This is a genomic window from Herbaspirillum sp. Her2, from assembly GCF_057961375.1.
This window is the reverse complement of record NZ_CM176331.1, coordinates 2,171,385-3,088,210: the sequence shown is the minus strand read 5'-3', so window position 1 is coordinate 3,088,210 and position 916,826 is coordinate 2,171,385. Positions and strand designations below refer to the sequence as shown.

Here is a 916,826-nt window from a genome sequence, read left to right as displayed (position 1 = left end):
CTGATAGCTCAAGGCCTCCTGCAGCAACGCCCGGGCCTCAGGCGGCAAGGTGGGCAGGCGTGCCAGCAGGTCACGGTAGAGGGCGCTGATGCGTATGCCTTCGTTGACCTTGCGCAGCGGTTGATCTTCCGTACCGGCATCGCGATAAGGCTCGCCCCAGTGATGCAAGGCCACCAGCTGCCAGTCGTCGTTGAAGACCGGCGAGCCGGACGAGCCTTGCTGGGTATCGGTCTCGTAGAGCAGGGTGTGTTCGGTGCGCGCGGTGACGGTGTTGTTGCGGATGCTGATCATCTTCATCCAGCCGGACGGATGCTGGATGATGTTGGCCGCCATGCCGATGACGTGCTTGTCGGGCTGGTCCGAGAGCGGGCAGAAGCCCAGCTCCTCCACCGTGGCCGTCCCTGACTGGCGTTCGCCCAGTGCGATGAGGGCATAGTCCAGCTGATCCGCTGGCGAGAACAGCGCCAGCCGCTCCGGTGCCAGCAGGTAGCTGGTGGTGGCACGCGGCACTCCGCGTGCGTCGAGTTCGCGCAGGAAGGTGAGACGTGTGCCGCGTGCGGCGGCGGCATCCGCGATGACGTGCTGGTTGGTCAGGAACAGGCGCGGGCTGATCAAGAAGCCGGTGGCCAGTTCGCTGCTCTGATCGCTGTTGACCTCGACGTATGCCACCGCTCGCGCCACCGCTGCGCCTTGCGCCAGGAAGCTGGCGCGCAGGAAATCCTCGCTGTCGCCGATGATCGATTCCGGACCGGCCGGATGGCCCAGGTTGCGCTGGCGCAGGGCATAGGCGCGCGCCCGTTCACTGTCGGGCTCGGCCTCGCGCCATTGTCCGCAGGCTACCAGCGAGCGCACACGCTGGCGTTCGCTGGCAGTGTCGGCCACGCAGGCGCGGAAATCCTTGACGGCTTGGGCATCCATGGCATCTCCAGATTCTCGGGGGAGGGTCCGGGGACGTTATTACCTTCATATGACATCGGCATGACCTGAAACATCTTGCAAAACATCAGTGTTTCCGGTGGCCAAGACAAAGCCGCCGGGCTTGCGCCACGGCGGCTTTGGGAGAAGCCTGGATGCGGGTGAAGCTTACTGCATATGCCAGCCGTGGCTGACCACGACGGACTGGCCGGTCAGCGCATTGGTCGGGAAGGCCGCCAGGAACACGGCGGTCTGGGCCACGTCCTGGGTGGTGGTGAATTCACCGTCCACGGTGTCCTTGAGCATGATCTTCTTGATGACATCCTCTTCGCTGATGCCGAATTCCTTGGCCTGCTCGGGGATCTGCTTTTCCACCAGCGGCGTGCGCACGAAGCCGGGACAGATGACATTGGTGCGGATCTTGTCCTTGGCCCCTTCCTTGGCCACGGTCTTGGCCAGGCCCAGCAGGCCGTGCTTGGCGGTCACGTAGGGCGACTTGAGCGCCGAGGCCTGATGCGAGTGCACCGAACCCATGTAGATGATGGAGCCGCCACGGCCCTGCTTGATCATGGCTTTCATCGCCGCGCGGGTGGTCAGGAAGGCGCCGTCCAGGTGGATCGCCAGCATCTTGCGCCAGTTTTCCAGCGACAGTTCGGTGACCGGGCTGATGATCTGGATGCCGGCATTGCTGATCATGATGTCCAGCCCGCCGTAGGTGTTCACGGCATCGGCCACGCCCTTGTCGACCTGGGTTTCATCGGTGACGTTCATGGCCACCGCCATCGCGGTGCCGCCATTCTTGACGATTTCTTCAGCCGTGGCCTTGGCGGCTTCCAGGGCAAGGTCGGCGATGACGACCTTGGCGCCTTGTTTGGCATATTCGATCGCGATTTCCTTGCCGATGCCGCTGGCCGAACCGGTAATGAGTGCGACTTTATCCTTGAGTAGCATGATCTTCCTTTATGTTTCGAGTTGACGGACATTGCAAAGCCAGACCGCCCTCGGCACCGGCGCTGTCGCACACGGTGTCCGATGACGGCCATCAATCCCTGGTTTCGATGAACTGCGCATCGAAAGATTCCACGGGTGCCGATCTCGCCCTTGCACCCGTTTTCCTTGCCCTCGCGCATGCGTCTGCTCCCCGCAGGGAGGTCTCCGGACGCAGCTTTGTCACGCCATTGTAACGCTGGGCCGCCGGTTGTTGCTGCACTGCCAAAACGGCCGCAAAGGTCATGTGCGTGAAACATTCGCTGGTTAGTCTGTGCAGCGTTATCCCGGGGACATCGGCTGTTTCTCGAAATTAATCGATCAATTCTTCGATTTCATTTGAGGCAGCCGCAATTCTGAAGGGGACGCGGGAAGCAGTTCAGGTGAGGTCGCTTATGTTGTCTGGTTGACCTGGCTGACATCTTCCACGGTCTCTTTCAAACATCACCACAAAGGACAATGCATGAGACTGCTTACCATTCCTGCCGATGCCAATCCGAGTTTTGCCAAGCTGAACCTGAGCCTGGCCAGCACCCCGGAAGAAGTGCGCGAAGTTCAGCGCCTGCGCTACAAGGTCTTCATCGAAGCGATGAACCTGTCGGCCCTGGCCAACCCCGAAGGCCTGGACAAGGATGAGTTCGACGACTACTGCGATCACCTGATCGTGCGCGACAGCAAGACCCTCTCCGTGGTCGGCACCTATCGCGTGCTGAGCCCCCACGGTGCGCGCCGCATGGGCAAGTTCTACTCGGAACAGGAATTCGATCTCTCGCGCCTGGACAACATCCGCGGCGTCATCGCCGAGGCTGGCCGCGCCTGCATCCACCCGGACTACCGCAGCGGCGGCGTCATCATGATGCTGTGGGCCGGCCTGGCCGCCTACATGCGCAAGGAACGCTGCGAATACCTGATGGGCTGCGCCAGCGTGAGCCTGGCCGATGGCGGCCACAACGCCGCCGCGCTGTACCACGCCTTCCGCGAAAAGAACCTGGCGCCGCCGGACTATCGCGTTACGCCGCTCCTGCCCTTCCCGCTGGAAGACCGCCAGGCCGGCGTCGATCCGCAGATCCCGCCGCTGCTGCGCGGCTACCTGCGCAGCGGTGCGTGGGTGTGCGGCGAACCGGCCTGGGATCCTGATTTCCACTCGGCCGATTTCTTCCTGCTGCTGCCGCTCTCCAAGCTCGACAGCCGCTATGCCCGTCACTACCTCAAGGATTCGAGGACCGCATGAAGCCACGCGAACAGTTCATGGAAAAAGCCCAGGGGCTGTTCGCCGACCTGGGTCCCGACCACGATGCCGGTGACGAGGAAGCCAAGCGCGATCCGCTGCGCTTCCGCACCATCTGGATTTCCGATATCCACCTGGGTACCACCGGCTGCCAGGCTGAACGCCTGCTGGAGTTCCTGCGCGCCACCGAATCCGAAACGCTCTACCTGGTCGGCGACATCATCGACGGCTGGCAACTCAAGCGTCGCTGGTACTGGGACCAGTCGCACAACAACGTCGTGCAGACCGTGCTCAAGAAAGCCAAGAAGGGCACCAACGTCATCTTCGTTCCCGGCAATCACGATGAAGTGATCCGCCAGTTCATCGACCTCGATTTCGGCGGCATCAAGATCCGCGACGAGCTGGTGCACGTGACCGCCGAAGGCAAGCGCATGCTGGTACTGCACGGCGACCGCTTCGATGGCGTGATCGCCTGCGCCAAGTGGCTGGCCTACGTGGGCGACAGCCTCTACACCATGATCCTCAAGTTCAACCAGTGGTTCAACAGCTGGCGCGCGCGTGCCGGGCTGCCGTACTGGTCGCTTTCGCAGTACCTGAAATCCAAGGTCAAGAATGCGGTGAACTACATCACCTCCTTCGAAGACGCGCTCGCCGACGAGGCCAAGAAGAAGGGGCTGGATGGCGTCATCTGCGGCCACATCCACAAGCCCGAGATCCGCGACATCGGCGGTGTCGTCTACTGCAACGACGGCGACTGGGTCGAGAGCCTGTCGGCACTGGTGGAAGACCCCAGCGGTGAACTGCGCCTGGTGACCTGGCAGGAAATCATGCAACTCAAGCGCGCGGGCAAGGAAGCGCGCCAGGCCGCCCGCGAACTCGCCACCGCCTGAGGCAGCGGGTTCATCGCGATTCATATCGTTTATATTGTTTATATAGTTTATGCGCATTGCCATCATCAGCGACGCCGGAGAGCCGCAAGTCAACGGCGTCGTCAACACCTTGCGCTCCACCGTGCGTTGCCTGCGCGGTCTCGGCCACGAAGTGCTGCTGCTGTCGCCGCGCGACTTCCGCACCTTCGCCTGTCCGACCTATCCTGAAATCCGCCTGGCCTACAAGCCCTATGCCCGCATCGTGGCGGCGCTCGAAGCCTTCCAGCCCGATTGCATCCACATCGCTACCGAAGGACCGATGGGGCTGGCGGCGCGCCGTTATTGCGTGCGCCACAAGCTCAGTTTCACCACGGCCTATCACACCCGTTTCCCGGAGTACCTGGCTGCGCGCAAGCTGCTGCCCAAGGCGATCACGTATCGCCTGCTGCGCTGGTTCCATGGCCGCTCCGAAGCCATCATGGTGCCCACTCCCGCGATGAAGACCGCGCTGGAAGAGGAGGGCTTCCGCAACGTCGTCCTGTGGGGGCGCGGCGTGGATACCAATCACTTCCGCCCGGCGGTGGAAGACCATGCCTGCATCGAACGTCCACTGTTCCTCTACGTGGGCCGCGTGGCGGTGGAAAAGAATATCGAAGCCTTCCTCAAGCTGGACCTGCCCGGCACCAAGTGGGTCGTGGGCGATGGCCCGCAACTGGAAGACCTGAGCGCGCGCTACCCGGAAGTGCGCTTCCTGGGGGCCAAGGGCCACGATGAGCTGCCGGCGTATTACAACTGCGCTGATGTGTTCGTCTTCCCCAGCAAGACCGATACCTTCGGCCTGGTGCTGCTGGAGGCCATGGCCTGCGGCATTCCGGTCGCGGCCTATCCGGTGGAAGGCCCGATCGACGTGGTCGACAACGGCGTGTCCGGCGTATTGCGCCAGGACCTCAAGCAAGCCTGCCTGCAGGCCATGAAGCTCGACCATGAGGCGGTGCGCGCCCACGCCGCCACCCGCTCCTGGGAATCGGCCACCCAGCAGTTCCTGCAGCACCTGCACCTGGCGCACCGCAGTGCGCCCGGCAAGGCTGCGGCCATCAAGCCGGTGCGAGAGATCCGCTGACCCGGCAACGGCTGCCTTGCGCAGCCGTTCAGTTCTTCATCTTTTGATAACTATGCAAGACGCACATGAGGGCATGCCGACAAAGCATTGGCATGCCCGCGTACCCCTCTTCTAAGATGCGCCACGCCCGCGTGCGCCGCTTGTAATACCGATTACAAAAAACCAAGAATCCACACCGGAGGCACGCCGCAGACCGGTCGCGTCGGCCTGAGAGCTGCTACGGGCGGGCCTTGCCGGGGCAAGGTGGCGGGCCGGGCATGAATCATGCTCCACCGCGAGCGCAACAACACGCAGTAAAAAGAGCAACTCGCAGGGTGCTGGTTCACCGTGCGCGCAATTGCATCACCGTCGACGTTCGCGTTATCAGGAAGAGACACGCCATGATTCAACATCTCAAGATCGGCAGCCGCCTGGCATTCGGCTTCTGCCTCATTCTGCTGCTGGCCACCGCCATCCTGCTGATCGGCCTGTGGCGCATGGCCGAGCTGGAAGCCAGCAGTGAATACGTGATCGACCAGAAAGTCGCCGCCATGACCAGCGCCATGAACATGCGCGAAGCCGGCAGCCAGCTGGCCCTGGCGCTGCGCAAGGTGGTCACGCCCACTGATGCTGCCGAGGGCAAGGCCGAGGACGCACACCTGGGCGAGATACTGAAAGCCTATGTCGGCTTCGAGAAGCAGATCACAGGGTTGTCCGCCGATGGCCGTGGCAAGGATTTGCTGGCGGCCACCAGCGGCGAGAGCAAGAAGCTGTTCCCGCTGGTGGAGCAGATCCGCCAGCAGGTGGCCAGCAACAATTACTTCGATGCAGCCCAGCAGCTCAAGAGCGATTTTCTCCCTGCGCATGAGAAGTGGATGGCCAGCGTAGCGGCCCTGGCGGCGTTCCAGCAGGAGGACATGAAGCAGGCCCATGCCGACGCCAAGGACAGCTACCGCAAGGCGCAGATCGGCATGCTGGCCATGGGCGTGCTGACGCTGGGGCTGGGCTTCTTCTTCACTTTCATCATCACGCGCTCCATCGTCAATCCGCTCAAGCGCGCCGGCAGTATTGCGGAAACGATTTCCCGTGGCGATCTCACTCACGACTTCCACGACCAGGGGCGCGATGAAGCCGCACATCTGGTCAACGCCCTCGATGCCATGCAGGGCAATCTGGCGACCACGCTCAACGAGGTCAAGGAAAGCGCCGCCGTCATCGCCGTCGCCTCGCATGAAATCGCGCGCGGCAACGTGGATCTGTCGAACCGCACTGAATCGCAGGCCTCCAGTCTGGAGGAAACCGCCAGCTCGATGGAACAGCTGACCTCCACCGTGCAGCAAAACGCCGCCAACGCGCAGCAGGCCAACCAGCTGGTGCTGTCGGCCTCGGATTACGCCACCAAGGGTGGGCGTGTGGTCGGCGACGTGGTCGCCACCATGGGTTCGATCAAGGAGAGCTCGGGCAAGATCGTCGACATCATCGGCGTGATTGATGGCATTGCTTTCCAGACCAATATCCTCGCGCTCAACGCGGCAGTGGAAGCGGCCCGTGCCGGCGAGCAGGGACGCGGGTTTGCGGTGGTCGCCTCGGAAGTGCGCGCGCTGGCCCAGCGCAGCGCGGCGGCCGCCAAGGAAATCAAGGAGCTCATCAGCGATTCGGTGGACAAGGTCGATGCCGGCGGCAAGCTGGTCGATGAGGCCGGGGCCACCATGAGCGAGATCGTGGCGTCGGTGAAGCACGTGGCTGACATCATGGGCGAGATCACGGCCGCCAGCCAGGAGCAGAGCGCCGGTATCGCCGAGGTCAACAATGCCATCGCGCAGATCGACGAGATCACCCAGCAGAATGCGGCACTGGTCGAGCAGGCCGCCGCCGCTGCCGAAAGCCTGCAGGAGCAATCCGATGTGCTGGCCCGTGCCGTGGCCGTGTTCAAGCTGAAGACGGCGGCGCAGGCGCGGCCTCAGTCACAGCCTCAACATCCCGCGCACAAGCAGTCCGCCGCGCCGGTGATGAACAGCCAGGCAGCGGTGCGCACGGTCAATCCGCCGCCCGCGGTGGCTGCCGCCAGGAAGCCAGCTGTGGCCAGCTTGCCGCCGGTCTCCGGTGCGTCCAAAGGCAAGCCGGCGACGGCCGCACGCGATGATGATTTCGAGGAATTCTGATCGGATGCGCTGTTGCAAGAACTTGTAATTCTGGTTAAGCATTAGTCAATAAAAAATCAAGTTCGCGTGCAAGCGCCGCCACCGTCAAGGTGGCGGCGTTTATTTTTCAGGGGCGGGCAAGCACGCTGCGTGAGAATTCAAGATAATTGCGAAGTTGCCGTAAAGCTATATCAAATGTTGCAGGCGGATTGCCCCGGCAAGGGGAGGGCGGTCACCTGCGCACCCGGGGGGAAGAGCGCGGCGTCGCAGCAGCGGCCACACAGGCCGGACGACGACCACGCCGATTGCGCAGAGTGCGCAGCACGCGGCCCCGGGGATTGCAGTGCGGCCCTTTCCCTTCATCCACCGGAACCAGTCCATGTCCATCAAGAACCTCTCGATCAAGGCGCAACTCGCCATTGCCGTCCTTGTCCTGTCCCTCCTGCTGCTTGCGCTCGGCCTGTCGGGCCTGCTGGGCATGTCGGCCGCCGTGAGCATCAACCGCCAGCTTTCCGAAGAACGCATTCCCAAGACGGTGGCCGCCGACAACACCCTGATCTGGATCGGCCGCCAGCGGACCTCGCTGGACCAGGCCGCCATGAGTCTGGATGCGGCCTGGACCGAGCGCATGTTCGTCATGGAAGCCAATGCCCGCAAGGAAGCCCTGCAATGGTGGGACAAGTACACGGCCCTGCCGCAGACGGACGAGGGCAGGGCGCTGGTGAAGAAGGTCTCCGAAGGCATTGCCAATACCCAGGTCGCGCTGGACAAGTTCACGGCCGCCATCAAGTCCCAGGATCGCCAGGCCATCGCCGATCAGGCACGCAAGGTGGGCCAGGCCTACAGCGCCATGCAGCTCGATGGCCAGGCACTCAACAAGTACGAGACCGAGCAGGCCGCAGAAAGCCTGGCTGCCACCAACGCGCGCTACCAAGCCTCGCGCATGTTCTCGATTGCCGCCGTCATCGGTGGCCTGCTGCTGGCCTTCTTCAGCTGGTGGTCGCTGCGCCGCGCGATCGGTGAGCCGATGCAGCGTGCGCTGCGCCACTTCGATGCCATCGCCAATGGCGACCTGACGCAGCCGGTCCACGTGCATTCGAAGAATGAAATGGGCCAGCTGCTGCAAGGTCTTTCCCGCATGCAGGAGAGCCTCTCGCGTACCGTGCGTGCCGTGCGCGGCGGCAGCGATGCGATTGCCACGGCCACGCGCGAGATCGCGTCCGGCAACCTGGACCTGTCCGCACGCACCGAGCAGCAGGCCGCCTCGCTGGAAGAAACCGCCTCCAGCATGGAAGAACTGACCGGTACCGTGAAGCACAACGCCGACAATGCCCGCCAGGCGACGACCCTGGCGGTCAACGCCTCTACCATCGCTGCCGACGGCAATGCCGTGGTGGGCCGCGTGGTGCAGACCATGGAAGAGATCCGCGAGAGTTCGGCGCGCATCACCGACATCGTCAGCATCATCGACGGCATCGCCTTCCAGACCAACATCCTGGCCTTGAACGCCGCCGTCGAAGCGGCCCGTGCCGGCGAGCAGGGCCGCGGCTTTGCGGTGGTGGCCACCGAAGTGCGGGCGCTGGCGCAGCGTTCTTCCAGTGCCGCCAAGGAAATCAAGGAACTGATCATGCACTCGGTGGAGCGTGTGCAGGCCGGTTCGGAACTGGTCGGCCAGGCCGGCGAGACCATGAGCGACGTGATCCAGGCAGTGCAGCGCGTCACCGACATCATGAGCGAGATCTCGGCCGCCTCCAATGAACAGAGCGCCGGTATCGACCAGGTCTCGCGCGCGGTCACGCAGATGGATGAAGCGACCCAGCAGAATGCCGCCCTGGTGGAACAGGCCAGTGCTGCGGCCAAGTCGCTGGAGCAGCAGGCGCAGGCATTGATGCAGGAAGTGGCGATCTTCCGCGTAGGCCAGGGCGATGTGGTGAGCTTACGGCCGCAGGTCAACGTGCAGCAGCCTGCCCCCCAAGGCTGCCGCCACGCCGGCCAAGCCTGTTGCAGCGACCAAGCCGGCCGTACCCAAGGCGGTCCCGGCACTGAAGCGCCCGGCCTTGCCGGCAGCCGCCGCCAGTGCCAAGCCCGCCTTGCGTCTGCCGGCGGGGGGATGATGGCGACTGGGAGACCTTCTGATTTCCTGATCTTCTGATCTCCTCCGCTCCGGACGATCTGGCGTTTTTGCCAGAAACTTCACCCCGCTCCATGAAGAATCGCCGCAGCCCGCTTGCGCAGGGTGCGGCGATTTTTTCATTCACTTTTCACGCAAAAGGGGGCGATCCACCCCTCCCGTACGGGGATCAGCGCGGCGGATGCTTGCCCGGGCTGTTCAGCAATTCCGGGGCGACCACGGCCTTGAGGTAATTGGTGGTCACGTCGCCCCGGTCGCGCTGGGCGATCCACCACACGTTGCCTTTGCGCAGCGACCATTCCTGCGGCTGCCCCGAGATCAGGCGTGCCGCCACCTGGCCCAGCGTCGGCTGGTGGCCCACGATCAGCACCGGCTCGCGGCTGTCGGGCCAGTTGGCCGCGCGCAGCAGGTCGTCGGCGCTCATGTTGGGGGCCAGGTCGGCCACCACCTTGTACTTGCGCTTCAAGGCTTCCACCGTTTGCAGCGTGCGTGTGGCCGGGCTGACCAGGATGCGGCAGCTCTCGGGCAGGTTGCGGTCCAGCCATTCGGCCATCTTGGCCGCCTGCTTGTGCCCCTTCGGGGTCAGGGCGCGGCCCTCGTCGGGTTCGCCCAGTTCAGCCTCGGCATGACGCCACAGAATCAGGTCCATCTCAGCTCCTTGAGGAAATCAGCAGGCCGCCATGCGCGGCATTACACAGGCTCTTCCGGCGGCGTGGCCGGGATGCCCAGCGTGGTCATCAGATGCTGCTGGGCGTTGAAGGACTGCTGCTTGCTGCGCGCTTTCTTGAGGGTATAGACACCATTGACGTCGAGGTGCCAGGCGTTGGTGTTGTCCTTCAGGTAGGGATTCAGGCCCTCGTTCATCACGCGCTTCTTGAGTGCCTTGTCCAGCACCGGGAAGCCGACCTCGATGCGGCGGAACAGGTTGCGGTTCATCCAGTCGGCGCTGGCCAGGTAGACGTCGTGCTTGAGGTCGTTGCGGAAGTAATAGATGCGCGAGTGTTCCAGGTAGCGGCCGATGATGGAGCGCACCTTGATGTTCTCCGACAGCCCCGGCACGCCGGGCCGCAGCGCGCACGCACCGCGCACGATCAGGTCGATCTTGACGCCGTCGGCCGAGGCCGCATAAAGCGCGCGGATCACTGATTCATCCAGCAGCGCATTCATCTTGGCGATGATGCGCGCCGGCCGGCCTTCGCGGGCGATCTGCCCTTCGTTGCGGATGGCACGGATGATTTCCTTCTGCAGCGAGAAGGGCGCCAGCCACAGGTGCGTGAGATTGCGGGGCTTGGTCAGGCTGGTGAGGTGGATGAAGACTTCGTTGACTTCGGCGGTCAGCTCCTGGTTGGAGGTCAGCAGGCCAAAGTCGGTATAGAACTTGGTCGTATTGGGGTGATAGTTGCCGGTGCCCAGGTGCGCATAGAAGCGCAGGTTCTGGTCGTCGTCACGGCGGATCACTAGGGCCAGCTTGGCGTGCGTCTTCAGGCCGACCACGCCGTAGACCACTTGCGCGCCGGCCTGCTCCAGCTTGACGGCCCAGTTGATGTTGGCTTCTTCATCGAAGCGCGCCATCAACTCCACGATCACCGTCACTTCCTTGCCATGCTGGGCGGCGTAGATCAGGGCCTCCATCAGGTCCGAGTTCATGCCGGTGCGGTAGATGGTCTGCTTGATGGCCAGCACGCGCGGATCGTGGGCGGCGGTGCGGATGAAATCGACCACCGGCTGGAAGGACTGGAAGGGGTGGTGCAGCAGCACGTCCTTCTTGTCCAGCGCGGCAAAGATGTTTTCATTGGCCAGCTGCGGCGGCAGGGTGGGCGAGAAGGGCGGGAAGCGCAACTCCGGCTGGTTCACCAGGTTGACGATCTCGCCCAGGCGCACCATGTTCACCGGACCCTGCACGGCGTACAGACGATTGCGCTCGATGTTGAACTGGTTCAGCAGGAACTGCGCCAGATGTTCCGGGCAGTTGGCCGCCACTTCCAGGCGCACCGCCACGCCGAACTGGCGGCTCTGCAATTCGGTCTCCAGCGCCTGGCGCAGGTTCTTGACCTCTTCTTCATCGACCCACAGGTCGCTGTTGCGGGTGACGCGGAATTGCGAATAGGCGGTGATGTCGCGCCCCGGGAACAGGTCCGCGATATGCGCATGGATCACCGAAGAGAGCAGGCAGAACGAGGACTGCCCCTTGGCCGACAGGTGGTCCGGCAGCTTGATCACGCGCGGCAGTACGCGCGGTGCCTTGACGATGACGATGGCCGTGCCGCGTCCGAAGGCATCCTTGCCGGAGAGCTCGATGATGAAATTGAGGCTCTTGTTGTGCACCTGCGGGAAGGGGTGGGCCGGATCCAGTCCGATGGGCGTCAGCAGCGGCCGCACGTGCTGCTCGAAATATTGCTTCACCCAGGCGCGCTGCGCTTCGTTGCGGTCGTCATGGCGCAGCAGGTGGATGCCGTTGGCGGCCAGCTGCGGCAGAATCTCTTCGTTCAGGAGTTCATATTGGCGCGTAACGATGCGGTGGCATTCGGCGCTGGTGCGTTCGAGCGCGGCGCGCAGTTCGGGCGGGTCGATGTTCTCGCCCTCGATGCGGTTGGCCAGCAGGCTGGCGATGCGCACTTCGAAAAATTCATCGAGGTTGCTGCTGCAAATGCACAAATAGCGCAGGCGCTCCAGCAGCGGCACGCTGTCATCTTCGGCCTGGGCCAGCACGCGGCGGTTGAAGGCCAGTTGCGACAGTTCACGGTTGAGGTAAATCGTACTGGCGGGAAGTTCAGGTTGGGTACTGCTCTCCGGCTTTGCTTTTCTGGTCATCAATGGTCCCTGTCCATCCACTTAGAGCGGGCAGTGTATTTAGGAGGTATGACGAGTTTATGACAACACCTTGGCTGCTTTGTCATATTTGCTTCAGTATAAATCCATCTCTATATGATGACAAAATCATATTTGTCTGCAGGCAACCCGTGGCATCACCCGCCACGGGCCATGACATCAAACTGTCAGGAAAGCCGCACCGCGCGCGGCATGCGGGTTTTCGGGCGGTTGCCGGGTGCCGGGCAGGGAGTGTTGCAGCGCGGCGCGGAGGCCCGTGCGATCTGGACTGAATGACAAGTTCGGGTCATAAACTCGTCACATTAGCTGGTTAAAGTTCGCCCTGTCTCGAAAGTCATCCCTCCCGACGTGATGTTTCTCGGTGACCGTCCTCTCTTCAAAATCATAGGAGTAGCAGAAATGGGTTTTAACCATCTGATCAAGTCTGTTGCAATCGCAGTGGCTGGCGCTTTCGCTTTCAGCGGTGCCGTGCATGCAGCAGAAATCACCGGCGCAGGCGCCTCCTTCCCGTACCCGGTCTACGCCAAGTGGGCTGAGCTGTACAAGGCCGCCACCGGCAACAGCCTGAACTACCAATCCATCGGCTCGGGCGGTGGCATCAAGCAGATCAAGGCCAAGACCGTCGATTTCGGCGCTTCGGATGCTCCGCTGCCGCAAAGCGAACTGGCTGAAGCCGGCCTGACCCAGTTCCCGGCCGTCGTCGGTGGCGTGGTTCCCGTGGTCAACCTGGACGGCGTGACCCCCGGCCAGATCAAGCTGTCGGGCCAGGTGCTGGGCGACATCTACGCCGGCAAGATCACCAAGTGGAACGCCGCTGAAATCACCGCCCTGAACCCGGGCGTGAAGCTGCCGAATGAAGACATCACCGTCGTCTACCGTTCGGACGCATCGGGCACTTCCTACGTCTTCACCTCCTACCTGTCCAAGGCCAACGCCGACTTCAAGAGCAAGATCGGTGCCGGTACTGCCGTCAAGTGGCCGACCGGCGTGGGTGGCAAGGGTAACGAAGGCGTTGCCGCCAACGTGCAGAAGGTCAAGGGCGCAATCGGCTACGTCGAGTACGCCTACGTCAAGAAGAACAAGCTGAACTACAGCCAGCTGAAGAACAAGGATGGCAACTTCGTCTCCCCGGACGATTCCACCTTCAAGGCTGCCACCGCCGCTGGCGACTGGGCCAAGACCCCTGGCTTCGCAGTGGACTTCACCGACGCAGCCGGCAAGGAATCGTGGCCGATCTCCAGCGCCACCTTCATCCTGCTGCACAAGGAACAGGCTGGCGATGGCGCCAAGGGCAAGGAAGTCCTGAAGTTCTTCGACTGGGCCTACAAGAACGGCGGCAAGGTTGCTGCTGAACTGGACTACGTGCCCCTGCCGGATTCGGTCACCAAGCTGGTGGAAGATTCCTGGAAGAGCAACGTCAAGGACAGCAGCGGCAAGGCACTCTGGTAAGCCAAGCCCAGTCCGGCCGGATGCCATGAACATCCGGTCATAGCAGCCTCTCCCCTACGGAGCATTCGGGTCATCGCAGCGAGAACGAGCAACTCTGGAGCACAGAGCATTCGCGGCGATGGCCCGTTTTAATGGTGAATTCAAATGAGCGCTAATTATTCCACCACGGCAATGTCGAATACCGAAGTCAAAAAATCCCCGACAGAGACTGAAAGTGCGCAAGCCGCGCGCGAGAAGTTGATGGCCGTCATGCGCCGCCAGCGTCTGCAGGATTTCTTTTTCCACAAGATCACCCTGATCTTCGCCCTGTCCGTGCTGCTGATGCTGGGCGGGATCATCGTTTCCCTCATCATCGGTGCCGCACCGGCGTTCCAAGCCTTCGGCCCGGGCTTCATCACGCGCGTCGAATGGGATCCGACTAATAACGAATTCGGCGCCATGATCGCCATCGTCGGCACGCTGTCGACCTCGATCATCGCCTTGCTGATCGCCTTCCCGGTCAGCTTCGGCATCGCGCTGTTCCTGACCGAAATCTGCCCGGCCAAGCTGCGCCGTCCGCTGGGCACCTGTGTGGAACTGCTGGCGGGCGTGCCCTCCATCATCTACGGCATGTGGGGCCTGTTCGTGTTCGCACCGCTGTTCTCCGAATACGGCCAGCCCTTCCTGAAGGCCACCCTGGGCCAGATCCCCGGCATCGGCGTGCTGTTCTCCGGCCCGACCATGGGTATCGGCATCCTGACCGCCGGCCTGATCCTGTCGGTGATGATCATCCCCTTCATCTCCTCGGTGATGCGCGACGTGTTTGAAGTCGTCCCCGCAGTGCTGAAGGAATCGGCCTACGGTCTCGGCTGCACCCGCTGGGAAGTGGTGCGCAAGGTGGTGCTGCCCTACACCAAGACAGGTGTGGTCGGTGGCGTGATGCTGGGCCTGGGCCGTGCGCTGGGCGAGACCATGGCGGTCACCTTCGTAATCGGCAACTCGCATCGCCTGTCCTGGTCGCTGTTCTCGGCCGGCAACTCGATCGCCTCGACCCTGGCCAATGAAATCGCCGAAGCCTCCAGCAAGCTGCACGTGTCCTCGCTGTTTGCACTGGGCCTGATCCTGTTCGTCATCACCTTCATCGTTCTGTCCGCCGCCAAGATCATGCTCATGGGCATGACCCGCAAGGAAGGAGCCAAATAATGAGCCAGACCGTACAAGCCGGTGTGAAGAGCACCGACCAGGCGCAAGCCATGAACCCCGTCTACCGCCGTCGCCTGATGCAGCATCGCATGGGCATGCTGTTCTCCTTCCTGGCCATGGGCCTGGGCCTGTTCGTGCTGGCCTGGATCCTGCTGACCCTGGTCTTCAAGGGCGTGGCCGCACTGAACCTGGGCCTGCTGACCGAAAACACCCCCGGTCCGGGCGATGCCGGCGGCGGCCTGTTGAACCCCATCGTCGGCTCGCTGCTGATGGTCGGCATCAGCACCATCATCAGCACCCCGATCGGCATCCTGGCCGGCGTCTATCTCGCCGAATACGGCGAGGAAAGCAAGCTGGCCCAGGTCACCCGCTTCGTTACCGACATCATGCTGTCGGCACCGTCGATCGTGATTGGCCTGTTCATCTATGCGATCTACGTGGCCAACGTGAACCACTTCTCGGGCTGGGCCGGTACCTTCGCCATTTCGCTGATCGCCATTCCGGTGGTGGTGCGTACCACCGACAACATGTTGAAGCTGGTGCCGAGCGGCCTGCGTGAAGCGGCCTTCGCGCTGGGTGCCCCGCGCTGGAAGGTAGCCATCATCGTGCGCCTGCGCGCCGTCAAGGCGGGCGTGGTGACCGGTGTGCTGCTGGCGGTGGCGCGTATTTCGGGTGAGACTGCTCCGCTGCTGTTCACCGCGCTGAACAACCAGTTCTTCAGCACCAACATGAACCGTCCGATCGCCAACCTGCCGGTGGTGATCAACCAGTTCGCCATGAGCCCGTATGACAACTGGGTCTCGCTGGCATGGGGCGGCGCCTTGCTGATCACCTTCAGCGTGCTGCTGCTCAACGTGCTCTCGCGCACCTTGTTCAAACAACAAATCCCCGGCTAATTCTCCAAGTGACCGACATGACTACTGCTCATCAAATGGCAAGCCACGCTTCGACCGCACCTCTCAACGCCGCTGCGGCCCAGAAGACCACGCTGGAAGTTTCGCAACTGAACTTCTACTACGGCGGATTCCAGGGTTTGAAGAACATCAACCTGAACATCTATGAAGGCAAGGTCACCGCCTTCATCGGCCCCTCGGGCTGCGGCAAGTCGACGCTGCTGCGTACCTTCAACCGCATGTATGACCTGTACCCCGGCCAGCGCGCCGAAGGCAAGATCATGTATGCCGGCAACAACATCCTCGAACCGGGCCAGGATCTGAACATGCTGCGCGCCAAGGTCGGCATGGTGTTCCAGAAGCCGACGCCGTTCCCGATGTCGGTGTATGACAACATCGCCTTCGGTATCCGCCTGTATGAAAACCTGCCCAAGGGCGAGATGGATGAGCGCGTCGAATGGGCGCTCAACAAGGCGGCACTGTGGGGTGAAGTGAAGGACAAGCTGCACAAGAGCGGCCTGTCGCTCTCCGGTGGCCAGCAACAGCGTCTGTGTATCGCACGCGGCGTGGCCGTGAAGCCGGAAGTGCTGCTGCTGGATGAACCGACGTCGGCACTGGATCCGATTTCGACGGCCAAGGTGGAAGAACTGATCGGTGAACTCAAGAACGACTACACCATCGCCATCGTGACCCACAACATGCAGCAGGCGGCGCGTTGCTCGGATTACACCGCTTACATGTACCTGGGCGAGCTGGTGGAGTTTGGCGAGACCGATCAGATCTTCATGAATCCGGTGCGCAAGGAAACCCAAGACTACATCACCGGCCGCTTTGGCTGATCGAACCGTCGTCTCGGCTACTGCGCGCTCCGATTTCGCGTCTGCGATGCTCGCCGTACCCCAGTACGGCTGCGCTTCTCGACGCGAACTCGAAGCGCTCGCTACGCCGATACGACGATTCCACAGAGTAGTCATTGCACCGTATATATTATTTATAGAAATTCTTTTTAGGGACGTCACATGACCGGCGATCATTCCTCCAAACAGTATGACCAGGATCTGGAGCAGATCCGCTCCAAGGTGCTCGCCATGGGCGGCATGGTGGAACACCAGTTCCAGGACGCGATTGCGGCCTTCCGCAACGGCAACCTCGACGTCGCCCATCGCGTGATGAAGGACGACGAAGCCGTCAATCGCCTCGAAGTCGAACTCGACGACGCCTGCAGCCACCTGATCGTGCGCCGCCAGCCGACCGCCAATGACCTGCGTACCGTCATGGCCACCATCAAGATCATCACCGATCTGGAACGCGTGGGCGACGAGGCGACCAAGATCGCCCGCACCGCCATCCACCTGCACAAGCGCGGCATCGGCCTGGTCTCGCACTATGAAACCGTGAGCCTGATCGCCGAACAGGCCATGGACCAGCTGCGCAGCGCCCTCGACGCCTTCGCCCGCCTGGATGACCAGCAGGCGCTGGAACTGATCAAGCAGGACGAACGCATCGACCACGGCTTCCGTTCCATCACCCGCAGCCTCATCACCTTCATGATGGAAGACCCGCGCACCATCTCCGGTTCCATCGATACCCTGTGGGTGGCCAAGGCCATCGAACGCATCGGCGACCATGCCAAGAACATCGCCGAATACGTGGTCTACGTGGTCGGTGGCAAGGATATCCGCCACACCGACTTCGGTTCGGCCAAGACGCTCCAGGAAGAAGACTAAGCACGACGGCACCGGTGCTGGCAGCGGGGGAAGCGCTGCCACTGCCGGATTGCGGAGGGGAGACCCGCGATACTGCTAACAAGCCTGACTATCATGACTACTATCCTCATCGTCGAAGACGAACCCTCCATTGCCGAACTGATTGCCTTCACCCTCAAGGAGGCAGGCTGGTCCAGCTTCGTCGTCTCCAACGCGGCCGCGGCCTGGGACTTCGTCCAGCACCGCGCCCCGCAACTGGTGCTGCTGGACTGGATGCTGCCCGACCGCAGCGGCCTGCACCTGCTCTCGCGCATCCGCGCCGACCGCCAGCTGCAGCAACTGTCGGTCATCATGCTCACCGCCAAGAGCATGGAAGAAGACAAGATCGCCGGCCTCGACAACGGTGCCGACGACTACATCACCAAGCCCTTCTCGCCGCGCGAACTGACCGCGCGCATCAAGGCCCTCCTGCGCCGCAAGAGCCCGGAGCACGCCCAGGAAGTGATGTCGGCCGGTCCGGTCACGCTCGATCCGGCCAGCTGCTCGGTGAGCCTGTCGGGCGCACGCATCGATATCGGCCACGCCGAATACAAGCTGCTGAAGTTTTTCCTGGCGCATCCTGATCGCGTGTTCTCGCGCAGCCAGCTGCTCGACCGCGTCTGGGGCGACCACGTGGTGATCGAAGAACGCACCGTGGATGTCCACGTGCTGCGCCTGCGCAAGGCTTTGCGCGATGCCGAGTACCTCATCAAGACGGTGCGCAGCGTCGGCTACATGCTCTCGACCAAATAAAGATCGAGCAAACAAAGATCGAGTAAATAAAGATCAAAGACCAAACAGCCCGCGTCGTTCATAATCAGCAAAATTAAAAAGTTTGGCGCGCGGGCGCTTCCCAGATTTATCTGTCAAATCAATGAGTCCACAACTTCTGTTCTGGATTCCTGCTGTATTGCGCCTGGTGTTGTGCCTGGCCGGAGCAGGAGTCGTCGGTTTCTTCTTCGGCCCCATCATCGGGCTGGTCGCGGCGGTGCTGGGCGTGGGCGCGATGATGATCACGCACCTGCACTACCTGCTGCGCCTGTCGACCTGGCTGGATGATTCCGGCCAGTCGCGCCTGCCCGATGGCTGGGGGGCCTGGACCGATGTCTATGCACGGCTGTACCGCATGCGCCGCGACGATGAACGCAACCAGGCCGAACTGGCCGAGTGGCTGGCGCGCTTCCGCCAGGCCATGAGCCTGCTGCCGGATGGCGTGGTGATCATGGACGACGTGCTCTTCCTCGAATGGTGCAACCCGGCCGCGCAGTCGCACCTGGGCCTGAAGCTGGACCGCGACAAGGGCATGCGCGTCACCAACCTGATCCGCAATCCGGCCTTCATCGACTACATCATCCTGGGCCGCTACGAGCAGCCGCTCACGCTGGCCCTGCATGAGCGCAAGCTGATCATCCAGATCATCCCCTTCGAGAACCGCCGCCAGATCCTGGTCACCCACGACGTCACCGAATCGCAGCGCATCGACATGATGCGCCGTGACTTCGTGGCCAATGCCTCGCACGAACTGCGCACGCCGCTGACCGTCATCAACGGTTTTCTGGAAATCGCGCTGGCGCAGCCGAACCTCGAAGAGTCCACCCGCATGGCCCACCTGAAGCTCATGACCGAGCAGGGCCAGCGCATGCAGAACCTGATCGACGACATGCTCACGCTGACGCGCCTGGAATCGATCGACTACCCCCTGCGCTCCGAAGTGCTGCGCGTCCGTCCGCTGCTGGAGCGCATCGCCGAGGAAGGCCGTGCGCTGTCGGCGGGCAAGCATGACATCCGCCTGGTGGTCGATGGCCCCGACCTCAAGGGCAATGCCGATGAACTGCGCAGCGCCTTTACCAACCTGGTCACCAATGCCGTGCGCTATACCCCGGAAGGCGGCACCATCACCCTGCGCTGGCAGAGTGACGAGCAGGGCGCGCATTTCGCGGTGCAGGATACCGGCATCGGCATCAGCCCCGAACATATCTCGCGCCTGACCGAACGCTTCTATCGCGTCGACAAGAGCCGCTCCCGCGAGACCCAGGGCACCGGCCTGGGCCTGGCCATCGTGCGTCACGTGCTGCTGCGCCACCATGCCACGCTGGATATTGCCTCGGTGCCGGATCACGGCAGTACCTTCACGGTGCACTTCCCGGCGACCCAGACCATCGCGGATTACGCGGCGCAGCAATAAACAGCCCACCTCCGGTCAAACCAAATGGAAAGGATGCTTCGGCATCCTTTTTTCATGTTTGAATCGGCCGCAGGCGCGTACTATTGCGCCATAGCTCAACGCTGACATGTCGTCAGTAAGTGAAATTACGAATGCCTGCCTTCTGTCTTCACGGCAACAATGGCGCCTCGCAAGCCCCGGCCATTGCCGGCGGCGCTGTAGCATGCATGTGCGCGTCACGGGCAGGTTTCGTACTCCTGGTCGGCACAGGGCGCATCCCGTCGTGTGCAAGCCAGCAAGCTGAAGTGGCTGCGGTCTGGTCGTTGCCGCGATGACAGCTTGTTGTCAGGAAATCCCTGATCGCGCCGCGGCGGTATTCGTCGCACCATGAAGCCGAAGCGCCTGAGACCGGTCCGTAGATGTACCGGTCTACCCCTCCACCTACTGCGCATAAGAGAAAACGATGAGCTATTTCGCCAACATGAAGATCGGCCGCCGCCTGGGCCTGGGTTTTGCCGTCATCCTGGCTGCAGCCAGCGTGGTCGTCGCGCTGTCGATCTGGCGTCTGCAAGGCATCGCCGCCGCCACCGACGAAATGATGCACGAGCCGCTGACCAAGGAGCGCCTGGTCTCCGACTGGTATCGCACCATCCACACCAGCGTGCGCCGCACCACGGCCATTGCCAAGAGTGCCGATCCCAGCCTGGCCAGCTTCTTCGCGGCCGACGCCGCCGAGGCCAGCCGCATGTCCACCGAACAGCAGAAAGCCATCGAAGCCCTGATCGAATCGCCGGAAGAGAAAGCTGTCTTCGCCAAGCTGGGCGAGGTACGCAAGGATTACATCAAGCACCGTGACGCCATCTCCAAGGCCAAGGCCGACGGCAACGCCGAGGAAGCCGCCAAGATCCTGGCCGGCCCCTTCGATGCGGCGGCCAAGGGCTATCTGGAGAATCTGCAGCAGTTGCTCAACCTGCAACGCGCCAACATCGACCAGGTGGCCAAGGACATCCAGCAGGTCTATCACGAAAGCCGCAACCTCATGATCGGCCTGGCCATCCTGCAAGTGGTGCTGGGCTGGCTGTTCGCGCGCAGCCTGGCGCTGGGCATCACGCGGCCGCTGGAAAAGGCGGTCAATGTGGCCGAAGCCGTGGCCGCTGGCGATCTCACCACCCGTGTCGATGACCATCTGGCCGCCCGCAAGGATGAAACCGGCAAGCTGATGCATGCCCTGCAGGCCATGACCGGCAACCTGGCGCGCATCGTCGGCCAGGTGCGCAGCGGCACCGATGCCATCGGCACCGCCTCGCGCGAGATCGCCACCGGCAACCTCGACCTCTCGGCGCGGACCGAACGCCAGGCTGGTGCCCTGGAAGAAACTGCCTCGGCCATGGAAGAACTGACCTCCACCGTGGCCCAGAATGCCGACAACGCCCGCCAGGCCAACCAGCTGGCGGCTTCCGCTTCCTCGGTGGCACAGCAGGGTGGGGAAGTGGTGTCGCAGGTGATCTCGACCATGGGCTCCATCAATGAATCCTCGCGCAAGATCGTCGACATCATCAGCGTCATCGACGGCATCGCGTTCCAGACCAACATCCTGGCCCTGAATGCCGCCGTGGAAGCGGCCCGTGCTGGCGAGCAGGGCAGGGGCTTCGCGGTGGTGGCTTCGGAAGTGCGTTCGCTGGCCCAGCGCTCGGCCTCGGCCGCCAAGGAAATCAAGACCCTGATCGATGACTCGGTGGCCAAGGTCGGCTCCGGCAGCGAGCTGGTGGAACGTGCCGGCACGACCATGGACGAAGTGGTGGCCAGCGTGCGCCAGGTCGCCGACATCGTCTCCGAGATCACGGCGGCCAGCAGCGAGCAGAGCGACGGCATCAGCCAGGTCAATCTGGCCATCACCGACATGGACCAGACCACCCAGCAGAACGCCGCCCTGGTCGAACAGGCTGCCGCCGCTGCCGAAGCCATGCAGGAACAGGCCGCGCGCCTGTCCGAAGTGGTGAGCCAGTTCAAGGTACTGGCGCAGGACCAGGTGGGCTACGGCAGTGAGGAAGTGGTGAGCCGCCCACCGGTAGACATCACGCCGCCGCGACCGGCCTTGCGCTGACAAAGCGACGAAGCGCCGAAGCCGACGCCACAAACAAGAAACCCGCCATTCACATCCTGGCGGGTTTCTTGTTTTGGGCAGGCCGCAACGCTGGTGGGTAGCGGCGCAAATGAAGCATTCTGCGTCACTTCCACCGAGGAAGACCGGGGGCCGCGCCCCGCGCCCTCAGTAGGTGGCTCGTCCGCCCGAGAGATCGAAGACGGATGCCGTGGTGAAGGAATTCTCCTCGGACACCAGCCACGCCACCATCGCTGCCAGCTCTTCCACTTTCACGAAGCGTGCACGCGGGATCTTGGAGAGCATGTAATCGATGTGGGCCTGGGTGCATTGCTCCAGGATGCGGGTCTGCGCGGCGGCCGGGGTGATGGCGTTGACGGCGATGTTGCGGGTCGCGGTTTCCTTGCCCAGGCTCTTGGTGAGGGCGATCATGCCGGCCTTGGCGGCGCTGTAGGCGGAGGCGGTGGGATTGCCTTCCTTGCCGGCGATGGAGGCGATGTTGACGATGCGGCCGTAGTTCTGCGCGATCATGCGCTGGACCACCACCTGGTTGACGTAGAAGGCGCCGTTGAGATCGATGTCGATCACGCGGCGCCATTCTTCAGGCGAGTAGTCCGCCACCGGATTGTTCTGTCCGGCGATGCCGGCGCTGTGCACCAGAATGTCGATGGACTGGGTGAGTTTTTCGGTGGCTTCGATGGCTTGCTGGACATCGGCCTGGCTGGAGATATCCACGCGGACGGTCTCGACATTGCCCAGCGGTTCCAGCTTGGCGCGGGCCTCGGCCAGGGCTTTTTCGTCCATGTCCCACAGCACCACCTTGGCCTTGCCTTGCAGCAGGCGTTCGGCCACGGCATAGCCGAAGCCCTGGGCACCGCCGGTGATGATGGCGCTGCGGCCCTGGAAATCGTAGTGATTCATTGTGTCTTCTCCTTCCCTGTTGCGGTCATTGGATCACGCAGGCGGACATGCGCCCGCGCATGGTCGTTCTTGTTCTTGTGGACTTCGATGGGGATGCAACCGCGCCGCCGACTGGCGGCGCGGGGTAACGCGGTGATCCGGATGGATCAGGCGTCGATGGTCTTCTGCTGCTGTTCGCCCAGGCCATCGATGCCCAGGCGCATGGTCTGGCCGGCGCGCAGGTAGACGGCTTCCGGCTTGACGCCCATGCCCACGCCCGGCGGCGTGCCGGTGGAGATGACGTCGCCCGGCTGCAGGCTCATGAAGCGCGACAGGTAGGAGACGATGTGCGCGACGCCGAAGATCATGGTGCTGGTATTGCCGTTCTGGTAGCGCTTGCCATCCACTTCCAGCCACATGCCCAGCTTTTGCGGATCGGCGACTTCATCGCGGGTGACCAGCCAGGGGCCGATGGGCCCGAAGGTATCGCAGCCCTTGCCCTTGTCCCAGGTACCGCCGCGTTCGATCTGGTATTCGCGCTCGGAGACGTCGTTGACCACGCAATAGCCGGCCACGTGGGACATCGCGTCCTTCTCGTCGATGTAGCTGCCGCCCTTGCCGATGACCACGCCCAGTTCGACTTCCCAGTCGGTCTTTTTGGAGCCGCGGGGGATCTTGACGTCGTCATTGGGCCCGACCACGGCGGAGGTCCACTTGTTGAACACGACGGGTTCGGCCGGGATGGGCAGGTTGGATTCGGCGGCGTGATCGGCGTAGTTCAGGCCGATGCAGATGAATTTGCCGATATTGCCGACGCAGGCGCCGATGCGCGGCGAGCCTTCCACGGCGGGCAGGCTTTCCAGGTCCAGCTTGCGGATCTTGTCCAGGGAAGCGTCATCCAGTACGGCACCGTTGACGTCCTTGATGTAGGCGGACAGATCGCGGATCTTGCCGGATTGGTCGAGGACGCCGGGCTTTTCCTGCCCCACCGGGCCGTAACGCAGTAATTTCATCGTGTTTCCTTTGAGAAATGATTGTCTCTGAATGACGCCTTTTTGCCGTGGCTCGGCCTCAGCGTGTCGAGGACCGGCGACAGGCGATGGGCTGTCGATTTGGGAAACTGGATATTACCAGTTTATTGGTAAGACCAATAGCGCGCGGCGCTTTTCCAATGTGGGAAATCCCATGGCGTGTCAGGCGAGGAGGAAAGAAATCACCTGCGCGATGGGCGAACTTTGCGAAAGGGAATGCAGGTTGCACTATCCATGACGCTCACATTCTTGTTGGCGGCTGGTCCGCGACTTCACCGACGTCAGGAAGAAGTCAGACGGGCCAGCAACAAGGCTTTGGCGATAGCGATACAACGAAAGGCTAGGGCCTGTTCACATTTAATCTGCGAGATGCGTTGCCCCCAGAATGCGTGGTGGCAAGGCGCGCGTAAGGGCTGGTGGTGGTGCCACCAGCCCTGACGTGCAACGCGGCCAGCGCGCCTTCTGGGGGCAACCCTCCGGGAGAGGCCGCCAAGCGTCGCCTGCCGTTGTTGCAGCTCCTTGCCGTGGCACCACCACGGCGCGTCGCCGCGCCTAGGCAGTCAACGCTTGGCGACCTCTCGCACTCGCAGATTAAATGTGAACAGGCCCTAGCGTACCTTGTACAGCACAGCAGCCCCAGGCTTCGGTTCGAAAGCAGGCACGGTGCGCTGCGCAAGTTGCTTGCCATTGGCATCCCATACCAAGGTGTCTGCGGGGTATTCATCCTTGCGGGTCATGGTGTCGATCTGCTTGACGATCACCTGCGCGCCTGCAAGCGCTTCCGGGTTCCATGCAAATACCCCAACTCTGCCGAAGAAGACCGCCGGTGCGTCGGCGTCGAGGCGGCGGTCAGGGCACATGACCAGACCACGTTCCAGCATGACCCGCAGTGCGCCGACAGGCAGCATCTTTACCGTCGGCGTGGTGCGCGCCGCGCTATGGCCCGGGCAGACATTGGCCGAGCGAGTCACCATGTCTTGCACCACCTGACTGTCGGATTGGGCGTGTGCCGAACAAGCAGCGGCAGAAAGGGCCGCCATGACGAGAGTTGATTTCAGAGGCATGAGAGAAGTCCTGAGAGAAAAGGTTTCCACATAGCGGCTTGCTCCGGCTTGGCATGCGGCCACGTGCAAGCTGAATGCGTTCAGACTATCCTGGCATTGATCTGTTCCCTCTCCGCATCGATGCGCAGGCCGCCGCGTAAATCCGCCATGGCGGCTATGGCGCAGGTTGCTCCCGATCGGCGGCAGGAGCCGCCGCCAGCGCCGCCGCAATCGCCTCCGGCACGAACGGCCGGTTATTCATGAAGCAAGCCCCGACAAAGACCGCCTCGGCATACACCACATCCCCCACCTTGATCTGCTGAACGAAATTCACCCGGCTGCGCTTTTCGTGTTTCTGCACTTCGCAGGTGACTTCCATCGTGTCGCCCTTTTGCAGGCTCTTGCGAAAACGCAGCGAGTATTCCAGCACCATGAACACCTGCCCTTGCCGGAAGGCCTCTTCGATATCGATTCCCAGCGCTTCCTTCAAAAAGGCATGCCGCGTCCATTCCATATAAAACGGGTAATACAGCCCATCGACCACGCCCTGGAAATCGATGTGCTTGGGATCCACTTCAAACTGTTTTGAAAACATGCTGTCGTTCCTTCCGTTCAGATTGGTCAAACCGGTGACACGATAATCGCAGGGCAGGGCAGCCGTCTACCCTCCACGCGCGAAGCCATCGCAAAAGGTCGGGCCGGTAAAACGAGGTAAAGCCCGACCTTGTTGTGCGAATCCGGCTACCATCGGCGATATCGATTGTGCGCGCCATCCCGATCTCACCTACCTGCCCGATTCCTCCCATGCATTCAAAACCCTTCCTGTTCCGTGCGAAAACTGTGCTGGCTGCCAGCCTGTTCAGCGTGTTGGCCTCCCTGCCCACGCTGGTACCTGCTGCCAATCCGGCATCTGCGGCATCTGTCCCCGACATGGAAAACGCGCCGGTCTACGGCCCCCAGCTGGAGGGCTTCGACTACCGCTGGCCGGTCTCGCGTTATCGTTTCCACTCCCAGCGCCAGGACATCGAGATGGCCTATCTCGACGTGGCACCTGCCGCCGGCAGTGTGCCGCACGGCACCGTCGTCCTGCTGCACGGAAAGAATTTCTGCGCCGGCACCTGGGAGCAGACCATCGATGTCCTGCGCCGCGCCGGCTACCGTGTGATTGCACCGGATCAGATCGGCTTCTGCAAATCCAGCAAGCCCGAGCAATACCAGTTCAGCTTCCAGCAACTGGCCGCGAATACGCACGCCTTGCTGGCCTCGCTCGGCATCGATCAGGCCATCCTGGTAGGCCACTCCACTGGTGGCATGCTGGCCATCCGCTATGCGTTGTCCTATCCACAGCAGACCCGCCAGCTGGTGCTGGTCGACCCCATCGGCCTGGAAGACTGGCGCGCCAAGGGCGTGCCGCCGGTGTCGGTGGACCAGTGGTATGCGCGCGAACTCGGTACCACGGCCGAGCGCATCCGCAACTACGAGCGCGCCACGTATTTCTCCGGGCAGTGGAGTGCGGAGTATGAACCTTGGGTGCAGATGCTGGCCGGCATGTACCGCGGGCCGGGCAAGGAGCGGGTGGCGTGGAATTCGGCACTGCTGTACGACATGATCCTTACGCAACCGGTGTTCTACGAACTGAAGAACCTGAAGACGCCCACGGTCCTCATGATCGGCGACCAGGACAGCACCGCCATCGGCAAGGAATTCGCACCGCCGGCATTGCGCGCCGGGCTGGGCAACTATGCGGTGCTCGGGCGCGAGGCGGCTGCCGTCATTCCGCACGCGACATTGGTGGTGTTCCCCGGCGCTGGTCATGCACCGCAGATGCAGATGCCGGAGTTGTTTCATGCGCAGTTGCTCAAGCGCCTTGCACCGGATCCGGACCTGGTGCAGCAGCTGGCACCGACTGGCGTGCTGCGCGCCTCCATCAATCTGGGCAACCCGGTACTGGCGAGCCTGGATCCGCAGAGTGGGCAAGCCCAAGGCGTCTCCGTTGACCTCGCCCGCGAACTGGGGCAGCGCCTCGGGGTTCCCGTTGAGCTGGTGGTTGGCAAGACTGCTGCGGGTTCCGTCGCCAATCTGGAGGAGGGGCGTGCCGACATCGGCTTCTTCGCCATTGATCCAAGGCGCGCCCGCGAGATTGCGTTCACCCGGCCCTACGTCCTGATCGAGGGCTATTACGCGGTGCGGGCGGATTCTCCCATCCATGACAATGCCCAGGTGGATCGCCCGGGCCTGACAGTGGCCGTCGGTAGTGGAAGCGCCTATGACCTCTTCCTGAGCCGTGAACTGAAACAGGCGACCATCGTGCGCACGCCGACCTCGAATGCGGTAGTGCCGACGTTTGTCGAGCGCAGGCTGGACGTGGCCGCCGGCGTGAAACAGCAGTTGCAGGCCGATGCTGCCAAGGTTGGCGGATTGCGCATCCTCGACCAGCGCTTCATGGTCATCCGCCAGGCCATGGGGACACCGGCAGCACGCGGCGAGAAGGCACGTGCGTATCTGGCGGCCTTCGTCGAGGAGATGAAGACCGCCGGTGTCGTGACTGCAGCGCTGGCCCGCCATGGAATAGAGGGAGCGATCGTCGCCGGAACAGATGATTGAAGTTGCTCAGGGATGTCGGATACTCACCCCTTCTGTACGGACCACTTTCAAGGAAAAAGAAAATGGAACGCAGGTTGATGAATTTGTTGTCTTCGGCTATCGGTCCAGGAAGATTGGGCGCTGATGGCACAAGCGCGTTCTGTCGCTTCCAAAGCGTTTCCGGAGAGTCGTCCGGCGGGCAAGGAAAATTCCAATTGGCCCGTTGAGATTCTCGAAGACAACAACGACAGGCGATGCTGGACGCGCGCCCTACTTGTGTATTGCTTTCGATGAAAGCAGGTCCGTACCAGCGAGCAGCAGAGCCGATAGAACGAAGGTGAAGTGAATGCCGATTTCCCACCACAGCACTCTGTCGCTGACCAAGTCAATAAACATGAAACTCCGCAACAACTCAATCGCGGAAATGGCCACAATCGAACTCATCAGCTTCAACTTCAGGTTTCCGAAACCGACATGGCTGATCCATTCCGGCGTATCCTCGTGACCCCGGAAATCCAGTCGGGAGACGAAGTTACGATAACCACCAAGCATGATCATCAGCAGCAGGTTACCCATCAAGGTCAGATCCACCAGAGAAAGAACGCCCACGATGGTATCGTTGGCACCGATGTTGATGAAGTCTGACAGCATGCCCCAACTTTTCTGGGCAAACTTGAACGCCAGAAGGATCAGGCTCATGCACAATCCAAGATACATGGGGGCAAGAATCCATCTGCTGGTGAAAAGGGATCTTTCTATGAGCGACTCCAAAACCTTCGTCTCAGTCTTTTGCATTTCCGTGGATTCTCTTGTAAGTGTCGGTTGGCGCGGAACTCGTCCATCCCGTCGACGGGGACGAGCCTCATTGCGGATCAGGATGATTTCTGATCGGTCGGAGCCGAATGATTTTCGGTAGTGCTGAGTCTATCACTCCGCTTCGCCGTTCAGTGCGTCTTGCAGATGCCGGGGCTGTTTCGTGCGCCTGATCGGTTTGGCTGAACGCCAGACGGTGGCCTGTGTGGCTCACACGATTTTCATTCAAGGAGAAGAGGATGGAACGCTGGATCGCCTACGCATTCATTTCCATGGTCTTTGCAGGCTTCACCTCGGTCATCGCCAAACTCGGCTTGACCGGCATCTCCAGCGATCTGGGCTTGGCCATCCGGACCTGCTTCGTGTTCGTCTTCGTCCTCATGTTCGCCGCCGCTGTCGTGCCGGCCGCGCAGTTGAGCGCGGTCACCTGGCAGAACGTCCTTTGGCTCGGCCTCTCGGGTGTGACCACCGCCGTCTCCTGGGTGTTCTACTACAAGGCCATCAAGGCGGGGGACGTGTCCACCGTCGCGCTGATCGACAAGGGCAGTGTCATCGTGGCCTTGCTGATGGCGGTCTGGATTCTCAATGAAGTCATCACGCCCGCCAAGCTGATCGGGGCCGCGCTCATTGCTGCGGGATTGCTGGTGATTTCCCGCGGCTAGGCCAAGCTGCACGGCCCGCCCGGCACGACTTACTTCACCCCCGCCGAGACGGCCATCCGGTCAAAATCCGCATCCAGCTTCTGCAGCGATCCTGCAATGCGCTGCTGCCGGGCCTTGATCCACGCATCCTGCTGCGCCACGCGCGCAGTGGCCTCGCGCAGCATGCGGTCCATCTCGGCGGGTTGCGGACCGCCCACGGTGGCCCGATTGCGCACGATCGCCACCGGATCGAGGGTGCTGCGGAACTCCTGTTCCGACATCGGCAGGGCCTGCGGGAATTCCGAATTCAGCACCGCTTCGTGATAGATGCACTGCGCCTGGTCATAAGGAAACTCCAGCGGCCGGATGTTGTTGGCCTTGGCATACTCCACCACTTCCGAAGCGAAGTGATGACCCACGCGGAAGGGCAGCTTGTACTTGCGCATGAGCACGTCGGCCAGTTCCTGGGACGCGGTCCAGTCGCTGTTGAGTTCTTCCAGCGCGCGTTTCGGATCGATCACCAGCGCGCCCAGGATGCTTTCCCAGTTCTTCAGGACCTTGACCGTATTGAGCACCATCTCCTTGTTGGGCTTCACGTCCTTGGCATCGCTCATGCCGGGCGGGATGTTGTGCGCCACGATGGCCACGCCCATGCCCTCGGCAATCACCATCGAGGCATCGCGCCGGGTGCTGTTGAGCAGGCCCGGATTGCGCTTCTGCGGCATGGCCGACGACACGTAAGTATTGGCCCCTCCCTCCTGCAACAGGATCCACGGACGCGGCTGCGCATATTGCGTCATCACGTCCTGGATGAAGGCGCCGGCATGCAGGGCAATGGAAGAGACCACCGCGCCCGCTTCCACCGGACCATCCACCGCCGACAGCTGCGCAGCGTCATAGGCGTTGTCGACGATGGCGCCAAAGCCCAGGTAGTCGGCCATGCGCTGGCGGTTCAGTGGCCAGCTGGTGCCGTTGAGGACAGTGGTGCCCATGGCCGAGCGGTCCAGGCGCCCATAGGCTTCGCGCAGGCGCTGGGCATCGCGGTCCAGTGCGGCGGCAAAGCCCAGCAGGTAGTGGCCGTAGCTGTTGGGCTGCGCCGCCACTCCGTTGGTGTAGTTGGGCACGATGGTGTCGCGCTGGCTGGCGGCCAGTCTGACCAGCGCCGCCGTGGTGGCGTTGAGCTGGTTGGCCAGCGTCAGCAGGTCTTCGCGCAGGATGGCCGCACGCAGCGTGGCCAGCATGTCCTGGCTGGAACGGCCGGCGTGCAGCAGCGTGATCTGCGGACCGGCCGCCTGGATCAGCAGCGGCTCGAAGGTGATCACCAGCTTCGGACGCTTGGCACCCGGCAGCTCGCCATCGGCCAGCACCTTGCGGATGCCCTTGACGACCAGCGGGGTCATCGACTTGTCCAGCAAGCCTTCGTCGGTGTTGATCACGGCCGTGGCCTTGTTGATTTCGCCGAGCCAGAAGAATTCATCATGGCGCGGCGTCTGCTGCGCGTGCAAGGGCGCGGCGCAAGCCAGCAGGGCAGCGGACAGCGCGAAGGCGAGGGTGGAAAGCTTGGGCAAGGCGGTCTCCTGGAAGTGTTGATTGGTCTGTGCAGGGCGACTATCTTAGCGGGCAGTCGCGATTCAGGTTGAAGGTGAACAGAGCCTGATATTTCAGGTATCTCGTCTCCAAAGTGTAGTTATTGGCATCTACGCGATATACTGTGCATCCATACAGGTGCGACCTGAAAGTCGCGGATTCAACCGTTCCACACCAAAACATCGGTGATGGAACCTGCTGTTCTGCCAGCAGTAGCCTACTTAGACGTGCGTAGCTGGTAACGGCTGGGTGCGGAGCTCTGAGGATAAAGTACCGCGGTCGTAAGACCTAAGCCATGCCGTGAGGCGGGTGACATCGGCGAGCATAGCGCGGATGGCTGGGCTTGGCTCGAATGGAAGACGGTTAACACATGTGAACCTTTGCAAGCGTCGTGAATACAGTCCAGCCAAATATGCTGAAAGGCTGAGGGCAAAAGCTACAGGATGAGGTGCATCCCGTCTGTCGGGGGAGCACGCAGACCACATTATCCTCGGCGTAAAGAAGGAACCTAGCCATTCTGTTGAATTCCCGGAACAGGGTAAGCCCGATCACTTGCCCTTGAGGCAGGCAGACCGTAAGGAATGCTGATGGGTGAGCGGGTAAAGGAAATCGGAGAAAGCAAACGCCGAGCTGTAATGGCTCGGATAGGAGCGTAGACAAGCGTCGAAATCGCTCCACGCGAAAGCGCGCAGACTTCCGATAGGTCTCTCGTCACGAGATCGTCTGAATAATCTTTGAAGGTAGGAAGGCAAATGAACGGGCAGTCAACGTGTGCGCCCACCGACGTACCCCTAGCTTGGCACAGCATTGACTGGGCCAAGGCACACGGCTACGTAAGAAGAATGCAGGCCCGTATCGTGAAGGCAACTAAAGAGCAGCGATGGAACAAGGTGCAAGCCTTGCAACGTCTGCTGACCTGCTCGTTTTACGGCAAAGCGTTAGCTGTACGACGAGTAACTGAAAACCAAGGCAAACGGACACCTGGCGTCGATAAGCAAACGTGGTCGACGCCAGTTGCCAAGGCTGCTGCGATAGACTCGCTGAAACGGAAGGGGTATCGTCCGCTCCCGCTGAAACGAATCTATATCCCGAAAAGTAATGGCAAGATGCGTCCCTTGAGCATCCCGACCATGCGAGACCGCGCCATGCAGGCGCTCCACTTGCTGGCACTTGATCCCGTTTCCGAAACGGTATCGGATGAGCAGTCATATGGATTCCGGAAGGCCCGGTCTACGCATGACGCTATCCAGCAATGCCTATTGAACTCCCGCTTCAATGGCAGCATGAGTAGCGTTGGGGCAAGACGTTCCGCCGACTGGATATTGGAAGCGGATATCAAAGGATGCTTCGACAACATCGATCACGAATGGCTGATCCACCATGTCCCTATGGACAAGGCGGTGCTCCGGAAGTGGTTGAAAGCTGGTTACATGGAAGGAAGCGTACTAGCACCAACGGAGACTGGCACGCCACAGGGTGGCATCATCAGTCCCGTACTGGCGAACTTTGCCCTCAATGGCCTGGAGGCGGCTCTGCGGGAGCAATTTAAGAACCGCCACCAATTCGAGAAGGCCAAAGTCAATCTAGTCCGCTACGCAGACGACTTCGTTATCACCGGCATTAGCAAAGAACTGTTGGATGAAAAAATCAAGCCAGCAGTGGAGGCATTCCTCGCGGTCCGAGGGCTATCCCTCTCGCCGGAGAAGACGAAGATCACCCACATCGAAGAAGGCTACGACTTCTTGGGACAGAACGTTCGACGGTACAACAAGAAATTGTTGATCAAGCCCTCGAAAAAGAACGTGCACGCGTTTCTCCAGAAGATTCGCGCCATGGTGCGACGTTTGGCTGCCGTGCCGCAACAAAGGGTCATTGAGAAACTCAACCCGATGATCAGCGGATGGGCACGATATCACCACCATGTCGTATCCAAGGAAACCTTCTCTTACGTGGACAGCCAGATCTGGGAGTGTTTATGGCGGTGGGCCAAGCGGCGACACCCCAAGCGCGTGGCCAAATGGATAGCACCTCGGTACTTCCATCGAATTGGCGACCGTAGCTGGGTATTCGCCGTCAAGACGGAACCCTCGGCGCAGCCCGACGAGGACAGATACTACGTCCTCCGATACGCTGCACAACTCCCTATCAAGCGCCATCAGAAGATCAAATCCGATGCCAATCCTTACGATCCGGCTTGGGAAGAATACTTCGAACATCGCTCTGTCTGGCGAATGAAGGGTTCGACCCAAGGTCGCAAGAAATTAGCCAATCTATGGATGTCTCAGCAAGGCAAGTGCCTGGTCTGCGATCAACTTCTGGAGATTGGCGACCTTCATATCCACCATCTCATCGAACGGTGCCATGGTGGAAAGGAGATCGCATCCAATGAGGTACTTCTGCATGACACCTGCCACAAGCAGGTCCACAGCCAAGGTATCAAGTTACAGAAACCGGGTCCGCGGTTCACGGGCCTTCAAGAGGCTTGAGCCGTATGCCGGGAAACTGGCACGTACGGTTCTTAGGGGGCGGAGGCACGGCGACGTGCCTTTGCTACCCGACTTCCTTTCCTGCCTGCTTTTCGCCGCAATGTCCGCCGTCCCCGATCACCGTTTCTACTACCTGAGCAATTTCCAGCAGGCGCTGGATTGGCTGGGGCAGCGCTATGCCGACCTGCTGCAGGACGAGGAGCGCGATTTCCTGCTGCGTTTCCCGACCTTGCCGCTGGCTGCGCGGGCGCTGTTCGTGCGCATGATGATGCGCAAGGGCGAGCACTTCCGTGCCAGCCGCCTGGCTTGTCCGGAGATCGGCTGTCCGCTGCAGGCGTCCCGCGATCTGCCGTCCGAATGGGTGGAGCAGGATGCCCCGCTGTCGCTGGCCCAGGTCTTCGCGCTGGCGACCAAGCCGGAGCTGCTGCGCTGGTTCAGCGTGCGCGGTGCGCTCAAGACGGCGCGCAAGGACAGCTTGCTGGCGGCGCTGGAAAGCGATCCGCAACATGCCGCGCCGCGTTGCCTGTCGCAATGGATAGCGCCGGGGCAGGGCGGGGAAGCGGTCCTGCGCATGCGGGTTGGCGGCCTGTGTGAACGTTTGCGTTTGATGTTCTTCGGCAACCTGCGCCAGGACTGGAGCGAATTCGTGCTGGCCGATCTGGGTACGCTGCGCTATGAACAGATCGCCCTTTCTGCCGAGGCGCGCGGTTTTCGCAGCCGCACCGACATTGATCTTTACCTGCAACTCCAGGCCTGCAAGCAGCGCTTCGAGGCCGGTGACAAGGTCGCTGCCGTGCTCGACGCGCTACCCGCGGAGCGCTTCGACAATCCCTGGCTGGAGAGCCGCCGTGAACGCCTGCTGTTCCAGCTCGGCCAGCATTGCGAGAAGGCCGGCGACTGGCCACAGGCACAGCAGATCTACGCTGCCTGCCGTTATCCCGGTGCACGGGCACGCGCCATCCGCGTGCTGGAAAAACTGGGCCGCTTCGGTCCCGCACAAGCCCTGCTGACGATCGCCCGGCAATCGCCCGAGAGCGAGGCGGAACGCCAGCAACTGCTGCGCATCGCGCCGCGCCTGGCGCGCCAGCTGGGTTTGCCGCCGGCGCTGCGGCCGCGCCCCGCCGTGGTCGATCAGATCGAGCTCGTGTTGCCGGCCGAGGGCGGCCGCGTCGAGCGGTCGGTGCAGTTGCATTTGCAGCGGGCTGATGCGCCGGTGTTCTATGTCGAAAACGCGCTGGCCAATGCCCTGTTCGGCTTGCTGTGCTGGGAAGCGCTGTTCGCGCCCATTCCCGGCGCCTTCTTCCATCCCTTCCAGCGCGAGCCGGCCGATCTCTTGAGCGCCGATTTCGCGGCGCGTCGGCGCGATGTGCTGGCGCGCTGCCTGCGCCGTTTCGATGACGGCAGCTACCGTGCGCATCTCCTTGCCACCCATGAGAGCAAGCACGGCCTGCAATCGCCCTTCGTCGCCTGGGGCTGGGTCACGCGCGAGCTGCTGCTGATGGCGCTGGACTGTATCCCCGCTGCACATCTGAAGCTGTGGTGCCTGCGCATCCTTGACGACATTCGAGAGAACCGCAACGGCTTCCCCGACCTGATCCAGTTCTGGCCGCAGCAAGGGCGCTATCGCATGGTCGAAGTCAAAGGCCCGGGCGACCGCCTGCAGGACAACCAGCGCCGCTGGCTGGACTACTGTGCGCAACACGCCATGCCGGTGGCGGTGTGCTACCTGCAATGGGAACAGGCGGCAGCATGAACGAGGCGCTCTCGGCCGGCGCTGCGCAAGAGCAGTCCGCACCGCACTACACCGTCTCGGTTCGTGCACTGTGCGAATTCACCGCCAAGCAGGGCGATCTCGATCTGCGCTTCACGCCCACACCCACCGCCCAGGAAGGCATCGCCGGTCACGCCATCGTGGCGCAGCGGCGCGGGGAAGGCTACCTGAGCGAAGTGACGCTCTCGGCCGATCATGGCGCGCTGCATGTGCGCGGACGCGCCGATGGCTATGACCCCGCCCGCCAGCTGCTGGAAGAAGTGAAGACTTATCGCGGCCAGCTCTCCAGCCTGCCCGACAATCATCGCCACCTGCACTGGGCGCAACTGCGGGTCTATGGCCACCTGATGTGCGAGCGGGAAGGGCTGGCGCGCATCCATCTGGCGCTGGTGTATTTCGACATCGGCAGCCAGCAGGAAACGGTACTGGAAGAAACCCGCAGCCGCGAGGAACTGGCTACGCTCTTTGCGGCGCAATGCGAGCGTTTCATGTGCTGGGCCGAACAGGAGCTGGCGCACCGCGCGGCGCGTGATACGGCTTTGCAGACACTGCGCTTTCCGCATGGCGATTTCCGTCCCGGTCAGCGGCAACTGGCGGAGGCGGTATTTCGCGCGCAGACGGGCCGGCGCAGCCTGCTGGCGCAGGCACCGACCGGCATCGGCAAGACGCTGGGCACCTTGTTCCCGGCCCTCAAGGCAGCCCCGGCGCAGCGGCTGGACAAGATCCTCTTCCTCGCGGCCAAGACCCCCGGCCGGCAACTGGCGCTGGATGCCGCCGCCACTTTGAAGGATCACGGCGAACTGCCGCTGCGCGTGCTGGAACTGTGCGCACGCGACAAGGCCTGCGAATATCCGGACCGGCTGTGCCGGGGCGATTCCTGTCCGCTGGCGCAGGGCTTCTACGACCGCCTGCCTGCCGCCCGCGCGGCCTGCCTCTCGCAGCCGCTGCTGGATCGTGAGCATCTGCGCAGCGTGGCCCTGCAGCATCAGGTCTGTCCCTACTACCTGGGTAGCGAGATGACGCGCTGGAGCGATGTCATCGTCGGCGATTACAACTACTGGTTCGATGGCGGTGCCATGCTCTACGGCATGGCGCAGGCGCATGACTGGCGCGTGAGCGTGCTGGCCGACGAGGCCCACAACCTGGTCTCGCGGGCGCGCAGCATGTACAGCGCGCAACTGAGCCGGGCAGCGCTGCGGGCCGCGCGCGCCGTGGCCCCGCCGGCCGTGGCCAAGCCGCTGGAACGGCTGGGTCGCGCCTGGACCGCCGCCGGCAAGAAAGCCGACTTGCCCTATCAGGTGCTGGAAGCGCCGCCGGCCAAGTTCGTCGAGGCACTCAGCAGCAGCGTGGGCGCCATCAGCGATTTCCTGGCGCAAGTGGCGGTACCGCTGGATCCGCCGCTGCGCGATTTCTACTTCGATGCCATGGCCTTCGTGCGGCTGGCCGAATCCTTCGGCCCGCACTCGCTGTTTGATCTCACCCGGGAAGATGAGCGCAATACCGTGCTGTGCATCCGCAACGTGGTGCCTGCGCCTTTCCTGGGGCCGCGCTTCGCCTTTGCGCATGCGACCACGCTGTTCTCGGCCACGCTGGCCCCGTGGAATTATTTTGCCGATCTGCTGGGCATGCCGGCCAATACCGCCTGGATCGATGTCGAGTCTCCCTTCCAGGCCAGCCAGTTGCAGGTGAAGGTGGCGCATCAGATCTCCACCACCTGGCAGCGCCGCGCCGCCTCCATCGCACCGATCTGCGCACTGATGGCGCGCCAGTATGAAGAGCGGCCGGGCAACTACCTGGCGTTCTTCTCCAGCTTCGACTACCTGCAGCAGGCGCGTGATGCCTTCGCACGGGCGCATCCGCATATCGCCACCTGGCAGCAGTCGCGCCGCATGTCCGAGACCGACCGCGATGCCTTCCTCGCACGTTTCGAAAGCGCCGGGCAGGGCATCGGCTTTGCCGTATTGGGCGGCTCCTTCGGGGAAGGCGTGGATCTGCCCGGCGATCGACTCATCGGCGCTTTCGTCGCCACGCTGGGGTTGCCGCAATTCAACCCGGTCAACGAGCAGTTGCGTGAACGCATGGAGCAGCTGTTCGGCTGCGGTTACGACTACACCTACCTCTATCCCGGCATGCAGAAAGTGGTGCAGGCGGCCGGCCGCGTCATCCGCACCGAAACTGACCAAGGCACGGTCTGGCTGATCGACCAGCGCTTCGGCCGGCCCGAGGTGCAGGCACTGCTGCCGGCCTGGTGGCAGATCGCCGATTCCCGCGCGCTGCCAGCGTGAGCGCCGTGGCTTCTCAGGTTTTTCCCGAGTGACATCTTTTTACGAACCCCTAGCATAGGCGGGTACGTGGACATGCCGAATCCGGGCTTGCCCGATCTCCCGCAGGATGAGAGTCGAAAAGCCGCGCCAGCCGTGGCTCGCGAGTGTCCTTGCGGGATCTTTCGGGAACTGTGTCAATTCCGCGTCGAAGGAGGAACAAATTGTCGCTATTGAGCAACAAAGCGTCCGTCTCGCATGTAAGATTCTGCCTCTTTCTTCATATGTTCCTGGCAAGAAATGAGTGTTGTGTCTTGTCGGCTTTTTACATTTTTGGCAACGAAGAAGGTTGCGGTATCAGGATTTGTTTGCTTTAATGACAACGTGGAATGTGGTCGAAAAAACAACATTCCTGCGCCTGGTCCGCGCGGAGCATGACTCCGCATCCAGAGGGGAAAAGTCCCGCCGTCAGAGCGGATGAATAAATATAGCTGGGGGATGGCAGCATATGGGAACACTTACCGCTTTTTAACAAGGTTGCAGACAGGTCTTGCGCGCCCGGTCAAAAGCCGCCGCCGTCAGGACAGGGCAGGGAGTCAAGCATGGGAAACGATATCTCCAACTTGCTGAGCAAGTTCGGGGCGACGGTGGATGGGTATCTCGAAATCGAGGCCGCCATCAACTACAAGGAGCCGGTCCGCAAGCCCAAGGCGCCGCTGGTGGTTGCGCAGCCGGCCGCGGCGGACGTGAAGGCCGAACCGGCACCGGTCGTGGCGGCCAGCGCGGTGGTGCCGCTGCTGGACCCGCCTTCGCTTTCCTCCTCCCAGCGCATTGAGCCTGTGATCGAGCCGCTGACCGAGCCGGCCAGCGAGCCGGTCGTTGAAGCCCCTGTCGTTGCTGCGCCTGCCGCCGTCCCGGTCGCTCCTGTCGCCAGACTTGCACCGTCCCTGTCCGTGCAGGTGCCTGTTTCCTCCCCGAACCCGGCGCCGGTCAGCCAGATCAGCCCGTCGGTGCCCCATGGCCCTGGCGTACCCACCCTGTTGCGTTCGATGCTGGGCGAGGCCGCGCGTCAGCGTGAGGCCCTGCAGCGCGCCAACAATGACGACGCCGGCCAGTCCGGCGTGGCCCTGCCCCCCACGACGCCCGCACAGGTGATTGCCGTAGTCTCGCCCAAGGGCGGGGTCGGAAAGACCACCCTGTGCTCGGCCCTGGCCTGCAGCCTGGCGCGCCATGGCCGCGTGATCGCCATCGATCTGGATCCGCAGAATGCCTTGCAATACCATCTGGGCGTGAGTGCCGACGCCGTTGCTGCAGCGGCCGCCGCCGCAGATTGGCGCAGTGGCCTGGCTGCCGGCATGGCCGGCACGCAGGTGGTCAGCCACACCCTGGTGGCCGCCGCTGGCGAAGCTGCGCTGGCCCAGCAGATGGCCGAGGATGGCCAATGGCTGCTGCGCCAGTTGCACGCCCTGCAGCTGCAGGCGGACGACGTGGTGCTGCTGGACCTGCCGGCCGGACAGACCGCCTATCTCGACCAGGCCCTGCGAGCCGCCGACCAGGTGCTGGCGGTGGTGACGCCCGACGCCGGTTCTTTCCTGGCGCTGGAACATATGCGCCAGGTCCTGCATGGCCGCAACAACTGCCGCTATGTGGTCAACAAATACGATGCCAGCCGCAGTTTCAGCCAGGACATGCTGGAAGTGCTCAAGCGCTGGATGGGTCCGCGCCTGGCTGGGGTGATCGCGCTCGATCACGCCATCAGCGAAGGCCTGGCCTATGGCTTCAATCCGCTGGTCAAGGACGGCCACTCGCCGGCCTATGAGCAGTTGCAGGGCGTGAGCGAGGTGCTGCGCGCCGCTGTCGCCAAAGCCGTCGCTACGGGTGCACGCGCATGACGACCGGATCCCAGGCTCCCTCCCCATCGCAGTCGCCAGCCCCGTCCGACCTGCCTGCCGCCGCCACGCTGTCACCGCATCCGCCAGGACAGGAGCCCTCGGCACGGCCATCGGCCAACCGCCTGCAACAATGGATGCAGACCGTCGGCGCGCGCCTCGAAGGCTTGCCGCGCGGGCCGCGCCGTCTGGTGCAATGGGCCGTGCTGCTGTTTGCCACGATGCTGGCGTTGCTGATCATTTCGGTGCCGCTGGACTTCGCCGCCCAATGCGTCTTCGCCATCGGCTGCTTCGTCGCCGCGCTGGTGCTGCGCAAGCAGTCGGGACGGTTCCCGGTGCTGGTGCTGATCACGCTCTCGCTGACGGTGTCGATGCGCTACATGTACTGGCGCATCAGTTCCACGCTGGCCTTTGAAAGCTGGCTGGACATCTGCTTCGGCTACGGACTGCTGGCGGCCGAACTGTATTCGCTGCTGGTGCTGACGCTGGGCTACCTGCAGACCGCCTGGCCGCTGCGCCGCAAGCCGCAGATGCTGACCATGCCGCCTGCGGAGTGGCCGACGGTGGATGTCTTCATTCCCTCGTACAACGAATCGCTGGACATCGTCTCGCTCACCATCTTCGCCGCGCAGGCCATCGACTGGCCGCAGGACAAGCTGCGCGTGCACGTGCTCGATGATGGCCGCCGCGAAGAATTCCGCGAGTTCTGCGACAACATCGGCGTGAACTACCTGGTGCGCTCCGACAACAAGCACGCCAAGGCCGGCAACCTCAACGAGGCGCTCAAGGTCACCGACGGCGAATTCGTGGCCATCTTCGATGCCGACCACGTGCCGACCCGTTCCTTCCTGCAGATCTGCATGGGCTGGTTCTACAAGGACCCCAAGCTGGCCATGCTGCAGACGCCGCACTTCTTCTTCTCGCCCGATCCCTTCGAGAAAAACCTCAACACCTTCCGCTCGGTGCCCAACGAGGGCGAGCTGTTCTACGGCCTGGTGCAGGATGGCAATGACCTGTGGAATGCCGCCTTCTTCTGCGGCTCCTGCGCCGTCATGCGCCGTACCGCGTTGATGGAAATCGGCGGCATCGCCACCGAGACCCTGACCGAAGATGCGCACACCGCGCTGAAGATGAACCGTGCCGGCTACAACACCGCCTATCTCGCCATCCCCCAGGCCGCCGGCCTGGCCACCGAGAACCTGGCGCGCCACATCCGCCAGCGCGTGCGCTGGGCGCGCGGCATGGCGCAGATCTTCCGCGTCGACAATCCGCTCAAGGGCAGGGGGCTGCGTCTGGGCCAGCGGCTGTGCTACCTCAACGCCATGCTGCACTTCTTCTATGGCCTGCCGCGCCTGATCTTCCTGACTGCGCCATTGACGTACCTGTTCTTCGGCGCCCACATCTTCCAGGCCTCGGCGCTGATGATCACGGCCTACGTGCTGCCCCACGTGCTGCACGCCAGCCTGACCAACTCGCGCATCCAGGGACGCTTCCGCCATTCCTTCTGGAACGAGGTCTACGAGACCGTGCTGGCCTGGTACATCCTGGGGCCGGTGCTGCTGGCGCTGGTGAACCCCAAGCTGGGCGGCTTCAACGTCACCGACAAGGGCGGCATCATCACCGATGACCACTTCGACTGGAAGCTGGCGCGGCCCTACATGGTGCTGCTGGGGCTGAACGTGGCCGGACTGGGCTTCGGCATCTGGCAACTGATCCATGGTGATCCGAATGCGGTCACCACCATCCTCATCAACATGGCCTGGACGCTCTACAACGTCATCATCAGCAGCGCCGCCATGGCGGTCGCTTCCGAAACCCGCCAGGTGCGCAGCGAGCCGCGCGTGACCGCCGAACTGCCGGTACGCATCAAGCTCGACGACGGCAGCATCATCGACGGCAAGACACTCGACTTCTCGCAGAAGGGCATTGGCCTGCGCCTGCCTGCCGGCGTCAGCATCGCACGCAATGCACGCATCGAAGTCTCGATGATGCGCAATGCGCAGGAGAAGGTATTCCCGGCAATGGTGGTGTTCAGCCGCAACGACATGGTCGGTGCACAGTTCCACGAACTGTCGCTGCGCCAGCAAAGCGAACTGGTGCGCCTGACCTTCTCGCGCGCCGACATCTGGGACAACAACTGGGGCAAGAGCCGTCCCGATACACCGCTCAAAGCCTTGCGTGAAGTCGCCGGCATCGGCATGAATGGCGTACGGCAATTGTTCAAGGCGACCCTTATCCTGATGCGCAGCCGGCGTGCGCAACGCCGCGCGCCGGCACCCGCTGCAGCACCCTCGACAGTGGCGGCAGCCACTGTGCCCGTTACCGACAACACTCTGGAAAAACAATAATGAAAACGAAGCAGTCTCAAGCGCAACGGATGCCCTTGCGCCAGCGCTCCCTGTGCCTGATGCTGGCGGCCGTGATGACGGCAGGCAGCCTGCCGTTGCCGGCACTGGCGGCCACCCCCGCGACTCCGGCAGCCACGGCCACGCCCGGTCTGCCGGCACCGATCCCGATGGCCGGCGATCCTTACGTGTTCACCTTCAAGCAGCTGGGCCGCAACGGTTCGATGAACCTGCATGGCGTGGATGCCACCGACAGTCTCAACTTCGACGTGCCGGTCTCGCTGGTCGCCACCGGTGCGCACGTGACCCTGTATTACACGTATTCGCCCGCGCTGCTGCCGGACCTGTCGCAGATCAACGTGATGGTCAACGACGTCGTGGCCGGCAGCATCCCGCTGCCCAAGGAAAACTCCGGCAGCATGCAGACCGCCAAGGTCGACATCCCGGCCAAGCTGATTACCGAATTCAACCGCCTGAGCCTGCAGTTCATCGGCCACTACACGATGGGTTGCGAGGATCCCTTGCATTCCAGCCTGTGGACGCGCGTGGCCAATGGCTCCACGCTGGACCTGCAGACCACGGCGCTGCCGCAGAAGGATGACCTGGCGCTGATGCCCGTACCCTTCTTCGACCGGCGCGACATCCGCATGCTGAACCTGCCCTTTATCTTTGCCGGCACGCCCGACAACGGCACGCTGGAAGCGGCAGGGTCGCTGTCGTCCTGGTTCGGCGCGCTGGCCGCCTATCGCGGTGCGCGCTTCCCGGTACAGATCAACACCTTGCCCCAGCGCGGCAATGCCGTGCTGATGGTGGCCGGCGAGGCCGCCACCACCGTGGCCGGTGTGGCCGTGGCCGCGCCCAAGGGGCCGACCTTGACCGTGCAGGCCAATCCGAATGATGCCAATGGCAAATTGCTGATCGTCTCCGGCCGCAACATCGCCGAACTCAAGCAGGCCGCCGCTGCCCTGACGCTGGGCGGCAAGGGCCTGGCGGGCAGTTCGGTGGTGGTCGACAAGCTGCAGCCGCTGACTCCGCGCCAGCCGTATGACGCGCCCAACTGGCTGCCTACCGATCGTCCGGTGAAACTCTCCGAGCTGATCGATCCCAAGCGCCTCAATGTCTCCGGCTACAACCCGGGCGAGATCACCATTCCGCTCAACTTCCCGCCCGCGCTCTCCAGCTGGCGACAGGATGGCGCAAAGCTGAAACTGGTGTATCGCTATACGCCGCAGCCCAAGTCGTCCAATTCGTCCTTCATGGTCAGCCTGAATGATGGCCTGATCAAGGCCGATGTCCTGCTGCCGCACGACCAGCTGGACAAGAGCCTGCTGGCCGCCATCAAGGATGACGCGCTGACCCGCGAGATGAACGTGCGCCTGCCGCTGAACCTGGCCGGTCCGCAATCGCGTCTGCAGCTGCGCTACATGTACGATTTCGTCAAGCAGGGCGAATGCCAGGACGTCATCATCGACAACGTGCGCGGCAGCATCGATCCCGAATCCACCATCGACCTGCGCGGCTACGATCACTTCATGGCCATGCCCAATCTGGGCGTGTTCAAGGATGCCGGTTTCCCCTTCACGCGCATGGCCGATCTCTCGGAGTCGGCGGTGGTATTGCCCGACAATGCCACGCCCGATGATCTCTCGGCCTACCTGACGCTGCTGGGCCGCTTCGGCAGCGCCACCGGTTATCCGGCGACCGGCGTGGCCGTGACCCAGGCTGCGCAGGTCGACAAGGTGGCCTCGCGCGACCTGCTGGTGCTGGCCTCGGGACAGAATCAGCCGCTGCTCAAGCAATGGGCCGATCGCCTGCCGGCGGTGGTGACCGGAGACAAGCAGCGCTTCCAGGTGGCCGACCTGGCCCTGCGCGTGCGCAGCTGGCTGCAGATCGATGACGAGGACCAGGCCAAGCGCCGTGCGCGGCTGGCACTGGCCTTCTCGGGGGGCGAGCCGACCTCTTACCTGACCGGTTTCGAGTCGCCCCTCGACAGTGGCCGCAGCGTGGTGGTGCTGGCCGGTGGCGATGCATCCGGCCTGCAACAGATCCTCGATGCGATGGCCAGCAAGGACCCGGAAGCCGAGACCATCCAGGGCAGCCTGGTGGCGGTGCGCGGCACCACCATCGATCCGCTGCTGGCCGAAGAAAATTATTTCGTCGGCAGCATGTCGCCGCTGCGCATGCTGCGCTGGTGGCTGTCGCGCCACGTGCTGGCCATGTTCGTACTGATTGCCGGCGGCATCCTGATGCTCGGCGGCCTGGCTTACCTGACCCTGCGCGCCAAGGCGAGAAAGCGTCTCAATGCCTGACCTGCCGTTCCAGCCTCTGCGACGCAGCCTGTTGAAGGTGATGGCCGCACTCGCGCTCAATGGTGCCGGTGCGGCCGCCAGCGCCGCGCCGGCCGCCTGCGCGGCGGTTGACTGGCCGGCCTGGCAATCCTGGGCCGGCAGTCACCTGCAACCCGATGGCCGGGTCCTGCACTCCAGCCTGCTGCCCAATCACACCACGTCCGAAGGCCAGTCCTACAACCTGCTGCTGTCGCTGATCGCCAACGATCCGCAACGCTTTGACCAGATCTGGAGCTGGACGCGCGACAACATGATGGCGCCCGATGCCGCCAACCGCTTGCCGGGCTGGTTGTGGGGGCAGGGTGCCGATGGCAAGTGGCAATTGCAGGACGCCAATTCCGCATCGGATGCCGATCTGTGGATTGCCTACGCGCTGCTGGAAGCGGCGCGCCTGTGGCAGCGCCCGACCTATCGCAGCGATGCAGTGCGCCTGCTCGACGCCATCGAAGCGCGCCTCGTGGTGGACCTGCCTGGCCTGGGCAAGATGGTCTTGCCGGGACCGCAGGGCTTCAGCCAGGGCAACCAGGCCTGGACGCTCAATCCGAGTTACCTGCCGTTGCCGCTGCTGCGCCGTCTGCACAAGGAGCGCCCCAAGGGCCCCTGGCAGCAGATCGCCACCAATACCGTGCGCATGATCCAGGCCACCAGCCCCAAGGGTTTCGTGGCGGATTGGGTCGGCTACAAGATGACGGCGGCGCAAGCCGGCCAGTTCATGGTCGATCCGGCCAAGGGCGAACTGGGCAGCTATGACGCCATCCGCGTCTACCTGTGGGCTGGCATGACCTCGCCGCGTGACCCCGGGGCCGCACCGCTGCTGGCCGCCCTGGATGGCATGCGCCAGCGCATCGTCGCCACCGGCATCGCGCCGGAGAAGGTGGCCGTGACCAGCGGTGCCGTCGAAGGGCAGGGGCCGTTCGGGTTTGGCGCGGCGTTGGTGCCGTATCTGCAGGCCAAGGGCGAAAACGCCCTGGCCGCGCAATGGCAGGCGCGCGCCGCACAACAGCTGGAAAGCGGACTGGCCCAGCCCAGTGCGCAACCGGAAATTCTGTATTACAACGTCATGCTCGGCCTGTTCGGCCTCGGATGGGCCGAGCAGCGATATCAGTTCCGCGACGACGGAACGCTCAATTTGTCTTGGGAGAAGTCATGCGCACGCGCCGTACCACGCTAGCCATCGGAGTGCTGGCCGCGCTCCTGGGCGCACCCCTGGCCCCGGCCCTGGCTGCGCCGACGGACCTGCAGGCCCAGCTGGTGGAGCAGGGCCAGTACTGGCAGGCGCGCAACAACAACCAGCGCGCCGCCGAGGTCTGGCAGAAGGTGCTGCAGCTGGACAAATCGCAGGTCAACGCGCTGTACGGCATAGGCCTGATCGGCGTGAAGCAGAACCGGCCGCAGCAGGCCAATGCGTATCTGGAACGGCTGCAGGCGCTCTCGCCGCAACCCTGGCAAGCCGCCCAGCTGATGCAGGACATCGCCCTGGCCCGCCCTGAAAACCAGGCCCTGCTGGCCGAAGCCCGCCGCCTGGTGGATGCCGGCGAGCGTGACCGCGCCACCGACACCTTCCGCAAGATGTTCAATGGCCTGACGCCCTCGGGCACGGTCGGCCGCGAGTACTACAACAACCTGGCCTTCAACGATGCCAGCTGGCCGGAAGCGCGCAAGGGCATGGAACGCCTGCTGCGCGAAACTCCCGAGGACAGCATCCTGGCACTGTTCTACGGCAAGCAGCTGGCGCGCCATGAAGACAGCCGGGTGGAAGGCATCCGCGTGCTCTCGCGCCTGAGCAAGCAGACCGACATCGGTGGCGACGCCGATGAAAGCTGGCGTCTGGCGCTGACCTGGCTGGGCCCGCCGAGTCCGGCGCAGGCCCCGCTGTTTGAAGAATTCCTCAAGGTCCATCCGGACGACAAGGACATCCGCGACCTGCTGGCCAAGGGCCGCTCGCAGGTCACCGCCACGCAGACGCCGACGGTGCTCTCGCGCGGCCTGCAGGCCTTGGAGAAGGGCGATCTGCAGGAAGCTGAAAAGGCTTTCCAGGAACGCCTCGCCACCCATCCCGATGAAACCGATGCACTCGGTGGCCTGGGTGTGGTGCGCCAGCAGCAGAACCGTCTGGCCGACGCCGAACCGCTGCTGGCGCGCGCTGTAGCGAAGGGTGGCAGCGGCTGGAAGAAGGCGCTCGACAGCGTGCGCTACTGGCTGCTGATCCAGCGCGGCCGCGAACTGCAGGCGCGCGGCCAGACCCGGCAGGCGCAGGATGCGCTGACCCAGGCGCTGCGCCTGGATCCGAAGAACACCGATGGCCTGGTCGCCATCGCCGATATCGAAGTCACGGCCGGCCAGCTCGAGGCTGCCACGGCGCACTATCGCCAGGTACTGGCGGTGCAGCCGGCACAGGTCGGTGCGATTCGCGGTCTGGTGAATGTGCTCTCGCAGACCGGGCAAGCCGATGAAGCGCTGCGCCTGCTCGACAAGCTCACCCCGCAACAACAGGCCGAGTTCGGCGACCAGGGCCGCCTGCGCGCCCTGCGTGCGACCCAGCAAGCCAACCTGGCCGAACAGCGTGGCGATCTCAATGCCGCACTGGACGCCCGGCGCGAAGCGGTGCGCAACGATCCCGACAACGTCTGGACCACCTTCGACCTGGCCCGCCTCTACATCAAGGCCGGCCAGTCGCGCCAGGCGCGCGTGACCATCGATGACTTCACCCGCGAGCATCGCGACAACGTCGACGCGCTCTACGCCAGCGCCTTGCTGTCGGCCGAGATGGAGCAGTGGCAGGATGCGCTCGATACCCTGCGCCGCATCCCCGAGGCCCGTCGTACCGCACCGATGACCGATCTGTATCGCCAGGTCACGCTGACCATCCAGGTCGGCCATGCCAGCGAGCTGGTCAAGACCGGCCAGCGCCAGGAAGCCCTGGCGCTGCTGGATCGCGTGCAGCCCGAAGCGGCCGGCAATTCCGAGCGCACAGGCACACTGGCCTCGGCCTATGTCGATGCGGGCGATACCCCGCGTGCGCTGGCGCTGATGCAGCCGCTGATTGCGCCGCCGGCCACGCCGAGCGCCGCTACGCGCCTGCAATACGCGTCGGTGCTGCTCAGGGCCGGTGAGGATGCGCAGGTCTACAGCGTACTCACGGCCTTGCAGAACCAGAAAATGGACGTGGCCACGCGCAAGCAATACGACGATGTGCGTTTCCTCTACCGCGTGCGCCAGGCCGAACGCCTGCGCGAAGGTGGCGACCTGGCGGCGGCCTACGACACGCTGGCCCCCGCGCTGTCACAGCGGCCCACCGATATCGGTGCGCTCTCGGCACTGGCCCGCATGTTCAATGCGGCCGGCGACAATGCCCGCGCACTGGCGCTCTACAAACCACTGGCCGAACGCAATCCGCGCGACGTCACGGTGTTGCTGGGCGCGGCCGATACCGCCATGCAGGCGCACGACAATGCCTATGCCCTGCACCTGCTGGATCAGTTCAACAAACTGGAAAGCAGCGATCCCACCACCCTGACCGAAGCCGCGCGCATCTATCGTGCGCTGGGCAAGACCGGCGAAGCCACGGCACTGTTGCGCAAGGCGGTGGCCATTGAAAACTCGGCGCGCCAGCGCAGCCTGATGGCCCAGGGCAATGGTTTCGATCCGGCCATCAACCCCTTCCGCACCCAGCGTCGCCTGCCGGGCAACGAGAATGTGGCTGCCATCCCGCCGCCTGCCGAGACCATGCTGCGTCCGGCGATGATGACGGCTTCCGCACCGGCGGCGGCCGACGTCTTGCCGACCCCGGCCAACGCGCGTGTGGCTGCGTCGCAGGCCGCGCCTGCGGTGGCCTATGGCCCGGCGCTCGGTCCGGTGTTCAGCAATGCATCGCCGGCTCCGGCGCAGATGGTCCAGACCACCCAGCCGGGCAGGACCGGCGCTTATGCGCAGCAAGGGGCCGCACCTGCCACCGCCTTGCCGGGCGCGGCCACCGCCGCCCAGCGCGCCTTGCTGGCGCTGCAGGGCCAGCAAGGCCTGCCGGCGGACAACCTCACGCCGGCGCAGCGCGCCCTCAACGACATCCTGCAGGCACGCAGCCCCTACGTCACGCAAGGCGTGGTGGTACGCGGCAATGCCAGCGAATCGGGCCTGAGCCGCATCAACGATATCGAAGCCCCGCTGGAAGTGAACATGCCGGTCGGCAATGACCGCGTGGCCGTGCGTATCACGCCGGTCTCGCTGGATGGCGGCACCATGACCGACGAGGCCGCCAGCCGCTTCGGCGGTGGCGGTTCCAGTGCCACCGGCGTGGGCAAGCAGAGCGCCAGCGGCGTGGGCGTGGCGGTAGCCTACGAGCGTCCTGACGACGGCATCAAGGCCGACATCGGCACGACACCCAGCGGTTTCAAGTATCCCAACGTGGTCGGTGGCGTGAGCGTGGAGCAGCCGCTCGGCGGCAGCAGCACCAACCGCTTCGGCGTGACGGTGTCGCGCCGTGCCGTCAACGACAGCATCACCTCGTTTGCCGGCAGCACCGACCCGCGCATCGGCCGTTCCTGGGGCGGCGTGACCGCCAACGGCGGCCGTGCCGAGATGAGTTCGGATGATGCCCAGACCGGCGTCTACGCCTACGGTGCCCTGCACAGCCTGATGGGCCGCAACGTCGAATCCAACACGCGTGTGGAACTGGGCGGCGGTGCCTACCAGTACCTGGCCAACGGCAACGACGAGAAGATGACGGCCGGTGTCTCCGCCACCCTCATCAGCTACGCCAACAACCAGAACTTCTATACCTATGGCCACGGCGGTTACTTCAGCCCGCAGGCCTATCTGGGACTGGGCCTGCCGGTGACCTGGGCCAAGCGCAGCGACCGTTTCAGCTTCCAGCTCAAGGGCTCGGCCGGTGTGCAGTACTTCCGCCAGGACGGCGCGGATTACTTCCCCACGGATGCCGCCCTGCAAGCGGCCAGCGGCAAGACCTACGGGCAGCAGACCAAGACCGGCATCGGCTACAGCCTGGAAGGCAGCGGCGAATACCGCTTTGCGCCGCGTCTGTTTGTGGGCGGTACGCTGCGACTGAACAATTCGAGCGACTTCCGCGAACTCAATGTCGCCATGTACCTGCGCTATACCCTGGAGGACATGCAGGGCAGTTTCCTGACCTTGCCGGTCAGCCCGTATCGTTCGCCGTACTCCAACTGATTTGACTGAACATTTTTTGATAGAGAGATTGCCATGGCAGCTGCATCCATTCTCGCTGGTCTGAGTATCCTGGTCCTGGGCGAAAGCCACATGAGCCTGGCCGACCACCTCACCGAACCCCTGAACGCCAAGCTGGTCCAGATGGGCGCCAAGGTCCACTCCATCGGCGCCTGCGGTGCCAGTGCCGGCGATTGGCTGACCACCAAGAAGGTCGACTGCGGTGCCGAGCAGATCGACAACGGCAAGATCCAGATCAAGGGCCGCGATGCCAGCACCACGCCCATCGCCGAACTGATCGCCAAGGACAAGCCGGACCTGGTGGTGCTGGTCATCGGCGACACCATGGCCTCCTACGACAAGCCGGCTTTCCCCAAGGCCTGGGCCTGGCAAAGCGTGACCAGCCTGACCAAGGCGATTGCCGCCACCGGCACCAAGTGCGCCTGGGTCGGACCGGCCTGGGGCAAGGCTGGCGGCATGTACCAGAAGAACGATGCGCGCACCCAGCTGATGTCGCAGTTCCTGGCTGCCAACGTGGCGCCTTGCACCTACATTGATTCGCTGGCCATGTCCAAGCCGGGCCAATGGATCACCACCGATGGCCAGCACTTCACCGTGGCCGGCTACAAGTCCTGGGGTTCGGCCATCGGCGATGCGCTGGGCAAGCTGCCGGCCGATGCCGTGAGCGCCAAGGGAGGCAAGAAATGAGCGTACTGCGCGCACTGACCGCGAGCGCGGCCCTGCTGGGCTGCGCGGGGGCGATGGCCGCTGACATTCCGCTGTATCCGACCGGCCCGGCCGAGGATGCCGCTTTCATCCGCTTCATCAACGCCACGCCGGACGCGCTGCAAGTGGTGGCCCAAAAGGGCCAGCCGCCGCTGAAACTGGACGCGGCCAAGCCGGTCTCGTCCTTCTTCCCGGTGCAGGCCAAGTCCACCATCAAGGGCACGCTGACGGTGGCGGGCAAGAGCCTGGAGCTGGGCGTGCAGGCCAAGCCGGGCGAGTTCGCCACGGTGGTGGTGCTGCCTGATCCCAAGGGCATCCGCCAGGTCACCGTGCAGGACAATCCGGATGACTTCAATGGCCTGAAGGCCTCGCTGGCCTTCTTCAATCTCGATGCTTCCTGTGCCGCCGCCGCGCTGCGTCCGGCCGGCCGCACTGCCGACCTGTTCAAAGGCGTGGCGCAAGGCGGCCTGCAGCGCCGTTCCATCAATCCGGTCAAGCTGTCGGTGCAGCTGGTGTGCGGCGGGACCAACACAGGCCCGGTGCTGGACCTGGGCGAACTGAAAGCGGGCGAGCGCTACAGCGTCCTGCTGCTGCCCTCGGCCAGCGGTCCGCGCCTCCTGGCCGCGACTGACAAGCTGGCCAACTGATTGCTTGACGCTGACTTACGCTGACTGACGCCGACTGCACCACGCCATGGTCTTTGCCTCGCTTGAATTCCTGACGCTGTTCCTGCCGCTGTTCCTGCTGGTCTATGCCCTGGTGCCGCAGCGCGGGCGCAATGGCGTGCTGCTGGCGGGCAGCTGGCTGTTCTATGGCTGGCTGAGTCCGCTGTTCCTGTCCCTGCACGTGGTGCTGACCATCGTGGCCTGGGTTGGTGGCCTGCTGGTGGACCGCGCCCGTGCGCGTGAGGAAGGGCAGGGCAGTCTGCGCCGTCCCCTGCTGCTGATCGTGCTGGTGGTCTTCAATACGGCGGTGCTGGTCTGGTACAAGTACGCCAACATCGTCGCTGCCACCGTGAGCGATCTGATGCAGCACTACGGTGCCATGCCGCTGGCGTGGCAGAAGGTGGCGCTGCCGGCGGGCCTGTCCTTCATCGTGCTGCAGGCGATTTCCTATCTGGTGGACGTGCATCGGCGCACGGTGGCGGTGGAGCGCAGCTTCATCAATTACGCCACCTACATCTCGATGTTCGGTCACTCGATTGCCGGCCCCATCATCCGTTACGACTGGGTGCAGCGCGAGTTGCGCGAGCGCTGGTTCAATCGGGAAAATTTCTCGCTGGGCGCGCGCCGCTTCATGGTCGGCATGGCCATGAAGGTGCTGGTGGCCGATACGCTGTCACCCTTGGTGGATGCGGCCTTCCATCTGGAACATCCGACCCTGGTCGATGGCTGGATCGGATGCCTGGCGTATTCGATGCAACTGTTTTTTGATTTCTCCGGCTACAGCGCCATGGCCATCGGCCTGGGTTTGATGCTGGGTTTCCACTTCCCCGAGAACTTCAATCATCCCTATCTGGCCGGCAGCATCCAGGATTTCTGGCGGCGCTGGCACATCTCGCTCTCCAGCTGGCTGCGCGACTATCTCTACATCGGCCTGGGCGGCAATCGCCACGGCGTCTGGAAGACTTATCGCAACCTGTTCCTGACCATGGCCATCGCCGGTCTCTGGCATGGCGGCGACAGCTGGAATTATTTGCTGTGGGGTTCGGCGCATGGCGTGGCGCTGTGCATTGATCGCGCGTGGTCGCGTTCTTCGTTGCCGTCCATTCCTTCGTGGCTGGCCCATGGCTTGACGCTGCTGTTCGTGTGCCTGGCCTGGACCCTGTTCCGCGCGCCGGATTTCGCCACCGCTGCCACGATGTATGCGGGCCAGTTCGGCTTGCATGGCACTGGCCTGAGCGATGCGCTGGCCGTGATGCTGCGGCCGGTGCAGGCGCTGGCCGTGCTGCTGGGTTTGTTCTGGATCGTCGCCCCGCTGTGGCAGGCGGCGCTGGAGGCGCGCTGGGGCGAACGCGCACTCTATCTCTGGTTCGTGCGGGCGTGGCCGATTGCCGCCTTCCTGCTCTCCTTTGCACTGATCGCCAGCCGCGAGACCGTGCCTTTCCTTTACTTCCAGTTCTGAGCCGACGATGAGCACGCCCCCCGTTCACGCTGCACATACGCCTCCTGAGCCCAGCGCCATGGCGCGCCGCGCCAGCCGTTGGGCCGGTGCCGCGCTGGCCGCCGTGCTGTGTGCAGGATTGATCTCCTGCGGCTGGCTGGTGTACGCCGGCAAGATCGACTGGCTACCCGCCAGCTGGACGCGCGACGACGCCTTGCATGGCGAGCTGACGCATCAACTGGCCAAGCAGCTTTCCAACGCCTGGCTGCCGGACCAGGCCGCCAAACTGGAGCGCGCCGGCAGCTGGCTGCTGCTGGGCGATACCGGCCCGCGCGTGCGCACCGGCTGCCCCGGCTGGCTGTTCCTGGCCGAAGAATTGCAGGTCAATCGCCACGCACAAGCCAACGCGCAGACCAAGCGCGCCGCAGTGCTGGCCATCCGGCAGGCGCTGGCCCAACGTGGCATCGGCCTGCTGGTGGCGGTGGTGCCGGACAAGAGCCGCATCGCCGCCAGCGCCTTGTGCGGCCTCACGCGTCCGGCCGAATTGAATGCGCGCGCCGCGCAATGGGTGAGCGAACTGAATCAGGATGGCGTGGCCGCCATCGACCTCGCCCCCGCGCTGGCACCACTCGGTGCTTCGGCCTACCTGCACACCGATACGCACTGGAACGAGACCGGCGCGAACGCCGCCGCGCAGGCCATCGCCGCGCGCATCACGGCCGCTGGCGTGCAGGCCACGCCGCAGCAGGCCTATACCGCCCAGCCGGGCAAGCTGGCACAGCGTCCCGGCGACCTGGTGCACCTGGCCGGACTGGACTGGCTGCCGTTGCGCTGGCAACCCACGCCGGAAAGCGTGGCCGCCACCGTCTTCACGGAAGCGGCCGCCACAGGGCAGGGCGCCGTCGCCAAGGGCGGCGATGATCTCGACGATCTGTTGGGCGACGGCGAGTTGCCCAACGTGGCCCTGATCGGTACTTCGTTCTCGCGCAATTCCAACTTCGTCGGCTTCCTGCAGATGGCGCTGGGCGCGAAGATCGGCAGCTTCGCCAAGGATGGCGGCAAGTTCTCCGGCAGCGCCCGCGATTACTTCGCCAATCCCGCCTTCACCCAGACGCCGCCCAAGCTGGTGGTCTGGGAAATCCCCGAGCGCGACCTGCAGACGCCCTACGAAGCGATCTCACTGGCCCGCTGATCCATCATTAAGCTGGCGTTAATGCTGTCTCAACGGGCATTAACGTTGCATTAATGCAATAAATCATTTCCTTTCCGGCGCATTTTCATGTGTGCCGCCCTCCGCTTTGCTGGAGGCAGGTCCCCGGGCCTGCTAAACTTGCCGGTCCGCCCACCGACCGGGCAGGATCCAGGCACTGCCTGGTCAACCTCCACGACAAATTGACAAAAGAATTCGACCCCGCTCCCCTTGCGGACGAGCATGACTCCGGCTCCTTCGAGAGCTACTTCCGCGATCCTTCGCAAGCCGCCGAAGCGCCCCTGGCCTGGGGCCTGGGCCAGCGGCTGGACGTGCTGGACGCGCTGCGCGGCCTGGTCTCCGGTGGCCAGGCTGCCGCGCGCCTGCGCATCTGGATGTTCCTCGAACTGGCGGCGCAGCCGCAGGGCCGCCTGCAGCGCGAGGACCTGAACCAGCTGTTCTATGCCTTGAAGCCCGAGGCCATGGAAGCCGCCCTGAAGCGCCTGCGCGATCTGGGCCTGCTGGTCTGGGACGCCACCGGCCAGGATTACCAGCTCTCGCCCATTGCCCAGCAGGTGCAAGCCCTGCTGGCCCCGCTCACGCGCGCCGTCGGCGAGGATGACGAAATGGCCGCGCTGCTGGCGCAAGTGGCCGGGGCCCAGGCACTGGGCCTGTCCGATGCCAGCCAGATCCGCCACCTGCATGCGCAATTGGCGCGCCTGCACGACCAGTTCGCCGATGCCATTGCCAGCGGTTCGGAAGCCTTGCTGCGCCAGGCCCAGCCGCGATTCGAACGCGCCCTGAAGCTGGTCAATCGCGCCGGTGAAGCGCTGACCGCCCTGATCCGCAGCGAACATTCCGACGCCCGCCTGGAACGCGAAGCGCGTGCGCTCGGCAACGGCCAGGCGCGCCTGCTGACCATGGCCAGCCAGTTCACCCGCGCCCTGCAGCAGGCCGACCGCCAGCGCGTCACCCTCGGCAGCACCGGCGTGACCAGCTCGGACGTGCGGCACTGGCTGCAATCGCATGCTGACTTGTCTTCGCTGATGGGGGAGGCGCTGTCCATCGGTGTGAAGCCGGTCTTCGTCAGCGGCCACGAATTGCTGGATGTGGCCGAAGGCGAATTCGAGCGCGACCGTCCCGATACCCAGCGCCAGCAAGGCTTGCCGCCTCCGGCCCAGGCCGTGGAAGGCAAGATCGAAGCGCTGCGCATGCCGGTCGAGCTGGGCGAACTGATTGAACAACTGACACGCCTGGGGGCCCTGCCGGAAGGCGAGGACGCCACCGAATTGCAACCGCAGCCACTGACCTCGGTGGTGCTGGGCGGCAGCTTCGGCAAGGCCGCGTATCGCCTGCAATTGCTGCCGCTGCTGGGGGACGCCCAGGCGCGCACCCTGCAAGGGCAGACCGGCGACCTGGCGCGCCTGCCTTGGCAAGCCGGCTTCCTGCCGCGTGTCGACAAAGTCGATGACCCCGATGTCGCCGCCATGAGCGCCGGGGCCGTCCATCCAGATCCATCCCGGGAAAGACCGAATGAGTGAGACCCTAGACGAGGCCGGCCTGTTGGCCGCCGAACTGCTGGCGCGCCGCTGGCTGCCCCGCAAGCACCCGCGCGTGCGCCGCGCCCTGGTCGATGCCGACCTGTGGCAAGCCCTGCAGGATCGCCTGGCCCAGGTTGGCCTGCGCCTGGTGGACAACATCCACGCCGATCACATCAGCGTGGCGCTGGTGCGCCCGGCCGAATCGGCCGTTTTCGGTGAGGCCGGCATGAATGCCAACAACAACCTTGACCTGCCGCGCGATGCCATCTCGCTGCTGGTGGTGCTGTGGGCGCTGATCGTGCTGCCCAAGCGCGAACGCCAGTCGGCGCGCGCCGCCGGTGACGATGCCCAGCAGCAGGACGAGATGTTCCACACCGACAAGCCCATGCCGACGGCAGCCGAGGTCAGCCCGGTGGTGTCCTATACGGCGCTGCTGGCCGACTTCGGCAACCAGCTCGGCAAGAAGACGCGCATGGACACCAACCTGCGCCGCCTCGAAGCCCACGGTTTCATCGTGCGCCGTGGCGTGGACATCGCCGAAGGCCCCTTGCTGGACCTGCTGCTGGACTACGATGCCCTGGCGCCGCGCATCCTCGATGGCGCCTTGGGCGACGTGCTGGCACGCGCCACGGCACGCGACGAAGCGGGCACTGCGCCAGAGGCGCAGGCTGATGCCGACGCTGCTGCCGATGAATCATCCGAAGAGGGAGACGCCTGATGTTCCACCTGCAATCGCTGGAACTGCTGCAGTGGGATTATTGCCAGCGCCTGACGCTGCCCCTGGACGGTTCCATCATCACCATCGCCGGCCCCAACGGGTCCGGCAAGACCACGCTGCTGGACGCCATGCGTACCCTGCTGGGCCTGGATTGCTCGGGCGGGCGCAGCTACAAGACCTACGCCCGCCACGCCAACGCCGACACCACCTGGCTGCGCGCCACGGTGGACAACCGTCCGCATGGCCGCCAGACCTCCACCCGTCCGTTCGCGCGCAACCTGCTCTATGCCGATCAGGTCACGCTGGCCTGCCGCATCGAGCGCAACGGCGGCGACTGGCAGCGCCGCTACTGCATGAGCGATGGCGACGTCGCCATCGAAACCCTGGCGCAATTGCCCGAAAAGGATTGGCTGGGCCTGGACCACTGGCGCAAGCGCCTGGAAGGCGCCGGCCTGTCGCGCGCGATTGCGCGCGTGCTGGCACTGGAGCAGGGCCAGACCGACCGCCTGTGCGAATTCTCGCCCAAGGAATTGCTGCGCCTGGTGTTCGAAGTGTTCGGCGACCAGGAAGTGCTGGACCGCTACGAGGAAGCCCGCCGCCATCAGCGCGACCTGGCCGCCGAGGTGACCCTGGCCGAACAGGAACTGGCCTACAGCGAAGCGCAACTGGCGCAGCTGGACAGCCGCGTCACGCTGTATCGCACCTATCAGGGCAAGCTGCGCGAGCGCGAGACGCTGGCCACCGAAGTCATTCCGGTCTTGCGCTGGCACGAAGAGCGCCAAGGCACGGCCACGCGCCTGCGCGAACTGCATCGCCAGCGCCTGCATCACAATCACCTGCGCCGCCAGCGCAGCAGCGATACCTTGCAGCTGTCGTCCCTGCTGACGCAGCAACAGGCGGCACGCGAGAAGGTGACTGCGCTGGAACGCGACAAGGCGGAAGCCCAGCAAGCCCAGCAAAAGGCGCGCGATGCCGAGAAGCCGGTGGAAGAACTGGTCAAGCAGGCCGATGAACTGCTGGCCCTGTCCGCGGTGGAAGGCGATGCCACGCAATTGCTGGCCCGCGTGGAAGAACTGGAACAGCAGAAGAGCACGCTGCACGATCGCTGGCGTGACCTGGAGCAGCAACGCAAGGACGCCAGCGGCGCGCTGGACCGCTTGACCGGACAACGCCAGGCTCCGCGCCCGAATGACGTCCAGCAATTCACGCGGGCCTTGCGCCAGGCCGGCATCGCCCATCACCTGCTGGCCGATGTGATCGAGATTGCGGACGACCAGTGGCGTGCCGCCGCCGAAGGCGTCTTGCGCGCCTCGTGCTGGGTGGTGGTGCTGGATGATCCAAAGGATGAAGCCGCCGCCATGGCGCTGGCCGAGCGTGAGCGCTATCGCCATTACGTGGTCTCCGATGCGGCCACGGCGACGTCCCAGCCGCCCGCAGAAAGCCTGTTGGCGGTGTTGCGTTTCTCGGCCAAAGCCCCGTCCTGGCTGCTGCGCCAACTGGCGCAGATCCGCCGTGTGGCCGATACGGTCGAAGGCGCAAGCAGTGGGGGCGAATGGATCACGCCGCAAGCCTACTGGCGCGATGGTCGGGGCGGACGCAGCGTGTGGCGCGATCCGGGCGATTACCAGTTCGGTGCGGCCGCCATGGCCGCGCGCCAGGCCTCGATCCAGAAGCGCCTGGCCACCCTGGACGAACAGTTGACCGACATCGTCCTGAAGCAGAGCGAAGTCAAGCGCCAGCTCGACGCCGCCAAGAAAGCCACCGAGGGCCACCTCGCAGCAGAGGCGCTGGCGAAGCGAAGTGAAGAGTTCGAACAGGCGCGCCGTCAGTTGCCCGCACTGAAGGCCGCGCGCGTGGCGGCGAGTGAACGTTGGAGCCAGTTTGACGTGCAGTACGCGGACGCCATCGAACAGCGCACCATCCTCGATGGCAAGCTCGATGCCTTGCAGCGCCGGCTGCGCGACAGCGAAGGCGATCTTGCGGGGCAGGAGCGTGACTGGCGCGTGCGTCACGATGAGCAGCGCGCCCGCGCGCTGGCCTCGCGTGCGCAGAAGGGCCGCTTCCCTGCGCACTGGATTGCGACTGCGACGGTGCAGGCGCTCTACGAGAAATACAGCAACGCCAAGCAGGCCGAGCTGCGCATGGCTTCCGTCGAAAACGAACTGGAAACCGGCCACTGGGAAAAGGATGGCACGGTCGAGGACAAGCACCTCATCATGCAGGGCACGGTTGGCAACCAGCGCAACGAACTGGATTCGCGCAAGATCAGCAATCACCAGGCCGAGGAAGCCGTCGGCAATGCGCGTGAACGCTACATCGACGTGTTGCGCGCGACGGTACGCCGCTATCGCAAGAACATCGTCGACCTTGGTGCCCTGGCCGGGGTGGTGGTCAGCGCCGATCTGCCGCATCTGGACAATGACGACACCATCCTGCGCCAGGCCGAACTGAAGGTCAGCTTCAACTTCGACGGCAAGGGCGAGATCGGCCTGAACGATGGTGAAGCGTCCGGTGGCCAGCAGGTCATCAAGTCGCTGATCCTGCTGGTGGGGCTGTTGAAGGATGACGACATGCCGGGCGGTTTCGTCTTCATCGACGAACCCTTTGCCCACCTTGACGTGCGCAACATCCAGCTGGTCGGCAACTTCCTGAAATCGACCCGCGCGCAATACGTGCTGACCACGCCGATCACGCACAACGTGGAAGTCTTCGAGCCGGCCGACATTACGCTGGTCACCTCGAAGAAACCGCGCGAAGCCCGCTGGGCGCCGCCCATCGGCGTGCTGCAGCGGCGCTTGCGGCTGGATGCCTGAGGGGCTCACCGATGCGCAGCCTGATCGAGACGCCACGCGGCCGCAAGGGCCGTGAGTTGCAATCGTCGGGCGAGTTGCCATCGGTGTTGCCTTTGCTGGATGCCGAAGAACGCGCGGCCCTGTTGCGTTGGGCACGCGGCGAGGCCGTCACGCGCAGCCGTGAGGTCTTGCTCAAGGAGGCCGGCAGCGCTGGCCTGTCCATTGAAAAAGCCGAACGCCTTTGTCAGCGCCTGCTGCAGGAGGGCTGGGTCAGCCTGCGCGAGGAACTGAGCGGTGGCAACTGGTTGTGGAAATTCCTGAGCTGGCGCGATCTGCGCCAGCTGCAATCCTTGCTGGGCATTGCGCATGCCGGTCAACGCCAGCAGGAACGCGAGGCGCTGCTGGCGCAATCGCGGCGCTGGCTGGAACTGCGCACGCAAGCCAGCGCATCGGTGGCGCTCGATCCTGATCTGCTGGATGAACTGATGGCGGCTCTCGATGCGCTGGAGGCCGACAAGAGCTTGCGCCGCGAGCTGCTGGCCGACCGCCTGGGTTTGCTGGAAGCGATCGCTTCCTGGCACGACAGCGGCCAGCAGGGATTGCGCCGCAACTTCGCCTTGCATGCACGCGACCTCACCAAGGCCCTGAGCAACAGCGAATGGCGCTGGCTGGATTCGATGTTTGATCTTGAACGACTCGGCATCGCCAACTTCGCGCAAGTGGGATGGCTGGCCGGTGATCTGGTGCTGTCATGGCAAGCGCGCAGGGTGGAACTGGCCCCTCTGCATTGCCTCGGGTTGCCGCTGGAGGACCTGCAGCGTTGTGACCGCATCACGCCGCCGCAACGCTGGTGGCTGATCGAGAACCGTGCCAGTTTCGAACACCAGGCGCGCCAGCGTCCGCTTGGGGTGGCGCTCCTGTGGATGCCGGGGCGGCCCTCGGCGGCCTGGCTGAATACGGTGTCGCATCTCCTGCTGTTGGCACCGGCACCAGCCTGGATCAGTGCCGATGCCGATCCCGCAGGGGTGGATATCGCCTGCACGGCAGGGGCGCGCTGGACCCGTGCCGGACTGGCGTGGGAACCGTATCAAATGGGTTTGGCGCAGTGGGAAAACACCAGGCAGCGCTGGCCGTTGAACGCGCATGACCATCGTTTGCTGACGACCCTGTTGGCAAGGAAGGAGTTGCCGGAGTCTTTGCGGTCCTTGTGTGTGGCGATGCAGGCCGAAGGACGCAAGGCCGAACAGGAAGCCTGGCTTTAGCCGGGCACTCCGGTCTCCGCTCTGCAGGACCTGCGCAGTCAGGAGACTTGCCCGCTGTGCAGGAAATTATCCTCAAACAAACTGCCGTTAGCGCATCTCGCGAATCATCCGCGCCTGCGGTGGCAGGAACTCCTCCGCTACCTCCGGCACATCGGCTTCCAGCAGTTGGTAGGCCACCGATTCACACCAGTGAATGCCGCGCGCCAGGGCCAGCGGCCGCGAGGGATAGCGGCCCGGCAGGGAACGTTTGGGGAAGAGTTTGCCGATGGTGTCATGACGGATTTCCACGCCGCTGACGAACCATTGTGCGTCATTGGCTGCACACCAGACCAGGAAGGTGAACGGGGAAGATTCGGCGGTAATTTCGTAACAGGAGACCATGTGAGTGCGTTGATCAGACACTAACAAAAATTCACATGGCCGCCATTATAGTGGCCTCCTGCAAAGCTCACACAAGCGCTCCCCGTTCACCCCTTGCCGGGGCTCCCGCTCTCAGGCCGCTTCGGTCAGGAACTGCACCACCGCCTGCGTGAAGGCACGCGGCTGTTGCTGGTTGGAGATATGGGCCGCATCAAATTCCACATACAGCGCACCCGGAATGGCGGCACGCATGAACTGCGCATCGGCCGGTGGCGTCGGCACGTCGCCGCTGCCGGCAATCACCAGCGTGGGCGCGCGGATGCCCGCAATCGCTTCCCGCAGATCATTGTCGCGCACCGCTGCGCAAGCGCCTGCATAGCCCTCCGCCGGCGTGGCCAGCAGCATGGCCGTCAATGCCTGCACTTGCTCCGGATGCTGTTCGGCATACTCGGGCGTGAGCCAGCGTGAAACGACCGCAGCGGCAATGGCCGACAGGCCATCACGCTGCACGGTCTCGATGCGGCTGTTCCAGGCCTCGGGCGTGCCGATCTTGGCACCGGTATTGCAGAGGATGAGCTTGGCCACGCGGTCCGGATGATGCACCGCCAGCCACATGAAGGTGCTGCCGCCCATGGAGAGGCCGCAGAAATGCGCTTGCTTGATGTCGAGCTGGTCGAGCAGGGCGATGACGTCGCTGCCGAGCTGGGCAATCGTGTAAGGACCGGGCGTGACCTCGGACTGGCCGTGGCCGCGCGTGTCATAACGCAGCACGCGGAAGTGCTTGCTCAGTTCGGGAATCTGCGGATCCCACATCGCCAGCGAAGTCCCCAGCGAGTTGGACAGCACCAGCACCGGCAAGGCTGCGTCACCGTCGAGCTGGTAATGCAGTTTGATTCCGTTCAGGGTTGCAAAGGGCATGAGTAAATCCTTGGCCCGCGCCACCGGGCGGTGGTGACGGGCGTGTGTGAATCAAAAAGCGTCAGATACGCCGGGAATCAGCCAATCTGCGCGATGGCCGAGGGATGCTGGGTCAGCGGAGTGACCGAAATGGTCATGAAGGGATAGAGCGGCAGGGCCGACAGGATGTTGTGCAGCTCATCATTGCCGGAGACGTTGAAGATGCTCACGTTGGCATACTGCCCGACCACGCGCCACAGGTCGCGCCACTTGCCTTCGCGCTGCAGCTTCTGCGACATCTCCTTCTCGTCTTTCTTCAGCTGATCGGCCACGGCCTTGTCGAGCGTTGCGGGAATGTTGACCTGCATTTGAACCATGAACAGCATGATGTGTGCTCCGTTGTCGTTATGGGTGGAATGTCGTGCAGCGCGCGCCCTGGTCGCGATGATGAACGCGGGGCGGGAAATCGTGATGTTCGATAAACGAACATAAATCCTTTGTTCGCACAAACGAGTGTAGGCGTCCGTGCGGGCAACTGTCAACTTGGGCAGACGGTTTGCTGCGCGTCAACTACGCGCAGGATGAGCGCTGGGGGCGCATCGTGATGGTCTCTCACTCGCGCCGTTCGGGATTCGGAAAACCGGTCGCCGGGAAGGAGCTGGTCTCGATGTCCAGCCAGGCCGGGCGTTCGGCATACATGTCGGCCACCAGTTGCTTGATGGCCTCGATGTACCAGGCATTGTCGTTGATGCGATGCGTGAGGATGATGGGGGAGGTTGCGCGCGGATCGTCGATGAGCCGGTAATGCAGGTCATTGCGCAGCCGCGCCGAGGCCGGGATCAGGCACAGCCCCGATTCGGCCGCCACCAGGCCCAGTGCGGTCTGGATCTCGCGCACCTCGTGCACTTCAGCCGGATGGATGTCCTGGTCATTGAGCAGGCTCAGGATGTGGTCGGCGAAACTGGGGCGCGGCTCCTTGGGATAGACGATCAGCTTCTGTCCATGCACTTCCTTGAGGCTCACGCGCTGATGGCTGGCGGCCAGCGGGAAAGAGGGCGGGATGGCCAGCACCAGTTTTTCTTCGCGCAGGACGATGCGCGCCACCGTCGCATCATTGCTGCGGATGCGCCCGAAACCGACATCGATGCGCCCCGACTTGAGGGCGGCGAACTGCTGCATCGAGGTCAGCTCCAGCAACTGGATGTCCACCTCCGGATAGTGCTGGCGCAGCTTGCGCACCAGCACCGGCAGGCCGCCATAGAGCGTGGAGGCGACGAAGCCGATGGACAGCGTCTGGCGCTGGTTCAGACCGATCTGCTGGGTGGCGTTCTTCAACTGCTCCAGCCGGTTGAGGATCTGCAGCGCCTGCTCGTAGAACACCCGGCCGGCTTCGGTCAGGCGCAGCGGTCGGCTGTTGCGCAGGATCAGCTGCACGCCCAGTTCTTCTTCCAGCAGCTGGATCTGGCGCGACAGTGGCGGCTGCGCAATGTGCAGCTGTTCCGAGGCGCGTGTGAAGTTGCGCGTATTGGCCACGGCCACGAAGTATTTCAGTTGTCTGATGTCCATGGCCGAAAATCATATCTCACAGAAACTAATGATGTCTAATCCTTTGATTTTTATAGGAGCCTTTATAAACTATATAAAAAAGGTATGAAACTAGACGAATTTGGTGTTGGCAATGGCAGGGCTTCCGGGTGTTCAATGCAGTCCATGGATACCCCACAACACCTTCACGCTGCGGCCCCGGCCCTGATCGACCGGGTCGAGACCTTCCTGGTCGATCTGCCGACCATCCGTCCCCATCAATTGTCGATGGCGACGATGAACGGGCAGACCCTGATGCTGGTGCGCCTGTACTGCTCCGACGGCACCGTCGGCGTGGGCGAGGGCACCACCATCGGCGGTCTGGCCTATGGTGCCGAATCACCAGAGGGCATGAAGCTGGCCATCGATACCTACTTCGCGCCGCTGCTGCTGGGCGCCGATGCCAGCCTGATCCCGGCCATCATGGCGCGCCTGAACAAGGCCATCCAGGACAACCGTTTCGCCAAGTGCGCCATCGAGACGGCGCTCTTCGATGCCCTGGGCCAGCGCACCGGCCTGCCGGTCTCGCAGCTGCTCGGCGGCCGCGCCCGCGAAAGCCTGCCGATCGCCTGGACCCTGGCCTCGGGCGACACCGCCAAGGACATCGACGAAGCCGAGCGCATGCTGGCCGCGCGCCGCCACAAGATTTTCAAGCTCAAGATCGGCCGCCGCGAAGTCGAGGCCGACGTTGCCCACGTGGCCGCCATCAAGAAGGCCCTCGGTGATCGCGGCTCGGTGCGGGTGGATGTGAACATGGCCTGGAGCGAACTGGAAGCCCAGCGCGGCCTGGCCGGCCTGGTCGATGCCGGCTGCGAACTGGTGGAGCAGCCGGTGGCCTCGGCCCCGGCACTGGCCCGCTTGAAGGGCAAGCACGCCATCGCCATCATGGCCGATGAATCGCTGACCGGTCCGGCATCGGCCTTTGCGCTGGCGCGCATCGGCGGTGCGGATGTGTTTGCGATCAAGATCGAACAATCGGGTGGCCTGCGCGCCGCCCAGCAGGTGGCCGCCATCGGCGACGCGGCCGGCATCGAGCTCTACGGCGGCACCATGCTCGAAGGCGCCATCGGCACCATCGCCTCGGCCCATGCCTTCGCCACCTTCCGTGAATTGCAGTGGGGGACTGAGTTGTTCGGTCCGCTGCTGCTGACCGAAGAAATTCTGGCCGAGCCTTTGCAATACCAGGATTTCCAGTTGGCCATACCCAACCGCCCCGGCCTGGGCATCGTGCTCGATGAGGAGCGTGTGCAATACTTCCGGCGCGACCGCAAGCAAGGGGCGACAGTGACAGCAGCGAGGCCGGCCACACTGGCCGGATAAAACAAGAAAACGCACTTCCCCAATCAACAAATCCAAAAGGAGACTCAACATGGCAGCCAAGATTTTCAGCACCCCCGAAGTCCAGGACTTCCTGCGCCTGGCCAGCGGCCTCGACACCGAAGGCGGCAGCCCGCGCACCAAGCAGATCGTGCATCGCATCCTGTCCGACCTGTTCAAGACCATCGAAGACCTGGAAATCACCTCCGACGAATACTGGGCCGGCGTGGCCTACGTCAATCGCCTGGGCGCTGCCAGCGAAGCCGGCCTGCTCTCGCCGGGCCTGGGCCTGGACCGCTTCCTGGACATGCGCATGGATGCCGAAGACGCCGCCCTGGGCATCACCGGCGGCACCCCGCGCACCATCGAAGGTCCGCTGTACGTGGCCGGTGCGCCGGTGGAGCAGGGCTTCGCGCGCCTGGACGATGGCAGCGACAAGAACGGCCAGACCATCATCATGCACGGCACCGTCTACGGTTCGGATGGCAAGCCCATGGCCGGCGCGCAGGTCGAAGTCTGGCATGCCAACACCAAGGGTTTCTATTCGCACTTCGACCCGACCGGTGAACAGAAGCCCTTCAACATGCGCCGTACCATCATCACCGATGCCCAGGGCCGCTACAAATTCCGCAGCATCATGCCGGCCGCCTACGGCTGTCCGCCGGCCGGCCCGACCCAGGGTCTGCTGAACCAGCTGGGCCGCCACGGCAACCGTCCGGCACACATCCACTTCTTCGTCACCGCCGATGGCCATCGCAAGCTGACCACGCAGATCAACATCGAGGGCGATCCGCTGATCTATGACGACTTCGCCTACGCCACCCGCGAAGGCCTGGTGCCGCCGCTGGTCGAGCGTACCGATGCGGCCAGCATCAAGGCCGAGGGACTGGAAGGCCCGTTCGCCGAGATCGTCTTCGACATCAACCTGACCTCGCTGGTCAACGGTGCCGACAACCAGGTCGTGGACCGTCCGCGCCTGGCCGCCTGATCGCCTGATCGTCCTGCGCCAGCCGCTGGCGCAGGCCAGCCTCATCCCCGCCGACTGCCTTGCCGCGATGGTTTCCCATCGCGACAGGCGGGCTGCACCCTGGAGAAAAGACATGACCACCCTTGCCGCCGACAAGTATGAAGAGGTCGAGCGCCTGCTCGACACCGCCCTGGACGAAGATGCCACCAACGGCATCTTCCGCTGCCGCCGCGACATCTTCACCAATGCCGACCTGTTCGAGCTGGAGATGAAGCACCTGTTCGAATCGAACTGGGTCTACCTCGCTCACGAGAGCCAGGTCCCCGAGATCAACGATTACTACAGCACCTGGATCGGCCGCCAGCCGGTGGTGGTCACCCGCGACAAGAACGGCGAGCTGCACGCGGTCATCAATGCCTGCGCCCACAAGGGGGCCATGCTGTGCCGTCGCAAGCACGGCAACAAGAGCAGTTTTACTTGCCCGTTCCACGGCTGGACTTTCTCCAACAGCGGCAAGCTGTTGAAGGTCAAGGACGAGAAGACCACCGAATATCCGGTGTCCTTCAACAAGAACGGCTCGCATGACCTGACCCGCGTGGCGCGTTTCCAGAACTATCGCGGCTTCCTCTTCGGCAGCCTCTCGGAAGACGTGCTGCCGCTGGAAGAGTACCTGGGCGAGACCCGCGTCATCATCGACCAGATCGTCGACCAGGCCCCCAATGGCCTGGAAGTCCTGCGCGGCAACTCCAGCTACCTGTATGACGGCAACTGGAAGATGCAGATGGAAAATGGTTGCGACGGTTACCATGTCAGCTCGGTGCACTGGAACTACGCCGCCACCATGAGCCGCCGCAAGGAAGGCGGCACCAAGGCCACCGATGCCAACAACTGGAGCAAGGCTGTTGCAGGCGTCTACGGTTTCGAGAACGGCCACATCCTCCTGTGGACCAATACGCTCAATCCGGAAGTGCGCCCGATCTGGAACCAGCGCGAAGAACTGGCCGCCCGCGTGGGCCAGGCGCGCGCCGATACCATCGTGGCCCAGACCCGCAACCTGTGCCTGTATCCCAACGTGTTCCTGATGGACCAGTTCGGCACGCAGATCCGCGTGGCCCGTCCGATCAGCGTGAACCAGACCGAGATCAGCATCTTCTGCTTCGGCCCCAAGGGCGAGAGCGCCGAAGACCGCCGCGTGCGGATTCGCCATTATGAGGATTTCTTCAATGTCTCCGGCATGGGCACCGCCGACGACCTGGAAGAATTCCGCGCCTGCCAGGCCGGCTATGCCGGATCGGCCGTGCGCTACAACGACATGAGCCGGGGCGCGCCGCTGTGGAAGCAGGGTCCGGACGAGAATGCGAAGAAGATGGGCATGAACCCCAAACTGAGCGGTGAACGCAGCGAGGACGAAGGGCTCTTCGTCTGCCAGCACCACTACTGGACCGAGCAGATGCGCAAGGCCGTCAGCAAGGAACGTGCGGCCGCAGAGCAAGGAGCACAAGCATGAACCAACCTGCCCAACTCGATGCAGTCTGCGCCTTCCTCTATCGCGAGGCGCGTTATCTCGACGAACGCCAGTGGGAATCCTGGCTGGAACTGTACGCCCCGGACGTCGAATACTGGATGCCGGCCTGGGACGATGACGACCAGCTTACCGAAGACCCGCAGCGCGAGATCTCGCTGATCTACTACGCCAACCGCGATGGACTGGAAGACCGCGTGTTCCGCATCAAGACCGAGCGCTCCAGTGCCTCCATGCCGGAGCCGCGCACCAGCCACATGATCGCCAATGTGGAGATCCTGGACGAGCACGACGATGTGGTTGAAGTGCGCTACAACTTCCATACGCTGTCGCACCGCTACAAGATCACCGACCAGTTCTTCGGCACCACCCTGGTCAGCTTGCGCAAGACCGAAGGCGGCTTCCAGATCGCCAGCAAGAAGATCGCCCTGAAGAACGACTACATTCGCCAGGTCATCGACGTCTATCACGTCTGACCAGCCCGCAGGAGACATGACATGAGCAGCTATCGCATCGCCCTCAATTTCGAAGACGGGGTGACCCGCATCATTCAATGCGGTCCCAAGGAGAAAGTCCTGGACGCGGCGTTTCGCCAACGCATCAACCTGCCCATGGATTGTTCGGACGGCGTGTGCGGCACCTGCAAGTGCCGCGCCGAAAGCGGGCAGTACGACCTGGGCGACGACTATATCGACGATGCCCTCAGCAGCGATGAAGCGGAACAAGGCCTGGTGCTGACCTGCCAGATGATCCCGCAATCCGATTGCGTGGTTGCCGTACCGGTGGCCTCGACCGCCTGCAAGACCGGCAGCGCGAAGTTCGGCGGCAAGGTGGCCGAGGTCACCGCCTTCGGTGAGGCAGCCTTCGAACTGGTGCTGGAGGTGGCGGCCGATGCACCGGCTTTCCTGCCGGGCCAATACGTCAACATCGCCGTGCCGGGCAGCGGCCAGCATCGTTCGTATTCGTTCAGCTCGCCCTCGGGGGCCACGCGCATGAGCTTCCTCATCAAGAACGTGCCGGGTGGCCTGATGAGCGGCTGGCTGGGCAAGGCCGCCACCGGTGATTCGCTGGAGATGACCGGTCCGCTGGGCAGCTTCTACCTGCGCCCGGTCGACAAGCCCGTGCTGATGCTGGCCGGTGGTACCGGGCTGGCGCCGTTCCTGGCGATGTTGGAAGAGATGGTGCAGCAGGGCGTGCAGCAGCCGGTGCACCTGATCTATGGCGTCACCCGCGATCAGGATCTGGTGCTGGTGGAGCGTCTGGAAGACATTGCGCAACGCCTGTCCGGTTTCAGCTTTACCACCTGTGTGGCCGATGCCGCAACGACTCATCCGCGCCAGGGTTACGTGACCCAGCACATGCCGGCCGAGGTGCTGCACGATGGCGCAGTCGATGTCTACCTGTGCGGTCCGCCACCGATGGTGGAGGCGGTGCAGAAGCACTTCCAGGCACAGGGCATCGCCCCGGCCAGTTTCCATTACGAGAAGTTCGTCACCAGCCAGCCTGTGGCGGTGGCGGCATGAGCGCAGCGCTCCCCCGCGCACGCTTCGCCGGCAAGGTGGCCGTGGTCACCGGCGCCGCCCAGGGCATCCTGCGCGGCGTGGCGCTGGGCATCGCGGCTGAAGGTGGCCAGGTGCTGATGGTGGACCGCGCCGGCTTCATTCATGAAGTGGCGATGGAAGCGCCCGAAGGACGGGCCACCGGCTTCGTCGCCGACCTCGAAACCCATGACGGCGCGCAGGCCGCCATGGCCCGCGCCATTGAACTGCATGGCCGCATCGACCTGCTGGTCAACGGCGTGGGCGGTGCCATCCGCATGCGTCCCTTCGCCGAATTCGAAGCCGATCAGATCGATGCCGAGATCCGCCGCTCGCTCATGCCCACGCTCTATGGCTGTCACGCGGTGCTGCCGCACATGTTGCGGGAGGGCCGGGGCACCATCGTCAATGTGTCCTCCAACGCTACGCGCGGCATTCGCCGGGTGCCGTATTCGGCGGCCAAGGGCGGCGTCAATGCCATGACCATGGCACTGGCCATGGAATATGGTGAGCAGGGCATCCGCGTGGTGGCCACCGCGCCCGGCGGTACCCAGGCACCACCACGCCGCGTGCCGCGCAATGCGCAGGGCGACAGCGCGCAGGAACAGGCATGGATGCAGGAGGCCGTGCAGCAGGTGACCGGCTCCACTTTCTTCAAACGCTATGCCACGCTGGAAGAGCAGATCGCACCGATCCTCTTCATGGCTTCCGACGAGGCCAGCTACATCACCGGGGCCGTATTGCCGGTCGCCGGTGGCGACAATGGCTGAGGCCCTTTTTTCCTCTTCATTGAACGGAGACACCATGTCTGAACGCCAGGCCATCATTCCCGAGGGAATGGAAGAGGTCTACGAAAAAATCGGTTATGCCCCCGGCGTATTGGTCGGCGATGTTCTCTACGTCTCCGGCCAGATCGGGCGCGGTCCCGACATGCAACTGGTGGAGCCGCGCGAAGCCCAGATCGTGCAGGCCTTCGAGAACCTCAAGCGAGTACTGGAGAAGGCCGGCGGTACCCTGGACGACATCGTCGATCTCTCTACCTTCCATACCGACATGCGCGATTTGCCCTTGTTCATCAAGGTGCGCAACCGCTACCTGAACGCCTATCCGCTGCCGGCCTGGACGGCGATTGGCGCGCACATGCTCGGCGGTGCGCCGGGCTACATCATCGAGATCAAGGCAGTGGCGCATCTGCGCAAGAAGGGACAGGCCTGACCCGCACAGGATTACTGCAAGAAAAACGCCGGGCATGACAAACACAAGAACACAAAACAACGCCAATCCCGCAAGACAAACGACAACGGAGGAGACCCATGAAGACCCAGGAAGTGAGCCAGATCATCGATGGCGCGCGTTTCACGCAATTCCACTGGATGGTGATGTGCCTGTGCGCATTGCTGCTGGTGTTCGACGGTTATGACCTGTTCATCTACGGTGCCGTGCTGCCGGTGCTGATGAAGGAATGGTCCCTGTCACCGGTGCAGGCCGGCGCGCTGGGCAGCTATGCGCTGTTCGGCATGATGTTCGGCGCCTTCGTCTTTGGCCCGCTGGCCGACCGCATCGGCCGCAAGAAGGGCGTGGCAATCAGCTTCGTGCTCTTCAGCGTCTCCACTTTCCTGAGCGGCTTTTCCACTTCGCCCACGGAATTCGGCATCTATCGCTTCATGGCCGGCCTCGGTTGCGGCGGCCTCATGCCCAATGCCGTGGCGCTGATGAATGAATACGCGCCCAAGCGCCTGCGCAGTACCTTGGTGGCCATCATGTTCAGCGGCTACTCGCTGGGCGGCGTGCTGTGCGCGGGCCTGGGTATCTGGATGCTGCCCAACTTCGGCTGGCAATCGATGTTCTTTGCCGCGGCCGTACCGCTGGTGCTGCTGCCGGTGATCCTGTGGAAGCTGCCGGAATCGGTCGGCTTCCTGCTGCGTGCGGGCAAGCAGGAGCAGGCCCGTGCCATGCTGGCGCAGGTTGCTCCGCAAGCGGTGCTGGGTGCCGATGTGGAGCTGGTACAGAGTGATGCCAAGGGCTCTGGCGCGCCGATGCTGGACTTGTTCAAGCAGGAGCGCACCCTCGGCACGCTGATGATCTGGGTTGCCTTCTTCTGCTGCCTGCTGATGGTCTATGCGCTCGGTTCGTGGCTGCCCAAGCTGATGGCCAGCGCCGGTTACAGCCTGGGGTCGTCGCTGTCCTTCCTGCTGGCGCTCAACTTCGGCGGCGTGGTCGGCGCCATCGGCGGCGGCTGGCTGGGAGACCGCTTTACCTTGCCCAAGGTGGTGGTGAGTTTCTTCGCGGTCGGCACGGTGGCCATTGCGTTGCTCGGCTTCAACAGCCCGACCCCGGTGCTGTACCTGCTCATCATCGTGGCCGGTGCCACGACCATCGGCACGCAGATCCTGCTGTATGCCAATACGGCCCAGTTCTATCCGCTGGCGATCCGCTCCACGGGTCTCGGCTGGGCTTCCGGTGTGGGCCGCTCGGGCGCCATCGTCGGCCCCCTGCTGGGCGGTGCATTGATGGCGGCCGCGCTGCCGCTGAAGATGAATTTCCTGGTCTTCGCCGTGCCGGGACTGGTCGCTGCATTGGCCATCGGCATCTTCCTGCTGCGCTATCGTCATGGCCAGCGTGCTGTGGCAGCGGAGACTGCGCCGACCGTGACCGCCACGCCGATCTCGCGCAGCGTTTAAGATCGTAGCCGGTCAAGCCGGTCCGGCACCTGGCGGAGCGATCCACGGGTGCCGGACCTTTCGTGCGTTCGTGTAGTTGCATTTCGCAAGGAAGCTTCGATGGTTCAACGACAAGGCTCGCTCACTGCGTGGGTGGCGGGTTTTCTGGCAGTCCTGATTTCCTATGCCGGTCCGCTGGTGATTTTCGTGCAGGCGGCCCATGCGGGCCAGGTGCCGCAATCACAACTGGTGTCCTGGGTGTGGGGCATCTCCATGGGGGCGGGCGTGAGCGGCCTGCTGCTGAGCTGGTGGTTCAGGATGCCCATCATCACGGCCTGGTCGGCACCGGGCACGGCGCTGCTGTTGAGCCTCTTTCCCGGAGTGGGCATGCCGGAAGTGGTGGGGGCCTACCTCATGGCGGCCGTGATCCTGATCGTCATCGGCGTGACCGGCTGCTTTGAAAAAATTCTCGCCTTCATCCCCAAGGGCATTGCGGCCGGCATGATGGCCGGCATCCTGTTTCAGTTCGGGGTGCAGGCCTTTCGCTCCAGCGTGGGTGCGCCGCTGATGGTGTTTGCCATGCTGGCCGCCTATCTCGCAGGACGCCGCTGGTGGCCGCGCTACGGCATCGTGGTGGTGGCACTGACCGGGTTTGCGGTGGCCTTTGCCGGCGGCCGCACCGAACTGGGTGCCCTGCATCTGGAACTGGCGCAGCCGGTCTTCATCGCTCCGCACTTGAGCGTCGGCATGTTCTTCAGCCTGACCGTGCCGCTGGTGCTGGTGAGCCTGACCGGCCAGTTCCTGCCGGGCATGGCGGTGCTGCAGCTGGCGGGCTACCATCCGCCCACGCGCGCCGTGGTCACCGGGACTGCGCTGGCCTCGCTGCTGACGGCCTGCTTCGGCGGCATCACCATCGTGCTGGCGGCCATCACGGCCGCGCTCTGTACCGGCAAGGATGCGCATCCGGAACCGGGCCGGCGCTATATCGCCGGTATTGCCAATGGCGTGTTCTATCTCATCGGCGGCACCTTTGCGGCGTCCATCGTGACGCTGTTTGCCGCCTTTCCCAAGGAACTGATCGCGGCCCTGGCCGGGCTGGCACTGATCGGTGCCATCGTGTCCAACATCCGCCTCATGAGCGAGGACGGCAGCCATGCCGAGCCTGCCGTCATCACCTTCCTGGCCACTGCGTCCGGCATGACCCTGTTCGGACTGGGCGCGGCCTTCTGGGGCGTGGTCATCGGCATGGCCGCGCACTGGCTGATCGGCCGTCCCGCCCAGAAAAAATGAAAAACATGGAGACCCCCCAATGACCCCTCAGCATGATTCCTTCGACCCGCTCGCCAGCGAAGTCCTGGCCGTGGTGCCGGGCCGCGCGCATGACCTGGCACGCTTGCGCGTGCTGGCACAAGTGCAGGCCGCGCCGACCGTGACGGTGGTCGGCAAGTACAACCACGGCAAGAGCCGCCTGCTCAACGAACTGATGGGGCGCGACGTGTTTGCGGTGGCCGACCGGCGCGAGACGGTCACGCTGTCCGAACACCATCACGCCGAACTGCGCTGGCTGGATGCGCCCGGGCTGGACGCCGACGTCGCCCTGCAGGATGACAGCCACGCACAGGAAGCCACGTGGCTGCAGGCCGATGTGCGCCTGTTCGTGCATGCGGCGAAGGAAGGCGAACTGGATGCGGCCGAACGCCATCTGTTGCAGGCCCTGCGTGAAGACCAGCAGCGCACGCGGCGGCAGACGCTGTTCGTGCTCACGCAGGTGGACCAGATGAGCGATGACGAGCAACTGGCCAAGGTCAGCGCCGCCATCTCTGCCCAGGCACCGGGGCTCACGCTGTATCCGGTGTCGTCGACGCGACACCGCAGTGGCGTGGAAGGCGGCAAGTCGCTGCTGCTGCAGCGTAGCGGCATTCCGGCGCTGCAGGCCTTGCTGCGTGACGTGGTGGAGCAGGTGCCGGGCGCGCGCCGACATGAACGCCATCTGCTCTTCACCGAGATCGGCCAGCAGGTACGGCAGCAACAAGCTGCGCTGGAGAGCGGGCTGCAAACGCTGCGCCAGCGCCAGCAGCAGCAACGCCAGGATTTCGAGCAAGGGCTGCAGGCCGTGCTGGAAAAAGTGCATCAGGATCTGCTGCCGATCGTCGAGTTTCAGGGGGACGATCCCGCGCTGGTACCCGATACCGCCGCCGACGAATTCAAGCTCACCGCCGGCAAGCGCGAGCGGGCGCGCATTCACGTCGCTTATTCACGCGCCTGCATCGCCATTCGTGCGCACCTGATCCAGCATGGCGTGGAAGGTCTGCCGGCCAGCCAGCAGACCTCGGTGGCCAGCCTCGATACCGTGATGGTGGCGGTGCTGGGCATCTCCATCAAATACCGCGCCGACCTGCGCCGCCGTTTCTGTGAACCGGCAGGGCAGGCGCAATTGAAAGAGGCCTTCCTGCACTACTACGAACTGTCGGAAGACCGCCAGGCGCTGCAACAGCAGATCGCCATCGGCCAGGCCGAGCTGCACGCGCACCAACGCGCGCAGCAGGCGCTGGCACGGCTGCGCGAAGGAGAGGGCGCATGAGTCGCGAAGAACAGCGTTTCATCGACTCCATCGGCCGCACCGGCCAGGGCGAGGCCGACCTGCAGCCGGTGCTGTCTGCATTGCGTGATTGGCTCGTGGCGCTAGCGCAGGCCTTTGAAGCTGCCCCGCTGCCGGCCAGCGGCCTGCAGTCGGCCAGCCCCATGGCGCGCCGTATGGCCGCCTTGCACGAAGAGCGGATCCACCAGGCGCGCTGCCGCGAGGAGCAATGGACTGCCCTCGCTCCCGCCCGTGCGCTGGCCCAGCGTTTCGAGGGCAAGCTCATGCTGCTGGTGTTCGGCAAGTTCAATGCCGGTAAAAGCTCGCTATGCAACTTTCTCGCGCAACGCTTCCGCGAGCGCCAGCAGGCGGTGCAGTATTTCCATCTGCAGGACGGGGCGCTGGTGGAGAGTGAAGATCCTTTCCATGAAGGCGCTACCGAAACCACGGCGCGCCTGCAGGGCGTCTGCCTGGGCGACGGGCTGGTGCTGCTGGACACTCCCGGCCTGCATTCGGCCACCGGCGAGAATGCGGCGCTCACGCAGCGCTTCCTCGACAGCGCCGATGCGGTGCTGTGGCTGACCAGTTCGACTTCGCCGGGACAAGTGCAGGAGCTCGATGAACTGGCGCGCGAACTGCGCCGTGGCAAGCCGCTGCTGCCGGTGCTCACGCGCAGCGACGTCATCGATGAGGATGAGGTGGATGGCCAGATCGTCAAATGCCTGCGCAACAAATCCGATGCCAACCGCGCCGACCAGGAAGCCGACGTCCGTGCCCGCGCCGCCGACAAGTTGCAATCGCTGGGTGTGGCGCTGCATCAGCTGAAGGCCCCCGTGTCGGTGTCCGCCTATGTGGCCCGCACGGCCGGTGCGGATGCCGAAACGATGCGCGGTGCCGGTTTCGAACGCCTGTATGCCGCACTGTCGGACCTGCTGGCACCGGCCCTGGCCTATCGCGACCGCAAGCCGGCCGAAGTGCTGCTGCACCATCTGCAGGAAACGGTACTGGCCCCTCTGCAAGGGCAGACCCTGCCCGCGCTGGGGGGCTTGCAGCAGTTGGTGCAGAGCGAACTGCAAGCACTGCCCGCCAGTCGCGCACGCATCGTGCAACTGGCCTGGCGCGAGGTGATGCCGGGCCTGCCGGCCCTGCTTGAGCAGCACGCCGGCACGGGCGATGTGGACACTGTACTGGCCAGCCTGCAAGCATCACTGATGCACGCCTTCGAGCGCCACGCGCGCGCCGTACTGGACAGCCATGTGCTGTCCGCACCGGCCCCGGTGGCGCTGGTCCTGCCTGCGGGCAGCGGCTATGAACGCATTGCCGACGATTTGCCGCCGTCCTACGAGAAACTGTACGAAGCGCTGAGTCAAAGTGTACTGGCGGCCTTGGAGCAACTGGCCGATGAAGTGGCCGGGCACTGTACTGCCCGGTTGGCGGCACTGTCTGATGCAGTGTCCGTGCAGCGCGCTCTCATCGATGAGCACGGGCGGCGGCTGGCGCAGCTGGAAGACACGTTGCGCTGTGTGCCGGAAGGCATGGCCGCACGCTGAGGCGGCCGACCGGGCAGGGGAGAGTTGGCTTGCGCGTGGGCAAGATCTGCTGCGACGTCAGTGCTCAGGAATCTTTTGTGGTGTTAAGGATCCCTTAATTTTGCGGACCTACAGTAAAGCATCGGCGGCCAGCTCAGCATTGGCGACCGCCGACGCTCCGCCATGGAGCGGCAGCGCTTTCATCCTGAACCACGACAAGGAGCCATCATGGACATCAACAAGATCACCGCCATCAGCGCCATCGTCTTCGGCCTCGCCGGCATGGCGGCACCCCTGACCCACGCCCAGGACATGCAGGGCACGGTCACCTACATGAACGGCGGCATCGGTGCCGGCGAGCAGGCCAAGCTGCGTGAATCGGCCAAGGACTACAACCTGCGCCTGCTGTTCTCGGAAGCCAAGGACGGCGCCTACGTCAGCAACGTCAAGCTGGACGTGGCCGACCTTCACGGCAAGAGCGTCTTCAGCCTGGCCACCGCCGGTCCCATGACCAACCTCAAGCTGCCCAAGGGCGAATACGAAATCACCGCCGTCTACAACGGCGTCAAGAAGACCACCAAGGTCAGCGTGGGTGAGAAGCCCGTTTCGCTGAGCTTCAACTGGGCGCATCAGGACAACTGAGTCCCGGCGCATTCATCGGCCAGTCATTGGCCATCCGTCGGTCATTTCCAGACCGTCGACCCAGTCCCTCCGAACCTCACCCATAGCCCGCCTCGCTGAGCGGGCTATGGGTACTTGCGCGCGGTCTGCCAAGGCGCGAGAAGAATGACATTTTTGTCATTGAAATGTCATTCGAATGACGTTTCAGCTTGCCTAGAATCAGGCTCCCCCTTCAAAAATCGTCTTTCAGGACCATATCTCATGATCAACACAACTCTGCCCCGTCTCCTCCGTGGCGCGCTGATCCCGGCGCTGCTTGCCAGTTATCTGATCGGGTCGTCGGCCATGGCGCAGACGCCGCCGCAGGTCGGCATTCGCGGCAGCATCGTCTCGGTCAGCAAGGATCAGCTGGTAGTCAAGACCAACAAGGGGGCCGAGCAGAACGTGGCCCTCGACAAGGACACCCGCGTGGCCGCCATTTCGATTGCCGACATCAACGATATCAAGCCCGGCAGCTACATCGGCGCGGCCGGCATCCCGCAGCCGGACGGTTCCCAGAAGGCGCTGGAAGTGCACGTCTTCCCGCCCGCCATGGCCGGTACCGGCGACGGTCATCGCCCGTTCGACCTGGCTCCCAACAGCACCATGACCAATGGCACCGTGGGTGACGTGGTGGCCAGCCAAGGCCGCACCCTCACCCTGAAATACAAGGGCGGCGAGAAGAAGATCGTGGTGCCCGAGGATGTGCCCGTGGTCAGCATCGAAGCCGGTGATCGCTCGCTCTTGGCCGCAGGCGTGAAGGTAGTAGTGCGCGCCCGCAAGAACGCCGATGGCAGCCTGACCGCCAACAGCGTGAGCGCCGGCAAGAACGGCATCACCCCGCCGATGTAAGCAGGTGCCGCGATGCCCCGTTCACCCGTTCTTCATCCGCTGGCCGTGCGCATTGCCCACTGGCTCAATGCCGTGGCCATCGCCTGCATGATCAGCAGTGGCTGGGGCATCTACAACGCCTCGCCCATCTTCGGCTTCAAGTTCGCTCCCTGGATGACCCTGGGCGGTTGGCTGGGCGGCGCCATCGCCTGGCACTTCGCGGCGATGTGGCTGCTGGTGGCCAATGGCCTGTTCTACCTGCTGTATGGCAGCTTCAGCGGCCACTTCCGCCGCCACCTGCTGCCGCTGCGCGCGGCCGATGTGGTCAGCGACGCGGTGCAGGCCATGCGCTTTCGCCTGCCGCATCAGCCCGGCGTCTACAACGCCGTGCAGAAGCTGCTGTACTGGGCGGTGATCCTGCTGGGCATCCTGGTGGTGCTGTCGGGTCTGGCGCTGTGGAAGCCGGTGCAGCTGGACTGGCTGGCCGATCTCTTCGGCGGCTTCGACTTTGCGCGCAAGGTGCATTTCGCCGCGATGGCCGGGATTGCTGGCTTCGTGGTGGTACACGTGGCCCTGGTGGCCATCGTTCCCAAGACCCTCATCCCGATGTTCACCGGAGGCCGTGATCACGAGGCCAATGCATCATGAAAGACAAGGAAGACATCAAACCGCCACGTCCGGAGGAGGCCGGCAAGATCCTGCTGGCCGACCATCGCCCGGCCCTGCTGAACGTGCAGCGCCGCCTCATGCTGCGCTCGGCGCTCTCGGTGGGGGCGCTGTCCATGTTGTCGGGCTGCGACCTGCAGGACAACGACAGCGTGGACAAGGTCCTGTGGGCCATGTCGCGCTGGAATGACCGGGTGCAGGCATTGCTGTTCCGCAGCCAGAAACTGGCACCGACCTATGCGGCCAGCCAGGTCACCAATCCGTTTCCCTTCAACGCCTTCTATGACGAGTTCAACGCGCCCGACATCGATGGCAGCGACTGGAAGCTGGAAGTCTCTGGCCTGGTCAGCGACAAGCGCAGTTGGACCCTGGAGCGCCTGCGCGCACTGCCGCAGGCGGCGCAGATCACGCGCCACATCTGCATCGAAGGATGGAGCGCCATCGGCCAATGGTCGGGCGTGCCGCTGAGCTTGTTCCTGCAGGCGGTCGGCGCGGATCTCACGGCGAAATACGTGGGCTTCAAATGTGCGGACCGCTATTACTCCAGCCTGGACATGCCCACGGCGCTGCATCCGCAGACCATCCTGGCGCTGGACTTCGGCAAGGAGGCGCTGCCCACGCAATACGGCTATCCCCTGAAGGTACGTGTGCCGACCAAGCTGGGCTTCAAGAATCCCAAGCATGTGGTGGCCATCTTCGTGAGCAACCAGAACCCGGGCGGCTATTGGGAAGACCAGGGCTACAACTGGTTCAGCGGTATCTGAAGCGCGGATTCCCCAAGACGGAATCCGGACGGCGGAAACCGGGCGGCAGATCAGCCCCGGTTCTGCCGGAGTCGTTGCAGATCTTCCGGCGTATCGACATCCGCAAAAATCCCCGCATCCTCCACCGCAATCTCGACCAGCGCCGGGCTCTCCAGCAAAGCCCGCGCACCGCGATCTCCCTGCAGTGACAGCAAGGCCGGCAGGTGCGACTGCGCAAAACCGGCCGGATTGCCGCGCCGCCCCTGCATCACCGGCACCACCATCGACGCCCCCGCCGCCAGCACATCGCGCAAGCGCCGCACGGTGTCCGGCTGCACGCGCGGCATGTCGGCCAGCGCCACCAGCCATGCCGACGCATCAGCGCTCTGCTGCAGACCGCATCGCAACGACGCGCTCATCTCGCGCGGCCCATTGTTATCGGTCATGCAAACCGTGCAGCCCAGCGCACGCAGCGCATCGGCCAGCGGTCCTTCTCCATGCACCACGGCCAGCACCGGCATCACTTCCAGCAAGGCTGCCGCCGTAGCGGTGGCCACGATGCCGGGGCGGCCATCGTGATGGACGAAGGGCTGCAAGAGTTTTTCTTCGTGCGCGCCGAAGCGGCTACCCCGGCCGGCGGCCAGCAGCAGGGCGATGGGTGGGGAGAGTGTGGACATGGTGCAGCAGGTATCCCGAAACGCGAAGGCAAGCGGCCATTGTGCCCAAGTTTGGTCCGCTGCGTGGCCAAGGATGAGCCGGACTATGGTTGACGTACCAACAACGTCCGGTCCACGCCGCGCGCCATCGCATGAGGGCCACAGATCCTAATGTTTTAAGTTGCATAATGTTTCCATCCGGCCAGTTTGAGGCTATCCTTGTCCGGCAAGGGTTTGCGGGCTTGCGTTGCCGAATTGGCATACCACGTTTCTGCATTTTGATATGGTCGCGATGGCAGCGGGCTCCTAGAATCGAGCGCATGCAAGGCGGCCTTGCCATTTGGCAATCGCTGGCATCGGTCTTGCTGGGGTAGCAGGGGCATCAGGGGGCAAGCCGGACGGTCGGGGAAAGTCCGTCTACGGGGCGCCATACACAACATGGTTGGGATGGAAAGAAGCAATGATCAAGAACATACGTATCGGCTCGCGCCTGGGGGCGGGTTTTGCCGTGGTGCTGGTGTTTTCCATGGTGGTTGCCGCCGTCGGCATCTGGCGCCTCAAGACGGTCGCGCAGCAGACCCGGCAGATGATGGACGTGCCGCTGAAGACCGAACGGCTGGTGTCGCAATGGAACACGCTGCTGCTCATCGCGATCCAGCGCACCACCACCGTGGTCAAGAGCCGCGATCCCGAACTGGAAGCCTTCCTCGCCAAGGAGGCTGCGGCTTCCAGCAAGGAATCCGCGCAGACCCTGAAGGACGTGGAGCAGCTGCTCACCAGTGAAGAAGAGAAGAAGCTGTTCGCGGCCATCAACGCGGCGCGCAAGCAGTTCCTCGCCATCCGCGACCAGATCTACGCGGCCAAGAAGGAGGGCGATGCGGGCAAGGTGGATCAGCTCTACCAGCAGCAATACGTCGGCATCGCCAACAACACCCAGGGCGCGATGCGGTCCCTGCTGGATTTCGAACGCGCCCGCATCGATGAAATCTCTGCCGACATCCAGAAGGATGCGGCCAGCAGCCAGTGGCAGATCTTTGCGCTGGAAGCGGTGATCCTGGCCTGCGGCATCGCCTTCGCACTGCTGCTCACGCGCAGCATCACGCGGCCGGTACACGCGGCGCTGGCCATCTCGCAGCGTGTGGCCGCCGGTGACCTGACCTCGCGCGCCCAGCCCATGGGCCAGGATGAACTGGGCCAGCTGGTGGCCTCGCTGCAAGGCATGAGCGAGCGCCTGCATGGCGTGGTCTCCACCGTGCGCCTGGGGGCCGACAGCATTGCCGTGGCATCGGGTGAAATCGCCAATGGCAACCTCGACCTCTCGGCCCGTACCGAAGAGCAGGCCGGTGCGCTGGAAGAAACCGCCGCCTCCATCGAGCAGCTCACGTCCAGCGTACGCACCAATTCCGAGAACGCGCATCAGGCCAATGACCTGGTCAAGTCGGCGGCTTCCATTGCGGGGCAGGGCGGGCAGGTGATGCAGGAGCTCATCGACACCATGGGCAACATCAACAGCTCCTCGCGCAAGATCGTCGACATCATCGGCGTGATCGATGGCATCGCGTTCCAGACCAACATCCTCGCGCTCAATGCGGCCGTGGAAGCGGCGCGTGCGGGCGAGCAGGGGCGCGGTTTCGCGGTGGTGGCTTCGGAAGTGCGCGCCCTGGCGCAGCGCTCGGCCTCGGCCGCCAAGGAGATCAAGCAGCTCATCGATGATTCGGTCTCCAAGGTCGATGCCGGCAGCGAACTGGTGGAGCGCGCCGGCAAGACCATGCAGGAAGTGGTCGGCAGCGTGCAGGGCGCGCATGCGCTGGTGGGCGACATCAGCACCGCCAGCCGCGAGCAGGCCGAAGGCATTCATCAGGTGAATCAGGCGGTGAGCCAGATGGATGGCGTGACCCAGCAGAATGCGGCGCTGGTGGAACAGGCGGCCGCAGCGGCGAAATCGCTGGAAGACCAGGCGGCGCAATTGAAGCGGGCAGTGGCTTTCTTCGCCTTGCAGGCGGCATAAGCCAATCGCACAACGGCGGATATCGAAAAGGGCCGCAGCGTGCTGCGGCCCTATTCATGCAGGCTCGGGAACGATCAGCAAGGATCAGAAAGAATCAGGCCGCCTTGAGAAATTCCGGCCCGAAATCCATCAGCACGTCGCGCACCAGCGTGGCCGTGCTCTGGCAGCCCAGCTTGTCCTTGACGCTGGCGCGATGCACGTCCACCGTCTTGACGCTGATGTTGAGGTCGCGTGCGATGAGCTTGCTGGACTGGCCCATGATGACCTTCTCCAGGATCTCGCGTTCACGTGCGGTGAGGGTCTTCAGGCGCGCCTTGAGCTGCTGGCGGCGCTCGCGGGCCTGCATGTTGCCGGCCACGTTCTTGAGCGTCATCTGGATGCGTTCCAGCATCTGCTGCGAGTTGTAGGGTTTTTCCAGGAAGTCGACCGCGCCATTGTGCAGGGCGCGCACCGACATGGGGATGTCGCCATGGCCCGAGACGAAGATCACGGGGATGTCGGCCCCGATTTCCTTCAGGCGATCCTGCAGCTGGAAGCCGCTGATTTCAGGCATGCGCACGTCCAGGATCAGGCAGGACAGGCTGTTGGCGTCATAGGCCTTGAGAAAGGCCTCGGGTCCATCGAAGCATTCGGTCCGGATATTGACCGAGCTCAGCAGCCAGGCCAGCGAAGTCCGAACGGCTTCGTCATCATCGACGATGTAGACCACCGGCGGGTTGGTTTCCATCTGCACTCCTCGTCTCGTCAAAATGGAGCCGGCTTGCACCGGCGCTATTTCCGACCCTCTCGATTTCTTGATGGACTGGTCGGCACAAATCAAAACGTCATGCTTTGACTTATGCAAAAAACAGGCCTGAAATTCTTGGGATCAGCGACACTGTAACACCCCCGTCCTGACGATGGTCTAGGTATTTTTACCTAGATCGTTTGCCGCAATCCCCTGTGGGGCGGGCATGTGGCACGGATTGCCTGCACCATGGGCATGCCTTAACCTGCTCTCATCGAACGCCGTGCTTCATCGGCGTGCATAACAGGGAGATCCCATGAGCAGCACTGCCATTCAAAAAGAAACGCCATCCGCACCCGTGGTGCGCGCCCCCCTTGCTGCCGAGCAACTGGAATTCCGCAATGCCATGGCGCACCTGCCGGCGGCGGTATCCATCATCACCACCGATGGTGAAGGCGGCCGCTGCGGCATCACCGCCTCGGCCGTCTGCTCGGTGACCGATACGCCGCCCACGATCCTGGTCTGCATCAATCGCGGCAGTGCCATGCATGACGTGTTCAAGAAGAATGGCCGCCTGTGCGTGAACGTGCTCTCGGATGAGCTGGAACAGCTGGCCATGCACTTCTCCGGTGCCACCAAGGTCCCGATGGAAGAGCGTTTCGGCTGGGATATTTGGGAAGCACCGGGCGAACTGGGACAGCCGGTACTGGCCGACGCGCTGGTCAAGCTGCAGGGGCGCATCCGCGAATTCAAGGAAGTGGGCACGCACTCGGTGATGTTCGTGGAGCTGGCCGAGGTCGAGGTCAATGAGAAGAAGGACAGCCTCATTTATTTCAATCGGCTGTTTCACAAGGTCAAGCGTACGGCGCTCTGAGATTCTTTCCTTGGAGTTAAAGATGAATGCCGTTCAGCGCAATGCTGAACGGCATTCATGCTTTGCGGGGGTGTTTTTTCGTTTTAAAAAACCGTTCGGACTGAGTAGCGGCTTCGCCGCGTATCGAAGACGCACAGACCGGAGCACCTTCGATACGCCGCTGCGCGGCTACTCAGTCCGAACGGGATGAGTTAGACGTCAGCGAGACTGTCAGAGATCCAGCACCAGCATCCCCGACCTCGCCCTTGATACACAGGTACAAATCTGGTCATTGGCCGCCTTCTCCTTCTTGGAGAGGCAATTGTCGCGATGATCCGGCTCGCCCTCCAGCAGCGGCACCACGCAGGTCCCGCAGATGCCTTCGCGGCAGGAGGTATCGATGACGATGCCCTCGCGCGCCAGGATGTCGACGATGGGAATGCCCACCGGAATCTGCACCACCTTGCCCGAGCTGGCCAGCTTCACTTCGAAGGCACCATCGCCACCGCCAGCACCCTGCGCAGGAGCAGCAGGGGCCACCGGTGCAGCAAAGTGCTCCAGATGAATCGCCTCCTCGCTGCGGCTGGCTGCTGCGCACTTGACCACCGCATCCATGAAGGGAGCGGGGCCGCAGGTATAGACGTGGGCGTCCTTGCTGCCGGCTTCGAGGCACACCGTGAGGTAATGCTCCATCTGCGCCGGCATGACCGCATAGTGGAAACGCACCTGCGCGGCGAAGGGTGCGTTCTCCAGCAGATCGGCAAAGGCCGCATGCTCGCGTGCGCGCACGAAGTAATGCAGCGTGAAGGGCTTCTGTTCGGCCCACAGGCGATAGGCCATCGCCAGCAGCGGCGTCACGCCGATGCCCGCGCCGAAGAGCAGGTGCTCCGGTGCGCTGGCATCGAGGGCGAAGAGGTTGCGCGGCGTGCCCACTTCCAGTTCCATGCCCGGCTTGACCGCATCATGCAAGGCCGCCGAGCCGCCACGCGACGCCGGTTCGCGCTTGACCGCGATGGTGTAGCCGCAACGGTCTTCCAGCGGACCGCACAGCGAGTATTGGCGCATGATCCCGGTCGGCCCGGTGACGTCGACGTGGGCCCCCGGCTCGTAAGCCGGCAGCGGGGCGCCATCGGCGCGCACCAGGCGGAAGGAACGGATGTCGCCGGTTTCATCGGTGAGGGTGTCTACGATCAGTTTCATGAGGCCAATACTCGTCGGTTCAATGTCGAAAGTGCGGTACGTCAGCTCAGAGCAGGAAGCCCAAGGCGTTGAGGCTGTCCATGGAGTTGATCAGGCGGATTACTTTCTGCTCGATCTTCGGACCCTGGGGCGTGAAGCGCAGGCGATGCGTGACGTTGGCCACGAACATCGTGTGCTGCTGGCGCTTGTAGCCCACCAGGACCTGGGCCGAGGTGATCTCCACCAGCTCCTCCGACAGGTGCACCGGCACGAAGCGCGACACGGTGCGCACGGTCGCTGCCGCATCCACGGCCGACATCGCGTGGCCCGAGGTCAGGCGCTCGATGCGGATCTTGCGCATGTGGGCATTGTCGTAGGCGTAGTTCAGCGAGGCCGCGTAGTCGGTGGTGTCGGGATCGATGGGCACCACGTAGTAACCATCTTCGGTCCACAGGGCTTGCCAGGCGGCATAGTCCTTTTTGTCCAGAAGTTCAGCTTCTTTCCAGATGAAGGCGATGGCACGCGCCATGGGCGCGGGGATGCCTTGCAGGGTGTCGTGTTGGTTCATATCGGTCATTTCTCCATCATCTTTTTCCACATGGCATAGGCTTCGCGCATGCCGGTTTCATCGGTCGAGTGCGACACCTTGTCGCCGTTGTCGTCCACCCACTCACGGTTCAGGCCGCGATTGACCAGGATGGGTGCATTGCGGCCGGCGTGCGAACCGGCCTGCACGCGTTCCCAGGCTTCGGCGTCATCGGGGCTGCCGAAACCGAACGGGCCCTGGAAGTGTTCGTGGATGCGCAGGCGTTCGCGGTTGGCGATCTCCGGTCCGCCATCCATGCCCAGGGCCACGTGGCGGATCTGGGTCTCACCGACCGACACCGGATGCAGCACCCGGAAGAAGGACATCGACATGGCCACGTTGGGGAACAGGTTCAGGTTGAAACCGGCGCCGTGCAGCGAACGCACGATGCGGCGCACCTGTTCCGGCGGCATGGTCTTGGAGAGTTCTTCGGTGACGTGGGCGAAACGCTCCTGCAGTTGTTCGCTGCCGTCGTCCACATCCAGGTCCACGTGTTCCGGCACCATGATCATGACGCTGTGGCCATTGCCCAGCGAGCGGGTGATGGACTGGTCATCGGTCATGAAGGACAGCATCTCGGAAGTCTCTTCATCGACCGACGACAGGAAGGTCTTGTGCACCACCGGGAAGTGATAGCCGTCGGTGGTGTTTTCCAGCTGGATCTTCCAGTTGCCCTTGAAGCTGAACTTGTGCTCGCCCTGCACCTTCACGGGGAAGCCTGCGCCTTGCTTCATGAACAGGTCGATCCACTTCTTGGCATGGCCGAGGAAGTCCGACAGCGGTTCGATCTCCTGGTTGAAGGAGGCGAAGATCATGCCGTTGTAGCTCTCCGCACGCAGGCTCTGCAGCGGCAGGTCGGCCTTCTCGATGACGTCTTCATAGCCTTCCGGATAGGGCAGGCCGCGCAGCTTGCCGTCCAGGCCATAGGACCAGCTGTGGTAGGGACAGGTAAAACCGGTGGCATTGCCCTTGTGCTTTTCGCACACGGTGGCGCCACGATGGCGGCAGCGGTTTTCCAGCACGTTGATCTTGCCGGTCTTGTCGCGCACCACGATGACCGGCTGGCGGCCGATCTGGGCAGTCTTGAAATCGCCGGGGTTCTTGATCTCGCTTTCATGCGCGACCCAGATCCAGGTCTTGTAGAAAATCTTGTCCATCTCCGCTTCGAAGATGGCCGGATCGGTGTAGAGCGAAGGGTCCACCACCGCATCCTGTACCAGGTCGGCATAGGAAGAATCGGTCTTGCGCGGGTGGAAGCGTAGCGGTGCGTTCATGGCTTTCTCCAGTGGCTTGCAGTCGTTGTCAGTGTTGATTGGGCGAGCTTGTCGGGGCAGTGCGTGTCAGGGGCGTTGCTTGAGTGCCTGTTCCAGATGCAGGCCCAGTGCGCAAATGCGTTCGTCATCGCCCTTGCGGCCGACCAGTTGCAGCCCGGCTTTGAGCGAGCTGCCGGCCATCGGCACCGGAATGCTCAGGGCCGGATGGCCGGACAGGTTGAAGGGCCGCACCAGCGAGGACAGCATCAGCACCGAGGCCCCCTGGCGGATCGCTTCCAGTGTCGGCGGCAGCGACGGCAGCGTCGGCAGCAGCAGCGCATCGGCGTCGGCCAGCGCGGCGTCGACTTCGGCGCTGAAGGCGGCACGCACTGCTTCGGCCTGGGCCACCGCGTCATCGGTGGTGGTGGCGGCGGCCGAGAGGCGCTTCTCGATGTCGGCACCCAGTTTGCCCAGGCCGAGCAGGTGGCCGAAAGCGTCATGCGTCTCGCGATTGATGAGGGTCATGCCGGCCTCGAAGGCAGCGTGCATGTGCTGCGGGGTCCAGGCATCGCCTTGCCAGCCGCTGGCGGCGAAGGCCGCAGCGACGGCCTCTGCGATCTCGGGATCGGCCTGCACCGTTACCAGTTTGACGCTGGCCTGTGCTGCCGCTGCGGTAGCGGCAGCGCGGTCGAACCCGGGTGCGATGCTGGCCATGGCGCTGATGATGAGATCCATGCTGCGCGCAAAGGGACCCACGCAATCCAGGCTGCTCACGGCCGGATAGGCTCCGGCGCGGCTGACGCGGCCAAAGGTCGGTTTGAAACCGATCACGCCGCAGCAGGCCGCGGGCAGGCGGATCGAGCCGCCGGTGTCGCTGCCGATGGACATGTCCACCAAGCCCGCGCCCACGGCCGAGGCCGAGCCGCTGGAGGAGCCACCGGTCATGCGGCTGGCGTCCTGCGGATTGACGGCGGTGCCGTTCCAGTCATTGATGCCGGTCATGCCGTAGGCCAGCTCGTGCATGTTGGCGCGGGCGGTGAGCTGCCAGCCGGCGTCGAGCAGCTTGCGAACCACGTCGGCGTGCGCTGCAGCCGGCGGCGCGTCGGCCAGGGCGGCGCTGCCGCCGCAAGTGGGCTGGCCGGCGATGTCGATGCAATCCTTGATGGCCACTGTCGGGCCGCTGCCACCGAGGTGAAAACGCGAGAGCAGGGCGTTGCCGGTGCCGGGGACGGTGCGTGCTGAAGTGTTGCTCATCCTGCCGCTCCCAGGCAGGCGATGCGCGCCTGCTGCTGCAGGGCGGCGAGGGCGGCCTGGCCATTGCGCTTGCGCGGCGTCGGCAGGGGAGATGAAGAAGTTGGCTGGGGGCTCATGGCGCATCCGTTCAAATGGGGCCGACCAGGCTGGCAATCCACGTCGGGCGCGGCATGCAGGCGGTTTCCTTGGCTGATGTGAAGCATTCTAAAAGTCGCCTTAAAATAGATCAAATTGATGTAAAATATTTTTCACATAAGCTGCATGGATAGTGATCGCCGCTTTCCTTGATGTGACTCATCGGGCCCAGGCCCCCGCGCGACCCCCTCCGGAGACTGCTATGGCGACCTTCAACAACATGGACCTGAACCTGCTGCGGGTCTTCCAGGCCATTGCCGACGAACGCAGCTTGACCCTGGCCGGCAACCGCCTGCACCTGTCGCAGCCCGCCGTGAGCTATGCGCTCGGACGGCTGCGGCAGATCTTCGATGACCCGCTCTTCATCCGCACCAAGGAGGGCATGCAGCCCACGCCCGCCGCGCTGGAACTGTCCAAGCCCATCAACCGCGCGCTGCAGGCGGTGCAGGATGCGCTGCGCTATACCGAGCGCTTCGACCCGGCCGCCAGTACGCGCGTCTTCCGCGCCTCGATGACGGACGTGGCCGAGATGATGTTCCTGCCGCAACTCTGCGAACTGCTGACCGCGCAGGCCCCGCAGACGCGCCTGCAGGTGGAGCAGGTGCCGCCGGCGCATCTGGAAGAAGCGCTGCGCACCGGCCAGCTCGACTTCGCCTTCGGCAACCTGTCCGCGCTCAAGGCGGTGACCTGTCATGAACTGCTGTTCCGCGAAACCTATGTCTGCATGATGCGCAAGCGTCCGGCCCTGCCTGCGCGTGAACAACTGGCGCTCGACGAATTCCTGGCGCTCTCGCACGTGCTGGTCGAGTCGGCCGAGAGCAGCCATCACCAGGTCGAGAATTCCTTCCGCAATCTCGGCGTGCAGCGCAAGATCAGCCTGTCGATCCCGCACTTCACCGTGCTGCCGCGCATCCTCGGCAAATCCGATCTGGTGGCCACCGTCCCGGCGCGCATCGCCAAGCTTTTCCACAGCGAGCACCCGGACGTATTCCTCTCCTACGAACTGCCGGTCAAGCTGCCGGCGGTGGACATCACCCTGCACTGGCATCCGGCCTTCGACGCCGACGCCGGCAATACCTGGCTGCGCCAGATCGTCATCGACATGCTGCTGCGCCAGATCGTCATCGACATGCTGCAGAGCTACGGCCGCAGCAGCTGATCGATTGCGCCGGAAAGCAGAAGGCCCGCCAACGCGGCGGGCCGTTCTCCCTGCCTGCGGGAAGACCACCGGATGTCGGCGGCGGCCTTCCCTCCTCAAGTAGCCCGTGCTCAGAAGCGGTGACGCATGCCCAGGCGCAGCGCGCTCTGGTTGCCGGTCGACGACTGGATGCCGCCACCGAAGACCGGATACGCGTTGTAGCCCTTGTCGCGGTCATAGACGGCGCCCACGTACAGGTCGGTACGTTTGGAGATCTTGTAGTCCACCGTCGCCACCAGTGCCTGGGCATTGCCCACACCCTGGTTGCGCTTCTGGAACTGGTAAGCGGCAGCCAGATCCCACAGCGGTGTCAATGCATAGACCGTGCCCAGTTCATAGGTGGTGGCCTTGGCATTGGTGTCGGTGTTCTTGACCTGGGTGATCACGCCGAACGGTGTGAAGGCACCGATCTGGTAGCGCGCACCGCCGCCATAGATGCGGGTGGCGGAAGCGCCGCTGCTGCTCTTGATGTCGGTGTAGGCGAGCGCGCCGCTGAAGGCACCGCTGTCGTACTGGCCGGTGGCGCTGACGGTGCGGCCGGCATTGTTGTTGCCGGCCACTTCACCGAGCCCGAGCATTGCGCCAAAGCTGAAACCGCCGAACTTGGCGCTGTTGACCTTGATGGAATTGTTGGTGCGGTCGCCGGCATAGATGTGGTTGTTCAGGGCCGTGCCGTGCGCGGCATCGGCATGCAGGCCCCAGCCGAAGGAGCCGGCCGGCGACAGTGCGCCCATCGCATACTGGCCACCGATGTTGGCCATGAAGTCGTACTGGCGACCCACGCTCAGCGCGCCCCAGTCCTTGCTGCCCAGGCCGACGAAGGACTGGCGGCCGAACAACAGACCGCCTTGTCCCAGGCTGCCGTCATCGGCACCGAAGCCGGTTTCCAGGGTGAAGAAGGCATTCAGGCCACCGCCCAGATCTTCCGTTCCCTTGAAGCCGATGCGGCTGCCCTGAGCGATGCCGCTGTCCATGCGCAGCAGCGACGCGCCGCCGCCGCCGGTCTTGGCGGCGTTGGAGTAATAGGTCAGGCCGAGATCGATCAGGCCATAGATGGAAACGCTGCTCTGTGCATGTGCCATCCCCGTGCCGGCCGCGAGCAAGGCGGCGGCCAGTAGTTTCTTCTTCATGTGACAAGGCTCCCTGTGGTGTTGCAGTGTGATGGTCGCGCTCTGCACCGGGTGAGGCCGATGCCGGGCGGCGAACGCAGCCGGTAGATGTGGAAGGTCTGCGTGGCGTGCATGACATGTCGTCATGTGGGGCCATCATAGGAAGCGCATTTGCGCCAGATCAAATTGATGCAGCGGATAGATGGAATAAGCCCGATTCATGCACCGGACAGATAAGTCGCCGACTCTCGAATCCGGTGCATGAATCGGCGCGATGACGGGATAATCGTGCAGAACTTCACCACGCGAGTGCGTGCGATCACCAAGGCGGCGCGTCGCCCGCGCGGACTAAAGGAATCCTTAGTTGTGGCGTTCCACCAACGGCAGCGTGAAGCAGAAACGCGTGCCGCAGCTTTCTCCGGGTTGTGCCCAGATATCGCCGCGATGGCGCGCAATGATGTTCTTGCACAGCGCCAATCCGATGCCGTTGCCGCTGACCTTGGAAGAAAAGAAGCCATCGAAAAGCCGTTCGCGGTGGCCGGCATCGATGCCGCGTCCCTCGTCGGCAACGGTCAGCAGGGCATTGCCGGCACTGCGCGCGGTGCTGATGCGCACATGCCTTGCGCCCTCGGGAAAGGCCATCATTTCCTCGATGGCGTTGAAGGCGAGATTCAAGATCACCTGGCCGATCAGCACCTTCTCGCAGCTCACCACCAGCGGCTGCGTACCCGGTTCGATGTGCAGGTGGACCTTGCCTTCGGCGGCCTTCATCTCGATGAACCAGCGCACTTCCTCCAGCACGGCGTTGAGGTCGATCAGGCCTTCGCTCTGCTCCAGCCGCACCACGTATTCGCGCACGCTCTTGATGATGGTGGCGGCATGGTCGACCTGGCGTCCGGCACTCTCCAGCCCCCACACGATCTGTCCGGCCTGTTCGCGCAGGGCCTCGCTCTGTTTGATGCGCAAGACCGAGCCTTCGAGGAAATTGCGGATCGCCGCCAGCGGCTGCGACAGCTCGTGCGCGATGGCGGTGGCCATCTCGCCCATGGCATTGTGGCGCGCCAGGTATTCCAGCGAGGCCTGGTCGCGGCGGCGCGCTTCCTCGGCTTCGACCTGGTCGGTGATGTCGTGGAAGTGCAGCAGGTGGCCCTTGAGGTCGTTCTCGATCTCGATGTAGCGGCACACCGCGTGATGCCAGCGCACCAGCCCATCCTTGCGCACGATCTGGTAGCGCAGCGGGAAGCTGATGGCATCCGGCAGCGCCAGCGTGAGCAGCTCCAGCAATTCGTCGCGCGAGTCGGGCAGGCATTGCTCGACGAAATTCTTCGGCGGGTTCTGGCCCGGCCGCACGCCCAGCAGTTTGCGGCCGGCGTCGCTCAGGTACTCGATGCCGCCATCCGAACGCAGCACCGTCACGCCTTCGTCGGAGTCCTGCATGAATTCCTTGAGGCGGCTCTCCAGCTTTTTCATCTCGCGCCGGATCTGTTCCTCGCGCGCAATATCGCGGAACTGCACCATGATCACGTCGCGCTCGGTCAGCGGCACCAGCGTGGCAATCGCCTCCGAGAGAATCTCGTCGCCGTTCTTGGCGCGGTAGCACCACTCGACCATGTTGCTGCCGTGGAGCACTGCATCGTGCAGCCACTTGCGGCCGATTTCGCGGCGGTATTCGTGCGACTGCCGGCTCATGTCCGGGGCTTTGAGCGGCAGCAGTTCTTCCAGCGTGAACCCCAGTACCTGGCAGGCCGAGGGATTGGCCCAGAGGATGGACTTGGTCTGGGCGTCATGCAGGATGATGCACATGGGCAGTGCTTCCATCATGCGGCGGAAATCGTCCAGCCCGAAGCGGATGCTGTCATCCGGCAGGGCAGGGGAAACTGGGGCAGCGGTTTGTTCTGGCATCGCTCGTCTCTGTCATCGCTTCATGATCTGCAGGACGGTGTTTCCTCCATGGATGAGTTCACGCATCGGAGGAAGCACTGGCGCTGCTTTGTGGAATGGCACTAGGGGATTTCTTTAGAAGGCTTCACCTATTCCCCTAAAAAAGCTGCAGCGCTCCCGATTGAACCGGGATACGCCGCTCCCTACACTCGTCTTCATTCTGATGCAAGCCACCTGGAGAATGCAATGTCCGTGATGGAGAACCCGGCCGCGCTGGCCGCCCGTGAAGAAGATGCCCTGGTCCCGCTGCTGGCCGAGATCCGTGCGCGCCGCGAGGAATTCGCCGCGCAGCGTTTCGTGCCGAAGGATTTCATCGCGCAGTTGAAGAAGGCCGGTGTCTATCGCGCCGCCACCCCGCAATGCTTCGGCGGCAGCGGTCTCTCGCCGATGGGTTTCCTGCAGATGATCGAACGCATTTCCGTCGCCGATGCCTCGGTCGGCTGGGTCGCCAGTTTCGGTTCGGCCTCGGTCTATCTGGCCGCTCTGCCCAGGGAAACGCAAGCCAAGCTGTATGCCAAGGGGCCGGACCTGACCTTCGCCGGCGGCCTGTTCCCGCTGCAGCCGGCCGAGCAGATCGAGGGCGGCTGGATGGTCAATGGCACCTGGAAGTTCGCCAGCGGCTGCAAGGGCGCCGATGTGCTGGGCGTGGGCATCGGTGCGGCCGTACCGGGCCAGGCCGGTTCCAAGCCGCGCACCGCCGTGCTGCCGCCGGAGCAGGTCGAGATCATCGACAACTGGGACGTGATGGGACTGGTCGGTACCGGCAGCCATGACCTCAAGGTGAGCCAGCAATTCGTCCCCGAGGAATGGACCTTCATCCGTGGCGGCGTACCCACCATCGATGAACCGCTGTACCGCTATCCGACCATCGCCTATGCCGCGCAGGTGCTGGCCGTGGTGAACCTGGGCGTGGGACGCGCCGCCATCGACGAGATCAACCAGATGTCCGGCGGTCGTGTGGCCATTACCGGTGCGCCCAAGCTGGCCGACCGTTCCTATGTGCGCATCGAGGTCGCCAAGGCCGAAGCCAAGTTGCGTTCGGCGCGCGCCTTCCTCTATGACGCCACCAGCGAAGTCTGGAATTCCATCCTCGCCGGCAACCCCGTCACGCCCGAGCAGGTCAGCCTGCTGCGCCTGACCGCCGTGGAAATCGCCAAGGTCGGCAATGAAGTCACGCAGGCCATGTTCGGCCTGGCCGGCACCACCGCCATCTACAGCAACCACCCGCTGCAGCGCTACCTGCGCGATGCCGCCGTGGTCAAGCAGCACGCCTTCCTGGGCGAGGGCATCTATGACGGTGCCGGTGCGGTCACGCTGGGCGTGCCGCCGATGCCGGGCTTCCTGTAAGCCGCCGCGTCCTTTCTTTTTTTCGATTTCAAGTTTTCAGTCCGGAGCCCTCATGAGCCAAGTCCCAAGCAATGATAAAGAACCGCTGCGCGTCCTCTTCTGTGTCGGCGTGACGCAAAACTTCTTCGACCTGCCCGCCACCGAGACCGGTCCGGTGTGGCAGGCCTATGGCCAGATGATGACGGCACTGGCCACCATGGACGGCATCAAGGTACTGGGCACCATGGACGATGATCGTCTCATGGTGGGCAAGTCCGACGATGCGCCGTGGACCTTCTACATCATGGCCGACGTGGCCGATCTCGATACGGTGGTGGCGGCCTGCAACCTGTTCCGCACCACCATGGTCGGTGAACACCGCCTGTGGAAGTACGGCAAGATCGAAGCCCGCGTGGGCCGCGCCCTGATCATCCAGGGCGCCTGATCATGGACAAGAAGATTGCCCTGGTCACCGGTGCCGCACGCGGCCTCGGTGAAAGCATCGCGCGCAAGATGCACGCCGCCGGCTACAAGGTGGCGCTGGCTGACATCGACCTGGAACAGGTCTCGGCAGTGGCCGCCAGTCTCGATGCCAGCGGTGCCACCGCCATGCCGCTGGCGCTGGACGTGCGCCGCAAGCCGGACTTCATCGCCGCCTGCGACGCCATCGAATTGCGCTGGGGCGGGGCGGCGGTGCTGGTCAACAATGCGGGCCGCTCGCGTGTGGCAGCGTTGATGGAGATCACTCCCGAGGAGTGGGACGAGGTCACCGCCATCAACATGAAAGGCACGTTTCTTGCGTGCCAGGTGTTCGGCAAACGCTTCGCCGATCGTGGCTACGGACGCATCATCAACATCGCCTCGCTGGCCGGGCAAAACGGCGGCACCGCCACCGGTGCGCACTATGCAGCGGCCAAGGGGGCGGTACTGACCCTGACCAAGGTATTTGCGCGTGAACTCGCAGGCGCCGGTGTGACCGTCAATGCCATCTCGCCGGGCCCGCTGGACCTGCCCATCGTGCGCGAGATCGTGCCGGCCGACAAGCTGGCCGCGACCATCGCCACCATTCCGGTCAAGACGCTGGGCGAACCCGATTTCATCGCCGATGCGGTGCTGCTGCTGGCTTCGCCCGATGCGGGTTCGGCCACCGGGGCCTGCCTCGACATCAACGGCGGGCTCTACATGCGTTGATGAAGATCGGCCTGGTGCCGATGCCAGATTGCTGTCCCAGATCGGTGGCGGCGTGGGGAAGCCCGCCATCATCTCAACCAACAAGGGAGAAACACATGCTGCACAAACGCCTGATTGCCACCGCCGCCACCGCCGTTCTGGCCGCTGCCGGAACCCTCGCCAGCGTCGCCGGCAATCCTGCCTTTGCCCAGGTCAAGATCGGGGTCGTGACCTCCTCCACCGGGCCGGTCTCGCTGGTGGGCATTCCGCAGAAGAACACCGTGCCGCTGCTGCCGGCCAAGGCCGGTGATCTGAAGATCGAATACATCTCGCTGGACGATGCCAGCGATCCGACCAAGTCGGTCACCGAAGTCAAGAAACTGATTGCCGAATACAACGTCGATGCCATCATCGGCCCCAGCGGTTCGCCCAATGCCATGGGCGTGATTTCCTTTGCGGCCGAAGCCGGCGTGCCGATGCTGGCCCCGGTGGGCACGGCGGCCGTGGTGCTGCCGATGACGGAGCAGAAGAAGTGGGTCTTCAAGACCACCCAGAACGATGACCTGATCGCCAGCGCCTTGGTGGCCCAGATGGTCAAGACCAAGGTCAAGACGGCCGGCTTCATCGCCGTCAACGATCCCTTCGGTGAGAACTGGGCCAAGGTCTTCACGGAGCTGGCAGCCAAGAACAACATCAAGATCGTGGCCAATGAGCGCTACCAGCGCACCGATACTTCGGTCACCGCGCAGACGCTCAAGATCGTCGCTGCCAATCCGGATGCCGTGCTGGTGGCGGCCCCGGGCGCGGCCACCGTGCTGCCGCAGACCACGCTGTTCGACCAGGGCTACAAGGGCAAGATCTACCAGACCCACGGCGCGGCCTTGCCGGCCTTCCTGCAGCTGGGCAAGAACAAGGTCGAGGGCACCATCCTGGCCGCGAGCCTGATGCTGGTACTGCCCGAGATCGCGGACAGCAATCCCTCCAAGAAGGTCGCCACCGAGTACATCGAGGCCTACAAGAAGATGTACAACACCGTGCCCGCCACCTTTGGTGCCAACGTGTATGACGCCGGCCTGCTGCTGGAGAAGGCCATTCCTGTCGCCGCGAAGAAAGCCAAGCCGGGCAGCAAGGAATTCCGCGCCGCCCTGCGCGATGCATTGGAAAGCACCAAGGAAGTGGTCGGCACCCAGGGCGTCTACAACATGAGCCCGGCGGACCACAGCGGTTTCGATGAACGTGGTCGTGAGCTCATCACCGTCAAGGGCGGCAACTGGGCCCTGCTCAAGCCGTAAGGACCACGCCTGCTGCGCCGGTCCGGCCTCCACGCCGGGCGGGTGCAGTGTTCCACCTCCACCCGCATCCCGAACCTGGCGCGTCGTTCCCGGCTGGATGGCAGCGCGCGCCGGCTCCACAAGGAAGTCGCAATGAATCTCCAAATCGTGGCGCTGCTGGGACAGGACGGCATCACCAACGGTGCCATCTATGCGCTCTTGGCGCTGTCCATCGTCCTGGTCTTTACCGTCACCCGTATCCTCCTGATCCCGCAAGGCGAGTTCGTCTCCTTCGGCGCGCTCACCATGGGCATGATGCAGAACGGCCAGCCGCTCACCGTCGCCTGGCTGCTGGTGGCCATGTGCCTGGGCGCCTGTGCCTTCGATCTCTACGACATGTGGCGCACCAGCCGCCGCCGCCCCAGCCTGTGGCTGCCGGCCAAGCTGGTGTATGCCGTGGTCGTGGCGGGACTGGCCCTGAATCTCAACTTCGCCACCTTGCCCATGCTGGCGCAGATCGCCATGACTCTGCTGCTGCTGGTGCCGATGGGGCCGCTGATGTACCGCATGGCTTTCCAGCCCATCGCCTCGGCCTCGCCGCTGGTGCTGCTGATCGTCTCCATCGCCGTGCACGTGGCGCTGGTCGGTGTGGCGCTGCTGGTGTTCGGCCCCGAAGGCGCACGCACCGCGCCCTTCACCGAGGCCAGCCTGGAACTGGGCAGCCTGCGCTTTTCGAGTCAGGCGCTGTGGGTGATCTGCGTGTCGCTGCTGCTCATCGTGGGGCTGTTCCTGATGTTCGAGCGCACGCTCTATGGCAAGGCCTTGCGCGCGGCTGCGCTGAACCGCATGGGCGCGCGCCTGATGGGCATCTCGCCGGTGTTCGCGGGCAAGGCCATGTTCCTGCTGGCTTCACTCATTGGCGTGATGTCGGGCGTGCTGATCGCGCCCATCACCACGATCTACTATGACTCCGGCTTCCTGATCAGCCTGAAGGGCTTCGTCGGTTCCATCATCGGCGGGCTGGTCAGCTACCCGGTGGCGGCCATCGGCGCACTGGCCATTGGCCTCATCGAATCCTTCTCGACCTTCTGGGCCAGTGCCTACAAGGAAATCATCGTCTTCGTGCTGATCATTCCCATCCTGCTATGGCGTTCTCTGTCGACCCGTCACGTGGAGGAAGAAGAATGAAACCCGCTGCCTCCACCTCTTCTTCCAAACGTCCGGTGGCGCGATTGTCCTCGCGCGCGGCACTGGGCCTGTTCGTGGTCCTGCTGGCGGTTGCGCCCTTCGTGCTGCCACCGTTCACCATGACCTTGTTGAACAACATCGGCCTGGCCTCGCTGGTGGTGCTGGGACTGGTGCTGCTGACCGGCGTGGCCGGCCTGACCAGCTTCGGGCAGGCGGCGTTCGTCGGTCTGGGTGCCTATTTCTCGGCGGCACTGTCGGCCAAGATCCTGCCGCTGCCCGATGCGCTGCTGTGGATGCAATCGCCCTGGGTGGCACTGGTGGTGGCCCTGGTGCTGACGGCCGTGCTGGCCTTTGCGGTGGGCAGCGTCACGCTCAAGCTCTCCGGCCACTACCTGCCGCTGGGCACCATCGCCTGGGGCATCAGCCTGTATTTCATCTTCGGTACGCTGGAGAGCATGGGCGGGCAGACCGGCATGTCGGGCATTCCCTCGATCACGTTCTTTGGCATCGCGCTCAGTTCCGACCGGGCCATGTTTGGCCTGATCTGGGTGGCCGTGCTGCTGGGCGTGGCGGCCCTGAGCAATCTGCTGGATTCGCGCGAGGGCCGCGCCATCCGTGCGCTCAAGGGCGGCATCGTGATGGCCGAGGCCATGGGCATCAATACGGCGCGCATGCGCATCGTGGTCTTCGTGATCGCCGCCGTGCTCGCGGCCCTGTCGGGCTGGCTGTACGTGCACATGCAGCGCTTCGTCAATCCCTCGCCCTTCGGGCTGGGCTTCGGCATCGACTACCTGTTCATGGCGGTATTGGGCGGAGCGAGCCATGTGTGGGGCGCGGTGCTGGGTTCCACCTTGATCGTGGTGCTCAAGGAATGGCTGCAGGGCATCCTGCCGGTGGTACTGGGGCGCTCGGGCAACTTCGAGACCATCGTCTTCGGGCTCTTGATCGTGGTGCTGCTGCAGCGTTCGCGTGATGGGCTCTGGCCTTACCTGGCCCGCCTGGTGCCGGTGCGCAGCCGCCGGCTGGAGATCGATCCGCAAGCCGAAGCCCTGCCGCGCCGTCCCATGCCTGCGCCGCAGGAAGTGGTGCTGGATGTGCGGGACGTCACCCGCAAGTTCGGCGGCCTGGTGGCCAACAACAACATGAGCCTGAAGGTGATGGCCGGTGAAGTGCTGGCCCTGATCGGTCCCAATGGGGCGGGCAAGTCCACGCTCTTCAACCAGATTTCCGGTGTCGATACACCGACCTCGGGCAGCGTGCAGTTCCGCGGCCATGAGGTCACCGGTCGCGGTTCGCGTCACATCGCCGGGCTGGGCATGAGCCGCAGCTTCCAGCATGTACGCCTGATGCCGCGCATGACGGTGCTGGAGAACGTCGCCATCGGTGCCTATCTGCGCGGCCAGCGCGGTGTGCTGTCGTCCATGCTACGTCTGGATCGCCAGGAAGAGGCGCGCATCCTGGCGGAAGCGGCACGCCAGATCGAACGTGTCGGATTGAAGGCGCAGATGTTCGAGCAGGCCGGTGCGCTGTCGCTGGGCCAGCAACGCATCCTGGAAATCGCCCGTGCGCTGGCCGCCGATCCCTGCCTGCTGTTGCTGGATGAACCCGCAGCGGGTCTGCGCCTTGGGGAGAAGCAGGCGCTGGGCGACCTTCTGCGCAAGCTGCGCAGCGAAGGCATGGCCATCCTGCTGGTGGAACACGACATGGATTTCGTGATGGAACTGGTGGACCGCATCGTGGTGATGGACTTCGGCCAGAAGATCGCCGAGGGCTTGCCCGAAGAGATCCAGAACAATCGCGCCGTGCTGGAAGCCTATCTGGGCGTGGCCGACGAGGAAGAGGGCGCCGCAGTCGAAGAGGGCGCGGGCAATGCCATCGCAGCAGGAGCACATCATGGGCAATAAGGTATTGGAAGTACGCGACCTGTCGGCGGCCTATGGCCGGGTGCAGGTACTGTCGGGCATCGACCTCTCGGTGGAGCAGGGCAAGATCGTCACCGTGATCGGCCCCAATGGCGCGGGCAAGACCACGCTGCTGTCGGCCATCATGGGGGTGTTGCCCTCGCGCGGGGCGATGGCGTTTGACGGCACCATCCGCCATTCGCCCGAGGTCGAAGAGATGGTGGCGGCCGGCATGACCCTGGTGCCGGAGAAGCGCGAGCTGTTCTCGGAGATGAACATCGAGGACAACCTGATGCTGGGGGCTTTCCAGCGTTACCGCACCGGCCAGCGCGACTACGCGGCGACGCTGGAAGAGGTCTATACGCTCTTCCCGCGCTTGCGTGAACGCCGCACGCAACAGGCCGGCACGCTCTCGGGCGGCGAGCGCCAGATGCTGGCTGTGGGCCGTGCGCTCATGGCCAAACCGCGCCTGCTGATGCTGGACGAGCCCAGCCTGGGGCTGGCCCCGCTGATCGTGCGCGAGATCTTCCGCATCATCGCCGAGCTGCGCCGGCGCGGCGTCTCCATCCTGCTGGTGGAGCAGAACGCGCGCGCTGCGCTGCAGGTGGCCGACTATGGCTATGTGCTGGAGAACGGCGAGATCCGCATGCACGGCCCGGCCAGCCAACTGGCCCATGACCGCCGCGTGATCGAGGCTTACCTGGGCTTGTCCGGCAAGCACCAGGACAAGCTGGCTGGCTGATGTCTTCTTCCTTGAATTCCATGAAACAAGAAACTTCCTCTTCTCCTGTGCCAGCACCTCTGCGCATCTGCATCGCCGGCGCCGGCGCCATCGGCGGCACCCTGGCCGTGCGGCTGTCGGCCGCCGGCCATCAGGTCAGCGTATTGGCACGCGGCCAGACGCTGCAGGCCATCCGCGAGCGCGGCCTGACCTTGCATGACCTGCACGGCACCACGCACGCCCGTCCGGCGGCCAGCCAGTTGCCGGAGTTCGGTGTTCAGGACGTCATTTTCCTGTGCGCCAAGAGTCAGGACATGTCAGCCCTGCTGCCCCAGATCGCGCCCATGGTGGGCGAAGAGACGGTGGTGATCCCGACCAACAATGGCGTGCCGTGGTGGTATTTCCACCGCGAGGGCGGGCGCTTCGATGGCCAGGCCGTCAAGGCCGTGGACCCGGATGGTGCGCTGTCAAACGCGGTTGCGCTGGACCGGCTGATTGGCAGCGTGCTCTTCATCACGGCCGAGGTCGAGAGCCCGGGCGTGATCCGCTCGGTCAATCCGCACCTGATGGTGCTGGGTGAACCTTCCGGCGAGATGAGCGAGCGGCTCATGCGCGTGCGTGCAGCGGTGGAAGCGGCCGGTATCGAAGCCCGCGCCACCGATCGCATCCGCGACAAGCTGTGGACCAAGATCATCGCCAACATCAGCACCAACCCGTTGTCGGTCATCACGCAGGGCACGCTGCAGCAGTTGTACGGCTTGCCGGAGCTGCGCGAGGTGGTCAGCCAGATCATGCGCGAGACCTTGCTGGTGGCGTCCAGCCATGGGGCGCGGGTGGATATCGATCCACTGACCTTCCTGCAGCTGGGCGAGGCCATGGGGGCCTTCCGCACCTCGATGCTGCAGGATCTGGAGCGCGGGCGGCCACTGGAGCTGGCGGCCATCGGCGATGCGGTGCTGGAGATGGCCGAGCGTTATGCCATCCCGATGCCGATCACGCGGGCCATCGTATCGCTGGCGCGTTTTCGCGGCGAGGCGGCGCAGCAGCAGACAGAGCAGACAGGACAACAGAGAGCGCAGCAGACACAACAACCGCAGCCGACGGCACGGGCCGCCTGAGCGCGATCACCTCATTTTCGGATTCAGGAGTCAAATTGATGAATATCATGCAATTCAGCTATGGCGCAGATAAGCCATCCCACTGCAGTGATGAAGAATGGGCGCTGCGCATCCAGCTGGCGCACTGTTACCGGCTGGTGGATTACCTGGGCTGGACGGAGATGATCTTCAACCACATCTCGGTGCGCGTGCCGGGGCCGGAGCATCATTACCTGGTCAATCCCTTTGCGCTGAACTACAACGAAGTGACGCCGGCCAACCTGCTCAAGGTGGGACTGGATGGGCAGTTGGCCGAACCATCGGACTACAAGGCCAATCCGGCCGGGTTTGCGCTGCATAGCGCCATCCACGGCGCGCGTGATGATTTGCGCTGCGTGATCCATACGCATACCACGCCGATCTCGGCGGTGACGATGAAGAAGAGCGGCTTCGAGCACAACGATTTCTATGGGGCGCAACTGTTCGGGCGCATCGGGTATCACGAGTTCGAGGGCATTACGCTGTTTGCGGAGGAGAAGGAACGCATGCTGCAGAGCCTCGGGGACAAGCACATTCTGGTGTTGCGCAATCACGGGGTGGCGGTGTGCGAGAGCGATATCCAGCGCGCCTTCTTCCTGCTGTGGACGGTGCAGCGGGCCGCCGAGATCCAGGTGGCGGGACGGTCGATGGCGGGGGAGGATCAGCTGTTGCCGGATGCGGTGAGGCAGAAATGCGCGGACCTGACGCAGCAGCTCATTCGCAATGACGGGTTTGCGGTGATTTTCTTTGAGGCGATTGTGCGCAAGATGTTGAAGGGGGTTTATCAGGTGGGTTGATTTTTGGGGTGGATCAATGGGGCGGCTGGGCTGGTGGATCTGGACAGCCAAGCGTTGGTGCAGGCTGCTGCAGCCGTCGTTTGTTCGAATTCGCTGTGAGTTTTTCCAAGGTTATTGACTCGATTTTTTGTTGACCTTGTTTCCTATCTGGATCCATAGAGCTTTGATGTCCGAGAGGTTGGTTATTTGCTTGCGTTTTACGTTGTCGAAGAAGTGGAAGACGCTGAAGATGAAGACGCCCGGACGCAATTTATAAAGCGTGGTGTGGCACATGCTTGTGGCTCGATAGACAGGACCGTCTTCCATAAAGCAGTCGGATTCTGCAGAGTAGTTTTTGATCGGCTTCAGAATAAACGGCGTCATTGGGTAGAGGGAGAGCGGCGTTACGCGCCAGTAGCCGACTTCGTATCGTGTCCGATCCGCCCAATTTTCTTCTTCGGGGACTTCGTCGCGAATTCCTACATCAGAAATGTATTCCTTGTTGATGGTCAGGCACAATTTTCCGATCCATTGCTTTGTGAGCTTTGAATGGAAAATCGCACAGTAAGTATTTGGATAATACCGATTCTGCTGCTTCATGTTTTTTGCCAAGCGCCATGTAACCGGGATGTTCACGTCTCGCATTAGCTCGGTCGCCTCCGCCTGGGTGATGACTTGGGAAAAAGCAGGTTGAATGCTCATCAGCAGAAAAAGAAAGACCAGTATCTTGATGGCTTGCATATACGTCCGGTTCGTTGTCTTTGGCGTGCTCTGTCGTGGGATATGGGTTATCGTCTAGCGCAGAGGGGATTGGGGCTGGCGATTTTTTCATTCATGGCTTGGATCTTTTGCTGATCTTCTTTCCGACGTGAATCCACAACTCCCTGATGTCGGCAAGTTGGGTCTTCTGTTTGCGCTTTACGTTGTCAAAGAAGTGAAAGACGCTGTAAATGAAGACGCCTGGGCGCAACTCATACAGTGCGGTATGGCACATGCTGGTCGCGCGATACACCGGACCATCTTCCATATAGCAGTCCGGTTCGGCGGCGTAGTTCTTTATCGGTTTCAAAATAAATGGCGTCATTGGGTAGATGGAAAGCGGCGTGACGCTCCAGTAGCCGACCTCATATTTGCTACGATCGGCCCAGTCCTCCTCTTCAGGTACTTCGTCCCGGACCCCCATCGTCCTGATGAAATTCTTGTTTGAAGAAATGCAGAGTTCTCCGAGCCATTGATTTGTCTTTCGTGAATAAAAGACGGTGCAGTACGTTTTAGGAAAGTCCTTTCCTAGTGGTTTCATATTTTTCTGAATGCGCCAGGTGGCAGGAATATGTAGATTTTTTGCCAGCGAGGTCAGCTCCCTTTTAGAAATCTCTGTTGCAGGGGCTGACAGAGAAATTCCTGCGAGAACGATGCCTAAGAGAACTTGGATTCTGATCATTTTTTGTCATCCATTAGTATGTTCTGAGCCCAAAGAGTCTCGTTAATGCGCTCAGTGAGATTATTTGGCTTCTGCGTTTTTCGATTAACACCATTAGATGCGCGCCAGGTCCTTCGCACTGAGCCACGCGCATTTGCGGAAGTGGCGAATGAATTCCTTCGGATGCCAATGCCAATGCACTCTGGGCAGGTCCATGCCTCCGGGCCAGAACGCCAAGGCCTTGATGTGCGCACGCAGGGCCTCAAAATCCGTGTTGCTCAACGGCGTCGGATTTTCTGTCGTGCTGGTCTTCAGCCATCCCCAGCGGGCATCGATGGTGCTGCTCTCCCACTCGGTAGGGAATCGGGCAATGACCCTGCGCAATCTGGCGGCAATTGTCGGATCGCTCAGTCGCGCCGTGGCTTCCTCCACCTGCACCCGGCCATCGCAGTTGCTGTCAAGCCAGCTGCGGATGGTCCGGGAGTCGCAGCGGCTGTCCTGATCCGTATCGTCATCAATGAGTCGCCATCCCTTCCAGGGCGGGAAATCCGCATCGCTGAAGATGCGGATGTTGGGCGCGTGGAGATTGACCCAGCCGAATCCCTCGGAATACGGAACTTTCCTCCAATGGGGCAGCGAGGCCGAGGGCAGCTTGTCAGGACCGATCACGCGTCCGAAACGTAGCAATTCATAGACGGCAGCGGGTGCCGGCCGCTGCGTATCGGGAAAGGCCTTGGCAATCCTTACCGCATTTTTGTAGAGACTGGCCTCTCCATCCTTGTCCGGCAAGGGCGCGCCCATCCGGCTCCCATCCATGGCGTAAGCGGTGACCACGGCTTCGCCGGTACGCGCAACATCGCCCTCCGCGCCGGGGTAACGCACTCCCACAAGATAGTCACTTGCCGTCGCATGAATGGCTGTCAGGGCCACCGGAGGATCCGGTTCTTCATCGCCGGCGCGCCGCTTGCGTTTCGGGGCCGGAGTCAACGCCTGCGCGGAATGCGGCAGGGGCTCCTGATCGAAGATCGGTGTGCCGGCGGGGATGAGGAAAAAGGTCTCGCCGAAGATCACATCATTGCGTCCATCCGAGGCAAGAGACAACGGGTCTGCAGCGCGGCCCGCGAGACGGACGAGATTGGCATCGTCGCAGATGATCTCGACATGCAGGCGGCCCTTTTCGCCATTGATGTAGCCCGCCTGTCCGATGATTTCCTTGCGATGCACGAAGCGCTTGAGCAGCGTGGCCGGCGCGATGTCATGCAAGTGCATGTAGACACTGAAGAAGACGACGCGCGCCTGTTCACCTTCGCCGATCTCGGCTTCATGCCTGATGACGACCACGCCATCGCTGGTGGCCCCGTTGTACATGAGGGGATGTTCAGGCGGCAGGTTGGGCAGCCCCTTGGTCGACGGGCGTACAAGAACGATGGTGCCATCCGCAATGGCCCTGACCGGTTCATGCGCATTGCCTGCCCTCGGAGCGGTCAGGTGAATCCCGCCATGCCAGCCGAGATTGAAACTGACCGGAAATGCGCCCCGGCCTGGCGCATCGCCGTTCATGGCCAGGTCCAGCCATTCGTCTTCGGCTTGTTGACCCGTGCGCGCAGGCAGGAAAGGGGGACTGATCAGCATGATGTCCTCGTTGAAGAAAAACTCACTGTGAGTAGGGATAGCGCTTGGGCAGATTCAAGTCGCTCGCGGGCAGCAATGGCATCGCATACGACACGCGTGCCGGACCCGTCATCGCATGCTGCGACGCCTTGCATTCCCATTTGCCGGCGGTTCCTTGCGTGATCCCGGAGGCGTTGATCTGGATGAAGGAACCGCCTGCCGAGATCACCACCTCTTCTTTCGCATGGATCTCTACGCGCCCGCTGGTCGATAGCAGCCGCGCCACCTTCTCGGCAATGAGATCCAGGTCGTCGCTCTGCGCCTGCACCTCCACCTTGCCCTTGGCGGAGAACAGCTTGATCCCGGCCTTGAAGGCAAACAGGCTGATTTTTTCGGCGACGCTGGCCAGCAGACTCTTGCCGGTCGCGATGCTGGTATCCGAACCCGAGGACAAGGTGATCTCTTCTCCGGCATGCGCATGCAGCCCCTTGCGCGTGGTCAGGCCGATGCCGTCGGGAGACGCGGCCAGCAGGATGGCTTGCTTGAAACGATTGGCCTCCGATTGCGTGGCTTCCGGGTAATTGCCTTGCGTCGCTTCGATCATCTTGCCCAGGGCATCCAGTCCACCGAGCGCTTCCGCATCTGCCTTCGCCGCTGTCTCGGAGAGTTGCCGGCTCATTGCCGATGCGGTTTTCAGTTGGCCGGTGGCTTCGCTGGCATCCAGTTGCGTTCCCTGTGCACCCGGCCTGCCGTAGGTGCTGATGTACAAGCCCTTGTGCGTGACGATGGCGCCGTAGGCATCGGTACTGAGCGCGAAACCGGTGCCGAAGAAATGGCGGCGCTCATTGCCCGTCTGGCTGATCAGATGGCCGAGATTCAACTGCGAATGGGCATGGGAGCTGTAGAGATGAATACGGTTTTGCGCCGAGGTGTCATCCATCACCAGCTGGTTGAACCCGACACCGTCGAATTCCTTGGATTTGAATCCCGATAGCCGTCCGTTGCTGTGCCATGGCGGACGCTGTTCCTCATTGAACAGGCGCCCCGTCACGACCGGTCGATCCGGGTCGCCATTGAGGAAGGACACGATGACTTCCTGCCCGATGCGCGGCACATGGACGGCACCCCAGTACTCGCCTGCATTGGCATAACTCACCCGGACCCAGCAGGACGCCGCCTCATTGCCCGGGTTGATGCGATCCCAGCGGAACTGGACCTTGATGCGATCGAGAGAATCGGTGTAAACCTCCTCTCCCGCAGGCCCCACGACGATCGCCGTCTGCGGCAGCATGAGCGGCCTGGCATGCGACCGCGCAGGGCGGAACGGCAGCTTGCGCCGCTGTACCTCGAAGCGGTTGAAGCAATGGCCGGTGTGTTCATTCTCCGTCTGGTCGACTTGCCGCTCACGCCGGATCGACTCCTTGAAGGCCAGCAGCGCCGCGCTCAGGCTGCGCGGAAAATCCAGCGCCTGATGCGACAGGGGCAGGTTGTTCTCGATGAACCAGTCGATGGCCAGGATGACGAACTGGCGTTCGCTCTCCGGCTCCTTGCGATGCAGGGGATGGTCCTCCAGCCTGAACCAGCGCCCGCAAGCCAGATTGCGCACGCCCGAGACGCCGCTGTAGCGCTGCATCGCAGATTCCCATTGCTCCACTTGCAGGTCGGCCTGACGATTGCCTTGCTCCTGCTGGGAAAAACGGTATGCGCCGGTGTACTCATACACCTCCAGCTGTGCGGGCAGCAGTCCATACTCTGCCATCACCTGCTCTTCGGCCTCCTTCTGCAGGCGAAGCGATTTGTAGTCGTCGCTGCGGCCGCGCCAGACGTTCGAGGCGAGCGTGCGGCTGGCGCTCCACTGCAGGATCTTGTCGAGCTCGTCACGGGGGCCGGCACCGTGGAAGGCAATGCCTTGCCGGTGCAGGCCGGGCAGGCTCCACGTAGTGTCGGTAATGACCAGAACATGGCCGCCGCCATCCTCCTGTTGCTCGTGATGGGCGAACCAGCCTTCTTCTTCCATCAGGCGCTGGACGAAGTTCCAATCGGTTTCGTACTGGGTGCAATAGGACCGAGCCAGAGACGGGCGCTCCAGTTCGAAGCGATAGTGGCCGCGTGCTTGCGGATGGCCGTCGAACACGTCCGCAAGAATGTCCTCGGTGGTCTTGTCCTGCCAGATCCGGGCGTCCTTGCGAAAACGCAGGAAATGCAGCCAGGGAGAAAACGAGAGCTGGCAGAAATCGATCTCGCCGTCACTGCCCAGGCGCTTGGCGGTATGCACGTAGCCATGCCAGGGGAGGGTATCGCCTTCATGCTGCCTGATCCACAGGGTGACGGGCTGTGCAATCAATTGCTCCAGCGCGATGCCGGTGCGCGTGGCCAGCAGATCGAGGGTGACTTCGTAGCCGTGATTCAGTCGCTCAGTGGCGATGAGCCGTTGTGGCAGGAGGATGTCCGGCCCGAGCGGCGAGTCCAGCTTGAGCAGCCGGCGATGCTGCGTGATGCGCGCTTGGGAGCGGGCTGAATCTTTCTGCGAGGGGGCGGGCATGCGATGCGCTTTCCAGGGAGAATTCGCGCAATCCGGAACAGGCCAGTGAACAAACAGGCAAAAAACGCAGACCCACTTGCGAAGTGCGCTTGCCCGGCTTGAAGGAGGAAGTCCCGGATGCGGCCAATGCCCTTGAGCTCATCGGTGCTGCAGAGGCCTCGGGCGACGAAGGCGACAGTCTCCGTTGCGAGAGGCGTTTTCTCAATGGAAGAAATTCTAATTTTCAGGCGATTTGTATTGCTGCGTTCACTCCGCCATCGTCAAGATAGATAGCAGTTTTTGATGGAATGACGAATTGTTTTGAATGGCGACATCCATAAAAAATCGCGCCGCTCCGAAGGAGGGCGCGATACCAGGTACATCAGCAAGCAAAGACGTTCACTTCGTCCCGGTCTTGTTCCAATCCGCCGCCTTGTCCGACGCTGCGCCCGCTACCGAGTACAGCGCTCCCGGCGCATTGCGCGTCTTCTGGAATTCTTCCAGCGACTGCCCGCGCATGGCCGCATAGATATGCAGGTTCGACACGCCGACCACCGCGCCCAGTTTTTCCAGCAGGAAGAAGATCACGCCATAGCGGATCATGGCCTGCCAGTCGCGGCGGCTGATCATGTCGCATTCCTCCTGCGACAGCCCGGCTTCCTCATAGGTGGCCTGCGGATCAGCCCGGAAGCGCTCGCGGAACGCCGGCTGGATCAGCTGGTACAGATAGCGGTTGATGCGGTAGCGCGCATTGGCCGTCTCCAGCGTGAAGGGATAGGTGCCTTGCAGTTGCTCGATGCCCTTGAGCTGCTGCGCCACGTGCTCGCGATGACGCGCCACCTCGGCCGCCTGCAAGGCCGCATCGACCGGCACCGCCGGTTCATACACGGCCACCGCGATGCCGGTCATGGAGGGCAGGTAATACTCGCGATGCCGGCAGTTGACGCCCGCCGGCATGGCCCCGCGCATGATGAGCCACATGATGACCTCGGCACTCTCCAGTCCGCCCAGCGTCGCCAGTTCGGCGTGGGTCAGGCGCGTGAGCGCCTCCGGGTCATGCTGCAGGAGATCGAGGAACTGATGGTCCCACGGCGTATTGTTGAACCCCGCACGCTCGCCATGCACCTGGTGCGACAGCCCGCCGGTCGCGACGATGACCACGTCCAGGTCTTCCGGATAGCTTTCGATTGCGCGGCGCAGGCCCTGGCCCAGCTTGTAGCAGCGGCGTGCGGTCGGGATCGGGAACTGCAGCACGCCCACCTGCAGCGGGATGATCTGGCCGGGCCAGTCTTTCTCGTGCGGCCACAGCATCGACAGGGGTGAGAAGCACCCGTGGTCCAGCGGCTTGTTCTGGAAGAAGGCCATGTCGAATTCATCGGCCATCAGGGAGCTGCCGATATGCCGTGCCAATGCCGCATGGCCACCGACGGCCGGCAGCTTGCGCGCCCCCCCGCCTTCGTCGGCGACCTGGTACTCGCTGCCCACCCCCAGGGCAAAGGCGGAGTAATGGTCGAAGAAGAAGGAGGTCACGTGGTCGTTGTAGACCATCAGCAGCACGTCCGGCTGCTTCTCTTGCAGCCATTGCTGCACCGGCTCGTAAGCCTTGAAGATGGGCGCCCACACCGCATCGTGCTGCTTGTTGGCATCCAGCGCGAAGCCGATGGTCGGTGTATGGGAGGTGGCGATGGCGCCGACGATATTGGCCATGACGATTTATTCCTGTAACAGATGAATCCGATGTGATTGATGCAGCAGCTTGATCAAACCGCAGCCGCCGGACGCTGCCCCATCTGGATGAAGACGATGATCAGCGCCGCCAGCGTAGCCGGCACCGCGAGAATCGCGATGACGGCACCAAAGCCCCAGCCCATCGACAGCAGCACGCCGCCGGCGAAGGAGCCCAGGATGCTGCCGAAGCGGCCCACCCCCAGCATCCACGATACGCCGGTGGCACGCACCACGGTCGGATAGCAGGAGGGTGCGAAGGCGTTCAGTCCGGTCTGCGCGCCGCTCATGCAGAAGCCGGCCAGCAGCACGTAGGCCGCAAACATGCCCGACTGCACGCTGCCGGACGCCAGCAGCAGGATGAAGACGGCACCGGCGATATAGGCGCTGGCGATGGCACGGCTGGGCGACCAGCGATCCATCAGGAAGCCTACCACCAGTGCACCGACGGTACCGCCCAGCTGGAACAGCGCCGTGATGCTGGCCGCCTTCTCGATGGGCAGGCCGGCATCCTTGATCAGCGTGGGCAGCCAGCCGGAGAGCAGGTAGATCACCAGCAGGCCCATGAAGTAGGTGCCCCACAGCGACAGCGTGGTCTTGCGATAGGACTCCGAGAGCAGCACCTTGGCCGGCTGGCCGCCCTTGACCGGCGGTTCGCTGACGCTGAAGGTCTGGCCGGCGGCGAAGTGGCCGCCGCACACGCGCGTCAGGGTGCGGGCAATGCGCTCGGCGGGATAGTGGCGCACCACCATGAAGCGCGCCGACTCCGGCACCAGCCACAGGTAGAAGGGCAGGCACAGCAGCGGGATGGCACCGCCGACCATCAGTACGGTGCGCCAGCCATAGTCCGGCAAGAGGGCGGCGGCGAGAAAGCCCACCAGGCCCGAACCCAGGTTGAATCCGGTGAACATGATGGCCAGCAGCGTGCTGCGCGAACGCTCCGGGACGTATTCGGAGAGCAGGGTAGTGGCATTGGGCATGGCCGCACCCAGACCGAGGCCAGTCAAAAAGCGCAGCGCCGAGAGCGTGACCACGTCATGCGCGAAGGCACAGGCCAGGCTGCACGCACCGAACCAGGCCACCGCCGTCATCAGCAGTTTCTTGCGGCCGTAGCGGTCCGACAGCGGACCGACCAGCAGCGCACCCACGGCCAGGCCGATGGGCGCGGCACTCATGACCACGCCGAAGGCCGCGCGCGAGATGCCCCATTCCTTGGTGATGGCCGGTGCCAGGAAGCCCATGATGGCCACGTCCATGCCGTCGGTGGCCACGATGAGGAAGCACAGGATCAGCAGTAGCCATTGATAGCCGGACATCTTGCGCCCGTTGATGTGCGAACGCACGTCCAGCGATTGTGCTGTATTCATTAAGTCTCCGTAATGGTGTCGAATTGTCGGGATCTGCCGGCTTGTCTGCACGCGGCTTGGGAATTACCTGTCCAGGCAGCACCAGCGTGCCTCGACTTGGCACAAAGTGTAAGACGGGGAGGGCTGGCGAGTATTGCTTTCGGCTACCGGAGCGTTGCCATTTGCTAATCGTGATGGATTTATTGCGGTCCCCGGAAAGTGCAGTCCGCAGGGCCGCAAGCCGCCGCCTGCGGGCTTGCAGCGTTCAGTCCAGCGCGGCGGCGACCGCTTCGATGGCTTCCTGCAGTGCCCGGGCACCGGGCGACAGATGGGCCCCCTTGCGCTGCATGAGCCCGATGCGGCGCTCCATGCCGCGCATGGCGAAGGGCAGGGTAGTGAGCTGCCCGGTGGCGATCTCATGCTGCAGCTGATGGGCCGAGATCACGGTGAGCATGTCGCTGCCCACCAGCAGTCCGCGCAGCAGCGCCAGGTCGCCGGTCTCCACCGCAGGGCGGGGCGCCGGCCAGTGGCTGTCGCGGAAGAATTGCTCGATGGAATCGCGCAAGGGCGTCCCGGCCCGTGAGAGCACCCAGGGATAGCCGTCGAGATCACGCAAGGACAGCTTCTTGCGGCGCGCCAGCGGGTGGCCGGCCCGTGCGATCAGGGCGGCACTGTCGGCCACCAGTGGCCGCATGTCGAAGGTGTCACTGGAGAAGGCGCGCAATGCGCCGACGATGAAATCGATGCGTCCGCTCATGAGGCCGGCGGCCAGCTCTTCATAGGGACTTTCCAGCGAACGGATCTGCAGGCGCGGATGGCGTGCCAGCACCCGCGTCATGGCCGCCGGCAGCAGTTGCGAGCGCGCCAGCGGCAAGGCCCCCACCGTCACCGTACCTTGCACCACACCGTCAAGGGCGGCGATGTCTTCCGGAATATGGCGCAGTTCGGCCAGCGCCCGGCCGAAGCGTTCGGTCCAGCGGCGGCCCGCATCGGTGGGCAACATCCCGTGCGCGGTGCGAAAGAACAGCGCCTGCCCGAGGATGCCCTCCAGCATCGACAAGGCCTGGCTCACCGCCGAGGGCGACACGTCCATCAGGCGCGCCACGCTGGGCATGTGATGCGTTTCGGCCAGCAGCGCGGCGGCCTGCAGGCGGCGTTCATTGAACAGCGCGTCCAGGCTGCCTACCGGCTGGCCGTTGCGGTCGCGCAGGCGCAGGGCATCGTCGCGCACTTCGCGCAGTTCGGCTTCGATGCGCTCGACCCGCAGCCGGACGGCTTCGCCGGCGGCGGTCAGCAGCATGCCGCGCCCCTTGCGCTCGAACAGTTGCGCCGACAGGCTCTGCTCCAGCGCCGCTACCGAGCGCGCCACCGCCGAGGAGGCGCGCAGCAGCGTGTCGGAGGAGCGGCGCACCCCGCCGGTAGTGGCGACGACATTGAAGACGTGCAGGTGACGCAGGTTGAGCAGGGCCATGGCGAGACGATCCGGGATATTGATTTCTGAGCGCGATTAGAAAATTAGAACAGAGGAAGGCCCACAACGCAACCAAGCCGACAGGGCGCTCACGCATACTCGACGCCATTGTTTTCAAAGGTAAAGCGCCGTGCCTGACCTCGATTTCCCTTCTCCCGGCGACGCTGACGCGTCCGACCTGCTGGCCATTGCCTGCACCCTGATGCGCGGTGGCACCTCGCGTGGTCCCTTCTTCGTGGCCGATGATCTGCCAGCGGACATCGCTGCGCGCGACCGCGTGTTGCTGGCCGCGCTGGGATCGCCCGATCGTCGTCAGATCGACGGCCTCGGCGGTGCCCACCCACTGACCAGCAAGGCCGGCATCGTCAGCCGCAGCCGCGTGACCGGGGTGGATCTGGATTTCCTGTTCGCACAGTTGCAGCCCGAATCGGACCGTGTCGATACCACGCCCAATTGCGGCAACATGCTGGCCGCCGTGCTGCCCTTTGCCATCGAGCGCGGCCTCATCGTCGCCGGTCCCGAGACCACCACCGCGCGCATCCTCACACTCAACACCGGCATGCAGTGCGATGTGACGGTACAGACACCGGGCGGCCGCCTGCGCTATCGGGGCGATACCCGTATCGATGGCGTGCCGGGATCGGCGGCACCTGTCAGCATCAACTTCCTCGACACGGCGGGCTCGGTCTGCCCTGCCATGCTGCCCACGGGGCGCGTGCAGGACAGCGTGCGTTATGTCACGCCCAGCGGTGAGCAGCGCGAGACGGCCGTCACCCTGATCGACAATGGCATGCCCATGGTACTGGTGCGTGCGTCTGATTTCGGCCTGACTGGTGATGAAAGCGTGGCTGTCCTCAATGCCGATGCGTTCCTGAAGGAGAGACTGGAGGCGCTGCGACTGGCCTGCGGTCCACTCATGGGGCTGGGGGAGGTCAGTGCCAGGAATTATCCCAAGATGTGCCTGCTGTCGGCCCCCGTGGCGGGCGGCACGATCAGCACCCGCTGCTTCATCCCGCATGTCTGCCACGAGGCCATTGGTGTGCTGGCCGCCGTCACCGTCGCCACCGCCTGCGTGCTGGAAGGCTCGGTAGCCCAGGGGCTGGCGCTGCCTGGCAGCGGCTTGCAGCGCACCGTCTCGGTGGAGCATCCCAGCGGCGAATTCAGCGTTGCGCTGGAGCTGGATCCGCACGACCAGCAACAAATCCTGCGTGCCGCGCTGCTGCGCACGGCGCGTCCCATCCTGCGCGGGGAGGTGCTGATCCCCGCCGAACTCCTGACCGACCATTCCTGAATCCCATGCGAGACTCCCTCATCATTGACTGCCATGGCCACTACACCACCGCCCCCAAGGCGCTGGAAGACTGGCGCAACCGGCAGATCGCCCACCTGAACACGCCCGGACTCGGTCCCAAGGTGGCCGAGCTCAAGATCAGCGACGACGAACTGCGCGAGTCCATCGAAAGCAACCAGTTGCGCCTGATGCGCGAACGCGGTGCGGATCTCACCATCTTCTCGCCGCGCGCTTCCTTCATGGCGCATCACATTGGCGATCTCAACACCAGCCAGACCTGGGCGGCTATCTGCAACGAGCTGTGCCATCGCGTGGCGCAGCTGTTTCCCGATCACTTCATCGGTGCGGCCATGCTGCCGCAGTCGCCGGGGGCCGATATCCGTACCTCGATTGCCGAGATGGAGAAGTGCGTGCGCGAATATGGTTTCGTCGGCATCAATCTCAATCCCGATCCCTCGGGCGGACACTGGACTGCGCCGCCGCTGTCGGACCGCGCCTGGTATCCGCTCTACGAAAAGATGGTGGAGCTGGACGTGCCCGCCATGATCCACGTGAGCACCAGCTGCAATGCCTGCTTCCACACCACCGGTGCGCATTACCTCAATGCCGACACCACCGCCTTCATGCAGTGCCTGACCTCGGACCTGTTCAAGGATTTCCCGACGCTGAAGTTCCTGATCCCGCACGGCGGCGGTGCCGTGCCGTATCACTGGGGCCGTTTCCGTGGCCTGGCGCAGGAGATGAAGAAGCCGCTGCTGGAAGAACATCTGCTCAACAACATCTTCTTCGACACCTGCGTGTATCACCAACCGGGCATCGACCTGCTCACGCGCGTGATCCCGGTAGAGAACGTGCTGTTCGCCTCCGAGATGATCGGTGCCGTGCGCGGTATCGATCCGCAGACCGGCCACTACTACGACGACACCAAGCGCTACATCGAGGCGGCCGCACTGAGCCCCGAAGAGCGCCACCAGATCTACGAAGGCAATGCCCGCCGCGTCTACCCGCGCCTGGATGCCGCCCTCAACGCGAAAGGACTGACAGCATGAGCACTCCCCTGATCAACCAGCTTGGCGTGGTCAAGCGCCAGATCGAACGCGCCGATACCGCGGCCGTACAACAGCTCGGCCAGTTCGGCGTGGCGACCGTGCATGAGGCGCAGGGCCGCACCGGCCTGTTGAAGCCCTATCTGCGTCCCATCTATCCCGGCACCACGATCTCGGGCACCGCCGTGACCGTACTGCTGCACCCCGGCGACAACTGGATGATGCACGTGGTGGCCGAGCAGATCCGGCCTGGCGACATCGTGGTGGCAGCCATCACCGCCGAGTGTACCGACGGCTATTTCGGCGACCTGCTGGCCACCAGTTTCATGGCCCGCGGTGCGCGGGCCCTCATCATCGATGCCGGTGTGCGCGATGTGAAGGTGTTGAAGGAAATGGGCTTCCCGGTGTGGAGCCGTGCCATCAGTGCCAAGGGCACCATCAAGGCCACACCGGGTTCGGTCAACGTGCCGGTGATCTGCGCCGGTGCCCTGGTCAATCCGGGCGATGTGATCGTGGCCGATGATGATGGCGTGGTGGCCGTGCCTGCCGCTGACGCCGTGCGTGTGGCCGAGGTGGCCCGCAAGCGCGAAGCCCTGGAAGGCGAGAAGCGCGCCCAGCTGGCCGCCGGCGTGCTGGGGCTGGACATGTACCAGATGCGCGCGCCGCTGGAGGCGGCCGGCTTGAAATACATCGACTGATCTTGTGTGACCCACAGGCTGAACCTGACAAGGAGCCGTGAGGGGAAGAAGAGAGCGTCCACGCAGAAGAGGCGCACGACCACAACAAGAAGGCGCATCAAGCGCAGCACAAAGACGGGCCAACACGGTCCCGATATTTCGCCAATCCAAGGAGAAGGAAGACACCATGCACACCGCCACCCACGCGGCCGCCCTCGATGCGGACCGTCCCACGTCCGGCTGGAAGAGCCGCTCCGCCATGCTGCGCGCCGGTATCATCGGCGGGCTCACCGGCGGCATCATCATCTGGATTTATGAAGCCTTGGTCTGGGTCGGTGCGCAGCACCTGATGCCGCTGGCCGGCATCCCGCGCAACGCCACCGGCCTGGTGTTCGGCAAGGACGTCCAGGAGTCACTGGGCCCGCTGGCCTACCTGCTGGGCACCGGCATTCATTTCTTTTTCACCCTGGTGTGGGGCATCCTGTTTGCCGCAGCGTGGCCGCACCTGCGCCGTCGGGGGCATGAAGCCACGCTGGCGGCCCTGGTCTATGCGGTGATCGCCTGGATCGTCATGCACGTGGCCATCATGATCGCCTCAGACAACCATCCCAACTACTACGACCCGGCCATCATCATCGGTGGCTTCATGTCGCACTTCTTCTTCACGGTGCCGCTGGCGCTGATCGTCAAGAAGCGTCTCGAACAACAAGACTGATTCATCGCAGCTGTCAGCTTGCGCATGCCGTCGCGGCAGGGCGCAGGCTGCGCGCGCCATGCCGGTTCAACCCAGGTTTCATTCCATAACAGGTTTCACCACAGGAGGAGAGATCCATGCAGTCGCATCAACCGTTTCATCGCCGCTTCGGCCTCATCCCGGCAGCCCTGCTGCTGGCCGCCGCTCCCGCTGCTTTCGCGCAGAGTTCCGTCACCATCTACGGCGTAGTGGATGTCTATACGGCCTACCAGAAGAGCACCGTCGGCGGCAAGGACACCTCGCTCTGGGCCATGGGCAACAATGGCCAGATGACCAGCCGTCTCGGTTTCAAGGGCGTCGAGGATCTGGGCGGTGGCTATCGCGCCAGCTTCAATCTGGAAACCGGTTTCGATCCGAGCACCGGCGGCCTGCAGAACAGCTACCGTTACTTCGACCGCCAGTCCTGGGTCGGTCTCGGCGGCGGCTTCGGCGAAGTGCGCGTGGGGCGGCAGAACAGCGTCATGTTCCTCTACTCGGGCAACATGGATGCATTCGGTGCGGCCACCTATGGATCGGCCTACAACAACTTCGCCAACTGGCTGGCGCGGGTGGACAACGATATCAGCTACATCTCGCCCAAGTTTGCCAATACCACGCTGGAGCTGCATTACTCGGTCGGCGAGCGCGCTGGCAGCACCGCCGGCAATGCGGTCTACCAGATCGGCATGCAGACCCAGCAGGGACCGGTCTACGTGGGCAGCGCCTACCTCAACGCCAACAACGCCACCAACACCAACAGCGTGAAGCAGTTCATGCTGGGCGGCAATGTTGACTATGGCAGCGGCAAGGTCTACCTGGCCTTCTTCCGCACCAACGAAGTGATCTCGGCCACCACCGGCAATGTCTTCACCAACCCGGCGGGCAAGTACGATCCGGCCGGTGCCGTGGTCGGCAATACGGCGGGCGACTATCACAACACCTACAGCCTCTCGGCGGACTACCGCATCAACGCGCAGACTACCGTCGGTGCAGGTGGCGGCTTTGTCAAAGACGCTTCACGCTACAACAACAACGCGCGCCAGTTCAGCCTCATCGTGAACTACGACCTGTCCAAGCGCACGCGGCTGTATGCGGTGGCCTCACGCCTGATCAACCAGAATACCGCTGCCTATCGCATGACCGGTGCCAGCTTCACGGCCAGCCAGGCCCTGAGCCCGGACGCCGGTGCCAGCGAGACCGGCGTGCAACTGGGGATCCGGCATACCTTCTGAGGACGGTCGTTCTCAGTCGGCAGGTACGGCATAGGCCGCGAGGAAGGTTTCCACCGCGCGGCCGACCATGCGCTTCATGCGCGGCCGCGAGATGCCGGTCTCCAGCCCCAGCATCATCGGCTTGACGGTCTCGCAATCGAGCAGGGCGCACAGCTGCAGGGTCGCCAGCATCGGATCAGCGGTGCGCAGGCGGCCGGCCGCCATCTGCTTCTTCAGGAAGGCGGCGATGCGCTCCATCCCCATCTTCGGTCCCTCTTCATGGAAGCGCCGGCCGATGTCGCTGCGGCCGGCTTCGGCCACGATCATGCGGTGCGTCTGCAAGGTGCTCTCCTGGCACAGGAAGCTGACCGCCTTTTCTCCAAAGACCTGCAGGGTCTTCGCCAGATCGTCCACCTCCTGGTCCAGTGCGGCCAGGGCCGGCTCCATCTGCTTCTTCGCCTCGCCGTGGGTCACCGCCACGAACAGCTCCTCCTTTGACTTGAAGTAGCCATACAGCGTGGCCTTGGAGCCACCAATGCGGGCCGAGATCTCGGCCATGGACGCACCCTCGAAACCCATCTCCTTGAACACGTCTGCCGCCACGGCCAGGATGGCCTCGCGCCGGGCAGGGGTCTTGACTCTCATCGAACTGTCTCCGTTTTCTTTACAAGTGTCATTTTCGTACAGATGTGTTCAGTATTGCTTGACCGGGGAAGAACTGTCAATTAATAATACTGTACAGTTCGGTATCGTTATAAAAACCTTCTTCCCTTTCCGGAGAGTCCTTCATGCGCACCACACCCCTCCTACGGCCCGTCGCTGCACTGGCCATCCTCAGTGTCCTCAGTGCCTGCGGCAAGCCGCCCGGCGGGGCGCCACCGGCAGCGGGTACGCCCGTGCTGGGCGTGATGACGGTACGCGCGCAGCCGGTGGAACTGCATACCGAGTTGCCGGGCCGGACCTCGCCTTATCAGATTGCTGACGTGCGGCCGCAGGTCAACGGCATCATCAAGGCACGCAATTTCCGCGAGGGCAGCGACGTCAAGGCCGGGCAGGTGCTGTACCAGATCAACCCGGCCAGCTATCAGGCAGCCTATGACAGCAGCGTGGCGGCCCTGGCCAAGGCCGAAGCGAGCGTGAAGACGGCGCGCCTGAAGGCCAGCCGCTACAAGGAGCTGGTGGCCATCAAGGCGGTCAGCCAGCAGGATTACGATGACGCCGTGGCGTCCCTGGGCGAAGCCGAGGCCGATGTCGGTTCGGCCCGGGCCAACGTGCAGACCAGCCGCATCAATCTCGATTACGCCAAGGTCGATGCGCCCATCTCCGGCCGCATCGGCAAGTCCAGCGTGACGCCGGGCGCACTGGTCACCGCCAGCCAGACCACGGCGCTGACCACCATCCAGCAGCTCGATCCCATCTACGTCGATGTCACCCAGTCCAGCACCAACTGGCTCAACCTGAAGGAAGCGCTGGCCAATGGCGAACTGCAGAAGTCCGGCAACGGCGCCAAGGTCAGGCTGATCCTGGAGAACGGCCGCACCTACGCACAGGAAGGTACGCTGCAGTTCTCCGACGTGACGGTCAACCAGGACACCGGTGCCATCACGCTGCGCGCAGTCTTCCCCAACCCCAAGACCGACCTGCTGCCGGGAATGTATGTGCGCGCCGTGCTGCAGGAGGGTGCGCGCCAGCAGGGCCTGCTGGTACCGCAACAGGCGGTCAGCCGTGACGGTGCCGGCAAGCCGGTAGCCTTCGTGGTCAATGCGGAGGGCGTGGTGGAGCAGCGCGCGCTGGTGACCGATCGTGCCATCGGCAGTCAATGGCTGGTCAGCAGCGGCCTGAAGGAAGGCGACCAGCTGGTGGTCGATGGCCAGCAGCGCGCCACTGCCGGAGCCAAGGTGAAGGTGGTGCCATGGTCGCCCAAGACCACGGTGGCCAGCGCCAACGGCAGCGCCGGCAACGGCAACAACTGAGAGGCGGGAAAACATCATGGCTCGCTTCTTCATTGACCGTCCCATCTTCGCCTGGGTACTCGCCATCATCGTCATGCTGGCCGGTGCCATCTCGGTGCTGACCCTGCCGATTGCGCAGTATCCGGCCATCGCACCACCGGCCATCGCCATCACCGCCAACTATCCGGGGGCGTCGGCCAAGACCCTGGAAGACACCGTGACCCAGATCATCGAGCAGAAGATGAAGGGGCTGGATCGTCTCAGCTACATGGCCTCCACCAGTGAATCGTCGGGCTCGGTGACCATCACCCTGACCTTCGAGAACGGTACCAATCCGGATACCGCCCAGGTGCAGGTGCAAAACAAGCTGTCGCTGGCTACCCCCTTGCTGCCCTCGGAAGTGCAGCAGCAGGGCATTACCGTGACCAAGTCGGCCACCAACTTCCTGAACGTGCTGGCCTTTACTTCGGAAGATGGCAGCATGAGCGGCTCCGACCTGTCGGACTACGTGGCCGCCAACATTCAGGATGCGATCAGCCGGGTGGAAGGCGTGGGCGATACCACGCTCTTCGGCTCGCAATATGCGATGCGCATCTGGCTCGATCCCAACAAGCTCAACAGCTACAGCCTCACGCCGCTGGACGTGAAGAACGCCATCCAGGCGCAGAACGTGCAGGTCTCGTCCGGCCAGCTGGGTGGCCTGCCTGCTGCCGAGAACCAGCAGATCAACGCCACCATCACGGCCCAGACCCGCCTGCGCACCGCCGACCAGTTCCAGAACATCGTGCTGCGCACGCTCTCCGATGGCGCCCGCGTCAAGCTGCGCGACGTCGCCCGCATCGAACTGGGCAGCGAAAGCTATACCTCGGTCGGCCGCTACAACGGCAAGCCCGCAGCCGGCCTGGCCATCAAGCTGGCCACCGGTGCCAATGCACTCGATACCGTCAAGGCCATCGATGCCCGCGTAGCCCAGCTGGAGAAGTTCTTCCCCGCCGGAATGAAGGTGCAGAAGCCCTATGACACCACGCCCTTCGTGCGCATCTCCATCGAGGAAGTGGTACGCACCCTGATCGAAGCGGTGGTGCTGGTGTTCCTGGTGATGTACCTGTTCCTGCAGAATTTCCGCGCCACGCTGATCCCGACCATTGCCGTGCCGGTGGTGCTGCTGGGAACCTTCGGCGTGCTGGCGGCGTTCGGCTTCACCATCAACACGCTCACCATGTTCGCCATGGTGCTGGCCATCGGCTTGCTGGTGGACGATGCCATCGTGGTGGTGGAAAACGTCGAGCGCGTGATGTCCGAGGAAGGCTTGCCGCCCAAGGAAGCCACCCGCAAGTCCATGGGCCAGATCAGTGGCGCGCTGGTCGGCGTGGCGCTGGTGCTGGCAGCGGTGTTCGTGCCGATGGCTTTCTTCAGCGGCTCGACCGGCGTGATCTATCGCCAGTTCTCCATCACCATCGTCTCGGCCATGACGCTGTCGGTGCTGGTGGCACTGGTGCTGACACCGGCCCTCTGCGCCACGCTGCTCAAGCCCGCGGCCAAGGGCCATGCGCTGGCGACGACCGGTTTCTTCGGCTGGTTCAACCGCCAGTTTGATCGCGGCAACCTGCGCTACCAGGGTATCGTGCGCCACATGCTGGGCCGCGGCTGGCGCTACATGGCCGCTTACGCGGTGCTGCTGGCGCTGGTGGTGACGGGTTTCATGAAGCTGCCCGTGGGCTTCCTGCCGGATGAAGACCAGGGCACGCTGTTTGCGATCCTGCAGTTGCCCTCCGGTGCCACCAAGGCGCGCACCGATGCAGTCATTGAACAGGTCGAGCATCATTTCCTGGTGGACCAGAAGGATGCGGTATCGGGCGTGTTCGCCGTCTCCGGTTTCAGCTTCGCCGGTAGCGGCCAGAACATGGGTTTTGCCTTCATCAAGCTCAAGCCCTGGGATGAGCGCAAGGGCCCCGGACTCTCGGTGACCGACGTCGCGGCCAAGGCCGGTGCGGCCTTCGCGCAGATCCGTGATGCCCGCGTATTCGCCTTCGCCCCGCCAGCCGTGTCCGAACTGGGCAATGCCACCGGCTTCGACCTGATGCTGAAGGATGAAGCCAACCTCGGCCACGCCGCCCTGATGCAGGCGCGCAACCAGTTGCTGGGCACGCTGATGCAGGACAAGCGCCTGGTGGCGGTGCGCCCCAACGGCCTGGAAGATACACCGGAGTTCCGCCTCAATGTCGATACCGACAAGGCCGGAGCACTGGGCGTGGCCATGTCCGACATCAATGACACCATCGCCACCGCCTGGGGCAGCAGCTACGTCAACGACTTCATCGACAAGGGCCGCGTCAAGAAGGTGATGCTGCAGGCCGATGCGCAATACCGCATGCTGCCCTCCGACCTCGATCGCTGGTACGTGCGCAACAGCGCCGGCACCATGGTGCCCTTCAGCGCCTTCTCGACCGCCAGCTGGACTTCCGGTTCGCCCCGCCTGGAGCGCTACAACGGCGTGCCCTCCATGGAAATCCTCGGCATGGCCTTGCCGGGGGCGGCCTCCAGCGGTGAAGCCATGGCCATCGTGGAAGCGGCCCTGGCCAAGATGCCACCTGGCATCGGCTATGAGTGGACCGGCCTGTCGCTGCAGGAAAAGGCCTCCAGCGGCAAGACCGGCCTGCTGTATTCGATCTCGATTCTGATCGTGTTCCTGGCGCTGGCGGCGCTCTATGAAAGCTGGGCGGTGCCGTTCTCGGTGATCCTGGTGGTGCCGCTGGGCGTGTTCGGCGCGCTGCTGGGTGCGATCCTGACCTGGAAGATGAATGACGTCTACTTCCAGGTGGGCTTGCTCACTACCATCGGCCTGGCCTGCAAGAACGCCATCCTGATCGTGGAATTTGCCAAGGATCTGCACGAGCATGGCAAGAGCCTGGTGGAAGCCACCATGGATGCGGTGCGCATGCGCTTGCGTCCTATCCTGATGACCTCGCTGGCCTTCATTCTCGGCGTGCTGCCGCTGGTGCTGGGCAGCGGTGCCGGTGCCGGCGCGCAGCATGCGCTGGGCACGGCGGTGATCGGCGGCATGCTCTCGGGCACGGTGCTGGCGGTGTTCTTCGTGCCGCTGTTCTTCGTGATCATCATGAAGCTGTTCGCCCGCAAGCCATCCTCCGCGCCGCAAGGCCAACCCGCGATTTCCCCGGAGCACTGACATGAATCCTTCCCTGACCCATCGCGCCGCGCATCGTCCCCGGGTGCTGATGACTCCGCTGCTGCTGGCCATGCTGCTGGGCGGCTGCACCCTGATGCCCGAGTACCAGCGGCCCGCCGCCCCCGTGGCGAGCCAGTTTGCGGGCGACCACAGCGCAGCGGCCGCGAGCGGCACGCCGGCCATGGCGGTGTCTGATATCGGCTGGCGTGATGTCTTCACCGATCCGACATTGCAGGAGGTGATAAGCCTCAGTCTGGCCAACAATCGCGATCTGCGCGTGGCCGTACTCAACATCGAGAAGGCGCGCGCCCAATATGGCGTGGAGCGCGCCGCACTGTTCCCGACCATCAACGCCGCCACCAGTGAATCGGCCAGCCGCACGCCGGCCGACCTGTCGGCCACCGGCCGTGCGCTGACCTCGCGCAGCTATACCGCCACGCTGGGTTTCAGCGCCTACGAACTGGACCTGTTCGGTAGAGTCCGCAGCCTCAAGGAACAGGCGCTGCAATCCTTCCTCTCCACCGCCGAGGCTCGCCGCAGCACCCAGATCAGCCTGATCGCCGAAGTCGCCACCGCCTGGCTGACGCTGGCCTCCGACCAGGACCGCCTGCGGCTGGCCAAGGACACGCTGGCCAGCCAGAGCAGCAGTTACGAACTCACGCAGCGCAGCTTCGAGCTGGGCTCGTCCTCGGCGCTGACCTTGCGCCAGGCGCAGACCAGCGTGGAGAGTGCGCGCGTGGACGTGGAGAGCTACACCGCCCAGGTCGACCAGGACCGCAATGCCCTGGTGCTGCTGGTGGGCAAGGACCTGCCGGACCGGCTGCTGCCGCAGGGTTTGCCCGATACCGCACTGGCCGCCGCCAGTCCGCTGGCGACCATTCCACCGGGACTGCCCTCGGACCTGCTGCAGAGGCGCGCCGACATCGTCGAGGCCGAACGCACGCTGCGTGCCGCCAATGCCAACATCGGAGCGGCGCGCGCGGCCTTCTATCCCAGCATCAGCCTGACCGCCGATGCAGGTACGGCCAGTGCGCGGCTGGCCGGCCTGTTCAAGGGCGGTTCGGGCTCGTGGAGTTTCGTGCCGCAGATCTCCTTGCCGATCTTCGATGGCGGTGCCAACCAGGCCAACCTGGATATCGCCACCATCAGCCGCGACATCAGCGTGGCCCAGTATGAGAAGGCCATCCAGACCGCCTTCCAGGAAGTCTCGGATGCACTGGCCCAGCGCAATACCCTGGGCCGCCAGTTGAAGGCGCAGGAGGATCTGGTGGAGGCCAGCGATGCCTCGTACCGGCTCTCGCAGGCGCGCTTCAACAACGGCGTGGACAGCTATCTCACCGTGCTCGATTCGCAACGCACGCTGTACTCGGCGCAGAAGACCCTGATCGGTACGCGCCTGTCGCGCTGGACCAATCTGGTGACCTTCTACAAGGCGCTCGGCGGCGGCTGGGTGGAACGCTCCGGCAGCCCTGTCGCCAGTGACCTGGCCACGGCCGCGCCATGAGCCCGCGCGCCGGCAAGACCCGCGCCATCCTGCTTGATGCCGCGCTGGCCGCGTTTGCCCGGCGCGGCGTGCGGGCCACCACGCTGGAACACGTGGCGGCCAGCGCGGCTTTTACGCGCGGGGCGGTGTACTGGCACTTCCCGGACAAGCTGTCCCTGGTCAATGCGGTGTTCGATGATCTGGTCTGGCCTTTCGACATCGGTCCGGAACTGGCGGTCTATCGCCAGAGCGAGCAGCCGCTGTTGTTGCTGCGCGAGGTGCTGTGGCTGAAGCTGCTGGACTTCCTGCGCAACGTACAGCAGCGGCGTCGCATGGAAGTGGTACTGCGTTATCGCGGCACGCCCGAGCTGCCGGAGGAATTGGGTGAACGTATCGAGTCGCTGAGCCTGCGCGCCTTGCAGCATCTGACCGCCGCCCTCAATATCGCCTATGAACGCGGCCAGCTGCGGCGCGGGCTCACGCCCATCGATGTGGCGCGCTGCCTGGTGGCGGCCTGCATGGGCGTCATTGCCGAGCATATGGAAGACCCGCAGGCGCGCCTGGAACATTCCTTCCATCTGGCACCGCTGTTGGTGCTGCAAGGCGCTGAAGTGGCGTAAAAGTTCAGTGCCGCCCGCTGGCGCGCGCAATCAGGGCGTTGAGGAAAGCGCGCGCCGCATCGGGCAGGGTGCGTCCGGCCAGGGACTGGATTTCCAGCTGCAGGGTGTTCATGTCCTTGTCGCGGATGGGCAGGGCGGCCAGCTGTCCTTCGCGCACCAGCTTGCGGATGGGCAGCGCGGCCGAGAAACCGATGCCGTCGCCGGACATCACGAAGCACAGCAGGGCACTGATGGAGTCCGCCGCCAGGGTTGGCTCCAGCAGCACGTTGCGGCGGCTGCAGCAGGCATCGATCAGGCGCCGCATGGTGATGTTCTTCTGCGGCATGGCCAGCGGATACGGGGCAAGTTCCGACAGGCTGACCTGCTTGCGATGGGCCAGTGCATGGTCCGGCCGCATCACCGCCATGATGGGCGCGCGCTGCGCGAACTCGACCTTGATGTCCGGATCCGGTGCCATGGTGAAGGTCAGTCCCAGGTCGACTGCGCCTTCGCGGATCTGCTGCGCCACGTGGACTGCATTGCCCACCGAGAGCTGGAAACGGATGCCCTTGTGCTGGCGGCAGAATTGTTCGATCGCCGCCGGTACGAATTCCAATGCAAAACCCTCGGTGGTCGCCAGTTTCACCTCACCCCGCCGCAAGCCCTTCAAGGCCGCCAGTTCATTGCCGATGCGTTCGGCTTCCAGTTGCTGGCGCAGCGCGTGCGCGGCCAGCAGTTCTCCGGCGGCATTGGGCCGCATGCCGCGCGAGACGCGCTCGAACAGCGGCGTGTCGAGTTCGGCTTCGAGCCGCGCGATCTGGCGGCTGATGGCCGAGGAGGCGACGTTGAGCGTATTGGCCGCTTCGGTAATGGAGCCGCGCCGCACCACTTCGAGGAAGTAGCGCACGGCGGTCTCCTGCAGCACTCGGGTATGGATGATGGACATCCATGAATTGTAGGAATGGTTTGCCGATTCGGCAATCACTGGTTCGAAAACTTGTACTTGTGGCAAACCATGTGCAGGCTTAGGATGCGTTCACGGATCGGCGGCAGGGTGCCCGCCGTCGCGTCGCGAGGGAGGCTTCATGGATGCTGCACAGGCTGCAATGACGAAGGCGCAGGGCGAGGGACGCTACAAGTATCTGGTATTGGTGCTGCTGTACCTGGGCTGGTGCGTGTCCTACATCGACCGCGCCGCCATCACCTTCGCCGCGACCCAGATCGCCAGCGAATTCGCGCTCAAGCCTTCCGACCTTGGCATCCTGCTGTCGAGTTTCTTCCTCGGCTATTCCCTCCTGCAACTGCCGGGCGGCTGGCTGGCGGACCGTTACGGTTCGCGTCCCGTCATCGTCATTTCCATCCTGCTGTGGTCGGTCTTCACCGGCGTGACCGGCATGGCCTGGTCGGTGACCAGCCTGGTGGTGATCCGCTTCATCTTCGGTCTGGGCGAGGGCGCGTTTCCGGCCGCCAGCGTCAAGGGCGTGGCAGAAAACTTCAGCCGCGAGGAACGGCCCAAGATGTCCTCGCTGCTGATGTCCTCCAACTACATCGGCAGCATGCTGGCCCCGCTGCTGATCGCACCGCTGATCATGCATTTCGGCTGGCGCGCGGTGTTCCATACCATCGGCATTGCCGGGCTGGTGTTCGCCCTCGTGTACTGGTTCTGCGTGCGTCCGGTACGGCCCGGCAAGGACGGTCCCAAGGCCATCAACAAGGCAGCCTTCGCGGCCCTGCTCAGGATGCCGCTGATGTGGAAGATCGTGGCGGTATGGTTTGGCCTGTCCATCATCAACAAGGGGCTCGACAGCTGGATGCCGACCTATCTGATGACCGTGCGCGGCCTCAATCTCAAGGCGGTCGGCCTGTTGCTGCCGCTGCCCTATATCATGGCCGGTCTGTCGACCGCCATCGGCGGCTGGGTCATGGTGCGCTTCTTCGATGGCCGCGAGAAGCTGTTGCTGATTGCCTCTTCGCTGCTGACCGCCGTCTTCGTCTACTGCATGTACACTGCCGCGACCGTCGAGGGCGTCATCGCCTGGCAATGCCTGGCTTACTTCTTCAAGTCCTTCGTGCTGGCCACCTGCATCGCGTTGCCGACCAAACTGCTGCAGGCGCAGCTGGTGGGCAGCGGCGTGGGCATGGTCAACCTGGGCGGGCAACTGGCGGGCTTCATTTCGCCGCTGGTGATCGGCTTCCTGGTCAGCGCCTTTGCCAACTACGATTACGCCTTCAGCTTCCTGATCGGCGCGGCCCTGTTCTCGGTGCTGGTGAGCCTGTTCATCCGCACCAGCAAGACCGGCGGCCAGATGCAGCCGGCCTGATCCACTCACAAGGAAATTCATGTCTGATTCCCTCGTCGAAAAAACTGCCGTCGAACTGCGCCAGCTGATCGGCAGCAAGCAAGTCTCTCCGGTCGAGTTGCTGGACGCCTGCATCGCCCGCATCGAAGACCTCAATCCCCACATCAATGCCGTGACCGCCACCTGCTTCGAGCGGGCCCGCAAGGAAGCGCGTGCGGCCGAGCAGGCGGTCATGGACGGGGCTGAACTGGGGCTGCTGCACGGCCTGCCCATCGGCATCAAGGATCTCGAAGAAACCGAAGGCCTGCTGACCACCTACGGCTCGCCTATCTATCGCGGCAACGTCCCCGCACACGACAACGCGCTGGTGGCGCGCCTGCGCGCGGCCGGTGCCATCGTGGCCGGCAAGACCAACGTGCCCGAGATGGGGGCCGGGGCCAACAGCCGCAATACGGTGTGGGGGGCCACCGGCAATCCCTTCAATCCGCTGCTCAATGCGGGCGGCTCCTCCGGAGGCTCGGCGGCGGCGCTGGCGGTGGACCTGCTGCCGCTGTGCTCGGGCTCGGATACCGGTGGCTCGCTGCGCATTCCGGCGGCCAAGTGCGGCGTCGTGGGATTCCGTCCCTCGCCGGGACTGGTGCCGAGCGAGCGCAAGCTGCTGGGCTGGACGCCGATTTCGGTAGTCGGTCCGATGGGCCGCAATGTGGCCGATACCGTGCTGCAATTGCGCGCCACCATTGGCCTGCATGCCAGCGATCCCTTGAGCTACGCGGTCGATGACGCGGCGTTCGCGGCCTTGCCGCCGGTGGACTTGTCGCGCCTGCGCATCGGCTATACCGAAGACTTCGGCGTGTGCGCAGTGGACGAGGGCATTCGCGCAGTGTTCCGCCAGAAGATGGCTGCCATCAGCCGTTTCGTGCAGGTTTGCGAGCCCGTGGAGATGGAGATGGGCGAGGCCCATCGCGCCTTCGACGTGATCCGTGCCGAAGCCTTCGTGGCCGGGTTCGAGGCCGCCTATCGCCGCGATCCCGCTTCGCTCGGCCCCAACACCCGCGCCAACTACGAGATGGGTGCGGCCATGAGCTTGTCCGACTGCGCTTGGGCGCAGGGCGAGCAGACGCGCCTGTTCCGTCGCTTCCAGCAGTGGTATGCGCGCTATGACCTGATCCTCTCGCCGACCACGCCGGTCTCGCCTTTCCCGTGGAGCGAGCTGTACCTGAAGGAGGTCAACGGTGCGCCGCTGGAAAATTATTATCGCTGGCTGGCCCTGACCTATGTGGTCACACTTGTTACCAATCCTTCGATCTCGCTGCCCTGCGGCCGCGATCATCGCGGCATGCCCTTCGGCTTGCAGGTCACCGGTGCCTTCCGCGACGATGCCCGTTTGCTGGCCTGGGCCGGCGCGCTGGAGGCGGCGTTCGCGGGCGATGAGACATTGCGGCGGCCACGGCCTGACCTGGCGAAGCTGAAGTCCGTCAACGCAGCGCTGACCTCCCTGGTTACCCATCCGCCCATCTTTGATGGTGCGGCGACGGCAGCGGCGGCGCAGGCTGCGGTATAAACCATTTATATCATTTCATTCTTGAACGATTCCATGAACACGATCCAACGCTTCAATACCAATGCCCGCATGAGCCAGCTGGTGCTGGCCAACAATTTTGCCTTCGTCGCCGGCCAGGTGGCGGACCATCCGGGTGCGCCCATCCCGCAGCAGGCCAGCGAAGTGCTGGCCAAGGTCGATGCCCAGTTGCAGGCCCAGGGGATTGCGCGCGAGCGTATCGTCAGCGCCAATGTCTGGCTCTCCAGCCCGGAGCATTTCGCTGCCTTCAATGCGGTGTGGGATGCCTGGGTCCCTGCCGGCCATGCGCCCACGCGCGCCTGCGTGCAGGCACTGCTGATGGCTCCGGGGCTGGACGTGGAAGTGGCCGTCATCGCCGCCCTCTGAAAAGATCACGGAGTTTGCCCATGAGCCAGCAAGGCCGCGTCGACTATCTCATCATCGGGGCCGGCATCGCCGGTGCCTCCATCGCTTACTGGCTGGCGCGTCACGGCAGCGTGCTGCTGCTGGAGCGCGAATCGCAGCCGGGCTATCACAGCACTGGCCGCTCGGCCGCGCTCTACATGGAGAGCTACGGTCCGCCGCAAGTGCGCGCACTGACCTGCGCCAGCCGCGCCTTCTTCGATCATCCGCCCGAGGGCTTTGCCGACCATGCACTGCTGACGCCGCGCGGTGCCTTGTTCTATGCGACCGCTGCCTTGCACGCGGAACTCGATGCCCATGAAGCACTGGTACGTTCGGTGTCCGACAAGGTGCAGCGCCTCGATGCGGCGCAGACCCGTGCCATGGTGCCAGTGCTGCGTGAGCAAGACCTGATCGGTTCGGTCTACGAGGAAGATGCCAGCGACATCGACGTGCATGCCTTGCACCAGGGCTTCCTGCGCGGCGCGCGGGCAGCGGGCGCACGCGTGCTGTGCAATGCCGAGGTGCAGTCGCTGCAGCATGGCCATGAGCAGGGAGAGAGCACGTGGCATGTGCAGACGAGTCAGGGCGAGTTGCGCGCGGGCGTCATCGTCAATGCCGCCGGTGCCTGGGCCGACGAGATCGGGCAACTGGCCGGAGCCGCACCCATCGGACTGGTGCCGAAGCGGCGTTCAGCCTTCACCTTCGCGGCACCGGCCGAGAGCGCCCACTGGCCGATGTTCATGCCGGTCGATGAATCTTTCTACATCAAGCCGGATGCCGGCCTGCTGCTGGGTTCGCCGGCCAATGCCGATCCGGTCGGAGCGCACGACGTGCAGGCCGAGGAACTGGATATCGCCATCGCCATCGACCATATCCAGAACGGCACGACCCTGGAGATCCGCCGCCCGGCGCATGTCTGGGCCGGCCTGCGTTCCTTCGTGAGCGATGGCAGTTTCGTTGGCGGCTACGACACCCGGGTACCGGGCTTGTTCTGGGCTGCCGGGCAGGGCGGGTATGGCATCCAGTCGTCACCGGCGGCGGGCGAAGCCTACGCGGCCCTGATCCGGGGCGAACCGGTGCCGGCGCATATCGCGCGCTTCGGGGTCGATGCCGCGGCCTTGAGTCCGGCGCGACTGGGCTGAGCTGAGCCACCGCGCACACCGACCAGTGCGTAATCGGTACAGCGCCCCAGCGTGCCCATGGTCAGCCGTGCTTCGGCGGCCGCTTCTTCCATGACCGCATTGAGGTCGTCACCGTTGGCAGCAGGGGCAGAGGCGAAGGACATACCGGTTCTCGTGCGTGCCTTCTCGTCGCAGGCTGATGAGCGTCTGCAATACCGTGTCCTGCACCTTGATGGATTGCGAATTGGCCTGGTAGACGCGCTGCGCCACGATCATGTTGACCAGCTCGGCGGTCAGGTCGACGTTGGATTGTTCGACAGCACGGCCCTGCAGGCTGGCACGGTCTGGATGACGAAGGGCAGGTCCGCACGCGCCGCTACCTGCGGCTGGATTTCGCCAGCCAACAAGCGGATTTGCCGCATGCCCGTTGCGATCTGCCGGTCGATGGCGCTGCGCGTGTTGAAGATCAGAGTGCTGCCGTCGGCCAGCAGGCCGGCCCCCACGGTGAGCCTGGCCAGCATGGCGATCTGCTTGAGGGCCTTGCGACACCTGCTCTTCTGCTGCAGCGTGTTGCACAGCACCTGAGGGGCGGCACCGACCTGGCGCGGAACGTCGAACTGCTGCACCGACTGCGCCAGATTGGCATAGGCCACGGCATGGCGCGGATCAGCCGCTTTCCAGCGTTCGAAGGCGGCTTGTTCGCCTTTGCTCAGTTCGCCTTGTTCGATCTGCAGCATCCACTCGATGGCCTGCTCAACGATCTTGTCTTCGTTCTTCATGCGCGCGCTTACCCCAGCGGCGCGAAGCCGGCGGCCTTGTAGCATTGCAGCAGGCCCTTGGCGACGTAGCGGCGAGCCACGCTGGGCGTGATGCGCAACTGTTCACCGATGGCCTGGTAGGTCGGGCCGTCGAGCTTGTAAAGCAGGAAGGCCGCGCATTCCTTGGCGGTCAGCCCGGCCAGCGCCTGCAGGCAGGCTTCCTCCAGATCGCGGCGTCGCCACAGCTCGTAGACGATGCGGCACGAGATCGTGGTCAGCAGCGCGCGCGGTTCGCGCACTTCCTGCGGCGGCGAGGTGAGCAACTGAGTGAAGGTTTCGGCGGCCACGTCCTCGGCGGCAAAGGCATCCCCCCACGCTGCGCCGCAGGCGCGTGCGCAACCAGACATGGTGTTCAATGAACATGGCTTCGATCTGGTGCATGGCGCCGAGCGGATCGGACATCAGATGTGAACTCATGCGGGGTTAGAAATGCGAGTAATTTTCGAGGAGGAGGCCGTGGTGGCCATGCTGGTCTCATCACCAGTCCGCTCTTGTCGGGGGGGCGGGGTGCGCTGCAAATTATAAGAGAAATTCACAGTTGTGAAAAAACTGCCTGCGACCATGGATGCGCCGTGCATCTGAGCCCCCTTTTAATCAGCATGGGCAGGCATTTCCGGTCGATTGACTTAGTCCGTTGTGTGACCAAAGTGTAAAGTTTCGATGGAGATTTCGTGACGGGATCGCTCCCGCAGCCAGTATTTTGTCAGCTGCGGAGACATGTTGGTGATCTCATTCGCACCGGATGTCATTCATTTTTATTGCGAGTTCCTCTTTGATTTCTGCGCGCTTCGCTACGAATTTCCTGCGGCCGCATCCGGTTTGATCGAAGGCGTTACCGGACGCGGCAGCTGGCAGTCTTCCACCCGGTCGCGGCCGCGTTCCTTGGCGCGATAGAGTGCGCGGTCAGCTCCCGCGAACAGATCTTCGATGCGCATTTCGGGCCGTGGCACGCAGCTCATCACGCCGGCGCTGATGGTGACCACGCCACCGGCATTGCCCTGATGCGGGATCGCCAGTGCGCGCACACCATCCAGGACTTTCTGGGCGATGCGATGAGCATTGTCGAGATCGGTGTCGGGCAGCAGCAACGCAAATTCCTCACCGCCGTAGCGTGCTGCCAGGTCGCCATGGCGACGTTGCATCCCGCGCAGGGTGCGGGCCACGTCCTGCAGGCAGTAGTCGCCTTGAATATGGCCGTACAGGTCGTTGTACTTCTTGAAGTAATCGACATCGAACATCACCAGCGAGAGGGCGCTCTTGCTGCGGCTGGCATTGCGCATGGCCAGTTGCAGCTGTTCATCCAGGTAGCGCCGGTTGGGAATGCCGGTCATGCCATCCAGCATGGCCTGTGCCCGCAGGTTTTCGGTGAGCAGCTTGAGGGACAGGTTCTTCTTTTCGATCTCTTCTTCGGCGCGATCGCGCATGCGTACCACGCGCAGCAGGTAGGCCGTCAGCAGGCCGACCAGCAGCGCCGCCGAGACGATCACCAGCAATTGCGCACGCTGCGCTTCGCGCCAGTCGGCCAGCATTTCGTCATGGGCCAGAGCGGCCGTGACGAACAGCGGATAGTCCGGCACCCGGGTGAAATAGTTCAGGCGCAGCACGTCATCCTGCGCCGACTGGATCACCGCCCAGCCCGACTGGCGCTGTTGCGCATGATCGCGATAGAGCGGCAGGTCGGCCATGCTCTTGCCGAGGAACTCGCTGCCGTAGGGTCGGCGCAGCAGCATGCTGCCGTCGGTGCTGGCCAGCACCAGTGAGCCCTGCTTGCCGATGTTGAGTTCGTTGAACAGGCGCATGAAGTGGTCCAGGCTCACGCCCACGCGGATGACGCCGGCCGGCTTGCCCTGGCGCAGGCGCGTGCGCGTCACCGGAATGATCCAGCGGCCGGTGACGCTGCTGATGACCGGGGTGCCGATCTGCAGTCCACCGGTCTTGTCCTCCACACGGCGCTCTCCGCGCGCCATTGCCATTGCCGGTTCCATGCCGGACAGGCCGGCCGGCTCTGCATGGGCGGGCCAGCGCTGCCGGGTGTGGCCCTGCTCGTCGATGACCAGCAGGCTGTCCAGTTCGGGAAAGAGCTGGTTCTGGCGCGTGAGCAGATCTTGCACCAGGCCTTGCAGTTCAGCCGGGGAGAGGCTGCGGCTGCCTTCCAGTCCGGCGATTTCCTGTATCAGCAGATCGGCCGCACGAAAGCTCAGGTTGACCTGGGTAGCCAGGCCGGTGGCGAGGTTGAGGGTGGCGGTCTCGCCGCTCTTGATCGCTGCTTCGCGGCTGCTGAGGCTGCCGTTGAGCAAGGCATAACCAAACAGCGCGCTGCCCAGGATGGCCAGGACCAGCGAGGTGATCCTGACCTTGTTGTTGAGACGTTTGAGGGGCATGGCTTACTCCGGGGGATGTTGGGTGAACGTGTCAATCTGAAATCAAATTAATCAAATTCACCATTTGTATTTTAATGCAAATGCATTTTGATTTCCTTTATTGCAATAGAAAGCCCCTTTTTAAAGGGCAGAATGTTGATGTGGATTAAGCCGCTTGTTGCTTTTCGGCAGGCATCGATCGATTCGCGAATTCCTCTCATTTCCTTATGGAATGGCTATTTCCACATGGTAATGCTCACCATTTGTCACGCCTGGATGATTGATCCGGCAACTGTGGCGTGAAAATGCGACGAAATTTCGGCGTTAAAAACATTTTCATCGAATACGTTAAATAAATCGTTTATATTTCTTGCAGTCGGCTGACAAATGTTGGCCCGGCACAGGGGTTTCTTGGGGTTGGCTCAGGTGTAAAAACGAAGAGGGGATGAAATGAAAATCACGGATATCAAGATCAGCGTCCGGTTGGGCGCATGTTTCGCGGCACTCATTGCGGTGATGTGCCTGATCGCGGGAGTGGGCGTCAAGAATTTGTGGTCGGTCAGCGATGCCACCTCGGAAATCGTCAATGACCGCTACGTCAAGGTCGCGCTCGGTGCGCAGATGAGCGACAAGATCAACACGGCCGCCCGCAGCCTGCGCAATGCCATCCTGGCGCGCAATCCGGAGGAGGCGAAGAAATACCTCGACCGGGTCGAGACCAACACCAAGGATGTCGGCGAGATGCTGGTACGGATGGAAAAACTCATCAACACCCCGCGCGGCAGGGAATTGATCGGCGCGCTCAATCAGTCGCGCGACGAATACAGCAAGCACCGCGCCAAGGTCGTGGAATTGATCCAGCAGCAGAAAAAGGATGAGGCAACAGCTTATCTGTTCGATCAGACCATCCCGGTGCAGGACAAGTATTTCGCCGCCCTCAAGAACTTGGCCGAGTTCCAGGTCAGCCTGATGGACAAGGCGGTGGAGCGCGCCAATGACGCATCCAGCAATGCGGTCAACATCATGCTGCTGCTGTCGGCGGCCGCCATCGTGCTCTCGGTGGTGTGTGCCTGGCTGATTACCCGTTCCATCACCCGTCCGCTCAACCAGGCCGTGCAAGTGGCCACCGCCGTGGCGGCCGGTGACCTGACGGTGCAGATCGACAATTCCTCCAAGGATGAAACCGGCGCGCTGCTGGCGTCGCTCAAGGCCATGAACGACAACCTGCACCGCATCGTGACCGAAGTGCGCCAGGGCAGCGATACCATCAATACCGCTTCCGGCGAGATTGCCACCGGCAACCTGGATCTGTCCTCGCGCACCGAGCAGCAAGCCGGTGCGCTGGAAGAAACCGCTTCGGCGATGGAAGAGCTGACCTCCACCGTCAAGCAGAATGCCGACAATGCGCGTCAGGCCAATACCCTGGCCGAAACCGCTTCGCAGGTGGCAATCCAGGGCGGCAGCGTAGTCGGTGAAGTGGTGCAGACCATGAGCCAGATCAACGATGCGTCGCGCAAGATCGTCGACATCATCAGCGTCATCGATGGCATCGCCTTCCAGACCAACATCCTGGCCTTGAATGCCGCCGTGGAAGCGGCCCGGGCCGGCGAGCAGGGGCGCGGTTTCGCGGTGGTGGCTTCTGAAGTGCGGACCCTGGCGCAGCGCAGTGCCGCCGCCGCCAAGGAAATCAAGACATTGATCGACGCCTCGGTGGAGCGCGTGGAAAACGGCAGCCGCCTGGTCGAACAGGCCGGCACCACCATGGATGAAGTGGTGGCCAGCGTCAAGCGCGTCACCGATGTGGTGGCCGAGATCACCGCCGCCAGCGGCGAACAGAGCGATGGCATCGAGCAGATCAACCAGGCCATCGTGCAGATGGATGAAGTGACCCAGCAGAATGCTGCGCTGGTGGAAGAGGCGGCCGCCGCTGCGCAATCGCTGCAGGAGCAGTCGGGCCGTCTGGTGGAAACGGTCAGCATCTTCAAGCTGAGCAACCATGAAACGCGTCGTCCGGTACCGGTGGCTGCTACCGCGGCACGCACCGTGGACGTCACGCCCCGTGCTGCAGCACTGCCGCGCAAGCCGGCAGCCAAGGCCAGCGCACCGGCCAAGGCTCTGCCGGTTGCGCAGCCAGCCCTTAAGCCGGCCGCTGCTGAAGGGGATTGGGAACAGTTCTGAAGGGCCAGCTCAATCCCGCAAGGGGAGGGTTTGGCGAGCAGCGCGTCCATTGGGCGCGCTGTTTTTTTGTATTGATTCAAGCCTGCATTGAGGCCTGAATCCAAGCGTGAATGAAGGGCAGAACTGTGGCGTGAATCCGCACGTGGATTGAAGCGTGAATTCACGTGCGAATTTTGCACCAGATCCTGTACAGAATTCTGTCCCCAATTCGGACCGGCCTCATCCCGGTCAACTGTGCTTACGTCAGCGAAATTCCCTTGAAGCGCGCCAGCTTTTGCAGTGCGTCTTCCAGCGGCAGGCGCGCGCGTCCGGCGGCAATGCGCAGTTCCCGATGCAGTTCGGCTTCCTCGGTCGTGTCGTCTTCGCACTGGCGGCTGTAGCGTTCGAATCCGGCCAGTGCCGTCAGCAGTTCGGCCAGATGGCGCGGACATTCACATTGCATGCGATCGGACTGGTCCGACACCGACGCCAGGGCGCTCTCGCTGAAGCGCGGCTCCGGCACCCATTCGTCCTCGCCCGGTGTCTGCGCGGCCGCTGGTTCCATGCGCCGGATCATCTCGCACAGCCACTCCACATCGATCCCTTCCACCGCCTTGCGCACCACCCGATGCCCGGCTTCGCGCAGGCGCACCACCATCTCCGGCGAGCCGAAGCGATACAGGATCAGTACCGGTACCTGCACGCCGTCGCGGCGCAGCCCCTCCAGCCGCTGATCGAGATCGCTGTCGAGAACCGTGCTTTCCAGCAGCAGCAGGTCGCCCTCGAACTGCCTGAGGTCGAGTTCATCCAGGCTCTCGACAGCCATGATGACGCTCAATTGCCGATGCACCAGCGCCTGGCCGACCGCCTTGGTGGCAATCCAGGGGCCGACCAGGGCCAGCCGCGTGACCGGGCCGGCCTGCCGCTCGTGGCTGCCGCTGCCCTCGGCAGGCAGGCTCTGCGCCAGCGCCTGCAGGTCCTGCGGGGGCAGCGTGGCCAGCTTGCCGATGCGATGGCCGGCATCCACCAGTGTCTTGATCCAGGCCAGGCGTTGCATGTCTTCCTGCGAATACAGGCGCTGGCCGCCGCCGCTGTGCTGCGAGGAGGTGATGCCGTAACGATGTTCCCAGGCACGCAGCGTCTCGACTGCCATGCCCAACTGGCGCGCCACCGCGCCGGGGCGCAGCAGCGGCAGGTCGGACAGCTCGGCTGTTTCTGCTGCGGGAGCCGGTGAAGAGGGGGCTTGTTGGTTCGTCATTGTCGTATTTCCAATGAAAAATATTTTTGTAATGTACGGATATTTTTTAAATATATCTGTTCAGAGTCGTTGCAAAGCAAATTTGTTGCACGCTGAAAAAGATATTTTATCGTTTGTTTTCGTGATTATTTTGAGTGTGTCACGCTTTTGCCTGAATGTGAAACATCGTGATCAACAACAAGAATCGGCCCGCTCCCCGTGGACACGTGTCGATCCATTCGAGAAACCTTGCATCCCCCCGGAAAGAACCATCATGAAAATATCGGACCTGAAAATCGGCACTCGCCTCTATATCGGCTTCGGAATGGTTTCCGCCATCCTGGTCATCCTGGTCAGTGTGGCCTATGCCAATTTTGCGCGGCTGGGTGTGGCCACGGACATGAACATCCATAGCTACGAGGCACGGGCAGAAATGCAGGCGATGCTCGAAAGCCTGATCAATATGGAAACGGGCGCGCGCGGTTTCGCCCTGACCGGCAACGAAGCTTCGCTGGAGCCGATGCAGCAGGGCCTGGCCAGTTTCAAAACGCATCTGGACAAGGCCCGTCAGCTCACCGTGGATAACCCGACCCAGCAACAGCGCTTGCAGCAAGTGGCGGAAGCCGAACAGCGCTGGGTGAGCACGGCCATTGAGCCCACCGTCGCCCTGCGCCGCGCCGTGCGTGACGGGCGCGAGGACATGAGCAAGCTGGTGGCCTTTGTACAGGCTGGCCGCGGCAAAGCCGAAATGGACAACATGCGCGCCATCTTTGCCGAGATGGACCGCATGGAAAGCAGTCTGCAACAAGAGCGCAGCGACCAGGCCGATGCACTGGAAGCGCTCACCGGCAAGACCCTCATCATCGGCGGCGTGGTCGCGGTGGTGCTGGCGCTGCTGCTGGCCTGGTGGCTGGCCAACAACATCACCCGTCCGCTGGCCGTGGCCGTGCGCCTCGCACGCCAGGTGGCAGGCGGTGACCTGACCGCCCGCATCGACGTGCGTTCCCGTGACGAAACCGGCGAGCTCCTCAGCGCGCTGAAGGACATGAATGCCAGCCTGGTTACCATCGTCTCTGGTGTGCGCCGTGGTACCGACATGATCGCCACCGCCTCCTCGCAGATTGCCAGCGGCAACCTGGACCTGTCCTCGCGCACCGAACAACAGGCCAGCTCGCTGGAAGAGACCGCATCCTCGATGGAAGAACTGACCTCCACCGTGCAGCAGAACAGCGCCAATGCACGCGAAGCCAACCGCATGGCGCAGGCCGCCTCCGACATCGCCAGCAGCGGTGGCGGCGTGGTCAGCCGCGTGGTGGAAACCATGGAAGAAATCAATGCCTCCTCGCGCAAGATCGTCGACATCATCAGCGTGATTGACGGTATCGCTTTCCAGACCAATATCCTGGCCTTGAACGCCGCCGTGGAAGCGGCACGCGCCGGTGAGCAGGGGCGCGGTTTCGCCGTGGTCGCGACCGAAGTGCGCAGCCTGGCCCAGCGTTCGGCCGCCGCTGCCAAGGAAATCAAGGCGCTCATCAGCGACTCGGTGGCCAAGGTCGAGTCGGGCAGCGTGCTGGTCAATGAAGCCGGTGACACCATGCGCGAGATCGTCGAGAGCGTGCAGCGCGTGACCGGCATGATCAACGAGATCAGCGCGGCCGGTGAAGAACAGCGTTCCGGCATCGAGCAGGTGAGCCAGGCGGTCGGCCAGATGGATCAGGTCACGCAGCAGAATGCAGCCCTGGTCGAAGAAGCGGCCGCTGCCTCGCAATCGCTGCAGGAACAGGCGCAGGAACTGGCGCAGGCCGTCAGCGTGTTCCGCCTCGATGCACAGGCCGCCCAGGAGATGGCCATCGACGTAGCTGCCGCCGCAGTGACACCGGCACCGGCGGCCATCAAGAAGGCTCCGGCCACCATCAAGCCGCGCATTGCACCGCGCGAGCCGCGCCTGTCGGCACCGGTGCCCAGCCGCAGTCTGGCGGGCGCTTCCGACGAATGGGTTACTTTCTGATCGCCACGCCACCATGCACGCCGACCTCCTCCGATTGACCGCCCCCTTGTCGGGGCAAGCCGGGCAAGCCGAACGGGAGCGTGAGCGCCTGGCCGTGCTCGATACCTACTGCGTGCTGGATACCCATCCCGATGTGCTGTGCGATCTGGTGACCGAACTGGCGGCCACGCTGTTCAACACCGAGATCGCACTGGTCTCGCTGGTCGCTGAGAACCGCCAGTGGTTCAAGTCGCGGCGCGGTCTGGATGCGCCGGGCACACCGCGCTCGCAGTCCTTCTGCAGCCACGTGATCGAGCGGGATCAGGTCATGGTGGTGCTGGATGCGACGCAGGACCCGCGCTTCGCCGACAACCCGCTGGTGACCGGTGAGCCCGGCATCCGCTTCTATGCCGGGGCCCCGCTGCAGGCCAGCGATGGCGTGCGGCTGGGGACGCTGTGCGTGATCGGCAAGTCGCCACGCGCCGCCTTCGGTGATGCTGATCGGACCAAGCTGACGCAGCTGGCGGCCATCGTGATGGCACGGCTGGAGATCCTGCGGGTATCCAACTACGTCGACAGCCTGACTTCCTTGCCCAATCGCAGCCGCCTGACCGCCGACCTGCACAGTCTCGCTACGCTGGGGCAGGACGGCGAGGGCCTGTCGGGCAAGTTGACGGCGATGGCGGTCGACATCTGTGATCGCGTGTACCTGCGCGACATGGTCAAGGCGCTGGGCTGGGATTACGTGGAAGGTTTCCTGATCCAGGCCAAGGAACAACTGCGCCAGTCGCTGGGTGAGGTGGCGCTCTATCGCATCGGCACCACCACCTTTGCTTACCTGGAGCGGCGCGACATCTGGCAGCAACAGGTGGAGCAGATCGAACGTGCCTTCGCCGGTACCGTCGAGTACCAGGGTATTCCGCATCGGCTGGAAATTTCCGTGGGCATCGTGCCGCTGGGACAGTGTGAAGACATCGACGAACTGGTGCCCTCGCTGTTGACGGCAGCTGACATGGCACGTGATTGCGGCAGCCTGCAATGCCGCTATGAACAGCCGCTTGGCAAGCAGCAGAAGCATTCCTTCGAACTGCTGTCGGCCATTCCCGGCGCGCTGCTCACGGGCGACCAGCTGTGGCTGGAATACCAGCCCAAGATCGCGCTGGCCTCGGGCCATTGCGTCGGGGTGGAGGCGCTGCTGCGCTGGCGCCATCCGGTGCATGGGCTGATCTCGCCGGCCCTCTTCATTCCGCTGGCCGAGAAGACCGCGCTGATTCGCCAGGTGACACTGTGGGTGCTGCAACATGGCATCGAGCAGGCGGCGACGTGGGCGCGCCGGGGGCGGGCGATTCCGGTGGCCATCAACGTATCGGCCCGCGACTTCGACAATGATGATCTGGTACTGGCACTGGCAATGCAGTTGCAGCGGCATCGCATTCCGGCCGGGCTGATCGAGATCGAGTTCACCGAAAGCGCGATGAGCAAGAACCCCGAGGCGCTCTACGGGCGGATCCAGGAAATCAAGCGCCTGGGCGTGAAGGTGGCCATCGATGATTTCGGGGCCGGCTTCAGCAACCTGAGCTATCTCAAGAACATTCCGGCGGACTACCTCAAAATCGACCAGTCCTTCATTCGCAACATGGAAAGCAATTACTCGGACCAGCAGATTGTTCCTTCGATGATTCACCTCGGGCAGAAGCTGGGCTTTGCCGTCGTAGCCGAAGGCGTGGAAACCGAGAAGTGCCGCCGCATCCTGCATCACCTCGGGTGCGAATACGGCCAGGGCTACGGCATCGCCCGCCCGATGGCGGCCGCCGATACCTGGGACTGGATCGCGGCGCGCGATTGAGCCGCGCCCATCAACGCTGCCGGCGGCGCATGCCCAAAAAGGAGGGGGCTTGCGGTGAGGATTGGTGAGGCGTATATTTCCAGATAGAAATATAAATCTGGAGACTTTACGTGACAATCCGACCGGTCCCCCTCCCGTTCGCATGGTTCGCCGTTCTCGTCTTGGCCGTGGTGCTGCCGCTGATGCTGGGCGCGTGCAGCCGTTCGCCAAAGGAGCAACTGGCGTTCCAGCACGCGGAAGAGCAATACCAGATCAACCAGCGCAATGCCGAGCTCGCGCGCAGCCGGCCCGAGGGGGACTCCTCGCGGGACGATGAACGGAGCCGGGAGCGCGATTAAGCCTCGCCCCCCGTCTCTTGCCGCATGGCTTGATCATCGCGGCACAGCGCCTCCAGCCGGTCCAGATCCGCAGTGATCACCCATTGCCGCGCCAGCACAGCAAAACTTTCATACGCGGGATTCTGCTGCTGCAGCGTATCGCACCAATCCAGCAAGTCCGACACCGCGCCCATCGCGATGAGCGCCAGCGCCTGCTGCAGCTTTTCCGGCGGCGGATGCTGCAAGGGCAGGGGAGCGGCATCGTCATCGGCTGAGGCCGCTTCCGGATGCAAGCCCAGCAGGCGACCGATGGTCTCCTGCAGTTCCAGGAAATTGACCGGCTTGAGCAGGCAGGCATCGAAACGTTCATCCGGCTCATCGCTCGGCGCCGGCTGCAGCGTGGCTGACAGCAGCAGCACCGGGACTTGCGGCAGATGCCGGCGTACTGCTTGCAGCACGGCGTCGCCATGCAGGCCCGGCAGCTGGTAATCGGTCAGCACCAGCGCCAATGCGGGCGCCTCCGGGAGGGCGATACGGGCGATGGCGCTTTCCGCATCGGCCAGCAATTCCACCGCGAAGCCGACGCTGGCCAACTGGTCGCCCAGCAATTGCGCGATGTCGGCATGATCTTCCACCACCAGCGCCAGGCGGCCCTGGCCATCGATGAGGAGGCGGCCATTGGCGTCTTCCGGCGCATCATGGCGGGCGATGTCGCGCTCGCTGGAGATGGCGGCCGGCAGGCGCAGCGTCATCGTCGTGCCTTCGCCGGGCCGGCTGGACAGCATCACCTGGCCGCCCATCTGCTGCATCCACTGGCGCACGATGGACAGCCCCATGCCGATACCCGGCTGCGAGCGGTCGGCGTTGGCCCGTTCGAAGGGTTCAAACACCCGGGTCTGGAAATGTGCAGGGATGCCGCTGCCGGTATCGCGTACCTGCATCTCCATGACGCCCATCTCGGATTTCGCCGAGGCCGGATGCCAGAGGATCTGCAGCACGATGCGGCCGTCCCGGGTGTACTTGGCGGCGTTGTCCAGCAGGTTGCCGAGGATGCGCCGCAGTCGCCGGGCGTCGATGGCGAGCACCGGTGGCAGCGTCGGGTCCACCTGCAGATGAAAGGAATTGTGCTGGCGCTCGGCCAGCAGGGCCGCTTCCTGGCCGATCTCCTGCAGCAGGGCGTGGGCATAGACCGGGGCAGCGTGCGGCAGATCGGGGCGATCGCCGCGGGCATAGTCGATCAGGTCGTTGACCATGGCCAGCATGTGGCGGGCGCTGCGCACGATGATGCGGCCATGGCGCGCACGCTCGCCGCCGCCGGTCTGCAGCATGTCGGCAAAGCCGAGGATGGAAGTCAGCGGTGTGCGCAGGTCGTGGCTGATGCGGGTGAGGAATCCGGTCTTGGCGCGGTTGGCCTGGTCGGCCGCCGCCAGCGCTTCGCGCAGCTCGCGGGTGCGGGTCGCCACCGCCTGTTCCAGCTTGAGTTGCTCGCGCACACGCATATACAGCATGGCCCATTGCATCTGCTCATGCTTGCGATGCAGTTCCAGCGCGCGGCCGATGATCGCCACGGTGGCCAGGCACAGCAGTCCCATCTGGAACAGCGCCGCGAAATGCCAGTCCGGCAGCAGGCTGCGGTCGACCAGGCCATTGAGTTCGAGCAGCTTGACCGACAGGCCCAGCCAGGCCACCGCAAAGGACAGCGTCAGCAATCGGGCGTGCGGCAGTCCATGCCACCAGGCATGCAGCATCGAGGCCAGCCAGATCACATAGGCGAGGGCACCAGTGGCATTGGCCAGCGGCGCGGTGACGCGATAATCGCCCAGCGCGGTCCAGCCGATGATCACCGACAGCAGCACGTACAACGTGCGATAGACGATCTGCCAGCCACGCAATCGCTCCATTCCGACCAGCACCTCGCTCATGCGCACGTAGAGCAGGGTGGCCGCGCATCCCAGGGTGGCCGGGGCACGCACCTGCCATGCACCGCCCGCGGGAAACAGGTAGCGATAGAGATAGCCCTGAAACGTCCAGATATAAGCCAGCGCGATGAGAATCCACGCAGCCATCAGCAGGAAGCCACGGTCGCGCCAGGCGATGCCCTGGATCAGGGCATAGCTCACCAGCAGCAGGGCGCCCCCCAGTACGAAGGCCTGGATGGCCAGTTCGCGTCCTTCCTCTTCGCGATAAGCCGCCGGCTCCCACAGGGCGAGGTTGAGATCGATGGAGGATTCACCGGCGACGCGCAGCACCCACTGGCGCTGCTCGCCGGGAGCCAGTGTCAGCGCGAACAGTGGTGTGCGACTGATGATCTCGCGTTGCGCGAGGGCGTGCAGCGTACCGGCGCTGAGTGGCGTGATCGCTGCCGTCGGGACCTCCGCAGGCGTGGTGGGCAGCCAGTACAGGCGTACATCCTGCAGCCGCGCCGAGGCGAGAGTCAGCCAGCGTGTGACAGGCTGGCTGCTGTCGTTGCGCACCGTGCCGCGCAGCCAGAAGGCAGCGCTGCTGTAGCCCTCCTGCAGCATGGGGACGGCGATGGCCTCCCAGTGCGTACTGCCGAGGGCCGCGGCCAGCATGGCGCGGCCTTCAGTGTCGCGCAGTATCTGCACTTGCGGCGTGATGATCACGCGCGAGTCGATCCCCGCCAGCTCGATGGACGGCAGCGCCGGTGCGGCCCGCGCGGCTTGGGGCAGCAGGCTCCAGAGCAACAACGATGGCCACAGCAGCGCTTTACGCAGACGTGACATCGTCCTCTCGTCAGCGCCGGAACTGGCTGGGCGGCATGCCGAAGCGTTCGCGGAAGGCCGTGGAGAAATTGGCCGTGTTGCTGTAGCCCAAGGCCAGTGCGATGGACCCGATGTCGAGGGTGCTTTCGGAGAGCAGGCGGCGCGCTTCCTTCATGCGCTCCTCGCGCAGGAAGTCGAAGACGGTGACGCCGGCGCAATGCTTGAAGGCGCTGGAGAGGCGGCGTGCATTGGTGCCGACCGCAGCGGCCAGGGCATTGAGTCCCAGCGGCTGGTCCAGCTTGTCCATCATGAGCCGGCGCGCGGCCTGGAACAAGACCATGTCGAAAGTGCTGGAGCCGCCCTGCGTTGCGGAACCGGTGGGCGTCTGCGTGATCGGCGGCAGGTCCGCATGCAGGGTTGAACGCAGATGCACGCACAGGCGCAGCCGCACCTCCTCGAAATCGAAGGGCTTGGTGATGTAGTCCACTGCGCCCACGCTCAGGCCATTGACCTTTTCCTCGGTGGACGCGGCGGCCGAGAGGAAGATCAGCGGAATGTTGCGCGTGCAGGAATTGGCCTTGAGCAGACGGGCGCTGGTGAGTCCGTCGTAGACCGGCATGCGGATGTCCATCAGGATCAGGTCCGGCCGCACGGTCTGCGCCTTGCGGTAGCCATCCTGTCCGTCGCGTGCCACGTAGAGCCGCGCGCCATGGCGCAGCAGGAAGTCCGACAGCAGCATGCGATCTTCCTCGGCGTCGTCGACGACCAGGATGCGCTGTCCGGACAAAGGCCCGGCATAGACCGGGTGGATTGATTTGTAGACCATGTTCGCCTCATCTTGAATGAGCGGGACGTTACCGCGAAAATTCGAAGACACGAAGCGAAAATGGCCGCCCTGAAAATATTTTTCCCGCGATCAAAACTCTGCGGTGGATGAGCAAAACATCGACGAGAAATTCATCGAAAAAGTTCTATATCGACGACAGGGAGGACGCTGCACCAGCCGCCCGGGAGCGAAGAAATGAGCGCCGCTGACGAGGCCCGCCTGGAAAAAAATGAGAGCGCATGGCGACCCGCTGAGAAGCGCTTCCCGCATCGTTGAAGCGATGGATGGCGTCGCACCGAAATATTTTTCCTTGCGCCAGAAAGATGAGACCGGTTCGCAATACCTGCAGGTAAAAACGGAGGGTGTCTTGCGCTAAATTCTTTTCCGGTCATCGGGCTCGCCGACGTTGCAGCAGCACGCCCGGCGGCAAGGCGATGACACCACGAACCCGTGCCCGCAGCAGGTGCGCGGCGTGACGGGAAACGCAATGACATCAGGGGAAATCGCAATGGCCACTATTCTGTTGGTTGAAGACATTTTGAGACACGACCGCAACGCTTGCCTGGCCCGCTTCCTGGAAGACCAGGGGCACAAGGTCAGCCGGATGATGGCGGATGGTGAGGAATTGCTCGCGCCGCTGCAGGATGGCGACATCGCCATCATCCACGTAGGGCGGGCCAGCGCCGCCGGTTATGCGCTCACGCAGCGACTGCGCAGAAGCAACGCGCGCATGGGCATCCTGCTGCTGGCCTCGGAGCACGAGAGCGTGACGGTGCGCATCGCCGGCCTGGAACGCGGTGCCGACTTCTGTGAACCACTGCCGCAGCGGCTGGAACTGCTCAACGCCTATATCGAGACGATGTTGCGCCGGGTGGTGCCACAGGCGTGGCAGCTGGATGTGGCCGCACGCACGCTGCGCGCACCGCATCACGATGCGGTGGAAATCAATTCGCGCGAAGTGGCGCTGTTGAAGGCGCTGGCCAGCAGCACCCGCCATGCCGCTGACCGTTGCGCCATTGCCCATGCCTTCGGCGTGGAGTGGGTCAGCTTCGACGAGCGGGTGCTGGAGAAGACCGTCAGCCGCCTGCGCCGCAAGTGGCGCGACAGCACCATGTATGATTTGCCGCTGCGCACCTTGCACGGCGTGGGCTACTGTTTTACGGAAGCGATTCAGGCCTGCTAAGGTTCCCGTTGCGGGAGATCAGACCTGGAGCGCCTGCTGCTGGTTGCCGGCCACCACGAACTTGCCGGCGCCCAGGTGATGCAGGGTGTGGAGGTCGGCATTGTCCGCCGTGAAGTTCCAGTGGCCGTTCTCGAAGATGCGGGCATCGGCGGCGGCACTGACGACTTCCGCGAACAGGGTGTCGTAGGCATCCTCGGTCTGGCCCTGCGGCAGCCAGCGGCATTCCAGCCAGGCGGCGCAGCCTTGTTCGAGGACCGGCACGCCCAGCACCGGGCCGCTGGTGGCCGCGATCCGGTGGCGCGCGAACTTGTCTTCGTCGCGGCCACTGGTGCTGCCGACCGCGTAGCTCAGATCCATCTGTGCCGCACCGGGGATGATGAGGCCGAAGCTGCCCGATTGCCTGATCAATTCACGCGTGAAGGTGCTCTTGTCGATCACCACGGCGATGCGCGGCGGCGTGAATTCCACCGGCATCGACCAGGCGGCAGCCATGATGTTGCGGCGACCCTCATGGGCGCTGGTGATGAGCACGGTCGGGCCGTGGTTGATGAGGCGACTGGCGTGTTCCAGTGCGACGGGGCGGAAGTGGCTGGCTTGTGACATGGACTCCTCGTGCGATAGAAAAATTGGCAAACGCCAAGGATGACACAGAACGCACAGCCTCGCCGGATGCGCGGCAGCAAGCGAGCGCCCAAGAAAAACGGGAGCCTGAGCTCCCGTTGCGTGCGGCATGCCTTGCTGCGGACTGCCTTACTTGCCCCAGCTCAGGACCATCGGATCCAGGCGGCGCGCCACGCGCAGCAGGCCTTCGCGCACCTTGGGGTGCATCGGGGCTTGCGGATGGCGCAGCATGTCGGACTTGATCACGCCGCCTTCGAGCATCAGCGCCTTGCAAGCGGCCAGGCCGCACTGACGGTTCTCGTAGTTGATCAGCGGCAGCCACTGCATGTACAGCTCGGCGGCCTTCTCGGTATCGCCCGCGAAATACGCATCGACGATCTTGCGGATACCGTCCGGATAGCCGCCACCGGTCATGGCACCGGTCGCACCGCCATCCAGGTCGGGGATCAGGGTGATGGCTTCTTCGCCATCCCACGGGCCGACCACGGCGTCGCCGCCCAGCTCGATCAGTTCGCGCAGCTTGGAGGCGGCACCGGCGGTCTCGATCTTGAAGTAGGAGACATTGGCGATCTCCTTGGCCATGCGCGCCAGGAAGGGGGCCGACAGCGGCGTGCCGGCGACCGGTGCATCCTGGATCATGATGGGGATGTCGATGGCGTCGGAGACGCGGCCATAGAACTCGTAAATCTGTTTTTCCGAGACACGGAAGGTGGCACCGTGATACGGCGGCATCACCATCACCATGGCGGCACCGGCATCCTGCGCGGCACGGCTGCGCTCGGCGCAGATCTGGCTGCCGAAGTGGGTGGTGGTGACGATCACGGGGATGCGCCCGGCCACGTGCTTCAGGACCGTGTCCTGCACCAGCACGCGCTCTTCGTCGGAGAGTACGAATTGCTCGGAGAAGTTGGCCAGGATGCAGATGCCGTTGGAGCCGGCATCGATCATGAAATCGATGGCGCGCTTCTGGCCTTCCAGATCGAGCTTGCCGTTTTCGTCAAAGATGGTCGGGGCGACCGGAAATACGCCGCGGTAAATGGGGGTGCTCATGGAGTCTCCGTCGTGGTTGTCATGGGCCATCACAGCGATGGCGGGGTGCGATGGCGTTGAATATACGTGGGGGCCGATGGACTGTATAGTGAAGACTTTCCATCATGTGATCGCTTTTTGGAATCACCCATGAAACCCGCGCCCAGCCAGCAAAGCCTCAACAGTCTCCTGTCCCGCCTGCGCATGAAGCAGCTGCAACTGCTCATCGCCCTGGACGATCATCAATCCCTGCACAAGGCTTCCAGCGCCCTGGCCATGACGCAATCTGCGGCCAGCAAGTCGCTGGCCGAGCTGGAATCGATGCTGGATGCGCAATTGTTCGAGCGCACCAAATCGGGCCTGATCCCCAACCAGTTCGGCCATTGCGTGATCCGCTACGCGCGCCTGATGGCGACCGATCTCGGATCGCTCTGCGAGGAAATGGCGCAGATCCGCTCCGGACGCGGCGGACGGCTGGCCATCGGGGCGGTCATGGGGGCCTTGCCGGAACTGGTGGTGCCGGCGGTGGATGCCTTGCAGCGGCGTCATCCGGAGCTGTCCATCGATATCGTCGAAGAGACCAGCGTGCAGTTGCTGAGCCGGCTGGATGAAGGCCATCTGGATTTGCTGGTGGCGCGCGCGAGCGTCTCGGACAACCCGGGCAAGTATCACTATCAGCCCTTGTCGGAAGAGCCGCTGTCGGTGGTGGTCTCGGGCGAGCACCCGCGCCCGCGCGGCAGGCAGATGAGCCTGGCGGCGCTGGCCGGCTATCGCTGGGTCACCTATCCCAGCCACATGCCGCTGCATGCGGTACTGGAGCGCGAAATGGACCTGGCCGGGGTGAGCATGCCGGGCAATGCGATCTCCACCGCCTCCACCTTCGTGACGGTGGCCTTGCTGCAGCAGGGGACCGACATGGTCTCGATCCTGCCGACGGCAGTGGCCGAGATGTTCGTCAAGCGCGGCATGCTGCGCATCCTGCCGGTGAAGCTGCGGTCGATGTCGCAGACCATCGGCATTGTCACGCGCAAGGGCGGGCAGTTGTCCTCGGCGGGGGAGGCCTTCGTGGGCTTGCTGCGCCAAGAGGCCGGGGCCGCCTGAGCCTGTCCGCCGGCCCGGCCATGGTGCTTGGCGCCGGGCTGGTCTTCGCTTCCCCCCTCTTTTTCCTCCCCCCCCACTTCAATGCGCAAAGCTTCACTTGCGTTGTCCAGGCAGCAGCAGGGAGGACGCGTTCGCCCTTGCCTGATGCCCCCGGCCGAATCCTGCCCGGCCGGAAACCGCCGAGTGACGGGGGTTACAGGGCGAAATGAAAGGATATTCACCTCATCCATGCAAAAAATTTGGGCAGGCCAATCTGGTGTAATGGTATAGTGATTATACCAGTGGGCGCTGTCCGGATTTTCGCATGGGTTGCCTGCTGGCAAAGACGAAGCAGCACAAAGAAATAATAAAGAAACAACCAAGGCAACCAGGCGACCGCGAGGCGCACAGCCCCCGCGTTTCCTGGCCAACCCCGCAGAGGTTGTCGTTGAACAGGCACAGCCTCTCAACCCGACAGGAGACAAGACAATAATGGAGACGCCCCAAAGCGCCGTCGAAAGATCGGCCATCCGCAAGGTCGCAATGCGGCTCGTGCCCTTCGTGGGCCTGATGTTTTTCATCAACTTCCTGGATCGCACGGCGATCTCGTTCGCCGGCCCCAATGGCATGAGCCGTGACCTGGCCCTGACCGCCGCCCAGTTCGGGTTTGCAGCCGGGGTCTTCTTCATCGGCTACGTGCTGCTGGAAATCCCCAGCAACCTGGCCCTGCACAAGTACGGCGCGCGCCGCTGGCTGGCCCGCATCATGGTCACCTGGGGCATCGTGGCGCTGCTCTTCACCTGGGTCAGCAGCGTGGAGGGGCTGTATGTGCTGCGCTTCCTGCTGGGCGTGGCCGAGGCCGGATTCTTCCCCGGTGCCATCCTCTACCTGAGCCTGTGGGTCCCCGCGCGGCACCGCAGCCATATCCTGGCGCTCTTTTACCTGGCCCAGCCGCTGACCATCGTCATCGGTGCGCCGGTGGCAGCCCTGCTGATCGAGGCGCACGGCCTGTTCGGGCTGGAAGGCTGGCGCGTGATGTTTGCCGGGGTGGCGCTGCCGGCCATCGTGGTGGGCGTGATCGCCTGGTTCTACCTGGCCGACCGGCCGGCCGACGCCAAATGGCTGGACCCGGCCGAGCGCAAATGGCTGACCACCGCGTTGCAGGCCGAACAGAGCAGCAAGCGTGTCGAGCATGTGGCCCATGCCGGTGCCGCGCTGAAGAACCCGCGCGTGTGGCTGCTGGCGCTGGTGTATTTCGGGCTGATCTATGGCCTCTATGCGCTGGCCTTCTTCCTGCCGACCATCATCGGCGGCTTCGAAGCGCAGTTCGGCAGCAAATTCAATGTCTTCCAGAAAGGCCTGATCACGGCCATTCCCTACCTGCCGGCCGCCTTCGCGCTGTTCCTGTGGAGCCGTGACGCCACCCGGCGCGGCGTGCGCAGCTGGCACGTCGGGCTGCCCGCCTTGCTGGGCGCCATCAGCATCCCGGCCGCCCTCTACATGCAAAGCCCGGCCACCACGGTGCTGGCAATCACCGTGACGGCCTGCGCCATCTTCTCGGCCTTGCCGGCCTTCTGGTCGATTCCGGCGCGCTTCCTCTCGGGGGCGGCTGCGGCGGCGGGCATTGCGCTGATCAATACGGTGGGCAACGCAGCCGGTTTCATGGCGCCCTTCATCACCGGCGCCATCAAGGATGCCACCGGCAACTACCAGGCACCGATGTTCGTGGTGGGCGCGCTCATGGCGGTGTCGGCCCTGGTGATCTTCGCCATCGGTGCCGGTGCCAGGCAAGAGGCCAGCGAATTGCAGGGACGCGTGATCGCCGAGTGAGGTCGGCGCACGCAAAGACTCGGCCCGTTCAATGCACGAACGGGCCGCCAACGATCACAGGAGAACTGAAATGAAGGAAAAAATTGCACTCTTCGGCGCAGGCGGCAAGATGGGCGTGCGCCTGGCGAAGAACCTGAAGAAATCCGACTACCGCGTGGCTCACGTGGAAGTGAGTGCAGCCGGCCAGCAGCGCCTGCGCGACGAAGTCGGTGTCGAGTGCGTCAGCATCGATGCCGCGCTGGACAATGTGGACGTGGTCATCCTGGCCGTGCCCGATACCCTGATCGGCAGGATTGCCGCCGAGATCTCGCCCAAGCTGCGCGCCGGTGTGATGGTGATGACCCTGGACGCCGCTGCGCCCTTCGCCGGCCACCTGCCGGACCGGCCGGACCTGGTCTACTTCGTGGCGCACCCCTGCCATCCGCCCATCTTCAACGATGAAACCACGGCCGAAGGACGGCGCGATTTCTTCGGTGGCGGCGCGGCCCGGCAATCGATCACCAGTGCCCTGATGCAGGGACCGGAGTCGGCCTTCGATCTCGGGGAAGACGTGGCCAAGGTGATCTACCAGCCGATCCTGCGCAGCTATCGCCTGACCGTGGAACAGATGGCCATCCTCGAGCCGGGGCTGTCGGAAACGGTCTGCGCCACGTTGCTCTACGCGATGAAGCAGGCCATGGACGAGACCGTGCGCCGGGGCGTACCGGAAGAGGCCGCGCGCGACTTCCTGCTGGGCCACATGAATATCCTAGGCGCGGTGATCTTCAAGGAAATCCCGGGCGCGTTTTCGGATGCCTGCAACAAGGCCATCCAGAACGGCTTGCCGCGCCTCTTGCGCGATGACTGGCTCAAGGTTTTCGAGCACGACGAGATCGCCGAGAGCATCCGCCGCATCACCTGACCAGGAGCGCGCATGGAACGCATCTACGCCAGCTACTGGCTGGAAACCGGCGACGATCCGGCCCGCGCGGCCGAGGTCATCGCGGGCGAACAATCCAGCGGCACCTTCGTGGCCCTGGCCACCGAAACGCCCGCCCTGAAGGAGCGCTCCGGCGCGCGGGTGGAACAGCTGGAGATTCTTGGCCACAGCACCACGCCCAGCCTGCCCGGCGGCATGCCCGCCGCGCGCTATACGCAGTGCCGGCTGGAACTGTCCTGGCCGCTGGAAAACACCGGCGCCTCGCTGCCCAACCTGATGTCCACGGTGGCCGGCAACCTGTTCGAACTGCGCCAGGTCTCGGGCTTGCGCCTGACCGGGCTGCGCTTGCCGCGCGCTTTCGTGGAGGCCTATCCCGGCCCCGCCTTCGGCATCGCCGGGACGCGCAAGCTGACCGGCGTGACCCACGGTCCGCTGATCGGCACCATCATCAAGCCCAGCATCGGCTTGTCGGTCGAGGAGACGGTCGAGCAGGTGCGCGCACTGGTGGCCGGTGGCATCGACTTCATCAAGGATGATGAATTGCAGGCCGATGGGGGCCGCTGTCCCTTCGATGAGCGGGTGCGCGCGGTGATGCGGGTGGTCAATGAGCACGCCGAGCGCACCGGCAAGAAGGTGATGGTGGCCTTCAACCTGACCGGCGACCTCGATCAGATGCGCCGCCGCCACGACCTGGTCCTGGCCGAAGGCGGTACCTGCGTGATGGCGGTGCTGAACTCCATCGGCCTGGTCGGCTTGCAGGAATTGCGCCGCCATGCGCAGTTGCCGATCCATGCGCACCGCGCCGGCTGGGGCTATCTCACGCGCAGCCCGCAACTGGGCTGGGACTACGCACCGTGGCAGCAGCTGTGGCGACTTGCCGGGGCCGACCACATGCACGTCAATGGCTTGCGCAACAAGTTCAGCGAACCGGACGACAGCGTCGTTGCCGCTGCGCGCTCGGTACTGCAGCCGGTGGTGCCGGGGGTGGAGATGGTCAGTACCATGCCGGTGTTCAGCTCGGGCCAGACCGGCCTGCAGGCGGCCGATACCTATGCGGCCATCGGCTGCGCCGACCTGATCCATACCGCCGGTGGCGGCATCTTCGGCCATCCGCAAGGCGTGGCCGCTGGTGTGCAGGCGCTGCGCGAGGCCTGGGTGGCGGCCGTCGAAGGCGTGCCGCTGCGGCAGCATGCGGGCAAGCATCCGGCCTTGCAGGCGGCGCTGGAGTTCTGGAAATGAGCCTGCTGCCCGATCACGACGGCCTGCCGCCGGGTTTGCTGCTGGCGTATTACGGCGATGATTTCACCGGCTCCACCGATGCCATGGAGGTGATGACCGCGGCCGGCCTGTCCACGGTACTGTTTTTGCGGACGCCCGATGCGTCGCTGCTGGCTCGCTTTCCCGAGGCGCGCTGCATCGGCATCGCGGGGGCCTCGCGCGGACGTTCGCCGCAGTGGATGGACGAACATCTGCCCGCCCCATTTGCCGCGCTGGCCTCGCTGCGCGCGCCGCTGATGCAGTACAAGGTGTGCTCCACCTTTGATTCCTCGCCGGCCATCGGCTCCATTGGCCGCGCCATCGATCTGGGCGTGCGCCACATGGCGGGCGATTTCTCCCCCATGATCGTGGGGGCGCCACGGCTGAAGCGCTATCAAGTCTTCGGGAACCTGTTTGCGGCCGTTGACGGTGAGGGCCACCGGCTCGATCGCCATCCCACCATGGCCCGTCATCCCGTCACGCTCATGGACGAGGCCGATTTGCGCCGCCATCTGCGGCACCAGACGGCACGCCGCATCGAATTGGTGGACATGCTGCAGTTGCGCGAGGGGGGCCAGGCCGCGCATGCGCGCATGCCTTCCTTGCGTGGCAAGGATGTGCCGGTGGTGATGATCGATGTCCTCGATGAGGAGACCCTGCGCGAAGCCGGGCGGCTGGTCTGGGAAGAGCGCGGGGCGGGCGTCTTCACGGCCTCATCGTCCGGATTGCAATACGCGCTCACCGCCTACTGGCGTGCGCGTGGCTGGATCTCCCCTCAGGCCGGACTGCCGCAGGCGGGCCCGGTGCCGGTGATCGCAGCGGTCAGCGGCAGCTGCTCGCCGGTCACTGCAGGGCAGATCGGCTGGGCGCGCGAACACGGGTTCGCGTGCCTGCGCATGGACCTGCCGGCGGTCTTGTCCGAGGCCACGCGTGAGGCGGAACTGGCACGGCTGGTCGCGGCCGCCGTGGCGGCGCTGCGGGAACGGCGCAGTCCCCTGGTGTTTTCGGCGGAAGGGCCGGACGATCCCTGCGTGAGCGGCTTTGACGGGATTGCGGCGGCTGCCGGGCTGACGCGACCGGAGGCAGCGCAAAAGGTAGGCATGGCACTGGCGGCCACCATGCGCCGCCTGCTCGAAGCGAGCCCCCTGCAACGCATCGCCATTGCCGGCGGCGACAGCTCGGGCGAGGTAGCCAGTGCGCTCGATATTGCCGCGCTGTCGGTCTGTGCCGGACTGGCACCGGGGGCCCCCTTGTGCCGGGCATGGTCGGATCATCCGGGACGCGACGGACTGGAGCTGGTACTCAAGGGGGGGCAGGTCGGCGCACGCAGCTTCTTCGGCGACGTGCTGGAGGGCCGGCGCAGCTGAAAGAAGAGGTTGGTTGGACGGCCGCAATCACAGTGCTGGCGCGGGATTGTGGTAGAGTGCGCGTCCAACGAAACCTACAATTGAGACAGTGCAGCCATGCCGGAACCGATACAGCGACGCAAGTTATACCAGGAAGTCCTGGAGCGCCTGATGGCGCGCATTCATCAAGGGGAATTCCCGGCGGGTTCCCAGCTGCCTTCCGAACGCGACCTGATGGACCAGTACGGCGTGGGCCGTCCGGCCGTGCGCGAAGCGCTGCAGGCCATGGAGCGTTCCGGCTTCGTGGAAATTGCCCATGGTGAACGGGCGCGCGTGGTTGATCCCACGGCCGACCGCCTGATCGCCCAGATCGCGGCCGGTGCCCAGCATCTCTTGCGTACCAAGCCGGACATGCTCAGGCATATGAAGGAAGCGCGCGTTTTCCTGGAAACCAGCACCGCCCGCATGGCCGCCGAACGCGCCACCGAGGAGCAGGTCGCGCGCCTGCGCGAGGCCATTGCCGCACACCGCGCCTCGATGGTCAACCTGGAGGAATTCATCGAACGCGACATGGCTTTCCATCGCGAGATCGCCGACATCAGCGGCAACCCCATCTTCCCCTCGGTGGTGGAGTCGATGTTCCGTTGGGCCAGCGAGTTCTACACCACCCTGGTGCGCGCCCCCGGCGCGGAGGAACTGACCCTGGCCGAGCACCAGCGCATCGTCGACGCCATTGCCGCGCATGACGGCGATGCCGCCGCCGACGCCATGCGCGCGCACCTGATGCGGGCCAATGATCTTTACCGGGAGCTGGGCCAGCAGTAAAGCGGAAGAGGCCCTAACGCAGCATGCCGTGCCAGGTCGGCTGTTTTTCTTCGTGATAATAAGGGCGGGTCAGCGGTGCCGACATCACCGCCGCATCGGCCAGCACCGTGACCGTGAACAGGCCGGGCGGGCCGTCACAGCGGCGGCAGGCCTGGGCTGAATTGCGGTTGTTGTGCATGTCCACCACCAGCAGGCGCTTCTCCTCTTCGCTCATGCCCGGCGTGGGCGGCGGGGCCATGCGCTTGGGCGGGATCACCAGGGCATCGCCCGGTTCCACCCACAGGTCGGCCAGGCTGATTTCATTGACGTAAGGACGCCAGCGCGCCACCGTGATCACCAGCGGTTCGGGTCCGCGCGAAAAGAAGATGTGCGCGAAATCGTGATACTCCAGATCGGTGGCATTCCAGGTCAGCAGCTCGCGGCTGCGGCCATCGCCCAGGTAGGGCGATTCATAGCCGGCCCACTTGCCATAGGTGTAGTCGGCCATCACCAGGTTGTCGAAGGGAAAGTGCAGGCACTGGCCGTCGCGCAACAGGGTCGCGCCGAAAGCCTGGGCGTTCTCCGGGGTGGATGGCAGGGGCTCATAGCGCACCTCGGGAACACGGAAATCGAATTCGGTAATCTCGTAAGAGGGCCAGTCCTTGGGTGTGACGGTGCGCTGCCAATGGGCGATGTCGCGGTAGGTCGCACCGCGTTCAAGGGCCGGCGCTTCCGGTGCCAGCGTGATGAGCTCGCCCACGGCGGTCTCGCTCTGGCTGCCCACGCCCCTTTGATTGAGCATGTACGGATATCGTACGGGATCGAGCAAGGGCGTTGACGGCCCATCCTTGATGAAGAGTACGGGATCGAAATCACTCTGGTCTGGCGGCATGGCTTCCCCTGGCGTTGGTACGGTGGCATGGTGACGATGGCCGTGCGGCCTCCCCCGAGGCGGCGCGGCGAGCGCGATCTTCGCACATTTCCGGCCGTGTCGGCAGTCCCGCGTTTCAGCGCGCGGGCAAGCGCCGGATACGATAGACGCAGCGCCGGCCGCCTGCGGGCAGATGCTCCTCCCGGGTGATGGCGAACTCCTCGCCCAGCACCTCGCCGAAGAGCTGCAGCTCCGAACGGCAAAATCCCTGGCAAGTGCTGGCGGCGGCGCAGATGGGACAGTGGTCTTCGATCAGCAACCAATCCCTTCCTTGCTTTTCCACCCGTGCCATGTAGCCCTCGGCGGTGCGCAGCTCGGCCAGCCGCTGCAGGCGCTTGCCGGGTGCCGTGATCCCGTCGCACTGCAGCAGGTAGTCCGCACGCATGTCCTGCTCGCGCTGGTCGATCAGCTTGTGCAGGCCGGGTTCGCCAAAGAGCTGGCGGATCGAGCCGATCAACTGCACTGTCAGCTGGGCGTGGGTATCGGGAAAGCGGCGATGGCCGGCACCGGTCAACTCCCAGTCCTGGCGCGGCCTTCCGGCCCGCACGGTAGTCTGGATCTGGCGCGGGCAGATCAGGCCTTCGGCCGCCAGCTTCTGCAATTGCTGGCGCGCTGCCTCGGGCGTGATCTGCAGTTCGCCTGCCAGCTCGGCGGTGGACGCCGGTCCGCGTGTCTTCAGGCGCAGCAGGAGACGTTCGGCCGTGCTGGGGCCGGTGTCGGCAGCAGAGCTTTCATCGCGCATGATATTTTCCAAGTGTTTACTTGTTTAATTAAAAAATTGCTCTTACCATTTGCGGTAATTAAGCAAGAATTGACTTGCATAATATCCCGGTGTCCCATCCTTGTCGATGCGGTCCCGGGCCACGCATCGTGTCCGCTGCATTCAGAAAGGCCTGTTGCCATGACCCGTTCTTCCACCTCATCCCTTTCCCCAGGCGCCGCAACCGCTGCGGCCGGCTGGGGTGAACTGCTGGGCCCGCACCGCTGGCGCGCCGTCGCGCTGACCGGTGGGGTCGCCCTGTATGCGATCAACGTGCACATCGTCACTACCATCCTGCCCTCCGTGGTGCGGGATATTGGCGGCCTGGCGTATTACGCCTGGAACGTGACGCTCTTCGTGGCCGCCTCCATCGCCGGTTCCGCCTTGACCGGCAAGCTCATGGGGGCGCTGGGCGCGCGCGCCACCTACCTGATGGCACTGGCGCTGTTCGGCAGCGGCGCCTTGCTGTGCGGCAGCGCAGGCAGCATGGGATGGATGCTGGCGGGGCGGGCGGTGCAGGGCATCGGCGGCGGTCTGCTGGCGGCGCTGGCGTATGCCCTGATCCCGCTGGTGTTCGAGCCGCGCATGTGGCCGCGTGCCATCGCGCTGGTGTCCGGCATGTGGGGTGTCTCGACCTTGCTGGGGCCCGCCGTCGGTGGCCTGTTTGCCGCCAGCGGCCATTGGCGCGTGGCATTCTTTGCCTTGTTGCCCTTGCTTGCCGCACAGGCCTGGTTGGTGTGGCGGCAATTGGGGCCGGCGACGGTGCGCAGCGCGAGCGGCCCGGCGCAGGCCGTGCCGCTCGGACGCATCGCCTTGCTGGCGTCATCGGTAGTGCTGGTAGCGCTGGCCGCACAGGCCGACGATGACTGGCTGGCCTCGGCCTGCGTGCTGGCGGGAGTGTTGCTGGCTGTGTGGATGGCGCGCATCGACCTGGGCCATCGCGCGAACCTGTTGCCGCACGCGGCTTATCGGCCGCGCACGGTGATGGGCGGGGTGATGGCTTGCATTGCCTTGCTGGTCATGGGCAGTTGCGTGGAAATCTTCCTGCCGTATTTCCTGCAGGGCTTGCATGGCTACGACCCGCTGGGCGCCGGCTATGCGACGGCGGCCATGGCAGCGGGCTGGAGCCTGGGTTCGCTGGGCGGTTCGGGTCTGAGCGGACGCGCGGCCTTGCGCATGATCCGGCTCGGCCCCTGCATGATGACGCTGGGCATGGCGCTGCTGGCGTTCTTGATGCCGGCGCAATGGCTGCCCGCTGGCGCGCTGGCCGATGGCCTGATCGTGCTGGCGCTGGGGGCGACGGGCCTGGGCATCGGCATGGGCTGGCCGCATCTGGTGGCCCGTGCGCTGCATGCGGCGCAGCCCGGCGAAGAGAACCTGACCTCGTCGGCCATCACGACGGTGCAATTGTTTGCCATGGCGCTGGGGGCGGCACTGGCGGGACTGGTGGCCAATCAGGCCGGGCTGGGAGCGGGCGGGGCAGAGGCCACTGCGCGCGCAGCCTGGGTATTGCTGGCGCTGTTCACGCTGGCACCGGCACTGGCGATCTTCGTGGCGCGCAGTGTGGCGCGGGACCGGTGAGGGTGGCATGAATGCTTCAACACCGTTGACGGAAATCGACTACCACCTGCTCGTGGCGGAATTCGACATGCTGTGGTCGCGTCCGCCCGAAGCGGCACGGCGGGCGCGGATGGATCAGATGATGCGCTTGATCTCGGCGTTCGAAGAGAGCCGGCGAATGGCCTCCTCGGCCTGCGACAGCGCCGCTTCGGGCAAGCGCAGGTGAAGATGGGCCAGGGTGTCGTGGCGGCTGTCCAGCAATTCGTATTTCTGCTGGGCCAGCCAGTGGCGCAGCTGCGGCTCGGCGGAATAGACCACGCCGATCTCGATCTCGGCTTGGGCCACGCGTTCGGTGCGCTCGGTACTCTTGAGCGCAGTCGCAATCGCCTCGGTATAGGCGCGCACCAGACCGCCTGCGCCGAGTTTGACGCCACCGTAGTAACGCACCACCATGGCCAGCACGCCATCGAGCTCGTGGTGGCGCAGCACTTCCAGCATCGGGCGTCCCGCCGTTCCTGACGGTTCGCCATCGTCGGACATGCCGGACTGGCCCCCGGCCATCAATGCCCAGCAGACATGGGTGGCGCTGCGATGGGCATCGCGCATTCGCGCGATTTCCTGCATGGCGGCTTCGCGGCCGGGCACCGGCGTGACGATGCCGATGAAGCGGCTCTTGCGGATCTCCAGTTCGATCTCGGCGCGCCGGGCGATGGTGAAGGTGGCCATGAAAGAGGGCGCTTCAGTCCTGCTGCGGAGCGGCGCCCTTGAGCAGGGCCAGTTCGGCGCGCAGGCCCTGGTTCTCTTCCGACAGGCGGCTCACGTGCGACTGCAGGGCAGCGATTTCGCGGCGCAGGGTGGCAGTGAGTTCGTTTTCCTGGCCCTCCACCAGCGGGATGGCGTTTTCCGTGATCGCCTCATCGGGCTTGGGTGCGCGCGGGGTGCGGGTGGCGGCTTTCTGTTCGCGCACCTTCTTGGCGGCTTCGCGCAATTCCTTCTTGCCCCCGGCCACAGCGCTGACCTGCGCCTCGCTGGGCAGGGTCGCCACGGCGGCGGCGGCATTGATGGAGATGGCACCATTGCGCACTGCTTCCACCAGCTCGGGCGCGGCCGTCTTGCGGATGCGGTCGATCTGGCCGATGGTGGCGCTGCTGATGCCGGCGGCGCGGGCGATGTCTTCGCGAGTCTTGATGCGGCCGGTGTTGTCGTCGGCGTGCCAGGGATCGTCACTGGTCGCAGGCGCATCGCTGGCAGCTGCGCCTTCGTTCTCTTCAGTGCTGATGTTTTTCGCTGGCGTGGCCTCAGCCTTGGTGCGGGCGGCGATGATGTCGCGCTTGCGCAGGGCCAGCATGCCGCGCTGGAAGTCCGAGACGCTGCGGCGGCCGAGCTGGTTGTCGATCATCCAGAGCAGCACATCTTCCAGCGAGCCGAAGCTGTCGTTCTGGATCGTCTTGAAAGGCAGATCGTACTTGCTGCAGATTTCGTAACGGTTGTGACCATCGATGAGCACGTCGCCCCACAGCACCAGCGCATCGCGGCAGCCTTCGGCCAGCAGGCTGCGTTCCAGCGCCGCGTACTCGTTGGGGGTGAGGGGATCGATGTACTGCTTCAGTTCTTCGTTGATGACGATATTCATGTGCCTATGCTGCCTGTGATGCCTGGATGGGCCGGACCGGATCGAAAAGCCAGGGGCCGCATTCTACACCACCGCCTCCCGTGCTCTCCGGACGGGCAGGGCGCTTGCAGTACAATGTCGGGCTTCGTCACTGCTTTCCCTCGCGTCATGCGCCTCTCCTCTCGCTTGATGGCTGCGGCCATCGCTTCGGTATTTCTTCTCTCTGCCTGCGGTACCTCGTCGCTCTTGCCGGGCGGTGCTGGCAACAAGCCCGTGGAGGCCAGCGGATCCACGCCGGCCGGCACGGCGGTTGCGCCCAGCGCCACGGCGGCACCGACGCCACGCCGCATCAAGATCGGCCTGGCATTGGGCGGCGGCGCAGCGCGCGGCTTTGCCCACATCGGCGTGATCAAGGCACTGGAAGCCCAGGGCATCACCGTCGATGTGGTGGCCGGCACCAGCGCCGGCAGCCTGGTCGGGGCGCTCTATGCGGCGGGCAATGATGGCTTCGCCCTGCAGAAGCTGGCGCTGGCCATGGATGAGGCCGCCATCTCGGACTGGTCGGTGCCCCTGTTCTCCAAGGTCAGCGGCGTGCTCAAGGGCGAGGGCGTGCAGAACTACGTCAACAAGGCCGTGCACAACGTCCCCATCGAGAAATTCAAGATTCCCTTCGGCGCAGTCGCCACCGACCTGCGCACCGGCCAGCCCATCCTGTTCCAGCGCGGCAATGCCGGCACTGCGGTGCGGGCTTCGTCAGCGGTGCCGGGGGTGTTCCAGTCGGTCAGGATCGGCGACCACACCTATGTGGATGGCGGGCTGGTGTCGCCGGTGCCGGTGCGCTTTGCACGGCAGATGGGGGGCAGACTTCGTGATCGCGGTCAACATCTCGGCCAATCCGGAGGCGCAGGCGGCCTCCAGCAGCTCCATCGACGTGCTGCTGCAGACCTTCGCCATCATGGGCCAGACCATCAACCAGTATGAGTTGAAGAACGCCGACATCGTCCTGCAGCCGGGCCTGGGTTCGATGAAGGGCAGCGACTTCGCCAGCCGCAACGTGGCCATCCTGGCTGGCGAACAGGCCGCCACCGCTGCCATGCCGGAAATCAAGCGCAAGCTCAAGCTCATGGCGACTGGCGGGAATTGACGGCTTGGCCGTTTTTGGCCGTACTATGAACGAAAAAAAAAGGCCGCTGTCTCCAGCGGCCTTTTGCCATGCGGTCTGCACCGCGATGGTGATCATTTCTGCTCTTCTTCACCTGCGATGATGCGGCGTGCACCATTGAAGCGCTTCTTCCAGTAGGACTCGTCCATGCTCTCGATACGCACCTGGCCGCCGGCCGAAGGGGAGTGGATGAACTTGCCGTCGCCCAGGTAGATGCCCACGTGCGAGAACCCGCGGCGCAAGGTGTTGTAGAACACCAGGTCGCCGGGCTGCAGGTTGTCGCTGCCGATCTTCTCGCCCACGCGGCTGATTTCCAGCGAGGTGCGCGGCAGGTCGGTGCCCCATGCTTCCTTGAAGACGTAACGCACCAGTCCGCTGCAATCCAGGCCGGTATCGGGCGAATTGCCGCCGTAGCGGTAATTGATGCCCAGCATGGCCAGGGCCTGGGTCGCCAGTTCGGAGGCGCGGTTGGTGATGTCTTGCAGGCGGGCGATCGCAAGATTGGTCTTGCTGATCAGCAGCTGGGCTTGCGGGGAGGTGGCTTGGGGAGGGGGAAGATCCTGCGCTGCCAGGGAAAGGTCAGCGGAATAGGCCGATGCACTGATCCAAAGGCCGGCTGCGAGCGCGCACGCACGAGCGGTTTGTCGTCGGATTCGGTCAGATCGGCGTAGGGTCATCGGGATCCTCTCAAAATAGGATTGCGGGACTGTAAGGTAAATCTTACGGCTTGTCAAAAGCTGGATTCGTGCCAGCTTGTCAAACTGAAATCATTTATGGGGCAAAAGCGGGGTATTTGGCGGCTTCTCCCAGTCAGTGTTTTTCCTACACGGGGTAGGAAAATATTTCGGCTAAATGATTTACGTTTTTGCAGAAAGTTTCCTTGATGCATGAGAAAAGCGATCGAGAGGGCCGCGTTGATGCAAAAAACTTCATCTATTGGTGAAAGATGAGTTGGCCGGGCGGGATGTCAAAAAAGACTTTCTGGCCGTACAATCAGCGTTCAATTTTTTCTGCCTATCGGAGCCACCATGCAAACCAAACCGTTCCTGTCGCTGGACGACGTCAAGAAGATCGCTGCCGGCGCTGAAGCCGAAGCCCGTGCCAACAACTGGAACGTGGCCATCTCGGTGGTCGATGACGGTGGCCACCTGCTGTGGCTGCAGCGCATGGACGGCGCTGCCCCGATCTCCTCGCAGATCGCCCCGGCCAAGGCGCGCACCGCTGCCCTGGGCCGCCGCGAAAGCAAGATCTATGAAGACATGATCAACAACGGCCGTGTCTCCTTCCTGAGCGCCCCCGGCCTGGACGGCCTGCTCGAAGGCGGCGTGCCGGTGGTGGTTGAAGGCCATTACGTCGGTGCCGTCGGCGTCTCCGGTGTGAAGTCGTCGGAAGACGTGCAGATCGCCAAGGCCGGTATCGCTGCCCTGGGCCTGTAATTTCCCTTCGACGCCGGCGGCCTTGCCGGCCGGCGTTCCCGCCTTGCTTGCACGCTGTTTCGGTGCAATTTCGGTGCAATTTACGCCAACTTTCGGCAATCTACGATTTGCCGGAGGGAGGCTTTTGCGCTATAATCGAGCGGTTTAGCCAATTTTATCCGCCGTAGCGCATACCCATTCCTCTTCCTCGTTCCCAACAGGCCCAGCCACGCTTCCGTACCGAATGAGTCGGGGTGTTTGCGCCGGTCAGTTTGGCGCGCAAAGGTCTACCGGTCATCCAGCCGCGGCGGTAACAATCTCAGGAGTTACCCTTGCTGCCTCTTCTTTCCGGTCCCGCGATTCCGGCCGTCCTCGCGCTCGCAGACGGGTCTGTCTTCCAAGGTTTTTCCATCGGCGCCGCAGGCAACACCACCGGTGAGGTCGTGTTCAATACCGCGATGACCGGCTACCAGGAAATCCTGACCGACCCCAGCTACAGCCGCCAGATCGTCACCCTCACTTATCCGCACATCGGCAACACGGGCGTGAACCGTGAAGACGTCGAAGCTTCGCAGATCCACGCCGCCGGCCTCATCATCAAGGACCTGCCGCGCCTGCTGTCGAACTTCCGCAGCCAGCAATCGCTGTCGGATTACCTCAAGGAAGGCAACATCGTCTCCATCGCCGGCATCGATACCCGCAAGCTGACCCGCATCCTGCGCGAGAAGGGTGCCCAGAACGGCGCCATCGTCGCCGGTGAAGCTGACATCGCTGCGGCGACCGCCAAGGCACTGGAACTGGCGCGCGCCTTCCCGGGCCTGGCCGGCATGGACCTGGCCAAGGTGGTTTCCACCCGGAAGGCCTACAACTGGACCGAGACGGAATGGCGCCTGGGCCGCGGCTATGGCCAGCAGATCACCCCGAAATTCCACGTGGTCGCCTTCGACTACGGCGTCAAGTACAACATCCTGCGCATGCTGGCCGAGCGCGGCTGCAAGGTCACCGTGCTGCCGGCACAAGCCACCGCCGCCGAAGCGCTGGCCCTGAATCCGGACGGCATCTTCCTCTCCAACGGTCCTGGCGATCCGGAACCCTGTGATTACGCCATCGCCGCCTCCAAGGAACTGATCGAGCGCGGAATCCCGACCTTCGGCATCTGCCTGGGTCACCAGATCATGGCCCTGGCCTCCGGTGCCAAGACCCTCAAGATGAAGTTCGGCCACCACGGCGCCAACCACCCGGTGCAGGACCTGGACAGCAAGCAGGTGATGATCACCTCGCAGAACCACGGTTTCGCCGTGGACCAGGCGACCCTGCCGGCCAACTGCCGCGTGACCCACGTGTCGCTCTTCGATGGCTCGCTGCAAGGCTTCGAGCGCACCGACAAACCTGCTTTCTGCTTCCAGGGCCACCCCGAAGCATCCCCTGGACCGCATGACATCGCTCCCCTGTTCGACAAGTTCGTGGCGATGATGGAGAAGAAACAAAATGCCTAAGCGTACTGACATCAAAAGCATCCTGATCATTGGCGCTGGCCCGATCATCATCGGCCAGGCCTGCGAATTCGACTATTCCGGCGCCCAGGCCTGCAAGGCCCTGCGTGAAGAAGGTTTCAAGGTCATCCTGGTCAACAGCAATCCGGCCACCATCATGACCGACCCGGAAATGGCCGATGCCACCTACATCGAGCCGATCACCTGGCAAGCTGTCGAGCGCATCATCGCCAAGGAAAAGCCGGACGCCATCCTGCCGACCATGGGCGGCCAGACCGCGCTGAACTGCGCACTGGACCTGCACCGCAACGGCGTGCTGGACAAGTACAAGGTCGAGCTGATCGGTGCGACTCCGGAAGCCATCGACAAGGCCGAAGACCGCTCCAAGTTCAAGCAGGCCATGACCAAGATCGGCCTGGGTTCGGCTCGTTCGGGCGTGTCGCACACGATGGAAGAATCGTGGGCGGTGCAGAAGACCATCGGCTTCCCGGTCATCATCCGTCCGTCCTTCACCATGGGCGGCACCGGCGGCGGCATCGCCTACAACGCCGAAGAATTCGAAACCATCTGCAAGCGCGGCCTGGAAGCTTCGCCGACCTCCGAACTGCTGATCGAAGAATCGCTGATCGGCTGGAAGGAATACGAAATGGAAGTGGTCCGCGACAAGGCGGACAACTGCATCATCGTCTGCTCCATCGAAAACCTGGACCCGATGGGCGTGCACACCGGTGACTCCATCACCGTGGCGCCGGCCCAGACGCTGACCGACAAGGAATACCAGATCATGCGTAACGCCTCGCTGGCGGTGCTGCGTGAAATCGGTGTGGATACCGGCGGCTCCAACGTGCAGTTCTCGGTCAACCCGGCCGATGGCCGCATGATCGTCATCGAAATGAACCCGCGCGTCTCGCGTTCCTCGGCACTGGCCTCCAAGGCGACCGGCTTCCCGATCGCCAAGATCGCCGCCAAGCTGGCCGTGGGCTTCACCCTCGACGAACTGCGCAACGAGATCACCGGCGGCGCGACCCCGGCGTCCTTCGAGCCGTCCATCGACTACGTCGTGACCAAGATCCCGCGCTTCACCTTCGAGAAATTCCCGCAGGCCGACAAGCACCTGACGACCCAGATGAAGTCCGTGGGTGAAGTCATGGCCATCGGCCGTACCTTCCAGGAATCCTTCCAGAAGGCCCTGCGCGGCCTGGAAGTGGGCGTGGACGGCATGAACGAAAAGACCACCGACCGCGAACTGATCGAGAAGGAACTGGGCGAACCCGGTCCGGATCGCATCTGGTACGTGGGCGACGCCTTCGCCCAAGGCTTCTCGCTGGAAGAAGTGCATGGTTTGACCCACATCGACCCGTGGTTCCTGTCGCAGATCAAGGAGATCGTCGACATCGAACTGTGGCTGGAAAAGGATGTGGCGCTGGAGTCGCTGGACAAGGCGACCCTGTTCCAGCTGAAGCAGAAGGGCTTCTCGGATCGCCGCCTGGCCAAGCTGCTGAAGACCACCGACGCCGCCGTGCGCGAACAGCGCAAGAAGCTGGGTGTGCGTCCGGTCTTCAAGCGCGTCGATACCTGTGCGGGCGAGTTCTCGACCGATACCGCCTACATGTATTCGACCTATGACGAAGAGTGCGAATCCAACCCGACCGACAAGAAGAAGATCATGGTGCTGGGCGGTGGCCCGAACCGTATCGGCCAGGGTATCGAATTCGACTATTGCTGCGTGCATGCCGCGCTGGCCATGCGTGACGATGGTTACGAAACCATCATGGTCAACTGCAACCCGGAAACCGTCTCGACCGACTACGACACCTCCGATCGCCTGTACTTCGAGCCGGTGACGCTGGAAGACGTGCTGGAAATCGTCGACAAGGAAAAGCCGGTCGGCGTGATCGTCCAGTACGGCGGCCAGACCCCGCTGAAGCTGGCGCTGGACCTGGAAGCCAATGGCGTGCCCATCGTCGGCACCTCGCCCGACATGATCGACGCTGCCGAAGACCGCGAGCGTTTCCAGAAGCTGCTGCAGGACCTGGGCCTGCGCCAGCCGCCCAACCGTACCGCCCGTACCGAAGCCGACGCGCTGCAACTGGCACAGGAAATCGGTTACCCGTTGGTGGTGCGCCCGTCCTACGTGCTGGGTGGCCGCGCCATGGAAATCGTCCACGAGCAGCGTGACCTGGAGCGCTACATGCGTGAAGCCGTCAAGGTTTCGCATGACTCTCCGGTGCTGCTGGACCGCTTCCTGAACGATGCCATCGAAGTGGATGTGGACTGCCTCTCCGACGGTGAACGTACCTTCATCGGCGGCGTGATGGAACACATCGAACAGGCTGGCGTGCACTCGGGCGACTCGGCTTGCTCGCTGCCGCCGTATTCGCTGTCCAAGGAAACGATTGAAGAACTGAAGCGCCAGACCGCGCTGATGGCCAAGGGCCTGAACGTGGTCGGCCTGATGAACGTGCAGTTCGCCATTCAGCAAAGTGAAGTCGATGGCAAGACCGTCGATACCGTCTTCGTGCTGGAAGTGAACCCGCGTGCATCGCGTACCGTGCCCTTCGTCTCCAAGGCTACCGGCCTGCAGCTGGCCAAGATCGCCGCGCGTTGCATGGTCGGCCAGTCGCTGGACAGCCAGGGCATCAAGAACGAAGTCGTGCCGCCTTACTACAGCGTCAAGGAAGCCGTGTTCCCGTTCGTCAAGTTCCCGGGCGTGGATACCATCCTCGGCCCTGAAATGAAGTCCACCGGTGAAGTCATGGGCGTGGGCAAGACCTTCGGCGAAGCCTTCGTGAAGTCGCAGATGGGCGCGGGCGTGAAGCTGCCGAAGTCCGGCAAGGTGTTCCTGTCGGTGAAGAACAGCGACAAGCCGCGTGCCGTGCAAGTGGCGCGCGACCTGGTTGGGCTGGGCTTCTCGATTGTCGCCACCAAGGGCACGGCGGCTGCCATCAGCGCAGCCGGCATCCCCGTGGCCACCGTCAACAAGGTGGTGGAAGGCCGTCCGCACATCGTGGACATGGTCAAGAACAACGAGATCGCCCTCGTGGTGAACACCGTTGAAGAAAAGCGCAACGCCATTGCCGACTCCGGAGCGATCCGCACTTCGGCCCTGGCGGCCCGCGTGACCACCTTCACCACCATCGCCGGTGCCGAAGCGGCAGTGGAAGGCATGCGCCATCTGGACGCGCTGGACGTCTACGATTTACAAGGCCTGCATAAAGCTATACACTAAACCCACAACACGTTACTTTTGCCGGCGTTAGTTTGATGGGCGCCGGCAGGCAAAGAGGGCATCTGAGCAATCGATGCCCTCTCTGACTTTTGGACGACACCCTGCGGCCACAACATGTTCAATGTTGCAGGGCAGATCCGTCCGGGGACGCTAAGGACATGACGCCATCGGGCCACATTGATTCAGGCTTGCGCGTGGCGTCATGTCCTTAGCGGCTCTGAGTCAGAGCGCGTGTTGTTGAAGAGCTGACGGAATCCTGCAGCAACGGTCCGTTCACCAGCCAGACTGTTCCCGTAAAAACAAGGCTTGTCCGCCAGGTTGGCGGCGCGGCTCTCTTTTTGCGTATTCAGCGGCCGGCGGACCTTGGATGCGTCTTCCGTGTAACCCTAACCTTGAGCAAGAGACTTATGAGCACAGTTCCCCTTACCAAGCGTGGCGCCGAACTTCTGAAGGAAGAATTGCACCGTTTGAAAACAAAAGACCGTCCGGAAGTCATCAATGCGATCGCCGAAGCGCGCGCGCAGGGCGACTTGTCCGAAAACGCCGAATACGAGTCCGCCAAGGAGCGCCAGGCCTTCATCGAAGGCCGTATCGCCGACCTGGAAGGCAAGCTGGGCGCGGCCCAGATCGTCGACCCGGCCGAACTGAACGCCGAAGGCCGCGTGGTCTTCGCCTCCACCGTGGACCTGGAAAACCTGGACAGCGGCGAGAAGGTGACCTACCAGATCGTGGGCCTGGACGAAGCCGACATCAAGGAATCGAAGGTCTCGGTGACCTCGCCCATCGCCCGTGCCCTGATCGGCAAGAGCGCCGGTGACGTGGTGGCCGTGGAAGCCCCCTCGGGCCTGAAGGAATACGAAATCCTGGAAGTGCGCTACGTCTGATGTAGCCCGCCGCATCCGTCTCGCTCAAGCCTGGCGGATGCGGCAATGATCCTGCCGCAATACCGACGCCGGAAATGAAAATGCCCGCATCAGCGGGCATTCTGTTTTGTGGGCCGCAGCAAGCTGCAGCCCGGCGCGACGGGCGATCGAGGGATCAGCCGAGCGACTTTTTGGTGCTGCGCTGGCGCGGCTTGGCCTTCTTGACCAGGCCACCGGCGGTAATGCGTTCATTGCCCTTGAGCATGACCTTGCTCACCGAAGGGCGCTTGGTGGCGTGCGACTTGACGATGGTCACTTCGCGCAGGCCGCCCTTGGCACCGGCAGCGGCTTTCTTGCCTTCGTCCTTTTGCGGGCGATACAGCACCAGCAGCTTGCCGATGTGTTGGACCGGCGCTGCCTTGAGTTCAGCGCAGATGGTTTCGTAGATCGCGATGCGAGCTTCGCGGTCGTCGCCGAAGACGCGGACCTTGATGAGGCCGTGGGCGTTCAGGCTCTTGTCGATTTCCTTCATGACGGATTCGGTCAGGCCACTTTCGCCTACCATCACGACGGGGTTCAAGCCATGGGCCTGGGCGCGCAGTTCGCTGCGCTCGGCGGGAGTCAGATTCAACATGGGAGTGCGGGTTCGGGACGAGGTCTCGGCGAAGCCAAGTTGTCCCTCAATGAGATAAAACCAGTATTCTACGCGAATGGCAAAGAACAAACTGAACAAAAACTGGTTACACGACCATATCAACGACCCTTATGTGAAGTTGGCGCAGAAGGAAGGCTATCGTGCGCGTGCGGCCTACAAGCTCAAGGAAATCGATGAGGAAGAGCGCCTCATCAAGCCCGGGCAGGTGATCGTCGACCTCGGCTGCACTCCCGGCAGCTGGTGCCAGTACGTGCGCAACAAGCTGGCCGGGGCTGAAGGCGGGGGCATCCACGGCACCATCATCGGACTGGACATCCTGCCGATGGATCCGATTGCGGATGTGCACTACATTCAGGGTGACTTCCGCGAAGACGAACCAGTACGCCAGCTGGAAGCCTTGCTGCAGGGCCGCAAGGCCGACCTGGTGCTGTCGGACATGGCGCCCAATCTGTCGGGCGTGGCCATTGCCGATGCCGCGCGGGTGGAGTACCTGATCGACCTGGCCATCGATTTTGCCCAGCTGCACATGAAACCTGGCGGCGCTTTGCTGGTCAAGTGTTTCAACGGGACCGGCTACAACGAACTGGTGCACAAATTCCGGGCCGAATTCAAGACGGTGATGTCGAAGAAGCCCAAGGCCAGCCGCGACAAGTCGTCCGAAATCTTTCTGCTAGGGAAAATCCTGAAAAATCCTCGCAGCTAATTCAGTTAAAGTTGATGCAAAACCGGTTCGTCGTCCGCAAACCAGCGCAAAATCTGCTGTGAACACGGCGATTTAGTGAATTTTCCTGCCTTGTTTTGCCCGATTTCAGCCTTATATCGATTTCTGTAAATCGTTAGTTTGTCTGAATCGCAGGCAAGAATGTCTTCCCCGCCAGTCTTCAAGCTGATGTCGGAATGGCAAAGAAATGCGCCAGCAGCCGGGTGTGACGCCTTTTTGTGCGTTGCGCGATGGCACAGTGGGGCAGGGCGAGGCTGGGCGGACGGTGGTTTTCCGTGTAAGGGTGGTTGAATCCGGGTAAAATCGGACGATACAAAGGCAACGTGGCGCGCAGGCGTCGGAGGAGTTCCAGTGAACAATATGTTTTCAAAGGCTGCCATCTGGGTAGTCATCGCGCTCGTGCTGTTTATGGTGTTCAAACAGTTCGACAGCCGCAGCATGGCGACCAATGCCAAGCCGATCGCGTATTCGGACTTCATCTCCGAGGTCAAGGCCGGACACATCAAGGATGCGACCATCGAGGATCGCAACATCATCGCCACCACCCAGGACGGCACCAAGGTCAAGACCGCGACCACCATCCTGGACCGCGGCCTGGTCGGTGACCTGCTCAACAATGGCGTGAAGTTCGACGTACGCCAGCCGGAAGAGCAGTCCTTCCTGTCGCAAATCTTCATTTCCTGGTTCCCGATGCTGTTGTTGATTGGCGTCTGGATCTTCTTCATGCGCCAGATGCAAGGCGGCGGCAAGGGCGGCGCGTTCTCCTTCGGCAAGTCGAAGGCGCGCATGCTGGATGAGAACAGCAACTCGGTCACCTTCGCCGATGTCGCCGGTTGCGACGAAGCCAAGGAAGAAGTCCAGGAGCTGGTCGAATTCCTGCGTGACCCGACCAAGTTCCAGAAGCTGGGCGGCCGCATCCCCCACGGCGTGCTGATGGTCGGCCCCCCGGGTACCGGCAAGACCCTGCTGGCCCGCGCCATCGCCGGCGAAGCCAAGGTGCCGTTCTTCACCATCTCGGGTTCGGACTTCGTGGAAATGTTCGTCGGTGTCGGTGCCTCCCGGGTGCGCGACATGTTCGAGAACGCCAAGAAGCACGCTCCCTGCATCATCTTCATCGACGAAATCGACGCCGTCGGCCGCCATCGTGGTGCCGGCATGGGCGGCGGCAACGACGAACGCGAACAGACCCTGAACCAGATGCTGGTGGAGATGGACGGCTTCGAAGCCAACTCCGGCGTCATCGTGATCGCTGCCACCAACCGTGCCGACGTGCTGGACAAGGCGCTGCTGCGTCCGGGCCGTTTCGACCGCCAGGTGATGGTCGGCCTGCCCGACATCCGTGGCCGCGAACAGATCCTCTACGTCCACATGCGCAAGGTGCCCATCGCCCCTGACGTCAAGGCCGACATCCTGGCCCGTGGCACCCCCGGTTTCTCCGGCGCCGACCTGGCCAACCTGGTCAACGAAGCGGCCCTGTTCGCTGCGCGCCGCAACAAGCGCCTGGTGGAAATGCAGGACTTCGAAGATGCCAAGGACAAGATCGTCATGGGTCCGGAACGCAAGTCGGCCGTGATGCGCGAGGAAGAACGCCGCAACACCGCTTATCACGAGTCCGGCCACGCGGTTGTCGCCAAGCTGCTGCCCAAGGCCGATCCGGTCCACAAGGTCACCATCATGCCGCGTGGCTATGCCCTCGGCCTGACCTGGCAGCTGCCGGAACATGACCGCGTGAACATGTACAAGGACAAGATGCTGGAAGAGATCTCGATCCTCTTCGGTGGCCGTATCGCTGAAGAAATCTTCATGCACCAGATGTCCACCGGCGCGTCCAACGACTTCGAGCGCGCCACCAAGCTGGCCCGCGCCATGGTTACCCGCTATGGCATGTCCGTGACCCTGGGCACCATGGTGTATGAAGATTCGGAGCAGGATGCCTACTTCGGCCGCATGTCGTCCAAGACCGTCTCAGAAGCCACCCAGCAAAAGGTGGACGCTGAAATCCGTAGCATCCTGGACGAGCAATATGCCCTGGCCCGCCGCCTGCTGGAAGAGAACCGCGAGAAGGTCGACGTCATGGCCAAGGCCCTGCTGGAATGGGAAACCCTGGACGCTGATCAGGTCAACGACATCATGAATGGCGACGAACCGCGTCCGCCGCGCAATGGTGTCCCGGCCAAGAAGTCGCCCTCGGACAACAACCGCTCCGGCGACGTCTCGCCCAACGCCACTGCCCCGGCCTGAGGCGTGCAGCGCAAGGCGCAGGGCGTGAATGCCTGAAGCCGCAGACCCGATGAAGGTGAGGAGAAATCCTCACCTTTTTTATTTGGCGAATGAATTTGGCAGATGAAAAACCGTGCAGCCGATGGCGCCCCTGCCGGACAAAAGTGTAAAGGCGGTCCATCGGCGGTGTATCATGCTGCCGCACAGCGATGGTGCGCGGCGCAGCATGCTTAGGGCCGCGACCTCGGGCAATTCATCCGCATCACCTACCACAGCAAGATGACGCAAGCTTTCCTCAAATGCGGCAGGTTCCGCCTGCCGGTCCAGCCTGGCCGCCGGCCGCTGGTCATGGGCATCCTCAACGTGACGCCCGATTCCTTTTCCGATGGCGGTCGCCATCATTCGCTGGAACTGGCCCTGACCCATGCCGAACAGATGATTGCCGACGGCGTCGACATCATCGACATCGGTGGCGAGTCCACCCGCCCCGGCATTGCGCCGCTGTCGCTGCAGGAAGAGCTGGAGCGCGTCATGCCGGTGATCTACGCCCTGCGCGACTGCGGCAAGCCCCTTTCCCTGGATACCTACAAGCCGGCCGTCATGCGCGAAGCGCTGGTCGCCGAGGTGGACATGATCAACGACATCAACGGTTTCCGTGCCGAGGGAGCCATCGATGCGGTCAAGGACAGCGAAGCCGGCCTGTGCGTGATGCACATGCAAGGCCAGCCCCAGACCATGCAGCAAGAACCCCGATATGAAGATGCGGTCACCGAGGTCGAGCAATTCCTGCAGACCCAGGTCGGCCTGATGAAGGCGGCCGGTATCGGACGTGCACGGATTTGCATCGACCCCGGTTTTGGTTTCGGCAAGACTGTGGAGCATAATCTGGCTTTGCTCAGGAACACGCGCCGATTGATCGACACGCTGGATCTGCCGCTGCTGGCCGGCATGTCGCGCAAGTCCATGATCGGTGCGGTCACCGGCAAGCCGCTGGAACGCCGCATGGCCGGCAGTATCGGTGCGGCGCTGGCGGCGGCGCAGCAGGGGGCGATGATCATCCGCGTGCACGATGTGGCCGAGACGGTCGACGCGCTGGCCATGTGGCAGGCAGGACGCGGCGACCTTTGATGCAGGCCGCGCTACGTGCGCGAACGTGATCGAAACTCAAGCACGACAACAGATTTCATGGGAAACAGGCCGGTGCGCTCGCCGGGCCTGCAAGACATCAATCAGCAGAAGCGTTAAGCATTAAGCGATAAGGGACCAACATGGCAGGAAAATACTTCGGCACCGATGGCGTGCGCGGTCGCGTGGGCGTGGCCCCGATCACACCGGATTTCGTCATGCGCCTGGGCTATGCGGCCGGCAAGGTCCTGGCCAAGTCCAAGGATGGCGTGGCCCGTCCCACGGTGCTGATCGGCAAGGACACCCGGATCTCCGGCTACATGCTGGAAGCCGCGCTGGAAGCCGGCTTCGCCGCTGCCGGCGTGGACGTCTGGCTGGCCGGCCCGCTGCCGACCCCGGCCGTGGCCTACCTGACCCGCGCCCAGCGTCTCTCGGCCGGTGTGGTGATCTCGGCCTCGCACAATCCCTATCACGACAACGGCATCAAGTTCTTCTCGGCCAAGGGCAACAAACTGCCCGACCAGGTCGAGGCGGATATCGAAGCGGCGCTGGAGCAGCCCATGGAGTGCGTCCCCTCCGAGAAGCTGGGCAAGGCGCGCCGCCTGTCGGATGCGGCCGGCCGCTACATCGAATTCTGCAAGAGCACCTTCCCCAGTGCCATGGACCTGCGCGGCATGCGCCTGGTGGTGGACTGTGCCAACGGCGCGGCCTACAACATCGCGCCGCACGTATTCCATGAGCTGGGCGCGGAAGTCATCACCATCGGCAACCAGCCCGATGGCCTGAACATCAACGAGGATTGTGGTGCCACCGCGCCTAAATCGCTGGTGGCCTCGGTGCGTGAATACCGGGCCGACCTCGGCATTGCACTCGATGGCGATGCCGACCGTCTCATCATGGTCGATGGCAGCGGCCGCATCTACAACGGTGATGAACTGCTTTACCTGATGGTCAAGGACCGCCTGAGCAGCGGCGCGGTCGATGGCGCAGTCGGTACCCTCATGACCAACATGGCCCTGGAAGTGGCCTTCAAGAAGATGGGCGTGCCCTTCGCACGTGCCAAGGTGGGCGACCGCTACGTGCTGGAAGTGCTGCAGGAAAAGGGCTGGCTGCTCGGCGGCGAAGGCTCCGGCCACCTGCTGGCACTGGACAAGCACACCACCGGCGATGGCATTGTTTCGGCCCTGCAGGTACTGTGCGCCTTGAAGCGCGCCGGCCAGACCCTGGCGCAGATGACCGGCGACATCACCCTGTATCCGCAATCGCTGATCAATGTGAAGATTCCTGCCGGCTACGACTGGAAGTCCAACACCGCCCTGCAAGCCGAACAGGCTGCCGTGGAAGAAGAACTGGGCGAGCGCGGCCGCGTGCTGCTGCGTCCGTCCGGCACCGAGCCGCTGATCCGCGTGATGGTGGAGGCGCAGGAAGCCGAGCTGGCGCGCAGCATGGCCCAGCGTATCGCAGCCAAGGTGCTCTGAGTCAGTTGTTGCGGATCCAAGGACGATGTCAAAAGAGCTCCCTCATATCCTGATGGTCGAAGACGAACCCAGCATCGCGGAGCTGTTGCGCTTCACGATGCAGGGCGCGGGCTTTGCCACCACCATCGCCACCGACGTGGCCCAGGCCCGCAAGCTGATTGCCGAGTCGCTGCCTCATGTCGTGCTGCTGGACTGGATGCTGCCCGACAGCTCCGGCCTGGTGCTGCTCTCGGAGCTGCGGCGCGACCAGCGCACGGCGGCGCTGCCGGTCATCATGCTCACCGCCAAGGGCATGGAAGAAGACAAGGTCAAGGGCTTGAACGAAGGTGCGGATGATTACGTGACCAAGCCGTTCTCTCCCAAGGAACTGGTGGCGCGCGTGCAGGCCCTGTTGCGCCGAAAGGCGCCGGAGATCGGCAGCCAGGCGCTCAAATACCGCGACATCAGCATTGACGTCGAACGCCGCCAGGTGGCGGTGGCGGGCCGGGCGGTGGCGCTGGACCAGGCCGAATTCAAGCTGCTGCGCTATCTGGTGGCGCATCCGGAACGCATCTTCTCGCGTGCCCAGTTGCTGGACAAGGTCTGGGGTGACCACACCTTCATCGAGGAACGCACGGTGGATGTGCACATCATGCGGCTGCGCAAGTCGCTGGGCGATCTGGCGCATTACGTGCAGACGGTGCGCGGGATGGGGTACAAGCTGAGCGCCGAGCAGTGAGGTGAGCTATCCGCTGGCAGCGCGATGAATGAAAAGGCGATCCCCGGATCGCCTTTTTTGCGTCTGCTCAGTCCAGCGGCACGCTGCGATACCGGTTCACCTCCGAAGCCGAGACGAATCCTCCCTGGTTGCCCCAGCTGTTGCGGACATAGGAGACCAATGCTGCCACTTCCTGATCACTCAGTTGCGGGCCGAAGGGCGGCATGCCGAAGGGATAGGGATTGCCGGCCGTCGACGGCGGGAAACCGCCGTTGAGCACCGCGCGAATGGCATTGACCGGTTGCGGTCCGCCAATGGCGTGATTGCCGGCCAGCGGCGGATAGTCCGGGGCACTGCCTTGGCCCTTGCCGCCGTGGCAGTCCACGCACAATTCCCCATAGAGCTTCTTGCCCTGTTTGAGGATGCGTTCCGCCTCGGCGGGCTCCGGCTGCGCGGCGGCGCTGGCAGCGGGCAGGGGCTGGGCCGGCAGCGACTTCAGGTAGACCGCCATGGCATTGATGTCCTCATCGTTGAGATACTGCAGGCTGCGCCCGACGATTTCCGACATCGGTCCCAGCGACGTTCCGCGCGGCGAGACGCCGGTCCTGAGCAGGGCGGCGATGTCGGCTTCGCTCCATCCGCCCAGGCCGTGTTCGCCACCATGCAGGGGCGGTGCATACCAGTCCAGCGCGGGGATCATGCCGCCGGCCAGATCCAGCGGTGCGATGCTGGCCGCCACCACGTTGCGGGCGCTGTGGCAGGCGCTGCAATGGCCAGCGCCGCGCACCAGATAGGCACCGCGGTTCCACTGGGCGGAGCGCGCCGGATCAGGCTGGTATACAGCCGGTGTGAAGAAAAAGGCACGCCATAGCCCCAGCAGCGGGCGCTGGTCGTAAGGGAAGCGCAATTCATGTGAACGATTGGGCTGATTGACGGGGGGCAGCGTGCGCAGCCAGGCGAACAGGGCGTCGCTGTCTTCGCGGCTGAGCTGGGTGTAGCTGGTGTAGGGGAAGGCCGGAAAGAGGAAGCGGCCATCGCGTCCGCGCCCGTGGTGCAGGGCACGCCAGAAATCGTCGGCGCTCCAGTCACCGATGCCGTTGGCGCGATCGGGTGTGATGTTGGTGGTGTAGATCGTGCCGAAGGGCGTCGGCAGGGCGCGTCCCCCGGCATAGGCCGCGCCGCCGCGCACGGTGTGGCAGGCCATGCAATTGCCGGCGCGCGCCAGGTGCTGGCCCCTGGTCAGCTGCGCCTGATGGTCGGTCACCGGGACGACCACGCCAGGATCTTCACTGCGCAGGCTTTGCCAGGCGATCACGCCGCCGGTCAGCGCCACCACGGCCAGCACGCTGCCCAGCAGGATTCCCAGGCCCAGGCGCAAGGTCTTGTTCATCGTGCCGCTCCTGCACTGGCGGAGGAAGCCGGCATGCTGCCGCAGGCTACCGGCAAAGGTTTGGGCAGCACGCGCTCAGGCGCATAGTCGGCCGGGACCGGCTGGGAGGACAGCCAGCTGCTGGCGGCATTGATTTCTTCCGGGCTCAATGCCCTGGCGATCTCGCCCATGCAATCGGGTGCCTTGGCGGTGCGTTCGCCATTGCGCCAGGCGCCCAGTTGCGCATTGATGTAGTCGCGCGGCAGGCCCAGCAATCCCGGAATGCCGGGCTGCACACCGGTCAACCCGGCACCGTGGCAACTGGCGCAGGCCGCAATGCCCTGGGCTGGCTTGCCCTGGCTGACCAGCAGGCGTCCGCGTTCCAGCACCGTGGCGCTCACATCGGCCGGCACCGGGGGCGGATAGGGCGGATGCTGGTCGGCGAAGAAGAGGGCGATCTGCTGCAGGTAATCGTCAGAAAGATGGCCCAGCAGGTAATTCATCATCTGATAGCGGCGTCGGCCATCCCGGAAACTCTGCAGCTGGTTCAGCAGATAGCCCTCCGGCTTGCCGGCGATGCGCGGATAGTAGCCATCGGCCGTGGCGCGCCCTTCCTTGCCATGGCAGGCGATGCAGGCGGCCATGCGTTCGGCCATGCCCGGTATGGCGCGCGGCTTGTCCGCGGGCGTCTGGGCCATGGCTGCGCCGCCCGCGATCAGTGTCCCCAGGGCGGCGGCTGCAAGCTTCTTCATATTTGTTGTGGGCAAGCGCATCGGCCTATTGTAGTCCATGCGCGCGCCGCGCTTGCGGCTTTGCAAGGCCGGGCGCAGCGGATACAATAGCGGCCTTGTTTGCCCCCGTAGCTCAGTGGATAGAGCGATCCCCTCCTAAGTCAAATTGGGCAGCGGATGCCGAAAGGCGCCGCCTGAATGGAGTCAAAGTCGGTGAACCCTGACAGCGCATGCATGCACGTTTGCAGCGGCTGCTGGCAATACCGAGCCAAGCCGGTTCCCTCGGAAGCCGGAAGGTGTAGAGACTAGACGGCTCCGGCCTTCCGACCTTGCCGTCAGGGCAGGGTCCATGGCCAAGGTATAGTCCAGACTACAAACATCCGGTTACACGACGTTCATGTATCTGATGGTGGCGAAAGCCATAGTGGTATGAAGGGATAGGTCACACGTTCGATCCGTGTCGGGGGCACCAGACAAAAGGAAACGGGCACTTCTTCGGAAGTGCCCGTTTTTTTTCGTGCTGCCGATTGGCTCAATGAAGTTGCCAGGCCAGTGGCCTGGCATTGCCTCAATGACCCTGGTTGGTATTGTCCAGGAAGCGTCTTGCGCTCTCGCTCTGAGGCCGGTTTGCCGAGCCGCCAGGCGCTGCCGCCGGCGCTCCCTGCGACGTGCCCGGCACGTTCGGTGCTGGTTGCGCATTGCCCGGTGCAGCCGGAGTCTGGCTGGGTGTCCAACCGAAGAAGTTCGAGATCGCATCCACCACCGTCACGCCCACATTGGTCACCAGGCCGTTGTTGGGCGTGAAGTTGTCGTAGTAGGGCTCGCCATCGATGAAGCGGATGCCTTCCGGCACCGGCAGGTCGAACTGCGGCACCCCCTTCAAGGCCTTGGCCATGTAGTCCACCCAGATCGGCAGCGCCAGCTGTGCGCCGAATTCCTTGCTGCCCAGGCTCTTGGGCTGGTCATAGCCCATCCAGGCCACGGTGGCCAAAGTGCGCTGGTAACCGGCGAACCAGCCGTCGACGGCATCATTGGTGGTACCGGTCTTGCCGGCCAGGTCAGTGCGGCCGATGCTGTTGCTGCGTGCGCCGGTGCCGCCCTGGGCCACGGCCTTGAGCATGCTGGTCATCATGTAGCTGTTGCGTTCCGAGACCACGCGCGGTGCGCCATTGCCCACGATCAGCGGCTCCGCCTTGGACAGCACCTTGCCGCGCGCATCGGTGATCTGCGAGATCAGGTAGGGCTGGATCTTGTAGCCGCCGTTGGCAAACACCGAGTAGGCGGCAGACAGCTGCAGCGGATTGGTCTGGCCTGCACCCAGCGCCATGGGCAGGTAGGGCGGGACCTTGTCGGCATCAAAACCATAGGTGCCGGTGATGAAGTCCTTGGCATAGGGCACGCCGATGTAGTCCAGCGTGCGGATCGCCACCAGGTTCACCGACTTCTGCAGGGCAGTGCGCACGGTGATGGGACCGGCCGGGGTTTCGTCATCCTTGGGTTCCCAGTTCGGCTGGCCGGGGCCGGCCGGATAGGAGACCGGGGCATCGTTGACGATGGAGGCCGGTGCAAAACCCTTCTCCAATGCAGCCGAATAGATGAAGGGTTTGAAGGTCGAACCCGGCTGGCGCCAGGCTTGGGTCACGTGGTTGAAATTGTTCTGGGTGAAGTCGAAACCGCCCACCAGGGCGCGGATGGCGCCATCCTGCGGCACCACCGAGACCAGCGCCGCTTCCACCTGCGGCAACTGCACCACCTGCCAATTCTGCTTGGCATCCTGCATCACGCGGATCAGGGCACCGGGCGCGATGCGGATCTCCTTCTTGGCCTTCTCCGACAGGGCCGAGGCCACGAAGCGCAGGGCTTCGCCCTTGATGCTGATCTTGTCGCCGCTGCGCAGCACCGCATCAATCTGCTTGGGGCTGGCGGCCACCACCACGGCGGCCAGGATGTCGTCGTTGTCGGGATGGTCGTCCATGACGTCGTCGATGGCCGAGGCGCGGTCTTCGGCATTGGCGGGCAGTTCGATGGTTTCTTCCGGACCGCGATAGCCGTGGCGGCGGTCGTAATCCATCACGCCCTTGCGCACGGCCAGGTAGGCCGCCTGCTGGTCGGCCGCATTGACGGTGGTATAGACGTTGAAGCCCTGGGTGTAGGTGTCTTCCTTGTACTGCGCGTACACCATCTGGCGCACCATTTCGTTCACGTATTCGGCGTGGATGCTGTACTGGCTGCCCGGTGCGCGGACCTTCAGTTCTTCCTTGGCGGCCTTTTCATATTGCGCCTTGGTGATGAAGCCCACTTCCATCATGCGCTGCAGGATGTATTGCTGGCGGATGTGCGCGCGCTTGGGGTTGACGATGGGGTTGTAGGCCGAGGGGGCCTTGGGCAGGCCTGCCAGCATGGCGGCTTCGGCCAGGGAAATATCCTTCAGGTCCTTGCCGAAATAGGTGCGGGCGGCGGCGGCGAAGCCGAAGGCGCGCTGGCCCAGGTAGATCTGATTCATGTAGACCTCCAGGATCTGGTCCTTGGTCAGGGCATGTTCGATCTTGTTGGCCAGCAGCACTTCGTAGAGCTTGCGGGAGAAGGTTTTTTCCTTGGTCAGGAAGACGTTGCGCGCCACCTGCATGGTGATGGTGCTGGCCCCCTGCGAGGCACTGCCGCGCAGCACGTCGGTGGCCAGGGCGCGGGCGATGCCGATCCAGTCGATGCCGCCGTGCTCATAGAAACGATAGTCCTCGATGGCCAGCACGGCATTCTTCATGTCGGCCGGGATATCTTCCAGTTTGACCAGGCTGCGCTTTTCTTCACCAAACTCGCCGAGCAGGACCTTGTCCTCGGACCAGATGCGCAGCGGTACCTTGGGACGGTAGTCGGTGATCAGGTCCAGCGAAGGCAGGCGCGGGTTGATGAAGATCAATGCATACACCACCAGCAGGGCAGCGGCGACGCCGAGACCGAGGATGGACAGACCGATGAACTTGGCGATGTTGGGATTGAGGAAGCCGCGCTGGCGGCGCAGGTCCGGCAAAGAGGAAAAAGGCATGGGATGAGCGGGAATCGGAATGCGCTATCTTACCGCATCGCACCGCCGGCCCGGCGTGCCCGCCACGGGCAATGCTTAACCAGTTGTAACATGGCTCCCGGATGACGGGGAAATTCGAGCTTTTGTCGTTATTTTTCATCAATCCCGTTGCCAAAGTGCAAGCCGCAGCCGTTCCGGCCCATCGAAAGGGGCAAGAGCGCGCTTAAATCAGCATTTGTGCGGCGCAGTCGGTACAATGCCGCTCTCGCGCTTTTTCCTGCATCAAGCGCCTTTCGCATTCATCCTGCGCGGCTTGGGCCGACGCATTCACGCAGATCACGCACGCTATGGCAGTCATTTCCCTCTCCGACGCACAACTGGCCTTCGGCCACGTTGCCCTCCTGGATCACGCCGAATTCTCGCTGGAGACCGGCGAACGCATCGGCCTGATCGGCCGCAACGGCACCGGCAAGTCCTCGCTGCTGAAGATCATCGCCGGCCGTTCCAAGCTCGATGATGGCCTCTTGGTGATGCAGCAGAACCTGAAGATCGCCTACGTCGACCAGGAACCGCATTTCCCGGAAGAGATGACCGTCTTCGACGCCGTGGCCTCGGGCCTGGGCGAGCTGCCGGCGCTCTTGGCCGAATATGAAGCCATCACCGGCCAGTTCGGCGGCGACAATGACGACGCCCTGCTGGAGCGCATGCACCAGATCCAGACCGTGCTGGATGCGGCCGACGCCTGGTCCATCGGCAACAAGGTCGAGACCACCCTGGACAAGCTGAACCTGAACCGCGACGCCCGCATCGGCGAGCTCTCCGGCGGCATGAAGAAGCGCGTGGCGCTGGCCTGCGGCCTGGTCGGCAACCCCGACGTGCTGCTGCTGGACGAACCGACCAACCACCTCGACTTCGGCTCCATCCTGTGGCTGGAAGGCCTGCTGCGCGACTTCAAGGGCAGCATCCTCTTCATCACCCACGACCGCAGCTTCCTGGACAATGTCTCCACGCGCATCATCGAACTGGATCGCGGCAAGATTCTTTCCTTCCCCGGCAACTTCACGACCTACCAGGCCCGCAAGGCCGAGCTGCTGGCCAATGAAGAAGTGGAAAACGCCAAGTTCGACAAATTCCTGGCACAGGAAGAAGTGTGGATCCGCAAGGGCGTGCAGGCCCGCCGCACCCGCGACGAAGGCCGCGTGCGCCGTCTGGAAGCCCTGCGCGTGCAGCGCAGCGAGCGCCGCGAGCGGCAGGGGCAGGTGAAGCTGGAAGTGGGCACCGGTGAACGTTCCGGCAAGATCGTGGCGGAGCTGGAAAACGTCAACAAGGCCTACGGCCCCAAGGCCATCGTGCGCGACTTCAGCAGCATCCTCATGCGCGGCGACAAGGTCGGCCTGATCGGTCAGAACGGCGCCGGCAAGACCACTCTGCTCAAGCTGATTCTGGGTGAAGAAGCCCCGGACAGCGGTACCGTCAAGCAGGGTACCAAGATGCAGGTCGCGTATTTCGATCAGATGCGCGCGCAGCTGAATGAAGAAACGACCCTGGCCGATACCATCGCGCCGGGCAGCGACTGGGTGGAAGTCAACGGTCAGCGCAAGCATGTGATGACCTATCTGTCGGACTTCCTGTTCGCGCCGGAACGCGCCCGTTCGCCGGTGCGCACGCTCTCCGGTGGCGAGCGCAACCGCCTGTTGCTGGCGCGCCTGTTCGCCAAGCCGGCCAACGTGCTGGTGCTGGACGAGCCGACCAACGACCTCGATATCGATACGCTCGAACTGCTGGAAGAATTGCTGGAGGAATATGAAGGCACCGTCTTCCTGGTCAGCCACGACCGCATGTTCCTGGACAACGTGGTCACGCAGGTGATCGCCTCCGAAGGCAATGGCGTCTGGCGTGAATACGTGGGCGGTTATTCCGATTGGGAGCGCCAGCGCCCGGCGCAGACATCGGCAGGGGCCAAGGCTGCTGCCAAGGCGGCCGACAAGAACGAGGTCAAGGCCGAGTCCACCATGGCCGCTCCTGCCGCCGCCCCCGCACCGGCCAAGAAGAAGCTGAGCTACAAGGAACAGCGCGAGCTGGAAGAACTGCCCAAGCGCATCGCCGCGCTGGAAGCGGAACAGAAGGAGCTGTCGGCGAAACTGGCCGATCCGGATCTGTACAAGAAGGGGGCGGATGAAGCCGTCAAGCTGAACCAGCGCTTCGCCGAGATCGACGAAGAACTGCTGGTGAGTCTGGAGCGTTGGGAAGAAATCGAAGGGAAGCAGTAAGTCCGGACGACCGGGACGCCCCCGGTCAGCTCGGCTTGCGCAGTGCTTCGCGCAGGTCGGGCAGCATCTCCCGCAGGTTGGGCGCGTCCTCGGCGTGGGGACGCAGGGCCAGGTAGGCTTCCAGATCCTCCAGCGCCGCCTGGGCTTGCCCGAGGTTGGCATAGGCCAGCCCACGGTCGCGTTTCTCGGTGATTTCCTCGGGCAGCAGGATCACCAGTCTCTCCTGCACATCCAGCACTTGCTGCCAGCGCTGGCTTTCCATGAAGATGGCCTTGAGGTTGCGCAGCATGCGCGCCAGGATCTCACGCGGATGGGCCGCACGCAGGTAGGCCGCCAGCGGCAGTTCATCGCCGAAATCTTCTTCGGGCTGATGGGCCAGATAAGGCTCCAGCCGCTCTTCCAGTTCCTGCCGCGACAGGCTCGCGCCATTCATGGGGTCGAGCACGATTTCACCGGATTGCACCGACAGCTTCATCAGGAAGTGGCCGGGGAAGGAAACTCCCTTCATCTCCAGGCCAATCTGCTGCGCCAGTTCGATATAGACCACCGCCAGCGAGATCGGAATGCCGCGCCGCGTCGAGATCACGCGGTGGATATAGCTGTTGTCGGGATCGTAGTAATTGTTGACGTTGCCGGCGAAGGCCATTTCCTGGAAGAAGAAATGGTTCAGCATGCGCAGTTTCTGGATCTGCGAGGCATCCTGGGGCAGGCGCTGCCTGAGCTTGAGCGCCAGCGTGTCGAGCGCCATCTCTTCCTCGGCAAAATCCATTTCCGGATAAAAATCCTGTCCCAGCGTCAAGGCAGATTCGAACAGCGGAATCGAATCGTCCTGGCGCACCAGCGAAGCAAAATAGTCGAGGGAGGTGAGCGTCATGTCACCCATGCTATCAAAATATTGCGCGCTGCGTCAGGTCTGCCGGGCGGGGAATGAAATTTCTTGTTTCAGACCGCCCCAGGCTTGTGCTGAAGCGGCCTGCAAGGCTGATCAGCGGCGCGCGATGCGCTTGAATTCACGCAGGCGGAAGCCCATCGCGAACAGCGGGCCGAAATAGGCCACCGCACACACCGCCAGCACCAGCATCAGCGCCCCGATGCGCAGCAGCGGATGGGCGCGCAGGGCGACCCAGTCGAAGTGGCCGGAAATCCATAGCGCCACCCCGGCCATCACCAGCAGCGCGCCGGTCAGGCGCACCAGGAACAGTCCCCAGCCCGGACGCGGCACGTAGATCTGGCGGCGGCGCAGGCCGATGTAAAGACACAGGGCATTGAGGCAGGCCCCCAGGCCGATCGACAAGGCCAGGCCCGCGTGCGAAAACAGGGGCACGAAGACGCTGTTCATGAGCTGGGTGGCGATCAGCACGCCGATGGCGATGATGACGGGGGTGCGGATATCCTGCTTGGCATAGAAGCCGGGGGCCAGAATCTTCACCACGATCAGACCGATCAGGCCGACACCGTAGGCCACCAGCGCATGGCCGACCATGGTCACCGAGAGCGCATCGAAACGGCCGTAGTGGAACAGGGTGGCGGTGAGCGGCTCGGAGAGCGTGGCCAGGCCCACGGCCGAGGGCATGGCCAGCATGAAGGTCAGGCGCAGGCCCCAGTCCAGCAGGGCGGAATATTCATCCATGTCGTCGGCAGCATGGGCGTTGGCCAGGCTGGGCAGCAGGATGGTACCGAGCGCCACGCCCAGCAGGGCGGTCGGGAATTCCATCAGGCGGTCGGCATAGCTCAGCCACGAGACGCTGCCGTGTTGCAGGCGCGAGGCGATGTTGGTGTTGATCATCAAGCTGATCTGCGCGGCCGAGACGGCGAAGACGGCCGGGCCCATCTTCTTGAGCACGCGCTTGACGCCTTCATCGCGCAGGCCCAGCAGGGGATTCCAGTACAGGCGCGGCAGCATGCCGATCTTGATCAGCGCCGGCACCTGGATCGCCACCTGCAGGATGCCGCCCACCAGCACCGCGAAGGCCATCGCATAAATGGGCTGTTCCATGAAGGGGGCCACGAAGAGCGAGGCCACGATGAAGGCGACATTGAGCAGCACCGAGGTGACTGCCGGGATCTTGAATTCCTTCCAGGTATTGAGGATGCCGCCGGCCAGCGCCACGAAGGCCATGAAGCCGATGTACGGGAACATGATGCGGGTCATCAGCACCGAGGCATGGAAGGCGTCCGGGTTGTATTGCAGGCCGGTGGCGATGAAATAGACCACGAAGGGGGTGGCAACGATGCCGGCTACGCAGGTGATCAGCATGACCCACATCAGTGCCGTGGCCACATGGTCCACCAGGTGTTTGGTTTCCTCGGGGCCGCGGCGGTTCTTGTATTCAGCCAGGATGGGCACGAAGGCCTGCGAGAAGGCGCCTTCGGCGAAGAGCCGGCGCAGCAGGTTGGGAATGCGGAAGGCGATGTTGAAGGCGTCGGTGTAGGCCGAAGCGCCGAAGGCGCGGGCGAACAGGATTTCCCGGGCCAGCCCGGTGATGCGCGAGAGCATCGTCATGCCGGAGATGGCGGCGAGGGTTTTATGCAGATTCATGGAGCGGCATTATAGCTGTGGGCAGCGGTGCTTTTGCTGGAATGGCAAGGATTGGTGCGGGAGCACGACAGGGGGCGGGCAGGCCCGGACACGGGGGTTCGGAGGCGATATGAAGGAAAAGACAATCCCCCTGCTGCACGGCGCAATAGACTCGCTGCCTTGGCCACAGGTTCGGCGGCAGGCATGAATTTCTTTGCGGAAATCGGGATGAGTGCGGTGGCATCGCAACGGATGGCACCGTGTTTACAGCAGAAGCAGACAAGTTGATTGCCTTGTCACGGGAATCTCGTTATAATCCGATGCTTTACAGAATTTGGCATCGCGAGTCCTCGGGGTTTGCGGCGCAAACGACTCTCGATTTAGGATAATTTTCATGGCAAATACCGCACAGGCACGTAAGCGTGCTCGTCAAGCAGTCAAGCAAAACGCTCACAACTCGAGCCAGCGCTCGACCCTGCGCACCGCAATCAAGGCAGTTCGCAAGGCGATCGCCGCCGGCGACAAGGCTGCAGCAACCTCCGTGTTCCAATCTTCCGTGTCGACCATCGACAGCATCGCCGACAAGAAGATCATTCACAAGAACAAGGCCGCTCGCCACAAGAGCCGCCTGGCTGCTGCCCTGAAGGCCCTGGCTGCTTAATTGCATCCTGGCTTGAACTGAAGCGCGGCGTTGCCCGCTTCAGGCTGCAGTACAAGAAAACCGCTTGATTTCAAGCGGTTTTTTGCATTTTGGCAACGGTTTTTCAACGGCCGTCGCCATCATGGGTGTCGGGATGACGGGCCGCAGCCACACGCTGCAGCCCGGATGCCTTATTGGGGCAATCCCTCGATCCTGGTACCGGGCTTGATGTTCTTCTGCTTGAACCAGCCCTTGTTCATCTCCAGCGCATAGACCGCCGCGCGCTTGGCACAGTGCGAATCCAGGGTCTGTTCCTTCATTTCCTCGATGTTGATGATGACGCCTTTTTCGTCCATGAAGGCCACCGACAGCGGGATCAGCGTATTTTTCATCCACATGCATACCCCGGCCGGCTGGCCGAACAGGAACAGCATGCCCTCGTTGTCGCCCATCTTCTCGCGGAACATCAGGCCTTGCTCGCGCTCGGCTTCGGTCTGGGCCACTTCGGCCTTGATCAGGTGGATGCCGATATTGAGCTGGGTGGTCGGGAATTTGCGCACCTGCGGCGTCTGCGCGCCGGCGGTGGACAGGCAGCCGACAGCCAGCAGGGCGACGGCGCTGTGCATGAAGCAACGGGAAAGTCGGGAAAGTGAAGATTTGCGCATGTTCTTTATCAATCGGGATTCGGATCGGGCAGGATAGCAGCAGCGGGGCGCGCGTGTGCAGCGGGAGCGGGGCGCTGGCCGGCGTGGATGGCTACGGGGTGCGTCGCCTGAACCGCGCGGACATGAAAAAAGGCAGGACCAGCCTGCCTTTTTTGAGTGCGGACGCTAATTACTTAGCTTCAGCTGCCTTCTTTGCCTTTTTGGCCTTCTTTGCCTTCTTGGCCTTCTTTGCCTTCGGAGCAGCGGCTTCAGCCTTCGGCGCTTCCGGAGCGGCCGGAGCTTGTGCGAAAGCAGCAGTGGCGAACAGACCAGCGATCAGAGCGGCGATCAATTTTTTCATTTTGCGTCCTTCAATTCAACATGTTAGGGATGTGAGGCAAACGATGATTCGTGCGAATCACTGCCAATAACGGCGCGCGCGTATGAAGGTTGACACCATTTCGGATCTTTTTTATGAGGTTTCGGGAAGAAGTGTGCAGCCCTGAGTGCTTCAAACCTTGTCAGATTGTTCACGCAGCGCTCAGGCATCGAGCTCCCGTGGATCGACTTCGCGCCATTCGCCGGGCATCACAGGATGGGTCGCCAGCGAGAACGGGCCGATGGCAATGCGCACCAGTCGCAGCGTCGGCAGGCCCACGGCTGCCGTCATGCGGCGCACCTGGCGGTTCTTGCCTTCGCTGATGGTCAGGGCGATCCAGCTGGTGGGCTGGTTGGCACGCTGGCGGATGGGCGGGGTGCGCGGCCACATCCAGGCCGGCTCCTGGATCAAACGGGCCTCCCCTGGTTGGGTGACGAAGTCGCCCAGGTCCAGCGGATTGCGCAGGCGTTGCAGCGCGTCCGGCGTGGCCAGGCCTTCTACCTGTGCCAGGTAGGTCTTGGGCTGCTTGCGGCGCGGATGGGCGATGGCGTGCTGCAGCTTGCCGTCATCGGTGAGCAGCAGCAGGCCTTCACTGTCGGCATCGAGCCGGCCCGCAGGGTAGATGTCGGGAAGGTCGAGGTAATCGGCCAGCGTCTGGCGCTCGGGATGGGCGGAGAACTGGCTCATCACGCCGAAGGGTTTGTTGAAGAGGATCAAAGGCATGCGCTAGTGTCGCAAAAAGATGGCCTTGCGTAAAATCCTGATGCATAATCAATCAGGTAAGTCATGTGTCTTATATAAGACCTGCTGATTGCAATCCGGAATTTTTCCGGCTGAAAATCCGGAAATCTCTTAAAATTCCCCGCTTGTATGGCAATTCATGCAAGGTCCTTGCCGATGTGCATGGGCTTTGCCGCTGATGCTTCCCAACGCTACCGCCTCAACCGTCGGAGACCACGATGTCGTACCAACATATCCAAGTGCCTGCAGAAGGGTGCAAGATCACCGCCAATGCCGATGACACTCTCAATGTCCCCAACAACCCCATCATTCCTTTCATCATGGGCGATGGCGTGGGCGTGGACGTCACGCCGGTGATGCTCAAGGTGGTCGATGCCGCGGTGGAGAAGGCCTACGGCGGTGCGCGCAAGATCCACTGGATGGAAATCTATGCGGGCGAGAAGTCGACCAAGCTCTACGGTGCCGATACCTGGCTGCCCGAGGAGACACTGGACGTGCTCAAGGAGTATCTGGTCTCGATCAAGGGGCCGCTGTCCACGCCGGTCGGGGGCGGCATTCGTTCCTTGAACGTGACCATGCGCCAGCAGCTGGACCTCTATGTCTGCCTGCGTCCGGTGCGCTATTTCAAAGGCGTGCCCTCGCCGCTGAAGGAGCCCGAGAAGACGGACATGGTGATCTTCCGCGAGAACTCCGAAGACATCTACGCCGGTATTGAATGGCAGGCCGGTACCCCGGAAGTGAAGAAACTGATCGAGCTGCTCACGCGCGAGATGGGGGTCAAGAAGCTGCGCTTCCCTGAGACCTCGGCGCTGGGCATCAAGCCGGTCTCGCGCGAAGGTACCGAGCGACTGGTGCGCAAGGCCATCCAGTACGCCATCGACCACGACAAGCCTTCGGTGACGCTGGTCCACAAGGGCAACATCATGAAGTACACCGAGGGTGCTTTCCGTGACTGGGGTTATGCGCTGGCCGGCCGCGAATTCGGGGCCGAACTGATCGACGACGGCCCGTGGATGCGCCTGAAGAACCCCAAGACCGGCCGCCAGATCGTCATCAAGGATGCCATCACCGATGCCTTCTTCCAGCAGGTGCTGATGCGCCCGGCGGAATACAGCGTCATCGCCACCATGAACCTGAACGGCGACTACATTTCGGACGCCGTGGCGGCTCAGGTCGGCGGTATCGGCATTGCTCCGGGCGCCAACATGTCCGATTCGGTGGCCGTGTTCGAAGCCACCCACGGCACCGCGCCGAAGTATGCCGGCAAGGATTATGTGAACCCCGGTTCCAGCATTCTTTCGGCAGAAATGATGCTGCGCCACATGGGCTGGATCGAGGCCGCGGATCTCATCATCACGGCCATGCAGAAGTCAGTCTCGGCCAAGCGCGTGACCTATGATTTCGCGCGTTTGCTGGAAGGGGCGACGCAGGTTTCCTGCTCCGGTTTCGGTGAAGCGCTGATCGAAAACATGTAAGCCGGACGGACTGCTTCTGCAGCGTGATTTGCTGCAAATAAATGATGAAAAAACAACACTCAGCCAGGCATCTACCTGGCTGTTTGCATTTCGGTTACGTAGTCATTGCGGGCGCAGTAATGGCGGCGCCCCAATGAAAAAAGCCCCGCAAGAGCGGGGCTTTTAGAGAAACCGGGGTTTAAGCGGCGTTCTGGATGTTCGAAGCTTGCTTGCCTTTGGGGCCTTGCGTAACGTCAAACTGGACTTTTTGACCTTCTTTGAGGGTCTTGAAGCCGTTCATCTGGATTGCGGAGAAGTGAGCGAACAGATCTTCGCCGCCGTCATCCGGAGTGATAAAGCCAAAGCCTTTGGAATCATTGAACCACTTGACAGTACCTGTTGCCATAAAAGCATCTTTCAAAATTAACTATTCACACGAGCCGTTAAAGCAAGAAGCATCGCGCGTCACGCAGCCCCCCTTAAACCTGCCCCCTATCGTATCGATGAGTTGTTACATTTAGTAACTACTAATCAATGAATTCCATTGTTCTCGGTCGAAATCCAAAAGTCAAGCAGTTTTCACGTTCCGCTTTGTGGCCCTGTTTGAACGATGGGGAAAGAAACCCTTGATTTAGGATAAATCATCGTCATCTGCGCAAGGTCCGGAAAACAAGTAATATCTATCTCATCTAGAGGTTACGTGATCATTGTGCGTTGCACAGCTTTGATGGTCGAATAAACGCATGGCAACCAAGCACGAAAATGATGGCGGTACAGTCCTGGAACGGCAGGAGGCAAAACTCAAGCCGCCCCCGATGTACCAGGTTTTATTGTTGAACGATGACTATACGCCGATGGAATTCGTCGTCGCAGTCATCCAGCAGTACTTCAACAAGGACCGTGAAACCGCGACGCAGATCATGCTCAAGGTTCACCGCGATGGGAAGGGAATGTGTGGTGTGTATCCCAAAGATATCGCATCCACAAAAGTGGAACTCGTTTTAACCCACGCTCGAAAAGCAGGGCACCCCCTGCAATGCGTGATGGAGGAAGCATGATTGCGCAGGAACTCGAAGTCAGTTTGCACATGGCCTTTGTCGAAGCCAGACAATCGCGTCATGAATTCATTACCGTGGAACACTTGCTGCTCGCGCTGCTGGACAATCCTTCGGCGGCCGAAGTGCTGCGCGCCTGCTCGGTGAACATTGATGATCTGCGCAAGACGCTGACCAATTTCATCACCGACAACACGCCCACGGTCCCCGGCACCAATGAGGTGGATACCCAGCCCACGCTGGGCTTCCAGCGCGTGATCCAGCGCGCCATCATGCACGTGCAGTCGGCCTCCAACGGCAAGAAGGAAGTCACCGGCGCCAACGTGCTGGTGGCCATCTTCGGCGAGAAGGATTCGCACGCGGTCTACTACCTGCACCAGCAGGGCGTGACCCGTCTGGACGTGGTCAACTTCATCTCGCACGGCGTGCGCAAGGACCAGCAGGCTGATCCGCAGAAGGCCCCGGAAGGCGCGGAAGACGTGCAAGCCGAAGGCCAGCAGAAGGAAAGCCCGCTGGACCAGTTCACCCAGAACCTGAACAAGGCGGCCGCCGAAGGCAAGATCGATCCGCTGATCGGCCGCGATTCCGAGGTCGAGCGCGTCATCCAGACCCTGTGCCGCCGCCGCAAGAACAATCCGCTGCTGGTGGGCGAAGCCGGTGTCGGCAAGACCGCGATCGCCGAAGGCCTGGCCTGGCGCGTGACCCAAGGCGACGTGCCCGAGATACTGAAGAATGCCGTCGTCTATTCGCTGGACATGGGCGCGCTGCTGGCCGGTACCAAGTACCGTGGCGACTTCGAGCAGCGCCTGAAGGCCGTGTTGAAGCAATTGAAGGACAGCCCCAACGGCATTCTCTTCATCGACGAAATCCACACCATCATCGGTGCGGGTTCGGCTTCGGGCGGTACGCTGGATGCATCCAACCTGTTGAAGCCTGCGCTGTCGAGCGGCCAGTTGAAGTGCATCGGCGCGACCACCTACACCGAATTCCGTGGCGTCTTCGAGAAGGACCACGCGCTGTCGCGTCGCTTCCAGAAGATCGATGTGAACGAACCGACCGTGGAGCAGACCGTGCAGATCCTGCGCGGCCTGAAGTCCAAGTTCGAGGAACACCACGGTGTGAAGTATTCTGCTTCGGCCCTGACCTCGGCAGCCGAACTGGCGGCACGCTTCATCAATGACCGTCACTTGCCCGACAAGGCCATCGACGTGATCGACGAAGCCGGTGCTGCCCAGCGCATCCTGCCCAAGTCCAAGCAGAAGAAGACCATCGGCAAGCCGGAAATCGAGGAAATCATTTCCAAGATCGCCCGTATCCCGCCGCAGTCCGTGAACCAGGATGATCGCGCCAAGCTGCAGACCATCGACCGCGACCTGAAGAACGTTGTGTTCGGGCAGGATCCGGCCATCGAAGCACTGGCCTCGGCCATCAAGATGGCACGTGCCGGCCTGGGCAAGACCGACAAGCCGATCGGTTCCTTCCTGTTCTCCGGTCCGACCGGCGTGGGCAAGACCGAAGTGGCCAAGCAGCTGGCCTTCATCCTCGGCATCGAGCTGGTACGGTTCGACATGTCCGAATACATGGAGCGCCATGCCGTGAGCCGCCTGATCGGCGCGCCCCCGGGCTATGTCGGTTTCGACCAAGGCGGCCTGCTGACCGAGGCCGTCAACAAGAAGCCGCACGCCGTGCTGCTGCTGGATGAAATCGAAAAAGCGCACCCCGACATCTTCAACATTCTGTTGCAGGTGATGGACCATGGCACGCTGACCGACAACAACGGCCGCAAGACCGACTTCCGCAACGTGATCATCATCATGACCACCAACGCGGGAGCCGAGAGCCTGCAGAAGCGCACCATCGGCTTCACCGAGAAGAAGGAAGCCGGCGACGAAATGGCGGACATCAAGCGCATGTTCACCCCGGAGTTCCGCAACCGTCTGGATGCCATCATCAGCTTCCGCCCACTGGACGAGGAAATCATCCTGCGCGTGGTCGACAAGTTCCTGATGCAACTGGAAGAGCAGCTGCACGAAAAGAAGGTGGAAGCCGTCTTCTCGGACAACCTGCGCAAGTTCCTGGGCAAGAAGGGCTTCGATCCGTTGATGGGGGCACGCCCGATGTCGCGCCTGATCCAGGACCTAATCCGCAAGGCGCTGGCCGACGAACTGCTGTTCGGCAAGCTGGTCAGCGGTGGCCGCGTGACGGTGGAGATGGACGACAAGGAGCAGATCAAGCTGGACTTCCCCGAGGGCGACGATTCGTCCCCGCCGGAAGAGCCGCAAGAGAAGCTCGAAGTCGAATAAGCGTATCAAGCAAGCCATCAAGGCCACGTCGGGAAACCGGCGTGGCCTTTTGTTTTGCAGCTTGCTTCACTTTCATCACGCAAACAAAAACGGCGCGGTTTTCACCGCGCCGTCTTCACGTCCAATACGTCATATCACCACTTTTACGGCACCAGCGGCTTGCCCGCCTCCTGCTTGGCCTTCACGATCTGCGTGACCTTGTCGATCATCGAGAGACGATAAGCGGTAGCCGGATGCAGCGCCGTGTAGCCGTTGGGCACGCTGGCCGGATACTGGTCGGCCAGGCGCTTCCAGAACGCCGGCACGTTGTCGATGCTGTAGCCGGCGCGCGCCAGCAGGTACAGCGAGAGCGTATCGGCAGCTGCATCCAGGTCTTGCGGATAGACGCGGATGCCGGCAGTGCCGGCCGTGGTGGTCGGATCCGGATGTGGCAGCAGCAGGTTGTCGATCACTTCGGCAATCGTCGAGACCATGCGCTGGCGGATGGCGTGACCGAGGATATTGTGCGCCATCTCCTTGGCGATCAGGTAGGCCAGTTCATCATCGGACTGAGTGAACTTGAGCATGCCGCGGGTAATGAGCACGCGGCGGCCATCGGCATAGGTGTTGACGTTGTCGGCATTGCCCAGCTCGATGCTGAAGGCGCAGGCGAAGGTCAGCGGCACATTGACGGTGGTGTTCTGGCCGTTGCGCTGCACGCCCAGCGCAATCGGGGCCTTCTTGACCACCAGCGGGCTCAGCAGCACGGCGGCCTGGCGTTCGGCATCGGTGCCTTGCGGCATCGGCTTGCCTGCCACCGAGATCAGGAAGTCGCCCCGCTGGATGCCAGCCTGGGCAGCACCGCTGCCGGGCAGCACGCCGGTGACCTGCAGGCGGTCGTCGTAGCCCAGGCTACGCGCGGTTTCTGCATATTCGATGGGGAAGGAATAGCGGTTCTTGGCGGTAAAGCCCAGCAGGTTGCGGGCATTGCCACGGCAGAGCTGGGCGTTGCTGGTCAACAGCGGTGCAGCGACGCGGTAGAGCCGGTCCTGCTGCGCGACCAGTTCGCGCAATTGTGCCTGCTGGGGATTGTCGGCCACCGGACGCGGGGCCTGGATCGTCGTGGTCACCGGTTTGGACGGCGTGGTGGTGACCGGACCGGGTTCCTGGGTGGCGCAGGCGGCCAGGAAGGCCAGCGGTGCCAGGACGGCGAGGGTTTTCAGTTTCTGCCACTGGGGCAGGGGGGATACGAGCATGCGGTTCTCCATCAGTGTTTGCCTGTGCTGCCGAAACCACCGGCGCCGCGTTCGCTGCTGTCGAATTCATCTACCACATTGAAGCCGACCTGCAGTACCGGCACGATCACCAGCTGCGCCAGGCGTTCCATGGGGTTTAGGACAAACTCGGTACTGCCGCGGTTCCACGTCGAGATCATCAACTGGCCCTGGTAATCCGAATCGATCAGCCCGACCAGGTTGCCCAGCACGATCCCATGCTTGTGCCCCATGCCGCTACGCGGCAGGATCACGGCCGCGTAATTCGGATCGGCCAGGTGGATCGCCAGTCCGGTTGGGATCAGGTGCGTGGAACCCGGCGCCAGGGTCAGCGGCGCATCAATGCAGGCCCGCAGGTCCAGGCCGGCGCTGCCAGGGGTGGCGTAGGCAGGCAGTTGGTCTTTCATGCGGGGGTCGAGGATCTTGATGTCGATGGTCTTCATGATGCGTAATCGGATTCAAATACAAAACGTACGGAAACGTACAAAAGACACGGCCCGCAAGAGGCGGGCCGTGCACCGTCAGGCCGCCATGCGGCGCGCGATCTCGCGTACCAGCTGGCGGGCCAGGGTCTGCTTGTCCGCACGGGGCAGGGCGCTGTGGCCCTGGGCGTCGAACAGCATGAGCGCGTTGTCATCGCGGCCAAAGGTCTGGTGGCCGATATTGCCGACCAGCAGCGGAATGTTCTTGCGGATGCGCTTGGCCGCGCCGTATTGCTCCAGGTTCTCCGATTCGGCCGCAAAGCCCACGCAATAGGGACGCTGGGGCAGGGCGGCGACGGTGGCCAGGATGTCGGGGTTCTGGACGAACTGCAACTGCGGGGTATCGTTTTCGTCCTGTTTCTTCAGTTTCTGCTCGCTGGCATTGGCCACGCGCCAGTCAGCGACGGCCGCAACGGCGACGAACAGGTCTTTTTCCTTCACATGAGCCAACACCGCCTCATGCATCTGCAGGGCCGTCTGCACATCCACGCGCTGCACGCCATAAGGCGTCTCCAGCGCCGTCGGGCCGGAGACCAGGGTGACTTCCGCGCCCGCTTCGCGCGCAGCTCGCGCAATCGCGTAGCCCATCTTGCCGGAAGACAGATTGGTGATGCCGCGCACCGGGTCGATCGGTTCGAAGGTCGGCCCGGCCGTGAGCAGCACGCGGCGGCCCGCCAGCAGCTTGGGCTGGAAAGCTGCGACGATCTCTTCCAGCAATTGTGCCGGCTCCAGCATGCGGCCTTCGCCGACCTCGCCACAGGCTTGCGCACCCGCATCCGGGCCCAGCAGCAGGATGCCGTCTTCGCGGATCTGGCGCACGTTGCGCTGGGTGGCCGGGTTCTGCCACATCTCCACATTCATCGCCGGGGCCACCATCAGGGGTACCCGCGCCGGACGTGCCACGCACAGGGTCGAGAGCAGGTCGTCGCAATGCCCGTGGGCCAGCTTGGCGATGAAATCGGTGGAGCAGGGTACGATGACGACCGCATCGGCATCGCGGGTGAGATTGATGTGCGGCATGTTGTTGTCCATGCGCGCATCCCATTGGTCGGTGTAGACCGGGTTGCCGGTCAGGGCCTGCATGGTGACGGCGGTCATGAAGTGCGTGGCCGCCTCGGTCATCACCACGTGCACCGTGGCACCGGCGCGGCCCAGTTCGCGCGCCAGCATGGCGGCCTTGTAGCAGGCCACGCCGCCGGTCAGGCCCAATACGATTTTCTTGCCAGCCAGATCCATTGTTTGCTCCCGGAATGCGGCGTACCGCAGGCGTGTTCAGACTTGCGGACGTGTGGACTTGCCTTACTTCTTGGAGACGCGGCGCAGTTCGTCCACGACGAACAATACCGCACCCACGCAGATCGCACTATCGGCCAGGTTGAACGCCGGCCAGTGCCAGTTGCCGACGTAGACGTCGAGGAAGTCGATCACGTGGCCATACACGACGCGGTCGATCACGTTGCCAATCGCGCCGCCCAGGATCAGCGCCAGGGCCCAGCAGAACATGCGTTGGCCGGGATGCTTGCGCAGCAGATGGATGATGAACACCGCTGCACCGATGCCGATGGCGGTGAACAGATAACGCTGCCAGCCACCGCTGGCGGCCAGGAAACTGAAGGCCGCGCCCTTGTTGTAGACCAGCACCAGATTGAAGAAACCGGTCACCGGCACCGACTCGCCATAGTGGAACAGTTTCAGGATGGTGATCTTGGTGAGCTGGTCCAGCAGCAGCACGATGGTGGCGATGCCCAGCCAGGGCAAGAGCCCTTGGGTGGTGGACGAAGAACCGGAAGAGGAGGAGCGCTTTTTGGTTGCCATGGATGTTCTTGTTGGAGTGGACGGCCCGCTGCATTCAAGTGCAGCGGGCCGCTAGCAAGGCCGTCCCGCCCGGATCAGGCGAACAGGCGCTTTTCGCCCTGGCCGAACAGGTTGCTGTAGCAGCGACCGCACAGGCCCGGATGATCGGCATGAGACCCGACATCGGCGCGATAGTGCCAGCAACGTTCACATTTCTGATGTGCTGACGGCGTGACCACCACCGCTTCCTCTTCCACCGTGGCCACCGGGGTGACGCGGGCAGCCGAGGTGATGAGGACGAACTTGAGGTCATCGCCCAGGCTTTCCAGCAGGGCCGCCTTGTCGCCGGCGACCTTCAGCTCCACCTCCGCCTGCAGGGAGGAACCGATGCTGCCGGCGATACGCACTTCTTCCAGCTGCTTGGTGACCGCTGCGCGCACTTCGTGCAGCACCGCGAACTTGTCCAGCAGGGCAGCGCTATCGGCCACTTCCGGCAGGGCGTAATAGACCTGCGAGAAGATGGTTTCGCCGCTGGCCTCGAAGGCGTCCTTGCCGGCAAAGAAGCGCCAGGCTTCTTCGGCCGTGAAGGACAGGATCGGTGCCATCAGGCGCAACAGTGACTGCGTGATGTGCCACACGGCGGTCTGGGCCGAGCGGCGTGCGGCCGACTCCACGCCGCTGGTGTAGAGGCGGTCCTTCAGGATGTCCAGGTAGAAGCCGCCAAGGTCTTCCGAGCAGTACATCTGCAGCTTGGCCACCACCGGGTGGAATTCATAGGTCTCGAAGTGCGCCAGCACCTCCGCCTGCAGGCGCGCCATGTTGGCGATCGCATAGCGGTCGATTTCCAGCATCTCGGCCACCGGCACGGCGTGTTGTACAGGATCGAAGTCGGAGGTGTTGGCCAGCAGGAAGCGCAGGGTGTTGCGGATGCGGCGGTAGGCTTCCACCACGCGCTTGAGGATCTCGTCCGAGATCGACAGCTCGCCCGAATAGTCGGTCGAGGCCACCCACAGGCGCAGGATTTCCGCGCCCAGCGAGTCCGAGACCTTTTGCGGGGCGACCACGTTGCCCTTGGACTTGGACATCTTCTTGCCCTCACCATCGACCACGAAGCCATGCGTGAGCAGGGCCTTGTAGGGCGCGCGGCCATTCAACATCGACGAGGTCAGCAGCGACGAGTGGAACCAGCCGCGATGCTGGTCCGAGCCTTCCAGGTAGAGGTCGGCCGGGAACTGCGACTGCTGTGCGTGCGAGCCGCGCAGCACGGTCTGGTGGGTGGTGCCGGAATCGAACCAGACGTCCAGCGTGTCGCGGTTCTTGAGGTAGTGCTCGGCCTCGTCGCCCAGCAATTCCTTGGGATCCAGGGCCTGCCAGGCTTCGATGCCGCTCTTCTCGATGCGTTGGGCGACCTGCTCGATCAGCTCCGGCGTACGCGGATGCAGTTCACCCGTTTCCTTGTGCACGAAGAAGGCCATGGGCACGCCCCACTGGCGCTGGCGCGACAGGGTCCAGTCCGGACGGTTGGCGATCATGCCGTGCAGGCGTGCCTTGCCCCAGCCGGGGAAGAAGGCGGTGTCCTCGATGCCTTGCAGCGCGGTCTGGCGCAGGCTGGGGCCGCCGTCCTTGGGCGTGTTGTCCATGCTGGCGAACCACTGCGAGGTGGCGCGATAGACGATGGGGGTCTTGTGGCGCCAGCAGTGCATGTAGCTGTGGTCGAACATGACCAGCTTGAACAGCGACCCCACTTCTTCCAGCTTGCCGCAGATGGGCTTGGAGGCTTCCCAGATGGTCAGGCCGGCAAACAGCGGCAGCCAGGAGGCATAGCGGCCATCGCCCATGACCGGGTTGAGGATGTCGTCGTCCTTCATCCCGTGCGCCTTGCAGGAGATGAAGTCTTCGATACCGTAGGCCGGTGCCGAGTGCACGATGCCGGTACCGCTGTCGGCGGTCACGTATTCACCCAGGTAGATCGGCGACAGGCGGTCGTAGCCGGCATCAGCCTTGGCCAGCGGATGATGGAAGCGGATCAGGGACAGCTTCTCGCCGGTGGTGGTGGCGATGATCTTGCCTTCCAGGCCGAAGCGCTGCAGGCAGGATTCCACCAGGTCCTTGGCCAGGATCAGCAGGGTGGCTTCGCCGTTGCGGCTGGTCTCGACCAGCGCGTACTCGAATTCCGGATGGACGTTCAACGCCTGGTTGGACGGGATGGTCCAGGGCGTGGTGGTCCAGATGACGATGTAGCCGTTGCGGGTCGGCAGGTCGGCCAGGCCGAAGGCGGTGGCGACCTTGTCGGGTTCGGCAAAGGGGAAGCCGACATCGATGGCCGGGTCGCGCTTGTCCTGGTATTCCACTTCAGCTTCGGCCAGCGCCGAGCCGCAGTCGAAGCACCAGTTCACGGGCTTCAGGCCGCGATAGACGTAACCCTTCTCCAGGATCGTGCCGAGCGCGCGCAGCTCGTCGGCTTCGTTGGAGAAGTTCATGGTCTTGTAGGGGTTGTCCCACTCGCCGAGCACGCCCAGGCGGATGAAGTCGGCCTTCTGGCGTTCGATCTGCTCACCCGCGTAGGCGCGCGCCTTGGCCTGCACTTCGGCCACCGGCAGGTTCTTGCCGAACTGCTTTTCGATCTGGATCTCGATGGGCATGCCGTGGCAATCCCAGCCCGGCACGTATTGGGCGTCGAAGCCGGCCATGTTGCGGGCCTTGACGATCATGTCCTTCAAGATCTTGTTGACGGCGTGGCCGATGTGGATGTCACCGTTGGCATACGGAGGACCGTCATGCAGGATGAATTTCGGGCGGCCAGCCGAGGCCTTGCGGATGCGCTCGTAGACCTTCTTCTCCTGCCATTCCTTGACCCACTGCGGCTCGCGCTTGGCGAGGTCGCCGCGCATCGGGAAGCCGGTTTCGGTCATGTTGACCGGGTACTTGGAGGGGGCCTTGCCGGCTTTTTCCGGTTTGCCGGGCTTGGCGGAGGATTCGTTGTTGGACATGACAAAGCTTTCGTTGAATGCAGGTTGATTCCGGGGGCCCGGCAAGGCGTCACAAGCAGGACGCGCTGCGGCAGGCAGGATGCAGGATGGGGCGGCTGGACAGCTGCGGGAGCGGGGCTCCGGCAACCGCCCAGCGTTCAAATTCGGTCGGTGGCCGAGACGGCGAAGCCGGCGTTTTCACGGAACCAGGCGCGGGCATTGTCCACGTCACGGGCAATGGCCGTGGTCAGCGTGGGCAGGTCGACATACTTTTCTTCGTCGCGCAGCTTCTTGAGGAATTCCACCCGCACCAGCTTGCCGTAGCAATCGCCCTTGAAATCGAGCAGGTGCGTTTCCAGCAGCACCCGGCCGCTGTCGTCCACCGTCGGGCGCACGCCCAGGCTGGCCACGGCCGGCAAGGGCTGCTCGGCCAGTCCGTGCACCTGCACTACGAAGATGCCCGAAAGCGCCGGACGCTTGTGGCCCACGCGCATGTTCAGCGTCGGGAAACCGATGGTGCGCCCCAGTTTCTTGCCGTGCACGACCCGGCCGCTGATGGCATAGGGATGGCCCAGCAACTGCTGTGACAGGGTGAAATCGCCCTCGGCCAGCGCCGCGCGCACGGCCGAAGAGGAGATGCGCACACCGGCATTGGTCACCGTGGGCAGGGCATGGACCTCGAAGCCATACTGCTTGCCGGCCGCGATCAGGGTATCGAGCGTGCCGGCGCGGCGCGCGCCGAAGCAGAAGTCGTCACCGACCATCAGCCAGCGCACGTGCAGGCCCTGCACCAGGATCTTCTCGATGAAGTCCTGCGGGGAGAGGGCGGCGAAATGGCTGCCGAAATGCTCCACCACCACGCGGTCGATGCCGGAGTTGGAGAGCGCTTCAAGCTTGTCGCGCAGGTTGGCGATACGCGCCGGGGCGCGTTCGGGGGTGCCGGCCAGCTGGGCGAAGAATTCACGCGGATGCGGCTCGAAAGTCATCACCGCCGCGTCCAGCCCCAGGTTGGCGGCGGCCTCGCGCACGCGCGCCAAGAGGGCCTGGTGGCCCAGATGCACGCCGTCGAAATTGCCGATGGTCAGCGCGCACGGGGCGCGCGATTCGGCTGTGGGAAGTCCGCGAAATACCTTCATTGAGCCGCTGGAAAGATGCGCTGTTGCAAAAGCCTTCCATTATAAATGGTTTCGGAGGCTTTCCTTGATTTGGCGGCGGCTTGGCACGGATCAAGCCGCCTGAAGCGGACAGGCAGCGCAGTTTTTCATATTTCACCAGGGAAATGTTGACAAACTTTCATATGAAAGTTTCTTCCCGGCAGCGTCAGCGGGCCAGCGCCGCTTCGGGCTCCTGGAGCTGGCGTGCCTCGGCCAGCATCCAGATGGTGATCTTTCTGACTTCCAGCTTGCTCTGGGTAATATGGGCGCGCAGCAGGATCTGCGCTTCGGTGGCCTTGCGCTTGGCGATCAGTTGCAGGATCTTGCCGTGTTCCTCGTAGGTGGCTTCGATGCGCTTCTTCTTGAGGAAGTCCAGGCGACGCACGATGCGGATCTTTTCCGTCACCTCGGTATGCACCCGGGTCATCTCCACATTGCCGGCGGCGGCCACCAGGTTGGTGTGGAAGGCTTCGTCCAGCTCCGCCACCTTGACGGCATCGGTATGGCGCGCTTCGGGTTCGGCCAGCCAGATGGCGTTCAACTGCTCCAGTTCTGCCGTCGGCTCCTGCTGGCTGCAGAGTTTCTCCAGCGCGGCCATCTCCAGCACGATGCGCAGGTCATAGAGATTGTCGAGGCGGTCGAAGTCGATCGGGCAGACCTTCCAGCCACGCCGGAATCCCACTTCCAGATAGCCCTCGCGCTGCAGCCTGAACAGCGCATCCCGCAAGGGCGTGCGCGAGACGCCCTGGCGCTGGGCCATCTCGGTCTCGGTGAAATTGTCCCCGGGCAGCAGGCGGAAACTGAAGATGTCGTCCTTGATCCGGTGATAGACCTGTTCGGCGAGCGGGTTGGCGACGGTGACGGTCATGGTGCGGGCATTCTGGTTCGAGGGGGCTGCGGACTCATGCCATCAGGCTGACATGGGCGGCGACGATGCGCCAGCCTTCGTCCATGCGCACCCAGGTCTGCATCTGGCGGCCGATACGATCGGACGTATGGTCGGTGAATTCGGTGGAGACCGTAGCATAGTCGCTGCCGAAGGTGGTGACAACGGTGCGATGCAGCTTGCGCGAGGCCGGCACCGGGGTGCAGGTCTTGCGGTACTGGCGGATCGCCTCGCCGCCCAGCAGCACTTCGCCCACGCCGTAGCGCACCGTTTCGGGGGCATACCAGAACCAGCGGTCCAGGGCCTGGATGTCGTTGATGAGCAGGGCGTATTCGTAATCCGTAAACGCTTGTTCGACCTCGGCCACCACGTGGGGCAGGTTCACTTGCATCATGGCGTTTCTCCGGTATAGGCGGCCACGGCGCTGTGCAGCTGCGCCAGCGGCGTGCGCCAGCCGACGATGCCGCCCTGGGCGGTCAGCATCTCCATCGTGGCGCGATGAAATTCAGGGAAGTAACTGGCGCAGGCATCTTCCACCACCAGGCATTCATAGCCGCGGTCATTGGCCTCGCGCATCGAGGTCTGCACGCACACTTCCGTAGTGACGCCGGCCACCAGAAGGTGAGTGATGCCGCGCTCCTGCAATTGTGCGTGCAGGTCGGTGGCGTAGAAGGCCCCCTTGCCCGGTTTGTCGATGACGATCTCGCCATCCAGGGGAGCCAACTGCGGCAGGATCTGGTTGCCGGGCTCGCCTCGCACCAGGATGCGGCCCATCGGCCCGACGTCGCCGATACCCAGCGTCGGGTTGCCGCGCAGGCGCTTGGCGCGCGGGCAGTCGGAGAGATCCGGCAAGTGTGATTCGCGCGTGTGGACCACCAGCATCTGCGCCTGGCGCGCCAGTGCGAGCAGGGCCGCCACGGTCGGCACGATCGCGCCCAGGGGCCGCACATCGTTGCCCAGCGCACTGCCGAAGCCGCCTTCTTCCACGAAGTCGCGCTGCATGTCGATGACCACCAGCGCGGTGCTGCGCGGATGGAACTGATAGGGATAGGGGAAGGCGTCGATACGGATCATGCGGCCTCGGCGTGGGTAGATTGTTCGGAGTGGCCCGCCATCCAGCGGCCCAAGGCGGCGCGGTCCGCTCCTTGCGTGGCCACGTCCTGCGCCACGTGCACGATGCGGCCCTCGGTCATCACCAGGATGCGGTCGGACAGTTCCAGTAGTTCGTCCAGGTCTTCGCTCACCAGCAGCACGGCCGCGCCGCGTGCGCGCGCTTGCAGCAGACGTGCGTGGATATCGGCCACCGAGGCGAAGTCCAGTCCGAAGACCGGATTGGCGACGATGAGCACATTGGCCGCGCCTGCATCGCCCTCTTCGCCGAGCTCACGCGCCAGCACGGCGCGCTGCACGTTGCCGCCGGAGAGCGTGCCGATGGGGCGTTCCGGTGCGGGCGGCTTGACGTTGAAGGCCGCGATCAGGGATTGCGCCTGGCGCTTCATGGCGCTGCGGTCGACGCGCCAGCCGCTGCGCTTGAAGGGGGCGACATCGAAATTGCGCAGCGCCATGTTCTCGGCCACGCTCATGCCTGCGATGCAGGCGTTGCGCAAGGGTTCTTCCGGTAGCGCGAAGACACGCAGCCGTCGCATCTCCTCACGCGTGGCGGCATAGGGCGCATCCTCGATGCGGATCTCGCCCAGCAGGTGGCGACGCTGGCCCAGCAGGGCTTCCACCAGTTCCTTCTGGCCATTGCCGGAGATGCCGGCCAGGCCCACGATTTCACCACGCTTCACTTGCAGCGAGAGGCCCCGCACGGCAGCCACGCCGCGGTCGTTGTTGACGGTCAGTTCCTTCACTTCGAGCCCGAAGCTGGCTTCTGCTGGCACTGCGGGACGCTCCACCTGCGTTTTCTCGGCGCGGGCGTGGCCCATCATCCAGTGCGCCAGGGCATCCGGCGTCGTCTCGCAAACCCGGGCACTGCCGACCAGGCGTCCCTTGCGCAGCACCGTCACATCGTCGGCATAGGCGGTCACTTCGTGGAACTTGTGGGTGATCATCAGCACCGTCAGTTCCTGCTGGCGGGTGAGGGCATGCATGAGTCCCAGCACTTCGTCGGCTTCCTGCGGGGTCAGTACCGAGGTCGGTTCATCGAGGATCAGGAAGCGGCGGCGCAGATAGAGCTGCTTGAGGATTTCCAGTTTCTGCTTTTCGCCGGCGGAGAGACTGCTCACCGCGCGCTCCAGCCCCAGCTTGAAGGGCATGCGCGCCATGAATTCTTCCAGCACGGCGCGTTCGCTGCGCCAGCGGATGCGCCAGGGCAGGTCGCCGCGCGCCAGCAGCAGGTTCTCGGCCACGGTCAGGCTGGGGGCCAGCGTGAAGTGCTGGTAGACCATGCCGATGCCGAGCTGGTTGGGCACGCGCGCACTGCGGATCTCCACCTCGCGGCGGTCAGCCACGATGCTGCCCTGGTCCAGCGGGCTGTAGCCGACCAGGCCCTTGACCAGCGTGCTCTTGCCCGCACCGTTCTCGCCCAGCAGCGCGTGGATGGTGCCGGCGCGGATTTTCAGCGAGACCTCATCGAGCGCGCGAAAGCTGCCGAAGGATTTGCCGGCATTGATGATCTCCAGCTCCAGGGCATGCATGTCAGGCCCCGATCACATCGATCAGTGCGGCCGCATCGGAGACCGCGCCGAACACGCCACCCTGCATCTTGATCATGGACAGCGCCGCCAGGTGGTTGTTGTGGTCAGTCGCGCCACAGCAATCCGAGAGCATCACGCATTCGAAGCCGCGGTCATTGGCTTCGCGCATGGTGGTATGCACGCAGACATCGGTGGTGATACCGGTGAGCACGATGTTGCGGATGCCGCGCGTGTGCAGGATCATTTCCAGGTCGGTGGCGCAGAAGGAGCCCTTGCCCGGTTTGTCGATGATGATCTCACCGGCGATGGGGGCCAGTTCGGGAATGATTTCCCAGCCCGGTTCGCCGCGCACCAGGATGCGGCCACAGGGGCCGGCATCGCCGATGCCCACGCCATTGGTGCCGATCTGGCGCGAGCGCCAGCGCTTGTTGGCCGGCAGGTCGGACAGATCGGGACGATGGCCTTCGCGGGTATGGATGATGGTGTAGCCGCCGGCACGCATGGCGGCCAGCACTTTCTTGATCGGTTCGATGGGCGCGCGCGTGAGCGAGAGGTCATAGCCCATCTTGTCGACGTAGCCACCGATGCCGCAGAAGTCGGTCTGCATGTCGATGACGATGAGCGCGGTATTGGCCGGGGTCAGGGCACCGTCATAGGGCCAGGGATAGGGTTCGGCCTGGATGTAGCGTTCGGACATGGTTTCTCCTTGGGGCAAGTGGATTTATCGGGTCAGGCTCAGTTCGCCCGGCGCACTCGAGAGCGTGCGGTCAGGCCGGCAGGTGAGGATCATGATCAAGAGCGTGAGCGCATACGGTGCCGCGTTGAAGAGGTAATAGCCGGAGGTCACGCCCACCGCCTGCAAGGCCGGGCCCAGCGCACCGGCAGCACCGAACAGCAGTGCGGCCAGCAGGCAGCGCCACGGCTGCCAGCGCGCAAAGATCACCAGCGCCACGGCCATGAGTCCCTGGCCGCTGGAAAGTCCCTCATTCCAGCTGCCGGGGTAGTAGAGCGACAGGTAGGCGCCGCCGATGGCAGCCAGGAAGCCGCCTGCGGCCGTGGCCGCAATGCGCGTGCCGGTGAGGCGGTAACCGAGCGCGCGAGCGGTCTCGGCATGGTCGCCCACCAGCCGCAAGGCCAGTCCCCAGCGCGTGGCCGACAGGCCCCACTGCAACACCAGTGCGAGCGCCACGCCGATGAAGAACAGCGCATTGATCTGCAGCGCATGGTGCAGGCGGTCATTGCTGCTCCACGCACCCAGATCGATGGAGGGCAGCATCGGTGCCTGCGGCTGGATGAAAGGTTTACCGAGGAAGAAGGCCAGGCCCGTCCCCAGCAGCATGAGCGCGATGCCGAAAGCGATGTCGTTGACGCGCGGCAGCGAGCACACCACGCCGTGCAGCACTCCCAGCAAGAGTCCGGCGCAGCCCGCCGCCAGCACGCCCAGCCAGGCCGAGCCGCTGTAGAAGGAGGCCGCGTAGCCGGTCATGGCACCGCAGACCAGGATGCCTTCCAGGCCCAGGTTCACGCGTCCGCCTTTTTCGGTCAGGCATTCGCCCAGGCTCACGAAGAGAAACGGTGTCCCCACCCGGATCGCGCCCGCGAAGAGCGCCAGCAGCAGGGTCGTGAGATCGATGTCATGCATGGCCGGGCTCCTTGGCGGGGATGACTTGCGCCTGTTGCTGCCAGCGCAGCTTGAGCGCGGACAGGCGCCCGGTAATGGCTTCCCAGGCCAGCAGGTTGCAGAACAGCAGGCCCTGCAGGACCAGCGTGGTGGCGTCCGGCAGGTCCAGACGCCGCTGCAGCAGGCTGCCGCTGGCTTCCACGCCACCGATGACGAGCGCGCAGACGATGATGGCCAGCGGATTCTGGCGCGCCGCAAAGGCCACCAGGATGCCGGAGAAACCGTAACCGGCCAGCAGCGCACTGGTGGCGCTGCCTTGCACGGCACTGACTTCGAACATGCCTGCCAGTCCCGCTGCCGCACCACCGAGGGCGCAGGCCGTCAGGATCAGCCGATTGACCGGCAAGCCCACCAGCCGCGCCGTACGGACGTTGCCGCCGACCACGCCCATGGCGAATCCGGAGACGCTATGGCGCAGGAACACCCAGGCCGCCACGCAGGCCAGTGCACCCCAGGCCAGGCCCCAATGCACTTCCAGTCCCGGCAGCGAACCCACCAGATACGGATCGGGCAGGGGCAGGGTAGAGGGTTTGTTCAGACTGGCCGGATCGCGCAGCGGTCCTTCGACCAGATGCTTGAAGACGGCCACGGCGAGATAGGACAACAGCAGGCTGGAGATGGTCTCATTGACCCCGCGCCACTGGCGCAGACCGCCGCACAGCGCGATCCACAGCCCGCCGGCCAGCATCGCCGCCAGCGCCATGACGGCCAGCATCACCAGCGAAGGCAGGGCCGGCAGCAGTTGCGGCATCACTGCCGCCGCCAGTCCACCCAGCGCCAGCGCACCTTCCCCGCCGATGACGATGAGGCCCACCCGCGCCGGCAAGGCCACGCACAGCGCCGTCAACAGCAGGGGCGCGGCGCGTTGCAGGGTGTTCTGCCATGCGAACAGGGTACCGAAGGCGCCCTGGAAGATCAGCAGGCAAGCCTCGCCCGCCGGCTTGCCCTGCACCAGCAGGAACAGCACGAACAGCAGCAGCGTCCCGGCCAGCGCGCACAGCGTGGGCAGGGCCGGCGCGCTGCCGTTGAGCAGCGCCGAGCGCAAGCGGTGCCAGGGCGAGGTGGCGGCAGCCGCCACCCCGGGAGCGGGGAGGGATGTCATGAGACCGTCCTGCATCAAGGCTCAGCAATCAGACCTGGCCGACCACGCCGGCCACCAGGTAATTCATCTTCTCCAGCGCCACATCGGTCTGGACTTGGGTGGTGCCGGCCGGGATCACGGTATTGCCCTTGTTGTCCTTGATCGGTCCCTTGAAGATCTGGAACTTGCCGGCCAGCATCTGCGCCTTGATCTCGTCGGCCTTCTTCTTGGCCGGTGCGCTCACGGCTGCGCCATAGGGCGACATCTTGACGAAGTCGTCCTTCAAGCCACCGCGCAGGAAGTTGATCATCGGCTTGCCTTCCAGCGTGGCCTTGACGATCTCGGTGTAGGGCGTAGCCCAGTTCCACTCGGCACCGGTGAGATAGCCCTTGGGCGCCAGCGAGGCCTGGCTGGCGTGGTAGCCGGTGGTCATGATGCCGCGCTTCTCGGCCGTCTCCACGATCACCTTGGGGCCATCGACGTGACAGGTGATGACATCGCAACCCTGGTCGATGAGGCTGTTGGCGGCTTCGGCTTCCTTGACCGGCAGCGACCAGTCACCGGTAAAGATGACGTGGCAGGTGATGGACGGATCGACCGACTGCGCGCCCAGGGTGAAGGCGTTGATGTTGCGCAGGACCTGCGGAATCGGCTTGGCGGCGATGAAGGCCAGCTTCTTGCTCTTGCTCATGTGGCCGGCCACCACGCCCGAGAGGTATTCGCACTCTTCGATGTAGCCGAAGAAGCTGCCCACGTTCATGGGATGCTTGCCGGCGGTCCACAGGCCGCCACAGTGGGCGATGCGTACCTTGGGATATTTTTCTGCAATCTTGAGGACGTGCGGATCGAAGTAGCCGAAGGAAGTCGGGAAGAGCAGGGTCGCGCCATCCTGCTGGATCATGGCTTCCATGGTCTTTTGCACGGCCACGGTCTCGGGCACTTTTTCTTCCTCGATCACTTTCACGCCGGGCATCTTCTTGATGATGGCGGCGGCTTGCGCATGCGACTGGTTGTAGCCGAAGTCGTCGCGCGCGCCGACGTAGATGAAGCCGACGGTCAGCGGGCCGGCAGCCAGCAGTTCCAGCGGAAAGGCAGCGCCCAGTGCGGCAGCTCCGGACAGTTTCAGAAAATCGCGGCGGTTTTGCATGTTGTTGCTCCAGTGTGATCGTGGATGGTTGGGGTGGGGCAAGACAAATTCGGTACTTCTTTCCGGGCAGGATTCTGTACCTCAGGCTGTACAGAATCCTGTACGGCAATCAGGACAGCGCCAGCGAACCCGGTGCCTGCATGCGCGCCGGCTTGCGCACTTCGCGCTGGAAGATTTCCATGGACAGTTTCTTGGCCGCGATGAAGCCGGGCTGCGACAGCGTCTCTACCGTGCGGGGCCGTGGATCCTGGTAATGCAAGATGTCTGCCACCGCCGTCGGGCGCTTGGTCAGCAGCAGGATCTGGTCGGCCAGGTAGACCGCTTCTTCCAGGTCATGCGACACCAGCACCATGGTGGTGCCGGTCTGCAAAAAGACTTGCTGCAGTTTCTCGCGGATGAACAGGGTCATCTCAAAATCCAGCGCCGAGAAAGGTTCGTCGAGGAACAGTACTTCCGGCCCCGGCGCCAAGGCACGCATGATGGAGGCGGTCTGCTGCTGTCCGCCCGAGAGTTCATAGGGATAGCGCATCAGGTCGAACTTGACGTCGAAGGACGCCACCAGTTCATCGACCCGGCGCTTGATCTCGGCCTTGGACTTGCCTTCCAGCTTGAGGGGATAGGCAATGTTGTCGATGGTGCGCAGCCACGGGAACATGGCATCGCGGTAGTTCTGGAACACGTAGCCGATCTTGGTCTGCGCCAGCGATTTGCCGTCGAACAGGATCTCTCCGGCATCGATAGGGATGAGCCCGGCGATCATGTTGATGAGCGTGGACTTGCCGCAGCCATTGGGCCCGAAGACGGAGACGATCTGGTGCTTGGGAATATCCAGGTCGAAGTTTTCATACAGCGGCCAGCCGGCGAAATACTTGGTCAGGCCGCGAATGGTGATGTGGGTGCCTGGCGGCCCGGGAACGAAGGGCGTTTCCGGGGGCAGGTCTACTTTGGGGCTGATCACGACGCTCATCTTCCGCTCCAGTGCACGATACGTTTTTCAATGACGATGAAGACCACGTTCAGGGCATAGCCCAATGCGCCCGCCGAGAGGATGGCGGCATACATCTCGCGCACGTTCAGGACCTGCTGGGTATCGATGATGCGGTGGCCCAGGCCGTTTTCGGAGCCGATGAACATCTCCGCCACGATCACGATCACCAGTGCCATCGAGACCGCGCTGCGCAGGCCGACGAAGCTGGCTTGCAGGCTTTCCCAGATCAGCACGTCGCAGAAGATGCGCCAGCGCGAAGCGCCCATTACCTTGGCCGCCATCACCCGCTGCTTGCGCGCATTGAGCACGCCATAGGCGCTGTTGAAGAGCACGATCAGGAAGGCGCCGAAGGCTGCGATGGCCACCTTGTTGATGTCGGAGACACCGAAGATCAGCAGGAACAGCGGGATCAACGCGGAGGAGGGCGTGGAACGGAAAAAATCGATCAGGAATTCCACGCTGCGATAGGCGCGCTCATTGCTGCCCAGGAGCACGCCGATGGGCAGCCCCAGCACGGCGGCAATGGCAAAGGCTTCCAGCGTGCGGATCACGGTGACGGTGAAGTCCAGCAGCAGCGGTCCCCCGGCCAGCCCCTTGAGCATGGACATGAGCGTGGCTTCCGGAGGGGGCAGCAGGATGGCCTTGATCCAGCCGGCGCGCACCACCAGGTCCCAGATCACGAACAGCGCGATGGGGCCGATGATGGGCAGCAGGCGGCCCAGGGCCGGGGCCTTGCGCGGCGCTTTGGGCGCTGGCGCAGCGGTGGACGCCGGGGCGGCGGGCTTGGGCGCCACGGTCACGGCAGAAGCGATGGTCTCGTTCATGATGGCCTCAGCCCTTGTAGATCAGGTTGTCGACCACGATGCGTTGCGAGAACACGCCCTTCTCGACGAACAGGTCGTAGAACTTCTGGAAGTAGGCAAGGTCGCTGGGCTTGAATTCGTTGTAGAGCATGTAGGCCGCCAGCGGCACTTCATTGGTGAGCGAACCTTCGATGGCGGTATAGCCCTTCAGGTAGGTGCGGGCCTGGTCCGGATTGCTGCGCACCAGCTCGATGCCGCGCGCATAGGCGGCGATGTACTTGCGCGCCAGTTCCGGATTCTTCTTGATGAATTCGGTGGTCAGCGCAGCAGCGCCACCGTGCCAGGGGGCCATCGGATCGCCCAGGATGTACTTGGCGATTACGCCTGCTTCCAGCACGCGGGTGGTGTTGTTCATGCGGCCCACGGTGCCGGTCGGTTCCAGCGTGTAGGCGGCATCGACCTGGCCGGCCGCCAGCGAAGCGACGTGCTGGCCGATGGGCAGTTCAACTACGGTTGCGCCAGTGGCACCGGCGCGTTCGAGTACCGTCTTGGCCAGGGTGACGTTCTGGATGCCGGGGCCGGAAGCGATCTTCTTGCCCTTGAGGTCGGCGATCGATTTGACTGGGCTGTCCTTGGGCACCAGGAATTCATCCAGAACGTATTTGGCATTGCTGGGATTGGTGGCGAAGATCTTGAACAGGCCCGGCTGGGCGATCTCGCCGATGGCCAGGTTGCCGGCCCCGGTGCCATTGGCCGAGCCATCGGCGCGGCCTGCCAGCATGGCTTCCATCACCTGCTGGGCGCCGGCGAATTTGAGGACTTGCACTTCCAGTCCGGCCTGCTTGAAGTAACCCGCTTCCACGGCGGCGTAGAAGGGCAGCCCGGCGGCCACCGGCCAGTAGCCGATGCGGATGGGCACCGTCTGCGCGCGGAGAATGGCCGGCGCACCCGCGATGGCGGCGGTGGCGGCGACGGCACCTGCCTTGGCGATGAAGCTGCGGCGGTTGGCATCGTGGACAGCGGTGGGGTTGTTCTTTTTCATGAGCAGCTCCGTGGTGAGGGTGTCAGTTCAGCGAATGGAGGTAGTTGACCCAGCCGCCGTGGTGGGTGATGTCGGTCGCGCCGGCAATGCCGGCCGGCTCGCAGATGAAGCCCTTGACGCTGCTGCCGTCGGCCAGCTCCACCGTGCCGATACCCAGCGGGGCCGGGATGGCGGCGACGAAGCCGCCGAACTGGCGCAGCGGCATTTCCCACACTTCCACTGCGATGGCGGCGCCGGCGCCTTCGGTGCGGGCCAGGCCAGGCTTGGGTGGGGTGGTACCCGCCAGGGCGTAGAGACGATAGTGGGCGGCGGTGCGGGTGACGGCCACGCGGCGCGCACCGGCTTCCAGCAATTGCCAGTTCAGGGGCTGGCCGGCCAGGTGGGCGCCGACCACGCAGACCTTGATGGTGCTTTCATTGAAGGGCAGCGGGGTGGCCGCAATGGCATCGGCTTGCGCCGCGCCGCCCAGTTGCTGCTGCAGGCGTGCACCGGCTTCCGCCAGCAGGTGATCGGCACCGGCCGGGCCGATCAGGGTGACGCCGGCGGGCAGGCCATCGCGCCGCCATACGGCGGGGATGGCCAGGGCCGACATGTCCATCAGGTTGACGAAGTTGGTGTAATGGCCCAGCTGCGCATTGCGTACCACCGGATCGGCCTCGACTTCGGCGATGGTGGGGAAGGTGGTGGTGGTCGGCACCAGCATCAGGTCGCTGCCTTCGAGCAGGTTTTCGGCCTGGCGGCGCAGGTCGGCCAGGCGGTACTGGGCGTTGAAGCTGTCAACGGCATCGTAGTCATAGGCCTGGGCGGTGATCTGGCGCACCACGGGGTGGATGGCTTCCGGGTTCTCCAGGAAGAAGTCGCCCAGCGCTGCGCGACGCTCGGCCACCCACGGGCCCTGATAGAGCAGCTGCGCGGCCGCGCTGAAGGGGGCGAAGGGGATCTTCGCCAGGCTCACGCCGGGGAGGGCGGCGATTTGCGCCAGGCTGCGTTCCCAGGCTTCCTGGGCGATGCTGTCGCCAAAGAATTCACATTGCTCGGGAATGGCGATGCGATAACCCCGCCGCTTCACGCCCAGCATGGTGGGGCGGCGCGAATAGCCATCCTCGGCATCGAAACCGGAAGCGCTGTGCAGCACGCGCCAGGCATCGGCCACGTCGTGGGCGAAGATGGAGATGCAATCCAGGGTGCGGCAGGCCGGTACCAGGCCGCGTGCGCTGATGAGGCCCTTGGTCGGTTTCAGGCCGACCAGGTGATTGAAGGCGGCCGGCACGCGGCCCGAGCCGGCCGTATCGGTCCCGAGCGAAAACATGACCTGGCCAAGCGCAACGGCCACCGCCGAACCCGAGCTGGAGCCGCCGGAGACATAGTCCGGCTTGATGGCATTGCGTACCGCGCCGTAGGGGGAGCGCACGCCGACCAGGCCGGTGGCGAACTGGTCCAGGTTGGTCTTGCCCACCAGCAGCGCGCCAGCGGCCTGCAGGCGCTGCACCACGGTGGCACTCTCGCTGGCCAGGCGGCCGAATTCGGGACAAGCCCCGGTGGTGGACATCTCGGCCACGTCGATGTTGTCCTTCACGGCGAAGGGGATGCCGAACAGCGGCATGCTCTCCAGCACGGCTTCGCCCTTGATCTGCAGCATCAGGTCCAGCGCGGCGGCCTGTTGTTTCAGTTGTTTGGACGGCACCCGGCTGATCCAGACTTCATCGCGTCCGGCGCTCTCGATGCGGGCCAGCAGTTCGGCCACCACCTTGCCGGGTGTGCTGCGGCCTTCTCGATAGGCCGCCAGGGTGGCGGCGATGGTGGTCGGGGCGGCCTCGGGGGCAGCTTGCTGCAGGGCATGGGAGGTGGTCATATTGGATATTCAAACTTGAATACAAGATTGAATATATTTAAGCAGGAGGCGTGCCAGCTCCTCCGTCACGCGGCTGAAAAACGGGAAAAGGCTTCACCACGCGGGTTTGCGAGGTGAAGTGCCGTAAGGCAAGTTGTGCGAGGGGAAATGAAGAGTTTTGTTAGCGAGACAAAATGGGGAGGCGTGCGCCGAACTTGGACGTCCGTAGTGGCGGCCTGCACGGGAATCAGGCAGACCGCCGGAAAATTACCCGAATGAAGCTTTCTTCAAAGCTCCCCCCACACCGCATTCAAGGCAGCCAGTGCCGCCAGCCCGGCAGTCTCGGTGCGCAGTACCCGGCTGCCCATGGACAGCATCAGCGCGCCCTGGGCGCAGGCCAGGTCTTCTTCTTCCTCGCTGAAGCCGCCTTCAGGGCCGACCATGACGGTCACGGCCTGCGGCGGATGGTGGCGCGCCCAGCCTGACAGCGGCTCGGTCCCGCGCGGGGAAAGCAGGATGCGGCGATGCAGGTCGCTCTGGGCGATCCAGCGCTTGAAGTCGGTGACTTCGCCCAGGTGCGGCAGGCGATTGCGGCCGCATTGCTCGGCGGCAGCATGGATGATGCCTTGCCAGTGCGCCTGCTTCTTCTCGGCCCGGTCACCCGAGAGCCGCACCACGCAGCGCTGCGCGGCCAGCGGCTGGAGGGCGGTGGCGCCCAGTTCCACGGCTTTCTCGACGATCCAGTCCATCTTCGAACCTTCAGGCAGAGCCTGGGCCAGGGTCAGCGCATAGGGCAGTTCGGCCTCACGGGGTGAAAAAGTCTTCACTTCGGCGTGGGCGCGCTTCTTTTCGAGGGTGCTCAGGCTGGCGGTGTATTCGCCGCCTTCGCCATTGAACAGGGTCACGGTATCGCCCGGTTGCAGGCGCAGCACCTGGATGTGATGGGCAATCTGCTCGGGCAGGACCAGGGCGGAGCCGATGCCGAGGGGGTGCGGGAAGTAAAAGCGGGGCATGGGGCAGGGTCCTGGAGAAAGAAGATCAAAAAGACATGAAAAATATTGTCAGTCCGGTCAGGGGCTGGTCCCGAATTTTAATCCCCCCGGCGCACTCTGGTAAAATACGGGCCCGCGCCGTTACCCGGTCTTCCGGGCCGGCGCATTGGCTTGAACATCCGATTTGTGCGCCTGCGGCGCCCCCAGCACAGCAAACTCTGACCTCGACATGATTTCCACTCTCCCCACCGACAAGATGGCCAACGCGATCCGCGCGCTGGCGATGGACGCAGTACAAAAAGCCAATTCCGGACACCCGGGCATGCCGATGGGGATGGCCGAGATAGCAGTGGCCCTGTGGGCCAAGCACTATCGCCACAATCCGTCCAACCCGCACTGGGCCAACCGCGACCGATTCGTGCTCTCCAACGGCCACGGCTCCATGCTGCAGTACGCACTGCTGCACCTGACCGGCTACGACCTGTCGATGGACGACATCAAGTCCTTCCGCCAACTGCATTCCAAGACCGCCGGCCACCCGGAAGTGCACATCACCCCGGGCGTGGAAACCACCACCGGTCCGCTGGGCCAGGGCATCACCAATGCAGTCGGCATGGCGCTGGCTGAAAAGCTGCTGGCCGCCGAATTCAACAAGCCCGGCCTGGCCGTGGTCGATCATTACACCTACGCCTTCGTCGGCGACGGCTGCCTGATGGAAGGCATCTCGCATGAAGCCTGCTCGCTGGCAGGCGTGCTGAACCTGTCCAAGCTGATCGTGCTGTATGACGACAATGGCATCTCCATCGACGGCCACGTCGAAGGCTGGTTCAAGGACGACACCCCGAAGCGCTTCGAAGCCTACGGCTGGAACGTCATCCCGGCCGTGGACGGCCACAACGTCGAGGCCGTCAGCGCCGCGATCCACCAGGCCAAGCTGGCCGACAAGCCGACCCTGATCTGCTGCCGTACCGTCATCGGCAAGGGCTCGCCCAACCTGGCCGGTACCGACAAGGTCCACGGCGCCGCCCTGGGTGACAAGGAAATCGCCGCCGTGCGCGAAGCGCTGGGCTGGACTTCCGCTCCGTTCGAAATCCCGGCGGATGTTTATTCCGCCTGGGATGCCAAGGCCACCGGTGCCGACTTCGAAGCGAACTGGAAGCAGACCTTCGACAGCTACGCCGCCCAATACCCGGCTGAAGCCGCTGAACTGCTGCGCCGCCTGAAGGGCGAGCTGCCGGCCGCGTTCGAATCGACCGTGACCGCCTACATCAATTCCACGCTGGAAAAGAAGGAAACCATCGCCACCCGCAAGGCCAGCCAGAACGCCATCCAGGCTTACGCGCAGGCGCTGCCGGAATTCCTGGGCGGCTCGGCCGACCTGACCGGCTCGAACCTGACCAACTGGAAGGAATCGGTGGCCGTGCGCGCCGACCAGCGCGGCAACCACATCAACTACGGTGTGCGTGAATTCGGCATGAGCGCCATCATGAACGGCATCGCCCTGCATGGCGGCTACCTGCCCTTCGGCGCGACCTTCCTGACCTTCTCCGACTACAGCCGCAATGCCCTGCGCATGGCGGCCCTGATGAAGACCCGCGCGCTGTTCGTGTTCACCCACGACTCCATCGGCCTGGGCGAAGACGGCCCGACTCACCAGTCGGTGGAACACGTCTCCAGCCTGCGCCTGATCCCCAACCTGGACAACTGGCGTCCGTGCGACACCACCGAAACGGCCGTGGCCTGGGCTGAAGCGATCAAGCGCCACGATGGTCCGAGCACCCTGATCTTCTCGCGCCAGAACCTGCCCTTCCAGGAGCGCACCGACGCCCAGGTCAAGGACATCGCCCGTGGCGGCTACGTGCTGCGCGATGCGGCCGATGCCAAGGTGATCCTGATGGCCACCGGTTCCGAAATCGAACTGGCCACCAAGGCCGCTGACGCCCTGACCGCTGAAGGCATCGCCGTACGCGTGGTGTCGATGCCCTCGACCGACGTGTTCGACCGCCAGGATGCAGCCTACAAGGCCTCCGTGCTGACCCGCGGCGTGCCGCGCGTGGCCATCGAGGCCGGCGTCACCGCCTTCTGGCACAAGTACGTGGGCCTGGAAGGCGCCGTGGTCGGGATCGACACCTTCGGCGAATCGGCCCCGGCCGGCGTGCTGTTCAAGCACTTCGGCTTCACCGTCGAGAACGTGGTGGCCAAGGCCAAGGCAGTGCTGGCTTGAGCAGTCTGGTGTCCATGACTGAAGAAGTCCTGTTCCGCCGCGCCAGGAAGGGCGATGCGGCGTCGATCGCCGGCGTGCGCATCGACGCCTGGCGCGCCGCCTATCGCGGCCTGGTGCCCGACAGCTACCTCGATCACCTCAAGCCCGAGGAAAGCGTCAAGCTGTGGGAGCAGGTGCTGGAAGCGTCGTCGGACGCCGCCTGCACCTTCGTCGCCGAAAGCGGGGGCGAGATCATCGGCTTCGCTTCGGGCATGACCCTGGCCGAATCGCGTTTCGGCTGCGATGCCGAGCTGACCGCCATCTGCGTGCTGCCCGATGAGCAGCGCAAGGGGCTGGGCAAGCGGCTGCTGGCCAATGTGGCGGCCACCCTCATCGGTGCCGGTGCGACAGGTCTCATGGCCTGGGTGCTGAGCAAGAACGAAGGCGCCGGGGAATTTTTCGAGTCGCTCGGGGCCGAAAGGCTTTATGAACAAACGTTCACCTGGGATGATGGCAGTGAACTCGACGAGATCGGTTTCGTCTGGCGCAAGCTTCACTCCTGAGCGGGTGAGGGCGGCACGAGATTGAACGGCTGGATCAGCAGGGCAAAGAGGGACGGCAAGAACAACTGAACAAAAAGGCCGGAAAAGAAGGATCCATGTCCGATCGGCGGCCCCGAAGTGGGGCAAGCTGACGGCCTGGTCGCTTTCCCGACTACCGGTTTGCATTGATTTTTACTACTTGAGGAGAAGAGCATGGCAATTCGCGTAGCAATCAACGGTTATGGCCGCATCGGCCGCAATATCCTGCGCGCTCACTACGAAGGCGGCAAGAAGCACGACATCGAGATCGTCGCCATCAACGACCTGGGCGACCCGAAGACCAATGCCCACCTGACCCAGTACGACACCGCCCACGGCAAGTTCCCGGGCACCGTGACCGTGGATGGCGATTCCATCGTCGTCAACGGCGACCGCATCAAGGTGCTGGCCCAGCGCAACCCGGCCGAGCTGCCCTGGGGCGAGCTGGGTGTGGACGTGGTGCTGGAATGCACCGGCTTCTTCACCACCAAGGAAAAGGCCAGCGCCCACATCAAGGGCGGTGCCAAAAAGGTGATCATCTCCGCTCCGGGCGGCAAGGATGTCGATGCGACCGTCGTCTTCGGCGTGAACCACGGCGTGCTCAAGGCTTCCGACACCGTCATCTCCAACGCATCGTGCACCACCAACTGCCTGGCTCCGCTGGTGCAGCCGCTGCATGACAAGATCGGCCTGGAAAACGGCCTGATGACCACCGTCCACGCCTACACCAACGACCAGGTGCTGACCGACGTCTACCACGAAGACCTGCGCCGCGCCCGTTCGGCCACCCAGTCCATGATCCCGACCAAGACCGGCGCTGCCGCCGCCGTCGGCCTGGTGCTGCCGGAACTGAACGGCAAGCTGGACGGCTACGCCATCCGTGTGCCGACGATCAACGTGTCCATCGTCGACCTGTCCTTCGTGGCTTCGCGCGACACCACCGTGGATGAAGTCAATGCCATCCTGAAGGCCGCTTCCGAAAACGGTCCCTTGAAGGGCATCCTGACCTACAACACCGACCCGCTGGTCTCGGTGGACTTCAACCACAACCCGGCATCGTCCAACTTCGACGCTACCCTGACCAAGGTCTCCGGTCGCCTGGTGAAGGTGTCTTCCTGGTACGACAACGAGTGGGGCTTCTCCAACCGCATGCTGGACACTACCGTCGCCCTGGCCAACGCCAAGTAAGACGCGTGTTCTGACGCACCGGCCGGGGTTCCCTGGCCGGGAGCGTCAATTTCAGGGCTGTTTCGGCTTCTTTTCCTCGTATGCAAGCTTGCTTGCCAAGGTGAAAATAGTCGAATCAGCCTGCAAAAGGAGTGAAAGGCTGTTGCAGGCACCGCTTGCAATGGCCTTTTTTCCGTTTGCGCATTGCCTGTCCACAACAAGAGCAACCGACCCAATGAGGGAACGCATGTCAGCAAGCTCATCCCAGGCCCGCCGCCTGTTGGCCAACCTGGCCCTGATTTCCGCCGTCAGCTTCTCGCTGTCCGCGTGCGACTACATCAGCAGCTTTTCCAAGCCCAAGCAGACCCCGGAAGAAGCCAAGGCCGAAGGCATCGCCCTGGGCGCCGGCTGCCGCCAGGCCGGCCAGAGCCTGGAGGACTGCTACCAGCGCAACCCCGACGCCCTGAAGGCCGGTATCTTCACCGGCTGGAAGGACATGCACGAATACATGGCCGCCAAGGGCATCCAGACCGTGACCCCGCCCGCGCCTGCGGCGGATGCCGCCAAGGATGATGCCAAGTCCAAGGATGGCAAGGACGGCAAGGACAAGGACGCCAAGGACAGTGACCGCAGCCGCGCCCGTGAGCGCGACGCCAATCGCGACAACGCGCGTTCGCGTGACCGCGAAAGCTCCTCGTCCTCGCGTGACAGTGGCAGCGACCGCCGTGCCAGCCGCGAAGAGAAAACGCCGCCCAAGTATTGATCTCGCATGAACACTGGCCCGGGACAGTTGCAGTCCTGCTTGCCAGCCGGTAACATCTGATGCCCCGCAGGCGCTTGCCGGCGGGGCATTTTTCCATCAGCCGGCAGGGGGAACCGCCGGCGACCCGGATGCCAGCCGCCTCTGCCCGCGCATCCGGCCAGAACAACAAGCACAACGACATGAACTCACATTCACAGCCCTTGCCTCCGGCCATGCCGGAGCACGTCCCGGAGACCGCCTTCGGCCTCTGGTTCCTGCGTACACCGACCTGGACCCTGCACGTGCTGGAACGCGCCCTGCAAGATCTGGAGCGCCTCATTCCCGAGCGGCGCAGCAGCTATGCGGTGGTCGCCGACGTCGGCTGCGGCTGGGGGCGCTCGCTCAAGAAGCTGCACCAGCGCTTTGCCCCGCAGCGCCTGATCGGCATGGACATCGATCCGAACATGATCGCTGCCGCACGCAGCGAGACCGAGGCCGAGGGCCTGCGCGCCGAGTTCATCCAGTGCTCCAGCTCGCGCATGCGGCTGGAAGACAATAGCGTGGACCTGCTGTTCTGCCACCAGACCTTCCATCACCTGATCGACCAGGAAGAAGCCATTCGTGAGTTCTACCGCGTCCTCAAACCGGGCGGCATCCTGCTCTTTGCCGAGTCGACCAGGCGCTACATTCATTCGTGGATCATCCGCTTGCTGTTCCGCCATCCGATGGAGGTCCAGAAGACCGCCGGCGAGTACCTGGCCCTGGTGCGCAGCGCCGGCTTCGAGGTCGCGCCGGAGTCGATTTCCTATCCCTACCTGTGGTGGAGCCGGGAAGACCTGGGGATACTGGAACGCGTCTTCGGCATCAAGCCCAAGGCGGAGCGGGAAGAAACGCTGATCAACCTGGTGGCCGTCAAACCCATGAATTAAAGGGTTTCACGCACGATCCGGTGCAGATGAAGGGAAATGAAAAAACGAGAGGCAACTCTCGTTTTTTTCTTCATCCCGCCGGAAAGCAGATCAGCCGAAGACCTGCTGCCACAGCCGGATCACGCAAGCCCGTTCATGTTCCACCCGGATCGCATCGATGTGGGCGCGTTCCGATCCCTGCAGGCGGATCTGGTGCTGCAGCTTGCGGAACAGGCGGTAGGCATTGGCTGCTTCCGCCGCCAGCAGCGCATCAATCAGCCCGAGCTGGCCGGCCAGCTTGAGCAGGGCGATGTTGCCGATGTCGCCGGTCAGCTGCGGGTGGTCGCAGGCATGGCGCAGCACCAGGTATTGCACCATGAACTCGATGTCGATCATGCCGCCTTCATCGTGCTTCAGATCGAACATCATGCTGCGATTGGGATGAGCGTCGCGCATGCGGCGGCGCATCGACAGCACTTCCTCTTCCAGTTTGTTCACATCGCGCGGCTGGCGCAGTACACGCTCACGCAGTGCCTCGAAACGCTCGCCGATGGCGGCATCGCCCGCACAGAAGCGCGCCCGCGTCAGGGCCTGATGCTCCCAGATCCACGCCGCATTGAGCTGGTATTTTTCGAAGGAGGAGACCGGCGACACCAGCAATCCGCTGGCGCCATCTGGACGCAGGGCGATGTCGATGTCGAACAGGGTGCCGGCCGGGGTGTGGCTGGTCATCCAGGTGATGAAGCGCTGCGCCAGCTTGGCGTACAGGCCCGGGGCCTCCTGGTCCTCGTCGTCGTAGAGGAAGACCACGTCCAGGTCCGAGGCATAGCCCAGCTCCTTGCCGCCCAGCTTGCCGTAGGCGATCACGGCAAAGCGCGGTACCTCGACATGGCGCTGGGTGATGGTCTGCCAGATCGCTTCGAGAGTGACCTGGACCAATACGTCGGCCAGGGCCGAAAGTTCATCGGCCAGCTTTTCCACTGACAGATCCCCTTCCAGATCCTGCGCCAGCAGGCGGAACAGTTCGGCGTGATGCAGCTCGCGCAGGATGTCGAGCTGGCGTTCGGTATCGCCCTCGGCCGTGGCCAGCTGGCGACGGCAGGTGTCGGCGAAGGCATTCCAGTCGGAGGCGGCCTTGAGGTTGCGGTCGTCCAGCAATTCGTCCAGCAGCAGCGGGTGGCGCGTCAGGTAGGTGGCGGCCCAGCCGCTGGCACCGATCATGCGCACCAGGCGCTGCAGGGCGTAGGGATATTCGGTGAGCAGGGCCAGATAGGCGGCACGGCGGGCGATCGCTTCGAGGAAGTCGAGCAGGCGGCCCAGCGCCGGCAACTGGTCGTAATGCAGCGCGGCCAGCAGCGGCAGTCCATTGTTGATGACGGTATTGAGCCGGTTGCGGCTGGCCTCGGGCAGGCTTTGCATGCGCGGCGACTGCCAGGTCAGGTGCAGGCGGCGCGCACCGTTCTCGATGTCCTCCTCGGGGAAGCCGACCAGGCGCAGGGCGTCGGTGAGGCCTTCGAGATTGTCGTTCTCGCTCACCGCCACCGTGGGCCCATCGCTTTCGCCTTCGGATTGCTTGTCGGCGAAGATGGCATCGAACTGCGCGGCCACGATGGCACGCTGGTGTTCCAGCGCCTGCAGCAGTGCGGCGCTGTCGGCGTAGCCCATCATGTTGGCCACCAGCAGCAGGTCGTCGGGATTGACGGGGAGGGTGTGGGTCTGCGCATCTTCCAGGTATTGCAGACGATGCTCCAGGTCGCGCAGGAAGGTGTAGGCGTCCAGCAACTGCTCCACCACGTCAGGAGCCAGCAGTTCCTTGGCCGCCAGCGTGCGCAGGGTGGCGCGGGTGGAGCGGTCGCGCAGCTCGGCATCGCGTCCGCCACGGATCAGCTGGAACACCTGGCTGGTAAATTCGATTTCGCGGATGCCGCCCCGGCCCAGCTTGACGTTGTTGCTGCGGTCGGGGTGGAGGGCTTCCTGGCGCTTGACCTCGGCGCGGATCTGGCCGTGCATGGAGCGCAGCGCATCGATGGAACCGAAGTCCAGGTAGCGGCGGAAAATGAAAGGCCGGCTGATTGCTTCCAGAGTGGCGATGTCTTCCTCGGTGCCGGTCAGCGCCCGGGCTTTGGTCCAGGCGTAGCGCTCCCATTCGCGGCCCTGGCGTACCAGGTATTCCTCGACCATGTTGAAGCTGGCCACCAGCGGCCCGGAGTTGCCGTTGGGACGCAGCGCCATGTCGACGCGGAAGGTGAAGCCATCTTCAGTGATTTCGGCCAGCGCACCGATCAGCTTCTTGCCCAGGCGGACGAAGAATTCATGGTTGGAGAGCGATTTCTGACCGGCCCCGGCTTGCGTATCGCCATCTTCCGGGTAGACGAAGATGAGGTCGATATCGGAAGAAACGTTCAGTTCACCCCCGCCCAGCTTGCCCATGCCCAGCACGATCATTTCCTGCGGGCGTCCTGATTCTTCACCCAACGGGGTGCCATGGAGGGCGGTCTGTTCCTGCATCAGGGCCGCCAGGTGGGTCTGCACGGCGAAATCGGCAAAACCGGTCATGGTGGCCACCACTTCGGCCAAGTCGGCGCGGCCATCCAGGTCACGCGTGATGAGGCTGCAGATGATCAGGTTGCGCAGACGCCGCATGGCGGCCGGCAGGCTCAGGCCGGCTTCCAGGTCGCGCGCCAGGCGCTGCTGCATGGCCTCGCGGTCCATGGGCTGGCGGGCGGCCTCGGCCACCAGGGCCGGGCGGGCCGGATCAGCCTGGGTCCAGCGGGTGTAGTAGCGGGAAGTGGAGGCGTCGACCAGGGAAGGATGATGAACAGGCATAAGAGACCGCAAAGCTCCGCGACAAGGTGTAAAAGGAAGAAAACCGCTGCTCCCCCGGCTTCAGGCCCGTCCCGCCGATGCCGACAATGCAGGCAAGGCGGAGGCCGGGGCAGGTTCCCCGGCATGCCAGCTGACTGCGGACTGACGATGGACGTAAAAAGGAGCGAATCCGGCGATTCTAGCCTCCCTTTTTAAACTTATCGCCGTTTTTGCCCCTCATAGCCCCTTTGCCAAGATGGCATGGGCTGGTTTTCCATGCGATCATGCTGCCTGCCCGATTCCATTTTTCTGCCGAGCCGCCTTGCAACCTGATGTCCCAAGAACAACATAACGCCGCACCGAAGCCTGGCCGTTGGGCGCTGTGCTGGCGATTTGCGCGGGGCAGCTATCGGCGCCTGAACCGGGCTACCCACCATGTCCTGGGTTTCACCCTCAAGCTGCTGCTGGCCGCCTACTTCGTCTTTTGCGCGCTGTTTCTGGTGCTGCGCTATGCGGTGCTGCCCGAGGTGGGCCACTACAAGCCCCGCATTGAAGCCCTGATCTCGCACCAGCTCGGCCGTGCGGTCAGCATCGAGACCATTGATGCTTCCTGGAGCGGATTGCGGCCCCAGCTCTCGCTGACCAATCTCACCGTCCACGACCAGCAGGGCGAAGCCGCGCTGAGCCTGCCGCGCGTATCGACCACGCTGTCGTGGAGCAGCGTCCTGGTGGCGTCGCTGCGTCTGGAAAACCTCAGTATCGAAGGGGCCGACCTGGCCATCCGCCGCGATGCAGCCGGCAAGCTGTATGTGGCGGGTATCCCGGTACCGGCCGGGGGCGATGGCAGCAACCTGGACTGGCTGCTGTCGCAGCGCGAAATCGTGATCCGTCACAGCAAGCTGCGCTGGGATGACGAACTGCGCCAGGCACCCGAGCTGGTGCTGGAAGATGTCAACCTGGTGCTGCACAACCGCTGGCTACGCCATCGGCTCTCGCTGCGCGCCATTCCGCCGCAGGATATGGCGGCTCCTCTGGATGTACGGGCCGATTTCAGCCATCCGGCCTTTGCGCGCAGTTCCGACATCGCGCGCTGGAAGGGCTTGCTCTATGCCGATCTGCGCAATACCGAGCTGTCGGTCTGGCGCGCCTGGTTCGATTATCCGATCGCCATCAACAGCGGCCGCGGCTCGGTGCGCGCCTGGCTGACGCTGGATCACGCCAAGGTCGCCAACTTCACCGCCGACCTCGGTCTCACCGATTTCAATGCCCGCCTGTCGCGCCAGCTGGAGCCGCTGTCCTTGAAACGCGTCAATGGACGCATCTCCGCCAGCGAAACCCTGGGCCCCAATGCTGAGGACGGCGTACCGACCTTCGGTGCCAACGGCCATCAGGTGACCCTGACCGATTTTTCCATCGAGACCCCGGACGGCTTCGTGCTGCCGCCGACCTCGATTGCCGAGAGCTATGAACCGGCCACGCCCCTGAAGGCCGAGCGCACCAGCGTCAAGGCCACCTATCTGAACCTGCAGACGCTGTCGCAGCTGGCCACCCGCCTGCCGCTGGCGCCGTCCCAGCGCAAGCTGCTGGACGACCTGGCCCCGCGCGGAGAGCTGCATGATTTCACCGTGCAGTGGCAGGGCACTTATCCCGAGCTGAGTTCCTACCGCGTCAATGGCCGCTTCAAGGGCCTGGGGCTGAAGGGCTTGCCGGCCCATGTCGAGCCGCGCAAGAACGCTGCCCAGCAAGCCCGCGCACAGTGGGCGGCATTCCCCGGTTTCAGCAACCTGTCCGGCGAGATCGATGCCAGCGAGAAGGGTGGTTCGGTCAAGGTCGATGCGCAGCAACTGGCATTCGAGCTGCCGACCGATCTGTTCCGCGAATCCAGTCTGCCCTTTGACAGCCTCAAGCTGCAGGCGCGCTGGCAATACCTGAAGGACCAGACCCTGCAGGTGGATCTTGACCAGATGCAGTTCGCCCAGCCCGGCGTGGCCGGCAGCCTGAGCGGGCAGCACCTGCTGCCGCTGCAGGGCCGCTCGGCCGGCAGCGTCGACCTGCATGGCGAGCTGACCAGCTTCGATGTGAAGGCGATTCGCCGCTACCTGCCGCAACACATGAGCGAACCGCTGCATCGCTGGCTCACCGAGGGCTTGTTGGCCGGCAATCTGAAGGAGGTGCAGTTCAAGCTCAAGGGCGCGCTGGCCGATTTCCCTTTCCACACCACCAAGCCGGGCGAGCAGCCCAAGGGCGTATTCCAGCTGGCAGGCGAGTTCGAGGGGCTGAAGCTGAACTACACCCCCGGCCACGTTGGCCGGGATGGCAAGGAACCGGAGTGGCCGCTGCTGGAGGAGGGCCGGGGGCGCATCAGCGTCGATCGCACGCGGCTGGAGATCAAGGCTGACAGCGCCCGTACCCTGGGCGCGCGGCTGGGACCGGTGACGGCGCGGGTGGCGGATGTCGATTCGCATGATGCCGTGCTGGAAATCGATGGCGTTGCCAATGGCCCCATGCCGGTCTTCCTGCAATACGTCAACCAGAGCCCGGTAGCGCGCTGGACCGGCAACGTCATGGAACACAGCACCGCCACTGGCGAGGCGCGTCTGGACCTGAAGTTCCAGATGCCGCTGCACCATGCCATCGATACCCGCGCACAGGGGGCCTTCAACTTCGCCAACAATGACGTCGACCTGCTGCCGGAACTGCCGCCCATCTATCGCACCAGCGGCAAGGTCGAGTTCAACGAGCGCGGCTTCACGCTCAATGGCGTGCGCGGCCAGTTCCTGGGCGATAACCTGGCCATCAGCGGCGGCACCCAGAAGGATGGCAGCAGCCAGGTACGTCTGGATGGTGCCATCAACATCGAGAACCTGCGCAAGCAATACCCCGAGCCTTCGCTGCAGCGCCTGCTGGCGCGCTTCTCGGGCGGTACCCGCTACAGCGCCACGGTGCTGGTGCGGCAGCATCAGCCGGAAGTCACGGTCGAGTCCAGCCTGGCCGGTCTCGGCGTGGACCTGCCGGTGCCCCTGCGCAAGGGCGTGCAGGACTCCCTGCCGATGCGCTTCGACCTGCTGCCGCTGGCCTCGTCCGATCCGCTGATCGAACGCGAGGAAATGCGTGTGTCGCTGGGCTCGAACGTGGCGTCGCGCTACGTGCGCGAGCGCGTCGCCGCCAAGGGCAATGAGTGGCGCGTCACCAGCGGCGGCATCGGCTGGAACCAGCCGGCACCGACTCCGGCCTCTGGTCTGAAGCTGGCCCTGGCCACCGACAGCCTGGATGCCGACGCCTGGCTGGCTCTGAAGAAGGACCTGGCGGGCAAGGACGCGGCGGTCGCCGGCAACGGTGCAGCCGCAGGCAATCGCCTGGGCAACAGCGATGTCACGCAATACCTGGAGCCGGACAGCGTCTCGGCCCGCGTCGGCGAACTGAACCTGATGGGCAAGAAGCTCAACAAGCTGATCCTGGAAGCGGCGCATCGCCGCAATGCCTGGCAGATCAACCTGGAGTCCCAGCAAGCCGCCGGTACCTTGACCTGGGACGAACCCGGCAGCGCAAGCGGGGCCGGCAAGGTCACGGCACGGCTGTCCTCGCTGGTCATTCCCAAGTCCAGCCCGACGGCCGACGCGGCCCAGCCCGCCAGTGCCGACAAGACCGACGACAACCTGCAGATGCCCGCGCTGGACATCCGCGCCGAGCAGTTCGAACTGGGCGGCAAGAAGCTGGGCCGGCTGGAACTCGATGCCAGCAACATCCTGACCTCGGTCGGCCGCGAATGGCGCATCAGCCGCCTGCTGCTGGCCAATCCCGACGCGCAGTTCCGGGCAGCCGGCAACTGGCTCACCTTCGGCAGCAATCACACCTCCAACTTCACCTATGCGCTGGATATCGAGGATGCAGGCAAGCTGCTGGAACGCTTCGGTTATCCCGGCACCATCCGCGGCGGGCGCGGCAAGCTCGACGGCGATCTCAGCTGGAAGGCACCTCCCTATGCGATGGACATGGCAACGCTGGCCGGGCAGGTGCACATGGACGTGCATTCGGGACAGTTCCTGAAGGTGGATCCGGGGGCTGCCAAGCTGCTGGGCGTGCTCAACCTGCAGGCCTTGCCGCGCCGGCTGACGCTGGACTTCCGCGACGTGTTCTCGGAAGGTTTTGCCTTCGACACCGTGGCAGGAACCGCCAGCATCGCCAAGGGCATCGCCAGCACGGACAATCTCAAGATGGCGGGCGTGACGGCCTCGGTGCTGATGAGCGGCTCGGCCGACATCGCCCGCGAGACCCAGGACCTGCATGTGGTGGTGATCCCCGAGATCAACCTGGGTACTGCCTCGGTGGTGGCGATGGCGGTCAATCCGGTGGTGGGGGTGAGCACCTTGCTGGCGCAGCTGTTCCTGCGCAATCCGGTGATGAAGTCGCTCAGCTTCGAATACAAGGTGACAGGTCCCTGGAGCGACCCCATCGTGGTCAAGCAGGGGCAGGTCTCGCCGGTGGATGCAGAACGTGCCCGCGAGGTGCTGCAGAAGGGCAAGGGCGGCAAGGAGGATGGCAAGCCTGACAATGACCTGATGCCGCCCCCTTTGCCGGCTCCGGCGCAGCGGCGCGGCGCACCCGCGCCGGGACCGGCCATCAATTCCGGTGCCTGATCCTGGTTCCGTCCCCGGCCTGGCCTGCGCGGCTGGCGCGGATGGGCGATACTGGCGGCATTCTTTCTTCACTCGCCACGCTGGCAAGAGGCAGACATGAGCGATTCCTTCAAGGTGGCGGCGATCCAGATGGTCTCCACCCCCGAGCCATTGCAGAACTTCGATGCGGCCAGCCGCCTGGTGGCGCAGGCAGCGCAGCAGGGCGCGCAACTGGCGCTGCTGCCGGAATACTGGCCCATCATGGGCCTGCACGAGCGCGACAAGCTGGCCCATGCCGAAGCCGATGGCAGCGGTCCCATGCAGGAATGCATGAGCGCCCTGGCGCGCGAGCACCGGCTGTGGCTGGTGGGCGGCACACTGCCGCTGCAGTCGGCGGTGTCCGGCAAGGTGCTCAATACTTCACTGGTCTATGGACCGGATGGCCAGCGGGTGGCGCGTTACGACAAGATCCACTTGTTCAATTTCGTGCGGGGCGAAGAAAACTACGACGAAGCCCGCACCATCGAATACGGCAGCGAAGTGCGCAGCTTCGAGGCACCCTTCGGGCGGGTCGGCTTGTCGGTGTGCTATGACCTGCGCTTCCCGGAGCTGTATCGCGCCATGGGCGAGTGCGCCCTGATCGTGATGCCTGCCGCCTTCACCTATACCACCGGCCGCGCGCACTGGGAGCTGCTGCTGCGCGCCCGCGCCGTCGAGAACCAGTGTTACGTGCTTGCCTCGGCCCAGGGCGGGGAGCACGTCAATGGCCGCCGCACCTGGGGCCACAGCATGCTGGTCGATCCTTGGGGCGAGATCGTCTCGGTTCTCCCTGAGGGGGAAGGGCTTGTGATCGGCGACATTGATCCCCATCGTCTACAATACGTTCGAGAAAGCTTGCCGGCGCTACGTCATCGCAAGCTTTGACCTTTTTGCCTTCCGACAAGACGCTATGAAATTATTTGAACCCAACATGGGCGCCCTGCAAGTGGCGCGCGACGTGCTGCTGACTCCCTTCGGCCTGGACGAATCCAAGCTGCTCAAGGCCTTGGGCAGCATGTTCACGCACAAGGTGGACTACGCCGACCTTTACTTCCAGTTCACCAAGAGCGAGGGCTGGAGCCTGGAAGAGGGCATCGTCAAGACCGGCAGCTTTTCCATCGACCAGGGGGTGGGCGTGCGCGCCGTGTCGGGCGACAAGACCGCGTTCTCCTATTCGGACGAGATTTCCGAATCGGCGCTGCTGGATGCCGCCGCCGCCACCCGCACCATCGCCCGCCAGGGCAGCGGCAAGATCAAGGTGGCCGGTGCCATGACGCCGGCCGGCGGCCGCGCGCTGTACCTGCCGCATGATCCGCTGACCTCGCTGGACGCCACGGCCAAGGTGCAGCTGCTGGAACGCATCGAACGCATCGCCCGCGCCAAGAATCCGCGCGTCAAGCAGGTCATGGCCAGCCTCTCCGGCGAATACGACGTGGTGCTGGTGGCGCGCGCCGATGGCGTGCTGGCCGCCGATATCCGTCCGCTGGTGCGGGTGTCGGTGACGGTGATCGCCGAACAGAATGGCCGTCGCGAGATGGGCAGCAGCGGTGGCGGCGGACGATATGACTACGGCTATTTCTCCGACACCCTGCTGGAAAAGTATGCTTCCGAAGCGGTGGCCACTGCGCTGGTGAACCTGGATGCGCGCCCGGCCCCGGCCGGCCCCATGACCGTGGTGCTTGGCCCCGGCTGGCCCGGCATCCTGCTGCACGAAGCCATCGGTCATGGCCTGGAAGGGGACTTCAACCGCAAGGGATCCTCCACCTTCTCCGGCCGCATCGGCGAGCGCGTCGCTGCCAAGGGCGTGACCGTGGTCGATGACGGCACCATCGCCGACCGCCGCGGTTCGCTCAACATCGACGATGAAGGCAACCCGACCCAGTGCACCACGCTGATCGAAGACGGCATCCTGAAGGGCTACATCCAGGACACCATGAATGCCCGCCTGATGAAGATGGACGTCACCGGCAATGCCCGCCGCGAATCCTTCGCCCACTTGCCCATGCCGCGCATGACCAATACCTACATGCTGGGCGGTGACAAGGATCCGGGCGAGATCCTGGCCTCGGTCAAGAATGGCCTGTATGCCGTCAACTTCGGCGGTGGCCAGGTAGATATCACCAACGGCAAGTTCGTCTTCTCGGCCAGCGAGGCCTACATGATCGAGGATGGCAAGATCACCTATCCGGTCAAGGGCGCGACCTTGATCGGCAATGGCCCGGATGTGCTCAACCGCGTCTCCATGATCGGCAATGACATGCGCCTGGATTCGGGTGTCGGCGTGTGCGGCAAGGAAGGCCAGAGCGTGCCGGTCGGGGTGGGGCAGCCGACCTTGCGTCTGGATGGCGTGACCGTGGGCGGAACTGCCTGATCGTTCATCGCTGCATCGTTTCTTGTGAAAACCGCCGGTGTCATTCACCGGCGGTTTTTTCATTTATGCGCCAGGAATATGACTTCCGGTGGCAGGGGAAAACGACGTGGCCAGATCAAATATTCACTTTTTTTGCAGGAAAGCCACAGTTGGCAAGACGATGGGGGGCGGGCAAGGCTTGCGCGAGGCCAGATTTTTTATTGTGTTTTGGTGACACTTATTGGCTATTTAAGCAATAAATATTCAATAAATATATATTTATTGAATGAAATATGCATTTGCAGCGCAGCATGTCGATTTCGTCTTGTTGCTTGCCAAAGCCCCTGATTTGTAGCACTATGAACGCCTGCTTCACTTAACCCATGACGCCAGACATGTCTTTCGCCCGCGCTTACTTTTATTTTTACTTTAGCTATTCCAGCCCCACGGCGGTGAAAAGCGGTAAGCGTTCGTAAAAAGACAAAACCGATTTCCTAAAAAACCGCCAGTGATGGCGGTTTTTTTTTGGTCAACATTCCAGCTGAATCATTGCAGTACACCAGGAGAAAAAAATGCCGCGCACTGACGATCTTCGCATCCGAGAAATGAAAGAACTGGTCCCCCCCTCGCATCTCATCCGCGAATTCGCCTGCACCGAAAAGGTCGAGCGCACTACCGCTGAAGCCCGCACTGCGCTGCATCGCATCCTGCACGGCCAGGACGACCGCCTGATGGTCGTCATCGGCCCCTGCTCCATCCACGACACCAAGGCCGCCATGGAATATGCGCGCCGCCTGGTGGTGGAGCGCGAGCGTCACAAGAACGAGCTGGAAATCGTCATGCGCGTCTACTTCGAGAAGCCGCGCACCACGGTGGGCTGGAAGGGTTTGATCAATGACCCGTACATGGACAACAGCTTCCGCATCAACGACGGCCTGCGTGCGGCCCGTGAACTGCTGTTGAACATCAACGACCTGGGCCTGCCGGCAGGTACCGAATTCCTGGACGTGATCAGCCCGCAATACATTGCTGACCTGATCAGCTGGGGTGCCATCGGTGCCCGTACCACCGAGTCGCAGGTGCACCGCGAGCTGGCTTCCGGCCTTTCCTGCCCGGTGGGCTTCAAGAACGGTACCGACGGCAACGTCAAGATCGCCGTGGATGCCATCAAGGCCGCATCGCAGCCGCACCACTTCCTGTCGGTGACCAAGGGCGGCCACTCGGCCATCGTCTCCACTGCCGGCAACGAGGATTGCCACATCATCCTGCGCGGCGGCAAGCAGCCCAACTATGATGCGCCCAGCGTGGAAGCGGCCTGCCAGGACATCGCCAAGAGCGGCCTGGCAGCGCGCCTGATGATCGACGCTTCGCACGCCAACAGCTCCAAGAAACCGGAAAACCAGATTCCGGTCTGCGCCGACATCGGTCGCCAGGTGGCCGCGGGCGACACCCGCATCGTCGGCGTGATGGTGGAATCTCACTTGGTGGCCGGCCGCCAGGATCTGGTGCCGGGCAAGGAACTGACCTATGGCCAGTCCATCACCGATGGCTGCATCAACTGGGAAGAAAGCCTGCAAGTGCTGCAGGGCCTGGCGGATTCGGTCAAGCAGCGCCGTTTGGTGGGGGATGAGCGGGACGCGGCTTGAGGGGTGTTGTTGAAGAGAGATTGATGCGCCGGTGATTGCTGGCGCGAAGTAGGGAACAAAGCCTTGGTGGGAGCTAGGGCTTTGTTGTTTTAGGCCCGGCTGAATTTATATTGGTCGGGCAGATGGCTACCTGCCCACAGCGCAGCCCAGGAAAGAACTAAGAAGACGAAAGGCACCGTCTTTTCATCTGATTTCTAAAAATGAAGTTCTGGCCCTAGGGCAACGCGGTCTCTCGCGCTACGGTCTTGCAGCTCGGCTCCGTATTGATCGCCACGCCTGAGTTCGCATCGAAGTAGATGCCATCGTAGTGGTCGCCATTGAAGATCAGGGCATAAATCAAACGACGTTTGAACTGGCCCGTGAGACGAAACGTCGGCCATGTACATGCCGGGTTCTTTTCAAACAACTCATCTTGATATCTGGATAGGTAGGAGTCATTCCCCCTGAACAGAACGAGAACATCCCAGTCCTCGAAGCGGTAAGGTGAGTTTTGTCGGTTGCTTTCATCGCGCCCCTCGATCTTTGATATTCCGAATGCTACATAGCATTCACCGCAGGCATAACGTCTATCGAAGACTTGTATCGTTACGTCTGGATTTGACAGCGTGAATGGATAAACGCCGATACCTATGGCACCCAATAGAAGTAGCGACGCGCTGATGAAAGTACGTGCCAGATATTTTTTTCGCATCATTTTTCAAGCTCTTTGTCGCTAAGGTCGCCTTGTTTTTCCGTAATAGAGACCAGTTTTCCGTGCTTGAATATCGCCCTTTCACCGAACCTATAGTCTTGCTCTGGCGCGCGTGTTTTTCCTTCACCTTTGATAACCGGAACAGCATTCTCAATATGGCCGATTACGAATGACATTTCTTTTCCTGCTAAGGCTAGTTTTTCTGAAATATCGGCGGCGATGTTGTCGGCATCGGATGGATTTGCCGCTGTTGCACATCCATGTAGTTCGACTCTCGCATTTTCGGAAAACTTCGAAAACTCTATGTCGTCCACCAGTGCGGAACCTTCCACCCATCCCGCTGCGTTGAATATCATTCGGGTTCTTGTGCGGTATAGACTGGAGTTGTGTAGTACCCATCTATTTGCTTCATAAGCTTTTTTCCTAATCCACGAGGAGTCCTTCGGCGGTGGGGGATCTGCGGTAGTTAGGTATAGTGCTTGAGGGCCCCCGTGCGTCCATATGTCGAGAGACTGAATGCTTCCAGTCGTTTGCGAATTGATGATGCTGACAATGTCTTTTGCGACATATATCCGCTTTACCACTAAGATAAATTTGCTTTTGTCCCGAGCTTTATAGTCGCGCAGCACGTTGTTTTTTGCGTGCTCGAAGGTGTAATTGTCTGATGGAGTTGCTGCGCCTCCCCATAGTAACAAACGTACTTTGCGGTCGTGCATCACCGGCACCGTTGAGCCCTTTTCATGGTTAGTCTTGACCTTTGCTCCCATCATCCCTCCCGCATTTTTGTTTCTGCATCCTCGCCGAACCAGACGCTCAGTTCCTCAGGATGATAGGTCGCGACTCGTTCGCATAAGCCGTTGGTATCGGTGTAGCCGCTGTAAGTAGTTCCGTCCGGTGCTTTGAGGTAATACGCCAGATCAGGTATCGGCTCGCCGGTCTTGCCATCGATGGCGCGCACTTGTTCATCCGGGCTTTCTTCTGTGAGATGCTCAGGTCCAAACTTTGGTAGCCAGTCGCCTTGAGTTGTTTGATAAAAATTGGTCGTGACTGCTTCACCGCTCGCATTGCCCACGCCATCAACCTCATTGAGCGTAGAAAGCAACGGACACCCAGCACTGGTCTTCATCCCATGAATAACCTGAGCCCGTCCATTGGTGAGCGTAGAGCGCGGAAAACCATCAGCAATGATGCAGTCCTTTCGGCAAGCCACCCGAGCCCCCTGAAAGGCATAAGCCCGCCCATGGCTGCGACAAGTCTGGTCACCCTCAATCACCGTCCCGCCGCAGGCGGCTTTATCGCCATAGCGAATCCAACCGATGATCTTCATGCGCCATCCCCTGTCGGCGCCAGGTAGCCAGCTTGCAGCAGCCCCGGTATGCCGGCATCGTCGGCGTATTCCCGAATTTGTGCCACGCTTTGCAGACTGCCTGTGACCGTGTCCCCATTGTCGGTCGTGCTGCCGACCATGGCCATCGGATGGCCTTTGCAGGTTAAAGCTGCGCCGGCACCTGAGATGATCCTGCTCTCCGTCCCGTCCTGATATCGCACGATGTCACCGACGCAGGCGATGCGGTGTCCCTTGATGTGCATGCTACTGCTTGCCGTAGCGACTTCCCCGCCAAGCCGCGTGGCCGAACCCAGCGTCGCCAGCGCATGGCTGCCTTTGATGGGTCGTTTATCGATGCCGGCAAGAAAATCGTTTGCCAGGCGTTGTCCGTCAAATTCCTTGTGTTCCATCTTTGCTCCTTCCGTCAGTTGGCAACTGGCCCAAACAGCCATCAGCGCTCACTTCAAGAGATGCCGATATTTTTGGGTGGAAGGAGTGTAGATTTGGCAGTGCGGAAACCCGCTTGCCCTCAAGCAATCAGCTGCGTTTACTCGAATACCATCGAGCTGGCGCCAAAAACAAACGCCGGCAAAAGCCGGCGTTGTCGGTACTGCAAAGGCAATGGCCCAGATCAGTCACGGAAGTTGTTGAACTCCAGCGGAATCTCCTTGATCTCCTTGCGCAGCAGCGCCATGGCCGCCTGCAAATCGTCGCGCTTGGCGCCGGTGATGCGCACGGCGTCGCCCTGGATGCTGGCTTGGACCTTCATCTTGCTGTCCTTGATGACGCGCACGATCTTCTTGGCATCGTCGCTTTCGATGCCGTTCTTCACCTTGATGACCTGCTTGACCTTGTCGCCGCCGATCTTCTCGATCTTGCCTTCGTCCAGGAACCGCACATCGACGTTGCGTTTGGTCATCTTGTTGGTCAGCACGTCGCGCACCTGGCTGAGCTGGAAGTCCGAGTCGGCAAAGGCGGTCAGTTCACGTTCCTTCTGTTCGACGCGGGCATCAGTGCCCTTGAAGTCGAAACGGGTGGAAATTTCCTTGTTGGCTTGGTCCACGGCGTTCTTGACTTCCACCAGGTTGGCTTCGCAGACGGTATCGAATGAGGGCATGGCTTGTTCCTTATGTTCTTGCAGCCGGCGAAGGCCGGCGTCTGAGCCGTGATTTTAACGGAGTGAGGCGCCCGCCGCCATCGCCCGGCCACTGACAGCGGATTTGCTCCCGCGCGGGCGATATAATCCCACCCCTATGAGCACTTCTTCATTTCCCGTCCGCCACGACGTTTCCCTGCGCGCCCTCAATACCTTCGGCATCGAGGCCAGTGCCCATGCCTACCTGCCTGTAGAGGGCATCGAGCAACTGCGCACCCTGCGCCAGGACGCCGGCCTCATGGCCTTGCCCCGGCTGGTCCTGGGCGGCGGCAGCAACCTGCTCCTGACGCAAGACTTCAGCGGATTGGTGCTGCATATGCAGAACCGGGGCATAGACATCGCCGACGAGGACGACAACTTCATCTACGTGCGCGCCGCCGCCGGGGAGAACTGGCACGCTTTCGTCCAGTGGACGCTGCAACAGGACCTGGGCGGGCTGGAGAATCTTTCACTCATCCCCGGCAGCGTCGGTGCCGCGCCCATCCAGAACATCGGTGCCTACGGCATCGAGATCAAGGATCGCTTCCACAGCCTGCAAGCTTTCGACCTGATCAGCGGCGAACTGCTGACGCTGGATCGCGAGGCCTGCCGCTTCGGCTATCGCGACAGCGTCTTCAAGCATGCGCTGCGCGACCGCGCCGTGGTCCTGGAGGTGACATTCGCTCTCCCGAAGCGCTGGGAAGCCAACGCCAATTACGCCGACGTCGCCCAGGCCCTGCTGGAGCGCGGCATCACCGAACCCGGTCCGCGTGACATCGCCGAGGCCGTCATCGCCATCCGCACCCGCAAGCTGCCAGACCCCGCCCGGATCGGCAACGCCGGCAGCTTCTTCAAGAACCCCATCGTGCCGGCTCGCCTGCGCGATACCCTGCTGGCGCAATACAGCAACCTGGTCAGCTATCGCGTCGATGACGATCACTACAAGCTGGCCGCCGGCTGGCTGATCGACCGCTGCGGCTGGAAGGGCAAGAGCATGGGGCGTGCTGGCGTGTATGAACAGCAGGCCCTGGTGCTGGTCAACTGGGGCGGTGCCACCGGGGCGGAAGTCGCCAGGCTGGCCAAGGCGATCCAGGATGATGTGAAGGAAAAGTTCGGCGTCCAGCTGGAGCCGGAACCGGTCTTCATCTGAGCGCACTCCTGTGTTAAGACGTAAAAAAGCCGTCCGGTATCGCTACCGGACGGCTTTTTATTCAGACGCCGAGAAGATCAGCCGAAGTGGCAGACGTAATCCAGGGTCTCGGTCACTTCGATGTCGAAGCTGGAGTTGCCCGGCACGCTGAAGGTGGTGCCTGCAGCGTAGGTGTTCCAGGCTTCTTCGCCCTTCAGACGCACGCGGCAGCTGCCGCCGTTGATTTCCATGATTTCCGGTGCACCGGTGCTGAAGTTCAGCGTCGAGGGCAGGATCACGCCCAGGGTCTTCTTGCTGCCATCGGCCAGCAGCACGGTGTGCGAGACACACTTGCCGTCGAAGTAGACATTGCCCTTTTTCAGGACGGTGACGTTGTCGAATTGAGTGCTCATCGAATCGCTTCCATTAAACGGTAAAGGTGAATCCAGCAGGAATTACTTTTCGTCCTTGCCCAGCAGCGGCAGCGACACGGCAGTGCTGGAATCCAGCAGGCCGGTGTTCTGGTAGATCGACAGCTTCTGGCGGGTGTCGGCGATGTCCAGGTTGCGCATGGTCAGCTGGCCGATACGGTCGATGGCGGAGAAGCTGCCTTCGCCCTTTTCCATGGTCAGGCGTTCCGGGTGGTAGGTCAGGTTGGGCGACTCGGTGTTGAGGATCGAGTAGTCATTGCCGCGACGCAGTTCCACCGTCACTTCGCCGGTGATGGCGCGTGCCACCCAGCGCTGGGCGGTTTCGCGCAGCATGATGGCCTGCGAATCGAACCAGCGGCCCTGATACAGCAGGCGGCCCAGCTTGCGGCCGTTGTCGCGGTACTGTTCGATGGTGTCTTCGTTGTGGATGCCAGTGACCAGGCGCTCGTAGGCGATGAACAGCAGGGCCAGGCCCGGGGCTTCGTAGATGCCGCGGCTCTTGGCTTCGATGATGCGGTTCTCGATCTGGTCGCTCATGCCCAGGCCATGGCGGCCACCGATGCGGTTGGCTTCCAGGATCAGCTCGGTCATGCTGGCGAAGGTCTTGCCGTTGAGCGCCACCGGACGGCCTTCTTCGAAGCGCACGGTAACGGTCTCGGCCTTCACTTCCACGTCATCGCGCCAGAACGCCACGCCCATGATGGGCTGCACGATCTTGATGCCGCTGTTGAGGAATTCCAGGTCCTTGGCTTCGTGGGTCGCGCCCAGCATGTTGGAGTCGGTCGAGTAGGCCTTTTCCACCGACATCTTGTAGTCGAAGCCGGACTTGATCATGAACTCGGACATTTCCTTGCGGCCGCCCAGTTCGTCGATGAAGGTGCTGTCCAGCCAGGGCTTGTAGATCTTCAGGTTGGGGTTCACCAGCAGGCCGTAGCGATAAAAGCGCTCGATGTCGTTGCCCTTGTAGGTGCTGCCGTCGCCCCAGATGTCGACGTTGTCTTCACGCATGGCCGACACCAGCATGGTGCCGGTCACGGCACGGCCCAGCGGGGTGGTGTTGAAATAGGTGATGCCGGCGGTGGAGATGTGGAACGCGCCGCTTTGCAGGGCAGCGATGCCTTCGTTGGCCAGCTGTTCGCGGCAGTCGATCAGGCGCGCCAGTTCGGCACCGTATTGCATGGCCTTCTTGGGGATGGCGTCATAGTCCGGCTCATCCGGCTGGCCCAGGTTGGCGGTGTAGGCGTAGGGGACAGCGCCTTTCTGGCGCATCCAGGTCAGCGCGGCGCTGGTATCGAGGCCGCCGGAGAAGGCGATGCCGACTTTTTGATTGACCGGGACGGATTGCAGGATGTTGGACATGATCTTGACGTTGCGATGAAGTGAAGTGTTGAGCGTGATTCTTGTGCTGGGGGAATGGGTAGCAGGCGGCTTAATCGAAGCGGCCGTGCACCAGGTATTCGAGCAGGGCCTTCTGCACGTGCAGGCGGTTTTCCGCCTCGTCCCAGACCACCGATTGCGGGCCGTCGATCACTTCGGCGGCCACTTCCTCGCCACGGTGCGCGGGCAGGCAGTGCATGAAGAGCGCATCCTTCTTGGCGCGCGACATCTTGGCCTGGTCCACGATCCAGCCATCGAAGGCCTTCAGGCGGGCATTGTTCTCGGCTTCGAAGCCCATGCTGGTCCACACGTCGGTGGTGACCAGGTCGGCATCCTGGCAGGCATCGGCCGGATCGGCGAAGAAGGTGTAATTCTGGTTGCCCGGCGAGACCTGGGCCGGATCGATGTCGTAGCCCTTGGGGGTGGAGACGTTGACGTGGAAGCCAAACACCTCGGCCGCCTGCAGCCACGAATAGAGCATGTTGTTGGCGTCGCCGACCCAGGCCACGATCTTGCCCTGGATGCTGCCGCGATGCTCGATGTAGGTGAAGACATCGGCCAGCACCTGGCAGGGATGCTGCTCGTTGGTCAGGCCGTTGATGACCGGCACGCGCGAATGCTTGGCAAAGCGCTCAATGATTTCCTGGCCGTAGGTGCGGATCATGATGACGTCGCACATGCGTGACATCACCTGCGCCGCATCTTCCACCGGTTCGCCACGGCCAAGCTGGCTGTCGCGGGTGTTGAGGTAGATCGCCGCACCGCCCATCTGGTGCATGCCGGCTTCGAAGGAGAGGCGGGTGCGGGTCGAGTTCTTTTCGAACACCATCACCAGGGTACGATCGGCCAGCGTGTGATGGGGCTCGTAATTCTTGAACTTACGTTTGATCACACGGGAACGTTCGATCACGTACTCGTATTCATCAAGCGTAAAGTCGGAAAACTGAAGGTAGTGTTTGATTGCCATAAATAAAAACGGCGGCCAGTGTGGCGCCTGCCGCCGATAGTCGTTAACTCCTTAGATTATAAGGGATTCGGCTTAAAAAGATACCCGCAGTACTTGCTGCAAAGAAACCCCCCGGGGTTTCGCGAATTCGGGTCAAAGATGAAGTCCCGCGCACGGCATCGGGGATGCGCTTCGAATTCCTTCGATGCACGTGAAGAAATTTTTCGAAATCCATATCCAGCTTTTTCGAGGAATGCGCACTAAGTGCGACAAAGAGCCTGATCTCACGTCGCAAATGAGAATTATTGCTATTCAGATGGCTAGAATCCGCAGCTTTCCCTTGCCTGAAAGGAACAGCTGCCATGTCCCACGATTCTTCTTGCCCGCACCCGTTACAGGGTTTGCGCCGGTCTTTTTCTTCATCACGTTCCGCGCCGCCCAAGCTGCGCGCCTTGCCGGCGGCGTTGGTGGCGGCCTTGTTCGCGTTTCCTGTTTCCGCTGCTGCCGCCGAGGCCACGGCCGAGCGCGAGGAGAGCGATGCTGCGCGCTTGCCTGCCGTCGAGGTCCGCAGCCAGCGCAATCTGCATGATCCCCGTCCCGGCCCCTTGGGCAGCGCCACCCGCACCGCCACTGATGTGCGCGAGGTGCCGCTGACGGTGCAGGCGGTCGATGCCGCGCAGGTCAGGGCTTATGGCGGGCGCGGGCTGGCGGCGGCATTGGCCGGGGTGCCGGGTGTTTCCAATGTCTCCGATACGCGCTTCGATGCCTTCCGGCTGCGCGGCTTTTCCAATGCCGGCGATACCCTGCTCGACGGCATGCGCGATGACGCGCAATACGTGCGCAGCCTGGGCAACATTGATCGCATCGAGATCCTCAAGGGCCCGGCCGCCGTGCTCTACGGACGCGGCAGCGGCGGCGGCGTGATCAATCGCATCAGCAAGCAGCCGGAACGTGAAGCCTTCGGTCAGGCCACCGCCATCTGGGGCAGCCGTGGCCAGCAGGGCGGGGCGGTGGACTGGAATCGTCCGCTGGGCGAGCAATGGGGGCTACGCATCAACGCCGGGCGTGAACACGAAGCCCACTTCCGTCACGGTGTGCGCGGAACGCGCCAGTACTTCGCTCCGGCGCTGAAGTGGGAGTCCGGCCGCGACAGCTGGCTGCTGCAGGCGGACTACGATGAATTCGAACGGGTTCCGGATCGCGGCGTACCGGGCCGGGTCACGGCGTTGACGGGCAAGGATACGGTTGCAGCCCTTGCCTTGCCGGTGGCGTCGGACCGCGCCTTCTTCGGTGCGGCCGGGCGCGACTTCATCCGCGATACCAGTCTCAGCCTGCGTTCCACCCTCACAAGGTCCATTGCGCCGGACTGGAGCGTGCGGCAGATGGTGAGCGTGTTTGATCTCAACAGCGACTTCGACAATACCTTCGTTACCCAAGGCTACGTCAGCGCCGGCCGCAACCTGGGCAACGTGCAGCGCAGTCGCTTTCAACAGAACCTGCAGCAGCGCAATGTGCAGGCCAACCTGGAATTGCTCGGCACGCTCGGCAGCGGCATCCTCCGGCACGAGCTGCTGGCCGGTGCCGAATACGGCTGGCAGAAGCGCGAGCCGCGCTTGTGGATGGCCACTGCGCTGCCCGTCTCGCTGACCGATCCCGAGGTGCGCAACGCCACGCCCCAGCCGCAGCCCTGGCAGATGAACTACCACCGGGTCGATTCCGTGGGCTTGTATGCGCAAGACCAGATCGCCATCGGGGCGCAATGGAAAGTCCTGGCCGGGGTGCGCTGGGATCACTTCGAGGTCGATTCCCGCAGCCGCCTGCGCGACATTCGCATCGAGCGTTCCAGCAACGCCGTGAGCCCGCGCGTGGGCGCGGTATGGGAAGCCCTGCCGGCGCATCACTTCTATGGATCGTGGAGCAAGAGCTATGCGCCGGTGGGCGGCGACGTGATCGGCTTGTCACCGGGGGCGAAGGGCAATGGCAATGACCTGGGACCCCAATTCAGCCGCCAGCTGGAAGCCGGGGTCAAGAGCGACTGGTTCGGGCGCAGGATCAGCACGACGCTGGCCTGGTTCGAACTGGAACTCTACAACCGCACCGTGGCCGACCCGGTGCAGCCGGGCGTGTTCACCCAGAGCGGACTGGAGCGCAATCGCGGCATCGAATTGAGCGTGGCGGGGGAAGTGGCGCGCCACTGGTTCGTGCGCGGCGGCTGGACCCAGCAGAATTCAAGGGTGGTGCGGGCTGAGGCGCAGTATGCGGGCAAGCGCGCCTCCGGGGTCTCGGCCCGCAATGGCAGCCTGTTCGTGTCCTACGCGCCGCCCTTGGGATGGTTTGGCGAGGCAGGCGTGGTGCTGGAGGGCGCGCGCTTTGCCGATCGCGAGAACCTGCTGGAGCTGCCCGGCTACGTGCGCTGGGATGCGCTGCTGGGCTACCGGATGGAGCGCACCGAATACACGCTGGCGGCCACCAACCTGGCCAACCGGCGCTATTACGTCAGCGCCACCGGGGCCACCCAGATCGTGCCGGGGGCACCGCGCGCGGTGGTGCTTACGGCTGCCTACAAGTTCTGAAGAGGGACAAGTCAGTACAAGGTCTGTGAAGATTCATGCACCAGCTGCGCATACAGCTGGTGGCGCATCCCCGCAATCTCGCCGGCCTGCACTGCCTCCAGCACCGCACAGCCCGGCTCGTTGAGATGGTGGCAGTTGTAGAAGCGGCACTTGCCCAGATAGGGGGTGAAGTCGCGGAAGGCGCGTTCCAGCATGCCTTCGGAGAGCTGATACAGGCCGAACTCCTGGAAGCCCGGCGAATCGATGATGCTGGCCTCCTGCTCCATCTGGTACAGCCGGGTGAAGGTCGTAGTGTGCTTGCCGGTATCGAGGGCGGCCGAGATTTCGCGGGTGGCGATATCGGCGTCCGGGACGATCAGATTGATGATGGAGGACTTGCCCATGCCCGACTGGCCGATCAGGATAGTGCTCTTGCCGGCCAACAGCGGCATGAAGGCCGCGCGCGTCTCTTCCGGCTGGGCCTTGGCCGAGACCTCGTGCACCGGATAACCCAGGCGCGCATACACCTGCAGGCGTTCACGCGTCTTGGGCAGGGCTTCGGTGATGTCGGTCTTGTTCAGGATCAGGTGCGCGGAGACACCGGCCGACTCGGCCGCCACCAGCGAGCGCGAGACCAGGTCATCCGAAAAGCTCGGTTCGGTCGCCACCACGATGAAGAGTTGATCCACATTGGCCGCCAGCAGCTTGGACTTGTACTGGTCCGAGCGATAGAGCAGGGTGCGGCGTTCGTCGATGCTTTCCACCACGCCCTGGTCGGCCGAGGTGCGGGCCAGGCGGATGTGGTCGCCGACCGCCACATCGCTCTTCTTGCCACGGGTGACGCAATTCAGTTTCTGTTCAGCGGCCTGCACCAGATAGTGACGGCCGTGGGCGGCAATGACCAGCCCCTGTTCCAGCTCAGCCTTGTTCGTCGCTGATCCTGCCCTGGCGCTGCGTGCGCCTTGCTTGCGGACTCCCATCAGGCCGGGGCGCGCTGGGCGAAAATGGCGTCGACCTTGGCCGCGCAGATGAAGTCATTGGCTGACAAACCGCCACGGCCTTCATTGACGCTGTGGGTATCGAACTTCACGTTGCAGCGGTTGTAGGTGACGGTCAGTTCCGGGTGATGGTCTTCGGCGTGGATGATCCACGCGATCGCGTTGACGAAGGCCAGGGTCTCGTAATAGTTGCCGAAGGCGAAAGTTCGCGCCAGCTTGCCGCCGTCGATCTTCCAGTCGGGCAGGGCGGCCAGGTGGGCGGCGATGGCGGTGTCGTCCAGCGCAGCGATGGGCTGGACGCTGCGGGCGGCGGCGAGGGTGCTTGCGGTGATGCTCATGGGGTTCTCCTGCGGCGGGCTGTTTCATTCATCCAGCACGCCTTTTAGATGATCAAAAAATTCAGTGGCTGCCCGCGGCGGCGGCTGTTCCCGACGTTGCGCGATGGGCGGCGATGGCAGCGTGCAGGTGCTGGATGCGCAGCGACGCCGGCGGGTGCGAATCGTAGAAAGCCGAGTGCAGCGGATCGGGGGTGAGGGTGGAGGCATTGTCCTCGTACAGCTTGACCAGTGCCGATACCAGATCCTGTGCATCGGTGTGCTGTGCGGCGAAGGCATCGGCCTCGAACTCGTGCTTGCGCGAGGAGAGCGAAGACAGCGGCGAGAACAGGAAAGTGAAGATCGGCAGCACCAGCATGAACAGGATCAGGGCCATGGCATCGTTGCTGCCCAGCAGCAGAGGCTCCACGCCCAGGCCGGTGTAGAACCAGGCCTGGCCCTTCAGATAGCCCAGCAGCGCCAGGAAGGCCAGCGACAGGCCGAACATGACGACCACACGCTTGACGATGTGCTTGAGCTTGAAGTGGCCCAGTTCGTGGGCCAGCACGGCTTCGATCTCATGCGGGGCCAGGCGCGCCAGCAGGGTGTCGAAGAAGACGATGCGCTTGCCCGAGCCGAAGCCCGAGAAGTAGGCATTGCCATGCGCGCTGCGCTTGGAACCGTCCATCACGAACAGGCCCTTGGAGGCGAATCCGACGCGCTGCATCAAGCCTTCGATGCGGCTGCGCAGGCTGTCATCTTCCAGCGCGGTGAATTTGTTGAAGAGCGGCGCGATGAAGCTGGGATAGATCACCAGCATGAGCAGCTGGAAGGCGCACAGCACGATCCAGGTATAGAACCACCAGAGCGCGCCGGCCTTTTCCATCAGCACCAGCACCACCCACAGAAGCGGCAGGCCGATCACGGCACCCAGCAGGGTTTGCTTGATCATGTCGCTGAAGAACAGGCCACGCGTCATCTTGTTGAAGCCGAAACCGGCTTCCAGCCTGAACTGGCGGTAGTAATCGAAGGGCAGGTCCACCGCACCGGAAATGAGGCCAAATCCCGCCACCAGCGCGATCTGGTACACCATGCCCGGTTCGCCCGTCCAGCCCAGCAGCAGGCTGGAGAGCCATTGCAGCCCGCCCAGCAGGGTGAAGCCGATCAGCACTGCAGCATTGACGATCAGCGTCACCAGGCCGAACTTGGTACGCGCCACCGTGTAGTCGGCCGCCTTCTGGTGGGCCGACAGCGGGATCTTCTCCGCGAACTCGGGCGGTACCGCCGCGCGGTGGGCGATCACATGGCGAATATGGCGCGAAGCCAGCCAGAAACGCACGCCCAGGCTGATGGCCAGGAATACGACGAACAAAACTGAAAACGAAAGTGAAGACATGCTTTCCCTGTGCGAAAATGGCGGAAGTTCGAGGCCCAGGCCCGCGTCCTGCCCCAGCCGGCAGCGGTGGCAGGCCTGTCGGCCATGCCGTCCGGTGCGATCCGGGCGAGCGAACCCAGCAATGAACCCTGCAGTAGATGGGGCCAGGCCCCATCCCGTCAATAAGGAAGAATTATGTCACAAGCCCCCGCCGCGCCTGTCCGGCCCAATGAAATGAACCTGGTCTGGGTCGATATGGAAATGACCGGCCTGGATCCGGACAAGGATCGCATCATCGAAGTGGCCGTGGTGGTTACCGATGCAGAACTGAACGTGCTGGGCGAAGGCCCGGTGCTGGCCATCCACCAGTCCGACGAGCTGCTGGACGGCATGGACGCCTGGAACAAGGGCACCCACGGCCGTTCCGGCCTGATCGACCGCGTCAAGGCGTCCACCGTCACCGAAGCCGACGCCGAACAGCAGATCATCGCCTTCCTGAAGCAATACGTCCCGGCCGGCAAGTCGCCCATGTGCGGCAATTCGATCTGCCAGGACCGCCGCTTCATGGTGCGCGGCATGCCCAAGCTGGAAGAATTCTTCCACTATCGCAACCTCGATGTGTCGACCCTGAAGGAACTCTGCAAGCGCTGGAAGCCTGAAATCGCCACCGGTTTCAAGAAGCGCCAGATGCACACGGCCCTGGCCGACATCCTGGAGTCGATCGAAGAACTGAAGTACTACCGCGAACACTTCATCAAGGAGTGAGGCCGTAGCATCCGGCCCAGGCAGGGTGGTTGGCAGCAACGCCATCCTGTATGAAGCAAAAAGGCGCGCCCGGCATCCGGCGCGCCTTTTTCATGGTGCCGGGTGAATCATTCTTCCGAATCTGCGCCGCAGCACTTCTTGTATTTCTTGCCACTGCCGCAGGGACAGGCATCGTTGCGGCCGGTCTTGGGCGCATCGCGCTGCACCTGCTCGACCGCCGACTTGCGCTTGGGCGCCCAGTAGCGGTGGATGTGCGGAATGGCCGATTCGATCTCGATGGCCAGCTTGTGGGTCTTGAGCGGGTCGTCGATGAGCCTGGTTTCTTCCTCTTCCAGCTCTTCCGAGCCCAGCAGGTAGATGGGACGCATCAGCGGGGCCAGGTTGGAGTGGAAAATTTCGTCCCACTGCGCCGCGCGCAACTGGATGCCTTCCCAGAAACCCCAGGCCCAGGCTTCCGCATCCAGCAGCGGTTTGCCTTCGTGCTCGCGCTCGCAGAACAGAGGTTCATATTCCTTGGGGGCGACTTCGAAGGTGATGGCGATTTCGTTCATGGTGCGCGCGATCAGGCTGGTGATGCGCTCGGCTTCCTTGCCGTTCTTGAACTTGGGCGTGTCTTCCGGACGGCTGCCCCAGACGCGCGGCAGCCATTCGGCCATCAGCACTTCCTGCGGACCGATGGCCAGGGCCGTCAGGTAGCCGTGCAGGGTGTCCATGGTCATCACATCGTCGGCGCAGCGATCGGAGAGGAGAAAATCGTCGAGTTCGTCGAATTCGGCGTCGGAAAGGGGCTGGTCGAGATGCATGATGGTTCCAATGACTGATGCTAAAGGCAGGAGTGTAAAGGCATTGGCCCGGTGGCGCGAGTGTTGCCGGTCGGTTGCTGCCCGGAATGCTGCAATCGGTTGGGGCGGGCAGGCTGGTGGACAGTACAATAGACGGATGAATTCCCCCGCCCAATCTGCTGACCTCCCCGACGCCACTTCCTTCGCCACGCTCTCGCCCGATACGGTACTCGATGCCCTCGACGGGCTCGGTCTGTATGGAGACGGCCGCCTGCTGGCCCTGAACAGCTATGAAAACCGCGTCTACCAGGTCGGCATGGAAGACGGCCCGCCGCTGGTGGCCAAGTTTTATCGTCCCTTGCGCTGGAGTGATGAGCAGATCCTCGAAGAACACGCTTTTTCGCAGGAATTGGCCGACGAAGAAGTGCCGGTGGTGCCGGCCATGCGTCTCGACAATGGTGCCACCCTGCATCGCCACGCCGGGTTCCGTTTTGCCGTATTCCGCCGCCACGGTGGCCGTGCACCCGAGCTGGACGATGCCGATACCCTGGAGCGTCTGGGCCGCTTCATCGGCCGCATCCATGCGGTCGGCCTGCGCAGCCGCTTCCAGTCCCGCCCGGCGCTGGACATCGCCAGCTTCGGTGAAGAACCGCGTGACTGGCTGCTGGCGCATGATTTCATTCCCATGGATGTGGCCACGGCCTGGCGCACCACGGTCGAGCAGGCGCTCGATGGCGTGCGGCGCTGCTACGAGCGGGCAGGGGAGATCCGCACCCTGCGCCTGCATGGTGATTGCCATGTTGGCAACGTCCTGTGGACCGATGCCGGCCCGCACTTCGTCGATTTCGACGACAGCCGCAGCGGTCCGGCCGTGCAGGACCTGTGGATGCTGCTCTCGGGCGAACGGCGCGAGATGGTCGGCCAGCTGGCCGACCTGTTGGCAGGATATGAAAGTTTCTGCGAATTCGAGCCACGCGAGCTGTATCTCATCGAAGCCCTGCGCACGCTGCGCCTGATCCATTATTCCGCCTGGCTGGCGCGGCGCTGGGATGATCCGGCTTTCCCGGTGGCCTTCCCCTGGTTCAATACCCAACGTTACTGGCAGGACCGCATCCTGGAATTGCGCGAACAGATCGCGCTGATGGATGAACCGCCCCTGTGGCCGGTGTGAATCCGGCGAAATGAACGAAAACAACATCATCATGACGCAAACACTTGTCCGCTGCGGCTGGGTCAACCTGGCCAATCCCCGCTATGTGCAGTATCACGACCATGAATGGGGCGTGCCCTGCCACGATGAAACACGTCTGTTCGAGATGCTCAACCTCGAAGGTGCCCAGGCCGGACTGTCCTGGGAAACCGTGCTCAACAAGCGCGACAGCTACCGCGAGGCCTTCGACGACTGGGATGCCGAGAAGATCGCCCGTTATGACGAGCGCAAGGTGGCGCAATTGCTGAAGAATCCGGGCATCGTGCGCAACCGTCTGAAAGTGGCCGCCACCATCGGCAATGCGCGTGCCTACCTGCAACTGCGCGAGGAAGTCGGCGGGCTCGATGCCTATCTGTGGGGCAAGGTCGATGGCCAGCCCATCGTCAACCGCTGGGCTTCGCTGGCCGATTGCCCGGCCAAGACGCCGCTGTCGGACGCCATTTCCAAGGAGCTGGCCAAGCGCGGCTTCAAGTTTGTCGGTTCCACCATCATCTACGCCTATCTGCAAGGCGTGGGCGTGATCAACGATCACGTGGTGGATTGCCATTGTCACGGCCGTTGAGGCCGGGCGTGCTCTGCACCAAAAGGCCAGCCGATGGGCGGCGGCAGGGCACCGGTTTGGTTTACACTCGCAGCCTGCGATGCAGCATCAGCTTGCACTGCATGGATTCACGAGGCCGGCTGGCGCACTGCCAGGCCGGTGAAGTTTGGGAGTAGCATGATTTTCGTCAAATGGTTTGGCTGGTCGGTCCTCTGGCTGCTGCCGCTGCTGCTGCGCACGGTAGCGCGCGCGCTCGGCCGCAAGTCCGTCTTCGGCGGGCGCGGTGCCATTCGCCTGTGGTGCGGCAGCCTGCTGCTGCTGGCCGCCAGCAGCGCGGTCGAGTCGCTGGTGCGTTCACAACTGGTTGCGGGCGATGATGGCCCGGGCGGAGCGCTGTTCGGCGCGGCCCTGATGGATGCGCTGGGCGGCAAGATCAGCCGTGGCATTGCCGCAGTCCTGATGCTGGGTTTGCTGGCGCTGGGCCTGAAATGGCTGCTGGGTGCCATGTTTGGCCGAGGCGCACCGGCTGGCCGCGATGAGCACCCCGAGCTGGACCTGGGGCCGCCGCGCCGTGGCAGCGCCGAAAGTGAACGATTGCGCATGAGCAGCCTGCACGGCAGCGCCGGACCCGCCCGCAGCAGTTTCCCCGCCAGTACCGAACGCCGTGCCCCGATGCCGCGCACGCCTGCTCCCGGTTCCGCATCGGCCAAGCGCATGCCGCCGGCCTCGCCCTTCGCCCCGCGCCCCCGTCCGGCCCGCCTGACGCCGGCCCCGGCACCGGAGCGTCCGGCCGGGAACGCACCGCGTGACGACTGGAAAGTGCCACTGTCGGCCCTCACCGGCGGCAGCCGCAACAGCCAGGCAACGCCTGCCGGCAGCGCGCAGGGCGGCAAGTGGCCTTCCATCAATCCGCGCCAGACGGACCCGGCGGCCAAACCGCGTCCGGAATCCGAATGGGCCGCCTTCGAAAGCCTGCGTCCGACCGAAGCCATGCTGGCCCGTGCCGCTGCCAGCCGTGCCATCTCGGCGGCCAGCGCGGCGGCCGATGCCAGCCTGTCTCGCGCGGCCACGCCGTCGCCGCCGATCCGTCCGATTCCGCCGTCGATTGCACGCGGCAATCCGGCACCGGCCCAGCCTACCCGCAGCATCCGCATCAGCAGCGTGGGCCGTGCTCCTGAGCCGGGCAGTGTGCCCGGTAAACCGGTCGAGCGTGCCGATGTCGTGCCCACGCGCCTGATGCGTTCCCTGCAGCAGGCCAGCGGCGAGCAGGAAACGCCGCCCGCTGCGCCGTTGCCACCACAGGTGCAGCCCATCGTGCCGCTGAGTCCGCAGGGACAGCCCTTGCCGGAATCCTTGGGACCGCTGCCCGTGCCCGTGCCGCCCGCGGCGGTTACCCCCGCCGTGCCACCCTTCATGGCACCGATGGCGGCCCCCGAGCCTGCACCGCCGCTGCCCGAGCCGCAACCGGAACCGATCGACCTCGGCACCTTCAATGCCCCCTGGTTCGACATGCTGCCCGACCCCGCGCCCGAAGCGCCGCCGGCCCAGCCCGCTGCGACCTTCAGCGTGCGCATGCCCGAAGCGGCGCCAGCCTACGTGCAGCCGGTGGCCATGGCGCCCGAGGGCTACGTCGATGAGCCGCGCGTGGACATCCCCTTGCCGTCATTGGACCTGCTCGATGAAGTCCCCGAATCGCGCATCGAGGTCGACCCCGAGCAACTCCAGGAAACCGGTCGCCTGATCGAACAGCGCCTGCGCGAATTCAAGGTGCCGGTCACGGTGTTGGGGGCCGAGGCCGGTCCGGTGATTACCCGTTTCGAAGTGGAGCCGGCACAAGGCGTACGTGGCGCTCAGGTGGTGAACCTGGTGAAGGATCTTTCACGTGCCCTGGGTCTGACCTCGATTCGCGTGGTCGAGACCATTCCCGGCAAGACCTGCATGGGCCTGGAGCTGCCCAATGCGCGCCGGCAGATGATCAAGCTCTCCGAGATCGTGCATTCGCAGGCTTATCGCAAATCCGCTTCGCACCTGACCATTGCCATGGGCAAGGACATCACCGGCACGCCCGTGGTGACCGACCTGGCGCGCGCGCCGCACATGCTGGTGGCCGGTACCACCGGGTCGGGCAAGTCGGTGGCCATCAATGCGATGATCCTCTCGCTGCTCTACAAGGCTACGCCCGAGGAAGTGCGCCTCATCATGATCGACCCCAAGATGCTGGAGCTGTCGATCTACGAAGGTATCCCGCACCTGCTGGCGCCGGTGGTGACCGACATGCGCGAAGCGGCCCATGCGCTGAACTGGGCGGTGGAAGAGATGGAGCGCCGCTACAAGAAGATGTCCAAGCTGGGCGTACGCAATCTGGCCGGCTACAACCAGAAGCTCGATGATGCCGCCGCCCGTGGCGAGAAGATTCCCAATCCCTTCAGCCTCACGCCCGACGCGCCCGAGCCGCTGGAAAAGCTGCCCACCATCGTGATCGTCATCGACGAACTGGCCGACCTCATGATGGTGGTCGGCAAGAAGGTGGAAGAGTTGATTGCGCGCCTGGCGCAGAAGGCGCGCGCGGCCGGCATCCACCTGATCCTGGCCACGCAGCGGCCGTCGGTGGACGTGATCACCGGCCTCATCAAGGCCAACATCCCGACCCGCGTGGCCTTCCAGGTGTCGTCCAAGATCGACTCGCGCACCGTGCTGGACCAGATGGGCGCCGAATCGCTGCTGGGCCATGGCGACATGCTGTTCCTGCCGCCGGGCTCGGGCTATCCGCAGCGGGTGCATGGCGCCTTCGTCTCGGATGAAGAAGTGCACCGCGTGGTGGAATACCTGAAGTCCTTCGGTGAACCGCGCTACATCGAGGAAATCCTGGCTCCGCCGATTTCGGAAGACACGGCCCAGGCCGACATGTTCGCCGGCGGCGAGGGCGGCGATGCCGAAGCCGACCCGCTCTACGACGAAGCGGTGGCCTTCGTGCTCAAGACGCGCCGCGCCTCCATCTCCTCGGTGCAGCGGCAATTGCGCATCGGTTACAACCGCGCCGCGCGGCTGGTGGAGCAGATGGAAACGGCGGGCGTGCTCTCGGCCATGTCGCGCAATGGCAGCCGAGATATCCTGGTGCCGCCCTCGGGGGGCGGCGGCGAAGAATAAGAAGTACAGCCCCAAAAGAAAATCGGCGGACCCTTGCAGGTCCGCCGATTTTTTTCATCACGCAGGGCGATCATTGCGGCAGGTCATGCGACCTGCCCGGGATCAGACATCCAGCTGCGTCACCAGCTTGGTGTTGATGTAAGCCTCGATGGCCTCGGTACCGCCTTCGGAACCGTAGCCGCTGTCCTTGATGCCGCCGAAGGGCAGTTCCGGCAGCGCCAGGCCCAGGTGGTTGATGGTCAGCATGCCGCTTTCCACGCGCGCGGCCAGGGCGTGCTTGGTCTTGGCCGACTTGGCGAAGGCATAGGCGGCCAGGCCGAAGGGCAGGCGGTTGGCTTCGGTGATCACTTCATCCAGGGTCTCGAAGGAATTGATGATGGCCAGCGGACCGAAGGGCTCCTCGTTCATCACGCGGGCCTCCAGCGGGACATTGGTCAGCACGGTCGGCTGGAAGAAATAACCCTTGTCGCCGATGCGCTTGCCACCGGTGCGCAGTTGCGCGCCTTGCGAGACGGCATCATCGATCAGCGCTTCCAGCGCCGGGATGCGGCGCTTGTTGGCGACCGGGCCCATGCCCACGCCGGCTTCCAGGCCATTGCCTACCTTCAGCTGTTCGGCATAGGTGACGAACTTGTCGACGAAGGCGTTGAAGACACCCTTCTGCACCAGGAAGCGGGTCGGCGAGACGCACACCTGGCCGGCATTGCGGAACTTGGAGGTGGCCAGGGTCTTGGCGGCCAGTTCCACGTCCACGTCATCGAACACCATGGCCGGTGCGTGGCCGCCCAGTTCCATGGTGGCGCGCTTCATGTGCTGGCCGGCCAGAGCTGCCAGCTGCTTGCCCACCGGGGTGGAGCCGGTGAAGGAAATCTTCTTGATCACCGGATGCGGGATCAGGTATTCCGAGATCTCGGCCGGCACGCCGTAGACCAGGTTGATGACACCGGCCGGCACGCCTGCGTCCGCGTAGGCACGGATCAGTTCGGCCGGGGAGGCCGGGGTTTCTTCCGGGGCCTTGACGATGATGGAGCAACCCGCAGCCAGGGCCGCCGAGAGCTTGCGTACCACCTGGTTGATCGGGAAGTTCCACGGGGTGAAGGCGGCTACCGGACCGACCGGCTCCTTGATCACCATCTGGTAGGCACCCGGCACGCGGGCCGGCACCAGGCGGCCGTAGGTGCGGCGGGCTTCCTCGGCGAACCAGTCGATGGTGTCGGCCGCGCCCAGGGTTTCCATCTTGGATTCACCCAGCGGCTTGCCTTGTTCCAGGGTCATCAGGCGCGCGATATCGTCGGCGCGCTCGCGCAGCAGGTCAGCGGCACGGCGCATGATCTTGGAACGCTCGAAGGCGGACATGTTGCGCCAGGTCTCGAAGCCCTTTTTGGCGGCTTCCAGGGCGCGATCCAGGTCGCTGCGGTCGGCGTGGGCGATCTTGCCGATCACTTCCTCGGTAGCCGGATTGACGACATCGATGGTGCGGCCGGAGGCGCTGGCGGTCCATTCGCCGTTGATGAAAAGCTGTACGTCCTTATACATGGGCAATCCTCGTTCGTCAGGTTGGGGAAGGGCCGGCGCTGCCCGGTTCGGCCCAATGGGCTACACGCAGGGCAGGCGCGATGGCCTGGGAAGAATGCAGACAGACCGGCTTGCGCCGCTCTGGTTCACACGCAATGCGAAGCCAGTGAAGCTTGTTGCGAAGACCACCTTTATACCACGCGCTTCATTTTCACGTCGGCCACCAGAGCGCCGACAGCGGCTTCCTACAAGGCTGGACGGGCAGCTCGGAAGCAGGAACAATCGTTCATACGCACCGGTCACACTGCCACAACAATATGCCCAGCCGAGGACTTCATGAGCAGCTCTTCCGACCCGTTTCGTCCCGTCCGCACCCCGCCAGCCGCTGCCCGTCCTCAATCCGGGGAGGAGCCGGGCAGTCCTTCCCCGGGCGGCCTGGTCGCCGCTGCCCTGTTGAGCGCCGGCGCAGGTCTGTGGCTGGGAAGAAAGCGCCGCCAGAAGCGCGTGACTGCGTCGCCGACAGCGCCCCGGATGGTGGCCTCCCGCGCAGAGGAGGAGAGCAGCAAGGCACACACCGGCCATGCCACGACGGCTCATCACGATGCACTGCCGCAAGGACTGGAACGGGCCTTGCGGCTGGTGACGCTGGCCATGCCGCTGATTGCCGCCTGGCGCAAGGGATCGGCTCGTGCCAAGGCGGCTGCCGCCAAGGCCAAGACCGATACACCGCTGCCGCCGGATGCCCCGGCGCGGATCGACATCGTCAAGGCCAAGCTGGAACCGGCCCCCTCGGACTATTTGGACCCGGCGGCCGAGGTCAAGATGATCAAGGGTGGCACGCGCGCCCAGCAGGCCTGGCAGATGACGGTGGCCGCGGTCAATGCGTGGATCGATGACTTCGCCCCCAGCATGGGAGCCGCCATCGCCTACTACACCATCTTCTCGATTGCTCCCATGCTGGTGATCGCCATCGCGGTGGCCGGCATGCTGTTCGGTCACGATGCCGCGCAGGGCGAGATCGTCAACCAGATCCGCGACATCGTCGGTACCGAAGGCGCGTTTGCCATCCAGGGTTTGCTGAAGTCGGTGAGCCAGCCGCGCGAGGGCATGATCGCCGCCGGCATTTCGGTAGTCACGCTGGTCATTGGCGCCACAGCGGTGTTTTCGGAATTGCAGAGTGCGCTCGACCGCATCTGGCGCATCCCCGTCGCCAAGCGCAAGAGTGGCCTGTGGCAACTGGCGCGCACGCGGCTGCTGTCCTTCGGCCTGATCATCGGTCTGGGCTTCCTGCTGATCATCTCGCTGGTGGTCAGTGCGGCGCTGGCGGCGCTGGGACGCTGGTGGGGCGGCTGGTTTGAAGGATGGCAACTGCTGCTGCAGATGCTCAACTTCGTGCTGTCCTTCGTGGTGTTCTCCACGCTCTTCTCGATGATCTACAAGTTCATGCCGCGCGTGACACTGTCCTGGTATGACGTGTGGATCGGTGCCGTGGCCACCACCGTGCTCTTCATCATCGGCAAGTATCTGATCGGTCTGTATCTGGGCAGCACCGGCATGACCTCCGGCTTCGGGGCGGCCGGCTCGTTTGCGTTGCTGCTGCTGTGGATCTATTACTCCGCGCAGATCTTCCTGCTCGGTGCCGAGTTCACATGGATCTACGCCAACAACTTCGGCTCACGCGCGAAACGCCAGCGGCTGGTCAATACGGTGGAAGACCATCACGTGAGCATCGAGCAGGCGCAACAGGTGGTGCGTGCGGGAGACAATCCCCGCTAAGCCGGCAGGATGGCCGCGCACTCTTCGGCGGCCCACAGCCGCAGCGTATCGCCGAAGCCGCCGCGCGCCTTGCTCTGCTTGCGGGTGCTGGTGACCACCCGCACCCGCGCACTCCAGGCGATCTGCGCATCGGTGGCCTGCAAGGCCTGCACCAGTCCCACATCCTCATGACAGGCCAGCGGCGGAAAGCCGCCCGCACGCAGATAGGCCTGGGCGCAGACACCCAGATTGGCGCCGTGGATATGGCGATGGCCATCCTCATCGTGATAGTCGCGCGCGAAGCGTTGCTGCACCTCCGGCGGGTGATCGCGCCAGTGGTCGGGCGTGACCGTGCCGCAGACCGCATCCGCCTTCAGCGCCAGTTGTGCCGCCAGCCAATCGGGGGCAACCCGCGTATCGGCATCGGTAAAGGCTAGCCAGCGTGCGCCCGCAGCGATCAGTGCGCGTGCACCGTGATGCCGCGCCAGGCCGACATTGCGCACCTGCAGCGGCAGCACCGTCACCGGATGGCGGCGTGCGATTTGCTCGGAGCCGTCGTTGCAACTGTCGAGTACCACCACGATACTCACCGCCTCACCCTGCAGCTGAGGATGTGCAGCCGCCTTGCGCACCGCCTGCAGGCAGGCGTGCAGGCTGGCTTCTTCGTCGTGCGCGGGGATGACGATGCCGATCATGCTCGGTTCTCCGGAAAGTGGTGGGTGCAGTGCGGGTCAGATCCTGCGCCAGAGGTCGATGAGGATGTCTTCATCCTCGTAGCAGGCCTGGCGCTTCAGTCGCGCGTGCGCATCGATGAGCTGGTGCATGGGCCGCGTGGCCAGCAGGCGGTCATCGAAATCCTTCTTCCAGTGGCAGGCCAGCAGGTGTCCGCCCGGCGACAAGCTGGCTGCGGCCAGTGCCGCCATCTCGGCCATGTTGGGCGCATCGAAGTAGTAACAAAGTTCGGAAAACACGATCAGGTCTACCGCCGGCATGTCATGTTCGGCCGCGGGCCATTGTTCGGGCAGCGACTGCCGCCGCACCTGTACATGCGACAGGTGCGCCGTCTTCTCGCGCGTTATGCGTACCGCTTCCGCGCTGAAATCGGAGGCCATCAGCCACTGGCAACGTGCGGCCAGTTGCAGCGTCAGTTCGCCGCTGCCACAGCCGGGCTCGAAGATGGCACTGCATTGCTGGCGCGGCAGGATGGCCTCGACCAGGGCACGCTTGCGTTGTTCGTACCAGCTGTCCCGCGTCTTCCACGGATCGTCGCTGGCAGCATAGAGCTGATCGAAATGGCGCGTGGCCGGAAGCTGTGCTGCCCTCATAGGAAGAACACCTCGTAAGGCCGCACGAAATGCGCCAGCACACCGGCCGGCAGCACCGGATCGCGTTCGCCGTCACTGCCGATCTGGCTGTGATAGCAGCGCAGGGCGCGTCGCTTCATCATGCCGGTGCCGGTATCGAAGGCCAGCTTGCGGGCGCGGCCCCAAGGGAATTCTCCGCCCAGCGGCTGCGCCCAGTGCCAGCCCCAGATCGGCACTTCCACCAGCTTGCAGCCCAGTTCGTGTTCCAGCTCGGCGGCCACTTCGCCCACGGTCTCGTGGTCGGGATGGCCGTCCAGCCGCCACGGCGCGAAGACGATGTCGGTATGGCGCAATTGCGCGATCAGCCAGGCCTTCAGTTCCAGCCTGTGCTGGCGGATCTGGCCGTCGGGAATGCGCGCGCGCAGGATCTGCGCCTGACCCGCACCCAGGCATTCCAGCGCGGCCATGCTCTCGGCGGGACGCAGCAGCGGCAGGCGTGCTGCCAGCGGCGACGAGGGCGGGTGACTGCGTTCGCCATCGCTCACGGCGACCACGGCGATTTCCCGCATCATCCCGGCCAGTTGGGCGATCAGCCCGCCGCATCCGAGCGTTTCGTCGTCGGGATGCGGTGCCAGGATCACCGCACGTGATCGCGCGGGCACCAGCTGGCTCAGTTCCAGTTCCGGCAGGGCATGCAGGCGCTGGCAGGATTGCCACACATCCTCGGCGGTGCCGTGGACGATGTCGATATGGCGCGCAGGAGCGGCCGTCCTGGCCGATGGGGGCGGCTTTACAGTAAGCATGGGGAGGACTCCTCTTCAAGACTGGCCTTGGCCAGCGCGGTCATGTCGCGTTCGGCGTGGCTCTGGCGCAGCCACACGGGCAGGTCGGCCAGCAGGCGCGCACTGTGCCGGCTGCCGCAATAGGGATGGGGACCGAGGGCAGCCCCCAGGTCCTCGATGATCTGCAGGCAGGCACGCTCCACGGTCAGACGCGTGCGCAGGGCGTCCTGCATGGCATTGGCACGCGGATGGGCATCGATGCGTGCAGCGCTCTCGCGCAGGCAGGCCGCTGCTGCATGCCCGGCGCACAGTGCGCTGCCCAGCCGGGCCAGCGCATGGCTGTCTGCGCGCTGCGCCAGGCCTTGGCGCAGCACCGATACCAGCGCGGTAGCAGCGCCGTGCCAGCAGGCGGCAATGCCGATGCCACCCTGCCAAAAACCGGGACGGTCCAGATAGAAGCCCGGACCGCCGATCACCTGCGCGGTGACCGTACGCAATTGCAGGCGCGCAGTGCGGGTGGCAGCCATGCCGATGGCAGCCCAGTCGTCCTCGATGATGCTGACGCCCGGCTGGCTCAGTTCAATGGCCAGCAGCCAATAGCGGTCTTTCTCGTCGCGATGGCCGAGCAGCGCATGCGTGACGGCGGCTGCGCCCGAGCACCAGGATTTTTCGCCGTCCAGAATGACCTGATCACCTTGCTCACGCAGGTGCAGGCTGCCGGGCCGGCCTTGCGCGCACCACACGCCCCAGATCGAATGCGGTGGTACCGGGTCGTGGGCTTCAGCCAGGATGGCAAGGGCATCGGTATGCGCTTCGAACAGCTTGGCCAGCGACAGATCCTGCGCGGCCACGGCCGCCAGTGCCTGCCAGCGCGCAAGCGTCTCGCCGTGGCCCGGCAGGGGCAGACGGTCCAATCCCGCTACCACCAGCTGGCGCAGCAGCCGCACGGCGACGGTGGGTAGCTGGGCGTGCGGGGTTTGGTGCAAGGCAGGCGCAATGAATTCCTCCAGCGCTGCAGGCAGCGAGGGACAGGGTGGGGCGTAGCGGCGGGTGGAGCTGCTCATCATGATGAGGGGCACAGAGGCGCACGGGCTGTGCAATGGTGACGAGTATGAGTGCCTTCGCATCTGCAAGCTGTCGGTGCGCTACCGTGTTTGACGTAGGAATCCGGTAAGCGCTCGCATCCCGCCGAGCCCGTGCGCGCAAGCGCTGACGCCCTCTGTAGGAATCCGATGCGCTGTAAAACCGTCACGCGCCTACAGCCAAATTGCGCGCTCACTTTCATCATGGCGATCCGGACGCAGAAGTCTTCCATGCGCCGCGCCAAAGGGCGACCACGTGACCATGCAGTGCGCCCCCCACGAATGCATCACGCTCGGAGAAGCGACATGAAAACCAAGGATATCCCCGAAGAAGCGACGTTCGACGAATACAACAATGCTGCCGGCGGCTGGGGCTCGGTCAAGGCGCTGGGTGCCATCCTGCAGCAGGAGCACGTCATCGCCACCGGCACGCGCATCCTCATGAAGCAGAACAAGCCGGACGGCTTTGCCTGCGTCAGCTGTTCCTGGGCCAAGCCGGCTGATCCGCATCTGTTTGAATTCTGCGAGAACGGTGCCAAGGCCACCGCTTGGGAGATTACCGGCAAGCGCGCCACCCCCGAATTCTTCGCCCAGCATACTGTCACCGAGATGGAGAGCTGGAACGATCTCGAACTGGAATCCACCGGCCGCATCACCGAGCCCATGAAATACGATGCCGCCAGCGACCGCTACCTGCCGGTCTCGTGGAACGAAGCCTTCGATGACATCGCGGCGCAACTGCGTGCCATGGATCCGAAGAAGGTGGTGTTCTACGCGTCGGGCCGGGCCTCGCTGGAGACCTCGTACATGTATCAGCTGATCGCACGCATGTACGGCACCAACAACCTGCCCGACAGTTCCAATATGTGCCACGAGTCCACTTCCGTGGCACTGCCGCAGACCATCGGCGTGCCTGTGGGGACGGTCAGGCTGGACGATTTCGAGCACACCGGGTGCATCCTCTTCTTCGGCCACAACACCGGCACCAATGCGCCGCGCATGCTGCATCAGCTGGAAGAGGCGCGCAAGCGCGGCGTACCGGTGATCACCTTCAATCCCTTGCGCGAGCGCGGACTGGAACGCTTCGTCAACCCGCAATCGCCCAAGGAGATGATCACCCCGGCGCACACCGATATCAGTTCGCAATATCTGCAGATCAGGATTGGCGGCGACACGGCAGTCGCCATCGGCATGGCCAAGCGCATCCTGGAACGTGACGAACGCGCCCGCACGCAAGGCTTGCCGCGCCTGCTGGACCAGGCCTTCATCGATGAGCACACCAGCGGCTTCGAGGAGTTCGCCGCCGCTGCGCGTGCCGCCGAGTGGGCCGAGATTGAACGCCACGCCGGCGTCTCGCGCGCAGAGCTGGAGCTGGCGGCCGATACCTATGCCGCTGCGGACAGTGCCATGCTCATGTATGGCATGGGCATTACCCAGCATCGTGAAGCGGTGCGTGCCATCCACATGCTGACCAATCTGCTGCTCATGCGCGGCAATATCGGCAAGCCGGGCGCGGGCATCTGCCCCATCCGCGGCCATTCCAACGTGCAGGGTCAGCGCACCGTGGGCATCACCGAAAAACCGGAGATGGTGCCCAATGACAAGCTGCGCGCGCTCTATCATTTCGAGCCACCGATGGAAAAGGGCCTCAACACGGTGGAAGCCTGCGAAAAGATTCGTGATGGCGAACTGTCCGCCTTCTTCATGCTGGGCGGGAATTTCGTGCGGGCCATTCCCGATCATGGGGTGATGGAACCCGCCTGGCGCAAGCTGCCGCTGACGGTGCAGGTGGTGACGCACTTCAACCGTTCCTGCGTCATCCATGGCAAGACGTCCTACGTGTTGCCCTGCCTGGGCCGCATCGAGATCGACCAGCAACGCGGCGGCGAGCAGGCCGTGTCCGTGGAAGACAGCACCGGCTGCATGCATGGCTCGCGCGGGCGGGTCAAACCTGCCTCGCCGCATCTGCTGTCGGAACCGGCCATCCTGGCCGAACTGGCCAAGCGACTGCTGCCGGTCAATCCACAGGTGGACTGGGATGCGTGGGTCGGCGACTACGCCCTGATTCGCGATGCCATCGAGGCCACCTATCCTGACATTTTCCGCGACTTCAATGCACGCATGTGGACGCCAGGCGGTTTCGCGCGCCCGCTGGCGGCGCGCGAACGGCAATGGAAGACTCCCAACGACAAGGCCAACTTCAAGACTCCAGACGGCTTTGATCCTGATCCCGACATGCCTGGCGATGCCCCCGGCGTGTTGCGGCTCATGACCACGCGCGGTGACAGTCAATTCAATACAACCGTCTATTCGCTGGATGACCGCTTCCGTGGCGTATGGGGCACGCGTCGCGTGCTGCTGATGAATCTGCGCGATTTGCAGCAGCAGGGATTGGGCGCAGGGGATTTCGTCACGGCCGAGACGGTGTCGGATGACGGCGTGCAGCGCCGCGTCGAGCATCTGCGCGTGGAGCCTTTCGATATTCCGGTGGGCTGCGTGATGGGTTATTTCCCTGAACTCAACCGGCTCATCCCGCTGTTCCACCATGCACGCGGCAGCAAGGTGCCGGCGGCGAAGTCGATTCCGATTCGCTTGATTCCGGAGATTGGGGAGCCGGTGTTGTCGTGATTCGAGCGATGTATTTTTCTCGGACAAAAAAAGGCCCCGCCAAAGCGGGGCCAAGAGGGAACTGAGGAAACCTCAGGGTTACAACACAAAAACACCTTGCGTACTGCCGTTCAGCTATTGGCTGATAAAAAATTTATATTGTTTATAAATTATCGTAAATCAGCCGCCGGAAATTTCTCCGGTCAATACTTCCACATGATCTTCTGCAATTCCTTGGGATCATTGGTACGGGTCAGGGCCAGCTCGGCCAGGATGCGTGCCTTCTGGGCATTCTGGTCATCGGTGACCACCCAGTCGTACTTGTCATCAGGCTGCTCGCCGTTGCGGATCACCACGCCGCTGCCGGTGCGCGAGGCGCGGATCACCTGCACACCCTTGCTGCGCACTTCCTGCAGCACCGGCACGATCTGCTCGGCCACGCTGCCGTTGCCGGTGCCATCATGGATGATGGCCTTGGCACCTGCCGCCACGAAGGCGTCATACGCCGTGCGGCTGACGTTGCCGTAGTTGTAGACGATGTCCACGCGCGGCAGGCTGCTGATCTTGTCGATATCGAACTCGGTCTGCGTGGTGTGCGGACGCGCAGGCAGGCGATAGAAGCTCAGCTTGTTCTCCACCACATAGCCCAGCGGACCATAGGGCGAGCGGAAGGTCTCGACCTTGAAGGTATTGCTCTTGGTGACGTCGCGGCCGGAATGGATCTCGTCGTTCATCACCACCAGCGTGCCCTTGCCAGCCGCTTCCTTGCTGCCGGCCACCAGCACCGCGTCATACAGGTTCAGCGCACCATCCGCGCCCAGCGCGGTACCGGGGCGCATGGAGCCGACCACCACCACCGGCTTCTCGCTCTTCAATACCAGGTTCAGGAAATAGGCCGTCTCTTCAATGGTATCGGTGCCGTGGGTGATGACGATGCCGTCCACGTCGCTCTGCTTCAGCAGTTCCGAGACGCGCTTGCCCAGCTTGATCAGACGCTCGTCATTGAAACTCTCGCTGCCGATCTGGAAGATCTGTTCGCCGCGCACGTTGGCGATCTTGGAAATTTCGGGGACGGCGGCGATGATCTTGTCGACCGGGACCACGGCCGATTGGTAGGCGGCCGTATTGACGCTGGATGCGCCCGCGCCGGCGATGGTGCCGCCGGTGCCGATGACGACCACGTTGGGCTTCTTGTCCTGAGCGTGCGCCGCAAAGGCGCAGGCCAGCGAGAGGATCATGACGGAACCGATTTTCTTGAAGTGTGCCTGCTGCATTGTTATAAGTCTCCTGGTTGACACGATGAGGCCGCGGGCGATCGCCCAATTTTTCTAAGTCTCGATACGGCGGATCGCGCGGATGAATTCGCGCACGGGGCGTCGAACGTTGGCGATCATACGAAAGCGCCGCGCCGCTGTCTCATGCTTTTAAAACATGAACGAATGCACGGCATGCATGAGCCCGCCCAATACCCATGCGGCTTGCAGGACAGCACATGGAAAATGCGAACGAAAAAAAAGACCGCTCGCGCGGCCCCTGGTACAGGAACGCCCGGCGGTCCGTCAGAAGAATTCCACCGTATCGTTGGTCGTGATGCCCGAACGCAGCACGCCCGAATTCACCAGTTCCTGGTAGTAGCAGATGCGGTTGCGGCCGCTCTTCTTGGCGTGATACAGCGCCTGGTCGGCATGGCCCAGGATCACCACCGGCGTCTCGCGCGCGATGTTGACGAAGCCCAGGCTCACCGTGACCTTGCCGACCTGCGGGAAATCATATTCCTGCACGTTCTGGCGGAAGCGGTCGAAGATCTTGCGCGCATCGGTGAGGGTGGTCGAGCGCAGCAGGATCACGAATTCCTCGCCGCCGAAACGGAAGATGCGGTCATGCGCCCGGAACGAAGCGCGCAGGATGTTGGCCACCAGGATCAGCACTTCATCGCCATACAGGTGGCCGTAGCGGTCATTGACCTGCTTGAAGTGATCGATGTCGACCACCCCCAGCCAGTGGCCCTTGGGTTCGTCATTGCTGTCGTGCCGGCGTTCGTCGCGGTCCACGGAATGGGCTTCGTGCGGCGCGATGGCGAAGGCGTAGCGGGTGAACTGCTCGTCGAAGGTCTTGCGGTTGAACAGGCCGGTGAGCGCGTCGCGCTCGCTGTAATCCAGCAGGCTCTGGTAATTGCAATAGACATGGAAGATGCCGCGGATCACATCCAGCATGGTCGGTGCAAAGGGCTGCTGGCTGCGGATCTCCAGGCAGGAATTCATCTTCCCATGCAGCCAGACCGGCAGCCACAGTACGTGTTCGCCCTCGGGCGTGGTTTCGTCGAACTCGTTGAGATGATTGCGGATACAGGCCAGCATGGCCGGATAGGCCGACAGCGGTTCCTTGGGATCGTCGCTGGTCAGTTCGGCGATGGTGTGGACCGTGCCATCGCGGATGACCATCTTTTCCTGCACGAAGTATTCATCGCGCAGCGTGAAGATGTCGAGCATGCGGATGGTCTCGACCTCAGTGAGCTGATACAGCGCGGAGATGACGGAGATGGCCAGGCGGGAGTGCTCCCGGTGGGCCGTGATTTCTACCAGATGCTTGAGCAGCGGTTTTTTCATCTCGTCGTCGATGTCCTGCATGAGCCCATTGTTCTATGTATGGTCGGTACTCGGCTGTGCTTGCCCGGCGTCTTCGACAGCGGGCTGGCTGACATGCCATGAAGCCAGTCCGGCCATCGGCAGGAGCGTAGTCAGGAGCAAGGCATGTCGCAGCGGAATGAAGACGATCCCGGTGCAAGATTCACGCCATCAAGCTAGCACGGAAGCACAAGGATTTTACAGGCGGCAAGCATGGGAAAGAAGCAGTTTCTGCATGTCACTGCAGAAAATTTGCGCTTTGATTGCTGTGTGGAAACTTTAGATCTCGCGTGACTTCCACTTACGTGGGGCTTGGTGAGTATTGCGTGCGTTCTTCCCAGCCAATCCCGCAGTATCAGGCTGAAGCCCAGGCGCATGGCGGAATTGCGGCGATGCGTCATTTTCAGGCAGGCACGTCGCCAGCTTCTCAGCTGCCGAAAATCGATGAGCGGTTTTTGGGGTTTACTTACAAAAAATCGCCGGGCAACAGCCGGCGATATTTGTTTATATCATTCGTAATAGTGTTCCGGATTTCCGATTGCAGAAGCCCGGTTTGCTCTTCAGGCATAAATGATCAGCAGCGCCACGGCGATGAGCAGACCGAACTTGGTGATCTTGTAGACGGTCTTGTTCCAGTTCTTGAAGCGGCGGCGATACTGCCCGGCCAGCCAGACGAAGCGGAACAGCTTGTTGACGCGCCCGGTCTGGTCGCCGGTCTCATTGGGCGAGGCAGCCGCGGTCATCATGGTGCGGCCGAGGAAGCCATTGATGGCTTCTGCCCAACGATAGCGCAGCGGACGCTCGACATCGCAGAAGAGGATGATACGGTTCGTCTCGGAGCCGTTCTGTGCCCAATGGATGAAGGTCTCATCGAACACCACGCTCTGACCATCGCGCCAGCTGTAACGCTGGCCGTCGACTTCGATGAAGCAGCGGTCGTCGTTGGGCGTGACCAGGCCCAGATGGTAGCGCAGCGAACCGGCGAAGGGATCGCGGTGCGGATTGAGCGTGCCGCCCGGAGCCAGTTCGGCAAACATGGCGGCCTTCACCGACGGGATGCGCTTGAGGATTTCCACGGTTTTGGGGCAGAACTTCTCGGCCGAGGGATGGCTGGCGTTGTACCACTTCAAATAGAAACGCTTCCAGCCTGCCTTGAAGAAGGAGTTGAAGCCGGCATCGTCATTCTTTTCCGCCGCCTTGATCTTGGCCATCTCGCGCAGGGCCACGGCTTCGTCGCGGATCACTTCCCAGTTCTGGTCGATGAGGGCGAGGTCATCGAACTGCTTCACGGCCGGGTAGGGCACCGCCGGTACGCGCGAAAAGGCGTACATGAACAGGTTGATCGGCGACATGATCGAGGAGTGATCGAAGAACTGCCGCAGGAAGGGCAGGCGTACGCGTCCACGGAAATGGATGAACAGGATGGAAAACAGATAGATGAAGACAATTGCCCACTTCATTGCAGGGTCCTTTGATGTTGCCGGCCTTTTCGAATCAAATGAAGGAAAAGGCTGAGACGGATATCCGTCCATATGGGGTCAGGGCCGGGAAGATCAACGACAGCGCTCGGCCAATGGCGGAACGGCTGACAGCAAACCAGGCTGGAAGACGCCGTGATGCTGCAAGATGCGCGATGATGAGCTGAAATCCCGGTGGCTGCGCACGCCCGGCAGAATGCCGGCAACGCAGAGCAAGCGAGGATTCTACACCAAGGGCTCGTCAGAGTTTGTAAGGGCGCTGATTGCCCTATGTGAAGTTTCCTGCAACAAACGCATGCGCTGACGCAGATCAAGCGGGCAAAAAAAAGGACCGGGCAATCCGGTCCTTTCCAGGGGGTGAACGAAAACGCTCAAGCGGCCTGGGTCACCACCTGGCGCGCACGGTTCCAGCGCGGCAGGCCGGTGAAGGCGAAATCGATTTCCGGCACGTGGCCGGAGACGATCTCGGCGATCGCCCGGCCGGAGCCGCAGCCCATGGTCCAGCCCAGGGTGCCGTGGCCGGTATTGAGGTACAGGTTGGCGAACTTGGTCTTGCCCACGTAGGGGACGTTGGATGGGGTCAGCGGGCGCAGGCCGGTCCAGTAGGTCGGGTTCTCATAGTCGCAGCCATCCGGGAACAGTTCACGGGTGCGGCGGGTGATGGCTTCGCAGCGGGTGGTGTTGAGTTCACGGGTGTAGCCGTTCAGTTCGCAGGTGCCGGCCACGCGCAGGCGGTCACCCAGGCGCGAGACGACCAGCTTGTAGCCGTCGTCGGTGAGGGAGACGGTGGGGGCGGCGTCCGGATTGGTGATCTGGTAGGTGGCCGAATAGCCCTTGCCTGGGTAGAGCAGCAGGTCGATGCCCAGCGGCTTGACCAGTTGCTGCGAGAAGCTGCCCATGGCAACCACGAAGGTATCGGCCTTCAGGACTTCATGGCGGCCGTCCGGGTTGATGACTTCCACCCCGGTCACGCGGGCGGCGGCACCAGCGCCTTCGGTGATGAGGCGGGTGATGCTGGTGGAGTAGCGGAATTCGACGCCGGCTTCTTCACTCTTCTTGGCCAGGCCGGTGGTGAGCTTGAAGACGTCGCCCGATTCATCGGTGGCGGTGAAGTCGCCGCCGACGATCTTGTTGCGGATCGAAGCCAGGGCCGGTTCGATGCGCACGACTTCATCAGCACCGATGGATTCGCGCGGGCAGCCCAGGTCGCGCATGAGCTTGGCGGCGGGCAGCGAGTCCTGGAATTCCTTTTCTTCGGTGTAGAAGTGCAGGATGCCGCGGGTCAGGTGGTCGTACTGGATGCCGGTTTCGGCGCGCACGGCTTGCAGGGTCTGGCGGCTGTATTCGCACAGGGCGACGATGTTGCGGATGTTCTCGTCGGTGCGGGCGGCGGTGCATTCACGCAGGAAGGCCACGGCCCACTTCCACTGCAGCCATTCGGGACGGAAGCGATAGAGCAGCGGGGCGTCTTCCTTGCCCAGCCATTTGAGGACCTTCATCGGGGCGGCCGGATTGGCCCAGGGTTCAGCGTGCGAGACCGAGATCTGGCAGCCGTTGGCGAAGCTGGTTTCCTGCGCCGCGCCGGGCTGGCGGTCGATGACAGTGACGTCGTAGCCCTGCTTTTTCAGGAACCAGGCGGAAGCGGTTCCGATAATGCCTGCGCCCAATACGATCACTTTCATCTCACTCTCCCGGTTTTGCATGAACTTGCTGTGGTTGTTCGGACGTTCGCATTTGTGAATTCAAATGCGAACAATGCAAGCATTGTAAGAAAAGCGTGATTGCCGATGTGATCAATACTGGCTGGAATTTTTATGAATAAAAAGGCTGTTGCAATATTTTTATTCAAAAGAAAAAGAAAAATCCAGAAAGATTTACATTTTTGAAGATGTGAAGCGTGCCATCTCTTCCGCCACGGCGCGCTCGACCGTTTCGGTGAGGGCATCGCGCAGGCCTTCCCTGACGCGCTGCATCACGATATCGGAAAGATGGTCCAGCGCCAGCGCCATCTGGTCCTGCAGGTGTTGGTGCAGCACGGTATCGACGCGTTCCAGCAGGCTTTGCAGGACGTTTTCGCGGATTTCCTGTTCCCACTGGCGGTATTGTTCGGCGGCCGGGGTCACCGGGGGCATGGGTGCCATCACCGGGGCCGCCGCTGCGGGCGCCTGGTAATGGGTATTCGCGGGCTGGGTGTGGAAGGCGCCCGGCTGCATGGGCGCGGCGTAATCCGGGGCCGGGGGCGCTGCCGGTGCGAGCGGGATGATCTCGGTGAGCAGGGGGATGCTGTTGTCGTCGTGGTTCATGGCGTGAGCGGGCGGGGCGGGCTCAGGCGGCCACGTGGTGCGAGAGGGGATAGCCGCGTTCCTTGTAGAAACGGTAGCGGTCGCGGCCGGCGGCTTTGTCGGCGTCGTCGGCGGAAATGATTTCCAGCAGGCGTTCAAAGCGCGCGAAATGCGCGGGGGTGTCGCTGCCCAGGTTGATGAGGATCTGGTGGTGCGGCAGGTCGGCGCTGTCGTCGGCGGTCAGGATGATGGGCGTCTGCGCGGCCAGCGGGTCGCCGGCCATCACGTGCGGCAGGAAATCCTGCTCGGAAAAGCTCCAGAGCGCCTGGTCCAGCTGCTGCAATTCGGCGCGGTCGGGGGTGCGCAGTACCAGGGTGGCACCGGAAGCGCGCGCCTTGCGCACCAGACGGCACACGTAGGCGATCTTTTGCGGGACGTTGCTGTGAAAGTCGATTCGGGTCATCCCGCCAGTATAGTGGGTCGCGGTGCAGCATGCCATCGGGACGGGGCAAACAAAAACGGCCCGCCGTGGTGGCGGGCCGTCATCAAAGGCCGTCTTGCGGGGCGCAAGCGGGATTAAGCTGCCATACCACTATGCCGCAGCAAGGCATCAATGCTCGGCTCCCGTCCCCGGAACGCCTTGAAGGACTCAATGGCCGGACGCGAACCGCCCACGGCCAGGATTTCCTGCTGGAAGCGGCGACCGGTTTCCAGCGAGATCACATTGCCGCTGCTGGCGGCCGCTTCCTCAAACGCACTGTACGCATCCGCTGACAGCACTTCAGCCCACTTGTAGCTGTAGTAACCCGCCGCATACCCGCCTGCGAAGATGTGCGAGAAGGAATGCTGGAAGCGGTTGAACTCCGGCGGGCGGATGACGGCGATACGGTCGCGCACGCTGTCGAGCAACTGCTGCACGGTCTGCTGGCCACCGACCTCATATTCATGGTGGATCAGCATGTCGAACAGCGAGAACTCCACTTGGCGCAGCATCTGCAGGCCGGACTGGAAGTTCTTGGCGGCGATCATCTTGTCATACAGCGCGCGCGGCAGCGGCTCGCCGGTCTCGGCATGCGCAGTCAGCTGCTGCAGCACATCCCATTCCCAGCAGAAGTTTTCCATGAACTGCGAGGGCAGTTCCACCGCATCCCATTCCACGCCGGAAATGCCGGACACGCCCACTTCATCGACCTGCGTCAGCATGTGATGCAGGCCATGGCCGAATTCGTGGAAGAGGGTGATCACTTCATCATGCGTGAACAGGGCCGGCTTGGCCACGCCATCGACCACTGCAGGTTCGGTGAAATTGCAGACCAGATAGGCGATCGGGGTCTGCACACCCTGCGCGGTCAGGCGGCGGGCGCGGGCGTCATCCATCCAGGCACCGCCACGCTTGCCGGAGCGGGCATACAGGTCCAGGTAGAACTGGCCGACCAGCTGGCCGTCACGCTCGATGCGGTAAAACTTCACATCCTTGTGCCACACCGGCGCGGTATCGGGCTTGATCTGCACGCCGAAGAGCTGCTGCGCCACCTGGAACAGGCCGCCGACCACCTTGGGCTCGGGGAAATATTGCTTCACTTCCTGTTCCGAGAAGGCGTAGCGCTGCTCGCGCAGTTTTTCGGAGGCATAGGTGCTGTCCCAGGCCTTCAGTTCGTCCAGGCCCAGCTTTTCACGGGCGAAGGTCTTCAGTTCTTCATAATCCTTCTGGCCGAAGGGGCGGGCGCGCTGGCCCAGGTCTTCCAGGAAAGCGATCACTTCGCCGGGCGACTTGGCCATCTTGGCCACCAGCGACACTTCGGCAAAGTTGGCGTAGCCCAGCAATTGCGCTTCTTCCTTGCGCAGTTGCAGGATCTGGTCGATGTTGCCGCTGTTGTCCCATTCCGGCTTGACCCCCAGTTCGGATGCCTTGGTGGCGTTGGCACGGTAGATCTTCTCGCGCAGCGCGCGATTATCTGCATATTGCAGCACCGGGAAATACGAGGGGAAGTGCAGCGTGAACTTGTAGCCGGGCTTGCCGTCCTTCTCGGCGGCGGCCCGTGCAGCTTGCTTCACATCGGCCGGAAGCCCCGACAATTCGGCCTCGTCCTCGACGAAGAGGGCGAAATCGTTGGTGGCATCCAGCACGTTTTCGGAGAAACGGGTGGTCAGCATGGCCTGCTTTTCCTGGATCTCGGCGAAGCGTTCCTTCTTGTCGTCGGCCAGTTCGGCACCCGACAGGCGGAAGTCGCGCACGGCATTGTCCACCACCTTGCGGCGCGCTGCCGACAGCGAGGCGAAGGCCGGGCTGGCCTGCAGGGCCTTGTACTTCTCGAACAGCGCCAGGTTCTGGCCCAGCGCAGTCCAGAATTCCACCAGGCGCGGCTGGTTCTCGTTGTAGGTGGCGCGCAGGGCCGGGGTGTCCATCACCGAATTCAAGTGGCCGACCACGCTCCAGGCGCGGCCCAGCTTTTCGGTGGCGGACTCCAGCGGCTCGACGAAATTGTCCCAGGTGACTTCGGCCATCGGTGCTTCCAGTTCGGTGACCAGGCGGCTGGCGTCGGCCACCAGCTTGTCCAGCGCCGGTGTGACGTGCTCCGGCTGGATGGCATCGAACTGGGCATAGCCCGAGAAATCGAGCAGGGGATTGGCGGCGATGTCAGTGGTGGTCATGGGCTCTCGTTTCTCTGAAAACTTCCGGCAGCCAGGCTGCCGGAGGGTAATACGCTAAGGGCGTGCCGATCAGCTGCGTTCGGCGGCTTCGATGGTGTTGACCAGCAACATGGTGATGGTCATCGGACCCACGCCACCCGGCACCGGGGTGATCCAGCCGGCGACTTCCTTGGCATTGGCGAAATCGACGTCGCCGCACAGCTTGCCGTTGTCATCGCGGTTCATGCCGACGTCGATGACGACTGCGCCCGGCTTGACCATGTCGGCGGTGACGATGTTGCGCTTGCCGGTGGCGACCACCAGGATGTCGGCCTGGCGGGTGTGGTGGCCGAGGTCACGGGTCTTGGAGTTACAGATAGTGACGGTGGCACCGGCTTGCAAGAGCAACATCGCCTGCGGCTTGCCGACGATGTTCGAGGCACCGACCACCACCGCATTGGCGCCACGCACCGGGTAGTCGATCGATTCCAGCATCTTCATGACGCCATAGGGGGTGCAGGGGCGGAACAGCGGCTGGCCGGTCATCAGCAGGCCGGCGTTGCTGACGTGGAAACCGTCCACGTCCTTTTCCGGGGCGATGGCTTCGATCACCTTGTGGGCATCGATATGGGCCGGCAGCGGCAGCTGCACCAGGATGCCGTTGATCTTGGGATCGGCGTTGAGGGCGTCGATGCGGGCCAGGAGCTCGGCTTCCGTCATCGAGGCTTCATATTTTTCCAGCACGGAGTGCAGGCCATTGTCCTGGCAGGCCTTGACCTTGTTGCGCACGTAGACCTGGGAAGCGGGGCTGTCGCCCACCAGGATCACGGCCAGGCCGGGTTGCTTGCCTTGGGCGGTGAGGGCGGCGGCGCGCTGGGCCACTTCGGCGCGCAGTTGTTGGGAGAGCAGGTTTCCGTCGATCAGTTGGGCAGACATGGCAGATAAGGCTTTAGAAAGTGAAGGGCAGGGCTGGAAAGAAGGCGCCCGGTCAGGCCGGGACCACTCGAACTCAAGGCGCAAAGCACCGGAACCCGTGATTATAAAGCCAGGCGGCAGGCCGGACGAAATGCCGGCGCGAGATGGCATATTGCTTGATTGCAAATACTTTTTTGCATCAATTTCCTTCATCTTGGCATTTGGGGTGGCGCACGACGGGGATTTGCAATTTCGGTTATGCTCCCGCATCCTGAAGCCCCAGCTGCTACCAGAACCCATTTCATCAATAGGCGTGAGATGCGTTCTGTCCAGAAAGGGTGCTGGCAAGGCGCGCGACGCGTCGTGTGGCGGTTGCCACACGCAAGGAGCGCAACGCGGCCAGCGCCCTTTCTGGACAGAACCCGCAGGGAGCGGCCCGTTTGGGCGAATTGCTGCGTTACGAATTTGGGTCAAGACGTCCAGTCTTGACCCAAATTCGCGCCTTGCACTTCATCCCAAACGGGACTCGCTCGCACTCACGCCTATTGATGAAATGGGTTCTACATAGCGACAAGAACCAAGGACTACCGCATGACCGATCTCCTCGCCCGCCGCCTGCAACAGCTTTCCCAGCCGCACCATCTTGCGCTGCTGGGCCAGGGCCTGCGCGGCGTGGAACGGGAGACGCTGCGCGTGGACGGCCAGGGTCATCTGGCCCGCACGCCCCATCCGCCGGCGCTGGGATCGGCCCTGACCAATGACCTGATCACCACCGATTATTCGGAGTCGCTGCTGGAGTTCATCACGCCGGCCATGCCCGACATCGCCGATGCCCTGCAGCGCCTGGACGAGATCCACCGCTTTGCCTACACCAAGCTGGACGGCGAATTCCTCTGGAATGCCTCGATGCCCTGCGTGCTGCCGCCGGAAGACGAGATTCCGCTGGCCTGGTACGGCAGCTCGCACATCGGCATGTTGAAGCACGTCTACCGCCGTGGCCTGGCGCTGCGCTATGGCCGCACCATGCAGTGCATCGCCGGTATTCACTACAACTTCTCTTTAAGTGAAGACTTGTGGGAAGTCCTGCGGGACGGCGACGACACCGTCGATCCTTCCCTGTCGCGCCGCGATTACCAGTCCGAGCGCTACATTGCCCTGATCCGCAACTTCCGCCGCTACAGCTGGCTGCTGATGTACCTGTTCGGTGCTTCACCGGCGGTGGCGACCAATTTCCTGCGCGGCCGGCCGCATCAGCTGGAGACCTTGTCCGAAGACACGCTCTTCCTGCCCTACGGCACCAGCCTGCGCATGAGCGACCTGGGCTACCAGAACCACGCCCAGGCCAACATCACCCCGCACTACAACAACCTGCCGGCCTACATCCGCAGCCTGGCGCATGCGGTCAGCGAGCCGTATCCTCCGTATGAAGCCATCGGCACCAAGCGCGATGGTGAATGGGTGCAGATCAATACCAACATCCTGCAGATCGAAAACGAGTTCTACTCGTCGATCCGCCCCAAGCGCGTCATCAACAGCGGCGAGCGCCCGGTGCAGGCGCTGTCGGCGCGCGGCGTGCAGTATGTGGAAGTGCGCTGCATGGACATCGATCCCTTCAACCCGCTGGGCATCGGCCTGGAAGCGGCGCGTTTCCTGGATGTGTTCCTGCACTTCCTGGCGCTGGAATCGAGCTGCCTGACCTCGGACGAGGAGGGCGTGGAAAACCGCGCCAACTTCCTGGCCACCGTCAAGGAAGGCCGCCGTCCCGGCTTGAAGCTGCAGTTCAAGGGTGAAAGCCTGTTGCTCACCGACTGGGGCCAGCAACTGCTGGACCGCATGGAACCGGTCGCCGAGCTGCTGGACCGTCATCTCGGCGGCACCCAGCACCGCGACAGCCTGGCCGTGCAGCGCGCCAAGCTGGCCGATCCTGACAGCACGCCCTCGGCACGCGTCCTGCGCGAGATCCGCGAAGCCGGCAATTCCTTCCCGGCTTATACCCTGGCCAACAGCCAGCGCCAGGCCGCCGAACTGATCGCCCGTCCGCTCTCGTCCTCCAGGACGGCTGACTTCGTGGCCATCGCCCAGGCTTCGCTGGATGCCCAGCGCGACATCGAGCGCACCCAGGTCGGCGACTTCGATACCTTCGTGGCCGCCTACCGGGCCAGTACCCTGGGCAATATCGCCATCTGACACCGGACCTTCCGCTTCATTTATGGTGGGCAATCCCTGAACGATATGCAAAATGGCAACGCCTCGTCCCTCGACGAGGCGTTTTTGCTTGTCGGCCGGAAAGGCAGGTCATTGCTGCCTTGGCAATTCTTTCCGTTCACTTTTATGGTGCGAAAAATGCCGTTTGAGGCTCTCCTGGCAGCCTTTGCGGCATTGCAAACAGGGCAAGAAACCCTCGCTCACAGGGGCATATAGTAAAAATACGAGGCCCTGGAAGCCCCTATTCATGCCGCTTTGCAGCATATTTTCGCATTATGAAATTGATTATCGTAATTTGAAAATCAAAAATTCCCTGATAAAATTCGTCGTCCACACGGCTGGAAGACCGTACATTTAAGCCTGTTTCGCCTCCAACGCCTTGCCCCACGGGCCGGGAAGGATTGCAGCACAGGCAACACATGGCGCTTTTCCTGCAACACCTGCCGGCGGCATTGCGTACCGAATGAACCGACCGACCCGCCTGGTCCACCCGACCGGACGGATCTCTCAACAACCAGGAGACATGACATGTCAGCCCAAATCGATCAAGTTCTGGCGCAGGCCGCCAACGATCCCGATGTGATGGAAACCCAGGAGTGGCTTGACGCCCTCGAAGCCGTGATCGAGAAGGAAGGCCCGGACCGCGCCCACTACCTGATGGAACGCATGGTCGATCTGGCGCGCCGCCGTGGTGCCCACATCCCCTTCTCCAGCAACACGGCCTACGTCAACACCATTCCGGCCGACCAGGGCGAGCACTGCCCGGGCAACCTGGAATATGAAGAGCGCCTGCGCTCCTGGATGCGCTGGAACGCCATGGCCATGGTGGTCAAGGCCAACCGCGTGGATGGCGACCTGGGTGGCCACCTGTCTTCCTTCGCGTCGCTGGCCAACATGCTGGGCATCGGCTTCAACCACTTCTGGCACGCCCCGACCGAAGAGCACGGCGGCGACCTGCTGTACATCCAGGGCCACTCCTCGCCCGGCATCTACGCGCGCGCCTTCCTGGAAGGCCGCCTGACCGAAGACCAGCTGATCCACTTCCGCCGCGAAGCCGACGGTCATGGCCTGTCGTCCTACCCGCACCCCAAGCTGATGCCGGAATTCTGGCAGTTCCCGACCGTCTCGATGGGCCTGGGCCCCTTGATGGCGATCTACCAGGCACGCTTCCTGAAGTACCTGCACGCCCGTGGCATTGCCAAGACCGACAACCGCAAGGTCTGGGCCTTCTGTGGCGACGGCGAAATGGACGAGCCGGAATCGATGGGCGCCATCGGCATGGCCGGCCGTGAAAAGCTGAACAATCTGGTCATCGTGGTCAACTGCAACCTGCAGCGCCTGGACGGTCCGGTGCGCGGCAATGGCAAGATCATCCAGGAACTGGAGTCCGACTTCCGCGGCGCCGGCTGGAACGTGGTCAAGGTCATCTGGGGCAGCGGCTGGGACGAGCTGCTGGCCAAGGACAAGGACGGCATCCTGCAGAAGGTCATGATGGAAACCGTCGACGGCGAGTACCAGAACTACAAGGCCAAGGACGGCGCCTTCGTGCGCAAGCACTTCTTCGGCAAGCATCCCAAGCTGCTGGAAATGGTCTCCAAGATGTCGGATGACGACATCTGGCGCCTGACCCGCGGCGGCCATGACCCGCACAAGATCTACGCGGCCTTCAAGGTCGCCCAGGAATCGAAGGACCAGCCGACCGTGATCCTGGCCAAGTCCATCAAGGGCTATGGTTTCGGCAAGGCAGGCGAAGCGCGCAACACCGCGCACAACACCAAGAAACTGGACGACGAAGCCATCCGCGCCATGCGCGACCGCTTCCAGTTGCCGATCTCGGACGCCGAACTGCCCAACATCCCGTTCTTCAAACCGGCTGACGACGCGCCGGAAATGCAGTACCTGCACGAGCGCCGCAAGGCCCTGGGCGGCTATCTGCCGCAGCGCCGCGTCCACGCCGACGAAAAGCTGCCGGTGCCGGAACTGTCGGCCTTCCAGGCCATGCTGGAACCCACCGCCGAAGGCCGTGAGATCTCCACCACCGCCGCCTATTCGCGCGTGCTGACCGCACTGCTGCGCGACCCCAACCTGGGCCCGCGCGTGGTGCCCATCATGGTCGACGAGTCCCGTACCTTCGGTATGGAAGGCCTGTTCCGCCAGATCGGCATCTTCAGCCAGGTCGGCCAGCTGTACGAACCGGTCGACAAGGACCAGGTGATGTACTACCGCGAAGACAAGGCCGGCCAGATCCTGCAGGAAGGCATCAACGAAGCCGGTGGCATGAGCTCGTGGATCGCTGCGGCGACCTCGTACTCGACCAACAACCGCGTGATGATTCCGTTCTACACCTACTACTCCATGTTCGGTCTGCAGCGTATCGGCGACCTGGCATGGGCAGCCGGTGACATGCGTGCGCGCGGCTTCCTGATCGGCGGCACCGCCGGCCGTACCACCCTGAACGGTGAAGGCCTGCAGCACGAAGACGGCCACAGCCACGTGTTCGCCTCGGCGATCCCGAACTGCATTCCCTACGACCCGACCTTCGCCCACGAAGTCGCCGTGATCATCCATGACGGCCTGCGCCGCATGGTGGCCAACCAGGAAGACGTGTTCTACTACATCACCGTGATGAACGAGAACTACGGCCACCCTGGCATCAAGCCGGGCCAGGAAGAGGGCATCATCAAGGGCCTGTACCTGTTGAACGAAGGCGGCAAGGAAAACAAGCTGCGCGTGCAACTGCTGGGTTCGGGCACCATCCTGCGCGAAGTCATCGCTGCGGCCGACCTGCTGCGCGATGACTGGAAGGTCGACGCCGACGTCTGGTCCGCACCGTCCTTCACCCTGCTGGCCCGCGATGGCCAGGACGTGGAGCGCTGGAACATGCTGCACCCGGCCGAGGCCCCGAAGAAGAGCTACTTCGAGCAATCGCTGGAAGGCAGCGAAGGCCCGATCGTGGTCTCCACCGACTACATGCGCACCTACGCCGAGCAGGTTCGCGCCTTCGTGCCGAAGGGTCGCTCCTACAAGGTGCTGGGCACCGACGGCTACGGCCGTTCGGACACCCGCGCCAAGCTGCGTGAGTTCTTCGAAGTGAACCGTTACTTCGTGACCGTGGCCGCCCTGAAGTCGCTGGCCGATGAAGGCAAGATCAAGCCGGAAGTGGTGGCGCAAGCCATCGCCAAATACGGCATTGATCCGAACAAGCCGAACCCGGTGACCCTGTAAGGACTGCCTGACCGACCATCCCCGCCTCAGCCTGCTGATCGCGGGGATGTGTCGTGTCTGGAACTGCCACCCCAACGGGGAGGTCCGCTGCTCAGGCAGCACCTGCCCCAAGCGAATACTTCTCCCGGCCCAGTGCCTGGGAACAGAACAACGGAGCGCATCAGATGAGTCAAGTCGAAGTAAAAGTCCCGGACATCGGCGATTTCAAGGAAGTCGAAGTCATTGAGGTGATGGTCAAGGTCGGCGACACGATCAAGGTCGACCAGTCGCTGATCACGGTTGAATCCGACAAGGCCAGCATGGAAATCCCGTCCAGCCAGGCCGGCGTGGTCAAGGAAATCAAGGTCAAGGTCGGTGACAAGGTCGCTGAAGGTTCGCTGCTGGTGATCGTCGAAGGCGAGGGCGCTGCGGCTGCCCCTGCCGCCGCACCGCAAGCGGCCGCCGCTGCACCGGCAGCCGCGCAGGCTTCCGCACCTGCTCCGGCTGCGGCGCCTGCCGCCGCCGGTGGAGGCACCATCGAGATCGAAGTCCCTGATATCGGTGACTTCAAGGAAGTGGAAGTCATCGAAGTCATGGTCAAGGTCGGCGACACCGTCAAGGCCGAGCAATCCCTGCTGACCGTGGAATCCGACAAGGCCAGCATGGAGATCCCCTCCAGCCACGCCGGCGTCATCAAGGAACTGAAGATCAAGCTGGGTGACAAGGTCGCCAAGGGCAGCATCATCGCCACCATCGAAGCTGCGGGTGGCGCACCGGCTGCTGCCGCTGCTCCTGCCGCCGCCGCACCTGCAGCCGCTCCGGCCGCTGCACCGGCTCCTGCTGCAGCCCCTGCGCCGGCCGCTGCTGCCGCACCTGCCATCGCTACCGCTTCGGCCACCAGCACCGGCGGCAAAGCCCACGCTTCGCCTTCCGTGCGCAAGTTTGCCCGCGAACTGGGCGTGGATCTGTCGCGCGTGCCGGCTACCGGTCCCAAGGGCCGCATCCTGCAATTGGACGTGCAGAACTTCGTCAAGGGCGTCATGGCCGGTTCCACCTCGGTGGCCGCTGCCGCACCGGCGACCAATGGCAGCGGCTCGGGCATGAACCTGTTGCCGTGGCCGTCGCTGGACTTCAGCAAGTTCGGTGAAACCGAACTGCAACCGCTGTCGCGCATCAAGAAGATCAGCGGCCCCAACCTGCATCGCAACTGGGTCATGATTCCCCACGTGACGCAGTTCGACGAAGCCGACGTGACCGAGCTGGAAGAATTCCGCAAGACCTCCAACGATGCCTTCGCCAAGGCCAAGTCGCCGGTCAAGCTGACCATGCTGGCGTTCGTCATCAAGGCCAGCGTCTCGGCCCTGAAGAAATTCCCGGCCTTCAATGCGTCCCTGGACGAGAAGGGCGAGAACCTGATCCTGAAGAAGTACTACAACATCGGCTTCGCCGCCGATACCCCGAATGGCCTGGTGGTTCCGGTCATCAAGAACGCCGACCAGAAGAGCATCGGCCAGATCGCTACCGAAATGGGCGAACTGTCCGCACAAGCCCGCGACGGCAAGTTGAAGCCCGCCGACATGCAAGGCGCGACCTTCACCATCTCCTCGCTGGGTGGCATTGGCGGTACCGCCTTCACGCCCATCATCAATGCGCCGGAAGTGGCCATCCTGGGCCTGTCCAAGTCGATCACCAAGCCGGTGTGGGATGGCAAGCAGTTCGTGCCGCGCCTGATGCTGCCGACCTCGCTGTCCTATGACCACCGCGTCATCGACGGCGCCATGGGCGCGCGCTTCTCGGCTTATCTGGCCGACGTGCTGGGCGATCTGCGCAAGTCGCTCCTCTAAGCCACCACCGAACATTACGGAGTCAGGACAATGAGTCTCTCTGAAGTCAAGGTCCCCGATATCGGGGATTTCAAGGAAGTCGAAGTCATCGAGGTGATGGTCAAGGTCGGCGACACCATCAAGGTGGATCAGTCGCTGATCACCGTCGAATCCGACAAGGCCAGCATGGAAATCCCGTCCAGCCAGGCCGGCGTGGTCAAGGAAGTGAAGGTCAAGGTCGGTGACAAGGTCGCCGAAGGCTCGCTGCTGTTGCTGGTGGAAGCCGCTGGTGAAGCGGCTGCCGCACCGGCACCGGCCGCTGCGCCCGCTCCGGCTGCCGCGCCTGCTGCTGCTGCGCCCGCCGCACCGGCGGCTGCACCGGCCGCTGCCAGCTTCGGCGGCAGCACCGACGTGCAGTGCGACGTGATGGTGCTCGGTGGTGGTCCTGGCGGTTACTCGGCTGCCTTCCGCGCGGCCGATCTGGGCCTCAATACCGTCATCGTCGAGCGCGATGCCACCTTGGGTGGCGTCTGCCTCAATGTCGGCTGCATCCCCTCCAAGGCCCTGCTGCACGTGGCGGCCGTGATCGACGAGACCGCCGCCATGGCCTCGCACGGCGTGAGCTTCGGCAAGCCCGAGATCGACATCGACAAGCTGCGCGCCTACAAGGACAAGGTCATCGGCACCATGACCGGTGGCCTGGCCGGCATGGCCAAGGCGCGCAAGGTGCAGGTGGTCCGTGGTGACGGCCAGTTCGCCGGCCCCAACCACATCGAAGTCACCGCTGAAGACGGCAGCAAGAAGGTGGTGCAGTTCAAGCACGCCATCATCGCCGCCGGTTCGTCCGTGGTGAACCTGCCGTTCGTACCGCAGGATCCGCGCATCGTCGACTCGACCGGCGCGCTGGAACTGCGCCAGGTGCCCAAGCGCATGCTGGTCATCGGCGGCGGCATCATCGGCCTGGAAATGGCCACCGTCTATTCCACACTGGGCGCGCGCATCGACGTGGTCGAGATGATGGACGGCCTGATGCAAGGCGCGGACCGCGACATGGTCAAGGTCTGGCAGAAGTTCAACGAGAAGCGCTTCGACAACGTCATGGTCAAGACCAAGACCGTGGCCGTGGAAGCCCTGCCGGAAGGCATCAAGGTCACGTTCGAAGCCGCTGAAGCCGGTGCGACTGCACCCGAGCCGCAACTGTACGACCTGGTGCTGGTGGCCGTGGGCCGCAGCCCGAACGGCAAGAAGCTGTCGGCCGACAAGGCGGGCGTGATCGTCTCCGATCGCGGCTTCATCGCCGTGGACAAGCAGATGCGCACCAACGTGCCGCACATCTTCGCCATCGGCGACCTGGTGGGCCAGCCCATGCTGGCGCACAAGGCGGTGCATGAAGGCCACGTGGCCGCTGAAGCGATTGCCGGCGAGAAGAGCTTCTTCGATGCCAGCGTGATCCCCTCGGTGGCTTATACCGATCCGGAAGTGGCATGGGTCGGCGTGACCGAAGACGAAGCCAAGGCCAAGGGCATCAAGATCGAGAAGGGCCACTTCCCGTGGGCCGCTTCCGGTCGCGCCGTGGCCAATGGCCGTTCGGAAGGCTTCACCAAGCTGCTCTTTGATGCCGAGACCCATCGCATCATCGGTGGCGGCATCGTCGGTACGCACGCAGGCGACATGATCGGCGAAGTGGCGCTGGCCATCGAGATGGGCGCGGACGCCGTCGATATCGGCAAGACCATCCACCCGCACCCGACCCTGGGTGAATCGCTGGGCATGGCCGCTGAAGTCGCCGAAGGGCATTGCACGGACTTGCCGCCGCAGCGCAAGAAGTAATCTTCCGGTCCCTGCCCGCTGCATGGCAGGGATGGAGGACGAACAAGGACAACGGCGAACCTTCGGGTTCGCCGTTTGTCTTTTCCAGGTCCGTCTTCTTCCTCTTCAGCCACCCTTGCCAACGGGCCTGTTCATGTCCAAGTCGCTTCGCGATCTCTTCATTGCCCCGCCCCGCCCGGAGATGCTGCCCGCTGCGCCCGCGCCGGATACGACACCTCATCTCAAGCGCGCCCGCCGCGTAATCCAGGCTGGCTGGCTATTGTTCATGGTCTCGCTGGTAGTACCCGTGCTCGGTACCGAACCGGGGGCGCTGGCCTTCGTCTATTCGCTCATGATGCCGTTCTTCCTGCTTGAAAAACCCAGTTGGCTGGGGCTGGCGATGTCTTTCTACAGCGTCGTCAACCTCGGCCTGATCTTCTCTCTGTTCATTTCGTTCAGTGAGAAGTTGCTGGCCCGGCCAGCAAGCTCGGTCTTCTTTGTCCTTGTGGCACTGGACACCATGTGGATTCCCTTCACGCCTGAACAGGAATTCGCCCAGCGACCGGCCTTCTGGTTCTGGAGCGCCTCTGCCGTGGTGGTCGCCATCGGCATGAACATGGCGCGCCTGAAAGAAAAAGCCCACCAGGCTGCGGTAGCGCAGCACCAGCGGGCCAGGGATACAACTTAGCGTGTGTTAATTTCAGGCCGGGCTGAGCAGTGCCATACCCGGTTGAATCACCTTCTCGCGCGATGCAGGCACGGCAGGCTGAGCCTGTTCCAGCCGGAACACCGATACGGCATCCCGCAGACTGTCAGCCTGTTGCGCCATGGATTGCGCCGCACTGGCCGACTCTTCCACCAGCGCCGCATTCTGCTGCGTCACTTCATCCATTTGCGAGATGGCGATGTTGATCTGGCTGATCCCCGAACTCTGTTCGCTGGAGGCGGCCGTGATCTCGCTCATGAGGTCGTTGACCTGCTGGATCGATTGCACCACCTGATCCATGGTCTGGCCAGCTTCATCGACCAGTTTCTGGCCAGCTTCCACATGTTCCACCGACGACTCGATCAGGCCACGGATTTCCTTGGCCGCCGAGGCGCTGCGCTGGGCCAGCGAGCGCACTTCGCTGGCGACCACCGCGAAGCCGCGTCCCTGCTCACCGGCGCGCGCCGCTTCCACCGCGGCGTTCAAGGCCAGGATATTGGTCTGGAAGGCGATGCCCTCCACGGTGGAAATGATCTCCGTGATCTTGTAGGCACTTTGCGAAATATCCTTCATGGTATCGACCACGCGTTCCACCACTTCGCCTCCCTTCTGCGCGTGCAGCGAGGCCGCGCGCGCCAGCTGGTTGCCCTGGCCGGCGTTCTGGGTGTTCTGCTCGACGGTGGAGGTGATCTCTTCCATGCTGGAGGCGGTCTCTTCCAGCGAAGCCGCCTGCTCTTCGGTACGGCGTGACAGATCCAGATTGCCCACCGCGATCTGGCCGGCGGCAGTGGAAATCGATTCGGCGGATCGCTTGATGCCGTCGACGATGCTGGTGAGCTGGGCACGCATGTTGTCGAGAGAGGCCATCAGGCTGTGCTGGTCGCCCTTGGCCAGCGGGATGCTCACCGCCAGGTTGCCCTGGGCGATCTGCGCCGCCAGGACCTGGGCATCGGCCGGTTCGCCACCCAGCTGGCGCAGGACACTGCGCACGATCAGGAAGGCTGCGCCCAAGGCCAGCAGCACCGAGCCAGCCACCAGGGTCCAGATGGTCGTGGCGATGCGTTGATAGGTCGTTTCGGCATCGGCGGCGGCCTGATCGTTGAGATCATCTTCCAGGCGGCCCAGCGCATCGAGGTTGTCCAGCCACTTGGCCTGCACCGGACGAATCTTCTGGACCAGCAGGTTGATCAGATCAGTGGTCTTGTTCTCCTGGGCCAGAGTGACGGCCTGTTTCAGCAGCGGCTCGGTATCGGCGGCGTTTTGCGCGATCTGATCAAAGAACTCACGTTCCTTGCGGGAGGTATCCGGCGCGTCAAAGAGCTTGCGCAGCTTGTCGCGAGCTTCCTGATAGCTTTTTTCCTGCACCTTGATGCGTTCGATTTCTGCGGACACCAGCGCCGGATCCTGGAACAGGGCGATGTTGCGGATGGCCAGAGCACGAATACGCACGCTGTTGTTCATGACGTCCGCCAGAGCACCTTGCTGGTTGTTGGCGACGATGTTGCTCAGATTGCTCTTGACCGTGGATAAGCCCCACATGCCCACCAGCGAGATGACGAGCAGCAGGACGATGACGCCGGCAAAACCTAACGCCAGGCGAGTAGATACCTTCAGTTTGTTCATGAAAAAGCCCCTGTGTATGAAATGTGCTGCCGATTGGGTTGCAAACCCCCCCTTCAGGCCTGCCGTGGCTGTTGTCGCCTTGTGCAGGTTTTGTGACTTTTCCCGTATATAAGTGGTGCAAAATAGCTTTTCACCATGTTGGTGCGGTGGTTTTGAGCCAATTGCATGGTTTATTGCCATCAATTTCTTCAATTTTGAAACGATTGCACGGGTGTTGTAACGCTATTGAGTAAGCTCAGCCAGAAAAGATCCATCAGGATGTGATTATTTTTCTCTGACACAAGTGCGATCCGTTCTCCTGTGCGAGGCGATTGCCAGCGCAGCGAAGAGGGCGTCGCATCGCTACCACAAGAGCCACGACGGTGCGAAGCCTGCACCCTACGCAGGCGAAGGAGGGAGATTTCGGGGCGAATTTGCTGCTTGCCCCGAAATGACAGCGCTCAGATGCTACCTCCAATGGTGGTACGCGAATTGCTTATTCGTTCAAAACGGTTTCTATATAAATCGGTAGTTCATATATGGAACAAAATAAGTTATTCGGCGCCGAGATATCTGCTATATTGGCGTTGAATATCTCTCATATATAAATTACGGTTTCATATATAGAACAATTTGGTGCCCGGCAGGAGGCACCCGTCCACCAGTGACGGCAGCCGGGAAGACTAGCCGGGGCGCACTCGCGCGCTGGGGCAATCAGCAGAGGCAACATGATCGAAATCGAATTCCGCAAGGTCGGCAAGAGCTTTGTCGATCGCCAGACAGCGCAAGCGCGCGCTGCCGTCACCAACGTCAACCTCTCCATCAGGAGTGGCGAAGTGGTCTCCATCATCGGACCCTCGGGCTGTGGCAAGAGCACCCTGCTCAACATGGGGGCCGGGCTGTATCTGCCGAGTGAGGGCGAAGTCTTCGTTGGCGGCGAGAAGGTCATCAAGCCGGTGCGCAAGGTGGCCTTCATGCTGCAGAAAGACCTTCTCATGCCCTGGCGCAATATTCGCGCCAACGTCACCCTGGGTCTGGAGATAGACGGCATGCGCGAGGCCGAACGCCGCCGCATTGCCGACGAGTTGCTGGCCAAGTGCCACCTCAAGGGGTTTGAGGAGCATTACCCCTACCAGCTCTCCGGCGGCATGCGTCAGCGTGCCGCTCTGGCACGAACGCTGGCGGTGGATCCGCAGGTATTGCTGCTGGACGAGCCTTTCTCGGCGCTGGATGCGCAGACCAAGATGGTGCTGCAGCAGGACCTGGCCAAGATGCTCTATGAAAAGAAGAAGACTGCGCTCTTCATCACCCATGACCTGGTGGAAGCCATCGCGCTGTCGGATCGCCTGCTGGTCATGAGCGAACGTCCCGGCACCATCGTCGAGGAAATCGAGGTCAACCTGCCGTTCCGCGACAACCCGCTGGAGCGCCGCAAGCTGCCCGAGATCGGCCCCTTGCAGGGACGCCTGATGGAACTGCTCAAGGTGGGCAAGGAAACCGCCGAACTCCACTGATTCACGCTGCATCTTCACCCGTCTTCACCCCGTCAACAGAGAGACCTCAAGGGAGAGCCTGAAACATGAAGAACCTGTTTGCATCCGCCACCAGTGCACTTGCCCTGGTCGCTGCCGTCGGCGCGTTCGTCGTCCCGGCGATGGCCCAAGCGGCACCGGAAGAAGTGACCTACCTGCTGCCCGCGCCACCGAATTCACCGGCCTTCGCGCCCTGGGTACTGGCACAGCACAAGGGCTATTACGCCGATGAGAACCTCAAGGTCAGTTTCATCGTCGCCAAGGGCGGCGTCGATGTGGCCAAGCAGATCGGTGCCGGCAATGCCGTCATTGGTGGCGCCATCGGTGATACCCCCATCGTGGTGCGGGCCAATGGCATTCCGGTGAAGGCCATCGCGGTACTGGGGGGCGGTTCGGTGACCATGGTGGCGGCCAATCCGGCTGAGGGCATCAAGACCCTGAAGGATCTGAAGGGCAAGACCGTCACCGTCATGTCCTATACCGATACCACCTATTACGCCTTTCTCGGCAGCCTCAAGACGGCCGGCCTGTCCAAGACCGACGTGCAGATCCAGGCGGCCGGCCCCTCCGGCGTGTGGCAGCTTTATACGTCCGGCAAGTCGCAGGGCTTTGCAGGCGTACCCGACTGGGTGGTCAATGCCACTGATGCCGGCGCAAAACTGGAGTTGCTGGACAACGGTGGCTTCAAGAGCATGGCACAAGCCATTCTGGCCTCCGATGACACCATCAAGAAAAACCCGGAACTGTTGAAGCGGCTGGTGCGTGCCACCCTGCGCGGCATGCAGGACATCATGAAAGATCCGAAGGCCGCAGCCGATGACTACGTCGCCGCGCTGCCCACCTACAAGGGCAAGGAGGCCAGCATCCAGACTACCTTCGAGATGTACAACAAGTATGTCTATGCCAGCCAGAAAACCTTGGGCCAGATTGATCCCTCACGCATGGACGCGGTACAGAAGTTCTACGTCAGCGAAGGCATCGTGAGCAAGGCGACACCGGTCAATGAACTCTTCACCAACCAGTTCGTGGGAGTGGCCAAGTAATCATGAACACCACGACAGCCAAAGACCTGACCATGTCCAGTTCCGAGCCATCCGCAGCCGCTCCTTCCCGTCCGCGCCGCCAGTTCCTGAGCGATAAGGCGCAGACCGTGTGCGGTAGCCTGGTGCTGCTGGTGCTCTTCATCGCCGCCTGGCAATGGGGCCCCGGCATGCTCGGCATGCCGGAATACATCCTTCCCAACTTCATGCAGGTGGTGCGTGAAGGCGTGGTGATGTGGAACAACGCGCAGCTGCTGCAGCACTTCGGCATCACTGCCATGGAAGTCGTGTTCGGTTTCCTCTTCGGGGCCCTGCTGGGGCTGGCAGTAGGGGTGGCGCTGGGCCTGTCGCCGCGTGCCGAGGCGATGCTCTCGCCTTACATCCTGGCACTGCAGATTGCACCCAAGGTGGCGTTTGCGCCGCTGTTCGTGATGTGGCTGGGCTACACCATCTATCCCAAGATCATCGTGGCGGTATTGATCGTGTTCTTCCCCATCATGATCAATGTGCTCTCGGCAATCCGTACCGTCGACCCGGACATGGTCAACCTGGTCCGCACGCTCAACGCCGGCCGCTGGCAGATCTTCCATCTGGTCGAGTTCCGTTCGGCGCTGCCGGCTCTGTTCTCCGGCTTGCGCATCGCCTCCACGCTGTCAGTGATCGGCGTGACCGTCGGCGAGCTGGTTGGCGGCAATCAGGGGCTGGGCTATCTGCTGGTCGATGGCGAAGGGCAGGGCAATACAGCTGCCGTGTTCGTCTCCATCGTCGCATTGACGCTTATCGGTGTGGTCACCTACGGGGCCGTGGTGTGGGCCGAACGCAAGGTGCTGCACTACCTGCCCAAGGCCAATACCAGCACCGTCTGATATTGAGTGCGATTTCCCGATCGGTAACAGGAGCATGAACATGTCAGCAACAAGTACGGCGACTCTTCTGGCAGGACGACGCATTCTGGTCACGGGCGCGGCACGCGGCCTCGGCCTGGCGTTCGTCGAGGCCATCGCCGCTGCCGGTGCCAGAGTGGCCATGGCCGATATCCTGCAGGACACGCTGGCAGCATCGGTGTCGACGCTGCAGCAGCGCGGCCTGGCGGTCGAAGGTTTTTCACTGGATCTGGCCGATCCTGCCTCAGTGCAGTCCTGTGCACAGGCTGCCATCGCCTGGATGGGCGGGCTCGATGGCCTGGTCAACAACGCCGCCATTACCAATTCCGGTGGCAAGAGCAGCGAGCAACTGGCGCTGGAAATGTGGGATCGCGTCATGGATGTCAACGTGCGCGGCACCTGGCTCATGACCAATGCCTGCCTGCCGGCACTGCGGACCTCGGGGCGCGGCGCGATCGTCAACCTGTCCTCGGATACGCCGTTGTGGGGGGCGCCGAACCTGCTGGCCTATGTGGCCAGCAAGAGTGCAGTCATCGGCATGACCCGTTCGCTGGCGCGTGAAGTCGGTGCCGACAACATCACCGTCAATGCCGTGGCGCCCGGGCTGACGCTGGTGGAGGCCACTGAGTATGTGCCGCAGGCGCGCCACCAGCATTACCTGGAGGGCCGTGCCCTGCAGCGTGATCAGTTGCCCGAGGACGTATGCGGTGCCGTCGTCTTCGCGCTGTCGGATATGGCGCGTTTCTTTACCGGCCAGGTGATGGCCGTCAATGGTGGCTTCGTGATGCATTGAAGCGGCCTGTATGGCAAGTCAACTCCGTGCAACCGGATCAATTCAGGACCAATTCAAGGAGAAAAGTATGACCGATATGTCCGAGCAGGAAAACATGGGCCGCAGCTGGGATCGCCCGGCAGGGGCCAGCTTCGCCGACTGGATGGAATCGCGCGTGGCGCGTCTGTCGACCCGCAAGTACGACTGGAACGCGCTGAAGTTCCAGGCCGACTACGACCCCAAGTACCGCCGCGCACAGATGCGCTACATCGGCACCGGCGGCACCGGCGTGGCGCACGATGCCAACGTGATTCCGTCGGAGCACTTCACCTTCTCGACCATGATCATTCCGGCCGGCCACGAAGGTCCGTCGCACCTGCATGTGGATGTCGAAGAGGTGTTCTTCGTGTTGCGCGGCAAGCTCAAGCTGGTGCTTGAAAAGGACGGTGAACGCTTCGAAACCATCCTCACCGACCGCGACGTTGTTTCGGTACCGCCGGGCGTGTATCGCGAGGAAATCAACATCGGTGACGAAGATGCGCTGATGTGCGTGATGCTGGGGGCCAAGAAGCCTCTCACGCCGACCTATCCGCCCGAACATCCGCTGACCTCGGTCAAGCGCTGATCGTCCCGGGAGCGAGCATGTCCGCCATCTTGCCCGCCGGGGCCGCCACGTCATGCGAGGCGCTGTCCGCGTCGCTGGTACTGCTCGATCGCCATTTCCCCGAGCAGCGCGTGGCGTTGCCCGATGGGCAGGTCAGTTATCGCAGCGCTGGCCGCAGCGACCGCGATCAGGTGGTGGTGCTGCTGCACGGCATCAGCTCCGGCGCGGCATCCTGGCTGCATATGGCATTGGCGCTGGCGAACGACGCCCGCGTGATCGCCTGGAATGCGCCCGGTTATGGCAGCTCCACAGCGCTGCCGATGGCCATGCCCAGGGCCAGCGATTACGCGGCGCGCCTGCAGCAGATGCTGGCGGCGCTGGAGATCAGCCAATGCGTGCTGGTCGGCCACTCGCTCGGGGCCTTGATGGCCGCAGCCTATCTGGCTCGAGGTGATGGCCGCGCCACACGCACGCTGCTGGCCGACCCGGCCCTCGGCTATGGCGGGGCAGGGCAGCAAGAGCGGTCAGTACAGGTTCGCCAGGAGCGCCTGGGCGCATTGCAGCGGCTCGGTGTGGCTGGCCTGGCCGCGCAGCGTACGCGTCTGCTGTCGATGCAGGCCAGTGATGAACAGCACGCCTGGGTGCGCTGGAACATGCAGCGGCTCGATGTGGCGGGTTATACCCAGGCGGTGCACTTGTTGTGCGGTGACGATATCGCGACTTATTTGCAGGCAGCGCCACGACGGGGGCTGTCGGTGGCCTGCGGCGCAGAAGACATTGTCACCACCCCGCAGGCCAGTGAAGGGCTGGCCCGGCAATTTGAAATTCCCTTTCAATTGGTGGACGGCGCCGGCCATGCCTGTTATATCGAGCAGCCGTTGTCCTTTGCCGCGCTGGTGCGCGCGCAATTCACCTCAACCAACCAGAACAGATAATCATCATGAACAAACCAGTGATGCCAGAAGAAGAGTCGCAAGACAAGTACTCCGTCCCCGGCCTGGAACGCGGCCTGCGCCTGCTGTGCGAATTCAGCCGCCAGGACAAGACCCTTTCCGCTCCCGAGCTGGCGCGGCGCCTGGATATTCCACGCTCCACCGTGTTCCGCCTGCTGGCCACGCTGGAACGCATGGGCTTCGTCGAACGGGCCGATGGCGGCCGCGACTATCGTCTGGGCATGTCGGTGCTGCGCCTCGGCTTTGAATACCTGGCATCGCTGGAACTGACCGAGATCGGCCGTCCGCTGCTGGACCGCCTGCGCGACGAGATCGGCTATTCCTGCAACCTCGTGGTACGCGATGGCCGCTCCATCGTCTATGTCGCCAAGTCGGTCACCCAGACCGCCTTCACCAGTCACGTCAACGTCGGTACCCGTCTGCCGGCGCATGCTACCGTGCTGGGCCGCGTACTGCTGGAAGACCTGACCCTGCCGCAACTGCGCACCCTGTATCCGGAAGAACACCTGGAAGTCTTCTCCAGCAATACGCCCAAGACCGTAGTGGAACTGTTCGACATGGTGCAGGCCGACAAGGAGCGTGGCTTCGTGTTGCAGGAAGGTTTTTTCGAAACCAGCATTTCCACCGTGGCGGCTCCCGTACGCGATCACTCCGGCCATGTTGTGGCCGCCCTGGGTGCCACCATTCCGTCGCCGCATATCGACGCCAGCCAGCTCGATGTGATCGTGTCCCGCGTACGCGAGACCGCTGCCGAACTCTCGCGTCTGCTCGACCATGCACCGGAGCGTGGGGCCAAGGTCGTCAACATGTGGCGAGGCTGAGATGGCGATGACTTCTCTCCAGGGCAAGGTGGCGGTGGTCACCGGCGGTTCCTCCGGGATCGGCTTGGCCACCGTGGAACTCTTGCTGGAAGCGGGTGCAGCGGTGGCCTTCTGTGGTCGCGACGGTGAGCGTCTGCAGCATGCCGAAGCTGCGCTGCGCGAACGGTATCCCGCGGCGCGGTTGTACAGCGCGCCCTGCGACGTACTGGTGCAGGAGCAAGTGCGGGCCTTTGCCGCCTCGGTGGAAAACACGCTGGGCCCGGTTTCCATGCTGGTCAACAATGCTGGTCAGGGTCGCGTCTCGACTTTTGCCGACACCCCAGACGAGGCCTGGAGCGAAGAGCTGCATCTCAAATTCTTTTCGGTGATTTATCCGACGCGTGCCTTCCTGCCGCAACTGCAGGCCATGAGTGCGCAGCATGGCGATGCCGCCATCGTATGCGTCAACTCGCTGCTGGCGACCCAACCTGAGCCGCACATGGTGGCCACATCGGCCGCCCGCGCCGGCGTGCACAACCTGGTACGTTCGCTGGCCACCGAACTGGCCTGCGGGGAGGCCGCCCGTGTGCGCGTCAACGGCATCCTGATCGGGCTGGTGGAATCGGGCCAATGGCGCCGCCGCTACGCCGCTCGTGGTCCGGAGCTGCAGGACCAGAGCTGGGCCCGGTGGACCGCTGCGCTGGCCGCAAGAAAACAGATCCAACTTGGCCGTCTCGGCCTTCCCCGGGAAGCTGCGCAGGCGATCGTATTCCTCGCCACGCCGCTTTCCTCGTATACCACAGGCAGCCATATCGATGTTTCAGGAGGACTTTCCCGCCATGCCTAATACCCAACCCAAAGTCACCGTCGGCTGCGCGATCGCGGCTTTCCTCGAACAGTGCGGCGTCAAGGCTGCCTTCGGTGTGATCTCGATCCACAACATGCCCATCCTCGATGCCTTCGGCGAGCGCGGCAAGATCCGTTTCATCCCGGCGCGCGGTGAGGCCGGAGGTGCCAACATGGCCGATGCCTATGCACGTACCACGGGCGGACTGGGCGTCTGCCTGACCTCGACCGGTACTGCCGCCGGCAATGCCGCCGGTGCCATGGTCGAGGCGCTGACCGCCGGCACACCGCTGTTGCATCTGACCGGCCAGATCGAAACGCCTTATCTGGACCAGAGCCTGGCGTACATCCATGAAGCCCCGGACCAGTTGAGCATGCTCAAGGCGATCTCGAAGGCGGCCTTCCGCATCCGCAGCGTCGAGACGGCCATCAGCACCATCAAGCTGGCCGTGCAGACCGCATTGACGCCGCCCATGGGGCCGGTCTCGGTCGAGATTCCCATCGACATCCAGGCGGCCATGATCCCCCTGCCGATCAATCTGCAACCGCTGGCCATTCCGCAATGCGTACCGTCGGCGCGTGCGCTGGACGAACTGGCCGAGCGGCTGATGAAAGCCAAGCGCCCGCTGCTGTGGCTGGGCGGCGGTGCCCGTCACGCTGGAGCGCAGGTACAGCGTCTGCTGGCATTGGGTTTCGGTGTCGTGACCAGTACCCAGGGGCGAGGCATCGTGCCCGAGGATGATCCGCGCTCGCTGGGTGCCTTCAACCTGCACAAGCCGGTCGAGCAGTTCTACCAGAGCTGCGACGCCATGCTGGTGGTCGGTTCGCGTCTGCGCGGCAACGAAACGCTGAAATACGAACTCAAGCTGCCACGTCCCCTGTACCGGGTCGATGCCGATCCGGCGGCCGAGGGCCGCTGCTATACCAGCGACTATTTCGTCTGCGGAGATTCCGCGTTGGTGCTGGCGGGACTGGCGGATCGCCTGGCGGCACTCAAGGTCGATCCCGATTTCATGGGCGATCTCAAGAAGGCTCGTGACACGGCGGTGCGTGGACTGGTCGATGGCCTCGGGCCCTACAGCGCGCTGGTGGAGCAACTACAGCAGGCCGCCGGTCGCGAATTCAATTGGGTGCGCGACGTGACGGTCTCCAACAGCACCTGGGGCAACCGCCATCTGCGCATCTTCGATCCCCGCGCCGGCGTGCATGCGCTGGGTGGCGGCATCGGCCAGGGATTGGCCATGGGCATCGGTGCGGCCATCGGTGCGGCGGTCACCCAGTCCGGCAAGAAAACCTTCACGCTGGCCGGCGACGGCGGATTCATCCTCAACCTGGGCGAGCTGGCCACGGCCGTGCAGGAACAGGCCGACATGGTGATCGTACTGATGAACGACAAGGGCTATGGCGTCATCAAGAACATTCAGGATGCGCAATACGGCGGCCGTCGCCATTACGTGGACCTGCATACGCCGGATTATGCCGAGCTGTCCTCGGCGCTCAAGTTGCGACACAAACGCGTGGGCGATCTTGCCGAAGTCGCAGCCGGACTGGACGAGGCCTTGTCCTCCCCGGGGCCTTTCCTGCTGGAAATCGACATGCTGGCGATCGGCAGCTTCAAGACCGCTTTTGCCGGCCCGCCGGTCAACGAAAAGGAAAAGGCCGCTGCCGCGGCGGCGGCTGTCGTTGCGGCTGCCGCGACAGCGGCCACGGCCTGAGGAGAAAGGCATGCTGCACGTATCGATGATCGGATGCGGTGCCATTGGCGCAGGCGTCATGGAAATCCTCAAAAGCGATCCCGAGGTGGCGTTCGACATGGTGGTGGTGCCCGAGGCCCACATGGAGCGTGCCCGCAGCACCGTCTCCACGCTGGCACCCGCGGCGCAGGTAGTGTCGCGTCTGGGCGAGGAGCGTCCCGACCTGCTGATCGAATGCGCCGGCCACCAGGCCATCAGCGAACACATCATTCCGGCTCTCGAGCGCGGCATTGCCTGCATGGTGGTGTCCATCGGTGCCTTGTCCGAACCCGGTCTGGTCGACAAGCTGGAAGCCGCCGCCCGTGCCGGGCGCACGCAGGTGCAACTGCTGTCCGGCGCGATCGGTGCCATCGATGCGCTGGCCGCCGCCAAGATCGGCGGTCTGGATGCGGTGATCTACACCGGACGCAAGCCCCCTCAAGCCTGGAAAGACACGCCAGCAGAATCGGCCTTCAATCTGGACACGTTGCAGGAAGCCACGATGATCTTTGAAGGCAGCGCCCGCGAAGCCGCTCGCCTCTATCCCAAGAATGCCAATGTCGCGGCCACGCTGTCGCTGGCCGGGCTGGGGCTGGACCAGACACAGGTGCGGCTGTATGCCGATCCCGGCGTGAGCGAGAACATTCACCACGTGGATGCCAGCGGTGCCTTCGGCGGTTTCGAGCTGACCATGCGCGGCAAGCCGTTGGCCGCCAATCCCAAGACATCGGCGTTGACCGTCTACAGCGTGGTGCGTGCCCTGGGCAATCGCGCCCATGCGCTGTCGATCTGAACCGGGCCAGGAGAAGTTGACCATGTTGAATCTGAATGACATCCAGCCCATCTGCATTGCCGGCCAGTGGCGTCCGGGAGCCGGTGATCGCTATGCCACGCTCTATCCCGCCACCGGCGAAGCGGTGGCCAGCCTGCACGCGGCCAGCGTGGCCGATGTGGAGGAAGCCATCCTTGGTGCCGACCGTGCGTTTCGCACCAGTGGCTGGGCGCAGAAGAAACCGCACGAACGCGCTGCCGTGCTGTTTCGCGTGGCGCAGCTGATCCGCGAGAACGGCGAAGCGCTGGCGCAATTGCAGCGCCTGGATAATGGCAAGCCCATCAGCGAGACACGCAACCTGGTCGCCAGCGCTGCTGCCACCTTCCAGTTCTTTGCTGCTGCCTGCGAGACCCTGGAAGAATCGCTGACCCCCATGCGTGGCGACAACCTGACCATGAGCGTGCATGAGCCCATGGGCGTGGTGGCCGCCATTACGCCATGGAATTCGCCCATCGCCAGCGAAGCGCAGAAGATGGCACCGGCGCTGGCGGCTGGCAATGCGGTGGTGGTCAAGCCGGCGGAAGTCACGCCGCTGGCCGCGCTGGCGCTGGCACGTTTGTGCATCGAGGCCGGCGTACCCGCAGGCCTCATCAGCGTACTGCCGGGCAAGGGCTCGGTCATCGGGGATGCCATCACGCTGCATCCGCTGGTCAAGCGGGTTTCCTTCACTGGCGGCACCAGCACCGGCAAGCATATCGCCCACATCGCCGCCGACAAGATGATGCCGGTGTCGCTGGAGCTCGGTGGCAAGTCGCCGACCATGGTGTTCGAGGATGCCGACATTGATCATGCTGTCGCCGGCGTGCTCTACGGGATCTTCAGCAGTTCCGGCGAATCCTGCATTGCCGGTTCGCGCCTGTTCGTGGCGCGGTCCTTGCATGAACCGTTCATGGAGCGACTGGCGGCGGGTGCCGCTGCGCTGAGCGTGGGCGATCCGGCGGACGAACGCACCCAGATGGGGCCGCTGATCACCGCCCGTCATCGTGAGGGCATCGAGCGTTACGTCGATATGGGCGTCACCGATGGCGGCCGCATCCGCACCGGTGGCGTGCGTCCCAAGGGCCCCGCCTTCGAGCGTGGCTACTTCTATACGCCGACCATCATCGAGGGAGTGCGCAATGACCAGAGGATCTGTCAGGAAGAGATTTTCGGGCCGGTGCTGGTGGCCATGCCTTTCGATGATGAGGAGGATCTGATCCGGCAGGCCAACGATAGCGTCTACGCCCTGGCCGCCGGCATCTGGACCCGCGACTACAAGCGTGCCTGGCGCGTGGGCCGTGCGGTGCAGGCCGGCAATGTCTGGATCAACACCTACAAGCAGTTCTCGATCTCGACCCCTTTCGGGGGCTGGCGCGACAGCGGCCTGGGCCGCGAGAAGGGACGGCTGGGCATCCTCCAATACATGGAGCAGAAAGCCATGTACTGGGGCCTGAACGAACAGCCGCTGCCCTGGGCTGGCTGAACACGCAATGGAGAATCACATGGACGTTTTGGGTATCGACGAAATCATCTACGGCGCAGACGACCTGCCGACCTGCCGCCGTTTCTTCCTCGACTGGGGCATGGTGCTGGAACAGGAGAGCGCAGCCGAGCTGGTCTTCGTATCGCAGAACGGCTGTCGCGTCATCGTGCGTGACAGCGCCGATCCCGGCCTGCCGCCGGCCATCGAGGCCGGTCCGACCCTGCGCGAAGTGGTGTGGGGCGTGTCCTCGGCGGCGGTGCTGGACAAGTTCGCCAGTCGCATCGGCGGTCTGCCCGGTTTCCTCAACGACGGCCGGCGCGTGGGCTGTACCGATCCCAACGGACTGGCTGTGCGTTTCCAGGTCTCGGTCAAGCGCGAGGTGGAGCTGCAATGCGCCCGTATGAACACCTGGAACGAGAAGAACCGCATCAACCAGCGCAGCCCCATCTACGAGCGCGCTGCGCCCATCGAAGTAGGACACGTGGTGTTCTTCGTCAAGGATGTGAAGGCCTGTGAAAAATTCTATTGCGAGCATTTCGGCTTCGTGCCCTCCGACCGTTATCCGGAACGCGGTGCCTTCCTGCGCTGCGCCGACGTCGGCGGCCATCACGACATCTTCCTGCTGCAACCGCCGGAGGCGCGCGCGGGCCTGAACCACGTGGCCTTCACGGTGCGCGACATCCATGAGGTCTTCGGTGGCGGGATGCACATGTCACGCCAGGGCTGGGACACGCAACTGGGGCCGGGCCGCCATCCGATCTCCTCGGCTTATTTCTGGTACTTCAAGAATCCGGCCGGTGGCCTCATCGAGTATTACGCCGACGAAGACCAGCTCGATGCGCACTGGGAACCACGCGACTTCGAACCCGGACCGACGGTGTTTGCCGAATGGGCCATCGATGGCGGCATCGACGGCAATACGCGGCGCCAGAAGAATGCCCAGGGACCGAGCGGCAAATTCCTCACCGACCGTGCGGCAGCGGACAAGTAAATCATTGACCAAAGGAGATCAACATGTCCTTCAAGATCGGAGTCCTCGGTGCCGGCATCGGCGGCCTCACGGCAGCCATTGCCCTGCAGCGTGCCGGACATGAGGTGGTGGTGTATGAGCAGTCACGCCAGTTCCTGCGCGTGGGTGCAGACATCAACCTGACGCCCAATGCGGTCCGCGCACTGGACGGGTTGGGCATCGGCGAGGCCGTGCGCCGGACCGCTGCACGTCCCACGCATCGCATCAGCCGCACCTGGAATAGCGGCGAGGAAACGTCGCGCTTGACCATGGGCGACACCGCCGAACAGAAATATGGCGCGCCGCAGCTGACCATCCATCGTGCCGATCTGCTGGCAGCGCTGGCCGAGGTGTTCCCGCTGGAGCAGGTGCGCTTTGCCAAGCGTGCTGAAGCAATCCGCGCGGAGGGCGATGGCATTGACCTGCACTTCACCGATGGCAGCACCGATCGCGTCGATGTGCTCATCGGCGGCGACGGTATCCATTCCGCCGTGCGCACCGCCATGTTCGGCGCGGAGAGCCCGCGCTTCACGGGTGTGGTGGCTTTCCGTGCCGTCGTGCCTGCAGCGAAAGTGGCCGGTGTCCCCAACCTGCAGGCCTTCACCAAATGGTGGGGACCGAACCCGGAAAGCCAGATCGTGACCTTCCCGTTGAATCGCGGCGAGGACATCTTCATCTTTGCCACGACCGCCCAGGAGAGCTGGCATCTGGAATCGTGGACCACACCGGGCAACGTGCAGGAACTGCGCGACAGCTATGCGGGCTTCCATCCCGACGCCATGGCGCTGCTGGACGCCTGCGACGAAGTGCTCAAGACCGCGCTCTATGAACGCGATCCGCTGCCGGCCTGGGCCAGGGGCAACATGGCCTTGCTGGGAGATGCCTGTCATCCCATGATGCCCTTCATGGCGCAGGGGGCCGGCATGGCCATCGAAGATGCCGTGGTGCTGGCACGCTGCCTGGCCACCGTGTCCGCCCTCGGCGACGTGGCCGCTGCTCTGCACCGATACGAGCAGTTGCGCATGGAGCGTGCCTCAACCATCCAGATCGGATCGCGCGGCAACAACTGGCTGCGCGCAGGCGGCAATGCCGACTGGGTCTATGGCTACGATGCCTGGCAGGTACCGCTGCAGCCGCAAGTTGCAGCCGTTGCTCCATGAGACAGGGCGTGCCAGTGAAACCGGAAGACCCCGCCGACACCATGCTGCTGACCATCGTCCTGAAGCATGACCAGTCCATGAATCTCGACCGGATTCAGGCCCACATGAAGACGATGGACTGGTGGGAGCGATTTCCTGTTGCCGGAACGCGCGTGGTGTCCTGGACCGTGGCCATGGGCCTGGGCCAGATCGTCACGCTGGCGCTGCCGCCAGCGCTGCTGCCGCAAGTCAATGTCGAGCTTGAACGCTCGGCCTGGGGCGTGTTCCGTACCGAGTGCTACCCCACTTACGATTTTGTTCCCGTGCGCGAGCGCATTCGCGAGCGCGTCAGAAATGGAGGCCAATGATGGTTGCAACTGTTACCGATGTCTATCTCAATCCGCACCAGGCGCGCCGCCGCCCGCCGACCCAGTTCGAAGATCTGCTGGGCGATTCCATCGAGCGCGCCTACGCCGCCGGAATCCACGAATTGAGCGCGCTGGTGGCGCATCTCAATCGTACCGGTCCGAGCTGTCCGTACAACGCCGGTGTCTGGACCGAAGCCAATTATCAGGAAGAGATCGCCCGCCTGGCCGCCTGACGGCGACCGCCAGCCCTTACAGGAGAGTACCCAAATGAGAACTGCTGCCCATGATCCCGTCGATGCCGTCCTGGCTGTCGGCCTGAAAGACCTGTGGTATCCCGTCTGCCCATCCGAGTTCGTGGCTGAGAAGCCGGTTTCGCTGCGCCGCCTGGGCAAGAAATTCGTGTTCTGGCGTGAGCCCTCGGGCAAGCTGCATGCGCTGGAAGATCACTGTCCGCATCGCGGTGCACCGCTGTCCATGGGCATCCCCATGGGAGACCGCATCGCCTGTGGCTATCACGGCGTGCAGGTGCGTTTCGACGGTGTGGTCACCAGCGTGCCCGGCAGCCCCGGTTGCAAGCTGGAGGGTGCCAAGGCTACCCGCCGCTTCCACGTGACTGAAGCGGCCGGTGCCATCTTCCTCTACAACAGCCTGGAGGATGTCGACACGCCACCGCCGCTGCGCCTGCCCGAGGAACTGACCAGCCCCGAGTATTCCAATTTCCTGTGCTACACCGAGTGGAAGGGCGACTATCGCTACGTGCTGGACAACGTGATGGACCCGATGCACGGCACTTTCCTGCACAAGCAGTCGCACTCCATGGCCGAGGGCGACAATACCGCCAGCTTCGGCATCCGCGAGACCGACATCGGCTTCGTCTTCGAAAAGGAAGGCCAGCGTGACGTCAATTTCGACTGGACTGAATGGGGCGATACCGGCCTGCACTGGATGCGCCTGGCCATTCCCTATCCCAAGACCGGCGGTCCCGGTGGCAGCTTCGTCATCATCGGCAGCTACACGCCCGTCGTCGACAACATCGCTGCCGTCTTCCACTGGCGCTGCCGCAAGCTCTCGGGCTGGCAGCGTGATACCTGGCGCTTCCTCTATCGCAACCGCCTGGAAGCGCGCCACTGGAACGTGCTGGAGCAGGACCGGGTGGTGCTGGAACTGATGGAGCCGGATGCCAACCAGCGCGAGATGCTGTACCAGCACGATATGGGCATCGTGCGTCTGCGCCGTCATCTGCGCGGACTGGCCAAGGCCCAGCTGGCGCGCGAGGAGGAACTGGCGGCGGCCAGGGCACCGGTACGCGCGGCATGAGCGACGCCGCCCGTGGGCCCGCCATGCGTCATGTGAAGTGCGCCAGCGTGCCGGAGCCGGACGCTGCGACCTGGTCCAATTGCCTGGTGATCGGCGAGGACATCGTCATGTCTGGCATGACGGCGCATCCGGCCACGCGGCAGCAGACGCTGGATACCTATCGGCAGACGCTGGTGGTGCTCCGCAAGATCGCCGACCTGGTGAGCGCTGCCGGAGGAACACCGGACAGCATCACCAAGCTGGTGATCTACCTGACCGATATCGCGCACAAGGATGAGGTGGGACGGGCGCGCCGTGACTTCTTCGGCGAACAGGGGCCGTATCCCTGCTCCACGCTGGTGGAAGTCAGCGCTCTGGTGTTTCCGGAGCTGACGGTGGAAATCGATGCGTATGCCCGGCTGGGTGTGGATCTGCGGCAGGCTGTGCGCGTGACCGTATGAGCGTGTTTGAACGAATCTGAATTGATGGTGGTGCATTCATGAGCAGTCCTCTTCTTTCCGTCCGTGTGCAGGCCATGCGCTTCGAGGCGCAAGGCGTTGTCAGCGTCGAACTGTGCCTGCCCGACGGCGGCGAGTTGCCGGCTTTCGAGGCCGGTGCGCACATCGACCTGCATCTGGCCAACGGTCTGGTGCGCAGCTATTCGCTGTCGAATTCACCGGCCGAGCGTCATCGCTATGTGGTTGGCGTGCTCCACGACCGTGCCAGTCGCGGCGGATCGCGCTATGTCCACGAACAATTGCGGGTCGGGTCGACGCTTTCCATCTCGGTTCCGCGCAACAATTTTCCGCTGGAGGAAGCGGCACCCCTGTCGGTGCTGATCGCCGGCGGTATCGGCATCACGCCGATCTCCTGCATGTATCACCACCTGCGGGCCCAGGGCAAGGAAGCGGTACTGCACTACTGCGCCCGTTCCCGCAAGGAAGCCGCTTTCACCGCCCAACTGCTGGGGCAGCCGGGCGTGAGCAGCCATTTTGATGACGAGGCCGAACCTGCGTGCCGTATTGGGGGCCTATCCGAAGGAGTCGCATTTCTATTGCTGCGGACCGACTCCCATGCTCAACGCCTTTGAAAGTCTGTGCGAAGAACTGGGTCTGCCCAACGTGCACATCGAGCGCTTCGCCGCCGAGAAAGTGGCACCCGTCCAACACGGCAGCTATGTCGCCGAACTGGTGCGCAGCAAATCCAGCCTCACGGTGCCGGCCGGCAAATCGTTGCTGGATACCCTGCTCGATGCTGGCATCGCGGTCGACCACAGCTGCCGCGAAGGGGTCTGCGGTGCCTGCGAGACGCGTGTGCTGGAAGGCGAACCGGAGCATCGCGACGGTGTCCTCAGCAAGGCCGAGCGCGCCGCCGGCAAGACCATGATGGTGTGCGTTTCCGGCTGCAAGGGGCAGCGCCTGGTGCTGGATCTTTAGCCACTGCGGCACAGAACCATGCCCGTGCTCCGGCACCGGGCATTTTTTTGAGCCTGAAAAATTTTTGGAACGGCGATCCATAGGTGAAACAAATATCACCGGACCCGGGCCACCCGGCAAGCCTGTGCTGACCGCTGACCATGCAGCGGCGGCCTTGCCGGCAGAAGTCACCTTTCCTGCGCACGGGGCACAGGGGAGCAGTGAGTGAATGCGGCCTGGCCGCGTGTTTGGACTTTATTCGTTGAAGGGGAGTTTGATGAAGAAGTTAATGATGGCCGCAGCGGCCTCCTGTCTGTCGGCAGGAGCCTTTGCGCAGAGCAGCGTGACCATCTACGGCAGTCTCGATGCTGGCGTAGCCTATATCAACAACCTCAATGGCGGCTCGGTATCGCGCCTGGATCAGGGCACGATGCAGCCGGACCGCATCGGCTTTCGCGGAACCGAGGACCTGGGAGGCAACCTGAAGGCCATCTTCCAGCTCGAAGCCGGCTTCTACACCGATAGTGGTGCTACCCCCAATTCGTCCAAGCTGTTCAACCGTTACAGCACCATCGGCCTGTCGGGTGACTTCGGTGCAGTCACCCTGGGCCACATGCCCGACGTCGTGTTCGACTACGTGGGCAAGTTGTCCAACGGCTTCCAGCTGACCAACTGGTATCTGTTCCATCCGGGTAACCTGGACAGCCTGGCCAACACCTACCAGTTCGACAATGCCGTGCGCTATACCTCTCCAACCCTGGGTGGTTTTCAGGGCAGCCTGATGTACGGCTTCGGTGAAGTGGCAGGGGACAGCAGCAATGGCCGCAACGTCAGTGCGGGCGGCACCTACACCAATGGTCCGTTCCGTGCGGCGCTGGCCTATTCGAAGCTGAACAATCGTGCTGCAGGATTTGCCGGGACCTTCCTCACCAGCGTGGGTCTGGGCAATGCCGCGACGGTCTTCAACAGCCTGACCACGACGGCCGGCGGCCTGGGCTATACCATTGGCAACGTGCGTCTCAATACGGCTTACACGCAGGTCAAACTGGCTCTGCCCAGCGGTGCCACGCCCAAGCAGAAGAACCTGGATCTGGGTGCGGCGTGGCGCTACGCAACGCTCGATACCATCAACTTCGGCTACGGTCTCTCCAAGCTGGAGGGCGCACGCTGGAACACCTTCAGTCTGTCTCATGTGCATGAATTCTCCAAGCGCACCCAGTGGTACGTGCAGGCGGCTTACCAGCGTGCCGGTGGCGATGCACGCTTTGCCGTCATGAACGGTACCGGTGCCTCCGGTGCCACCGGAGTCTCCGGTGGGCAGGGCCAACTGGTCACCACCATCGGTATGCACCACTCGTTCTGATGTCCGGAACAGGCTCTCATGCCGAGGGCCGCTTTACCTTCTGTGAATAGTCTGGTCTTGCGTGCGCCCCTCCTGGAGCGGATGGGCGCTTCGTAGTGCCTTGGGCGGAGAAGCAGTTTTCTCCGCCATTTTTTTATCCATACCGGATTGATTGCCGGACGGCACCGCTGCCGCGTCCGCCGGCATTCTTGCGTCGCGGAGAGTCTTCATGCTTGCACACCTCAAACTGGGTACACGTCTTTCGCTGGGCTTCGGCCTGGTGCTGGCGCTGCTGACCGGCATTACGATCCTGGCCATCGCCAGTCTGTTCACATTGCACCAGGATACGCGCCGCATCGTCGAGGACCGTTACCCGCAGGTCCTGCTGGCCAATGACGTGCTCTTGCGCATCAGTGAAAACGCCAGCGCCATGCGCAACCTGCTACTGCTGGATGACCATCAGAAGCTGACCGAGGAGATTGCCCGCATCGCCAAGGGCGAAGCGGCCATCACGGCGACTCTGGACCAGTTGCAGTCGCGCCTGTCCAGCGAGCAAGGCCGCAAATCATTTGCCGACATCCTCGCCTTGCGTAGCAAGTATCACGAGGGACAGCAGCGCTTCCTGCAACTGGCTTCCACCGGTGCCACCATGGATGCCACCGAATTTCTGCTGACCACCCTGCGCCAGGATCAGGAGAACACCATCGTGCGGCTGAAGGGCTACATCGCCGTTGGTACGCGAATGATGGAGCGCAGCGGTGAAGAAGCCGCCGCGCAGTATCACCAGAAGACACGCATCATGCTGGCCATCGCCCTGCTGGCAGTGGCATCCGGCGGTGTGTGCGCGTGGTGGATCACGCGTTCCATCACCCGCCCGGTGCGGCATGCGGTCGGGGTGGCGCAGCAGGTGGCCCATGGCAACCTCGACAGTCGTATCGAGCAGGGGGGGCGGGACGAGCTCGGCCAGTTGCTGGAGGCGTTGCGCCAGATGAATGGCAGCCTCACCGGCATCGTGGGCGAGGTGCGAAGGGGGGCCGAGACCATTGCCACCGCATCCTCCGAGATCGCCGGCGGCAATCTCGATCTCTCTTCGCGTACCGAGCAGCAGGCAGGTTCGCTGGAGCAGACCGCCGCCGCGATGGAAGAACTCACCTCCACCGTGCGCCAGACCGCGGACAACGCCAAGGCGGCCAACCAGCTCGCAGCCGAAGCCGCGACAGTGGCTGGGCGCAGCGGTGCGGTGGTGCAGGAAGTGGTGGCAACCATGGCGGGCATCAGCCAAGCATCGAGCCGCATTGTCGACATCATCGGCGTGATCGATGGCATCGCCTTCCAGACCAACATCCTTGCCTTGAACGCAGCGGTGGAAGCGGCACGCGCCGGTGAACAGGGCCGGGGGTTTGCGGTGGTCGCCTCGGAGGTGCGTTCGCTGGCCCAGCGTTCCGCCGGCGCCGCGAGGGAAATCAAGGCGCTCATCGATGATTCGGTGGCGCAGGTGGATGCCGGTGGACGTCTGGTGGAGCAGGCCGGTTCGACGATGGAAAACGTGGTGATCAGCGTGCAGCGCGTTTCGCACATCGTCGGGGAGATCAGTGACGCTACCCAGGAACAGCGCACCGGCATCGAACAGGTCAATCAGGCCATCGTGCACATGGATGAGACGACGCAGCAGAATGCCGCACTCGTGGAACAGGCGGCCGCGGCTGCGCAGTCCTTGCAGCAGCAGTCGCAGCGGCTGCGCGAACTGGTGGGCGTGTTCCGGCTGCCGCTGCTGCCACCGGAAGAGGCTGCTCAGGCAGTGGAGCTTGCGGATGCCGTTGCCGGTTTGCCCCGATACAGCACCAGCGTCGCGATCAGCCCGCAGACCGCCGCAAAGCTCATCCAGTAACCGGGGGCGGCCTTGTCGCCGGTCGACTCGATCAGCCAGGTCGAGACCAGCGGCGTGAAGCCGCCGAAGATCGCGGTAGCCAGGCTGTAGGCCAGCGAGAAGCCGACCGTGCGCACGTGCGCCGGCATCACTTCAGTCAGCGCCACCACTGCCGCGCCGTTGTAGCTGGCATAGAGGAAGGACAGCCACAGCTCGGTGATCAGCAGGTTCTTGAAACTGATGTCGGCGACCAGCCAGGACATCATCGGATACGCCGTCAGCAAGGTCAGCAACGTGAAGGCCACCAGTACCGGACGACGGCCCACGCGATCCGACAGTGCGCCCATGACGGGCAGCCAGCAGAAGTTGGACAAGCCCACGCAGAAGGTCACGATGAGACTGTCGGAGGCCGACAGCTTGAGCACGGTCTTGCCGAAGGTCGGCGTGTAGACCGTGATCAGATAGAACGACACGTCGTCATCACCACCATCATCATGCCGGCCACCACGATCTTCCAGTTCTGGGTGATCGAGGCCATGATTTCCGCAAAACCCGGATGGTGCTTGCGCGCCATGAATTCTTCCGTTTCCTGCAGCGAGCGGCGGATGATGAAGATGGCCGGCACGATCATGCAGCCGATGAAGAAGGGGATGCGCCAGCCCCATTCGCTGATCTGCAGCGGTGACAGCCACTGGCTGACCAGATAGCCGATCAAGGCGGACGCCATGATGGCCGCCTGCTGGCTGGCCGACTGCCAGCTCACGTAAAAGCCCTTGTTGCCGGGCGTGGCCATCTCGGCCAGATAGACCGATACGCCGCCCAGCTCCACCCCCGCCGAGAAGCCCTGCAGCAATCGTCCCGTCAGCACCAGAATCGGTGCCGCGATGCCGATGGTGGCATAGCCGGGCACGAAGGCGATCAGCAAGGTGCCGATGGCCATGATGGCCAGCGTCACGATCAAGCCCTGGCGACGGCCGACGCGATCGATGTAGCTGCCCAGGATGATGGCGCCCAGCGGGCGCATCAGGAAGCCCGCACCGAAGGTGCCGAAGGTCAGGATCAGCGAGACGAACTCGTTGTCCGACGGGAAGAAGGTCCTGGAGATGTAGCTGGCATAGAAGCCATACAGGAAGAAGTCGAACATCTCCAGGAAGTTGCCGCTGGTCACGCGCAGGACGGTAGACAGCTTGGAATGCTTGGCGGTGCTGCTTGTTTTGCTTGTTGTGTTCATGTCGGTCTCTCTCTTTCTCTCTTTGAGGCAGTACTTGGACGCCTTCCTTCACATTCTTCAGCGAGGCGCGGGGTCCAGGCCGGATGCCTTGATGGCGTCGATGGCTTCGGGCGAGGCGAGGAAGTCCAGCAGTTCCCTGGCGGCCTTGGGTTCATGGGTGCCGACCACGACGCCGCCGGAGAAGGGGGTGATCTGCTGGGCGCTCTCGGGGATCGGTCCGATGATGTCGATGCCCTTGACCGGCTTCAGCTCGGAGATCTGCTGCAGGCCCACTTCGGCATCGCCGCGGGGGATCACTTCACCGACCGGTTCGGCCGGAATCATGCGGCCCTTGTAGGCCATCTGCTGGTCGATGCCCAGGCGCTTGAACAGTTTGGTGGAGAGGAACACGCCGCTGGCGCTGTCGGAGTAGACCACCGAATGGGCGGTCAGCAGGGTGCGCTTGAAGGCATCGATGCTGGAGATATCAGGCTTGGGGGCACCGGCCTTGACGGCCAGGCCGATGCGCGAGAGGGCCAGCAGCTTGTGCTCGGACTTGGAAACCTTGCCTTCGGCCACCAGCTTGTCCAGCGAGTCGCCGACCATGATGACCACGTCGATCTGTTCGCCGCGTTGCAGGCGGTTGGGAATGGCTTGCGGGGTTTCTCCCATGGACGGGCCCCAGCCGGAGATGAGTTTGTGGCCGGTCTTCTTTTCGAAGGCGGGGGCCAGTGCCTTGTAGGCGGCGGCAAAGCCACCCGAGCTGACCACGTGCAGGTCGGCGGCAGAGGCCATCGAAGTGACGGCACCCAGCGCCAGGGCCAGGACACTGCGCTGCAAGAGGGAGGTGCGCACACTGCGTGCGGTGGAGTTGGAACGGATCATGCGGATCTCCTGATGACGATGTATTTCGTCGTGGTGAGGGATGAAACCCGGCAGTTTGCGTAGAATCCGTTGAAAAGTTAATTGCAATTATTCTGGGGATTGATAAAAAATGCGCATCAATATCGAGACCGCCGAATTGCAGGCCTTTCTCGCCGTCGCGCGCCAGTCAAGCTTTCGGGCGGCGGCTGAGGGTCTGTTCATCACGGCACCGGCACTGAGCCGCCGCATCGAGAACCTGGAGCAGGCCTTGCAGGAAAGACTGTTCGATCGCACCACCCGGCGCGTCTCGCTCACCCCTGCCGGTGAATTGTTCCTGGTGCACGCCCAGGCCGTGATGGATGAACTGGAGCTGGCCGTGAGGAGCGTGGAGCAGGGCATGGCGCATCGGCGCGAACACGTGACGGTGGCCTGCGTGCCCTCGGTGGCCAACAATTTGCTGCCGCTGGTATTGAAACCGTACGCGCGCACGCATCCCAATGTGCGGGTGCGCATCATCGACGAGAATGCGGCGGAGGTGCTGGAGAGCGTGCGCAAGGGCGAGGCCGATTTCGGCGTGAACTTCATCGGCGCGCAGGAAGCCGAGATCGATTTCCAGGAATTGACGCGCGAACGTTATCTGGCGGTGATGCCGGCCCATCATCCGCTGGCTGCGCAGAGCAGCTTGCACTGGAAGTCGCTGGCGGGGGAGAAGCTGGTGTCGGTCTCCTCCAGCAGCGGCAACCGCAGCCTGATCGACAATGCCTTCGCGCGGGTACCGCAGCGGCCGGTGATCCAGTATGAGACTAATCACGTGGCCGGGGCCATCAGCCTTGTCGCCGCCGGGCTTGGGGTGGCCTTGCTGCCGGAGCTGGCCATTCGCAATGCGCCCTACAAGGGCATTGTGGCGCGGCCGGTGACCAGTCCGGTCTTGAGCCGGGCGATGGGCTTGATTACCTTGAAGGGACGGGTCCTGAAACCGGCGGCCGCGACGCTGGCGCAAGCCTTGCGCGAGGCGATGGCGAGCAAGCCGCGTAAATGATTTTCTGGTACACAGGGCTGCCTAAATTTTGTGCGGTTTATTGGGAGGGCAGGCGGGGACGGCACTTGCGTGGGGTGAAAATGGCTTATCCACAAGTTTATGCACATAAAACGGGGATAAGTTTCCAGCGTTGGCGCGGTTTCTGGCGGGGTTGCGCAAATTATTTGCAAAACCGTTGGCCATAAAAAAGGCCCTCGCAAGCGAGGGCCTTTTTGTTTGTATTCTTTGCAATCCGGACCTGCGGTTGATGCTGTTGTCCGTGACTCGCTGCCTGTCGAAAAACGGGGTGGCGGCATGCGCTGGAGGGCGCGGCTGCGGCGGTCTTTTTTCGAAGAGGGGGCGATTATATAGCTGTGGGCGGAAAAATGATACTGCTTGCTGCAGAAAATTATTTTCGCTCCGGGGAGGGCTGTCTTTCCCGGACAAATGGATAGCCGGACTGGTACAGGATCCACCCTTGGCCCTGCTGGCAGGCGATCTCGCGATGCACGAAGAATGAAGTCCTTGACGAACGGCGCAGGTCAACGGAAATCATCCATGGACAGACAGCGGTAGCGACGGCGAGCCAGTCTTCGGAGAAATCATTCTCGAGCTGCGCACCAAAGAACTTTGACGTCTTCCGGGGCCAGGAAGAACGCTGATGCCAGGTCCCTGGACGGACTTGAACAACAAAAAGCCCGCAGTGTCATCGAACACTGCGGGCTTTCAAACATCTCGGTACTGCATCAAACAATTCTGTGGTGCGGGAGCCGGAATCGAACCGGCACGCCTTGCGGCGCGGGATTTTGAGTCCTGGGTGAATTCATATGAATCAGATACTTACCAAAAAGATGGTGACATTGTTGCGACCATTCCGACAATGGAACAGTTGAAAAATGTCACACATCTGCCACAAGGTCATCGCTTGGTAAACGCGGGGAATCCATGACTCCCTGCATGTAGGCCCGCCACATGGGTTCGTAGAGCTGGTCAGCGAAGCACTCGCGTTTGAACCAGTCATCAAACTCTTGCCGCATGGCCTTCCAATCGATGTCCATTACGCCCTCTTCTTGCGATAGTTTTCCAAGCTGGAGACGCCCTTGACCAGTGTATCAGGTGCAAGGTGCATGTACCGCTGGGTGACAAGAATTGTGCTGTGACCCATCCAGGTTTGGATGAATGTTGCGTTCTCGCCAGCAATTGCCAGACGGGAAGCGCAAGTGTGCCGCAAGGTGTGTACCAGGAAGTGATCCCCAGGATTTCGGACGTTGTCCCTCAGAACTTCCCACTGGCGGCGAAGTTGGTACTCGTTCAGGTCATCGAACACCTTGTCGAATCCCCGAGCTTTCCTCCTCTTGACGATCTCCTTGCAGCGAGTCGTCAACGGGACAGAGCGGCCACGACCACTCTTGGTCTCACCGGCATGCAAGACTGCATTGCCGTTCTCACAGTCACGGATGGACACGTTCAATGCTTCCGAACGGCGGAACCCGGTATCAATGGCAAATTGGATGAACTCGGCCAGGGTGTCCATGCCCAGCTTTGCGCATACCGCCAGCATCTCGTTCTCCTCTTCAGCATTGAAGAACCGGATGCGATGCTCGGATTCCTTCTGACGCGGCAACTTCGGCGCTCTCTCGATCCAGCCCTCATCTTCTGCGATGGTGAGCATGACCGATAGGGCGGACAGCTTCCGATTGATTGTTGCGCCAGTATTTCCCTGCTCGTACAACTCTTCGATCAACTCATGGATGCGTTCCCGGGTGATTTCTTGAACCGGGGTACGTTCACCAAGCATGCGGACTATGATCGATGCATTCCTGGCTGGCCCATCAGCCGCCATGCGCCACTTTGTCCGACAAGCCATATCCATGAGTCTCATCATGGTGATGACCGGGCGGGTTGGTACAGGCTCTTCTGGGGTTTGCTCCGAGAGTCCCAATGCAGCGCGTTTGCGCTTCATCAGTTCCTGCTGATAGATCAACAGGCCTTCTTCTTCTGAATCCACGGTGAAGCGTATGCGGTCTTTGCCGGAACCGACTGAGACCTGCCATTTCTTGCCACGCGGAGTGACTGCCATTGTTTATTCTCCTTTCACTTCCTTCCCGACGACTGTCGCTAAGAGCTTCTCGCCTTCGGGAGTTAGCTCCACCAGTTTCTGGCGGCGATTCGCAGGGTTCTCCGTGGCTTTGAGGAGGTTTAACCCTGAGTTAGTGTATGGCCCAACAGCGGACAGGCTGGCGAGGTAGCGGCTTGCAGTCGTCATTTTGGTGCCGCTGGCCTGGGCTATCTCGGCCAGTGTGCAAGGCTGCAGCTTCGCAGCGTTCAAGAAGAACTTGATCTGACCGGCTGGCATTTCCGAATCCAGAGCGGTGAGGATGTCGAAGATGCGCAGTTGTTTGTTGATGTCAGTCAGGCTTACAGTTTTACTCATGATTTCCTCTTCATTACCGGGGCAGGCTTTACCGGCCTGGGAAGAACCCTACATTGTTAGCGGTTAATTACGACCCGCAATTTGAGCCACCGGAGGACGATATATCTTGCCCCCGCTGACTCCCCACGTTCGATCAGGAGAGATTTCTCGAAAAATGGTTCCCTTTCAAGGAACAGTTCCCAACCAAGAACATTTACGATCATATCAATTATCCCTAGAACTCCACAATGCTAATTTCGGTACATTTGCAACAAAATCACTTGAATTTCACTCAATCGACCCCAAGAGCGGCTGCCGACCTCCTCTCTTTTGCTCTGGGGATGTCTATCTCACTACTTCAACAGTCTTGATATCGGGACAGTGAAGTTACTGAATGTTACAACTTACAAACCTGTTAATGCAAGTGCGTAAGGTGACTGTCAGGCAACACTTTTTCGCGGGATGCGTGAGATTTTTTGTGATAATTTCAGTGCCGAACGCTAGTACCTCATAGGGATCAAGCGCAGAGCACACCTATTACGGAACCACGAACTGGAACCCCCCTTTCTTTCACTTGGTCTGTGCCAATTTGTCCACTGAGCGGCACTCTTGCGAATGCCGTACAGTTGAAAAAATGGAACAATCAGGCCGCAATTTTCAGGGGGATGATCTTACGGGCAGTATCCACAACGAAGCCGGACAGGTCTTTCTTGGCATTGCCCTTTGCATACAGAGCCACTACCACGCCTTGAGGATCGAGGTGGCGCAGGTCGGAATCATCGCCATCCACGCAGTCCAGTCCCAGGAATTGCGCGGGGATTTCCTCGCGAGTGCGGAAGACAACAGCAATGCGCATTCCGTTTGCCTTGGCCTGGGCCACGTACTTTTGCCAGCCAGGGACGCCACTATAAGAGAACGTCAGGTCATAGTTCGCCGGGATGCCTTTGCGATTGGGCAGCTTCGTATAGTCGTAGAACTGCACACCAGGGAAGACGGCCATGATGTTCTGATAGGTCACACCATCGACAGTCACCGGGATGGACTCCCAGCGAATATCACTCGTGCCATTCATGCGTACCAGGAGCGTGAGTCCGTCCTTTTGCGACTTGGCGAGATTACGACGGATTTCCTTGACGACCTGAGCCATGAATGCCTCGCGCTGCTCCATGAAGAGCCAGGTCTTGCGGATGCGCGACTCTTGCACCGAAGAGAGACGTCCCTTGCCAGCAGTATTCAGGCATGCAGTCTCACACTGTGCCAGGGAAGCCATAGGGCAGGTCTGATAGCCCGAAACTGTAGAAGGAGCCATGTAGAGAATCATCGTGCGGAAACCATACTTCACGCCCTTGACGGTCTTTGGGTTTGTGTCCACGGAAAACAGCTCTTCGGGCATTTCCATTTTGAGAGAGATAGTCGGCTTGGTCAGCATGTCATTCACTCCATCAATTGTTCCGAAAGTGGAACAGTCAGTTTCAAAAAAGAGCGGCAGAGCCGCGATGGAGTGAATCCTACATGGCACAAAATCCCGTGTCAACTATTTATTCAACTATCCCATAAACGGAATTAATTGAGGATTTTGGAGAGAGTGTGTGTGGTTTATGTTTGGAGCCACTGATATGGATAAAATGACAAGCAATTTCTAAGGAGGCAGAATGGTCCGTCAATTTCTATCCGGTGATGATGAGGACGACATCGTCCGTTCGCTGGCTTTGGCACATGGTGTCTCTATTGGTGAGATTCAGTCTGCTAGGGAACACTGGGATGATTTTGTTAAATCCTGTGGGCCTGATCAGGACGAATATCAATTATTTTTTTCTGACAGATTCTTCACCCGGATGGCTGACTATCTAGGATCAGAACGTCAGCAATGTTTGCCGTTCGATACCGTCTTCTATCATCGAACCTGTTTTGATGGCCGTCCAGAGTGGTTCGATCAGGGACTATTGCCCTCCCTTAGTGGAGCCTCGTTATTTCTTGACAGACTGCGCCCTTACTTAGAACCGCATCACTCACTAGAGGCAATTCGGGCAAGTGTCTTGAGCAACATTAAGCATCGTTCTGCTCTGGAGGGAAGGACGGCTGATGAACTTTATCCTGGCCCTTATGCATTCCCTGCGCTACTACCGGCAGTTAGAGCTTGTCGTACTGGCCTGGATTATTCAATAGTGGGCGATGTCGTACTGGACATCAGTCGGTTCCGGCAGTCCAAGGTGCTTCCACACGATGAACATGAAGACCCGGAAGTCATCAAGTGCAGGGTGTCGTTTCTTCATACGGACGAAAAAAAGCCCTGGCAGTACCGAAGTACCCCAGGGCGATGGAGGAGGGTGGAGCTACTTAGACCGACTCAGGCTCATGAGCGAGCTGGTAGGTCACGGTGTTGCCGGACACCGAGGTGGTGCGCAGAACACCACGGCGAATCCATTCCAGGATGGTGTAGGTACGGCCATGCAGGGTCAGGGTGTCGGTCAGGGCCACAGCCGAGGAACCGCCATTGACGGTGACCGGGTTCTTGGTGCCAGCATTGGAGCGGCCAGCTTGGGCGAACGATGCCATGTGTTTCCTTTCAGTTGAACGTGGGGTGGTGGGAGTTGTCGTCCTCGAAGATCGGGAGGTCTGCGAGATCACCCATAGGCGTACCCTTGGGTGCAGTCGCTACTTCGATCTTGTTGTCCTTCAAGAACTGACGAGCGACATTGAGGATTGCTGCGGGAGGAGGGAGCTTGTTACCTTGCTCATCGGTATAGGTCTGCTCTAGGGCCTCCTTCAGCACCTCGGCCAGCTTTCCATGAAGGCCGACCAGGGCTGCTTCATCAGCCTTTTTCATGGGTCTTTCCTTTCAGCCAGTCTTGGACTGTTTTGGTTTCGTAGATGCGAATCAGTGTCCAGATGATCGACAGCACTGCAGCGATGTGGGGCAACCACCCAGCGATGGTCGCCGCCACAGTGCCGATGGAAAGACCGTCTGCGATGAACTTCGGATCGCTCACGGTCTTCCTCCTTACTTCTTCAGGGCAGCACGAAGAGCTGCGATCTCGTCGTCCACGACCTTCAGCCGGTCTTTCGCGGTGGTGTCGCCCAGGATGTACTCGCGGATGGCGCGAAGGGTTTTGGTCTCCAGGGCCTCGATGCCCGTCAGGACAGGAGCGTTCTGCTCTTCCTTGGAGGGAGCATCCGCCGGTTGCGGCTCATTACCAGCAGCCTTCCAGGCCAGGAACTCCTGGTAGTCACGGTTGGCAGGATCGAAGGGGATTGCGGCCCCGTCCGAAAGACGGGTCACGGAGTTGAAGTTGGTGAGTTTGTACATGTGAATCTTGAGTATCAGGATTAGAGTTCGGCATCGCCGCCCCAGTAGGAGCCAGCAGCGCCAGTCATAACGAGTGCGGCATTGCCTGCCGCGAAGTAGGCCGCGCCCATTGTCATCGTTCCAGAGAGGTACTCCGGCGAAGCCCAGGCGACACCAAAGCTACTGGCAGTAACGTAGGTGCCGTTCGGGGAGAGGGCGCCAACATTGGCGAGCTGCACAGTTGGAGTGGTACGCATCGTCACCGGATTCTTCACACTGAAGGCCACACCTGTAGTGCTGAACGCATGGCCGCAGCCAAACGATTCATTGGCGACAGCCGAGATTCGCCGCCAGAAGTAACGCTGACACATCAGCAGTTCCAGCGGATACGGGCGCACCTCAAACTTGGTCTTGCGGGTTCCCCGCTCAAACTGAACGTCAGCGATGGAGACGGTTCGGTTCAGAGTGTCAAGACAGTTCGACTGCGTGACATGGGCGAGGTAGTTACCTACCTGCCATGCATCTTTCACGCTCGTACTGAAGGTGCCCGAGCTGGCCGCAGCGAAGGTGAACCCGATGTCGATTCCGCCCAAGAAATTCTTGTTCCAGGTGCCAGCGGTATCTCCGGGAATAGTGAGGGCATACTCCTGAAGGCCTGTCTGCAGGACTACGGTGGTAATGTAAGAGCGAGTCCCGTCTGCATTGCGGACACACACCGACATCACGGTGTTCGCCTGCGAGGCCTGCGCTTTGAAAGACAACGTGGCAGGCTCTGCCGCTGCAGTACCCCACTTCAAGTCGCTTACGTTGAAGCCCTCGATCTGCTGACCAAAGAAGGTGTAGTCCCCTGCAGCCAAGGAAGTCTTCACGGTGGTAGTCTGCATGTAGAGGTGAGATACGCCCGTGTCGGACAGAGTGCTTGGAGTTCCAACTCCGAAAGTCTGAACGGAGCCAGCCTGCGCTGCCCGCCAGCGATCCACGAAATAGCCAGCGCCAACAAGCGTGGCCGCTCCTCGCTGATTAATGGCGAAGTTGGGGTTGAGCAGGCGGTTCTTGAAGCTACCGACCATCAGCCCGTTCACGCTCTCGGCGTTGAGACGTCCAGCAGAGTTATCTCGTGCTTTTGTCATTTGGTTCCTTCAAAAAGAAAACCCCGCCGAAGCGGGGCTGTTTGATTACAGTTCTGCGTTGTAGTCGAGGGAGAGGCCTTCACCCATCACCAAGTAGCTAGAGGCTTGGCTCCAGGTGGCAACATATCCGGCGAAGACGCCACCATAGCGGGAAGCAGTACCGGCAATCGAGATCGTCCCGCTCTTCGAGGTGTAAGAAATCCCAAGACTCAACATAGACCATTGATTCGAGCCAGGAGCCGCTGCCACATAGTTGCCATCACTGGCGTTCGTAGAGAACGTTGGGGCTGCTCGCATCTGAACCGGGAACGGAATAGACGCGCAGAAGGCATTCGTGAGACCTACAACAGAAACAGCCGCACCCGTCACCTTGTAGTAATACCGCTGACACAGTGCCATCTCGGTTGTGCTCAGACGCTTCTCGAAGAGGCTGCGCTTGTTGCCCTTCTCAAGCTGCACTGCGGCGAAGCGACAATTGGTGTTGGCTGCTTGTCCGATCAGGCGTACACATCCCGCAGTCCGGGTGTAGAGAGTCGTTCCCCAAGTGCCTTCATTGGCGGCCTCGAAGTTCGTCCCGCTGCCCAGGTCAAATACGATGCGACCACCGTAGCCACTGCCAGTCACTACTGCCGCAGGGGAAGAATCTGCAGGGAACACGATTTCATTCCACTGCCAACCGCCTGCCGTAGCGTGGGTGTAGGTCTTGCAGATAAAGCGACCGTTGTACTCGAAGGCGACCCCATACTTTCCTGCCGTGTCATGACAGGAGAGGAACGACAGGACAACATCCTGTCCACGGAGGTCTGTGATGTTATCGGCCTCGATTGGCTGATCGAACAGGAAGTAGTCCGAGACTGCAGGGGAGAACACACCGGAAGAAGCGCAGACTACATGGGCCGAGAAAGACTCCCCACCAACAGTGATGGCACTACCCTGCTGGACGGTGAATTTACTCGCTTGAGTGGTCATCGCCCGCCAGCGATCTAGGGTGTACCCGGTGATCGTCACGTTGATCGGGGAAGTACCTACACGTTGGCAGATTCGGAAGTCGCCGTTGATCAATCGATTCCGGTAACCAGCAGTACCGACCTTTGCCACGGCTGCATCAGTGTCGGTCTTGACCTTCGCAATAGCGGCATCGGTCTCGGCCTTGGTGTAGCTTCCTGCCAGAGAGAACGCCCCGTAGCAGATGATGTCCACAATTTCGCCACCGGCACATGCTTCAAGCAGGGAAACGGTGGAGCCGCTGGAGGTGTCGATGTCAGCAGCCGAGAGACGCCAGCCGTTGATGAACACTTCGACAAAGCCAGCATCGTAGCCACCAGGGATCGTGAACAGGGTCTGTCCAGGAGTAGCCGTGAAGCTCTGAATCTTGCGGATACCATTGACGGACGAACCTGCGTTGATCCAGCCCGACGAGCCGTAGACCTTCATGGCGTTCTCTGCCGTGTTGAAGTAGAGATCGCCAACCTGGAGAGGCGAGGAGTCGTACCGGGCGGTCGGTGCCGTAGCCAGGGAGCCTTGGTACTGCCGCTTGAATGCGGCCAAGGTGTTCGCGGCGTTGGTCTCGCTAGTCGCAGCGTTGGACTTCGAGGTGCTGGCAGACGATGCGGAATCCTGCGCGGCAGACTTCGCTGCGTTCGCCTGGGACAGCAGGTTCTGCATCTGCGGAGTGTAGACGTTCTCGAAGTACTGGCGATTGACAGCGTCCGTCATGTTGACCGGATCAGCCAAGTCAGCCAGCCGGAAGCCCGCTGCGGTGTAGTCGCCGTTACTCTTCTGGTAGATCGTGCGGAGCTGCGTATCGATTGATTCCTGGGCTGCGTATGTAGCGAACAGCACCAGCTTGTCCAGGTCAACTTCACGCAGGACAGAGCCATCGGTGAAGTCAACAGGAGCCGTGGCTTGCACGGTGGCTCGCCGGATTTCCACCACCTTCCCGGCTGGAGCAGGGGTGGCGAGCTTGATGGTGTTGGCATTCAGGAAGCTGAAAGATGCCGAGACGCCATCGACCTTGACCAGGATATGGGCCGGATCAAGGTATGGGAAGGGGATGACGAAGTTGGTGGTCGTACCATCCCCGGGGTACAAGGCATAACTGAATGTTGCCAAGTCGTTTCTCCAAAAGAAAAACCCCGGACTGGCCGGGGTCTGTCAAAGTTGAAAAGGCTTATCGTTCGTGGTCGCTGGTAGGGTACCCTTGAAGTGGCGGATGGACACATGCCCGCCTTCTTCGTGAGGTTTGCCTTCCGGTGTGGTCAGGTGACTGACGAAGTGGACGATGATCTGGAGTTCATTGGCGAGGCCAGCCATCTCCTTCATGATCTGCTCCAGGCTCCCCTTCTCGTCCTGGGTGTCTGCCATTGCGGTCAGGTGATCCAGGTAGAAGATGCGGATGCCCTCGGACACAGCCATGAACCTGATCTTGTTCTGGATCACAGACCAATCGGTCTGGCCGAACGAGTCGTACAGGGTCAGCATGCCTTGCAGCTTGGCGACCTCGGCCTTCCGTTCCTCGGGAGTCCAGGTTCCATCAGGGACATGGAAGCGTTTGCCAGCATGCTTGCCAGCGATACGTACCACGGTCTCGATAGGCTTCTGCTCCAGGAAGATCAGTCCCACCTTCTGGCCCAGCGTGGTGATGTCGTAGTCGATCTGCTGGGTCAGGAAGTCCGTCTTGCCGATGCCAGTACCGGCACCGAATCCATAGACCTCACCATAGCGGCGACCAAAGGTCAGCGCGGTGAGTTCGTCCAGGAACCAGGGGAGTCCACGCTCGATAGGCTTGTCCAGGTCACCCAGGAGATCGTCAACCGTGACCAGCCCATCGGGGCGGTACGGCTTGGCGTTCCAGATGGCCGTGATGACATCCTGATCATTGCCATTCATCAGGCACTCGTTGGCATCCTTGAGAGGGAGCGCGGCGATCTTGCACTTACCAGGAGCGAACAGTTCGGCACACTCGGCAGCAGCCTTGCGTCCCGGTTCGTCCATGTCGAACATCAAGATCACTTCCTCGAATTGGTTCAGGTATTCGAGGGATTTCGACAGAGCCTTCTTGGCACTCTGCGCCCCGTTCTGGATGGAGACGACAGGCCACTTCAGGTTCTGGATTTGGGCGACAGACAGGGCATCGATCTCACCCTCGGTCACCACGATTTTCTTGCCGCCACCCCAAAGGTGTGCGCCGAACAGCTCGGCCTTCTTCATGTCGCCCAGGACGGTGAACGACTTGTCGGGGAAGCGAATCTTCTGTGCCACCATGTTCCCGTCCTTGTCGAAGTACGGGGCGATCTGCACAGGTTTGTCCTTGAAAGTACCGACTTGGTATCCGAACTTGCGGCAAGTCGTTTCATGCAGCTTGCGTTTCACCAAGTCGCGGTAGTCGCCTTGGATCAGTCCTTCCATCTTTTTCCTTTGCTTGTGTTCAGCAACAGTCCCATCGCCCGCCACGTAGCTTTCGCAGGCAAAGCAGTACTGGTGTCCGTCCGAATAGAGGGAGTTCGCATCGGAGGAGCCGCAGTTGTCACAGGGAACGTGCTGAAGGAAAGTGCTCTCGCTTTCAGCCATCACATCTCCAGAAACAACAAAGGGAGCCGAAGCTCCCCTTGCCGAGATAACGATCACCTCCTTTCGATTAATGGAGGCAGCTCAGGTACGGGTACTGCGCAATGCCAGCCGGGGTGACATACAGGGGGTTCTTCGGTTTTGTTGCCATAGGCGGGTTCCTTATTTGCGGATGTAGGCGTTGGTCAAGGACGGCACGTCATAGCCTTCTTCGGCCAGTTGTGCCGCCATGCTGCGGGTGATGCGACCACCAGAACGGAGAATCGCGATAGCCTTTGCCAGGGTGGTTTCGTAGGTCATGATTTGTCCTTTCAAGTGGTCGGCTTGGGTTCTGCAAATGTGTCACTGTCGAAACTGTGCCGAAAACGGAACAATAAGAAAACAACAGGGACACGCATCTCAGAGAGGTCTCTGAGACAAGAATCCTTATAGGGAAGACAGGAAGGAGATGAAGCCCGGAGATAATCCTAGAGAGGAATCCAATAGCGGTATTCCTGGGATCACCTAGAGAGCGATCCGCCAGGACAGCCAATAGCGGTCAGTCGTGGGGATCGGAGAGGGGCGGCTCCTGTTTGTCGAATGTGGCACTTTCAAAACTGTACCGAAATCGAAACTATTGCAAAACAGCGGAGCCGCTCGTCTGATCTTGTAGGCGACAGCCAATAGCGGTCAGTCGGAGGGAATCAGCGAACGGCTCCTGTTATGCTTATGTGTCACTTTCAAAATTACTGCTTGGGAAAGTTGGAACTTAAACGGAGGCTTCGTGATTCAGATATTCAAGGGTGAAGAAGGCGAGACGGAGAATAACCATGACAAATTCAACTATTACGTTGGGCATATCTTCGCCATGCTGCAGAGCACTTTCCCGCGACGAACTCAAATAGACACGGTCGCCATGTTAGGCGCGGAACGCTGTGCGGAGACGACTGATGGTCGTGGGCTGTACACAGGCCGGTACCGTATTGGTGATGAGATAGTCGATTTAAAGGAAGAATTGGAATTTATTTACGAGACAGCTAACTGGCTGTATCAAACAGGGTATCTGATAGGGAAAGTGGGTGTCACCGATTCGGGAAGAAAGATATTTGTCACGCTTAGTCCGATGGCTCTGGAAGTATTGAAGACCGTGCCTAATTCTCTTGGTGTCGCCCCAGCAGGTGAGTCGTTTGGAACAAAGATATCGAAAGCGGCCAAAGATGCTGCCATGAAGCAAATTGGGGATGTTACAAGCGAAGCCTTATCTTATGCGGTCAAAGCAGGATGGAACGCTCTTGCAAAATTAAGCATGGCAATCAATTGGCAACAGTTCTCTTGAGGCTTTGCCTGTTCCAGGATGTCTCCGAGCGGTGCAGCTCTTTCCAGCGGCAGTTATCGCAAAAATGCATCAGAGCATGCACCGCAAATTAAGTATAGTTGAAAAATCGGAACAATCAGCTAAAGCAATAGCGCGACTCAAGGATCGAGGACAACTCCAGGTTGCCCTTGAATGGGATCGGCTTCAGTGCTGCGCGTCCCTTCTCAGAGAGAACCCCGGCGACATCATCGCGGAAGTTCTGCAGGACATCAGCAGTCTCGTAGATTTCCACGAATGCCTCACGCACAGTGGCATACAGGCCCTTGTCTCCACCGATGTCAGCGGCCAGTGCGCCGAAGGAGTCGTGGATCATGGCGAAGTTCTTGATGCCATTCTGGCGGGCGCGCACCGTGGTCAGCATCAGGTGGGCAGCATCGCAACTATGCACGAAGTTCGGGGCGATGCCCTGGCGCTGACGACGAGAGGCCAGCTTGTCCTTCTTCTCCTCGTGCATGGTGAGCTTCACCAGTTGACCTGAGATGGCGGTCTTGATACGGCGAGTATCAACGTCCGGGTAGGCCTGCATGACCGGGAAGCCCACGGCAGTCGTCCAGCGCACTGGCAGTTCCTCTTTCGCAGCCAAGGATGCCGCTTCCTGCAGCCACTTCATCGCTTCGCCAGCCTTCACCAGGACGAGGTTCACCGAGTTCCAGATCAGCTTCGCCATGTAGGCAGCAGCACCGTAACCATCACCATCGAAGGGGAATTTCTCCTTGTTCAGGCGGGCAGGGGTCAGGATGTCCTCCATGAGCTGCTCCTTGAAGCCATACTCGGCAGAGCCATAGGCCAAGGTCATGACCGAACGCTTGGTGGTCTTGCGGGAGACACCAAACTCCTTCCACTGTGCGGCCAGGGTCTTCGTGCCACGCTTCAGGTATGGCTTGCCCTCATCGGTGTGCTTCAGCTCGTCAGCGGTGCCGGTCTGGATGTCGATCTCGATCTGCTCCAGGACTTTCTTGGCGACCAGCCCATAGACGTCTGCGGGCAGATCGGCGGGGATCAGGTTCACGGCAGCGCCACCGACATGGTCACGCAGCATCGCGGAGAAGTGCTGGATGCCCGAGCAGGAGCCGTCCAGAGCCACCGGCAGCTTGCTGATGAAGTCCTCGCCATGCTTCACGTAGCCCGCCCACTCGAAGCAGAACGCCAGGAACTGCCAGGGCTTGTCCACCTTGAAGCCTGCGATGGAACCGCACCAGCCACGGTTGTCGAAGGGATTCTCAGCGATGGCGCAGATTTCCTCCTCGTTGTCCAGGATGAAGGTCACGCGATCCTCGTAGCTGCACTTGTCGTTGCCGATCAGGTTTGCACCGTGGACGGCCAGCCACTTCCAGCCTTCCTCGCCGAGGCGCTTGCCATTGGCGAAGCGGAGCAGGGCCTTCTGGATGTCGTTGCCCTGGGGATTCAGGTGCGGGACAGCATAGATGCGGCCACGGAAGTCCAGGGTGTACGGCATGAAAATCTTGCGATAGCTGTTGTACCGCTGGGCGATGTCCAGGGTGTTGCTGAAGGAGACGCGCTTCGAGATGGACTGCAGGTTCATCAGGTTCACGGTGGCGGCTTCAGCCCTCCAGGCCTTGCGGGCGTCCTCGTTGGTCTCGATGTCGAAGGGTTTGCGGGGCATCTCCAGGCCATCCTTCTTCGGCAGGCCAGCCATCTCGCTGTTGGAGGCCCAAAGTTGCTGCATGACTTCCAGGACTTGGCTGTTGATCTGCCATGCGGTCTGCTGCAGGGCATTGATCGCCTCGTAGACGATAGGCATGTCGGTGTGGCTCAACTCTTCCATGTAGGCCTTGTTGTTGGACTTCACCAAGGTCAGCGGCTTGATATGGGCCGACAGGTAGCCACCGTCATACGGGGTAGTCCAGTTGCGAGGCTGCACGACCATCGGCTCATAGACCGGACGGAGCAGGGAAGTCGCCTCGTTCTTCTTCTCGATCCATTCCAGGGTGGACTGGAGGGGCTTGACATAGTTCTGGCTGTTCTCGAAGCCCTCGACCTCGTTGGTGATCTCGATCAGGCCGATGCTGGAGATGGTCAGGTCGATCATCTTGGTGCCGACATGCAGGCGCTCGACACGGCTCCACTCCTTCCAGCCATCGTCCAGGTGATCAGCGCGGCGAACCGCATACACATGCTTGTAATAGTCCGAGGAACGCTTCTTGGCACCGGCCACGATGGACTCGTAGGCCTTCTTGTCGTTCTCGCGGATGGCTCCCAGGCGCAGCTCATCTTCTATTGTGCTACCGATGGACACGGCCACAGCCTGGAGAGTGCGAACGCCCGAGATACCACCGATGATTGTGCGAAGGGTCAGGTAGGCCAGGGTGTCAGCGGACAGGTCACGGACTTTCTTGTAGGCGGTAGCGTTGTTACCGGCGCGGCCTTCGGACATCGAGGTCATCCACTGCTTGATGCCCAGAGCCAGGGTATTCACGCGGCCCTTCATGAGGATGGTGCCGTGAACGGTACCTGCTTCATCGGCCCGCGCCTTGGCGTTATTCACATTTCGGATGAAGGCTTCGGCCCCGCGCTTGGTCATCTCTTCTTCCAGGCGGAGCTGGGTTTGGATCAGGTCTTCTTGTTCGTCAAAAGTCTTCTGCGCTGCGTTCATGGAGAATTCCTCGGAAAAATGGGGGATGCCACAACGTTTTTCTTCAAAATCGCCGGGAAACCCGCACGGTTGCTACTTCACTGTTCCATTTTTTCAAGCGTCTGACACAAGTGTCACATACCTTCTGTGTCACAATTTCCGCTTTCAGGATAGTGAGATTACATCAACTATCCCGAAAACGGAAGAGTCAGAGGCGAAAAAAAGGCACCGAAGTGCCTGTTTCTCGTCCAACTCATTGAATTCTCTTGGTGCCGAAGGCCGGAATCGAACCGGCACTCCCGAAGGAAATTGATTTTGAGTCAATCGCGTCTACCAATTTCGCCACTTCGGCATCTACTCGCACCCGGGATGAAAGGGTTTTTGAGTCCCGTGCGTCTACCTATTCCGCCATCCCGGCGACGCGAGCCAGCGATTATTACCGATTTCGCTTTGCCGGGCAAGCCCTGAAGACCCCCGGTGCACCACTGATGTGAAAATTATTTACCGCACACCGCCTCAATGGCCCGTTCCCCCGTCGAACCAGGTATCGGATCCTGCAGCTTCACGTCCGAATACGCCAGCTGCGGTGCCAGCAGCAATTGACCCTTGCCATCGGCCTGCGCATACATCTTGCGGCTGCCAAAGCCGAGCTGGCGCGCCGTGCAGTCAAAGTAGGCGGTCGAGATCTCCGACAGGTAATACGTCTTGCTGCCCTGGCCCATCAGCAGCTGCGGACGGTTCCAGTTCAGCAGGATCTGCGCCTGCCGCACACTGCGCGTGTTGACGATGCTGCCCTTGTCGATGAAGAAGCTGCCGATGTTGTTCTCCCCCAGCGGCATCCACTCGGCATGCGCCGGCAGGCAGGCCGCAGCCAGTGCCGTCGCCAGCAGAAGGGACAGGCGGGGTGCGGAGAGGAAAGAAGAAAAGCGTGGATCCATGTGGGGCAGGGCGTCGCGTCAGGTCAGCATCATGGCCAGCATGGCGACATCGTCCTCCAGCAACAGCACCAGCGTGATGCTCCAGAAGAGCAACTCCGCCAGCAAGCGGTGTCCTGTCATGCGCAGGCTTGCAGCCATGTCCAACTCATCGATCGCGAAAAATGAAAGTGCGGCCATCCTAACATGCCCTTTACGATTGAACATGGCCCCACCGCATGAAATGCCCCACGAAAAAATGGCCCGCACCAGGCGAGCCACTTGTTGCTGCAATGAAGACCGGTCAGCGATCAGATCGCCGCAGCAATCGCCTTGCCCACTTCGGTCGTATTGCTCTTGCCGCCCAGGTCCGGCGTGGTCGGTCCATTGACCAGCACCTCCTCGATGGCCGCCAGCATGGCGTCGTGCGCCTGGCGATACTTGCCTTCGCCATTGCCCAGGAAGTCCAGCATCATCGCGCCGGACCAGATCGTGGCCACCGGGTTGGCGATGTTCTTGCCGAAGATGTCCGGCGCCGAACCGTGCACCGGCTCGAACAGCGACGGCAGCTCGCGCGTCGGATTGATGTTGGCCGAGGGCGCAATGCCGATGGTGCCGGCGCAGGCCGGGCCGAGGTCCGAGAGGATGTCGCCGAACAGGTTGGACGCCACCACCACATCGAAGCGGTCCGGGTTCAGCACGAAGTGCGCGGTCAGGATGTCGATGTGGTACTTGTCGCGGCGCACGTCGGGATACTTGGCGCCCATGGCTTCCACGCGCTCATCCCAGTAAGGCATGGTGATGGCGATGCCGTTGGACTTGGTGGCCGAGGTCAGGTGCTTCTTGGGACGGCTCTGCGCCAGGTCGAAAGCGAACTTCAGGATGCGGTCGGTGCCTTTGCGGCTGAACACCGATTCCTGGATCACGGTCTCGCGCTCGGTGCCTTCAAACATGCGGCCGCCGATGGCAGAGTACTCGCCTTCGGTGTTCTCGCGCACCACGTAGAAATCGATGTCGCCCGGCTTGCGGTTGGCCAGCGGGCAGGGCACGCCCGGCATCAGGCGCACCGGACGCAGGTTGACGTAGAGATCGAAATCGCGGCGGAATTTCAGCAGCGAACCCCACAGCGAGACGTGATCGGGCACCGTGGCCGGCCAGCCGACCGCGCCGAAGAAGATGGCTTCAAAACCCTTCAACTGATCGAACCAGTCATCCGGCATCATCTTGCCGTGCTGGGCGTAATAACCGCAGTGCGCCCAGTCGAAATGGCTGAACTCGATGTCGATGCCGAACTTCCTGGCAGCGGCCTCGACCGCGCGCAGGCCTTCGGGCATCACTTCCTGGCCGATGCCGTCACCGGCGATCACGGCGATCTTGTGGGTCTTGCTCATCGTTGCTGCTCCTCTGGAGAAAGGGGAAACCGGCATGCCGGGTCTGTAAAGTGCAGCCATCATAAATCGCTTCCCGCGCCAGATCATCCACGAACTGGTGATTTTATAAAACACGATTCGTGAACAGTGCAGAAAACGTCAGCCATGAAAAAAGGCAGTGCCGTCATGACGGTACTGCCTTTCCCGGGGGGATTCTGCTGCAAGGGCAGCGTCAGCCGCCCAGCGTCTCGCCCCAGATGCTCACGCCCATGGTGTGCTCCGCACCCGGTTCCAGCTCTACCAGATCCTCCATCACGTTGGCCGTCTCGATGCACAGCATGCGCTGCCAGGCATCATCGGCAAACTGCGACAGGCGGCGCGCCTTGCTCACCCACGGGTTCCAGACCACGGCCGAGGTCGAGCCGCTGGCCTCGATGTGGATGCGGCGGTTCCAGCCCTCGTCGCGGATGGCCAGGTGCGGCGGCAGGTCCAGGTAGATGCGGTCGGTCTCGCTGCTGACCACCAGCGGACGCTTCTGCTCGCGCTCGGCCCAGCCTTCCAGCGTTTCGATATAGCGCTGGCCTTCGAGGCCATCGACCGTCACGTTGTGGATGCTGCTGACTGCAAAGTAGCTGTGCAGCGCTTGCGTGAGGGCGATGTGCTGTTCGCTGCCATTGCGGGTGGTGAGTTTCAGGTGCAGGCGATCATCCAGCAGGATTTCCAGGCGCAGTTCGATGCCCGGCGGCAGGTGGCGCAGGGCCGGCGATTCGGTCGTTGGCGGGATGGCCAGGACCAGGCGCACGGTGTCGCCTTCGATGGTGTTTTCCATCAAGAGCCAGGGGATGCCACGCACCAGGCCGTGCGCCGGCAGGCGGCCACCAGCGTGCAGCGCTTGTACTTGCGGCGGGTTGCGCATGAGGTCGCCGAACCACGGCCAGCACACCGGGATGCCGCCACGTACCGAATTGCCGGCCTCGAAGGCGGCTTCCTCGCTCATCCAGATCACCGGTTCCTGGCCGTGCACCTGGTAGCGCAGCACCTGCGCGCCTTGCTCGGCGATCAGCAGTTCGGCGCGTTCGGTCTGCACGCGCAGGCATTGCAGTTGATTGACTTCGATGCGCTGGATGTGGGGAAGATCGGGCGGGACTTCCTGTTCGTCGATGAGGCTCATGCTGCTACTCCAAGAGAATTCGTTGCGATTGCGCAAGACTGCCACATTTCGGGCGCTTGCGGGAAATTGGCCGATGGGGCAGGCGATGCGCCGCGTCTCGCCAGGTTGGGGGCGGAGGGCGGTCCGGGACTATAATCCACAGATCGTGGACTCCAATGCCTACATATCGTGAACAATTCTCCCCTGCTTGAAGACCTGCGCCTGTTCTGCGTGGTGGCCCGCCACAGCAACTTTGCAGAATCGGCACGTGAAGTGGGTGCCTCGCCGGCCTACATCAGCAAGCGCATCGCCCTGCTGGAACAGGCGCTGGGCGTGCGCCTGTTCCATCGCACCACGCGCAGCGTGGTCATGACCGAGGATGGCGGCAATGTCCACGAATGGGCGCGCAAGATTCTCGATGATGTCGAGCAGATGATGGAAACGGTCAGCAGCGCCAAGCGCGTGCCGCGCGGGTTGTTGAAGATCAGTACCAGTTTCGGCCTGGGGCGCAAGGTGGTGTCGCCGCTGCTGTCGCGCTTTGCCAGCGAACATCCGGAACTGAAGATACAGCTGGAGCTGGTGGACCGGCAGATCGATCTGGTCAACGAGGGCATCGACCTCGATATCCGGGTGGGCGCGGGGCATGAGCCGCACCTGTTCTCCAAGCGCATCCTGCCCAGCCAGCGCGTGCTGTGCGCCAGTCCGGCGTATCTGAAGAAGCATGGCGCGCCCGCCGACCTGGCTGCGCTGCGCCAGCACCAGTGCCTGGTGATCCGCGAGCGCAACCAGTCCTTCGGGATCTGGCGCATGATGGGCCCCAAGGGACAGGAGACGGTGAAGGTGTCCGGTGGACTGGCCTCCAACCACGGCGAGATCATCCACCAGTGGGCGGTGGATGGGCACGGCATCATCCTGCGTTCGATCTGGGATGTGGCCGACAGCCTCAAGCGCGGGCGCTTGGTGCGGGTGCTGCCGCAGTATTTCCAGGAGGCCGACCTGTGTGCGGTCTATCCGGTGCAGTTGAAGAATTCGGCCAAGGTCCGGGAATGCGTGCGCTTCCTGCAGAAGCATCTGGATGTCACGGCATCGTCGGCGACGGTGTAGCCGAGCGGATTCAACGTCCGTCGAATCGCTGCCGCACGATGCGCTCCAGCACCTGTGCCACCAGCGCCACCGAGGCATCTTCCGCGTGACGGCGATGCTGCAGCAAGCGCAGCGGCGGGGCCTCCAGCGGCAGCGGCGGGCGCAGGCAGGTCAGTGCCACCGGATGCGCAGCGGTAGCGGCCGGCACGCAATGCATGGGCATGACCGCGATCAGGTCCGAGCCCTGCAACAGTGCCGGGGCCATCAGGAAATTCGGGATCACCATGCCCACGCGACGACGCAGGCCCTGCATGGCGATCTGCTCGTCGATCATGCGGTTGAGCGTGTCGTGGCAGGCGATCTGCAGGTGCGGATACGAGAGCCAGCGTGACAAGGTCAGCGCATGCGCTGCCGGATGATCGCGCCGCATCACGGCCACGCAGCGCTCCTGCAGCACTTCACGTCCGCGCAGCTGGCCGGTCGGCCTGGTTGCACCCAGGACCAGATCGGTCTGCCCGCGTTCCAGTCGGGCGGCGGCATCGGCGTCGCCCAGCCAGGTCTGGAATTCCAGATCCAGTGACGGCAGCTCGGCCGCCAGTTCCTGATACAGCGCATGCGCTACCACCTGCGCCGGATAGTCCGGCATGAGGATGCGCACGCGTTGCGCCACTGCGGCTTGCAATGGCACCTGTTGCGCCGGGCTGGCCGTCTGCGCCTGCGCATCGCCGGCCAGCAGCTGGCGCACCGACTCACGCAGCGCCTGTGCCGTGGCCGTCAGCCGCATCTGTGTGCCGCCATCTTCCAGCAGCGGATCACGCAGCAACTGACGGCACCGTTCCAGCGCACTGGCTGCGGCCGGCAGGGGCAGGCCCACACGCGCCGCAGCACGCGCCAGATGGACTTCATCGAGAACCGCATCGAGCAGGCGCAGCAGGCGCGCATCCATGCCCGCCAGTGCAGGCATCGCAGGCAGGGGAGTAGGCAGGGCGGGGGAATGGCTTGCAGCGGAATTCATGGCGCAGGGAGGCGTGGCAGCGAAAAGAGAAGGGCCTGCTGCCAGGACGGCAGCAGGCCAGGGGCGCGAGTGTAGCCGCTTCGCCCCACGCCCACAAGCGGCGCTTGGTGCAGTGTGGCCTCTGGCCGGTGCCGGTCAGCCGAAGGCTTCCTTGATGGTCTGGATCTTGCCCATGTCGTTGGCGTCATAGCCGGCCAGGTTGTTGACCACCTTGCGGAAGCTGTCCGATTGCAGGATATCGATCACCGAGCGGATCAGCGGATCCTGCAAGGACGCCGCCGGCAGCGCGAAGAAGTAGCGTTCGCGCACCAGCGGGATGAAGCCCAGGCCGAAACGATGCGCCGCCGTCTGCACGCCGAAGCCGACATCGGCCATGCCACTGGCGATGAAGGCGGCCACCGCCGAGTGCGTGAACTCGGTGTTCTCGAAACCGTTGATCTTCTTGTGGGGGATGCCGGCTCCATTGAGCATCAGTTCCAGCAGCATGCGCGTGCCCGATCCGGCTTCGCGGTTGACGAAACGCAGGTCGGTGCGGGTGAGGTCGGCCAGGCCGCGCAAGCCCTTGGGATTGTCCGGCTCGACGAACAGTCCCTGGTTGCGGATGGCCAGGTGGATCAGGCAATCGCTGCGCTTGTTGAGCCACTTGGCATAGGTGGCGATGGCCGGTTTCTCGAATTCTCCCAGCGGCACATGGAAGCCCGCCAGGTCGCATTCCTGGCGCGACAGCGCCGCCACCGCATCGGTGCTGTGGCGGTAGCGCACCTCCACCGGCAGGCGGCCTTCGTTGATCTTGTTGAGCAGCGCCGCCACCGCAAAGCCGTGGCTGGCGTTCAGGCGCACCTTCTCGGATTTGCCTTCCACCGTCTTGCCCAGCTCCACCTCCAGCTCCGAGGCCAGGCTGTCGAGGGTAGGGGAGAGACGCGCCGTCACCAGGCGATCGGCCCACAACAGCTTGCTGGCGAAATCGGTCAGTGTGGTGCCGCGGCCACGCCCGCTTTCAATGAGGGCGTTGCCGAACAGGCGCTCGGCCTCGCGCAGCAGGCCCCAGGCGTGGCGATAGGAATAGCGCGTCAATTGCGCGGCACGCGCAATCGAGCCGCTCTGCTGGATCGCGGTGAGCAGGGTCAACAAGTTGGCCGTGTCCAGCGCCGCCTCGTTGTCATAGGCGATTTCCCAGTGAGGTTTGATGTGGACTTTGAACATTTATGTGAAAGAAAGCATATTGAAACGGCCGTTTATCGGTGATAATTTCGCGTCACCCTGCATAAATGATAGAAAATATATGCGGTGTTGTACATAAATAAATAAACGAAAAGAGAAGGATATCGCCGCAAAGATGGGTCGGTGTCACGATCCGCCCCTACCGGCTTTGCGATGCAATCCTTCCTTCGATTTGCCCACATCACACACTCATAAAATATTCGGAGGAATAATGGCTTTCGATTTCCTGAACAAGGAACACACGGTCGCCAAGCCTGGCTTCAATCGCTGGCTGGTACCGCCAGCAGCGCTCGCAATCCACCTGTGCATCGGCATGGCCTACGGTTTCTCCGTGTTCTGGCTGCCGCTGTCCAAGGCCCTGGGCGTGACCGCGCCCATCGCTTGCGGTGCCGATATCGGCTTCTTCGCGCAAGTCTTCTCGTCCACCTGTGACTGGAAGATTTCCATGCTGGGCTGGATGTACACGATGTTCTTCGTCCTGCTGGGCATCTCCGCTGCGCTGTGGGGCGGCTGGCTGGAACACGCCGGTCCGCGCAAGGCCGGTGTGGTGGCTGCCATCTGCTGGTGCGGCGGCCTGCTGATCTCGGCCCTGGGCGTGAAAACGCACCAGATCTGGCTGATGTGGCTGGGCTCGGGCGTCATCGGTGGCGTCGGTCTCGGCCTGGGCTACATCTCGCCGGTGTCGACCCTGATCAAGTGGTTCCCTGACCGTCGCGGCATGGCTACCGGTATGGCCATCATGGGCTTCGGTGGTGGCGCCCTGGTCGGCACCCCGCTGGCCGATGCGCTGATGAAGAAGTTTGCCTCCCCCACCTCGGTGGGCGTGTGGGAAACCTTCGTGGTCATGGCCGTGATCTACTTCGTCTTCATGATGGCCGGTGCCTTCGGTTACCGCGTGCCGCCTACCGGCTGGAAGCCGGCTGGCTGGACCCCGCCGGTGGCCAAGTCCTCGGCGACCATGATCACCCAGAACCACGTGCACGTCTCCAAGGTCTGGGGCATTCCCCAGTTCTGGCTGGTGTGGCTGGTGCTCTGCCTGAACGTGTCGGCCGGTATCGGCGTCATCGGCATCGCTTCGCCGATGCTGCAGGAAGTCTTCGGCGGCAAGCTCTTGGGCGTGGACATCGGTTTCAATGACCTGTCGGTCGAGCAGAAGGCCGGTATCGCGGCACTGGCTGCCGGCTTCACGGGCCTGATCTCGCTGTTCAACATCGGTGGCCGTTTCGCCTGGGCTTCGTGCTCGGACTTCTTCGGCCGCAAGATGACCTATGCCATCTTCTTCGTGCTGGGCTTCGTGCTGTACGTGAGCCTGCCGTGGTCGGCCAAGGCCGGTAACATCCCGCTGTTCGTGGGCGCAGTCTGCATCATCCTGTCGATGTATGGCGGCGGCTTCGCGACCGTCCCGGCTTACCTGGCCGACCTGTTCGGCACCCAGATGGTGGGCGCCATCCACGGCCGCCTGCTGACCGCGTGGGCAACCGCCGGCATCCTGGGTCCGGTGGTGGTGAACTACATGCGTGAGTACCAGCTGTCCCTGGGCATGCCCAAGAACGAGGTCTACAACACCACCATGTACATCCTGGCCGGCATGCTGGTGCTGGGCCTGATCTGCAACCTGCTGATCCGCCCGGTCGCGGCCAAGCACTTCATGACGCCGGAAGAACTGGCCCGTGAAAAGCAGCTGGCCCACGAAAAGTCGGCGGCCGACGCAGCCGTCACCGCCGGTTCGGGCGACATGTCGCAGATCGGCAGCGGCGGCAACCCGGTCGTCATCGGCCTGGCTTGGGCGGCCGTTGGCATTCCGCTGATCTGGGGTATCACCCTGGTGCTGCAGAAGTCGGCCGTGCTGTTCCGTTGATTAGGTAAAAGCTAATTGACTGCTTGATTGTTCGATTACGTAGTGTTGTAAAGAATCAGTCAAGCCATCTCGTATCTCGTATCACCCGCAGGCCGGCTCCACCCGGCCTGCACGCAGGACCGCAGCGGCGAAAGCCGCTGACACAAGCTGCCATGGCCCCGTGAACCAGGGCAGCTTGTGTCAGCGACTATCAAAAAACAGGAGCATGGCCCGTCCCCGACAAGGGCAGGCCAGCATCCGCAGTGTTCACACCAACCCATCAAGGCAGGGCGAACATGCAACAACGGAGACCAGCTGGTTCAACTCGCACGGCCGTGCGCACCCTTCACCGGGGCAGCGTCATGCCGCCGCATTGTTCTCCCCATCCCTTGATCTGCTTTCCACAGGCTGCTCCTCCCTAGGCGCGGCCATTTCCTTTCATTCGTCATTTGCGCGGACCACAGAAGATCCTCCGGGAGAAGGACCAGGTCCGCATCGAAGCAACACAGGAGGCAACAATGAAGAGGCAACAGGTTTTCGACGTGGCGGCGGTGCGCGGCATCATCGCCGAACGCAAGGAGATGGCCGGCGCCATGCTCCCCATCCTGCACGGCATCCAGGACAAGGTCGGCTACATCCCGGCCGATGCGGTCCCGATGATTGCGGGCGAGTTGAACGTCTCGCGCGCCGAGGTGCATGGCGTGATTTCGTTCTATCACTTCTTCCGCCAGGAACCAGCCGGCCGCCACGTGGTGCAGGTGTGCCGCGCCGAGGCCTGCCAGGCGCGCGGCAGCGAAGCGTTGGCGGAACATGCGCAGAACGTGCTGGGCTGCGGTTTCCATGAAACCAGCGCCGATGGCCAGTTCACGCTGGAGCCGGTGTATTGCCTGGGCCAGTGCGCCATCGGGCCCAACCTCACCCTCGACGACGAGCTGCACGCCCGCGTCGACGCCGACAAATTCAAGCGCCTGATCCAGGCCAAGCGGGAGGCATGATGAGCACCAATGAACCCGTGACCATCTACGTCCCGCGCGACTCCACCGCGCTGGCGCTGGGCGCCAACGAAGTCGCCGCCGCCATCGCCGCCGAAGCACAAAAGCGCGGCCAGTCCATCAAGCTGGTGCGCAACGGTTCGCGCGGCATGTTCTGGCTGGAGCCGCTGGTGGAAGTGGCTACCGCAGCCGGCCGCGTGGCCTACGGGCCGGTGGCGCCTGAAGATATCAGCGGGCTCTTCGATGCGGGCCTGCTCGCAGGAGGCCAGCACACGCTGCATCTGGGCCTGACTGAAGAAATCGGCTTCCTCAAGAACCAGGAGCGCCTGACCTTCGCACGGGTCGGCATCATCGATCCGCTCTCGCTGGAGGATTATCTGGCCCATGAAGGTTATGCCGGATTGAAGAATGCGCTGGCCAAGACACCGGAGACCATCGTCCAGCAGATGATCGATTCGGGTTTGCGTGGCCGGGGTGGTGCGGCTTTCCCGACCGGCATCAAATGGCAGACCGTGCTGCGCGCACCGGCCGCGCAGAAGTACGTGGTCTGCAATGCCGATGAGGGCGACTCGGGTACCTTCTCGGATCGCATGATCATGGAAGACGATCCCTTCACGCTGATCGAGGGCATGACCATTGCCGCCGTCGCGGTGGGCGCGACCGAGGGCTACATCTACGTGCGCTCCGAATATCCGCATGCGATTGCGACGATGAACGACGCCATCGCCATCGCCACCGCGCGCGGCTACCTGGGCGATGACATTCTCGGTTCCGGCAAATCCTTCCGGCTGGAAGTGCGCAAGGGCGCCGGGGCCTACATCTGCGGCGAAGAAACCGCCATGCTGGAAAGTCTGGAAGGCAAGCGCGGCGTGGTGCGCGCCAAGCCGCCGCTGCCGGCCATCGAGGGCCTGTTCGGCAAGCCGACCGTCATCAACAACCTGATCTCGCTGGCTTCGGTGCCGGTGATCCTGGCGCGCGGTGCGGACTTTTACAAGAACTACGGCGTAGGCCGCTCGCACGGCACGCTGCCGTTCCAACTGGCCGGCAACATCAAACAGGGTGGCTTGGTGGAGAAGGCCTTCGGTCTCACGCTGCGCCAGTTGCTGGAAGACTTCGGTGGCGGCAGTGCCTCGGGCCGTCCGATCCGCGCGGTGCAGATGGGCGGGCCGCTGGGCGCGTACCTGCCGCCCTCGCAATTCGATACGCCGCTCGACTATGAAGCTTTTGCCGCGATCGGCGCGATGATCGGGCATGGCGGGCTGGTGGCGTTTGATGACAGTGTCGATATGGCCAAACAGGCTCGCTACGCCATGCAATTCTGTGCCGTCGAATCCTGTGGCAAGTGCACGCCTTGCCGCATCGGCTCTACCCGCGGCGTGGAAGTGATCGACAAGATCATCGCCAACGAGGAAAGGCCGCAGCAGATCCACCTGTTGAAGAGCCTGTGCGACACCATGGTCAATGGTTCGCTCTGCGCCATGGGCGGCATGACGCCGTTCCCGGTGCTGTCGGCCCTGAACCATTTCCCCGAAGACTTCGGCGCGCCCGGCGAACAGGCAGCCTGATCCCATCAGCGCATCAACGAATCAGCGCATCAACGAATCAGCGAATCAGCGAATGCAAGGAGTTGCACCATGAATCAGCTCAACGAAACGGATTACGGCACCCCCGCACGTGCCTCGGAAAACCTGGTCACGCTGGAGATCGACGGCGTGGCCGTGACGGTCCCGGCCGGCACCTCGGTCATGCGCGCCTCGGTCGAGGCCGGCATCAACGTGCCCAAGCTGTGCGCTACCGACAGCCTGGAACCTTTCGGTTCCTGCCGCCTGTGCCTGGTGGAAATCGAAAAGGATGGCCGCAAGATGAAAGGCTATCCGGCCTCCTGCACCACGCCCTGCGAGCCGGGCATGAAGGTACAGACGCAGACCCCCAAGCTGGCCGAGATCCGGCGTGGCGTGATGGAACTCTACATCTCGGATCACCCGCTGGATTGCCTGACCTGTCCCACCAACGGCAACTGCGAACTGCAGGACATGGCCGGCGTGGTCGGCCTGCGCGAAGTGCGCTATGGCTACGAGGGCGAGAACCACACCAAGATGAAGAAGGATGAATCCAATCCCTACTTCACCTATGACCCTTCCAAGTGCATCGTCTGCAACCGCTGTGTGCGGGCTTGCGAAGAAACGCAAGGCACCTTTGCCCTGACCATCAACGGCCGCGGTTTCGAGTCGCGCGTCTCGGCCGGGCAGATGGAAGCCTTCATGGAATCTGAATGCGTCTCCTGTGGTGCCTGCGTGGAGGCCTGCCCGACCGCGACGCTGACGGAAAAGACCGTCATCATGCTGGGCCAGGCCGAGCACAGCAAGGTCACCACCTGCGCCTATTGCGGCGTGGGCTGCTCCTTCAAGGCCGAGATGAAAGGCAATGAAGTGGTGCGCATGGTGCCGTACAAGGACGGCAAGGCGAACCAGGGCCACTCCTGCGTCAAGGGCCGCTTCGCCTGGGGCTATGCGACCCACAAGGACCGCATCCTGAACCCCATGATCCGCAAGAGCATCAACGATCCCTGGCGCGAAGTGTCGTGGGAGGAAGCGCTGTCGTATGCGGCCAGCGAGTTCCGCCGCATCCAGGCCAAGCACGGCAAGGATTCCATTGGCGGCATTACCTCTTCCCGCTGCACCAACGAAGAAACCTATCTGGTCCAGAAACTGGTGCGCGCCGCCTTCGGCAACAACAACGTCGATACCTGCGCCCGCGTCTGCCACTCGCCGACCGGGTATGGCCTGAAGCAGACCCTCGGTGAATCGGCCGGGACGCAGACATTTGAATCGGTGATGAAGTCGGACGTCATCCTCATCATGGGAGCCAACCCGGCGGCCGGCCATCCGGTGTTCGCTTCGCAGATCAAGCGTCGCGTGCGCCAGGGCGCCAGGCTGATCGTGATCGATCCGCGCACCACCGAGATGGTCAAGTCGCCGCACCTGAAGGCCGACTATCACCTGAAGCTGCGCCCCGGCACCAACACCGCCATCATCACGGCGCTGGCTCATGTGATCCTTTCGGAAGGCCTGCAGAACGAGTCCTACATCCAGGAACGCTGCGACCTGCAGTCATACAAGGATTGGAAGGAATTCGTCCTGCGCGAAGACAATTCCCCCGAAGCCATGGCCGCCATCACCGGCGTGCCCGCCGAGATCATCCGTGGCGCGGCTCGCCTTTATGCCACCGGCGGCAATGCCGCGATCTACTACGGACTGGGCGTGACCGAACATGCGCAAGGTTCGACCACCGTGATGGGCATCGCCAACCTGGCCATGTGCACCGGCAACGTCGGCCGCGAAGGCGTGGGCGTGAACCCGCTGCGCGGGCAGAACAATGTGCAGGGCTCCTGCGACATGGGTTCCTTCCCGCACGAGCTGCCGGGCTATCGCCACATTTCGGATTCCATCGTGCGCGGCCAGTTCGAACAGGCCTGGGGCGTGACGCTGAACCCGGAGCCGGGTCTGCGCATTCCCAACATGTTCGATGCGGCCCTCGATGGCAGCTTCAAGGGCCTGTATTGCGAAGGGGAAGACATCGTCCAGTCGGACCCGAATACCCAGCACGTGGCAGCAGCCTTGCAGGCCATGGAATGCATCGTGGTGCAGGACCTGTTCCTGAACGAAACGGCCAAGTATGCGCATGTCTTCCTGCCCGGTTCGTCCTTCCTGGAAAAGGATGGCACCTTCACCAACGCCGAGCGCCGCATCTCGCGCGTGCGCAAGGTGATGCCGCCCAAGGCCGGCAAGTCCGACTGGGAAGTCACGGTGGCGCTGGCCGAAGCACTGGGTTATCCGATGCCGTACAATCACCCCTCGGAAATCATGGACGAGATCGCCGCCCTGACGCCCAGCTTCCATGGCGTGAGCTACGACAAGCTGGAAAAACTCGGCAGCATCCAGTGGCCCTGTAACGAGGCAGCGCCGGAAGGCACGCCCATCATGCACGTGGGCAGCTTCATCCGTGGCAAGGGCAAGTTCATCAACACGCAGTATTTCGCCACCGACGAGAAGGTGACGCAGCGTTACCCGCTGATCCTGACCACCGGCCGCATCCTGTCGCAGTACAACGTGGGCGCGCAGACGCGCCGCACCGAGAACTCGCAATGGCATGGCGAAGACCGGCTGGAAATCCACCCGCACGATGCCGAGGACCGTGGCATCCGCGAGGGTGACTGGGTCGGCGTGGAGTCGCGTGCAGGCCAGACCGTGCTGCGGGCGACGGTGACCGAGAAGGTGCAGCCGGGAGTGGTCTATACCACCTTCCACTTCCCCGAATCGGGTGCCAACGTCATTACCACCGACAACTCCGACTGGGCTACCAACTGCCCCGAGTACAAAGTGACGGCGGTGCAGGTGATGCCGGTGACGCAGCCCTCGCAATGGCAGCAGCATTACGAGCGCTTCAACCGTGCGCAGCTCGATCTGCTCAAGGGCGAGGTGCCGGCGGAACCCCTGGTGACGAAGTAAGCGGCGCGGGCCTGACGGGCCCGTGCCGGCGTGATTTCCGCAGACACGAGCCCAACCCATCCGCATCCAGCAGGACAGCATGAACACACGCAACAGCAGCAGCCCCCTCATCGACGACACCACCGGCGACTACGCCACCTTCGCCCGCGTGCAGGTAGATCGCTGGCGCGATGGCCAGCGCGAGACGGTCGACGATGTGGTCGCCGAGGAAGTCCCCATCGCCCTCGAATACAACGGCATCTCGCACGCCGTGATGATGGCTACACCCGCCGACCTGGAAGATTTTGCGCTGGGCTTCTCGCTTACCGAAGGCATCCTGGCCGCGCCGGGCGAGCTGTATGAATGCGAGATCGTCCCCGGCTGCGAAGGCGTGCAGGTACAGATGCGCATCGCCACCGAGCGCTTCGTGGCACTCAAGGAAAAGCGCCGCAACCTTACCGGGCGCACCGGTTGCGGGCTGTGTGGTGCCGAGACGCTGGAGCAGGCGGTGCGGCATCCGCAGGCCGTGCGCGGCGGCGCGGTGTTTTCGGTGGAGCAGGTGCATGCGGCTTTTGAGCAGATGCAGGTCGGGCAGCACTTGCAGCAGGCCACCGGTGCCACGCATGCGGCCGCGTGGATGGATGCGTCGGGCCGCATCGTGCTGGTCCGCGAAGATGTGGGCCGCCACAATGCGCTGGACAAGCTTATCGGCGCGCTGGCCGAAGAGGAGACCGATTTTGCGCAGGGCGCGGCCATCATCACCAGCCGCGCCAGCTACGAGATGGTGCAGAAGGCGGCCACGGTCGGCATCGGTTTCATCGCCGCCGTATCAGCCCCGACTGCACTGGCGATCCGGCTGGCCGAAGAGACGGATGTGACGCTGCTGGGCTTCGTGCGCAAGCAGGGCCACGTGGTGTATGCGCGGCCGCATCGTTTGCGTTGAGCCGGCGGTGCGGATGAAGAATTGACGGACAATCGATGAACAGAGCAGGAGGAGACGCACCATGAATATCGAACACCTGGTCAAGATGGCCAACCAGATCGGCAGTTTCTTTTCCACCATGCCGGACCGCGACCAGGCCATTGCCGACCTGGCCTCGCACCTCAAGCGTTTCTGGGAGCCACGCATGCGCAAGGCCTTCCTGGAGCATATCGAGAAGACGCAAGGGGAGGGGCTGGATCCCATCGTGCTGGAGGCGGTGAACCGGCATATGCAGCAGTTGGCGGTGTAGGGCTGCTGCCTTGCTTGTGACTTCGAGGAAACCGCTCAGTTGGATGAGCGGTTTTTTTTGTCAGTGGGATGCGAGTGCCTAACTAAACCAGACAGCTGACAGATGATCGTCAGAACGCCAATTGCACGCCAATACCCGTAAAAAAGTCGCAATAAGCTTTTGATTTAAAAGGTAAATTTCACGCCAATAAAATCGAAAAAGTCCGCCAAAAGTCCGCCAAAAGCCCGCCATCAAGGGTGCTGCGCAGTGTTCATCGCCTCACGCCGCCAACGCCACCTCCGCCGCAATCCGGTGAAAGCGCCGTCCAAAATAAGCCAGCCCGTCGGCTTGCGATGCCGTCAGGCGAATATGCCGGATCTCCACGAACAGCACGCTGTGCGTGCCTGCCTGCTGCTGCAATACGATGTCTCCCTCCAGCACCGCCAGCGCATCGGGCAGCACCGGCTGGCCGTAGTCGCCGGTCTCCCAGCCGACCTGCGACATGCGCTCCTCGGCCGCCAGCCCGGTCATGCCGGCGATCATGCGCGCCACCTCTTCATGATGTCCCGCCAGGATGTTGATGCACAAGCGTCCGTTGCCCACCAGGATAGGATGGGCAGCGCTCTTGACGTTGATGCATACCAGCACCGTGGCCGGTTCGTCGGAGACCGAACTGACGGCGCTCACCGTCATGGCGGCGCGTCCTGCAGGACCATCGGTGGTGATGATGTTGACCGCAGCCGAGAGACGCGCCATGGCGTCGCGAAAATCTTGCTTCATGGTAGGTCCGTCCAAAAAAGAGATGACATCCGGCACAAGGCTTCGTATCCTTTGCGCCATCAGCACGGTCGTCTGCGGCGCCGTCAGGCGGATGTCGATCAGCAGGTGAGAGGGAGAACGCATCGCCGATGAAGGCCTGCGTCCTGGGATGAACAATAGACCCTGCACAAATGACGGGTCAAATGATTGTCTGGAATGTTCCGCATGAAGCAAATGAATATCGGCGCAGTGGACTTGAACCTGCTCAAGACCTTCATCGTCATCTGGGAGCTGCGCAGCCTGACCGCCGCCGCCGACCGCCTGCACCTGACCCAGCCCGCCGTCAGCCACGCCCTGCGCCGCTTGCGCGAAATGTTCGATGATCCGCTCTTCGTGCGCAGTACCAGTGCCATGGTGCCGACCGAAACCGCGATCCGCCTGCATGAACCCATCTCGCGCGCCCTGGGCATCATCCACGAAGCCTTGCATACCCACGCCAGCTTCGATCCGGCCACGGCCACGCGGACCTTCCACCTGGTCATGTCCGACATGTCCTGCAGCCACGTGCTGCCCTTGCTGATGGAAGAACTGGCCCACGCCGCACCGCACGTCTCCATCGAAGTGCAGCAGATGGCCATGGAAAATCTGGGTGCCGCCATGCGCAACGGCGACATCGACCTGGCCTTCGGCTACCTGCCGGGCCTGCCCGAGGATTGCCAGAGTCAGCTGGTGCTCAATGACGACTACGTCTGCATGCTGCGCAAGACCCATCCCCAGGCCGGCGAGCCCCTGACCATGGAAAGCCTGCTGCAGCTGCGCTATGTCTACGCCAACACCAATACCACCGGCCACCAGCTGGCCGAGGACGTGCTGCGCAACGCCGGCGTGAAGCGCGATTTCGCGCTGCGCATGCCGCATTTCACGGTGGCCCCGCAGATCGTGCGCGATACCGACCTGGCGCTGTTCCTGCCGCGCAGCATCGCCGAGCGCCATAACGTCGATGAGGCCTGCGTGCTGCTGGACCTGCCACTGGAAATGCCGCGCATCCCGGTGAGCATCTACACCCATACGCGTTTCTCGGCAGACTCGGGCATCCAGTGGCTGCGCAGCCTGCTCATCGAGATGTTCGGACGCGAGGCCGAGAACGCCTGATCCTTCCCCGTACTGGAGTCACATCATGAGCATTGCCGTCACCGGAGACGTTCCCTACTACGCCGTCATCTTCACTTCCTTGCGCACGGAAGGCGATCACGGCTATGGCGAGATGGCCGAGGCCATGGTGGAGGCGGCGTCGCGCCAGCCCGGTTTCCTGGGGCTGGAGTCGGCGCGCGAAGAGGTGGGCATCACCGTGTCTTACTGGGCGAGTCTGGAGGCCATCGCCGCGTGGAAACGCGACCTCGATCACCAGCTGGCCCAGCGTCTGGGACGCCAGCAGTGGTACGAGGCCTACAAGACGCGGATCTGCAAGGTCGAGCGGGATTACGCCTTCACCCGCGATTGAAACTCAGCAACTGCGCTGCAGGAAATCCATCACCGCTTCAGCAAAGGGGCCTGGCATCTGGTCCGGCATGGGGACCATGCCGTCGTCCAGCGTCTGCCACTGGCTGCCGGCAATGGCCTGGGCGATGCGTTCGCTGTAGGGCGCAGCGTGTGGATCACGCCCTGCCCGCAACACCAGCGTGGGTGCGCGTACCAGGCCGATGCGATCTTCCATGGGGTAGTTGCGCACCACGATATGCCCATGCGAGGCCATCGGTCCGGCCTTGAGGGCATCCACCATGAAGCGCGTGAGCAGGTCGGTATCGCCTTGCGGATAGAAGGGCTGGCGGCGCTGCCACAGTTCCTGCAGGTGCGCGCCATCGGTGCGGACCTCCACATCGTCCACGGTGCGCTTGCCCGCGTGCGCGCTGCGCCGTGCTGCGTCGTTGTAGGGACAGGAAGACAGCACCAGCGCCGCCACCCGCTCAGGAGCCGACGCAGCGATTTCCATGGCCGTGACTGCGCCGGTATGGTGGCCGACCACGGCGGCCTTGCGGATGCCCAACTGGTCCATCACTTCCAGCGCCAGGCTGGCCCAGCGCTCGATGCTGTGCTCCGCCGGTGGCGGCTTGCAGGAATCGCCAAAGCCGAGCGTATCGATGGCGATGGGGCGGTAGCGCTGCGCCAGCAGGGGCAGCACATCGCGGAATTCGTCCCAGGAACGCGGGGTCTGGTGCAGCAGCAGTACGGGCAAACCTTCGCCCATGCTGGCCACGTGCAGGGGGCCGGCGCTGGTGGGGATGAACTGGCGCACGAGGGCGGGAAGGGCAGGGGACATGGGAATGGCTCTCCGGCACGGTGAAGAGGCCGCAGCCTCTTCCCGGTCATTTCATCAACAACGAACAGCAGCGTGAAACGCTAAACGATATAAATGATTTGTATCGTTTGAAGAATTCAGCGCATCTTTACTTCATCAGCACCGAATAGGTCGGCACATTGTTGGCCCAGCCGGAAGCCAGCGGTGCCACAAACACGTTTTCGGTACGGGTGCGTGCGATCTTCCACACCCCGTCCACCTTCTTGAACAGGTTGTTGAGCCGGCTGGAGCGCAGCAGCGACGAGCCATCGCCGAAGATCCACGGCTGGCAATGCACCCACTGGCCATCCGCGTGCGTGCAGTCGGCATTGACGTGGATCTGTTCCGAGGTCAGGTAGTGCACGTTCAGGAGCAGTTCCGGATCCTTCTTCTGGCCCCAGAAAGCCTGGAAGTGCTTGCGGATCGCTTCCTTGCCGACAGCCTGGCCGAACTGGCCTTCGTAGTAGGAACCGACGCCTTCCCAGATGGCGTCCTCGGCATAGAGCTCGAGGATCTTCTCGATGCGTTCGGCGTCATCGGCCACCGGCTCGGGGCAGGGCGTGTCGCACAGGAACATGTAGCGTGCCTGGATGCGGCGGATGTCGGCCTCGGCTTCGAGGATGTCGAGACGGCGTTTGAGTTGCTGGATTTCCTGGGTGAAGTCGGTCATGGTGCGTGGTCTCTCGTGATCTTGATCTTGATCTTGTATGGATGGGAAAAGCCAACCCTGCATACAAGCGCAGGGTTGGCAGCGGCGATCAGTGCATCGCCGCCAGGACGGGCTTGGGGCTTACAGGTAGCGCGCCAGCAGCTTGCGGGTGGCGATGCGCAGCACGCGGTCGAACAGGTAGCCCAGCAGGCCCAGCGCGATGATGCCCACGAACACCCACTCGGTCCGGCTGAAGTTGCGCGCCGTCCAGATCAGGGCGCCGAGGCCTTCGCGGGCCGAGACGATTTCCGCCGAGACCACCGTCAGGAAGGAATTGCCCATCGCGATGCGGGCGCCGGTGACCATGAAGGGCACGGTCGAGGGCAGGATCACGGTGGTCAGGATCTTCCATTGCCCGGCACCCAGCGAGGCCGCCGCACGCAGGCGCAGCGGGTTCACCGCCTGCACGCCGGCGATGGTGTTGAGCGTGACGATGAACACCGTGGTGTAGAAGATCAGCGCGATCTTCGACAGCTCGCCGGGGCCAAGCCAGATCACGGCGAGGGTGACGAAGGCGATTGGTGGAATGAAGCGGAAGAACTCGATGTAGGGATCGAGCAATTGCCGCACCAGGTCAAAGCGGCCCATGAAGATGCCCAGCGGCACGCCGATGGCTACGCCCGCACCCCAGCCGGCCAGGATGCGTCCGGAGGAGGCCAGCACCGACTGCTGCAGGGTGCCGTCACTGATCAGTTCCAGTGCGGCGGCCCAGGTCATCGAGACCGAGGGCAGGAACAGCGGCGAGGTGGTCATCGAGACCAGTTGCCACAACACCAGGCCGCCGACGACGGCGACCACCGAGATCAGGAACGGACGGGCTGCTTTCAGGCGACGACCCAGGCTGGATGGCATGGCCGACTCTTGAGCCGTCGGGGAGGCTGTCTGTGTGAGCTGGGTCATTGTACGGATTCCTCTTCAATCAAACCTTGTGCGCGCAGCACGCGCGTGACTTCTGCACCGATGTCGTCGCGGATGCGGGCATACAGTGCCATGCAGGCCGGGTCGGCCGGATCGCGCGGATGCGGCAGGTCGACTTCTTCGATGGTCTTGATGTGGGCACGCGGACCTGCCGTCATGGTGACCACGCGGTCGGCCAGGAGGATGGCTTCCCAGATGTCGTGGGTGACGAAGACGATGGTACAGCCGGTGCTTTTCCAGATGCGGTCCAGCTCGCTTTGCAGCACCTCGCGGGTCTGCGCATCGAGGGCGCCGAAGGGCTCGTCCATCAGCACCACCGAGGGTTCATTGACCAGCACCCGGGCAATCTGCGCACGCTGGCGCATGCCGCCGGAGAGCTCGGCCGGGAACTTGTCGATGGCGTGTTTCAGGCCCACCAGCGAGACATAGCGCTCGGCAGCCGAACGGCGTTCGGCCGCCGGGATGCCGCGCAGCTTGAGACCGTACTCGACGTTCTCGCGCACCGACAGCCACGGGAACAGTGCCTCGGAGGACTGGAACACGACGCCGCGATCCAGCCCCGGCCCCTTGACGCGCTTGCCGGCCACGCTGATCTCGCCGGCCACCTCCTGGAAGCCCGCAATCGCATTGAGCAGGGTGGACTTGCCGCAGCCGGACGGGCCCAGCAGGCAGATGAATTCTCCTGCGCGGATATCGAGGTCGATGCCCGCCATGATCTCGTTCTTGCCGATGGTCAGGCCGACGCGCTTGATGGAAACTGAAGATCCATGTCCCATGGCTTACCCCTTGTAAAAACCGCGCTGCAGGATCTTGCTCATGTCCACCGGCGCCTTGATGGCCTGTTTCGACAGCAGGAATTCACCGATGGCATTGGCGGTCTTGAGATCGGTGTCGGTGAAGTCGCGCACGATCGGTTCCATGTCCTTGAGCGAATTGAGCGTCTGCGGCACCGGGATGCGGGTGATGGCCTGCACCGATTGCGCCGCGCGCGGCGGATCCTTGCGGGTGATCTCGGAGGCTTCGGCCAGGGCCTTGAGGATGTTGCCGGCCACTTCCTTGTTGGCGGCCAGCCAGTTGGCATTGGCCGAGAGCCACAGGGTGCTGGTGTAGCCGACGTCGCCGGCGGTCATGAGGATGTGGCCGCCTTGCTGCACGCCCAGCGTGGGCCACGGTTCCCAGACGAAGTAGGCATCGATATCGCCGCGCGCCAGCAGGGCCGGCAGTTCCGGAGGACCGGAGCGCACCATCTCGACCTTGGCGGGATCGATGTTGAGGGTCTTCAGGGTCAGGCCGGTGACGTATTCCGAGACCGAGCCGGCGACGATGCCGAACTTCTTGATCTTGTCGGCAGAAGTGATGGCCTTGCGGGCCACCAGCTTGACGTAGGTCTTGGACTGATAGGTCACGGCCAGCGGACGCAGTTCGGCGCGCGAGAGGCGCACGATGTGCGTGGGTTCGCCGGCACAGCCCAGCTGCACCTGGTTGGCCACCAGCGCGTTGAGCGCTTCGCCGCCGTCGGTGTAGGACTGCACGGTGACGTTGGGGGCGCCGTGTTTGGCAAAGAGTTTTTCGTTGGCGGCCACAAAGAAGGCCGTGAAGACGGGATCAGCGCCGACGCCGATGATGACGGGCGCGCCCTGGGCCAGGGCTGGCAGGGCAGGGGCAGCGCCTGCAGCGAGCATGGAGGCGGCGCCGAGCAGCAGCTTGCGGCGTTGTGGCGAAACGGTGGAGTGGGTCACGGGCTGGGTCCTCTTTGTAAAGTTGGTGAAACGCCAGTGGAGATGGCAGGCACGGCAGTAACAAAGGCAAAACACGGGGAGCGCTTGCGCCTGCAGCGCAGGCATGAGCGCAGGCAATTTTTCAGGAGGGGAGGCGCATCAGCGCTTGATTCCCAGCTTTGCAAAAAGCGCGCCAGCGCTTTCGTAATTCAACTCCGACAGCGCCGCGTGCTGCGTGACCACCATCGCATCGCGCACGATGCGCTGCAGGCGATGGGTGCGCTGGATGGCGGCCATGCCGGCGGCCTGGTAGGCGTCGTTGACGACTTCCATCGAGACCCGTGCGGCATAGGTGGCCGAGAGCTTGAGCATCATGTCGATCTCTTCGGTGACGGGATTGCCGGCCACGATTTGCTCCCAGGCTTGTTCGCAGGCGTCGTAGAAGAACATGCGGGCGCTGCGCCACTTGGCTTCGGACACGCCGAGCTTGATCTTGTAATAGGCGCGGTCGGCCAGGCGCAGCGCGCCCGGCATGATCTTGGCGCCACCGGCCATGTCGGTGACGATGTCCAGCGCGGCGCGGGCCAGGCCGATGTTGACGGCGGCGTGCACTTCAGCCTGGTAGGCCAGGGCCGGATAGCGATACAGCGGCTCATCGATGAGGCCGGCCGCGCCACGGGCACAGGTCCATTCGTGGGCCACGAACTTGTCCTTGAGGCGGGTATCGTGGCTGCCGGTGCCTTGCATGCCGACCACGTTCCAGTTGTCGACGATCTCGATTTCCGAGGCCGGCATCACGGCCATGAGGGCGGGTTTTTGCGTGCCGTCCTCGGGGCTGCTGGTGTCCTTGATGCCCACGCCGATCCAGTCTGCGCCCTTGCAGCCGCTGGCGAAGTGCCAGCGTCCGGTGATTTCCCATCCGCCGGGGACGGCCTTGGCTTCTTGCAGCGGATAGAGGCCGCCGGCATAGACCTGGTCGGGGCCGCTTGCGTAGATCTTGCGCTGCGTTTCGATGGGCAGGGCGGCCAGATAGGTGTTGGCCGAACCGAAGGCAGCGACCCAGCCGGCCGAGCCATCGGCCTTGGAGATGCGTTCGACCATGGCCAGGAAGGGCGCCGGGGCCAGGGCTTCGCCGCCGAACTTGCGCGGCGTGCCGCTGCGGAAGATGCCGGCCTTCTTCATGGTGGCCACGATGTCGCGCGGCACGTGGCCCAACTGGTCGAACTCATCGCGGCGCGCGGTCACTTCCGCAATGAGCGTATCCATTTCAGGAGAGTCCGCATGCGGTGGGGCAGCGGTGACGATTTTTTTCTGGACGGGATAAACATCGAGCGTGATCGAATTCATGGCACACCACTTTGGTTGAAAGGAGGTAGCTGAGTGTCGTCCTGGGTCAAATCAGGGTCAAATTCTATTTAGGAATTGGCCGAATGAATATTAGTAATAATGAGTAGGCTGCTCCGGGATGGCACGCAGGCTTGTGCATGGTGCACCCGCATGATGCGCGAAACCCGCATGGGGAGGGCGTTTGGCGCGATCCTGCACCAAACGCGAGAGGGCCGATGCCCTGCTTGGAGAAGTATTTGCAGTATTGATGCGGCTAATCGGCGGTGCGGATTTGCCTGCAGTGGAAGGGACTGACTACCATTGGGGCCGAGATTGAAAGGAAACACTGTTCAGTTTCGTCACAGGCTCCTTCTGGCCTTCATTTCGGGCGGACTTCTTCGGGAGTCCGCCACTTTTCTTTTGCTTTTTCTTTTCCTCTTTCCCTGCAGTCCTTGCGGTGAGGGGATGTCTTCTTTTTTTCTATTGCGTGTTGATTCAATGTGCCCGTGCGGCGTAACGCCTAACGCCAATGCGCATCGGCACAGCCGTGCTGCGCGATGGTCTGCAATTGATCTTGTATGGATTCGCATGGAAGAATGTCAGTGGGCATTCCCCATACATGAATGATTGCATCGCAGCTCGCCGCGAATGAGCCATTCATGTCGAATCATTGGATAAAAAAAATCGGCCGCATGAAAGCGGCCGATCTTGAATCACGAGAAGGCGGGACAGGAGATCAGTAACGATACCCCAGGGTCAGCAAGATGGTCCGGTCATCCCCCAACGCCACCGCCCGCGCCAGACCGCCCGCGTAGTAGTGCGTATTGAAGATGTTCTTGACGTTGAGCGCAGCGCGCCAGCGTTCGGCGTTGTAGGCCACGCCGGTATCGGCCAGCACGTAGCCCGGCAGGGTATAGCCGTTGGTACGCATCATGCTCTGGCCGTGCACGCCGCCGTTCCACTCCCATCCGGCCAGCTGGCCCTTGAAGCGATAGCGGGCGCTGGTGGTGAAGTTGTGGCGCGGGACGTTGTCCAGCCACTGGCCCACGGTGGTGCTGCGCTGGCCGCCGTCGTCGGTCACGATGGCCGCCGTATAGGAGTAGCCCGCGTTGAGGCTCAGGCCATTGCGCAAGTCGGAGGTCACGCTGATCTCGCCGCCCTGCGAACGCTGTTCACCCACGGCAATGTTGAAGCCGGTGTTGTTGGGATCGCTCACCAGCACGTTGCGGCGGCGCAGGTCGAACACGGCTACGTTGAGACTGGTGCGGCCTTCGTCGAGGTCGAACTTCACGCCGGCTTCCCATTGCTTGCCGGTCTCGGGCTTGAAGGTGCCGCCGCTCACATCGGTGCCGCTGTTCGGATAGAACGAGGTCGCGTAACTGATGTAGGGACGCACACCACGCAGCAACTCATACATCAGCGCAGCCGAGCCCGTCGTGGCGCTGGCCGGATTGTCGGTATGCGTGCCGGTGCGCAGGTTGGTCGAGTAGGTGGAGACGTTGTCGTAGCGCAGGCCGGCCAGCAATTGCCAGCGCTCGCCGAAACGGATGTTGTCGCGTGCATACAAGCCGGTATCGCGGATGCTGGTCGAGGTATAGGTGTTGGGTGTGGTCGGGCAATTCAGTCGCGCACCATACACCGGGTTGTAGACGTTGAGCGCCGCCACCGTGCAGGTGTAGGAGAGCGTGTCTTCACGAGAATTGAGATAGTCCGTGCCCAGCGTGATCTCGTGCTTGCCGAAGCCGGTGTTGAAGCTGCGCTGGACATTGGTATCGATGCTGAAGGTCTGGCCTTCATAGGTCTGGTCGGTACCGGTACGCGTGAGGCTGCGGCCGGTGCTCGACAGGACGTTGTTGGCCACCAGTTGCCCGCTCATCTCGAACTGCTGGTAACGCACGTTGTTGTTGAGCGTCCAGCCGTCATCGAAGCGGTGCGTCAGCGCATAGCCGATACGGGTTTCATTGGCCGCATACGGACGCGCGCCCGGTTCGCCGATGAACAGGCTGCGCGGCAGCGCGCCGTTGACGTTGCTGTTGATCGAGCCCGACAGCGGCAGCCCTTGCTGGCGCACGTAGTTGCGTTCCTGGTAGCTGGTCAGGATGGTGAAGTCGGTACGCGCACCCAGGTCCAGCGACAGCGAGGGCGCGATGTAGCGGTTCTTGAACCACACGTTGTCAGTGGCATCGTTCGAATTGGAAATGAGACCGTTGATGCGGAAAGCCTGCTTGCCGTTTTCCGACAGCGATTTGTTCATGTCCACCGTGGTCTGGTAGAAGTCGTGGCTGCCCACGGTGACGTCGACGTTGGCGAAGTCATTGCCTTGCGGACGCTTGCTGACCATGTTGACCAGCCCGCCCGGCAGCACCAGGCCATACAGCAGCGAGCCCGGTCCCTTGAGCACTTCCACCTGCTGCAGGCCGAACAGCTGCTCGGCCACGCGCGAGCTGGCGGTGGTGCGCAGGCCATCCAGATACAGCGAATCGGAAGCGACCTGGCCTCGGATGATCAGGTCATCCCAGCCGCGCCGGCCATATTGCTGCGCGACCACGCCGGGCACGTTCTCCAGCGCATCGGCCAGCGACACGGCTTGCTGGCTGTCCAGCATGGAGCGCGTGACCACCGACACCGATTGCGGGGTTTGCGACAGCGGCGTATTGGATTTGTTGACCTGGCTTTGGGTGGCCTTGAACCTGGTGTCGTTGACGCCATCGGCGACCACATCGACGGTGGGCAATTGGGTTGATGCCGCACTGTTGTCCGTGCTGGCAGTCTGCGCCAGGACGGAAGAAGCGGGCAATACGGAAAAGGCGAGCAGGACGGCGAGAGCGCCGGGGGAGAGCGAGGGCATGAATCAGATAATAATGAGAATAATTGCTATTCATGATATCGCATTCTTGTGCTTGGCAACAAATATTTACTGATCGTTTGCATCTTGTACCCTGGCGCGCGTACAGGGTGTTTGGCGCGTCGCATCAATCAGGAGCCGGGCTTCAGACCTTGAACGGCGGGAATGAAGCAATCGCCGGAAATCCACCGTCTCATGCGCTGATCCATTCATATTACCGTGCGAGAACGTGAGCGCGCCGTTCATGGCATCTGCTCAAATTTTTCATCTGAAATAAGTTTGACCCGCCCGGATCCCGCTGCTATCTTGGAACCGGTTCCAAAAGATTCATATAAATGAGCAGCCCGGGACCTTCAGACAAATCAACCGACGCAGTTCAACGATTTGGCGGGCAATAGTGAGACAACACACCAAGACCGGCACTGACCGGGTCACCATTGCGCAGGTTGCGCGGGAGGCCGGGGTGTCCAAGACCAGCGTATCGCGTTACCTGGGCGGCGAATTCGACGCGCTCTCGGCACCGCTGCGCGACCAGATCGGCAAGACCATCGCGCGCCTGGGCTATCAGCCCAGCCAGATGGCGCGCGGGCTCAAGGGTGGCCGTACGCGGCTCATCGGCATGCTGGTGGCGGACATTCTCAATCCCTATTCGGTGGCCGTGCTGCATGGTGCGGAAGCGGCCTGCCAGAAGCATGGCTACACGCTCATGCTGTGCAACACCGGCAATGACGAGGCGCGCGAGAAGCAGTCGCTGGCCGCCCTGCATTCCTACAGCGTGGAAGGCCTGCTGTTCAACACCCAGGGCCGCAACGTGACGCCGTTGCGCGAGCTGGGGCAGGCGGCCTTTCCGGTGGTGCTGCTGGACCGGCACGTGGAAGGCTGCGACTTCGACCTGGTCGGCCTCGACAACGTCAAGGCCGCGCAACTGGCCACGCATCACCTGCTGGCGCAGGGCTATACGGATATCGCACTGGTGGTGCAGCCGCTGTTCGGCGTGAGTTCGCGGCAGGGGCGGCAGGCGGGATTTTTGCAGGCGATGGAGCAACGTCCCGATTGCCATGGCGAGACGCTGGAAGTGGATGTGGACCAGCCCGGCCATGTGGCCACGGTCGTGCGCGAATATTTTCTGCGCCGGGCGGCCGCCGGCAGCACGGGGCGAGTGGCCCTGCTGGCCGGCAACGGCATGGTCTCGCTGCAGATCGCGCTGGCCTTGCAGAGCATGTCGCTGCGCTTTCCGGATGACGTGGGCCTGCTGTGTTTCGATGAACTGGCATGGTCACCGCTGGTGGGCAGCGGCATCAGCACCATCGAACAACCGACGTATGACATCGGCTTTACGGCCATCGAACGCTTGCTGGTCCGCATCCACGGCGAGCGCTCGGTGCGCATGGAGATGCTGCTGGATCCCCGCCTCATCTGCCGCGGTTCGACCGCCAGTGTGGACGGCCATCCGCAGCGTGCGCTGGTGAGCGGCATCGTGAGCAAGCTCCGGCCCGCGCCGATGGCGCAAACAAGCGGCAGTTAAACCCAGCGCTGGAACCGGTACCAAGTTGCAGGCTTTTGATCGTGGCACTGCGCACTACTGGTAAGACCTTGTAACAGGACTGCAGAGCTGTTCAGTAAAGATGGCGCCCGTATTTCAGCAGCACGCAACCGTATTACGGCCTTCCGGCCGCATCACAGACCTGCAAGCGGGAAGCACAAGCAGGCAGCAACAAAGAGGGGCAAGCGAGTCCCTGCGGCCGCGCACCAGCGGGCAGCGGGATTCGGTGCCTGTCGCACTCAACGGACTGCCGTCCACACGGCATTGATTGATCAGGAGACCAGGATGAGCATCAAGAACATTTTCAACGCAAAATTCGTCGCACTGACGCTGGCCGCTGCCTGCGCAGTGGCAACCGCCGCCAGCGCCAGCGCGCAGAGCATCGCCGAGCTGACCAAGAAAGGCAAGATCACCATCGGTGTGGTCAGCGGCACACCGCCCTTCGGTTCGGTCGATGCCAAGGGCGTGCCCATCGGTTATGACGTCGATGTGGCCAACCTGATCGGCAAGTATCTCGGCCTGCCGGTGGAGATTGTGCCGCTGGTGCCGCCGGCCCGTATCCCGGCGCTGGAATCGGGCAAGGTCGACATGCTGGCCGCCACATTGGCCCCCACGCCTGAGCGTGCCAAGTCGGTGTTGTTCACGATTCCCTACAGCGGTTTCGAACTCTCCATCGTCGGCCCGGTGGGCAGCAACTTCAAGAAGCTCGATGACTTGGTCAAGAAGAAAGTGGGCGTCTCGCGCGGTTCCACCAACGACACCGCACTGACCCGCCTGGCGCCTCCGGGCACGGTGCTGGTGCGTTTCGAGGATGACTCGACGGTGACCCAGGCGCTGCTGTCGAACCAGGTCGATGCCATCTCCATTCCCAACACCATGGCCAATGAAATCGTCAAGAGCCGTGGTCAGGGCAAGATCGAAGTCAAGTTCCCGTACTCGGTGCAACCCAATTCGATGACCGTGCGCAAGGGCTCGTATGAGCTGCAGCAGTGGCTCAACAACTTCATCTACTACGTCAAGCTCAACGGCGAACTCGATGCCATCTCGCGCAAGTGGGCCGGCCCGCTGCCCAACCTGCCGGTGTTCTGATTCCGTCCTGCGGAATCTGTCTTGCAGAAGCGGCTGCGCAGCCATGAACTGCGCAGCCTGAGAAGAACAGATCACGCGTCGTTCAGGGGATGAGCGGACGGCGCGGGTTTGTCGGAGGAGCACACGATGCATTACGATTTTCAGTTCGCGTTCATCTTCCAGCACCTGGATCAGTTGCTGGTCGGCGCACTGCTCACCATACGGTTGAGCGCGCTGTCGATGATCTGCGGTTTGGCCGTCGGCATTTTCGGCGCCATCATTTCCATTCATGGCAGCGCACCGGCGCGGCTGGCGGTTACCTCCTACGTGGAGCTGATCCGCAGTACGCCGTTCCTGGTACAGCTGTTCATCATCTTCTTCGGCCTGCCTTCCATCGGCGTACAGGTCAATGCCAACATCGCCGCGCTGGTGGCCATGACGGTCAACCTCGGGGCCTACTCCACCGAGATCGTGCGGGCCGGCATGATGGCCATCCACCCTTCGCAGATCGAGGCGGCGCAGGCGCTGGCCATGACGCGCGGGCAGGTGATCCGGCATGTGGTGCTGACGCCCGCGCTGGAAAAAGTCTATCCGGCACTGGCCAGCCAGTTCACGCTGATGATGCTGGCCTCCAGCATCGTCTCGGCCATCTCGGCTGAGGAGCTGACGGCCACGGCCAACCTGCTCGATGCCGAGACCTTCCGCAGCTTCGAGATCTACCTGGTGGTGATGGTGCTCTACATCCTGCTGGCATTGCTGTTCCGCCTGGCCTTCTGGCTGATCGGACTGGTGGTCTTCAAACGCCGTCGCCGCCTGGGCGTGGCTCGTCCGAGGAGGATGTGATGCTCGCTGAATTTTCCTTTGATAATTTCATGTTCCTGCTGGAGGCGGCACGCTGGACGCTGCTGCTCTCGGCGCTGGCCTTCATCGGCGGCGGCATCGCCGGCTTCATCGTGGCCCTGATGCGTACCTCGCACCTGGCCCCGCTGCGGCTGCTCTCGGCGGTGTATATACAGATCATCCAGGGCACGCCGGTGCTGATCATCCTGTTCCTGTCCTTCTACGGACTGGCGATCTTCGGCTACAAGCTCCCGCCCATGGTGGCCGCCACCATCGCCATGACGATCTATTCCAGCGCCTATCTGGGCGAGATCTGGCGCGGCTGCATCGAGGCCGTGCCGGTGCCGCAGTGGGAAGCGTCGACTGCCCTGGCCATGACGCGCTGGCAGCAGCTGCGCTACGTGATCCTGCCGCAGGCGGTGCGTATTTCGCTGCCGCCGACCGTGGGCTTCCTGGTGCAGATCGTCAAGAACACCTCGATCGCCTCCATCATCGGCCTGGTGGAACTGGCGCAGGCCGGCAAGCTGGTCAGCAATGCGACCTTCCAGCCTTTCCTGGTCTTCCCCATCGTGGCCGGTATCTACTTCGTTTTCTGTTATCCGCTGTCCCGTTTCGCTTTTGCCCTGGAGAGGAAATACCATGCCCATCGTTGAGATTGACAACATCACCAAGCGCTTCGGCAGCAACCAGGTGTTGAACGGCATTTCGCTGTCGGTCGAGCGCGGCCAGGTGGTGGCCATCATCGGCCGTTCGGGCTCCGGCAAGAGCACCATGCTCCGCTGCATCAACGGCTTGGAGACCATCGACGGCGGCAGCATCACCGTGGCCGGCCACAAGCTGACCAACAAGCACGAACACCTGATCGAATTGCGCAAGGATGTGGGCATGGTGTTCCAGCATTACAATCTCTTTCCGCACCTGACCGTGGAGGAGAACATCATGCTGTCACCCCGCATCGTCAAGAAGACCGCCACCGACACCGCCCGCGAGACCGCCATCAAGGTCTTGAAGCAGGTCGGCCTGGACCACAAGCGTGACGCCTATCCCGAGCAGCTCTCCGGCGGCCAGCAGCAACGCGTGGCCATTGCCCGCTCGCTGGCCATGGAGCCGCAGGTGATGCTGTTCGATGAAGTGACCTCGGCACTGGACCCGGAACTGACCGCCGAAGTGCTGAAGGTCATGGAAGAGCTGGCACGCGGCGGCATGACCATGCTGCTGGTGACGCACGAGATGGAGTTCGCGCGCCGGGTGGCGGACCTCACCGTCTTCATGCACCAGGGCAAGGTGTGGGAAGCGCGTCCCTCGAAGGAATTCTTCGCCGATCCGCAGACGCCGGAAGCCAGGCAGTTCATCGGTGCAGGGGCGCTCAAGTGAGTCCGGTCCTGGTCGCCGCCTCGGCCTATGGGGCGGACCTGGTGCGGCGGGTCGGCCATGCCGACCTGGTCCCGATGGTGGCGGCGGCCGGGGCGGCTGGCCTTGAAATACGGCGTGAGCTCTTCGATGGCCCGCAGGATCTGCCGGCCTTGCGTGCGCTGTTGGAGCAGCACAAGCTGTTCTCGGTGTATTCCGCGCCGTTGGAATTGTTCCGTGCCGACGGGCGATTTGATCGCGAGCAGATCGGGCAGGCGATGAACGAGGCCGAGGAGCTCGGTGCACGTTTCCTGAAGGTATCGCTCGGTCATTTCTCTGTCGCCAGTGATCTGCAATCATTGCTGCGCTTCCTCTCGCATTCCCCCATTGAAGTCTTGTTGGAAAACGACCAGACCCCGCAGGGCGGACGGCTGGAGCCCATCGTCAGCTTCCTGGCGCTGTGCACCGGCAACGGCTATGCCTTCGGCATGACCTTCGACATGGGCAACTGGCACTGGCAGGGCGTCGATCCCGAGACCGCCGCGCGCTCGCTGGCACCGCATGTGCGCTACGTGCACTGCAAGGGCGTGCAGGAAGACAAGGGCAAGCTCAAGGCCGTGCCGCTGCAGGCGCAGGATACGCACTGGCCGGCCATGCTGGCGCATTTCCCCACGGGCATCCTGCGGGCCATCGAATTCCCGCTGGTGGGCACGGATCTGGAAGAAACGACGCGCCGCCACGTGGCGATGCTGGCGGCCGTCTGAGGACAAGCACAATGACGATGCAACTGGATGTGGTGACCTGGGGCGAAGCCCTGGCCTTGCTGGTGGCCGATGAAGTCGGCCCGTTTGAAGAAGTGGAAAAATACACGCGCCGCCTGGCCGGTGCCGAGACCAATGTGGCCATCGGCCTGGCGCGCCTGGGTTTGAAGGTGGGCTGGGCCAGCCGGGTGGGTAATGATGCCTTCGGCCGCTTCATTCGCAAGCGCGTGGCGCAGGAAGGCGTGGAGGTCAGCCGCGTGCTGACCGACATGGAATTCCGCACGGCCATCCAGCTGAAGGCCAAGGCGGTGGATGGAGCAGACCCCGCCATCGAGTATTACCGCAAGGGATCGGCGGCCAGCCATCTGTCGCTGGAGGATTTCGATCCGGCGTATTTCGGCGCGGCGCGGCACCTGCACGCCACCGGCATCGCGCCGGCCTTGTCGCCCACGACAATGGCCTTTGCCCATCACGCCATGGAGTTCATGCGGGCGCAGGGCAAGACGATTTCCTTCGATCCCAACCTGCGGCCGATGCTGTGGCCCTCGCGCGAAGTCATGGCGCAGCAGTTGAATGCGCTGGCCTTCAAGGCGGACTGGGTGCTGCCGGGATTGTCGGAAGGGACGCTTCTTACCGGATATGAAGATCCGCACGCCATTGCCGGCTTCTACCTGGAGCGCGGTGTGAAGATGGTGGTCATCAAGCTGGGCGCCGAAGGCGCTTACTGGCGCAACAGTGAAGGCGAGGGCAGGGTGGCTGGCGTGCCGGTGAAGGAAGTGGTCGATACCGTGGGCGCCGGGGATGGCTTCGCAGTAGGTGTCATCAGCGGCATGCTGGAAGGTTTGCCGGTACCCGAGGCCGTCATGCGCGGCAACCGCATCGGGGCGTTCGCCATCCAGGTGGTGGGCGACATGGAAGGCTTGCCCACCCGGGCCGAGCTGGAGGCGGCCTCGTAACCCTGTCTGAACACACTGCAATCCGTTCGGACTGAGTAGGCCCGCCAGGGCCCTATCGAAGGCGCACTTGCCGGAGCGCCTTCGATACGCGGCTGCGCCGCTACTCAGTCCGAACGGTAATCCGGGATGTACTTTGCGTCACCGTCCTTTTTGATTGATGGGAACACCGATGAAGCCGCACGTAGTCGTCTACAAAAAATTGCCCGAACATCTGCTGCAGCGCCTGCAGGCGGAATGCGACGTAACGCTCTTCGACCGTATTACGCAAGACAACCGCGCCGATTTTCTCGCAGCGCTGAAGACTGCCGACGGCATCATCGGCGCCAGCCTGCCCATCACCAACGACATGCTGGAGGGCGCGCCGCAACTCAGGATCGCCTCCACCATCTCGGTGGGCGTGGACAATTTCGACCTGGATTATTTTCGCCGGCGCGGGCTGATGCTGGCGCATACGCCCGGCGTGCTCACCGAAGCGACTGCTGACACCATCTTTGCCTTGATCCTCTCCACCGCGCGCCGCGTGGTGGAACTGGCCGAATACGTCAAGGCCGGTCGCTGGAAGGGCAGCATCGGCGAGGCCCAGTTCGGCGTGAACGTGCACGGCAAGACGCTGGGCCTGATCGGCATGGGCCGCATCGGCTCTGCGGTGGCGCGGCGGGCGCATCATGGTTTCGGCATGCCCATCCTGTATCACAACCGCCGCCCCGATCCCGAGGCCGAGCGCGAACTCGATGCGCGCTACGTCAGCCAGGATGAGTTGCTGGCCCAGGCGGACTTCGTCTGCGTCATGCTGCCCCTGAATGCCGATACCGAACGCCTGATCGGCGCACGCGAATTCGCGCTCATGAAGCGCAGCGCCATCTTCATCAATGCCTCGCGCGGGCGCATCGTCGATGAGGCGGCGCTGATTGCGGCCCTGCAGGACAAGACCATTTACGGGGCCGGCCTGGATGTGTTCGAAGTCGAGCCGCTGCCCGCCGAATCGCCCCTGCTGCAACTCCCCAACGTGGTGGCCTTGCCCCACATCGGTTCGGCCACCCATGAAACCCGGCTGGCCATGGCCGAGCTGGCCGTCTCCAACCTGCTGGCCGGCCTGCGGGGCGAACCGGTACCCCACCTGGCGGTCTGAGCAGCGCGGTGTTGCCTGCGGGCAGGCCGCGCTTCAATTCCGCTGCATGAAGTTTTTTTCAGCTTCTCTTCATTTCCTCTTCCGCTCACGTGAATCTTTGGTGTATGCTGCAAACATTAAAAAGAACGATCGTGCTAAAAACCGGTAGGCACCCCGTTTTGCTTTTATAATCCTGCGGAAGTTTACGTTTACGTCAATTCCTTTTTGCAAGGGCCATGCGATGAAAGTATTAGTACCAGTCAAGCGCGTCGTGGATTACAACGTCAAGGTGCGCGTCAAGAGCGACGGCAGCGGCGTCGATATCGCCAACGTCAAGATGTCGATGAACCCGTTTGACGAAATCGCGGTGGAAGAAGCCGTGCGCCTGAAAGAAGGCGGCAAGGTCACCGAAGTGATCGCCGTCTCCGCCGGCGTGACCCAGTGCCAGGAAACCCTGCGCACCGCCATGGCCATTGGTGCCGATCGCGGCATCCTGGCCGAAGTGGCGGCCGATGTCGAACTGCAACCGCTGGCCGTGGCCAAGATCCTCAAGGCCCTGGCCGAGAAGGAACAGCCGCAGCTGATCATCCTGGGCAAGCAGGCCATCGACGATGACTGCAACCAGACCGGCCAGATGCTGGCAGCGCTCTTGGGCTGGCCGCAAGCCACCTTCGCTTCCAAGGTCGTGCTGGAAGAGGGCAAGGTCACCGTGACCCGTGAAGTGGACGGCGGCCTGGAAACCCTGGCCCTGACCCTGCCGGCCATCATCACCACCGACCTGCGCCTGAACGAGCCGCGTTACGTCACGCTGCCCAACATCATGAAGGCCAAGAAGAAGCAGCTCGATACCGTCAAGCCCGACGAGCTGGGCGTGGACGTGGCCCCGCGCGTGAAGACCTTGAAGGTCACCGAGCCTGCCAAGCGCAGCGCCGGCGTGAAGGTGCCGGATGTCGCGACCCTGGTCGCCAAACTGAAAAATGAAGCCAAGGTGATCTGATCATGACCGCACTCGTTATTGCTGAACACGACAACGCCAGCCTCAAGGGCAGCACCCTCAACACCATCACCGCCGCAGCGCAAGCCGGTGGCGATGTCCACGTCCTGGTGGCCGGCGCCAATGCCAAGGCCGCTGCAGATGCTGCCGCACAAGTGGCAGGCGTGGCCAAGGTACTGCTGGCCGATGCCCCGCAATTCGCCGACGGCCTGGCTGAGAACGTGGCCGAACAAGTCCTGGCCATCGCCAAGGATTACAGCCACATCCTGGCCCCCGCCACCGCCTACGGCAAGAACATCCTGCCGCGCGTGGCTGCGAAGCTGGACGTGGGCCAGATTTCCGACATCACCAAGGTGGAGTCGGCCGATACCTTCGAGCGTCCCATCTACGCCGGCAACGCCATTGCCACCGTGCAGTCGATCGACCCGATCAAGGTCATCACCGTGCGCACCACCGGTTTCGATCCGGCCGCGCAGGGTGGTTCGGCGGCCGTGGAAAGCATCCCGGCCGTGGCCGATTCGGGCAAGTCCAGCTTCGTGGGCCGTGAAGTGGCCAAGTCGGATCGTCCGGAACTGACCGCTGCCAAGATCATCGTCTCCGGTGGCCGTGGCATGGGTTCGGCGGAAAGCTTCAAGATCCTGGAGCCGCTGGCCGACAAGTTGAACGCCGCCATGGGCGCCTCCCGCGCTGCGGTCGACGCAGGCTACGTGCCCAACGACTGGCAGGTCGGCCAGACCGGCAAGATCGTCGCGCCCCAGCTGTATATCGCCGTCGGTATTTCCGGCGCGATCCAGCATTTGGCCGGCATGAAGGACTCCAAGGTCATCGTCGCCATCAACAAGGACGAGGAAGCACCGATCTTCTCGGTGGCCGATTACGGCCTGGTGGGTGACCTCTTCGAGGTCGTCCCCGAGCTGGTCAAGCAGCTTGGCTGATGTGGTCTGAAACGTAGTATCCGCCCCGGCTCAGGCCGGGGTGTTTTCGTGCAAGCAAGGAACGCCGCCAGAGCGTTCCGCATTGGAGGTTGGAGATGAGTTACACCGCGCCCGTGAAGGATATGTTGTTCGTCATGAACGAACTGGCCGGTCTGGCAGCCGTGAATGCGCTGCCGGGCTGCGAGGATGCCACGCCGGAAACGGCCGAGGCCATTCTCGAAGAAAACGCCCGTTTCTGCAGTGAAGTGATCGCCCCGCTGAACCATTCTGCCGACAAGGCCCCCAGCAGCTGGGCCGACGGCAAGGTCACCACCAGCCCCGGATTCAAGGAAGCCTTCCGCCAGTTTGGTGAAGCCGGCTGGCAAGGCGTGCAGCATCCCGTGGAGTTCGGCGGACAAGGCCTGCCCAAGCTGCTGGCCACGCCCTGCATCGAGATGCTGAACTCGGCCAATCTCTCCTTCGCGCTGTGCCCGCTGTTGACCGATGGCACCATCGAAGCGCTGATGACGGCCGGCACCCAGCAGCAGAAGGAAACCTTCATCGCCAACTTCATCTCCGGCAAGTGGACCGGCACCATGAACCTGACCGAGCCGCAGGCCGGCTCCGACCTGGCACTGGTGCGCACGCGCGCCGTGCCGGAGGGAGACGGGACCTACAAGCTCTTCGGGACCAAGATCTTCATCACCTATGGCGAGCACGACATGGCCGAGAACATCGTCCATCTGGTGCTGGCCCGCACGCCCAATGCGCCCGAAGGCGTGAAGGGCATCTCGCTGTTCATCGTGCCCAAGTTCCTGGTCAATGCCGACGGGTCGCTGGGCGCGCGCAATGACGTGCACTGCGTTTCCATCGAACACAAGCTGGGCATCAAGGCCAGCCCGACCGCCGTGCTGCAGTTCGGTGACCATGGCGGCGCCATCGGTACCCTGGTCGGCGAAGAGAATCGCGGCCTGGAATACATGTTCATCATGATGAATGCGGCGCGCTTTGCCGTGGGCATCCAGGGGCTGTCGGTGTCGGAGCGTGCCTATCAGAAAGCCGTGTCCTATGCCCGCGACCGCATCCAGTCGCGCGACCTGGCCGGCTCGCCCGGTCCGGTGGCCATCATCCACCAGCCCGATGTGCGCCGCATGCTGATGTCCATGCGCGCCCAGATCGAGGCGGCGCGGGCCTTGTCCTATGTGGCCGCGGCCACGTCGGATGCGGCGCACTTCAGCGATGACGAAGCCACCCGCAAATCCAACCAGGCCTTCTACGAATACCTGGTGCCCATCGTCAAGGGCTGGATCACCGAGATGTCCATCGATGTGACCTCCACCGGCGTGCAGGTACATGGCGGCATGGGCTTCATCGAGGAAACCGGCGCGGCCCAGCATTACCGCGATGCGCGCATCCTGCCGATCTACGAAGGCACGACCGCCATCCAGGCCAATGATCTGGTGGGCCGCAAGACCTTGCGTGACGGCGGCGCTGTTGCCAAGGGCATCATCGACCAGGTGCGCCAGACCGTGGCCGAACTGCAGGGCGATGCGCAACTGCAGCCCATCGCGGCGCGCCTGGCCGAAGCCGCCGATGCGCTGGAACAGGTGGTCGGGTATGTGGTGGCCAACGTCAAGAGCGATATCAAGGCGGTCTTCGCGGGCAGCGTCCCGTATCTGAAGATGGCCGGCGTGGTGCTGGGTGGCTGGCAGATGGCGCGTGCAGCGGCCATTGCGGCGGGCAAGCTCAAGTCCGGTGAGGGTGACGGCAAGTTCTACGAAGCCAAGCTGGCGACCGCGCGTTTCTATGCCGAGCAGATCCTGCCGCAGGCGCTGGCCTATCGCACGGCCATCGTCGATGGCGGTGCAGCGGTGATGGCGCTGGCCGAAGAGCAGTTCTGATTCCGGCTTCAAACAAAAGCCCGGAACATCGTAGACGATGTTCCGGGCTTGTTCATTGGGATCGTAGGGCAGGGCAGCAGCTCAGCCGAAGGCCCCGCCAGTGAAGAGCAGGTCGAAGCTGCGCGCCAGCAGGGCGATCACCCCCATGGCACCCAATCCCACGGTCAGGACCAGGATCAGTGCCAGGATCCAGTGCGATTCAGAACGCTTGCCGCTGCCGGCGTTGTAGCGCGCATCCCACTTGTCGTCCGGCGTGAGGCCCAGTACCAGCGCTTCCAGGCAGGCAATCAGCGCCGACAGCACGAAGGGCAGGCCGGTGAAGAGCTTGGGTGCGTCCGGCCGTGCTGCCATCAAGGCCAGCGACAGGGGAATGGCCAGGATATGCAGCCAGCCGAAGCGGTCACGGCCGCCGTGGAGATAGAAACGGTGCAGGCCGATGCTGCCGAAAGCGGTGGCCAGGAAAGTCGTCAGGGTCTTGTTCTTGTGGCGGGGTGCGGAAGGCAAGGGCATGCTGCACGTCTCTTTATTCTGTTGTAAGCCGCCAGAGATGACGCTGGCGGCCGTGTTGTGGTCAGGTCTGGCAGCAGTATAGCCGAGCCCCTGGCGCAGGGTGATTTCCGTCAGGACAAGCTGCGATGCGGCAGTCCTGGCTGGAGGTGGGGCAAAAGTGATGCCAAAAGACATCACTTTTGCCGTGTTTTGGGGAGTTTGCAGGGCGTTGTGCGTTGGTCTATGGCACAAAAGCGCCAAGCAACTTGCCCGGGTGTGCGGAAGTCCGTTATAATCTGCGGCTTTTCCGTGTCCGTATTCTTACTGGAACCATTATGGTCGTTATTCGTTTAGCTCGTGGCGGCGCCAAGAAGCGCCCCTTCTACAACATCGTTGCAACCGACTCGCGCAATCGTCGCGATGGCCGTTTCATCGAGCGCATCGGCTTCTACAACCCGGTCGCTTCCGGCAAGGAAGAAACCGTGCGTATCGCTGCTGACCGTCTGGCTCACTGGCAAGGCGTTGGCGCACAACTGTCGCCGACCGTTGCTCGCCTGGTCGCTGAAGCCGGTTCCAAGGCTGCTGCTTAATACAGGTTTTCCTGTCTGATTCCGCGTCAGTTTTGCTGACGCCCGGATGAAGAACAGGTCTGGTGTACTCATGACTGATCAAGCCCAAGCGGGGTTCTCCGCACCCGACGATCTCGTGACCGTTGGCCATGTGACCGGAGCCTACGGAATCCAGGGCTGGATTCGCGTGCGTCCTTATTCTTCCGAGGCAGATGCCTTGTTGAATGCCAAGACCTGGTGGCTGGAGAAATCCGGCCAGCCCAAGCAGGATGTCGATGTCATGCAGTCCAAGGGGCACAGCGGCGATGTCGTTGCGCGCCTGACCGGGGTAGCGGACCGCAATGCGGCCGAAGCGATGAAGGGAACGGTGGTCTCCATCTCCCGCAAGCACTTTCCGGCGCTGGATGACAATGAATTCTACTGGGTCGATCTGATCGGCTCGGCAGTGGAAAATCTCCAGGGTGAAGCCTTGGGCGTGGTGTCCGACATGATGGACAACGGCGCCCATCCCATCCTGGTGGTGAAGGCCCCGGTGCAGGAAACTGCGCCCGAGCCGCAACCGCAACCCGCTGCCGACGCAAAGCCGAAGAAGGGGGCCAAGGAGAAATCCGCGGCGGCGCCCGAACTGCTGATTCCGTTTGTCGACCAGTTCGTCAAGACGGTGCAGCAGAGCGAAAAAAAGATCATCGTCGACTGGGACAAGGATTACTGACCTTCAAGGTCAGTTTTTTCTTTTCCGGCTCGCTGATGTGAACAGATTGAACCGATTCAAACGATTCAAAAGAACCCAGGAAATGGAGGCGTGATGCAGTTTGATGTCGTCACTCTGTTTCCCGAGATGTTCGCCGCGCTGACGCAGTCCGGCATTACCCGCCGGGCGCTGGAGCAGCAGCGCTGGGGCTTGCAGTTGTGGAATCCGCGTGAATTCACCACTGACAATCACCGCACCGTGGATGACCGCCCCTATGGCGGCGGCCCCGGCATGGTGATGCTGGCCAAGCCGCTGCAGGCTGCCATCGAGGCGGCGCAGCAGCGGCAGCAAGCGCTGGGTCTGGCCCGGCCGCGTGTGATCTATCTTTCACCGCAAGGCGCACCGCTGACGCATGAGCGCGTGGTGCGGCTGTCGCAGGACAGCGGGGCGGTGTTGCTGTGCGGACGCTATGAAGCAATTGACCAGCGTCTGCTCGACAAGTGCGTGGACGAGGAAATCAGCATCGGGGACTTCGTCCTCTCCGGAGGTGAATTGCCGGCGATGGCGCTGATGGATGCCGTGATCCGGCTCTTGCCGGGTGCGCTCAACGACAGTGCCTCGGCAGTGGAAGACAGTTTCGTCAACGGATTGCTGGACTCGCCCCATTACACGCGTCCGGAAGTCTATGAAGGTGAACCGGTGCCGTCCATCCTGCTGGGTGGGCACCATGCCGAGATCCAGAAATGGCGCCGGCAGCGGGCACTGGAAGCCACGCAGAGCAAGCGTCCTGACCTCATCGTCAGGGCCCGCGAGCAGGGCTTGCTGAGCAAGGCCGATGAAAAGTTTCTGGGCAGTTTGCCGCAGCAGTAAGCCGGCACGCGAGCAGATCGCCCGAGTGAAGTTTTAGCAGCAAATGCAGTACCGCAGGCCCGGCAACGGACCTGCACCGTGCGGTGGCCGATGTCACCGTGTTTGAAACCCCATCCTCTACCGGGCTTTACAATCCGCCCTCGTGGCAATGGCGCCGGCAAGATGGTTACAGGAGCAAAAAATGGATCTGATCCAGCAACTCGAGCAAGAAGAGATCGCGCGTCTCGCCAAGAACATTCCCGACTTCGCCCCCGGCGACACCGTGATTGTCAACGTGAACGTGGTTGAAGGTACCCGCAAGCGCGCTCAGGCTTACGAAGGCGTCGTTATCGCCCGCCGTAACCGTGGTCTGAACTCCAACTTCATCGTCCGCAAGATTTCTTCGGGCGAAGGCGTTGAGCGTACCTTCCAGCTGTACTCGCCGCTGATCGCCTCGATTGAAGTCAAGCGTCGTGGTGACGTGCGTCGTGCCAAGCTGTACTACCTGCGCGAACGTTCGGGCAAGTCGGCACGTATCAAGGAAAAGCTGCCCAGCCGTGCGGCAAAGGCTGCTGCTGCCGAGTAATCGGTCGCCTGTTGATGCGTCAGGAAAAGGGGTGTCTCGCGACGCCCCTTTTTCGTTTCTGATACCCGATTGAAGTCCTGACAACCTCACGATCAAGCGAGCACAACGTGGCCAGTTTCGATCCCGTCAATCTGCCTGTGGATGCCGTCGCCGGCGAAACTGCGCTGGAGGCCGCGCGCCTGAATGCCGACTGGCTGCGCCAGCGCTTCGCCGACCCGCCGCGCTGGGAGCCCGAGCACAGCGGCGACCAGATGGCGCGCCTGGCCGAGTCCAAAGGACGCTTCCGGCTCGCTTCGGTGCTGATCCCGATCGTGCTGAGGGAGGAGGGGATGACGGTACTCTTCACTCAACGTACGGCTGACCTGAAGGATCACGCGGGACAGATCAGTTTCCCCGGCGGCCGCCGCGAGGACTATGACGGCTCGGCCATCGAGACCGCCCTGCGTGAGACCGAAGAGGAAATCGGCCTGGCGCGCCAGCACATCGAAGTCATCGGCTCGCTGCCCGATTACTTCACCGGCACCGGTTATCGGGTCACGCCCGTGGCCGGACTGATACAGCCGCCTTTCGAGGCCGTGGGCGACCCGCGCGAAGTGGCCGAGATCTTCGAAGTGCCACTGGCTTTCCTCATGGATGGATTGAACCATCAGCGCCGCTCGGTCAAGCTGCCGGCACCGGTAGGCCGGCGCAGTTTCTACACCATGCCCTATGACCGTTACTTCATCTGGGGCGCGACTGCGGGCATGCTGCGCAACCTGTACCACTTCCTGCGCAGCTAGTGGCAGAATTTGTCGCCTCGCAGATACGCAATGTCGCTTTTAATGTTCAAATAAGTAAAAATCCGTGACATCACGCTCTTGATTGTGATCAACGAATCAATTGTTTGATTCCCCTCTTGCACTGCGCTATCGTACGGGCTACAGAGACACCTAAGGCAGCTTGATGACATTTCTTTCCATTCTCTTTGCGCTGTTAATCGAACAACTCAAACCACTGCGCGCAGACAATCCGGTATACGCGTCGATCAAGTCTTTCGCGGCCACCATTGAAGGCTGGTTCAACGCCGGGCACGCTCATCATGGCCGCCTGGGCTGGGTGGTGATGGTGGGGGCGCTGACGGTGCCGGTGGCGCTGATCTATTGGCTGCTGCTGCATGTGAGCCTGGTGGCGGCCTTTGCCTGGAACGTGCTGGTGGTCTACATGACCCTGGGCTTCCGCCATTACAGCCATTACTTCACCTCCATCCAGCTGGCCCTGAACACGGGCGACGAAATGACCGCCCGCACCCTGCTGGCCGAATGGACCAAGCAGGACACCACGGCGATGGATGTGAGCGAAATTTCGCGCATCGCCTCCGAGCGCGCGCTCATCACCACGCATCGCCACGTGTTTGGCGTGTTCTTCTGGTTCCTGATGCCGGTCGGTCCGGCGCTGGCGGTGATGTACCGAGTCGCCGAATATCTCTCGCGCGCCTGGAACGAGCCGGATCACATGAAATATGAAGCTTTCGGCCGCTTTGCCGCCCAGGCCTTCTACTGGATCGACTGGATTCCGGCACGCCTGACGGCCGCCGCCTTCGCCGTGGTCGGCAACTTCGAGGATGCCATCTACGCCTGGCGCAACTTCGCCAGCCGCTGGGACGACGAAGCCGCCGGCATCATCCTGGCAGCCGGTGGCGGGGCCATGGGCGTGCGTTTCGGTACCGAGAAGGAAGCGGCTGCCGGCATCATCCTGCCGGCCGATGCGGCCACGGTCGATTCCATGCCGGAAGAAACCGACGGCCTGCCCGGCGACACCCCCTCGCCACGCACCCTGCAGAGCACCGTGGGCCTGGTCTGGCGCGCCTTGCTGCTGTGGATGTTCCTGTTGCTGCTGCTGTCGGTGGCGGTGTGGATGGGCTAGGCGACTGGTCCTTGAAGAAGCGGGCTCAGGCCCGCTTTGTTTTTGGGAACGCGATTCTCGCCAACCCGGTATACTTCCGACTTCACTTCAGAAGGCCGCCACGTGCAGGGAGCATACCTTGCCCGCAGACCATGAGCGGCACGCAGTAGCCGGGGGAGACCGGTAGAAGCCAAGTCTTCTATAAGATATAATACTTACTTCCGCAGGCACCCAGGCAGTGGATCGCCGAGGCTCCGCGGACTCCAGGGCTCCGGTCCCACCAGGACAAGGGCATTCGGTTGCAAGCGCTTTAGAAGAATGCATGTATGGCTGATCCCATCAAACCCGCAAACGCACCGGCCAAAGAATTCATCATCCTGGGCAAGACCTCGGATGGCCGGCAGTTCCGCCCCAGCGACTGGGCGGAGCGCCTGTGCGGCGTGATGTCGTGCTTCCGTCCCGAAGGCAGTGGCGGTCGCAATGCACACCTGAAATATTCTCCCTACGTGCTGCCCACCCACATCGATGGCGTGCGCTCGGTGGTGGTCAACGAAGCCCTGCGCGAGCTGGAGCCGCTGGCCTATCACTTCGTGGTCAACTTCGCCAAGGACAACGACCTGCAAGTGGTCGAGGCCTGTGTGCTGCCGGATCCGCCCAAGGACAACAAGGCCGGCTGATTCCTCGCCACGACCGCTGCGGCAATCCGCCGTCCCGGTCTGCCTGCCGCATTGCCGTACCCTCGCCAGCTTCATGCCGCCGCTTCCTGCGGGCGGTCCCGCCAGCCGTTACACTAGATGTCACATTGCCGGTCTCGTCGGTGACTCAGCCTTCAGCTTGCGCCAGAGTCTCACGGGATCATCGGGCCGCCTGCGGCCCTCTCATCACGGAGAACCAGCATCATGAACCACCGCATGGAGCGCGATACCTTTGGCCTGATCGAAGTCCCTGCCGATCGCCTGTGGGGCGCGCAGACCGAACGTTCGCTGCACCACTTCCACATTTCCACCGAGCGCATGCCGGCCGAGCTGATCGTGGCCCTGGCCGCCGTCAAGCGCGCCTGTGCCGCCGTCAACCGCGACCTGGGCAAGCTGGACGGCAAGAAGGCTGATGCCATCATCGCGGCGGCCGATGAGGTCATCGCCGGCAAGCATCCGCTGGAGTTTCCGCTGTCGGTCTGGCAGACCGGTTCCGGCACTCAGAGCAACATGAACATGAACGAGGTGCTGGCCAACCGCGCTTCCGAACTGCTGGGCGGCGTGCGCGGCGAGGATCGCCTGATCCACCCGAATGACGACGTCAACCGCGGCCAGTCCTCCAACGACATCTTCCCGACGGCCATGCACGTGGCGGCCTGCATGGCGGTGGCCACGCACCTGATTCCCTCGCTGCACACCCTGCGCGCCACGCTGGCGGACAAGTCCGCGCAGTTTGCCGACATCGTCAAGATCGGCCGCACCCACCTGCAGGACGCCACGCCGCTGACGCTGGGCCAGGAGTTCTCGGGCTACGTGGCCCAGCTGGATCATGCCGAGTCGGCCATCATCGCCACCCTCAATGCCATCTCCGAGCTGGCCGCTGGCGGCACGGCGGTCGGCACTGGTTTGAACGCGCATCCCGAATTCGGCGAGCGCGTGGCGGCCGAGCTGGCCAAGTACTTCGGTTTCCCCTTCAAGACCGCGCCCAACAAGTTTGCCGCGCTGGCCGGGCACGATGCCCTGGTGGCCGCGCACGGCGGACTCAAGACCCTGGCGGCAGCCATGATGAAGATCGCCAACGACGTTCGCTGGCTGGCTTCCGGTCCGCGTTCGGGGCTGGGCGAGATCACCATTCCCGAGAATGAGCCGGGCAGTTCCATCATGCCGGGCAAGGTCAATCCGACCCAATGCGAAGCCATGACCATGCTGTGCGCACAGGTGTTCGGCAATGATGTGGCGCTCAACATTGGCGGTGCCAGCGGCAATTTCGAGCTCAATGTGTTCAAGCCGGTGATCATTCACAACTTCCTGCAGAGCGTTCGTTTGCTGGGCGACGGCATGGCCAGCTTCGAGGAGCACTGCGCGCGCGGCATCGAAGCCAACCACAGCCGCATCGGCGATCTGATGGAAAAGTCGCTCATGCTGGTGACGGCCCTGGCCCCGCACATCGGTTACGACAAGGCTGCCAAGATCGCCAAGCAGGCGCATCACGACGGCACCACCCTGAAGCAGGCGGCGCTGGCGCTCGGTTATGTGACGGAAGAGCAGTTTGCCGAGTGGATCAAGCCGGAGCAGATGACGCGGCCGGGTTGAAGCCGTACACGGGTTTGGCAGATGGGGCATGGCGTAATCGCCATGCCCTTTTTGCTGCTTGGAAACGAGGCTCAAGCCCCTGATTGCAAAGCCTTTTCAACCCCGTGTATATCTCTGTTGATTAGGGTTACGAATTGAAACATCTCAAGATTTCACCGCAGCCCCGGCGTATATTGCTTTCCTGCGCCAGATGCGTCTGCAAGCCGCACCAGGCAAGGATTACAGGCTGATACGGCTGCGTGGGGAACGCGGCCTTGATGCCATCCGGCAAGCATTCCAGACCTTCCAACTATTCTGAGACACCCCCGAGGGCAACAACATGAAAAAACTAGCGGCAATTGGCGTCTGTGGCGTGCTGGCGGTAGCCGGCCTGGTCGCCAGCGCTTCGGCCTATGCGCACGGGCGCTTCTATGGTGGCGTGGTGATCGGTGGACCAGTGTGGGTGCCGCCCCCGGTCTACTATCCGCCACCGGTGTATTACCCGCCGCCGGTCTACGTGGAGCGGGCCCCCGCACCGGTCTACGTGGAGCCGCAGCGCCAGGACTACTGGTACTACTGCGCCGAGTCCAAGTCCTACTATCCCTACGTCCAGAACTGCCCCAGCCCCTGGATGAAGGTCGTGCCCAATACGCCGGGCGTGCCGGGCAGTACGCCGCCGCAATAAGCCTTGCCCAAGCTACGTAATTCGTCGATCCCCGATAAAGGAAACATCGTGAAACCCCTCTACAAGACCGCCGCGACCGTGACCGCCGTCGGCGCCATGCTGGCGCTGGGTGGCTGCGTGAGCGTGCCGACCGGCCCGTCGGTGATGGCCATGCCCGGCAAGGACAAGACCTACGAACAGTTCCGCGCCGACCAGCAGCAATGCCAGCAATACGCCCAGGACGCCATCGGCGGCCAGGCCGCGCAGACCCAGAACAATGCCGCCAACAGCGCCGCAGTCGGCACTGCCGTGGGTGCCGTGGCCGGTGCGCTCATCGGTGCAGCTTCGGGCAATGCCGGTGCGGGCGCGGCCATCGGTGCCGGCGGTGGCCTGCTGGTGGGCAGTGCCGCCGGCAGCGATGCCGCCGCCGGAGGCAATTACTCGATGCAGCAGCGCTACGACATGACCTATACCCAGTGCATGTACAGCAAGGGTAATCAGGTGCAGCAGCCGGTGCAGACCACCACCGTCTATACCTATCGCCCGCGCTACTACGCACCGCCGCCGCCCCCGGGGTATTACGGCCCACCGCCGGTGTATTACGGTCCGCCACCGGGCGCGTATTGAACCCGCGCACAAGCCGAGCCCAGCGCCTGAACCGCCTCCTTGCAGGCGGTTTTTTCTTATGCAACGCAACATGGCGCGCTGCCGGTGCTATACTCGCCGCCATGCTTTTCCGAAAAGATCAACTTGCGAAAACCCAGCATTGGTGGCGCGCCTGAACGAGGCGGCCCGTTTTCACACAGCTTGACCATGTGACCATGATGCCGCCGGTTCCGGCGGCATTGTTTCTTCAGCTTCGGGACCGGCGGCATTCCAGAGATTAACGATCAGGAATGACCATGTCTTCGAACGCCACGAGCTCCACCCCCACCACCAGCAGCAGCTTGCCCGTCGTCCTCACCGGCGATCGTCCTACCGGTCCCTTGCACCTGGGTCACTACATCGGCTCGCTCAAGTCGCGCGTGGCGCTGCAGGAAACCTCGCGCCAGTTCCTGCTGCTGGCCGATACCCAGGCCATGACCGACAACGTCGGCCGCCACCAGAAGGTCACCGACAACGTGCTCGAAGTGGCGCTGGACTACCTGGCCGTGGGCATCGATCCCGAGAAGTCGACCATCTTCATCCAGTCCCAGGTGCGTGAGCTCTACGAGCTGTCGATGGTGCTGCTGAACCTGGTGACGGTTTCGCGCCTGGAACGCAACCCCACCATCAAGGAAGAGATCCGCCTGCGCGGCTTCGAGCGCGACATCCCGGCCGGCTTCCTGACTTATCCGGTCAGCCAGGCCGCCGACATCACCGCCTTCAAGGGCCAACTGGTGCCGGTGGGCAGCGATCAGTTGCCCATGATCGAGCAGACCAATGAACTGGTGCGCAAATTCAACGCCACCGTGGACCGCGAAGTGCTGGTCGAGTGCAAGGAAGTGCTCTCCGAAACCGGCCGCCTGCCCGGCATCGACGGCAAGGCCAAGATGAGCAAGTCGCTGGGCAACTCGATCGCCCTGGGCGCGACCCCGGCCGAGATCAAGCAGGCCGTGCACCGCATGTACACCGACCCCAACCACCTGCGCGTGGATGATCCGGGCCAGGTCGAGGGCAATGTGGTCTTCACCTTCCTGGATGCCTTCGACCCCGACCGCGACGCCGTGGCCGAACTGAAGGCCCACTACACCCGCGGCGGCCTGGGCGACAGCGTGGTCAAGCGTCGCCTGGAAGGAATCCTGCAGGAGATGCTCGAACCCATCCGCACCCGTCGCGAAGAATTCGCCAAGGATCGCGGCGAAGTGCTGGCCATCTTGAAGCGCGGCACCGAACGCGCCAGCGCCGTGGCCGCGCAGACCATGTCGGAAGTCAACGCCGCCCTGGGCCTGAACTACTTCGGGTGACCCGGCTCGGCGCTTTTTGGCCGATAAATGAAAACCGCCGCATCCCAACAGGGTTTGCGGCGGTTTTTTACATGCCTGGGTGAAGTTTTTTACCGATTTTTGGTCGGCGTCATCGGCGGCAATTCCAGCAGCACTTCCAGTCCGCCTTCCTGCAGGTTGCGCAGGCGCAGCTGGCCGTGATGGTTCTCGGCGATATTGAGCGCAATGGTCAGCCCCAGCCCGGTGCCGCCGGTATCGCGCGAGCGCGAGGCCTCCAGGCGATAGAAGGGTTCGAACACCGCCTCCAGTTCGGACTCCGGAATGCCCGGCCCCTGGTCGCGGATGCGGATGGCGATCTTCTGCTGTTCCAGCGCGATGGACACCCGCGCCGACTTGCCGTACTTGCAGGCATTGTCGATCAGGTTGGTCAGGCAGCGCCGCAGTGCGCCCGGCTGGGCCAGCACGAAGGCGCGGGTACTGCCTTGCAGGGCCACATCCTGGCCGGCATCGGCGGCGTCGGCGCAGACGCTGTCGAGCAGGGAATCGATATCCAGCGCCTGGATCTTCTCGGAAGAATCCATGCTGCGCGCCAGGTCCAGCCCCTCCCGCACCATGCCGTGCATCACGCCCAGGTCGTCGATGAGCTTCTGCTGCAGCGGGGCATCGGTGACCTTCTCCAGCCGCAGGCGCATGCGCGTCAACGGGGTCTGCAGGTCATGCGTGATGGCCGCCAGCATGTGGGTGCGGTGCTGGATCTGGCGGCGGATGCGCGCCTGCATGGCATTGAAGGCGTGGGCCGCCTGGCGGATCTCGGTCGGTCCCGTCTCGGGCAGCGGTGCATGGTCGATGTCGCTGCCCAGGCGCGAAGCGGCTTGCGCCAGCTGGCGGATCGGGCGCGTGGCCATGCGCGCCACCAGCCAGGCCAGCATGGCGATCAGGACCAGGAACAGCAGAATGTATTGCAGCCCGAACAGACCGGCCGGCCCGCCCGGACCACGCCCGCGCAGGGCAGGCGGTTCGCCCGGCTGGTGCAGGCGCAGGCGCATGAGCGCCTGGTCATGCAGGCTGATGTAGATGACGCGGCAGGTATCGCGACGCGGTCCTCGTCCGTCGTCGGCACGCAGGGGCGGGCACTCGCTCTCGCGCTGCACGGCAATCTTGCGGTCCTCGCCCAGGCGTGCCTGCAGCATCTCTATCAGCGGGCTGGTGCTGGCATTGGGACCGATGGCGTCGTTCATGTCCTCCACCATGCGTGCCTCGAAACCGAAGTTGGTGGCGGCCTGCAGCACGATGGGGCGCTGTGCCGGCGGGATGTCGTCCACCGCCTGCACGATCTGTTCGACGCGGTCGGCCAGGTGCTGGAAGCGCAGTTCGCGCAAGGTATTGCGGCGCTCGTTGCCGGCCAGCCAGTTGGTGGCGAATACCGCCACCACGATCCCGCCCAGCAGCAGGAAGAAGATGCGGTTGCCGATGGAGCCAATGAAATTCTTCATGCCGACCGGCCTGCGCCTTCGGCCGTGACCGTGGTGGCCAGCACATAACCTTCATTGCGCACGGTCTTGATAATGGTCGGCGTGCGGGCATCGTCGCCCAGTTTCTGGCGCAGGCGGCTGATCTGGATATCCACCGAACGGTCGAAGGGATCGGATTCGCGGCCTTGCGTGAGTTCCAGCAACTGGTCGCGATTGAGCACGCGGTTGGGATGGTCGAGGAACACCTTCAGCAGCCGGAACTCGGCCCCCGACAAGGCCACCACCACGCCATCCTTGTTGACCAGGTGGCGTGCGGTGAGGTCCAGCGTCCAGCCGGCAAAGCGCATGGTGGCCACATCCGGCTGCGCCATGTTGGGCGGCAGCGCCTGTGTGCGGCGCAGGACGCTGCGGATGCGGGCAAACAGTTCGCGCGGCTCGAAGGGCTTGGCCAGGTAATCATCGGCCCCCATTTCCAGTCCGAGGATGCGGTCCAGCGGCTCGCCGCGTGCAGTCAGCATGATGACCGGCACCGAGGAGGTGGCGCGCAGGTTGCGGCAGAGGGTGAGGCCGTCCTCGCCCGGCAGGGTCAGGTCCAGCACGATCAGGTCTACCCGCGATTCTTCCAGCACGCGGCGCATTTCGCTGCCATTGGTGGCGGTGAGGGTGCGCAGGCCGTTGCTGTCCAGGTATTCGGCCAGCAGGGTGCGGATGTCGCGGTCGTCGTCGACGACGAGGATGTGAGTATTTGTATCCATGGATCGCATTATGCCGAACTTGTCCGTCCGTGCAGGGCGGATTTGTATCGGGTCTTTACAAGGAGCGGGGCAGAAATAAAACGATACCTGGGCAGCTCCCGTATATACAAAGCGATACAAATGACGCCACAGCGGAAAAACCGTTGATACACGCCGCCGGTTTAATGGGAACCATGCCAAGGCAGCACGTCGCTGCCGAACGCATCAGAGCACCATCCCCTGAAAGGAGCAAGCCATGTTGACAATGAAAAACCGTATCCTGGCCGGCATCGCCGCCGTGAGCATCAGCGCCGTGACCCTGTCGGCCTTCGCCCAGATGCCCCCGGGCGGCCCGGACGGCCCCCGCGGCCATGCCCCGAGCCCGGAACAGATCGCCAAGTTCGAGCAGATGCGCGCCAAGCACCAGGCCGAGCTGCACGACAAGCTCAAGATCACGGCCTCGCAGGAAGCCGCCTGGAAGCTCTTCCTTGACAAGACCAAGCCGGCCCCCTTCGACCAGGCCGGCCGTCCCAACAAGGACGAATGGGCCAAGCTGTCCACCCCGGAACGCCTGGACAAGCAGCTGGACATGATGCGCAAGCGTGAGGCCTTCGCCGAGCAACGCATCGCCGCCACCAAGGACTTCTACGCCACCCTGTCGCCGGAACAGCAGAAGATCTTTGATGCCGAACACGCCAAGATGGAACGCCATCGCTGGGAAAAGATGGAGCACATGCGCCATGGCGACCGCAAGGGCCCCCCGCGTGACGGCAAGCCGGCACCGGACGCCCCGCCGGCCAAGTAATCCCGGCCAGGCAGGACTTGCCGCTGCGCCGCAGGTGGGCGGATGCCTGATGGCGGCGCAGCGGGCAGTCCCACCCTTGCAGCCTTGCGTCTCCCCGCAAGGCTGTTCTTGTTGGTAGCCCGTGCAATCCGGGCAATAGCTGGGTACACTGCGTGCCAGCCCGGACGCGGGGTGGCTGGCCGACAATGTTGCACGGCTGTCAGGCTGGTCGGAGAGAATGACGGCGGGCGGCCTTGCTCCGGCAGGAGGGGCCGCCTTCGCTTGTGCTTTCAGCTGGCGTTTTGCCTGTCGTGAAAGACAGAAAAATGTACAGAATCCTGCACAGATTCCTGTGCAGAACGTTGTACAGAAAAAAGAGCAGAAGGCAGTACAGAAATCTGTACTGAAAGAAATACATAAAAAAGCGCAGATAAATGCCGGCGGGCTGCCATGGTGGCGGCCCGCTGACGTGATTACTTGATGACGTGATCGGTTCACTGGTTTTCCTGACATGACAAATACTCCCAATTCCAAGCAGCCGTCTCCCTCCAACGCTTCGTCTCGCGGCAGCATCCTGCGCCGCTGGTGGTTCTGGGTCCTGGTGGCGGCGCTGGCGGCCGGTGGCGGCTACAAGTGGTGGTCCAAGAAGAAGGCCGATCAGGAGCAGATGGCTGCCATGGGCGGCCCGGGCGGACGCCCTGGCGCAGGCGGCCCCGGTGGACCGGGCGCGCGCCGTCCCGGCGGTCCCGGCGCCTTCGCCGGCCAGACCATGCCGGTCGGCGTGGCCAAGGCCCAGGTACAGAATGTCGATGTCTTCCTCAATGGCCTGGGGGCCGTGACCCCGACCGCCACGGCCACCGTGCGGGCCCGCGTGGATGGCCAGCTGATGAAGCTGCATTACAAGGAAGGCCAGGTGGTCAAGGCCGGCGACCTGTTGGCGGAGATCGATCCGCGCTCGCTGCAGGCCGCGCTGACCCAGGCTGAAGGGCAACTGGCGCGCGACCGCGCCTTGCTGGCCTCGGCCCGCCTGGACCTGAAGCGTTACCAGACCCTGCTGTCGCAGGACTCGATCGCCAGCCAGCAGGTCGATACCCAGGCCGCGCTGGTCAAGCAATACGAAGGCACGGTCAAGGCCGATGAGGGCAGCGTCGCCAGCGCCCGCCTGCAACTGTCGTTCACCCGTGTGACCGCGCCGATCAGCGGCCGCCTCGGCCTGCGCCAGGCCGATGTGGGCAACAACGTCACCACCAGCGATACCAACGGGCTGGTCATCATCACGCAACTGCAGCCGATCACGGCCATCTTCAGCATCCCCGAAGACAATATCCCCAAGGTCTTGCAGCAACTGCAGAGCGGCCGCAAGCTGCCGGCCCAGGCCTGGGACCGGGAGCAGAAGAAGAAACTGGCCGATGGCGTGCTGCTGACCATCGACAACGTGGTCGACTCCACCACCGGTACCGTCAAGCTCAAGGCGCAGTTCCCCAATACCGATTACGCGCTCTTCCCCAGCCAGTTCGTCAATATCCGCCTGCAGCTCAAGACCGAGGAGGGGGCCATCGTCATCCCGACGGCGGCCATCCAGCGCGGTTCGAAGGGCCTGTTCGTGTACGTGGTCAAGGAAGACAACACCGTCACCGTGCGTCCGGTCAAGACCGGTCCGGTGCAGGATGACCAGACCGTCATCACCGATGGCATCGCTGCCGGTGAAACCGTGGTCATCGACGGGATCGACCGCCTGCGCGAAGGTGCCAAGGTGGAAGCGGTGGCACGCGGCGGCGCGGATGATCCGGCCAACAAGCTGACTACCGAGAATCCGGAACGCCGTCATGGCAAGCGCGGCCAGGGTGGCCAGGGCGGTGAGGCAGGACAGGGCGGGCAGGGTGGCCAAGGCAACCTGAGTCCGGAAGAACGCCAGAAACGCTGGGCCGAAATCAACAAGCGCATCGACGCCGGTGAATTCGGCGAAGAGATCAAGAAGCTGCCCGAAGACCAGCGCCGCCAGAAGATGATGGAGCTGCGGCGCCAGCGTGAAGCGGCTGCCGGTGGTGGCAACGGCAGCAATACCCCCGCCAACAATGCAGGCAACGCCAACGGCGCCAAGTAAGCACAAGGCTCACGCATGAATCCCTCGCGCCAGTTCATCCTGCGGCCGGTCGCCACATCCTTGCTGATGCTGGCGATCCTGCTGGTGGGCATCGTGGCCTACCGGCTCCTGCCGCTGTCGGCCCTGCCCGAAGTCGATTACCCGACCATCCAGGTGGTCACGCTCTATCCCGGCGCCAGTCCGGACGTGATGACCTCCTCGGTCACCGCGCCCCTGGAACGCCAGTTCGGCCAGATGCCGGGCCTGAAGCAGATGTCCTCCACCAGCTCCGGCGGGGCTTCGGTGATCACGCTTCAATTCAATCTGGATCTGAGCCTGGACGTGGCCGAGCAGGAAGTGCAGGCCGCCATCAACGCCGGCAGCAACCTGCTGCCCTCGGACCTGCCGATGCCGCCGGTCTACAGCAAGGTCAATCCGGCTGATACGCCCATCATCACGCTGGCGGTCACCTCCAAGACCATTCCCTTGCCCAAGGTGCAGGACCTGATCGATACCCGCCTGGCGCAAAAGATTTCGCAATTGTCCGGCGTCGGTCTGGTGAGCCTGTCGGGTGGCCAGCGTCCGGCCGTGCGCATGCAGTTGAATCCGCGAGCGGTAGCCGCGCTCGGTCTCAACCTGGATGACGTGCGCACCGCCATTGGCAACGCCAACGTCAACCAGGCCAAGGGCAGTTTCGACGGCCCCACGCGCGCCTCCACCATCGATGCCAACGACCAGCTGCGTTCGGCCGATGAATACCGCAACCTCATCATCGCCTACAAGAACGGTGCGCCCATCCGCGTCTCGGATGTGGCCGATGTGATTGATGGTGCAGAAAACGTCCGCCTCGGCGCCTGGGCCAACCAGCAGCCGGCGGTGATCGTGAACATCCAGCGCCAGCCGGGTGCCAACGTGATCGCCGTGGTCGACAGCATCAAGAAGATCCTGCCGCAGCTGCAGGCCAGCCTGCCGGGTGCCATCGATGTCCACATCCTGACCGACCGCACCACCACCATCCGCGCTTCGGTGGAAGATGTGAAGTTCGAACTGCTGCTCTCGGTGGCGCTGGTGGTGATGGTGATCTTCGTCTTCCTGCGCAATGTGCCGGCCACCATCATTCCCAGCGTGGCAGTGCCGCTGTCGCTGGTGGGCACCTTTGCGGTGATGTACCTGGCGGGCTTTTCGATCAACAACCTCACGCTCATGGCGCTGACCATTGCCACCGGCTTCGTGGTCGATGATGCCATCGTGATGATCGAGAACATCTCGCGCTACATCGAAGAGGGCATGAAGCCCATGCAGGCCGCCTTGAAGGGCGCGGAGCAGATCGGCTTCACCATCATCTCGCTGACCTTCTCGCTGATCGCGGTGCTGATCCCGCTGCTCTTCATGGGTGATGTGGTCGGCCGCCTGTTCCACGAATTCGCGGTCACGCTGGCGGTCTCCATCCTGATCTCGGCCGTGGTCTCGCTGACCCTCACGCCGATGATGTGCGCGCGCCTGCTGCGCCACCAGCCGGAAGAACAACAGGGCTGGTTCTATCACAAGAGCCAGGCCTTCTTCGACCGCATCATCGCGCGCTATGGCGTGATGCTGGAATGGGTGCTGGAACGCCAGAAACTGACGCTCCTGGTCGCCGTCGCCACCCTGGGCCTGACCGTGCTGCTGTACGTGTTCGTGCCCAAGGGCTTCTTCCCGCTGCAGGATACGGGCGTGATCCAGGGCATCTCGGAGGCCACGCAATCGATCTCCTTCGGTGCCATGGGCGAGAAGCAGCAGCAACTGGCCAAGGTGGTGCTGGAAGATCCGGCGGTGGAAAGCCTGTCCTCCTTCATCGGTGTGGATGGCACCAACGCCACGCTCAACAGCGGCCGCATGCTCATCAACCTGAAGCCGCATGAGGAGCGCGATGTCTCCGCCGCCGATGTAATCCGCCGCCTGCAACCCAAGCTCACGCAGGCGGTGCCAGGCGTGACGCTCTACATGCAGCCGGTGCAGGACCTGACCATCGAAGACAGCGTCTCGCGCACGCAGTACCAGTTCACGCTGGAAGATGCCGATGCAGGCACGCTGAGCACCTGGGTGCCCAAGCTGATCGCACGCCTGCAGCAGGTGCCGCAGCTGGAAGACGTGGCCACCAACCTGCAGGACCAGGGCCTGCAGGCCTACATCGAGATCGACCGCAATGCCGCATCGCGCCTGGGCATCACCACGGCCGCCATCGACAATGCGCTCTACAACGCCTTCGGCCAGCGGCTCATTTCCACCATCTACACGCAATCGAACCTGTATCGCGTGGTGATGGAGGTCAAGCCGGAATTCCAGCGCGGCCCCGAGGCACTGGACAGCATCTTCCTGGTCACCTCGGCCGGCGGCAAGGTCCCGCTGTCCTCGATTGCCACCGTCACCGAACGCACGGCCCCGCTGGTGGTGAACCACATCGGCCAGTTCCCGGCGGCCACCGTCTCCTTCAACCTCGCCAAGGGCGCATCGCTGGGCGAGGCGGTCAAGGCCATCAAGGCGGCCGAAGACGAGATCGGCATGCCCGACTCCACCATCACCAACTTCCAGGGCGCGGCACTCGCCTTCCAGGCCTCGCTGTCCAATACGCTGTGGCTGATCCTGGCGGCCATCATCACCATGTACATCGTGCTGGGCGTGCTCTATGAGAGCTACATCCATCCCATCACCATCCTCTCCACTTTGCCCTCGGCGGGCGTGGGGGCGCTGCTGTCGCTGATGATCTCGGGGACCGATCTCGGCATCATCGGCATCATTGGCATCATCCTGCTGATCGGCATCGTCAAGAAGAACGCCATCATGATGATCGACTTCGCGCTGGAAGCCGAACGGCACCAGGGCAAGAGTCCGCGCGAGGCGATCTACCAGGCTTGCCTGCTGCGCTTCCGTCCCATCCTGATGACGACCATGGCCGCGCTCCTCGGTGCGCTGCCGCTGATGCTGGGCACCGGTGTCGGTTCCGAGCTGCGCCAGCCGCTGGGCATCACCATGGTCGGCGGCCTGCTGGTATCGCAGGTGCTGACCTTGTTCACCACACCGGTGATCTATCTCGGCTTCGACAGCCTGGGTCGCCGTCTGCGTGCGCGCTTCGGCCAGCGCGCGCCGGGCCATGGCGGCGAGGATGATGATGACGGCAAGCCGGCCACGCTGCCGCCGGCGGTGTAAGCGGATGCGCGCATGAATATCTCGCTTCCCTTCATCAAGCGTCCCATCGCGACCACGCTCCTGACCATCGGCATTGCGCTGGCGGGCATGGTGGCCTTCCGCCTGCTGCCGGTCTCGCCGCTGCCGCAGGTGGATTACCCGACCATCTCGATCTCGGCCTCGCTGCCGGGCGCCAGCCCCGAGACCATGGCGGCCACCGTGGCCACGCCGCTGGAACGCGCCATGGGCGCGATTGCGGGCGTGACCGAGATGACCTCGACCAGTTCGCAGAACTCGACCCGCATCACCCTGCAGTTCGACCTGAACCGCGACATCGACGGCGCCGCCCGTGACGTGCAGGCCGCGCTCAATGCCGCGCGCAACCTGCTGCCCACCGGCATGCCGAGCAATCCGACCTACCGCAAGGTCAACCCGGCCGATGCGCCCATCCTGATCCTGGCCATGACCTCCGACACCATGACCCAGGGCCAGATGTATGACGCTGCCGACAGCATCGTGGCGCAGAAACTGTCGCAGGTGCGCGGGGTGGGGCAGGTGAGCGTGGGCGGCAGTTCGCAGCCGGCGGTGCGCATCGAGCTCAATCCGACGGCGCTCAACAAATACGGCATCGGCAGCGCCGACGTGCGCACGGCCGTGGCCGCCACCAATGCCAATCGCCCCAAGGGTTTGCTGGAGGATGACGGCCGCAACTGGCAGATCTACGCCAACGACCAGGCCAAGACCGCCGCCGAATATGCGCCGCTGATCGTCTCCTACCGCAACGGCACGCCGGTGCGGGTGCAGGATGTGGCCGAGGTGCGCGACTCGGTGGCCGATGTGCGCAATGCCGGTTCTTCCAACGGCAAGCCCTCGGTGCTCATCATCATCAACCGCCAGCCGGGCGCCAACATCATCGAGACGGTCGACAACGTGCGCGCCTTGCTGCCGCAGTTGCAGGCCTCGATCCCCTCGGCCATCGACATGAAGGTGGTGCTGGACCGCACCCCGACCATCCGCGCCTCGCTGAAGGAAACCGAGTTCACCCTGATGCTGTCGGTGGCGCTGGTGATCATGGTGGTGTTCCTGTTCCTGCGCAATGCGCGGGCCACGCTGATCCCGGCGGTGGCAGTGCCCGTTTCGCTGATCGGGACCTTCGGCATCATGTACCTGGCCGGATTCAGCCTCGACAATCTTTCGCTCATGGCGCTGACCATTGCCACCGGCTTCGTGGTCGATGATGCCATCGTGGTGCTGGAAAACATTTCGCGCCACATCGAAGCCGGCATGAAGCCTTACAAGGCGGCCTTGCTGGGCGCGCGCGAGGTGGGCTTCACGGTGCTGTCGATGAGCATTTCGCTCATCGCCGTCTTCATTCCCATCCTGATGATGGAGGGCATCGTCGGGCGGCTCTTCCGCGAATTCGCCATCACCTTGTCGGTGGCCATCCTGGTCTCGCTGGTGGTGTCGCTGACGACCACGCCCATGATGTGCGCGCAGCTGCTGCGCCATGATCCGGAGGGCGATGCGGCGCGCCGCCAGCGTCGCCACCCTTGGCTGCAGAAGATTGCCGACCAGAGCGCGGCCATCTTCGAGGACATGCTGCTGGCCTACGAGCGCACGCTGGCCTGGGCCCTGCGCGCTGCGCCGCTGATGATGCTGATCCTGCTGGGCACGATTGCATTGAACGTTTACTTGTACAAGGCGATTCCCAAGGGCTTCTTCCCGCAGCAGGATACCGGCCGCCTGGTCGGCGGCATCCGGGGCGACCAGGCCATTTCCTTCCAGGCCATGCGCACCAAGCTCAACGAGTTCATCGACATCGTCAAGGCCGATCCGGCCGTCTCCGATGTGGTGGCCTTCACCGGCGGACAACGGCGCAACGGCGGCTTCATGTACGTGACGCTCAAACCGCTCTCTGAACGAAAAGACAGTGCCGACAAGATCGTGGCACGGCTGCGCATCAAGACCGCCAAGGTGGCCGGTGCGCGGGTGTTCCTGGTGCCGGTGCAGGACATCCGCATCGGCGCGCGGCAGAGCGATTCGCAGTATGAGTATTCACTCAAGTCGGACGATGTCGGACTCTTGCGCATCTGGGAGCCCAAGATCCGCCTGGCACTCTCCAACCTGAAGGAGCTGGAAGACATCAGCACCGACCAGCAGGACAACGGCCTGCAGACCACGCTGACCATCGACCGCGAGACCGCCATGCGGGCCGGCGTCACGCCGCAGCTGATCGACTCCACCCTGTCGGACCTGTTCGGCCAGCGCCAGATCTCCACGATCTACAGCGGCATGAACCAGTACCACGTGGTGATGGAAGCGGCCCCGCAATACTGGCAGAGTCCGGAAACCCTGCGCGATACCTATGTCAGCCTGGCCGGCTCGTCCAATCTCTCGCCGACCACCTCCAGCCTCTCGACACCGCCGGCGCTGTCGGCAGCCGGCAAGTTGAATGCCAACACGGGGTTGGCGCAAACCATCTCGACGGCGGCATCGACACAGATCCCGCTGGCGGCCTTCTCGCGCTTCGAGCCCACCACCACGGCGCTGTCGGTCAGCCATGAGGGCCAGTTCGTGGCCTCCACGCTGTCCTTCAACCTGGCCGAGGGCGTGTCGCTGTCGCAGGCCACCGCCGCCATCGACCGCGCCATGGCGCAACTGGGCGTGCCGACCAGCGTGCTGGGCACCTTCGCGGGCACGGCCAATGCCTTCCAGGCCTCCACCTCCAGCCAGCCCATCCTGATCCTCACGGCCTTGCTGGCGGTGTACATCGTGCTGGGCATCCTGTACGAGAGCCTGATCCATCCCATCACCATCATCTCCACGCTGCCCTCGGCGGGAGTGGGCGCGCTGCTGGCGCTGATGGTGACCGGCACCGACTTCAGCCTCATTGCCCTGATCGGCGTGATCCTGCTGATCGGCATCGTCAAGAAGAACGCCATCATGATGGTGGACTTCGCCATCGATGCCGAACGCAATCGCGGGATGTCGCCGCGCGATGCCATCTTCGAGGCCTGCAAGCTGCGCTTCCGTCCCATCATGATGACCACCATGGCAGCGTTGCTGGGTGCGATCCCCCTGGCGATCGGCCACGGCGATGGCGCTGAACTGCGCCAGCCGCTGGGCATCTCGATCGTGGGCGGGCTGGTGGTGAGCCAGCTGCTCACGCTCTACACGACCCCGGTGGTGTACCTGTACATGGAACGCCTGAGCGCCTGGAGCCGCCGCCGCTTCGGCCGCAAGAACAAGACAGAAACCTCGGCGGCCTGAGGCTGCCGCCATGGAGAAACGCATGACGCATCAAGACCTGTTCAAACTCAAGCCCCTGCTGACCGTGCTGGCGGCCAGCTTCGCGCTGGCGGCCTGCTCGGTGGGCCCCGACTACGTGCGCCCGCAGATGGACATCGGCCCCGCCGTCTTCAAGGAAGGCCAGAACTGGAAGCCGGCCCAGCCACGCGACCTCGCTGCCGACGGCAAGTGGTGGGAAATGTTCGGCGATCCGCAATTGAATGCGCTGGCCGAGCAGGTCGATATCTCCAACCAGAACCTGGCGCTGGCCGAAGCCAATTTCCGCAACGCCGTGGCGCTGGTGCAAAGCTCGCGCTCGGCCTATTCGCCGACGCTGGCGGCCTCGGCCGGTGCGTCGCGCGGACGGTCGGGTTCGGCCGGTTCGTCTTCCAGCACGTCCACTTCGTCGAATTCATCGTCCGGCAGTTCCAGTTCGGGCAGTGTGCGCAATTCCTATACCTTCTCGCTGACTGCCTCGTGGGAGGCGGACATCTGGGGCAAGGTGCGGCGCGATGTGGAATCCAGCCAGGCCAGCGCCCAGGCCAGCGCGGCCGATCTGGCCGGTGCGCGCCTGTCAGCGCAGGCACAGCTGGCGCAGAACTATCTGCAACTGCGCGTGCTGGACGCCCAGCAGCAATTGCTGGAAGACACGGTGCAGGCCTACCAGCGTTCGCTGCAGGTCACGCAGAACCAGTATGCCGCCGGTCTGGTGGCCAAGTCCGATGTGATCCAGGCGCAGACGCAACTGAAATCGGCGCAGGCCTCCGCGCTGGACAACGGCGTCACGCGAGCACAAGTGGAGCATGCCGTCGCGCTGCTGGTGGGCAAGACGCCCGCTGAATTCTCGCTGCCGCGCGCACCGCTCACGGCCGTGGCCCCGCCGGTGCCGCAGGGCGTGCCGTCGATGCTGCTGGAGCGCCGTCCCGATGTGGCCGCCGCCGAGCGCCGCGTGGCCTCGGCCAATGCCAAGATCGGCGTGGCCAAGGCGGCGTATTTCCCCAGCCTGACCTTGTCGGCCTCGGGCGGATATCAAAGCTCGACCTTCGCCGACTGGTTCACGCTGCCGGGACGCGTCTGGTCGCTCGGACCGCAACTGGCGCAAACGATTTTCGATGGCGGTGCGCGCGCAGCGGCCACCGACCAGGCCATTGCCACCTATGACGGCACGGTCGCCACCTACAAGCAGACGGTGCTGACCGCCTTCCAGGATGTGGAAGACAACCTGGCCGCGCTGCGCATCCTGGAGCAGGAAGCGGCGGTGCAAGGCGAGGCGCTGCAGGCCGCACGCCAGGCCGTCACGCTGGTGACCAATCAGTACAAGGCGGGGACGGTGAGCTACGTCAACGTCATCACGGCACAAGCCACGGCGCTGTCGGCCGAGCTGACTTCATTGAACATCCTCAACCGCCGCATGGCCGCCAGCGTGCTGCTGGCCAAGGCGCTGGGCGGGGGCTGGGACGGGCATAGCCTGGATGACCTCGGGCCGCTGCAACAGCAGGTGGCCGACAAGGCCAAGGGATTGAAGGACAACGCAGCGCTGCGTTGAGTTGAATTGGGTGTGTAGTCGGGTCAGGCGGTGACCAGCACCGCTGGCACGGCACCGCGCAAGGCGTTGCAGACCACGATTTCCTCTGCCGCCAGCAGGTCGGCGCGGGTGATGACGGCTTCCACCGCATCCCATTGCCGGTCGTCCAGCAGTACGCGCCGCATCACGCCCGGCAGGACGCCGCAAGCCAGCGGTGGCGTGCACCAGCGGCCGCCGATCCTGACGAAGACATTGCTGCGGCCGCCTTCGGTCAGTTCATCCCGTTCATTGAAGAAGAGCTGGTCAAAGCCGCCCCGTCGTTCGGCCTCCTGCCAGGCGGCGTCGTAGCGGGCGCGCTGGCTGCTCTTGTGACGCAGGAAAAGGTCGCTGCTGTCGGTGGCGGTGTCGGCCAGGAAGACCTTGACCGGCGCGGTCAGCGGGTTCAGGGGCGCATGCTGGATCGTGATGCCGCCCTGGGCATCCAGCGCCAGCCGCAGCCGATAGGACGTTTGGTCAGAAAGTTCAGCACAGGCCGCATCGAGCCGCAATGCAATCGCCGTCGTATCGCAGGGATAGCCCAGCTGTGAAGCAGAATTCTTCAGGCGCGCCAGATGCAGCTCCAGATGGCGGCAGCCAGCGCGCGTGGCGTGGATGGTTTCAAACAAGCTGACGCTTTGTGCCAATTCCGTGAGGAAGCCTGACTTCAACTGGCATTCCGCAAATTCGGACGCAGCCTCGCTGTCGTAGACGATGCCTGCACCAACCCCCATCACGCCCTGGCGCACACCGTCCTGCGCTGCCTGCAATTCCAGCGTGCGGATCGGTACCGAGAGGCAGAAGTCACCGATGGCCGGACCCTCCGCACGCGGCGGCGCGAACCAGCCGATGGCGCCGGTATAGAGGCCGCGCGGCGCGGTCTCCAGTTCATCGATGATTTCCATGGTGCGGCGTTTGGGCGCACCGGTGATCGAGCCGCAAGGGTAGAGCGCAGCCATCGTGTCGGCCAGCGTGGCGTCTTCGCGCAGATGGGCGCGGATGGTCGAAGTCATCTGCAGCACCTGCCCGTAGCGGCGCACGTCGAACAGATGCGGTACCTGCACCGAGCCCGGCACCGCGACGCGGCCCAGGTCATTGCGCAGCAGGTCGACGATCATGAGGTTTTCTGCACGGTTCTTTTCATCGTTGGCCAAGGCCAGGGCACGTTGGGCATTGAGCGTGTCCGCACCTTCCTGTTCGGCCGGTACGGCGCGCGCCGTGCCTTTCATGGGCTTGGCCTTGAGCGTACCTTGCTGATGGGCGACGAACAATTCCGGCGAACACGAGAGCACCATGCCGCCCGCGCCATCGCGCACCAGTGCGCCATACGGCACCGGCTGGCGCGCACGCAGGCGACGGTACAGGGTGATGGGATCACCCAGCACATCGAAGTGCAGGCGATAGGTGTAGTTGACCTGGTAGGTATCACCGGCCGCGATGTACTCGCGGATACGGTCGATGGCTGCAGTGAAGGCGGCCTCATCGACGTTGCTGCGCAGACGTGTAATGCCCGCGTTGTCGGATTGCACTTGCGCAGACAGCCATGCATCCACTTCGGCGGCCGACAAATGCGCGCAATGCGCAAACAAGAGCACGCGCGCCAAAGGGCCGGAGAGCGCACGATGCGGCAAGCCCTGCAGCGCCGCGCCCAGTTCATAGCTCCACAAGGCCACGGCGTGCTGCCCCTCGGCCAGCGCCGCCTGCATCGTTTCGAGCATCGCCGGGAAGCCCGCCGCATCCGCGCAGGCCAGGGTGCGCACATGCCCGGTATAGAGGCGCGAGCGCGGTTCGGCCGGGCTGGCCTGGTGGTCGTCGAGGAGGGCGAAGCAATCGTTCATGAAGGGCCGTGCAAACAGAAGAGCGGGGAAGGCCGCAGGGACAGGGATGCCGCCGGGCAAGCCGTCGCGGGGCGCGGTCGGCAGCATGATAGCGTAAAAGGTATACTTGAAGGCTTGCCGGGCGGCACGCAACGTCGGTCAATTGCCGGTCATTCGCGCTGCACGCCGCCTTCGCACTCTTAATCCTCACCCTTGACGATGCCCATACCCCGCACCTTCATCATTCCCCTGATCGTCGCCTGTGCGCTGTTCATGGAACAGATGGATTCCACCGTCATTTCGACTTCCCTGCCGGCGCTGGCGCTGGACATGAAGGTCGATCCGATTTCGCTCAAGCTGGCGCTGACCTCCTATCTGGTCTCGCTGGCGGTCTTCATTCCGATTTCCGGCTGGATGGCTGACCGCTTCGGCTCGCTCACCATCTTCCGCGCGGCCATCTGCGTGTTCATGCTGGGCTCCATCCTCTGCGGGGCGTCCTCGACCTTGCCGCAATTCGTCGCTGCGCGTTTCCTCCAAGGCATAGGCGGGGCCATGATGGTGCCGGTCGGACGGCTGGTGATCCTGCGCAGCGTGGAGAAGGTCAACCTGGTCAAGGCGCTGTCCTATCTCACCATTCCGGCCTTGTTCGGTCCCGTACTGGGGCCGCCGCTGGGGGGCTTCATCACCACCTATTTCCATTGGCGCTGGATCTTCTTCATCAACATTCCGATCAGCGTCCTCGGTCTGTATCTTGCCACGCGCTTCATTCCTGATCTGAAGGCGGAACAGGTTTCACGGCTCGACATCGTCGGCTTCATCCTCTCGGCGCTGGGCTGCTCGCTGCTGATGATGGGACTGGCGACGTCGGGCCGTCACCTGGTCTCGGGCGATATCTCGCTGGCCTGCGTGGTAGCGGGTGTGCTGTTCCTGTGCGCCTACGGTTGGCACGCGCGCCGCGCCACGGCACCGCTGATCGACCTGGCGCTGCTGAAGATCCCCACGCTGCGGGCCGGCGTCTTCGGCGGCTCGCTGTATCGCGTGGGCATCGGTGCCATTCCCTTCCTGCTGCCGCTGATGCTGCAGCTGGGCTTTGGCTATACGCCTTTCCATTCCGGCCTGCTGACCTGCGCTTCGGCCGCCGGTGCCATGTTCATGAAGACCATCGCCGCGCGCTTCCTGCGCCGCTACGGTTTTCGCCGGGTGCTGCTGGTCAATGGCGCGCTGGGCGTGCTGGGCTTGTGGGCGCTGGCTACCTTCACGCCGCAGACGCCTTATCTGGTGATGCTCATCATCCTGCTGGTCGGCGGCTGCTTCCGCTCGCTGCAGTTCACCAGCCTCAATGCGATTTCCTATGCCGATGTCGACAAGGTCCGCCTGAGCCAGGCCACCAGCATGGCCAGCGTGGCGCAGCAGTTGTCGATCGGCATGGGCGTGGTGCTGGCGGGGTTTGCGCTGCAGATGTCCAACGAGCTCCAGGGCCATGCCACGCTGGTGGCGCAGGACTTCTGGCCGGCCTTCCTGGTGGTGGGGGCGGTGTCGGCGCTGGCCCTGCTGATGCTGCGCCAGCTGCCACCCAATGCCGGGGCCGAGATGGCTGGGCAGCAAGAGAACAAGCCGGCCTGATGCAGCGTCATCAGGCCCACGCATAACGAGGAGAACCATGCAGCCCATGACGTACAAGTCCCTGTGGTTTCCGCTGGGCGCGGTCCTGATCTGGGCCGGCAATACCGTCATCAGCAAGATGTCTGCGGGCGTGATTGCCCCGGAAGATATTTCCTTCTATCGCTGGGTGCTGGCGGCGCTGCTGATGTCGCCCTTCCTGGCGCGGCCGACCTGGGCGGCGCGCGCGCAGATTCGTCCCTATCTGGGCAAGATCCTGGTGCTGGCCTTGCTCGGGATGGTGCTGTTCCAGAGCCTGGCGTATTTCGCGGCGGCCACGGCGTCGGCCACCAGCATGGGCATCATCGCCTCGCTGATGCCGCTGCTCACGCTGGTACTGAGCATCAAGCTGCTCTCTGAACCGCCGACGGTCGGCACCCTGGCTGGCGGCATCCTCTCGCTCTTCGGACTGGCCGTGCTGATCGGGCGCGGCCATCCGCTGGCGCTGTTCGACCAGGGCGTGGTCACGGGCGACCTGCTGATGCTGCTGGCCACCATCGCCTATGGCCTCTATGGCGTCATGCTGCGCCGCTGGGCGTTGCCGCTGCGTACCTGGCAACTGCTGTACATGCAGGTGCTGATGGCGGTGGTGCTGCTGTTTCCCGGCTACGTGCTGGGCCATCATTCGCCGCTCACACGCGAGAACCTGCCCATCCTGCTCTATGCGGGCATTGCCGCCTCCATCCTGTCGCAGTTCCTGTGGATGCGCGGGGTGCAGTATCTGGGGGCGAGCCGCTGTGCCATTTTCGTGAACCTGATGCCGGTCTTCACTGTCATCATTGCGGTGGTGGCGCTGGGCGAGCAATTGCACGGCTATCACGCCATCGGTGGGCTCATCACGCTGGCCGGCGTGATCATGGCCCAGGTCTTCAAGCAGCGACTGCGCTGGCGCACCGGCTGATCTCATAAAAAACAGGAACAGGAAAGAGACATGATCGATCCCGCCATGATCGTCAACTGCACGGTCTACAAGAAGGGCAAGAAGCTGCGCGACATCAGCCTCGATGAAATCAGCGACGTGCTGGAAGAAGAGGGCACCTTCGTCTGGCTGGGCTTGCTGGAGCCCAACGTCGAGCTGATGAACAAGATCAAGGAAGAATTCTGCCTGCACGAACTGGCCGTGGAAGATGCCTACGCCGCGCACCAGCGGCCCAAGATCGAGGAGTACGGTGACACCCTCTTCGTGGTGCTGCACACGGCCCAGCTGGCCGGCGGCGAAGTGCTGTTCGGCGAGACCCACATCCTGACCGGTCCGCGTTTCGTGGTCACGGTGCGACATGGCGCCTCGCGCAGCTATGCCAAGGTGCGCGAGCACTGCGAGATGCTGCCCGAGCGCCTGGTGCGCGGACCCAGTTTCGTGCTGTATTCCATCATGGACTTCGTGGTCGACAACTATCGTCCCATCATGGACGACCTCGAAACCAAGTTCAGCCAGTACGAGGAACAGCTCTTCAATCCCGGTGCGCTCAGCGGCAAGGCCTACTTGCAGGAGCTGTACCAGCTGAAGCGCCAGCTGATCCGCCTGCGCTCGGCGGCCACGCCGCTGCTGGACGTGTGTACCCAGCTGCTGCGCTTCCATGAAGGGCTCATCACCAAGGAAGGCAAGGCCTACTTCCGCGACATCTACGATCACGTGGTGCGCTTCATCGATACCGGCGACCGCCTGCGTGAAATGGTGGAGTCGGCCGTGCAGATCAACCTGGCCCAGGTCACCATCCACCAGAACGAGATCGTGCAGACCCTGGCCGGCTGGGGTGCCATCCTGGCCATCCCGACCATGATCTTCAGCCTCTACGGCATGAACTTCGCGCACATGCCGGGGCTGTCCTGGCAATGGAGCTTCCCGCTGGTGCTGGGCGGCATCATCACCGCCTGCACGCTGCTGTGGCGGCGTTTGCGCAAGGCGGGCTGGCTCTAGCGCGCTTTTTCTGAAACCTGTGTAAAGACCTCCGGCGGGTGCGGCAATATGTCGCACCCGCCGGCTCGTTTGCATCGCTACACTGCTCTCGGCGTCTCTTGGTGGCCACATCTTGTCCCCCGAATCCGGACTCGCGTCCTGAATGCGATTCATTCTTCTTGATAAGTGCAACAAAGTTGCATTAGAATCCCGCCCTGACCGCGCACGACGGTCACTCCATCGCGGTCAGGCAGCCACGTACCCAGCCGCAGCACAACGACATCACAAGGGAAAAGATGAAAATGACCGCACTGCGGGCCGCCGTGCTGGGCGCGCTCGCCATGGGCCAGAGCCAGCAACTGGCCTGGAGCGCCGATAACGACGCCAGCGCCGACAAGGGCCTGGGGCAGGTAGTGGTCACCGGCGCCGGTGAACGCCAGCAATACCGCCAGAGCGTCACCTCCAGCGCCACTCGCACCGAGACCCCGCTGCAGGAACTGCCGCAGTCGGTGCAGGTGGTGTCGCGCCAACTGATGGATGATTTGGCCGCTACTCGCCTGGATGACGTGCTGCTTTACGTGAGCGGCGTGGCCAAGCAGAACAACTTCGGCGGGCTGTGGGACAACTACTCGATCCGTGGATTTTCCGGCAGCGAGAATGGCGGCATGAACATTCTCTGGAATGGCTTCGCCTCCAATCGCGGCTACGCGCCCCCGCGCGATACCGCCAATGTCGAGAGCATCGATTTCCTCAAGGGGCCGGCCGCAGCGCTCTATGGCAACAGCGAGCCGGGCGGCACCATCAACGTGGTCACCAAGAAGCCGCAGTTCAAGAGTGCGAATTCGCTGGATCTGTCGGTGGACAGCCGGGGCGGCTACCGCAGCGCAGTCGATTCCACCGGCGCGCTCAACAGCGAAGTGGCATACCGGCTCAACGCGGCCTTCGAGCACAAGAACAGCTTCCGCGACAACGTCAGCAGCGACCGCGAATTCCTGGCACCGGCCTTTACCTGGGTGCTCAGCGACCGGACCATCCTGAACTATGAAGGCGAATACCTGCGCCAGAAGGCCCCGCTGGATCGCGGCATCGTGGCCGTCAACGGCAATCTGGGCGTGCTGCCGGTCTCGCGCTTCCTGGGCGAGCCGCGCGATGGCGACATCAAGATGCAGAACACCAACCACCTGCTGACGCTGGAGCATCGCCTGGACGACAACTGGCATCTGCGCACCGGCGTGTTCCACAAGGATGGCACGCTGGATGGCTACTCCACCGAAGCCTCGGCCCTGCAGGCCGACAACGCCACCTTGCGCCGCCAGCGCCGCTACCGCGATTACAGCTGGCACGACACGTCGCTGCAGGCAGAACTGGGCGGCAAGCTGCAGACCGGGGGCATACAGCATGAAGTGCTGGTGGGCACGGAAGTGGACTGGCTCACGCTGGACCAGCGCATGCTGCGCGTGAACCCGACCGCTGCCGCGCCCTACGCGCTCAACATCTACAACCCGGTCTACGGCCAGCCGCAGCCCACACCCGCGCCCAACACCGATACCAGCGAACGCCAGATCAGCACCGCGCTCTATCTGCAGGACCAGGTGAGTCTCGGCGATCGCTGGAAATTGCTGGCCGGCCTGCGTGCCGACGGCTTCCGCTCTACGCTCAACAACCTGCGCACCGGTACCACCACCCGCCAGGACAAGACCGCCTATTCCCCTCGCCTGGGCCTGACCTATCTGTTCACGCCTGCGTGGTCAGCTTACGTCAGCGCCAGCAAATCCTTCCGTCCCAACAGCGGCAGCGATGTCAGCGGCAATGCCTTCAGCCCCGAGACTTCGCGCGCCGCCGAAATCGGCCTGAAGTTCCAGAGTGAAGACCGGCGCAGCGGCGCGACGCTGGCCGTGTTTGACATCACCAAGCAGAACGTGCTGACCACCGACCCGGCCAATCCGTCCTTCTCGATTGCCGCCGGCGAAGTGCGCAGCCAGGGCGTGGAGCTGGATGCGAACGCACGCCTGGGCCACCACTGGCGCCTGACCGGCAACCTGGCCTATACCGACGCTTACGTCAGCAAGGACAACACCCTGACGGTGGGCTCGCGGCTGATCAACGTGCCGCGTGTATCGGGAAGTGTACTGGCGGTGTTTGAAGATGCGTCCGCAAGTGGCTCGCCCTACGGTATCGGTGGTGGCCTGAACTACGTGGGCAACCGTACCGGTGACCAGGCCGGCAGTTTCAAGCTGCCCGCCTACGTGACGGCGCGTGCCTTGGCTTACTGGCAGTTCACGCCCAAGATGAAGCTGTCGCTGGACGTGAACAATCTCTTCAACAAGCGGTATTACAGCAGCTCCTACAGCAACGTATGGATCATGCCGGGTGATGAGCGTACCGCTACGCTGGCGCTCAACGTCAAGTTCTGAAGGAGCGCCACTTGGCTTGTCCACCCCCCGCGCCGCGCCGGCGCGCCTTGCTGGCGCTGCTGGCAGCGAGTCCGTGGCCGCTGGCATGGGCGCATGGCGATGAGGCCGGGGCCCATTCCCACGCCATCACGCAAACCGGCAGCGATGTCCTGACCGTGGTCGGTCCGTGGGAACTGACCGGGCTCGACCCTTCGCGCTCCGGCTACATGTTCGCCCGCATGGAGGTGCTGCAGACCCTGCTGGAAGTCGATGATGCCGGCCAGTTGCGGCCGGGCCTGGCCACGGGCTGGCAGGTCAGTGCCGATGGCCTGCAATGGCGCTTTGGCCTGCCACGCGCGCGGCGCTACCACGATGGCAGCGACGTCACGCCCGCCAGTATCCTGGCCTGTCTGCAGCGCGCCGCTGTCCGGCCAGGTGTACTGCAACTGGCAGGGATCACCGGGATGGCTGTACAGCAAAGTGAACTGGTACTGTCCCTGCGCCAGCCCTTTGGTCCGCTGCCTTACCTGCTCACGCATTACTCCACGCAGATCCTGGCCCCGGCCAGTTTCGATGCGCAGGGCAACGTGGTGGCCATTCTCGGTACGGGGCCGTTCCGCATCACGTCCATCAGTCTGCCGCAGCAGTTCGATGTCGAACGGGCGGAGGCCGCGCCGGGCAGGGCGGTGCAGCGGGCCCGCTACATCAGCGTCTCGCGTGCGGAAACGCGCACCCTGCTGGTCCAGAGCGGACAGGCCGACCTGGCCTTCTCGCTCGATCCGCCCAGCATCCGCGCCTTGCAGGACAGTCCGCGTGCCGTGCTGCTGTCGGCCATGCTGCCGCGTACCACTCTCCTGAAGCTCAATGCCGGTCATCCCTTCCTGGCCGATGTACGCGTGCGCCGCGCCATTGCCCTGTGCATCGAGCGCGAGGGCATCGCACGTGCCTTGCTGCGCGATGCCGACCTCGGGGCCACGCAACTGCTGCCGCCTTCGCTGGCACGCTGGCATGACACTCGCCTGCCGCCCCTGCACACCGATCTGAAGCAGGCCCGCCGCCTGCTGGAAGAGGCCGGCTGGCGTCTCGGTGCCGACGGTACGCGCTGGAGGGACGGCCAGAAGTTGCAATTGACGTTGACCACCTTTGTGGACCGTCCCGAGTTGCCGCTGATCGCCACCGCCTTGCAGGAAGAGATGCGCCAGATCGGCATCGCCGTGCGCGTGACCATCGGCAATTCCAGCGACATTCCCGCCGGCCATCGCAGCGGCCAATTGCAGATGGCGCTGGCCGCTCGCAATTACGGCAACCTGCCTGACCCGGTAGCCAGTCTCCTGCAGGACTTCGGCCCGCAGGGCGGTGACTGGGGTGCCATGGGCTGGCATAACCAGGAAGTGCCGGCCCTGCTGGCCAAACTGGCTGCCACTCCGGCCGGTGAGGCCGACAGCGGCCGCGCCGAACGCGCGCGCATCGTGGCGGTACTGCAGGAGCAGTTGCCGGTGATCCCGGTGGTCTGGTATCGCCAGACCTGCGCCGTCAGCCGCCGCCTGCGCGGTGCCAGCATCGATCCCTTTGAACGCAGTTACCGCATCGCTTCCCTGCAATGGACCTGACCCGCCTCCTGACCTTACCCCCGGCCACGCGCCGGCAACTGGCCAGCGCCCTGGGCCAGCGCCTGCTGCAAGCAGCGCTGGTGGCGCTGCTGGTCGGCACGCTGTGCTTCTTCATGACGCGCCTGCTGCCCGGCGACATGGCCTATCGCATCGCCGCCGGCCGCTACGGCTACGACATGGTGACCACCGAAGCGGCCCTGGCCGTGCGCGCCGAACTGGGCCTGGACCAACCCTGGTTCATGGCCTTGAGCGAGTGGTGGAGCCGCCTGCTGCATCTGGACCTGGGCGTGTCGCAAGTGACGGCACTGCCGGTGCTGGTGGAAATCACGCATCAGCTGGGCCCGACGCTGCGTCTGTCTTTCCTGGCGATGGTGCTGTCGCTGCTGATCGGTCCGACCCTGGGTGTGCTGGCGGGACTGCATCCCGGTGGCTGGCTGGACCGCGCCACGCTGGCGGTGTCGGTGTTGTTGCGGGCCTTGCCGTCCTTCCTGCTGGGACTGGTGCTGGTGCTGCTGTTCTCGGTGCAATTGGGCGCCTTGCCGGCGGCCGGGCACACCGACCACGGCGGCATCCTGCTGCCGGCACTGACGCTGGCCCTGGGGCTGGCGGCGGTGTCCTGCCGGGTGGCGCGCGATGCCATGGTGCAGGTGCGGGGCTCCGAGTATTTCGCCTTCGCGCTGACCAAGGGCCTCACTCCCGCGCAGGCATTGTTGCGCCATGGCGTGCGCAATGTCGCTGCGCCGGTCACGGCCTATCTGGGCGTGCAGCTGGTGATGCTGGTCGAAGGTGTGGTGCTGGTGGAAACCATCTTCGCCTGGCCGGGCATCGGCCACGCGCTGGTGCATGCCATTTTCGGACGCGATGTGCCGATGATCCAGGGCACGGCGCTGGTGCTGGGCCTGCTCTTCGTTCTTTTCAACGCGCTGGTGGATGCCGCCTGCGCCTTCATCGATCCGCGTCGCCGACCATGAGCCTGTCTTCCGACTATTTGCTTGAACCCGAGGCGCGGCGCTGGAGCACCGCGCAGATCGCAGGCGTACTGCTGCTGGTGCTGATCGTGCTGTTCGCGTGGCTCGGGCCCTTGCTGATCGATGCCGATCCGGCGCGCCAGCAACTGGCGCGCTTTCTGGAAGCACCCAGCCTGGCCCATCCGCTGGGCTATGACCAGCTCGGCCGCGACATGCTGGCGCGACTGGTGCACGGCACCCGGCTGTCGCTGTCGCTGGCGGTGGTGAGCGTGCTGTCGGCAGCCATTCCCGGTGTGCTCATCGGTTTGCTGGCGGCCTGGTGCGGCGGCTGGATCGAGCGCGTGCTGGCGGCCTTCGCGGACGCCGTGCTGGCCTTGCCGGGCCTGCTGCTGGTGCTGTTGCTGGCGGCGTTTGCGCCGGGTGGATTCTGGCCGCTGTATGTCGGCATTTCGCTGGCCTTGTGGGTGGAATATTTCCGCGTAGTGCGTGCGGCCAGCCGCATCCTGCTGGCGAGTCCGCAGGTGGAAGCCTCGCGCTTGCTGGGATTTGGTCCCGGCTATATCGTGCGGCGCCACCTGCTGCCGGCACTCCTGCCGCGCCTGTTCACGCTGATGCGCTTCGGGCTGGCGGGGGCGGTGCTGGCGATGTCGGCACTTGGTTTCGTTGGCGTCGGCTTGCAGCCGCCCACGCCGGAACTGGGCGTGATGATGATCGAACTGCTGCCGTATTACCGCGAGGCGCCGTGGCTGCTGGGTGCGCCGGTAGGGGTACTGTTCCTCACCTTGCTGGGTTTGCTGTTGTTGTCACCACAGAAGGGACAGGCATGAACACACTTTCCCCGGATGCGGCTTTGCGGGTGCAGGACCTGTCCGTCTGGCACGGCCAGAGCGCGCTGGTGCAGGGCATCGATTTTTCCATTGCGCGCGGCGGGGTGATGACCCTGCTGGGCGAGAGCGGTTCGGGCAAGTCGCTGCTGGCCCAGGCCATCATGGGCAATCTGCCGGGCAGCCTGCGCTGCAGCGGGCAGATCGAGATCGATGGCCAGCGTAGTGATGCGGCCGATAGCGCCGTGCGCCAGCGCGGCTGGGGTCGGCGCATTGCGCTCTTGCCGCAGGAACCCTGGCTGGCGCTGGACCCGACCATGACGGTCGCGCGCCAGGTGGCCGAAACCTATGAACTGGTCAGCCATCCCGCCGCCGATAGCCAGGACGACAGCCTGCGCGCTGCACGCAAAGAAGCGCGCACCCTGGCCGGGCAGGCACTGGCCAGCCTGGGGCTGCAGGACGCGGCCGACAAGTATCCCTTCATGATCTCGGGCGGCATGGCCCAGCGTGTAGCCTTCCTGGCCACGCACGCGGCGGGCGCACCGCTGCTGATCATCGATGAGCCGACCAAGGGGCTGGATGCGGACCGGCGCGGCGAGGTGCTGGCCTTGCTGCAGGCGGCGCAGCAGCAGGGCATGAGCCTGCTGTGCATCACCCATGATGTATGGCTGGCGCGAGCGCTGGGCGGTGAACTGGCGGTGATGCTCAACGGACGCCTGGTGGAACGCGGTCCGGCTGACGCGCTGCTGGCCCGGCCACAGCATGCCTATACGCGCCGCCTGCTGGCGGCGGATCCGGCCTGCTGGACGCCACCGGTAGCAACTGGGGCGAGCGCCGGCCCTTCATCACCGGTGATCGTCGAGGTCAGCAAGGTGGCCAAGACTTTCGGCCAGCAGGCGCTGTTCAGCGATGTCAGTGCCCGTATCCATGCCGGCGAAATCGTCGCCATCAGCGGACCCAGCGGGGCCGGCAAAACCACCTTCGGCAACATCGTGCTGGGCCTGTTGTCGCCGGATGCCGGGCAGGTCACGCGCGCTCCCGGCCTGGCGCTTACCGCCTTCCAGAAGATCTATCAGGATCCGGCGGCAGCGTTCGCGCCCGCCGTCACGCTGCGTCAGTCACTGCGCGATCTGGTGCGCCTGCACGGCCTCGACTGGCAGCGCCTGGAAGCGCTGCTGGCACGCATGCGTGTCTCGCCCGCACTGCTGGAGCGTCTGCCGCGCCAGGTGTCGGGCGGCGAGCTGCAGCGCATCGCGCTGGCGCGCGTGCTGTTGATGCAGCCGGCACTGATCTTTGCGGATGAACCGACCTCGCGCCTGGATCCGCTGACCCAACAGGAAGTCATTGCCTTGCTGGTGGAAGAAGCCAGGCAGGCGGGCAGTGCCGTGCTGCTGGTGACGCACGATGCCGATATCGTGCGTTGTGTGGCGGATCGCCGCTTGCACCTGGGGCCGGCGGCGCAGCCTGCCTGAGTGGCGCAATACAGCCTGAGCCTGGCGTAATACAGCGGGGCGCTGACCGCCGGCCGCTCAGGCGCTGTCTTCGTCGCGGCCTTCCGGGTGCAGTGATCCGGAGGCCATCTGGCCGCTCAACAGCACGCTGTTCCACTTGCCCTGGGCCGAGGTCGCGCCCTCGGGCAGAAGCATGTAGGACAGGCTCTGCAAGCCGCAATACTGTTCCAGATAATCGCGCGCATGCGCCATGCGCGCACGCAGCTGGGTGATGCTGTCCTTGCCGCCGGGCTGCATGGGCAGAAATTCAAACACCACCTCCGGATGCAGGAATTCGGTCAGGTGCCGGATCACCTGTTCGGCATCGGATGCTTCGGTGATGAATTCGTGATGGGCCGGACTGGCTTCATCACGCAACTGGTAGCGGATCAGGCAGCGCATCGTTCACCTCAGGCCAGGATAGTCGGAGATCACGGACAGGCGGGGATAGTCATGCTGGATGGCGCGGTCGCGGCCTTGCTCCTTGGCGCGATAGAGAGCGGCATCGGCGGTGTCGATCAGTTCGCGTGCATCGACCTGCGCACCCTTGCCGCTGGCCAGGCTGGCGGCGCCCACGCTGATGGTGACATGGCCGACCGAGCTGCCTTCGTGCGGGATGTTCAGGGCGCGTACGGCCTGCACCAGGCGGCTGGAAATGGCGCTGGCACTGGCGGCATTGCAATTGGGCAGGATCAGCGCGAATTCCTCGCCGCCGTAGCGCGCCACGATGTCGCCCTGGCGGCGCGCCACGCTGTTGAGGGCGGCGGCCACCTGCTTGAGACAGATGTCGCCCGCAGCGTGGCCGTAGGTATCGTTGTAGCGCTTGAAATGGTCCACATCCACCATGATCAGCGAGAGCGATTCGCCGGAGCGGTTCAGGCGCGCCAGTTCAGCCGTCAGGGCGGCATCGAAATAGCGGCGGTTGAAGACGTCGGTCAGGCCATCCTTCTGCGACTGCGCTTCCAGGGTGCGATACAGGCGTTCCAGTTCGGTCCGCGCGGTGATGGCTTCCAGTTCCGCATTCTCGCGTCCGGCCACTTGTGCCACCAGACGGTTGCCGCCATAGGCGATGATGATGAGCAACAGCATCACGGCGATGCCGCGGATCCACACACGCCGCGTCCAGTCTTCCAGCACGTCGTCCTTGGCCAGCGCCACCGCCACGAACAAGGGATACAGGCTGCAATGCTGGAAGCTGGTCAGGCGCACGATGTCGTCGCGCGGCGAGCGCAACTCGAAGCTGCCTTGTTCGGCCTTGCTCAGGTAATTGGTGACCAGCGTGGACTTGGAGATGTCCAGCCCGATCGAATAGCTCAGCAGCGGCTGGCGGTAGATCACGGTACCTTCCTTGAGTCCGAACAGGATGGCGCCATCGCGGCCGATGGCGAACTGTTCGTAATAGCGCTGGAAGTGGGAAAGATCGACATCGGCCACCACCACCCCGGCAAAGCTGCCGTCTGCATGGTTGATGCGGCGGCTCATGGTCACGATCCACTGGCCGTTGGTACGGCTGCGCATGGGCTTGCCAATGTAGGCCTGGTCGGTGCGCAGGCGCTGGTGATGCAGGAAATAATCATCCTGGATGTAGCGGTGCTCCAGGGTGGCTTGCGAGGTGCCGATGGCCAGACCCGTTTCGTCATACACCATCAGCCCGGCCAGTTGCGGCACGGCGGCCACCGAGGCCACCATGAATTCGTGGGTGCGGCGACGGCCGGCCACGCCGGGGCCGTCATATTCCATGTGCTCCTGGATGCCCAGCAGCAGCACCACGTCGATTTCCTTGAAGGACTGGTCGGCATGCTGGGTCAGGGCCAGCGCCATGTTGGAGGCATTGCGGATGGCCTCGTCGGTGGCCACTTCATAGGCTCGCCAGGCCGACCAGGCCTCCAGTACCACGATGATGAGACAGACCACGACCACGAACAGCTTGGCCGTCTTGGATGCGCGCTGAATTCTTTGTTCTGGCATGTTGTCGCTTTCCCCCGGAAACGGCGTTTCCCCCCCCCCGGCACCTTTCTTGCCCGATTGCATTGTTGTTGAAGCTGTTGGGCACGTCTATCAGGGATGTCCTGAACTTGTACGGAGATTAACAGATTCCCCCTCCGCAAGGGCAAGCCTCCCCGTGCTGCACGTGCGGCAGCGGGGCCCCTGATGCCCGCTGCCGTGGTGTGCCCGCCTCAGTCGTAACGGCGGCTGAAGAGGATGTTCAGGCCATTGATGGTCCCGGCGCGCGCCACTACCGACCAGCGCCGCGAGATCTGCCAGGTGGCCTTGGCCACGCTGGCGGCCCCCTGCAGGCTCTGCTCGTAGCCCAGCGTGATCTTCTCGGTGATGGCCTTGCCCAGGTTGACCACTTGGTCGTCCGTCAGTCCCGATTCGCTGGAGCCGATGCTGAACTGGTCCAGCCCGATATCCTTGGCGATGCGCTTGCCGCCCATGTTGCCCACCAGCGCCAGCGCCTGGCTGCTGGCGGTACGCTGGCCGATGCTGGAGCTGTCGGTGCCGTGGCCGAACATCATCCAGGACAGTTTTTCGTCATCCGGCACGTTGGGTTCGGACACCAGCTGCACGCGCGGCTGGTTGGCATTGCCGGTCACCGAGACCCCGGCTTCGACGTCCTGGTTACGGCGCATGGCCAGGATGTTGATGTTGGGATTGGCGATCGGCCCCTGGAAGTTGATGATGCCACGCTCGATATTGAGTTTTGTGCCAAAAGCTTCATAACTGCCCTCGGCCACGTTGATGGTGCCGGTGGCGCGCAGCGGCGAGAGCGGTTCGCTGCGAACATTCATATCGCCCCGCAAGCGCAGGTCTGCGCCGCTGCCGCGGAAGCGGAAGTCGTTGCCCAGGTCGACCGCCAGGTTGATGACCGGGGCGAACTTGCTGGCCGGTTTTTCGGTGGCCGCTTCCAGTTTCTGTTGCGAGGAGGCCGCCGCGCCGACGCGGTTCTTGCCGCTGCGGCTGACGATGACCACGTCATCGCCCAGCTTGGGGGCGCTGCTCTTGGGCAGGTCGAACAGGGCACGGTCCACGGTGAACTTGCCATCCACCCGCAACTGTTCGTTGACGTTGCTGATCTTGCCTTCGCCGGAGAGCATCAGCTGGCGGTCAGGGCTGGCGAACAGTTCCAGATGGTCGGCGGTGAGGGTGGCATTGAGGTCGGGATTGTCGGCCCCCAGCTGGATCTTGCCGCCGGCGCGCAGGGTGCCGCGTCCACCGTGGAATTCGATCTGGCGCAGTTCGATCACGTTGCTGTCCATGACGATGCGCACGATGCCATCCTTGAGCTGGATGCCCTGGTCGAATTCGGTCACGGCCAGGTTGTCGCCATTGATGGCCCCGGACAGGCGCGGCTGCGCCAGCGTGCCGCCGGCATTGAGGCTGGCGGCCAGCTTGCCGTTGAGGCTCACTTGCGGACCGATCAGGTCGCCCACGCGCTTGAGTTCCGGTACATCGAGACTGGCCTTCAGGTTCAGCGGAGACTCCGGGGCCAGCGCCAGCAGCGTGTCCACCCGGCGCAGGCCGATATCTCCGCCGAGGTCCAGCGTGCCGATGCGGGCGGCGTTGACGCGGCCGGTGACGTTCATGCGCTCGCCCTGGAACTGGCTGCGCAGCTGCAGTTCGGACAGGCCCATGGCAGCTTCGCCGACGCTGGTGGTCACGCGCACGTCGCCTGACTTGCGCGCGATCTGCAGATAGCCGCTGGCGGTCTCGGCCAGGCTGAAGTCCCAGTCGCTGTCCAGCACCAGGTCGGTCTTGACCGGTGGCGGCGTGCCGGTGAACTGCTGTACCAGTTCCAGCACCCGGCCCACATCCAGCGCGCGTACCTGTCCGGCGGAAGTCAGACGGCCTTGGCGGTAGGACAGGCGCTTGAGATCCAGCGCGGTACGGTCGATCTCGATGCGGGTGCTGCCGGCCTCGATGCCCTCGGCCGAGGCGTCCAGCGTGAGCGGGCTGGTCATGGCGATGCGCGGCAAGCCCTGGTTGCTGAACTGGTCGAGACTGCCGGCCCAGCCATAGTTGCCAAGGGTCTTTTCAGTGAATTTCCCGTGCGCGGCCAGGTTCAGGTTCAGCACCTGATCAGCCAGCTTGCCCTTGGCTTGCAGGGCCAGCGTGTGGCTGGCATAGGTGCCATCCAGCTTGAGCGACAGACGTGCCAGTTCGGCTTGCGGGCCGCTGTAGCCATCGCCTTCCAGGCTCAGGGCCAGGCGGTTGTCGGGCGAAGCCACGCCGGCAGCGAGGTTGCTGTGCAACTCGCTCTGGCCGGACAGGTGATGCAGCTTGTGCGGGCCGAAGGCCAGTTGCTCGGCCTGGAAACTGGCCAGCAGGTTGGGGCGTTCGCGCGTACCGCTGAGGATGCCGTCCACCCGCAACAGCCCGCCCAGGCCATAACCCAGGCGCGCCAGTTGCGGCGCATCGACCTTGAGCTTGAGCTTGTCGCGGGTGCTGCCGAAGCTGCCGTCCAGATCCAGCGTATTGCCGGCGATCTGTACATTGGCGCGGCTGGGCAAGAGGCGCATGCCGGCCAGGTTGATGTCGCCCTGGCCGCTCATGGGCAGGGCGTCGTAGGTGCTGTCATGGATGCGGAAGCCCAGCTTGAGCTTCAGCTCAGGCGAGAGTGCACCGGCGGCATTGAAATCCATGTTGATGCGCGCCGGCACCGGTTTTGAAGCCGCTGCTGCGGTACGTTTGCGACCCTTGCCCGTGCTGGCGGGCGGCGGCGTCACTGCCTGCAGCACGGCGGTCGGATCGAAGTCCACCAGGCGGCCCTTGAAGGCGTACTCCATGGCAGAGGCGGTCTGCAGCGTGCCGGAGGTTTCCAGGCGCGACTTGCCGGCCGTCAGCGAGGCTTCGCGCAGTTGCACGCGATCTTGGCCGATCACGCTGTCCACATGCAGCTTCAGCGTGCTGTCCTGCAGGGTCAGGAGGACTTGCTGCGCGTCGGGAGCGAGCGTGAGGTCGACCGGACCGGACAGCCGGGTCGGGCGCACCTGGCGATGCAGCTGGTTCAGGTCCAGATCGCTCACGCGCAGTTTGAACTGTCCGGACAGCGGTTCCGGCTTGCCGGGCTCGCTGCTGCCGGGCCGGAACTGGCCGCTGCCTTCGATGCGCCCTTGCTGCGGCAGACGGATCTCCAGCCGTGACAGGGTTTGTTGCTGCAGGTCCAGTTTCAGGTCGGCGCTGGCCGAGAGCAGCGGCAGGCGTTGCTGGTCCAGACTGCCGGGACGGGCGTTGTCGATCTCGACGCGGCCGGCGACTTGCAGCGGTGCGTCGGCGGCCAGCCCGGCGGGCGGCGCGAGGTCGGCGCGCAGGTTCAGGTCGGCGGCTGGTGCGGCGGCGTTGAAGGCTTGCGGATTGAGGTGTTGCAGGTCCACCTTGGCGCGTTTGAGCGGCACGCTGGCAAAGGGCGTGGCGACGATGTCGGCATGGCCCTTGAGCTTGTCGCCGCCGGCGGTGAGCGCGATGCCCAGTTCCTGCAGCGAGCCAGACAGTTGCACCGCCAGCTGGTATTGCTCCTTGCTTTCGCCATATTGGTAGGCACCGGCCAGTTCCAGCCCGCCGCCGATGGCGAAGGGCTGCTTGCCGTTCAGGTGCAGCAGGGCGGTGGCGTCACCGAACGGCGTGGTGAGGCTGTCCAGCACCAGCGTGTGCTGCACGCCGTCGGAGTTGCCGTGCAATTTCAGTTTGGAGAGTTCGGTGGTGGAGGTGCCCTGGGTCAGGCTGAGACTGGCCAGACTGATCTCGCGGATGTCCAGTGCCAGCGGGATCTCCAGCGAGCCCGGCATGCTGCTCGGTTCTGACGGCGAGGGTTGCTGGTTCAGGCGCACCTTGCCCACGCGCAGGTAATCGATACTGAATCTGCGTTGCAGCAGCGCCAGATGCCAGCGCGCATCCACGCTGTCGATGTCGAGGATGCGCTTCTCATCCTGGTAATGCAGATCGCGCAGACGCAGACCGTCGGCCACGGTACCGCCCAGCAATTGGCCGGAGAGTTTGCCGTCGAGCGTCTTGACGGCGGTATTCCAGAGCAGGCGAGCGCCGCTCTCGGTATGGGTGGCATACAGGGCGGCACCGGCGGCGGCCAGCACCAGCAGGGCCACGGTGCCACCGCTCCAGGCGGCGATACGGCGGCCGCGGCTGGCGCGACGGCGCGGCGGCGGTGCGGAGGGGGCTTGCTGCGGATCGTGTTGCGGTTCGCTCATGCTGGTGGGTGATTCGAATTCAGTTCATCGGGAGACTGCGCGGATGCTGCCCGGGCGCTAGAAGGCGATGCCCAGCGAAATGTGCGGCCGGATCTGGCGCTTCTGGATGCCATAGGCCAGGTCCAGATTGAGTGTGCCGACCGGGCTGCGCCAGCGCGCACCGGTGCCGACCCCGTGATAGAAGGTCTTGTTGTTCCAGTTGTCGGCCGCGGCACCGACGTCGTAGAACACCGCCGCGCCCCAGTTCTCGCTGAACCAGCGCTGGTATTCCGAGCTGCCCACGGCCAGGTACTTGGTCGGATAGACGGTGCCATTCTGCTCGTTGCCGATGCTCTGGTAACTGTAGCCGCGCACCGAGTCATTGCCGCCGGTACGGAACAGCAGCGAGGGCGGTACCGCGCCGGCACTGCCTGCGGTGAAGACCCCGCCCAGCTCGGCGCGCAGCACCACGATGTCGCGCTTGCCGACCGGGAGGAACTGCTTGAAACGCCCATACAGCCGCGAGAAGCTTTGGTCGGTCAGCAAGCCCTTGAGCGCGAAGCCGGCTTCCAGCGTCAGCAGATTGCCTTTACGCGGGAAGATCGGATCATCCACATTGCGGCGCGACCACGCGAAGCCCGGCACCAGCGCACGGTGCTTGCCGGGCGTGACGATGGTGTTGGCGGGCAGGGTGCTGCCATCTTCCTGGCTCAGCTCGTCGCGGTAGTAGGTGAGCGAATAGGTGGTGTCGTAATTCTCGCTGTTGCGGGCCCGCTTGAAACCGACCTGCTGGCTGCGCAGGTCGATGCCTTCGAGCTTGGTACGGTCGTAAGAAGTGTTGATGCTGTTGACGAAGGCCTTGTCATCCGGCGGCATGGCCAGCGACAGCACGCCGTACTGGCGCTTCTGCTCCAGACGCAGCTGGCTGTCGAAAACGTAGGCCTTGTTGAACACGTTGTAGTGCGAATAGCGGCCTTCGACCTGGGCACCGGTATCGGTGCTGTAGCCGACACCGGCACGCACGCGCTGGGTCGGGAATTCGGTGACCTGCACCTTCACCGGCGTTTGCTCGGGGTGCTCGGGATCGTCATCGATGGCCACGATGGCATTGGAAAAATACGGCGTGTTCTGGATCTGCCGCTGCAGGGCCAGCAGACGATTGACGTCATAGGGCTCGCCCACGGTGAGCGGATTGACGTTGCGGATGATGCTTTCCGGATAGCGCCGCGTGCCGGTGATCTGCAAGGGGCCCAGCGTGAACGCCGGGCCGCTATCATAGCGCACGGCCAGGTCGGCCTGGTGTTCGTCCGGATCGACGCGCGCCTCGGAGCTGGCGATGCGGGCGGCGGCGTATTTCTTTTGCTGCAGCTTTTCCAGGCCGGCGTTCTTGGCACGGTTCCAGTCTTCCTGGCGGAAGGGCTGCCCGACGGGCAGCGACCAATCCTCGCGCAGGCGGGCCACGGTCGCCTGATCGTCGCGGGCGGCTGCGCCGGTGACGCTGACCTCGGCCGAACTGATCTCGGTGCGTGGACCGGGGTCGACGCTGATGGTGATGCGGCGTACGGCCTGCTTGCCTTCGGCACCGGCCTCGGTCTGCGCGCTGACCTTGGTGACCGGGGTGAAATAACCCTCGGTGGAAGTCAGTTCGCGCACCTGGTCGCCGGCGGTATCCATCATGAACTTGAGCTGTTCATCACTGATGTCGTCGCGGTCCTGGTAGCGCGAAATATCGAGGAAATCCTTCAGCAGCGACTGCACCGGCTTGGGTGCGTCGATCTGTACCTTGTAGGCGGCGTGGGCGGTGTCGGCGGCGCAAAATAAAAAGGCGATGGCCAGGCTGCGGGTCCAAGTCATTGATTCACTGCATCATCGGTTGTCGGTTGAGGCGGCCAGCCTGACGCGCCGTGGGGCAAGTCGGGTAGGATGAGGGCTGGCGGCGCACGCCACTCAGGCCTGACCCGCGCGCGGCGCGGATAGTTCCTGGCCGGTGCAGGCGGCGAAAGCTTCATGTCCGGGGCGTCCCGGGTGTCTCTCGTGACACTGGTTCGTTGCCCCGCCGCTTGCGGTCGTGCCGGAGCAAGGGCTGAATGGCCCTCGCTCCTGTTCATCCCGCTATTGTAATGCCCCGGCAGTGGTTGCCGCGCGGGCAATCTGGCAGCACATCGAAGGAGAATGCAGTGAGCAGCAGTGTGAGTGTGAGTATTGATGCGTATTCGGAAAAAGCGACCTGTGAGCGCCTGATATGGGTACATCGCTGGACTGACAAGCTGTTGAGCTTCCGCACCACGCGCCCGGTCGGCTATCGTTTCACGGCAGGCCAGTTCGCGCGCCTGGGACTGGAGATCGACGGCGAGGTGGTCTCGCGTGCCTATTCCATCACCTCGGCGGAAGGGGACGACTATCTGGAGTACTACGCCATCATCGTCCCTGAAGGAAAATTCACATCGCGCCTGAACCAGCTTCAGCCGGGCGATGCGGTCTGGGTCGAGAAGCTCAGTTATGGCTTCATGACGGCTGACCGTTTCGTTGATGGCCGGCAGGTGTGGATGCTGGCCACGGGTACCGGGCTGGGGCCTTATGTCGCTATCCTGCAGCAGCCGGAGGTGTGGCAGCGGTTCAGCGATCTGGTGGTGGTGCACGGGGTGCGCCAGCGCGAGGAACTGGCCTACGCCGAGACCTTCTCCCGTCTGCAGCAACAGGCCCGTGCGCAAGGGTGGCCGGCGCGCCTGCAGCTGCTGCGTTGCGTGACGCGTGATGCCGCTCTGCCGGACGAGCCGGGCTGGCTGGCCGGACGCATCACTACCCTGCTCAAGGAAGGCCGGCTGGAACAGGCCAGCGGACTGACCCTGGCACCCGAGCACAGCCGCGTGATGGCCTGCGGCAATCCGGACATGGTCACCGAGGTGCGTGAGCTGCTGCGCGAGCGCGGCATGACGCCCTTGCGGCGCACCGGGGGCGGACAGTTCGTGACCGAGGATTATTGGTGAGATTGTGCTGTGACAGGTGAAGCAACTGAAGCGAGTGAGACAGGTGAGACATCGAAGAAGAGGGTGCGTGAAAACGCAGGTGGACTTCAAACGATGTCGAGCCTTTCAACAAATATCTTTTAGATATCTCCGCTATAAGCCGTAGATAGAATAGTTTCTATTGACACGTCGAATTTATTCGATTTTTTGTGGGAATAACGCAGTTTCCTTTCTATTTTCTCCAGATTTTCTCTATCTCCTAGGAGTGGAATTTTTCGCGATGCCGTTGCGGCATCGCCCTGGGCGGGGGAGTCGACATCGATGCAGACAAATCGAGGGCCGCAAGTCGAGGCGAGCCAGGGGAGGATGAGCGAGGGCAATGATGTCGCGGCGTCGCCACCTGTCAGTCAATTGAACCATTTGGGGGGTAGCATGAATTTGAAGAAAGTCCTGCACGTTGCCATTGCCGATGATCATCCCATCGTGCTGGGAGCGCTTCGGGGTGAGCTGGCGCGTTTGCCGGAAATCCGCATCGACCTGGAGGTTGAGAATGGCGAGGCGCTGATCAGTGCGCTGAAGCTTTCGCCGTGCGAAATCGTCATTACCGACTTCGCCATGCCGGCCGATGACAGCGACGAGTCGGATGGTTTTGCGCTGGTCAAGCGCTTGAAGACCGAGCATCCGTCGACCAAGGTGATTGTCTACACCGCGATGAACAATGGTGCGGTGATCCGCCGCCTGTATCGCATGGGCGTATTTGCCGTCATCAACAAGCGCGAGAAGACCGACGAGCTGATCAATGCCTGCCTGGCCACGCAGAGCAGCAAGCAGTTGTATTTTCCGGTCTCGCTGCGTGGCGAGCTGGAGATGAGCTGGGCGCAGGGTGAAGGTTTCGGCCTGGTGCGCGAATTGACCCAGAGCGAACTGGAAGTGGTGCGCCTGTTCGTGGAAGGCCAGTCTCTGGGTGAAATCTGCGTGCGCCTGTCGCGTACGCCCAGCACCATCAGTACCCACAAGAACAATGCCATGCGCAAGCTGGGCCTGAGTACGGATGCGGAGCTGATCAAGTATGCGTATTCGACGGGGATGATCAACTGAGGTCTGCGGCCTCCCGGCACCGCAGGGGTGCCGGCTTGGCAGAGAGCAGCCAGACGCACATACAGCGCGCCAAAACAAAAAGCCCGGTCACCAGGACCGGGCTTTTTGCATGAATCTTTGGGGTGGCTGATGGGACTCGAACCCACGACGACAGGAATCACAATCCTGGACTCTACCAACTGAGCTACAGCCACCGTCGACTGTCAGACAGACTTGCGTCCGTCATCAAGTAAGCAAAAGATTATACAAACACTTGCAGGGAATGGCAACATATTTCAATGCAAATTGGCAATTGCCCTGAAATTTCTTTCCGCAGCCCTACCTATCCGCGTCAGCCGCCCGTTTGCGGCTGCAAGGCCTGCACCGGCGGATCAAGCTTGAGCAGTCCCCGGAAAGCCTGTTCCAGCGTCGAGCGGCTGGCCGTGGTAAAGCCCGCCAGCGATCCGGTCGCTGCTTGCGCTTCCAGGCCTTCGGTGGCCAGCAGGCGTTGCAACTGCCGGGTCACGGCCTGGCCGGTATCGATGATGTCGGGAACGCCGCCCGCCAGGCGCTGGCAGACGCTTTCGATGGCTGGTCGCACGAAGGGGTAGTGGGTGCAGCCCAGTACCAGCGTATCGGCCCCTTGTTCCAGCAGCGGACCCAGGTAGCGCTCCAGCAATTGCACCGTGGCCGGCGAATACAGTTCGCCTTTCTCGATCAGGTCCACCAGCCCCACGCAAGCCTGGGGCAGGTAGCGCACCTGATACCGGGCTTCCATCTGCTGCTGCAGCAAGGCAAAGCGCTGGCTGGCCAGCGTGCTGCGGGTGGCCAGCACGCCGACGGTGCCGCTGCGGGTTTGCTGCGCGGCAGGCTTGAGGCCGGGTTCGATGCCCACCACGAGCAGTTGCGGCCAGCGCGCGCGTATCGCCTGGATGGCCGCCGCCGTGGCCGTGTTGCAGGCCACCACCAGGGCCTTGATTCCCTGCTCCAGCAAGAAGGATGCGATGGTCAGCGAGCGCTCCACGATCTGCGCCTCGGTCTTGTCACCATAGGGTGCATAGCCGGAGTCGGCGAAGTAGATCAGCTGTTCACGGGGCAGGGCGGAATGAATGTGCCGCAGCACCGACAAGCCGCCGATACCGGAATCGAAAATGCCGACCGCAGCGTTGGCTGCGGCCGACATCGGGCTACTGCTGTCGGACCCGGCGGCAGAAGGCGCACTGACCTGCTTGACGGCTTCATTCATGGTGCTGCGCGCGCTCCTGCAACGGGCTCGGCCTGGTATCGAATCAGGCCGTGGTGACGGGGATCTTGGACAGGGACACGCTCTGGGCGATCTTTTCCTTCCATTCGGCCGGCCCGGTGTTGTGCACCGAGATGCCGTTGGCGTCCACGGCCACCGTCACCGGCATGTCCTTGACGTCGAACTCGTAGATCGCTTCCATGCCCAGGTCGGCAAAGCCCAGCACCTTGGCCGACTTGATCGCCTTGGACACCAGGTAGGCCGAACCACCCACGGCCATCAGGTAGGCCGACTTGTGCTTCTTGATCGCCTCGATGGCGGCCGGGCCGCGCTCGGACTTGCCGATCATGGAGATCAGGCCGGTCTGCTCCAGCATCATGTCGGTGAACTTGTCCATGCGGGTGGCGGTGGTCGGGCCAGCCGGACCCACCACTTCGTCGCGCACCGGATCGACCGGGCCGACGTAGTAGATCACGCGATTGGTAAAGTCCACCGGCAGCTTCTCGCCCTTGGCCAGCATGTCCTGGATGCGCTTGTGGGCGGCATCGCGGCCGGTCAGCATCTTGCCGTTCAAGAGCAGGGTCTGGCCCGGCTTCCAGGAGGCGACTTCTTCCTTGGTCAGGGTGTCCAGGTTGACGCGCTTGGACTTCTCGGTGTCGGCCACCCAGTGCACTTCCGGCCAATCCGACAGCGACGGCGGTTCCATGTAGGCCGGGCCCGAACCATCCAGCACGAAGTGGCCGTGACGGGTCGCGGCACAGTTGGGGATCATGGCCACCGGCTTGGAAGCCGCGTGGGTCGGGTGCATCATGATCTTCACATCCAGCACGGTGGTCAGGCCGCCCAGGCCCTGTGCGCCGATGCCCAGTGCATTGACCTTCTCATAGAGCTCGATCCGCAGCTCTTCGGTCTTGTTCTGCGGGCCGCGCTTCAGGAGCTCGTACATGTCGATGTCTTCCATCAGCACTTCCTTGGCCATCAGCATGGCCTTCTCGGCCGTGCCGCCGATACCGATGCCCAGCATGCCCGGCGGGCACCAGCCGGCGCCCATGGTCGGGACCGTCTTGAGGACCCAGTCCACCAGGTTGTCGGAGGGGTTGAGCATGACGAACTTGGTCTTGTTCTCGGAGCCACCGCCCTTGGCGGCAATCTGCACGTCCACGGTGTTGCCGGGCACCAGTTCCATGTGGATCACGGCCGGGGTGTTGTCCTTGGTGTTCTTGCGCTCGAATTGCGGGTCGGCCACGATGGAGGCGCGCAGCACGTTGTCCGGGTGCGAGTAGCCACGGCGCACGCCTTCGTTGACGGCGTCGGCAATCGAGCCCGAGAAGCCCTCGAAGCGCACGCCCATGCCGATCTTCAGGAACACGTTGACGATGCCGGTGTCCTGGCAGATCGGGCGCTTGCCCTCGGCGCACATGCGCGAGTTGGTCAGGATCTGGGCGATCGCATCCTTGGCGGCCGGGCTCTGCTCGGTCTCGTAGGCGCGCGCCAGATGCTGGATGTAATCGGCCGGATGGTAGTAGCTGATGTACTGCAGCGCGGCGGCGACGGATTCGATGAGATCGTCTTGCTTGATGATGGTCATGGCTGGTTCTCTCGGTTTGGATGAGGCAAAGTCAGTGCGGCTTGTCGGAGGGTTCGGAAGGATGCACCATCAGCCGGTCGCAATACGCGATGGCCATGGCCGACAAGAGGAAGGCGATATGGATGCCGGTCTGGGCGATGAGCGTCTTGGCGTCATACAGATTGGCATTGATGAAGGTTTTGAGCAGGTGGATCGACGAGATCCCGATGATGGCCGTGGCCAGCTTGACCTTCAGGACAGAAGCGTTCACATGCGAGAGCCACTCGGGCTGGTCCGGATGGCCTTCCAGGTTCATGCGCGAGACGAAGGTTTCATATCCGCCCACAATCACCATGATCAGCAGGTTGGAAATCATCACCACGTCGATCAAGGCCAATACCACCAGCATGATGGTTTGTTCATTGAGCTTCTCGGGGCGGGTGGCGCCGGGAATGGCGACCGCATCCAGGATGTGGTCCAGCGAACTGGCGCTGCCCATGGCCGCGCCGATCAGATCCACCAGCTCGACCCAGAAGTGATACACGTAGACGCACTGCGCCAGGATCAGGCCCAGGTAGAGCGGCAGCTGCAGCCAGCGGCTCATGAAAATCAGGTTGGGCAGGATGCCGATCTTGCGGGGAGGCTGGGGCGACGAGTTTTTCATGGGTGTCCGTGCTACGCGTGATTCTGGCTGAGGATGACGATATCCGGTGCGCCGCTGCTGCTGCGTTTGCGTTCACTGTCCGGCTCCGGATTTGGGGCCGTATTCTACACGCCCTTGGCCCATTTCCGGGGCCTGCCCTGCATCCCGCGTGCGCAGTGCCTGCGGGAAACATCGACCTGTGCCAGAATGCCAATATGTTGTCTTGAACATCAGAGAACATCGCAGCGATATGAAGGTCTGCGTCCATGGAGCCAGCCGGGTGCGGTCCTGCCCGGGTTGGCGCAAGGGGGCAGCCATCGCTGTCCCAGCCCTGATGCAAGCGGCCTCCCGCCCGACAGGGGCGCTGCTTGTGTAAGGACTGAGTAAGTGAAACGGCCTATGTTTTGCGGAAAGCAAAAACAAACCTACTGGAGACTACCGTGGCAGACATCGAGACATTCAAGCAAGAGAACCGCGTATTCGCACCCCCGGCCGAGCTGGCCCGTCACGCCGCCATTTCGGGCATGGACGCCTACCAGGCCCTGAACGCCGCATTCGAGAAAGACTACGAAGGCACCTGGGCCAAGCTGGCCAAGGACAACCTCAACTGGCACAAGCCCTTCACCCAGACCCTGGATGAATCCAACGCCCCGTTCTACAAGTGGTTCGCCGATGGCCAGGTGAACGTCTCGTACAACTGCCTGGACGTCAACCTGGAAAACGGCAATGCCGACAAGACCGCCGTCATCTTCGAAGCCGACGACGGCAAGGTGACCCGCGTGTCCTATCGCGAACTGCACCAGAAGGTCTGCCAGTTCGCCAATGGCCTCAAATCGCTGGGCATCAAGAAGGGCGACCGCGTGGTCATCTACATGCCCATGTCGGTGGAAGGTGTGGCGGCCATGCAGGCCTGTGCCCGTATCGGCGCGACGCACTCGGTGGTCTTCGGCGGCTTCTCCGCCAAGTCCCTGCACGAACGCGTGATCGATGCCGGTGCCGTGGCCGTGCTGACCGCTGACTACCAGGTGCGCGGCGGCAAGCAGCTGCCCTTGAAATCCATCGTCGACGAAGCCCTGGCCATGGGCGGCTGCGATACCCTGAAGCACGTGGTGGTCTACAAGCGCGCCGGTGCCGAGATCAACTGGGTCGAAGGCCGTGACCTGTGGCTCTCCGACGTGGTCGCGAACCAGCCCGACACCTGCGAGCCGGAATGGGTGGATGCCGAGCATCCGCTGTTCATCCTCTACACATCAGGTTCCACCGGCAAGCCCAAGGGCGTGCAGCATTCGTCGGCGGGCTACCTGCTGTGGGCCGTGCTGACCATGAAGTGGACCTTCGACATCAAGCCCGACGATGTCTACTGGTGCACCGCCGACATCGGCTGGATCACCGGCCACACCTACATCGCCTACGGCCCGCTGGCCGTGGGGGCGACCCAGATCGTCTTCGAAGGCGTGCCGACCTATCCGAACGCCGGCCGCTTCTGGGACATGGTGGCGCGCCACAAGGCCACCATCTTCTACACTGCGCCGACGGCGATCCGTTCGCTGATCAAGGCGGCCGATGCGGATGAGAAGGTTCATCCCAAGCAATACGACCTGTCTTCGCTGCGCATCCTCGGTTCGGTGGGCGAGCCCATCAATCCGGAAGCCTGGATGTGGTACTACAAGAACGTTGGCCGCGAGAACTGCCCCATCGTCGATACCTTCTGGCAGACCGAGACCGGCGGCCACATGATTTCGCCGCTGCCGGGTGCCACGCCCCAGGTGCCGGGTTCGTGCACGCTGCCGCTGCCGGGCATCACGGCGGCCATCGTCGACGAGACCGGCAATGACATCCCCAATGGCAATGGCGGCATCCTGGTGGTCAAGCGTCCGTGGCCGTCGATGATCCGCACGATCTGGAATGATCCGGAACGCTTCAAGAAGAGTTACTTCCCGGAAGAACTGGGTGGCAACATCTACCTCGCCGGCGACGGCGCGGTGCGCAACAAGGAGACCGGCTACTTCACCATCACCGGCCGTATCGATGATGTGCTCAACGTGTCGGGTCACCGCATGGGCACCATGGAGATCGAATCGGCGCTGGTGGCCAACAGCATCGTGGCTGAAGCGGCCGTGGTGGGCAAGCCGGATGAAACCACCGGCGAATCGATCTGCGCCTTCGTGGTGTTGAAGCGTCCGCGCCCGACCGGTGAAGAAGCCAAGCAGATCGCCAAGGAATTGCGCGACTGGGTGGCCAAGGAAATCGGCCCCATCGCCAAGCCCAAGGAAATCCGCTTCGGTGACAACCTGCCCAAGACGCGCTCCGGCAAGATCATGCGCCGTCTGTTGCGCGTGCTGGCCAAGGGCGAGGCGATCACCCAGGACGTTTCCACGCTGGAAAATCCGGCCATCCTGGATCAGCTGAAAGAAGCGCAGTAAGCCTGAAGTCGCCGCTGCAAGGCGGTAACAGACTAGCCGGCAGGGCAGGGCAGGGCGTTGTCGTATGGACGCCGGGTCCTGCTGGTTTTTTTCATGGTCTTTTTGAAAAAGATGCAGAAAAGACTTGGCTTCGGCGAGAAGCTTGCTATAATGCATGGCTTCGCTGAACGCGAACCCGAATCCAGGAGAGGTGGATGAGTGGTTTAAGTCGCACGCCTGGAAAGCGTGTATAGGTTCATAGCCTATCGGGGGTTCGAATCCCCCCCTCTCCGCCAGAGCAGAACGCCTAACCTATTGATTTTCAATGGTTAGGCGTTTTTTTATGTCTCGTGAAATGGGGTGGAATAGGATGTGGTTGGCATTCGAATGCCAGCAAAAATGCCAGCCTAAAGATAGGGCATTGTCATCCAGCGCCGAGCCAAAGGCGAGGCGCTGAACTCATTAGCGACTGAACATCTGGACAGCTTTGGAACCCGCGTCAGGCTGAGCGTCCTTGACCCAGCGCCCGTAAACCCGGGCGATCATTGTCCAGTCTGAATGCCCCATTTGTTGTGCAACCCACATTGGGGATTCGCCTGCAGTAAGCATCATACTTGCATAGGTATGTCGTGTTTGGTATGGGCGGCGATATCTGACTTTGGCCGCATCAATGGCGCGTTTCCATGCACTGCGAACTACCAAATCGCCACTCCATCGTTTCCCGGTCCTTGGATTAATGAAAATAAAGTCAGTTTTCCCTAACGTATGAGCTTTTTGGCCTTCGAGTGCCTCTAATGCAGGAGTTAGCAGTTTAACTTCGCGTTTACCTGCACGTGTTTTTGGCGGCTCGGCATCGCTCTTGTTCGCAATCGCTGCACGAGTGAGAGCCCGTCTAACCTGGATTGTTTTCCGATGCCAATCTATATCGGACCACTCGATAGCAATCAACTCTGATGTACGCAAGCCGGTCCAGAAGGCAAACTTGAACATGTTGCGATCTTGACCTTCCATACAACTGAGGATCTGCTGTTGCTCGTTAGCAGAAAAAGGATCAACGTCATCTTCTGTTTTCACGACAGCGCGACTCTTCCACTGCCAACCGTATAGAGGATTGGCGTCGATTAGCTCGTCTTGTGCCGCTAAATTCAAAGCGGATCGCAAAACCGACAGTCGGTTTTTGATTGCTTTTAGACTGGTCTGCTGACTTGAGCACCAGTCCTTAATTGCCTTTCGATTTAAATCGCTTAGTTTGGTGGTGCCGAATGCCGGAATCAGGTGGTTGTTTACGACTTTGCGGTAACCATCATAGGTAGACGCTTTGAGGTGGCTTCTTTGAGCATCCAACCATGAGTCCAGATATTTCTCTACCGTTAGTATTTCTCCTTTTCGCTCGGCAAAATAAGCCGCCCGAGGACTATCTGGGAAAGTTACTCGATACTCAAATGTTTGCTTTTGAATAGCGTCGAGGATTGCTGCCCTATGCTGGGCCGCTCGCTTCATATTCGCAGGGGTTGGGGCGAGCTTGAGGCGTTCGCGGCAGCGCTTGCCACGATAGGTAAAGGTGATTTCGATTGACGTTTCACTAGCCGCGACGACGCCCGTGCCATTTCTACCCATTTACAATATCCTTCAATATCAATAAGCCTTCGGCCATCAGCGGCCTTGATCCAGACTTTTCCTTCCAACCACACACCATCCCGAATTTTGCTGTTGATAGCGTCCTCGCTATAGCCAGATGCATCAGAAAACTTAGCGATCGTTACGTATCTCACACTCATCTGGGGCTCCAATACGCTGGTTTTAGTAACAGGTGCTGTTTTTGCTCTGCACGACATGAAGTCATTTCGGCGCCTCCCCTAAGCGAAGTTGATCCGCTAATGTGCTGCTGTAGTCGCTAAGACAAAGGCGGCGGGATTTTTCTCGGGAGTTCGAATGCCGGCGGCTGATGCCTGTATCGTCGCAAGTGATGATGTCTGCCAGCGGTACGCCTCGGAATTGTCCCGTCAGCTCGTTATCCAACTCCACCCACGCGAACCGCTCCCCGTTTCCCAGGTGCTGGCGAATGACCGACACATATCCGGCTAGCACGCCATCGTCAGACGTGTTGAACGTGATGCGGTCCAGGGATTGAGGGGGCTGCATCACGAAGTCACGCGGCTTGCTGGCGGCGGCGATCACATCAAATTTCACAGGTGCATTCATTGCTTCTTCTCCTTGGTGGCCGTTACAGAGCACACGCCAAAGCGATCGACGGCGGCGGCGATCACGTCGCAGCAATGGGCTGCGATGGCGGTGTATGAATGGCGTGCGCTAGCGGTGCGCACGACGACACGAAACGCGGTCATGGGGCGTTCCCTTTCGTTGGGTTGGGATCAATCGGAAGTTCGCTGACATCGAGCCGGCCGGCGCGCCAGTCGGCGACCTGGCGCGGCGTGCCGTGGCGCGGGGACTTGTCCGGCACGGGCACCACGCGCGGCCAGGGGCACGCCTTGATGGCATCCCAGGCGGCCAGGGCCCGGCGCTGTTCATCGGCGGTCATGGCTTGCGCTGGCCATATCGGCATGTCGTCCACTACCGGTCGAGGCCAGGGATATGCGCCCAGGGCGAGCCAGGCTTGCTCGATCTGCGCGGCCTGGTCCGGCTGGAACGTGACCGGTGCCGGCGCGGTCTTCGGTTCAAAGGACACATCGGCCGCAAAGGCAGACGCGGCGGGCTGCGTACAGTTATTTACACGAGTCCAAGGGAACCCCGAACATCAATCAGGAGGTGTACGGCGTGCCGCAGTACGTGAGCGCGCTGCAATCGGCCTGGCTCAATGAGTCGGCCACGCTCTTTCGTCGCCGCTACTACCTCAACGGCTCGCATGCGGGCTTCATCCTCTACATGACCGACACGGCCAGCAACGTCAACGACGTGGACAAGCTGCGCGAGGCGATGCGCAACAGCAAAGGGCCGGGCAACTTCCGCAACCTGTTTGTGTATGCACCAGGTGGCAAGAAAGACGGCCTGCAGATCCTGCCGGTCTCCGAGATCGCGGCCAAGGACGAATTTTTCAACATCAAGAACTGCACGCGTGACGACGTGCTGGCCGCGCATCGCGTACCGCCGCAATTACTCGGGACCATGCCCAACAACACCGGTGGATTCGGCGATGTGACGAAGGCCGCCGCCGTCTTTGGCTGCAACGAGATTGAGCCCTTGCAGGCGCAGTTCCTTTCCTTGAACGAGTGGGCCGGCCAAGAGGTGGTCCGCTTCCGTCCTTATCAACTTCCTACCAATGAGGGTAAATAATCATGAGCGATCACGCCGACAACGCAGACAGCAGAATCTATAGAGCTATCGCCGCCGGCCTGGCAGTCGCCCGACGCGCGCCAGCTCTTCAGCCAGACTGCCGCTGCCATTTCTGTGATGAGGTGGTGTCGCCGGATTTGCTGTTCTGCAATATCGACTGCCGTGATGACTATCAGCGCGAGAAAACTGCCTTGCAGCGAGCCGGCCTGAGCAGCAGGTGAGTCAATCGGTAGAAATAAAAAGGCCGCGCAGCAAATGCTACGAGGCGAAGATGCAAGCGTAGGGGCATCCTGCGTTGCATTGGGGAAGCCCCCGAGTAGGGGGCGTCAGAATGTAGCATATTGCGGCCTATTTCGCATTTCTAAATGTTTTTCAAGTCCTTGATTTAGCTGGTGCAATGAAATAGATTGAAATTTCCTCCTCCAAATCAGTGTGGTGGTTTGGTTTAAGCCCGCCTGCCAACCGGTAGCGGGCTTTTTAAGTGTTTTAATGCGCCCACGGTTGAGTTTATGCAGAGTGTCGAGTGAAGATTCAACAGTCCGGGGCGCCTGATTAGGAAGTTGGATCGGCTTGGCTAGGATGGGCGACGCAGACGCGGTTGCGTCCCTCTCTCTTGGCGAGGTATAGCGCATTATCGGCCGCATTGAGCACATCCTCCACGCGTTGATGCTTTTCGCGATCCAGGGTCGCGACGCCAATACTGATGCTTATCGCCTGCAGTGGGCTGGCTGAGTGAGCGATCCGCTGGCTGTATATTGCCTCGCACAGCCGCTGGGCCATCAGCAACGCGCCCTGTTCATCGGTCTGCTCCAGCAGCACTATGAATTCCTCGCCGCCATAACGTCCTGCGCAGTCGTTCTGTCGCTGCAGGTTTTTCCGTAGCACTGTGGCTACGGCTTGCAGGACTGTGTCGCCCATTTCGTGGCCATAGGTATCATTGTAGAGTTTGAAATAATCCACATCGATGAACAGCAACGAGAAGCCCGTAGTGGGACTTCGCTTGCTACGTTGCCAGGCGGCCAGCAATACTTCATCTAGGGCACGCCGGTTCAGCAGGCCCGTTAGGCCATCGTCACGGGCTTGACTTTCAAGTTGCTTCTCGGACGCTATACGCTTGCGTAGCTCCCCTCGCACAAGCAGGAGTAGCAAGCCTGCCAATGCTGCGAAGATGAGCAGCAACAGCAGCACGGAGTTGAGTGTGTCGTACCAGTTCTTGAAGATGAGCCTCTCGGCGCGCCCGAGGAGGACAACCAGAGGCGCATCCGGAATGCGCCGAAACGTGTAGAGACGCGTCACCCCATCGTTAGTGGAGCGCGCGAAAAAGTTGCCGTCATTCTCGGAGAGCATTGCCTTTAGACGCTGAAAATTCGGTCTATTGCTGATTTCTCGACCGATGACGGATGCGCTGTAGGGTACCCTCATGTAGGTCACACCGTCGTCCGAATACAAGGAAATCACGCCGTCTTCGCCTAATGTTAGCCCCGTGAACAGGTCGAGGAAATACGCCATGTCCAGTGCCATCACCACGACGCCGTTGAAGGATCCATCCTCGCGCGTGAGACGCTTGGACAGTACTACTACGGGCAACTCATTGCCTAGATTGGCATTGATCGGGCGCGAGATGAAAAGCCCAGCATTGACACGGTCTCGATGAACTGCGAAATAGGCGCGCTCGGAATAGTTAATGATGACCTGAGGCGAGGTAGACCGACGTGACGTAACACGTACGTAGCCATTGGCATCTAAGACGGCGAGAGCGGTGATATGACGGGCAGTGTCTGTGCTGCCGAAAAGGTAGACATAACGCTCCTCCTCAGTTGCGAGTGTATGGCTCAGTGGATGTTCATAGCGGTACGCTAGCGTGTCCATGGCCAGCGAGAGGACCTCCATATTGCGAGAAATGGCGCGCTGGACGATGAGCGTGACATTGTTGGCCTCAGTTACCGCCGATATGCGGGCCTGCTTGTAACCTTCATATAGCGAAGTACCGCAGATGGTTAGGACCATCACGATAACGATGCCCAGGATGACCGCTAGATATTTTTTCAACTGCCCCATTTTATTCTCCCCAAGAATACAAATGCAATTTACCCAACTTTCCCAGCAACGAAGTATTTCCATTGGGAAATTTAGATGTCTCATAACGGGCGGTATGTGACAGTTTGTGAGCTTGTAGCCTCAAGGAGGCGCTTCCCCCTATTGCCATAAAGATATTGCTAGATTAGCAGGATCTGGGGATCTGTTACACAACGATGCGAGAGAGGTGGAGAGGACGAAGGGCGCGGACAGGACAGGGCGGCCGGTAATCAGGAGCAGCTGTAATGGATTGCAATACTGTTTATAAATACAGTGGCGATCAACTTCGCAGCCTGCGCGCGCGGTTGCCCCCACCTGTTGATTTGCATTGAAAACTGACCCACTTTCCCCGGAAATTTGCATCCAAAGTTGACCCATGTTTAGACCACAATCCTGCTCATGACAGCGAGCGGGAGAACGGAGTGATAGACGTGGCCCTACTTGGAATTATTCGACGCTGGTACATCAGAGACCGCATCTCAATTCGGGAAATCGCCCGCAGGCTCGACATTTCCCGCAACACAGTTCGCCGCTACATCCGATCCGATGTCAGCGAACCTGCTTATCCAGCAAGGCGTTCGCCAAGCTCGCTCGATGACTTCACCGCCAAGCTCTCCGCTTGGCTCAGCGCAGACGCGGTCAAATCTCGGAAGCAAAGAAGGACCCTAAAACAGATGTTCCTGGACTTAAGAGAACTGGGATACGAGGGGTCGTATGACCGGGTGGCTGCCTTCAGCAGGCAATGGAAGGTGGGTCAAATGGAGAGGGTCAAATCTGCGAGCAAATCAACACGCAATTACACTTCTAAGGCTAAGGTTGTGTTAATTGACTTGTATTAATTGCCGTAATAGTAGGCTAAAACAACTGAATAAATATAATATTTAACATTTTTTGCATATTGTGTATTTTTTTGGGATTTTGTGGATGCCGGACACCCTTTCCCTCGTTGGATACGCAGCCGTTATAACAAAACCGCCCGCATGACGCGGCGGTTTTCCATGAATTGACCTATTCAGCCCAGTGGCAAGGCACTAGCATTGGGCAGTTCTCGCTTCTCAATATTGAAAGGCGCGGCGGGCCTCTGCGCACTATCGGGCTTGAAAGTGGATACCGGTCCGGCCAATTCACGCGCCTGCTCCATCATGGGGTTGGCAGCAGCAGCGGCCGCAGAATTCTGCTTAGCGGCTGGTCGATTGCAGACATTTTGTCAATTACGCTCACCTATGTCTGCTCCTGTTCCGCCATCTGTTCCTACGGCGTGTCGGTCTGGCTGCCGACGCTGGTGGCGCAGTTCAAGGTCAGCGACGTCATGCATGTGGGACGTACACTGCCGCGCCGTCCACTGCAGCTCTCATCTGTATGTATCTGATTAGTCGCCACTCTGACAAGACGCGTGAGCTCCGCTGGCACCTGGTCGGTCCGTTCGCGTTCGTCTGCAGCGGTCTGGTGGGCAGCATCGTTATGCACGACTCGATGGGCTGGGCGCTGCTAGCGTTGTCGGTCGCTGCGGTCGGTGCCTACAGCACCACCGTCATGCTATTCAGCATCTCCAGTGTAATGTTGTCGGGTGTCGGGATGGCCGCCGGCGTCGCAGCGATCAACTGTGTTGGCGGCCTGGGCGGCTTCGTAAGCCCCTATATGGTGAGTGTGGTCAAGGACATGACTGGCAGCATCGACAACGGTGTCTTCTTCATCGCCTGTTTCGCGGTAATTGGTGCGCTGATGACGTTGACATTGCCCAACCAGCTGGTCAATCGCTAGAGAAAATTCATAGTCGATTTCCCTTTTAACAGTGCGCTTCTGGCCGATTGCGGACCTTGCTTCACACGCTGTTTCTGAATAACAAATCCTGCCCTTGATTTTCAGATATCTACGTGCCGTGAAGACGTCGTTGCCTAGAAGATAGGCGCCTTCCTGAAAATCAGCAGGGGAGGGCATCTAGTTAGCAGAAGCGGCCTTTATCCACATGTTTTTCCACTGCAGTAGGGGATAACTAGCTGCTCAAAAAGTCATCGAATGACAGCTTTTTGCCAGCTTTTCACGGAAACCCGCATGGTATAGCCAAAGTTCGTTAATTCGAATCCCCCCCTCTCCGCCACAATGAAAAACCCGCTGATACGTCAGCGGGTTTTTTTATGTCCCGGCCTGATGCCTGGCTCAATCGTGCTCGTCGCGAGTCAGTGCATCATTCCTCCTGCATCCGCACCAGGCTCATCGCGCAACGCCAGTTCTTCCCGCTCCTCGATGAAGAGCAGGAATTCCATATGATTGCGCGCATGCACCCACGCCGCCAGCGTGCGGTCGCTGTGTACTTGCAAGGCGTGGATGTGACTGGCGATCAACGCACCCAGATGTTGGCGGATCTCGAACGATTCCGCCCCCGCCGCGTGCATGCCCACCAGGCAATTGCGGGTGGCATTGCGGATGAGGTCACCGACGATCAGATTGGCCCCGGCCATCTCGGCCAGTTTCCTGACGATCAATACATATCTGCCAGCGATATCCTCTGCAAAACTGTTTAGCATCATTTCTCCTCTGCCCAGACCTTACCGCGCTTTGTTGACGCAACACCATCGGGATAATCCTGACCCGCCTTCTCATCAAGCGGGAGACGGCCCGTCTCTTCTCAGGCAATCTCTGATGGCGAGGCCTGCCGGTGCGAACAATAATGGCGCCACGAGACGTCACCGTTCAGGGGAGAACCATGCAAGCGTGTCCGATCAAGGTGGCGTCCAGAGCGGCCAAGGGCTTCGTGGCCGCCGTCTGCATCATCATCCTCTTTCTGGAAGCCTGGACCAGCTGGCATGAACGCACTGCCGAGATGGAGGAGTCCTTCCGCGCCACCGCCAACATGGCGCTGGCGCTGTCCCAGCACGCCGACCAGGCACTGGATGAAGTCGACATCGTCCTCAAGGCCGTGATGGAGCAGGTACCGGGCAAGCCCCGCGCCGTGGCCGGCAATGAGCGGCTGCACAACTTTCTGGTGCGAACCGTCGGTGAGGTGCCGCAACTGGCAGGCCTGTTCATCTATGACGAAAAAGGGAAGTGGCTGGCCTCCTCGCAGCCGGTCCTGGAGACGCGCTTCAACAATAGCGACCGCGACTATTTCCGGCACCACCAGACCCACCGCCTCGATTCTCCCTTCATCGGCAAGCCCATCCGCAGCAAGTCCACCGGCCACTGGGTGCTCACCATGAGCCGCCGCATCAACAAGCCCGATGGCTCGTTTGGCGGCGTCGTCCTGGCCACGCTGGACATCCAGTTCTTCGAGCGCTTCTATCAGAAGTTCGATATCGGCCAGCAAGGCGTCGTGCTGTTCGGTGCCAACGACGCCACCATTCTCTATCGGCGGCCGCTGCGCCCGGACTCCATGGGCAAGTCACTCGCGCAATCCCCCCTGATCCAGCAATACGTCAAGCTGCAGGACCAGGGAGTGGTCGAGCTGCGCTCCACGCAGGATGGGGTTCTGCGCATCAACGGCTTCAAGCATCTCAGCAATTACCCGCTCTTCGTCATCGTCGGCGTATCGAAGGAGGAGATCCTGCAGAGCTGGACACGGCACATCATGGTGCGTGCACTGGGCATTGCCTTGCTGCTGTTCGCCATCTGGTACGGCGGCAACAAGATGGTCGCGCAGGTAGCGCTGAGGGAGCGCGCGCAAGCCGAAGCAGTGCGGGCACAAGCCGAGCTGGAAACCATGTTCGAATTGCTGCAGAAACAGTCGCGCCGTGACGGTCTGACCGGTGCCATCAATCGCCGTCATTTCGATGAATTGCTGGAGGCGGAAGCGGCGCGTTTCGCGCGCGTGGGCGGGGCGTTCTCACTGCTCATGATCGATGTCGATCACTTCAAGCAATACAACGATCACTATGGTCACGTGGTGGGCGATGTCTGCCTGCGCAACATCGCCGCGGCCATCTCCGGGGCGGCACAGCGCGAGATTGATACGGTGGCGCGTTATGGTGGCGAAGAATTTTCCGTGCTGCTGCCGGAATGCGGCAGCGCCGGTGCCATCGTGGTAGCGGAACGAATTGTTGCGGCCGTCAGGGCCATGGGCATTTCGCACGCGACCAGCGACAAGGGCCGGGTCACGGTCAGCATCGGCATCACATCCATCACGTCTGCGGAGGGCTTCTCCTATCAACCGCGCGAACTGATCGAAAACGCCGACAAGGCGCTCTACCAAGCCAAGGACACGGGGCGTGACCGGGCAGTCTTCCGCGAATTCATCGGCCGGAAACCGATGCTGGCCTGGTCGGCCTAGTCAGGAAGGTAGAACCTTACTCCGGCTTCTGCTCTTGCCGCTCATCGTCGGCGGCATTCGGGCTTTTCTCCACCAGCACGCCGCCCCGTCCCATGCGCTGGATGCCGGCCGGGGCGTTCAGTGGCGGCTGTCCACCGAGCGTACCTTCATGGCCCTCGGGCTCTTTCTCGAAATGGGTCTGCGTGGCCCCTTCCTTGGGGCGTCGTGGCTGGTTCTCGTCACGTTCAACATCATGCCGGTCAGTATGGTCAGGCTGGTTCATGGTGGTCTCCTTGAAATCACAAGGTAGACCGTTCGCCTGCATCGCGTTATCGGAGGCCCCCGCAGAATGGCGTCAGCCAGGCACCGACAAGCCTCAATCGGCGTCGTCCATCACGCGCAAGGCGCGTTTCCGGATCTTTTCCATGGCGCGCATCAAGGCCTCGCGTTCGCTGCAGCTCAGAGCTTGCAGGAGATGGGCTTCACGCTCTTCCACCATCGGCACGATCTTGCGGTACAGCTTGCGCCCCTGGGCCGTGGGCTTGACGATGCGCGCGCGGGCGTCATCCGGGCTGGGCTGGCGCAGTACCAGGCCATCCTGTTCCATGCGCGCCAGCGCGCGGCTGACCTGCATCTTGTCCAGTGAAGTATGGGGCACCAGATCACTGGCCTGCATCTGGCCCTCTTCGGCCAGGGCCGCCAGGATGCGCCATTCGTCGCGGCTCAGGCCGAAGCGATCGGCATAGACCTCCGCCACCGAACGGCTCACCGCCTCGGCCAGCTGGGCCAGTTGATAGGGGAAAAAATCTTGCAGTTTCATTCCGAAATGGTAACAGACGTTACCAAGTCGATACAGCAGCGGCATGCTTGATCCACATCAATAACCCTGCACGCAAGGACCTTCCTGCCCCTGCCGCACGTTGACCCTGAGCGAGCCTCGTCAATATAGTAACAACCGTTACTAATTCAAACGCCAAGACGAAGCCCTCAAGGAGACTGCCATGAAGATCGATCGCATCCATCACGTTGCCTACCGCTGCAAGGACGCCAGAGAAACCGTGCTCTGGTACCAGAAATATCTGAAAATGGATTTCATCCTGGCCATCGCCGAAGACCAGGTACCCTCGACCAAGGCCCCTGATCCCTACATGCACATCTTCCTCGATGCCGGGCAGGGCAATGTGCTGGCCTTCTTCGAGATCCCGAATTCACCGCCCATGGGGCACGACCCCAATACCCCGGCCTGGGTGCAGCACATTGCCTTCAAGGTGGACAGCGAGGCCACCCTCAGGGAGGTCATGCAGCGCCTGCAGGACGATGGCATCGAGGTGGTGGGCATCACCGATCACACCATTTTCAAATCCATCTATTTCTTCGATCCCAGCGGCCACCGCGTCGAACTTGCTGCCGATTGCGCCAGCCCGCAGCAGCTGCAGCGGCTGGACGAAGTCAAGTGGGACATGCTGGACGAATGGTCACGCACCCGCCGCGCACCGAAGTATGCCGCCTGGATGCATGTGCAGGAATTCACGGCAGCCGGTCACTGATCCGATAAAAAATTGACAGCGCCATCCCCCCGATGATTTCAAGGAGACACCATGCAAAGCACCTACACCTATCCCCGTTTCGCCTATCAACCCTCGGATGAGCAGCGCAGCGGCCAGCCGCAGCGCCACCCGGTGGTCATCATCGGTGCCGGTCCCATCGGCCTGACGGCGGCCCTGGAGTGCGCCGCGCGCGGCCTGCCCGCCGTCGTGCTGGACGACAATGACACCGTGAGCATCGGTTCGCGTGCGGTCTGCTATGCCAAGCGTCCGCTGGAGATCTGGGATCGTCTGGGCGTGGCGCAGCGCATGGTGGACAAGGGCGTGGGCTGGCAGCTGGGCAAGGTATTTTTTGAGGATCGCCAGGTCTACCAGTTCGACCTGCTGCCCGAGGCCGGCCACCGGATGCCGGCCATGATCAACCTGCAGCAATACTATCTGGAAGAGTATCTGGTAGAAGCCTGCGCGGCGCATCCGCTCATCGACCTGCGCTGGAAGCATGCGCTGGTGGCCCTGAAGCAGGATGATGACGGTGCCACCCTGACCGTGGAAACGCCCGACGGCAGCTTCACCATGCAGGCCGACTGGGTCATCGCCTGCGACGGTGCCAACAGCGATACGCGCAAGATGGTCGGTGCGCAGTTTACCGGCCAGTTCTTCCAGGACCGCTTCCTCATCGCCGATGTCATCATGAAGGCGGACTTCCCGACCGAGCGCTGGTTCTGGTTCGATCCGCCTTTCCATCGCGGCCAGAGCGTGTTGCTGCACAAGCAGTGCGACAACGTCTGGCGCATCGATTTCCAGCTCGGCTGGGACGCCGATCCCGAGGAGGAAAAGAAGCCCGAAAACGTCATCCCGCGTATTCAGGCGATGCTGGGGCCGGAGGTGGAATTCGAGCTGGAACGGGTTTCCGTCTACCAGTTCGCCTGCCGCCGCATCGACAACATGCGCTACCAGCGCGTGCTCTTTGCCGGTGACGCTGCGCATCAGGTATCTCCCTTCGGGGCGCGCGGTGCCAATACCGGCGTGCAGGACATCGACAACCTGATCTGGAAACTCAAGCTGGTCATTGACGGCCAGGCCCCGGTCAGCTTCATCGACAGCTATTACGAAGAGCGCGCTTTCGCGGCCGACGACAACCTGCGCCAGTCCACCCGCTCCACCGATTTCATCACGCCCAAGAGCCGTGCCAGCCGCGTGCTGCGCGATGCCGTCCTGACGCTGGCCGAGCACGAACCGTTCGCCCGCACGCTGGTCAACAGCGGCCGCCTGTCCACGCCGACACCTTATGTGAGCTCGTCCCTGAACACCCCCGATAGCGTGCCGTTCGGCGAGCGCATGGTCCCCGGCACGCCCTGTGCGGATGCGCCGGTGCGGCAGGGGAGCCGGCCCGGATGGCTGCTCAGTCAGCTGGGCGAAGGCTTCACGGTGCTGGTATTCGGTGCGGGAGATTTCCCCGTCAGTCTGCAGGCTGCGGGCCTGGAGATTCCGGTCAAGACCATCGGTCGCGCCGGTTCCGGGGCCCTGCTGGAGGATGTGCAGGGATTGGCTGCGCAGCGTTATGCCGCGCAAGACGGATGCGCTTACCTGATCCGGCCGGACCAGCACGTGGCGGCCCGCTGGTCGCGCTTCGACCCGCTGCAGATCGCCGCCGCCGTCAACCGCTGCATCGGTCACTGCACGGTGCAGGCCGCCTGCGCCTGACGGGCGCGCTTGAGGTGATACATGCCCTGGTCGGCGCAAGCCAGCAGGGCATCCATCGAATTGCCGTCATCGGGATAGCGTGCATGGCCCAGGCTCGCGCTCACCGTCAGCATCGTCTGGCCGATCTGGAAGGGGGCGGCGAGCGCCTGGGTGAGCTTGTCGCGGATGATGCGGATGTCGCCGCTGGCGACGATGTCGGTGAGCACCACGAATTCATCACCGCCGATGCGGGCGATGGTATCCGCATGCCGCAGGCTCGCCCCCAGCCGTTCGCCGATCTGCAGCAACAGCAGATCGCCGGCGGCGTGGCCGTGACGGTCGTTGACCAGCTTGAAACCATCCAGATCCAGGAACAGCAACGCGAAGCTGCCCTGTGCGCGCTCGGCGCGGGCGATCGCAGCGGCGATGCGTTGCTCCAGCAGGCTGCGGTTGGGCAGGCCGGTGAGGCCGTCGTAGAGGGCCTGCTGGCGCAGGCCGTCATTGGCGGCGCGGGCTTCGCGCAATTGCCGGTGCAGCTCGCGGCAACGGCCGCGCGCGGATGCCAGCAATGCGCCCAGCGTGCCCGCCAGGCCCAGTGAGGCGACGGCACCGAGGCCATCCAGTGAAGCGCCGGTCCAGACCCGCTGGACCAGCCTGAACCATTCGCCGTTATCCATCCCAAACATAAAAGACCGCGCTTTCTTTCATTGCCACGCAGATGAACCCTCTGCCATAGATGTTCCGGATCTCGAAACGGGCATGCGCCAATTGCCCCAGCTTCTTCCGGAGGCGATAGATGATGGTGTCGATGCGATGCGGATCGATGATCTCGGCCGTGATGTTGAGCGCATGCATCAGGTGTTCCGCACTGACCGGGAAGTGCGGGCTGAGAAACAGCGTCGTCAGGACCGCGCATTCGCGCTCGCTCAGCGCCACCCGTTCGTTGTGCGGACTGACCAGCGTGCCGCGGCGGCGATACAGGGTCCAGGCTTCCGCACTGCCTGCCGCCGGCGCATGCAGGATGCGCAGGCGTCGCAGGAAGGAGCGGATGGTCGCCAGCAGCAGGCCTTGCCGGATCGGTTTGTGCAGGATGTAATCGGCACCGTCGTGCAGGGCTTTCTCCTGCGCATCCTCGCTGAGCTGTTCGCCGATGACGACGATGCCGAGCATCGGAAACTTCTGCCGTAGATCGGCCACCAGCGGAAGCAAGCTGATGGTGAACCGGTGCGTCTCGATGATCAGGACAGCAGGCTTTTTTTTTGAATCTCGCCTTCCAGTTCCGACAAGGCCGCCACTGCCCGTACCGGCAAGCCGCTGGCATGCAAGGCCTTGAGCACAACGCCGGCTCCCTCGCCTGGATGCTCTACGATTAACACTGCCACGTCGTTCACATCCCCAAAATGAAACAACCCTGATCGTCCGCTCTTAACGGATGAGTATCATTATTGGTTACGTTATACCTGCTTTTGTGTAGCGGGAGTTTCACAGAAAATCTCGATTTTGTTATCAATTTGAAAGGCGCGGCGCGATCATTCCGCGCCTTGCGGCCGACCGCAAAAGTGCGCCCATTGGCGTTTGCAGGCGAAAAAAAACGGCAACCCGCAGGTTGCCGTTCTTATGTTGCAAGCTGCCGGGAAGGTAGCAGCCAGGCGACAGGCGTGCTGTCGAAACACACGCAAGGCTCAGTAGATGTCCAATCCGAAATACTGTGCCACGTCGCCTTCGGTCCAGTCCTTGATGACATCGCGCTCCAGCAGCACGCGATATTCCGAGCGCTGCAGGCCGTCGTTCTGCTGGACGATGCGGCTCTCCAGCGTATAGATGGTCTGGTGGATGCGGGTGGTCATCGAGGCATGTTTGATGATGCTGCCCGCTTGCGGTTCTTGTTGTTCGTCATTGGCAGGGATATCCATCAGTGTCCTCTCATTTCATCTGTGCGCGCCGCGCCAGGATCTTTTCGATCTTTTCCTTGAGCGTGGTGGCGTTGAAGGGTTTGACGATATAGCCATCCGCACCTTCCTGGGCTGCCGTGACGATGTTTTCCTTCTTGGCTTCGGCCGTGATCATCAGCACCGGCAGATGCGCCAGAGAAGGGGTGGAGCGGATCTTCTTGAGCAGGGTCAGGCCATCCATGACCGGCATGTTCCAGTCGGTCAGGACGAAGGTGATGTTGGAGGCGCCGGATTCCAGAATCTTCAGGGCCGTGGAGCCGTCATCGGCTTCCACGATCTTGGTGTATTCGAGTTCCTTGAGCAGGCCGCTGACGATGCGGCGCATCGTCGAAAAATCATCGACGACGAGAAAGTGTTGGTCTGTATCAGCCATGGTGAAAGCTACCTTGAGGGAAAGGTGTAATGCGCAACAAACAGCAAATCGCGTGCCGGTGCTCCATTGAACGGCAGCGCCGACGGAACCGGCCGGCGCTGCCGTACAACGGAGCACCGGGGCCGGCCGGAGCGATTGCCGCGCAGCGCGCGGTCGTGGAGGATCAGCGGATCAGTTGCTCAGTGCCCACTTGCCTGCGCTGTTCTTGCAGTAACGCAATTTCAGCGGTTCGGTGCCACGCTTGCTGGTGACCACCAGGTCCACATTGGCGCAGGGCGGGGTGCTTTGCTCGAAGGCCGGGGTGATCTTGGCCGTGGTGGAGGGCTTGGGGCCATCGGTCCACTGCGAGGTCTTGCCGCTCACGCCGGCGTCCAGGGACGCGGTGATGGCGGCATACAGGGAATTGATCTGTTCTTTCTTCAGATCGGCCACGGCCGTGTTGGAGAAGAAGTCCAGATTGGCCTGCGCGTGTGCCTGATGGCTCAGGACCGCGGCGCAGATCAGGCCAGCGTGGGCGGCCAGCTTCAGGAAGCGGAAGCGGGAGAGGGTACGCTTGTTCATGGCTTGCTCGTTTCTCAATATCGGAAGGTAAGTGGCGTCATCCGCCATCGGGGGGAATGGCGGCGACGTTCCAGCCACTGTTTATACCAGAAGTCACGGTGCGCCCAAACTTGTGCTTGCACGGTAAAGGTCCCGCTTTTCCTGCTTTGCGCTACGATGCGGCTCGTCATAATGCGCCAGACTGATGTCGTTACGTACACGATGCTTGCGCCGCAATTGCTTCGTGCACAGGCCATGCAAACGATTGCAGTGATTCATTTCCAATACAAGAAAAGGGGAAGCGATGAAGTCATGTCTGTTGCGTGCCGGCCTGGTCCTGGGCGCACTGAGCGCCATGTTGTCCATCCTGCCAGTTGCGGCATCGGCCCAGGCCCCCGCCACCCCGGCGGTGCAGGCGGTGGCCTCCGGCGTTCGCTATCAGCTGATCGGCCGCTGGGATGTTGACAAGCTCAACACCATTCTGCAAAAGGATACGCCGGCATTCTCCGGTGTCCCCGTCAATTACTCCCCCGCACGCAATGCCGTGCGGCTCTATCGCATCACGTATCCTTCCGTGATCCCGGAGCGCGGCAACCAGCCTATCCTGGCCTCGGGCTTGCTGGCGTTGCCGGATACGCCTGCCCAATCCTATTCGCTGGTGTCCTATCAGCATGGCACCGTGTATGAAAGGCAGCAGGTGCCGTCCTTCCCCGAACAATCGCCCGAAACGCAGTTGATGATTGCCCAGTTCGCCGGGCAGGGCTATGCGCTCATCGGTGCCGATTATTTCGGCATGGGCATCTCCAGCGAGCCGGAAGGCTACATGGTCAAGGGTAGCCACCAGCAAGCCACCTATGACATGCTGCTGGCCGCGCGCAGCGTGCTGGCCAGCATGGGTGCGCGCGAGGACAAGCTGTTTCTCTCCGGGTGGTCGCAGGGTGGTTTCGTGACCATGGCCTTCCTTGAAAAACTGGAAGCGGCCGGCGTCAAGGTCGATGCGGCCACCACCGCCAGTGCACCTCTGGACGTGTTCGCGCTGCTCGAAGGATTTCTTACTTTTCCACGCCCCAATGATGCGGCCTGGCTCAACAGCATCGTCATTCTGTCAGCCTTTGCCTTCGAAAATTATTACGGTGTGCCGGGGTTGGCGCGCTCGGTGCTCACTGATGCGGCCTACCCGGTCGCCAAGAATGCCTACGATCGGCAGCCCTTCAATGTGGCCGACATTCCGACCGACCTGCACAAGCTGATGCGGCCGGAATATTTTGACCCGCAGTATTTCGCCCGGTCCGCCTATGGCCGCCTGATCGCGACCACCCAGGCCTATCGCTGGGTGATCCGTTCCGACGTGCGCAATTACTATGGCGAAACGGATGAGGCCATCACCCCCGGCGTGGGCCGTATGGCCATGACCTATGCACAGGCCATGGGTTCGGGGAACACGCGGGTACAGGCGGTCTCCACCGGACCGACTACGCATCGCGGCACCTTTGCCACCGCAGTGCCCGCGTGGAAGCGCTGGTTCGATGAGAAGGTGGCGGGCCGGTAGCGCACCGCCTGAGGAGGCGGTGGCGCAGGCCGGATGGAAGGACGCAAGGGCCGAGCAGACCTGTCTCTGCCCCTCTGTTCCGCCCTGAGGCGGGAGCTCGGCAGGATTATCATTCCGGCACCGGTACCCCCGCCGGCCTCGACTCTTCTTACTTCACAATCCACATGAATCCTCTCCGCCGTCTCCGCCTTGGCCCCCGCCTGGCTGCGGGCTTTGCCGCCCTCCTGCTGTTGCTGGTGATCATCACCTTCATCGGCATCACTCGCATGTCTTCGCTGGACACTACCTCGTCCCAACTGAGCGGTGACATTTATCCCAAGGTCAATGCGGCCCAGAAGATGCAGTACCTGATGATGAATATCGCCCGTTCCGCGCGCAACGTCATCATCCTGGAAGATGATGCGCAGATGGCCAGTAACAAGCAGTCCATCGACAAGGACCTGGCGGAATTCCAGAAGGCGCTCGAATTTGTCCGCACCCACGTGGTGACCGACGAGGGCCGCCGTCTTGCTGCCTTGACCGAGGAGCAAAGCAAGGCGTATTTCGCTTTCACGGGTGATGTGGTGGCCCTTGGTCTGAAGAACCAGAACATCGAAGGGCAGCGCCTGCTGTTCGGTCCGCGCTACAAGACCCAAGGAGAACTGCTGGCAACACTGCAGCAACTGGTCACTCTGTTTGAAGGACAGATGCGCACGGCCACCGAGGCCGCCCATGCGACTTACGTTACTTCTGCAACTATCCTCGGCGTCTCGGCAGCGGTGGCGATTCTGCTGGGCCTGATCGCTGCACTGGCCATCAGCCGCTCCATCACCGTACCCATGGCCGATGCCGTCGATGCGGCCCGCAAGGTCGCCAATGGCGACCTGACCAAGACCATCACCGACAGCGCACCGGATGAAACCGGCGACCTGCTCGGTGCGTTGCGCGAGATGAATACGTCACTGGTCGACATCGTTTCCAACGTGCGCACCGGTGCCGATACCATCGCCACCGCGTCGCAGGAAATCGCTGCCGGTAACCAGGACCTGTCGGCCCGCACCGAACACCAGGCCAGTTCGCTGGAAGAAACCGCTTCCTCGATGGAGGAACTGACTTCCACCGTCCAGCAGAACAGCGCCAATGCCCGCCAGGCCGCGGAAATGGCACAAGCCGCCTCGCACATCGCCGGGCAGGGCGGTGAGATCGTCGGCGACGTGGTCAGCACCATGGATGCCATCGATGCCTCCGCCCGCAAGATCGTGGACATCATCGGCGTGATCGACGGCATTGCCTTCCAGACCAACATCCTGGCGCTCAACGCCGCGGTGGAAGCGGCACGTGCAGGCGAGCAGGGACGCGGCTTTGCCGTGGTCGCTACCGAAGTGCGCAGCCTGGCCCAGCGTTCGGCGGCGGCCGCCAAGGAGATCAAGGTCCTCATCGGCGACTCTGTGGAGAAGGTCGACTCGGGTGCGCAACTGGTCAAGAAGGCCGGCCAGACCATGGATGAGATCGTGCAGAGCGTGGCCCAGGTCAATACCATCATCGGCCAGATCAGCGCCGCCGGTGAAGAGCAGCGCGCCGGCATCGAGCAGGTACACCAGGCCGTGGCGCAGATGGATGAGGTTACCCAGCAGAATGCGGCGCTGGTCGAGGAGGCGGCCGCCGCTTCACGCTCCATGCAGGGACAGGCCGCCGAACTGGCCGAGAAAGTGGCCGTCTTCCGCTTGCCACAGCAGGCCAGGGGTGCGTAGGGATAAGGCGCCGGGACGGCTCAGGCCGCCTAAGCCCCAGGAAAGCTGTCCAGATATCGGGCAGCTTTTTTTATGGGTGAAGGACGCCGATCACGCGCCATCGCCCGAAACGGAATGAGGAAAGGAATGGGCGAGAAAGCCGCAACCGGGACCGGTTGCGGCCAGGATGCATCAGTTGTCGGGCAGTTCGCCCTTGGCCGCCAGGTCGATGGCGCGCACGATGGCGACGGCTTTTTCGATCACTTCCGCCTGGCTGGAGACGCGCATGCTCTTCTTGAGGTGATGGATGTGATCGCGGGTCTTGCGGCTCACCGGGACGTTGAGGAAGCCATCCGGCTCGGTCAGGAACTGCGGCGGAACTACCACGACGGGCTCGATGGTCTTGGAACGCTTGGGCATGGGTATCTCCCTTGTGATTGGTCTGGAATGACGTTGGTAGAGTGCCTGCGGCAATATAACTTTGATCGTAAAGACAGAAGAACTTATTTCTTCGATTTTACGATTTTTATCTGGCCGCTCTTATCAGGCGGGAATACTGAGGCTGATCTTTGGCGGGATCGCAACAGCGACGATGCCCCCGCTTTTTATTCCTGCTTGGAGATCGTGTCAAGCGAATTTCTAAAGGTTTGCCCTTGTGGACAGGTTCCGCAATGCTTAGATTTTGTACCGCTATCATTCCTGCAGCGGATGGGCTTGTGTTCCGGCTTTCGCTCGGGGGACGCGCATTGGGGGGGCATGCAGACCTCGCATGCTTGTTTTCGGAAACCTTATAACTTGATGCAGTACGCTGACTGATATCCGGAGCGATATCAAAGTTCCGGGGCAGAGTCCGGTCATGGAAATGATTTACACCAGCCCCCGGCGGCTGGCATGCTCCTTGCAGAGTCCGGATGGCATGCTGGCGGTCCTGCTCCTGAGCAACGGCCCCGGAATGCGCGCACAGTCAATCGCGTGATTTTCTAAGTGTTTGTACGCTGCCCCGTTTTTGCACGCCACGTCCGACATCCACGACAACAAGGGAACCCTCATGAAGTTCGTCAAGACCATCCTCGCCCTGGCCGCTCTGGCCACCCTCACCGGTACCGCCTGTGCCGACAACCTGGCTGACATCCAGAAAGCCGGTGTGGTCAAGATCGGTGTGCCGCAGGACTTTGCGCCCTATGGCTCGGTCACGTCCGACCTGCAGCTGCAGGGCCTGGACATCGATGTGGCCAAGCTGGTGGCCAAGGGGCTGGGCGTGAAGGCCGAGCTGGTGCCGGTACCGATCTCCAGCCGCATGGCTTTCCTGCAGACGCACAAGATCGATCTCATCATTTCCACGCTGGGCAAGAATGCCGAGCGCGAAAAGGTGATCGATTTCTCGCAGGGCTATGCGCCCTACAACAACAGCGTCTTCGGCGTGGCCGCGATCAAGGTTGCCGGCCCGGCCGACCTGGCCAACCAGACTGTCGGGGTCGCCCGCTCCACCTTCGAGGACCTGATGCTGACCGACAGCGTGCCCAAGAGCACGGTCATCAAGCGCTATGAAGACAACAATGGCCTGATCTCGGCCTATGTCTCGGGCCAGGTGCAGATCGTTGGTACGGGCGACTTCGTGGCCTATGCGCTGGCGGAGAAGACCCCCAACAACAAGCCGCTGCTGAAGTACATCATCAACGTCTCGACCTGCTATGTGGGCATGAACAAGGGAGAGCCGGCGCTCATGGCCAAGGTCAACGAAGCGCTGACCGCCTCCAAGAAGAGCGGGGAGCTCAACGGCATCGTCAAGAAGTGGCTCAACGTGCCGCTGCCGGAGAAGATGGCGACCACTTACCAGTAAGCAGTCATCCCTCAGTGAACGGCCCGCATCGAAGTGCGGGCCGTTTTGCTTACTGGAAGGTAGTGGCCATTTTGGCGGGTAAGGGGACGTTCAGCCATTTCTGCACGATGGCATTGAGTTCGCCGCTTTTCTTGGCTGCCGTGAGGACCTCATTGACCTTGCCGAGCAGGGCGGCTTCGCCCTTGTTGAGTCCGACGCTGCAGCTCGATTCATTGATGATGTACTTGAGCACGGGCTTGTTGCCCGGTGCCTTCTCCGCCAGTGCATAGGCGACGAAATCGCCCGTGCCGACCAGTTGCACCTGGCCGGAGACATAGGCCGAGATCATGGCATTGTTGTCCTCGTAGCGTTTGATGGTGGCGCTCTTCGGGGCGGTATCGGTGAGCTGCAGATCCTGGAAGGTGCCACGTGCCACGCCCACGGTCTTGCCTGCCAGATCGGCCGGACCGCTTACCTGTACCGAGGCCACCCCGAAGACGCTGTTGTTGTAGGGCGCATAGGATTGCGAGAAATCGATCACCTTTTCGCGCTCGGCGTTCTTGCCGAGGGTGGAGATGACCAGATCAGCCTTGTGCGTCTGCAGGTAGGCGATGCGGTTGGCGCTGGCCACCGGCACCAGCTGCACCTTGACGCCCATCTTCTGCGCGATCAGCTTGGCCACGTCGATATCCAGCCCTTGCAGCTGCAGGTCGGAGGTCACCGAACCGAAGGGGGCGAAGTCCTGCGGCACGGCGATGCGCACCGTGCCCGCCTTCTGGATATCGGCCAGTGCATCCGCCTGCGCGACTTGGGTGGACAGGCCCAGCAGGGCCAGCGAGACGGCGAGCACCGGTTTGGCAAATTTCATGTGATCCCTTTCGTTGAATGGACTGTATCGTGCCGGGCGGGTTTGCAATGACCATGCCAGCAGGCGTGCGGCTACTGAGAAGACTGACGATGGTCGAGCGTGCACGCGGGCTGCATGGATGCGGGCGATGCTGATCCGGCATGGCGTCATGCCGATCGGGACTGGCTGATGGCGGGGCGGGGAGGGGCGATCTTGGGGCGGGGGTTCACCAAGTTTGCGCCTGTCTCAGTGAGTGATAAGTCGTGAGACGAGCGCTCCAGGTTTTTCGATGACCGCACGGTGATCAAGCCTGCTTGAAGTGGTGACGGTAGAAGTGATGTTAAAAATCCGGACTCTGATACGGAATCGTTAACCCACGTCATTCACATCGCTGCCATGAACAACATACTTGAAGAGATTCATCCCGGCGAAATCCTGATGGAGGAATTCATCGAGCCAATGCAACTGGATAGGGTGCAGCTCGCTGCGCATCTCGGTATCACCGCAACACATCTGGAAGACCTGGTGCAAGGCCGGGCCGAGAGCACGGAGGAAATCGCCCGTCAGCTGGGCGCGTTTTTCGATATCGATCCGCAATTCTGGTGGAACCTCGCATTGAATTACGCCGACAGAGTTCGAAAAAAAGCCACGGATCACTCCGTGGCTTGCAGTAAAACACACCGGCCTGGCGCTATGCACGCTTCTGCGGTGGTCCCGGCGCTGCGGGACACACCGGCGGTGTGACAGGGAGACGGTGCAGTCTGCCCGAGTGCATCAGAAGGCCGGAACGACTGCGCCCTTGTACTTCTCTTCGATGAACTTCTTCACGTCCGGGGTATTCAAGGCGGCGGCCAGCTTCTTGATGGCGGCGCTGTCCTTGTTGTCTTCACGCGCCACCAGCAGGTTGGCATAGGGCGAGTTCGCATCTTCGATGAACAGCGAATCCTTGACCGGGTTCAGCTTGGCTTCCAGCGCATAGTTGGTGTTGATCAGGGCGACGTCGACCTGGTTCAGCACGCGCGGCAGGGTGGCCGCTTCCAGGGCGCGGAACTTCAGCTTCTTGGGGTTTTCCACGATGTCCTTCTGGGTCGAGGAAATGTTGGAGCTGTCCTTGAGCTTGATCAGGCCATTGCGGGCCAGCAGCAGCAGGGCACGGCCCGAGTTGGACGGATCATTGGGGATGGCGATGGTGGCACCGTCAGGAATGTCGGCGACCTTCTTGAACTTCTGCGAGTAGGCGGCGAAGGGCTCGACGTGGACCTTGGCTACCGGCACTTCGATGTCGTTCTTGTGGCTCTTCTTGAACTGGTCCAGATAGGGCTGGTGCAGGAAGAAGTTGCCATCGACCTGCTTCTCGTTGGTCTGCGCGGCCGGCTGGATGTAGTCGGTGAAGACCTTGACCTGCAGTTCAATGCCTTCCTTGGCCAGGGCCGGCTTGATGTGTTCCAGGATCTCGGCATGCGGCACGGGTGTGGCGGCAATCACCAGCTTGTCGGCGGCGTGGGCGCCAACGCTGAAGGCCAGGGCGGCACCGGCCACCAGGTGAGGGATCAGTTTGCGGATCATGGTTCTCTCCATTCTTTTGTAATGACTATTGATTGAACGTCGGTTGACGTGGTGTGGGAGCGCCCCTCGTGGGGATCGCACCCGGAAAAACATGGACTGCCGTTCGTTACTGCCTTACTTGCGGGTGAAGCGCAGCACCAGGCGGTCGCCAAAGAACTGCAGCAACTGCACCAGCACCACCAGGATGGCCACCGTGACCACCATCACTTCGGTCTGGAAGCGCTGGTAGCCATAGCGAATGGCCAGGTCGCCCAGGCCGCCGCCACCGATCACGCCCGACATCGCGGCATACGACATCAGGGTGATCGCGGTGATGGTCACCGCCGCCAGCAAGCCCGGCAGGGCTTCGGGCAAAAGCGCGCCAAAAATGATCTGACGCCGCCGCGCCCCCATGGCGGTACAGGCTTCGAGAATGCCGCGGTCGATTTCGCGCAGCACGCTTTCGGTCAGGCGGGCAAAGAAGGGGGCCGTACCGATCACCAGCGGCGGAATGGCGCCGGTCACGCCCAGCGAGGTGCCCACCAGCCACAGCGTGAAGGGGATCAGCAGGATCAGCAAAATCAGGAAGGGCACCGAGCGCAGCACGTTGACCACCAGCGACAGCACCCAGTACAGCCCACGTTGTTCCAGCAACTGGCCGCGGTTGGTCAGGAACAGCAGGATGCCCAGCGGCAGTCCCAGCAAGACCGTGAAGAACAGCGAGCCGCCAGTCATGGCGAGGGTTTCCACGGTGGCGTAGCCGACCTCGCTCCAGTCGATGACCGACAGGTCGATCTGGCCCGCCAGGGCAGACAGGGAAGACAGCGCGCTCATGCCAGCACCTCATGATCGATGCCGGAGTCACGCAAGCGCGCCAGGACTTGTGCGACGGCTTCGTCACCGCCGGAGAATTCGACCAGCAATTGCCCGTAGGGCATGTCCTTGATGCGCGAGACGGTGCCGCGCACGATGGTGGCCAGCGCGGTGGTCGCCGCCGTCAGTTGCGACAGGATGGGTTGTGCCGCCACTTCACCAGCATAGGTCAGGCGCACCAGCGCGCCATCAGGGCGGCGCTGGTAGAGCGTATCGCTGGCATCCCAGGCGTGGCTTTCGGCCAGCAGCGAACGCGTCACGGCATGCTGCGGGCGCAGGAAGATGTCGACCACGCGGCCCTGTTCGGCCACCGCGCCCTGGTCCAGCACGGCGACGCGGTCGCAGATGCTGCGGATGACTTCCATCTCGTGCGTGATCAGCACGATGGTCAGGCCCAGCTTGCGGTTGATGTCCAGCAGCAGGCGCAGGATGGACTGGGTGGTCTCCGGGTCCAGCGCCGAGGTGGCTTCGTCGCACAGCAGCAGGCGCGGCGAGTTGGCCAGTGCCCGGGCGATGCCCACGCGCTGCTTCTGGCCGCCCGACAATTGCGTCGGATACTGGTCGCGGTGTGCGTCCAGGCCCACCAGCGCCAGCAGTTCAGTCACGCGCGCGGCGCGCTGCTCGCGCGTGTAGCGGCCGGTAATCTTGAGGGGCCAGTCGATGTTCTGCGCCACCGTCTTGGCGTTGAGCAGGTTGAAATGCTGGAAGATCATGCCCACGCGCTGGCGCAGGCCGAGCAGGGCTTCATGGCCCAGGCCGGTGATGTCTTCGCCGTCGATGAGGACGCGCCCGCTGTCGGGGCGTTCGAGGACGTTGAGGGTGCGGATCAGGGTACTCTTGCCGGCGCCGGAGCGGCCGATGATGCCGAAGATCTCTCCCTGGGCGATGTCCAGGTTGATGTCCTGCAGCGCGATGATGTCGCGCTGGCCGGCACGGTAAGTCTTGTGGAGTTGCTCGATGCGAATCACGTTGGTCAGTTCTAAGGAAACGGCCCCGAGTCTAACCGGGCGTGACCCACGTGAGAACTTATAAAAAGTTCTTAGCTTATGAGAGAAAAAGCTAGTTGAAACCTAACAATCGGGAATGACGGGGCTGGCGCACACCTTGTCTGAAAACTAAGCTCGCCGCCCCATCCGATTCAATGCGCCGCCAGCAATTCCGTCTCGACCTCATGCGCCAGCACCTGCCGCACGGTGGCCACGACGTAATCGATCTCGGCCTCGGTCGTGCCGCGCCCCAGCGAAAAACGCACGGCATTGCGTGCCACGTCGGGCGAACGGCCGATGGCCAGCAGCACGAAGGAGGGCGCGGAAGCCGCCGAATTGCAGGCTGAACCGGCCGACACCGCAATGCCCAGCAACTGGCTGCCCAGCGTGCCGTAGCGCGTGGGCGGGAAGCTCACGTTGAGGTTGTGCGGCACGCGCGCCTCGGCGCTGCCATTCAACTGCACGCCCGGCAGGTCCGCCAGGCCGGACCAGAGCCGGTCACGCAGGGCGCGGATGCGGCGTCCTTCTTCTTCCAGCAAGTCGCCGGCCAGGGCAAAGGCTTCGCCCATGCCCACGATCTGGTGCGTGGCCAGGGTGCCGGAGCGCATGCCGTTCTCATGGCCGCCGCCGTCGATCTGGGCTTCCAGCTTCAGTGCCGGATTGTGCCGTACATACAGCGCGCCTATGCCCTTGGGACCATAGACCTTGTGCGCCGAGAAGGACATCAGGTCGACCTTCAGCTGCTGCAGGTCGATGGCGATCTTGCCGGCCGCCTGCACCGCATCGACGTGAAAGACCACACCGTGCCCGGCACACAGTTCACCCAGCTCGGCAATGGGCTGTATCACGCCGATCTCGTTGTTGACATACATCACCGAGGCCAGCAGCGTGTCCGGACGCAATGCCGCACGGAACTGGGCCGGCGTGATGAGGCCATCGGCACCGGGCTGCAGGTAGGTGACCTCGAAGCCGGACTTTTCCAGCGTATGCATGGTGTCCAGCACGGCCTTGTGCTCGGTGGCCACCGTGATGAGGTGCTTGCCGCGCCCCTGCGCGCGCAGCGCGTGGGCACAGCCTTTCAGGGCGAGGTTGTTGGATTCGGTCGCGCCCGAGGTCCAGATGATTTCATCGGGGCGGGCACCGACCAGGCCGGCCACCTGGGAACGCGCCTTGTCCACCGCGCGCCGTGCTTCCCAGCCAAAGGGATGGGAGCTGCTGGCCGCATTGCCGAATTTCTCGGTGAGGAAGTCGCACATGACACGCGCCACGTGCGGATCGACCGGCGTGGTAGCGCCATAGTCCAGGTAGATGGGGAAGCGAATATCGGCCGGCGGGCGACAGGGAGCAGGGGCGTTCATGACGGTGTTCCGGAGAGTCCAGAGGGTTCCAATTGAGCAGGGTGGCCTGAGGCCGGTATCTACAGTAACGCCGGTTACCTTATTTGGAAAACGACTTTGCGCTCATTTGTATATACGATTTTCGAAAATTGCCCGCAGGCATCCCGATCGGCCAGGCCGCAAGACAGGAGGGCAGCGGGATTCCCGGTCACATGCCACCTCCTACATTTGCTTATACAAAATTATTATACTGAAATAGAATACAAGCAAACCTATAATTCGAAAATCATATGCAAGGACCTTGATCAAGGAATGCGATTTCGATGGATCTGAATCAGCTGGAGGCATTTGCGGCCGTAATGACCCTGGGGAGCGTGACCGGTGCCGGCCGCAGCCTGGGCCGTTCGCAGCCCGCCGTCAGCAAGGCCATCGGCGAACTGGAGGCCGAGCTGGGCTACGCCCTGTTCGACCGCAACGGTCCGCGCGTCACGCCCACGGCCAAGGCCTTCCTGCTCTATGAGGAAGTGGAGCGCTCACTGGTGGGCCTGCGCAGCATCCGCGAACGGGCGCAGGAAATCGCCCGTGAAGAAGTCCATCCGGTCCATCTGGTCGCCACCCCCGCGCTGGCCTCCACCATCGCCCCGGCGGCCCTGCAATTGCTGGCCGCCGACAAGGAGCGCGCCTTTCCTGAACACGTCCATTTGCGCAGCGCCTCGGCCGAGCAGGTCGTGCATGCGGTCCTGCATCGCACCGTCAGCCTGGGGCTGACCTCGCTGCCGGTGGCCCATCGCGGGCTGGATCTGCACTGGATCGGCGAAGCGCCCTGCGTGGCGGTGGTGCGCGCCGACCATCCGCTGGCGGGCAAGGACAAGCTCACCCGCGCCGCCTTGCGCGGCCAGCGCGTCATCACCATGTCCAACCGCTATCGCCTGCGCCAGCGCGTGGAGATCGCATTGGGCGAGGACAGCCAGCTCGATGTCGCCATCGATACCAACACCTCCTTCAATGCCATCATGGCGGCCCGCGCCGGGCTGGGCGTGGCGTTGGTGGAACCGGCCACGGCCTATGGCATGCCCATCGAGGGCATGGTGGTCAAGCGGCTGGCGATGGAGATTCCGTTTTATTTTGGCGTGGTCACGCCCTATGGCAAGCCGGTCGAGGGCGTCACGCAACGCCTGATCGATGCCGTGGAAAAGGCCGCCCGCAGCACCTTGCAGGGCTTCGTCAAGCGCGATGCCAGCCTGCATGATGAATTGTTGTAAATGATTTCGCAGTAGCAGTGTAGTAAAACCCAAGCAAGCAGCGTCAACCGGGAAGGGCGTTGCATCACAAAACCCGAATCGAGACGATCGCTGGCCTGTGCCGGCGACGTCTCTTCATGCTTTTGACGAGGCACTATGCACGACACCGAACCGACCCTGATCTCCGTTGCCCCCCCGCAAGGACTGGCCGCCCTGGAGGCGCGCGTACGCCAGGACCTGCAATGGCTGGCGCTGCCCGGCAAGTCCTGGATCCCGGCCACCCTGCGCGACGGCGTGCCGGTGATCGACGTGGCCATCATCGGTGGCGGCCAGGCCGGCATGGCCGCTTCGGTGGCGCTGTCGCACCTGGGCATTCCCAATGTGATCTATGACCAGTCGCCCAAGGACTTCGAAGGCCCCTGGGCCACCACTGCGCGCATGGAAACCCTGCGTTCCCCCAAGACCCTGACCGGCCCGGCGCTGGGCTTCCCGGCGCTGACCTTCCGCGCCTGGTTCGAGGCCCAGTTCGGGCTGGACGCCTGGGAAGCGCTGGACAAGATCCCGCGCCTGCAATGGATGGAGTACCTGCGCTGGTTCCGCCGCGTCATGCAGCTCGATATCCGTAACGAGCACCGCGTGCTGGCCGTGCAGCCGCGCGCCGACGGCATCGTGGCACTGCAGCTGCAATCGCCTGCGGGTACTTCGACCGTGCTGGCGCGCCGCGTGGTGGTGGCCACCGGCCGCGACGGCCTGGGTGGTGCCTTCCTGCCGCCGCTGGCGGCGCAACTGCCACGTGACCGCTGGGCGCATTCTTCCGACCTGTTCGACTACGCCAGTCTGAAGGGCAAGCGCGTTGGCGTGATCGGCGGTGGCGCGTCGGCCATGGACAGCGCCGCGACCGCGCTGGAAGAGGGGGCCGCACGCGTGGACCTGCTGATCCGACGCAAGGACCTGCCGCGCATCAACAAGGGCAAAGGGGCGGGTAGCCCCGGCCTGGTCAACGGCCATCTGCACCTGCCGGACGAATGGAAATGGCGCATCCGCCATTACGTCAACGCCCAGCAAGTGCCGCCGCCCTCGGGCAGCACGCGCCGGGTCTCGCGCTTTGCCAATGCCCGCTTCCTGCTGGGTACGGCGATCGAATCCGTTGAGGTCAAGCCGGATGGGACGCTGTTGCTGCAGACCAATCGTGGTCCGCTGGAACTGGATTTCCTGTTCTTCTCCACCGGTTTCAAGATCGACTGGAGCCTGCGCAGCGAGTTCAAGGACATCGCCCCGCACGTCCTCAACTGGAGCGACCGTTACACCCCGCCTGCCGGTGAGGAAGACCAGGAGCTGGCCGACTCGCCCTACCTGGGTCCGGTGTTCGAGTTCCAGCAGAAGACGCCGGGCAGCCTGCCGGGGCTGGAGCGTGTGCACTGCTTCTGCTATCCGGCCGCTGCCAGCCATGGCACGGTCTCCGGCGACATCCCGGCCATCAGTGATGGAGCCTACCGCCTGGCGCAGGGCATTGCCGCGCTGATGTACAGCGAGGACATCGACTACCATTACCGCAACATCCAGGCCTATGAAGAACCGGAACTGGAAGGCGACGAGTGGACCGAATCCCCGTGGGAGCTGCCCGCATGAGTGGGGCCATCGCAAAGAGCGTGCTGCAGGCGCTGATGGTGGTGCTGTTGATGACGGTGATCGTCTTCTTCGGCCTGCACATGATCGGCAACCCGGTCGATATCCTGATCGGCCAGGACGTGGACCAGGTGGACCGCCTGCGCATCATCAAGGAACTGGGCCTGGACCAGCCGGTGTGGCGCCAGTACCTGGCCTTCCTCAATGGCGCGCTGCACGGCAACCTGGGCAACAGTTTCGTCTACAACACGCCGGCCATCCTGCTGATCTTCCAGCGCCTGCCGGCTACGCTGGAACTGGCTGTGGCCGCATTGCTGCTGGCCCTGGCAGTGGGCGTGCCGCTGGGGCTGTTTGCTGGCATGAAGCCGGATCATCCCTTCTCGCGCTTGGTGATGACCACCAGCATCTTCGGTTTTTCGCTGCCGACCTTCTGGATCGGGCTGATGCTGATCATGGCCTTCTCTGTCACGCTGGGCTGGCTGCCTTCGGGCGGACGCGGCCAGACTGCCGAACTGTTCGGCGTGCAATGGTCGTGGCTGACCGCTGATGGCTGGCGGCACATGATCCTCCCGGCCATCAACCTGTCGTTGTTCAAGATCTCGCTGGTGATTCGCCTCACCCGCGCCAATGTGCGTGAGGTGCTGCCGATGGACTACGTGAAGTTCGCGCGTGCCAAGGGCTTGTCGCCGGCACGCGTGGTACTGATGTACGTGCTGCGCAATACGCTCATTCCGCTGGTGACCGTGGTCGGGCTGGAATTCGGCTCTACCATTGCCTTTGCGGTGGTTACCGAAAGCATCTTTGCCTGGCCCGGTGCGGGCAAGCTGATCCTGGACAGCATCAATGCGCTGGATCGTCCGGTCATCGTGGCTTACCTGATGGTGATCGTCTGCATGTTCGTCACCATCAACCTGGTGGTGGATGTGCTCTACAAATTGCTGGATCCGCGCGTGCGGGTGGAGGCCCGTGCATGAGCGCGCCGCAAACTGAAGTGACCATGACGCAAGAACAGGTGCGCGCCCGCGTGGCCGAACTGTCGGCCTTCCAGGCCCCGCCCCGCGAGTCTCCTTGGCGGCGCGTGATGCGCCATTTCGTGGCCTCGCGTTCGGCCATGCTGGGGCTGGTGATCGTGCTGCTGCTCATCGTCGGTGCCATTGCCGCACCGTGGATCACGCCGCAGAATCCCTATGACCTGATGCAGCTGGATGTGCTCGATGCGCGCCTGCATCCGGGTACACCCAATGGCGCCGGGACATTTACGTATTGGCTCGGCACCGATGGCCAGGGCCGCGACCTGGTCTCGGCCATTCTTTACGGCTTGCGCATCAGCGTGGGCATCGGTGTGGGCTCGGCCCTGATCGCGGGCGTGATCGGCACGCTCATCGGCTTGCTCGCCGCGTATGCGGGCGGCAAGGTCGATACGGTGCTCATGCGCTTTGCCGACCTGGTGCTGTCCTTCCCCTCCATCCTGGTGGCGATGCTGATCCTGGCCTACGTCGGCAAGGGCATCTTCAACGTGATGGCCACGCTGGTGGTACTGGAGTGGGCGTATTACGCGCGCACTGCGCGCGGCCAGGCGCTGGTGGAACGGCGCAAGGAATACGTGGAAGCCGCAAGAGGACTGAACCTGTCGTCCTGGCGCATCATGGTGCGCCACATCCTGCCCAACTGCCTGCCGCCGCTGATCGTCATCGGCACCCTGCAGGTGGCGCGCGCCATCACGCTGGAAGCGACGCTGTCCTTCCTCGGCCTGGGCGTGCCCATCACCGAACCCTCGCTGGGCCTGCTCATCTCCAATGGTTACCAATACATGCTCTCGGGCGAATACTGGATCAGCTTCTATCCCGGCATCACGCTGCTGGTCGTGATCGTGGCCATCAACCTGGTCGGCGACCGCCTGCGCGACATCCTCAATCCACGGTGGCAGAAATGAGCGCGCTCACACTTGAAGTGCGCAACCTGCGCACGCATTTCTTCACGCCCGAAGGCGTGCTGCCGGCGGTCGATGACGTCTCGCTGTCGGTCGGCCGTGGCCGCATTCTGGGTCTCGTGGGCGAATCCGGATCGGGCAAGAGCGTGACCGGATTTTCCATCCTCGGCATGGTCGATGCGCCGGGCCGCATCGTCGGCGGCGAGATCCTGTTCCAGGGGCGCGACCTGGTCAGCATGGACAAGACGTCCCTGCGCGAACTGCAGGGCAACCGCATCGCCATGATCTTCCAGGACCCGATGATGACCCTGAATCCGGTCCTGAAGGTGGAAGCGCAGATGGTCGATGCCGTGCTGGCGCACAGCAAGGTCAGCGGCCAGCAGGCGCGCGAACTGGCGCGCGATACCTTGGGCATGATGGGCATCGCCAGTCCGGAAGAGCGGCTGCAGGCCTATCCGCATCAACTCTCGGGCGGCATGCGCCAGCGCGTGGCCATTGCCATCGCGATGCTGCACAAGCCCGACCTCATCATCGCCGATGAACCGACCACGGCACTGGATGTGACCATCCAGGCGCAGATCCTGTCGGAAGTGCAGAAGCTGGCGCGCCAGCATGGCACGGCGCTGATCTGGATCACGCACGATCTGTCGGTGGTGGCCGGACTGGCCGATGAAGTGGCGGTGATGTATGCCGGGCGCATCGTCGAGCAGGGCAGTGTGGATGCGGTGCTCGATGCGCCGCTGCACCCCTACACGCAAGGCCTGATCGGCAGCCTTCCCAGCAACAACCGGCGCGGTGCGCGGCTGCGCCAGATTCCCGGGATGACGCCCAACTTGCTGCACCTGCCGCCGACCTGCGCCTTTGCTGCACGCTGCGAGCGCCTTTCCCAGCAGTGCCTGGTGGCCCCGGCGATCAGCGAACCGCTGCCGGCGCACCGGGTGCGCTGCTATCACCCGACCCCGAGCACACAGAGCAACGAGCACCATGGATAAGGCCGTCATTCCCCTGATCGAAACCCGTGCCGTCAGCCGTCGCTTCGGCGAGCGCCGCCAGGGCTGGCTGGAACGCCAGTTGCAGGCGCGCGGCTGGAGCCGCCCGCCGGCCGTCACCCATGCGCTGGACCAGGTGGACCTGAAGGTCTTGCCGGGTGAAGTGGTGGGGCTGGTCGGTGAATCCGGCTGCGGCAAGTCCACGCTGGGCCGGGTGGCCTGCGGCCTGCTCGATCCTTCCGATGGCCAGGTGCTGGTCAACGGCCGCGACCGCGCCAGCCTCAGCAGCAAGGAAGAAGCCGAGGCCCGGCTGCAGGTGCAAATGATTTTCCAGAATCCCTATGCCAGCCTGAATCCGCGTTTGCGCATCGACCAGATCGTGGGCGAAGCGGCACAAGTGAACGGAAAGGTCGAGGGTGACCTCGACGCCTACGTCTGCCAGCAGTTGTTGCGCGCCGGTCTCGATCCGGCCCTGCGCGACCGTTATCCGCACCAGTTTTCCGGCGGCCAGCGCCAGCGCATCGGCATTGCGCGCGCACTCGCGGTGCAGCCGCAGATGCTGGTGTGCGACGAAGCCGTGGCGGCGCTGGATGTGTCGATCCAGGCGCAGATCCTCAATCTCTTCATGGATCTGCGCGAGCAACTGGGCCTGACCTATCTTTTCATCAGCCATGACCTGGGCGTGGTGGAGCACGTGTCGGACCGCGTGGTCATCATGTACCTGGGCCGGGTGGTGGAGAGTGCGCCGGTGGGCGAACTGTTCGGCCAGCCCAATCACCCCTATACGCAGGCGCTGCTGGCCGAGGTGCCCCGCATGGGCGCGCGCAAGAAGGAATTCACCGCCATCAAGGGCGAGATCCCCAGTCCGCTGAACCCGCCGACCGGCTGCCACTTCAACCCGCGCTGTCCGCATGCCACGCAGCGCTGCCGTGAAGAGCAGCCGCTGTTGCGCGAGATCGCGCCGGGGCACATGAGTGCCTGCCATCTCAATGATGGCCGCTGAGATGATGTGAACCGATAGAAACGACAGAAACGAAGAACCGAGCAGTCAAGAACTTGGCACCCCCGCAGTGCTTCCACCCTGATCACAGAGGAACCCGACCATGAAGAAAACTCTCCTGACCCGCCTGCTGGCCGTCGCCCTGACCGGTGCCGCGCTGGCTGCCGCTGCCGATGCCGCGCACGCGCAGAACCTCAACATCGCCTTTGCCGATCCGCTTTCGTCGCTGGATCCGCAGTTGAACAACCACGCCGGCGACCGTTCGGTGGACCTGCATTTTTGGGACCTGCTGGTCCAGAACGATTACAACAAGCTGGTCCCCGGCCTGGCCGTGAGCTGGAAGAACATCGACCCCAAGACCTGGGAATTCAAGCTGCGCCCCAACGTCAAGTGGCAGGACGGCAAGCCCTTCACCGCTGACGATGTGATCTTCTCCTACCAGCGCGCCCGTGCCGTACCGGGCAGCGTGGCCACCTTCGCCGGCTACCTGCGCACGGTGGAATCGGTCACTGCCAAGGATCCGCTGACCCTGGTCATCAAGACCAACATCCCCAACCCGGACCTGCCGCTGAACCTGGCCTCGGTGCATATCGTCAGCAAGCACGTGGGCGAGAAGTCCACCACCGAGAACTACAACAGCGGCGCGGCCGTGGTCGGTACCGGTCCCTACAAGTTCGTCTCCTACACCCCGGGCGACCGGGTGGTGATGCAGCGTAACGACAACTACTGGAACGGCAAGCCGCTGTGGGAAAAGGTCAACTACCGCTACATCAACAATGGCGCAGCCCGTACCGCCGCGCTGCTGTCGGGCGACGTGGACGTGATCGACAAGGTGTCGGTGTCCGACCTGGCCAAGCTCAAGCAGTCGCCCAACGTCAAGGTCTACCCCTACAACGGCCTGCGCGTGCTGCTGATCCAGCCGAGTTTCCATGAAGGCCCCAGCCCCTTCATCACCGACAACAACGGCAAGCCGTTGGAGAAGAATCCGCTCCTGGATGTGCGCGTGCGCCGCGCCATGTCGCTGGCCATCAACCGCAAGGCCCTGATCGACCGCATCCTGCAGGGTGCGGCCACCGAAGCGAACCAGTGGATGCCGGCCGATACCTTCGGCTACAACCCGGAGATCAAGAACATTCCCTTCGACGCCGCGCAAGCCAAGAAGCTGCTGGCCGAGGCCGGTTTCCCGGAAGGTTTCAAGCTGACGCTGCACGTGCCCAACGATCGCTATCCGCAAGCACCGGAAACCATGCAGGCCGTGGCGCAGTTCTGGACCCGCATCGGCATCAAGACTCAGGTCGAAGTGCTGCCGTGGGCCTCCTACTCCTCGCGTGCCAACAAGAACGAGTTTGCCGTTTCGGTACTGGCCTGGGGTAATGGCACTGGCGAAGCCAGTTACGCGCTGGTCAACGTGCTGGGCACGGTTGATCCCAAGAAGGGTATCGGCGCTTCCAACTGGAACCACTACAGCAGCCCGGCCGTGGACAAGGCCCTGGCCGATTCGACCGCCGAGTTCGATGCTGCCAAGCGTGAGGCCATCCTGCGTGGCGCGGCCAAGACCGTCTCGGATGAGGTTGGCGTGATCCCTCTGTACCACTACCAGAACATCTGGGCCGCCAAGAAGGGCCTGAAGGTCACCCCCATCAGCAGCGACCGCACCACCGCCATGATGGTGACCCAGGACAAGAAGTAAAAGGCCATGCCCAACTTCTCCATCGAGGTCAGCCCGGCTGACGACCTGATCGACGTACCCCGCCGCATCATCGTGCGGGGTGCGCATCCGGGCGAGCCGGTGCGCATCTCTTCCTCCACCCTGCGCAACGGCGCGGAGTGGCGCAGTACGGCGTGCTACATCGCCGATGCCTATGGCCACGTTGACGTGAGCATGAACCCGGCCATCGATGGCGATTACTACGGCATCGATCCCATGGGCTTGTTGTGGTCGCAGAAGCCGGTGCAAGCCGGCCGCCGCGACAACTTCCACGCCGATGTCATGGCACCGCTGGTGACCACGCTGACGGTCTCTTCGCTGGACCAGCCGGGCCTGGCGCCGTGCGCGCCGGCCAGTACCGAACTGGTACAGCGGCTGGCCGCTGCCGGGGTGACCCGGCGCGAGGTGCGGGAAGAGGGGCTGGTCGGTACGCTGTTCCTGCCGGCCACTCCGGGACCGCATCCGGCGGTGATGATCCTCAACGGGTCCGGTGGCGGCATCAACGAACCGCGTGCGGCGCTGTTTGCCTCGCGCGGGGTGGCCGCGTTTGCGCTGGCGTATTTCAAGGCGCCGGGCCTGTCGGATTACATTTCCAATACACCGCTGGAGTATTTCGAACGCGGACTGGACTGGCTGCGTGCCGAGGTAAAGCCGCTGCACGATTTCGTCGCCATCAGTGGCCAGTCGCGCGGTGGCGAGCTGGTGCTGCTGCTGGGGGCGACCTTTCCGCAGAAGGTGTCGGCGGTGCTGGCCACTGTGCCCAGTGCGCTGGTACACAGCGGCCAGAATGCGGCCGATCCTGCCGTGGGACGCGAAGGCCCGACCTGGCTGCTGCGCGGCCAGCCCTTGCCGCATCAATGGCAGGACAACCGCAGCGCCAGCTGGGTACCGTTTGACGAAGGCCCGGCACCGCATCGCCATGAACTGGCCATGCTGACTGCCTTGCAGGACGAGGAAGCGGTGGCGCGCGCCCGCATTCCGGTGGAGAAGATCGCCGGACCGGTGCTGTTGCTGTCGGCCACCGATGATGGCTCCTGGCCTTCCAGCCTGTATTGTGCGATGGTCAAGGACAAGCTGGCGGAAGTGTCTCACCCGTGGCCGGTGGTATGGCGCAACTATGCGCATGCCGGCCATTCGATCCTGTTCCCCTTCGTCCCGACCACGCAGACCACGTATGCGCATCCGGTCTCGGGGCGCATCAGTACCGGTGGCGGCGAACCCGCCGCCAATGCCCGCGCCGATCTCGACGCCTGGCAGCAGGCGCAGCACTTCCTGCGCGACGCGCTGGCCAGGCATTCATCCACAAAGGAAAACGCATGAGTACCCCCGTCTACGACATCAGCAAGGATGTCATCGACCAGCTGGCCGGCCTGGCCGCTGGCAGCCCCCTGCACGGCCTGCGCCATCAGCGCGACAAGGTGGCCGTGGCTTCGCAGGGCAGCTATGACACGCTGTTCGGCCCGGCCCTGGAAGGCATCGGCCTGGATGAGCGCCTGCTGGTGGCGCTCTACGCTTGCCGCCTGGCAGGTGCCACCGACCTGGCCGCGCATTACCGTGCCCGTGCAGAAGCGGTACCGGCCGATGCTGCGCAACTGGCGGCGGCTGACAGCGGTGAGCCCGAGCAATTACCGGAGGGTCGTCTGCGCGCCATGCTGGTCTTCACGCGCGCGCTGACGCAGCGCCCGGTGGAAGGCGACAAGGCTGCGATCGAAAAGCTGCCGGCCGCGGGCATCAGCACGCCGGCGGTGGTGGCGCTGTCGCAGCTGATCGCTTTCGTGTCCTATCAATTGCGCGTGGTCGCGGGTCTGAAGGCCATGCGTGCTGCGGCGGTCCAACAAGGAGAGTCGGCATGAGCGAGATCATCAAGGCCAACGGTTTTACCAACGAGACCCTGGAATGGGATGCCTGGCTGGACGTGATCCAGCTGGACGCGGCCAGCGAAGACCAGGTCAAGGTGCTGGAAGAAAGCCATCCCAAGGCCAAAACCTCGGACTACTACCTGTTCCTGGCGCACCAGCCCGATATCCTGCGCCAGCGTTCGGCGGCCTTCAACGCCATCATGTATGCGCCGGGTGGGCTCTCGCGTGCGGAGCGCGAATTGGGTTCGCTGGTGGTCTCGCGCATCAATGGCTGCGTGTATTGCGCTTCCGTTCATGCGCAGCGTTTCGAGCAGCTGGCCAAGCGTAACGATACGGTGCGCCAGGTGTTCGATACGCCTTACGGTGCCGGTGTGGATGCGCGCGAGCAGGCCATTGCCAAGTTCTCGGCCGAGCTGACCGAGACGCCGGGCGAGATCGGGGCGGGGCAGATCAAGGCCCTCTATGACGTGGGCTTGAGTGAACTGGAAGTGCTGGACCTGATTCACTCGGTGGCCATCTTTGCCTGGGCCAATCGCTTGATGCTCAATCTGGGCGAGCCGGTGTTTGCCGATGGCAGCCAGGCTGAGGCCAAGTAAATTATTTCCATGAGGAGACAGTGATGCACATTCCGGATCATCTGGTCTATGCCGAGACCCATGAGTGGGTCAAGCTTGAAGACGATGGCACGCTGACCATCGGCATTACCGATTTCGGCCAGGAGCAGTTGGGGCCGCTGGTGTATGTCGATATGCCGGCTGTAGGCAAGGTGTTGGCCAAGGGGGCCGAGTCGGGTATCGTCGAATCCAACAAGACGGCGTCGGATTTGCATGCGCCTGTTGATGGCGAGGTGATCGCCATCAACGAGCTGCTGGTGGAGACGCCTGACGCCATCAATGGCGCGCCGTATGAGCAATGGATCTTCAAGCTCAAGCCAGCCGCGCCATTTTCGGTTGAAGGCTTTCTTGATGCGGCGGGTTACATCAAGCTGATTTCCTGACGCGCTCCTGCGTTCAGGAAGCCGATGCGGCGGCGCGGATATCGAAGGCGCCGCCGGTTTTGGGCGCGGTCACGCAAGGTGACCGCGTTCTTGCCCAGCAGGGGGAAGACCAGTTCGGCAAAGCGTATCGCTTCTTCCAGGTGCGGGTAGCCGGAGAGGACGAAGGTGTCCACGCCCAGGTCCGCATATTCCTGCAGGCGTTCGGCGACGGTGGCCGCATCGCCCACCAGCGAGGTGCCGGCGCCGCCGCGTACCAGTCCCACGCCGGCCCACAGGTTGGGGGCGATTTCCAGTTTGTCGCGGCGGCCGCCGTGCAGGGCGGCCATTCTTTGTTGTCCTACTGAATCCATCTTGGCGTAGTTCTGCTGGGCGCGGGCAATGTCTTCGTCGGTGAGTTTGCTGATGAGGCGTTCGGCGTCGGCCCAGGCTTCGGCCGTGGTTTCGCGCACGATGGCATGCAGACGCACGCCGAATCTGACGGTGCGGCCTTGCTTGGCGGCGCGTTCGCGTACGTCTTCGATCTTCTGTTTGACGGCGGCGGGTGGCTCGCCCCCAGGTCAGGTAGGCGTCCACATGCTTGGCGGCGAGGTCGTGCGCAGCAGGGGAGGAGCCGCCGAAATACAGCGGCGGGTAGGGCTGTTGTATCGCCGGATGGAACAGCTGGCCGTTGCGGATGCGGAAGTGCTTGCCTTCGTAGTTGACGGTCTCACCCTGCAGCAGTTTGCGCCAGATGGTGAGGTATTCGTCAGTAGCTTCGTAGCGTTCGTCATGTTTCAGGAAGACACCGTCGGCTTCCAGTTCCGTGGCATCTCCTCCTGGAACCACATTGAGCAGGAGGCGGCCGTTCAGGGCCTGGTCCAGTGTTGCGGCTTGTCTTGCCGACGGGCCCGGGCCGCCCAGTGAGGTCCTCAGCGCTACCAGCAGCTTGATGCGCCGGGTCACCGGGACCAGGCTGGCAGCCACTACCCATGGGTCCAGGCAGGACGCTCCCGTCGGGATCAGCAATCCATCGTATCCCAGCGCTTCACTGGTCACCGCGATCTGGCGCATGTAGTCCAGCGTGGGGGCTCGGCCGAAATCGGATTTGCCCAGGTAACGTGTGTCGCCCGACGTGGGGAGGAACCAAAAGAGTTCTAATGACATGCCAGAGTTTCCTTTTGCATTTTTCGCTTTGGCGTTATTAGAGCGCTCTGTTCTCTTTGTGGCTAAGAATGTTTTCTTCTTTCCTTAGTTGGTTTTTGGTTTTGTTGTCTTGGTTGGGTGCTTTTCTGGTTTTTTGGTATGGGGTAGTCTGCACGGATTGCTTTCCTGCGCTCTAGCTTAATTCTTATCTCTCTCCGGTCGGAAGGACGCGCCGGGGGGCGGCCCGGCAGCCGCTCACTTTTCTTGTCTCGCCAAGAAAAGTAAGCAAAAGAAGGCGACCCCAAAGAGCCAGCCCTCCTTCGGAGGGTCCCCGCCGCAGCGGAGCGAAAAGTGGGAAGGATAGAGTCGCTTCGCTCCGACTATCCTTCTGATCCACTTTTCGCTCCGCTGCGGCGGCTGGCTCTATGGGGACAGCCGACACGGGCTCGCCTTCGGCCTCGCCGCGTCTCCGACTCGCCTTCGGCTTTGGGTTGGCTCGCCTGCGGCATCGACCTTTTGTTCGTTTCCACTCCCGCTCTGGGTTTTGGGTTTTTCCTTTTTTGTTCTTTTTTTTCTTTGTTTCTTTGTTTTTTTGTTTTTTTGTTTTTTGTTTAAATAATTTCCGTCCGTTCGTCCTGAGTAGTCGCGCAGCGACGTATCGAAGGCTAAAAAAACGCCAAGGCAAAGCCGGAGGCGAGTAGGAGGGGGTGCGAGGCCGAAGGCGAGCCGTCTCAGTCGTCCGCATCTGCGCCGCCGCTTCAGTACCCAATAAAACGGATCAGAAAAATAACCGGAGCGAAGCGACTTTATTTTTCCCGTTTTATTGGGTACTGAAGCGGGGACCCTCCGAAGGAGGGCGGCGGAGTTGCGGTCGCCTTCTTTTGCTTACTTTTCTTGGCGAGACAAGAAAAGTGAGCGGCTGCCGGCAGAAGCAGTGCTTCTGCCCCCCGGCGCGTTCTTCCGACCGGAGAGAGAAAATAATTAAGCTAGAGCGCAGGAAAGATTTCCGTGCAGACTACCCCATACCAAAAAACCAGAAAAGCACGCAGCCAAGACCAAAAACAAAAATCAACCACCGATCAAAGCCCCGCGATATTCCCCAAGCCATTTGGCAAACAATTGCGCCTCAGCTCCTGCCTGCAAGCTGATCCCGAGGTAGTAGGGTGCGAGGTTCAAGCGCAGATCAGGGAAGGGACAAACCAGCCGCCCCGAGCGCAGATCGTTATCCGCAAGTGATACGGGCGACAAGGCCACCCCCAGCCCATCCATGACCGCCTGCAATACAAAATGCACGTGATCGAAATGCAGCATTGCCTGGGAACGTGAGCGTTTCAAACCGGCCAGCTTGCGCCAGTCCTCCCAGTCATTGCGCCGACTGCGCGACACCAGCACCGTATGCCGCGCCAACTGCGACACGTCCTCCAGCGGCATGGATTGCAGCAGCGCAGGAGAAGCCACCAGCACCAGCTCATCCTCCATGAACCGCTGCACCTTCAGGGTCTCAGGCCAATTGGTCTCTCCCCGCCGGATCGCGATATCAAACGAAGAGCCCGCCTTGCCCACGGTCGCCGTACTGGTCACCACCTGGGGCGCAATCCCCGGATACCGCTCCACGAAATCGGACAGATGCGGAATCAGCCAGCGCACCGCAAAGGACGGCCGCACATTGATGACCACCGTGCGCGTAGGCGCATCCCGCATCACCCGCCGCGCCGCATTGGCGAGAATATCGAGCGCCGGACTGGCCTCCTCGAAGAACTGCCGCCCACGCTCGGTCAGCAACACCTGCCGCGTACGCCGCTCGAACAAGGGCATGCCGAGATAATCTTCAAGGTTCTTGATCTGGCGACTGATCGCGCCATGTGTGACATTGAGCTCCTGCGCCGCAAGCGTGAAACTCTGGTGACGGGCCGCTGCCAGAAAGGCGCGGATGGCATTGAGCGGAAGAGTGAGATCGGCCATGCGTCAAATATTATCACGCATGCCCGGAATTAATATCGTTTGTCAGCCCACCCCACGCGGCGCATCATCGGCCTCCATGACCACGCCAGACCACCGCCAGGCCGATATCGATTCGCGCCACGCCGCCATGTCGCTCTCGGCCGCCTTGCCCTGCGATATCGTCCTCTACCTGCTCCTCCCCATGTACGCCGCCCAGTTCCACGTCAGCCTCGCCGAGGCCGGCGTGCTGCTCGCGGCCAACCGGCTGGTGCGCATCGCCGGCTATCGCTGGGTCGCCAGCTTCTACGCACAACGCGGCGACCGCCCCACCTGCACCCTGGCCGTCTGCGCCGCCATCCTCTGCGCCCTCGGCTATACGGTCGCCAGCGGCTTCTGGGCCCTGCTGCCACTGCGCCTGCTGTGGGGCATGGCCTTCGCCGGACTCAACCTCTCCACCCAGGCCATGTCCACCGCCAACCCCCAAGGCGCAGCCCGCCGCTCCGGCCGTTCGCGCGGCGTGATCGCCATCGGCCCCATGCTCTGGCTGCCTGCCGCCGCACTGCTGGCCCCCCACATCGGGCCGCGCATGGTGTTCGCCCTGGTGGCGACCACCGCGCTGCTGGGCCTGCTGGCCGCACGCCGCCTGCCTCAGCACGCCTACGCACCGCCCCAGCCACGCCGCTGGAAACTGCCCAATGCCCTGGACTGCTGGTCCTTCCTCGAAGGGCTGACCCTGGATGGCCTCTTCATCGTCGGCCTGGCCTACATGAGCAAGCAATCCTTCGGCGCTGATGGCGAACTGGTGGCGGGGGTATTGATGGCGCTGCGCTACGCGGGGGAAATCGTCCTCAGCCCACTGGGCGGATGGCTGGCCGAGCGCTTCGGTGCGGTCAAGGTACTGGTGACGCTGTCACTGGCCACCTGCGTGGCGCTGGTCGGTTTCGGCGGGGGATTGCTGTGGTTGTTCGCCGGGCTGATCGTGATCCTGCGGGCTCTGCAACTGCCGCTGCTGGCCCCCATCGTTGCGGCACGCACGCCACCGGCGCAGCGTGTGCATGCGCTGGCTGGACGGGCGATCTGGCGTGATATCGGCGCAGGCATGGGGCCGATGCTGGCCGGCCTGCTGCTGCCGGTGATGTCATCCCTGTGGCTCTACAGCCTCGCGGCCTCGGCCCTGGCGCTGGCAGCCATCGCCTGCGGACGCCAGCCGGTACCCGTGCCGCCAGCGTCCCTCTCCGGTCAGCCCTGAGCAGGGCGGGGCGCGCTTTATGCGGTGAACAGATATCGATCTGGCCATTGCTTCGTTCACAGCAGCACGCAGCTTGACTAGCATGGCCCTGATCCCTTCCTTGCCGGACTCAGGAGCCTCCATGAACGATCACCACATCTACCAGGAACTCGGCCACTTCGCGACTGAACCGCTGCTGCCCGCCGAAGGCCGTGCCATCGGCGCTGCCTTCGTCATTGGCCTGTCCGTGCTGGGTGCGCTGTATTTCCTCCAGCACTGGCTGGGCGCAGCTGTCTGAACGAGCGGCTGGTCAGGGCTGGCGGCAGTCGCTCAGCATCTCCGCCTGCGAGATGTTGCTGCCCGCCGGCACGCTGTGCGTGAGCCACACGTTGCCGCCAATGACCGAACCTCGCCCGATGGTGATGCGGCCCAGCAGCGTTGCGCCCGCATAGACCACCACGTCATCCTCGACGATGGGATGGCGTGCAATCCCCTTGACCAATGAACCGTCCGGCTCCTGCGGAAAACGCTTGGCACCCAGCGTCACGGCCTGGTACAGGCGTACGTTGCGGCCAATGATGGTGGTCTCGCCGATCACCACCCCGGTGCCGTGATCGATGAAGAAACTCGGCCCGATCTGCGCCGCCGGATGGATGTCGATGCCGGTGGCCGAATGCGCGATGTCGGCAATCAGCCGCGCCAGCAGCGGTGCTCCCAGCTGATGCAGGGCATGCGCCAGGCGATGATAGATGATCGCCGTTGTGCCGGGATAGCACAGCAAAATCTCCGAAATGCTCGACGCCGCCGGGTCACCGTGATACGCCGCCTGGATGTCGCTGACCAGGATGTCGCGCACGCCCGGCAACTGGTGCGCGAAGTCGCGCGTGATGGCCGTGGCACGTTCCCGCAGCAGACCATCCTCTTCCACATCGCTGCTGAAATACAGACTGCGCCGCACCTGCTCGCGCAGGATGGACAACGCAGCATTCAACTGGCTTCCAACGAAATAATCGATGGTCTCATCGGATAAATCGGTGTGCCCGTAATGCGTGGGGAACAAGGCGGCCTGCAGATGCTGCAACAGCTTCTGCATGGCTTCCCGCGAGGGGAGTTCGCGGATCTCGCCGCGGTAGCGGATCTTGTTGGTGACTTCGCGCGAGGTACGCAGGCCAGCGACGACGGCGGACAAGCCCAGGCTCGCAGACTCGACCGAGTCAGCCAGCGCGTTCAGTTCGGGGATGTGAGTAGGTTCCATGCCCGCATGCTATCAAAAATGCGGACGAGGTGCCGGGCAGGGCAGGGAAGCCATCGAAGAGAAAAACCAGGCGGGGAAATATGCGAAGAGAGATTCGCGGTGCCCAGTTCTATCTGAAAAGTGGCACCGCTGTTGAATCTGCTCTGGTCATGGACTGTACCCGCGAATGAAGGTTCCTGCAAAGTATCATTGCGCATATCCTCATGCGCATTTGATCTGCCGCAAATCCGCACCACGCTTGCCTGGCCAGCCGACGCCGTGAGACTTGATGAATATCTCACGACATGATGCATTTGGATCATTCAGGAAAATCCTGACGCAAAAGCGCGTCACCTCAGGAAGCTCCCGATGTTGGGTGGAACAACAAAAACTTAAAGTCTCGTCATACCAGCTGCAGCAAGAAGTCCGAGCGAGGGGCGAGGACCAGGCAGCCAAACCAGGAGAGACTCGATGTTCCACGCCAAGAAAAACCGCTTCGTTGCCGCCACCGTCGCCGCTGTCGTGCTGGCCTCCAGCGCACCGGCCTCGTTTGCCGCCACTGCCAGTGGTACGCTGACCATCAGCGCTTCGGTCGTGGCCTCCTGCACCGTGGTCGGTTCTGCCATCGCCTTCGGCGCCTACACCCAGAGCCTGGTCAACCAGTCCGGCACCATCACCGTCCTGTGCACCAACGGTACTGCCTACAACGTCGGTCTTGACGCTGGTACTGGAACCGGTTCCACCGTCAGCAGCCGCAAGATGAGCGCGGCCGGCGGCGGTACCCTGAACTACGCGCTGTACCGCGATTCGGCCCGCAGCAACAACTGGGGCTCGACCATCGGCACCGATACCGTCACCGGGACCGGCTCCGGCCTGACCCAGACGCTGACCGTCTACGGCCAGATTCCTGCCGCCCAGACCCCGTTGGCGGGCGCTTATTCGGACACCGTGACCGTCACGCTGACCTACTGATGTTGCGCCACATGCGGCAGCAGGCCTGATTCCCTGCGCCCATCGTGGCTTTTAGGGCCTGTTCACATTCAATCTGTGAGTGCGAGAGGTCGCCAAGCGTTGTCTGCCTAGGCGCGGCGACGCGCCGTGGTGGTGCCACGGCAAGGAGCTGCAACAACGGCAGGCGACGCTTGGCGGCCTCTCCCTGGGGGCAACGCATCTCACAGATTGAATGTGAACAGGCCCTAGTACCTCGATTACCGGGAAGCCCTGAGGGGGGGCTTACTTTTGGGCGTACTTCCGCAAGGAGGTGCGCCCTTTTTTTGTTTGTGATGCAATACGGGCTCGATCCGACAGATCCAACAAGGGAGGCCTTTCCATGCGCGCACCGCGGTTTTCATCGTTCCACCTTGCGCTTCTTTCTCTGCTGTCCAGTTTGCTGCTGTCCGCCGCAGCGGCCCGTGCGCAAGTCCCGGTGCAGGTTCCGGCCGCCGTCCCGGTGCCGGCCGGTACCGCGGCCCCCCTCGCCGGTGGCCAGCGACATCACCCGCAGTTGCGTGGCGGGCAGCGGCTGCGTGCTGACCTGCCTGAACATGGCGGCCGAAACGGTCATGACCGAGACCGCCACGCGCGCGGTCCGCATCATCTCGCTGGCCAACGGCAACAGCGAATTCCGCATGGACAACGGCAATGCCGGCATCAACGTGATCCTGGTCTCGCACGACAACCTGATGTGCAAGCTCAGCGGTGGCGTTTGACGGCGCGTTGCATGCATGGCGCGACTTATCCGCTTTTCTTCTATGCACAGGAGGAATGATTCGTTCGCAGCATGAGGAGGGCTCGCTACCCTGTGAGCCAGGAAATATCGACCTCAACCATGAATGATGGAGTCCCCATGCCGCAGTACGAAGACAAACGCCAACGCGCCCTCGCCACCGTGGAATTGAACAGCAAGCGCCGCCGCCTCATCGGTGCCGGGCTGGCCCTGGGTGCGGCCGGTGCGGCTGCGGCATTCAGTCCGCGCCTGGCGCACGCGGCCACGCGCCAGTTGCGTGTGGGTTATCAGAAAGGGGCGCTGAGCATCATTCGCGCCCATGGCACGCTGGAGCAGCGGCTGGCATCGCTGGGGGCGACCGTGAAGTGGGTGGAATTCAGTGCCGGCCCGGTGCAGCTGGAAGCGCTGGGGGCGGGCTCGATCGATTTCGGCGACGTCGGCGAAGCGCCGCCCATCTTTTCGCAGGCGGCCGGCACGCCGCTGGTCTACGTGGGGGCGACGGTGCCGCGTCCTTATGTGGAAGCGATCCTGGTCAAGGATGACAGCCTGCAGAAACCGGCGCAGCTCAAGGGCAAGCGCATCGCCCTGAACAAGGGTTCCAACGTGCATTACTTCCTGGTCAAGCTGCTGGAAAAGCATGGCCTGCAATACGGCGACGTGACCCCGGTCTGGCTGGCACCGGCCGATGCGCGCGCTGCGTTTGAACGCGGCTCGGTCGATGCCTGGGCGATCTGGGAGCCCTATCTGGCGGCCGCCCAGCAGACCCTGAAGGCGCGCATCCTGGCCGACGCCGACGGGGTGGTCAAGAATCGTGCCTATTATTTTTCGACCCGTGATTATGCGCGGGACAATGCCGACCTCATCCGCATCGCGCTGGAAGAGCTGGCCAAGGTAGATGAGTTCGCCAAGACGCGCCCCGATGACTACGCCAGCGAACTGGCCGGCATCCTGGGGCTACCCAAGGGCGTTTTGGACGTGGTGGTGCGCCGCTACAACTACGGTACGCTGCCGATCACGCACGCCATTCTCGACGAGCAGCAGCAGATCGCCGATACCTTCCTCGATCTCAAGCTGATCCCGAAGAAAATCAACCTGCGCGAGACGGCACCGCCCTGGCTGGCGTAAACCATCCGCGCACGGTTCGTCACACCATGAACAAGGCCGCCGCAGGAAAACCCTGCGGCGGCCTTGTCGTTCTCGCGTAGCGGTTGATCAGGCCTTGAACTGCAACGCGTTGGTCAGGTCGCCCATGGGCTGCTGGCCGCGCGCGATCATGGCGTCGTCACGTTCCTTGAGGCCATTGAGCTTTTCCAGGCCGAAGGTGCGGGTGATGAGGCGCAGGATGGAGGCAGTGTCATACACGGTGTGATCCACTGTCCCCTTCCGTGCGAAGGGCGAGATCACCAGCGCCGGCACCCGCGTGCCCGGACCCCAGCGGTCGCCCTTGGGCGGGGCCACGTGATCCCACCAGCCGCCGTTCTCATCGAAGGTGATGACCACCACCATGTTCTTCCACTGCGGGCTGGCCTGCAGGCTCTTGACGATGTGGGCGATGTGGCGGTCACCGGAGGCGATGTCGGCGTAACCGGCGTGCAGGTTGAGGTTGCCCTGCGGCTTGTAGAAGGTCACCGGCGGCAGGCGGCCCGCCTCGACATCGGCCAGGAAGCGGTTGGTGCGCGACTCGTCGCCCAGGCCGCCATCCCGCAGGCGCTTGTTGCGCTCGGCGGGATTTTCCGGCCCCAGGTTCTTGAAGTAGTTGAAGGGCTGGTGGTGATACTGGAAATTGGGGATCTTGGGGATGCCCTTGGAATCCTTGAACTCGTCCAGCGTGGCCTGCCACGCACCCGCATACCAGGCCCAGTCGATGCCCTTCTTGTTGAGCTTGTCGCCGATGTGTTCGTGCGTCTGCGGCACCAGCACGCTGGGCTGGTTGGGTTCGGCGTAGGCCGGATTGTTGCGGTCGCGGCTCCAGGTCGGCCAGTACGGCGGGGCCATGGTGTTGACGGCGTAGCCGTCCGGCGTCAGTGCGCTGGGGCCGAACTTCGGCGGACCTTGCAGGGCGCTGGCCGGGCTGCCTTCGGCCGGCACCAGTTCCGGCGAGAGCGGATCATTGTTTTTGGTCTTGGCCACTTGCGTGCGTGAGACCGAGCTCATCACGTTCGGATAGTAGGGCGCAGTGGCGCAGATCAGGTACTGGTGGTTCAGGAAGGAGCCGCCGAAGGCCCCCTGGAAGAAGTTGTCGCACAGCACGAATTCGCGCGCCACGTCCCACAGGCGCAGGTTGTAGCGGGTGTCCGCATAGTGGCCCATGGTCAGGCCACCGGAATCGGCCCAGGCCACGAAGCCATCGTTCTTGCCGCCGTTGATCTGCATCTGGTTCTGGTAGAACACGTGCCACAGGTCGCGCGTGACCAGGCTCAGCGGCAGCGCTTCGCCCTGCGGGCCCTTGAGCGCATAGGGTGCGTTGGGCAAGTTGGTCTGGTACTGCTTGCCGCCGGCATAGTTGACGCCTTCCACGCTCTGGTCCTGGATCAGCACGCCGTTCCAGGCGGGGGGCAATTCCTTGAGCAGGCTGCCGTCGCGGTCACGCTGCTGGTAGTCCGAGGGCTTGAGCGAAGAGAGCGGTTTTTCCAGGCCGGGGAAATCGGCGAAGAGATTGTTGAAGCTGCGGTTCTCGGCGTAGATCACCACAATGGTCTTGACGTTCTCGCGCAGGGCGCGGTCCAGCGCGGCGGACTCGGCCGGGTTGCCGCTGGGGTAGGGCACTGGTCCCTGGCCTTCGGTGGCGCAGGCGGCCAGCGTCGTGCCGGCACTGAGGGCCGCCATGCTGCCCAGGAAGCGGCGGCGGCCGGGTTGTTGCGGGATCGGGGGCGTTTCGCTGGACGCAGGCTGGCTGCCGGCGATGTCGTCGTCGTGCTTGCTCATGGATGAATTTCCTGTCGGATATTGTTGTGGGGTTTGGCGCGTTGCGGGGGCAGCATAGCGCGACCGTATGACAAGGATGTGTCTTTTCCATCATGCTGGCAATCAAGAAAGTGACGAAACCGGCACCAAGAGACAGTGAAAGTTTGAGTAAAAGAAACGCTAGGATGGTGCTCATGCGTGGCGAAGGCCATAAAATGCGTCGACCGCACCGGTTGGGGCCACGCATCTCGCGGCCCGGCGACCGGGTCAGGTGAGTCCGGCAGGCCAGGGGATGGCCGGTTCGGCGCTCATGTCAAGGCGGTCTTGTTTGACGAGGGAATCATGGTGCTCAAAACTTTCCAATACCTGCTCATCGGTGCGGGCTTCAGTGCGTGCATGGTGTTCATGCTGGCGCTCGCCATCACGGAGCCGCTGACCTAGTGGCCTGGCGGCAGGGCCGGACGCGCAGTCCGGCCGCCCATCATCAGTACGTCCTATTTGCCTTGCAGCACCGGTTTTCCTGACCGGTTGACGGCGATGAACAAGGCCATCAACCCGACGAACGCGCCGAACAGCAGGGTGGCGTTCAGGATCACGCGCGGATAGCCGAGCGCGTTGACGTCGATGAAGGGGTAGGGATAGAAGCCCGACAGTGCCCCTCGCCACAGCGTCACCATCAGATACCCCAACGGGTAGACCAGCCACAGCAGTGCCTTCTTCAGCGAGGCCTGGAATACCGGCACGAAAAAAATCCAGTACACGATCGCCAGCAGCGGCACCACCGTATGCAGGCTCTCATTGACCAGCGCGCGAAAGCCCGTGGGCGTCCACAAATGGCGCAGCAGCAGGTTGTAGGCGATGCCGACGAAGGCCAGGTACGTGACCACGGCCGAGATCACGGTGGGCTGCCGGAAGAAGCGGCTCATGGGCGATCTCAGCGAGAGCGCCAGCGAGGTAAAGCACAGCGCACTCATGAGGATGGTGAGGTTGGTCAGGTACATGGTCAGCCGGTCCAGGCCATCCAGGATGCCGCCGCCGCGTGCCAGCAGGCGGTTGATGGTGATGTCGGTCTGTGCCACGAAGGCGAACCAGCTGATCACGGCGATCAGGCCGGCGACCGTGCGGGCGGCGGCCGAGTGGCGGCGCGCCGGGAAGAGATGTGCGCCAAAGGAATCCAGCGATTCCGGCGAGGGGATCCTGTCGTTGCTCATGGTGTGGTCTGCGGGAGGAGAGAGGACTGCTGCCGCCGGACGGGTGGAGCTCCGGCGGCAACCGGCAATGGCTCCATCATAAATCGGGCGGGCATGGTTGTGCTTGCCGCATGACATTCATTTTCAACGCTTACATCAAGACACATCGCCGATGCCCTTTGCGAGGGGCCTGTTGCATTCATGGTTGCGAGAACGCATTGCGGATGCGGCAGGCTCCTTCTTCGGGATGAAGCTGGCTCATCCATGCGGTGAATTGTGCTCATCAATGCGCTCAGTGGGGGAAGAATGTGGCCTTGAAAGGTGGGGAAATTGACCGGTTGAATTTCTAAGTTTTTTCTCTGTTGCAGCCGGTCGATGTGGTCGCCACAAAATGGGAGAGGTTCTCTACAAGCCATATCCGGAGCGGACTTTGCGGAAGAGGGTGTCGCCTTGTGGCGACGCATGCTCTCTAACAACTGTTACATTTTTTTTAGTTACAAGGCGCTTCAAAATATAAATAATTTGCCCTGTATTCGCTGTGTATTCACTGCAGAAAAACGGTGCTTCCGGCGATGCATTCACTGTTACAAATTTGCGGTGAACTTTGCAAAAGGCATCCTGCCGAATCGCACAGGTTTCCTCCCGGACAACGCCTGGATGCTTCGCGTTCGGGCAGTCCATTCCCCTCTCATGGACCTCGGGAGGAGCCGCTTCCGTCGACCTTGTCGACGTTCCGACGCGCCGCTCGTGTTGCCGGTCTTTCCGATGATCGTGCAGGGCGGCCTGGCACCGCGCAGGCGGTGCGCGTCATGACGCTGTCGTGCGCACCTTGGCGCAGGCTTATTTTTCGCGCGTAGATTTTTACGCATCAGGCACTACCATTTCAGGAGATCACATGCTTCGCTCGGAATCCCTCTTCGGCAAACGCGAAACCAGTTCGACCAATTCCCCGTTCAGCAGTGCGGGCAACGTTTCTTCAACTACAGGCGGCAATGTGACCAGCGTGAACAAACCTACCCAATATCCTTCTTCCGTCTCCAACACTGCGCCTGCGGCGACCGAGGAGAGCGGCAGCAAGCTGACCGTCGGCCCCAACATCAAGGTCAAGGGCGAGATCGAGGACTGCGACACGCTCGTCGTCGAAGGCAAGGTGCAAGCCACCATCAACTGCCGTGTGGTGCAGATTGCCGAGCGTGGTGCGTTCAAAGGTTCGGCGGAGATCGATCTGGCCGAGATCCGTGGCGAGTTCGATGGTGATCTCACCGTGCGCCAGAAGCTGGTGATCTATTCCAGCGGCAAGGTGACCGGCAAGATTCGTTACGGCAAGCTGGTGATTGAAGAGGGTGGCCAGTTGGCCGGTGATCTGCAGGTGGGCGGCGGTCACGAGCAGAAGGATCTGTTGCAGAAGACCGCATGAGCTCCCCTGCGGGTGGTGCCGAAGTCGCAGTCTCGCGCGCCATCCGGTGAGGAGGCCTCTTGAGGCCGGGCCAGTGGTGTGTCTTGCTGGTCTCGTTTCTTTTTGGAAATAATTTTCGGGGCGAGGCGCGATTTGTTGTCAAATCGTGCCGATCTGCCGTGATTTTTGTCGGAATGACCTCGCTTTGACGCGTCCGGCGTGCGTTTGCGCGTGCCGGATTTGTCCGCATGGCCCGGCCGTGCGACAATAGCGCCTTTCGTCCTTTTGCCCGTCAGCCGGGCCGGTAGTGTCCCTGCGTGGGGCTGCCGACGGGACGCTGGCGCTTCTCGGTTTCATTCCTCAGTTCACTCATGGCTCACCCGGAATACATTCTTACCTTGTCCTGCCTGGACCAGCGCGGCATCGTGCATCGCGTCTCGGGCTTCCTGGCCGATCACGGCTGCAACATCATCGATTCGGCGCAGTTTGGCGATGCGCAGTCCAAGCTGTTCTTCATGCGCGTGCATTTTTCTTCGGAAGATGCCGGGGTGTCGGATGCGGCCTTGCGTGCGGATTTCGGCGTGCTGGGCGATTCGCTGCAGATGAACTGGCAGTTGCATGATGCGGGCAAGAAGCCGCGTGTGATGCTGATGGTCTCCAAGATCGGTCACTGTCTCAACGATCTGCTGTTCCGCTACAAGAGCGGTTTGCTGCCGGTGGAGATTCCGGCGATTGTCTCCAACCATACTGATTTCTATCAGCTGGCTGCGAGCTACAACATTCCTTTCCATCATCTGCCGCTGGCTACTGGCTCTTCCATCGAGACCAAGCGCGCCCAGGAGCAGCGGATCATGGAAATCGTCGATGCCAACCAGATCGATCTGGTGGTGTTGGCGCGTTACATGCAGATCCTCTCGCCTGAGATGTGCGAGGCCTTGCGCGGACGGGCGATCAATATTCACCACTCCTTCCTGCCTAGTTTCAAGGGCGCCAAGCCTTATTATCAGGCGCATGATCGTGGCGTCAAGTTGATCGGGGCAACCGCGCACTTCGTTACCGGCGATCTGGATGAAGGTCCGATCATCGAGCAAGGCGTCGAACGCGTCGATCACTCCATGGGGCCGGATACCCTCACCGCTATCGGACGCGATATCGAATGCGTCGTCCTGGCGCGCGCTGTGAAATGGTTTACCGAGCATCGTATCTTGCTCAATGGACACAAGACCGTGATCTTCAACTGATCCGCTGGGCTTCTTCTTGGACGCCGTCCGGCCTTTGGTCGGGCGGCGTTTTTGTTTTTGGTTTTCGTTTTGTTGTCTTGGCTGGGTGCTTTTCTGGTTGTTCGGTTTGGGGTGGTCTGCACGGGATTTCTTCCTGCGCTCTAGCTTAATTCTTATCTTTCTCCGGTCGGAAGGACGCGCCGGGAGCGGCCCGGCAGCCGCTCACTTTTCTTGTCTCGCCAAGAAAAGTAAGCAAAAGAAGGCGACCCCAAAGAGCCAGCCTTCCTTCGGAGGGTCCCGCCGCAGCAGAGCGAAAAGTGGGAAGGATAGAGTCGCTTCGCTCCGACTATCCTTCTGATCCACTTTTCGCTCCGCTGCGGCGGCTGGCTCTATGGGGACGGCACCCCCCACGGGCTCGCCTGCGGCCTCGCCACATCTCCGACTCGCCTTCGGCTTTGGGTTGGCTCGCCTGCGGCATCGACCTTTTGATCGTTCCCACTCCCGTTTTGGTTTTGGGCCTTTTTTCTTTTTAGTTTTTATAATTTAAATAGTTTCCGTCCGTTCGTCCTGAGTAGTCGCGCAGCGAGGTATCGAAGGCCAAAGAACGCCAAGGCAAAGCCGAAGGCGAGTCGGAGGGGGGCGAGGCCGAAGGCGAGCCGTTTCGGCCGTCCGCATCTGCGCCGCCGCTTCAGAGCCCAACAAAACGGATCAGAAAAATAGTCGGAGCGAAGCGACTCTATTTTTCCCGTTTTGTTGGGCTCTGAAGCGGGGACCCTCCGAAGGAGGGCGGCGGAGTTGCGGTCGCCTTCTTTTGCTTACTTTTCTTGGCGAGACAAGAAAAGTGAGCGGCTGCCGGGCCGCCCCCCGGCGCGTTCTTCCGACCGGAGAGAGATAAGAATTAAGCTAGAGCGCAGGAAGAAATTCTGTGCAGACTACGCCAAACCGCACAACCAGAAAAGCACCCAGCCAAGACCACACAAAAAGCATCAGCCTGCAGCCGGATACTGCTCCCGCATCACCCGCTTGTTGAGCTTCCCGACGCTGGTGCGAGCCAATTCAGGAACAAACCGCACCCGATCCGGCACGCCATAACGAGAGATGGTCCCAGCCTCGGCAGCAGCCATCACATGCTGCCGGATATCCTCTTCAGAAACCGCAGCCACATCCTTCTTCAGGACGACCAGCGCAACCGGCCGCTCCCCCCATTTACCGTCCTGCACCCCGATGACGGCCGTCTCAGCCACAGCCGGATGCCGCGCAATGATGTCCTCGATCTGCAGCGAAGAGACCCACTCGCCGCCGGTCTTGATGACATCCTTGATCCGATCCGTGACCTGCAGATAGCCTTCAGCATCGAGATGCCCGATATCCTGGGTATGCAACCACCCCCCACGCCACAATTCTTCAGAGGCTTCCGCCTGATGCAGATACCCTTGCGTCAGCCAGGGCGCGCGCACCACCACTTCGCCGGTGCTCTTGCCATCCCGCGGACAATCATTCATATCGCCATCCACCGTACGCAAGGCCACCAGCGGCAGCGGCCGCCCGGTCTTCACGCGCAGGACGGCTTCACGCTCGCTACCCAGCTCCTCGGTGGGCACCTGCGCCAGCGTCAATACCGGACACGTCTCCGACATCCCGTAACCGGTAAAGACATCTATCCCCCGATCCCGCGCCATGCGCGCCAGACTGCCCGTCATTGCCGAACCGCCGATGATCATCTTCCACCCCGACAGATCCACCTCCCGCGCCTGCTCGGAGGTCAACACCATCTGCAAAATGGTCGGCACACAATGCGAGAAAGTCACCTTCTCCTCACGGATCAGCTTGCAGATCGTGTCCGGCACATAGCGCCCCGGATACACCTGCTTGACCCCCGCCATCGTCGCCACATAAGGCAGCCCCCAGGCATGCACATGGAACATCGGCGTCAACGGCATGTAGACATCATCCCGATGCAAACGCCCCTGCTGCGGCGCCAGCGCCAGCCCGGCCGTGGTGCCCAGCGTATGCAGGACCAGTTGCCGATGGCTGAAATACACGCCCTTGGGCAAGCCCGTGGTGCCGGTGGTGTAGAAGGTAGTCGCGCGCGCGTTCTCATCGAAGTCGGGGAAGTCATACCGCGCCGAGGCCTGCGCCAGCAAAGCTTCGTATTCCCCCGCGAAGCCCGGCCCCTGCGGGCAGGGACTGCCATCGTCGGTCAACAGCACGCAGCGCGTGAGGGTGTTCAACTCACCACGGATCTGCTTCAACACCGGCATGAAATCCGAATTCACCAGCAAGACATCAGCCTGCGCATGATTGAGCGTGTAGGCAATCTGCTCCGGCGAGAGCCGCACATTCACCGTCTGCAACACGCAGCCCATCATCGGTACCGCAAAGAAACACTCCAGATAACGATTGCTGTCCCAGTCCATCACCGCCACCGTATTGCCGGCCTGCACGCCCATTTCCTTGAGTACATTGGCCAGCCGCTGCACGCGCTCGTAAAAACCGGCATAGGTCAGCCGGCGCGCACCGTAAATGATTTCCTGCTCGGGGGCGGTGGCCAGGGCGCTGTGCAGCAACTGCTTGATCAGCAGCGGATAGCCATAGGCCGACGGGGTTTGCTCGATCGCTTGGGGCATGCCGGAGTCTCCTCTGTTGTGCGGCGGCAGGACCGCCTCTTATGGATGGGATGGATGAAACGAACTCCGATGATACCGCCAAGTCTCCAACCGCATCGTCGCCGGGACGACGAAATTGTGCAGCGTCCCGGCCCCCCGCGGGTGGTCAGCGCTTTTCTTCCAGCGAGGTCACGGTCAGCGCACCATCGACCCGGTCGGCGGTGAAGCTGATCTTCTCGCCTTCGCGTGCCCGCGCCAGGATCTCGGGACCAGCCTTGAACACCATCGTCATCCCGCCCATCTGCAGATTGGGAATCTCCGCATGGCGGATGGTGAGCTTGCCCGTGCTGGTGTCGACCTTGCGGATTTCGCCATCCACTTTGGGTGCATCACCCTGCGCGTGTGCCGCCAGCGCGGTAAAACAAAGGGCCGTGGTGAGGAGGAGGGAGCGCAACATGGTCTTTCCTTTCGTGAAGTCGTCAGCGACGCAAGGTCGCTGATCCAAAAACAATGATGTAAAAAGCTGATGACAGAGGTGCTCGATAAGTCATTTTGTCAATGATGCCCTTGATGCCCTCCCGGCTTGATGACCTCCAGCGTGGCTGGCGCAGCCGGGCCGGAAGGCGCGGCCCGCCTGGTCTCGGGCATCTCGCCCTGCCATTCCCGCGCCACCGTGCCGGCCGGAGCGCGATACCAGCCGGGGTCCCGATAATCATCCCGCGCCAGGTTGCGCCGGACCTTCACGGTGCTGAACATGCCACCCATCTCGATGGGACCATACGGTCCGCGTCCGGTCATCATCGGCAGGGTGTTGTCGGGCAGGGGCATCTCCATCTCGCCCATCGATCCCCCCTTGTCACCCATGGCCATGTAGTCGGGAATGAGACGGCTGATCTTGCTGACGACCTTGGACTGGTCCACCCCGATCATGGTCGGCAGGTCATGGCCCATGGCGTTCATGGTGTGATGCGCCTTGTGGCAATGCAGGGCCCAGTCGCCTTCTTCAGTGGCATCGAACTCGATGGCCCGCATCTGGCCCACCGCAATGTCGGTGGTGACCTCGGGCCAGCGTGCGGCCGGCGGCACCCAGCCGCCATCGGTGCCGGTCACGCTGAACTCGTGGCCGTGCAGGTGCAGCGGGTGATTGGTCATGGTGAGATTGCCCACGCGGATGCGCACGCGGTCGTTCTGCCGCACCACCAGCGGGTCGATGCCGGGGAAGGCCCGGCTGTTCCAGGTCCACAGGTTGAAGTCCAGCATGGTGCTGACCTTGGGCACCGAGGCGCCCGGCGCGATGTCGTAGGCATTCATCAGGAACACGAAATCCCGATCCACCCGCATGACGCCAGGATCCTTGGGATGCGTCACCCAGAACCCCATCATGCCCATGGCCATCTGTACCATCTCGTCGGCATGCGGGTGATACATGAAGGTGCCGGCGCGTTTGGCGGTGAACTCATACACATAGGTCTTGCCAGGCGGGATGGCCGCTTGCGTCAGGCCCGATACGCCATCCATGCCATTGGGCAGGCGCTGTCCGTGCCAATGCACCGAGGTCGCTTCGGGCAGCTTGTTGGTCACGAAGATGCGCACCTTGTCGCCTTCCACCACCTCGATGGTCGGGCCGGGGCTCTGGCCGTTGTAGCCCCACAGTCTGGCCTTCATGCCGGGCGCGATCTCGCGCTCCACGGCTTCAGCGATCAGGTGGAATTCCTTGATGCCGTGCTTCATGCGCCAGGGCAAGGTCCAGCCATTGAGCGTGACCACCGGCTGGTAAGGGCGGCCAGTGGCGGGTTGCAGCGGGGGCTGCGTGGCGGCGCTGGTTTGCAGCGGGGCTTCAGGCAGACCGGCGGCACCGGCGCGGCTGACGGCACCAGCCGTCACCGCCAGGGCCGCGCCTTGCAGGAAGTGGCGGCGCGCTTTGTCGTTCGGGTTCATGGTTGCTTTCCTGGTTGGGGACGGCCGCCCAGCGCCTGTTGCAGGCTGGCGTCGGCGATCCAGAAATCACGCTGGGCATCGATGGCGGCATTGACCGTGGCCGCCTGTTCGCGCGCATCGGCCAGCAAGGCGAAGACGCTGATGAGCATGCCGTTGTAGCGCAGCAGATTTTCTTCGGCGATGCGCTGGCGCAGCGGCACCAGTTCATCCTGGTAGCGCCGGGCCAGCGCATAGGCATCCTGCCGCTCACGCCAGGCCAGGCGTGCCTGGGCGCGTGCATCGAGAAGAGCCGCAGCCAGCTTGTGCGCACCCTGCAGGTAGATGGCCTCAGCCTTGGCCGTGCGCGCCTCGCCCCAGTCGAAGAGCGGAATCTCCAACGAGATCTCGTAGCCGTTTTCATTGGGCTTGCCGCTCTCGGTGGTGCGCACCGCACCCAGGTCCAGCACGTTGATGAAGCGGGTGGCGCGGGTCAGTCCCAGCGAAGCTTGCAGGCCCTCCAGTTCGGTGCGGGCGGACTGGACGTCGAGACGCTGCTGCAGGGCTTGCTGCTCGATGTCATCGACTGCCTCCAGCTGCCTGGGCAAGGGCGGCAATTGCGCTGGCAACGCGAAATCCGGTGCCAGCCCCAGCAGGCGGGCCAGCGTTTCCTTGTGCTGCGCCGCTTGCCGGCGCGCCTGCTGCAGGCTGGCCTGCGCCTGGCCATAGAAGAACTGCTCGCGCGCACCATCGAGCTGGCTGATATTGCCCAGCCGCGCCATCTGCGCCGCCAGTTCATGCGCCGCCTCGGCCGCATCGGCCACCTGCTCCTGATACTGCAAGCCCTGCTGCGCGGCCACCGCCTGGTAGTAGGCCTGGCGCGTCTGCGCTGCGAGCGCCAGTACGCGCGCGGCCAGCGACAGGCGCACCTGCTCGAAGCGCCGCTGTTCGATGCGCGCCGCCGCCGGCAGGGTGATGAGGCGCATCAGGCCCAGTGACAGGCTGCGCTCGATCTTGAGATCGTCGCCCGCATGGGTGCGCTTGAAAGAGAAACCGGGATTGGGCAGGCGGCCGGCTTGCACCAGGTCGGCCTCAGCCACGCCCAGTCCGGCGAAATCGGCCTGCAGATCAGGATTGTGGAGGAGGGCGATCTGCACCGCATCGTCGGCACTGGCCAGTCGCGCTGCGCCGCTTGCAGGATCGTGCAGCAAGGCGCGTACGCGCTCGCTGCTGGCCTGGGTCTGTTGCGGGCTGCGGTTCCAGGCCGGGGTGTGGCCCAGGCGCTGCTGGCTGGTCTGCTCGACCTGGCCGAAACCGCCATCCGGCGACAGCTGCGCACAGCCGGCCAGCAAGGCGCAGGCGGCCACGGCAGCGGCCCGCCAGGGACGTGAAACTTGGGGAATCATGGAATCCTCGTCTGATGATGATCGTCATGCCGCGCGCGCACTGACGTCAGCGCGCACGAGGCTCAGGCGCACGCGAAGGTGCGCAGGGCGGGATCAGGCGAGGGCAGGGGGACGGTCGGGGTTTTCCGGCAGATAGCCGACGAAGCCGGAAGCCGGCAGCGCAATGAATTCGCGCGAGGGAAGATCAGGCGCAGGCGGTGCGCTCAAGGCCAGCGGCAACAGGCCACCGACGGTGCAGGCGGCGCAGAAGCTGCAGGAGGAATGCGTGTGATGTGGCTGATGTTGTGTGTCGCTGGCATCAGCAGAGGTGATCTGTGTTGCCGCACCATGATCGGCATGATGGCCTTGATGGGCCTGCTGTTCATGATGCTGATGCTGCTCATGCTGCATCTGATGCGCTTGCACTGCCGGCGCATGATGCTGTACCGCCTGCTGCTGCGACGGCGCGCAGGCCTGCAGCACGGCGGCGAAGCCCTGGACGGGAATCGCCAGCGCCAGCAGCCAGAGCAGGAGGAGTTTTGCGCGCAGCATCATGGGCGGCAGTATAGACCGGGGCCGTCCCTGCGATCAACCTGTACGGCCGGCCTCAGGCCGCGGCCTTGCGTTGGCGCAAGCCGCGCACCAGGCGCAGGCCGTTGAAGACCACGATCAGGCTGGCCCCCATGTCGGCAAACACCGCCATCCACAGTGAACTCATGCCCACCAGCGCCAGCGTCAGGAACACCGCCTTGATGCCCAGCGCAATGCTGATGTTCTGCACCAGGACCGTATGGGCCTTGCGGCTCAGGCGAATGAAGTCGGGGATCTTGCGCAGGTCGTCATCCATCAGGGCCACGTCGGCCGTCTCCAGTGCGGTATCAGTGCCGGCCGCGCCCATGGCGAAGCCGATGTCGGCCCGCGCCAGTGCCGGGGCATCGTTGATGCCGTCGCCGACCATGCCCACACCGCGCACGCCATGGCGCGCACTGAGTGCTTCGATGGCCTTGAGCTTGTCTTCCGGCAGCTGGTCCCCGCGCGCATCGGCAATGCCGGTCTGGCTGGCAATGGCCTGTGCGGTATGGCTGTTGTCGCCGGTCAGCATGATGACCTCCACGCCCAGCGCGCGCAGCTCGGCCACCGCTTCCTTGCTGCTGGGACGCACGGTGTCGGCCACCGCCACCAGCAACTGCGGCTGGCCGTCACGGCACAGCACGGTGGTGGTCTTGCCCTGCTTCTCGAAGGCTTGCAGGCGCGCCTCCAGTTCCGGGCTGCACTGGCCCAGTTCGTGCACCAGGCGGTGATTGCCCAGATGAAGCAGTTGTCCGGCGATGCGCCCCTGCACGCCGCGTCCGGCCAGGGCGGCAAAGTCGCTCACCTCCAGCGTGACGATGTCTTCCTGCTGCGCAATGGCGCGTGAGACCGGATGGTCCGAGCGTGCCGCCAGCGAGACCGCCAGTTGCAGCAGCGCCTGTTGATCTGCCCCGGCCTGCAGCGAGACCACATCGGTCACGGCGGGCTTGCCGAAGGTGATCGTGCCGGTCTTGTCCAATGCCAGCGCACGCAATTGGCGTCCCTGCTCCAGATAGACGCCGCCCTTGACCAGGATGCCATGCCGCGCCGCCGAGGCCAGTCCGCTGACGATGGTCACCGGCGTGGAGATCACCAGCGCGCAAGGGCAGGCGATCACCAGCAGAACCAGCGCCTTGTACAGCCACGGCTGGAAGGGCGCACCCATCAGCAGCGGCGGCAGCAAGGCCACCAGTACCGCCATCAGCACCACCGCCGGGATGTAGTAGCGCGCGAAGTTGTCCACGAAGCGCTGGGTCGGGGCGCGCTGGCCCTGCGCCTGCTGCACGCTCTTGACGATGCGCGCCAGGGTCGAGTCGCCTTGCACCGCCGTCACGCGCATCTCGAAAGCGCCCTGTTCATTGATGGTGCCGGCAAAGACCGGGTCACCGGGCTGCTTCTGTACCGGTATGCTTTCCCCGGTGATGGGGGCCTGGTTGATGCTGGTGCTGCCTGACAGTACCAGGCCATCCAGCGGTACACGTTCCCCGGGGGCGACCCGTACAGTTTCATCCACTGTCACGGTACGGGCCGGTACAGTTGACCAGACACCGTCCGCGCCACGCCGGGTCGCCATGTCGGGCGTCATGGCCATCAGCCCGGCGATGGCGTTGCGGGCGCGGTCCAGCGACAGGGCTTCGATCATCTCGGCCAGGGTGAACAGCACGATCACCACTGCCGCTTCCGGCCACTGGCCGATGACCGCAGCGCCGATCACGGCCAGCGACATCAGGAAGTTCATGTTCAGCGAGAAGTTGCGCAGCGCGATCCAGCCCTTCTTGAGCGTGCCCAGGCCGCCCAGCAGGATGGCGGCAAGCGCCAGCGCAATCACCGGCAGGGAGCGCTCATCACCGCTGGTCCAGGCCAGCACCTCGGCCCCCAGCGCGGCTACGCCCGCCAGCCCCAGCAGCGCCCAGCGGCGCGCCGGGATGCGGTAGGCAGCGGCCCGGTCGGGGGCATCGCGGCCGGCCTCGGCATCCAGTGAATCGGACTTCACGGCCGGCAGCATGTCCAGCGCCTTCAAGGTCTCCACCAGCGGCGCGATGGAGGGCAGTTGGTGCTGCACCGTCAGCTCGCGCTGGATCAGGTTGAATTCCAGCGTGCCCACGCCGGACATCTGCGAGAGCCGTTCGCGGATCAGCTTTTCTTCGGTCGGGCAATCCATCTTCTGGATGAAGAAGACGGCTTCCTCGGTCTTGCCCTCCAGATGCGCTGCGGGGATCGGGGCAGGGGCCGCTTCATTGCTGGCGCAGGCATGGCCGGAGCAGCAGCCCTGTGCTTGTTGTGCGTGAGCATGACCATGCTCGTGCTCATGTGCGTGACCATGCGAATGGTCGTGATCGTGCTTGTGGGAATGTCCAGCCATTTGGGGCTCCTTGTGCAGCCAACAGGTTTCAGAGGTATATTAAAAACCCTGAAGTAACTACAAGGTCAAGCGAGGATCCCATGGATACATTGAAGATCGGCGAACTGGCCGCCCAGGCAGATTGCCCGGTAGAAACCATTCGTTATTACGAGAAGGAAGAGTTGCTGACCGAGCCGACACGGTCACAGTCGAATTACCGGCTCTATGGCGCGCGCCACGTGGAGCGGCTGCAATTCATCCGCCATTGCCGTTCGCTGGACATGACGCTCGATGAAGTGCGCGAACTGCTGCGCCTGCGCGACGCGCCCGAGCAGAATTGCGGCGAAGTCAACGCGCTGCTGGACAAGCACATCGGCCACGTGGCCCAGCGCATCCTGCAGTTGCAGGCCCTGCAGGAGCAATTGCACCAGCTGCGCGCCCAGTGCGAGGTGGAACAGCCGGCGCGCGACTGCGGCATCCTGCAAGGATTGGCCAGCCTGCCCGACGACATGAAGCCGGCCAATCTCGGCAGCCATGGGGGCGGCTGCCACTGAAGTCCACGTTCAGGCCGGGCGCGCCAGCCAGGCCAGCACTTCCTCGACGACTTCTTCCGGCTTTTCGCGCTGGGGAAAATGCCCGGCCCCCGGGATGAGCACGCGGCGGTAGGCGGCCCCGAAGTAGGGCTCGCGGTCTTCCGAGGTCGACGGATGATTGGCGCCATCCTCGGTGCCATGCAGCACCAGCGTGGGAACCATGATGCGCGGTGTGTCCTGCAATCGGGCTTCGAGCGCCGCATAGGCGGGATCGCCCTCGGCAAAGCCCCAGCGATGCCGGTAGGAATGCACGCAGATCTCGGCCCAGTCGGGATTGTCGAAGGAGGCGGCGGTATTGGCGAATTCGCTCTCGGCAAATTTCCAGGAAGGTGACCAGGTATTCCACATGAAGCGCGCGAAACCACGGCGGTCCTCGCGCAACTCGGCTTCGCCGCGCGGGGTGGCGAAGAACCAGTGGTACCAGTAATTGCGCGATTGCTGCAGCGACAGCCGCTGCCCCGGCGTATTGGTGCCCCAGCCCACCGAGAGGGCGATGCAATGGGCGATGCGTTCGGGGGTCTGCGAAGCGGCGATGTAAGCGGCCCGTGCACCCCAGTCGTGGCCGATGACGGAGTAGCGCTCCAGGCCCAGGGCATCGGCAAAGGCCATCAGGTCGCTGCCCAGCGCGGCCAGCTGGCCGCTGCGGGGTGTCGATTCAGAAAGGAAGCGGGTCGGGCCGTAGCCGCGCAGGTAGGGCCGGATCACGCGGTAGCCGGCCGCCCGCAGCGGACGCAGGAAGGCGTCCCAGGTGCGCACGTCGTCCGGCCAGCCATGCAGCAGGATCACGGCGGGGGCCTCTGGTGGGCCGCTGGTTTCAAAGCCGATGCGCAGTGTGTCGGTCTCGATGAAAGTCAGGTGATTGCTCTGTGGCATGTCGGACGGCCCCCCGTGATTTTGATGTTGTTGGTACTAGCTGGATAACGTAATTTTTAGTGATATATGAAGGGTAATTATCATCGCAAGTCGGGATGCGTGCTGCGAGCCATGCATTTTTCATGCAGGTGAAGGATTTCACCGTTTTTCCAGGATCGCTTCCATCATCCACGCCGTCTGCGCAGCGCTGTCGCCACAGGATGGATGAGGCGCACCTCCGCTCAAGTGCCGTTGCAGGTTGGCCACGTGGTATTGCTGGATGTGTTCCGGATTGGGGATGGCCAGTTCCACGCGTTCTGCCGGCGTGGTCAGCACCAGCGGCTGCTCCTCGAAGATGGAAAATTCCAGCTTGCCCGCACTGCCCGTAATCTCCACCCGGTCCGCCCGTTCAAAGCTGCCGAAGTGCCAGCTGCCGCTGCCGGTCACGCTACTCTGATAGCGCCAGCTGGCCGCCACTGCATCCCTGGCGCTGTAGATCCCTTGCTGGTTGGCGCTGGTCCCGGTCACCTGCGCCACGTCGCCGAAGAAGTGCGAGAACAGGTTCAAGCCATGGCTGGCGAGATCATCGAAGTAGCCGCCCGGTGCGATGCGGGCATCGGTACGCCAGCGGTAGCGCCCCTGCAGGTCATCCGGATGCGGGGTGCGCGCCAGTTGCCAGTGCACGTGGCGCGGCGTGCCGATGCGGCCCTCCTGCAGCCATTGGCGCAACTGCTCGAAACGCGGCAGCGAGCGCCGGTAATAGGCCACGAACAGCGGTTGTTGCGCCGTCTCGAAGGCCTCGAGCATCTGCAGGCATTCGGCATGGCTGGGGGCCATCGGCTTTTCGACGCAGCAGGGTTTGCCGGCGGCGGCGACCTTCAAGGCATAGTGCAGGTGCGTATCGGGCGGGGTGGCGATGTAGACGGCATCGATGCCGGGATCGCCGATGAGCGCGTCGGCATCGTCGAACCAGCGCGGCACGCCGTGGCGCTGCGCGTAGTCGGCGGCCAGGGCGGCGTCGCGGCGCATGACGGCGGCCAGTTCGAAACCGGGCGTGCTGCGATAGGCCGGACCGCTTTTCTTTTCGGTGACGGCACCGCAGCCGATGATGCCCCAGCGCAGCACGCTCATGCCTGCGACTCCGCGTGGGCGCAGCAGTCCGGCTGCGCACCGAGGGCATCGAGGATGGGGCAGTCGGGGCGATGGTCGCCATGGCAGTCCTGCACCAGGCGTTCCAGCGTGCCCTTCATGGTCTGCAGTTCGCGGATGCGCTGCTCCAGTTCGCCAATGTGGGTCTGGGCCAGCTGCTTGACCTTGCGGCTGGAGCGCGACTGGTCCAGCCACAGCCCGATCAGGTCGCTCACCTGCGGCATGGAAAACCCCAGTTGCCGGGCCTGGCGGATGAAGCGCAGCAGGTGCACGTCGCGCTCGGCATAGACGCGGTAGCCGGCATCGGTGCGGCCGGCCTTGGGGATCAGGCCCGTTTCTTCATAATGGCGAATCATCTTGGCCGAGACACCCGAGGCAGTAGCGGCTTCTCCGATATTCATGTTCACTTCTCCATTTTTGCGGGGCCATGCGGACGCCAGCGGCGCAGCAGCAGGGCATTGCTGACCACGCTCACGCTGGAAAACGCCATCGCTGCCCCGGCCAGCATCGGGTTGAGCAGGCCCAGCGCGGCCAGCGGAATCCCGACCAGGTTGTAGATGAACGCCCAGAACAGGTTCTGGCGAATCTTGCCGTAGGTGCGGCGCGAGATGTCGATGGCGTCTGCCGCCAGGCCGGGATCGCCATGCATCAGTGTGATGCCGGCAGCCTGCATGGCCACGTCGGTGCCGGTGGACATGGCGATGCCCACATCGGCGGCAGCCAGCGCCGGGGCATCGTTGACGCCATCGCCGACCATGGCCACGACATGCGCGCCGTTGTCGCGCAGGGCAGCGACCGCTTCGGCCTTGTCGCCGGGCAGCACTTCGGCGCGCACATCCTGGATGCCCAGTGTGGCGGCCACCTGTTGTGCGGCCCCCCGGTTGTCGCCACTGAGCATGGCGGTGCGGATACCCAGCGCATGCAGGGTGGCGATGGCTTGCTGCGCGCCGGGCTTGATCTGGTCGCCGAAGGCCAGCAGGCCCAGGATGCGCACATGGCCTGCCTCACGCTCGGCCAGCCAGGACAGGGTACGGCCCTGCGCCTGCAACTGGTCGGCACGCGCTTGCAGGGCCGGGGCGCTGGCCTGCAATTGCTGCATCCAGCGGCTGCTGCCCAGGCAGAGTGCGCGGCCATCGACATGGCCTTCGATGCCCAGCCCGGCCACGCTGCGGACCTGGTCGGCTTGCGGGATCGAGATGTCGGTGTGTGCCGCGGCCGCCTCCAGCACGGCCCGCGCCAGCGGGTGTTCGCTGCGGGCTTGCAGGGCGGCGGCCAGGGCCAGCAAGGCATTGTCCTGTTCCTCTTCGGTGGCGTCAGCGGCCTGCAGTTCAGTCAGGCGCGGACGGCCCACGGTGAGCGTGCCGGTCTTGTCGAAGGCGATCACGTCGACCCGATGCGCGATCTCCAGCGCCTGCGCATCCTTGATGAGGATGCCGTGGCGTGCGGCCACCCCCGTGCCGGCCATGATGGCCGTGGGGGTGGCCAGGCCCAGTGCGCAAGGGCAGGCGATCACCATCACCGCCACCGCATTGAGCAGGGCCTGTTGCCAGTCGCCCGCCACCAGGCCCCAGCCGAGGAAGGTCAGGGCCGACAGCAGCAGCACCGCAGGCACGAAGACCGCGCTGACCTTGTCCACCAGGCGCTGGATCGGCGCCTTGGCCGCCTGCGCCTGTTCCACCATGCGCACGATGCGCGCCAGCATGGTTTCGGCACCGATGGCGGTGGCTTCGAAGACCAGCACCCCTTCCGCATTGATGGCACCGGCGGCCAGCTGGTCGCCGGCTTGCTTGGCTTGCGGGCGGCTCTCGCCGGTCAGCAGGGCTTCATCCAGATGGCTGCGGCCCTCCTTGACGATGCCATCGACCGGGACCCGCTCGCCGGGACGCAGCACCACCAGGTCGCCCACGCGCACCTGGGCCAGCGGCACGTCGATGTCTTGTCCGTCACGGCGCACGCGGGCACGGTCGGGACGCAGCGCGTTGAGGGCGGCGATGGCGTCGGCCGTCTGGCGCTTGGCGCGGCCTTCCAGCCATTTGCCCAGCAGCACCAAGGTGATGACCACGGCCGAGCTTTCAAAGTAGAGATGCGGCATGGCCATGGCGTGATCGCCCATGTCCGGCATGCTCAGCCATTGCCAGACCGATAGCCCGTAAGCTGCGCTGGTGCCCAGCGCCACCAGCAGATCCATGTTGCCCGAACGCGCGCGCAGCGCGCCCCATCCGGCGTGATAGAAACGCCAGCCCAGCCAGAACTGCACGGGCGTGGCCAGCAGCCATTGCCACAGCGGGGGCAGGCTCCAGCCGATGCCCAGCGGGGCCAGCAGCATGGGCAGCAAGAGCGGCAGCGACAGCGCGGCCGAGACGGCCACGGGCCACCAGCTTGGCAGCTGTTTCTTGGCGCTGGCCGGCGCGGCGGTTTCTTCAGGGATGTGCTGGTGCGCCTGATAGCCGGCCTTTTCAATGGCGGCAATCAGGGCAGCCGGGGCCACGGGTGCGGCCGTGGCGATGCTGGCGCGTTCGGTGGCAAGGTTGACGCTGACTTCGGTCACGCCAGGGATTTTCTTGAGCGCCTTTTCCACGCGCATCACGCAGGAGGCACAGCTCATGCCTTCGATATCGAGGCTGATCTCGGCGGCAGCAGGGGAGGAAGAGGGCATGGCAACGACTCCGGAAGGATGGATCAAGGCCTGCATCATCATCCTTCCCATGATGGCAAGGTCAAGCCTGATTGTCGCATGGATGCACAAAGCTGCGCTTGACCTTGCCGTGGTGGGAAGGTTTAAGCTTCCATCATTGACTTCATTTCATGAAAGGAAACGCCATGAGCACCACCTTCACCGTCAACGACATGACCTGCAACCACTGTGCAGGCGTCATCACCAAGGCTGTCAAAGAGGTGGATGCCAATGCCAAGGTCGACATTGCAGTGGCCGACAAGCGCGTGGTCATCGACAGCAGCCTGCCGGCGCAGCAGTTTGCCGAGGCCATTGAAGAAGCGGGCTATACGCCGCTAGCAGCCTGAGCCGCTACTTGCTGAGCAAGCGCATCGCGCCTTCCAGCCCATCCATGGTCAGCGGGAACATGCGGTTGTTCATGAGCTGGCGGATCAGTGCGATTGATTGCCGGTATTGCCACAGGCCTTCCGGCTCGGGATTGAGCCAGACGAAATGTGGAAAGGTACTGGTGAAGCGCTGCAGCCACTCGGCACCCGCTTCCGCATTGTTGTATTCCACCGAGCCGCCCGGCTGCACGATTTCGTAAGGACTCATGGTGGCATCGCCCACGAAGATGAGCTTGGTGTCCGGCGTATATTTGCGCAGCACATCCCAGGTCGGGAAACGCTCGGCGTGGCGGCGGCGGTTGTTCTTCCACAGGTAGTCATACACGCAGTTGTGGAAGTAGAAGAACTCCATGTTCTTGAACTCGGTCCGTGCCACCGAGAACAATTCTTCGGTGCGGGCGATGTGGTCATCCATCGATCCGCCCACATCGAAGAGCATCAGCACCTTGATCTTGTTCTTGCGCTCGGGCTGCATCCGGATGTCAAGGTAGCCGGCATTGCTGGCGGTGGCGCGGATGGTGTCGTCCAGCGCCAGTTCTTCGTCCAGTCCTTCACGCGCAAAGCGGCGCAGGCGGCGCAGCGCCACCTTGATGTTGCGGGTGCCCAGTTCGCGTTCGCCGTCGTAGTCCTTGTATTCGCGTTCTTCCCACACCTTCACCGCGCTGCGCTGGCCACCCTTGCCGCCGATGCGGATGCCCTCGGGGTTGAAGCCGCCGTGGCCGAAGGGAGAAACCCCGCCGGTACCGATCCACTTGCTGCCGCCTTCGTGGCGTTCCTTCTGTTCTTCCAGCAGTTGCTTGAGGCGATCCATCAGCTTGTCGTAACCGAACTTCTCGATGGCGGCCTTCTGCTCGGGCGTGAGGTCGCGCTGCAATTGCTTGACCAGCCATTCCAGCGGAATCTCCGGCCGCTTCTCGAAGATCGTTTCTATGCCCTTGAAATAGGCCCCGAAGGCGCGGTCGAACTTGTCGAAGTGCGCCTCGTCCTTCACCAGCGTGAGGCGCGAGAGAAAGTAGAACTCATCCAGCGAGGGCGAAATGACCTGCTTGTCCATCGCCTCCAGCAGGGTCAGGAATTCCTTGATCGAGGCCGGCACGCCAGCCTGTTTCACGGTGTAGAAGAAATCGATGAGCATGAATGCAATCCCGCAGCCGCCTCAGCGGCCCAGCTTGAACTGGAGATGGCGGCGCACCGTTGGCCATTCCGATTCGATGATGGAAAACACCACCGTATCGCGATAGGAACCATCCGGCATACGCTGGTGATTGCGCAGGATGCCGTCCTGCTTGGCCCCCAGCCGCGCAATGGCGGCACGCGACTGCTGGTTCATCCAGTGGGTGCGGAACTCTACGGCGATGCAGTGCATGTCCTCGAAGGCGTGGGTGAGCAGCATCAGCTTGCACTCGGTATTGATGCCGGTGCGCTGGGCACTGGCGGCATACCAGGTGGAGCCGATCTCCACGCGCCGGTGGGCCACGTCGGCATTCATGTAGGTCGTCATGCCGCACAGCGCGCCGGTGTCATTGCGGCGGATCACGAAGGGCAGCATGCTACCCTGCTGCTGCAGGTGCAGGCGGCGTTCGATCTCGGCACGCATGTTTTCCGGCTTGGGGATGGCGGTGTACCAGAGCTTCCACAGCTTGCCATCCGACACGGCGGCAATGAGCGCATCGTGGTGCTCGGGATGCAGCGGCTCGATCGTGGCGAACTGGCCCTTCAAGGTGATCGGCGAGAGGAATTGCATGGCGGCTCCGGTGGATGGCGGCAGGTTCAGCGGTTGTTGCGCGACATGAAGACCAGGCGCTCGAACAGGTGCACATCCTGCTCGTTCTTGAGCAGCGCGCCATGCAGGGGCGGGACCACGGCCTTGTTGTCCTGGCTGTGCAGGGCTTCAGGCGGGATGTCCTCGGCCATGAGCAGCTTGAGCCAGTCGATCAGTTCCGAGGTCGAGGGCTTCTTCTTGATGCCCGGTACCTCGCGCACCTGGTAGAAAGCGTCCAGCGCGCGCGCCAGCAGGTCGCGCTTGATGTGCGGGAAGTGCACGTCAACGATCTGCTGCATGGTCTCCTTGTCGGGGAACTTGATGTAGTGGAAGAAGCAGCGGCGCAGGAAGGCGTCCGGCAATTCCTTCTCGTTGTTGGAGGTGATGACCACCAGCGGCCGGTGTCTGGCGCGCACCAGTTCGCGCGTCTCATAGACGTAGAACTCCATGCGGTCGATTTCGCGCAGCAGGTCGTTGGGGAATTCGATGTCGGCCTTGTCGATCTCGTCGATCAGCAGCACCACCGGCTGCTCGGCCGTGAAGGCCTGCCACAGCACACCCTTGACGATGTAGTTGTGGATGTCCTTGACGCGCTCGTCGCCCAGCTGTGAATCGCGCAGGCGCGAGACCGCATCGTATTCGTACAGGCCCTGCTGGGCCTTGGTGGTGGACTTGATATGCCACTGCAGCAGCGGGCGGCCCAGGGCGGCGGCCACTTCCTCGGCCAGCATGGTCTTGCCGGTGCCGGGCTCGCCCTTGATCAGCAGCGGACGCTGCAAGGTGAGCGCGGCATTGACCGCCAGCTTGAGGTCGTCGGTGGCAACGTAGTTGTCGCTGCCGGTGAATTTGCCTGGATGGGATGAAGCGGCGGAATGATCTGGCATGGATGCTGTCCTTGTCAGGTTGCTGTGGTTGGATTGCCGGGAAGATGCGGCATTGCAGCAGCCGCGCCGGACATTTCTTCGAGTATAAGGGAAAAGCCGGCCAAATCCGGCGCACCTGCGACGGCTTGAATTCTGCTCAATCGTTCCTATATCAAGGGCTACGCATGCAACAAACTGACAGCGCCCCAGGCGCTCACTGCCCATGAAATTTCTTTTCTTCAAGATGCTGGTGGTGTGGAGACGAATGCGTCACGGCATGCAGGCGCGTTACATGGACCGGCATGATGTCGGCCGGCAGCTGGAAGTCCTGATGCGCCGCATCGACCCGGCTGCCAGCTGGCACGAGCGGGCCAACTGGATGATCGACGTGGCTGAATGGCTGCGCCATCGCCCGGCCGTGTCGCTGCTGGACCGCCAGGCCTGGCACCAGGTGCGTCGCCAGCGGCTGGCCATCATGCTGGACTGGCTGGACCAGCACCGCGACGTGCGGCGCGCGGTCCAGAACGCGCTGCAGAAGACCCTGCGCGAAGCCACCGGCCCCGAACTTTTCTCCACCACTGGCCTGCCGCACGAACCCGGCTTCTTCGGCGAACTGAGCGAACGCCTGGCCCGGCTGATCCTGCCGCGCCACCTTTCGCCCACTGACCTCTCTTCGCTGTTCACGGCCATGTTCCCCGATCCGGACGACGCCGCCTGGCTGCTGGAGCTGGACAATGAACTGCTGCAGCGGCTGTGGAAACTGATGGCCGATGACGGCATCTCCCACATGTACTGGCAGCAGATCGAGGAAGCCATCACCTATCTGACCACCACGGTGGTGGCCGATGGCATCAGCCCGGCCTTCCGCCAGCGGCTGGAACCCAAGATGCCCATGCGCGCCACGCCCTTCCTGGCGCTGCGGCGCGAGATGGAAGCCTGGCTGCGCGCCCAGCCGGGCGACCTCGGCGCCTTGCGCAGCGTGCGCATGCTGGTCGCAGTGTGCCATGCGCAGACGGACCGCATCTATGCGCACCTGGATGAATACGGCGTCTCGGTGAGCCTGGTGTATCGCGTCGAACGCATGCGCGCGCATTTGCAGCGCATCGGGCGGCTCATCGATGTGCGTTCCGGCGTGCCTGGTCCGGTCATCAGCCCGGCCGTGCCCGGCATGGTGGCGCCGCCGGCGGCGCTGGCCGGGGCCGGGCGCATGCAGTTGCTGCTGTGCGACCTGATCTCCGCCCACCATCACCGCGACTCGGTGCGCGGCCTGATGCGGCGCAGTTTTGCCCTGCTGGCGCGCAAGATGGTCGAGCGCAATGCCGATCACCGGGAGCAGGCCATCGCCCGCGACGGTGCCGGTTATCGCCGGGTGATGCGGGCCGGTCTGGTGGGCGGTGCGATCATCGCCGCCACGGCCCTCGTCAAGCAGAGCCTGTCGACGCTGGGCGTGGTGCACTTCGTCGATGGTGCGCTGGCTTCGCTCAACTATGCCGCCAGTTTCCTGCTCATTGCCGCGCTGGGCGGCGTGCTGGCCACGCGCCAGCCGGCCGTGACCGCACCGGCCCTGGCCTCGCGCATGGGGGACCTGGATGCGGAGGGCATGCGTGACCTGATCGCCGAATCCGGCCAGCTGCTGCGTTCGCAGTCGGCGGGTATCTTTGGCAATCTGCTGGCGGTGATTCCGGTCACCGCCGCGCTGTGTGCCCTGGGCTGGTTCGCGCTGGGCAGCCAGCCGATGCCGGCCAGCGAGGCGCGCCAGGCCATCGCTGCGCTCTCGCTGGTAGGCCCCACACCCCTGTATGCCGCGCTGACCGGCGTATTGTTGTGGCTGGCCAGTCTCGCGGCCGGGTTTGCCGACAACTGGTTCGCTCTGCGCCGGGTACGGGAAGTGGTGTCCAACCATCGCCGCCTGGTGCACGGTCTCGGCGCCATGCGCGCCCAGCGCTGCGCCGCCTGGCTGGAGCGCAACGTGGCCACCATTGCCGGTAGCCTCTCGCTGGCCGTGCTGCTGGGGCTGGCACCGGTGGTGGCGGCCTTCTTCAGCCTGCCGCTGGATATCCGCCATGTGACCTTGGCTGCTGGTACGCTCACCGCCGCAGTCTTCAGCCTCGGCTGGGAAATCCTGATGACGCCCGCCTTCTGGCTGGCTGCCGGCGGTGTGGCTGCGACGGCCCTGTTGTCGGTGGCGGTGGCCTTCGCCTGCGCACTGGCGCTGGCGCTGCGCTCGCGCGACTTGCCGCGCCGCGCCCGCAATATCGCCATGCGGGCGGTGTTGCGCCGTTTCGTCGTCCGGCCCTTGTTCTTCATTCTTCCGCAAAAAACGGATGCGGCAGTGCAGGATGACGCCGGAGAAGACGAGGACGACGACGATGACGGCCAGGGCGGCGCGCGCCAGGACAACCGGCAACCGCGCCTGGCTTCACTTGAGCCTGGGCACGATATGCACGTCCAGGCTACGCGGCATGTCGCCTAACGTTGGCATCAGCCAGATGCCATAGCGGTAATATTGCAGTGCATATAATGCGTCGATCGCCCGCCCGGCCTTGCCTGGCGGGCGATTGCGTCTGTCGGGGAGGGGTTGTGCGCAGGGATGACGCTGCCGGTTTTATTGGTTAGAATCGAAAGCGTTTTTTGCGCAAGGCAGGGGGAGTGGAGAGACAAGCTTGAGCCGAAACACCGGTTGAGCCATAGCAGAAGAGCCAAACCTGCAATACCAGGGCAATCGAACAAGCACGATAAAGTTTGCCGCTGGCAGCAAAAGATGCGTTTCGTCGGGTGTCCGCCGCGCCGAGGTTGAGGCGGGGCGGATGGGAAGTCCAATCACTTACCCTGCTCACATGAAAAAACACCTCGTGTTTCTTGCCTTGGCTGGCGTGCTCGGCAGCGCGTCCGCGGCCGACATCGTCGGCAATGCCAAGGCCGCTGAAAACAAAGTCTCCATGTGCATTGGTTGCCATGGCATCCCCGGCTACAAAGCCAGCTATCCCGAGGTCTACCAGGTGCCGATGCTGGGCGGGCAGTCCGCCAAGTACATCGAGAACGCGCTGCGCGCCTACCAGAAGGGGGAACGCAAGCATCCTTCGATGATGGGCGTGGCCGCCAGCCTGTCGGACCAGGACATCGCCGACCTGGCCGCCTACTATTCGCAGCAGAAGTGAGGGGAGCCACGAGATGAAGAAGAACCTGATTGCCCTGTCGCTGCTGGGTGCCGCCGCGCTGCTGTCGCAAGCGGCCAGCGCTGCTGATGTAGCCAATGGCCGTGCGCTGGTGGAGAAGTACAACTGCGCCTCCTGCCACGGCAAGGACTACAACTCGCCCATCGATCCGGGCTATCCGAAGCTGGCCGGCCAGCATGCGGACTACCTCAAGCATGCCCTGACGGCCTACCGCCGGGGCGACACCGCCATGAATGGCCGCAACAATGCCATCATGTCGGGGCAGGCCAAGCCGCTTACGGATCGCGACATCAACGATATCGCGGCTTATCTGCACAGTCTGCCGGGCAGCCTGGTGGTGCGCAAGTAAGCTGCGTCTGATGGTTGCGTATGAAAGAAAGCCACGCCGCAAGAGAGTTGCGGTGTGGCTTTTTGTTGTGCGCGTGAAGGCTTATCCCTGCGCCCGCCGCTTGATATTCTCGATATAAGCCGCCCCATCCGGCGGCAAGCCATTGCGCTGGGCGTTCCAGATCATCTCGCCCAGGGCTTCCATGATTTCATGATGGGCATCGTGTTCCGAGCCGCGGCGCTGGGCCAGCAGCTGGAAGGCGCCACGGATGCCGGGGGGCTGGTCGATGGAGATCTGTTCCGTGATCGACAGGTGCATCGACAGGTGCAGGAAGGGATTGCTCTGGCCGCGTTCGATCGAATAGTCGGCCGCCAGCGCTTCATCCACGTCGCGCAGGGCATCGTGGTATTCCGGATGTTGCAGGATCCAGTCGCGGGCGATGGCTTCCAGGGGCGTCAGGACCTGGTTGCCCTGGTGCTTGCGATAGGCTTCGCAGAAAAAGCGGCGGACATCGTGCTGGGACGGCGTGAACATGGCGGTGCATCAATCGGGGATAAAGCGCTATTCTACGCTGGTCTGCCGCCCGCTTCAGGAGGCCGGCCAAGGCCTGCGGCACGACAGGTCCAGATGAAGTAATATTCTTTCCCTACGACAAGCATCTGAATAATCCATCCAATGCAGTACCCGGCCGCATCGCCTTGGCGCGATGGGGGGAAACGCAAGGCCGGGCAGCGAGAAGGAAGCATGCATGTTTTTTGGCGGAAGCCTGATCCGGCCTGTGCGCCGTCCACGGACATGGACGCGGCCCTTGCTTTGTATCGCGCTGGCCCTGCTGGGCTGCTGCGCGCAGGCCGCGCTGGCGGCTCCTTCGGCGTCGGCCAAGGCGAGCATGGCCAGCGACGAGCAGCCGGCTGACGAATCCACCCTGGCCATCGGCTTTGCCGGCCCCTTGAGCGGCCCCTCCATGGGCGTGGGCCGCAGCATGCGCAATGGCGTGCAACTGGCGCTGGATGAGGCCAACCGGCGCGGTGTGGTCATCGCCGGCAAGCATTACCGGCTCAAGCTGGTGTCCCAGGATGACAGGGCTGATCCCGGCACGGCGGAGTATGTAGCACGCTATCTGGTCGGCCAGCGCGTCATCGGCGTGGTCGGACACTGGACCAGCGGCACCAGCCTGGCAGCGGCCCCGGTCTACCATGCCGCCGGCGTGATCCAGGTGACGCCCTCGGCGATGAGCCGCAAGCTGACGGCCCTGTCCTATCCGCGCATCTTCCGCACCATTCCCAACAACGAGAGCATCGGCCGCTGGTCCGCGCGTTACGCCGTCGACAAGCTGGGCGTGCGCTCCGTGGTCACCATTGACGACCGCACGCCCTTCGGGCAGGGGCTGGCCGAGCAGTTTGCCCGCGAGGTGGAGGCGCAGGGTGGCAAGGTGCTGGCGCGCTACAACGTCAGCGACAAGACCTCTGACTTCAACGCCCCGCTGATGCAGGCGCGCAGCCTCAAGCCGGACCTGATCTTCTTCGGCGGACTGGACTGGCAGGCCGGCGTGCTGGCCAAGTCCATCCGCCGGTTGAAGCTGGAAGCGCGCCTGATGGCTTCGCCCGGGACCTTGGGTTTGCCCTTCCTGATGCGCGCCGGACCCGATGCCAATGGCGCGCTGGTCCTTGAACCCGGGCCGCCGCAGGACAAGATGCCCGGCTGGCGGCAGTTCCGCCAGCGCTACAGCGAAGCTTTCGATTCCGACATCGACCTCTATGCGGTCTTCGCCTATGAAGCGGCGCAGTCCATCCTGCTAGGCCTGCGCCAGGCCGGCAGCACCGATCCGGATGCGGTTGCCCGGGCCATGCACCGCCTGCGCTTCGAGGGCGTGAGCGGACCGGTGGCCTTCAACGAGGAAGGCGATCTGCTCAACCCGACTTTTACCCTGTATGAAGTTCAGGACCAGCGCTGGATGCCGGTCACCCGTCTGCACGGGCTTCCGCGCTAGGTCCTTCTCAGACGCCCTTGGCCGGAAGTGGCGTTTTCTGCTTGAATTCGCAGAGGTCGGCGATCAGGCAGTTCCAGCATTGCGGCTTGCGCGCGATGCAGGTGTAGCGGCCATGCAGGATCAGCCAGTGATGCGCATCCTGGCGGAATTCCGGGGCCACGAACTTGATGAGCTTGCGCTCGACTTCGTCCACATCCTTGCCCGGTGCAATGCCGGTGCGGTTGGAGACGCGGAAGATGTGCGTATCCACCGCGATGGTGGGATGGCCGAAGGCCGTGTTGAGGACCACGTTGGCGGTCTTGCGGCCGACTCCCGGCAAGGCTTCCAGCGCCTCGCGCGACTCCGGTACCTCGCCGCCGTGTTCCTCGATCAGGATGCGGCAGGTCTCGATGACGTTCTTGGCCTTGGTGCGATACAGCCCGATGGTCTGGATATAGGGCATGAGCTGGTCCACACCCATGCGGTAGATGGCCTCGGGCGTGTTGGCCACCGGATAGAGCTTGCGCGTGGCCTTGTTCACCGACACATCGGTCGCCTGGGCTGACAGCAGCACGGCGATCAGCAGCTCGAACGGCGTGGTGTATTCCAGTTCGGTAGTGGGCGTGGGGTTGGCCTGGCGCAGGCGCTCGAAGATCTCGCGGCGTTTGGTCGGATTCATGGTTGTGGGCTGTCGGGCTGGGGGCTGGCTTGTTCGGCTTGCAGTTTCTTCAGGCGCGCGCGTTCCATGGCGGCCTGGATGATGGCTTTCTTGCGGGCCAGTTCGGCTTGTTCCTCGGGCGTGCCGGCCGCGGCTGCTTCCACTTCCTTGAGCTTGGCCGCGGCCTTGGCGGCCAGACGGGCATCGTTCTCTTCCTTCTCGCGCTGCAGGCGCAGGGTGCGCCAGTCATGTCGCGCGCGGGCGGCATCGGCTTGCTCCTGGCTCCAGGCTTGCCAGCCGGTGCGCCCCGGCGTGGCCTCGACCATGCTGATGCAATCGACCGGGCAGGGCGCCACGCACAGGTCGCAGCCGGTGCAGAGCGATTCGATCACCGTATGCATCTGCTTGGCCGCACCGGCAATCGCATCGACCGGGCAGGCCTGGATGCAGAGCGTGCAGCCGATGCAGATGGCTTCATCGATCAGCGCCAGGCGGCGTGGCTGTTCGCTGCCGTTGGCGGGATTGAGCGGGATCACCGGTTTGCCCAGCAGTTGTGCCAGCCGCGCCACGCCTTCCTGGCCACCGGGCGGGCACTGGTTATAGGAAGCAAGCCCCTCGGCCATGGCCTCGGCATAGGGACGGCAGGCCGGGTAGCCACATTTGGTGCATTGGGTTTGCGGCAGCAGGTCTTCGAGGCGGTCGGCCAGGGTGGCAGAGGCGGTGGTGGCGGATGGCGGCACGGCGGTCAGGCAATTCAACGGGACAAGGGCGCTATTATCCGGCCAAACCGCCGTCAAGTCATGCCGCAGCCACAAAGCAAAACGGCACCACCGTGGAGACGGGGTGCCGTTTAGGCTCAACGCGCTGCGTTACGCGTTGGCGCGGATGAATTCGCCGATCTTCGGGCAGACGATTTCGCGCCAGCGGCGGCCCGAGAAGATGCCGTAGTGGCCTGCCTTGGGCACCGTGAAATGCTGCTTGCGTGTCTTCGGGATGCTGCTGCACAGTTCCTGCGCCGCCTGGGTCTGGCCGGAACCGGAGATGTCATCGAGCTCGCCTTCGATGGTGAACAGGGCGACCGACTTGATGTCCTGCGGGCGCACCAGCTTGCCTTCGATTTCCCAGGTGCCACGGGCCAGGTTGAAGTCCTGGAACACCACCTTGATGGTCTCCAGGTAGAACTCGGCCGGCATGTCCAGCACGGCGTTGTACTCGTCGTAGAACTTGCGGTGCTCTTCGGCGGAGGCATCGTCGCCATCGCGCAGGTGCATGTAGAAATCCCAGTGGCTCTGGGCATGGCGGCGCGGGTTCATGGCCACGAAGCCGGCATGCTGCAGGAAGCCGGGATAGACCTTTCGGCCGAAACCGGGGTAATTGGCCGGCACGCTGTAGATCACCGTGTTTTCGAACCAGGAGAAGGGCTTCTCGGTCGCCAGGTCGTTGACGGCGGTGGGCGACTTGCGGGCATCGATGGGCCCGCCCATCATGGTCATGCTCTTGGGCAGCTTGGGATCGTTGGCGCTGGCCATGAGCGAAATGGCCGCCAGCACCGGCACGGTGGGCTGGCACACGGAAATGACGTGCACGTCCGGGCCCAGGGTGCGAATGAAGTCCTGCACGTAATAAACATAATCGTGCAGGTGGAATTCACCGGCTTCGACCGGCACCATGCGGGCGTCGGTCCAGTCGGTGATGAAGACGTCATGTTCCTGCAGCAGGGCGCGCACGGTCTCGCGCAGCAGGGTGGAGTGGTGGCCGGACAGGGGCGCCACCACCAGCACGGTAGGCTGCTTCAAGGCGGTGCTCTGGCGCGCCGACAGGTCCTTCTTGAAATGGATCAGGCGACAGAAGGGCTTCTCTTCGACCACTTCCTCGGTGATGCCGACCGGCTTGCCGTCCACGGGCACTTCGCCGATGTTGAAGAGGGGCTTCTCGTATTCCTTGGAAAGGCGATACAGCAACTCGTAGCCGGCGGCGATACGTTGCGAGAAAGGGGTGTGGGCGAGCGGGGAAACCGGGTCCGAGAACAGTTTGGCCGAGGTTTCGGCCCATTGCATCATGGGGTTCAGGAACGCGCGATTGAGTTCATGCAGTTGATAAAGCATAGCTGACCTTTATACAAGCACCGGCTGGCTTTCCCGTCCGGATGGATAACCCGGACCAGGTGCGCAGCAAGCATGTGCCACAAACGTTTGGCGACGATCATCGGCTGACAGACTTCATATTATGTCTACTCTGTCAACTTTTTCCTTGTTGCGACGCGGTAGCATAGCATGCTTTGCCTTACGCCCCGCTTGCTGGTCAGACCAGTGGTGCGGGCCCCACAGGTTTCTGCAAAAACCTTCATAAACAAAAAGCCCCCGTACCGGACGGGGGCTCTGCAGGCCGCTTGCAGCGGCACGGGTGGTCTGGCGACGGAAAATCAGTCGAAGACCGGGCTTTCCACGCCCAGGATCTTGTGCAGCTTGGGCGAGGTGGTGGTGTACTGCATGTGGATCTTCTTTTCCGGGAAGATGTAGGGCGCAGCGCCGAAGGCGGCCAGCGCGGCTTCGTGGAAGCCCGACAGGATCAGCTTCTTCTTGCCCGGATAGGTGTTGATGTCGCCCACGGCGAAGATGCCCGGGACGTTGGTCTCGAACTTCTCGGTATCCATCACCTTCAGTTGCTTGCGCTCGATCTCCAGGCCCCACTCGGCGATCGGGCCCAGCTTGGGCGACAGGCCGAAGAACACCAGCAGCATGTCCAGCGGCAGGCGGCGGGTGACACCGTCAGCGCCCGTGACCTTGACTTCGGACAGCTTGCCATCCTTGATCTCGGTGCCGGTGACCTGGCCGATGACCAGCTGCATCTCATACTGTTCGCACAGTTCCTTCATCTTGGCCACGGACGCGGGCGCGGCGCGGAATTCTTCACGGCGGTGCAGCAGGATCACCGATTCAGCCTTGCCCACGAAGTTCAGGGCCCAGTCCAGGGCGGAGTCGCCGCCGCCGCAGATGACGATGTTCTTGCCTTCGAACAGGGCAGGGTCCTTGACGCGGTAGAACACCTGCGAACCTTCGAACTGCTCGATGCCTTCGACCTTCAGGGTGCGCGGCTGGAACGAGCCCACGCCGGCCGCGATGAAGATGGTCTTGGTGATGAACTTGGTGCCGGTGGAGGTTTCGACGTCGAAACGGCCATCTTCGCGCTTGTTCACCAGGGTCACTTCCTGCCCCAGGTGGAAGGTGGGCGAGAAGGGCTCGATCTGCTTCAGCAGGTTGTCGGTCAGTTCCTGGCCGGTGCACACGGGCACGGCGGGGATGTCATAGATGGGCTTGTCCGGATACAGCTCCACGCACTGGCCGCCGACCACCGGCAGCGAATCGATCACGTGCGCCTTGATTTCCAGCAGGCCGAGTTCGAACACCTGGAACAGGCCGACCGGGCCGGCGCCGATGATGACGGCGTCGGCATCGATGACACCGTTGACTGCCGCAGTCTGGACATTGTTTTCCATGATTTTCTTGATATTCCTGTTTCAGTAGATCAGATCAGTAGAGCGGCTTTTCCCTCTTGCGCTGGGCGCTGGCTGGCGGCGGGGCCGCTGGCGGGGGAGAGGCCAGGTAAATGCGATGCGAAATGCTTGCCGAGAGCGCCACAGGACGGTAAGGCAGCGGGCAGTTCAGCCCGGCCATGAGGCTCTCAGGGGTATTGCTGGCGGCCAAATGCAAACGGCTGCGCATCTGGCGTGGCGATGAAACTGCCGGGCTGGATGCGCAACCGCCATTGTCGACCGGGACAGGCCCGGTCCACTTGATTCTCCGCAGGAATCAGCGCTGCAGGTATTGCAGCTTGTCGGTCTTGTCCTTCCATTCCTCGGCTTCCGGCAGCGGTGCCTTGGTTTTGGTGATGGAGGGCCAGCTGCGGGACAGATCGGCGTTCAGGGCAATGTATTGCTGCTGGTCGGCCGGCACGTCTTCTTCCGCGTAAATCGCATTGACCGGGCACTCGGCCACGCAGACGGCGCAGTCGATGCATTCATCCGGGTCAATCGCGAGGAAATTGGGGCCTTCGCGGAAACAATCCACCGGGCAAACATCCACGCAATCCGTATAGCGGCAACGGACGCAGGAATCGGTGACAACGTGGGTCATAACTGTCCTATCTGTAAAATTTCTTCAAACCGATGGCTAACTGCGCCGCAATTGATGGCAATATGGCACGGTTAAAATCATGTTGCGGCTGGTCAACCTGTGGTTGAGGTGCTTGGGCCGGCATCCGGCGTCTTGTGGACGCTGTCGTGAAGGACTCTGGAAGCCTCTCATGATGCTGCTGCGCAACCCGCCGCAAAGCCTTGTATTTTAAGGTAATTCGATTTTTCCCACAAATGAGGCTTATACAGATTACGTATAAGTAAATAAACAAGCTCGCGATAAGCCCAGCCGCCGCCAGGGCCTTGTGGCCTGCGGTTCCAGCCTATGGAGCCAGGTCCGCCGGCATGGCGCCGCTTGTCGCACATCACCAGAAGGAAGTCCCGGCGTGAACGCTGCAGGCCCCCAGTCCTCCCCCCGATTCCGTCTTTCGCTGCTGCCGGCCTTGCTCGGTGCGCTGGCCGTCGCCGTTTCCCTTGTGCTGCCCTTGAGTGCTGGTGCTGTCGAGCCGATCCGTATCGGCGAGATCAACAGCCAGGGGCGGGCGTCCACTGCCGGACAGGCCTATCGCAACGGACTGTCGCTGGCACTGGAACAGATCAACGAGTCCGGCGGCATCCATGGCCGTCCCTTGCAGCTCATCAGCCGCGACGACCAGGGCGATGCCGAGCAGGCCGCCCGCAATGCCCGCGAACTGGTCAGCAAGGAGCATGTGGAGGTGCTGACCGGCACCATGCTCTCCGATGTGGCCCTGGCCGTGGCGCGCGAAGCCGCGCGCAGCAAGACCGTGCTGGTGGTGGGTGATGCCCTGTCCGATGCGGTCACGCTGGACAAGGGCAATCGCTACACCTTCCGCGTGCGTCCCTCGACCTACATGCTGGCCGCGATGCTGGCCGAGCAGGCTGCACGCATGCCCGGGCGGCGCTGGGCCATGGTGGCGCCCAACTATGAATATGGCCAGAGCGCCGTAGCCAGTTTCAAGATGCTGTTGAAGCAGGCGCGTCCGGATGTGGAGTTCGTCAGCGACCAGTGGCCGGCCATGGGCAAGATCAAGGCCGACGATGTGGCGCGGGCGATCCGCCAGTCGCGTCCGGACGCCATCTTCAATGCCACCTTCGGCGAGGACCTGCAGAAGTTCGTGCAGGCCGGCAATCGCCAGCAGTTGTTTGCCGGCGTGCGGGTGGTGTCGATGAGCTCGGCCGGTGCGCAGAGCCTCGATCCCAGCCAGAGTGAAGCCATTCGCGACTGGGTGGCCGTAGGTTACCCGTGGGACCAGATCAATACGCCGGAGCACCAGCGCTTCCTGGAAGCCTATCTCAAGAAATTCAGCGAACGTCCGCAACTGTCGGCGGTACTGGGTTACAGCACCATGATGGCCATTGCCGGCGGCCTGAAGAAGAGCGAAGGCGGGGATGGCGAAGTGCTGCTGGAATCCCTGCGTGGCCTGCACTGGTCCTCGCCGCTGGGTGAGTTGAGCTTCCGCGCGCTGGATCAGCAATCCACGATGGGTGCCTTCATCGGCCTGGTCTCCCAGAAGGATGGACGCAGCACCATGCGCGAATGGCGCTACCTCGATGGTACGGCCTACCTGCCGCCGCCGACCTATGTGCGTGGACGCCGTCCGGCTTCAGCGGGCAAGTGATCCGGTCTTTCGCCGCCCTCGGCCCTGTCAAAGCCCCCTCATGGCAGGGGGCTTTGCTTTGTGCGATCTCGGTTAAGATAGCGGTCGCGACGCTTCAGGGCGTGGCCAACGCATGATGCGGCGCGCTCCGGGGCAGCCCTCATGCACGTGGACCATCAACATGGCAGCATGCGGCATGTCCGCATCCGGACTTCATGATCATCACATCCTTACTCGACACTGACCTGTACAAATTCACGATGATGCAGGTGGTCCTGCATCATTTCCCCGGCGCGCAGGTCGAATACAAGTTCAAATGCCGCAACGAGCACATCGACCTGACACCCTATGTCGACGAGATCCGTGCCGAGATTGCCGCGCTGTGCCGCCTGCGTTTCAAGGAAGATGAACTGAATTACCTGCGCGGCCTGCGCTTCATCAAGAGCGACTTCGTCGACTTCCTCGACCTGTTCCACCTGAACGAAAAATACATCACGGTCCAGCCTGATCCGGCCGGCAATGGCGAGATCGAGATCCAGGTGAAGGGGCCGTGGCTGCACACCATCATGTTCGAAGTGCCGGTGCTGGCCATCGTCAATGAAGTGTATTTCCGCGCGACCCAGCGCTCGCCCGATCTGGAAGAGGGCAGGGCGCGCCTGCGCAAGAAGATGTCGGTCATCACCGATGATGCCGAACTGGCCGGCTGCAAGATCGCCGATTACGGCACGCGCCGCCGCTTCTCGCGCAGCTGGCATGCCGAGGTCATCGACGAGATGAAGCAGCATATGGGGGACCACTTCGCCGGTACCTCCAACGTGATGTACGCCATGCAGCATGACCTGACCCCGCTGGGCACCATGGCGCATGAATACCTGCAGGCCTGTCAGGCGCTCGGTCCGCGCCTGCGTGATTCGCAGACGTTCGCCTTTGAGATGTGGGCGCGCGAGTATCGCGGCGACCTGGGCATCACGCTCTCGGACGTTTATGGCATGGATGCCTTCCTGCGCGACTACGACATGTATTTCTGCAAGCTCTTCGACGGCGCGCGCCATGATTCCGGCGATCCGTTTGAGTGGGGCGAGCGCCTGATCCAGCATTACCGTGACAACCGTGTCGATCCGTCCAGCAAGGTGCTGGTGTTCTCCGACAGCCTGGACTTCGACAAGGTGCGTGCGCTCTACCTGCGCTTCAAGGATCGCGCCAAGGTGGCCTTCGGCGTGGGTACCAATCTCACCAATGACCTGGGCTACACGCCCCTGCAGGTGGTCATGAAGATGGTCCGCTGCAATGGCCAGCCGGTGGCCAAGCTGTCCGATACGCCTTCCAAGAACATGTGCGATGACCCGGCCTATGTGAATTATCTGCGCCAGGTGTTCCAGATCAAGGCCTGACCGGAGACGGAGTGATGCGGCATCGGGGAGGCGGGGCTTGAAGAAGCCGATGTTGTTCCGTCGGGTACGGACGCTGCGGTTGAGCCGCAAGATTAGCCATCGGGGCTTCCCGCGCCTGTTCATGCTGCTGCTCATCACGCTCGCCGCCAGTCTCGGATTGCTCGCCTCGGCATGGATGCTGCGGCATGGCTGGCACAACATGGGACTGCGCTATGGGCTGGCCTGCCTGGTGGCGTATCCTGGTTTCCTGTTGATGCTGTCGGTCTGGCTGTGGCTGCTGCGGCGGCGCGACCGGCGCAGGGCGCTGGCCGGGACCGGGGTGGCGGCCAGCGCGGGCGCGCAGTTCGCGTCAGGCGTGCAGCCGGAGCAGGACGGGCGCAACCGCCGCAATGACGGCTCCGGAATCGACGCCGGTTTCGTCGGCGATATACCCCTCAATATTTCTCTGTCCAAGTCTGCGCAACAGTGGCAGGGCGGTGGTGGCAGCTTCGACGGCGGCGGGGCCAGCGCCAATGTGGATTTCAGTCTTGCTGACGGGGGCGATGCGGCGGGCCTGGCGGACGGCATCGATCTGGGCGAAGCACTGGGCTTGTTGATCTTCGCAGTGTCGGTGGTCTCGCTTATCGCTGCCGCGCTGTATTCCGTCGTCACCATGCTGGGCATGGCCCCCGTGCTGTTTTCCGAACTGATCTTCGACGCATTGCTGGCGGCCGGGCTGTATCGGCGCTTCGGCTACCGTACCGATCGCCACTGGCTGGAGACGGCCGTGCAGCGCACCTGGCGACCCTTCCTCGCGGTCCTGTTGCTGGTGAGCGCGAGCGGACTGTTGCTGTCCTTGATATGGCCCGATGCAGTCACGCTTGGTGAGGTGTGGAGCCAGCTGCGCAGTTGACGCAGGGGCATGCATACTTGAAATTTTTTCGCATGCCCGGCTTTCGCTTCGGACGCGCTCGCGTGGCTGGTATAGTGTGGCTCCCTCTGGCCGCAGATTCTCGCGTGACGGCCACCACCTCTATTTGCCATCAGGACCTTCATTTGCAGATCAGAGCTCTCACAATTCGTCTCTCCGCAATCCTGGCATCGATGCTGCCCGCCGTTTCCCAAGCCGCCGATCTGGACGGTGCCGGGCTGTCCCTGGCCTGGGCCTTGCCGTTCGCGGGCGTTCTGCTGTCCATTGCCGTGCTGCCGCTGCTGGCCCCGGCCATGTGGCATCACCATTTCGGCAAGATCGCCAGTGCCTGGGCGCTGGCCTTCCTGCTGCCGTTTGCGGCCCTGCATGGTGCGCATGCGGCCCTGGCCATCAGCGTGCATGCGCTGGTGGCGGAATATCTTCCCTTCATCATCCTGCTGACCGCGCTCTTCACCGTGGCCGGTGGCATCTGCGTACGCGGCAACCTGCATGGCACGCCCGCACTCAATACCGGACTGCTGGCACTGGGCACCTTGCTGGCCAGCGTCATGGGCACGACCGGTGCGGCCATGCTGTTGATCCGCCCGCTCATCCGCGCCAACGATGACCGCAAGCACACGGTCCACGTCGTGGTGTTCTTCATCTTCCTCGTTGCCAATGCGGGCGGCTCACTGACGCCGCTGGGCGATCCGCCGTTGTTCCTGGGCTTCCTCAAGGGCGTGGATTTCTTCTGGACCGCGCGCCATCTGCTGGGTCCGATGGCCTTCCTGTGCGGTGCGTTGCTGCTGATCTTCTATCTGCTGGATCGCCATTTCTATCTCAACCACGAAGAGCGCCGCCCGCTCGATCCCACGCCGGACTCGGCGCTGCGGCTGGAAGGCAAGTTCAATTTCCTGCTGCTGGGCGCAGTGGTCGGTCTGGTACTGATGAGCGGCTTGTGGAAACCTGGCGTGGCGACCGAGGTGCTGGGCACGCCGCTGGAATGGCAGAACCTGCTGCGCGATGGCGCGCTGCTGGGCGTGATCCTGCTGTCGCTGTGGCTCACGCCAACATCTGCCCGCGCTGGCAATGACTTCGGCTGGGGGCCCATGCTGGAAGTGGGCAAGCTTTTTGCCGCCATCTTCCTGACCATCGCCCCGGTGATCGCCATGCTGCGGGCGGGCGAGCAGGGCGCGTTTGCCGCCGTGGTGCACGCCGTGACCGGGCCGGACGGCAAACCGGACGACGTGATGTATTTCTGGATGACAGGCGTGCTGTCTTCCTTCCTCGACAATGCGCCGACCTATCTGGTGTTCTTCAACACTGCCTCCGGCGATGCGCGGGAACTGATGGGGCCGCTGGCCTCGACGCTGGCGGCCATCTCCGCCGGTGCCGTCTTCATGGGGGCCAACAGCTATATCGGCAATGCGCCCAACATGATGGTCAAGGCCATCGCCGAGGAGCGCGGCATTCGCATGCCCAGCTTCTTCGGCTACATGGCGTGGTCGGTGGGCATTCTGGTGCCGCTGTTCATCGTCATGAGCTTCCCGTTCTTCTGAGTGCTACCGCCGCTTTCTTCCGATAACGAAACCGAGACCACGAGACCCGCATGAAACCCAAGATCTTCGTCGCCCGCGCCGTCTTCCCTGAAGTTCTGGCCCGCCTGGAGCAGCATTTCGAGGTCGAATCCAACCAGGATGACCGCATCTACAGCGCCGATGAGCTGCTGGCCAAGGCCAATGGCAAGGATGGCCTCTTCACCACCCCGAGCGAGCCGGTCACGGCCGCGCTGTTCGCCGCCAATCCGCAACTGAAGGCGGTCTGCAACATGGCCGTGGGCTACAACAACATCGATGTTGCTGCCGCTACAAAAGCCGGCGTCATGGCCACCAACACGCCCGACGTGCTCAATGAAACCACCGCCGACTTCGGCTGGGCCCTGATGATGGCGGCTGCGCGCCGCATCACCGAATCCGAGCACTTCCTGCGTGCCGGCAAGTGGAAGAAGTGGAGCTACGACAGCTTCGTCGGCCCGGACATCCATGGGGCCACCCTGGGCATCATCGGCATGGGCCGCATCGGCCAGGCGATCGCCCGCCGTTCGCTGGGCTTCGACATGCAGGTGCTGTACCACAACCGTTCGCGCCTGGCACCCGAGCTGGAAGCGCGCGCCAACAACGCCCGCTACGTCAGCAAGGAAGAGCTGCTGCAACAGGCCGACCACGTCGTGCTGGTATTGCCTTACTCAAAGGACACGCACCACACCATTGCCGCCCCGGAGCTGGCGCTGATGAAGCCGACCGCCACGCTCACCAACATCGCGCGCGGCGGCATCGTCGATGATGCAGCGCTGATCGCCGCCTTGCGTGAAGGCCGTATCGCGGCCGCCGGGGTGGATGTGTTCGAGAATGAACCGTCGTTCAAGCCGGAATTCCTCGACCTGAGCAACGTCGTGCTGACGCCGCATATCGCCAGCGCCTCCACGCCCACGCGCCTGGCCATGGCCAACTGTGCAGCTGGCAACCTGATCGCGGCGCTGTCGGGCCAGCGTCCGCCCAACCTGCTCAACCCGGACGTGGCGGCGCGCTGATCGGCCGCTCCTGCCGGAGCATCAAACAAAACGGGCGCACCTGAGACCAGGTGCGCCCGTTTCTTCATCGGCAGGCGGCGGGCATCCGGGGATGCCGCCGTCATGCCTGCATCAACCCTTCAGTTCATTGAAGATGTCGATGTATTCCTGCTGCGCTTCGGCTTGTGGCTTGCCCTTGAGGGCGGCCCAGGCGTCGAACTTGGCGCGGGCCACGAAGTCGGTCATGCCGGGGCGCTCGCCCTGCACGTCGCCGTTGCTGCCCTGCTTGTAGAGGCCATACATCTTCAGCAGGGTCATGTTGTCGGGACGCTCGGGCAGGCTCTTGGATTCTGCCACGGCGGCTTCGAACTGTTCTTGCAGGGTGCTCATGTCTCTCCTCCCTCGGGCTCAGACGGCCAGCAGTTCGACTTCGAAGATCAGGGTGGCATTCGGGGGGATCACGCCGCCTGCGCCACGGGCACCATAGCCCAGGCCTGCCGGGATGATCAGCTTGCGGGTGCCGCCGACCTTCATGCCTTGCACGCCTTCATCCCAGCCCTTGATGACGTGGCCAGCGCCCAGCGGGAAGGCGAACGGATCATTGCGGTCCTTGCTGGAATCGAACTTGCTGCCGGCGGTGCCGTCCGTGTTCTGCAGCCAGCCGGTGTAATGCACGGTGACGTGGCTGCCGGCCTTGGCTTCATCGCCAGCGCCAACGTTGATTTCTTCATATTGCAGCCCGGAAGCTGTGGTGATGATGGACATCGGTTTCCTTTCGGTGAGGGGATGGGTTGGCGGCCGCATGGCCAGATTCCTGACGACTGCTGACCATGCAAAATGCTTCATGGAAACATTGCGTGTGCCAGACCGTGCATCAGGCGTCGCAGGTGCGCTGCGACTGGTGTTCAGGCCGCCCCGGTGGCGTCATGCGACCGGATCGGCAGGCAGTGTAAACCAAAAATCTAGAAATTTTTCATATTGCTTCAGTGGGCTGTCAGCGGGATCGTTGCAGCGAGCGTTAAGAGCCGAGGACGTGCTCCAGGGGCTGCTCTGGCACGATAGATCAGGCATTTTTGAGTAAAGTTCTTCATGTTGCGTCGATTCAGCCAACTCTTATCCCTTTCCCTTCGCGCCGCCTGTGTCTCGGCCGTGCTGGCCTGTATGGCCGCCCCGGCCCATGCCAACGTCGTCGTGGTACTCAACTCCGGTGACGCTTCGGTATCGCTGCTGGACGAAACCGGCGAGAAGGAGTTGTCGACCTTCTCGGTGGGCAAGGAGCCGCACCACCTGATGGCCACGCCGGACAACAAGTCCTTGATCGTGGCCAGCGCCACCGGCAACCAGTTGCTCTTCCTCGATCCCAAGACCGGTGCCGTGCAGCGCAAGCTGCGCGACATCATCGATCCCTACCAGATCGGCTTCACGCCCGACCAGAAGTGGTTCGTTGCCACCGGCCTGCGTCTGGACCGGGTCGATGTCTACAGCTATGACGGCCAGGACCTGAAGCTGTCCAAGCGCATCCCGCTGGCCAAGACCCCCAGCCACATCGCCTTCGACAACGCCAGCACCACCGCCTTCATCACCCAGCAGGGCAGCGACCAGATCAGCGCCATCGACCTCGCCACCCAGCAGGTCAAGTGGACCATGCCGGTAGGCAAGCTGCCGGCCGGCATCATCATGACCCCCGACAACAAGTACCTGATGGTCGGCATCATGGGCAGCGACTACGTCGAAGTGATCGACTGGCGCACCCAGAAGATGGTCAAGAAGATCAAGACCGGCATCGGTGCCCACAACTTCCGTGGTCAGGGCGACAAACGCTACGTCTACGTCTCCAACCGCGTGGCCAACACCATCAGCGTGGTCGATATGACCACTTTGGAAAATGTCGGCACCATCAAGGTCCCCGGCGGCCCGGACTGCATGGAAGTGACCGCCGATGGCAAGACCATGTGGGCCACCCTGCGCTGGAGCAAGAAGGTCGCCGTGATCGACCTAGAAACCCGCTCGGTGACCAAGGTGATTCCGGTCGGCCGCTCGCCGCACGGCATCTACCTGTACAACCGCGCGCCGGATCTGTAATGACGGACGCATCGTGGAGGACCTGCCGATGACGTTGCGTCCTTTGAAGCCCTCCCTGCGCGGCCTGTGCCTGTTCGCCATCCTGGCGGCCGGCCAGGCCGTTGCGCAACCGGCGGCGCCGGAAGCATCCGCCTGCAAGGGCAGGATCTACCTCACCTTCGATACCGGCAGCCAGTCCCAGGCCGAACTCATCGAACAGACCCTGCAGCGCCACCACATCAAGGCTACTTTCTTCCTCGCCAACGAGAAGACCATCCACGGCGACTATTCCCTCGATCCTGCCTGGGCACCGCTGTGGAAGCGGCTGGTGGCCGAGGGGCACGCCTTCGGCACCCATACCTTCGACCACGTCTACGTGGTGCGCGACCTGCCCGAGGGCAAGATCGAGGTACGTCCGCAGTTCGGGGCGCAAGCCGGCAAGAAGCTGCAATGGACGCCGGCCCAGTATTGCGAGGAAATGAAGCGTGTCGATCAACGCTTCCAGCAACTGACCGGCCACAAGCTTGATCCGCTCTGGCGTGCGCCCGGTGGCCGACTGACCCACAACCTGCTCAAGGCAGGCGAAGCCTGCGGCTATGCCCATGTGGCCTGGGCCCCCGCCGGTTTCTCGGGCGATGAACTGCCCAGCGACAAATTCCCCAACGAGATGCTGTTGAAGAAAGCCCTGGACGGACTCAAGGATGGTGATATCTTCCTGGCCCATATGGGTATCTGGTCGCGCCAGGATCCGTGGGCGCCAGCCGTGCTAGAGCCGCTCATCAGCGGGCTGGAGCAGAAGGGGTTCTGCTTTGCCACGCTGCGCGAGCATCCGTCCTACCGCCACCTGTTTGCCGCCGGGAAGGAACACTGACCCCGGGCATCAGTCCAAACCGGCGCCGGCCCAGGGGAGGGGAGCTGCCGCCGCCACCGTCACACCGAATCAACGCTATCCATGATCCAGACCATTTCCGACCTCTTTGCCACCGTCCAGGGCTGGCTCTTCGAAACCCTGGTGCAACCGCTGGTGTTCTTCATCGGCATGGGGGAATTCGTCGAAGAAGCTTTCACCGGCACTGAATTCGTCCTGGTAGGCATCTGTGAACTGGTGATCCTGTTCCTGATCCTGCGTCCGCTGGAGTCTGCCATCCCGGTGCATCCCATCACCGACCCGCGCGCCCGCTGGAACGATTTCATCTACACCGTGCTGCAGCGCCTGGGCATCATCCCCATCATCGCCTTCCTGCTGCTCGATCCGGCGCTGTCGTATCTTTCCGAAGCCCTGCACCTGGAAGGCTGGGGCACCTTCAACCTCGACCAGGTCTGGCCCGGCGTGACCGACCGCGCGCTGGTGAGCTTCCTGCTCTACATGGTGGTGCTGGACCTGTGTGAATACATCTACCACTGGGCCCAGCACAACGTTCGCTGGATGTGGGCGCTGCACAGCCTGCACCACAGCCAGCAGAACATGAACCTGTGGAGCGACGACCGCAACCACATGCTGGACAACCTGGTGCACGACATCATCTTCGGCCTGATTGCCGTCCTGATCGGCGTGGAGCCCTCGCAATACATCCTGCTGGTGTCGCTCTCGCGCATGCTGCAAAGCCTGCAGCATGCCAACGTGCGCATCCACTTCGGCCGCCTGGGCGAATACCTGCTGGTGTCGCCGCGTTTTCACCGGACCCATCACGCCATCGGGCTGGGCCATGAAAGCCGGGGCCGCAATTCGCTGGGGGGACACAACTTCGCCGTGCTGTTCCCGATCTGGGATGTGCTCTTCCGCACGGCTCACTTCAGCCAGGGCTTCGCCATGACCGGCGTGCGCGACCAGCTGCCGCCGCCGGCCGGCAAGGGACGCGACTATGGACGCGGCTTCTGGGCGCAGCAATGGCTGGGTTTGAAACGCCTGGTCGAATTCACCCGCAGGAAGCCCCGCTGATGCGCCTGTTCATCGCTTCCTTCGGGCGTGCCCTGCTGGCGCAATTGCATATCCGCATGTTGTGGCTGACAGTGCTGCCCTTCGTCGTGTCGCTGGGCTTGTGGGCGGTCTGCCTGTGGCTGGGGCTGCAACCCATCATCGACTGGCTGCAGGGCTACTTCGTCTCGCACGGCATGTTCGGCGAGATCGGCGGCATGCTGGCCTGGTTTGGCATGGGTGCGCTCAAGACGGTACTGGTGCCCTTGCTGGCCATGTGGACCCTGCTGCCGCTGATGATCCTGACGGCGCTGGTGTTCGTCGGCCTGTTCACCATCCCGGCCATCGCCCGCCACATCGGCACCCGCCACTATCCCATGCTGGACAAGCGCCACGGCGGCAGCGTGGCCGGCAGCCTGTGGACCTCGCTGTGGTGCTTCGCCGTCTTCACGGTGCTGTGGCTGGCCACGATCTGGGTATTCCTGATCCCGCCCCTGGCCTTCGTCATTCACTCGCTGCTGTGGGGCTGGCTGACCTATCGCGTGATGGCCTATGACACCCTGGCCGACTACGCCAGCACCGAAGAACGGCGTGCCGTCCTGCACCTGCATCGCTGGCCGCTGCTGGCCGTGGGTACCATCGCCGGTGCGCTCGGTGCGGCACCGACGCTGCTGTGGCTGGGCGGGGTGCTGTCGGTGATCCTGCTGCCGGCGCTGGCGGCGGTGGCGATCTGGCTGTATGTAGTCGTATTTGTCTTCACCGGCTTGTGGTTCCAGTTCTATTGCCTGGAAGCGCTGCTGCGTTATCGCAGCGGCCAGGCACCCGATGGTCCGGCCGACACCAACGTCATCGACGTGACGCCACGTTGACGCCGGTTTGATGGTCCCTGCCCGAGACGAACCCGGGGCAGGGCAATCCGTCCCCGGCCCGAATCGGGCATAATCGCCGCAGTGTTTCATCAACCTATCGGGCAGACAGACTCATGGCATTCGGACTCATCATCATCGGCGACGAGATCCTCTCGGGCCGCCGCATCGACAAGCATTTCCCCAAGGTCTTGGAGCTGCTCAGCCAGCGCGGACTGCAACTGTCCTGGGCCGAGTACGTCGGCGACGACCCCGAACGCATCACCGCCACCCTCAAGCGCACTCTTGCCACCGGCGACGTGGTGTTCTGCACCGGCGGCATCGGCGCCACCCCTGACGACCACACCCGCCAGTGCGCAGCCGCTGCACTGGGCGTGCCGGTGGTGCTGCATCCCGAGGCCAAGGAAAAGATCCAGGAGCGCATCGCCGACATGGCCCGCGAAGCCGGCGCCACCCCCGACTTCAACGCAGCGGACAATCTGCACCGCCTCAAGATGGGCGAATTTCCGCAGGGCGCCTCCATCATCCCCAACCCCTACAACAAGATCCCCGGTTTCTGGCTCAAGAACACCAGCGGCACCGGCGCGCATTACTTTGCGCCGGGCTTCCCGGTGATGGCCTGGCCGATGTTCGAATGGGTGCTGGAGACCCATTACGCCGACCAGTTCCACCGCCAGGCCTGGGCCGAGCGCTCCATGCTGGTGTTCGAGGCAATGGAGTCGACCCTGACCCCGCTGATGGAAGCCATCGAAGCGCAATTCCCGCTGGTGAAGGTGTTCAGCCTGCCGCACGTGGGCGACGACAAGACCCGCCGCCACATCGACCTGGGCGTCAAGGGTGACCCCGCCCAGGTCGAACCTGCGTTCGAGAAAATGCAGGAAGGCCTGCGCGCGCTGCACGCCGAGTATCAGATCAGCAACTGAGGCCGCTGCTGGCGTTGGCGCAGGTCAAAAAAAATGCCCCGGCAAGACCGGGGCATTCGTTTCTGCGGGAGAACCCGGAGATTACTTCTTGGCAGCGCGAGTCACCTTGGCACCAGCCTGGGACATCTGGTCCACGGCGTTGGTCACGTTGGCTTCCAGGACTTCAGCGGCTTGCTTGGCGTTCTTGGTGAACTGCTCGTAGCCAGCGCTCATGTTGCCGATGGCCGACTTGAACATCGAAATGGCCTGCTCGGAACCGGCGGGGGCGTTCTTGGCGGCTTCGTCGATCATCGCCACGACCTTGCGGTTGACTTCGGCGATCTGGGCTTCGGCAGCCTTGGTCAGTTCAGCCTGGGTGCTGGAGAAGATGCCGCTCAGGTGACGGCCGTAGGCCACCGACTTTTCCAGCGTCGGCTGGGCGTGCGAGCTGGTCAGAGTGAAGAATTCCTGCGGGTCCTTGGCCGAGAACAGCTTTTGCGCAGCAGCCTGGGTTTCTTCGAGCGAGGACTTGGCAGCCTTCAGGTTCAGGTCCACCAGTTTTTCCACGCCTTCAAAGGTCTTGCTGGCCAGCTGGTTGAACAGGGCGATTTGCGCTTCAGCGTTGGCTTTGGCAGCGGCGGAAAATTGCTCGGTGTAGGTCGTCATGTTGAAACATCCTTCTCGTTGATGGGTTGATGAACAAGGCAGCGACAGTGATTGCTTACGGACCGATCAGTGTTGACAGGTGGATCTCCGATGTAATTTCTTCTTTGAATATGATGCGATGCACAAGGCGGATTCTAGTTCAATCGTGCATAAAGTCAAACGTTTCAATGCACGGGAATCATAAAAAGCGCTTCAAAATTGATCCAAGTCTAATCAAGGACTTAGCGCTGTTTTGGGAATTTTCTGAAAAGAGATGTCATTCCGGATGAGCTTTTGCATTGCAGCATCAAAAGCAGTTATCGTTGCGGGTCGCGCAATCGTTTGCGCTGCGCAGCAAAGCGTTTTGTTGCAATGCGGCAATCATTTCAACGTAATGGAAAATCAATGTGAAAGCGTACTACAGTGATCACTTCGTTTTACCCCTGCCACCGGGCCACCGCTTCCCGATGGTGAAGTACCGGATGATCCGGGAGGGGGCTGCGGCTGCCGTGCCGGATCTGGACTTTCACGAGGCTCAGCCCGCCAGCGACGGCGAACTGGCGCTGGCCCACCATCCGGACTATATCGCCCGCGCCAGTTCCGGCCAACTGACCGCCGCCGAACAGCGCGAGATCGGCTTCCCTTGGTCGCCGCAGATGGTAGAACGCTCGCGCCGCTCTTCCGGTGCCACCATTGCCGCCTGCCGCGCCGCCTTTAGCGAGGGAATCGCGATTAACCTGGCCGGCGGTACGCATCACGCCTACGCCGATCATGGTGCAGGTTTTTGCGTCTTCAACGACGCCGCCATCGCGGCCCGGCTGATGCAGGCGGAACGCCGTGCGGCGCGGGTGGCCATCGTCGATCTGGATGTGCATCAGGGCAACGGCACCGCTTCCATCCTGGCGCGTGATGATTCAGTGTTCACCTTGTCGCTGCACGGAGAGAACAATTATCCTTTCGAGAAAGAGCAGAGCGACCTCGACGTGGCCTTGCCAGATGGCGTGGGGGATGCCGATTACCTGCAAGCTCTGCGCGACGCCATGCACACCCTGCAGCAGCGTTTCGCCCCGCAGTTGCTGATCTATCTGGCCGGGGCCGACCCGCATGAGGGCGACCGCCTGGGCAAGATGAAGCTGACCCTGGGCGGACTGGCGGCCCGCGACGAGACGGTCTTTGGCTACGCCCGCGAGCATAAAATCCCGGTTGCGGTTACGATGGCGGGCGGTTACGGACGAGATATCGAACAGACCGTCGCCGTACACATACAAACGATAAGACTCGCCAGCCTCCACGCTGCCCGCTGGAGCGCACGATGAGATGACCCGGGCTGCACCCCCGTGCGCCCGCTGATGGAAAAGAAATGATGCAATCCGCCGCCGGTGCCCGCCGGCCTCGCCAGCTCCTGATGAGCCTGGTGCCTTTGTTGTTCGTGCTGATCTGGAGTACCGGATTCATCGTGGCCAAGTTCGGCCTGCCGTATGCGCCGCCGTTGACGTTCCTGCTGCTGCGCTTCACCGGGGTGCTGGTGGTCCTGCTGCCGCTGGTGCTGTTGTTCCGCGCCCCTTGGCCGCACGGCCGCATCCGCCATGTCGCGGTGGCCGGTGTGCTGCTGCAGGCGGGTTACCTGGCCGGGGTCTGGTGCGCCATCAAGATCGGCATGCCGGCCGGCTTGTCGGCCCTGATCGTCGGGCTGCAACCCATCCTCACTGCCTTCGCCGCCCCCTTGCTGGGCGAGTCGGTGAAGGGCCGGCAGTGGATTGGCCTGGCGCTGGGCCTGTGCGGGGTAGGGCTGGTGGTGGCCAACAAGATTTCACTGATTGGCCTGTCCACTGCCAGCATCGCGCTGTGCGTCTTTGCCTTGCTGTGCATCACGGCCGGTACGCTGTACCAGAAGCGTTATTGCGCCCACTTCGATTTGCGCACCGGCACGGCGATCCAGTTCATGGCTTCCATCGTCGTCGTCTTGCCCTTTGCCGTGGCCGTCGAAGGACTGAACTGGCAGTTGAGCAACGTCCATTGGACACCGCAATTCATCGGCGCACTGCTGTGGTCGGTGCTGGCGCTGTCGATTGGCGCGATCTTCCTGCTGTTTGCGCTGATCCGGCGCAGTGCTGCCACCAGCGTCACCAGTCTGCTGTACCTGACGCCGCCGACCACGGCCGTCATGGCCTGGCTGATGTTTGGTGAAGCGTTCAGCCTCATCGGTGCGCTGGGCATGCTGGTAGGCGTGATCGGCGTGGCCTTCGTGGTGCGCAAGTAATCCGACCGGTGCCTTGCCTTCTTCAGCCGGGCGTCATCGCGCCCGGCATCAGCGTCACCAGCTTCAGGTCGGGTCGGTTGGCCACGCGGAAATTGACCTGACGGTACAGCAGTTCCCCCAGCTGCGGATGCTGGAAGCGGCGCTCGCCGCCTTCACGTTCGATCACATCCTGCAGGTGCCAGGCCCGCTGGAACAGCGGGCTGGCGGCCGACAATTCCTCCACCAGCCCCAGCAGTTCCGGATCATCCAGCAGGCTGGCGCTATCGGCGCGGAATTCGGCCACCAGCCGCCGCGCCCGTTGTTCCCATTCCACCGTCAATGATTGCGCGGCCGCGCTGCTGAACATGAAGCGCAGCAGGTTGGGCGGCTTTTCCTTGCCATCCAGCCACCCTGCAAAAAGCTTCCTCGCCGCCGGATTCCAGGCCACGGCATTCCAATAGCGGTCCAGCAAATAAGCCGGGGCACGGAACTGGCTGACCACTTCCAGGATTTCCGGCGCCACCACGGTGGCGGCCTGCTGCTCCGGCAACACCGGATCTTTCTTTCCCGCCAATTCAAACAGGTAGGCCCGTTTGGCACGCGGCAGGTGCAGCGCATCGGCGATGCGCGCCAGCGCCTGGGGCGAGACCGAATCCGTGCGCCCCTGTTCGATCCAGGTGTACCAGGTCACGCTGATGCCACACAGTTGCGCCACTTCCTCACGCCGCAGGCCGGGGGTGCGGCGCCGTCCATGGGCCAGATGCGGCAGGCCGGCCTGGGCTGGTGCGGTCTGTTCGCGCTGGGATTTGAGGAAGTCGCCAAGGGCGCGGCGGGCGAGGTCGGGTTCCATGAAGACGGGCAGGGTGGTGGTCGGGGTAATAGTATAAATGCTTCACTTGTAACAGGATAAGAATTCGCTAGACTGGCGTTTCCTTCACAGCACTGCTGTCTTTTCCTTCATATCGCCCCGGAGCCCCGCCATGCGCAGCCATCAGCAAGTCGTCACCGAACAGTTCGGCAGTACCGCCGCCGCCTACTTCACCAGCAGCGTCCATGCCCAAGGGGCCGACCTGCAGGAGCTGGCGCAGATCGCTGCCTCCATCCCTGGCGCACGCGTGCTGGACCTGGGCTGCGGCGGCGGCCACGCCAGTTTTGCCGTGGCACCGGTGGTGGAGAAGGTGATTGCCTATGACTTGTCCGAAGAGATGTTGAAGGTGGTAGCCAGCGCCGCAATCGAGCGCGGCCTTGAGAATCTGGTCGTGCGCCAGGGCAGTGCCGACCGGCTGGATTTTCCTGATGCCAGCTTCGACCTGGTCTGCACGCGCTTTTCGGCCCACCATTGGCGTCAGTTGCCGCAGGCCCTGAATGAAGCGTTTCGCGTGCTCAAGCCGGGTGGACGCTTCATCGTCATCGACACTGCCGCGCCGGCGGATGTCTTGGCGGATACCTATGTGCAGGCCATCGAATTGTTGCGCGATACTTCACATGTACGCAATGTCAGCCTGAACTCCTGGCGCAAGCTGCTGCGCGGCGCCGGCTTTGCCATCGCCAGCGACAAGACCTGGAAGCTGCGCCTGGAATTCGATACATGGGTGGCCCGCATGCGCACGCCGCAAGACAACATCACCGCCATTCGCGCCCTGTGGCAGGCTGCGCCCGGCGAGGTGAAGGAGTATTTCGCCCTCGACGCGGCCTGTTCCTTCTCCATCGACGTAGCCATGCTGGATGCGCGCAAGCCTTGACCGGACCAGGCCGGCGCGTTCAATCCCGGCCAGTGAAAACGCCCCCGTCCCGCCCTTGAAGGCAGGAGACGGGGCGTCAACGATATGTGACACTGCCTCGTTATCAATTCACTTTGGATTGTGGTAAAGCGAACATCTGGGGTCAGTATTGCCGTCTGTTATCGTGATTGTGACCGAAAGCTGACAGCTAGACTGGTAATATGCCGTCTCGTTGGCCTGGGTTTTGCTTGAGAAAATTCGAAAAACATCGAGCAGCCACCCGGCAAATTTGCAGTAAATCCCGAAAAAGTGTGGGGCACCGGATCGGGCGCGGAGATAGAAACGCGTTTAAAAAAATGCGCTAACGTCTTAATTCTCTTGCGAAAAATCTGCATTTTGCTACACTGCCGACGTTTCTCTTGTGTACTTTCAGGGTAAATTGGGGGGAGTTCCACCTATGATCAAATCAGCGCTGGCCATTTTCACATCACTTCTGTTCATCCACGCTGGTTTGGCTCCTGCCGCTGCCCAGACGGTCAACAATGCCGCCAAGAAAGCGCCGGCCAAGAAAGTCGTGGCCAAACGCCCGGCCCAGGCCGTGAGCAAGACGGTGGCCAAAGGCTCCCTGAACAACCGCGAAAAACTGGTCCGCAAGGTCAGCGTGGTCAAGGGCAAGCGTCACATCAGCTACCAGCGCGTCTCGGCCGCGCCGTCCATTCCGGTGGTGCCGCCGGTGATGACCGCCGGTGATCTGGCCGGCCTCAATCTCACCCCTGATCCGGTCGGCCTGCGTTCCAACGTGGCGCTGGTGATCGACCAGGCCAGTTCGCAAGTCCTGTTCGAGAAGAATTCTTCAGTTGCGCTCCCCATTGCCTCGGTCACCAAGCTGATGACCGCGCTGGTGGTTGTTGAAGCGCGCCTGAACATGGAAGAAACCCTGACCGTCACCGATGACGACGTCGACCGCGAAAAGCACAGCAGCTCGCGCCTGCGCGTGGGCGCGACCCTGAGCCGCGACGACATGCTGCATATCGCCCTGATGAGTTCCGAGAATCGCGCCGCCTCGGCGCTGGGCCGCAACTATCCGGGCGGCCTGCCGGCCTTCGTGGCGGCCATGAACGCCAAGGCCCGCTCGCTGGGCATGACCGATACCCGCTATGTCGATTCGACCGGCCTGTCCAGCCAGAACGTGGCCAGCGCCCGTGACCTGGCCAAGCTGGTGGTGGCGGCCTACAACTATCCGATCATCCGCCAGTACTCCACCGATCCCAAATACATGGTCGAGCCCAGCGGCCACGCCATGCAGTACAACAGTTCCAATCGCCTGACCTCCAACAAGGAGTGGGATATCGGCTTGCAGAAGACCGGTTTCATCAACGAAGCCGGCCACTGCCTGGTGATGTATACGCGCATCGAAGGCCGTCCCATCGTGATGGTGTTCCTCGACTCCAAGGGCCGCCTGTCGCATGTGGGCGATGCCGCGCGCATGCGCAAGTGGCTGGTGGAAGACCAGCCCAACCTGACCCGCGTGAAGATGGTGCGGGCGGACGAGGGTTGATTCTTTCTTCATCTGCTTCACCGGCTGCAAATGAAAAGCGAACCTGATGGTTCGCTTTTTTAATGCCCGTCGCTTGCCATGCAAGCTTTGTCACCACGCCTGAGTGTTCGAAAGGCTTGTATCAATTCAATATTTCAATAATAATTGAAATATTGAATTAACAGGAGAAGCGTATGGAAACCGGCCCCGTCATTGCGGCCCTGGCTGCCCTGGCCCAGGAATCGCGACTGGCTATCTTCCGTCACCTGGTGCAAGTCGGGCCCGCGGGCAGCGCCGCCAGCAAGATCGGCGAGGCCTTGGCCATCGCACCATCCTCGCTTTCCTTCCATATGAAGGAACTGTCGCACGCCGGACTGGTGACTGCCCGCCAGGAGGGGCGCTTCGTCATCTACGCGGCCGATTATTCCCGCATGAATGAAGTCTTGCGCTTCCTGACCGACAACTGCTGCGGCGGCAATCCCTGTACGCCCGTCGCCGCCTGCTGCGAACCCTCCAGCGGCGTCGCTGGAGAGGCGGCCAAACCGTGTTGAGCCAGGAGAGAACGTGCTGACCGCTTTATTCATCTTCCTGCTGACCCTGACGCTGGTGATCTGGCAGCCCAAGGGACTGGGCATCGGCTGGAGCGCATGTGGCGGTGCCGCCCTGGCGCTGGCCTGCGGCGTGATCCACCTCGCCGACATCCCGGTGGTCTGGCATATCGTCTGGAACGCCACCGGCACCTTCATCGCCATCATCATCAGCCTGTTGTTGGACCGGGCCGGCTTCTTCGAATGGGCCGCGTTGCACGTAGCCCGCTGGGGCGGCGGACGTGGCCGCATGCTGTTCGTACTGCTGATCCTGCTGGGGGCGGCGGTCTCGGCCTTGTTCGCCAACGACGGCGCCGCGCTGATTCTCACGCCCATCGTCATCTCGATGCTGCTGGCACTGCGCCTCTCGCCGGCGGCGACACTGGCCTTCGTCATGGCGGCGGGATTCATCGCCGATACCGCCAGCTTGCCGCTGGTGGTATCGAACCTGGTCAATATCGTTTCGGCGGATTTCTTCAACATCGGCTTTGCGCAATACGCTTCGGTCATGGTGCCGGTCAACCTGGTCTCGGTGGCGGCAACTCTCCTGGTGCTGCTGATCCATTTTCGCCGCGACCTGCCGGCCCGCTACGACCTGGCGCAGCTGCGTACGCCCGCCTCCGCGATCCGCGATCGCGCCACGTTCATTGCCGGCGGCTGGGTGCTGGCGCTGCTGCTGGCCGGCTTCTTCTGGCTGGAAGGAAAAGGCTTGCCGATCAGTGTGGTGGCGGCTGTCGGGGCATTGATCCTGTTGTTCGTGGCCGGCAGAGGGCGCGTCATTTCCACCCGTGCGGTCATCAAGGGAGCACCGTGGCAGGTGGTGTTCTTCTCGTTGGGCATGTATCTGGTGGTCTATGGCCTGCGCAATGCCGGGCTCACCAACACCCTCACCGGTGTACTGAATGAATTCGCCACGCACGGCGTCTGGGGTGCCGCCCTCGGCACGGGTGTGCTGACGGCCTTGCTGTCCTCGATCATGAACAACATGCCTACGGTGCTGGTCGGTGCGTTATCGATCGACGCCACCTCGGCGCAAGGTGTGGTCAAGGAAGCGATGGTCTACGCCAACATCATCGGCTGCGACCTCGGCCCCAAGATCACCCCCATCGGCAGCCTGGCGACCTTGCTCTGGCTGCATGTGCTGGACAGCAAGAACATTCATATCTCCTGGGGGGCCTACTTCCGCACGGGCGCCTTGCTGACGCTGCCGGTGCTGCTGCTCACCTTGTCGGCACTGGCGCTCAGGCTGGGTGCCGGGGCCTGATCATCCCGGGATGCCATCCACTTCAACACAGAGATTCACCATGACCACCATCTACCACAATCCCGCCTGCGGAACCTCCCGCAATACCTTGGCCATGATCCGCAACAGCGGTGAAGAACCGACCATCGTCGAGTACCTGCAGCACCCGCCCAGCCGCGAACAATTGGAGACGATGATCCGCGAGGCTGGTCTTGCGGTGCGCGAAGCCATCCGCCAGAAGGGGACGCCTTATGCCGAACTGGGCCTGGACCATCCTGCCTTGACGGACGCGCAGTTGCTCGATGCGATGCTGGCCCATCCGATCCTGATCAACCGGCCCTTCGTGGTGACTTCGAAGGGGACGCGCCTGTGCCGTCCTTCCGAACTGGTGCTGGACATCCTGCCGCATCCGCAGCAAGGTTCGTTCACGAAGGAAGATGGGGAAGTGGTGGTGAATGCGGACGGCCAGCGCGTTGCTGCCCGGTGAGTCTGCAGGGGGTCGCGCTCAGCCGCGATCCTTGCGATATCCCAGCGCCGATGAAATCTGGCTGGCCGTGCTGACCAGGTCATCCACCCATTCATCCTGCAGGCGGTCGGCCGGGGCCGAGATCGACAGGCCGGCCACCAGCTTGCCGCTGTCGTCGCAGATGCCGGCCGCCATGCAGCGCACGCCCAGTTCCAGTTCCTCGTTGTCGCGCGCATAACCGAGCGCACGCACCATGGACAGCTCGCGCTCCAGCTTGGTCAGGTCGGTAATGGAATTCTTGTTGTGGCCAGCCAGCCCGGTGCGGGTGGCATAGGCGCGCACGTTCTTGGGATCGTCCACCGACAGGAACAGCTTGCCGGTCGAGGTCAGGTGCAGCGGCGCGCGGCCGCCGATGGCGCGCACCACCTGCATGCCGGAACGTTCAGAAAAGGAGCGGTCGATATAAACGATTTCATCGGCCTGCCGCACCGACAGGTTGATCGTCTGGTGCGTCTTGCGATGCAGCGCCCGCATGAAGTCCAGTGCCGCTTCCCGCACCGACAGCCGGCTCTTGACGATGTTGCCCAGCTCCAGCAGGCGCATGCCCAGGCGATAGGTGCCGGGCTCCACGCGGTCCACGAAACGCTTGACCACCAGGTCATTGAGGATGCGGTGCGCTGTCGACGGGTGCAGGTCGGTCGCCGCCGACAATTCCTTCAGGCTCACCGGGTCGGGATATTCCGCCAGCGCGTCGAGCAGCGACACCATGCGCTCGATGACCTGGATCGATATCTGTTCTGTCTCGCCTGCAGCTTCTTTTTTCATGGCGCGGCCTGGTGCGTTGCAATATGAAGGTTATACCACAATGTGAAAAGAACAAAAAGTCCGGTCGTGCTTTTCTTGCATGACGGGAGCTTCACATAGCCCGATGTGCGGGCCGCAAAGCCGCGTCGGGCGGGGAGGGCAGCCTGGTACGATTTCAGCACGCTCGTCTCCTCAACCAAGACTTTGGTTATATAGACCGGGATCCTTATTCCGGCGCCGTGTTCTTTCATATCTGTTTTTCGCATATCGAGAGAAGAAAGTATTCGTTCTTTTTGGTCTGCAGGCTCATTAACCTGTGTGCTCCAAAACAACAGAACATGCGGGAACGGATATGCTGAAGAAGATCATCAAATCGGTCGCCGCCGCCCTGGTGCTGGCGCAAGCAGCCTCGCTGGCGCACGCGGCCGATATTTCGCTGCTCAATGTCTCTTATGACCCGACGCGCGAACTCTACGCCGACTACAACAAGGCCTTCGCCAAGTACTGGAAGGAAAAGTCCGGTGACAACGTCACCATCAAGGCTTCTCACGGCGGCTCCGGCAAGCAGGGCCGTTCGGTGATCGACGGCATCGACGCTGACGTGGTGACCCTGGCCCTGGCCTACGACATCGACGAAATCTCGGAAAAGGCCAAGCTGCTGCCGGCCGACTGGCAAAAGCGCCTGCCGCACAACAGCTCGCCCTATACCTCCACCATCGTGTTCCTGGTGCGCAAGGGCAACCCCAAGGGCATCAAGGACTGGGGCGACCTGATCAAGCCGGGGGTCTCCGTCATCACCCCCAACCCCAAGACCTCGGGCGGTGCCCGCTGGAACTACCTTGCGGCCTGGGCCTATGCCAAGCAAAAGGGCGGTAGCGACGACGCCGCCCGCGACTACATCGCCAAGCTGTTCAAGAACGTGCCGGTGCTCGATTCCGGTGCCCGTGGCGCCACCATCACCTTCGTCGAGCGCGGCATCGGTGACGTGCTGCTGGCCTGGGAAAACGAAGCCCTGATTTCGCTCAAGGAATGGGGTCCGGACAAGTTCGACATCGTCGCTCCTTCTGTTTCCATCCTGACCGAGCCGCCGGTGGCGGTGGTGGACAAGGTGGCAGACCGTCGCGGTACCCGCAAGGTGGCCGAGGAATACCTGAAGTACCTGTACTCGGAACAGGGCCAGGAAATCATCGCCAAGAACTACTACCGTCCCATCGATCCCAAGATCGCTGCCAAGTACGCTTCGCAATTCCCCAAGCTGAACCTGGTGACCATCGACAAGGATTTCGGCGGCTGGCAGAAGGCGCAGAAGACGCACTTTGCTGACGGCGGTACTTTCGACCAGCTCTACGCTCCCAACAAGAAGTGATCTGAACCTGCAAGAGGGACCGGCCCGGCCGGTTCCATCCACCCCTCAGCACAAGCACACGACATGACCATCCTGTTACTGGCCGGCAGCCCCTCGGCACCCTCCCGTTCCACCCGTCTGCTGCACCACGTCGGCGACAAGCTGGCCCATCTGGGCCACCGCTATGCGCGCCTGGATGTGCGCGACCTGCCGGGGCAGGCCATCCTGCGCGCCGACTGGAACGATCCGGACATCAAGGCGGCCCTGGCTACCGTCGAAGAAGCCTCGGCCGTGGTGGTCGCCACCCCGGTCTACAAGGCGGCCTACAGCGGCATCCTGAAGGCTTTCCTGGACCTGCTGCCGCAGTTCGGCCTGACCAACAAGCTGGTGCTGCCCCTGGCCACCGGTGGCAGCCAGTCGCACATGCTGGCACTGGACTATGCGCTGCGCCCGGTGCTGTCGTCGCTGAACCCCAAGCACGTGCTGCCCAGCATCTACGCCACCGAGGCGCAGGTGACCTGGAGTGAAGAAAACGGCCTGGTGCTGGATGCGCCCATCGAAGCCCGCGTCAATGAAGGCGTGGAGCAGCTCTCGGCCAGCCTGCAAGCGCTGCACAAGATCGCACCTGAAGAATTCCGCGAGATTCCGTTCTCGCAGCTGCAGTACAGCGTGTCGTACTGAACTGAAGCTGGCCGGACCTGATCCGGCAGCGCAATCCGACTTGAAAAAAGAACCGGCTGGTAGAGCGGATGGCCCTCTGCACGCCCGCATTCTGGAATCTGGAGAAAACATCGTGTCCGCCAACAAGAACAAGACCATTCATTTCCCGCGTCGCCGCACCCTGCAGCGCCTCTCGGCCATCGCCCTGGGCGCACTGGCCTTCTCTCTGGGCACAGCCCCGGTGCAGGCGCAGGAAACCAAACTGCTGCGCATCGGCTATCAGAAAGCCGCCAATACCCTGGTGCTGCTCAAAGCCCACGGTGCGCTCGAAAAGCGCCTGCAGCCGCTGGGCGTGGAAGTGAAGTGGGCCGAGTTCGCGGCCGGTCCGCAACTGCTGGAAGCGCTCAACGTGGGCTCGGTCGATTTCGGCTACGTCGGTGAAGCGCCGCCGGTCTTTGCACAAGCGGCCGGTGCCGACTTCGTCTACACCGCCTATGAAATCCCGACCCCGGAGGCGGAAGGCCTGCTGGTGCAAAAGGATTCACCCATCAAGAGCGTGGCCGAACTGAAGGGCAAGAAGATCGCCTTCAACAAGGGTTCGGACGTGCATTGGCTGGTAGTGGCTTTGCTCAAGAAAGCCGGCCTGCAGTACAGCGACATCCAGCCGGTCTACCTGGCCCCGGCAGACGCCCGTGCCGCCTTCGAACGCGGTGCGGTCGATGCCTGGGCGATCTGGGATCCGTTCCAGGCCGCCGCTGAAAAGCAGGTCGGCGCACGCCGCCTGGCCTCGGGCGTGGGGGCGGTCAGTCACCACCAGTTTTTCCTGAGCGCGCGTCCCTTCGCGGCGAAGAATCCACAGGTCGAGAAGATCCTGCTGGAAGAGATCACCCGTGAAGGCGAATGGGTCCGCACCCACACCGCTGAAGCCGCCGCCCAGCTGTCCCCGATCCAGGGCCTGGATGCCGACATCATCCAGACCGGCCTGAAGCGCTATGCGCACGTCTACAAGCCGGTCGATGCCCAGGTGCTGGCCGAGCAGCAGAAAATCGCCGACGCCTTCTTTGAACTCAAGCTGATCCCCAAGCAGCTCAAGGTCAGCGACGCCGTCCTCAAATAAACAACACTGACATCGACCACCTCTAGTCCAGCAGCTCAGGAGTCAAGCATGAACGTTTTCTGGTTTATCCCTACTCACGGCGACAGCCGCTATCTCGGCACCTCCGAAGGTGCGCGCCCGGTGACCCATGACTACATGAAACAGATTGCCGTGGCGGCCGATACCCTGGGCTACGATGGCGTGCTGCTGCCCACGGGACGTTCCTGCGAAGACGCCTGGGTAGCTGCAGCCAGCCTGATCGATGCGACACAGCGCCTGAAATTCCTGGTGGCAGTGCGCCCCGGCCTGACGGCACCGACCCTGTCGGCGCGCATGGCCGCGACCTTCGACCGCCTCTCCAATGGCCGTCTGCTCATCAACGTGGTCACCGGTGGCGATCCGGTCGAGCAGGAGAGCGATGGCATCTTCGGCAGCCATGCCGAGCGCTATGAAGTGTCCGACGAATTCCTCAAGATCTGGCGCGACGTACTGGCCAAGACCCACACCGGCGAAGAAACCAACTTCGAGGGCAAGCACCTCAGCGTCAAGGGCGCCAAGGCACTCTATCCTCCGGTACAGACACCGTATCCGCCGCTGTACTTCGGTGGCTCCTCGGACGAAGCCATCGACCTGGCCGCCGAACAGGTCGACGTCTACCTGACCTGGGGCGAACCGCCGGCCGCCGTGGCCGAAAAAATTGCCCGCGTGCGCGAACGCGCCGCCAAGGCCGGCCGCACGCTGCGCTTCGGCATCCGCCTGCACGTGATCGTGCGCGATACCAATGAAGCCGCCTGGCGCGCCGCCGATGAACTCATCAGCCGCCTGGACGACGAGACCATCGCCAAGGCCCAGGCCAACTTCGCCCGCATGGATTCGGAAGGGCAGCGCCGCATGGCCGCCCTGCACGGCGGCCGTCGCGACAAGCTGGAAGTGAGCCCCAACCTGTGGGCCGGCGTCGGCCTGGTACGCGGCGGTGCCGGTACCGCGCTGGTGGGTGATGGCCCGACCGTGGCTGCCCGTATCAAGGAGTATGCGGACCTGGGTATCGATACCTTCATCCTCTCCGGCTATCCGCACCTGGAAGAATCCTACCGGTTTGCCGAACTGGTATTCCCGCTGCTGCCGCGCGCCCAGCGCGAAGGCCTGGCCGGCCACAACCTGACCGGTCCCTTCGGCGAGATCGTCGGCAATACCGAACTGCCCAAGCCCGCGCCGGTGCGCGTGTCGGCAAGCTGAGGCCAGCATGACCAGTGCAACCAATACCGTGCTCGCCAGCACTGCGCCGCAAGAGCAGGCGCGTCCCAAGGCCGCTGCCAAGGCCGCACGCAAGCCGCGTGGTACCTGGGTCGGCTGGCTGCTGCCCTTGCTACTGCTGGTGTGGTGGGAGATCGCCGCGCAGGCCGGCTGGCTGTCCAGCCGCATCCTGCCGGAACCGTTCGCGGTCCTGAAGGCGGCGTGGAATCTGTCCGCCTCCGGTGAGTTGTGGCGTCACCTGGCCGTCTCCAGCGGCCGTGCCGCTTCCGGCTTTGCGGTCGGCGCAGGGCTCGGTCTGATTCTGGGTCTGCTCTCCGGCAGCCTGCGTTCAGCCGAACTGCTGCTTGATACCACCCTGCAGATGGTGCGCAACATTCCGGCACTGGCCCTGATCCCGCTGGTGATCCTGTGGTTCGGCATCGACGAGACGGCCAAGCTGTTCCTGGTCTCGGTGGGCGTGTTCTTCCCGGTCTATCTGAATACCTTCCACGGCATCCGCTCGGTGGACCAGGGTTTGATCGAGATGGCCAAGAGCTACGGCCTGTCGGGCTGGCCGCTGTATCGCGACGTGATCCTGCCGGGCGCCTTGCCCTCCATCCTGGTCGGCCTGCGCTTTGCGCTGGGTCTGGTGTGGGTGCTGCTGATCGTGGCCGAGACCATCTCGGCGCAGGCCGGCATCGGCTACATGACCATGAATGCCCGCGAATTCCTGCAGACCGACGTGGTGCTGGTGGGCATCCTGCTCTACGCCTTGCTGGGCAAGCTGGCCGATACCGCGGCGCGGGCACTGGAACGCTACTTCCTGCGCTGGCACCCCGGCTACCAATGACGAGCCCCATGAATGCATCAGGAAACCATCATGCGCAATGACACCCAGGAACACCAGCAAGTCAGCCGAGCCGCCGGCCGGGGCGTAGGCCTCAGGCTGCGCGCCTTGTCGAAGTCCTTCAGCGGACGCACGGTGCTGCACGACATCGACCTCGACATCGAACCCGGCGAATTCGTCGCCATCGTCGGCCGCAGCGGCTGCGGCAAGAGCACCTTGCTGCGCCTGGTGGCCCAGCTCGATGGCGCCAGCGGCGGCGAGGTCGTCTATGAACACGAAGGCAGCGGCGAGCCCGAGATCCGCATCATGTTCCAGGATGCGCGCCTGCTGCCCTGGAAACGGGTGCAGGCCAACGTCGCGTTGGGCTTGCCCAAGCAGGCCGCGCCGCAGGCACTCAATGCCCTGCGCCAGGTCGGCCTGGACCAGCGTGCCGGCGAATGGCCGGCGGTGCTCTCCGGGGGCCAGCGCCAGCGCGTGGCCCTGGCGCGTGCGCTGGTACACGACCCGCAATTGCTGCTGCTGGACGAACCGCTGGGCGCGCTCGATGCGCTCACCCGCATCGAAATGCAGGCCCTGATCGAGTCGCTCTGGCGCGAACGCGGTTTCACCGCCTTGCTGGTGACCCACGACGTGCAGGAAGCCATCGCCCTGGCCGATCGCGTGCTGCTGATCGAGGATGGCCACGTGGCGCTGGACCAGCGCATCGAACTGGCGCGTCCGCGTTCACGCGGCCAGGCCCAGTTTGCCGCGCTGGAGGAAGCCATCCTGGGGCGCGTGCTGCGGCACCCCGGCAGTGAGGCGGCTACAGAGCCATCTGAAGATTTCTTCACGCCACGTGGCGTACATCAGGTGCAATGGGCGGTGTGAGTTTGACCGCCATGAAAGATTCATCCGTTTTGGCCAAGTTGTGCCACGGTTACCGTTCGTCCTGAGTAGCGGCATAGCCGCGTATCGAAGGCGCGCCTGTGTGTCTTCGATACGGCCCTCACGGGCCTACTCAGTCCGAACGGCTTCTGATGGATTACGTACAGTTTTTTTTAGAGTTTTATCCGATTTGATTTCAACCCATGCGGCGCGGCAGGTGCCGACGCCGTTTCATCAAGGAGCAGAGCATGACCATTCAAGCAATCAACGTCCGTAACCAGTTCAAGGGCAAGGTCAAGGCCATCATCGAAGGTTCGGTGGTGTCCGAAGTGGATGTGGAAACCCCGGCCGGTATCGTGACCTCGGTCATCACCACCCGCTCCGTGAAGGACCTGGGCCTGACCATCGGCAGCGAAGTGGTGGCACTGGTCAAGGCCACCGAAGTCTCGATCGCCAAGCTGTGATCGTCTGGCCGTCCTGGCCGGTGATGCCGGCCGGGCGGTGTCTTTTTTTCAGGAGCAGGCCCGATGGCATATCAGGCACTGAAGGCTTATCTGGCCCGCCTCGATGCGCAGCATACTGGTGGCACCCCGTCCGCCAAGGTCTGGCTGGATGAACAGGGGCGCGCAGCGGGGCGTTTCTTCAATACTTCGCTGACCTCGGCCTTCCAGCCGGTGCGCAGCTTCGACGATGGCCACATCGTCGCCTGCGAGGCCTTCGCCCGCAGCCACTCGGCCGTCGACGACGGCCTGCATCTGTGGAAACTGCTGGACCAGGCCGCCAGCGACGACGAGTCGGTGGAACTGGACCGGCTGTGCCGCATGCTGCACGCCATCAACTACTACCGTCAGGTCGGCGAAGACGCGCCCGAACTGCACCTCTCGGTGCATGCGCGCCTGCTGGCCGCCGTCAACAACAATCACGGCGTGGCCTATCGGCGCATCCTGGCCGCGCTGGAACTGCCGCACGAACGCATCGTGCTGCAACTGCCGGTGGTCACGCCCAACCAGCGCTGGCTGCTCAACTACGTGCTGGACAATTACCGCCGCAACGGCTTCCGCCTGGGCGTTTCGGCCAACAGCCCGCTGGAAGCACTGGGCCTGCTGGACAAGGTCAAGCCGGATCTCATCAAGGTCGATGCGCGCGAGCTGGCTGATCCCGACAGCGTGGCTTTGCTGCTGCTGCGGGCGGCCGAGCAGGGGGTGCGCATCTTCTTCAAACGGGTCGAAAACAAGGAAGTGTTCGACAAACTGGCCTGGTACTGTCAGGCACTGGCCCAGTCCACTTTGGCCCAAGGCTATCTGTGGGATGTACCGGCCGCACGCCTGCCGGACATCTTGCTTGGCCTGAAGGATGCCGCGTAAGGCATACTGCATGACTTCATCACTCGCTGCGGGGCCTGCATGAGTCTGACTTCTCCTTCTTCTTCTTCTTCCACCACACCGGCCCGGCTGGCGGATTTCCGGGTGCTGGTGGCACCGGGCCTCTCCGACAGCGGGCCGGAACACTGGCAATCGCGCTGGCAGCGGCTCTATCCCGCCTTCGAACGGGTCAAGCAGGATGATTGGGAAACCCCGGACCTGCCGCGCTGGTCGGCCCGCCTGGGCGAAGTGCTGGCGCGTGATGGCCGCCCTACGGTGATCGTGGCGCACAGCTTCGGGTGTCTCACCACCGTGCATCGGACGGCGGCCTTGCAAGCGGCCTCCGAGGGTTCCGCGCATCCCATCGTGGCGGCCTTGCTGGTGGCGCCGGCCGATCCGGTCAAGTTCAGCCTGAGCGCAGCGGTGCGCCACAAGCTGCGGTATCCGGCATTGGTCGTGGGCAGCGACAACGATCCCTGGATGAGTGCCGAGCGCGCCCGCCACTGGGCCGAGGCCTGGGGCGCGCAATTCCGCTCGGTGGGCGCGCGCGGGCATATCAACTCCGAATCGGGCCTGGGCGACTGGACCGAAGGGCAGCAGTGGCTGCTGGAGCTGCTCGAACGCATCGCCTGAAGCTTTTTTCTTCACACCCCTCATGAGCGCATAAAGACGGATTTCAGCCCGGCTTTATGCGCTTTTCTTCTAAGGACATGCAAAAAGCTTCGTTCTCTTTATAACTATCGGATGCGAATATCGCTCACCTATAGTCGCATTTGTAATAACAAGAGAACGACATGTCCGCATCCCCTGTTTCCCTTGCCGCCCCCGGGGCCGCGCCGGCCCGCTCGGCGGGCAGCGCCAACCGGCGCGTATTGCCCGGTTTCCGGCTGTCGCTGGGCTTTACCATCTTCTACCTGGCGCTGATCGTGCTGATCCCGCTGTCGGCGCTGTTTTTGAAGACCTTTACCCTGACCTGGGGCGGCTTCATTGACGCGGTGACCTCGCCGCGCGTCATGGCCTCCTATCGCCTGAGCTTTGGGGCCTCGCTGATCGGTGCGTTCCTCAACGTGATCTTCGGCGGCATCGTGGCCTGGGTGCTGGTGCGCTATCGCTTCCCCGGCAAGCGCATCATCGATGCCCTGGTGGACTTGCCCTTTGCCTTGCCGACCGCCGTGGCCGGCATCGCCCTGACCACGCTGTATTCGCAGAACGGCTGGCTGGGCAAGCTGCTGGCGCCCCTGGGCATCAAGGTCGCCTTCACCCCGCTGGGGGTGCTGGTGGCGCTGACCTTCATCGGCCTGCCTTTTGTCGTGCGTACCGTGCAACCGGTGCTGGAAGAAGCCGAGCGCGAGCTCGAAGAAGCCGCCGCCAGCCTTGGTGCCAGCCGCTGGCAGACCTTTACCAAGGTGATCTTCCCGACCGTGCTGCCCGCCTTGCTGACCGGTTTTGCGCTGGCCTTTGCGCGCGCCTCGGGGGAATACGGCTCGGTGGTCTTCATCGCCGGCAACATGCCCATGGTTTCTGAAATCACCCCTTTGTTCATCGTCACCAAGCTGGAGCAGTACGACTATGCCGGTGCGACCGCCATTGCGATGGTCATGCTGCTGGTTTCTTTCATCCTGCTGTTGACCATCAACCTGCTGCAAGCCTGGACCCGCAAGCGTGGCCAGTCGGAAAGGACCTGAGATGAGTGCCGCCCCCGTTTCCGCTGCCCCGCAAGCCAACGCGATTGCCCGTGGCGAGCCGCCGCTCACGCCCGGTGCCACCACCGAACCCTGGTGGGTGCGTGCGCTGCTGATCGGCATCGCACTGGCCTTCCTGACCCTGTTCCTGTTCGTGCCGCTGGTGGCGGTGTTCTACGAAGCGCTGCGCAAGGGCTGGGATGTCTACGTGGCGTCCATCACCGAGCCTGACGCCTGGTCTGCCATCAAGCTGACCCTGCTCGCTGCCGCCATCGCCGTGCCGCTGAACCTGGTCTTTGGCGTGGCGGCCGCGTGGGCGATTGCCAAGTTCGAGTTCCGTGGCAAGAACGTGCTGCTGACCCTGATCGACCTGCCGTTCTCGGTCTCGCCGGTGATCTCGGGCCTGATCTACGTGCTGCTGTTCGGCCTGCAGGGCTACTTCGGCCCCTGGCTGCGCGAGCATGACATCAAGATCCTCTTCGCCGTGCCGGGCATCGTGCTGGCCACCATCTTCGTGACCTTCCCCTTCGTGGCGCGCGAACTGATCCCGCTGATGCAGTCGCAGGGCAGCGAGGAAGAAGAAGCCGCGCTGGTGCTGGGCGCCTCCGGCTGGCGTACTTTCTGGCATGTCACGCTGCCCAACATCAAGTGGGGCCTGCTGTATGGCGTGATCCTCTGCAATGCGCGCGCCATGGGCGAGTTCGGTGCCGTCTCGGTGGTCTCCGGCCACATTCGCGGCGAGACCAACACCATCCCGCTGCAGGTCGAGATCCTCTACAACGAATTCAACATCACCGGCGCCTTCGCCGTGGCGTCGCTGCTGGCCTTCCTGGCCGTGGTCACGCTGGCCATCAAGAGCGTCATCGAGTGGCGGCTGCACCAGCAGCAAGCCCCCAGCGAACAAGCTTAAGGAGTCATCATGAGCATCGAAGTCCATCACATCCAGAAGCGTTTCGGCAGCTTCACTGCGCTCAACGACGTATCCCTCAATTTCCCGGCGGGCGAACTGACGGCCTTGCTGGGCCCCTCCGGCTGCGGCAAGACCACGCTCTTGCGCATCATCGCCGGTCTCGAATCGCCCGATTCGGGCCAGGTGCTGCTCGATGGCGAAGACGCTTCGGCGCGCCACGTGCGCGAACGCCAGGTCGGTTTCGTGTTCCAGCACTATGCGCTGTTCAAGCACATGACCGTCTTCGAGAACATCGCCTTCGGCCTGCGCGTGAAACCGCGCGCCCAGCGTCCCTCGGAAGCGGTGATCCGCGAGAAGGTCAAGCGCCTGCTGGAGCTGGTGCAGCTGGACTGGCTGGCCGACCGCTATCCGCCGCAACTCTCCGGCGGCCAGCGCCAGCGCATCGCGCTGGCCCGCGCACTGGCCGTGGAGCCGCGCGTGCTGCTGCTGGACGAACCCTTCGGCGCGCTCGATGCCAAGGTGCGCAAGGAACTGCGCCGCTGGCTGCGCCGCCTGCACGATGAACTGCACGTCACCAGCATCTTCGTCACCCACGACCAGGAAGAAGCCCTGGAAGTGGCAGACCAGGTGGTGCTGATGAACAAGGGACAAGTGGAGCAGATCGGCACGCCCGAGACGGTGTACAACCATCCGGCTTCGCCCTTCGTCTACGGCTTCCTGGGCAATGTGAACCTGTTCCATGGCCGCTTGCACGAAGGCGTGCTGGACGCCGGCGGTGCGCGCTTCGAGGCCCCCGGCCACGGCGATATCCGCGATGCGGCCGGCGTCGGTTTCGTGCGTCCGCATGACCTGGACGTGGAGCGCTACTCGCCCGGCGCCGAAGGCATCGTGGTGCAACTGCGCCGCTCGCATGCCATCGGCCCGCTGGCGCAACTGGAACTGGAGCGCGATGACAATGCCGAGCTGATCGAGGCCGTCATCCCCAATGAACGTTTCGCGCAACTGGGCCTGAAGAATGGCGAGACGCTGGTCGTGCGTCCACGCCGCCTGCAGGTCTTTGCGCAACAACAAGGAGGGCCGGGACGATGAATTTCCAGCAGCTGCGTTCCATCCGCGAAGCCGCGCGTTGCGGCTTCAACCTGACCGAAGTGGCCAACGTGCTCTTCACGTCGCAACCGGGCGTGAGCCGCCAGATCCGCGAGCTCGAAGAAGAGCTGGGCGTGGAAATCTTCGAGCGCAACGGCAAGCGCCTGACCGGCCTGACCGAACCCGGCAAGGGCATCCTCGGCATCGTCGAGCGGCTCCTGCTGGAAGCCGAGAACCTGCGCCGCGCCAGCAAGGAATACGCCGGCGAGCAGAGCGGCACGCTCTCCATCGCCACCACCCACACCCAGGCGCGCTACGTGCTGCCGCGCGTGGTGCAGGCCTTCCGCGATGCCTTCCCGCAGGTGCGCATCGCCCTGCAGCAGAGCGCCCCGGAACACATCGCCGAATGGGTCATCTCGGGCAAGGCCGACATCGGCATCGCTACCGAGGGCCTGTCGCAATTCAAGGAACTGGTGTCCTTCCCTTGCTACACCTGGAGCCACGTGATCGTGGTGCCGCAAGGCCATCCGCTGCTGGGGCTGGAACAGGTCACGCTGGAGGATCTGGGTACCTGGCCGCTGATCACCTATGACGTCGGCTTTACCGGCCGTGGCCACATCGACGAAGCCTTCCGCCAGGCCGGCATCGAGCCCGACATCGTGCTCACCGCCATGGATTCGGACGTGATCCAGCAATACGTCTCGCTGGGCATGGGCGTGGGCCTGGTGGCCTCGATGGCGGTGGACCAGGGCAAGCACTCGGAGATGGTGGCCATCAATGCCTCCCACCTGTTCAAGGCCAATATCGCCCGGCTGGCGGTGCGGCGCGGTGCCTACCTGCGCGGCTATGCCTTCGATTTCATCCAGCAGTTCGCTCCGGACTTGAAGCGCGCCGACATCGTCAATGCGCTCAATGAGGCCAACGCCCAGGCTTGAACCCGGCGCGCATCAACTGGTATCAGAGGTTCTTGCGATAGACGATGAAGCCGGAGTCCACCGCGAGGTGGTCGTACAGCTTGCGTGCCGTGGCATTGCTGTGATGGGTGTGCCAGTACACTCGCTCGGCACCGTCCGCTGCGGCGTACCGGTACAGTTCTTCGATCAGTGCACGTCCCACACCACGGCCGCGTGCGGCTTCGGTGGTGAACAGGTCCTGCAGGTAGCAGGTGGGGCCGATCAGGATGGTGTTGCGGTGATAGAGGTAGTGCGCCAGTCCCAGCAGCCGTCCATCGGATTCGGCCACCAGGGCATGCACCGGCTCATCGGCCGCATGGATGCGTGACCAGGTGGACTGGGTGATGGCCAGGGGCAGGGCGGTGGCGCCACTGCGGCCGTAGAAGGCATTGTAGTCGTCCCACAGGATCTTCCATTGCGGGTAATCGTCCTGGCGGGCGCGGCGGATGTGCAGGGCTTCGGGGTGCTGCGGATCGGGCATGGCGACTCCTGGCGTCTGAGATCGCAGTATAGCCGTACCGGGCCAGTTTCCCGGAGTGTCCGGCCTTTGTCATTGCGGGCAGGGTGATGCCGCTTACACCGTGCGGGTCGGTGTCGTGGTGAAGGTACTGGTATCTGTACTGCTGGGCTGTGCGGAAGTGGACTGGGCCACTTGGGTGGACTGTCCGGCGGCTTTCAGGACGTCATTGAAATTGACGGCCGGCTTCTTCGCAGCCTGCTGGCCGCCTGCCGGTGCGTTGCCGTGATAGACGGCGGAAATGGAATTGGTCGACATGCGTGCACTCCTCAAGTAAGGCTGTCCCCCGGGCCAGCGCCCAGACCGGTATTGCCGGGGCAGTATAGGGGCGCACCATGAGGCTGCTGCGTCGGTTTACCGAAACTTGCGCATCTTTACCTGTTCGGCGTGGACGTGTCGCTGCTTACTTGCGCAAGCGTGCGGCGCACTGGTCGCGCAGGCGGGTGTCTTCGGGCGCATCGTCGTCGGCGGGCGGGGCGGCAGTGACTGTGGCGGGATGCGCACACTGGCGATAGCGCATCACATAGCGTTCAAACTCGGCGCGCGCCTGGGCCTTGGGCAGACTGGCCAGTTTCAGGATGAAGCTGCGGCTGCCGATCTCGAAGTGCTGGTAATCGATGGGTTGTTTCCACTGGCCGCCCCAGACCAGGAATCCATGTTCATAAAACACGCTGACCACCTCCTCGGCCATGCCCGGCTGCAGGGGCGCGCGCTGCAGGTAGGCCGCGCCCTGCGGCGGCAGGACTTCCTGCTCGGGGCTGCCGGCCTTGCTCACATAAGGATTCTGCAGCGGATTGATGTCGATGGCCGCGCCATAGGCGTGCTTGGACCAGCCACCGCCGCCGGTCATGGGCCGGCCATTGAAGGCCGAACTGTTGTTGGCGGCCATGGAGCGCTGGTCGTCGCCGTCATAGGCTTCCAGCCCTTGCGCCCCGGCCAGCGGGAAGGAGCGCAAGAGCAGCTCACCGAACAGCGCTTCGACCTGCGGAGCCAGCGCGTCGAGCACCACCACGCTGCCCTGGCGGGTGGCCCCGCCGAAATCGGTGTAGTCGAAGCTGACCGTGGCCAGGCGCGTGCAGGGGACCGGATTGCCGGAGGTGATGACCTTGCTGGCCCGCATCTGGGCGCATTGCGCGGGGGAAACCGGCGTGATGTCGGCCTGGGCCGCCAGCGGCAGTGCCATCGCCAGCACGGTCGCGGGAAGGGCCAGCGCGCGGCGCAGGAGGGTCATGCGGGCGAGGGCGGGGAAGCGGGCGGTGAAGGTCATCATGGGAGGCGATGATACGGGTTTTCAGGGGGAAATGGTTTGTCAGGATTGTCATATTGCCTGTGATGGCTGACATCAAGATGCGCCGTTTTCTGACAGCGTGGGAACGGCGGAACGGGAATAATCGGTGTCCAGAAGCTGTCGAATTCCGGCAAGCACGTGCTCTGTGCCTGTTTGTCCGCATTTCGGCAAATCCCCCTCAACAACTTTAGGAGGCAACATATGAAGATTCGCCACACCCTCTTGGCTGCCGCCGTGTTCACTGCTGTGCTGGCTGGTTGCAACAAGCGCGACGAAGCGCCTGCAACGCCTGCCGCCACCCCGCCGGCCGCTTCGGAACCGGCACCGGCAAGCAGCACCCCGACCACGCCGGCACCGGCTGATTCCGGTACGGCTGCGGGCTCGACGGCTACGCCGGCGACCCCGACCCCGACTACGCCTTCGGATTCCTCGGCCACTACGCCGAGCACCCCGGCCGCCTCTGGCGACAGTGGTACGCAAAAGTAAACGCCTCACAACAAGAGCCAACAAGACGGCAAGCGCCGCACCCTCTCCCGCAGTGGGAACAGCACTGCATGCGCCGCGACGGGCAACTGTCGCGGCGTTTTCTTTTGGGGCGCTGGAAAGGTGGTTTTTGCGGTAAATGTGAAGGATCTTGCCAAGCACTTGGCTCTTGGGGGCAATTTGCGCGTTGGCTGGAAAAATCTTTCCGAACTTTTTTTTGCGGCTTGCAGTCGTACAGGTGGTTGAACTGTTCCTTCAACCTCCCTCTTGATAGGGAACTTGCCCGCAGTTCATTGGCTGCGGGCTTTTTTTCGTCCCTCCGACGGGAAAGCGAAACTGCGTGTCTTTACCGTGTTTTCGCAGCGGTGCGGACTACTTCCCCCCATGCCCCTTCACCACCGCAATCATCGCCCCGAACGCCGGACCCATATTGGCTTCCAGCGTGGGATACATGCGCGAGATGCTGCCATCCAGATACAAGGCGTCACTGCACTTGAGCTCATCACGAAGGAAACTGGCGAAATCGTAAAAGCTGATCGGATTGCGCGCGATGGCCAGCGTGACGATGCCCGTCGCATCCAGGCACACTGCATTGCGCACGACCGTATTGGCTGACTCGGGATCGAAGCGCGGATTGATCTTGCCGTCCACAATCATCAGCGGACCCGATTGCGTGGCGTAGCGCGTCACGCCATTCCAAAGACCCAGTTCGGCTTCATAGTCGGAGGTCTCGACGATGTAGGCCTGGCGCTCGCTCAACACGAATACCCCATTGGGCTGCAGATAGAAATTGCCATACGCGTTCTTGCGCGTATTGAGGCGGCGCAGCTGGTTGCCGCCTTCCACGTACAGCCCCAGCGGCTGCAATTGCTTGTCGTAGATGCCGGCATTGGTGGCGCAGACCATCTCCTGTCCCTGGCTGCGCAGATGCGCATCGAGCCGGCTGAAGTTGCCCAGCGGCGTGCCAGCGGCATCTTTCCAGTACATGCGGATGGTGTCGCTGCGCGGATCAGCGCGGCAGGTGCTGATGAAGACCTGGCGATACTGGTACTGGCGCACCTCGGCCGCCTGTGCCGGCGGGCTGCCCGATCCCAGCAGCAGCGCCGGTACCAGGCCGGTCAATGCGAGCAGGCGCAGCAGTGCGCGGCGGAAACCAGGGGCAGGGAGGGAAGGGGAGCGAAGCATCGAAACCAGGTCTTGTTCTGCGGGAATGCGGAGGGCGAGGCGGTATTGTAAATGGCGCAAGCCGGGCTTGCCACGGGAAAACGGATTCTGGCCGCAAATCCAGTCCCATCAAGACTTTGCAGGCGATGCACCGAATTCGCTCATGCTGCAGTGCAATTCTGCACCGAATATGGGAAAATGAAGAAAAACAGCATGAAATGTGCGAAAAATCGAAGACCACAGCGCATTAATGATGGGGTTTGACGAAATTTCAAAAAAAATTTGCCCCATATGACGGCAGTGTTACACTCTGCCCCCATGTTGCGGCCAGCCTCCCGTAAAACGGGGTCAGGTATCCACAACCCTACGCGCGCCGGCCTGTTCGCCAGGTAACGGCGCCTCTTGAATCCGTTCCATCCTGGAGGAAACGACAATGAAGTTTGCAAGCCGTCTGACCAAGATCGCCCTGGCCGCCGCCACCTTTGCCGCCTTCGCCGGCGTGGCCCACGCCGAAACCGTCAAGATCGCCATCGCCGGTCCCCTGACCGGTGCCGTGGCCCAGTACGGCGACATGGTCAAGGCCGGTGCCCTCACCGCCATCGAACAGATCAACGCCGCCGGCGGCGCCAACGGCAACAAGTTCGAAGCCGTCATGATGGACGACGCCTGTGAACCCAAGCAGGCCGTGGCCGTGGCCAACAAGATCGTCAGCCAGGGCATCAAGTACGTGATCGGTCACGTCTGCTCCGGCTCCACCATCCCCGCCTCCGACATCTACGAGAACGAAGGCGTGGTCATGATCACCCCGTCGGCCACCGCGCCGCAGCTGACCGAAGCCAAGCCGCACAAGTTCATCTTCCGCACCATCGGCCGCGACGACCAGCAAGGTCCTGCCGCCGCCCGCTACGTGATCGAGAAGCTCAAGCCCAAGAAGGTCGCCGTGCTGCACGACAAGCAGTCCTACGGCCAGGGCGTGGCGTCGTCGGTGAAGTCGGCCCTGGAGGCGGCCAAGGTGCCGGTGGTGGTGTTCGAAGGCATCAACGCCGGTGACAGCGATTACTCGGCCATCGTCACCAAGCTGAAGTCGCAGGGCGTGGACTTCGTCTACTTCGGCGGCTACCACCCGGAAATGGGCCTGATCATGCGCCAGGCGCGTGAGCAGGGCGTCAAGGCCGTCTTCATGGGCCCCGAAGGCGTGGGCAACAAGGACATCACCGCCATCGCCGGCCCCGCCTCCGAAGGCATGCTGGTGACCCTGCCGGCCGACTTCGCCGCCGATCCGGCCAACGCCGCCCTGGTCAAGGCCTTCGCCGCCGCCAAGCGTGACGCCAACGGCCCGTTCCAGATGCCGGCCTACTCGGCCGTGAAGATCATTGCCGATGCCATCACCGGTGCCAAGTCCACCGATCCGGACAAGGTCGCCGCCTACATCCACGGCAACAGCTTCAAGACCCCCATCGGCAACGTCGAATACGACAAGAAGGGTGACCTGAAGGCCTTCAAGTTCGTCGTCTTCACCTGGCACAAGGACGCCACCAAGACCGAAGCCAAGTGATTCGCCCCGAATCGCTGGCCTGACTGTCTGACCTGACGTCAAACCGCGAAATGCCCCATTGCAGTCGGAATGGGGCATTTCCACTTTATGGGTTCCCTCATGAATGAATTGCTCCCTCAACTGACCCAGCAGCTCGTCAACGGGCTGTCGCTGGGTGCGATCTATGCCTTGATCGCCATCGGCTACACCATGGTCTACGGCATCATCGGCATGATCAACTTCGCCCACGGCGAGATCTACATGATCGCCTCCTACGTCGGCCTGGTGACCTTGACCGCCATCGGCGTGCAGTCCGGCTATCCCTTGCCGCTGCTGCTGGGCGGCGCACTGATCGTCTCGGTGCTGGTGACCGGCCTCTATGGCTGGACCGTCGAACGCGTGGCCTATCGCCCGCTGCGCGGCGGCCCGCGCCTGGTACCGCTGATCTCGGCCATCGGCATGTCCATCTTCCTGCAGAACTACGTGCAGATCGGCCAGGGTGCACGCGACATGTCGGTGCCGGTGCTGATCTCGGGCGCGCTCGAATTCCAGATGGGCAGCGACTTCACGGTCACGGTGCCGTATTCGCGCATGGTCATCGTGGGCGTGACGCTGGTGCTGATGGTGGCGCTGACGCTGTTCATCGCGCGTTCGCGCATGGGCCGCGCCTGCCGCGCCTGCGCTGAAGACATGGGCATGGCCAACCTGCTGGGCATTGATACGAACAAGGTGATTTCCTTCACCTTCGTCCTGGGTGCGATGTTGGCGGCGGTCGGCGGTGTGCTGATTGCCCTGACCATCGGCAAGCTCAATCCCTACATCGGCTTCATCGCCGGCATCAAGGCCTTCACGGCGGCGGTGCTGGGCGGTATCGGCAGCATTCCCGGCGCCATGCTGGGCGGCGTGCTGCTGGGGCTGGCGGAGACCTTCGCGGCCGGCTACCTGCCTTCCGAATACAAGGACGTGGTGTCCTTCGGGCTGCTGGTGCTGATCCTGCTGTTCCGTCCCACGGGCCTGTTGGGCAAGCCCGACATCGAAAAGGTCTGAGCCCGCACGGCTCGACGGACAACGACATATTCAAGGAGGCGTGATGCCTGAGACTTTCAAGAATGCCGTGGCGGCGGCGCTGGTGACCGCCGTACTGACCATCCCGCTGCTGGGCATGCAGCTGCAGCTGGAGGGCTACCGCGTGGTCCTCAATACCCACTGGACCCCGGTGCTGGTGGCGGTGCTGGCCGTGTTCCTGTTCCAGCTGGCCAGGCCTGCGCTCGCGCGCACCAGCGCCGGCATCAAGCTGCCTGCGCTGCCGCGCATGCAGCCGGGCCAGCAGCGCGCGGCCGTGCTGATCCTGCTGATGGCTGCGCTGGTGTGGCCCTTCTTCGGTTCGCGCGGCTACGTGGACGTGATGACCCTGGCGCTGATCTATGTGGTGCTGGGCCTGGGCCTGAACATCGTGGTCGGCTTCGCCGGCCTGCTCGATCTGGGCTACGTGGGTTTCTATGCCGTGGGTGCCTACACCTATGCGCTGTGCAACCAGTACTTCGGCCTCTCGTTCTGGGAATGCGTGCCGCTGTCGGCCGCTGCCGCCGCGCTGTTCGGCTTCCTGCTGGGCTTCCCGGTGCTGCGTTTGCGCGGTGACTACCTGGCGATCGTCACGCTGGGCTTTGGCGAAATCATCCGCCTGCTGCTCAACAACATGACCAGCCTCACCGGCGGCCCGGATGGCATCTCCGGCATCCCCAAGCCGACCGTGTTCGGCGTGGTGATGGCGCGCAATCCGCTGACCGAGGATGGCACTACCTTCCACCAGTTGCTGGGCCTGACTTACCAGGGGGGGCACATGGTGATCTTCCTGTATTTCCTGGCCTTGCTGATGGTGCTCTTTACGTATTTCGTCACCAGCCGCCTGTTGCGCATGCCCATGGGCCGCGCCTGGGAAGCCCTGCGTGAAGATGAGATCGCCTGCCGCTCGCTGGGCATCAACCCGACCCGGGTGAAGCTCTCGGCCTTCACGCTCGGTGCCGCCTTCGCCGGCCTGGCCGGTTCCTTCTTCGCCGCCCGCCAGGGCCTGGTGACGCCGGAATCCTTCACCTTCATCGAATCCGCCCTGATCCTGGCCATCGTCGTGCTGGGTGGCATGGGTTCGCAGCTGGGCGTGATCCTGGCGGCGATCCTGCTGACCGTGCTGCCGGAACTGGCGCGCAGCTTCGCCGAGTACCGCATGCTGATCTTCGGCCTGGTGATGGTGCTGATGATGATGTGGCGTCCGCAAGGACTGCTTCCTGCAACCCGTCCGCACGTGGAGCTGCCGCAATGAACCCGTCCGTGAAAACCATGCTGGAAGTGTCCAACCTGTCGATGCGCTTCGGCGGCCTCTTGGCCGTGGATGGCGTCTCGCTGGCCGTGCAGGAGCGCGAAGTCTTCGCCATCATCGGTCCCAACGGGGCCGGCAAGACCACCGTCTTCAACTGCATCAGCGGCTTCTACCAGCCGACCTCGGGCGAGATTGCGCTCGATGGCGTCTCCATTGCCCGCCAGCCAAGCCACCAGGTGGCGCAGCAGGGGCTGGTGCGCACCTTCCAGAACATCCGTCTCTTCAAGTCCATGACCGTGGTGGAGAACCTGCTGGTGGCGCAACACCAGCAGGTCAATACCAACCTGCTGTCGGGACTGCTGAAGACGCCTTCCTATCGCAAGTCCGAGCAGGAAGCGTTGCAGCGTGCAGCTTACTGGCTGGACCAGCTGGGCCTGACGGCGCTGGCCAACCGCGAGGCGGGCACGCTCTCGTATGGCCTGCAACGCCGCGTGGAAATCGCCCGCTGCATGATCACCAAGCCGCGCCTGCTGCTGCTGGATGAACCCGCGGCCGGCCTGAACCCGCAGGAGAAGCAGGAGCTGTCGCAACTGATCGACCGTCTGCGCCGCGAACATGGCGTAGCCGTGCTGCTGATCGAACACGACATGAGCCTCATCATGGGCATCTCCGACCGCATCCTGGTCATGGAGCACGGCAAGCCCATCGTCACCGGCACCCCCGAACAGGTGCGCAGCGACGAACGTGTGATCAAGGCCTACCTGGGAGAAGAATGATGCTGCAGTTTGACAAGGTGCATACCCACTACGGTGCCATCGAGGCCCTGCACGGCGTATCGCTGACGGTGGAAAAGGGCGAGATCGTTACCTTGATCGGTGCCAACGGTGCCGGCAAGACCACGCTCCTGATGACGCTGTGCGGCCGTCCGCGCGCTTCCAGTGGCCGCGTACTCTTCGAAGGGCAGGACATTACGCAGCTGCCAACCCACGAGATCATGCGCCGCGGGCTGGCGATCTCGCCCGAAGGCCGGCGCGTCTTCCCCAGCCTGACCGTGCTGGAAAACCTCAAAATGGGCGCCTTCTTCGCCAGCAACGAGGACATCGAACGGGGCATCGAGTACGTCTTCGGACTCTTCCCGCGTTTGAAGGAACGCGCGGCGCAGCGGGCCGGGACCATGTCCGGCGGCGAGCAGCAGATGCTGGCCATCGGCCGCGCGCTGATGAGCAAGCCGCGCCTGCTGTTGCTGGACGAACCTACGCTGGGCCTGGCCCCGCTGGTGATTGCGCAGATCTTCGAGATCATTCGCACCATCCGCGAGAGCGGCGTGACCGTGTTCCTGGTCGAGCAGAACGCCAACAAGGCGCTGGGCGTGGCCGACCGTGGCTACGTGCTGGAAAACGGCCATGTGGTCATGTCCGATACCGGTGCCAACCTGCTGGCCAACAGCGACGTGCGCAAGGCCTATCTCGGCCACGGCTGATACCGGCAGCGACGCCACCCGATCCACGGCCCGGCCATGCACATGGCCGGGCCGTGTCGTTTCCAGTATCCTGAAAACCTGCTGCGCCCTTTGCTGCAGAGCAGCAACAAAGTGCGTAGAATACCGGCCCATCCTGGCCCCGGCGCGACGGCGCGGCACCTTGAGCGTGCTTTGGGGGCCTTTCATTTGGACGACGACATGACACACCCCACACGCCGCCGGGTACTCAAAGTGGCGGGCCTGATGGCAGGTGCCGGCGCTGCCGGCCTGTTCTGGTCCCTGCCGCACCGGGTTACGGCACAAAACAATCCGGCGACCGTGCCGGTGGACGATTTCCTTCAGGTTTCCCGGCAACTGACTGAACGCCAGGATTTGAGCCCCAAGCTGGGCGCGGCTTTGCTGCTGGCCCTGTCCAAAACCGAAAAAGACCTGGCCGCGCGCCTGCAATCGCTCAAGGGCCTGCTGCAAGCCCAGCCAGCGCTGCTGCAAGCCGAGCGCCTGGCCTTCCCGGCCGAGCAGGGTGACAGCGAAAAGCTGGCCCGCGTCATCCTCGGTGCCTGGTACGACGGCGTGGTCGGCAAGGGCAAGAACGCCCAGTACGTCACCTACATCAATACGCTCTCCAACGGACTGGTGAGCGGCAAGCTGGTGCCGCCCAGTTTTTCCTATGGTCCCTGCGGCAGCTGGTCGCGCCAGCCCTGATTTGCGAGAGTGACATTCATGAGTAATCCCAATTCCGCCGACGTGGTGGTGATCGGTGCCGGTGTGACCGGCGCCTTGCTGGCCACGCGCCTGGCCAAGACCGGCAAGTCGGTGCTGCTGCTGGAATCCGGCCCGCGCATGGGCCGCGACCAACTGGTCGAACGTTTCCGCAGTTCGGCTTTCAAGTCCGACTTCATGGCGCCGTATCCGTATTCGCCGCTGGCACCGCACCCGCGCTATACCCCGGAGCCCAACGGCTACCTGCAGCAGAAGGGGCCGCATGCCTTCAATGCGCAGTACATCCGGATGTTCGGCGGCACCAGCTGGCATTGGGCGGCGCAGTTGTGGCGCTATGTACCCAACGACTTCCGCCAGCACAGCCTGTATGGCGTCGGCAAGGATTGGCCGATCAGCTATGACGACCTGGAAGACTATTACTACCAGGCAGAGGTCATCGCCGGTGTCGGCGGTTCGCCCGAGAGCGGCTCGCCGCGCAAGCATCCTTTTCCGATGGAGCGGGTGCCGGCCTCGTGGCTGCAGCAACGCGTGACGGCCCGCCTGGCGCCGGAATTCACCGTTCTCGACGACAGCACCGGCCGCAACAGCCGCAACTATGACGGCCGTCCGGCCTGCTGCGGCAACAACAACTGCATGCCGCTGTGTCCCATCGATGCCCAGTATCACGGCGGTCTGGCTGCGCAGCAGGCTGAAGACAGCGGCGTGCAGGTCATCACCGAGGCCGTGGTCTATCGCCTGGAACATGACGAAAAAGGCCGCATCGCCGCCGTCCATTATTACGACTGGAACAAGGTCAGCCACCGCATCACCGCGCAGACCTTCGTGCTGGCCGCCAATGCCATCGAGACCCCCAAACTGCTGTTGATGTCGGTGAGCGACAAGTTCCCGCAGGGGATTGCCAACGCCCGCGACAATGTCGGCCGCAACCTGTGCGACCACCCGGCCATCGGCGTGACCTTCGATGTGGATGAAGAAATCTGGCCCGGCCGTGGTCCGGTCAGCCCTTGCTCCATCGGCCAGTTCCGCGATGGCGATTTTCGTGCGGAGCACGCGCCGTTCCGCATCGATATTTCCAATGCCTCGCAGGTGGCCTCGGTGACCAAGGAAGTGCTCGCCGAGGGTTACTTCGGCAAGCGCCTGGAAGAGCAGATCCTGTTCCGCGCCGCACGCCGCCTGAGCATCAAGAACGCGCTGGAACAACTGCCGGACCGCAACAACCGCGTGACCCTGGGCGACAAGAAGGATGAACTTGGCCTGCCCGTCCCGGCCCTGTACTGGAACGTGGACGACTACGTCGTCAAAGGCACCGAGAAGACCCGCGCCGCCTACGACGCCATCGCGGCCCGGCTGGGTGCGACCAACATCAAGCACAGCAAGAGCGGGGCGTTCTCCAATCGCCAGCACATCACCGGTACGCTCTCCATGGGCCTGGATCCGGCCACCAGCGTCACCGATGCCTGGGGCCGCGCACACGACCACGAGAACCTGTTCATGGTCGGTACCGGCGTCATGCCCACGGTCGGCACCTGCAACGTCACGCTGACCGCGATGGCGCTGGCGCTGCGCACGGCCGACAAGATCATCGAGGAGAGCCGCCATGCGTAAGCCGTTCAAGCGCCTGCTGGCGATGCTGTCCTTGCTGGGCGTGGTCGCGCTGGCTCATGCGGCCAATGATGCGCAGTTGATCAAGCGCGGCGAGTACCTGGCCGTCGCCGGTGACTGCGCTGCCTGCCACAGCGAGAGGGGACGCGCCCCGTTCAGCGGCGGGCATCCGATCAGCAGTCCCCTTGGCACCATCTACAGCACCAACATCACGCCCTCCAAGACCCACGGCATCGGCCAGTACACGCCGGAGCAATTTGCCGCGGCCTTGCGTCGCGGCGTGCGTGCCGATGGCAGCAACCTGTATCCGGCCATGCCCTATACCGCCTATGCGCGGCTGAACGATGAGGATGTGGCGGCGCTGTACGCCTACTTCATGCAGGGCGTGCAGCCGGTGGACCAGGCTCCGCCGGCGACGGCGCTGCCGTTCCCGTTCAACATCCGCATGTCGATGAAGGCGTGGAACTGGCTTTTCCTGGACACCAAGCCCTTTGAGCCCGACCCGGCGCAATCGGCGCAGTGGAATCGCGGAGCCTACCTGGTGCAGGGCCTGGCCCATTGCAGCACCTGCCATACGCCGCGCAATGTGCTCATGGCCGAGCAACTGGAGCGCCGCCTGCAAGGGGCCTCGCTCGGCACCTGGTACGCGCCCGACATCAGCCCCGCTGCCTTGCAGGCCAAGCCGGCCTGGACCCGCGCCATGCTGGCCGAGTACCTGGCCAGCGGCCACGCCGCCAATGGGGCCACCGCCGGCGGACCGATGCTGGAAGCCATCGAAAAGAGTTTCTCGCGCATGACCCGTGAGGATCTGGATGCGATGGCCACCTATCTGCTGCCGGCCAGTCCGGCCGAGGCGGCTCCGGCGTCCGCGACTGCGCCGGCTGCTGCCGTCCCTGCGCTGACCCCGGTGCAGGGCGACGATACGCCCCAGGCGCTGGCCGCCATGAGTATGGGTGCACGTGTCTATATGAACAATTGCGCCTCCTGCCACAACACCGGCGGCCAGGGCCTCAACGGCCTGCCATCCCTGCAGCAGCATCCGCTGCTGCGCCAGCCCAATGCCGACAACGTGGCCATGGCCATCCTCGAAGGCGTGCTGCCGGAGCACGGACAAGGCATGATCGGCTTTGCCCATACCTTGAACGATGGCGAGATTGCGGCGGTGACCAACTACCTGATGCAGGATCTGGGTGGCAGCAAGGTCAGCATCAGCGCCGAGCGCGTCAAAGCCTTGCGGGCCGGCGGTGAGCCCTCGCCGCTGTTGTGGGTGGCGCGCGGCGGCATGGTGCTGCTGGTGTTGGTCCTGCTGGGCGTGGCGGTCTGGTGGCGTCGTCGCCGCAAGCCCGGCACGGCAGGCTGAAGCCGAAGGATGACCTTCCAACGCTCCTGACATGTCATACCAGATGCCGCCCGGCCCACACCACACCGGGCGGCTCTTTTTTTGTGCTGCGTGGCGGCTTTTGTGTGGCAATGGTCTGCTGCGAGTGACATTCGGGATTGTTTCGGGCTATCCTCGACATTCGATGAGGAAAAGCATGAAAAAGATTTCGCAGCACCTGAAGCAACTGGGCATGGGCAGCCTGCTGCTGGCCAGCGCCTGGATGATTCCCGCTGCGGCACACGCGGACCGGCTCGGCGAGATCCAGGAGCGTGGCTCGCTGATCTGCGCCACGCTGGCCAGCAATGAGCCGCTGGGTTTCCCCGATCCGCAGAGCGGCCAGATCGTCGGTTTCGATGTGGACATGTGCAGTGCCATCGCCGCCAAGCTGGGCGTCAAGATGCGGCAGCGCAGTTTGACCATAGAGGCCCGTCTACCGGCGCTGATCGAGGGCGAGGTCGACCTGGTCTCGGGCGCACTGGGCTATACCCGCGAGCGGGCGCGCCAGATCGATTTCACGGCTTCGCATTACCAGACGCCGATCAAGCTGCTCGTGTACAGCGATTCCGGACTGAATCTGGTCTCCGACCTGGAAGGCAAGCGTATCAGCGCCAATCGCGGTTCCACCCCGGAGCAGGCGGTGCGGCGCGTACTGCGCAAGGCCACCTTGCTGACTTTCCCTGAGACCCCGCAAACCTTCCTGGCGCTGGCCCAGCGGCAGGCCGATGCGATGGCCGTGGCCATGCCCTCGGGGATCCGCTTCGTCAACGAATCGGGCGGACGCTTCCGCTTCGTCGAAGGCGCACTGGCCTGGGAGCCGACGGCGCTGGGTGTCAAGAAGGGCGAGCACCGACTGCTGGACGCCGTCAACAAGGCGCTGGCCGCGCTGGAAAAGGACGGCGAGATCGACGCCATGTGGACCAAGTGGTTCGGTCCCAAGACCAAGTTCAACATTCCCCGCGACAAGAAGCTCACGCCCATTTCGGCATTCCTCCAGGCGGGCTGACGGCATCATCCGATCCGGGCGCAGCGGCGTCCGTTTCCTTGCTTCGTTTTCCTCGCGCACGGACAGAGCAACAGAGCAACAGAGCAACAGAGCAACAGAGCAACAGAGCAACAGAGCAACAGAGCAATAGAGAACAGAGCGATAGAGCAGGTTCATGGCAGTTACTTCCGCATCGTCTTCCACTTCCCCCGATCATGATGGCCTGCCGCCGCGCCAGCGGCTGCTGGCCATCGCCACCGTCGTGCTGGGCCTGAGCATCGCGGTGCTCGACGGCTCCATCGCCAATCTGGCGTTGCCGGTCATGGCCACCGACCTGAAAGCCAGCGATGCCGATGCCATCTGGGTCATCAACAGCTACCAGATCGCCATGGCGGTGTGCCTGCTGCCGCTGGCCTCCCTGGGCGAAGTGATCGGCTATCGGCGCGTCTACCTGGGCGGCTTGTTTCTGTTCACCCTGGCCTCGCTGGCGTGTGCAGCCAGCGGCGACATGCTGCAACTGAGCCTGGCGCGCGTGCTGCAGGGGCTGGGGGCGGCCGGCATCCTGTCGGTCAATACCGCGCTGATCCGCTTCATCTATCCTGCCCGGCAGCTGGGCCGGGCCATCGGCTACAACGCGCTGGTGGCCGGGACCGGCAATGCGCTGGGGCCCACCGTGGCCGGGGTCATCCTGCATCTGGGCTCATGGCACTGGCTGTTCCTCATCAACATCCCGCTCGGGCTGGCGGCGCTGGCCGTGGGCAGCCGCGCCTTGCCGTTCAATCCCTTGTCGGCCCGCCGTTTCGATCGCCAGTCGGCGCTGCTGTGCATGGCCTTCATCGGCTTGCTGCTCTACACCATCGATGCCATCGGCCACCTGCAAGGCGGCTGGGTGGTGGCGGGCTGCGCGCTGCTGACCGCCATCAGCCTGGCATTGCTGCTCAAGCTGCAGTCGCCGAGCGCGCCCATGCTGCCGCTGGACCTGCTGCGCATCCCCTTGTTTGCCTTGTCGATCGGGACCTCGTTCTGCTCCTTTGCAGCGCAGATGGCGGTCTTCGTGATGTTGCCCTTCATGCTGCAGAATCATCTGGGTATGGGCGCCGCGCGTGCGGGCATGCTGCTGACGGCCTGGCCGGTGGCCGTTGCGCTGACCGGCGTGGTGGCCGGCAAGCTGTCGGACCGCGTCGCTGCGGGTTTGCTGGGGGGGATCGGGCTGGCCGTGATGTGCCTGGGATTGCTGGCTTTGCTGACGGTGGACCGCAGCACGCCCGATGGCCTGATGCTGTCCATGTTTGCGGTGTGCGGTATCGGCTTCGGACTGTTCCAGTCGCCCAACAACCGCACCATGATCAGTGCCGCGCCGCGTGAACGGACCGGCGGAGCCAGCGGCATGCTGGGCACGGCACGCCTGACCGGGCAGACCGTCGGGGCGTCGGTGGTGGCGATGCTGATGGGGTTCTCGGGCTCGCCGTATGCGCTGGTCCTGTGCTTTGCCGCCGCCCTGGCGGGCGCGGCCAGCCTGGTCAGCCTGTCGCGGCTGCGTTATTGAGCGGGAGGACCGGGCAGGGCAGGGCGTTGAGACCGGGTTTGCCGGGCTTACAGCGCCGGTGCCACCGTCTCGCCGTGGGCATGCTGGTGCGCGGCATGGGCCGCCACGGAGAGCGCCATGCTGAGATAGTTTTCGCTGCGGCGGCGCTGCTGCGCCTGCTGCTGTTCCAGCGCAAACAATTGCTGGTAGAGATTGCGGATCTGCTGCTGCAGCAACTGGCGCTGCTGCTTGCCATCCCGGTTGCCCGGGAAACGCGCCAGGGACTGCGCCTGCTGCTGCAGGAGCAGGATGCGGTGGCTCAATTGCGCCACCAGCTCGGCGGGGTCATGGTCCAGCGTGTCTGCCACTGCGACTTCAGCGTGGGCAGGTTGTTCTTGTTCATACGCGACGTTCATGCGAACTCCAGCCCACAGGGGCGCAAGGATTGCAAGGGGACTGCGATAGTGCCTTCGCTTTGTTTTACGGCAGCCACGCGGACATCTTGAGCCACGGAAAGTAAAAAAAGTAAAAGGCGCAGTCCCGTAAAGGGTGCTGCGCCTTCGACATGCGGGCGTCCTCAGGGCGGCCCGCAGTGGCTGCGGTCAGGGGATCAGATCACGCCACGGCGCATCTGGTCCAGCTCGATGGATTCGAACAGGGCCTTGAAATTGCCCTCGCCGAAGCCGTCATTGCCCTTGCGCTGGATGATTTCATAGAACACCGGCCCGATCAGGTTCTGCGTGAAGATCTGCAGCAGCAGGCCCTGGCCATCGGTGGGTGCGCCGTCGATCAGGATCTTAAGTTCACGCAAGGCAGCCAGGTCTTCGCCATGGCCGGGGATGCGGCGTTCCACCAGGTCATAGTAGGTGGCGATGGTGTCCTGCAGCGGCACGCCGCGGGCATAGAGGGCGCGCACGGTCTGGTAGATGTCGTCGGTGCCCAGGGCGATGTGCTGGATGCCTTCGCCGTTGTACTGCTTGATGAATTCCTCGATCTGCGACTTGTCGTCGGCACTCTCGTTGATGGGAATGCGGATCTTGCCGCAGGGGCTGGTCATGGCGCGCGAACGCAGGCCGGTGACCTTGCCCTCGATGTCGAAATACTTGATCTCGCGGAAATTGAACAGGCGCGTATAGAACGACGACCAGGTATCCATCGCGCCGCGCATGACGTTGTGGGTCAGGTGGTCGATGTAGGTCAGGCCCACGCCCTTGGGATTGCGCTCCACGCCAGGGAAGAACTGGAAGTCGACGTCATAGATGGAGCCATTGTCGCCATAGCGGTCCACCAGATAGAGCAGCGAGCCGCCGATGCCGCGAATGGCAGGAATGTTCAGTTCCATCGGGCCCAGCTTGGCTTCCACGCCTTCGGCACCGAGTTCGAGTGCACGTTTGTACACATGGGCCGCATCCTTGACGCGGAAGGCCATGGCGTTCACCGAAGCCCCGTGCACCTGGGCGAAGGCGGCGGCATTGCTGCCGGGTTCGCCGTTGAGGATGAAGTTGATCTGGCCCTGGCGATACAGGGTCACATTCTTGGAGCGGTGGCGCGCCACGGCGGTGAAGCCCATCAGCTCCAGCACGGCGGCAATGCCGGCCGGATCGGCGGCGGTGTACTCGACGAACTCGAAGCCGTCGGTGCCCATGGGATTGTCGAACAGGTCGCCGCTGGCGCGGACAGGGGAATTGGCGGCTGCGGTGGCGAACTGGGTGTCTGCGTGGCCCATCTGGTGTCTCCTCGTGTGGGGAGGGCCGCCAAGCGCGGCCCATGCGAGGAGTTTATTGCGTCAAGACTGCAATTTGTGATTGTTTTTTGCGCGATATATTAGATAATATGCACAAATAATTCTTAAATATGAACTTTGGAGAGACAAATGAGCATCATCAACGTGGACCGCTACGACCTGGCCTTGCTGACCGAGCTGCAGCGAGATGGCCATATTACCAATAGCGCCCTCGGTCTGAAAGTCCACCTGTCCACTTCGCAGATCAGCCGCCGCGTGCAGCGGCTGGAAGAAGCCCATGTCATCGAACGCTACACCGCCGTGCTGGACCCGGCCGTGGTCGGTCTGGGCGTGACCGCGTTCACCACCGTGACCCTGGACCGCCAGGGAGAGACCCGTGGCGAACTCTTCGAGAAGGCCGTGGAAACGATGCCGGAAGTGACCGAATGTTTCTCCGTCACGGGCGAGGGCGATTATATCCTGCGCATCGTGGCCCCCGACCTGGCCGCTTTCTCCGAATTCATGATGACGCGCCTGCTGCGCCTGCCGGGCGTGACCAACGTCAAGTCCAACATCACCCTCAAAAAGGTCAAGCAATCCCATGAACTGCCGCTGGAACACGTGATGCAGCCGGTGAAGTCGCGCCAGCGCATCCGCTTCTCGCAGTGAGGTTTCAAAAAGCATGATGTCGTTATTCAATGATTGGATGCCTCAATCATTGAATAATCGAATGATGCTTTTTATCAGGCTTTGCTCCGCCTCTGATCCGGCTCAGGAATTCAAAAGCAATCGCCGGAGTGCTGCCCCGTCAGCGCAGGCCTAGAATCAGTGGCATCCGATTCCGGGAGCGCTCCATGCTGACCATGACTTCTTCTCCTCCGCCGACTAGCTCCGCTGCCTCCGCCGCCGACGTCAACGGACTCGATCCCGACACCTGCTGGCAAGCCGTGCAGCAGCGCGATGCATCTTTCGATGGCCGGTTCTGGTATGCGGTGCGCACCACCGGCGTGTACTGCAAGCCCTCCTGCGGGGCACGCACACCCTTGCGCAAGAACGTGGCCTTCCACGCCAGCTGCGCTGCGGCCGAAGCAGCGGGCTTTCGTCCATGCCAGCGCTGCAAGCCGGACCAGCCGCCCTTGCAAGAGCGCCAGGCACAGGCCATCGCGCAAGCCTGCCGCCTGATCGCGCAGGCCGAGGAACAGCCGGATACGGCCACGCTGGCGCAGGCCGCGGGCTTGAGCCGTCATCATTTTCATCGGGTCTTCAAGCAGCACACCGGCCTCACTCCCAAGGCCTATGCCGATGCCCATCGCGCCGGCCGCCTGCGCGCGCAACTCGGCGGCAGTGCCAGCGTGACCGAGACGTTCTATGACGTCGGCTTCCATTCCAGTGGCCGCTTCTATGCTCAGAGCAAGGCGCAACTGGGCATGCAGCCGGCGACCTATCGTCGTGGCGGCCGTGGCGAGAAAATCCGCTTCGCCGTTGCGCAATGCTGGCTGGGAGCCTTGCTGGTGGCGGCCACGGAGCAGGGTATCTGCGCGCTCACCTTGGGCAGCGAGCCGGAGGAGTTGCTGCGGCAACTGCAGGATCGTTTCCCCCATGCCGATCTCGCCCCTGGCGATGCCGCCTTCGAGCAAACGCTGGCACAGGTACTGACCGCGCTGGACGATCCGCGACAGGGTGCCGCCTTGCCACTGGACGTGCGCGGTACCGCCTTCCAGCAGCGTGTGTGGCAAGCACTGCGCGCAGTGCCGCCCGGGGTCACCTTGACCTATGCCGAACTGGCCGCGCGCATCGGCCAGCCTGCGGCGGTGCGGGCGGTGGCCAATGCCTGTGCGCGCAACGAGATCGCCGTGCTCATTCCCTGCCATCGCATCGTCCGGCTCGATGGCGCGCCCTCCGGCTATCGCTGGGGCATCGCGCGCAAGAGCGCCTTGCTGGCGCGCGAAGCCGAGGGCAGGGAAGACGCCGCCAGCCCGAAAGACCAGCGCGCCTGAAGCCTTTGCCCGGCGCGGCTACAATAGGCCTTCCTTCATCGCTGGAGTTGCGCATGCATGTTCTTGGCAAGGCTGGTCTCGCATTCGCGGGCGCGGTACTGATCCTGGGTGGTGTGGTCGCCTGTTCGCCGCTGTCGGCCATCAATGCCGTTACGCCCGCTTCTTCCTACGTCAAGACCGAAGGGGTGGCCTACGCCAACACCGATAACCCGCGTCAAAAGCTGGACATCTATCGTCCCGCCAACGCCCCGGCCACCGCCTCCGGTCCTGGCTTGCCGGTGGTGGTGTTCTTCTATGGCGGCAGCTGGAACGAGGGTAGCCGCAAGGATTACGCCTTCGTCGGCGAGGCCCTGAGTTCACGCGGTTTCATCGCCGTACTGCCTGATTACCGCGTCTATCCCGAAGTGCGTTATCCCGATTTCGTGAAGGACAGCGCCCAGGCCGTGGCCTGGACCTTGCGCTCGGTGCGCGAGCTGGGCGGCGATCCGCAGCGCGTCTTTGTCATGGGACATAGTGCCGGTGCCTACAACGCAGCCATGGTGGCGCTCGATGCGCGCTGGCTGCGCGCAGCCGGGGCCTCGCCGGCACAGCTGCGCGGCTGGATCGGACTGGCCGGTCCCTATGACTTCCTGCCCATCGAAAACGAGGATGTGAAACCGGTCTTCTTCGCGCCCGATTCTCCACCGGATTCGCAACCGGTGCGGCACGTGGAAGCCGGTGCGCCGCCCGCGTTGCTGATCGCCTCGCACAAGGACAAGCTGGTGGGCGCCGAACGCAATACCGGCGGTCTGGCCAAACTGCTGCGCGCCCAGCAGGTGCCGGTGGTGGAGCGCTACTTCGACAACACCTCGCACGCTTCGCTGGTGGGCAGCCTCTCTCGGCCGTTGCGTTTCATCGCGCCGACTCTCGAAGAAGTGAGCCAATTCATTGAAAATCCGCCACCGCGTCCGGAGCCTTCCAAGTGACGGGTGACCTCTTCGCTGGCCTGGCACGTGACCCTTCGGTGGAGACCATCACCGAAGGTGCGCTGCTGCTGCGCGCCTTTGTCGACGAAGAGGAAGCCGCAGCCTTGATGGCGGCCATCGACAAGGTTCTGGCCGCCTCGCCCCTGCGCCACATGCAGACCCCGGGCGGTTTCCGCATGTCGGTGGCGATGAGCAATTGCGGCCAGTTTGGATGGGTGACGGATCGCCGTGGCTATCGTTACCAGTCACTAGATCCATTGGCCGAGCGCGACTGGCCAGCCATGCCTGAGGCCTTTGCGGCATTGGCCGCGCGCGCCTCAGCGGCGGCGGGGTTTGCAGGATTCGATCCTGACGCTTGCCTCATCAATCGCTACGAACCCGGTGCGCGCATGTCGCTGCATCAGGACAAGAATGAACTGGACATGGACCAGCCCATCGTCTCGGTCTCGCTCGGTCTGCCCGCGACCTTCCTGTTCGGTGGCATGGCGCGCACCGACAAGCCGCAGCGCATGCGGCTGGAGAATGGCGATGTGGTGGTGTGGGGTGGCCCGGCGCGGCTGGCCTTCCATGGTGTCGATCCCTTGCGCGACGGCGAGCACCCGCTGACCGGGCGCTGCCGTTACAACCTGACTTTCCGCCGCGCGCGCTGAGCGCTGCCGGTTCAGGCGCGTGCCGTTGGCCGCGCCGCTTTTCTGCGCGGCACCGAAGCAGTAGCGGTGCGCGCGGCAGGTTTGCGACGTGGCTTGCGGGCCGGTTGTTGTTCCGCCTCTTGCAGACGCTGTTGCAGCAAGGCCAGTACAGCGGCTTCCTCCGGTGACAGATCCTGCAACTCTTCTACCAGTTCGGTCTGCACCCGTTCTTCCAGCCGCTCCGCAAAACTACCGTCCAGGTAACTTTCGATGACGGCAGGATGCACGTAACACTTGCGGCAGATGGAAGGCGTATTGCCCAGGCGGCGCGCCACGTTCTCGATGGCGCGCACCACGTTCTGCTTGGCCTGCGCCTGCGAGTCCACCCGCTCGAAGGCCTGCAGCGCCAGTGTGGCCAGCACCGTGCCGGCCCAGGTGCGGAAATCCTTGGCACTGAAATCCTCGCCCGCTGCTTCACGCAGATAGGCATTCACGTCACCCGAATCGATGCAGTGGCGCTCGCCCTCGTCATCGACGTACTGGAACAGTTCCTGCCCCGGCAACTCGCGCATTTTGCGGATGATGCGGGCCACGTAGGGATCGTGCAGCTTGATGTCATGCTGCACGCCGCTCTTGCCGCGGAAGCGGAACAGCACATCGCTGCCATCCACGCGCACGTGGCGATGGCGCAGCGTGGTCAGGCCGAAGGATTGATTCTGTTTGGCGTATTCGTCATTGCCCACGCGCATGAAGGTGGTCTGCAGCAGATGCACGACAGCGGCCAAGACTTTCTGCCGATGCAGGCCGGGACGTTTTAGGTCTTGCTCCACCACGCGGCGGATGGTCGGCAGCGTACGCGCAAAACTGATCATGCGCAGGTACTTGGCATCATCGCGCACCGAGCGCCAGCGCGTGTGATAGCGATACTGCTTGCGCCCGCGCGCATCGCGTCCGGTGGCCTGGATGTGGCCGTTGGCGTGCGGGCTGATCCAGACGTCTTCCCAGGCGGGCGGGATGGCCAGAGACTTGAGGCGCGCCACCACATCGTCATCGCGAATGAGCTCGCCGTGCGCATCGTGATAAGCGAAGCCCTTGCCACGCCGGCTGCGGCGTATGCCCGGCATGCCGTCGTTGACATAGCGCAGCTGGTTGGCACGGGCGATGTCGATGGCCTCGTCCTGATGGCGGGCATCGGCGGGCGGCAGGGCCGAAGGCGACGGCGATGATGATGATGAAGATTGTTCGGACGCTGCGGCTATACGATCCATGATGGTCTCCTCGGACGCTGTCCGCCGGGAGATCCGGCGGCCGTCCATGCGGGCCATTATTGAGCAATCGCCGTGACGCGGCAGTCAGCCATCGGCCGGGGATGGTGTGGGATTTTTCCGGCAGGCAGGTCGGCTCAGAACGCCCATTGCAGATTGAAGCCGCCCGTCACGGCCGCCGTCTGGAAGCCTTGCGGCTTGGCCAGGGGCGTGGCCACGAACATGTCATAGCTCAGCTTGCCGAGGTTGCCGCGCAAGCCCAGTGCCGCGCCCGTGAGCCGCTGGCCGGTGAGGAAGTGCGCCGAGGGCCCTGCGACCGCGCCGGTATCGATACCGGCAAACACTTCCTGCCCGCTCTCACCCAGGCCCAGCGCCAGTTCATTGCGCAGGAACCAGCCACGCTCGGCCTGCAGCGTCAGTTCGCCGTCGAAACCGCGCACCGTATAACGGCCGCCGATGGAGAACTGATCCTGCGGCGGCAGACTGCCCCGGTTCCACTGCGCGCGCAGCGTGCTGCTGTAGCGCAGGCGCGCACCGGCCAGCTGGAACGGCGCATTGAGGGAGGCATCCAGCAGCCACAGACCATAGCGCGTGCCGATCTGCGGCAGGTCGAAGGGCGAGCTGGGCTCGGCTCCTTGCGTATCGAGTGAACGGCGATAGGCCAGCGTGGCATCGGCAATCGCATCGCCCAGAAACTGCCGGTGATTCAATCCCGCTTCCCACGCCGTGGTGCGGCGTTGCTGGGCGCCGACTTCGAGTTCATCAATCGCGTTGTAAGCCTTGCGCAGCAAGGCTTTGCCGAAGGTCGTGGTCTTGCCGGCGGCATCGCGATGGAGCAGGCGAGACAGTTTGAATTCGGTGGTTTCGGAACGCCCGCTGTAGACGAAATTCTCGAAGGCTCCCGCGACCGTCTGGTGATAGCGGTTGCCCGACATCGTCACGGCCGCCATCCAGTTGCCCAGCGGGAGCGAGTAATGCAGCGTGTAGGCATGGCTGCCGTGGTCGCCGTAGTGATTCAGGCTGCGGCTGACGCTGACGTAGAAGAGGTCATTGAGGGTCCACCAATTGTCATAGGACAAGGTCAGCCCGGCCAGATATTTGCCGGTGGCCTTGGCACCGCCATCGTCCAGCGATGCCGTGAGACGGAAGGGGAAAGCCTGCTGGTACTGGATCACCAGATCGCTGTCGCCCGCCTCGGCACCCTTGTCCTCGGAGGGCGTGATCTTGATGTCGGCCTGCACGGTCGGCAGGCGCTTGAAATTTTCCAGGCCCTGTTCGATATCGCGCAGGTTGAGGATGTCGCCCGGGCTGATGGGCAGGGCATTGAAGGCGGTCCCGCGCGCATCGGCGTCGGGCGCAAAGCGGATGTGGCGCACGCGCCCCGGCACCACGCTCAGCACCAGCCGTCCCGTCGACAGATCTTGCGGACGCGCCAGCACGCGCGCGGTGGTGTAGCCGCGCGCGACGATGGCGCTCTCGACCCGGGCCAGGACCAGGTTCACGCCTTGCGAGCCCAGGCAGCGGCCCACCGCGCCACGTTCGCCGGTGACGCTGTCGAGTGCAAAACGAAAACGCTCGGCCTGTTCACCCTCCAGCGCAATCGCCGTAATCCTGCGGCAGGGTTGCTCCTGCTCGGGGAAATCCTGCGCCATCGCGCTGGCGGCGGGCGTACCCAGATTCACGTCAGGACGCTGCTCCTGTTGCTGGCGCAGGGCGCGTTCGCGCTCGCGCTGCAACTGCTCCTGGTTGACGGCGGTTTGCCCGTGGGCAAGGGAAATGACCAGATTCAGACCAAGGATGAGTACAAATCGGGGAGACGGCGAACGGAAGATGGAAGACATCGGAAACATGGTGAGTCGTCCCAAAGCCACACTGGGCAAGGGATTCAAAAGAAATGGGAGGGCTGGCAAAACAAGTGTTGGTTTTTGCCTACAGGAAAGCTTCTCGTGTACTGAAAAATCACCTTTCCTCGTTAACCTAAATTAACATCCCGACCCTGGCAAGCAAAATATTGCTAACCGGAAACGGAAAACAACGAATCGGGGTTCGTTGTCGTGACCGGTCATAACGACAACAGCACCCGGGGTTTTCATGAATCGTCAGCGTTACAAGCTGGTTTTCAACCGGCATCGTGGCCAGTTGATGGCCGTTGCAGAAATCGCCTCCAGCATCCAGCATCACGGCCGCACATCGGCCAACGGTGCGGCGATGCCGGACCTGTTACCGTCCGCTTTGCGCTTTTCGCTGCTGGCGGTAGCGCTGGCCCTGGCCATGAACACGGTGGCCCATGCGCAGATCCTCGGCGACCGCAGCGCCCCGCGCAATCAGCAGCCGACCGTGCTGGCCACGCCCAATGGCGTGCCGGTGGTCAACATCCAGACGCCGGGTGCAGCGGGGGTGTCGCTCAACAGCTACCGGCAATTCGATGTCGGCCCCAATGGCGCCATCCTCAACAATGCGCAGGGCACCACGGCCACCCAGCTGGGCGGCTATGTGGCGGGCAATCCATGGCTGGCCACGGGCGCAGCGCGCGTGATCGTGAACCAGGTCAACTCGGCCAACCCCAGCTATCTGCGCGGCTACCTGGAAGTGGCGGGGGCGCGGGCGCAGGTGGTGGTGGCCAATCCGGCGGGCATCACCTGTTCCGGCTGCGGCTTCATCAATGCCAACCGCGCCACGCTCACCACGGGCGTACCCCAGATCGTCAACGGCAATCTGGACAGCTATCGCGTGGCCAGCGGTGCGGTGCGCATTGAGGGCAACGGCATGGATGCCAGCCGCACCGATTACGCCGAGATCATCGCGCGCGCCGTGCAGGTCAATGCCGGCATCTGGGCCCCCGAACTCAAGGTCAGCGCGGGCCTCAACACCGTCAGCGCGGATCACGCCAGCGTGGTTCCCGGTGTGGCCGCCAGCGACGCCGCACCGGCGGTGGCCATCGACGTGGCGCAACTGGGCGGCATGTATGCCGGCCACATCTATCTGACCTCCACCGAGCATGGCGTGGGCGTGCGCAACGCGGGCAACATCGGCGCGTCGGTAGGCCAGGCGGTGGTGACGGCCGATGGCCGGCTGGAGAACAGCGGCAGTCTCACTGCTACCGGCTTGCTGGCGGTGCAGACCACAGGCGGCATCAGCAATGCGGGCGAACTGGGCAGCAAGAGCGCGGCCAGCCTCAACACCACCGCGCTGGACAACAGCGGCAGCATCGCCAGTGCCGGTGCGCTGACGGTGCAGGCCAGCGGCGCGCTGCAGAACACCGGCAGCATCGGCGCCGAGGGCAATGTGCAGATCGCCGCCGCCAGCATGGACAACCGCAACAGCATCGGCAGCAGCACCACCCTGGCCGTGCAGTCCGCCGGTTCCCTCAGCAACAGCGGCACGCTGCAGGCCAATGCCGATGCCAGCATCAACGCCGCCAGCGTGGACAACAGCGGTACCGTGCGTGCGGCGCAGGGTGCGCTGAACGTCAGCAGCAGCGCCCGCACCGGCAACAGCGGACGCATGGAAGCCGCGCAGGCCGTGAACCTGCAGGTCGGCAGTCTCGCCAACAGCGGCGGCGTCAATGCCGGCGAGCGCTTGCGCATCGAGGCTGCACAGAGCGTCAGCAACGACGGCACCCTGGCCGCCAATGGACCCGTGGCCGTGCAAGCCGCCAGCCTGGCCAACCGGGGAACGCTGAGCTCCAGTGCCGATGCGGTCAACGTGACGACCAGCGGAACCCTGGCCAACCAGGGCCAGGTGAATGCCGCACAAGCACTCACGCTGACAGCGGCAGGCATCGACAACCACAGCGGCAAGCTCAGCGCCAACGACATCCGCATCGACAGCCAGAACCAGTCCCTCGACAATCGCCAGGGCAACATCGCCGCGCAGCGTGACGTTCGCGTCGCCAGCGGCGCGCTCGACAACGGCAGCGGCAACATCGTCGCGCAGGGCAAGCTCGACATTCGCAGCGGCGACCTCGGCAATGACGGCGGCCTGCTGCAAGCGGGCGATGCATTGAGCCTGGATGCCGGCAGCAACACCGTGCGCAACGCCAATTCCGGCAGCGCGCGCGGCATCGTGGCGCAAGGTCCGCTGAGCGTGACGGCGGGGGCGCTGGTCAATCGGGGCAATGTCTCGTCCAACGGCGACATCAGCCTCAAGACCATCGGCCTGGACAACGATGCCGGCGTGATCGGTGCCAATGGCAAGCTGACGGTGGAGGGCAGTGCCGTGAGCAATCGCGGCGGCTCGCTGCAGGCCAGACAGGGCGTGGATCTGCAGGTGGGCGGTGGCAGCGTGGACAACAGCGCGGGCCTGATGCGCTCGGATGGCACCGTCAACGTGCAGGCCGGGACCGTCCGCAACGACAGCACCCAGGGCCAGAACCAGGGCATCGAAGGCGCCACCGTCAGCGTCAGCGCGGCCGACATCAGCAACCGCCAGGGCGCGATGCGCGGTGACGCCATCACGCTCACCGCCGGCGCCCGCATCGACAACAACGCCGGCTTGATCTCCGCCACCAACAGCGCCAGCCTCACGGATGCCAACCCGGCCAGCCGTGCGCTGGTCATCGACAACAGCAACGGCACCGTCATCGCCGGACAGCAGACCAGCGTTTTGGCCTATTCCTTCACCGGGAGCGGCAGGTTCCTCAGCCAGAAGGACCTGCGCATCGACCTGGTGGCGTCGATTCTTCATACCGGCCAGATAGGGGCGAGCGGTGACATCGACCTGCGCACCGCAGGCACCTTCGCCAATGCCGGCGCGGTCGGTGCGGGCGGCACGCTCATGCTCACCGCCGCCACCATCGACAACCAGGCCAGCGGCTCGCTGGTGGGCAATACCCTGAAGCTCAAGGCCACCGACGTTCACACCTTCATCAACCGTGGCCTGATCGATGGCGTCAATACCGTCATCGAGAGCAGCACCGTCAACAACCTCGGCACCGGCCGCATCTATGGCGACAACATCGCCATCGGTGCAGACGTGCTGAACAACCAGGCCGAGACCGTCAACGGCGTGACCAGTGCGCCGGTCATTGCGGCCCGCAACCGCCTCGACATCGGCGCGGGCGTGGTCAACAACAGCGAGCACGGGCTGATCTATTCGGTCGGCGACATGGCCATTGGCGGCGCGCTGGACGCCAACAAGAAAGCCACCGGCAGCGCCCGCGAGATCAACAACAGCAGTGCCACCATCAATGCCGATGGCAACCTGAGCATTGCGGCGGGAAGCATCAACAACACCAATGCGCATCTGGAGACGACGGACCAGACGGGGCCGGGTAATCGCATTGTCAGTTATCGCGTCAATGGTTCGTCGACGTTGATTGATGGGAACACGGCCAGTCTGGTCAACATCGGTTCGGGACAGGTGGTAGGACCGACCAACTGGCGGGCCATGGGCGATGAAGACAATTTTCGTCTTGTCCTGCCGTCATCGGCTTATCCAGCGGAACGCTATGGTCCTCCTTTCACTTATTCGAAGGGTGTCAAGGGGGGCGACGATGCCATCGCGCCAGCTTATTTCCCGGGATGGCAGGACGGTAGTGCGGGCGGCGATTCGACCATCGTCGATCATCCGGCCATCTTCAACTACGAGGTGACGGATCGCGTCTGGCAAGTGATGGGCGTGACACCGCCGGAGGCGCTCGGGCCCATTCCCATCATGCCGCTTCCTACCGAGAACTGCTATGAGTCTTGCAGCACGACGCTACCCAGTGCGGAAGAGATGGCCAAGTACAAGGCGGAGTACGCAGTCTGGAAGCCCAAGTACGATGCCTACATGGCGGCGACGCTTGCGCTCAATGACAAGATCATCGCTTTCAACAACAACGTCCGCAGCCGTTCCTATCGAGAATGGACCATCTACGACGGTACCGAACAGATCACGCGCACGGTCGTCACCAAGAGCGATCCGGGCATGATCACGTCCGGCGGCAACATGAGCCTGGCCGCTGGTACCGTCAACAACTACGCCAGCCAGTTCATCGCGGGCGGCACGGTGGCCGGCGACAGTGTCAACGGCACCAACCTCAACAACACCGGCCCGTTGGGCCGCCAGCGCGTGGTCTCGACGGGCTCGGCCAGTTACACCTACATCAAGAGCCACACCTTCAGCGCAGATGATCGGCGCTACGACGATGCGCCGTATCAATCGCAGGACATCGTCACCAACTTCCAGCTGGACATCACGCCGACCAGCGGAGCCGGACCTAATCGCCAGAATTCGGTACGCGCGGTGGCCTCGTCGGTATCGGGAGCCTCGGGTGCGAGCGCAGGCGCGGCCAGCATCCGCATCGCCAACCTCGACCTGACGCTGCCCAACAATGCGCTCTTCCGCATCAATGCGGGCCCGGCGCAGCGCTTCCTCGTGCAGACCGATCCGCAGTTCGTTGGCACGCGCAGCTGGCTGTCGTCGGATTTCATGTTGAATCAACTGGGCTTGACGGCCAGCGTGCGACAGCTGGGGGATGGGTTCTATGAACAGCAACTGATCCAGCGCCAGGTGCAGCAGATCACCGGCCAACGGTATCTGGCCGGATACAGCAGCAATGAAGCGCAATACCAGGCCTTGATGAACGCGGGCGTACAGGTGGCGCAATCACAGCGCTACACGCTGGGCGTGGCGCTGACCGATGCGCAGATTGCGGAACTGAAGACGGATATTGTCTGGCTGGTCAAGCAGACTGTCACGCTGGCTGATGGCAGCACGCAGGAAGTGCTGGTGCCGCAGGTGTACATTCATGCCTCCAATGTGCAGGTGACCGGGCAGGGCACGCTGATCGCGGGCAATGATGTGGCCTTCCAGGCGGCGCAGGATATCGTCAACAGTGGCGGCACGATTGCGGGGCGCCAGAGTGTTTCGCTGGCGGGCAACAATGTGCAGAACCTGGGTGGGCGTATCAGCGGCAGTGACGTGACGGCGGCGGCGGCGCAGGATATCAACAACCTTGGCGGCGCCATCGACGGCAGCAACAGCGTCACGCTGGCTGCCGGACGCGACATCAACGTCAACAGCACCAGCGTCAGCACCGCCAATGCGGTGACCAGCGGCACCAACATCAACCAGGTTGCCAGTGTCAGCGGCAAGGACATCACCCTGGCCGCTGGCCGTGACGTCACGGCCAATGCAGCCGTGGTCGCCGGAACGGGCGACGTGAATCTGGCCGCAGGCCGCAACGTCAGCCTGGGGACGGTCAACGAGAACTTCCGGCAGCAGATCAGTTGGGCCAATGACAGCGGTGCCTCCAACTGGGTCGGCACGTTGACCGGCCCGAATCTGGTGGACCAGTCCAACGGTGCGCACGGCATCAGCGAGAGCGGCGTGAACCGCGCCACGCTGACCGGCAGCAAGGATGTGAGCACACAGGTCAGCGGCAACAACATCAGCATCCGCGCCGGTCAGGACGTGGTGACCAAGGGCACGCAGATCGTGGCCGAGGGCGCGCTCAGCGCAACGGCCGGGCGTGATGTGCGCATCGAGACAGCCAACGAATCCGGCAGTGCAAGAGATGAACACCAGCACAGCTCGGGTGGCCTGCTCACGGCCACGTCGGTCAAGACGGATGATTCCAGCAGCTACAGCCGGAACGTGGGCAGCACTTTCTCGGGCAACACCGTGGCGGTGCGGGCGGGCAATGATGTGAACATCACCGGTAGCGATGTGGTGTCCACGCAGGGCACGGCGCTGGCGGCGGGCAATAACGTGAACATCGTGGCCGCAACGGACAGCAGCACACAGCGCAACTTCCGGCAGGAGACCAAGAGCGGTGTGATGGGGGCGGGCTTTGGGGTGACGGTGGGTAGCCGGGTGCAGAGCCAGGATGTGGATGGGCAGAGCAAGACGGCGGCTGCTTCGACGGTGGGCAGCGTAGAGGGCAACGTCAGTATCGTCGCGGGCAATCGCTATACGCAGGTGGGTAGCGATGTGGTGGCGCCGAAGGGGGATATTGATATCGCCGCGAAGTCGGTGGAAATAAAAGCGGCCGAGCAAGCGAGCAGAACCGTCACCGAAGACAAGTACAAGCAAAGCGGTGTCACCTTGTCGGTCACCAGTCCGGTGATTTCAGCGATGCAGTCGGTCGATCAGATGTCTGATGCAGCGAGCAAGACCAAGAGCGGCCGTGCCAAGGCATTGGCTGCAGCGACGGCGGGCATGTCGGTCTACAGCGCTGTGGGAGATATGCAGAAAGCGTCGGCAGAAGGCAGCGGAAACATCGGCATCAGCGTGATGCTGGGCAGCAGCCAGAACAGCAGCCGTACCGAACAGAATACGGTGACACAACGCGGCTCGACGGTGGCCTCCGGCGGCAACATGAACATCCGCGCCACCGGCGGTGGCACCGACAGCAATATCACCATTGCGGGCAGCGACATCAGTGCCAAGGGAAATCTGGCGCTGAAGGCGGACAACGACATCAACCTGATTGCGTCGCAGAACACGGATGAACAGCATGGCGATCGTTCGTCGTCGTCGTGGGGAGTAGGTTTTACGGCGCAGTTTGGTTCGCAGACCAAGTTCGGCTTTACCGCCAATGCGGCGGGTAGTCGCGGCAACAGCGACGGCAAGGACGTCTCCAACGTCATGACGCAGGTGCGTGCTGGTGGTCAGGTCAATATCGATTCCGGACGGGATACGAATCTGATTGGCGCGATTGTTTCAGGCGACAAGGTCGTGGCCGATGTGGGACGCGACCTGAATATCGCCAGCGTGCAGGACACCAGTACCTTCAAGAGCCGGGATCAAAGCATTGGCGGCAGTGCGACCATCGGCTATGGATCGGGTGCCAGCGTCAATGCCAGCCGCAGCCGGGTGGATGCGGACTACGCGAGCGTGGGCCAGCAGGCGGGGATCATGGCGGGCGATGGTGGATTCCAGATCAACGTCAAGGGCAATACGGACCTCAAGGGTGCGCAGATTGCCAGCACGGACAAGGCAGTGGAAGAGGGCAAGAACAGCCTGACCACCGGGACCTTGACGAGCAGTGATATCCAGAACCGGAGTCAATATTCGGCGGAGAGCCAGAGCGTGAGCGCAGGCACGTCCGGAGGAAAACCGGGTGGCGGCGCCGGGATTGGCAATGCATCTGGTAGCGAGACTAGCGTGACACGCAGTGGTGTGTCAGGTGGTGCTGTGAAGATCACCGACGCACAGGCGCAGCAGGCGAAGACTGGACAAAGCCCGGATCAGGTCGTGGCTTCGCTGGATACGTCGGTGCGCACGGGCAAGGACAGCAGCAGTAGCCTGGCGAAGAACTGGAATGGCAATGAGCTGCGTGAGGATGTGGAGGCGCAGGCGAAGATTACGCAGGCGTTTGGGCAGCAGGCGGCCAAGATGGTTGGGAGCTATGCCGATGCCAAAGAAGGGGAACTGCGACGGTCTGCGCTTAAGGCAGCACAGGATGGAGATCAGGCTGAAGCTACCAAGTTGAGTGCCGAGGCTGATCAATGGAAAGAAGGCGGAACGTATCGTGCTAGTGCGCATGCTGCCATTGGATTGCTGGCTGGTGGTGTCTCAGGAGCCTTGGGCGCAGCAGCAAGTTCAGCTTTGATGCCAGATATCGCTGAACAGATCAAAAAGCTAGGACTGCCACCGGTAGTGGAGAGCGCAGTGTCGCTTGCAGCGGCCTCGGCAATTGGTACTGCAGTGGGAGGAGGCGCTGGCGCAGCTAGTGCTTACAACGTTGATTTGAATAATCGGCAGGCGAGTCCTCGTGAGATTGAAAAGATCAAACAACTTGCTGATGGCGATCCCAAAAAAGAAGCACGGCTTCAGGCAGCAGCTTGCGCTTTGTTCCGTTGCTGGCAGGAGTTTGCGCCTGGAACTCCTGAATATGCGAATGCGAAGTCAATGGGGGATTGGGGCAATAGCGCGTATGTGGCTGCAGAATATAAGCAGTTGGAGTTGGCGAAGAGTGTGGGATTATTCGATTACAACGCCCAAGATATTGCACTCGATATCGCGAAGCTAGCCAAAAATACTGTCGTACAACTGGCTCGGGATTTCGGACAGATCGCCGCCCAGATCATTACACACGGCCCCAATGCGTTGCCACCTGATTTGCCTCCTCGTGATCCTTGGGATCCGAGCGGGCCTTCAGGAACGGCTGTTGTAGTTGTCACCCCGCCGGTGGCTGCGTGCATTCCGGGAATGCCGTGTGCGGTTGCGATGGCTCCGCCAGTTACTATTCCGGGTTATGTTTATGCTTCTACTGGTAGTACTAGCAGTGGCAGCAGCGGGAGTTCAGAGAGTAACGGGGAAAACAGTGCTAAAGGATCGCCAGTTGATATTGACCACGCGATCGGTGCCGATTACAGCAAGGCCGGAAAGCCAACTGGGGGGCACAGTCTGGTTAATGGGGACGTCAGAATCGTTCCTGGAACAGAGTCTGCTCCTGATGCGGCGGGAGTGTATAAGGCAACTATTCAAGTGCCTGATCCGAAAAATCCGGGGCAATGGATTACCAAGACTAGCAACGGTTCTGAGAATTCAATGTTCCCAAAAAACTGGGATGCTGCGAGAATTCGGGATGAAGTTAATGCAGCCTGGAATTCTGCTGAGCGGAAAATTCTTCCTGATGGAAAATGGAGTGCAATGACGCCTTCAGGAGTACAAGTCGAAGGATATGTATCGCCTCGTACGACGGTCTATCCTGTATTTAAGAAGTAGGGAAAATTGAATAAGCCAAAAAATGAAACTTAGATTTTCTTATGTTGACGGCGGAGTCCATCCTAAGTCAGGGCAAGTATATTATTGGTGGCCCGAAATCCTTCCAGAGCCAGGCTACGAGCGCTATGTTCGTTATCTTTCGGGAGTATTAAGCGCAGTTGCGCAGGTTCCTTCTCAGTGTGATCGGCTGCTTAAGTATATCGATGATATTGAGGTCGGCATCGATTCCAGAATCGTAGGTGGTGGAAATGATGTTGAACTGACGTTTAGTAAAACTGGTGTTCAAGTTGATATTCTTATTAATGATGATTGGTGTGGTCAACCCGAGGGGCATTTCCAACTACGTGAGTGGAAAATGGCTTTAGAGGCTTGGCGTCATTTTTTGACGTTGCCTGAGTCATTGGAGACAGTCGTTGAGGTTGATATCTAGATCCTTTTTTGTATCGGCGGTGTAACGCAGCCTCCGAGGATATCACTTCAATCTTGAATTCCAAGGTGTACTGCGTGCAACTGATCCAGCGCCAGGTGCAGCAGATCACCGGCCAACGGTATCTGGCCGGATACAGCAGCAATGAAGCGCAATACCAGGCCTTGATGAACGCGGGCGTGCAGGTGGCGCAATCGCAGCGCTATACGCTGGGCGTGGCGTTGACCGATGCGCAGATTGCGGAACTGAAGACGGACATTGTCTGGCTGGTCAAGCAGACTGTGACGCTGGCCGATGGCAGCACGCAGGAAGTGCTGGTGCCGCAGGTGTACATCCATGCCTCCAATGTGCAGGTGACCGGACAAGGCACGCTGATTGCGGGCAATGACGTGGCCTTCCAGGCGGCGCAGGATATCGTCAACAGCGGGGGCACGATTGCCGGGCGGCAGAGTGTTTCGCTGGCGGGCAAAAACGTGCAGAACCTGGGCGGGCGCATCAGCGGCAGTGCGGTGACGATGGCGGCGGCGCAGGACATCAACAACATCGGCGGCACCATTGATGCGCGCAATACGCTGGTGGCCAGTGCGGGTCGTGACATCAACAGCGCTTCCACCACGGTAGCAACGGCCAATGCGGTCACCAGCGGGACCAACATCAACCAGAGCGCGTCGATGTCGGTGTCCGAGAGCAATGGCTCGCTGACTGCCGTGGCCGGGCGCGACATCAATCTCAAGGCCAGCAGCACCTCTGCGGATAACGTGACGTTGGTTGCGCAGCGTGACGTGAATCTGTCGACCGTTCACGAAACGTCTCAAGAAAAAATCACCTGGGACAACAACAACCGCGCCGAAGTCAACCGTGACAACGCTATTGGCAGCACGGTCCAAGGCAAGGAGATCAGCGTCACGGCCAGCCGCGACATCAATGCGCAGGCAGCCTACGTCAACGCCGAAGGCTCACTCGCTGCTACAGCAGGCAATAACGTCAATGTCGGTACCGATGTGAGCACGGCCAGTGCGCGAGATCAGCACAAGAAGACCGACAGCGGCGGCATGTTGGCCTCGCGTACCGTGACCACGGATGACAGCAGCAGCCAGGCCATCAATCAAGGGACGACCTTCTCCGGCAATACGGTGGCGGTGCGGGCGGGCAATGACATCAATGTCAAGGGCAGCAACGTGGTCTCCACATTGGGGACCGGCATGGCGGCTGGCAATAACGTCAATATCGTGGCCGCTGTTGACAGCAGCACCCAAAACAACTTCCGTCAGGAGACTACCAGTGGCGTGATGGGCGCAGGCTTCGGTGTGGCCATAGGCACACGCGAGCAGAGCCATGACGGAAAGACGCAGGGACAGACGGCGTCTGCTTCGACCGTGGGTAGTACGGATGGGAACGTGAGCATCGTTGCAGGCAATCGTTACACGCAAGTAGGCAGCGATGTGATGGCACCGAAGGGCGACATTGATATCGCAGCCAAGTCGGTCGAAATCCGTGCGGCAGAGCAAGCCAGCAAAACCACCACCGAAGACAAGTTCAAGCAAAGTGGCCTGACGGTCGCGGTCACCAGTCCGGTGATCTCGGCGATCCAGACGGTGGATCAGATGGCTGATGCTGCGAGCAAGACTAAGGATGGGCGGATGCAGGCGCTGGCATTGGCCAACATGGGATTTGCGGCCAAGAACGCAGGTGATGCCATCAAGGCCGGCCAAGGCAGCACGATTGACGGTAAGGCCAACCAGATCGCTACCGGACCGACCGACCCGACCACCGGCAAGACGCCGTCGCGGGATGCCAATGATGCTGACAAGGCTGGTGGCATCAATCTCGCCTTGAGCGTTGGGAGCAGTAGCAGCGAAAGCCGTTCTGAACAGTCCAGCAATACGGTGCGCGGCTCGTCTGTTACTGCTGGCGGCAGTATCAATATCAGCGCACAAGGCGGTGGCGCCGACAGCAACATCGTCATCCAGGGCAGCGACATCAAAGCGGGCGTGAACGCCACGCTCAAGGCCGCCAATGAAGTGCGCCTGCTGGCAGCACAGAATACCTCCGAACAGCATAGCAACAACCAGAGTAGCTCCGGTTCGGTTGGTGTATCGATTGGCACGGACGGTCTGATGTTCAACGCCAGTGCCTCTGGCAAGCTCTTCCTCCGCAACGGCGATCACGGCAGACCTGCCTAATCGATCGCAACGAACGCGGATTGGCCAGCTAGATTAGGCCCCGCCTAGATTGCTCCTTTCATGCCAACGAAGACGGGAATGACCTCTGTCTAGACGGCTAGAGTAATAGCGATACGAAGATGTGCGATTAGAGGGAAGGAAATATTTTTGACAGTATCAGTGACAGTATTTGGAAATTTTTGAAACGATAAATCGCCAGCCGATGGTGATTTGCGAAGAGGATTAGGCTTCCCCCCTCCGCCACAATGAAAAACCCGCTGATACGTCAGCGGGTTTTTTATGCCCGGAATTCTCGACGCCCCTGGAAAGAGCGTCGATATTAGTATTGATGTCAAATATGACGTGTCTTCAATAAGGCTGAATGAATTTACGGTACGGGCAAAGATTGATGCAAAGTCTGTGCCATTTAGATTTCAACAATAAGGTATTGCAATGAAATTTGAGAGCTTAGAGGAAGCGTACAGGGCACTTGCCATATATTTGCAGGCCTTTGTCGGATCACGAGCTTGGGATATGGCCAGGTGCAAGATGGCTATATTTCAAAATATGGCGAGAGGTGATCAGTGCTTTGAACACAAAGGGGAAGTTCATGAAAGTGGTGGCTTCGAAGCTGATGACGACGCAATTTGGAATGGATTGGATGCATCAATTTATATTCGTGATGTAATGCTTGAAAATACTGGTCATCGTATCTGGGGGCTTACTTTTACGTTGTTCTCGGATGGAAAATTTGACATCGAAGTCGACTACTCGAAACCGTCCGACTATGAGGAAAGTGATGAGACTATCAGTGGTGAAGAGATTAATCAGTCACTGCAAGGATTGAGACCCGACAGCGATAAAAACTGATAATGCAAGGCTGAAAGCGCGCCTTAAAAATCTTTGATCTAAGGCGGCGCGGAAGGCATTGCCGGGCAGGTGACCGGACAAGGCACGCTGATCGCGGGCAATGATGTGGTCTTCCAAGCGGCGCAGGATATCGTCAATAGTGGCGGCACGATTGCGGGGCGGCAGGGTGTTTCGCTGGCGGGCAACAATGCCCACTGACTAATACAATAAGATCACGGCAGGGGCTAAGGATGCCACGCGGCCGGGGTACAACGGCATTTCGATGCTTCGTGAATACGGAACACGGATCGGCCTCATAAATGGCTCAACCACGGGAGGAATGACAATTGATGTTCAGCCCGCTCCGGGACGCGGGAAGACATACAAAGAAAGGTAATCCTCCCTTAAAACCAACGCCGCCAGAAGTAGAATATTCTCACAGAGGAGTTCTACAAATGAAGAGATCGAAGTTCACAGACAGCCAGATTATCGAGGCGATCAAGCGTGTTGAAGCAGGCCTTGGTGTTCCGGACATCTGCCGCGAACTAGGCATCAGCACAGCGACGTTATATAAATGGCGCTCGAAGTACGGCGGCATGGATGTATCGATGATGGCGCGCATGAAGGAGCTCGAAGCGGAGAACGCCCGGCTGCGCAAAATGTACATCGAGGAAAAGCTCAAGGCCGAGATTGTGGCAGAGGCGCTCGAAAAAATCTGGTAAGGCCATCTCGTCGCAGCGAGATGGCCAAGCGCGTTGTTGAAGAACGTGGTGTGCCGATCAAGCTTGCCTGTCAGGCGTTTAAGGTAAGCGAAACCTGTTATCGCTATATCAGCAAGCGTAAGCCAGAGAATGAAGAGATCGCAAACTGGTTGCTCCGACTGACCGATAACCACCGCAGTTGGGGCTTTGGTCTGTGTTTCCTGTATCTGCGCAACGTCCGTGGCTTTGGCTGGAATCATAAGCGCGTCTACCGTATCTATCGCGAACAGGAGTTGAACCTGCGTATCAAACCGCGCAAGCGGTTGGTCCGCGAAGTACCTAGGCCGCTTGCTGTACCTAGTGGCTGCAACCAGACCTGGTCGATGGACTTCATGCACGACCAGCTTGCAGATGGGCGAAGCATCCGCTTGTTCAATGTGATCGACGACTTTAATCGAGAGGCACTGGGCATCGAATTGGATCTCTCGCTACCATCGGAGCGAGTGATTCGTAGCCTGAAGCAAATCATCGAATGGCGCGGTAAACCCAGCGCCATTCGATGCGACAACGGCCCGGAGTACCTGAGTACCACAATTACACAGTGGGCACAGCAAACGGGCATTGAGCTGCAGTACATCCAGCCGGGCCAGCCGCAGCAGAACGCTTATGTGGAACGGTTCAACAGGACTGTGCGCTATGAATGGCTATCTCAGTATCAGTGGGATGATTTGGAGCACGTTCAGCAATTTGCGAGCAACTGGATGTGGACCTACAACCATGAACGCCCTAACATGGCCTTGGGCGGATTTACCCCGAAACAGCGGCTGGCCATGGCTGCTTGACGTTTCTACTTCTGGCAAACGTTAGAAATGGGGGGATTACCCTTCGCCCGCCCGGAGCTCCAGCAACTCTTCGCCACCTTCAGTCCTCGATCAAACGGACCATTCAAAAGAAGATCTGCCCGAACTGGATGTCTCCGGATTAACGGTGGCGCAATGAAATGAATGTTCTTTCTCAGCAGCGCCCACCAGCGCTCCCGGACGCGTGAAATGCCGATATGAAGCTCTGCACCCCGATAGCAGCCCGACAAAGTCAGAAAATTCATATCCCGCTTCATCTCAAATCCTCACAACTCCCGCAGTCCACCCATCCTGCGAGAACCAATCCCCCAAAACCCCACTCCTAGCTCAGCGTCCGGCCATGTGGTCTGACCATTTGACATCCCTGACCCTGCTCTCTAGAATAAATCGTCATACAAGTTGACCTCTGAACGACGAGGCCATCGTTTCATATAAGAAGAAATTGCAGCAATACGCGGACGTTCAACAAGTCCGCTTTGATAGCCAACAACGGAGACAATATGAACGCATTGGTACGACGCCGTGGCGTCGGGCTGCATCTCGCGGCCATCGCAGCCACTTCGGCCACCCTCATCCTCGGCGCCGGCCACGCCAACGCGCAGGTCGCCACCGGCGATACCTCGCAAGCCAAGATCGCCCTGTCCAACAACTACGCGGCCAATGCCTGGCGTCAGTCCATGCTCAAGACCTGGGCCGCGACCGCCGACGATGCCGTCAAACGCAAGCTGGTGGCCGCCGCCCCCGCTTTCACCACTTCCGAAAACCAGCCCACCGAACAGGCCCAGCAGATCCAGAACCTGATCCTGCAAGGCTACAAGGCCATCGTGGTCGATGCCGCCTCTCCCACGGCCCTCAACGGCACCATCAAGAAAGCCTGCGCCGCCGGCGTGGTGGTGGTCTCCTATGACGGCGTGGTCACCGAACCCTGTGCCTATCGCGTCACCTTCGACTTCCGCAAGATGGGCGAACGGCAGGTCGACTACCTCGCCGAGCGTCTCAACGGCAAGGGCAACATCCTCGAAATCCGCGGCCTGGCCGGGGTGTCGGTCGATGGTGAAATCCACGCCGGCATCATGGACGGCCTCAAGAAGCATCCGGGCCTCAAGATCGTCGGCTCCGTCAACGGCGACTGGGCGCAGACTGTGGCCCAGAAGGCCGTGGCCGGCATCCTGCCGACCCTGCCCAAGGTCGATGGCGTGGTCACCCAGGGTGGCGATGGCTTCGGCGTGGCGCAAGCCTTCAAGGCCGCCAACCGCGAACTGCCCATCATCATCCTCGGCAACCGCGAGGACGAACTGCAATGGTGGAAGACCCAGATCCCCAGCGGCTACAAGACCTATTCCGCTTCCAATCCGCCCGGCGCAGTGACCGTGGCCTTCTGGGTGGCGCAGCAGGTGCTGGCCGGCAAGAAGATCCCCAAGGATGTCGATATCGTGGCACCGCTGCTCTACCTGACCGCGGAACAACTGCCGGATGCGCTGGCCAAGACGCCGCAGGGCGGGGTGGCCGATATCGGCTTCTCCCAGGCCGATACCGTCAAGCTGCTCGATACGCCGAAGTCCAAGTAAGTCCTGTCCCATCCCCGTGCAGACCGCCTCGTTGAAGGCGGCGCGCGGGCCATGGGCGCATCCACTGCCTCAAGAACACAGGTGATCCAGCGTGAACGCCAGCCATCCCCCCTCGGCCGCCTTGTGCAGCCTGTCGCATATCCGCAAGTCCTTTGGTCCCGTCAAGGCGCTGCAAGATGTGAGCGTGGACATCCAGCCCGGTGAATGCTGGGGCCTGGTCGGCCACAACGGCGCGGGCAAGTCCACCCTCATGAACGTGCTGGCCGGCGTGCTGCCCGGTGACGACGGCCAGATCATCATCGACGGTCAGGCGCGCCAGAACTACACCACGCAGGCCGCCTACCGGCTGGGCGTACGCTGCGTCTTCCAGGAATTGTCCCTGTGCCAGAACCTCAACGTGGCCGAAAACCTCTGCGTGTTTCATCCGCAGCTCAAGGGCTGGGGCTGGCGGCGCCGGGCGCGCAAGCTGGTGACGGAAAAGCTCGATGACATCTTCCCCGGCCATGGCATCGATCCCGATCGCATCGTCGGCGAACTCAGCATCACCCAGCGCCAGATGGTGGAAATCGCCTGCGCCTTCACGGTGGTGGATGCGCCGGTGCGCCTGCTGATCCTCGATGAACCGACCTCCAGTCTCGATGCGCAAACGGCAGCGCGGCTCACGGCCTACATCCGCCGGCGTCTTGAAGACGGTATGAGCCTGGTCTTCATCTCGCACATGCTGGGCGAGATCTTTGACTGCTGCAATCGCATTGCCGTCATGCGCGATGGACAGCTGGTCTTGCAGGATCACACCGCCCATCTCACGCGTGATGCGCTGGTCCACGCCATGGGCCACGCCGACCAGAAGCAGATCGAGCGTCAGGCCGAACAGCAGGCGCAGCAGGAATCGGAGTCCGCAGACGTGCAAAGCCAGCAACTGCTGGAAGTGAAACTGCCGGCAGCGTCACCGGTCGGTGCACTGGGCGTGCGCCGTGGCCAGGTGGTCGGATTGTCCGGGCTGGCGGGGCAGGGGCAGACCGAGATGCTGATCCGGCTCTTCGAGCAATATCGCGGCAAGATGCGGGTGGCCTTCGTGGCCGGGGATCGCGCGCGCGATGGCAACTTCCCGCTGTGGAGCATCCTGCGCAACCTGAGCATCCGCGAGCTGCCGCATCTGGCGCGCGGCGGCGTGATCGATCGTGCCGCCGAAGCCGAACTGGGCCGCCAGTGGCATGAACGCGTGGCGATCCGTACGCCGGACCTGTCCAACAATATCCTCTCGCTGTCCGGTGGCAACCAGCAGAAGGTGCTGTTTGCGCGGGCCTTGTCGTCGGATGCGGAACTGATCCTGATGGACGATCCCATGCGCGGCGTCGACTTCGGCACCAAGGTCGACATGTATCGCCTGATCCGCGCAGAAGCGGCGCGCGGCCGCAGCTTCGTCTGGTACACCACCGAGAACGACGAGCTCGAATATTGCGATGCGACCTACGTCTTCTACCAGCAGCAGGTCACCCTGAAACTGGCCCGCCATGAACTCTCGGAGGAACGCATCATCGCCGCGTCCTTCGGCAACGTGCGCGCCGATGGCGCCACCGTCACACCTCCACTCGAAGGAGCCCGCGCATGACTACGCTTGCCCGCACCCCCGTGCGTGCGCGCCACGGCCTGCTGTCGCGCCACGAGATCCAGACCCTGCTGCTGCCCATGGCCACGCTGGCCGTGGTGCTGGCACCGATCTTCTGGATCAATCCCAATACGATGAGTTATTTCGGGCTGGGTCTGCTGCTGAATCTGGCCGTGCCGATGATCCTGGCCAGCATGGCGCAGCTGTGCATCATTGCCGTCAATGACCTGGATCTGTCCATCGGTGCCTTCATCAGCCTGGTCTCCTGCATCGCCGTGACCTGGTTGCCGGAGCGTCCGCTGCTGGGCGTGACGGCGTTGATTGCCTGCGTGCTGCTGTACGCGGCCATCGGCGCGCTGGTGGAATTGTTCGATCTGCCGTCCATCGTGGTGACGCTGGGCCTGTCCTTCGTCTGGGGCGGCTGGGCGCTGATCCTGCTGCCCATGCCGGGCGGTGCCACGCCGCAATGGATACAGGATGTGATGAACCTGGCCATTCCGGTGGTGCCTACGCCCATCGTCTATGCGGTCCTGATCGCGCTGTGCGGACACTGGTTCCTGATGCGTTCCTCGCTGGGCGTGCGGCTGCGCGGTGCCGGCGGCAATCCCAAGGCCATCGTGCGCAGCGGCGGTTCGGTGGTGCGCGCCAAGGCGCTGATGTACGGGCTGGCCGGCGTGCTGGGCATTCTCTCTGCACTGACGCTGGTCGGCATCACTACTTCGGCCGATGCCAATATTGCGCAGCGCTACACGCTGATCTCGATTGCCGCCGTGATCCTGGGCGGCGGCAGCTTCATCGGCGGCAAGGTCTCGCCCATCGGTGCCACGCTGGGGGCCATCACGCTGGGGATTGCGGCCTCGTTCCTGTCCTTCCTCAACATCGCGCCGAAGTGGCAGATCGGCTTGCAGGGCGCGATCCTGATCATCGTGTTGTCGATGCGCATCCTGCTGTCGGCACGGGGAGAACGTCAATGAGCGCCGCGCGTGCAACGATGGGGGCCGCGCTGCAACAGCGGCCCTGGGTCTGGTCCTTCATGGGGGCGGCCTTGCTGTGGCTGGCCACGCTGGCGGTGGCCGGGCCGGAGGCGGCCTTCAATATCGGCTTGTCTGCGTTTTCTTTCGGGGCGCTGATGGTGCTGGTGGGCCTGGGGCAGATGCTGGTGGTGACCACCGGGCCAGGCAACATCGATCTCTCCATTCCGTCCACCATCGCGCTGGCCGGGGCGCTGGGCTTGCGTACCATGGGCGGCGAGGATGGCGGCATCCTGCTCGGGCTGCTGGTCACGCTCGGGGTGGGTGTCGGCATCGGGCTGGCCAATTATCTGCTGATCCGTCTGCTGCAGATTCCGCCCATCATTGCCACCATGTCCTCGTCCTTCATCCTGCAGTCGCTGGCGATTCATGTCGGGCAGGGCCTCAAAATCACGCCACCGCAATTGCTGGCCAGCTTCGCGACCGGATGGCTGCTGCACCTTCCGCAACTGGCCTGGCTGGTGCTGGCCGTGGCGCTGGGGCTGGCCTGGATATTGGGGCGCACGCTGTTCGGCCGCTTCCTCTCGGCGGTCGGCCAGAATGCCCGTGCAGCCTGGCTGGCGGGCATCGGCGTGGAACGCATCCGCTGCCTGTGCTACGTGCTGTGCGCGGTCTTTGCGGCGCTGTGCGCCTTGCTCATCGCCGGGTTCTCGGGCGGTGCCTCGCTCGACATGGGCAATGAATACCTGTTGATGTCGGTGGCCGTGGTGGTCATCGGCGGCACCAGCGTCACCGGTGGCCGGCCCAGCGTGGCCGGGATCTGGGGCGCGGCGCTGTTCCTGTATTTCACCAATACGCTGTTGAACGTGGTGGGCCTGTCGGCGGGCGAACGCTCGGTGCTGTCGGGTCTCATCATCATCGCCGTGATCGTCTGTTCCGGCCGCCGCCGCCAGTATCGCTGAGGCGTCAGCGTCAATTACACCGAAAAGGAGAACGCATGTCCTTGCCCGATACCCCCTTCCAGCATCTCGATCCGCGCTTTCGCCGCATGGTCATCGACACCGCCCAGGTCGATCGTCTCTACCACGGCTGCCGCTGGGCCGAAGGCCCGGTGTGGCTGCCGGCCACGCAGGAACTGATCTGGAGCGACATCCCCAACAATCGCCTGATGCGCTGGTCCGAGGGCGCAGGGGCGGGCGTATTTCGCGAGCCCTCCAACTTCAACAACGGCAATACGCTGGACCGTGAAGGCCGCATCGTCGGCTGCCTGCACGGTGGCCGCGCCGTGGTCCGCACCGAACACGATGGCAGCATCACCACGCTGGCCTCGCACTGGCAGGGCAAGCGTCTCAATTCGCCCAATGACGTGGTGGTCAAGTCCGATGGCTCGATCTGGTTCACCGATCCGGATTACGGCATCAACAGCGATTACGAAGGCTATCAGGCCGAGAGCGAAATCGGTGCGTGCAATGTCTATCGCATCGATGGCGACAGCGGCGACATCAGCCTCGTCAGCAGCGACCTGGAGCGCCCAAACGGGCTGGCGTTCTCCACCGATGAGAGCCGGCTCTACATCGCCGATACCGGTCTCACGCACCGTGCGGGCGGGCCGCATCACATCCGCGTATTCGATGTGGTGGAGGGCGTCACGCTCAAGGGCGGCGAGGTGTTTGCAACCATCGATCCGGGGCTGGCCGATGGTTTCCGGCTGGATGCCCAGGGCAACATCTGGACCTCGGCCGGCGATGGCGTGCACTGCTATGCGCCGGATGGCACCTTGCTGGGCAAGATTTTGATTCCGGAAGTGGTGTCCAATGTTGTCTTCGGCGGGCCGCGCGGCAATCGCCTCTTCATCACCGCCACCACCTCGCTGTATGCGGTGTATCTGGCGGTCAACGGGGCCGTGCGGCCCTGAGCGGCCGCAGGCGCGCCGTCTGCATCAGTCGCCCGGTGTGCGCACCGGGCGTTTCTTTTTCATGGTCACGCCCAGTCCGGCGACGATGGCCACGGCACCCGTCATCATCGACACCGACAGCGTCTCGCCCAGGATCCACGCCGAGGCCAGTACGCCGAACAGCGGCGAAAGCGCATTGAGCATGAGCGCCTTCACGCCCAGTCGCGCTACCACCCAGTTGAACATGGCCACGCTGACGATGCTCACCAGCACGCCCTGGTAGGCGCTCTGCAGCAGCAGTGCCGAGGCCGGCTTGCTGAAGGTCTGCGCGCCCAGCCATGGCAGCGCCAGCAGCATGCAGGCCAGCGACAGCACTTGCGTCAGCGCCACCGCATCCAGGGGCGCAATCTTCCAGGCGCGATTGAGCATCAGGTAACTCGACCACATCAGCGCCGACAGCACAAACAGCAGATCGCCGCGCCACGCGCCATCGGGAGCCAGTCCGCCGCTGGCGAGGATGCCATTGAGCGCCACCAGTACCAGTCCGGCAAGCAGCAGTAGCACGCCCCACAGGGAGATGCGTTCGCGCTGCCCGAGGGCGAAGCGGCTGATCGCCATGCCGAACAGCGGCGTCAGGGCCGGATGGATCAGCGCGCCATGTTAAGCCGGCGCGTAGTTCACGCCCGCCACCAGCACCAGGCTGAACAAGGGGCCCGACAGCAGGAACAGCACCAGCCCGCGCCCCCAGCCGACACCGCAGGCCTGCCAGAGCCCGCGCCGCCAGGCAAAGGGCAGGATCAGCAGGCCGCTGGTGAGAAAGCGCATCAAGGTCGCATCCAGGGGCGTGAGCCCTTGCTGCAAGCCGTAGCGCGAGATCACGGGCTGTAGGCCCCAGATGAGCGCGACCAGGATGCCGGAGAGGAGGGGAGGAGGCATGGCGAAATCGTTGGATGAAAACCGTACAGTAGGGCAGGGCCGGTTGACTGACTTTCGTACTTGGGTCAAGAATGTTTGAATTTACGCCAAGCTGCGAGGCAAGCTTCGTGGTGGCGGAGTTTCCATCATCGGTGCGTCATCTTTGCATGTACGCCAAGTGAGACCAGACCATGCGCAAGCCTTCTCCCTCCCGTTCCCCGCTGCCCATCGACCGGGTGGACCGCATCGCGCGCCCGGTGGTGGCCGCCGGCGCCGATTACGCGCGCGATTCGCTGCAGGCTTGGCACAGCCATCGCCGGGCGCAGTTGCTGTTCGGGCTGGGGGGACTGATGCAGGTGGTGACGCAGGATGGGGCCTGGGTGGTGCCGCCGCAGCACGCGGTGTGGATTCCTTCCGGGCGCGAGCACCAGAGCCGCATGCTCTTGCCGGTGACGACCTGCAGCGCCTTCGTCGAGCCCGAACATGCGCCGCGCGCCGCGCGGACCTGCCAGGTGCTGGAGGTGCATCCACTGCTGCGCGAGCTGCTGATCGAAGCCACCCGCATCGATCCGCATTACGCACCCGATAGCCGCGAGGAGGCGCTGATGCACCTGCTGCTCAAGGAGATCGCCCGCGCCCGCGAGATTCCCATGTACGTGCCGCTGCCGCAGGAGGAGAAGCTGGGGGCGCTGTGTCGCGACTTCATGCGATCGCCCTCGATCCGCGCGCGCCCGGCCGAGTGGGCCGAACAATTGCACATGAGCGAGCGCAGCTTCACCCGCAGATTCCTGGCGCAGACCTGCATGGGCTTCCAGCAATGGCGGCTGCGCGCCTGCATCGTCAATGCGATCTCGCGGCTGGCGCTGGGACATTCGGTGACGGCGATTGCCTACGACCTCGGCTACGAACAGCCGGCGACCTTCTCGACCATGTTCAAACGCATGACGGGGCAGGTCCCCTCCGCCCATGTGGCGGCTCTGGCGGCGCATCGTGGCAACCCGTGAGCCGCTTGTTAGGTAAATTACTTCATATTCTGGCTCACTCTGGTGTAAATTAGACCGACATCGTACAACTTGCCGGCCACCGGCGTAACGATGGCATTCGCGCAGGGGTGCGCAGCAAACAACAACGATAGTTCGCCATACTCGGGAGGATTCACCATGTCATTTCTGCAATCGCTGCGCGTCTCTGCGCGGCTGGCCTTGCTGTCTGCCCTTTTTCTGGTCGCCATGCTGGTCATGGTCAGCTGGAGCATTCTGAGTCTGCGCAGCATCAGTGCGCAGGAACGGGAGATGTACCGGGAGCGGCTGGCACCGATGCAGACGCTCAATACCGCCGCGCTGGCCATGGCGATTCATTTCCGGCGCGGTTATTCCTACCTCTATCCGAATGCCGGCGATCCCAACTCGCGCATCGGCACCCGGACCTTCAACCAGAAGGCGGAAGCGCAGATCCAGGAGGCCTTCGACTATCTGCAGCGCACCGAGAAGACCCCTGAACTGGAGCCGCTGGTGGCAGCCCTGAACCAGGCCTGGCCGGTCTACCGCCAGTCCTTCCAGACCCTGATGGAAAAGGCCGACCAGGGCGATACCGCCGGCGCGCTGGCCGAGTTGCAGAAGAATACGGATCCGGCGCACGTCAAGCTGCGCGACGTCTTCCTGAAGATCGTCAAGATCTATGACCAGGCGGTGCAGGACCATATCGATCGTTCCGCCGCCAGCGTCGAACGCACGGCCTGGTATCTGGTGGCCTTGCTCGGTGCGATGGTGGTGCTGGGAGTGGCCTTCGCCACGTTGATCCAGCGCTCGATCACGCGCCAGCTGGGCGGCGAGCCGCATTATGCGATGGAGGTGGCGCAGACCATCGCGCAGGGTGATCTGGCCAGTGCGGTGCGTCTGCGTGAGGGCGATCAGCACAGCCTGCTGGCCGCCATGGAAGGCATGCGCCTGCGTCTGTCGCATCTGGTACAGGAGGTCTACAAGAGCTGCCACGCCATTGATACCGGCGCTTCCGAGATCGCCGACGGCAACCTCAACCTGAGTCAGCGCACCGAGGAACAGGCTTCCAACCTGGAAGAGACGGCGGCCTCGATGGAGCAGCTGACCGGCTCCGTCAGGCACAATGCGCAGACCGTGGGCGAGGCCGTCCAGCGCGCCGATGCCGTGAGCCAGGCCGCAAGCCAGGGCGGCGAAGCAGTGGCGGGCGTGGTGGATCTGATGGGGGGCATTGCGTCCAGTTCGGCGCGCATCAAGGAGATCATCTCGGTGATCGATGGCATTGCTTTCCAGACCAACATCCTCGCCCTCAATGCGGCGGTCGAGGCGGCGCGGGCCGGCGAGCAGGGGCGCGGTTTTGCGGTGGTGGCCTCGGAAGTGCGTACGTTGGCCCAGCGTTCTGCGCAGGCCGCGCGCGAAATCAAGACCCTCATCGAAGAGAGCGTGGACAAGGTCGACAGCGGCTACGCCAAGGTGCAAGAAGCCTCGCAGGCCATCGGTGGCGTGGTCACGCAGGTGCGCCAGGTGGCGGCGCTGGTGGGCGAGATCGGCGTTTCCACGCAGGAGCAGACCCAGGGCATCTCGCAGGTCGGGACCGCCGTGCAGCAACTTGATGACGTCACCCAGCAGAATGCCGCGCTGGTGGAGCAATCGGCCGCCGCTGCGGAAAGCCTGAGCGCGCAGGCCAGCCGGCTGGTGACGCTGATGCAGGCCTTCAAATTGCCCGGCGAAGCGGACGTGCCGACTGCGGTGGCGGCTTCTTCGACAGCGGTGGTGCCCGTTTCAAGGGCCTTGTCGCTGGCTTGACTGCGCGCATAAAAAAGGCCGGAGCATTTCACTCCGGCCAACCATTCTGCGAGGGATGCAGAAGAGACTATCGAGGATGTCCTGTTGCAGCGATCAGGCCCCTGCCAGACGCGGCGTCTGCACGGTGCTGCCCGAGGCCATGTAGCGCGCCACCGACAGGTCTTCATGGGCGATGGCAGGGCGGCGGCCCGAGATCAGGTCCGCCAGCAGCTGGCCCGAACCGCAGGACATGGTCCAGCCCAGCGTGCCGTGACCGGTGTTGATGTACAGGTTCGAGACCGGGGTGGCACCGACCACGGGCGTGCCGTCCGGGGTCATCGGGCGCAGGCCGGTCCAGAAGCTGGCTTGCTTCGTGTCGCCTGCACCGGGGAACAGATCGTTGACCACCAGTTCCAGCGTAGCGCGGCGCTTGGCCTTCAGGGCCGTGTCATAGCCGACGATCTCGGCCATGCCGCCGACGCGGATGCGTTCATCGAAGCGGGTGACGGCGATCTTGTAGGTCTCGTCGAGAATGGTGGAGACCGGTGCGGCCGAGGCATCGGTGATCGGCACGGTGATCGAGTAACCCTTGAGCGGATACACCGGAATGCCCGGCAGGCCGGGGATGTCGCGCAGCAGTTGCGGCGAGTAGGAGCCGAGGGCGACCACGTAGCTGTCGGCCTGCACCAGTTCCTTGCCGCAGACCACACCGGCGATCTTGCCACCGGCCATGGTGAGGGCGTCGATCGAGACGCCATAACGGAATTTCACGCCCAGTTGCTCGGCCATCTTGGCCAGGCGGGTAGTGAAGAGCTGGCAGTCGCCGGTCTCATCATTGGGCAGGCGCAGGCCGCCGGTGAGCTTGCCGCGCACCTTGTCCAGCGCCGGCTCGGCACCGCCCAGCTGTTCCGGGGTCAGCAGTTCGAAGGGGACGCCGGCTTCCTGCAGCACGGCGATGTCCTTGGCGGCACCCTCGAGCTGTTCTTGCGAGCGGAACAGTTGCAGCGTGCCTTGCTGGCGGCCTTCATAGGGGATGCCGACATCGGCGCGCAGGTCGCGCAGGCAGTCGCGGCTGTATTCAGCCAGGCGCACCATGCGTTCCTTGTTGACGGCGTAGCTTTCGGCGTTGCAGTTGCGCAGCATCTGCCACATCCAGCGCAGCTGGTTGAGCGTGCCGTCCGGGCGGATGGCCAGCGGGGCATGTTCCTGGAACATCCACTTGATGGCCTTCAGGGGAATACCGGGGGCGGCCCAGGGCGAGGCATAGCCGGGAGAGATCTGGCCGGCATTGCCGAAGGAGGTTTCCAGCGCGGGGCCGGGCTGGCGGTCCAGCACGGTCACATCGTGACCGGCCCTGGCCAGATACCAGGCGCTGGTGACCCCGATGACACCGCTTCCAAGAATGACGACGCGCATGCTGAACTCCCCGTTTCGTTGATGCCGCTGCAAAAGGCTGTTGGATTAGAAGATTCAGCTATCATATGGGTGAATAAATAGTGTTTGTTCGCGTATTTATGGCTGATTTCATGAACGGTTCATGAAAATCGCGCTGAAACGGGAAAATTTCATGAGAACTCAGCAACAGTCCATCCGCACCCTCGACAAGCTCGATCACCGCATCCTGGCCGTGCTGCAAAAGGATGGCCGCATTTCCATGAAGGAGCTCGGGGAGCAGGTCGGTTTGTCAGTCACGCCCTGCATCGAACGGGTCAGGCGCATGGAGCGCGATGGTGTCATCAGCGGCTATTACGCGCGCGTCAATCCCGAGTCATTGGGGGCGACCTTGCTGGTGTTCGTGGAGATCACGCTCAATCACAAGTCCGGCAACATGTTCGAGCAGTTCCGCCGCGAGGTGCTGCGCATTCCCGAAGTGCAGGAATGCCACCTGGTTTCGGGCGACTTCGACTACCTCATCAAGGCACGCATCCGGGGCATGGCGGAATACCGCAAGCTGCTGGGCGACATCCTGCTGCAGCTGCCGGGGGCGGCGCAGTCCAAGAGCTATGTAGTGATGGAAGAGATCAAGGAGACGCTGGCGCTGCCGCTGGATGACTGAGCCCGGCAGAAGCCGGTACGGATGGGCGTACGGATAACAGTACAGTGGCCGGACAGTTCCGGTACAGAAAAGCAGACACCCGCAACTTCAATTACTGTACACATCGTCGGCGAGTCTTTGCGCGCGCGGCTTGACAGGCACTGTGCTTGAATCCGTCGCCGCTCCCTGTGCATTCCGGTCGGGACTGGCGTGTCCTAGACTTCACCTACATTAGGGCCTGTTCACATTCAATCTGTGAGTGCGAGAGGTCGCCAAGCGTTGACTGCCTAGGCGCGGCGACGCGCCGTGGTGGTGCCACGGCAAGGAGCTGCAACAACGGCAGGCGACGCTTGGCGGCCTCTCCCGGAGGGTTGCCCCCAGAAGGCGCGCTGGCCGCGTTGCACGTCAGGGCTGGTGGCACCACCACCAGCCCTTACGCGCGCCTTGCCAGCCCGCCTTCTGGGGGCAACGCATCTCACAGATTGAATGTGAACAGGCCCTAGACTCCACTCCATCCCGAGACAACATGCCTTCCAAACCAAGAATCGAGCAATACAATCAACCCGCAGGCGGCTGGGGCGCACTGAAGTATGTCGCGCTGAACCTGGTCAAGGAACACGTAGCCGACGGCAAGGGCTTGCGTACCCTGTTGTCGCAGAACCAGCCTGACGGCTTTGATTGCCCCGGTTGCGCATGGCCGGACCGCGAGCACACTTCCACCTTCGAATTCTGCGAGAACGGCGTCAAGGCCGTGGCCGCCGAAGCCACCAAGAAGCGTGTCACCCCCGAGTTCTTCGACAAGCACACCGTCACCGAGCTGATGCAGCAATCGGATTACGAGCTGGAAGAACACGGCCGCCTGACGCATCCGATGGTGTATGACGCCGCCACCGACAAGTACAAGAAGATCGACTGGTCCGCTGCCTTCGAGCTGATGGCCAAGCATCTCAATGCCTTGCCCGATCCGGACATGGCGGACTTCTATGTGTCCGGCCGCGCCAGCAACGAAGCGGCTTTCCTGTTCCAGCTGTTCGTGCGCCAGTACGGCACCAACAATTTCCCCGACTGCTCCAACATGTGCCACGAACCCACCAGCGTGGGCCTGCCGGGCACGGTCGGCATCGGCAAGGGCACGGTGCTGCTGGAAGATTTCGATCACTGCGACACGCTGCTGCTGTTCGGCCAGAACCCGGCCACCAACCATCCGCGCATGATGGGCGAGCTGCGCCACGCCTCCAAGCGCGGCGCCACCATCGTCGCCATCAACCCCTTGAAGGAACGCGGCCTGGAACGCTTTGCCGATCCGCAGAGCAAGGTCGAGATGCTGACCATGGGCAGCACCCGCATCAGTTCCATGTTCATCCACCCCACGCTGGGCGGTGACCTGGCCCTGATCAAGGGCGTCATCAAGCGCACCATCGAACTGGATGACGCGGCCAAGGCGGCCGGTGCCGAGCGCGTGATCGACGTCAAGTTCATCGAGGAACATACCGCCGGCTTCGAGGAATTCGCCGCCCAGGCGCGCGCCGAAAGCTGGGACGACATCATCGCCGAGTCCGGCGTCTCGCGCGAAGACATCGAGAAACTGGCCCAGGTCTACGTCAAGGGCAAGGCCGTGATCGCCACCTGGGGCATGGGCCTGACCCAGCACAAGTACGCGGTGGCCACCATCCAGCTGCTGTCGAACATGATGATGCTGCGCGGGAACATCGGCCGCCAGGGTGCGGGCCTGTGCCCGGTGCGCGGCCACTCCAACGTGCAGGGCGACCGCACGGTCGGCATCGACGAGAAGCCGACCCCGGCTTTCCTGGATCGCCTGGAACAGGTGTTCGGTTTCAAGGCCCCGCGCCATCACGGCAATGACACGGTCGGTTCGGTGATGGCCATGCTGGAAGGCCGCACCAAGGTCTTCATCGGCCTGGGCGGCAACTTCGCCATGGCCACGCCCGATACACCGCGTACTTTCGAGGCCATGCGGTCCTGCAACCTCACGGTACACATCACCACCAAGCTCAACCGCAGCCACCTGGTGCATGGCAAGGATGCGCTGATCCTGCCGACCATGGGCCGCACCGAGATCGACGTGCAGAAGTCCGGTCCGCAGGGCGTGACGGTGGAAGATTCGATGAGCATGGTCCACGTCTCCTACGGCATCAACAAGCCGGCGTCCGAACACCTGATGTCGGAAACGGCCATCGTGGCGCATCTCGCCGAAGCGACGATGAAGTCGCGCAACAATGGTCCCAAGATCGACTGGCTGTGGTACGCCGAAGATTATTCGCGCATCCGCGACGCCATCGAGAAGGTGTATGACGCCTTCAAGGGCTACAACGAGCGCATCGCCAATCCGGGCGGCTTCCACCTGGGCGTGGCCTCGCGCGATCGCGTCTGGAAGACCGGCAGCGGCAAGGCCAACTTCATCGTCCATGAGATCCCCAAGGACACGCCCATCCATCGTGCCCGCGCGATCTATGGCGAGAAGCTGCTGACCTTGATGACCACCCGTTCGCACGACCAGTACAACACCACCATCTATGGCATGGACGACCGTTATCGCGGCGTGTTCGGCCAGCGCCGCGTGGTCTTCATCAACCCGGCGGACCTGCAGATGCTGGGTTTGAAGGATGGTGAATGGGTCGACATCACCAGCGTCTGGGATGACGGCGTGGAGCGCCGTGCCGATGGTTTCCTGCTGGTGGAATATGACATTCCGCGCGGTTGTATCGGCAGTTACTATCCCGAGACCAATCCGCTGGTGCCGCTGGAAAGCTTTGCCGACAAGGCGCGCACGCCCACTTCCAAATCCATTCCGGTGCTGTTGTCGCGTTCGGCGGTGCAGCGCTCGGCAGCGTGATGGAGGCCGGCATGAGCGTCGTCGAGATGCCCGCCCAGGAGGACGCCGATCTGCAGGCCCGCGCGCAACAGATGGGCGTGCCGCCTGAAGTGCTGCTGATCGTGGAAACCCTGCAGGCGGATGCTGAAGAGAAGGAGGGCGGGGCGCTGTCGCTGGCGCGCTTGTCCAAGCGTACGCAATTGCGCATGAGTACCTTGCGGCGCTTCCTGTCGGCGCTGGAAGAGGCCGGGGTGGTGAAGGTCGAGATGAATGAGGATGGGACCGGTAGCGTGAGCTTGCTGGTGTCGCCTCAGTAAATGCGAAATGCGATTTGCGGCGCACCGCTCAGGCGCGCCGCAAAATTCACCCCGCCAGTTCCTCCACCAGTTTCCCCACCAGTTTCAATGCCTGCTCGGTCTCCTTGGACCAGGCATAGCTGTAGTTCAGCCGAATGAAATGACTGTACCGGTTGGTCGCCGCAAAGATGCGCCCCGGTGCCACCGTGATCCCCAGCGCCAGGCTGCGGCGATACAGTTCCATCGCATCCACCCCCTGCGGCAATTCCACCCACAGCACATAACCGCCTTGCGGCTCGGACACCTGCGTACCCGCCGGGAAAAAGCGCAGCACGAAGTGCCGCATCATGTCGCGCTGCTGCGCGAAGACGCGGCGCACGCGCCGCAGGTGGCGTTCGTAGCCGCCCTGCGTGAGGTATTCCGCGATGGCGCGTTGGGGCGCGGTCGGCGTGGCCAGCGTGTTGAGGAACTTGAGTTTTTCCACCTGCGCCCGATAGCGCCCGGGCATCGCCCAGCCGATGCGGTAGGCCGAGGTCAGGCTCTTGGAAAACGAAGAACAATGCAGCACCAGTCCCTCGCGGTCATAGTTCTTCAGCGACGACGGATGCGCATTGCCGTAATACAGCTCGCTGTAGACGGCGTTTTCGATCAGCGGCATCTGGTGCTGTTCGGCCAGGCGCACCAGTCTTTCCTTTTCGCTGTCCGGCATCTGGAAACCCAGCGGATTCTGGAAGTTGGGCATCACCATGCAGGCCGCCACCGGCTGCGTCTTCATCCGTTCTTCCAGGACCCCGACATCGAGGCCGCGCTGCGGATCGGTCGGGATTTCCAGGGCCCGCATGCCCAGGCGCTCGATGGCGTGCAGCATGGCGTAGAAGGTCGGGGTCTCCACCGCAATGGTGTCGCCGGGACGGGCCACGGCTTGCAGGCAGAGATTGATGGCTTCGGTGGCACCGACGGTGACGACGATTTCCTCGGGATCGACCTTGAGGCCGTTTTCCAGATAGCGGCGCGCGATCTGGCGCAGCAGGTCCGGGTGGCCCGGCGGCAGGTCGTCGAACACGCTGGACTGGCTGGCGTGGCGCGCGATACGGCCGGCGTATTGCGCCAGCCGGTGCGAAGGAAACAGTGCCGGGTTGGGATAGGGTGAACCCAGCGGCACGGTGCCGTCCTGCTGGATGGTCTTCAGGGTGGCCAGCACCAGGCGGCTGACGTCGACCTCGGTGGATTCCTGCCAGGCCGGATGATCGGCCTGAGAAGGCGGCTTGATGACGGGGCGGGGAATGCTCTCGGCCTGTTCGCGCACGAAGTAGCCGGACTGCGGCTGGCTCTCGATGATGCCGCGGCTTTCCAGCAGTTCGTAGGCGCGCACCACGGTCGTGACGCTGACCTTGTGCTGCTGGCTGGCGATGCGCACCGAGGCGATGCGCTCGCCCGGGCGCAGCACGCCGTCGCGGATGGAGGCCGCGAGCTGGTCGGCAAATTGTTTGTAAAGAGGCGTGACGGCCATGGGGCGGGTTTCTTGATGGTGTTAGAGTTGTCGCTTCGCATTTTACAAGGACCGCGCCATGATCACCGTGCATCACCTGAACAACTCCCGCTCGCAGCGCGTGCTGTGGCTGCTGGAAGAGCTGGGCCTGGACTACGAGATCAAGTTTTACCAGCGCGACCCCAAGACCATGCTGGCCCCGCCCGAGCTGCTGAAGGTGCATCCGCTGGGCAAGTCGCCGGTCATCACCGATGGCGAACTCACGGTGGCCGAATCGGGCAACATCGTCGAATACCTGCTGGAGCGTTACGGTGCCGACAGCGGCCTGTTGCCCGCACCCGGCACGCCCGAGCGCCTGCGCTATCGCTACTGGCTGCACTTTGCCGAGGGCTCGGCCATGCCCTGGCTGCTGCTGGGGCTGATCTTCAGCAAGATGCCCAAGGCCGTGCCGTTGCTGATCCGTCCGATTGCGCGGATGCTGTCCGAGGGCATGCGCAGCCGTCTGGTGGCACCGCAGATCGAGCGGCAGATGCGCTACATGGAAGCCGAACTGGGCAAGGATGGCTGGTTCGCCGGCAAGAGCATCACCGGGGCCGATATCCAGATCAGCTTCCCGGTGGAGGGCATGCGGGCACGTGGCGGGCTCGATGGCCGCCATCCCAATCTGCTCAAGTTCCTCGAAGCCATCCATGCGCGCCCGGCCTATCAGCGTGCGTTGGAGAAGGGCGGGCCTTACGAACTGCTGCGTTGAGGCCTGCGCATTGCTCCGGTTCAGGCCGGCAGGCTGATGCAGGCTTGCAGGCCCTGGTCGCCCGGCTGGCGGCGGTTGCGCAGTTCCAGCCGGCCACCATGGGCCTCGATGCAGGAACGGGCGATCGCCAGGCCCAGGCCGAAGTTGCCGCCGGAGCGCGCCGGGTCGAGGCGCACGAAGGGTTTGAAGACTTCCTGCAAGTGTTCCTCCGCAATGCCGGGGCCGTCATCGTCGACGAGGATGGACAGGCTGCCATCGTGCTCCACGATCAATGACAATCTCGCCCGCTGGCCGTGGCGCACGGCGTTGTCCACCAGGTTCGACAGCGCGCGCTTGAGATGGACGGGCCGGCAGCGATAGCGCAGGGGAGCGTCCTGCTGCGCCAGGGCGTCATGCGCTACCTTGTTCTGCACTTTCTGCTGCACATTTTTCTGCACGCTGATCTGTACATCGCGGCCTTGGCTGGCGTGCTCCTGAGCAAGTTCCTGCAGCAACGCCGCCAGGTCGATTTCCTGCGTGGCTTCGGCATGCGCATCATCGCGTGCGAAGCGCACGGTCTCTTCCACCATCACCCGCATCTCGTCCAAAGTACGGATCATCGCCGTGCGCAGGGCCGCGTCATCGACCAGTTCCGCACGCAGGCGCAGTGAGGTGATCGGGGTGCGCAGGTCATGGCTGATGGCCGCCAGCATGCGGGTGCGGTCCTCGACGAAGCGGCGCAGGCGTTGCTGCATCAGGTTGAAGGCAGCGCTGACCTCGCGCGCTTCCTGCGGGCCGGTCAGCGGCAGTGGCGCCACTTCCTCGCCGCGGCTCACCCGTTCTGCCGCCTGGGCCAGCGCCTTGACCGGACGCAGGATGCGGCGCAGGAACAAGGCCACGATCAGCAACACCGGCAGGGTGCTCACGGGGACTGAAAACCGCAGTGGCCGGACCCAGCCCTGCGTGATCAAGGGCTGCTGTTGCGTGTTGACCCACAGGCCCGCTGGCGTACGCAGCGCGATGCGCAGCAGGGCAGGGCCATCGTCGGCTTCGCGCAGGCTGATGCGCAGCGCCTCGGGCGGCAGGCCCAGTCGCGCCTGCAGTCGCTGGCGCAGCAGATCCTGGTCGCCGCCCTCCTCATGGGCGGCATCGATCTGCGGATCCGGATCGAGCCGGTAGCGCGTGTCGCCGTCGCTGGCACGTGCCAGTGCCTGCTGCGCTTGCGCCGCCGGCAGCTGCGCCAGGCGCCAGGCCACCGCGGCGTGCTCGGCCATCTGGTCGCGCGAGATGACGTGGATGCGCGTGCCATTCGGTTGCACCAGCAGCAGTCCGATCAGGTGTGCCGCCACCAGACCCAGCAGCAGCAAGGCCAGCAATTGTGCGGTCATGCTGCGCGGCCAGGCCCTCATGGCGTGGCCGGGTCGGCACTCACGTGCGCGGCCAGCAGGTAGCCGTTGCCCCAGACCGTCTTGAGCAGACCGGGCTTGCGCGGATCGGGTTCGAGTTTCTTGCGCAGACGGCTGACCTGGCTGTCGATGCTGCGGTCAAAGGCCAGCGCGTCGCTGCCGGCGGTCAGGTCCAGCAGGCGGTCGCGCGACAGGACCGTGTTGGGATGCTCCACCAGCGCCCGCAGCAGGCGATATTCCACGCTGGAGAGGGTCACGAGGGTGCCGTCGCGGTCGCGCAGTTCGCGCCGTTGCACATCAAGTGTCCAGGTGTCGAAGACATAGCGCTGCACCGTGCCGGTACTGGCCGCTTTGGCCGGGACCGGTAACTGTCGTGCCACCCGGCGCAATACGCTGCGGATGCGGGCCAGCAACTCATGGGGATCGAAGGGTTTCACCACGTAATCGTCGGCACCGGTCTCCAGGCCACGGATGCGGTCGCTGCTGGCCGCCAGCGCAGTGAGCAGGATCACCGGCGTGCCATGCTGTTGGCTGATGCTCTGGCACAGCGAAAGACCGTCCTCGCCCGGCATCATCACATCCAGCACCACCAGGTCGAATGCCTGCGCCTGCAGCAACGCCCGTGCCTGCGCCGCATTGGCGGCCAGGCTGACCTGCATGTCCTGCCGGCGCAGGTAGGCGGCCAGCGGCTCGCTGATGTCCGCATGATCGTCCACCACCAGGACGTGACGTTGCGCGTGCATGTTCTTGTTCCTTCCCCTCGATGACGGCGGTGCGCGCAATGCGCCCGGATGGGTCGCGCGCACCGTGCGGCTTGCCACAATTTGACAAACTTTTGCCAATTTTAAATGAATATAATTCTCATTCGCAAATCAATCGCCATTGTCCGGGCCGTGCCGGTCCCGTTCGCCTTCCCATGCATCCGCGTCGATGCGGGCTGCCGTTGCCGCCTGCAGGGGCGGACTTGCGCCCGGACCCTGGCTCGTCATCACCACAGGGGAATTCATCATGCATCATCCGCACCATCACCTTCCTGCGCCTGGCGCGCTGTCCGTTTCGCGCATGGCGCAGGCGGTAGCGGCGGCGCTGGCCTTGTACGTCTCCGGTTGCGGCCTGGCCGTGGCGCAGGATGCCGGGGCTGGCCTGAAGGAAGTGGTGGTCACCGCCACCGGCTTCGAACAGGAGGTGGTGGACGCACCGGCCAGCATCACCGTCATCGGCCAGGAGGAATTGAAGAAGCGTCCTTTCCGCGATCTCACCGATGCCCTGCGTGATGTCGAGGGCGTCACCATCACCGGTACGGCCAGCGAGAAGGACATCTTCATTCGTGGCCTGCCCGGTGCCTACACGCTTATCCTGGTGGACGGCAAGCGCCAGAGCACGCGCGATGCGCGGACCAATGGCAATTCCGGCTTCGAGCAGTCCTACATTCCGCCGCTGGAGGCCATCGAGCGCATCGAGGTAGTACGCGGACCGATGTCTTCACTGTATGGCTCCGATGCTATGGGCGGCGTCATCAACATCATCACCAAGAAAGTGGCGCGGCAATGGGGCGGCTCGCTGAGCGTAGACACCACGCTGCAGCAGCATGGCGACTCGGGCGACGCCTACCAGGGCCAGTTCTACGTCAATGGCCCGATCGCCAGTGATGTCCTGGGTCTGCAACTGTGGGGCAAGGTCTACAAGCGCCAGGAAGACCGCATTCTCAACGGCAATACCAAGGCGCTCGATACCGATTTCACCGCGCGCCTGGCACTCACGCCCAACAAGAATCACGACATCCTGGCCGAGATCGGCACATCCCAGGTGCGCCGCGACGCCTCCAGCGATCACACGCTGGCCGCGACCCGTACCACCGCCGACAGCTATACCGAAAACCCGCGCGACCACATGGCACTGTCGCATACGGGCCGCTACGGCTGGGCCACCTCGGATGTCTCGATCGCCTACGAGAAGGCGCAACGCAAAACTTATACCGAGAGTCCCGTCGGCAGCGATCGCTACACCCAGGCCACGCGCGCGCCAAAGATCGAGAATCTGGTGCTGGACGGCAAGCTGTCCGTGCCGCTGGGCGCGCACTGGATGGTGCTGGGCGGGCAGTGGAACGAGGCCACGCTCACCGACGTCAATCCCGGCGTGAGCAGTACCCGCGTGCAGGAATTCCGCATTGCCCAGAAGGCGCTGTTCGTGGAGGATGAGTGGAAACTCACCGAGCGCCTGGCCCTGACCGGCGGCTTGCGCCTGGACAACCACCAGGTCTACGGCAACCACTGGAGCCCGCGCCTCTACGCGGTGTGGCATGGCAGCGAGCAGCTCACCATCAAGGGCGGGGTCTCGCGCGGCTTCAAGGCACCGGACATTCGTACCATCGCGCCGGGCTACGCCTACACGACCGGCGGTGCCGGCTGCACCGTCGGTCCCACCGGCACCTGCGGCGTCATCATCGGCGACCCCAACCTCAAACCGGAAACCAGCACCAGCTGGGAGCTGGGCGCCCTGTGGGACAACCATGCCGGCCTCTCCGGCGGTGCCACGCTGTTCTACACCGACTTCAAGGACAAGGTCAGCAATGCCCTGGTCTACAACGCCGATGGCTCCATCGCCCGCTGGTCGGCCAACAACAATTACCGTCTCTGGTACAGCTACAACGTGGATCGCGCCACCATCAAGGGCCTGGAGCTGAGCGGTCGCTGGCAGGCCACGCGCAGCCTGGCTTTCAAGACAAATTACACCTTCACCGATTCGCGCCAGAAGGGCGGCAGCTACGATGGCTATGCGCTGGCCCGCACGCCGCGCCACATGTTCAACCTGCGCGCAGACTGGACCCCGGCCGACGCCTGGACGGTGTGGACCGCGCTGAACTACCACGGCAAGGAAGTCAACGCCGCCGCGCGCGTGGGCACGGCCGGGACCACCATCTCGTCCTCGGGCGTGAAGGAGTACCAAGCCTATACGCTGGCCGATCTGGGCGTGACGCATGCGATCAACCAGCGCACCTCGGTGAGCGCGGCCATCTACAACCTCACCGACAAGCGCCTGGACGAGCAGAGCTTCAACACCGTCGGCGACGGCCGCCGCCTGTGGGTCAGCCTGACCCAGCGCTTCTGATGGCGCCGCTGCTGCCGGGCCGCCGGCGTATCCTGGGGGCGGCGATGCTCGCCTGCCTGCCCATCCGGGCGACGGCCCAGCCGGATCTGTCGCGTCCGCTGGGCCCCACCATCGCTGACACGGGCTCGGCCTGGTATCGCTTCAGTCGCTTCACGCTGGGTTCCGTGGATGGTCAGCGCAGCTACCGCATCACCTTGGGCGTGCCGCTGCGTCCGCCACCGCGGCAGGGCTATCCGGCCATCGTGCTGCTCGATGGCAATGCGGCGCTGGCGGCCATCGACGAGCCGCAGTTGCAGGCCTTGCAGGAGGGCTCGCCACCGGTCATCGTGGCCGTGGGCTACGACACGGCGCTGCGCTTCGACGTGGCTGCCCGCGCGTATGACTACACGCCGCCCATCCCTGCCGGTCAGGTCGATGAGGAAACCTCGCGCGGACGACGGGGCGGTGGCGCGACGGTATTCCTGGATCTGCTGCAGGATCGCATCCTGCCCCAGGTGCGCCAGCAGGTGGCACTGGACGCCACGCAACTGAGCCTGTGGGGCCACTCCTATGGCGGCCTGTGCGTGCTGCACACCTTGTTCACCCGGCCCGGCCTGTTCAGCCGCTATATCGCGGCCAGTCCCTCGCTGTGGTGGCAGGGCGGGGTGATCCTGCAGGAAGAGCAGGGTTTTCCGGGAGCGCCCGGCGCCCGGCTGTGGCTGATGGCGGGGGAGGCAGAACGGCGCGAGCGCATGCCCGCAGAGGCGGACGATGCACGTACCCGCGCCATGCTGGCCGCGCGCGCAGCCATCCCGCCGCAGGCCTTGCCGGAACTGGCCGGCCGTCTGCGCGACCGGCACGGCCTGGCGGTGCAGTGGCAAAGTTTTCCGGGACTGGCCCATGGTCCCATGCTGCCGGCCTCGCTGGCACCGGCGCTGCGTATCGCGGCGGGGCTGGCTCCCTGATGGGATTTGTATCCTCATGTATCGCAAAGTAAAAGTCCGCCGGCCGGCTAGCGAGGCATGGATGAGTCCAGATATAATTGAGAATTATTATTATTTGGTGCGAGATCCGAGGGTCCTCGTCCTGCTCCTTCTTCCCGATTCTGCTGCCGTCTCATGAAGCCCGCTGCCGCCCATTCCCTGCCTGCCGTTGCCGACCAGAAACGCCGTGCCTTCTGGCTCAAGCATCTGCATCAATGGCACTGGATCAGTTCCGGCATCTGTCTGGTGGCCATGCTGGTGTTCGCCGCCACCGGTCTCACGCTCAATCACGCGGCGCAGATCGAGGCCAAGCCGCAGGTCACCCATCGCAAGGCCACGGTGCCCGAATCCCTGCTGGCCCCGCTGCGCCAACAGGCCGAAGCGGCCGATGCCAAAGGCAGCAGCAAGGCCGCGCTGCCGCCCGCCGTGCGCGACTGGGTCGGCCGAGAACTGGCGGTGACGGTGGACCAGCAGAGCGCCGAATGGTCGGCCGATGAAGTCTACGTGGCGCTGCCGCGGCCGGGCGGGGATGCCTGGCTGCGCGTGGCGCTGGAGGACGGCCAGGTCGAGTATGAGAAGACCGACCGTGGCTGGATTTCCTATTTCAATGACCTGCACAAGGGCCGCAATACGGGCGCGGCCTGGAGCTGGTTCATCGATGTGTTTGCGGTGGCTTGCCTGGTGTTCTGCATCACCGGCCTGTTCCTGCTGCAGATGCATGCCGGCAAGCGCCCGGCTACCTGGCCGCTGGTGGCGCTGGGGCTGGTAGCGCCCTTGCTGCTGGCGCTGGTCTTCATTCACTGAATTCGTCGTTTCCCTTAGCCAGACAGGCCCTTGCGGCTTGCAGCCAGTCATCCTGTTTTCTTAGCGAGGTCCCATGAAGCGTAGCAAGTCCGCCCTGTTGAAACCGACCGCCCTGGCCCTGGCCATGGCGGCGCTGTTTGCCGCTGCCGCCCCGGCCGGCGCAGCGGAGATGAACGTCAAGATTGAAATCCCGACCCTGAACGTGGCCGAATATCACCGGCCCTATCTTGCCGCCTGGATCGAACGCGCCGACCAGAGCGTGGCCGCCAACCTGGCGGTTTGGTACGACGTGAAGAAAAAGGACAAGGAAGGCGAGAAGTGGTTGAAGGACATGCGCCAATGGTGGCGTCGCAGCGGGCGTGAGCAGCAGATGCCCATCGATGGCGTCAGCGGTGCGACCCGTGCACCGGGTGAACAGAAACTCAATTTCGGCTCCGGCAAGGGACCGATCGCCAATCTCGCTCCCGGCGACTATGTGCTGATGGTGGAAGCCGCGCGTGAAGTCGGCGGCCGCGAGCTGGTCAAGGTGCCGTTCCAGTGGCCGCCCAAGGCCGCCCAGAGCGCCAAGGCCCAAGGCAGCAGCGAGCTGGGTGCCGTGGCCCTGGAACTGAAGCCCTGATGGCTTGCCATCTCTGACTCCCCAACAAGATCAACCAGAACAAGGAACCTGCCATGTCGTTTTCCCTCAAGCATTTCGCCGGCCGCTCCATGAAGATCGCCGCCCTGGCCCTGGCCATCAGCCTGCCGCTGTCGGCCCAGGCACACCGCCAGTGGCTGCTGCCCTCGGCCACCGTCCTGTCGGGCAATGAAGCCTGGGTCACGGTGGACGCCGCCGTTTCCAATGACCTGTTCTACTTCGAACACTTCCCGCTGCGCCTGGACGGCCTGGTCGTGACCGGCCCCGAAGGCAAGCCGGTGCAAGCCGTCAACGCCGCCACCGGCAAGTACCGCAGCACCTTCGACGTGCAGCTGAGCCAGCCCGGCACCTACAAGATTGCCGTGGTCAACAATGGCGTCTTCGCCAGCTACAAGGTGGATGGACAGCAGAAGCGCTGGCGCGGCACCGCCGAGACCCTGGCCAAGGAAATCCCGGCCAATGCCACCGATCTGAAGGTGACCCAGATGAACAGCCGCGTGGAAACCTTCGTCACCGCCGGCAAGCCGAGCAAGGGCGCGCTGGCCCCGACCGGCGTGGGCCTGGAGCTGCAACCGGTGACCCATCCCACCGACCTGGTGGCGGGCGACACCGCGACTTTCCAGCTGCTGCTCGATGGCAAGCCGGCGTCGGATGTGGAAGTGGAACTGGTACCCGGCGGCATCCGCTATCGCGACAAGCTGCTGGACAGCAAGCTCAAGACCGATGCCGACGGCAAGTTCAGCGTGAAGTGGACCGGCCCGGGCATGTACTGGATGGAAGCCAGCGTCTCCGACCAGAAGACCTCGCTGCCGCAGGCCACGCAACGTCGTGCCACCTACATCGCCACCATCGAAGTGCTGCCCTGATCGCGTGATCGCTTGATCGCCTTTGATGGCATTTGATTGACCCCGATGGCACCTGCATTGCAGGTGCCGTTTTCATTGCTGAAGATGACGATGTCCCACCGCGTCCTGATCCCCGTCGACCTGCAAGCCCCGTCCCTCCTGCCGCCTGATGTGGCGCTCCAGCGCCTGTCCGGGCAGACCATGGGCACCACCTGGAGCGTGCAGGCGCTGGCCTCGCGCAGCGTCACGCAGGAGACGATCGCAACGGCCATCGCGGCCCGGCTGCAGCGGGTTATCGACGAGATGAGCACCTGGCAAGCCGATTCCCTCATCAGCCGTTTCAACCGCGCCCCTGCGGGTAGCTGGCATGCCTTGCCGGAGGACTTCTTCACCGTGCTCGATGCCGCGCTCACCATGGCCGTGGACAGCGCCGGGGCCTTCGATCCCACGGTCGGTCCGCTGGTGGACTTGTGGGGATTCGGCGCGGGCAGCGTGCAGCGCGACGCATTGCGCCTGCCAGACCCGACTTTGCTTGAATCGACCCGCCAGCGTTGCGGCTGGCAGCGTCTCGTGTTCGACCGTGCGCAGCGCAAGGTACAGCAGGCGGGCGGCGTGCATCTGGATTTTTCCGGGATCGCCAAGGGATATGCGGTGGACCTGGTCGCGCAGGCACTGCGCGATTGCGGCTGCGTGAGCTGGCTGGCCGAGGTCGGCGGCGAACTGGTCGGGGAGGGCGTCAAGGCCGATGGCCAGCCCTGGTGGGTGGCGCTGGAACGCCCCCCTGCGGATGACAGTCCCGGCATGGTGGTGGCCTTGCACGGCCTGGCCATCGCCACCTCGGGCGACTATCGCCGCTATGTCGATCACGACGGCCTGCGCTACGCCCACACCATCGATCCCCGTACCGGTACACCTGTGCGCAGTGCACTGGCGTCTGTCACGGTACTGCACCGGCAATGCATGGTGGCCGATGCCCTGGCGACCGTGTTGACTGTACTGGGCGAGGAAGCCGGACTGTCCTTCGCCCGCGAACGCGGGATTGCCGCGCTCTTCATCAGCCGCGAAGCCGATGGCTTCCGTGAGAGCCTCACCCCGGCCCTGGCCGCCATGTTGCAGTGAGCGACGCCATGCAGACCCGATACCTGATGGCCGCGCTGGTGGCGCTGACTTACCTGGTGTTCTGCGTGATGACCTTCCTCCGGCATCGTCGCGCGCAGCAGTTGCAGCTGGCCCAGTGGGGAACTGTACAGGCCACTGGCCCGCAAACCGTACTGGTCGTCTTTGCCAGCCAGACCGGTACAGCCGAGCAACTGGCCTGGCAGACCGCGCAAAGTTTGCGCTCAGGTGGCCTGGTGGTGCGCGTGCTTCCTGCCGGACAGTTGACCGATGCCGACTTGCTGGCCACGCGCCTGGCCCTGTTCGTGGCCAGCACCACCGGTGAAGGCGATGCCCCCGATGACGCATCCGCACTGGCCCGCCAACTGGGCCGCAGCGACAGTGCCGCATTGCCGGACCTGCGTTTCGGCGTGCTGGCCCTGGGCGACCGCAGCTATCAGCAATACTGCGCCTTCGGCCACGCGCTGCACGCCTGGCTGTGCCGCCGCCATGCGCAGCCGCTGTTCGATGCCATCGAGGTGGATAACGGGGATGAGGGCGCGCTGCGGCATTGGCAGCATCAACTGGGTGTCCTGAGTGGCCATAGCGATGAAGCCGACTGGAGCGCACCGGCTTATGGCCGCTGGCGTCTGGCTGGGCGGCACGTGCTCAATCCGGGCAGCGCGGGGGAGCCGGTGTTTCACCTGAGCCTCACGCCGCTGGATCTGCCATCCCCGCCATGGCAGGCCGGGGATATCGCCGAGATCGGCCCGCACAACAGCGGGGCGGCTGTTGATGCCTTCCTGCAAGCGATTGGCCGCCAGGACGATTCCCTGCGCGCAGCGCTGGCTACACGCCTGCTGCCGCATGAGGCCGACCAGCTCGCCGCATTGCGCAGCTTGCCCGATGAGGAATTGCTGGCCGCTTTGCCAGCGCTGCCGCATCGCGCTTATTCGATTGCTTCACTGCCCGCCGATGGCGCTCTCGAACTGATGGTGCGCCTGATGCGCCTGCCCGATGGCCGCGCCGGTCTGGGTTCCGGCTGGCTGGGGCTGCATGCGCAGCCGGGGCAGGAGATCGCCCTGCGCGTACGCAGCAACCGCAGTTTCCATGGCCCCGGCGATGATCGCCCGCTGATCCTGATCGGCAACGGCACCGGGCTGGCCGGCCTGCGGGCGCATCTGCGCGCGCGCGTGGCGGCGGGGCAGCGGCGCAACTGGCTGTTGTTCGGCGAGCGCTCGCGTCAGCACGATTTCTTCCATCAGCAGGAGCTGCAGGAGTGGCAGACCCAGGGCTGGCTGCAACGGCTGGACCTGGCCTTCTCGCGTGACCAGCCCGATCGTATCTATGTCCAGCACAAGCTGCGCGCAGCCGCCGATGTCCTGCGGCAATGGGTGGAGGAGGGTGCCAGCCTCTACGTCTGCGGCAGCCTGCAGGGCATGGCAGGGGGCGTGGCACTGGCCCTGCAGGAGATTCTGGGTGAGGACGCCCTGCAGGCGCTGGCGGAACAGGGGCGTTACCGGCGCGACGTGTATTGAAGCAGTGAGCGAAGTTTGTGTTGGAGGCCCCTGCTGCGCGGCCGGCAGGAGGCTTCACTTGGCCGTTGATTGGCGTGAATTTGCTTTTTCTCCCCGTTGCGCGAGAGAATGTCACGTCAAATCAATGAGATAAGAACAACATGAACAACATGAGCATATTCACCAGTCTGCTGCTGATCCTGCTCCTGGTCGTGGTCAGCGCCTTTCTTTCCTGCGCCGAGATCTCCATTGCCGCCTCGCGCAAGATCCGTCTTGAGATGATGTCCAAGGAGGGCGTGCACAACGCCGACCGGGTCCTCTCGCTGCAAGCCCAGCCGGGCAATTTCTTCACGGTGGTGCAGATCGGCCTGAACGCCGTGGCCATCCTCGGCGGTGTGGTCGGCGAGCCGGCGCTCACGCCGCACATGCGCGAGATCGTCAGCACCTTCTACGTCGGCCCGCTGCTGGAGAACATCAGCTTTGCGATGTCCTTCCTGGTGGTGACGGCTTTCTTCATCCTCTTTGCCGACCTCATGCCCAAGCGCCTGGCCATGGCCGCACCCGAGCGCGCCGCGGTGGCGCTGGTGCAGCCCATGCTGCTGCTGGAAACGCTCTTCAGGCCGCTGGTATGGTTCTTCAACAGTCTGTCGAAGTGGATCTTCACGCTGTTCGGTTTGCCGCAGGTGCGCCAGGACGTCATCACGCCCAGCGAGATTCACGCCATGGTCGATGCGGGCGCGCAGGCTGGTGTGCTGCTGACGCAAGAGCATCACCTGATCGAGAACGTGTTCGAGCTGGAAAGCCGCTACGTTCCCTCGGCCATGACGCCGCGCGACAGCATCGTCTACTTCCTGCTGACCGACAGCGAAGACATGATCCGCCAGAAGATCATCGATCACCCGCATTCGCGCTTCCTGGTCTGCGATGGGCATATCGATGCGGTGCTGGGCTACATCGACAGCAAGGATGTGCTCAAGCGCTTGCTCAAGGGTGAACAGTTCTCCCTGGCCGACAAGGGTCTGGTGCATACGCCGCTGTCCATCCCGGACTCCCTGAACCTGTGGGAAGTGCTGGAACGCATGAAGGCCATGGATGAAGACCTGGCCATCGTGGTGAACGAATATGCACTGGTGGTCGGCATCATCAGCATCACTGACGTGACGGGCGTGCTCATGGGCAATCTGCTGGCCATCACCGAGGAAGAGCAGCAGATCGTGCGCCGTGACGAGAACTCCTGGCTCATGGATGGCCTGACGCCCTTGAACGATGTCATGAACGAACTGGACATCGACGAGTATCCCAACCCGGTCGGCTATGAGACCTTGTCGGGCTTCATCATGTACATGCTGCGCAAGATTCCGAAGAAGACCGATTTCGTGCTCTTCTCCGATTTCAAGTTCGAGGTGGTGGATATCGAAGGCAATCGCATCAACCAGTTGCTGGTGACCCGCTTCAAGCAGGACAAGGGAGAAAAATCGGACAAGGCAGATAAAACGGACAAATCGGACAAATCCGATAAGACAAGTCAGTCCGGCAAAACGGAATAGCAGTCCGGCACAACTTGATCTCGTTTTTTCAGACTTTTCCTATGCCCATGAACGCCGTAAACCGGGATACTCCCGTCCAGTCGCTTGCTTGAAAGACTGGTACTCGGGGAAAGCAGGCGGCTGCAGTACCCGTAGCAAACGTAGCAACCTGTAGCAAAACGTAGCAGAGGTAGTCGTGGGCTGGCCCGCATTCGCAAGGATGCGGGCCTTTTTCATGGGGCAGGGCGTCAGCAGGCTTTCCGGCATTGCAGTACAGTCAGGACTGTCTGAATATGAATGAAGTGGAATCCGCAAGTGGCAAAAGACGTCAAGAGCCCCTGTGTCTCGCTGTGCAAGCTCAAGCACGAAGTCTGTACCGGCTGCGGCCGCACCCGGGATGAAATCAAGGACTGGAAATCGATGAAGCGCAAGGAGCAGCTCCACACCGTGGAGCTGGCCGCCAAGCGCATGAAGGCATTGAAAAAGAAGTAGGGCGGCCGGGAAGGGCCGCCGGCAGGGTTCAGGCGCGTGCGCCGTGGTTGCGTTCGGAGATCTGGGCGTTGAGCGTCCAGAAGTCGTACAGCACGCCCAGCAGGAAGAAGCCGCCGGTGAAGAAATAGACGATGCCGCTGATCCACTTGCCGATGTACAGGCGGTGCGCGCCGAAGATGCCCAAGAAAGTCAGCAGCAGCCAGGCCACCGAATAGTTGATCTCGCCGGCCACGAAACGGCGGTCGGCTTCGCGATCCATCGAGGGGATCAGGAACAGGTCGACGATCCAGCCAATGCCAAACAGGCCCAGCGTGAAGAACCAGATCGTGCCGGTGACGGGTTTGCCGTAGTAGAAGCGGTGCGCGCCGAGAAATCCGAAGATCCAGAGCAGATAGCCCAGGGTTTTGCTGTGGGTGTTGTTGATGTTGTTGTTCATCCAGGCTCCAAATGAGGGTGGGGCAGGTTATAGCGTGATATGAAGATTGTTTCGCACGATGCGCCGTGCTGCATTGTGACATGGGCTCATCCTGAAAGTGCCCTTTGCGCAGAGTGAAGCGGTGTGTCCGATGGCGGCCGACTGTCTGCCAAAGTCTTCACATCGTTGCGGCGATCCGACGGCTTGCCCGCAAGAAAAGGCCAGCTGGGTTAAACTATGACCCTTCAGGAGGCCGTGCAACGAAGAGCCTCCCTGGAATTCCGCCACTGTCACCCGCTCTGTTGCCCCGTTGCCTACCGTGCGACCCTCGCTGCTCATTCCGCTCATTGTCGGCTGTGCGCTGTTCATGGAAAACATGGACGCCACCGTGCTGGCCACCTCGCTCCCCGCGCTCGCGCGCGATCTCCATCAAGACCCGATCACCCTGAAACTGGCCATGACCGCCTATGTCGCGGCGCTGGGCGTGTTCATCCCGATCTCCGGCTGGATGGCCGACAAGCTGGGCGCGCGCAAGGTGTTCAGCTGGGCCATGATCGTCTTCATGACCGGCTCCATCCTGTGCGCCGTCTCCGGCTCGCTGGTGACCTTCGTGGCGGCGCGCTTCCTGCAGGGCATCGGCGGGGCCATGATGGTGCCGGTGGGGCGGGTCATCATCGCGCGTTCGGTCGACAAGTCCGAACTGGTCAAGGCGGTCAGCTATCTCACCTTGCCGGCGCTCCTGGGACCGGTGGTCGGGCCGCTGCTGGGCGGCTTTCTCACGACCTACTTCCACTGGCGCTGGGTGTTCCTGATCAATATCCCGTTCTGTTTCCTGGGCCTGTATCTGGCCAAGCGCTTCATCCAGAACTTCAAGGAAGACAATCCGGCCCCGCTGGATGTGAAAGGTTTTGTACTCACCTCGGTGGGCGCGGCCATGATCATGCTGGGCCTGTCGCTGTTCGGCAGCCAGCTGGTCGACGGCGCTACGCCGGTGGCCATGTGCTCCATCGGCGCCATTGCGCTGGTGATGTATTACCGTCATTCCACCCAGATCCCGTATCCGCTGCTGGACTTCCGCCTGCTGCGCATCCCCACGCTGCATGCCAGCGTGGTGGGCGGCTCGCTGTTCCGCATCGGTTTGGGGGCGGTGCCGTTCCTGCTGCCGCTGGCCTTGCAGGAAGGGCTGGGCATGACCGCCTTCCAGGCCGGCAGCATCACCTGTGCCTCGGCCTTCGGTTCGCTCTTCATCCGTCTGCTGGCCAGCCGGGTGCTGCGCCGCTATGGCTTCCGCACCGTGCTGATGGTCAATGCCGTGTTCGCCGGCATCGCGCTGGCGGCTTACGGCATCTTCAGCATGCATACGCCTTATCTGCTCATTGTCACCATCGTGCTGATGGGCGGGGTGTTCCCGGCGCTGCAGTTCACCTGCCTCAATTCGATCGCCTATGCCGACATCGACAGCCGCGACGCCGGCCGCGTCACCAGCCTGGCCAGCGTGATCCAGCAGCTGTCGCTGGGCCTGGGCGTGACGGTGGCGGGCATCGTGCTGCAATTGTCGAATCATCTGCAGGGGCATGCGAGCATCGTCGAGGCCGATTTCTGGCCGGCCTTCCTGGTCATCGGCCTGTTCTCGGTGGCCTCGGTGCCGATCAGCGGCAAGCTGCCGCACAATGCCGGACTGGAGCTCTCGCGCGGCAAGTGAGCTGGTGCCGTCATGCCGGGCTGCTATCATCCCGGCATCCTGAACTCTGGAGTCGCGCATGTCCTTTTCCCGTTTCCCCGTTTCCGCACTGCGCCGCACGCTGGCGGCGAGTCTCTTGCTGGCCAGCTGCGGTGCCCTGGCCTTTTCGCTGTCCGACCTGAGCAACCAGGACGCCACCGCCGGCCTGAAAGCCGCGCTGGAGAAGGGCGCCAATACCGCCGTGGCCAACCTGGGCCGGCCCAACGGCTTCCTCGGCAATGACAAGGTCAAGATCCAGCTGCCCGGTGCGCTGGAGCAGGCCATGCCGCTGCTGCGCATGACCGGCATGGGCGGCCAGGTCGATGGCCTGGTGGCCGACATGAACCACGCCGCCGAGGCCGCCGTGCCGATGGCCAAGCCGCTGCTGGTCAATGCCGTCAAGTCGATGTCGGTGAGCGATGCCAAGAACATCCTGGCTGGTGGCGATACCTCCGTGACCGATTTCTTCCGCCAGAAAACCTCGGGCGAACTGGCCGTGAAGTTCCTGCCCATCGTCAAGCAGATCACCGACAAGAACGGCCTGTCCGGCCGCTACAACGCCGTCATGGGCCAGGTCGCCAAATCCGGGCTGGTGAGCGCCGAGCAGAGCACCGTGGAAGGCTATGTCACCCAGCGTGCGCTGGATGGCTTGTTCCTGATGATCGGCGAGGAAGAAAAAGCCATCCGCAAGGATCCGGTCGGGACCGGCAGCGCCATTCTGGGCAAGGTGTTCGGCGCCATGCGCTGACAGCGGAGCACCGACGCGGCGACCTCCTGCCGCGCTTCTGAAAAAATTTTCGCCGGCCTCGCAGAGAGGTCCGGCGATTTTTTTTTGCCCCATGTTGCTCATTAGTCAAGCTCGGCGGGAGCCGCATGGGGTAAGGGATAGCGCCGCGCTAGCGGTTTTCAGGATGACCACTTTTAGCGGCATATTGACCGCCGTTGGGAACTTTTAAAAGTGCTTCAGATCTGTAAGTTATCGATTCACATTGCTACATTGCTGGACAGCATTAAGCGATTGCTTTAAACTATCGTTCTTTCGCGGCATCTTGCTCGCGAAATCACTTGTTCAACAACGACTCTTAGCAGTGTCCGATCCGCAGTGTGCGGGTTGTCCGAATTTCCGGCTGGCAGCGCGAACGCCCTCCCGTTCTCCACGGTGAACCGTTCCCATCCCTGTCCGGTGTGCACTATGCCGAGGCTGGCTTCATCGCTTCGGTTTCATCGCTGCCCTTGCAGCTTTCGGTTCGCATCCAAACGATACGCCCAACGGGCAAGCGAACCCTATACAACTTGATCCCAGAAACCCGTCGTCGCGGCGTCATGTCGTGTCGGCTATACCAACAGGGGGTAACATGACACGTGTTCGTCACGTCTTCGCCGGCGCGTTCGGTTTTGCGCTGGTTATTGCAGGCCTGGTCTGGTGGATCGGCCCGGACGTCATCCAGAAGTATCGCGGTGACCTGGTCTACTACACCGGCAAGCACCTGGAACTGGTCTTCAGTTCGATGGTGCTGGCCCTGGCCACCGGCATTCCGGCCGGTATCGCGCTATCCCGCCCGGGCGCGCAACGCAGTGCAGAGAAGTTCATCCAGATCTTCAACATCGGCAACACCATCCCCTCCATCGCCGTGCTGGCGCTGGCATTGGCTGCCTTCGGCATCGGCAATGGCCCGACCATCCTTGCCCTGTGGCTGGCTTCGTTGCTGCCCATCGTGCGCAACACCTACGAGGGGTTGAAGAACGTGCCGGCCGCCATGAAGGAAGCCGCTCGCGGCATCGGCATGAAGCCGCACCAGATCCTGTTCCGCGTGGAGTTGCCCAATGCGCTGCCGATCATTGTCGGTGGCGTACGTACTTCGCTGGCGATCAATGTTGGTACCGCACCGCTGTCGATGCTGATCGGCGGCGAGAGTCTCGGCGGCCTGATCTTCCCCGGCATCTATCTGAACAATCACGGCCAGCTGCTGCTGGGCGCTGCCGCCACCGCCTTGCTGGCGCTGGTGCTGGATGCCCTGGTGACCTCGCTGTCGGGTTTCTACCTGGCGCGTCGCGGGCTGCGCACCTGATCCGGCAGCTCATTCCCATCACAAGAACGACCGCACGCCAGCCCTTTCCGGCACAGCGGTAGAGAGGAAAGCATGACAAAGAAGACCATCGCAAAATATGCCCTGTGCGCCCTGGCGCTTGGCCTGGCCATGTTCGGCACGGCCCGCGCTCAGGCCCAGAACCTGGTCATCGGCGGCAAGAACTTCACCGAGCAGCTGCTGCTCTCGGACATGACCGCGCAATACCTGCGCGCCAAGGGTTACGACACCGACCTGAAGAACGGCCTCGGCACCACCCTGATGCGCTCGGCGCTGGAGAGCGGCCAGATCGACATCGTCTGGGATTACACCGGTACCGCCCTGATCGTCTACAACCACATCGAGGACAAGCTCGATCCCGACCAGATCTACCAGAAGGTCAAGGAACTGGACGCCCCGCGCGGCCTGACCTGGCTCAACCAGTCGGAGCTGAACAACACCTACGCTTTCGCCATGCCGCGTGACGTGGCCGAGAAGTACCACATCCACTCGCTGCAGGATCTCGCCAACCGCATCAACGAAGACGACAAGGAAGGCAACAAGCAGCATCTGCTGGGCGTGGACTATGAATTCGCTTCCCGTCCCGACGGCCTGGGCCCGATGCAGGCGCTGTATGGCTTCAAGCTGGATCGCAGCGAAGTCAAGCAGATGGACCCGGGTCTGGTCTACACGGCCCTGAAGAACGAACAATTGTTCGTCGGCCTGACCTACGCCTCGGATGGCCGCATCAAGGGTTTCGACCTGCAGCTGCTGGAGGATGACAAGGGATACTTTGCCGCCTACAAGGCCACCCCGGTGGTGCGCCAGGAGATCCTGGACAAGAACCCCAAGCTGGCCGAGCAACTGAACGCCCTGGCCGCCAAGATCGACACGGCCACCATGACCGAGCTGAACAAGCGCGTCGACATCGACCAGGAACCGGTGGCCAAGGTGGCGGCCGATTTCCTGAAGCAAGCCGGCCTGATCTGAGGAGGGGACCATGAACATCTTCCAATACCTGCAATCGGACTGGCGCAACATCCTCGACCTGACCCTGCAGCACCTTGAACTGGTGGGCATTGCGGTGAGCCTGGCCATTGCCATCGGCGTACCGCTGGGCATCCTGATGGTGCGGGTGCGTTGGCTGGCCGGTCCTTTGATGGGCCTGGCGACCATCGTGCTGACGCTGCCTTCCATCGCACTGTTCGGCCTGATGATTCCGGTGTTCTCGCAATTTGGTGCCGGCATCGGCCCCTTGCCCGCCATCACCGCCGTGTTCCTGTATTCGCTGCTGCCGATCATGCGCAACACTTATCTGGCGCTGGAGAACATTGAAGCCGGCATCAAGGAAGCCGGCATCGGCATCGGCATGACCTTCTGGCAGCGCCTGCGCATGGTGGACCTGCCGCTGGCCGTGCCTGTCATCTTGGGCGGCGTGCGTACCGCCGTCGTGATGAACATCGGCGTCATGGCCATTGCGGCCGTGATTGGTGCTGGTGGGCTGGGCGTGCTGATCCTGCATGCGATCAGCCAGAGCAACATGCAAAAACTCGTGGTGGGCGCGGTGATGATCAGCGTGCTGGCCATCATTGCAGATACCCTGCTGCAACGTCTGCAGAAAATCCTGACACCGAAAGGAGTACAAAAATGATCGAACTGGACCAACTGAGCAAGACCTACACTCAAAAGGATGGCACGCAGGTCAAGGCGGTGGACGCCGTCAGCCTGAAGGTGGCTGAAGGGGAGATCTGCGTCTTCCTCGGGCCCTCGGGATGTGGCAAGACCACCACCCTCAAGATGATCAATCGCCTGATCAACCCGACCTCCGGCCGCGTACTGCTGAACGGCCAGGACACCTCCGGCATCGATGAAGTGGAACTGCGCCGCCACATCGGCTACGTGATCCAGCAGATCGGTCTGTTCCCCAACATGACCATCGAAGAAAACATCACCATCGTCCCGCGTCTCCTGGGCTGGGACAAGAAGCGCTGCCAGGAGCGTGCCACCGAACTGATGGCCATGGTGGCACTGGACCCGAAGAAATTCCTCAAGCGCTACCCGCGTGAGCTGTCTGGTGGCCAGCAGCAGCGTATCGGCGTCATCCGCGCACTGGCGGCCGATGCGCCGGTGCTGCTGATGGATGAACCGTTTGGCGCGGTCGATCCGATCAATCGCGAATCGATCCAGAATGAGTTCTTCCAGATGCAGCGCCAGCTGAACAAGACCGTCATCATGGTCAGCCACGACATCGACGAAGCCATCAAGCTGGGCGACAAGGTGGCCGTGTTCCGCGCTGGCAAGCTGGTGCAGTTCGACAATCCGGACACTTTGCTGGCCCGTCCCAAGGATGATTTCGTGAGCGCCTTCGTGGGTCAGGATCACACCCTGAAGCGCCTGCTGCTGGTGCGTGCCGGCGAGGCCGCGACCACCCCGGCCACCGCCCACCCGGACGTATCGTGCGACCAGGCACTGGCGCTGATGGATGACCAGGATTCGCGCTATCTCACCATCATCGATGCCGACAACCGCGCCCTAGGTTATCTGACCCGCCGTGATGTGCGCGGCAACACCGGTGTGGCCGAGGACATGGTGCGTCCCTTCACCATGAATGCCGATCCGGACGAGAACTTGCGCGTGGTGCTCTCCAAGATGTACAAGCACAGCACCAGCTGGATGCCGGTCATTGCCAACGATGGCAGCTACGTGGGCGAAGTGACGCAGGATTCCATCGCCAGCTACCTGAGCTCCGGCAAGTCGCGCGGGATGGCGATGGCGGCTTGATGGCCTGATTGATGTGATTGCCGATGTGAAGCAAATGGCAAAAACGCAAGGCAGGACAGCAGGACAGCAAGACAGTAGTAAAGCAGAAGGGCAATGCGCAGGCATTGCCCTTTTTTATCGTGCCTGCTGCAGATCGTCGAGGAAGGCTTGCCGGCGCTCATTCTCGCTCAAGATGTGCGACTCCGACAATGCAGTCTGGCCTGCGGGATGTGGGCCGATGCGAAATGATTTACGCGGTTCGTCCTGACGACTCCATGCTGGAGGTCAGCGAGGCCCCGCAGGAGGTCTTGTGGCCCTCGAAGGCGACGGCCTTGCCGTCGATCAGCACGTTGGGATCGCCTTCCACGATGACGCAATCGTGATGGCCGGAGATCGGGCAGCTGCATTGATCGCCGACGCAGGCGACGGCGCGTCCCATGACGATGGATTTGTCTTGTCCGGTGACGACCTTGCCGCCGTGGCTGGTGGAATCGCCGAGACGAATGATGCCGCGCATGTCAGTGGTCCTTGTGGGGTGATGTCATTCAAAGGGGCTCCGGCCACCGTGCGTCTTGGCCCACGTAGCCTTGGTGGTTTCATCCGGCGGGCTGACCATGATGATGCTGGCCATGCCGTTCGGGCGGCGGTTTACCGTCGCACTGGCACCGCCCTGGTGATAGCTGGCGATCAGGCCGAGACCGATCTGCACCATGGGTGAACTGGTACCGGTGTTGCCGATGCGTGCGCCGATGTCGTAGCCTTCCTTGACCTCGTCTGGATGCGGAGCGGAGGGACCCATTTGCATCAGGGCCTGGTTCAGCGGGATGACCCATTGCTTGTTGCCGGTGGTGTCGTAGAAGACGCGTTTGGGTTCTGTGGCTTCAGGCAGTCCGCCGATGGCCGCTTCCCAGCCGGCTTTCAGGGCGGCTGCTTGCAGGGCGGTTTTCAGCGGTTGGCCTTTGTCGTCGGTGAGTTTTACGTCGACTGGGCGATGGAGATAGCCGAGCAGGGGGGCGCTGTCGTATTGCTTCAGCTGCCAATCAGTCCATCGCACGGGGATATACGGTGTTGGCTTGAAATCGCCCGGGCCTTGGTTGCTGATGGTTTTCCAAAGCTCAGGGAGTTGGGCTTGCCACCAGGTTGAGGACATCATGACGCCCGGAGATGGTGTACCTACTCCTGCCGCTTTTTCCTGCTGGTCGTAGAGGGTGTTGAAACTATCCGGGCTGCGGTCATCATTTTTCTTCCAAAAGAAATTCCACAGTTTGACGATGTCGTATTCGGTGTCGTTCTTGTTGATGTTTGATCGCTGCTGCACGGCGAATGGCCTGATCAATTTATCGACCCTGTCAGACCGGGTCACAAGGAAGGCTGCGACACTGTCTGGCATGGCGGGAATGACATGGCCTACTTTCGGGGTATCTACGTTGCCCGGTGTTTGCATCAGGGAGCGCATCATTGAGCCATCCGTACTAAATATGAGCGCTGCCGGCACGTCGGGGTGAGTATCGAAGAAGGCGAACAGCTTTTCAATCATGGCTGCACCGTCATAGGTGTTGGCATCCTCCTGCCATAACAGTAGCGTTACACCTAGGCCTGCTTGCTGACGTAGACCAGCGAGGTCTCCGGCAGGGCGAGATGTTTGCTTTGATTTTGGGGGGTACCAGATAATCACGGGAAGAGGCCACTGATCCACTGCATGGCGCGCGCCTCGACCAAACGAGACACTCGTTACTGTGCCAAACATCGATAAGCGTTCATCGGCACTATTTGTGTAATCTTCTGGATTTTGAGATCGATAGCTCTGGTGGTTGTCTACCTTCTTTTCAATGGCTCGCCATATCTCTTCGTCAGTGTTTTCGCCGACAACGACACCCATGCCACGCACTTCCAGCACAAACTTCTGCCCAGTCTGCGCTAGCATGATTTGGGTGCTGGAATGATGTGTCTGCGCCGCTGCTACAAGCTGCTGTTGAGGTATTTTCCCATCGGCTGCATTCGATGAACGATGCAGCCAGAGCCAACTTCCGGTGTAAGCGAGGACGGCAACGCCAAGCGCAGCTAATGCACTATTCCGAAAACTATTTGCCATATCCGCTGATGACTTGAAGTTGCAAGATCATGTCTCTCTTATCGTCACGCGTTGATGCAGGCATCAACGCGTCTTGTAATCATCAATCAAACGGGCTCTTGCCCGCGTGATTCTTGGCCCACGTAGCCTTGGTCGTTTCGTCCGGCGGGCTGACCATGATGATGCTGGCCATGCCGTTCGGGCGGCGGTTCACCGTCGCACTGGCACCGCCCTGGTGATAGCTGGCGATCAGGCCGAGACCGATCTGTACCATGGGTGAGCTGGTGCCGGTGTTGCCGATGCGTGCGCCGATGTCGTAGCCTTCCTTGACCTCGTCTGGATGCGGTGCCGAAGCACCCATCTGCATCAGCGCCTGGTTCAGCGGGATGACCCATTGCTTGTTGCCGGTAGTGTCGTAGAAGACGCGTTTGGGTTCGGTGGCTTCAGGCAAGCCGGCGATGGCCGCTTCCCAGCCGGATTTCAGGGCGGCTGCTTGCAGGGCGGTTTTCAGCGGTTGGCCTTTGTCATCGGTGAGTTTTACGTCGACTGGGCGATGGAGATAGCCGAGCAGGGGGGCGCTGTCGTATTGCTTTAGCTGCCAATCAGTCCATCGCACGGGGATATACGGTGTTGGCTTGAAATCGCCCGGGCCTTGGTTGCTGATGGTTTTCCAGAGCTCAGGGAGCTGGGCTTGCCACCAGGTTGAGGACATTGCTCCTGAAGAGGGTGTATCTACTCCGGCTGCTTTTTCCTCTTTAATGAACTGGGCGTCGAAGCTATCGGGACCTTGGTCGTCATTTTTTTTCCAGAAGAAATTCCACAGCTTGACGATGTCGTATTCCGTGTCGTTCTTGTTGATGTTCGATCGCTGTTGCACGGCGAATGGTCTGATGAGTTTATCGACGCGATCTGATCTGGTGACCAAGAATGCGGCTACGCTGTCTGGCATAGATGGAATAACGTGACCTACTTCGGGTGTGTCCACATGGCCAGGCGTCTCTATCAACGATCGTGCCATTGAGCCGTCTCGGCTGAAGAGGAGTGCTGCCGGCACGTCGGGATGAGTGTCGAAGAAAGCAAATAGCTTTTCAATCATTGCTGCCCCGTCATCGGTGTTGGCGTCCTCCTGCCATAAGAGTAGCGTTACGCCAAGACTGGCTTGCTGGCGCAGACTGGCGAGATTTGAAGATGGACGATGGGTGCGTTTCGACTTTGGCGGGTACCAAATAATCACAGGCAGTGGCCACTGATCGACTGCATGGCGTGCGCCTCTTTTAAACGAGAATCCCGTTGCTGCACTTAGATTCGAGAGCCGTTGGTCAGCACTATTGGTGTAGTCCTCCGGGTTCTGGGATAGATAGGTAGCGTGATTGTCAGCCTTATCCTCTATGCCTTGCCAGATTTCCTCGTCCGTGTAGTCATCAACGACGATCCCCATTCCACGTACTTCCAGTACAAACTTCTGCCCTGTCTGCGCGAGCATCATGTGGTTGGCGGAATGGTTCGCCTCGGCCACCGGGGGCGAAAGCTGCTGTTGCGCGTTTGCTCCTTCCGCGGCATTCGATGAACGATGAGTCCAGGCCGAACTTCCAGCGTAGGCCAACACTGCGATTCCAAGAATCGTCAATACCCCGTTTCGGATACCGCTTCCCATATTTTCTGTCTCCTGTCCTGTTGACTGCCAATGATGGTAGTCCTCGTTCACAATATATCCGGTCCACAAAGCTGCTCCGAGCAGGAATGTGGCTACATAGGGCCAGATACGCGGTCTCATCGTATGTTGCCCAGTTGGTTGAAATTCTTGCTGACTTGATCTTGATAAAAGCGTATGTCCATCATTCGTTCTTGAGCTTCTTTATCCTTTATGACTTGAGTCGCTTTTACGGTTATTTCACTTTTCACTAAAGGTGGCATGGACATGGAAACAAATTTCTCGTCTGGAAATATGCCTTTTTGATAGTAGTCACTGCAGGCTTTTATAAAGTCTCTGTCTTGCTGATTCAGCCGGTCTTTGTAAGCAGTGTTCTTTATTATCTTGGAATAGGCATCAGATGAAATCTTCCAATCTGCAATACGTACTAGTAGATCTCGCCAAACCGGATCATCCAGCGTCACTGCCTGTCTGATCGCGACATCCATCGCAGTGACCCAACGGTGATTCTCTGTTGAATGCAAAACGCCCGAGTGATAGTTGTTATCTTCATAGGCGTCTTTGTCAGTCGCCATCCGTGTTCGCGCCTCCTCGGGAGTTTCTTCGCGCTCTACGACGTAGAACGCCGCGCCTAACCCGGGAAGAGGCAGTGGAAGGCCTGGCTTGATGCGCCAGTTCTGAGATTGCTCGTCCAGTGGTTTGCCGGCATTGAAGGTCGCTTTTGTTTTCTCCAGATCGTAAAAAGGATTTACTGTTCGTTCAAACATTACCCAGTTGAAGCTGGCGTACTGGTTTCCCAGCATGACATTTTTGGAGACGTCGTCCGGGGCGATCTTTCCCGCCTGGTCAGAGTGCCCAGGCCTGGGTCCGCCGGTCATGCCCTTAACCTCTCCGCCATACAGATCCGGTTCGCAAGGTGGCTTCAATACCTCGCCGTTGATATGGCGAATGTCTTCTCGTTTGAAATCTTTTTGCAGCGCTGCACTGATGGCGAAATTGGCCGCTCCGCCATCGGGGCCAGGTGTCAACCGCTCGAATTGATCGCGCACCGGGAAGCGTCCTACTGCATTGCCAACCAAAACCTTCTTCCATTTCCCGGTGACGGGGTCAGGGCGTTCCATGCGGGTCCACATTCTCTGGAAGAATCGTAGCTTCTCCAAGCGCTTCATGGCTTCCATCGATTTAGTTCCATTTGCAGCTTCGCTATCGTCCGGGACCTCATCAGGTACACCAAAGGTTCCAATGCCTCGCACGCTTCGCAGACCAACCACCGTATCTTCAGGACAGAAGTAGAGGTAGACCTTGCCCCGGTTGTCGCGCTCATCAAAGGTGATCCATTGCTTGCCGCTCTTGTCCAATCGCTGGCCTTTGGATTTGCTCCACTTCGCACCGGCCCGGCCACGATGGTCGCAGTGATCGATCATGAGTTCGGCCAGATCGTTAATGTCGTAAGGATCAGCAGTAACTGCGTTGACGATGTTGATCAAGGTCTGCAGTTTGGCGCTACCTCTCTGATTGCAGTCGCTGGTCTCGTAGAGGCTGTAAGGGCTGTCCACCATGATGATGCAATCGACACAACGCTTGCCATCCTTTTTCAAAATGGCCTGGGCCAGCAAGGTCAGAATCGTACCCTGGCTGTGCCCCATGATGGTGATCGTCTCGTTCTCCGGTTTCATTCCATGCGTATCCGCAAGGGCCGAGGGGGACACGGATCGGATCGTGGTAATCAGGTGCGCCAGACGCGTGGCGGCCAGAATGAAATAGCGTCGATCCGGCGCGGCAGCGGCATAGAGCGAAGGTCCGCCAAGGCTATTCTTGGTCACCCTGTTGGTGACCCAGTCAGGGCGGAATCCTTTTCCATACATGTCGGGAATATTGTTGGTGGCATTGGCGAAGAAACCTCCTGCTTTACCAAAATTTTGATCAAGCCGGTTTCCATGGATGTCCTGATATTGACCCCGGATTGTCTGGAAGCCTCGGCCGTCGTCAACACCGCCCTTTACTTCGTTGGTATTGCTCTTACCTTTGGAATCGAAGCGTGCAATTTCATCATTGTGAGCACGATATCCCCAATAAAAAGGAATGAAGACGCTTTTGGTGACGCCCTCGATTTCTGTACGCTGATAGAGATAGGTGTCGGGGTCGGAAAGCTTGTCGTCGCCCATCTTGCGAGTAGATTTTTTTGCCTTCAGCTTTTTGTACTCGACTCCATAACTCCCCGCCTTCAAATCCCGCCGATCCAATCTCTCATTAAGCCCCTGACAAAGCCCTTCCTCAACAAAGGAATACACCGCCCCCGGATCATTGACCCCATGAATGAAGATAACAATCCCCGGCAGGTCTGCCGGCACTTCTATCGGCCGGTCACTGCACCGGTTGGCGTGGGAGACCGCTGCACCGCTGGCAGCGACATGGTTGGAATCGTTGCTATCGCCCATGATGATTCCTTGTTCCTTTTTATAACGCAGGTTTCAAAATATCGATCTTGAGTATGCGCATGGCATCATCCTTGACCAATTCAGTCAGGCCGTTCGCATCGCTCTTGCCCTCGACCACCCGGCCATCGTCCAGCGTGATGCGGTAAGACTGATTGGCCGCAGCAGGCGCGGTCTCTGCGGACTCGCCCGGATAATGCAAACGGAAACGCTGATCCGTCGGCGCATTGCTGAAACTGGTCTTGGCCGCTTGCTGCGTCGACGGACCGCCCCACTGATGGGACGCCGACAGCAGCTTGATGTCGCCCTGGGTCCCCATGGTCACGCCGCCACCGATCTTGATGTAGCTGCCATCTTCCGCCACCAGGCGGATGGTCGGCGCGGTGATCAGCACTTCGTTTTCGTTGGTGCTGATCTTCACGCCTTTCTGCGCATTGGCAGTCAGCGCTGCGTTCTGCGCCTGCAGCAGCACCGGCCCTTCGCCCGCAATCGCCTGGATGCCGGTGCCACGAGAAAACAGCTGCATCCCCTGGCCCGCCGTGGCGTTGAAGCGCTGGCCGCTCATCAGTTGCAGATGCTGTTGCGCGACCTGGTCGATGTTCTCACCGGCATAGTTCAGCTGCGTCTTGGGCGTCACCGCCACCGAACCCGTGGCCGCGCCGAAGGCCATGATGGCGTGCGCGGCAGAAGTGGCAGATGCGGTGCTGTCCTGTCCACCACTGGTACTGCCCGCATCCCAGTTCCGGAAGGCTCCCGCCAGCGCACTCTGGCCGCCACTGTCGGCCGCCTGGCCGCCGTGCTGGCCGGCATAGTCACCCAGGGACTTGAAGAGTTCGGTGCATTGGCCGAGCAACTCGTTGAGTTCGTCGCGATCCAGCATCTGCCCCGCCGCCTTGTTGCGCGCATAGGTGGTCAGCAGGATGCCCTGCGCGGCACGCAGCGAGGCGGCGGCGTCGGTGCGCAGCTCGGCCCCTTCTCCGCGCGCCTGGCCGTTGCCGTCCGTGCGCGGCTGGGTCAGGTAGCCCAGGTTCAGTTCGCTGGCCGCATGTTCGCTGGCCAGCTGGCTGCTGATCTGGCCGGGCGTATCGTCAAAGCGCAACTGGTTGTAGCGGTTGGCCTGGATCTCCTTGGTCTTCATCCCCGACAAAAACCGATTGCCCGGCAAGCCGCCCGCATGGCTGAAGGTGGCCGGCTTGTTCGGTCCGTTGTGCAGCACGCCGGTGACGAACATCTTGTCCGGATCGCCGTTGAGGAAATCCAGCGCAACCTCCATGCCCACACGCGGCAAGGTGTCGTGGCCATAGCCATTGCCGGCCCAGCTGCTGCTCACGCGCACATAGGCACTGTCGGCATCGGTGCCGCTGGTGCCCGCGCCTTGGGCGTGCGCGTGATCCTCAGGATTGAGGCCCAGCAACTGGACCTTGATGCGGCCGAGTTCGTCGCAATGCACCTCCTCGTTTTTCGGACCGACCACCCGTGCCGTCATCGGATGAACGCGCGGCAGGTCGATGCGCGGATCATAGGTCGGCGTGAGGGCAACGCCGCGCCGCACGCAACTGAAGCTGTTCTGGTAACGGGTCTCTTCCGTGGCGGAGGTGGCCGACTGCGTGATGAGATCGGGCAGGCCGCTGCTCCAGCGGCTGCTGTCGAAGAGGAGCTGCGCCCGTTCGTTGAGTGCCTTGGGCAGGTTGTTCTGGCCGCGATGATGCAGGCGCGTGACCATGAACTGGCGTTGTTCCGGCGGCAGCTGACTGACGTCCGGGTGACCCGTCAGCTCGAACCAGCGGCCCACGGCCAGGTCACGCACGCCGCTGCTGCCCTCGACGCTGGCCGCGCGCAGTTCGTGCGACAGCATCCGGGCGGTGGCCAGGCGCTGGTAGTCGTCGCTGGAGTCGGCCGCGTGCGGCACGTCGATGAAGCTGTCAGACAGCAGCTGGGCCAGGTCATTGCCGGCCTCTCCCTGGTCGAGGATGCTGACCTGCGAGGACTGATCCATCGCGCCGTGCTTGTAGTCGGCACTGGCGCGCTGGACGCTGCCGGAAACAATGTGCTGCGAGGCCGACCACAGCGTGATGCCGTCGCGCTCTTCCGTTGCGGCCTCGCGGTGATAGCGCACGATGCCGGCGCTGGCCTGGGGCAGTTTCATCGGATCGTCGCAGAAGACCAGCGTGTGGATCGGCAATCCGGCGTCGCCGGAAGAGGCCGCCTCCTGAGCGCGCTTGCCGGCGGCCGTGAACCAGGCAATACCTTCGCGGCGGCACAGGCGGCGAATGAAGTCGGCATCGGATTCGTTGAACTGCAGCGTCATCTCGCGCTGGGGATAGCGGCTGCGATCCGTGGCGGCCAGGTCGAAATCGAACGCGCGGGCCAGCGCCGGGCTTCTGGTCTGCCATTCCTTGAGCAGGGTGTCGATGATGTCCGGCACGCTCTTGCTGCGGAAGATGCGGGTGTTGACCCGCCTTTCCAGGACGGACAAGGCATCGCGGATCGTCAGCTGATAGGTCGCCAGCGAACCGTCGGATTGCCCGGCCCGGGCATCGGTGATGAGGCCGCAGATCTCGTGCAGGGCACCGCGATCCGTGACCAGCCACACCGCCACCGGCAGGCCGAGGAAGGTTTTAAGGGGGAGGTCGGAGCGGGTGGACAGGCAGGTCAGGTGTCCTTCGATGCCCGTGTAGACGCCTTCCCGGATGTCGATCCGCTGTACGACCAGCACCTGTTCCAGCGTGCTTTGCGCCTTGCCCCAGTGCAGCCGGATGGCCCGGTTGCTCTGGTTCAGGGCGGAGGAGGCAAAAGCCTGCAATGCGTCGGCCAGATTCATGGCGCGGCTCCGGTCGACGCGGGAATGGATGTTGTCGCCATGGTGGCGCTCCCAATTGCAATATTTTTAATTTTTTGACACGAGGGACGAACGATGTTGCACAAAGCTCATCAAAGGTCGCTTATCAGACTATGGGAATGTGAAGAAGGTTTCACTTAGGATGTGTGCTGACTGAAATTTTTACTTGGGTCGCGCACAGAATGTCCTTCCGGCGTGCCTGCGAACAAAGTTTGCTGGATCCCGAGCGGGTGGTGCAGACTTGTCTGCCCGGCGATATCCATGGGCTTGGGCTGGAGATCATCCGTGGCCGCAAGGGGCTCGATATCGTCTCGGCCGACGTGGTCGAGGCATCGCCGCCCTATGACCAGGCCGGGACCACCGCACTGGTGGCAGCCAATCTGGCCTATGAAATGTTGTGCATCCTGCCGGGCGTGAAATACCGCGCCTGAGTCAGCAGGGTGGATGGGATGTGAAGTTTCAGGCCAAAAAGCAAAATGCCCGCATCGGTTGATGCGGGCATTTTTTTAAGCAATCAGGCGGGCAGTGTTCAGGCCAGTGGCTTGTGCATGAACATGGCCTTGCCGGTTTCGGCTTTGAGTTCGTACCCCTCGAAGCCACAGGCGCGATACAGCGAACGCGCCACGGCATTGCCTTCCAGGACTTCCAGCGTGAGCTTGCAGCAGCCCAGCTGGCGGGCTTGGTCCTCGACCGCCGCCAGCAGCAGCTTGGCCACGCCCTGCCCGCGATAGGCAGGCATCACGGCCAGGTCATGCAGGTTCAGCAGCGGCTTGCAGGCGAAGGTCGAGAAACCTTCGATGCAGGTCGCCAGGCCTGCTGGCGTTTCACCATCGAAGGCCAGGAAGACATGGGCAGTGGGACGTTTCTTCAGCTCGGCGGCCAGGTTCTCGCGCACGTAGTCGGAGAGCTGCTTGCCGCCGCCCATGGCGTCGGAAGCGTAGGCATTGAGGGTCTCGAACAGCGCTGCCGCGTGGGCAGCGTTGCCGAGGTCGGCCTTGATGACGGTCACACTCATGTCTTTCCTTTTCTTGTGATGGACGATGAACGATGCTGCCCGGAAAGCGGCTTGAAGCCTGCTTACTTGCCGGCTGCGCGCTGGCCGCCATGGGTCAGGGCCGACGGACGCGGACCACCCTGGCGTTGCGGCTGACCGGCACTGCGCGGCTGGCCATTGGCATTGGCCGGCTTGGGTGCGCGGTTGGCATTGTTGCCACCGTTGCCACCATTGCCGCCGCCATTGCCACGTCCACCCTGGCCACGGGCGGCATTGCCGTTACCGTTGCCATTGCCATTGGCTGCCGCACGCGGCTTGGCTGCCTGGCCATGGCCGGCGTTGCCGCCAGCCGGCTTCGGTGCCGCCGCATTGCCGTTGCCGGCGGGTTTGCGCGGAGCGCTGCGCTGGCCACCGCGTCCGCCACCGTTCTGATGACGGCCCTGGCCGCTGCGCAGCTGGATCGGCTGCGGCTTGGCGGTCGGGTCCGGTTCGAAACCGGCGATCACTTCGACCGGGATCTCGCGCTTGATGAAGCGCTCGATGTCGTGCAGCAGGTCGCGTTCATCCACGCAGACCAGCGACACGGCTTCACCGGTGGCGCCCGCGCGGCCAGTACGGCCGATGCGATGGACGTAGTCTTCCGGCACGTTGGGCAGGTCATAGTTGACCACGTGCGGCAGTTGGTCGATGTCGATGCCACGGGCAGCGATGTCGGTGGCGATCAGGGCGGTCAGCTTGCCGTCCTTGAATTCGGCCAGGGCCTTGGTGCGGGCCGACTGGCTCTTGTTGCCGTGGATCGCCATGGCGGTGATGCCGTCGCGGGCCAGCTGTTCGACCAGCTTGTTGGCGCCGTGCTTGGTGCGGGTGAAGACCAGCACCTGCTTCCACTGGTGGGTCTTGATCAGGTGCGCCAGCATCGGGTGCTTCTTGTCGCGGTCGACCGGGTGGATCTTCTGGGCGATCACTTCCACGGTGGAATTGCGGCGTGCCACTTCGATCAGGGCCGGGTTGTTCAGCAGGCTGTCGGCCAGCTTCTTGATTTCGTCGGCGAAGGTGGCCGAGAACAGCAGGTTCTGGCGCTTGGGCGGCAGGGCGGCCAGCACCTTGCGGATGTCGCGGATGAAGCCCATGTCCAGCATGCGGTCGGCTTCGTCCAGCACCAGGATCTGGATGTGCTGCAGGTTCACGGTGCCTTGCTGCATGTGGTCCAGCAGGCGGCCAGGGGTGGCCACCAGGATGTCGACGCCGCGCTTCAACAGGGTGATCTGCGGATTGATGCCGACGCCGCCGAAGATGCAGGCGGAGGTCAGCGGCAAATACTTGCCGTACTGGCGCACGCTTTCTTCGACCTGGGCGGCCAGTTCGCGGGTGGGCGCCAGGATCAGCGCGCGGATCGGCAGGTGGCCGTTGATTTTCTGGCGCGGCATGGCCGACAGGCGTTGCAGCAGCGGCAGGGTGAAGCCGGCGGTCTTGCCGGTGCCGGTCTGGGCGCCGGCCAGCAGGTCACCACCGGAAAGTACGGCGGGAACGGCTTGAGCCTGAATCGGGGTAGGGGAGGTATAGCCTTGTTCGGAAACGGCACGAACGATTTCGTCGGACAAGCCGAGCGCGGAAAATGACATGAGACTCTGAAATTGGGTTTGGCCTGTGGCCCCGTGAGGGCGCCAGTCGCAGGCAAACGGGTTGGAACTTGAGGAGGGCGCGGACTTGACTGGCTATACGCCGCGCAGGCCGCAGTATAACAGCGCAGCCCGCGCACCAAGGGAATTGTTTTGAGGAAGCGTGAGGCTCAGCTCATCCTTGTTGCTGCGCCAAAAAGCGCAGCACGTGCGGCAAAACCAGCGCGCTTTGCATCAGCCCGCCGAAGTGCGTCACCCCCGGCAAGCTGACGAATTCACCCTGCGGCAACAGCGCCGCCGTGCGCTGGACGGCCGCATGGCGCGCATCGGCATCGCCACAGAAGAGCAGGCAGGGCAGGTCCATGCGGGGCAGCAGGTCTTCCTGCGAGGGGCGCGGCTGCCGGGCGGCGGCGGCCAGTGCCACCAGGTCGTTGGCGCGGATGAGCATCTTCACCTGCGGCGAGATCTGCTCGTCGAGCAGGCCTTCGAAGGTGGCGATGAAGGCCTCCGGATCGCGTCCGTCGATGCCATGGAATCCATCCCAGCTGCGATCTTCATAGGGATGGGCTGCGCCCAGGATGAGGCTGCGCAGGCGCTGCGGCGCATGGCGCACCAGGCCGTAGCCGACCCATCCGCCCAGCGAATAACCGAAGAAATGGGCGCGCTCGATACCGGCGGCATCCAACACCGCGAGGGCATCGCGGCAGCGCTGCACCTGGGTATAGGCGGCGGGATCGTGCGGCTTGTCGCTTTGACCGTGGCCCAGTGCGTCGAAGAGGATGACCTGGAAATGCTCGCGCAGCACCTCCGTGAAGCCGAAGAAGCGCCAGGCTTCCAGGCTGCTGGTGAAACCGTGGTGCAGGAGCAGGGGCGGGCCGTTGCCCTCGATCTGGTAGTGGATCTTGCGGTGGTCGCTGAGGGCAAAGGGCATGTGTATGCGTGCAGGGTTGGTCAGGTTGGGTCAGTTCTTCTCGTCGGCCAGCTTCTTGCAGCGGCGCGCCAGCATCTCGCGCGAGCGCGCGCAGATTTCTTCATTGCTGAGGTCTTCGATATGCGTGGCGATCGACCATACATGGCCAAAAGGATCGCGCAGCGTGCCGGAGCGATCACCGTAGAACTGGTTCTGAACGGGGCGCAGCTGGACTGCACCTGCGGCCAGCGCCTGGGTGAAGACGGCATCGACATCGGCCACGTAGACCAGCAGGCTCACGCCTGCACCGCCCAGGGTCTGGGGGCTGAGGAAACCGAGTTCGGGATGTTCGTCGGCCAGCATCACGCGGGCATTGCCGATCTGGATCTCGGCGTGCCAGACCTTGCCGTGCGGACCGTCGAGCCGCATGATCTCGGCCGCGTCGAACGCGCGCCGGTAGAAGGCGATGGCCTCGGCGGATGTCTTGACGATCAGGTAGGGGGTGACGCTGTGGTAGCCGGGTGGCAACGCGCAAGTGGCCTGGTCGTTGCTGGCTTGCTGGGAAGGAAGGTTCATGTCGTCTCCTCGGTCTGCGCCGGTAGCCGCACTATAGCAGCAATGCCGGACGCAATAAGGAGACGGTTTGTTGCAGGAGAAACGATCCGGCTGAATCAGGCGAATTCAGACAGCAGGTTCACTTGCTGCGCGAAGATCTTCGGGCTGCCGGCGATGACGTCGCCCTTGTAGAGGTAGTCGGAGTCGCCCTTGAAGGTGCCCACGATACCGCCCGCTTCGGTCACCAGCAGGGAGCCGGCGGCGATGTCCCAGGGCTTCAGGCCCTTCTCGAAGAAGCCGTCCAGGCGGCCGGCGGCCACATAGGCCAGGTCCAGGGCAGCGGCACCCGGACGGCGCAGGCCGGCGCTGTGCTCGGTCATGACCTTGAACATCTTGACGTATTCGTTCAGGCCATCCAGATCGCGGAAGGGGAAGCCGGTACCGATCAGGGCATCGGCGATCTTGTCGCGCTTGCCCACGCGGATGCGCTTTTCGTTCAGGTAGGCACCTGCACCCTTGGAGGCGGTGAAGAGGTCGTTGCGGGTCGGGTCATAGACCACCGCCTGGGTGATGATGCCGCGCTGTTGCAGGGCGATCGAGACGCAGTATTGCGGGAAGCCGTGGATGAAGTTGGTGGTGCCGTCCAGGGGATCGATGATCCAGACGTTTTCGTTTTCATCGTGCAGGTTGTCGGACGCACCCGATTCCTCGGCCAGGATGGCGTGGTCGGGGTAGGCGTTCTTGAGCACGTCGATGATCGCATCCTCGGCTGCCTTGTCCACCTCGGTGACGAAGTCGTTGTGCGACTTCTTCGACACTTTCAGCAGCGACACGTCGAAGGACGCGCGGTTGATGATGGTAGCGGCGCGGCGGGCTGCCTTGATCGCCGTATTGAGCATGGGTGGGATGATCATTCCGATGGTTCCGTTAAAATTGCGGCCACCGAAGACGATGGCTGCGTTGCTCATCGTCGCCATGGCCGACCAGCCAGCCTTCCGCGACAAGCATGCGGAACAGCTGGCCAGGCGAAACCCGGCAGTCAAACCAGTGCGACGATGAAATTAATGAGCGTTGCGCCGCCCGCGGCTGTTATGCTTGCGGGTTTGCCAGGCGGTCCAGGGGCAGTGGCGTCGGTCAAGTCGGCGAACAAAGTCGACTTGGGTTGACAGCCTTGCTGCAACATTGGCGTTTTGCCAACATCTGATCCTGGGGCACGAATCCCGCTATTTTAAATGAACAAGCAAGTGTCAGGACAATCTCTTTTCAGCCGTTTGCGTTTCGTGCTGGTCAATACCAGCAGTTCGGGCAACATCGGCTCGGCCGCACGGGCCATCAAGACCATGGGCTTTTCGGAGCTGGTGCTGGTCAATCCGCGCTTTCCGGACGCGGTGAAGGAAGATGAAGCCATTGCCTTCGCCAGTGGTGCGCTGGATGTGTTGCAAAATGCACGCATCGTCGGCAGCGTGGAAGAAGCGTTGCAGGGATGCAACTTCGCCGCGGCCGTCAGTGCCCGTTTGCGCGAATTCTCGCCGCCGGTGGTCTCGCCGCGCGAGCTGGCGGGGCAGCTGTCGCGTGATACCGGCTTGAATGCCGCCCTCTTGTTCGGCAATGAACGTTTTGGCCTGCCCAATGAGGTGGTGCAGAAGTGCAATGCCTTGCTCAATATCCCTGCCAATCCGGACTATTCCTCGCTGAACCTGTCGCAAGCGGTGCAGGTGCTGGCTTATGAATGCCGCATGACCGAGCTGGAACTGCAGGGTGGCCCCATGCAGACCAGTGGCGATGCACGCGCGCCGGGCGAGGTAGGTTTCCATGGGCAGAGTGCCAGCGTGGCCGAGATCGAGGGCATGTTCGCGCATCTGGAACAGGCGCTGGTGGCCATCGATTTCCTCAATCCCGACAATCCCAAGAAGCTGATGCCGCGTCTGAAGCGCATGTTTTCGCGCGCCCAGCTGGAGACCGAAGAGGTCAACATCCTGCGCGGCATCGCCCGCCAGATCCTGGAGCCGAAGCAGGCCAAGGCCGGCCGGCAAGAACAAAACGAACAAGGAGAAGGCTGACATGGCCAAGCTGACCCTGGACCGCATCCTGCAATCGCAGGGTTTCGGTTCGCGCAAATATTGCCGCGAGCTGATCGAGGATGGTGAAGTGTCGATCAATGGCGAGGTCGTGGACGATTACCGCGCTACACCCGATACCAGTGGCCTGGTGCTGACCATCTTCGAGGAAGAGTGGGAATACCGCGAGCACGTCTACATCGCCATCAACAAGCCGCAGAACATCGAATGCTCGCGCAAGCCCAGCCATCATCCGGGGGTGTTGACGCTGCTGCCGGAACAGTTCACCTGGCGCGACGTGCAGCCGGTGGGCCGGCTGGATCACGATACGACCGGCTTGCTGTTGATGTCGGATGATGGTGCTTTCATTCACGCGCAGTCCTCGCCCAAGCGCCACGTACCCAAGGTGTATGCCGCCACCACCGCCGAGCCGGTGACCGAGGCCTTGATCGCGCAACTGAAGGCCGGTGTGCAACTGCATGATGAGCCGGCGCCGCTCGCCGCGACCCGTTGCCGCCAACTGGGTGAGAACCTGCTGGAAATCGTGCTGGAGCAGGGCAAGTATCACCAAGTCAAGCGCATGCTGGCCGCGGCCGGCAATCATTGCAGTGCCTTGCGGCGCACTGCCATCGGCGGCTTGCAGCTGGAGGCGTTGGAACTGGAAGAAGGGGAGTGGACTTATCTGGATGCGGAGCAGATGGCCTTGCTGGTGCCGGATGCGGAGTGACCAGCGAGTGCGGTCCACAAAGGAAAACGCCATCGGCAAGCCGATGGCGTTTTTTTATTGCTGTGCGACCGTCATGGATGGTTCAATGCCGCGCGTCGCTCGCCTCGCTCGCGCCACCCACATCGGCCACGAACAGCTGCGCGCAGTCCACCGCATCGAACTCGTAATGCTGGCCGCAGAAATCGCAGTCGATGGCCAGTTTTTCCATCTGTGACAAGGCTTCAGCCACTTCTTCCTGGCCCAGCATCTTGAGCATGTTGCCAACCTTCTCGCGCGAGCAGGAGCAGTGGAATTGCGGATGCACCGGATCGAAGACGCGGATGGTCTGTTCCCAGAACAGCCGATGCATCAGCGTGGCGATATCGGTGGAAAGCAGTTCTTCGCGCTTGAGGGTGTCGCCCAACATGACCATGTGGTTCCAGTCTTCCAGCTCGCCTTCCGGCTTGGCGGTCGGAGCCGCATTGCCGCCGATGGACGGCAGCTTCTGCAGCAGCAGGCCGCGCGAGACCTTTTCATCGGCTGCCAGCCAAAGCTTGGTATCGAGCTGTTCGGAACGCAGCATGTAATTCTCGATGACGGTGGCCACGCTCTCGCCATCCAGCGGGACCACGCCCTGGTAGGCCTGCTGGCCGGGCAGCTTGTCCTTGGGGTCGAGGGTGATGACGAAGCGGCCGTTGCCATTGGCATTGACCAGATCGGTCAGCGTTGCATCGTCAGCGATCTCGGCCTCATCGGACAGCTTGGCGGTAGCGCGGAGTTGCAGTTCGGAGTCGCACTCGACCACCAGCAGCTTGACCGGGCCGTCGCCATGGATCTGCATGACGATCATGCCGTTGAACTTCAGGTTGGCCGACAGCAGGGCGGACGCCGCCAGCATCTCGCCCAGCAGCGTGCGCACCGCGACCGGATAGTCACGGCGGGCTTGCACCTGGCGCCAGGTGTCCGAAATCTCGACCAGCTCGCCGCGAACGGGCGCGTTGTCGACCAGGAATTTTTGCAGCGTGTCTTTCATCGTTTCCTTTGCTTGACCGCTCAGGCAATGCGCTTGAGCTGGGTCTTGAACTGTTGCGCGCGCTGCACGTAGCTGTCGGTGCCAGCCCGCATGCGCGCGATATCTTCTTCACTCAACTGGCGAACCGCCTTGGCAGGCGCACCGATGATCAGGGAGTTGTCGGGAAACTCCTTGCCTTCGGTCACCAGGGCACCCGCGCCGACCAGGCAGTTCTTGCCGATCCTGGCACCATTGAGCACCACCGCCTGGATACCGATCAGCGCGCCCTCGCCGATGGTGCAGCCGTGCAGCATGGCCTGGTGTCCCACGGTGACGTTCTTGCCGATCACCATCGGATAGCCATGATCGGTATGCAATACCGCACCTTCCTGCACATTGCTGTTCTCACCAATGGTGATGAGCTCGTTGTCGCCACGGATGGCGACGTTGAACCAGACGCTGGAATGGGCTTCCATCCTGACCTTGCCCACCACCGTGGACGACTCGGCCACGAAGGCGGTCTCGTGGATCTCGGGAATGTCCTGCGCCAATTGGTAGATCGCCATAATAAAATTGTCTCCTCGTTACCTGCTGGTCGGTGGATGGTGCCGGGCTTGTTTGCCTTGTCCTTGCCTTGTCCCTGTATTGCAAGATTGGACATTTATCTTCATATGGTGGCAAAGCCGGCGTCCTCAACCGCGTATTTTACCTTCCCTGAAAGTCAGTTCCTTGGATCACGTCTCGTCCCCAGATGAAGTCTTTTCATTCACCCACGTGCGTAGCGCCGCGTTGTCTTGCCTGAAAGAAATGCATCCCGCCGTCAAGTGCAGTTCCGTGCGGGCCTTGCGTGCCGCCTGGCAGGCCGGTCAGTTAGCGCTGGAAACCGATGACCTGGCCGCCGCCGAATCCGGCAGCGGCATTCCTGGCCGCCCGGCGCGGCCCGAGCTGGTTTCTCCGCTGCAGGTGAAGCACCGTTCCATGGGCACGCCCGAGGGCAGGGCAGCACTGATCCATGCGCTGGCGCATATCGAGTTCAATGCCATCAACCTGGCGCTGGATGCGGTCTGGCGCTTCGCCGGCATGCCCCGCGAGTTCTATGATGACTGGCTGCAGGTGGCCGATGAGGAAGCCTATCACTTCAGCTTGCTTGCCGATCACCTGAAGACCTTGGGTCACGACTACGGCGACTTTACCGCCCACAATGCCCTGTGGGACATGGCCGAGTCCACCAAGGATGACGTCCTGGCCCGCATCGCCTTGGTCCCGCGCACGCTGGAAGCGCGCGGGCTGGATGCCGCCCCGCCGGTACGCGCCAAGCTGGCGCAGGCGGGCGACCTGGCGGCCGCCGAGATCCTGGACATCATCATGCGTGACGAAGTCGGCCATGTGCTGATCGGCAATCGCTGGTTCAACTGGCTGTGCGAGCAGCGCCAGCTGGACCCGGTGACGACTTTCGCCGAATTGTGCCAGCGCCATCGCGCACCGCCTTTGCGCGGCCCCTTTAACCTGGAAGCGCGGCGCGCGGCGGGTTTTTCAGAAGAGGAAATGCTGATGTTCAGCGATGTTTCGCGATGATCGACGTATTTGCAAGAAATGTAAGCAAATTTGGCAGCGGCAGGCCGACACATGCTGCTGTGCTATCTTCACCTCGAATCCCGACAGATCGGGATCGTCAAATATGAACGGAAAGGATGAGAACATGAACAAGATGTCCAAACTGCTGGCCGGTGTTGCTGTGAGCGTGGCCGCCATTACCCTGCTGGCAGCCTGCCAGAAGAAGGAAGAACCGGGTCCGGCCGAAGCGCTGGGCAAGAAGATCGACGGTGCCGTGCAGGATGCCGGCAAGAAGCTCGATGAAGTGACCGGCCAGACCAAGGATCAGGCCGCTGAATCCGGCTCCAAGCTCGATGGCGCGCTGGACAAGGCCAAGGCTGACGCCAAGGAAGCCTACGAAAAGACCAAGGAAGGTGCCAAGGATCTGGCGCAGAAGACCGGTGAAAAGGTGGAAGAGGCCGGGCAGAAGATCCAGGACGCTTCCAAGAAGTAAGTCCGTTGAGGGTGCAGCCGCTGGCTGCGTCCTCGTTGTCACCGAGATGCCGTCCCGCGCTTCGTGCCGGGACGGCATTTTGCTTTGCGGTGTCCGCGAGCGCCTGCGTCAGTCGCGGGCGTTGTGGATCAGTTCGATCACCATCTTGTGAATGGACGGTTCCAGTGCCAGCGCCACGTGGCCAATGCCGATGACCGGGATGTTCCAGGCGCCCTCCAGATGCGCTGAGGTCTGCGGCGACACGATGTTGTCGTGGTGGGAATAGATCGACACGATGTGGCCCAGTGCATCGGCTTCTTCGGTGGCCGCGAGCTTCTGCAGCCATTCGCTGCTGCGTCCTTCTTCATAACGGCCCAGCCAGTTCATTTCACCGCAGTTGATGCCAATGCCGAAGTTGGCAATGGCGGTGCCATGGTGCGGCGAGCCCAGGGTGATCACGCGGGCCACGCTGTCGCAGCCGTGGTCTCGCAGGTAGGCGCGCGCGGCCAGGCCACCCATGCTGTGGGCGACGATGACGATCTTCTTTTGTCCGGTCTCGGCCAGCACGCGCTGGACGGCGGCATGCACCAGCGGGGCGTATTCATCGATGCTGCCGAACACCGGTTCCATGTCCAGCGCATAGTGGGTGATGTGAGCTTCGCGCAGCTCCAGGCTCAGCCAGCGCCAGTAGCCGCTGTTGCAGCCGTAGCCGTGGATGAGCAGCACCGGCAGCGAGGTGGTGTCGGGATAGCTGAACTGGTCGAAGCGCAGGAAGGGCATGCCCCACGAGGAACACAGCATGGTGGCGCGGAATTCGCGCAGGAACAGGGTGGCGATCTGCAGCCAGGTGATGGTCACCGGGTTGGAGGTGCGGCCGCGATAGGGCCAGGTCAGGAAGAAGCTGTTGGCAGTGATCTGGGCGCGCAGCAGCAATACGATCAGCACGCCGCCGGCAGCTGCGGCCAGGATGGGCCAGTCGAAATGCCGCAGCAGGAAGTAGAGCAGGATCGCAATGCCGAACTGGATGAGGAGCAGGGTTCTGGAGATGCGTGAAATCATGCGGGCGTCGGTCGGAGGCGATCAGGTCCAAGGGCATGCGGCTGCATGCCTTCGCCCGAGAGCATAACAGAGCGCGGCGAGGCGCTCATGTCCGCTTCATGACTTGGCCTCGGCCGTGCTGCCGGCGGCCTTGGGCTGGGCCGTGATGTCGACCAGGCGGGTGCCGGCCAGGCGGTCGTGCAGGAATTGTCCTTGCGCATCCAGGCGCGACGTCATGGCCCATAACAGCAGGTTGGCGGCGGGGATCAGCACCAGCAACCAGACCTGGCCCCTTGCCAGCGAGGCCAGAGCCAGTCCCGGCAGGATCCACAGCCAGGCCAGCACGAAGCGCAACAGCGCGCGCCCCAGCCGCAAGGGTTGGCCGTCGCGGTCGACCACGCGGAAACGCCAGGTCTTCATCGCCAGGGTCTGGCCACCATGGGTCCAGAACCAGACGAAATAGATCGCCAGAACCAGGAACAGCCAGCCTTCCAGCGCATGGCGCAGATACAGGGCATGACGCTGCTGCAGCAGCGTGGAAAACAGCCAGCCCGACATGAACAGTACGCCAAACAGCAGCATGGATTCGTACAGCATGCTGCTCATGCGGCGGCGCAGGGAGGGCGTGGTGAATTCCGGCATGGTTCCTGTTTGTTCCGTTCTGGCTAGGGTGGAGTGAAGAAGCAGCGCACACCGTGCACGCCGTGGCCGGCAGATGGTAATGCAATCAGGCGCGCTTGCCTATGTGAAGGCTTGAGGCAGAGCAAGGGGCAAGCCTGCGTGGCAGGGGATGTATGCCTTTGCGGCTTCACGCACGGTCTTGACGAGGGTGGAAACGCGAACCGCCCCAAGGGGCGGTTTCAATCAATCTGGCGGAGGAGGCGGAGCGGAAGAGGTAGGCTTACTTGCCGTCGCTGGCGGTGCTTGCCACAGGAGTCACCGCAGCGCTGACGGCCACGGTCGTGGGCAGCGCCGCAGTCGGTGCAATCGCAGGCACTGGCGTGGCTTGCGAACCAGGCACCTGAGACGGCGCGGGAGCCACCGCCGGAGCCGGGACCTGAGCAGGTGTCACGGGCAGAGAGCGATCCAGCGCCTCGGTGGGCAGTTGGATGGTCGGTGCGGCGGCCGACGGCGAGGTCGGCAGCTTGGCCACGCGCTTGGGCAACTTGGACTCGGCCAGTTTCTTTTTCTGCTCTTCAGACAGTTGCTGGTACTTGGTCCATTGCTCGTGCTTTTCTTCCGCATCCAGCTTCTTGGCGCGGGCGTAGTTGGTGCGGGCGGCACTGCGTTCGGCCGGGGTCAGCTTGACCCAGTCGCGCATGCGTTCATGCAGGCGCTGCTGTTCTTCCGGCTTCATCTTGGCGTAGCGCTTGCCGATTTCCAGCCATTTTTCTTTCTGCAGTTCGCTCATGCGCGGCCATTCGCCGGTCAGCGGTTCCAGCGCCTGATGCTGGGCGGGCGAGAGATTGGACCAGGCCAGCTTGTTCTCGGGCTTGCGTGCTATGGACCTGCCGGCGGATTTGCTGGCATGGGTGGCGGCCGGTGCGGCAGGTGCTGCAGCTGTTCCGGGTGTGCCGGCCACTGGTGCCGTTGCGGCAGGGCTGGCGGCTGGTGCAGGTGTGGCGGGCGTGGCGGACGGTGCCGCTGCAGTGGAGGGCGCGTTCTGCGCCACGGTCCAGGCGCAGCTCAATCCACCGGCCAGCACCGCCAGCGCCAGCGCTATGCGCGAGAGGCGGACGGAAGCCTTCAAAGGAGTGCCGGTGGTCTTGTGCATCGTCTTATTGTCCCTTTTCAGCCAGGAAAGCGTTGAAACCATGATCCAGATACGCCGACAGAGGCAGCTCGTCGGACAGCACGGCCGCGTCGATGTCGGCCAGGTAGCTCACGCGCTTGGCGTTTTCATGCTGATAGATGCCGGCGAACAGGATGATGCCCACCAGCAGCGGTGCCGCCACGCCCAGGCGGCTCCACCACGACGGTTTCTCGGGCGACATCATGGTGCCACCGAAGGCACCGGCCAGCGCCGGCTGTTCCACGCGCTTGTGGATCGGGGCCTGTTTCTTGCGCGCCAAGGCCACGCGACGCGCGGCCGACAGGCCTTGCAAGGTGTCGTCGGACAGGTTGTCAAGATTGGCGTCAAGCGCCAGCTTCACCTTGTAGGCGAATTGCATTTCCTTGTTGTTCATAATGAGATTCCTTTGGCTCTGAGAGCTTGAGCCAGCGCGTGCGTTGCGCGGGAGCAATGGGTTTTGACGCTACCTTCGGAGCAACCCATGGCGGCGGCTGTTTCCGCCACGTCCATGTCCTGCCAGTAACGCATCAGGAATGCTTCCCGTTGACGCGTTGGCAGCTTTTGTATTTCGGCGTCGATCAGGTTCAGCGTCTGCTCGCGCTCGACCTTGTCTGCGCTGGATTCGGCAGCCTGGGAGCCGTCTTCCGATTCCAGGCTTTCCAGCAGGTCGAAATCGTCGCCGCCCTCGCCGTCGCCGCCATTGCCCCCGAAGCTGGAGAACAGGCTCACCCAGGTGTTGCGCACCTTTTCGCGGCGGAAGAAATCATGAATGGTGTTCTGCAGGATGCGCTGGAACAGCATCGGCAGTTCATCGACAGGCTTGTCGCCGTATTTCTCGGCCAGCTTGATCATTGCATCCTGAACGATGTCCAACGCGGCTTCATCTTTGCGCACGGCATACACCGCCTGTTTGAAGGCGCGGCGTTCGACACTTTCAAGAAAATCGGAGAGTTCTTTGTCAGTTGCCATGCAATACGGTGTGCCGGATGGGTCACCGGTCAGATCAGTTAAAAACCTGCATCCTGGCCGGCGTAGATGCGAAAAATGCAAGAAATCGTCAAAAAGCAGACCGAATGCTAGCAAAAATGGTCCTCTTTGTCCTGAAGTTTATCCTCGGCGGCCCCAGCGAACGCGAGTATTGGCAACGATTTCACAGGAATTCGCTTGACCAAAATGATGCAACGCATTACTGTCCTGTTTCCCGCCTCCCACATCTGGGGCGTTTTTGTTCCTTGCCGGTGCTTCACATAAGGTCGTGCCGGTTCGAGGAAACGCTTTATAGGTTTAAAGCTTGTTTGTTCTAACCCGTGCCACAAGCGCGAGGAATCTGTAGAAGTCGATTTGTACCAAGGCTGAACGAGTCGCGTTGAGCGGCGTTTCAAACTCCACTACGGTTGGAGCGCAGAAACGGCGTGACCGCACAATAAAGGGATGCTGCCGGCAAGACGATGAATGCGATTCCGTCAGGAGAGAACATCCGATCAATTTCCAATGGACCTTGAAAGGAAGCAGCATGAGTGCTGAGCAACTCACCGGCGCGGACATACTCGTCCGTTGCCTCGCTGAAGAGGGTGTTGAACACGTCTTCGGCTATCCTGGTGGCGCCGTCCTCTATATCTACGACGCAATCTTCAAGCAAGACAAATTCCAGCACATCCTGGTTCGTCACGAACAGGCCGCCGTGCATGCCGCTGATGCGTATTCGCGCAGCTCGCAGAAAGTCGGCGTGGCCATCGTCACGTCCGGCCCCGGCGTGACCAATGCGGTCACCGGCCTGGCCACGGCCTACATGGACTCGATTCCCATGGTGGTGATCTCCGGCCAGGTGCCGTCGACCGCCATCGGCCAGGACGCGTTCCAGGAGTGCGACACCGTCGGTATCACCCGCCCTTGCGTGAAGCACAACTTCCTCGTGAAGGATGTGAAGGACCTGGCGGAGACCGTCAAGAAAGCCTTCTTTATCGCCACCACCGGCCGTCCCGGCCCGGTCCTGGTCGATATCCCGAAGGACATCACCATGCATACCTGCGCCTACGAGTATCCGAAGGCGGTGGAAATGCGTTCCTACAAGCCGGTCGACAAGGGCCACTCGGGCCAGATCCGCAAGGCGCTGCAGCTGCTGCTGTCGGCCGAGCGTCCGATGATCTATACCGGCGGCGGCATCATCCTGGCCAATGCTTCGCCCGAGCTGAACAAGCTGGTCGATCGCCTGGGCTATCCCTGTACCAACACGCTCATGGGCCTGGGCGCGTATCGTTCGTCCAGCGACAAGTTCGTCGGCATGCCCGGCATGCACGGTACCTACGAAGCCAACATGGCCATGCAGCACTGCGACGTGTTGATCGCCATTGGTGCGCGCTTCGATGACCGCGTGATCGGCAACCCGAAGCACTTCGCCTCGAATGCCCGCAAGATCATCCATATCGATATCGACCCTTCGTCGATTTCCAAGCGCGTCAAGGTCGACATCCCCATCGTGGGCAACGTCAAGGACGTGCTGCAGGAACTGCTCTCGCAGCTGGATTCAGCCGAGACCCGCCAGAACGGCGCGGCGCTGGATGCCTGGTGGAAGCAGATCAACGAATGGCGCAAGCGTGACTGTCTGAAGTTCGCTACCTCCGACGAATTCATCAAGCCGCAATCCGTGGTGCAGAAGGTGTGGGAAGTGACCAAGGGCGATGCCTTCATCACCTCCGACGTCGGCCAGCACCAGATGTGGGCCGCGCAGTACTACGGTTTCGACAAGCCGCGCCGCTGGATCAATTCCGGTGGCCTGGGCACCATGGGCGTGGGCCTGCCGTACGCCATGGGCGTGCAGATGGCCAACCCCGATGCGACGGTGGCCTGCATCACCGGCGAAGCCTCGATCCAGATGTGCATCCAGGAACTGGCGACCTGCAAGCAGTATCACCTGACGCCCAAGATCATTCTCCTGAACAACCGCTTCCTGGGTATGGTGCGCCAGTGGCAGCAGATCGACTATGGTTCGCGCTATTCCGAGTCCTACATGGATTCGCTGCCGGACTTCAACAAGCTGGCGGAGTCCTATGGCCACGTCGGCATGAAAATCGAGAAACCGGGCGATGTCGACGGCGCGCTGCGCGAAGCCTTCGCCATGAAGGACAGGCTGGTCTTCATGAACTTCATCACGGATCAAACCGAGAACGTCTGGCCGATGGTCAAGGCGGGCAAGGGTTTGACTGAAATGTTGCTGGGTTCGGAGGATCTCTAACATGCGCCATATCATTTCTGTGCTGCTGGAAAACGAAGCCGGCGCATTGTCCCGTGTCGTGGGCCTGTTCTCCGCACGCGGCTACAACATCGAAACGCTCACCGTTGCACCCACCGAAGATTCGACCCTGTCGCGCATGACCATCGTGACCTCGGGTTCGGATGATGTGATCGAACAGATCACCAAACACCTGAACCGCCTGATCGAGGTGGTGAAGGTCGTCGATCTGACCGAAGGCGCGCACATCGAGCGCGAACTGATGCTGATCAAGGTGCGCGCAGTGGGCAAGGAACGGGAAGAGATGAAGCGCACTGCGGATATCTTCCGCGGCCGCATCATCGACGTCACCGAGAAGACCTACACGATCGAGCTGACCGGCGCCAAGAGCAAGCTGGACGCCTTCATCGACGCCCTGGATCGCACCGCGATCCTGGAAACGGTCCGTACCGGCGGCTCCGGCATCGGCCGCGGCGAACGGATCCTGAAGATCTGATCGACCGCGCCAGCAGTACGCATCACACACACATACATACATTCAAATTCGAGTTACTCGGAACATAGGAAAAAATCATGAAAGTTTTCTACGACAAAGACGCAGACCTGTCCCTGATCAAGAACAAGAACGTGACCATCATCGGTTACGGTTCGCAAGGCCACGCTCACGCCCTGAACCTGAAGGATTCCGGCGTCAAGGTGACCGTCGGCCTGCGCAAGGGTGGCGCTTCGTGGAACAAGGCTGAACAGGCTGGCCTGAAGGTCGCCGAAGTCAATGACGCGGTCAAGGATGCCGACGTCATCATGATCCTGCTGCCGGACGAAAACATCGGCCAGGTCTATGCAGAAAACGTCGCTCCCTTCGCCAAGCAAGGCGCGACCGTGGCCTTCGCGCACGGCTTCAACATCCACTATGGCCAAGTCGTGCCGCGCGCTGACCTGGACATCATCATGATCGCCCCCAAGGCCCCCGGCCACACCGTGCGTTCGACCTACAGCCAGGGTGGCGGCGTGCCGCACCTGATCGCCGTGCACCAGGACAAGTCCGGCTCGGCCCGTGACCTGGCCCTGTCGTACGCCACCGCCAACGGCGGCGGCCGTGCCGGCATCATCGAAACCAACTTCCGCGAAGAAACCGAAACCGACCTGTTCGGCGAACAAGCCGTGCTGTGCGGCGGTACCGTGGAACTGATCAAGGCCGGTTTCGAAACCCTGGTCGAAGCTGGCTACGCGCCGGAAATGGCCTACTTCGAGTGCCTGCACGAACTCAAGCTGATCGTCGACCTGATCTATGAAGGCGGCATCGCCAACATGAACTACTCGATCTCCAACAACGCCGAATACGGCGAGTACGTGACCGGCCCGCGCGTGATCAACGCCGAGAGCAAGGCTGCCATGAAGAAGGTCCTGGAAGACATCCAGACCGGCGAATACGCCAAGAGCTTCATCCTGGAAAACAAGGCCGGTGCTCCGACCCTGATGTCGCGTCGTCGTATCAACGCCGAACACCAGATCGAAATCGTGGGCGAGAAGCTGCGCGCCATGATGCCCTGGATCAAGGCCAACAAGCTGGTCGACCAGAGCAAGAACTGATCTGCCGCTACAAGCCGCAGTCGAAGAAAACGCCACGGTTCGCCGTGGCGTTTTTTTTGGTCCGTGAGCCAGGGAAGGGTGGTGGAGTTGTCATTGTGTTACGCCTTGTTGCACTTGGCCAAGAACCAATCCTTGACGGCGGTCGTCGAAGTGCAGGGTTGATGCTTTCGCTATGAAGCTATCATCACCCCGTCACCGACCAAGAATAAAGAGGATCCCTTATGACACCTTCCCGCAAACTGATGCTGGGCGCACTCCTGGCCACCGCCTGTATTGCCACCCAGGCGCAGACCGCCATGAGCGCGCCGGCCCCGGTCCCGACCACCGGCACCATGGTCGTGGTGCCAGCCAACGGCGAGATCAGCGTACCGAACGACCAGGCTCGCGTCACCCTGCAAGTGGAAGAGCAGGACAAGGACAAGGCCGCTGCCGCCTCCCGCGTGAACCAGAAGATGAAGCAGGGCATTGACCTGCTCAAGCGCCAGGACCCGCAAGCGGCGTTGAAGAGCTACGGCTATTACACCTATGCGGTCTATGCTGAACCGCCGCAAGTCACGTCGCAACAGCCCCGCCAGCCAGCCAAGGCACGGCAAGTCGTGGGATGGCGCGTCGGCCAGTATCTGGAGATGACCACCGAGAACCTGGCCGCGCTGCCCAAGACCGTCTCTTCGGCCCAGGCCCTGATGAGCCTGAACGGCCTGCAATTCCGCCTGAGCCCGGCGGCCGCCAAGAAGCTGGATGCCACGCTGGTCCACGCCACCTACCGCAACCTGGAAGAGCGCATCGGCTTCATCGCCAATGCCATGCATCGCGCCCCGTCGGATGCCGTGATTGAAACCGTGGACTTCGAAGGCTCGGGCAACTACGCCGCGCCCGCTCCCGCCCCGATGATGGCCAAGGCCATGCGTGCCGACATGGTCCAGGAAAGCACGACGGTGGCCGAGCCCAGCTTCGAGCCTGGTGAATCCACCGTGAGCATGCGTCTGGTGGGCAAGGTGCGCTTCAAGTAAGCGAACATACCGGACTGTTCGCGCCGGACAGTTCATATCAAGAATCGTCAACCCGCTCGGGTCGGCAGGGAAGGGAGGCTATAATCGGCCTCCTTTTCCGTTTCAAGAAGATCATCTCATCATGCGGACCATCACCAAGCTGCTGCTGCCACTCTTCACCGCACTGGTGGCCAGCACGGCGCATGCCGACATCTGTGCCGACCTGCGTGCCATCCACCAGCAGTCGCAATCGCACTTCGACGGCTGGAAGAAAGACGGCCCCGATGCCGTCATGAAGGGCGACAAGCGCGGCCCCGTCTATCTCTCCAATTTCATGCTGGATGGTGCCGAGAGCTGCGCCATTGCCGACAATTCCTCGGTCTATACCTGCATCTGGCGCTATTCGACGCCAGCGGACATGGGCCGTGCCTACCAGCGCCTGGTCAACGATGTGAAGGCTTGTGCACCGCTGGCCAAGGAGCCGCCAGGCATCATCGCCGACGAGCCGCAGGAACGCCGCCAGGGCGACCTGCGCCAGATCACCGAAGTCACCGGCCTGGACTATGCCGATGCCGAAGTGACGATCCTGATCGGACAGATGCAACTGACCGGTCCGCGCGGGCTGGCGCGCAATGAACTCAAGCTGAGTTTCTCCCGCCCGCAGCCGCGCTGAGCCGGTGCCGGGCAATGCCCGGGCCCGGTTCTCGAAAAATTGTCCTGGATGCCCCGAGATGCACCGCCACCGGCCGGATGGCGGTGCATTTCATTGCATTTAACGGGCGCTGGACTAGAATAGGCACGCTTTTACTTTTGAACTTTCCGCGAGTACCGCGCGATCATTGGAGCAACATTGAACAATAACCACTATCCCCATCCCATCATCGCCCGCGAAGGCTGGCCCTTCCTGACCATCGCCGTGGTCGTGGCAGCGCTGGCAACCTATTTCTGCGGCGCCTGGTCCTTCCCGCTGTGGATCATCGCGCTGTTCGTCCTGCAGTTCTTCCGCGATCCGCCGCGCGTGATCCCGCAATCCGCCAATGCCGTGTTGTCCCCGGCCGATGGCCGCATCGTCGTCGTGGCCCGCGCCCATGACCCCTACACCGACCGCGAAGCCCTGAAGATCAGCGTTTTCATGAACGTCTTCAACGTCCACTCCAACCGTGCCCCGGTGGATGGCAAGATCGAGAAGGTGCAGTACTTCCCCGGCAAGTTCGTCAATGCCGACCTCGACAAGGCCTCGCTGGAAAACGAGCGCAATGCCCTGGCCATCACCACTACCAGTGGGCACAGCGTGACCTGCGTGCAGGTGGCCGGCCTGATCGCGCGCCGCATCCTGTGCTACGTCAAGGCGGGCGATACCCTGGCCCGTGGCCAGCGCTACGGTTTCATCCGCTTCGGTTCGCGCGTGGACGTCTACCTGCCGCTGACGGCCACTCCCAAGGTCACCGTCGGTGAAAAGGTCTCGGCCACCGAAACCATTCTGGCCGAACTCTGATCACACCATGAAGGCCTCACCGTGGCGCGCGCCAGCCTGTGCTTGCAGCAGCGTCACGGATGAGGCCCGAGCGCAGACTGCGTGCTGCGATTTCCGTCCTCCTCACTGATAGACATCGATGCCCACATTACGACGACGCAAGGCCAAAGCCGGCATTCCCTTCCCGAAATCGCTGCGCCGCCCCAAGGCTGCGCAACTGGACGAGGCCGGGCAGGTAGTGGCACGGCGGCGCTCGCGCGGCATCTACCTGTTGCCCAACGCCTTCACCACGGCCGCGCTGTTCTGCGGTTTCTACGCCATCGTGATGGCCATGAACCTGAAGTTCGACTACGCCTCCATCGCCATCTTCGTGGCCATGGTGCTCGACAGCCTGGATGGCCGCGTGGCCCGCATGACCAATACGCAAAGCGAATTCGGCGCCCAGTACGACAGCCTTTCCGACATGGTCTCCTTCGGTGCCGCCCCGGCCCTGGTGGTCTATGAATGGTCGCTGCGCGGCATGGGCAAGCTGGGCTGGCTGGCAGCCTTCGTGTATTGCGCCGGCGGTGCCTTGCGCCTGGCTCGCTTCAATACCAACATCGCCGTGGTCGACAAGCGCTACTTCCAGGGCTTGCCCAGCCCCGCGGCTGCGGCCCTGGTGGCCGGCTTCGTCTGGCTGATGGATGACCTGCGTTTTGCCGGCACTGACCTGAGCTGGTATGGCTGGGTCATCACCCTCTACGCCGGCATCACCATGGTCACCAATGTGCCGTTCTACAGCTTCAAGGATGTCAACTTCCGCAAGCCGGTGCCCTTCATTGCGGCACTGCTGGTGGTGGTGGCGCTGGTGCTCATTTCCAGCGATCCGTCCAAGGTGCTGTTCGGGCTGTTCGTGCTGTATGGCCTGTCCGGCTATGGCGTCTACATCTGGCGCCGCATCAAGGGCAAGCCGGTCAGTATTGTGCAGACCAAGGATGAGCATGGCGATCTGCCGCACTGATGCCCGTTAAGCCTGACGGAGCATCTTCCCGCAGGACAAGAAACACCCGGCCCCGGCCGGGTGTTTTGCATTGCGCCGGGCATCGGCCGGTCAGCACCGTCACGTCTGCCTTGCCGAGCGGGGCAGAGTTTCCTAGAATCCCATGGTAAGCGCGTTGCTGCATATCGCGCGTTGATGGTATGAACATGGCGATCACATCCTCCACCTTGACCACGCTGGGCAGCCTGGATCCCTACGGCCTGGGCAGCAGCGGCACTTCCAATCCGGTGACTGCAGCCAGCAATCCTGCGGCCGTAGCGCAGGCGGTCGAGCTGTCGTCGGAGGCCTCGGTGATCGTGACTCTGGGCGGCGGGTCCTCCGCCAATTCCGGCCTCACCTACAATGCGGCGGGGCTGTTTGATTCCATCGTCAATGCCGGTTCGTCGGCCGGCACCTCCACCGATCTCACCCAGAACCAGGCCACCCAGAGCTATTACCAGGGGGTGCTGGGCAGCATCGTCACGCCGGGGGCGACTTCGGGCATCTATGATGGCTCAGGCGTGTTCGCCGGCGAGGAGCTCAGTTCGCAGCTCTCCCTGCTACTCAAATCCCAGCCTGATCTGACCGGTTCCATCGTCGAGGACATCGTCAACCAGAACGTGGTCGGCGGCCTGATCTCGACCATGGCCTGAGGCGGCGTCCCTTTATTCCTGGCAGTTCAGTCGGTGATGAGTGCGGCCAGCTGTGCGCATAGCGCGGCATCCTGCGCGCTGCGTTCGCTGACGCGATGATCCACGCCCGGCAGGTCGACGATGCGGCAGTCGCTGGCCGAGCTGGCGTGCTGGCGGATCAGCTCGGCGATCTCGGCCGGGATGACGGCATCCTCGCTGGCGCGGATCAGGGTGAGCCGTCCGCGATAAGCACGGATCATCTGCAGCACTTCGGCATCCCGCCAGCTGTGCGGGCGCCGCAAGGCCGCGCTGAAGGCCGGCCCGAAAGGCAACATGAAGGCGGCACCGTCATAGAGCGCACCGACCAGCGTGACGACATGGGCGATCTGGTTTTCCGCCCGGCAGGCCAGGCGCAGGGCGATTTCGCCGCTCATGCTCACGCCCACGACGGTGCGCGGCGAGACGGTGAGGCGGTCCAGCGCGGCTTGCGCTTCGACCAGGCGTTTGGACAGGGAATTGGGCAGCAGGGCACTGCTTTGCCCATGGCCGGAAAAATCGATGGCGGCACTGCCGCAGCCTCGTGCGGCAAGGGCCTGCCGCAGTGGCCATTGGCGCTGCCGATCCCCTTGCCCGGCCCCGTGCAGCACCAGTGTATGGACGGGCTGGCCGGGCGCGCTGCGCAGAATATCGGCCGCCAGCGTTTCCGCGCCCGCCGCCAGGGCCAGTTCTTCACGCGGGCAGGGATAGCGCGCGGACACGTTTTCAGGCGTCCGGATGACGGCGTTCGAGGCCTGGCGTGCTGGCGTAATAATGGCGTTTGGCTTCATACATCAGGCTGTCGGCCCGCTGCACCACCTGCTCCAGACGCTCGCCGGGAACGCCGGTAGCCGCGCCCATCGACAGGCTCAACGAGACGCCCGAATAGTACTGATTGTTCACTTCGACCAGTTTCTGGATCTGGTCCATCAGCAACTGGCAGCCACGCTCGTCGGTGGCCGGCAGCAGGATGGCGAATTCGTCACCGCCGGTGCGCGCCACGCTGCAGGGACGTTCCACCGCCTTGCCCAGCACTTCCCCCACGCGGCGCAGCAGGGCGTCGCCGGTGGCGTGGCCCAGCTCGTCGTTGACTTCCTTCAGGCCATTGAGGTCAGCCACGATCACGCTGACCGGGAAGGGACCCTTGCGCTCCAGGCGGTTGAGTTCGTCGACCATGTAGGCGCGGTTGTGCAGCTTGGTCAGTTCATCGTGCTTGCCGAGGAATTCCAGATAGGCTTCGGCCTTTTTGCGGGCGGTGATGTCGGTGAGCGCCACCAGCACCAGGTCCCAGTTTTTCTCGTGACCGGGGAAGACAGAAAACTGCAGATGGACGTGAAGGGTTTCACCGGTCAGCGAGTAGTTCACTACCTCACGGTGGTGCAGCAGGTTGCCGTTCCACAGCTCGATCAACTGTTCGTTGAAATGCGGACGCATGTCGTCGCGGAACACGTCGGACAGCCGCGAGAGCAGGGTGGCCTTGTCCGGGGCAGCGAACATGGACAGTGTCTGCAGGTTCACATCGATGACGCGGATTTCCTGCATGCAGCGCTCCACGAATTCCGGATGCACATCCGTGAAGGTGCGGAAATCGGTGATGCCGATGCGGTGCAGGTCGTCGAAGAGGCGCTTGACCGCGCTGAAATCTTCCACCCACAAGGAAATGGGTGAATATTCGAACAGGCCGCGCGCATAGTTTTCGCTGCGGGAAAGCTTCTTGCGGGCCGTCTCGCGCTCGGTGACGTTCTCGATGGCCAGCAGCACGTAATCCCAGCTCTCTTCGCTGCCGGGCATGATGCGCCCGGAGAGCTGGATGTCCAGCCGCTTGCCGCCCAGGGTGTAGTTGACGGTATAGCTGGAGAAGGTCGTGCCGCCATTCCACAACTGCACCATTTCATCGATGAAGGTGTCGAGCATGTCATCCCGGAAGATCTTGTCCAGGTTGGCCACCAGGTGCGCCAGGTCGCGCGCTTCATACCATTCCAGGGTGCGCCGGTTGACGTCGACCACGCGGATCTGCATGGCACAGGCCTGGGCGCGGCTGGGATCCACGGTCAGATAGCTGCGCAGGTCGGTCACGCCGTCGGCGCGCCACTGGTCGAACAGGCGCTTCAGGCCGCTGTAGTCCTCTTTCCATAAGGAAATGGGCGTGAGGTCGAAGGTCTCTTGTTCGGAAAGGGCCGGGATGGAAGCCGGAACGGAGCGGGCGAGGGAGGATTCGTTCTGCATGACACTTCATCTTTTGCTGATGATGAAGTGTAATAGTTTTACGGAAACTCCTGCAGCTCTTCCATCGCCCGTTCACCCCGTTTTGCGCAATTTTATTGCTCGAAAAGCGCGAATGATGCGAAATCGTTAACTAAAAGTTAATTTTCATCAATCCATCCGGCTGCCCGTGGCCTGATTGCTCAATGGCCAGGACCCCATTCCGGCGCGCTCCGCCCGCTCCGCAGCGTGCGCAGCCAGACCACCAAGGGCGCATACCATGCCTGCGCTATCGGACGCAGGCACAGCAGTTCACCCTCGTGCGTGGCCAGCACACCGATCCAGCCCTCGTGCGCCAGCACCATCCTTTCTCCGTCGCTCAGCCGGGTCTGGCGGCTCACCAGACGGTCCGCCTGCCATTGCGCCGATTCGGTCACGCGCACTTGCGGCGCCTGGCACAGCAGCTGGCTGCCGGCAGGCAGCCAGAGTTGCAGATGCTGGCCGGCGGCCAGTGGCAGGACCTGGGTGGTGGTGGGGGCGGTCAGCGGGGCGGGCATGGTGTTCTCCTTGTTGATGGGCCAGCCTGCAGTCTAGGGAGGGCGGCGCGGCGACAACAGGCACAGGAAAATTCACTCTGCTGCGTAACAGGCTGCAGCTTTTTGCTCTGTTACCCCTGCTTTTCGCCTACTCTGTATCTGTTCTGGTTTCGTCCTCACGAAGATGATGACTGTTATGGATACCCGCCCGCACCTCCCCGACATGAAGCCCACGGCACCGCCGCCGGCCACTGCATCGGCCGCCCTTGCCGCCGCCCCCGACAACGGACGCCAGCCCCTGTACCGTCGTCTGGCCGAGCATTATCAAGGAGCCATCCAGTCCGGCACCCTGGTGGCCGGCGACCGCATGCCCTCGGTGCGCGACCTGATGCGCCAGCACCAGGTGAGTTTGTCGACGTCCTTGCAGACGCTGCGCCATATGGAAGAGGGCGGCTGGCTGGAAGCGCGTCCGCGTTCCGGCTACTTCGTGCGCCAGCCGCGCCGTTCGGCGATCCGGCCGGTGCAGGAGCCCAAGAGCCTGATGGCCATCGATCCCGAGCAATATGCGGGCATCCACGAAAAGGTCTCCAAGTACATCGCCCTGCGCCAGAGCGGGGCACCGCGCATCGACCTGTCCGGCATGACCTGTGCGCCCGAGCTCTATGCGGTGGAAACCCTGAAGCAGGCCGCCATGCGGGCCCTGCGCGAGCGCCCCGAACTGCTCACCAGCGCCATGCCGCACAACGGCAATGCTACCTTCCGCCAGGCAGTGGCACGGCGTGCATTGCATCACGGCATGCGTATCGATCATGAAGAAGTGGTGGTCACCCACGGCTGCATCGAGGCGCTCAACCTTGCCCTGCGCGCGGTGGCCGGGCCGGGCGACACGATCGCGGTGGAGTCACCGACTTACTTCGGCCTGCTGCAGGCACTGGAAAACCTCGGCATGAAGGCGCTGGAAATCCCGACCAGCCCGCACACCGGCATCTCGGTAGAAGCGCTGGAACTGGCCGTGCGCACCTACGGCAACATCAAGGGCGTGGTGGTGGTGCCCAACCTGCAGAATCCGCTGGGCTGCATCATGCCCGACGAGCACAAGGACAAGCTGGTACGCCTGTGTGAAGAATTGCGCCTGCCCCTGATCGAAGACGACGCCTATACCGAGCTGGCCGACGGCAACGTGCCGCCCTCCAGCCTCAAGAGCCGCGACCGCAGCGGCAATGTGATCTATTGCGCGTCGCTCAACAAGGTGCTGGCGCCCGGCATGCGGCTGGGCTGGATGAATGGCGGGCGCTGGCATGAGCGGGTCAAGATGCTCAAGTTCACCCACACCCGCGCCAATGAGGAATGGACCCAGGTCACCGCCGCCGACTTCATCGCCAGCCCCGCCTATGACCGCCATCTGCGCCGCCTGCGCCAGTTGCTCAAGGAACAGCGTGAACGCATGGCCGAGTCGATCGCAGCCTATTTCCCGGAAGGTACGCGCCTGAATGTGCCCAATGGCGGCGTCGGGCTGTGGGTGGAGCTGCCGGCGCAGGTCTGCTCGCAGCAGTTGTTCGAGCGGGCGCTGCTGGAGGGCGTGGGGGTGTCGCCGGGGGCCATCTTCTCCAATTCCAACCGCTACGGTCACTTCCTGCGCATCTGCTGTGGCCATCCCTTCACCCGCGAACTCGACCAGGCCCTGCGCCGCCTGGGCAGCATCGGGCACAGCCTGGCTTTCCTGTAGAGCTTGGCAAGCTTTCAAGAGAATCAGGCATTGCCCGAAAGGGCAGTCTGCTGCAGACTTGTAAAGAAAATGTAAAGAGCGCCGGACTTTTCTTCCGGTGCCTCCATGCGCTTTACGAGGGGAGCCGTTCATGCCTGAGCAGCAGACTACGCAGATCCAGCCACTGCACGCTGTCCGCCTGAACGCGGCCATCGATGCCCACATGGCGGGCCGCCGGGAAGAAGCCCGCGCCGTCTACGAAGCCGTGCTGGAAGACGATCCCATCGAGCCGGTCGCCTTGCACTTCTACGGCATCTGGCTGCACCAGGCCGGACGCCATGCCGAGGCGCTGGACAAGCTGGAGCTCTCCAGTGCGCTGGAACCCGAGAATGCCGCCTGGCACAACGACCTGGGCAATGTCCTGTTTGCGCTGGGCGAGCTGGACGGTGCTGCGCAGGCGTATGGTGCGGCGCTGGAAGCCGCGCCCGCAGATCACACGATCTGGAACAACCTGGGGGCCACGCACATGCAGCGGGGCCGCAATGAGGAGGCCATTGCCGCCTTTCAGCGTGCGGTGGAGATCGCCCCCGAATTCCTGCCGGCGCTGCTGCACCTGGGCAATCTCTTCGAGGCTGCCGGCGACAAGATGCAGGCTTCGCACTATCAGTGCCGCGCCTACGTGTTGCCGCCGATGGAGGGCAAGTCCTGGGAGATGGTCGGCATTTCCTTCTACTTCCTCGGCCGCCTGGAAGAAGCTGCAGAAGCCTATCGCGCCTGGTTGGCCAGCGAACCCGACAATCCGATTGCGGCCCACATGCTGGCCGCCTGCTCGCAGTTGGATGTGCCCACGCGCGCCTCGGATCGTTACCTCGAATCGCACTTCGACCGCTACGCCGAGACGTTTGAAACCAATTTGCTGCACAGCCTCGGCTATCGCGGCCCCAGCCTGATCGGGCAGGGCGTGGCCCTGGTCACGCAGGCGGCGCGCCAGTTTGCCACCATCGACATCGGTTGCGGGACCGGGCTGTGCGGGACCTATTTGCGGCCTTATTCGCAGCATCTGACCGGCGTGGACCTGGCCGGCAAGATGCTGGAAAAGGCCGCGGCCACCGGCCACTACGATCAGCTGGAAAAGGCCGAGATCACCGACTACCTCCTGCGTCATCCGCAAAGCTGCGACCTGGTCACGGCGGCGGATACGATGATCTATTTCGGGGATCTGGAGAACGTGTTCAAGGCGGTTGCTGCTGTCTTGAAACCGGGCGGGTACTTCGTCTTCACGGTGGAGGTGCTCACGCCCCAGGACGGGGTGGAGCAAGGCCATCGGCTGCATGCCAGCGGACGCTACCGCCATGGCCGCGATTATGTGCGCACGTTGCTGCAGGCACAGGGCATGGAGCCGCTGCATCAGCGTGATGAAGTATTGCGCGAGGAAGTGCGCCAGCCAGTGGCCGGCATGCTGTTCGTGGCGCGCCGGCAGTGAAGCGACGCGTCACGAGGGACGGCATCGGTCAGGCTGCGGCCTTGAGCGTCGCTTCCACCTGTTCACGCCGAGGGATGGGGTCCACTGCGCCGTAGCCGGTGGTCGAGAGGGCGGCCGCGACGTTGGCATAGCGCGCTGCCTGGAAGGGATCGCGCCCGGCCATCAGCTCGGCCATGAAGGCCCCGCCAAAACAGTCCCCCGCACCCGTCGCATCCAGCGCCTGCACCGGATAGGGCGAGACCATGCGGCGCTCCTGGCGGGTAGCTACATAGCAGCCTTCATGGCCCAGCTTGAAGGCCACCAGCTTCACACCGTAATCCAGCAGGTGATCGACGATGGCGTCCCGGTCATCGAGTCCGGTCAGCATCGATACATCTTCCCAGCTCGGCAGGCAGACATCGCACAGGCGGAAGGCCTCGGCCATTTTCGCCTGTGCGCGTTCCAGCGGCCATAAACGCAGCCGCAGGTTGGTGTCGAGCGAGGTGGTCACGCCGGCGGCGCGCGCATGCGTCATGGCGGCCAGTCCGGCGTCGCAGGCGCTCTCGCTGATGGCCAGGCTGATGCCTGACAGGTGCAGGGCACCGGCAGCGGCGATGGCTTGCAAAGGCAAGTCGCCCACGGTGTAGCGGCTGGCTGCCGAGCCGGCACGGCGATAGTGGAAGTGATGTCCCTGATCGTCGTGCGTGACGAAGTACAGGCCGGTGCTGCCATTGGCTTGCACCGCCACGTGCTGTACGTCGACCTGCTCGCGCTGCCACAGCGCCAGCAGGTCCTGGCCGAAGTGGTCGTCCCCCACGGCGCTGACATAGCCCGACGCGGCACCCTGGCGGGCTGCCGCGATGGCGAAGTTGGAGGTGTCGCCGCCAAAACCTTGCAGGTACTGGCGCGGCGTGTCGATGCGCTGGTTGAATTCGACCATGGCTTCGCCGTAGGCGAGGATGGGTTTGTTCATGTGCTGTTCTTTCGCTCTTCTTTCCCGGGCATCGATCAGAAGAAGGTCTGCACGATGTCGGTCACATCGAAACGCTGGTCCACGACGACCAGGTGACGCCACTTGTCGAAGGTCAGGCAGGGGTGGGAGATGTCGAAGGCGATCATGTCGCCGACCTGGATATCGTCGCCCTCGGCAATCTTCAGGTAGGCGTGCTGGTCCATCATGCCGGTCACTTCCCAGTGCGCCGGGGTGGCTTGCGGCTGGGTATCCTGGCCCGGGCGGAAGCGCGTGACCGGGGCCGGCAGGCCGGCATCGAAAGCGGCATCGCGCTTGCCCAGGGCGATGATGGCCTTGTCGGCCTCGGGGATGGATTGCACGTAGGCCCACAGCTGCAGCGCCGGCTGCAGTTGGCTGCGCATGCTGTGCGCCACCGGATTGCGGACCTGGATCTGCGATTGCGCGGCACGATAGATGCCCACGTCATGGGTGAGATAGCAGCCCGGACGCAGCACCACGTCCAGCGCGGCACCGATGTCGGCCTGGCCGAATTCCTCGGCGACCACGTCGTACCAGGCCGAACCGGCCCCGGTCAGGATCGCCGGGCCCTGCGCCAGGCGGCGTGCCAGTTGGCCTTGCGCGGAAAGATCCTTCAGGCAGGCCACCGCGCGCTGCAGGAAACGGCGGATGTCGTCCTCTTCCTTGAGCACACCTTCATAAACCTCCACACCCGCCAGAGCCAGGCTGTCCCAGCGCGCAATGGCGGCCAGCACCGCCTGCTGCTGCGCGTCGTCACGCACGCCGGTGCGGCCGCCTGCGGGGCCCAGTTCCAGCAGGACGTTCAGGGTCTGCTTGCGCTCGGCGAAGAAGCGGCCCAGCTGATCGGCCAGCGCAGCCGAATCGACCAGGCAGAAGAATTCAAAAGAGGGGTCGGCCAGCAGCTCGGCAATGATGGCCATGTTGCGCTTGCCCACCAGCTGGTTGGCCATGATGACGCGGCGCACGCCGTGGTGATAGGCGGCCAGGGTCTGGTGGGCGGTGGCCAGGGTGATGCCCCAGGCGCCGGTGTCGAGCTGGCGTGCGAAGAGCTTGGGGGCCATGGTGGTCTTGCCGTGCGGGGCCAGCTTGACCTGGTACTGGCCGACGAAGTCCTGCATCCACTTCAGGTTGTGGGCGATCTTTTCTTCATACAACACCGCAGCCGGCAGGCTGATGTCTTCATTGAGCAGGTTCCAGCGCACCTTGCCCGCCTGTTGCGGGGTGAGGGGTTGCGCCAGCGCACCCAGGCCCTTGTTGAGCGGGTCGATCATGCCGGCCTGAAACTGGCTCTGGTAGTTTGTATCACTCATCGCTTTAATTCCTGTGAAATTAGGATTGACGTAATAATAGCCTTGAATTTACTATGTTTGCGCCGTGTTAGTAAATAACATAAATTGTTTGCGCGGCACCTTCCGGGGTCGCTGGTTGCATGGCCCGCCCATTCCCGCAGACTGAATTTTCCTTCCCATGGCGCAGACATTGGACATCATTTCCCGCATCACCGAGCGCAGCAGTACCTTGCGCCTGGCTGAACAGAAAGTGGCTGAAGCGATCCTGGGCGATCTGGCCACTGCTGCCAGCGCCAGCATCGGCGAGCTGGCCGGGAAGGCGGGCGTCTCGGTGGCCAGCGTGACCCGCTTTGCCAAAGCCATGGGCTGCCGCGACGTGCGCGAATTCAAGTTCCTGCTGGCCCAGGCGGTGGCGGTGGGGCAGCGCTTCTTCGATGGTGCCAAGACGGTGCCCTCCGAGCAGCCGCCGGAACTGGCCGACGTGGTCTACCGCGACATCCACGCGGTGCTGGAACTGAACCGTGCCATGCTCAACCCCGACATGCTGATGCAAGCCGCGCACCTGCTGCTGGGCGCGCGCATGATCTACTGCTTCGGCATGGGCGGCGGCTCCACCATGATGTCCGACGAGGCGCGCTATCGCCTGGTGCGCCTGGGCCGTCCGGTGGCGACCTATCACGATGCGGTGCTGCAGAAGATGGTGGCGGCCACCCTCGACAAGGACGACGTGCTGCTGGTCTTCTCGACCACCGGCAGCGTGCCCGAGCTGCTGGCCAGCTGCGAGGTGGCGCGCGAATACGGCGTCAAGCTGATCGCCATCACCGCCCTTGGATCGCCGCTTGCGAAGATGGCCGATGTGCTGCTGCCCATCAAGACGCTGGAAACCGACCTGATTTTCAAACCGTCCTCGTCGCGCTACGCCATGATGGCGACGCTGGACATGCTGGTGCTGGAGCTGGCCTTGCTGCACAAGGAAAGCAGCCAGGAACGCCTGCGCCGCCTCAAGTACGTGCTCGATGCCCATCGTGGCGGCGGCGACTTGCACCAGCCACTGGGAGACTGACATGACATCCACGCAGCAATCGTCGGGCAGCCCCCGGCACTGCGATATTCTGATCCGCCACGCTCTTGTCATCGATGGCAGCGGGGCCGAGCCGGTACCCGCCGACGTAGCGGTGCGCAATGGCCGCATCGTCGCCGTCGGCCAGCTTGCGGGCTGGCAGGCCGAGCAGGAAATCGACGGCGCCGCGCGCGTGCTCTCGCCCGGCTTCATCGATGCGCACACGCATGACGATACCAACGTCATCCGCACGCCGGAGATGTTCCCCAAGCTGTCGCAGGGCGTGACCACGGTGGTGGTCGGCAACTGCGGCATCAGTGCCGCACCGGTCACGCTCAAGGGTGATCCGCCGGACCCGATGAACCTGCTGGGCAAGTCCGAGGCGTTCCACTATCCGAGCTTTGCCAGCTATGTCGAGGCCGTCAATGCCGCGCAGCCGGCCATCAACGTGGCTGCGCTGGTCGGTCACACGGCCTTGCGCAACAACCACATGGACCGTCTCGATCGTGCGGCCAGCGATGCGGAAATCGACGGCATGCGCGCGCAATTGCGCGAGGCGCTGGAGCATGGTGCGCTGGGTCTTTCCACGGGACTGGCCTACGGCAATGCCATCAACGCCCCCACGGAAGAAGTGCTGGCCCTGGCCGAGCCGCTGGCCGAGTTCGGCGGGCTTTACGCGACGCACCTGCGCAGCGAATTCGCCGACATCCTCAATGCGATGGAGGAAGCCTTCCGCATCGGCAAGCATGCACGGGTACCGGTGGTGATCTCGCACCTGAAGTGCGCGGGCGTGGAGAACTGGGGCCGCAGCAGTGAAGTGCTGCAGGCACTGGAAGCCGCCTCGCGCCATCAGCATGTGGGCTGCGACTGCTATCCCTACACCGCCAGCTCTTCCACGCTGGACCTGAAACAGGTCACCGCCGATTACGACATCCAGGTCACCTGGTCGGAGCCGCATCCGGAGCAGGGCGGCAAGATGTTGAAGCAGATCGCCGCCGACTGGGGCGTGGACCTGCACGCCGCTGCCGCGCGCCTGATGCCGGCCGGGGCCGTGTATCACTGCATGTCGGATGACGACGTCAATCGCATCCTCTCGCATCCGGCCACGGTGGTCGGTTCCGATGGCCTGCCCAACGATCCCTTGCCGCATCCGCGCCTGTGGGGCGCTTTCCCGCGGGTGCTGGGCTATTACAGCCGCGAGCAGAAACTGTTTTCGCTGGCCACTGCCGTGCACAAGATGACGGGTTTGTCGGCCCAGCGCTTCGGCCTGGAACAGCGCGGTTTCGTGCGCGAGGGTTATCACGCCGACCTGGTGCTGTTCGATCCCGAGACCATTCGTGATGCCGCCAGCTTTACTGATCCCATGCAGCCGGCGCATGGCATCGAGGCGGTGTGGGTCAACGGGCAACTGGCCTATCGCGGCCAGGACAAGCAATCCACCAGCGCGCGCGCCGGACGCTTCCTGGCGCGCACGGTGCAGAAAACGTCAGCCTGAGTTGCAGAAAACATCAGCGGGCGATTATCAACTTCAAGTTGCAAATCGCTTTTCAGATTCATTTTTCAGATTGGTATCCGAGTTCAATCCAAGTTCAGTAAAGGAGCAGCAATGAGCATTCAACGATTTGGTGTGGAAGGTGGCAGCGGCACCGGTGGCCAGCATCTGCCGTTCGCACGCGCAGTGGCCGCCGATGGCTGGCTGTACGTGTCGGGCCAGGTGCCCATGGAAAACGGCGAGGTGATCGACGGCGGCATCGTGGCGCAGTCGCACAAGGCCATCCAGAACGTGCTGGCCATCCTGAAGGAAGCCGGCTACGGCCCCGAGCACGTGGTGCGCTGTGGCGTGTGGCTCGATGATGCACGCGACTTCCCCTCCTTCAACAAGGTCTTCAAGGAATACTTCGGTGCCAACCCGCCGGCCCGTGCCTGCGTGGTCTCCAGCATGGTGGTGGACTGCAAGGTCGAGGTCGATTGCGTCGCCTTCAAGCGCTGATGCAGCAGGGGCAGGGCAGTTGTGGAACTGCCTTGCCCTGCCCCTTGCCGGGCAAGACGGAACAAGAAGAACAAAAAGAATAAACGATATAAAAGATTTAAAAGATTTTCCGATTTCGCAGTGCCAATTTGCCGGCAGGGGTGTCGTATCGCCGGCGGTGTCTTTTACCTTCTGAAGAGGAGCAACAGATGGAGGCTGTACAAGGAAGTGCGCTACTGGTCTATGCACTGGTAGCGGTGATCGCGTTGATCGTGCTGATCGCCAAATTCAAGATGAACCCGTTCATCGTGCTGATCGTGGTGTCGCTGGTGCTGGGCCTGGCCGTGGGCATGCCCATGGGCAATATCGTCAAGGCCTTCGAGACTGGCGTCGGCAATGCACTGGGCCACATCGCACTGGTGGTGGGCCTGGGGACCATGCTGGGCAAGATGATGGCCGAATCGGGCGGCGCCGAGCGCATCGCCAACACCATGATCAAGGCCTTCGGTGAAAAGAACGTGCACTGGGCCATGATGACGGTGGCTTTCATCGTCGGTTTGCCGGTGTTCTTCGAAGTCGGTTTCGTGCTGCTGGTGCCGATCGCCTTCAACGTCGCCAAGCGCACCGGGACCAACATGGTGCTGGTGGGCATTCCCATGGTGGCCGGCCTGTCGGTGGTGCACGGCCTGATCCCGCCGCACCCGGCAGCGCTGCTGGCGGTGACCGCCTATAGCGCCGATATCGGCCGCACCATCCTGTATGCGCTGATCGTCGGTATTCCTACGGCCATCATCGCTGGTCCGATCTTCGGCAAGCTGATCTCCAAGGTGGTGATCCCCAATCCGGACAATCCGCTGATCTCGCAATTCGTCGATGAGAGCAAGAAGGATCGTGAACTGCCGGGCTTCGGCATCACGCTCTTCACCATCCTGTTGCCGGTGGCGCTGATGTTGATCGGCAGCTGGGCGGACCTGTTCTTCGCCCCCAAGACCTTCGCCAATGATTTCCTGCGCCTGATCGGCAATTCCGTGATCGCGCTGTTGATCGCCACCCTGGTGAGCTTCTGGACCTTCGGCCGCGCCCGTGGTTTCGGTGCCGACCAGATCCTGAAATTCACCAACGAGTGCCTGGCGCCCATCGCCGGTATCACGCTGGTGGTCGGTGCGGGTGCGGGCTTTGGCCGCATCCTGATGGATGGCGGCGTCTCCAAGGCCATCGTCGGCATCGCTACCGATGCGCACTTGTCGCCGCTGATCCTGGGCTGGTTCGTCGCTGCGCTGATCCGCGTGGCGACCGGTTCGGCGACGGTGGCCATGACGACCGCCTGCGGTATCGTGGCGCCCATCGTCTCCACGGTCGGTGGCGTGCGTCCGGAGCTGATGGTGCTGGCCACCGGTGCCGGCTCGCTGATCCTGTCGCACGTCAATGACGGCGGTTTCTGGCTGGTCAAGGAATACTTCAACATGACCGTGCCGCAAACCTTCAAGACCTGGACCGTGATGGAAACCCTGGTCTCGGTGCTGGCCCTGCTGTTCACGCTGGCGCTGGCGACGGTGGTGTAAGTACGCTGCAGTGCTTGCGCTGAAAAAGAAGGCTGCCCGGAGTGATCCGGGCAGCCTTTCTTCTTTCTTCATCGTGCAGGTGCAGGGCAGGGGATGCGCGTGCTCAGTTGCGGAAACGCGAATCATCGAAACGCGGATCAGGACCGTTCTCGATCTTCTCCACGATGCCCTGGTCGTTGAAATACACGGTCATCTGCGAATTCCAGACGCCGCTTTCCTTGAAGCCGTAGTTCCACGCCTCGAAGGGGATGCGAGCATAGCGCGTCACTTCGGTGGGACGGCCCACGCGGCGCAACACATCCAGCTTGGTGTCCTGCTTGGCGCGGATGGCGTGGAAATTCTGCAGCGTCCACACTTGCTCGTAGGAAATCAAACGATGATCGGGACCGATGCGGGCCATGTACTGGTATTGGCCGAAGGCACCGGCAGCGTATTCAAAGACGCGGCCGTTGCCATCCGGATACACATTGGTGGGCGCGCCCAGGCGGGCCACGACCTGTTCTTCGGGCTCGCCCGGCTGCACCGGTGGTTGCAGCAGCGAGGCACAGCCGGACAGGGCGGCAGCGGCCAGCAGGGCGGCAGCCAGCCTGGGGCGGGCGCGTTGCATGAGGGAAACGGGGGAAGGCATGTCGACTCCTGAGTAAGTTGTCATTCCGTCCGGCTGTGGCAGGGACGCAGCGTCATTGGCGGCAAGTGTGCGGCTGTGCTTGCCAATGTTGGTCGGAATGGTTTTTTGCTATATAATTTTGCGTCCGGTCGGTTTGACCGGATTCTCATTTTTTGTTCACGGTATGCAGGGCAGGCCAGTTTTCGACGCTCCGCACACCGCTTGTGAAAGGTAAAAGCAATGTCCATCGAAAAAGCAGCCAAGGCTGCCATTATCTCCGAAAACGCTCGCGGCACGAACGACACCGGTTCTCCGGAAGTGCAAGTCGCGCTGCTGACCGCACGCATCAACGACCTGAACGGTCACTTCAAGGCTCACGTCAAGGATCACCACTCCCGTCGTGGCCTGATCAAGATGGTCAACCGTCGCAAGAGCCTGCTGTCCTACCTGAAGAACAAGGACGCTGATCGTTACCGCGCCCTGATCGAGAAACTCGGTCTGCGCAAGTAATTTGACTCCGCGTCTGGGTCCCGGGGTTTGCGCCCCGGACCACCACGAAATGCCTGCGTCACTCGTTGACGCGGGCATTTTGTTTTTTGCGATTCCGCAAGCTCAGGCATAAGCCGGGGCAAGCATCCTCGCAAAACGCCCTCCCTCGGGGCAGGAATGCATCATCGTTTCATCGCGGCAGGCTGTTTGTGTGATCAATGCCGCGTTCGTCGTGAGTGACCGGTTTCGCCGGCCACTGTGGTGAGGTGAACGACAGCGCCTGAAAATCTGTCGGCAAAAGGAAGCCGTGCACCGCGGACACAGTCGGGGCCGGCTCCATAAAAGAAAGGAAATACCGTGTTCAATAAAGTAACCAAGACCTTCCAGTACGGTCAGCATCAAGTGACCCTGGAAACCGGCGAAATCGCTCGCCAGGCTTCTGGCGCCGTGGTGGTGTCGGTGGAAGACACCGTCATCCTGGCCACCGTGGTGGCCCGCAAGGAAGCCAAGCCCGGCCAGGACTTCTTCCCCCTGACGGTCGACTACATCGAGAAGACCTATGCAGCCGGCCGCATCCCCGGCGGTTTCTTCAAGCGTGAAGGCAAGCCTTCCGAAAAGGAAACCCTGACCTCGCGCCTGATCGATCGTCCGATCCGCCCGCTGTTCCCGGAAGGCTACCTCAACGAAGTGCAGGTGATCATCCACGTGCTGTCGGTGAATCCTGAAATCGATCCGGACATCCCCGCCATGATCGGTGCCTCGGCAGCCCTGTCGCTGGCCGGCATCCCCTTCAATGGCCCGGTGGGCGCAGCCCGCGTGGGTTACATCGACGGCCAGTACGTCCTCAACCCGACTACCTCGCAGCTGAAGTCCTCGCAGCTGGACCTGGTGGTGGCCGGTACCGAAACCGCCGTGCTGATGGTGGAATCGGAAGCCGATCAACTGTCCGAAGAAGTCATGCTGGGCGCTGTCGTGTTCGGTCACGACCAGTCCAAGGCCGTCATCGAAGCCATCCACGCCCTGGTGCGTGACGGCGGCAAGCCGGAAGTCCAGTGGACCGCCCCGGCCAAGAACGAAGCCCTGATCGCACGCGTCTCGCAACTGGCCGAAGGCCCGCTGCGCGAAGCCTACCAGACCAAGGACAAGCAAGCCCGTACCGAAAAGCTCAAGGCCGTGACTGCCCAGGTCAACGAAGCCCTGGTCGCTGAAGCCGCTGCCAACAACGGCGTGGCTGCGGATGCTGCCGAAGTCGGTTCCATCCTGTTCGACCTGGAAGCCAAGATCGTGCGTTCGCAGATCCTGGAAGGCGAACCCCGCATCGACGGCCGCGACACCCGCACCGTGCGTCCGATCTCGATCCGTACCGGCGTGCTGCCGCGTACCCACGGTTCGGCCCTGTTCACCCGTGGCGAAACGCAAGCCCTGGTCATCGCGACCCTGGGTACCGCACGCGACGAACAGAAGATCGACGGTCTGCTGGGTGAATACTCCGACCGCTTCATGCTCCACTACAACATGCCTCCGTTCGCCACCGGCGAAACCGGTCGCGTGGGCACCCCGAAGCGCCGCGAAATCGGCCACGGCCGCCTGGCCAAGCGTGCGCTGATCGCCGCGCTGCCGGCTGCTGACGAGTTCAGCTACTCGGTGCGCCTGGTCTCGGAAATCACCGAGTCCAACGGTTCCTCCTCGATGGCATCGGTGTGCGGCGGCTGCCTGGCACTGATGGACGCCGGTGTGCCGATGAAGGCCCACGTGGCCGGCATCGCCATGGGCCTGATCAAGGAAGGCAACAAGTTTGCCGTGCTGACCGACATCCTGGGTGATGAAGATCACCTGGGCGACATGGACTTCAAGGTGGCCGGTACTGCCAACGGCATTACCGCCCTGCAGATGGACATCAAGATCCAGGGCATCACCAAGGAAATCATGCAGGTCGCGCTGGAGCAGGCCAAGGAAGGCCGCCACCACATCCTGGGCAAGATGCAGGAAGCCGTGCCGGCTGGCCGTGCCGAGCTGTCCGACTTCGCCCCGCGCCTGATCACCATCAAGATCAATCCGGAAAAGATCCGTGACGTGATCGGCAAGGGCGGCGCCGTCATTCGCGCGCTGACCGAAGAAACCGGCACCCAGATCGACATCAGCGACGAAGGCGTGGTCACCATCGCCTCCGTGGATGCGTCGGCTGGCCAGGAAGCCAAGCGCCGCATCGAAGAGCTGACCGCTTCCGTGGAAGTGGGCAAGATCTACGAAGGCACCGTCCTGAAGCTGCTGGACTTCGGCGCCATCGTCCAGGTCCTGCCGGGCAAGGATGGCCTGCTGCACATCAGCCAGATCGCCAACGAGCGCGTCAACGCCGTGGCCGACTACCTGAAGGAAGGCCAGCAAGTGCGCGTCAAGGTTCTGGAAACCGATGACCGCGGCCGCCTGAAGCTGTCGATGAAGGCTGCCCAGGCTGAAGAAGGCGACGCTGCCGCTCCGCAAGAAGCGCAGTAATCCCTTCTGCCTGAACAGGCAACAAGAAAATCCCCCGTGCCGCAAGGCCGGGGGATTTTTTTATGCGCGCATGTTGATGCGGACAATCTGCCCAAGTGATTTCGAACCAAAAGTATGCGATTCTGTCCGTCTGCTTTGAGGGACATCAAGGTTCCGGTGTGCCGCGCTCATCAGGGGGAGGGCGTGGTACTGCCAACAGGCAGATCCGCAGATCCGAATAGAGAGTAGGGGACAGCCGTGCGGCCAGGCCAGATTCACCTGACCGGCCTGCGCGGACAGAACAACACGTTACTTTTGAAAGGAAGGCAATGCCCCACGTCATCATCATCGGTTGCGGCTTCGGCGGTCTGGCCGCTGCGCGCGAACTGGCCCACGCCGATGTGCGCATCACCATGATCGATCGCAGCAACCACCACCTGTTCCAGCCCTTGCTGTACCAGGTGGCCACGGCCGGGCTGTCGGCCCCGGCCATCAGCGCGCCGATCCGCGCCATCCTGGCGCAGCAGCGCAATCTCACCACGCTGATGGCGGCGGTGACCGGGATCGATACCGCCGGCAAGTCCGTCACGCTGGAAGACGGCAGCGAGCTGTCCTATGACTATCTCATCGTCGCCGCAGGCTCCACGCACAGCTACTTCGGCCGCGATGAATGGAGCGCGCTGGCGCCGGGCCTGAAGACGCTGGAGGATGCCTTCGAGATCCGCAAGCGCATCCTGATGGCCTTTGAACATGCCGAGCGCGAGACCGATGCGCGCCGTCGCCAGGAATGGCTGACCTTCACCGTCATCGGCGGCGGGGCCACGGGCGTCGAGATGGCCGGTACGCTGGTGGAAATCGCGCGCCATACGCTCTCGGGCGAATTCCGCAATATCGATCCGCATTCGGCACGCGTGGTGCTGGTGGAAGGCTCGGAGCGCGTGCTGGGGGGCTATCCCGAGGACCTCTCCGAGAAAGCCCGCGAACAGCTGCACAAGCTTGGTGTTGACGTGCGCACCGGTTGCCGCGTGGTGCACATCGACGAGACCTGCGTGCGCTATGCCAATTTCGATGGCGAACAGAGTCTGGCCACGCGCACCGTGATCTGGTCTGCAGGTGTAGCGGCCTCGCCGCTGGGCAAGAAGCTGGGTGTACCGGTGGACCGTGCTGGTCGTGTACCGGTCACGCCGCAGCTCTGTATTGGTGGCCACGACGAAGTGTTTGTGATCGGTGACCTGGCTGCCGCACAGTCGGACGGCAAGCCGGTGCCGGGCGTGTCACCGGCGGCCAAGCAGATGGGCCGCGTGGCCGCGCGCAACATCAAGCATCACATTGCGGGGCAGCCGGCCGAAAGCTTCGTCTACAAGGATTACGGATCGCTGGCCACCATCGGTCGCCGCGCTGCCATTGCCATGGTCGGCAAGCTCAAGTTCTCGGGGTATCCGGCCTGGCTGTTCTGGCTGTTCGTGCACGTGTATTTCCTGATCGGTTTCCGCAACCGCATCATGGTGATGGCCGATTGGGCCTGGGCGTATTTCACCTTCAAGCGCAGCGCACGGGTGATCTCGGCGACCATGCCGACGCGCACCGAGCAGACGCCCTTGCGCAAGGAAGTGGCTGAGTAGATCCGGTCTGCATTCCAGCAAAAAGCCCTCGCTTCCGTCATCGGGAGCGAGGGCTTTTTCGCAGGAGCGCGGCGTGTGGATCAGTCTTCCAGCGCCAGCATGGCGAAGCTGGCCAGCCAGTGGCCACCACTGTAATGGCTGCCGACCACCTGGTCGATGGAGGCCGCGATGTGACGCTGGATCGCCGCTTCGATCGCACTGCGTGCCGCGTGATTGGCGGGCAGGTGACGCAGCACGTTCTTCATGCACCAGGCACGCGAGAGGTTCAGGCCATCCAGGTGCGCGACCTTCGGATCAGTCGGGTCGGATACGTAGGCGGGATGCATGATCTGGGTGACTTCGGCAATGCGAGGCAGATACAGATCGAACCATGCGGTGAATGCATCGGACGAGAGCACCTTGCTCATCAACAAGGCCTCGGTCAGCGCACCAGAGATGAATTCGTCACCACCCGGCTCATAGTGAGCCGGATAGTCGGTGTCCTTGCCGTAGTGTTGATTCGACCAATCGACAATCAGCGCTTCCAGTTCGGTATCGGTGACGTGACGCGCGTAATCCAATGCCAGGGCAAGTGAAAACGCCGTGTTGAAGTGCGTGCCGACGCGAATCGGATAGCTCAGCTTCGACAGATAGTCGAACAGGCGACGCCTGATCTCGGTGGTCAGCGGTTTCATCGCAGCATGCCATTCGGCCGCACGGGGATGGGCCGACATCAACAGTTCCTGGTCCAGTGCCAGCAACCAGCCGAAGCCGTAGGGGCGTTCGAAGGGCGCACGATTGGGCGCACGGAAATAGTCCGTCTCGCGCTCCATGAGCTCAGGTGTGAAATGGTCGTCAAAGATCGCCGTGATCTCGTCAGTGACCGCCATCGACGGATACAGGCGCAGGCAGCGCAACAGCAGCCAGTAGCCATGCACCGCCGAGTGCCAGTCATAGCAGCCGTAGAAGACCGGATGCATCGCGCGCGGGGAGAGCACATCGCCCTCATCGTTGAGCAGATGCATGATGTGGTTGGGATATTCCTGGCGCAGGTAGGCCAGCGGCATGCGGGCAAATTGTTCGGCCCGCTCGAGAGTGAGTTGCATGGGGACTCCTTGAAGCAAGTGGGGCGACCGGGCCGCAACAGCGCATGCGGCCAGGTCAGGCCTTCCGTTCAGATCAGCGGAAGGCAAGGAAGTACATCAGGAACACGTTCACGGTCAGCAGCGTCAGTGCAGTCGGGATCTGCACCTTGATGACCTGGTACTTGTTCTTCAGTTCCAGCAGCGCGGCCGGCACGATGTTGTAGTTCGCGGCCATGGGCGTCATCAGCGTGCCGCAATAGCCGGAGTACATGCCGATGGCCACCAGCGGTGCCGGATCGGCGTGATGCCCCAGGATCAGGAAGGGCAGCGCGATGCCCGCGCTCATCACCGGGAAGGCGGCGAAGGCATTGCCCATCACCATCGTGAACAACGCCATGCCCACGCAGTAGATCACCACCACCAGGAAGCGATTGTCCGGATTGACGAACAGGCTCACCACCTGCTGCACCGAGGTACCGGTCTTGGCGGCGACGAAAACGCCGCCGAGCATGGCCAGCATCAGCGGCAGGATCGCGGCCCAGCCGATGGAGTCCACCAGTCGGCGCGACTGGCGTACCGCTTGCAGCGGCGTGCCACGGGTGAGCACGCAACCGGCGATGAGCGCACACACGCAAGCCACGCACAGGGCGGCCAGGGTCAGCTGCTTCTGGTCCAGCAGCATCAAGCCGCCGACCGAGACGCCCTTGAGCAGTACGGTACAGGCCACCGTGATGACCGGGATCAGCACCGCCGGGAAGAACAGCCAGTTGCCCAGTCGTTTGGCCGACGCCACCCGTTCGTCATGCGTGGAGGTCGCATAGCTGCCCATGGAGAGCATGCCGGTACCAGCGATGAGCGAGATGATGATGACGGTGCCGCCGATGATGCGGTGAGCGATGGACTTGCCCAGGCTTTCCACCAGCAGGTCGCCGAACAGGAACACGGCGCCGAACAGGAACCAGAACAGGGCCGTGGTGAAGCGCTTGGGGTTGCCCTTGTCACGCAAGGTCATCACGGTCAGCATCATGACGATGATGCCGATGAGGTAGTAGATGCGGTTGATCGAGATGAGCGTATTCATGCGGACACCTTGGCAGCGGATTGGGTGGCTTTCCACGCATCGACGTCGCGGCGGATGGAAGCGTCGAGACGGGTCAGGCGGAACATGTGGATCACCAGTGCCGACAGGGCAGTGGGGATGGCCCACAGGCCGATGTGCAGCGGCTCGATGTTGGTGATGCCGTTTTCCTTCAGGAAGGCATCCATCAGCAGCACCGCGCCGAAGGCGATGAAGATGTCCTCGCCGAAGAACACGGCGATGTTGTCGCAGGCGGCGGCATGGGCCTTGATCTTGTCGCGGATGTGTTGCGGCAGGTCTTCGCCATAGGCGTTGACCGCTGCGCCTTCGGCCATCGGTGCCAGCAGCGGACGCACCGTCTGCGCCTGGCCGCCGAGATAGATCAGGCCCAGTGCGGCCGTGCCTTCACGCAGGATGAAGTAGAGCATCAGGATGCGCGCCGAGGTGGCGCTGGCGATGCTGGAGATCCACGCCTGGGCGCGTTCCTTCAGGCCGTAATGTTCCAGCAGACCGATGATCGGCAGGATCAGCAGGAAGGTCGCCAGCGAACGGCTGTTGACGAACTTCTCGCCGAAGGTCTCCAGCAGCATGCCGAAGTCCATGCCGACCGACAGGCCGGTGGTGAGACCCGCGACCGTGACCACCAGCAGCGGGTTGAAACGCAAGGCAAAACCGGCCACGACGATCGGTATCCCGATCAGTGGCAACAGTGTCGTACTCTCCATGAAAAACTCCCTATGTGAATGAGGAAAAATCCTGCCGCCATGGTGCAAGGTCCGTGCCAGCGATGTCGCGGAAAGCCGCGCTCGTACTGGCTTTGCGGGAATCTGCAAAGAGTAGGGGCGTGACTTTTCCTGCGACCTCGCGGGCCTCAGGCTGACGGCTTTTCTTGTTGTTTTCGGAACGGAACTACAGCTTGCAGCACCCCGTGTTCAACTGCGGGTGCCTACTTTCCTGCGTCTTGCGACGACGCCGGAAAAATCCTTCATATCGCCGCGCGCACGGCAATCTGCTCGGCGTGCAGGCGTGCCCGAATCTGGCGCGCGAAATCCAGAGCGTGCGCGCCATCTCCGTGCAGGCATACGGTCTGTGCATTGACTTCGACCAGGCTGCCGTCGATGGCCTTGACCTTTTTCTGCTTGACCAGCATCAGGGTCTGGGCGATGGCGTCGGCATCGTTCTCGATCATGGCGCCGGGCTTGCTGCGCGCGACCAGGCTGCCATCGGCTTCATAGGCACGATCGGCAAACACTTCTTCCACCGCATTGAGGTCGGCATGGCGGGCGGCGGCGATCAGTTCGCTGCCGGCCAGGCCATACAGGCTCAGTTCCGGATTGAAGGTGCGGATGGCGGCGCAGATGGCATTGGCCAGCACGGCATCCTTGGCGGCCTGGTTGTAGAGCGCGCCGTGCGGCTTGACGTGGGTCATGCGGCCGCCTTCGGCGCGCACGATGGCATCGAGCGCACCGAGTTGATAGAGCATGCCGCTGACGATCTCTTCAGGCGGCAATTGCATGGCGCTGCGGCCGAAGTTTTCACGGTCGGGGAAACTGGGGTGGGCGCCGATGGCCACGTGGTTCTGGATCGCCCAGCGCACGCTGCGGCGCATGGTGCTGGCGTCGCCGGCATGCCAGCCGCAGGCGATGTTGGCGGAGCTGACCAGGGTCAGCAGTTGTTCATCGGTGTCGCAGCCTTCGCCGAGGTCGGCATTCAGATCGATATGCATGGCGTTCCCTTATTTCTTGTAGAGCGTGGCGCGCGACCAGTCCAGAGCAGCGACCGTGGCGCGGATGGAATCGAGATAGCGCTGCTGTTCTTCGGCGGCGGCCAGGGCATCGGCCAGCGCGCAGGGTTCCAGCCGCAGGGTGGCGTTCAGCGGGGCCTGTGCCAGCTTCCACAGGTCGGCACCAATGATCACGCCGATCTTGGGATAGCCGCCTGTGGTCTGCGCATCGCCCATCAGGATGATGGGCTGGCCCGACGGTGGCACCTGGATCACGCCCGGCACGACGCCATGCGAGAGCATGTCGCGGCCTTGCTTGCGCTTGAGTTCAGGACCTTCGAGTCGATAGCCCATGCGGTTGCTGTTGGGCGTGACGCGCCAGGTATCGGACCACAGCGCTTCACGCGAAGTCTTGCTGAACTGATCGAATTCGGGGCCGGGCAGCACGCGCAGGGTGACATGCTGGCTGTGTTCATCAGCGCGCAGGGCCAAGCCGCTCCACCGCGGAGAACGCACGCCGAAGGCGGGGCCGTGGACCGCTGCAGAGGCCGCGCTGGCGTCGCCGATGGGGAGCTTGTCGCCACGTTTGAGGGCGCGTCCCTGATGGCCGCCGAAACCGGCCTTCAGGTCCGTGCTGCGCGAGCCCAGCACCACAGGGACATCGATGCCACCCGCTACAGCGAGATAAGTCCGCATGCTGTGGCGTGGTGCCTGCTCGGGGGAATCGGCGGCCGCCAGGCTCAGCTTGAGCACGCTGCCGGCGCGCACCGGAATGCTCCAGCAGGCGGCGACGGGTTTGCCATCGAGGGTGGCGCCGATGTCGTCGCCACCGAGGGCGATGCGGGTGTCGCGGGTGAAGCGCAGCTCGGCCACGCCCATGGTGATTTCAAGTCCGGCCGCGTCGACCGGATTGCCCACCAGCAGGTTGGCGCTGGCCAGGGCCAGCGTATTGAGGGCGCCGCCGGGATGGATGCCGAGGCTGCGATGGCCGGTGCGGCCCATGTCCTGCACCGAGGCCAGCATGCCGGGTTGGATGATGTCGATCATGAGGCCACGCGCTCCACGGTAAAGCGTACACGGTCGCCGGGACGCAGCAGCGTCGGCGGTTGCTGGGAAGGATCGAACAGTTGCAGGGCGGTGCGGCCGATGAGTTGCCAGCCGCCGGGGGAGGCCATCGGATAGATGCCGGTCTGTTCGCCGCCGATGCCGACTGACCCGGCCGGAATGCTCACCCGCGGCGTGGTGTGGCGCGGCGTGGCCAGGCTGGCGTCGAGTCCGCCCATGTAGGCGAAGCCGGGCAGGAATCCCAGGAAATACACCACGTACTCGGCATGGCTGTGGCGTTCGATCACTTCCCTGGTCGACAGGCCGGTGTGACGGGCCACGTTGTCCAGGTCAGGACCGGCGCTGCCGCCGTAGACCACCGGGATCTCGACCGTGCGGCCTTCGCTGGCTGTGGTGCCGAGTTTGGGCCAGCTCTTCAGGACGCGTTGCGTCAGGATGTCCAGGTCGGCCACGGGGCGCTTGGTGATCAAGGTCAGGTTGTTCATGCCGGGCACGACTTCGCTGACTTCTTCCCATTCACTGGCCAGCGTGGCCAGTGCCCAGATGCGTTGCTGCTGGGGCAGGGTGGCAGGGGCCGGCAAACTGCAGAGCAGTGCGCGGTCGCCCAAGGGGTGGAGCTGGGGTGGCTGCATGTGTCTCTCGCCTCGGCTGAGATTTTTGTTGAGAACCCGGCCGTGCCGCTGCCGGGGTCAAGGTGCGTCTGGTGATGCCCTGCTTTTTTGCGGATATTACATTTCAAAGAAAATATAAACAATATGTCGATAAATTATTTATTTAACCTTTGCGCTATAGTGTTGCCATTCTGTCGTCCTGAGCCCCACGCTTCCCATGAGCCAAGAGAACAACGAGACGTCCAAGCCCGTCCAGACTGAATTGCCCGAGGCCGTTGCGGCGCCGCGCCCGACCAAGATCGTGTCGTCGCAGCATCTGGTGTCCGAACGGAGTGCCGAGCTTTCCGAGCTGGAATACGCCCTCATCATGGCCAGCAATGCCTTCAACCGCTGGATGGTGCGCTGCATGGCCGCCGCCGGCGCCAAGGACATGACGGCCATCGAGGTTTCGCTGCTGCATCATGTCAATCACCGGGACCGGAAGAAAAAGCTGGCCGATATCTGCTTCGTATTGAACGTCGAGGACACCCACGTGGTCACCTATGCCTTGAAGAAGCTGGTGAAGGCCGGCTACGTCAAGAGCGAGAAGGCGGGCAAGGAACTGCTGTTTTCGACGACTCCAGCCGGGCAGGCGCTGTGCATGAAGTACCGCGAGGTGCGCGAGCGCTGCCTGATTGAGGTGCAGGTCGAGAGCGGCATCCCCAACCAGGCCATCGGCGAGGCAGCCCAGCTGCTGCGCAATGCTTCCGGGTTGTACGACACGGCGGCGCGGGCAGCGGCTTCGCTTTGAGCTCATCACACCCCATTGAATTGAAGGATAGGACACATGCGCGCAATCGAAATCAAGCAATTTGGCGGCCCCGAGGTATTGCAGGCCTGTGAGCGGCCCGTGCCGGAGTTGAAGGCAGGTGAAGTGCTCATCAAGGTACATGCGGCGGGCGTGAACCGCCCGGACGTGTTTCAGCGCACCGGTAACTATCCGGTGCCGCCTGGCGCATCCGACCTGCCGGGCCTGGAAGTGGCTGGTGAGATCGTGGCCGGCGACCTGGGCGACAGCGGTTTCAAGCTGGGCGACCTGGTCTGTGCGCTGGTACAGGGTGGCGGCTATGCCGAGTTCTGCGCGGCGCCGCTGGCCCAGTGCCTGCCGGTGCCCAAGGGATTGAGCGCGCTGGAGGCAGCGGCCCTGCCGGAAAATTACTTCACCGTGTGGAGCAACGTCTTCGACCGTGGCCAGCTGTCAGGTGAAGAAACCTTTCTGGTGCAGGGTGGTTCTTCCGGCATCGGCGTGACGGCCATCCAGATCGCCCGTGCGCTGGGACATCGCGTGTTTGCCACGGCCGGCAGCGCTGACAAGTGCCGTGCATGTGAAGAATTGGGCGCAGAACGCGCCATCAATTACAAAACCGAGGATTTCGAGGCCGTGGTCAAGGAATTGACTGGCGGCAAGGGTGTGGACGTGATTCTGGACATGGTCGGCGGCGACTACCTGCCGCGCGAGATCAAGTCCCTGGCCGACGATGGCCGGCTGGTCTTCATCGCCCAGCTGGGCGGCAGCAAGGGCGAGCTGGACATGGGGCAGGTCATGCGCCGCCGCCTGACCATCACCGGCTCGACCCTGCGTCCGCGCCCGATCGCCTTCAAGGCTGCCATTGCAGCGAACTTGCGCCAGCACGTGTGGCCGCTGATCGAGGCCGGCAAGATCAGGCCGGTGATCCATCATCGCTTCCCGCTGGAGCAGGCGGCACAGGCGCATGCCATGATGGAATCGAGCGCCCACATCGGCAAGATCATGCTGGAACTGTGACCGGATGAGCGCAGGGTGCACGGTCGAGACAGTCCGGCTTTGCGCCAAGCGCCTGTACCGGCTACAATGCGAGGTTATCCAAATTGACACCCATCTCGTAGAAATCAGCCTATGCGTCGCAAACTCGTAGCCGGTAACTGGAAAATGAACGGCAGCCTGGCTGCCAATGCAGCCCTGGTGGCTGGTATCAAGGAAGGCCTGCCGGCTGACGCATGTGATGTGGCTGTCTGTGTGCCGGCGCCTTATCTGGCGCAAGTGCAGGGCGCGGTGGCCGGTTCGGCTGTGGCGCTGGGTGCGCAGGACATGTCCGCGCATGCTTCCGGTGCCTTCACCGGCGAGGTGTCTGCGGCGATGCTGCAGGAGTTTGGTGTGCAATATGTCATTCTGGGTCACTCCGAGCGTCGCGCCTATCATGGCGAGAGCGATGCAGCGGTGGCGGCCAAGACGGTAGCAGCATTGAAGGCTGGCCTGGTGCCGGTGGTTTGCGTGGGCGAAACGCTGGAACAGCGCGAAGCCGGCCAGACCAACGAAATCGTGGGTGGCCAGCTCGACGTCGTACTCGCGGCGCTGAGCGTGGAAGAAGCGGCCCGCATCGTGGTGGCCTACGAACCGGTCTGGGCGATCGGCACCGGCAAGACTGCCACGCCGGAAATGGCCCAGGAAGTGCATGCGATGCTGCGTGCGCGTCTCGGCGCCAAGAGTGCGGAAGCGGCGGCCAAGGTGCGCGTCCTGTACGGCGGCAGCATGAAGCCGGACAACGCCGAGCAATTGCTGGCCATGGCCGACATCGATGGCGGCCTGATTGGCGGCGCGGCATTGAAGGCGGCAGATTTTCTGGCCATCATCAAGGCCGCGTCCTGAAGTGAAGTAAGGGGTTTGTCAGTTGCGGAAGCGATACTTTCACGCAGATGCAGCAGGCGATTGAAACATCAAGAGTGGACTTGTTTAAATGAATACTTTGTTTTTGGTAGTGGTTGTAGTTCAGGTGCTGGCAGCGCTGGCGATCATCGGTCTGGTGTTGCTGCAGCACGGCAAGGGTGCTGACATGGGTGCGGCCTTTGGCTCCGGCGCCTCGGGCAGTCTTTTCGGTGCGACCGGCTCGTCGAACTTCCTGTCGAAGTCGACGGCCGTGGCGGCGGGCATCTTTTTCGTGGCGACCCTGGGCCTGACCTTCATCGGCAATCATCACACTGCACAAAGCGGCAGCGTGATGGATAATCTGCAGGCGCCGGCCGCTCCTGCACAGCAAGCTGCACCGGCTGCGCCTGCTGCGCCGACCGAGGCTGCGAAGCCGGGCGACCAGTCGAACCAGATTCCGAAATAAGCCTTTGCGGATACTGAAATAATCGAAGAATAAAGTAGGAAGAATCTTTCTTTTTCGCTGATTGTGCATTGAACAAGAGTAACAAATGAAGGTACAATAGCTGCTTCAAGCCGACGTGGTGAAATTGGTAGACACGCTATCTTGAGGGGGTAGTGGCGAAAGCTGTACGAGTTCGAGTCTCGTCGTCGGCACCATAGAAATGAAATGAAAAGCCAGCGAAGGTCCTAGTGCCTGAGCTGGCTTTTTGTCGAGGAAGTTTCTGATTGATATTGAGAATCATTCCCATCGATAAACCAACGCATAGCGGCCAATCGTGAACCTCGAAAATTACTTCCCAGTCCTCCTGTTTATTCTTGTCGGCATCGGTGTCGGTGTCGCTCCCCAGCTCCTCGGTCGTCTTCTTGGTCCGCACAAGCCGGACGCTCAAAAAACTTCTCCTTACGAATGCGGTTTCGAAGCATTCGAAGATGCGCGCATGAAGTTCGATGTGCGCTACTACCTGATCGCCATCCTGTTCATCCTGTTTGATCTGGAAACCGCCTTCTTCTTCCCTTGGGGCGTGTCCATGCGTGAGCTGGGCTGGCAAGGTTTCGTCACGATGATGGTCTTCATCGCTGAATTTGTTGTCGGATTTTGGTACATCTGGAAAAAGGGTGCCCTGGATTGGGAGTAAGCCATGTCTATTGAAGGCGTATTGAATGAGGGGTTTGTTACCACCTCGCTGGATAAGGTAATCAACTGGACCCGTACCGGATCCCTGTGGCCCATGACCTTCGGTCTGGCGTGCTGCGCGGTTGAAATGATGCACGTCGGTGCGTCGCGTTACGACCTGGACCGCTTCGGTGCGGTGTTCCGTCCGTCGCCGCGCCAGTCCGACCTGATGATCGTGGCCGGCACCCTGTGCAACAAGATGGCGCCGGCGCTGCGCAAGGTCTACGACCAGATGCCGGAACCGCGCTGGGTGATCTCCATGGGCTCCTGTGCCAATGGTGGCGGCTATTACCACTATTCGTATTCGGTGGTGCGTGGCTGCGATCGCATCGTGCCGGTCGACGTGTATGTGCCGGGTTGCCCGCCGACGGCGGAAGCGCTGCTGTATGGCGTGATCCAGCTGCAGAACAAGATCAAGCGCACCAACACCATCGCGCGCTAAGAGGGCAGTATGACGACAAAATTGGAAACTCTCGAAGCCGCCCTGCGTAATGCGCTTGGAGGGTATCTTCAGAACCTGACCGTGGCCCTCGGTGAAGTCACCGTGGTGGTCAAGGCCGCTGACTACCTGTCGGCCATGCGCGTGCTGCGCGACCATGCCGACACCCGTTTCGAACAATTGCTGGACCTGTGCGGCGTGGATTATTCGACCTATGGCGATGGTGCCTGGGACGGTCCGCGCTTTGCCGTGGTGTCGCACCTGATGTCGATCTCGCACAACTGGCGTGTGCGTGTGCGCGTGTTCGCGCCGGATGACGACCTGCCCATCGTGGCCTCGGTCGATCCGATCTGGAATTCGGCTGGCTGGTACGAGCGTGAAGCGTTCGACTTCTACGGCATCCTCTTCGATGGCCACCCCGACCTGCGCCGCATCCTGACCGACTATGGCTTCATTGGCCACCCGTTCCGCAAGGACTTCCCGGTGTCCGGCTATGTCGAAATGCGTTACGACGCCGAACAGAAACGCGTCATCTATCAACCCGTAACGATCGAGCCGCGCGAAATCACCCCGCGCATCATTCGTGAAGAAAACTACGGGATCAAATAATGGCAGAGATCAAAAACTATACGCTGAACTTCGGTCCCCAGCACCCGGCCGCGCACGGCGTGTTGCGTCTGGTGCTGGAGCTGGATGGTGAAGTCATTCAGCGCGCCGACCCCCACATCGGCCTGCTGCACCGTGGTACCGAAAAGCTGGCCGAACAGAAGACCTTCCTGCAATCCGTGCCTTACATGGATCGCCTGGACTACGTCTCGATGATGAGCAACGAGCACGGTTACGTGCTGGCCATCGAGCGCCTGCTGGGTCTGGAAGTGCCGCTGCGCGCGCAGTACATCCGCGTGATGTTCGACGAAATCACCCGCCTGCTGAACCACCTGATGTGGATCGGTGCGCACGCGCTGGACGTGGGCGCCATGGGCGTGCTGCTGTATGCCTTCCGTGAGCGTGAAGACCTGTTCGACTGCTACGAAGCCGTCTCCGGCGCCCGCATGCACGCGGCTTACTACCGTCCGGGCGGCGTCTACCGCGACCTGCCGGACAGCATGCCGCAGTACAAGGCGTCCATCGTGCGCAACGAGAAGGCCATCCGCGAACTGAACGAAAATCGCCAGGGTTCGCTGCTGGACTTCATCGAAGATTTCACCAATCGTTTCCCGACCTATGTCGACGAATACGAAACCCTGCTGACCGACAACCGTATCTGGAAGCAGCGTCTGGTGGGCGTCGGCGTGGTCTCGCCGGAACGTGCATTGCAGATGGGCTTCACCGGTCCGATGCTGCGTGGCTCGGGCATCGCCTGGGACCTGCGCAAGAAGCAGCCGTATGAAGTGTATGACCTGCTGGACTTCGATATCCCCATCGGCAAGAACGGTGACTGCTACGACCGTTACCTGGTGCGCGTGGCCGAAATGCGCCAGTCCAACCGCATCATCAAGCAATGTGTGGAGTGGCTGCGCAACAATCCGGGTCCGGTCATTACCGACAACCACAAGATCGCGCCTCCCAAACGTGCGGACATGAAGTCCAACATGGAAGACCTGATCCACCACTTCAAGCTGTTCACCGAAGGCTTCCGTGTGCCTGCCGGCGAAGCGTATGCTGCCGTCGAGCATCCCAAGGGTGAATTCGGTATCTATCTGGTCTCCGACGGTGCCAACAAGCCGTACCGCCTGAAGATCCGTGCCCCGGGCTTTGCCCACCTGCAAGCCCTGAACGAAATGGCCAAGGGCCACATGATTGCCGATGCGGTCACCATCATTGGTACGCAAGACATCGTGTTCGGGGAAATCGACCGATAAGTCGAAGTGTAAGAGTCAAGGCGGGCTTCTCAGGAAGCCCGTCAAGTTTGGGGAATATCCAATAACCGCGCAGTACTGATGCGCATGGATGGCCAACGATATGCTGTTAAGTCAAGAAGCCCTTAAGAAAATCGATCGCGAACTCGCGAAATACCCGGCGGACCAGCGCCAGTCTGCGGTCATGTCCGCGCTGCGCATCGCCCAGGTGGAACATGGCTGGCTGCCGGCCGAGCTGCAGCAGGAAATTGCCGACTACATCGGCATGCCCGCCGTGGCCGTGCAGGAAGTCGCGACCTTCTACAACATGTTCAACACCAGCCCGGTGGGCAAGCACAAGATCACCGTGTGCACCAACCTGCCGTGTCTGCTGTCGGGTGGCGAGCGTGCTGCCCATCACCTGAAGCAAAAGCTGGGCATCGATTATCGCGAAACCACGGCCGACGGCCAGTTCACGCTGATGGAAGGCGAATGCATGGGCGCTTGCGGCGACGCACCGGTCATGCTGGTCAACAACCATCAAATGTGCAGCTGGATGTCCAACGAAAAGATCGACGCGCTGCTGGAGGAACTGAAGAAATGACCTGCCTGCACGACCGCCACATCAAACCGCTGATCCTCGCCGACCTGAATGGCGAGAACTGGCATCTCGAGGATTACGTCAAGCGCGGCGGCTACGATTCGCTCAAGCGCATCCTCAACGAGAAGATCACTCCGGAACAAGTCATCGCCGACCTCAAGGCCTCGGGCCTGCGTGGCCGCGGCGGTGCGGGTTTCCCGACCGGCCTGAAGTGGAGCTTCATGCCGCGCCAGTTCCCGGGCCAGAAATACCTCGTCTGCAATACAGATGAAGGTGAGCCGGGCACTTTCAAGGACCGTGACATCATTCGTTACAATCCGCACGCATTGATCGAAGGCATGATCATCGGCGGCTACGCAATGGGCATCACGGTCGGCTACAACTACATCCACGGTGAAATCTTCGCCGAGTACGAGCGTTTCGAGGAAGCCCTGGAAGAAGCCCGTGCGGCCGGCTTCCTGGGTGACAACATCCTCGGTACCGGTTTCAGCTTCCAGCTGCATGCGCACCACGGTTATGGCGCCTACATCTGCGGCGAAGAAACCGCACTGCTGGAGTCGCTGGAAGGCAAGAAGGGCCAGCCGCGCTTCAAGCCGCCGTTCCCGGCCAGCTTCGGCCTGTACGGCAAGCCGACCACCATCAACAACACCGAGACCTTTGCGGCCGTGCCCTTCATCTTCAAGGTAGGCCCGCAGGCCTACGCCGAGATGGGCAAGCCCAACAACGGCGGTACCAAGATCTTCTCGATCTCGGGCGACGTCGAGCGTCCGGGCAACTACGAGATCCCGCTGGGCACGCCGTTCTCCACCCTGCTGGAACTGGCCGGTGGCATGCGCGGCGGCAAGAAGATCAAGGCCGTCATCCCGGGTGGTTCGTCCGCACCGGTGATCCGTGGCGACGTCATGATGGACACCACCATGGACTACGATGCCATCGCCAAGGCCGGCTCGATGCTGGGTTCGGGCGCGGTGATCGTGATGGACGAGACGCGTTGCATGGTCAAGTCGCTGCTGCGCCTGTCCTACTTCTACTATGAAGAATCCTGCGGCCAGTGCACACCGTGCCGCGAAGGCACCGGGTGGATGTACCGCATGGTGGAGCGTATCGAAAACGGTCACGGCAAGATGGAAGATCTGGACGTACTGAACTCGGTAGCCGACAACATCCAGGGCCGCACCATCTGTGCGCTCGGTGATGCAGCGGCGATGCCGGTACGCGCGTTCGTGAAGAATTTCCGCGAAGAGTTCGAATACCACATCGAGCACAAACACTGCCTGGTTCCGGCTTACATCTGAACAAGGCAGGGGATGCTGGCGGGATGCGATAAGCCTTCCGTCGGTATCGTTGGCAAAGAATATTTAGCTTGGGCAAACAGCCATGGTTGAAATCGAAATAGACGGCAAGAAGGTTGAAGTGCAAGAAGGCAGCATGGTCATGGACGCTGCCAACAAGATCGGCACGTACATCCCTCACTTCTGCTATCACAAGAAACTGTCCATCGCGGCCAACTGCCGCATGTGCCTGGTCGAGGTTGAAAAGGCCCCGAAGCCGCTGCCTGCCTGCGCCACGCCGGTCAACAACGGCATGATCGTGCGCACCGCCAGCGACAAGGCGGTCAAGGCCCAGAAGGGCGTGATGGAATTCCTCCTGATCAACCACCCGCTGGATTGCCCCATCTGCGACCAGGGCGGTGAGTGCCAGCTGCAGGATCTGGCCGTCGGTTACGGCGGTTCCTCCTCGCGCTACCAGGAAGAAAAGCGCGTCGTGGAGCCCAAGGACGTTGGTCCGCTGATCTCCATGAAGGAAATGAACCGCTGCATCCACTGCACCCGCTGCGTGCGCTTCGGCCAGGAAGTGGCCGGCGTGATGGAGTTGGGCATGCTGGGCCGCGGTGAACATTCCGAGATCACCACCTTCGTCGGCAAGACTGTGGACTCCGAACTGTCGGGCAACATGATCGACCTGTGCCCGGTCGGTGCCCTGACCTCCAAGCCGTTCCGCTACAGCGCCCGTACCTGGGAACTGTCGCGCCGCAAGTCGGTGAGCCCGCACGACAGCGTCGGTGCCAACCTGATCGTCCAGGTCAAGAATGGCAAGGTCATGCGCGTGCTGCCCTTCGAAAACGAAGAAGTCAACGAGTGCTGGATCTCTGACAAGGACCGTTTCGCTTACGAAGCGCTGGACAGCGATCAACGCCTGACCAAGCCGATGTTGAAGCAGGACGGCAAGTGGCAGGAAGTGGACTGGCAGACTGCGCTGGAATACGTCGCCCACGGCCTGCGCAACATCCGTCACGAACATGGTGCGGACTCGATCGCCGCGCTGGGTACCCCGTACTCCACGCTGGAAGAGCTGAGCCTGCTGCAGAAGCTGGTGCGCGGTATCGGTTCGGACAACGTCGACTTCCGCCTGCGCCAGTCCGACTTCGGCCTGGACGGCCAGATCAAGCCGTGGCTGGGCATGTCCATCGTCGAGTTCTCGCAGCTGAACCGCGTCTTCGTGATCGGTTCCTTCCTGCGCAAGGATCACCCTCTGCTGTCGGCCCGCCTGCGCCAGTCCGCCAAGAGCGGTGCCAAGGTCAGCGTGCTGCACGCCACCGACGACGATCTGCTCATGCCGATCGCCAACAAGATCATCGCCGCTCCTTCGGCATGGCTGTCCGCCTTGGCCGAAGTGGCCGTGGCCGTGGCTGAAGCCAAGGGTGTGGCTGCCCCCGCCGCCTACGCTGGCGTGGTGGCATCGGACGCTGCCAAGGCAACTGCCGCCAGCCTGCTGTCGGGCGAAGGCCGTGGCGTCTTCCTGGGCAACGCTGCGGTCCAGCATCCGCAAGCTGCGCAACTGCATGCTGCTGCACAGTGGATCGCCGAACAGACCGGTGCCAAGCTGGGCGTGCTGACCGATGGCGGCAACGCCGTGGGCGGCTACCTGGCCAACGCCGTGCCGACTCCGGGCAAGGGTGCCAACGCTGCTGCCGTGTTCGCACAGCCGCGCAAGGCTTACCTGCTGCTGAACGCCGAGCCGGAACTGGACAGCTACGACCCGCAAGCTGCCCGTGCCGCCCTGGGCCAGGCCGAGATGGTCGTGGTGATGTCGGCCTACCAGCACGGTGCTGACTACGCCGACGTGCTGCTGCCGATCGCACCCTTCACCGAAACCGCCGGTACTTTCGTCAATGCCGAAGGCCGTGCGCAAAGCTTCAACGGTACCGTCAAGCCGGCCGGCGATGCGCGTCCGGGCTGGAAGGTCCTGCGCGTGCTGGGCAACCTGCTGGAACTGGAAAACTTCGATTACGAAACCGCCGAATCCATCCGCGACGAGCTGCTGGGCAAGGAAACCGACCTGTCGGCGCGCCTGAACAACATTGCCAGCGTACAAGCGCAGGCTGTGCAAGCCGCCGCCGGTGGCGTCGAGCGTGTGGCGGATGTGCCCATCTACTTCGCTGACGCCATCGCACGTCGTTCGCCGCCGCTCTTGGAAACCCGCGACGGCCAGGCTCCGAAGGCATGGCTGTCGGCTACCCTGGCCGCCAAGCTGGGTGTGGCTGAAGGCGACAAGGTCAACGTCAAGCAAGGCTCGGGCAGCGCTGCGCTGACCGCCGCCATCGATAAGAAACTGCCGGAAAACGTGGTTCGCGTCGCTGCTGCGCACGCCTCCACCGCTGCACTGGGCGGCATGTTTGGCGCAATCGTCGTGGAGAAAGCGTAAAAATGGATCACCTGATCGCCCAAATCAACAATGTGGGACCGGCGCTGCTGGGTCCGACCCTGTTCACGCTGGTGTGGACTCTGGTCAAGATCCTGGTGGTGATGGTGCCGCTGCTGGTGTGCGTGGCCTACATGACCTACTGGGAGCGCAAGCTGATTGGCTGGATGCACGTGCGTCTGGGCCCGAACCGCGTGGGTCCCGCCGGTCTGCTGCAGCCCATCGCTGACGCCGTCAAGCTGATCTTCAAGGAAATCTCGACCCCGTCCAAGGCCAACAAGGCGCTGTTCTACCTGGCGCCGGTGATGACCATCATGCCGGCGCTGGCCGCCTGGGCGGTGGTGCCGTTCTCGCCGGAACACGTGCTGGCCAACGTCAACGCCGGCCTGCTGTATCTGATGGCCATTACCTCGATGGAAGTCTACGGCATCATCATCGCCGGCTGGGCCTCGAACTCGAAGTACGCCTTCCTGGGTGCAATGCGCGCTTCGGCACAGATGGTGTCCTATGAAATCTCCATGGGCTTCTGCCTGGTGGTGGTGCTGATGGTCACCGGCAGCCTGAACATGACCGACATCGTGCTGGCCCAGACCAAGGGGCAGTTCGCCGGCATGGGCCTGAACTTCCTGTCCTGGAACTGGCTGCCGCTGCTGCCGATCTTCGTGATCTACTTCGTCTCCGGCGTGGCCGAGACCAACCGCCACCCGTTCGACGTGGTGGAAGGTGAATCCGAAATCGTGGCCGGTCACATGATCGAATACTCCGGCATGTCCTTCGCCATGTTCTTCCTGGCCGAATACGCCGCGATGATCCTGATCTCGATCCTGACCGCACTGCTGTTCTTCGGCGGCTGGTCGGCTCCGGTGTCCGCGCTGGACTTCATCCCGGGCTGGATCTGGCTGGGCTTGAAGACCTTCTTCTTCCTGTCGCTGTACGTGTGGATCCGCGCATCGTTCCCGCGCTACCGCTATGACCAGATCATGCGTCTGGGCTGGAAAGTGTTCATCCCGCTGACCCTGGTCTGGCTGGTGGTCGTGGCGATCTGGATCCAGTCGCCCTGGAATATCTGGAAATAAGTTGGAAGGCTGAGGCTAAAAATGGAAGCTATTAAGGATTTTTTCGGCAGCCTGATGCTCCGCGAACTGTTCAAGGGCCTGGCCCTGACCGGTCGCTACCTGTTCAAGCGCAAGATCACCGTGCAGTTCCCCGAGGAAAAGACGCCGATGTCCCCGCGTTTCCGCGGCCTGCACGCGCTGCGCCGTTATCCCAACGGTGAAGAACGCTGCATCGCCTGCAAGCTGTGCGAAGCGGTCTGCCCGGCGATGGCCATCACCATCGAATCCGAGCAGCGTGAGGACGGAACCCGTCGCACCAGCCGCTACGACATCGACCTGACCAAGTGCATCTTCTGCGGTTTCTGCGAAGAGTCCTGCCCGGTCGACTCGATCGTCGAAACGCACATCCTGGAATACCACGGTGAAAAGCGGGGCGACCTGTACTACACCAAGGAAATGCTGCTGGCAGTGGGCGACCGTTACGAAAACGAAATCGCCGCTGCACGTGCGGCTGACGCCGCCTACCGTTGATCGGTGCTGCCGGGTGGCCCTGCGAAATACGGGGCAGCCGGGCAGGGTGGTGCAGGGCTTGCGGCAAGGTGTCGGATGTATTGCGATGGGGTGGCCTGCTGTGCGGTCCCCGTGCTGATTGAATGAACCAACTTCTGGTTGATTATGGAATTTAAAACTGTCTTGTTCTACGTGTTCGCGGTGCTGGTGGTAATCGCCGCCGTTCGCGTCATCACGGCCCGCAACCCGGTGCATGCGGCGCTGTTCCTGGTGCTGTCCTTCTTCTCGGCAGCGGGCCTCTGGATGCTGCTCAAGGCCGAGTTCCTGGCCATCGTGCTGGTGCTGGTCTATGTCGGCGCGGTGATGGTGCTGTTCCTGTTCGTGGTGATGATGCTCGATATCAACATGGACAAGCTGCGCGAAGGCTTCTGGGGCTACTTCCCGCTGGCGGCCACCATCGGCGTGATCATCGTGCTGGAAATGGCAGCCGTGCTGCTCAACAGCTTCTGGGTCTACGAATCGCAGGTGCCGGCCGTCTCCGACACGCTGGGCCAGACCAAGCCGCTGGGCAAGCTGATCTTCACCGAATACGTCTACGCCTTTGAAGTGGCGGCCGTGATCCTGCTGGTGGCCATCGTCGCCGCCGTGGCACTGACCCTGCGCAAGCGCAAGGACAGCAAGTACTTCGATCCGGCCCAGGCCGTCAAGGTCAAGGCATCGGACCGCGTGCGCCTGGTCAGCATGAAGGCCGAATCCACCCGCAATGCACCCGCAGCCGACGCTGCCGCTGCAGCGGCCGACAAGCCGGCCGCCGGTCAACAATCTTAAGAAGGGCGCACAAGAATCATGGCAATCACGCTCTCCCACTACCTGATCATCGGCGCGATCCTGTTCGCGATCTCGATCGTCGGCATTTTCCTGAACCGCAAGAACGTCATCGTCCTGCTGATGGCCATCGAACTGATGCTGCTTGCGGTCAACATGAACTTCATTGCTTTCTCGCATTACCTCGGTGACGCGGGCGGACAGATCTTCGTGTTCTTCATCCTGACCGTGGCTGCGGCTGAGTCCGCCATCGGTCTGGCGATTCTGGTGGTGCTGTTCCGTAACCTGGATACCATCAACGTGGAAGACCTCGACAGCCTCAAGGGCTGAGTCGGCATCCGCAGCGTCCTGTTTTTGCGTTCTGGTTTGAATTTCATTTAAAGATGGGAGGCCCCCTTGCAGCAGCGCTGCGGGCGGGGCAGCCAATAAGCGATAAGGTTCATCATGGCTGGGCAACTTAACCCACATCTTCTTCTTGCTGTACCCCTGGCGCCGCTGGCAGGCTCGGCCATCGCCGGTCTGCTGGGTACCAAATTCTTCGGCAACGTGGTTGGCCGCAAGGTGTCGCATACCGCGACCATCCTGGGCGTGCTGATTGCCGCCATCATCTCCATCCAGACCCTGCTCGCAGTGCTGGACGGCGCGACCTACAACGGTACGCTGTACAACTGGATGACGGTGGCCGGCCTCAAGCTGGAGATCGGCTTCATGGTCGACAGCCTGACCGCGATGATGATGTGCGTGGTGACCTTCGTGTCCCTGATGGTGCACATCTACACCATCGGCTACATGGCCGAAGATGAAGGCTACAACCGCTTCTTCTCCTACATCTCGCTGTTCACCTTCTCCATGCTCATGCTGGTCATGAGCAACAACTTCCTGCAGCTGTTCTTCGGCTGGGAAGCGGTGGGCCTGGTGTCCTACCTGCTGATCGGTTTCTGGTACACCCGCCCGACCGCCATCAAGGCCAACATGAAGGCCTTCCTGGTCAACCGCGTGGGTGACTTCGGCTTCATCCTGGGTATCGGCCTGCTGCTGGCCTACGCCGGTTCGATGAACTACACCGAAGTCTTCGACAAGCGCGCCGAGCTGGCCCAGCTGACCCTGCCGGGTACCGACTGGATGCTGCTGACCGTGGCATGTATCTGCCTGTTCGTGGGTGCCATGGGCAAGTCGGCCCAGTTCCCGCTGCACGTCTGGCTGCCGGACTCGATGGAAGGCCCGACCCCGATTTCCGCGCTGATCCACGCCGCCACCATGGTGACGGCCGGTATCTTCATGGTGACCCGCATGTCGCCGCTGTTCGAACTGTCCGACACGGCGCTGTCCTTCATCCTGGTGATCGGTGCCATCACGGCGCTGTTCATGGGCTTCCTGGGCACCATGCAGAACGACATCAAGCGCGTGGTCGCTTACTCCACGCTGTCGCAGCTGGGTTACATGACCGTGGCACTGGGTGCGTCGGCCTACTCGGTGGCCGTGTTCCACCTGATGACCCACGCCTTCTTCAAGGCACTGCTGTTCCTGGGTGCCGGTTCGGTCATCATCGGAATGCACCACGACCAGGACATGCGCAACATGGGCGGCCTGCGCAAGTACATGCCCATCACCTGGATCACTTCGCTGCTGGGTTCGCTCGCGCTGATCGGAACCCCGTTCTTCTCGGGCTTTTACTCCAAGGATTCGATCATCGAAGCCGCGGCCGAGTCGCACCTGGCCGGTTCGGGCTTCGCGTATTTCGCCGTGCTGGCCAGCGTCTTCGTGACGGCCTTCTACTCCTTCCGCATGTATTTCATAGTCTTCCATGGCAAGGAGCGTTTCGGCCAGGCGCACGGCCATGACGATCACCACGCTCCGGCTGCGGCCCACGGCGTGCATGACGACCATGCGCACGATGCCCACGACGATCACGGCCACGATGAGCATCATCACGGCCTGGCCCCGGGTCAGAAGCCGCACGAGTCGCCGCTGGTGGTGACCCTGCCGCTGATCCTGCTGGCCATTCCCTCGGTCATCGTCGGTTTCTTCGCGATCTCGCCGATGCTGTATGGCGACTTCTTCAAGGGCGTGATCTTCTTCGGTGAAAATCACAAGGTCATGGAAGAACTGGCCCACGAATACCACGGCCCGGTGGCCATGGTGCTGCACGCCTTCACCAGCGCGCCGCTGTGGCTAGCTATCGCCGGTGTGGTCGTGGCGTACTACTGCTACATGATCAACCCGCGCGTGCCGGCCTGGTTCAAGGAAAAGTTCAGCATCATCTACACCATCCTGGACAACAAGTACTACATGGACAAGTTCAACGAAGTCGTCTTCGCCGGCGGTGCCCGCCTGCTGGGCAGCGGACTGTCCACCGTGGGCGACCGTGGCATCATCGACGGCCTGTTCGTCAACGGCAGCGCCAAGGTCGTCGGCTGGTTCTCGAAATTCACGCGTCTCTGGCAGTCCGGTTACATCTATCACTATGCGTTCGTGATGATCATCGGGGTGCTGGGTTTCCTGGTGTGGTTCATGCCGTTCCCGTTCGCCAAATAAGCTGTCCGAGTAAATAACAACCATGATGCAGTCAACATTTCCCATCTTGAGCCTCGCGATCTGGGTACCGATCGTCTTCGGCATCCTCGTCCTGGCACTGGGCCGCGACAGCAATCCGGGCCTGACCCGCTGGCTGGCGCTGTTCGGGTCGCTGGTCGGCCTGGTCGTTACTTTCCCGCTGATCCAGCACTTCGATCCGCTGGCGCACGGTTACCAGTTCGTCGAAAAGACGCCCTGGATCGACCGCTTCAGCATCAGCTACTTCCTCGGGCTGGACGGCATCTCGCTGTGGTTCGTGCCGCTGACCGCCTTCATCACGGTCATCGTGGTGCTGGCCGGCTGGGTGGTGATCCAGAAGCGCGTGGCCCAGTACATGGGTGCCTTCCTGATCCTCTCCGGCATCATGATCGGCGTGTTCTCCTCGCTGGATGCGATGCTGTTCTACGCCTTCTTCGAAGCGACCCTGATCCCGATGTTCATCATCGTGGGCGTCTGGGGCGGCGACAACCGCGTGTATGCAGCCTTCAAGCTGTTCCTGTACACGCTGCTGGGTTCGCTGCTGATGCTCATCGCCCTGATCTACCTGTACTACGTGTCGGGCGGCAGCTTCGAGATCCCGACCTGGCATCAGGTGCCGCTGTCGATGATGGAACAGAAGATCCTGTTCTTCGCCTTCCTGGCCGCTTTCGCGGTGAAGGTGCCGATGTGGCCGGTGCACACCTGGCTGCCTGACGCCCACGTGCAGGCACCGACCGGTGGCTCCATCGTGTTGGCTGCCATCATGCTGAAGCTGGGTGCCTACGGTTTCCTGCGCTTCTCGCTGCCAATCCTGCCGGACGCCAGCCATGCGCTGTCGGGTTTCATGATCTTCCTGTCACTGGTGGCCGTGATCTACATCGGTCTGGTGGCCCTGGTCCAGCAGGATATGAAGAAACTGGTCGCCTACTCGTCGATCGCCCACATGGGCTTCGTCACCCTGGGCTTCTTCATGTTCAACGACATGGCAGTGCAGGGCGGTATCGTGCAGATGATCTCGCACGGTTTCGTCTCCGGCGCGATGTTCATGTGTATCGGCGTGCTGTATGACCAGATGCACACCCGTGAGATTTCGCAGTACGGCGGTGTGGTCAACAAGATGCCGCGCTTCGCCTTCTTCTTCATCCTGTTCTCGCTGGCCAACTGCGGCCTGCCGGCCACTTCCGGTTTCGTCGGCGAATTCATGGTGATCCTGGGTGCAGTGAAGTTCAATTTCTGGATTGGCCTCCTGGCCGCCACCGCCCTGATCCTGGGCGCGGCGTACTCGCTGTGGCTGGCCAAGCGCGTGATCTTCGGTGCCGTGACCAACCATCACGTGGCTGAACTGGTGGATGTGAATGGCCGCGAGTTCTTCATCCTGGGCCTGCTGGCGATCGCTACCCTGGTCATGGGTATTTATCCCGGCATCATCACCGACAGCATCCAGACCTCGGTGACCGACCTGCTGAAGCACGTGGCGGTCTCCAAGATCAACTGATCTGCGCAGAAGAAGTGAAGGGCGGGGCGCTCGCGTCCCGCCGACAACCAAGCTGGGCAACAACGAGTAACGAGACGAGCCGGTGTGGCATTGCCGGTCGGGCGGCGCGATCAAGGTCGCGACACAAGCGGGCGTACACAAGCGGTAGTAACTAAATGAATAACATGAATCTGATCCCTGTCTATCCGGAAATATTTCTGCTGATCGCGACTTCCGCGATCCTGCTGATTGATATGTTCCTGCCGGAAAGCAAGCGCGTCATTACCTATCTGCTGTCCCTGGCAGCGCTGGTGGTGTGTGCGGTACTGACCTTTGCCGACCTCAACACGGGCGCTACGGTCTACACGTTCAACAACATGTTCGTGTCCGATCCGCTGGCCAACCTGTTGAAGCTGTTCACCTACCTGGGGGTGGGCGTCACGCTCATCTACTCGCGCCAGTACAACACTGCTCGCGGCATCACCGGTGGTCCGCTGGGCGGCGAATATTACGCCCTGGCGCTGTTCGCGCTGCTGGGCCAGATGGTCATGATCTCCGGCAACAGCTTCCTGTCCATCTACCTGGGCCTGGAACTGATGTCGCTGTCGCTGTACGCCCTGGTGGCCCTGCGCCGTGACCACGCCGCTTCGACCGAAGCCGGCATGAAGTACTTCATCCTGGGTGCACTGGCCTCCGGTTTCCTGCTGTACGGCATGTCGATGCTCTATGGCGCGACCGGCGGTGCCCTGGAACTGAACGAAGTCTTCCGCGCCATCGTCTCCGGTACCGTTGACCGCACCCCGCTGGTGTTCGGCATCGTGTTCGTGGTGGCTGGCCTGGCCTTCAAGCTGGGTGCCGTGCCCTTCCACATGTGGGTGCCTGACGTCTACCAAGGTTCGCCCACCCCGGTGACCTTGCTGCTGGGTGCCGCACCGAAGCTGGCGACCTTCGCCATCACCTTCCGTCTGCTGGTCGAAGGCATGCTGCCGCTGGCCGTGGACTGGCAGCAGATGCTGATGGTGCTGGCCGTGCTGTCCATCATCCTGGGCAACGTCACCGCTATCGCACAGACCAACATCAAGCGCATGCTGGCCTACTCGACCATCTCGCACATGGGCTTCATGCTCTTGGGCATGCTGTCGGGCGTGGTGGACGGCAACCTGTTCTCGGCCGTCAACGCCTACAGCTCTTCGCTGTTCTACGCGGTGACCTATGTGATCACTACCCTGGGTTCCTTCGGCGTCATCATCCTGCTGTCGCGTTCGGGCTTCGAAGCTGACACCTTGGACGACTTCAAGGGCCTGAACCAGCGCAGCCCGTGGTTCGCCGCCGTGATGATGATCATGATGTTCTCGCTGGCCGGTATCCCGCCGCTGGTGGGCTTCTACGCCAAGCTGTCGGTGCTGCAGGCCGCCATGGCCACTGGCCAGATCTGGCTGCCGGTGCTGGCCGTGGTCTTCTCGCTGATCGGTGCCTTCTACTACATCCGCGTGGTCAAGGTGATGTATTTCGACGAGCCCACCGACACCAGCAAGATCGTCGCCACGCCTGAAATGCGTGTCGTGCTGAGCTTGAACGGTATCGCCGCCCTGGCCATCGGCCTGTGGCCGGGTCACCTGATGGATGCCTGCACCAACGCCATCGTCAGCACCCTGGCGACCTTCCTCAGCAAGGTCGTGGCGTAAGGAAACAGGGAAATGAACGTTTCCCTGTTCAGCTGGATCGTCATCCTGTTGGCCGCCGTGGCGGCCAATTTGCCTTTCTTCAACCAGCAATTGTTCGGCCTGATTCCGCTGAACAAGGACGCCGCCTGGGTCAAACCGATCTGGCTGCGGCTGCTGGAACTGGTGGTGCTGTATTTCCTGGTCGGCGTCGCTGCCCATCTGCTGGAAAGCGGCATCGGCAACGTCTTTTCGCAGGGCTGGGAATTCTATGCCATCACCGCTTGTCTGTTCCTGGTGCTGGCCTATCCTGGCTATGTGATGCGATACCTGCGCAAGCAGCACGCCTGAAGCAGCCTGCAAGAGGCGTCGGTCACTGACTGGCGCCTTTTTTCTTGGTGCGTGCCGGTCGGGCGCGGCCAGTCGTTTTTCTTCTCCAACCTCATCCCCTCGCACATATCATGGACGCCCATCTCAAAGAGACGCAGAAAGACACTCGCCAGGTTTACGACGGCCATTTCCTCAAGGTCCAAAAGGACACCATCGTGCTCCCGGACGGCAAGGAAACCAGCCGCGAATACATCAAGCACCCCGGTGCAGTCGCAGTGCTGCCACTGTTCGAGGACGGGAGCGTGTTGATGGAGCGCCAGTTCCGCTATCCACTGCACCGGGTCTTCATCGAATTCCCGGCCGGGAAGATCGATCCGGGCGAGGATACGCTGGAGTGCGCCAAGCGCGAACTGAAGGAAGAGACCGGTTATACCGCCACCGAATGGCAATACGTGTGCACCATTCACAATGCCATCGCCTATTCGGATGAACATCTGGTGCTGTATCTGGCGCGTGGCTTGAAAGAGGGCGAGCGGGAGTTGGATGAAGGTGAATTCCTCGACATCTACAAGGCCCCGCTGGCCGAGCTGCTGGAACAGGTACGCAATGGCCAGATCACGGATGTGAAGACCGTGATCGGGGTGTTCTGGCTGGAGAAGATAATCAATGGCAGCTGGACCCCGCCCGAACGCCCGGCCGGCATCTGAGAACTGTGCTGACCCAACGAAAAAAGCCGCATCCCTGACAAGGATGCGGCTTTCGTTTTTGCGAGACAGGGAAGGGCGCTTACATGCCCGAGTAGTTCGGCCCGCCGCCGCCTTCCGGGGTGACCCACACGATATTCTGTGTCGGGTCCTTGATGTCGCAGGTCTTGCAGTGCACGCAGTTCTGCGCGTTGATCTGCAGGCGATCGGAATTGTCCTCGTTCTTGACGAATTCATACACCCCGGCCGGGCAGTAGCGCGATTCCGGGCCGGCGTACTTGGCCAGATTCACCTGCACCGGAACATTCTTGTCCTTCAGCGTCAGGTGCGCGGGCTGGTCTTCACCGTGGTTGGTATTGGAGATGAAGACCGAAGACAGGCGGTCAAAGGTCAGCTTGCCATCCGGCTTGGGATAGACGATCGGCGCGAAGTCCGAAGCCGGGCGCAGGCATTCGTGGTCGGCGTGGGTATGGCGCAGCGTCCACGGCGCCTTGCCGCCGAAGAGCACCTGGTCGATGCCGACCAGCAGGGTACCGGTGATCAATCCCTTGCTCATCGACGGCTTGAAATTGCGTGCCTTGTGCAGTTCTTCCTTCAGCCAGGAAGCCTCGAAGGCTGCCGGGTAAGCCGCCAGCTCATCGGACTGGCGGTTCTCGCCCAGCGCCGCGAAGGCGGCATCTGCGGCCAGCATGCCGCTCTTGATGGCGGCATGGCTGCCCTTGATGCGCGAGGCATTGAGGAAGCCCGCATCGCAACCCAGCAGGGCGCCACCGGGGAAGACCAGCTTGGGCAGCGATTGCACGCCACCGGCCGTGATGGCACGTGCGCCGTAAGAGATGCGTTTGCCACCTTCGAAGAACTTGCGGATCTCCGGATGGGTCTTGTAGCGCTGGAATTCCTCGAAGGGCGAAAGATATGGATTCTGGTAGGCCAGTCCTACGACGTAGCCGACGGCGACCTGGTTGTTTTCCAGGTGATACAGGAAGGAGCCGCCATAGGTGTCATTGGCCAGCGGCCAGCCGGCGGTGTGAACCACCAGGCCGGGCTGGTGTACTTCGGGCTTCACTTCCCACAGTTCCTTGATACCGATGGCATAGGTCTGCGGGTCGCGGCCGGCATCGAGCTTGTACTTGGCGATCAGCTGCTTGCCCAGGTGGCCGCGCGCCCCTTCGGCGAAGAAGGTGTATTTCGCGTGCAGCTCCATGCCCAGCTGGAAGTCTCCGGTGGGTTCGCCTTCCTTGTTGATGCCCAGGTTGCCGGTCGCCACGCCCTTGACCGAGCCATCCTCGTGATACAGCACTTCGGCCGCCGGGAAGCCCGGGAAGATCTCCACGCCCAGCGCCTCGGCCTGCTGGCCCAGCCAGCGGGTGACGTTGGACAGCGAGATCACGTAGTTGCCATGGTTCTGGAAGCAGGTCGGCAGCAGCCAGTTGGGGGTCTTGTAGGCCTTGCTCTCGGAGAGGAACAGGAAACGGTCTTCGGTCACCGGTGTATTCAGGGGCGCGCCTTGTTCCTTCCAGTCGGGGATCAGTTCGGTCAATGCACGCGGGTCCATCACCGCGCCGGAGAGGATGTGGGCACCGACCTCGCTGCCTTTTTCCAGCACGCAGACCGAGACTTCCCGGTTCTGTTGCGCAGCCAGCTGCTTGAGGCGAATCGCTGCCGACAAACCAGCGGGCCCGCCGCCGATGACGACGACGTCATATTCCATCGATTCGCGAGGGCCGTATTGTGCGAGCAAGTCTTGAGAAGAAGTCATGGGTGTCCCGTGTTATGTGAACTGCCTGTTTTTCGAACGATCGTGCTATTGTTAAGTATTTTTCGAAGGAACGCTAGAGGGAATGGCGATTTCGCAGCCTTTTTATTCAGCATCCTTCGTTCATGTCTGAAACAATGCACACAAACTGAAGCCGGTGCCGGCGTCAATCGGTCTATCGCGCCGCGCTGGTTGGTTTCCGCAGGTGCCGTATTTTATGGGATTTTCAGGGCAGGTCTCATGCCGTATTCGGCGGATGTCATTACCGGCGCTCATGACCTCTGCAGGTCATGAACTTGTGCGGGCGAGCAACATGAATCGGTAATGACGCTGGAAATGCTGCAGCATGCGGGTCGCCATTGCGTCGCAAATGCGACAGCGGCCCCCTGCCGCGCATGAAAAAAATTTCAGTTATTGATGAATCAAACCGGGAAAGGACCCACGATGAGCAGTCACGAAGCCGCCGCAAGCAAGCCCCTATACGTCTCGCAGCAGCGCATCCGCTGGGGCGACATGGACGCCTTCGGCCACGTCAACAACACGCTCTATTTCCGCTTCATGGAGCAGTGCCGCATCGAGTGGCTGGAAGAGGTGTTCGGGCCCACCATCGCAGGCGAGGAGGGCCCGGTGATCGTCAATGCGCACTGCAATTTCCGTCGGCAGATGAAGTATCCCGCCAGCATCCTGGTGCAGATGGGCGCGGGGCACCTGGGGCGCACGAGTGTGGAAACTACGTATGTCATCCGCGACGCTGCCGATGAACAGATCATTTATGCTGACGGTGCCGCAAAAATCGTCTGGGTCGATTTCAAGAAAGAGAAATCCACTGCACTGCCTGAGAAGCTGCGACAGCTCCTGACAAGCCTGTAAGTTTGGCGCAAGGAAACTGGGACAGAATCGGCCCGACACTCCCGCTAGGATTCGCCACAGAGCGAAGGGGAGCGGAGAATTCGTTCACACGGAGCGGGTTCCAAAAGCGCTACGCCCGCTCGCGTGCTAGCCAACAATTACATTCTGGAGGATGACATGAGCTACAAGACCCAAGCCTTTGTTGCAGCTGCCCTGATGAGCCTGGCGCTCACTTCGCAGGCTGCGGATCCGATCAAGATCGGCGTTTCCGGCCCTTACACCGGTGGCTCTGCCCCGATGGGCGTGTCCATGCGTGATGGCGTCAAGCTGGCCGTGGCCGAGATCAATGCCGCTGGCGGCGTGCTGGGCCGGCAGATCCAGCTGGTCGAGCGCGACGATGAAGCCAAGAACGAACGCGGCGTGCAGATCGCCCAGGAACTGATCAACAAGGAAAAGGTGGTCGCCACCGTCGGCTTCATCAACACCGGCGTGGCCCTGGCCTCGCAGCGCTTCTACCAGGAAGCCAAGATCCCGGTGATCAACAACGTGGCGACCGGCACCGTGATCACCAAGCAGTTCGAGAAGGAAAAGGACAACTACATCTTCCGCACCTCGGCCGCCGACAAGATCCAGGCCAAGATGATCGCCGATGAAGCGGTCGACAAGCAGAAGTTCACCAAGGTCGCCATTCTGGCCGACTCCACCAACTACGGCCAGCTCGGCCGTGAAGACCTGGAAAAAGTGCTGGCCGACAAGAAAGTCACCCCGGTGGCCGTCGAAAAGTACAACATCAAGGACGTGGACATGACAGCCCAGCTGCTCAAGTCCAAGCAGGGCGGCGCACAAGCCGTGCTGACCTACGGTATCGGCCCGGAACTGGCGCAGATCGCCAACGGCATGGAAAAGCTGAACTGGCAAGTGCCCATCATCGGCAGCTGGCCGCTGTCGATGGGCAACTTCATCGACAACTCCGGCAAGAACGGCAATGGTGCCCGCATGCCGCAAACCTTCATTCAGGACGGCAACACGCCCAAGCGCAAGGCCTTCATCGAGGCTTACCAGAAGGCCTACAAGGTTGACCGCATGCCTTCGGCCGTCTCGGCTGCCCAGGGCTATGACTCCATCCTGCTGCTGGCCGCTGCCATCAAGCAGGCTGGCACCACTGATGGCGACAAGGTTCGCGCTGCGCTGGAAAACCTGAACACCAAGGTCGAAGGCGTGGTCACCACCTATGACAAGCCGTTCACCCATGACGATCACGAAGCCATCAAGCCTGGCATGGTCGTGATGGGCGAGGTCAAGAACGGCCGCGTCATCCTCGGCAAATAAGAACCGACTCGCTTCACTTCACGTAACGCAGTCGAAGAGGCCAGTCCTTGCGATCCGGGGGCTGGCCTTTTTCACACGATCTGTTGACGAATTTCTAACGGCACCGGGGGCGGTCGCCGCGGGATCGTTGCAGCTCTACGCCGCCACCCGGCGGTAGCCGCTTCTTGGGAAATACAATGGACATCCTCTTACAACTGGTCTTCTCCGGGATCGCGCTCGGCATGATCTATGCCGTGATCGCCTTCGGTTACCAACTGACCTTTGCCACGTCCGGCACGCTCAATTTCGGCCAGGGCGAAGCCCTGATGCTGGGCGCGCTGGTCGGGCTCTCCGTGGTGGGCAACATCCACGGCGGGCCTTATCTCAACTACTGGCTGATGATCCCCATCGTGCTGGTCTTCGGTGCCCTGCAGGGCATGTTCGTGGAATGGATCGGCGTGCGTCCGGCCATCAAGATCAAGTCCGAATTCGGCTGGATCATGTCCACCATCGCGCTGGCCATCATCTTCAAGAACGTCGCCGAGAACATCTGGGGCAAGGACGACCTGCCGTTCCCGTCGCCCATCTCCGGCACGCCCTTCCAGGTCTTCGGTGCCAACGTGCAGCCGATGCAGGTGCTGGTGGTGATCGGTGCCTTGCTCATCATGGCGGCGGTCGAATTGTTCAATCGCAAGTCGATCTATGGCAAGGCCGTGGTGGCCACCTCCAACGACCGCGATGCGGCGGGCTTGATGGGCATCAATACCAGCATGGTGATCACTTTTTCATATGCCCTGTCTTCGGCCACCGCCGCCTTCGCTGGCGTGCTGGTGGCACCGCTGACGCTGACCGGCGCCACCATGGGCGCGGCACTGGGGCTGAAAGCCTTCGCGGTGGCCATCATTGGTGGCCTGACCTCGGGCATGGGCGCCATCGTCGGCGGCCTGATCCTCGGCGTGGCTGAAACCGTGACCGGTTTCTATATCTCGACCGGCTACAAGGAAGTACCGGGACTGGTGCTGCTGCTGCTGGTGCTGGCGGTGAAACCTGCGGGCCTCTTCGGCAAAACTGCGATCAAGAAGGTCTGACACCATGAACAAGAAAATCCTGTTGCTGTCCTTGCTGGGCATCGTCGCGCTGGGCGGCATTCCCATGGTGGTGCACAACCCGTATTACCTGCACCTGATCGAAACCATCCTCATCTACGCCATCCTGCTGTTCGGGCTCGATATCGTGGTCGGCTACACCGGCCAGGTCTCGCTGGGCCATGCGGGCCTGTTCGGCATCGGCTCCTACGCGGCCGGCGTGTTGTTCTTCAAGCTGGGCCTGCCGATCTTCGTGACGATTCCGGCGGCCATTGCCGTGACTGCCGTCTTCGGTGCCATCCTGGCGCTGCCGGCGCTGCGCGTGACCGGTCCTTACCTGGCCATGGTGACGCTGGCCTTCGGGACCATCATCCAGATCCTGATCAACGAGATGACCTTCCTCACCGAAGGCCCGCTCGGGATCAAGGTCGCCAAGCCGATGCTGGGTGGCGAGAAGATGAACGAAGTGCAGTTCTTCTACCTGGTGGCAATCCTGATGGTGATCTCGATGCTGGTGGTGCATCGCATCCTCAAGTCCAACCTGGGCCGCGCCTTCCAGGCGCTGCGCGACAGTCCGATCGCCTCGGACTGCATGGGCGTGTCGGTGTATCGCTACAAGGTCTATGCCTTCATCATCAGCGCGGCGCTGGCCGGTCTGTCGGGCGCTTTGTATGCGTATTCGGAAGAGTACATCTCGCCCAATACCTACAACTTCGAACTGACCATCCTGTTCCTGCTGGCGGTGATCATGGGTGGCCGCAAGTCGCGCATCGGTTCGCTGATCGGCGCATTGATCGTGGTGATGCTGCCCAGCCTGCTGTCGGACATCGCGCTGTTCCGCCAGATCGCCACCGTCTTGGCCGTGATCGTGGTGATCGGCGCCGGCGTGCAACTGGCCAAGGGGAGCAAGACCGCCCGCGGCATCGCCGTGCCGGTGGTGGCGACCATCGCCATGGCCGCCTTCTCGTACAAGCTGGAAAACATCACCGACTGGCGCCTGACCATCTTCGGTTTGATGACGCTGTTCGTCGTGTATTACCTGCAGGACGGCATCGTCGGCTTCTGCCGCAGCCTGTTCGGCCGCATGCTAAGCAAGCACGTGCCCGTGGCCCAACAGATCGCCGGTGACAAGGAGCGCGCCGTCATCACCACCGACTCCGTCAAGGACGAGGGCGCAACGCTGCTGAAGGTCAACCAGATCCTGATGCAGTTCGGTGGCCTGAAGGCCTTGAACCGGGTTGACCTGGATGTGCGCAAAGGCAGCGTGCACGGCCTTATCGGCCCGAACGGCTCGGGCAAGAGCACCATGATGAACGTGTTGACCGGCATCTATCGTCCTACCGATGGCGTGGTGGAATACGACGGTCGCCCGATCTCCGGCAATACGCCTTCGACCATCGCCCTGGGCGGCGTGGCGCGCACTTTCCAGAACGTGCAGCTGTTCGGTGAAATGACGGCCACTGAAAACGTGCTGGTCGGCCTGCATCACACCTTCAACAGCAACGTGGTTGACGTGATGGTCAATACGCCGCGCTACGTGCGCGAAGAGCAAGCCGCCCGTGAACGTGCAGCCGCCATCCTGGAGTTCGTGGGCCTGGCCAATCTGGCCAACGAGGAGGCGCGCAACCTGCCCTACGGCAAGCAGCGCCTGCTGGAAATCGGCCGTGCGCTGGGCCTGAACCCCAGCCTGCTGCTGCTCGATGAACCGGCCGCCGGCCTGACGGCACCGGACATCAAGGAGCTCGTCGCCATCATCCGCAAGATCCGCGAAGCCGGCATCACCATCATCCTGATCGAACACCACATGGATGTGGTCATGTCGATCTGCGATACCGTCACTGTGCTCGACTTCGGCCAGAAGATCGCCGAAGGCAAGCCGGCCCAGGTCCAGGCTGACCCCAAGGTCATCGAAGCCTACCTCGGCAGTGGCGCAGGCGATGCCCACGACAACCCACCCAGCCCCGCGGGAGCCTGAACATGCTGACCATTTCCAATCTGCACGCCGCTTACGGCAAGGTCGAGGTGCTGCATGGCATTTCGATGGACGTCCCCAAGGGCAAGGTGGTGACCCTGATCGGTTCCAACGGTGCCGGCAAGACCACCACCATGCGCGCCATTTCCGGCATGATCAAACCGAAGGGCGGGGAAGTCACGCTCGGCGGCAAGAACATCACCGGCCTGGACTCGCACCGCATCGCGCGCTATGGCCTGGCGCATTCGCCGGAAGGCCGGCGCGTCTTCGCCACCATGAGCGTGACCGACAACCTGCTGCTGGGCGCTTTCCCGCGCTTTACGCGGGCCCGCCCCAAGGGCGATATCGCGCACGACCTGGAACGCGCCCTGGAGCTGTTCCCGCGCCTGAAGGAGCGGCAGACGCAGCTGGCCGGTACCCTGTCGGGCGGCGAGCAGCAGATGCTGGCCATGGCGCGCGCGGTGATGTTGAACCCCGAAGTGATCCTGCTGGACGAGCCATCGATGGGGCTGGCGCCGATCCTGGTGGATGAGGTCTTCCGCATCATCGTGCGGCTCAAGGAGCAGGGCGTGACCATGCTGCTGGTGGAGCAGTTCGCCGCTGCCGCGCTCAATGTTGCGGACTACGGCTATGTGTTGGAGAATGGCAAGATCTCCGTACACGGACCCGCCGACAAGCTGCAGAACGACCCGGCGGTCAAGGCCGCCTATCTGGGCGGCGGCGCGCATCATTGATGGACTGCAAGCAAAGCAGCATCAGCCATGCGCCTGGCGTGATACTGGGGCTCGCACGTCGCGCAAGCTGATAGCGTGTCCGGTATATTGCGGGGGAGCCATACCCCCTTGAAGGCTGATTCAGGCGCACCCCCCGGTGCGCCTTTTTATTTGCCGTTTGCCCCTTTGGGTGCCGTGTGCAGGTAGGGGGGGGGCGGCGGCCCCACGCAATGCGTCAGTACCCAAGCAGAGGAGCGAGCATGTCCGAACGGCAGGACGCGTATATCGAGACCGAGGGCGGAACCCTGTATGCCAGCGTGTGGGGCGGTTCGCCCGAGGCACGCACGCCGATTGTGCTGTTGCACGACTCGCTGGGGTCGGTCGCCTTGTGGCGCGACTTTCCTGCCCGGCTGGCGGCGCAGACCGGACTTCCCGTCATTGCCTATGATCGGGCCGGCTTCGGACAGTCCTCGGCGAGGACGGATGGACTGGCGCTGGATTTCATCTCTGCTGAAGCGCCCACGTCGCTGTCCGCGGTCCTGCAGCATTTCGCAGTGGACAAGGTGATCCTGTTTGGCCACAGCGTCGGCGGTGGCATGGCCGTGTCGGCGGCGGCACAGTGGCCGCAGCGAGTGCTGGCCGTCATCACCGAATCGGCACAAGCCTTCGTGGAGGACCGGACCTTGCAGGGCATTCAGGAGGCGCGAACCCGCTTTGCCGATCCGGCACAACTCGCGCGCCTGGCGAAGTACCACGGCAACGACCTGCAACAGGCGCGCTGGGTGCTCTCGGCGTGGATCGACACCTGGCTCTCGCCGTCCTTTGCGCACTGGTCGCTGGCCCCCATGCTGGAGCGGCTGGTCTGTCCGGTGCTGGCGCTGCATGGCGATCTGGATGAGTTTGGCAGTCTCACGCATCCGCGCATGATTGTCAGCTTGCCCGCAGCGTTCCCGGGGCAGGGCGAGTCGCGGATGCTGGCGCAATGTGGCCATGTCCCGCACCGCGAGCAAGCGGATCAGGTGATGCGGGAAGCCAGGGAGTTCCTGCTGCGCCGCGGCCTCATCTGACCCGTTCGGCCGCCCCGTTGATCGTCATCCTGGTCGGGCGAATGCGTTTGCGCGATCTCAGTCGACAGGATGCTGGCGGCGATACGTCTGCAGTCCCAGCAAATACATCGTCCGAATGAAAAGAGCGCGCGAGCGGTAGGTTTGTTGTGCCAACAGGTCAGCTTCCTCGAATTCCGCCTCATTTAATCGAAAATTCACCAGACGCGTCGTTCCTTTTGCGGGCTTGCGTTCGTTTTGTTGCTTGGGTGCCATAAGATGTCTCCTCGCTGTTGAGCTGAAAGCAACATTCTAGGAGAGGTCCTTTTCATATGTCATCGAATAAGAGTGAATTTTTGACAGTACTTGGCGATCGCCTTGCGCAAGAGCGTGGCCGCTGCGGTCATACCCAGAAATCGGTAGCGGACCAGCTCGATATCACGGCACGTACCCAAATCAAGTACGAGATCGGCGAGACCGCGCCGGACGCTTATTACCTGCACGGCCTGGGGGAGATCGGGATCGATATTACCTATGTGCTGACCGGTGTGCGCGGCAGTACGCCGACCCAGCAGGAGAGCGAGCTGATTGCCTGCTATCGCGCCGTGGATCCGGTGCTGCGCAGTTCCCTGGTTCAGCTCTTGTCGGGCTTGTCGCAGATGGCCAAGACGGGGAAGAAGAAGCGCGATCTGCCAGCAGCTTCCGAGGCCAAGCGCATCCGTCCGGGGCGGCAGCGCAAGGGCGCACCGGGATCGGCGCAGAGCGGGAGTGGTGAAGAGTCTGGCGCTACCGTTTCTGCCCAGATGAGGGAGTGAATGGCCGATGGTAAAAAAAGGCCGCTAAGGGGGGCGGTAGCGCAAGAGCAAAAGACCAAGAGACTGAATGTGATCGCGAAGAGGTGCGATTCTTGAGGGGGTCTTGAGGGGGTGAGACAGGAAGTTCGCAGAAGCACGCAAAGAGGCGCAGAAACGAAAAAAGCACCACGATCACTCGTGGTGCTTTTCGTTAGTGGTGGGGCGTCACAGATTCGAACTGTGGACCTACGGATTAAGAGTCCGCTGCTCTACCAGCTGAGCTAACGCCCCGTGGTGTTCCTGAAACGATCAGGCCAACCGGGAAGTGAAAAAGGCCTCGGGTAGAGAGGCCTTTTGAAATTTTGGTGGGGCGTCACAGATTCGAACTGTGGACCTACGGATTAAGAGTCCGCTGCTCTACCAGCTGAGCTAACGCCCCGTTGCTGCACTTCGTTGTTGCCTCAGTGCTGCAAGAGAGAGCGCATTATAGGAGGGAGGTCGGGGTGGTGCAAGCTTTTTTTGAGAAAAGATGAAAATATTTTATCTCTTCGGCGTCCGCGCCACGCCCGGCCTCCTTTTGCGCACAATTTGCGTTACAAGCCCGATTTGATTCCATTGACCCAGGACTTGGCCGGCAGCCTGGTCTGGCTCTCGATGAGTGCCGCACGCGCATACAACTCGGGGAAATCGAACGTCACTGCGCCCTTGAAGGCCAGTGCCACCACGTTGCCGTCATGGACTTCCGGCAGCGACACCACGGTATCGAAGGCGTATTCCATCGCCCGCAGGTTCTTGGCATAGCTCGGATGATCGCCAAAGAGATTGACCGTCATCACGCCGCCCGGTGCCAGACTGTCATAGCAGGCCTGGTAAAACTCGGGAGTGTCCAGCACCGGCCCGCGTGCAGTGGCGTCGTAGAGATCAACCTGCAAGGCATCGATGATGCCGTGCGTGGCAGCATGGACGATGAAATCCATGGCATCGCTTTCGATGAGCATCAGCCGTTCGTCCGGCTCGGGCAGCTTGAACATGCTGTGGCAGATGGCGATGACAGCCGGATTCAGCTCCACCGCCGTCACCTGCGCCTGCGGGAATTGCCGGTAGCTGAACTTGGTCAGCGCGCCGGTTCCGAGCCCAAGTTGCACGATATGGCGCGGCGTACGGTTGAAGAGCATCCACGCCATCATCTGCTGGGCGTATTCCAGCTCGATCCAGTCGGGCTTGCGAATGCGCATCGCGCCCTGTACCCATTCGGTGCCGAAGTGCAGATAGCGTACGCCTTCCAGCTCGGAGAGCGTGACCGGGGCATATTTCGGTTTGCGCGGTTTGCTGGCGTCGGCTTCCAGCTGGTGACGGCGACGATTGGGGCCGGCCTTGGTATTGGCCTGGGCTTCGATGGATTTTCTTCGGATGAGCATGATATGAATGAAACGGCGCGGCAGCCGGGGAGGCGGCCTGCGGATGCCGAATGATACCTTGCCTTGGGAGCCTGCCATCGGCCGCTGCACGCTTTGCGCATATCGACATGCGAAATCATTCCTTCTGCCGGGCGCGCGCGTATGTGAGGATGCGGGCCTCATCATTTCCGGAGTTACCATGCCATTGGCTGCAATCATCAAGCGCATCGCCGCCGCTGCTGCGCTGACCCTGGTCCTGGCGCCGCACGGCGCCAGCGCACAGGACAAGAACAAGATCAAGGTCGGTATCTCGGTCGGCAGTGCCGAAGCCATCTTCGACGTCGTCAAGAAAGTCGCCGCACGCGACGGCCTGGAGATCCAGACCGTGGTCTTCAGCGACTACCTCCAGCCCAATGCGGCACTGGCCTCCGGCGACCTCGATGCCAACGCCTTCCAGCACCGTCCCTACCTGGAAAGCCAGATTGCTGCGCGTGGCTACAAGATTGTGCCGGTCGGCCTGACCATCACTGCGCCGCTGGGCATTTACTCACGCAAGTTCAAGTCGGTGGACCAGCTGCCCAACGGTGCGCAGGTCGGCATCCAGAATGATCCCTCCAACGGCAACCGTGCGCTCCTGCTGCTGCAGAAAGCCGGCCTCATCAAGCTCAAGCCGGGCGTGGGCGAAAACGGCGTCAATGCCACTCCGCTGGACATCATCGACAACCCGCGCAAGCTCAAGCTGATCGAACTGGATGCGGCGCAACTGCCACGCTCGCTGGACGACCTGGCGGCCGCCTCGATCAACAATGACTACGCCTACAAGGCCGGTCTGTCCCTGCAGAAGGACACCATCGCCGTGGAAGATCCGCGCGGCCGTTACGCCAACATCATCGCCACCCGCGTCGAGGACAAGGACAAGCCCTGGGCCAGGAAGCTGGTGCAGGCCTACCAGTCGGAAGAAGTGCGCAAGTTCATCGAGACCGAGTTCAAGGGATCGCTGGTGCCGGCGTTCTGAATTCCGCCCCAAGCGTAGTTCTGTGCACCGCCCGCCGTCTGGCCGGGCGGTTTTTTTTGTGCGTTTCCCGTCGGGGTGGTGCGCTGGCGGCCGGTGCTCCATTACACTTGCGCCATGTTCAAGAACCTCATCCTCTGCCTGAAGCTGGCCATCGTCTTCTGCGCCATCGTGTTTTTCGCGAAGGCGTTGCAGTATTTGATCTTCAATGGCGGGTTGTCGGGGGAATTTTATGACTATCTGTTCTTCCGGAAGTGAAATCGGCCCGGCATTGTCCATCAGCCCTTGTTGAATGAGTGATCGCGCGTTGCCAAGCTCTTCCAGCGGGCCAGCTTGTCCTCATACGCCAACGCCGCATGCGCCGGACTGCTCGACGGCAACACCACCACCCGATAGTTTTCCGCCTTGGCGCCCAGTGCCTTGATCCCGATCTTGCCGGCGGTACCGCCATTGAAAGCGATGGTCTCCAATGCCGGCAGCTTGGCGATCAGCGTCAGCAAATCATTGCCGCTGTGATCCCGGATTTCGCTGTCGAGACTGCCGATGCGCCTGGCCTGGGCGATCACGTCCCACAGGCCGATGCGATGCTGCAGCAAGGTGGCAAGCCTGGCGGCATAGTCCATCGCGTAAAGGTCAACCCCGATCACTTCGCCCACCAGTCGCCAGAAGGCATTGCGCGGATGGCCGTAATACTGCCGGGTCGCCAGCGAAGCCGTTCCCGGCAGGCTGCCCAGGATCAGGATGCGCGTATCCTGCGCCACTACCGGCGCAAAGCTGGCCAGCAAGGGATCAGTAGTGCCCGTATCGGCAGCGCGGGCGGCATCATGGGCAGACGAAGGGGAGGCGGCAGAGGAGCGGCGAGCAGGCATGTAAATGGCCGGGATGAAAAGAATTTCAGCAAGCTCCATCGGCCTCGCCATCCGGGCACAATGGCGCGGCTGCAGAAGCGTCAGGCTTGCGGCAAAATGCACAAGAATTCACATCTTAGCGTAAGCTGCCCAGGCGTCACGCGCCGGGCCATTCACACAAGGGATAAAGAACATGACAGACAAGGTCATCATCGTCACCGGCGGCAGCCGTGGCATCGGCGCGGCCACCGCGTTGCTGGCGGGCCAGCGCGGCTACGCCGTGTGCGTCAACTATGTGTCCAACCGCGAGGCCGCCGAGTCGGTGGCCGGTCAGATCCGTGCCGCGGGCGGCCGCGCCATTACCGTCGCCGGCGATGTCTCCAAAGAGGAGGACGTGCTGCGCCTCTTCACCACCACCGACCAGGAACTGGGCCGCGTCACCGCCCTGGTCAACAATGCCGGCATCCTGGATCACCAGTCGCGCCTGGACGCCATGAGCGCCGAACGCATCACCCGGGTGCTGGTCGCCAACGTCACCGGCAGCCTGCTGTGCGCGCGCGAGGCGGTCAAGCGCATGTCCACCCGCCACGGCGGGCAGGGCGGGGCCATCGTCAACCTGTCGTCGATGGCTGCCAAGCTGGGTGGCCCGGGTGAATACGTGGACTACGCCGCCTCCAAGGGTGCCATCGATGCCTTCACCATCGGCCTGGCCAAGGAAGTGGCCGCCGAGGGCATCCGCGTCAACGCCGTGCGTCCCGGCCTGATCTATACCGACATCCACGCCAGCGGCGGCGAAGCGGGCCGCGTTGACCGGCTCAAGGATGCCGTTCCCATGAAGCGCGGCGGCACCGCCGAGGAAGTCGCCCATGCCATCCTGTGGCTGCTGTCGGAAGAGTCTTCCTATGCCACCGGCACCTTCATCGACGTCTCCGGCGGCCGTTGAGGCTACGCCCGGCCATTGAGCGAGGAGCCCTCCATGGACAGCACCAGCACCGTCACCCCGCGCCGCATCGATGTACTGCTGGCCCGCTATGCCAAGAGCCATCGCCATCCGATGAATGAACTGATCCACTGCATCTGCGTGCCGGCCATCGTGTTTTCGCTGCTGGGGCTGTGCTGGATCGTGTCGCCAGCCGTGGCCCTGCTGGTGGCTGCCGCTACGCTGGCCTGGTATCTGCGCCTGTCGCCGCCCTTTGCGGTGGGCATGCTGGCCATGTCGGCGGTAATGCTGGTGGTGCTGGCGCGGCTGCCCTTGGGAGCGGTCCTGCCGGTCTCGGCCACGGTTTTCGTACTGGCCTGGATCGGCCAGTTCATCGGCCACCGCATTGAAGGCAAAAAGCCATCCTTCTTCGAGGACCTGCGTTTTATGCTGGTCGGGCCCTTGTTTGTGCTGGCTTTCCTGTACCGGCGTTGGCACATCGCCTACTGAAGACGTCCTTGCGGGAACGATTGTCGACGCGCGGCCTCTTTGTATTAAGATGTAAAGGAATGTGTGCTTCCGCGCCGGATGCGCGATCATGTTGCGTTCGCGCGGACGCTCGAATCCCCCCGCTGCCCGGAGACGGGCCAAACAGTTCTCAGTCGGAGTTTTTAGTATGAAGAAATTGATTGTGATCGCAGCCCTGGGCTCCCTGGTAGCCGGCTGCGCAGTAACCCCCAACTCGGCCAGCGTCTACAACACCCGCCAGGCGCAGGGTGAGCAGACCGTGCGCATGGGCGTGGTCGAGTCGATCCGCAACGTCACCATCGACAAGGGTTCGAGCGGTGTCGGTACCCTCGGCGGCGCAGCATTGGGCGGCATTGCGGCCGGTTCCAACATCGGCGGCGGCAATGGTGCCCTGGCGGCCGGTATCGTGGGCGCGCTGGCAGGTGGCGTTCTGGGCAACCAGGCCGAAGCCCACCTGAACAACCGTCCTGGCCTGGAAATCACCGTGCGCCTGGATAACGGCGAGCTGCGTGCCATCACCCAGGATGCAGATGAACCTTTCCGCATCGGTGAACGCGTGCGTCTGCTGTCCAACGGCCGTACCACCCGCGTGACGCACTGATTTTCGCGAAGCGTATGAAGAAGCAGGGCTGCGGCCCTGCTTTTTTTTCGGCCTTTTCGCCTGTTGCTTCACCTCTTTGGCAGCGGACCTGCAATTTCTGAAAGGGCATCAGGAGCCAGCTGCCTCATCTTTCGGCTCAGGCTTGCGCACCTTGAGCAACCACATGTAGATCACCGTCTGCAACAGTGCCACGGTACTGCCGACAATGACCTCCCCGACCCGCATCAAGGCCAGGTGCAGTTCCTGGCTCAGGCCGTTGCCGCTGAAGGCCGCCGACAGCAGGATCACCACGGTCGCCGGCCCCAGCCGCCAGTTGCTCGGATAGTTCTGCAGCAGCATGGCTACCACCACCGCTGCGGTCAGCGCCACCAGCATGGCCAGGAAGGTCGGCCCGAACACCACCAGCGCGATGCAGGAAACGATGCAGCCCGAAATCGTGTTGATCAGCCGCGCCCGGAAATTGGCCTTGGCTACCGTCATGTCCGGCTCGGTCACGATGATGAGCGAAATCATGGCCCAGTAGGGCTCCTCGATGCCCAGCGCGCGCAGCCCGTACCACAGGATCAGGCAGCCGGAGAGGATCTTGACCAGATAGGCGAGGGCGTTCTTGCGGGGATTGATGAAGTGCAATTCCATAGGCCGATGTTAACCAGCCAGCATCGTGGCTGCAAGCCGATATGAACGAAAACGCCGCCTGCGAGTTTCCCCGCAGGCGGCGCTGCTGCCAGCAGGCCATTCCGGCCTGCCGGCATGGTCCGGCAGATGAACGAACTTACTTGGCGGCCATGGCCAGCAGCATGTCGTTCAAGCGCTTGACGAAGCTGGCCGGATCAGCCAGTGCACCGCCTTCAGCCAGCAGGGCCTGGTCATACAGGATGTGCGACCAGTCGTCGAAGCGCGCCTCTTCGTACTTCAGGCGCTGCACCAGCGGGTGGTCCGGGTTGATTTCCAGCGTGGGCTTGGATTCCGGGGCCGCCTGGCCGGCTGCCTTCAACATGCGCACCAGGTTGCCCGACAGTTCGTTCTCGTCGGCCACCAGGCAAGCCGGGGAATCGGTCAGGCGGAAGGTCACGCGCACTTCCTTGGCCTTGTCGCCCAGGGCGGTCTTCATCTTCTCGACCAGCTCCTTGTACTCGGCTTGTGTCTCTTCGTGCTGCTTCTTCTCGGCTTCGTTCTCCAGCTGGCCCAGGTCCAGGCCGCCCTTGGCCACCGAGGCGAGTTCCTTGCCTTCGAACTCGGTCAGGAAGGACAGCATCCACTCGTCCACGCGGTCGGTCAGCAGCAGTACTTCCACACCCTTCTTGCGGAAGATTTCCAGGTGCGGGCTGTTCTTGGCGGCCTGGTACGTCTCGGCAGTGACGTAGTAGATCTTGTCCTGGCCTTCCTTCATGCGGCCCAGGTAATCGGCCAGCGAAACATTCTGCACATCGCTGCCATTGTGGGTGGAGGCAAAGCGCAGCAGCTTGGCGATGCGCTCCTTGTTGGCCGCATCCTCGCCGATACCTTCCTTCAACACCTGGCCGAACTCGGTCCAGAAGGTGGTGTACTTGTCCTTCTGCGCCTGGTCTTCGCTGTTGGCCAGCTCTTCCAGCAGGCTCAGCACACGCTTGGCCGAGCCGTCGCGGATGGCACGCACGTCGCGCGACTCCTGCAGGATCTCGCGCGAGACGTTCAGCGGCAGGTCGGCCGAATCGATCACGCCCTTGACGAAGCGCAGGTACACCGGCATCAGCTGCTCGGCATCATCCATGATGAACACGCGCTTGACGTAGAGCTTGATGCCGCCGCGCTTGTTGCGGTCCCACAGGTCGAACGGGGCGCGCGCCGGGATGTAGAGCAGCTGGGTGTATTCGCTGCGGCCTTCCACGCGGTTGTGGGTGTAGGCCAGAGGCGCGCCGAAGTCGTGCGAGACGTGCTTGTAGAACTCTTCATATTGCTCGGGCGTGACCTCCGACTTGCTGCGGGTCCACAGGGCGCTGGCCTGGTTGACCGTCTCCAGCTCGTCCTTCTGCACGGTTTCCTTCTTTTCCTCATCCCATTCTTCCTTGTTCATCAAGATGGGCAGGGAGATGTGGTCGGAATACTTGCGGATGATGGACTTCAGTTGCCAAGCGGAGAGGAATTCATCTTCGCCTTCACGCAGGTGAAGAATGATGTCGGTGCCACGGCCCGGCTTGGTGATCTGCTCGATGGAGAAGTCGCCCGCGCCTTCGGATTCCCAGCGCACGCCTTCGGAAGCGGGGGTGCCGGCACGGCGCGTCTCGACCGTGATGCGGTCGGCGATGATGAAGCCCGAATAGAAGCCCACGCCGAACTGGCCGATCAGGGCGGCATCCTTCTGCTGGTCGCCCGACAGGCGCGAGAAGAATTCCTTGGTGCCCGACTTGGCGATGGTGCCCAGGTGCGAGATGGCCTCATCCCGGTTCATGCCGATGCCGTTGTCGGAGATGGTGATGGTGCGTGCCGCCTTGTCGAAGCTGATCTTGATCTTCAGTTCCGGATCGTCCTCGAACAGGCTGCCATTGTTGATGGCCTCGAAGCGCAGCTTGTCGGCCGCATCGGAGGCGTTGGAGACCAGCTCGCGCAGGAAGATTTCCTTGTTCGAATACAGCGAGTGAATCATCAATTGCAGCAGTTGCTTGACTTCGGCCTGGAAGCCCATGGTCTGTTTTTCGGTTGCCATGTGGTTGTCCTTAATTGAAGAAATGGATGAGTGAAATAGGCAGAGGTAATCGTCTGTGGGCAGGATATAGGGAGAGACTTGTGGTTTTTCAACCGCAATTTTTGGCATTTTTGTTCACTTTGTGAGCGTTCGCGTATTTCCTGATGGCATGTCTGCAACAAGCTGACCATAATTGCCGAAGTTAACTTTTATCAAGTCAATTGAAATTAAACGATTTTTCCGGGCTATTTGTAATTGAGTTGCAATGGGCCGGTGATAGAATTGTTTTAACAAAATAGTAACAAATTCGATCAGGCTGATCGAACGGATGTGCAAGCCGGCGCTCCCTCATAAAAAGAACAGGAGTCTCCCCGGCTTGATGACGGGAATCGCAGCGAGGGCTGCCGATTCTTTCCTGGGATGCGGGTTGGGTAGGGGAGGCCGGTGGGATACCGGCTGATCGTGTTGATGAGAGTTCTCAAAAGCAAGCGTTTCATACTGGGCGTTTCATTGGGCTTGGCCGCGCATTCCGCGCCCCAGGCGGCTGACAAGCCGCCAGCCGACGCCGTCATAATGCAAACCACACCGGCCGCGCCGGCCACCTTCGACAACAAACTGGATGCTCCGCCGCAAATCCGGCTGGGTGCCGATCCTGCCGGCCCATCGGCGACGGACTACCGCCTGCCGGGTTTGCCGGCCGACACCCCGCCGCCCTCGACCCAGGATGAAATCCTGCTGTTGCTGCGCCAGTCCGATCCGAGCTTCTCGGGCAATCAGATCGTCCTGCCGCAGATCAGCATCGTCACCGAAGGCGAGACCGTCCCGGACCTGAGCCTGCGCAGCGTGCTCGACCTGGCGCTCAACAACAGTTACAGCTACGCCGCCACTGCCGCGCAAGCGGACCAGGCGCGCTATGCCTCCAAGGCCACGGCCGGCCAGCTCGGCCCGACGCTGGACCTGCGGGCGCAGAAGGGCAATGAATATTCTTCGCCGTCCTCGGTGATCGATCCCAATACCGGCCTGATCCAGCGCGCCTCGTACCACAAGCGCTGGGATGTGACGCTGATCGGCCGCCAGCCCATCTTCGCGCCCGGTTCGTATTACGACTATCGCAAGAGCAGCTCGCTGGCCGATGCCGCCGACCTGCGCCGCGACGATGCCCGCGAGACCCTGTATTACAACGCCATCAAGGCGTATTACGACGTCATGCGCGCCTACGCCACGCTGTCGTTCTCGCGCAGCTACGCCCAGCGCATGGGCGCCTTGCTGGATTACATGAGCAAGCGCCTCGAAGGCGGCGGTGCCAGCCGCATCGACTTTGAACGCGTGCGCGGCCGCTCGCTCACGGCCCAGTCCGCCGTGGCCGAGGCCGAAGGCGCTCTGGAAAGCGCCATGGTGTCGCTGAACCAGATCACCGGCCGCAAGATCGAGCAGATCGAAGTGCCGGACCACATGATGCCGACCGTGCCGGATACCTCCAAGCTGGCCCTGCAGGATGTCTATGAGACCAACCCCGGCGTGCGTGCCGCGCGGCGCGACGTGGATGCGGCCAACCAGGAACTGAAATCGGCGCGCGCCAAGTTCTCGCCCACGCTGGCCCTGGAATGGACCCAGACCAAGACCCGCGGTGCAGGCGGTGCCATCGACACCACCGACAACACCTTGCAGCTGACTACCGACCGCCGCCTGATGATGGTGGTGAGCATGAACCTGCTCAATGGCGGCTCGGACATGTATTACAGCAAGCAGGCCGGTGCCAAGTACGTGGAAAAGAGCAACACCGCGCTCGACCTGGAACGCAAATTGCGTGAGCAGATCGAGATCAATTACCGCACCCTGGGCGCGGTGAGAAAGCGCATGGAGATTTCGCGCCAGGCCTATCTCACCAATGCCAACGTGGCCGATGTCTTCCTGGAACAGCTCTCCACCGGCAGCAAGCAATTGCTGGACGTGCTGGACGCCTACCAGCAGGCCTACCAGGCGCGCATGGACTTTGCCAACCTGTTGTTCCAGCAGGCCGATATCAGCTATCAGATCCTGCGCAACACCGGTCGCGCATCGGCACTGGAAACCCTGCCCACGCGGGCGGCCAACAAGACGGGGGAATGATGGAGGGCGGCAAGGAACAGAATTTCTGGCCAGGCTTCGTGGACGCGCTGTCCAACGTGGTGCTGGTGATGATCTTCGTGCTGGTGGTGTTCGTGGTGACGCTGTTCTACTACTCGCAGAAGCTGGCGCAGATGAAGGTCAGCAAGCTGATCTCGCAGGGCCAGACGCAGGTCGTCGGCGAATCCAAAGCCAGGAAGACCGACACCATTGCCACCGCCGACAGCACCAGCATCAACAGTGCCGAAACGCCCGGCGAGCGCGAGAAGGCACAGGAAATCGAGCAGCTCAAGCGCGAAGTGGCCAGCCTCAAAGCCAAGCTGGCCGCGCCGCCCCTGCAGTCCGACAACGGCAGCCTGCGCAGCGCTGCCGCACCCTCCAGCCCCAATGCGATCCAGGTCAAGACCGAACCCAACGACAAGGAAGTCGCGCCCGGCCTGCGCATCGATGCCAACGAAAAAGCGGTGACCCTGAACTTCGATGCCGATTCTACCCAGTTGAATGACGAGGGCAGCAAAGCGCTGGACAAGAGCATCGGCGACTGGGTACGCCGCGCCAAATCCAGCCAGGGCAAGATCGTGGTCACCGGCGTGATCGGCAGCGGTGCCTACAGCGAGAGCCGGCGGCGTGCCTACTATCGCACCGTTGCGGTCCGCAATTACCTGATCGATGCCGGCGTGGACAAGGAACGCGTCACCAGCCGCGTAGCCACCGATGAAAACGGCAGCGGCAATGATGCCCGCGTGATCGTGCAATACCAGGCCTCTGCAAAATGACGCTCTCGCTCAAGCCCGGCACCGGCCACGGGATCAGTTCCCGCGGCAAGGGCTTCATGCGCCGCGTGGCACCGCGCCTGGACCGCCGCCTGGGCGAGCTGCAGGCCATGCCGCGTCCGCGCCTGGCAGTGCTGGCCTGCACGTTTCTGCTGGCCTTGCTGGTGATCTGGTCGATGCTGGCGCCCATCGATATGGTGGTGCGCGGCAGTGGCCGCATCGTCGCCTCCGAACACAACCAGGTCATCCAGCATCTGGAAGGCGGCATCGTCTCCGCCATCTTGGTGCGCGAGGGCGCGGTGGTCAGGAAGGGCCAGACCCTGATCTCGATTGCCGACGTGCGTGCCAATGCCGATCTCGGTGAAGGCCGCGTCAAGATCCTCGGCCTGCGTGCCAAGATCGCCCGCCTCTCGGCCGAAGCGGCGGGGGCTGCGAGCCTGCAGATGCCGGCCGACCTCGACCGCGATGATCCCGCTGTCCAAAGCGAGCAGGCCGCCTTCGCCGCGCGCTCGGCCAAGCTCATGCAGGAAATGTCGGTGCTGCGTGAACAGGCAGCGCAACGCCAGGCCGAGCTGGGCGAAGCGGTCAGTCGCCAGAAGAGCCAGGCCAGCGAACTGGACCTGGCACAGCGTCAGTACAAGCTGATCCACAACATGCTCGAACGCAATGCCGCCTCGCAGCTGGAAGACATCCAGGCCGCCGCCCGCGTGCAGGATGCGCAGAGCAAGCTCTCGGCCAACGATGCCATGATCCCGCGCCTGAAAGCGGCCATCGCCGAATCGCAGGCCAAGATGGGCGAAGCCTCATCGCGCTTCCGTTCGGATGCCCGCGCCGAACTCACTGCGGCGGAAACCGAACTGGCTCGCCTGCAGGAAGAAATCAAATCGCGCAACGACCGCGTCTCGCGCTCGGAAGTGAAAGCGCCCATGGATGGCGTGGTCAACCGCGTGATGATCAATACCGTGGGTGGCGTGGTGAGGCCCGGCGACCCGATCATCGAGATGACCCCCAGCGACGACAAGCTGGTCATTGAAGCCCGCATCTCCCCAACTGACCGCGCCGAACTGGCCACCGGGGCCAAGGCGCGCGTGAAGGTCTCGGCCTATGACTACGGCGTGTATGGCGCCATGGAAGGCGTGGTCACCGAGATCAGCGCCGACACCGTCCCCGATGAAAACAATCCGCGCGGCGAGCGCAGCTACCGCATCAAGATCGCCGTCCAGCGCGGCGACAACGAGCTGCAGCGCAAGCTGGCCCTGATGCCCGGCATGACCGCCAGCGCCGACATCATCGTCGGCCGCCGCACGGTGTGGCAGTACCTGATGTCGCCGCTGTCGCGCTTCGGCCAAGGTGCCCTGCGGGAGCCGCGATGAACTGCGCCGCACTGCCTGAAGTGCTTTATTGCTCGCCGCAAAGCCACATCCACCAAGGCTTTGCGGCGGTTGACGTTTTCTGCACCATCCACTTTCCCTGCGTTCTTTTCTCCGGAACCTCGCACGTATGAAAAACCTTCGCCAGTTCTACGCACTTGCCGCCATCCCGACGCTCCTGCTGCTGTTGGGCGCTTTCCTGTTCCGGGGATTCGTGGGGCATGCGATCCAGATCAATCCCTTCCTGAACCTGTTCATCATCGCGGTGGCGGTGTTTGGCATCGCGCTGATCTTCTACAACCTGTACCGCGTCAACTGGGAATACGACAAGCTGATCCAGTTCTACGACCGCACCAAGGCCGGCGAATCGATGGAAAGCCTGGTGAAGGCGCCTGAATTCGAAGGCACCGAGATCGGCCAGGTGCTGGTGTCCGTGGCCAGCACCAAGGGGCGGCTGACTTCCCGTATCGAACAGGAAACCATCGAAGGCTCGCTGCACGACCTGCGCGCGCACCTCGAAGCCAAGACCGAATTCCCGCAATTCCTGACCGGCTTCATGATCGCGCTGGGTCTGCTCGGCACCTTCATCGGCCTGCTGGAAACCCTGGTCAGCACCGCCGCCCTGATCGACGGCTTCGGCAAGGCCAGCACGGCCGGCGACATGGATGCTTCCTTCATGCACCTGGTGGCCGACCTGCAAAAGCCGCTGGCCTCGATGGGCACCGCCTTCTCGGCCTCGATGTTCGGCCTGATCGGCTCGCTGGCGCTGGGCCTGACTCTCACGCCCCTGCGCGCGGCCAGCAAGAAGCTGGTCACGCGCGCCCGTGAATGCATCAGCGACATGGTGCAGCACGTGGTGCATGACATGAGCGGCCCGGCGGCCACGCAGCGCCAGGGCGTCTCCGAAACCTTCCTCGCCGAATTCCTGCAGGATCTGATGGTGCTGCAGCGCGAATCCATCATGGCCGCGCGCAACAGTTCGGAAGCCTCGCTGCAGGCCGGCATCAAGCTCGAAGGCCTGAACGACCGCCTCAACAACATCGTCCAGCTCTTCAACGACAGCATGGAAGAATCGCGCAGCCTGCGCCAGCTGGTGGCCTTCGGTCCGCGCATGCACGAGACCGCACAGCAGACGCTGGAAGAAATCCGCAACGTCGGTCAGCTGATCAACACCAAGATCACCTCTGCCCGCGATCTCTCCGACAGCCTGTCCTCGCTGGAAGAACGTCTCTCGGTCAACGGCGACATCGCCAACCGCACCTTCGAAGTGATGCCGCAGATCGTTTCTACCATCCAGGCCGGCCAGCTGGCGCTGTCCACCGCACTCAGTTCGCTGCAGGCGCAGCAGGGTGAGATCTCCAACATGAACGAAAAGAATGCGCAGAACATCGCGCAGCTGCCGGCACTGCTGAACCAGATCTCGGTACGCCTGGCCGACGAGATGGGAGCGATCCAGTACCAGGGCGAACTGCAGGCCACCGTGGCCGCGCGCCTGAACGAACTGGGCAACACCATCGGCGAGAACTCCAGCAACATGGCGCGCGATGCGCTCTCCGCACGCCAGTTGCAGATCGACCTGGCCAAGCACATGGCGATGCAGAACGACCGCGTCAAGAACCTGGGCGCCATCCCGCAATCGCTGACCTCCATCACCGAAGCCCTGATGCGCCAGAACATCAACTGGCAGACCGTCATCGACGAGATGCGTACCGGCCGCCAGACCATGGTCAAGGACCTGCGCCTGGAACTGCGCGAAGCGATCCGCGAAATCACCGCCACCAACCGCGGCGGCCAGGCCTGATCGCAGCCTGACGACGAACGCCACGCACCATGAACGCCAGCGAACAGGTCCACATCGATCAGCCGCAAGTCCGCACGGACCTGCGCGCCGATCCCACTTACCTGACGCTGCTGCGCGCCTATGGCAGCCGCTTCATCGAGATCATCGTGGCCGGCATCCTGGTCAACCTGCTTGGCTTGCTGATGCCGCTGTATTCGCGGCTGATCTACGACAAGGTACTGGGCAACCACATCCCGGAAACGCTCTGGGCGCTGACGCTGGGCATGCTGCTCTTCATCGGCCTGGAGCTGGTATTGCGCATCATCCGCGTGTATTACACCGAGCAACTGGCCGGCCGCCTGGATGGCGAGTTCGATGAAGTTTCGGCACGCCGCCTGCTGATGGCCAGGGTACAGGCCCCGGTGGGCGTGGTGCTGGCGCGTTACCGTGATCTCTCGGCGGCGCGCGACCTGCTCTCGTCCAACTACATGCTGCTGCTGGTGGACCTGCCGTTCCTCGCGCTGTACCTGGTGGTGCTGGGCCTCATTGGCGGCCACATGGTGTGGGTGCTGCTGGTGGGCGGGGCGCTGCTGGTCGGCATGCAACTGCTGCTCAAAGTCCCGGCCAATGACTATGCGCATGCGGCCATGAAGGCCGGTACCGGCAAGGTGGACAAGCTGGCCAGCATTGTCTACGGCATGGAAACGCTCAAGACCACGCCGCTGCAGGACCGCCTCATGCGCGCCTTCCTGGCCGATGCCGGTGCCAATGCCGTGGCCCAGGCCAAGAGCCGCTTCTGGATGAATACCAGCTATGCCATCTCCACCGTGGGCTACACCTTCATCGCGGTGGCCACGCTGGTGGTGGGCGTCTATCTGGTGGAAGACAACCTGCTCACCGTCGGCGCGCTGATTGCCTGCTCGCTGCTGATCAGCCGCGCCACCACGGTGCTGTCGTCGCTGGCGGCACTTCTGGGCCGCATCGAGATGTTCCGCCGCGCCCGAGCCGAATTTGACCAGCTGTTCGAAGAGCAGAAAGAGACACCGACCGCCGATGTGCTGCGCCAGGAAATGCGCGGCCTGATCCAGGTCGGCAATCTGCTGCTGCACCTGGACCAGAAGGAAAACGCCACCTTGAAAAACATCTCGCTGACCATCCAGCCCGGCGAGAAGGTGGGCCTGGTCGGGCGTTCCGGCTCGGGCAAGACGACGCTGCTGCGTGCCCTGGCCGGCCTGCACCAGCCCGACGAAGGGCATGTCCTCATCGATGGCGTGGCCGTGACGGCCTATGCCCCCGAGGTGCGGATGCGCTGCATCGGCTTCAAGCCGCAGGAACCCTTCCTGTTTGATGGCACGGTAGCGGCCAACATCTTCGTGGGCGACCGCGTCCCGGGGCAGGTCTATGAAGCGGCGCTGGCGGTGTCCTCACTGGATGACCTGATCGCGCGCGGCGAGCTGCGCCTGGACCAGGGCATCAAGGCCCCCGGCAATCTCTCCGGCGGCCAGCGCCAGATGGTGGCACTGGCGCGCGTGATCGCCTGCACCCCGCGCATCCTGCTGCTGGACGAACCGACTACCGGCGTGGACCAGCAGACCGAGGCCCGCATCATCGAGCGGCTGGCGGCGTATGCCGGCCCGCGCACGCTGGTGGTGGCCACCCATAGCCCGGCGCTGTTGCGCCACGTGGACCGCATCATCGTCATCGACGGCGGGCGCATCGTGGCAGACGGACCGCGCGACCAGATTTTGCAGTGATCCTGCACGGCAGGATCACCCCGAACCAGATTCAGTTTCAGATTCAGATTCAGATTCGACATCCGAACGATCTTCGATAGCGAGGAAACATGGCAACCGCAAGCTCATCACAAGCGAACTCCGCGGACAAGGTAGCAGGACCCGTGCGCGTGGTCATGCCCGACCAGGCCGGCAGCTTCCAGGTCAGCGCCAACCGCGCGGCCGTGCAGCACGTGCAGGTGGTCGACGTGGACATGGTGCTGCACATGGCCGACGGCACCAAGGTGGTGCTGGCCGGCGGAGCCATGGAAGCCATGGACGACAAGTCCAAGGTCAGGTTCGCCGACACCAGCGCCGATACCGGCAAGCTGCTCGATACCGTGGGCAAGATCTCGCTCAAGCCGAACGACCAGTCGCGCGTGCTCAATTCCGATCCGGTCGCCTCTGCGCCCAACGTGGCCCCGGCCCAGCAGGTGACGGTGGACCGCAACTCGGCCAGCGTCGGCAGTGAAGGCGCGACTCAGTTCGCCCAGATCATCAGTGACAACGCCGCCTCTCTGACCAGCAGCAGCGGCACCGGCAAGACCGCCAATTCCACCGGCCCGCTGACGGCCGGCGACACCAGCCATTCAACCGTGACCAGCACGGCGGCCGCCGCAGCGGCCTCGCAGTCGCAGCCGACCACGCAACCGGTCCAGCCGCAATCGGTGATTGCGCAGACCGCCAATCCCAACGCCAACGAAGCGCCGGTCAAGCCGGTGGAGCCGCAACTGCCGCCGGAACGTCCGGGCAGCAAGCCGTCCACCATCGTGGTCGATCCCTCGCAACCGTCGATGGCGATCAAGCTGGTCAACCTGGCTACCACCACGCAGACCGGCGACACGCTCTTGGGCAGCGGCGGCATTCCGGTCTCGGCGACGGACGCCGGCCTGCCGCTGCAGTTCAGCACCCAGGTCATCAATGCGCCCGACAGCGTGCATACCATCTACGCGGCGGGCAACAATGCCGGCACCTTCATCAAGGTGTTCGACGTCACCATCACCGGCAATGGCACGGTGCTGTCGGTGACGGTCTCGGGCGTGCCGGCGGGGATGTCCATCGTCAACGGTACCGACCTTGGGGGCGGACGCTTCCAGATGACGGTGGCGGCCGGCCAGACCGACTTCCCGTTACAGTTCCAGTACAGTACGGTGGAAGCCAATTCAGCCTCACCGGTACACCAGGCCTTCGATCTGAGCTTCAGTACCGTGGTGGCCACCTCCAATGGCCAGCTCACCCTCAACGACACGCGCCACGTGGCCATCAAGGATGCCACCGGCTATGGCGACCTGAGCTATCTCGATCCGGCCACCGGCGACCCGGTACTGGTCCTGCCGGCCCAGGGCCTGCCGCACGAGATCCATGCCGGCAATGGCGGCGTGACCGTCTATGGCAGCAACGCCAATGACGTGATCTATGGCGGCACCGGCAACGACGTCCTCATCGGCGGCACCGGCAATACCTTCTTCGAGGGCGGCGCGGGTGCCGACCAGATCGTGGGCGGCGTCAACAGCACCGGCACCAATGTCAACACGGCCAGCTATGCCGGGTCATCGGCTGGCGTGACGGTCAACCTGGTGACCGGCACCGGCACCGGCGGCGATGCCCAGGGCGACCAGCTGAGCAACATCCAGAACCTGCGCGGCAGTGCCTTCAGCGATACCTTCGTCGCCAACGCGGCGGTCAATCGACTGGACGGTGGCAGCGGCGGGTCCGATACAGTGTCATACGCTTCCTCGAACAGTGCCGTGACAGTCAACCTGGTCACCGGCACTGGCACGGGCGGATACGCGCAGGGCGATACCTATACACATATCCAGAACGTCATCGGCAGCGACTACAACGACATCTTCGTCGCCAGTGGCGATGCCAACCGTTTTGATGGCGGATCGGGCTCCAATACGGTGTCCTACGCCAGCTCCAATGCCGGCGTGAACGTCAACCTGCAAAGCGGCGTGGGCAGCGGCGGAGCGGCGGCGGGGGATACCTACGTCCGTATCCAGAACGTGATCGGCACCGCCTTCAACGATACCTTCGTCGGCAGCGCCGACGCCAACAGCTTCGACGGCGGCAGCGGCGGCAGCGATACCGTCAGCTATGCCGGCTCGACGGCCGGCGTGTCGATCAACTTCGTGTCCGGACGCGGCACCGGCGGCTATGCTGAAGGCGACACTTACAACCACATCCAGAATGCGGTCGGCTCGGCCTTCGATGACGTCTTCATCGCCGGCGTGGACAGCGTGCACTTCGATGGCGGCAGCGGTGGCTCCGATACGGTGAACTACGGTGCCTCCACCGGCGCGGTCACGGTGAACATGATCACCATGAGCGGCAGCGGCGGCTACGCGCAGAACAATACCTACACCAACATCCAGAACATCGTCGGCAGCTCCTACTCCGATACCTTCATCGCCAGTGCCGCCGCCAACAATTTCAACGGCGGACTGGGCGGTTCGGATACGGTCAGCTATGCCAACTCCAATGCCGCAGTGACGGTCGACCTGACCCACACCGACGGCACCGGCACCTCCGGCGGCTATGCTCAGGGCGACGTGCTGGCACATATCCAGAATCTGATCGGCAGCGCCTTCAACGACACCTTCATTGCCAGCGCCGACGTCAACAATTTCAACGGCGGCGGTGGCTCCAACACGGTCAGCTACATCTTCTCGACCGGTGGCGTGACGGTGGACCTGACCAATGCGATTGGCACCGGCACCGGCGGCTACTATGCCGCAGGCGACTCCTTCAGCAACATCCAGAACCTGATCGGCAGCGCCTACGACGACACCTTCGTGGCCAGCGCCGACGCCAATACCTTTGATGGCGCGGGCTCCAACCACAACCGCGTCAGCTATGCCGCCTCTACCACCGCAGTGACGGTGGACCTGAACTTCACCGATGGCACCGGCACATCCGGTGGCTATGCGCAGGGTGACAAGCTCTCCAACATCCAGGACCTCACCGGCGGTGTCGGCAATGACACCTTCGTGGCCAGTGCAGCAGCCAACAACTTCGACGGCGGGGCCGGCTCGAACCGGGTCAGCTATGCCGCATCGAACGCCGGGGTCACGGTGGACCTGGTATTGGGCAGCGGCAGCGGCGGCTATGCCGACAACGATACCTACGTCAACATCCAGAACGTCACCGGCAGCACCGGCAACGACACCTTCATCGCCAGCCTGGCGGCCAACGACTTCGTCGGCGGGGGCGGCACCAATACGGTCAGCTACGCCAAGGCCAGTGACGGCAACGGCGTCACCGTGGACCTGTTCCATGGCACCGGCAGCAACGGCTTTGCGGGGGGAGATACCTACAGCGGCATCCAGAACGTGATCGGCTCGGCCTACGATGACACCTTCATCGCCGACAGCAACACCAACGTCTTTGCCGGCGGGCTCGGTTCCAATACGGTCAGCTACGCCTTCTCGACGGCAGCCGTCACCGTCAACCTGGTGACCGGCAGTGGCAGTGGCGGCTTTGCCGCAGGCGATACCTATACCGGCATCCAGAACGTGATCGGCTCCGCGCTGGACGATGTGATCATCGCCAGCAGCGAAGCCAACAGCATCGATGGCGGCACCAGTACGGCCAGCTCGCACAACCGCGTCAGCTATGCCAGCTCGGATGCCGCGGTCACGGTGGACCTGAGCTTCAGCAATGGCAGCGGCACCTTCGGTGGCTATGCGGCCGGCGACAAGCTGGTCAATGTGCAGGACCTCACCGGCAGCATCTACGACGACACCTTCGTCGCCAGTCTCGCGGCCAACAATTTCGACGGTGGCACGGGCTCGCTGCACAACCGCGTCAGCTATGCGCACTCGACCGCCAGCGAGACCATCAACCTCTTCACCAGCAGCGGCAGCGGCACCTATGCGGCGGGTGATACCTACACCAACATCCAGGATGTGACCGGCGGTTCGGGCGATGACCTCATCATCGCCAACGTGGCTGCCAACTTCATCGATGGCGGCAGCAGCACGTCCAGTTCGCACAATCGCGTGAGCTACGTCAACTCGACCGTGGCCGAGACCGTAGACCTGTTCAATGGCGTGGGCACGGGCGGTACGGGCAGCCTGGCCAATGGCGACACCTACGTCAATATCCAGGACGTGACCGGCGGCAGCGCCGATGACACCTTCATCGCCAATGCCGCGGCCAACAATTTCGATGGCAGCGGCGGCACGCACAACCGCGTCAGCTATGCCAATTCCAGTGTCGATGAAACGGTCAACCTGATCACCGGCCAGGGGAGTGGCGGTACCGGCAGCCTGGCCGCAGGCGATACCTACACCAACATCCAGGACGCTACCGGCGGCAGCGGCAACGACACGTTCTACGGCAATGCCGTGGCAAACCGTTTCGATGGCGGTGGCGGCAGCCACAACCGGGTCAACTACAGCGGTTCCACCGTCTCCGAATCGGTGAACCTGTTCACCGGGACCGGCACGGGCAGCACCGGCAGCCTGGCCAATGGCGATACCTACACCAACATCCAGGACGTGACCGGCGGTACCGCCGATGACGTCTTCACGGCCAGCGCGGCGGCCAACAATTTCGATGGCGGCACCGGCTCGTTGCACAACCGGGTGAGCTATACCAATTCCACCGTTGACGAAACCGTCAACCTGGTGACCGGACTGGGCAGTGGCGGCACCGGCAGCCTGGCCAATGGCGACACCTACGTCAACATTCAGGACGTCACCGGCGGCGGTGGCAACGACACCTTCTACGGCAACACTGCCGCCAACAATTTCGATGGCGGCGGCGGCAGCCACAACCGGGTCAGCTACAGTACCTCCACCGTCGCGGAGACGATCAACCTGTTCACCGGCAATGGCACGGGCAGCACCGGCAGCCTGGCCAATGGCGACACCTACACCAACATCCAGGACGCCACCGGCGGTTCGGCTGACGATCTCTTCGTGGCCAGCGCGGCGGCCAACTATTTCGATGGCGGCACCAGCACGGCCAGTTCGCACAACCGCGTCAGCTATGTCAACTCCGCAGCTGACGAAACCATCAACCTCTTCACGGGACTGGGCAGCGGCACGCTTGCCGCCGGCGACACCTACACCAACATCCAGGATGCGACCGGTGGCAGTGGCAACGACACCTTCTACGGCAACAGCGCGTCCAACAATTTTGATGGCGGTGGCGGCACGCACAACCGGGTCAATTATTCCAACTCCACGGCCGATGAAACCGTCAACCTGATCGCAGGCACCGGCAGCGGCGGCACCAACAGCCTGGCCAATGGCGATACCTACACCAACATTCAGGACGTGACCGGTGGCAGCGGCAATGACACCTTCTACGGTACGACGGCCGCCAACTTCTTCGATGGCGGTGGCGGCAGCCACAACCGCGTCAACTACAGCAGCTCCACCGTGGCTGAAACGGTCAACCTGTTCAACGGCACCGGCAGCGGTGGCGCAAATAGCCTGGCCAATGGCGATACCTATGCCAACATCCAGGATGTCACGGGCGGCTCGGCCGATGACGTCTTCATCGCCAACAGCGCGGCCAACTTCTTCGACGGCGGTACCAGTACGTCGACCTCGCACAACCTGGTCAGCTATGCCAATTCCAGCGCCGACGAAACCGTGAACCTGGTCACCGGCACCGGCAGTGGCGGCACGGGCAGCCTGGCCAATGGCGATACCTACATCAACATCCAGGATGTCACCGGTGGTGGCGGCAACGACACCTTCTACGGCAACAGCGCGGCCAACAAATTCGATGGCGGTGGCGGCACCCACAACCGCGTCAACTACAGCACCTCGGCTGTCTCGGAAACCATCAACCTGTTCAACGGCACCGGCAGCGGTGGCGCGAACAGCCTGGCCGACGGCGATACCTACACCAACATCCAGGACGCCACCGGCGGTACCGCCGATGACGTCTTCATCGCCAGCGCGGCGGCCAACGCGCTCGATGGCGGCACCGGTTCGCTGCACAACCGCGTGAGCTACGTCAACTCGACCGCCGATGAAACCATCAACCTGCTCACCGGTACCGGCAGCGGCGGCACGGGCAGCCTGGCCAACGGCGATACTTACGCCAACATCCAGGATGCCACCGGCGGCAGCGGCAACGACACCATCGTGGCCAGCCAGGCAGTGAACTTCCTGGACGGCGGCGCTGGTTCCAATACGGTCAGCTATGCGGGTACGCCGAGCAGCAACGGCTCCACCGGCGTGACGGTGAATCTTTCGACCGGTATCGGCAGCGGCAACTACGCCCAGGGCGATACCTATGCCAACATCCAGAACGTGATCGGCAGCGCCTGGGCCGATACCCTGACCGGTTACGCGACGGCCGGCGTCACTTCGGTGCTGACCGGCGGCCAGGGGGCCGACAGCCTCACTGCGGTGGTGGCCAACCGTGCCGACACCTACGCCTCGTATGCCGGTTCGTCAGCGGGTGTGAGCATCAACCTGCAGGCCGGTACCGGCACCGGTGGCGATGCCCAGGGCGATACGCTGTTCAACATCGACAACGTCATCGGCAGCAGTCTCAACGACACCTTCTTCGCCAGCGCCAATGCCAACAAGTTCAACGGCGGCGCGGGTGGTTCCGATACGGTCAACTATTCGCTCTCCACCAGCAGCGACAGCACCGGCGTGACGGTGAACCTGTCCACCGGCGTGGGCAGCGGCAACTACGCGCAGGGCGACACTTACACCGCCATCGAGAACGTGGTCGGCAGTGCCCAAAACGACACGCTGACCGGCTTTGCCTCGGTGGGGACGCAGTCCGTGCTGGAAGGCGGCGGCGGGGCCGACACCATTACGGCGGTGCTGGCCAATCGCGCCTTCACTTATGCCTCCTATGCCGGTTCGGGAGCGGCGGTGACCATCGACCTCAAGAACGGTACCGGCACCGGCGGCGACGCCCAGGGCGATATCCTGGTCAACATCGACAACGTCATCGGCAGCGCCTCCAGCGATCTGTTCAAGGCCAGCACCCAGGCCAACAAGTTCGATGGCGGCAGCGGCGGGGTCGATACGGTCAGCTACGAGTACGATACCGGCGGCGTGACGGTGGACCTCACCAATACGCTGGCGGCGACCGGTACCTATGCGGTGGGCGATACCTTCACCAACATCGCCAACCTCACCGGCGGCTCGGGCAACGATACCTTCTATGCCAGCAGCGTGGCCAACGCCTTTGATGGCGGGGCCGGCAACAACACGGTCAATTACGCGCGCTCGGGCAGCACGGCGGTCGTGGTGGACCTGTATCACGGCACCGGCAGCGGCGGCTATGCGGCGGGGGATACCTACGTCAACATCCAGAACGCGACCGGCAGCGCCGGCAGCGATACCTTCTACGCCAACAGCGCGGCCAACGTCTTCAACGGCGGGGCAGGGGGCAGCGATACGGTCAGCTACCTGTATTCGACCGGCAGCGCGATCACGGCCAGCCTGGTGTCGGGTGCGGGGGGCAGCGGCGGCGACGCCGGCGGCGACAGCTATGTCGGCATTGCCAATCTGGAAGGCAGTGCCAACGTGGACAGCACGCTGACCGGCAACAGCGCGGCCAACGTGCTGTCGGCACGCGGCACGTCGACCACCAACGTACTGAGTGGCGGTGGCGCGAGTTCGGGCACTGATGTGTTCAACGTGGTCGATGGCGGCCACAATTCGGTGACGGTCGGCAGCGGCAGCAACCTGATCAACGTCAGCGCCGGTTCGCACAGTTCGGCCGGGGCCCAGAGCGACATGGTCAACCAGACCACCGGGACCTCCAACATCAACAGCATCAGCGGTGGCGCAGGGGTCACGACGCTGCACTTTGCGGACCTGGGGTCGTCACTGAACCTGAGCAACTTCTCCAGCAAGGTCACCGGCATCACCACGCTGGACGTCAGTGCCGGCAGCGGTACCAACGTGATCATCACGGCCGACGATGTGCGTCAGATGGGCATGGCCGGCAGCGGCATCTCGAAGATCCTCACGGTCAAGATGAGTACTTCCGAGAGCTTGCAGATCATGGCCAACGGCTCGGACCATTACGTCTACTTCCCCGGCACGACCGACTATGCCTTCTACAACGCCAGCAACCAGGAAATTGCCCGCATTCACCTGGTCACTGCCTGATGTGATGTGACGATGATCTGAAGCGGGGCTGCGTGCGGGAACAGGGCGATGGTCAGCGGTCCATCGCCTTTTCCAGGAAGCGCCAGATGCCGGGGTCGGACATCCCGGCGACGTTGATGCGCATGCGGGTGGAAGGCAGTTGCGCAGGCGAGAACAGGCTGCCCGGTGCCAGCAGGAATCCCTGTTCCATCGCTTCTTCGGTCATGACGTTGGTATCGCGCCCGGTATCGACCCACAGGAACATGCCGCAGGGCGGCGGATCACCCACTTCCATGCCCATGCGTTCCAGCTGGCGCATGACCTTGTCGCGCGCGCCGTTCAAGCGCGCGCGCAGGCGTTCCGCATGCTTGCGGTAATGCCCTTCGGAGAGCACCCGGTAGGCCACCCGTTCACCGATTTCGCCGGTAGTGAGCGTCGAGAGCAGCTTGCGGTCAGCCAGGCTGCGCGCCAGTTCGGCCGAGGTGGCGATGAAGCCCACGCGCAGGTTGGCCGACAGCGTTTTGGAAAATCCCCCCAGATAGATCACCCGCTGCAGCTGGTCCAGTGCCGCAATACGGGTGGCCGCCTGCACGGCGGAACCCGGATGCATGTCGCAATAGATGTCGTCCTCGACGATGATGAAGTCATGTTCCTCGGCGATGCGCAGCACCTGGAAAGCCTTGGCGGCCGACAGCGAGGTCGAGGTCGGGTTGTGCAGCACCGAGTTGATCACGTACAGCTTGGGCTTGTGGATCTCGGCCAGTTCGCGCAGCTGGGCGATGTCCGGGCCATCGGCCAGACGCGGAATGCCGACGATCTTGGCCCCCAGTGCAGCAAAGGAGCCGAACATCAGGAACCAGGCCGGATCATCCACGAAGATCACGTCGCCCGGCCGCAGGAAGTGGCGTGCCACGGTATCGATGGCTTGCGTCACGCCCGTGGTCAGCACGAACTGGTCGGGCGCGGCGGCGATTTCCAGCTCGGCCAGTTTCAGCTGCAATTGCTGGCGCAGCGGCAGGAAGCCCAGCGGCGTCCCATAACCCAGCAGCAGCGAAGGATTGTCGCGGCTGATGGCGCGCAGGGCGTTGGCGATCAGCTCGCCATCGAGCCAATCCGGCGGCAGCAGACCGCCACCGGGCATCTTGTGCGGCGGCATCTGGCGGAACATGTTGCGCACTAGCCAGACCACATCCAGCCCGCGCTCAGCCTCGGCCACCGCTTCGGCCTGGGCCGCCAGGTTGCCGTAACCGTTGGCGACGGCCACCCGTTCCTTGACGAAGAAGCCCGAGCCCCGGCGTGACTCCAGGTAACCCTGGGCCACCAGCCGGTCAAAGGCTTCCACCACGGTAAAGCGCGAGATCTCGTGGGCATCCGCAAACTGCCGGATCGAGGGCATGCGTGCCCCGCCGCGCAGGAGCTTGTCGTCGATGCGGGCGCGCACGCCGCGCACGATCTGGTCCACCAGCGATTCGCCGCTCTCGCGCACCAGCATGGGCCAGCCGGGGAGGGCGGTGTCCGCGGGAACTGTCTTGGCCGGGATGCTGCGCAGATGCTTGACTGTATTGGTCATTTTACCGTGACAATGTTTGAAACTATTTGGAAAAGTGTATAGGTACTGTACTGGTATTGTCGGCTAGGATGTCAGCCAATGCAAGAGTAAGTGGCCTGGCGGCAAAGTGCCGGGTGACACGTTGATCAGTGCTCTTGTTTCGCATCTTTTCGAGGAGACCATTGTCATGACCAGCCTGTCCATCCAAGCCAGCCAAGCCCCGCGTACTGCCAGCGAACTGTTGCCCGGCCTGGGCGAGATCGAGCAGGCGGCCGGCATCGTCTATGCCGGCATGGCCCCGACCCCGCAACTGTGCTGGCCGCTGCTGAACCAGGCACTGGGTGCCGAGGTGTGGGTCAAGCATGAGAATCACGCACCGACCGGCGCCTTCAAGGTGCGAGGCGGCATGGTCTATCTGCATCACCTGGCCCGGCAGCAGCCGCAACTGTCCGGCGTCATTTCCGCTACACGCGGCAATCACGGCCAGTCGGTCGGATTGTCGGCGCGCCGCTTCGGCATTCCCGCCACCATCGTCGTGCCCGAGGGCAACAGCCGCGAGAAGAACGCCGCCATGCGCGCCCTCGGCGTCGACCTGATCGAACACGGCCGCGAATTCCAGGATAGCCGCGAGCACGCCCAGCGCCTGGCCTGCGAGCAGCAGCTGCACATGATCCCTTCCTTCCATCGCGACCTGGTGGCGGGCGTGTCGACCTACTGGATGGAATTGTTCGCCGCCCAGCCCGCGCTGGACGTGGTGCTGGTGCCCATCGGCCAGGGCTCGGGCATGTGCGGTGCGGTCGCGGCCCGCAATGCACTGGGGCTCAAGACGCGCATCATCGGCGTGGTCTCGGCGCATGCGCTGGCCTACAAGCTCTCGTTCGAAGCGGGCCGCAAGATCGAGGCACCGGTCTCGACCTGCATCGCCGATGGCGTCGCCTGTCGCGTACCGGACCAGGCGTCGCTGGACGTGATGCTTACCGAGGTTGACGAGGTCGTCGCGGTGACCGATGACGAAGTGATGGACGCCATGAAGCTGGCCTTCATCGCTACCCACAACGTGGCCGAAGGCGCGGGGGCCTGTGCGCTGGCGGCCGCTCTGCAACTGCGCACGCGGCTGCGCGGCAAGAAGATCGGCGTCACGCTGTCCGGCGGCAATGTCGACCATGACGTGTTTGCCAGTATCCTGGCGCGCCCCGGTGCGGCCGCCGATGCACTGCTGGCGCCGGCCCAGGTGGTGTCGCTGGCGCAGGCCGCGCAAAGGAGAAACGCATGATCGAAGCCTTGCTGCCGCTGATGTCATTTGCCTTCGTCTCCTCCATCACGCCGGGGCCGAACAACATCATGCTGACCTCCTCGGGCATCTGGTTCGGCTTTCGTCGCTCGCTGCCGCACATGCTGGGCATCACCTTCGGCTTCGGCGTGCTGCTGGCCGTATGCGCATTCGGTATAGGCGAGCTGGTGGTGGCGGTGCCGCAAGTGGTGCTGCTGTTGAAGGCACTGGGCTGCGCTTATCTGCTCTACCTGGCCTGGCAGTTGCGCCGCATGGCCGTCTCCGGGGCGGGTGAGCGGGCGGTGCGGCCGATGTCGTTCCGGGCGGCCGCCATGTTCCAGTTCGCCAATCCCAAGGCCTGGGTGATGGCCATCACCGGCGCCTCGGCCTTCATGCCGTTGTTGCATAAGCAGTCCGGATGGCTGGCCATCCTGATTTACTGTGCGGTGTTCTGTGCCATCAACCTGCCTTGCGTGTCGGTGTGGGCCGGTGCCGGTGCGCTCTTGCGGCGCTATCTCGAACAGCCCCGGTGGCGCGCGATCTTTGCGGCGGTCATGATCCTGCTGACACTCTATTCGGCGCTGGCGATCTGGCTGTAGCAGCGGCAGGACATGGAAATCATTTATATCAATAACGCGTTTTGACCTCAGGGGAACTTCATGCAAGCCAGCAGCAAGACCAGCCACCCCGCAGCAGCGCCCGGCGCCGGCACGGCCCGTCACGAAAGCCGCGGCATGTGGCTGGGCCTGATCGGCGTGGCCATCTTCAGCCTCACGCTGCCCTTCACGCGCATTGCGGTGGCCGAGCTCAACCCGGCCTTCGTGGCGTTCGGCCGCGCGGTCGTGGCAGGGGTCTGCGCACTGGCGCTGCTGGCCTGGATCAAGGCGCCGCGCCCGACCCGGCAGCAATTGCGCGGCCTCATCATCACTGCCCTGGGCGTGGTGGTGGGTTTCCCGCTGTTTTCTTCGATTGCGATGCGTTATGTCCCGGCCGCCCATGGTGCCGTGGTGGTCGGCCTCCTGCCGCTGGCCACGGCCCTGTTCGGCGCGCTGCGCTTCGGTGAGCGGCCTTCGAAAGGTTTCTGGCTGGCCGCGCTGGCGGGCTCCGGCATCGTGATCGCCTTTGCCCTGCGCGAAGGGGGCGGCAGTTTCCATCTGGCTGATTTCGCGCTCTTTGCCGCCGTGGTCACTGCGGCCATGGGCTATGCCGAAGGCGGACGCCTGGCGCAGACCATGGGCGGCCAGAACGTGATCGCCTGGGCGCTGGTGGTGGCCTTGCCGGTGATGCTGCCGGTGTCGGTGTGGCTGGGCTGGCAGTACGGCGTGAGCGCTTCGTCGCCAGCCTGGCTGGCCTTTGCCTACGTATCGCTGTTCTCGATGTTCATCGGCTTTTTCTTCTGGTACAAGGGCCTGGCCCTGGGCGGCATCGCCCGGGTGGGGCAGGTGCAATTGTTGCAACCTTTCATGAGCCTGCTGGGCGCGGCGGTGATCGCCCATGAGGCGCTGGATGCGAGCAACATGCTCTTTGCCCTGGCCGTGATCGTGGTGGTGGCCATCGGCCGCCGCATGGCGGTGCGTCGCTGAAGGCCGCGCAGGCAGGGGGCGGCAAGCCGCTGACGCAGCTCTGACCGGGTTTGCGAGCCGAAATAGTTCAGCTGGGTCGGGCTAAAGCGGCTGTTTTTTGAGATAATCGAACACTTGTTTTTTCACATTTTGTCAACGCGCAACGCGCGAGCCATTTGCCTTTTGGCCGCAAGCGGGCGCTGTCCAACAGGGAGTACCGCATGTCCGTCTATGAAAAGCTGAAAGCACTGAACATCGAACTGCCCGCCGTGGCCACCCCGGCAGCAGCCTATGTGATGTATGCACAAACCGGCAATACCGTCTTCCTCTCCGGCCACCTGGCCAAGAAGGATGGCAAGGTATGGGTCGGCCAGCTGGGACGCGACATCGGCACCGACGACGCCAAGCTGGCCGCGCGCGCCGTGGCGGTGGACCTGATCGCCACCCTGCAGGCAGCCTGTGGCGGCGACCTGACCCGCGTCAAGCGCATCGTCAAGCTGATGAGCCTGGTCAATTCGACCGGCGAATTCACCGAACACCACCTGGTGACCAATGGCGCTTCCGAGCTGATCGGCGAAGTCTTCGGCGACGCTGGCAAGCATGCTCGTTCCGCCTTCGGCGTGGCGCAGCTGCCCATGGGCGCTTGCGTTGAAATCGAAATGATCGCCGAGATCGCCTGATCGCCTTGCATTAAAGGGCGGTGGCGGCCACAGTAGCCGCCCGGCCCCACGACCTCACACACCGAACACAGACTGAACGACCCGTATGAAACTCGAAAATCCCGCACCGCTGCAGTGGCAGTTCTCCCAGCGCGCCGAAGCCATGAAGAGCTCGGCCATCCGCGAAATCCTGAAGGTGACGATGCGTCCCGACATCACCTCCTTCGCCGGTGGCCTGCCGTCGCCGCTGACCTTCCCGGTCGAGCACATGAAGACCGCCTTCGACCGCGTGCTGAGCCAGCAAGGCAAGATGGCCCTGCAATATGGCCCGACCGATGGCTACCTGCCGCTGCGTGAATGGATCGCCGCGTCGCTGTCCACCGATGGCGCACAGATCACCGCCGAACAGGTGCTGATGGTCTCCGGATCGCAGCAAGGCCTGGACCTGCTGGGCAAGGTCATGATCGACGAAGGCAGCAAGGTGCTGGTCGAGACCCCCAGCTACCTGGGCGCACTGCAGGCCTTCTCGCTGTATGGTGCCAAGTTCGAGTCGGTGCCCAGCGACGAATTCGGCCTGCAACCCGAGACCATCGAAGCCATCGCCGGTGGTGCGCGCATGCTGTATTCGCTGCCCAATTTCCAGAACCCGACCGGCCGCACCCTGCCCACCGAGCGCCGCTTCAAGCTGGTGGAAACCTGTGCCCGCCTGGGTCTGCCGCTGATCGAGGATGATCCCTACGGTGCCCTGAGCTACCAGAATGCACCGCTGCCCAAGATGCTGTCGATGAATCCGTCGGGCGTGATCTACATGGGTTCCTTCTCCAAGGTGCTGACCCCCGGCATCCGCCTGGGCTACGTGGTGGCGCCGCGTCCGCTGATCCTGAAGATGGAGCAGGCCAAGCAAGCCACCGACCTGCACACTGCGCAGCTGACCCAGATGGTGGTGTACGAAGCCATCAAGGATGGTTTCCTGGACCAGCACGTGCCGACCATCCGCAAGCTCTATGGCGACCAGTGCCAGGCCATGCTGGACGCGCTGCAACAGTACTTCCCGGCCAGCTGCAGCTGGAGCAAGCCGGAAGGCGGCATGTTCATCTGGGTGACGCTGCCCGAGCACCTCGATGCCAGCGCGCTGTTGAACGAAGCAGTGGAACAGGAAAAGGTCGCCTTCGTCCCCGGCGCACCGTTCTATGCCAACGTGGCGCAGAAGAACACGCTGCGCCTGTCCTTCGTGACCGTGCCGCCGGAGCAGATCCGCGCCGGTGTGGAGCGCCTGGGCAAGCTGATCGCTTCCAAGCTGTAATCAGCTCAGCCCGGTTCACACTGCAGCCGTAGCGCGTTTTCGCTATCGCATGCTTCCCAAGGCCCGCATCGGAAACGATGCGGGCCTTGTTGTTGATGCACTCCTTGATTCACTGATCCAGCTTGAGCGTCTCCCCATGCTTGAGCGCAACAAACTGCTCCTGCGGCAACCCCGCCTCACGCAGGGCCTTGGCCAGTTCCTTGGGCGGCTCGTCGAGCGGATCGTCGGCCAACTCGAAGGTACCCCAGTGAATGGCGACCGATCGCTTGGCCCGCACGTCCTCATGGATCAATACGGCCTGGGCCGGGTCCACGTGCTGGTTCTGCATGAACCAGCGCGGCGCGTAGGCCCCGATGGGGATGAGCGCCAAATCGAATCGGCCGAAGCGTTCGCCGATGTCGCGGAAGTCCTTCGAATAGCCGGTATCCCCCGCAAAATAGACCGAGAAGGGCTCGGCACCCGCTTGCTGCGCCGCCGCCTGGATGACCCAGCCACCCCACAAGGTCTCTGAACGGTCGAACACGCCACGCGCCGACCAGTGCGTGGCCGGGACGAAGTAGATGTCCAGGTTGTCCATCACGGTCTTGTCCCACCAGTCCATTTCCTTCACGTTGGTGATGCCCCGCGACAGGAACCAGTCACGCACCCCCAGCGGCACCAGAAACAGCGGCGGTCCGCCCGCCTGAAGATTTAGTTGCTCCACGCTCGCCTGGTCCAGATGGTCGTAGTGGTTGTGCGAGATCACCACCACGTCGATATGCGGCAGCTCGCTGATCTGTACCGGCAGCGGCACCTTGCGCGACGGTCCGATGAAGGAGAAGGGCGAGGCCCGCTGCGAGAACATCGGATCGGTCAGCACGTTCTTGCCGCCCAGTTGCACCAGCGCCGTGGCATGGCCGATCCAGGTCACGCTGGGACTGCCGTGGTTGGCCTTCAACCAGGCGAGGTCAGGCTTGACGACGGGGAACTGGTAATTGTTTTCGGGCGGCTTGGGCAGGCCCTGGGTCAGGCGCTCCCACTGCCATTTCAAGAGGGAACCGCGTTCGGGCTGTGGGTAGTTGTTGCGAAACCCCGTCTCGGTGCGATTGCTCTTGTTGGGATCGTAGTACTTGCTGGAGGAAGAGCAGGCAGTCAGCCCGGCCGCCAGCAGCACGACCGCCAGGCCACGGGTGAGGTGTCGCAAAGGCTGCCGCAGGCAGGATGTCGCAGGGGGCATGGAAGAGGCGCGGCTGCCGCGCAGTGATGACGATGAGCGACATCCTAGCAGGCCGCAGCGCGGCCTGCAGCCGGTGCGTGCTACATCACGTACTGTGCCAGCCCGCGCCCGAATGACCAGTTCCCCTTGTCGCCCTCGACCAGGCTGATCATCACGTCATCCGGCCCGATGCCGGGGTTCTGCTGCAGGCGCGCCACGATGGCGGCGTAGAGCGCATTCTTCTGGGCCTGGGTGCGGGTATTGCTGACCGTCAGCTGGATCAGCACGAAGTCATCCGTGCGCGCCATGCCCATGTAGCTGCGGCTGAAGATCAGGTCTTCCGGATCATGCTCGGTGATGACCATGAAGCGGTCTTCCTCGGGCACATTGAAACTCTCGCGCAGGGCTTCGTAGATGTTGTCGGCAATGGCGCGGCGATAGCTGCGGGACTTGCCGCGCAATACGGAAATGCGGACCAGGGGCATGATGTTCTCCTTGCGGGTGATGGAAATGGCGGAGCGCGTTCACTCCATGCCTTGCATGCTATGCTGGTGCAATCATTTGAAAAACCACTGATTGATGATTTCAATGATTGAAATTCATCATCATGGATTTCGGACCGTGAGGACCCTTCACCATGGATAAACCGCTGGATCTGGACGCCGTCCAGGCTTTCGTGCTGGCCGCCGACCTGCAAAGCTTCACCCGTGCGGCCGAAGCGCTGGACAGCACGCAATCGGCCATCAGCTTCAAGCTCAAGAAGCTGGAGCAGCGGCTGGGCCGTCGCCTGCTGGAACGCACGCCGCGCCAGGTGCGCCTGTCGGCCGAAGGGCAGCAGTTCCTGCCGGCCGCACGCAGCCTGCTGGCCGCGCATGAGCGCGCGCTGGAACAACTGGACCAGGGGCCGGTCCGCTTCTCGGTCGGCATCAGCGACCACGTGGCCGGCGCCACCTTGCCGCGTGCGCTGGCGCAGGTCCACGCGGTCGATCCCGGCGTGGTGGTGGAGGTACGCGTGGGTTCCTCGCATGACCTGATGCCAGCCTATGAGCGCGGCGAGCTCGATGCCGTCATCGTGCGCCGCGAACCGCAGGACAAGGGCGGCAAGCTGGTCATGGAAGAGCGCATCGGCTGGTTCGCCCATCCCGATGCGCAATGCTGGGCCGGTCCGGCCTTGCGGGTGGCGACGTTTTCCTCGGCCTGCCGCATCCGCGAGCTGTCCTTGCGGCGGCTCGATGCGGCGGGGATCCCGTGGGTGGAGGTCTTCGTCGGTGGCGGCATTCTGGCGGTGGGGGCGGCGGTCAGTGCGGGTCTGGCGGTGTCGGCGCTGCTCCACCGCAGCGCTCCGTCCGGCGCGGTGGACGTGGGCGAGCGCCTGGGCTTGCCCAAGCTGCCGCTGGCCCAGGTAAGGCTGCATGCCCGGCTCAAGGAGCCGCGCTTGCAGAGTGCGCTGCGCACGCTGGTGGCGGCCTTGAAGTCGGTCTGAGGCCCGCGATGGTGTCTCAGGTGCGCGCTGCCTGTGGCTGCATGCGGCCGGGAATGGCCAGCCGGTTCATGGCATTCATCAGCGCGATGGCGATGGTCAGTTCGCTGTACTCCTGTGCGGTGAAGTGCTGGATCACGGCCTGGTAATCCGCATCCGGCGCGGCCGTCTGGTCGATGCGCGTGACCACTTCGGCCCAGGCCAGCGCGGCCTGCTCGCGCGGCGTAAACAGCGCGCCGGCTTCCTGCCAGACCGGGACCAGCACCAGCTTGTCGACCGGCATGCCGCTGCTGAGCAGGTCACGCGAATGCTTGTCGATGCAGTAGGCGCATCCGTTGATCAGCGACACCCGCAAAAACACCAGCTCCACCAGGTCGGCGGGCAGGCTGCATTGCTTGAGATGACGGTTCACGGCCAGCAGGCCGTCGTAGGCGGCGGTGGCATTCTTGTAGAGATCGATGCGGGCGGACATGGGGACTGGCTCCTGGATGTGATGGAAACGAGTCGCCATCATGCACCTGCATGGACCAGTCGATAAGTGCCAAGAATGGTGATTTGCACTAGTCCATGTCAGGCCGGTGCCAGCATGGGCAGGATGCGCCGTGCCAGCTCGGCGGCACGGCGGCGGCTGTCGATGTTGGTGAAGCTGAGCATGATCATCGGTGCCACTCCGGGGCGCGGTGCCAGCAGGCATTCCGACAGGGCGCGGCTGAACATGCCGTGCTGGCGCATCTTTTCCGCCAGCAGCCGGTCCGAGCGGCGGCCCTGCAGACGCAACAACAGATGCATGCCGCCGGGCGGCGAATCGATCCGGACATGGGAATGCAATACGCCTTCCAGACCGGCGATGGCCATGGTGCGGCGCTGGGCATACAGGCGCCGCATGCGCTGGATATGGCGGGCAAAATGCCCCTCGGCCATGAAGTCGGCCACGATATGCTGCGTCAGGGCCGGCGCGGCTCCGGAGAAGAGCTGCGCACTGTGCCGGAAGCGCTCCACCTGCGATTGCGGCACCACCAGGTAGGCCAGGCGAATGGCCGGGAACAGCACCTTGCTGAAGGTGCCGGCATAGAGGACGCGGTCCTCGCGGTCCAGGCTCTTGAGTGCGGGCAAGGGCCGGCTGACGTAGCGGTATTCGCCGTCGTAGTCATCTTCCACAATCCATGCCTGTTCACGCGCCGCCCATTCCAGCAAGGCCAGGCGGCGCGGCAGCGACAGGGCCACGCAAGTCGGGCTCTGATGCGCCGGCGTGACCACGGCGGCGCGTGCGCGGGCTGCATGGCGCAGTCCGTACTCGACCTGCATGCCGTCGCCGTCTACCGGCACGCCGGCCAGCTGCATGCCGGCTTCGCGCAGCAGGGCGGCGGTCGGGGCGTAGCCGGGGTCTTCCACCCAGATCTTGTCGCCCGGCTGGAGGAGGGTGCGGGTGATCAGGTTCAGGCTGTCGCGATAGCCGGAGGTGACGAAGACCTGTTCGGCCCGGCAATCGATACCGCGTGACAACTGCAGGTAGCGCGCAATTTCCGTTCGCAGCGCCATCAGTCCGGCCGGGGAGGGATAGAGCATGTCGGCGGCTTGCGTGGCCCGCGCTGCGCGTGCGGCCAGGCGTGCCCAGATCTTGCGCGGAAAGGCGTCCAGCGCCGGGATGCCCATCTGGAAGGGACGCGGGCCTTTGGATTCGGCCTGTCCCTCTTCCGGCAGGAGAGGATGGCGCGCGGCCACCGGCGATGTCCGTGAAGGAGCCGCCGTTGCCTTGCTGGCCGCTGCCTGCACTGCCGGGCGGACCCCGGCGGCAATGACCGTCCCGGCTTGTCCGCGCGCCTCCACGTAGCCCTCGGCGGCCAGCAGCGAATAGGCGGCCTCCACCGTGCCGCGCGCCAATCCCAATTCCGCAGCCAGTGCCCGTGCCGAGGGAATGCGGTCACCCGGCCGCAGCAGTCCGTCAGCCACGGCGCTGCGCAGGCGTGCGTAGATCTGGCGGTAGTACGCTTCGCCGGTGCTGCTGTCGAGGCGGATCAAGGATGAGGGAGGCAGGGAAATCATGGACCAGTCGAAATGTCATTTCTTGGATCTCCCGATTATGCCATCGGCTCATTAGGATGAAGCTCCTTCCACTCTGATGGCATCGAAGTTTCTACCATGGACCAAGTTTCCGAGATCACACCTGTGCCTCACTGGCATCTCACCGACGACGCGCTTCGTCACGCCGATACAGTCTCCGACCAGCTGGCCTGTTTTCCCGTGATGCACGAACTGCGTTCGCACCTGCGCGACAGCGAGGAGTTCCTGCAGCGCATCGGCCGCGCCATCCCGCAGGGTTACCGCATCCTGGCCGCCTGGGATCGGGGAAAGGTCGTTGCGCTCGCCGGTTATCGCTTTCAAGAGAACCTGGTCTATGGTCCTTTCCTTTATGTCGATGACCTGGTGGCCGCCAGTACTGAGCGCGGCAAGCGCTGGGGCGAACGGCTGCTGGCTGCGATGGAGGAGGTGGCGGCCCAGGCCGGCTGTGTCCGCCTGGTGCTCGATACCGGCATGGCCAATGCGCTGGCACAGCGCTTCTATTTCCGCCAGGGCATGCTGACTGGCGCGCTGCGCTTCGGCAAGACCATCGGAGGTGTCGCATGAAGATCCTGCAGCTGCTTGCCTCGCCGCGGCAGGAGGCTTCGAATGCCTGGTGGCTGTCGCGCCAGATCGTCGAGCGCATGGGCGCACAGCATCCACAGGCACAGGTCATCCTGCGCGACCTCTACGCCAGCGGCATTGCGCATGTCGATGCTGCCTATGCCGATGCGCTGGGCTCCCCCTTTGCCTTGGACGGCAGTGATGCGGGGCAGGGCACGCTGGCCCTGTCGGACCGTCTCATTGAAGAACTGGAGCAGGCTGACCAGGTGGTGATCGGCACGCCCATGCACAACTACACCGCGCCCTCGGTCCTGAAGGCGTGGATCGATCACGTGGTGCGGGTGCGCCGGACCTTTGCCATCACCCCGGATGGCAAAGCGGGCCTGCTGCGTGACCGGCCGGTGCATGTGGCGGTGGTCTCCGGCGGGCGCTTCACCGGCGCGTCGGCACGGCAGCCGGATTTCCTTACGCCCTATCTGAAGGTGGCGCTGGCGACCATCGGTCTGCATGACCTGCGCTTTACCGTGATGGAGGGCCTGGCTGCGGGCGCGCAGGCGGTACGCAACGAGCGCGAGCGTGTTGCTGTGGAGCTGGATCGGCAATTTTCAAGGGGCTGACAGGACTTTTCCTGAAGGAAAAACGGGCGATCTGCTCGCTCGATTTTTTTCGAAAAAAATCCCTTGAAAACCAAAATCCCCATCCCTAGATCGGTACCAGCAGATGCTCGACGTTGAGGTCTGCGACGAAAACATCGCTTAACTGAAAGGATATTTTTATGCGTACTTTTGATCTCTCCCCCCTGTACCGTACCGCTATCGGCTTCGATCGCCTGGCCCAGATGTTCGACAACGCCCAGCGCGCTGATCAGCCCAGCTATCCGCCGTACAACATCGAACTGGTGGCCGAGGACAAATACCGGATCACCATGGCCGTGGCTGGTTTCGCCCGCAGCGAAATCGACATCGAGACCGAAAACGAAACCCTCAAGATCACCGGCCGCAAGCAGAAGGAAGACAAGCAGGTCAACTTCCTGCACCGTGGCATCGCCGCCCGTGACTTCGAACAGCGCTTCCAGCTGGCCAACCACATCAAGGTGGTCGGTGCCAATCTGGAAAACGGCCTGCTCAACATCGAGCTGGTCCGTGAAATCCCCGAAGCACTGAAGCCGCGCAAGATCGAAATCGGTGCCGCCGAGGACAGCAACGTCCAGCGCCTGGAACGCGCTGCCTGATCGCTTCACTGCAGCAGGGTGCGGCCTTCGTCTGCAAGGCCGCACTTCCATCAACCGCCCGTCTCACCGGGCGGTTTTTTGCGTGCGTCACCACGGTTGTGATTGACGACAGTTACCTGCTTGGTTACGTTACACACTTCACCGTACTTCAGTCACCGCTCACGACCCGGCGCGCCCGTACGCCGGACCAGCTGCTCAAAACAAATTGGCACAGGAGCAATATCTTGCGTATATTGCGTCGGCCACAGGGAGAAACGCGTGAACGACCACCGATACCAGCACATCAACCCCGAACCCTTGCTCGATGCCATGGGTGGCGATGCCGCTGCCTGCCGCCACATGTTCGGCACCTTCGCCCAGAGCGCTCCCGCCACCTTCGACCGGCTGGCGCAAGCCATCTGCGCCGATGACGCCGCCCAGGTCAAACGCGAGGCACACAGCCTCAAGAGCATGACCGCCCTGGTCGGGGCCGGCGTGCTGACCGAACTGCTCAAGAGCGTGGAAACCCAGTCCCGCGCCGAACCGCCCCAAAGCGCCCAGCCGCAGCTGCCCGAATTGCAGAGCTTGTTCACCGCCGTTGCCGCCGAAGTGCGCCATTACGTCGACCAGGTCGGCGTGGCGCAATAAAGCCACGTTGCCCGGCGCGTCTTTCCGAATTTTTCGCACTTTTTGCACTTCCCCCCGCAGACGCCTTCCCTCAGGCCTCCCCCCGTCGCATCCTTCATAAATTACCGACTCATCAGTCAGTAACCTGACGTACATCAATCGGGTTTTCAGCAGGGCTCTTCATAATGTGGTCACTCCAGACGAAGCTTTTGACGAAGCTTTCCGTCGCTCCATTTCCTGCCGATGCCGAGAATCACGATGTGCGAACCCTCTCTGCGAATCCGTCCCTTGCTGGCTGCCTTGCCGCTCCTGCTGGTGGCCTGCCAGTCGATGGCGCCGGATTACCAGCGGCCCGCTGCACCGGTGGCGGCGCACTATCCGCAGCAGGCCGATGGCGCGGGTGAAGCCGCACCGGCACTCGGCTGGCAAGCCTGGTTCCGCGATCCGCAACTGCAAGCCCTCATTACCCAGGCTCTGGCCAACAACCGCGACCTGCGGGCAGCGGCCTTGCGGGTCGAGGAGGCGAGGGCGCTCTACGGCATCCAGCGCGCCGACCTGTTTCCCTCCGTTGGTGCACAGGCAGGCCTGGATCGCTCGCGCACTCCGGCCGACCTCAACCTGACCGGACGCCCGCTGGTCGGCAGTGCCTATCAGGCCGGCGTGGGCCTGAGCACCTGGGAGCTGGACCTGTGGGGCCGCCTGCGCAGCCTGGATGACGCCGCGCTGCAAACCGCGCTGGCCAGCGAAGCCACCCGCCGTGCCGCAGCCCTGAGCCTGGTGGCCCAGGTGGCCGATGCCTGGCTGGAATTGGCCGAGATCGACGAACGCCTGGCCATCGCCCGCGACACCATCGCCAGCCGGCAGGAGAGCTATCGCATCTTTGCGCGCCGGGTCGAGGTCGGCGCCACCTCGCGCCTGAACCTGACCCAGATCGAGACCCTGCTCACACAAGCCCAGGCCTTGGGCGCACAGCTGGAACAGCAGCGCGCACAACGTTTGAATGCACTCACGCTGCTGGTCGGTTCGCCACTGGAACTTCCAGTTGGCCAGGCGCGGCCGGCACTGGATGCGGTGTTCCCGGCGCTGTCGCCGGGCACGCCTTCGCTGCTGCTCACGCGCCGCCCCGACGTGGCCGCTGCCGAGCATCGCCTGCAAGCGGCCAATGCCAATATCGGTGCAGCACGCGCGGCCTTCTTTCCCGGCATTTCGCTCACGGGCAACCTCGGCACGGCCAGCGCTGAACTGAGCGGATTGTTCCGCGATGGCAGCCATGCCTGGAGTTTCTCGCCCAGCCTGTCGCTGCCGATCTTCACGGCAGGCCGCCTGCGCAACAACCTGAACCTGGCCGAAGTGCGGCGCGACCTGGCCGTGGCCAATTACGAAAAAACCATCCAGTCCGCCTTCCGTGACGTCGCCGATGCGCTGGCCGCGCGCCAGTGGCTGACCCGCCAGCTCGCCATTGCCGAGACGGCGGTGCAGGTCCAGACCGAGCGGGCGCGCCTGTCCACGCTGCGCTATGACAACGGCGCTGCGCCTTTCCTCGACGTGCTCGACGCCCAGCGCGACCTGCTGAGCGCACGCCAGCAGCGGGTGCAGATCCGGCGTGCGCTGCTGTCCTCGTCGGTGGCGCTGTATGCGGCGCTGGGTGGCGACAGCAATGCGCCTGCGGCTTTCCCCCTTTCTTCCGGACCCCGACCATGACGCTCCCTCACGCCAAGAAACCCCTGCTGGCCGCCGCGCTGGCCGTGCTCCTCGCCGGCGGTGCGGCCTATGCCTGGCTGCGCCTGCACCACAGCGGCCCCGGCGAGGGATTCGCCAGCGGCAACGGCCGCATCGAAGCCACCGAAGTGGATGTGGCCACCAAGCTGGGTGGCCGGGTCGATGCAATCCTCGTCAATGAAGGCGACTTCGTCGCAGCCGGCCAGCCGCTGGCCCGCATGCAGGTACTGTCGCTGGAAGCCCAGCGCGACGAGGCCCAGGCGCGCCAGCAGCAATCGGTCTCGGCCGTGGCCAGTGCCGAGGCCCAGGTGGCCGTGCGCGAGAGCGATCATCAGGCCGCATTGGCCCAGGCCGCGCAGCGCGCCAGCGAGCTGGATGCGGCACGGCGCCGCCTGGCGCGCTCGGAGGTGCTGGTCAAGGAAGGCGCCTCCTCGCTGCAGGAAGTGGACGACGACCGTGCCCGCGTGCTGAGCATGGAAGCGGCCTTCACGGCCGCCAAGGCACAAGTGACTGCCGCCCAGGCCGCCGTGGCAGCCGCGCGCACCCAGGTCAGCGGTGCGCGCGCTACGGTCACGGCCGCAGTGGCCACGGTCCAGCGCATCAAGGTCGACATCGACGACAGCACGCTCGTGGCCCCGCGCGCCGGACGCGTGCAATACCGCATCGCTCAGCCGGGCGAAGTGCTGGGCGGGGGCGGCAAGCTGCTCAACCTGGTGGACTTGAGCGATGTCTACATGACCTTCTTCGTTCCCGAGACCGTCGCCGGCAAGCTGGCGCTGGGCGGCGAGGCACGCATCGTGCTGGACGCCGCCCCGCAATACGTGATCCCGGCGCGTATTTCATTCGTGGCCAGCACTGCGCAGTTCACGCCCAAGACGGTAGAGACCGCCAGCGAGCGGCAGAAGCTGATGTTTCGCGTCAAGGCGCAGATCGATCCGGCGCTGCTGCGCCAGCACCTGACCCTGGTCAAGACCGGCTTGCCCGGCGTGGCCTGGGTGCGGACCGACCATGCGCGTGACTGGCCCGCCACGCTGGCGGTGAAGGTCCCGCAATGACAGAGAGCCTTGGTCAGAGCCTGGTGGCGCGCCTGTCGGGCGTGTCGCTGCGCTATGGCCAGAAGCCGGCCTTGCAGGCGATCTCGCTGGAGATTCCGGCCGGCTGCATGGTCGGCCTGATCGGGCCCGATGGCGTGGGCAAATCCAGCCTGCTCTCGCTGGTGGCCGGTGCACGCGCCCTGCAGGAAGGGGACGTGGAGGTCCTCGGTGGCGACATGCGCCGCGCCGCACATCGTGAAGCGGTCTGCCCGCGCATTGCCTACATGCCGCAGGGTCTGGGCAAGAATCTGTATCCGACGCTGTCGGTGGAGGAGAACCTGCAATTCTTTGGCCGCCTGTTCGGCCAGTCCGCGCAGGAGCGTCGCCAGCGCATCGATACGCTCACCGCCGGCACCGGCCTGTCGCCTTTCCTGGCGCGGCCGGCGGGCAAGCTCTCCGGCGGCATGAAGCAGAAGCTGGGGTTGTGCTGTTCGCTGATCCACGACCCTGACCTGCTGATCCTGGACGAACCCACCACCGGCGTCGATCCGCTCTCGCGTGCGCAGTTCTGGGACCTCATCGCGCACATACGCCAGCAGCGGCCCGGCATGAGCGTCATCGTGGCGACGGCCTACATGGAAGAAGCCGACCGCTTCGATTTCCTGGTGGCCATGGATGACGGCCAGATCCTGGCCACCGGCACGCCTGCCGAGCTGCATGCGCGCACCGGTACGGCGGCACTGGAAGAGGCCTTCATCGCCTTGCTGCCACCCGATAAACGGCGCGGCCACCAGCCCGTGCAGGTGACACCGCTGGACCCGGCGCGGCAAGCCGAGATCGCCATCGAAGCGCGCGGCCTGACCATGCGGTTCGGCGATTTCGTGGCGGTGGATCATGTGGACTTCCGCATCCGGCGCGGCGAGATCTTCGGATTCCTGGGCTCCAACGGCTGCGGCAAATCCACCACCATGAAGATGCTGACCGGCCTCCTGCCTGCCAGCGAAGGCCAGGCCTGGCTGTTCGGCCAGGCCGTCGATCCGCGCGACATGGCGACGCGGGCGCGTGTGGGCTACATGTCGCAGGCCTTTTCGCTGTATGGCGAATTGAGCGTGCGCCAGAACCTGGTGCTGCATGCACGGCTGTATCGCGTGCCGCAGGAGCAGATCGCGGCGCGCACAGAAGAGATGGCGCAGCGCTTCGGCCTGCAGGAGGTGATGGACAGCCTGCCCGAGAGCCTGCCGCTGGGCATCCGCCAGCGGCTCTCGCTGGCCGTGGCGATGGTGCACAAGCCGGAGCTGCTGATCCTGGATGAACCGACTTCGGGCGTGGACCCGATCGCGCGCGACCTGTTCTGGCAATTGATGATCGATCTCGCGCGGCGCGACCAGGTGACGATATTCATCTCCACCCATTTCATGAACGAGGCCCAGCGCTGCGACCGCATTTCGCTCATGCACGCCGGGCGCGTGCTGGTCAGCGCCACGCCGGAGGAACTGATCCGCCAGCGCGGGTCGGCGACTTTGGAACAAGCCTTCATTGGGTACCTGGAAGAAGCGGCCGGGAAGGGCGCAATGCCGCCTGCGCCTGAAGTAAAAGTCACATCGGCCCGGAACCCCGCGCCAGCTGGCGATGGCCGCCTGCGCACCAGCCTGGGCCGCGCCCTCAGCTACAGCCAGCGCGAGAGCCTGGAACTGCGGCGCGACCCGGTGCGCGCCACCCTGGCCTTGCTGGGCACGGTGATCCTGATGTTCATCATCGGCTATGGCATCAACCTCGACGTGGAAAACCTCAGCTATGCCGTGCTCGACCGCGACCAGACCGGCCTGAGCCAGAACTATGCGCTGAACCTGTCGGGTTCGCGCTACTTCATCGAGCAGCCGCCCATCCGCGATTACCAGGACCTGGACCGCCGCATGCGCAGCGGCGAGATCTCTCTGGCCATTGAAATCCCGCCCGGCTTCGCCCGTGACATCGCACGCGGCAAGCCGGTGGAAGTAGGGGCCTGGGTCGATGGTGCCATGCCCACGCGCGCCGAGACCGTGCGCGGTTACGTGCAGGGCATGCATCAACTGTGGCTGGCCGACATGGCCACGCACCGGCTGGGCCAGCGCCTGGCGCAGCCCGCCACGATCGAGACGCGCTATCGCTACAACCCGGACGTCAAGAGCCTCCCTGCCATGGTGCCGGCCATCATCCCGCTGCTGCTGATGATGATCCCGGCCATGCTGACGGCGCTGTCGGTGGTGCGCGAGAAGGAGCTCGGCTCCATCCTCAATCTCTACGTCACGCCGGTCACGCGTACCGAATTCCTGCTGGGCAAGCAGCTGCCTTATCTGGTGCTGGGCATGCTCAATTTCGCCATGCTGACGCTGCTGGCCGTGACCGTGTTCGGGGTGCCGGTCAAGGGCAGCCTCTTCACGCTGACGCTGGCGGCGCTGGTCTTCATCATCTGCTCGACCGGGTTTGGCCTCTTGGCTTCGACCTTTACGCGCAGCCAGATTGCGGCCCTCTTCGTGACCATGATCGGCACCATCATTCCCTGCGTGCAGTTCGCCGGACTGTTGAATCCGGTCTCTTCGCTCGAAGGCATGGGTGCGCTGATCGGACAGGTCTATCCGGCCACGCATTTCCTCACCATCAGCCGTGGCGTGTTCAGCAAGGCGCTGGCGGTGGGTGACCTGGGCGCCTCGTTCTGGCCGCTGGTGCTGGCGGCCCCCGTGATCCTGGGGTTGTCGGTGTGGCTGCTGAAGAAGCAGGAGCAATGAGATGCGCCGCGCGCCTGCCAGCCTGTCCAACATTTTTCGTCTCGGCGTCAAGGAGCTGTGGAGCCTGCTGCGCGATCCGGCCATGCTGGTGCTGATCGCCTACACCTTCACGCTCTCCATCTATGTGGCCGCCACGGCCATGCCGGAGAGCCTGCACAATGCCGCCATCGCCATCGTCGACAACGATGGCTCGCCGCTGTCGGCACGCATTGCGTCCTTGTTCTATCCCCCGCATTTCAAGGTGGCCCGGCTGGTGACGGCGCGCGAGGCCGATGCCGGGCTCGATGCAGGAGACTACACCTTCGTCTTGGACATCCCGGCAGATTTCCAGCGTGACGTGCTGGCCGGGCGCGCGCCAGCGGTCCAGTTGAACGTGGATGCTACGCGCATGAGCCAGGCGTTTACCGGCAACAGCTACATCCAGCAGATGGTCAGCAACGAGGTCACGCAATTCGTGCGGCGTAGCGAGGCCGCTGGCGATGCGCCGGTGGGACTGGCCTTGCGCATGCGCTTCAATCCCAACCTGGAGCAATCCTGGTTCGGCTCGCTCATGGAGATCATCAACAACGTCACCATGCTCTCCATCATCCTGACGGGGGCGGCGCTCATTCGCGAGCGCGAGCACGGCACCATCGAACACCTGCTGGTGATGCCGGTGAGTCCGGCCGAGATCATGCTGGCCAAGGTGTGGGCGATGGGTTCGGTGGTGGCGCTGGCGGCCTTGATGTCGTTGCTGCTGATCGTGCGGGGCGCCTTGCAGGTGCCCATCGAGGGCTCGCTGGCGCTGTTCATGCTGGTGACGGTGCTGCATCTGTTTGCCACTACCTCGATGGGCATCTTCATGGCCACGTTGGCGCGTTCGATGCCGCAGTTCGGGATGCTCACCGTACTGGTGCTGTTGCCGCTGCAATTGCTGTCGGGCGGCTCCACGCCGCGCGAGAGCATGCCTGTACCGGTACAGGACATCATGCTGGCCGCCCCGACCACGCATTTTGTCGCGGCGGGGCAAGCCATACTGTACCGGGGCGCTGGCCTGGAAGTGATCTGGCCGCAACTGCTGGCCATCCTGGCAATTGGCCTGGTCCTGTTTGTAGCTGCACTGGGCCGGTTCAGAAAGACCATCAGCCAGATGGCGTGATGGAGGAGGGCGCGCGCAGCTGCGCTGCCCACATGACTAGCGATGCAATCAACCGGGAGCAATCATCATGGACTTCAACAGCCCGTCAACCTGGATACCGCTCATCAGCATCGCGCTGCTGCTGATCGGCTACGGCCAACGCGCGCAACGCTGGGCACCTTATTGCATGCTGGCGGGGGCGTTTGGATTGCTGGGGGTGTTGGTGTATCGGGTGTCGGTGGCGATTGGGTGACGAGTTTTCAAGAGCCGGCATCACCACAGGCTTCGCTGATGGCGCGCAGTGCCAGCAACGCGGCAGGGAGGTCATCCGGACTGTCCAGTGACTCCACAGCGGCCTTCAGGTACTCGATGGCCAGTACAGGGTTCGCGCGCAGTTCGGCGATTTCACGCTCGTGGTGAGAAACCGCAGCCTTGATCTTGTTCATGGTTGACTCACTGATGTCGCCTGTTGCTGGCATAAATCATTTAAATAATATTTCCGGTCATCATTGGCAGGCGCGGGGCCTTGCAGATCTTCGTTCGGGAGTCGCTTGAAAGAGGACCAATGTTTCCGTGGCAGTGATACGAATCCGCTTTGGCACAGGGCTGGAATCACTTGCGGGTTTTCGCCACAACGCAGGTCATTGTTGATGACACAGCGTTCAGCCTCGGCGATGCCCAGTGTGGGGAGTGGGTCCTCTGAAATCACCATGAGGCTGTATTCGATATCCGGGAAAACCTGCTTGCCATGCAGTCTCCAATATTTCTCATGAAGGCTGCAGGCATACATCGCGAGGGCCGGTAGCAGGACGGTGGCTGCCAGTGCCACGGCAACCAGCATGGTATTGGCGACCGTTTGCCGTGTCTTTTTGAGCAGAAGATGGCCGATAAGGGGAAATGTGATGGAACATCCCAGCGCCCACAGCAGCGGGTCGTCCGGGCAACTTTCTCCGCAATTCGTGATGAAGGCCGTATTGAGCGCTCCCACAGAAACTCCGCACCCAATGCCCACGGTGCTCAGTAATGGAAATGCAAAGCAACTTTTCATCTGGTCACTAAAAAAGAGAGTTTGCATTGCCCTGCCAAGATTTGAATAGAAGATGCAGTTCCTGAATCAAAGCGCGTCGCTTAGCCGATTACAGAGCTCAGAGGCTGTATCCATTCTGCAATTCAGGTTGGCATAGTCTGATTCCGCGTTCCTCCCCTCGCATTCCTTGAGATCAGTCCATTCGTGGAAGTAATCCTCGGCACTGCTCCCCGGAAAATTTGCTTTCGTGCCATCGGCAGACCAATAGAACACTTCGTCTCCCATGGCCACCGCCACCAGCGAGTTGGCTTCCAGACCGGGGACGATTTGAGTGGTGGAGTCCCGGATGATCTTGCCTGTACGCAGATCGGTAATCGTATAAAACGCATCCCCGGACGCCAGCAGGAACCAGCGATATGGGTCAGTCCAGTACCAGCGCTCGCCTCCCCGGAAATTGTATTCGGTGAGCGCGCAGGTGCCTGCGGGATTGACTGAGATGGAGATGGGCGGATAGTGTGGCCGGACCAGCGTGCTGTATTTGCGCAGGGTGCCGTAGCAGAGCAACAGCACTATGGCCGCTGCAAGGAGATAGTTCATCGGGCGCGCCATTACGCCTCACTCATCTGAGGTCGGTGGGCCGCAAATTGATGGACGCGGTGGGGAAAGATGTAGCGTAATCGAGCCACGAGGCTCTTGGATTTGTCCGGGATTCTGTCTTTCACTGGGGTGTTTCTCATCTTGCACGCTCCTCGCTTTCAACAATGAGCGCGCATTCTCCCCAGCAGGCGTTGGCTCTTCCACGCCAACACCCAAAACTCCACCCCGCATTCGAAATGCTTCGACCACCCCTTGCCCACGAAGCAATCAGTTGTGCAAGCCATCAAAAAAATCGCCCCCTGCCAAACTGCGCAGGGGGCGACTTCACCGCAAAAAGAAACCGGGTATCAACCCTGCGAACGCAACCCCGTCGCCTTGATGCGCGATTCCAGCACGCGGCCCTTGCGTGCGCGCTTGCCCACGTGCGCCAGCAGCTTCTCGCCGCTCAAGGCAATCTCCTTGGGCTTGCTCATGTTGCCGGTGCCATGGACCACGACACCCTTCTGGCTGATGGCCTGGGCGGCGACCAGCTTCTCGTTCTTTTCCAGCTCCATCAGGTTCACGCCACGGCCACCGGAAGACAGCGTCTTCATCTCATCGAGGCCAAACACCAGCAGGCGGCCATTGGCCGAGACGCAGGCCACGGCGCTGGCATCGGCCGCCACCGGCGTCGGTGCCAGCGGCAGCGCACCTTCATCGAGCGTGAAGAAGCTCTTGCCGCCCTTGACGCGGCCAAACATGTCGGACGCCTTGGCAATGAAACCGGCCGCCGCATCAGAGGCCAGCAACAGCGTGGTATCGGCCGGACCCGCAAAGTAATGCTGGATGCTGCTGCCGCTGGCCAGTTCGATCAGCGTGGTCACAGGCACACCATCGCCACGCGCGTTGGGCAGCGCGTTCACCGCAATCGTGTAGACCCGGCCGTTGGAGCCGAAGGCCAGCAGGTTGTCCACGGTGCGGCATTCAAATGCGCCATACAGGCTGTCACCGGCCTTGAAGGTGAACTGCGTCGCATCGTGGCCATGGCCGGTGCGCGCGCGCACCCAGCCCTTCTGAGAAATGATCACCGTCACCGGCTCATCGATCACCTTCTGCTCGAAGGTGGCGCGCTCGGCTTCTTCGATGATGGTGCGGCGGGCATCGCCGTAGGTCTTGGCGTCGCCTTCGATTTCCTTGATGACCAGACGCTTCATCGAGGACGGATTGTCCAGCAGGTCCTGCAGCGTGGTCTTCTCGCTGCGCAGTTCGGCCAGTTCCTGCTGGATCTTGATGGCTTCCAGTCGCGCCAATTGGCGCAGGCGGATTTCCAGAATGTCTTCGGCCTGGCGGTCGGAGAGCTTGAAGGCGTCCATCAGGGCCGGCTTCGGTTCGTCCGATTCACGGATGATCTTGATGACCTTGTCGATGTTCAACAGCACCGCTTCCCGGCCTTCCAGGATGTGGATGCGGTCGTTGACCTTCTGCATGCGGAACTGCGTACGGCGCGTCACCGTCTCGAAGCGGAAGCTGATCCACTCGGTGAGGATGTCAGTCAGGTTCTTCTGGCGCGGACGGCCATCGCCGCCGATCATCACCAGGTTCAGCGAGGCACTGGTCTCCAGCGAGGTCTGCGCCAGCAGCGTGTTCATGAACTCGGTCTGGTCCTGGTTCTTGGACTTCGGCTCGAACACCAGGCGCACCGGCGCTTCGCGGCCGGACTCGTCGCGCACTGCATCGAGCAGGCCCAGGATGGCCGCCTTCTGCGCCTGCTGTTCGGGCGTCAGCGACTTCTTGCCCAGCTTCAGCTTGGGGTTGGTCAGTTCTTCGATTTCTTCCAGCACGCGCTGCGAGGAAACGCCCGGCGGCAGTTCGGTGATGACCGCCTGCCACTGGCCGCGCGCCAGGTCTTCGATCTTCCAGCGTGCGCGCACCTTCAGGCTGCCACGGCCGCTCTGGTACATCTCGGCGATGGTCGACTTCGGGGTGATGATCTGGCCGCCACCGGGGAAGTCCGGGCCGGGGATCAGTTCCATCAGCTCGGCGTGCGTGATCTTGGGATTGCGGATCATCGCCACGGCCGCCTTGGCCACTTCGGTCAGGTTGTGCGAGGGGATTTCAGTGGCCATGCCCACGGCAATGCCGGAGGCACCGTTCAACAGCAGGAAGGGCAGGCGCGCCGGCAGGAGGCGCGGCTCTTCGGTGGAGCCATCGTAGTTGGGCTGGAAATCCACCGTGCCCATATCGATTTCATCGAGCAGCAATTTGCTGATGGGCGTCAGGCGTGCTTCGGTGTAGCGCATCGCCGCTGCGCCATCGCCATCGCGCGAACCGAAGTTGCCGTGGCCGTCGATCAAGGGATAGCGCAGCGAAAAATCCTGCGCCATGCGCACCAGGGCGTCATACACCGACTGGTCGCCGTGCGGGTGCAGCTTGCCCAGCACGTCGCCGACCACGGCGGCGGACTTGCGCGGTTTGGCCGCCGAGTTCAGCGACAGTTCGTTCATCGCATAGAGGATGCGGCGCTGTACCGGCTTCTGGCCGTCGGCGACATCAGGCAGGGCGCGGCCCTTGACCACCGAGATCGCGTAATCGAGATAGGCGCGTTCGGCGAAGGTGGACAGCGTCAGCGATTCGCCATCGGGCGCAGCCGGGGCTTGGTCAAAGAGGGTCGGTTGATCGGTCATGGAGCTTGTCTTGTTGTGTTCGTATTGACTGGGTTAATCGTTGATGGCGGGCTCGCGCGGGGGCAGCGTCACCTTCAGGCGCGCATTGCCGCTGGCATTGGCGTTGCCGCGCTCGCCTGCGGCCAGGCGCAGTGCGCCGGCGGGCCGGTACAGTTCATAGAACCGCGACACCAGCCGCACATAGCCCTGTGTCTCGGGATAGGGCGGGATCTTGTTGCCATACTTCTGCACCGCGCCTTCCCCGGCGTTGTAGGAGGCAATGGCCAGTTCCACGTGCTGCGGGAACATCGCCATCAGATCGCGCAGGTAGCGCGCGGCCAGGCGGATGTTGATCTTCGGATCGGTCAGCTTCTGGTGCAGCGTCTTGCGACGATCCCCCTGCAGGCCGTAGCGCTCGGCGGTGTCGGGCAGGATCTGCATCAGGCCGACCGCGCCTTTGCTCGAGACGGCCGTGGCATTGAAGCCGGATTCGGCCGTCATCACCGCCTTCAGCAGCGCCGCATCCAGGCCGAATTCGCCGGCCGCTTCGGTGAGCAGGTCGTCGTACTTGCGCGCATCGCGATGAGCCAGCATGGTCCGCACGAAAGGCGGATCGGCCGGGGTCACCGCTTCCTTGCTGCCGGGATGGTTGAGCAGCGTTGCACTGCTGGCCATGAGCTTGTCCGGGTCGTCCAGGGTCTGGGCATAGAAGTGCACCGCGCCATCGGCATCGGTGTACCGGTACACAATGGTCTTGGACTTCTTTGAAGCGGCAGCCGTACCGGTACTGTCCCGGCCACTGTCCGCTGCTTCCACCCGCATGTGCTGTACACCATCGGCATCGGTGTACCGGACCACTTGCTGCGACTGTACCGGTCCGGCACAGAGCAGCGCCGCCGCGCCCAGGAGGGCGGCGAGAGCGCTGGTGTGCAGGAACGCGGGGCGGCGCATGTCAGATGTCCGCTTCGGCTTCGTTGCCGTGCTCTTCGATCCAGGCGCGGCGGGACGCCGCTTCGCCCTTGCCCATGAGCATGTTGAAACGCTCTTCGGAGGTCTGCACGCCAGGCTCGCCGAAGCTGATCGGCAGCAGGCGGCGCGTGTCCGGGTTCATGGTGGTTTCCCACAGCTGCTCGGCATTCATCTCGCCCAGGCCTTTGAAGCGGGAAATGCTCCAGGCACCTTCCTTCAGGCCATCCTTGCGCAGCTTGTCTTCGATGGCTTCAAGTTCGCCATCGTCCAGCGCATAGAGCTTCTGCACCGGCTTCTTGCCGCGTGCAGGGGCATCGACCCGATAGAGCGGCGGGCGCGCCACGCAGATGTGGCCGTTCTCGATCAGCTTGGGGAAGTGACGGAAGAACAGCGTCAGCAGCAATACCTGGATGTGCGAGCCGTCCACGTCCGCGTCCGAGAGGATGCAGATCTTGCCGTAACGCAGGCCGGAGAGATCGGGCGTGTCGTTGATGCCATGCGGATCGACGCCGATGGCCACGGCGATATCGTGGATTTCATTGTTGGCGAAGAGGCGGTCGCGCTCGGTTTCCCAGGCGTTCAGGACCTTGCCGCGCAAGGGCAGGATGGCCTGGAATTCCTTGTCGCGGCCCATCTTGGCGGAGCCGCCGGCGGAGTCGCCCTCCACCAGGAAAATTTCATTGCGCGTCACATCCGAGGATTCGCAATCGGTCAGCTTGCCCGGCAGCACGGCCACGCCTGAAGATTTCTTCTTTTCGACCTTTTGCGCCGAGCGCAGGCGGCTTTGGGCCTGCTTGATGACCAGCTCGGCCAGCTTCTTGCCGTATTCCACGTGCTGGTTCAGCCACAGCTCCAGCGCCGGACGCGAGTAACCGGCGACCAGTCGCACGGCATCGCGCGAGTTCAGGCGTTCCTTGATCTGGCCCTGGAATTGCGGATCCAGCACCTTGGCCGAGAGCACGAAGGAGACGCGCGCAAACACGTCCTCGGCCAGGAGTTTGACGCCCTTGGGCAGCAGCGAATGCATTTCCGCAAAACTCTTGACCGCCGAGAACAGGCCTTCGCGCAGGCCCGATTCGTGGGTGCCGCCGTTGGAGGTGGGGATCAGGTTGACGTAGGACTCGCGCACCACGGCACCTTCTTCGGTCCAGGCCACCACCCAGGAGGCGCCTTCGCCCTCGGCGAAGCCTTCGGCATCCTTGCCGGCGAACTGTTCGCCTTCGAACAGCGGGATCAACGTTTCGCCGCTGCCGGTCTGCGCCAGTTGCTCCATCAGGTAGCCGCGCAGGCCTTGATCGTACTGCCAGTTCTGGGTGTCGCCGGTTTTGGCGTTGATCAGCGTGACCTTCACGCCTGGCAGCAGCACCGCCTTGGAACGCAGCAGGCGCTGCAGCTCGCCCAGCGGAATGGTGGCCGAGTCGAAATACTTGGCGTCCGGCCAGACGGTCACGCGGGTGCCGGACTTCTTGTCCTCGCGAGTGGCGGGGCGCGACTTCAGTTTCTCGATGACGTCGCCGCCCGAGAAGGCCAGCGTGTGCACGCTGCCTTCGCGCCAGACCGTGATTTCCAGGCGCGTGGCCAGCGCATTGGTGACCGAGACGCCCACGCCGTGCAGGCCGCCCGAGAAGGCATAGGCACCGCCGGAACCCTTGTCGAACTTGCCGCCCGCATGCAGGCGGGTGAAGACGATCTCGACGGTGGGGACTTTTTCTTCCGGGTGCAGGCCGACCGGGATGCCGCGGCCATCGTCTTCCACGCTGACGCTGCCGTCGGCGTTGATGGTGACGATGATGCTCTTGCCGTAGCCGCCCAGCGCTTCGTCAGAGGCGTTGTCGATCACTTCCTGGAGGATGTGCAGCGGATTCTCGGTGCGCGTGTACATGCCCGGACGCTGCTTGACCGGCTCCAGTCCCTTGAGGACACGGATCGATGATTCACTGTAATCGGACGGGGTTGTTTTTTTGGTTGCCATGCAGATGAGTGGTCGTGGCTGATGCCGGAGGGTTGTTGTCTGTTCGTCCAGCGCAGCGGCCCGCCAAGGGGCCATCTTGCGCTGCAAAAGCGCATTCTAATGAAAATTCCGTGGATTCGGCGTCTGGCAAGGCGGATTGTTCCCTACCGGGCAGGACATGTCGGTAACAGCATGTAAATGCGGCTAAAAGCGCGCACAAAAAAGGCTTGCGCGCACGCAAGCCTTGTCAGTGGAGCAAATCTCTGGATCAGGCGGCCAGCAGTCCTTCCACCGCCAGGGCGATCGACAGCAGGCGCTTGTCCTCGCCGCCGGCCGCCGCCAGCGACAGCCCGACCGGGGCAGTGCCGGGCGCATGGCAGGGCAGGGAGACGGCGCAGCCATCGAGGAAGTTGATCAGCGTCGGGTTGCGCAGGATCTTGCCGTTTGCGGCGTAATAGGCATCGTCGCTGGCTTGCAGCTCGGCAATACGCGGCGCGACGATGGGTACGGTCGGCATCACCAGCGCATCGTAACCGGCCAGTTGCGCCTGCACTTCGGCGATCCAGCGCGGGCGGGCGTGCAGCACGTCGAGCAGGTCGGCGGCGCTCATGTCCTTGCCGCGCAGGATGCGCGAAACCACGCGCTGGTCATAGCCGCCGGCGTTCTCGGCGATCAGGGCGCGGTGCCAGGCGTAGGCTTCGGCAGCGGTGAAGCCGCCCTTGGCATTGATGGCGGCCAGGGCGTTGAAGGCCGGCACTTCGGCTTCGACGATGACGGCACCGGCGGCGCGGAGTTTGTCCAGCGCGGCGCGATAGGCCTTGCCGACGGTCTCGTCCATGGCGTCCAGTACCACATTGGTCGGGGCCAGCAGGCGCAGGCCGCGCAGCGGATGGGCGACTACGGACACATAGGCTTCACCGGCCAGTACAGCGTCCATGATGGCGCAGCATTCTACCGATACAGCCAGCGGGCCAATCGAGTCCAGGTAAGCGGACAGTGGCAGTACACCTTGCATGGACACCCGTGCGGCCGTGGGCTTGAATCCGGTCAGGCCGTTCAGTGCCGAGGGGATGCGCACGGATCCGCCGGTATCGGACCCGACCGCGGCGAAGGCCATGCCATCGGTCACCGAGATGGCCGCGCCGGAAGAAGAACCGCCGGGAATGCGGCCGCCTTCGACATTGCGCTCCCAGGTGTTTTGCGGCGTGCCGTAATGCGGATTGATGCCCAGGCCCGAGTAGGCGAACTCGGTCATGTTGGTCTTGCCGATGACGATGGCACCGGCCTTGAGCAGGTTCTGCACCACCGCCGCATGTTCGGTGGCAGCGGGCTTGCCGCGCAGGACGACGGAGCCGGCCAGCGTGGTTTCGCCGGCGACATCAAACAGATCCTTGACCGAGACCGGTACACCTTCCAGCGGCGAGCGACACAGTTTGGCCGCGCGCAGGGTATCGGAAGCGCGTGCGGCGGCGCGCGCCTGCTCGGCGTAGACGCTGGTGAAGACGCGCGCGCCTTCGCCCGCCGGATCGGCGATGCGGGCCAGGGCTTGTTCGGTCAGTTGCAGGGAAGTGATGCGGCCGGCATCGAGGTCGGCGGCCAGTTGGGAGAGTGTGCTCGGCATGATGAGGGAGTCGGTGTGGTCGGAGGACAAATTCGCAGATGCGCAAGTATCGCATTGCCTGGCGCATCCAACAAAGGCGCATGGGCGGCCAGCTTGGGCCGCCCCGTGGAATCAGGCCACCTCGGCCAGCGACTCGGCCACGTAATGGTGGCGCAGGGCGCGTTGGCGGCGCGGGTCGAACAGTTCCATCGTGAAGGATGCCGCAGGACGGATGCCGCCGATGGCACCCACGGTGCCGCAGGTCATGCCGCAGCCCTCGGGCAGGGTGGCGCCGCCTTGCGTGAAGCGCGCGATCAGGTCGCCGGGCGTACGCAGCGAGGCCAGCGTACCTTCCTGGTAGAGCTTGGTGGCACCGTCTTCCTCGATCCAGGAGCGGATCACCAGTTCATCCCAGTACTCGGCCACGTCCGACAGCTTCCACGCGCTGCTGCCCACGGGCTTGACGCAGGCCTGCTTGGAGAAGGCCACGCTGTGCGCTTCCAGCTTGCGGTCGGTGTGGTCGGAGGCAATCGAGACATACAGCTCGTCGCCGCTGTTGAAGACGAAGGTCTCCACTTCACCGGACGACGCCTCGCCCAGCACCTGCACCTGCGCGGCCTGAGAGAGCTGGTTGGCCGAGACGCGATAGAACAGCGGTACCGCGCTGGGACGCGAGATGCCCAGCGCTTCCAGTTCTTCGATGTGATGCTCGATGGCCGCCATGTCGCGGCCGGCCCAGCCGGCGATGACCAGGGTGTCGATGTCGGCCTGGAGGGTGGATTGATCGGGGAGGGTAAAGGTCAGCTTCATGAGTATTTATTCCAACAGGTTGAATCAATGGTTGAAGCGCTATGCACTTCTTCTTCCGTTCGGACTGAGTAGCTGCGCAGCAGCGTATCGAAGGCGCTACGGCAGCCACGCCTTCGATACGATCCTTCGGATCTACTCAGTTCGAACGGAAGGGGGGAACGGAATAGGAAAAGTCAGAAGAGCATTTGATTTGCCTTCAATGCTTCTTGACGAACACCACCACCAGGAAGCTGGCGAGGAATTCGAGCGCGGCCACGAAATACAGGCCGGAGGAGAGCGACCCGGTGCTGGTCTTCAACGCGCCGATCATGTAAGGGGCCACGAAGCCAGCCAGGTTGCCGATGGAGTTGATGAGGGCGATGCCGCCAGCGGCTGCCGTGCCGGCCAGGAAGGCGCCGGGAATCGACCAGAACACCGGGAAGGCCGCCAGGATGCCGATGGCCGCCAGCGTCAGCGAACACAGGGCCAGCGTCGCATTGCCCAGCGTCATGCCGGTGGCGATCAAGCCGATGCAGGCGATGAGCGTGGCGATGGCGCTGTGCAGGCGGCGCTCGCCGGTCTTGTCGGAGTGGAAGCCGTTCCACACCATGGCCAGCGTGCCGGCCACGAAGGGGATGGCCGAGATCAGGCCGATCTGCAGGTTACCCTTGACGCCGATTTCCTTGATGATGGACGGTGCCCAGAAGGCGATGGTGGCATTGCCGCTGACCACGCAGAAATACACGGCGGCGCAGATCCAGACGCGGTAGTTGGCACAGGCATCCTTGAAGGAGAAATGCTTGCCCGGTGCGCTGTTCTCGGCGGCCAGCACTTGCGTGACGGCGGTTTTTTCAGCATCGCTCAGCCACTTGGCATTGGCCGGTTTTTCCGGCAGCCAGGCCAGCACGGCGAAGCCCGCCAGGATCGACGGAATGCCCTCGATGATGAAGAGCCATTGCCAGTTGGCCAGATGGCCCACGCCTTCCATGCTGCTCATGATGAGCCCGGCAATGGGGCCACCGACTGCGCCGGCGATGGCAAAGGAGGTCATGAAGAGGCCATTGACGCGGGCACGGCGCTTGGCCGGGAACCAGTAAGTCAGATACAGCACTACGCCGGGGAAGAAGCCTGCTTCGAAGATGCCCAGCAGGAAGCGCAGCACATAGAAACTGGTCGGCGTGGTGACGTAGGCCATGGCCATCGAGGCCAGGCCCCACAGGATGGTGATGCGCGCCAGCGTCTTGCGGGCGCCGATCTTTTCCAGCAGCAGGTTGCTTGGCACTTCAAAAAGGAAATAGCCGATGAAGAAAATACCCGCGCCCAGGCCATACACCGCCTCCGAGAACTGCAGGTCCTGCAGCATCTGCAGCTTGGCGAAGCCGACATTGACGCGGTCGATCCAGGCCAGCACGAACAGGAAGACCAGGAAGGGAATCAGGCGCCAGGCGATCTTGCCGTAGGTCGCCTCGAGGCTGGCACTGCTGCTGGCCGGGGGCACCGCGGTGGCCGCAGCGGATGGGGAATACGACATGGAAAACCTCCTCAAGTGTGGCCGGCGTCCGTGTGACGGCGCCGTGTTGTGTTCTGCATGGATGGGATGGGAGCGGCGGCAAGCACTGCAGGGCCGGGCATGTTCCGGTGCCAGCCCGAAGGCGCCGGTCTGAATTCAGTATGGGGATGCAGGGCGGGCGCTGTCCAACAAGAAAATCTGAACGGCCTTGATTGAAAAATCTTATGAGCAAAAGCAGGGCGCTGTTTGCTTCAGGATGGTGCTGTTCATGCGTGCCCGCGCATCGGCGCGCCGGGCAGCGTGCAGGCGGGAGGGCGGGCTATCTCAGCCGAGCGGGGCGGGCAGCCGCGCGATCTCCTGGCCCCAATTGAGTGCGAAGTCGGACGCCGTTTCCTGCGCGATGCGCGCCACGGTTTCGGTCAGCGGATTCTCATGGTCCGAGCGGAAGCAGGCGATCAGTGCCAGTGCCGGGAACTCGGTATCCACGCGCAGCAGGTGCAGGCTCTCTTCGTTGAGTTCGCGCTGGATGATGGCCGGCGGCACCGCCGTGATGCCGAAGCCATCCGTGGCCAGCCGGATCATGGTGGCCACCGAGGCGATGCAGTTGATGTGCAATGTGCGCTCACCCCGCTCGCTGCCCGAGAACAAGCGCTCGATGACTGCATGCGGCCCCGAATTGCGGGCGAAGCTGATGATGGGGAAGGCCGCCAGGTCCGCCAGCGACAGCGTCTCGCTGCCGATGTCGAGCTTGGGGCTGCCGACCCAGCGCATGGGGAATTCGCACAGCGCGATATTGCTGACCTGCGGCCCGATCACCGGTTCGGCCTGCAGCACCAGGTCCAGGTTGCTCTTGCTGAACTGCTCGTGCAGGTGGATGGTGGTGTCGCTGACGATCTCGATCTGCAGGCGCGGAAAGGCCTTGTGAAGGCGTCCGAGAAAATCCGGAAACCAGCTGTGCACGATGGATTCGATCACCCCGATGCGAATGACGCCGGCAAACACTTCGCGGTCGGACATGTCGTCCTTCATCTCGCGCATGAGCTTGACCATGCGCTCGGCATACACCAGCGCCTTGCTGCCATCGGCGGTCAGCGCCACCTCGCGCGCGCTGCGGTCGAACAGGCGCACGCCGAAATCCTGTTCGAGCGAAGCGATGCGGCTGGAGACAGCCGCCTGCGTGGTGTGCAGCCGCTCGGCCGTGAGCCGGAAATTGCGCAAGCGGGCCAGCCAGACGAAGGTTTCTAGGAAGCGGATATTCATGAGCGGGCAGGGCGGAGTGAAGGGGCGTATTTTATCGCCTTCAGGTCGTGATCCAGGCCGTCATTTTTGGTGCACTGCGCAATGAATCTTCGTTCATCTGGCGCACATCTGGTGCATTTCATGCGGGCTATCGCGTGCTTCTGGTGCGTTATAAGGATATTCGGTTTTTGAAAGTATTTTTTCTTTACTCGCCGCGAAAATGAAAATATATTTACATTTTTTTCGGCGGGACGGATGCAAATGACAAGTCCTGCGCGATGATAAATACGCCCGCATCAGCGGGCGCAACAGCACAAGAACATTGCAAGAACAGTGGTGGCAGGGCGCTCTGCAAATGAAATAAATGATTTAAACGATTTATTTTTTTTGCGTTTTTTTGCAGGGGGCAGTGAATTCAATGACGACGGGGTAGCGGGCGGTGACACAACAGCCGAAGAACATCAGTTTGCAGGGAGCCGGTGCGGTAGCACAGGCCGTGGGCAAGCTGTATCCGCAATTGTCCAAGTCGCACCGCAAGACCGCGGACTACGTGCTGGGCAACCCCTTCCGCGCCGCCACCATGACCATCGACGAACTGTCGGAAGCGGCCGGCATTTCGGTGGCCACCGCCAACCGCTTCGCCCATGCGCTGGGCTTCGACGGTTATGCCTCGTTCCGTGCTGCGCTGGTCTCGGATTTCGCGACCACCCTGGCGCCCGTGGAAAAACTGCGCGAGCAGGTGCAGCGCACCGCCACCAGCGCCGAGATCATGGCCGCCGCCTTCGATAGCGACATCGCCAACATCGAGGCCACGCGCCGCATGCTCACGCCGGAACACTGCGAGCAGGCGGTCGACATGATCCTCTCGGCGCAGCGCATCTTCATCACCGGCTTCGGTGCCTCGGCCTATCTCTCCGGCCTGATGGCCCACACGCTGGAACCCTATGTGCGCACCGTCAGTTCGGTGGCCATGGCAGGCGGCCCCTCGCAGGCGGCACGCCAGTTCTTCAAGCTCGACAGCGATGACCTGGTGATTGCGATGGTTTTCCCGCGCTATGCGGCTGACACCGTCTGGCTCACCCAGCGTGCAGTGGAGAAGGGCGCACGTGTGATTGCACTCACCGATACCCCGGGATCGCCGCTGGTGCCGCTGGCCGATGTCGCCTTGTATGCCCAGACTGATGGCCGTCTCGCGCCCACTTCCGATGCGGCCGCACTGATCCTGATCCAGGCCCTGTGCGATGCCGTGGCGCATCGCGCACGCCGCTCGGTGCAGGCCGCCACGCAAATGGCTGAATTCGTGCTGCCTTGGCTGTACCTGGCCCAGCAGCAACAGCGCGCCGGCACCACGCCGGTCGGCAAGCCCGCGCGGGCGGCCGCCAAGCGCGCCCCAACCAAAGGAAAGACCAACGCATGACCACTCCGGTAATTGCCATCCACGGCGGCGCAGGCACCATCACGCGCGCTTCGCTTTCGGCCGAGGACGAGGCTCGCTATCACCAGGCGCTGTCCGACATCGTCGCCGCCGCCCAGGCCGTGCTCAATGCCGGCGGCTCGGCACTGGAAGCCGTCACCGAAGCCGTGCGCCTGCTGGAAGACTGCCCGCTCTTCAATGCCGGCCATGGTGCCGTCTACACCAGCGAAGGCAAGCATGAGCTGGACGCCTGTGTCATGAATGGGGCCGATCTCGCCTCCGGTGCGGTGGCCTGTGTGACCAAGCTGCGCAATCCCATCCTGGCCGCGCGCACGGTGATGGAAAAGAGTGAACACGTGCTGCTGGTCGGCCCTGCCGCCGAAGCCTTCGCCGCGCGCCACGGTGCGGTCACGGTCGAGCCCGCTTACTTCCATACCGATGCCCGCCACGAACAATGGCAGCGCGTACGCGGCCAGTCGCGCGCGATGCTGGACCACGATGCCTCTTCCTTCGCCTTCGCGGAGAAAGCCGCCGAGCCCAAGGAACCCATCGATCCGGACAACAAGTTCGGCACCGTCGGTGCCGTCGCACTGGACCAGTTCGGCAACCTCGCTGCGGCCACCTCGACCGGCGGCATCACCAACAAGCAGCCTGGCCGCGTAGGCGATTCGCCCATCATCGGCGCCGGCTGCTATGCCAACAACGCCACCGTGGCCGTGTCGGCCACCGGCACCGGCGAAGCCTTCATGCGCACCGCCGCCTGCTACGACATCGGCGCGCGCATGGCCTATGCCGGCCAGTCGCTGGAAGAAGCCAGCCGCGCCGTGGTCTTCGAGACCCTGCCCAAGGTGGGCGGACGCGGTGGCGTCATCGCCATCGACCGCCACGGCAACCTGGCCTTGCCCTTCAATACCGAAGGCATGTATCGCGCCTGGGGCTGTGGCGAACTGGCCCCGGTCACCGCCATTTACGCAGCACCGGCCTGAAGCGGCCGAGCAGGAGAGAATCAAGATGCAACAGTCCCAACGCGTGCTGGATGTCCGTCAGCTCAATGTCCGCTTTGCCACCTCCGAACGGACGGTCGATGCGGTGCGCGACCTGTCCTTCCACGTCAACCAGGGCGAGACCCTGGCCATCGTCGGTGAATCGGGCTCGGGCAAGTCGGTGTCGTCGCTTGCCATCATGCGCCTGATCGAACACGGCGGTGGCAAGATCGCCAGCGGCAGCATGCAGTTCCTGCGCCGCAGCGGCCAGTCGCTGGACCTGGCGCAGGCTGACAACGCCACCATGCGCAGCATCCGGGGCGCGGAGATCGCCATGATCTTCCAGGAGCCGATGACCTCGCTCAATCCGGTCTTCACCGTCGGCGAGCAGATTGCCGAATCGATCCGCCTGCACCAGGGCATGAGCCGCGCCGCCGCCCAGGCCGAGGCGCTGCGCATGCTGGAGATGGTGCGCATTCCTGAAGCGAAGCGCGTACTGGGCCGCCATCCGCACCAGCTCTCCGGTGGCATGCGCCAGCGCGTGATGATCGCCATGGCCTTGTCCTGCAAGCCCTCGCTGCTCATTGCCGACGAACCGACTACGGCACTGGATGTGACCATCCAGGCCCAGATCCTGCAACTGATCCGCTCGCTGCAGCAGGAGATGCAGATGGGCGTGATCTTCATCACCCACGACATGGGCGTGGTGGCCGAAGTGGCCGACCGCGTGGTGGTGATGTGCCGGGGCGAGAAGGTGGAAGAGAACGAAGTCAAGCAACTCTTTGCCGCGCCCGCGCATCCTTATACGCAATCCCTGCTGGCGGCCGTGCCGCGCCTGGGCTCCATGCGCGGCACCGACAAGCCGCTGCGCTTTGGCATCGCGCCGCAGGCCGAGGTGCGTCCCGACCTGATCGCCAGCGAACTGCAGGCCCAGGCGGAGATTGCCGCGCAGCGCCAGCCCATCCTCAAGGTGCGCGACCTGACGACACGCTTCGACGTGAAGAGCGGCATCTTCGGCCGCGTCAAGCAGCGCGTGCATGCGGTCGAGAAGGTGAGCTTCGATCTCTATTCCGGCGAGACCCTGGCCATCGTCGGCGAATCCGGTTGCGGCAAGTCCACCACCGGGCGCTCGCTGCTGCGCCTGGTCGACATCGCCGGCGGCAAGGTCGAGTTCGGCGGCCGCGACCTGGCGCAATTGCCGCGTTCGGAATTGCGCGAGCTGCGCCGCGACATCCAGTTCATTTTCCAGGATCCCTTCGCGTCGCTCGATCCGCGCATGACCGTCGGCTACTCCATCATGGAGCCGATGCTGGTGCACGGCCTGAAGGAGGGGGCGCAGGAACGCGTGGATGCGCTGCTGACCCGCGTGGGCCTGACGCCCGAGCATGGCCAGCGCTATCCGCATGAATTTTCCGGTGGCCAGCGCCAGCGCATCTGCATCGCCCGCGCCCTGGCGTTGAATCCCAAGATCGTCATTGCTGATGAATCGGTGTCGGCACTGGACGTGTCGATCCAGGCCCAGATCGTCAACCTGATGCTGGACCTGCAGGCCGAGTTGGGCATCTCCTTCATCTTCATCTCGCACGACATGGCGGTGGTGGAGCGCATCAGCCATCGGGTGGCGGTGATGTACCTGGGCCAGATCGTGGAGATCGGACCGCGCCGCGCCATCTTCGAAAATCCCCAGCACCCGTACACGCGCAAGCTGATGGCGGCCGTGCCGGTGGCCGATCCGACCCTGCGCCAGCCGGGCAAGAAACTGATGACCGATGAAATTCCCAGCCCGATCCGGCTGGTGGGCGATGAGCCCAAGGTGGAGCCGCTGCGGGAAGTGGCTCCGGGGCACTTCGTGGCCCAGCACCGTATTGCCGGCGCTTTTTGAGCGCGGGCGTGATGTTCCCCAGTCGTATCTGTAATTTGGTAAATGCAGTCAGCGCAGTAATCTCAATCAAGCTGTAACCACTCAAGCGTCACTGATCAGGAGAGACCAATGTCCGCATCCGCAAAAAACAAAGCAATGAGCGCCGCCAAATGGCTGGCCCTGGGTACCCTGGGCGCCGCCCTGCAGTTCGGCGCGGCCAATGCCTTCGCCGCCAAGACTGCTACCGTGGCCGTAGCGTCGACCTTCACCACGATGGACCCGTATGACGCCAACGATACGCTGTCGCTGTCGGTGATGAAGTCCTTCTACCAGGGCCTCTATGGCTTCGACAAGGACATGAAGCTGATCCCGGTGCTGGCCGAAGGCTACCTGGTGAGCAAGGATGGCCTGGAATACACCATTCGCCTCAAGCAAGGCGTGAAGTTCCATGACGGTACCGTCTTCAAGGCCGACGCCGTGAAGGCCGTCTTCGACCGCGTGACCAACCCGGACAACAAGTTGAAGCGCTACAACCTCTTCAACCGCATCGCCAAGACCGAAGTGCTCAACGACTACACCGTCAAGGTCGTGCTGAAGGAACCGTTCTCGGCCTTCATCAACGTGCTGGCGCACCCGTCGGCCGCGATGATCTCCCCGGCTGCGCTGAAGCAGTACGGCAACAAGGACATCGCCTTCCACCCGGTCGGTACCGGTCCCTTCAAGTTCGTGGAGTGGAAGCAGACCGACTACGTGAAGGTGGCCAAGTTCGACGGTTACTGGAAGCAGGGCTACCCCAAGGTCGACGAGATCCTGTGGAAGCCGGTGGTGGACAACAACTCGCGCTCGGCCATGCTGCAGACCGGCGAAGCCCAGTTCACCTATCCGCTGCCCTACGAACAGGCTGACCTGCTCAAGAGCAAGGGCAACCTGGACGTGATCGCCGGTCCCTCCATCATCCAGCGCTACATGTCGATGAACGTCAAGCAAAAGCCGTTCGACAACCCGAAGGTGCGCGAAGCGATCAACTACGCCATCAACAAGGATGCCTTGGCCAAGGTCGCGTTCAATGGCTATGCCACCCCGATGGATGGCGTGCTGCCGCAGGGCGTGGATTACGCCTTCAAGACCGGCCCGTGGCCCTATGACGTGAAGAAGGCCAAGGCCCTGCTGGCCGAAGCCGGATATCCGAACGGCTTCGAGACCGAACTGTGGTCGGCCTACACCCATACCACCGCCATGAAGGTGATCCAGTTCCTGCAGCAGCAGCTGGCGCAAGTGGGCATCAAGGCCAAGATCCAGGCCCTGGAAGCCGGCCAGCGCGTGGAGCGTGTGGAAAGCTGGCAGGATCCCGCCACTGCCCCGATCCGCCTGTTCTACGTGGGCTGGTCGTCCTCGACCGGTGAAGCCGACTGGGGCCTGCGTCCGCTGCTGGCATCGGAATCCTTCCCGCCGCGTCTGTTCAACACCGCTTACTACAAGAGCGACAAGGTCGATGCCGACATCGCCAAGGCCCTGACCGTCTCCGACCGCAAGGAAAAGGAAGCGCTGTACAAGGACGCGCAGCAGGAAGTCTGGAAGGATGCACCGTGGGCCTTCCTGGTCACCGAAAAGCTGCTGTATGCCCGTGCCAAGAACCTCAAGGGCATCTACATCATGCCGGACCAGGCTTACGAATTTGAGAACATCGAGTTCACCAAGTAAGCAAGCGCCGTGTTTTCGGCCCTTGCGGGCCGATGCAAAAATGCAGTGCTGTGAGACCGCCTCATGCAGTTTTGCAGCACTGGGCAGGTTCTCTGCATCGTCGTAACGAGCAGAAAAGAGCAGCAATGAAGCGGGGAGGGTGGCTGGCCATCCTCCCCCACAGATTCACGATGCGTTGCCATGCAAGCCGGCAGCGCAGGGAGCGACTCCACCGCAGGGTGTGGACACACCAGCGACGGGCAGCCTTATTCAGAGAGTCCCATGTTTTCCTATGTCATCAAACGCCTGTTAGGCCTCATTCCCACGCTGTTGCTGGTGGCGGTGCTGGTTTTCCTGTTCGTGCACTTGTTGCCGGGCGACCCGGCACGCCTGGCCGCCGGTCCCGAAGCCGATGAAAAGACGGTCGCCCTGGTGCGCGCCGACCTCGGCCTTGACAAGCCGCTGCCGGAGCAGTTCGTCAACTTCTTCATCAATGCCGCCCACGGCGACTTTGGACGCTCCATCCGCAGCAAGCGCCCGGTCTCCGAAGAGATCGCCGCGCGCTTCTGGCCCACGCTGTGGCTGACCATCGTGGCCATGATCTGGGCGGTGCTGTTCGGTCTCATCATCGGCATCTCCTCTGCCGTGTGGCGCAACAAGTGGCCGGATCGCCTGGGCATGACGCTGGCCGTCTCCGGCATTTCCTTCCCGGCGTTCTCGCTGGGCATCCTGCTCATGCAGGTCTTCTCGGTCGAACTGGGCTGGCTGCCCACGGTCGGCGACGAGACCTGGCGCCACTACATCCTGCCTTCGCTGACGCTGGGCGCGGCGGTGGCCGCCGTGATGGCGCGCTTTACCCGTTCTTCCTTCATCGAAATCCTGCAAGAGGACTTCGTGCGGACAGCCCGCGCCAAGGGCCTGACCGAGACCGTGGTGGTCATCAAGCACTGCCTGCGCAATGCGCTCATTCCGGTGGTGACGATGATGGGCCTGCAGTTCGGCTTCCTGCTGGGCGGCTCCATCCTGGTCGAGGTGGTGTTCAACTGGCCGGGCATGGGACGCCTGCTGGTCGATGCCGTCGAGATGCGTGACTACCCCATCATCCAGGCCGAGATCCTGCTGTTCTCGCTGGAATTCATTTTCATCAACCTGGTGGTGGACGTGCTTTATGCCGTGATCAACCCCAGCATTCGCTTCAAGTGAGGGGAATCATGTCGCTCTCCAATTCGCCTCTGGCCACTACCTCCGAAACCGGCGCGCCGCTGCCGCCGCCCGATCCGGCTGCAGTCGCCGCCTCCGGCCAGAAGATCCGCACCCCGTGGCGCGAGTTCTGGCGCAAGTTCAAGAAGCAGCGCCTGGCCGTCTATGCGGGCGTGTTCATCCTGCTGCTGATTCTGATTGCCATCCTGGCGCCCTGGATCGTGCCCTTCGATGCCGAAAACTTCTTCGACTACGACGCCCTCAATTCGCCGCCGACCTGGACCCACTGGTTCGGCGTCGATTCGCTGGGCCGCGACATCTTCAGCCGCATCCTGATGGGGGCACGCATCTCGCTGGCCTCGGGCTTCTTCTCGGTGGCCATCGGTGCCGTGATCGGTACCGTCTTCGGCCTGCTGGCCGGCTACTATGAAGGCTGGTGGGACCGCATCGTCATGCGCATCTGCGATGTGCTCTTCGCCTTCCCCGGCATTCTGCTGGCCATCGGCATCGTCGCCATCCTGGGCGGCGGCATGATCAACGTCATCATCTCGGTGTCGGTGTTCAGTATCCCGGCCTTTGCTCGCCTGGTGCGCGGCAATACGCTGCAGCTGAAAAACCTGACCTACATCGAGGCCACCCGCAGCATCGGTGCATCCGACACCACCATCATGTGGAAGCACATCTTCCCTGGCACCATCTCGGCCATCGTGGTGTATTTCACCATGCGCATCGGCACCTCCATCATCACGGCGGCCGGCCTGTCCTTCCTCGGCCTGGGCGCGCAATCGCCCACACCCGAGTGGGGCCTGATGCTGAACGAAGCCCGCGCCGACATGGTCACCTCGCCGCACGTGGCGCTGGTGCCCAGCATCGCGATCTTCCTGACCGTGCTGGCCTTCAACCTGCTGGGCGACGGCTTGCGCGACGCGCTCGATCCCAAGATCGACCAGCGCTGATGATGAACCTGCAGGTGCCGCCGCAGGCGCCACATATTGGCCGCTTGCCCGCCGGTGCGCGCAACAGCATCACCGATGTCGAGGGTGTGCGCGTTGGTCACTGCACCCTGGATGCCGGTGCGGTGCAGACCGGCGTGACCGTGATTGCGCCGCATGGCGGCAATCTCTTCATGCACAAGCTGCCGGCGGCGGCGGCCGTCATCAATGGTTTCGGCAAGAGTGCGGGGCTGGTGCAATTGGAAGAACTGGGTTTGCTGGAAACGCCCATCGCGCTCTCCAACACCTTTGCCGTGGGGACGCTGCTCAATGCGCAGATCGCCCACACGGTGCGCGGCAATCCGGAATGCGGACGCAGCCTGCCGACGGTCAACGGGCTGGTGCTGGAATGCAATGACGGCTATCTCAACGACTTGCAGGCCATGGCCGTGCAGCCCGAGCATTTTGAAGCAGCGATGGCAGCCTTGTCGGTCGAGGTTCTGCAAGGCGCGGTTGGGGCGGGACGGGGCATGTCCAGCTTTGGTTTGAAAGGCGGTATCGGTACCGCTTCGCGCGTGGCTGCCTTGGATTCGTCGGAGCAGTCCTATACCGTCGGCGCGCTGGTCCTCTCCAACTTCGGGCGACTGCCCGAATTGATCCTGGCGGGCGATCCGCTGGGCGCGCGACTGGCGGCCAGCGAGACACCCGTTACCGCGCCCGAGAAGGGCTCCATCATCATGATCCTGGCCACCGATGCGCCGCTGGATGCGCGGCAGCTGAAGCGCCTGGCCACGCGTGCCGGGGCCGGACTGGCGCGCACCGGATCGGCCTACGGCCATGGCAGCGGTGATATCGCGCTGGCCTTCTCCACGGCCCAGACCATCGAGGCCGAGGCCGATTGCCTGCACCTGGCGCTGCTGGCCGATCATCTGCTGGACCCGCTGTTCCATGCGGCCGCTGATTGCGTCGAACAAGCCATCGTGCATGCGCTGTTTGCGGCCGAGACCGTGCACGGACGTGATGGCCATGTCCGTGTGAGCCTGCGCGAGCGCCTGGCTTCCTGAATTGCTTCCCCTGAAAGACCGCCTCATGAACAAGCGTGCCAACATCCTGGTTTCCGTCGACATCGAAGGCGTGGCCGGGGTCTTCCATACCGAGCAGACCCGCGCCGGCAACGGCGAATATGAACGCGCCCGGCGCTGGATGACCGAGGAGGCCAATGCCGTCATCCGTGGCGCACTGGCGGCTGGTGCGACGGCCATCAAGGTCAACGATTCGCATGGCGGCTTCCGCAACCTGCTGCCGGACCTGCTGCACCCCGAGGCGCGCATGGTGCTGGGCAAGCCGCGCGTGCTGGGCATGATGGGCGGCGTGGATCACGATATCGATGCGGTCATGCTGGTGGGCTACCACTCGCGCGCGCAAGGACGCGGCATCCTGGCGCACACCACCAACAGCTTTGCCTTCGCCCGCGTGTGGCTCGGCGGGCAGGAACTGGGCGAGGCCGGGCTGTATGGCGCACTGGCGGCCGAACATGGCGTGCCGGTGATCTTCGGCAGCGGCGATGATGCCTTCATCGAAGAGAATCAACCGCTGTTCCCGCATGCGATCTTCGCCGAGACCAAGAAGGCCTATGGTGCCAACAGCGGCGATTCGCTCACGCCCCAGCAGTCCTGCGTGCTGCTCGAAGAACGCGCCCGCCAGGCGGTCACCGCGCTGGTGGCCAACCCGGCGGCCATGCCGGTGCTTCCTATGCGCGGCCCGCTGCGTTGCCGCCTGCAGGCGCAGACGGTGGCGCTGACTGATCTCTTCAGCCAGTTGCCGATTCTTGAACGTACCGACAACGTCACCGTCGAATTCGATGCGCCCACGGCGGAATATGCGGTGCGGGTGCTCAACAGTTTGTCGGCGATGTCGGCCATGTTGCGCTGATGGCAGGAAACTCTCATTTGATGGGAGATTGACGCTCATTTGGGAAGCTTCTAAGATGAGAGTCTGCATCTGACCAAATGAGAGGTTCAACATGGCAACACGTGCCACGGTCGACGCCACCGCCAGCAAGCGTTCCCCCGGATTGGGTGCCAAACCGCGCGACTTCGAGCGGTTTGCCCGCATGGACCCGATCAGCCAGGGCCGCACCATCCGCGATGGTATGGACGCCATCATTGCCGAGCGCGTCGCCAGGGAACTGTTGCAGATTCCCTTGCAGACCTTGCTGTCCGGATTGGGGCTGCCCAGTTCCACCATCCTGCGCAAGATTTCCCGCAAGGAACGGCTGTCCGGTTCCGAGTCCGACCGCATCGCCCGCGTGCTCTACATCCGCGAGCAGGCGGCCGATGTGTTCGAGGATGAGGATCTGGCGGCGCAGTGGATGCGCCGCGGCAATGCGGCGCTGGGGGGATTGACCCCGCTGGAAGTGCTCGATACCCAGCCGGGTTATGACCGGGTGCGCGACATCCTGGCGCGCATCGCCTTCGGGGTGGCCGCTTGAAGGTATATCGCCTGGCCAAGGACAAGCCTGGGCATTATGCGGCCGATGACTTGTCCGGCAATGGCGCGGCGCTCAGCGGCGGCCGCTGGAATCCGCGTGGCTTGCGCGTGCTCTACACCTGCTGCAGCGCTTCGACGGCCTTGCTGGAGTCGCTCGTGCACATGGCCGGGCTGATGCCGCGCGCCAACTACTTTCTCATCGTGCTGGAGATACCTGACGCCGACGTGCGCAAGGCCTATGTGCCTGGCCTGCCGCCTGACTGGTCCGACATCGCGCGCGATCCGGCCAGCACCGCCGCCATCGGCCAGCACTGGATCGAACAGGGCAAGCAACTGGTGATGAAAGTGCCATCGGTGGTGAGCCCGACCGATTTCAATCTCTTGCTCAATCCGCTGCATGCGCAGATGGCCAGCGTCAAGGTGCTGGAAAAGAAGCTGTTCCGCTTTGACGCCCGGCTCTTCGGTTGAACTGTTTTACGTTCAGCGCGCCTTGCTCTCGATCAGCTTGACCAGCGCATGCACGGTCAGGTTGACCGGCGTTGCAATGCCATGCGCCTGTCCCCGCCGCACGATGTAGCCGTTGAGGTGATCGATTTCGCTGGGCTTGCCGCGCGCCACATCCTGCGCGGTAGAAGAGAATTGCGTGGGCATGGTCTCGATGATCTTGCGGATGGCCACGTCCACATCCCCGGCCAGGGTCACGCCCTCGGCGGCGGCCACGGCCTTGCATTCGCTCACCAGGTAACCCATCACTTCCGGCACGCCCACGCCTTCGACCAGCTTGCCGTAGGGCAGCTGGGTGATGGCGGAAAGCGCGTTGTAGGCGCAGTTGATGATGAGTTTCAACCACAGGGCGCCGCGCACGTTCTCGGAAATCTCGGTCGGCACGCCCGCCGCAATCAGGGCTTCGGCCGCCTGCTGGCTGCGTGCGGCCGGTTCGATCACCAGCTCGCCACGGCCGTGGTGCTTGACGTGGCCGGGTCCGGCCATCTCGGTGGCCACGTAGACTACCGCCGCCGAGACCGGCTGCGGGATCACCGTGCGCAGGCGCTCGGCATTGTCAGTGCCGTTCTGCAGGGTCAGCACCAGCGTATCAGGGGCGAGGTGCGGCCGCAGTTGCGCGCCAGCCGTTTCGGTATCGGGGGATTTGACGCAGAAGAGCACCAGATCGGCACCCGCCGCGATGGCGGGATCGGTGCTGGCCTTGACGGGGAGGGTCTCATCGAAAGTTTTTGCTTCCAGCCGCAGGCCCTTGGTGTTGAATGCCTCCACGTGCTGCGGCCGGCCCACCAGGACCACTTCGTGTCCCGCCCGCGCCAGCATCCCGGCGAAATAACATCCCACGGCACCTGCGCCCATCACGGCAACTTTCATGTGCGTCTCCCCGCTTGGCAAATTGAAGTCAGGCGGGAAGCCTAACACAGCAGCGCCAGGCTTTCAGTGCATGGTCAGCATCGGTCAGAACGACCGCCGCACCCGCACCGACACATAAGCCGGCGGCTTGGTGGTCGCCGTGGCCCGCGCACTGTGCAGCCGATGCAAGGTGATCTGGTTGACCTCCGCGTGGCTGCCATCGATGTGCTCGCCCATCAGGCGCATCGCGCCCTCGGCGTCGCCGGCGGCGATGCTGTCGAGGATGGCGGCATGTTCCTCGTAGGTCGAGTGCAGGCAATCGCCATATAGGAAATCCAGGCGCCGCACGATGCGGATGCGGTCGGTGAGACGGTCGAACGACTCTGCCATCTCCTGGTTGCCGGCCGCGCGCACCAGCGTCTGGTGGAAGACTTCATCGAGCAGGGCCGCCTTGGGTCCATCCGGTTCGCGTGCCTCGGCGGCCACGCACCAGGTGGCGCGCAGGCCGGCCAGCACGGACTGGTCTGCACCCTGGGCGCACAGGCGGCGCACCGCGTGCGTCTCGATGAGCTTGCGCATTTCATAGAGATCGGAAAAACGCTTGAAGTCGATCGGCACCACCTCCCAGCCACCGCGTACATAGCCCTGCATCAGGCCATCGTTCTGCAGGCGTTGCAGCGCCTGTCGCACCGGCGTGCGCGAGACCTTGAAATACGCCGCGATTTCGGTTTCGGTGATCTGGTCGCCGGGCAAGAGGCGCATGTCGAAAATGTCCTGCCGTAATTGCGCGTAGACATATTCGGGCAGGGAGCCATTGCGCACCAGCGCGTCTTCGCCCTCGAGATCAGGGGCGAGCGCGTCGGCGTCAGCGGCGGGGGCGGGAGCAGCCAGGCTTTTCACGATGGGCTTTCTTTACCAGGCGGCCACGCTGCCATCGGTACGCGGTTCGGTGCCGCCGCACAGCACGCCTTCATCATTGCGCCAGATGATCTGGCCGCGGCCGAAGCCCAGCTGGTTGCCCGACCACGCCACTTCATGACCCAGCCCGCCCAAGCCACGGAAGAGATGTTCGGCCGTGCTGTGTTCGATGCTGACCTTGTTTCCTTTCTCCCATTCCCAGCGCGGCGCATCCAGCGCGGCCTGCGGGTTGAGGCCGAAGTCGACCGTGTTCATCACCATCTGCACGTGCCCCTGCGGCTGCATGAAACCGCCCATCACGCCGAAGGGGCCGACCGCCTGGCCATTGCGCGTCATGAAGCCGGGGATGATGGTGTGATACGGACGCTTGCCCGGTGCCAGCACATTGGGATGCCCGGCTTCCAGCGTGAAATTGTTGCCGCGATTGTGGAGCGCAATGCCGGTGCCCGGTACCACCAGACCCGAGCCAAAGCCCATGTAGTTGCTCTGGATGAAGGACACCATGTTGCCCTCGGCATCTGCCGTGCACAGGTACACGGTGCCGCCGCGCGAAGGGTCGCCTGCCACCGGCAGCGTGGCGCGCGGGCCGATCAGCTTGCGGCGTTCATCGGCATAGGCGTCCGAGAGCAATTGCTCCACTGTCACTTTCATGTGCGCGGGATCGGCGATATGCGTCAGGCCATCGGCGTAGGCCAGCTTGATGGCTTCGATCTGGCGGTGGTAGGTCGCCAGCGTGTCGCGTTCGGAGAAGTCGTAAGCCTTCAGCAGATTCAGCGCCATCAGGGCCACCATGCCGTGGCCATTGGGCGGGATTTCCCAAACGTCATATCCGCGATAATTCACGCCGATGGGGTCCACCCATTCCGGCTGGAATGCGGCCAGGTCGGAGGCCTGCATGTAGCCGCCGGCCTGCTGCAGGAAGGCGGCAATCTTTTCCGCGAGGGCACCGCGATAAAAGCCCTCGGCATTGTCTTCGGCAATCGCCTGCAGGGTGGCAGCATGGCCCGCCGAGCGCCACAGCTGGCCGGCTTGCGGTGCCTGGCCATCGATGCAGAAGGTATCGAACCACGATTGGAAATGCGGCTCCTTGAACTCGCGCCTGAAGTTCTGCTGCGCCACCTGCCAGGCATGCGCCACCATCGGGGAGACCGGGAAGCCCTCGCGCGCCAGGGTGATGGCACCGGCCATGGAATCAGTCAGCGCCAGCTTGCCGAAGCGCTTGGCCATGGCGGCCCAGGCACTGGGCGTGCCGGGCACGGTCACGGGCAGGGCACCGTACTTGGGCACGTCCTTCAGGCCGGCGCTGGTGAGCTTGTCGGCAGAAATCGATTGCGGCGCCGGGCCGCTGGCGTTCAGGCCATGCAGCTTGCCGCCATGCCAGACCAGCGCGAAGGCATCGCCACCGATGCCGTTGGCGGTCGGTTCCACCACCGTCAAGGCGGCAGCGGCTGCGATGGCCGCATCGATGGCATTGCCGCCGCGCTGCAGGACTTCCAGCCCGGCCTGCGCGGCCAGCGGTTGCGAGGTCGCCACCATGCCGCGCCGGGCATAGACGGCGCTGCGGCGGGAGAAGTAGGGATAGTGATTGCTGCTGAAGTCGGGGAAGGCGGGCATGGCGGTCTCTCGTTCTTGGTTCAGGGGCGTATTTTATCGGGTGGCTTGCGTATTACGTGGGGCGCAGCGTCAGCTCGGGCCGGCTCAGGTGGCAGGCTACGGTATGGGTGGCGCTGACCTTGACCGCAGGCGGCGCTTCGGTCTTGCACACCTCCATGCAGGACGGGCAGCGCGGGTGGAAGTGACAGCCCGAGGGCGGGGCGGCCGGGTTGGGGATGCTGCCCTGCAGGATGATGCGCTCGCGCTGTTGGCGCGGATGTTCACGTGGAATGGCTGACAGCAACGCCTGCGTGTAGGGATGGCGCGGCCGGGTGTAGACCTCTTCACATGTGCCCGATTCCACCATGCGTCCGAGATACATCACGCCGATGCTGTCGCTGACATGGCGGATCACGGCCAGGTCGTGCGAGACGAAAAGATAGGTCAACCCCAGCTCCTGCTGCAGCTCGCGCAGGAGGTTGAGGATCTGCGCCTGGATCGAGACATCGAGCGCCGACACGGCTTCATCGGCCACCACCAGCTTGGGCCGCGTGATGATGGCGCGTGCGATGCCCACGCGCTGGCGCTGGCCACCGGAGAATTCATGCGGATGGCGCGCTGCGTAGGCCGGGTTGAGCCCGACCATGTCGAGTGCCTCGGCCACCTTGCGCTTGCGGGTGGCGCGATCGTGCAGCTTGTGCACGATCAAAGGTTCTTCCAGCACTTCGCCGATGGTCATGCGCGGGTTCAGCGAGGCATACGGATCCTGGAACACCATCTGCATGTGACGGCGCATGGCCCGCAGCTGGCCCTCGGGCAGCAGGGTCAGTTCCTGGCCCATGAAGCGCACGCTGCCTTCGCTGGGTTCGATCAGGCGCAGCACGCTGCGCCCGGTGGTGGACTTGCCGCAGCCGGATTCACCGACCAGGCCCAGGGTCTGGCCTTCCGCCAGGCTGAAGGAGACATCGTCAACGGCCTTGACGGTGCTGCTGCCGGAAGCGAAATATTTTTTCAGTCCGTGGACTTCGAGCAGGGGAGGAAGTGTCGTCATGATCGGGCCTTCTATACCTTCAATGCGGATACCAGCAGCGCACGCTGTGGCCATCACCCAGGTTTTCCAATGCCGGCATCTCCTGGCGGCAGATGTCCTGGGCGCGCGCGCAACGAGCGGCGAAGCGGCAGCCTTGCGTGACGGTGCCGGGCGGCGGCACGCTGCCAGGGATGGCGGTCAGGGGCGCACCGGGCTTAGCATCCAGCGCCGGTCGTGCGCGCATCAGTGCATGCGTATAAGGATGGGCGGGGCGGTCGAAAAGATCTTCCACGCTGCTCTGCTCCACCACCTGACCGGCATACATCACCACCACGCGCTGGCACATCTCGGCCACTACGCCCAAGTCGTGGGTGATCATGAGGATGGAGGTCTTCTGCTCGCGCTTGAGGTCGCGCATCAGGTCGAGGATCTGCGCCTGGATGGTCACGTCCAGCGCGGTCGTCGGTTCATCGCAGATCAGCAGGCGCGGCTGGCACAGCAGCGCCATGGCGATCATGACGCGCTGGCGCATGCCGCCGGAGAGGCTGTGCGGATATTCGTCCACCAGTTGCGCCGCGCGCGAGAGACCCACGCGTTCCAGCATGGCGACGACCTTGGCATCGATCTCCTGGCGCGGCAGGGCGGTGTGGATGCGCAGCATCTCACCCAATTGCTCGCCGATGCGATGCAGCGGGTTGAGCGAGGTCATCGGTTCCTGAAAGATCATGGCGATCTCCTTGCCGCGGATGCTGCGCAGGGTGGCGTCATCGGCCTGCAGCAGGTCGCGCTCGCCAAAACGGATCGCACCCGACAGCCTGGCCTGGCTGGCCATGGGGAACAGGCGCAGGATGGACAGGGCGGTGACGCTCTTGCCGCAGCCGGATTCACCCAGCAGGCCCACGGTTTCGTCCTGCCCCAGTGAGAAGGAAACGCCATCGACGGGCGCAACGCGGCGGCCGTGACTGAGGAATTCGATCTTGAGATTGTCGATGGTGAGCATGGCGGTTCCTCAGCGGCTCAGTTTGGGATCGAACACTTCGCGGATGCCATCGCCCAGCAGGTTGAAACCCAGCACCACCAGGAAGATTGCCAGGCCCGGCCACATGGCCAGCATCGGCGTGGTGTTCAGGTAGCCTTGGGCGATGTGCAGCATGGACCCCCAGCTCGGGTCTTCCGGCTTGGCCCCCAGGCCGAGATAGGACAGCCCGGCTTCGGCGATGATGGCCGTGCCCATGGCAAAGGTGGCCTGGATCACCAGGGGCGCCAGCGAATTGGGGAGGATGTAGCGCCACATGATGCGCAGGTGCCCGGCGCCGATGGAGCGCGCGGCCATGACGTAGTCGAGGTTGCGGATGGTCATGGCCTGCCCGCGTGCCAGCCGCACGAAGGACGAGGTGAAGCCGATGCCGACGGCCACCATGGCATTGTAGAAACCGCCCCCCAGCGCGGCGGCCAGGGCCAGCGCCAGGATCAGCGAAGGAAAGGCCTGCAGCGCATCGACCACGCGCATGACGATGGCATCGACCGCGCCACGATAGTAGCCGCTGACGATGCCGATGGGCACGCCCAGTGAAAAGGCCAGCCCGACCGAGATCAGCGCGGCCTGCAGCGAGATGCGCGAACCGTACAGCATGCGGGTATAGATGTCGCGGCCCAGGTCATCCGTACCGAGCCAGTGCTCGGCGCTGGGACCAGACAGCAGGTTCCCGTAGTCCTGGTCAAAGATGGGATCGTACCGGGCCAGTACCGGTGCAGTGATGGCCAACAGTACCAGTACAGTGATGATCACCGCACCGATCACCGCCAGACGGTTGCGGCTGAAGCGGCGCAGGGTACGCCAGCGGGGCAGCGCAGGCAGGGCCTGCGCAGGGGAGGGAGGGTTCATGTCGGGAGACGTCATGGTTGGAGGCGTTGGGCAGACTTCAGCGGGCGATGCGCGGATCGATCACGCTGTAGAGCAGGTCCACGCACAGGTTGACGATGACCACCATGACGGTGGCGGCCAGTACACCGGCCTGTACAGTCACGTAGTCGCGCTGGAAGATGGCGTCGACGATCATCTTGCCCATGCCGGGAATGCCGAAGATGCTTTCGGTGATGACCAGTCCGCCCAGCATGCCCGAGACCATCAGGCCGCTGGCCGTGACCACCGGGATCATGGCATTGCGCAGCGCATGGCCCAGCACCACCTGCCAGTCGCGCAGGCCCTTGGAGAAGGCGGTGCGGATGTAATCCTCGTTGAGCACTTCCAGCAAACTGCTGCGCACCATGCGCATGAGGATGGCCGATTCACGCAGGCCGGTCACGACCATGGGCATGATCATGGCGATCAGGTTGGCGTGCCAGTCCACCGACAGCGGCACGAAACCCGAGGCCGGCAGCCAGCCCAGCTTCACTGCAAACAGGATGATGAACAGCATGCCCAGCCAGAAGTGCGGTACCGACATGCCGAACAGCGCAATCAGGGTGCCGATGGCATTGGCCCAGCCACGCGGTCGCGCCGCCGAGAGGATGCCGGCCGGCACCGCAATGACGACCGCCACCAGGAAGCTGCCGATGGCCAGTTCGATGGTCACCGGCAGGCGCTGCCACAAGGCATCGGCCACCGGGGTGTTGTCGATGAAGGAGCGGCCCAGGTCGCCATGCAGTACGGCCCACAGCCAGCGCCCGTACTGCACCAGCAGCGGATCATCCAGCCCCAGTTTCAGGCGCAGGGCGGCGGCCGCTTCCGGCGTGGCTTCCATGCCGAGGATGGCGGCCACCGGGTCCCCCGGCAGCACTGCCAGCAGGGAAAACACCACCATGCTCACCAGCAGCAGGGTAGGGACCGACAGCAGCAGGCGCCGGGCCAGCTTGGGCAGCTTGATCGTCGTGGCCATGGGACTTACTTGGACACGGTCGCAGTGCGGATCACGCCATCGGGCACGTACTGGAAGCCCTTGACTGACTTGGCGATACCGAACAGCACGTTGTCATGCACGGTGTAGACGTAGGGCACTTCCTTGACCAGGATCGCCATGGCCTGGTCATAGAGCGCCTTGCGCTTGGCCTGGTCGCCTTCCACGCGGGCCTGCTGCAGCAGGTCGTCCACTTCCTTGGCGCCGAAGTGCGAATAGTTCAGCGAGCCGTTGGTGGTGACGAAGTCATAGATGTTCTGGTCCGGATCGGGACGGCCGCTCCAGCCCACGAACAGGCCTTCGAAGTTGCCGGTCTTGCCGGCCTCGATCTGGGTGGCCAGTTCGGTCTTCTCCAGCGTGACGGTGATGCCGGCCGGGCGCAGCATGCCCTGGATCATCTGGCCGACCTGCAATTCATCGGGCGTGGTCGGCAGGGTCAGCTTGAAGCTGAAGCCGCCTTCCTTGCCGGCGGCCTTGAGCAGGGCCTTGGCGCGGGCCACGTCGACCTTGGGCGGCACGTCGCTGGGGCCATTGGCAAACTGCGCCTTGGAGAAGGGCGAATGGCCGGCGGCCACCGCGTTGTTGTAGACCACCTTGGCGATGGCGTTGCGGTCGATCAGGATGTCCACGGCTTCGCGCACTTCCTTCTTGTCGAAGGGCGGCTTGCCGGTGTTCATGTAGAAGCCGCGGAAGCCCAGCGACGGCTTGTTGAGCACCGTGTAGCTGGCGTTGGCCGGGACGTTGGTGATTTCCTTGTAGGGGAAGCGGTTGCTGATGTCGACCTGGCCGCTGCGCAGGTTGTTGAAGGCTACATTGACGTCCGGCATGATCTTGTAGACCACTTCATCCACCTTGGGCAGGCCGGCGCGCCAGTACTCGGGGTTCTTCTTGAGCGTGATGGTGGCACCCTTCAGGCGGCCTTCGTAGACGAAGGGGCCGGTACCGACCGGATGGTTGACGTAGTCTTCTCCGTATTTCTTCACGGCGGCCGGTGACGACATCATGCCGGCGCGATCAGTGAGGATGGAGAGGAAGGGCGCGAAGGGCGTCGACAGGTCCAGCTTGATGGTGTGCTCATCCACCACCGTGATCTTGCTGACGTATTTCAGTTCATTGCGGCGCAGGGAGGTCTTCTCCTGGCCGCGCAGCAGGTTGAATTCCACCGCCTTGGCATCGAAGGGCGTGCCGTCCTGGAATTTGACGCCCTTGCGCAGATACAGCGTGTAGGTTTTCTGATCCTCGGACACGGTCCAGCGCTCGGCGAGCATGGGGATGATCTTGCCCTCGCCGTCCAGGTCCACCAGCTTGTCGAAGATGCTCTGGTAGACGATGCGCTCGTTGAGCATGGAGGACTGCGTGGGGTCGAGCTTGCCGGGGTCGGCGTCCAGCGAGATGTTCAGCGTCACCGCCCAGGCGGGCAGGGTACAGGCGGCCAGCACGGCCGAGGACATCGCGGACAGCAGGAAACGGGAGACACGCGGGTTCATTCGTTTTTCCTTTCAGAAGTCATCACGGATCGAGCGCAACCGGCTTGGGCGGCAAGCCCGCCTGCCACGGCCATCGGGCCAGCTTAGGCGATGGACAGGGTGAAGGCAAGCACGGATACGTCAATGTATACAACGAAGAAGACATGCAGGAAGCATGCCATGGTGTCAGCTTCGCGCCAGTCGGCAAGCTTGTATCAGTAGCCGGGAATGCAGGCGGGGCGGGCCTCCCGCCGGATGGCTGCGACGAGGGAAATGGCGTGCAAGGTTGCGCATCAGTCCATCGTGCCAGTGCAGGCCTGCTTCGCGATGGTGCGCAATCGGGGCTCAGTCCGCCCGAGGAAGGGGCGTGGCGAAGTGGCGACGGCCAAGCGTAAATATTTTGATTAAATCGCTTGCTATTTAATTTTGGCCTCGCTAAACTGCGCTGCATGAATTCGAAAACAGACAAACGCAAGTCGGCCCCGCTGCTGGATGCCCAGTTGTGTTTTGCGCTGTACTCGACTTCGCTGTCGATGAGCAAGCTCTATCGCAAGCTGTTGCGCAACATGGGCATCACCTATTCGCAGTATCTGGTGCTGATGGTGTTGTGGGAGCAGGACCAGCTGACGGTGTCCGATATCGGTGAACGCCTGGTGCTGGATTCAGCGACGCTGACCCCGCTGCTCAAGCGCATGGAAGCGCAGGGCCTGGTGACCCGGGAACGCGCGGCCAGCGATGAACGGCAGGTGGTCATCTCGCTCACCGCAGAAGGTGACAAGCTGCGCGAACAGGCGGTGGAACTGCCCCGTGAAGTCTTGCGGGCAACCGAGTCGACGGCGGCGGAACTGACCGCGATGAAGGAAGAATTGATGGCCTTGCGTGCGCGCTTGCACAAGAATACGGGCGAGTGAGCAGGGCAGATTGAAGGGATGCGGCGACCGGGCCAAGTCCCTTTTTGAAAGTCAAATATATAGTGTACTATCAAATAGTGCTTTATATAGTTGCTGGATTGCTCGCAACAATGCCAGATAACCGGCATCGGCAGACGGAACGGAATGGCGGCATTGTCCCGCCCTCCGAGCGACCGTTATACGCAGAGCCAATAGCGTCAACTAAGTAGTTTGCTATTTAATAGGATTTTAGTTTTATCGTGGTATCGACAGTTTTCCTGGCCACGAACGGCCGGTGCAGTACCGCAGTACCAGGCAGCACAGCAACAAGTACGCAGTTCCCTCGCAGCACTTACCCGGTGAATCCACCGATTCGCTCATCTGAGATTAGAGAAAAGGAAGAAGATCATGACCTCGTTCAAGCAACTCGCCGCCGTCGCCGCCATCGGCCTGGTTTTTGGCAATGCCTATGCCGCCGGTGATGCCGGTGTGGAACCGACCACCCAATCCTTCTTGCAGGCGCTGGAGGCCGGCGGTGGCAAGCCCCTGGAACAGCTCTCGCCGCAGGATGCACGCGCCGTGCTGGTGGGTGCGCAAGCCAGCGTGAAGCTGGATCTGCCCAAGGCAGACGTGTCGGAAAAGACCATCACCGTCGACGGCCAGCAGATCAAGCTGACCATCGTGCGTCCGGCAGGCGTGACCAAGACCTTGCCGGCCTTCATGTTCTTCCACGGCGGCGGCTGGGTGCTGGGCGACTTCCCGACCCACGAACGCCTGGTGCGTGACCTGGTGGCCAATTCCGGTGCGGTGGCCGTGTTCGTGAACTACACCCCGTCGCCGGAAGCCGGCTACGGCGTGGCCATCAACCAGGCCTATGCCGCCACCAAGTGGGTGGCCGAGCACGGCAAGGAAATCAAGGTCGATGGCAAGCGCCTGGCCGTGGCCGGCAACAGCGTCGGTGGCAACATGGCTGCGGTCGTGGCCCTGATGGCCAAGGAAAAGGGCGGCCCCGCCCTGCGTTCGGAAGTGCTGCTGTGGCCGGTGACCGATGCCAACTTCGAAACGGCTTCCTACAACCAGTTCGCCAATGGCTACTTCCTCACCAAGAACATGATGAAGTGGTTCTGGGACAGCTACACCACCGACGCCGCCAAGCGCAAGGAAATCACCGCCTCGCCCTTGAATGCGACCCCGGCGCAACTGGCCGGCCTGCCGCCGACGCTGATCCAGACCGCCGAAAACGACGTGCTGCGTGATGAAGGCGAGGCCTATGGCCGCAAGCTGCAAGCCGCCGGCGTGGCCGTGACCAGCGTGCGCTACAACGGCATGATCCACGACTTCGGCCTGCTGAACGTACTGGCCAAGGTGCCTGCCGTGCAGACCGCGATGCGCCAGGCGGGCGAGGAACTGAAGTTCCGCCTGAAGTGATTGCAAGGCGGTCCTGCGGGTGAAACCGCAGCGAGCCGTTCTCCAAATGGTCAAGGCCCCGGGCGCATGCAAGCGTCCGGGGCCTTGTTTCTTCGCGTCTGCGCACGTGTCGACCGTTCGTCCTGAGTAGGCCCGCACGGGCCGTATCGAAGGTGCACAGGCCGTAGCGCCTTCGATACGCGGCAGTCGCCGCTACTCAGGACGAACGGGTAGCGGAACGCAAACGCAATTTTGCGTACCTTTGCAAATCAATCTTTATGCCAGCACGCGTGTGAGCCAGGCACCGATATCCTCGACCTCCTCGCCGCACACTGAGTGCTGCATCGGATAGTCGTGCCACTCGACCTTGTGGCCCAGCTGGGTCAGCAGTTCACGCGACTTGACGGCGCGCTCCAGCACCACCACCGGATCCATGGTGCCGTGGGCCATGAAGATGGGGGTGTCGTGGTTGGCACCGTGGCGTTCGGCCTCGATGGTGGCGGCCAGCGGCAGATAGCCGGACAGGCACATCAGGCCGGCCAGGCGTTCCGGATGACGCAGGCCGGTCTGCAAGGTCATGGCGCAGCCTTGCGAGAAACCGGCCAGCACGATGCGCTCGGAGGGGATGCCGCGTGCACGCTCTTGTGCGATCAGCGCTTCAATGGCGGCCTGCGAGGCACGCAGGCCGGGTTCGTCCTCACGGCGGACCAGGTCGGGCGCGAAGATGTCGTACCAGGCGCGCATCACGTAGCCGCCGTTGATGGTCACCGGCATGGTCGGCGCGGTCGGGAAGATGAAACGGATGGGTGGGCAGCCCGACAGGTCCAGCTCGCGCACGATGGGCACGAAGTCCGAACCATCGGCTCCCAGGCCGTGCAGCCAGATGACGGAGGCATTGGGATTGGGGGCGGTATCGATCTGTATCGTTTCGAGGGGAGCGGACATAAGCGTGCGGTTCCTGTTGCGGTCGGTGGATGAAAGGGCGGGGCGCGGCATTTGTGTCTGTCCCGGCGCGGGAGCACAATACGGCCTTGCCCGTGGTCATGCGCAGCGTCTGTGCTGCAATGGGCTCACATCATACGATGAACGCCGCCGCGATGGCGGCGCTGCAAAAGGAAAACCCATGAAGTGCATCCCATCGCATCGCCTGCTGGCCCCGCTGCTGGCCTCCGTACTGGCCGTGGCACCCCTGGCCGGTCATGCCGAAGCCGAAGGCCGATTGTTCCAGCCGCGCGGCGAAAACCTGATGATCTCGCCCCCGCCGGGCTGGCGGCTGGCCTACATGGACGGCGATCCGGAGGGCAATTACGTGGTCGATTTCCTGCCGCCCAACGAAGCGCATGACTCCTGGCGCGAGGGCTACATGGGCGTGCAGCGTCGGGGCTATCCCGATGCCGGACTGGTCGCCAACATCCAGGCGCGCAACCTGACCGTGGCACAGGTGGCCTTGACTGAAGTGATGCAGGGAGCCCAGCGCAATTGCCCGGGCCGCTTCGTGGCGATGGCGCAGAAGGATGGCAGCACCAACAATATTCCGGTCTCTGTCAGCGGCGGCTTCTGCGACCGTACCGGGCCAGTTGCGCCCTATGGCGAGGGAACTGTACTGGCGGTGTATCAGGGCAAGCAGCAACTGTTCGTGGTGCAGTTCAGCTGGCGTCCGCCGACTGAAAACGCCATCAAGCAGTATCCCTACCGGATCTCGCCGGCAGCGCTGCAACAATACCTGGATCTGCTGAATGCGGCCGCGCTGTGCGGCGGGCCGGATGAGGGGAAGTGTCCGAACTGAGGGGAGGGCAGGCCCGCATCGTGGTGCGGGCCGCTGAGGTGCTGTTACTTGCTGGCGGGCCGGATGGCCGACTTGGGACGGAAGGCCTTGCAGACGCTCTCATCGGTGTCGATGTAAGGACCTCCGATGAGGTCGATGCAGTAGGGGATGGCGGCAAAGATGCCGGGCACCTTGACCTTGCCGTCCTGGTCCTTCAATCCTTCCAGTGTTTCGCGGATGGACTTGGGCTGGCCGGGCAGATTCAGTACCAGCGCGGCATGGCCGTCGGTCTCGCGAATCACGGCGACCTGGCGCGAGAGAATCGCGGTCGGCACGAACTGCAGGCTGATCTGGCGCATCTGTTCGCCAAAGCCGGGCATTTCCTTGGTGCCGATGGCCAGCGTGGCTTCGGGCGTGACATCGCGGCGCGACGGACCGGTGCCGCCCGTGGTCAGCACCAGGTCGCAACGGGCTACATCGACCAGTTCCACCAGGGTCTGTTCGATCTGTGCGCGTTCATCGGGGATCAGTCGCGTCTCGACTTCAAAGGCGCTGGTGAGCGCTTTGCTGAGCCATTCCTGCAGGGCCGGGATGCCCTGGTCCTGGTAGACGCCACCGGAGGCGCGGTCGGAGATGGAGACCAGTCCGACCCGCAGCACCTCACGGGCGATCGTCGTTACAGCCTCAACGCTCATCGTCATCCTGCTCGTCCGCCTCGTCCTCGGCGGCTTCGCTTTTGGCGCGTGCAGCCTGCGCCTGCAATTGCTTGAGGATCTGGAAGATTTCGCGGTAAGCCTTGGGCGGCTTGTTTTCCGCCTGCTCCTTGCGGGCATTGCGGATCAGCGTGCGCATGTGCTGCACGTCGACGTCGGGATGGCGGTTCAGCAGTTCGGTCAGCGCCTGGTCATCGGCCAGCAGCTTTTCGCGGCGGCGTTCGAGGGCGTGCATGGCGGCGGTTTCGGCCTTGGAGGCACCGTGCCAGCTGTCGATGGTCTTCTGGATGATGGCGATCTCGTCGGCTTCCAGCGTGCGCATCTTCTTGCCCACGTACTGCATCTGGCGACGGCGGCCTTCGTGGTCCTTGATCTGCTGGCATTCGAGGATGGCATCGCGCACGTCTTCGGGCATGGGGACGCGCTTGACGCGGTCGCGCGGTTCATTGACCAGCGATTCGCCGAGCTTTTGCAGGGCATCCATCTCGCGCTTGAGCTGGGACTTGGAGGGGCGGTCGTATTCCTGTTCGAATTCGCTGGATTGGAATCCGACAGCACCGCGATTGGCATTGGGCATATCGTGACTTCGAGAAATAAAGCTTAACGGCTGCTATGATAACCGTTTTACCCGCATTTCAGAGAAAACAGGCTCATGAGCGATACCCCATTCACGCACAGTCAGGACCAGTTGAAGCAGTTGGCGCAGGATGTCCTGCGTTATGCCCGGGACAAGGGCGCCTCGGACGCCGCCGTCGACATCAGCGAGGGCAGCGGCCTGTCGGTAGCGGTGCGCAAGGGCAAGATCGAGACCATCGAGCAGAACAAGGACAAGGGCATCGGCGTGACCGTGTTCCTCGGAGAAGGCCGCCAGGTGCGGCGCGGCAATGCCAGCACCTCGGATTTCTCGCAGCAGGCATTGAAGGAAACGGTCGAGGCCGCCTACAACATCGCACGCTTCACCGCCATCGATGACTGCGCCGGCCTGCCCGACGCCGAGATGCTGGAAATGGCCCCGCGCGACCTGAAACTGTTTTCGCCGTGGAATATTTCCGCCGAAGAAGCTGTGGCGCTGGCCCAACGCTGCGAAACCGCAGCCCTCGAGACCGACCCGCGCATTACCAACAGCGAAGGCGCTGGCGTCTACGTGCAGCACTCGCATTTCATCGCGGCCAACAGCCGTGGTTTCATGGGCGGCTATCCGTTCTCGCGCCACACCATCTCGGTCGCGCCCATCGCCGGCAAGGGCGCGGGCATGCAGCGCGATGACTGGTATTCGTCCAAACGCGATCCGAAGAAACTCGCCAAGCCCGAAGCCATCGGCCGCTACGCTGCCGAACGTGCGCTGGCCCGCCTGAACGCGCGCAAGCTCACGACCCGCAAATGCCCGGTGCTGTTCGAAGCGCCGCTCGCAGCGGGTCTGCTGGGGGCCTTTGTACAAGCGGTGTCGGGCGGTGCGCTGTATCGCAAGTCGACCTTCCTGCTCGATTCGCTGGGTCAGCAGGTTTTCCCCGAGCACATCCAGATCCTGGAAGATCCGCACGTGGTCGGCGGTGTGGGTTCCGCGCCCTTCGATGAAGAAGGCGTGCGCACCGTCAAGCGCGAGGTGATCAAGGATGGCGTGGTGCAGGGCTACTTCCTGTCGACGTATTCTGCCCGCAAGCTGGGCATGCAGACCACCGGCAACTCCGGCGGCTCGCACAACCTGACGCTGCGCTCGGACCTGACCACCAAGGCCGATACCTTCAAGGGCATGCTGAAGAAGATGGGCACCGGCCTCCTGGTGACCGAGCTGATGGGGCAGGGTGTGAACTACGTGACGGGCGATTATTCGCGTGGAGCCTCGGGTTATTGGGTCGAGAATGGCGTGATCCAGTATCCGGTGGAAGAAATCACCATCGCCGGCAACATGAAGGACATGCTGCGCCAGATCGTGGCCGTGGGTAACGACACGCTCATTCGCGGCACCAAGGAAACGGGTTCCATCCTGCTGGAAAACATGACCATCGCTGGCGACTGATCGTGCAGCACGCCACCCGGCCGCCGCTGGCGAGCCGGGTGGTGCCACGGCCAGCGCCGCCCATCTTGGGGAGGCAAGCCATGGACGACATCCACATCCGGCGCGGCTATCTGCCAGGCGCCATCGGGCGTGTAGCCGAGCTGCACGCCGCGTATTACACCGAAAACTGGAGCTTCGGCGTGTATTTCGAAGCCCGCATCGCCACCGAACTGGCGGCTTTCATGAGCCGCTACGACGACAGCCGCGACGGCTTCTGGACTGCCACCGTGCATGGCCGTGTCGAAGGTTCGCTGACCATCGACGGCCAGCATGCGCAGCAGCAGGGCGCGTGGCTGCGCTGGTTCATCTCTTCCGAAAAACTGCGTGGGCGCGGCGTGGGCGATGCCCTGCTGACCGAGGCCATCCGTTTCTGCGCGGAGTGTGATTTTCCCTCGATCTACCTCTGGACCTTCGAAGGTTTGCACGCCGCGCACAACCTGTACCAGCGTCACGGATTCGTGCTGGCCGAGCAGCGCATCGGCTCGCATTGGGGCGTCAAGCTCAACGAGCAGCGTTACGAACTGCTGCTGTAGCGCGCAGGGCAAGCCATGCCATGCGGCGCTAGAATGGCGGATTGGCGCACACGCGCAACTTCGGACATTCATCCTCCGCACATGGCCCTACACACCGACGCCGCCCACTCCAGCGGCCAAGTCCTGCCGTTCCGCGAATCCCTGCTGGCCACGCTGGGCATCTGCTTCGTCATCATGCTGGTGGCCTTGGACCAGACCATCGTCGGCACCGCCCTGCCGACCATCGTGGCTGAACTGAAGGGCTTCGATCTCTATGCCTGGGTCGCCACGGCCTATCTGCTGACCTCGGTCATTACCGTGCCCATCTTCGGACGGCTCGGCGATTACTTCGGGCGCAAGCCGTTCGTGATTGCGTCCATCGTCGTGTTCGTCGGCGCTTCCGCCTTGTGCGGCATGGCCAACAGCATGCTGTTCCTGGTGCTTGCGCGCGGGCTGCAGGGCATCGGTGGGGGCATGCTGGTGGGCACCTGTTTCGCTTCCATCGCTGACCTGTTTCCGGATCCGCGCGTGCGGCTGCGCTGGCAGATCATCCTGTCGGCCTCCTTCGGCATTGCCACGGCTGTCGGTCCATCGCTGGGCGGCTTCCTCACGCAAGGGCTGGGCTGGCGCTGGGTGTTCTATTGCAACCTGCCCATCGGCGTGCTGTCGCTGTATTTCGTCTGGCGCTTCGTGCCGCATATCCGCCACATGCAACACGCCGGCAAGATGCGGCTGGACTGGCCGGGCGCGCTGCTGATTTCACTGTCGCTGGGCAGCCTGCAATTGCTGGTGGAACTGCTGCCCAAGCGCGGCATCACGGTCGGCATGATGGTCTTGCTGGCCGTGTCGGTGGCGGCCTTCTACGCCTTGTGGAAGTGGGAGCAGCGCGCCGCGCAGCCCATCCTGCCCTTCGAGATGATGCGCGACAAGGCGCTGGCCAGCCTGTTCGTCTTGTCGGTGCTGGCGGGCTTTGCCATGTTCTCGCTGCTGATGTATGCGCCGTTGCTGTTCCAGGGCGGATTCGGGTTGAGCCCGCGTGAAGCGGGGCTGCTCATCACGCCGCTGGTGGCCTGTATTACCGTGGCCAGCATCGTCAATGGCCGCATCATCACGCGCATTCCCAACCCCAACCTGATGATGAACCTGGGCTTTGCGCTGATTGCTGCTTCCTGTCTCGGCGTGGTGCTGTGTGATCGCACCACCGGCAATGGTTTTTTGCTGACAGTGATGCTGGCCGGTGGTTTCGGGCTGGGACTGGTCTTGCCCAATCTCACCGTATTTGCGCAGCAGGCCGCTGCACGCGAGCACCTGGGTATCGCTACCGCCTTGCTGCAGTCCTTGCGCATGATCGGGGGCATGCTGGGCACGGCCATCACCGGCACGCTGGTGAGCCAGATGTATGGCGCAGGCGTGCAGAAGGCCCTGGAAGGAGATCACGCGGCGCAGTGGCTCAAGGACTTCAGCGATCCCGAAGTGCTGGTCAATCATGACATCCAGTCGGTGCTGCTGGCCCAGCTGATGCAGGCCGGGCATGACGGTTCGGCCTTGCTGGAAGCGGCGCGCGAGGCGCTGGTCGGGGCCATTCACATGGGCATCGCCATTGCCATCGTGGCCGCGCTGGTGGGGTTGTGGATGGTAAGGCGCGTGCCGCCGATCCGCTTTGACCAGGACAAGAAGGTGGAGCCGGTGATGTCGGAATAAGCGGCTGGCCGCATGCAAAAACGGACCCGTGGGTCCGTTTTTTCTTGATGCGGAGCGTGCGCTTATTCGGTCTTCTCCGTCTTCTTCACCACCGCATAGCGTTCCAGCGTGCGTTCACGCGCCTCGGCATGGTCGACGATAGGGCGCGGATAGTTCGTCCCCAGCGTCACGCCGGCCGACATGCGCTCATCGGGTGTGGCCGTCCACGGCGCATGGATGCGCTTGTCGGAAAGCTTGGCCAGTTGCGGCAGATAGCGGCGGATGAACTTGCCGTCCGGATCAAACTTCTCCGATTGCGTGACCGGATTGAAGATGCGGAAGTAGGGCTGCGCATCACAGCCTGAAGACGATGCCCACTGCCAGCCGCCATTGTTGGCCGAGAGGTCGAAGTCGTTGAGATGGATCGCGAAATATTTCTCACCCCAGCGCCAGTCGATGCCCAGGTCCTTGGTGAGGAAACTGGCCACCACCATGCGCAGGCGGTTGTGCATGTAGCCGGTCTGGTTGATCTGGGCCATGGCCGCATCCACCAGCGGATAGCCGGTGCGTCCCTCGCACCAGGCGGCGAACAGCTCTTCGGCATGCTTGCCGTGCTCCCATTTGATCGTATCGTACTCGGGCTTGAAAGCCTTGGCGGTCACGCGCGGATGGTGGTGCAGGATCATGAAATAGAAATCGCGCCAGGTCAGTTCCGACAGCCACACCGCCGCACCGGCCGCGCCTTGGCCCGCATGCATGGCCTGCATCGCAGCCCGCGCGAGCGTGCGGATGGAGACCGTGCCGAAGCGCAGGTGGATCGACAGATAGGACGGACCCTTCACTGCCGGAAAATCGCGCGCCGTGCCGTAGGCACCGATGCGGCCCAGGAAGTCCTCCAGCAGGGCCTGGGCACCGGACATGCCGGTAGGAATCTTCAGTTCCTGCAAATTGCTGGGGTGGAAGCCCAGTGCCTTGTGCGAAGGCAATCCGTGGTGCGCCTTGCCCGGCGGTTTGGCCAGTGCCTTGAAGTAGTTCTCGACCGGATAGGGTTTGAGATAGAAGTCGCCACCGGCGGCGGCCAGCTTGGCCATCCACGCATTCTTGTAAGGGGTGAAAACGGAGAAGGGCTTGGCGGACTGGGTCAGCACCTCATCCTTTTCAAAGATCACCTGGTCCTTGTAGCTCAGCAATTGCGCGCCATGTTTTTTCAGGGCCTTGTCGACTGCCGCATCGCGTTCCACTGCGGCGGGCTCGTAGTCGGTGTTGACGAAGACCGCCTGCACCGCCAGTTCGGCAGCCAGTTCCGGAATGCACCTGGCGGCCGCTCCGTGCAGCACGATCAGCCCGCCGCCCGCCTTGCGCAGCGCCTCGTCCAGTTCGGCCACGCTGGCCAGCAGGAAATCAACGCGGCGATCCTGCTCGACACCCTCGGCTTTGAGCGCATCGAGAATGTCGGTATCGAAGACGAACACGCACCACACGGACTGGCTCTGCGAGAGTGCGTAGTAAAGGGCGGCATGATCGGTGTGGCGCAGGTCACGGCGGAACCAGACCAGGGACTTGTCGAATTGGGGCATTGCGTTGGTGTTCTTCTTCAATGGGTTGGTCTTCGCCCCGTGGGGCCAGCGGGATCACATTCCGGCGGTGGCTACTGATTGGTAGCGTTCGTGTGAATGATAAAAGATTTTCATCGATTTGACCCGTCGCATCTCAAGGGGGCTATCGTCTGGCCGATAATGACGCATCCGCATACGATGCGGAGAACGAGGGAGGGCGCTGCGATCCGCATGCGTCTCGTGCAATGGGAGATGGGGAAACAATGAAGAAGATGACGATCGGCACCCGGCTGGGGCTGGGTTTTGCCGCGATTCTGGGTTTGATGCTGGTGATTGCCGCCATTGGCGTGGGGCGGCTGCAGGCGGTGGGGAGCCTCAATGACACGATGGTCAATGATGCGCTGGTCAAGGAGAGGCTGGTCGTTACCTTCTATCGCTCCATCGAACTCAACGTCGGCCGCATCGTGGCGGCCGCCAAGAATCCGGATGTCGAACAGCAGAAGTTCTACAAGCAGGAGATCGGCGCCACCATCAGCAAGAACAATGAGCTGGTCAAGCGCATGGAAGAGCTGATCACCGATGACGCCGGGCGCGCTGCCCTGGCCGAGATCAACGAACGCCGGAAGGTGGTGTTGGCGGCCAATGCGCAGGTCTTCAAGGAAAAGGAGGCGGGCAACGAAGAGGGTGCTCGCAAGGCAGTGGACGAGCAGCTGCTGCCGAGTACGCGCGTCTATCTGGCCGCCATCGACAAGCTGGCCGTGATGCAGTCCGACCGCATCAAGAACCAGACTGCGGAAATTGACAGTCTCTTCCGCAATGCGCGCACGCTCATGATCGTGCTGGGCGCAGTGGCACTGCTGCTGGGCGTGGCGCTGGCATGGGCCATCACCCGGTCGATCACGGCACCGCTGCACCAGGCGGTCAACGTGGCCAGCCGTGTGGCCAACGGCCACCTGGACAACCAGATCGAGGTGCGCAGCCTGGACGAAACCGGCCAGCTCATGCGCGCACTCAAGGAAATGAATGACAACCTGGTGGGCATCGTCACCCGTGTACGCCAGGGTACGGATACCATCGCCACCGCCTCCAGCGAGATCGCCGATGGCAACCTGGACCTGTCCAATCGCACCGAGCAGCAGGCCAGCTCGCTGGAAGAGACCGCGTCGGCGATGGAAGAACTGACCTCGACCGTGAAGCAGAACGCCGACAACGCACGCCAGGCCAATCAGCTGGCGGTGTCGGCATCGGAGGTGGCGGTGCAGGGCGGTTCGGTGGTCTCGGAAGTGGTGGCCACGATGGGCTCGATCAATGATTCCTCGCGCAAGATCGTGGACATCATTGCCGTCATCGATGGCATCGCCTTCCAGACCAATATCCTCGCGCTCAACGCCGCCGTGGAAGCCGCGCGTGCGGGTGAGCAAGGGCGGGGCTTTGCAGTGGTCGCCTCCGAAGTGCGCACTCTGGCGCAGCGCTCTGCCAGCGCGGCCAAGGAGATTAAGGAACTCATCGGCGACTCGGTGGGCAAGGTGGAGGCGGGCAGCAGGCTGGTCGAGCAGGCCGGTACGACGATGGAAGAGGTGGTGGCCAGCGTGCGCCGCGTGACCGACATCGTGGCCGAAATCACCTCGGCGTCGCAGGAGCAGAGTGACGGGATCGAACAGGTCAACCAGGCCATCAACCTGATGGATGAAGCGACCCAGCAGAATGCGGCGCTGGTGGAACAGGCGGCTGCGGCGGCGCGGCAGATGCAGGAGCAGGCAGCAGGGCTGAGCGAGACCGTGAGCGTGTTCCGTTTGAGGGGGTAAGAAAATAGAGGGGAGGCGATGATGTCTTGCCCCTATTTTTCTTGAAGCCAAAAAACAAAAAAGGCTAAATGATTTTCATCATTCGGCCTTTTTTGTTTGGTGCCCACGGCAGACCTCGGTCACGTCCCGCGACCCCGTCCCTCCCGCAAAGCGCGCAGGCGCTTTGCTCGTGGCCCCCAAAACGCAAAAGGCCGATTGATTTTCATCAATCGACCTTTTTTGTTTGGTGCCCACGGAGGGACTCGAACCCCCACACCTCGCGGCACATGGACCTGAACCATGCGCGTCTACCAATTCCGCCACGTGGGCTGCGCTGTAAAGCGAAGACCGTGATTATAGACGGTCTAAAAGCGCTGTCAACAAATTTTTCGCTTCCATGGCATCATTTTCGTTGCAATACGATGCTTCACCCCTGTTTTACCCCCGTATTGCGGTTAGGTAAATGGCCGCAACTCCGTTACACTAGGCACATCCGTCCGCCTGGGCGAGCTTCGCCTTGGCATTTATAACAATTGCGCGAAACGAAACTTTTGAGCCAATTCCCCTATTCCATTCCCAGCCGGGAAGAGATCCTCGGCATCCTGCGTACTTCCTCGGGCGCGCAAAACGCTGCCGCCCTGGCCGCCGCGCTCGGCGTCAAGCCGGAAGAAATGGACGGCCTGACGCGCCGCCTCAACGCCATGGAACGCGACGGCCAGATCAAGCCGGATCGCGCCGGCAACTACAAGCTGACCCACTCGCCCGACTTCATCCTGGGCCGCGTCTCCGCCCATCGCGATGGCTTCGGTTTCCTGCTGCCCGATGAAGGGGCTGATGACCTGTTCCTGCCCGAGAAGGAAATGCAGAAGGTCATGCACGGCGACCGCGTACAGGCCCGCATCACTGGCACCGACCGCCGTGGCCGTCCGGAAGGCACCATCGTCGAAGTGGTGGAACGCGCCAATACCCACGTGATCGGCCGTCTGCTCAATGAGAACGGCGTCTGGGTGGTCGCCCCCGAAGACAAGCGCATCGGCCACGACGTGCTGCTGGCCGGCCCCCCGGGCAAGGCCAAGGCAGGGCAGGTGGTCAGCGTGGAGCTGACCGAACATCCTTCCCGCTACACGCAACCCGTGGGCAAGATCGTCGAGATCCTGGGCGATATCGACGACCCCGGCATGGAAATCGAAATCGCCGTGCGCAAGTACGGCGTGCCGCACGAATTCTCGGAAGCCGCCAAGAAGCTGGCTTCCAAGCTGCCCAGCGAAGTCAAGGCGGCCGACCTCAAGGACCGCGTCGACCTGCGTGACGTGCCGCTGGTCACCATCGATGGTGAAGACGCGCGCGACTTCGATGACGCGGTCTACTGCGAACCGGTCAAGATCGGCCGCACCAAGGGCTATCGCCTGATCGTCGCCATTGCCGACGTGAGCCACTACGTCAAGCCCAACGACGCCTTGGACGTGGACGCGCTGGAGCGCAGCACCTCGGTGTATTTCCCGCGCCGGGTGATCCCGATGCTGCCGGAAAAGCTCTCCAACGGCCTGTGCTCGCTGAACCCGGACGTGGACCGCCTGACCCTGGTGTGCGATGCCGTCATCACCGCCAAGGGCGAGATCAAGGCCTACCAGTTCTATCCGGCCGTGATCCACTCCGCAGCTCGCCTGACCTATACCGAAGTGGCCTCGATCCTGGCCAATACCAAGGGCCCGGAAGCAGCGCGCCGCATCGGCCTGGTGCCGCACCTGACGCATCTGTACGAAGTCTTCCAGGCGCTGCTGACGGCACGCCAGGCGCGCGGTGCGATCGACTTCGAGACCACCGAGACCTACATCGTCTGCAACGCTGCCGGCAAGATCGAGAAGATCCTGCCGCGCACCCGCAACGACGCGCACCGCCTGATCGAGGAATGCATGCTGGCCGCCAACGTCTGCGCGGCCGACCTGCTGAAGCGCCACGATCACCCGGCGCTGTACCGCATCCACGCCGGTCCGACCAAGGAAAAGCTGACGCAGCTGCGCACCTTCCTCAAGCAGATCGGCCTGACCCTGGGTGGTGGCGACACCCCCAGCGCCTCCGATTACGCCGAGCTCATGCCCAAGGTCAAGGCACGTCCCGATGCGGTGCTGATCCAGACCATGCTGCTGCGCTCGATGCAGCAGGCGGTCTACAGCCCGGACAACATCGGTCACTTCGGCCTGTCCTATGAATCCTATGCGCACTTCACCAGCCCGATCCGCCGCTATCCCGACCTGCTGACGCACCGTGCCATCAAGGCCGTGCTGCAAGGCAAGCGTTACGAGCCCAAGGGTATCGACAGCACTGCGCTGAACACCTCGATCTCGCCCGCCGCCCGCAAGGCGCAGGCACTGCAGCGTGCCACCGACAAGGCGGCCGGCAAGAAGCCGCGCGGCGAGAGCGCACTGGCGATCTGGGAAGCGCTGGGCCTGCACTGTTCGGCCAATGAGCGCCGTGCCGATGAGGCTTCGCGCGATGTGGAAGCCTGGCTCAAGTGCTACTTCATCCGCGACAAGCTGGGCGAGGAATTCACCGGCACCATCGCCGGCGTGGCCACCTTCGGCATCTTCGTCCAACTGGATGCGCTCTACATCGAAGGTTTGGTGCACGTCACCGAACTGGGTGCGGATTACTTCCAGTACGACGAAGCGCGCCACGAACTGCGCGGCGAACGTACCGGCATCCGCTACCAGCTGACCGACCGCGTCACCGTGCAGGTCAGCCGCGTGGACCTGGATGCACGCAAGATCGACCTGGCACTGGTCAACGAGCCGGGCATCCGTACCCTCATCAAGAACGAAGCCAAGCGCGCTGAAAACGCCGCGCGCGGCAAGTCCGGTGGCGGCAGGCAGAGTGCCGATGAAGCTCAGCCGGCAGCCCGTGGCAAGAGGGGGGCGGCCAAGCCAGCTGCCGCTGCAGCGGGCAGCAAGCCCAAGGGTGGCGCCAAGGCCAAGGCCGGTGCCGCGCGCACCGCCACGGCACGCCCCGGCGAAGCTGACCGCAAGCGCGCTGCATCCAAGGGCTACACCAAGGGCAAGAAGAAGCGATGAGCATGTCCCCGGACCTGCGCGATGCGCAGGCCGGGTTTGATGGAACGCGGGGCAGTTGCCCCGAGCAAGACGAAAGACACAAGCAGGATCTATGAAGAGCAAAATGATTTTCGGCTTCCATGCCGTGACCTCCCGCATCCGCCACGAGGCTTCCTCGGTGGAAGAGATTTACGTGGATGCCGAGCGCCGCGACCGCCGCATGCTGGATTTGCTGCATGCCGCCAAGGAAGCCAATGTGCGCATCATCCAGGCCGACGACCAGCGCCTCGGGGCCATGGTCGGCACGCGCCGTCACCAGGGCGTGGTGGCCAAGGCCGCCGCGCTGTCGCTGGCGCGCACCCTCGATGAACTGCTGGATGCCGTGGTCGGTCCGCCGCTGCTGTTGATCCTCGACGGCATCACCGATCCGCACAACCTGGGCGCCTGCCTGCGCGTGGCCGACGGTGCCGGCGCGCATGCCGTGATCGCCCCCAAGGATCGCGCCGTGGGCTTGAATGCCACGGCCATGAAGGTCTCCAGCGGTGCGTCCGATACCGTGCCCTACATCACCGTCACCAACCTGGCCCGCACCATGCGCGACCTGAAGGAACGCGGCGTGTGGATCATCGGCACCTCCGATGATGCCGAGAAGGGCCTCTACGAAGGTGACTTCAGCGGTCCCACGGCACTGGTGATGGGCTCCGAAGGCGAAGGCATGCGCCGCCTCACCCGCGAGACCTGCGACGTGCTGGTCAACATCCCCATGTTCGGATCGGTCGAGAGTCTCAACGTCTCCGTGGCTTCCGGCGTCTGTCTGTACGAGGCGCGACGCCAGCGCTTGCCCAAGTAAGTCCGGTCATCCCGCATGACATCATCGCCGGACTTCGCGTCCGGCGATTTTTTTTTGCCGTTCCATTGTTGGATCACTTCAATTTCACTTCAGTAGCAGTTTTCATTCAACGTTTCAGGAAACACACCATGTTCAGCCGACTCAGAGAAGACATCGCCAGCATCCGTGAGCGCGACCCCGCCGCGCGCAACAGCTGGGAGGTGCTGACCTGTTATCCGGGCCTGCATGCGGTGATCCTGCATCGCTGGGCCCAGGCTTGCTGGAAGGCCGAGATGAAGTGGCTGGGACGCTTCATCTCGCAGCTCGGCCGCACCCTCACTGGCATCGAGATCCATCCCGGTGCCACCATCGGCCGCCGTGTCTTCATCGATCACGGCATGGGGGTGGTGATTGGCGAGACCGCCATCGTCGGTGACGATTCCACCATCTACCAGGGCGTGACCCTGGGCGGCACTTCGCTGGCCAAGGGAGCCAAGCGCCATCCGACACTGGGGCGCGGCGTCATCATCGGTGCCGGGGCCAAGGTGCTGGGCGGTTTTACGGTCGGGGACGGGGCCAAGGTCGGTTCCAATGCGGTGGTCACCAAGGAAGTGCCGCCCGGCGCCACCGCCGTGGGCAACCCGGCGCGCATCGTCGAGCGCAATGTCGCGCCAGCCGCGCGTGATCAGGCGGCAGCACGCCTGTTTGCGGCCTATGGCGTGATGCCCAATGGCGATGATCCGCTGTCCAAGGCGCTGCACGGACTCATCAACCAGGTGGCCGCGCAGGAGCAGCAACTGGAAGCCGTGCTGGCCGCCTTGCAGGGTGCGGGGATAGGGTGTCGACGCCTTGAAGAGGCCGGACAATTCGACGCCGCGCAACTGAACCGGCTGGTCGATTGAGGAGCAGGGGCGCAGCCGGGTTCAGACCGGCTGCGTAGCTCGCCACGGCATCTGCCGCAGCGATGAAGCATGTACGGCGAGATCAGGCGATCTCGTCGCCATTCACATCATGCCGGTGCAGCGCACCGTCAGCCGTCAGGCTGATCCAGCCGCCACGCGGCGTTTCCACGTCGTATTCCCAATCTGGCAGTACATAGCGCAGCTTGCCGCCGTCCAGGCGATGCAGGGCAGGGCGGTGCGTATGGCCGTGGATCAGGACATCGGTGCCGGTCTGCGCGAAGAGCGCATCGATGGCACCGGCATTGACGTCCATGATCGCCATGTCCTTGCTCTGGTTGGCGTCCTGGCTGTTCTTGCGGATGCCTTCGATGATGGCCTTGCGCTGCGCCAGCGGCATGGACAGGAACTGCTGCTGGTAAGCCGGTTGCCGCACCTGGGCGCGGAACGCCATGTAGGCCTGGTCATCGGTGCATTGCGCATCGCCATGGGCCAGCGCCAGCGTGCGGCCGGCGGCGGTGATGACGTGCGGGTCCTCCAGCAGCGTCAGCCCGGCGGCATCGGCAAATGCCTGTCCGACCAGGAAATCGCGGTTGCCAGCCATCCAGTACAGTTGCACGCCTTGCGCCTGTACAGTTCGCAGTGCGTCAGCAATCAGTTGGTTGTAGGGAGCAGTACGGTCGTCGTCACCGGCCCAGTACTCGAACACGTCACCCAGCAAGTACAGTTGCTGCGTCTGTACTGCATGGCGCTGCAGGAAGGACAGAAAAGCCTCGGTGGTGCGGGGCAGGGCGGCTTGCAAATGGAGGTCGGAAACAAAAAGCGCAACCGTCGGTTGCGCTTTCTGCATGAACTGGAAATCAGTCATGGTCGGTGAAGTCAGTGGTCCGGGTCAGGCTCAGACCACTTCTGCCTTCTCGATCACCACATCTTCTGCAGGCACGTCGGCGAACATGCCGGCGCGGGTGGTCTTGACGCCCTTGATCTTGTCGACCACTTCAGTGCCTTCGACGACCTTGCCGAAGACGCAGTAGCCCCAGCCGTCCTGGCCCGGGTAGTCCAGGAAGCTGTTGTTCTTGACGTTGATGAAGAACTGCGCCGAGGCCGAGTGCGGCGCGGCGGTGCGGGCCATGGCCAGGGTGTAGGGCTCGTTCTTGAGGCCGTTCTTGGCTTCGTTCTCGATCGGCTCGCGGGTTTCCTTCTGCTTCATGCCCGGTTCGAAGCCGCCGCCCTGAATCATGAAACCGTCGATGACGCGGTGGAAGATGGTGCCGTTGTAATGGCCGGCGTTGACGTAGGCCAGGAAGTTCTCAACGGTCTTGGGGGCCTTCTCGGCATCCAGTTCGATCTTGATCGTGCCGTGGTTGGTGGTGAGCAGAACTGCCATGATGAATCCTTTGCTTGAGGGAGAATGAAAAAAAACCGGCGGGCGACTTGGGCCCGCCTTGGCTGCGTGACGGCAGGCCGGCCTTACTTGACCAGGGTGGCCGATTCGATCACCACCGGCGTGGCCGGCACGTCGCCGGCACCGGTGCGCACTTGCTTGATCTTGTCGACCACGTCGGTGCCAGCGATGACCTTGCCGAAGACGGCGTAGCCCCAGCCGTCCTGGCCGGGGTAGTTCAGGAAGCGGTTGTCCGCCACGTTGATGAAGAACTGGGCCGTTGCCGAATGCGGTGCCGACGTGCGCGCCATCGCCACAGTATAAACCTCGTTCTTCAAACCGTTATTGGCCTCGTTCTTGATGGGCGCGTCGGTGGTCTTCTCGCGCATGTTCTGGTCGTAGCCGCCGCCCTGGATCATGAAGCCGTTGATGACGCGGTGGAAGACGGTGCCGTTGTACTGGCCCTTCTTGACGTATTTCAGGAAATTGTCGACCGAGACCGGAGCCTTTTCAGGATTCAGTTCCAGGGTGATGTTGCCCATGCTGGTCTTGAGCAGTACGCGCGGGGCGTCGGCCGCCAGGGCAGGGGCGGCCAGCGTGGCCGACAGAGAGAGTGCTGCAGCCATGCGCAGCAGATGACGACGGGAGAGGATCATGCGTTGCCTTCGTAAATGATTTTCCATTGCGATCCTTCACGCACCCAGTACTGGCGCTTGCGGATCGCGTTCTTGCTTTTGCCGACAGCACTTTCCTGGGTGAAAGTGCTGACGATCATGTCTTCCGGTGTGCCGGGATAGCGGAACAGGCTGACATCGCGCAGTTTGACACTGGTATAGCGCGCGCCGTTCAGGCTCTTCTGCTGGCGGCCGAACCAGGTGGCCAGGTTCTCGCCCTGGGCCGAGCGGAATTCGGGAGAGTAATACGCCAGCACCTTGTCGGCATCCGCATTCTCCAGCGACTGGCCCCATTGCTCCAGCATGGCCGAGGCGGCGTCGCGCTGTTTGGCCCACTCGCTCTTGTCGACGAACTGCACGTGCTGGCTGATCACCACCACGGTCTTGCCGACTTCGGCGGTGGAATACAGGCTCTGCAGGTCCGGATTGGCCAGCACCACGCAGCCATCCGAGGACAGGGGCGGGCGGCTGAAGTTGTCCGAGGGCGTGCCGTGCAGCCAGATACCGTAGCCGCTGCGGCCATTGCGCTTGTCCCACTCATTGGGATAGGACAGCGGCAGTGCGCCGGTGCCATAGAAATCAGGCAGCTTGGGGCCGGGGATACGGTTGTTGACGTAATACACGCCGATGGGCGTGCGCTGGTCGCCCGACTTGGTCTTGTTGGCACCGAAGCGGCCTTGCGAGACGTAGTAGTCGGTCATGTATTTCAGCTCGCCGCCCTGGTTCTCGTAGACGTACAGGCGCGAGCGCGTGGTATCGACCACCAGCACGTTCTTCTGGTCCTCGCCGACTTGCAGCACGGCCTTGGGGATCAGCTTGGGATCCGGTTTTTCCTGCAGGGAACGGATGCGCACCATGGCTTCGTCGCGCAATTCCTTGAGCTTGTCGCCGGGTCCATCGGCCATCGCGCCGAAGTTGCGCACCGGGCGGGCATGCATCAGCAGCAGGTCGCCGCGCACCAGATGGCCCAGGCGGAAGGTCGGATAGGCCGCCACCAGGGCGTCGGCCTTGGCCTGGGCTTCGCGCAGGCGGTTGGCACCGAGGTCCTTGTAGATATCAATGAGCAGAGCTTCCGGATCCGGCTTGGCAGCGGGTGCGCCGGCCGTATTGCCTTGCGGCGGAATGGAAGAAGAGGATGCCTCGCTGCCCATCGCAGGCAGACCCGCCAGGCACAACATCAGCAGGCGTCCCAGCATGCGCGCGGGACGCCCTTGCAAAGCGCTAGCCACCAATTACCCTCCCGATCGTTCCTGTTTGATCAGCCATCGATTGCCCTGTTTGACGAAGATCAGGGTCTTGCGGCTGTCCACCGTCAGCCGATCCGAATTATATATCTGGCGATAGCGCACGGTCGCGATGTTGCCATTGATGCTCACCGTGGCATTGCTGACCTTGACACTGATGCGGCCCTTGTCCTCGATGCGGGCGCGGCGCTCTTCGGCCCATTCCTTGCGGGAGGCGCCACGGGGCGTATCGAAGTCGCTGGCGTAATGGCCCAGGTAGCTGCGCACGTCCTTGTCGCTCCAGGCCTTGGCCCAGCCATTCAATGCTGCCAGCACGACCGCCTTGTCCTGTTCGGCGCTGGCCTCGGCCTTGGCCTTTTCCTTGTCGGCACGGGCCTTGTCGGCCTTGGCCTTCTCGGCAGCGGCCAGTTTCTCGGCCTTGGCCTTTTCGGCCGCGGCCAGTTTCTCCGCCTTGGCCTTCTCGGCGGCAGCCAGCTTGTCGGCTTGTGCCTTCTCGGCGGCAGCCTGGGCGGCCTTGTCCTTCTCGGCGCGGGCGGCTTGTTCGCGGGCCAGTTTGTCGGCTTGTTCCTTGTCCTTCTGTGCCTGCAGTTCCTTCTGCTTCTGCTCGGCGGCAGCCTTGTCGGCGGCGGCCTTCTGGGCGCGCGCCTGTTCGGCGGCCAGTTGCTCGGCGCGTGCCTTCTCGGCCTTGGCGCGGTCGGCGGCGGCCCGGTCTGCTGCTGCCTTCTCGGCGGCAGCCTTGTCTGCGGCGGCCTTGTCGGCAGCGGCTTTCTCGGCGGTCGCCTTGTCGGCTGCGGCTTTTTCCTTCTCGCTGGTGGCCTTGGAGATGGCTGTCTTTTCCGCTTCGGCCTTGTCGGCGGCTGCCTGCTGCGCCAGTTTCTCGGCCGCCAGGGCACGATTGCGTTCCTGCTGTTCGGCCGCTGCCGCTTCGGCCTTGGCCTTGGCGTCGCGCTGGGCCGCTGCGGCCGACGCCAGGCGCGGCACCGTGCCACCGGTGGTGTTGCCGTTGAGCGAGCGCAGCAAGGTCAGCTTGGGCTGCGGCACGTTGGCACCCGGATCGATCTGCAGCGCCTTGTCATAAGCCTGGCTGGCCTGCTTGGCATAGACGTCGCCCAGGTTTTCCAGTGCCGTGGCATAGGTCGGATTGGTGCGCATGGCCATGTCCAGCGCCGCGCGCGCCTTGTCGTACTGGCCGTCGGCTGCATACAGCACGGCCAGGTTGTTGTACGGCTCGGGCAGGTCGGGGAAGTCTTCGGTCAGCTTGCTGAACACCGCGATGGCCTCGGCAGAACGGTTTTGTTCTGCTAAGATCAGCCCCTTCGTGAAACGCAGTTGCGCATCGCGCGGGTGTTTCGCCAGCACGGCATCGGTCTTGGTCAGTGCATCGGCATACTGTCCGGCCCGCATCAGCTTGTTGATGTCAGACATTTCACTGGCATGCGCAAGCGTGGCGGGTACCCCGAACAGGGCAGCCACCAGGCTGGACAACACTGCCGTCTTGTGGGCAGTCTTGCTGATCAAACCGCGCAAACCATGAATGGATGTCTGTTCTTGTGATTCTGGGGCCATGGTTTTATCGATGCTATACTCGAAGAAATTCGAAGAAAGCTGGCATTTTATATCAAACAAGTAAGACAAAAAGAGGTTTGGCTACCGTGACCCGTTCATGTTGCAACTGCTGCTAGAACAATGAAACCCAGGCAGGGGCCTGCCAGCGCCATGCTTCATCACGGTGCCGGCCCCAGGTAGTGCATGAACCCGTCGCCCACAGCGGCTACGCCAACCCCAGAATTCCCATCCCATGAGCGAGCTCAAGATTTACAACACGCTGGCGCGTGACAAGCAGACCTTTACCCCGATCGAACCCGGCAAGGTGCGCTTGTACGTGTGCGGCATGACCGTGTATGACTACTGCCATATCGGCCATGCGCGCGTGCTGGTGGTGTTCGACATGGTGCAGCGCTGGCTGCGTGCCTCCGGCTATGCCGTGACCTATGTGCGCAACATCACCGACATCGACGACAAGATCATCCATCGTGCCGCCGAGAACGGCGAGACCATCGCCCAGCTGACCAATCGCTTCATCGATGCCATGAACGAGGATGCCGCCGCCCTGGGCGTGCAGCGTCCCGACCATGAACCGCGTGCGACCAAGTACGTGCCCAAGATGCTGGACCTGATCGGCAAGCTGGAAAAGAACGGCTTGGCCTACAAGGCCAGCGATGGCGACGTCAATTACTCCGTGCGCGATTTCCCCGGCTACGGCAAGCTCTCCGGCAAGTCGCTGGACGACCTGCGCGCCGGCGAGCGGGTAGATGTGAACACCGGCAAGCGCGATCCGCTGGACTTCGTGCTCTGGAAGGCGGCCAAGCCCAGCGAGCCGGACGAAGCCAAGTGGGACTCGCCCTGGGGCTGTGGCCGTCCGGGCTGGCACATCGAGTGCTCGGCCATGTCCAGTGACCTGCTGGGCGACCATTTCGACATCCACGGCGGTGGCCAGGATCTTCAGTTCCCGCACCATGAAAATGAAATCGCCCAGTCCGAAGGCGCGCACCAGCACACCTTCGTGAATTACTGGATGCACAACGGTTTCGTGCGCATCGACAACGAGAAGATGTCCAAGTCCCTGGGCAACTTCTTTACGATTCGCGACGTGCTCAAGAAGTACGACCCGGAAGTATTGCGTTTCTTCATCTTGCGCGCCCACTACCGCAGCCCGCTGAACTACTCGGATGCCCATCTGGACGATGCCCGCCAGGCGCTCACCCGCCTGTACACGGCCTTGAAGGATGTGCCGCCGGAAGCCGGCGCTCTGGCGGCCGATGAAGCGCATGCACAAAGGTTCACAGAGGCTCTGAACGACGACTTCAACACGCCGGTCGCGATCTCGGTGCTGTTCGAACTGGCCAATGAGGTCAACCGTGACCGTTCGCCGGCGCAGGCGCGCCAGTTGAAGGCGCTGGCCGGCATCCTCGGCCTGCTGCAGCGCGAGCCGGCGGAGTACCTCAAGGGCGGCGTGGCAGCAGCAGACGGTCTGGGCGAAGCCGAGATCGAAGCCCTGATTGAAGCACGCAAGGCGGCCAAGGCAGGCAAGAACTTCGCCGAAGCCGACCGGGTCCGTGCCGAGCTGACCGCGGCCGGCATCATTCTGGAAGACAAACCGGGCGGCCTGACCGAGTGGCGGAGAGCTTGATTTGAATACCAACCGAAAAGCCAGCGAGGCCGATCCCAGCCTGATCGTGCCGGCCTACTGGGAAGAGGCCAAGGCCGAGCTGATGAAGCGCGACCGCATCATGCGCAAGATCATCCCGCAGTTCGGGGATCTGCAACTGACCGTGCGCGGCGACGCCTTCACCACGCTGGCGCGTTCGGTGATCGGCCAGCAAATCTCGACCAAGGCCGCCAATGCGGTCTGGCAGCGCTTTCTGGAAGCCTGTCCGCGCTGCACGCCGGGCCAGGTGATGCGCACCGGTCCGGAAGGGCTGGCGGCGTGCGGCCTGTCCAAGCGCAAGGCCGAATACATCCTCGATCTGGCTGCCCACTTCAAGGCCAAGACGGTACATCCCGATAAATGGGCGGAGATGGAAGACGAAGCCGTCATTGCCGAGATGATCCAGATCCGCGGGATTGGCCGCTGGACAGCCGAGATGTTTTTGATATTTAATCTGCTGCGCCCGAACGTGCTGCCGCTGGATGACCTGGGATTGCTCAAGGGCATCAGCATCAGCTATTTCTCGGGCGAGCCCGTCTCGCGCAGTGATGCGCGGGAAGTCGCCGCGAACTGGGAACCGTGGCGCACCGTGGCGACCTGGTACCTGTGGCGCAGCCTGGATCCGCTGCCGTCCGATTATTGATCCAAGAGGAAGAGGGTGCGCCCGGCGCTGCTGCGCCGGGGCCGTGCTGGTGTATACTCCGCACCTCCCAAGATTTGAAGGCAAACCGATGCAACCGGGGATCATCGCGCCGCAACCCGCACCGGGCCGGCATTGTCAGCGATTCTCGCCACATCATCGGACTTGTTGAAAAAGGAACACAATGAGTAAATCGACAACGACTTTTCTGGGCTTCGAGCAGGCCATCGCCGAGCTGGATGCCAAGATTGAAGAGTTGCGTTTTGTACAGGATGACTCGGCCGTCGACATCTCCGAAGAGATCGAGCGCCTGGTCAAGAAGAGCCAGCAGCTGACCAAGGACATCTACGCCAAGCTCACGCCTTGGCAGGTCTCGCAGATTGCGCGCCATCCGCAGCGTCCCTACACCATGGACTACGTGCGCGAGATCTTCACCGATTTCCACGAACTGCACGGCGACCGCACCTTTGCGGACGACCAGTCCATCGTCGGCGGCCTGGCCCGTTTCAATGGCCAGGCTTGCATGGTGATCGGCCACCAGAAGGGGCGCGACACCAAGGAACGCGCCATGCGCAACTTCGGCATGCCCAAGCCGGAAGGCTATCGCAAGGCGATGCGCCTGATGAAGGTGGCCGAGAAGTTTGGTTTGCCTATCTTTACCTTTGTCGATACCCCGGGCGCATTCCCCGGCATCGATGCCGAAGAGCGCGGCCAGTCCGAAGCTATCGGCCACAACCTGTACGTGATGGCCGAACTGAAGGTGCCGCTGATCGCCACCATCATCGGTGAAGGCGGTTCCGGCGGCGCGCTGGCCATCGCCGTGGGCGATTCGGTGCTGATGCTGCAATATGCGACCTACTCGGTGATCTCGCCGGAAGGCTGCGCTTCCATCCTGTGGAAGACCGCCGACCGCGCCGCGGATGCGGCTGAAGCGCTGGGCCTGACCGCCCATCGCCTCAAGGCCATCGGCCTGATCGACAAGATCGTCAACGAACCGCTGGGTGGCGCCCATCGTGATCCCAAGCAGATGGCCGGTTTGCTCAAGCGCGCACTGTCGGATTCGCTGCGCCAGTTCCAGGGCATGAAGACCAAGGACCTGCTGGCTGCGCGTCACGAAAAACTGATGGCTTATGGCAAGTTCAAGGAATTGAATTCGGCCGAATAACTTTCGGTTCGCATTTTCTTCTTCCCGGACGCCAGCGATTGCTTCGCTGGCGTTTGTCTTTTCAGGTGCCGGTTTCTCATGTCCGATCATTCCTCTTCTTCTCCTTCCTCCGGCAAGATCACCGGCAAGCTGCTGCAGGCATTGCACGCCACGCTGGCCGCGACCGGTTTCGAACCCGCGCAGGACACGCTGGCTGTGGCCTTCAGCGGTGGGCTCGATTCCACGGTGCTGCTGGAGGCAGCCGCGCAGTGGCAGCGTGAAAGCGGCGGGCGCGTGGTGGCCCTGCATGTGCATCATGGACTCTCGCCCAATGCGGATGCCTGGCTGGCGCATGCCGAGCAGGTAAGCGCGCAGCGCGGCATCACCTGCGCGCACGAGCGCGTGCAACTGGAACGGGTGGCCGACAGCGGTGTGGAAGAAGCGGCACGGCTGGCGCGTTATGCCGCACTGGGACGGCTGTGCCGCGCCCATGGTGCGCGCCTGCTGCTGACGGCCCATCATCTCGATGACCAGGCCGAAACGGTGCTGCTGCAACTGCTGCGCGGCAGCGGGCTGGCGGGCCTGTCCGGCATGGATCAATGCAATGCCGCGCCTGGTTTGCTGGGCGATGCGGACACGCTGATCGCACGGCCTTTCCTGGCCATTCCGCGTGCGCAGCTGGAAGAGGGCGCACGCGCCTGGTCGCTCGCCTGGATCGAGGACGAATCCAACAGCGATCCGCGCTACACGCGCAACGCTTTGCGCCATCAGGTGATGCCGGCATTGGGCCAGGTCTTCCCCGGCTACCAGCAGCGCCTGGCGCGTGCGGCCGGGCATGCACAGGGCGCGCAGGAACTGCTGCGCGAAGTGGCCGAACAGGATCTGGCGCAATGCCGTGAAGGCGATCATCTGCGCATGCCCGCGCTGCGTGCCCTGAGCGAGCAACGCTTCCTGAACCTGATGCGTCACTGGTTCGGACAGCGCGGCATGCGCATGCCGTCATCGGCGTGGATGCAGGAGATGCGCACCCAATTGCTGGAGGCCGATGTGGAAGCGCAGCTGTGTGTCTCCCATCCTGACGGCGAAGTCCATCGTTACCGCGAGCGCGTCTTCCTGGCGCCGCGCCGCAGCCTGCCCGATGAGGGCGTGTCACTGTCGCTGCGCTGGAGCGGGCAGGCGCAGGTCCACGTGCCGGTCTTCCACGGCACTCTGCAGTTCGAGCCCATTCCCGCTGGCGATGCGCGGCCCGGCTTCGATGCCGCGTGGCTGCGTGCGCAATCGCTGCTGGTGTGTGGACGCAGCGGGGGAGAACGCATCAAGCTGGCGCAGAATCGTCCGGCGCGCAGCCTCAAGCAGCAGTATCAGAGCGCCGATGTCCCTGCGTGGGAACGGCCTTATCTTCCGCTGGTGTGGACGGGTGAGGATCTGCTGTTCGCGGCGGGCGTGGGCATGGACTGTGCGCATTTTGCGGCGACGGGGGAACGCATTGCCCTGCGGTGGCAGCAGGATTGATCTGCATCGGGCGTGTCGGCGTGAGCAGACCGCTGAAGCGAAGCAAACCATTTAAATGATATAAAAAATATCGCCCCCGAACCTGACGGTGCGGGGGCGATATCCCTGTCATCCCTGACATGTCCGGGCCTCAGACGGATCCGATGCCCGGGGTGCTGCTCCTTACGGACGCCTTACTTGGCGGCGGCGTCAGCGGCCGGCTTGGCTTCCGTGCCGGCCGCGGCCTTCTTCTCGGTCTTGCCTTCCGCCTTCTTTTCCGACTTCTTGTGCTTGGCGTGATGTTCCGCCTTGGCCTTCGGCGCGGTCTCGGTCTTGGCGGCTTCCGCCTTGGCCGGAGCAGCCGGGGCGGCAGCGGCGCCGGTCTGGGCGAACACCGGCAGGGTCAGGGCCGACAGCAGGGAAGCAACGATGATGGTCTTGGTCTTCATGGTGATGTCCTTTCAACGACTAGTGTCTGGTCAGTGTCAGTAGTACTGTATGCACGGTGTGTGCTGTGTGTCTGCTATGTGTTTGCTACGTGTACCGGGCGCTGGCCCGGTACGGTCTTGCCTGGATTACTTGGTCTTGGCAGCGGTGTCGGTGGCGGCCGTCTTGGTGTCCGCAGTGCCGGCATCCTTCTTTTCAGCCTTGGCTTCAGTCTTGGTATCGGCCTTCTTCTCCGATTTTTCGGACTTCTTGTGCTTGGCGTGATGCGTGGCCTTGGCCTTCGGTGCGGTCTCGGTCTTGCCGGCTTCCGCCTTGGCCGGGGCGGCGGTGGTGGCAGCCGGGGCGGCAGGAGCGGCGGCTGCACCGGTCTGGGCGAACACCGGCAGGGTCAGGGCCGACAGCAGGGAGGCAACGATGATGGTCTTGGTATTCATGGTGATGTCCTTTCAGAGACAAGTGTCTGTTTGCGTCAGTAGTACGGTGCGTACGGTGTGTGCTGCGTGTCTGCTACGTTACTGCCATGTATCTGCTATCTGTACCGGGACTGGCCCGGTACGGTCTTACTTGGTCTTGGTCGCTGTATCGGTAACGGCCTTGGTGTCGGCCTTGGCTTCGCTCTTGGCGTCAGCCTTCTTCTCTGCCTTTTCCGCCTTTTCCGACTTTTCGGACTTCTTGTGCTTGGCGTGATGCGTGGTCTTGGCCTTGGGCGCGGTGTCGGTCTTGCCGGCTTCCGCCTTGGCCGTGGCTGCTGCTGGCGCGGCCGGCGCAGCGCTGCCGGTCTGTGCGAATACCGGCAGGGCCAGTGCGGTCAGCAGGGAAGCGACGATGACGGATTTGGTTTTCATGGCAATTTCCTTTAGAAAGTGGTTGTTACGCTCGGCGCTTGATTTTGCGTAATCGCTTCATCATGTCGTGTCGCCTTGCTTCCTATAACGAGCCGCCGACGTGAAAGACGACGTGAAAGTGTTTCAATTCATCGTGTATTTGTAAGCATTCGTTGCTGCTTTGCTTATAATGGTCAACACGTTGGTGCAGCCTTGTTGCAGCGCTGTTTCCCGGCTTCTCCGCTGCACTGCGTGCCTTGCCGGTGGTCTTGCCGTTTCTTCTTTCCTGTTGCCTCATCGAGTTTTCTCATGGCCTATCAAACCTGGTTTGCATTTTTCCTCGCCGCCTGTGTCATCGCCATCTCGCCCGGATCGGGCGCGGTGCTCTCCATGAGCCACGGCCTCAATTACGGCCTGCGCCGTACCACGGCCACCATCCTCGGCCTGGAAATCGCGCTGGTGGTGGTCCTCATCATCGCCGGAGCCGGTGTGGGTTCGCTGCTGGTGGCCTCTGAAACTGCCTTCAATGTGGTCAAGATCGCCGGTGCCCTGTACCTGATCTACCTGGGCTTCTCGCAGTGGCGTGCCCGCGTGCCGTCGGAGCAGGAAGGCGAAGCCCTCGACAACGCCAACGCCGTGGCGCGCGCCCAGCGTGGCCAGCACTGGTGGCAGCGTTGCATGACGGGCTTCCTCACCAATGCCACCAACCCCAAGGGCATCGTCTTCATGGTGGCAGTGCTGCCGCAATTCATCGATCACGAACGGCCGCTGTGGCTGCAGCTGCTGGTGCTGGCCGTGACCATGGTGGCGGTGGACCTGGTGGTGATGCACGGCTACGCCTTTGCGGCCAGCCGCCTGCAACGCTTCTTCCGCAGCCAGAAGGCGATCAAGGCGCAGAACCGTTTCTTCGGTGGCGTGCTGATGCTGGTGGGCGCCGGGCTGTTCTTCTTCAAGCGCACGCAGCACTGATTGCAGCACCGCGCAGACAACAAAAAACCCGCAAGGCAGCTTGCGGGTTTTTTGTTGGGCGTCCCGGCCGGGTTGGCGGGGACGTGAAGGAAACTTACTTGTCCTTCTTCAGGCAGGACGACATGAAGGCTTTGCGCTCATCGCCCTTCTTGCCGGCGGCATCGGCGTTACATTGCTTCATCTTGTCCTGCTGGGTGGCCGGCTTGGGCTGTTCCTTCTTCAGACAGGAGGACATGAAGGCCTTGCGTTCATCGCCTTTCTTGCCGGCGGCGTCGGCGTTGCATTGCTTCATCTTGTCCTGCTGCGCATTCTGCGCCATGGCGGGGGAACCCAGCAGCAGCGGGGCGGCCAGTGCGAACGAGGTCATGGCGAAGAGCATTTTTTTCATGAGAGACTCCCTGAGGCAAGGTGGATTCGTGGGGCTGATCGGTCTGATTCTTCAGACGCGAGCATTACAGCATGAAAGATAATGTTCTGACTAGCGCACGCAGTTGAGATCGCCTTCCTGGCAGCCTGCCAGATTCTTCAGTTCGTCCGCACGCTGGCGGGTCTTGTCGGCCAGGCAGGTTTGCAGCGCAAGTGAAGCTGCAGACCCGCCGGCGCTGGCCGAGCTCTCAAAGCGGCAGGACAGGTCGCGATACTTCAGCCAGGCCAGCTGCACCTCGCGCAACTGGTTCTGTTGCGCCTTGTTGAGCTTGTCGCGATAGGCCATGTAGGTGGCGTTGAGATCGGCATCGTTCTGGGTCAGGGTCTGCGAAGCGCAGGCATTCATCTCGGCCTGGGTGGCGGCCTTGGTGCAATCGGCGGCGAAGGCGCTGCCGGCACACAGCAGCAGGGCGGCTGCCAGCAGGGACAAGGGGGCTTTCATGGGACTGGACTCCGGTTTCTCAGGGGACGAGGCTGCATGGCCTCCGGTGGGCAAGGTCATTCTGGCGACCTTGGGAAGGCTTGCAGCTTGTCGGGATAAAATGACATTTTGCCTGTCTTAGAAGAAGACAGAGCAGGCCGGTTCGCCCGTTTCTGCAACGAAATTGCAACAAGCCGTATCTGATTTACCTTATCCAAATCTTTTTCAGGAGTAGCGCAGATGGGATTGAGCTGGCTGTCCGCCATCAAACTGATTCCCTGGGGCGACGTGGTCCAGGCCACCCCCGGCATCGTCAAAGGCGCGCGTGACCTGTGGTCGCGCACCCGCAAGGCCAAGACCGCAGTCGATGCCGCGCCGCCCGCGCCGGTCACCGGCGACGTCGGCCAGCTGGCCCAGCGTATCGTCCAGCTGGAAGCCGAGCAGCTCGAAGCCAGTCAATTGATCAACACCCTGGCCGAGCAGAATGCGCAACTGGTCGCCACCATGGATGCCATGCGCCGCCGCCTGCGCATGCTGGGCGCTTTCTGCGTGCTGCTGGCGGTGGGCGTGGTGGCGGTGTGGCTGCGCTGAAGCTTTCGTGTCTCTTCCTGAACCCTGACTCCTTTCTCTTTACGACTGGCCCTGCATGTTTCAACAAGCATTGCGCATGACCTTGCGCGACTGGCGCACCGGTGAACTCCGTTTCCTGCTGATCGCCTTGATCGTGGCGGTGGCGGCACTGTCCTCGGTCGGTTTCTTCGTCGACCGCATGCGCGCCGGCATGACGCGCGATGCGCACCAGTTGCTGGGGGCCGATCTGCTGGTGGCGGCCGATCAGCCACTGTCACCGCAATGGCTGCAGCAGGCCGCCACGCAAGGCTTGCAGCAGGCGCAGACCCAGGTCTTCCCCAGCATGGCGCAAGCCGGGGAGGGCGATGCGGCGCGTTCGGTGCTGTCGTCCATCAAGGCCGTCACGGCGGGCTATCCCTTGCGCGGCCAGTTGCGGCTGCAGGGCAGCGATGGCCGCGACCGGCCTGCCGACGGGATTCCGCAGCCGGGGACCATCTGGGTGGATCCGCAGATTCTGTCTCAGCTCGACGTGAAGGTCGGCGATACCCTCAGGCTGGGTGATCTGGCGCTGAAGATCGCCGCCGTCATCGCGATCGAACCGGATCGCGGCAGCGCCTTCGTCAACTTCGCGCCGCGCGTGATGCTCAATGAGGCCGACCTGGCCGCCACGCACCTGGTGCAGGTCGGTTCGCGCGTGACCTATCGCCTGTTGATCGCCGGACCGCCCGAGGCCGTGCAGCGTTACCAGCAGCAGATCGAACGCCAGATCGACGCCGACAAGCTGCGCGGCGTGCGTCTGGAATCGCTGGAAAACGGCCGCCCGGAAATGCGCGCCACGCTGGACCGCGCCGAGCAATTCCTGTCGCTGGTCGGGCTGCTGTCGGCCATGCTGGCGGCGCTCGCCGTGGCCATGGCGGCGCGCCGCTTCATGCTGCGCCATCTGGATGCCTGCGCGATGCTGCGCTGTTTCGGCATGACGCAGGCGCAGGTGACCTCGCTCTATCTCACCGAATTCATTCTCATCGGGCTCACAGCCAGCTTCATCGGCATGCTGGTCGGCTTTGCCGCCCACTTCGCGTTGCTGCAATGGTTGGGCAACTTCCTGCCGACCGCCTTGCCGCCACCGGGCTGGGCACCGGCGCTGCAGGGCGTGGCCACCGGCCTGCTGCTGCTGGTCGGGTTTGCCTTGCCGCCCATCCTGCAATTGCGCAACGTGCCGCACAACCGCGTGATCCGGCGCGACCAGGGCGCACCGCAGGCGCTGACGGTAGGGACCTATGTGCTGGGCACGCTGGTGTTTTCCGGCTTGCTGCTGTGGCAGGCGGGCGATCTCAAGCTGGGGCTGCTGACCATTGCCGGTTTCCTCGGCGGCTTCGGTCTCTTCGCGCTGGTGGCCTGGCTGTGCCTGCGTGCGCTGCGTTCGTTGCGCGGGCTGGTGGATCGCCAGAGCTGGCGCTTCGCCATCGACGGCTTGCAGCGTCGTCCGGCGGCGGCCGTGATGCAGGTGGTGGCGCTGGGCCTGGGGCTGATGGCGCTGCTGCTGCTGACCGTGATCCGTGGCGATCTGGTCGGTGCGTGGCGGCAAGCCACGCCGGCCGATGCGCCCAACCGCTTCATCATCAACATCCAGCCGGATCAGCGTGAGGCCGTGCAGCAGGCGCTGCGCCAGGGCGGGGTGCAGGATGCGGCGCTGTATCCGATGATTCGCGGGCGGCTGGTGCAGATCAACGGGCGCGCCGTCAATCCGTCGGACTATCAGGAAGACCGCGCCAAGCGCCTGGTGGACCGCGAATTCAATCTCTCGACCATGCGCGACATCCCGCCCGGCAACGGCATCGTGGGCGGCCGCTGGTACGACGACAGCCGCCCGGAAGCCTCGGTGGAACGCGGGCTGGCGCAGACCCTGGGCATCAAGCTGGGCGACAAGCTGCAATTCGACATCGCCGGCCAACTGGTGGAAGCCCCCGTAACCAGCCTGCGCAAGCTGGAGTGGGGATCACTGCGGGTGAATTTCTTCGTCATCCTCAACCCGACGCTCATGCGCGATACGCCGCAAAGCTGGATCACGGCGGTACACCTGACGCCACAACAGGAGGCCTTGGGCAACACGCTGGCACGCGACTTCCCCAATCTGACCGTCGTGGACATAGGAAGTGTACTGGCACAGATTCAGGAAGTGGTCGGTCAAGTGATTGCAGCTGTAGAGTTCCTGTTCCTGTTCACTTTGTGTTCAGGTGTACTGGTACTGTACGCTGCACTGGCAGGGTCCCAGGATGAACGTGTACGGGAAGCTGGCCTGTTGCGTGCGCTCGGTGCGACCCGGCAGGAGCTCTCCCGCGCCCAGCGCATCGAGGTGCTGCTGGTGGGTTCGCTGGCAGGGCTGCTGGCCGCCAGCGGCGCGGCCGGCATCGGCTGGGCGCTGGCGCATTACGTCTTCAATTTCGACTGGAGTTTCAGCCCGCTGGTGTGGGTGGCCGGCATGGGGCTGGGCGCGGCTTGCTCGGCCTTGGGCGGCTGGGCCGGATTGCGCCACGTGCTGCGGCGTCCGCCGCTGCAGACCTTGCGCGAGGCCTGATCCGATACAGGTCAAACAACGCTGGCAATCACAGCCGGGCGGCCCGACGCGGCCGTCCGGCTGCGGTATCATGGCGGTCTTATGCAAATCGAAGATCCCAACCAACCGACCACGTTCGAACTCATTGGCGGCGCAGAGAAGCTGCGCGAGATGGTGGACCGTTTCTATGACCTGATGGACCTGGAGCCGGAGTTCGCCGGCATCCGTGCGTTGCATCCGCCTTCGCTGGACGGTTCGCGCGAGAAGACTTACATGTTCCTTTCCGGCTGGACCGGCGGTCCCAGCCTGTACATGGAAAAATTCGGCCATCCGCGCCTGCGGGCGCGCCATCTGCCTTTCCCCATCGGCATCTCCGAGCGCGACCAGTGGCTGCGCTGCATGACCTGGGCCATGCAGGACGTCGGCCTGCCGGAAGACCTGATGAAGCGCCTGCTGGCGGCGCTCTACCAGACCGCCGACTGGATGCGCAACAAGCCCGAGTAACACGCACTGGATTGGTCCCATGTCCCTTTTTGAAATGATCCTCACCGGCCTGGTCGTGGTCGGCGTCGTGCTGCAAGTGCTGATCCTGCTGCGCGGTAGCCAGCGGCAGGAGGACGACACTGCGCTGGTGATTGAAGACGCGCTGCTGCAGGTCAAGCAGGACCTGCAACGCCACCAGCAGGAGACCGGCGAGCGCATCGAGCGCGAGCTGCGCAGCCAGGTGCAGGCCAGTGCCCAGAACACGCGCCAGGAACTGGGCGCGAACTTTGCCCATCTGCAGCAGACGCTGGCCACGCAGCTGACGAGCGTGGCGGGTTTGCAGAACCAGCAGATCGACGGTTTTGCGCAGCAACTGGTCAAGCTCAACGAAAGCAATACGCAGCAACTGGAAAGCATGCGCCAGTCCATCACGCTGCAGGCCCAGGTGAACCGCGAAGAACAGGCGGTTTCGCTCAAGCGTTTCGGCGATACGCTGAATCAGCAATTGTCGGCGCTGACTGAATCCAACGCCCAACGCATGGCCGAGGTGCGCGCCACGCTGGAAGCCAAGATCAAGGACCTGCAGAACGACAACGCGCAAAAGCTGGAAGAGATGCGCAAGACCGTGGACGAAAAACTGCATGCCACGCTGGAGCAGAGACTGGGTGAATCCTTCAAGCTGGTCTCGGACCGCCTGGACAAGGTACACCAGGGCCTGGGCGAAATGCAGCAGCTGGCCACCGGCGTGGGCGACTTGAAGCGCGTGCTGACCAACGTCAAGACGCGCGGCACCTGGGGCGAAGTGCAGCTGGAAATCCTGCTGGAGCAGATGCTCACCCCCGACCAGTACGCCAAGAACGTGGAGACCGTCCCGGCCAGCGGCGAGCGGGTGGAATTCGCCATCCGCCTGCCGGGTGCGAAGGAAGACGCGGGCCAGGTCTGGATGCCCATCGACGCCAAATTCCCCAAGGAGCAGTACGAACGCCTGGTCGATGCCGCCGAGCGCGCCGATGCCGACGGTGTGGCCACGGCCGGCCGCGAGCTGGAGCGGGCAGTGCGCGGCGAGGCCAAGACGATTGCGGAGAAATACCTGTCGCCACCGTTGACGACCGACTTCGCCATCCTCTTCCTGCCCACCGAAGGACTGTATGCGGAAGTGATGCGCCGGCCCGGCTTGTCGGATGAATTGCAGCGCACCTGCCGGGTCACCATTGCGGGGCCGTCGACCTTGTCGGCGCTGCTCAACAGCCTGCAGATGGGCTTCCGTACGCTGGCACTGGAAAAGCGTTCGTCGGAGGTGTGGCAGGTGCTGGGCGCGGTCAAGACCGAGTTCGGCAAGTTCGGCGAAGTGCTGGCCGCCACCAAGACGGCGCTGGAGCGCGCGGCCAAGAACATCGACCAGGCCGAGACCCGCACCCGCCAGATGACACGCAAGCTCAAGTCGGTGGAGGCACTGCCGGTGGAGAATGCGCAGAAGCTGCTGGGGACCGGGGAGCTGGATTTGGGCGAGGATGCCGAGGGAGTCTGATTGGCTTCTTCCTTCACCTGCAGTGGGGGCTCAAGCGGCTGGAAAACAGAAGGGACGGCTTGCCGTCCCTTTTTCTTCATCTGCGCCTGAAAGCCAGCATCACACCAGGCCGTCGAACAGCACTACCGCCACTTCTTCGCCGGCAGCTACATCACCGCGTTCGTGTTCCAGTTCGATGATGCAGTTGGCATCCGACATCGAGCGCAGGATGCCCGAACCCTGCATGCCGGTCAGCCGCACTTGCCAGTGACCGTTCTCGTCCGGAGCCAGGATGCCGCGCTGGTATTCGGTGCGGCCGGCCTTCTTGCGAATGGCCGTGGCCGTCTTCACCCGCAGGCGCGGCAGCGGATTGGCTTCGGCACCGGCCAGGCGCAGCAGCGCATCGCGCACGAAGAAGGAAAAACTCACCTGTACCGCCACCGGGTTGCCCGGCAAACCGAACAGATAAGCCTCCCGTCCGCGCGAGCGGATGCGGCCGAAGGCCAGCGGGCGGCCGGGGCGCATGGCGATCTTCCAGAACGTCATCTCGCCCAGGCTGGCCATGATCTGCTTGGTGTAATCGGCCGCACCGACCGAGACGCCACCGGAGGTGATGACCGCATCGGCCTCTTCGCAAGCACTGCGGAAAGCCGCTTCCAGGGCGGCCGGATCGTCCGGCACCACGCCCATGTCCAGCACCTCGCAACCGAGGCGCGTGAGCATGCCGTGCAGTGTGTAACGATTGGAGTCATAGACGCAGCCGGCATCGAGCGGCTCGCCGACCGAACGCAATTCGTCGCCGGTGGAGAAGAAGGCCACGCGCAGACGGCGCTGCACCGGCACTTCAGCGATGCCCAGCGAGGCCAGCAGGCCGATGTCGGAGGGCCGCAGCACGCGGCCGCGCGGCAGGGCCACGCTGCCCAGGGCCAGGTCTTCGCCACGCAGGCGGCGATTGTCGCCGGGACGCACGCGGCCGGCAGGCAGGGTCACGCCTTGCGCGTCAGCGTCGGTGGTCAGTTCCTGCGGGATCACGGTGTCGCAACCGTCGGGCATCGGTGCGCCGGTCATGATGCGCACGCACTGGCCGGGGCCGACGCTGCCGGCGAATTGTTCACCTGCGTGTACCGCGCCGATGATCTGCAGGCGCACTTGCTGGCCCTCGGCCACATCCTCGCCGCGCAGGGCATAGCCATCCATGGCCGAGTTGTCGTGCGCCGGGACGTCGATGCGGGAGATGATGTCGCGCGCCAGCACGCGCGAAAGGGCGCTGCGGATGGCCAGCTTTTCCACGGCCTCGACGGGCGTGATGAATTCCTGGATCACGGCTTGCGCGCGTGCCACCGTCATGGCGTTGGGGTCATAGCCGCTGATGCAGCTGACGATGTCGTGGAGTGTGGCGGTGTGGGTCTCGGTCATTGTTCTGCTTCGAGCTGTTGCAAATCCAGCCCGGTATTGATGTTGCTGAAGGCGCGCTCGTCGGGGAAATCCACCTCGACGCAATCAAGGCTGGCAAACCAGCGGTCCATCTTGCGTTGGCCGGTGGCCAGGAAGGCGTCCAGCGAAGCGCGCGTACTGGTCTGAAGCAGCGAGCATACAGGATGCCGCTGGCACCCGTGCACGCCCTCGGTGACCGCGATGGCGGCCTGTGCGCCGCTGGCGGTGAGGGCGTCGTACAGGTGCGCTACCAGGTCATAGGGGATCAGCGGCGAGTCGCACGGGGCGGTGGCCAGCAGCGGGGTGTGGCAATGGGCCAGGCCGCATTGCAGACCCGCCAGCGGGCCGGGGAAATCCCCCTGCAGGTCATGCCAGACCGGGTAGCCGAAACGGGCGTACTCCAGCTGGGAGCGGTTGGCGTTGATCGCCAGCGTACCGACCTGCGGTGCCAGGCGTTCCAGCACATGCTGCACCAGCGGCTTGCCATGCAGGACTTGCAGGCCCTTGTCCACGCCGCCCATGCGCGTGCCACGGCCACCGGAAAGTACCAGGCCGGTGATGTGGCTGGCGGCGGTGGCGGGGGAAGACATGGTACGGAAGAGGACGGAGCAGGGCAGGCGTGCCGGATCAGCCGCCGATGTAGGACATCTCGACCTTGCGCGCCGGAGTCGCCTGCATGGCGCTGCGCAGCTCGGAATAACGGTCGCCGCGCTGGCCCCAGAGGGCGGCGATGGCACCGGCAATCTCGGCATCGCTGCTGCCATTGCGCACCAGGCTGCGCAGGTCGTGGCCTTCGCTGGCGAACAGACAGGTGTAGACCTTGCCTTCGGTGGAGAGGCGCGCGCGTGAACAGTCCTGGCAGAAGGCCTGGGTCACGCTGGAGATCACGCCGATCTCGCCGCTGCCATCCACATAGCGCCAGCGCTCGGCGGTCTCGCCGGTGTAGTTGGGGTCGGCCACTTCCAATGGCATCTCGTCAGCGATGCGGCGGACCACTTCGCGCGAGGGCAGCACTTCGTCCATGCGCCAGCCGTTGGAAGAGCCCACGTCCATGTACTCGATGAAGCGCAGGATGGCCGGGCTGCCCTTGAAGTAGCGCGCCATCGGCAGGATCTGGTCGTCGTTGACGCCCTTCTTGACCACCATGTTGATCTTGATCGGACCGAGTCCGGCGGCGTGCGCCGCTTCAATGCCTTCCAGCACGCGCGCCACCGGGAAATCGACGTCGTTCATGCGGCGGAAGCTCTCGTCATCCAGCGAATCCAGCGATACCGTCACGCGCCTGAGCCCGGCCGCCTTGAGCACCTGGGCCTTTTGCTTCAGCAGCGTGCCGTTGGTGGTGAGGGTCAGGTCGATTTCTTCGCCCTCCGGGGTGCGCAGGACGGCCAGCATGGCGATCAGGGTCTCGATGTTCTTGCGCAGCAGCGGCTCGCCGCCGGTCAGGCGGATCTTGCGCACGCCATGCGCCACGAACTGGGCTGCCACGCGGGTCAGCTCTTCGAAGGTCAGCAGGTCCGAGTGCGGAAGGAACTGGTATTGCTTGTCGAAGACATCCTTGGGCATGCAATAGACACAGCGGAAATTGCAGCGGTCAGTCACCGAAATGCGCAGGTCGTGCAGCGGACGCCCCAGGCTGTCGCCCAGCCAGCCGGTCGGCTCGACCGCAACCGGCGTCAGCAAGCCGGCCGCAGTGGCGATCGGGGCTTGCCGGACATCGACGATGGGGATGACGCGCTTGTTCATACGATCTGACGATAAAAGGTGTGTAACGATAGCACGCCTGAGGCCGCCGCGCAGATGCACAATCATGCATATAGTGTATGCGCGCAACTGCATCTCGCGCCTGCCGCCGCCCGCCGTGCGGGCCTGCTGGCATCCGGCTTGCAGCGCCATCGTAAGCTGCCGCGACTGTATCGTGACTGCGAGCGGGCAACTGTCACCAAATAGGAGGTCGTTTGCCGATGGGCGGTGAGGGCAAAGGCTTCATCTGGAAACCGATAGACATGAAAAAGGGAGCCGAAGCTCCCTTGTTCATTGCCGATATTGACAGCGTCCGGACCACCCTGCGGCAGGGTGGCCGGAACCCTACTTAACGGCGGGTTTCGACCTGCACCAGCGGTTCGGTCGACTGCGGCGGCAGCGGCTTGCGCTCGCGCGGCACGTGCGGTGCCGGGACGAAGGCAGCAGCGGCTTCCTGGGCCGCGCGCAGCTTGACCGGGTCCGTGGTGGCCAGGGTCAGGCCGGCTTGCGACAGCATCTGCTCCAGCGACTCCGAACGGGCAGCGTTGCCGGTGCTGGCCGCGACTGCGGGGGCAGGGGCAGGGGCAGCAGGGGAAGCCGGTGCGGCTTCAGCCACCACCGGAGCCGGTTCGACGGCTACCGGTGCCGGGCTGGCTTCGACGGCGTCCAGCAGGCTGATCTGTTGCGGCACCGCCGGGGCTGCGGGCGCAGCGTGCACCACCTCGACCGGGGCTTCCGATGCGGCCGGAGCAGCAACGGGGGCCTGCACCGGCTCGAAGGCCGGGGTCGGGGCGAAGCTGGCATCGATCGACGGGGCCGCCGGTTCGATGGCCGGCTGGTTCGAGAACACGGCCTGGGTCGCTTCGGCAGCGGCAGCGGCGACGGCTTCCACCGAGTTCACACCGCTTTCCACGTGCACGGCAGCTTCAGCCGGGGCTTGTTCCGGGACCGGGGAGGCGGCGAACGAAGCTTGCGCCACAGCGGCTTGGGCCACTTCCACCGGAGCCGCCGAAGTCTCGGCAGCAACGGTCTCGACGTTCACGCCGGTAGCAGCGGCGCTGGCCACGACTACGGTGTCGACGCCTTCGGCGGCTTCGGATTGCTCCGATCCTTCACCTTCGCCGTTGTCGATCACGTTACCGTTTTCATCACGTTCGCGACGATGACGGTTGCGGCCACCACGGCGACGACGACGACGCGGCTCGGTGCCGCCTTCGGCAGCTTCCGCACCGTCGACGCCATCAGCGCCTTCGGAACCTTCGACTTGAGCAGCTTCCACCTTGGCGGCTTGCTCGTCATTGGACAGGGCCACGGCACCTGCAGCAACCGCTACGCCTGCGGTGGCTGCAGCGGCAGCCAGAGCGGCTTCCAGCGGCAGGCCTTCCTCGGCCTTGGGGTCCTTGCGTTCACCACGCGGGGCGCGCGGTTCACGCGGCTGGCGCGGTTCACGGCCTTCACGACCCTCGCGCGGCTCGCGGCCTTCGCGCGGTTCGCGGGGCTCACGGGCTTCACGCGGCTCGTTGCGGCGGGCTTCCTTCGGTTCCTGGCCTTCGCGGGCTTCGCGCGGCTCACGGCCCTCGCGCACTTCACGGCCTTCACGCGGTTCGCGACCTTCCTTGGGTTCGCGCGGACCACGAGGCGGGCGAGCCTGCTTGGCTTCCGCAGCATCGCCGGTCTTCAGTTCGACGGCGGCCGGGCCGCGGGGTGCACGCTGCTCTGCATTGCGCTCGCCACGTTCGGCGCGATCGCCACGCTCACCGCGTTCACCACGGTTGCGGTTGCGGCCATTGCGGTCGCCGCCACGGCCATTGCGATCACCTTCGCGCTTGGCCGGCGCCTTGGCTTCGACCGGGGCCGGCACTTCCACCGGAGCAACCGGCTTCTTGCGGAAGAAGGCGAAGATCTTGCCCAGCAGACCCGATTCCGGCGCCAGGGTCGGCGGCGGCACGGGGGCAGCCACCGGTTCCGGTGCCTTGCGTTCGACGATCGGGGCCGGCTGGTCGGGGGTGATGCCCTTGACCACGGCTTCCTGGCGCGGACGCTCTTCTTCCTTCTGGCGCTTGCTGTAGCCGATGTCGGTATCGGCTTGCTCGGCCATGGTGTAGCTGGCTTGGGCGTCGTCCAGGCGCGGATCGTCGTGCTTGATCCGTTCCATCTTGTAGTGCGGGGTTTCCAGGTGCTTGTTGGGGATCATGATGACGGTGACGCGATGGCGCGTCTCGATCTTCAGGATTTCGCCCCGTTTTTCATTGAGCAGGAAGGCGGCCACGTCCACCGGCGCTTGCACGTGGATGGCGGCTGAATTTTCCTTCATCGCCTCTTCCTGGATGATGCGCAGCACCTGCAGGGCGGAGGATTCGGTATCGCGGATGTGGCCGGTACCGTTGCAACGCGGGCAGGTCACGTGGCTGCCTTCGGACAGCGACGGACGCAGGCGCTGGCGCGACAGTTCCATCAGGCCGAAGCGGGAGATCTTGCCCATCTGAACGCGGGCGCGGTCGTGGTGCAGGGCGTCCTTCAGACGGCCTTCCACTTCGCGCTGGTTCTTGGAGTTCTCCATGTCGATGAAGTCGATCACGATCAGGCCGCCCAGGTCGCGCAGGCGCAACTGGCGGGCCACTTCATCGGCGGCTTCGAGGTTGGTGTTGAAGGCGGTGGTCTCGATGTCGCTGCCACGGGTGGCGCGCGCCGAGTTCACGTCCACCGACACCAGGGCTTCGGTGTGGTCGATGACGATGGCGCCGCCGGAAGGCAGCGGGACCGTACGCGAGTAGGCGGTCTCGATCTGGTGTTCGATCTGGAAGCGCGAGAACAGCGGCACGTCGTCGCGGTAGCGCTTGACGCGGTGGACCATGTCCGGCATCACGTGGGCCATGAACTGCTGGGCCTGGTCGTGGATGTCGTCGGTATCGATCAGGATTTCGCCGATGTCGGGCTGGAAGTAGTCGCGTATGGCGCGGATGACCAGTGACGATTCCTGGTAGATCAGGAAGGCGCCCGAGCCGGACTGGCCGGCGCCTTCGATGGCGCGCCAGAGTTGCATCAGGTAGTTCAGGTCCCACTGCAGTTCATCGACGTTGCGGCCGATGCCGGCGGTGCGGGCGATGACGGACATGCCGTTGGGCAGGTCCAGCTTGTCCATGGTTTCGCGCAGTTCCTGGCGGTCTTCGCCTTCGACACGGCGCGACACGCCGCCACCGCGCGGGTTGTTGGGCATGAGCACCAGGTAGCGGCCGGCCAGGGAGATGAACGAGGTCAGGGCAGCGCCCTTGTTGCCGCGTTCTTCCTTCTCGACCTGGACGATGATTTCCTGGCCTTCGCGCAGCGCTTCCTTGATGCTGGCGTTGCGGACGTCAATGCCTTCCTTGAAATAGGTGCGGGCCACTTCCTTGAAGGGCAGGAAGCCGTGGCGTTCTTCGCCGTAGTTGACGAAGCAGGCTTCCAGCGAGGGCTCGATGCGGGTGATGACGCCCTTGTAGATGTTGGACTTGCGCTGCTCGCGTCCGGTGGTTTCGATGTCGATGTCGATCAGTTTCTGACCGTCAACGATCGCTACGCGCAGTTCTTCCTGCTGCGTGGCGTTGAACAACATACGTTTCATGTTTTCACTCCGGGATCCGAAGATCCTTCAAATGGCCCGTCCGTATGTGGTAGCGGGCCAAAAGTACAGGGGATGTACGCGAGAACGAAGTGATTGGGGAGGGAATTGCCTTGATTGTGTGAGTGCGCCTTAGCGGGCGCTCCAGCACAAGGGGGCGCGGATGCGGCAGACGGGAACGCCGGGCAGCACCGTATCCGCGCCGCGCGCTCCGCCATAGGCGGTCGCGCAGGCAACTGCGGACGGTAAGCTGGTCTGTGGAGCCAAACGTAACATGGTGATGGGTTGGCGACGGCGATCGGGTTCTGTTGCATCAACCGGCAAGCTTCGCGATGCTTCGGCCAGGACTGCGGCATGGCCCGGGCAATGCGCTGCATGAGGGGCGGGCGGATGAGCCTGCCGCCGGATGCGCTGCAAGATACTGCTTTGCCGGGGGCTGTGCGCTGCGGACCTGAACCGGAACACCGGATGCGAGTCTTGCCAGACTTTTATCCTGATGATCCAAACAATTCTGTTCCACTTCCAGGCGCGCTGTCCGATTGCAACTGCGGTGCAAACTGGAATCGCGCAGGGAAGGTGCGTACTCGTTTCGAGGCCTTTACGTGGACCAGGCAAGCGACATGATCGGCTGTATTGTCAACCGTTGCAGCGCTTTTATTGCGTCTGCGATGCCGCGCGTCGTGGTTTTCGGGGCCCCCTCCGTCTATTTTGCAAATGAGCGAGGCTGACGAAGTCTCCTCTTGTGTAGAATGTTCCTTTTTATTCTACTGACGCTGATTTTTTGTTCAGCGTCGAACGATTATATATTCAAAATGAAGGACTTAGCGAGATTTTCTAGGGGGGCTTCTGAAAGCGCCGCAACCGCGCCTGCCTCCCGGAGCGAAGCCGCCTCGCAGAACCTTCCCCAGGTGCAGTTGCTGACCATTTCCGACGAAGAAGCCGGGCAGCGGATTGACAATTTCCTGCTGCGTATCTGCAAGGGTGTTCCCAAGAGCCATATCTACCGTGTCCTGCGTTCGGGCGAGGTGCGCGTCAACAAGGGCCGCATCGACCAGACCTATCGACTGGCCGAAGGGGACGTGGTGCGCGTGCCGCCAATACGAGTTGCCGAGAAACAAGAACAGGTGGTCCCCGGCGCGGAATTCCGCATCCTGCTGGAAGACAGCCACATGCTGGTCATCGACAAGCCGGCCGGCGTCGCCGTGCACGGCGGCTCGGGCGTGAGTTATGGCGTGATCGAACAGCTGCGTGCGGCGCGGCCGCAGGCCAAGTTCCTGGAACTGGTACACCGCCTGGACCGCGATACCTCGGGCGTGCTGCTGATCGCCAAGAAGCGTTCGGCCCTGACCAACCTGCACGACCAGATGCGCGAAGGCACCACCGACAAGCGGTATTTCACGCTGGTGCAGGGCGACTGGAAGAATGCCCGCCAGCACGTGAAATTGCCGCTCTTCAAGTACAGCACTCCGGACGGCGAGCGCCGCGTGCGCGTGCAGGCCGATGGCCAGCCTTCGCACACCATCTTTTCGCTCTTGCGCCGCTTCGGTGAATTTGCCCTGCTGGAAGCTGAACTGAAAACCGGCCGCACCCATCAGATCCGGGTGCACCTGTCTTCCAGCGGTTTCCCCATCGTGGGCGATGACAAGTACGGCGATTTCACTTTGAACAAGTCGCTGCAGAAGGCCGATGGCAATCGCGTGGCCTTCAAGCGCATGTTCCTGCATGCCTGGCGCATCAGTTTTCGCCATCCGGAAAGCGGCGAGACAGTCACCCTCAAGGCCGGCCTGCCCGAGGAATGCGCGCGTTTCCTGCGCAGCCTCGAAGGCGGCGCCGAGGGCGACCTGCTGCCCCACAACATGCTGGCCGGAACCGAAGAGTGAAGGGATGCGCGCAGACGGCCGGGATGTGATACTTTCTGCCCGGCATTAACAGAAACGCATGCTCATCTGGCAATTGCCACAATGGCAACCGAGTCGGAAGCATGCCAGCGGAAAGAGCTCAGCACATGGCAAGAAAGCAATTCGACCTGATCGTCTTCGACTGGGACGGCACCCTGATGGACAGCACCTCGACCATCGTGCGCTGCATCCAGGCGGCCGCGCGCGACCTGGGGCTGCCCATTCCCGACAAGAGCGCGGCCTCCTACGTGATCGGCCTGGGTTTGCAGGACGCGATGCAGGCCGCCATTCCGGATGTGGACCCGAAGTACTATCCACGCATCGTGGAGCGCTATCGCCATCACTATCTCGGGCAGGACAAGGACCTCACGCTCTTCGAGGGCGTGCCCGAGATGCTGGCCGACCTGTCGCAGCAGGGCTATTTCCTGGCCGTGGCCACCGGCAAGAGCCGGGTGGGGCTGAACCGGGCCATGAACAGTACCGGCCTGCTCTCCAAGTTCGATGCCACGCGCTGCGCCGATGAAACCTTCTCCAAGCCGCATCCGGCCATGCTGCAGGAACTGACCCGCGAACTGGGCCAGGACATGCACCGTACCGTCATGATCGGCGACACCACTCACGACCTGCAGATGGCCATCAACGCCGGAGCCAAGGGAGTGGCGGTGGAGTTCGGCGCGCATCCGCCGCAGCAGCTGCAGACTTTGGCGCCTCTTTATTCAGCCCGCTCCATCCGCGAGCTGCATCAATGGCTCAATGACCACGCCTGAAGCGGCTTGCCATGACGACGCCTGAAGAAATCTTCATTTGCCCCTCAGCCGCCCTCCAGGAGGGCGGTCTGGGCAAGCGCTTCCCGGTGCAGGTGCATGGGGATGAGGCCACTGGCTTCGTGGTGCGCTATGGCGGCGTGGTGTATGGCTATCTGAATCGCTGCGCCCATGTGCCGATCGAACTGGATTGGGCCGAGGGCGAATTCTTTGAATCCAGCGGCCTGTATCTCATGTGCGCAACACATGGCGCGGTTTATGCGCCCGATACCGGAAAATGCGCAGGCGGACCTTGTACCGGTGCGCATTTGCGTAAGATCATGGCGGTGGAACGCGACGGCCAGGTGTTTTGGCGTCCGGATGACATCGTCCAGCCCGTCGAGGCATGAGCTTCGCGGAAAAAACCAGTGCAGCGCGATGGCGCTGCCCAGAGTGAGCCTATGAGCAACAACGAATCTGACAACCCGCAAGACCGCCCCCCTCAGTCTTCCTCGTCTTCCCCGGCCTCCCCGCCGCCTGCTGCACCGTCTTCCTCCATCCCCGCCAGCGTGCGCGAGGACAAGAAGAGCGGGTGGGAGCGCGACGTCCTGGAAAAGCTGGCCCTGTTCGCCGTCAAGGAGCAGCGCGCCCGCCGCCGCTGGGGCATCTTCTTCCGCATCGCCATCCTGGTGGTGATCGTGCTGGGCGGCTGGATGGCCTTCACCTACAACAAGATCGAGAGCGAGCCGCTGGGCACCCATACTGCCCTGGTCGAGATTCGCGGCACCATCGAATCCGAAGGGCAGGGCTCGGCCGGCGTGGTGATTCCGGCGCTCGACAAAGCCTTTGCGGCCAGCGACTCGGTGGGCGTGATCCTGAAGATCAACAGCCCCGGCGGCAGCCCCGTGCAGGCCGGCATGATCAACGACGAGATCACCCGCCTGCGCAAGGCCTATCCCAAGAAGCCGATCTACGTGGTGGTGGAAGAGATGTGCGCTTCCGGCGGCTATTACATCGCCGTGGCGGCTGACAAGATCTACGTCAACAAGGCCAGCCTGATCGGTTCGGTGGGCGTGCTGATGGATGGTTTCGGCTTCACCGGCCTGATGGACAAGCTGGGCGTGGAGCGCCGCCTGCTGACGGCGGGCGAGAACAAGAGCTTCCTCGATCCCTTCAGCCCGCAGAGCCCCAAGCAGCGTGAATACGCGCAATCGATGCTGCAGGAGATCCACCAGCAGTTCATCGAAGTGGTGCGCCAGGGCCGTGGCACGCGCCTGAAGGAAACCCCGGACACCTTCTCGGGCTTGGTGTGGACCGGCTCCAAGGCCGTCGAGCTGGGTCTGGCCGATGGCTATGGCACGGTCGACAGCGTGGCGCGTGATGTGATCAAGGCCGAGGATGTGGTGGACTACACCCAGACCGAGAATCTCTCCGAACGCGTGTTGAAGAAGTTCGGCGTGGCCTTCGGTGCGGGCTTTGCCAAGACCTTGATGTCGGTGCCGTTGTCGCAGTTGCGCTGAGCGAATCCACAGCTTCCAAGCAAAAGGCCGGTTGCTGATGCAACCGGCCTTTGTTTTTTTGCGCTGCTTATTCCGCCAGCAGCAGGAACACCGTCGGCTTCTTGTGGAAGTCCGGCGCCTTGTTGGCAGTCAGCGCCGCCTTCCATTGCGCGGCGGTCTGCGTGCGTACCGTTTCGGTGGGCAGCGAAAGATCGGTCGCCACGCAGATCAGCGTGCCCGGCTGGCAGGACTGCGCCAGCGCTTCCAGCATGGCACCGTTGCGATAGGGCGTTTCGATCAGCAGCTGGGTCTGCTTTTCCTTGCGGGAGCGGTCTTCCAGTTGGCGGATGCGCTTGCTGCGCGCCTCGGCGTCGGTGGGCAGGTAGCCGTTGAAGGCGAAGCTCTGGCCGTTCAGGCCGCTGGCCATCACCGCCAGCAACAGGGACGACGGCCCGACCAGCGGTCGCACCTGGATGCCGTGCTGATGCGCCAGGCGCACCAGGTTGGCACCGGGGTCGGCTACGGCCGGCACACCGGCTTCCGAGATCAGGCCACCGTCGCGGCCTTCCAGCAGCGGTGCCAGCAAGGCGGGCAGGGCGGCGGAAGGCGTGTTGACGTTCAGTTCGCTGATCTGGATTTCCTGGATGGGCTTGGCCAGTGCGGTGCTGCTGCCCAGAAGCTTGAGGAAGGCACGTGTGGTCTTGGCGTTCTCGGCCACGAAATAATCCAGGCGCGCCGCGATGGCCTGCACCTGGCGCGGGATGATGGACTCCAGCGGATGCAATGCGTCAGTGTCGGCGGGAAGCTCGGTCGTTCCCAGCGTGTTGGGAACCAGGTAAAGAATGCCGGGCATGGAAGGGAAAATGGGATAAATTGTATAAAATAATATGTGCAACGCAGCACGACTTCGCTGAGCCGCCATTCTACAGGGTGCAAGCTGTCATCAAAGTGTAATGCGCGGCCATTATCTTGTCGGCTGGGAGACAGGATGCGGTTTAAATTATTTAGCAATTGCTGCGTGCCGCCCGGCCCGGAGCCTTTGCGAAAGGAAATGCATGTTTGCTGCGGTAGATCTCGGTTCCAACAGTTTTCGCTTGCATATCGGCAAGTACGAGGACGACAGCATACGCGTCATCAAGAGCGCGCGTGACCCCATCCGCCTGGCGGCGGGCATCGACAAGAGCGGCAACCTCACGCCGCAGGCCTGTCAGAGCGCCATCGATTCGCTGACCCGTTTTCGCTCCGTCCTGCGCGACTATCCGCTGACCGCCGTGCGGGTGGTGGCCACCAATACCTTGCGCGTGGCCAAGAATGCCGCCGAGTTGTTGCCGGAACTGGAGCGCGCCATCGGTTATCCGGTCGAGATCATTTCCGGCGAGGAAGAAGGGCGCCTGATCTACATGGGTGTGGCCGGCGTGCTCGCCGATGCGGGCGAAGAACGCATGGTCATCGACATCGGCGGGGGTTCCACCGAAGTCATCCGTGGCTTGGGCGAACATATCCGCCACGTTGAATCCTTCGGCATCGGTACCGTCAACCAGAGCCTGGCCTTCTTCCCCGATGGGGCGATCACGGCAGCGGCCTTCGAGCGCGCCATCATCTCTGCGCGTTCGCATGTGGAAGATGCGGTGCACCTGTTCAGCTTCGATGCGGCCGCCGTCAATGTCTATGGATCGTCCGGCACCATGCGGGCCATCGCCGATACCATCCGCCGCAACAACATGGGCGATGGCCGCGTCACGCTGCCCAGCCTGGCCGACCTGATGCAGCGCCTGATCGATTTCGGCCACGTCAGCCAGATTTCGCTGGACGGCATGAAGCCGGACCGCGCTGGCGTCATCATGGGTGGGCTCGCCGTGCTGATCGGTTTCATGCAGGAGTTCGGCATCGAGGTCATCACGCCGGTGGAAGCCGGCCTGCGCATGGGTGTGATGTGGGACCTGCAGTTGCGCGCCACCAAGGCCGATCGCCGCGACCGTTCGGTGGAAGAATTTGCTCGCCGCTTCCACGTCGATGCGGCACGCGCCCATGGCGTGGCCGATACGGCGCTGGGCTTTTTCGAGAGTTTGAAACCGGCCACTGATTCGTATGTGCGCTATCTCTACTGGAGCGCGTTGCTGCACGAGACCGGCCTGGTGGTCTCGCCGACCGGGTATCACAAGCATTCGGCCTACATGATCGCCAATGCCGACATGCCCGGTTTCACCACGCGCGAGCAGCGCCTGATGAGCACGCTCATCCTCGGGCAAAAGGGCAACCTCAAGAAGATCAGCGAGATGCTGGCCGATGTCGATTTCGCCAAGGCAGTGTTGGCCTTGCGGCTGGCGGTGATGTTCCGCCATGCGCACATCACGCTGGACCTGGAGAAGGTGCGGGTGAAGCTCAAGAGCCGCATCGACCTGGAGATTCGCCGCGATTACATCAAGGAGCATCCGAGCATTTCCTTCTGGTTCCAGAAGGAGCAGGAATGGTGGGCCGGCATCGGTGTGGACTTTGCGGTCAAGGTCATCTGATTTCTTCTCTTCGTCTCTGAAACGCCCTTGCCGAGCGGCTGCCGGCAAGGGCGTTTTTCATGGCGGCCTGCGCGATGTGCATACGCGCAGATGATAATGCTTCTTGTTTGTGCTATAGTCGCCAGCGGTCTATGAACCGCACTGCCATGGCGTTAGCGCCATGCGCCCACAACGAGGCGATCCCGAGATCGCCCACTGCGACAGCCAAGTCCGATATCCCTGGACCGCCTTCCGCGCCAAAAGAAAACGCCGTTTCCACGACGGCGGTCGTTCACTCTTTTTGAAAAGGATGGTCCATGTTCCACCGTCAACTCGCCGTCGGCGCCGTGCTGGCTGCCATTGCCGCTTCCAGCTTCGCGCAGGAGAAGGTCATCAATCTCTATTCGGCGCGCCACTACCAGACTGACGAAGCGCTCTACGCCGATTTCACCAAGGCCACCGGCATCAAGATCAACCGGGTCGACGGTGACGATGCAGGCATTCTCGCGCGCTTGAAGAGTGAAGGCGCTTCCAGCCCGGCCGACGTGATCCTGCTGGTGGATGCGGCCCGCCTGTGGAAGGCGCAGAGCGAGGGTCTGTTCCAGCCGGTCAAGTCCAAGCTGCTCGATGAGCGCATCCCTGCCAACCTGCACAGCAAGGAAGGCAGCGACGGTACGCAGTGGTTCGGTTTCTCCACCCGTGCCCGCGTGATCGTCTACAACAAGGCCAGCGTGAAGCCGGAAGACGTGGATACCTATGAAGCCCTGGGCGACCCGAAGAACAAGGGCAAGCTGTGTACCCGCAGCGGTTCGCACCCTTACAACGTGTCGCTGTTCGGCGCATTGCTGGAACATGACGGCGCGGCCAAGACCGAAGCCATTCTGAAGGGCATGGTCGCCAACCAGGCGCGCCAGCCGGTCGGTGGCGATACCGACCAGATCAAGGCGGTCGGTTCGGGTGAGTGCGGCGTGGCCATTTCCAATTCCTATTACGTGGCGCGCCTGCTGCGTTCCACCAAGCCGGAAGATGTGGCGCTGATGGAAAAGGTTGGCATTGTCTGGCCCAACCAGAAGAGCTACGGTGCGCACGTCAATATCGCCGGGGGCGGTGTGGCCAAGAACGCGCCCCACAAGGCTGAAGCCGTGCAGTTCCTGGAATACCTGGCCAGCGATTCGGCGCAGCGTTATTTTGCTGAAGGCAACAATGAGTGGCCGGCCGTCAAGAGCGTAAAGACCGAAAACCCGGCACTGGTGAAGATGGGCCCGTTCAAGGCCGAAGTCATCAATGTGGGTGCGGTCGGTGCCAACCAGCAGAAGGTGTTGCAGATGCTGGATCGCGTGGGCTATAAATAATTAAAAGGATTTAAACGATTTAAATCGTTTATATTTTTTGATGAGGCCGGTCCGTGCGATGTGCGGGCCGGTTTTTTTATGTCTGCGAGAGGAGGGCGAATCAGCGCGGCGCATCCCGGAAAGGATTGTGCTCATTCAGCTCCGAGATATAGCCATCGATGCCATTGCTTTCACGCGACAGGAAATGTTCCACCGCATCGTAGAACCCCGGATGCGCCAGCCAGTGCGCCGACCAGGTCTTCTGCGGCAGGAAGCCGCGCGCCATCTTGTGCTCGCCCTGGGCGCCGCCTTCGAACCAGGTGATCTTCTCGGCGATGCAGAATTCCAGCGGCTGGTAATACGCCGTCTCGAAATGCAGGCAGGGGACGTGTTCCAGCGCGCCCCAGTAGCGGCCGTAGAGCGTGTCGGCGTCATACACCGTCAGCGAGGAAGCGATCGGCTCATCCCCCCGCAGGGCCACTGTCAGCAGCAGGTGCTGCGGCATGGTTTCACCGATACGGCGGAAGAAATCCAGGTTCAGGTAAGGCGTGGAATAGTGCGCCGCATAGGTGTGTCGATAGCAGCGGTTGAAGAAGCGCCAATGCGCCTCCGTGATCTCGGCCCCGCGCAGCCAGACGAAGCGCACCCCTTGCTCGGCCACCTTGCGCCGTTCGGCCAGGATGTTCTTGCGCTTCTTGCGGTCCAGCGTATCGACGAATTCCGAAAAATTGCCATACCCTTCATTGTGCCAATGGAACTGCACCCCGCTGCGCAGCAGGTATCCCGCATCAGCCAGCTGCTGCGCCTGTTCCGGCGGGGGATAGAGGATATGCGTGGAGGAAACTTCATTTCGCTCCTGCAGCGCCCGTAGCGCGGCCACCAGTGCGCCGCGTGCGGTGTCGTCGATGGCCATCAGGCGCGCACCGCGTACCGGCGTGAAGGGGATGGCCGAGAGCAGCTTGGGGTAGTACTCCACGCCATGCCGCTGGTAAGCCTCGGCCCAGGCCCAGTCGAAGACGTATTCGCCATACGAGTGAAACTTGCGGTACAGGGGCAGGGCGGCCACCAGTTGCTCTTGTTGGCCCTCACCCTGCCACAGCGTCAGGTAATGCGGCTCCCAGCCGGACTCGGGACTGGCGCTGCCGCTCTCATGCAGCGCATGCAGGAAGGCGTACGAAAGGAAGGGATTGCCCTCGGCCTGGGCGGCCACCAGCGCATCCCAGCGGGCCGGGCCGATCTCGGCCAGAGAAGAAACGATTCGCGTGCGATAATCCATGGACTGCGAGTGACCTGCGAAAGTTGGCGCGGCCCTCGGCCCCGCTGGAACAGGCATTCTACGCAAAATGAACAGAACGCGTCGCCGCCATGGCGAAGAGCACGGAGTCCAACACACGCTATGCCTAGCCCCTTCTTCAATCTCTACAACCACGGTTTCGCCCGCGTCGCCGTGGCAGTGCCGGACTGCAAGGTGGCCGATCCCGGCTTCAACGCCGAGCGCACCATCGCCCTGGCCGAACAGGCCGCCGCCCGTGGCGCGGCCCTGGTTTCCTTCCCCGAACTGGGCCTGTCAGCCTACAGCTGCGAAGACCTGTTCCAGCAACGCGCCTTGCTGGAGGCTTCCCTGCAGGCCCTGCAATCGGTAGTGCAAGCTTCCCTGCGCATCGCCCCGGCCCTCATCGTCGGCCTGCCGCTGAAGGTCGATCACCAGCTCTACAACTGCGCGGTGGTCGTGCATGCCGGCCGCATCCTGGGCGTGGTGCCCAAGAGTTACCTGCCCAACTACAGCGAATTCTACGAAGCGCGCCAGTTCAGCAGCGCCGATTGCGCCGTCACCCGCCGCACCCGGCTGCTGGGCCAGGACGTGGACTTCGGCAGCCATCTGCTGTTCGAGATCGGCAATATCCCGGACTTCCGTTTCCATATCGAGATCTGCGAAGACGTATGGGTGCCGATCCCGCCGTCCTCCTTCGCCGCGTTGGCCGGTGCCACCGTGCTGGTGAACCTGTCGGCTTCCAACATCGTGGTCGGCAAGTCGGGTTACCGCCATCAGCTGGTGTCGCAACAATCGGCGCGCTGCCTGGCAGCCTATCTTTATTCGTCGGCGGGCAATGGTGAATCCACCACCGACCTGGCCTGGGATGGCCAGGCCCTGATCTGCGAGAACGGTGAACTGCTGGCCGAGTCCGAGCGCTTCGCCGAAGGCGGCCACGTGATCTATGCCGACATCGACCTGGAACGCCTCTCGCGTGAACGCTTCCACCAGACCACCTTCGGCCAGTCGGTGCGCCGCCATGCGGAAGAAGTGCGCCGCTTTGAAGTGGTGCGCTTCGACGTGCAGGTGCCGCTGGACCAGGATTTGCCGCTGCAGCGCCGGGTCGCGCGCTTCCCCTATGTGCCGGCCCATGCCGAACAGCGCGAACTGCGTTGCCGCGAGGTCTACAACATCCAGGTGCAGGCCCTGGTGCAGCGCCTGTCTTCCTCGAATATCAAGAAGGTCGTCATCGGTGTTTCCGGCGGTCTCGATTCGACCCATGCGCTGCTGGTCTGCGCCAAGGCCATGGACAAGCTGGGCCTGCCGCGTTCCAACATCCTGGCCTATACCATGCCCGGCTTTGCCACCAGCAGCCGCACGCTGGTGCAGGCGCATCAGCTGATGGCGCAGGTGGGCTGTTCGGCGCAGGAGATCGATATCCGTCCCAGCTGCGAACAGATGCTGAAGGACCTGGATCACCCGTATTCACGCGGCGAGCCGGTCTATGACATCACCTTCGAGAACGTGCAGGCCGGCGAGCGCACCAATCACCTGTTCCGCCTGGCCAATCATCACGGTGCCATCGTCATCGGGACCGGCGACCTGTCCGAACTGGCGCTGGGCTGGTGCACCTACGGCGTGGGCGACCACATGTCGCATTACAACGTCAACGCCAGCGTACCCAAGACCCTCATCACCCACCTGGTGCGCTGGGTGGCGGAATCCGGTTCGCTGGAACTGAAGCAGCCGGAAGTGCTGATCCACATCCTCGAAACCGAAATCAGTCCGGAACTGGTGCCGGGCGCCTCCGACGGCGAACCGGGCCAGCGTACGCAGGATTTCATCGGCCCTTACGAGCTGCAGGATTTCAATCTCTACTACATCCTGCGCTACGGCTTCACGCCGGCGAAGGTGGCCTTCCTGGCGCACAGCGCCTGGCAGGACCGCAGCATCGGCCATTGGCCCGATGGCCTGCACGGTGCGCGTAACCAGTACAGCTTGCCGCAGATCAAGAAAAACCTGGGCATCTTCGTCTATCGGTTCTTCAAGACCAGCCAGTTCAAGCGCTCCTGCGTGCCCAATGCCCCCAAAGTCGGCTCGGGCGGCTCGCTCTCACCGCGTGGCGACTGGCGCGCGCCCAGCGATGGCGAGGCCACGGTCTGGCTGCAGGATCTGGAGCGCATTCCCGATCTGGAGGCCTGAAAATCGGCTTTTTATGGCCCGGCGGGTTCAAGAAGGTTGAAAGCCGGGCACGCCTGATTGACAATGTGCAAGTGGGCGGGGCGCCACGGTCTTGCCAGTAAAATAAGAACAAAGGTTGTATCCGCTATTCAATAGATCGTTGAGATCGTTTCTTTACGACATACCAAGAGAGGAATTGCCATGAAACAAGTGACCGCCATCATCAAACCGTTCAAGCTGGACGAGGTGCGTGAATCCCTCGCCGAAGTCGGCGTCACGGGCCTGACGGTCACCGAAGTGAAGGGCTTCGGACGCCAGAAGGGCCACACCGAACTCTATCGCGGTGCCGAATACGTGGTCGATTTCCTGCCCAAGGTGAAGATCGAGGTCGTGGTGGACGACAAGGTGGTCGAGCAGGCCGTGGACGCCATCATCAAGGCCGCCCGCACCGGCAAGATCGGCGACGGCAAGATCTTCGTGCAGGAAGTGGAGCAGGTGATCCGTATCCGTACCGGCGAAACCGGCCCGGATGCCGTCTGATCCAAAGATCTCCGCGCATTGCGAAAGACCGGCCACTGGCCGGTTTTTTTTACGTCCTCAGAAAAGCGCCCAGGGTGTGGCAGGCTGTTGCTGCACGCTGTCCCAGGCTGCGCCAGATTGACACAGCGTGACAATGGCGCTGGCGCAAGATCCCCTTGCAGAGCGGGTTTGCAGGCTGGCATGCGATTTGCCATCTTGAAGGGTGAACGTCCGCTGCGGCCATGATCGCGGCGGGATTTCAACCATAACCCGAACGGAGACGACATGAACCTGGCAGACATCAGCAAACTCGGCGTACGCGATCCCTTCAAGCAACGTTACGACAACTTCATCGGTGGCAAATTCGTGCCGCCGGTCAAGGGCGAATACTTCGAGAACATCAGCCCGGTGATCGGCCGCGCCTTCTGTGAAGTGGCGCGCTCCAGCGCCGAAGACGTGGAACTGGCGCTGGACGCCGCCCACGCCGCCAAGAAGAGCTGGGGCAAGACTTCCCCCGCCGAGCGCGCCAACATGCTGCTCAAGATCGCCGACCGCATGGAAGCCAACCTCGAATTGCTGGCCACCGCCGAAACCCTGGACAACGGCAAGCCCATCCGCGAAACCATGGCCGCCGACATCCCGCTGGCCATCGACCACTTCCGCTATTTCGCCGCCGCCGTGCGCACCCAGGAAGGCAGCATCTGCACCATCGACAGCGATACTTACGCCTATCACTTCCATGAGCCGCTGGGCGTGGTCGGCCAGATCATCCCGTGGAACTTCCCCATCCTGATGGCGGTATGGAAGCTGGCCCCGGCACTGGCCGCCGGCAACTGCGTGGTGTTGAAACCAGCCGAGCAGACGCCGGCTTCCATCATGGTCCTGATCGAATTGATCGCCGACCTGATCCCGCCGGGCGTGGTCAACATTGTGCAGGGCTTCGGCGTGGAAGCCGGCAAGCCGCTGGCCTCCAACAAGCGCATCGCCAAGATCGCCTTCACCGGCGAGACCACCACCGGCCGCCTGATCATGCAGTACGCCTCGCAGAACCTGATCCCGGTGACCCTGGAGCTGGGTGGCAAGTCGCCCAACATCTTCTTCGCCGATGTGCTGGACAAGGATGACGAATTCTTCGACAAGGCCCTGGAAGGCTTCGCCATGTTTGCGCTGAACCAGGGCGAGGTCTGCACCTGCCCCTCGCGCGTGCTGGTGCAGGAATCGATCTATGACCGTTTCATCGAACGTGCCTTGAAGCGCGTGGCCGCCATCAAGCAGGGCAACCCGCTGGACAAGAGCACCATGATCGGCGCGCAGGCCTCGCAGGAGCAGCTGGAAAAGATCCTCTCCTATATCGACATCGGCAAGCAGGAAGGCGCCAAGGTGCTGGCCGGCGGCGGACGTGAAGAACTGGGCGGTGATCTGGCCTCGGGCTACTACGTCAAGCCGACCGTCTTCCAGGGCAACAACAAGATGCGCATCTTCCAGGAAGAAATCTTCGGCCCCGTGGTGTCGGTGACCACCTTCAAGGATGAGGAAGAAGCCCTGTCTATCGCCAACGACACCCTGTACGGCCTGGGTGCTGGCCTGTGGACCCGCGATGGCACGCGCGCCTTCCGCATGGGCCGCGAGATCCAGGCTGGCCGCGTGTGGACCAACTGCTATCACCTGTATCCGGCGCATGCAGCCTTCGGTGGCTACAAGCAGTCCGGCATCGGCCGCGAGAACCACAAGATGATGCTGGACCACTACCAGCAGACCAAGAACCTGCTGGTCAGCTACAGCCCCAAGGCGCTGGGCTTCTTCTGATCGCGTGATTTCGTTTGACTCCTTGCAGCAAGGCAGCTTCGGCACCGGTCCGCAACTCCCGCGGCCGGTGCCGCTTTTATTGGCAGATCCAGACTCAACAGGAGAGCGACGAATGAATGCATTGCCCAGGGTGACGGCCACCGAGGCCACGGTGGAGTTGCTGCGCCAGTTGAGGGCGCGGCATGGCGAGCTGATCTTTTTTCAATCCGGGGGCTGCTGCGATGGCAGTGCGCCGATGTGCTATCCGGCCGGCGACTTTACGCTGGGCGATACCGACGTTCATCTCGGGGAGATCGATGGCGTGCCGTTCTACATCGGCGCCGATCAGTTCGAATATTGGAAACACACGCAACTGATCATCGACGTGGTCAGCGGCAACGGCGGCATGTTCTCGCTGGAGAACGGCAGCGGCAAGCGCTTCCTGACGCGCTCGCGGCTGTTTTCCGATGAGGAATATGACGCGCTTGCCCCGCTCAGTGCCCGCGTGACTTGAAGCGGCGATAGAGCGTATTGCGCGACACCCCCAGCGCCTTGGCGGCAGCGCTGACGTTGCCGTCATGGGTGCGCAGGGCGCGCTCGATGGCGGCCCATTCGCTGTCGTGCATGGACAGCGGCTTTTCGTCCGTTTCTTCATGCGCTGCCGGGGCAGGCATGCCGCAAGCCGCCTGCAGCGGCGCTGCCTCGTCCAGAAAGTCATCTGGCAGGTGTTCCACCCCTATCCAGGCCTCTCCATCGGCCATGGCCAGGGCGGTGCGGATCAGGTTGGACAGTTGCCGCAGGTTGCCCGGCCAGCGGCTGGATTGCAGCAATGCCAGGGCCTGGGCATCGAAGCGCGGCGCGTGGCGGCCGCCTTCCTGTTCCAGGATGCGGTCGATCAGGGCGCCCAGGTCGCTGCGCTCGCGCAAGGCGGGCAGTTTTACCTGCAAGCCATTGATGCGGTAGTACAGGTCTTCACGGAAGGCATGGCGCGCCGCCATCTCGCGCAAGGGCTGGTTGGTGGCGCATACCAGAGCGAAGTCCACCGGAATCACGCGCTGGCTGCCCAGCGGCGTCACAGCGCGTTCCTGCAGCACGCGCAGCAGGCGGCCCTGCAGGGCCAGCGGCATGTCGCCGATTTCATCGAGGAAGAGAGTGCCGCCCTGGGCTTGCGCGATCTTGCCCGGTGCGCCTTTGCGGCGGGCGCCGGTGAAGGCGCCGTCTTCATAACCGAAGAGTTCGGCCTCGATCAGGTTCTCGGGAATGGCCGAGCAATTCACGGCCACGAAGGGCGCGGCGCCGCCCCGGGTTTGCGTGGTGTGGAAGCGCGCGCTTTCGCGGTGGATGGCCTGGGCCAGCCACTCCTTGCCGGTGCCGGTTTCGCCGGTGATGAGGACCGGGATGTCGCGGTCGATCACCTTGCGCAACTTGGCGATGATGGCGCTCATGCGGGCGTCCCCGGTATCGAGGGCTTGCAGTCCGCCGCGCGGCTGGCCCGGATGGGGGCGCACAGGTGGGGCCGGGCGAGCAGATGGGCTGGCGGGAAGTATTTCCGGTGCCTCGATCACGGCTTCCCGCGCATTCTGGAAATGCTGGTCGCGCAGCCGCAGTTCGGCGCGGCCATGGATGCGGATGCCGTTGTGCAGGCACAGCTCCAGCAAGCCCGAGGCGGCCTTGCGATGGTGTTCGAACAGCAGCGACAGCGGCACCCCGAAGAGCGACGCAAAGGTATGCGACTGCAGCGCCGACAGTGTCAGGCCCAGTTGGAACTGCGCACTGCGGTTGGCCGCCAGGAAACGCCCGCCGGGCGTGAAGCTGACGATGCCTTCGACCAGCGTACCCACGAATTCGGCGCGGCTGTGGAAGTGCAGGGTGATGCAATCAGGGAAGCTGCCGGCCAGCAGGTGGTTTTCGATCATCTGCGCCGACATGCGCACCAGCGCCATGGTGTGCTTGTGGAAGCTGCCGCATTCGCCCGAGACGTCCAGCACCCCCAGTACCTGGCCGCGATGGTCGAAGATGGGCGCGGCCGAACAGGTCAGGAAGCGGTTGGCATCCAGGTAGTGCTGCTGGGCGTGCACGGTGGTGGGCTTCTGCTCGTAAAGGGCCGTGCCGATGGCATTGGTACCGCGCAATTGTTCGGACCAGCGTCCACCGGGGCCAAGGGCCACACGGTCGGCCTTGGCCAGGAAATCGCTGTCGCCCAGCGTATGCAGAATGGTGCCTTCGGCGTCCGAAAGGATGACCATGCTGTGGGTATTGCGGATCTGGTCGTAGAGGGTTTCCATGACCGGGCGGGCATGGCCGGAGAGGGCCTGGTTGGCTTCCAGCGTCTGGGCCAGGTCGGCGCGCGAGAGTGAATCCAGGTCGGGCCGCTGGCCGCGCGTGATGCCGTAGGACGAGCTGCGCTGGTGCGAGCGTTCGATGGCCCGCAGGTCCGGCACGCCATCGGCGCTGGCCTGCACCAGGGGCGAAGCGCCCAGCAATGCACCGGCACCGGGCCGGTTTGCCTGGTATTGCATCCTTGTCTCCTTGGGACCTCTGGCGGTCCTTGTTCCCCCTATATGGTCGCTTTCTTCGCTGATGGGAAGCTGAGGGTGAACAAGCATAACCGATTAATGCGGCAGGAGGACAAATTGAAACAGCATTTGCAGCGCGTCCGAAGTGAAGGCAAAATACTGTATATAAATACAGTATTGATGAGCTTTCCGTGGCTTCCTTCCCCAAATTTCCGCAGGGCATTGCCCGGCCTTTTCCAGAGCAGGCGACCCGGTCGACCGCATCGGGCGAGGACGATGCGACCCTGACGCCAGAAACCTTCATCCATCGCGATCAGACCGCCCAGAAGGGCCGGGGTGCGGTCACCAACCTGCGCGGCCGCTATGAATCGGTGGCGCGGGAAGAATTCGACGATGGCTGGCAGTCCGTCCGTTTTGCCGAGTCCCGGCCGCAGGCGGCTGAGAGCCCGGAGGAGGATGAGCCGCCCCGCCTGAAGACCATCGTCACCGAGGAAGACGCCCGCTCCATCATCACCCGCAACAGCTCGCCGGATTTGCCGTTTTCGCTTTCGCTCAATCCCTACCGGGGCTGTGAGCACGGCTGCATTTACTGCTTCGCGCGGCCTTCTCACAGCTATTTGGGCCTGTCCCCGGGGCTGGATTTCGAAAGCCGGCTGGTGGCCAAGCGCAATGCCCCCGAGGTGCTGCTGCGCGAACTCGCCAAGCCGTCCTATGAACCCGACACCATCACGGTGGGCATCAATACCGACGCCTACCAGCCCATCGAGCGCGAACGCCAGCTGACCCGGCGCATCCTGCAGATCCTGCACGATTGCGAGAATCCGGTGGCGCTCATCACCAAGTCCTCGCTGGTCGAGCGCGATATCGACTTGCTGGCTCCGATGGCGGCCAAGGGGCAGGCCATCGTTGCGGTGACGATCACCACGCTGGATGCGGCCATCGCGCGCACGCTGGAACCACGCGCGGCCAGCCCGGCGCGGCGATTGCGGGTGATCCGCACGCTGGCCGAGGCGGGCATTCCGGTGAGCGTGTCGATTGCGCCGGTGATTCCCTTCGTCACCGAACCGGACCTGGAACGCGTCATGGAAGCGGCCGTGGAGGCCGGGGCGCGCCAGGCGGGCTACATCGTGCTGCGGCTGCCCTGGGAAGTCAGCCCGCTGTTTCGCCAATGGCTGCAGGCGCATTTCCCCGACCGTGCGGCACGGGTGATGAACCGCATCCAGGACATGCGTGGCGGCAAGGATTACGACGCCGATTTCGCCACCCGCATGCGCGGCACCGGGGTCTGGGCCGATTTGCTGCATCAGCGCTTCGAGAAAGCCAGCCGGCGCCTGGGCATCGATCATCGCAATCGGGCTTTTGCCACCCTGGATGCCAGCCGCTTCAAGCGGCCAATGGTGGTGCCGGCGGGGCAGGGGCGCCCGGCGGGCGATGCCCAGCTGGATTTGTTCTGAGGCAGACGGCCGGTGGCTGGTAAGATCCGCGTTTTAGTCCGTTTCTTCACTTCTCTGCATGCACACTCTGGAACAACTGCGCAGCGGCGCGCTGGAAGGCATTACCCGCCTGTCTCTCTCGTGCGGCCTGCGCGAATTCCCGCCAGAAATCTTCACCCTGGCTGAAACCCTTGAGATTCTGGACCTCAGCGGCAACGAACTGACCGCCTTGCCCGAGGACCTGCCGCGTTTGCACCGGCTGCGCATCGTCTTCTGTTCCGACAATCCCTTCACCGAATTGCCCGCCGTACTGGGACTCTGCCCGTCGCTGGAGATGATCGGTTTCAAGGCCAACCGGATCGAGCACGTTCCTGCCGAATCGCTGCCACCCACGCTGCGCTGGCTGGTGCTGACCGACAACTGCATCGAACAGCTGCCATCAAGCATCGGGCAATGCCCCCGCCTGCAGAAGCTGATGCTGGCGGGCAACCGCCTGCGCACGCTGCCGCCGGAACTGGCGGCCTGCCGCAACCTGGAACTGCTGCGCCTGTCGGCCAATGCGCTGGAGGCGTTTCCGCATTGGCTGCTGACGCTGCCGCGCCTGAGCTGGCTGGCCATGGCGGGCAATCCCTGGTGTGAAGCAGTGGAGGAAACGGCGGACCGCAATGCGCAAGTCGCGGCCATCGATTGGGATGATCTGGTCTTGGGCGAGAAGCTGGGGGAAGGCGCCTCAGGAGTGATCCACGCTGCCAGCTGGACCGTGGAAGACAGGTCGCAGCCAGTGGCGGTAAAACTCTTCAAGGGCGCGGTCACCAGCGATGGCCTGCCCGAGCGCGAGATGGCGGCTTGCATCATGGCCGGTAGCCATCGCGGTCTCATTCCCGTGCAGGGGCGCTTGCAAGGTCATCCGCAAGCGGTGCAAGGACTGGTGATGCCGCTGATCGATCCCGATTTCAAGGTGCTGGCCGGTCCGCCCAGCCTGCAATCCTGTACGCGCGATGTGTATGCGCAAGGCTTCATGCTCGCCTGGCGTCAAGTGATCGCCATCGCACGCGATATCGCCTCGGCAGCCGCCCACCTGCATGCACAGGGCATCGTGCATGGCGACCTCTACGGTCACAACATCCTGCATCGGGATGGCGAAGCCCTGCTTGGCGATTTCGGCGCGGCCTGGTTCTACGATGTCCAACAGCCGCATGCCTGGGGCGTGCAGGCCATGGAAGTGCGGGCCTATGGCTGTCTGCTGGAAGAGTTGCTGGCGCATGCCCAGCCGGAAGATGAATCCGGCAAGAAGCAGCGTGCGGCCCTGGCCGGGGTGCGCCAGGCTTGCCTGAGCGCCGATGCTGCCGCCCGGCCGCATTTCGAGGCCATCGTGGCCATGCTGAACAATCTGACTGCGGACTGAAGCGGCGTTCAGACCCGTTCGCTCGAACGCAGCAGCACCACCAGCGCGCCCGCACCGCCATCGGCTGCGCGCGCCTGGCAGAAGGCCATCACTTCATCCTTCTGCGCCAGCCAGTTGCGGACCTTGTGCTTGAGCACGGGCTCCTTGTTCACCGAACCGAGTCCCTTGCCGTGGATCACCCGCACGCAGCGCAGGCCGCGGCGGCGTGACTGGCGCAAGAATTCACCCAAGGCCTCACGCGCCTGGTCGCGGCGATAGCCGTGCAGGTCCAACTGGGCCTGGATCACCCAGTTGCCGCGCCGCAGCTTGCTCAAGACATCCATGCCCACGCCGGGGCGGGCGAAACTGAGGTTTTCGTCGCTGTCCATGAGCGTGTCGACGGTGAACTCGTCGGACAGCGACTCCAGCAGCGCGGCCTGTTCATCGGCCAGGTGCTGGCGGGGAATGGGGAGGGGAGGTTCCGGCAGGTAATGGGCCTTGTCGACCACTTCGGGCCGCAAGGGCGCCACCTGGCCGATGCTGTTGCGGAAGATGTTGGCTTCCTCGCGGGCTGCCGCTTCCTGACGCTGGCGCTCGGCCAAGGCCAGTGCGCGCGCTTTTTCCTGTTCCTGCAGATCGCGGCGCAATCCCTGGAGCGCTGAGAAATCCTTCATTGTCGCCATGACAGCCACCCAACCCTGTAGCGGTTTGTTCCCTAAGTGACTACTTTAGCAGAAGCAGGCGAGCTCTTCAGCCGCAGGCCACCTTGATGATCACCAGGCCCGGATCGACGTGCAGATTGAGGCGGCGCGGGTTGAAGTCCATGGTGGCGGCGTCGTCCGGCTTGAGCACGCGGATGTCGGTGGCACCGGATTCGGCCAGTGCCTGGCGCTCCACGTAGCCGCTGTAGTTTTCGCCGATCAGGTGATCGGCACGCGAGGCATCGCATTGGCCGGCCGTGGCGTCGGCCACCGGGGTTTCGCGGGAAGCACTGCAGGCGACCAGCACGGCACCCAGGCTCATGGTGGCCAGCAACGCCTTGAGCACCGGCGAGCGGCGACCGTCGCGGGAAGGGGATGAGTAATAGGGCACGATGCTTTCCTCGGTCTTGATGATTCTGATATGGGATTGCTCGAGTGAAACAAAAAAGCCGGGACGACAACTCGTCACCGGCTTTTGGAGTGCCCGTTGCGTTGCGAGTTCTCGCAGCGCAGCATTTTACATCTCTTTACCTGCTTATTCGAGGCCTTCCAGATAGCGCTGTGCATCCAGTGCTGCCATGCAACCCGTACCGGCGCTGGTGATGGCCTGGCGGTAGATGTGATCCTGCACGTCGCCGGCGGCGAAGACGCCGTCGATGCTGGTGGCGGTGGCAAAGCCTTCGGTGCCGGTGCGGGTCTTGAGGTAGCCGTTCTGCATCTCCAGCTGGCCGTCGAAGATGCTGGTGTTGGGCTTGTGGCCGATGGCGATGAACAGGCCGTGCACCGGGATCTCGGTGATGGCGCCGTCCTGGGTCGACTTGATCTTGATGCCGGTCACGCCGCTGTCGTCGCCGACCACTTCATCCAGGGTGGAATGCCACTGGATGGCGATCTTGCCTTCGGTGACCTTGTGCAGCAGGCGGTCGATCAGGATGGGCTCGGCGCGGAACTTGTCGCGGCGGTGCACGATGGTGACCTTGCTGGCGATGTTGGAGAGGTACAGCGCTTCTTCTACGGCGGTGTTGCCGCCGCCGACCACGGCCACTTCCTTGCCGCGATAGAAGAAACCGTCACAGGTGGCGCAAGCCGACACGCCACGGCCCATGAAGGCCTGTTCCGAGGGCAAGCCCAGGTATTGGGCCGAGGCGCCGGTGGCGATGATCAGGGCATCGGCCGTGTACTCGCCGCTGTCGCCGATCAGGCGGAACGGGCGCTCGGAGAGCTTGGTGGTGTGGATGTGATCGAAGATGATCTCGGTGTTGAAGCGCTCGGCGTGCTGCAGCAGGCGCTGCATCAGTTCCGGGCCTTGCACGCCCAGCGGGTCGCCGGGCCAGTTCTCGACGTCGGTGGTGGTCATCAGCTGGCCGCCTTGCTCCACGCCGGTGATCAGCACCGGGTTCAGGTTGGCGCGCGCGGCATAGACGGCGGCACTATAGCCGGCGGGGCCGGAGCCGAGAATCAGGACCTTGGCATGTTTGGGCGTGCTCATAAGCTACTCATCAAATGTTGTGGGATCGCTTCTGCAAATGAGGCGACTCCCGGGGATTTCAATTCCCGGCCGGTCAGGCAGTTCAGCCAGACCGGCCGGCACAAGCGGGGCGGTTGCCAGCGCACAAGTTTGCGGTTTGCCGCGCTGCAAAACGGGTAAGATTATAGTCCATGCCCTCAACGGGGCTCATGGAATTACGCTATGCCGGTGATAGCCGCCGGCGTGGCAGACAGTAGCAGCAACGCTGTCGAAAATATGAACAAAATGACAGCACCCCCAGAACGATAGCGGTCAATCAAGGTCAGTGCAGCGGGTTTCCCGCCGCCCAGCGCAAAACCGCGAAGCGCCAAGTCAATGCCGTTACAATGACGGCTAGTTTTTTTTGTACGGAAGTTATGTCCAAGACGAGTCAAGCCCACATCCGCACCAACAAGACGCCGGCACCTCCCATGCCCAACCGTCTGGTACGGCTGTTATCGGAGGCGCGCTGGCTGGCGCTGGCGGCCTTGCTGGCCTATCTGGCGCTGATCCTGCTGAGCTATGCCAAGACCGATCCCGGCTGGTCGGTGGCCAGCTCGGTGCCGCGCGTGGGCAACTGGGGCGGCCGCGTCGGTGCCTGGATGGCCGACTTGCTGCTCTACATCTTCGGGCTCTCGGCCTGGTGGTGGTGCGTCTTGCTGGGGCGCTCGGTGTGGACCGGCTACCGGCGCCTGTCGAACCGCTTCCTGGTGGCCCAGCCGGTGGAACCGGAGCATCACCAGGAGCCGCTGATCCGTGCAGTCGGCTTCGTCTTCATGCTGACCGGCAGCATGGGCATCGAATTCACCCGCATGCAGCGCTTTGCGCCCAAGTTGCCGCATTCGTCCGGTGGCGTGCTGGGCGAGATGATCGGTTCGGCCATGCAGCCGACCTTCGGCTTCACGGGCTCCACCTTGTTGCTGCTGCTGCTGTTCGGGCTGGGCTTCTCGCTGCTGTTCCAGGTCTCCTGGCTGGCGGCGGTGGAGCGCATCGGCGGCATGATCGAGGATGGCCTGTTCTGGGTGCGCGACTTCTTCGCCGCCCGGGCCGACCGCCGCGCCGGCCAGGAAGCCGCCGTCAAGCGCGAGGAAACCGTGGTGCAGGAACGCGCCAAGATCGTCGAGGCGCCGCCGATCCGCATCGAGCCCCAAATCGTCGAAGTGCAGAAATCCGACCGCGTCCAGAAGGAGAAGCAGACCAGCCTCTTCGATGACCTCAACAGCGAATTGCCGCCGTTGTCGCTGCTGGATGAAGCACCGCCGGCGCAGCAGACGGTCTCGGTGGAAACCCTGGAATTCACCAGCCGCCTGATCGAAAAGAAGCTGGCCGACTTCGGTGTCGAGGTCAAGGTGGTGGCGGCCTATCCCGGCCCGGTGATCACCCGTTATGAAATCGAGCCGGCCACGGGCGTCAAGGGCAGCCAGATCGTCAACCTGGCGCGCGACCTGGCGCGTTCGCTGTCGCTGACGTCGATCCGCGTGGTGGAAGTCATCCAGGGCAAGAATTTCATGGGCCTGGAGCTGCCCAATCCCAAGCGCCAGATCGTGCGCCTGACCGAGATCCTCGGCTCCAAGGTCTACAACGACAGCCATTCCAGCCTGACCGTGGCGCTGGGCAAGGACATTGCCGGCAACCCGGTGGTGGCCGACCTGGCCAAGATGCCGCACTTGCTGGTGGCCGGTACCACCGGTTCGGGCAAGTCGGTGGGGATCAATGCCACCATTCTTTCGCTGCTGTACAAATCTTCGCCGCGCCAGGTGCGCCTGATCCTGATCGATCCCAAGATGCTGGAACTGTCGATCTACGAAGGCATTCCGCACCTGCTGGCGCCGGTGGTGACCGACATGCGCCAGGCCGGCCATGCCCTGAACTGGGCGGTGGAAGAGATGGAGCGCCGCTACAAGAAGATGTCCAAGCTGGGCGTGCGCAACCTGGCCGGTTACAACCAGAAGATCATCGATGCCGAGAAGCGCGGCGAGAAGATCCCCAATCCTTTCAGCCTCACCCCGGATGCGCCGGAACCGCTGGAGCAGCTGGAAACCATCGTCATCATCATCGACGAGCTGGCCGACCTGATGATGGTGGTGGGCAAGAAGGTGGAAGAACTGATCGCCCGCATCGCCCAGAAGGCGCGCGCGGCCGGCATCCACCTGATCCTGGCCACGCAGCGCCCGTCGGTGGACGTCATCACCGGCCTGATCAAGGCCAACGTGCCTACGCGGATTGCCTTCCAGGTCTCGTCCAAGATCGACTCCCGCACCATCCTTGACCAGATGGGCGCCGAAGCTTTGCTGGGCATGGGTGACATGCTCTACAACCCGCCTGGCACGGCCTTGCCGGTGCGGGTGCACGGTGCCTTCGTCTCGGATGATGAAGTGCATCGCGTGGTGGAGCACCTGAAAGCCCAGGGGGAACCGAATTACATCGAGGGCATCCTAGAGGGAGGCGTGCTGGAGGACGCTGACGGTGGCGGTGGCAGCGGTGCTGCGGCCGGTGCCGGTGGCGGCGAAGGCGACGAGATGTACGACCAGGCCGTGGCCGTGGTCCTGAAACATCGCCGGGCCTCGATCTCGCTGGTGCAGCGTCACCTGCGCATCGGCTACAACCGCGCGGCGCGCTTGCTGGAGCAGATGGAGCAAAGCGGCCTGGTCTCCACCATGCAATCCAATGGCAACCGTGAAATCCTGGTGCCGGCAGGTGCCGGCGACGCGGCTGAATAAGCCGGGTTCCGATCCAGTTGCGCGCCAGATTGCATCCCGTCATCAACAGCACGCCCTGAAGGCCGGCCACTGTCGCGCCGGCCGCCACCTTGCAGGTGGCATCCGTCAAGAAGGAATCGAATAACATGGACAATTCCAGAAACGCTTTCCGCTCGCGCACTGCGCAAGCCCGCACGTTCAACCTGCGCCGCCTGGTCATGGCGGCCGGTCTTTCGGCACTGGCGGTGGCCGGTGCCATCGCCATCACCGCGCTGACCCCGGGCCGCGCTTCGGCCGCCGCCCTGGACCAGTTCAAGCAGTTCGTCAGCAGCACGCAATCGGCCAAAGGTGCCTTCACCCAGCGCATGGTGCGGGTCGAGAACGGCAGCTCCAAGGTGGTCAATACGTCCAGCGGCAGCTTCGTGTTTTCGCGTCCGGGCAAATTCATCTGGACCTACCAGAAGCCCTATGAGCAGGTGATCCAGGCTGATGGAGAAAAACTCTTCATCTACGACAAGGACCTCAACCAGGTCACCACCAAGAAACTGGGCAATGCGCTGGGTTCTTCGCCGGCTGCCATCCTTTTCGGCAGCAATGATCTGGAAAAAAACTTCACGCTGAAGGAAGCCGGCACCAAGGATGGCCTGGAATGGCTGCAAGCCGTGCCCAAGAGCAAGGACACGACCTTCGACAACATCGGCATCGGCCTGAAGAACGGCACGCCGGTGGCCATGGAACTGCATGATTCCTTTGGCCAGGTGTCGGTGCTGAGCTTCGACAGCTTCGAGAAGAATCCCCCGCTCAAGGGCAACAGCTTCAACTTCACGGTGCCTAAGGGGGCGGACGTGTTCGAGAACTGATCGGCTTCCCCTTTACGTCAAACAGCCCCGCAGGCTTGCGCTTGCGGGGCTGTTTTCATGTGAGGGGCATGAGCCTCAGGACTCGGGCATCTTCAGCAGAGGCAGCTTGTCGGCAACGTCCTTCCACTGCGCGTGATCGGGCAGGGGCGGCTGGGCCTTGGTGATGGGTTTCCAGCCGGGCAGCTTGGCGAGGCGGGCGTTGAGGTCCTCGAAGTGCGACAGGGCGGCGGGCAGGTCGGTGGCGTTGTAGATGGCGCCGACCGGGCATTCCGGCACGCACATGGAGCAGTCGATGCAGCCGTCCGGATCGATGGCCAGGAAATTCGGGCCTTCCACGAAGCAGTCCATGGGGCAGACGCTGACGCAATCGGTGTACTTGCACTGGATACAGGAATCGGTGACGACGAAGGGCATGGAAAGCAGGAGATAGGGCAGGTAAAAGGGCGATGTGAAGAAAAACGCGCAGGCCGCATTTTAACCGCTGCGCCCGATGGCTGCAGGTGCAGCCCTTGATCGCGCCATCGCCCTCGCGGCGGCCTGCTGCGTTAGACTACGGCCTTTGGTGAACGCGCCTTGCAATCCGGCGCTGCGCCCGCATCCTGATGACTATGAACTTTATTTCCCTGGCCGCCCTGTGGCCGTCTTCTTTGCCTGTTGATTCCCGTTGCCTGCAGGAGGCTGCCCATGGCTGACCTGTTCGCGCAAGAACCGACCGCGCCGCTGGCGGAGGCCCTGCGGCCGAAGACGCTGGACGAGGTGATCGGGCAGTCGCACCTGCTGGGCGAAGGCAAGCCGCTGCGGCTGGCCTTCCAGTCCGGCAAGCCGCATTCGATGATCTTCTGGGGCCCGCCGGGCGTGGGCAAGACCACGCTGGCGCGGCTCACGGCCACCGCCTTCGACTGCGAATTCATCGCTCTGTCGGCAGTGTTCTCGGGCGTGAAGGATATCCGTGCGGCCATGGAGCAGGCCGAGCAGAATCTGGCGCTGGGCAAGCACACCATCCTGTTCGTCGATGAAATCCATCGCTTCAACAAGTCGCAGCAGGATGCGCTGCTGCCCTATGCAGAAAGCGGGCTGGTGACCTTCATCGGCGCCACTACCGAGAATCCTTCCTTCGAGGTCAATTCGGCGCTGCTGTCGCGTGCGCAGGTCTACGTGCTGAAGTCGCTCACCGATGAGGAGCTCAAGCAGCTGCTCAAGCGTGCGCAGGACAAGGCGCTGGGCGACCTGCAGTTCGACGACCAGGCCACGGAGACCATCATCGGATACGCCGATGGCGATGCGCGGCGTTTCCTGAACCTGCTGGAGCAGACCCAGACTGCTGCGCACACGACCGGCACCCAGGTGGTCACGGCGGAATTCCTGCAGAACGCCTTGACGCTCAACAGCCGCCGTTTCGACAAGGGCGGTGACAATTTTTACGATCAGATTTCAGCGCTGCACAAGTCGGTGCGCGGTTCGCATCCGGATGCGGCGTTGTACTGGTTGACGCGCATGCTCGATGGCGGTGCCGATCCGCGCTACCTGTCGCGGCGCATCGTGCGCATGGCGTGGGAAGACATCGGCCTGGCCGACCCGCGCGCCATGCAGATCGCCAACGATGCTGCGCTGACCTATGAGCGGCTGGGCAGCCCCGAGGGCGAACTGGCGCTGGGGCAGGCGGTGATCTACCTGGCGGTGGCGGCCAAGAGCAATGCCGGCTATAACGCCTACAACGCTGCACGCGCTTTCGTGAAGCAGGACAAGAGCCGCGAAGTGCCGGTGCATCTGCGCAATGCGCCGACCAAGCTGATGAAGGAATTGGGGTATGGGCATGAATATCGGTATGCCCATGATGAGCCCAATGCTTATGCGGCGGGGGAGACTTATCTGCCCGACGGTATTGCCGAGCCGGGGTGGTATCAGCCTGTGCCGCGGGGGTTGGAAATCAAGATTGGTGAGAAGCTGACTCTGCTGAAGAAGTGGGATGAAGAAGCAGGGCAGAATTAAGAAAAAAAGCACCTGATCAGGTGCTTTTTCAACAAAGCGAGGCCGCTTTTCATCGATGAGATTTTCCCTTCACGCGATATTTCTCGATATCGCCGCCCGCATCCATGATCTCCTTGACCCAGCTCGGCTTGCGGCCACGGGCAGCGCCTGACCAGGTGAGATCGCCATTTCGGTACATCACCACCGCCGTTTTGGCGGCAGCTTTCTTGACGTTTTTCTTTCTGGCAGGCGCCAATCCAAGCTGTTCCGCTGTCAGGCCGTATTCAGCGATTTGCTGCTTGATGCCGGTGATAACGCTTTCCAGTTCTTTTGCCTTCTGCTTTTCAGCCTGGTCTTGCAGCTTCTTGATTTGCGCTTGGAGATCTGCGTAACTTGTCATTTTTTTCCTTTAATGAAGGAGTGGATCGGGTTGAAATTCACTACGCATCATTGATAGCTCTTTTTTGAGCCAAGTTGCTTAACTTTTAAAATAAATATTTGGCTTTCAATCTGTCAATGAGGGATGGCGGCATCGTAATGACGTGGTCCTCCAGTTCAGCCAGGTCCGGAGCATCGTCAGCAAGAATTCCTCCGTGATTTATCCCGTTTCCACAAATCTTTATTCAATACTTTTGATTTTGAAATTCTTTGATTCCGCCATTTAATTCGTTGGTGCAATCATATTTTTTGCAATCGAATTTGCTGTTGTTTGCAGCGAGGTGGTTAGTGATTAATAGGGTCGAAACAAGGGAAAGCACCAGCCAGAAAATAATGGTCGTGATCATTTTCGGAAATTCTTTTCTTAGGCCATTTGCTTTTGTATTGAAGCTATAGGCTTTATTTCCAAAGAAAATCAGAATCACGAATAGGATTCCAAGGCGGGACGATCTTGCAGGTCAAATTCCGGAATGCTGTAGTGATGTTCAGCGGCCAGACTCTGCGGCCCAGGTTCTCGTAATTGAGTTTGGGGAGAGTCCTGCTGTTTGTGTTGTTCAGCTTGTTCTGCAAGCTTGCGCCGTCTTGCCTTTGCCATCGTCACCCGGGAGCATGGTCAAAAAGCTCAGACGGTACGTGCGTGGACTTGCGTTAGAAATCGTCCATAGGTGCGGCATCGGACTCGACGGAGAGAAATGCCCGATTTATTTCAGTCATTCCAGAACGAATTTGACTCCATATTCGGTCGAGCCAGATTTGAACTCAGCGGGTTACGTCATACCGAACCAACGCTTCACCCTTCTTGATCCGCACCGATTCAATCCGAATCTGCCCGATCTCTCCCAGCGCCGCCACATGCGTCCCGCCACAAGGATAGGCGGGCAATTCGCCAAAGCCGATCTGCCGCAAGCCATTGTCCATGGCCATCACACAGGGCAGATCTTGCGCCAGCAAGTCATTGCAGCGGCGCTCCAGTTCTGCTGGCACCAGTTCCTGCGCCGTGCCATCAGCTGCAGCACCCACGCCTACTACGCGCGCTTCTCCCGGCCAGTGATGGGCTTTGGTCGGCGTCCATCCCAGTTCTGCCATCACTTGCCCAATCACGTGGCCTGCTGAATGCAGGCGCGTATGCAACTGGCGCGGCTCGGCGTCGACGGCCGCCAGGGCTGGGCCGGGCGCAACAGGGGCTGCGGTGTAATGAACGATGCCTTCACTTTCGCTGACCACGCGCAGCACTTCCACGTCGCCGATGCGGCCGGTATCGCTGGGCTGTCCGCCACCCTGCGGATGAAAGGGCGTGGCCGACAGGCGCACGGCTTAGCGGCCATCGTCCTGCGGGGTGCAGTTCAGCACGTGGATGTCGGCGCGCAAGGCGCGGTCGGTCAGGTAGAGGCGTTCAGTCATGGCGAGGCTTTCAATGTGGCTTGCTGCGAGTGTCGTGCATTGTAGCGGCCGCACGAAGTTGCGATAATCCGGCATCGACGCAAAGGATCTTTGCATCATGAGCACAAATCAAAGCATTGCCCTCCTGAACGAAATGGCCGTCTTCGCCAAGGTGGTGGAGACGGGCAGTTTCTCCGAAGCCGCACGCCAGCTGGGCGCCACGCCCTCGGCCACCAGCCGCGCCATCGCCCGCCTGGAAAAGGCGCTGGGTACGCAACTCCTCCAGCGGACCACCCGCAAGCTGCGCCTGAGCGCGAGTGGCGAGGAAATCCACGCCCGCTGCCGCGACATGCTCAATGCCGCGCAGGCCGTGCTGGCCGTCTCCGCTGCCTTCGATGCCGAGCCGCAAGGGCAGGTGAGGGTGAGCGTGCCCAAGGCGGTCGGCCATGCGCTGGTGCATCCGCATATGCCGGATTTCCTGGCCGCCCATCCCAAGGTGGACGTGCTGTTGCGGCTGGAAGACCGCTACATGGACCTCATCGACGATCAGGTCGACCTGGCCATCCGCATCACCGACCAGCCGCCCCCAGGCCTGATGGGCCGCCGCCTGATGCGCATCGACCATCTGCTGTGCGCCACGCCGCACTACCTGCAGCAGCACGGGGCGCCTGCGCACCCGCAGGCCTTGAAGGAGCACAGCTGCATCTACCTCGGCGAATCACCGGCGGATGCACGCTGGCGCTTTCGCCGGCAAGGCAAGACCGTCAATGTCGAAGTGCGGGGAAGGTATGCGGCCAACCATACCGGGGTGCGGCTCGATGCCACGCTGCGGCATCTGGGCATTGCCAGCCTGCCGTATTTCGTCGCCAGGCCGGCATTGGAGGAGGGGAGGCTGGTGCAGGTGCTGCCCCAGTGGAGTTTCAAAACGCGCTATTGCGGCGAGCTGTGGGCGCTGTATCCGGCTACGCGCCATCTGCCGCCGCGACTGAGCGCTTTCGTGCAGTTTCTGGCGCAGCGGCTGGCGCAGGAGCCGGCCCTGGCACCGGGCGCCAAGCCGGTACGCTGAAGGGATCAGGCTGCAGGGCGGTGCCAGATGTGGAAGCTGCCTTCCATGGCGGACATGGCGGCGATCACGGTCTCGTAGTTCTTGTCATCATCGTAGCCGGGCAGGCGCGTCTTCATGGCTTCCATCAAGGATTCCAGGCCATCGGCGTCATTGGGGACCAGCACGCCCTTGATGCCCTCGGCGCTCTTGCCGGCCAGGATCCATTGCGGTTGCGGCAGGGCATCGTCGCTGATGCGGATGGTAACGTCATCGACTGCACTCCAGGCGATGCCTTCGCGCTTGGCCCCGCGCACCATGGTGCGAATTTCTTCATCGTCGAATTCCACGCTGATCTTGCGTGCCTGCTGGGCCGCCACCCGCGTGGGCGACAGCTCGGCAGCGCCCGGTGCCTGCACTTTCCAGTCAGTCTTGCGGACCTTGGGCGGCACCAGGCGGTTCTTGATCTGCTGGCCGAAGGCGAAGGTGGCACCGAAGGAAAGCCCGGCGATCAGCCCGTAGAACAGGCTGGCCTCGTTGGACATGTAGTGGATGCCGGCCCACAAGCCCACGGCCAGGGCGGCGACCAGGCCCAGCAGGGAAAACAGGACGGGGACTTCGCGCGGCGGGCGGGATTCGGGCTGGACGGACATGGGCAAACGGGTCTCATGAGGGATGCGATGGGCCGCATGGTAACCCGCATGGGCGGTGGCGGCTACCGCTGCGGCCGGATTTTATTGCGGGCAGGGCGCACGGGAGGCCCGTGGCGGGCGCGTGACTTGGTACAATCGCGGTTTCGAGCATCAACCCTATCGTAATTTCTTCCCATGATCGACATTCAACTCCTCCGTAAAGACATCGAGAACGTCGCAGCCCGCCTGGCGGCCCGCAAGTTCGTCCTGGACGTGGCCGGCTTCAATGCGCTGGAAGCCGAGCGCAAGCAGATCCAGACCCGTACCGAAGAACTGCAGGGCAAGCGCAATTCGCTGTCCAAGCAGATCGGCATGCTCAAGGGCAAAGGTGAAGACGCTTCCGCAGTGATGGCCGAAGTCAATGGCATCGGCGACGAGTTGAAGGCCTCCGCCACCCGTCTGGAAGAAGTGCAGCAGCAGATGACCCTGTTCCTGCAGGCCGTGCCCAACCTGCCGCACGAGTCCGTGCCCGCCGGCAATGACGAAAGCGGCAACGTCGAGCTGCGCAAGGTCGGCACGCCCCGCAGCTTCGACTTCGAGATCAAGGATCACGTCGACGTTGGCGCGCCCCTGGGCCTGGACTTCGATACCGCCACCAAGCTGACCGGTTCGCGCTTCGCCGTACTCAAGGGCGGCATCGCCCGACTGCATCGCGCGCTGGCGCAGTTCATGCTCAACACCCACACCATGGAGCATGGCTACACCGAGTGCTACACCCCCTACATCGTCAACGCCGACAGCCTGCGCGGCACCGGCCAGCTGCCCAAGTTTGAGGCGGACCTGTTCGCGGCCAAGAAGGGCGGCCAGGAAGGCGAAGCCGAAAACGCCGCACTGTACCTGATCCCCACGGCCGAAGTGCCGCTGACCAACTTCGTGCGCGATGAAATCGTCGCAGGCGACGCGCTGCCGATGAAGTTTACGGCGCACTCGCCGTGCTTCCGCTCGGAAGCCGGTTCCTATGGCCGCGATACGCGCGGCATGATCCGCCAGCACCAGTTCGACAAGGTGGAAATGGTGCAGATCGTCCATCCGGAGAAATCCTACGAAGCCCTGGACGAGATGCTGGGCCACGCCGAGACCATCCTCAAAAAGCTTGGACTGCCGTATCGCGTCATCACCCTGTGCACCGGCGACATGGGCTTTGGTGCGGCCAAGACCTATGACATCGAAGTCTGGCTGCCGGCGCAGAACACCTATCGCGAGATCTCCTCGGTCTCCAACTGTGAAGCCTTCCAGGCGCGCCGCATGCAGGCCCGCTTCCGCAATGCCCAGGGCAAGCCCGAACTGCTGCATACCCTGAACGGTTCGGGCCTGGCCGTGGGGCGCACCCTGGTAGCCGTGCTGGAAAACTACCAGCAGGCCGATGGCAGCGTGGAAATCCCCGAGGTGCTGCAGCCCTACATGGGCGGCGTGACCAAGCTGGTGCCGGGCGTCTGATTCAGTTTTCCAGAGCGCCAAATGAAGACGGCTGCCTCGCAAGAGGCAGCCGTTTTTTTAGCGTCGCACCGGGCGAGAAAACGTTTTCGTGAGGAGGCTGGCTAAGCGTCCTTGAGCGCCCAGGAGAAGGTGGTCGGGATGCGGCGCTCGATGAAGAGGCTGTTGCCCTGGATCTTCTTGGCTTCCTTCTTGGCGCGGGTGGCGGCCGAGGCGATCTGGTGCGGTGAGGAGTATTGCGAGGGTTCGATCTTCACCGAGCCCAGCGACAGCGAGACCAGCGGGTGGAACACCCGGTTGCCCTGGCGATCCTCGGTGTAGTAGCCATTGCGCTGCACGTCTTCGTCGTAGTAGAAGGCGCGGGTCTCGGCTTCGAAGGTATCGAGGATGGTGCGGCAGCGCTTTTCCCAATCCTCGCTCTGGAACAGGATGAGGAAATCGTCCCCGCCGATGTGGCCGATGAAGTCCAGGTTGGGGTCGCAGGCCTGCTGCAGCACGCGGCCGGTGGCCTGGATCATGTCATCGCCCTTGCGATAGCCGTAGACATCGTTGAAGGGTTTGAACTGATCGAGGTCGCAATAGCAGATGCAGAATTCCACCCCGCTTTGCAGCAGGTATTCGATGTGATCGTTGATGGGCACGTTGCCCGGCAACTGCGTCAGCGGATTGGCATGGCGGGCAGCGTCGATCTGCATCTGCGTGATCTCGCGCAGCAGGTCGTGGCCAGTGCCCAGCCCCACGTACTGGCCACGGTCGGTGATGATGAAGCCGTTGGAGAGATGGTGCGATTCGGCATGCACCAGCAGGTTGGAGAGGTCCTGCAGGCTGGTGTCCTGCTCGGTCAGGATGGGATTGGGGTCCATGAAGAAGGCGCAGGACTTCTTGCCATACAGTTCGCGGCCGTACAGGCGGGCAAAGCGCTCCACCATGCTGTAGCGGTTGATGAGCCCGATCGGCAAGCCATTGCTGACCACCGGCAGGGCCTGCAGCTGCGGATCGTTGACGAACATGTCGTAGGCCGCATCGTTGGTCACTTCCGGACTGACGTACTGGGTCTCGCGCAGCAGCTTGGCGACGGTGGCGCTGCGCTTGCCGGGGCCATACTTGTTGGCGGCCAGCGGGACCTTGTCGCGCCGCAGGGTTTTGGTGACATCGTCCGAGATCGAGACCGGCGGCTCCGGCAGCGGACGCGAGATGTGATAGCCCTGGCCGCAGGCAATGCCGAGGTCGCGGATAGTCAGCAGTTCGGCTTGGGATTCGATGCCTTCGGCGATGACGATGGAGCCGGACTTTTCGGCAATCTCCTGGATCGAGCGCACGAACTGCAGCTTCATCGGATCATGGTTGATGCCTTGCACGAAGTGCATGTCGACCTTGACATATTCCGGCTGCAGCTCCGACCACAGGCGCAGGCTGGAGAAACCTTCACCCAGATCGTCGATGGCGATCTGGAAGCCCATGTCGCGGTAATGCATGGCCGCATTGCGCAGCAGGGCATAGTCGTAGGTCGGCTCGTTCTCGGTCAGTTCGATGATGATGCGCTGCGGATTGACGCCCAGCTTTTCCAGATAGCGCAAGGTCTCGCCCTGGATCGCCTCCGGCTGCATCAGTGCCCCCGGCGACACGTTCAGAAACAGATTGCCCGGCAAGCCCAGTTGCGCGAAGCGGGTCATCACGATGTGGCGGCACAGATATTCCATCTGTACCGACAGGTTGTGCGCGCGTGCCACCTTGAACAGCGCCAGCGGCGAATGCAGCGGGGTATTGGAGGGGCCGCGGATCAAACCTTCATATCCCAGGATCTCGCCGTTGCGCATGCGCACGATGGGCTGGAACAGCGCCGACAGCTTGCGTTGAGCAATGATCTCATGCAGCAATGACAACATCGGATCGTCGGCGCCGCGCAGCGCCGCACCGGAGGCGCGGGCGATCAGATCGACGACTTCGGCGCCGAGCGGAAAGATTGGATTGGAGAGGGGAGCCATCTGGCTGAATCCGGATTCGAGAGAGTCAAAGAACGGCAATGCATCGCAAAATAGTTTACGGATCCTAGAAGTGATTTATGACAAGATGATGATAAGCAATTCAGCTTGATGGTTTTATGTGTGAACTTTGCTTCTGCTAGTCTGTCCGGCGGGAGATGCAATGACGAGGAGATAAGTTTTTTGAATATTTTTCAAAAAATAGTTCCACTCTGAAAATAGTTCTGCTATAGTCGCTGTCTTCGCTGCACCACGCAGTGAAACGACCGAAGTTGACCGGAGAGGTGGCAGAGTGGTCGAATGTACCTGACTCGAAATCAGGCGTACGGTTTCCCGTACCGTGGGTTCGAATCCCACCCTCTCCGCCAGTTGGCTCAAGTGTTGTGAAGCTGTAGAGATAAGGCTCTGATTTTGTCAGGGCCTTATTTTTTTGTCCGTCGGTTCCGCGCTGGAGGGAGTGCGGTCGGCGGCAAATCATTGACTGGTCACCGGATGTTTTTCGAGGGGGAGAACATCGGCGTTGCGCCAGAGCCGTCCCATGTACTGGGAGGGTTCCTGCCGGTTTCGTGGCATCGCCGCGATAGTCCGGACAAATTTCTTCCCGCTCGCGAAGTCGCCGCGCCACCCTTGGCTGCGGCTTGATATATTCGTCTCATGCATCTGCGTTTGCTTTCCATGGCGGGCTCATCATGTCCCTGAATCGTCTGTTCCGGCTGATCTCGGTCGCCTTGCTGGCGCTGTTCCTGGCGTTTGCGGTGGCCCTGGTCTGGACGGAGTGGAACACCTACCGCAGCGGTGCCAACAGCGTGCCTGCCTTGCGCAAGCTGCGCCTGGCGCTGCTGGCGATGGAAAAGATTTCCGCCGAACGTGGTCCGGCCAACGCCGTCATGGGGGCCAGTGCCTCGCTGCCGCCGGAGCTGCAGGCCAGGCTGGCCAATGCCCGCGCCCAGAGCGATGCCGCCCTGAGCCAATTGCGCGCTGCGCTGGAGGCGGATGCCAGGCTGCGGCAGTCGTGGGCCATGGACAAGGTGCGGCTGGTCCAGCAAGGCTTGGGTCCGGCGCGCGCCAATGTTGACCGGGTGGCGCGCCTGGCGCCGCAGGATCGCAGCGACGTGCTGGTGGTCTCGGCCGTCAGCAGCATGGTCGATCTGATGCCGTTGATGGTGCGCGTGGTGAGTGATCTGAGCAATGAGGCTGACCGCGCCGATCCCTTGCTGCGTGATGGCCTCTCGGCCGTGCGCGCGGTTGCCAGCCTGCGGGAGTATGCCGGGCAGGTCGGGTCGCGTTTCGTCGCCCCACTGATTGCGCATCGTCAGCTGACCCAGGATGAAGTCATTGAAATCGGACGCCTCTATGGCCGCATCGAGTTGTTGCGCAACTTCATCGCCGGCCAGTTGGGCAGTTACAGTCGCGCGCCGGAATTTGCCGCGGCCCTGGAGCGGGTGGAGAAGGAATATTTCGACAGTGGCTTCCAGTTCCTCGATTTCCTGCTGCAGATAGGGCTGAAATCCGGTGACTTCGGGGTCACGCCCTCCGATCTCTTCAAGTTCTATGTGCCCTCGATGGCCTCCGTCACCGATCTGCGCGATCTGCTGCTCGATGATCTGCTGGAGCAGGCGGAGCGCCACAATACGCGGGCCCGCAACCTGTTGATTCTGGTGGTGAGCCTGACGCTGGTGGCTTGCCTCTTCTTCCAGATGCTGGTGGTGCTGATCGGGCGGCGTGTGGTGCGTCCGCTGGTGCAGGCGACCGATCTGGTGTCGGGTCTGGTGGACGGCAAGCTGGAGCAGGAAATCCCCGAGGCGCGCCATCAGGATGAGATCGGCGCGATGATGCGTGCGCTGCGCGTGCTCAAGCAGCGCATGCGCGAGCGCAACAGTCTGGCCAAGGAGCGCGAGGCGCTGATCACGCAATTGCAGACCTCATCCAATACCGATTTTTTGACCGGCGTATTGAACCGCCGCGCCTTCTACACCCATGCCGATCAGCAGCTGGGTGTGGCGCAACGCTATGGGCGGGCGGTCTCGGTGGTGCTGTTCGACATCGATCATTTCAAGCGCATCAACGACAGCTATGGTCACCAGGCCGGCGACGCCATCCTGATCGGCGTGAGCCAGTGTGTGGCGCAGCTGCTGCGCAAGGTGGATGTGCTGGCGCGTTATGGCGGCGAAGAATTCATCATCCTGCTGCCCGAATCCGATCTGGCGCAGGCCGCCGCCGTGGCTGACAAGCTGCGGGCGGCGCTGGAAGAGCGCGTGTTCGAGACCGAAGGGGATCGCCGTATCAATGTGACGGCCAGTTTCGGCGTGGCTACGCTGGCCGGAGGCGAGGCGCTGGACAAGCTGACCAAGCGCGCCGACATCGCGCTCTACCGCGCCAAGCGGCTGGGGCGCAATCGGGTCGAGCTGGCCGGGGATGAGCTGGAAGAGCCCTGATCAGGCGCTGTCGCGTTCCAGGATGGAATAGCCCAGATCGCACACCGCTTGCGCGACCGGCTGGCTGTCGAAGCGGGTGAGCAGCATCTCCGCTGCCGTGACGCCGATCTGGTGTGCGCTGATCTGCACCGTGGTGAGGGCGGGCAGGACTTCCGTGGCGATCTCCAGATTGGCGAATCCGGCCAGGGCGATGCGCTTTGGCACCGCGATGCCTCGCCGTGCGCATTCCAGGGCTGCTCCGGCGGCCATGACGTCATTGCTGAAGAAGGCGGCCTCGATGTCCGGCTGCAGCGCCAACAGGCGGCAGATGGTCTCGCGTCCGGCCTGCAGGAAGCTGCCTACCGGCACCACCAGATGCACCGGCTCCGGCGCGCCCTGCGCCAGCAGCGCCTCCCGCATCCCGGCAAAGCGCGCCAGGCCGCGCGGATCATCCCCGCCCACGAAGGCCATGCGGCGATAGCCCTTGCGCACCAGATACTCCCCCATGGCCTGCCCGGCCGCATGGTTGTCGAAGCCGACCAGCATGTCGATGGGCTGCGGGCTCATGTCCCAGGTTTCCACTACCGGAATGCCGGCCGCCTTGAGGCGCTGGCGCGTGCGCGCCGAATGTTGTACGCCGGTCAGCACCAGGCCATCCACCCGGCGGCCGATGAAAGCTTCCACCAGGCCGGTTTCCGCGTCTTCCGAATAATTGGTTTGCCCCAGCAGCAACTGGTAGCCCTGCAGGCTCAGTTGCTCGGACAGTCCGCGCACGGTCTCGGCAAAGATCGAATGGCTGATGGTCGGCACGATGGCCGCCACGATGCGCGTGCGCCGCGACGCCAGGCCGCCGGCCAGCATGTTGGGGATATAGCCCATGCTGCTGATGAAGGATTCGACCCGTTCGCGCGTGGCGGGGGACACCTTTTCCGGCGTATTGATGACCCGCGAGACCGTGATATGCGATACCCCCGCAGCACGCGCCACGTCTTCCTTGGTGATGGCGCGGGTAGGTGCTGCGGCAGGATCGGTTTTGCGGGTCATGGGAAAGGCTGGAGAGAAGTTGTCGCAAGCATAACAGCAGCTGGCCCCGGCGGGTCTTGCGGACATCCACAAGACAGTTGCTGCAAGATGGGTGGCCGCGTTCAGTCGCGGTCGTTGAAGGCCGAGATGTGCGATACCTGGAATACGCCCGACAATGAGTGCAACTCATTGCGATGCAATTGCGCCAGGCGATGCAGGTATTGCTCGCCCAGTTCGGTCAGGCGCACCTGGACCAGGCGCTTGTCGCGGTCGTCCGGGGTGCGCGTGACCAGGCCGGCTTTCACGCAGCGCGTGACCAGGGCCACGACGCCGTGGTGCTGGGCCTGCAGGCGCTCGGCCAGCTCGCTGATGCTGGCCCACTCGCGGCCGGGATAGCCCTTGATGTGCAGCATGAGCAGGTATTGCAGGGGCGTCAGGCCTTCGCTCTGGGCGGCATCCTCCGAGAAGCGCAGGAAACGGCGCAGCTGGTAGCGAAATTCCGACAGGGCTTCGAAATCGTCTTTTTGCAGGCGGGGCGTGGCATTCATCGGAATGCACCTTCGCTGTGAAGTAAAAGGGAGAGGGGCAAACGGGACATATATATCATCTTGTGATGTAATTGTGGCTTTGGCGCGGGCGCTGTCACGCCGCGTGCCGTGTTGAAGACCCGTCGTCACGGAAGGGATATGCCCGATTCTATCTTGCTGTGGTTGAAAAATTTTATTCCTGCCAAGACCAATGTCGATCGCTTCGAGCGCATGCGCGCTTGCGCTGGCAGTCTGTTCGGCATCCTGCTGGTCGGCCTGACCAGCTATGCGCTGCTGCCGCATGAGGCGCGCACCATCTGGCTGATCGCGCCCATGGGGGCGTCTGCCGTGTTGCTGTTTGCGGTGCCTTCCAGTCCGCTGGCCCAGCCCTGGTCCATCCTGGGCGGCAACCTCTGCGCGGCGCTCATCGGGGTGAGCTGCGCGAAGCTGGTGCAGGAGCCGGCCCTGGCGGCGGCGCTGGCCATCGCGCTGGCCATTGGCGGCATGTTCCTGCTGCGCTGCATCCACCCGCCCAGCGGGGCGGTGGCCTTGACGGCGGTGCTGGGCGGGCCGGTGGTGCATGACATGGGCTATGCCTTCGTGCTTTCGCCGGTGCTGCTCAACTCGGCGCTGCTGCTGGCGGCCGCGCTGTTCTACAACAACGCCACCGGACGCCGCTACCCGCATGCCCAGCACAGCGCCGCACCCCATCCGCACCAGACCCGGGATGAATTGCCGATCACGCGGCTGGGGTTCTCGCATGAAGATCTGGACGCAGTCCTGAAGGATTTCAATCAGGTGCTCGACATCGGCCGCGACGATCTTGAAGAAATCTTCCTGCAAACCGAAATGCGGGCCTATCACCGCCGCTTCGGCCAGACTCTGTGCGCCGCGGTGATGTCGCGCGATGTGGTCGCGGTGGAATTCGCCACTGGCCTGGACGAGGCCTGGCATCTGTTGCGGCAGCACCGGTTGCGGGCCTTGCCGGTGCTCGATCGCGGGCGGCATGTCATCGGGATCGTCAGTCGTACGGATTTTCTGGAGCATGCCGGCGTGGAAGTGCATACGGGCCTGGCCGCGCAGTTGCGCCGCCTGCTGCACCGGGTGCCGTTCACGCATTCGGACAAGCCGGAAGTGGTCGGCCAGATCATGAGCCGCCCGGTCATTACCGCCCAGGTCGATACGCCGGTGCTGGAACTGGTGCCGCGCATGGCCGATGGCTTGCACCAGATTCCGGTGGTGCAGGCCGATGGCAAGCTGGCCGGCATGCTGACGCAGTCGGATATGATCGCGGCCCTCTATGAGAAAAACCTCGCGGCCACCCGCACGCTACCGGTAGTCGGCGCGGTGAGCAGCCTGCGTAGCGCCGCCTGATCGGCTTGACAGACGGGCAGGGCGGGCGGAAGGTGGCATTCTTTGCAAGGGAATTCATTCCGGGAGACTGTGATGAGAACGAATGCGCTGATTTTGCTGGGGATCGCTCTGTTATTGTCATTGCAAGCCTGTGACCGCAAGGGCGGCAATCCGCCCAAGCCGATGACGTCGGCGGTGCAGGGTGATTTGCGGATGGGGTGAACGCCGGATGGTGCGGCGGATGCTTGTTGTGGCGCGGTTCTGACGGCAGATATGAGGAATGTGAATATCTGCTATTGCCACAATAAAGCAGACTCGGCCGGGGTGCATCGCTATAGTTGCACCTGTCTCCTCCAATCTCCTTAAGAAATTGGATTCAAGCCCGCACCTCTTGGTCGCGGGCTTTTTTTTGCCTGTCGGTTTGGTTCGGGGGTGATGAACTCTTCATATCCCTTCGATCAGCAGGGAGAGCTTGCCTTCGGTTCTTGGTAAGATGCGAAGTATCGCGTTGTTGGCCAAGTGAAGGTTTTTGTCCGTATTCCGTTGGGATCAGGGCGGGCCGCTTGCGCAATGCTTCATCTTCCTCATTCAGATTCACTCAATGTCTTCCAGCTCTTCTTCGCAGTCCGCCGTTCCGTCCGCACCCGAGCGCCCCGACACGCCTTGCGTGGCCGTGTGCTCCACCACCTTTGACGATGTCTGCCGCGGCTGCGGCCGAACCGTCGATGAAGTGGCGCAATGGGTCTTCATGGACAAGGATCAGCGCGAAGTGGTGTGGCAGCGCATCCTGGCCGAAGGCTATCCGCGCCGTAATTACTGAGCCGCGCGGCCGGCGCTGAAAAATGGAACGCCGGCCCGGCGCAGCATGCCGGTCAAGGCGATCAGCGGCAGGCCGGTGAGAGCGGTGGGATCGTCGCTGCGAATGCTCTCCAGGATGGCGATGCCCAGGCCCTCGTTCTTGGCGCTGCCGGCACAGTCATAGGGTTGCTCGATACGCAGGTAGGCATCGAGTTCGGCATCTTCCAGGTCGCGGAAGCGCACCACGGTCTGTACATTGCGGACCTGCGCAGCGGCGGCGGCATTGCTTTGGCGGCCATCCCACAGGCACAGCGCCGTATGGAAGATCACTTCGCGCCCGCGCATCAGCTGCAATTGCTTCAAGGCATTGGTGTGATTGCCGGGTTTGCCGATCTGCAGGCCGTCCAGCGTGGCGACCTGGTCCGAGCCGATCACCAGGGCAGGGCCGACCCGGGCGGCAATGGCGGCGGCTTTCTCGCGCGCCAGTCGCAAGGCCGTGGCTTCCGGGTTTTCGCCGGGTTGCGGGGTTTCGTCGATGTCCGGGGCCATGGTCTCGAAAGGCAGGCCGAGGCGACCCAGCAATTCCTTGCGATAGACGGAGCTGGAGCCGAGGATCAGGCGGGGCAGGGTGGAATCGGTGCGGTGTTGTGTCATGGTGAAGGCGCGCCACGCGCCGTGCTGAAACAATAAAACCCGGATTTTGGCGGAAATTCGCCACAAAAGTGAGAGTGCTTCCTCCGATGAAGCCATTTTTCGCGAGAATTTCGCAAGCAAGGCGCTAAGGCTTTGACTGGTAAGGAAATTTTCTGTTATGATCGCAGGTTTTCCGGATTCTGCTTTGGCTATGAATGCATTTGTTATCGACGCGTTCGAATTCTGCAGGCTGAAACAGCAGGCGCAGGGTGAGATTCCGGTTGCTGAATTAGGTCGTCTGGCGCAAGAGACGGTTGACCGTTCCGGCACGATTCACTGGGCTCTGTCCGGCGATATCGACAAGCTGGGACATGCTCAACTCAGTCTGGCAGTGTCGGGTGCAGTTAATCTGATCTGTCAGCGTTGCCTGACGGCATTGAATTTCGAGATTGATTCGAAGTCGCTGCTGGTATTGGCAAAAGATGAGGCGCAAGCCGACACCATCGAAGAACTGCTGGATGATGACGAGATCGATGTCATCGTCGGTTCGGCAGCCTTCGACGTGAACTACCTGATTGAGGACGATGCGCTGCTGGCCCTGCCGGTGGCACCCAAGCATGACGTCTGTCCTGACGGTAGCGTGGCGGCCGAGGCCAAAGGTGCTGAACGGGCTTCCCCGTTTGAGGTACTGAAGAAGTTGAAGCAGTAACAAGTATTGTTGGGGAATGTCTGGCAAAGGCCGGGCAGCGGCACAGCGGGGTTGGAGAAACACCGATCCGATGTGTTAAAATTTTCAATCTTAAGTAAGGTTTAGGAGTAATCATGGCCGTTCAACAGAACAAAAAGACCCCGTCCAAGCGCGGTATGCATCGTGCACACGACTTTCTGACTGCACCCCCGCTGGCTGTGGAGCCGACGACTGGTGAAACCCACCTGCGTCACCACATCAGCCCCAACGGTTTCTACCGTGGTCGCAAGGTGCTGAAGACCAAGAACGACGAGTAATCTCATTCATTGAGCTTGCTGTTTTTGGAGAAAAGCGGCGCAATGAGCTTCTGTTTCAGGAGGTTCATTTTGCGCCGCTTTTTTATGTCCGCGACATCCGTCAGCGGACCTGCCTGCCTGCTTGCGTGAAGCTTCATCTGGCGCGCTGTCCGAGTGTGCCATTTTGAAGGCTTTGCAATCTGCCTCATAATGTGGGCTGGCAAGGCTTTGAATCAAATCGATGACCATCAAAATTTCAATCGACTGCATGGGTGGCGATCATGGCCCGTCAGTCACGCTCCCGGCCGCTGCCTCCTTCCTCAAGCGCCAACCTGATGCAGAGCTGATCCTGGTCGGCCAGGAAGCCGTGCTGCAGCCGCTGCTGAAGAAATACAAGCTGGCCGGCGAAGCCCGCATCCGCATCCGCATCCACAATGCCTCCGAAGTGGTGACCATGGACGACCCGATCGAGGTCGCCCTGCGTCGCAAGAAGGATTCTTCGCTGCGCGTGGCCGTGACCCTGGTCAAGGAGGGGCAGGCCCACGCCGCCGTCTCGGCCGGCAATACCGGTGCCCTCATGGCGGTCTCGCGCTATGTGTTGAAGACCCTGCCGGGCGTGGATCGTCCGGCCATCTGCACCATCCTCCCCAATCAGAAGGATGGCCCCACCTACATGCTCGACCTCGGCGCCAACGTCGACTGCGAGCCACAGCATTTACATCAATTTGCACTCATGGGCTCGGCCCTGGTCGCGGTCATGGAAGGCAAGGCCAAGCCGACCGTGGGCCTGTTGAATGTGGGTGAAGAGGACATGAAGGGCAACGAGCTGGTCAAGGCGACTGCCGCCCTGCTGCGGGCCGATCATGAGAAGGGTATCCTCAACTTCTACGGCAACGTGGAGGGCAACGACATCTTCGAAGGCACGACCGACCTGGTGGTGTGCGACGGTTTCGTGGGCAACGTCACCCTGAAGGCTTCAGAAGGCCTGGGGCGCTTCGTCAAGCAGGTGCTCACCAGCGAATTCAAGAAGGGCATCATCAACAAGCTTGGTGCCCTGATCGCCTATGGTGCCATCAAGGCGCTGTCGCGCCGCCTCAATCCTTCCCGCTACAATGGCGCCAGCTTGCTGGGCCTGAAGGGCCTGGTCTTCAAGAGCCACGGCGGTGCCGATGTGTACGCTTTCGAATGGGCCATCCGCCGCGCGTATGATGCGGCCAAGTATGATGTGCTCGCCCGTATTGCCGCCAGCATGGCGGAGCTGATGCCCCAGGAGCAGGGGCGCACGGCCGAGGCCGCTGCCAAGGCTATCGAGCCGGCGCCGGTCTCGCTGGATCAACCGAACTAACAGAGCAAGAAGACGGCATGACCACTTACAGCAAAATCGTTGGCACCGGCAGCTACCTGCCGGCCAAGCGCGTCACCAACCATGAGCTGGCCGCACAGCTGGCCGAGCAGGGCATCGAGACCTCGGACGAGTGGATCGTCACACGCAGCGGCATCTCCGCGCGCCACTATGCCGAGCCGGGTCAGCTTTCCAGTGATCTCGCCCTGCAAGCGGCGCAGCGCGCCCTGGAAGCGGCGGGCATGCAGGCCAATGACATCGATCTGATCATCATGGCCACCTCCACTCCGGATCACCTGGGTGGTTTCCCGAGCACAGCCTGTGTGGTCCAGCGCAAGCTGGGCATCACCAATGGTGCGCCGGCCATGGATGTGCAGGCCGTCTGCAGCGGCTTTGTCTACGCCATGTCGGTGGCGGACAGCTTCATCAAATCCGGTGCCCACAAGAACGTTCTGGTCATTGGTGCCGAAGTGTTCTCGCGCATTCTGGATTTCAAGGATCGCACCACCTGTGTGCTCTTCGGCGATGGTGCCGGTGCCGTCGTCATGAGCGCCTCGCAGGAGCCGGGCGTGCTGGCGACCAAGCTGCACGCCGATGGCAGCCACGGTCACATCCTGTGCGTGCCGGGCAGCGTCAACAACGGCGCCGTCGCTGGCAGCGCCTACCTTTACATGGATGGCCCGGCGGTCTTCAAGCTGGCCGTTTCCTTGCTGGACAAGGTGGCGCGCGAAGCGCTGGAAGCGGCCAAGATGCAATCCACCGAGGTGGATTGGCTGGTGCCGCACCAGGCCAATATCCGCATCATGCAGGGCACGGCCAAGAAGATGGGGCTGCCGCTGGAAAAGATGGTCGTCACGGTGGCCGAGCACGGCAATACTTCCGCAGCCTCGATTCCCTTGGCGCTGGACCAGGCGGTGCGCGATGGCCGCATCCGGCCGGGTCATACCGTCATGATGGAAGGCGTCGGCGGTGGCTTCACCTGGGGCGCCGTGCTGGCGCGCATGTAAAGCGGGCAGGGGGCTGCTGCGGCAGTCCTTTCGTTCACTGATCTCTTCGATTTCCTGCATTTTCATCCAAATTATCTACTTCCAAGCATGACAACATTCGCTTTCGTCTTCCCGGGCCAGGGTTCGCAGGCCATCGGGATGCTCAATGGTTTCGCCGACAATGAAGTCGTCCGCCAGACCGTCGCAGAAGCTTCCGATGCCCTGCAGTTCGACCTGGGCAAGCTCATCGCTGAAGGTCCCAAGGAAGACCTGGACCTGACCACCAACACCCAGCCCGTCATGCTGACGGCTGCCGTGGCCTTCTATCGCGCCTGGCTGGCTGCAGGCGGCAAGGCACCGGCGCTCGTCGCCGGCCACAGCCTGGGCGAATATTCGGCACTGGTCGCCGCCGGCGTGATCGCCTTCAAGGATGCGGTACCGCTGGTGCGCTTCCGCGCGCAAGCCATGCAGGAAGCGGTGCCGGTCGGGCAGGGTGGTATGGCCGCCATTCTCGGTCTGTCTGATGAAGACGTGCGTGCTGCCTGCGCCGAAGCGGCGCAAGGTGAAGTGGTCGAGGCTGTCAACTTCAATGCCCCCGCACAAGTCGTGATCGCCGGCCACAAGGCCGCTGTCGGCCGTGCCTGCGACATCGCCAAGGCCAAGGGTGCCAAGCGCGCGCTGCCGCTGCCGGTGTCGGCGCCGTTCCACTCCTCGCTGCTCAAGCCGGCTTCGGATCGCCTGCAAGCCTATCTGGCCAACGTCGCCTTCGCCGCGCCGCAGATCCCGCTGATCAACAACGTCGATGTGGCCGTGGTCAACGATCCGGCTGCCATCAAGGATGCCCTGGTGCGCCAGGCGGCTGCGCCGGTACGCTGGGTCGAGACGGTGCAGAAGATGGGCGACGACGGCGTCACGCACCTGATCGAATGCGGTCCGGGCAAGGTGCTGACCGGCCTGACCAAGCGCATCAATGGTGACCTGGTGGGTGAAGCGATCGTCGACCAGGAATCCCTGAACAAAGTATTGGAGTTGCTGAAATGAGTGCATTGAATCTGCAAGGCCAGGTCGTCCTGGTGACCGGCGCTTCGCGCGGCATCGGCCGTGCCATCGCCACCGAACTGGCCCGACAGGGTGCCAAGGTGGTCGGTACGGCGACCTCGGAGTCGGGTGCTGCCGCCATCACCGAATACCTGGCGGCGCTGGGTCCGGAAGCCGGCCGTGGTGCGGTGCTCAATGTCAATGATGCCGAAGCCAGCGTGGCGCTGGTGGAGCGGGTGCAGAAGGAATTCGGCGCGCTCTCCATCCTGGTCAACAATGCCGGCATCACCCAGGACCAACTGGCCATGCGCATGAAGGACGAGGAGTGGGACAGCGTGATCGCCACCAACCTGACCGCCGTCGGCCGCCTTTCGCGCGCCGTGCTGCGTGGCATGATGAAGGCCCGTAGCGGCCGCATCATCAACATCACCTCGGTGGTGGGCGAGGCCGGCAATCCCGGCCAGATGAACTATGCCGCTGCCAAGGCCGGCGTGGCCGGCATGAGCCGCGCGCTGGCGCGTGAGATCGGCAGCCGCAACATCACCGTCAATTGCGTGGCGCCCGGCTTCATCGATACCGACATGACCAAGGCGCTGAACGAGCAGCAGTCCGCCGCCATCCTGCAGCAGATTCCGCTGGGACGCCTGGGTGCGGCTGAGGAGATCGCCTATGCGGTGGCCTTCCTGGCCTCGCCGCAAGCGGCCTACATCACCGGCACGACGCTCAATGTCAATGGCGGCATGTACATGGGTTAAGTAAGTCTTGGGGGCTTGATTCAAGTCCTTTTGACGACTTTTGTTTGCAGTTAAGCTGGACTTGGCACAATCTTGCCAGGAATAGTTAAAAGTAAATTTTCCGCGCGCAAACCTGCTAAAATGCGCGCACTTTTGTAACCTATCATCCCTCTGGAGGAACACTATGTCCGATATCGAACAACGCGTGAAGAAGATCGTCGCTGAGCAACTGGGCGTCGCCGAAGCCGACATCAAGAACGAATCGTCGTTCGTGGACGACCTGGGCGCCGACTCGCTGGACACCGTCGAGCTGGTCATGGCACTGGAAGATGAGTTCGAAATGGAAATCCCCGACGAACAAGCTGAAAAGATCACCACCGTGCAACAGGCGATCGACTACGCAAAGTCGCAAGTCAAGGCCTGATAAGGGCTTTGGTCAAAGTTTCAGGAGAATTGCTTGAGCCGCACTCGTGAACGTCGTGTAGTCATTACCGGCCTGGGATGCATCTCGCCTGTCGGCAACAACGTCGCCGATACGTGGAGTGCCATCAAGGAAGGCAAGTCCGGCATCGCTACCGTCACCAAGTTCGACGCAACCCCCTTCACCACGCACTTCGCCGGTGAAGTCAAGGGCTTCAATATCGAGGATTACATCCCCGCCAAGGAGGCGCGTCATATGGATACCTTCATCCACTTCGGTATGGCCGCCGGTATCCAGGCCATCCAGGACAGTGGATTGACGGTGACCGATGAGAATGCCGAGCGCATTGGCGTCATGATCGGTTCGGGCATCGGCGGCTTGCCGCTGATCGAAGAAACCCACGCCGAACTGACCAACCGTGGTCCGCGCCGCATCAGCCCCTTCTTCATTCCGGCCTCGATCATCAACATGATCTCGGGCAACTTGTCCATCAAGTTCGGTCTGAAGGGCCCCAACCTGGCGATCGTCACCGCCTGCACCACCGGCCTGCATTGCATCGGCTCTGCCGCACGCATGATCATGTACGGCGATGCGGATGTGATGGTGGCCGGCGGCGCTGAATCCAGCGTTTCGCCGCTGGGTATCGGTGGCTTCGCTTCGGCGCGCGCACTGTCGACCCGCAACGACGATCCCGCGACTGCGTCCCGCCCCTGGGACAAGGATCGCGACGGCTTCGTGCTGGGCGAGGGTGCCGGCGTGATGGTGCTCGAAGAGTACGAACACGCCAAGGCCCGTGGCGCCAAGATCTATGCAGAACTGCTCGGCTTCGGCATGAGTGGCGATGCCTACCACATGACTGCGCCCAACCTGGATGGTCCGCGCCGCTGCGTGCTCAATGCACTGCGCGATGCCGGCGTCAATCCGGATGAAGTGCAGTACCTGAACGCGCACGGTACGTCGACCCCCTTGGGCGACAAGAACGAATCCGACGCGATCAAGGCCGCATTCGGCGACCATGCTTACAAGATGGTTGTCAATTCGACCAAATCCATGACCGGTCACCTTCTGGGTGGTGCCGGTGGCCTGGAAACGGTGTTGACCGTGCTGGCAGTGCACAATCAGGTGTCGCCGCCGACGATGAACATCTTCAACCAGGATCCGGAGTGCGATCTGGATTACTGCGCCAACCAAGCGCGGGACATGAAGATCGATATTGCCGTCAAGAACTCCTTCGGGTTCGGCGGCACCAACGGTACCCTGGTCATCGGCAAGATGTAAAATGCAAGACCCGGCTTCCTTACGGAAGCCGGGTTTGTCGTTTTAATGGCGCACATTGCGCACTTTCCGCCCGGGCAACCCATGTCGATCGCAGTGTCTGCGGATATCAAACCTTCCCGCTTGCTCCTCCTGGTGACTGCCTTTGCGTCGCTGTGCGTGGCCTTGATCGGCGTAGTGCTGGTGTTTGGCCTGCCGGGTGCGTTGTCCTGGACTGCCCGCATCCTCTTGGCCATGAGCTGCATCCTGGCGGCGGCGCTGGCCATGGTGCTGGTGTTGCGCGCGCGCAAGGTGATCTGGCTGCATATTTCCGGCACCGGGCAGATTCGCGTAGTAGAGCACCTGCTGCCCTCGGCGCGCGCCAAGCCGCAGGTGATGAAAGCCGGACTGGCCCAGCTGCTGGCTGGCAGCACCATCTGGCCGGGCATGCTGTTTCTCCGCCTGCGCCTGGAAAATGGCAAGACCCGAACCATCCCCATTCTCACGGATTCCGTCTCCGAAGATACATTCCGTGCACTTTCCGTGGCGTGCCGCTGGCTGATCAGTCACAATACGGCCAAGGCAAGGATGCTGGAAAAATAAGGCTGGCAGACTTGAAAATTGCCGAGCTGGAAGCATCTGCGCGAGGCAATGACGATAAAACAACACGGCCATAAAAAACAAGGAACCCGGTTTGACGACAGAACGCGAAATAGACCAACAGCTTGTTGAGCGCGTCCAGCGTGGCGACAAGAAGGCGTTCGAGCTATTGGTAGTCAAGTATCAACGCAAGCTGATGCGCCTGGTGTCACGCCTGGTGCGCGACCAGGCCGAAGCCGAAGACGTGGTGCAGGAAGCCTTCATCAAGGCATATCGTGCGCTGCCGCAATTCCGCGGCGATTCGGCCTTCTATACCTGGCTTTACCGCATCGGCATCAACACTGCCAAGAACTATTTGGTCACCATGGGCCGCAGGGCGCCAACTTCGACAGAAGCAGATGCTGAAGAAGCTGAAACTTTTGACGACGCAGACCATCTGAGGGACATCAACACTCCAGAGTCGATGTTGGCCACCAAGCAGATTGCTCAGACGGTCAACGTGGCGATGGAGGCATTGCCGGAAGAATTACGTACTGCCATCACGTTGCGCGAGATCGAGGGGTTGAGCTACGACGAGATTGCAGATGCGATGAATTGTCCGATCGGCACCGTGCGCAGCCGTATTTTCCGCGCCCGGGAAGCAATTGCCGAGAAGTTGCGTCCACTGCTGGATACGGCGGCGGACAAGCGCTGGTAATGAGGCCACAAGCCTGTTGTCAAAAAGAAAATAATAAAGCGGGTATGGAACTAAGATATTTGCCGGGTGACTGCACATGGATACCAAAGTAACGACCAAAGAACAGATCTCAGCCCTCGCCGATGGTGAGCTGAGCACTGAAGAAATGACCCTTGCCTTCGCGGCCCTGCGTTCTTCCAAGGACGCCCAGGACGCTTGGGAGGATTACCATCGCATCGGCGAGGTGCTGCGTTCGGAGGAGATGGATGTCTCCCTGAGTGCCGGCTTCTCGGCCAAGATGAGCGCGCTGCTCGATGCCGAACCGACCATCGTTGCCCCGCAGGCCGCAGTGGCCGAGCCGGTCAAGGCAGCCGCGGCTGCTCCGGTGGTGCAAGCTGTGGTGGCTGCCAATGGCGACCATCGCGCGAGCCGTCCAGGCCGTCTGGTGCGTTTCCTGATGCCTAGCGCCGCAGCGGCTGCTGCTGCCGTGGCCGCCGTGTTCGTGGCCATGCCGCAGCAAGCGGTGGTGACGGCGGACGCCAAAGTGGCTGCCCCGGTGGCCCAGGTGGCGTCGGCTCCGGTCAATGTGCCTTCGGCCATTGCTACCGTGGCTGACACCAACGGCAATCCGCAGAACGTGAATCAACTGAGCTCGCTGGCCCAGCAGGGTGAAGTCAAGCGCGATCCGCGCATCGACGACTACCTGTTCGCTCACCAGCGCTTCTCGCCTTCCTACAGTTCGGCGCAATACGCCCGTTCCGCAGCCTTCTCCTCGGACGCAGACAAGTAAGATGCATCTGACGGGGCGTCTGTACGGCGTACTGTGCTTGCTGGCCACATTGTTGGGGTTCTCCTTGACGCCATCCGCTAAAGCGGCGGATGGCGTTTCTACAACTGCGGCCAGTGAAGCCAACACTTCTTCCGCATTGCTGGTGCAATTGCAAAAAATGCAATCTGCTGCCCAGCGTCTCAATTACTCAGGCAGTTTCGTCTACCAGCAGGCGGCGCAGATGCGCAGCTCGCGGGTCACCCATGTGGTAGCCGGCAAGAGCGAGCTGGAAAAACTGGAGCTGCTCGATGGCAAGCCGCGCGAATTCGTGCGCGACAACGAGGATGTGGCCAGCTATGACCCCGACCAGCGCATCGTGCGCCGGGAAAAACGGGTCACGCGCGACACCTTCCCGGCCATCGTCGATGCACGCCCGGAGGACCTGGCGCGCTTCTACCGGCTGCAGTCCGATGGCGATGAACGTGTGGCCGGCCGCAGCTGCCAGGCCATCGTGCTGGCACCGCGCGACAAGCTGCGCTACGGCTACCGTTTCTGTGCCGACCAGGCCACTGGCCTGCTCTTGCGCGTGCAGACGCTGGATGGCCGCGGCGAGGTGATCGAACAGATCGCCTTTACCCAGATCGACATCGGGGGGATTGATCGTGCCCGGGTCAACCCCACTTACAAGGACACGCGCGGCTGGCGCGTCGAGAAGGCGGCCCTGGTGCCGGCCGACCTGTCGGCCTGGCAAATTACGCCGCCGCCGGGTTTCCGGAAGATCCAGCAGGTGCGGCGCGTGATTTCCGATAGTGGTGAAGCGGGTGCGGCACCGGCACAGAACCGTCCGGCTGAGCGCGAAGTCTCGCAGATCGTGTTTTCCGACGGGCTGGCGGCCATTTCGGTCTTCATCGAGCCGGGTAGCCAGGGCCGGGAAGAGGGTACGATACAACAGGGTGCCATGAACATCCTGGGCCGACGCCAGGGCGATTACTGGTTGACCGTCGTTGGAGAAGTGCCCGCCGCTGCAATCCGTCAGGTAGCCAATTCCATTGAACTGAAATCCAAATAAAAGAGACCGTTGCAATGACTCCCATGAAGAACACTCTTGCCGGCGCCTTGCTGGCCGCGTCCGTCTTTGCTGCAGCACCGGCCGTGCAGGCCGCGTCTCCCGTGGCTTCGCCCACGGTGGCGGCCCTGCCTGACTTCGCTGACATCGTCGAGCGCACCGGTCCGGCGGTGGTGAATATTCGTACTACCGAGCGCGTGCGCCAGAATGCCCAAGGGCAGGGTGGTGGCATGGATGATCCGGAAATGCAGGAATTCTTCCGCCGCTTCTTCGGTATTCCCATCCCGCGTCAGCAGCAGCCGGGTACCCCGCGCGGCAATGGCAAGCAGGGTGGCCAGGGCCAGCAGGAAGAAGTGCCGCGTGGCGTGGGCTCGGGCTTCATCATCTCGGCCGATGGTTTCATCATGACCAATGCGCACGTGGTGGATGGGGCCAGCGAGGTCTACGTGACCCTGACCGACAAACGTGAATTCAAGGCCAGGATCGTGGGTTCGGATACCCGCACCGACGTGGCCGTGCTCAAGATCGATGGCAGCAACCTGCCGCGCCTGAACATGGGCGACTCCGACAAGATCCGTGTCGGTGAGTGGGTGCTGGCCATCGGCTCGCCCTTCGGCCTGGAGAACACCGTGACTGCCGGCATCGTTTCGGCCAAGGCGCGTGACACTGGCGACTATCTGCCGCTGATCCAGACCGACGTGGCGGTCAACCCGGGCAACTCGGGTGGCCCGCTGATCAACCTCAAGGGTGAAGTGGTCGGCATCAATTCGCAGATTTACAGCCGCTCCGGCGGCTTCATGGGGATCTCCTTTGCGGTGCCCATTGATGAGGCGCTGCGGGTAGCCGACCAGCTCAAGGCCAGCGGACGCGTCACGCGCGGCCGTATCGGCGTACAGATCGGTGAAGTGACCAAGGATGTGGCCGAATCGCTGGGCCTGGCCCGCGCGCAAGGCGCGCTGGTGCAACGCGTGGAAGCCGGTGGCCCGGCTGACAAGGCGGGCCTTGAGGCAGGCGACATCATCCTGAAATACAACGGTGCGGCCATCGAGCGCCCCAGCGACCTGCCGCGCATGGTCGGTGCCACCAAGCCGGGTGCCAAGGCCACCGTCAATATCTGGCGCAAGGGCAGTGCCCGCGAGGTCAGCGTGACCGTGGTCGAGCTGGAAGCCGACAAGCCCAAGCAGGCCGAGGAAAAGAAGGCCAAGCCCGACAACACCCCCAACTCCCTGGGCCTGGTGGTGAGCGACCTGAGTGATGCGCAGAAGAAGGAGCTGAAGGTCGACAACGGCGTGCTGGTGGAAAACGTCAGCGGTGCCGCCGCCGCCGCCGGCATCCGTCCGGGCGATGTCATCCAGCGCCTCAACGAGGTCGATGTCAACGACAGCAAGCAGTTCGGCCAGCTGGTGGCCAAGCTCGATGCCAAGAAGCGGGCAGCGGTGCTGGTGCGCCGTGGCGACTCTTCGCAGTTCGTGCCGCTGCGTCCGAACGGCGGCAACTGAGGCCGGGCCCTTTTTCCGTAAAATTGCCTGATACTTCAGCATGAAGGCTGCGGCTCCCTGGGGCCGCAGCCTTTTTCCTTGGTTCGCGTCGGGCTGAGGGAAGAAACTTTCATATGAGCCTATGACCACCCCTTCTTCGCCCTCAGCCGCAGGGCAAGCCTTGCACTTCATCATCTATTCGCGCAGCTACTGCCACCTGTGCGAAGACCTGCGTGACGCCTTGCGCCAAGCACTGGGCGAGATCCCGGCCGTGATCGAGATGGTCGATGTGGACGCCGATGAGGCGTTGGTGGCGCGTTACGACGAGCTGGTGCCGGTGTTGATGGGGCAGGGGCGCGATGGCCAGTGGCAGGAGTTGTGTCATTACCATCTGGATAAGGCGCGCCTGCAGACGTTTGTTGTTGAAATGAAATAAGTTGTGTTGTCGCAGCCAGGTCCGGCTGCGCGGCCTGGCACCGGAAAGTCGGGCTTGTCCCTGTGAATTCCGGTAAAATGCCGGGTCGAATAAGCTGTTGCAAAGGCGCTCGGCTGGGCAAAGCCCGCTACAGAGCGCCTTTTTTCATCGTTTCCAGTCTGTTAATGAACAATATCCGTAATTTCTCGATCATCGCCCACATCGATCACGGCAAGTCCACGCTCGCCGACCGCATCATCCAGTTGTGCGGGGGCTTGTCCAACCGCGAGATGGAAGCCCAGGTGCTGGATTCGATGGATATCGAGCGCGAGCGCGGCATCACCATCAAGGCCCAGACCGCAGCCCTGGCCTACAAGGCCAAGGATGGCCAGATCTACAACCTCAACCTGATCGACACCCCGGGGCACGTCGACTTCAGCTATGAAGTCTCGCGCTCGCTGTCGGCCTGCGAAGGCGCGCTGCTGGTGGTCGACGCCTCCCAAGGCGTGGAAGCGCAGACGGTGGCCAACTGCTACACCGCCCTGGACCTGGGCGTGGAAGTGGTGCCGGTCTTGAACAAGATCGACCTGCCCTCCGCTGATCCGGACAACGCCAAGAGCGAGATCGAGGACGTGATCGGCATCGACGCCTCCGACGCCACTCCCTGCTCGGCCAAGACCGGCCTGGGCGTGGAAGACGTGCTTGAAGCCATCGTGGCCAAGGTGCCGGCCCCCAAGGGCGACCCGGATGCACCGCTGCAGGCGCTGATCATCGATTCCTGGTTCGACAACTACGTCGGCGTGGTCATGCTGGTGCGCATCGTCAATGGCACCTTGCGTCCCAAGGACAAGATCCTGCTGATGGCCACCGAGACCCAGTACCTGACCGAAAGCATTGGCGTGTTCACGCCCAAGTCGCAATCGCGCGACTCCCTGACGGCAGGGCAGGTCGGTTTCGTCATCGCCGGCATCAAGGAACTGAAGTCCGCGCGCGTGGGTGACACCATCACCCTGGCCGGCAAGCCGGCCCCGGCGCCGCTGCCCGGCTTCAAGGAAGTGCAGCCGCAGGTGTTTGCGGGCCTGTTCCCGGTGGAAGCCAACCAGTACGACGCCCTGCGCGACTCGCTGGAAAAATTGAAGCTCAATGACGCCGCCCTGATGTATGAGCCGGAAGTTTCGCAGGCGCTGGGCTTCGGCTTCCGCTGCGGCTTCCTGGGCCTGCTGCACATGGAAATCGTGCAGGAACGCCTGGAGCGCGAGTTCGACATGGACCTCATCACCACCGCGCCGACGGTGGTGTACGAAGTGCAGCAGCGCGACGGCACCCTGCTGATGGTGGACAACCCGTCGAAGATGCCGGAAGTGTCCAAGATCGAGGAAATCCGTGAACCCATCGTCACCGTCAACCTGTACATGCCGCAGGAATACGTGGGTTCGGTCATCACCCTGTGCACGCAGAAGCGCGGCATCCAGATGAACATGAGCTATCACGGCAAGCAGGTGCAGCTGACCTATGAAATGCCGATGGCCGAAATCGTGCTGGACTTCTTCGATCGCCTCAAGTCCACCTCGCGCGGCTATGCCTCCATGGACTATGAGTTCAAGGAATATCGCGCGGCAGATGTGGTCAAGGTCGACATGCTGATCAACAGCGAAAAGGTCGATGCGCTGGCCATCATCGTGCACCGTGCCGCGGCGCAGATCCGCGGTCGCCAGGTGGCGGCCAAGATGCGCGAACTGATCCCGCGCCAGATGTTCGATGTGGCGATCCAGGCGGCTATCGGTGCCACCATCATTTCGCGCGAAAACGTCAAGGCCATGCGCAAGAACGTGCTGGCCAAGTGCTACGGCGGCGACATCTCCCGCAAGCGCAAGCTGCTCGAAAAGCAGAAGGCCGGCAAGAAGCGCATGAAGCAGGTGGGCTCGGTCGAAATTCCGCAGGAAGCATTCCTGGCAATCTTACAAGTGGACGATAAATAACATGCAGGCTTTGTTGGGCAACTTCGCACTCATTCTGTTCGTGCTGATGCTGGTGACCGGCGTGATCTGGTTCGCCGACACCTTCTTCCTCTCCAAGCAGCGCCGCGCCCGCGCCGACGCCGCCCTGGCCGAGTTCGACGCCGCTGTCGCGCGCGACCAGGCGCAAGGCGTCAAGCGTGACGGTACCGTCGCCACCGCCCGTGCCGACCTGCAGGCGCGCCACCTGAAGCAGCCGGCCTGGATCGAATATTCCGGCAGCTTCTTCCCGGTAATCGCGCTGGTGTTCTGCCTGCGCTCCTTCCTGTATGAACCGTTCAAGATCCCGTCCAGCTCGATGGTGCCGACGCTGCTGGTGGGCGACCTGATCCTGGTGAACAAATTCACCTACGGTATCCGCCTGCCCATCATCAACAAGAAGATCATCGAAGTGAACCAGCCGCAGCGCGGCGACGTCATGGTCTTCAAGTACCCAAAGGACATGTCGGTGGACTACATCAAGCGCGTGGTAGGTGTGCCTGGTGATAAAATAGTCTATAAAAACAAGCGCTTAACGGTTAATGGTGAACAAATTTCTTACAAAGCGCTGCCGGATTATCTGGATGACGAAAATCTGACGTACTATAAGCAATGGCAGGAAAACCTGACCGGCGTGGAGCACAAGATTCTCACTGATGAGCGTGCTCCCAACTTCGTGCCCAATCCCGATGCCTTCCCGCATCATGAGCTGTGCACCTACAACGCCGAAGGTTTCGCCTGCACGGTGCCGCCGGGTGAATATTTCATGATGGGCGACAACCGGGACAACAGCCTCGACAGTCGCTACTGGGGCTTTGTGCCGGACCAGAACATCGTCGGCAAGGCCTTCTTTGTCTGGATGAACCTGGGCGATATCAAGCGGATCGGCAGCTTCCACTAAGAGCGCGCCGCATCCTGGTCCAGCAGCTTGCGCAGTTTCTGCAGTTTCCAATTGGCAACTTTGCATTGTGGAGGCAGACCCGGAGCAGTTTTCAGCTTTGCTTTGAACCGATCCCGCTGACTGGTCAGGCTGGTAATCCCCGATCCACGCGCCACTGCGCGTATCGGGGCGGCAGACTGAATGACGGATGAAAAAATGGATCCTCAACTCTTGCAACAACGGCTAGGCCACCCATTCAAGGATGCTTCGCTCCTGCAGCAGGCCTTGACCCACCGTAGCCATAGCGCCTTGCATAACGAGCGGCTGGAATTCCTCGGCGATTCGGTGCTGAACTGCGTGGTGGCCTCGCTGCTCTTCGAACGCTACGACAAGATCGACGAAGGCGACCTCTCGCGCCTGCGCGCCAACCTGGTCAAGCAGCAATCCCTGTATGAAATCGCCCAGCGGCTGGAGCTCTCGCAGTTCCTGCGCCTGGGTGAAGGCGAACTCAAATCCGGCGGCTTCCGCCGTCCCTCGATCCTGGCCGATACGCTGGAGGCGCTCTTTGGCGCGATCTTCCTCGATTCCGGTTTCGAGGCAGCGCGTGCGGTGATTCGCTCGCTCTATGTCCCGGTACTGGAACACGTCGATCCCAAGACCCTGGGCAAGGATGCCAAGACCCTGCTGCAGGAGTTTTTGCAGGGCAAGAAGATCCCGCTGCCGCAGTACAACGTCATCGCCACCCATGGTGCGGCCCACAGTCAGGAATTCGAGATCGAATGCCTGGTGCCCAAGCTGGACATCCAGGTCTTCGGCACCGGCGGCAGCCGCCGCGCTGGCGAGCAGGCCGCCGCCAAGCTGGCCCTGGAAGCGGTGCAGCTGGCACTGGCCAAGACCCCGTCTGCCGGCCGCAAGCCGCGTGCCCGCACCACCCAGCTGAAACTGGCCGGCATCGCCACCATCCAGCCGGACGCCCCCGAGCACGATGCGGGCAAGGGCAATCGTCCCGACGCCTCAACGGCCAATGGCAGCAAGCCTGCCAAGCCAGCCAAGGAGCTGAAGGAACCCAAGGAACAGAAGGGCGCGCCGGTTGCGGCGCGCAACGAAGGCAAGACCACCGGCGACCGCACTGAAACGGCCGCAGCAGAACCCATTTCGGCGGCTTCATCCGCCTCGCAATCCAGAACAGCATGACAGATTCCCCCATGGCCGACGACGCATCGGCGCAGACCCCCGAGAGCGATTACCGTTGCGGCTACATCGCCATCGTCGGTCGTCCCAACGTTGGCAAGTCGACCCTCATGAACGTGCTGGTCGGCGCCAAGGTCAGCATCACTTCGCGCAAGGCCCAGACCACGCGCCACCGCATCACCGGCATCCAGACCATCGAGAACACCCAGTATGTCTACGTCGACACGCCGGGCTTCCAGACTCGTCACAGCAATGCCCTCAACAAGACCCTTAACCGCACCGTCACCAATACCCTGACGGCGTCCGACGTGATCCTGTTCGTGATCGAAGCCGGTACCTTCGGCCCGGCCGACAAGCAGGTGCTTGATCTTCTGCCGGCCAACGTGCCCTGCATCCTGGTTTTGAACAAGGCCGACCGCAACAAGGACAAGACCACGCTCATGCCCTTCGCCCGCGAAGTGGCTTCGCACCATGATTTCGCCGCCGTGGTGCCGGTCTCGGCCAAGCAGCGCTTCCAGCTCGATCGCCTGCAGGAAGAAGTGCGCAAGCTGCTGCCGCAGAATCCGCCGATGTTCGACGAAGACGACATCACCGACCGCAGCGAGAAATTCCTGGCCTCCGAAATCGTGCGCGAGAAGGTGTTCCGCTTCGTCGGTGAAGAATTGCCCTATACCAGCACGGTCCTGATCGAAAAGTTCGAGCAGGAAGGCAACCTGCGCCGCATCTTCGCGGCCATCCTGGTCGAACGCGACACCCACAAGGCCATGGTGATCGGCCAGAAGGGCGCGCGCCTGAAGGAAATTTCCACACAGGCGCGCCTGGACATGGAGCGCCTCTTCGGTGGTCCGGTCTACCTGGAGATCTGGGTCAAGGTCAAATCGGGCTGGGCCGACAACGAAGCCGGCCTGCGCGCCTACGGCTACGAGTGAGCCCGCGTGCGGCCTTCTGCGGGCTGCGCGCAATCCCTGCATAATCATGGCATTACGCCGCGCCCCAACGACGTGGCTTCACGCATTCAGGACGGATATCCATGACCACCATGCTCAACGAACCCCAGCTCGACGGCCAGGTAGCTGATCCGGCCGCGCCGGTCGCGCCCCAGGCACCGGCCAAGGCCCCGGCGCGCAAGCCGGCCGCGCCCCGTGCGCGCAGCCGCGCGGTGCCGGAGAAGGAGCACAAGGTCCTGGCGCAGCCGGGCTTCGTGCTGCACAGCTATCCCTACAAGGAAACCAGCCTGATCATCGACGTGTTCTCGCGCGATCACGGCCGTATCGCCTTGGTGGCCAAGGGGGCCAAGCGTCCGCATTCCAAACTGCGTGGAGCCTTGCAGACCTTCCAGCCGCTCTCGCTGTCGTGGAGCGGCAAGTCCGAAGTGCGCACGCTGACCGATGCCGAATGGGTAGGCGGTCTGCTGCCGCTGGAAAAATCAGCGCTGCTGTGCGGTTTCTACCTCAATGAATTGCTGGTCAAGCTGCTGGCGCGCGAAGATGCGCACCCGGCGCTGTTCGACCATTACGTGGCCACCCTCAACAAGCTGGCCCATGGCGAAAATGCTCCCATCGTGCTGCGCCAGTTCGAACGCATCCTGTTGAAGCAAACCGGCGTGGCCGGCAACTGGAGCCATTGTGTGGCCAGCGGCAAGACCGTGCAGCCCGATGGCATCTACGTCGTCGATCCGGAGCAGGGCACGCGTCCTGAACGCATTTCCGACCGTGCACCCAAGGTCTCCGGCAAGACGCTGCTGGACATGGAACGCGAAGACTACAGCGACCCCACCACGCAATTGCAGAGCAAGTTCCTGATGCGCTACCTGCTGTCGCATCACCTGGGCGGTGCGCAGCTGAACACGCGTCAGATCCTGATCGACTTGATGCAACTGTGATGGCGCGGCGGCCCGCTTGCCGCCGGCCAGAACATGCTGCCACTTGATCCCGTCTGTTCCCGCGTGCGATCCCGAGCCGCTACAATCCAGAACTGGCTGCACGGTTCTTCACGTGCAGCCTTGAGCACATCCCGACATCATTCCAACGAAGCTTCCTGACACCATGAGTTTCCTGCAGCCTGCCGGCCCGGTCATCGACCTGGGCATCAACATCGATCACGTCGCCACCTTGCGCAATGCGCGCGGCACCCGTTATCCCGATCCCATCCGCGCCGCGCTGGAAGCCGAGGAAGCCGGTGCCGATGCGATCACCTTGCACCTGCGTGAAGACCGCCGCCACATCCGCGATGAAGACGTCAAGGCCATCCGCCCGCTGCTGCAGACGCGCATGAATCTGGAAGCCGCCGTCACCAAAGAAATGATCGATTTCGCCTGTGGCATCCAGCCGCAGGATGTCTGCCTGGTGCCGGAGAAGCGTACCGAAGTCACCACCGAAGGCGGCCTGGACGTGCGCGGCCATTTTGCCGACGTGCAGGCGGCGATCCGCCAGTTGCAGCAGGAGAGCATTCGCGTCTCTTTGTTCATTGATCCGGATGTCGAGCAGATCCAGGCCGCCGCAGAATCGGGCGCCCCCGTCATCGAGCTTCATACCGGCCGTTATGCCGATGCCACCAGCGAGCGTGAACAGCAGGAAGAGCTGGAGCGCATCCGCATCGCCGTGCAGGCTGGCGTCAAGCTCGGCCTGAAGGTCAATGCCGGCCACGGGCTGCATTACACCAACGTCCAGGCCATCGCCGCCATTCCCGAGATCGCTGAGCTGAACATCGGCCACGCCGTGGTTGCCCATGCGGTCTTTGCCGGCTGGCGCAATGCGGTCTCCGAGATGAAGGCCATCATGGTCAAGGCCCGCCTGAACGCCCTGAAGGCCAAGGCTTGAGGCGCGCCGCATGATTTACGGCATCGGTACCGACATCCTCCAGATCTCGCGCCTGGAGGCGACCCTGGGACGTCACGGCGACCGCTTCGCCGCCAAGATCCTGGGCCCGCAGGAAATGGAAAAATACCTGCGCCGCAAAGCCAAGGTGGAAGCGCGCGGCGTGCGCTTCCTGGCCACCCGCTTCGCCGCCAAGGAAGCCTTTTCCAAGGCCATCGGCATGGGCATGCGCATGCCCATGACCTGGCGTGCGATGCAGGTCCTCAACGCGCCCAGCGGCAAGCCGGTGGTGGTCTGCAGCGGCGCCTTGCAAGAATGGATGGAAGAGCAGGGTCTGAGCGCCCAGGTTTCCGTCACCGACGAAGTGGAATACGCCGTCGCCTTTGTCATCGTGGAGAAGTCATGAATCAAGCCGTCAAGCCGCTCGGTCCGGTGATGCTGGACGTGGTCGGCACCACGCTGGACGCCGCCGATATCGCGCGCCTCCAGCACCCGCTGACGGGCGGGGTCATCCTGTTTGCCCGCAACTATGAAAGCCGCGCACAGCTGCTTGCGCTGACCGCTGCCATTCGCCAGGCGCGTCCCGGCATCCTGATCGCCGTGGACCACGAAGGCGGCCGCGTGCAGCGTTTCCGCACCGATGGTTTTACGCGTCTGCCGGCCATGGGCCAGCTCGGCCAGCTGTGGGATCGCGACGTGCTGCAAGCCACCAAGGTGGCCACGGCCACCGGCTTCGTGCTCGCCGCCGAACTGCGCGCCTGTGGCATCGACCTGTCGTTCACCCCGGTGCTGGATCTGGATTACGGTGTCTCCAGCGTCATCGGCGACCGTTCCTTCCATCGCGATCCGCGCGTGGTCACGCTCATGGCCAAGAGCCTCAATCACGGCCTGGCGCTGGCAGGCATGGCCAATTGCGGCAAGCATTTCCCCGGCCATGGTTTCGTCACGGCCGACTCTCACGTGGCCATTCCGGTCGATGAACGCGGCCTCGATGAGATCCTCGGCGATGATGCCACCCCTTATGACTGGCTGGGCATGAGCCTGGCCGCCGTGATGCCGGCGCACGTCATCTACCCCAAGGTGGATGCGCAACCGGCCGGTTTCTCCAAGGTCTGGCTGTCGATGCTGCGCGAGCGCTTCGGCTTCCAGGGGGTGATCTTCAGTGACGACCTCAGCATGCACGGTGCCAGTGTCGCCGGTGGTCCGCTGCAAGCCGCACAGGCGGCGCTGGATGCGGGCTGCGATGTGGCGCTGATCTGCAACTCGCCGGACAAGGCCGATGCCATCCTCGCCGGTCTGCAGGGCGGCACCGACGCCGCCTCTGCCGCGCGCCGCGCGACCTTGCTGCCCTGTGGCGAGGCGCTGGCCTGGGATGCGCTGCAAGCCGATCCGCGCTACCTGGCCGCACGCGCGCTGCTGCAGTCGCTGTAAGTTTTTTGCTTTCGCTCATGTCCGAGATCCCAGTACCCCCGCTCCCCGACCCGCGTGAAGTCGTGCTGGAGACGGTTGCCCGGCTGCCGCACCTGCCGGGTGTCTATCGCTACTTCGACGCTGAAGACAACGTGCTCTACGTGGGCAAGGCGCGTGACCTCAAGAAGCGCGTTTCCAGCTATTTCCAGAAGACCCTGACCAGCCCGCGCATCGCCATGATGGTCGAGCGCATCGCGCGCCTGGAAACCACGGTCACCCGCAGCGAGGCCGAAGCGCTGCTGCTGGAAAACAATCTCATCAAGACGCTGCGTCCGCGCTTCAACATCCTCTTTCGCGACGACAAGTCCTATCCCTACCTGAAGATCACCGGCCACGCCTTCCCGCGCATGGCCTACTATCGCGGTGCGGTGGACAAGCGCAGCCAGTATTTCGGCCCGTTCCCCAATGCAGGGGCCGTGAAGGAATCGATTCAGATCCTGCAGAAGGTGTTCCTGCTGCGCACCTGCGAAGACACCGTCTTCACCAACCGCACGCGGCCCTGCCTGCTGCACCAGATCCACCGCTGCAGCGGTCCCTGCGTGAATCTGGTCAGCCGCGAGGATTACGCGCTCGACGTGGAGAATGCCTCCAAATTCCTGCGCGGCCGCCAGAGCGAAGTGATGGAAGCGCTGGAGCAGAAGATGCACGCCTTCGCCGCCGACCTGAAGTTCGAGCAGGCCGCTGCCGTGCGCGACCAGATCGGTTCGCTCTCCAGCGTGCTGCACCAGCAGAGCATGGAGACGGTCAGCGATGCCGACATCGACATCATCGCCGTGACGGTGCAGGGCGGACGTGCCTGCGTGAATCTGGCGATGGTGCGCGGCGGCCGCCATCTCGGAGATCGCGCCTATTTCCCCACGCATGTGGATGATGCGATGGATACCGCCGAGGAGAGCATCGAGGTTGAAGTGCTCAAGGCCTTCCTGGCCCAGCACTACATCGACAAGTTCATTCCCGGCTCGCTCATCGTGGGTACCGAGTTCGATGATCCGGCGCTGATGATGGCCTTGATGGAGCAGTGCGGCCACCGCATCACGCTGACCTTCCAGCCGCAGGGCCAACGCCGCCAGTGGCTGGAAATGGCCGCCAAGGGGGCCGAGATCGCACTGGCGCGCCTGCTGTCCGAGCAGGGCTCGCAACAGGCCCGCACGCGTGCACTGGCTGAAGTGCTGGAGCTGGAACGTGAAGACCTGGACGAACTGCGCGCCGAATGCTTCGACATCAGCCACACGCAAGGTGAAGCCACGCAAGCCTCGTGCGTCGTGTTCCATCACCATGCGATGCAGAACGGTGAATATCGCCGCTACAACATCAACGACATCACGCCTGGCGATGACTATGCCGCCATGCGCCAGGTACTTACGCGCCGCTACGAAAAGGTGGCCAATGGCGAAGGCGTGATGCCGGATATCGTCCTCATCGACGGCGGCAAAGGCCAGGTCGAGATGGCGCGTCAGGTGCTGACCGAACTGGGTCTGGACATCAGTCTCATCGTCGGCGTAGCCAAGGGGGAAGGGCGCAAGGTCGGCCTGGAAACCCTGGTCTTCGCCGATGGCCGCGCCCCCAAGGAGCTGGGCAAGGAATCGGCTGCACTGATGCTGATCGCCCAGATCCGCGACGAAGCGCACCGCTTCGCCATCACCGGCATGCGCGCCAAGCGCGCCAAGGCACGCCAGACCTCGCGCCTGGAAGAGATCGAGGGCATCGGTGCCAAGCGCCGCCAGCGCCTGCTGGTGCGCTTCGGTGGCCTGCGCGGGGTGGTCGATGCCAGCGTGGATGACCTGGCTTCCGTCGAAGGCATCTCGCGCCAGCTGGCCGAAGAAATCTACCGCCAGTTGCACTGAGTTCGTTCACTCGGCTGACCCGTTGCTGCGCGCGCCGACGTAAAGGCGGGCGCAGCAGGGGACGACTCTGCTACTATTCGGTAAATTTTTTTTTCGTGTACGCCGCTCCAACCCTCCAAGACGTATGCCTTTCAATATTCCGATTCTGCTGACCTGGTTGCGGGTGGCGCTCATTCCTCTGGTCGTCGGGGTCTACTACCTCCCTGAGATTGGCCTGAACCGCTACGAGCAAGGCATCGCCGCCACGGCCGTGTTCATCGTCGCGGCCGCCACCGACTGGTTCGATGGCTTCCTGGCGCGCCGCTGGAACCAGACCTCCGCCTTTGGCGCCTTCCTCGACCCGGTGGCCGACAAGCTCATGGTCACCGGCGCCTTGCTGGTGCTGGTGCATCTGGACCGCGTGCATCCGGTGATCGCCTTCATCATCATCGGCCGCGAGATCGCCATCTCGGCGCTGCGCGAATGGATGGCCCAGATCGGCGCCTCCAAGTCGGTGGCGGTCAGTTCGCTGGGCAAGATCAAGACCACCGCACAGATGATCGCCATCCCCATGCTGCTGTACTACGACAGCCTGTTCGGCTTCATCGATACGCGACTGTGGGGCAGCCTGCTGCTGCTGGTGGCAGCGGTGCTGACGGTATGGTCGATGCTGTACTACCTGCGCAGGGCGATGCCGATGATCAGGGAAGCCGATGCCGGGAACAGAAAAAATAATTAAATAATTAAGATCGATAGTTGACAAATACCAACGCTGCCTTATAATAGCGTTCTGTTTTCGATGCGGGAGTAGCTCAGTTGGTAGAGCGATACCTTGCCAAGGTATAGGTCGAGAGTTCGAGACTCTTCTCCCGCTCCAAGTTACTTGGAAAAAAGGAAGCCTGAACAAGCTTCCTTTTTTTATTGTGATAGGTGAGCGAGCATTGAAAGTTTGGCTGCGGCGCAAGTCGAAAAAAGTCAAAAAAGATGTTTGCAAACAACACGTGTTTTAGGTAGTATGCGTGTCCCCAAGGCGGGGTAGCAAAGTGGTTATGCAGCGGCCTGCAAAGCCGTCTACGCCGGTTCGATCCCGACCCCCGCCTCCAAAACGCTCCATGCGGGAGTAGCTCAGTTGGTAGAGCGATACCTTGCCAAGGTATAGGTCGAGAGTTCGAGACTCTTCTCCCGCTCCAGATTCAAGGCAGGCAGCTTCGGCTTCCTGTGGCAGTAAAGTGGTGGTTCCCATGCGGGAGTAGCTCAGTTGGTAGAGCGATACCTTGCCAAGGTATAGGTCGAGAGTTCGAGACTCTTCTCCCGCTCCAGTTTCAAACCAGGCAGCTTCGGCAGCCTGTGGCAGTAGATGTAAAAGTCCCATGCGGGAGTAGCTCAGTTGGTAGAGCGATACCTTGCCAAGGTATAGGTCGAGAGTTCGAGACTCTTCTCCCGCTCCAAATTGAAAGAGGAAGCCTTCGGGCTTCCTCTTTTCATTTCTGCGCCGCATTTCCTGCTTTTCCTGCAGGCAAGCCGGCCATTCCTCCCGTCTGCTGCATATTGTTTACGCGCCTGTTTTTAGTCTCACCGTGCCGCCGTTTCGGCCCAGGCGGGACGATGCGTCTCTCCTGGCGCGGCCAGCGTGGTATTTCGGTATACGCAGCATTGGCAAAAATCAAAAATGTCGGCTATAGGCGATTGCCTGATTGCCACGGCCATGTTTCCCCACTACATTGCTGAGTCAGGCTTTTCGCCTGTCACCATCATTTGCATCCGGGGGAGGGGGCATGGACAATTTTCAGAAAGAGATTGACGAAAGAACCAATCTCACCGCATCCAACAAGTTCGAGCTGCTGTTGTTCCGTCTGGGGGCGGATCCACATGGCGAGCGCTCCGAGCTGTTTGGCATCAACGTCTTCAAGATCCGCGAAATCGTGCCCATGCCGCCTGTGACCAAGGCGGCCGGTACGCAATCGCCGATGCTGGGCATGGTCAACATCCGCGGCCAGATCATTTCGGTGATCGACTTGCCGGCCGTGGTGGGCTGTGTGCCCAAGACCGGCCTCAACATCCTGCTGGTCACCGAATACGCGCGCAGCACGCAGGCCTTTGCGGTCGAGTCGGTGGACGAGATCGTGCGCCTGGAATGGAGCCAGGTCCTGTCGGCGGAAACCAGCAGTGGTGGCGCCTTCGTCACCAGCATCGCGCGCCTCGACCAGGACAAGGACACCAGCCGCCTGGCCCAGGTGCTGGACGTGGAGCAGATCCTGCACGAGATCATGCCCAGCGACCGCAACATGAAAATGGAAAACCTGGAGAAGAGCGCCGGCCATGGCATGCGCCCCGGTGCGGTGGCCATTGCCGCCGACGATTCCAAGGTGGCCCGTTCGCTCATCGAGCAGGGCTTGCGCGCCATGGAGATTCCCTTCGAGATGCATGTCACCGGCAAGGATGCCTGGGACAAGATCCAGAAACTGGCCAAGGAAGCACGCGCTGAGGGCAAGCCGATTTCCGACAAGATCTCCTTCGTGCTGACCGACCTCGAAATGCCGGAAATGGATGGTTTTACGCTCACCCGCAACATCAAGCGCGAGGATTTCCTGAAGAACATCCCGGTCATCATCCACTCCTCGTTGTCCGGCTCGGCCAACGAGGACCACGTCAAGAGCGTGGGCGGGGATGCCTACGTTGCCAAGTTCGAAGCCAATGAACTGGCCTCGACCATCTTCGGCGTGCTCGACCGCGCTGCAGCCAAGGCCTGAGGTATATACACGCTGCACGCATCATCAAGGGAGCCTCCGGGCTCCCTTTCTTTTTGTTCTCGCCGTTATCTGTCCTGCCGCAGCCGGCGGCGATCTCGTATACTGGCGCTCCCTTGATCCTGCCGCAGTCAGCGGCGCAGAGCCTTTCCTCATGCAGATTCCCGCCATTGCCTCCCCGTTCGATGCCAGCCTGGCCGCCCGGCTGGAAGCGCGCATCAATGACAAGACCAAGCCTCTCGGCAGCCTGGGTGCACTGGAACGCCTGGCGCGCCAGATCGGCCTGATCCAGGGCAGCGACCATCCGGTGCTGCGCCAGAGTGCCATCGTGGTCTGTGCCGGGGACCATGGCGTCACTGCCGAGGGCGTCTCGGCCTACCCGCAAAGCGTGACCTGGCAGATGGTGGAGAACTTCCTGGCCGGAGGTGCCGCGATCAACATCTTCGCGCGCCAGAATGAATGTGCGCTGTATATCGTCGATACCGGCGTCAATCACGATTTCGGCCCGCGCGATGGCCTGCTGGACCGCAAGATCGCCCCCGGTACCGCCAACTTCTGCCAAGGCCCGGCGATGACGGCGCAGCAATGCCAGGCTGCGCTGCAGGCCGGGTTGCAGTTCGCTGAATCGTTGCAGGCCGATGTACTGGGCTTTGGTGAAATGGGGATCGGCAATACCACTGCCGCCGCCGCATTGATGGCCGCCTTTACGGGCGTGCCGGTGCAAGAGTGCGTCGGGGCCGGCACCGGCCTCGATGCCCAAGGCGTCGCCCGCAAGGCCGATGCGGTGACGCGTGCGCTGCGCCTGCATGCGCAAGCGAGCGCACCATTGGAGCGACTGGCGGCCCTGGGCGGCTTCGAGATCGCCTTCATGACGGGGGCCATGCTCGGTACGGCACAGCGCCGCAAGGTAATACTGATCGATGGCTTCATCGTCACCTCGGCGCTGCTGGTGGCAGCCGCCTTGCAGCCGGCCGTGCTGGAGTACTGCGTGTTCTCGCATTGCTCGGATGAGGCCGGCCATCGCCGCATGCTGCAGTACCTGGGTGCGACGCCCCTGATGCAGCTGGACCTGCGCCTGGGCGAGGGCACCGGTGCCGCACTGGCCTTGCCGCTGCTGCGTGCGGCGATCAATTTCCTGGAACGCATGGCGACCTTCTCCTCGGCCAGCGTCAGCGAAAAGCATGTCTGAAAAAGACTTCACATCACCGCCATCACCCCGCAGCGACGGTCCGCTGTACCAGCTGCGCCTGTTCTTCACGGCGCTGCAATTCTTCACACGGCTTCCTATCCCGCGCTGGGTGGGCTTCCAGCCGCACTGGCTGCAACATGCCACGCGCTATTTCCCGCTGGTCGGCTGGATAGTGGCCTGGGCTTGCGCCCTGGTCTACCTGCTGGCCGTGCAGTTCTGGCCGCAGATGGTGGCGGTGCTGCTGTCCACTGCAGTCGGGATCTGGCTCACCGGCGCCTTTCATGAGGATGGTTTTGCCGATGTCTGCGATGGCCTCGGTGGCGCAGTCAGCCGAGAACGTGCGCTGGAGATCATGCGGGATTCGCGCCTGGGCAGTTATGGCGTGATCGGTATCGTCGCGCTGTTGCTGACCAAGCTGGCAGCCTTGCAGGCGCTGCTGCCGTTGCAGGTGCTGGCCGTGCTGGGGATGGCGCATCCGCTGTCGCGCTGGCTGGCCACTTGTCTCATCTGGCGCATGGAATACGTGCGCGAAGAGGGCAAGGTCAAGCCGCTGGCGCAGCAGATGGGGCAGGGCGAATTCCTGCTGGCGACCTTGTTTGCGGTGCTGCCGGTGATCGGGGTGATCGCGCTGGGCATGATGTCCTGGCAGCGCATTGCCGCCGGCGTGGTGCTGGCAGCCGTGGCGACGCTCTGGCTGGCCGCGCGGTTCCGGCGTCGCCTCGGCGGCTATACCGGGGATTGCCTCGGTGCGGTCCAGCAGTTGAGCGAGACCGCCTTTTATCTCGGTGCGCTTGCCTCGCTGCCGTCCTGGTGGAATCCCTGAGCCATGCTGTTGCAGTTGATTCGCCATCCCCAGCCGCTGGTGGACAAGACCACCTGCTATGGACGCAGCGATATCGCGGTCGCGCCCGAGATGCTGGCGCAGAGCGTGGCGCAACTATTGCCCCAGTTGCAGGCGCTGCCGCCTGATTGGCCGCTGGTGAGCAGTCCGCTGCAGCGCTGCGCGCAGCTGGCGCAGTCCCTTGCGCAGGCCATGTATCGACCCGCACCGGACGTGGATCCGCGGCTGCAGGAAATGGATTTCGGAAAGTGGGAGCTGCGCCCCTGGGATGACATCCCCTGGGCCGAGGTCGAGGCCTGGAATGCCGATCTTGTGCATTACGCACCCGGCGGCGGCGAGACATTGACCGAGGTGGCAAGCCGCATGTGGCAAGCCTTCAACGACCTGCTGGCCACGCCCGCCGAAGGCGTCATCGTGATTTGTCATGCCGGTACCATCCGCATGCTGCACGCCTGCGCCGCATGGCGTGCAGGGCAGGGGGAGACTGCCCGGCCCGATGCCGCAGCCCTCAGTGACATCGCCCTGCGTGCCGCAGCCCATCGCGCCGAGATCCCCCATGCCCGCCTGCTCGCACTGGACGTCTCCGTCAGTCCGAAGCGCTAGCCTGCCCCGCGCGACTCCACCGCAAATTTGATCAGTTCAGCCTGGCCATCGATATTGAGCTTGCGCTTGATGTTGAGCCGATGGGTTTCCACCGTGCGTACGCTCAGGTCCAGTTCGCGGGCAATCTGCTTGTTGGATTCGCCATTGGCGATGTGCTGCAGCACTTCGCGTTCACGCTGCGTGAGCAACTCGCGCACCGGCAGCGGCTGGGTCAGCTGGCGCGCCAGTGCGGCGCTGTAGTAGATCCCGCCCGAACGCACCGTTTCGATGGCATGCACGATGTCCTGGCTGGGTGCGTCCTTGAGCACATAGCCGCGCGCACCGGCCTGGATCGATTGCATCACGTATTCGGCCTTGTCATGCATGCTCAGGATCAGCACCGCAATCTCCGGATGCAGCGCATGAAAGCGCGCCGTCAGCTCGATGCCGTTGATGCCGCGCATGTTGATGTCCATCAGCGTGAGATCGATTGGATGGCGGGCAGCGGCGGCCAATGCTTCCTCCGCATTGCCGGCCTCGGCCACCACTTCCAGTCCGGGCACGGTTTCCAGTCGTGCGCGCAAGCCGTCGCGCACCAGCGGATGATCGTCGATGAGCATGATGCGCGTCGTGGCAGGGGCGATGGGCGGGGCGGTATCAGACATGGGGTGAAGGCAAAAGAGAAGAGCGGGGAATGATGGCGCTGATGCTGGTGCCGGCAGCCGATGAATCGATGCCCAGTTCGCCACCTACGGCTTCCATGCGCTCGCGCATGTTGCGCAGGCCGATACCATGGCGCGAATGATCGTCGACTTGGCCGGGATCGAAGCCGCTGCCGTTGTCCTGCACCTGCAGCATCAGCAGGTTGTGGCCGTCATAGAGACGCATGCTGATCTGGCTGGCGTTGGCATGACGCGCGATGTTGGTCAGCGCTTCTTGCGCCACGCGGAACAGCACGGTGTTGACCACGTCCGGGAGCGCAGCGCCGTCCTCACGCTGGCGCTCGTGCTCGAAGACGATCTGTGTCTGCGGGCTGCTTTCGCGCCACTCACCGCACAGGTGTTCCAGTGCCGCCGCCAGTCCGAGATCATCGAGGATGGCCGGCCGCAAATCATGCGAGATGCGGCGCACTTCGGCCAGCACGCCGTTGATCTGGGTGGCGGTCTTTTCAAAGCCGGCGCGGGCTGCCGCCGCCTGTTCGGGCGTGCCGCGCAGGCGTTCCAGCGCGGCTTCGATCTGCAGTTTGATGGAGACCAGCCACTGGCTGATACCGTCGTGCAGGTCGCGCGAGAGGCGCGCGCGTTCTTCTTCCTGCGAACGCACCACGCGCTGGGCCAGCTGGCGCAGCTTGGCATCGGCCACGCGATGCTCGCTCAGGTTCAGCAGCAGGCCGGCCAGTCCCACCGCCAGCGCGCTGGACAACGCGATGATCGCAATCAACAGCATGGTCTGATGCAGGTAGCCGGAATTCTGGTGATCGACCTGGGCCAGTGCCGCTTCCACATCATCCAGATAGATGCCGGTACCGATCACCCAGCCCCAGCGCGGCAGGGCGATCACGTAGCCCAATTTGGGTGCCACCGTCTTGCTGGAAGGCTTGCGCCACAGATAGCGTTCGAAACCACCACCCTGATGGGCGCGTTCGATCAGATGCCGGATGGTCGGGCTGCCGGAGTCATCGCGCCAGTCCCACATCTCGCGTCCCACCAGTTCCGGTTGGCGCGGATGCATGATGCTGCGGCCCTGGTCGTCGTAGACGAAGAAATAGCCATCGTCGCCGAAGGCCAGGTCGGAGAGGATGCGCCGGGCTTCTTCCTTGATGGCGTCATCGGTGCGTCCGGTGTCGTAGAGATGGGCCAGCGCATGCTGGGCCAGATCCACATAGTGGCGCAGCTCGGTATTCTTGCTGGCCAGGTAGGCGGCCTCGATGGTGGAACGCTGCTGGCGCGCCAGTTCCACCGCCTGGTAACGCACCACCAGCGCGATGGCCGCAAAGGCCAGGCACAGCGGGACGATGGCGAGGAAGATGATTTTCTGGCGCAGTTTCATGCCCGCGATTCTACCCAAAGCCTCTGGGTGCCCGCGTAAATCTTCATATCGTTTTCCCGCCGCTTATCACCCCGAAAGAAAATCCTTTCACCCTGCGTAATTCTACGTAGCGGCTCTGCGTAGTGCTGCGCTTGTGGGGCAGGAGGGGCATGCCGATACTGGCGGGCATCCTGCGCAGTGCGTCCGTTCAATCGGTTTCATTCACGTGGACCCGGACGGGGACGCACTGACGACAACAAGATTTCCCACAACAATTCATATCCGCAAGGAGGAGAACAATGAACCGCTTGGTTTCCAGACTGGGCTGGCTGGCTGTCGCCCTGGGCGGCGCCGGGGCCTGCGCCTACGTCGCATTGCAGCGCGGCGAATCGATCAATGCCGTCTGGCTGGTCGTGGCCTCGGTGTGCGTCTACCTGATCGCCTATCGCTTCTACAGCAAATTCATCGCCGAGCGCGTGCTGGGCCTGGATGGCGCACGCATGACGCCGGCCTACAAGTTCAACGATGGCCTGGACTACGTGCCCACCAACAAGTACGTGCTGTTCGGCCACCACTTCGCCGCCATCGCCGGCGCCGGTCCGCTGGTGGGCCCGGTGCTGGCCGCGCAGATGGGTTATCTGCCGGGCATGCTGTGGATCCTGGCTGGCGTGGTCTTTGCCGGTGCCGTGCAGGACTTCATGGTGCTGTTCATCTCCACCCGCCGCGACGGCCGCTCGCTGGGCGACCTGATCAAGTCCGAGCTGGGCCAGGTGCCGGGCGTGATTGCGCTCTTCGGCGCCTTCATGATCATGGTCATCATCCTGGCGGTGCTGGCGCTGATCGTGGTCAAGGCCCTGGCCGAGTCGCCGTGGGGCACCTTCACCGTGGCCGCGACCATTCCCATTGCACTCTTCATGGGCGTGTATTCACGCTACATCCGTCCGGGCCGCATCGGTGAAGTCTCGTGGATCGGCTTCGTGCTGCTGATGCTGGCCATCGTCGGTGGCCAGTATGTGCAGGAACATGCCGTGCTGGGACAGATGTTCACCTTCAACGGCAAGCAGCTGACCTGGATGCTGATCGGCTACGGCTTTGTCGCCTCGGTGCTGCCCGTGTGGCTGCTGCTGGCACCGCGCGATTACCTGTCCACCTTCCTGAAGATCGGCACCATCGTGGCGCTGGCGCTGGGCATCATCTTCATCGCCCCGCACCTGAAGATGCATGCGGTGACCCGCTTCATCGACGGCAGTGGTCCGGTGTGGTCGGGTTCGCTGTTCCCGTTCCTGTTCATCACCATCGCCTGCGGTGCGGTCTCGGGCTTCCATGCGCTGATTTCGTCTGGCACTACCCCCAAGCTGCTGGAAAACGAGAAGCACGCCCGCTTCATCGGCTATGGCGCGATGCTGATGGAATCCTTCGTGGCCATCATGGCGCTGATCGCGGCGTCCTGCATCGAGCCGGGCATCTACTTCGCCATGAACAGTCCCGCTGCGCTGATTGGCACCACGCCCGAGAACGTGGCCCAGGTGATCTCGCAATGGGGCTTCCACATCACCCCCGAGATGCTGACCCACACCGCCCAGGCCGTGGGTGAACACACCATCATCTCGCGCGCCGGCGGCGCGCCTACACTGGCCGTGGGCATGGCCCAGATTCTCTCCGGTGTGACGGGGGAAGCCATGATGGCCTTCTGGTACCACTTCGCCATCCTGTTCGAAGCGCTGTTCATCCTCACTGCCGTGGATGCCGGTACCCGTGCCGGCCGCTTCATGCTGCAAGATCTGCTGGGCGCGTTCATCCCGCCGATGAAGCGTACCGACTCGTGGGCCGCCAGTCTGATCGCCACCGGCCTGTGCGTGACCGGCTGGGGTTACTTCCTGTACCAGGGCGTGGTCGATCCGCTGGGTGGCATCAATACCCTGTGGCCGCTGTTCGGCATCTCCAACCAGATGCTGGCCGGTATTGCCCTGATCCTGGCGACCTGCGTGCTGTTCAAGATGAAGCGCGACCGCTTCGCCTGGGTCACCGTGGTGCCTACTACCTGGCTGCTGATCTGCACCCTGACCGCCGGCTGGCAGAAGGTGTTCGATGCCAATCCGCGCGTGGGCTTCCTGGCGCATGCGCAGAAGTACCAGGCAGCGCTGGATGAAGGCAAGCTGCTGGCCCCGGCCAAGTCCATCGAGCAAATGCGCCAGGTGATTTTCAACGACTACGTCGATGCCGGCCTGGCCGCGATGTTCATGCTGGTGGTGGTGAGCGTGCTGGTGTTCGGCATCCGTACCGTGCTCAAGGCACGTGCGGCGCACCAGCCCAGCGTCAAGGAATCGGCCTACGAAGCGTTGCCCGCCAGTGCAGTAGCCCCGCAATGAAGCTTTTTGCATCAAGGAGAACAGCATGAGCAAACCTGGCGCCCTGGCGCAACTGATGGCCTGGCGGCGCCAGGTCGGCCGCACGCTGAACCTGATGGTGGGCATGCCCGAATACGACACCTATGTGGCGCACATGAAAGCGGCTCACCCGGATCACTGCGTGATGACCTATGAAGAGTTCTTCCGCGAGCGGCAGGAAGCGCGCTATGGCGGCAAGGGGCGGGTGGGGCGGTGCTGTTGAAATACACCGTTTTCCCGCTGGCCAGAACTGCCACCGAGGCCAATGAGAAAGAGATCTTCGGGTCTCTTTTTTTATGGCGTTTCCATGATGCAGGTTATTTCTTATCAGGAATTCCCTCATACGAAGGATGTTGCTTTTGACTTATCATTTTTGAACGCATGACAAGACGTCAGCATTCTTCAGTTTTTTGATGTTCAAGGTGATTCAAGATGGCAAGCAACGATAGCGGCAAGACCCTTCTCATTGTCGACGACAGCAAGGTCTCGCGCATGGTGATCAAGGCCAACGTGCTGGCCGTCCACCCGGACTGGCAAGTGATGGAAGCCGGCACCGGCGAAGAGGCCATTGCCCTGGTCGGGCAATCCGTGCCCGACTACTGCACGATGGACATCAACATGCCCGGCATGCTGGGCACCGATGCCGCCGCGCAGATTCTGCAGGCGCATCCGTCGGTACGCATCGCCATCTTCTCGGCCAACATCCAGGAAGCCGTGCAGACCCGTGCCCAGCAACTGGGGGCGCTGTTCGTCGCCAAGCCGGTCACGGAAAAATCGATCGGCCAGGCCCTGCTGCATTTCCGGGGCCCGCTGTGAGCATCCTCAACGAGATCGAACGCGACGCCCTCACTGAAATCTTCAACGTGGGTGCCGGACGTGCAGCGCAGAGCCTGTCCGAAATCGTCGGCGACGAAGTAAGACTGTCGGTGCCCTCGGTGGAAGTGCTGCGTTCGGGTGCCATTGACGAACAGGTGCTGCCGCGCACGCGCGGGCGCTTTGCCACGGTGAGCCAGAATTTCGATGGCCCCTTCGATGCGGAAGCGGTGCTGCTGTTCACCGAGGATCGTGCGCTGTCCATCGTGCGCGACATGATGGGCTCGCAGATGAGCCTGGACGAGCTCGCCGAGTTCGAGCGCGAAGCCATGTGCGAATTGGGCAACATCATCCTCAATGCCTGCCTCTCGGCCATGGCCGACATGCTGGAAATCACCCTCAACAGTTCGCTCCCGCAGTATCTGGTGTCGTCGCCCGACGATATCTCGGCGCGGCTGGCGAGCGCGCAGGGCGATGAGAGCTATGTGCTGGTGCTGCACATCGACCTGGTGATCGAGAAGCATCAGACTGACGGCCATCTTATTTTCCTGCTCAGCTCCTCCTCGCTGCACGCGCTGGTGGAGCATGTGCAGCGTTACCTGGGCAAGATCGGTCTGGCATGAGCACCGCCGTGGTACCCCGCTTTCGCGCCGAGGACGTGCTCGACCAGCTGCATGGCGGGCTCATCATGCTGGACGCCGGACTGCACATTCTGCTCTGGAATGCTTGGGTGGCGCGCCACAGCCGCGTGCCCGCGGACCAGGCGCTGGACGCACGCTTCGAACACGTGTTTGACGAGCGCGTCTCGCCGGCGCTGCTGCGGGCCATCGACAACACGCTGGGCTACGGCTTGCCGGCCGTTCTCTCCAGCGCGCTGCACCGGGCACCGTTGCCGCTTTATCCGGATCATGGGGCAGCCCCGGCGGCAGGTCCGCTGGCCGCACCGGCCCGCATGGTGCAGTCGGTGGTGCTCACGCCCCTCGACAGCCCCGAGGGCGAGCGCCTGTGCCTGATCCAGATCAGCGATGCCAGCAACTCGGTACGCCGCGAGAAGATGCTGCAGTCGCATTCCGATGTGCTCAAGCGCCAGGTCGGCACCGATGGCCTCACCGGCATTCACAATCGCCGGCATTTCGATGAACATTACGCCCAGACCTTGCACCGCGTGGGACAGTCGGGCGGGACGCTGTCGCTGTTCATGGTCGACGTCGATTTCTTCAAGCAGTACAACGACCACTATGGCCATGGACCAGGCGACCAGGTCCTCAAGCGTGTGGCAGCGGCCCTGCAGGGGCAGTTGCAGCGGCCCGGTGATCTGCTGGCGCGCTATGGCGGTGAAGAATTCATCCTGCTGATGGAAGGCCTGTCGCCTGGTCAGGCCGCCGAGGTCGCCGAAGCCCTGCGCGAGACCGTGTACGGCCTCGCCGAGCCCCATGCCAAGTCACTGGTGGCGCACCGCGTGACCATCAGTGTCGGCGTGTGCACACGTGCAGTGCCGGAGGGGATGGATGGACGTCTGCTCATGTCGGCAGCCGACGCCGCGCTGTACCGCGCCAAGCTGGGCGGGCGCAACAAGGTGGTAGCGACCGACTGATTCGGCCTGTGGGCATGCCTTGTGGAAATTTCTTCACTTTTGTGTAAAACAAGGGCAATTTATAGGAAACCCTTGCTGAGCAAGCATGTCTGAAATGGTCAGTGTGCTTATCAACAGGCTTGTTCACAGTTTTTGTGGATAACTTGCCGGAGGGCTTGGTTTTCCGGGGGGAACAGGCGGGCAGGGCGGGCTGGCAATTTTGCGTATAATGCGCATCCGTTCATGCTGACAATGGCCTGACAAAAGGCCGCTGCCTGATCTTCGTGGCACACATGGTTTTTGTCCACTTTTTCGTTCACCAAGGGTTTGATGCGCCGACTGCTGCTCCTGCTGCTGACTCTGCTGATCCCGCTGCAATTGCTGGCAGCCACGGGAGAGGTACAGCTGCGTGAACAGTTGCGCGAGCAGTTGCAGGTCGCCGCGCCGATGCAGCTGCATGCGCATGCGCATGCGCAGGACCCGGCGGCTGCGCATCATTGCGCGGTTTCTGCTGCGGTTTCTGCGGCCCTGCATCTACCTGCCGACCTTCTCGCATCGGGCAGCCTGTCCGGCGATGATCAACCCGCTGGCATCGATGACGATGACCAACCCAGCGCCCAGGGCGAGCTGGAAGATCCGGCCTTGCCGCCGGCCATCGCCACGCCCGGACTGCACTGGTTTCCTTTTCCCCACGCCTTTCCGGCAAGCCTGAGCTGGTCGTCCTACCTGCGCGACCAGTTGCGTCCTCCTCCGTTGGCATAAGCCCCGCCACATGCGCACCTGCCGCGGGGCAGGGCGCAGGCGCGGTTGCCGCTTCGTGCGCCAGCGCGCTGCTCTGTACTGAACCCATCGTTTGACCCGCCGTGCCGCCGCGTGCGCACGGCACACTTTTGTCCATCAGGAAAAACCATGAAACGCATCGTTCTGTTCCTCGTCACCAACCTGGCCGTGATGCTGGTCTTGAGCTTCACCGCCAGCCTGCTCGGCGTGAACCGTTACCTCACTGCCAACGGCCTCAACTTCGGCATGCTGCTGGTGTTCTGCGGCCTGATGGGGTTTGGCGGCTCCTTCATTTCGCTGTTCATGTCCAAGACCATCGCCAAGTGGTCCACCGGGGCGCGCGTGATCGAGCAGCCGCAGAATTCCACCGAACTGTGGCTGTTGCAAACCGTCCAGACCCTGGCCACCCGTGCCCAGCTGCCCATGCCGGAAGTGGCGGTCTATGACGGCCCGCCCAACGCCTTTGCCACCGGTGCCAGCAAGAGCAATTCGCTGGTGGCGGTCTCCACCGGCCTGCTGCAAGGCATGACCAAGGAAGAAGTGGAAGCCGTGCTGGCCCACGAAGTGGCCCACATCGCCAACGGCGACATGGTCACGCTGACCCTGATCCAGGGCGTGGTCAATACCTTCGTGATGTTCTTCGCGCGCATCGTCGGCTACTTCGTCGACTCTTTCCTGCGCAGGAACAACGAAGAAAACAGCGGCCCCGGCATCGGCTACATGGTGACCGTGTTCGTCTGTGAAATCGTCTTCGGCATCCTGGCCAGCATCATCGTGATGTACTTCTCGCGCCAGCGCGAATACCGCGCCGACGCCGGTGCCGCAGCCCTGATGGGTTCCAAGGTGCCGATGATGAATGCGCTGCGTCGCCTGGGCGGCTTGCAGTCCGACGGCCTGCCGCAGAACCTGCAGGCTTCCGGCATCTCCGGCCGTGAATCCTGGCTGGGCCTGTTCTCCAGCCACCCGCCGCTGGAGTCGCGCATCGCCGCCCTGCAGGCCGCACGCTGATGCCCAGGTGGCGGGCCGTACCGCGCCAAGTGCGGCCCGCCATCGACGGCGCCTGCGTGGCTGTCATGCCCGCGTATTCATGCGCGTGTTAGTCTTTGTGAAGGTTCGTGCCTGCGTTTGCGCGCAGGCATGCAGCCGGCCGGCAGCCAGTGACACAGTCATCTCCAACAAATTCATCCACCTTAGAAAGGAACCCTGACTGATGCCCCATCACACTCCCCTGATCGCCACCATTGTCGGAGGCCTGGTCCTGGCCTTCATCTTCGGGACCCTGGCCCATCGCTTGAAAATGCCGCCGCTGATCGGCTACCTGGTGGCCGGTATCGCCATCGGCCCGTTCACGCCCGGCTTCGTCGGCGATGCCGACCTGGCCCAGGAACTGGCCGAGATCGGGGTGATCCTGCTGATGTTCGGTGTTGGTCTGCACTTTTCGCTGAAGGACCTGCTCTCGGTCAAGAACATCGCCATCCCCGGCGCCGTGGCCCAGATCGCCATTGCCACCTTGCTCGGCATGGGCCTGGGCTGGCTGCTGGGCTGGCCGTTCGGCGAGGGCTTCCTGTTCGGCCTGGCGCTGTCGGTGGCCAGTACCGTGGTGCTGTTGAAGGCACTCCAGGAACGCCGCCTGGTGGAAACCCAGCGCGGCCGCATCGCCGTGGGCTGGCTCATCGTCGAGGACATTGCCATGGTGCTGGCGCTGGTACTGATTCCGGCGCTCTCCGGCATCCTGGGCGGCAAGGGCGAGGCACTCTCCGGCAATGCCGTGCTGCTGACCCTGGGGCTGACGCTGGGCAAGGTGGTGGCCTTCGTGGCGGTGATGCTCATCGTCGGGCGCCGCGTCATTCCGTGGATCCTGGAGCGCATCGCCGATACCGGCTCGCGTGAACTGTTCCGCCTGGCCGTGCTGGCCATCGCGCTGGGCTTTGCGCTGGGGTCGGCTTATGTGTTCGGGGTGTCCTTCGCGCTGGGGGCCTTCTTCGCCGGCATGATCCTGTCGGAATCCGAACTGAGCCACCGTGCCGCCGAAGAATCGCTGCCGCTGCGCGATGCCTTCTCCGTGCTGTTCTTCGTCTCGGTGGGCATGCTGTTCGATCCGTCGATCCTGGTGCGTGAACCGCTGCTGGTGGTGGCCACCGTGCTCATCATCGTGGTCGGCAAGTCGCTGGCCGCCTGGCTGATCGTGCGCGCATTCGGTCACCCGAATTCGACGGCGCTGACCATTTCCGCCAGCCTGGCGCAGATTGGTGAATTTTCTTTCATCCTGGCCACACTCGGCCTGTCGCTGGACCTGCTCTCGCCGATGGCGCGCGACCTGATCCTGGGCGGCGCCATCCTGTCGATCCTGATCAATCCCTTGCTGTTCTCGCTGCTGGATCGCTACGAGGCGCGCCACGCCGAACCTGCCGAGGTGCAGGATGTACCGCCCACGGTCGACCTGCAGGATCACGTGGTGCTGGTCGGCTACGGCCGGGTCGGCCGGGGCATCGGCGAGCAGTTGCGTGCGCAGGGCAAGCCTTTCGTGGTGATCGAGGCGCAGCGCGAACATCTGGATGCATTGCGCCAGGATGGTGTGCCGGCGCTGTACGGCAATGCCGCCCAGAGCGAGCTGCTCAAGGCCGCCGCTGTGGAGCGCGCACGTTGGCTGCTGGTGGCGATACCGGAAGTGTTCGAGGCCGGGCAGGTGATCGAAAATGCACTGGAACTCAATGCCGGCCTGAAGGTAGTGGCGCGCGCCCATTCCGATGCCGAGATCGAGCACCTGGAAAAGCATGGTGCCCAGCGCGTCATCATGGGCGAGCGCGAAATCGCCCGCGGCATGCTGGAGTCGGTGGGGCAGGGTGCCTGACGCCGGCCGAGCGGATTTGCGCTGCGCGCCTGCAGCATTTTTGTTCACGTGCTAAAGTCGCGGCTGCTGTTGCGGCGGACTCTTTGTCCGCTGCGCGGCAACAAGTTCTCGGGGCGGGGTGAAACTCCCCACCGGCGGTAATCAGGCGGCACCTGGCGGTGTTGCGTGTAGCCCGCGAGCGCCCGGCCTGTCGCCACGACGAGCCGGGGTCAGCAGACCCGGTGTGATTCCGGGGCCGACGGTCATAGTCCGGATGAAAGAGAACGGGATGTCCCGTGTCGTGCCGCTTTTTTGGCGGTGCGAGCGGCCGCGCATTCCCACGCCCTGTTTATTCATCGAACAGGAGTCCTGAACCATGTCGCAATCGCATCAATCGCATCTGTCTGCCGTCCCTTCCCACCACGGTCAACGTATCGCCTTCGTCCAGGCCAGCTGGCACAAGGACATCGTCGACCAGTGCCGCATTGCCTTCACCGAGGAAATGGCCAAGCTGGGCTGGCCCACCTCCAGCATCGATTTCTTCGAACTGCCCGGTGCCTTCGAAATCCCCCTGCACGCCAAGGTCCTGGCCAAGACCGGCAAGTATGCCGGCATCGTCGCCAGCGGCCTGGTGGTCGATGGTGGCATCTACCGTCATGACTTCGTGGCGCAATCGGTCATCTCGGCGCTGATGCAGGTGCAGCTGGAGACCGAAGTGCCGGTCTTCTCGGCCGTGCTGACCCCGCATCACTTCCACTCGCACGGCGAGCATCACGATTACTTCCACCAGCATTTCCTGGTCAAGGGACGTGAAGCCGCGCACGCTTGCGCCACCACGGTCGCCAAGCTGGCGGAAGTCCGCGCAGCCGATGCTGCGCAGCGCAGCCTGAACGCGGCCTGAGGCCCGGCCCCGGCCGTCTGCGCTTCTGATGCAGGCGGCTGAAGCAGCGATTTCGGGCGATCCGTCGGTAACGCCCGCCGGGCGCGGAAGTGGGCAAATTTTGCTTCACATTGTGATTAACATTTGTGAAGCATTTGCTTACAACCCTTACGGCTTTCGCCTAGAGTTGTCAGGATTCGGGGGATATAGTCACGCTACGTCATTCAGAACAACGAGGAGCTATCGTGAAAAAGTCGATTTCCCTGATTGCCGGCATGGCTGTCTTTGCTGCCGTTGCCGGTCTGTCCGCAGCACCGGCCATGGCCGGGCATGTCTCCATCGGCGTCAATATCGGCGTCCCGGCTTACGTGGCTCCGCAGCCTGTGTACGTGCAGCCGGCCCCGGTCTATGCCCCGCCGCCGCCGGTGTATGTGCGCCCGGCACCGGTCTATTACTCACCGGCCCCGGTGTATGTGGAGCGCGAGTATTACCATCGCGGCCATCATCGTCACTGGCACCGTCCGCCTCCGGGCTACGGCTACTGGGGTCGTTGATCCCCGGGCAGCAGGCAAGAAAAATGGCGGCTTGAAGGCCGCCATTTTTTCGTTCCTACAACGCGTTCATTCAACGCTCTGCTATCGTGCACTGCTGAAATCAGGCATCCCTCATTTCTTCGCCGGTGCGGTGTCGTCATCGACATCCACCAGCAGATAGCGCTCGGCCGCGCCGAAAAAGCGATCGTAGAAGTCCGGCGAGCGGATGGTTTCGCTGGAGACGCGCACCATTGAATCATCGCTGGCGGCAAAGGGCATCGACACCGACCCCAACACGCTCACGCCCAGGCTGGCCGAGCTGTTGCTCTTCTTGATGCCGTAGCCATCCTGGGTGGCACTGGCGAACATGGTCGAGCTTTTACCGTTGCCATTGGAGGCGCAGACCACGTGGAAGGCGATTTCCATGTGTTTGTCGCTGGCGGGTTGGAAGCTCTTGTTGCCATCCAGGGTGTTGTCGGTGGACTTGCTGATGACGTAGCCCTGGCCCAGCAAGGCGCGGCGGGCGGCTTCGCAGACGGCTTTTTCACTGCCGGGGAAGCTGCGCGAGAAGGCGCTGGTATCGTTGAATTCCTCCTGATGATAGAAGGCGGTCTTGCCGGTGGTGCAGGCGGTCAGGCCCAGCGTGGCGGCAGTGATGACGAAAAACGGGACAGAAAAACGCGGGCGCGGCATGCAGCGGATCTCCAGCAACAGTGAGGGGTGGCGTGAATTGTAAAGGATTCAGCTGGTACAGAGTTTGGGCGGATGGTAAAGATCCGTAACAGATGAAGTATCACCTGATGAGAACAGTCAATGAAGACGCGCGCAGGGCGGCGCCATGAAGGTAAAATCACTTGTCGAATTGCCTGACTGAAAGTAATGTTAGGAAATTCTAGGGAGTGGTCTTCCATCGGGACGATCATGAATCTGCGCGGCAAGCCGTGCACATTCGCAAACGGCCTCGTCAAGGAACATGGATAAAAATCAAAAAGCGGAATTGGAGCGCATCCAGAAGGAGCTGGTGGACGCACACAATAAGGCTGCGTGGCAGATGGCCGCAACGATCATCAAGGCCTCGCTGGTCAAGAACGGCATGGACCAGCCGCCCACCCCGGCCGAGCTGGCCGACCTCAATGCCACCATCACCAATCTGCGCAGCGTGGCGGAGGATGCGCTGGAGTTGCTCAAGCGCTGACGGCCGGGCCCCGGCACTGTCGGCTGACCTGGCTGGCGCACTTGGTCAAGTCCAACACAAAAAGGACACTTCCGTGTCCCGTTGCCTTACTCTTCATCTCTTTTGAATCAAGTGGTGGGGGTAGTCGGAATCGAACCGACACGGCCTTGCGGCCGAGGGATTTTAAGTCCCTTGTGTCTACCAATTTCACCATACCCCCGGTCTCGCAGTCGTCGCCATGCCGCACGCAGGTGGGCTGGCTGAACTGTCTTGGTCATCGCCTGTGCTGCCGCGATGCCGGCGAGGGCCGCCGGAAAAGGGACGCATTATAGCAGCGACTTGCGCCGCATCATTTGTTTTTTCCTGCGGAAATTTCTGAATTTTTCTTGCGACGGAGGCCGGCGCGTCCGTCGCGTCGTTTACCTTCGGCAGACAGCATTCCCTCCTGTTCCAGGGTGCCATTTCCGGCCGACAAGCTGTCTTGAAAGGGTAGAATGACGACTTCTTTCATCTGGAAGGCCCTCACCATGACTGAAGCGGTAGTCAAGACAGTGCAGTGCATTTCGCCCGCCGGCCTGCATACCATGGCCTACAAGGAGTGGGGCGATGCGCGCAATCCCAATGTGCTGGTGTGCGTGCACGGTGTCACCCGGGTCTCCGACGATTTCGACCGCATGGCCCGCGAGCTCTGCGATACCTATCGCGTGATCTGCCCGGATGTGGTCGGACGCGGCCGTTCCGGACGGCTGGCCAATCCGCAGTTTTACACGGTCCCGCAATACGTGAGCGACATGGTGACCCTGCTGGCACGCGCCGATGCCGAGATCGTCGACTGGTTCGGTACCTCCATGGGTGGCCTGATCGGCATGGGCCTGGCCTCGCTGCCGGGCAATCCCATCCGCCGCCTGGTGCTCAACGACATCGGCCCTTCGATCAACGGTGCCGCCCTGGCGCGCATCGGCGACTACATCGGCCAGGACGTGCGCTTCGATACCTTCGAGGAGGCCGCCCAGTTCATCCGTACCATTTCCGTCAGTTTCGGTCAGCACAGCGATGAAGAATGGCACAAGCTGGCCAAGGATGTGCTGCGCCAGAATGAAGAGGGCAAGTGGGTGCGCCATTACGACCTGGGCCTGGCGGTCCCCTTCAAGCTGACCACGCCGGAAGCCGCCAGCGCGGCCGAACAGATGCTGTGGGCAGCTTATGACGCCATCCGCTGTCCGACCCTGGTGGTACGCGGCGCCCAGTCCGACCTGCTGCTGCCGGAAGTGGCACAGGAGATGACCCGTCGCGGCCCCAAGGCCAAACTGGTGGAACTGCCCGACGTGGGGCACGCTCCCACCTTCATGCATGCCCCGCAGATCGAGGTGGCGCGCCAGTTCCTGCTGGGCTGAGCGGCTCCCGATCCGATTACGTTTTTCATCACCGGCGCGCATTGCCGCCGGGTTTTACTAGGAAGGAAATTTCATGTCCGTACAACGTCTGCACGTCGGCAAGCGTCTCTCCGAAGTCGCCATTCACAACGGTACCGTCTACCTGGCCGGCCAGATCGCCGAAGACGCCACCCAGAACATCGAAGGCCAGACCCGCGAAGTGCTGGGTCACATCGACCGCCTGCTGGCTGAAGCCGGCAGCGACAAGACCAAGATCCTGTCGTGCCAGATTTTCCTCTCTGACGTGAAGGACTTCGCTGGCATGAACGCCGTCTGGGACGAGTGGGTCGCCCCCGGCAATGCGCCCCCGCGCGCCACCGTCGAAGCCAAGCTGGCCCGTCCTGAACTGCTGGTGGAAATCATCATCGTCGCTGCACAGAAGTAATTTATGGTTTCGGTTGCAAGTACCCAGGGCGAAGGCCTGGCGGCCATTACCGCCGGCCTCGGTCCTGACGATGTCGCACGGGTCGAGCAGGCGCTGGCCGAACTCGAGCCGCTGTATGCCGACAGGCAGATCCTGTCCGGGCAGAATGCACTGCAATTCGCGGTCTCGGTGGCCACCGTGCTGACGGCACTCAATGTCGATGCCGCCACCCGCATCGCCGGGCTGGCCTTCGAAGCCCAGATGCTGCATCCCGAGCTGGAAGAAAAGCTGGAAGAACGCTTCGGCAAGGAAATCGCCGAGCTGGTGGGCAATGTGCGCCAGCTGATGCGTTTTCACAGCCTGAGCTTCCAGCCGCAGAACCAGGAAGTTTTGCGCGGCAAGAACGCTGCCCAGCAGGCCGCCGCCCAGGTGGAAACCCTGCGCAAGATGCTGCTGGCCATGGCCACCGACATGCGCGCGGTGCTGGTGCGCCTGGCCTCGCGCGTTGCCACGCTGCGCTACTTCGCCGAGACCAAGCAGGAGAACGAAGCCAGCGCCCAGTATGCGCGCCAGACCTTCGATCTCTACGCGCCGCTGGCCAACCGGCTGGGCATCTGGCAACTGAAGTGGGAACTGGAAGACCTGTCCTTCCGTTTCCTGGAGCCGGTGACCTACAAGCGCATCGCCAAGATGCTGGAAGAAAAGCGGCTGGAGCGCGAAGCCTTCGTGGCCAACGCGATCACGCGCCTGCGCACCGAGATGGCGGCGCAGGATATCCGCGCCGAGGTCAGCGGCCGGCCCAAGCACATCTACAGCATCTGGAACAAGATGCGTGGCAAGTCCATCGATTTCTCCGAGCTCTACGATGTGCGAGCCTTCCGCGTCATCGTTGATGATGTGAAGACTTGTTATTCAGTGCTGGGCATCGTGCACAACATCTGGACGCCGATTCCCGAAGAGTTCGACGACTACATCTCGCGTCCCAAACAGAACGGTTACCAGTCCCTGCACACGGTGGTCATGGCCGAAGATGGCCGGGCGCTGGAAGTGCAGATCCGTACGCACGAAATGCACCACTTCGCCGAATACGGCGTGGCGGCACACTGGCGCTACAAGGAAAGCGGCGGCTCCAATTTCTCGGCGCAGAAATATGACGAGAAGATCGCCTGGCTGCGTCAGCTGCTGGCCTGGAAGAACGAAGTCACCGATGCCGTGGTGGACCAGGAAGAAGTACGCCGCGATTGGGTGCAGAAGCTCAAGTCGGCCACGCTGGACGAGCGCATTTATGTACTGACACCGCAGGCGCGCGTGATCGAATTGCCCAGCGGCGCCACGCCGATCGACTTTGCCTATCACCTGCACAGCGATGTCGGCCACCGCTGCCGCGGGGCGCGGGTGGATGGCGTGATGGTGCCGCTGAACACCACGCTCAAGAACGGCCAGACAGTCGAGATCATCACGGCCAAGAGCGGTCCCGGTGTGGGGCCGTCGCGCGACTGGCTCAGTGCCGATTACACGGCCAGTTCGCGTACGCGCTCCAAGATCCGCGCCTGGTTCAATGCCATTGAGCAGCAGGAGACGCTTTCCGTCGGGCGCGGCTTGCTGGAAAAGACCTTGCAGCGCGAAGGCAAGACCGCCGTCAACCTCGAAGAGCTGGCCCAGAAGCTGGGCTTCGCCAAGGTCGATGACCTGTGCCTGGCACTGGCCAAGGAAGAATTCAGCCTGCGGCATGTGGAGCAGGCGCTGCATCAGGGCGAGGAAAAGAAGCCAGAGATCGATGATGAAGCCCTCATCACGCGCAAGAGCCGTGCATCGAGCATCGTGCAGGGCGCCAAGTCGGGCGTACTGGTGGTCGGTACCGATGGCCTGCTGACCCAGCTGGCGCGCTGCTGCAAGCCGGCACCGCCGGATGTGATCGCCGGCTTTGTCACGCGCGGCAAGGGGGTGTCCATCCATCGGGTCAACTGCAAGAACTTCGCCGAGATGAGCTTGCATGCGCCGGAACGGGTGATCCAGACCACTTGGGGCGCACCGGCCCGCGATACCGTGTATCCGGTCGACATCTTCGTGCTAGCCAGCGATCGCCAAGGTTTGCTGCGCGATATCTCCGATATCTTCCTGCGCGACAAGATCAACGTGATCGGGGTGAGCACGCAAAGCGTGAAGGGACATGCGCGCATGGCCTTTACCGCCGAGATCGGCTCGACCGAGCAACTGCAGAAAGCGCTTACGGTGATTCGCGAGGTCAAGGGTGTGATCGAGGCCAAGCGGCAGTAATGCTCGGGCGTCCGCTAGTGCAGTCAGGGGAGGGCAGGGAGGCTGGATGCTTGGCGAAATATGCTAACTATTTTTAATTTTTCATCATTTACCCCTTGGCAAATTTTGAAAAGCCTCCTATACTCTCGCTTCTTCGTTAGGCGCGTAGCTCAGCTGGTTAGAGCACTACCTTGACATGGTAGGGGTCGTTGGTTCGAGTCCAATCGTGCCTACCAATTCTTCTGGTTCCATTCGGAGCGGGTGAGTTGGGGCGAAGCAAACAAAAGGAGGCGCGTTCTCGGCTTCCTTTTTTGTTTTATCAAGTTCTTGCAGTCTTCGATAGGCGCGTAGCTCAGCTGGTTAGAGCACTACCTTGACATGGTAGGGGTCGTTGGTTCGAGTCCAATCGTGCCTACCAATTCGTTTGCTTCCTGATGGGGTAAAGGGGTTGGTTGAAGAAAACTGCAGAAATCAACAAAAGGAAGCGCATTGGCGGCTTCCTTTTTGTTTTTCTGCCTTCCTTTTCTTTCACTTCATTCCACCTTTCCTGTGTTCTGACTGCAGCTGACGCTGATCTCGCTTCGGCTGCGCGCCTGGCTTTGCGAAGGGTCAATCGCAGGTGTAAAAAAGCGCATCGCATGAAGGAATGTGCCAGATGTTTCGCGGAAGCATCTAAAAATGCTTTACACTTGCGTCGAATTTTTTCGGCAACAACATCTCCAATCCTCATTTTCACGGTTCAGCGAATTTTCCTATGGCAGCAGATGATCAGTATTTCCTCGTGGTTGATGACTTTTCGACGATGCGTCGCATTGTCAGCGGCCTGCTGAAGGAGCTCGAATACACCAAGATGGTGGAGGCCGATGATGGCTCTTCCGCGCTGAAGATCCTGGAGGCGGGTGCCTTGCCGGTGACCTTCGTGCTGACCGACTGGAACATGCCGGGCATGGATGGCCTGACGCTGCTCAAGAAGATCCGCGCAACGCCTTCTCTGGCGCACTTGCCGGTGCTCATGATCACGGCCGAAGCCAAGAAGGAAAACATCGTCATGGCGGCGCAGTCCGGCGCGGATGGCTATATCGTCAAGCCCTTTACGGCGGCCACCCTGAAGGAAAAGATCGAAAAGATCCTGGCGCGGCGCGCTACGATGGCCAACGCGTAATCGGCGGCTGAATCCGGATTTGGGTGCAGCTGGTCCAGAACGTATCAACGGCGTCCTCGGATGCCGTTTTGCGTTTGGGGATCAAGCTTCAGTTTCCGGCTGTCGAAGATGACGGAGTTTGCTTGTCATCGCTGTTTCCGGGAGGTCGCGGCGACCTGCAGGGCCGTGGTGACGGCGGTCCCCGGCGGTGCCATGCGGGAGTGGTGACGATGCCCGTGCAAAGTTTGCTATAATGCGCGGCCACGGCCTGATCTGTCCTTGTCGGCAGCGGCCTCCAGAATTCATCCCCTCATCTGTAAGAGCGAGAAAGGCAAACCGGTTATGACACCGCGAACTACCACCGAGGTTTTCACGCGACGCTAGTCGGGTTCTTTTTCGTCTTTTGAAAAAGCGCGGCTGGTCCGCGTTTTTTTTCGTCCTTCTTTTCGACATTACCCTCAACAGGCAAGGCAGCAAGGCTGCCGACATGGAGTGCACAATGGTTTCAGTTCGTCTTCCCGATGGTTCGCAACGCCAGTTCGACAACCCGGTCACCGTGGCGCAGGTCGCCGCCAACATCGGCACCGGCCTGGCCAAGGCGGCCCTGGCTGGCCGCGTCGATGGCAAGCTGGTCGATACCTCTTATCTGATCGACAAGGATGCCGACCTGGCCATCATCACCGACAAGGATCCGGACGGTCTGGAGGTGATTCGCCACTCCACCGCTCACTTGCTGGCTTATGCGGTCAAGGAGCTGTTCCCTGAGGCGCAAGTCACCATTGGTCCGGTCATCGACAACGGTTTCTATTACGACTTCTCGTACAAGCGTCCCTTCACCCCGGAAGACCTGCAAGCCATCGAAAAGAAAATGGCCGAGCTGGCCAAGAAGGATGAGCCGGTTACCCGCAAGGTGCTGCCGCGTGATGAGGCCGTGGCTTACTTCAAGTCCATCGGCGAAGCTTACAAGGCCGAGATCATTGCTTCGATTCCGCAGAATGAAGACGTGTCGCTGTACACCGAAGGCAGCTTCACCGACCTGTGCCGCGGCCCGCACGTGCCGTCCACCGGCAAGCTGAAGGTGTTCAAGCTGATGAAGCTGGCTGGCGCTTACTGGCGTGGCGATTCCAACAACGAGATGCTGCAGCGTGTCTATGGCACCGCCTGGGCCAAGAAGGAAGATCAGGAAGCCTACCTGCACATGCTGGAAGAGGCTGAAAAGCGCGACCACCGCAAGCTGGGCCGTGCGCTGGACCTGTTCCACTTCCAGGATGAGGCCCCGGGCCTGATTTTCTGGCATCCCAAGGGCTGGACCATCTGGCAGCAAGTGGAGCAGTACATGCGCCGCGTCTACCAGGACAACGGCTATCAGGAGGTGAAGGCGCCGCAGATCCTGGATCGCTCGCTGTGGGAAAAGACCGGCCACTGGGAGAACTATCGTGAAAACATGTTCACGACCGAGTCGGAAAACCGCGCCTATGCCCTGAAGCCCATGAACTGCCCGGGCCACATCCAGATTTTCAATTCGGGTCTGCACAGCTACCGCGACCTGCCGCTGCGCTACGGCGAATTCGGCCAGTGCCACCGCAACGAGCCTTCCGGCGCGCTGCACGGCATGATGCGCGTGCGCGGCTTTACCCAGGATGACGGTCACATCTTCTGTACCGAAGACCAGATCCAGGAAGAAGTGGCTGCCTTCAACCGCGTGGTGCGTGAAGTTTACGACTGCTTCGGTTTCAAGGAAGTGGCCGTGAAGCTGGCCCTGCGTCCGGAAAAGCGCATCGGCGCGGAAGAAGTCTGGGACAAGGCCGAGAACGCCCTGCGTGAAGCCATCCGCGCCTCCGGTTCGGAGTGGGAAGAGCTGCCGGGCGAAGGGGCTTTCTATGGTCCCAAGATCGAGTATCACCTGAAGGATTCGATCGGCCGTTCCTGGCAGTGCGGCACCATGCAGGTGGACTTCTCCATGCCGGCGCGCCTGGGGGCGGAGTATGTCACCGAAGACAACAACCGCAAGGTGCCCGTGATGTTGCACCGGGCCATCGTTGGCTCGCTGGAGCGCTTCATCGCCATCCTGATCGAAAACCACGCCGGTGCCATGCCCTTGTGGCTGGCGCCAACGCAGGTTGTCATCCTGAATATTTCCGATGCGCAGGCGGATTATGTGCAGAACGTTGCACAAACGCTGAAAAAACAAGGGTTTAGGGTCGAGACCGATTTGCGCAACGAGAAGATTACCTATAAAATACGGCAGCATTCCATTCAGAAGCCGCCCTATATCCTGGTTGTCGGCGATAAAGAACGGGATGCAAACACTGTGGCCGTGCGAGCGCGGGGCAATGTCGATCTGGGCGTGATGTCCATCGACACCTTGGTGGAGCGCCTCAAGGATGAGGTGGCCGCCAAAGCCTGAGACGGGGAAGCCTAGGGCTTCCTCCCAGCGCAAGAGCACGGCTTAATTCATTGGATTTTAAAAGGAAACTGCAATAGCTACTGACAAGTCGCATCGCCTCAACCGCGAGATCACTGCACCGGAAGTGCGCCTTTCGGGTGTCGACAACGAGCCTCTGGGTATCGTCAGCCTGGCCGAAGCCTTACGGCTTTCCGAAGAGGCTGAAGTCGATCTGGTCGAGATTGCGCCCACTGCGCAACCTCCGGTCTGCCGTCTGATGGACTACGGCAAGTTCAAGTACCAGGAGCAGAAGAAGGCACACGAGGCCAAGCTCAAGCAGAAGGTCATCCAGGTCAAGGAAGTCAAGTTCCGTCCGGGTACCGATGATGGCGATTACAACATCAAGCTGCGCAACCTGACCAAGTTCCTGGAAGAGGGTGATAAGACCAAGATCACGCTGCGTTTCCGCGGCCGTGAAATGGCTCACCAGGAAATCGGCATGCGCGTGCTGGAGCGTCTGAAGGCTGATCTGGAGCCGTATGGCCAGGTCGAGCAGTTTCCCAAGATGGAAGGCCGCCAGATGATCATGGTGCTGGCGCCCAAGAAAAAGAAATAAATCGTTTATAACGTTTATATATTTTTCGTTTTTCCAGGTTGTACGTCGCAGTTTCAGTCTAGCCGTATCAGGACGACATCCCTCCGGTGTCGTCCATGCCGCAGCAGCCAGGGCAATCCAGGCGGTGGCGGCAGTGTAGGGCCGACAAAGGATTTGCTGGGCGCAGGCAACTGCGTCAGGCAAAAGCAGCGGGTTCACCCGCTGTCAAATAAGTGAGAGCAGGCATCCAAGAGCAGCGAGCGTGCTGCCACCTGCAATCATCAAAAAATGGAGCTGTCCGAAAGGACAGAGTTGCTATGCCTAAGATGAAATCGAAGAGCAGCGCGAAGAAGCGTTTTCGCGTCCGCCCGGGCGGTACCGTCAAGCGCGGTCAAGCCTTCAAGCGTCACATCCTGACCAAGAAGACCACCAAGAACAAGCGTCAACTGCGCGGTACCGAGGGCGTCCATGAGACGAACCTGAATTCCGTTCGCGCGATGCTGCCGTTCGCTTAACCTCACCATACACTAAGGAGCTACTATGCCTAGAGTCAAACGTGGGGTAACAGCACGTGCCCGCCACAAGAAAGTCCTCGCACTCGCCAAGGGTTACCGCGGCCGTCGTAAAAACGTCTACCGTATCGCCAAGCAAGCAGTCATGCGCGCTGGTCAGTACGCGTACCGTGACCGTCGTAACAAGAAGCGCGTGTTCCGCGCACTGTGGATCGCCCGTATCAACGCCGCTGCGCGTTCGCACGGCGTGACCTACAGCGTGTTCATGAACGGCCTGAAGAAGGCTGCGATCGAACTGGATCGTAAGGTCCTGGCCGATATGGCTGTCACCGACAAGGCTGCTTTCGCTGCCATCGTCAACCAGGTGAAGGCCAACATCGCTGCCGCCTAAATCGACAGCGTGTTTGCGGTAGCCGGCCGCAATATCGGACGCAAGTCAGACGAGCAGCCGGCGCTGCAAAATCCTGCGGGGCAGAGGTGATACACCGATGCCCCGTATGTTTTTGATCCACGGTTTCGTGGATTTTTTTGATTCACCTTCCGTGAATCCCTTCTTTTCGACTTCGTCGTCGGATTTTCGATTGGAGCGAGACTTACCGCATGAATCCCCTAGACCAACTCCTGGGCCAACTGGTCACGCAGGCGCAGGCTGATTTCGCCGCCGCGCCCGACGCCGCCGCACTGGAAAACGCCAAGGCCAAGTACCTCGGCAAGACCGGCCAGATCACCGAGCAGATGAAGGGACTGGGCAAGCTGGCGCCGGAAGAGCGCAAGGTACAAGGGGCGATCATCAACGTCGCCAAGGAACAGATCGAAACCGCGCTGACCGCACGCCGCGATGCACTGGCCAATGCCCAGATGCAGGCGCGCCTGAATGCGGAAGCCATCGATGTCACCTTGCCGGGCCGCGGCCGTGGCGTGGGCGGCATCCACCCCGTGATGCGCTCCTGGCAGCGCGTCGAGGAAATCTTCCGCTCCATCGGTTTTGATGTCGCCGACGGTCCCGAGATCGAGACCGACTGGACCAATTTCACCGCATTGAACAGCCCCGAGAACCACCCGGCGCGCTCGATGCAGGACACCTTCTACATCGAAGGCAACGACACCCAGGGCAAGCCGCTGCTGCTGCGTACCCACACCAGCCCGATGCAGGTGCGCTACGCCCGCATGAACAAGCCGCCCATCAAGGTCATCGCACCGGGCCGCACCTATCGTGTTGACAGCGATGCTACCCACTCGCCGATGTTCCATCAGGTCGAAGGCCTGTGGATCGCCGAGGACATCAGCTTCGCCGACCTCAAGGGCGTGTACCTCAACTTCGTCAAGGCCTTCTTCGAGACCGACGACCTGCAGGTACGCTTCCGTCCCTCGTATTTTCCCTTCACCGAACCTTCGGCCGAGATCGACATCGCCTTCGGCAGCGGTCCCCTGAAGGGCCGCTGGCTGGAAGTCTCCGGCGCTGGCCAGGTGCACCCGACGGTGGTGCGCAACATGGGTCTGGATCCTGAACAGTACATCGGTTTCGCGTTCGGCTCGGGCCTGGAGCGCCTGACCATGCTGCGTTACGGGATCAACGACCTGCGCCTGTTCTACGAAGGCGACCTGCGCTTCCTGAAGCAATTCAATTAATTCGATCACGCAGGACGCCGCGCTGTCGTGGCGTGCCTCCGGCTCATAGCCGATAGCTGAAAGTCTGAATCATGCAATTCTCTGAAAACTGGCTGCGTACCATGGTCAATCCGACCATGACCTCGGATGAACTGTCGCACCTGCTGACCATGTCCGGTCTGGAAGTTGAGGAAGTCGAACCGGTTGCGCCTCCCTTCACCAATGTGGTGGTGGGCGAAGTGCTGGAAGTCTCCAAGCATCCGGATGCGGATCGCCTGAACGTGTGCCGCGTGAATGTTCATACCGGCACCATCCTCAACATCGTCTGTGGCGCGCCCAACGTGCGCGCCGGTCTCAAGGTGCCTTGCGCCATGGTCGGTGCCGTATTGCCGCCGGGTGCCGATGGCAAGCCCTTCGAGATCAAGGTCGGCAAGCTGCGCGGCGTGGAGTCGCAAGGCATGCTGTGCTCGGCCCGCGAACTGAAGCTGTCGGAAGATCACGGTGGCCTGCTGGAGCTGCCCGACGATGCACCGGTCGGCCAGAATTTCCGCGACTATCTGCAACTGAACGACCTGAAGTTCACCATCAAGCTGACCCCCAACAAGGCGGATTGCCTGTCGGTGCTGGGTGTGGCACGTGAAGTTTCTGCGCTCACGGGCACCCCACTGAAGGCCCCGGTCTATCAGGCCGCCGCCGTCAACCTGGACGAGAAGCTGCCGGTGCGCATTTCCGCGCCCGACCTGTGCGGCCGTTTTGCCGGCCGCGTGATCCGTGGCCTCAATGCCAAGGCCGCCACCCCGCAGTGGATGAAGCAGCGCCTGGAGCGCAGCGGCCAGCGACCGATCTCGGCGCTGGTGGACATCTCCAATTACGTGATGCTGGAGCTGGGCCGTCCCTCGCACGTGTTCGACCTCGACAAGATCCATGGCGGCCTGGACGTGCGCTGGGGCCGCAAGGGCGAATCCCTGAAGCTCCTCAACGGCAATACCGTGGAAGTCGATGAGTGGGTCGGCGTGATCTCCGACGACAAGGAAATCGAATCCCTGGCCGGCATCATGGGGGGCGATGCCACTGCGGTTTCGCTGGACACCACCAACATCTACCTGGAAGCCGCATTCTGGTTCCCGCAGGCGATCCAGGGCCGTGCGCGCCGCTACAACTTCTCGACCGATGCCGCGCATCGCTTCGAGCGTGGCGTCGACTTCGCCACCGTGGTCGATCACATCGAGCGCATCACCGCGCTGTTGCTGGAAATCTGCGGTACCCCCGAGACCCGCGTCGGCCCGGTCGACGACCAGATCGTCAACCTGCCCAAGCGTGAACCGGTCGCGCTGCGCACCGCGCGTGCGGCCAAGGTGATCGGCGTGGAGATCACTGACGAGATGGTGTCGGATATCTTCAAGCGTCTGGGCCTGTCTTTCGACTACCAGCCTGGCCTGTTCTCGGTGACGCCGCCGTCCTATCGCTTCGACATCGAGATCGAGGAAGACTTGATCGAAGAAGTGGCCCGCGTCTACGGTTTCGAGAACATCCCGGCACTGCCGCCGGTAGCCGCCAATGCCATGCGCATCGCGCCCGAGAACACCCGTTCGCTGTTCGCCATCCGCCGCCTGCTGGCCGATCAGGACTATCAGGAAGTGGTCAACTTCAGCTTCGTGGAAAGTGCCTGGGAAGCTGACTTCGCCGGCAACACCGATCCCATCAAGCTGTTGAACCCGATCGCCAGCCAGATGAGCGTGATGCGTTCTTCGCTCATCGCCGGACTGGTCGCCAATGCACGCTACAACGTCAACCGCAAGGCAGCGCGTATCCGCGTCTTCGAAGCGGGTGCCGTGTTCCACAAGAACGCCGCCATCACCGATGGTCCGCTGGCTGTCGCCGGTTTCGAGCAACCCAAGCGCGTGGCCGCATTGGCCTATGGTCCGGTGGCCGAGGAACAGTGGGGCCAGCCGACCCGCAACGTCGATTACTTCGACGTCAAGGCCGACCTGGAAGCGCTGTTCGCGCCGCGCGCGCTGCGTTTCGTCAAGGCCGAACATCCGGCGCTGCATCCTGGACGCACTGCGCATGTACTGCTGGGTGACAAGGTGGTCGGCGTGATCGGAGAATTGCATCCCAAGTGGCAGCAGAAGTACGACCTGCCGCTGGCCCCCGTGGTCTTCGAGGTGGATGCCGAGGCGCTGCAGGAGCGTGACCTGCCGTCCTACTCGGAAATCTCCAAGTTCCCGGCGGTCAGCCGCGACATCGCTCTGGTGGTCAAACACTCGGTCGGTGCGCAGCAATTGCTGGACGTTTTTGCCGCTGAAAAGCAGGCCAATCCGGATTGCGGCATCTTGCAAGCCCTTGTTTTATTTGATGAATATCAAGGCAAGGGGCTGGAAGCGGACGAAAAAAGCCTTGCGTTCCGCTGCACCTTGCAAGATACTCAAAACACCCTTCAGGATGACAAGGTTGACCTTGCGGTGAATGCACTGGTGGCCGCGGCGAGCGCCAAGCTCGGCGCCAGGTTGCGTGCCTGATGTGATGTCCGAGAGCGAAAATAATTACAGACCGGAATCGGTTGAGGCCCAGTCATTCATCGCCATGAACAACGTGAATTCGAACGAATTTCAATCCGTGCTGGACGCCGACCTGCATCGTGCCGTACTGGAATCCCAGGCACGTTCGCAGGCCGACAAGAACCTGCCGACGCTGACCAAGGCCGAGCTGGCCGAACTTTTGTTCGAGCAGGTCGGTCTGAACAAGCGCGAAGCCAAGGACATGGTGGAAACCTTCTTCGACGAGATCCGCAACGCTCTCGAACGTGGCGAGGCCGTCAAGCTGTCCGGCTTCGGTAATTTCCAGCTGCGCGACAAGCCGCAACGGCCTGGCCGCAATCCCAAGACTGGCGAGGAAATCCCCATCACTGCGCGCCGCGTCGTGACCTTCCACGCCAGCCAGAAATTGAAGGAAATGGTGGAACTCTCCAGCGGCGACGCCGTTGAAATGTCCGTCTAATCTATGAACGATCGTGTCAACAAACCGGCGGCCATCGTCTTGCCGCCCATCCCGGCCAAGCGTTATTTCACGATAGGCGAGGTCAGCGAACTGTGCGGTGTGAAGCCGCACGTGTTGCGCTACTGGGAACAGGAATTCACCCAGCTCAAACCGGTGAAGCGCCGCGGCAACCGGCGTTATTACCAGCACCACGAAGTGCTGTTGATCCGCCGCATCCGTGAACTGCTGTATGAACAAGGCTTCACCATCAGCGGTGCCCGCAACAAGCTTGACGGCACGCACGAGGCCGAGCAGCCGCAAGAGCCGCAGCGTCCCGTCATCAGCCTGGACGAGGCTGCCATCGATGCCTTGCGGACGGAGTTGCAAGCCGTGCTGGAAACCCTGAAGCCCGGGGCTGCCGCCTGATTTACGTGCCAGGGTTGTTGCGCCGGAGATCTTGCCGACCAACATAAGCTTTCTCGCTTCCCAGTTTTTATTTTTACGCGCCACACGCTGGTCCTCATCGGCCACCGTGTGGCGTGTTCATTTCCGGGGTGCTCCCGGCCAACAGACGGAGATCTCACCATGAGTCCTTATCAATGGCGTCCGATGCGGGCGGCTGACTTGCCGCACGTGATGGCGATCGCTGACTTGGTTCACGCTGGCTATTTCGAAGCAGAAGAAGTCTTCGCAGAACGTCTGGCCTTGTTTGCGCCTGGCTGCCGGATCGCCGTGCGTAGCGGGCAAGCGGACGGCACCGAGCAGGTCATCGGTTACGCCTTCATGCATCCCGCTCGTCTAGGCGTGCCGCCATCCCTCAACAGCTTGCTGAACGGACTGGATACTGCGGCAGATTGCCTGCATCTGCATGATGTCGCGCTGCTGCCGGCGGCACGCGGCTCCGGGCTCGGGCGGGAGTTGGTGGACGATCTGTGCCGTGTGGCTGAGCAGGCGGGTCTGCCGATGGCGACCTTGGTGGCGGTGCATGCATCAAGTGCCTACTGGCGGGCAGCGGGATTTGCCGAGGATGCGCAGGCGCTGGCAGGGAAGGGTGGGAGTCTGGCCAGCTATGGCGAGGGCGCGCTCTACATGTCCAGGCGGTTACGCTAGTGCCGGTGCTTGCCTTGGCGGAAGATTGATTGTTGTCAATGTGGCAAAAAGTTAACGCTCGCGCGTTAACGAGTTTTTCACTTGATCAATCGACAACTGTTGTCTTAAAATTAATGAAAAATTTACAACAGTTTGCTTGGATTTGCATCTTCCAAGCGCGATCAATTCACTTCCGCCACCTGGTCTGACAAGCGAAGGCGGCATCCTTTATAAGGGGTAACGTTCCATGTCGCGTCTTTCCAGGTCGGTGCTGGCCGGTGTTGCTGTCTTGCCTTTCCTTTCCCTTGGTGTGAGTGCTGCTGCGCAGGCCGCCGTGGCCCCGCTGACTGGCGCTGAAGCGCTGCAGCAGTTCAACCTGGTGGTGCTGGGCAGTGCCGCCTCCAATTCGCACGTCGATGGCCGGGCCTGGATCGGCGGTTCGGTCACGGGTGGTGACTATGTGCAGCACTACGGCAGCACGCCCGCATCGAACTACGCCGGTCTGACCGTGATGGGGACGGCGAGCGGTCTGCATGTCAACGGACTGGGATCCTATATTGGCGGCTCCCTCGTTGGCTCCACCGTCAACAGCGGTTCCAGCTATATCGCCGGTTCGGTGATCGGCAGCAATCTGAACGGCCCGGCCTACGTGGCGGGCAGCACCATCGGGGTCAACTTCAATGGCGGCCGCTCGTCGTCGCCGAGCACGCTGATGCAGACCAATGCCGATGCTGCCGGCTCGACCAATTTCAGCAACACGCTAACCAGCCTGTCCAATAGCCTCAAAACGGCTGCCGCCAACAGCACGGTCTCCGTCGCGAACAACAAGGCCACCTTCAATGCCGTGGCCAATAACCAGGGTGTCGCGGTCTTCAATCTGGATAACACCACCAGCGCGTCGGTGTTCTCGGTAGGTGAATTTTCCTTCGCTGCCAATGGTGCCAGCACCATCATCATCAATTCCAGCGTGAGCTCGGCGATCATCGGTGCCAACTTCCTGGGTGGACAAGCGCAGTCGTTGGGCAAGTCCATCGTCTGGAACTTCTACAATGCGACCAGCCTGATCATCAACAATCAGTTCGGCGGTTCGATCCTGGCTACCCACGCCAGCCTGACCAACAACCAGAACATTGAAGGCGGAGTGTTCGTCAACAGCTTGATTCAGAACGCCGAGCTGCACCTGCAATCCTTCACCGGCAACCTGGCCGCGGTGGCCCCGGTCCCCGAGCCTGAGCAATATCTGATGATGCTGGGTGGTCTGGCCATCGTGATCGGTGTGGCGGCGCTGCGGCGTCGGAGCGTGGCGCTGCCAGGTATGCAGGCAGCCTGAGCCTGCATAGTATTCCCAAGAGCAAGATCGTCGATGCCGTTCAGCGCGATGCTGAGCGGCATTTTTCTTGGTGTCGGGGGAGGGGTGGTGTCAGAGCGGCTCATGCCGCATGTAGACCTCGGAGCGACCGGACAGCGTCTTGGCCACTTCCTGCAGGAAGCTCTGGGTGGGTGCTGGCTTGTCGAAGCCGGTCATCATGAGCGCAGCGGCCAGGCCCACCGGCAACAGCAGGTGACGCAATGGCGGGGGCGACTGTTGCAGTGAGCGGCCGAAGGCCCAGGCAGCGCCGGCACCTACCAGCAGGCCGAGCATGACTTCGGATTCAGAGTGGACCTTGATCATAAGACGAGACAGGCCGACGGCAGTTACCAGTAGAGCGGTCAGCGTGAGTGCCAGCGCACGCCGTACGCGGCTGCTGTCTTGGGTGAGCAGCAGGGCAATCGAGAGATAGAGGGCACTGGAAGAAGCGGTATGTCCACTGAATCCGGTGAAATTGAGCATCGGCAGGCTGATGTCCCACCCCATGAAGAGCAGCTTGCTGATGACGACGATCATCATGGCGCTGCCAAAGGCAACCAGCCAGGCGAACATCGGACGCCACATCTGGTTGATACCCATCCAGAGGGCCAGGATGCAGGCGCCGGGAATGGTCATGGTGCTGTCGCCAAGAAAAGTGATGGTGTGCCAGTTCATTCAGTTAAGTGAAAGGGAAGGATCTAGGAAATGTTGCCAAGGAAGATTGGCGGTTTGTGCGGCGCGGTGAAAGCGCTGTGACTGTTGTTGCAAGATAAACGTTCAGTGTTTGCTGCAATGCGATATAAATAGTTTGTGTGATTTTGCGATTTTGTTATCAAATTGAAAAATTGCCGCTTGTCCTACAAGCCCCTGCTGTTTTGTCTGATTGCTGCAGTTTTAGGGGCGCGTATGCTTACGGGATTCTTTTCTACAGGGCAATGTAGTACACATTTTTTTGCCTAAATCTAAAAAATGATGCATGATTACTTCTAAATTTTTCTGTGTTGCAGTGCAGCAATGCGGACGCCAAACATTGCCATTGTTTTAAAAGTAAAACTAAAAAGAAAGGGCGCTGATTCGTGATGCCACGGCAGTTTCGCAATAGCAGCAAGCGTAAGACCCGGGTGCGGATGTGCGCTCTGATGGTGTCGGTGACTTGCCCTTTTGCATACGCGGCGGACCCCGGTCAGGTGGTTGTTCCGTATGTGCAGTATACATATTTGCATGACGATAATTTGCTGCGTCTGAGTGGACCTGATGCGGCGCGTACTTCGTTGGGGTCGCCCCAGTTGTCGGACAATGTGCAAAGTCGGCAGGGCGGTCTTCGTATCGACAAGATGCTCAGTCGCCAGCATTTTCAGCTCGATGCAAGCGCGACCAAGAATACGTTTGATCATTTCAGTCAGTTCGACAATGATGCGCGGGATTTGAAGTCCGATTGGGGCTGGGTGCTAGGAGAGCGCTTGTCCGGTAACTTGGGTTACGTCTACTCGAGGTCATTGACGCCTTTCCAGAACTTCCGGTCGCTTGAGCCCAACATCCGTACGATGAATACCAAGTATTTCAACTTGGCTTGGCAATTGCACCCTGACTGGACGGTGCGCATGCAGGCATCGCGGTTCGGACTTGCGTACGACCTGCAGACCCAGCAGTCGAACAACTTCACGCAGAATATCGCGGAAGTCGGCCTCGATTACACGCCGCGCAGCGGGAGCATCGCTGGCGTGCAGGTGCGCAGGACGACTGGTAACTATCCTTTCGATGCCGTCATCGGAACGAGTACGGTCAATAACTCCTTCACGCAGGAGGACTACAAGGCCAAGATCGTTTGGTTGTACAGCGCCAAGACGAAGTTGCAATTCCTCGGTGGTGTCACGCAGCGCGAGCGCAATTCGGCGGCGAGTGGTTCTGATTATCGCGGGTTCAACGCGCGACTGATCGCTGATTGGGCTGCGACTGGTAAAACTGGTTTCAAGGCTAACCTGTGGCGTGAAATCGGCGGCGTCAATGATATCGATGCCAACTTCGCGTTAACCACCGGTGCCAGTCTGGCAGCCACCTACTTGCCTACGGCCAAGCTGCGGGTAGATGGCTTGGTGGATTACGAGCGTCGTAATTACAACGGCGCTGCCATCGTCACTGGTGTCACACCATCCAACCGGCGGGATACGTATGAAAAGGCAAGTCTGAGCCTGACCTATTCGCCAACGACCTCCCTGTCCCTTATGTTGGCGGTCTACCGTGAAAACCTGCAGTCAAATCTGAACAGTTTTAGTTATTTGTCCAACGGCATCTCCCTGACATCGCGCTATGAATTCTGAGGCACCGAAAATGAGCGACCTGCATGATGGCTTGCCATTGGCCAACGTCAAGCCCAATGCCATGACGATGGTATTCAAGCGCTTCGTCGAGCCGGCGCTGATCGTGGCGTATTTGTGGGTGCTGGTGCGTTTTAGCGGTCATTTGTTCAGCGGTGATTACTGGGTTCTGGCCATCATGGCCTTCTTCCTCTCATCCTATTTCTTTACGGAATTCCACGAGCGTCGGCTGCGCCGGGATCCCAGGGGAGTGTCAGTCTTCGCGCCGGTACTCGACTGGATCGCCGTAGCCGCCGTTCTTGTGGTGGTGGCCTACATTTGCGAGTTCTATCAGCAGTTTTCGCTGCGCGCGATTTTCTTCTGGGTGGTGACAACGCCCGTGGGGCTGATCATTTCGCAGCATGTACAGTCGCGCGTCATGCGCGACCTGCATACCAAGGGGGAGGTGCGCAGGGCCATCATCATTGGCGTCAATCCGGCCGCGTTGAAGCTGGCCGATCGCATGGAGAAGTATCCTTCGCTGATGATCAAGCTCATGGGTTTCTTCGATGATCGCGAGCTCAACCGTCAGCCTCCCGGTACCTATACGCCCTTGCACGGCAAAATGTCAGACGTAGCAGCGTACGTGCGCGAAAACAATATCAACATGGTCTACATAAGCATGCCGATTTCTGCGCAGCCGCGAGTGCTGCAGATGATCGACGAGCTGCAGGATACGACTGCCTCCATCTACTTCATTCCTGATATCTACATATTCAATTTGATCCAGGCACGCTTCGATTACGTGGGCGGCATGGCGGTCATGGCCATCTGCGAAACGCCTTTTACCGGAACCAATAATGTCGTCAAGCGCGCCAGTGATCTGATTCTGGCCTCCTGCATCCTGCTCATGTTGCTGCCGGTGATGATGGTCATCGCGATATGCGTGAAGTTGACTTCGCCGGGGCCTGTCATTTTCAAGCAGCGACGCTATGGACTGGATGGGGAAGAGATTGTCGTCTACAAATTCCGCTCCATGACGGTCATGGAGGACGGTGGCAAGGTTACCCAGGCCACCAAGGGTGATATGCGCCTGACCAAGATAGGCGGTTTCCTGCGATCCAGTTCTCTTGACGAATTGCCGCAATTTTTCAATGTGCTGCAAGGGAGAATGAGCATCGTAGGGCCACGTCCCCACGCGGTTGCGCACAATGAGCTGTACCGCAAGCAGATCAAGGGCTACATGCTGCGTCACAAGGTCAAGCCTGGTATCACCGGCTGGGCGCAGGTCAACGGTCTGCGCGGCGAGACCGAGACGCTGGACAAGATGAAAGCTCGTATTGAATTCGACCTTGAATATCTGCGCCGCTGGTCGTTGGTTTTTGATCTTTGGATTATTTTCCAGACCGTGCGTATGGTGATCAAGCGCGACAACGCTTATTGACGGTTCAGTCCCGTCTGGGGCGAAGACCACGCGAACCACCCATTGTCGCTGGCAACTAGTGACACATAAAAAGAAAGCTTGCTCAAATGAATATCGGGAAGGCAGCAGTGCGACAGCATCGTTCCATGGCAGTCAAGGCGTTGGTTTCGACAATGCTTTTTGTCGCATTGAGCGCCTGTGGTGAGAAGAAATCAGCATCTTCGACTAGCCAAGTCGTTGCCATTGTGGATGGGCAGGAAATTACCATTCACCAGGTCAACAACGAGCTGGCGAAGACCGGTGGCAGTCAAGTGACCAAACAATTGCTGGATGGCCTGGTGGCACGGCAATTGCTGGTCAACGCAGCAAAGAAGGACAAGCTTGATGCCGATCCCGCGGTGCTGGCGGATATGGAACGCGCACGCAATCTGGTGCTGGCGCAGAGCTACGTGGCCAGCAAATTGAAGTCGCCGGCACGGCCGCTGGACCAGGAAGTCGAGGACCTGTATCGCAAGAATCCGGACTGGTTTGCTCAGCGCAAGCAATATGAGTTCGGGCAACTGGTCATCGCGCGCTCCAATCTTACGCCTGAGCTCAATACCTTGATGGACCAGCCTGGCAAGCGAATGGATGAAGTCGTGGCGTGGCTTGATTCGCATCGTATCCAATACGCGCGACAGCAGGTGGTGAAGACCTCAGCAGATCTGCCGCCGCAAATGAATGCCAGCCTCAAAACGATGGAACGTGGTGCATTGTTTGTGGTGCTCGAAGGGCAGACGGCGATCTTGACGTCGCTGCAGGATGTGAAGAATGCACCCTTGTCTCTGGCAGTAGCTACACCCCAGATCATCCAGTATCTGGTGACGCAAAAGCAAAACCAGGCCTCCGAGCAGCTCGTGGAACGTCTGAAGGGCGAAGCCAAGATTGAGTATTCGGAACAGGCCAAGTCATTCACGGATCTTGCTGCGCAAGCCAACGCTAGTGGTGCAGAGGCAGCCTCACAGAAAGGTGCTGCCAATGATCCGGAAAGCATTAAGAAGGACGTCATTTCACGTGGCGTGTCCGGATTCAAATAAGCAAGTCTGAACTAAATACGGGCGTAGACACGCCTGAATCAAGAACCTGATGTGATGCGGAGTTATGACAATGACGAGAAAAATAGTATTCCTGTTGATCGGCCTGATGCTTGCCAGCTGGAGTTTGTTTGCCAAAGCCGATGACATCCTGCTGGGTGCTGGCGACGTGATCCGCGTAAAGGTCTATGGTAGTGATGACCTGAGCCTGGAAACACGGATCAGCGAAGCCGGCATCATCAGCTATCCGTTGGTGGGAGAGGTCAAGATCGGCGGCCTGTCCACGGCGCAGGCCGAAACCAAGATTGCAGGTCTGCTCAAGAAGGGTGGTTACCTGAACAATCCGCAGGTCAACATTCTCGTCACGGTTCCACAGAGCCAAATGGTCTCGGTGCTGGGGCAGGTGACCAAGCCAGGGCGTTATTCGCTGGATGGACGACGCAACGTCGCTGACGTGATTGCGCTGGCCGGAGGTGTCACCCCGGATGGGGGCGATGCGGTCACCATCGTGCGCAACGATGCCAAGGGTGGTGTGACGAAGCAACTGGTCGACATCTATGCCATTACGCACAACGGCGACACGACGACACTGCCGGAAGTGGGGGCCAATGATGTCGTCTATGTCGAGCGCGCTCTGCGGTTTTATATCTACGGTGAAGTGCAGCGTCCCGGCGTCTACAAGCTGGAGCGGGGCACAACCGTGTTGCAGGCCTTGTCGGTGGGCGGTGGCCTGACGCAACGAGGCACCGAGCGCGGCCTTATGGTCAAGCGTCGCGATCCGGATGGCAATCTGCAGGAGATCCCTGTCAAGAAAGAAGATTTGCTGCAGGCGGACGACATCGTCTACGTCAAGGAAAGCTGGTTCTGAAATTGATGGCCCCGGCTGGGGCGGCACCGTGACTTTTATTTTAGCTAGCGTATAACGCCAACCAGGAGGCGTGACCCCATGAATCTATCTCAATTTCTTCTGATCCTTCAGGCGCATCGCAAGGTCATCTTGCTCATTGTCTCTATTACGGTAGCAGTGGCGCTCGTCGTCAGTCTGGTATTGCCCAAGCAATATCGGGCAACCTCCTCGGTCGTGCTCAACTACAAGGCATCGGATCCCGTCACGGGTCTGGTCGTTTCGCCGCAGGCTTTGCCGGGCTTCATGCCTACGCAAGTGGCGATCATCAATAGTCCGTCGGTGGCTCTAGCTGTCGTGGATAGTCTCAAGCTTGCTGATCAGCAGGAAGTCAAGGATGCCTACAATGCAGATAACCACGGTGAACTGGATATCCGCAACTGGCTCGCCGGGATCTTGTTGCGCAAACTGGATGCAGTTGCCTCGAAGGAGAGCAGCGTCATCGATATCACCTTCAAGGCTGAAGACCCGCAATTTGCTGCATTGGTTGCCAATGCCTTTGCTGCCGCTTACCAAAATGTGAGCATGCAGCTCAAGCTGGATCCAACCCGGAAGGCATCTTCCTATTTCAATGACCAGGTCAAGGTGTTGCGCGATGCTTACGAGCAGGCACAGACCAAGCTCTCCAAGTATCAGGAAGAGCACGGCATTACCAATATCGACAATCGTACCGACGTTGAGACAAATCGACTCAATGACCTCTCGACCCAGCTGGTAATGGCTCAGGCGGCATTGTCCGAAGCCGAGTCCCGCCGTCGTCAGGCCGCTGGTGGTGGGGCGGTTGAGTCGCCAGATGTCAATGCGAACGCGCTCATTCAGACGCTCAAGTCCAACCTGGCTGCCTCCGAGGCCCGTTTCGAGCAGGCGTCCAAGCGTCTGGGCGTGAACCACCCGGATTATCAGGCAGCGAAGGCCGAACGCGATGGCTTGCGTGCGCAGCTGGCAGCAGCCACAAGCTCTATTTCTGCATCGGTGGGCAGCAATGCCACGATTCTGGCCAAGCGTGAATCAGAGATTCGTGCCGAGTTCGAGGCGCAAAAGCGCAAGGTGCTGGAAATGAACCGTACGCGCGACGAACTGGCTGTGTTGAGCCGGGAACTCGAAAGTGCGCAGCGTGCCTACGAGCTGACAACGCAGCGTTTCGCCCAGACCAATTTGGAAGGTCAGTCCAACCAGTCCGATATTTCGCTGTTATCGGCAGCCGTTCCGCCGCCATATCCTTCCAGCCCACGTGTCTTGGTCAATCTCGTTCTGGCCTTCTTCGTGGGCACTATCCTGGGCGTGATGGCTGCCTTGGGGCTGGAACTGACCAACCGTCGCGTGCGTTCGGAGCAGGATCTGATCGAGGAGCTGGGGCTGCCGGTGTTGGGTGCCATTTCCGGCCCTGTCACCGCGAGCAGCAGCCGTCGACGTTTTGGATTCGGACGATCCAAGCCGGCCTGATCGTGTGCGGCTCTCTCTGTCAATAAAAATATGATATCCCGGGAATAACATGACTACTGCAACGTTGACCTTCAATGAAGGCGCATCCCTGCCGAACCGATCCATTGGTGCGATTCTGGTGGACAGCGGAAAGCTTTCGCCCGAAAACGCGGAGCGCATCCTGCGCTTGCAGCGCGAGCGTGGTCTGCGCTTCGGAGATGCTGCAATCCAACTGGGCTTGCTGACCCAGTCCGATATCGACCAGGCCTTGTCCCGCCAATTCGATTACCCTTATCTACTCAAGGGGGAAAGCAAGGTCAGCGAAAAGGTCGTAGCGGCCTACAATCCCTTCAGCAAGCAGGTCGAGGCGCTGCGAGCGCTGCGCAGTCAGCTGATGGTGCGGTGGTTCGACGTCGATGCCAAGCACAAGGCCCTTGCCATCGTCAGCCCGGAGAGCGGGGAAGGGCGTAGCTTCATCGCATCCAACCTGGCCGTTGTATTTTCGCAGCTAGGTGAGCGCACCCTGCTCATCGATGCTGACATGCGCAAGCCTTGTCAACATGAGTTGTTTGGTCTGGATAATCGTAACGGCTTGTCGGGCGTGATTGCCGGCCGTTGTGTCGTGGCCGATGCCTTGCAACGCGTGCCGGACCTGCTCGACCTGACCGTCTTGTCTGCCGGTCCGACCCCACCCAATCCGCAGGAACTGCTGGGGCGCCCCAACTTCACTCAGATGCTCAGCGACTTTGCCCAGGATTTTGATGTCATCTTGGTTGACACGCCTTCTGGCACGCAATACGCGGACGGCAACATGATTTCCGCGCGCGCTGGTGGCAGCCTCATGGTCGTACGTACCAATGTCACGCACATTTCTGCAGTCCGTACGTTTGCTGAACGTCTGACCAGCGCGCATGTCGCTTTGGTTGGCAGCGTGGTCAACGAGTTCTGAGCGCTAGTCATTTGCCAGAAAGCGTCACGATGACTGCTGATACCTTTCGTCCCCTGCCTGGACCACGCTTCTCCGGTTTGCCGTGGATCGTCATCGCGGCTGGGTTGGCGGCGATGTACATACCCAGTTTCATCGATCTCTTTCATGGGGTATGGGGGACCGAACGCAACGCGCATGGTCCGATCGTTCTGGTCGTAGCGTGCTGCTACATGTTCGTGCGAGTCAGGCAGTTGCTGGAGGAGGGGCTCATCGAGCGCAAACCTGCTCCAGTACCTGGTGTTTTCTTCTTGCTGCTCGGTCTGCTTTGCTTCGTACTCGGGCGCTCGCAGACCGTGCTGTTCATGGAGGCAGGCTCGCTCATTCCCATCCTGATGGGGATCGTGCTGCTGCAATTCGGGATACGTACCTGCGGTCGTCTGTGGTTCGCCTTCTTTTTCATGCTGTTCATGGTCCCGTTACCCGCTTCAGTGGTGGACCTGCTGACACAGCCGCTCAAAATTGGCGTGTCCTATGCGTCAGAGCAGGTGTTGCGCCTGCTGGGGTACCCAATCGCCCGCAGCGGCGTGATTCTCTACATCGGCCCCTACCAGTTGCTGGTCGCCGATGCTTGCGCCGGATTGAATTCACTGTTCACCCTTGAGGCACTCGGCCTGCTGTACATGAACCTGGTGCGCCATCAATCGTTGTTGCGCAACGTGGTGCTGGCAGTTTTGATCGTTCCTATTTCATTCACCGCCAATACCGTGCGAGTGATGGTACTTGCGCTCATCACCTACTACATGGGGGATGCTGCCGGGCAGGGTTTTCTCCACGGCTTTGCAGGTATGTTGCTCTTTCTCGTTGCGCTGGGCTTGATCATCGCGCTGGATGGATTGTTGCGTTGGATCGCCGTACGTTGGGCCAACCTGCGGGGCGAGGCTGTCCCAGTTGCAGTTCAGCGCGTGCGCGTGGCCGGCGAAAGTAACAACCGCGACAAGTTCGCCATGAATATCCGACTGGCCATCCCTGTTGCGCTGGTCATGGCCTTGTCCGTCGCAGCCGCGGGCATGCTGGTTCCCCATATGGCGCAGCCGCTCAAGAAACAGAATTTTTCGGCAATCGTGCCATCGCAGTTTGGCCAGTGGAGAGAGGTCCCATCTCCGTTTCTGCAAGTCACTGTCGGATTGGACGATGGAACTGGCCGCAATGCGGATCAACCTTATGACGACGTCCTTGGCCGAACCTACGTCAATAGTCGTGGCGAAATGGTCATGCTGGCCCTGGCCTATGCTGCCGAGCAGAGCCAGGATGTAAAGATCCACTTGCCGGAGGTCTGTTACGTCGCCCAAGGCTTTACTTTGGCTGATGGGCAGCCAGTGAGCATGCAGACACGTCCTGACGGTCCGCAGATTGCTGGTTCGCGCTTCGTTGCCAGCAACAAGGGCCGACAAGAAGCTGTCAGTTATTGGGTTCGCATTGGTGATGGATTTCCACAGGGGGGGCTCGCTGCCCGTTGGAAGATTTTCAAGGATGGCATGAGCGGCCGGGTTTCCGATGGCATTCTGGTACGTGCGTCAAGCCTTCTGCAAGATCAGGACAGTCAAGCCCATGCCTTTGCGCTGCAAGAACAATTCCTGAAAGAACTGGACGGCGCCATGCACCTTACCCATCCAGGATTGCTAACTCCTCATTGAGGGCAAAGGTGGGCAGATGGATGGCGCTGATGTGTCCTGACTCCATCTGGCGAGATGGGCGACCGTTGCCTGTCTCTTTGCCCCTGGCATGCAATCATCATCCGGCATCATGTGACGGCTGATGTAGAGGCGAATATTGCGGTCTCAGTGACCGAGGAAAAATGATGAGAAGAATCAACCTGCAATCTTCACAGATCGTGCTTTTGCTCGTTGCATGTGCAATCGCAGTGGTGTTCGGTTTGGCACTGCCAGTGCTCGCTTCCGCGCTCGATGGCAGTCTCGCCAAGCTGGCAGCCTTGCCCGCGCTGTTGCTGCTGGGAGGACTGTTTGTGTTCAACAAACGTCTGCTGCTGCTATGCGTGCTGCTGTTGCGTGCCTCCGGCGATATTGTCCTGGAGTCCACACGTGTGGGATCGGGTGGCAGCTTTTCGCTGGGGCTCGGTGGAGCGATCAATGCGCTGATCATTCTGATTGCCTTGCTCTTCGTGGTTGAAAAACCGAAGCTGTTGCCACGCAAGGCTTGGGTGCCATGGATGATTTTGTTGGGTATCGCCACCATCGGAATGGTGGTGTCCCCAGACAAGGGAGCGGCACTGAAGATCGTCCTGGGCCTGTGCTCGTATTTTGCGGTGTTTGTGTGTGCGTTCTATGTGGTACGCACTCCAGAGCAGTTCCGTTCCATGGTTCTGCTGGTCGTGGCTTCATCACTGATTCCAGCGGCGTATGGTTTCGTGAGCACTGCCTTGAACGCACGCGGCGGTCTCAGCGGTTTTCGTCTGCAGAGTACGTTTGGTCATCCCAATATCTTCGCGTTCTACCTGACACTGGCTATCGCCCTGGGCCTCTACGTCATCAAGAGCGCGCAATTCAAGCTTGATCAGTTCAAGCGCTTTGCACTGGCGGGTTATCTGGGTCTCTTGTTCTTGTTGCTTTTGCTTACGCAGACGCGTAGCGCATGGGTGGCTTGTTTTTTGATCTTCCTCCTCTACGGCATCAAGTACGAGCGACGCTATCTTGTTTACATGCTGATACTTGCGACGCTGGCCTTGCTCATTCCGAGTGTCCAGGAGCGTATCTTGCAGCTCGACAGCGGCAACACGGTCACCACTTACGCCAAGCTCAACTCCTTCGCATGGAGAACCTACCTCTGGAGTTCTGGATTGAACTGGATGAGTTCTTCACACTATTTGTTCGGCTATGGTGTCGAAGCCTTTCCCTACTATTCGCCACTGTTTTTCCCGCTCTCTGGCGGGGTGAAATGGGGCGCGCATAGTGTGTTCGTTCAGTGGTTCTTTGATACTGGGCTGGTCGGAATGGTGGCCTACCTTGCGATCTTCTATCAGGTATTACGCGTGTTGATCCGGTATCAGAAACAGGACTCGCTGGGCGGTGTCATTCTGATCTGTACTTTGATTGAATATATCGTTGTGTCAGCCTCTGACAACATGCTGTCCTACCTGGCCTTCAACTGGTATTTCTGGCTGGTCATGGGGATGGGATGGTCGGTCTACCATAACAGCCAGCAGGGCCAACTGGAGGTTCTCGCGAAAAAGAACCGGCGCCTGGAACAGGCGTCATTTCGCCGCTCGACATCCGCCTGACATGGCCATATCGAGGATTGTCCCATCGTTTTCTTTCTGCCTCGCGGGCGGGAAGTGCATTGCTTATTCAACGCAGCCATGACAAAAAGAATCGCTTACTTTATCAACCAGTATCCCAAAGTCAGCCACAGCTTCATCCGCCGGGAGATCGCCGCTGTCGAAGCGCAAGGCTTTGCGATTGATCGCATCGCGTTACGTGGATGGGATGCCGAGGTTGTCGATGACGATGACCGTGGCGAACGTGACCGTACGCGCTACGTTCTCAAAAACGGTATTGTCGGCTTGCTGAGTCCCATGCTGCGCACGATCCTTGCCAATCCAAAGGGCTTTGTCTCCGCGCTGGCGTTGGCTTTCAACATGGCACGCCGTCGTGAGCGCGGTCTGATCTATCACCTGATCTACCTCATGGAAGCTGCGCAGGTCGTGGAGTGGACACGGAAGTTTGATGCGGGTCACATACATGCGCATTTCGGGACCAACTCCGCCGAGATCGTCATGCTGGCGCACTGCCTGGGTGGTCCTCCCTACAGTTTCACAGTGCATGGCCCTGAAGAGTTCGACAAGCCCGTGGCCCTTGGGCTGGACGAAAAGATCCGCCGCTCCGCGTTCACCATTGCCATCACTTCTTTCTGCCAGAGTCAGTTATACCGCTGGGTGGAGCAGAGTATCTGGTCAAAGGTCGCCATCGTTCATTGCGGCCTGGATCGTGGCTTTTATTCGGACGCGCCGCTGCAGCCGCAGTCGTCCGCACGTCTGGTCTGTGTGGGTCGCCTGTGTGAGCAGAAGGGGCAATTGTTGCTGGTCGAGGCGGCCGCTGTACTTGCAAGCAATGGCATCGAGTTTGAGTTGGTGCTGGCCGGGGATGGTGAAATGCGGCCGCAGATTGAAGAGCGTGTTGCGCACTACGGCTTGCAGGAAAAAATTCGGATCACCGGATGGATCAGCAGTCGCCAGGTACGAGAGGAATTGCTTGCTGCGCGTGCGATGGTATTGCCTAGTTTCGCAGAAGGTCTGCCGGTGGTGGTGATGGAGGCAATGGCGCTGCGTCGTCCGGTGCTGACTACCTTCATTGCCGGCATCCCTGAACTGGTGTTGGATGGTGAGAATGGCTGGCTCTTTCCTGCAGGGGATATTGGCCGTCTGGTGGAGTCCATGCAAGCCTGCCTGAGTGCTACGCCCGAACAGCTGCAGCAGATGGGGGAGTGCGCGCACGCACGTGCGGTGGCAAGGCATTCAATCGATACCGAGGCCGGCAAGTTGGCCAGATTGTTCGCCGCATCGGTTACCTCGGATCGCCCTGTTCTGGGGAAGGCACCATGAGCATGGTGCATACCAAGCACCAGGATATTGCCTCCCTGGATGGATGGCGGGCGGTTGCCATCCTCATTGTTGCGACCAGTCATGCGGGCTTGGGCAGGCTGGTGCCAGGCGGGCTGGGTGTGACCATTTTCTTTTTCCTGAGTGGCTATCTCATCACCACCTTGCTGCTGCGCGAGCATGCAAGTACTGGCACCATCAACATCAGGCATTTTTATCTGCGACGTCTTCTTCGCCTGACTCCGCCCTTGTTGCTGGTGCTGGTGGCGACGTATTTGCTGACCTACCTGGGTGTCTTCAAAGGCTATGCCACGTGGACCGGTTTCTTTGCGCAGTTGTTTTATTTCGCCAATTATTACGCGTTGTTCTTTGATGCCGCTCATACGGTGCCGCAGGGGACGGGCGTGTTCTGGTCGCTGGCAGTGGAAGAGCATTTTTATTTCTTCTTCCCGGCATTGCTATTGCTTTCCTTGCGCAATGCGCAGCGGCAGCGGCTGCCGTTTTACTTGGGTGTTGCCTGCGTGATGTTCCTCGCTTGGCGCTGCTATCTCGTCATGGGAGTAGCGGTCAGCACCGAACGAACTTACTATGCCACCGATACGCGCATCGATTCCATGCTTTATGGCTGCATTCTGGCGACGCTGTCGCTGACGTCGCAATGGCAGCAGCAGCTGCAAACGCCAAAAGTGAGAGCTACTGCGATATGGGCCGGACTACTGCTCCTGTTGAGCACCTTGTTGGTTCGCAGTGAGGTGTTCAGAGAAACCGTGCGTTACTCTCTGCAAGGTATTGCGCTCATTCCTCTCTTTTATTACTCGGTAACCAATCCGGAACTTTGGCCCTTCCGCTGGCTCAATGCGGCTTGGGTTCGGCGGATCGGAGTCTATTCCTATTCGATCTATCTGGCCCATTACGTCATGCTCAATAACGTAGATCGCTTATTTTCCTATGCGCCACTGAACGTTCTCGTGGCACTGGCCGTTTCCTTGCTGTTCGCGGTACTGGTGGATCGCTTGATTGATGCTCCGTTGCGCGTGGTCAGGGCGCGGCTCCGCTAGCACGGTTTTTGTACGAAAACTCTGAAAATGGTCTCCACCCAGAAAAATTCCCTCCCTCCGAAAGGCTCGCCCAGTGCGGTTTCGGTTGCCCCGGCGGCAGGTCAGGATGTACCTCAGCTGCATCCTAAGTATCGTCCCGATATCGACGGTCTGCGTGCGATCGCGGTCGGTTCAGTGGTCATTTTTCACGCTTTCCCGGAGTGGTTCAAGGGCGGTTTCATCGGCGTCGACATTTTCTTTGTCATTTCCGGTTTCCTGATTTCGCTGATCATCTTCAACAATCTTGAGCATGATCGCTTCAGTATCCTCGATTTCTACATCCGCCGCGTCAAACGCATTTTCCCCGCCCTGATGACGGTGATGGTCGCATGTGCGGTCGCCGGGGGAATCATTTTGTTCGCTGACGAGTACCGTCAGCTGGGCAAGCACATGCTGGGTGGGTCGACCTTCATTTCCAATATTCTGTTCTGGCGCGAAAGCGGCTACTTCGATAACTCCGCCGAGACCAAGCCATTGCTGCATCTCTGGAGTCTGGCGATCGAAGAGCAGTTCTATCTGTTCTGGCCTCTGCTGCTGGCCTTTGTGTGGAAACGTAAGTGGGGATTTCTGCGCATCGTCGGAGTGATCGCTCTGTTGTCGTTCCTCATCAATCTTTATTTGATCGGACATGACCAGACCGCAGCGTTCTACTCGCCGTTCGCACGATTCTGGGAGTTGATGGTGGGTGGCACCCTCGCCTATATCAATCTGCATCGTTCCGACCTGAATGCGCGCGCCAAGGAATGGCAAGCGTGGCTGGGCTTGATTTTACTGGTGCTGGGGTTCGTCCTGCTCAATGGCGAGCGCAGCTTCCCGGGCTGGTGGGCGCTGCTGCCGTGCGCAGGAGCATTTCTTTTACTCTCGGCGGGCCCCGGGGCATGGTTCAATCGTAAGATACTCGCCAGTAAGCCGTTGGTCGGGATTGGGCTGATCAGCTATCCACTGTATCTCTGGCACTGGCCGCTGCTGTCCTTTGCGACCATCATTGCCGGTCAAACCGCCCCCCAGCAATGGCGTCTGATGGCGGTACTGGCGGCCATGTTGCTGGCGTGGGGCACCTTCCTGTTCATTGAGCGTCCGCTTCGGCATGCCAGTGGGATACGCATCGTTTGGGCGCTGCTGCTGGTCAACACAGCGGTAGGACTGGCGGGGGCCGTCATCTATCACAATGGCGGTTTCCCTCAGCGGGCGATCAATGAGAAGCTGGATTACCTCGCCCATACGGATGTATTCGATGGCTCGCGCAACTCCGATGGCAGTTGCAATCGCCTCAATCAACTGGTTCCAGTCAGTGAAGAGGTCTGTCTTTCCAATTCGGCGCAGCCGCAAGTGCTCTTCGTCGGGGATAGCCACGTCATGGCACTGCATTCGGCGATTTTCAGTCGTCAACTTGCACTGCCGTCCATCATGGTGGCCGGGCACGCCTGCCGTGTGTATCCCAACTTGCCCTACGAGCCCGCCAATTTGCGGCGCTGGTCCAACAATTGCACGGAGATTGCCCGTCAGGCAATCGCCGTTGGTCAGAGATTCCCTTCCATCCGGACGGTGGTGATCAGCGGGGCTTACCCGCGGGGCAATCTCGATGAGCCCTCGCAGTACAAGGTCAACGATCACGCGTTGAGCCAGCGAGAGGCGTTCATGTCCGGATATGGCGCGTTGATTGAAAGTTTCATTGGGCAAGGCAAGCAGGTCGTGTTCGTTGCTGATGTGCCATTCCTCAAACTGGACCCGCATGCTTGCGTGAACCGACTCGGTGACGGTCCGATCCGCGAATGTGCTTATACCCGCGCCGAGCATGACCAGATCAGAAAGCCCTACGATGCCGCCGTGAGCGAGCTGCGCCAGTTGCATCCGAAGGCGACGGTATTCGATCCGGTGGCACTGTTCTGCTCATCGGCCCAGTGCAGATCAAAGATAAATGGTGCTTATTTGTACAACGACGATCAGCACATCAGCCTGGCAGCGTCCAAGTATTTGTTGCAGTCGATGCAGAAGGATGGACTGCTGCCGTCAGGCGTGGCCCGATAAAAAAGCCGCAGTCGAGGACTGCGGCTGGATTGCGACTTTTGTTGTGGCTGGGCAAGTATCAGTCGGCCTTGCGTAGATCGCCGCCGACTGCAGACTTGCTGCCCACGCCACTCTGGGCGTAAAGCACGAGGCGCGGCGAGCTCGCGGTCCAGGTAAAAGTCTTGCTTTCGCCATTGGCCAGATAGCCGCTGTCGAAGACGACTTTGCCCACCAACTGGTCGTAGATGCTCATGCGAAGTTTGCCGCCGTTCGTGGTGTTGGCGGTCAGTTTGTAGGTGGCACCGCTGACTGGCTTGGCCCAGGTCACTGCGTTCATTCCGCGGTTGCTGTAGTTCACGACTTCGGACATCGAGTTGGTCGCCGGGAAAACCACGGCTTGGTCCCAAGAGCTGTACTGGCCCAATGCGCTGCCGGATTGCTGGGTCCAGTTGCCACGCATGGAAAGCAGATTCAGGTTCTGGTTGGGCGTAAAGGTCTTGCCGTTACCGTCGATCCAGCCCTGGGCGCTGACCACCCGGCGAAGAGCTGCGCGGATCGACTGCATTTCAGTGGCGACGGTATTGTTCCATCCGCTCGGCGAAGGATTGGCGTCGGCACCGATCTCTGCGTAGATGACGAAGGGCGTGCCGATATTGGCATCGACGATGTAAGCACCGTAGCGTTTGAGTGTTTCAGCGATCCGGCGGACTTCTGCGTTGGTAAGTTTGCTGGTATCGAAGTCTGGCGGCAGCATCACCAGACTGCCCTCGGGAATGCCGCCCTTGTTGCGGATGGCGGCTTCGGTATCTGCTGAGGTGGCCGGGAACACATAGGCGGGATTGGGGCTCAGGCCCGAGTAGGTCAGTGACATCGCCAGCGCATGAGGATAGTACTGGGGCTTCTGGGCCGCCTCATGGATACGGATGATGCCTGCCGCCGCTGGTACGCCGGTAGCACGGGCACCCTGATAGTAATGGCCTGGATCAGCCCAGCCGCGTCCATCGATTTTGGTCCAGGCATACATGGCAGCAGTCCATTTTGTCCCTTCCTGCTTGAGCTTGAAGAGCGAATGCACAATGCCAGTCGTGGGGTCAACGATGTCAGCATGACCGTCCGTCCCCGGTGCGGCTTTCGCTGAAGCCGGCCAGTGTGGAATGGTGATGTCGTGATAATTCTCGTCATCCGTATGGAACAGGCCTTTGCTGCCAGTCAGACCGGTGATGGTGACCGGCGGGTCATCCGGCGACGCCAGGAAGATGCCGGTGGAATAGGTGTTATTAGTCACCGTGGGGAAATAGCTGTCAGTCGGAATGACGAAGGAATCAAACACCGGATTCACCGGGCGACTGTTCCACAGCGAGTCGGCAGCAAAGGGTTTCATATAAGTACCCCATTCCTGGGCCCAGCCTGGTGCAGCGGCAAGCACAGCGGTCAGTCCGAGTGTCAGTTGAAAGCGTCTTAGTGTGGTGGTGGGCCGTGGCATAAGCAACTCCTGTTGGTGTGGTTTAGTGATGATCTGGCCAGGTGGATTAAGTTCTACGCATCCTCGAAAATGTAAGTAATTTTAATGAGAAGGTGGAAAGTATATCGATCATTGTAGTCAGGCATCGGTCTGATGCCTCGAAAAGCGATGGCGGATGCTCAGGGCAGCTCCGGCGCTGCCGTTTCATAAATATTGTTGATGCATTGCAGCATCGGCGGCGGTGACTGTCGCATAATAGAGAGTGGTCTGACTTGGATCTTGATTTCCATGCCAACGTTGCCTGGACATCTTGCGGCATCTGCAGGTTGCCACCTCGGATGTGGCAGGTTTCTTTGCAAGGCTGGAAGATTGTCGCTCAGTAGCATTAAATGCGAGTAGTTTGGAAGATTCGGACAGCTTCGGCAGTCCAGAGGAAATGAATATGTCGATAATCATCTCGATTGTGCAAGTGTTTTTGCTGGTAGCGCTGGCGCTTCTTGCGGTGCCGGTACTGGTACTTTTGCTGCAGGTGGTCTGCGCACGCGGACCCGTCAGGGGGGCAAGCGACACGGGGCAGAAGCGACCGCGGCTTGCCGTACTGGTTCCGGCTCACAATGAGGCCGGCGGAATTGCCGATGTTATACATGGCATTGTCAAGCAGTTGGACAGCGCTGACCGGGTGCTGGTCGTGGCGGACAATTGCTCGGATGAGACAGCCCAAATCGCACGTATTGCGGGAGCTGAAGTTACTGAACGGTTTCATGATGAGTTGCGCGGGAAGGGTTATGCGCTTGACCACGGCATCGCTCATCTGGCTGCCGATGCGCCGGATGTTGTCATCATCGTGGATGCTGATTGCTTTCTAGGGGAGCAGGCTCTGGATACCTTGGGGCGCCGGTGCGCCCAGTCGGGGCGTCCGGTACAGGCGCTCTATCTGATGCATACCCCAGAGGGGGCGGGCGCAATGCGCAAGATCGCCGAGTTTGCCTGGTTGGTAAAGAATTGGGTACGGCCACTTGGGTTTCATCGGATCGGATTGCCTTGTCAGTTGATGGGGACCGGGATGGCATTCACCTGGGAGCAGATCCGCAGCGCAGATCTGGCCACCGGCCACATTGTCGAGGATATGAAGTTGGGCGTCGATCTGGCTGAAGCCGGACAGGCACCGCTGTTTTGTCCGCAAGCCATGGTCTACAGTTATTTTCCGTCCAGTGACAGTGGCGTTGAGACTCAGAGAACGCGCTGGGAACACGGCCATCTCAGCGTGATCCAGTCTTATGTGCCACGCCTGTTAGTGGGGGCCCTCAGGCGTGGCAACCTGGCGATGGCAGGGTTGGCACTGGATCTGAGCGTGCCGCCCCTTGCGCTGCTCGTGATGCTGGTAGTGGCCGCATGGGTCATCACGACCTTGTTTTGGGTTGGAATGGGCGCGGTGATGCCAGTGGTTATCGCCAGTGCGCTGCTGGTCTGCATCGGGAGCGCGGTATTGATTGCCTGGAATGGCTATGGCCGTAGCATCATCAGTCTGCGCGAACTGCTCGGAGCTGTTGGATATGTCGCGCGCAAGTTACCCCTGTATTTCAAATTCTTGTTCAACCGCCAAGTGGCGTGGGTGAGGTCAAAACGTGATTCAGAATAACGCTCGCCATCTCTCTCCTGGACTTGTCGTTGCTGCGCCGGAGCAGCCATGGGGCCCCCTGCCTGACTTCAACCGTGATGTGTTTTGCATTCTCGGTTTGCCATTCGACTGCGTCAGTCTGGATGAGGCTGTGCGTCTGACGCAGCAAGCCGCTGTGCAGGGGCAACGATGCTTCCTTTCTACCCCCAACCTGAATTTTGCTATCGCTTGCCTCGACGATTCGCAGTTCCGCTTGTCGGTAATCCAGAGTGATCTTTCTATCGCCGATGGCATGCCGCTGATCTGGATCGCGCGTGCCACAGGCTTGCCCATCAAGGAGCGCGTGGCTGGATCGAGCTTGTTCCAAGCATTGCGGCAAGCAGGCATGCCCACGGGCAATAAGGCTGTAGGAGTGTATTTTTTTGGTGGTCCGCCGGGCGTGGCACAGCGGGCCAGCGAAAAGCTCAATGCTACGCCGTCGGGAATGCGTGCCGTCGGGTTCGATAGTCCGGGATTTGGTAGCATCGAAGAAATGAGCGACTCATCCGTGATTGATCGTATCAATGCCAGTGGAGCCGACTTCCTTGTGGTAGCACTAGGTGCCAAAAAGGGGCAAGCATGGATCCAGTTCAATCTGTCTCGCCTGACAGTTCCGCTGGTCAGTCATCTGGGTGCCGTGGTCAATTTTGTTGCGGGAACTGTCTCCCGGGCACCCGTGTGGGCACAGAAGTCCGGCATGGAATGGCTGTGGCGCATCAAGGAAGAGCCAAAACTTTGGAAGCGTTACTGGCAGGATGGTATCGGCTTGTTGAGTGTGCTGGTCAATCGTGTTGTACCGCTGGCAGTGTCGCGGCGTCAGAGAGCACCTGCACCATCCGAATTCGACAAGGCGATCATTAGTGTGCGGCAACAAGATGGTGATTGTCGGCTAATCCTGACGGGTGCTCTAGGGCTGCCCAATATTGCGCGTTTGCGTGCACTCCTGCCGAGCGCGGCCGATCGGTCCGGGCCCATGCTGGTGGACTGTTCAGAGCTGGCTCACATCGACAGCGCGGCGTTGGCATCTCTGATGCTGTTATATGGCGCATGTTGTGCGAGGGGTAGGCCGTGGGCAATGCTTGGTGTGTCAGCAGCGTTGCGCCGGCAATTCGAGTGGCACTGCGCACATTATTTGCTTCAACCCTTGGCTTGACGGCCATGGAGACGTGATCTCTGCGGTCGGCACTTTCAGCTCAAATATTAACGATAGAAAAGGCACTCATGAAAGCAATGATCCTGGCAGCGGGCAAGGGGACACGCGTACGGCCCTTGACCTACGCACTCCCCAAGCCGATGATTCCCATCCTCGGCAAGCCCGTGATGGAGTACCTGATCGAGCACTTGGTCAAGTTCGGTATCCAGGACATCATGGTCAACGTCAGCTATCTGCACGACCGCATTGAGAATTACTTCGGCGAAGGTCAGCGCTTCGGTGCGCGCATTGGCTATTCCTTCGAAGGCTACGTTGATGATGATGGTCAGGTCTTTCCAGATCCGATCGGCTCTGCCGGAGGGATGAAGAAAATCCAGGAATTCGGTGGCTTTTTCGATGAAACCACGTTGGTCATCTGTGGTGATGCGCTGATCGACCTGGATATTCATTCGGCCCTGTTCGAACACCGCCGCAAGGGTGCCCTGGTGAGCGTCATCACCAAGGAAGTGCCGATGGAGCAAGTCTCCAGCTATGGTATCGTGGTAACCGAGAAGGATGGCAAGGTGAAGTCCTTCCAGGAAAAGCCTAAACAGGAAGAGGCACTCTCCAATCTGGCCAGCACCGGCATCTACATCATGGAGCCCGCCGCGCTGGACCTGATTCCCAAGGACAAATTCTTCGATATCGGTGCTGACCTGTTCCCGTTACTGGTGGAAAAGCAATTACCGTTCTATGCCCAGAATCGTTTCTTCAACTGGATCGACATCGGCAATGTCACCGATTTTTGGTCGGTACTGCAAAGCGTGCTCAAGGGCGAAGTAGCGCAGATGTACGTGCCGGGCACGCAGATTCAGGAAGGTGTGTGGGTGGGCTTGAATACCCGCATCGAATGGGATGGAACCACTATCGAAGGACCGGTCTATATCGGTGCCGGCTCGCACGTGGCGGCAGGTTCTACGATCATCGGACCTGCCTGGATTGGTCATGGCAGCCATATTTGCAGTGGCGCAAAGGTGATTCGCAGTGTGCTATTCGAATATACTCGCGTAGCGAGTGGAACGACCTTTGAAAACAGCGTCGTTTATGGTGCGTACAGTGTCACCCACGAGGGCGAAATGAAACATACTTCCGATCGGCCGGACGAGCAGTGGAACGATGCACGGGATCGCCGTCTCAAACCGCGCAGTGCGATTTAGTAAACCTGGAGTACTTAATGTCTAATCTCAAAATCTATCCCGTCATCCTGTCCGGTGGTTCGGGTACCCGCTTGTGGCCGCTTTCCCGCGCAGCCTATCCTAAGCAATTACTTCCTCTTGTCAGCGAGCAGACCATGCTGCAGGAGACCGTGGCGCGGGTCAGCTCCTGGCCCGAAGTACAGGCGCCGTTGGTGGTGTGTGGCAACGAGCACCGCTTCATGATCGCCGAGCAGATGCGCGGGATCGGCATGCGGCCGCTGGGCATCATGTTGGAACCTCAGGGTCGCAACACGGCCCCAGCGGTCGCTGCTGCCGCTCTGCACCTGCAGCGTCTCGATCCGGAGGCCGTGATGCTTGTGTTGCCGGCCGACCATGTCATCACTGATGTGCTGTCCTTTCACGCAGCGGTGCGCCGTGCTTTGGTCTCGGTGGAGAAGGGGGCGCTGGCCACCTTCGGTATTGAGCCGACGCAACCTGAGACCGGCTATGGCTACATTCTGCGTGGTGCCGCAGATAGCGCGGAAAGCGGTAACTTCCTGGTAGAGCGGTTCGTCGAGAAGCCAGACCTGGCGACCGCTAGCGGCTTCCTGCAGCAGGGCGGGTATTACTGGAACAGCGGAATGTTCCTTTTCAAGGCACGTGATTATCTGAGCGAGCTGGAGATCCATCGCCCGTTGATCGGTGCGGCCGTCAAGGAGGCTGTGTCCAAGGCCTATAACGACCTTGATTTCTGCCGCCTGGACGAGACTGCCTTTGCAGCTTCGCCATCGGAGTCCATTGACTACGCTGTCATGGAAAATACCTCCCGTGCCGTGGTGGTGCCCGCCAGCATAGGTTGGAGCGATGTGGGATCGTGGAGTGCGTTGCACGAAGTGCTGCCGGCCGATCAGGAAGGCAACGTGATTCGTGGCGACGTACATCTCAAGGAGGTGAAGAACACCATGGTTCGAGCGGAAAGTCGTCTAGTCGCTGTGCTCGGCGTGGAAAACCTGGTAGTGGTCGAAACGGATGACGCCGTGTTGGTGGCGCACCGTGACAAGGTGCAGGAAGTCAAAAGTTTCGTTGACAAGCTCAAGGACGCAAAGCGTACCGAACACGTGCATCACAAGCGCGTCTTCCGCCCGTGGGGCAGCTACGAGAGCGTTGACGCCGGTGAGCGTTTCCAGGTGAAGCGCATCATCGTCAAGCCGGGCGAGAAGCTGTCGCTGCAGATGCATTACCATCGCGCAGAGCACTGGGTGGTGGTCAGCGGCTCGGCCTTGGTTACGCGTGGGGAGGAAGTGACCTTGTTGAGCGAGAACGAATCGATCTATCTGCCCATCGGAGTGACCCATCGTCTGGAAAATCCGGGCAAGTTACCGCTGCACCTGATCGAGGTGCAGTCGGGAAGCTATCTCGGCGAGGATGATATCGTGCGCTTTGATGATGTTTACAAGCGAGCGTGAGAGCGCAAGGTCCCCATGAAAAAAGGAGAGCACGTGCTCTCCTTTTTATATTGTCCGCGGCAGTCTCAGGCGTTCGTCGCTCCGACCTTTTGCATGCTCTGTTCGTACAAGGCCAGCAGCCGTGCAGCCAGTGCCGGTCCTGCCTGAAGGCAGGCGGGATACTTCCAGGTCCCCTTGACGAAGAGGATGCGATCAAGGGCATCGAGAAAAGCATCGATATGCGCCGACATGATTTCATCCACGCCAGCTTTCGCACGCTGTACAGTGGCATCAAGCTGGTCGAGGTTGTTGACCACGAAGGCGATTTCCGGTTTCGAGTAGAACGATTCACCCAGCACTACCGTCGGTGTCTTGCGCCGTACCGCCTGCAGGCCTACCGATGAGTTGATGACGAAGACCATGGTGGCGCGGTCCAGCAGCAGTTCGACGTCGAACTTGCGCAGCCAGAGGACATCAGGATACTTTTGACGTAACTGGCTGTAGTCGTAGCGGCCAAGGTCTTCCGGGTGCTCCTTGACGATGATGGGGTAGTCCGGGCCGCAGGTACGACGAATCGCGGCATGCACTGTCTCGAAAAATTCTTCCACCGAATGCACCAGTCTCGAATTGAGCAGCACCTGCGTATCGTCATGGACCTGAAGCGGGATGAAAGCGAATTGGGCCGGCAGCTTCGCTTGGTCGTTTGCGATGGCCGCCCGTCGACGCTTGATCTTCCAGCTCTTGATCCTGCTGAATCCCCGTTGCTCGGGATAGTGCCCGTAGTAGGATAGATTGGTGCGGTGAGCCAAGGCGATAGCGGCCAGTTGCGTGCGGGTCAGCGGTCGCAGGTTCAACGATGGCGCAGTTTTGTCGACTACGGCTGTATCGCCCCGTCCTTGTGCTTGCGCAAGCACGGCATCGAAGTCCAGTGAGGCCAACGTGGCAGAGGCATTCACGCCCCCGAGGTCAGCCTGTAGCGTATTCGCAAAGTAGCCGTTCTCCAGATAGACCACGGGGATGCCGCTGCGACGGCAGAGTATGCTGATGACTTGGCCAATATGATCCTGACCATTCCACACCACGAACAATTCGGGCTGCTGCTCCTCGAGGAATCGATTGACATAGCGTGCTACGGTATTGACGCGGTCATGCCACTCAATCAGGCTCCCACCGTGCTTGGTCTGCATGAAGCTGACCATTTCCTTCACTTCGTCCTCGGAAAACAGTATGTCGGCTTCGTGCCTGCTACCGTCCAGTGTTTCCAGATCGCGAGGGTAAAGTTGACCGGTATTCTTGGCCAGCAGCTTGTGGTCGTGGGGAAGGAAGTTCAGATAGCGTACCTGATGACCATGTTGATGTTCCAGACAATTGCCGGTACTGAGCATGAGCGGAACGAACATGTCGGCCAGGACGAAGATGGCGATTTTCATGATGAGGTCGCTTAGTAATACTTGGAGTTGATGTCAGGTTTCCTGAGTCGAGCCTTGCACAGTCCCATCGCGACCTTGAAGCGATGATTCGCCTTGGCGATGTCGCCTTTGACGCAAATTGACCAGGCCGATTTCAGTAGCCATGTCAAAATCGCAGGAAGCCCCTTACGGCGTGTATCAACGAAGGTGGCCAGTGCCATTTCTTCATTGTATTTTTTCTTGTAACTGAAATGCTTGTTCAGATAGTCGATCTGGCCGGTTTCGACGATGGTCAGATTGTCTGCTTTGACGGCCAGGAATCGTTTGGTCCATTCCTGATCTTCGGAGGCGAAGACCTCTTCGCGGAAAGGCAATTCACGCAGCAAGGCCGTCGGCGCGAAGCTGCATGAATTGGTCAAGCCATTGACCCCGGTGAAGTTGACGTTATTCACCTGTCGTACCAGCCAGGGGTGGGACTTGTTGGAAATGATCGATCCTACACGGTCCCCCTTGCTGGTCAACTCACTGAAAAAGCGTTGCATCACATCCTGCTCACGCAATATCACGTGAGAGGAAATGATCAGCACGTTCTCCAGTTCGGCCGCCTGGACACCCAGGTTGATCGAGCGCGCGTAGTTGAATGGTTGGCCCGACACATCAAGCCATATATCTACAAGGGCACGCAGAGCCTCCGCCTGAGCAGGATCAGAGCCGCTATCGACGGCCATGATGGCCGTGGGAGGGCTGCTCTGCATGCGCAGCGAACGGATGACCTCTTCTACTAACGGCAGGCTGTTGAAGGTGCGGATCAACGCAAGATATTCCATATTGATTGGGTCGCCGGAGGGATTCATTTTTTGAGTCGACGGAAGGCCAGCTGGATGAACTCGCTTGCTTCGCGCCGTTGAAACAGCGCCACCATGAGAGCCCAGAACAAAATGCCTGCGCCAACCAGGATGGCGAACAGCAGATGACCCGAATACTGCGGCAACTGCTTGCGCGCAAGCTGCAGCAAGACAGCCATAGCCAGTCCACTTAGCGCGGATGGCAGTAGGCTCAACAGAAAATCTGCAAGGCGGATCGACAAGAGCTTGCCCGCCAGATAGAAGCCGGGCAAGGCCATCATGATGGCCGCTACCAGATAGGCGATGGCCAGGCCCCGTGCGCCATCGATCCAAGCACCGGCAACGTAAGCGATGATGTGCAGGGGCGTGCCGACCATGGACATGCGGAAGAGCCAGTCGGACTTGCCTAGCGCCATCAGTACCGGACTGGCAATGCTGGAAATGACCTGCACATAGCCGACCATTGCCAGGAAGGTGAGAATGCCGCCGACCAGAGCCCATTTGGGGCCGAGGAAGCTGTCGACGAACAGATCGGAAACTCCGGCCACGCCAAACATGATTGGCGCCGAAATGAAAGAGACCAGTTTCAGGGAGCGCAGTGTCAGCGCTGCCATGTAGGCTCTATCATCCTGTCGTCGACTCATCACGGGGAACAGCGAGCGTACAGCGACCCATGAAATGTTCTGTACCGGGAACAGCATCAGCTTGTATGCCAGGGAATAATTACCTAGTACGGTGATGCCGAGCATCTTGCCGACGATGAAGCTGTCGGCATTGCGGAACAGGTAACTGGCCAACTGATGTCCAGCCATGGAGCCGCTGAACTTGAAGACGCCTCGCAGTGCTTCACGATCAAACAGCGCCTTGGGACGGAAAGGAGAAAACCACCACATCAGCACGGTAGTACAAGCTGCCATCAATAGTGCCTGTGCAATCAGGCTCCAGACGCCGAGGCCGCGATAGGCCAGTACCAGCGCGATCAGCAGGGACAGCAGCGAAGAGGCTGATTCAATGCCTGCGACCATACGGAAGCGAGAAACGCGTTCCAGCAGAGCTTGATGCACGGTTGAACTGGCTGCAATCGGGAAGGAGAGCGAGAGAATCCATAGTACTTCCGTCAAGCGGGGCTCGTTGAAGGTCGCCGAGAGAAGCGGGGCAGTGGCGAACAGGGCGACCATGAGCAGCGTCCCGCCCGCCATGTTCAGCCAGAACACCGACGAGGTATCGGCCTGACTGATCTCGGCTTTCTGGATGATTGCTGCAGCCGTTCCCATGTCACGCAGTACGAATGCCAGATTGGTCGCCACCCCGGCCATGGCCATAAGGCCATATTCCGAAGGGGCGATCAGGCGAGTCAACACGAACATGTTGACCAGCTGGGACAAGATCTTGACGACCTGTGTCAGGGCGATCCAGCGGGCGTTGGCTGCGGCGCTCATGCGCGGCCCCGCTGCGCCGGCTGGCGCGCCTCAATGGGTGCCGCCATGCTTAATGCGTATCCAGCTCAGGAAGGCTCTTGATCAGATCATCCACCGCCTTGACCTGCTCCAGGAAAGCCTTGAGCTGCGACAGACGCAAGGCGCTCGGACCATCGCACAATGCCTTGGACGGATCCGGGTGGGCTTCCAGGAACAGGCCTGCCAGGCCCAATGCCATACCAGCTCGGGCCAGCTCGGTCACCTGCCCACGACGGCCGCCCGATGCCGCAGCACCGGATTCACGCTGTTGCAGGGCATGCGTCACATCGAAGATCACCGGCTTGTTGCCGCTGACCTGTTTCATTACACCGAAGCCCAGCATGTCTACCACCAAATTGTCGTAGCCGAATTGCGCACCACGATCACACAACATCACGTTGGTGTTGCCGCCTTCTTCGAATTTCTCGACGATGTTCTTCATTTGCGGCGGGCTGACGAATTGCGGCTTCTTGATGTTGATGACCTTGCCGGTCTTGGCCAGTGCAATGACCAGATCGGTCTGGCGCGCCAGGAAGGCCGGCAGCTGCAGCACGTCGCAGACGCTGGCGACTTCTGCCGCTTGGTAGGGCTCATGCACGTCGGTCAGCACCGGCACGCCATGTGCCTTCTTGACGGCTTCGAAGATCTTCAGGCCGGCGTCCAGACCGGGACCACGGTAGCTCTTGATGGAAGAGCGGTTGGCCTTGTCGAACGATGCCTTGAAGACATAGGGAATGCCCAGTTCCTTGGTGATGCGCACATATTCACCGCAGACATCGACAGCGAATTGTTCGGATTCGAGGACGTTGATGCCGCCGAAAAGAACGAATGGCAATTCGTTTCCAACTTGAATCTCATTGATCTTGATCATGTTCCGTTTCCTCATGCAGGAGGGTGATTTTCAAAGTCCGGCGCCTGTCTGCTGGCGCTTGGAAGGGGGGGAGAATACGTGTTTTTGCCCGGCAATTACAGTCGCTTTGCATCCAGCAGCTTGAGCACGCCAACCACATGCTGCAGGTCGTTGAGCGCCACCAGCGCGGTGATGTTCAATTCCAGCATCTTGGCTTCGGCATCGACAAACATTTCGTTTTCCGAAACGGTCTTGGGCGAGCTGTTCATCAGGTCGGCAGCGGTGATGTGGTAGATGTCCTTGCGCGCAGCCAGGGCACGGCGCAAGTCTCCGTCGGTGATCACGCCGCAGAGTGCCTGGCGGTTGCCGTCCGTACTCACCAGCGCCATGCCCAGGCCGCCCTCGGTCATCTGGCTGATTACGTCGACGATGGCGGTATCGCGCATGACCCACGGCAGCTCGGTGTGCATCACGTCTTTGACGCGTGTGAGCAGGCGCTTGCCGAGACTGCCACCCGGGTGGAAACGGGCAAAGTCATTGGGCTTGAAGTCGCGCTTTTCGATCAATGCGACGGCTAGTGCATCGCCCATCACCAGAGTGGCGGTGGTCGAGGTGGTCGGGGCAAGGTTGTTCGGACAGGCTTCGCGCGGCACCGACACATCCAGCACTACGTCGGCGTTTTTTCCCAGGGTGGAATTGCGCTTGCCAACGATTGCAATGATGCGCAGTCCGAAATGCTTCAGGGAGGGAATCAGGCGGATCACCTCTTCGGTTTCGCCGCTGTAGGAGATGAGGATGGCCGTATCGGCTTCGGTGAACATGCCGAGGTCGCCGTGATAGGCCTCGCCCGGATGCACGAAGAAGGAAGAGGTGCCGGTGGAGGCAAGGGTAGCGGCGATCTTGCTGCCGATGATGCCGGACTTGCCCATGCCGGAGACGATCACGCGGCCACGGGTGTTGTACATCAGTTCGACGGCCTGTTCGAATTCCTCGGCCAGACGCTCGGCGATCATGTTCAAGGCTTGCGCCTGTTCCTGGAAGACGCGGAGTCCGGTTGTTCTCATGCTGTTCTCACTTTTGTTGTAGGGGCAGGTCACTGCGTCATGCGGCCCATGGCCTGCGCATAACCGGCGACGCTGTCATAGATGGCGGAACGGTTCTGCGCGTTCAATATGCTGTCGGAAAATTCACGGAAGGCACCCTGGCCACCGGCCTTGATCAGCACTACGCGCGCATGACGCTTGACGTAGTCTGGTGCGTCACCTACGGCCACCGGCCAGCCGCAAGCGGCAAAGCCGGGCAGGTCAATGCTGTCGTCGCCAATCATGGCGGTGGCATCCGGTCCGACTTGGTGGTGATCCATGATGGCCTTGCAGGCGGCTGCCTTGTCCTTGGCACCGAGGAGGAACACAGTGATGCCCAGGTCAGCCAGCCGACGGCGCAGCGTGGCCGAGTCGCGACCGGAGATGACGGCAACGTTGATGCCGGCCTCCTGCAACATCTTGATGCCCATGCCATCGCGAACATGGAAACGCTTCAAGCACTCGCCGCTATCGTCATACCAGATGCCGCCGTCGGTCAGTACGCCATCGATGTCGGTGATGACCAGTCTGATGTCGGCCAGGCTGCCCGCCTTGAGGGTGGGGTCGGGCTGCCCGGACATCAGTGCGCGTACGCGTTCCAGGCATGCCGGGGTATCGACGCCGGGTGCGGCATGGTCGACTTCAATCACGCGGATCTGCCAGCCGGCATCCATGATGCGCAGTTGCTCCAGCATCTCGCTGCCTTCCAGTTCGCTCGGCGGCAAGCCGGGGAAGGCTGCCAGCAAATCGGCACGATAGGCATACACGCCGATATGCTTGAAGTAGCGGGTCTTGCCCGTGGACTCGCGTTCGAAGGGGATGCGCGCGCGGCTGAAATAAAGGGCGTCACCTGCGCGGTTGCGCACTACCTTGACGGTATTGGGGTTCTCCGCTTCGCTTGCGCTGATCGGGTGGCACAGCGTGCCGGCCTGCAGTTGAGGTGCCGCCAGCATCGCTTGCAGCAGCCTGCGCAGGTGAACTGGGTTGACCAGAGGCTCGTCGCCCTGCACATTCAGATAAAGATCGGCCGGATGGTGCTGCATCACTTCACGCAGACGGTCGGTTCCGGAAGGATGGTCGGGCGAAGTCAGCAAGGCCTTGCCACCGAAGGCGGTAACGGCAGTGAGGATGCGTTCATCGTCGGTAGCGACCACTACGTCATTGAGCTCGTCGATACTTTTCACGCGCTCGTAGACATGCTGGATCATGGGCTTGCCGAGGATGTCGGCCAGCGGTTTTCCCGGCAGACGACTGGAACCGAAGCGGGCTGGAATAACGGCGATACAGCGCATGGCGGAACTCATGCGGGAGTGGCGTGCGATGACGGTGCCTGCGCCGGATGCGCCAGGGCAGCACCTGAATGGAAGGCGAGACCAGATGCGCGCGGAGTCCGCAGTGTGCGCAGAAAAAGGGATATCTCGGGCCAGTTTGATACCGTGGTCATGAAAGGGCTTTCAGATGAGAGGGGGCCATACGGAAACATCGGTTGCCGCTGTCATCAATGTATCCTTGATGAAAACAACTTCGCCGCCTCGATTCGATTGTTCAGATCCGAGCCAACTGCGCGAAACCACTGAAGGAATTCATGGGATAAAACCCACTGCATCGGTCCTGTGGTTCGGCGTGATGGCATTTGTTCTTGTCATCAATCGAAGCCGGATCCTACTCCTCGCAGTTTCTGCTTGGGCAAGTGCGCCGTGAGGAATGGTGATGCTTCTTGAAGCCAGGTGAACGGATCTAGAGCTGAGAGAAAAGTTCCTGCTTGTTTTGCTGGCCGGAAATTTTTCGCAGCAATTAATCGCAGTTGCTGGCTTGTTCGGCAAATTTATCATATTGTTGCGCTGCACAGTCGCCTTTTGAAGCAAAAAACTGCTGTGAAGCATCGTAAGATTTTTGTTGTCTGAATATGAATATTTAAGTCAATTTGATAACAAAGCGGCAAGATCGCAGCTGATGCCGATAGAAGGTTCATGAATCACCGATTTTGAAAGGAACATTGATGGCGAGGGACCCCGACTGGATGGCTGATCTGGAGCGCTACAATTTGCGCCGGCCGTTTTTGAAAGAGCAATCGATCTGGGCCATCTGGGTCTATCGTTGGGGGCGCCGTATCGAGGCTCGGCCTGATGGTTGGGGGCGAAAGATACATAGTGCGATCTATTGGCCCGTTTTTCGTTTGACTGAGACGGCATTTGGCATCAGTCTGCCGCGCGGTGCCAGAATTGGCCCTGGTTTGCGAATCTGGCACTTCGGCAATATCTTCGTGAACGAACATGCAGTGATCGGTGCGCGTTGCACTCTCCGGCAGGGGGTAACCATAGGCAATCGCCATGCCGACGGTCCTTCGCCAGTCATTGGTGATGATGTCGAATTGGGCGCTTATGCCCAAGTGTTGGGCGGGATACATATTGGAGATGGCTGCAAGATTGGAGCGATGTCGGTGGTGTTGCACGACGTTCCGGCTGGAGCAACCGTGGTGGGAGCGCCCGCCAAGGTCGTTGCCACAATGTCCAGCACTGAGCAATAGTAGAGATTTGGAAAAACACTTCATATGCCCGCGAAGATGGGGCATTGCGCAGTGTGCTGGCCCGTTGTGGACGAGGCCAAGGCTGAAACTGCTGCAAGGACCAGGACACAAAAAAGCCCGAGCTATTGCTCGGGCTTTTTCGTTCACATCTACCAGCGTGCGGATCAGGCGGCAGCAGTCATGCTCATCGGCACGGACAGCTTCTGGTCGCCGCGACGACGACGCCATGCCATCATGCCCACGAAGGCCAAGCCGCCCAGCATCATGGCAGAGGTCGACACTTCCGGGACCGACGAGGTCAGCGTCAGGTTGCCGCCGTAGGTGCCCTTGCCGGTGATGTTGAGCGCGTAGGCACCGGCCGTCAGGCGAGTAGCGTCGACGCTGAAAGTGATGATGGTGTTCTGGCCGGACGCGGAGCTGCTGGAAGTGCCGGTAGCAATGGTTGTGTTGGTGGTGGTGTTGATCAGGCTATAGCTGGTCAGGCCACCGCCATTCTTGGTAACAAAGGTGGCCGTCACTGCCGACGAAATGTCGGTCAGGCTGCTGATCGTGAAGGTGTAGTTGTCGTTGAACGACTGGGTGGCAAGGT

Annotated in this window: 800 protein-coding genes, 16 tRNA genes, 9 pseudogenes and 1 riboswitch (2 of these 826 cut by a window edge); of the genes and pseudogenes, 508 read left to right on the top strand and 317 right to left on the bottom strand. The window is 62.6% G+C overall.

What is annotated here, in order from left to right; all coding sequences use genetic code 11:
• Positions 1–918 carry the 5' end (the start) of a DNA/RNA non-specific endonuclease gene (locus ACWHXP_RS13965; protein ID WP_489624907.1) on the bottom strand. The gene continues 1,206 nt to the left of window position 1, outside the view, so only the first 918 of its 2,124 coding nucleotides appear in the window; its start codon is at positions 916–918; its stop codon lies off the left edge, out of view.
• Between the two features lie 165 nt (positions 919–1,083).
• Positions 1,084–1,866, bottom strand: a complete 783-nt coding sequence (locus ACWHXP_RS13960) for a 3-hydroxybutyrate dehydrogenase (protein ID WP_034332649.1) — start codon at positions 1,864–1,866, stop codon at positions 1,084–1,086.
• 499 nt (positions 1,867–2,365) lie between these two features.
• On the opposite strand from ACWHXP_RS13960, the gene ACWHXP_RS13955 reads away from it, so the two are divergent.
• The 5 genes from ACWHXP_RS13955 to ACWHXP_RS13935 all read left to right on the top strand — a co-directional run bounded on the left by ACWHXP_RS13955 (position 2,366) and on the right by ACWHXP_RS13935 (position 9,391).
• Complete coding sequence (locus ACWHXP_RS13955) at positions 2,366–3,133, top strand: GNAT family N-acetyltransferase (RefSeq protein ID WP_039788946.1); 768 nt, start codon at positions 2,366–2,368, stop codon at positions 3,131–3,133.
• Positions 3,130–4,020 carry a UDP-2,3-diacylglucosamine diphosphatase gene (locus ACWHXP_RS13950; protein WP_134221658.1) on the top strand — a complete coding sequence of 297 codons (891 nt, stop codon included), beginning with the start codon at positions 3,130–3,132 and terminating at the stop codon, positions 4,018–4,020. Before ACWHXP_RS13955 ends, ACWHXP_RS13950 begins: the two co-directional genes overlap by 4 nt.
• A gap of 49 nt (positions 4,021–4,069) precedes the next feature.
• Entirely contained in the window at positions 4,070–5,119 is a 1,050-nt protein-coding gene (locus tag ACWHXP_RS13945; protein ID WP_121037928.1) for a glycosyltransferase family 4 protein, read from the top strand.
• Between the two features lie 380 nt (positions 5,120–5,499).
• Positions 5,500–7,260: a methyl-accepting chemotaxis protein gene (locus ACWHXP_RS13940; RefSeq protein WP_489635729.1), complete on the top strand. Its 1,761-nt coding sequence runs from the start codon at positions 5,500–5,502 to the stop codon at positions 7,258–7,260.
• A 358-nt stretch (positions 7,261–7,618) separates the two neighbouring features.
• Positions 7,619–9,391: a methyl-accepting chemotaxis protein gene (locus ACWHXP_RS13935; RefSeq protein WP_489635730.1), complete on the top strand. Its 1,773-nt coding sequence runs from the start codon at positions 7,619–7,621 to the stop codon at positions 9,389–9,391.
• 148 nt (positions 9,392–9,539) lie between these two features.
• Here ACWHXP_RS13935 and sixA read toward each other — a convergent pair whose 3' ends face one another.
• Together sixA and ppk1 are read right to left on the bottom strand one after the other, a co-directional pair.
• Positions 9,540–10,019 carry a phosphohistidine phosphatase SixA gene (sixA, locus tag ACWHXP_RS13930; protein WP_039788936.1) on the bottom strand — a complete coding sequence of 160 codons (480 nt, stop codon included), beginning with the start codon at positions 10,017–10,019 and terminating at the stop codon, positions 9,540–9,542.
• A 41-nt stretch (positions 10,020–10,060) separates the two neighbouring features.
• Entirely contained in the window at positions 10,061–12,181 is a 2,121-nt protein-coding gene (ppk1, locus tag ACWHXP_RS13925; protein ID WP_034332662.1) for a polyphosphate kinase 1, read from the bottom strand.
• 417 nt (positions 12,182–12,598) lie between these two features.
• On the opposite strand from ppk1, the gene pstS reads away from it, so the two are divergent.
• The 8 genes from pstS (at position 12,599) to ACWHXP_RS13885 (ending at position 21,736) form a co-directional block, all read left to right on the top strand.
• The gene (gene pstS, locus ACWHXP_RS13920) at positions 12,599–13,648 is read left to right on the top strand and encodes a phosphate ABC transporter substrate-binding protein PstS (protein ID WP_489635731.1); all 1,050 of its coding nucleotides are present in this window, start codon (positions 12,599–12,601) and stop codon (positions 13,646–13,648) included.
• Between the two features lie 171 nt (positions 13,649–13,819).
• Entirely contained in the window at positions 13,820–14,830 is a 1,011-nt protein-coding gene (pstC, locus tag ACWHXP_RS13915) for a phosphate ABC transporter permease subunit PstC (protein ID WP_121037939.1), read from the top strand.
• Complete coding sequence (gene pstA, locus ACWHXP_RS13910; RefSeq protein ID WP_039788929.1) at positions 14,830–15,726, top strand: phosphate ABC transporter permease PstA; 897 nt, start codon at positions 14,830–14,832, stop codon at positions 15,724–15,726. Before pstC ends, pstA begins: the two co-directional genes overlap by 1 nt.
• Before the next feature lie 35 nt (positions 15,727–15,761).
• The gene (gene pstB / locus ACWHXP_RS13905; RefSeq protein WP_310160648.1) at positions 15,762–16,562 is read left to right on the top strand and encodes a phosphate ABC transporter ATP-binding protein PstB; all 801 of its coding nucleotides are present in this window, start codon (positions 15,762–15,764) and stop codon (positions 16,560–16,562) included.
• A 180-nt stretch (positions 16,563–16,742) separates the two neighbouring features.
• Positions 16,743–17,450, top strand: a complete 708-nt coding sequence (gene phoU / locus ACWHXP_RS13900; RefSeq protein WP_121037942.1) for a phosphate signaling complex protein PhoU — start codon at positions 16,743–16,745, stop codon at positions 17,448–17,450.
• A 93-nt stretch (positions 17,451–17,543) separates the two neighbouring features.
• On the top strand, positions 17,544–18,221 hold the full coding sequence (locus ACWHXP_RS13895; RefSeq protein WP_034332673.1) for a response regulator: 678 nt from the start codon (positions 17,544–17,546) through the stop codon (positions 18,219–18,221).
• Positions 18,222–18,342: 121 nt separating this feature from the next.
• Entirely contained in the window at positions 18,343–19,653 is a 1,311-nt protein-coding gene (gene phoR, locus ACWHXP_RS13890) for a phosphate regulon sensor histidine kinase PhoR (protein ID WP_489624910.1), read from the top strand.
• A gap of 442 nt (positions 19,654–20,095) precedes the next feature.
• Positions 20,096–21,736 carry a methyl-accepting chemotaxis protein gene (locus tag ACWHXP_RS13885; protein ID WP_121037948.1) on the top strand — a complete coding sequence of 547 codons (1,641 nt, stop codon included), beginning with the start codon at positions 20,096–20,098 and terminating at the stop codon, positions 21,734–21,736.
• A gap of 165 nt (positions 21,737–21,901) precedes the next feature.
• Here the strand turns inward: ACWHXP_RS13885 and ACWHXP_RS13880 are convergent, their stop codons facing one another.
• From ACWHXP_RS13880 to ACWHXP_RS13865, 4 genes are all read right to left on the bottom strand, one after another.
• The gene (locus ACWHXP_RS13880; RefSeq protein ID WP_489635732.1) at positions 21,902–22,654 is read right to left on the bottom strand and encodes an SDR family NAD(P)-dependent oxidoreductase; all 753 of its coding nucleotides are present in this window, start codon (positions 22,652–22,654) and stop codon (positions 21,902–21,904) included.
• Between the two features lie 146 nt (positions 22,655–22,800).
• On the bottom strand, positions 22,801–23,646 hold the full coding sequence (locus ACWHXP_RS13875; RefSeq protein ID WP_039788920.1) for an ureidoglycolate lyase: 846 nt from the start codon (positions 23,644–23,646) through the stop codon (positions 22,801–22,803).
• A 626-nt stretch (positions 23,647–24,272) separates the two neighbouring features.
• On the bottom strand, positions 24,273–24,728 hold the full coding sequence (locus tag ACWHXP_RS13870) for a hypothetical protein (RefSeq protein ID WP_489635733.1): 456 nt from the start codon (positions 24,726–24,728) through the stop codon (positions 24,273–24,275).
• A 154-nt stretch (positions 24,729–24,882) separates the two neighbouring features.
• Positions 24,883–25,332, bottom strand: a complete 450-nt coding sequence (locus ACWHXP_RS13865) for an acyl-CoA thioesterase (protein ID WP_259434396.1) — start codon at positions 25,330–25,332, stop codon at positions 24,883–24,885.
• A gap of 179 nt (positions 25,333–25,511) precedes the next feature.
• Between ACWHXP_RS13865 and ACWHXP_RS13860 the strand changes: the two are divergent.
• Both ACWHXP_RS13860 and ACWHXP_RS13855 read left to right on the top strand, forming a co-directional pair.
• Positions 25,512–26,579, top strand: a pseudogene (locus ACWHXP_RS13860) (alpha/beta fold hydrolase); the annotation flags it as partial.
• 15 nt (positions 26,580–26,594) lie between these two features.
• Complete coding sequence (locus ACWHXP_RS13855) at positions 26,595–27,311, top strand: ABC transporter substrate-binding protein (protein ID WP_489637776.1); 717 nt, start codon at positions 26,595–26,597, stop codon at positions 27,309–27,311.
• 249 nt (positions 27,312–27,560) lie between these two features.
• Here ACWHXP_RS13855 and ACWHXP_RS13850 read toward each other — a convergent pair whose 3' ends face one another.
• Positions 27,561–28,085, bottom strand: a complete 525-nt coding sequence (locus tag ACWHXP_RS13850; RefSeq protein ID WP_489635735.1) for a TIGR00645 family protein — start codon at positions 28,083–28,085, stop codon at positions 27,561–27,563.
• 257 nt (positions 28,086–28,342) lie between these two features.
• On the opposite strand from ACWHXP_RS13850, the gene ACWHXP_RS13845 reads away from it, so the two are divergent.
• Positions 28,343–28,765, top strand: coding sequence for an EamA family transporter (locus tag ACWHXP_RS13845; RefSeq protein ID WP_489624914.1), 423 nt, complete (start codon positions 28,343–28,345; stop codon positions 28,763–28,765).
• Between the two features lie 29 nt (positions 28,766–28,794).
• Here ACWHXP_RS13845 and ACWHXP_RS13840 read toward each other — a convergent pair whose 3' ends face one another.
• Complete coding sequence (locus tag ACWHXP_RS13840; protein ID WP_489635736.1) at positions 28,795–30,312, bottom strand: lyase family protein; 1,518 nt, start codon at positions 30,310–30,312, stop codon at positions 28,795–28,797.
• A gap of 771 nt (positions 30,313–31,083) precedes the next feature.
• On the opposite strand from ACWHXP_RS13840, the gene ltrA reads away from it, so the two are divergent.
• The 16 genes from ltrA to ACWHXP_RS13760 all read left to right on the top strand — a co-directional run bounded on the left by ltrA (position 31,084) and on the right by ACWHXP_RS13760 (position 58,943).
• Positions 31,084–32,817 carry a group II intron reverse transcriptase/maturase gene (gene ltrA / locus ACWHXP_RS13835; RefSeq protein WP_489634007.1) on the top strand — a complete coding sequence of 578 codons (1,734 nt, stop codon included), beginning with the start codon at positions 31,084–31,086 and terminating at the stop codon, positions 32,815–32,817.
• Between the two features lie 100 nt (positions 32,818–32,917).
• Complete coding sequence (locus tag ACWHXP_RS13830) at positions 32,918–34,570, top strand: VRR-NUC domain-containing protein (RefSeq protein WP_489635737.1); 1,653 nt, start codon at positions 32,918–32,920, stop codon at positions 34,568–34,570.
• A complete protein-coding gene (locus tag ACWHXP_RS13825; RefSeq protein ID WP_489635738.1) occupies positions 34,567–36,873 on the top strand; it encodes an ATP-dependent DNA helicase in 2,307 nt (768 codons plus the stop codon). Before ACWHXP_RS13830 ends, ACWHXP_RS13825 begins: the two co-directional genes overlap by 4 nt.
• A 578-nt stretch (positions 36,874–37,451) precedes the next feature.
• Complete coding sequence (gene bcsQ / locus ACWHXP_RS13820) at positions 37,452–38,741, top strand: cellulose biosynthesis protein BcsQ (protein WP_489635739.1); 1,290 nt, start codon at positions 37,452–37,454, stop codon at positions 38,739–38,741.
• Positions 38,738–41,086, top strand: coding sequence for a UDP-forming cellulose synthase catalytic subunit (bcsA, locus tag ACWHXP_RS13815; protein ID WP_489624919.1), 2,349 nt, complete (start codon positions 38,738–38,740; stop codon positions 41,084–41,086). The genes bcsQ and bcsA overlap by 4 nt, the downstream gene beginning before the upstream one ends.
• Positions 41,086–43,392, top strand: coding sequence for a cellulose biosynthesis cyclic di-GMP-binding regulatory protein BcsB (bcsB, locus tag ACWHXP_RS13810; RefSeq protein ID WP_310839966.1), 2,307 nt, complete (start codon positions 41,086–41,088; stop codon positions 43,390–43,392). Before bcsA ends, bcsB begins: the two co-directional genes overlap by 1 nt.
• The gene (gene bcsZ / locus ACWHXP_RS13805) at positions 43,385–44,602 is read left to right on the top strand and encodes a cellulose synthase complex periplasmic endoglucanase BcsZ (RefSeq protein ID WP_489635740.1); all 1,218 of its coding nucleotides are present in this window, start codon (positions 43,385–43,387) and stop codon (positions 44,600–44,602) included. The genes bcsB and bcsZ overlap by 8 nt, the downstream gene beginning before the upstream one ends.
• Entirely contained in the window at positions 44,578–48,615 is a 4,038-nt protein-coding gene (locus ACWHXP_RS13800; RefSeq protein WP_489635741.1) for a cellulose synthase subunit BcsC-related outer membrane protein, read from the top strand. Before bcsZ ends, ACWHXP_RS13800 begins: the two co-directional genes overlap by 25 nt.
• Positions 48,616–48,648: 33 nt before the next feature.
• Positions 48,649–49,320: an SGNH/GDSL hydrolase family protein gene (locus ACWHXP_RS13795; RefSeq protein ID WP_121037999.1), complete on the top strand. Its 672-nt coding sequence runs from the start codon at positions 48,649–48,651 to the stop codon at positions 49,318–49,320.
• Positions 49,317–49,985: an alginate O-acetyltransferase AlgF gene (locus tag ACWHXP_RS13790; RefSeq protein WP_489635742.1), complete on the top strand. Its 669-nt coding sequence runs from the start codon at positions 49,317–49,319 to the stop codon at positions 49,983–49,985. Before ACWHXP_RS13795 ends, ACWHXP_RS13790 begins: the two co-directional genes overlap by 4 nt.
• Before the next feature lie 46 nt (positions 49,986–50,031).
• Positions 50,032–51,462 (top strand): MBOAT family O-acyltransferase, encoded by a 1,431-nt coding sequence (locus tag ACWHXP_RS13785; protein WP_489635743.1) that lies wholly within the window; start codon positions 50,032–50,034, stop codon positions 51,460–51,462.
• Between the two features lie 7 nt (positions 51,463–51,469).
• On the top strand, positions 51,470–52,633 hold the full coding sequence (locus tag ACWHXP_RS13780) for an alginate O-acetyltransferase AlgX-related protein (protein ID WP_489635744.1): 1,164 nt from the start codon (positions 51,470–51,472) through the stop codon (positions 52,631–52,633).
• Between the two features lie 200 nt (positions 52,634–52,833).
• Positions 52,834–54,171, top strand: a complete 1,338-nt coding sequence (locus ACWHXP_RS13775; protein WP_489637744.1) for a hypothetical protein — start codon at positions 52,834–52,836, stop codon at positions 54,169–54,171.
• Positions 54,164–54,889, top strand: a complete 726-nt coding sequence (locus tag ACWHXP_RS13770) for a DUF4194 domain-containing protein (RefSeq protein WP_134221693.1) — start codon at positions 54,164–54,166, stop codon at positions 54,887–54,889. The genes ACWHXP_RS13775 and ACWHXP_RS13770 overlap by 8 nt, the downstream gene beginning before the upstream one ends.
• Positions 54,889–57,702, top strand: coding sequence for an ATP-binding protein (locus ACWHXP_RS13765; protein WP_209583188.1), 2,814 nt, complete (start codon positions 54,889–54,891; stop codon positions 57,700–57,702). The genes ACWHXP_RS13770 and ACWHXP_RS13765 overlap by 1 nt, the downstream gene beginning before the upstream one ends.
• Positions 57,703–57,713: 11 nt before the next feature.
• On the top strand, positions 57,714–58,943 hold the full coding sequence (locus ACWHXP_RS13760) for a DUF2399 domain-containing protein (RefSeq protein ID WP_489635746.1): 1,230 nt from the start codon (positions 57,714–57,716) through the stop codon (positions 58,941–58,943).
• 87 nt (positions 58,944–59,030) lie between these two features.
• On the opposite strand, the gene ACWHXP_RS13755 is transcribed toward ACWHXP_RS13760, so the two are convergent.
• From ACWHXP_RS13755 to ACWHXP_RS13740, 4 genes are all read right to left on the bottom strand, one after another.
• On the bottom strand, positions 59,031–59,324 hold the full coding sequence (locus tag ACWHXP_RS13755) for a hypothetical protein (protein ID WP_489624928.1): 294 nt from the start codon (positions 59,322–59,324) through the stop codon (positions 59,031–59,033).
• Positions 59,325–59,435: 111 nt separating this feature from the next.
• A complete protein-coding gene (pcaD, locus tag ACWHXP_RS13750) occupies positions 59,436–60,221 on the bottom strand; it encodes a 3-oxoadipate enol-lactonase (RefSeq protein WP_489635747.1) in 786 nt (261 codons plus the stop codon).
• A 77-nt stretch (positions 60,222–60,298) separates the two neighbouring features.
• A complete protein-coding gene (gene catC, locus ACWHXP_RS13745) occupies positions 60,299–60,586 on the bottom strand; it encodes a muconolactone Delta-isomerase (protein WP_013233325.1) in 288 nt (95 codons plus the stop codon).
• Between the two features lie 226 nt (positions 60,587–60,812).
• Positions 60,813–61,766: a LysR family transcriptional regulator gene (locus tag ACWHXP_RS13740; protein WP_039788858.1), complete on the bottom strand. Its 954-nt coding sequence runs from the start codon at positions 61,764–61,766 to the stop codon at positions 60,813–60,815.
• A 144-nt stretch (positions 61,767–61,910) separates the two neighbouring features.
• On the opposite strand from ACWHXP_RS13740, the gene ACWHXP_RS13735 reads away from it, so the two are divergent.
• The 15 genes from ACWHXP_RS13735 (at position 61,911) to ACWHXP_RS13665 (ending at position 76,816) form a co-directional block, all read left to right on the top strand.
• Positions 61,911–63,104, top strand: coding sequence for a muconate/chloromuconate family cycloisomerase (locus ACWHXP_RS13735; RefSeq protein ID WP_121040285.1), 1,194 nt, complete (start codon positions 61,911–61,913; stop codon positions 63,102–63,104).
• 49 nt (positions 63,105–63,153) lie between these two features.
• Positions 63,154–64,089: a catechol 1,2-dioxygenase gene (gene catA / locus ACWHXP_RS13730; RefSeq protein ID WP_121038026.1), complete on the top strand. Its 936-nt coding sequence runs from the start codon at positions 63,154–63,156 to the stop codon at positions 64,087–64,089.
• A gap of 112 nt (positions 64,090–64,201) precedes the next feature.
• Positions 64,202–65,575, top strand: coding sequence for a Rieske 2Fe-2S domain-containing protein (locus ACWHXP_RS13725; RefSeq protein ID WP_489635748.1), 1,374 nt, complete (start codon positions 64,202–64,204; stop codon positions 65,573–65,575).
• Positions 65,572–66,066, top strand: a complete 495-nt coding sequence (gene benB / locus ACWHXP_RS13720; protein ID WP_121038032.1) for a benzoate 1,2-dioxygenase small subunit — start codon at positions 65,572–65,574, stop codon at positions 66,064–66,066. Before ACWHXP_RS13725 ends, benB begins: the two co-directional genes overlap by 4 nt.
• 21 nt (positions 66,067–66,087) lie before the next feature.
• A complete protein-coding gene (gene benC / locus ACWHXP_RS13715; RefSeq protein WP_489635749.1) occupies positions 66,088–67,113 on the top strand; it encodes a benzoate 1,2-dioxygenase electron transfer component BenC in 1,026 nt (341 codons plus the stop codon).
• A complete protein-coding gene (gene benD / locus ACWHXP_RS13710; RefSeq protein ID WP_413459453.1) occupies positions 67,110–67,898 on the top strand; it encodes a benzoate diol dehydrogenase BenD in 789 nt (262 codons plus the stop codon). The genes benC and benD overlap by 4 nt, the downstream gene beginning before the upstream one ends.
• A 34-nt stretch (positions 67,899–67,932) precedes the next feature.
• A complete protein-coding gene (locus tag ACWHXP_RS13705) occupies positions 67,933–68,343 on the top strand; it encodes a RidA family protein (protein ID WP_134221705.1) in 411 nt (136 codons plus the stop codon).
• A gap of 98 nt (positions 68,344–68,441) precedes the next feature.
• Positions 68,442–69,809, top strand: a complete 1,368-nt coding sequence (locus tag ACWHXP_RS13700; protein WP_489635750.1) for an MFS transporter — start codon at positions 68,442–68,444, stop codon at positions 69,807–69,809.
• Between the two features lie 48 nt (positions 69,810–69,857).
• Positions 69,858–71,078 carry a benzoate/H(+) symporter BenE family transporter gene (locus ACWHXP_RS13695; RefSeq protein WP_489635751.1) on the top strand — a complete coding sequence of 407 codons (1,221 nt, stop codon included), beginning with the start codon at positions 69,858–69,860 and terminating at the stop codon, positions 71,076–71,078.
• A gap of 19 nt (positions 71,079–71,097) precedes the next feature.
• Positions 71,098–72,369 (top strand): GTPase, encoded by a 1,272-nt coding sequence (locus tag ACWHXP_RS13690; RefSeq protein WP_489624933.1) that lies wholly within the window; start codon positions 71,098–71,100, stop codon positions 72,367–72,369.
• Positions 72,366–73,916, top strand: coding sequence for a dynamin family protein (locus ACWHXP_RS13685; RefSeq protein ID WP_489635752.1), 1,551 nt, complete (start codon positions 72,366–72,368; stop codon positions 73,914–73,916). Before ACWHXP_RS13690 ends, ACWHXP_RS13685 begins: the two co-directional genes overlap by 4 nt.
• 207 nt (positions 73,917–74,123) lie before the next feature.
• Entirely contained in the window at positions 74,124–74,537 is a 414-nt protein-coding gene (locus ACWHXP_RS13680) for a hypothetical protein (protein ID WP_489624935.1), read from the top strand.
• 240 nt (positions 74,538–74,777) lie between these two features.
• Entirely contained in the window at positions 74,778–75,407 is a 630-nt protein-coding gene (locus ACWHXP_RS13675; RefSeq protein WP_489635753.1) for a DUF5666 domain-containing protein, read from the top strand.
• A gap of 12 nt (positions 75,408–75,419) precedes the next feature.
• Entirely contained in the window at positions 75,420–76,034 is a 615-nt protein-coding gene (locus ACWHXP_RS13670) for a cytochrome b/b6 domain-containing protein (RefSeq protein ID WP_489624937.1), read from the top strand.
• Positions 76,031–76,816, top strand: coding sequence for a molybdopterin-dependent oxidoreductase (locus tag ACWHXP_RS13665; RefSeq protein ID WP_489635754.1), 786 nt, complete (start codon positions 76,031–76,033; stop codon positions 76,814–76,816). The genes ACWHXP_RS13670 and ACWHXP_RS13665 overlap by 4 nt, the downstream gene beginning before the upstream one ends.
• 50 nt (positions 76,817–76,866) lie before the next feature.
• Here the strand turns inward: ACWHXP_RS13665 and ACWHXP_RS13660 are convergent, their stop codons facing one another.
• Positions 76,867–77,472, bottom strand: coding sequence for a nucleotidyltransferase family protein (locus ACWHXP_RS13660; RefSeq protein WP_489624939.1), 606 nt, complete (start codon positions 77,470–77,472; stop codon positions 76,867–76,869).
• 439 nt (positions 77,473–77,911) lie between these two features.
• Here ACWHXP_RS13660 and ACWHXP_RS13655 point away from each other — a divergent pair, with 439 nt between their 5' ends.
• Positions 77,912–79,459, top strand: a complete 1,548-nt coding sequence (locus ACWHXP_RS13655; RefSeq protein WP_489635755.1) for a methyl-accepting chemotaxis protein — start codon at positions 77,912–77,914, stop codon at positions 79,457–79,459.
• 94 nt (positions 79,460–79,553) lie between these two features.
• On the opposite strand, the gene ACWHXP_RS13650 is transcribed toward ACWHXP_RS13655, so the two are convergent.
• Positions 79,554–80,186, bottom strand: a complete 633-nt coding sequence (locus tag ACWHXP_RS13650) for a response regulator transcription factor (protein ID WP_034337633.1) — start codon at positions 80,184–80,186, stop codon at positions 79,554–79,556.
• Between the two features lie 316 nt (positions 80,187–80,502).
• Between ACWHXP_RS13650 and hpaC the strand changes: the two genes are divergently transcribed.
• Positions 80,503–81,060, top strand: a complete 558-nt coding sequence (gene hpaC / locus ACWHXP_RS13645; protein WP_489624941.1) for a 4-hydroxyphenylacetate 3-monooxygenase, reductase component — start codon at positions 80,503–80,505, stop codon at positions 81,058–81,060.
• Between the two features lie 210 nt (positions 81,061–81,270).
• On the opposite strand, the gene ACWHXP_RS13640 is transcribed toward hpaC, so the two are convergent.
• The 4 genes from ACWHXP_RS13640 to ACWHXP_RS13625 form a co-directional block, all read right to left on the bottom strand.
• Entirely contained in the window at positions 81,271–82,239 is a 969-nt protein-coding gene (locus tag ACWHXP_RS13640) for a PDR/VanB family oxidoreductase (RefSeq protein WP_489635756.1), read from the bottom strand.
• A 46-nt stretch (positions 82,240–82,285) separates the two neighbouring features.
• A complete protein-coding gene (locus ACWHXP_RS13635; RefSeq protein ID WP_039789766.1) occupies positions 82,286–82,786 on the bottom strand; it encodes an aromatic-ring-hydroxylating dioxygenase subunit beta in 501 nt (166 codons plus the stop codon).
• A 5-nt stretch (positions 82,787–82,791) separates the two neighbouring features.
• The gene (locus ACWHXP_RS13630) at positions 82,792–84,078 is read right to left on the bottom strand and encodes an aromatic ring-hydroxylating oxygenase subunit alpha (protein WP_034337649.1); all 1,287 of its coding nucleotides are present in this window, start codon (positions 84,076–84,078) and stop codon (positions 82,792–82,794) included.
• 66 nt (positions 84,079–84,144) lie between these two features.
• Positions 84,145–85,311 carry an amidase family protein gene (locus tag ACWHXP_RS13625; protein ID WP_489635757.1) on the bottom strand — a complete coding sequence of 389 codons (1,167 nt, stop codon included), beginning with the start codon at positions 85,309–85,311 and terminating at the stop codon, positions 84,145–84,147.
• A 337-nt stretch (positions 85,312–85,648) separates the two neighbouring features.
• Here ACWHXP_RS13625 and ACWHXP_RS13620 point away from each other — a divergent pair, with 337 nt between their 5' ends.
• A complete protein-coding gene (locus ACWHXP_RS13620; RefSeq protein ID WP_489637743.1) occupies positions 85,649–86,605 on the top strand; it encodes a LysR family transcriptional regulator in 957 nt (318 codons plus the stop codon).
• 110 nt (positions 86,606–86,715) lie between these two features.
• Here the strand turns inward: ACWHXP_RS13620 and ACWHXP_RS13615 are convergent, their stop codons facing one another.
• Together ACWHXP_RS13615 and ACWHXP_RS13610 are read right to left on the bottom strand one after the other, a co-directional pair.
• On the bottom strand, positions 86,716–87,774 hold the full coding sequence (locus tag ACWHXP_RS13615; RefSeq protein WP_134221725.1) for a porin: 1,059 nt from the start codon (positions 87,772–87,774) through the stop codon (positions 86,716–86,718).
• Positions 87,775–88,113: 339 nt separating this feature from the next.
• Positions 88,114–89,655 carry a PAS domain-containing sensor histidine kinase gene (locus tag ACWHXP_RS13610; RefSeq protein WP_134221726.1) on the bottom strand — a complete coding sequence of 514 codons (1,542 nt, stop codon included), beginning with the start codon at positions 89,653–89,655 and terminating at the stop codon, positions 88,114–88,116.
• Between the two features lie 225 nt (positions 89,656–89,880).
• Between ACWHXP_RS13610 and ACWHXP_RS13605 the strand changes: the two genes are divergently transcribed.
• The 9 genes from ACWHXP_RS13605 to ACWHXP_RS13565 all read left to right on the top strand — a co-directional run bounded on the left by ACWHXP_RS13605 (position 89,881) and on the right by ACWHXP_RS13565 (position 99,204).
• Entirely contained in the window at positions 89,881–91,041 is a 1,161-nt protein-coding gene (locus ACWHXP_RS13605; protein ID WP_489635759.1) for an acyl-CoA dehydrogenase family protein, read from the top strand.
• Positions 91,042–91,093: 52 nt separating this feature from the next.
• Positions 91,094–91,465 (top strand): hypothetical protein, encoded by a 372-nt coding sequence (locus ACWHXP_RS13600; RefSeq protein WP_039788791.1) that lies wholly within the window; start codon positions 91,094–91,096, stop codon positions 91,463–91,465.
• A gap of 2 nt (positions 91,466–91,467) precedes the next feature.
• Positions 91,468–92,211 (top strand): SDR family NAD(P)-dependent oxidoreductase, encoded by a 744-nt coding sequence (locus ACWHXP_RS13595; protein WP_034334416.1) that lies wholly within the window; start codon positions 91,468–91,470, stop codon positions 92,209–92,211.
• Between the two features lie 95 nt (positions 92,212–92,306).
• A complete protein-coding gene (locus ACWHXP_RS13590) occupies positions 92,307–93,482 on the top strand; it encodes an ABC transporter substrate-binding protein (RefSeq protein WP_489635760.1) in 1,176 nt (391 codons plus the stop codon).
• Between the two features lie 132 nt (positions 93,483–93,614).
• Positions 93,615–94,649, top strand: a complete 1,035-nt coding sequence (locus ACWHXP_RS13585) for a branched-chain amino acid ABC transporter permease (protein WP_116535770.1) — start codon at positions 93,615–93,617, stop codon at positions 94,647–94,649.
• On the top strand, positions 94,646–96,553 hold the full coding sequence (locus ACWHXP_RS13580; RefSeq protein ID WP_134134687.1) for a branched-chain amino acid ABC transporter ATP-binding protein/permease: 1,908 nt from the start codon (positions 94,646–94,648) through the stop codon (positions 96,551–96,553). The genes ACWHXP_RS13585 and ACWHXP_RS13580 overlap by 4 nt, the downstream gene beginning before the upstream one ends.
• Entirely contained in the window at positions 96,543–97,292 is a 750-nt protein-coding gene (locus ACWHXP_RS13575) for an ABC transporter ATP-binding protein (protein WP_034334426.1), read from the top strand. Before ACWHXP_RS13580 ends, ACWHXP_RS13575 begins: the two co-directional genes overlap by 11 nt.
• A 20-nt stretch (positions 97,293–97,312) precedes the next feature.
• Positions 97,313–98,389 (top strand): ketopantoate reductase family protein, encoded by a 1,077-nt coding sequence (locus ACWHXP_RS13570; RefSeq protein ID WP_489635762.1) that lies wholly within the window; start codon positions 97,313–97,315, stop codon positions 98,387–98,389.
• Between the two features lie 38 nt (positions 98,390–98,427).
• On the top strand, positions 98,428–99,204 hold the full coding sequence (locus ACWHXP_RS13565; protein ID WP_034334430.1) for a class II aldolase/adducin family protein: 777 nt from the start codon (positions 98,428–98,430) through the stop codon (positions 99,202–99,204).
• A gap of 111 nt (positions 99,205–99,315) precedes the next feature.
• Here the strand turns inward: ACWHXP_RS13565 and ACWHXP_RS13560 are convergent, their stop codons facing one another.
• From ACWHXP_RS13560 to ACWHXP_RS13530, 7 genes are all read right to left on the bottom strand, one after another.
• Positions 99,316–99,924: a hypothetical protein gene (locus ACWHXP_RS13560; RefSeq protein WP_489635763.1), complete on the bottom strand. Its 609-nt coding sequence runs from the start codon at positions 99,922–99,924 to the stop codon at positions 99,316–99,318.
• Between the two features lie 91 nt (positions 99,925–100,015).
• Complete coding sequence (locus ACWHXP_RS13555; RefSeq protein ID WP_489624949.1) at positions 100,016–100,624, bottom strand: hypothetical protein; 609 nt, start codon at positions 100,622–100,624, stop codon at positions 100,016–100,018.
• A gap of 93 nt (positions 100,625–100,717) precedes the next feature.
• Complete coding sequence (locus ACWHXP_RS13550; RefSeq protein ID WP_489635764.1) at positions 100,718–102,235, bottom strand: M23 family metallopeptidase; 1,518 nt, start codon at positions 102,233–102,235, stop codon at positions 100,718–100,720.
• Positions 102,236–102,257: 22 nt separating this feature from the next.
• The gene (locus ACWHXP_RS13545; RefSeq protein ID WP_489635765.1) at positions 102,258–104,756 is read right to left on the bottom strand and encodes a type VI secretion system Vgr family protein; all 2,499 of its coding nucleotides are present in this window, start codon (positions 104,754–104,756) and stop codon (positions 102,258–102,260) included.
• 378 nt (positions 104,757–105,134) lie between these two features.
• The gene (locus ACWHXP_RS13540; protein WP_489635766.1) at positions 105,135–106,442 is read right to left on the bottom strand and encodes a gallate dioxygenase; all 1,308 of its coding nucleotides are present in this window, start codon (positions 106,440–106,442) and stop codon (positions 105,135–105,137) included.
• A gap of 53 nt (positions 106,443–106,495) precedes the next feature.
• Positions 106,496–107,827 carry an MFS transporter gene (locus ACWHXP_RS13535; RefSeq protein ID WP_489635767.1) on the bottom strand — a complete coding sequence of 444 codons (1,332 nt, stop codon included), beginning with the start codon at positions 107,825–107,827 and terminating at the stop codon, positions 106,496–106,498.
• Between the two features lie 244 nt (positions 107,828–108,071).
• Positions 108,072–109,277, bottom strand: a complete 1,206-nt coding sequence (locus ACWHXP_RS13530; protein ID WP_489624952.1) for a LysR family transcriptional regulator — start codon at positions 109,275–109,277, stop codon at positions 108,072–108,074.
• Positions 109,278–109,407: 130 nt separating this feature from the next.
• On the opposite strand from ACWHXP_RS13530, the gene ACWHXP_RS13525 reads away from it, so the two are divergent.
• The 5 genes from ACWHXP_RS13525 to ACWHXP_RS13505 all read left to right on the top strand — a co-directional run bounded on the left by ACWHXP_RS13525 (position 109,408) and on the right by ACWHXP_RS13505 (position 114,256).
• A complete protein-coding gene (locus tag ACWHXP_RS13525) occupies positions 109,408–110,568 on the top strand; it encodes a 4-oxalomesaconate tautomerase (RefSeq protein WP_489635768.1) in 1,161 nt (386 codons plus the stop codon).
• A gap of 5 nt (positions 110,569–110,573) precedes the next feature.
• On the top strand, positions 110,574–111,617 hold the full coding sequence (locus tag ACWHXP_RS13520; RefSeq protein WP_343741960.1) for an amidohydrolase family protein: 1,044 nt from the start codon (positions 110,574–110,576) through the stop codon (positions 111,615–111,617).
• A gap of 11 nt (positions 111,618–111,628) precedes the next feature.
• The gene (gene ligK / locus ACWHXP_RS13515) at positions 111,629–112,312 is read left to right on the top strand and encodes a 4-carboxy-4-hydroxy-2-oxoadipate aldolase/oxaloacetate decarboxylase (RefSeq protein ID WP_310160667.1); all 684 of its coding nucleotides are present in this window, start codon (positions 111,629–111,631) and stop codon (positions 112,310–112,312) included.
• A 238-nt stretch (positions 112,313–112,550) separates the two neighbouring features.
• Complete coding sequence (locus ACWHXP_RS13510) at positions 112,551–113,006, top strand: hypothetical protein (RefSeq protein WP_489625537.1); 456 nt, start codon at positions 112,551–112,553, stop codon at positions 113,004–113,006.
• 116 nt (positions 113,007–113,122) lie between these two features.
• Positions 113,123–114,256, top strand: a complete 1,134-nt coding sequence (locus tag ACWHXP_RS13505) for a porin (protein ID WP_489624954.1) — start codon at positions 113,123–113,125, stop codon at positions 114,254–114,256.
• Positions 114,257–114,268: 12 nt separating this feature from the next.
• On the opposite strand, the gene ACWHXP_RS13500 is transcribed toward ACWHXP_RS13505, so the two are convergent.
• Complete coding sequence (locus tag ACWHXP_RS13500) at positions 114,269–114,880, bottom strand: TetR/AcrR family transcriptional regulator (protein ID WP_489635769.1); 612 nt, start codon at positions 114,878–114,880, stop codon at positions 114,269–114,271.
• 143 nt (positions 114,881–115,023) lie between these two features.
• Between ACWHXP_RS13500 and ACWHXP_RS13495 the strand changes: the two genes are divergently transcribed.
• Genes ACWHXP_RS13495 through ACWHXP_RS13480 form a run of 4 tightly spaced genes read left to right on the top strand, consistent with a single transcriptional unit; the run spans position 115,024 to position 121,477 of the window.
• Positions 115,024–116,208: an efflux RND transporter periplasmic adaptor subunit gene (locus ACWHXP_RS13495; RefSeq protein WP_489635770.1), complete on the top strand. Its 1,185-nt coding sequence runs from the start codon at positions 115,024–115,026 to the stop codon at positions 116,206–116,208.
• Positions 116,209–116,224: 16 nt separating this feature from the next.
• Positions 116,225–119,374 carry an efflux RND transporter permease subunit gene (locus ACWHXP_RS13490; protein WP_489635771.1) on the top strand — a complete coding sequence of 1,050 codons (3,150 nt, stop codon included), beginning with the start codon at positions 116,225–116,227 and terminating at the stop codon, positions 119,372–119,374.
• Position 119,375: 1 nt separating this feature from the next.
• Positions 119,376–120,878 carry an AdeC/AdeK/OprM family multidrug efflux complex outer membrane factor gene (gene adeC, locus ACWHXP_RS13485; protein WP_489635772.1) on the top strand — a complete coding sequence of 501 codons (1,503 nt, stop codon included), beginning with the start codon at positions 119,376–119,378 and terminating at the stop codon, positions 120,876–120,878.
• Positions 120,875–121,477 (top strand): TetR/AcrR family transcriptional regulator, encoded by a 603-nt coding sequence (locus ACWHXP_RS13480; RefSeq protein WP_034330032.1) that lies wholly within the window; start codon positions 120,875–120,877, stop codon positions 121,475–121,477. The genes adeC and ACWHXP_RS13480 overlap by 4 nt, the downstream gene beginning before the upstream one ends.
• A gap of 4 nt (positions 121,478–121,481) precedes the next feature.
• Here the strand turns inward: ACWHXP_RS13480 and ACWHXP_RS13475 are convergent, their stop codons facing one another.
• On the bottom strand, positions 121,482–122,402 hold the full coding sequence (locus ACWHXP_RS13475; RefSeq protein WP_121038122.1) for a LysR family transcriptional regulator: 921 nt from the start codon (positions 122,400–122,402) through the stop codon (positions 121,482–121,484).
• A 139-nt stretch (positions 122,403–122,541) separates the two neighbouring features.
• Here ACWHXP_RS13475 and ACWHXP_RS13470 point away from each other — a divergent pair, with 139 nt between their 5' ends.
• From ACWHXP_RS13470 to ACWHXP_RS13455, 4 genes are read left to right on the top strand one after another with little or no spacing between them, the layout of a single operon-like run.
• Positions 122,542–123,777, top strand: a complete 1,236-nt coding sequence (locus ACWHXP_RS13470; protein WP_489635773.1) for an MFS transporter — start codon at positions 122,542–122,544, stop codon at positions 123,775–123,777.
• A gap of 19 nt (positions 123,778–123,796) precedes the next feature.
• A complete protein-coding gene (locus ACWHXP_RS13465; protein WP_489635774.1) occupies positions 123,797–125,317 on the top strand; it encodes an amidase in 1,521 nt (506 codons plus the stop codon).
• A 33-nt stretch (positions 125,318–125,350) separates the two neighbouring features.
• A complete protein-coding gene (locus ACWHXP_RS13460) occupies positions 125,351–125,701 on the top strand; it encodes a RidA family protein (protein ID WP_134221747.1) in 351 nt (116 codons plus the stop codon).
• 20 nt (positions 125,702–125,721) lie between these two features.
• Positions 125,722–126,861, top strand: coding sequence for an NAD(P)/FAD-dependent oxidoreductase (locus ACWHXP_RS13455; RefSeq protein WP_489624961.1), 1,140 nt, complete (start codon positions 125,722–125,724; stop codon positions 126,859–126,861).
• Positions 126,862–127,029: 168 nt separating this feature from the next.
• Here the strand turns inward: ACWHXP_RS13455 and ACWHXP_RS13450 are convergent.
• The 4 genes and pseudogenes from ACWHXP_RS13450 to ACWHXP_RS13435 form a co-directional block, all read right to left on the bottom strand.
• Positions 127,030–127,173: pseudogene (locus ACWHXP_RS13450) on the bottom strand (flagellar basal body rod C-terminal domain-containing protein); the annotation flags it as partial.
• Positions 127,134–127,619, bottom strand: coding sequence for a DUF4880 domain-containing protein (locus ACWHXP_RS13445; RefSeq protein ID WP_489637742.1), 486 nt, complete (start codon positions 127,617–127,619; stop codon positions 127,134–127,136). The pseudogene ACWHXP_RS13450 and the gene ACWHXP_RS13445, both read right to left, overlap by 40 nt.
• A gap of 8 nt (positions 127,620–127,627) precedes the next feature.
• Positions 127,628–128,005 carry a sigma factor-like helix-turn-helix DNA-binding protein gene (locus ACWHXP_RS13440; protein ID WP_489624963.1) on the bottom strand — a complete coding sequence of 126 codons (378 nt, stop codon included), beginning with the start codon at positions 128,003–128,005 and terminating at the stop codon, positions 127,628–127,630.
• Between the two features lie 444 nt (positions 128,006–128,449).
• The gene (locus ACWHXP_RS13435; protein ID WP_489635775.1) at positions 128,450–130,039 is read right to left on the bottom strand and encodes a sensor domain-containing diguanylate cyclase; all 1,590 of its coding nucleotides are present in this window, start codon (positions 130,037–130,039) and stop codon (positions 128,450–128,452) included.
• 429 nt (positions 130,040–130,468) lie between these two features.
• Between ACWHXP_RS13435 and ACWHXP_RS13430 the strand changes: the two genes are divergently transcribed.
• Positions 130,469–132,196 carry a methyl-accepting chemotaxis protein gene (locus tag ACWHXP_RS13430; RefSeq protein WP_134221756.1) on the top strand — a complete coding sequence of 576 codons (1,728 nt, stop codon included), beginning with the start codon at positions 130,469–130,471 and terminating at the stop codon, positions 132,194–132,196.
• 238 nt (positions 132,197–132,434) lie between these two features.
• Here ACWHXP_RS13430 and ACWHXP_RS13425 read toward each other — a convergent pair whose 3' ends face one another.
• On the bottom strand, positions 132,435–133,433 hold the full coding sequence (locus ACWHXP_RS13425; protein ID WP_489635776.1) for a MerR family transcriptional regulator: 999 nt from the start codon (positions 133,431–133,433) through the stop codon (positions 132,435–132,437).
• A 253-nt stretch (positions 133,434–133,686) separates the two neighbouring features.
• Here ACWHXP_RS13425 and ACWHXP_RS13420 point away from each other — a divergent pair, with 253 nt between their 5' ends.
• The 3 genes from ACWHXP_RS13420 (at position 133,687) to ACWHXP_RS13410 (ending at position 137,583) form a co-directional block, all read left to right on the top strand.
• A complete protein-coding gene (locus ACWHXP_RS13420; protein ID WP_489635777.1) occupies positions 133,687–135,420 on the top strand; it encodes a methyl-accepting chemotaxis protein in 1,734 nt (577 codons plus the stop codon).
• Between the two features lie 13 nt (positions 135,421–135,433).
• On the top strand, positions 135,434–137,245 hold the full coding sequence (locus ACWHXP_RS13415) for a putative bifunctional diguanylate cyclase/phosphodiesterase (protein WP_489635778.1): 1,812 nt from the start codon (positions 135,434–135,436) through the stop codon (positions 137,243–137,245).
• Between the two features lie 110 nt (positions 137,246–137,355).
• Positions 137,356–137,583 (top strand): hypothetical protein, encoded by a 228-nt coding sequence (locus ACWHXP_RS13410; RefSeq protein ID WP_051057645.1) that lies wholly within the window; start codon positions 137,356–137,358, stop codon positions 137,581–137,583.
• Here ACWHXP_RS13410 and ACWHXP_RS13405 read toward each other — a convergent pair.
• Together ACWHXP_RS13405 and ACWHXP_RS13400 are read right to left on the bottom strand one after the other, a co-directional pair.
• Positions 137,580–140,306, bottom strand: coding sequence for a hybrid sensor histidine kinase/response regulator (locus tag ACWHXP_RS13405; RefSeq protein ID WP_489635779.1), 2,727 nt, complete (start codon positions 140,304–140,306; stop codon positions 137,580–137,582). The two genes, ACWHXP_RS13410 and ACWHXP_RS13405, sit on opposite strands and share 4 nt — an antisense overlap.
• A gap of 10 nt (positions 140,307–140,316) precedes the next feature.
• A complete protein-coding gene (locus tag ACWHXP_RS13400) occupies positions 140,317–141,111 on the bottom strand; it encodes a response regulator transcription factor (protein WP_489635780.1) in 795 nt (264 codons plus the stop codon).
• A 508-nt stretch (positions 141,112–141,619) separates the two neighbouring features.
• Here ACWHXP_RS13400 and ACWHXP_RS13395 point away from each other — a divergent pair.
• Positions 141,620–142,294, top strand: coding sequence for a response regulator transcription factor (locus ACWHXP_RS13395; RefSeq protein WP_121038170.1), 675 nt, complete (start codon positions 141,620–141,622; stop codon positions 142,292–142,294).
• Positions 142,295–142,312: 18 nt separating this feature from the next.
• On the opposite strand, the gene ACWHXP_RS13390 is transcribed toward ACWHXP_RS13395, so the two are convergent.
• Positions 142,313–142,897: a flavin reductase family protein gene (locus ACWHXP_RS13390; protein ID WP_489635781.1), complete on the bottom strand. Its 585-nt coding sequence runs from the start codon at positions 142,895–142,897 to the stop codon at positions 142,313–142,315.
• A 147-nt stretch (positions 142,898–143,044) separates the two neighbouring features.
• Complete coding sequence (locus ACWHXP_RS13385) at positions 143,045–143,965, bottom strand: dihydrodipicolinate synthase family protein (RefSeq protein WP_039789746.1); 921 nt, start codon at positions 143,963–143,965, stop codon at positions 143,045–143,047.
• 129 nt (positions 143,966–144,094) lie between these two features.
• On the opposite strand from ACWHXP_RS13385, the gene ACWHXP_RS13380 reads away from it, so the two are divergent.
• From ACWHXP_RS13380 to ACWHXP_RS13355, 6 genes are all read left to right on the top strand, one after another.
• Positions 144,095–145,045, top strand: a complete 951-nt coding sequence (locus tag ACWHXP_RS13380; protein ID WP_489624969.1) for a LysR family transcriptional regulator — start codon at positions 144,095–144,097, stop codon at positions 145,043–145,045.
• A 471-nt stretch (positions 145,046–145,516) separates the two neighbouring features.
• On the top strand, positions 145,517–146,854 hold the full coding sequence (locus ACWHXP_RS13375; RefSeq protein ID WP_489624970.1) for an MFS transporter: 1,338 nt from the start codon (positions 145,517–145,519) through the stop codon (positions 146,852–146,854).
• A gap of 70 nt (positions 146,855–146,924) precedes the next feature.
• Positions 146,925–147,755 (top strand): phosphogluconate dehydrogenase C-terminal domain-containing protein, encoded by an 831-nt coding sequence (locus ACWHXP_RS13370; RefSeq protein WP_034340448.1) that lies wholly within the window; start codon positions 146,925–146,927, stop codon positions 147,753–147,755.
• A gap of 12 nt (positions 147,756–147,767) precedes the next feature.
• Positions 147,768–149,012 (top strand): ribulose-bisphosphate carboxylase large subunit family protein, encoded by a 1,245-nt coding sequence (locus ACWHXP_RS13365; protein ID WP_121038184.1) that lies wholly within the window; start codon positions 147,768–147,770, stop codon positions 149,010–149,012.
• Complete coding sequence (gene oiaK / locus ACWHXP_RS13360) at positions 149,009–150,397, top strand: 3-oxo-isoapionate kinase OiaK (RefSeq protein ID WP_489635782.1); 1,389 nt, start codon at positions 149,009–149,011, stop codon at positions 150,395–150,397. The genes ACWHXP_RS13365 and oiaK overlap by 4 nt, the downstream gene beginning before the upstream one ends.
• 96 nt (positions 150,398–150,493) lie before the next feature.
• Positions 150,494–151,201, top strand: coding sequence for a transcriptional regulator NanR (locus tag ACWHXP_RS13355; protein WP_121038190.1), 708 nt, complete (start codon positions 150,494–150,496; stop codon positions 151,199–151,201).
• A gap of 13 nt (positions 151,202–151,214) precedes the next feature.
• Here ACWHXP_RS13355 and ACWHXP_RS13350 read toward each other — a convergent pair whose 3' ends face one another.
• Complete coding sequence (locus tag ACWHXP_RS13350) at positions 151,215–151,982, bottom strand: hypothetical protein (RefSeq protein ID WP_489635783.1); 768 nt, start codon at positions 151,980–151,982, stop codon at positions 151,215–151,217.
• Between the two features lie 205 nt (positions 151,983–152,187).
• Complete coding sequence (locus tag ACWHXP_RS13345; protein WP_489635784.1) at positions 152,188–152,853, bottom strand: helix-turn-helix transcriptional regulator; 666 nt, start codon at positions 152,851–152,853, stop codon at positions 152,188–152,190.
• A gap of 159 nt (positions 152,854–153,012) precedes the next feature.
• Between ACWHXP_RS13345 and ACWHXP_RS13340 the strand changes: the two genes are divergently transcribed.
• Positions 153,013–154,452: an MFS transporter gene (locus ACWHXP_RS13340; RefSeq protein ID WP_489635785.1), complete on the top strand. Its 1,440-nt coding sequence runs from the start codon at positions 153,013–153,015 to the stop codon at positions 154,450–154,452.
• Positions 154,453–154,566: 114 nt separating this feature from the next.
• On the opposite strand, the gene ACWHXP_RS13335 is transcribed toward ACWHXP_RS13340, so the two are convergent.
• Both ACWHXP_RS13335 and ACWHXP_RS13330 read right to left on the bottom strand, forming a co-directional pair.
• The gene (locus ACWHXP_RS13335; RefSeq protein ID WP_034338619.1) at positions 154,567–155,157 is read right to left on the bottom strand and encodes an IMPACT family protein; all 591 of its coding nucleotides are present in this window, start codon (positions 155,155–155,157) and stop codon (positions 154,567–154,569) included.
• Positions 155,158–155,170: 13 nt separating this feature from the next.
• Complete coding sequence (locus ACWHXP_RS13330; protein WP_489635786.1) at positions 155,171–156,064, bottom strand: ParB N-terminal domain-containing protein; 894 nt, start codon at positions 156,062–156,064, stop codon at positions 155,171–155,173.
• 147 nt (positions 156,065–156,211) lie between these two features.
• Between ACWHXP_RS13330 and ACWHXP_RS13325 the strand changes: the two are divergent.
• Positions 156,212–157,187 (top strand): annotated as a pseudogene (locus tag ACWHXP_RS13325) (patatin-like phospholipase family protein).
• A gap of 92 nt (positions 157,188–157,279) precedes the next feature.
• Here ACWHXP_RS13325 and ACWHXP_RS13320 read toward each other — a convergent pair.
• Entirely contained in the window at positions 157,280–157,882 is a 603-nt protein-coding gene (locus tag ACWHXP_RS13320) for a C40 family peptidase (RefSeq protein WP_039788715.1), read from the bottom strand.
• Positions 157,883–158,233: 351 nt separating this feature from the next.
• On the opposite strand from ACWHXP_RS13320, the gene ACWHXP_RS13315 reads away from it, so the two are divergent.
• The 4 genes from ACWHXP_RS13315 to greA all read left to right on the top strand — a co-directional run bounded on the left by ACWHXP_RS13315 (position 158,234) and on the right by greA (position 164,226).
• Positions 158,234–158,641: a GlcG/HbpS family heme-binding protein gene (locus tag ACWHXP_RS13315; protein WP_034338629.1), complete on the top strand. Its 408-nt coding sequence runs from the start codon at positions 158,234–158,236 to the stop codon at positions 158,639–158,641.
• A gap of 311 nt (positions 158,642–158,952) precedes the next feature.
• Positions 158,953–160,116 carry a glutamine-hydrolyzing carbamoyl-phosphate synthase small subunit gene (carA, locus tag ACWHXP_RS13310; protein ID WP_008326829.1) on the top strand — a complete coding sequence of 388 codons (1,164 nt, stop codon included), beginning with the start codon at positions 158,953–158,955 and terminating at the stop codon, positions 160,114–160,116.
• Positions 160,109–163,342 (top strand): carbamoyl-phosphate synthase large subunit, encoded by a 3,234-nt coding sequence (carB, locus tag ACWHXP_RS13305; RefSeq protein ID WP_489635787.1) that lies wholly within the window; start codon positions 160,109–160,111, stop codon positions 163,340–163,342. The genes carA and carB overlap by 8 nt, the downstream gene beginning before the upstream one ends.
• A 407-nt stretch (positions 163,343–163,749) precedes the next feature.
• On the top strand, positions 163,750–164,226 hold the full coding sequence (gene greA / locus ACWHXP_RS13300) for a transcription elongation factor GreA (RefSeq protein WP_013233401.1): 477 nt from the start codon (positions 163,750–163,752) through the stop codon (positions 164,224–164,226).
• A 154-nt stretch (positions 164,227–164,380) separates the two neighbouring features.
• Here the strand turns inward: greA and yhbY are convergent, their stop codons facing one another.
• Complete coding sequence (gene yhbY, locus ACWHXP_RS13295; RefSeq protein WP_034340366.1) at positions 164,381–164,839, bottom strand: ribosome assembly RNA-binding protein YhbY; 459 nt, start codon at positions 164,837–164,839, stop codon at positions 164,381–164,383.
• A 76-nt stretch (positions 164,840–164,915) separates the two neighbouring features.
• On the opposite strand from yhbY, the gene ACWHXP_RS13290 reads away from it, so the two are divergent.
• The 5 genes from ACWHXP_RS13290 to ACWHXP_RS13270 all read left to right on the top strand — a co-directional run bounded on the left by ACWHXP_RS13290 (position 164,916) and on the right by ACWHXP_RS13270 (position 171,122).
• Entirely contained in the window at positions 164,916–165,563 is a 648-nt protein-coding gene (locus ACWHXP_RS13290) for an RlmE family RNA methyltransferase (protein WP_034340369.1), read from the top strand.
• 369 nt (positions 165,564–165,932) lie between these two features.
• Entirely contained in the window at positions 165,933–167,822 is a 1,890-nt protein-coding gene (ftsH, locus tag ACWHXP_RS13285) for an ATP-dependent zinc metalloprotease FtsH (RefSeq protein WP_034340372.1), read from the top strand.
• A 258-nt stretch (positions 167,823–168,080) separates the two neighbouring features.
• Positions 168,081–168,929, top strand: coding sequence for a dihydropteroate synthase (gene folP, locus ACWHXP_RS13280; protein ID WP_489635788.1), 849 nt, complete (start codon positions 168,081–168,083; stop codon positions 168,927–168,929).
• Positions 168,930–169,069: 140 nt separating this feature from the next.
• Positions 169,070–170,404 carry a phosphoglucosamine mutase gene (gene glmM, locus ACWHXP_RS13275; RefSeq protein ID WP_034340380.1) on the top strand — a complete coding sequence of 445 codons (1,335 nt, stop codon included), beginning with the start codon at positions 169,070–169,072 and terminating at the stop codon, positions 170,402–170,404.
• A 25-nt stretch (positions 170,405–170,429) separates the two neighbouring features.
• Positions 170,430–171,122, top strand: coding sequence for a response regulator (locus ACWHXP_RS13270; protein ID WP_034340383.1), 693 nt, complete (start codon positions 170,430–170,432; stop codon positions 171,120–171,122).
• 67 nt (positions 171,123–171,189) lie between these two features.
• On the opposite strand, the gene ACWHXP_RS13265 is transcribed toward ACWHXP_RS13270, so the two are convergent.
• The 3 genes from ACWHXP_RS13265 to ACWHXP_RS13255 form a co-directional block, all read right to left on the bottom strand.
• Positions 171,190–172,491, bottom strand: coding sequence for a c-type cytochrome (locus tag ACWHXP_RS13265; protein ID WP_489635789.1), 1,302 nt, complete (start codon positions 172,489–172,491; stop codon positions 171,190–171,192).
• Positions 172,488–173,222, bottom strand: a complete 735-nt coding sequence (locus ACWHXP_RS13260) for a c-type cytochrome (RefSeq protein WP_489635790.1) — start codon at positions 173,220–173,222, stop codon at positions 172,488–172,490. Before ACWHXP_RS13260 ends, ACWHXP_RS13265 begins: the two co-directional genes overlap by 4 nt.
• A gap of 547 nt (positions 173,223–173,769) precedes the next feature.
• Positions 173,770–176,244, bottom strand: coding sequence for a penicillin-binding protein 1A (locus ACWHXP_RS13255; RefSeq protein ID WP_276844146.1), 2,475 nt, complete (start codon positions 176,242–176,244; stop codon positions 173,770–173,772).
• Positions 176,245–176,570: 326 nt separating this feature from the next.
• On the opposite strand from ACWHXP_RS13255, the gene ACWHXP_RS13250 reads away from it, so the two are divergent.
• The gene (locus ACWHXP_RS13250; protein WP_489624981.1) at positions 176,571–178,493 is read left to right on the top strand and encodes an ATP-binding cassette domain-containing protein; all 1,923 of its coding nucleotides are present in this window, start codon (positions 176,571–176,573) and stop codon (positions 178,491–178,493) included.
• Between the two features lie 25 nt (positions 178,494–178,518).
• Here the strand turns inward: ACWHXP_RS13250 and ACWHXP_RS13245 are convergent, their stop codons facing one another.
• Positions 178,519–179,367, bottom strand: coding sequence for a SirB1 family protein (locus ACWHXP_RS13245; RefSeq protein ID WP_034340401.1), 849 nt, complete (start codon positions 179,365–179,367; stop codon positions 178,519–178,521).
• A gap of 111 nt (positions 179,368–179,478) precedes the next feature.
• Entirely contained in the window at positions 179,479–181,032 is a 1,554-nt protein-coding gene (gene murJ / locus ACWHXP_RS13240; RefSeq protein WP_276844142.1) for a murein biosynthesis integral membrane protein MurJ, read from the bottom strand.
• A 373-nt stretch (positions 181,033–181,405) separates the two neighbouring features.
• Here murJ and rpsT point away from each other — a divergent pair, with 373 nt between their 5' ends.
• Positions 181,406–181,672, top strand: a complete 267-nt coding sequence (gene rpsT / locus ACWHXP_RS13235; RefSeq protein ID WP_006463174.1) for a 30S ribosomal protein S20 — start codon at positions 181,406–181,408, stop codon at positions 181,670–181,672.
• Positions 181,673–181,842: 170 nt separating this feature from the next.
• Here the strand turns inward: rpsT and ACWHXP_RS13230 are convergent, their stop codons facing one another.
• The 3 genes from ACWHXP_RS13230 to ACWHXP_RS13220 all read right to left on the bottom strand — a co-directional run bounded on the left by ACWHXP_RS13230 (position 181,843) and on the right by ACWHXP_RS13220 (position 183,397).
• On the bottom strand, positions 181,843–182,316 hold the full coding sequence (locus tag ACWHXP_RS13230) for a DUF192 domain-containing protein (protein WP_489635791.1): 474 nt from the start codon (positions 182,314–182,316) through the stop codon (positions 181,843–181,845).
• 169 nt (positions 182,317–182,485) lie between these two features.
• Positions 182,486–182,656 (bottom strand): hypothetical protein, encoded by a 171-nt coding sequence (locus ACWHXP_RS13225; RefSeq protein ID WP_006463172.1) that lies wholly within the window; start codon positions 182,654–182,656, stop codon positions 182,486–182,488.
• A 180-nt stretch (positions 182,657–182,836) separates the two neighbouring features.
• Positions 182,837–183,397: a pseudouridine synthase gene (locus ACWHXP_RS13220; RefSeq protein ID WP_489635792.1), complete on the bottom strand. Its 561-nt coding sequence runs from the start codon at positions 183,395–183,397 to the stop codon at positions 182,837–182,839.
• Positions 183,398–183,633: 236 nt separating this feature from the next.
• Here ACWHXP_RS13220 and icd point away from each other — a divergent pair, with 236 nt between their 5' ends.
• The gene (gene icd / locus ACWHXP_RS13215; protein ID WP_121038241.1) at positions 183,634–184,890 is read left to right on the top strand and encodes an NADP-dependent isocitrate dehydrogenase; all 1,257 of its coding nucleotides are present in this window, start codon (positions 183,634–183,636) and stop codon (positions 184,888–184,890) included.
• A gap of 178 nt (positions 184,891–185,068) precedes the next feature.
• On the opposite strand, the gene cspE is transcribed toward icd, so the two are convergent.
• The gene (gene cspE, locus ACWHXP_RS13210; RefSeq protein ID WP_006463169.1) at positions 185,069–185,275 is read right to left on the bottom strand and encodes a transcription antiterminator/RNA stability regulator CspE; all 207 of its coding nucleotides are present in this window, start codon (positions 185,273–185,275) and stop codon (positions 185,069–185,071) included.
• A gap of 337 nt (positions 185,276–185,612) precedes the next feature.
• Between cspE and clpS the strand changes: the two genes are divergently transcribed.
• On the top strand, positions 185,613–185,927 hold the full coding sequence (gene clpS, locus ACWHXP_RS13205) for an ATP-dependent Clp protease adapter ClpS (protein WP_034330154.1): 315 nt from the start codon (positions 185,613–185,615) through the stop codon (positions 185,925–185,927).
• Entirely contained in the window at positions 185,924–188,227 is a 2,304-nt protein-coding gene (gene clpA, locus ACWHXP_RS13200) for an ATP-dependent Clp protease ATP-binding subunit ClpA (RefSeq protein WP_039788676.1), read from the top strand. The genes clpS and clpA overlap by 4 nt, the downstream gene beginning before the upstream one ends.
• Before the next feature lie 143 nt (positions 188,228–188,370).
• On the opposite strand, the gene ACWHXP_RS13195 is transcribed toward clpA, so the two are convergent.
• The 19 genes from ACWHXP_RS13195 to ACWHXP_RS13105 form a co-directional block, all read right to left on the bottom strand.
• On the bottom strand, positions 188,371–189,462 hold the full coding sequence (locus tag ACWHXP_RS13195) for a M48 family metallopeptidase (RefSeq protein ID WP_489635793.1): 1,092 nt from the start codon (positions 189,460–189,462) through the stop codon (positions 188,371–188,373).
• An 11-nt stretch (positions 189,463–189,473) separates the two neighbouring features.
• Complete coding sequence (dut, locus tag ACWHXP_RS13190) at positions 189,474–189,923, bottom strand: dUTP diphosphatase (RefSeq protein WP_034330145.1); 450 nt, start codon at positions 189,921–189,923, stop codon at positions 189,474–189,476.
• A gap of 78 nt (positions 189,924–190,001) precedes the next feature.
• A complete protein-coding gene (gene coaBC, locus ACWHXP_RS13185) occupies positions 190,002–191,198 on the bottom strand; it encodes a bifunctional phosphopantothenoylcysteine decarboxylase/phosphopantothenate--cysteine ligase CoaBC (RefSeq protein WP_489635794.1) in 1,197 nt (398 codons plus the stop codon).
• A 63-nt stretch (positions 191,199–191,261) separates the two neighbouring features.
• Positions 191,262–191,777, bottom strand: a complete 516-nt coding sequence (lspA, locus tag ACWHXP_RS13180; RefSeq protein WP_039788672.1) for a signal peptidase II — start codon at positions 191,775–191,777, stop codon at positions 191,262–191,264.
• Positions 191,778–191,851: 74 nt separating this feature from the next.
• On the bottom strand, positions 191,852–194,746 hold the full coding sequence (gene ileS / locus ACWHXP_RS13175) for an isoleucine--tRNA ligase (protein ID WP_489635795.1): 2,895 nt from the start codon (positions 194,744–194,746) through the stop codon (positions 191,852–191,854).
• Between the two features lie 137 nt (positions 194,747–194,883).
• On the bottom strand, positions 194,884–195,861 hold the full coding sequence (locus tag ACWHXP_RS13170) for a bifunctional riboflavin kinase/FAD synthetase (protein ID WP_039788668.1): 978 nt from the start codon (positions 195,859–195,861) through the stop codon (positions 194,884–194,886).
• 184 nt (positions 195,862–196,045) lie between these two features.
• The gene (locus ACWHXP_RS13165) at positions 196,046–196,747 is read right to left on the bottom strand and encodes a GntR family transcriptional regulator (protein ID WP_034330133.1); all 702 of its coding nucleotides are present in this window, start codon (positions 196,745–196,747) and stop codon (positions 196,046–196,048) included.
• A gap of 34 nt (positions 196,748–196,781) precedes the next feature.
• Entirely contained in the window at positions 196,782–197,159 is a 378-nt protein-coding gene (gene hpxZ / locus ACWHXP_RS13160; protein ID WP_489635796.1) for an oxalurate catabolism protein HpxZ, read from the bottom strand.
• Complete coding sequence (locus tag ACWHXP_RS13155; protein WP_489635797.1) at positions 197,156–197,839, bottom strand: cysteine hydrolase family protein; 684 nt, start codon at positions 197,837–197,839, stop codon at positions 197,156–197,158. The genes hpxZ and ACWHXP_RS13155 overlap by 4 nt, the downstream gene beginning before the upstream one ends.
• Positions 197,836–199,404 (bottom strand): ABC transporter ATP-binding protein, encoded by a 1,569-nt coding sequence (locus ACWHXP_RS13150; RefSeq protein ID WP_489635798.1) that lies wholly within the window; start codon positions 199,402–199,404, stop codon positions 197,836–197,838. The genes ACWHXP_RS13155 and ACWHXP_RS13150 overlap by 4 nt, the downstream gene beginning before the upstream one ends.
• Position 199,405: 1 nt before the next feature.
• Entirely contained in the window at positions 199,406–200,101 is a 696-nt protein-coding gene (gene biuH, locus ACWHXP_RS13145; RefSeq protein WP_121038262.1) for a biuret amidohydrolase, read from the bottom strand.
• Between the two features lie 24 nt (positions 200,102–200,125).
• Positions 200,126–201,046: an ABC transporter permease gene (locus tag ACWHXP_RS13140; RefSeq protein ID WP_034330120.1), complete on the bottom strand. Its 921-nt coding sequence runs from the start codon at positions 201,044–201,046 to the stop codon at positions 200,126–200,128.
• Positions 201,039–202,187, bottom strand: a complete 1,149-nt coding sequence (locus tag ACWHXP_RS13135) for an ABC transporter permease (RefSeq protein WP_489635799.1) — start codon at positions 202,185–202,187, stop codon at positions 201,039–201,041. The genes ACWHXP_RS13140 and ACWHXP_RS13135 overlap by 8 nt, the downstream gene beginning before the upstream one ends.
• A gap of 28 nt (positions 202,188–202,215) precedes the next feature.
• Complete coding sequence (locus tag ACWHXP_RS13130; RefSeq protein WP_034330116.1) at positions 202,216–203,313, bottom strand: BMP family ABC transporter substrate-binding protein; 1,098 nt, start codon at positions 203,311–203,313, stop codon at positions 202,216–202,218.
• A 109-nt stretch (positions 203,314–203,422) separates the two neighbouring features.
• Positions 203,423–204,280, bottom strand: coding sequence for an ABC transporter ATP-binding protein (locus tag ACWHXP_RS13125; RefSeq protein ID WP_134134754.1), 858 nt, complete (start codon positions 204,278–204,280; stop codon positions 203,423–203,425).
• Positions 204,277–205,125: an ABC transporter permease gene (locus ACWHXP_RS13120; protein WP_489635800.1), complete on the bottom strand. Its 849-nt coding sequence runs from the start codon at positions 205,123–205,125 to the stop codon at positions 204,277–204,279. Before ACWHXP_RS13120 ends, ACWHXP_RS13125 begins: the two co-directional genes overlap by 4 nt.
• A 7-nt stretch (positions 205,126–205,132) precedes the next feature.
• Positions 205,133–206,146, bottom strand: coding sequence for an ABC transporter substrate-binding protein (locus ACWHXP_RS13115; protein WP_489635801.1), 1,014 nt, complete (start codon positions 206,144–206,146; stop codon positions 205,133–205,135).
• 22 nt (positions 206,147–206,168) lie between these two features.
• Positions 206,169–207,998: an allophanate hydrolase gene (gene atzF / locus ACWHXP_RS13110; RefSeq protein WP_489635802.1), complete on the bottom strand. Its 1,830-nt coding sequence runs from the start codon at positions 207,996–207,998 to the stop codon at positions 206,169–206,171.
• A gap of 266 nt (positions 207,999–208,264) precedes the next feature.
• Positions 208,265–208,990, bottom strand: a complete 726-nt coding sequence (locus tag ACWHXP_RS13105; RefSeq protein ID WP_039788649.1) for a 16S rRNA (uracil(1498)-N(3))-methyltransferase — start codon at positions 208,988–208,990, stop codon at positions 208,265–208,267.
• A gap of 163 nt (positions 208,991–209,153) precedes the next feature.
• Here ACWHXP_RS13105 and tkt point away from each other — a divergent pair, with 163 nt between their 5' ends.
• From tkt to gap, 3 genes are all read left to right on the top strand, one after another.
• Entirely contained in the window at positions 209,154–211,193 is a 2,040-nt protein-coding gene (gene tkt / locus ACWHXP_RS13100; protein ID WP_489637741.1) for a transketolase, read from the top strand.
• Between the two features lie 14 nt (positions 211,194–211,207).
• Entirely contained in the window at positions 211,208–211,735 is a 528-nt protein-coding gene (locus ACWHXP_RS13095; protein ID WP_198516518.1) for a GNAT family N-acetyltransferase, read from the top strand.
• A 192-nt stretch (positions 211,736–211,927) separates the two neighbouring features.
• On the top strand, positions 211,928–212,941 hold the full coding sequence (gene gap, locus ACWHXP_RS13090) for a type I glyceraldehyde-3-phosphate dehydrogenase (protein WP_034329725.1): 1,014 nt from the start codon (positions 211,928–211,930) through the stop codon (positions 212,939–212,941).
• Positions 212,942–212,992: 51 nt separating this feature from the next.
• On the opposite strand, the gene ACWHXP_RS13085 is transcribed toward gap, so the two are convergent.
• Positions 212,993–213,169: a hypothetical protein gene (locus tag ACWHXP_RS13085; RefSeq protein ID WP_166675533.1), complete on the bottom strand. Its 177-nt coding sequence runs from the start codon at positions 213,167–213,169 to the stop codon at positions 212,993–212,995.
• Here ACWHXP_RS13085 and ACWHXP_RS13080 point away from each other — a divergent pair.
• Positions 213,168–213,683: a hypothetical protein gene (locus ACWHXP_RS13080; protein WP_034329726.1), complete on the top strand. Its 516-nt coding sequence runs from the start codon at positions 213,168–213,170 to the stop codon at positions 213,681–213,683. The genes ACWHXP_RS13085 and ACWHXP_RS13080 overlap by 2 nt on opposite strands.
• A 179-nt stretch (positions 213,684–213,862) precedes the next feature.
• Positions 213,863–214,591, top strand: a complete 729-nt coding sequence (locus ACWHXP_RS13075; protein WP_034329731.1) for a class I SAM-dependent methyltransferase — start codon at positions 213,863–213,865, stop codon at positions 214,589–214,591.
• A 90-nt stretch (positions 214,592–214,681) separates the two neighbouring features.
• On the opposite strand, the gene glnE is transcribed toward ACWHXP_RS13075, so the two are convergent.
• Complete coding sequence (gene glnE, locus ACWHXP_RS13070; protein ID WP_489635803.1) at positions 214,682–217,396, bottom strand: bifunctional [glutamate--ammonia ligase]-adenylyl-L-tyrosine phosphorylase/[glutamate--ammonia-ligase] adenylyltransferase; 2,715 nt, start codon at positions 217,394–217,396, stop codon at positions 214,682–214,684.
• 311 nt (positions 217,397–217,707) lie between these two features.
• Between glnE and ACWHXP_RS13065 the strand changes: the two genes are divergently transcribed.
• The 4 genes from ACWHXP_RS13065 (at position 217,708) to aroG (ending at position 226,026) form a co-directional block, all read left to right on the top strand.
• Positions 217,708–222,012, top strand: a complete 4,305-nt coding sequence (locus ACWHXP_RS13065; RefSeq protein ID WP_489635804.1) for a YhdP family protein — start codon at positions 217,708–217,710, stop codon at positions 222,010–222,012.
• 96 nt (positions 222,013–222,108) lie between these two features.
• Positions 222,109–222,915, top strand: coding sequence for a carbon-nitrogen hydrolase family protein (locus ACWHXP_RS13060; protein ID WP_489635805.1), 807 nt, complete (start codon positions 222,109–222,111; stop codon positions 222,913–222,915).
• A gap of 25 nt (positions 222,916–222,940) precedes the next feature.
• A complete protein-coding gene (gene tldD / locus ACWHXP_RS13055; protein WP_489635806.1) occupies positions 222,941–224,401 on the top strand; it encodes a metalloprotease TldD in 1,461 nt (486 codons plus the stop codon).
• A 551-nt stretch (positions 224,402–224,952) separates the two neighbouring features.
• On the top strand, positions 224,953–226,026 hold the full coding sequence (gene aroG / locus ACWHXP_RS13050) for a 3-deoxy-7-phosphoheptulonate synthase AroG (protein WP_008326955.1): 1,074 nt from the start codon (positions 224,953–224,955) through the stop codon (positions 226,024–226,026).
• Between the two features lie 214 nt (positions 226,027–226,240).
• Here the strand turns inward: aroG and ACWHXP_RS13045 are convergent, their stop codons facing one another.
• The 5 genes from ACWHXP_RS13045 to ACWHXP_RS13025 all read right to left on the bottom strand — a co-directional run bounded on the left by ACWHXP_RS13045 (position 226,241) and on the right by ACWHXP_RS13025 (position 229,161).
• Positions 226,241–226,720 (bottom strand): hypothetical protein, encoded by a 480-nt coding sequence (locus ACWHXP_RS13045; RefSeq protein WP_489625002.1) that lies wholly within the window; start codon positions 226,718–226,720, stop codon positions 226,241–226,243.
• The gene (locus ACWHXP_RS13040) at positions 226,717–227,484 is read right to left on the bottom strand and encodes a hypothetical protein (RefSeq protein WP_489635807.1); all 768 of its coding nucleotides are present in this window, start codon (positions 227,482–227,484) and stop codon (positions 226,717–226,719) included. Before ACWHXP_RS13040 ends, ACWHXP_RS13045 begins: the two co-directional genes overlap by 4 nt.
• Entirely contained in the window at positions 227,484–228,044 is a 561-nt protein-coding gene (locus tag ACWHXP_RS13035; protein ID WP_489635808.1) for a PAAR domain-containing protein, read from the bottom strand. Before ACWHXP_RS13035 ends, ACWHXP_RS13040 begins: the two co-directional genes overlap by 1 nt.
• Positions 228,041–228,454, bottom strand: a complete 414-nt coding sequence (locus ACWHXP_RS13030) for a PAAR domain-containing protein (protein WP_489625004.1) — start codon at positions 228,452–228,454, stop codon at positions 228,041–228,043. Before ACWHXP_RS13030 ends, ACWHXP_RS13035 begins: the two co-directional genes overlap by 4 nt.
• Before the next feature lie 221 nt (positions 228,455–228,675).
• The gene (locus ACWHXP_RS13025) at positions 228,676–229,161 is read right to left on the bottom strand and encodes a YajQ family cyclic di-GMP-binding protein (protein ID WP_034333613.1); all 486 of its coding nucleotides are present in this window, start codon (positions 229,159–229,161) and stop codon (positions 228,676–228,678) included.
• 136 nt (positions 229,162–229,297) lie between these two features.
• Here ACWHXP_RS13025 and murB point away from each other — a divergent pair, with 136 nt between their 5' ends.
• Positions 229,298–230,329, top strand: a complete 1,032-nt coding sequence (gene murB, locus ACWHXP_RS13020; protein WP_489635809.1) for a UDP-N-acetylmuramate dehydrogenase — start codon at positions 229,298–229,300, stop codon at positions 230,327–230,329.
• Between the two features lie 77 nt (positions 230,330–230,406).
• Here the strand turns inward: murB and ppnP are convergent, their stop codons facing one another.
• The 3 genes from ppnP to argF all read right to left on the bottom strand — a co-directional run bounded on the left by ppnP (position 230,407) and on the right by argF (position 233,083).
• Entirely contained in the window at positions 230,407–230,721 is a 315-nt protein-coding gene (gene ppnP / locus ACWHXP_RS13015) for a pyrimidine/purine nucleoside phosphorylase (RefSeq protein WP_145606412.1), read from the bottom strand.
• Between the two features lie 42 nt (positions 230,722–230,763).
• Complete coding sequence (argG, locus tag ACWHXP_RS13010) at positions 230,764–232,098, bottom strand: argininosuccinate synthase (RefSeq protein ID WP_121038321.1); 1,335 nt, start codon at positions 232,096–232,098, stop codon at positions 230,764–230,766.
• A gap of 70 nt (positions 232,099–232,168) precedes the next feature.
• Positions 232,169–233,083: an ornithine carbamoyltransferase gene (gene argF, locus ACWHXP_RS13005; RefSeq protein WP_209583037.1), complete on the bottom strand. Its 915-nt coding sequence runs from the start codon at positions 233,081–233,083 to the stop codon at positions 232,169–232,171.
• A gap of 341 nt (positions 233,084–233,424) precedes the next feature.
• On the opposite strand from argF, the gene ACWHXP_RS13000 reads away from it, so the two are divergent.
• Complete coding sequence (locus tag ACWHXP_RS13000; protein ID WP_489625006.1) at positions 233,425–235,635, top strand: TonB-dependent receptor; 2,211 nt, start codon at positions 233,425–233,427, stop codon at positions 235,633–235,635.
• An 11-nt stretch (positions 235,636–235,646) separates the two neighbouring features.
• Here ACWHXP_RS13000 and rsgA read toward each other — a convergent pair whose 3' ends face one another.
• The 3 genes from rsgA to ACWHXP_RS12985 form a co-directional block, all read right to left on the bottom strand.
• Positions 235,647–236,594 (bottom strand): ribosome small subunit-dependent GTPase A, encoded by a 948-nt coding sequence (rsgA, locus tag ACWHXP_RS12995; protein WP_121038330.1) that lies wholly within the window; start codon positions 236,592–236,594, stop codon positions 235,647–235,649.
• On the bottom strand, positions 236,594–236,950 hold the full coding sequence (locus ACWHXP_RS12990; protein ID WP_489625007.1) for a 4a-hydroxytetrahydrobiopterin dehydratase: 357 nt from the start codon (positions 236,948–236,950) through the stop codon (positions 236,594–236,596). Before ACWHXP_RS12990 ends, rsgA begins: the two co-directional genes overlap by 1 nt.
• 61 nt (positions 236,951–237,011) lie before the next feature.
• Entirely contained in the window at positions 237,012–238,322 is a 1,311-nt protein-coding gene (locus tag ACWHXP_RS12985; RefSeq protein WP_121038336.1) for a M48 family metallopeptidase, read from the bottom strand.
• 174 nt (positions 238,323–238,496) lie between these two features.
• Between ACWHXP_RS12985 and orn the strand changes: the two genes are divergently transcribed.
• Positions 238,497–239,066, top strand: coding sequence for an oligoribonuclease (gene orn, locus ACWHXP_RS12980; RefSeq protein WP_008326970.1), 570 nt, complete (start codon positions 238,497–238,499; stop codon positions 239,064–239,066).
• Between the two features lie 107 nt (positions 239,067–239,173).
• Here the strand turns inward: orn and ACWHXP_RS12975 are convergent, their stop codons facing one another.
• Positions 239,174–239,869, bottom strand: coding sequence for a UPF0149 family protein (locus ACWHXP_RS12975; protein ID WP_134221801.1), 696 nt, complete (start codon positions 239,867–239,869; stop codon positions 239,174–239,176).
• Between the two features lie 136 nt (positions 239,870–240,005).
• Here ACWHXP_RS12975 and ACWHXP_RS12970 point away from each other — a divergent pair, with 136 nt between their 5' ends.
• From ACWHXP_RS12970 to ACWHXP_RS12960, 3 genes are all read left to right on the top strand, one after another.
• Positions 240,006–241,019 (top strand): serine/threonine protein kinase, encoded by a 1,014-nt coding sequence (locus ACWHXP_RS12970; RefSeq protein ID WP_489635810.1) that lies wholly within the window; start codon positions 240,006–240,008, stop codon positions 241,017–241,019.
• Between the two features lie 31 nt (positions 241,020–241,050).
• The gene (locus ACWHXP_RS12965; RefSeq protein WP_034330504.1) at positions 241,051–241,620 is read left to right on the top strand and encodes a DNA-3-methyladenine glycosylase I; all 570 of its coding nucleotides are present in this window, start codon (positions 241,051–241,053) and stop codon (positions 241,618–241,620) included.
• Between the two features lie 156 nt (positions 241,621–241,776).
• A complete protein-coding gene (locus tag ACWHXP_RS12960; protein WP_489635811.1) occupies positions 241,777–244,746 on the top strand; it encodes a DNA translocase FtsK in 2,970 nt (989 codons plus the stop codon).
• Between the two features lie 102 nt (positions 244,747–244,848).
• Here the strand turns inward: ACWHXP_RS12960 and ACWHXP_RS12955 are convergent, their stop codons facing one another.
• Positions 244,849–246,282, bottom strand: coding sequence for an NAD-dependent succinate-semialdehyde dehydrogenase (locus ACWHXP_RS12955; protein ID WP_489625010.1), 1,434 nt, complete (start codon positions 246,280–246,282; stop codon positions 244,849–244,851).
• A 315-nt stretch (positions 246,283–246,597) separates the two neighbouring features.
• On the opposite strand from ACWHXP_RS12955, the gene ACWHXP_RS12950 reads away from it, so the two are divergent.
• The gene (locus ACWHXP_RS12950; RefSeq protein WP_489635812.1) at positions 246,598–248,037 is read left to right on the top strand and encodes a YihY/virulence factor BrkB family protein; all 1,440 of its coding nucleotides are present in this window, start codon (positions 246,598–246,600) and stop codon (positions 248,035–248,037) included.
• On the opposite strand, the gene ACWHXP_RS12945 is transcribed toward ACWHXP_RS12950, so the two are convergent.
• The 4 genes from ACWHXP_RS12945 to ACWHXP_RS12930 are packed head-to-tail and all read right to left on the bottom strand — an operon-like array spanning position 248,034 to position 251,169.
• The gene (locus ACWHXP_RS12945) at positions 248,034–248,711 is read right to left on the bottom strand and encodes a glycosyltransferase family 2 protein (RefSeq protein WP_489635813.1); all 678 of its coding nucleotides are present in this window, start codon (positions 248,709–248,711) and stop codon (positions 248,034–248,036) included. The genes ACWHXP_RS12950 and ACWHXP_RS12945 overlap by 4 nt on opposite strands.
• A gap of 36 nt (positions 248,712–248,747) precedes the next feature.
• Positions 248,748–249,341 carry an SAM-dependent methyltransferase gene (locus tag ACWHXP_RS12940; RefSeq protein ID WP_121038354.1) on the bottom strand — a complete coding sequence of 198 codons (594 nt, stop codon included), beginning with the start codon at positions 249,339–249,341 and terminating at the stop codon, positions 248,748–248,750.
• Positions 249,338–250,123 (bottom strand): PIG-L deacetylase family protein, encoded by a 786-nt coding sequence (locus ACWHXP_RS12935; protein ID WP_489635814.1) that lies wholly within the window; start codon positions 250,121–250,123, stop codon positions 249,338–249,340. Before ACWHXP_RS12935 ends, ACWHXP_RS12940 begins: the two co-directional genes overlap by 4 nt.
• Positions 250,111–251,169 (bottom strand): acyl-CoA dehydrogenase family protein, encoded by a 1,059-nt coding sequence (locus tag ACWHXP_RS12930; RefSeq protein ID WP_489635815.1) that lies wholly within the window; start codon positions 251,167–251,169, stop codon positions 250,111–250,113. Before ACWHXP_RS12930 ends, ACWHXP_RS12935 begins: the two co-directional genes overlap by 13 nt.
• Before the next feature lie 321 nt (positions 251,170–251,490).
• On the opposite strand from ACWHXP_RS12930, the gene ACWHXP_RS12925 reads away from it, so the two are divergent.
• A complete protein-coding gene (locus ACWHXP_RS12925; protein ID WP_489635816.1) occupies positions 251,491–253,812 on the top strand; it encodes an FdhF/YdeP family oxidoreductase in 2,322 nt (773 codons plus the stop codon).
• Positions 253,813–253,994: 182 nt separating this feature from the next.
• On the opposite strand, the gene ACWHXP_RS12920 is transcribed toward ACWHXP_RS12925, so the two are convergent.
• From ACWHXP_RS12920 to folD, 8 genes are all read right to left on the bottom strand, one after another.
• Positions 253,995–255,065 carry an asparaginase gene (locus tag ACWHXP_RS12920; protein ID WP_034337408.1) on the bottom strand — a complete coding sequence of 357 codons (1,071 nt, stop codon included), beginning with the start codon at positions 255,063–255,065 and terminating at the stop codon, positions 253,995–253,997.
• A 285-nt stretch (positions 255,066–255,350) separates the two neighbouring features.
• Entirely contained in the window at positions 255,351–256,418 is a 1,068-nt protein-coding gene (locus ACWHXP_RS12915; protein WP_252696890.1) for a GGDEF domain-containing protein, read from the bottom strand.
• Positions 256,419–256,975: 557 nt separating this feature from the next.
• A complete protein-coding gene (lpxO, locus tag ACWHXP_RS12910; RefSeq protein ID WP_489635817.1) occupies positions 256,976–257,875 on the bottom strand; it encodes a lipid A hydroxylase LpxO in 900 nt (299 codons plus the stop codon).
• A gap of 389 nt (positions 257,876–258,264) precedes the next feature.
• Complete coding sequence (locus ACWHXP_RS12905; protein ID WP_121038368.1) at positions 258,265–259,575, bottom strand: D-amino acid dehydrogenase; 1,311 nt, start codon at positions 259,573–259,575, stop codon at positions 258,265–258,267.
• 192 nt (positions 259,576–259,767) lie between these two features.
• Positions 259,768–260,196 (bottom strand): hypothetical protein, encoded by a 429-nt coding sequence (locus tag ACWHXP_RS12900; protein ID WP_489635818.1) that lies wholly within the window; start codon positions 260,194–260,196, stop codon positions 259,768–259,770.
• Between the two features lie 22 nt (positions 260,197–260,218).
• Positions 260,219–260,638: a DNA polymerase III subunit chi gene (locus ACWHXP_RS12895; protein WP_034337396.1), complete on the bottom strand. Its 420-nt coding sequence runs from the start codon at positions 260,636–260,638 to the stop codon at positions 260,219–260,221.
• A gap of 113 nt (positions 260,639–260,751) precedes the next feature.
• Positions 260,752–262,827, bottom strand: a complete 2,076-nt coding sequence (locus ACWHXP_RS12890) for a M3 family metallopeptidase (RefSeq protein WP_489635819.1) — start codon at positions 262,825–262,827, stop codon at positions 260,752–260,754.
• A gap of 69 nt (positions 262,828–262,896) precedes the next feature.
• Positions 262,897–263,742: a bifunctional methylenetetrahydrofolate dehydrogenase/methenyltetrahydrofolate cyclohydrolase FolD gene (folD, locus tag ACWHXP_RS12885; RefSeq protein WP_209531613.1), complete on the bottom strand. Its 846-nt coding sequence runs from the start codon at positions 263,740–263,742 to the stop codon at positions 262,897–262,899.
• A gap of 570 nt (positions 263,743–264,312) precedes the next feature.
• Between folD and gshA the strand changes: the two genes are divergently transcribed.
• The 5 genes from gshA to ACWHXP_RS12860 all read left to right on the top strand — a co-directional run bounded on the left by gshA (position 264,313) and on the right by ACWHXP_RS12860 (position 273,450).
• Complete coding sequence (gene gshA, locus ACWHXP_RS12880) at positions 264,313–265,908, top strand: glutamate--cysteine ligase (RefSeq protein ID WP_489635820.1); 1,596 nt, start codon at positions 264,313–264,315, stop codon at positions 265,906–265,908.
• A gap of 546 nt (positions 265,909–266,454) precedes the next feature.
• A complete protein-coding gene (aceE, locus tag ACWHXP_RS12875) occupies positions 266,455–269,151 on the top strand; it encodes a pyruvate dehydrogenase (acetyl-transferring), homodimeric type (protein WP_121038407.1) in 2,697 nt (898 codons plus the stop codon).
• A 164-nt stretch (positions 269,152–269,315) separates the two neighbouring features.
• Positions 269,316–270,974, top strand: coding sequence for a dihydrolipoyllysine-residue acetyltransferase (aceF, locus tag ACWHXP_RS12870; protein WP_489635821.1), 1,659 nt, complete (start codon positions 269,316–269,318; stop codon positions 270,972–270,974).
• Positions 270,975–271,004: 30 nt separating this feature from the next.
• Positions 271,005–272,783 carry a dihydrolipoyl dehydrogenase gene (gene lpdA, locus ACWHXP_RS12865; RefSeq protein WP_489635822.1) on the top strand — a complete coding sequence of 593 codons (1,779 nt, stop codon included), beginning with the start codon at positions 271,005–271,007 and terminating at the stop codon, positions 272,781–272,783.
• A 133-nt stretch (positions 272,784–272,916) separates the two neighbouring features.
• Positions 272,917–273,450 (top strand): hypothetical protein, encoded by a 534-nt coding sequence (locus tag ACWHXP_RS12860; RefSeq protein ID WP_489635823.1) that lies wholly within the window; start codon positions 272,917–272,919, stop codon positions 273,448–273,450.
• Between the two features lie 12 nt (positions 273,451–273,462).
• On the opposite strand, the gene ACWHXP_RS12855 is transcribed toward ACWHXP_RS12860, so the two are convergent.
• On the bottom strand, positions 273,463–275,091 hold the full coding sequence (locus tag ACWHXP_RS12855) for a methyl-accepting chemotaxis protein (protein ID WP_489625023.1): 1,629 nt from the start codon (positions 275,089–275,091) through the stop codon (positions 273,463–273,465).
• Between the two features lie 707 nt (positions 275,092–275,798).
• On the opposite strand from ACWHXP_RS12855, the gene ACWHXP_RS12850 reads away from it, so the two are divergent.
• From ACWHXP_RS12850 to ACWHXP_RS12755, 20 genes and pseudogenes are all read left to right on the top strand, one after another.
• The gene (locus ACWHXP_RS12850) at positions 275,799–276,584 is read left to right on the top strand and encodes an ABC transporter ATP-binding protein (RefSeq protein ID WP_209531589.1); all 786 of its coding nucleotides are present in this window, start codon (positions 275,799–275,801) and stop codon (positions 276,582–276,584) included.
• A gap of 65 nt (positions 276,585–276,649) precedes the next feature.
• Complete coding sequence (locus ACWHXP_RS12845; protein ID WP_489633698.1) at positions 276,650–277,645, top strand: ABC transporter substrate-binding protein; 996 nt, start codon at positions 276,650–276,652, stop codon at positions 277,643–277,645.
• 2 nt (positions 277,646–277,647) lie between these two features.
• Complete coding sequence (locus ACWHXP_RS12840) at positions 277,648–278,508, top strand: ABC transporter permease (protein ID WP_209568558.1); 861 nt, start codon at positions 277,648–277,650, stop codon at positions 278,506–278,508.
• A 40-nt stretch (positions 278,509–278,548) separates the two neighbouring features.
• Positions 278,549–279,319 carry an SDR family oxidoreductase gene (locus ACWHXP_RS12835; RefSeq protein WP_166675534.1) on the top strand — a complete coding sequence of 257 codons (771 nt, stop codon included), beginning with the start codon at positions 278,549–278,551 and terminating at the stop codon, positions 279,317–279,319.
• Positions 279,320–279,386: 67 nt separating this feature from the next.
• Positions 279,387–279,923 (top strand): cupin domain-containing protein, encoded by a 537-nt coding sequence (locus tag ACWHXP_RS12830; RefSeq protein WP_034340408.1) that lies wholly within the window; start codon positions 279,387–279,389, stop codon positions 279,921–279,923.
• A 17-nt stretch (positions 279,924–279,940) separates the two neighbouring features.
• Positions 279,941–280,837 carry an alpha/beta fold hydrolase gene (locus ACWHXP_RS12825; RefSeq protein WP_489625025.1) on the top strand — a complete coding sequence of 299 codons (897 nt, stop codon included), beginning with the start codon at positions 279,941–279,943 and terminating at the stop codon, positions 280,835–280,837.
• Positions 280,838–280,842: 5 nt separating this feature from the next.
• The gene (locus tag ACWHXP_RS12820) at positions 280,843–281,676 is read left to right on the top strand and encodes an IclR family transcriptional regulator (protein ID WP_166675535.1); all 834 of its coding nucleotides are present in this window, start codon (positions 280,843–280,845) and stop codon (positions 281,674–281,676) included.
• A 1-nt stretch (position 281,677) separates the two neighbouring features.
• Positions 281,678–282,502, top strand: coding sequence for an SDR family oxidoreductase (locus tag ACWHXP_RS12815; protein WP_039787815.1), 825 nt, complete (start codon positions 281,678–281,680; stop codon positions 282,500–282,502).
• Positions 282,495–284,216 (top strand): thiamine pyrophosphate-binding protein, encoded by a 1,722-nt coding sequence (locus ACWHXP_RS12810; RefSeq protein ID WP_489633699.1) that lies wholly within the window; start codon positions 282,495–282,497, stop codon positions 284,214–284,216. Before ACWHXP_RS12815 ends, ACWHXP_RS12810 begins: the two co-directional genes overlap by 8 nt.
• 10 nt (positions 284,217–284,226) lie before the next feature.
• Positions 284,227–285,027 carry an aspartate dehydrogenase gene (locus ACWHXP_RS12805; protein ID WP_209582983.1) on the top strand — a complete coding sequence of 267 codons (801 nt, stop codon included), beginning with the start codon at positions 284,227–284,229 and terminating at the stop codon, positions 285,025–285,027.
• A 22-nt stretch (positions 285,028–285,049) separates the two neighbouring features.
• A complete protein-coding gene (locus ACWHXP_RS12800; RefSeq protein WP_489633700.1) occupies positions 285,050–286,528 on the top strand; it encodes an aldehyde dehydrogenase in 1,479 nt (492 codons plus the stop codon).
• Positions 286,529–286,547: 19 nt separating this feature from the next.
• Positions 286,548–287,519 (top strand): VOC family protein, encoded by a 972-nt coding sequence (locus tag ACWHXP_RS12795; protein WP_121038470.1) that lies wholly within the window; start codon positions 286,548–286,550, stop codon positions 287,517–287,519.
• 23 nt (positions 287,520–287,542) lie between these two features.
• On the top strand, positions 287,543–288,697 hold the full coding sequence (locus ACWHXP_RS12790) for an FAD-dependent monooxygenase (protein ID WP_489633701.1): 1,155 nt from the start codon (positions 287,543–287,545) through the stop codon (positions 288,695–288,697).
• Between the two features lie 41 nt (positions 288,698–288,738).
• A complete protein-coding gene (locus ACWHXP_RS12785; RefSeq protein ID WP_375163968.1) occupies positions 288,739–289,044 on the top strand; it encodes a hypothetical protein in 306 nt (101 codons plus the stop codon).
• Positions 289,044–289,277 (top strand): recombinase-like helix-turn-helix domain-containing protein, encoded by a 234-nt coding sequence (locus tag ACWHXP_RS12780; protein WP_034338512.1) that lies wholly within the window; start codon positions 289,044–289,046, stop codon positions 289,275–289,277. Before ACWHXP_RS12785 ends, ACWHXP_RS12780 begins: the two co-directional genes overlap by 1 nt.
• A gap of 34 nt (positions 289,278–289,311) precedes the next feature.
• On the top strand, positions 289,312–290,361 hold the full coding sequence (locus ACWHXP_RS12775) for an aromatic ring-hydroxylating oxygenase subunit alpha (protein ID WP_034338505.1): 1,050 nt from the start codon (positions 289,312–289,314) through the stop codon (positions 290,359–290,361).
• Positions 290,358–290,801: a RidA family protein gene (locus tag ACWHXP_RS12770; protein ID WP_121038479.1), complete on the top strand. Its 444-nt coding sequence runs from the start codon at positions 290,358–290,360 to the stop codon at positions 290,799–290,801. The genes ACWHXP_RS12775 and ACWHXP_RS12770 overlap by 4 nt, the downstream gene beginning before the upstream one ends.
• A 38-nt stretch (positions 290,802–290,839) precedes the next feature.
• Positions 290,840–291,776 (top strand): annotated as a pseudogene (locus ACWHXP_RS12765) (PDR/VanB family oxidoreductase).
• Between the two features lie 256 nt (positions 291,777–292,032).
• Entirely contained in the window at positions 292,033–293,118 is a 1,086-nt protein-coding gene (locus ACWHXP_RS12760; RefSeq protein ID WP_259434535.1) for a porin, read from the top strand.
• Between the two features lie 208 nt (positions 293,119–293,326).
• A complete protein-coding gene (locus tag ACWHXP_RS12755; RefSeq protein WP_489633702.1) occupies positions 293,327–294,985 on the top strand; it encodes a methyl-accepting chemotaxis protein in 1,659 nt (552 codons plus the stop codon).
• Here ACWHXP_RS12755 and ACWHXP_RS12750 read toward each other — a convergent pair.
• Both ACWHXP_RS12750 and ACWHXP_RS12745 read right to left on the bottom strand, forming a co-directional pair.
• Positions 294,889–296,195 (bottom strand): annotated as a pseudogene (locus tag ACWHXP_RS12750) (MFS transporter). The gene ACWHXP_RS12755 and the pseudogene ACWHXP_RS12750 overlap by 97 nt on opposite strands.
• A gap of 57 nt (positions 296,196–296,252) precedes the next feature.
• Entirely contained in the window at positions 296,253–297,059 is an 807-nt protein-coding gene (locus tag ACWHXP_RS12745; RefSeq protein ID WP_489633703.1) for a substrate-binding domain-containing protein, read from the bottom strand.
• Positions 297,060–297,168: 109 nt separating this feature from the next.
• On the opposite strand from ACWHXP_RS12745, the gene ACWHXP_RS12740 reads away from it, so the two are divergent.
• On the top strand, positions 297,169–298,077 hold the full coding sequence (locus tag ACWHXP_RS12740; RefSeq protein ID WP_489633704.1) for a LysR family transcriptional regulator: 909 nt from the start codon (positions 297,169–297,171) through the stop codon (positions 298,075–298,077).
• Between the two features lie 878 nt (positions 298,078–298,955).
• Here the strand turns inward: ACWHXP_RS12740 and ACWHXP_RS12735 are convergent.
• The 12 genes from ACWHXP_RS12735 to ACWHXP_RS12680 all read right to left on the bottom strand — a co-directional run bounded on the left by ACWHXP_RS12735 (position 298,956) and on the right by ACWHXP_RS12680 (position 308,752).
• Positions 298,956–299,114 (bottom strand): hypothetical protein, encoded by a 159-nt coding sequence (locus tag ACWHXP_RS12735; RefSeq protein WP_489633705.1) that lies wholly within the window; start codon positions 299,112–299,114, stop codon positions 298,956–298,958.
• The gene (locus tag ACWHXP_RS12730) at positions 299,114–300,136 is read right to left on the bottom strand and encodes a tyrosine-type recombinase/integrase (RefSeq protein ID WP_489633706.1); all 1,023 of its coding nucleotides are present in this window, start codon (positions 300,134–300,136) and stop codon (positions 299,114–299,116) included. Before ACWHXP_RS12730 ends, ACWHXP_RS12735 begins: the two co-directional genes overlap by 1 nt.
• Positions 300,137–300,139: 3 nt before the next feature.
• Complete coding sequence (locus tag ACWHXP_RS12725) at positions 300,140–300,490, bottom strand: helix-turn-helix domain-containing protein (protein ID WP_489633707.1); 351 nt, start codon at positions 300,488–300,490, stop codon at positions 300,140–300,142.
• 622 nt (positions 300,491–301,112) lie between these two features.
• Positions 301,113–301,898 (bottom strand): GP88 family protein, encoded by a 786-nt coding sequence (locus ACWHXP_RS12720; RefSeq protein WP_489633708.1) that lies wholly within the window; start codon positions 301,896–301,898, stop codon positions 301,113–301,115.
• 908 nt (positions 301,899–302,806) lie between these two features.
• Complete coding sequence (locus tag ACWHXP_RS12715) at positions 302,807–303,025, bottom strand: hypothetical protein (RefSeq protein WP_489633709.1); 219 nt, start codon at positions 303,023–303,025, stop codon at positions 302,807–302,809.
• Between the two features lie 10 nt (positions 303,026–303,035).
• Positions 303,036–303,296: a hypothetical protein gene (locus tag ACWHXP_RS12710; protein ID WP_489633710.1), complete on the bottom strand. Its 261-nt coding sequence runs from the start codon at positions 303,294–303,296 to the stop codon at positions 303,036–303,038.
• Positions 303,283–303,459: a hypothetical protein gene (locus ACWHXP_RS12705; protein WP_489633711.1), complete on the bottom strand. Its 177-nt coding sequence runs from the start codon at positions 303,457–303,459 to the stop codon at positions 303,283–303,285. Before ACWHXP_RS12705 ends, ACWHXP_RS12710 begins: the two co-directional genes overlap by 14 nt.
• Positions 303,460–303,470: 11 nt before the next feature.
• Entirely contained in the window at positions 303,471–303,776 is a 306-nt protein-coding gene (locus tag ACWHXP_RS12700) for a hypothetical protein (protein ID WP_489633712.1), read from the bottom strand.
• A gap of 20 nt (positions 303,777–303,796) precedes the next feature.
• Positions 303,797–304,885, bottom strand: a complete 1,089-nt coding sequence (locus ACWHXP_RS12695) for a hypothetical protein (RefSeq protein WP_489633713.1) — start codon at positions 304,883–304,885, stop codon at positions 303,797–303,799.
• A 45-nt stretch (positions 304,886–304,930) separates the two neighbouring features.
• Positions 304,931–306,997 carry a phage tail fiber domain-containing protein gene (locus ACWHXP_RS12690; RefSeq protein WP_489633714.1) on the bottom strand — a complete coding sequence of 689 codons (2,067 nt, stop codon included), beginning with the start codon at positions 306,995–306,997 and terminating at the stop codon, positions 304,931–304,933.
• Positions 306,998–307,039: 42 nt separating this feature from the next.
• Entirely contained in the window at positions 307,040–308,455 is a 1,416-nt protein-coding gene (locus ACWHXP_RS12685) for a toprim domain-containing protein (protein WP_489633715.1), read from the bottom strand.
• 159 nt (positions 308,456–308,614) lie between these two features.
• A complete protein-coding gene (locus tag ACWHXP_RS12680) occupies positions 308,615–308,752 on the bottom strand; it encodes a hypothetical protein (RefSeq protein WP_489633716.1) in 138 nt (45 codons plus the stop codon).
• A gap of 463 nt (positions 308,753–309,215) precedes the next feature.
• Here ACWHXP_RS12680 and ACWHXP_RS12675 point away from each other — a divergent pair, with 463 nt between their 5' ends.
• Positions 309,216–309,767, top strand: coding sequence for a hypothetical protein (locus tag ACWHXP_RS12675; protein ID WP_489633717.1), 552 nt, complete (start codon positions 309,216–309,218; stop codon positions 309,765–309,767).
• A 115-nt stretch (positions 309,768–309,882) separates the two neighbouring features.
• Here ACWHXP_RS12675 and ACWHXP_RS12670 read toward each other — a convergent pair whose 3' ends face one another.
• The 5 genes from ACWHXP_RS12670 to ACWHXP_RS12650 all read right to left on the bottom strand — a co-directional run bounded on the left by ACWHXP_RS12670 (position 309,883) and on the right by ACWHXP_RS12650 (position 315,854).
• Positions 309,883–312,420 (bottom strand): DNA-directed RNA polymerase, encoded by a 2,538-nt coding sequence (locus tag ACWHXP_RS12670; RefSeq protein WP_489633718.1) that lies wholly within the window; start codon positions 312,418–312,420, stop codon positions 309,883–309,885.
• 246 nt (positions 312,421–312,666) lie between these two features.
• A tRNA-Leu gene (locus ACWHXP_RS12665) sits at positions 312,667–312,751 on the bottom strand.
• A gap of 145 nt (positions 312,752–312,896) precedes the next feature.
• Positions 312,897–313,337 (bottom strand): surface-adhesin E family protein, encoded by a 441-nt coding sequence (locus tag ACWHXP_RS12660; RefSeq protein ID WP_121038499.1) that lies wholly within the window; start codon positions 313,335–313,337, stop codon positions 312,897–312,899.
• Positions 313,338–313,624: 287 nt separating this feature from the next.
• Complete coding sequence (locus ACWHXP_RS12655) at positions 313,625–314,704, bottom strand: tartrate dehydrogenase (RefSeq protein ID WP_134134805.1); 1,080 nt, start codon at positions 314,702–314,704, stop codon at positions 313,625–313,627.
• A 211-nt stretch (positions 314,705–314,915) separates the two neighbouring features.
• Positions 314,916–315,854 (bottom strand): D-hexose-6-phosphate mutarotase, encoded by a 939-nt coding sequence (locus ACWHXP_RS12650; protein WP_489633719.1) that lies wholly within the window; start codon positions 315,852–315,854, stop codon positions 314,916–314,918.
• 168 nt (positions 315,855–316,022) lie between these two features.
• Between ACWHXP_RS12650 and ACWHXP_RS12645 the strand changes: the two genes are divergently transcribed.
• Positions 316,023–316,937: a LysR family transcriptional regulator gene (locus ACWHXP_RS12645; protein WP_034332993.1), complete on the top strand. Its 915-nt coding sequence runs from the start codon at positions 316,023–316,025 to the stop codon at positions 316,935–316,937.
• A gap of 10 nt (positions 316,938–316,947) precedes the next feature.
• On the opposite strand, the gene ACWHXP_RS12640 is transcribed toward ACWHXP_RS12645, so the two are convergent.
• Both ACWHXP_RS12640 and ACWHXP_RS12635 read right to left on the bottom strand, forming a co-directional pair.
• Positions 316,948–317,931 carry a LysR family transcriptional regulator gene (locus ACWHXP_RS12640; RefSeq protein ID WP_489625037.1) on the bottom strand — a complete coding sequence of 328 codons (984 nt, stop codon included), beginning with the start codon at positions 317,929–317,931 and terminating at the stop codon, positions 316,948–316,950.
• Positions 317,932–318,066: 135 nt separating this feature from the next.
• Complete coding sequence (locus tag ACWHXP_RS12635) at positions 318,067–319,134, bottom strand: substrate-binding domain-containing protein (RefSeq protein ID WP_034332988.1); 1,068 nt, start codon at positions 319,132–319,134, stop codon at positions 318,067–318,069.
• 229 nt (positions 319,135–319,363) lie between these two features.
• On the opposite strand from ACWHXP_RS12635, the gene ACWHXP_RS12630 reads away from it, so the two are divergent.
• The 6 genes from ACWHXP_RS12630 (at position 319,364) to ACWHXP_RS12605 (ending at position 327,700) form a co-directional block, all read left to right on the top strand.
• On the top strand, positions 319,364–321,010 hold the full coding sequence (locus ACWHXP_RS12630) for an OFA family MFS transporter (RefSeq protein WP_121038509.1): 1,647 nt from the start codon (positions 319,364–319,366) through the stop codon (positions 321,008–321,010).
• A gap of 497 nt (positions 321,011–321,507) precedes the next feature.
• Entirely contained in the window at positions 321,508–321,984 is a 477-nt protein-coding gene (locus ACWHXP_RS12625; protein ID WP_329800981.1) for a formate dehydrogenase subunit gamma, read from the top strand.
• Positions 321,984–323,546, top strand: a complete 1,563-nt coding sequence (locus tag ACWHXP_RS12620; protein WP_489633720.1) for a formate dehydrogenase beta subunit — start codon at positions 321,984–321,986, stop codon at positions 323,544–323,546. Before ACWHXP_RS12625 ends, ACWHXP_RS12620 begins: the two co-directional genes overlap by 1 nt.
• A gap of 69 nt (positions 323,547–323,615) precedes the next feature.
• Positions 323,616–326,489, top strand: a complete 2,874-nt coding sequence (gene fdhF, locus ACWHXP_RS12615) for a formate dehydrogenase subunit alpha (RefSeq protein WP_489633721.1) — start codon at positions 323,616–323,618, stop codon at positions 326,487–326,489.
• 79 nt (positions 326,490–326,568) lie between these two features.
• Positions 326,569–327,411: a formate dehydrogenase accessory sulfurtransferase FdhD gene (fdhD, locus tag ACWHXP_RS12610; RefSeq protein WP_489633722.1), complete on the top strand. Its 843-nt coding sequence runs from the start codon at positions 326,569–326,571 to the stop codon at positions 327,409–327,411.
• A 61-nt stretch (positions 327,412–327,472) separates the two neighbouring features.
• Complete coding sequence (locus ACWHXP_RS12605; protein WP_034331331.1) at positions 327,473–327,700, top strand: formate dehydrogenase subunit delta; 228 nt, start codon at positions 327,473–327,475, stop codon at positions 327,698–327,700.
• A gap of 258 nt (positions 327,701–327,958) precedes the next feature.
• Here ACWHXP_RS12605 and ACWHXP_RS12600 read toward each other — a convergent pair whose 3' ends face one another.
• Positions 327,959–328,459, bottom strand: a complete 501-nt coding sequence (locus ACWHXP_RS12600; RefSeq protein WP_489633723.1) for a flavin reductase — start codon at positions 328,457–328,459, stop codon at positions 327,959–327,961.
• A gap of 204 nt (positions 328,460–328,663) precedes the next feature.
• Here ACWHXP_RS12600 and ACWHXP_RS12595 point away from each other — a divergent pair, with 204 nt between their 5' ends.
• Both ACWHXP_RS12595 and ACWHXP_RS12590 read left to right on the top strand, forming a co-directional pair.
• Complete coding sequence (locus ACWHXP_RS12595) at positions 328,664–329,590, top strand: LysR family transcriptional regulator (RefSeq protein WP_489625043.1); 927 nt, start codon at positions 328,664–328,666, stop codon at positions 329,588–329,590.
• 25 nt (positions 329,591–329,615) lie between these two features.
• Positions 329,616–329,939: an antibiotic biosynthesis monooxygenase family protein gene (locus ACWHXP_RS12590; protein WP_034331328.1), complete on the top strand. Its 324-nt coding sequence runs from the start codon at positions 329,616–329,618 to the stop codon at positions 329,937–329,939.
• Between the two features lie 3 nt (positions 329,940–329,942).
• Here the strand turns inward: ACWHXP_RS12590 and ACWHXP_RS12585 are convergent, their stop codons facing one another.
• The 7 genes from ACWHXP_RS12585 to ACWHXP_RS12555 form a co-directional block, all read right to left on the bottom strand.
• Positions 329,943–330,755 carry an alpha/beta fold hydrolase gene (locus tag ACWHXP_RS12585; protein WP_489633724.1) on the bottom strand — a complete coding sequence of 271 codons (813 nt, stop codon included), beginning with the start codon at positions 330,753–330,755 and terminating at the stop codon, positions 329,943–329,945.
• A 127-nt stretch (positions 330,756–330,882) separates the two neighbouring features.
• Positions 330,883–331,443, bottom strand: coding sequence for a nuclear transport factor 2 family protein (locus tag ACWHXP_RS12580; RefSeq protein WP_134134823.1), 561 nt, complete (start codon positions 331,441–331,443; stop codon positions 330,883–330,885).
• A gap of 120 nt (positions 331,444–331,563) precedes the next feature.
• A complete protein-coding gene (locus tag ACWHXP_RS12575) occupies positions 331,564–332,334 on the bottom strand; it encodes an ABC transporter permease (protein WP_489633725.1) in 771 nt (256 codons plus the stop codon).
• Positions 332,335–332,378: 44 nt separating this feature from the next.
• The gene (locus ACWHXP_RS12570; RefSeq protein WP_134221837.1) at positions 332,379–333,176 is read right to left on the bottom strand and encodes an ABC transporter ATP-binding protein; all 798 of its coding nucleotides are present in this window, start codon (positions 333,174–333,176) and stop codon (positions 332,379–332,381) included.
• A gap of 3 nt (positions 333,177–333,179) precedes the next feature.
• The gene (locus ACWHXP_RS12565) at positions 333,180–334,139 is read right to left on the bottom strand and encodes an ABC transporter substrate-binding protein (protein ID WP_489625047.1); all 960 of its coding nucleotides are present in this window, start codon (positions 334,137–334,139) and stop codon (positions 333,180–333,182) included.
• Between the two features lie 138 nt (positions 334,140–334,277).
• Positions 334,278–335,465: an acyl-CoA dehydrogenase family protein gene (locus ACWHXP_RS12560; protein WP_489633726.1), complete on the bottom strand. Its 1,188-nt coding sequence runs from the start codon at positions 335,463–335,465 to the stop codon at positions 334,278–334,280.
• 715 nt (positions 335,466–336,180) lie between these two features.
• On the bottom strand, positions 336,181–338,292 hold the full coding sequence (locus ACWHXP_RS12555; RefSeq protein ID WP_489633727.1) for a TonB-dependent siderophore receptor: 2,112 nt from the start codon (positions 338,290–338,292) through the stop codon (positions 336,181–336,183).
• Between the two features lie 394 nt (positions 338,293–338,686).
• Between ACWHXP_RS12555 and ACWHXP_RS12550 the strand changes: the two genes are divergently transcribed.
• The 11 genes from ACWHXP_RS12550 (at position 338,687) to ACWHXP_RS12500 (ending at position 349,724) form a co-directional block, all read left to right on the top strand.
• Complete coding sequence (locus ACWHXP_RS12550) at positions 338,687–339,814, top strand: LacI family DNA-binding transcriptional regulator (protein ID WP_489633728.1); 1,128 nt, start codon at positions 338,687–338,689, stop codon at positions 339,812–339,814.
• 303 nt (positions 339,815–340,117) lie between these two features.
• On the top strand, positions 340,118–340,921 hold the full coding sequence (locus ACWHXP_RS12545) for a transporter substrate-binding domain-containing protein (RefSeq protein WP_121038551.1): 804 nt from the start codon (positions 340,118–340,120) through the stop codon (positions 340,919–340,921).
• Between the two features lie 126 nt (positions 340,922–341,047).
• Complete coding sequence (locus tag ACWHXP_RS12540; RefSeq protein ID WP_121038554.1) at positions 341,048–341,743, top strand: amino acid ABC transporter permease; 696 nt, start codon at positions 341,048–341,050, stop codon at positions 341,741–341,743.
• Entirely contained in the window at positions 341,743–342,393 is a 651-nt protein-coding gene (locus ACWHXP_RS12535; protein ID WP_121038556.1) for an amino acid ABC transporter permease, read from the top strand. Before ACWHXP_RS12540 ends, ACWHXP_RS12535 begins: the two co-directional genes overlap by 1 nt.
• Positions 342,380–343,114: an amino acid ABC transporter ATP-binding protein gene (locus ACWHXP_RS12530; protein ID WP_134221841.1), complete on the top strand. Its 735-nt coding sequence runs from the start codon at positions 342,380–342,382 to the stop codon at positions 343,112–343,114. The genes ACWHXP_RS12535 and ACWHXP_RS12530 overlap by 14 nt, the downstream gene beginning before the upstream one ends.
• Complete coding sequence (locus ACWHXP_RS12525; RefSeq protein WP_034332365.1) at positions 343,111–343,854, top strand: sugar phosphate isomerase/epimerase family protein; 744 nt, start codon at positions 343,111–343,113, stop codon at positions 343,852–343,854. The genes ACWHXP_RS12530 and ACWHXP_RS12525 overlap by 4 nt, the downstream gene beginning before the upstream one ends.
• Before the next feature lie 11 nt (positions 343,855–343,865).
• Entirely contained in the window at positions 343,866–344,807 is a 942-nt protein-coding gene (locus ACWHXP_RS12520) for a sugar kinase (protein ID WP_489633729.1), read from the top strand.
• A 169-nt stretch (positions 344,808–344,976) separates the two neighbouring features.
• Complete coding sequence (locus ACWHXP_RS12515; RefSeq protein ID WP_489633730.1) at positions 344,977–345,936, top strand: 2-hydroxyacid dehydrogenase; 960 nt, start codon at positions 344,977–344,979, stop codon at positions 345,934–345,936.
• Between the two features lie 220 nt (positions 345,937–346,156).
• The gene (locus tag ACWHXP_RS12510) at positions 346,157–346,912 is read left to right on the top strand and encodes an electron transfer flavoprotein subunit beta/FixA family protein (RefSeq protein ID WP_034332360.1); all 756 of its coding nucleotides are present in this window, start codon (positions 346,157–346,159) and stop codon (positions 346,910–346,912) included.
• A 2-nt stretch (positions 346,913–346,914) separates the two neighbouring features.
• On the top strand, positions 346,915–347,844 hold the full coding sequence (locus ACWHXP_RS12505; RefSeq protein WP_039787724.1) for an electron transfer flavoprotein subunit alpha/FixB family protein: 930 nt from the start codon (positions 346,915–346,917) through the stop codon (positions 347,842–347,844).
• Positions 347,845–347,939: 95 nt separating this feature from the next.
• Positions 347,940–349,724: an acyl-CoA dehydrogenase gene (locus ACWHXP_RS12500; protein WP_489633732.1), complete on the top strand. Its 1,785-nt coding sequence runs from the start codon at positions 347,940–347,942 to the stop codon at positions 349,722–349,724.
• Positions 349,725–349,805: 81 nt separating this feature from the next.
• Here ACWHXP_RS12500 and ACWHXP_RS12495 read toward each other — a convergent pair whose 3' ends face one another.
• Positions 349,806–350,234 (bottom strand): TM2 domain-containing protein, encoded by a 429-nt coding sequence (locus ACWHXP_RS12495; RefSeq protein ID WP_134134839.1) that lies wholly within the window; start codon positions 350,232–350,234, stop codon positions 349,806–349,808.
• A 314-nt stretch (positions 350,235–350,548) separates the two neighbouring features.
• On the opposite strand from ACWHXP_RS12495, the gene rpsP reads away from it, so the two are divergent.
• The 11 genes from rpsP to trpS all read left to right on the top strand — a co-directional run bounded on the left by rpsP (position 350,549) and on the right by trpS (position 359,666).
• Positions 350,549–350,803: a 30S ribosomal protein S16 gene (gene rpsP, locus ACWHXP_RS12490; protein ID WP_008327198.1), complete on the top strand. Its 255-nt coding sequence runs from the start codon at positions 350,549–350,551 to the stop codon at positions 350,801–350,803.
• A gap of 70 nt (positions 350,804–350,873) precedes the next feature.
• A complete protein-coding gene (gene rimM, locus ACWHXP_RS12485) occupies positions 350,874–351,494 on the top strand; it encodes a ribosome maturation factor RimM (RefSeq protein ID WP_209533439.1) in 621 nt (206 codons plus the stop codon).
• 93 nt (positions 351,495–351,587) lie between these two features.
• Entirely contained in the window at positions 351,588–352,343 is a 756-nt protein-coding gene (gene trmD / locus ACWHXP_RS12480; RefSeq protein WP_121038584.1) for a tRNA (guanosine(37)-N1)-methyltransferase TrmD, read from the top strand.
• 181 nt (positions 352,344–352,524) lie between these two features.
• Entirely contained in the window at positions 352,525–352,908 is a 384-nt protein-coding gene (gene rplS, locus ACWHXP_RS12475; RefSeq protein ID WP_008327243.1) for a 50S ribosomal protein L19, read from the top strand.
• A 107-nt stretch (positions 352,909–353,015) separates the two neighbouring features.
• Positions 353,016–353,687, top strand: coding sequence for a CoA pyrophosphatase (locus tag ACWHXP_RS12470; protein WP_489633733.1), 672 nt, complete (start codon positions 353,016–353,018; stop codon positions 353,685–353,687).
• Positions 353,688–353,850: 163 nt separating this feature from the next.
• Complete coding sequence (locus tag ACWHXP_RS12465) at positions 353,851–354,810, top strand: CobD/CbiB family protein (protein WP_121038589.1); 960 nt, start codon at positions 353,851–353,853, stop codon at positions 354,808–354,810.
• A 305-nt stretch (positions 354,811–355,115) separates the two neighbouring features.
• Entirely contained in the window at positions 355,116–355,466 is a 351-nt protein-coding gene (locus tag ACWHXP_RS12460) for a DUF3579 domain-containing protein (RefSeq protein ID WP_008327247.1), read from the top strand.
• Positions 355,467–355,688: 222 nt separating this feature from the next.
• Positions 355,689–357,077: a class II fumarate hydratase gene (gene fumC, locus ACWHXP_RS12455; RefSeq protein WP_134134844.1), complete on the top strand. Its 1,389-nt coding sequence runs from the start codon at positions 355,689–355,691 to the stop codon at positions 357,075–357,077.
• A gap of 319 nt (positions 357,078–357,396) precedes the next feature.
• On the top strand, positions 357,397–357,741 hold the full coding sequence (locus tag ACWHXP_RS12450) for a hypothetical protein (RefSeq protein ID WP_034332345.1): 345 nt from the start codon (positions 357,397–357,399) through the stop codon (positions 357,739–357,741).
• A gap of 48 nt (positions 357,742–357,789) precedes the next feature.
• Positions 357,790–358,347 (top strand): glycine zipper family protein, encoded by a 558-nt coding sequence (locus ACWHXP_RS12445; RefSeq protein WP_489625055.1) that lies wholly within the window; start codon positions 357,790–357,792, stop codon positions 358,345–358,347.
• 275 nt (positions 358,348–358,622) lie between these two features.
• Entirely contained in the window at positions 358,623–359,666 is a 1,044-nt protein-coding gene (gene trpS / locus ACWHXP_RS12440) for a tryptophan--tRNA ligase (protein ID WP_489625056.1), read from the top strand.
• 89 nt (positions 359,667–359,755) lie between these two features.
• Here the strand turns inward: trpS and ACWHXP_RS12435 are convergent, their stop codons facing one another.
• A complete protein-coding gene (locus ACWHXP_RS12435; protein WP_489625057.1) occupies positions 359,756–361,138 on the bottom strand; it encodes an ATP-binding protein in 1,383 nt (460 codons plus the stop codon).
• Positions 361,135–361,872, bottom strand: a complete 738-nt coding sequence (locus tag ACWHXP_RS12430; RefSeq protein WP_199900344.1) for a response regulator — start codon at positions 361,870–361,872, stop codon at positions 361,135–361,137. Before ACWHXP_RS12430 ends, ACWHXP_RS12435 begins: the two co-directional genes overlap by 4 nt.
• A 235-nt stretch (positions 361,873–362,107) precedes the next feature.
• On the opposite strand from ACWHXP_RS12430, the gene ACWHXP_RS12425 reads away from it, so the two are divergent.
• The 6 genes from ACWHXP_RS12425 to ACWHXP_RS12400 all read left to right on the top strand — a co-directional run bounded on the left by ACWHXP_RS12425 (position 362,108) and on the right by ACWHXP_RS12400 (position 372,717).
• A complete protein-coding gene (locus tag ACWHXP_RS12425; protein WP_039786102.1) occupies positions 362,108–362,656 on the top strand; it encodes a Spy/CpxP family protein refolding chaperone in 549 nt (182 codons plus the stop codon).
• A gap of 217 nt (positions 362,657–362,873) precedes the next feature.
• The gene (locus ACWHXP_RS12420) at positions 362,874–363,116 is read left to right on the top strand and encodes a hypothetical protein (protein WP_489633734.1); all 243 of its coding nucleotides are present in this window, start codon (positions 362,874–362,876) and stop codon (positions 363,114–363,116) included.
• Between the two features lie 30 nt (positions 363,117–363,146).
• A complete protein-coding gene (locus ACWHXP_RS12415) occupies positions 363,147–364,739 on the top strand; it encodes an MdtA/MuxA family multidrug efflux RND transporter periplasmic adaptor subunit (RefSeq protein ID WP_489633735.1) in 1,593 nt (530 codons plus the stop codon).
• 15 nt (positions 364,740–364,754) lie between these two features.
• Positions 364,755–367,904 carry an MdtB/MuxB family multidrug efflux RND transporter permease subunit gene (locus ACWHXP_RS12410; protein WP_489633736.1) on the top strand — a complete coding sequence of 1,050 codons (3,150 nt, stop codon included), beginning with the start codon at positions 364,755–364,757 and terminating at the stop codon, positions 367,902–367,904.
• 12 nt (positions 367,905–367,916) lie between these two features.
• Positions 367,917–371,153: an efflux RND transporter permease subunit gene (locus tag ACWHXP_RS12405; protein ID WP_204725187.1), complete on the top strand. Its 3,237-nt coding sequence runs from the start codon at positions 367,917–367,919 to the stop codon at positions 371,151–371,153.
• Positions 371,154–371,175: 22 nt separating this feature from the next.
• Complete coding sequence (locus ACWHXP_RS12400; RefSeq protein ID WP_489633737.1) at positions 371,176–372,717, top strand: efflux transporter outer membrane subunit; 1,542 nt, start codon at positions 371,176–371,178, stop codon at positions 372,715–372,717.
• Between the two features lie 23 nt (positions 372,718–372,740).
• Here the strand turns inward: ACWHXP_RS12400 and pabB are convergent, their stop codons facing one another.
• Positions 372,741–374,570: an aminodeoxychorismate synthase component I gene (pabB, locus tag ACWHXP_RS12395; RefSeq protein WP_489633738.1), complete on the bottom strand. Its 1,830-nt coding sequence runs from the start codon at positions 374,568–374,570 to the stop codon at positions 372,741–372,743.
• A 198-nt stretch (positions 374,571–374,768) separates the two neighbouring features.
• Here pabB and ACWHXP_RS12390 point away from each other — a divergent pair, with 198 nt between their 5' ends.
• The 8 genes from ACWHXP_RS12390 (at position 374,769) to ACWHXP_RS12355 (ending at position 385,372) form a co-directional block, all read left to right on the top strand.
• A complete protein-coding gene (locus ACWHXP_RS12390) occupies positions 374,769–376,172 on the top strand; it encodes an MFS transporter (protein WP_489625062.1) in 1,404 nt (467 codons plus the stop codon).
• Positions 376,173–376,218: 46 nt separating this feature from the next.
• A complete protein-coding gene (locus ACWHXP_RS12385; RefSeq protein WP_039786234.1) occupies positions 376,219–377,109 on the top strand; it encodes a DMT family transporter in 891 nt (296 codons plus the stop codon).
• 30 nt (positions 377,110–377,139) lie between these two features.
• Positions 377,140–378,126, top strand: a complete 987-nt coding sequence (locus ACWHXP_RS12380) for a magnesium and cobalt transport protein CorA (RefSeq protein ID WP_121038628.1) — start codon at positions 377,140–377,142, stop codon at positions 378,124–378,126.
• A 275-nt stretch (positions 378,127–378,401) separates the two neighbouring features.
• Complete coding sequence (locus ACWHXP_RS12375; protein ID WP_489633739.1) at positions 378,402–380,519, top strand: TonB-dependent siderophore receptor; 2,118 nt, start codon at positions 378,402–378,404, stop codon at positions 380,517–380,519.
• Positions 380,520–380,530: 11 nt separating this feature from the next.
• Complete coding sequence (locus ACWHXP_RS12370) at positions 380,531–382,108, top strand: ABC transporter substrate-binding protein (RefSeq protein ID WP_489633740.1); 1,578 nt, start codon at positions 380,531–380,533, stop codon at positions 382,106–382,108.
• Positions 382,099–383,079, top strand: coding sequence for an ABC transporter permease (locus ACWHXP_RS12365; RefSeq protein ID WP_121038636.1), 981 nt, complete (start codon positions 382,099–382,101; stop codon positions 383,077–383,079). The genes ACWHXP_RS12370 and ACWHXP_RS12365 overlap by 10 nt, the downstream gene beginning before the upstream one ends.
• Positions 383,076–383,903 (top strand): ABC transporter permease, encoded by an 828-nt coding sequence (locus ACWHXP_RS12360; protein ID WP_121038639.1) that lies wholly within the window; start codon positions 383,076–383,078, stop codon positions 383,901–383,903. The genes ACWHXP_RS12365 and ACWHXP_RS12360 overlap by 4 nt, the downstream gene beginning before the upstream one ends.
• Positions 383,900–385,372, top strand: coding sequence for an ABC transporter ATP-binding protein (locus ACWHXP_RS12355; RefSeq protein WP_489633741.1), 1,473 nt, complete (start codon positions 383,900–383,902; stop codon positions 385,370–385,372). Before ACWHXP_RS12360 ends, ACWHXP_RS12355 begins: the two co-directional genes overlap by 4 nt.
• 57 nt (positions 385,373–385,429) lie before the next feature.
• On the opposite strand, the gene ACWHXP_RS12350 is transcribed toward ACWHXP_RS12355, so the two are convergent.
• The 4 genes from ACWHXP_RS12350 to ACWHXP_RS12335 all read right to left on the bottom strand — a co-directional run bounded on the left by ACWHXP_RS12350 (position 385,430) and on the right by ACWHXP_RS12335 (position 393,426).
• Complete coding sequence (locus ACWHXP_RS12350) at positions 385,430–385,792, bottom strand: hypothetical protein (protein WP_039786081.1); 363 nt, start codon at positions 385,790–385,792, stop codon at positions 385,430–385,432.
• Positions 385,793–385,795: 3 nt separating this feature from the next.
• A complete protein-coding gene (locus tag ACWHXP_RS12345; protein ID WP_489633742.1) occupies positions 385,796–387,358 on the bottom strand; it encodes a sensor domain-containing diguanylate cyclase in 1,563 nt (520 codons plus the stop codon).
• Between the two features lie 209 nt (positions 387,359–387,567).
• Positions 387,568–391,593, bottom strand: a complete 4,026-nt coding sequence (locus ACWHXP_RS12340; protein ID WP_489633743.1) for a translocation/assembly module TamB domain-containing protein — start codon at positions 391,591–391,593, stop codon at positions 387,568–387,570.
• Positions 391,594–391,650: 57 nt separating this feature from the next.
• On the bottom strand, positions 391,651–393,426 hold the full coding sequence (locus ACWHXP_RS12335) for an autotransporter assembly complex protein TamA (protein WP_204725193.1): 1,776 nt from the start codon (positions 393,424–393,426) through the stop codon (positions 391,651–391,653).
• Positions 393,427–393,749: 323 nt separating this feature from the next.
• On the opposite strand from ACWHXP_RS12335, the gene ACWHXP_RS12330 reads away from it, so the two are divergent.
• Positions 393,750–394,559, top strand: a complete 810-nt coding sequence (locus ACWHXP_RS12330; RefSeq protein ID WP_489633744.1) for a ferredoxin--NADP reductase — start codon at positions 393,750–393,752, stop codon at positions 394,557–394,559.
• 411 nt (positions 394,560–394,970) lie between these two features.
• Positions 394,971–395,636: a response regulator gene (locus ACWHXP_RS12325; RefSeq protein ID WP_489633745.1), complete on the top strand. Its 666-nt coding sequence runs from the start codon at positions 394,971–394,973 to the stop codon at positions 395,634–395,636.
• A 118-nt stretch (positions 395,637–395,754) separates the two neighbouring features.
• Here the strand turns inward: ACWHXP_RS12325 and ACWHXP_RS12320 are convergent.
• From ACWHXP_RS12320 to ACWHXP_RS12305, 4 genes are all read right to left on the bottom strand, one after another.
• Positions 395,755–395,830 (bottom strand) — tRNA-His (locus tag ACWHXP_RS12320).
• A 137-nt stretch (positions 395,831–395,967) separates the two neighbouring features.
• A complete protein-coding gene (gene murI, locus ACWHXP_RS12315; RefSeq protein WP_489633746.1) occupies positions 395,968–396,861 on the bottom strand; it encodes a glutamate racemase in 894 nt (297 codons plus the stop codon).
• Positions 396,862–396,904: 43 nt separating this feature from the next.
• Entirely contained in the window at positions 396,905–398,446 is a 1,542-nt protein-coding gene (locus tag ACWHXP_RS12310) for a fumarate hydratase (protein ID WP_075257626.1), read from the bottom strand.
• A 31-nt stretch (positions 398,447–398,477) separates the two neighbouring features.
• Positions 398,478–399,089, bottom strand: a complete 612-nt coding sequence (locus ACWHXP_RS12305; RefSeq protein ID WP_039786063.1) for a YqhA family protein — start codon at positions 399,087–399,089, stop codon at positions 398,478–398,480.
• A gap of 419 nt (positions 399,090–399,508) precedes the next feature.
• Here ACWHXP_RS12305 and acs point away from each other — a divergent pair, with 419 nt between their 5' ends.
• Positions 399,509–401,491: an acetate--CoA ligase gene (gene acs / locus ACWHXP_RS12300; RefSeq protein ID WP_489633747.1), complete on the top strand. Its 1,983-nt coding sequence runs from the start codon at positions 399,509–399,511 to the stop codon at positions 401,489–401,491.
• A 184-nt stretch (positions 401,492–401,675) separates the two neighbouring features.
• Positions 401,676–401,766, top strand: a tRNA-Ser gene (locus ACWHXP_RS12295).
• Between the two features lie 166 nt (positions 401,767–401,932).
• On the opposite strand, the gene ACWHXP_RS12290 is transcribed toward ACWHXP_RS12295, so the two are convergent.
• From ACWHXP_RS12290 to ACWHXP_RS12275, 4 genes and pseudogenes are all read right to left on the bottom strand, one after another.
• Complete coding sequence (locus ACWHXP_RS12290; RefSeq protein WP_489633748.1) at positions 401,933–403,087, bottom strand: Arm DNA-binding domain-containing protein; 1,155 nt, start codon at positions 403,085–403,087, stop codon at positions 401,933–401,935.
• Positions 403,088–403,309: 222 nt separating this feature from the next.
• Positions 403,310–403,672 carry a hypothetical protein gene (locus ACWHXP_RS12285; RefSeq protein ID WP_489633749.1) on the bottom strand — a complete coding sequence of 121 codons (363 nt, stop codon included), beginning with the start codon at positions 403,670–403,672 and terminating at the stop codon, positions 403,310–403,312.
• Positions 403,669–403,815 carry a hypothetical protein gene (locus ACWHXP_RS12280; RefSeq protein ID WP_489633750.1) on the bottom strand — a complete coding sequence of 49 codons (147 nt, stop codon included), beginning with the start codon at positions 403,813–403,815 and terminating at the stop codon, positions 403,669–403,671. Before ACWHXP_RS12280 ends, ACWHXP_RS12285 begins: the two co-directional genes overlap by 4 nt.
• Positions 403,812–404,222, bottom strand: a pseudogene (locus ACWHXP_RS12275) (replication endonuclease); the annotation flags it as partial. The pseudogene ACWHXP_RS12275 and the gene ACWHXP_RS12280, both read right to left, overlap by 4 nt.
• Between ACWHXP_RS12275 and ACWHXP_RS12270 the strand changes: the two are divergent.
• A pseudogene (locus ACWHXP_RS12270) lies at positions 404,219–404,761 on the top strand (phage portal protein); the annotation flags it as partial. The pseudogenes ACWHXP_RS12275 and ACWHXP_RS12270 sit on opposite strands and share 4 nt — an antisense overlap.
• 2 nt (positions 404,762–404,763) lie before the next feature.
• Positions 404,764–404,982 carry a hypothetical protein gene (locus tag ACWHXP_RS12265; protein ID WP_489633751.1) on the top strand — a complete coding sequence of 73 codons (219 nt, stop codon included), beginning with the start codon at positions 404,764–404,766 and terminating at the stop codon, positions 404,980–404,982.
• Between the two features lie 331 nt (positions 404,983–405,313).
• Here the strand turns inward: ACWHXP_RS12265 and ACWHXP_RS12260 are convergent, their stop codons facing one another.
• Entirely contained in the window at positions 405,314–406,819 is a 1,506-nt protein-coding gene (locus ACWHXP_RS12260; protein WP_489633752.1) for a sensor domain-containing diguanylate cyclase, read from the bottom strand.
• Positions 406,820–407,259: 440 nt separating this feature from the next.
• Here ACWHXP_RS12260 and ACWHXP_RS12255 point away from each other — a divergent pair, with 440 nt between their 5' ends.
• Together ACWHXP_RS12255 and ACWHXP_RS12250 are read left to right on the top strand one after the other, a co-directional pair.
• Positions 407,260–407,676: a winged helix-turn-helix transcriptional regulator gene (locus ACWHXP_RS12255; protein ID WP_489637771.1), complete on the top strand. Its 417-nt coding sequence runs from the start codon at positions 407,260–407,262 to the stop codon at positions 407,674–407,676.
• 520 nt (positions 407,677–408,196) lie between these two features.
• Positions 408,197–408,598, top strand: a complete 402-nt coding sequence (locus ACWHXP_RS12250) for a hypothetical protein (protein WP_489633754.1) — start codon at positions 408,197–408,199, stop codon at positions 408,596–408,598.
• Positions 408,599–409,014: 416 nt separating this feature from the next.
• Here the strand turns inward: ACWHXP_RS12250 and ACWHXP_RS12245 are convergent, their stop codons facing one another.
• The gene (locus ACWHXP_RS12245) at positions 409,015–409,362 is read right to left on the bottom strand and encodes a hypothetical protein (protein ID WP_489633755.1); all 348 of its coding nucleotides are present in this window, start codon (positions 409,360–409,362) and stop codon (positions 409,015–409,017) included.
• A gap of 179 nt (positions 409,363–409,541) precedes the next feature.
• Between ACWHXP_RS12245 and ACWHXP_RS12240 the strand changes: the two genes are divergently transcribed.
• Positions 409,542–411,101: a sensor domain-containing diguanylate cyclase gene (locus tag ACWHXP_RS12240; RefSeq protein WP_489633756.1), complete on the top strand. Its 1,560-nt coding sequence runs from the start codon at positions 409,542–409,544 to the stop codon at positions 411,099–411,101.
• A 16-nt stretch (positions 411,102–411,117) separates the two neighbouring features.
• Here the strand turns inward: ACWHXP_RS12240 and ACWHXP_RS12235 are convergent, their stop codons facing one another.
• Positions 411,118–411,363, bottom strand: a complete 246-nt coding sequence (locus ACWHXP_RS12235; protein ID WP_489625098.1) for a hypothetical protein — start codon at positions 411,361–411,363, stop codon at positions 411,118–411,120.
• Positions 411,364–411,456: 93 nt separating this feature from the next.
• The gene (locus tag ACWHXP_RS12230; protein ID WP_034339526.1) at positions 411,457–411,900 is read right to left on the bottom strand and encodes a MarR family winged helix-turn-helix transcriptional regulator; all 444 of its coding nucleotides are present in this window, start codon (positions 411,898–411,900) and stop codon (positions 411,457–411,459) included.
• 181 nt (positions 411,901–412,081) lie between these two features.
• On the opposite strand from ACWHXP_RS12230, the gene ACWHXP_RS12225 reads away from it, so the two are divergent.
• Positions 412,082–412,627, top strand: a complete 546-nt coding sequence (locus tag ACWHXP_RS12225) for a VOC family protein (RefSeq protein ID WP_489633757.1) — start codon at positions 412,082–412,084, stop codon at positions 412,625–412,627.
• Between the two features lie 51 nt (positions 412,628–412,678).
• Positions 412,679–414,328 carry an FAD-dependent oxidoreductase gene (locus ACWHXP_RS12220; RefSeq protein ID WP_489633758.1) on the top strand — a complete coding sequence of 550 codons (1,650 nt, stop codon included), beginning with the start codon at positions 412,679–412,681 and terminating at the stop codon, positions 414,326–414,328.
• Here the strand turns inward: ACWHXP_RS12220 and ACWHXP_RS12215 are convergent.
• From ACWHXP_RS12215 to ACWHXP_RS12195, 5 genes are all read right to left on the bottom strand, one after another.
• A complete protein-coding gene (locus ACWHXP_RS12215; protein WP_489633759.1) occupies positions 414,298–414,993 on the bottom strand; it encodes a diguanylate cyclase domain-containing protein in 696 nt (231 codons plus the stop codon). The two genes, ACWHXP_RS12220 and ACWHXP_RS12215, sit on opposite strands and share 31 nt — an antisense overlap.
• Positions 414,977–415,477 carry a response regulator transcription factor gene (locus tag ACWHXP_RS12210; RefSeq protein ID WP_039786227.1) on the bottom strand — a complete coding sequence of 167 codons (501 nt, stop codon included), beginning with the start codon at positions 415,475–415,477 and terminating at the stop codon, positions 414,977–414,979. Before ACWHXP_RS12210 ends, ACWHXP_RS12215 begins: the two co-directional genes overlap by 17 nt.
• Before the next feature lie 512 nt (positions 415,478–415,989).
• The gene (locus tag ACWHXP_RS12205) at positions 415,990–416,220 is read right to left on the bottom strand and encodes a hypothetical protein (protein ID WP_134134888.1); all 231 of its coding nucleotides are present in this window, start codon (positions 416,218–416,220) and stop codon (positions 415,990–415,992) included.
• 10 nt (positions 416,221–416,230) lie between these two features.
• Complete coding sequence (locus ACWHXP_RS12200; protein WP_034339540.1) at positions 416,231–416,632, bottom strand: response regulator; 402 nt, start codon at positions 416,630–416,632, stop codon at positions 416,231–416,233.
• A gap of 171 nt (positions 416,633–416,803) precedes the next feature.
• Positions 416,804–417,193: a hypothetical protein gene (locus tag ACWHXP_RS12195; RefSeq protein ID WP_121038692.1), complete on the bottom strand. Its 390-nt coding sequence runs from the start codon at positions 417,191–417,193 to the stop codon at positions 416,804–416,806.
• A gap of 283 nt (positions 417,194–417,476) precedes the next feature.
• Between ACWHXP_RS12195 and ACWHXP_RS12190 the strand changes: the two genes are divergently transcribed.
• Positions 417,477–418,721, top strand: a complete 1,245-nt coding sequence (locus ACWHXP_RS12190; RefSeq protein ID WP_489633760.1) for an alpha/beta hydrolase family protein — start codon at positions 417,477–417,479, stop codon at positions 418,719–418,721.
• 164 nt (positions 418,722–418,885) lie between these two features.
• Entirely contained in the window at positions 418,886–420,451 is a 1,566-nt protein-coding gene (locus ACWHXP_RS12185; RefSeq protein ID WP_489625103.1) for a methyl-accepting chemotaxis protein, read from the top strand.
• A gap of 171 nt (positions 420,452–420,622) precedes the next feature.
• Here the strand turns inward: ACWHXP_RS12185 and ACWHXP_RS12180 are convergent, their stop codons facing one another.
• Positions 420,623–420,850 (bottom strand): hypothetical protein, encoded by a 228-nt coding sequence (locus ACWHXP_RS12180; protein ID WP_034339550.1) that lies wholly within the window; start codon positions 420,848–420,850, stop codon positions 420,623–420,625.
• Positions 420,851–421,478: 628 nt separating this feature from the next.
• Between ACWHXP_RS12180 and ACWHXP_RS12175 the strand changes: the two genes are divergently transcribed.
• Positions 421,479–422,270: a transporter substrate-binding domain-containing protein gene (locus ACWHXP_RS12175; RefSeq protein ID WP_134134890.1), complete on the top strand. Its 792-nt coding sequence runs from the start codon at positions 421,479–421,481 to the stop codon at positions 422,268–422,270.
• A 49-nt stretch (positions 422,271–422,319) separates the two neighbouring features.
• Here the strand turns inward: ACWHXP_RS12175 and ACWHXP_RS12170 are convergent, their stop codons facing one another.
• Positions 422,320–423,117 carry a transporter substrate-binding domain-containing protein gene (locus ACWHXP_RS12170; protein ID WP_034339564.1) on the bottom strand — a complete coding sequence of 266 codons (798 nt, stop codon included), beginning with the start codon at positions 423,115–423,117 and terminating at the stop codon, positions 422,320–422,322.
• Positions 423,118–423,492: 375 nt separating this feature from the next.
• Here ACWHXP_RS12170 and ACWHXP_RS12165 point away from each other — a divergent pair, with 375 nt between their 5' ends.
• Entirely contained in the window at positions 423,493–423,840 is a 348-nt protein-coding gene (locus tag ACWHXP_RS12165; RefSeq protein ID WP_489633761.1) for a HigA family addiction module antitoxin, read from the top strand.
• A 30-nt stretch (positions 423,841–423,870) separates the two neighbouring features.
• Here ACWHXP_RS12165 and ACWHXP_RS12160 read toward each other — a convergent pair whose 3' ends face one another.
• The 4 genes from ACWHXP_RS12160 to ACWHXP_RS12145 form a co-directional block, all read right to left on the bottom strand.
• Complete coding sequence (locus ACWHXP_RS12160; protein ID WP_100245605.1) at positions 423,871–424,662, bottom strand: MetQ/NlpA family ABC transporter substrate-binding protein; 792 nt, start codon at positions 424,660–424,662, stop codon at positions 423,871–423,873.
• Positions 424,663–424,776: 114 nt separating this feature from the next.
• Complete coding sequence (locus ACWHXP_RS12155; RefSeq protein ID WP_489633762.1) at positions 424,777–425,475, bottom strand: methionine ABC transporter permease; 699 nt, start codon at positions 425,473–425,475, stop codon at positions 424,777–424,779.
• Positions 425,472–426,482, bottom strand: a complete 1,011-nt coding sequence (locus ACWHXP_RS12150) for a methionine ABC transporter ATP-binding protein (protein ID WP_489633763.1) — start codon at positions 426,480–426,482, stop codon at positions 425,472–425,474. The genes ACWHXP_RS12155 and ACWHXP_RS12150 overlap by 4 nt, the downstream gene beginning before the upstream one ends.
• A 170-nt stretch (positions 426,483–426,652) precedes the next feature.
• A complete protein-coding gene (locus ACWHXP_RS12145; RefSeq protein ID WP_489633764.1) occupies positions 426,653–427,858 on the bottom strand; it encodes an aminotransferase class V-fold PLP-dependent enzyme in 1,206 nt (401 codons plus the stop codon).
• Between the two features lie 302 nt (positions 427,859–428,160).
• On the opposite strand from ACWHXP_RS12145, the gene ACWHXP_RS12140 reads away from it, so the two are divergent.
• The 11 genes from ACWHXP_RS12140 (at position 428,161) to gcvH (ending at position 439,187) form a co-directional block, all read left to right on the top strand.
• Positions 428,161–429,099, top strand: coding sequence for a LysR family transcriptional regulator (locus tag ACWHXP_RS12140; protein ID WP_489633765.1), 939 nt, complete (start codon positions 428,161–428,163; stop codon positions 429,097–429,099).
• Positions 429,100–429,234: 135 nt separating this feature from the next.
• On the top strand, positions 429,235–430,707 hold the full coding sequence (locus ACWHXP_RS12135; protein WP_489633766.1) for an NAD(P)-binding domain-containing protein: 1,473 nt from the start codon (positions 429,235–429,237) through the stop codon (positions 430,705–430,707).
• Positions 430,704–431,678 carry an ABC transporter permease gene (locus ACWHXP_RS12130; protein WP_039786022.1) on the top strand — a complete coding sequence of 325 codons (975 nt, stop codon included), beginning with the start codon at positions 430,704–430,706 and terminating at the stop codon, positions 431,676–431,678. Before ACWHXP_RS12135 ends, ACWHXP_RS12130 begins: the two co-directional genes overlap by 4 nt.
• 23 nt (positions 431,679–431,701) lie before the next feature.
• Positions 431,702–432,637: an ABC transporter permease gene (locus tag ACWHXP_RS12125; protein ID WP_489635857.1), complete on the top strand. Its 936-nt coding sequence runs from the start codon at positions 431,702–431,704 to the stop codon at positions 432,635–432,637.
• Entirely contained in the window at positions 432,634–433,626 is a 993-nt protein-coding gene (locus ACWHXP_RS12120) for an ABC transporter ATP-binding protein (RefSeq protein ID WP_204725207.1), read from the top strand. The genes ACWHXP_RS12125 and ACWHXP_RS12120 overlap by 4 nt, the downstream gene beginning before the upstream one ends.
• Entirely contained in the window at positions 433,619–434,626 is a 1,008-nt protein-coding gene (locus tag ACWHXP_RS12115) for an ABC transporter ATP-binding protein (RefSeq protein ID WP_134134902.1), read from the top strand. The genes ACWHXP_RS12120 and ACWHXP_RS12115 overlap by 8 nt, the downstream gene beginning before the upstream one ends.
• A gap of 100 nt (positions 434,627–434,726) precedes the next feature.
• The gene (locus ACWHXP_RS12110) at positions 434,727–436,313 is read left to right on the top strand and encodes an ABC transporter substrate-binding protein (RefSeq protein WP_276844419.1); all 1,587 of its coding nucleotides are present in this window, start codon (positions 434,727–434,729) and stop codon (positions 436,311–436,313) included.
• A 6-nt stretch (positions 436,314–436,319) separates the two neighbouring features.
• The gene (locus ACWHXP_RS12105; protein ID WP_489633767.1) at positions 436,320–437,651 is read left to right on the top strand and encodes an acyl-CoA thioesterase/bile acid-CoA:amino acid N-acyltransferase family protein; all 1,332 of its coding nucleotides are present in this window, start codon (positions 436,320–436,322) and stop codon (positions 437,649–437,651) included.
• Positions 437,648–438,184 carry a CMD domain protein gene (locus tag ACWHXP_RS12100; RefSeq protein ID WP_489633768.1) on the top strand — a complete coding sequence of 179 codons (537 nt, stop codon included), beginning with the start codon at positions 437,648–437,650 and terminating at the stop codon, positions 438,182–438,184. The genes ACWHXP_RS12105 and ACWHXP_RS12100 overlap by 4 nt, the downstream gene beginning before the upstream one ends.
• The gene (locus ACWHXP_RS12095) at positions 438,181–438,786 is read left to right on the top strand and encodes a peroxidase-related enzyme (protein WP_489633769.1); all 606 of its coding nucleotides are present in this window, start codon (positions 438,181–438,183) and stop codon (positions 438,784–438,786) included. Before ACWHXP_RS12100 ends, ACWHXP_RS12095 begins: the two co-directional genes overlap by 4 nt.
• 23 nt (positions 438,787–438,809) lie before the next feature.
• Complete coding sequence (gene gcvH / locus ACWHXP_RS12090) at positions 438,810–439,187, top strand: glycine cleavage system protein GcvH (protein ID WP_088756633.1); 378 nt, start codon at positions 438,810–438,812, stop codon at positions 439,185–439,187.
• 13 nt (positions 439,188–439,200) lie between these two features.
• Here gcvH and ssuD (ACWHXP_RS12085) read toward each other — a convergent pair.
• Together ssuD (ACWHXP_RS12085) and gcvA are read right to left on the bottom strand one after the other, a co-directional pair.
• Positions 439,201–440,330, bottom strand: a pseudogene (ssuD, locus tag ACWHXP_RS12085) (FMNH2-dependent alkanesulfonate monooxygenase).
• Positions 440,331–441,377: 1,047 nt separating this feature from the next.
• Positions 441,378–442,271, bottom strand: a complete 894-nt coding sequence (gene gcvA / locus ACWHXP_RS12080; protein WP_489625113.1) for a transcriptional regulator GcvA — start codon at positions 442,269–442,271, stop codon at positions 441,378–441,380.
• A 76-nt stretch (positions 442,272–442,347) separates the two neighbouring features.
• Here gcvA and ACWHXP_RS12075 point away from each other — a divergent pair, with 76 nt between their 5' ends.
• Positions 442,348–443,499: an MFS transporter gene (locus ACWHXP_RS12075; RefSeq protein WP_489633770.1), complete on the top strand. Its 1,152-nt coding sequence runs from the start codon at positions 442,348–442,350 to the stop codon at positions 443,497–443,499.
• Positions 443,500–443,620: 121 nt separating this feature from the next.
• Entirely contained in the window at positions 443,621–443,776 is a 156-nt protein-coding gene (locus tag ACWHXP_RS12070) for a hypothetical protein (protein ID WP_166675049.1), read from the top strand.
• 12 nt (positions 443,777–443,788) lie between these two features.
• Here ACWHXP_RS12070 and epsC read toward each other — a convergent pair whose 3' ends face one another.
• Positions 443,789–444,733: a serine O-acetyltransferase EpsC gene (gene epsC, locus ACWHXP_RS12065; RefSeq protein WP_051156496.1), complete on the bottom strand. Its 945-nt coding sequence runs from the start codon at positions 444,731–444,733 to the stop codon at positions 443,789–443,791.
• A gap of 450 nt (positions 444,734–445,183) precedes the next feature.
• Here epsC and ACWHXP_RS12060 point away from each other — a divergent pair, with 450 nt between their 5' ends.
• The 3 genes from ACWHXP_RS12060 (at position 445,184) to ACWHXP_RS12050 (ending at position 447,563) form a co-directional block, all read left to right on the top strand.
• The gene (locus tag ACWHXP_RS12060) at positions 445,184–445,684 is read left to right on the top strand and encodes a Csu type fimbrial protein (RefSeq protein ID WP_121038752.1); all 501 of its coding nucleotides are present in this window, start codon (positions 445,184–445,186) and stop codon (positions 445,682–445,684) included.
• Between the two features lie 509 nt (positions 445,685–446,193).
• Entirely contained in the window at positions 446,194–446,421 is a 228-nt protein-coding gene (locus tag ACWHXP_RS12055; RefSeq protein WP_489625115.1) for a hypothetical protein, read from the top strand.
• 137 nt (positions 446,422–446,558) lie between these two features.
• Entirely contained in the window at positions 446,559–447,563 is a 1,005-nt protein-coding gene (locus ACWHXP_RS12050; protein WP_121038761.1) for a sulfonate ABC transporter substrate-binding protein, read from the top strand.
• An 87-nt stretch (positions 447,564–447,650) separates the two neighbouring features.
• Here the strand turns inward: ACWHXP_RS12050 and ACWHXP_RS12045 are convergent, their stop codons facing one another.
• The 3 genes from ACWHXP_RS12045 to ACWHXP_RS12035 form a co-directional block, all read right to left on the bottom strand.
• A complete protein-coding gene (locus tag ACWHXP_RS12045) occupies positions 447,651–449,363 on the bottom strand; it encodes an acid phosphatase (protein ID WP_489625116.1) in 1,713 nt (570 codons plus the stop codon).
• 473 nt (positions 449,364–449,836) lie between these two features.
• The gene (locus ACWHXP_RS12040) at positions 449,837–450,553 is read right to left on the bottom strand and encodes a Pr6Pr family membrane protein (RefSeq protein ID WP_121038768.1); all 717 of its coding nucleotides are present in this window, start codon (positions 450,551–450,553) and stop codon (positions 449,837–449,839) included.
• Between the two features lie 384 nt (positions 450,554–450,937).
• Complete coding sequence (locus ACWHXP_RS12035) at positions 450,938–451,213, bottom strand: hypothetical protein (RefSeq protein ID WP_134134917.1); 276 nt, start codon at positions 451,211–451,213, stop codon at positions 450,938–450,940.
• 214 nt (positions 451,214–451,427) lie between these two features.
• Between ACWHXP_RS12035 and ACWHXP_RS12030 the strand changes: the two genes are divergently transcribed.
• Together ACWHXP_RS12030 and purU are read left to right on the top strand one after the other, a co-directional pair.
• Positions 451,428–451,949 carry a bactofilin family protein gene (locus tag ACWHXP_RS12030; protein WP_039787631.1) on the top strand — a complete coding sequence of 174 codons (522 nt, stop codon included), beginning with the start codon at positions 451,428–451,430 and terminating at the stop codon, positions 451,947–451,949.
• Between the two features lie 350 nt (positions 451,950–452,299).
• Complete coding sequence (gene purU / locus ACWHXP_RS12025; RefSeq protein ID WP_121038771.1) at positions 452,300–453,169, top strand: formyltetrahydrofolate deformylase; 870 nt, start codon at positions 452,300–452,302, stop codon at positions 453,167–453,169.
• Positions 453,170–454,134: 965 nt separating this feature from the next.
• On the opposite strand, the gene ACWHXP_RS12020 is transcribed toward purU, so the two are convergent.
• The 6 genes from ACWHXP_RS12020 to ACWHXP_RS11995 form a co-directional block, all read right to left on the bottom strand.
• Complete coding sequence (locus tag ACWHXP_RS12020; protein WP_489633771.1) at positions 454,135–455,775, bottom strand: fatty acid--CoA ligase; 1,641 nt, start codon at positions 455,773–455,775, stop codon at positions 454,135–454,137.
• Between the two features lie 145 nt (positions 455,776–455,920).
• Positions 455,921–456,211: a copper-binding protein gene (locus tag ACWHXP_RS12015; RefSeq protein ID WP_489625120.1), complete on the bottom strand. Its 291-nt coding sequence runs from the start codon at positions 456,209–456,211 to the stop codon at positions 455,921–455,923.
• Between the two features lie 98 nt (positions 456,212–456,309).
• On the bottom strand, positions 456,310–457,692 hold the full coding sequence (locus tag ACWHXP_RS12010) for a multicopper oxidase family protein (protein WP_489625121.1): 1,383 nt from the start codon (positions 457,690–457,692) through the stop codon (positions 456,310–456,312).
• Positions 457,689–459,074: a TolC family protein gene (locus tag ACWHXP_RS12005; RefSeq protein ID WP_489633772.1), complete on the bottom strand. Its 1,386-nt coding sequence runs from the start codon at positions 459,072–459,074 to the stop codon at positions 457,689–457,691. Before ACWHXP_RS12005 ends, ACWHXP_RS12010 begins: the two co-directional genes overlap by 4 nt.
• Positions 459,075–459,167: 93 nt before the next feature.
• Positions 459,168–459,608 carry a hypothetical protein gene (locus ACWHXP_RS12000; protein ID WP_489633773.1) on the bottom strand — a complete coding sequence of 147 codons (441 nt, stop codon included), beginning with the start codon at positions 459,606–459,608 and terminating at the stop codon, positions 459,168–459,170.
• Between the two features lie 52 nt (positions 459,609–459,660).
• Positions 459,661–461,985, bottom strand: coding sequence for a heavy metal translocating P-type ATPase (locus ACWHXP_RS11995; RefSeq protein WP_489633774.1), 2,325 nt, complete (start codon positions 461,983–461,985; stop codon positions 459,661–459,663).
• A gap of 80 nt (positions 461,986–462,065) precedes the next feature.
• Between ACWHXP_RS11995 and cadR the strand changes: the two genes are divergently transcribed.
• On the top strand, positions 462,066–462,518 hold the full coding sequence (gene cadR / locus ACWHXP_RS11990; RefSeq protein WP_489625125.1) for a Cd(II)/Pb(II)-responsive transcriptional regulator: 453 nt from the start codon (positions 462,066–462,068) through the stop codon (positions 462,516–462,518).
• Between the two features lie 9 nt (positions 462,519–462,527).
• Here cadR and ACWHXP_RS11985 read toward each other — a convergent pair whose 3' ends face one another.
• The 4 genes from ACWHXP_RS11985 to ACWHXP_RS11970 form a co-directional block, all read right to left on the bottom strand.
• Positions 462,528–463,430 carry an alpha/beta fold hydrolase gene (locus ACWHXP_RS11985; protein ID WP_489625126.1) on the bottom strand — a complete coding sequence of 301 codons (903 nt, stop codon included), beginning with the start codon at positions 463,428–463,430 and terminating at the stop codon, positions 462,528–462,530.
• Between the two features lie 138 nt (positions 463,431–463,568).
• Entirely contained in the window at positions 463,569–464,540 is a 972-nt protein-coding gene (locus ACWHXP_RS11980; RefSeq protein WP_489633775.1) for a Gfo/Idh/MocA family protein, read from the bottom strand.
• On the bottom strand, positions 464,537–464,959 hold the full coding sequence (gene cueR, locus ACWHXP_RS11975; RefSeq protein WP_121038801.1) for a Cu(I)-responsive transcriptional regulator: 423 nt from the start codon (positions 464,957–464,959) through the stop codon (positions 464,537–464,539). Before cueR ends, ACWHXP_RS11980 begins: the two co-directional genes overlap by 4 nt.
• Positions 464,960–464,961: 2 nt before the next feature.
• Positions 464,962–467,214: a heavy metal translocating P-type ATPase gene (locus ACWHXP_RS11970; RefSeq protein WP_489633776.1), complete on the bottom strand. Its 2,253-nt coding sequence runs from the start codon at positions 467,212–467,214 to the stop codon at positions 464,962–464,964.
• 164 nt (positions 467,215–467,378) lie between these two features.
• On the opposite strand from ACWHXP_RS11970, the gene ACWHXP_RS11965 reads away from it, so the two are divergent.
• Complete coding sequence (locus ACWHXP_RS11965; RefSeq protein ID WP_121038804.1) at positions 467,379–467,579, top strand: cation transporter; 201 nt, start codon at positions 467,379–467,381, stop codon at positions 467,577–467,579.
• Positions 467,580–467,583: 4 nt separating this feature from the next.
• Here ACWHXP_RS11965 and ACWHXP_RS11960 read toward each other — a convergent pair whose 3' ends face one another.
• Genes ACWHXP_RS11960 through ACWHXP_RS11950 form a run of 3 tightly spaced genes read right to left on the bottom strand, consistent with a single transcriptional unit; the run spans position 467,584 to position 470,264 of the window.
• On the bottom strand, positions 467,584–468,753 hold the full coding sequence (locus ACWHXP_RS11960; RefSeq protein WP_489633777.1) for a vWA domain-containing protein: 1,170 nt from the start codon (positions 468,751–468,753) through the stop codon (positions 467,584–467,586).
• Positions 468,754–468,774: 21 nt separating this feature from the next.
• Complete coding sequence (locus ACWHXP_RS11955) at positions 468,775–469,362, bottom strand: GNAT family N-acetyltransferase (protein WP_489633778.1); 588 nt, start codon at positions 469,360–469,362, stop codon at positions 468,775–468,777.
• A gap of 26 nt (positions 469,363–469,388) precedes the next feature.
• Entirely contained in the window at positions 469,389–470,264 is an 876-nt protein-coding gene (locus tag ACWHXP_RS11950; RefSeq protein ID WP_489633779.1) for an AAA family ATPase, read from the bottom strand.
• Positions 470,265–470,466: 202 nt separating this feature from the next.
• On the opposite strand from ACWHXP_RS11950, the gene ACWHXP_RS11945 reads away from it, so the two are divergent.
• From ACWHXP_RS11945 to ACWHXP_RS11935, 3 genes are all read left to right on the top strand, one after another.
• A complete protein-coding gene (locus tag ACWHXP_RS11945; RefSeq protein ID WP_489633780.1) occupies positions 470,467–472,716 on the top strand; it encodes a site-specific recombinase in 2,250 nt (749 codons plus the stop codon).
• Between the two features lie 364 nt (positions 472,717–473,080).
• Positions 473,081–473,401 carry a c-type cytochrome gene (locus tag ACWHXP_RS11940; protein WP_039787601.1) on the top strand — a complete coding sequence of 107 codons (321 nt, stop codon included), beginning with the start codon at positions 473,081–473,083 and terminating at the stop codon, positions 473,399–473,401.
• Between the two features lie 13 nt (positions 473,402–473,414).
• Positions 473,415–473,768 carry a c-type cytochrome gene (locus ACWHXP_RS11935; RefSeq protein WP_489625131.1) on the top strand — a complete coding sequence of 118 codons (354 nt, stop codon included), beginning with the start codon at positions 473,415–473,417 and terminating at the stop codon, positions 473,766–473,768.
• An 81-nt stretch (positions 473,769–473,849) separates the two neighbouring features.
• Here the strand turns inward: ACWHXP_RS11935 and ACWHXP_RS11930 are convergent, their stop codons facing one another.
• Entirely contained in the window at positions 473,850–474,281 is a 432-nt protein-coding gene (locus tag ACWHXP_RS11930; RefSeq protein WP_088754068.1) for a DUF1841 family protein, read from the bottom strand.
• Between the two features lie 274 nt (positions 474,282–474,555).
• Here ACWHXP_RS11930 and ACWHXP_RS11925 point away from each other — a divergent pair, with 274 nt between their 5' ends.
• Positions 474,556–475,737 carry a branched-chain amino acid ABC transporter substrate-binding protein gene (locus tag ACWHXP_RS11925; RefSeq protein ID WP_343725412.1) on the top strand — a complete coding sequence of 394 codons (1,182 nt, stop codon included), beginning with the start codon at positions 474,556–474,558 and terminating at the stop codon, positions 475,735–475,737.
• Between the two features lie 7 nt (positions 475,738–475,744).
• Here ACWHXP_RS11925 and nth read toward each other — a convergent pair whose 3' ends face one another.
• Together nth and rsxB are read right to left on the bottom strand one after the other, a co-directional pair.
• A complete protein-coding gene (nth, locus tag ACWHXP_RS11920) occupies positions 475,745–476,395 on the bottom strand; it encodes an endonuclease III (protein ID WP_039787592.1) in 651 nt (216 codons plus the stop codon).
• Complete coding sequence (rsxB, locus tag ACWHXP_RS11915) at positions 476,392–477,114, bottom strand: electron transport complex subunit RsxB (protein ID WP_034341160.1); 723 nt, start codon at positions 477,112–477,114, stop codon at positions 476,392–476,394. Before rsxB ends, nth begins: the two co-directional genes overlap by 4 nt.
• Between rsxB and ACWHXP_RS11910 the strand changes: the two genes are divergently transcribed.
• On the top strand, positions 477,038–477,322 hold the full coding sequence (locus ACWHXP_RS11910) for a hypothetical protein (RefSeq protein WP_489637775.1): 285 nt from the start codon (positions 477,038–477,040) through the stop codon (positions 477,320–477,322). The two genes, rsxB and ACWHXP_RS11910, sit on opposite strands and share 77 nt — an antisense overlap.
• Here ACWHXP_RS11910 and ACWHXP_RS11905 read toward each other — a convergent pair.
• The 3 genes from ACWHXP_RS11905 to fdxA (ACWHXP_RS11895) all read right to left on the bottom strand — a co-directional run bounded on the left by ACWHXP_RS11905 (position 477,244) and on the right by fdxA (ACWHXP_RS11895) (position 480,507).
• Entirely contained in the window at positions 477,244–478,479 is a 1,236-nt protein-coding gene (locus ACWHXP_RS11905; protein ID WP_121038817.1) for a polyhydroxyalkanoate depolymerase, read from the bottom strand. The two genes, ACWHXP_RS11910 and ACWHXP_RS11905, sit on opposite strands and share 79 nt — an antisense overlap.
• Before the next feature lie 317 nt (positions 478,480–478,796).
• Complete coding sequence (locus tag ACWHXP_RS11900; RefSeq protein WP_039787591.1) at positions 478,797–479,870, bottom strand: NAD(P)/FAD-dependent oxidoreductase; 1,074 nt, start codon at positions 479,868–479,870, stop codon at positions 478,797–478,799.
• A gap of 313 nt (positions 479,871–480,183) precedes the next feature.
• The gene (fdxA, locus tag ACWHXP_RS11895; protein WP_039787587.1) at positions 480,184–480,507 is read right to left on the bottom strand and encodes a ferredoxin FdxA; all 324 of its coding nucleotides are present in this window, start codon (positions 480,505–480,507) and stop codon (positions 480,184–480,186) included.
• Positions 480,508–480,892: 385 nt separating this feature from the next.
• Between fdxA (ACWHXP_RS11895) and ACWHXP_RS11890 the strand changes: the two genes are divergently transcribed.
• The 5 genes from ACWHXP_RS11890 to ACWHXP_RS11870 all read left to right on the top strand — a co-directional run bounded on the left by ACWHXP_RS11890 (position 480,893) and on the right by ACWHXP_RS11870 (position 486,995).
• Positions 480,893–482,146 carry an ABC transporter substrate-binding protein gene (locus ACWHXP_RS11890; protein WP_489633782.1) on the top strand — a complete coding sequence of 418 codons (1,254 nt, stop codon included), beginning with the start codon at positions 480,893–480,895 and terminating at the stop codon, positions 482,144–482,146.
• Between the two features lie 194 nt (positions 482,147–482,340).
• Complete coding sequence (pncB, locus tag ACWHXP_RS11885; RefSeq protein WP_034340811.1) at positions 482,341–483,516, top strand: nicotinate phosphoribosyltransferase; 1,176 nt, start codon at positions 482,341–482,343, stop codon at positions 483,514–483,516.
• A 79-nt stretch (positions 483,517–483,595) separates the two neighbouring features.
• Complete coding sequence (locus ACWHXP_RS11880; protein WP_310841538.1) at positions 483,596–484,408, top strand: hypothetical protein; 813 nt, start codon at positions 483,596–483,598, stop codon at positions 484,406–484,408.
• Between the two features lie 191 nt (positions 484,409–484,599).
• Positions 484,600–485,964, top strand: a complete 1,365-nt coding sequence (locus ACWHXP_RS11875; RefSeq protein WP_489633783.1) for a sodium:proton antiporter — start codon at positions 484,600–484,602, stop codon at positions 485,962–485,964.
• 50 nt (positions 485,965–486,014) lie between these two features.
• The gene (locus ACWHXP_RS11870) at positions 486,015–486,995 is read left to right on the top strand and encodes a 2-hydroxyacid dehydrogenase (RefSeq protein WP_329802229.1); all 981 of its coding nucleotides are present in this window, start codon (positions 486,015–486,017) and stop codon (positions 486,993–486,995) included.
• A 111-nt stretch (positions 486,996–487,106) separates the two neighbouring features.
• Here the strand turns inward: ACWHXP_RS11870 and ACWHXP_RS11865 are convergent, their stop codons facing one another.
• Positions 487,107–487,364, bottom strand: coding sequence for an acyl-CoA-binding protein (locus ACWHXP_RS11865; RefSeq protein ID WP_034340818.1), 258 nt, complete (start codon positions 487,362–487,364; stop codon positions 487,107–487,109).
• Between the two features lie 18 nt (positions 487,365–487,382).
• Positions 487,383–487,739, bottom strand: coding sequence for an FKBP-type peptidyl-prolyl cis-trans isomerase (locus ACWHXP_RS11860; RefSeq protein ID WP_039787583.1), 357 nt, complete (start codon positions 487,737–487,739; stop codon positions 487,383–487,385).
• Between the two features lie 324 nt (positions 487,740–488,063).
• Between ACWHXP_RS11860 and ACWHXP_RS11855 the strand changes: the two genes are divergently transcribed.
• From ACWHXP_RS11855 to ACWHXP_RS11835, 5 genes are all read left to right on the top strand, one after another.
• Entirely contained in the window at positions 488,064–489,056 is a 993-nt protein-coding gene (locus tag ACWHXP_RS11855) for a YVTN family beta-propeller repeat protein (protein ID WP_134134945.1), read from the top strand.
• 28 nt (positions 489,057–489,084) lie between these two features.
• The gene (locus ACWHXP_RS11850; RefSeq protein ID WP_489625140.1) at positions 489,085–489,906 is read left to right on the top strand and encodes a polysaccharide deacetylase family protein; all 822 of its coding nucleotides are present in this window, start codon (positions 489,085–489,087) and stop codon (positions 489,904–489,906) included.
• 81 nt (positions 489,907–489,987) lie between these two features.
• On the top strand, positions 489,988–490,974 hold the full coding sequence (locus ACWHXP_RS11845; protein WP_034340837.1) for a sterol desaturase family protein: 987 nt from the start codon (positions 489,988–489,990) through the stop codon (positions 490,972–490,974).
• The gene (locus tag ACWHXP_RS11840) at positions 490,974–491,819 is read left to right on the top strand and encodes an EI24 domain-containing protein (protein ID WP_134221926.1); all 846 of its coding nucleotides are present in this window, start codon (positions 490,974–490,976) and stop codon (positions 491,817–491,819) included. The genes ACWHXP_RS11845 and ACWHXP_RS11840 overlap by 1 nt, the downstream gene beginning before the upstream one ends.
• Positions 491,820–491,932: 113 nt before the next feature.
• Complete coding sequence (locus ACWHXP_RS11835; RefSeq protein ID WP_489625142.1) at positions 491,933–492,739, top strand: competence/damage-inducible protein A; 807 nt, start codon at positions 491,933–491,935, stop codon at positions 492,737–492,739.
• Between the two features lie 81 nt (positions 492,740–492,820).
• Here ACWHXP_RS11835 and ACWHXP_RS11830 read toward each other — a convergent pair whose 3' ends face one another.
• Entirely contained in the window at positions 492,821–493,384 is a 564-nt protein-coding gene (locus ACWHXP_RS11830) for a phasin family protein (protein ID WP_134221927.1), read from the bottom strand.
• 386 nt (positions 493,385–493,770) lie between these two features.
• Here ACWHXP_RS11830 and ACWHXP_RS11825 point away from each other — a divergent pair, with 386 nt between their 5' ends.
• A complete protein-coding gene (locus tag ACWHXP_RS11825) occupies positions 493,771–494,679 on the top strand; it encodes a histone deacetylase family protein (protein WP_489625143.1) in 909 nt (302 codons plus the stop codon).
• A gap of 44 nt (positions 494,680–494,723) precedes the next feature.
• Positions 494,724–495,623 (top strand): DMT family transporter, encoded by a 900-nt coding sequence (locus tag ACWHXP_RS11820; protein WP_489633784.1) that lies wholly within the window; start codon positions 494,724–494,726, stop codon positions 495,621–495,623.
• 22 nt (positions 495,624–495,645) lie between these two features.
• Here ACWHXP_RS11820 and ACWHXP_RS11815 read toward each other — a convergent pair whose 3' ends face one another.
• Positions 495,646–496,452 carry a helix-turn-helix transcriptional regulator gene (locus tag ACWHXP_RS11815; RefSeq protein WP_252696805.1) on the bottom strand — a complete coding sequence of 269 codons (807 nt, stop codon included), beginning with the start codon at positions 496,450–496,452 and terminating at the stop codon, positions 495,646–495,648.
• Between the two features lie 130 nt (positions 496,453–496,582).
• Here ACWHXP_RS11815 and ACWHXP_RS11810 point away from each other — a divergent pair, with 130 nt between their 5' ends.
• From ACWHXP_RS11810 to arsC, 5 genes are all read left to right on the top strand, one after another.
• Positions 496,583–497,344 (top strand): class I SAM-dependent methyltransferase, encoded by a 762-nt coding sequence (locus ACWHXP_RS11810; protein WP_489633785.1) that lies wholly within the window; start codon positions 496,583–496,585, stop codon positions 497,342–497,344.
• 436 nt (positions 497,345–497,780) lie between these two features.
• Positions 497,781–498,881 carry a D-alanyl-D-alanine endopeptidase gene (gene pbpG / locus ACWHXP_RS11805; RefSeq protein WP_121038858.1) on the top strand — a complete coding sequence of 367 codons (1,101 nt, stop codon included), beginning with the start codon at positions 497,781–497,783 and terminating at the stop codon, positions 498,879–498,881.
• 173 nt (positions 498,882–499,054) lie between these two features.
• Positions 499,055–499,411 carry an ArsR/SmtB family transcription factor gene (locus tag ACWHXP_RS11800; RefSeq protein ID WP_489633786.1) on the top strand — a complete coding sequence of 119 codons (357 nt, stop codon included), beginning with the start codon at positions 499,055–499,057 and terminating at the stop codon, positions 499,409–499,411.
• A 13-nt stretch (positions 499,412–499,424) separates the two neighbouring features.
• Entirely contained in the window at positions 499,425–500,711 is a 1,287-nt protein-coding gene (locus ACWHXP_RS11795; RefSeq protein WP_489633787.1) for an arsenic transporter, read from the top strand.
• A gap of 40 nt (positions 500,712–500,751) precedes the next feature.
• Complete coding sequence (gene arsC / locus ACWHXP_RS11790; RefSeq protein WP_489633788.1) at positions 500,752–501,177, top strand: arsenate reductase (glutaredoxin); 426 nt, start codon at positions 500,752–500,754, stop codon at positions 501,175–501,177.
• An 18-nt stretch (positions 501,178–501,195) separates the two neighbouring features.
• Here arsC and ACWHXP_RS11785 read toward each other — a convergent pair whose 3' ends face one another.
• Positions 501,196–501,981, bottom strand: a complete 786-nt coding sequence (locus tag ACWHXP_RS11785; protein WP_034329682.1) for an IclR family transcriptional regulator — start codon at positions 501,979–501,981, stop codon at positions 501,196–501,198.
• 331 nt (positions 501,982–502,312) lie between these two features.
• Here ACWHXP_RS11785 and ACWHXP_RS11780 point away from each other — a divergent pair, with 331 nt between their 5' ends.
• From ACWHXP_RS11780 to ACWHXP_RS11720, 13 genes are all read left to right on the top strand, one after another.
• Positions 502,313–503,326: a sulfate ABC transporter substrate-binding protein gene (locus ACWHXP_RS11780; RefSeq protein ID WP_034329680.1), complete on the top strand. Its 1,014-nt coding sequence runs from the start codon at positions 502,313–502,315 to the stop codon at positions 503,324–503,326.
• A 63-nt stretch (positions 503,327–503,389) separates the two neighbouring features.
• Positions 503,390–503,986 carry an NADPH-dependent FMN reductase gene (gene ssuE / locus ACWHXP_RS11775; RefSeq protein ID WP_034329678.1) on the top strand — a complete coding sequence of 199 codons (597 nt, stop codon included), beginning with the start codon at positions 503,390–503,392 and terminating at the stop codon, positions 503,984–503,986.
• A gap of 112 nt (positions 503,987–504,098) precedes the next feature.
• A complete protein-coding gene (locus tag ACWHXP_RS11770; protein WP_329802223.1) occupies positions 504,099–505,082 on the top strand; it encodes a sulfonate ABC transporter substrate-binding protein in 984 nt (327 codons plus the stop codon).
• A 48-nt stretch (positions 505,083–505,130) separates the two neighbouring features.
• Positions 505,131–506,297, top strand: coding sequence for an FMNH2-dependent alkanesulfonate monooxygenase (ssuD, locus tag ACWHXP_RS11765; RefSeq protein ID WP_329802221.1), 1,167 nt, complete (start codon positions 505,131–505,133; stop codon positions 506,295–506,297).
• A 7-nt stretch (positions 506,298–506,304) separates the two neighbouring features.
• Positions 506,305–507,144 carry an aliphatic sulfonate ABC transporter permease SsuC gene (ssuC, locus tag ACWHXP_RS11760; RefSeq protein WP_489625150.1) on the top strand — a complete coding sequence of 280 codons (840 nt, stop codon included), beginning with the start codon at positions 506,305–506,307 and terminating at the stop codon, positions 507,142–507,144.
• Positions 507,145–507,174: 30 nt separating this feature from the next.
• Positions 507,175–508,008: an ATP-binding cassette domain-containing protein gene (locus ACWHXP_RS11755; protein WP_489633789.1), complete on the top strand. Its 834-nt coding sequence runs from the start codon at positions 507,175–507,177 to the stop codon at positions 508,006–508,008.
• 245 nt (positions 508,009–508,253) lie between these two features.
• Positions 508,254–508,469 carry a TOBE domain-containing protein gene (locus ACWHXP_RS11750; RefSeq protein ID WP_006464491.1) on the top strand — a complete coding sequence of 72 codons (216 nt, stop codon included), beginning with the start codon at positions 508,254–508,256 and terminating at the stop codon, positions 508,467–508,469.
• Positions 508,470–508,532: 63 nt separating this feature from the next.
• Positions 508,533–509,369: an EAL domain-containing protein gene (locus tag ACWHXP_RS11745; RefSeq protein ID WP_489633790.1), complete on the top strand. Its 837-nt coding sequence runs from the start codon at positions 508,533–508,535 to the stop codon at positions 509,367–509,369.
• A gap of 39 nt (positions 509,370–509,408) precedes the next feature.
• Positions 509,409–509,999, top strand: coding sequence for an RBBP9/YdeN family alpha/beta hydrolase (locus ACWHXP_RS11740; protein ID WP_489633791.1), 591 nt, complete (start codon positions 509,409–509,411; stop codon positions 509,997–509,999).
• Between the two features lie 161 nt (positions 510,000–510,160).
• Positions 510,161–511,051: a sulfate ABC transporter permease subunit CysT gene (gene cysT / locus ACWHXP_RS11735; protein ID WP_489633792.1), complete on the top strand. Its 891-nt coding sequence runs from the start codon at positions 510,161–510,163 to the stop codon at positions 511,049–511,051.
• A 1-nt stretch (position 511,052) separates the two neighbouring features.
• On the top strand, positions 511,053–511,958 hold the full coding sequence (gene cysW / locus ACWHXP_RS11730) for a sulfate ABC transporter permease subunit CysW (protein ID WP_489633793.1): 906 nt from the start codon (positions 511,053–511,055) through the stop codon (positions 511,956–511,958).
• A 9-nt stretch (positions 511,959–511,967) separates the two neighbouring features.
• Positions 511,968–513,047, top strand: a complete 1,080-nt coding sequence (locus ACWHXP_RS11725) for a sulfate/molybdate ABC transporter ATP-binding protein (protein ID WP_134221942.1) — start codon at positions 511,968–511,970, stop codon at positions 513,045–513,047.
• Complete coding sequence (locus ACWHXP_RS11720) at positions 513,044–513,979, top strand: CysB family HTH-type transcriptional regulator (RefSeq protein ID WP_134221943.1); 936 nt, start codon at positions 513,044–513,046, stop codon at positions 513,977–513,979. Before ACWHXP_RS11725 ends, ACWHXP_RS11720 begins: the two co-directional genes overlap by 4 nt.
• A 22-nt stretch (positions 513,980–514,001) precedes the next feature.
• Here the strand turns inward: ACWHXP_RS11720 and ACWHXP_RS11715 are convergent, their stop codons facing one another.
• The 3 genes from ACWHXP_RS11715 to ACWHXP_RS11705 form a co-directional block, all read right to left on the bottom strand.
• Positions 514,002–514,478, bottom strand: a complete 477-nt coding sequence (locus ACWHXP_RS11715; RefSeq protein ID WP_489633794.1) for a GNAT family N-acetyltransferase — start codon at positions 514,476–514,478, stop codon at positions 514,002–514,004.
• A 93-nt stretch (positions 514,479–514,571) separates the two neighbouring features.
• On the bottom strand, positions 514,572–514,772 hold the full coding sequence (locus ACWHXP_RS11710) for a hypothetical protein (protein WP_083859771.1): 201 nt from the start codon (positions 514,770–514,772) through the stop codon (positions 514,572–514,574).
• A 145-nt stretch (positions 514,773–514,917) separates the two neighbouring features.
• The gene (locus tag ACWHXP_RS11705) at positions 514,918–515,784 is read right to left on the bottom strand and encodes a M15 family metallopeptidase (RefSeq protein ID WP_489625156.1); all 867 of its coding nucleotides are present in this window, start codon (positions 515,782–515,784) and stop codon (positions 514,918–514,920) included.
• A gap of 219 nt (positions 515,785–516,003) precedes the next feature.
• On the opposite strand from ACWHXP_RS11705, the gene ACWHXP_RS11700 reads away from it, so the two are divergent.
• The gene (locus ACWHXP_RS11700) at positions 516,004–516,288 is read left to right on the top strand and encodes a hypothetical protein (RefSeq protein WP_034338034.1); all 285 of its coding nucleotides are present in this window, start codon (positions 516,004–516,006) and stop codon (positions 516,286–516,288) included.
• 369 nt (positions 516,289–516,657) lie between these two features.
• On the opposite strand, the gene ACWHXP_RS11695 is transcribed toward ACWHXP_RS11700, so the two are convergent.
• Complete coding sequence (locus ACWHXP_RS11695) at positions 516,658–517,470, bottom strand: phosphodiester glycosidase family protein (protein WP_489633795.1); 813 nt, start codon at positions 517,468–517,470, stop codon at positions 516,658–516,660.
• Between the two features lie 412 nt (positions 517,471–517,882).
• Between ACWHXP_RS11695 and ACWHXP_RS11690 the strand changes: the two genes are divergently transcribed.
• The 10 genes from ACWHXP_RS11690 to ACWHXP_RS11645 all read left to right on the top strand — a co-directional run bounded on the left by ACWHXP_RS11690 (position 517,883) and on the right by ACWHXP_RS11645 (position 529,008).
• Complete coding sequence (locus tag ACWHXP_RS11690; protein WP_039790367.1) at positions 517,883–519,004, top strand: branched-chain amino acid ABC transporter substrate-binding protein; 1,122 nt, start codon at positions 517,883–517,885, stop codon at positions 519,002–519,004.
• Between the two features lie 99 nt (positions 519,005–519,103).
• Positions 519,104–520,030, top strand: a complete 927-nt coding sequence (gene livH / locus ACWHXP_RS11685; RefSeq protein ID WP_034350126.1) for a high-affinity branched-chain amino acid ABC transporter permease LivH — start codon at positions 519,104–519,106, stop codon at positions 520,028–520,030.
• 43 nt (positions 520,031–520,073) lie between these two features.
• Positions 520,074–521,300 (top strand): high-affinity branched-chain amino acid ABC transporter permease LivM, encoded by a 1,227-nt coding sequence (locus tag ACWHXP_RS11680; protein ID WP_039790365.1) that lies wholly within the window; start codon positions 520,074–520,076, stop codon positions 521,298–521,300.
• Positions 521,297–522,073 carry a high-affinity branched-chain amino acid ABC transporter ATP-binding protein LivG gene (gene livG / locus ACWHXP_RS11675; protein WP_134221947.1) on the top strand — a complete coding sequence of 259 codons (777 nt, stop codon included), beginning with the start codon at positions 521,297–521,299 and terminating at the stop codon, positions 522,071–522,073. The genes ACWHXP_RS11680 and livG overlap by 4 nt, the downstream gene beginning before the upstream one ends.
• Positions 522,073–522,777, top strand: a complete 705-nt coding sequence (locus tag ACWHXP_RS11670) for an ABC transporter ATP-binding protein (protein ID WP_134224057.1) — start codon at positions 522,073–522,075, stop codon at positions 522,775–522,777. Before livG ends, ACWHXP_RS11670 begins: the two co-directional genes overlap by 1 nt.
• Before the next feature lie 198 nt (positions 522,778–522,975).
• A complete protein-coding gene (locus ACWHXP_RS11665) occupies positions 522,976–523,479 on the top strand; it encodes a sugar dehydrogenase complex small subunit (RefSeq protein WP_134134975.1) in 504 nt (167 codons plus the stop codon).
• Between the two features lie 18 nt (positions 523,480–523,497).
• Positions 523,498–525,102 carry a GMC family oxidoreductase gene (locus ACWHXP_RS11660; RefSeq protein WP_039790359.1) on the top strand — a complete coding sequence of 535 codons (1,605 nt, stop codon included), beginning with the start codon at positions 523,498–523,500 and terminating at the stop codon, positions 525,100–525,102.
• Positions 525,095–526,459, top strand: a complete 1,365-nt coding sequence (locus ACWHXP_RS11655) for a cytochrome c (RefSeq protein ID WP_489633796.1) — start codon at positions 525,095–525,097, stop codon at positions 526,457–526,459. The genes ACWHXP_RS11660 and ACWHXP_RS11655 overlap by 8 nt, the downstream gene beginning before the upstream one ends.
• Before the next feature lie 175 nt (positions 526,460–526,634).
• Positions 526,635–527,483: an ABC transporter substrate-binding protein gene (locus ACWHXP_RS11650; RefSeq protein ID WP_489633797.1), complete on the top strand. Its 849-nt coding sequence runs from the start codon at positions 526,635–526,637 to the stop codon at positions 527,481–527,483.
• Positions 527,484–527,637: 154 nt separating this feature from the next.
• Positions 527,638–529,008, top strand: a complete 1,371-nt coding sequence (locus ACWHXP_RS11645; protein WP_489625159.1) for an MFS transporter — start codon at positions 527,638–527,640, stop codon at positions 529,006–529,008.
• A gap of 47 nt (positions 529,009–529,055) precedes the next feature.
• On the opposite strand, the gene ACWHXP_RS11640 is transcribed toward ACWHXP_RS11645, so the two are convergent.
• On the bottom strand, positions 529,056–529,403 hold the full coding sequence (locus tag ACWHXP_RS11640; RefSeq protein ID WP_039790353.1) for a FlxA-like family protein: 348 nt from the start codon (positions 529,401–529,403) through the stop codon (positions 529,056–529,058).
• A gap of 194 nt (positions 529,404–529,597) precedes the next feature.
• Positions 529,598–530,713: a 4-hydroxyphenylpyruvate dioxygenase gene (gene hppD / locus ACWHXP_RS11635; RefSeq protein ID WP_134221953.1), complete on the bottom strand. Its 1,116-nt coding sequence runs from the start codon at positions 530,711–530,713 to the stop codon at positions 529,598–529,600.
• Positions 530,714–530,860: 147 nt separating this feature from the next.
• On the opposite strand from hppD, the gene ACWHXP_RS11630 reads away from it, so the two are divergent.
• The 4 genes from ACWHXP_RS11630 (at position 530,861) to alkB (ending at position 534,322) form a co-directional block, all read left to right on the top strand.
• On the top strand, positions 530,861–531,379 hold the full coding sequence (locus ACWHXP_RS11630; RefSeq protein ID WP_039785713.1) for an Lrp/AsnC family transcriptional regulator: 519 nt from the start codon (positions 530,861–530,863) through the stop codon (positions 531,377–531,379).
• Between the two features lie 185 nt (positions 531,380–531,564).
• A complete protein-coding gene (gene ada, locus ACWHXP_RS11625; protein ID WP_489633798.1) occupies positions 531,565–532,707 on the top strand; it encodes a bifunctional DNA-binding transcriptional regulator/O6-methylguanine-DNA methyltransferase Ada in 1,143 nt (380 codons plus the stop codon).
• Positions 532,708–532,760: 53 nt separating this feature from the next.
• On the top strand, positions 532,761–533,672 hold the full coding sequence (locus ACWHXP_RS11620) for an alpha/beta hydrolase (protein WP_204725251.1): 912 nt from the start codon (positions 532,761–532,763) through the stop codon (positions 533,670–533,672).
• On the top strand, positions 533,669–534,322 hold the full coding sequence (gene alkB / locus ACWHXP_RS11615; protein WP_489633799.1) for a DNA oxidative demethylase AlkB: 654 nt from the start codon (positions 533,669–533,671) through the stop codon (positions 534,320–534,322). Before ACWHXP_RS11620 ends, alkB begins: the two co-directional genes overlap by 4 nt.
• 11 nt (positions 534,323–534,333) lie before the next feature.
• Here alkB and ACWHXP_RS11610 read toward each other — a convergent pair whose 3' ends face one another.
• Both ACWHXP_RS11610 and ACWHXP_RS11605 read right to left on the bottom strand, forming a co-directional pair.
• The gene (locus ACWHXP_RS11610) at positions 534,334–535,569 is read right to left on the bottom strand and encodes a DNA topoisomerase IB (RefSeq protein ID WP_489633800.1); all 1,236 of its coding nucleotides are present in this window, start codon (positions 535,567–535,569) and stop codon (positions 534,334–534,336) included.
• Positions 535,570–535,703: 134 nt separating this feature from the next.
• Positions 535,704–537,416, bottom strand: coding sequence for a ShlB/FhaC/HecB family hemolysin secretion/activation protein (locus tag ACWHXP_RS11605; protein ID WP_489633801.1), 1,713 nt, complete (start codon positions 537,414–537,416; stop codon positions 535,704–535,706).
• Between the two features lie 241 nt (positions 537,417–537,657).
• Here ACWHXP_RS11605 and ACWHXP_RS11600 point away from each other — a divergent pair, with 241 nt between their 5' ends.
• The 11 genes from ACWHXP_RS11600 (at position 537,658) to ACWHXP_RS11550 (ending at position 557,287) form a co-directional block, all read left to right on the top strand.
• Positions 537,658–546,225, top strand: coding sequence for a two-partner secretion domain-containing protein (locus ACWHXP_RS11600; protein ID WP_489633802.1), 8,568 nt, complete (start codon positions 537,658–537,660; stop codon positions 546,223–546,225).
• Positions 546,226–546,247: 22 nt separating this feature from the next.
• Positions 546,248–546,655, top strand: a complete 408-nt coding sequence (locus tag ACWHXP_RS11595) for a hypothetical protein (RefSeq protein WP_489633803.1) — start codon at positions 546,248–546,250, stop codon at positions 546,653–546,655.
• A gap of 53 nt (positions 546,656–546,708) precedes the next feature.
• The gene (locus ACWHXP_RS11590; protein ID WP_489633804.1) at positions 546,709–548,835 is read left to right on the top strand and encodes a hemagglutinin repeat-containing protein; all 2,127 of its coding nucleotides are present in this window, start codon (positions 546,709–546,711) and stop codon (positions 548,833–548,835) included.
• A 432-nt stretch (positions 548,836–549,267) separates the two neighbouring features.
• Positions 549,268–549,684 carry a hypothetical protein gene (locus ACWHXP_RS11585; RefSeq protein ID WP_489633805.1) on the top strand — a complete coding sequence of 139 codons (417 nt, stop codon included), beginning with the start codon at positions 549,268–549,270 and terminating at the stop codon, positions 549,682–549,684.
• A 69-nt stretch (positions 549,685–549,753) separates the two neighbouring features.
• Positions 549,754–549,882: a hypothetical protein gene (locus ACWHXP_RS11580; RefSeq protein ID WP_489633806.1), complete on the top strand. Its 129-nt coding sequence runs from the start codon at positions 549,754–549,756 to the stop codon at positions 549,880–549,882.
• 236 nt (positions 549,883–550,118) lie between these two features.
• A protein-coding gene (locus tag ACWHXP_RS11575) for an IS3 family transposase (protein WP_489633807.1) occupies positions 550,119–551,206 on the top strand; the annotation gives its coding sequence in 2 pieces (ribosomal slippage) (positions 550,119–550,371 and positions 550,371–551,206; 1,089 coding nt in all).
• Between the two features lie 518 nt (positions 551,207–551,724).
• On the top strand, positions 551,725–552,792 hold the full coding sequence (locus ACWHXP_RS11570; protein WP_039787515.1) for an ABC transporter substrate-binding protein: 1,068 nt from the start codon (positions 551,725–551,727) through the stop codon (positions 552,790–552,792).
• 91 nt (positions 552,793–552,883) lie between these two features.
• Positions 552,884–554,404, top strand: a complete 1,521-nt coding sequence (locus tag ACWHXP_RS11565; RefSeq protein ID WP_489633808.1) for a sugar ABC transporter ATP-binding protein — start codon at positions 552,884–552,886, stop codon at positions 554,402–554,404.
• Positions 554,401–555,375 carry an ABC transporter permease gene (locus ACWHXP_RS11560; protein WP_489633809.1) on the top strand — a complete coding sequence of 325 codons (975 nt, stop codon included), beginning with the start codon at positions 554,401–554,403 and terminating at the stop codon, positions 555,373–555,375. The genes ACWHXP_RS11565 and ACWHXP_RS11560 overlap by 4 nt, the downstream gene beginning before the upstream one ends.
• Positions 555,372–556,334: an ABC transporter permease gene (locus ACWHXP_RS11555; protein ID WP_121039022.1), complete on the top strand. Its 963-nt coding sequence runs from the start codon at positions 555,372–555,374 to the stop codon at positions 556,332–556,334. The genes ACWHXP_RS11560 and ACWHXP_RS11555 overlap by 4 nt, the downstream gene beginning before the upstream one ends.
• 35 nt (positions 556,335–556,369) lie before the next feature.
• Positions 556,370–557,287, top strand: coding sequence for an SMP-30/gluconolactonase/LRE family protein (locus tag ACWHXP_RS11550; RefSeq protein ID WP_489633810.1), 918 nt, complete (start codon positions 556,370–556,372; stop codon positions 557,285–557,287).
• Between the two features lie 24 nt (positions 557,288–557,311).
• Here the strand turns inward: ACWHXP_RS11550 and ACWHXP_RS11545 are convergent, their stop codons facing one another.
• Both ACWHXP_RS11545 and ACWHXP_RS11540 read right to left on the bottom strand, forming a co-directional pair.
• On the bottom strand, positions 557,312–557,884 hold the full coding sequence (locus ACWHXP_RS11545) for an EamA family transporter (protein WP_489633811.1): 573 nt from the start codon (positions 557,882–557,884) through the stop codon (positions 557,312–557,314).
• Positions 557,885–557,926: 42 nt separating this feature from the next.
• Entirely contained in the window at positions 557,927–558,202 is a 276-nt protein-coding gene (locus ACWHXP_RS11540; RefSeq protein WP_489633812.1) for an EamA family transporter, read from the bottom strand.
• 170 nt (positions 558,203–558,372) lie between these two features.
• On the opposite strand from ACWHXP_RS11540, the gene ACWHXP_RS11535 reads away from it, so the two are divergent.
• Both ACWHXP_RS11535 and ACWHXP_RS11530 read left to right on the top strand, forming a co-directional pair.
• Positions 558,373–559,185 (top strand): AraC family transcriptional regulator, encoded by an 813-nt coding sequence (locus ACWHXP_RS11535; protein ID WP_489633813.1) that lies wholly within the window; start codon positions 558,373–558,375, stop codon positions 559,183–559,185.
• A gap of 156 nt (positions 559,186–559,341) precedes the next feature.
• A complete protein-coding gene (locus tag ACWHXP_RS11530) occupies positions 559,342–560,982 on the top strand; it encodes a methyl-accepting chemotaxis protein (RefSeq protein ID WP_489633814.1) in 1,641 nt (546 codons plus the stop codon).
• Between the two features lie 93 nt (positions 560,983–561,075).
• Here ACWHXP_RS11530 and ACWHXP_RS11525 read toward each other — a convergent pair whose 3' ends face one another.
• Positions 561,076–562,377, bottom strand: a complete 1,302-nt coding sequence (locus ACWHXP_RS11525) for a D-amino acid dehydrogenase (protein ID WP_489633815.1) — start codon at positions 562,375–562,377, stop codon at positions 561,076–561,078.
• Between the two features lie 151 nt (positions 562,378–562,528).
• Here ACWHXP_RS11525 and ACWHXP_RS11520 point away from each other — a divergent pair, with 151 nt between their 5' ends.
• The 3 genes from ACWHXP_RS11520 (at position 562,529) to ACWHXP_RS11510 (ending at position 566,146) form a co-directional block, all read left to right on the top strand.
• Positions 562,529–563,017: an Lrp/AsnC ligand binding domain-containing protein gene (locus ACWHXP_RS11520; RefSeq protein ID WP_026051927.1), complete on the top strand. Its 489-nt coding sequence runs from the start codon at positions 562,529–562,531 to the stop codon at positions 563,015–563,017.
• A gap of 505 nt (positions 563,018–563,522) precedes the next feature.
• Complete coding sequence (locus ACWHXP_RS11515) at positions 563,523–565,850, top strand: FdhF/YdeP family oxidoreductase (RefSeq protein ID WP_489633816.1); 2,328 nt, start codon at positions 563,523–563,525, stop codon at positions 565,848–565,850.
• An 11-nt stretch (positions 565,851–565,861) separates the two neighbouring features.
• Entirely contained in the window at positions 565,862–566,146 is a 285-nt protein-coding gene (locus ACWHXP_RS11510; RefSeq protein WP_227022609.1) for a helix-turn-helix domain-containing protein, read from the top strand.
• Positions 566,147–566,192: 46 nt separating this feature from the next.
• Here the strand turns inward: ACWHXP_RS11510 and ACWHXP_RS11505 are convergent, their stop codons facing one another.
• A complete protein-coding gene (locus ACWHXP_RS11505; RefSeq protein ID WP_121039037.1) occupies positions 566,193–567,635 on the bottom strand; it encodes an aminotransferase-like domain-containing protein in 1,443 nt (480 codons plus the stop codon).
• A gap of 58 nt (positions 567,636–567,693) precedes the next feature.
• Between ACWHXP_RS11505 and ACWHXP_RS11500 the strand changes: the two genes are divergently transcribed.
• Positions 567,694–568,365, top strand: coding sequence for a glutathione S-transferase family protein (locus tag ACWHXP_RS11500; protein ID WP_489633817.1), 672 nt, complete (start codon positions 567,694–567,696; stop codon positions 568,363–568,365).
• 20 nt (positions 568,366–568,385) lie between these two features.
• Here the strand turns inward: ACWHXP_RS11500 and ACWHXP_RS11495 are convergent, their stop codons facing one another.
• On the bottom strand, positions 568,386–569,732 hold the full coding sequence (locus ACWHXP_RS11495) for an ATP-binding protein (protein ID WP_489633818.1): 1,347 nt from the start codon (positions 569,730–569,732) through the stop codon (positions 568,386–568,388).
• Between the two features lie 17 nt (positions 569,733–569,749).
• Positions 569,750–570,493, bottom strand: a complete 744-nt coding sequence (locus tag ACWHXP_RS11490) for a response regulator (RefSeq protein ID WP_489633819.1) — start codon at positions 570,491–570,493, stop codon at positions 569,750–569,752.
• 265 nt (positions 570,494–570,758) lie between these two features.
• Between ACWHXP_RS11490 and ACWHXP_RS11485 the strand changes: the two genes are divergently transcribed.
• From ACWHXP_RS11485 to ACWHXP_RS11445, 9 genes are all read left to right on the top strand, one after another.
• Positions 570,759–572,858 (top strand): TonB-dependent receptor domain-containing protein, encoded by a 2,100-nt coding sequence (locus ACWHXP_RS11485; RefSeq protein WP_489633820.1) that lies wholly within the window; start codon positions 570,759–570,761, stop codon positions 572,856–572,858.
• Entirely contained in the window at positions 572,858–573,802 is a 945-nt protein-coding gene (locus tag ACWHXP_RS11480; protein ID WP_489633821.1) for an alpha/beta hydrolase, read from the top strand. The genes ACWHXP_RS11485 and ACWHXP_RS11480 overlap by 1 nt, the downstream gene beginning before the upstream one ends.
• A gap of 153 nt (positions 573,803–573,955) precedes the next feature.
• Positions 573,956–574,624: a PepSY-associated TM helix domain-containing protein gene (locus ACWHXP_RS11475; protein ID WP_489633822.1), complete on the top strand. Its 669-nt coding sequence runs from the start codon at positions 573,956–573,958 to the stop codon at positions 574,622–574,624.
• Positions 574,625–574,697: 73 nt separating this feature from the next.
• Positions 574,698–575,243 carry a DUF2271 domain-containing protein gene (locus ACWHXP_RS11470; RefSeq protein WP_343741092.1) on the top strand — a complete coding sequence of 182 codons (546 nt, stop codon included), beginning with the start codon at positions 574,698–574,700 and terminating at the stop codon, positions 575,241–575,243.
• 53 nt (positions 575,244–575,296) lie between these two features.
• Positions 575,297–576,127, top strand: coding sequence for a DUF4198 domain-containing protein (locus tag ACWHXP_RS11465; RefSeq protein WP_489625190.1), 831 nt, complete (start codon positions 575,297–575,299; stop codon positions 576,125–576,127).
• A gap of 90 nt (positions 576,128–576,217) precedes the next feature.
• Positions 576,218–577,225, top strand: coding sequence for an FAD:protein FMN transferase (locus tag ACWHXP_RS11460; protein ID WP_489633823.1), 1,008 nt, complete (start codon positions 576,218–576,220; stop codon positions 577,223–577,225).
• Positions 577,226–577,233: 8 nt separating this feature from the next.
• On the top strand, positions 577,234–578,739 hold the full coding sequence (locus tag ACWHXP_RS11455; protein ID WP_489633824.1) for a sulfite reductase subunit alpha: 1,506 nt from the start codon (positions 577,234–577,236) through the stop codon (positions 578,737–578,739).
• 149 nt (positions 578,740–578,888) lie between these two features.
• Positions 578,889–580,265 (top strand): polyamine export protein PaeA, encoded by a 1,377-nt coding sequence (paeA, locus tag ACWHXP_RS11450; RefSeq protein WP_134135052.1) that lies wholly within the window; start codon positions 578,889–578,891, stop codon positions 580,263–580,265.
• Between the two features lie 294 nt (positions 580,266–580,559).
• Positions 580,560–580,736 (top strand): DUF1289 domain-containing protein, encoded by a 177-nt coding sequence (locus ACWHXP_RS11445; RefSeq protein ID WP_088754304.1) that lies wholly within the window; start codon positions 580,560–580,562, stop codon positions 580,734–580,736.
• A gap of 28 nt (positions 580,737–580,764) precedes the next feature.
• Here the strand turns inward: ACWHXP_RS11445 and ACWHXP_RS11440 are convergent, their stop codons facing one another.
• Entirely contained in the window at positions 580,765–581,172 is a 408-nt protein-coding gene (locus tag ACWHXP_RS11440) for an NINE protein (protein WP_039786796.1), read from the bottom strand.
• 346 nt (positions 581,173–581,518) lie between these two features.
• On the opposite strand from ACWHXP_RS11440, the gene ACWHXP_RS11435 reads away from it, so the two are divergent.
• From ACWHXP_RS11435 to ACWHXP_RS11410, 6 genes are all read left to right on the top strand, one after another.
• On the top strand, positions 581,519–582,853 hold the full coding sequence (locus ACWHXP_RS11435; RefSeq protein WP_051156462.1) for an MFS transporter: 1,335 nt from the start codon (positions 581,519–581,521) through the stop codon (positions 582,851–582,853).
• 58 nt (positions 582,854–582,911) lie between these two features.
• A complete protein-coding gene (locus ACWHXP_RS11430) occupies positions 582,912–583,619 on the top strand; it encodes a DUF4197 domain-containing protein (RefSeq protein WP_121039070.1) in 708 nt (235 codons plus the stop codon).
• A 607-nt stretch (positions 583,620–584,226) separates the two neighbouring features.
• Positions 584,227–584,940 carry an ABC transporter permease gene (locus ACWHXP_RS11425; protein ID WP_039786791.1) on the top strand — a complete coding sequence of 238 codons (714 nt, stop codon included), beginning with the start codon at positions 584,227–584,229 and terminating at the stop codon, positions 584,938–584,940.
• Positions 584,941–585,012: 72 nt separating this feature from the next.
• On the top strand, positions 585,013–585,927 hold the full coding sequence (locus tag ACWHXP_RS11420; protein ID WP_039786789.1) for a glycine betaine ABC transporter substrate-binding protein: 915 nt from the start codon (positions 585,013–585,015) through the stop codon (positions 585,925–585,927).
• Positions 585,928–585,937: 10 nt separating this feature from the next.
• On the top strand, positions 585,938–586,588 hold the full coding sequence (locus ACWHXP_RS11415) for an ABC transporter permease (RefSeq protein ID WP_489633825.1): 651 nt from the start codon (positions 585,938–585,940) through the stop codon (positions 586,586–586,588).
• Positions 586,585–587,718, top strand: coding sequence for an ABC transporter ATP-binding protein (locus ACWHXP_RS11410; RefSeq protein WP_034329957.1), 1,134 nt, complete (start codon positions 586,585–586,587; stop codon positions 587,716–587,718). Before ACWHXP_RS11415 ends, ACWHXP_RS11410 begins: the two co-directional genes overlap by 4 nt.
• 229 nt (positions 587,719–587,947) lie before the next feature.
• Here ACWHXP_RS11410 and ACWHXP_RS11405 read toward each other — a convergent pair whose 3' ends face one another.
• The 5 genes from ACWHXP_RS11405 to ACWHXP_RS11385 form a co-directional block, all read right to left on the bottom strand.
• Complete coding sequence (locus ACWHXP_RS11405) at positions 587,948–588,214, bottom strand: PAAR domain-containing protein (RefSeq protein WP_489633827.1); 267 nt, start codon at positions 588,212–588,214, stop codon at positions 587,948–587,950.
• Positions 588,215–588,238: 24 nt separating this feature from the next.
• Entirely contained in the window at positions 588,239–589,789 is a 1,551-nt protein-coding gene (locus ACWHXP_RS11400; RefSeq protein ID WP_489633828.1) for a type VI lipase adapter Tla3 domain-containing protein, read from the bottom strand.
• Positions 589,790–589,871: 82 nt separating this feature from the next.
• Complete coding sequence (locus ACWHXP_RS11395; protein ID WP_489633829.1) at positions 589,872–591,542, bottom strand: type VI lipase adapter Tla3 domain-containing protein; 1,671 nt, start codon at positions 591,540–591,542, stop codon at positions 589,872–589,874.
• A complete protein-coding gene (locus ACWHXP_RS11390) occupies positions 591,539–593,857 on the bottom strand; it encodes a T6SS effector phospholipase Tle3 domain-containing protein (protein WP_489633830.1) in 2,319 nt (772 codons plus the stop codon). Before ACWHXP_RS11390 ends, ACWHXP_RS11395 begins: the two co-directional genes overlap by 4 nt.
• Positions 593,858–593,876: 19 nt before the next feature.
• Positions 593,877–596,675: a type VI secretion system Vgr family protein gene (locus tag ACWHXP_RS11385; protein ID WP_489633831.1), complete on the bottom strand. Its 2,799-nt coding sequence runs from the start codon at positions 596,673–596,675 to the stop codon at positions 593,877–593,879.
• A gap of 287 nt (positions 596,676–596,962) precedes the next feature.
• Between ACWHXP_RS11385 and ACWHXP_RS11380 the strand changes: the two are divergent.
• Positions 596,963–597,124 (top strand): annotated as a pseudogene (locus ACWHXP_RS11380) (arginase family protein); the annotation flags it as partial.
• Positions 597,125–597,222: 98 nt separating this feature from the next.
• Here ACWHXP_RS11380 and ACWHXP_RS11375 read toward each other — a convergent pair.
• The 5 genes from ACWHXP_RS11375 to ACWHXP_RS11355 all read right to left on the bottom strand — a co-directional run bounded on the left by ACWHXP_RS11375 (position 597,223) and on the right by ACWHXP_RS11355 (position 601,685).
• Positions 597,223–597,708, bottom strand: a complete 486-nt coding sequence (locus ACWHXP_RS11375; RefSeq protein ID WP_039786778.1) for a GNAT family N-acetyltransferase — start codon at positions 597,706–597,708, stop codon at positions 597,223–597,225.
• Positions 597,709–597,770: 62 nt separating this feature from the next.
• On the bottom strand, positions 597,771–599,309 hold the full coding sequence (locus ACWHXP_RS11370) for a DEAD/DEAH box helicase (protein WP_034334501.1): 1,539 nt from the start codon (positions 599,307–599,309) through the stop codon (positions 597,771–597,773).
• Between the two features lie 172 nt (positions 599,310–599,481).
• Positions 599,482–600,237: an alpha/beta fold hydrolase gene (locus ACWHXP_RS11365; RefSeq protein ID WP_489633832.1), complete on the bottom strand. Its 756-nt coding sequence runs from the start codon at positions 600,235–600,237 to the stop codon at positions 599,482–599,484.
• A 30-nt stretch (positions 600,238–600,267) separates the two neighbouring features.
• Positions 600,268–600,792: a VOC family protein gene (locus ACWHXP_RS11360; protein ID WP_039786773.1), complete on the bottom strand. Its 525-nt coding sequence runs from the start codon at positions 600,790–600,792 to the stop codon at positions 600,268–600,270.
• A gap of 95 nt (positions 600,793–600,887) precedes the next feature.
• The gene (locus ACWHXP_RS11355; RefSeq protein WP_034334500.1) at positions 600,888–601,685 is read right to left on the bottom strand and encodes an inositol monophosphatase family protein; all 798 of its coding nucleotides are present in this window, start codon (positions 601,683–601,685) and stop codon (positions 600,888–600,890) included.
• A 318-nt stretch (positions 601,686–602,003) separates the two neighbouring features.
• On the opposite strand from ACWHXP_RS11355, the gene ACWHXP_RS11350 reads away from it, so the two are divergent.
• Positions 602,004–602,831, top strand: a complete 828-nt coding sequence (locus ACWHXP_RS11350) for an RNA methyltransferase (protein ID WP_489633833.1) — start codon at positions 602,004–602,006, stop codon at positions 602,829–602,831.
• 1 nt (position 602,832) lies between these two features.
• The gene (locus ACWHXP_RS11345) at positions 602,833–603,555 is read left to right on the top strand and encodes a pseudouridine synthase (protein ID WP_276843310.1); all 723 of its coding nucleotides are present in this window, start codon (positions 602,833–602,835) and stop codon (positions 603,553–603,555) included.
• An 82-nt stretch (positions 603,556–603,637) separates the two neighbouring features.
• Here the strand turns inward: ACWHXP_RS11345 and hslO are convergent, their stop codons facing one another.
• Together hslO and ACWHXP_RS11335 are read right to left on the bottom strand one after the other, a co-directional pair.
• Entirely contained in the window at positions 603,638–604,567 is a 930-nt protein-coding gene (hslO, locus tag ACWHXP_RS11340) for an Hsp33 family molecular chaperone HslO (RefSeq protein ID WP_489633834.1), read from the bottom strand.
• A gap of 20 nt (positions 604,568–604,587) precedes the next feature.
• Complete coding sequence (locus tag ACWHXP_RS11335; RefSeq protein ID WP_034334491.1) at positions 604,588–605,112, bottom strand: gamma carbonic anhydrase family protein; 525 nt, start codon at positions 605,110–605,112, stop codon at positions 604,588–604,590.
• Positions 605,113–605,275: 163 nt separating this feature from the next.
• On the opposite strand from ACWHXP_RS11335, the gene ACWHXP_RS11330 reads away from it, so the two are divergent.
• Together ACWHXP_RS11330 and ACWHXP_RS11325 are read left to right on the top strand one after the other, a co-directional pair.
• Entirely contained in the window at positions 605,276–606,121 is an 846-nt protein-coding gene (locus tag ACWHXP_RS11330) for a ferritin-like domain-containing protein (protein ID WP_489633836.1), read from the top strand.
• A 124-nt stretch (positions 606,122–606,245) separates the two neighbouring features.
• On the top strand, positions 606,246–606,593 hold the full coding sequence (locus tag ACWHXP_RS11325) for a hypothetical protein (protein WP_034334487.1): 348 nt from the start codon (positions 606,246–606,248) through the stop codon (positions 606,591–606,593).
• Positions 606,594–606,701: 108 nt separating this feature from the next.
• On the opposite strand, the gene ACWHXP_RS11320 is transcribed toward ACWHXP_RS11325, so the two are convergent.
• From ACWHXP_RS11320 to ACWHXP_RS11300, 5 genes are all read right to left on the bottom strand, one after another.
• Positions 606,702–607,631, bottom strand: coding sequence for an esterase/lipase family protein (locus ACWHXP_RS11320; protein ID WP_209581034.1), 930 nt, complete (start codon positions 607,629–607,631; stop codon positions 606,702–606,704).
• A gap of 96 nt (positions 607,632–607,727) precedes the next feature.
• On the bottom strand, positions 607,728–608,252 hold the full coding sequence (locus ACWHXP_RS11315) for an RDD family protein (protein ID WP_489633837.1): 525 nt from the start codon (positions 608,250–608,252) through the stop codon (positions 607,728–607,730).
• Between the two features lie 259 nt (positions 608,253–608,511).
• Entirely contained in the window at positions 608,512–609,384 is an 873-nt protein-coding gene (locus ACWHXP_RS11310; RefSeq protein WP_489625205.1) for a DUF3106 domain-containing protein, read from the bottom strand.
• 4 nt (positions 609,385–609,388) lie between these two features.
• On the bottom strand, positions 609,389–609,796 hold the full coding sequence (locus ACWHXP_RS11305; RefSeq protein WP_489625206.1) for a DUF3619 family protein: 408 nt from the start codon (positions 609,794–609,796) through the stop codon (positions 609,389–609,391).
• The gene (locus ACWHXP_RS11300) at positions 609,793–610,371 is read right to left on the bottom strand and encodes an RNA polymerase sigma factor (protein ID WP_039786760.1); all 579 of its coding nucleotides are present in this window, start codon (positions 610,369–610,371) and stop codon (positions 609,793–609,795) included. Before ACWHXP_RS11300 ends, ACWHXP_RS11305 begins: the two co-directional genes overlap by 4 nt.
• Positions 610,372–610,915: 544 nt before the next feature.
• Between ACWHXP_RS11300 and ACWHXP_RS11295 the strand changes: the two genes are divergently transcribed.
• The 8 genes from ACWHXP_RS11295 (at position 610,916) to ACWHXP_RS11260 (ending at position 618,355) form a co-directional block, all read left to right on the top strand.
• Entirely contained in the window at positions 610,916–612,634 is a 1,719-nt protein-coding gene (locus ACWHXP_RS11295) for an acetolactate synthase 3 catalytic subunit (RefSeq protein WP_039786758.1), read from the top strand.
• 1 nt (position 612,635) lies between these two features.
• Positions 612,636–613,127 carry an acetolactate synthase small subunit gene (ilvN, locus tag ACWHXP_RS11290; protein WP_008327594.1) on the top strand — a complete coding sequence of 164 codons (492 nt, stop codon included), beginning with the start codon at positions 612,636–612,638 and terminating at the stop codon, positions 613,125–613,127.
• A gap of 77 nt (positions 613,128–613,204) precedes the next feature.
• Positions 613,205–614,221, top strand: coding sequence for a ketol-acid reductoisomerase (gene ilvC, locus ACWHXP_RS11285; RefSeq protein ID WP_121039124.1), 1,017 nt, complete (start codon positions 613,205–613,207; stop codon positions 614,219–614,221).
• Between the two features lie 221 nt (positions 614,222–614,442).
• Entirely contained in the window at positions 614,443–615,231 is a 789-nt protein-coding gene (locus ACWHXP_RS11280) for an SIMPL domain-containing protein (RefSeq protein WP_489633840.1), read from the top strand.
• Positions 615,232–615,352: 121 nt separating this feature from the next.
• Complete coding sequence (locus ACWHXP_RS11275) at positions 615,353–615,883, top strand: vesicle formation protein (protein ID WP_121039130.1); 531 nt, start codon at positions 615,353–615,355, stop codon at positions 615,881–615,883.
• A gap of 177 nt (positions 615,884–616,060) precedes the next feature.
• The gene (locus tag ACWHXP_RS11270; RefSeq protein ID WP_489625209.1) at positions 616,061–616,705 is read left to right on the top strand and encodes a phosphatidylserine decarboxylase; all 645 of its coding nucleotides are present in this window, start codon (positions 616,061–616,063) and stop codon (positions 616,703–616,705) included.
• A gap of 118 nt (positions 616,706–616,823) precedes the next feature.
• Positions 616,824–617,684 carry a CDP-diacylglycerol--serine O-phosphatidyltransferase gene (pssA, locus tag ACWHXP_RS11265; protein WP_121039133.1) on the top strand — a complete coding sequence of 287 codons (861 nt, stop codon included), beginning with the start codon at positions 616,824–616,826 and terminating at the stop codon, positions 617,682–617,684.
• A gap of 185 nt (positions 617,685–617,869) precedes the next feature.
• A complete protein-coding gene (locus tag ACWHXP_RS11260; RefSeq protein WP_489633841.1) occupies positions 617,870–618,355 on the top strand; it encodes a hypothetical protein in 486 nt (161 codons plus the stop codon).
• A 26-nt stretch (positions 618,356–618,381) separates the two neighbouring features.
• On the opposite strand, the gene ACWHXP_RS11255 is transcribed toward ACWHXP_RS11260, so the two are convergent.
• From ACWHXP_RS11255 to ACWHXP_RS11245, 3 genes are all read right to left on the bottom strand, one after another.
• Positions 618,382–619,092 carry an alpha/beta fold hydrolase gene (locus ACWHXP_RS11255; RefSeq protein ID WP_489625211.1) on the bottom strand — a complete coding sequence of 237 codons (711 nt, stop codon included), beginning with the start codon at positions 619,090–619,092 and terminating at the stop codon, positions 618,382–618,384.
• 4 nt (positions 619,093–619,096) lie between these two features.
• Complete coding sequence (locus tag ACWHXP_RS11250; RefSeq protein ID WP_489625212.1) at positions 619,097–620,596, bottom strand: sensor domain-containing diguanylate cyclase; 1,500 nt, start codon at positions 620,594–620,596, stop codon at positions 619,097–619,099.
• A gap of 179 nt (positions 620,597–620,775) precedes the next feature.
• A complete protein-coding gene (locus tag ACWHXP_RS11245) occupies positions 620,776–621,129 on the bottom strand; it encodes a hypothetical protein (RefSeq protein WP_489633842.1) in 354 nt (117 codons plus the stop codon).
• A gap of 202 nt (positions 621,130–621,331) precedes the next feature.
• Here ACWHXP_RS11245 and ACWHXP_RS11240 point away from each other — a divergent pair, with 202 nt between their 5' ends.
• Positions 621,332–622,834, top strand: coding sequence for an aminotransferase-like domain-containing protein (locus ACWHXP_RS11240; RefSeq protein ID WP_489635858.1), 1,503 nt, complete (start codon positions 621,332–621,334; stop codon positions 622,832–622,834).
• Between the two features lie 130 nt (positions 622,835–622,964).
• The gene (locus ACWHXP_RS11235; RefSeq protein WP_489633843.1) at positions 622,965–624,296 is read left to right on the top strand and encodes a tetratricopeptide repeat protein; all 1,332 of its coding nucleotides are present in this window, start codon (positions 622,965–622,967) and stop codon (positions 624,294–624,296) included.
• Between the two features lie 28 nt (positions 624,297–624,324).
• On the opposite strand, the gene ACWHXP_RS11230 is transcribed toward ACWHXP_RS11235, so the two are convergent.
• The gene (locus ACWHXP_RS11230; protein WP_489633844.1) at positions 624,325–625,248 is read right to left on the bottom strand and encodes a sugar kinase; all 924 of its coding nucleotides are present in this window, start codon (positions 625,246–625,248) and stop codon (positions 624,325–624,327) included.
• Positions 625,249–625,283: 35 nt separating this feature from the next.
• Complete coding sequence (locus ACWHXP_RS11225; protein ID WP_489633845.1) at positions 625,284–626,576, bottom strand: amino acid deaminase; 1,293 nt, start codon at positions 626,574–626,576, stop codon at positions 625,284–625,286.
• 157 nt (positions 626,577–626,733) lie between these two features.
• Between ACWHXP_RS11225 and ACWHXP_RS11220 the strand changes: the two genes are divergently transcribed.
• The 4 genes from ACWHXP_RS11220 to ACWHXP_RS11205 all read left to right on the top strand — a co-directional run bounded on the left by ACWHXP_RS11220 (position 626,734) and on the right by ACWHXP_RS11205 (position 631,146).
• Positions 626,734–627,618 carry a MurR/RpiR family transcriptional regulator gene (locus ACWHXP_RS11220; RefSeq protein WP_489633846.1) on the top strand — a complete coding sequence of 295 codons (885 nt, stop codon included), beginning with the start codon at positions 626,734–626,736 and terminating at the stop codon, positions 627,616–627,618.
• Position 627,619: 1 nt separating this feature from the next.
• Positions 627,620–629,110, top strand: a complete 1,491-nt coding sequence (locus tag ACWHXP_RS11215) for an N-acyl-D-amino-acid deacylase family protein (protein ID WP_489625217.1) — start codon at positions 627,620–627,622, stop codon at positions 629,108–629,110.
• 111 nt (positions 629,111–629,221) lie between these two features.
• Positions 629,222–629,605: a RidA family protein gene (locus ACWHXP_RS11210; protein ID WP_017450656.1), complete on the top strand. Its 384-nt coding sequence runs from the start codon at positions 629,222–629,224 to the stop codon at positions 629,603–629,605.
• Between the two features lie 188 nt (positions 629,606–629,793).
• A complete protein-coding gene (locus ACWHXP_RS11205) occupies positions 629,794–631,146 on the top strand; it encodes a GntP family permease (RefSeq protein ID WP_039786736.1) in 1,353 nt (450 codons plus the stop codon).
• Between the two features lie 103 nt (positions 631,147–631,249).
• Here the strand turns inward: ACWHXP_RS11205 and ACWHXP_RS11200 are convergent, their stop codons facing one another.
• A complete protein-coding gene (locus ACWHXP_RS11200; protein ID WP_121039164.1) occupies positions 631,250–631,774 on the bottom strand; it encodes a hypothetical protein in 525 nt (174 codons plus the stop codon).
• A 219-nt stretch (positions 631,775–631,993) separates the two neighbouring features.
• On the opposite strand from ACWHXP_RS11200, the gene rpsO reads away from it, so the two are divergent.
• From rpsO to ACWHXP_RS11185, 3 genes are all read left to right on the top strand, one after another.
• Positions 631,994–632,263 (top strand): 30S ribosomal protein S15, encoded by a 270-nt coding sequence (gene rpsO / locus ACWHXP_RS11195; protein ID WP_006712917.1) that lies wholly within the window; start codon positions 631,994–631,996, stop codon positions 632,261–632,263.
• Between the two features lie 336 nt (positions 632,264–632,599).
• Positions 632,600–634,735 carry a polyribonucleotide nucleotidyltransferase gene (pnp, locus tag ACWHXP_RS11190; protein WP_039786731.1) on the top strand — a complete coding sequence of 712 codons (2,136 nt, stop codon included), beginning with the start codon at positions 632,600–632,602 and terminating at the stop codon, positions 634,733–634,735.
• 308 nt (positions 634,736–635,043) lie between these two features.
• Positions 635,044–636,336 (top strand): NAD(P)/FAD-dependent oxidoreductase, encoded by a 1,293-nt coding sequence (locus tag ACWHXP_RS11185; protein WP_489633847.1) that lies wholly within the window; start codon positions 635,044–635,046, stop codon positions 636,334–636,336.
• Positions 636,337–636,416: 80 nt separating this feature from the next.
• Here ACWHXP_RS11185 and ACWHXP_RS11180 read toward each other — a convergent pair whose 3' ends face one another.
• The 6 genes from ACWHXP_RS11180 to pxpB form a co-directional block, all read right to left on the bottom strand.
• Complete coding sequence (locus tag ACWHXP_RS11180) at positions 636,417–637,421, bottom strand: DUF2891 domain-containing protein (protein WP_489633848.1); 1,005 nt, start codon at positions 637,419–637,421, stop codon at positions 636,417–636,419.
• Between the two features lie 73 nt (positions 637,422–637,494).
• Positions 637,495–638,481, bottom strand: a complete 987-nt coding sequence (locus tag ACWHXP_RS11175) for a DUF979 domain-containing protein (protein WP_489625219.1) — start codon at positions 638,479–638,481, stop codon at positions 637,495–637,497.
• Complete coding sequence (locus ACWHXP_RS11170; protein WP_013233768.1) at positions 638,478–639,203, bottom strand: DUF969 domain-containing protein; 726 nt, start codon at positions 639,201–639,203, stop codon at positions 638,478–638,480. Before ACWHXP_RS11170 ends, ACWHXP_RS11175 begins: the two co-directional genes overlap by 4 nt.
• Before the next feature lie 260 nt (positions 639,204–639,463).
• On the bottom strand, positions 639,464–640,204 hold the full coding sequence (pxpA, locus tag ACWHXP_RS11165; protein ID WP_204725291.1) for a 5-oxoprolinase subunit PxpA: 741 nt from the start codon (positions 640,202–640,204) through the stop codon (positions 639,464–639,466).
• A 9-nt stretch (positions 640,205–640,213) separates the two neighbouring features.
• Positions 640,214–641,248, bottom strand: a complete 1,035-nt coding sequence (locus ACWHXP_RS11160; RefSeq protein ID WP_134222003.1) for a 5-oxoprolinase subunit C family protein — start codon at positions 641,246–641,248, stop codon at positions 640,214–640,216.
• On the bottom strand, positions 641,245–641,898 hold the full coding sequence (pxpB, locus tag ACWHXP_RS11155) for a 5-oxoprolinase subunit PxpB (protein ID WP_252696312.1): 654 nt from the start codon (positions 641,896–641,898) through the stop codon (positions 641,245–641,247). Before pxpB ends, ACWHXP_RS11160 begins: the two co-directional genes overlap by 4 nt.
• A 196-nt stretch (positions 641,899–642,094) precedes the next feature.
• Between pxpB and ACWHXP_RS11150 the strand changes: the two genes are divergently transcribed.
• The 21 genes from ACWHXP_RS11150 (at position 642,095) to ACWHXP_RS11050 (ending at position 661,411) form a co-directional block, all read left to right on the top strand.
• The gene (locus tag ACWHXP_RS11150) at positions 642,095–642,667 is read left to right on the top strand and encodes a winged helix DNA-binding protein (protein ID WP_084320063.1); all 573 of its coding nucleotides are present in this window, start codon (positions 642,095–642,097) and stop codon (positions 642,665–642,667) included.
• A gap of 36 nt (positions 642,668–642,703) precedes the next feature.
• Positions 642,704–643,681: an NAD(P)H-quinone oxidoreductase gene (locus ACWHXP_RS11145; protein ID WP_489633849.1), complete on the top strand. Its 978-nt coding sequence runs from the start codon at positions 642,704–642,706 to the stop codon at positions 643,679–643,681.
• Positions 643,682–643,792: 111 nt separating this feature from the next.
• Positions 643,793–644,542: a triose-phosphate isomerase gene (gene tpiA, locus ACWHXP_RS11140; RefSeq protein ID WP_489633850.1), complete on the top strand. Its 750-nt coding sequence runs from the start codon at positions 643,793–643,795 to the stop codon at positions 644,540–644,542.
• A gap of 88 nt (positions 644,543–644,630) precedes the next feature.
• Positions 644,631–645,005: a preprotein translocase subunit SecG gene (gene secG, locus ACWHXP_RS11135; RefSeq protein WP_204725295.1), complete on the top strand. Its 375-nt coding sequence runs from the start codon at positions 644,631–644,633 to the stop codon at positions 645,003–645,005.
• Between the two features lie 109 nt (positions 645,006–645,114).
• A tRNA-Leu gene (locus ACWHXP_RS11130) sits at positions 645,115–645,199 on the top strand.
• Positions 645,200–645,318: 119 nt separating this feature from the next.
• Positions 645,319–645,678 (top strand): NADH-quinone oxidoreductase subunit A, encoded by a 360-nt coding sequence (locus tag ACWHXP_RS11125; RefSeq protein ID WP_006712939.1) that lies wholly within the window; start codon positions 645,319–645,321, stop codon positions 645,676–645,678.
• 3 nt (positions 645,679–645,681) lie between these two features.
• On the top strand, positions 645,682–646,158 hold the full coding sequence (locus ACWHXP_RS11120) for a NuoB/complex I 20 kDa subunit family protein (RefSeq protein WP_006712940.1): 477 nt from the start codon (positions 645,682–645,684) through the stop codon (positions 646,156–646,158).
• A gap of 9 nt (positions 646,159–646,167) precedes the next feature.
• A complete protein-coding gene (locus ACWHXP_RS11115; RefSeq protein ID WP_034330585.1) occupies positions 646,168–646,764 on the top strand; it encodes an NADH-quinone oxidoreductase subunit C in 597 nt (198 codons plus the stop codon).
• Entirely contained in the window at positions 646,764–648,017 is a 1,254-nt protein-coding gene (locus ACWHXP_RS11110; RefSeq protein WP_034330584.1) for an NADH-quinone oxidoreductase subunit D, read from the top strand. Before ACWHXP_RS11115 ends, ACWHXP_RS11110 begins: the two co-directional genes overlap by 1 nt.
• A gap of 88 nt (positions 648,018–648,105) precedes the next feature.
• Positions 648,106–648,597, top strand: coding sequence for an NADH-quinone oxidoreductase subunit NuoE (gene nuoE, locus ACWHXP_RS11105; RefSeq protein WP_041310497.1), 492 nt, complete (start codon positions 648,106–648,108; stop codon positions 648,595–648,597).
• A complete protein-coding gene (gene nuoF / locus ACWHXP_RS11100) occupies positions 648,594–649,889 on the top strand; it encodes an NADH-quinone oxidoreductase subunit NuoF (protein WP_008327658.1) in 1,296 nt (431 codons plus the stop codon). The genes nuoE and nuoF overlap by 4 nt, the downstream gene beginning before the upstream one ends.
• Before the next feature lie 82 nt (positions 649,890–649,971).
• A complete protein-coding gene (nuoG, locus tag ACWHXP_RS11095; RefSeq protein WP_489633851.1) occupies positions 649,972–652,299 on the top strand; it encodes an NADH-quinone oxidoreductase subunit NuoG in 2,328 nt (775 codons plus the stop codon).
• Positions 652,300–652,301: 2 nt separating this feature from the next.
• On the top strand, positions 652,302–653,372 hold the full coding sequence (nuoH, locus tag ACWHXP_RS11090; RefSeq protein ID WP_121039202.1) for an NADH-quinone oxidoreductase subunit NuoH: 1,071 nt from the start codon (positions 652,302–652,304) through the stop codon (positions 653,370–653,372).
• Positions 653,373–653,393: 21 nt separating this feature from the next.
• Complete coding sequence (gene nuoI, locus ACWHXP_RS11085) at positions 653,394–653,882, top strand: NADH-quinone oxidoreductase subunit NuoI (RefSeq protein ID WP_008327661.1); 489 nt, start codon at positions 653,394–653,396, stop codon at positions 653,880–653,882.
• Positions 653,883–654,026: 144 nt separating this feature from the next.
• Positions 654,027–654,689, top strand: a complete 663-nt coding sequence (locus tag ACWHXP_RS11080; RefSeq protein ID WP_034337675.1) for an NADH-quinone oxidoreductase subunit J — start codon at positions 654,027–654,029, stop codon at positions 654,687–654,689.
• A gap of 18 nt (positions 654,690–654,707) precedes the next feature.
• On the top strand, positions 654,708–655,016 hold the full coding sequence (gene nuoK, locus ACWHXP_RS11075) for an NADH-quinone oxidoreductase subunit NuoK (protein WP_013233782.1): 309 nt from the start codon (positions 654,708–654,710) through the stop codon (positions 655,014–655,016).
• Positions 655,017–655,130: 114 nt separating this feature from the next.
• Complete coding sequence (gene nuoL, locus ACWHXP_RS11070) at positions 655,131–657,221, top strand: NADH-quinone oxidoreductase subunit L (protein WP_489633852.1); 2,091 nt, start codon at positions 655,131–655,133, stop codon at positions 657,219–657,221.
• Positions 657,222–657,243: 22 nt separating this feature from the next.
• Positions 657,244–658,734, top strand: coding sequence for an NADH-quinone oxidoreductase subunit M (locus ACWHXP_RS11065; protein ID WP_039786695.1), 1,491 nt, complete (start codon positions 657,244–657,246; stop codon positions 658,732–658,734).
• 155 nt (positions 658,735–658,889) lie between these two features.
• Positions 658,890–660,398 carry an NADH-quinone oxidoreductase subunit NuoN gene (gene nuoN, locus ACWHXP_RS11060; RefSeq protein ID WP_121039205.1) on the top strand — a complete coding sequence of 503 codons (1,509 nt, stop codon included), beginning with the start codon at positions 658,890–658,892 and terminating at the stop codon, positions 660,396–660,398.
• A 12-nt stretch (positions 660,399–660,410) separates the two neighbouring features.
• Positions 660,411–660,725 carry a DUF2818 family protein gene (locus ACWHXP_RS11055; RefSeq protein WP_259434758.1) on the top strand — a complete coding sequence of 105 codons (315 nt, stop codon included), beginning with the start codon at positions 660,411–660,413 and terminating at the stop codon, positions 660,723–660,725.
• Between the two features lie 110 nt (positions 660,726–660,835).
• Positions 660,836–661,411, top strand: a complete 576-nt coding sequence (locus tag ACWHXP_RS11050) for an NUDIX domain-containing protein (RefSeq protein ID WP_489633853.1) — start codon at positions 660,836–660,838, stop codon at positions 661,409–661,411.
• Between the two features lie 79 nt (positions 661,412–661,490).
• Here ACWHXP_RS11050 and ACWHXP_RS11045 read toward each other — a convergent pair whose 3' ends face one another.
• A complete protein-coding gene (locus tag ACWHXP_RS11045; RefSeq protein WP_489633854.1) occupies positions 661,491–663,167 on the bottom strand; it encodes an electron transfer flavoprotein-ubiquinone oxidoreductase in 1,677 nt (558 codons plus the stop codon).
• 441 nt (positions 663,168–663,608) lie between these two features.
• On the opposite strand from ACWHXP_RS11045, the gene ACWHXP_RS11040 reads away from it, so the two are divergent.
• The 6 genes from ACWHXP_RS11040 to ACWHXP_RS11015 all read left to right on the top strand — a co-directional run bounded on the left by ACWHXP_RS11040 (position 663,609) and on the right by ACWHXP_RS11015 (position 670,158).
• Positions 663,609–664,034 carry an acyl-CoA thioesterase gene (locus ACWHXP_RS11040; RefSeq protein ID WP_088754193.1) on the top strand — a complete coding sequence of 142 codons (426 nt, stop codon included), beginning with the start codon at positions 663,609–663,611 and terminating at the stop codon, positions 664,032–664,034.
• Between the two features lie 156 nt (positions 664,035–664,190).
• A complete protein-coding gene (locus ACWHXP_RS11035) occupies positions 664,191–665,342 on the top strand; it encodes an ABC transporter substrate-binding protein (protein ID WP_034337699.1) in 1,152 nt (383 codons plus the stop codon).
• A gap of 176 nt (positions 665,343–665,518) precedes the next feature.
• A complete protein-coding gene (locus tag ACWHXP_RS11030) occupies positions 665,519–666,409 on the top strand; it encodes a branched-chain amino acid ABC transporter permease (RefSeq protein WP_039786681.1) in 891 nt (296 codons plus the stop codon).
• 4 nt (positions 666,410–666,413) lie between these two features.
• On the top strand, positions 666,414–668,381 hold the full coding sequence (locus tag ACWHXP_RS11025) for a branched-chain amino acid ABC transporter ATP-binding protein/permease (RefSeq protein WP_489633855.1): 1,968 nt from the start codon (positions 666,414–666,416) through the stop codon (positions 668,379–668,381).
• Positions 668,382–668,383: 2 nt separating this feature from the next.
• Entirely contained in the window at positions 668,384–669,112 is a 729-nt protein-coding gene (locus tag ACWHXP_RS11020; RefSeq protein ID WP_034330243.1) for an ABC transporter ATP-binding protein, read from the top strand.
• Positions 669,113–669,351: 239 nt separating this feature from the next.
• Positions 669,352–670,158 carry an alpha/beta fold hydrolase gene (locus ACWHXP_RS11015; protein WP_489633856.1) on the top strand — a complete coding sequence of 269 codons (807 nt, stop codon included), beginning with the start codon at positions 669,352–669,354 and terminating at the stop codon, positions 670,156–670,158.
• 57 nt (positions 670,159–670,215) lie between these two features.
• Here ACWHXP_RS11015 and ACWHXP_RS11010 read toward each other — a convergent pair whose 3' ends face one another.
• A complete protein-coding gene (locus ACWHXP_RS11010) occupies positions 670,216–670,410 on the bottom strand; it encodes a hypothetical protein (protein ID WP_034330238.1) in 195 nt (64 codons plus the stop codon).
• Positions 670,411–670,490: 80 nt separating this feature from the next.
• Between ACWHXP_RS11010 and ACWHXP_RS11005 the strand changes: the two genes are divergently transcribed.
• Positions 670,491–670,949, top strand: coding sequence for a helix-turn-helix domain-containing protein (locus ACWHXP_RS11005; RefSeq protein ID WP_240733881.1), 459 nt, complete (start codon positions 670,491–670,493; stop codon positions 670,947–670,949).
• A 194-nt stretch (positions 670,950–671,143) separates the two neighbouring features.
• Here the strand turns inward: ACWHXP_RS11005 and ACWHXP_RS11000 are convergent.
• From ACWHXP_RS11000 to ACWHXP_RS10990, 3 genes are all read right to left on the bottom strand, one after another.
• Positions 671,144–671,219: transfer RNA gene (locus ACWHXP_RS11000), tRNA-Lys, on the bottom strand.
• Positions 671,220–671,291: 72 nt separating this feature from the next.
• Positions 671,292–671,367, bottom strand: a tRNA-Lys gene (locus ACWHXP_RS10995).
• 154 nt (positions 671,368–671,521) lie between these two features.
• Positions 671,522–672,346, bottom strand: coding sequence for a class I SAM-dependent methyltransferase (locus tag ACWHXP_RS10990; RefSeq protein ID WP_100245612.1), 825 nt, complete (start codon positions 672,344–672,346; stop codon positions 671,522–671,524).
• Positions 672,347–672,524: 178 nt separating this feature from the next.
• On the opposite strand from ACWHXP_RS10990, the gene ACWHXP_RS10985 reads away from it, so the two are divergent.
• Positions 672,525–673,340, top strand: coding sequence for a MetQ/NlpA family ABC transporter substrate-binding protein (locus ACWHXP_RS10985; protein ID WP_209568382.1), 816 nt, complete (start codon positions 672,525–672,527; stop codon positions 673,338–673,340).
• A 114-nt stretch (positions 673,341–673,454) separates the two neighbouring features.
• Positions 673,455–673,595, top strand: coding sequence for a hypothetical protein (locus ACWHXP_RS10980; RefSeq protein WP_199900321.1), 141 nt, complete (start codon positions 673,455–673,457; stop codon positions 673,593–673,595).
• 20 nt (positions 673,596–673,615) lie between these two features.
• Here the strand turns inward: ACWHXP_RS10980 and ACWHXP_RS10975 are convergent, their stop codons facing one another.
• Positions 673,616–674,206, bottom strand: coding sequence for a DNA-deoxyinosine glycosylase (locus ACWHXP_RS10975; RefSeq protein ID WP_489633857.1), 591 nt, complete (start codon positions 674,204–674,206; stop codon positions 673,616–673,618).
• Positions 674,207–674,378: 172 nt separating this feature from the next.
• Between ACWHXP_RS10975 and ACWHXP_RS10970 the strand changes: the two genes are divergently transcribed.
• From ACWHXP_RS10970 to ACWHXP_RS10960, 3 genes are all read left to right on the top strand, one after another.
• Entirely contained in the window at positions 674,379–675,128 is a 750-nt protein-coding gene (locus ACWHXP_RS10970; RefSeq protein WP_489633858.1) for an SDR family oxidoreductase, read from the top strand.
• Between the two features lie 33 nt (positions 675,129–675,161).
• Complete coding sequence (locus tag ACWHXP_RS10965) at positions 675,162–675,614, top strand: Mpo1 family 2-hydroxy fatty acid dioxygenase (protein ID WP_489633859.1); 453 nt, start codon at positions 675,162–675,164, stop codon at positions 675,612–675,614.
• Between the two features lie 166 nt (positions 675,615–675,780).
• Positions 675,781–676,233, top strand: a complete 453-nt coding sequence (locus tag ACWHXP_RS10960; protein ID WP_034336617.1) for an outer membrane lipoprotein — start codon at positions 675,781–675,783, stop codon at positions 676,231–676,233.
• A 108-nt stretch (positions 676,234–676,341) separates the two neighbouring features.
• Here ACWHXP_RS10960 and ACWHXP_RS10955 read toward each other — a convergent pair whose 3' ends face one another.
• Complete coding sequence (locus ACWHXP_RS10955) at positions 676,342–676,869, bottom strand: FUSC family protein (RefSeq protein ID WP_310835300.1); 528 nt, start codon at positions 676,867–676,869, stop codon at positions 676,342–676,344.
• Positions 676,870–677,005: 136 nt separating this feature from the next.
• Positions 677,006–678,916: a molecular chaperone HtpG gene (gene htpG / locus ACWHXP_RS10950; protein ID WP_489633860.1), complete on the bottom strand. Its 1,911-nt coding sequence runs from the start codon at positions 678,914–678,916 to the stop codon at positions 677,006–677,008.
• Positions 678,917–679,354: 438 nt separating this feature from the next.
• On the opposite strand from htpG, the gene ACWHXP_RS10945 reads away from it, so the two are divergent.
• The 6 genes from ACWHXP_RS10945 (at position 679,355) to ACWHXP_RS10920 (ending at position 694,801) form a co-directional block, all read left to right on the top strand.
• Positions 679,355–681,004 carry a TolC family protein gene (locus ACWHXP_RS10945; protein WP_489625541.1) on the top strand — a complete coding sequence of 550 codons (1,650 nt, stop codon included), beginning with the start codon at positions 679,355–679,357 and terminating at the stop codon, positions 681,002–681,004.
• Positions 681,004–681,777 carry an OmpA family protein gene (locus ACWHXP_RS10940; RefSeq protein WP_489635859.1) on the top strand — a complete coding sequence of 258 codons (774 nt, stop codon included), beginning with the start codon at positions 681,004–681,006 and terminating at the stop codon, positions 681,775–681,777. Before ACWHXP_RS10945 ends, ACWHXP_RS10940 begins: the two co-directional genes overlap by 1 nt.
• Positions 681,774–683,147 carry an HlyD family type I secretion periplasmic adaptor subunit gene (locus ACWHXP_RS10935; protein ID WP_489633861.1) on the top strand — a complete coding sequence of 458 codons (1,374 nt, stop codon included), beginning with the start codon at positions 681,774–681,776 and terminating at the stop codon, positions 683,145–683,147. Before ACWHXP_RS10940 ends, ACWHXP_RS10935 begins: the two co-directional genes overlap by 4 nt.
• Positions 683,148–683,274: 127 nt before the next feature.
• The gene (locus tag ACWHXP_RS10930; protein ID WP_134135100.1) at positions 683,275–684,945 is read left to right on the top strand and encodes a biopolymer transporter ExbB; all 1,671 of its coding nucleotides are present in this window, start codon (positions 683,275–683,277) and stop codon (positions 684,943–684,945) included.
• A 29-nt stretch (positions 684,946–684,974) separates the two neighbouring features.
• The gene (locus tag ACWHXP_RS10925) at positions 684,975–686,678 is read left to right on the top strand and encodes a peptidase domain-containing ABC transporter (RefSeq protein WP_489633862.1); all 1,704 of its coding nucleotides are present in this window, start codon (positions 684,975–684,977) and stop codon (positions 686,676–686,678) included.
• A 155-nt stretch (positions 686,679–686,833) separates the two neighbouring features.
• Entirely contained in the window at positions 686,834–694,801 is a 7,968-nt protein-coding gene (locus tag ACWHXP_RS10920; protein WP_489635860.1) for a beta strand repeat-containing protein, read from the top strand.
• 52 nt (positions 694,802–694,853) lie between these two features.
• On the opposite strand, the gene ACWHXP_RS10915 is transcribed toward ACWHXP_RS10920, so the two are convergent.
• The gene (locus ACWHXP_RS10915) at positions 694,854–696,350 is read right to left on the bottom strand and encodes an aminotransferase-like domain-containing protein (RefSeq protein WP_134222015.1); all 1,497 of its coding nucleotides are present in this window, start codon (positions 696,348–696,350) and stop codon (positions 694,854–694,856) included.
• A 166-nt stretch (positions 696,351–696,516) separates the two neighbouring features.
• On the opposite strand from ACWHXP_RS10915, the gene ACWHXP_RS10910 reads away from it, so the two are divergent.
• The 5 genes from ACWHXP_RS10910 to ACWHXP_RS10890 all read left to right on the top strand — a co-directional run bounded on the left by ACWHXP_RS10910 (position 696,517) and on the right by ACWHXP_RS10890 (position 701,123).
• The gene (locus tag ACWHXP_RS10910; protein ID WP_489625237.1) at positions 696,517–697,602 is read left to right on the top strand and encodes a threonine dehydratase; all 1,086 of its coding nucleotides are present in this window, start codon (positions 696,517–696,519) and stop codon (positions 697,600–697,602) included.
• Complete coding sequence (locus ACWHXP_RS10905) at positions 697,599–698,198, top strand: LysE family translocator (RefSeq protein ID WP_310835306.1); 600 nt, start codon at positions 697,599–697,601, stop codon at positions 698,196–698,198. Before ACWHXP_RS10910 ends, ACWHXP_RS10905 begins: the two co-directional genes overlap by 4 nt.
• Positions 698,199–698,258: 60 nt before the next feature.
• Positions 698,259–699,182: a DMT family transporter gene (locus tag ACWHXP_RS10900; RefSeq protein ID WP_121039282.1), complete on the top strand. Its 924-nt coding sequence runs from the start codon at positions 698,259–698,261 to the stop codon at positions 699,180–699,182.
• Between the two features lie 200 nt (positions 699,183–699,382).
• Positions 699,383–699,841, top strand: a complete 459-nt coding sequence (locus ACWHXP_RS10895; RefSeq protein WP_039786637.1) for a RidA family protein — start codon at positions 699,383–699,385, stop codon at positions 699,839–699,841.
• Between the two features lie 85 nt (positions 699,842–699,926).
• Positions 699,927–701,123 carry an aminotransferase-like domain-containing protein gene (locus tag ACWHXP_RS10890; protein WP_039786579.1) on the top strand — a complete coding sequence of 399 codons (1,197 nt, stop codon included), beginning with the start codon at positions 699,927–699,929 and terminating at the stop codon, positions 701,121–701,123.
• Between the two features lie 109 nt (positions 701,124–701,232).
• Here ACWHXP_RS10890 and ACWHXP_RS10885 read toward each other — a convergent pair whose 3' ends face one another.
• Together ACWHXP_RS10885 and ACWHXP_RS10880 are read right to left on the bottom strand one after the other, a co-directional pair.
• Positions 701,233–702,339: an MBL fold metallo-hydrolase gene (locus ACWHXP_RS10885; RefSeq protein WP_489625239.1), complete on the bottom strand. Its 1,107-nt coding sequence runs from the start codon at positions 702,337–702,339 to the stop codon at positions 701,233–701,235.
• 80 nt (positions 702,340–702,419) lie between these two features.
• Complete coding sequence (locus ACWHXP_RS10880; RefSeq protein WP_489633863.1) at positions 702,420–702,803, bottom strand: tautomerase family protein; 384 nt, start codon at positions 702,801–702,803, stop codon at positions 702,420–702,422.
• Positions 702,804–702,955: 152 nt separating this feature from the next.
• Here ACWHXP_RS10880 and ACWHXP_RS10875 point away from each other — a divergent pair, with 152 nt between their 5' ends.
• On the top strand, positions 702,956–703,801 hold the full coding sequence (locus ACWHXP_RS10875; protein ID WP_134135110.1) for a LysR family transcriptional regulator: 846 nt from the start codon (positions 702,956–702,958) through the stop codon (positions 703,799–703,801).
• Between the two features lie 16 nt (positions 703,802–703,817).
• Here the strand turns inward: ACWHXP_RS10875 and ACWHXP_RS10870 are convergent, their stop codons facing one another.
• Together ACWHXP_RS10870 and pdxR are read right to left on the bottom strand one after the other, a co-directional pair.
• Positions 703,818–704,270, bottom strand: a complete 453-nt coding sequence (locus ACWHXP_RS10870) for a carboxymuconolactone decarboxylase family protein (protein ID WP_134135111.1) — start codon at positions 704,268–704,270, stop codon at positions 703,818–703,820.
• 98 nt (positions 704,271–704,368) lie between these two features.
• Positions 704,369–705,841, bottom strand: a complete 1,473-nt coding sequence (gene pdxR, locus ACWHXP_RS10865; RefSeq protein ID WP_489633864.1) for a MocR-like pyridoxine biosynthesis transcription factor PdxR — start codon at positions 705,839–705,841, stop codon at positions 704,369–704,371.
• A 96-nt stretch (positions 705,842–705,937) separates the two neighbouring features.
• Between pdxR and ACWHXP_RS10860 the strand changes: the two genes are divergently transcribed.
• The 9 genes from ACWHXP_RS10860 to ACWHXP_RS10820 all read left to right on the top strand — a co-directional run bounded on the left by ACWHXP_RS10860 (position 705,938) and on the right by ACWHXP_RS10820 (position 715,145).
• On the top strand, positions 705,938–706,423 hold the full coding sequence (locus ACWHXP_RS10860) for a GNAT family N-acetyltransferase (protein WP_489625243.1): 486 nt from the start codon (positions 705,938–705,940) through the stop codon (positions 706,421–706,423).
• Positions 706,420–707,037, top strand: coding sequence for an FMN-dependent NADH-azoreductase (locus ACWHXP_RS10855; protein ID WP_489625244.1), 618 nt, complete (start codon positions 706,420–706,422; stop codon positions 707,035–707,037). Before ACWHXP_RS10860 ends, ACWHXP_RS10855 begins: the two co-directional genes overlap by 4 nt.
• A gap of 158 nt (positions 707,038–707,195) precedes the next feature.
• Entirely contained in the window at positions 707,196–707,651 is a 456-nt protein-coding gene (locus ACWHXP_RS10850) for an Hsp20 family protein (protein WP_034336500.1), read from the top strand.
• Between the two features lie 258 nt (positions 707,652–707,909).
• Entirely contained in the window at positions 707,910–708,278 is a 369-nt protein-coding gene (locus ACWHXP_RS10845; protein WP_489633865.1) for an Hpt domain-containing protein, read from the top strand.
• 237 nt (positions 708,279–708,515) lie between these two features.
• Entirely contained in the window at positions 708,516–709,958 is a 1,443-nt protein-coding gene (locus tag ACWHXP_RS10840; protein ID WP_489633866.1) for an efflux transporter outer membrane subunit, read from the top strand.
• Complete coding sequence (locus ACWHXP_RS10835) at positions 709,955–711,031, top strand: HlyD family secretion protein (protein WP_489633867.1); 1,077 nt, start codon at positions 709,955–709,957, stop codon at positions 711,029–711,031. Before ACWHXP_RS10840 ends, ACWHXP_RS10835 begins: the two co-directional genes overlap by 4 nt.
• Entirely contained in the window at positions 711,028–713,775 is a 2,748-nt protein-coding gene (gene rbbA / locus ACWHXP_RS10830; RefSeq protein ID WP_489633868.1) for a ribosome-associated ATPase/putative transporter RbbA, read from the top strand. Before ACWHXP_RS10835 ends, rbbA begins: the two co-directional genes overlap by 4 nt.
• Before the next feature lies 1 nt (position 713,776).
• Positions 713,777–714,913, top strand: coding sequence for an ABC transporter permease (locus ACWHXP_RS10825; RefSeq protein WP_121039314.1), 1,137 nt, complete (start codon positions 713,777–713,779; stop codon positions 714,911–714,913).
• A 67-nt stretch (positions 714,914–714,980) separates the two neighbouring features.
• Entirely contained in the window at positions 714,981–715,145 is a 165-nt protein-coding gene (locus tag ACWHXP_RS10820) for a hypothetical protein (RefSeq protein WP_157845743.1), read from the top strand.
• A gap of 7 nt (positions 715,146–715,152) precedes the next feature.
• On the opposite strand, the gene ACWHXP_RS10815 is transcribed toward ACWHXP_RS10820, so the two are convergent.
• From ACWHXP_RS10815 to ACWHXP_RS10770, 10 genes are all read right to left on the bottom strand, one after another.
• Complete coding sequence (locus ACWHXP_RS10815) at positions 715,153–715,338, bottom strand: hypothetical protein (RefSeq protein ID WP_489633869.1); 186 nt, start codon at positions 715,336–715,338, stop codon at positions 715,153–715,155.
• Positions 715,335–715,967: a hypothetical protein gene (locus tag ACWHXP_RS10810; RefSeq protein ID WP_489633870.1), complete on the bottom strand. Its 633-nt coding sequence runs from the start codon at positions 715,965–715,967 to the stop codon at positions 715,335–715,337. Before ACWHXP_RS10810 ends, ACWHXP_RS10815 begins: the two co-directional genes overlap by 4 nt.
• Positions 715,968–716,006: 39 nt before the next feature.
• Positions 716,007–716,516 carry a hypothetical protein gene (locus ACWHXP_RS10805; RefSeq protein ID WP_489633871.1) on the bottom strand — a complete coding sequence of 170 codons (510 nt, stop codon included), beginning with the start codon at positions 716,514–716,516 and terminating at the stop codon, positions 716,007–716,009.
• A 347-nt stretch (positions 716,517–716,863) separates the two neighbouring features.
• Complete coding sequence (gene parC, locus ACWHXP_RS10800; protein ID WP_489633872.1) at positions 716,864–719,179, bottom strand: DNA topoisomerase IV subunit A; 2,316 nt, start codon at positions 719,177–719,179, stop codon at positions 716,864–716,866.
• A 33-nt stretch (positions 719,180–719,212) separates the two neighbouring features.
• On the bottom strand, positions 719,213–720,109 hold the full coding sequence (locus ACWHXP_RS10795) for a lytic transglycosylase domain-containing protein (protein ID WP_489633873.1): 897 nt from the start codon (positions 720,107–720,109) through the stop codon (positions 719,213–719,215).
• Position 720,110: 1 nt separating this feature from the next.
• On the bottom strand, positions 720,111–722,099 hold the full coding sequence (locus ACWHXP_RS10790) for a DNA topoisomerase IV subunit B (protein WP_489633874.1): 1,989 nt from the start codon (positions 722,097–722,099) through the stop codon (positions 720,111–720,113).
• 247 nt (positions 722,100–722,346) lie between these two features.
• Complete coding sequence (locus ACWHXP_RS10785; protein ID WP_489633875.1) at positions 722,347–723,699, bottom strand: amidase; 1,353 nt, start codon at positions 723,697–723,699, stop codon at positions 722,347–722,349.
• 111 nt (positions 723,700–723,810) lie between these two features.
• Positions 723,811–724,488, bottom strand: coding sequence for a DUF2848 domain-containing protein (locus ACWHXP_RS10780; RefSeq protein WP_489633876.1), 678 nt, complete (start codon positions 724,486–724,488; stop codon positions 723,811–723,813).
• Between the two features lie 196 nt (positions 724,489–724,684).
• A complete protein-coding gene (locus ACWHXP_RS10775; RefSeq protein WP_489625254.1) occupies positions 724,685–725,998 on the bottom strand; it encodes an MFS transporter in 1,314 nt (437 codons plus the stop codon).
• 303 nt (positions 725,999–726,301) lie between these two features.
• Complete coding sequence (locus tag ACWHXP_RS10770; RefSeq protein WP_039786540.1) at positions 726,302–727,237, bottom strand: LysR family transcriptional regulator; 936 nt, start codon at positions 727,235–727,237, stop codon at positions 726,302–726,304.
• A gap of 418 nt (positions 727,238–727,655) precedes the next feature.
• Between ACWHXP_RS10770 and ACWHXP_RS10765 the strand changes: the two genes are divergently transcribed.
• From ACWHXP_RS10765 to ACWHXP_RS10720, 10 genes are all read left to right on the top strand, one after another.
• Positions 727,656–728,633: a MurR/RpiR family transcriptional regulator gene (locus ACWHXP_RS10765; RefSeq protein WP_121039338.1), complete on the top strand. Its 978-nt coding sequence runs from the start codon at positions 727,656–727,658 to the stop codon at positions 728,631–728,633.
• Entirely contained in the window at positions 728,630–729,616 is a 987-nt protein-coding gene (locus ACWHXP_RS10760; RefSeq protein ID WP_489633877.1) for an isoaspartyl peptidase/L-asparaginase family protein, read from the top strand. The genes ACWHXP_RS10765 and ACWHXP_RS10760 overlap by 4 nt, the downstream gene beginning before the upstream one ends.
• A gap of 25 nt (positions 729,617–729,641) precedes the next feature.
• Positions 729,642–731,495, top strand: a complete 1,854-nt coding sequence (locus ACWHXP_RS10755; protein WP_121039344.1) for a dipeptide ABC transporter ATP-binding protein — start codon at positions 729,642–729,644, stop codon at positions 731,493–731,495.
• A 135-nt stretch (positions 731,496–731,630) separates the two neighbouring features.
• Complete coding sequence (gene gsiB / locus ACWHXP_RS10750; RefSeq protein ID WP_371925456.1) at positions 731,631–733,175, top strand: glutathione ABC transporter substrate-binding protein GsiB; 1,545 nt, start codon at positions 731,631–731,633, stop codon at positions 733,173–733,175.
• A gap of 261 nt (positions 733,176–733,436) precedes the next feature.
• Complete coding sequence (gsiC, locus tag ACWHXP_RS10745; RefSeq protein ID WP_039786532.1) at positions 733,437–734,357, top strand: glutathione ABC transporter permease GsiC; 921 nt, start codon at positions 733,437–733,439, stop codon at positions 734,355–734,357.
• Between the two features lie 8 nt (positions 734,358–734,365).
• Positions 734,366–735,310, top strand: a complete 945-nt coding sequence (gsiD, locus tag ACWHXP_RS10740) for a glutathione ABC transporter permease GsiD (protein ID WP_034337513.1) — start codon at positions 734,366–734,368, stop codon at positions 735,308–735,310.
• Positions 735,310–736,350 (top strand): DmpA family aminopeptidase, encoded by a 1,041-nt coding sequence (locus ACWHXP_RS10735; protein ID WP_489633878.1) that lies wholly within the window; start codon positions 735,310–735,312, stop codon positions 736,348–736,350. Before gsiD ends, ACWHXP_RS10735 begins: the two co-directional genes overlap by 1 nt.
• A 25-nt stretch (positions 736,351–736,375) precedes the next feature.
• A complete protein-coding gene (locus ACWHXP_RS10730) occupies positions 736,376–737,218 on the top strand; it encodes a M55 family metallopeptidase (RefSeq protein WP_209580880.1) in 843 nt (280 codons plus the stop codon).
• Positions 737,219–737,309: 91 nt separating this feature from the next.
• Positions 737,310–737,777, top strand: coding sequence for a type II RES/Xre toxin-antitoxin system antitoxin (locus ACWHXP_RS10725; protein ID WP_145602648.1), 468 nt, complete (start codon positions 737,310–737,312; stop codon positions 737,775–737,777).
• Positions 737,774–738,244, top strand: a complete 471-nt coding sequence (locus ACWHXP_RS10720; protein WP_034337523.1) for an RES family NAD+ phosphorylase — start codon at positions 737,774–737,776, stop codon at positions 738,242–738,244. Before ACWHXP_RS10725 ends, ACWHXP_RS10720 begins: the two co-directional genes overlap by 4 nt.
• 12 nt (positions 738,245–738,256) lie before the next feature.
• Here the strand turns inward: ACWHXP_RS10720 and ACWHXP_RS10715 are convergent, their stop codons facing one another.
• The 8 genes from ACWHXP_RS10715 to ACWHXP_RS10680 form a co-directional block, all read right to left on the bottom strand.
• Positions 738,257–739,150 (bottom strand): ketopantoate reductase family protein, encoded by an 894-nt coding sequence (locus ACWHXP_RS10715; RefSeq protein WP_489633879.1) that lies wholly within the window; start codon positions 739,148–739,150, stop codon positions 738,257–738,259.
• An 84-nt stretch (positions 739,151–739,234) separates the two neighbouring features.
• Positions 739,235–740,029: a GntR family transcriptional regulator gene (locus ACWHXP_RS10710; RefSeq protein ID WP_489633880.1), complete on the bottom strand. Its 795-nt coding sequence runs from the start codon at positions 740,027–740,029 to the stop codon at positions 739,235–739,237.
• Between the two features lie 12 nt (positions 740,030–740,041).
• Positions 740,042–741,661, bottom strand: a complete 1,620-nt coding sequence (locus ACWHXP_RS10705) for a gamma-glutamyltransferase family protein (RefSeq protein WP_489633881.1) — start codon at positions 741,659–741,661, stop codon at positions 740,042–740,044.
• A 52-nt stretch (positions 741,662–741,713) separates the two neighbouring features.
• A complete protein-coding gene (locus ACWHXP_RS10700) occupies positions 741,714–742,691 on the bottom strand; it encodes an ABC transporter ATP-binding protein (protein ID WP_343741153.1) in 978 nt (325 codons plus the stop codon).
• Between the two features lie 19 nt (positions 742,692–742,710).
• Positions 742,711–743,670 carry an ABC transporter ATP-binding protein gene (locus ACWHXP_RS10695; protein ID WP_489633882.1) on the bottom strand — a complete coding sequence of 320 codons (960 nt, stop codon included), beginning with the start codon at positions 743,668–743,670 and terminating at the stop codon, positions 742,711–742,713.
• Between the two features lie 9 nt (positions 743,671–743,679).
• Complete coding sequence (locus ACWHXP_RS10690; protein WP_232729643.1) at positions 743,680–744,555, bottom strand: ABC transporter permease; 876 nt, start codon at positions 744,553–744,555, stop codon at positions 743,680–743,682.
• Between the two features lie 37 nt (positions 744,556–744,592).
• On the bottom strand, positions 744,593–745,549 hold the full coding sequence (locus ACWHXP_RS10685; RefSeq protein ID WP_034337542.1) for an ABC transporter permease: 957 nt from the start codon (positions 745,547–745,549) through the stop codon (positions 744,593–744,595).
• A gap of 5 nt (positions 745,550–745,554) precedes the next feature.
• On the bottom strand, positions 745,555–747,054 hold the full coding sequence (locus ACWHXP_RS10680) for an ABC transporter substrate-binding protein (RefSeq protein WP_489633883.1): 1,500 nt from the start codon (positions 747,052–747,054) through the stop codon (positions 745,555–745,557).
• Between the two features lie 428 nt (positions 747,055–747,482).
• Between ACWHXP_RS10680 and ACWHXP_RS10675 the strand changes: the two genes are divergently transcribed.
• Entirely contained in the window at positions 747,483–747,944 is a 462-nt protein-coding gene (locus ACWHXP_RS10675) for a MarR family winged helix-turn-helix transcriptional regulator (RefSeq protein WP_039786512.1), read from the top strand.
• 387 nt (positions 747,945–748,331) lie between these two features.
• Entirely contained in the window at positions 748,332–749,351 is a 1,020-nt protein-coding gene (locus ACWHXP_RS10670) for an alpha/beta hydrolase (RefSeq protein ID WP_489633884.1), read from the top strand.
• A gap of 255 nt (positions 749,352–749,606) precedes the next feature.
• Here the strand turns inward: ACWHXP_RS10670 and ACWHXP_RS10665 are convergent, their stop codons facing one another.
• A complete protein-coding gene (locus tag ACWHXP_RS10665; RefSeq protein ID WP_489633885.1) occupies positions 749,607–750,275 on the bottom strand; it encodes an alpha/beta hydrolase in 669 nt (222 codons plus the stop codon).
• A gap of 178 nt (positions 750,276–750,453) precedes the next feature.
• On the opposite strand from ACWHXP_RS10665, the gene ACWHXP_RS10660 reads away from it, so the two are divergent.
• Complete coding sequence (locus ACWHXP_RS10660) at positions 750,454–751,116, top strand: hypothetical protein (RefSeq protein WP_489633886.1); 663 nt, start codon at positions 750,454–750,456, stop codon at positions 751,114–751,116.
• Positions 751,117–751,160: 44 nt separating this feature from the next.
• Here the strand turns inward: ACWHXP_RS10660 and mog are convergent, their stop codons facing one another.
• Both mog and yjgA read right to left on the bottom strand, forming a co-directional pair.
• Entirely contained in the window at positions 751,161–751,790 is a 630-nt protein-coding gene (gene mog, locus ACWHXP_RS10655; protein ID WP_489625268.1) for a molybdopterin adenylyltransferase, read from the bottom strand.
• Complete coding sequence (gene yjgA / locus ACWHXP_RS10650) at positions 751,780–752,385, bottom strand: ribosome biogenesis factor YjgA (protein ID WP_034335392.1); 606 nt, start codon at positions 752,383–752,385, stop codon at positions 751,780–751,782. The genes mog and yjgA overlap by 11 nt, the downstream gene beginning before the upstream one ends.
• A gap of 75 nt (positions 752,386–752,460) precedes the next feature.
• Here yjgA and pmbA point away from each other — a divergent pair, with 75 nt between their 5' ends.
• From pmbA to ACWHXP_RS10635, 3 genes are all read left to right on the top strand, one after another.
• Entirely contained in the window at positions 752,461–753,825 is a 1,365-nt protein-coding gene (gene pmbA / locus ACWHXP_RS10645; RefSeq protein WP_034335393.1) for a metalloprotease PmbA, read from the top strand.
• 80 nt (positions 753,826–753,905) lie between these two features.
• On the top strand, positions 753,906–754,397 hold the full coding sequence (locus ACWHXP_RS10640) for a GNAT family N-acetyltransferase (RefSeq protein ID WP_489625269.1): 492 nt from the start codon (positions 753,906–753,908) through the stop codon (positions 754,395–754,397).
• A gap of 81 nt (positions 754,398–754,478) precedes the next feature.
• Positions 754,479–756,077 (top strand): MDR family MFS transporter, encoded by a 1,599-nt coding sequence (locus ACWHXP_RS10635; protein ID WP_134222054.1) that lies wholly within the window; start codon positions 754,479–754,481, stop codon positions 756,075–756,077.
• Between the two features lie 62 nt (positions 756,078–756,139).
• Here ACWHXP_RS10635 and ACWHXP_RS10630 read toward each other — a convergent pair whose 3' ends face one another.
• Positions 756,140–757,633, bottom strand: coding sequence for a cryptochrome/photolyase family protein (locus tag ACWHXP_RS10630; protein WP_489633887.1), 1,494 nt, complete (start codon positions 757,631–757,633; stop codon positions 756,140–756,142).
• 242 nt (positions 757,634–757,875) lie between these two features.
• Between ACWHXP_RS10630 and ACWHXP_RS10625 the strand changes: the two genes are divergently transcribed.
• Complete coding sequence (locus tag ACWHXP_RS10625) at positions 757,876–759,417, top strand: methyl-accepting chemotaxis protein (RefSeq protein WP_489625271.1); 1,542 nt, start codon at positions 757,876–757,878, stop codon at positions 759,415–759,417.
• 224 nt (positions 759,418–759,641) lie between these two features.
• Here the strand turns inward: ACWHXP_RS10625 and ACWHXP_RS10620 are convergent.
• Positions 759,642–759,726: transfer RNA gene (locus tag ACWHXP_RS10620), tRNA-Leu, on the bottom strand.
• Between the two features lie 221 nt (positions 759,727–759,947).
• Here ACWHXP_RS10620 and rnr point away from each other — a divergent pair.
• The 3 genes from rnr to cysE all read left to right on the top strand — a co-directional run bounded on the left by rnr (position 759,948) and on the right by cysE (position 764,174).
• Entirely contained in the window at positions 759,948–762,464 is a 2,517-nt protein-coding gene (rnr, locus tag ACWHXP_RS10615; RefSeq protein ID WP_121039393.1) for a ribonuclease R, read from the top strand.
• 91 nt (positions 762,465–762,555) lie between these two features.
• Positions 762,556–763,293 carry a 23S rRNA (guanosine(2251)-2'-O)-methyltransferase RlmB gene (rlmB, locus tag ACWHXP_RS10610; RefSeq protein ID WP_489625272.1) on the top strand — a complete coding sequence of 246 codons (738 nt, stop codon included), beginning with the start codon at positions 762,556–762,558 and terminating at the stop codon, positions 763,291–763,293.
• Between the two features lie 128 nt (positions 763,294–763,421).
• Positions 763,422–764,174 (top strand): serine O-acetyltransferase, encoded by a 753-nt coding sequence (gene cysE / locus ACWHXP_RS10605; RefSeq protein ID WP_134222057.1) that lies wholly within the window; start codon positions 763,422–763,424, stop codon positions 764,172–764,174.
• An 82-nt stretch (positions 764,175–764,256) separates the two neighbouring features.
• On the opposite strand, the gene ACWHXP_RS10600 is transcribed toward cysE, so the two are convergent.
• The 5 genes from ACWHXP_RS10600 to ACWHXP_RS10580 form a co-directional block, all read right to left on the bottom strand.
• Complete coding sequence (locus ACWHXP_RS10600; protein WP_288067995.1) at positions 764,257–765,039, bottom strand: UDP-2,3-diacylglucosamine diphosphatase; 783 nt, start codon at positions 765,037–765,039, stop codon at positions 764,257–764,259.
• Between the two features lie 30 nt (positions 765,040–765,069).
• Positions 765,070–765,558 (bottom strand): peptidylprolyl isomerase, encoded by a 489-nt coding sequence (locus ACWHXP_RS10595; protein ID WP_013233868.1) that lies wholly within the window; start codon positions 765,556–765,558, stop codon positions 765,070–765,072.
• A gap of 83 nt (positions 765,559–765,641) precedes the next feature.
• Positions 765,642–766,211 (bottom strand): peptidylprolyl isomerase, encoded by a 570-nt coding sequence (locus tag ACWHXP_RS10590; RefSeq protein WP_489625273.1) that lies wholly within the window; start codon positions 766,209–766,211, stop codon positions 765,642–765,644.
• Positions 766,208–767,425: a L,D-transpeptidase family protein gene (locus ACWHXP_RS10585; RefSeq protein ID WP_121039411.1), complete on the bottom strand. Its 1,218-nt coding sequence runs from the start codon at positions 767,423–767,425 to the stop codon at positions 766,208–766,210. Before ACWHXP_RS10585 ends, ACWHXP_RS10590 begins: the two co-directional genes overlap by 4 nt.
• Positions 767,426–767,461: 36 nt before the next feature.
• Complete coding sequence (locus ACWHXP_RS10580; protein ID WP_489633888.1) at positions 767,462–769,039, bottom strand: YybH family protein; 1,578 nt, start codon at positions 769,037–769,039, stop codon at positions 767,462–767,464.
• Between the two features lie 232 nt (positions 769,040–769,271).
• Between ACWHXP_RS10580 and cysS the strand changes: the two genes are divergently transcribed.
• The 4 genes from cysS to tilS all read left to right on the top strand — a co-directional run bounded on the left by cysS (position 769,272) and on the right by tilS (position 773,977).
• Positions 769,272–770,663: a cysteine--tRNA ligase gene (gene cysS / locus ACWHXP_RS10575; RefSeq protein WP_489625275.1), complete on the top strand. Its 1,392-nt coding sequence runs from the start codon at positions 769,272–769,274 to the stop codon at positions 770,661–770,663.
• A gap of 1 nt (position 770,664) precedes the next feature.
• Complete coding sequence (locus tag ACWHXP_RS10570; protein ID WP_034335513.1) at positions 770,665–771,324, top strand: DNA-3-methyladenine glycosylase family protein; 660 nt, start codon at positions 770,665–770,667, stop codon at positions 771,322–771,324.
• A gap of 181 nt (positions 771,325–771,505) precedes the next feature.
• Complete coding sequence (locus tag ACWHXP_RS10565) at positions 771,506–772,486, top strand: acetyl-CoA carboxylase carboxyltransferase subunit alpha (protein WP_008327848.1); 981 nt, start codon at positions 771,506–771,508, stop codon at positions 772,484–772,486.
• A gap of 78 nt (positions 772,487–772,564) precedes the next feature.
• Positions 772,565–773,977 (top strand): tRNA lysidine(34) synthetase TilS, encoded by a 1,413-nt coding sequence (gene tilS, locus ACWHXP_RS10560; protein WP_489633889.1) that lies wholly within the window; start codon positions 772,565–772,567, stop codon positions 773,975–773,977.
• Between the two features lie 173 nt (positions 773,978–774,150).
• Here the strand turns inward: tilS and ACWHXP_RS10555 are convergent, their stop codons facing one another.
• The 3 genes from ACWHXP_RS10555 to ACWHXP_RS10545 all read right to left on the bottom strand — a co-directional run bounded on the left by ACWHXP_RS10555 (position 774,151) and on the right by ACWHXP_RS10545 (position 775,248).
• On the bottom strand, positions 774,151–774,405 hold the full coding sequence (locus tag ACWHXP_RS10555) for a hypothetical protein (RefSeq protein WP_121039423.1): 255 nt from the start codon (positions 774,403–774,405) through the stop codon (positions 774,151–774,153).
• Between the two features lie 126 nt (positions 774,406–774,531).
• A complete protein-coding gene (locus ACWHXP_RS10550; RefSeq protein WP_489633890.1) occupies positions 774,532–774,837 on the bottom strand; it encodes a hypothetical protein in 306 nt (101 codons plus the stop codon).
• Positions 774,838–774,963: 126 nt separating this feature from the next.
• Complete coding sequence (locus ACWHXP_RS10545; RefSeq protein ID WP_489633891.1) at positions 774,964–775,248, bottom strand: hypothetical protein; 285 nt, start codon at positions 775,246–775,248, stop codon at positions 774,964–774,966.
• A gap of 288 nt (positions 775,249–775,536) precedes the next feature.
• On the opposite strand from ACWHXP_RS10545, the gene ACWHXP_RS10540 reads away from it, so the two are divergent.
• Complete coding sequence (locus tag ACWHXP_RS10540; protein ID WP_034339732.1) at positions 775,537–776,196, top strand: LysE family transporter; 660 nt, start codon at positions 775,537–775,539, stop codon at positions 776,194–776,196.
• A gap of 94 nt (positions 776,197–776,290) precedes the next feature.
• On the opposite strand, the gene ACWHXP_RS10535 is transcribed toward ACWHXP_RS10540, so the two are convergent.
• Both ACWHXP_RS10535 and ACWHXP_RS10530 read right to left on the bottom strand, forming a co-directional pair.
• Positions 776,291–776,584: a PsiF family protein gene (locus tag ACWHXP_RS10535; RefSeq protein WP_083859824.1), complete on the bottom strand. Its 294-nt coding sequence runs from the start codon at positions 776,582–776,584 to the stop codon at positions 776,291–776,293.
• 90 nt (positions 776,585–776,674) lie between these two features.
• Positions 776,675–777,064, bottom strand: coding sequence for a lysozyme inhibitor LprI family protein (locus tag ACWHXP_RS10530; protein ID WP_088754281.1), 390 nt, complete (start codon positions 777,062–777,064; stop codon positions 776,675–776,677).
• A gap of 219 nt (positions 777,065–777,283) precedes the next feature.
• On the opposite strand from ACWHXP_RS10530, the gene ACWHXP_RS10525 reads away from it, so the two are divergent.
• From ACWHXP_RS10525 to ACWHXP_RS10510, 4 genes are all read left to right on the top strand, one after another.
• The gene (locus tag ACWHXP_RS10525; RefSeq protein ID WP_121039432.1) at positions 777,284–777,634 is read left to right on the top strand and encodes a hypothetical protein; all 351 of its coding nucleotides are present in this window, start codon (positions 777,284–777,286) and stop codon (positions 777,632–777,634) included.
• A gap of 55 nt (positions 777,635–777,689) precedes the next feature.
• A complete protein-coding gene (locus ACWHXP_RS10520; protein ID WP_489633892.1) occupies positions 777,690–780,188 on the top strand; it encodes an ABC transporter permease in 2,499 nt (832 codons plus the stop codon).
• A gap of 81 nt (positions 780,189–780,269) precedes the next feature.
• Positions 780,270–780,671, top strand: a complete 402-nt coding sequence (locus ACWHXP_RS10515; RefSeq protein ID WP_034339751.1) for a group II truncated hemoglobin — start codon at positions 780,270–780,272, stop codon at positions 780,669–780,671.
• A 19-nt stretch (positions 780,672–780,690) separates the two neighbouring features.
• Complete coding sequence (locus tag ACWHXP_RS10510; protein WP_311433835.1) at positions 780,691–782,178, top strand: DNA recombination protein RmuC; 1,488 nt, start codon at positions 780,691–780,693, stop codon at positions 782,176–782,178.
• 99 nt (positions 782,179–782,277) lie between these two features.
• On the opposite strand, the gene moeA is transcribed toward ACWHXP_RS10510, so the two are convergent.
• The 4 genes from moeA to ACWHXP_RS10490 all read right to left on the bottom strand — a co-directional run bounded on the left by moeA (position 782,278) and on the right by ACWHXP_RS10490 (position 788,932).
• Positions 782,278–783,573, bottom strand: a complete 1,296-nt coding sequence (moeA, locus tag ACWHXP_RS10505) for a molybdopterin molybdotransferase MoeA (protein WP_039786464.1) — start codon at positions 783,571–783,573, stop codon at positions 782,278–782,280.
• Positions 783,570–784,181 carry a molybdenum cofactor guanylyltransferase MobA gene (gene mobA / locus ACWHXP_RS10500; protein WP_489633893.1) on the bottom strand — a complete coding sequence of 204 codons (612 nt, stop codon included), beginning with the start codon at positions 784,179–784,181 and terminating at the stop codon, positions 783,570–783,572. The genes moeA and mobA overlap by 4 nt, the downstream gene beginning before the upstream one ends.
• 37 nt (positions 784,182–784,218) lie before the next feature.
• Positions 784,219–785,334, bottom strand: a complete 1,116-nt coding sequence (gene moaA, locus ACWHXP_RS10495) for a GTP 3',8-cyclase MoaA (RefSeq protein WP_489633894.1) — start codon at positions 785,332–785,334, stop codon at positions 784,219–784,221.
• Between the two features lie 346 nt (positions 785,335–785,680).
• Positions 785,681–788,932 carry an Rne/Rng family ribonuclease gene (locus ACWHXP_RS10490; protein WP_489633895.1) on the bottom strand — a complete coding sequence of 1,084 codons (3,252 nt, stop codon included), beginning with the start codon at positions 788,930–788,932 and terminating at the stop codon, positions 785,681–785,683.
• Between the two features lie 809 nt (positions 788,933–789,741).
• On the opposite strand from ACWHXP_RS10490, the gene rluC reads away from it, so the two are divergent.
• The 4 genes from rluC (at position 789,742) to ACWHXP_RS10470 (ending at position 793,090) form a co-directional block, all read left to right on the top strand.
• Positions 789,742–790,809, top strand: coding sequence for a 23S rRNA pseudouridine(955/2504/2580) synthase RluC (gene rluC, locus ACWHXP_RS10485; protein ID WP_088754288.1), 1,068 nt, complete (start codon positions 789,742–789,744; stop codon positions 790,807–790,809).
• Positions 790,810–790,934: 125 nt separating this feature from the next.
• Positions 790,935–791,594: an HAD-IIIA family hydrolase gene (locus ACWHXP_RS10480; protein WP_034331648.1), complete on the top strand. Its 660-nt coding sequence runs from the start codon at positions 790,935–790,937 to the stop codon at positions 791,592–791,594.
• A gap of 11 nt (positions 791,595–791,605) precedes the next feature.
• Positions 791,606–791,980 carry a Rieske (2Fe-2S) protein gene (locus ACWHXP_RS10475; RefSeq protein ID WP_489633896.1) on the top strand — a complete coding sequence of 125 codons (375 nt, stop codon included), beginning with the start codon at positions 791,606–791,608 and terminating at the stop codon, positions 791,978–791,980.
• 51 nt (positions 791,981–792,031) lie between these two features.
• Positions 792,032–793,090 (top strand): S49 family peptidase, encoded by a 1,059-nt coding sequence (locus tag ACWHXP_RS10470; protein ID WP_489633897.1) that lies wholly within the window; start codon positions 792,032–792,034, stop codon positions 793,088–793,090.
• 67 nt (positions 793,091–793,157) lie between these two features.
• Here the strand turns inward: ACWHXP_RS10470 and ACWHXP_RS10465 are convergent, their stop codons facing one another.
• Positions 793,158–793,922 (bottom strand): SAM-dependent methyltransferase, encoded by a 765-nt coding sequence (locus ACWHXP_RS10465; protein ID WP_489633898.1) that lies wholly within the window; start codon positions 793,920–793,922, stop codon positions 793,158–793,160.
• A 202-nt stretch (positions 793,923–794,124) separates the two neighbouring features.
• On the opposite strand from ACWHXP_RS10465, the gene ACWHXP_RS10460 reads away from it, so the two are divergent.
• Positions 794,125–795,582 (top strand): Ppx/GppA phosphatase family protein, encoded by a 1,458-nt coding sequence (locus tag ACWHXP_RS10460; RefSeq protein WP_489633899.1) that lies wholly within the window; start codon positions 794,125–794,127, stop codon positions 795,580–795,582.
• A gap of 296 nt (positions 795,583–795,878) precedes the next feature.
• Positions 795,879–796,913, top strand: a complete 1,035-nt coding sequence (locus ACWHXP_RS10455; protein WP_134135179.1) for an extracellular solute-binding protein — start codon at positions 795,879–795,881, stop codon at positions 796,911–796,913.
• 100 nt (positions 796,914–797,013) lie between these two features.
• On the opposite strand, the gene ACWHXP_RS10450 is transcribed toward ACWHXP_RS10455, so the two are convergent.
• Complete coding sequence (locus ACWHXP_RS10450) at positions 797,014–798,168, bottom strand: GNAT family N-acetyltransferase (RefSeq protein WP_489633900.1); 1,155 nt, start codon at positions 798,166–798,168, stop codon at positions 797,014–797,016.
• 120 nt (positions 798,169–798,288) lie between these two features.
• Here ACWHXP_RS10450 and ACWHXP_RS10445 point away from each other — a divergent pair, with 120 nt between their 5' ends.
• From ACWHXP_RS10445 to ACWHXP_RS10430, 4 genes are all read left to right on the top strand, one after another.
• Positions 798,289–800,346, top strand: coding sequence for an NAD(+) synthase (locus tag ACWHXP_RS10445; protein ID WP_489633901.1), 2,058 nt, complete (start codon positions 798,289–798,291; stop codon positions 800,344–800,346).
• Positions 800,347–800,526: 180 nt separating this feature from the next.
• Positions 800,527–800,865, top strand: a complete 339-nt coding sequence (locus ACWHXP_RS10440; protein ID WP_006463535.1) for a P-II family nitrogen regulator — start codon at positions 800,527–800,529, stop codon at positions 800,863–800,865.
• A gap of 264 nt (positions 800,866–801,129) precedes the next feature.
• Entirely contained in the window at positions 801,130–802,650 is a 1,521-nt protein-coding gene (adh, locus tag ACWHXP_RS10435) for an aldehyde dehydrogenase (protein ID WP_329800718.1), read from the top strand.
• Positions 802,651–802,762: 112 nt separating this feature from the next.
• Positions 802,763–803,143 (top strand): DUF779 domain-containing protein, encoded by a 381-nt coding sequence (locus ACWHXP_RS10430; RefSeq protein ID WP_489625294.1) that lies wholly within the window; start codon positions 802,763–802,765, stop codon positions 803,141–803,143.
• Here ACWHXP_RS10430 and ACWHXP_RS10425 read toward each other — a convergent pair.
• Complete coding sequence (locus ACWHXP_RS10425; protein ID WP_489633902.1) at positions 803,124–805,148, bottom strand: sigma-54-dependent Fis family transcriptional regulator; 2,025 nt, start codon at positions 805,146–805,148, stop codon at positions 803,124–803,126. The genes ACWHXP_RS10430 and ACWHXP_RS10425 overlap by 20 nt on opposite strands.
• A 188-nt stretch (positions 805,149–805,336) precedes the next feature.
• Here ACWHXP_RS10425 and ACWHXP_RS10420 point away from each other — a divergent pair, with 188 nt between their 5' ends.
• A complete protein-coding gene (locus tag ACWHXP_RS10420) occupies positions 805,337–806,599 on the top strand; it encodes a PA0069 family radical SAM protein (RefSeq protein WP_489625296.1) in 1,263 nt (420 codons plus the stop codon).
• Between the two features lie 58 nt (positions 806,600–806,657).
• Positions 806,658–807,983, top strand: a complete 1,326-nt coding sequence (locus tag ACWHXP_RS10415) for a leucine-rich repeat-containing protein kinase family protein (protein ID WP_489633903.1) — start codon at positions 806,658–806,660, stop codon at positions 807,981–807,983.
• Positions 807,984–807,991: 8 nt separating this feature from the next.
• Here ACWHXP_RS10415 and ACWHXP_RS10410 read toward each other — a convergent pair whose 3' ends face one another.
• The 3 genes from ACWHXP_RS10410 to trxB form a co-directional block, all read right to left on the bottom strand.
• A complete protein-coding gene (locus tag ACWHXP_RS10410; protein ID WP_199725016.1) occupies positions 807,992–808,645 on the bottom strand; it encodes a Smr/MutS family protein in 654 nt (217 codons plus the stop codon).
• A gap of 67 nt (positions 808,646–808,712) precedes the next feature.
• Positions 808,713–809,054: an I78 family peptidase inhibitor gene (locus ACWHXP_RS10405; RefSeq protein WP_489625298.1), complete on the bottom strand. Its 342-nt coding sequence runs from the start codon at positions 809,052–809,054 to the stop codon at positions 808,713–808,715.
• Positions 809,055–809,198: 144 nt separating this feature from the next.
• Positions 809,199–810,152, bottom strand: coding sequence for a thioredoxin-disulfide reductase (trxB, locus tag ACWHXP_RS10400; RefSeq protein ID WP_034331799.1), 954 nt, complete (start codon positions 810,150–810,152; stop codon positions 809,199–809,201).
• 395 nt (positions 810,153–810,547) lie between these two features.
• Between trxB and ACWHXP_RS10395 the strand changes: the two genes are divergently transcribed.
• Positions 810,548–812,890 (top strand): DNA translocase FtsK, encoded by a 2,343-nt coding sequence (locus tag ACWHXP_RS10395; protein ID WP_121039479.1) that lies wholly within the window; start codon positions 810,548–810,550, stop codon positions 812,888–812,890.
• A gap of 125 nt (positions 812,891–813,015) precedes the next feature.
• Positions 813,016–813,729, top strand: coding sequence for an outer membrane lipoprotein chaperone LolA (gene lolA, locus ACWHXP_RS10390; RefSeq protein WP_134135188.1), 714 nt, complete (start codon positions 813,016–813,018; stop codon positions 813,727–813,729).
• Between the two features lie 75 nt (positions 813,730–813,804).
• Here the strand turns inward: lolA and fdxA (ACWHXP_RS10385) are convergent, their stop codons facing one another.
• Entirely contained in the window at positions 813,805–814,143 is a 339-nt protein-coding gene (gene fdxA / locus ACWHXP_RS10385) for a ferredoxin FdxA (protein WP_259434843.1), read from the bottom strand.
• A 270-nt stretch (positions 814,144–814,413) separates the two neighbouring features.
• On the opposite strand from fdxA (ACWHXP_RS10385), the gene ACWHXP_RS10380 reads away from it, so the two are divergent.
• Positions 814,414–815,718, top strand: a complete 1,305-nt coding sequence (locus ACWHXP_RS10380; protein WP_489633904.1) for a replication-associated recombination protein A — start codon at positions 814,414–814,416, stop codon at positions 815,716–815,718.
• A 49-nt stretch (positions 815,719–815,767) separates the two neighbouring features.
• Here the strand turns inward: ACWHXP_RS10380 and ACWHXP_RS10375 are convergent, their stop codons facing one another.
• The 4 genes from ACWHXP_RS10375 to ACWHXP_RS10360 form a co-directional block, all read right to left on the bottom strand.
• Positions 815,768–816,097 carry an H-NS histone family protein gene (locus tag ACWHXP_RS10375; protein WP_489633905.1) on the bottom strand — a complete coding sequence of 110 codons (330 nt, stop codon included), beginning with the start codon at positions 816,095–816,097 and terminating at the stop codon, positions 815,768–815,770.
• Between the two features lie 223 nt (positions 816,098–816,320).
• Positions 816,321–816,560, bottom strand: a complete 240-nt coding sequence (locus ACWHXP_RS10370; protein WP_489633906.1) for a hypothetical protein — start codon at positions 816,558–816,560, stop codon at positions 816,321–816,323.
• Positions 816,561–816,894: 334 nt separating this feature from the next.
• Complete coding sequence (locus ACWHXP_RS10365) at positions 816,895–817,446, bottom strand: alanyl-tRNA editing protein (RefSeq protein ID WP_489633907.1); 552 nt, start codon at positions 817,444–817,446, stop codon at positions 816,895–816,897.
• A gap of 3 nt (positions 817,447–817,449) precedes the next feature.
• Positions 817,450–817,635 (bottom strand): hypothetical protein, encoded by a 186-nt coding sequence (locus ACWHXP_RS10360; protein ID WP_489633908.1) that lies wholly within the window; start codon positions 817,633–817,635, stop codon positions 817,450–817,452.
• Here ACWHXP_RS10360 and ACWHXP_RS10355 point away from each other — a divergent pair.
• Positions 817,634–818,581, top strand: a complete 948-nt coding sequence (locus ACWHXP_RS10355; RefSeq protein ID WP_489633909.1) for a LysR family transcriptional regulator — start codon at positions 817,634–817,636, stop codon at positions 818,579–818,581. The two genes, ACWHXP_RS10360 and ACWHXP_RS10355, sit on opposite strands and share 2 nt — an antisense overlap.
• 5 nt (positions 818,582–818,586) lie before the next feature.
• Here the strand turns inward: ACWHXP_RS10355 and ACWHXP_RS10350 are convergent, their stop codons facing one another.
• Positions 818,587–819,210, bottom strand: coding sequence for an anaphase-promoting protein (locus ACWHXP_RS10350; protein ID WP_489633910.1), 624 nt, complete (start codon positions 819,208–819,210; stop codon positions 818,587–818,589).
• A gap of 174 nt (positions 819,211–819,384) precedes the next feature.
• On the opposite strand from ACWHXP_RS10350, the gene serS reads away from it, so the two are divergent.
• The gene (gene serS / locus ACWHXP_RS10345) at positions 819,385–820,686 is read left to right on the top strand and encodes a serine--tRNA ligase (RefSeq protein WP_209569127.1); all 1,302 of its coding nucleotides are present in this window, start codon (positions 819,385–819,387) and stop codon (positions 820,684–820,686) included.
• A 101-nt stretch (positions 820,687–820,787) separates the two neighbouring features.
• On the opposite strand, the gene ACWHXP_RS10340 is transcribed toward serS, so the two are convergent.
• Positions 820,788–822,668 (bottom strand): GGDEF domain-containing protein, encoded by a 1,881-nt coding sequence (locus ACWHXP_RS10340; protein ID WP_134135197.1) that lies wholly within the window; start codon positions 822,666–822,668, stop codon positions 820,788–820,790.
• A gap of 275 nt (positions 822,669–822,943) precedes the next feature.
• On the opposite strand from ACWHXP_RS10340, the gene ACWHXP_RS10335 reads away from it, so the two are divergent.
• Positions 822,944–823,033, top strand: a tRNA-Ser gene (locus ACWHXP_RS10335).
• A 321-nt stretch (positions 823,034–823,354) separates the two neighbouring features.
• Positions 823,355–825,100 (top strand): diguanylate cyclase, encoded by a 1,746-nt coding sequence (locus ACWHXP_RS10330; RefSeq protein ID WP_489625306.1) that lies wholly within the window; start codon positions 823,355–823,357, stop codon positions 825,098–825,100.
• On the opposite strand, the gene ACWHXP_RS10325 is transcribed toward ACWHXP_RS10330, so the two are convergent.
• The gene (locus ACWHXP_RS10325; protein ID WP_121039511.1) at positions 825,101–826,123 is read right to left on the bottom strand and encodes a LacI family DNA-binding transcriptional regulator; all 1,023 of its coding nucleotides are present in this window, start codon (positions 826,121–826,123) and stop codon (positions 825,101–825,103) included.
• A gap of 101 nt (positions 826,124–826,224) precedes the next feature.
• The gene (locus ACWHXP_RS10320; RefSeq protein ID WP_121039514.1) at positions 826,225–826,650 is read right to left on the bottom strand and encodes a MarR family winged helix-turn-helix transcriptional regulator; all 426 of its coding nucleotides are present in this window, start codon (positions 826,648–826,650) and stop codon (positions 826,225–826,227) included.
• 138 nt (positions 826,651–826,788) lie between these two features.
• Here ACWHXP_RS10320 and ACWHXP_RS10315 point away from each other — a divergent pair, with 138 nt between their 5' ends.
• The 3 genes from ACWHXP_RS10315 (at position 826,789) to ACWHXP_RS10305 (ending at position 828,802) form a co-directional block, all read left to right on the top strand.
• Positions 826,789–828,003 carry an HPP family protein gene (locus ACWHXP_RS10315; RefSeq protein ID WP_489633911.1) on the top strand — a complete coding sequence of 405 codons (1,215 nt, stop codon included), beginning with the start codon at positions 826,789–826,791 and terminating at the stop codon, positions 828,001–828,003.
• Between the two features lie 72 nt (positions 828,004–828,075).
• Positions 828,076–828,204: a hypothetical protein gene (locus ACWHXP_RS10310; RefSeq protein ID WP_256497641.1), complete on the top strand. Its 129-nt coding sequence runs from the start codon at positions 828,076–828,078 to the stop codon at positions 828,202–828,204.
• A gap of 379 nt (positions 828,205–828,583) precedes the next feature.
• Positions 828,584–828,802, top strand: a complete 219-nt coding sequence (locus tag ACWHXP_RS10305; protein WP_034331679.1) for a DUF1289 domain-containing protein — start codon at positions 828,584–828,586, stop codon at positions 828,800–828,802.
• Here the strand turns inward: ACWHXP_RS10305 and ACWHXP_RS10300 are convergent.
• Positions 828,796–829,434, bottom strand: a complete 639-nt coding sequence (locus ACWHXP_RS10300; protein ID WP_489633912.1) for a Maf-like protein — start codon at positions 829,432–829,434, stop codon at positions 828,796–828,798. The genes ACWHXP_RS10305 and ACWHXP_RS10300 overlap by 7 nt on opposite strands.
• A gap of 157 nt (positions 829,435–829,591) precedes the next feature.
• On the opposite strand from ACWHXP_RS10300, the gene ACWHXP_RS10295 reads away from it, so the two are divergent.
• Together ACWHXP_RS10295 and rpmF are read left to right on the top strand one after the other, a co-directional pair.
• Entirely contained in the window at positions 829,592–830,122 is a 531-nt protein-coding gene (locus ACWHXP_RS10295) for a YceD family protein (protein ID WP_121039520.1), read from the top strand.
• Between the two features lie 113 nt (positions 830,123–830,235).
• Positions 830,236–830,418 carry a 50S ribosomal protein L32 gene (gene rpmF, locus ACWHXP_RS10290; RefSeq protein WP_006463510.1) on the top strand — a complete coding sequence of 61 codons (183 nt, stop codon included), beginning with the start codon at positions 830,236–830,238 and terminating at the stop codon, positions 830,416–830,418.
• 6 nt (positions 830,419–830,424) lie between these two features.
• Here rpmF and ACWHXP_RS10285 read toward each other — a convergent pair whose 3' ends face one another.
• Entirely contained in the window at positions 830,425–830,667 is a 243-nt protein-coding gene (locus ACWHXP_RS10285) for a hypothetical protein (protein ID WP_157845740.1), read from the bottom strand.
• Between ACWHXP_RS10285 and plsX the strand changes: the two genes are divergently transcribed.
• The 31 genes from plsX to ACWHXP_RS10130 all read left to right on the top strand — a co-directional run bounded on the left by plsX (position 830,639) and on the right by ACWHXP_RS10130 (position 856,730).
• The gene (plsX, locus tag ACWHXP_RS10280) at positions 830,639–831,742 is read left to right on the top strand and encodes a phosphate acyltransferase PlsX (RefSeq protein WP_489633913.1); all 1,104 of its coding nucleotides are present in this window, start codon (positions 830,639–830,641) and stop codon (positions 831,740–831,742) included. The two genes, ACWHXP_RS10285 and plsX, sit on opposite strands and share 29 nt — an antisense overlap.
• A gap of 17 nt (positions 831,743–831,759) precedes the next feature.
• On the top strand, positions 831,760–832,746 hold the full coding sequence (locus ACWHXP_RS10275; protein WP_121039523.1) for a beta-ketoacyl-ACP synthase III: 987 nt from the start codon (positions 831,760–831,762) through the stop codon (positions 832,744–832,746).
• An 87-nt stretch (positions 832,747–832,833) separates the two neighbouring features.
• Positions 832,834–833,766 carry an ACP S-malonyltransferase gene (fabD, locus tag ACWHXP_RS10270; protein ID WP_134222093.1) on the top strand — a complete coding sequence of 311 codons (933 nt, stop codon included), beginning with the start codon at positions 832,834–832,836 and terminating at the stop codon, positions 833,764–833,766.
• Positions 833,763–834,518: a 3-oxoacyl-ACP reductase FabG gene (gene fabG, locus ACWHXP_RS10265; protein ID WP_489633914.1), complete on the top strand. Its 756-nt coding sequence runs from the start codon at positions 833,763–833,765 to the stop codon at positions 834,516–834,518. Before fabD ends, fabG begins: the two co-directional genes overlap by 4 nt.
• Before the next feature lie 163 nt (positions 834,519–834,681).
• Positions 834,682–834,921: an acyl carrier protein gene (acpP, locus tag ACWHXP_RS10260; RefSeq protein ID WP_006463505.1), complete on the top strand. Its 240-nt coding sequence runs from the start codon at positions 834,682–834,684 to the stop codon at positions 834,919–834,921.
• 33 nt (positions 834,922–834,954) lie between these two features.
• Positions 834,955–836,196: a beta-ketoacyl-ACP synthase II gene (fabF, locus tag ACWHXP_RS10255; RefSeq protein WP_039786392.1), complete on the top strand. Its 1,242-nt coding sequence runs from the start codon at positions 834,955–834,957 to the stop codon at positions 836,194–836,196.
• An 81-nt stretch (positions 836,197–836,277) separates the two neighbouring features.
• Positions 836,278–836,775: a protein YgfX gene (locus ACWHXP_RS10250; protein ID WP_489625312.1), complete on the top strand. Its 498-nt coding sequence runs from the start codon at positions 836,278–836,280 to the stop codon at positions 836,773–836,775.
• 91 nt (positions 836,776–836,866) lie between these two features.
• Positions 836,867–837,469, top strand: coding sequence for an RNA polymerase sigma factor RpoE (gene rpoE, locus ACWHXP_RS10245; protein WP_006463502.1), 603 nt, complete (start codon positions 836,867–836,869; stop codon positions 837,467–837,469).
• 76 nt (positions 837,470–837,545) lie between these two features.
• Complete coding sequence (locus ACWHXP_RS10240) at positions 837,546–838,238, top strand: sigma-E factor negative regulatory protein (protein ID WP_489633915.1); 693 nt, start codon at positions 837,546–837,548, stop codon at positions 838,236–838,238.
• A 1-nt stretch (position 838,239) separates the two neighbouring features.
• The gene (locus tag ACWHXP_RS10235; protein ID WP_489633916.1) at positions 838,240–839,286 is read left to right on the top strand and encodes a MucB/RseB C-terminal domain-containing protein; all 1,047 of its coding nucleotides are present in this window, start codon (positions 838,240–838,242) and stop codon (positions 839,284–839,286) included.
• 14 nt (positions 839,287–839,300) lie between these two features.
• Entirely contained in the window at positions 839,301–840,782 is a 1,482-nt protein-coding gene (locus ACWHXP_RS10230; protein WP_489633917.1) for a DegQ family serine endoprotease, read from the top strand.
• 121 nt (positions 840,783–840,903) lie between these two features.
• Entirely contained in the window at positions 840,904–841,197 is a 294-nt protein-coding gene (locus ACWHXP_RS10225) for a glutaredoxin family protein (protein WP_489625315.1), read from the top strand.
• A gap of 164 nt (positions 841,198–841,361) precedes the next feature.
• Positions 841,362–843,155 carry a translation elongation factor 4 gene (lepA, locus tag ACWHXP_RS10220; RefSeq protein ID WP_134135200.1) on the top strand — a complete coding sequence of 598 codons (1,794 nt, stop codon included), beginning with the start codon at positions 841,362–841,364 and terminating at the stop codon, positions 843,153–843,155.
• 1 nt (position 843,156) lies between these two features.
• The gene (gene lepB / locus ACWHXP_RS10215) at positions 843,157–844,071 is read left to right on the top strand and encodes a signal peptidase I (RefSeq protein ID WP_121039550.1); all 915 of its coding nucleotides are present in this window, start codon (positions 843,157–843,159) and stop codon (positions 844,069–844,071) included.
• 195 nt (positions 844,072–844,266) lie between these two features.
• Positions 844,267–845,244: a ribonuclease III gene (gene rnc / locus ACWHXP_RS10210; protein ID WP_134222098.1), complete on the top strand. Its 978-nt coding sequence runs from the start codon at positions 844,267–844,269 to the stop codon at positions 845,242–845,244.
• Positions 845,241–846,170, top strand: coding sequence for a GTPase Era (era, locus tag ACWHXP_RS10205; protein WP_088753666.1), 930 nt, complete (start codon positions 845,241–845,243; stop codon positions 846,168–846,170). Before rnc ends, era begins: the two co-directional genes overlap by 4 nt.
• Positions 846,171–846,271: 101 nt before the next feature.
• On the top strand, positions 846,272–847,123 hold the full coding sequence (gene recO, locus ACWHXP_RS10200; protein WP_343741197.1) for a DNA repair protein RecO: 852 nt from the start codon (positions 846,272–846,274) through the stop codon (positions 847,121–847,123).
• A gap of 163 nt (positions 847,124–847,286) precedes the next feature.
• A complete protein-coding gene (gene pdxJ, locus ACWHXP_RS10195) occupies positions 847,287–848,060 on the top strand; it encodes a pyridoxine 5'-phosphate synthase (protein ID WP_489625316.1) in 774 nt (257 codons plus the stop codon).
• Between the two features lie 10 nt (positions 848,061–848,070).
• Positions 848,071–848,463 carry a holo-ACP synthase gene (acpS, locus tag ACWHXP_RS10190; RefSeq protein ID WP_088753669.1) on the top strand — a complete coding sequence of 131 codons (393 nt, stop codon included), beginning with the start codon at positions 848,071–848,073 and terminating at the stop codon, positions 848,461–848,463.
• On the top strand, positions 848,460–849,488 hold the full coding sequence (gene nagZ, locus ACWHXP_RS10185; RefSeq protein ID WP_489625317.1) for a beta-N-acetylhexosaminidase: 1,029 nt from the start codon (positions 848,460–848,462) through the stop codon (positions 849,486–849,488). Before acpS ends, nagZ begins: the two co-directional genes overlap by 4 nt.
• 17 nt (positions 849,489–849,505) lie before the next feature.
• A complete protein-coding gene (uvrC, locus tag ACWHXP_RS10180; RefSeq protein WP_039786371.1) occupies positions 849,506–851,371 on the top strand; it encodes an excinuclease ABC subunit UvrC in 1,866 nt (621 codons plus the stop codon).
• 124 nt (positions 851,372–851,495) lie between these two features.
• Positions 851,496–852,089: a CDP-diacylglycerol--glycerol-3-phosphate 3-phosphatidyltransferase gene (gene pgsA / locus ACWHXP_RS10175; protein WP_489633918.1), complete on the top strand. Its 594-nt coding sequence runs from the start codon at positions 851,496–851,498 to the stop codon at positions 852,087–852,089.
• Positions 852,090–852,151: 62 nt separating this feature from the next.
• Positions 852,152–852,227 (top strand) — tRNA-Gly (locus ACWHXP_RS10170).
• Between the two features lie 152 nt (positions 852,228–852,379).
• Positions 852,380–852,453, top strand: a tRNA-Cys gene (locus tag ACWHXP_RS10165).
• Positions 852,454–852,464: 11 nt separating this feature from the next.
• Positions 852,465–852,540, top strand: a tRNA-Gly gene (locus tag ACWHXP_RS10160).
• 53 nt (positions 852,541–852,593) lie between these two features.
• Positions 852,594–852,669: transfer RNA gene (locus ACWHXP_RS10155), tRNA-Gly, on the top strand.
• A 53-nt stretch (positions 852,670–852,722) separates the two neighbouring features.
• Positions 852,723–852,798, top strand: a tRNA-Gly gene (locus ACWHXP_RS10150).
• A gap of 327 nt (positions 852,799–853,125) precedes the next feature.
• Positions 853,126–854,100, top strand: coding sequence for a chemotaxis protein (locus ACWHXP_RS10145; RefSeq protein ID WP_121039568.1), 975 nt, complete (start codon positions 853,126–853,128; stop codon positions 854,098–854,100).
• Positions 854,101–854,251: 151 nt separating this feature from the next.
• A complete protein-coding gene (gene cobT / locus ACWHXP_RS10140) occupies positions 854,252–855,286 on the top strand; it encodes a nicotinate-nucleotide--dimethylbenzimidazole phosphoribosyltransferase (RefSeq protein ID WP_489633919.1) in 1,035 nt (344 codons plus the stop codon).
• A complete protein-coding gene (locus ACWHXP_RS10135; protein ID WP_489633920.1) occupies positions 855,279–856,109 on the top strand; it encodes an adenosylcobinamide-GDP ribazoletransferase in 831 nt (276 codons plus the stop codon). The genes cobT and ACWHXP_RS10135 overlap by 8 nt, the downstream gene beginning before the upstream one ends.
• Before the next feature lie 3 nt (positions 856,110–856,112).
• Entirely contained in the window at positions 856,113–856,730 is a 618-nt protein-coding gene (locus ACWHXP_RS10130) for a histidine phosphatase family protein (RefSeq protein ID WP_489633921.1), read from the top strand.
• On the opposite strand, the gene ACWHXP_RS10125 is transcribed toward ACWHXP_RS10130, so the two are convergent.
• Together ACWHXP_RS10125 and ACWHXP_RS10120 are read right to left on the bottom strand one after the other, a co-directional pair.
• Complete coding sequence (locus ACWHXP_RS10125) at positions 856,727–857,374, bottom strand: response regulator (RefSeq protein WP_034334115.1); 648 nt, start codon at positions 857,372–857,374, stop codon at positions 856,727–856,729. The genes ACWHXP_RS10130 and ACWHXP_RS10125 overlap by 4 nt on opposite strands.
• Complete coding sequence (locus ACWHXP_RS10120) at positions 857,367–858,758, bottom strand: cache domain-containing protein (RefSeq protein ID WP_121039580.1); 1,392 nt, start codon at positions 858,756–858,758, stop codon at positions 857,367–857,369. The genes ACWHXP_RS10125 and ACWHXP_RS10120 overlap by 8 nt, the downstream gene beginning before the upstream one ends.
• 278 nt (positions 858,759–859,036) lie before the next feature.
• On the opposite strand from ACWHXP_RS10120, the gene ACWHXP_RS10115 reads away from it, so the two are divergent.
• The 10 genes from ACWHXP_RS10115 to ACWHXP_RS10070 all read left to right on the top strand — a co-directional run bounded on the left by ACWHXP_RS10115 (position 859,037) and on the right by ACWHXP_RS10070 (position 868,554).
• On the top strand, positions 859,037–861,106 hold the full coding sequence (locus tag ACWHXP_RS10115) for a carbon starvation CstA family protein (RefSeq protein ID WP_039786358.1): 2,070 nt from the start codon (positions 859,037–859,039) through the stop codon (positions 861,104–861,106).
• Positions 861,107–861,161: 55 nt separating this feature from the next.
• Positions 861,162–861,347, top strand: coding sequence for a YbdD/YjiX family protein (locus tag ACWHXP_RS10110; RefSeq protein ID WP_034334124.1), 186 nt, complete (start codon positions 861,162–861,164; stop codon positions 861,345–861,347).
• A 209-nt stretch (positions 861,348–861,556) separates the two neighbouring features.
• Positions 861,557–861,940 (top strand): response regulator, encoded by a 384-nt coding sequence (locus ACWHXP_RS10105; RefSeq protein ID WP_034334120.1) that lies wholly within the window; start codon positions 861,557–861,559, stop codon positions 861,938–861,940.
• Complete coding sequence (locus ACWHXP_RS10100) at positions 861,937–862,560, top strand: chemotaxis protein CheC (protein WP_039786354.1); 624 nt, start codon at positions 861,937–861,939, stop codon at positions 862,558–862,560. Before ACWHXP_RS10105 ends, ACWHXP_RS10100 begins: the two co-directional genes overlap by 4 nt.
• The gene (locus ACWHXP_RS10095; protein WP_489625324.1) at positions 862,557–863,531 is read left to right on the top strand and encodes a GGDEF domain-containing protein; all 975 of its coding nucleotides are present in this window, start codon (positions 862,557–862,559) and stop codon (positions 863,529–863,531) included. The genes ACWHXP_RS10100 and ACWHXP_RS10095 overlap by 4 nt, the downstream gene beginning before the upstream one ends.
• A 309-nt stretch (positions 863,532–863,840) precedes the next feature.
• Positions 863,841–864,272, top strand: coding sequence for a hypothetical protein (locus ACWHXP_RS10090; protein ID WP_489633922.1), 432 nt, complete (start codon positions 863,841–863,843; stop codon positions 864,270–864,272).
• Between the two features lie 147 nt (positions 864,273–864,419).
• Complete coding sequence (htpX, locus tag ACWHXP_RS10085; RefSeq protein ID WP_008328006.1) at positions 864,420–865,298, top strand: protease HtpX; 879 nt, start codon at positions 864,420–864,422, stop codon at positions 865,296–865,298.
• Between the two features lie 202 nt (positions 865,299–865,500).
• Positions 865,501–867,141, top strand: a complete 1,641-nt coding sequence (ybaL, locus tag ACWHXP_RS10080) for a YbaL family putative K(+) efflux transporter (protein WP_489633923.1) — start codon at positions 865,501–865,503, stop codon at positions 867,139–867,141.
• Between the two features lie 100 nt (positions 867,142–867,241).
• Positions 867,242–867,410: riboswitch (FMN riboswitch) on the top strand.
• 86 nt (positions 867,411–867,496) lie between these two features.
• Positions 867,497–868,021 carry a 6,7-dimethyl-8-ribityllumazine synthase gene (locus ACWHXP_RS10075; RefSeq protein WP_489625327.1) on the top strand — a complete coding sequence of 175 codons (525 nt, stop codon included), beginning with the start codon at positions 867,497–867,499 and terminating at the stop codon, positions 868,019–868,021.
• Positions 868,022–868,245: 224 nt separating this feature from the next.
• Complete coding sequence (locus ACWHXP_RS10070; RefSeq protein WP_489633924.1) at positions 868,246–868,554, top strand: hypothetical protein; 309 nt, start codon at positions 868,246–868,248, stop codon at positions 868,552–868,554.
• Positions 868,555–868,665: 111 nt separating this feature from the next.
• On the opposite strand, the gene ACWHXP_RS10065 is transcribed toward ACWHXP_RS10070, so the two are convergent.
• The gene (locus ACWHXP_RS10065; RefSeq protein ID WP_121039598.1) at positions 868,666–869,226 is read right to left on the bottom strand and encodes a DUF2242 domain-containing protein; all 561 of its coding nucleotides are present in this window, start codon (positions 869,224–869,226) and stop codon (positions 868,666–868,668) included.
• 328 nt (positions 869,227–869,554) lie between these two features.
• Here ACWHXP_RS10065 and ACWHXP_RS10060 point away from each other — a divergent pair, with 328 nt between their 5' ends.
• Positions 869,555–869,728, top strand: coding sequence for a hypothetical protein (locus tag ACWHXP_RS10060; protein ID WP_227022621.1), 174 nt, complete (start codon positions 869,555–869,557; stop codon positions 869,726–869,728).
• Between the two features lie 112 nt (positions 869,729–869,840).
• Here the strand turns inward: ACWHXP_RS10060 and ACWHXP_RS10055 are convergent.
• Positions 869,841–869,927, bottom strand: a tRNA-Leu gene (locus tag ACWHXP_RS10055).
• 129 nt (positions 869,928–870,056) lie between these two features.
• Positions 870,057–870,218, bottom strand: coding sequence for a hypothetical protein (locus tag ACWHXP_RS10050; RefSeq protein WP_166675540.1), 162 nt, complete (start codon positions 870,216–870,218; stop codon positions 870,057–870,059).
• Between the two features lie 16 nt (positions 870,219–870,234).
• Between ACWHXP_RS10050 and ACWHXP_RS10045 the strand changes: the two genes are divergently transcribed.
• The 16 genes from ACWHXP_RS10045 (at position 870,235) to ACWHXP_RS09970 (ending at position 885,397) form a co-directional block, all read left to right on the top strand.
• A complete protein-coding gene (locus ACWHXP_RS10045) occupies positions 870,235–871,101 on the top strand; it encodes an alpha/beta fold hydrolase (protein ID WP_134224070.1) in 867 nt (288 codons plus the stop codon).
• A gap of 73 nt (positions 871,102–871,174) precedes the next feature.
• A complete protein-coding gene (locus tag ACWHXP_RS10040) occupies positions 871,175–871,525 on the top strand; it encodes a RidA family protein (protein ID WP_008328017.1) in 351 nt (116 codons plus the stop codon).
• A gap of 3 nt (positions 871,526–871,528) precedes the next feature.
• Positions 871,529–873,781, top strand: a complete 2,253-nt coding sequence (locus tag ACWHXP_RS10035; RefSeq protein ID WP_209569113.1) for a RelA/SpoT family protein — start codon at positions 871,529–871,531, stop codon at positions 873,779–873,781.
• Between the two features lie 138 nt (positions 873,782–873,919).
• Positions 873,920–873,996: transfer RNA gene (locus tag ACWHXP_RS10030), tRNA-Val, on the top strand.
• Positions 873,997–874,101: 105 nt separating this feature from the next.
• A tRNA-Val gene (locus ACWHXP_RS10025) sits at positions 874,102–874,178 on the top strand.
• A gap of 336 nt (positions 874,179–874,514) precedes the next feature.
• Complete coding sequence (locus tag ACWHXP_RS10020; protein WP_209580743.1) at positions 874,515–874,922, top strand: response regulator; 408 nt, start codon at positions 874,515–874,517, stop codon at positions 874,920–874,922.
• Positions 874,923–875,400: 478 nt separating this feature from the next.
• The gene (gene thrS, locus ACWHXP_RS10015) at positions 875,401–877,308 is read left to right on the top strand and encodes a threonine--tRNA ligase (protein ID WP_039786292.1); all 1,908 of its coding nucleotides are present in this window, start codon (positions 875,401–875,403) and stop codon (positions 877,306–877,308) included.
• Between the two features lie 73 nt (positions 877,309–877,381).
• A complete protein-coding gene (infC, locus tag ACWHXP_RS10010; protein WP_083859511.1) occupies positions 877,382–877,903 on the top strand; it encodes a translation initiation factor IF-3 in 522 nt (173 codons plus the stop codon).
• Positions 877,904–878,199: 296 nt separating this feature from the next.
• On the top strand, positions 878,200–878,397 hold the full coding sequence (rpmI, locus tag ACWHXP_RS10005; RefSeq protein ID WP_006712688.1) for a 50S ribosomal protein L35: 198 nt from the start codon (positions 878,200–878,202) through the stop codon (positions 878,395–878,397).
• A gap of 25 nt (positions 878,398–878,422) precedes the next feature.
• On the top strand, positions 878,423–878,785 hold the full coding sequence (gene rplT, locus ACWHXP_RS10000) for a 50S ribosomal protein L20 (protein WP_006712690.1): 363 nt from the start codon (positions 878,423–878,425) through the stop codon (positions 878,783–878,785).
• 209 nt (positions 878,786–878,994) lie between these two features.
• Entirely contained in the window at positions 878,995–880,023 is a 1,029-nt protein-coding gene (gene pheS, locus ACWHXP_RS09995) for a phenylalanine--tRNA ligase subunit alpha (RefSeq protein ID WP_034331543.1), read from the top strand.
• Between the two features lie 71 nt (positions 880,024–880,094).
• Positions 880,095–882,521, top strand: a complete 2,427-nt coding sequence (gene pheT / locus ACWHXP_RS09990; protein WP_489625330.1) for a phenylalanine--tRNA ligase subunit beta — start codon at positions 880,095–880,097, stop codon at positions 882,519–882,521.
• 64 nt (positions 882,522–882,585) lie between these two features.
• On the top strand, positions 882,586–882,999 hold the full coding sequence (locus ACWHXP_RS09985; RefSeq protein WP_051057415.1) for an integration host factor subunit alpha: 414 nt from the start codon (positions 882,586–882,588) through the stop codon (positions 882,997–882,999).
• 3 nt (positions 883,000–883,002) lie between these two features.
• Positions 883,003–883,404 carry a MerR family transcriptional regulator gene (locus ACWHXP_RS09980; RefSeq protein ID WP_034331538.1) on the top strand — a complete coding sequence of 134 codons (402 nt, stop codon included), beginning with the start codon at positions 883,003–883,005 and terminating at the stop codon, positions 883,402–883,404.
• A 159-nt stretch (positions 883,405–883,563) separates the two neighbouring features.
• A complete protein-coding gene (locus ACWHXP_RS09975) occupies positions 883,564–884,088 on the top strand; it encodes a GNAT family N-acetyltransferase (protein WP_286866407.1) in 525 nt (174 codons plus the stop codon).
• Positions 884,089–884,314: 226 nt separating this feature from the next.
• Entirely contained in the window at positions 884,315–885,397 is a 1,083-nt protein-coding gene (locus ACWHXP_RS09970) for a collagen-binding domain-containing protein (RefSeq protein ID WP_489633925.1), read from the top strand.
• A gap of 90 nt (positions 885,398–885,487) precedes the next feature.
• Here ACWHXP_RS09970 and ACWHXP_RS09965 read toward each other — a convergent pair whose 3' ends face one another.
• The gene (locus tag ACWHXP_RS09965; RefSeq protein ID WP_402706952.1) at positions 885,488–886,051 is read right to left on the bottom strand and encodes a phosphatase PAP2 family protein; all 564 of its coding nucleotides are present in this window, start codon (positions 886,049–886,051) and stop codon (positions 885,488–885,490) included.
• Positions 886,052–886,494: 443 nt separating this feature from the next.
• Here ACWHXP_RS09965 and epsL point away from each other — a divergent pair, with 443 nt between their 5' ends.
• The 11 genes from epsL (at position 886,495) to ACWHXP_RS09910 (ending at position 901,196) form a co-directional block, all read left to right on the top strand.
• The gene (epsL, locus tag ACWHXP_RS09960) at positions 886,495–887,733 is read left to right on the top strand and encodes an XrtB/PEP-CTERM-associated polysaccharide biosynthesis outer membrane protein EpsL (RefSeq protein ID WP_489633926.1); all 1,239 of its coding nucleotides are present in this window, start codon (positions 886,495–886,497) and stop codon (positions 887,731–887,733) included.
• Positions 887,734–887,743: 10 nt separating this feature from the next.
• Complete coding sequence (locus tag ACWHXP_RS09955) at positions 887,744–889,153, top strand: undecaprenyl-phosphate glucose phosphotransferase (RefSeq protein WP_259434885.1); 1,410 nt, start codon at positions 887,744–887,746, stop codon at positions 889,151–889,153.
• A gap of 125 nt (positions 889,154–889,278) precedes the next feature.
• Entirely contained in the window at positions 889,279–890,208 is a 930-nt protein-coding gene (locus ACWHXP_RS09950; protein WP_259434886.1) for an EpsD family peptidyl-prolyl cis-trans isomerase, read from the top strand.
• A 70-nt stretch (positions 890,209–890,278) separates the two neighbouring features.
• Complete coding sequence (gene epsE, locus ACWHXP_RS09945) at positions 890,279–891,073, top strand: polysaccharide export protein EpsE (RefSeq protein ID WP_259434887.1); 795 nt, start codon at positions 890,279–890,281, stop codon at positions 891,071–891,073.
• A gap of 78 nt (positions 891,074–891,151) precedes the next feature.
• Positions 891,152–892,552, top strand: coding sequence for a chain length determinant protein EpsF (epsF, locus tag ACWHXP_RS09940; protein WP_489625333.1), 1,401 nt, complete (start codon positions 891,152–891,154; stop codon positions 892,550–892,552).
• A 49-nt stretch (positions 892,553–892,601) separates the two neighbouring features.
• Positions 892,602–893,480, top strand: a complete 879-nt coding sequence (epsG, locus tag ACWHXP_RS09935) for a chain length determinant protein tyrosine kinase EpsG (RefSeq protein WP_489633927.1) — start codon at positions 892,602–892,604, stop codon at positions 893,478–893,480.
• A gap of 29 nt (positions 893,481–893,509) precedes the next feature.
• Positions 893,510–895,153 carry an exosortase B gene (gene xrtB, locus ACWHXP_RS09930; protein ID WP_489625334.1) on the top strand — a complete coding sequence of 548 codons (1,644 nt, stop codon included), beginning with the start codon at positions 893,510–893,512 and terminating at the stop codon, positions 895,151–895,153.
• A 164-nt stretch (positions 895,154–895,317) separates the two neighbouring features.
• On the top strand, positions 895,318–896,754 hold the full coding sequence (locus ACWHXP_RS09925; RefSeq protein ID WP_489625335.1) for an O-antigen ligase family protein: 1,437 nt from the start codon (positions 895,318–895,320) through the stop codon (positions 896,752–896,754).
• Positions 896,755–896,832: 78 nt separating this feature from the next.
• Positions 896,833–898,074: a glycosyltransferase family 4 protein gene (locus ACWHXP_RS09920; protein ID WP_489625336.1), complete on the top strand. Its 1,242-nt coding sequence runs from the start codon at positions 896,833–896,835 to the stop codon at positions 898,072–898,074.
• Positions 898,071–899,129 (top strand): acyltransferase family protein, encoded by a 1,059-nt coding sequence (locus ACWHXP_RS09915; RefSeq protein ID WP_259434893.1) that lies wholly within the window; start codon positions 898,071–898,073, stop codon positions 899,127–899,129. The genes ACWHXP_RS09920 and ACWHXP_RS09915 overlap by 4 nt, the downstream gene beginning before the upstream one ends.
• Before the next feature lie 27 nt (positions 899,130–899,156).
• Positions 899,157–901,196: an acyltransferase family protein gene (locus ACWHXP_RS09910; RefSeq protein WP_489633928.1), complete on the top strand. Its 2,040-nt coding sequence runs from the start codon at positions 899,157–899,159 to the stop codon at positions 901,194–901,196.
• A 58-nt stretch (positions 901,197–901,254) separates the two neighbouring features.
• On the opposite strand, the gene ACWHXP_RS09905 is transcribed toward ACWHXP_RS09910, so the two are convergent.
• Positions 901,255–902,658: an Atrophin-1 multi-domain protein gene (locus ACWHXP_RS09905; protein ID WP_489633929.1), complete on the bottom strand. Its 1,404-nt coding sequence runs from the start codon at positions 902,656–902,658 to the stop codon at positions 901,255–901,257.
• A 421-nt stretch (positions 902,659–903,079) separates the two neighbouring features.
• On the opposite strand from ACWHXP_RS09905, the gene ACWHXP_RS09900 reads away from it, so the two are divergent.
• From ACWHXP_RS09900 to ACWHXP_RS09885, 4 genes are all read left to right on the top strand, one after another.
• Positions 903,080–904,276 (top strand): glycosyltransferase family 2 protein, encoded by a 1,197-nt coding sequence (locus ACWHXP_RS09900; RefSeq protein ID WP_489633930.1) that lies wholly within the window; start codon positions 903,080–903,082, stop codon positions 904,274–904,276.
• Complete coding sequence (locus ACWHXP_RS09895; RefSeq protein ID WP_489633931.1) at positions 904,263–905,447, top strand: WecB/TagA/CpsF family glycosyltransferase; 1,185 nt, start codon at positions 904,263–904,265, stop codon at positions 905,445–905,447. The genes ACWHXP_RS09900 and ACWHXP_RS09895 overlap by 14 nt, the downstream gene beginning before the upstream one ends.
• A gap of 77 nt (positions 905,448–905,524) precedes the next feature.
• Positions 905,525–906,643 (top strand): nucleotidyltransferase family protein, encoded by a 1,119-nt coding sequence (locus ACWHXP_RS09890; protein ID WP_259435270.1) that lies wholly within the window; start codon positions 905,525–905,527, stop codon positions 906,641–906,643.
• A 17-nt stretch (positions 906,644–906,660) separates the two neighbouring features.
• Positions 906,661–908,088, top strand: a complete 1,428-nt coding sequence (locus ACWHXP_RS09885) for a mannose-1-phosphate guanylyltransferase/mannose-6-phosphate isomerase (protein WP_489625338.1) — start codon at positions 906,661–906,663, stop codon at positions 908,086–908,088.
• Positions 908,089–908,153: 65 nt separating this feature from the next.
• On the opposite strand, the gene ACWHXP_RS09880 is transcribed toward ACWHXP_RS09885, so the two are convergent.
• From ACWHXP_RS09880 to kdsB, 6 genes are all read right to left on the bottom strand, one after another.
• Positions 908,154–909,497, bottom strand: a complete 1,344-nt coding sequence (locus ACWHXP_RS09880) for a capsular polysaccharide export protein, LipB/KpsS family (protein WP_489625339.1) — start codon at positions 909,495–909,497, stop codon at positions 908,154–908,156.
• 11 nt (positions 909,498–909,508) lie between these two features.
• A complete protein-coding gene (locus tag ACWHXP_RS09875; protein ID WP_489625340.1) occupies positions 909,509–910,330 on the bottom strand; it encodes a glycosyltransferase family 2 protein in 822 nt (273 codons plus the stop codon).
• Positions 910,327–911,760: an MOP flippase family protein gene (locus tag ACWHXP_RS09870; RefSeq protein ID WP_310835474.1), complete on the bottom strand. Its 1,434-nt coding sequence runs from the start codon at positions 911,758–911,760 to the stop codon at positions 910,327–910,329. Before ACWHXP_RS09870 ends, ACWHXP_RS09875 begins: the two co-directional genes overlap by 4 nt.
• Before the next feature lie 49 nt (positions 911,761–911,809).
• Positions 911,810–912,649, bottom strand: coding sequence for a 3-deoxy-8-phosphooctulonate synthase (gene kdsA, locus ACWHXP_RS09865; protein WP_259434902.1), 840 nt, complete (start codon positions 912,647–912,649; stop codon positions 911,810–911,812).
• A 95-nt stretch (positions 912,650–912,744) separates the two neighbouring features.
• Positions 912,745–913,692 (bottom strand): KpsF/GutQ family sugar-phosphate isomerase, encoded by a 948-nt coding sequence (locus tag ACWHXP_RS09860; protein WP_489625341.1) that lies wholly within the window; start codon positions 913,690–913,692, stop codon positions 912,745–912,747.
• 29 nt (positions 913,693–913,721) lie between these two features.
• Complete coding sequence (gene kdsB, locus ACWHXP_RS09855; RefSeq protein WP_489625342.1) at positions 913,722–915,002, bottom strand: 3-deoxy-manno-octulosonate cytidylyltransferase; 1,281 nt, start codon at positions 915,000–915,002, stop codon at positions 913,722–913,724.
• A 707-nt stretch (positions 915,003–915,709) separates the two neighbouring features.
• Between kdsB and ACWHXP_RS09850 the strand changes: the two genes are divergently transcribed.
• Complete coding sequence (locus ACWHXP_RS09850) at positions 915,710–916,237, top strand: serine O-acetyltransferase (RefSeq protein ID WP_489625343.1); 528 nt, start codon at positions 915,710–915,712, stop codon at positions 916,235–916,237.
• Positions 916,238–916,401: 164 nt separating this feature from the next.
• Here ACWHXP_RS09850 and ACWHXP_RS09845 read toward each other — a convergent pair whose 3' ends face one another.
• Positions 916,402–916,826: the 3' portion of an FxDxF family PEP-CTERM protein gene (locus ACWHXP_RS09845; RefSeq protein ID WP_489633932.1), read on the bottom strand. 124 nt of this gene lie beyond the right edge of the window; the window shows 425 of its 549 coding nt (coding positions 125–549); its start codon lies beyond the right edge, outside the window; its stop codon occupies positions 916,402–916,404.

Coding starts and splice junctions, on each gene's coding strand:
- ACWHXP_RS13960 (WP_034332649.1), bottom strand. CDS start 1,866: ATGCTACTCAAGGATAAAGTCGCACTCATTACCGGTTCGGCCAGCGGC.
- ACWHXP_RS13955 (WP_039788946.1), top strand. CDS start 2,366: ATGAGACTGCTTACCATTCCTGCCGATGCCAATCCGAGTTTTGCCAAG.
- ACWHXP_RS13950 (WP_134221658.1), top strand. CDS start 3,130: ATGAAGCCACGCGAACAGTTCATGGAAAAAGCCCAGGGGCTGTTCGCC.
- ACWHXP_RS13945 (WP_121037928.1), top strand. CDS start 4,070: ATGCGCATTGCCATCATCAGCGACGCCGGAGAGCCGCAAGTCAACGGC.
- ACWHXP_RS13940 (WP_489635729.1), top strand. CDS start 5,500: ATGATTCAACATCTCAAGATCGGCAGCCGCCTGGCATTCGGCTTCTGC.
- ACWHXP_RS13935 (WP_489635730.1), top strand. CDS start 7,619: ATGTCCATCAAGAACCTCTCGATCAAGGCGCAACTCGCCATTGCCGTC.
- sixA (WP_039788936.1), bottom strand. CDS start 10,019: ATGGACCTGATTCTGTGGCGTCATGCCGAGGCTGAACTGGGCGAACCC.
- ppk1 (WP_034332662.1), bottom strand. CDS start 12,181: ATGACCAGAAAAGCAAAGCCGGAGAGCAGTACCCAACCTGAACTTCCC.
- pstS (WP_489635731.1), top strand. CDS start 12,599: ATGGGTTTTAACCATCTGATCAAGTCTGTTGCAATCGCAGTGGCTGGC.
- pstC (WP_121037939.1), top strand. CDS start 13,820: ATGTCGAATACCGAAGTCAAAAAATCCCCGACAGAGACTGAAAGTGCG.
- pstA (WP_039788929.1), top strand. CDS start 14,830: ATGAGCCAGACCGTACAAGCCGGTGTGAAGAGCACCGACCAGGCGCAA.
- pstB (WP_310160648.1), top strand. CDS start 15,762: ATGGCAAGCCACGCTTCGACCGCACCTCTCAACGCCGCTGCGGCCCAG.
- phoU (WP_121037942.1), top strand. CDS start 16,743: ATGACCGGCGATCATTCCTCCAAACAGTATGACCAGGATCTGGAGCAG.
- ACWHXP_RS13895 (WP_034332673.1), top strand. CDS start 17,544: ATGACTACTATCCTCATCGTCGAAGACGAACCCTCCATTGCCGAACTG.
- phoR (WP_489624910.1), top strand. CDS start 18,343: ATGAGTCCACAACTTCTGTTCTGGATTCCTGCTGTATTGCGCCTGGTG.
- ACWHXP_RS13885 (WP_121037948.1), top strand. CDS start 20,096: ATGAGCTATTTCGCCAACATGAAGATCGGCCGCCGCCTGGGCCTGGGT.
- ACWHXP_RS13880 (WP_489635732.1), bottom strand. CDS start 22,654: ATGAATCACTACGATTTCCAGGGCCGCAGCGCCATCATCACCGGCGGT.
- ACWHXP_RS13875 (WP_039788920.1), bottom strand. CDS start 23,646: ATGAAATTACTGCGTTACGGCCCGGTGGGGCAGGAAAAGCCCGGCGTC.
- ACWHXP_RS13870 (WP_489635733.1), bottom strand. CDS start 24,728: ATGCCTCTGAAATCAACTCTCGTCATGGCGGCCCTTTCTGCCGCTGCT.
- ACWHXP_RS13850 (WP_489635735.1), bottom strand. CDS start 28,085: ATGCAAAAGACTGAGACGAAGGTTTTGGAGTCGCTCATAGAAAGATCC.
- ACWHXP_RS13845 (WP_489624914.1), top strand. CDS start 28,343: ATGGAACGCTGGATCGCCTACGCATTCATTTCCATGGTCTTTGCAGGC.
- ltrA (WP_489634007.1), top strand. CDS start 31,084: ATGAACGGGCAGTCAACGTGTGCGCCCACCGACGTACCCCTAGCTTGG.
- ACWHXP_RS13830 (WP_489635737.1), top strand. CDS start 32,918: ATGTCCGCCGTCCCCGATCACCGTTTCTACTACCTGAGCAATTTCCAG.
- ACWHXP_RS13825 (WP_489635738.1), top strand. CDS start 34,567: ATGAACGAGGCGCTCTCGGCCGGCGCTGCGCAAGAGCAGTCCGCACCG.
- bcsQ (WP_489635739.1), top strand. CDS start 37,452: ATGGGAAACGATATCTCCAACTTGCTGAGCAAGTTCGGGGCGACGGTG.
- bcsA (WP_489624919.1), top strand. CDS start 38,738: ATGACGACCGGATCCCAGGCTCCCTCCCCATCGCAGTCGCCAGCCCCG.
- bcsB (WP_310839966.1), top strand. CDS start 41,086: ATGAAAACGAAGCAGTCTCAAGCGCAACGGATGCCCTTGCGCCAGCGC.
- bcsZ (WP_489635740.1), top strand. CDS start 43,385: ATGCCTGACCTGCCGTTCCAGCCTCTGCGACGCAGCCTGTTGAAGGTG.
- ACWHXP_RS13800 (WP_489635741.1), top strand. CDS start 44,578: ATGCGCACGCGCCGTACCACGCTAGCCATCGGAGTGCTGGCCGCGCTC.
- ACWHXP_RS13795 (WP_121037999.1), top strand. CDS start 48,649: ATGGCAGCTGCATCCATTCTCGCTGGTCTGAGTATCCTGGTCCTGGGC.
- ACWHXP_RS13790 (WP_489635742.1), top strand. CDS start 49,317: ATGAGCGTACTGCGCGCACTGACCGCGAGCGCGGCCCTGCTGGGCTGC.
- ACWHXP_RS13785 (WP_489635743.1), top strand. CDS start 50,032: ATGGTCTTTGCCTCGCTTGAATTCCTGACGCTGTTCCTGCCGCTGTTC.
- ACWHXP_RS13780 (WP_489635744.1), top strand. CDS start 51,470: ATGAGCACGCCCCCCGTTCACGCTGCACATACGCCTCCTGAGCCCAGC.
- ACWHXP_RS13770 (WP_134221693.1), top strand. CDS start 54,164: ATGAGTGAGACCCTAGACGAGGCCGGCCTGTTGGCCGCCGAACTGCTG.
- ACWHXP_RS13765 (WP_209583188.1), top strand. CDS start 54,889: ATGTTCCACCTGCAATCGCTGGAACTGCTGCAGTGGGATTATTGCCAG.
- ACWHXP_RS13760 (WP_489635746.1), top strand. CDS start 57,714: ATGCGCAGCCTGATCGAGACGCCACGCGGCCGCAAGGGCCGTGAGTTG.
- ACWHXP_RS13755 (WP_489624928.1), bottom strand. CDS start 59,324: ATGGTCTCCTGTTACGAAATTACCGCCGAATCTTCCCCGTTCACCTTC.
- pcaD (WP_489635747.1), bottom strand. CDS start 60,221: ATGCCCTTTGCAACCCTGAACGGAATCAAACTGCATTACCAGCTCGAC.
- catC (WP_013233325.1), bottom strand. CDS start 60,586: ATGCTGTTCATGGTTCAAATGCAGGTCAACATTCCCGCAACGCTCGAC.
- ACWHXP_RS13740 (WP_039788858.1), bottom strand. CDS start 61,766: ATGGACATCAGACAACTGAAATACTTCGTGGCCGTGGCCAATACGCGC.
- ACWHXP_RS13735 (WP_121040285.1), top strand. CDS start 61,911: ATGGATACCCCACAACACCTTCACGCTGCGGCCCCGGCCCTGATCGAC.
- catA (WP_121038026.1), top strand. CDS start 63,154: ATGGCAGCCAAGATTTTCAGCACCCCCGAAGTCCAGGACTTCCTGCGC.
- ACWHXP_RS13725 (WP_489635748.1), top strand. CDS start 64,202: ATGACCACCCTTGCCGCCGACAAGTATGAAGAGGTCGAGCGCCTGCTC.
- benB (WP_121038032.1), top strand. CDS start 65,572: ATGAACCAACCTGCCCAACTCGATGCAGTCTGCGCCTTCCTCTATCGC.
- benC (WP_489635749.1), top strand. CDS start 66,088: ATGAGCAGCTATCGCATCGCCCTCAATTTCGAAGACGGGGTGACCCGC.
- benD (WP_413459453.1), top strand. CDS start 67,110: ATGAGCGCAGCGCTCCCCCGCGCACGCTTCGCCGGCAAGGTGGCCGTG.
- ACWHXP_RS13705 (WP_134221705.1), top strand. CDS start 67,933: ATGTCTGAACGCCAGGCCATCATTCCCGAGGGAATGGAAGAGGTCTAC.
- ACWHXP_RS13700 (WP_489635750.1), top strand. CDS start 68,442: ATGAAGACCCAGGAAGTGAGCCAGATCATCGATGGCGCGCGTTTCACG.
- ACWHXP_RS13690 (WP_489624933.1), top strand. CDS start 71,098: ATGACCCCTCAGCATGATTCCTTCGACCCGCTCGCCAGCGAAGTCCTG.
- ACWHXP_RS13685 (WP_489635752.1), top strand. CDS start 72,366: ATGAGTCGCGAAGAACAGCGTTTCATCGACTCCATCGGCCGCACCGGC.
- ACWHXP_RS13680 (WP_489624935.1), top strand. CDS start 74,124: ATGGACATCAACAAGATCACCGCCATCAGCGCCATCGTCTTCGGCCTC.
- ACWHXP_RS13675 (WP_489635753.1), top strand. CDS start 74,778: ATGATCAACACAACTCTGCCCCGTCTCCTCCGTGGCGCGCTGATCCCG.
- ACWHXP_RS13670 (WP_489624937.1), top strand. CDS start 75,420: ATGCCCCGTTCACCCGTTCTTCATCCGCTGGCCGTGCGCATTGCCCAC.
- ACWHXP_RS13665 (WP_489635754.1), top strand. CDS start 76,031: ATGAAAGACAAGGAAGACATCAAACCGCCACGTCCGGAGGAGGCCGGC.
- ACWHXP_RS13660 (WP_489624939.1), bottom strand. CDS start 77,472: ATGTCCACACTCTCCCCACCCATCGCCCTGCTGCTGGCCGCCGGCCGG.
- ACWHXP_RS13655 (WP_489635755.1), top strand. CDS start 77,912: ATGATCAAGAACATACGTATCGGCTCGCGCCTGGGGGCGGGTTTTGCC.
- ACWHXP_RS13650 (WP_034337633.1), bottom strand. CDS start 80,186: ATGGAAACCAACCCGCCGGTGGTCTACATCGTCGATGATGACGAAGCC.
- hpaC (WP_489624941.1), top strand. CDS start 80,503: ATGAGCAGCACTGCCATTCAAAAAGAAACGCCATCCGCACCCGTGGTG.
- ACWHXP_RS13640 (WP_489635756.1), bottom strand. CDS start 82,239: ATGAAACTGATCGTAGACACCCTCACCGATGAAACCGGCGACATCCGT.
- ACWHXP_RS13635 (WP_039789766.1), bottom strand. CDS start 82,786: ATGAACCAACACGACACCCTGCAAGGCATCCCCGCGCCCATGGCGCGT.
- ACWHXP_RS13630 (WP_034337649.1), bottom strand. CDS start 84,078: ATGAACGCACCGCTACGCTTCCACCCGCGCAAGACCGATTCTTCCTAT.
- ACWHXP_RS13625 (WP_489635757.1), bottom strand. CDS start 85,311: ATGAGCAACACTTCAGCACGCACCGTCCCCGGCACCGGCAACGCCCTG.
- ACWHXP_RS13620 (WP_489637743.1), top strand. CDS start 85,649: ATGGCGACCTTCAACAACATGGACCTGAACCTGCTGCGGGTCTTCCAG.
- ACWHXP_RS13615 (WP_134221725.1), bottom strand. CDS start 87,774: ATGAAGAAGAAACTACTGGCCGCCGCCTTGCTCGCGGCCGGCACGGGG.
- ACWHXP_RS13610 (WP_134221726.1), bottom strand. CDS start 89,655: ATGCCAGAACAAACCGCTGCCCCAGTTTCCCCTGCCCTGCCGGATGAC.
- ACWHXP_RS13605 (WP_489635759.1), top strand. CDS start 89,881: ATGTCCGTGATGGAGAACCCGGCCGCGCTGGCCGCCCGTGAAGAAGAT.
- ACWHXP_RS13600 (WP_039788791.1), top strand. CDS start 91,094: ATGAGCCAAGTCCCAAGCAATGATAAAGAACCGCTGCGCGTCCTCTTC.
- ACWHXP_RS13595 (WP_034334416.1), top strand. CDS start 91,468: ATGGACAAGAAGATTGCCCTGGTCACCGGTGCCGCACGCGGCCTCGGT.
- ACWHXP_RS13590 (WP_489635760.1), top strand. CDS start 92,307: ATGCTGCACAAACGCCTGATTGCCACCGCCGCCACCGCCGTTCTGGCC.
- ACWHXP_RS13585 (WP_116535770.1), top strand. CDS start 93,615: ATGAATCTCCAAATCGTGGCGCTGCTGGGACAGGACGGCATCACCAAC.
- ACWHXP_RS13580 (WP_134134687.1), top strand. CDS start 94,646: ATGAAACCCGCTGCCTCCACCTCTTCTTCCAAACGTCCGGTGGCGCGA.
- ACWHXP_RS13575 (WP_034334426.1), top strand. CDS start 96,543: ATGGGCAATAAGGTATTGGAAGTACGCGACCTGTCGGCGGCCTATGGC.
- ACWHXP_RS13570 (WP_489635762.1), top strand. CDS start 97,313: ATGAAACAAGAAACTTCCTCTTCTCCTGTGCCAGCACCTCTGCGCATC.
- ACWHXP_RS13565 (WP_034334430.1), top strand. CDS start 98,428: ATGAATATCATGCAATTCAGCTATGGCGCAGATAAGCCATCCCACTGC.
- ACWHXP_RS13560 (WP_489635763.1), bottom strand. CDS start 99,924: ATGCAAGCCATCAAGATACTGGTCTTTCTTTTTCTGCTGATGAGCATT.
- ACWHXP_RS13555 (WP_489624949.1), bottom strand. CDS start 100,624: ATGATCAGAATCCAAGTTCTCTTAGGCATCGTTCTCGCAGGAATTTCT.
- ACWHXP_RS13550 (WP_489635764.1), bottom strand. CDS start 102,235: ATGCTGATCAGTCCCCCTTTCCTGCCTGCGCGCACGGGTCAACAAGCC.
- ACWHXP_RS13545 (WP_489635765.1), bottom strand. CDS start 104,756: ATGCCCGCCCCCTCGCAGAAAGATTCAGCCCGCTCCCAAGCGCGCATC.
- ACWHXP_RS13540 (WP_489635766.1), bottom strand. CDS start 106,442: ATGGCCAATATCGTCGGCGCCATCGCCACCTCCCATACACCGACCATC.
- ACWHXP_RS13535 (WP_489635767.1), bottom strand. CDS start 107,827: ATGAATACAGCACAATCGCTGGACGTGCGTTCGCACATCAACGGGCGC.
- ACWHXP_RS13530 (WP_489624952.1), bottom strand. CDS start 109,277: ATGGCCCTGCTCAACCTGCGTCACCTGCACGTCTTCAATGTCGTCGCC.
- ACWHXP_RS13520 (WP_343741960.1), top strand. CDS start 110,574: ATGCGAGACTCCCTCATCATTGACTGCCATGGCCACTACACCACCGCC.
- ACWHXP_RS13510 (WP_489625537.1), top strand. CDS start 112,551: ATGCTGCGCGCCGGTATCATCGGCGGGCTCACCGGCGGCATCATCATC.
- ACWHXP_RS13505 (WP_489624954.1), top strand. CDS start 113,123: ATGCAGTCGCATCAACCGTTTCATCGCCGCTTCGGCCTCATCCCGGCA.
- ACWHXP_RS13500 (WP_489635769.1), bottom strand. CDS start 114,880: ATGAGAGTCAAGACCCCTGCCCGGCGCGAGGCCATCCTGGCCGTGGCG.
- ACWHXP_RS13495 (WP_489635770.1), top strand. CDS start 115,024: ATGCGCACCACACCCCTCCTACGGCCCGTCGCTGCACTGGCCATCCTC.
- ACWHXP_RS13490 (WP_489635771.1), top strand. CDS start 116,225: ATGGCTCGCTTCTTCATTGACCGTCCCATCTTCGCCTGGGTACTCGCC.
- adeC (WP_489635772.1), top strand. CDS start 119,376: ATGAATCCTTCCCTGACCCATCGCGCCGCGCATCGTCCCCGGGTGCTG.
- ACWHXP_RS13480 (WP_034330032.1), top strand. CDS start 120,875: ATGAGCCCGCGCGCCGGCAAGACCCGCGCCATCCTGCTTGATGCCGCG.
- ACWHXP_RS13475 (WP_121038122.1), bottom strand. CDS start 122,402: ATGTCCATCATCCATACCCGAGTGCTGCAGGAGACCGCCGTGCGCTAC.
- ACWHXP_RS13470 (WP_489635773.1), top strand. CDS start 122,542: ATGGATGCTGCACAGGCTGCAATGACGAAGGCGCAGGGCGAGGGACGC.
- ACWHXP_RS13465 (WP_489635774.1), top strand. CDS start 123,797: ATGTCTGATTCCCTCGTCGAAAAAACTGCCGTCGAACTGCGCCAGCTG.
- ACWHXP_RS13460 (WP_134221747.1), top strand. CDS start 125,351: ATGAACACGATCCAACGCTTCAATACCAATGCCCGCATGAGCCAGCTG.
- ACWHXP_RS13455 (WP_489624961.1), top strand. CDS start 125,722: ATGAGCCAGCAAGGCCGCGTCGACTATCTCATCATCGGGGCCGGCATC.
- ACWHXP_RS13445 (WP_489637742.1), bottom strand. CDS start 127,619: ATGAAGAACGAAGACAAGATCGTTGAGCAGGCCATCGAGTGGATGCTG.
- ACWHXP_RS13440 (WP_489624963.1), bottom strand. CDS start 128,005: ATGTCTGGTTGCGCACGCGCCTGCGGCGCAGCGTGGGGGGATGCCTTT.
- ACWHXP_RS13435 (WP_489635775.1), bottom strand. CDS start 130,039: ATGCCCCTCAAACGTCTCAACAACAAGGTCAGGATCACCTCGCTGGTC.
- ACWHXP_RS13430 (WP_134221756.1), top strand. CDS start 130,469: ATGAAAATCACGGATATCAAGATCAGCGTCCGGTTGGGCGCATGTTTC.
- ACWHXP_RS13425 (WP_489635776.1), bottom strand. CDS start 133,433: ATGACGAACCAACAAGCCCCCTCTTCACCGGCTCCCGCAGCAGAAACA.
- ACWHXP_RS13420 (WP_489635777.1), top strand. CDS start 133,687: ATGAAAATATCGGACCTGAAAATCGGCACTCGCCTCTATATCGGCTTC.
- ACWHXP_RS13415 (WP_489635778.1), top strand. CDS start 135,434: ATGCACGCCGACCTCCTCCGATTGACCGCCCCCTTGTCGGGGCAAGCC.
- ACWHXP_RS13405 (WP_489635779.1), bottom strand. CDS start 140,306: ATGTCACGTCTGCGTAAAGCGCTGCTGTGGCCATCGTTGTTGCTCTGG.
- ACWHXP_RS13400 (WP_489635780.1), bottom strand. CDS start 141,111: ATGGTCTACAAATCAATCCACCCGGTCTATGCCGGGCCTTTGTCCGGA.
- ACWHXP_RS13395 (WP_121038170.1), top strand. CDS start 141,620: ATGGCCACTATTCTGTTGGTTGAAGACATTTTGAGACACGACCGCAAC.
- ACWHXP_RS13390 (WP_489635781.1), bottom strand. CDS start 142,897: ATGTCACAAGCCAGCCACTTCCGCCCCGTCGCACTGGAACACGCCAGT.
- ACWHXP_RS13385 (WP_039789746.1), bottom strand. CDS start 143,965: ATGAGCACCCCCATTTACCGCGGCGTATTTCCGGTCGCCCCGACCATC.
- ACWHXP_RS13380 (WP_489624969.1), top strand. CDS start 144,095: ATGAAACCCGCGCCCAGCCAGCAAAGCCTCAACAGTCTCCTGTCCCGC.
- ACWHXP_RS13375 (WP_489624970.1), top strand. CDS start 145,517: ATGGAGACGCCCCAAAGCGCCGTCGAAAGATCGGCCATCCGCAAGGTC.
- ACWHXP_RS13370 (WP_034340448.1), top strand. CDS start 146,925: ATGAAGGAAAAAATTGCACTCTTCGGCGCAGGCGGCAAGATGGGCGTG.
- ACWHXP_RS13365 (WP_121038184.1), top strand. CDS start 147,768: ATGGAACGCATCTACGCCAGCTACTGGCTGGAAACCGGCGACGATCCG.
- oiaK (WP_489635782.1), top strand. CDS start 149,009: ATGAGCCTGCTGCCCGATCACGACGGCCTGCCGCCGGGTTTGCTGCTG.
- ACWHXP_RS13355 (WP_121038190.1), top strand. CDS start 150,494: ATGCCGGAACCGATACAGCGACGCAAGTTATACCAGGAAGTCCTGGAG.
- ACWHXP_RS13350 (WP_489635783.1), bottom strand. CDS start 151,982: ATGCTCAATCAAAGGGGCGTGGGCAGCCAGAGCGAGACCGCCGTGGGC.
- ACWHXP_RS13345 (WP_489635784.1), bottom strand. CDS start 152,853: ATGCGCGATGAAAGCTCTGCTGCCGACACCGGCCCCAGCACGGCCGAA.
- ACWHXP_RS13340 (WP_489635785.1), top strand. CDS start 153,013: ATGACCCGTTCTTCCACCTCATCCCTTTCCCCAGGCGCCGCAACCGCT.
- ACWHXP_RS13335 (WP_034338619.1), bottom strand. CDS start 155,157: ATGGCCACCTTCACCATCGCCCGGCGCGCCGAGATCGAACTGGAGATC.
- ACWHXP_RS13330 (WP_489635786.1), bottom strand. CDS start 156,064: ATGAATATCGTCATCAACGAAGAACTGAAGCAGTACATCGATCCCCTC.
- ACWHXP_RS13320 (WP_039788715.1), bottom strand. CDS start 157,882: ATGACCCTACGCCGATCTGACCGAATCCGACGACAAACCGCTCGTGCG.
- ACWHXP_RS13315 (WP_034338629.1), top strand. CDS start 158,234: ATGCAAACCAAACCGTTCCTGTCGCTGGACGACGTCAAGAAGATCGCT.
- carB (WP_489635787.1), top strand. CDS start 160,109: ATGCCTAAGCGTACTGACATCAAAAGCATCCTGATCATTGGCGCTGGC.
- greA (WP_013233401.1), top strand. CDS start 163,750: ATGAGCACAGTTCCCCTTACCAAGCGTGGCGCCGAACTTCTGAAGGAA.
- yhbY (WP_034340366.1), bottom strand. CDS start 164,839: ATGTTGAATCTGACTCCCGCCGAGCGCAGCGAACTGCGCGCCCAGGCC.
- ACWHXP_RS13290 (WP_034340369.1), top strand. CDS start 164,916: ATGGCAAAGAACAAACTGAACAAAAACTGGTTACACGACCATATCAAC.
- folP (WP_489635788.1), top strand. CDS start 168,081: ATGACGCAAGCTTTCCTCAAATGCGGCAGGTTCCGCCTGCCGGTCCAG.
- glmM (WP_034340380.1), top strand. CDS start 169,070: ATGGCAGGAAAATACTTCGGCACCGATGGCGTGCGCGGTCGCGTGGGC.
- ACWHXP_RS13270 (WP_034340383.1), top strand. CDS start 170,430: ATGTCAAAAGAGCTCCCTCATATCCTGATGGTCGAAGACGAACCCAGC.
- ACWHXP_RS13265 (WP_489635789.1), bottom strand. CDS start 172,491: ATGAACAAGACCTTGCGCCTGGGCCTGGGAATCCTGCTGGGCAGCGTG.
- ACWHXP_RS13260 (WP_489635790.1), bottom strand. CDS start 173,222: ATGAAGAAGCTTGCAGCCGCCGCCCTGGGGACACTGATCGCGGGCGGC.
- ACWHXP_RS13255 (WP_276844146.1), bottom strand. CDS start 176,244: ATGCCTTTTTCCTCTTTGCCGGACCTGCGCCGCCAGCGCGGCTTCCTC.
- ACWHXP_RS13250 (WP_489624981.1), top strand. CDS start 176,571: ATGGCAGTCATTTCCCTCTCCGACGCACAACTGGCCTTCGGCCACGTT.
- ACWHXP_RS13245 (WP_034340401.1), bottom strand. CDS start 179,367: ATGACGCTCACCTCCCTCGACTATTTTGCTTCGCTGGTGCGCCAGGAC.
- murJ (WP_276844142.1), bottom strand. CDS start 181,032: ATGAATCTGCATAAAACCCTCGCCGCCATCTCCGGCATGACGATGCTC.
- rpsT (WP_006463174.1), top strand. CDS start 181,406: ATGGCAAATACCGCACAGGCACGTAAGCGTGCTCGTCAAGCAGTCAAG.
- ACWHXP_RS13230 (WP_489635791.1), bottom strand. CDS start 182,316: ATGCGCAAATCTTCACTTTCCCGACTTTCCCGTTGCTTCATGCACAGC.
- ACWHXP_RS13225 (WP_006463172.1), bottom strand. CDS start 182,656: ATGAAAAAATTGATCGCCGCTCTGATCGCTGGTCTGTTCGCCACTGCT.
- ACWHXP_RS13220 (WP_489635792.1), bottom strand. CDS start 183,397: ATGCCTTTGATCCTCTTCAACAAACCCTTCGGCGTGATGAGCCAGTTC.
- icd (WP_121038241.1), top strand. CDS start 183,634: ATGTCGTACCAACATATCCAAGTGCCTGCAGAAGGGTGCAAGATCACC.
- cspE (WP_006463169.1), bottom strand. CDS start 185,275: ATGGCAACAGGTACTGTCAAGTGGTTCAATGATTCCAAAGGCTTTGGC.
- clpS (WP_034330154.1), top strand. CDS start 185,613: ATGGCAACCAAGCACGAAAATGATGGCGGTACAGTCCTGGAACGGCAG.
- clpA (WP_039788676.1), top strand. CDS start 185,924: ATGATTGCGCAGGAACTCGAAGTCAGTTTGCACATGGCCTTTGTCGAA.
- ACWHXP_RS13195 (WP_489635793.1), bottom strand. CDS start 189,462: ATGCTCGTATCCCCCCTGCCCCAGTGGCAGAAACTGAAAACCCTCGCC.
- dut (WP_034330145.1), bottom strand. CDS start 189,923: ATGAAGACCATCGACATCAAGATCCTCGACCCCCGCATGAAAGACCAA.
- coaBC (WP_489635794.1), bottom strand. CDS start 191,198: ATGGATCTGGCTGGCAAGAAAATCGTATTGGGCCTGACCGGCGGCGTG.
- lspA (WP_039788672.1), bottom strand. CDS start 191,777: ATGGCAACCAAAAAGCGCTCCTCCTCTTCCGGTTCTTCGTCCACCACC.
- ileS (WP_489635795.1), bottom strand. CDS start 194,746: ATGTCCAACAACGAATCCTCCGCCAAGCCCGGCAAACCGGAAAAAGCC.
- ACWHXP_RS13170 (WP_039788668.1), bottom strand. CDS start 195,861: ATGAAGGTATTTCGCGGACTTCCCACAGCCGAATCGCGCGCCCCGTGC.
- ACWHXP_RS13165 (WP_034330133.1), bottom strand. CDS start 196,747: ATGACCGTCACCGTCGCCAACCCGCTCGCCGAACAGGTCTATCACCGG.
- hpxZ (WP_489635796.1), bottom strand. CDS start 197,159: ATGATGCAAGTGAACCTGCCCCACGTGGTGGCCGAGGTCGAACAAGCG.
- ACWHXP_RS13155 (WP_489635797.1), bottom strand. CDS start 197,839: ATGATCCGTATCGACGCCTTCCCCTATCCCTATCAGTTCCATCCGCGC.
- ACWHXP_RS13150 (WP_489635798.1), bottom strand. CDS start 199,404: ATGCATGCCCTGGAGCTGGAGATCATCAATGCCGGCAAATCCTTCGGC.
- biuH (WP_121038262.1), bottom strand. CDS start 200,101: ATGTCCGAACGCTACATCCAGGCCGAACCCTATCCCTGGCCCTATGAC.
- ACWHXP_RS13140 (WP_034330120.1), bottom strand. CDS start 201,046: ATGCATGACATCGATCTCACGACCCTGCTGCTGGCGCTCTTCGCGGGC.
- ACWHXP_RS13135 (WP_489635799.1), bottom strand. CDS start 202,187: ATGACATCCCTCCCCGCTCCCGGGGTGGCGGCTGCCGCCACCTCGCCC.
- ACWHXP_RS13130 (WP_034330116.1), bottom strand. CDS start 203,313: ATGCAAAACCGCCGCGATTTTCTGAAACTGTCCGGAGCTGCCGCACTG.
- ACWHXP_RS13125 (WP_134134754.1), bottom strand. CDS start 204,280: ATGAGCGTCGTGATCAGCCCCAAAGTAGACCTGCCCCCGGAAACGCCC.
- ACWHXP_RS13120 (WP_489635800.1), bottom strand. CDS start 205,125: ATGAACGAGACCATCGCTTCTGCCGTGACCGTGGCGCCCAAGCCCGCC.
- ACWHXP_RS13115 (WP_489635801.1), bottom strand. CDS start 206,146: ATGAAAAAGAACAACCCCACCGCTGTCCACGATGCCAACCGCCGCAGC.
- atzF (WP_489635802.1), bottom strand. CDS start 207,998: ATGACCACCTCCCATGCCCTGCAGCAAGCTGCCCCCGAGGCCGCCCCG.
- ACWHXP_RS13105 (WP_039788649.1), bottom strand. CDS start 208,990: ATGCCCCGCTTTTACTTCCCGCACCCCCTCGGCATCGGCTCCGCCCTG.
- ACWHXP_RS13095 (WP_198516518.1), top strand. CDS start 211,208: ATGACTGAAGAAGTCCTGTTCCGCCGCGCCAGGAAGGGCGATGCGGCG.
- gap (WP_034329725.1), top strand. CDS start 211,928: ATGGCAATTCGCGTAGCAATCAACGGTTATGGCCGCATCGGCCGCAAT.
- ACWHXP_RS13080 (WP_034329726.1), top strand. CDS start 213,168: ATGTCAGCAAGCTCATCCCAGGCCCGCCGCCTGTTGGCCAACCTGGCC.
- ACWHXP_RS13085 (WP_166675533.1), bottom strand. CDS start 213,169: ATGCGTTCCCTCATTGGGTCGGTTGCTCTTGTTGTGGACAGGCAATGC.
- ACWHXP_RS13075 (WP_034329731.1), top strand. CDS start 213,863: ATGAACTCACATTCACAGCCCTTGCCTCCGGCCATGCCGGAGCACGTC.
- glnE (WP_489635803.1), bottom strand. CDS start 217,396: ATGCCTGTTCATCATCCTTCCCTGGTCGACGCCTCCACTTCCCGCTAC.
- ACWHXP_RS13065 (WP_489635804.1), top strand. CDS start 217,708: ATGTCCCAAGAACAACATAACGCCGCACCGAAGCCTGGCCGTTGGGCG.
- ACWHXP_RS13060 (WP_489635805.1), top strand. CDS start 222,109: ATGAGCGATTCCTTCAAGGTGGCGGCGATCCAGATGGTCTCCACCCCC.
- tldD (WP_489635806.1), top strand. CDS start 222,941: ATGAAATTATTTGAACCCAACATGGGCGCCCTGCAAGTGGCGCGCGAC.
- aroG (WP_008326955.1), top strand. CDS start 224,953: ATGCCGCGCACTGACGATCTTCGCATCCGAGAAATGAAAGAACTGGTC.
- ACWHXP_RS13045 (WP_489625002.1), bottom strand. CDS start 226,720: ATGATGCGAAAAAAATATCTGGCACGTACTTTCATCAGCGCGTCGCTA.
- ACWHXP_RS13040 (WP_489635807.1), bottom strand. CDS start 227,484: ATGGGAGCAAAGGTCAAGACTAACCATGAAAAGGGCTCAACGGTGCCG.
- ACWHXP_RS13035 (WP_489635808.1), bottom strand. CDS start 228,044: ATGAAGATCATCGGTTGGATTCGCTATGGCGATAAAGCCGCCTGCGGC.
- ACWHXP_RS13030 (WP_489625004.1), bottom strand. CDS start 228,454: ATGGAACACAAGGAATTTGACGGACAACGCCTGGCAAACGATTTTCTT.
- ACWHXP_RS13025 (WP_034333613.1), bottom strand. CDS start 229,161: ATGCCCTCATTCGATACCGTCTGCGAAGCCAACCTGGTGGAAGTCAAG.
- murB (WP_489635809.1), top strand. CDS start 229,298: ATGAGCACTTCTTCATTTCCCGTCCGCCACGACGTTTCCCTGCGCGCC.
- ppnP (WP_145606412.1), bottom strand. CDS start 230,721: ATGAGCACTCAATTCGACAACGTCACCGTCCTGAAAAAGGGCAATGTC.
- argG (WP_121038321.1), bottom strand. CDS start 232,098: ATGTCCAACATCCTGCAATCCGTCCCGGTCAATCAAAAAGTCGGCATC.
- argF (WP_209583037.1), bottom strand. CDS start 233,083: ATGGCAATCAAACACTACCTTCAGTTTTCCGACTTTACGCTTGATGAA.
- ACWHXP_RS13000 (WP_489625006.1), top strand. CDS start 233,425: ATGTCCCACGATTCTTCTTGCCCGCACCCGTTACAGGGTTTGCGCCGG.
- rsgA (WP_121038330.1), bottom strand. CDS start 236,594: ATGGGAGTCCGCAAGCAAGGCGCACGCAGCGCCAGGGCAGGATCAGCG.
- ACWHXP_RS12990 (WP_489625007.1), bottom strand. CDS start 236,950: ATGAGCATCACCGCAAGCACCCTCGCCGCCGCCCGCAGCGTCCAGCCC.
- ACWHXP_RS12985 (WP_121038336.1), bottom strand. CDS start 238,322: ATGTCTTCACTTTCGTTTTCAGTTTTGTTCGTCGTATTCCTGGCCATC.
- orn (WP_008326970.1), top strand. CDS start 238,497: ATGTCACAAGCCCCCGCCGCGCCTGTCCGGCCCAATGAAATGAACCTG.
- ACWHXP_RS12975 (WP_134221801.1), bottom strand. CDS start 239,869: ATGCATCTCGACCAGCCCCTTTCCGACGCCGAATTCGACGAACTCGAC.
- ACWHXP_RS12970 (WP_489635810.1), top strand. CDS start 240,006: ATGAATTCCCCCGCCCAATCTGCTGACCTCCCCGACGCCACTTCCTTC.
- ACWHXP_RS12965 (WP_034330504.1), top strand. CDS start 241,051: ATGACGCAAACACTTGTCCGCTGCGGCTGGGTCAACCTGGCCAATCCC.
- ACWHXP_RS12960 (WP_489635811.1), top strand. CDS start 241,777: ATGATTTTCGTCAAATGGTTTGGCTGGTCGGTCCTCTGGCTGCTGCCG.
- ACWHXP_RS12955 (WP_489625010.1), bottom strand. CDS start 246,282: ATGTATAAGGACGTACAGCTTTTCATCAACGGCGAATGGACCGCCAGC.
- ACWHXP_RS12950 (WP_489635812.1), top strand. CDS start 246,598: ATGAGCAGCTCTTCCGACCCGTTTCGTCCCGTCCGCACCCCGCCAGCC.
- ACWHXP_RS12945 (WP_489635813.1), bottom strand. CDS start 248,711: ATGATCGGCATCGTCATCCCCGCGCACGACGAAGAAGCCAGCCTGCAC.
- ACWHXP_RS12940 (WP_121038354.1), bottom strand. CDS start 249,341: ATGAGGGCAGCACAGCTTCCGGCCACGCGCCATTTCGATCAGCTCTAT.
- ACWHXP_RS12935 (WP_489635814.1), bottom strand. CDS start 250,123: ATGCTTACTGTAAAGCCGCCCCCATCGGCCAGGACGGCCGCTCCTGCG.
- ACWHXP_RS12930 (WP_489635815.1), bottom strand. CDS start 251,169: ATGATGAGCAGCTCCACCCGCCGCTACGCCCCACCCTGTCCCTCGCTG.
- ACWHXP_RS12925 (WP_489635816.1), top strand. CDS start 251,491: ATGAAAACCAAGGATATCCCCGAAGAAGCGACGTTCGACGAATACAAC.
- ACWHXP_RS12920 (WP_034337408.1), bottom strand. CDS start 255,065: ATGCAGCAGGCACACTTCAAGAAAATCGGTTCCGTCATGATCCTCTCG.
- ACWHXP_RS12915 (WP_252696890.1), bottom strand. CDS start 256,418: ATGCAGGACATCGACGACGAGATGAAAAAACCGCTGCTCAAGCATCTG.
- lpxO (WP_489635817.1), bottom strand. CDS start 257,875: ATGAAGTGGGCAATTGTCTTCATCTATCTGTTTTCCATCCTGTTCATC.
- ACWHXP_RS12905 (WP_121038368.1), bottom strand. CDS start 259,575: ATGAAAGTGATCGTATTGGGCGCAGGCATTATCGGAACCGCTTCCGCC.
- ACWHXP_RS12900 (WP_489635818.1), bottom strand. CDS start 260,196: ATGAACCACGACGACAACAGCATCCCCCTGCTCACCGAGATCATCCCG.
- ACWHXP_RS12895 (WP_034337396.1), bottom strand. CDS start 260,638: ATGACCCGAATCGACTTTCACAGCAACGTCCCGCAAAAGATCGCCTAC.
- ACWHXP_RS12890 (WP_489635819.1), bottom strand. CDS start 262,827: ATGACCACCACTGACATCGCCGCCAATCCCCTGCTCGATTTCTCGGGC.
- folD (WP_209531613.1), bottom strand. CDS start 263,742: ATGTCTGCCCAACTGATCGACGGAAACCTGCTCTCCCAACAACTGCGC.
- gshA (WP_489635820.1), top strand. CDS start 264,313: ATGACCGATCTCCTCGCCCGCCGCCTGCAACAGCTTTCCCAGCCGCAC.
- aceE (WP_121038407.1), top strand. CDS start 266,455: ATGTCAGCCCAAATCGATCAAGTTCTGGCGCAGGCCGCCAACGATCCC.
- aceF (WP_489635821.1), top strand. CDS start 269,316: ATGAGTCAAGTCGAAGTAAAAGTCCCGGACATCGGCGATTTCAAGGAA.
- lpdA (WP_489635822.1), top strand. CDS start 271,005: ATGAGTCTCTCTGAAGTCAAGGTCCCCGATATCGGGGATTTCAAGGAA.
- ACWHXP_RS12860 (WP_489635823.1), top strand. CDS start 272,917: ATGTCCAAGTCGCTTCGCGATCTCTTCATTGCCCCGCCCCGCCCGGAG.
- ACWHXP_RS12855 (WP_489625023.1), bottom strand. CDS start 275,091: ATGAACAAACTGAAGGTATCTACTCGCCTGGCGTTAGGTTTTGCCGGC.
- ACWHXP_RS12850 (WP_209531589.1), top strand. CDS start 275,799: ATGATCGAAATCGAATTCCGCAAGGTCGGCAAGAGCTTTGTCGATCGC.
- ACWHXP_RS12845 (WP_489633698.1), top strand. CDS start 276,650: ATGAAGAACCTGTTTGCATCCGCCACCAGTGCACTTGCCCTGGTCGCT.
- ACWHXP_RS12840 (WP_209568558.1), top strand. CDS start 277,648: ATGAACACCACGACAGCCAAAGACCTGACCATGTCCAGTTCCGAGCCA.
- ACWHXP_RS12835 (WP_166675534.1), top strand. CDS start 278,549: ATGTCAGCAACAAGTACGGCGACTCTTCTGGCAGGACGACGCATTCTG.
- ACWHXP_RS12830 (WP_034340408.1), top strand. CDS start 279,387: ATGACCGATATGTCCGAGCAGGAAAACATGGGCCGCAGCTGGGATCGC.
- ACWHXP_RS12825 (WP_489625025.1), top strand. CDS start 279,941: ATGTCCGCCATCTTGCCCGCCGGGGCCGCCACGTCATGCGAGGCGCTG.
- ACWHXP_RS12820 (WP_166675535.1), top strand. CDS start 280,843: ATGAACAAACCAGTGATGCCAGAAGAAGAGTCGCAAGACAAGTACTCC.
- ACWHXP_RS12815 (WP_039787815.1), top strand. CDS start 281,678: ATGGCGATGACTTCTCTCCAGGGCAAGGTGGCGGTGGTCACCGGCGGT.
- ACWHXP_RS12810 (WP_489633699.1), top strand. CDS start 282,495: ATGCCTAATACCCAACCCAAAGTCACCGTCGGCTGCGCGATCGCGGCT.
- ACWHXP_RS12805 (WP_209582983.1), top strand. CDS start 284,227: ATGCTGCACGTATCGATGATCGGATGCGGTGCCATTGGCGCAGGCGTC.
- ACWHXP_RS12800 (WP_489633700.1), top strand. CDS start 285,050: ATGTTGAATCTGAATGACATCCAGCCCATCTGCATTGCCGGCCAGTGG.
- ACWHXP_RS12795 (WP_121038470.1), top strand. CDS start 286,548: ATGGACGTTTTGGGTATCGACGAAATCATCTACGGCGCAGACGACCTG.
- ACWHXP_RS12790 (WP_489633701.1), top strand. CDS start 287,543: ATGTCCTTCAAGATCGGAGTCCTCGGTGCCGGCATCGGCGGCCTCACG.
- ACWHXP_RS12785 (WP_375163968.1), top strand. CDS start 288,739: ATGCTGCTGACCATCGTCCTGAAGCATGACCAGTCCATGAATCTCGAC.
- ACWHXP_RS12780 (WP_034338512.1), top strand. CDS start 289,044: ATGGTTGCAACTGTTACCGATGTCTATCTCAATCCGCACCAGGCGCGC.
- ACWHXP_RS12775 (WP_034338505.1), top strand. CDS start 289,312: ATGAGAACTGCTGCCCATGATCCCGTCGATGCCGTCCTGGCTGTCGGC.
- ACWHXP_RS12770 (WP_121038479.1), top strand. CDS start 290,358: ATGAGCGACGCCGCCCGTGGGCCCGCCATGCGTCATGTGAAGTGCGCC.
- ACWHXP_RS12760 (WP_259434535.1), top strand. CDS start 292,033: ATGAAGAAGTTAATGATGGCCGCAGCGGCCTCCTGTCTGTCGGCAGGA.
- ACWHXP_RS12755 (WP_489633702.1), top strand. CDS start 293,327: ATGCTTGCACACCTCAAACTGGGTACACGTCTTTCGCTGGGCTTCGGC.
- ACWHXP_RS12745 (WP_489633703.1), bottom strand. CDS start 297,059: ATGATCCGTTCCAACTCCACCGCACGCAGTGTGCGCACCTCCCTCTTG.
- ACWHXP_RS12740 (WP_489633704.1), top strand. CDS start 297,169: ATGCGCATCAATATCGAGACCGCCGAATTGCAGGCCTTTCTCGCCGTC.
- ACWHXP_RS12735 (WP_489633705.1), bottom strand. CDS start 299,114: ATGGACATCGATTGGAAGGCCATGCGGCAAGAGTTTGATGACTGGTTC.
- ACWHXP_RS12730 (WP_489633706.1), bottom strand. CDS start 300,136: ATGGCAGTCACTCCGCGTGGCAAGAAATGGCAGGTCTCAGTCGGTTCC.
- ACWHXP_RS12725 (WP_489633707.1), bottom strand. CDS start 300,490: ATGAGTAAAACTGTAAGCCTGACTGACATCAACAAACAACTGCGCATC.
- ACWHXP_RS12720 (WP_489633708.1), bottom strand. CDS start 301,898: ATGCTGACCAAGCCGACTATCTCTCTCAAAATGGAAATGCCCGAAGAG.
- ACWHXP_RS12715 (WP_489633709.1), bottom strand. CDS start 303,025: ATGGCATCGTTCGCCCAAGCTGGCCGCTCCAATGCTGGCACCAAGAAC.
- ACWHXP_RS12710 (WP_489633710.1), bottom strand. CDS start 303,296: ATGAAAAAGGCTGATGAAGCAGCCCTGGTCGGCCTTCATGGAAAGCTG.
- ACWHXP_RS12700 (WP_489633712.1), bottom strand. CDS start 303,776: ATGTACAAACTCACCAACTTCAACTCCGTGACCCGTCTTTCGGACGGG.
- ACWHXP_RS12695 (WP_489633713.1), bottom strand. CDS start 304,885: ATGACAAAAGCACGAGATAACTCTGCTGGACGTCTCAACGCCGAGAGC.
- ACWHXP_RS12685 (WP_489633715.1), bottom strand. CDS start 308,455: ATGGCTGAAAGCGAGAGCACTTTCCTTCAGCACGTTCCCTGTGACAAC.
- ACWHXP_RS12680 (WP_489633716.1), bottom strand. CDS start 308,752: ATGACCTACGAAACCACCCTGGCAAAGGCTATCGCGATTCTCCGTTCT.
- ACWHXP_RS12670 (WP_489633718.1), bottom strand. CDS start 312,420: ATGAACGCAGCGCAGAAGACTTTTGACGAACAAGAAGACCTGATCCAA.
- ACWHXP_RS12660 (WP_121038499.1), bottom strand. CDS start 313,337: ATGGATCCACGCTTTTCTTCTTTCCTCTCCGCACCCCGCCTGTCCCTT.
- ACWHXP_RS12655 (WP_134134805.1), bottom strand. CDS start 314,704: ATGAGCAAGACCCACAAGATCGCCGTGATCGCCGGTGACGGCATCGGC.
- ACWHXP_RS12650 (WP_489633719.1), bottom strand. CDS start 315,854: ATGAGCCTCATCGACGAACAGGAAGTCCCGCCCGATCTTCCCCACATC.
- ACWHXP_RS12640 (WP_489625037.1), bottom strand. CDS start 317,931: ATGAATTCCGCTGCAAGCCATTCCCCCGCCCTGCCTACTCCCCTGCCT.
- ACWHXP_RS12635 (WP_034332988.1), bottom strand. CDS start 319,134: ATGTTCAAAGTCCACATCAAACCTCACTGGGAAATCGCCTATGACAAC.
- ACWHXP_RS12630 (WP_121038509.1), top strand. CDS start 319,364: ATGGCTTTCGATTTCCTGAACAAGGAACACACGGTCGCCAAGCCTGGC.
- ACWHXP_RS12625 (WP_329800981.1), top strand. CDS start 321,508: ATGAAGAGGCAACAGGTTTTCGACGTGGCGGCGGTGCGCGGCATCATC.
- ACWHXP_RS12620 (WP_489633720.1), top strand. CDS start 321,984: ATGAGCACCAATGAACCCGTGACCATCTACGTCCCGCGCGACTCCACC.
- fdhF (WP_489633721.1), top strand. CDS start 323,616: ATGAATCAGCTCAACGAAACGGATTACGGCACCCCCGCACGTGCCTCG.
- fdhD (WP_489633722.1), top strand. CDS start 326,569: ATGAACACACGCAACAGCAGCAGCCCCCTCATCGACGACACCACCGGC.
- ACWHXP_RS12605 (WP_034331331.1), top strand. CDS start 327,473: ATGAATATCGAACACCTGGTCAAGATGGCCAACCAGATCGGCAGTTTC.
- ACWHXP_RS12600 (WP_489633723.1), bottom strand. CDS start 328,459: ATGAAGCAAGATTTTCGCGACGCCATGGCGCGTCTCTCGGCTGCGGTC.
- ACWHXP_RS12595 (WP_489625043.1), top strand. CDS start 328,664: ATGAAGCAAATGAATATCGGCGCAGTGGACTTGAACCTGCTCAAGACC.
- ACWHXP_RS12590 (WP_034331328.1), top strand. CDS start 329,616: ATGAGCATTGCCGTCACCGGAGACGTTCCCTACTACGCCGTCATCTTC.
- ACWHXP_RS12585 (WP_489633724.1), bottom strand. CDS start 330,755: ATGTCCCCTGCCCTTCCCGCCCTCGTGCGCCAGTTCATCCCCACCAGC.
- ACWHXP_RS12580 (WP_134134823.1), bottom strand. CDS start 331,443: ATGACCGACTTCACCCAGGAAATCCAGCAACTCAAACGCCGTCTCGAC.
- ACWHXP_RS12575 (WP_489633725.1), bottom strand. CDS start 332,334: ATGCCATCCAGCCTGGGTCGTCGCCTGAAAGCAGCCCGTCCGTTCCTG.
- ACWHXP_RS12570 (WP_134221837.1), bottom strand. CDS start 333,176: ATGGGACATGGATCTTCAGTTTCCATCAAGCGCGTCGGCCTGACCATC.
- ACWHXP_RS12560 (WP_489633726.1), bottom strand. CDS start 335,465: ATGAATTCGATCACGCTCGATGTTTATCCCGTCCAGAAAAAAATCGTC.
- ACWHXP_RS12555 (WP_489633727.1), bottom strand. CDS start 338,292: ATGCCCTCGCTCTCCCCCGGCGCTCTCGCCGTCCTGCTCGCCTTTTCC.
- ACWHXP_RS12545 (WP_121038551.1), top strand. CDS start 340,118: ATGAGCATCAAGAACATTTTCAACGCAAAATTCGTCGCACTGACGCTG.
- ACWHXP_RS12540 (WP_121038554.1), top strand. CDS start 341,048: ATGCATTACGATTTTCAGTTCGCGTTCATCTTCCAGCACCTGGATCAG.
- ACWHXP_RS12535 (WP_121038556.1), top strand. CDS start 341,743: ATGCTCGCTGAATTTTCCTTTGATAATTTCATGTTCCTGCTGGAGGCG.
- ACWHXP_RS12530 (WP_134221841.1), top strand. CDS start 342,380: ATGCCCATCGTTGAGATTGACAACATCACCAAGCGCTTCGGCAGCAAC.
- ACWHXP_RS12520 (WP_489633729.1), top strand. CDS start 343,866: ATGACGATGCAACTGGATGTGGTGACCTGGGGCGAAGCCCTGGCCTTG.
- ACWHXP_RS12515 (WP_489633730.1), top strand. CDS start 344,977: ATGAAGCCGCACGTAGTCGTCTACAAAAAATTGCCCGAACATCTGCTG.
- ACWHXP_RS12510 (WP_034332360.1), top strand. CDS start 346,157: ATGAAAGTATTAGTACCAGTCAAGCGCGTCGTGGATTACAACGTCAAG.
- ACWHXP_RS12505 (WP_039787724.1), top strand. CDS start 346,915: ATGACCGCACTCGTTATTGCTGAACACGACAACGCCAGCCTCAAGGGC.
- ACWHXP_RS12500 (WP_489633732.1), top strand. CDS start 347,940: ATGAGTTACACCGCGCCCGTGAAGGATATGTTGTTCGTCATGAACGAA.
- ACWHXP_RS12495 (WP_134134839.1), bottom strand. CDS start 350,234: ATGCCCTTGCCTTCCGCACCCCGCCACAAGAACAAGACCCTGACGACT.
- rpsP (WP_008327198.1), top strand. CDS start 350,549: ATGGTCGTTATTCGTTTAGCTCGTGGCGGCGCCAAGAAGCGCCCCTTC.
- rimM (WP_209533439.1), top strand. CDS start 350,874: ATGACTGATCAAGCCCAAGCGGGGTTCTCCGCACCCGACGATCTCGTG.
- trmD (WP_121038584.1), top strand. CDS start 351,588: ATGCAGTTTGATGTCGTCACTCTGTTTCCCGAGATGTTCGCCGCGCTG.
- rplS (WP_008327243.1), top strand. CDS start 352,525: ATGGATCTGATCCAGCAACTCGAGCAAGAAGAGATCGCGCGTCTCGCC.
- ACWHXP_RS12465 (WP_121038589.1), top strand. CDS start 353,851: ATGACATTTCTTTCCATTCTCTTTGCGCTGTTAATCGAACAACTCAAA.
- ACWHXP_RS12460 (WP_008327247.1), top strand. CDS start 355,116: ATGGCTGATCCCATCAAACCCGCAAACGCACCGGCCAAAGAATTCATC.
- fumC (WP_134134844.1), top strand. CDS start 355,689: ATGAACCACCGCATGGAGCGCGATACCTTTGGCCTGATCGAAGTCCCT.
- ACWHXP_RS12450 (WP_034332345.1), top strand. CDS start 357,397: ATGAAAAAACTAGCGGCAATTGGCGTCTGTGGCGTGCTGGCGGTAGCC.
- trpS (WP_489625056.1), top strand. CDS start 358,623: ATGTCTTCGAACGCCACGAGCTCCACCCCCACCACCAGCAGCAGCTTG.
- ACWHXP_RS12435 (WP_489625057.1), bottom strand. CDS start 361,138: ATGAAGAATTTCATTGGCTCCATCGGCAACCGCATCTTCTTCCTGCTG.
- ACWHXP_RS12430 (WP_199900344.1), bottom strand. CDS start 361,872: ATGGATACAAATACTCACATCCTCGTCGTCGACGACGACCGCGACATC.
- ACWHXP_RS12425 (WP_039786102.1), top strand. CDS start 362,108: ATGTTGACAATGAAAAACCGTATCCTGGCCGGCATCGCCGCCGTGAGC.
- ACWHXP_RS12420 (WP_489633734.1), top strand. CDS start 362,874: ATGACGGCGGGCGGCCTTGCTCCGGCAGGAGGGGCCGCCTTCGCTTGT.
- ACWHXP_RS12415 (WP_489633735.1), top strand. CDS start 363,147: ATGACAAATACTCCCAATTCCAAGCAGCCGTCTCCCTCCAACGCTTCG.
- ACWHXP_RS12410 (WP_489633736.1), top strand. CDS start 364,755: ATGAATCCCTCGCGCCAGTTCATCCTGCGGCCGGTCGCCACATCCTTG.
- ACWHXP_RS12405 (WP_204725187.1), top strand. CDS start 367,917: ATGAATATCTCGCTTCCCTTCATCAAGCGTCCCATCGCGACCACGCTC.
- ACWHXP_RS12400 (WP_489633737.1), top strand. CDS start 371,176: ATGACGCATCAAGACCTGTTCAAACTCAAGCCCCTGCTGACCGTGCTG.
- pabB (WP_489633738.1), bottom strand. CDS start 374,570: ATGAACGATTGCTTCGCCCTCCTCGACGACCACCAGGCCAGCCCGGCC.
- ACWHXP_RS12390 (WP_489625062.1), top strand. CDS start 374,769: ATGCCCATACCCCGCACCTTCATCATTCCCCTGATCGTCGCCTGTGCG.
- ACWHXP_RS12385 (WP_039786234.1), top strand. CDS start 376,219: ATGACGTACAAGTCCCTGTGGTTTCCGCTGGGCGCGGTCCTGATCTGG.
- ACWHXP_RS12380 (WP_121038628.1), top strand. CDS start 377,140: ATGATCGATCCCGCCATGATCGTCAACTGCACGGTCTACAAGAAGGGC.
- ACWHXP_RS12375 (WP_489633739.1), top strand. CDS start 378,402: ATGAAAATGACCGCACTGCGGGCCGCCGTGCTGGGCGCGCTCGCCATG.
- ACWHXP_RS12365 (WP_121038636.1), top strand. CDS start 382,099: ATGGACCTGACCCGCCTCCTGACCTTACCCCCGGCCACGCGCCGGCAA.
- ACWHXP_RS12360 (WP_121038639.1), top strand. CDS start 383,076: ATGAGCCTGTCTTCCGACTATTTGCTTGAACCCGAGGCGCGGCGCTGG.
- ACWHXP_RS12355 (WP_489633741.1), top strand. CDS start 383,900: ATGAACACACTTTCCCCGGATGCGGCTTTGCGGGTGCAGGACCTGTCC.
- ACWHXP_RS12350 (WP_039786081.1), bottom strand. CDS start 385,792: ATGCGCTGCCTGATCCGCTACCAGTTGCGTGATGAAGCCAGTCCGGCC.
- ACWHXP_RS12345 (WP_489633742.1), bottom strand. CDS start 387,358: ATGCCAGAACAAAGAATTCAGCGCGCATCCAAGACGGCCAAGCTGTTC.
- ACWHXP_RS12340 (WP_489633743.1), bottom strand. CDS start 391,593: ATGAGCGAACCGCAACACGATCCGCAGCAAGCCCCCTCCGCACCGCCG.
- ACWHXP_RS12335 (WP_204725193.1), bottom strand. CDS start 393,426: ATGACTTGGACCCGCAGCCTGGCCATCGCCTTTTTATTTTGCGCCGCC.
- ACWHXP_RS12325 (WP_489633745.1), top strand. CDS start 394,971: ATGAATTTGAAGAAAGTCCTGCACGTTGCCATTGCCGATGATCATCCC.
- murI (WP_489633746.1), bottom strand. CDS start 396,861: ATGAATGAAGCCGTCAAGCAGGTCAGTGCGCCTTCTGCCGCCGGGTCC.
- ACWHXP_RS12310 (WP_075257626.1), bottom strand. CDS start 398,446: ATGACCATCATCAAGCAAGACGATCTCATCGAATCCGTCGCCGCCGCG.
- ACWHXP_RS12305 (WP_039786063.1), bottom strand. CDS start 399,089: ATGAAAAACTCGTCGCCCCAGCCTCCCCGCAAGATCGGCATCCTGCCC.
- ACWHXP_RS12290 (WP_489633748.1), bottom strand. CDS start 403,087: ATGGGTAGAAATGGCACGGGCGTCGTCGCGGCTAGTGAAACGTCAATC.
- ACWHXP_RS12285 (WP_489633749.1), bottom strand. CDS start 403,672: ATGAATGCACCTGTGAAATTTGATGTGATCGCCGCCGCCAGCAAGCCG.
- ACWHXP_RS12280 (WP_489633750.1), bottom strand. CDS start 403,815: ATGACCGCGTTTCGTGTCGTCGTGCGCACCGCTAGCGCACGCCATTCA.
- ACWHXP_RS12265 (WP_489633751.1), top strand. CDS start 404,764: ATGAGCGATCACGCCGACAACGCAGACAGCAGAATCTATAGAGCTATC.
- ACWHXP_RS12260 (WP_489633752.1), bottom strand. CDS start 406,819: ATGGGGCAGTTGAAAAAATATCTAGCGGTCATCCTGGGCATCGTTATC.
- ACWHXP_RS12250 (WP_489633754.1), top strand. CDS start 408,197: ATGTATCTGATTAGTCGCCACTCTGACAAGACGCGTGAGCTCCGCTGG.
- ACWHXP_RS12245 (WP_489633755.1), bottom strand. CDS start 409,362: ATGCTAAACAGTTTTGCAGAGGATATCGCTGGCAGATATGTATTGATC.
- ACWHXP_RS12240 (WP_489633756.1), top strand. CDS start 409,542: ATGCAAGCGTGTCCGATCAAGGTGGCGTCCAGAGCGGCCAAGGGCTTC.
- ACWHXP_RS12235 (WP_489625098.1), bottom strand. CDS start 411,363: ATGAACCAGCCTGACCATACTGACCGGCATGATGTTGAACGTGACGAG.
- ACWHXP_RS12230 (WP_034339526.1), bottom strand. CDS start 411,900: ATGAAACTGCAAGATTTTTTCCCCTATCAACTGGCCCAGCTGGCCGAG.
- ACWHXP_RS12225 (WP_489633757.1), top strand. CDS start 412,082: ATGAAGATCGATCGCATCCATCACGTTGCCTACCGCTGCAAGGACGCC.
- ACWHXP_RS12220 (WP_489633758.1), top strand. CDS start 412,679: ATGCAAAGCACCTACACCTATCCCCGTTTCGCCTATCAACCCTCGGAT.
- ACWHXP_RS12215 (WP_489633759.1), bottom strand. CDS start 414,993: ATGTTTGGGATGGATAACGGCGAATGGTTCAGGCTGGTCCAGCGGGTC.
- ACWHXP_RS12210 (WP_039786227.1), bottom strand. CDS start 415,477: ATGCTCGGCATCGTCGTCATCGGCGAACAGCTCAGCGAGGATGCGCAG.
- ACWHXP_RS12205 (WP_134134888.1), bottom strand. CDS start 416,220: ATGGATATCCCTGCCAATGACGAACAACAAGAACCGCAAGCGGGCAGC.
- ACWHXP_RS12200 (WP_034339540.1), bottom strand. CDS start 416,632: ATGGCTGATACAGACCAACACTTTCTCGTCGTCGATGATTTTTCGACG.
- ACWHXP_RS12195 (WP_121038692.1), bottom strand. CDS start 417,193: ATGAACAAGCGTACCCTCTCCCGCTTCCGCTTCCTGAAGCTGGCCGCC.
- ACWHXP_RS12190 (WP_489633760.1), top strand. CDS start 417,477: ATGAAGTCATGTCTGTTGCGTGCCGGCCTGGTCCTGGGCGCACTGAGC.
- ACWHXP_RS12185 (WP_489625103.1), top strand. CDS start 418,886: ATGAATCCTCTCCGCCGTCTCCGCCTTGGCCCCCGCCTGGCTGCGGGC.
- ACWHXP_RS12180 (WP_034339550.1), bottom strand. CDS start 420,850: ATGCCCAAGCGTTCCAAGACCATCGAGCCCGTCGTGGTAGTTCCGCCG.
- ACWHXP_RS12175 (WP_134134890.1), top strand. CDS start 421,479: ATGAAGTTCGTCAAGACCATCCTCGCCCTGGCCGCTCTGGCCACCCTC.
- ACWHXP_RS12170 (WP_034339564.1), bottom strand. CDS start 423,117: ATGAAATTTGCCAAACCGGTGCTCGCCGTCTCGCTGGCCCTGCTGGGC.
- ACWHXP_RS12165 (WP_489633761.1), top strand. CDS start 423,493: ATGAACAACATACTTGAAGAGATTCATCCCGGCGAAATCCTGATGGAG.
- ACWHXP_RS12160 (WP_100245605.1), bottom strand. CDS start 424,662: ATGATCCGCAAACTGATCCCTCACCTGGTGGCCGGTGCCGCCCTGGCC.
- ACWHXP_RS12155 (WP_489633762.1), bottom strand. CDS start 425,475: ATGAGCGCGCTGTCTTCCCTGTCTGCCCTGGCGGGCCAGATCGACCTG.
- ACWHXP_RS12145 (WP_489633764.1), bottom strand. CDS start 427,858: ATGAACGCCCCTGCTCCCTGTCGCCCGCCGGCCGATATTCGCTTCCCC.
- ACWHXP_RS12140 (WP_489633765.1), top strand. CDS start 428,161: ATGGATCTGAATCAGCTGGAGGCATTTGCGGCCGTAATGACCCTGGGG.
- ACWHXP_RS12135 (WP_489633766.1), top strand. CDS start 429,235: ATGCACGACACCGAACCGACCCTGATCTCCGTTGCCCCCCCGCAAGGA.
- ACWHXP_RS12130 (WP_039786022.1), top strand. CDS start 430,704: ATGAGTGGGGCCATCGCAAAGAGCGTGCTGCAGGCGCTGATGGTGGTG.
- ACWHXP_RS12125 (WP_489635857.1), top strand. CDS start 431,702: ATGACGCAAGAACAGGTGCGCGCCCGCGTGGCCGAACTGTCGGCCTTC.
- ACWHXP_RS12120 (WP_204725207.1), top strand. CDS start 432,634: ATGAGCGCGCTCACACTTGAAGTGCGCAACCTGCGCACGCATTTCTTC.
- ACWHXP_RS12115 (WP_134134902.1), top strand. CDS start 433,619: ATGGATAAGGCCGTCATTCCCCTGATCGAAACCCGTGCCGTCAGCCGT.
- ACWHXP_RS12110 (WP_276844419.1), top strand. CDS start 434,727: ATGAAGAAAACTCTCCTGACCCGCCTGCTGGCCGTCGCCCTGACCGGT.
- ACWHXP_RS12105 (WP_489633767.1), top strand. CDS start 436,320: ATGCCCAACTTCTCCATCGAGGTCAGCCCGGCTGACGACCTGATCGAC.
- ACWHXP_RS12100 (WP_489633768.1), top strand. CDS start 437,648: ATGAGTACCCCCGTCTACGACATCAGCAAGGATGTCATCGACCAGCTG.
- ACWHXP_RS12095 (WP_489633769.1), top strand. CDS start 438,181: ATGAGCGAGATCATCAAGGCCAACGGTTTTACCAACGAGACCCTGGAA.
- gcvH (WP_088756633.1), top strand. CDS start 438,810: ATGCACATTCCGGATCATCTGGTCTATGCCGAGACCCATGAGTGGGTC.
- gcvA (WP_489625113.1), bottom strand. CDS start 442,271: ATGGCCGATCTCACTCTTCCGCTCAATGCCATCCGCGCCTTTCTGGCA.
- ACWHXP_RS12075 (WP_489633770.1), top strand. CDS start 442,348: ATGACCACGCCAGACCACCGCCAGGCCGATATCGATTCGCGCCACGCC.
- ACWHXP_RS12070 (WP_166675049.1), top strand. CDS start 443,621: ATGAACGATCACCACATCTACCAGGAACTCGGCCACTTCGCGACTGAA.
- epsC (WP_051156496.1), bottom strand. CDS start 444,733: ATGGAACCTACTCACATCCCCGAACTGAACGCGCTGGCTGACTCGGTC.
- ACWHXP_RS12060 (WP_121038752.1), top strand. CDS start 445,184: ATGTTCCACGCCAAGAAAAACCGCTTCGTTGCCGCCACCGTCGCCGCT.
- ACWHXP_RS12050 (WP_121038761.1), top strand. CDS start 446,559: ATGCCGCAGTACGAAGACAAACGCCAACGCGCCCTCGCCACCGTGGAA.
- ACWHXP_RS12045 (WP_489625116.1), bottom strand. CDS start 449,363: ATGAGCAAGCACGACGACGACATCGCCGGCAGCCAGCCTGCGTCCAGC.
- ACWHXP_RS12040 (WP_121038768.1), bottom strand. CDS start 450,553: ATGAGCAACGACAGGATCCCCTCGCCGGAATCGCTGGATTCCTTTGGC.
- ACWHXP_RS12035 (WP_134134917.1), bottom strand. CDS start 451,213: ATGGACTGCCCGAACGCGAAGCATCCAGGCGTTGTCCGGGAGGAAACC.
- ACWHXP_RS12030 (WP_039787631.1), top strand. CDS start 451,428: ATGCTTCGCTCGGAATCCCTCTTCGGCAAACGCGAAACCAGTTCGACC.
- purU (WP_121038771.1), top strand. CDS start 452,300: ATGGCTCACCCGGAATACATTCTTACCTTGTCCTGCCTGGACCAGCGC.
- ACWHXP_RS12020 (WP_489633771.1), bottom strand. CDS start 455,775: ATGCCCCAAGCGATCGAGCAAACCCCGTCGGCCTATGGCTATCCGCTG.
- ACWHXP_RS12015 (WP_489625120.1), bottom strand. CDS start 456,211: ATGTTGCGCTCCCTCCTCCTCACCACGGCCCTTTGTTTTACCGCGCTG.
- ACWHXP_RS12010 (WP_489625121.1), bottom strand. CDS start 457,692: ATGAACCCGAACGACAAAGCGCGCCGCCACTTCCTGCAAGGCGCGGCC.
- ACWHXP_RS12005 (WP_489633772.1), bottom strand. CDS start 459,074: ATGATTCCCCAAGTTTCACGTCCCTGGCGGGCCGCTGCCGTGGCCGCC.
- ACWHXP_RS12000 (WP_489633773.1), bottom strand. CDS start 459,608: ATGATGCTGCGCGCAAAACTCCTCCTGCTCTGGCTGCTGGCGCTGGCG.
- ACWHXP_RS11995 (WP_489633774.1), bottom strand. CDS start 461,985: ATGGCTGGACATTCCCACAAGCACGATCACGACCATTCGCATGGTCAC.
- cadR (WP_489625125.1), top strand. CDS start 462,066: ATGGATACATTGAAGATCGGCGAACTGGCCGCCCAGGCAGATTGCCCG.
- ACWHXP_RS11985 (WP_489625126.1), bottom strand. CDS start 463,430: ATGCCACAGAGCAATCACCTGACTTTCATCGAGACCGACACACTGCGC.
- ACWHXP_RS11980 (WP_489633775.1), bottom strand. CDS start 464,540: ATGAGCGTGCTGCGCTGGGGCATCATCGGCTGCGGTGCCGTCACCGAA.
- cueR (WP_121038801.1), bottom strand. CDS start 464,959: ATGAATATCGGAGAAGCCGCTACTGCCTCGGGTGTCTCGGCCAAGATG.
- ACWHXP_RS11970 (WP_489633776.1), bottom strand. CDS start 467,214: ATGCCCTCTTCCTCCCCTGCTGCCGCCGAGATCAGCCTCGATATCGAA.
- ACWHXP_RS11965 (WP_121038804.1), top strand. CDS start 467,379: ATGAGCACCACCTTCACCGTCAACGACATGACCTGCAACCACTGTGCA.
- ACWHXP_RS11960 (WP_489633777.1), bottom strand. CDS start 468,753: ATGCTCATCGATTTCTTCTACACCGTGAAACAGGCTGGCGTGCCGGCC.
- ACWHXP_RS11955 (WP_489633778.1), bottom strand. CDS start 469,362: ATGCAATTCCTCTCGCCGATCACCTTGAAGGGCCAGTTCGCCACGATC.
- ACWHXP_RS11950 (WP_489633779.1), bottom strand. CDS start 470,264: ATGCCAGATCATTCCGCCGCTTCATCCCATCCAGGCAAATTCACCGGC.
- ACWHXP_RS11945 (WP_489633780.1), top strand. CDS start 470,467: ATGAAATTTCTTTTCTTCAAGATGCTGGTGGTGTGGAGACGAATGCGT.
- ACWHXP_RS11940 (WP_039787601.1), top strand. CDS start 473,081: ATGAAAAAACACCTCGTGTTTCTTGCCTTGGCTGGCGTGCTCGGCAGC.
- ACWHXP_RS11935 (WP_489625131.1), top strand. CDS start 473,415: ATGAAGAAGAACCTGATTGCCCTGTCGCTGCTGGGTGCCGCCGCGCTG.
- ACWHXP_RS11930 (WP_088754068.1), bottom strand. CDS start 474,281: ATGTTCACGCCGTCCCAGCACGATGTCCGCCGCTTTTTCTGCGAAGCC.
- nth (WP_039787592.1), bottom strand. CDS start 476,395: ATGAATCCGACCAAACGCCGCGAGATCTTCGAGCGCCTGCGCCAGGCC.
- ACWHXP_RS11905 (WP_121038817.1), bottom strand. CDS start 478,479: ATGCTTTATCAACTGCATGAACTCAATCGCGCGTTCCTGAACCCCATG.
- ACWHXP_RS11900 (WP_039787591.1), bottom strand. CDS start 479,870: ATGGAAAACAATGTCCAGACTGCGGCAGTCAACGGTGTCATCGATGCC.
- fdxA (WP_039787587.1), bottom strand. CDS start 480,507: ATGACCCACGTTGTCACCGATTCCTGCGTCCGTTGCCGCTATACGGAT.
- pncB (WP_034340811.1), top strand. CDS start 482,341: ATGATCATCACATCCTTACTCGACACTGACCTGTACAAATTCACGATG.
- ACWHXP_RS11875 (WP_489633783.1), top strand. CDS start 484,600: ATGCTGCCCGCCGTTTCCCAAGCCGCCGATCTGGACGGTGCCGGGCTG.
- ACWHXP_RS11870 (WP_329802229.1), top strand. CDS start 486,015: ATGAAACCCAAGATCTTCGTCGCCCGCGCCGTCTTCCCTGAAGTTCTG.
- ACWHXP_RS11865 (WP_034340818.1), bottom strand. CDS start 487,364: ATGAGCACCCTGCAAGAACAGTTCGAAGCCGCCGTGGCAGAATCCAAG.
- ACWHXP_RS11860 (WP_039787583.1), bottom strand. CDS start 487,739: ATGTCCATCATCACCACAGCTTCCGGGCTGCAATATGAAGAAATCAAC.
- ACWHXP_RS11855 (WP_134134945.1), top strand. CDS start 488,064: ATGTTGCGTCGATTCAGCCAACTCTTATCCCTTTCCCTTCGCGCCGCC.
- ACWHXP_RS11850 (WP_489625140.1), top strand. CDS start 489,085: ATGACGTTGCGTCCTTTGAAGCCCTCCCTGCGCGGCCTGTGCCTGTTC.
- ACWHXP_RS11845 (WP_034340837.1), top strand. CDS start 489,988: ATGATCCAGACCATTTCCGACCTCTTTGCCACCGTCCAGGGCTGGCTC.
- ACWHXP_RS11840 (WP_134221926.1), top strand. CDS start 490,974: ATGCGCCTGTTCATCGCTTCCTTCGGGCGTGCCCTGCTGGCGCAATTG.
- ACWHXP_RS11835 (WP_489625142.1), top strand. CDS start 491,933: ATGGCATTCGGACTCATCATCATCGGCGACGAGATCCTCTCGGGCCGC.
- ACWHXP_RS11830 (WP_134221927.1), bottom strand. CDS start 493,384: ATGACGACCTACACCGAGCAATTTTCCGCCGCTGCCAAAGCCAACGCT.
- ACWHXP_RS11820 (WP_489633784.1), top strand. CDS start 494,724: ATGATGCAATCCGCCGCCGGTGCCCGCCGGCCTCGCCAGCTCCTGATG.
- ACWHXP_RS11815 (WP_252696805.1), bottom strand. CDS start 496,452: ATGGAACCCGACCTCGCCCGCCGCGCCCTTGGCGACTTCCTCAAATCC.
- ACWHXP_RS11810 (WP_489633785.1), top strand. CDS start 496,583: ATGCGCAGCCATCAGCAAGTCGTCACCGAACAGTTCGGCAGTACCGCC.
- pbpG (WP_121038858.1), top strand. CDS start 497,781: ATGATCAAATCAGCGCTGGCCATTTTCACATCACTTCTGTTCATCCAC.
- ACWHXP_RS11800 (WP_489633786.1), top strand. CDS start 499,055: ATGGAAACCGGCCCCGTCATTGCGGCCCTGGCTGCCCTGGCCCAGGAA.
- arsC (WP_489633788.1), top strand. CDS start 500,752: ATGACCACCATCTACCACAATCCCGCCTGCGGAACCTCCCGCAATACC.
- ACWHXP_RS11785 (WP_034329682.1), bottom strand. CDS start 501,981: ATGAAAAAAGAAGCTGCAGGCGAGACAGAACAGATATCGATCCAGGTC.
- ACWHXP_RS11780 (WP_034329680.1), top strand. CDS start 502,313: ATGCTGAAGAAGATCATCAAATCGGTCGCCGCCGCCCTGGTGCTGGCG.
- ssuE (WP_034329678.1), top strand. CDS start 503,390: ATGACCATCCTGTTACTGGCCGGCAGCCCCTCGGCACCCTCCCGTTCC.
- ssuD (WP_329802221.1), top strand. CDS start 505,131: ATGAACGTTTTCTGGTTTATCCCTACTCACGGCGACAGCCGCTATCTC.
- ssuC (WP_489625150.1), top strand. CDS start 506,305: ATGACCAGTGCAACCAATACCGTGCTCGCCAGCACTGCGCCGCAAGAG.
- ACWHXP_RS11755 (WP_489633789.1), top strand. CDS start 507,175: ATGCGCAATGACACCCAGGAACACCAGCAAGTCAGCCGAGCCGCCGGC.
- ACWHXP_RS11750 (WP_006464491.1), top strand. CDS start 508,254: ATGACCATTCAAGCAATCAACGTCCGTAACCAGTTCAAGGGCAAGGTC.
- ACWHXP_RS11745 (WP_489633790.1), top strand. CDS start 508,533: ATGGCATATCAGGCACTGAAGGCTTATCTGGCCCGCCTCGATGCGCAG.
- ACWHXP_RS11740 (WP_489633791.1), top strand. CDS start 509,409: ATGAGTCTGACTTCTCCTTCTTCTTCTTCTTCCACCACACCGGCCCGG.
- cysT (WP_489633792.1), top strand. CDS start 510,161: ATGTCCGCATCCCCTGTTTCCCTTGCCGCCCCCGGGGCCGCGCCGGCC.
- cysW (WP_489633793.1), top strand. CDS start 511,053: ATGAGTGCCGCCCCCGTTTCCGCTGCCCCGCAAGCCAACGCGATTGCC.
- ACWHXP_RS11725 (WP_134221942.1), top strand. CDS start 511,968: ATGAGCATCGAAGTCCATCACATCCAGAAGCGTTTCGGCAGCTTCACT.
- ACWHXP_RS11720 (WP_134221943.1), top strand. CDS start 513,044: ATGAATTTCCAGCAGCTGCGTTCCATCCGCGAAGCCGCGCGTTGCGGC.
- ACWHXP_RS11715 (WP_489633794.1), bottom strand. CDS start 514,478: ATGCCCGATCCGCAGCACCCCGAAGCCCTGCACATCCGCCGCGCCCGC.
- ACWHXP_RS11710 (WP_083859771.1), bottom strand. CDS start 514,772: ATGTCGACCAATTCCATTTCCGCCGTCTATCACGGCAACGCACCGGCA.
- ACWHXP_RS11705 (WP_489625156.1), bottom strand. CDS start 515,784: ATGATGACCTTCACCGCCCGCTTCCCCGCCCTCGCCCGCATGACCCTC.
- ACWHXP_RS11700 (WP_034338034.1), top strand. CDS start 516,004: ATGAAGATTCGCCACACCCTCTTGGCTGCCGCCGTGTTCACTGCTGTG.
- ACWHXP_RS11695 (WP_489633795.1), bottom strand. CDS start 517,470: ATGCTTCGCTCCCCTTCCCTCCCTGCCCCTGGTTTCCGCCGCGCACTG.
- ACWHXP_RS11690 (WP_039790367.1), top strand. CDS start 517,883: ATGAAGTTTGCAAGCCGTCTGACCAAGATCGCCCTGGCCGCCGCCACC.
- livH (WP_034350126.1), top strand. CDS start 519,104: ATGAATGAATTGCTCCCTCAACTGACCCAGCAGCTCGTCAACGGGCTG.
- ACWHXP_RS11680 (WP_039790365.1), top strand. CDS start 520,074: ATGCCTGAGACTTTCAAGAATGCCGTGGCGGCGGCGCTGGTGACCGCC.
- livG (WP_134221947.1), top strand. CDS start 521,297: ATGAACCCGTCCGTGAAAACCATGCTGGAAGTGTCCAACCTGTCGATG.
- ACWHXP_RS11670 (WP_134224057.1), top strand. CDS start 522,073: ATGCTGCAGTTTGACAAGGTGCATACCCACTACGGTGCCATCGAGGCC.
- ACWHXP_RS11665 (WP_134134975.1), top strand. CDS start 522,976: ATGACACACCCCACACGCCGCCGGGTACTCAAAGTGGCGGGCCTGATG.
- ACWHXP_RS11660 (WP_039790359.1), top strand. CDS start 523,498: ATGAGTAATCCCAATTCCGCCGACGTGGTGGTGATCGGTGCCGGTGTG.
- ACWHXP_RS11655 (WP_489633796.1), top strand. CDS start 525,095: ATGCGTAAGCCGTTCAAGCGCCTGCTGGCGATGCTGTCCTTGCTGGGC.
- ACWHXP_RS11650 (WP_489633797.1), top strand. CDS start 526,635: ATGAAAAAGATTTCGCAGCACCTGAAGCAACTGGGCATGGGCAGCCTG.
- ACWHXP_RS11645 (WP_489625159.1), top strand. CDS start 527,638: ATGGCAGTTACTTCCGCATCGTCTTCCACTTCCCCCGATCATGATGGC.
- ACWHXP_RS11640 (WP_039790353.1), bottom strand. CDS start 529,403: ATGAACGTCGCGTATGAACAAGAACAACCTGCCCACGCTGAAGTCGCA.
- hppD (WP_134221953.1), bottom strand. CDS start 530,713: ATGGGCCACGCAGACACCCAGTTCGCCACCGCAGCCGCCAATTCCCCT.
- ACWHXP_RS11630 (WP_039785713.1), top strand. CDS start 530,861: ATGAGCATCATCAACGTGGACCGCTACGACCTGGCCTTGCTGACCGAG.
- ada (WP_489633798.1), top strand. CDS start 531,565: ATGCTGACCATGACTTCTTCTCCTCCGCCGACTAGCTCCGCTGCCTCC.
- ACWHXP_RS11620 (WP_204725251.1), top strand. CDS start 532,761: ATGCATGTTCTTGGCAAGGCTGGTCTCGCATTCGCGGGCGCGGTACTG.
- ACWHXP_RS11610 (WP_489633800.1), bottom strand. CDS start 535,569: ATGGATCGTATAGCCGCAGCGTCCGAACAATCTTCATCATCATCATCG.
- ACWHXP_RS11605 (WP_489633801.1), bottom strand. CDS start 537,416: ATGTTTCCGATGTCTTCCATCTTCCGTTCGCCGTCTCCCCGATTTGTA.
- ACWHXP_RS11600 (WP_489633802.1), top strand. CDS start 537,658: ATGAATCGTCAGCGTTACAAGCTGGTTTTCAACCGGCATCGTGGCCAG.
- ACWHXP_RS11595 (WP_489633803.1), top strand. CDS start 546,248: ATGAAACTTAGATTTTCTTATGTTGACGGCGGAGTCCATCCTAAGTCA.
- ACWHXP_RS11585 (WP_489633805.1), top strand. CDS start 549,268: ATGAAATTTGAGAGCTTAGAGGAAGCGTACAGGGCACTTGCCATATAT.
- ACWHXP_RS11570 (WP_039787515.1), top strand. CDS start 551,725: ATGAACGCATTGGTACGACGCCGTGGCGTCGGGCTGCATCTCGCGGCC.
- ACWHXP_RS11560 (WP_489633809.1), top strand. CDS start 554,401: ATGACTACGCTTGCCCGCACCCCCGTGCGTGCGCGCCACGGCCTGCTG.
- ACWHXP_RS11555 (WP_121039022.1), top strand. CDS start 555,372: ATGAGCGCCGCGCGTGCAACGATGGGGGCCGCGCTGCAACAGCGGCCC.
- ACWHXP_RS11550 (WP_489633810.1), top strand. CDS start 556,370: ATGTCCTTGCCCGATACCCCCTTCCAGCATCTCGATCCGCGCTTTCGC.
- ACWHXP_RS11545 (WP_489633811.1), bottom strand. CDS start 557,884: ATGGCGATCAGCCGCTTCGCCCTCGGGCAGCGCGAACGCATCTCCCTG.
- ACWHXP_RS11540 (WP_489633812.1), bottom strand. CDS start 558,202: ATGCCTCCTCCCCTCCTCTCCGGCATCCTGGTCGCGCTCATCTGGGGC.
- ACWHXP_RS11535 (WP_489633813.1), top strand. CDS start 558,373: ATGCGCAAGCCTTCTCCCTCCCGTTCCCCGCTGCCCATCGACCGGGTG.
- ACWHXP_RS11530 (WP_489633814.1), top strand. CDS start 559,342: ATGTCATTTCTGCAATCGCTGCGCGTCTCTGCGCGGCTGGCCTTGCTG.
- ACWHXP_RS11525 (WP_489633815.1), bottom strand. CDS start 562,377: ATGCGCGTCGTCATTCTTGGAAGCGGTGTCATCGGGGTCACCAGCGCC.
- ACWHXP_RS11520 (WP_026051927.1), top strand. CDS start 562,529: ATGAGAACTCAGCAACAGTCCATCCGCACCCTCGACAAGCTCGATCAC.
- ACWHXP_RS11515 (WP_489633816.1), top strand. CDS start 563,523: ATGCCTTCCAAACCAAGAATCGAGCAATACAATCAACCCGCAGGCGGC.
- ACWHXP_RS11510 (WP_227022609.1), top strand. CDS start 565,862: ATGAGCGTCGTCGAGATGCCCGCCCAGGAGGACGCCGATCTGCAGGCC.
- ACWHXP_RS11505 (WP_121039037.1), bottom strand. CDS start 567,635: ATGGCCGTCACGCCTCTTTACAAACAATTTGCCGACCAGCTCGCGGCC.
- ACWHXP_RS11500 (WP_489633817.1), top strand. CDS start 567,694: ATGATCACCGTGCATCACCTGAACAACTCCCGCTCGCAGCGCGTGCTG.
- ACWHXP_RS11495 (WP_489633818.1), bottom strand. CDS start 569,732: ATGACCGCACAATTGCTGGCCTTGCTGCTGCTGGGTCTGGTGGCGGCA.
- ACWHXP_RS11490 (WP_489633819.1), bottom strand. CDS start 570,493: ATGCACGCGCAACGTCACGTCCTGGTGGTGGACGATCATGCGGACATC.
- ACWHXP_RS11485 (WP_489633820.1), top strand. CDS start 570,759: ATGCATCATCCGCACCATCACCTTCCTGCGCCTGGCGCGCTGTCCGTT.
- ACWHXP_RS11480 (WP_489633821.1), top strand. CDS start 572,858: ATGGCGCCGCTGCTGCCGGGCCGCCGGCGTATCCTGGGGGCGGCGATG.
- ACWHXP_RS11475 (WP_489633822.1), top strand. CDS start 573,956: ATGAAGCCCGCTGCCGCCCATTCCCTGCCTGCCGTTGCCGACCAGAAA.
- ACWHXP_RS11470 (WP_343741092.1), top strand. CDS start 574,698: ATGAAGCGTAGCAAGTCCGCCCTGTTGAAACCGACCGCCCTGGCCCTG.
- ACWHXP_RS11465 (WP_489625190.1), top strand. CDS start 575,297: ATGTCGTTTTCCCTCAAGCATTTCGCCGGCCGCTCCATGAAGATCGCC.
- ACWHXP_RS11460 (WP_489633823.1), top strand. CDS start 576,218: ATGTCCCACCGCGTCCTGATCCCCGTCGACCTGCAAGCCCCGTCCCTC.
- ACWHXP_RS11455 (WP_489633824.1), top strand. CDS start 577,234: ATGCAGACCCGATACCTGATGGCCGCGCTGGTGGCGCTGACTTACCTG.
- paeA (WP_134135052.1), top strand. CDS start 578,889: ATGAGCATATTCACCAGTCTGCTGCTGATCCTGCTCCTGGTCGTGGTC.
- ACWHXP_RS11440 (WP_039786796.1), bottom strand. CDS start 581,172: ATGAACAACAACATCAACAACACCCACAGCAAAACCCTGGGCTATCTG.
- ACWHXP_RS11435 (WP_051156462.1), top strand. CDS start 581,519: ATGGAAAACATGGACGCCACCGTGCTGGCCACCTCGCTCCCCGCGCTC.
- ACWHXP_RS11430 (WP_121039070.1), top strand. CDS start 582,912: ATGTCCTTTTCCCGTTTCCCCGTTTCCGCACTGCGCCGCACGCTGGCG.
- ACWHXP_RS11425 (WP_039786791.1), top strand. CDS start 584,227: ATGACACGTGTTCGTCACGTCTTCGCCGGCGCGTTCGGTTTTGCGCTG.
- ACWHXP_RS11420 (WP_039786789.1), top strand. CDS start 585,013: ATGACAAAGAAGACCATCGCAAAATATGCCCTGTGCGCCCTGGCGCTT.
- ACWHXP_RS11415 (WP_489633825.1), top strand. CDS start 585,938: ATGAACATCTTCCAATACCTGCAATCGGACTGGCGCAACATCCTCGAC.
- ACWHXP_RS11410 (WP_034329957.1), top strand. CDS start 586,585: ATGATCGAACTGGACCAACTGAGCAAGACCTACACTCAAAAGGATGGC.
- ACWHXP_RS11405 (WP_489633827.1), bottom strand. CDS start 588,214: ATGCGCGGCATCATTCGTCTCGGCGATTCCACCAGCCACGGCGGCAAG.
- ACWHXP_RS11400 (WP_489633828.1), bottom strand. CDS start 589,789: ATGGCAAATAGTTTTCGGAATAGTGCATTAGCTGCGCTTGGCGTTGCC.
- ACWHXP_RS11395 (WP_489633829.1), bottom strand. CDS start 591,542: ATGAGACCGCGTATCTGGCCCTATGTAGCCACATTCCTGCTCGGAGCA.
- ACWHXP_RS11390 (WP_489633830.1), bottom strand. CDS start 593,857: ATGGGCGATAGCAACGATTCCAACCATGTCGCTGCCAGCGGTGCAGCG.
- ACWHXP_RS11385 (WP_489633831.1), bottom strand. CDS start 596,675: ATGAATCTGGCCGACGCATTGCAGGCTTTTGCCTCCTCCGCCCTGAAC.
- ACWHXP_RS11375 (WP_039786778.1), bottom strand. CDS start 597,708: ATGAGTGTGACCGTCATCAAGGCCGACCTCGGCAACGCTGCCCACGCG.
- ACWHXP_RS11370 (WP_034334501.1), bottom strand. CDS start 599,309: ATGTCATTTTCCGCGCTCGGCTTGTCCGACGAAATCGTTCGTGCCGTT.
- ACWHXP_RS11365 (WP_489633832.1), bottom strand. CDS start 600,237: ATGCCCTTTGCCCTCAGCGACCACCGCAAGATCCACTACCAGATCGAG.
- ACWHXP_RS11360 (WP_039786773.1), bottom strand. CDS start 600,792: ATGAACCTTCCTTCCCAGCAAGCCAGCAACGACCAGGCCACTTGCGCG.
- ACWHXP_RS11355 (WP_034334500.1), bottom strand. CDS start 601,685: ATGATCATCCCACCCATGCTCAATACGGCGATCAAGGCAGCCCGCCGC.
- ACWHXP_RS11350 (WP_489633833.1), top strand. CDS start 602,004: ATGAACAAGCAAGTGTCAGGACAATCTCTTTTCAGCCGTTTGCGTTTC.
- ACWHXP_RS11345 (WP_276843310.1), top strand. CDS start 602,833: ATGGCCAAGCTGACCCTGGACCGCATCCTGCAATCGCAGGGTTTCGGT.
- hslO (WP_489633834.1), bottom strand. CDS start 604,567: ATGAAAGACACGCTGCAAAAATTCCTGGTCGACAACGCGCCCGTTCGC.
- ACWHXP_RS11335 (WP_034334491.1), bottom strand. CDS start 605,112: ATGGCGATCTACCAATTGGCGCAGGACATTCCCGAGATCCACGAGACC.
- ACWHXP_RS11325 (WP_034334487.1), top strand. CDS start 606,246: ATGAACAAGATGTCCAAACTGCTGGCCGGTGTTGCTGTGAGCGTGGCC.
- ACWHXP_RS11320 (WP_209581034.1), bottom strand. CDS start 607,631: ATGATTTCACGCATCTCCAGAACCCTGCTCCTCATCCAGTTCGGCATT.
- ACWHXP_RS11315 (WP_489633837.1), bottom strand. CDS start 608,252: ATGCCGGAATTCACCACGCCCTCCCTGCGCCGCCGCATGAGCAGCATG.
- ACWHXP_RS11310 (WP_489625205.1), bottom strand. CDS start 609,384: ATGCACAAGACCACCGGCACTCCTTTGAAGGCTTCCGTCCGCCTCTCG.
- ACWHXP_RS11305 (WP_489625206.1), bottom strand. CDS start 609,796: ATGAACAACAAGGAAATGCAATTCGCCTACAAGGTGAAGCTGGCGCTT.
- ACWHXP_RS11300 (WP_039786760.1), bottom strand. CDS start 610,371: ATGGCAACTGACAAAGAACTCTCCGATTTTCTTGAAAGTGTCGAACGC.
- ACWHXP_RS11295 (WP_039786758.1), top strand. CDS start 610,916: ATGAGTGCTGAGCAACTCACCGGCGCGGACATACTCGTCCGTTGCCTC.
- ilvN (WP_008327594.1), top strand. CDS start 612,636: ATGCGCCATATCATTTCTGTGCTGCTGGAAAACGAAGCCGGCGCATTG.
- ilvC (WP_121039124.1), top strand. CDS start 613,205: ATGAAAGTTTTCTACGACAAAGACGCAGACCTGTCCCTGATCAAGAAC.
- ACWHXP_RS11280 (WP_489633840.1), top strand. CDS start 614,443: ATGACACCTTCCCGCAAACTGATGCTGGGCGCACTCCTGGCCACCGCC.
- ACWHXP_RS11275 (WP_121039130.1), top strand. CDS start 615,353: ATGCGGACCATCACCAAGCTGCTGCTGCCACTCTTCACCGCACTGGTG.
- pssA (WP_121039133.1), top strand. CDS start 616,824: ATGCCCACATTACGACGACGCAAGGCCAAAGCCGGCATTCCCTTCCCG.
- ACWHXP_RS11260 (WP_489633841.1), top strand. CDS start 617,870: ATGGCGATCACATCCTCCACCTTGACCACGCTGGGCAGCCTGGATCCC.
- ACWHXP_RS11250 (WP_489625212.1), bottom strand. CDS start 620,596: ATGCAGAACGAATCCTCCCTCGCCCGCTCCGTTCCGGCTTCCATCCCG.
- ACWHXP_RS11245 (WP_489633842.1), bottom strand. CDS start 621,129: ATGCCCGCCCCGCTGACCGCCCCCACCACCACCCAGGTCCTGCCACTG.
- ACWHXP_RS11240 (WP_489635858.1), top strand. CDS start 621,332: ATGAAGCCCACGGCACCGCCGCCGGCCACTGCATCGGCCGCCCTTGCC.
- ACWHXP_RS11235 (WP_489633843.1), top strand. CDS start 622,965: ATGCCTGAGCAGCAGACTACGCAGATCCAGCCACTGCACGCTGTCCGC.
- ACWHXP_RS11230 (WP_489633844.1), bottom strand. CDS start 625,248: ATGAACAAACCCATCCTCGCCTACGGCGAAGCCATGGTCGAATTCAAC.
- ACWHXP_RS11225 (WP_489633845.1), bottom strand. CDS start 626,576: ATGAGTGATACAAACTACCAGAGCCAGTTTCAGGCCGGCATGATCGAC.
- ACWHXP_RS11220 (WP_489633846.1), top strand. CDS start 626,734: ATGGCGCAGACATTGGACATCATTTCCCGCATCACCGAGCGCAGCAGT.
- ACWHXP_RS11215 (WP_489625217.1), top strand. CDS start 627,620: ATGACATCCACGCAGCAATCGTCGGGCAGCCCCCGGCACTGCGATATT.
- ACWHXP_RS11210 (WP_017450656.1), top strand. CDS start 629,222: ATGAGCATTCAACGATTTGGTGTGGAAGGTGGCAGCGGCACCGGTGGC.
- ACWHXP_RS11205 (WP_039786736.1), top strand. CDS start 629,794: ATGGAGGCTGTACAAGGAAGTGCGCTACTGGTCTATGCACTGGTAGCG.
- ACWHXP_RS11200 (WP_121039164.1), bottom strand. CDS start 631,774: ATGCCTTCCCCCGTTTCCCTCATGCAACGCGCCCGCCCCAGGCTGGCT.
- rpsO (WP_006712917.1), top strand. CDS start 631,994: ATGTCCATCGAAAAAGCAGCCAAGGCTGCCATTATCTCCGAAAACGCT.
- ACWHXP_RS11185 (WP_489633847.1), top strand. CDS start 635,044: ATGCCCCACGTCATCATCATCGGTTGCGGCTTCGGCGGTCTGGCCGCT.
- ACWHXP_RS11180 (WP_489633848.1), bottom strand. CDS start 637,421: ATGCAACTCACTCTCGAGCGGGCCGAACAATTTGCCCGCATGCCGCTG.
- ACWHXP_RS11175 (WP_489625219.1), bottom strand. CDS start 638,481: ATGAATACGCTCATCTCGATCAACCGCATCTACTACCTCATCGGCATC.
- ACWHXP_RS11170 (WP_013233768.1), bottom strand. CDS start 639,203: ATGGAGAGTACGACACTGTTGCCACTGATCGGGATACCGATCGTCGTG.
- pxpA (WP_204725291.1), bottom strand. CDS start 640,204: ATGCATATCGATCTGAATGCCGACCTCGGCGAAGGCTGCGACACCGAT.
- ACWHXP_RS11160 (WP_134222003.1), bottom strand. CDS start 641,248: ATGATCGACATCATCCAACCCGGCATGCTGGCCTCGGTGCAGGACATG.
- pxpB (WP_252696312.1), bottom strand. CDS start 641,898: ATGCAGCCACCCCAGCTCCACCCCTTGGGCGACCGCGCACTGCTCTGC.
- ACWHXP_RS11150 (WP_084320063.1), top strand. CDS start 642,095: ATGAGCCAAGAGAACAACGAGACGTCCAAGCCCGTCCAGACTGAATTG.
- ACWHXP_RS11145 (WP_489633849.1), top strand. CDS start 642,704: ATGCGCGCAATCGAAATCAAGCAATTTGGCGGCCCCGAGGTATTGCAG.
- tpiA (WP_489633850.1), top strand. CDS start 643,793: ATGCGTCGCAAACTCGTAGCCGGTAACTGGAAAATGAACGGCAGCCTG.
- secG (WP_204725295.1), top strand. CDS start 644,631: ATGAATACTTTGTTTTTGGTAGTGGTTGTAGTTCAGGTGCTGGCAGCG.
- ACWHXP_RS11120 (WP_006712940.1), top strand. CDS start 645,682: ATGTCTATTGAAGGCGTATTGAATGAGGGGTTTGTTACCACCTCGCTG.
- ACWHXP_RS11115 (WP_034330585.1), top strand. CDS start 646,168: ATGACGACAAAATTGGAAACTCTCGAAGCCGCCCTGCGTAATGCGCTT.
- ACWHXP_RS11110 (WP_034330584.1), top strand. CDS start 646,764: ATGGCAGAGATCAAAAACTATACGCTGAACTTCGGTCCCCAGCACCCG.
- nuoE (WP_041310497.1), top strand. CDS start 648,106: ATGGCCAACGATATGCTGTTAAGTCAAGAAGCCCTTAAGAAAATCGAT.
- nuoF (WP_008327658.1), top strand. CDS start 648,594: ATGACCTGCCTGCACGACCGCCACATCAAACCGCTGATCCTCGCCGAC.
- nuoG (WP_489633851.1), top strand. CDS start 649,972: ATGGTTGAAATCGAAATAGACGGCAAGAAGGTTGAAGTGCAAGAAGGC.
- nuoH (WP_121039202.1), top strand. CDS start 652,302: ATGGATCACCTGATCGCCCAAATCAACAATGTGGGACCGGCGCTGCTG.
- nuoI (WP_008327661.1), top strand. CDS start 653,394: ATGGAAGCTATTAAGGATTTTTTCGGCAGCCTGATGCTCCGCGAACTG.
- ACWHXP_RS11080 (WP_034337675.1), top strand. CDS start 654,027: ATGGAATTTAAAACTGTCTTGTTCTACGTGTTCGCGGTGCTGGTGGTA.
- nuoK (WP_013233782.1), top strand. CDS start 654,708: ATGGCAATCACGCTCTCCCACTACCTGATCATCGGCGCGATCCTGTTC.
- nuoL (WP_489633852.1), top strand. CDS start 655,131: ATGGCTGGGCAACTTAACCCACATCTTCTTCTTGCTGTACCCCTGGCG.
- ACWHXP_RS11065 (WP_039786695.1), top strand. CDS start 657,244: ATGATGCAGTCAACATTTCCCATCTTGAGCCTCGCGATCTGGGTACCG.
- nuoN (WP_121039205.1), top strand. CDS start 658,890: ATGAATAACATGAATCTGATCCCTGTCTATCCGGAAATATTTCTGCTG.
- ACWHXP_RS11055 (WP_259434758.1), top strand. CDS start 660,411: ATGAACGTTTCCCTGTTCAGCTGGATCGTCATCCTGTTGGCCGCCGTG.
- ACWHXP_RS11050 (WP_489633853.1), top strand. CDS start 660,836: ATGGACGCCCATCTCAAAGAGACGCAGAAAGACACTCGCCAGGTTTAC.
- ACWHXP_RS11045 (WP_489633854.1), bottom strand. CDS start 663,167: ATGACTTCTTCTCAAGACTTGCTCGCACAATACGGCCCTCGCGAATCG.
- ACWHXP_RS11040 (WP_088754193.1), top strand. CDS start 663,609: ATGAGCAGTCACGAAGCCGCCGCAAGCAAGCCCCTATACGTCTCGCAG.
- ACWHXP_RS11035 (WP_034337699.1), top strand. CDS start 664,191: ATGAGCTACAAGACCCAAGCCTTTGTTGCAGCTGCCCTGATGAGCCTG.
- ACWHXP_RS11030 (WP_039786681.1), top strand. CDS start 665,519: ATGGACATCCTCTTACAACTGGTCTTCTCCGGGATCGCGCTCGGCATG.
- ACWHXP_RS11025 (WP_489633855.1), top strand. CDS start 666,414: ATGAACAAGAAAATCCTGTTGCTGTCCTTGCTGGGCATCGTCGCGCTG.
- ACWHXP_RS11020 (WP_034330243.1), top strand. CDS start 668,384: ATGCTGACCATTTCCAATCTGCACGCCGCTTACGGCAAGGTCGAGGTG.
- ACWHXP_RS11015 (WP_489633856.1), top strand. CDS start 669,352: ATGTCCGAACGGCAGGACGCGTATATCGAGACCGAGGGCGGAACCCTG.
- ACWHXP_RS11010 (WP_034330238.1), bottom strand. CDS start 670,410: ATGGCACCCAAGCAACAAAACGAACGCAAGCCCGCAAAAGGAACGACG.
- ACWHXP_RS10990 (WP_100245612.1), bottom strand. CDS start 672,346: ATGCTCATCCGAAGAAAATCCATCGAAGCCCAGGCCAATACCAAGGCC.
- ACWHXP_RS10985 (WP_209568382.1), top strand. CDS start 672,525: ATGCCATTGGCTGCAATCATCAAGCGCATCGCCGCCGCTGCTGCGCTG.
- ACWHXP_RS10980 (WP_199900321.1), top strand. CDS start 673,455: ATGTTCAAGAACCTCATCCTCTGCCTGAAGCTGGCCATCGTCTTCTGC.
- ACWHXP_RS10975 (WP_489633857.1), bottom strand. CDS start 674,206: ATGCCTGCTCGCCGCTCCTCTGCCGCCTCCCCTTCGTCTGCCCATGAT.
- ACWHXP_RS10970 (WP_489633858.1), top strand. CDS start 674,379: ATGACAGACAAGGTCATCATCGTCACCGGCGGCAGCCGTGGCATCGGC.
- ACWHXP_RS10965 (WP_489633859.1), top strand. CDS start 675,162: ATGGACAGCACCAGCACCGTCACCCCGCGCCGCATCGATGTACTGCTG.
- ACWHXP_RS10960 (WP_034336617.1), top strand. CDS start 675,781: ATGAAGAAATTGATTGTGATCGCAGCCCTGGGCTCCCTGGTAGCCGGC.
- ACWHXP_RS10955 (WP_310835300.1), bottom strand. CDS start 676,869: ATGGAATTGCACTTCATCAATCCCCGCAAGAACGCCCTCGCCTATCTG.
- htpG (WP_489633860.1), bottom strand. CDS start 678,916: ATGGCAACCGAAAAACAGACCATGGGCTTCCAGGCCGAAGTCAAGCAA.
- ACWHXP_RS10940 (WP_489635859.1), top strand. CDS start 681,004: ATGGAGGGCGGCAAGGAACAGAATTTCTGGCCAGGCTTCGTGGACGCG.
- ACWHXP_RS10935 (WP_489633861.1), top strand. CDS start 681,774: ATGACGCTCTCGCTCAAGCCCGGCACCGGCCACGGGATCAGTTCCCGC.
- ACWHXP_RS10930 (WP_134135100.1), top strand. CDS start 683,275: ATGAAAAACCTTCGCCAGTTCTACGCACTTGCCGCCATCCCGACGCTC.
- ACWHXP_RS10925 (WP_489633862.1), top strand. CDS start 684,975: ATGAACGCCAGCGAACAGGTCCACATCGATCAGCCGCAAGTCCGCACG.
- ACWHXP_RS10920 (WP_489635860.1), top strand. CDS start 686,834: ATGCCCGACCAGGCCGGCAGCTTCCAGGTCAGCGCCAACCGCGCGGCC.
- ACWHXP_RS10915 (WP_134222015.1), bottom strand. CDS start 696,350: ATGACCAATACAGTCAAGCATCTGCGCAGCATCCCGGCCAAGACAGTT.
- ACWHXP_RS10910 (WP_489625237.1), top strand. CDS start 696,517: ATGACCAGCCTGTCCATCCAAGCCAGCCAAGCCCCGCGTACTGCCAGC.
- ACWHXP_RS10905 (WP_310835306.1), top strand. CDS start 697,599: ATGATCGAAGCCTTGCTGCCGCTGATGTCATTTGCCTTCGTCTCCTCC.
- ACWHXP_RS10900 (WP_121039282.1), top strand. CDS start 698,259: ATGCAAGCCAGCAGCAAGACCAGCCACCCCGCAGCAGCGCCCGGCGCC.
- ACWHXP_RS10895 (WP_039786637.1), top strand. CDS start 699,383: ATGTCCGTCTATGAAAAGCTGAAAGCACTGAACATCGAACTGCCCGCC.
- ACWHXP_RS10890 (WP_039786579.1), top strand. CDS start 699,927: ATGAAACTCGAAAATCCCGCACCGCTGCAGTGGCAGTTCTCCCAGCGC.
- ACWHXP_RS10885 (WP_489625239.1), bottom strand. CDS start 702,339: ATGCCCCCTGCGACATCCTGCCTGCGGCAGCCTTTGCGACACCTCACC.
- ACWHXP_RS10880 (WP_489633863.1), bottom strand. CDS start 702,803: ATGCCCCTGGTCCGCATTTCCGTATTGCGCGGCAAGTCCCGCAGCTAT.
- ACWHXP_RS10875 (WP_134135110.1), top strand. CDS start 702,956: ATGGATAAACCGCTGGATCTGGACGCCGTCCAGGCTTTCGTGCTGGCC.
- ACWHXP_RS10870 (WP_134135111.1), bottom strand. CDS start 704,270: ATGTCCGCCCGCATCGATCTCTACAAGAATGCCACCGCCGCCTACGAC.
- pdxR (WP_489633864.1), bottom strand. CDS start 705,841: ATGATTTCCCTGCCTCCCTCATCCTTGATCCGCCTCGACAGCAGCACC.
- ACWHXP_RS10860 (WP_489625243.1), top strand. CDS start 705,938: ATGGACCAAGTTTCCGAGATCACACCTGTGCCTCACTGGCATCTCACC.
- ACWHXP_RS10855 (WP_489625244.1), top strand. CDS start 706,420: ATGAAGATCCTGCAGCTGCTTGCCTCGCCGCGGCAGGAGGCTTCGAAT.
- ACWHXP_RS10850 (WP_034336500.1), top strand. CDS start 707,196: ATGCGTACTTTTGATCTCTCCCCCCTGTACCGTACCGCTATCGGCTTC.
- ACWHXP_RS10840 (WP_489633866.1), top strand. CDS start 708,516: ATGTGCGAACCCTCTCTGCGAATCCGTCCCTTGCTGGCTGCCTTGCCG.
- ACWHXP_RS10835 (WP_489633867.1), top strand. CDS start 709,955: ATGACGCTCCCTCACGCCAAGAAACCCCTGCTGGCCGCCGCGCTGGCC.
- rbbA (WP_489633868.1), top strand. CDS start 711,028: ATGACAGAGAGCCTTGGTCAGAGCCTGGTGGCGCGCCTGTCGGGCGTG.
- ACWHXP_RS10825 (WP_121039314.1), top strand. CDS start 713,777: ATGCGCCGCGCGCCTGCCAGCCTGTCCAACATTTTTCGTCTCGGCGTC.
- ACWHXP_RS10820 (WP_157845743.1), top strand. CDS start 714,981: ATGGACTTCAACAGCCCGTCAACCTGGATACCGCTCATCAGCATCGCG.
- ACWHXP_RS10815 (WP_489633869.1), bottom strand. CDS start 715,338: ATGAACAAGATCAAGGCTGCGGTTTCTCACCACGAGCGTGAAATCGCC.
- ACWHXP_RS10810 (WP_489633870.1), bottom strand. CDS start 715,967: ATGCAAACTCTCTTTTTTAGTGACCAGATGAAAAGTTGCTTTGCATTT.
- ACWHXP_RS10805 (WP_489633871.1), bottom strand. CDS start 716,516: ATGAACTATCTCCTTGCAGCGGCCATAGTGCTGTTGCTCTGCTACGGC.
- parC (WP_489633872.1), bottom strand. CDS start 719,179: ATGACCGATCAACCGACCCTCTTTGACCAAGCCCCGGCTGCGCCCGAT.
- ACWHXP_RS10795 (WP_489633873.1), bottom strand. CDS start 720,109: ATGCGCCGCCCCGCGTTCCTGCACACCAGCGCTCTCGCCGCCCTCCTG.
- ACWHXP_RS10790 (WP_489633874.1), bottom strand. CDS start 722,099: ATGGCAACCAAAAAAACAACCCCGTCCGATTACAGTGAATCATCGATC.
- ACWHXP_RS10785 (WP_489633875.1), bottom strand. CDS start 723,699: ATGCCGAGCACACTCTCCCAACTGGCCGCCGACCTCGATGCCGGCCGC.
- ACWHXP_RS10780 (WP_489633876.1), bottom strand. CDS start 724,488: ATGAAGCTGACCTTTACCCTCCCCGATCAATCCACCCTCCAGGCCGAC.
- ACWHXP_RS10775 (WP_489625254.1), bottom strand. CDS start 725,998: ATGTCGTATTCCCCATCCGCTGCGGCCACCGCGGTGCCCCCGGCCAGC.
- ACWHXP_RS10770 (WP_039786540.1), bottom strand. CDS start 727,237: ATGAATATCCGCTTCCTAGAAACCTTCGTCTGGCTGGCCCGCTTGCGC.
- ACWHXP_RS10760 (WP_489633877.1), top strand. CDS start 728,630: ATGACCACTCCGGTAATTGCCATCCACGGCGGCGCAGGCACCATCACG.
- ACWHXP_RS10755 (WP_121039344.1), top strand. CDS start 729,642: ATGCAACAGTCCCAACGCGTGCTGGATGTCCGTCAGCTCAATGTCCGC.
- gsiB (WP_371925456.1), top strand. CDS start 731,631: ATGAGCGCCGCCAAATGGCTGGCCCTGGGTACCCTGGGCGCCGCCCTG.
- gsiC (WP_039786532.1), top strand. CDS start 733,437: ATGTTTTCCTATGTCATCAAACGCCTGTTAGGCCTCATTCCCACGCTG.
- gsiD (WP_034337513.1), top strand. CDS start 734,366: ATGTCGCTCTCCAATTCGCCTCTGGCCACTACCTCCGAAACCGGCGCG.
- ACWHXP_RS10735 (WP_489633878.1), top strand. CDS start 735,310: ATGATGAACCTGCAGGTGCCGCCGCAGGCGCCACATATTGGCCGCTTG.
- ACWHXP_RS10730 (WP_209580880.1), top strand. CDS start 736,376: ATGAACAAGCGTGCCAACATCCTGGTTTCCGTCGACATCGAAGGCGTG.
- ACWHXP_RS10725 (WP_145602648.1), top strand. CDS start 737,310: ATGGCAACACGTGCCACGGTCGACGCCACCGCCAGCAAGCGTTCCCCC.
- ACWHXP_RS10715 (WP_489633879.1), bottom strand. CDS start 739,150: ATGAAAGTTGCCGTGATGGGCGCAGGTGCCGTGGGATGTTATTTCGCC.
- ACWHXP_RS10705 (WP_489633881.1), bottom strand. CDS start 741,661: ATGCCCGCCTTCCCCGACTTCAGCAGCAATCACTATCCCTACTTCTCC.
- ACWHXP_RS10700 (WP_343741153.1), bottom strand. CDS start 742,691: ATGACGACACTTCCTCCCCTGCTCGAAGTCCACGGACTGAAAAAATAT.
- ACWHXP_RS10695 (WP_489633882.1), bottom strand. CDS start 743,670: ATGCTCACCATCGACAATCTCAAGATCGAATTCCTCAGTCACGGCCGC.
- ACWHXP_RS10690 (WP_232729643.1), bottom strand. CDS start 744,555: ATGAACCCTCCCTCCCCTGCGCAGGCCCTGCCTGCGCTGCCCCGCTGG.
- ACWHXP_RS10685 (WP_034337542.1), bottom strand. CDS start 745,549: ATGGCCACGACGATCAAGCTGCCCAAGCTGGCCCGGCGCCTGCTGCTG.
- ACWHXP_RS10680 (WP_489633883.1), bottom strand. CDS start 747,054: ATGAACCCGCGTGTCTCCCGTTTCCTGCTGTCCGCGATGTCCTCGGCC.
- ACWHXP_RS10675 (WP_039786512.1), top strand. CDS start 747,483: ATGAATTCGAAAACAGACAAACGCAAGTCGGCCCCGCTGCTGGATGCC.
- ACWHXP_RS10670 (WP_489633884.1), top strand. CDS start 748,332: ATGACCTCGTTCAAGCAACTCGCCGCCGTCGCCGCCATCGGCCTGGTT.
- ACWHXP_RS10665 (WP_489633885.1), bottom strand. CDS start 750,275: ATGTCCGCTCCCCTCGAAACGATACAGATCGATACCGCCCCCAATCCC.
- ACWHXP_RS10660 (WP_489633886.1), top strand. CDS start 750,454: ATGAAGTGCATCCCATCGCATCGCCTGCTGGCCCCGCTGCTGGCCTCC.
- mog (WP_489625268.1), bottom strand. CDS start 751,790: ATGAGCGTTGAGGCTGTAACGACGATCGCCCGTGAGGTGCTGCGGGTC.
- yjgA (WP_034335392.1), bottom strand. CDS start 752,385: ATGCCCAATGCCAATCGCGGTGCTGTCGGATTCCAATCCAGCGAATTC.
- pmbA (WP_034335393.1), top strand. CDS start 752,461: ATGAGCGATACCCCATTCACGCACAGTCAGGACCAGTTGAAGCAGTTG.
- ACWHXP_RS10640 (WP_489625269.1), top strand. CDS start 753,906: ATGGACGACATCCACATCCGGCGCGGCTATCTGCCAGGCGCCATCGGG.
- ACWHXP_RS10635 (WP_134222054.1), top strand. CDS start 754,479: ATGGCCCTACACACCGACGCCGCCCACTCCAGCGGCCAAGTCCTGCCG.
- ACWHXP_RS10630 (WP_489633887.1), bottom strand. CDS start 757,633: ATGCCCCAATTCGACAAGTCCCTGGTCTGGTTCCGCCGTGACCTGCGC.
- ACWHXP_RS10625 (WP_489625271.1), top strand. CDS start 757,876: ATGAAGAAGATGACGATCGGCACCCGGCTGGGGCTGGGTTTTGCCGCG.
- rlmB (WP_489625272.1), top strand. CDS start 762,556: ATGAAGAGCAAAATGATTTTCGGCTTCCATGCCGTGACCTCCCGCATC.
- cysE (WP_134222057.1), top strand. CDS start 763,422: ATGTTCAGCCGACTCAGAGAAGACATCGCCAGCATCCGTGAGCGCGAC.
- ACWHXP_RS10600 (WP_288067995.1), bottom strand. CDS start 765,039: ATGACTGATTTCCAGTTCATGCAGAAAGCGCAACCGACGGTTGCGCTT.
- ACWHXP_RS10595 (WP_013233868.1), bottom strand. CDS start 765,558: ATGGCAGTTCTGCTCACCACCAACCACGGCACGATCAAGATCGAACTG.
- ACWHXP_RS10590 (WP_489625273.1), bottom strand. CDS start 766,211: ATGATCCTCTCCCGTCGTCATCTGCTGCGCATGGCTGCAGCACTCTCT.
- ACWHXP_RS10585 (WP_121039411.1), bottom strand. CDS start 767,425: ATGCTGGGACGCCTGCTGATGTTGTGCCTGGCGGGTCTGCCTGCGATG.
- ACWHXP_RS10580 (WP_489633888.1), bottom strand. CDS start 769,039: ATGGCCCCAGAATCACAAGAACAGACATCCATTCATGGTTTGCGCGGT.
- cysS (WP_489625275.1), top strand. CDS start 769,272: ATGAGCGAGCTCAAGATTTACAACACGCTGGCGCGTGACAAGCAGACC.
- ACWHXP_RS10565 (WP_008327848.1), top strand. CDS start 771,506: ATGAGTAAATCGACAACGACTTTTCTGGGCTTCGAGCAGGCCATCGCC.
- tilS (WP_489633889.1), top strand. CDS start 772,565: ATGTCCGATCATTCCTCTTCTTCTCCTTCCTCCGGCAAGATCACCGGC.
- ACWHXP_RS10555 (WP_121039423.1), bottom strand. CDS start 774,405: ATGAAGACCAAGACCATCATCGTTGCTTCCCTGCTGTCGGCCCTGACC.
- ACWHXP_RS10550 (WP_489633890.1), bottom strand. CDS start 774,837: ATGAATACCAAGACCATCATCGTTGCCTCCCTGCTGTCGGCCCTGACC.
- ACWHXP_RS10545 (WP_489633891.1), bottom strand. CDS start 775,248: ATGAAAACCAAATCCGTCATCGTCGCTTCCCTGCTGACCGCACTGGCC.
- ACWHXP_RS10540 (WP_034339732.1), top strand. CDS start 775,537: ATGGCCTATCAAACCTGGTTTGCATTTTTCCTCGCCGCCTGTGTCATC.
- ACWHXP_RS10535 (WP_083859824.1), bottom strand. CDS start 776,584: ATGAAAAAAATGCTCTTCGCCATGACCTCGTTCGCACTGGCCGCCCCG.
- ACWHXP_RS10530 (WP_088754281.1), bottom strand. CDS start 777,064: ATGAAAGCCCCCTTGTCCCTGCTGGCAGCCGCCCTGCTGCTGTGTGCC.
- ACWHXP_RS10525 (WP_121039432.1), top strand. CDS start 777,284: ATGGGATTGAGCTGGCTGTCCGCCATCAAACTGATTCCCTGGGGCGAC.
- ACWHXP_RS10520 (WP_489633892.1), top strand. CDS start 777,690: ATGTTTCAACAAGCATTGCGCATGACCTTGCGCGACTGGCGCACCGGT.
- ACWHXP_RS10515 (WP_034339751.1), top strand. CDS start 780,270: ATGCAAATCGAAGATCCCAACCAACCGACCACGTTCGAACTCATTGGC.
- ACWHXP_RS10510 (WP_311433835.1), top strand. CDS start 780,691: ATGTCCCTTTTTGAAATGATCCTCACCGGCCTGGTCGTGGTCGGCGTC.
- moeA (WP_039786464.1), bottom strand. CDS start 783,573: ATGACCGAGACCCACACCGCCACACTCCACGACATCGTCAGCTGCATC.
- mobA (WP_489633893.1), bottom strand. CDS start 784,181: ATGTCTTCCCCCGCCACCGCCGCCAGCCACATCACCGGCCTGGTACTT.
- moaA (WP_489633894.1), bottom strand. CDS start 785,334: ATGAACAAGCGCGTCATCCCCATCGTCGATGTCCGGCAAGCCCCGATC.
- ACWHXP_RS10490 (WP_489633895.1), bottom strand. CDS start 788,932: ATGAAACGTATGTTGTTCAACGCCACGCAGCAGGAAGAACTGCGCGTA.
- rluC (WP_088754288.1), top strand. CDS start 789,742: ATGAAGGACTTAGCGAGATTTTCTAGGGGGGCTTCTGAAAGCGCCGCA.
- ACWHXP_RS10480 (WP_034331648.1), top strand. CDS start 790,935: ATGGCAAGAAAGCAATTCGACCTGATCGTCTTCGACTGGGACGGCACC.
- ACWHXP_RS10475 (WP_489633896.1), top strand. CDS start 791,606: ATGACGACGCCTGAAGAAATCTTCATTTGCCCCTCAGCCGCCCTCCAG.
- ACWHXP_RS10470 (WP_489633897.1), top strand. CDS start 792,032: ATGAGCAACAACGAATCTGACAACCCGCAAGACCGCCCCCCTCAGTCT.
- ACWHXP_RS10465 (WP_489633898.1), bottom strand. CDS start 793,922: ATGCCCGGCATTCTTTACCTGGTTCCCAACACGCTGGGAACGACCGAG.
- ACWHXP_RS10460 (WP_489633899.1), top strand. CDS start 794,125: ATGTTTGCTGCGGTAGATCTCGGTTCCAACAGTTTTCGCTTGCATATC.
- ACWHXP_RS10455 (WP_134135179.1), top strand. CDS start 795,879: ATGTTCCACCGTCAACTCGCCGTCGGCGCCGTGCTGGCTGCCATTGCC.
- ACWHXP_RS10450 (WP_489633900.1), bottom strand. CDS start 798,168: ATGGATTATCGCACGCGAATCGTTTCTTCTCTGGCCGAGATCGGCCCG.
- ACWHXP_RS10445 (WP_489633901.1), top strand. CDS start 798,289: ATGCCTAGCCCCTTCTTCAATCTCTACAACCACGGTTTCGCCCGCGTC.
- ACWHXP_RS10440 (WP_006463535.1), top strand. CDS start 800,527: ATGAAACAAGTGACCGCCATCATCAAACCGTTCAAGCTGGACGAGGTG.
- adh (WP_329800718.1), top strand. CDS start 801,130: ATGAACCTGGCAGACATCAGCAAACTCGGCGTACGCGATCCCTTCAAG.
- ACWHXP_RS10430 (WP_489625294.1), top strand. CDS start 802,763: ATGAATGCATTGCCCAGGGTGACGGCCACCGAGGCCACGGTGGAGTTG.
- ACWHXP_RS10425 (WP_489633902.1), bottom strand. CDS start 805,148: ATGCAATACCAGGCAAACCGGCCCGGTGCCGGTGCATTGCTGGGCGCT.
- ACWHXP_RS10415 (WP_489633903.1), top strand. CDS start 806,658: ATGCACACTCTGGAACAACTGCGCAGCGGCGCGCTGGAAGGCATTACC.
- ACWHXP_RS10410 (WP_199725016.1), bottom strand. CDS start 808,645: ATGGCGACAATGAAGGATTTCTCAGCGCTCCAGGGATTGCGCCGCGAT.
- trxB (WP_034331799.1), bottom strand. CDS start 810,152: ATGAGCACGCCCAAACATGCCAAGGTCCTGATTCTCGGCTCCGGCCCC.
- ACWHXP_RS10395 (WP_121039479.1), top strand. CDS start 810,548: ATGTCCAAGACGAGTCAAGCCCACATCCGCACCAACAAGACGCCGGCA.
- lolA (WP_134135188.1), top strand. CDS start 813,016: ATGGACAATTCCAGAAACGCTTTCCGCTCGCGCACTGCGCAAGCCCGC.
- fdxA (WP_259434843.1), bottom strand. CDS start 814,143: ATGCCCTTCGTCGTCACCGATTCCTGTATCCAGTGCAAGTACACCGAT.
- ACWHXP_RS10380 (WP_489633904.1), top strand. CDS start 814,414: ATGGCTGACCTGTTCGCGCAAGAACCGACCGCGCCGCTGGCGGAGGCC.
- ACWHXP_RS10375 (WP_489633905.1), bottom strand. CDS start 816,097: ATGACAAGTTACGCAGATCTCCAAGCGCAAATCAAGAAGCTGCAAGAC.
- ACWHXP_RS10355 (WP_489633909.1), top strand. CDS start 817,634: ATGAGCACAAATCAAAGCATTGCCCTCCTGAACGAAATGGCCGTCTTC.
- ACWHXP_RS10360 (WP_489633908.1), bottom strand. CDS start 817,635: ATGATGCAAAGATCCTTTGCGTCGATGCCGGATTATCGCAACTTCGTG.
- ACWHXP_RS10350 (WP_489633910.1), bottom strand. CDS start 819,210: ATGTCCGTCCAGCCCGAATCCCGCCCGCCGCGCGAAGTCCCCGTCCTG.
- serS (WP_209569127.1), top strand. CDS start 819,385: ATGATCGACATTCAACTCCTCCGTAAAGACATCGAGAACGTCGCAGCC.
- ACWHXP_RS10340 (WP_134135197.1), bottom strand. CDS start 822,668: ATGGCTCCCCTCTCCAATCCAATCTTTCCGCTCGGCGCCGAAGTCGTC.
- ACWHXP_RS10330 (WP_489625306.1), top strand. CDS start 823,355: ATGTCCCTGAATCGTCTGTTCCGGCTGATCTCGGTCGCCTTGCTGGCG.
- ACWHXP_RS10325 (WP_121039511.1), bottom strand. CDS start 826,123: ATGACCCGCAAAACCGATCCTGCCGCAGCACCTACCCGCGCCATCACC.
- ACWHXP_RS10320 (WP_121039514.1), bottom strand. CDS start 826,650: ATGAATGCCACGCCCCGCCTGCAAAAAGACGATTTCGAAGCCCTGTCG.
- ACWHXP_RS10315 (WP_489633911.1), top strand. CDS start 826,789: ATGCCCGATTCTATCTTGCTGTGGTTGAAAAATTTTATTCCTGCCAAG.
- ACWHXP_RS10310 (WP_256497641.1), top strand. CDS start 828,076: ATGAGAACGAATGCGCTGATTTTGCTGGGGATCGCTCTGTTATTGTCA.
- ACWHXP_RS10305 (WP_034331679.1), top strand. CDS start 828,584: ATGTCTTCCAGCTCTTCTTCGCAGTCCGCCGTTCCGTCCGCACCCGAG.
- ACWHXP_RS10300 (WP_489633912.1), bottom strand. CDS start 829,434: ATGACACAACACCGCACCGATTCCACCCTGCCCCGCCTGATCCTCGGC.
- ACWHXP_RS10295 (WP_121039520.1), top strand. CDS start 829,592: ATGATCGCAGGTTTTCCGGATTCTGCTTTGGCTATGAATGCATTTGTT.
- rpmF (WP_006463510.1), top strand. CDS start 830,236: ATGGCCGTTCAACAGAACAAAAAGACCCCGTCCAAGCGCGGTATGCAT.
- plsX (WP_489633913.1), top strand. CDS start 830,639: ATGACCATCAAAATTTCAATCGACTGCATGGGTGGCGATCATGGCCCG.
- ACWHXP_RS10285 (WP_157845740.1), bottom strand. CDS start 830,667: ATGCAGTCGATTGAAATTTTGATGGTCATCGATTTGATTCAAAGCCTT.
- ACWHXP_RS10275 (WP_121039523.1), top strand. CDS start 831,760: ATGACCACTTACAGCAAAATCGTTGGCACCGGCAGCTACCTGCCGGCC.
- fabD (WP_134222093.1), top strand. CDS start 832,834: ATGACAACATTCGCTTTCGTCTTCCCGGGCCAGGGTTCGCAGGCCATC.
- fabG (WP_489633914.1), top strand. CDS start 833,763: ATGAGTGCATTGAATCTGCAAGGCCAGGTCGTCCTGGTGACCGGCGCT.
- acpP (WP_006463505.1), top strand. CDS start 834,682: ATGTCCGATATCGAACAACGCGTGAAGAAGATCGTCGCTGAGCAACTG.
- ACWHXP_RS10250 (WP_489625312.1), top strand. CDS start 836,278: ATGTCGATCGCAGTGTCTGCGGATATCAAACCTTCCCGCTTGCTCCTC.
- ACWHXP_RS10240 (WP_489633915.1), top strand. CDS start 837,546: ATGGATACCAAAGTAACGACCAAAGAACAGATCTCAGCCCTCGCCGAT.
- ACWHXP_RS10235 (WP_489633916.1), top strand. CDS start 838,240: ATGCATCTGACGGGGCGTCTGTACGGCGTACTGTGCTTGCTGGCCACA.
- ACWHXP_RS10230 (WP_489633917.1), top strand. CDS start 839,301: ATGACTCCCATGAAGAACACTCTTGCCGGCGCCTTGCTGGCCGCGTCC.
- ACWHXP_RS10225 (WP_489625315.1), top strand. CDS start 840,904: ATGACCACCCCTTCTTCGCCCTCAGCCGCAGGGCAAGCCTTGCACTTC.
- lepA (WP_134135200.1), top strand. CDS start 841,362: ATGAACAATATCCGTAATTTCTCGATCATCGCCCACATCGATCACGGC.
- lepB (WP_121039550.1), top strand. CDS start 843,157: ATGCAGGCTTTGTTGGGCAACTTCGCACTCATTCTGTTCGTGCTGATG.
- rnc (WP_134222098.1), top strand. CDS start 844,267: ATGGATCCTCAACTCTTGCAACAACGGCTAGGCCACCCATTCAAGGAT.
- era (WP_088753666.1), top strand. CDS start 845,241: ATGACAGATTCCCCCATGGCCGACGACGCATCGGCGCAGACCCCCGAG.
- recO (WP_343741197.1), top strand. CDS start 846,272: ATGACCACCATGCTCAACGAACCCCAGCTCGACGGCCAGGTAGCTGAT.
- pdxJ (WP_489625316.1), top strand. CDS start 847,287: ATGAGTTTCCTGCAGCCTGCCGGCCCGGTCATCGACCTGGGCATCAAC.
- acpS (WP_088753669.1), top strand. CDS start 848,071: ATGATTTACGGCATCGGTACCGACATCCTCCAGATCTCGCGCCTGGAG.
- nagZ (WP_489625317.1), top strand. CDS start 848,460: ATGAATCAAGCCGTCAAGCCGCTCGGTCCGGTGATGCTGGACGTGGTC.
- uvrC (WP_039786371.1), top strand. CDS start 849,506: ATGTCCGAGATCCCAGTACCCCCGCTCCCCGACCCGCGTGAAGTCGTG.
- pgsA (WP_489633918.1), top strand. CDS start 851,496: ATGCCTTTCAATATTCCGATTCTGCTGACCTGGTTGCGGGTGGCGCTC.
- ACWHXP_RS10145 (WP_121039568.1), top strand. CDS start 853,126: ATGGACAATTTTCAGAAAGAGATTGACGAAAGAACCAATCTCACCGCA.
- cobT (WP_489633919.1), top strand. CDS start 854,252: ATGCAGATTCCCGCCATTGCCTCCCCGTTCGATGCCAGCCTGGCCGCC.
- ACWHXP_RS10135 (WP_489633920.1), top strand. CDS start 855,279: ATGTCTGAAAAAGACTTCACATCACCGCCATCACCCCGCAGCGACGGT.
- ACWHXP_RS10130 (WP_489633921.1), top strand. CDS start 856,113: ATGCTGTTGCAGTTGATTCGCCATCCCCAGCCGCTGGTGGACAAGACC.
- ACWHXP_RS10125 (WP_034334115.1), bottom strand. CDS start 857,374: ATGTCTGATACCGCCCCGCCCATCGCCCCTGCCACGACGCGCATCATG.
- ACWHXP_RS10120 (WP_121039580.1), bottom strand. CDS start 858,758: ATGAAACTGCGCCAGAAAATCATCTTCCTCGCCATCGTCCCGCTGTGC.
- ACWHXP_RS10115 (WP_039786358.1), top strand. CDS start 859,037: ATGAACCGCTTGGTTTCCAGACTGGGCTGGCTGGCTGTCGCCCTGGGC.
- ACWHXP_RS10110 (WP_034334124.1), top strand. CDS start 861,162: ATGGCCTGGCGGCGCCAGGTCGGCCGCACGCTGAACCTGATGGTGGGC.
- ACWHXP_RS10105 (WP_034334120.1), top strand. CDS start 861,557: ATGGCAAGCAACGATAGCGGCAAGACCCTTCTCATTGTCGACGACAGC.
- ACWHXP_RS10095 (WP_489625324.1), top strand. CDS start 862,557: ATGAGCACCGCCGTGGTACCCCGCTTTCGCGCCGAGGACGTGCTCGAC.
- ACWHXP_RS10090 (WP_489633922.1), top strand. CDS start 863,841: ATGCGCCGACTGCTGCTCCTGCTGCTGACTCTGCTGATCCCGCTGCAA.
- htpX (WP_008328006.1), top strand. CDS start 864,420: ATGAAACGCATCGTTCTGTTCCTCGTCACCAACCTGGCCGTGATGCTG.
- ybaL (WP_489633923.1), top strand. CDS start 865,501: ATGCCCCATCACACTCCCCTGATCGCCACCATTGTCGGAGGCCTGGTC.
- ACWHXP_RS10075 (WP_489625327.1), top strand. CDS start 867,497: ATGTCGCAATCGCATCAATCGCATCTGTCTGCCGTCCCTTCCCACCAC.
- ACWHXP_RS10065 (WP_121039598.1), bottom strand. CDS start 869,226: ATGCCGCGCCCGCGTTTTTCTGTCCCGTTTTTCGTCATCACTGCCGCC.
- ACWHXP_RS10050 (WP_166675540.1), bottom strand. CDS start 870,218: ATGAAAGAAGTCGTCATTCTACCCTTTCAAGACAGCTTGTCGGCCGGA.
- ACWHXP_RS10045 (WP_134224070.1), top strand. CDS start 870,235: ATGACTGAAGCGGTAGTCAAGACAGTGCAGTGCATTTCGCCCGCCGGC.
- ACWHXP_RS10040 (WP_008328017.1), top strand. CDS start 871,175: ATGTCCGTACAACGTCTGCACGTCGGCAAGCGTCTCTCCGAAGTCGCC.
- ACWHXP_RS10035 (WP_209569113.1), top strand. CDS start 871,529: ATGGTTTCGGTTGCAAGTACCCAGGGCGAAGGCCTGGCGGCCATTACC.
- ACWHXP_RS10020 (WP_209580743.1), top strand. CDS start 874,515: ATGGCAGCAGATGATCAGTATTTCCTCGTGGTTGATGACTTTTCGACG.
- thrS (WP_039786292.1), top strand. CDS start 875,401: ATGGTTTCAGTTCGTCTTCCCGATGGTTCGCAACGCCAGTTCGACAAC.
- rpmI (WP_006712688.1), top strand. CDS start 878,200: ATGCCTAAGATGAAATCGAAGAGCAGCGCGAAGAAGCGTTTTCGCGTC.
- rplT (WP_006712690.1), top strand. CDS start 878,423: ATGCCTAGAGTCAAACGTGGGGTAACAGCACGTGCCCGCCACAAGAAA.
- pheS (WP_034331543.1), top strand. CDS start 878,995: ATGAATCCCCTAGACCAACTCCTGGGCCAACTGGTCACGCAGGCGCAG.
- pheT (WP_489625330.1), top strand. CDS start 880,095: ATGCAATTCTCTGAAAACTGGCTGCGTACCATGGTCAATCCGACCATG.
- ACWHXP_RS09985 (WP_051057415.1), top strand. CDS start 882,586: ATGAACAACGTGAATTCGAACGAATTTCAATCCGTGCTGGACGCCGAC.
- ACWHXP_RS09980 (WP_034331538.1), top strand. CDS start 883,003: ATGAACGATCGTGTCAACAAACCGGCGGCCATCGTCTTGCCGCCCATC.
- ACWHXP_RS09975 (WP_286866407.1), top strand. CDS start 883,564: ATGAGTCCTTATCAATGGCGTCCGATGCGGGCGGCTGACTTGCCGCAC.
- ACWHXP_RS09970 (WP_489633925.1), top strand. CDS start 884,315: ATGTCGCGTCTTTCCAGGTCGGTGCTGGCCGGTGTTGCTGTCTTGCCT.
- ACWHXP_RS09965 (WP_402706952.1), bottom strand. CDS start 886,051: ATGACCATTCCCGGCGCCTGCATCCTGGCCCTCTGGATGGGTATCAAC.
- epsL (WP_489633926.1), top strand. CDS start 886,495: ATGCCACGGCAGTTTCGCAATAGCAGCAAGCGTAAGACCCGGGTGCGG.
- ACWHXP_RS09955 (WP_259434885.1), top strand. CDS start 887,744: ATGAGCGACCTGCATGATGGCTTGCCATTGGCCAACGTCAAGCCCAAT.
- ACWHXP_RS09950 (WP_259434886.1), top strand. CDS start 889,279: ATGGCAGTCAAGGCGTTGGTTTCGACAATGCTTTTTGTCGCATTGAGC.
- epsE (WP_259434887.1), top strand. CDS start 890,279: ATGACGAGAAAAATAGTATTCCTGTTGATCGGCCTGATGCTTGCCAGC.
- epsF (WP_489625333.1), top strand. CDS start 891,152: ATGAATCTATCTCAATTTCTTCTGATCCTTCAGGCGCATCGCAAGGTC.
- epsG (WP_489633927.1), top strand. CDS start 892,602: ATGACTACTGCAACGTTGACCTTCAATGAAGGCGCATCCCTGCCGAAC.
- xrtB (WP_489625334.1), top strand. CDS start 893,510: ATGACTGCTGATACCTTTCGTCCCCTGCCTGGACCACGCTTCTCCGGT.
- ACWHXP_RS09925 (WP_489625335.1), top strand. CDS start 895,318: ATGAGAAGAATCAACCTGCAATCTTCACAGATCGTGCTTTTGCTCGTT.
- ACWHXP_RS09920 (WP_489625336.1), top strand. CDS start 896,833: ATGACAAAAAGAATCGCTTACTTTATCAACCAGTATCCCAAAGTCAGC.
- ACWHXP_RS09915 (WP_259434893.1), top strand. CDS start 898,071: ATGAGCATGGTGCATACCAAGCACCAGGATATTGCCTCCCTGGATGGA.
- ACWHXP_RS09910 (WP_489633928.1), top strand. CDS start 899,157: ATGGTCTCCACCCAGAAAAATTCCCTCCCTCCGAAAGGCTCGCCCAGT.
- ACWHXP_RS09905 (WP_489633929.1), bottom strand. CDS start 902,658: ATGCCACGGCCCACCACCACACTAAGACGCTTTCAACTGACACTCGGA.
- ACWHXP_RS09900 (WP_489633930.1), top strand. CDS start 903,080: ATGTCGATAATCATCTCGATTGTGCAAGTGTTTTTGCTGGTAGCGCTG.
- ACWHXP_RS09890 (WP_259435270.1), top strand. CDS start 905,525: ATGATCCTGGCAGCGGGCAAGGGGACACGCGTACGGCCCTTGACCTAC.
- ACWHXP_RS09885 (WP_489625338.1), top strand. CDS start 906,661: ATGTCTAATCTCAAAATCTATCCCGTCATCCTGTCCGGTGGTTCGGGT.
- ACWHXP_RS09880 (WP_489625339.1), bottom strand. CDS start 909,497: ATGAAAATCGCCATCTTCGTCCTGGCCGACATGTTCGTTCCGCTCATG.
- ACWHXP_RS09875 (WP_489625340.1), bottom strand. CDS start 910,330: ATGAATCCCTCCGGCGACCCAATCAATATGGAATATCTTGCGTTGATC.
- ACWHXP_RS09870 (WP_310835474.1), bottom strand. CDS start 911,760: ATGAGCGCCGCAGCCAACGCCCGCTGGATCGCCCTGACACAGGTCGTC.
- kdsA (WP_259434902.1), bottom strand. CDS start 912,649: ATGATCAAGATCAATGAGATTCAAGTTGGAAACGAATTGCCATTCGTT.
- ACWHXP_RS09860 (WP_489625341.1), bottom strand. CDS start 913,692: ATGAGAACAACCGGACTCCGCGTCTTCCAGGAACAGGCGCAAGCCTTG.
- kdsB (WP_489625342.1), bottom strand. CDS start 915,002: ATGCGCTGTATCGCCGTTATTCCAGCCCGCTTCGGTTCCAGTCGTCTG.
- ACWHXP_RS09850 (WP_489625343.1), top strand. CDS start 915,710: ATGGCGAGGGACCCCGACTGGATGGCTGATCTGGAGCGCTACAATTTG.